We start from the raw sequence: 908,324 nt of genomic DNA on the forward strand, positions 1-908,324 counted from the left end.
CTGCGCCAACCACGATATAGTCGAAATCACCCTCAAGCCTTCGCGGCATCTTCGGTTTCCACCCTTAACGTCCTTTCCGTCCTAATAGTCAGACGCGGACGGCCGGGACAAGCCCGGCCTTGACGGTGAGGCGGGGGGCCTCGATGCGTTGGTTGGACCGCCCCTTGCATGCTACAGGGGCAGAAGCGTTCAACCCGGAAAGCCTGTCATCTCCATGCCCATCGTCAATCGTGTCGCCGAGTTTCAACCCGACATCCAGGCCTGGCGCCGGGATATTCATGAACACCCGGAACTGCTCTACGACGTGCACCGCACTGCGGCATTGGTAGCGGACCGGTTGCGGGAATTCGGCTGCGACGAGGTCATTACCGGCATAGGGCGCACCGGCGTCGTCGGCGTCATCAAGGGCGGCAAGCCTGCCGGCAGGGGTGACGTGCAGGTCATCGGGCTGCGGGCGGATATGGACGCGCTGCCGATCGAGGAGGCGACCAATCTGCCCTACGCATCCAAAGCGAAAGGCTTGATGCACGCCTGCGGCCATGATGGCCACACCGCGATGCTGTTGGGTGCGGCGCGCTATCTCGCCGAGACCCGCAATTTCGCAGGCAAAGCGGTCGTGATCTTCCAGCCGGCCGAAGAGGGCGGTGCGGGTGCGGTTGCGATGATCAAGGACGGGCTGATGGACCGTTTCGGAATCGAGCAGGTCTACGGCATGCATAACGGTCCGGGCATTCCGGTAGGCTCGTTCGCGCTTCGGCCCGGTCCGATCATGGCCGGCGGCGATGCCGTCGTCGTCAAGATCGAGGGGCTCGGCGGGCACGCTGCCCAGCCGCACAAGAGCATCGATTCCGTCCTTGTCGGCGCGCAGTTGATCACGGCGCTGCAGTCGATTGTCTCGCGCAGCGTTGATCCGCTGGAATCGGCGGTGATTTCGATGTGCGAGTTTCACGCCGGCAATGCCCGCAACGTGATTCCGCACACCGCTGTCCTGACCGGCACCGTCCGCACCCTGAACGGCGACGTGCGGAAGATGGTGGAAAGGCGCGTCCGCGAAGTCGTCGCCGGCGTGGCGCAGATCACCGGCGCCAAAATCGATCTGACCTACGATCGCGGCTATCCGGTGACGGTCAACCATGTCGGGCAGACCGATGTCGCGACGCGGGCAGCCAGAGACATCGCCGGCGATGCCAATGTGCATGAGATGCCGCCGCTGATGGCCGGCGAAGATTTCGCCTTCATGCTGGAGCAGCGGCCGGGTGCGTTGATCTTCTGCGGCAACGGCGACAGTGCAGGGCTGCATCACCCCGCCTACAATTTCAACGACGAGGCACTCGTGTTCGGCACCTCTTACTGGATCAAGCTGGTCGAGAACACGCTGGCCGCGTGAGGCCGTTCACCGGCATTTCATCGCCGCCGGATGCGTGAGGGGCTTGACGGCCGGTCGCCCCGCGACCAGCCTCATCGTGAGGCAACGTGGAGCGTGCATCATGGACGTCCTTACCCTGGTCGTTTTTGTGGCTTCGATCTATCCCGCCGGTCGAATTGCCGAGCGCCGAGGACGCAGCTTCAAGGTGTGGGCCTGGGTTGCCGCATTTATCGGTCCGCTCGCACTCCCGCTGATTTTCCTGTTGCCGAACTTGCGCGCCGGGAACGTCAGCCACGCCTAGGGCGGTAACCCCTGGAAGAGTTGAGACGCCTTTGACCTGCAGGGCCGTGCCGGCACTTTACTTTGGCGTCGCCAAACCCCTGGTGCCACCCGCTTCGCCGGGTCTTTAGGCTCTGGCCGGTCCGAGTTCATGGCTGGATGGCGGCCTTGCGGCAGAGTGCTGGGTGGACCGCCGCTTGCATGCTACAGAAGCCCTAGCGTTCCCAACCTTTGAGGCCAGAATTCCTATGCCCATCGTTAACCGCGTCGCCGATCTGCAACCCGATATCCAGGCCTGGCGCCGTGATATCCATGAAAATCCCGAATTGCTCTACGAAGTCCACCGCACCGCAGCATTCGTGGCAGACCGTCTGCGCGAATTCGGCTGCGACGAAGTCGCCACCGGTCTCGGCCGCACCGGCGTCGTCGGTGTCATCAAGGGCAAGCAGCCCGGCAAGGGCGAAATCAAGGTGATCGGGCTTCGCGCCGACATGGATGCGCTGCCGATCGAGGAAGCGACCAATCTGCCTCATTCTTCCAAAACGCCGGGCCTGATGCACGCCTGCGGCCATGACGGTCACACCGCGATGCTGCTGGGCGCGGCCCGCTATCTGGCCGAGACCCGGAATTTCGCCGGCGACGCGGTCGTGATCTTCCAGCCGGCCGAGGAGGGCGGTGCGGGCGCCGACGCCATGATCAAGGATGGGCTGATGGACCGGTTCGGCATCGAGCAGGTCTACGGCATGCACAATGGCCCGGGGATTCCGGTCGGCTCCTTCGCCATCCGGTCCGGCCCGGTGATGGCCGCGACCGACTCGATCGATATCAGGATCGAAGGGCTCGGCGGCCACGCCGCGCGCCCCAACAAGTGCATCGATTCCGTGCTGGTCGGTTCGCAGCTGATCACCGCCCTGCAATCGATCGTCTCGCGGACCATCGATCCGCTGGACTCCGCCGTGATCTCGATCTGCGAGTTCCATGCCGGCAACGCCCGCAACGTGATCCCGCAGACCGCCGAACTCCGTGGCACCGTGCGGACGCTGACGCCGGAAGTCCGCGAAACGGTCGAGAAGCGGGTCCGGGAGATTTGCGAAGGCGTAGCCAAAATGACGGGCGCCAAGGTCGATCTGGTTTACGAGCGCGGCTATCCCGTCACCAAGAACCATGCCGACCAGACTGACTTCGCCACCCAGGTGGCCAGGGACGTCGCCGGCGCCCAGAACGTCCACGACATGCCGCCGCTGATGGGCGCGGAAGATTTTTCCTACATGCTGGAAGCGCGGCCGGGCGCCTTCATCTTCTGCGGCAATGGCGATAGCGCTGGGCTCCATCACCCCGCCTATGATTTCAACGACGAGGCGATCGTGTACGGCACCTCGTACTGGATCAAGCTGGTCGAGAACAAGCTGGCGGCGGCGTAAGGCTTCTCCGACGCCCTCAAGCTTCGATCGCACGTTAATTCGAATACATGCCAAGGAAGGCCCGTATCTCCAGTGCGGGCCTTCTTTATTTGCCGCTCAGCCAGGACGTGAAGATGCGGTTCTTAATATCTAAGCGTGGTGGTCACGCCGAACACCGCGGCGTCGCCGATCCGTGACAGGCCGGTCGGATCGTTCGGATTCGGGATCCCGCCGGACGGACGAAACACATATTGAAAATACGGGGCCAGCAGCCAGCCGGGCTTGAGATGGGCCTCGTAGATCAGCTCAATCAGCGTCTCATTGCTGCGCACCGGGCTCGGCAGGCCGGCGAAAAATTGGCTGTCGCGATCGAGGTTTCGCGCCGAATTTGAAATTCGCATATAGGCCACCGCCATCCCGAACCGGTCGAGCGGGCGACCGGAGACCAGACCGCTGAGGCCAATGCCGCCGTCGAGATAGAGGTCGATCAGGTTGCGATCCGGCGGGCTGTAGGCGATCCGCGCAAATGCCGTCACCCCGGGTACCGAGGCCGACACGCCTTTTTCGGTCACCGACGCTGGTCGGTACAGCGTCTGCTCGACCACGGCGAAGATTCCAAAATTGCCGCGAAGTTTTGCGGCAATACCGGTTCCGCTGGGATCGGCAATCGAGGCGCCTTGCGCGGTGAAGCGCTGATCGTCGAACTGCCCGGTATGATACCAGCCGCCCGGCGTGAAATTGCCGGCCAGCGGACCTCTGCCGAAGTCGAGGTCATAGCTCCAGCGCACCTGTCCGATCAGCCACGGCGGATCGTTGACCCGGAACGCCAGGCCGTGATTGTCGCGAAGCTGCGGGTCGCCTTCGCCCGGCCGCGCCGCATTGCCGTTGAACACGGCGCCGAACACCGTGACCTGGTCCGACAGGGTGGCCTTGACGCGAATGCCGGGCACCGCGATCGGCGGCGCCGGCCCGCCGGAGGGAAGATTGTTGGCCTTGTTGGCCGGCCAGCCGAACGTTCCGTTGATGAAGAGATCGTCGGTCTGGCTGTCGAAGAACTCGACGTCGGCCGCCTGCTGCCCGATCCTGAAGTTCAGCGCATTGTTGTAGAAGCCCTGCTCGAAATACGCATTGTAAAGGCGCGCCTCGGGCAGGGCCTCGATCTCGCTGATGGTGGCGAGGTTGTGGATGTAATTGCGTGACAGGCCGCGGCCGTAGAGGCCGAGCGCGTTGACGTAAAATTTGCCGTCGGTCCAGCCGACCAGTTTCTCGAGGTCGCCATCGACGGAGAGATCGAACCGGCCGAAATGGATGGCGCCGCGCCCGGTGCCGCCCGAGACATTGGTGATGTTGTCGCCGATCCAGGTGGCGCCGAAATTCAGTCCCTTGGCCGCCAGCCCGTCATGCCACTCGTTGAGCCATTTCGGGGCCAGCCATTCGGCGGCATTTTCGTCCTTGGCGCCGGCGTATGCGCTTGTGCTCGCCGTGGCGCTCACAACGCACGCCGCCACCGACAATCTGCACAACCTGAGCATCCGCGTGGCCCCGCCCGTGACCAGGCTATCTGATAATCCCGATGCGCTTCATGATGAAATAGGCGGCAAGCGACGACAGAACCATCAGCAGGGATGCCCACAGGAAAGCTGTTTCGAGATCGGTGAACGGCAGCCCCTTGGTGTTCATGCCGAAAATGCCGGTGACGAGCGTCGGCGGCATCAGCAGCGCCGTCAGCACCGAGAGCACCCTGATATTGTCGTTGCCCTGTTCCTCGATTTTCAGGTGAAGCTCTTCCTGCAGCAGCCGGCTGCGCTCGCGCATCTCGACGATGGTGTGGTCGAGGCCATCGAGGCGCTGGGCGAGCTTGCCGGCGCGGAGCCGCAAGACAGGCTTCAGATCGTCGAGATGCCGGTGCTCAAACCGGTGAAACACGATCCGCAAGCCCGACAATTGCCGGTGCAGGCGGGCGCAGGTGCGCCGCAGGCGGCCGAGGTTCTGACGCTGGTCCGTCGCGCTGTCCGACAGCACCTTTTCCTCGACCTCGTCGAGCGCCTGCGCCACACGATCGGCAATGCCGTCCATGGTGTTGGCGACATGTTCGACGATGGTCTCCAAGAGCGCGGCCGCGCTTTCGATGCGATGGCCGGCCTCGAGCGCACGGCGGGTGGCGTCGACCGCGCACAGTGCATGATGCCGGCCACTGACCAGGATCTGCTCGGTCATCACGAAGCGGAGATACCCGGTGTCCTCGGTGGCATCGGCGACGTCGCGCAGCAGATCCGAGATCACGCCGTAGACGCAGTCATCGACGGTGTGGAGCTGCTGGTAATTGTCCTTTGCCAGCAACAGCGCACGCGCCTGCGTCGGAACGTCGAGATTGGCAGGCGTCAGCCACTGCAGCGCGCGGGCATCGGCCAGATTGAAATGCAGCCAGAGCAGCCCGTCATGGGAAAACGGGATCGGCCGGTCGATCGGGAGCGCTTCCGGAACGCCGTCCGAATGGATGCGAAACGCCCAGACGAGGCCGGCGATCGGGGCCGACACGAGCGGCGAGCGCGCCACGTCGCTGTCGGCGATGGCATCGGCAACTGACGTATCAACTCGCATCGCACACCGCAGTACTTTGTCGTACGCCAGAAATCACGGGTACGTTCACCAGAGCGAAAATCAGCTTCGAGGCAGTCCTTCGAGCCCGCCGGATTCTCAATAAGGTCCTATAGGATTACATCCCGGTTACAGGAATGTGTCACCCGTCCTATTCCGCGGCTTGTGCCAGGTCTTCGTCCTGCTTGTTGTAATCATAGACCACGCGGCCATAGGGCAGCGTCAGATCGGCGAGAAAATGATGCGCGCCGACGACGCGCCGGACCGGAAAATCGGCCACCGGCGCGTTGACGTGAGGCACGAGGTGAAGCCGGCCCGGGCCGATCCATGACCCCTTGACCACGATATCGGTCAGGTTGATCGCGACCAGCTGGCAGACTTCCGCGCGGCCATCGACACCGGGGATCAGCTTGAGATTGATCTGGGTCTTCGACAGGGTGGCGCGCGTGATCTCGCCGTTCCCCGCCATCGCTTCATGCTTGTAGCCCATGGTCCCCATGGCGACGAGCTGGCCGGCATATTCGAGGGTGCCGGTCAGCGTATCCTTGACCACCTCGAGCTTCGGGTGCGCATATTTCTTCGGAAAACCCCAGATCTCGCGGCCCGCGGCAATCGGCGGATCATCGTCGAGATACATCTGGGAGACGAAATTGACCTCTTCGCCATTGAGCCGGGCAGGGATCACCAGGCCGGATTCGGTGTAGCTGCCGAAGCCGGAGCTATCAGGCATCTTGATCCACTCGTAGTGCACGACGGGCTGATCGATCGGCTCCAGCGGCTCGGGCAGGCCGGCGCGGATCAGGTCGGGATCGGTCTCGTAGCTGATGACCAGGAATTCCCGGTTGACGAAGCGATACGGTCCCGCCGGATAACTCGGACCGGCCATCGGCATCGACGGAAGCTTGAGCACGTCTGCCTTGCGCATCGAAAATCCCCTTAACTAGTGAGCGGTCCAGCCGCCGTCGACCGGCAGCGTGGTCCCCGTGATCGATCGGGCGTGGTCGGTGCAGAGAAAGTTCACCAGTGCCGACAGCTCTTCCACGGTGACGAAGCGCTTGGTCGGCTGGGCTGCGAGCAGAACGTCGGAAATCACCTGCTGTTCGGTGATGCCGCGCGCCTTGGCCTGTTCGGGGATCTGCTTCTCCACCAGTGGCGTCATGACATAGCCGGGGCAGACCGCATTGACGGTGATGCCATGTTCGGCAAGTTCGAGCGCGGCGGTCTTGGTCAGGCCGGCAATACCGTGCTTGGCGGCGACGTAGGCCGACTTGAAGGGTGAGGCGACCAGCGCGTGCGCCGAGGCGATGTTGACGATCCGGCCCCAGGACTTCTTCTTCATCCCGGGCACCGCAAGCCGCGTGGTATGGAATGCGCTGGAGAGGTTGATGGCGAGGATCGCATTCCATTTCTCGACCGGGAATTCCTCGATCGGGGCGACGTACTGGATCCCGGCATTGTTGACCAGAATGTCTACGCCGCCGAACGCATTCTCAGCCTGCGCGATCATGCCGGTGATTTCAGCGTCGTCGGCCATGTTGGCCCCGCTATAGAGCACCTTGATGTTATGACCGTTGGCGAGGTCGCCGCGAATGGCCTCGATCTCTCCGGCGTCGCCGAACCCGTTCAGCATGACGTTCGCGCCGCTGGCGGCGAGGCCGCGCGCAATGCCAAGACCAATTCCGCTGGTCGAACCGGTCACGATGGCTGATTTTCCCGATAACATGGCAATGGCTCTTCGGATGAGAATGAATGCGCACGAGGCCACGCGATTGCAGATGCCTCGCCGGCCGCAATGCGCAATTGCTAGTGACCATCGACGACAGCGATGTGAGAAATTTTCTTCAGACGTGTGACAGCGGCAGACGCGCGTGAGCGCGACGACCAGCATTGTCATACCGGTGTCACCGCTGCCCTGAATTCTGCTAGCGATCGTTGATTTCGTTTCTCATGAGGTATTGCCATGGACGCGCGCACACCACATTCAGCCAGCTCCATCGCGCCAAGCTGGCGCCCGGATCGCTGCGACCGGATCGCGCTGGTGCTGCAGGGCGGCGGGGCGCTAGGCGCCTACCAGGTCGGTGTCTACCAGGCGCTGCACGAAGCCGGCATCGAGCCGGATTGGGTGTGCGGGGTGTCGATCGGCGCGATCAATTCGGCGATCATCGCGGGCAATCCGCGCGAGCAGCGTCTGGAGCGACTGCAAATCTTCTGGGAGCGCATCACAGCGCGCAAGGTCTGGCACTACACGCCGGATGGTGACGTCTACCGCAAGGCCCGCAACCTGACGAGCACGTTCCTGACGACCACGCTGGGGCAGCCCGGCTTCTTCAAGCCGCACGACGTCAGTCCGTGGTTCAGCCCCGCCGGTGCCAAGACCGCGACCAGCTATTACGACACCGGTCCGTTGCGCGAAACACTGCTCGAACTGGTCGACTTCGATCTCATCAATTCGCGCAAGGTTCATTTCGCGGTCGGCGCCGTGAATGTACTGAGCGGCAATTTCCTGTACTTCGACAACAAGAACGAGGTGATCGGCCCCGAACACGTGATGGCGAGCGGGGCGTTGCCGCCGGCGCTGCCGATGGTCAAGATCGGCACCGATCACTTCTGGGATGGCGGCATCGTTTCCAACACCCCTCTGCAGCATCTGCTGGACCAGGAGGACAAGATGAATTCGCTGGTGTTTCAGGTCGACCTGTTCAGCGCCCGCGGCGCCTTGCCCCGCGATATCCAGGAGGTGTTGGCGAGGCACAAGGACATCGTTTATTCGTCCCGCACGCGGCACAATACCGATGTCTACAAGCAGATGAACAATCTGAAGACCGATCTGCACAAGGCGCTGCAAAAAGTTCCGGAGGACCGGCTCAGCGAGCATGAGCGCTCATTGCGGGACCGTCTCGCCGACCTACCCGAAATCACCATTCTGCAGATGATCTATCAGCAGAAAGCCTATGAGGGCGATTCCAAGGACCATGAATTCTCGGCCACGTCGATGCGCGAGCATTGGCAAAGCGGGCTGGAAGATACAAGGCGGACGCTGAAGCGACGGGATTGGCTGGCCTTGCCCGAACAAGGCATGGGCATCGTGGTCCACGACGTGCACCGCGAGCGCGACTACTGAAATCGCGCGACGCTGCGGGGCGGCGCGCTCAGTAGCGCGCCGGCACGTACAATTCGGGCGGTATCGGTCCGCGGCTATATTCGGGGTTGCGAACCCGCGCCGGCAGAACGACCGGGTCGTGGCTGATTTCCTGGTAGGGAATTTGTTCGAGCAGGTGCGCGATGCAGTTCAGCCGCGCCTTCTTCTTGTCGACGGCCTCGACCACATGCCAGGGAGCTTCCGGAATGTGGGTGTGCTCCAGCATCGCTTCCTTGGCCTTGGTGTATTGCTCCCAGCGGGTGCGCGCTTCCACGTCCATCGGGCTGAGCTTCCACTGCTTGAGAGGATCGTGGATCCGCATGGTGAAGCGCAAATGCTGCTCTTCGTCGGTAATGGAGAACCAGTACTTGATCAGAATGATTCCGGAGCGCACCAGCATGCGCTCGAATTCCGGCACCGAGCGGAAGAATTCGTTGACATCGTCTTCGGCGCAAAATCCCATCACGCGCTCGACGCCGGCGCGGTTGTACCAGCTGCGATCGAACAGCACGATCTCGCCGCCGGCCGGCAGGTGCGAAACGTAACGCTGGAAATACCATTGCGTGCGCTCGCGCTCGTTCGGCGCCGGCAGCGCCGCGACGCGGCAAACCCGCGGATTGAGCCTCTGGGTGATGCGCTTGATGACGCCGCCCTTGCCGGCGGAATCGCGGCCCTCAAAAATCACCACCACTTTCAGCTTGTGGTGCTGCACCCATGTCTGCAATTTTACCAGTTCGCCCTGCAGGCGGAATAATTCCGTGAAGTAGACGCGCCGGTCGACGGTCTCTTTTGCGGTATGGTCGGAGAATTCGTTGGTCAGCGCATCGAGGCGATCGTCGTCGATTTCAAGCTCCAGTTCCTCATCGAAACTGTCGAGCATTTCCGCGTGGATGCGATCGTGGATTGATGTGGTCATAGGTGGCTCCGGCTGCGGACCTGTTGGGTCGCGTGGCGTGAATGCGAATATCGGACGGCGGAATCGGGACACGGCACCTTGCAGAAAGCAGAAGGCCGGAGTTTGGCTCCGGCCTTCCGCTACCCGTCGAGGCTGCCCGCATGGCAGCGACCCTGCCGCACCGCCGATACTCAGAACAGATTCGAGAACAGCACGTAGAGGCCTGCCGACAGGCAGATCGCGGCCGGCAGCGTCAGCACCCATGCCATCAGGAGATTGCGGATGGTTGCCATCTGCAGGCCGGAACCGTTGGCCGCCATGGTGCCGGCGACGCCGGATGACAGCACATGTGTTGTGGAAACCGGCAGGCCGAAAATGTCGGCGGCGCCGATCGTGGCGGCGGCGACCAGTTCGGCGGACGCGCCTTGCGCGTAGGTCAGATGCGTCTTGCCGATCTTCTCGCCGACGGTGACGACAATGCGCTTCCAGCCGATCATGGTGCCCAGCCCAAGCGCGATCGCTACCGCGATCTTGACCCAGAGCGGGATGAATTTGGTGGCTGAGTCGAGCGAGCCTTTGTAGGCCTTGAGGGTGTCGACCTCTTCCTTGCTCAGGTCGCTTTCCTTGTCCTTCATCAGGAAGCGGATCGCTTCGGAAGTCAGGTACATGTCGTTGCGGGTGTTGCCGACGGCTTCCGCCGGCACCTTGTTCAGCGAGCCGTATTTCTGGACCTGCTCGCCGACGTCCTTCACCAGCACGGCCAGCGAGGGAAAGGTGCCTTCGCTGATCTGGCGGGTGGCGACGTATTGCGTCACCGCGGGCCGCGGGTCGCCGATGATGCTGTGGCCGGCGCCTTTGGCGGCGACCACCTTGGAGGCGGCTTGCGAGATCGTCTGGAACTGCGCCACCTGGGATTCCGGCAGCGCGCGGTTCAGCGCGTAGGCGGTCGGCACCGTGCCGATCAGGATCAGCATGATCAGGCCCATGCCCTTCTGACCGTCGTTGGAGCCGTGCGCGAAGCTGACGCCAGTGCAGGTCGCGATCAGGATGCCGCGGATCCACAACGGGGGCGGCTTGTTGCCTTCAGGCGCGGCATACAGGGCGGGATTGCGCACGATGAACTTCAGCACCAGCAGCAGGACCGCAGCCATGATGAACCCGAACAGCGGCGACAGCAAAAGCGCGTAACCGATCTCGGTTGCCTTGGTCCAGTCGACACCCGAGGTGCCGTCGCGGCCGCGCATCAGCGCGTTGGCAATGCCGACGCCGATGATCGAGCCGATCAGCGTGTGCGAAGAGGATGCCGGCAGGCCGAAATACCAGGTGCCGAGGTTCCAGATGATGGCCGCAATCAGCAGCGCGAACACCATCGCGAAGCCGGCGCTGCTGCCGACCTGCAGGATCAATTCCACCGGCAACAGCGAGACGATGCCGAAGGCGACCGCGCCCGAGGACAGCAGCACGCCGAGGAAATTGAAGAAGCCCGACCACATCACGGCGAATTCCGCCGGCAGCGAATGGGTGTAGATCACGGTCGCGACCGCGTTGGCGGTATCGTGGAAACCGTTGACGAATTCAAATCCAAGCGCGATCAGCAGCGCCACGAACAGCAGGAGATAGGGCAGCCAGGCGGTGACCCGCATGCCGGTCGCGTCGATGTCGGCGTAGATGCTGTAGGCGACGTATAGCAGCCCGGCGGCGAGGATGCCGAAGAACAGGATCATGGTCAGGGGGTTGAACCCCTTGTCGAGGTTCGGCCGCGAGGCCGGTTGGATAGGCGCCGCCTCGTCGCCCATCGATGGATTGAGTGCAATATCGGTCATTCTGACCCCCCGTCGTCATATGCTTGAGAAGACGGCATCTTTGACCGAGGGACTTGAAGGTTAGATGACAGGCGCAGGTGTTGCGCCGGCCGGTCGGATCGCGCGATCACGCGCAGCAATGCGCGTCGGCCTTGGCCGTTCGGGTACTTCCTGTTGGAATCGTTGGGGCTTTGCGGGCGCGATGCTGTCGATTGCTGGCGCGCCGTCACGTGTCATGCGGTAACCGGGCAGCAAGAAAGTGGGTCGCGCGCTGCACGGCGCCGGGGCTGAAGGGGGACCGCGCAGCGCGTCGACCGTATGGGAGCATCATGGCGTGACCAGACGTCCCCACATTCCCTTGAGAATGCGGTTGTGTACTCCATCAATTAATGGTTGCAAATGCGATTGTCAATTTCCCCGTTATATCTCAACAGAAATTGCGGTTGCCGGATTGGCGGGCTTCAGGCCGCCTGTTCTGATTTTCGCAGCAGGTCGGCGGCGATCTTGAGGTCTTGAACGAAGCGCTGATATTCCCGTGCCTTGGCATCGGCGTCGGGCAATCGCAACAGATAGGACGGATGCACGGTCACCAGCGCCCGGGTTCCATCATCGAGATCGATCAGGTGTCCGCGGTTCTTGTTGATCGGTGTGATCTTTCCCAACACGCTTTGCGCCGCGGTGGCGCCCATGGCTACCACCAGCTCGGGTTTGATCGCGGCCAGTTCGCGTTCGTACCATGGCCGGCACGCCTTGATCTCCGGCGTGTTGGGCTTCTGGTGCAGGCGGATTTTTCCGCGCGGCACGAACTTGAAATGCTTCACCGCATTGGTGACGTAGACCGTACGGCGGTCGATCCCGGCTTCTTCCAGCGCGCGGTCGAGCATCTGCCCCGCGGGCCCGACGAACGGTTTTCCGGCGAGGTCTTCCTTGTCGCCCGGCTGCTCGCCGACCAGCATGATCCGCGCGGTTGGCGGGCCTTCGCCGAACACGGTCTGGGTGGCATCCTTGTAGAGGGGGCAGGCGCGGCAATCGGCGGCTTCCTCGCGCAGGGTTTCGATATCGTCGCCGGCGTGCTTGCGAGCCATTTCGCTTCTCTTGTCGTCTCTCTTGGGCGGTTCCAGCCGCTTCTGCGCCTTGTGCGGTTCGGTCGCCGCATTCGCGATCATCGCGCTTGCGGTACGTCCGGCACCTTCGATCAGGGGTTTAATCAACGAGGCCTCCGGCAGGTTCCGCCAATACTTCTTCGGCATCTCGTTCCGCATCGCCGCCACCTTCAGCCGTGCCGGGTTGAAGATTGAGGCGTAGTAGCGCCGCCAGGTTTCCTCCAGGCGGTCCGCGGTAGGGGCTTCGGATTTGCCGACACCGGGCGTGATCGAGACGGCATGGCCGTCCCAATGCGCGCAGGCATCCGGCGTCAGGATCGACCAGGGCATGTCGGCGAAGCGGCGCGCGAAGAAGGGCGCGGCCAGTTCGACGATGTGATGCTCCGGCTCGAACCAGGCCACGAAGTGCGATTTCTGCTCGCGACCGACTTCGCGGAAGCGGACAAAGGCATGCATCTTGTGCTCGTCGCGGCGCACCGCCTTGGCCATCGCGGCGATCTCGGCCACGTCAGGATCGGTTGCGATATCAAGCAGATCGTGGTGAGTTCGCAACCGCCACAGCAGGCGGTAGAGCAGGGCGAACCGCTCGGGGTTGCGGTGCAGGATCGCGACTTCTGCCTGTTCGACGAATTTGGCAGGTACGTTGAAGGTGCCATGTGGCGGCTCGAGCGGCGGGGCCGTCGGCGCGAACAGTTCGGGCGCATCATCAGCCACGCGCCAGTTCACGTCGGAAGGTTTTACATCGTTTAACGCCAGCGCGCGGGCGGCCTTGCGCCAGCCGTTGAAGTCGGTTTCGCTGTCGAGAGTGATGAAATGCATGTCTCTCCTCCTTGGCAATCCATTTTTTCACTTGTTGAGGCATGGATTGCTTCGCTTCGCTCGCAATGACGCTGTGGGGTTAGAATCCAAATCCCAACTGCGTCGCCTTCGGCTTGAACCGCTCCACCAGCCCCGCGCCATCGAGCAGATGCAGCGATGGCCGGTGGTCGCTGAGCACGATGAACGGCAGCGCCTTCTTTTGCGGAATATGCAGCCGCGACAGATCGGCCAGGCGGATCGAGGTCAGGCGACGCGTGGCGATGATGCGGTCGACCGCCTTGGTGCCGAACCCCGGCACCCGCAACAGATCCTCGCGGCTGGCGGTTGCAACATCGAGCGGGAAGCGGTCGCGGTGGCGCAGCGCCCAGGCCAGTTTCGGATCGATGTCGAGCGGCAACATGCCTTTGGCCTCCTCGACGATCTCGCAGGCGTCAAAACCGTAAAACCGCATCAGCCAGTCGGCCTGATAGAGCCGGTGCTCGCGAAGCAGCGGTGGGGGAACAAGCGGCAACGCACGGCTCGCATCCGGGATCGGGCTGAAGGCCGAATAATAGACGCGCTTGAGCCGATAGGAGCCGTAGAGATTGGCGCTGGTGTCGAGGATGGTTTTGTCGCTGGCCGCATCCGCGCCGATGATCATCTGCGTGCTCTGGCCGGCAGGCGCAAAGCGCGGCGGCTTTGTTTTCGTCGCGGTCCTGACGTTCTCCTTTGCTTCGTCGAGCCTCAAGCGCAGCCGGCCCATGGTGCGGCGGATCGCGCGCACGTCCTTTTCCGGCGCGAATTTGGCGAGGCTCTTTTCCTCCGGCATTTCGATGTTGATGGAAAGACGGTCGGCATATTTGCCGGCTTCCGCAATCAACGCGTCATCGGCCTCCGGAATGGTCTTGAGATGGATGTAGCCGCGGAAGTGATGCTCCTCGCGCAGTTTTCGCGCAACACTCACCACCTGCTCCATGGTGTAGTCGGCGCTGCGGATGATGCCGGAGGAGAGAAACAATCCCTCGATGTAGTTGCGGCGATAGAAGTCGATCGTCAGCTTCACCACCTCGTCGACCGTGAAGCGGGCGCGCGGCACGTTCGACGACGTGCGGTTGACGCAATATAAGCAATCGTAATTGCAGGCGTTGGTAAGCAGCACCTTCAGCAACGAGATGCAGCGTCCGTCCGGCGCGTAGGAATGGCAGATGCCCATGCCGGGCGCGGTCGAGCCGAGGCCCTTGCCGTCGCTGGAATCCCGCTTCTCTGTCCCCGAGGAAGCGCAGGAAGCATCGTATTTCGCCGCATCCGCCAGGATTTCCAGCTTACGTTGCACGTCCATCGTTGAATCCCTTTGATTCCGCTCATGAATCGCTCGAGTGATGATCTCGATTGACTCTGCCGGGCCGGTTAGCTTTATATTAGAACATATCATGAACAAATGAGCCAGCCGCGGGTTCACTCGGGAAGAAGCGGTAACGGCAAATTTTCTTAAGGAGCGGGGCATGAGCACCGCACGCACAAGCACGCTTGCGAATTTGCGGGGACGCATCGAACGGCTGGAGTCGCATGGCGATGCGCCTGACCTCAACAAGGTCGCGCTCGGCCATGCGGCAGCGGATGCGATGCTATGCGGCGGTCTCGCGGTCGCAGCGGTGCATGAAGTGTTCGCCGAGGGCCATCAGAGCGCATCAGCCACGGGCTTCATCGCGGGGCTTGCGGGAAGGGTATCACCGCGCCGGCCGCTGGTCTGGGTGCGGCAGGATTTTTCGGAAATCGAATCCGGTGCGCTGTCGCCGAACGGGCTTTGCGAACTGGGCCTCGATCCGCGGCTGCTGGTGACGGTGCGCGCGCCCGACACCGACGCCGCGTTGCGGACCGCCGCCGACGCGCTGGCCTGCGATGCGCTCGGCGCCGTCGTGCTGGAAGTCTGGGGGCAGGCGCGCCAGCTCGATCTCGTCGCCAGCCGCAAACTCACGCTGGCCGCGGCGGCCTCCGGCGTCACCGCGCTGCTCTTGCGGATGGCCGCGGAGCCGCGGCCCTCCACCGCGGAAACAAGATGGATCGTGCGCGCGGCGCATTCGCCGCCGTCAGCGCCGTGGACTGCGTGGGGCGCGCCTGTGTTCGACGCGCAGCTGGTTCGTAACCGTCATGGCCCGGTCGGCCGCTGGATCATGGAATGGAATTGTGATGAGTGCCTCTTCAGCGAACCGGCGGCGCATCCTCAGCCTGTGGCTGCCACGCCTGCCCATCGACCGCATCAAGCGCAAACTTTTGCAGAACGGCGACGCGCTGGATAAAACACCCAGCGTCGTCGTCGCCAAGCAGCACAACGCCATTGTGATCTACGCGCTCGATGATCTGGCCGTGCATGCCGGCCTCTCGATCGGCCTGCCGCTCGCCAATGCCCGCGCGATCTGCCCCGAACTGACGGTGTTCGACGCCGACGAGGTCGCCGACCGCAAGACGCTCGATGACATCGCCGACTGGTGCGACCGCTTCACCCCATTGGTGGCGATCGATCCGCCGCATGGGCTCTATCTCGACATTACCGGCTGCGCCCATCTGTTCGGCGGCGAGCGCGCGCTGCTGCAGGCGGTCTACGGCGCGCTGAGCCGCCGCGGTTTTGCCGTCAGCGCCGCGATCGCCTCCACCCCGATCTGCGCCCGGACGCTAACGCGCCACGCTTCCGGAAAGATCATTGCCGAGGGCGAGGAGGCGGAGGCCGTCAGTCCGCTGCCGGTCTCCGCGCTCGGCGCCGGTGACGCCATCACCAGCGGCCTGCGCCGTGCGGGGTTAAAGACCATCGGCGACGTCGCCGCGCGCGGGCGTCACGAAATCACGGCGCGGTTCGGCGCCGGCTTCACCACGCTGTTGGAGCAGGCGCTGGGCGAGGGCGACGCGCCGATCAGCCCCCGCAAACCGCTGCCGGATTACATCGTGGAAAAGCGCTTTCCCGAACCTGTCGCCACCGACACCGTGATCGCGATGAACCTGTCCGCGCTCGCTGCCATGCTGGTCACGGCGATGGACAGACAGGGCAAAGGCGCGCGACGGCTGGATGCGAGCTTTTTCCGCACCGACGGCGCGGTACGCACGATCTCGGTCGATACCGGCCGTCCGGTGACAAAGCCGGATATGATCGACCGCCTGTTCCGCGAGCGGCTCGATGCGCTGAACGATCCCCTCGATCCCGGCTTCGGCTTCGATCTGATCAGGCTTTCTGCCAGCCGCACCGAGATCGTAGTGCAGCAGCAGCGCGATCTGGACGCCAATGTCCATGACAATGATGAACTGGCCGCGCTGATCGACCGCATCGCCGCGCGCATCGGGGGAAAACGCGTCGTCGTGCATCTGCCGCAGGATACCCACATCCCCGAGCGCGCGGTGCTGGCCGTAGCCGCACAGCATCATCTGGCGGTCGCCGCGCAGGCGGCATGGCCCGAGCGTATCGAAAGCGAGCCGCCGCTGCGGCCGTTGCGGCTGTTCGACAGACCGGAGCCCATCAACGTGCCGTTCGCGACCGTACCCGACGGCCCGCCGCATCAGTTCACCTGGCGCCGCGTCACGCATGCGGTGGTGCGGGTGGAGGGCCCCGAACGCATCGCCATGGAATGGTGGAAGCAGAACGGCGACGGTCCGACGCGGGATTATTTCCGCATCGAGGACGAGGCGGGACTTCGTTTCTGGATCTTTCGCGACGGGCTCTATGAAAGCGAGCTGGCCGATGCGGAAGGCGAGCCCGCGCCGGTCAGATGGTTCGTGCACGGGCTGTTCGCATGAACGGCCCCGTGAGCATTCCCGGCTATGCCGAAATCGGCATCACCACCAATTTCTCGTTCCTGCGTGGCGGCTCCGATCCGCGCGCCTATGTGCATCACGCAAGCGAACTCGGCATTCCCGCGATCGGCATCGCCGACCACAACACGATGGCCGGCGTGGTGCGCGCGTACAAGGAACTCGAAAACCCCGAGGTGAAGCACAGGCCAAAGCTCCTGATCGGCACACGGCTCATCTTCATAGATGGCACCCCTGATATTCTCGTCTATCCGCGCGACCGCGCCGCTTATGGCCGGCTGTGCCAGTTGCTCACCCGCGGCAAGCGCGGCGACGACATCACGCGGATCGAGAAGGGCGAATGCCATCTGCGGTTCGATGATCTGCTGGAATTCGCCGAGGGCCAGCTTGTGGTGCTGGTGCTGCCACATCGTTTCGACGCGGCTGGTGCGCAAACAATTCTGGCGCGTCTGAAGCAGAGCCGGGCCGATGGCGTCTGGCTCGCCGCGAGCCTGCTTTACCGTGGCGACGACAAGCGCCGGCTGGCTCGGCTGCATCGGCTGGCGCTGGCCGCAAAGGTCCCGCTGCTGGCGACCAATGAGGTGCTGTACCACCATCCCGCCCGCCGCCGGCTGCAGGACGTGCTGACCTGCATCCGCGAGAAGACGACGATCGACGCCATCGGTCGCCGGCTCGAGGCCAATGCCGATCGCTATCTCAAGCCGCCCCGCGAAATGGCGCGGCTGTTCCGCGACCTGCCGGAAGCCATTTCGGAAACCATGCGCTTTGCCAACCGCATTTCGTTTTCGCTCGACCAGCTCAAATACCAGTATCCGGACGAACCAGTGCCGCCGGGCAAGACGGCGCAGCAGCATCTCGAAGACCTGACCTGGGTCGGTGTCGACAGATATTTCGATGGCGAGATCAGCGAGACGCTGCGCGCCACCTTGCGGAAAGAACTCGCGCTGATCGACGAGCTCAAATACGCACATTATTTCCTCACCGTTCACGACATCGTCCATTATGCGCGCAGCCAGAACATCCTGTGCCAGGGGCGGGGATCGGCTGCGAATTCCGCCGTCTGCTACGTGCTCGGCATCACCTCGGTCGATCCGACCAAGGTCGATCTGCTGTTCGAGCGCTTCATCTCCAAGGAGCGGCTGGAGCCGCCCGACATCGACGTCGATTTCGAACATTCGCGGCGCGAGGAGGTGATGCAATATGTCTATCGCCGCTATGGCCGCCACCGCGCCGCGATCATTGCTACCGTCATCCATTATCGTCCGCGCAGCGCGATCCGCGACGTCGGCAAGGCGCTGGGGCTGACCGAGGACGTCACCGCGGCGCTCGCCGATACGGTGTGGGGAAGCTGGGGCAAGGGCCTCAACGAGATGCAGGTCCGTCAGGCCGGGCTCGACCCGCAGAATGCGATGGTCGAGCTTGCGGTCGAACTCGCCACCGAACTGATCGAATTCCCCCGCCATCTGTCGCAGCATGTCGGCGGCTATGTGCTGACGCAGGACCGGCTCGACACCTATGTGCCGATCGGCAACGCCGCGATGGACGATCGCACCTTCATCGAATGGGACAAGGACGACGTCGACGCGCTTCACATGATGAAGGTCGACGTGCTGGCGCTGGGCATGCTGACCTGCATCCGCAAATGCTTTGATCTGATTGCCGATCACAAGGGCGAGCGCTGGGAACTGGCGACGGTCCCGCAGGACGAGAAACAGGTTTACGACATGCTGTGCCGCGGGGAATCGCTGGGCGTGTTCCAGGTCGAGAGCCGCGCGCAGATGAACATGCTGCCGCGCTTGAAACCACGCACCTTCTACGACCTCGTCATTGAAGTCGCGATCGTGCGCCCCGGGCCGATCCAGGGCGACATGGTGCATCCATATCTGCGGCGGCGAAACAAGACCGAGCAGGTGAGCTATCCGTCACCGTCGCCCGAGCACGGTGAGGCGGATGAGCTTTACAAGGTGCTGCACAAGACACTCGGCGTGCCGCTGTTCCAGGAACAGGCGATGCGGATCGCGATCGAGGCCGCCAAATTCACCTCCGAAGAGGCCAACGGCCTGCGCCGCGCGATGGCGACCTTCCGCAATGTCGGCACCATCGGCAAGTTCGAGGACAAGATGATCGGCAACATGATCGCGCGCGGCTACGCGCCGGAATTCGCCAAAAGCTGCTTTGACCAGATCAAGGGTTTTGGCTCCTACGGTTTTCCGGAAAGCCACGCCGCCAGTTTTGCGCAGCTCGTCTATATCTCGTCATGGCTGAAGCATTATCACCCGGACGCCTTCTGCTGCGGATTGCTCAATTCGCAGCCGATGGGTTTCTACGCGCCGGCTCAGATCGTCGGTGACGCCCGCACTAACGGCGTCGAGGTGCGCGAGATCGATGTCTCCTACAGCTTTGCGCAGAACACGCTGGAGGAGGGGGAGGGCAAGTATTGCGCGGTGCGGCTCGGCTTCCGCCAGATCGACGGGTTTAGTTGGGTTGATGAAGATGAGGAGCGGCTAAAACACAGCCAGATGTCGTTCCTGAATCTCTCGTCGTCGTTCCAGGGCGTTGCGATAGCGACTAACCCTAATGCGCAATTGCGCATTGTGGAACCTCGAGATTCTCAGATGTGCAATAGCACATCGGAGTTCGATGCTGACGCATCGCTCCGGAATGACGGCGAGTCAGACTGGGCCGACCGCATCGTCGTCGCCCGCAAACGCCGCCCCTTCACTTCGCTGGAAGAATTCGCCCGCGACACCGCACTTCCAAAACGCGCGCTGATCCTCTTGGCCGATGCCGATGCCTTCCGCTCCATCGGGCTCGACCGCCGCGCCGCACTGTGGGCGGTGCGGCGGCTGCCCGACGACGTGCCGCTGCCGCTGTTTCAGGCCGCGGTCGCCCGCGAGCAGCCCGACGAGAACGCCAAGCCGCTGCCGGAGATGCCGCTGCCGGAGCAGGTAGTCGCCGATTACCAGACGGTGCGTTTGTCGCTGAAGGGCCACCCGATGGAATTTTTGCGCGAGAGGTTTACGAAAGAGCGCGTCGTCGCCTGCAAGGACGTCAACCACACCAACGACAGGCGCCGTATCCGTTGCGCCGGCGTGGTGCTGGTGCGGCAGCGGCCGGGCAGCGCCAAGGGCGTCGTCTTCATGACGCTGGAGGACGAGACCGGCATCGCCAATATCGTGGTGTGGCCCAAGGTGATGGAGCAGTACCGGAAGGAAGTGATGGGCGCCCGCCTCATCTTGGTCGAGGGCTACATCCAGAGTAGCCCGGAACACGTCACGCATCTGGTAGCGCAGCGGATGTTCGACCGCTCCCACGACCTGATCGGCCTCGCCAATGATGCGCCGAGCCGCAAGTATCCGGTCCCGGCTGGTCCCGCGCTGGTCGAGCCGCTCAACGACGACCGCCGCGAGCACCCTGACAACCCCGCCCAGAAAATCCGCCACCCGCGCGACGTCCGCATCCTGCCGCCGTCACGGGATTTTCACTGACGCGGTTACCAGTAGATCAATCCTCTTGGCGTTGTCGCAAATCCGCTCTTGGCGAATATTGCTGCGATCCTCTGCTTTTCGGCGCAGTGGGCAGCCAGCGTTTCGTACAGCCTCGCCTCCATGAACGGGGCGTATTCCTTGCTGGGCGAGGCTGCATCGGCGGTCGCCGAGATCAGTGCACTGACTTGGCGAATTAGCAGATCGTCTGTCGATGGCTGCATAACCTTCTCCTTCGATCGCGGTTTCGGCCAGCTGATTCCCGATTTCGGTTCGCCGCAAGTCGGCAAGTCACACGAACCGTCGTTCCGGGTGCGACACATTGTTCGCGCGTCATCAAGCTCTAGTGATGCGCGAACCTGCGCATCTCCCGCAGCCGGGCCAGGCAATATCCCCGGTACAGCATGCCGATGAGGTTCCACATGATCGACTCCCTTGTCTGATCACAGTCCCTCACCATTACAATAATGTCGTTTCCGGATTTCTTCGTCGCCTGAGGAAATGGCTTCGCCGTTAACGCGCAAGATTTCGTGGCGCTTGGCGACGAAACGTCTTCACGGGCTCGCGACCTTGTCCGAACGGAAATAGACATCGGCCTTCATTCCGATCGTGAGATCTCCCGCTCCGGTCAATCCGACCGTGACCCGGACGACGTCCAGTTCAGCTTGGTTGCGCGATCCCGGCGGTTCGAGGCGGCCGGGCTCGACCAGTGGCGCGATCGACTGAACGCTTCCCTCGAACTCGCGATCGGGAAACGCCGCCGCCCGCACCGTCACCGCTTGCCCTGATCTGACCGACCCGAGGTCGCGTTCGTCCAGTTCCGCACGCACACATAGTGCCGAGAGGTCGGCGAGCTGCAGCGGCGGCTGCGGCGAACCGGGCGACACCACTTCGCCCACCCGCACATTGACCTGCAGCACCGTACCGTCGATCGGTGCCCGCACCGTCATCTTGTCGAGGACGGATCGCGCCACCGCGGATTCCGATCGGGCGATGCTGAGCTGACCCTCCAGCGAGGTAGGCAAGACGCCGTCGTCCTCGGCGGTGCGAAGTTCGTCCTGCCGTGTCGACAGTTCATTCTGGGCGCGTGTGAACGCCAGCCGGGCCGCGGTCAGGTCGGCCTCCGATCCGCTGCCGGCCCGTCGCCTCGCGGCCGACCGGTCAACGGCCGCTCGCGCGTCATACAGCGTCCGTTCCGCGTCGGCCACGGCATCTAGCGCCTTGCGCCGCGTCCTCGCACTGCCCGTCGCCGACTTCTCGTCCCGGGCGCGCTCGCGCAAGGCCGTCTGCGTCTCCGCCGCCGCCAACCGGGCCCTCAGCTCATCGTCTGCAAGCTGGATCAGCGCCTCGCCCGCAAATACCTTGTCATTGGTCTTCACCAGAACCTTCTGAACCACCCCGACCACAGCCGTCGCGACCTTGATCTGACCGGAGCAAGCTTCGATGCGGCCGGGCGCAACTGCCTGCCAGCGCTTTTCCGACGGGGTTTCGGCCGATAGGCCCCACCTTGTCGGCCCGCTGGGGCCGATCGCCGAAATCGCGTACAGCGCCCCGGCGCCCGCAATCAGGGCCACGACGGCGACCAGTGCGGTCCGGCGCTTCGACATGACTAGTGATCCTCCAGCGTTTGGCGAATGCCGCCGCGTTCCTCGGCAATGATCCGTCCATCCTCGATCTGAACGACCCGGTCCGCGAATGGCAACAGACGCGGATCATGGGTCACAATCAGCACGGCGTGTCCCCGTTCCCTGGCAATCTCGGCAAGCAGCTTCATGACCGCCTGGCCGTTCGCGCCATCGAGTGCGGCCGTCGGCTCGTCCGCCAGGATGATAGACGGGTTTCCGACGATGGCGCGCGCGATTGCGACCCGCTGCTGTTCGCCGCCGCTGAGTTCGCGCGGATACGCCTTTATCTTGTGGGCCAGGCCGACCTTTGCCAGTGCCTCGCGCGACCGGACCTTTGCCGCCCTGCGGGGCTCGCCGCGCACGTCGAGCGCGAGCCTCACATTGTCGGTGGCGGACAAGGTTGGAAACAGGTGAAACGACTGGAACACAAAGCCCACATGCTCGCGCCGGAGGCGCGCCAGCTCCTCGGGCTCGAGACCGGCGGTTGAATGCTGGCAAACATGAACCGTTCCTTCCGTCGGCGACAACATGCATCCGAGTATCGACAGCAGCGTGGTCTTGCCGCTCCCGGAAGGCCCCATCAGCAAGGTGAGTTCGCCGCCGCTGAGCGCCAGGCTGACGCCCTTGAGCGCTGCCACCCTGGCAGCGCCGCTGCCAAGGTCCTTCGTTACATTCGCCGCCTCGAGTATTGGTTCGCTCATCGCGTGAACACCATGGCGGGTTCGATGCGGGTGACCTGAACGATCGCCGCGATCGACGACCCGATACACATGACGAGGGTCAGCACAAACAACCCGGCCATCAGCCCGGGCGTGATCATGATCGGCAACGCGGTCCCTTCGGTCAGCCGCACGACGGCGTTGCCGACCAGTGCTGCGATAGCGAATCCGATGACGGCACTCAGCAGCGCCTGCCAGAGGATCACTTTGTAGATATACCGCCGCGAGGAGCCCATGGCGCGCAGGGTGGCGAATTCGTTCAGATGCTCCTTCGTGCTCGCATAGAGTGTCTGGGCGACCACGACGGTACCGACGATCACGCCGAGCAGGGCGCCGGCGAACAAGGCGGCGCCGGCGCCGGTGCCGAACAGCCAGAACGTGCGGCTGCGCTCGCGAAACTCGGCCGGGGTAAGGACCTCGACGTTGGCGATGTTCGACATCAACTGCCGGCGAACGGCACCACTGTCGGCTTCGGCGTTCAGGCGAACGATGAGATAAGTAGCCTTTCCCGACGGCACCCCTGTGTAGGTCCGCGCCCGCTCGACGTCCATGAAAACGAACGGCGTCGTGGTGAATGATCTGATACCGTTGGTGACGGCCGCCACCTGTACGGGTTGCTGCCGTATTTCGGCGGTCGCGCCGATGCCGGAGATACCAAGGCGATCGAAATAGGTCCGGTCGACCGCCACCGCCTTGGCGCTCGCCAGCGCCTCAATTTGGCCTTCCACGAGGTCCCACGGTTGCAGCCCGCCGGCCCGCAGATCCGAACCGATGACGAAAACCGGCGTCATCGCCCCGCTCGGCATTCGCCAGTCGGCAAAACCGATCACGACGGGAATGGCGTCTGCCACGCCGTTGATGGCAAGCGCGCGATAGCGCTCGCGGGTGTTCAGCAGGGAAGGGTCCTCAAAGGCCTTGGTTCCGCGCGGCATGACCCAGAGATCGGCGGACGAATGGTCGATCATCGTCGTCACCATGCGCCCAAAGCCGAAATATAGGCCCATCTGGATGGTGACCAGAACGATGGAAAAAACGATCCCGATCACGGTCGCTACAAGACGCAGCCGGTCGTGAAACAGGTTTCGAAAAGCGATGGTGAAAACCAATGGCATGCTACCGAGCGCCGATTACTTTCTGTCCCATGTCAGTTTGGTTTTCGATGATCGGAAAAGCCAGCCATTAATAGCGGCGCCGTCCAACGGATACGAGGTAGGTGGCAGGGAGGCGAGGTAGGGAGCAGCGAATGGAACGCCAGCACGTCGTCCGCAATTTGCCGCCAACGTAACAATTTGGTGGCGCGTCTGGCACCATAGTTCTGAATGCAGAACGGCAGCGGTTGCACTGCAGCGTTGGCGACAAGGCGCTGAGAATCCGTGGTGGACAATCCATCAGGTTCAGCCCGCCTTATCGCCGCCTTCGTCCTTCTTGATATCGGCTTCCTCCTTCACCAGCGTGAGCAGCTTCAGCGTCAGGAACGTAAACACTGCCACCGTAACCGCGACATCGTAGCTGCCGAGCCCGACGGAGACGCCGATCGCGCCGGTGGCCCACAGGCTTGCGGCTGTGGCTGTACCCTGCACGGTGGTGCCCTGCTTGAGAATCGCGCCGCCGCCGATGAAGCCGATGCCCGTGATCAGACCTTCAACGACCTTTGCCAGGCCGTCGGGCGAATGCACCAGCAGGCTCTCGCTGGCCTGGATGAACCCGCAGCTTGCCATTGCAACGAGCGGGAAAGTTCGCAGGCCTGCACTCCGTGCCCGCTTCTCGCGATCCCAGCCGATCGGAACCGCGAGCGCGAAGGCCGCGGCCAGTGCTACGAAATGAACGCCGATCTGAAATCTATCCAAAGCCGCCCTCGTGAAACCAAAGCCCCACGCCGGCAATAGACGAACTCCCGTTACGCCGCCATGCGACGCAAGGCTTCAGCTGGCAACAGCGATGGAACTACGGCGCGGCGTTCTTTCTCAACGCATCCGTCGTGGAAATGTTCACTATCGGCACGGCGCCGCCATGACCGGCCGCCGCGTCAGGTGCCACGCTGACGATCGCAGCTTCGGTCCGGTACTGCGGCAGCTGATGTTCGAGCGCGTAGAACACGCACAGCGCGAGGCTCGACCAGACCGCCAGGCTGAAATAAAGCGACATCCAGGCAATCTCGTCCTTCCACTCGGCCAGGTCGTGCGTCACCACCCAGCGCGTGCTCACGTCGCGCAGGCCCTCGCGGGGCGTCAGGCGCTTGTTGCCATCGGCCTCTCCAGTCCGCCAGCGGTTCAGGTACATCGGGACGTCGATCGTCATCAGAAACGCCAGAAATCCGGCAATGCCGGCGATGGCGACCGCCAGGACGACGCGAACCGCGCCATGGAATTCCGGCAGCAGGCGGCAAAGGCCGACGCCGACGATGAAGAAGGCAACCGCCCACAACGAATTTTCGATGGCGTTGCCGAGATAATTCCTGGTCAGCACCGCATACCATGACAGGCATTCCGCGATCAGGATCAGCGGTACGATCACCCACGCGGCATTCACGGTCGTTTCCGCCCCGGTCATCGTGCCGAGCTGGTGCAGGAGGATAGCCCATTGCGCCACAAAGCCGATCTCGGCCACGGTTGCCACCGACCGTCCGACCAGAACACTCGACCACCAGGTGTCGAACAGGCAGATCCGCTGAACATCGGCGCGCGGCAGAAGTGACCTGAAGGCGCAGCCGAATACATAGGCCGCACAGAACAGCAGCATCATCCCGATGCCGGCCGTGCCGCCGGCAGTGCCAGCCGGCTGCAGCGGAAGCTCACGATACAGCGCGAACCAGACGGCGATATTGATGCCGCTCACAAGCGTCAGGAGGCCCCACCACCAGGACACGGGATTCGTCCAGGCCAGGGAACCTGACCGCGCCTGTTGCCATTCCAAGCTCATTCGTCGCTCCGCTGTAATCGAACTGACATTTAACCGTAATAATACAGTCATGTGTCAAGGCCAATCACGACTAGGTATGTCAGCGGGCGGGCATGGGGTGGAAGCGCGTGGGTCGGCTATCTCTCTTCATGGGCGAGGAGCGACGCGATGGCTCCGGACGAGCTTCGTATCGCCGGGCGAACCATGGGGCCCCGGACGGGGCCTGCATCTCCGAGACGCGGCGAACACGCCGTTCCTCAGGATGAGGTTCTATTCCGGTGTTGCAGGTTTAAAAATTTACAAGCGGCCGAGCAATAACTACCCGCTCACGGTGAGGAAGCGGGTAAGCCGTCTTGAACCATCAGGCCACGTCCTTTGAGACGCAGCGAAGACGGCGATCTCAGCCCAGGAATTTTACGCCGTAGGTCTTGCCCCGGCGCCAAACCACTTCGCATGACTGGCGCGTCGTATGTTCGGGTACCAGCGCCAATTCAAAGCTGTCTCTGACGTCCAGCGCAGCATCGGTCACGACCTTGGCGCCGCCCGGCGAGACGTCCAGGATGAAGCATTCGATTTTCGTCACCCCGTCGTCGACCGTCATCCAGGTCGGCCGTTTGCGCAGTTCGCGTCGCGGCTCGCGCTGCACCTTTGTCCTTTGGTCGTCGACAATCATGGTGGCCATCCGTCATTGATACCCAGTCGGCTGGGTCTTTGAAGCAGGCCGCAGAGTGAATGAAATTTCGTAAAGTCCCCCTTAGTTTATCGTTTCAAATTTACCGGTTTGGTTCGCGAGTTGTAAGGCGAGCCCTCTCAACTTTGCCTGCGGCCTCGCGCGCATTCGAGACGCCCTCAACTGTCTTCGCGGCCGCAGCAAACCGGGCCTAGCGCGTGGCATGCACGCCCAAATTGAGTTTCAACAGGCCTGGAAAACGCCTACTGTCGACGTCAGCCGGCTAGCGCAGGGGGACAGCCCGGCCCGCAACATCATCAATCCCCCCATAATCAATATCCTTGGGAGGAAGACATGCGTCGGAATACTTTGGCGATTCTTGCGGCTTGCGCGGCCGTGACGATCTGCGGCCAGGCTCAGGCCCAGCAGCCGGCAGCTGCCCCGGCGGCGGTGCCGGACCAGATGCCGTTCGATATCCCGTACGGAAATTCGATCACCGCCGACCGCGCCGCGGATATCGTCAAGGCGGTCCTTGCCGAGGCCACGAAATCTCCCCGCAACTGGAAGCTCGCGATTTCCGTCGTCGATACGCATGGCGAGCTCGTCTATTTCTACAAGATGGACAACACTCAAATGGGATCAGTGACGATCTCGCAGAACAAGGCCCGTACCGCGGCGCGCTTTCGCCGCCCGACGCAGATCTTCAGCAATGTGATGCAGACTCCCACCGGCGTCTATGTTGCCACCCTGGATTCTCCCCCGCCGACAGCATCTCCCGGCGGCTTCCCGCTTGTCGAGGGCGGCAAGATCATCGGTGCGGTTGGTTGCAGCGGCGCGACCGGCGACCAGGATGCCACGGCCTGCAAGGTCGGCGCGGAGACGGAGAAGTAGGCGACGCTTCTGACGAAGGGATCGTAGGGTGGGCAAAGCGAAGCGTGCCCACCATTCATCTGCGGGTGTTGATGGATGGTGGGCACGGCGCTTGCGCGCCGTTGCCCACCCTACAACCGCGCAACGTTTCTCAGAAATTCACCCGGTTCGAGATCGCGCCGTCGACGACGAGGTTCGAGCCGGTCGTGAAGGAGGAGGCCGGGCTCGCCAGGAACACCGCCGCATTGGCGATTTCCTGTGGTGTCGCCATGCGGCCGGTCGGGTTGCGCGCCAGCGCATCCTGGTAGCGCTTCGGCATGTTCTGCTCGACCATGTTCCAGATGCCGCCCCTGAAATAAACGGTGCCCGGCGACACCACGTTGACGCGGATTTTCTTGCCCGCGTATTGCCGCGCCAGTCCCTTGGCCATGTGGATCAGCGCTGCCTTGATCGGGCCGTACGAGCTGGCGGCGTCGGCCTGGGCTGCGGAAATCGAGGAAATGATGACGAAGGCCGCGTCGCCGGTCTTCTCGCCGCCGGCCTCGAGCAACGGCCGCGCGGCCTCGAATGCGTTCACGGCGCCAAGCACGTCGAGCCGAAAATTCTGCTCCCATGAAGCGGGATCGCCGCCTTGCGCCATGGCCCCGGCATTGGAAAACAGCATGTTGACGCTGCCCAGCTCCCGCGCAACATCTGTAATCCACGACTTCAATGCGGCGGCGTCGGTAATATCCACGGGCGCGCCGGTCGCCTTCACCCCCATCGCCTGCAGCTCGGCAACGGTGCCGGCGACCTGATCGGCGTTGCGGGCGCACACCGCGACGCCTGCGCCTTCGCCCGCCAGCGTGTCCGCAATCGCCCGCCCGATGCCACGCGTGCCACCGAGAACGACGGCGTTTCTTCCCTTCAAACCCAAGTCCATCCTGTTTTTCCTTCGTTGGTATCAGCGCATTGTAGCGGTGAAGATAACCCGGGAGAAAGCTGAAATCGCCTGGCCGCCCCGCCAGTGATGACTTCCCTCCAACGTTTGTTGGAGAAGTGACGAGCGCTGCGGCATACGCGTATCTGAATGTGTGATGGGCAGTGTGACTGCCTGACGGGCTCCGCCCGTCTCGCAGCGGATGAGGGGCGTTGGCCATCGTCACGAACGCGCGGTGGGATGCGATGGATGCTGATGGCGCGATAGACGTACCCGCCGGATGCGTACGACGGGCCCACGTCAACGTCCGGCCAGGCCGCCGAGGAAAGACGCCCGGCCGGATTTGCCGTGGCCTCAGTTGTTCGCGCCGGCGCGGGCGTGCCGAATGACCTGCTGCTCGTCGCTGGTGAGCTGCACCGGCCCGACCCTGACGGTGAGCTTGTCAATCTTGCCGCTGAAACGGAAGGGGACCTGATAGTCCTTGTCGTCAACGGGGGTAGGTGTATCGACACCCACGTCGTTCGCGCGGACGGCGCGTTGGCCAAAGATGGAATGCTTTCGCCTCCGACAATTACCATTCCGGTGGCCGGATCGTCGGTCCGATGTCCCCAGGACCTGGTAGGCCCGGAGCCGGCGGTCGCGGCTCGTTCGGCGGCGGAAGCAAATTACCCCAGTCCGTTCGCGCACGCATCTGGTCAACCGTTGCCGGGCTGACGAAGTTGCCACCCTCACGTATCTGCCACCCGCCCCCGAGCGCGCGAAACACCGCAGTGAGGCCGAGCGGAACGTTGGCCGAGGCGCCGGCCAGGCTATTCTGCGCTTGAAGGAAATTCTGTTCAGCGGTCAGCACCGTGGTAAATGACGTCGCGCCCTGCTCGTACTGCTCAAGTGCAATTCTGAGCGCACCATTTGCTTCAACGCTGCGACGCAGATAAGCGGCCTGATTCCGTGATTGCAGATATGTCGCAAGACCGTTGTCGACCTCCTGTTGCGCACTCAACACGGTGTTCTGATAGTCGATCAGCAATTGCTGGAGCTTGGCATCCTGCAAACGAATGTTGTTGGTGATTTGCCCGTAGTTCAGGAGATTCCATTGAAACGACGGGCCCGCAGCATAAGCCACGCCCTTCCAACTGACGACTTGACCGAGGTTATGGCCATTGGCGGTGCTGGCCGAGCCGCCGAACGTGCCCGTAATGCTGATTGCCGGATAGAGTTGCGTCGTGGCGATGCCAATCTGCGCACTCTGCGCCAGCGCGGCGAGTTCGGCGGCGCGGACGTCCGGTCTCCGGCGCAGCAGATCCGCAGGTATGCCAACAACGACGGAGGCGGGCGGCAACGGTATCTTGCCAGCTGATCGTGAAAGCAACATGCCGAGCGACTGCGGCGGAACGCCGAGCAGGACGCAGAGCGCGTTTTGTCCCTGCTGCAATTGTATCGTCAACTGGGGTATTGCCGCACGGGTCTGCTCGAGGACGTTCGTCGCCTGGAAAACATCAAGCTCCGACGTCCCGCCGCCCGTGAACTTTGCCTTTGCGATGCTAAGGGCCCGTTCCTGCCTGCGGACATTAGCCCGTGCAATTCCGATCAGCTGCTCTGTGGTGCGGATACCGATGTAGGTTGCGGTCACATCGGCCAGGAGCGAGACCAGAACGCCGTCGTAGTTCGCAATCGAAGCCAGATACGCACCGTCGGCGGATTCGACTCCGCGGCGAAACTTGTCCCAAAAATCCAGCTCCCAGGCGGCTTGCGCAGCCAACGCATCGGTCCAGAAGTACTGAGGTGTCGCATTTGGGCCCGCCAGCGGTGTTGCGGCGCTGGTTCGGTTGTAGGTGACCGAGCCGACGCCCTGCTGCACCTGTGGATAGGTTATGCCGATGGCTATTCCCAGCACCGCACGTGCTTGCAGCACCCGAGTCCCTGCGCTCTCCAGGGTCAGGTTCTGGTTGTACGCAATCTGGATCAGCCGGTTGAGGGTCGGGTCACGGAAGGTCGTCCACCAGTGTTCGTATTCACGCGGGCCGGTTTTAACCGAGCGATTGTCTGCCCCACGAAACTTTTCGGCAAGCGGAGCGACAGGCGCTGTAAAATCCGGCCCAATGGTGCATGCCCCGGTTGGCAGGAGAAGCGCAGCTACAAGCAACCAGTGAATTGACCCGCCGAGAACGGCGCCGACATTGTGTCGCCCAGACGATGACTGGTACTGCGTCTTCAAGGCTTTCGCTCCCAACGCATGTAGACCTAACTCGAATTTATCCCTTCGTTCTTGATCTGTACGCTACGATCCCGGCTTTTCCACCGAGGGTATGACGTACAACAGCCACTTCTTCATCCGGATCGTGACCTTCGAAATAACGTGCGTGGCCTTACCCTTCTGCGTGTAGATCGCCGCCGATCCACCCGACCCGATGGACAGCTTGCGGGCTACAGCATCGTCGCTGAAATTGATCCGTACTGCATAAAGCCCGTCAGATCCGATCTTGGCCGCGTTCGGGATTGTGCCGCTGGGTGCGAATTGCCCACCACCCGTTGCCGGGATCACATAGTCCACTTTTCCAAAGAACAGGCGGCCAGGATATGGGTTAAGCACCATTTCCACATCATCGCCCGGTTCGACATTCGAGAGCCAATTCTGCGGAAACACAGCGGCTACGGCAGTATCGGACACGTTTACGAATGTCCCGGCCGGAGCAAGCGGCAGCGGCACGAGCATGGTGCCGATCTGCACCTGCCAATTCGTAACGTATCCATCACCCGGCGCCATCATCTTGCATTGCGCGAGGTTAAAGCGTGCGTCGTCCAATTGAGCTTCGATGGTAGGAACATTGCTCTGGGCCGTCTGCAAGACCGCGGCGGCCTGTTGAGCTGAAGCCTGCGCTTGCGCGAGACCCGCTTCAGCCTGCTGAACGGCGGCGTCCGCCTCCTGACGTTCTTGCGCCGCCTTGGCTACATTGAGCTGGCTAATGGCAGCTCTGTCCGCGCGCTGAATGTTGAGAGCGATCTGTTCCTGGGTCTTGGCCAGTTCGTCCGCGGCCTTCGCCTTCGCGAGGATGGCCTGCGCATTCGGTATGGCCGTTTTTGCGGTCGCCAGCGCGGCTTCGGCTTGCATTACGTTGGCCTTCGACGCAGCCAACTGCGCCTCGACCTGGTTCACCATGTACTGGTACGGCGCCGGGTCAATTTCCAGCAGCAAGTCACCTTTCTTCACCCGTTGATTTGCCTCGGCGTGGATCGTCTTGACCTGCCCTTTGACATAAGGAACGAGCTGCACCACGTACTGGCTGGTCACCATCTTGTCCGTAATCGGCGCCGACTGCGTCCAGACCACCACGACGCCACCGATCATGAACACACCGGCGACGATCAAGCCGGCGATTAGATAGGCCGTCGGCTTTAGGCGCAGGACCTTGAACAGCACGAGAACGATCGCAACGTAGACGATGATCAGGATTGCGATCACAGTCGCATCTCCTTGCCCCCTGAGAACTGACGGGATGCCGTCACGCCGTCACCTGTGCCAGGCTCTACGCCATGCTGCTGAAGATCGCCTTTTTCTGATGTAACTCCGAACGGCGTTGTGAACGCCCATATGAACGCCACCGGCCATAGCAAACCACCTGTCGCGATCCCGATCCAGCTCATGGCATTGATCGCGCTGGCCTGCGGATGATTCCATTTGCGCGCGAGCTGACCCGGAAGTTTGCCCAGATTGACAACGATGATGACGCCAACAAAAATCAGAACAGCGAACACTACAAACGCAAACGCATCCAAAGCGCCGAATGAAGAATCCACTGCCAGCACTCCATTTAAAGCCGCGCCGTCGTATTCCGCACAGGTGCTCGCTCGCTGCTCGCTGGACATCGGCACGCCAAGGTCCGGCCGGGCCCCGAGGAAGGGATACCCGGCCGGATCGCTGAGGCATCAGTTGTTCGCACCTGCGCGGGCGTGCCGAATGATCTGATGCTCGTCGCTGGTGAGCTGCACCGGCCCGATCTTGACGGTGAGCTTGTCAAGCTTGCCGGTGAAGCGGAAGGGCACCTGATAGTCCTTGTCGTCAACGGGGGTACGGGTATCGACACCCACGTCGAAGGTTTCCTCGATGGCAATGATGAACGGAATGGTGTGCGGGATCTTGTTGGTGGCGACCTCCTTGTCGTCCACCTTCAGGACGCCCGTGCCGCCCTTGCCGAAGCCGGGTCCATCGTATTTGAAGTCGAACACGATGGCGTGCTTGCCCGGTGCAAGCGCGTCCTTGCCTTCCCAGCGGAAGCGTTCGAGATCGAGGAAGTTGTAGACGAACACTGGCTTGCCCTTGAGCAGATACAGGCCATAGCCACCGAAGCGTCCGCCTTCAGTGACGATCATTCCTTCGCTGCCGTCCTGCGAGCCGGCACGCCCAACGGTGCCGCCCGCGCTACCCGGAATGTCCACTTCGGCGGTGATCGTATAAGACCTGTTCAGGATGCTGGGCGCATCGCTCTCGGGCAAGCCTGATAACTCGCCCGAGTAAGTGAAGGCGTTCCGACCGGCGGTCGCACTTGGCCTTGGTGCGATGATGCGCGGAAGCACCGAGTTGTCCAGCGGAAACACATTGTACTTCGTCGCCTCCACCAAGAACAGCTCCTGCAGCTCGCGCAGCTTGCCGGGCATCTTGGTCGCGAGGTCGTTGTTCTCCGAGTAATCCTCCGCAATGTTGTAGAGTTCCCACTTGTAGCCGTTGACGATGTCCTCGGGCAGCTTGACGGTACCCAGGAGCCATGGCGGTGCAGGTGGCGTTGTCGCGGCGATCCAGCCGTCGTGATAGATCGCACGATTGGCAAACATCTCGAAATACTGCGTCGTTCGCGCGGACGGCGCGTTGGCGCTCGACTTGTCGAAGGTGTAGGTCATGCCGACACCTTCAATCGGCTTTTGTGCGATGCCGTTGACCATCAGCGGCGCGGGAATGCCGGTTGTCTCGAGGATGGTCGGCACGATGTCGATCATGTGGTGGAATTGGGTGCGGACGCCGCCCGCATCCTTGATGCGGTTCGGCCAACAGATCGCCATGCCCTGACGGGTGCCACCGAAGTGCGACGCCACCTGCTTCGTCCATTTGAACGGTGTGTCGAAGGCCCATGACCAGGCCACCGACATGTGCGGATAGGTCGCGGCCGACCCCCAGGCGTCGTATGCCTTCAACTGCTCGGCGACTGGCAGGTCCAAGATACCATTGTAGGCCGTATATTGGTTGGGCGTGCCGACCGTCGTGCCTTCCGCACTCGTGCCGTTGTCACCGCTGATATAGATGATCAGCGTGTCGTCGAGCTTGCCTTGGTCCTGGACTTCCTGGATCACGCGGCCGATCTCGTGGTCGGTGTAGGCGGCGTAACCGGCGTAAACCTCCGCTTGCCGTGCGAACAGCTTTTTTTCGTCGGCTGTTAACGTGTCCCACTTTTTCAGGTCATCCGGCCAGGGCGTGAGTTGGGTGTTCGCCGGGATCACGCCAAGCCGCTTTTGATTGGCAAAGATCTGCTCACGAAGTTCGTTCCAGCCCATGTCGAACTTGCCCTTGAACTTGTCGATCCATTCCTTGGTCGGCTGATGCGGCGAATGGGTGCCGCCGGGCACGTAATAGAGAAAGAACGGTTGATCCGGAGCGGCCGCATTGAGCTGTCGCAGGTGGGCGATGGCGTCGTCCGCCAGGTCCGTGGTCAGATTGTAGCGGGGGTTTCCGACCCAGGGGAAAACCTGGGTGGTGTTCCGGAAAAGGTATGGCGTCCACTGGTTGCTCTCGCCGCCCATGAAGCCATAGAAGTAGTCGAAGCCCATGCCGATGGGCCATTGATCGAACGGCCCCGTCACACCGTACTGATAGCTCGGCGTGTTATGGTTCTTGCCAAACCAGGACGTGGCGTAGCCGTTCTGCTTCAGGATCGTGCCAATGGTGGCGCTCTCCGGTCCAATGATGCTGTCGTAACCCGGATAGCCGGTCGATTGCTCCGAAATGATGCCAAAGCCGACCGAGTGGTGGTTACGGCCGGTGATCAGCGCCGCCCGCGTCGGCGAGCAAAGTGCCGTGGAGTGGAATTGAGTGTAGCGCAGGCCCATCTGGGCAACGCGATCCATCGCAGGTGTCGGGATGACGCCGCCGAACGTCCCCGAAACGCCGTAGCCCTGGTCGTCAGTCATGATCAGGAGCACGTTGGGTGCACCCTTGGGCGGCACCACGCGGGCAGGCCAGTACGGTTTGGACTGACTGGCTTGAAGGTTGATGTCGCCGCCGAACTTCGGTGGCGGCGGTGGAAGATACTTTCCATCTATCGTCGTGGTGGCGCCGGGTGAGCCCGGCGTGCCGGTGGTTTGCTGCGCGAGGCTGGTTGTTCCCAGCGCGCACAGCAAATAAGCGGCGGTGAGTGTGGTGCCGCAAAGCAGCAGGTTGCGGCGGTTTTGTAAGCGGCTTTCTGGCTTTGAGCTATCGTCATCCTTACGGCTACGGGTCATTGGAAACTCCCTCTTGGAGACTTCGGAACCCTGTGTGGACGCATAGCCCGGGCACAATGCCGCAACGCATCTGTTGATCTAAATCAACCCTCCACCCAAGGGTCCGAACCGCCGGCTTCGGGTCAAAAGACGAAGCTTCGCTGCGCTCGCAATGACGGGGAGGGAACGGTGCCGCTGGAATCCGTAGCCCGGATGAGCGAAGCGAGATCCGCGGACCACTCTAACACCCGCCCCGGATATCGCTTCGCTCATCCGGGCTACCGGCTTCGCCCGCGATGACGACCGAGAGTCTACTCCGGCGCGGCTCCCACCGGCGGGCCGCCGGGTGGGCGGTGCAGGAAGGTGATCGTCGCATAGGCGCCCACCCATGAACCTACCGCGGCGAAGGCAACGTAAACCCAATTCTCGGTGTAGCTAATGACGGCGTAGGACGAGAGCAGATACCAGACGCTGCTCCAGGTTGCCGCCGGCACGCGCTTGCGCGCCACCACCGCCGAGGTGAACATGACGTAGACCGCGTCCGTGGCGGCAGTCGCAAGCAAAACGGCTCCCGCCGTCAGGGGATCGATGGCAGCCATTGCAACTCCTTCCATGGGTGAAGACCCCAGCCGCCATTGCGAGCGCAGCGAAGCAATCCATCTAACCACCCGTAACCACCCGTGGCGCCATGGATTGCTTCGCTTCGCTCGCAATGACGGCTAAAACTACCAAGACGAACGTTAGGGAAGAGACACGCCGATGCAAAGTCCCCGCGAAATTCTCTCCGATATCTGGACCTCTGTTGGCGGCGAGGCCTCCGCACTCGACGCGCTCACGCTGACCGGCGATGAGCCGCAACTGCCGTCGTCGTTTCGCGTCGCCGCGGCGGCACAGGTCAGCGTCGCCGCAACCGGACTGGCGGCGGCCGAGATCTGGAAGATGCGCAGCGGTGAGGCACAGGCCGTTGCGGTCGACATGCGCCATGCCGTGGTCGAATGCCGGAGCGAACGTTATCTGCGCGTCGACGGCAATCCGCCGCCGCCGGCCTGGGACGCGATCGCTGGTGTCTATAAAACCCGCGATGGCTTCGTGCGGCTGCACACCAATTTTCCGCATCACCGCGATGCCGTCTGCACCGTGCTGAATTGCAAGCCGGAGCGTGACGCGGTTCAGGCAGCGCTGATGCAATGGGATGGCGAGGCGTTCGAGACCGCAGCCTATGCCGGCGGCGCTGTCGTCGCCTTCATGCGCTCGCATGACCAATGGTCGGCGACGCCGCACGCCAAGGCGCTCGCCGGACTGCCGCTGATCTCGATCACGAAAATCGGCGAGGCCGCGCCGAAGCCGTGGCCCAAGGGCAAGCGGCCGCTTGCAGGACTTCGCGTGCTCGATCTGTCGCGCGTGATCGCGGGTCCGGTGGCGGGCCGGACGCTCGCCGCGCACGGTGCCGACGTGCTGCTGATCTCGGGCCCGGAGCTGCCGACGATCCCGTGGCTCACCATCGATACCGGCCGCGGCAAGCTGACGAGTTTTATCGAACTCAGGGATGAGCAGGGGCGACACGTATTGCGAGGCCTGCTTGCGGAGGCGGATATCTTTTCGCAAGGCTACCGGCCGCGCGCGATCTCAGGCCTCGGCTTTTCGCCGGAAGATGCTGCGCGCATCAATCCCGGCATTATTTATGTCACGCTGTCGGCCTATGGTGCCGCAGGTCCGTGGGCCGAGCGGCGCGGCTTCGACTCATTGGTGCAGACCACCACCGGATTCAACCATGCCGAGGGGCAGGCCGCAGGCGTCGATGGACCGAAGGAATTGCCCGCACAAATGCTCGACCACGCCACCGGCTACTTCATGGCGTTCGGTGCCATGATCGCCAAAGCGCGCCAGGCGCGTGAAGGCGGCAGCTGGCACGTCCAGGTATCACTGGCGCAGACCGGCCGCTGGCTGTGGGATCTCGGGCGGGTCGCCAATGGCTTCAATACCCGTGATCTTACGGGGGAGGCGGTAACGCCCTTCCTCGGGGAGGTAGAATCAGGCTTCGGCGCACTGCGGTCGGTCAGGCACGCCGCGATTTTGTCGAAAACCCCGGCGTTTTGGGCCCGTCCGGCGATGCCGCTCGGCAGCCATCCGCCGCAATGGCCGGCGCGCGAATGATGTAGTCATCTGTCGTTCAGCTTTACTTCTCCAAACTTTAACCTCGCCGCCAAGCCATTTTGGTTTTTTAGGTTGTGTAAAAGGCCATTTGGGCACTATTAGCGGATTGGTGAGGCAAAACGTCGCTAAGTGGTCCGGGCTCGTATGCTCAATAAAATAACAAAGCAATGGCAGCAGCTTAGCTGGAAACGCGGGGCCATGACCCTGGCGCTGGTGACGTGTGCTGTCGGCGCGGGCCTGTACGGATTTGCGAAGTTCGGCAGCGCCAAGACGGGACATTCGGAAGTCTCGAGCCAGTCCCGCAAGGGATCGCAGCGCTACACGCCGAGCCCCGCCGAATGGGCGAGCCTGACCATTCAACCCGTCACCGAACGCGGCTTCCGCGCCGAACAGGTCACCGAGGGCAAGATCGCGATCGACGAGGATCGCTCAACACCGGTGTTCTCGCCCTATGCGGGACGGGTCACCAGGTTGCTGGCCAAGCCGGGCGATAGCGTCGTCAAGGGCCAGCCGCTGTTCGTGATCGAGGCCGCCGACAACGTTCAGGCGCAAAACGATTTCATCGCTGCGATGGCCGCCATGAACAAGGCGAAGTCCGCGCTCGATCTGGCGCAATTGCAGGGAACGCGCGCCAAGGACCTGTTCGAGGGCAAGGCCGTTCCGCTGAAAGATTATCAGCAGAGCCAGGCGACCCTGATCCAGGCCGAAAACGACATGCGCTCGTCGCAGACGGCGATGGAGGCGGCGCGCAACAAACTGCGCATCCTCGGCCTCACCGATGAGGACATCGCGACCTTCCAGGAAAAGCGCCGCATCAATCCCGAGACCACCATCTTTGCGCCGATCGCCGGCACCGTGGTCCAGCGCAAGATCGGCCCCGGCCAGTATGTCAACGCCGGTGCCAGCGACCCCGTCTATGTGATCGGCGATCTCTCCACCGTCTGGATGACGGCCTTCGTCCGCGAGAGCGATTGCGCCAGCGTCGCGATCGGGCAGGAGGTGACGTTCAACGTGCTGGCGCTGCCGGGCCGTCCGCTGTCGGCGCGGCTCAACTACGTCGCCACCGCCATCGATCCGGCGACGCGGCGGCTTTTGGTCCGCGCCACCATCGACAACAAGGACTTCGTGCTGAAGCCGGAGATGTTCGCCAACGTCACGATCTATTCGGCGGGCGACCGTCCGGCAGTCGGCGTGCCGAAGCAGGCATTGATCTATGAAGGCGATCAGGTGAGGATCTGGGTCGCGCATCCGGACAAGACGATCGAATTGCGCCAGATCAAGCCCGGCCTCACCAATGGCGATCTCGTCGAGGTGGTCGGCAATCTGAAACCCGGCGAGCAGATCGTCACCAAGGGTGCGCTGTTCATCGACCGCGCCGCGTCCGGCAGCTGACCCCATATTGAAAGCTCCGATCTGAATGGATCGCCTGGTCGCCCTAGCCGTCAGCCGCCGCTATTTGATGGTCGGCATGTTCGTCGCCGTGCTGGTCGGCGGCCTGATCGCGTTCAAGCAGCTCAACATCGAGGCCTATCCCGATCCGACCCCGCCAATGGTCGACATCGTGACCCAAAGTCCGGGCCTATCGTCGGAAGAGATCGAACGCTACATCACGATCCCAATCGAGACCCAGGTCGCCGGCATCAAGAACCTGCGCACCATCCGCACCATCTCGCTGTACGGATTGTCCGACGTCAAACTGCAGTTCTCGTTCGATTACACCTATGAAGAGGCGCTGCAGCAGGTGTTGAACCGGCTGTCGCAGCTCGCGCCATTGCCGGGCAACGTGCAGCCGGGCATATCGCCGCTGAGCCCGATCGGCGAAATCTATCGCTACCGGCTGAAGGGGCCGCCGAATTACAGCGTGCTCGATCTCAAGACGCTGCAGGATTGGGTGTTGCAGCGCCGCTTCCGCGCCGTGCCCGGCGTGATCGACGTCACGGGCTGGGGCGGCAAGACCAAGACCTACGAGCTGCAGGTCGATTTCAACAAGCTGGTCGCCAACGGGCTGACGCTGCCGCAGGTGCTGCAGGCCGTCGGCAACGCCAACATCAACGTCGGCGGCAACACCGTTAACATCGGCGCGCAATCCGCCGTCGTGCGCGGCGTCGGCCTGATCCGCTCGATCGAGGACCTCAACAACACCATGGTGTCGCAATCGGGCGGCAATCCGGTGTTGGTGAAGGACATCGCCTCGGCCACGGTCGGCGAGAAGCCGCGGCTCGGCATCGCCGGCATCGACCAGGACGACGACATCGTGCAGGGTATCGTGCTGATGCGGCGCGGCGAGCAGAGTTCGCCGACCATTGCCCGCGTCGAAAAGCTCGTCCACGACATCAATAATTCCTCGATCCTGCCGCCCGGCGTCAGAATCGAGCGGATCTACGACCGCAAGGACCTGATCGACATCACCACCCACACGGTGCTGCACAACATGGTGGTCGGCATCCTCCTGATCGTGCTGCTGCAATGGGTATTCCTCGGCGACCTCCGAAGCGCGCTGATCGTCGGCGCGACGATTCCGTTCGCGCTGTTTTTCGCCGTCATCATCCTGGTGCTGCGCGGCGAATCCGCCAATCTGCTGTCGGTCGGCGCAATCGATTTCGGCCTGATCGTCGACGCCACCGTGATCATGGTGGAGGCAATCTTCCGGCGCCTGACGCAGACGATCGCACTGTCGGAAGCCGAGCAGAGCCATATTTCCTACGACACCAGTATGGGCATGAAGAGCCATGCCATCCTTTCGGCCTCCGCCGACGTGTCGCGGTCGATTTTCTTTGCCGCCGCCATCATCATTGCCGCCTTCCTGCCGCTGTTCACGCTGAGCGGCGTCGAAGGCAACATCTTCGGGCCGATGGCACGGACCTACGCCTACGCGCTGGCGGGGGGACTGCTCGCGACTTTCACCGTGACGCCCGCGCTGAGCGCGATCATCCTGCCCGCGCACATGCACGAAACCGAGACCCGCATCATGGCGTTCCTGCATCGGCTCTATATGCCGGTCCTGAACTGGGCGGTCGGAAACCGGAAATGGGTGATGGCTGGAGCGGCCGCGCTCGTGATCATGACCATCGTGTTCGGCCGCCTGCTGGGGCTGGAATTCCTGCCCAAGCTGGAAGAAGGCAATCTGTGGATCCGCGCCACCCTGCCGCCGACCATCTCGCTGCAGGAGGGTAATGCCTACGTCAACGAGATGCGCCGGATGATCCGCGCGCGTCCCGAGGTGGAATCGGTGGTGTCGCAGCATGGACGGCCGGACGACGGCACCGATGCCGCCGGTCTCTTCAACGCCGAATTCTTCGCGCCATTGAAGCCGGCCAGCGAATGGCCTGATACCCACGACAAGGATGAATTGACGGCGCAATTGCTGGGGCAACTGCAGGACAAGTTCCCGGGCGTCGAATTCAACTTCTCGCAATATCTGCAGGACAACGTCTCGGAGGCGGTTTCCGGCGTCAAGGGCGAGAATTCGATCAAGCTCTACGGCAACGATCTGCAGGCGTTGACCGACACTGCCAACAAGATCAAGGCCCAGCTCGCGACCGTGCAGGGCGTCACCGACCTCGCGGTGTTCACCTCGCTGGGCCAGCCGACCGTCCAGATCGATATCGACCGGGCGCGTGCGGCGCGCTACGGCCTGTCGCCCGGCGATATCAACGCCACCATCAAGGTCGCAATCGGCGGCGACAGCGCAGGTGATCTCTATGAGCCCGGCAGCGACCGGCACTTTCCGATCATCGTTCGCCTCGCTCCCGAATACCGTAAGAGCGCGGAGGCGATCCAAAACTTGCGGATCGGCGTGGCAGGGCAGGGCGGTGCAGTCACGCAGATTCCGCTCAGCGAGGTTGCCTCGATCAACCTGATCTCAGGCGCCGCCTATATCTACCGCGAAGGGCAGGAACGCTATCTGCCGATCAAGTTCTCGGTGCGCAACCGCGACCTCGGCAGTGCGATTCAGGAAGCGCAGGACAAGGTTGCAGCCCAGGTCCAGTTGCCGCCGGGATCGCGGGTCGAATGGGTCGGCGAGTTCGGTAATCTGCAGGACGCCATCAAGCGGCTGTCGATCGTGGTGCCGATCAGCCTCGCGCTGATCGGCGTGCTGCTGTTCTTCAATTTCGGTTCGATGGTCGACACGCTGCTCGCCATGAGCGTGATCCCGATGGCGATCTTCGGCGGCGTGCTCGGCCTGTTGATCACGGGCACCGCGTTCAGCGTGTCGGCGGCGATCGGGTTCATCGCGCTGTTCGGCATCGCCGTGATGGACGGCATCATCATCCTGTCGCAGTACAATCAGCTCATCGACGAAGGCTATGAACGGATGCGCGCGGTGATCCGTACCGGCGAACTGCAGCTGCGCCCGGTGCTGATGACTTGCGTGGTGGCGGGTGTCGGGCTGTTGCCGGCGGCGCTCTCGGAGGGGATCGGTTCGCAGGTGCAAAAGCCGCTGGCGGTCGTGGTGGTGACCGGCATGATGCTGGCGCCGATCGTGATCCTGGTGACGCTGCCGGTGCTGATCTCGGTATTCTCGCGCCGGGCACGCTGATCGCCTGTGGGCACACGCCCATATTTCCTGCCCACTCGGTTTGTGGTTGACGCCGTCCTGCGGCCGTCCCTTGATGCGGGCAGGGACAACCGCAGGAGCAAGCCATGCGGATCGAGGAAAGCCAGGGATTGACCGGTGGGCAGAACGGCCACGCGCAGCCGGTGAAATCGGCGCCAACCGCCGAGCAGATACTCGGCGAAATTCGTGACTATTGCCGTCAGACGCAGACCGCTGAATCCACCTTCGGACGGCTGGTGGTCAATGACGGCAAGCTGGTCTCGCGGCTACGCGACGGCGCCCGGATCACGACCGGCACGCTCGACAAGGTCCGCGCCTATCTCGCCGAGCACCAGCCCGCTTCGGCTGCCGCGGCGGGCCAGCCGTCACCGGTCGCCAAACCGCTGAACGGCGCGGGTGACGCCAACGTCGTGGCGCCGCCGGGCTTCCGATTCTTCGACAACCGGCAAAAATACCTGCTGTTCGTCTCGACCTGCAGCGAGAAGACCGAGGTCGGCCAGCGCATCGCGCTCGAGCTCGGCAATCTGCAACCCGCGCCGCCGGCGCTTCGCATCTTCGATGCCGGCGTCGGTGACGGCACCGTGCTGTCGCGGGTGATGCGGGCGGTGCATGCGCGCTTCCCCACCATGCCGCTCTACGTCGTGGCGAAGGAGATCAGCTACGAAGACGTCCGCCTGATGCTGGAGAAGATGGCTGACCGCCTGTTCGAGCATCCCGCCACCGTGCTGGTCGTAACCAACCTCTATTACGCCGAGGCGCCGTGGCTGACGCCGCGCTCGGTGACGTCGGCGCAAGGCCTGATCTGGAAGGACGTCACGCTGACCGGCAACACCGCACACGGCTTCGCCGAGCAGATCGGCGAGCTCGAAGGCTTCCTTGCCGAGAACTGGCGCGCGGGCATCAGCCCGACCACGGGCAATCCGGTCTACCAGCGTCCGGTCATCCTGACGCTGCGGCGCGAGGATCATTCGTTCCTGCTCGACCCGATCATGCCGCGGCCTGGCCGGGTGATGGCGGATTACGACCTGGTCATTGCCTCGCAGCCCTACCGGGCGCGGGCGAGCGTGGAGTTCAAGGCCTCAAAAGTGTTGACGCCGCTGGTCAAGTCGTTGCGGCCAGGCGGGCGGCTGATTGGCATCCATTCGCACGGCAAGGATCCCGGCATCGAAATCATCGACCAGGTCTGGCCGGGAGACGATCCCTTCAAGACCGACCGCTACGCCATCCTGCGCCAGGTCAAGCACGAGCTTGGCGCGGCCGCCCGGCACTACAATTTCAACGCCTCCTCCGACGCGCGCTCGATCTTCCGCTACCGCATGCACACGCTGCCGGACGAAGTCAGCGGGCCGATCGGGACGTCGACGCTGTTCGCGGCCTGGAACGCCGCGATCTACGTGGCGCAGATCGAGGACAACAGGCTGTCGGAAGTGGTCCGCGACGGCCGCTACCTCGAAGCCACCGACCGCGTGCTGAAGAAGCATGGCGGCCTGTGGTTCAACGACGAAACCTATGTGATCTCGCGCCGCCGCGCGCCGGCCTGATTTGGGAGGCGCCTGTGACCGTCTCCGATCCGTCATCATCCCCGCGACTGGCCTCGCTGCTGTCGTCAGCTTCGGTTGAAATCTCCTCGCGCGGGCATCAGATCGCGGAACTGCGCGAGCATTTCGCTGAAGGCACCGATGTCACCATCACGTTCCTGCCCGGCGACCATTATCGGAACAATGTCGAGACCGCCACGGAGCTGCGACGGGCCGGCTACAATCCGGTGCCGCACATCGCCGCGCGCGAAATGGCCTCGCGGGAGGCGCTCGATGATTTCCTGGCGCGGGCGCGGGGCGAGGCCGATGTGTCGCGCATTCTCCTGATCGCGGGCGACGTGGCGACGACGCGCGGCCCGTTCAAATCGACACGCGATGTCTGCGCCAGCGGATTGATCGAGGCGCATGGGATCGCGTCCGTCAGCGTGGCCGGTCATCCCGAAGGCCATCCCTATCTCGAATTGCCGGAGGCGCTGAACGGCCTGCTGGCGTGGCGTGACTGGGGACGGCGGACGGAAACGCGGGTCGACGTGGTCACGCAGTTCTGTTTCGAGAGCGCGCCGATCCTGCAATGGATCGCTGAACTCGATCGCGCCGGCATCGATCTGCCAGTGATCGTAGGCCTTGCCGGGCCTGCGACGCCGGCGACACTGACAAAGTTCGCGCTCCGCTGCGGCATCGGCAATTCCATGCGCGCGCTGCGGGCGCAGATCGGCCGGTTCGGCCGCCTGCTGACGGATACCGGGCCGGACGACGTCGTCAGAGGATTGCGTTGCGCGCCTGCGGCCGCAACGGCTTCGATCGCGGGATTTCACCTGTTCCCGTTCGGCGGCCTGCGCAAGGCCGGCGACTGGCTGCGCAATTACGACCGCGACCCGCTCGAACGCGAGCGGGCCGCGATGTCGGGCGCCGGGCTTCAGAACCCGTAAAGCTGCGCCGGGTTGTCGACCAGGATCTTCTTGCGGATCGCGGCATCCGGCGCCCACACCGGCAACTGGTTCAACAGCCGTCCGTCGTCGATCTGGAACAACGGCGTGACGTCGGTGACTTTCTTGCCGGCCGGGGTGACGGAATCCGGATGCGGCCAGTCGGTCCCCCAGACAATGCGCTCGGGATTGGCGCCAATCAATGCCTTGGCCAGCGGAACGCAATCGGCATAGTCGGGGCCGAGGGTCGAGGCGCGATAGGCGCCGGAAATCTTCACATAGGCCTTGCCCGCCTTGACGAGATCCACGAGGTCGGCAAAGCCGGGCTGCTCGACGCCGAGCGCGGCCTGTGCGCCGCCGAAATGATCGAACACGACAGGCACCGGCGAGGCCATGATCAGATCCTTCACCGCCGTGATCATCGGCATATTGGTGTAGATCTGCACATGCCAGCCGCGCGCTTTCATGCGCTCGACGGCATTGGCGAATCGCGGACGCGCGATATTCGGGTCGTTGACGCCGCCGGTCGCAAGGTTGAGGCGAACGCCGCGAATGCCGGCCTTGCCCATCAGGTCGAGATCGCTTTCCGACGTCTTGTCGTCGATAACAGCAACGCCGCGCGCGGTCGATCCGCGCGCCGCCATGCCGAACAGCGTGGGCGAGTTGTCGGTGCCGTAGATCGAGGGCGTCACAATCACGACGCGCTCCATCTTCAGCGCCTTGTGCAGCGCGGTCATTTCCTCCGGCGAGGCCAGTTCGGGCGTGTAGACGCGGCCGGAGAAGAACGGGAATTTCTCGGAATCAGGGTGGATATGGGTGTGGCAGTCGCAGGCGCCCGCGGGAATATCGAAATTCACCGGCGTCGCCGGCTGCGCCGCCTTGGCGGCGGCGGTCTTGTTCTGGATCATCACTCCGGCCGCGATAGAGGCAAGCATCATACTGCGTCGCGTCAGCATTGGCGTTCTCCCTGGATCATCTTGTTTGATTGTGTCTGGACGGGCGGGCTGCCCGTCGACTTCGGCGCTTCTCCTCGGCGCCGGGCGTTGCTCCGCCCGTACTGCGGCCGGCAGACTATCGGGAGAAGTAAGGCGCGGGAAGGGCGCTCGACTTCCGGCCGCACCGCCTTATCGGTTCGGTAACGCCGTCGTTTGATCGAACCGAAAGGCGCGCCAATTTGACTAATCATCCGCCCGCACGGACTATCACCCATCTCCTGGAATCAATTCATGCGAAAATTTTCACAAAAGTTCAAAACCGGCGTGTCCATTGCCGCCGTGGTCGTCGTGCTGCTGGGCGTCTACAGCTATCGCAAGCTTGCCGCGCTGGCGGCCGACCCCACCGGGGAAAAGGATTGCGGACCGGCGGCCGGCGGCGGCGAGCAGGCGAAAATCGACCTGGAGCGGATCAAGGCGATTGCGCCGTTGAAAGACGTCAAATGGTCGCAGCTTGGCGGCAGCATCAATGATGCAAGCTGCCTCAACAAGACCGAAATCTACGGCATGGTCGAGGTGCGCAGCGTCGAGGATATCGCGAAGACGCTGACCTTTGCGCGCGACAACAAGCTCTCCGTCACCACCGCCGGCGTGCGCCATAGCATGGGCGGGCACGCCTTCCGCAAGGGCGGCATCGTGCTCGACATGCGCGGCTTCAACAAGATCGTGCTCAACGAGAGTTCGCGATCGGTCACGGTGCAGCCGGGGGCGACCTGGCACGACATCCAGAACGTGCTGCATCCGCGCTTTGCGGTCCGCGCCATGCAGTCGACCGATATTTTCAGCGTCGGCGGCTCGATCTCGGTCAACGCCCACGGCATGGACCATCAGGCCGGCGCGCTTGCGAAGTCGATCAAGTCGATGAAGGTGATGCTCGCGGACGGTTCGCTGCAGACGGTATCGGCGACCCAGAACAAGGACCTGTTTAACCTGGTCGTCGGCGGCTACGGGCTGTTCGGCGTGATCGTCGAGGCCGAGCTCGATATTGCCGACAATCTGGTCTACCAGACCGGGCGCCGCGTGATGGACTACAAGGAATTCCCGGCGCTGTTCGCGGGCGAGATCGAGAAGGACAGCAATATCGGGTTGATGTACGGCCATCTCTCGACCGCGCCAAGTTCGTTCCTGAAGGAATTGCTGCTCTACACCTACACCAAGGTGGACGGCACCGATTTCAAGCGCGAGCCGCTCGGCGAGGTCTCCGGCGTCAAGCTGCGCCGGTTGACCGTCAACCTTTCCAAGCAGGGTCCGCTGTTTCAGGAAATGAAGTGGTTTTCCGAAAAGCACATCGAGCACCGCATGGAAAACTGCACGGTGACGCGCGCGCAGGCGATCGGATCGGCGGAGGCCTGTCTCGTCAACCGCAACGACCCGATGCACGATTCCGTGCCTTACTTGCGCAACTCGCTGCCCAACGACACCGACATCCTGCACGAATATTTCATTCCGCGCAGCCAGTTCGTCTCGTTCGTCGACGGCGTGCGCAAGGTGCTGACCGACAACAAGACCAATCTGTTGAATGCGTCGGTGCGGATCGTGCATCAGGAGAACAATTTCCTGACCTATTCGCCGGAGCCGGCGTTCTCGCTGGTGCTCTACATCAACCAGACCACGGATGATGAAGGCAACCGGCGGATGAAGAAGGCGACGGAGGAACTGATCGACCTCACCATCGCGCACAAGGGCCGGTTCTTCCTGCCCTACCAGCTCTATTATTCAAAGGATCAGTTGCAGCGCTCGTATCCGCAGATCAACGATTTCTTCGCGGCGAAGCGCAAGTATGATCCGGGCGGGTTGTTCACGAATACGTTCTATCAAAAGTACGCATCGTAGGGGCTTGCTCCGTCATTGCCTGCGACAAACGCGAAGCGTTTGCGCAGGGGAGCGAAGCGACGAAGCAATCCATATCTCGCCTAGCCGAGAGATGGATTGCTTCGCTTCGCTCGCAATGACGAAGCTGCGCGCGATGGCGGCAAACCGCTGCAGCCACCGGCCTGTTCTGCGTCCAATACCAGCAACGCACCCGCTGCATAGAGGCGGGCGACAAAGCTGACATCGTCCGAACGCGCGATGGTGACGTAATTGTTCGACGCAAGGATGCGGCCGTTGGCCTTGGCGATCGCGGCCAGCGCCTGTGTCGGCGGACCGACAATGGCCATCGACTTGCCGGGGGCCGATCCAAAGGTCAGCGCAACGACGACAGCGAGCCAGCCAAAGACGACGAGGGCGATTGCGCCGGCGATGCGGCCCAGCGGTAGTGTCCGGTTCTGCTGACGCTCCTCAGTAGTCATAGAAGTGCTCAATGTTCGCGCCCCTGGCCTTGAGCGCGCGGTTGATATCCACGAGGCCGTCGATCCTGGCTTTCAGGCCGGCCCTGCGAAACCCGGGCCGAGCATCCAGCTCCAGCGAAAACAGCTCCGTCGTGCCCTTGATGTCAAGCTTGGCGGCATCCGGAGCAATCACGGTGATGAGAATGTCGTGATTGCCTGCGATCTCCGCAACCCCATAGCCCTGGTCCAGCAGGCCCTGCAGGATCTCGGTGAAGGCCTTGTAGCGCGGCGCCTGCACCAGTTGCCATTGCGCGTCGAGCGTACGGACCGGCTTGATGCGCGGCTCCTTCGCCAGCACCTGCGGCGGCAATGCGGCGACCACGAACACGATGTCGCGCGGCTCGTCGTCGCCGCCGGCGTCGAGCGCCTTCTGGATCAGTGCGGAATAGCCGATCTTGACGAAATATTCCGTGCCGAGCGCGAAGTCGCGTTCCCAGCTGCGCAGGCTGCTCGGCGTCGGCGCTGAGATCGCCATCAGGCCGTCGAGCTTTTCGCGGAACGGATATTTGTACCAGGGGACCGTGTAGAGGAAAGCAGCATAGTCCTGCAGCATGGCGCGTCCGAACTCGTCCTGCGGGGTGAGCTTCTCGCCCCTGATCCATTCGAACACGCGCCCAACCGTGTTCTCATAGAACCCCTTGACGGTGTATTCGACGGAATAGCTGATGCCGATGATGTAGATCATCGTCTTTACTTCGGTCAGCGATTCTCCCGTCGCGGGCACCGCGCGGTTGATGGTGCAGAAACTCCGCCAGAAACCGAAGATGTGACCGAGGTAGCCAAAATGGCTTTCGCTGGAGCGGTCGAGGAAGCGGCCGAAATCCTCAAAGGAATAGACGATGTACCATTCGGGGAAGGTGAAGAAGGTGTTGTTCAGCTTGCGCCGGTAGCCTGCCTCGTCGATCGCGGGCAGGGTCACGGCCGGCGCACCGGCCGCTGCCGGGCCGGAAGAGGGGCGGCAGGTGCCTTCGATATAGGCCAGCGGCACGAGCACCGTCAGCGCGACCAGGATCGCGATGACGGTCAGGATACGCCGCAACCATTTAAGCATGAGCGACGGACCGCGTCCGCGGCGCCAGCCCATAGCCGATCAGGATCGCCACGCCGCCGAGGCCGAGATGCGGGGCATTGGCGAAAAACCGTGTCGGGAGCGGCAGGTTGAGGACGCCGTTGATCAGGATGCCGAAGTCGAGATAGCCGCTGCCGGTGAGCAGGCCGAGCACGCCGTCGGCAAAGTAGAACACGCCGAACAACTGAAAAAACAATTCCGAAGCGCGGCGCGAGGTGATCGCCGCCGCGGCCGCCCACAGCGCCGAGACCAGATGCAGCCCGTCGGCGTACCAGGTGCGGCGAAACAAGCCGAAGATCATGTCATTGGCGTCGATGAAGGCCGGGATATAGCCGGTGAGGATCACGAAGCCGAGCAGGGCGGCATAGCCCCAGGCGCACAATCTGATGATGTCCATGATGTCTCCGGCGACGATCTGTAAGACTTGTCGAATCTCTGTCCAGTTTAGAGCGTTTTCAAGCGAAGTGGGCACCGGTTCTGATTCAATCAGAACCGAAAAGGCTTTAGAGGCTTGCAAGTGTCTTGAGCAGGGCGTCGTTGAACATGCCGGGGTCCTCGATTTGCGGAATGTGACCGAGCCCAGGCAGCATTGTCAGGTCCGTTTTCGGCGGCAGCAGCGTTCGGAGATCGAGCGCCTGTTCAACCGGGGTGATCGTATCCTTGTCGCCCCACAGGATCGCGACCGGGACTTCCAGCTTCGCATAGGCGTTGCGGTCGGCGCTCGCGGCATCGGTGTCGGCGCCGAGGAAGTAATACAGCCAGTCGGCGATATCGCTGGTGCTGTCGCGCTGCGTTAGCGGCCTTTGCAGGATCGCGACATATTCCGGCAGCGCGCGCTCCTTCTTCGCGATCAGCGACTTGAGCAGCATTTCCGTCGCCACCGGATTGGTGATGGTCAGCGACACCAGGATTTCGCGAATCCATTGCGGCTGGATCACCCAGGGCGCTGGGGACGGCGCCGCCGTCAATCCGAGCGCCGCATCGACCAGCACGAGCCCGCGCGTTCGGTCCGGATATCGCATCGCGAGTTCGGTCGCCGCACCCGCGCCGAAGGAGTGACCGACGATGATGGCGGGCGGAGCTTTCAGCGTATCAAGCACGTCGCTGATCCGGGCAGCCTGGTCCTGCCGCGTGTAACTGCCGGGGCGGTCCGAGAAACCAAACGGCGGGAGATCGAGGGCGATCACATGAAAGCCGGCCTCGGCCAGCACGTCGCTGGTATGCCGCCACAACTCGCTCCACGCCGCCGTGCCGTGAAACAGCACCACGGGAACGCCATCCTCCGGACCCTTCTCCTGCACGAACACGCCGCCTGACCGCGTCGGCACCAAATGGCCGGTCCGTGGCGCAAGTTGGGGGCGCGTGCCGGTTTCGCGGATCGACGCCGCGAGGCGGAACGAGGTGATCACAAGGGTTACGGACAGGAGCAGGACCAACAAGCCGTTGCCCGACCAGCGCAGAATGTTTGCAACCACGAGGCCTCGCACAATCGATCGATCAAAACGGGGGGCGGAAACGGACTGAGTTGTAGGCAAATGCAGATGGCTGGCGACCGAAAATACCCGACATGATCAGCGCCCGGTTAACACCGGGAGAAAATACAACCTACTGCCCTGAAGGTGTTCGCAGGCCGTGCCAGGCATCGCGCACCTGGTGATAGTGCACTTCCGGCAGGTAGTCCGGCGTATTGAGGCCGAGGTTCTTGACGTCGAGCCGGCCGATCGCGCTGAGCAGGGTATAGGAGGCGATCACGCGGTCGCGCTGCGCGCCGATCAGCCGGGCCTTTGCCGAAATCAGGTCCTGCTGCGAGTTGAGGACATCGACGGTGGTACGCTGGCCGCCGGCGGCCTCTCGCTGCACGCCCTGCAGGGCGACGGTAGCGGCGCGGACTTCGGCTTCGGATGCGGTAACCGCGATCTTGGCGCCCTCATTGGCGACCCAGGCGCCGACCGAAGCGGTGCGGGCCTGGTTACGGAACTGCTCCAGCACCAGCCGGCTTTGGCTGGCGACTTCCTTGGCCTGCCGGGTTTGCGAGGCCGCCATGCCGCCATCGTAAATCGGCTGCGTGAGCTGGCCGGTCACCGACGCCTGATCGGTCCCGAAGGTGCCGAGCGTCGGATCGGAATCCCTGCTGCGGCTGACGCTGCCTTGCAGCGTGATCGTCGGCATCAGGCTGCTTTCGGCGACGCGGATCGAGGTCGAGGCGACGTCGAAGTCGAAGCTGGCCGCCATCACCGCCGGATGCTCGCGGAAGGCAAGCCCGGTGGCGTCATCGCGGCTGCGCGGCAGCAGGCGGTCGACGGTTTCGGCGGGGCGGAGCAGGGTGGGCGCGTTGCCGATCACCTGGGTATAGGTCGCCTGGCTCACCGCCAGATTGACCTCGGCGGCGTTCAGGTCGGCGCGGCCCCGGCTCAGGCGCGCCTCGGCCTGCGCGGTATCGGTGGGCGTGACGTCGCCGGCATTGAGTCGCTTCTGGGTAATGCCGAGCGTTTCCTGCAGGAACGCCACGTTGGCGCGCTGCGCTTCGACCAGCGATTGGTTGGCGAGCACGTTGGTATAGACGGTGACGGCGTCGAGCAGCACGCCCTGGCCGACATTGCGCAGCGCCTCGCGGCCGGACCGCACCTGCAGTTCCGCCACGCGGACGCTGTTGGCGGTCTTGAACCCGTTGAACAGCGTCTGCGTCACCGTTAGCCCGACGGTCCAGGGTTTCAGGTTCGCGGACTGGATGGTGTTGTTAGGCAAGAGGTCGCGCACCGCCTGCAGGCCGGCGGAAAGATTTGCGACGATCTGCGGCCGATAGCCCGAAAGCGCCTGCGGTACATTCTCGTCGGTGGCGCGCTGGCGGGCACGTTCGGCATTGAGCTGGGGATTGGTCTGATAGGCCTTGGTCAGCGCCTCGGGAAGGCTTTCGCCATGCGCGGCCGGCGCCGCAAACGCAAAGCAAGCCGCCGCAAGGCAAATGCCCGATCGAAGCAAGCGCCTTTCAACGTGGCCAACTCTAGCCGCACGCCCAGCCATATGATCCCGTAGCCAACACACGAACGTGATAACCCTGCTTCGAGCCATCGCGCTCTATCTGCTTGTTTGGGCATGATCTTCAGGGAACGCCGGTCACCCGCCATTCCGGATCATGCACTGTTTGTCCGCCCCGCCGACACCCTCGGCGCGTTTACCTGTTTAGGCGGCGTCGCCGCCACAGGCAAACTGCCGCGCGACATCAGGACAGTAATTCACTGAATTCAGCGCTTGGCTGTTGCCGGTTCGTCACAGACGAAGTTCAACGGCAAATGCGCTAGGCTTCTCTGGCTGGCGTCCGATTCGGGGCGGTTGGCTCTCCAGCTGTGCCCCGGGTCCTCAACTGATGCCAAAGTTGTTTTCCGATCCTGAAGCGATCGCGGAAGATATCATCCGCGATGTCGGCACCAACCTCGTGGTCGGCCTGCCGCTCGGGCTTGGCAAAGCGAATCATGTCGTCAACGCGCTGTATGCACGTGCCGTCGCCGACCGTTCGATCAAGCTCACCTTCTTCTCGGCGCTGACGCTGGAAAAACCACGGCCGTCGAGCCTGCTCGAACGGCGCTTGATCGGCCCGGTGATCGATCGCCTGTTTGGCGGCTATCCCGACCTGGCTTATGCCAGCGCGCTGCATGCCGGCGAATTGCCGCCCAACATAGAGGTGATCGAGTTCTTCTTTCTGGCCGGCAAATGGCTGCACGTGCCGTACGCGCAGCAGCATTACATCTCCGCGAACTATACCCATGCCGCGTCCTACCTGCTGTCGCGCGGGCTGAACGTCGTCACCCAACTGGTCGCGAAACGTGTGGTCGATGGCGAGACGCGCTACAGCCTGAGCTGCAACACCGACACCACGCTCGACATCCTGCGCGCACGGAGCGAGGGCCGGGCGTCGTTCAGGCTGATCGGCCAGGTTAATTCCGAGCTGCCGTTCATGCCGGGGGCCGGTGATCTGCGGGGGGACGAATTTTCCGCCGTGCTCGACAGCCCCGGGACGGATTTTCCGCTGTTCGCGCCGCCGGCCGAACCGGTCAGCGACACCAAATACGCGATCGGGCTTCATGCCGCGGGCCTCGTTCCTGACGGCGGCACCTTGCAGATCGGCATCGGGCAAGTCGGCGATGCGCTGGCGCAGGGTCTGATCGTTCGCCACCATGACAACGCGCAGTTCCTTACCATCATGAAGCGGCTTGCGCCGGGAGCGGCGCCTGCGGAGACCGCGCCGTTCGCGAAGGGGCTTTATGGCGTCAGCGAAATGCTGGTCGATGCGTTTCTCGGCCTGATCGACGCCGACATTCTCAAGCGCGAGGTCGACGGCGTGACGCTGCACGGCGCGTTTTTCTTAGGCCCCAAATCGCTCTATCGCGCGCTGCGCGAGATGCCGGCCGAGCAACTCGCGCGCATCCAGATGATGCCGGTATCCTTTACCAACCAGCTCTATGGCGATGAGGATGCCAAGCGCCAGGCGCGCGTCGGTGCCCGCTTTGTCAACACCGCGATGATGGCGACGCTGATGGGGGCTGCGATTTCGGACGGCCTCGAAGACGGCCAGGTCGTGAGCGGCGTTGGCGGCCAATACAATTTCGTCGCGCAGGCGTTTGAGCTTCAAGGCGCGCGGTCGGTCCTCGCGCTGGAATCGACACGGCAGGCGGGTCGTCATACGCTTTCCAACATTCGCTGGAACTACGGCCACCAGACCATCCCGCGGCATCTGCGCGACGTGTTCGTCACCGAATACGGCGTTGCCGACGTCAGGGGCAAATCGGACGCCGAGACCATCGCGGCGATGCTGGCGGTGACGGATTCCCGTTTCCAGGATGAACTGGCCAGGGTCGCCAAGGATGCCGGCAAGCTGCCGAAGCAGCACGAAATTCCGCGCAGCCACCGCGAAAATTTTCCGGATCGGATCGCGCAGGCCCTCAAGCCTGCGCGTGATGCGGGGTTATTGCCGTCATTCCCGTTCGGCAGCGATTTTGACGATGTCGAGCAACGGCTGATCCCGGCGCTGCAGTTGCTGCGGGAAGCGCAGCAAAGGCCCATGCAACTGCCGGGATTGCTATGGCAGGGCATGACGCAGCCGCCGGATGCGTCGAAGCGCGAGGCTCTGAAGCGGCTCGGCCTCGATCACCCCAAAACGTTCGCCGAGCGCGCCTACCGCGCGCTGGTCAACGCGGCGCTGGCGCGGGCGGGATAGCGAGACCCGTAGGATCGGTAGAGCGAAGCGAAACCCATCGATGCCAACGACACGACCATGCGATTGATGGGTTTCGCTCCGCTCTACCCATCCTACGAAGGTCGATCAATCCTACCTGTTCTTGTTCACCGGCTTGCGCTTCTCGATGAACGCCGCCATGCCCTCGGCGCGGTCTTCCAGCGCAAAGGTCGAGTGGAATAAATTGCGCTCGACATTCATGCCTTCCGACAACGGCGTCTCGAACGCGCGGTTGATGGCCTCCTTGGCCATGGCCGCCGCCGGACGCGACATCGAGGCGATTTTTTCCGCCGCCGACAGCGCCTCTTCCATCAATTTGTCCGCCGGCACGACGCGGCTGACGAGGCCGGAGCGCTCGGCTTCCGCCGCATCCATCATGCGCCCGGTGAGGCACAGATCCATTGCCTTGGATTTGCCGATCGCCCGCGTCAGCCGCTGGGTGCCGCCGATGCCCGGGATGGTGCCGAGCGTGATTTCGGGCTGGCCGAATTTCGCGGTGTCGGATGCGATGATGATGTCGCACATCATGGCGAGCTCGCAGCCGCCGCCGAGCGCATAGCCGCTGACGGCGGCGATCGTCGGTTTCCGGCAGGTGGCGACGCGGCCGCCGCCGATCGCGGCGAAATCGCTGGAGAACATGTCGATGAAGCTTTTCGGCTGCATCTCCTTGATGTCGGCGCCGGCGGCAAATGCCTTTTCGCTGCCGGTGAGCAGGATGCAGCCGATCTTGTCGTCGGCCTCGAGATCGTCGACGGCCGCCGCGATCTCGGCAAACACGCCGAACGACAGCGCATTGAGCATTTTCGGCCGGTTCAGCGTGATGATGCCGACCGCGCCCTTGCTCTCGACAATGATGTATTCGAACGTCGCCATGATCCACCCCGCGCTACCGAATTTGCGGGCAATGTGCCTGCTGCCGCGGTGGGCATCAAGTGGGGCGGGAACAGATCCCGGACGCGGCAATGCCGCGTCCGATGCGCGGACCGCTACGCCATGAACATGCGCGCGGCCGACGCCATCGTCAGCAAGGCGCCGAAGGCGATGAAGATCTTTCCGATAAGCGAAGTCTTGTCCAGGGTGGTGCTGTCGCTGTTCGCGGCCTGAGCGGCCCCGTCCGCTGCCGGTCTGGGCGAGGCCATCGCCACCGTCTGCGAGGAGGGGTGCAGCGCCCGATCGCCGTCGCCGGGCTGCTCGGGGACAACCACGGCGGTATCGGCCGGCGCCTCCGCTGCGTCAGCCGGCTTGTCCGCCGCGGCCTGCAGTACCGTGCTGGCTTTCTCCGACATGGCCGCCGACATTCCCTTCGCCGTGTCCTTGGCGCTATCAGGCGGCGCATCGGCGGCGGTCATTTGCGCGTTGGCGTTGGCGACCCATGCGGGCAACGCGGGCGCGGTGCCGCCGCTCGCATCGGCGACCTGCTTCTCGTCGACTTTCTTGCTGTCGGCGGATTTCGATGCCGTGTGGGAATATTTGCGATGGACGTAGCGCTTCTTCAGGTAACGGGAACCTTGCCTCGCGGACTTGCCGGAACCAGCACTCTCCGATTTGGAGACGGCGGCACTATCCGCATCAGTGCCGGCAGCCATCGCCGGCGGTGGTCCTGCGAGACTTACCAAAAGTCCTGCTGCAAGAATCAAGGCCGACCGCGCGCTGGCTTTGATCGTCATGTAGAAGTCTCCCATTGGCCGCCGCCCAACCGCGAGAAAAGACCCCACCCCTTGTCCACAGCACGGCGAAAACTGGGAATTTTCAGGCAACACCCGGCAAAAGCTGGGCAATTGTGTTGCAGCGGGTTCCTCCCGCGGGAACGCTGCAGCGGATGCGAGCCTGCGCGATCAATGTTATGAGCCTGCGGTCTGCGTGGCCCGCCATCCCGATTCCCGGACAGATGGTCGCCAGCGGATACGGCGGGATTTCGATCACGACCTCGTGATCGGAACATCCCGACGTAACAAATTGAAAGATCGACCGAATTGCAGGGTAGGAGCGCTCTTGCGCGAACGGGATGACGAATGGACCGGCCTGATGCGGTCGGCCATTGCAGGCGACAGTGTGGCGTATCATCGCCTGCTCAGGGCCGTCACGCCGGTGCTCCGGGCTGCGGCGCGCCGTGGTTTGGCGCGGGCAGGGCAACCGGTAGATCAATCCGAGGACATCGTGCAGGACATTTTGCTGGCGGTCCATCTGAAGCGGCATACCTGGGACGCCAGCGCCCCGTTTGCCCCATGGCTGTTTGCGATCGCCCGCAACAAGCTGATCGATGCGCTGCGCCGCCGCGGCCGGCGCATTTTCGTCGACATCGACGATTTCGCCGAGACGCTGCCTGGCGAAACGCCGGCCGAGACCGCCTCGGCGAGCGAGGTTGCCGCCCAGCTTCAGACACTGCCGTCGCGGCAGCGCGACGTGCTGCAGTCGATCGCGGTCGACAGCGCCTCGATCAAGGATACGGCCGCGAAATTTTCGATGAGCGAGGGCGCGGTGCGGGTGGCGCTGCACCGGGGGCTGGCGAGCCTGACGGCGAAGCTACGGGAACAGTGAGGATGGATACCAATCAGCTCATTCGAACACTGGCGGCCGACAATCCGCACCGGGCGCGGCCCGTCGGTCTTGCGCTGATGCTGGCGCTTCTGGCCGCGGCGCCGGTCTCGCTTCTGATGTTCTTCACCGAACTCGGCATCAGGCCCGACGTGATGATTGCGATGCGCAACCCGTTCTTCGACCTGAAATTCGCGGTGACGCTGGCGCTGGCGATTGCGGCGATTGCCGTCAGCCTGCATCTGTCGCGGCCCGAGGCCTCGCTGCGCGGATTTGGCTGGCTGCTGCTAGCCCCGGTCGGGATTTTGACCGCCGCGATCGGCGGCGAGATGATGATGCCGCAGCGGCTTCCGATGATGACGCGGCTGGTTGGCAAGAATTCGTGGACGTGCCTGATGGCGATCCCGCTGATGTCGCTGCCGCTCCTGGCCGGCGCTCTGACCGGGCTGCGCCACGGCGCACCGGCGCGGCCGGCGGTCGCCGGCGCCATCGCGGGACTGTTGTCGGCGGGACTGGCGGCGACGCTCTACGCCTCGCATTGCACGGACGATTCACCGCTGTTCGTGGCGACCTGGTACACCATCGCGACCGCGCTGGTGACCGCGATCGGCGCGCTCGCCGGAGCCAGGCTGCTCAGGTACTAGGCACAGGCGAGGCGGGCGTATTCTGCTGCATGCGGTGGAAGCGCAGCACCTGCTGCGCCGTCGATGGCCGCAGCCGCTCGTAGGTGTCCTTGCAGGTCAGGAGATTGGAGGGCTCCGCGCCGGACAGTTCGTCGCGCATCTTGATGATGGTCTTGACCGTCGGCCACGACAACCCTGCGACCTTCGCCAAAATCATCACGCCTTCGGCCCGGCTTTCGATCATCATGTTCTCGGCGATCGCCACCGGCACGTTGGCCAGCGCCGCGATCGAGGCGTTGGCCTCGTCGAATTTCCCGGCCGCGGCAAACGACGCCACCTCGGTTTCGTCGAGCCGGCCGTCGTCATACAGCGACTTGACCAGGGCGTGCGCAATCTCGGTGTTCTGGGTGATCGTCGAGGTCGCCGAGCGCGCGCGCCGCGTTGCCTCCTTGACCGCGGTCGGCACCTCGGCCGCCTGCTGCGGGTTGGCGGCTTCCAGCCGCTGCCGCACCGTGTCGGAGGCCTTGGCCAGCAGTTTCAGATAGAGGTGCCGCGGCACGGACGGACGCAGGCCGATGCAGGTCGTGAGATTATCGTGGCCTTCGGCGCGGCTGACGAGACGGGTAAAGCCGCGCTCGGTGAACTCCGCGCCCGGATTGTTCACGGTCGACTCGATCACCTCATTGTTGCCGCGCTGTACCAGCACGTCGGTGACCGCGCCGCTCAGCGTCCTGCGGGTCGAAATCGCCATCAAATGCGCCTGGCTCTTGCTGCGCGCATTCTCGATCAGTGTCTTGTCGTCGAGCCGCATCGACTGCGACAGCACCGGACCCGCCACCTCAATGACATCATCGAAAGCCAGCGCGCGGATGGTGAGCGGCGGGGCGGTGTCGATCGGGGCGAGACGGTTGGCCAGCAGCATCTTGGCCGAGGTTTCGATGTGATCGATCAGGAACTGGAAGACATCGTCGAACAGCCCGACCTGCTCGTCCGAATAGTCCACCGCGCCGTTGATGAAGAGATCGGTTACCCGGCGCAGGGTCTCGACCCGGCGCGCGACGGTCCCGTGCGCAAGCGTGGACTGGAGCTCGTCGAGCAGACTTCCGGGAGAAGGAGACGTATTGGCTTTCGAAATCATGACTCTGTCCTGGAGCAAAAACCGGCAGCGGGTTCTCCGCCGCCGAAACTGGAATATGTTGGATCAGGCACGGGTGATGCGGTTGCGTCCCTGCGCCTTGGCTGCATAAAGCGCGCTATCGGCGCGCGCGAGAAATAGGTCTGACGTTTCGTTTCGATTGAGCGTTGCAACGCCTGCCGACATCGTCACCTTCATGCCGGGCGAGAATGCGCTCCAGTCGAGGTCGGCAATAATGGCGCGCAAGCGGTCGAGCGCCCGCATGGCCTGGCCGGCGTCCATCTCGGGCAGCACCAGCAGGAATTCCTCGCCGCCATAGCGGCCGAACCGGTCGATGCTGCGGACGTTGGCGAACATGGTGATCGAGAATGTGCGCAGCACCTCGTCGCCGGTCGGATGGCCGTAGGCGTCGTTGATGCGCTTGAACCAGTCGAGGTCGATCAGTGCGATGGAGCAGGGCGATCCGCTGCGGGTCGCGCGGACGATCTCCTCCTCCAGCATTCGCATGATGCAGCGCCGGTTGGAGGCCCCCGTCAGTTCGTCGAGTTCGGCAAGTTCCTCGATCCGCTTGTACGCCGCCTTCAGCTCGAAGCTGCGGTCGTAGAGCATCTTGCGCATGGTGCTGCCATACAGCCCCACGAAGGCGCACTGTCCGATCGTGAGGACAAAGGAAAGCATCGCCGCGACGCGTTCGGTCTGGGTGGTAATCGGCAGGCCGATCGGGGTGCTGCTAAAGAGGAAGATCGGCGCCAGGCCGATCATGGTGAGTGTCCAGGAAATGATCGCCTGCCGCGAGGTCATTCGCAGCGCGCCGAACCCGAATATGAGGAATACCACGCTCAGGAAGGCAAATCCGATTTCGGGCGCCGCCAGCAGAAAACAGAGCTGGAGTGCAACGTGGCCGGCTACCTGGAAGATGGTCAGATAGTGGTCTTCGAACCGGTCGTTGAAGTGGGCTTCCGACAACACGACAAAGACCGAGACCAGCCCGATGCCGGAAAGGAAATAGGCCGACGGAATGATGATCGGGACGGTGCCGGCGTAGCAATAGACCAGCAGCACCGAGGTGATGAGCACGTAGCTGACGCCTTGCACGGCCAGCATATGGCGGCGCTGGCCGACCCGGCGCTTCAATACTTCCAGCGGCAGCCGGATCGGCATAGCCGTACCGTGGGTGCCTTGCCCCTGAAGCAATGAAGCCGCGCTGCTCATGTCCCGTCGCTATTGGAGTATGCTGGACGAAACTTTAGGGAATAAAGCCTTTAGGTTTGGTATCTTTTGACGTCGGATCGGGTCCGTTAAAACCCTGCCATTGCACTGTTTCGTAACGGAAATCTGCCGGATTCCGATAGGGTGGAACCCGCTTGCAGCGGGCGCCTTGGGCGCGAAGCAGGTGCTGCCCTGCCGGCCAAGCCTTGCTAAGGTTGTGGCGTGACGCGTCTTTAAGAAAGTGTTTCCGTATTATGATACCAATTTTGGGGTTGAACTCGTCTGTGCCGGGAAGATGGCTTAGCAATGTCCGTCTGTGTGGTAGGTCACACATGCAATCCGGACAATGCCGTAATGTGAAGAATCTCACCCTTCACATCGAACCGCCGGCCTCTCCCGTCAGACCAACGTTGCGAGACGGCCATTGAACGCGGCACAGGCGGCTTCAGACGAAATTCTGATCGCTCGGATCGCTCAAGGCGACCGGCTCGCCATGCAGGTGCTTTACGGAAGGCACCATGTCAGGGTGTTCCGTTTCGGGCTTCGGCTCGTCAGGGACGAACAGATTGCGGAAGACCTCATCAGCGAGGTTTTTCTCGATGTGTGGCGGCAGGCTGGAAAGTTCGAAGGCCGATCCGCCGTTACCACCTGGCTGCTGGCGATTACACGGTTCAAGGCCCTTTCGGCACTCAGGCGCCGCAAGGACGTTGGACTGGATGACGAGACCGCCAACGCGATCGAGGACACGTCCGACGATCCGGAAATGGTGGCGCAGAAGAAGGATACGGGTGAAGCGTTGCGCAAGTGCCTCACGGCGCTTTCGTCAGATCATCGGGAGATCGTCGATCTCGTCTACTACCACGAGAAGTCCGTGGAAGAGGTGGCCGAGATTGTCGGTATTCCGGAGAACACCGTCAAGACGCGCCTGTTTTATGCGCGCAAGAAATTGGCCGAGTTGCTGAAGGCAGCCGGCGTAGAGCGAGGTTGGCCATGATGGCGGCGAGCAAAAAAATGCTGGATCGCGAGCCCAGCGAAATCGAGATGCTGTTGCCGTTCCACGCGGCCGGCACCTTGAGCACACGCGACGCCCGCCGCGTCGAGGAGGCGCTTGCCGGCGATCCTGAACTGGCCCGGCAATACGCCGTCATCCGCGAGGAATATGCCGAGACGATAAGCCTCAATGAGAGCCTCGGTGCGCCGTCCATGCGCGCCATGCAGAAGCTGTTTGCTGCGATCGACGGAGAGCCCGTGCGCAAGCCATCGCTTTCAGTCAGCCTGTCCGCCCGGGTATCGGAATTTTTCGCAAGGCTGTCGCCGCGTACGCTGGCCTGGTCGGCGAGCCTCGGCGCCGTGGCGCTGCTGTTGCAGGCCGGCGTGATCGGCGCCGTGCTGATGAAGAACCAGACCGCCTCGTTCCAGACCGCCTCGCTCAGCCTGGACGAACCGTCGTCGGCGCCCATTACCCGCGATCTCGCAAGCAGCGCCGCGCCGACGCGCGCACTGGTGCGGTTTGCGCCGGAAGCACGCATCGTCGACATCACCGCGTTGCTCGACAATTACCAGGCCTCGATCGTCGACGGCGCCAAGGGCGGCATGTTCCGCGTGCAGTTCGGTAACAAGGCGATGAGCAAGGACGAAGCTGCAAGCCTGCTCGCCAGGCTGCAGCGCGAGAAGATCGTCAGCCTCGCGGTCGCAACGCCTTAAGAGGCCGCCGGCGCGTCCCGGGAGGGCCGAGGTTCCATGGTTCACGATGGCCCGAATTGGCTGATGAAGACGCGCCGCACGGCATTGATTTTGTCGGCGGCGTTTCTGCCATTGATCGCTTTCGCTGCCTCCGCGGTTCATGCGCAAAGCATCATGCGCACCCCCAATCTCAACGTCGGCTCGCGGGTGCCTACCATCAATCCGACGGTGACGCCGCGGATCAACCCGACCATCGCGGCCCGGCCGGTCGTGCGTGCCGATACCGTCGCGCGGATCCCGCCGTCCCGGATCATGAGTTCGACCCTGCGGGTCCGCCCGGGGGCGGGCGTGCCATCGACGCTCCCCTATGCGCGGTTTTCGCCCAACCTCTATCCGGCCTGCCAGAATGCGTTTCGCGGGTCCGACGGCGAATGCTTCGATCGTCCGGTGATGTCGGACGGCGGCGGCAACGGCACCTCGGCCAGGAAGGGCAAGGGCGGATCGGGCAACAACAACGCGCAGGCCGCGGTCAATCTGCTCGCGGTCCGAAACGAACTCGTCGCCGAAATCGACGGCGCGCTATCCACCGCCGAGGCCGATGAACTGGCGCGGCGCCATGGCCTGGAGCGCATCGCCTCGCAGAGTTTCCCGCTGCTCGGGGGCTCCATCGGCCTGTTCCGCATCGTCGACCGGCGGCCGGCGGACACGGTGCGCCGCGAACTCGCAGCCGACGCCAGCGTGCGTTCGGTGCAGTTCAATTTCCGTCACTTCCTGCAGGATGCGAAGAAGCCCGCGATCGAGGGCGACGCCGCGCAATACGCCGTCGCCCAGCTCCGGCTGCCGCAGGCACACACGCTCGCCCGTGGCATGAACGTTACCATCGCGGTGATCGATTCAGGCATCGACATCAAACATCCCGAACTCGCCAATTCGGTCGCCGACAGTTTCGATGCGCTCGGCAGCCGCGAAGGTCCGCATGTCCACGGCACGGGCATTGCCGGCGCTATCGTCGCGCATGCCAAATTGATGGGTAGCGCGCCGGAGGCGAGGCTGCTTGCGATCCGCGCGTTCGGCGCGGGATCGAAGGGCGCGGAGAGCACGTCCTATGTGATCCTGAGGGGATTGGACTACGCGGCCGAGCATGGCGCGCAGATCATCAACATGAGCTTTGCCGGTCCGAAGGATCCGCTGATCGAGCGCGGCATCGCCGCGACCGCGAGCCGCGGCATCCTGATGGTGGCGGCGGCCGGCAATGCCGGGGCAAAATCGCCACCGCTCTATCCGGCCGCCAATCCGAACGTCATTGCGGTGAGCGGAACCGACGCGCAGGAAAAACTGTTTGCGGCGTCCAACCGGGGCAACCATATCGCGATAGCAGCTCCGGGCGCGGATATCTTCCTGCCGGCGCCGGATGAAAAATATCAGATCACGTCGGGCACCTCGTTCTCCGCCGCCTATGTCAGCGGCGTTGCGGCGCTGCTGCTGGAGCGCAATCCTGCATTGAAGCCAGGAGATGTTCGCGCGATCCTGACCAAGACCGCCCGCGATCTCGGCGCCCCCGGCCGCGACGATCAGTTCGGCGCGGGCGAGGCCGACGCCTTTGCCGCGGTTACTGCGGCGACGGCCGCACCGGTGGTTCCGCTTGCCTCGGTTTCAGGCAAGCCTGCGGCAGAAAAAACGCCGGCGCTCGACCCGTCTGCCGATAACGCTTCCGTGAGCCGGGCACTGAATGACGTCCCGCCGTCGATGGCGGCAGACAAATCGGCCGCAAACGCCGCGAAATAGCCTGTTGCGCCGTGATTTTTGCGGCAATCGCCCCGAACACAAGGTTAAAAAAATCGCCCGGCGTTTTGAACGTTCGGCGAGGGTGCTGCGACTTATCAATGTGGGAGCGGTAATCCCTCCCCATCGGCTGTATTCGGCGCGAGCGCCCATCCACCCCAAGCGCCCATATAGCTTGACCCGTCCGGTTGTCCCCCCGGACGGGTCTTTCATTTTCGGCACCAGGTTTTGGAGGAGGCTGCGCCGCTTGCGGGGCCGCGCGAATCGCTGGCTACACGTTTTTCGTTTGATTTCGTGATACGCAATTTTACCGTGTGCGCTCTTGAGCGAACGCTGAGGCATGCTTGGCAACGCGGTCATGCTGCCGTGCGGCTTGACGGTGGATAGCGCAGACAACCCCGTATTTGTGCGGGTATCTTCGATCGAAGCGTGCTTCCGTAGCTTCACGCACTAGACAACGAAAAAGTTTTCCACAGAATATCCCTGTCATCTCCAAACTGATTCGTCTCTGGTTGCGTCTGCGTCCGTTTCTCTCTTACGGGCTAATTTATGGCACATCCTGCAGACGTGGCGCGCGGCCGCAACCTTGTGGCGCGTTGGTGCAACCTTGCCGAGCGACGGCTGGAACACCTCACCGAACTGTTCGAGAGCGGACGCTGGCGCCGCTATCACACCGAACTCGAATTCCTCGAAAACATCCAGGAAGCCAAGGCCGCCGTCGAAACCTGGCGCGACCTGTTGAGCCGCGAAGCCTCGCTCGATAACACGGCGATCGACATGACCTGGCTTGGCCGCCGCCGCACCACGCCGCTGCTGCTGACGCCGCTACCGCGTGATGAAGGGTTCCGTCAGGCGATTGTGCAGCCTCAACCGAGACCGGCACCAGTTGCCACGCCGCCGTCACGAGACGTCCCCGCTGACATTCTGGTCGCGTTGGAAAGCCAGCTCGTCGATGCGAATGAGGCGCCGTCCGTACCCGACGTGCTGGCGCTCGACGACATGCAGTTCCCAGCACTCGATCTGGATGCGATGAAGGACCGCTATCCGCTGCTGCGCAACGCGCTTTAGAGCGAAGTGGACACCGGTTCGCGTCAAGAAACGCGTCAGAACAAGAATCGCGGCGCGAACTAGCGTCGCACCGCGTTGCCTGCGACCGTTACCTGCGCGTAACGCTGCGCGCCTTCGGCTGACAGGTCGGTCGTGATGGCGCGGGCGTGATCGAGCCCGACCACGGCGCCGCGCGGGGTTTCCGAGATCATGTTGTTGCTGACCAGCGCCGTGCCGGCGCCGGGCATCACCGACACACCGACGCCGACGAAGGCGTTGCGGATCACGTTGCCCGTGATCGCGACGTCGCGGAGATATTTGCCCCAGCCGGCGATGATGCCGAACGAGGGGGCATTCTCGACCACGTTGCCGGTCACGGATGAATCCGCCTCGACATAAATGCCGATCCCGGCGTCGTCGTCGGGCGCGGTGCCGATCGGCCGCTTCGGCAGCAGGTTGCGAATGATATTGCCCTGCACGACGGCAATGCGTCCGCCTTCGTTGAAATTGCAGACAGAGACGCCGACGGCGGCGCCATCGACGGAGTTGTTGGCGATCACGGCGGCCTCGAACGCGAATTCCGAATAGAGCGCGACCTCGCGGACATTGCTGACGCTGTTGTCCGTGATGTGGATGTTGGAGGCCGAATTGCCGCGCACCGCGGAGTAGTCGCAATTCTTGATGCGGTTGCCGCGCACGATCACGTTGCCGGCGCGGAAGGCGTTGATGGCGTTGCCATATTGCCCGGAGCCGCCGGGGCCGGCCTTGATGTCCTCGATGCGGTTGTCGAGAACGAGCGTGCCGTCGTCACCGATCGCCGTGCGCAGGATCTCGATGCCGTTGTCGTTGGTGTCGGTGATGGTGTTGCGCGAGACGATCAGGCCCAGCGCGTCGAACGATACGACGGCGGTGGTTGCGGTTTTTCTGAAGATATTGCCGGAGATGTCGCCGGATACCTGTTCCAGCCAGATGCCGTTGCCACCGCTGCCTGATATTTCGCAATCGGCGATGCGGACGTCCCGCCCAGCGAGGCAATGCACCAGGCCGCGCCGCTCCGGCAGCGGAATGCCGCCGCCATCGAAGGTGATGCCGGTCAGGCCGACGCTGTTGGCGCCTTCGCCCTGCAGCATCGAAGGGCCGCCGCTGAATATGAGTTTGGTCGCGCCGCGCACGCCGACCAGTTGCGTGCCGCTTTGCAGGCGCAGCATGCCGGTGCGATAGACCCCCGGTGGCAGCGCCAGCGGCGCTTGCGCGCGCGCCGCTTCGTCGATCGCGCGTTGCAGTTTCGCGGTCTGGTCCTCGGGACTGCCGGGACGCACGCCGTACTGCGTGACGTCGCGGCCGAGCGTGGAGGTGAGGGGTGCTGAGCGCGCTGGCTCTGGCGACATCGCAAGTGCGCCGGCGACGCCGGCGGCGGATCCTCCGATGAGACGGCGGCGGTTCATGTCCATGCCGAATACGTATCGCGAAAACGCGGACAAGCATGGTGAAGACGGCAAGGGACCGCGGCGATTGTTCGGGTTAGGGTTAATGTTGCGTACGACGACGGTCCGGTAGGGTGGGCAAAGGAGCGTAGCGACGTGCCCACCATCGAACACCGAGCACGCTGAGAGATGGTGGGCACGCTGCGCTTTGCCCATCCTACGAAGCCCTTCTTGCCAACCTCACCATCTCCAGCAACATCGCTTCACCGGCATCGACCAGCTCTTCCAACGTGATGCGCGGGAAACCCTTGCGACGGACTGCGCCGCCGCGCGCCAACGGCGGGATGTGAATGAAGGCGGCGAGGCGCGGGCCGTTACCGGCATTGACGGCCTCGATCGCGCGCCAGCTCAAATAGTTGCAGAGATAGCTTCCGGCATCCCGCGAAGTGCGGGCATCGAGCCCGGTACCCTCAGCGGCCCGCAGCAATTTTGCGGTGTGCGGCCCGAATCTCTGCGCGTCCGCCCCGTCGGCGATTGATCCTTTTCGCGCGCGGGTTTGCGCGGCATCGGGCCACAGCATGGTGACGGCATTGCGGGCGCGGGTCTCGACCCGGACGTACCCGGTGCGACCGGCGAGGCCGAACATCAAGAGCGCATGCGGCTTGTGTTTCGCGAGCGCCAGCGGCAATTCGCGGTCGACCGCCTTGTAGGTTACCGGAAAGATATGGCTGGAGAGTTCGACGTCGGTGAACGCAGGACGGCGCAGCCGTATCAGCCGCGCCACCAGCGGCTGCGTCGGATTGTAGGGCGCGCCGGGAAACGGGCCAAAGCCGGTGACGAGAATGCGAAGTTTTTCGCTCACCGCAGCCACTCCGCGATCTGCTCGGCGGCGACCGCCGGCGTGATGCGGCCATCGGCGACTTCGGCCTCGGTCTTTTTCACCTTGGCCCGGATCGCGGGATCGGCGCGCAGGCGGGCCATCATCCGCTGTTCCAGCATCGACCACATCCATTTCACCTGCTGCTCCCGCCGCCGCGCGGCGAACTCGCCCGAGGCGTTCATGGCGGTGCGGTGATCCAGGATCTTCTGCCACAGCACGTCCATGCCGGTGCCGGTCAACGCCGAATAGGTCAGCACCGGCGGATGCCAGTGCTCCGAGCGGGGGCTCAGAATATGCAGCGCGCCGCGGTATTCCGCCGCTGCCAGATTGGCGCGCTTGATGTTGTCGCCGTCGGCCTTGTTGATAGCGATCATGTCGGCGAGTTCGACCAGCCCCTTCTTGATGCCCTGCAATTCATCGCCGGCGCCGGGCAGCATCAGGGCCAGGAAGAAATCGGTCATGTCGCAGACGGCGGTCTCGGACTGGCCGATGCCGACGGTCTCCACCAGCACCACGTCGAAGCCGGCCGCCTCGCAGAGCAGCATCGCTTCGCGGGTTTTTGCGGCGACCCCGCCCAGCGTGCCGGACGATGGCGAGGGCCGGATGAAGGCGCTTTCGGAGTTCGCCAGCCGTGCCATCCGCGTCTTGTCGCCGAGGATCGAGCCGCCGGTACGGGCCGAGGACGGGTCCACCGCCAGCACCGCGACCCTGTGGCCGCGCTCGATCAGGAACATGCCGAGTTCGTCGATGGTGGTGGATTTGCCGACGCCGGGCGAGCCGGTGATGCCGACGCGAATCGCCTTGCCGGTGTCCGATAGCAACGCCTGCACCAGCTCGCGCGCCGCCGACTGGTGGTCGCCGCGCCGGCTTTCGATCAGGGTAATCGCGCGCGCCAGCGCCGCGCGATGGCCGGCGCGGAGCTCCTTGGCAAGCTTCTCGATATCGGGGGAAGCATTCTTCGGCAGGATCATGCCTTGGTTTACAACGGCCGGGCCGTGCAGGCGAGGGGCCTGCGCGGTCCGTTCAGCCCGCCGATGTGGCGGGCGCGGGCTCGCCCTTGAGCTTCCGCCACACCCAGACCAGCATCGGCCAGATCAGCGCGCCGATCGCCATGGCAGCCAGAATCGCGGCGATCGGCCGCTCGAAGAACGGCAATATGCTGCCGTCGGATTTGATCAGCGAGGTGACGAACGCCTGTTCCACCATGGTGCCCATCACGATCCCAAGCACCATCGCGGCGACCGGATAGCCGTTTTCCTCCATGACGTAACCGATGATCCCGAAGGTGGCGACGGTGACGACGCCGAACATGTTGTTGCCGATGGCGAAGGAACCGACCGCGCAGCACAGCATGATGACCGGCATCACCGAGGAACGCGGGGCGCGCAGCACATAGCTCGCCAGCCGGATCATGACGATGCCGAACGGGATCATGATGATGTTGGCGATGATGAACATCAGGTAGATCGCATACATGCTCGACGCTTTTTCGGTGAACAGCGTTGGGCCGGGGTTGAGGCCCTTCATGTAGAGCACGCCGATGGCGATCGCCGCGATGGTGTCGCCGGGAATGCCGAACAGCAGCGACGGCACCCATCCCGACGCGATGCTGGCGTTGTTGCTGGCGCCGGCTTCGACCAGGCCCTCGACATGGCCGGTGCCGAATTTTTCCGGCTCCTTCGAAAAGCGCTTGGACATCGCGTAGCTGACCCAGGCGGCCATGTCGGCGCCGGCGCCCGGCAGCACGCCGATGATGATGCCGATGATGTTCCCGCGCGTCATCTGCCAGTGATATTTCTTGGTCAGCAGCCACTGACCCGCCATGATGCTCCCGAACTTGCGCCGCGGGATCGGCGGCGGCTCCGGCGTCAGCATCGCGCGCATCACCTGCGCCACGGCGAAAACGCCGACCAGCGCCGGGATCGGCTCGATGCCGCCGAACAAATCAGTCAAACCAAACGTGAAGCGGGGCACGCCGCCGGGGTTTTCGATGCCGATGCAGGAGACCAGGAGGCCGATGAACATGCCGGCAATCGCCTTCACTGGCGACGAGCGCGCAACCAGCGTGGCGCACATCAGGCCGAGGAACGCCAGCCAGAAATATTCGAAGGTCGAGAACGACAGCGCGATCTCGGCGAGCGGCGGCGCCAGGATCATCAGCGAGAGCGTGCCGGCGATGCCGCCGACGGCGGAGAACCACACGCCGGCGCCGAGCGCGAGTTCGGCCTCGCCCTTGCGGGTCATGGCATAGGCTTCGTCTGCGTAAGCCGCCGAGGCCGGCGTGCCCGGAATGCGCAGCAAGGCACCCGGAATGTCGCCGGAAAAGATCGCCATCGAGGAGGCCGCCACGATGGTGGCGATGGCGGCGATCGGCGACAGATAGAAGGTGACGGGGACCAGCAGCGCGGTCGCCATCGTGGCCGAGAGGCCCGGCAGCGAGCCGATGACAAGGCCATACACCGACGCCGCGAACATCGCGACGATGACTTCCCAGGTGGAAATGAGTGCGAACGCTTCAATCAGGGTTTTCAGCATCGATCACCACGGCATCGGCAGCAGCCCGGCCGGCAAGGGCACGCGCAGCAACTTTGAGAAAATCAGATGAATGCCGATCGGCGCCAGCGCGGCGAGCGGCAGCGAAAGCTTCCAGCGGGCGCCGAGCGCGGTCGACGTCACGAACACGATCAGCGCCGCCGTGATGATGAAGCCAAGCCGGTCGGCGACCACTACATAAAACAGCAGCAATGCCGGCGGCAGCAGCGCGCGCAGGCCGTAGAGCTTGCCGGTAGGCGGTGGCTTCGGCTGGCCGCCTTCGACCGGAATCAGCTCTTCTTCCTCTTCGAAGGAGTGGCCGATCCCGAACGCGATCGCGAGCCCGCATAGCGCAAGGCCCGTTCCGATCACCAGTGGAAAGACGTTGGGTCCGACCGGCTGGCCGGGCACCGGCGGCAACTGCCAGCCGCCATAGGCGGCAGCCGCGCCGAGGCCAACGAGAAACAACCCCGTGACGCGATCGGGAAGACGCATGGACTAGCTCCGCAGGTTCGGACGATGTCCGCCGGTGATCAGGCCTTCGAGAGGCCGGCGGCCTTCATCGCCACGCCCATCTGGGCGTCGCCCTTGTCCATGAAGGTTTCGAATTGGGCCGCGTCGCCCCACACCGTTCCGAAGCCGCGATTGCTCATGAACTCCTTGAACTCCTTGGAGTCGTAAACCTTCTTCAGCGCGGCCGTCATCCTGCTCGCGACATCCGCAGGCAGGCCCTTGGGACCGGCAATGCCGCGCCACGCACCGGTCGAATAATCGATGCCCATCGCCTCCTTCAGCGTCGGCACGTCGGGGAAGGCCGGATTGCGTTTCTCGGACATCAGCGCAAGGCTGCGCGCCTTGCCGGCTTCGATGATCGCGCGCGCTTCCGGCACCGAACAGGTGGTGAGGTCGAGACCACCCGCAGCGAGATCCTGCATCGCGGGCGCGGCGCCGTTCGACGGCACCCACGCCACGTGGTTGGGCGCAAGTCCCATCGCCTGCATCCAGCCGACCAGCGCCAGGTGCCAGATGCCGCCCTGGCCGGTGCCGGATGCCTTGAACTTGCCGGCAGGCGCGGCCTTGATGGCGTCGGCAAGCTCTTTCACGGTCTTGTAGGGCGATCCGGAACTGACCTGGATGCCGGGCGGATCCTCATTCATCAGCGCCAGCGGCGTGTAGCTCTTGGGCGCGAGTTCGGTGAGTCCCTGCCAGTGCATCATCGAGATTTCCACCGTCAGCATGCCGATGGTGTAGCCGTCGGGCTGCGCGGTCGCGATCGCGGAATGACCGACCACGCCGGAGCCGCCGGTGCGATTGACCACGTTGAAGGGCTGGCCGAGATCCTTCTCCAGCAGCGCCGCAACAATGCGCGCGGTCGCGTCAGTGCCGCCGCCGGCGCCCCATGGCACGATCAGGGTCACCGGCCGTGCCGGATAGGCCTGCGCCAAGGCCGGTTTGAAGCCAGAACCCGCGACAGCCGCCGCAGCGGCGGATGAGGCCACAAAGGCGCGGCGCGTGATCTTCCTGGACATGGTGGTCCTCCCCTGCGGCGCCCGTGAATCCAGGCGCTCTTGTGATGTCCGCATTCTAGGCGGCTTTGCGCCGCGGTCGCAAGCCGTTGGCCGATCATATGGTTTCATCGCAAGTGGACATCTCGCCACATCCGGAAATCGGGTGGCGGCGATCGGACGACCGGGCATAGGTATCCATGTGCGGTTCAGTCATCGGGCCGCGACCGATGGCGGAGAGAACCATGACGACAGCCTATTACAGCACCGTGCTGAACCATCCGCTCGAATCCGTGTGGACCCTGATCCGCGATTTCAACAACTACCCGGCCTATATCGACGGCGTCAGCGAAAGCGTGATCGAGGACGACAGGGGCGGCGACGAAGTCGGCGCCGTCAGGCGGTTCTGCTACCTCGGCAACTGGATCAGGCAGCGGCTCGCCGGCCATTCCGACGAAGCGCACACGCTGACCTATGCGGGCATCGATCCGCTGCCGTTTCCGGCCGGGCTTGTTCCGGATGCGCCCGCGCCGACGCGCTATGAGGGGACGATGCACCTGCTGCCGGTCGTCGAGGGCAACCGGACTTTTATCGAATGGAAGGTGCAGCTCGAAACCGCGCCGCAGGATGCCGGCCGCTGGCAGACGCTGTTCCAGTCATGGATTCCGGACTGGACGCATTCGCTCGAGCGGGCGCTAGACCGGCCCACCTGACTGGAGCGCGGCCGTCATTGTTGACGGTCTTCGTCATCCTTCGGCCGCGCACCGCCGAAAATCTTGACGCCTTCCGGCGTCAGGTATGGCTTCAACGTCTCCCACGGCACGAAGGCGACGTACCCGCCTTCGGCATAGGAGCCGACCGTGTAAGGGGAGTAGTGGAAGGTCAGGCCGGAGCTCTTGCCTTGCTCGGTCGACGGCGCCAGCGAGACCGGCCCGATCTTGAGCAGCTTCGGCTCGATGGCTTCGATGGCGCTGGCATCCTCGCCTTCCGCGCCGCGTTTCTTTTTCTCGGCGTCGAGGGATGCAATGACGCCTTGCCGCATCGCTTTCAGCGTCGGGCCGTTGTCGGCCGTTTCGGTAAAGAACGGACGGATGCTGATGCGTTTGCCGGCTGACCTGTCCCACAGGATCGTGTCGGACGAACTGTTGGGATGCGCGCCGCCAGTATATGCATAGTCGGCCCTGACGATGCTGACATAGCGGCCATCGACCACCGAGCGCGTTTCGTATTTCCGCTCCATGGTCCACGGGCCGTTGCGGAACAGCTCAGGCTCCTGCTTGCGTTCCTTGTCGGCATCGGCACGGTTCTTCTTCGCCCACGCTTTGCCCTCGGCCAGACAATTCGCTGCCAGCGCCGGATCGGCCTTGATCTTCGCGTCGAGAATGACGCGGGCTTCGATCGATCTGGTCTTGATGGAAAAGTCCGGCTTGGGCTCGGCGGCAAGCGCTGGGCCGAGCGCTGCAGCGCATGCGATGGCGCCCACTAAAGTTAATGCCCGGGCGAATGCGAGGTTGCGCAAGGACGATCCTTCCGGAAGGTGCTCGTCCGGCGGAAAATTACTCCGCCGCCTCGCTACTGTGGCCGAGCCGGGCGTTGAGCTTGTGGATCAGCTCTTCGGCGGCGTCGGAGATCACGGTTCCCGGCGGGAAGATCGCCTCGGCACCGGCCTTGTACAGCGCTTCATAATCCTGCGGCGGCACCACGCCGCCGATGATGATCATGATGTCCTCGCGGCCGTGCTTCTTCAGCGCGGCCTTGAGTTCGGGCACCGCGGTGAGGTGGGCGGCCGCCAGCGACGACACGCCGAGAATGTGCACGTCGTTCTCCACCGCCTGCCGCGCCGCCTCGTCGGCGGTGGCGAACAGCGGCCCGATATCGACGTCGAAGCCGACATCGGCGAAGGCGGATGCGATTACCTTCTGGCCGCGGTCGTGGCCGTCCTGGCCGATCTTGGCGACGAGGATGCGGGGGCGGCGGCCTTCGGCCGTCTCGAACGCATCGATCAGTTCCTGCACTTTTTCGACCCGATTGGACATGGCGGACGCCTCCCGCTTATAGACGCCGGTGATGGATTTGATTTCGGCGCGGTGACGCCCGAACACTTTTTCCATCGCGTCCGAAATTTCGCCGACGGTGGCTTTCGCGCGCGCCGCGTCAATCGCCAGCGCCAGCAGGTTACCGTTGCCTTCGCCGGCGCTGCGCGTCAGCGCGGCCAGCGCCTGATCGACTTCCTTCTGGTCGCGCTCGGTGCGCAGCCGCTTCAGCTTGTCGATCTGTAGACGGCGCACGGTGGAATTCTCCACCTTGAGCACGTCGATCGCGGCCTCATTGACCGGCTTGTACTTGTTGACGCCGATCACCGCCTGCCGCCCGGCGTCGATCCGCGCCTGCGTCTTGGCGGAGGCTTCCTCGATCCGCAGTTTGGGCACGCCGGCTTCGATGGCCTTGGCCATACCGCCGAGCGCCTCGACTTCCTGGATATGGCCCCAGGCTTTCGCCGCGAGATCCCGCGTCAGCCGTTCGACGTAATAGGAGCCGCCCCAGGGATCGATGATGCGGTTGGTGCCGCTTTCCTGCTGCAGGAATAATTGCGTGTTGCGGGCGATGCGGGCCGAGAAATCTGTCGGTAGCGCCAAGGCCTCGTCGAGCGCGTTGGTGTGCAGCGATTGGGTATGGCCCTGCGTCGCCGCCATCGCCTCGATGGTGGTGCGCATGACATTGTTGAAGACGTCCTGCGCGGTCAGCGACCAGCCGGAAGTCTGGCAATGCGTGCGCAGCGACAGCGAGCGCGGATCCTTCGGATTGAACTGCGTCAGCAGCTTGGCCCACAAAAGCCGCGCGGCGCGCATCTTGGCGACTTCCATGAAGAAGTTCATGCCGATCGCCCAGAAGAACGACAGCCGCGGCGCGAAGCGGTCGACATCGAGACCGGCGGCAAGTCCGGCACGCAGATATTCGACGCCGTCGGCCAGCGTATAGGCCAGCTCGAGGTCCTGCGTCGCTCCGGCTTCCTGCATGTGATAGCCCGAAATGGAAATGGAGTTGTACTTCGGCATTTTTTGCGAGGTGTACGCAAAAATGTCGGAGATGATCCGCATCGAGGGCGTCGGCGGATAGATGTAGGTGTTGCGCACCATGAACTCTTTGAGAATGTCGTTCTGAATGGTGCCCGACAGTTTCTCCGGCGGAACGCCCTGTTCCTCGGCGGCTGCTACGAACAGCGCGAGGATCGGCAGCACCGCGCCGTTCATGGTCATCGACACGCTCATCTGGTCGAGCGGAATGCCCGCAAACAGCGTGCGCATGTCGTAGATGGAATCGATCGCCACGCCGGCCATGCCGACGTCGCCTGAGACGCGCGGATGATCCGAGTCATAGCCGCGGTGGGTGGCGAGGTCGAACGCGACCGAGAGCCCTTTCTGCCCGGCCGCGAGGTTGCGGCGGTAGAACGCGTTGGAATCTTCCGCCGTCGAGAAGCCGGCATATTGCCGGATGGTCCAGGGCTGGTTGACATACATGGTCGGGTAGGGGCCGCGCAGATAGGGGGCGACGCCCGGCCAGGTCTCGAGGAAGTCGATACCTTCGAGATCGGCCTCGCTGTAGCCGGGCTTCACCGGGATACCCTCGGGCGTCAGCCACGGCTCGGCGCTGCCGGCGGGTTGCGCGGGCGCCACCGGCTCGAACGTGACATCAGCGAAATTGGGAATGCGGGTCATGAGGTCACCAGTACTGTGTCTCGTCGGGCAACACGGCGCTTCAGCTCGTCACGCACGTCCTTCAGCTCGCAGTCCAGGAGATACAGGTCGTAAAGTGAGGGCTTCCTGAAGCTGAAGTATTGAAGGCCGTAAAATTTGTAGAAGATGCGTGCGTGCAGGAGGCCGCGACCGAACAACAAGCCTAATCCCCTTTGATACACCCATTTGTTGCCAGAAAATCCAGGCAAAGCGCGATGCATGGATTCCCGGTCCGCGATGAGCGCTTCAAACCTTGTCGCGATCTCAGCGTCGCTGAGTTTCGCGAGGTCTCCACGGAGGTTAATTCCAAATCGCATCAATCACGACCTTGGTAGCTTGCTGACCAATTCTACCATGCGGTCCGTCGCTTGGCACAACTCGAATCCAGCAGAAAAACCCATTAATCATGATCTGGATGCTGGTGGCTGCTGATGGTCGCCAGCTTCTCCGGCCCGTAATTCTGCTGCGTGGTCTGGCTCGGCAGGTTGGCGATGCCGACCACCCAGCCGAGCCGGGATTCGGTTCCATATTGCCGCGTCGGCACCACCCGGTCGGGGCGGTCGAACGAGCCGGTCATGATCTCGATCCGGGGTCCGCCGATCCGCCGGAAGCTCAATGGCGTGCCGCAGTCGGCGCAGAAATCGCGCTCGGCGATGGAGGAGGATTGAAAGGCGGATGGCTTGCCGCGGGTCCAGCTGAAGTTTTCATGCTCGATGTCGGCGAAAGAGGCAAACGGTGCGCCCGATGCCTTCTGGCACATTCGGCAATGGCAGATGCTGATCTTGGCCGGCACCCCCGATACCGCAAAGCGGATGGCGCCGCACTGGCAGCCGCCGGTCAGGACCGTCTTGTGGTTGTTTTCCGTCATGCTTGCTCCATCCGCCGCCAGGCTTCCCGCAGCATCGCGAGCGCGTCGCCGCCGGCAAAGATGAAATCACTGATGCCGGCCTCGCGCAGCGCGGCCTCCTGTTCGCCGGGCCGCCCTGCCAGATAGATATGCTTGGCGCCCGCTGCTTGAAGGGCTTTTGCAGCAGATGCCGCGTGTTCCGCATAGGCTTTGTCGGATGAGCACAGGCAAGCAACAGCCGCGCCCGACGTCTTGAACGCGGTGGCCAGCGCGGCCGGGTCGGCAAAGCCCTGGGTGTCGATCGCCTCGATGCCGCCGGTCTCGAAAAAGCTCTTGGCGAAGGTGGCGCGCGCGGTGAAGTCGGCCGCGGTGCCGAGATCGGCGAGGAAGATTTTTGGCCGTGCGCCTGACGTCTTGAGCTTTTCGTCCGACTTGTCGCGCAGTGCCTCGAACGGCGCGGCCAGCCGCATCGGCGCCAGCGGGTCGAACTTGAACTTCGCCTCGCCATAGGATGGCAGCACGATCGGCTTTGCGTCGAGCACGGCGATCTCAGCCTCGTGGAGGTTCGGGAATTCGCTCGCACCGGTCAGAACGTCCTTGCGCTTGGCAATATTGGCCTCGCGCGCGGCTCGTGTCGCGGCGACCTTGCGCTGGATCAGGTTCTGCTCGAGCGCGGCGAAGATGCCGCCGGCCTTTTCGATCTCCTGAAACAGCGACCATGCGGATTCGCAAAGCTGTCTTGTCAATGTTTCGATGCCGCCGGAGCCGGCTGCGGGATCGCTCACCTTGGCGAGATTGGATTCCTCCAGCAGCACCAGTTGCGTGTTGCGCGCGGCACGCCGCGCGAACGGATCGGGCAGACCTAGCGCCAGCGTGTGCGGCAAAACGGTGATGGTGTTGGCGCCGCCGAGACCGGCGGAGAAGGTCGCCATCGTCGCGCGGAGCATGTTCACGTAGGCGTCGCGCTGCGTCAGCATGCGCCACGCGGTATCGGCTGCGACGAACAGCGGCTTCGGCGTCAGCCCGCAGGCCTGCTCGATCCGCGCCCACAACAGCCGCAGCGCGCGGAATTTCGCCAGCGTCAGGAACTGGTCCGCATCGGCGCTGAGCCGAGCATAGACCATGCCTTGCGCGTCTTCGAGCGCAACGCCTGCCTGTTCGATCGCGCGCAGATAGGCGATCCCGGCAGCCAGCACGAAGGCCAGTTCCTGCACTTCCGATCCGCCGGCATCATGGATCACCCGCCCATCGGCGGCTGCGAGCGGGCCCTTGAAGCCCATCGCGGCGAGACCTTTGATCGCGCCGGTGACCGCGGGCACGATTTCGCCCCAGCTGTACGGACTTGAGCCCCACACCGCACAGGACCCGAGCGGGTCGAGCCCGAAGCGGATATCGCAGGCGGCGGGATCGATACCTCTGCGCTTGATATATTCCGCCACGTGAATGGCGGCCATTCGCGACTGCGGGCCGATCTGAAGCTCGATACCGATCCCGGCGTCGAGATAGATACCGTCGAGAACCTGCGCGACCGCGTCCGCCGAAGGATCCAGTCCGAAACCATGGGCATCATTGGCACCGGCGAATACGAGTGTCAGCCCCGTCGCGCCGTTCTCCAGGTCGTGCAGCGCCTGCGCATTGGCTGCCTTCGCGTCGGGATGATCGATCCGCTGCATGATCTGCCAGGGCGCAGCCGCGGCGCGGCCGGCGACCGGCGTAGCTCCCTTCGCACGGGCGTAGATCGGATCGATCTTCAACCCATCGGACGTCTTGCTGACCAGTTTCTCGAACGGCGCGCCCTTCAGCACCCCGTCGACCAGCTTGCGCCAGTCCTCGTAGGTCGCTTGCGGAAACTCCGCGGCCAATGTCAGTTCGTCAGTCTTGGTCATCCGGGCTATTTATTCCCTGGTCGTCTCTTGATTTGGCCGGAAATTGCCACGGGGCGGGCGCCAAGCCAAACGGTTGTTTTGGGGTCTTTCGGGGTCAATCGAGGTCAGGCAACCGCTGGATACCCTCGGTCGAAAGCTGCGCCAGCGCGTCGGCGACGCGGCGTCCCGCAATGATATGGTCGGGCGCGATTTCGGCCAGCGGCACCAGCACGAAGGCGCGCTCCAAAGCCCGCGGATGCGGCAGCGTCAGTTCCGGCTTGTCGAGCTTGACGTCGTCATAGGCGATCAAATCGAGGTCGAGGGTGCGCGGCCCCCAGCGCGTCTCATGGGCGCGGTCGCGGCCGAACTTCTTCTCGATCTTGTGCAAAGTGAACAATAGCGCATGCGGATCGAGGCTGGTTTCGATCTCGATGCAGGCATTGGTGAACGGCGCCTGGTCCTCCTCGCCCCAGGGTGGGGTGGTATAGTCCGAGGAACGCGCGAGCAGGGCGGCTTGTGTCATGCCGCAAATATTGGCGATGGCTTTCTGGAATGTCGCGCGGACGTCGCCGACATTGCCGCCGAGCGCGATCAGCACGTCCGCCATGTCAGGGCGATTGCCGCTTGCGCATCAGCACCACGCCGACATCCTCGAAGATCGCGGCAATCGGTGCATGCGGCTTGTGAACCGTGATCTTGACCGCATCGATGCGCGCAAACGCCGCGAATATCGCGTCGGCAACGGCGCCGGCGGCGCGTTCCAGCAGCTTGTAATTGGTGTTCTTGAACGCCGCCGTCGCGGTCGCGACCACACTGGCATAGGATACGGTGTCGGACAGGTGATCGGTGCGCGCGGCTTCCGACAGATCAGCGGAAAGTTCGAGGTCGATGACAAAGCGCTGCCCGACTTCGGTCTCGTGCTCCATCACGCCGTGGCGGGCATGGATGACGACGCCGGTGATGAAGATCGTATCGCTCATCCCTGTTCCCTGATTGCGGCGGTGACGCGCAGCGCCTGTACGGTCTCGGCGACGTCATGCGCCCGGATGATCCGCGCTCCGTTCTGGGCCGCCAGCAGATGCGCGGCAATCGAGCCGCCGAGACGTTGATGCGGCTCCGACGGCGTCACCGTGCTGATGAAACGCTTGCGCGAGGCGCCGACCAGCAGCGGAAGTCCGAACGACTGCAACTCACCGAGCCGCGCCAGTGCGGTCATGCTCTGCTCGGGCGTCTTGCCGAAGCCGATGCCGGGGTCGAGGACAATCTTGTCAGGCGAAATTCCGGCGCGGGCGGCGATGTCGAGCGAGGCTGCAAAGAAATTGGAGATGTCCTGCATGATGTCGATGGCAGGATCGGTACTATCGCGGTTATGCATGATGATGATGGGCACGCCGCGCTCGGCGACCAGTCCCGCCATGCCGGAATCGCGCTGCAGGCCCCAGACATCGTTGGCGACGATAGCGCCCTGATCGAGCGCCCAGGCGACGACGGCCGATTTCATGCTGTCGATCGACACGGGAATGCCGAGCGCCATCACGTCAGGCAGCACCGGCTGCAGGCGCTTCATTTCTTCTTCCGCCGAGATCGGTTCCGAGCCATAGGGCCGGGTGGATTCCGCGCCGATGTCGATGATGTCGGCGCCCTCCGCAACCATCCGCCGGGCCTGGGCCAGCGCGCGCTCGGGGGCGGCGAATTGCCCGCCGTCGGAGAATGAATCGGGCGTTACATTCAGTACGCCCATCACCGCCGGATAGGGCCTGGACGTTAGCGCAGGCAGCACCGCATGACCGGCCGGACCGGTTGCGGCGGGAGGTCTGGGCTTGGTTGCGATCATGCGGTCGCTTTGCGCGGTCCGCGCCGGGGAGTCAAGGCGTGAGAGCCGGCTGCCGCGGGCCGGTCAGGCCGGCCTCAGTAGCTGATTTTTGGCGCAAGCTTGCGCGCCCGCTCGATCAGTTGCTCGACCGATCTTTCGGAAGGCAAAACCCTGACGAGTTTGCGCCTGGTATTCACGTCTTTCATGTTCTGGGCCAGGCGTGCCGGATTGCGGTGGGCGAGTTCGCGCACGGTGGTGACGCCGGCCGCGCGTACCAGGCCCACCTTGGCCTTGCCCATTCCGGGAATGCGCATGTAGTCGGAAAAATTGGCCCATTCGAGCAGTTGCTGTTCGCTGATGCCGGTCTTCGCCGCGAGTCCCTTGCGTCCCTTCACCGTGCGGGCGGCCTCCAGCAGCGCCTCGGTGGTGCGAATGCCCAACGATTTCAGTTTCGAGGCATAGTAGGCGGTCAAGCCTTCGATCTCGGAAAGGGGATAAGTCATGATACTCGATGAAAAAAGAATGTGCCCGGGCCGAACGTGCTTGCGAAGATGCGTCCTATGCGAATTGGCTGAGGCCCGGCGTCCCTGAAATGATTTCGCCCATTTGATCTGCTCCGATTTTGTCGCGACCGAACCTGAAAAGTTCACGCGCCACGCCTTGGATCTCGTTCATGCCCAGACCGAGCGCCATCAGCCTGGTGCCCACCGCCATCAAGCCTCCGCCCATCAGCCGCGAGAAGCCGCCATTGCTGCTGGACGCCGCGATCGCAGCCTCGGCACCCGGAATTTGGTCGATCAGGGCCTGAACTTTGTCGGAGGGTCCCTCGTTACGGAGAAAACCCAGAACGATGCCGATGGTTTTTTCAGCGACAGCGCTATCGATGCCGGCCTTGAAGGCCAGCCGTCCTATCAGTTCGTCCATATTTGCCCCGTCCCCAACCGGTTTAACCGGGTCGCCTGCTTACCGATTGATCTTGAGCGCCTGCCATTTGAAATACAAGCGATCCGCGCGTGCGAAGGCAGTTTTGGTTCTAGATCGAGTCGCGAGTGTTGCAGCAATGCAAGAGTGAGTGCCGGATTCAGGTGGGCTTATTGCGCTGCGTTCACGATTTCTCCGCGGGAGGACGGAAAAAAGTATGAGAAACGCAAACGATGAAGCGGGTGAACGCTCACGTTTACGTCGCCGACGGTTTCAATCCGCGGCCAGGATGCGATATGATCGCCAACCAAATCTACCCGATGCGCGCGAAAAGGCGGTGCGATGGTGACCTCCGATAACAAGACGGCCGATACCGACGAGAAGATTTTTATCGGCAAGGGCGAACAGACGGCTTGGCTGACGCTTGCGCTTGCCAATCGGCACGGCCTTGTCACCGGAGCGACCGGAACCGGCAAGACCGTCTCGCTGCAGGTGATGGCGGAGGGCTTTGCCCGCGCCGGCGTTCCCGTGTTCGCGTCCGATATCAAGGGCGACCTGTCCGGTATCTCGGAAGTCGGCGAGGGCAAAGATTTCATCCTCAAGCGCGCCGGAGAGATGGGCCTTAATTTTCAGCCCGACCAGTTCTCGACTGTGTTTTGGGACGTGTTCGGCGAGCAGGGCCATCCGGTTCGCGCCACGGTCACCGAGATGGGGCCGCTATTGCTGTCGCGGATGCTCGATCTGAACGACGTGCAGGAAGGTGTTCTCAACGTCGCATTTCGCGTGGCGGACGAAAACGGCCTGACGCTGATCGACATGAAGGATCTGCGGTCGCTGCTGGATGCGATCGCGCCCGCCGGCGGCAAAAAAGGGCCGGATGCCGAGGAGGATGAACTCGCGGATATCCGAAAGGCGGCGCAGAGCTACGGCAATGTCAGCAAGGCAACTGTCGGGACCATTCAGCGCCAGCTGCTGGTGCTGGAAAACCAGGGCGGCACGAAATTCTTCGGCGAGCCGGCGCTCACCCTGAAGGATTTCATGAAGACCGACAGCGACGGCCGGGGAATGGTCAACATCCTGGTTGCCGACAAGCTGATGCAGAGCCCCAGGCTCTACGCCACTTTCCTGTTGTGGATGCTGTCGGAGCTGTTTGAAGAACTGCCGGAAGCCGGCGACCTGCCGAAGCCGAAACTGGTGTTCTTTTTCGACGAGGCGCATCTGTTGTTCAACGACGCGCCGAAGGCGCTGATGGACAAGATCGAGCAGGTGGTCCGGCTGATCCGCTCCAAGGGCGTCGGCGTCTATTTCGTCACGCAGAACCCGATCGACGTGCCGGACAAGGTGCTGGCCCAGTTGGGCAACCGCGTGCAGCACGCGTTGCGCGCCTTCACGCCGCGCGATCAGAAGGCGGTCAATGCGGCGGCGCAGACCTTCCGCCCCAACCCGAAGCTCGACACCGCCCGCGTCATCATGGAACTCGGCAAGGGCGAGGCGCTGGTGTCGTTCCTGGAAGGCGGCGGCACGCCGACCATGGTCGAGCGCGTCATGATCCGGCCGCCGACGGCGCGGATCGGGCCGATCACGCCGGAGGAACGCAAGGCAATCATGAACAACAGCCCGGTCAAAGGCAAATACGAGACCGCGATAGACGCCGAATCCGCCTATGAGATGCTGCAGAAGCGCGTTGCCGGAACGGCGGCGCCTGCGGATGGGCAAGGTGGTGGCGCCGGCGCCGCCGGAGGCGGAATTCTCGGACAGCTCGGTTCGATCGTCGGCACGATCTTCGGCACCAACGTCAAGCGTGGCAGGATGTCGACCGGTCAGGTGATTGCGCGAGACGTCACGCGCTCTGTCACCAACAAGGTCATCGGCGGTGTCGCTGCCGATCTCGGCAAAGCAGTCGGCGGCTCGCTCGGTGGTTCTATCGGGCGCTCGCTGGTGCGCGGCGCGCTCGGCGGCTTGCTGCGGCGGTAGAGCGTTTTCGAGCGAAGTGGCAGTCGGTTCGCGCGAAGAGCTGCGACGTAATCTCCTCTGAATCCGGAACGAGCGTGTGCTGAGATATCCGTCGCTACGAAGGCCGCTCGATCTGCTGTTTCTGGTCTGCTGCATCGCCTTGACCGCCGATGTGCTCGTTCCGGAAATCTGGGGCAGCGGCAAGACCAAGGACTATCCGCTCTGGTTCTGGGCGGGGCAGCAGGTACTGCAGGGGAGGAACCTCTACCCAGAGAATCCCGCTGTCTATTTCGAATTCATCTATCCGCCGCTCTCGGCGGTGCTGCTCGCGATCCCGAGCTGGTTCGGCAAGATCCCGCTTTATCTGTGCCTGTCGTTCCTCAACATCGTCGCGTGGTGGATGACGGCGCAGTTCTCGCACGCGATGGCGGGGTCGGGGCGCAAGCCCGGGCCATGGCTGGAAGCGTTGCCGGGCTTCGTCACCGTCACCTTCGTGTTCGACATGTTCGATCTGGGCCAGCCGAATCTCGTGCTGCTGGCGCTGATGCTCTACGGGTTCTGGCTGCTGCGCGATCACCGTGGCTGGATGGCGGGCAGCATGTTTGCGCTGGCGACCGCCATCAAGGTGTTTCCGGTGGCGGTGCTGCCCTATCTGGTGTGGCGAAGACAGTGGGCGGCGGCCGCGAGCATGCTGGTGTTCATCGGCGTGTTTCTGTTCGTGCTGCCGGCGCCGTTTCGCGGCTTCCAGCACAACGCCGCGGAGCTCAAGACCTGGTATCAGGGCATGGTGGGGACCAGTTCGGAGAAGGGGTTCGGGCAGCGCGATGAGCAGAACTGGTCGTGGGTCAACCAGTCGATCATCGCCATGACGCACCGGCTGACGCGACCGGTGAACTATAATCAGGACGATCCATCCAAGCCTGTGCGCACGATGAATGTCGCCGACCTCGATTTCAAGACGGCGAACTGGGTCGTGCTGGCGATCTCGCTCGCGATCGGGCTCGGATATGTCGCGGTGATGCCGCCGGCGTCGCGCCGTACGGAACGCTCGGATGCCGAGGAGATCGGCATTCTCTTTTGCCTGATCACCGTCGCCTCGCCCTTGGCCCGCCAATATTACTTCCTGTGGCTGTTCTTTCCGATCACCGTGCTCGCGCATCGCGCCGCCTATGATCTCAGGCCCGCGGCGAGGGCCGGCACGTGGGTGCTGCTCGCTGCGGCGGGCGGCTTGCTGTGCCTCTCGCTTCCGCTGTTTCCGACCGACCTGCAGGCGTATGGCAATAATCTCGCCGCCACCGTCCTGCTGACGGCAGGGCTGGTCTGGCACATATTGCATCCGCCTGCCGCGGATGTTGCCTTGCCTCAGGCCGCAGGCGGGCTACAACTTGACGCCAATAACAAGGCTCACAGCCAAGGGTAACCTAGGGATAATCCGCCATGTCCAACGCAAAGATCCAGCCGGTTCTCGATCACATCGACGCCGATTTCGACAACAGCCTCGAGCGGCTGTTTGCGCTGCTGCGGATCAAGTCGATCTCGGCCGACCCGGCCTTCGCCGGCGATTGCAAGGCGGCCGCCGATCACCTTGCCAAGGATATCGCGACGCTCGGTTTCAAGGCCGAGGTGAGGCCGACGGCGGGACACCCCGCGATCGTCGCCAAGGCCAACGGCAGCAGCGACGGCCGGCCGCATGTTCTGTTCTACGGGCATTATGATGTGCAGCCGGTCGATCCGCTCAATCTGTGGCATCGGCCGCCGTTCGAGCCTGTTGTCACCGACCATGTCGATGGCAGAAAAATCATCGTGGCGCGCGGCGCGGAGGACGACAAGGGGCAGTTGATGACTTTCATCGAGGCCTGCCGCGCCTGGAAGAAGGTGACGGGATCGCTGCCGGTCGATGTCACGATCCTGATCGAGGGCGAAGAAGAAGTCGGCTCGAAGAATTTCGTGCCGTTCATGGAGGCGATCAAGGATGAGTTGAAGGCCGACTTCGCGCTGGTCTGCGACACCGGCATGTGGGACCCGAACACGCCCGCCATCACAACCTCGCTGCGCGGCCTGATGTATGACGAGGTCACCATCAAGGCCGCCAACCGCGACCTGCATTCCGGCGTATTCGGCGGCGGCGCGCGCAACCCGATCCGCGTGCTGACCAACATCCTCGGCGGCCTGTTTGACGACAACGGCCGCATCACCATTCCCGGCTTCTACGACGGCGTGAAGGATCTGCCGCCGGATATTCTGGCGCAGTGGAAGAACCTGAACCTGACGCCGGAGTCGTTCCTGAAGCCGATCGGTCTGTCGATCCCCGCCGGCGAAAAGGATCGCCTGCTGATCGAGCAGGTGTCCTCGCGTCCGACCTGCGACATCAACGGCATCATCGGCGGCTATACCGGCGAGGGCTCGAAAACCGTGATCCCGGCGGAAGCCTCCGCAAAGGTCTCGTTCCGTCTGGTCGAAGGCCAAGACCCGCAGAAGATCAAAAAGGCATTCCGCGACTATGTCACCGCGCGGCTGCCGGGCGACTGCAAGGCCGTCTTCACCGAGCACTCCAGTGGCGCGGCCATCGCGCTCGACTGGAACATGAAGCCGCTGGCGGCTGCCAAGCGCGCGCTGACCGAGGAATGGGGCAAGGAGGCGCTGCTGGTCGGCTCCGGCGCCTCGATCCCGATCGTCGCGGATTTCAAGAAGACGCTCGGCCTCGACAGCCTGCTGGTCGGCTTCGGCCTCGACGACGACAACATCCATTCGCCGAACGAGAAGTACGACCTCAAGAGCTTCCACAAGGGCATCCGCTCCTGGGCGCGGATTTTGGGTGCGTTCGCGGAGGCGGCGCGCTGAATTGCGACGCTGCGTAGGGTGGGCAAAGGCGCGCTTGCGCCGTGCCCACCATCTATCCGAGTTGTCGGGCTATGGTGGGCACGCTCGCTTTGGCCACCCTACGGCCTGGCGCAAATAAAAACGCCGCCCGGAATTGGGCGGCGTTTTGCTTGGGCCGTGTAGAGGTCGTTGGCGGCTATCTTACACGGAAACTCTGAAATTTCAATTCCGGTAGCTCGGATCGATGCGGTCGAGTTTGCGCAGCAACGGCGGCCACACCAGATTGGTCGAGCGCAGTTCCGCACGGTCTGCATTGCTGAACAGTTGTTCGTTCTTGTCGATCACGGCCTGCTCGACCGGGTAGGCGGTCGGTCCCAGCATGCGGGTGCGCACCTGCATCGTGCAGGCCCGCTCCAGGTGGTACATGCGCTCGAAGGCGGAAGCGACCGAGCGGCCCACCGTCAGCGTGCCGTGATTGCGCAGCAGCATGTGGTTCTTGTCGCCGAGGTCCTTCTGCAACCGAGGACGTTCGTCGTGATCCAGCGCCACGCCTTCATAGTCGTGATAGGCGAGGTCGTGGGTGACGAACTGCGCGGTCTGGTTCATCGGCAGCAGGCCCTCCCTGCAGCTCGCGACCGCGGTTCCGTCGGGCGTGTGGAGATGAAGCACGCAGCCGGCGTCCTCACGCACCTCGTGGATCGCCGAATGGATGGTGAAGCCGGCCGGATTGATGCTGTATTCGCTCTCGCTAAGCTGGTTGCCGTGCAGATCGACCTTCACCAGGCTCGACGCCGTGATTTCCTCGAACATCAGTCCGTAGGGGTTGATCAGGAAGTGATGGTCGGGACCCGGCACGCGCGCCGAGATGTGGGTGTCGACCAGGTCGTCCCAGCCATAGAGCGCTACGAGACGATAGCAGGCGGCGAGGTTGACGCGCTGGTTCCACTCGGCGTCCGTCATGTCGGACGGAATTTGCTTCAGGCGAGCTTCGGCTGGCGACATGGCGCGCTTTCTCCGGAAAATTGTTGATTTTCGAAAGCGAGCCTAGCCCTGTGCCGGACGGGCAGCAAGGCGGACATCCTGCGTAGCAGTCATGCTATCGCGGCGATGCGCCGTTACGGCGCCGGAATTGCCAGCAGGGTCGAGATGCCGCGGCCGCGGATATCATAGACGCGCGCGAACACGACATCGTCGCGCTTGATTTCCACCATGACGGGGGCGGTGAGGCCCTTGCAGTAGAACTCGCCCAGCGTCATCGCGAAATCGGCGGACTGGCTGTCCCAGCCGATCGTGAAGTCGGGGCCGAGCGCCACCTGCGCCGGGCGCTGCGGACCGCATACCGCGACCTTCCATTTACGTCCCTGCGGCGCCGATTCCTGCCGCTCGACCAGCTCTTCGCGCAGGCCATCGGACGCCTGCTTCAACGCCAGGCCCCAATAGTCCAGCATGAAGAAGTTGTCGGCGGTCCGCACCGTGCCGGCGATGTGGTTGAAATGGGTATATTCGTAAGGGTGCAGGCGGATCATCTCGCTGAGCGGCAACAGCAGGCCGAACGTGAACACCGCAAGTGCGGCGGGTTGCCAGCGGCGGTGATGGTCCTTGAGCCAGTTCATGCCCCAGGCGAACGATACGCCGGCCAGCACCGCCATCGGAGGGATGACGAAAACGAAATGCCGGATGCCGTTGTAGAGCGCCGGCCGCTTCACCATCGCGATTACCAGCGGCAGGCTGGCCGCCAGCGTCAGCATCAGGAAGATGGTCTTGCGGCGGCCCGCGACGTCCGCGCGCGACAGCGACATGAAGGTGCCGACGACGCCGGCGATCAGCAGCGCGAGCATTATTTCGGGAAGCTGCAGCGCGAACAGCGTCGGCAAATAGGACCACGGCATGTCCGGCACCGAGACCAGCGCGCCGTCGAACATTTCCTTCCAGGGCTTTTCGAAGAAGTGCGAGAAATAGGTCAGCGCCTTGAACGGATGGTCCGCTTCCATGATCGACCACGGCCACACCAGGCCCATGACCAGGTATCCGAACACGAGGCCCGGCAGCAGCACGTACAGGACATGGGCGAAGCGGCGGACCGCTTCGCGCGCGCCTTGCGTGCGAAATTCCTCGATCAACAGCGGGACGAAGCCGACCAGCGCATAGACCAGCGCCAGCCCGCCGAGAATCCGGCAGCCGATGGAGAGACCGGCGCCGAGGCCGACGATCAGGATGGTTCGCGGCGAGGGAGCGGGATATTCCTCGGCGAGGCGCACCAGACCCAGGATCAGGATCACCATCGAGACGGCAAACGGCGCGTCTTTCGGGTTCATGAACATGTGTCCGTAGAAGGTCGGGCACAGCGTCAGCAGCAGCAGCGTCGCAAGCCCGGCAAGCGGGCCGCCGACGCGCCGCGCCAGCCGCCAGGTCACGGCAAGGCCGATGACGCCAACGATGGCGCCGAGCAGGCGGCGCGTTTCAAACAGCTCGAGCGGGATGATCTTGTGCAGCAGGGCCGCCGCCATGTCGAAGCCGCCGCCATACATGTAGAGGTTGGCGAACGACAGCGCGCCGGTGTCCTTGAAGCCGGAACCGTACATTCGCAGCAGCAGGTCGGCATATTCGGCGTGGGTGTAGTCGTCCCAGCCCAATCCGTAGTCACGGAAGGTCAGACTCGCGACAATTGTGACGACAGCAAGCGCCAGCATGGCGAGGTCGTCGCAAGTCCGTTCCACCGAGCGCCGCGCGGGCGTATCGAAGGCAGAAGTCGTGATGGATGACATGGTGATTGGTAACCCAGCCCCTATGGCCCAGCCTGAATATTCTTGAGCCTCATTCCCCGGGTACCCATATAGCGCAGTTCCATTTCCAAGTAATTGGGAATTGTGGCCTAAATCCCTGATGCAATGCAACAAACGGGCATCAATTGGTAGGTGGTAAGACTACGGAAGGTGGGCTGAACGAAGTCTGAATGACAAAGCTTGCCCCGCCGTCGGAATCCTGCAACGCGACAACGCTATTGCGGAACCGTGAGTGCAATTGGCGGTTGGCGGTGCACACAATATGACGGTATCGTGGCGTGGGCGGCTTGCGAGCGTTTCGGGCGCGGCTGAGGGGTTAGTTCGATGGTGTTTGTTATGTTGGTCGCCGGAATCGGCCTTGTTTTGGTGGGCCTGCTGGCGATCGCATATGGAATTGGGGTCCAACTCAGTACCGGTAATACGCTGATCATCGCCGGCATGATCGGCGTCTGCACTGGCATGATCATGCTTGGGTTCTGGACGACGGTGCGGGAGTTGAAGAACATCGCACGGCGGCTTGACAATGGCCGGCCTGACGCGCGCGGCGAGGCTGCGGCGCGGGATTCCGGCGGTTTCCCGGACGCCGAGCAGCTCGGAGATTCCGAACCCGTCACGCCAACGTCGCCGCCGGCTTTCTCTCCAGCCCCACAGCCTCCGCCCTGGCAGAACGAAGCTGTCCTGCGCGATCATCCGATTCCGGAACCGATGCACCCCGAACCGCCACCGGCAGCTTCGAAACCGAAGCGCAATTTGCTGTTTTCATCGACGTCGCGAAAAGAGCGCGAGCGCGCCCAGGCGCGGTCCGGCGAGGCGCTGCCGCCGGACCTGTTGTCGTCGGACCTTCGTCCCAGGGCGACCGTGCCGCCGGTCGAAACTGACGAACCGCGGCCGGCGCCGTTCGAAGATCCCTGGCCGAAAGCGGAACGCGCCAAGGCCGGTGAAATTTCGCCGCCGTGGCGTGCCAGCCGCATGCCTCCGACGCTCGCAGAAGCCAATGGCGGGCCGGCGCGGTTTGAGGATCGTCCGGAGGTGACGGTGCTGAAATCGGGCATTGTCGATGGCATGGCCTATTCGCTCTATTCCGACGGTTCGATCGAGGCCGAGATGCCGGAAGGGATGATGCGTTTCGCCTCGATCGATGAACTGCGCGCGCATCTCGACCAGCGGCTCTAAAGCCGGCAATACTTGCCACTGAGCCGGCTAGCGAAAATAAAGCGCCGCCGTTCTTGTCAATTATCCGGCACCTTGTTCATATTCGCCAAGTCGTATGAGTTACCGCTGATGTATAGGCGCGGATGGATACTGTCCGGACCGTAAGGCCGACATGTGCATTAGTGATCCCAGAAGGTTGAGCCATGACCGATTCCACCGGCAAGACGCCCGTCGAACTGACCGCCAATATCGTATCGGCCTATCTCAGCAATAATCCGACCCAGGCCTCGGAAATCCCGAACCTGATCAGCCAGGTCCATGCCGCGCTGATGCGGGTTTCGAGCGGGCGGCCGGAGACGCCGCTCGAGCCCGCCAAGCCGGCCGTGTCGGTGAAGAAGTCGATGACCCCGGAATATCTGGTGTGTCTGGAGGACGGCAAGCGCTTCAAGTCGCTGAAGCGCCATCTGCGCACGCAGTACAACATGACGCCGGAGCAATACCGCGACAAATGGGGCCTGCCGCCGGATTACCCGATGGTGGCGCCGAACTACGCGGTGGCACGTTCACAACTCGCCAAGAAAATGGGCCTCGGCCAGCAGGCGCGGAAGCGGAAGTAGTTTTTCCATAGCGTCTTCGCGTAGTGTCTCAGTTTGGAATTTGGTCGTCCGAAGTCGCCCATTTCGGTAGATCACAATGCACGCACTTCCTGGCGAATGGGTTCCGATACCACCATGTTGCGAAGAAGCGCTTGCCGCATCTTGGACATGGAAAATGCACCGCACGGATAGAAGTCACCAAAAATGCTGCCATCCAGCACAGCGCTATGGCGTAGAAAAAATAGTCTGATTTGACCTCGGTTAGAGAGGCAAGCGGCAAAGAAAAGCGCTAGAACGCCGGGCATGTAGCCGAGAAACACAGCCCAAAAGATCATCCTCCGCCGCCGGAAGTCTCGCCAGGCAGCGGCATAATCAGCTTTCATATCCATCTTTGCGCGCCGTGCGCGGCCCTACAAAAAACGAGAGGTCACTGAGATTTCAAACTGAGACACGTTTCGAGCGACGTGGGTGCCGGTTCGCGTCAAGAAAACGCGTAAAACACAAACTCTGAATGTCAGGAAGCCGCGGCCAGCGCCTCGCGCGCGTCGGAGCGGATGCGTTCGACCATGGAGCGCAGGCCGTTGGAACGCTGCGGCGTCAGATGGTCGCGAAATCCGAATTCGTCGAATACAGCAAGCGCATCGGTTGAAAGGATCTGCTGCGGCGTGCGGCCGGAATAAAGCGTGAGCAGGATCGCGATCAGGCCGCGCACGATGTGGGCGTCGCTGTCGCCCAGATATTTCAGCCGCGGTGCGCCGTTGCTGCTGCGGTCGATCTGCCTGGAGAGCCAGACCTGGCTGACGCAGCCATTGACCTTGTTGGCGGGGGAATGCTCGGCCTCCGGCATCGGGTCGAGCGTGCGGCCGAGTTCGATGACGTACCGGTAGCGGTCGTCCCAATCCTCAAGCAGCTCGAAATTATCCCTGATTTCGTCGATCGTCATCGTGGCCCGCGTCCGTTTCCGTAAGGCCTTATATAGGATGCGGACCGAACGAAAGCGACGGAAATGGAACCGGTTCCGCGGTCTTATTTCGAGGCCAGCGGCGTCCGCGGCATCCGCCATTCGATCGCCATATCCTCTTCCGTCAGCGCGTCGGCGGTCGGCGCGGCCTCGACCACGGCCTCGTCGTCGATCGAGCTGGTATGGTCGGGCTTCTTGTCCGGTACGCCGGGATGGTCGGGCTTGGTGATGATCTTGTAGATCTTGCGGGCGCCGTCCTGGGCGCGCTGACCGAGCACGGTCGCGGCCTGGCCGCCGACCTCGCAGGCCGCCGGCTGACGTTTGCAGAACTGGCCCATGTCGGAGACGGCGGCGGTCGCAGCCGATACGGCTTCGGAGGCGCCGATCTGCGGCACCTTGTCCGATTCAGGCGTCTTTTCCCTCGGCAGCAGCACGAGCACCAGCCCGAGCCAGAATGCCATGCGAAGCAGAAAAAACATCTCGCGACCCCGGTCGTCTCTTATGGTTGTGTTGCGGTTAAACCGCAGCTTTGTTCCTGACTAACAGCCGTCGATAAATCGGAAGTGTTTCCATTGAGGTAAAGTCGCCGAAAATTTTCCGAAAACCGGAATGATTCGATTCGGCGTAAATTTTCGATTGATGACCACTATCGCGCGAAAACTTCGTGCCGCTCGCGCATCCACGATTTCGAAACCATAGATCGATGCGGCTCTAAACCTATCGTTCACCATCCGCGTCGAATGAGCGCCATGCGGGGCATGAAACCCCCGCGAATGTGCAGCGTTTGCCGGCTGTCCACCGCGCCTTAGCGTTCGCTTAAGTTCGCTCTGACACGGTGGCGCAACAAGGATAATGGGGGCGTTCCGGCGCGTCTGTCTGACGAACAAGCCGAAGCGCGAGAACCGTGACTGTTTTGAGTATCATCCGCGATTGTCTCGATGCGTTGCTGCATCCCTCGGCACGATATGATGCGTTGACGCGCGCGCGTCACCGCGCATTCATGGCGCCGCGACTGCTCGGCAGCCTGGTGGCGCTTGCGGCTTTTCCGATCTATCTGGCGATGCGCGGGGCGCCCACGGCGCTCGAGGTCGCGGCCTTCGCCTGGCTGATCGCACCGATTCTGTTGTCGTGGTTCCTGTCGCGCACCGGCCGCTACGAAGGCTCGCATATTCTCTCCGCGCTGGCGCTGGCCGGACTCGTCATGATGGTTGCCATAACCACCGGCGGCATCGAATCATTCGCCGCGGTCTGGCTCATCGTCGTTCCGCTGGAAGCCGCGCTGTCGGCCTCGCGCCGCGTGGTCGCGTTCGCTTCCGCGCTGGCGCTGTCATGCGTCGCTATGCTGATCGCGCTCGGACATTTTCACTTCCTGCCGGTGCCGGAATCCAACGCGGCTTTGCACGGCGTCCTGATGGGAGCTGGCGTCGCTTCCGCGACGCTCTATGCCGCAGGACTGGCGGTCAGCGCGGAATCGCTGGCGCGCACTTCCGTGGCGCTGCTCTATGTCGAGGAGGACCGTTATCGCCTGCTCGCGCGAAATATGAGCGACGTGATTTCGCGTCACAACCGCAGCGGCGCAGTGGAATTCATTTCGCCGGCAGCCGAAGCCATGCTCGGCACGCCGGGTGCGCGGCTCACCGGCCATGGCCTGTTCGACCGCGTTCATGTCGTCGATCGTCCGGCCTATCTCACGGCGCTGTCGGATGCCGCGCGCGGCAGCGAGCAACGCGTCGAATTCCGCCTCCGCCGCGACGCGGTTCGCGGCCAGAACAGTTCCGCCGATTTCATCTGGGTCGAGATGCGCTGCCGTCCGCTCGAGCAGGATTCGCCCGAGGCCGACGTCGTCGCCGTGATGCGCGACGTCACCGACCGCAAGGTCCAGGAGCAGGCCCTCGAACTGGCGCGCACCGCCGCCGAACAGGCGGATGCTTCCAAGACCCGATTCCTGGCCACCATGAGCCACGAGCTGCGCACGCCGCTGAACGCCATCATCGGATTCTCCGAGATGATCGTGCACGAAGAGGCGATGATGATCGACGCCGCGCGCCGCAAGGAATATGCGCAGCTGATCAACGATTCCGGCCAGCATCTGTTGTCGGTGGTCAACGGCATCCTAGATATCTCCAAGATGGAAACCGGCAATTTCGAAATTTCGCCGGAGCCGTTCGCGCCGCGTGCGGCGCTCTTGCACTGCTGCAATTTGCTGGCGCTGAAGGCGCGCGACAACGGCGTCGATCTGATCACCCGCGCGGCCGAGGACTTGCCCGTGATGAACGGCGATCCCCGCGCGTTCAAGCAGATCGCGCTGAACCTCGTCGCCAACGCCATCAAGTTCACCGAGCGCGGCGGCAGCGTGACGGTTTCCGCCGCAGTCGAGGGATCGCGGATGATGTTGTGTGTCACCGACACCGGAGTCGGGATCGCGGCCGAGGATATGGCGCGGATCGGCGATCCGTTCTTCCAGGCCGGCAAGACCTATCAGCGCAAGCATGAAGGCACCGGCCTCGGCCTGTCGATCGTGAAGGGGCTGGTCGGATTGCACGATGGCGAGATGAACGTGCAGAGCACGGTCGGCGAGGGCACTACGGTGACGGTTGCCTTGCCGCTTGACTTTGCACCGCTGCTGACGCCTTCAAGCAACGTCGCGACGCTGATACCGGCGCTGCGACCTGGATCAGAGGATCAAGTTCATCAGGTGAAGAAACGTGCCTAGTCGTATCGACGACGATGAGGAAATGCCGCGCCGCCGCCGCCGCGGCGCGAAAGCGGCTGCGATCGAAGTGGAACAAGAGCGCGGCCTCGTGATGCGCATGTTCCTGCACAGTCCGAAAGACGTGCTCGCGGGCCTGCTTGCTGCTGCCGCGATCTGTGCCATCCTCGCCAATGCGCTGTTCCTGCAGGCCGGCCGCCATCCTTCACCGATGTTCGGCTCGGTGGTGACACTTCCGGCACCGCAAACTGCCGTCGCAAGCCCGCTGCCGCGACCGCGCCCGGTCGAACTGGTCTCAGAGCCGCCGGAAATCAGGCCGGTCGAGGTGAGGGGCGCTGATCCCAAACACGTCGAGATCAAGAGCGCCGATCCAAGGGGTGATTCCAAAAACCCTGACCCGCTCGCCAATCTGGTGGTCAAGTCGACCGGCGCGCCCACGGCTGCGCTCGCGAATGTGGCGCGTCCGCCCGCGCCGATTCCGGCCACCGCGCAAAGCGCCGGCGCGCGCCGCGTGGCGTCCGTGCAGCGCGCGCTCACCCAATATGGCTACGGCCAGTTGAAGCCGACCGGGGCGGTCGGCGCGGACACGCAGGCCGCAATCTCGAAATTCGAGCGCGACCGCAAGCTCCCGGTGACTGGCCAGATGTCCGATCGCCTCGTGAAGGAGCTCACGGCGATGACCGGCCACCCGATCGACTAGCTTCCGCCAGGTCGCTGGCCTATCGTCGAACTCATGCGATTGAAATCAAGCATCTGGGTAGCCGCCTATCTGCGCCGCTGCCAGACCGAGGGCGTCTTCGGCGCCGTGCGCAAGCGCGGGGCCGAAGAGGCGGGGGCGGTGTTCGTCAAGGTGGCGCTGCTCGACGGCAACGCCATCCTGTATGCGCCCGCGCCGCAGACCGTCTATGACGAGAGCCGCCCGGCCGAGCGCTTGTTCGTGTCCGCTTCGCCGCAGCCGGTGCCGGAGCAATCGGTGGAAGAACGCCTCGCCAAGGAACTCCGGTTCGATCCCGACGCCTGGATCGTCGAGACCGAGGACCGGGCAGGGCGGCATTTTCTGGATCTGGCGAAGTCCTAGCGCTTCTGGCCGTCGGTGCCGGTGCGTACCGCCGGAGAGCTTCCGGGTTGCACGGCGGGTCGGCTTTGCGAGGTCGCCGCACGGACGCGATGGCGCTCGTCGTCGTAGAGCGCGGCGCGGTATTTGGCGCGGGTGACCGCCATGGTCGAGCCGCGCCACGCCGCCAGCATCACCAGCGCGGATCGTTCGCTCAAGCGGTCGTATAGTCGCGACAAGCGATAGACGTTGTGCACGGATGAGCCGAACTCGGGATTGAGGAACAGCAGCACCCGCTGGAACGCGGCGCTCGGCATGTCCAGCGCGCGCGCGGCGCAGGCCAGCGGCTCGCCACCGGGATCGTGGACCACCTGTTCGGCGATCCGCTGCGGGAGGATCAAGGCTTCGCCGATTTCGAGCGCGAAGTTTTCAGTATCCTCGGCGAATGCGGCCATCTCCAGGATATGGAGCGCGCGGGCTGCGCGGGCTGCGGGAATTCGCGCCGAGGCTTTCAGCGGTGTGTCGGCGAGATTATGCAGGATCAGCGCGCGCTCGCTGGCGCCCGCCGCGAAGAACATGTCGCTGATTTCGGCGGCATCGTTGGGCCGCATCGCCAGGGTGGACGCGATCCGCAACTGCGCTTCCGTCGGCGCCTTCACCACAGGCTCACTGGCCGGCACAGCTGCAATCGGCGCTGCGAGCGGCAGGTCCTGGCCGGGATGCGAGCGCCGCAGCCCGAGCTTGTCCATGATCTCGGCCGGGGTCGCCGGATAGATCGCGAGCCGTGCCCGCACCGCGGCACGGGTGGCGTCGTCGACCTGGTCGATCAGGCGCGATGTCAGTTCGACGAACTGCCGTTCCTCGTCGGCGGAATGGGCGTTGGTCTGGACATAGAGGTCGGTCAGCACGCGCAGCAAGGTCGGCCTGATATCGACGCCCTCGCGGCGCGAGAGCGTCATCAGCCCGTCGAATCCTGGAAACATTGGAGCTGCGGTCATGTGAGGTGTACGCGACTTCGAAAATCCTTCCCGTCAGCCTACGCACGGCAATTTAAGAGTTGGTTAAGGAAAACAGCCCGTGAAGAAATCCCATAAAATGCGAGCTTTCGGCGCGCTGCGGGACCCCCGTAACTGTACCGCCTGCACAAATTAAGATGCCGTTAACCACGTTCTGTTCTGAATAATGGCATGTCGCCGGCCGGATCGTGTTCGCGCGGCAACCAGAGAGAACGAGATATGGGCACCATCATTGAATTTCCGGCGGATGCGGCTTCGCGACGGCTGGGCTCAACCATGGATGGCGCTCCACGCGATGGCCTGGGAACCGTGCTGATCCTTCCCGTTGTCCGCATCGAACGTGCAGCCGGCGAAACCGGCGACGGGCGCGGGCCGGAAGAGGGGGCGGCGCCCGGTCGCCGTCGCCGTCGGCGCCCCTGAACGACGGACTTTGAAATGCCGGAGCTGAGCCTCCCGATCCGGACCACCGGGCTTCGGTCACTCCCGGCACTCATGCTGCTCGCGGCAAGCGCGGTGCTCGGCGGCTGCAGCGGCGGCGATTTCGGCCGCACCCGCGCCGATATGCGCAATGACGACATGCACCGCTGGCTGGGCGCCGAGGCCACGGCAAGCGTCGGCTTCAAGCCGTCGCAGTTCCAGCTCACCGAAAACGAGCGCCAGCTTCGCGATCTCGCCTATCCCCTGATCGAACCGCCGCATTCGCGGCCCGCCTGGAAGAGCGTGTTCGGCGATTACCAGCCGCTGCCCTCGCCGTGGCGGCAGAAGGTGGTGTTCGACCGCACCCTGTACGGACGCACCCTGATCGACGAGCCGCACCGCTCGCACACCTCGCGCTATCAGCAGCTGATCGAGGACGTCCGCAACGACATCACGCGGTTCGAGCCGTTCTTTGCCTCCGCCGCGCGCGTCATCGAACTCGATGGCAAGCGCAGCGCCAGCATGAAGATGGTGTCGGAACTGTCGCCGCGCGAACAGGCCGATGCGATCGCCCGCATGGAAGAGAACACGCTGATCGTGCAATGGGTGCAGCAATGCCTGGAGCGGCGCATCTCGTCGTATCGCTGGGCGCTCGAGCGGCTGGTGATCCAGACGCCCGACGCGATTGCGGCCGATGCCGACCGCCTGATCGGCGAACTCGCCGCGCAAACCGCCAATCCGCCGGTCGCCGCCCAGCCGGTGATCGGGCGGGCGGTGACGGTGAAGGGCTAGACTGCGGCGGTACTCGCAAATCTGAAAGAGCCATGGACCTGACGATGGCTCTCAGCGAGTCTGCGTTGGGCAAAGACGCGACATCATCCACTTCGGGCCTTTGCGCTACGAGCGCCGGCGGTCCGCGGGAGCTGACGAGCTTGCCGGAGATTGGCGGATTGGGAGCTGCAGATTGGCGGTCGCGGCATGAGCACGGTCCCCAATACCCAAACCGCTCTCCGGCCGGTGTCGGATCACGAAAGAATTCCTGAGCCTCAGCACGGGATATTTGAGCACGTGCCACGAGATCGCAGCGGCCGTCAGCGAAAGTGCAAACCCGGCAAAAAACAACATCCACCACAGGTCACTGGTCAAAACCTCCGGGAAATAGTGAATCAGCAATTGGAGGAAGGGCGTATGGTAGAGATACAGCCCGTATGAATAGTCACCGCCTTCAAATCCCGGAAGACGAGGCATCGGTAGCAGCCCCATCATCACGGTCAAATATCCAAGCAGCGGAAGTATGATGACGGGCGCTACGGGGCTCAGCAGGAGGTTCGGATTGCCGAACGCACTCACGAGCATCGCCACACACATCAGGCCAATCGCAATCGACTTGGAGAAAGGTACGTAGTGCCGCAGTTGATAAAGGACAATGCCGATCAAAAAGGAGGGTAAAAGTGCTGCCCCCTTGAAAAGGAATAGGTTCATCGCCAGGGTTTTAAGCAGCGATACATGATCGCCTGCCAGATGCGACGTGGCGATAGTGAGATGAACCCCGACCATCAAAACAGCGTAGGTGAGCAGTAGTGTCCATCTCGGACGCCTGATGGCTCCGGTGGTCATCAGCCCGGCGAGCATGACGTAACAACCGATTTCGAAGGGGACGGTCCATAGCGCCCCGTTCACCTCCGGCAATGGATTGTTCTCGAACACGCCCGGAAGAGAGTATTGCATCCAGCCGGTGATGTTGAGGAAGTAGGCAAAGAAAGCTGCGTCGGCGAAATACTGCCTTGCAGGCAGTGTCGTCACCAACGGACCAATGAGAAGCGCCGCGAAAACGATATCGGCGATGAGTGCCGGCAAGATGCGCGCGGCGCGGTTCAAGAGGAAGTTCTTCGTAGAGAGGCGCATGCTGCTTCCCGCTACGAGAAATCCGCTCAAAGCAAAAAACATCGGCACCAGCATGTATTCGGTAAACCAGAAGACAGAAGCCCTTGCCATCTCGACATGCCCGCTCAACTTGGCGGCGTGCCAGCCGATAATGCTCGTTGCCAAAAATATGCGCAGGAAATCGAAGCCTTGAGCAAATCCCTTTTGCTCGTCCAAGGCGGAGCCTAAGGTTTGCATTCAGTACATTCCCGGGCGCAACGGCCGCCCTGTGGTGGGAGCCCTGCGATACAATCTCAACGCGAATGTGGACGAAAAGGTATTAAACCTCCATTAAATCCTAAGATATGTATGATCGTAGTATACACTTATAGATTGTATTCAAAGCGCAGATGATTGAAGGCGACACTGTGATGGTCTTCAACAGCGGGGAACACGCTGATCGTGCTAATGGGTTCGGCAATGCCTGGAGCGGCGCGATATCATCGTATCGCTGGGCCTGGAGCGGCTGGTGATTCAGGCACCCGACGGAATCGCGGCCGATGCCGACCGCCTGATCGGCGAACTCGCCGCGCAAACCGCCAATCCGCCGGTCGCCGCCCAGCCGGTGATCGGGCGGGCAGTGACGGTGAACGGCTAAATGGGCACATGCCCCACGAACGACGCTGGTCGAGTGGCCGGCACACCGTTCACAACACTTTTATTGCGACGATCGTGCTCTGCGCCTCCCGTAACTGGGCGTCTGACGCGCGTTGTTGTAACCTCGCCTGCAACTGCACGGACCCAGGAGGACTTCACATGACCACCCTCGTGCTCAACCGCCGCCACCTCCTTATCGCTGGCAGCTCCGTCCTGGCATCTGGCGTTTCCGGGTTTCTGTTGCCCGCCCGCGCCGAAGGTCTCGCGCCGACCGATTCGATGTCGGGCGGGGCCAACAACTACCGCAAGGGCGCGCCGGTGGTGGATCGGATCGGCAAGGGTGGTTTCTGGATGAGCGGCACCGTGCGCCGCGCCGGCGACGGTGCTCCGCTGGCCGGGCAGCGCATCCAGATCTGGGCGCACACCACCGAAGGGCAGGAGCACGAGCCGCAGAGTCATGGCGCCACGCTCACCGACAAGGACGGCAAGTTCCGCCTCGAGATGCCGCAGATCATTCCGATCTTCGGCCAGCCGCATGGTCACCTCGCCTATGACAGCGGTGAATTCAAAACCGTCTTTCTGCGTCCCGTGATGCGCAGCGCAAAGGAAATCAGCCTGGAGGCGCACTTCGTCCTGCAGTCGGTCTGATCGCGTTGCAAACGAAGGGATGGAGATCGGCCCGGGTGGCCCTGATCTGGGTCGCCCTCGCAACAGCCATTGGCGTGCCGCTCGCCGCCGCGGCGATGAGCCCGCAGCTCGCATGGCGCAATGCGATCTACATCCTGGCCGGATTCGCGGGGATTCTCGGGCTAGGCTTTATGCTCGTTCAGCCGCTTTTGATCGGCGGTTACTTGCCGGGGCTGTCGGGCCGTCTTGGGCGGCGTGTGCATCACTGGATCGGAGGCGCGCTGGTCGTCGCGGTCGTGATCCACGTCGGCGGACTTTGGATCACCAGTCCGCCGGACATGATTGACGCGCTTCTCTTCACATCGCCGACGCCGTTCTCCCCCTTTGGCGTGATCGCCATGTGGGCCATCTTCGCCGTCGCGCTGTTGGCTGCGTTCCGCCGGCGGCTGCGACTGCGAACGTGGCGCATCGCCCATACGCTGCTCGCAATCGTCATCGTCATTGGGAGCGCGGCCCACGCCATCCTCATCGAGGGCACGATGGAGACGGTCTCGAAGGCGGCGCTTTGCGTGCTGGTTCTTGCGGCGGCGATAAAAGTAATCGCTGGCCTGCGGGTGTGGAGAAAGCGCGCGACGTCGCGCGGAGAGAGCGTTGTGCGGCAGTAGGTGAGCGCGATTGATAGCGATAGGGATCTTCAACGCATATCTGCTTTTGCCTCAGACATCGCTCGTCGCGTGTACACGCCCTAGCGCTTGACCTTCGATTTGGTGCGGCCCGCTTTGGGCCGTTGCCGCTGCAGTTTTGCGATAAAGTTCTGCAGCGCCTCCGACGGCGGCCGTGCCGAGCTGTAAGCGAGCCCCACTTCGCGCTTCACGTCGACATCGATCTCGCGCACGGCGACATCGGAATGGGCGCGCGCCACGCCTTCGGGAACGATGGCAATCCCGACGCCGGCGGCCACCAGCGCCATCGCCCAGTCTTCGGATTCGGCAATCGCTGCGGGCTGGCGTGACGCCGAGGCGGCGCGGCCGAAGAATTCGCTCTGCTCGCAATGACAGCGGTCGATCATGGCGACGCCGGCGAGGTCTGTGGTGCGCAGCCGTTCCTTCAGCGTCAGCGGATGCGACGGCGGCAGGGCTGCGACGTAGCGCTCGACCCAGAGCGGAACAAAATGCTCGTCGGACCGCAGCAGATTCCTGGAAACGATCCGCGCATCCGAAGGCTCATCGACGCCGACGAGGCGGAGTGCGATGTCGGAAGTGCCGGTCAGCGGCTTCAGCAGCGCGATGGTTCGCGGCCGGTCGAGCGTGCGCATCAGTCCGAGCGTCAGCGCGTTCCGCGTCGCAGGTTTCCGAAACAGGTTTTTCGCGGCATCCGCCTCGTCGATGATGCGGCGGGCCACGGCGTGGAATTGTTCGGCGGCTTCCGTTGGCGCCATGCCCTTCTTGTGCCGGATGAACAGCGTCGCGCCGAGTTCGGCCTCCAGATTGGTGATCGCCGCCGAGATCGAGGGCTGCGAGATGAAGCAGCGCTTGGCGGCCGCCGTCAGGTTGCGCTCCCTGAACACGGCCGCGAAATAGCGGAGTTCGCGGATATCCATAGTCTGATCCTATTGAAGATATCAGGTATCAATATTTTACCTATGGTGAGTGGAATGGCAAGCACAGCGTCTGACCTCGAAGGAGACCTCGTCATGCGTGTCCATCATCTCAACACCGGCACCATGTGCCCGATCGGCCGGCGCCTGGTGAACGGCACCGGCAGCATTTTTCAGCGCGCCCGCATGGTCTGTCATTGTCTGCTGATCGAGACCCATGACGGGCTGGCGCTGGTCGATACCGGCATCGGCCTCGACGACATCGCCGACCCGCCGCGGCTCGGACCGAAGTGGGTCCGCCAGACGACGCCGCGGCTCGATCCGGCCGAGAGCGCCGTGCGGCAGGTCGAGGCGCTCGGCTATTCCATCGGCGATGTGAGGCATCTGTTGCTGACGCACCTCGATCGCGATCATGCCGGCGGCATTCCGGATTTCCCGAACGCGAAGGTGCACGTCCATCGCCGCGAGCACGACATGGCGGTGACGCGCCGGCCGCCGGCGCCGAAGGGCCGCTACATCACCGATCAGTGGAAGCACGGTCCGCAATGGACGTTCTACGGGGAGGGCGGCGAAGACTGGTTCGGCTTCAAGGGCGTGCGCGCGCTTGATGATCGCGAGCCTGACATCCTGATGATCCCGCTGCCGGGCCATACGCTCGGCCATTGCGGCATCGCCGTGCGGAGCGGCGACAAATGGCTGCTGCACGCGGGCGATGCCTATTTCTTCCACGGCCAAATACAGGCTTCGCCGAAAATGCCGCTGGTCCTTGGAATGTTTCAGCGCCGCGCCGACATGGATCGCGCCAGGCGCATCGAAAACCAGGAACGGCTGCGGGTGTTGAAGGCCACGCACGGGGCGGCCGTGACGATCTTCAACAGTCATGATCCGGTCGATTACGAGAATTGCCGTTGTGGCCGCCACGATGGCTAGGCCGACACTGCGCGGCCGTCGCGTTCAGGCTGGAAACGCATTAGAAGTACCACAGTGGAGCGCTCACCCGCGCGACGACTTCGGACGAAACATTCGAGGGAGACGCCATTGCCTGGAACGGTCACTTTCCAAGCCGCGGGTGTGCTGATGCTTTGCTGTGCCGTACGTGCGCTGACGGCTGATGCGTGGGCCACACCGCTGGAGCGTGTCGAGTTTGAAAGCGCCTCCCAGCGGCTCGTTTCGGGCACGCTCATTTCGGGCGAGCCCATTCAGGGCTATCTGGCCAGGCCCGATGGCGCAGGTCCTTTTCCCGCCGTCGTCGGATTGCACGGCTGTGCCGGGATGCATGACACGACAAAGCAACGGCTGGCCGATGAACTTGTCGCCCGAGGCTATGTCGTCCTGCTCGTCGACAGCTACGCAACGCGTCGTGGCGTGGATTACGCCTGCACGTCGAGCGCGTTTGCCACCTTCGTCAGGCGCAGGCCGGATGCCTACGGGGCTCTCGCCTTCCTAGGCAGCCAAACCTTCGTCGATCCACATCGTGTGGCTGTGGTCGGCTTCTCGGCAGGCGCCAGGGTTGCCCTCTCGGTGGCGGAGCCAAATTCGTTCGAACAGTTCGTCCCTTCAGACACTTTACGCTTCCGGGCGGCGGCTGCGTTCTATCCACCATGCAAGCAGGCAATGGCCCGCCCGGGAATCCCCACGCTCATCTTCATCGGCGCCCTCGACGATTGGACCCCGGCGGAGGACTGCGCCAGCAAAATCGCCAACTGGGGCAACGACGGGCCGCCCATCGAGCTGGTTGTCTATCCCGGCGCGTACCATGGATTCTATTACCGGCATCTCCAGCCCGGCACGACCATGTTTGATCACTGGCTGGAGTACAACGGCGAGGCAGCGGACGATGCAAGTCATCGCCTGCACCGGTTTCTCGATCGGCACCTCAACTAAGGGCATGCCGATAGCGGCGGCAGAAATTGACTTTCTTTTGTGATCATGAGGACCTTGCAGGGATGACCGAGCCTAGGCCGTAATCAGCGCTTGCCCTTCAGCGCCGGGCAGGGGCCGGCGCGGGCGCGGCAGGTTCGCGCTGCTTGGCCGATGGCGGCTCGGATCCGCGGCATGCAGTTCATACGCGTCTGGTCAGACGCAACGCTTCCGATCAGGTCCCCGGTCGGACTGACCCATAGCGGCTCGCTCAGGTTGTCCACAGGATAAGGCGGCCATATTTTGGCTTTGGTATAGCTTAGCCTCCCGCACACGCGGACCTGAGACCGTGCCCTTCGGCTCCAACCGCCGACCAGGAAGGATCGAGACATTGACGCACGCGATTTCTACAAAGCTGACACCTTCATTGATTGGGCTTGCGACCGCGGCATTTCTATTGCTGGGGGGATCGACGCTGGCTTTTGCTCAGGATGCGGTTGTCGCAACGCTCCCTCAGGACATTCATTTCGAGGGACCCGTCGGAGCAGTGGGGCTCGCTACCCTATATGGCGACCCGAAAAAAGCGGGAGTATTTTCGGAACGGGTGCGAATCCCAGCTGGCTTTAAAATCATGCCGCATTGGCATGGTGAGACACGAATGGCCATTGTTCTGTCTGGCACCTTTTATTACGCGAACGGTGATCAGTGGGATGAAAGTAAATTCAAGGCATATCCACCCGGCTCATTCTTGATTGAACCAGCGAAAATTTCCCATTACGCGATGGCAAAGGACGGCGAGGTGATCCTTCAAGCGACCAGTATCGGTCCGAGCAGCACCGTCAGGATTGAACAAGCAAAGAAGTAGGTTAGCGGTGGCGCGCGCCTCGGCCCGAATGTTCGCTACTCGCCTTATTGCGTTGCCGCTCGAGCCTGGGCGCTATAGGAGCAAGCGGGCGTAATCACCAATCAAATGAAGCCGCCCGATTTACCCTAGTTCGTCCCGCGCAAGGGATCTATTTGGGGCCGACGTACCTGAGGCGGCTGATGTCGGATTGTCCCTGCTCGGGGAATTCGAGCGTCGGCGTGACATGGCCGACGAGTATGCCGGGTGTCACGGCTGTCTTGATGTACTTCGTCTCGCCCGCCGCCAATCGGAACGTCACCGCATTTTCGATCTCGGTTGCGGTTGTCACGGCGTATTGCCCCGGCGGGCGGTCGACGTAAGAGAAGCCGCCGGGCACCGATCTGCCGACGACCTCATTGTTCATCCGGATTTCGGGCTGAACAGCTACACCCACCAAATCGCCCGGCCGCGTGAAGTAGACCCGGCCGTAACCCGGCTTCAAGGCCGGGATCTGCAAGGGTGGTTCATCCAGGCCGCGCGGACTCGCGCAACTCGCCAGCAAAAATCCCACAAGCAATAGGGGCAGCGCCCCGCTTTTCAACCCCATATGCCCCGTCTCAAGTTTGGAAAACGCCCTGTCCCAAATCGACGACGAACAACGAACGGCCGGCAATGGCTCCGCTGTTTCCTCGCCCCCACGGGTATTATTAGGCACACGCGTTGAGGTTGCGCAACATTTTTTCTTTCCGCGCCAACGCTGTTCGGCGCGTGCCCGGTCGACCTACATCGTAAGCGTGGGGCACGTCCGATAAGGGCCATGGGGCGTATTAGTTGAACACTGTGACGAACGCACATGGCCATAATTGCCAAGCGGCTTCCGTCCAAAACAGATCAATCCCGGACTCTCTGAGAGCGGCTGATGAGCATCAATCCCGTAACGACCAGGGCTATCGCGACGGCGTGATACCAGCCGAGCCTTTCGCCGATCAATGCCATGGCCTGGATGGCGGCGAAGGCGGGGGTAAGTGTGAGCGACGCGGAGGTCAGCACCGGGCCATTGAGGGTGAGCGAGATGTTGTAGCCGAGGTAAGCGCCGATGCCCGTCGCGAGAACAACCACGGCCATCCAGGGAAGCGTCCGCTCATCGATAACGGGCAAACCCGTTGAGACAATCTCGCTCGCCGCGAAGGGTAGCACTGCAATGCTCGCGCCAACGCTCATGACGACGAACTGCGGCATCGGCGTGAGGCGCGTCGGCACGCGGCGCATGGCCACTGTGTATCCCACGAACACAAGCATGCCCGCGGTCGCCCACAGGTCTCCGGGACTAAAACGTAGAGATGCGATTGCGTCGGGATGGCCCTTGGTGAGGATCAAAACTGCGCCAAGGAGGCAAGCGGAAATGCCGACGAGCAGTTGCGCGCTCGCGGCTTGGCGTCCAGCGACGATCTCCCAAACCGCGATGAATGCGGAGGCGCAGCCATAGATGAGGCCGATGTTAGTGGCCTCTGTTGTCCGCGAGGCGATGTAGGCGGCAACGGAGCAAAACCCCATGCCGAGCGCAGCGAGGATCGCCAGCTGCAGCAGCTGGGAGAGAGGGGCCTGCCAGCGCTCGTAGCCGGGGCGCATCAGGGCGAACGTCCCGATCACGAGACCCGACAGCGACCAGCGCACGAACGTTAGGGTGGCCGGTCCGAAAGCGTCTATCAGCGCGCGGCCGGCAACCGGATTGAAGGCGAAGCAGGCGGGGACGAATGCAAGCAGCAAAAGTTTCATCGGCTGGGCTCGGTAGGTGCCCGATTTGTGCCCCTGCATGTTCATGAGGAGTTCGCCAACGCATTGCCCACCGTCATGGTATTCATTCCTGCGCAGGATCATCCTGCGCAACGGTGAACAATAGCCGAAACAATTCACAACTCGCTAGGTCCGGAAAGACCTAGTCAACTAATGTTCGATGAGGGTCAAAAGCAGACTTAAGCCACCAGTGCCGCGCATTTCCGCTTCGAGTCAAAAGGAGAAGCTCTGTCGCCGGCGCGACGACGGGCAATCTTAGCGCTTGCCCTTCGGCGCGGGGGCAGGGGCCGGCGCGGGTGCGGCCGGTTCAGGTTGCTTGGCCGGCGGAGGCTCGGTCTGCACGGTGCAACGCGATGCCGCGAGCGAGGCCTGCGCCTGCGGCATCAAGCCTGGCTCCGGCGCCAGGGCCTTCAGCACGATCAGGCCGGTTGCGGTGGGGGAATCGATGATCAGCCGGTCGGCGGCGGTGACTTCCTCATCCTCCGGCAATGCGGAATGCTGGTCTTCCGTCATCAGGTCGAGTTCGATCACCTTGCGGCCGGCCGAGCGGTCGTTGATGGCGTAATAGGCGACTTCGTTGCGTGTGTAGAACGAGACCGAGGTGTAGGCCTGGCTGACCGGCACCGTCAGCTTGATCGGGCCGCCGGCGAGGTCGTAGCGGCAGATCGCCACCGCAAAGGCCGGGTCCATGAACGGCATCGGCGAGTTGTTGGGCTCGGCGAGCGGCAGCGCCGTGACGGCATTCTCCTTGGTCATCGGCGTCAGCCGCGAATAGGCGTCCTGGGTGGCGATGCGCGGCAGCGCCAGCACGCTGACGAGATGCACCACGCCGCCCAGCAGCACGCCCGCGATGAGGGTGAATACCAGCCGGATCATGGGCAGTTCACCGTGGAGATGGAGGGCATCGGCGCGTCGCGCTGCGTCCGCGTCGCCACGCCAACCGGCGTATCGTAGAGCCGCAGCATCAGCGCGTAACGCTCGATGCCGCCGGTCGGCAGCCAGTTGCCGGCCCGCGACCGCGCCGCCACGCGGATCTCGAACGCACCGTCGGAGCCGCGAACGATTTCCTGGCTGGTGAAGCCATAGCGCTGCAGCGAATTGGCGACGAGATGCCCCTTGCGGTCGAACAGGGTCAGCGTCCAGAACCGCGCCGCCGGCGTTACCCCGCTGACGACCACGTCGCAGCGCCCGTCGAGCGGCTTGTTCTTGTCATCCGCCGTGGCCGAGAAGGCGATGCCGTCGCCGGTGCCGATCGGCAATTCGCCGCTGCGGGCGATCGAGGCGCGCGAATAGGGGTCGATGTCGGAACTGCCGCTCTTGGGTCGCGCGGTCCAGGCGCCGATCGTCAGCGTGCCGAGCTCGGTGCCGCGTGTCGACGTCAGGTAGGTCGAACCAAGGCCGACGGCCGTGGCGAGCGCCAACGCCAGCAAGGTGATGAAGATCAGCCGCACAGGCAAGGACTCCGAAATCGGCTCCGAAATCTCACGGCATCAGATTCCGATTGAACCGGTTTCATCCGAAACCTGAAGCGCTTCTTCATGTGTGAGCGCGCCGGCGCAGACGCTTCGCATCTGTTCCGAGGAAAGCAGGTTAACATTCTGCCGGATCATGCCTTTTAATTCTTCCGCTGCGCCGGTGCAGGCTGGTCGCCAGCGGCTGCGATATAATTTTCGGGAAAGGCCAGCGCGCCAGACGTGACCGGTTTGCCCGGTTGCTTCTGATCGTTGGACGAGGTCTTGCCCGCGACCTTGCCGGCCTCGTCGAGTAATCGCTCGACGCGCACCAGAATATCCGCGCCGCGCTTGGTCAATACCGGCGGCGGCCCCGGCTTGGTCTCCAGCACCCGTGCCGCGCTGTTGGCCGCGACGCTGGCGGGCACGGCGGGCGGCGGCAGTTTCGTGCCCATGCCGATCCCCGGGATTTCCTTCACCTCGACGCCCTGATGGGCGACGACCATGATGTCGTGCCAGGTTTGCGCCGGCAGCGAACCGCCGGTCATGCGGTTGGTCGGCGAGTAGTCGTCATTGCCGTACCAGACCGCGCAGGTGAAGTTGCCGGTGTAGCCGACGAACCAGGCGTCGCGATAGGCGTTGGTGGTGCCGGTCTTGCCCGCGGTCGGAATACCGTCCAGCGCCGCGCGGCGGGCGGTGCCCTCGCTGACGACGTGGCTCATCATCCAGGCCATGTCGGAGGCGACGGAGGCGGGGATGGCCTGAACCGGCTTTTTGCCGTCGCGGTCGAAGCGCCAGACCAGGTCGCCGGCGCCGGTGCGCACTTCCAGCACCGCGTGAGGTTTCACCGACTTGCCCTTGTTCGGGAAGGTCGCGTAGGCGACGGCGTGTTCGAGCACGGTGACTTCGTCGGAGCCGATCGGCATCGACGGCGTATCCGGCAGGGGTGCCGTAAGGCCGAACCGGCGCGCCACCTCGGTGATCTTGACGCGGCCGGCCTTGGCGGGGTTCGGCGACTTGCCGCCGAGCGCGATCGACAGTTTGACGGGCACGACGTTGATCGAGCGGGTGATCGCCTGGGTCAGCGTCACCGAGCCGGAATAGGAGTGGCCATAGTTCTGCGGACACCAGTTGCCGATGCAGACCGGGCCGTCGACCACGATCGAGGTCGGCTTGTAACCGTTCAGCAGCGCCGTCGTGTAGACATAGGGCTTGAACGAGGAGCCCGGCTGCCGGTAGGCGTCGACCGAACGGTTGAACTGGCTGGCGCCGTAGTCGCGCCCGCCCACCATGGCGCGGACGCCGCCATCGAGATCGGCGACCACGGTGGCGGCCTGGGTGGCGTGGTAGTCGCGGCCGAACTGGCGGAGCTGGTTTTCGACCGCTTCCTCGGCGGCGCGCTGCACGTTCATGTCGATCGCGGTGCGGACCACGAAGACGCGCTCGACGTAGGATTTCGGGAAGGTATCGACCAGCTTGCGCATTTCTTCGAAGGCGTAGTCGAGATAGTAGTTCGGCGAATTCTCGTCGCGGCGGTCGACGGCGAAAGCCGGATTGCGCCGGGCGCCGAACACCTGGCCTTCGGTCATGAAGCCGGCATCGACCAGGTTGTCGAGCACCACGTTGGCGCGGGCACGGGCGGCGGGCAGGTTGATATGCGGGGCGTATTTGGTCGGCGCCTTGAACAGCCCGGCCAGCATGGCGGATTCCGCCAGATTGACGTCGCGCGCCGACTTGTTGAAGTAGAAATGCGCCGCGCCGTCGACGCCGAAGGTGCCGCCGCCCATATAGGCGCGGTCGAGATAGAGTTTCAAAATCTCGTTCTTGGTGAGGCGCGTCTCCAGCCAGATCGCGAGAAACGCCTCCTTCACCTTGCGCTCGATGGTGCGCTCGTTGTTCAGGAACAGGTTCTTCGCCAGCTGTTGCGAGATCGACGAACCGCCCTGGCGCACGCCGCCGGCCTGCGCGTTGGTGACCAGCGCGCGGGCGAGGCCGGGAAAGTCGATACCGAAATGGTCGTAGAAGCGGCGGTCTTCAGTGGCGAGCGTCGCCTTGATCAAATTGTCCGGAAAGTCTTCCAGCGGGATCGAGTCGTTGTGCTTGATGCCGCGGCTGCCGATAGGATTGCCGTAACGGTCGAGGAACGACACCGCGAGGTCGGATTTCTTCAGCCAGTCGTCATCGGCGGTTTCGCGGAACGCGGGGACAGCAAGCGCCAGCATCAGGATCAGCCCGCCGAGGCCGATGGTGGCGGCCTCCGACAACGGTTCGATGAAGACCCAGCGCTTCCACCGGCCGACATAGAAGCGGTCCATGAAGGTGGAGTAGCGCTCGTACAGCTCGCGCAGGCCCTTGCCCGACGAGAACAGCGTCGAGTCGATGCGCGCATCCAGATCCAGAAAGAAGTTCCGGATTTTCTGATTCCAATGGGGCGGTAGGATCTGGCGCACCGGGACCTTGTCGGTTCGAAACGCTCGCGCGCCCGCTTCGGGCACCGTCCGAACGTCATGCTTCGATGTTGCTGCAAACCCAAGGCGCTTTTAGGACGCTTGGGGAATCGCAATTGTTCTATCCGAGCGGGGGCTATAAACCAATGCTCTGGCTCACCATTTTGGTGGTCAGCCCTAACGTGTTCCCAGGCTTTTTTGCCCCCGTAGTCAGCCCGCTTGCGCGCTGATTGCCGGACCCCCTAGAAGGGCTGCAGCCGAACTCGACCCGGAACCATCCGACTTCATGACCGCGCCGCCCAAGCGAACTTCCAGCCAGGAGGGATTCTTCTGGAAAACCAAGACGTTGGAGGAGATGTCCAACGCCGAATGGGAAAGCCTGTGCGACGGCTGCGCACGCTGCTGCCTGGAAAAGCTTGAGGACGAGGATACCGGCAAAATCTATTTCACCCATGTTTCCTGCAAGCTGCTCGATTCCGGCCTATGCGCCTGCAAGGATTACCAGAACCGTTCCGACAAGGTTCCGGATTGCGTTCGCCTGACGCCCGAGAACGTCCGCACCCTGAACTGGCTGCCACCGAGCTGCGGCTACAAACTGGTCGCGGAGGGACGCGATCTCTACTGGTGGCACCCGCTGATTTCGGGTGATCCCAACACCGTGCATGAAGCCGGGGTTTCCGTCCGCGGCCGGGTGCAGGGCACCGAGGACGAGATCGCCGATGAGGATCTCGAAGACCACATCGTGCAATGGCCGGCACTGTTGCCGAAGCGGGCGCGGCTGAAGAAGCGGCCGAAAGCCTGAGTGTAGATCCCTGAACGTCTTGCGTTGAACGATCACGGAAACGCGAAGGTACCGTCGCGGGATGCACCCATGCGCGCAGGCGTCTGCCGCGCGAAGGTGATTTGGGCTTTATTGTGCAGCGCATATGGCGATTCCATCTCGGCGGCTATGGCCGCGCAGAAGAATATTACGTCCGACATGAACAAGCACCAGCGGCAGGGCCGTGAGCCCGCCGACCAGACGACATTGCCCGACGATATTGGCCGCGAGCTCTCGCACATTACGACCGAGGTCATCGATGTCAGCGATGCGCCGCCGATTGCGCCGCCTGCACCGCTGAGCCCCGACGAGGTTCGCACCATCCTGATGAGCCTGTTGCTGACGATGTTCCTGGCCGCGCTCGACCAGACCATCGTCGCGACCGCGCTGCCGACCATCGGCCGCCAGTTCAACGACGTCAGCAACCTGTCCTGGGTCATCACATCCTATCTTCTGGCATCGACTGCGGTGGCGCCGGTGTTCGGCACGCTCAGCGATATCTACGGCCGCCGCGTCATGATCACCGTTTCGCTTGTGCTGTTTACGGCAGGCTCGATCCTGTGCGCGGTGGCGCCGAACATGACGGTATTGATCATCGCGCGCGGCCTGCAGGGGCTCGGCGGCGGCGGCATCATGCCGGTGGTGCAGACCGTGATTTCCGACGTGGTCTCACCGCGTGAGCGGGGCAAATATCAGGCTTATTTCAGCGGCGTCTGGATGGCCGCCGGCCTGATGGGCCCCGTGCTCGGCGGCGTGTTCGCCGAACATCTGCACTGGTCGATGATCTTCTGGATCAACGTGCCGCTCGCCGTCGGCGCGCTGTTTCTGCTGCTGCCCAAGATGGGCAAGATCCCGGTGTTCCACCGGCGCCGCAAGGTCGATTGGCTCGGCGGCGTTCTGCTGATGGCGTCTGCGGTCGTCGTCATGCTGGTGCTGAGCTGGGGCGGCAACCGTTACGCCTGGCTGTCGCCGGCGATCATGGGGATGATCGGCGCGTCGGTCGCGCTGGCGTTCGGCTTCGTCTGGCACGCGCGCAATGCCGACGAACCGTTTTTGCCGCTGCCGCTGCTGGGCGGAACGGTGGTGCCCTATGCCATGGCGGCCGGCGGCTGTGCGCTGGGCGCGATCACCGGCCTGACCGTGCATTTGCCGCTGTATTACGAGGTTGTCTATCATTTGACCGCGAGCGAAGCGGGGCTTGCACTGATCCCGCTGGCGGCGATTTCCACCTGCGGTGCCGCGATCGCCGGACGGACCATGGCGCGCGCCAAGCACTACAAGCGCGTCGCCATCGCCGGCACGTCCGCGGCGACGATTTTTGGCGCGGTGCTGACGGTGACGACGCTGCCGTTATGGGGATTGTTGATCGTGCTCTCGCTGTTCGCGCTCGGGCTCGGCACCACATTCCCGGTCAGCGTGGTCTCGCTGCAAAATTCCGTGGCCCGCGCGCAGATCGGCACCGTGACCGGCGCGATGAACTTCTTTCGCGCGCTGATGTCGTCGTTCATGGTTGCCGCCTTCAGCGCCATCCTCCTGATGGCGCTCGGTCCGGGCATTTCGCTCGGCGAACATCGGGGACCGGCGAATGCGATCCCCGCTGCCGACATGATCACCGCGTTCCACTACGTGTTCGGCGCCGCCACCGCGCTGCTGGCCTGCGCCGCACTCTGCATCATCCTCATGGAGGAGCGGCCGCTGGCCGGCCCATCGATGCCGGCGGAGCTGGCGGAGTAGCGGGTTACCGTTTTCTGGACCTTCGCCTACTTTGCATGGGGTTGTTTTGCGAGTTTTGTGTTTGGCCCCTTGGCTCGATCGCCGGAGGCGTGGCTAGGCTGAGCGGGTGAGAAAGCGCGTGATGGCGCCGCCCAGCCGGGCGCTCTCCAGCGGCTCGGCAAGCGAGGCTTCCGCCGGTGCCACGACGCTATCGGGCGCATCGCCCTTGCTGCGCACCATCTCGCAGCAGGCCTTCGCGAAGCCGAGGGTGAACTCCGGATGCGCCTGTACCGAGAACGTGGTGCCGCCGGCGTAGAGCAGTCCGGCATGGGGCGTGAAATCCGATGACAGGATCGTCGTGGCACCGGCCGGCGGCGTGATGACCTGGTCCTGGTGCGAGCAGGCCAGCGCAATACGCGGTCCCTCGATCACCCCGTTGCCCGGCGCGACGTCATAGACGTGCCGCCCGAGGCCAAAGCCTTTCTCCGACTTGCGCGCCGTGCCACCCAAGGCCTGCGCAATCAATTGATGACCGAAGCAGACGCCGACCATCCGCACCTTCCTGTCGTTTGCCTTGCGCACAAACGCCTCGAGCGGGGCGATCCAGTCGAACCCGTCGTAGACGCCTGCCGCGGAGCCGGTGATGAGGATCGCCTCCAGTCCTTCAACATCCGGCAGCGGCTCGCCGGCGGGAATGCTGACGGTATCGAAGGTGACGCTGGCGTCTGCGGCGCCGATCATTTGCTCGAACATCTGCGGATACGATCCGTGGAGCTCGCGATTTTTCGGACTGACAAGTCCGGTTTCTATGATGGTAATGCGCGACATCGGCGACTGGTGGTTGCTTGCGTTGAGCCTCAGGTCCCCGGCCGCGATACCTCGGTCTCCTTACTGGTGATGAACTCCAGCAGCACCGGGACGCCTTCCTTGGTCTTCGCAATGCCGCGCTTGATGGCGGGGATGATGTCTTCAGGCTTCGTTACCCGCTCGCCATAGCCGCCAAAGGCGCGCGCCATCGCGGCATAGTCGCCGGAGATATCGGTCGAGCGGTATTTCTCGGTCGAGATCGGCATCACCTTCAATTCGATCGCCATCGAAAAATTGTTCAGAAGGATCGACATGATCGGAATCCGCTCGCGCACCGCGGTCTCGAAATCCATGCCGGTGAAGCCGATCGCGGCATCGCCCCAGACATTGATGCAGAGCTTGTCGGGCTTTGCCAGCTTGGCGCCCATCGCAAGCCCAAGGCCGTAGCCGAGCTGCGTGGTCTTGCCCCAGCCGATATAAGAGAGCGGTTCGACCGATTTCCAGAACGGGGACAACTGGTCGCGCGGGCTGCCGGCATCGTGGGTGATGATGGTGTTTTTGATGTCGACGGTGTGCTGCAGGTCCCACAGCACGCGGTAGGGGTTCAGCGGCGCATCGTTATGCGTCAGTTTCGGCATCCATTTCGCCAGCCACTCCTTGTGGGAGGCCGCGATCTCGGCTGCGATCGCCGTCGCGTCGCGATCCGCCGTCACGCTCTTGCCGATCTCTTCCAGGAGCGCGTCGAGCACGAGCCCGGCGTCGCCGACCAGGCCGATCCTGGCCTCGACATCCTTGTTGAGATGGTTGGGATCGAGCGTCGAATGGATGATGGTCTTGCCCTTCGGCATGGCGATGCCGAATGACGTTTCGGTAAACGAGCAGCCGATGCCGAAGATCACGTCGGCTTCGCCCAGAAATTTCGCCACCGCGCGCGGCACGGCGAGGCCGCCCGATCCCAGCGACAGCGGATGCGTCTCCGGAAAGGACGATTTGCCGCCAAGGCTGGTCGTGACGGGGATGGCGAGGCGCTCGGCCAGCCGCTTGAGTTGCGGCCAGGCTTTTGCGTAATGCACGCCCTGGCCGGCGTAGATCACCGTGCGCTTCGCCGCGACGAGCAGGGCGGCCGCTTCCTTCACATGCACGGGATCCGCGCCGTAGCGGGTGCGCAGCACCGGCGTGTAGTTCAAGGGTTCCGGCACTTCCTCGTTCCACATGTCGGCCGGGATTTCGACGATCACCGGCCCGCCGCGGCCGTTCTTCAGCTTGCTGAACGCGCGCCGGAAGATGTTGCAGACCTCAGTGGCGATGTTGATCGGCTCGGACGATTTCGAAAACGCCTTCATCGCCTGGCTGGAGTTGAAGTTCGGGTCGATATTGGCGAGCCTGCGCGCATAGCCCATCGGCAGCACCAGCACGGGCACCGATTCGCCATAACATTGCGCCACGCCGCCCATCGCGTTCTCGGCGCCGGGTCCGTGCTGCATGCAGAACGCGCCGATCGACTGCCCTGAGGTGACGCGCGAGATTGCGTCCGCCATGTGAACGCCGATGCGTTCCTGGCGCACCATCACCGGGCGGATGTCGGCATTGGCGGCATATTCGATGAGATGATTGACCGGATAGCCGCAGAGGATTTCGATTCCCTCCCGCTTCATGATTTCCGCGATGGCGGCGCCGAGCTTCATGACGGTCTCCCCCTGGATATAGGCCGGTTCGATCCGGCCGATTTGAGACCAGTTGGAGCAGGATTTTACCGCGCGGTAAAGCGCGCGCGGCGCGTGGGGGCGGAAGTGCTGATATGCGTTTTGCCGTCTGAGAGGGCCGTTCGGTAAATTACCGAGATACAGGCCGGCGAAGAATTTTCTTGCTCGCGACGCCTCGCGCCGGAGGTGAAAGTAGTTTGTTTGCACCGGGTTCGACGCTGTTGCGTTGCGAAAACATCACAGCCGCGATCGAAGTGAGGCAGCATCACACTCTTGTCATTCCCAATAAGGGTTTTTGGATTACTTGTGCCACATGCAACTGCGTGAATCGCGGGACAGGAGACTTTTGATGATTACGGCGCGAACACTCATTCTCAGCTCGGCGGCAGGCTTGATCGCCATGAGCGGGGCACAGGCGGCCGACCTTCCGGTCAAGGCCAAGGCGGTCGAATATGTAAGAATCTGCTCGCTTTACGGCGCCGGCTTCTTCTTCATCCCGGGCACCGACACCTGCATCAAGATCGGCGGTTATCTGCGAGTCGACACCACGTTCAACGGCGGCGCCCACGGCGCGCCCGCTTGGAACGGCGATCTCGGCCAGCAGAACCGCTTTGCCGACTACTTCCTTTCCCGCTCTCGTATGGCGTTGACGGTCGATACCCGTACCGCGACCGAGTACGGCGTGGTCCGCACCTTCGGCCAGGGTGACTTCCAGTTCAACAACTTCGGCAACTCCAACATTGGTTCGACCACCAACTTCACCGGCGCGCCGCTCAACAGCGCTTTGCTTTCCACGGCCGGCGGCGGCTATGTCGCGGTTGAATATCTCTTCATCCAGTTTGCCGGCTTCACCTTCGGTAAGTCTTCGTCGGCCTACTCGACGCCGTGGAACGGTTTCCCGGGCAACATCAATTCGAGCTTGCTCGGCGGCAACAATACCGACACGGGCGTCAACAACATCCAGTACACCGCCCAGTTCGGCAACGGCGTGTCGGCCTCGATCGGTCTTGACGATCCGTCCGTCTGGAATCGCACCGCCGTCTACAATCTGAGCATCCCCTCGGCGATCGGCGCCAACGGGACGGGCTCGAACAGCTATGCCGGCACGCATTCACCCGACATCGTCGGCAACATCCGGGTGGATCAGGCCTGGGGTCTGTTCCAGTTGTCGGCCGCGGCACATGAGGTGAGCGGGTCGTACAATACGCTGGCTGCTGGCGGCGCGGCGACCAATCTTTCCGAAATCAGCGGTCACCCTGAAACCAAGTGGGGCGGTTCGGTGATGGCGGCGTTGAACATCAAGAATCTGCCGACGGGTGCGGGCGACGACATCAAGTTCGACGTCTCCTATGCCAAGGGCACCACCAAGAACGTGATCGCCACCAGCGGCACTTCGCCGAGCTTTGCGATGTTCGGCGGCAGCGGCTTCGGTTACCAGAGCGTCGGCTTCGGCGCGACCACGGATGGCGTCTATATGCCCGGCGCGGCCGGTACCGGCGGCATCGTCCTGACCACGGCCTGGGGCATCCGCGGTGCGTTCAACCACAACTGGGATCCCTACTGGTCGTCCAGCCTGTTCGGCAGCTACTCGCAGGTCAGGTATGACGGCGGCGCCAACGACAACCTGCTCGGTGCCGGAACGACGACGGCCAAGGGTGCTTACTGCGCCGCCTTCGCCGCCAGCCACCCGGGTCAGGCACTGGCGGGCAATGCCGCCGGCAACTACACCTGTAACCCCGACTTCAACGTCTCGCAGCTTGGCGTCGTTACCCGCTGGACCCCGGTCAAGAACCTGACGTTCTCGGGCGAAGTCCAGTGGTTCCATCTCGACCAGAAGATGTCGGGCTCCTCGGTGTTCACGGCGAGCTCTCCGAAGCCGGCCGCGCTCTATGAGTTCAAGGATCAGAACACGGTCCTGCTCCAGGTCCGCGCCCAGCGGAACTTCTGATCGAACTGTCCTGCCGGTGATTGTTCCCTTCCCAAGGGGGGCAATCACCGCGCTGACGGCCTTCGTTGCGGCACGTCTCGTACGTTGCCACAAAGTGTACATCCCAGGATCATGACGGCGTTGGCGTGCTGCCGGCCGCGATCCGCTGTCCGGCGCCGCCCGACGCCGTGGACGTGATCTCAAAAGTGGTTAGACGGTCTTAACGATACGCGAGCTGGCCGGCGATGCTTCCGCTCACGGCGTATTGCTTCATGCTGTGAGCCGGGCGGCGTGGCGATCCCGATCGCGGCGGAAACGGTCATCCATCGCGCCGATGTCCTGACGCTGGTCGGGCCTCCAGACCGAACGAAGAATGCCATCGCAGCCGCAGGCGTGGCGGACAGGGTCACCGACGCCACCGCTATGTTGATCGTCGGTCTCGGCATTCTGCTGGCGCAACACCAACACTTGCCGCGATTCAGGACTTCGCCAAAAGTACCGTGCCGACGGTCGGTTACGGCGTGAGCTGCGCCGTCGGCAATGTATTCCTTCTTCGAGGTACGGTGATCGTGCTTTTGGTCAGTTAGAAGGGTAGTGTTCGAAAGGGTCAAAGTAGAATCTAGAACGCAGGGTCAGGAGAGTTACGTGGGGACCGCAAAGCAACTTATCCTCGGGGCATCGGCGAGTCTGGTTATCTTGAGCGGCGCACAGGCAGCCGACCTTCCGGTAAAGGCCAAACCAGTCGAGTATGTAAGGATCTGCTCGCTTTACGGCGCCGGCTTCTTCTTCATTCCGGGCACCGACACCTGCATCAAGATCGGCGGTTATCTGCGTGCCGACACCACCTTCAATGCCGGGGGCGCCCACGGCCAGCCGGCATGGAACGGCGATCCTGGGCAGCAGAACCGCTTTCGCGATTATTTCATCGACCGCTCGCGCATGGTGCTATCAATCGATACCCGTACGGCCACCGAATACGGCGTGGTTCGCACCTACGGTTCGGGCAAATTCCAGTTCAACAACTTCGGAAGTAGCAACATCGGAGGTCCTCTCTTCAGCGGCGCGCCGCCCAACAGTTCTCTGCTGAGTACCCCCGGCGGTGGGTACGTCGCGATCTATGATCTGTTTATCCAGTTTGCGGGATTCACCTTCGGCAAGTCAGCTTCCGCCTTCGCATCGCCCTGGCAGGTTACTCCCGGCAACCTCTCGTCGTTCCTGCTGGGTGGCCACAGTGGCGATAACAGCGGGCCGAACAACATCCAGTACATGACGGAATTCGGCAACGGCGTAACGGCCACGATCGGCCTCGACGATCCGACTGTCTGGGATCGCACGGCCGTCTACAATCTGGGCATTCCCGGCGCGATCGGCGCCAACGGTACGGGATCGAACGCCTATGCCGGCACGCACGCCCCCGAAATTGTCGGCAACATCAGGGTCGACCAGGCCTGGGGCCTGTTCCAGATTTCGGCTGCGGCGCATGAGGTCAATGGCGCCTACGACATTCTGGGCGCCAGCGGTGTGGCGACGGCTCTGTCGGAAATCTCTGGCCACCCCGAGACCAAGTGGGGCGGCGCTGTGATGGCGGCGTTGCAGATCAAGAACCTTCCGACCGGCAAAGGCGACGACATCAAGGTCGATGCGAGCTTCGCCAAGGGTGCCACGAAATACGTCATCTCGTCTGATGCGACCTCGCCGAGCTTTGCGATGTTCTCCGGCAGCGGCATTGGCTACCAGAGCGTCGGATTTGGCGCCACCACGGACGGCGTTTACATGCCGGGCGCGCTCGGCACCGGCGGCATCGTCTTGACGCGAGCCTGGGGCATTCGCGGCGCGTTCAATCATAACTGGGACGCGTACTGGATCACCAGCCTGTTCGGCAGCTACTCATCGGTCCGCTATGATGGCGGCTCGAACGACAATATCAATGGCCTCGGCACCACCACCGCCAAGGGCGCATATTGTGCCGCGTTCGCCGCCAGTCATCCGGGTCAGGCCGCGATCGGCAACACGACCGGCAACTACACCTGCAATCCCGACTTCAACGTCGCGCAGCTAGGCACGGTCACCCGCTGGACTCCCGTCAAGAATCTGACGTTCTCGGCCGAAGTGATGTGGACTCACCTCGACCAGAAAATGTCGGGCAGCTCGATCTTCACGGCAACTGCGCCGAAACCGGTCGCGCTCTACGCGTTCAAGGACCAGGATACGTTCCAGCTCGAGCTTCGCGCGCAGCGTAACTTCTGAGAACGACCTTCCGGGACCAGATGATTGCCCGGTCCCTCTTTCGACGCTGCGGCGGGGCGGGCGGCGCGCATCTGATGGTAAATTTTCCGTACCGTGCGATTCCGGAACGCGATTTTGTTCGGCTGCCTTAATCGATCGTTCATTCTATTCGTCAAGGTCTCTTCAACCGTTCCCGCCTAGAGTTTAACGATTAGGGCGCGGAAGAAATTCCGGGGAGCGTCGACAGGAGTTTTCTATGCGTCGATTACTGGCACGATTTTTCAGCGATGAATGCGGTGCTACCGCCATCGAATATTGCCTCATTGCGGCCGGCATCAGCATCGTGATCGTCACCGCCGTCAACGGCATCGGCAGCGCGCTCAGCACGAAATTCACCGAAGTCAGCGCCTCGATCAAGTAAGCCGAAGTTTCGGCGGCCCGCACCCATGCGGGCGCGCCGCCACCGCCGACAGGGGCGCGATGGCCGTTGAAGCCGGCTAGCCTTCTTTTCCGTCCATGTTGAGCGCCCGCATGACGGCGATCCGCGCGAACATCAGCCAGCCGCCGCCGGTCTCCGCCGCATTGATCAGATTCTCGACCGCGACCTGCCAGTGCGGCTCGTGCTGCACGGTTTCCGGCAATGCCATGACATAGTCGGCGGCCTGCTGCAGCGTGGCGAGCCTGCCTCCGCCGTGTAGCGGTATCGGGTCATCGAACGGGGTCGACCAGGGCATCGCGCGCTAGATGATGCTATCGCGCGCCTTGCCAATCATCCGGCCTTCTTGGTGCGGGCGGCTGATCGCGCCGGCTTCTCGGCCTTCTTCGGCGTTTCCTTGACTGTTTCCTTGGCCGCGCGCTTGCCGCCGCCACTGATCGGCAACAGCATCTCACGCTGGCCGGCGGCGGCCTTCTTCGGCTTTTTGCCCTTGGCCTTCTCGGCGGCAGGGGCGGCCTGCTTTTCGCTGGCGAGGCTGCGCTTGAGCGCGTCCATCAGGTTGATGACGTTGCCGGTACTCTTCGGCGCCGCCTTGGTTTTGGTGCCCAGCCCGTTGCGCTTCTGATTGATCAGCTCGATCAGCGCTTGCTCGTAACGGTCCTCGAACTGCTCGGGCTCGAACGAACCGGATTTCTGCTCGACGATATGCTTTGCCAGATCAAGCATATCCTTGGTGATCTTCACGTCCTGGATATCGTCGAAATATTCCGTCTCGCTGCGCACCTCGTAGGGGTAGCGCAGCAGCGTGCCCATCAGTCCCTTGTCGAGCGGCTCCAGCGCGATGATGTGCTCGCGGTTGGTCAGCACCACACGTCCGATCGCGACCTTGTCCATGCTGCGGATGGTTTCGCGGATCACTGCGAATGCATCGTGGCCGACCTTGCCGTCCGGCACGAGATAGTAGGGGCGGATCACATAACGGCTGTCGATATCGGCCCTCGGCACGAACTCGTCGATCTCGATGGTGCGGGTCGATTCCAGCGCGAGTTCGTCAAGCTCGTCCTTCGACACCTCGATGTAGGTATCGGTGTCGATCTTGTAGCCCTTCATGATGTCGTCGTTGGCGACTTCCTCACCGGTATCGGCGTCGACCTTGGCGTATTTGATGCGGTGGCCGGTCTTGCGGTTGATCTGGTTGAAGGAAACCTTCTCGGTGTCCGACGTCGCCGGATAGAGGGCGACCGGACAAGTCACGAGCGAAAGACGCAGAAAACCCTTCCAATTGGCGCGGGGGGCCATGGGCTACTCCAAAAAAACGCAACAGACGACCGGCAAGGATACCATCGGATGCCGCCGTCTCAAATACGGCGGGACGGGGAATCGTGGAACGGCGTTAACCGCTGAAAGGCCCCGTTATGCAGCCGGCCTGCGACCTTTTGGCCGCTGCTACCGCGCGGCACGGCCCGAAGGGCAGGAACATCACTTCCGATCATGCGTTGCTTTAACCGGCGGTGTCGAAGCATTCGCTGGCATTACAGGCACTTACTCGAAGAGGTCCCCATGGCAACGCAACGACACGGCCAAATCATCGAAACCCCGACCGAGGCACGCCAGGCCGAACCCGGCCCGTCGGTGCTCGCGCTCCTGACGGTTTCGACCGGGCTCGCGGTTCTGATCCTGGGCATCGTCTGGTTCGTATTTTTCCGCACATAAATGGAGGCTGCGATATCAGGCTTCTCTGCGGACGGGGCGCGCGCTGCCTTGTCGGGCGCTGTCGGCGCAAGCAACGAGTCGGGCCCCTTGGGACATTCAAGTGGGCATGTTAGGCGTCTGGCCTCTGGCGGGGCTGCCCGCCCGCGAGAACCTTATGACGAAAAAGTAACATTGCACCGTGCGCCCCGTTCATGGCCTGTTCACGCCAGTTAGCCTCATCTTGAGATCTGATATCGTAGCGCTCATTTTTGGAGGCCAGCTTGCGCCTGCTCGTTGTTGAGGACGATCCGGATCTCAACCGTCAGCTTACGACGGCTTTGACGGATGCCGGTTATGTGGTCGATCGCGCGTTCGACGGCGAGGAGGGGCATTTCCTCGGTGACAGCGAACCTTATGACGCCGTCGTGCTGGACATCGGGCTGCCCAAGATGGACGGCATCTCGGTCCTGGAGGCGTGGCGCCGCGGTGGCCGCGCGATGCCGGTCCTGATCCTCACCGCGCGCGACCGTTGGAGCGACAAGGTGCAGGGGTTTGACGCCGGCGCTGACGACTACGTCGCCAAGCCGTTCCACCTGGAAGAGGTGCTGGCGCGAATTCGCGCGCTGCTGCGCCGCTCCACCGGCCACGCCCAGTCGGAACTGACCTGCGGTCCGGTCTCGCTGGATACGCGCACCGGCCGCGTCAGCGTCTCCGGTAATCCGATCAAGATGACCTCGCACGAATATCGCCTGCTGGCCTACCTGATGCATCACACCGGCCGCGTGGTGTCGCGCACCGAACTGGTCGAGCATCTATATGATCAGGACTTCGACCGCGACTCCAACACCATCGAAGTATTCGTCGGCCGCATCCGCAAGAAGCTCGACGTCGACATTATCCAGACCGTGCGCGGGCTCGGCTATCTGCTGACGCCGCCGTCGCCCGGCACCTGATGAGTCTTGCTCTTTTATTCGAGCATGATCTTATCGGAAGGCCAGCCTCCATCCGCAGGATTGGAGCCTGGGGATACGCTTTTCGGGATCTTGCTCTGATGCGCGGAAGCTCGCTCGCCACGCGGTTGTTCCTGTCGGCGACCGCGTGGGTGGTCGTGATCCTGGTCATAACCGGCGTTGTTCTGTCGTCGGTCTATCGTAACGCGACCGAGCGCGCCTTCGACCGCCGCCTCAACCTCTATCTCCGCACCCTGATCGCCGAGGTCGCGACGCCGGATGAGCCGCCCGACCATCAATTTCAGTCGCTCGGCGAGCCGCTGTTCGAACTGCCGCTGTCCGGCTGGTACTGGCAGATCGTGCGTACCGACGAGAAGGCCGAGACGCGTGCGTCGCGTTCGCTGTGGGACAAGAAACTGCCGAAGCTCGAGGAAATCGGCGCGGAGCTGACCCCCGCCGGCATCCGCCTCGGTTACGTCGACGGGCCCGAGGGCCAGAGTCTGCGGGTCGTCGAGCGGCCGGTCGACCTCGGCGCCGACGGCAAGTTCCTGGTCAGCGTGGCCGGCGACGCATCCGAGATTTTCGACGAAATCCGCTCCTTCGACTATTACCTCGGTGGCACGTTCGCAGCACTCGGTATCGTGCTGCTGCTGACCACGATTTTCCAGGTCCGCTTCGGACTGGCACCGCTCAAGCGGATCTCGGAATCGATCGCCGATATCCGCTCCGGCCGCGCGGAACGGCTGGAAGGCGAGTTTCCCGTCGAGATCGCGCCGCTGGCGCGTGAGACCAACGCGCTAATCGATGCCAACCGCGAGATCGTCGAGCGCGCGCGTACTCATGTCGGCAATCTTGCCCATGCCATCAAGACGCCGCTCTCCGTCATCGTCAACGAGGCGGCCGCCCACGCGGTAGATCCCTTTGCCAGCAAGGTCCTGGAGCAGGCCGATGTGATGCGGGATCAACTGGCGCATCATCTGGAACGGGCGCGCATCGCCGCCCGCGTCACCATCGTCGGCACCGTCACCGAGGTCGCGCCCGCCATCGAAGCGTTGCGGCGGACCATGGAAAAGATCCATCGGGATCGCGGCATTACGATCGCGGTGAAGGCTGATCCGTTGGCTAAATTCCGTGGTGAGCGCCAGGACCTCGAGGAGATGGCCGGCAATCTGGTCGACAATGCCTGCAAATGGGCGGCTACGCAGGTCTTCATCGAGGTGAGGGTGGAGCCGCCGTCAGAACCCCGTACCGGGTCGTCGCTCCGGATCATTGTCGACGACGATGGCCGCGGATTGTCCGCCGCCGAGCGCGCGCAGGTGTCCCGGCGCGGCCAGCGGCTGGACGAGTCCAAACCGGGGTCGGGGCTCGGGCTTTCGATCGTGGTCGATCTCGCTGCCCTCTATGGCGGCAGCCTCGTCCTGGGCGACGCCCCGATCGGCGGATTGCGGGCGGAGCTGGTACTGCCGGGAGTCTGAACGGCTTATCCGAGCGATTACCTGGGGTTGACGGTGCGGGAACTGGCAATGTCCGGGGTTGATTTCGTCATTCCTAAACGGGTTCTTAACGCGCGCACTCCTAAGATTGGGGGCGGGCGCACTGTGCCCGTCCACATGACACGCATATCCACACCAGGCGAATGAGCCAGACATCGACCGAGCGGCTGAGGGACTATCTCGCCCAGCTCCCGCCCCAATCGCAGGCGCTGCTGATGCGGGAGTTCGAACGCGCCATTGAGCGCGGGGAGGATATGGCCGTCGCCAATTTCGTACTTGAGCAGCTTCGCAAGGTCGCGCGCGGAACCGTGGAAGACGACGAGACGCGCCCGCGGACCGACGATCCGGCGCGACTGTTATATGGTCCGCTCGAGCCGTTTCTCCTCGAGAGCAATTTTCCCGCCAGGCCCGGGCAGATCCGGCGTGCATCGCTGCTGCCGATCTGGCAATGGCTGAGCCGCGACGGGGCGCCCGAGGCCACGCGCGCATTTGAAACCGTGCTCACCGAGATCAGGCAGAGCGGCAGCAACGCCGACCTCGAGGGCGCAACCCGCAAGTTCCAGCTCGCCGCAGCCGACGCGATCATCAGTGTCGCCGCACCGGTCGCCGGTGACGACAGGCAGAGGTCGCTTTCCCGTATCGGCTCGCCCAATGTCGTCGAAGACCTGTTATCGGTCGGAAGCGTGCTGCGCGCGCGCGAGACGCTGGACACGCTCGGCAGCCGGATGCCGGGCCAGATGCGGGTCTTTTCCGAATCCCAGATTGCCTCGGTTGGGTCGGCACTCAACGTTCCCTCGTTGCAGACGCCGCAACTGCTGCCGTTCGCGCTGTCGCTGATCATGCAGCGGCTGGCGCAGCCGTGGCAGATCATCCGTCTCGCGATCAAGATGGCTGCATCCGACGACGAGATTCGCGTGGCCGCCACGCCCTACGGCATCGCCGTCACGATCGCGCTGCACGACCTCTCGTTCCTCACGGCCTGCCTGCGCACGGACATCAGGCGCGGCCATTTCGACAATGTCGGCGAGCAATTGAAGGCCCTGCACGAGGGCGTGCGCGGGCTGCGCACCGAACTCGATCTTCGCAACGATTCCGCATGGGGTCGCCAGCTCACCGCGATCCGCGCCGAAATTTCCAATTCGCTGCAGTCGGAGATCGAGAGCGTGCCCGGCCGGGTCCGCCGTATCCTGCGTCAGCGCGCCGACAAGGATCTCGCCGCCGCGCCGAAAATCGACACCGCGGAGGTCGAAGAGATCGTCGCCATGATCGACTTCGTGGCGGTGTGCCGCACCTATGCCAGCGAACTCGCCATCAACGAGGTCACCTTGCGGACCTATTCCGACCTCCAGCACTACGTCGAGCGATCCACCGAGAGCCTCGTGCAGGCGCTGCGCGGTGGCGACCCCAAGGCGCGCGTCTACCGCCAGATGCAGGCCAAGGCGGCGATCCGTTTCTGCGAAATTCTGTTCGGCCATGACTACGCGTCGTTGATGAGCCGGGCGGCCGAAAATGCCATGACCGGCGAGCGTAAAGCGGCCAAGGCGACCAAGGCGACCAAGGCGAGCTAGGCTTAAATCCCCCGCCGGCCTGGCCTTCTGGGAGACTTCCGTCCGGATGTTTTCTGCCGCAATTGTCAATTGCCGGGCTTGGCGCCGGTGGTGTAAAGCGGCGTATCGGCGCTCGCCTGGACGCGCCGTTCCGCCCCCGGGAACCGCTTGATGACGCTGTGGTTTGTGTTCGCGCTGATGACGGTCGCGGCGATCTTCGCCATACTCTGGCCGTTGAGCCGCGGCTCTTCTGCGCCGGCCGGTGGCAGCGAGGCTGTGGTCTACAGGGATCAGCTCGCCGAGATCGATCGCGATGTCTCCGCCGGCCTGATCGGCGTGTCCGAGGCTGAGGCAGCGCGTGTCGAAATCGGCCGCCGCCTGCTCGCTGCCGCGGACGGCGCGCGCGACCTGCCGCCGCGGTCAAACCTTGGTCTGCGCCGCGCTTCGGCCATCGTGGCGCTGGTCGGGTTGCCGATCGCGGCGGTGACGCTCTACCTCGCGCTCGGATCGCCCTTTCTCGGCGATTTTCCGCTGGCCTCGCGCACGCGCACGGCGGATGTCAATCAGCCGCTCGACAACATGGTGGCGCAGGTCGAGGCGCATCTCGAAAAAAATCCGACAGACGGCCGCGGCTGGACCGTATTGGCGCCGGTGCTCGCGCGTCTCAGCCGTTGGGATGATGCGGTCCGGGCCTACCGCAATTCCATCACCTATGCCGGCGACAGTGCGGACCGCCGCTCTGATCTTGGCGAAGCGCTTGCGGCTGCTGCGGGCGGCGTCGTCACGGCGGAGGCCAAGGCCGAGTTCGAACGCGCGTTGGCGCAAAGCGCCGATGAGCCGAGGGCTAACTATTACCTCGGTCTCGCCGCCGAACAGGATGGCCGCCGAACCGATGCTGCCACGATCTGGCGCACGATGCTCGCCAAGGCGCCGGCCGACGCGCCATGGCGGACGCTGGTCCAGGCCGCGCTCACGAGGGTCGGTGGTGGACCTGTGGCACCGACGCTCTCCAACGACGCGATGGCCGCCGCCAAGGACATGAATGAAAATGACCGCGGCGCCATGATCCGCGGCATGGTCGATCGGCTTGCGACCCGGCTGAAGCAGAACGGCGACGATGTCGAGGGATGGTTGCGGCTGATGCGGGCCTATATGGTGATGGGGGACCGCGACAAGGCGGCGAGCGCGCTTGTCGAGGCGCGCCAGGCAGTCGCCAACGATACCGAGCGCTTGCGCCAGCTCAATGAGGGCGTGAAGAATCTCGGGCTTGGTGGGTGAGGCAGGATGCCGGAACCCAAGGGCGAGGACAGAGGATAGCCATATGACGCGCAAGCAACGGCGTTTGACCATGATCGGCGGTTCGCTCGCGGTGCTCGCCATTGCCGCAGCGCTGGTCTTGAACGCGATGCGCGACTCCATCGTGTTCTTTTCCACGCCGACGATGGCGGCCGAAAAGCAGATCCCGGCCGGCAAGCGGTTCCGTCTCGGCGGCTTGGTGCAGCCGGGATCGCTGGTGCGCGGTGACAATCTCGCGGTCAATTTCAGCGTCGCCGACGGCGGCGCCACGCTGCCGGTCGCCTACAAGGGAATTTTGCCGGACCTGTTCCGTGAAGGGCAGGGCGTCGTCGCCGAAGGCGCGCTGGATGCCTCCGGCGTCTTCAAGGCCGATACCGTGCTCGCCAAGCACGACGAGACCTATATGCCGAAGGACGTCGCCGACGCCCTGAAGAAACAGGGACACTGGAAGGACGATTACGGCGCCAAGCCTGGCGCGGCAGCCTCGGCCGCTCCGGTGCAAGGGGCTTCGAAATGATCGCGGAAGCCGGACATTACGCGCTGGTGCTGGCGCTCGGACTGGCGCTGATCCAATCAACCGTGCCGTTGCTCGGCGCGCGCTGGGGCGATCATGCCCTGATGAATGTCGCGCGCTCCGGTGCGCTCGCGCAATTGCTGTTCGTGGCGGCGTCGTTTGCGCTGCTGACGACGCTGCACGTGATGTCGGATTTCTCCGTCGTCAACGTGTTCGAGAACTCGCACTCGATGAAGCCGCTGCTCTACAAGATCACCGGCGTGTGGGGCAATCACGAAGGGTCGATGCTGCTCTGGGTGTTCATCCTGGCGCTGTTCGGCGGCCTGGTCGCCGCCTTCGGCAGCAATTTGCCGCTGTCGCTGCGCGCCCATGTGCTGGCGGTGCAGGGCTGGATCGCGTCCGCGTTCTATCTCTTCATCCTGCTCACCTCGAATCCCTTCCTGCGCATCGCAAGTCCGCCGATCGAGGGCCGCGACCTTAACCCGGTGCTGCAGGACATCGGCCTCGCCGTGCATCCGCCGATGCTCTATCTCGGCTATGTCGGGTTCTCGATCTCGTTCTCGTTCGCAGTTGCCGCCCTGATCGAAGGCCGCATCGATGCCGCCTGGGCGCGCTGGGTGCGGCCGTGGACGCTGGTGGCGTGGATATTCCTCACGCTCGGCATCGCGATGGGGTCGTACTGGGCCTATTACGAACTCGGCTGGGGCGGCTGGTGGTTCTGGGATCCGGTCGAGAATGCTTCCCTGATGCCCTGGCTGGCCGGCACCGCGCTGCTGCACTCCGCGGTCGTGATGGAAAAGCGCAACGCGCTGAAGGTCTGGACCATCCTGCTGTCGATCCTGACGTTTTCGCTGTCGCTGCTCGGCACGTTTTTGGTGCGCTCGGGCGTCCTGACCTCGGTGCATGCCTTCGCGACCGATCCGGCGCGCGGCGTGTTCATCCTGCTGATCCTCTGCCTGTTCATCGGCGGAAGTCTTTTGCTTTATGCCTGGCGCGCGTCGGCGCTGAAGCAGGGCGGACTGTTCGCGCCGATCTCGCGCGAGGGCGCGCTGGTGCTCAACAATCTTTTCCTCACCACGGCGTGTGCGACGGTGTTCATCGGAACGCTGTATCCGCTGGCGCTGGAGGTTTTGACCGGCGACAAGATTTCAGTCGGCCCGCCCTTCTTCAATCTGACGTGCGGACCCTTGTTCGTGCCGTTGATGCTTGCGATGCCGTTCGGGCCGCTGTTGGCGTGGAAGCGGGGTGACTTGCTCGGCGCGGCACAGCGGCTGACCGCGGCCGGCATCGCCGCATTGGTTGCGATTGCCGTGGCGTGGGCGTGGACCTATGGCGGCAGCACGTTCGCCCCGCTCGCGATTGGACTTGCGATTTTCGTCATAGCAGGCGCGTTGTGCGATCTTGCCGAACGCACCGGACTGTTCCGGACCGCCTTGCCGGTCGCGCTGCGGCGCGCGCGTGGATTGCCGCGCGCGACCTGGGGAACGGCGTTCGCCCATGCCGGCGTCGGCGTAGCCCTGATCGGAATCGTCTGCGAGACCACCTGGAACAGCGAATATATCGGCTCGATGATGCCCGGTGATGTTGCCAAGGTCGCCGGCTATCAACTGAAGCTCGACGGCGTCACGCAGCGGCAAGGGCCGAATTTCCGCGAGATGATCGCACAATTCACGGTCAGTCTCGACGGCGAGACGCTGCGCGTGATGACGCCCTCGAAGCGCACCTTCACCACACGCGAGACGTCGACCACCGAGGCCGCGCTGCTGACCCGCGGCGCCAGCCAGCTCTATATTTCGCTCGGCGAAACCAGCGCCGCCGCCATTGGGGTCCGCATCTTTCACAAGCCGCTGGTGCTCTTTATCTGGTGGGGTCCGGTGCTGATGGCGTTCGGCGGCCTGCTGTCGCTCTCGGATCGCCGCCTGCGCGTCGGCGCGCCGAAGCCTGCCGCCAAGACCGCCCGCGCATTGCAGCCGGCGGAGTGAGCCGTTGAGGAAGCTTCTCGCCTGCATTGCTGTTGTCGCACTCATGGCCGGATGCCCGGCCGCCTACGCTGTGCAGCCCGACGAGATCATGTCGGATCCCGTGAAGGAGGCGCGTGCGCGCGACCTGTCGCGCGAGTTGCGCTGCATGGTGTGCCAGAACCAGTCGATCGACGATTCCGACGCGCCGCTGGCGCGCGACCTGCGGCTCCTGGTGCGCGAGCGGATCGCGACCGGCGACAGCGACAGCCAGGTGATCGATTTCCTGGTGGCGCGCTATGGCGAGTTCGTGCTGCTGAAGCCGCGCTTCACGCCGCACACGTTATTACTGTGGCTGCTGCCGCCGCTCGCGCTGATCGGAGGCGGGCTGGCGCTATGGTTCTACAGCCGCCGCCGCTCGAATGCCGGCGGCACCGCCGATCCCTCGCTCCTGCACCTGACGGAGGATGAAGAGGCGAGGCTGGAGCGCCTGCTCGCGGCCGATGCGCCGGAAAGGCAGGCTTAGGCCCGTCGTTACAAGCGGACCACTTTCCGCTATGACTCCCCTTGTCAAAAACAACAAAGCCCAAGGGGGAAACCGGACATGGCCTTTTCACTCTACGACGCCAGCGTGGCGAATTACCTTCAAATCCTCGGCGGTGTCAGCGGCTTCCTCGAGCGCGGCCTCGCTCATTTTCGCGAAAAGAACATCGATCCGGAAACCATGGTCGAGGCGCGGCTGGCGCCGGACATGCTGCCGCTGCGCTTCCAGATCATCTCCGTCGCCCAGCATTCCCGCGGCGCCATCGAGGCTGCGCAGAGCGGAGAATTTCGTCCGCCCTCATTCAAAACGCCGTACGATTACGCCGGATTGCAGGCGCTGGTCGCGCAAACCCGCGAAGCCCTGGAAGGCTGGACGCCGGACGCCGTCAACGCGCTTGGCGGCCGCGACGTCGTCTTTCTGCTCGGCGATCACAAGCTACCCTTCACGACCGAGGGTTTTTTGATGTCGTTCTCGCTGCCCAACTTCTATTTCCACGCCACCACGGCCTACGACATCTTGCGCACCAACGGCGTGCCGCTCGGCAAGCGCGATTTCATGGGCCGGCTGAAGATGAAGAAGTGAGCGTGGCGTGTCATAACAGCACCACGCCCTGGATCAGGTAGATGGTAGAGACCGCGCCGATCACGTAGCGCGACCAGGTTCGGAATTGCGCCTCGCTGATCAGATCAAGCACCAGCCGCGAGAGCTGCGTTCCGGCGATCGCCAGCGGGATCGCGATCGCGACCGCCATCGGCGATACCCGCTCGCCGCCGCCAACCAACAGCTGGCCGAAATAGGCGACCTTGAGGAAGTGGCCGAGGAACTGCACCGCAGCCTTGGTCGCGACCTGCTGCTTGCGGTCGAGTTGTGAGCGGACGAAGAAGACGTCGAGGATGGGCCCGGATACGCCGGCCAGGAGCTGCAACATCGTACAGAGCGCGCCGCAGCCATAGTCGTGGCCCCGCCGCCGCAGGTCGGGCGCGAACCGAGGTGGAAGCGCCAGCCCGATGAAAGGCGTCAGGCCAATGATAATTAGGGCTACAGACTTGCTGGCCGTGACCGCGGCCGCGCTGATCGCCACGGTGACAATGGCCGCGCCAGCGGCATAATGGGCGACGATCCGCCAGTCGGTATGGGCTCGCCATTGCCAGGCCCGCCAGCCGCTGGATGCCATTTGCACCAGACCGTGCAGAACCATGGCTGATGCCAAAGGCATGAATGCCAGCAGGATTCCCAGCAGGATCATGCCTCCGGCCATCCCGAAAATGCCTGAGATGAAGGAGGTCGACACGATGGCGGCAGCGAAGCCGGCGGCGATGGGGAGGCTGAGCATGGGCGTCGTCCTGGTGAAATCCGATGCCGCTCGATGCGCGCTTGACGGCGCTGCCGCAAACGCGTTTAGTTCAGCCGTAGGCCAAGGAAAAGTTAGGCTAGAAGGGCAATCCCATGCGCCGCCTGCCTTCGCTGAACGGTTTGCGCGCCTTCGAGGCCGCGGCGCGCCATGGCAGTTTCGTGGCTGCCGGGCAGGAGCTGAACGTCACGCAGGCTGCGATCAGCCGCATGGTGCGGCTCCTGGAAGCGCGTCTCGGATTTCCACTGTTCGAGCGGCTGCCCAATGGCCTGGTGTTGACCGCGCAAGCGAGCGCGCTGCGGCCACATCTCACGGCGGCATTTGACTCGATTGCATCGAGCGTCGCGCAGGTCTCGGCAATGCGCACGACGCCTGTCTTGACCATCGGAGTCGGGCCGTCCTTTGCGACGCGCTGGATGATTCCGCGCCTTGCGAGCTTTTACCGTGCCCATCCCGAGATCGAGGTGCGGCTTGCGACCGGCGGCGCGATCAATCCGTTCCGGGATGACTGGACCTGCGGCATTCTTCTCGGTGGCGGCGATTGGCCGGAGCTGGCGGCGGAGCCGTTGTTTTCCGCCGACCTGTTTCCGGTATGCGCCGCTTCGATTGCCCGGCGGCTTGGCAAGCCATCGGACCTGACGCAGGAGAGCTTGCTGCAGGTGGTTCACTCGCCGGAGGATTGGCCGTTATGGCTCTCCGCCGCAGGCGTGAAACGGCGCCGCGCCGCGTTGGGGCCGAGTTTTGCCAATTACGGAATGGCGCTGCAGGCTGCGCTCGACGGCGTTGGTGTGGCGATTGGCCTGCGCCCCTATGTCGAAGACGACATCGCCATGGGACGTCTGGTCGCGCCGTTTTCGCTGTCGGTGCCGAAGGGTAGGGCCTGGTATCTTGTGTACCGTGCGTTCCGTGAAACCGATCCCGCTCTGATTGCCTTCCGCGACTGGCTCAGGCATCATTTCACGGAAAAGCCGCAGAGCTAACCGGCTGATAAGCCTGCGATATTCTGCCGCATCCATAACCGCCTGCATTACAAAAGTTTAATTCGCTAGCCAGCGCGCGGTAAGGCGGCAAGCCCCATGTTTAGTCCTGTCAGGTGTCCAGCCCCGCACCGTCGAATTCAGATTCTCTGGAGATTTTAGCAACATGACCGAACGTCCCGTCGATCTTTCCAAGCTTCCGTCCTACGGCGCAGCGCGCCGTTCGCTGTTCTCGGCACGCAAGTTCGCGCTGATGGCTTCCGTCGTCGCCGGCCTTGGCGCCGCCGTGTATGGCTTCTCGCCGCAGCAGGGCCCCATCGACATCTTCACCAGCCCGGCGCATGCGCAGGTCAACAACGAAGTCCGCAAGGTCGAGCGGCCGATTGGATTTGCCGACATTGTCGAGCGCGTGAAGCCCTCGGTGATCTCGGTCAAGGTCAACATTACCGAGAAGGCCGCGAAGGGTGATGACAGCGCCAACAAGGACGACGATTCGCCGTTCCAGCCGGGTTCGCCGATGGAGCGCTTCTTCCGCCGCTTCGGCGGTCCGGATGGCTTGCCGCCCGGCCTGCGCGGTGGACCGCGTGGCGGCCGCGGCCCGGTAACGGGTCAGGGTTCCGGCTTCTTCATCTCGCCTGACGGCTATGCCGTGACCAACAACCACGTGGTCGATGGCGCCGACAAGGTCGAAGTCACCATGGACGATGGCAAGACCTTCACCGCGAAGGTGATCGGCACCGATCCTCGCACCGACCTGGCGCTGATCAAGGTCGCGGGCAGCAAGGATTTCCCGTTCGCCAAGCTGTCCGATAGCAAGCCGCGGATCGGCGACTGGGTGCTCGCCGTCGGTAACCCGTTCGGCCTCGGCGGAACTGTGACCGCCGGTATCGTCTCGGCTTCCGGCCGCGACATCGGCAACGGCCCGTATGACGACTTCATCCAGATCGACGCGCCCGTGAACAAGGGCAACTCCGGCGGTCCGGCGTTCGATACCAACGGAGAAGTGATGGGCGTCAACACCGCGATCTATTCGCCGTCCGGCGGCAGCGTCGGCATCGCGTTCTCGATCCCGGCTTCGACGGTCAAGAGCGTGATTGCCCAGCTCAAGGACAAGGGCACGGTCAGCCGCGGCTGGATCGGTGTCCAGATTCAGCCGGTGACGTCTGACATCGCCGACAGCCTCGGCATGAAGAAGGCGGAAGGCGCGCTGGTGGCGGAACCGCAGTCGAATGGTCCGGCGGCCAAGGCCGGTATCCAGTCCGGTGACGTCATCACCGGCGTGAATGGCGAGCCGGTCAAGGATGCCAAGGAACTCGCCCGCACCATCGGCGGCCTCGCGCCCGGCGCCGCGGTAAAGCTCAACGTGCTGCAGAAGGGCCAGGACAAGGTCATCAACCTCACGCTCGGCCAGCTGCCGAACACGATTGAGGCCAAGGCCGACACCGACAAGGAAGACAAGGGTAGCCTGAGCAAGGGAGCCGGCGTGCCGAAACTCGGCCTGACGGTTGCCCCCGCCAACAGCGTGGCCGGCGCCGGCAAGGAAGGCGTCGTGGTCACCGAGGTCGACCCGAAGAGCGCGGCGGCCGAACGCGGCTTCAAGGAAGGCGACGTCATTCTTGAGGTTGCCGGCAAGAGCGTGACCAGCGCCGGCGAGGTTCGTGAGGCAATCGACGCCGCCCGCACCGACAACAAGAACAGCGTTCTCATGCGCGTGAAGAGCGGCGGTTCGTCGCGCTTCGTCGCGGTGCCGCTGGCAAAGGGCTAAACGAGGACTACATATCAGATGGAGGGTTTCGCCGGCATTCGTCGCCCCCGCCGACGTCTCCTTCCGGGGAGCGGGTCCAAAACTCGCTCCCTCTGGCTACCTTCCAGCGGAATACGCCCCCCTCCGTCGGAAGGGCCTAAGGGCGGTGAGGTCCCCCAGCTTCACCGCCCGCTCTTTTCACTTGATCGAGAGATTGGCTGGTCGCCTTGCATGTGCAGGGCGGCCGCGCCATGGTGAGAGAAGGCAAATTCCCGTGACCCCAACTGCCCCGCAAATGCGCCTGCTAATCATCGAAGACGACCGCGAGTCCGCCGACTATCTGGTCAAGGCGTTTCGTGAAGTCGGCCATGTCGCCGATCTCGCCAGCGACGGCGACGAAGGGCTGTCGATGGCCGATGGCGGCGAGTACGACGTGCTCGTGGTGGACCGCATGCTGCCCAAGCGCGACGGCCTCTCCGTGATCGGTGCGCTGCGTGAGAAGGGCAATCGCACGCCGGTCCTGATCCTATCCGCGCTCGGCCAGGTCGACGACCGCATCAAGGGGCTGCGCGCCGGCGGCGACGACTATCTGCCAAAGCCCTATTCATTCGCCGAGCTGCAGGCCCGCGTCGAGGTGCTGTCGCGCCGCAATGTCGGCCCGGCCGAAGAGACCACCTACCGCGTCGGTGATCTCGAGCTCGACCGTCTCTCGCACCGTGTCGCCCGCGGCAAGGACGAACTGACGCTGCAGCCGCGCGAGTTTCGCCTGCTCGAATATTTGATGAAGCATGCCGGCCAGGTGGTGACCCGCACCATGCTTCTGGAAAACGTCTGGGATTATCATTTCGATCCGCAGACCAACGTCATCGATGTGCATATTTCACGGTTGCGCTCCAAGATCGACAAGGGATTTGAACGGCCCTTGCTGCACACGATCCGCGGCGCCGGATACATGATCCGTGACGGCCTTCGGTAAACTGATCCGCACCACGGCGTTTCGGCTGACGCTGGTCTATCTGTTCCTGTTTGCGCTGTTCGCCGCCTCGCTGCTGGGCTATTTCGCCTGGAATACGCGCCGGCTGATCAACGAGCAGATCACCACCACCGTCAACGCGGAAATCGCCGAGATCGAGATCTTCTACGCACGCCGCGGCCTGCAAGGCCTTGCCACCACGCTCGGCTACCGGGCGCTGCGGCCCGGCGCCAACCTCTATCTCGTCACCACGCCGGAGGGCAGGGCGTTCGGCGGCAATGTCGAATCGCTGTCCCCAGGCGTGATGGCCTCGACAGGTTGGTCCGAGACGGCGTACCGCCGGCTCGACGAGCGGGATACCGCCAACCACCGCGCGCTGGTGCGCGTCACCCAACTCGACAACGGTTTCCGCCTGCTGGTCGGTCGCGATCTCGAGGAACGAAGGCGGCTGTTCGGGATCGTCGCGAATGCCGCTCAATGGTCGCTGCTGGTCGTCATCGTGCTCGGTCTCGGCGGCGGCATCTTCGTAGCGCGGCGGGTGCTGCGCCGGATCGATGCCATGACCGGCACCACCCAGCGCATCATGGCCGGCGACCTCTCCGGGCGTCTTCCGGTCGGGCGCTCCGGCGACGAACTCGATCGTCTCGCGGAAAACCTCAACGCCATGCTGGAGCGCATCGAGGCGCTGATGACGGGGCTGAAGGAAGTCTCGGACAATATCGCCCATGACCTGAAGACGCCGCTGACGCGGATGCGCAACCGCGCGGAGGAGGCGCTGGCGAGTTCCGGCAGCGAGGCCGAATACCGCGCGGCGCTGGAGCGGACCATAGAAGAATCCGATGGCCTGATCCGCACCTTCAACGCACTCTTGATGATCGCGCGCGCCGAGTCCGGCCAGGCGCGCGGCAACATGGATGATTTCGACGCGGCCGACGTTGCCAGGGGCATCCACGAATTGTACGAACCGCTGGCCGAGGACGACGGCATGACGCTGCGTGTCAGGGCCGCGGCCGCGCCGTTGCATGGCAACCGCGAACTGATCAGCCAGGCGCTCGCCAACCTGGTCGAGAACGCCATCAAATACGGCAAGCCTTCGCCGGTGGTGCAGCCGCTGGACCCTGCGGCCGCCGCACGCGTCAGGGAAATCCTGATCGAGTCCCGCCGAGAGGGCGACCGGGTGCTGCTCAGCGTCACCGACCATGGCCCCGGCATCCCCGAAGCGGACCGTAAGCACGCCGTCGAACGGTTCGTGCGGCTGGAGGCGAGTCGGACACTGCCGGGTTCCGGCCTCGGCCTCAGCCTGGCGTCCGCTGTGGCGACCCTGCATGGCGGCGAGCTCCGGCTCGGCGATTCGCATCCCGGCCTGACCGTGACGCTGGTCATTCCGGCGCTATCTGCCGCGGCTGACAGGCTTGCGGCCCAAACGCCGGATGTGCCACAGAAGGTGGCATGAATTCCTCTGCCTTGGCCGCGCGGTTCGTGAGCGGGCCGCATATTCCCGCCAGCAGCAACGCCGAACAACGCCTGGGAGACTGGCTCGCCGAACTGGAGCCGCAGCAGGCGGCTGAGATCGGCGCGTGGCTGGACCGTCCGCCGGCCCGGGCCATCCTGCTCGGCATCGCCGAGTTCTCGCCATACCTGTTCGACCTGATCCGCGCCGACGCCGCGCGGCTGATCCGCCTCCTGGCATGCGACCCGGAACAGCATCTTACCGCGCTGATCGAGAAGACCTCGCACGACGTGCTCGCCGCCTCGGGCGAAGCTGACGTCATGCATCTGCTTCGCCGCATGAAGTCGGAAGCCGCGCTGTTGATTGCGCTGTGCGACATCGGCGGGGTCTGGCCGGTGATGCGGGTGACGGCGGCGCTGACTGACCTCGCGGTAACCTCCGTCCAGACTGCCTTGCGCTTCCTGCTGCGCCAGGAGGTCGCGCGCGGCCGCATGACCGCCCTCAATCAGGACCGGCCGGAGGAGGGTTCCGGCCTGATCGTGCTCGCGATGGGCAAGATGGGCGCGGGCGAACTGAACTATTCCAGCGACATCGACCTGATCGTGTTTTTCGATCCTGCCGCGACCTCACTTGTGGCCGACATCGAGCCGGCGCCGTTCTTCGTGCGCGTCACGCAGGCGCTTGCCCGCCTGCTGCAGCAGCGCTCCGGCGACGGCTACGTGTTCCGCGTCGACCTGCGCCTGCGCCCCGATCCGGCCTCGACGCAGGTCGCGATGTCGACTGACGCGGCGCTGCATTATTACGAGCGGGAAGGGCGGACCTGGGAGCGCGCCGCGATGATCAAGGCGCGCGTCTGCGCCGGCGACGCCAAAGCGGGGGAAGCGCTGATCGCGGAACTTTCGCCGTTCGTCTGGCGCAAGCATCTGGATTTTGCCGCGCTTGCCGATGTCCACGACATGAAGCGGCAGATGCAGACCTTTCGCGGCCAGAGCGAGATCGCGGTCGAAGGCCACAACGTCAAGGTTGGCCGCGGCGGCATCCGCGAGATCGAGTTTTTCGCGCAGACCCAACAGCTCATTGCCGGCGGCCGCCATGCTGAATTACGGGTGCGTCCGACGCTGCTCGCGTTGCAGGTTTTGGCCAACAGCAACTGGATCACCTTTCAGGCCCGCGAAGAACTGACGACGGCTTACGAGTTCCTGCGCAGCGTCGAGCACCGGCTGCAGATGATCGCCGACGAGCAGACCCATGCGCTGCCCGAAGACGCCGAGGCCGTGGAGCGCTTTGCGAACTTCTTCGGCTATGAGAGCAGGGCAAGCTTTGCCAAGGATCTGCTCGGCCATCTCAACATCGTGCAGGGACATTATGGCAAGCTGTTCGAGGGCGATCCGGCCGGCACGGTGAAACTCCCGCAAGTCAACTACGCCGCAGGTCCTGAGGATGCGCGCCTGCTCGACCATCTGGCGACGCTCGGCTTCAAGAAGCCGGTGGCGGTGGCCGGCACGCTGCAACTCTGGATGCAGGGCGATTATCGCGCGCTCCGCACCGAAGCGACCAAGGCCGCCTTCATCGAATTCGTGCCCGGCTTGATTGACGGGCTTGCGCATGCCGAAGACCCTGACGATGCGGTTACCGCGTTCGACCGTTTTCTCGGCGCTTTGCAGCGCGGCGGCCGGCTGATCTCACTCTTGCGAGAGAACCGCGATTTGGTTGCGCTGGTGGCGCTGATCCTCGGCGCGGCGCCACGGCTCGGCGACATGCTGGCGCGCCAGCCGCAGATCATGGACGGCCTGATCGATCCCCGTTTCTTCGGCGCGATGCCGGACCAGAAGGAATTGTCCGCGCGGCTGGCGGCGACGCTAAAGGACGCGGCCTCTTACGAAGATTTTCTCGATCGCCTGCGGCTGTTCGGCCAGGAAAGCCTGTTCCTGATCGGCACGCGCATTCTCTCCGGTACAGTTTCCGCCCAGCAGGCCAGCGTCGCCTTTGCTGACGTCGCCGAGGGCATCGTGCATACCGTGCATGGTCTGGTCAGAGACCAGTTCGCTACCCAGTACGGCCGCATCAGGGAGCAGGAGACCGCGATCGTCGCGATGGGCCGGCTCGGCAGCCGCGAGATGACGGCATCCTCCGATCTCGACCTGATCCTGTTGTATGATTTCGATGGAGACAATCCCGATTCCGACGGCGAGCGATCGCTGCACGGCGCGCAATATTTCGCGCGGCTGACCCAGCGGCTGATCTCGGCGTTCACCACCCGGACCAATTACGGCGTGCTCTATGACGTCGACATGCGGTTGCGCCCCTCCGGCCGGGCCGGCCCGCTGGCGTCGCGGATCGATTCATTCGCCGACTACCAGGAACGCGAGGCCTGGACCTGGGAGCACATGGCGCTGACGCGGGCGCGGGTGATTTCGGCTTCACCGGCGTTCCGCGAGAAGATCGAGGCCATCATCCGCAGCGTGCTGACGCGGCCGCGGGATGCTGCCTCCACCGCCGGCGACGTCGCCGACATGCGCCGGGCGATCGCGCAGGAAAAAGGCGAGGACGATATCTGGAACCTCAAGCTCGCCGCCGGCGGGCTGGTCGATATCGATTTCATCGCGCAATACCTGCAGCTGGTGCATGCCTCCGAGAAACCGGAAATCCTCAGCGTCTCCACGTTGCAGGTGCTCGACAACGCCGCGCGCCTCGGCGTGCTGCCGCAGTCCGACGCGGAGATATTGCGCTCCGCGGCGCGGCTCTATCACGACCTGACGCAGATCATCAGGCTGTGCGTCACCGGCAAGTTCAATCCGGAAACATCAGGCGATAATCTCCTGCACGTGATGGCGCGCGCCGGCGACACGCCGGATTTCTCGACGCTGGAGGCGCGCGTGCGCGAGACGCAGGGCGAGGTGAGGCGGGTGTTTCTCGCCTTGGTGAGCGGCGATCGTTCGTAGGATGGGTAGAGCGAAGCGAAACCCATCAATCGCGTCCACGGAGGTATGATGGGTTTCGCTGCGCTCTACCCATCCTACGGGAACGGATCGAAAGCCACTACAACGCCCGTGCCGCGTTGCCCTTGAACAGGATCGGGCCGGTCGGTCGTCCGATGGGTGAGCCGCCTTCAGGCTCCAGCGTGATCTCGAACAGCTGGTTTTGCACGGTTTCCGGCAACGACTCCAAATTCAGCTGCAGCGTGCGCGACTGACCGGTGAGGCCGATCGACTTCGGGCCAACGGTGCGATCCCACAGCGTCCAGACCTGCAGCGTGCGGCCGGCAGGAACCTCGATCGGGCGTAGCGGAATGAGCTCGACCCGGCCATTGGAAAATGCGTTGACGATGGCTCCAGCCTCTTTGGTCGCGTCGTTCACCAGCACGGCGACGTAGACAGGTTTGCTCTGCGCCAGCGCAATCAGATCGTGGCGAAGGTGGCGCGACGTTGTCAACGCGCCGATCATGATCACCGCAAAGAGCAGCGCGGCGAGACCGCCGCCGATGCCGGCGAAACGCCAGAACTTGATGTCGTGCCAAAGCGTGGCGCCACGCAGCGCGGCGCGCGCGGAGGGCAGGGCGTCGATCGGCGCGGTTTTGGTTGCGTCCGCGATGCGCTGCCAGAGCGCCGGGCTCGGTGGGGTTTCCTCGGCCGTGAGGTCGAGGTCCGCAAGCCGTGCCCGCCACGCGCTGACGGCCTGAGCGAACGATTGGTCGGTTGCGAGGCGCTGTTCGGCGGCGGCGTGTTCCGCGCCGTCCAGCAGGCCCATCACGTAATCGCCGGCCATGGCGTTATCGAGGTCGTGCGGGTTCATCCCATGCACTCCTGCAACGCAAAGAGGCTGCGCCGTACCCAGCTCTTGACCGTGCCGAGCGGCACCTTGAGCCGTCCCGCCAATTCGCCGTGACTCATACCGTGCACATAAGCCAGCACCACGACGTCGCGGCGGGGGCGGTCGATCTGTTCGAGGCAACGGCGCAGCGCGCTGGTCTCCGGCATCCGCGACAGGGTGGCCTCGCAGTCGACGTCCTGAACGTTGTCATCGGATGCTTCATAGCGGTGCTCATCGCGATGAATGCTGAGTGCGCGGTTGCGCACCACTGCATAGAGCCAGCCGCGCGCGCTGCCGCGGCGCGGATCGAACCCGGCCGCGCCGCGCCAGATCCGGATAAAGGCGTCGTGCACCGCTTCTTCCGCAAGATCCTGCCGGAACAGGATGCGGCGGGCGATGCCGACCATGCGCGGCGCCTCGCTGTCGTAGATCACGCGCAAAGCAGTACGGTCGCCCGCCGCGCAACGCGCCAGCGCCGCGGCAAGCTGCGCCTCGCGCTCCCGATCCAGCAGGTCGGGCGCCTGCACGCTGGCTGTGATGGTGCCATTTCCAGTCATGTCTATGCCCTTGCATAGTTGTTCTACCGTGAGATGCGGCATTTGGATGCATGTGCCGAAAATTTTTTTCAGCGTGCTGCATCCGTTTCGCCGCGCCGCCGGTACCCGCTGTGTTGGTCCCGAGAGGATCATGGAACACAGGGAGCTTTACGATGAATTTTCGCTCAATTTTCGCCGCTTCGGCCGATTGTTGCTGTCATCCGCAGCCGCCAACGCCGCGCAGGTCGCCGCCCTGATCGGCGGCGACACCATTGCGATGGTCGATACCGCGCAGAGAAGGCCACCGGGTCCGTCAAGGTGACCGGCATTTCCGGTGCGCTGGTCGGCATCGACGTCCGTCCGGCCGACGGCATGCTTTATGGACTGGTCGACGATGGCACCATTGTGACCATCGCGGCGGACGGCAAGGCCACGACGAAGTCGAAGCTCGACACCATGCTGGCCAAGGGCGTCGCCGCGACGGTCGATTTCAATCCGGTGGCGGACCGCCTTCGCGTGATGGGCGCGGACGGGATGAACCTGCGGGCCAATGTCGACGACGGCAAGGTGACCAAGGACGGCGACCACAAATATGCGGACGGCGACATGCACAAGGGCGAGAAGCCGAACATCGTTGCCGGCGCCTACACCAATTCGGTCAAGGGCGCCAAGGAGACGGCGTTGTTCAATATCGATGCGACCATCGGCGGATTGATCAAGCAGGCGCCGCCGAATGAAGGCGTGCTCGGCGCGATCGGAAAGCTTGGCATCAAGGCGGACAGCGTCGCGTTTGACATCTGGTCCGATGGCGCCGGCAAGAACGAAGCCTGGCTGATGGCGGGCGATACGCTCTACAGCGTCGACCTCGCCACCGGAAAGGCGACCGAGGCCGCAAAAATCGCAGGCGTCAGCGGCACGGTGAAGGATATTGCGATCATGGGAATGTAGGGATTCCGGAATCAAGAGGAATCCAGGTTCGCGCCAAGCCGCTCACCTCTCCCTCACCCCGCGCTTGCGGAGGAGGGTTGGGGTGAGGGGCGCTTTCGGAAATGTTCACTGCACCAGGTAGCGACTCGCTGTTGGTCGAACAATCGTCCACGGCGTCCGCTCCGTCACCTCGGGAAATATTCCCGACGATCGTCGGGTGACCAACCCAAGCTCAACTCCTCCCTGTGCGTTATTGCTGTGCGTGCATAATTCTAAATACACAACCGCACGAAAGAATAGCCAGGGAGGAACATATGTGCACATTGCCTCGCCATGCCGGCTGCTCTCACGATGCAGACGGGCTCAATCGACGTTACATGTTAAAGAGGCTCATGGCACTGGGCCTGACAGCGCCGCTCGCCACATTCGTCCTCGATCGCAGGGCCATGGCGGCGATCAGCTTTCTCGACCGCGCGGAGCTCATCGACGGCGTGACGGCGCTCATCGCCAGGGCCAAATCCCCCGAGCTTCGCGAGGCTCGGGTCTTCGATCTTTCCGGCAGCGAGTTGCCATGGAAGGACCTCGGGATCAGCCTCGCCAAGGGGCAGGAAGTGACGTTCCTGCTCGGCGGCCGCGTGTGGCTCGCCCGCGAACAGGATCTGTGGGTCGAGCCCGGCGTTGCGTTTCACGTACGCACCCGGGGCGCCCGCCCCATGTTCAATCCAATGAGCAACACCGGCACGATGACGGCCGCCGCCGAGGGTCCCCTCGAGATGGCGCGATCGCTCGTCGAGTTCAGCGATGCGGACGGCGAACTGGCGGTGCCGAAGGACGAATACGCCAAGGCGGACGCGCGCATCTACGGCGTGGCGCTGGTCTGGCGCGGCAGTGCGCTCGCCGGTCTGACAAGCCTGCTCAGCCACGGCGACGTCGACGGCATCGTTGCTGCGGAGCTGGCGCGGCTCCAGTCGCTCCGCAAGCTGCCTGCGGGCTGGCACAACTTCTTCATGCTGGGCGGCGGTCCGGTCATCTTCAATGATATCGGCAACGGCGCGATTTCCGTCGAGCCGCTGAAGAACGCCGGCATTCTGCAGCGCCCCGTCGGCATCGAACTGAAGCCGCAGACCAAGCTGAGCTGGCGCTGGATCGTCGAGGAGCTGCCGTCGCGGCTGCCGGAAAACCAGCTCACCTCGCACGACTACCTCTCCATTGCCGCGGAGTTCGACGACGGCCAGGACCTCACCTACTTCTGGAGTTCGAGCCTTCCGGTCGGCACCGCGTTCCGCTGCCCGATCCCGCGCTGGACGCCGCTCGAGTCGCACATGGCGGTCCGCAGCGGTTTCGCCGACCTCGGCAAGTGGGTCAGCGACGAGCGTGACATCTACGCGGACTACAAGGAGCACATCGGCGGCGCTGGCAAAACCGTCGTCAACATCTGGCTGCTCGGCGTCTCTCTCTTCCAGCGCCGCAGCGGCTCGTGCCGCTTCGCCGACATGCAGATATCCCAACCGGGCGCCGGAACCCTGAAGCTTTGAGACAACGCGGGGAGTGCTCGTAGGATGGGGAGAGCGAAGCGAAACCCATCAACTCAGTCCCCGGAGGGATGATGGGTTTCGCTTCGCTCTACCCATCCTACTGGACTACCCATCCTGCGGGACCTGTTTAGGCTTGCTTCAGCGTCTCGAGCGCGTCGCGCACATTGGGGTCCAGCCCGATGCCGCCGGCGTCCAGATGCGCGAAGATCGCCTTGCGCATCCGCGGATCCCAGAACTTCTTGATGTGGTCGGCAATGCCGGGCACCGCCTTGTCGTGGCCCTGGCTCTGAAAGAATTTTCCGATTTGATTGGCCATGTAGATCAGCCGATCAGGCGACATGGGTAGCCTCCGCAACGCCAGTAGTCCGTAAGGCCGCAACCCGTTCCGGATGTGTGAAAACTTCGAAGCCGTCGGATCGTGCAATGGCGGCCAGTGTTATGCCGGCGGCATCTGCCGTGCGCACGGCCAGTGCGGTCGGCGCCGATACCGCGACCATGACAGGCGTGCCCATCGCCGCGGTCTTTTGCACCATTTCCACCGAAACGCGGCTGGTCAGCAGCACGATGCCGTCGGCCGCGGGTATTTCGGCGAGCGCCAGCGCGCCGGCGAGCTTGTCCAATGCGTTGTGGCGGCCGACATCCTCGCGCAGGCATACGATGCCGCGCGCCGGCGTCCAGAACGCCGCGGCATGCACCGCGCGCGTCACGATGTTGATCGCCTGCAGCGGAACAATGCCGGCCATCGCTTCCATGATGTCAGCCGGCGCGAACGTGCGTCCCTTCGGAACGATCGCGGCGGGGCGGATCGCCTCCGCAATCGACTCGACGCCGCAGATGCCGCATCCGGTCGGGCCCGCGATATGCCGCCGCCGCTCGTTGACAAGTTCGGCGCTGGAAGGGGTCAGCCACATCCGCAGTTCGATACCGTCGTCGACTTCGACGATGTCGAATGTCTCGATCTCGTCCGGCGATTGCACGATCCCTTCGCTGAGGCTGAAGCCGACGGCGAAGTCCGCCAGATCATGTGGCGTGCCCATCATCACGGCGTAGGTGCCCCCATTGTAGGTCAACGCCAGGGCGGTCTCTTCCGGAATCTGGCGCGTGCCAGTGCTGACGCCGCCGTCGCGCCAGACCTGCCGCTTCGCTGAATAGACCGGGCGCGGCATGCCTTACTCCGCGGCTTCCGCCGGCGCGATACGGCGAGAGTGGCGGGCCTGCTCGTCATAGGCCTTCTGCCAGTCGCTTGGACCATTGGACGGTGAAATCTGCACGGCCGTGACTTTGTATTCCGGACAGTTGGTAGCCCAGTCCGAATACTCCGTCGTGATCACATTGGCCTGCGTGTCCGGGTGGTGGAAGGTGGTGTAGACCACGCCCGGCGCCACGCGGTCGGTGATGTCAGCACGCAGGGTGGTTTCACCGGCGCGGCTCTTCAGCCGCACCCAATCGCCGTCGCGGATGCCGCGCTGCTCGGCGTCGTGGGGGTGTATTTCGAGCAGGTCCTCGGCATGCCAGACCACGTTTTCGGTGCGGCGGGTCTGTGCGCCGACATTGTACTGGCTGAGAATGCGGCCCGTCGTCAGCAGCAGCGGGAACCGTGGCCCCGTGCGTTCGTCGGTCGGGATATATTCGGTGACGACAAACTTGCCCTTGCCGCGCACAAAACCGCCGATATGCATGACGGGCGTGCCCTCCGGCGCCTTCTCGTTGCAGGGCCACTGCACCGAGCCGAGCTCTTCGAGCTTGGCGTAGGAGACGCCGGCAAAGGTCGGCGTCAGCGCCGCGATCTCGTCCATGATCTCGGAGGGGTGGTTGTAGCTCATCTCAAAGCCCATCGCTTTGGCGAGGCCGATGGTCACTTCCCAGTCGGCGAGGCCGTTGCGCGGCGTTATCACCTTGCGGACGCGCTGGATGCGGCGCTCGGCGTTGGTGAAGGTGCCGTCCTTCTCCAGGAAGGTCGATCCCGGCAGGAAGACATGCGCATAGTTTGCCGTCTCGTTGAGGAAGAGGTCATGCACGATGACGCATTCCATCGACGACAGCGCCGCCACCACATGCTTGGTGTTAGGGTCGGACTGCAGGATGTCCTCGCCCTGCACGTAGAGGCCCATGAAGGTGCCTTCGATCGCGGCGTCGAACATGTTGGGAATGCGCAGGCCCGGCTCGGGGTTGAGCTTGACGTTCCACATCGCCTCGAACTGGTCGCGCACGGCGTCGCCGGAGATATGGCGATAGCCGGGCAGTTCGTGCGGGAACGAACCCATGTCGCAGGAACCCTGAACGTTGTTCTGGCCGCGCAGCGGGTTTACGCCGACGCCGGGACGGCCGATATTGCCGGTCGCCATCGCGAGGTTGGCGATTGCGATCACGGTCGTCGAACCCTGGCTGTGCTCGGTGACGCCGAGCCCGTAATAGATCGCGCCATTGCCGCCGGTAGCGAACTGCCGCGCCGCTTCGCGCAGATCCTTTGGATCGACGCCGGTCATGATCGCGGTAGCTTCCGGGCTGTTTTTCGGCAGCGCCACGAAGGCGGCCCATTCCTCAAACTCGCTCCAGTCGCAGCGCTCGCGCACGAAGGCTTCGTCGACGAGGCCCTCTGTGACAATCACATGCGCCAGAGCGGTGAGCACGGCGACGTTGGTGCCGGGCATCAGCGGCAGATGCAGCGCCTTCATGTGCGGGCCTTCCACCATTTCGGTGCGGCGCGGATCGAGCACGATCAGCCTGGCGCCCTGGCGCAGTCGCTTCTTCAGCCGCGAGGCGAACACGGGGTGGGCGGAGGCCGGATTGGCGCCGATCACCATGACGACGTCGGTGTGTTCGACCGAGTCGAAATCCTGCGTGCCGGCCGATGTTCCAAAAGTCTGCGACAGGCCGTAGCCGGTCGGCGAATGGCAGACGCGGGCGCAGGTGTCGACATTGTTGTTGCCGAAACCGCCGCGGATCAGTTTCTGCACCAGATAGGTCTCCTCATTGGTGCAGCGGGAGGAGGTGATGCCGCCGACGGCGTCGCGGCCATACTTTTGCTGAATGCCCTTGAATTTCGCTGCAGCGAAGTTGAACGCTTCGTCCCACGACACCTCGCGCCAGGGATCGGCGATATTCTCGCGGATCATCGGCTTGAGGATGCGTTCCTTGTGGGTGGTGTAGCCCCAGGCGAAGCGGCCCTTGACGCAGGAATGGCCGCGATTGGCCTTGCCGTCCTTGTAGGGAACCATGCGCACCACTTCCTCGCCGCGCATCTCCGCCTTGAAGGTGCAGCCGACGCCGCAATAGGCGCAGGTGGTGACGAGGGAATGCTCGGGCTGGCCGATTTCGATGACAGATTTTTCGGTCAGCGTAGCCGTCGGGCAGGCCTGCACGCAGGCGCCGCAGGACACGCATTCGGAGCCGAGGAAACTTTCGCTCATGCCGGGCGAGACGCGGCTGTCGAAGCCGCGGCCCGAGATCGTCAGCGCGAAGGTGCCCTGAACTTCCTCGCAGGCGCGGACGCAGCGCGAGCAGACGATGCATTTCGAGGGGTCGTAGGTGAAGTAGGGGTTGGACTCGTCCTTCGGCATCCAGTTGTCGTTGCTGCAGCCATCCGACTTGGCGAAAACGTGATTCTCGCCCTCATAGCCGTAGCGCACGTCGCGCAAGCCGACCGCACCCGCCATGTCCTGCAATTCGCAGTCGCCGTTGGCGGCGCAGGTCAGGCAGTCCAGCGGATGGTCGGAGATGTACAGCTCCATCACACCCTTGCGCAGCTTCTTCAGGCGCTCGGTCTGGGTATGGACGACAAGGCCGTTCATCGCGGGCGTGGTGCAGGAAGCTGGAGTTCCGGCGCGGCCCTCGATCTCGATCAGGCAGAGGCGGCAGGAGCCGAAGGCGTCAACCATGTCGGTCGCGCAAAGCTTTGGAATCTGCGTGCCGGCTTCCATGGCTGCGCGCATGATCGAGGTGCCCTCGGGCACTGTGATACTGTTGCCGTCGATGGTGAGCGTCACCATCGCTTCGGATTTCGAGCGGGGCGTGCCGAAGTCGGTTTCTTGAATGAGTGACATGGCGTGGTCCTTTATTCCGCGGCCTGCAGGGTGGCCGGTGCCGGGCCAAAATCTTCCCGGAAGTGTTTCAGTGCGCTCATGACAGGGTAGGGCGTGAAGCCGCCGAGCGCGCACAGCGAGCCGAATTTCATGGTGTTGCAGAGGTCTTCGACCACGGCGAGGTTCTCGGAGGTGCGTTCGCCGCGAATGATCTTGTCGATGGTCTCGACGCCGCGCGTCGAGCCGATCCGGCATGGCGTGCACTTGCCGCAGGACTCGACGGCGCAGAACTCCATCGCAAAGCGCGCCTGCTTGGCCATGTCGACGCTGTCGTCGAACACGACGATGCCGCCATGGCCGATCAGCCCATCGCGCGCCGCAAAGGCTTCGTAGTCGAACGGCGTATCGAACAGGGTGCGGGGGAAATACGCGCCGAGCGGTCCACCGACCTGCACGGCGCGCACTGGGCGGCCACTCGCGGTGCCTCCGCCGATATCGTCAATCAGTTCGCCGAGCGTGACGCCGAACGCGGTTTCGAACAGGCCGCCATGCTTGATGTTGCCGGCGAGTTGGATCGGCATGGTGCCGCGCGAGCGGCCCATGCCAAAGTCCGCATAGGCCTTGGCGCCGCCGGCGAGGATGAAGGGGATCGCCGCGAACGACAGCACGTTGTTGATCACGGTCGGCCGGCCGAACAGGCCCTTGTGCGCGGGCAGCGGCGGCTTAGCGCGGACGATGCCGCGGCGGCCTTCGAGGCTCTCCAGCAGCGAGGTTTCCTCGCCGCAGACATAGGCGCCAGCGCCGACCCGGACTTCGAGATCGAAAGTGTGGTTGGAGCCGACGATGCGCTCGCCCAGATAGCCGGTGCGCCGGGCGGCCGCGATCGCGGCGTTCATCGCCGCCACCGCGTGTGGATATTCCGAGCGGATGTAGATGTAACCCTTGGTGGCGCCGACAGCGATGCCGGCGATCGTCATGCCTTCGATCACGACGAAGGGATCGCCCTCCATGATCATCCGGTCGGCAAATGTGCCGCTGTCGCCTTCGTCGGCGTTGCAGACGATGTATTTGCGGTCGGCGCTGGCTTGCGCCACGGTCTTCCACTTGATGCCGGTCGGGAAGCCCGCGCCGCCGCGCCCGCGCAGTCCGGACGCCGTGACATCGGCGAGGATCTCGTCCGATGTCAGCGTCAGCGCGCGCTCCAGCCCCTTGTAGCCGTCATGCGCGCGATAGTCCTTGACGGAGCGCGGATCGATTATGCCGCAACGCGCAAACGTCAGACGAGTCTGCCGCTTCAGCCAGGGGATTTCGTCCGCGAGACCAAGCCACAGCGCGTGCGGGTCATTGCTCGCCATCGCATCGAACAGGGAGGGGATGTCCGCCGGGCTTACCGGGCCGTAGGCGACGCGGCCTCTCACCGTCGCCACCTCGACCATCGGCTCCAGCCAATAAAGCCCGCGCGATCCGTTCCTGACGATCTCGATCGGGAGTCCGCGCTTCTCCGCGGCCTGCTCGAGCGCGGCAACGACGTCATCGGCGCCGACAGCAATCGCCCCGGCATCGCGGGGAACGAAAATCCGCATTTTCATCGCTGCGCCTCCGCTACCAACGCATCGAGGCGCGCCTCGTCCAACCGCCCGACGACGCGGCCATCGAGCATCGCCGACGGCGCGGTGGCGCACAGCCCGAGGCAATAGATCGGCTCCAGCGTGACGCGTGAATCGGCAGTAGTGTTTCCGATCGCGATACCGAGCCTCGCTTCCACGCGCGCGGTGAGCGCATCGCCGCCCGCGGCCTGGCACGCCTCGGCGCGGCACAGTTTCAGCACGTGGCGCCCGGCGGGTTCGTGGCGGAAATCATGGTAGAACGTGAACACGCCGTGGACTTCGGCCCGCGACAGGCTGAGCGCGGATGCGATCATCGGAATGGCGGGCTCCGGCACGTAACCGAACGCTTCCTGCATCGCGTGCAGGATTACCAGCGTCGCGCCTTCCAGCTTGTCGTGTTCAGCGATGATCTCGGCGCCGCGCGCTTCATTCCAGGGTTCGTAGGTCGACATCATCCGCATTCCGATCAGAGGTTGTAGCCTCCTATCAAAACGTGGAATCGCTGCCGATATCAATAAAGCTGTCTCATGTTGCGATTTCAAAACGCAATCAAGACAAGGACATAGGCAAAGCCTATGGGTCGATGCCGCGCGGATTGGCTGGTTAACGCCTGGTTATCGCAACGTTTCGCAGCGGAACGCGCCCGTCAGGCCTGTCCTGGCGAGCGCGTCGTATGTTCGATCATTGTTTTCAGAAAATGCCCGGCACCAGCATCGCCACCTTTTCACGATAGCGCCGATATTCACTGCCGAACATCGCCACCAGATCGCGCTCTTCGAGGTAGATGCCGACGAAAATGTAGGCCGTCGTCACCGCCGCGAACAGCAGATGGCCGAGTGTCATCATAGGCGTACACCAGAAGGCAATGATGAAGCCGAGATAGATCGGATGCCGGATCAGGCGATACAGGCCCGGCGTCTTGAACTTCATGGGCTCAGTCACACGCCCGGCAAAATGCGTCACCACCTGGGTCAATCCGAACAGCTCGAAATGGCTGATCAGGAAGGTGCTGTAGAGCACGATGAGCCAGCCCAGGAAGCCGCCCGCGGTCACGACGCCGGCGAGAACAGGGGCTTCGATGTTCCAGACGGTCGCCGGCATCGGCTGCCACTGCCAGTACAGCAGTATCAGCGAGAGACTCGCCAGCAGCACATAGGTCGAGCGTTCGATCGCAGGCGAGGCGAAGCGCGCGAACAGCTTTTTGAAGCCCTGCCGCGCCATCCCGCTGTGCTGCACGGCGAAGATCGACATCAGCACCAAATTGACCAGCAGGGCGGTCTGCGGCGAGGACGTCGAGCCGGTATCGACGGTCTTGGGTACGACATATCCCGAGACGAAGCCGACCGCGTAAAGGAATGTGCCGAAGAAAATCAGATAGGCGAGGCCGCCATAGCAGAGAGTGAGCAGCCGCGTGGCAAGAGAGGCGATGGCGCGAGGCGCCGCACTCGGTCCGGTTTGCATCGTAATCGACATCTAAAATCTCCTGGGTTTGAAATGTTGACGTAAAAAAATCGTCTTGGGGCAATGGCCTTGTTCAGGACTGTCTGAGGCGTCTCCGCTTGCGCAGCCGCGCGGCTCTTTCGAGGGCGTCATCGATCGGGCCGCGGTAGATGCGCTTGTTGTTCAGGCCGCGATTGCCAGCGTGGTGTAACGCGAGCCAGGCGGCTTGCCGTTCGCGGTAGGCGATGGCGGCGGCCATCCAGCCGTTGAGAAGGCGCTTCAGGCGCGTGGGCTGGACGGGTGGGTTGGCGACGGGGCTGGTACGGATCCTCGCGCGGGCTTGCATGGCGCTCTCGTGCGGCAACAAGCCTTCTGGCGAAAAATCCGGCTTAGTGGGATTGAGCAACAAGCCGATCATAGTCATCTCCGATTGAGCCGTGATTGACCGGTCTGTAGATTGAGTGGCCTGTTCCCGCTTGGCGGATTTCTTGAGAAGAGCTTTCTTTTTCCTCCGGAACTGGCTGTTTTTGCTTAGTTTGTTGTGCGAACCGCCCGACGGGGGCGGAGCCTCATGCCGGATTAGCGAAAGTGGTATTGAAATACCAATTTTCCGAGTTCGAGATCGACCTCAGCCAGCAGGAGCTGCGTCGGCTTGGGGAAGCGGTTCACATTGAGCCTCAGGTATTCGATCTCATCGTTCATCTCGTGCGTAACCACGATCGGATTGTCAGCAAGGACGAGCTGATCGAGACGATCTGGAATGGCCGGATCATCTCCGAGGCCGCGCTCTCCAGCCGCATCAATGGCGCCCGGCGCGCGCTTGGCGACAACGGAAACGACCAGGCCCTGATTCGGACGTTGCACAAGCGCGGCTTCCGCTTCGTCGGCGAAGTTCAGGCCATCGATGCGCCGATCACGGATGCGGGGGCGGCGCGGCTTGTTCCCGAGGCCCGGGGCAGCGCTCCAGGCCGCGTCTCGGTTTCTGCCGAAGTGTCCCGCCTCGATGATGTCGTCTCGGAATCCGTGAAGGCAGAGGCCGTCACGCGATCGTCCATCGCCGTGATGCCGTTTGGAAACATGTCTGATGACCCAGAGAACGACTACTTCAGTTATGGGCTGACCGAGGACATTATTCGCCTTCTCGCCCGTAACCGGTGGCTTTCCGTCATCTCGCGACACTCGACGATTGCGTTCCAGGGACGTGTGGTGGATGCCCGCGAAATCGGCGAGTTGCTGGGCGTCAGGTATGTGATGGTCGGCAGCGTTCGCAAGAACCGCGATGCCGTGCGGATAACGGCGGAACTGGTCCGCGCGGCGGATGGAAAGCAATTATGGGCCGACAAATACGACCTGCAGCTGGAGTATATCTTCGATATCCAGGAAGAGATGGCACGGCAGATCGCCGCAACCATCGAACCCGAGCTGTCGAAGGTCGAGCAGCAGCTTGCCGCCCGCAAGGCGCCGGAAAGCCTGGACGCCTGGGATTGTTATCAGCGCGGTCTATGGAATCTTTGGCGCTTCACCACGCCGGGATTTGACTCGGCCGAAAGCTATTTTCAGCGCGCGATTGCCGCCGATCCGAATTTCGCGCGCGGCCACGGCGCGCTCAGCTACGTCAACCTACAACGCGCGTTCATTGACGAACCGAAGGATCGCGCAAGCCGACTGGAAACCGCGTTGCGTCAGGGGCGCCATGCGGTGGCGCTCGACGAACTCGATTGTTTTTGCCACTGCGCCCTCGGACGCGCCTTGTGCCTGACCCATCAGAACGACGAGGCGCTGGCAACGCTCGACGTTTCACTGGAGCTCAATCCAAGCTTTGCGCAGGCCCATTTCGCCCAAGGTTTCAATTTGCTCTGGCACGGGCGAGAGCTTGAAGCAGAAACGCTGCTCGATCGGGCGACGATGCTGAGCCCGCGCGACAGCCATATTGCGGCGTTCCACCATGTCCGCTCCTGGGCGCACTTCTCGCTTGGCGAGTATGACATCGCGGTCGAATTCGCGAGAAGGGCGACGCGGCAGTCCAATGCTACCTACCAGACTTTTGCGACACTCGCGGCGTCGCTCGGGCTTCTCGGGGATCGGGCGCAGGCGCAAACGGCGGCCGCGGAACTGCTGCAACGCAAGCCGAACTACAACATTGAAACGGCGCGGCAGGAGTTCTTCTTCTGCAATGATGTGGGCTTCATCGATCGGTTCGTCGATGGATTGCGTGTAGCCGGTATTGCAAAGGCCTAGCTCAATCCACCACCGCGGCATCACGGCTGCGGGCCGGACAGGTTCATTTCACGCTCGGCCCGGAAAACATTGCTGTGCAGGTTTGCGATCCATTGCCGTCCGCTCGACGTGACATTGAGATAGCGTATCGCCATCTGAATTTGCGGGGCGACGTTGTTCCAATAGAACTGCGGATATTTGTAAACGACATCTGCCGGCGTCTCGTAGCCGAGCGTTTTGTTCAGGCCGTTTTCCTCGAATTCATAGAACAGGGCATTCGATTTTTTCAGGTAGTTGGGGTCGCCGAGTTGCCCGATGAGGTCGGCGGCGCGCAGCAACAGGCCCTCTTCTTCGTTCAGTTCGTCGTTTGACGATGAAGCAACATAGGGAAATCGCGTATATTCGATTGCCCTGGCGATCCGGCTCGCATCGACTTCTTCAAAAGAGTCGAACCGCTCGAAGACAAACAGTTTCGAACGGTCCACATGGTAGGGCGCCAGTGAGGCATCGGACGAACCGCGTGGCAGGCGAATGGTATGGCCGCCGAGATCCGCGACATAAGAGTCCCCGTCATCTCCTTGGACAATCCCGCGAACGTAACCGATGTCATGGGTCAGGCACGCCAGGATGAAATTGGTGTAGTCGGCCGGTGTCGTTGTCCGCAGCATCGTCCGGCCCATGAGGATATCGTGGCCGGCGAGGGTCACGAGCAGGGTGTGTTCGATGTTGTGATACAGGGCGTCGCTGTTGCCGATGCACTCCAGTGTAAGCCTGGCTGCATAGGGGAGATATTCAGCCAGCCGGGCATGGGAGGAGCCAAACCTGCTCCTGGTATCCGAAGCCAGAAACGTCCCCAAGGCTTGCGCGACCAGTTCCGGGATTGTGATCATGAGACCTCCCAACTTGTGCGACGCCACCGGTATCAATGTATCGGCGTTGCACGATAGCACGTCGTTGGGACGCAAGGCGGATTTGACGGTTGGTCAGTTGCCGTGACGTATCCTGGCGCGACGCCGCGGCCGGGTACCGCCACCAAGCCAAAATCAAGATTATCTTTATACTATCTGCATACGGGCTTTAAGCGCGACGGGCCGGTCCGGCCCATATTGGCCGGCATGGACCGACGAGATTTCATATCGTTTCTGGGTGCGGCGATGATGTGGCCGGCGGCGGTCGCACGCGCTGAGGATTCGACAAGAGTTTATCGAATTTTTTGGGTATCCACCGATTCCCAGCCCGACCCGTTCCTGGCAGGCTTTCGGGAGGGATTGCGGGCGCGGGGCTATGTCGAGGGAAAGAACCTCGCCTTTGAGCTGCACTATGCGCCCGGCAATCCGCAGGCGCTTCGCGAGGTCGTATCCGAACTGAGGCGAGGGAACATCGACCTCGCGGTGTCGAGCGGCCCGGCGACGCGCGCTATGACGGCGGTAACGGACGTTCCGGTCCTGTTTGCGTTGAGTGGCGACCCGGTAGAGTTGGGCATCGTCAAGAGCCTCGGCGAGCCGGGCGGCAATTTCACGGGGTCGACCTTCCTTTCGCTTGAACTGGCGGGCAAGCGGGTTGAGCTCTTGAAGGAAGCCGTGCCGTCGGTGCGCAGGCTTGCGGTGTTTTCAAACAGCCTTCATCCGGGAGAACAATCGGAGTGGCGCGCGACCAGCGAAGCCGCCAAGGCGCTGGGCATCGAGACCGTCTACGTTCCGTTTGCCGGCAAAAACGAACTGGACAAGGGACTCGCGGCGGCGGGCGACGCGCGAGCGGACGCGTTGCTGGTCTTCCCGGACGTCCTCACGATGGTGCACCGAGCCAAAATTGCCGACTTCGCTATCGCGCATCGGCTGCCGTCGATGTTCGGCTGGGGCGAATATTGCGACGCCGGCGGACTCTTGAGCTACGGCGCGAACCAGCGGGCGACCTATTTCTGGCTGGCGACCTATGCCGACCGGATCTTGCGCGGCGAAAAGCCCGCCACCCTTCCGGTTTTTCAGCCCACCAAATTCGAGCTGGTCGTGAATCTCAGGACGGCTGAACGGATCGGTATCGACCTCGATAAATCTTCGGTTCTTTTCCGCGCCAATCGGGTGATCGAATGAGCCCGCCGCATCTCATATCGCTGCAAAAGTCTTTCCATCGGATTTTCCTTCAGTGACCCGTCCGCGCCGTTCACTGTTCATGAAGTACTTCGTCACCCTGTTTGTCGCAGTGGTGATGCCGCTCATGCTTGGTTCCGCGACCGAAGCCTGGTTTGCGTTTCGCGACAATCGCTTTGATCTCAATGAACTCCTTCAGGTCGAGGCCCGCTCCGCAGCCGCCCGGATACAGGCCTTCACTGATGGAATTCGCGATCAGCTCGGTTGGGTCGTGCAGTTTCCCTGGACCCAGGGTGAGGATGACCGGCGCAGGATCGACGGGCTGCGGTTGTTGCAGCAGGTGCCGGCGATCGTTTCGCTCTCGATGGTCGACCCGACGGGCACCGAACGGGTTTTCGTCTCGCGTGTGAGCATGAACAGAACCGGCCGCGGCGCGGATATGTCGGCGGATCCCGCGGTTGTCGGCGCGCGCGCCAACCGGGTCTGGTATGGCCCGGTGCACTATCAGCGCGATTCCGAGCCTTACATGCGGATCGCGGTTGCGGGAAACCGCGCCGCCGCCGGGATCGTCGTTGCCGACATCAACCTCAAACTGATCTGGGATATCATTGCGGCGATCAAGATCGGCGACACCGGGCACGCCCTTGTCGTGGACGATTCCGGGCGCCTGATCGCCCATCCGGACATCAGCCTTGTGCTGCGCAGCGGTGCAGGCGCCGGGGATTTCGACCGCCTCAAGGCCGTCGTCAGCGAGGCGAATGGATCGGCGGTTGCAACAACCGGCGAGGACGGCAAGCCCGTCGTTGCGCTGTCGGTGCGTGCTCCCAACGTCGGTTGGACAGTGATCGTCCAACAGCCCGTCCTGGAGGCGTTCGAATCGATCCGCGCCGCGCTGTGGCGTTCTCTGATACTGATCGGCCTCGGAATTGTTTTCGCAGCTGGCCTCGCCTATTGGCGGGCGTGCCGTATGTTGGGACCGATCCGGCAACTGGAGGACGGTGTTGAGCGGATCGGGATGGGACAATTCGACCATCGCATCGCGATTCACAGCCGCGACGAGCTGGAGCAATTGGCTGTCCGATTCAACCAGATGGCGGAAGAGCTCGGGGTTTCGCAGCAGAAGTCCGAGCGTATCAGCCGTCTGAAGCAATTCCTTGCGCCTCAGGTGGCTGAACTTGTCGAAAACTCCGATCGGGGGCTGCTGGACGGACAGCGGCGCGAGGTGGTCGCGATTTTTGGTGATCTGCGCGGCTTCACCGCGTTTTCCGCGCGCGCCGAGCCTGATGTCGTTATCGCCGTGCTGCGGGAGTATTATGAAGCGATCGGCGCCGTGACGGCGCGCCACGCGGCCACTTTGATCCGCTTCGCCGGCGACGGCGTGATGGTCCTCGTCAACGCGCCGGTCGCGTGCGAAAATCCGGCGCAGCGCGGTATCCGGCTGGCGATCGACATGCAGGCTGCGGTGCAATCCCTTGCCAACTACTGGAAGGCCCGTGGCTGTGCCATTGGTTTCGGCGTGGGTATCGCGATGGGACCTGCGACCGTCGGAACGCTCGGCTGGCACGGACGGCTCGACTACACGGCCATCGGAAACGTCGTCAATCTGGCATCGCGGCTTTGCGACCTGGCGGCGGACGCGCAGATACTGGTGGATCCGGTCGTCACCGGGCATGTCAAGGATAGCGTCGCCCTTGCACCCGCTGGAGAGCGGGTCATCAAGGGCTATGATCGTGCGCTGGAGGTTTTTGCAGTGGTTCGCGGCGTCGGGCCGCTACAGCATCTGGGCAGTCAGCTGCAGCCTGCTGACGGTCGCCCCGTTGAAGCAGGATTTGGCAGACTAGCGGCGGAGCTTTCTCCGACAGATGCCGGCTGATGACGAAAAAAGTGCTGTAGCCCGGATGAGCGCAGCGATATCCGGGACGGAGTCGATATCCGGGACGCTGTTGGAGTGGCCCCGGATATCGCTGCGCTCATCCGGGCTACAAGAAATCCTCAATGACGGGCTGATAAGGTCGGAAAATGAGGCGATACGAGAACCGAATGGTCCCTGAAATCGAGCCTGCCGGGCGCCGCTTTTGACGTATTGATGGCCGCCGGTCCGTGCTATTTCTGGCCAGCGGGCGACCGCCTTTGCCATCACACTTCCCGGGACCATCTCCTTGATCGACAAGCTTGAACTTCTGTTGGCGCTCGCAAAGGAGCGGCATTTCGGACGGGCTGCGGAGGCCTGCGGCGTCACCCAGCCGACCATGTCGACCAGCCTCAAGCAGCTCGAGGAAATTCTCGGCGTCATGTTGGTGCAGCGCGGCTCGCGCTTCCAGGGCTTTACGCCGGAGGGCGAACGTACCCTCGACTGGGCCCGGCGGATCGTCGGCGACGCCCGCGCGATGCGGCAGGAGATCAACAGCCTAAAGGACAAGCTTTCCGGCGAGATCCGGCTCGCTGCGATCCCCACCGTGCTGGGCATGGTGGCGCAGCTGACGACGCCGTTCCGCGCGCGCTACCCGGACGTGCGCTTTCGCATCCAGTCCTGCACGTCGGCCGACGTGCTGGGCCTCCTGGAAAATCTCGAGGTTGATGCCGGGCTGACCTATATCGAGAACGAACCGATCGGCAAGGTGCGCACCATTCCGCTCTACAACGAGAGCTATCGCCTGCTGACGTCGCCCGACGCCATGTTCGGCGATCGCAAGCAGGTCACCTGGAAGGAAGTAGGCCAGGTGCCGCTGTGCCTCCTGACGCCGGACATGCAGAACCGCCGCATCATCGATCGTGCGCTGGCGTCGGTCGGGGCCGAGGCCACCCCGACGCTGACCTCGAACTCGCTTGTGGTCCTCTATACCCATGTGAAGACCGGGCGCTGGGCGAGCGTGATGCCGGCTAAACTCGCGGAGACTTTGGGCCTGGCGGATTCCGTCCGCAGCATTCCGATCGTCGATCCCGTCGTCGACTACAGCGTCGGGCTGGTGATCCCGCAGCGTGATCCGATGACGCCCCTGATCGCGGCGCTGGTGCAGGTCGCGCGCGAAGTGGCGCCGACGCTGGAGTAGGATCAGGCGGCGACCTGATTCTTGGCCCCGGCTGAACGGGTGTGGCGCGGCAGCGTGATGCGCACCACGGTGCCGGTGCCGAGCTTCGAGCGCAGCCGCATCGTTCCGCCATGCAGGCTGGTCAGCGACCGCGCGATGGCAAGGCCGAGGCCCGAGCCCTGGTAGGTCTTGGTGAGCTGGCTCTCGACCTGTTCGAACGGATTGCCCAGCCGCCGCAGCGAGGTGGGCGCGATGCCGATACCGGTATCGGCGATCATGAGCACGATCGAGTCTGATAGCACGTGGCTGCGTACGGTGATCCTGCCGTCGTCGGGGGTGAACTTGACGGCATTGGACAGCAGGTTGACGAAGATCTGCTTGACCGCGCGGCGGTCGGCCATCACGGAAATGGTGCTTTCGATATCGGCGTCCAGCGTCAGGTGCTTGTCCTCGGCGCGCCCCGAGACCACGCGCAGCGACTCCGCCAGCAGCTTCGACAGGTCGAGCTCTTCCATGTCGAGCTTCATGCGGCCGGCTTCGATCTTCGACATGTCGAGGATGTCGTTGATGACTTCGAGCAGATATTTTCCAGATGTCAGGATGTCGTGGCAGTACTCCTGATACTTGTCGGAGCCGAGCACGCCGAACATGCCGCTGCCCATGATCTCGGAGAATCCGATGATGGCGTTCAGCGGCGTGCGCAGTTCGTGGCTCATATTGGCGAGGAATTTGGACTTCGCCTGGTTGGCTTCCTCGGCGCGGTTCTTTTCCTGCGAGTATTTCTCGGCGAGGTCGGCAAGCTCGGTCTGCGAACGCTTCAGGTCGATCACGTTGGCGCGCAGGCGCGCGTCGTTTTCGATCAGCTTCTGCTCGTGCGCCTTGATGCGGGTGATGTCGGTGCCGACCGAGACGTAGCCGCCGTCCTTGGTGCGGCGCTCGGAGATGTGCAGCCAACTGCCGTCGTCGAGCTGCGCCTCGAAGGTACGGGCGCCCGGCGCATGCGTGCCGGTTTCCTGCAGGCGGGTGCGCACTTCCGGCATGCTGCCGACCTCGATCACGGTCTCGTACGAGGTGCCGGGGGTCACCGCCGTATCCGGGAGTTTGTGCAGGCGCTGGAAGTGCGAATTGCAGAGCACGAGGCGGTCTTCGGCGTCCCACAACACGAAGGCTTCCGGGATCGTCTCGATCGCGTCGCGCAGCCGCAGGTCGGCCTCCACGGTCTTCTCGGCGAGGCTCTTCTGTTCGGTGATGTCGACCGCGATGCCGATCAGGTGCAAGCCGCCGTCGGCCAGGGCCTGGCTGAGCTCGCAGCGCACCCGCAGCCAGATCCAGTGGCCGTCGGTATGCTGCATGCGGAAGGTCTGGTCGATGTGGTCGAGTTGGCCCGCGATCATCTGGTCGGCGATCGCAAACAGGTCGATGTCGTCGGATTTCACCAGCGCGTTGACTTCGCCGAAGGTGAGGAGGTCGTTGCGGGAGTCCAGCCCGAGCATCGTGAACATCGAGGCCGACCAGAAGATCCTGCCGCGCTCCAGGTCCCAGTCCCACAAGCCGCAGCGGCCGCGATTGAGCGCGGTGTCGATCCGGCCGCGCACGGCGTCGTTGATGAGATCGCCCTCGCGCGCGCGGGTCGACTGCCAGTGGAAGGCGAAGCCGAGGATCAGCACGACGAAGCCCGTGGTGGCCGACAGCGTCACCGACAAGGCGGCGTCCGAGCCCCACAGCGGCTCGTTCTTTTCCTGGATGACGATGACCTGGCCCGGCAGCGATTTGACCAGGCGCGAGATCGCCATCGCGCCATTGCCGTTCGGAAGCGTCATGTCGCTGACGACGCCCTGCAGGCCGGGGGTGGTGAGCAGCTGCGCCGTGGAGATGATGTCGAGGACGCGATCGCCGTCGCCAAGGCCGCCTTCGACCGGGACGCGGGCCAGAATCCGGTGATCGGCGCCGGTGATGATGATGTGGCGGCCGCTAGCCACGCCCCAGGCCGGGATCAGGTCGGGCAGCAGGCTCTGCAGCCGCTCGATGTTGGCGGCGCGGTCCTGCCTGATAGAGCCGAGGCGGTCGAGGCGTTCGGCCAGCAGGTCGGTGAGCGCGGAGAGGTCGCGCTTCATCGCGGCGCGTTTTTGCCGGCTCTGGTCGATCACCTGCACGAAGGCGCCGAGGCAGATGGTGATGAGGAACGCAATGATGAGCGTCGGCACGGCGCGACGAAGCGCCGGCTCTGCGGTGAGCAGCCGGTGATAGGCAGGTTTTGCGATCGATTGCGCCAATCCCTTGATCGAGTCGGATTGGACGCACGCGTTCGCCGCATGCGCGCGCGCCATGCTTTAGACCCCCGCCGAAGGCTCTTTTGCACATTGTCCGGAAGGAACCCCACGTCATTCCGAATCATAGCGATTTGAATCCAGTTTTCCCGGGCTGTCGAGAGTCAACGATTCGTTAATTCGAAATAAATGTTGTCCAACGCGAATTAAGGCATCGCCGCGCGAGTCCGAAACGGGAACGCCTGCCGGCATTCGAGCTGCAGTAGCGCATGTTCGGTGCGCGGCGGTCATGCCGCGATGATGCCGAGTGAGGTCCGCTCACCACCTGTAACTTGCGACGCTCTTGCCGGCATAGGAACGGGTGACGGCGGAGAACTCGCCTTCGAACGTCGCGGCGAGCGCGACGCCGTTCAACCATTTCATTTCGGCCGAAGCCGTCGTCAGCGCCGCGTTATGCGCTGCTGCGGCACCGTTCACCACGAAACTTGCGCCGGGCAGGGCCTGGAACGTCGCCGAGGCCGCACTGAGAGGGTTGTAGTCATGCGCCCAGGCGGCGCGGCCGCGCAATGTCAGCAGCGCATCGTTTACGGCAAAGGACTTGTCGTTGCGCAATCCGAGTTCGGTCCGCGGCGCGGTCACGTTCCTCGCCAAATAGGACAACGCAAAGGCATTGGTGCCGGAGACCACCGTTTCGGCATAGGCGGGAAGGCGGGTGGCGATTACTTGCGCGGCGGCGTAAGGCGTGACACCGAGGCCGCCGAACCATGGTGTGACATAGCGATTGCCGCCTTCGAGGCGGCCCGCGAAGTTGTTGGCGCCAAACCGCGCGCGCAACTGGTCGATGCCTGCGATCGTTGCCGTGCGATCCGTCGTGACATCGTGCCAGCCATAGGCTGCGGCCGCACTGACATAGGCCGGGCCAGCCGTGTGCTTGATGAATGCACCGGCCTGGAACAGGTCGGTTCGTCCGCTGCCGCCAGCGGCCACGTTGAAACCGGTGCCGCCGCCCGCCAGCGCAAAGCCGGCGACCGTCGCCCGCGACAGCCAGTAGTCGGCTCCGGCCGCCACGCCGAAAATGCGGCTGGTGGCGGTGCTTGATCCGGTAACTGCATTGCCATCGGTGGTCTGGCCGCCGCCGAAGCCCGAGGCCCACGCTCGCCAATACGATTCGAATGCCGGCACGGGTGGCGCTGCCTTTGTTTTCAGGCTGAACGTCTCTCCGTCCGTGCCGCGCAGGCGCACGGCGGCGTAGGCGTTCATGACATCGTCCTCTGCGGCGAATCCGGTCGCGTTCGATCCGCCAAGGCGGCGGTCGGCGGCAGAGACATCGGTGATCGTGGTCACGAACTGCGTCATCGCCTGCGCTATGGCCGGCTGCACCACAGTGGCGATCGGGCCGGACGCTTGCGTCAGCCCCGGCGCGGTCAGCCCGCCATAGAGCAGCGGAATGCCGCCATTGCGGTTGAAGTAGTTGGTCAGCGCGTTGGCGACGTTGGTTTGGTTGACGTTGAGTGCCGTGCCGGGCAAGCCGATGAAATCGAGCGTCAGATTGAGATAGGCGTTGCTGCCGTCGTAGCTGAGGCTCGGCTTGAATGCGGCCGGCAGGTTGCTGCTCACGAGCGCGCCGAACGTGCCGCTGATGCCGCCGGCGGTGTGGACGATGGTGTACTGCTTGGCGACGGCGGCTCCCCCCGCAGAGACAAAGGACAGGTTGACCGTCGCGCCTGACAGCGCTGCCGTTGCCGTCACGTTGACGCGGTCGGCACTGGTCGGGGAAACCTCGACCATGTAGGACGAAGCCGCAGTGAACGATAGACTGCCGTTCACCGTCAGCAGGCCAATCGAATTGCCGGGCGCCAGCGCGCCGCCGTTGACGGTGGTGTTGCCGACGGTGCCGTTGCCGCCGAGCACACCGCCGCCATTCACCGTCACCGCCGAACTGGCGATGGAGCCGTTCACCGACAACGTGCCGCCATTGATGATGGTCGGTCCCGAATAGGTGCTGGTCGCGGTCAGGATGGTGGTGCCGGCCTCGACGCGCACCGTTCGCGTGCCTGCGCCGCTGCCGATGATGATCGGGTCGAAAGTATAGTTCGTGCTGGTGTGGTTGAACACGAGCTGGCCGTTGCCGCTACCCAATCTAACCGAGGCAGTGCTGAGCGTGCCGGGTGCCGCGGCCGCCTGGCCGACGGCCGCGCCGATATTCAGCGTGCCGATCGAAGTCGCCTGGGGGGCAATGAACATGGTCGGAGCCGAGACGCTGGCGCCGTTGCGGACGGTCAGCGTGCCGGTGCCGGCGTCACCTACGAGGAGATCGCCGTGATTGATCCAGGCCGAGCCGGCGCCATCGACAGTCGCAGCGCCGGTCGAGCCGGGATCAACGGCGATAACGCCATAACCATTGCTCACCGTGCCGCCGTTACGGATGGTCAGCGTGCCGCTGCCGGTATAGCCGATATGGAGATCGCCGCTATTGGTCCAGGTCGAGCCGGCGGCATCCACTGTCACGACGCCGATCGAGCCAGCATCAGCGCCGATAACGCCGTAGGCATTGGTTACCGCGCCCCCATTGCGGATGGTCAGCATGCCGCTGCCGGTAGCGCCGACGTTGAGATCGGCGTTGGCCCAGCTCGAGCCGGCGCCGTCCACTGTGACGGCACCGGTCGCGCCGGCAAAATTGCCGATGAAGCCGTAGACATTGCTCACGGCGCCGCCGTTGCGGATGGTCAGCGTGCCGGTGCCGGCATGTCCGACGTAGAAATCGGAGCTGTTGGTCCAGGTCGAGCCGGCGCCATCCACCGTCGCGGTGCCGACCGAGCCGGCATTGTCGGCGATAATGCCCAGGGTGTTGTTCATGGTGCCGCCGTTCTGGATCGTCAACGCGCCGGTGGCAGAAACGCCGACCCTGAGACCGGTCGACTGCGCGCCGGCCGCCCCGATCACCGTCGCGTTGGGCGTGACTGTGTCGATCCTCGTGCTGGTTGTGTTATCCGGAACGATGGCCGACCAGTTGCCGACGGTGAACCAGTTGGTCGAGGCGGAGCCGTTCCAAAATTCGACGGCGCGCGATGGCATCGTCGACGCCAGGACCATTCCGAGCGCGACGGATGTTGCCGTGAGGCTGTGCTGAAATTGCCAACCCGAAGAACTAGCCATGCGCCCGTCGCGGTTCCATTTCGGGAACCCGCATACAAAGCGATTTGGGCTAACCAATCCTTAACCATGCCGGCCTTGCCAAGTACTACTACGGATGGGGGGCCCCTGATCCGCTTTGGGATAACGGCGCAGCTTGCGCGGCAACGTGCTACGCGCGCGGCGGTTCGGCATGGCTGATCACGCGCTTGATGGTCGGGAACGCGCGGCGCAGCGCGCGCTCGATCTCGTCGACGTTCTCGTGCACCTTGATGACGCTCATCGACGGCGCGGCGCGGCAATGGAAATTAACGATTTCGCCGGCGTCGGTGTCGCGCACCCGCACATTATGGATGTCGTGGATCGCGCCGTCGGCGGCAAAGCGCGACAGCGCGGCCTTGATGGTCTCGACGCGCGCCGGCGCGGCGTCGGTGCCGTGCGGCAGCTCCGGCTCGAGCGGCTCGATGTGGGTGTCGACCTCGACGTCCTCGCCGAAATCCTCGCGGATGCTGCGCTCCAGCTCATGGGCGATGTCGTGCGCGGCGGTGAGTTCCATATCGCCGTCGACTTCGAGGTCGATGCTGACCGTCAGCTTGCCGCCAAGATCGTGCACGGTGACGTGGTGGACGGCGAGGCCGGAATTGCGCGCGATCACCATGATGCGCTCGCGGACGCTCTCATTGTCGCGCGCGACCGGCACCGCCGTGAAGGTGAGGTCGGCGTCGCCGAGGACCTTGCTGACGGCATCCTGCGCGGCTTTCTTGATCGCCTCGACGCGGTCGATCGGGTAGGTGCGCGGCACCTCAGCGATGGCGTCGATGAAATGCGTCGGCCCGACCATGCGGGCGCGCAGGCGCTCGACGCCGACCACGCCGGGCACCGAGGCGATCGCGGCGGTGGCCTTTTCCGCGACGCCCTGCGGCGCGCGATCGAGCAGCGTTTCGATGGTGGAGCGCCCGAGCCGCAGGCCCAGGATCGATATCATCACGGCGACGCTGATGGCCGCGACCGAGTCGCCCCAGGCATAGCCGAAACCGGTCAGCACCAGCCCGATGATGACGGCGATGGAGCCGAGCACGTCGGAAGCAAAATGCAGCGCGTCCGCCGCCAGCGCCTGGCTTCGGGTTTCGCGCGCCGTGCGATGCAGCGCCCGCGCGCGCCAGAAATTCACCGCGATATCGATCACCAGCACCACGAAGGGGATCGCCGAGAGCGTCGGCGGGGCCGCGCCCTCGCGCAGCCGGCTCCAGGATTCGACCAGGATGCCGCCGGCCAGCACGTAGAGCAGGGCGATGACGAACAGCGCCGACAGGCTTTCGAACTTGCCGTGACCGTAATGATGTTCCTCGTCGGCCGGCGCGTCGGACACCCGCACCACCAGCCAGGTGATGACGGTGGCGACCACGTCGACCGAGGAGTGCAGGGCCTCGGAGATCAGCGCCAGCGAGCCGATTGCGATGCCGACGGCGAATTTCGCCGCCGCCATGCCGGCGCTGGCGAAGATCGAGATCGCCGCGACATTGGTTTTGATGGAGGGGGGATGACTCATGGCGGCGGTTTAGCAGGGGGCCATGTAAGATTAAAGCCGACAGGTGGAGACGCAATTGCCATTCACTTGCAGGAGCGATTTGTTGCGAATTATTCCGAATCGAGAGGCCATCATTGCGAGCCAACGGGTCGCGCGAATGCGCGCCCGATGACAGGCTCCGCGAAGCAATCCATCCTTCCGCATGCGAGGGTGACAATGGATTGCTTCGCTTCGCTCGCAATGACGTGGATACGCCTCCGCAATCCTGCGGCGCTTGCGCCGGTCGAACCCGGTTGGGATTCGAACAGCCTCCGCCAGCTTGACGCCAGCCACGGGTGCCAGAACCACACGGCTTTGCCGTACGCTTCAGCGCCGCTCGTCTGCACGTTGTGCTCGAAAGAAGCTGCCTACTTAGACTAATATTACGTATTGACCGGGGTTCCGTTGCCTGAAATGGTGGTTCGATTATTGGAACCAACTGAATTTTAAAGCGAATTTGGCCATGCGCAATCGTGCTACCTTCGGCGCATGATCGATCGCAGCACGGGCGGAAAGAGTTCAACGTGATCGATTTGGACGGAGTCTCGGCCCAGGCGTTGTCTGATACGATCGGTGCGATCTATGACTGCGCTCTCGATCCGCATCAGTGGCCAGACACTTGCCGGAAGATTGCCGATCTGTGTGAAAGCACAGGCGGCGGAATTTGCGTTCATGATATGCGGCACGTGCAAAATGATCAGTTGTTCGTGTTTGGATACCAGCCGGAATTCCTTGAGAAGCTGGGAAGCCAGTATGCACAAAGCCCTATGGCAGCGGCGGATATCGTCTCCGATATCGGTCATGTCAGCGCCCTCTCTATGGACGGTCCCGAGTTGTTCGAAAGCCGATTCTACAGAGAAGTACTAAAGCCGTTCGGACTACTGGATATGATCTGGTTTCCGGCGTTGAGGACCGGAGGCCGCATGGCCTCCATGCACGCCTCCAGGAGGAGCGAGAAGGCTCCGCATTACCAGCAGCTCGATATCAGCCTGTTCAAGCTGCTTTCGCCGCACGTCTGCCGCGCACTCACCATCTCGGATGCGCTCGATATCAGGGCGCTGAGGTCGGAAATGCTGGAAAAGACACTTGATGTACTCATCGCGGGTGTTTTCCTCACCGCACGGGATGGCCGCGTGGTCTATATGAACGCCGCTGCCGAGCGCCAGATCAGAACCGGCAATTCCATTCGCATCGTGAACAACCGGATTTTTCCCGCCGATCCCGCGGCGCGCGCGGCGCTGGCGAAGGCCATCGACGAGGCATCGCGCGACGACATCGAAAAGGGGGCGGGCGAACATTCCCTGGCGATCCCGGGCATGGACGGCGCCGCTGGCTATGTTGCAACCCTCCTTCCGGTCGATCGCGGTGAGCGCCGCGGCATTGTCGCGCCGTTTGCGGCATCGGTCGCTGTATTCACGCAGGATCCTGTCCAATCGCCACTCTTGCCGGGCGAGGCCTTTGCCAGACTATATAGACTGACCGGCGGTGAGCTCCGTGTGCTGCTGGCGCTTGCCCAAGGGCTAAGCGGCAAGGATGCGGCCGATATGCTCGGCATCAGCGAGCCGACCGTGCGCAGCCACCTGCAGCACATCTTCTCGAAGACCAACACGCCCCGGCAGGCCGACCTCCTGCGCCTGTTGCAGAACTCGACCCCGCCGGTCCGGGGCTCCACAGCAGACGTGTATCAATCCCTCGAGGCGGCCTGTCGCTAAATCGCCACTCGCACCGTACGGGCGAAGGGGCCTGGCTCAATTTTATCTGAGTTAAGTTCCTTCGCTTGCAGAAGTATGCCGGCGATCATCCGCGAAGTGCGCCATTGCCTGCGAAACAGCGGGCCGCAAACAGGCGGTCGGCCATGGCCGGCGAGCTGGACCAGCCCCACAGCAAGCGGCGCAGCAGCAGTACAGCCTCATTGGTTCCGATGATGCGCCGCCTGCGGTCGATTGCCTAAATCTTGCATTGCTAATCTTGGAGGTCGTGATGCAAGCCCCCGCCGACGCGCTGTCGGTCCGCTGCGCCCAGCAGGCGCCTCACGCTCCCGATCTGCATTGGAAGGCAAGGCGAAGCATTTTTGCCTCCATCATGTCGGCGTTGCGCGCCTCGCGACGCCTTCACGCACAACGAATCTTGCGCCAAACAGGCATTTGATCGCTTCCCCCGAAGAATTCATCCCTCGCGACTCGGAGTTCGTCGACCCCAATGCGGAGATGAAGCCGATCTTGCATGGCTGCGGGAAGAAGGGGTGACCGATCCGTACGAGCTCATCAAACCAATGAGCTGGGCATCTACGTGGTTAACGTATGCCGTGACGGATCATAGACATCAGACACCGCACCTGCGCGCAATACATCGGCGTTAATTCGCTATCACTAGGCCGCCCGACAGGAAGGTGCGGTAACAGCAGTACGGCCTCATTGCTTCCGATGATGCGTCACTAGCGGTCCATTACCTATCACTCGCATCGCCAATTGTGGTCGCTTGCAAGCCTTAAGGACCGTCATGCACGTATATACACTGCTTGAATCAGGCGACGATCATCTGCGTTTCGGTGCGATCTTCAGCCTGCCTGCCACGTGGTGGCAGCGAGCCTGTTTCAGGGCAGAGTTGCGCACGGATCTCAGAGACAAGCCCGATTTTCTCCGCGATATCGGCATCGACCTGCACGAAGCGCAAGCCGAAGCGTCGCGGTTTTTCTGGGAACCTTCGCGACTGAAGCACCGATAATCCAAGATCGCAATCCGATTGCTGCTGCGGACGCGGGCTCGACCAAGAGAGTGAGTATCGATGTCTCCGAGATGCACCATCGGCCATCACCCGCCATGTGCGGAAACCCGCGAACGGCCGGCCGGAAGGATGGTTGGCGGTGGCCGGCGAGCTGGGGCAGCCCAGACAGGAGGGTGCAGCAACAGCAGTACAGCCTCATTGCTTCCGATGATGTGGCACCTGCGGTCGATTGCCTAATATCTCGCATCGCCAATCCTAGGCGCTTGCAACCTTAAGGCCCGTCATGCGTGTACATCCTATTGCGGCGGCCACCATATTCCTGCTGGTTGTAGTCGGCGCGAAACTGTTTTTCTTGTCCGGTCTGATCGCTGCGGCGGACGTGGGCGCCACCAGAAGCGTGAGCGTGGATCTCTCGGAGATGCACCATAAGCTCAAGAATCTTCCGGTGGAGAAGATCCACGACATGACATTCGTCTTTTCAAATGGCGATTGATACCCCGCCCGAAAGCGCCGTCTCCCGACTTTTCATACTTGAAAGAAACCGATGTCCACCACGCTGATCCAGGCCATGTCCGATCGCACCTTTCGCAACCAACGGCGTGGTGACGTGATGACCGGACCGGCGCCTCACGAATCCGTGAGATGGGCTGGCTCGTGGCCGTCGCCGTGGCGTTTATCATCATTCACATAGCCGCCGGGACGATCTGGCTGCGTGCTTCCGCGGATGGAGCCACAACATCGCGACATGATGCAGTATCCTCGCTGTATGACTAGCGGGCGTCGTCATGGAATCAGTATTGCCAGAGGCGACACTCGCAGACCAAGCCCACGCTTTTTTATATGATTGTCCTGTCGGTGGTACCGCTTGCGGTGTGCATCAGCGCGTCATTATCCGGAAAGGCGCATCGAAATGGACATCCGGCCCAAGCCGAACGTTGCCGCTTACATGCTGCTTTCGGCTTTCATCGCCTGTGCGATCTGGGGCACCATCGGCCCACCCAAGCCGTGTAGAGAACGTCCCACCGGGACGCCCCGAATGTCGAAGGTCGGAATGTGCGGCTCGATTGCGAGAACTCGTTGATGGCATCGCTTCGCTCGCCATGACGACCAGCCGTTCCTCTCGCAAAACCGATGACTCAATGGTCATCCTTCGATCAGCACTCGCACGGGGGAGTTGAATCTGCGCCTGCGCCCCACGCGCTGATCCGCGCTTGCACGCCGCCAAACGCATTGCAGCGCCGCGTCCGCCCCATCTGGACACGGGCCGGCCGGATTGTCCAAAATCGCCGGCAAAACAGCGGAGGCGACGATGGCGATTATCGATTCCCAGGTCCATGCCTATGAGGCAAACAGTCCGAAGCGGCCGTGGCACAGTGTGCCGAACTGGCCGGATCACGTCACGGGTGACGAGATGGTGGCGGCGATGGACAAGGTTGGCGTCGACGGCGCGATCTTCATCTCGGCGTTTTCGTTGTACCGCTACGATTCCAGCTATGCGGTGGAGGTGCAGCGGGCGCATCCCGGCCGGCTCGCCATCGTCAAGCCGCTCGATCCTGACGATCCCGGTGTGGCCGAAATCGTCGCGGAGTGGAAGAAGACGCCGGGCGCGGTTGGCGTCCGCGTCATGCTGCGGAAGGAGGAGAAGCGCGCGGATGATGATCCCGGCCTCGACCGGATTGCGCGCGCGGCCGTGCGTTACGATTTTCCACTCAACATCCTGTGCTGGGACAATCTGGACGCTGGCACCGCGCTGATCGACCGCCATCCCGACACGCGGTTCATCATCGACCATCTCGGCATCCTGCAGCCGCGCGTGCCGCCGGCGCCGGCCGAGCCCTGGGCTAATCTTCCAAAAGTGCTCGAACTCGCCAAGCGTCCGAATTGCGTGATCAAGGTCAGCGGCGCCTGCACGCTGTCCCGCGAGCCGTATCCATATCCCGACATCTGGGATCCGCTCGCGCGCGTGTTCGATGCCTGGGGTTTCGATCGCTGCCTGTGGGGCACCGACTGGACGCGGGCGTTCGCCGTCGTCAACTACGAGCAGGCCGTCGAGCCGTTCCTCAAGACGAGCCGCCTGAGCGACAGCGAGCGGGCGATGCTGATGGGCGGGGCCTGCAGCAAGGCCTATGGCTGGTCGCCGAAGAAAGGCTAGCGAGGAGGGCGGATGACGCACTCGCCAATCCGCCTCCGCGCTGCGCGTGCACGCCGCTAAACGTCCGCCCCGAAAGCCGCATCAGCGTTGCCGCGTTCGCACGTCGACACCCATGGCGTCGAGCAACTGATACACCTGCTCGTCGGTGACGCGCACGCCCTTGAAATCGGCGAGCGTCAGCAGGTTTAGTCCGCTGATCTCGGCGCCGGTGAGGTCCGCCCCTCTCAGGGTCGCGCCGTAGAGGTTGGCCTGGAAAAGATCGCAGTTGATGAGGTCGGCGTCGGTGAGGTCGGCACTGGAAAGATCGGCTTCGCGAAGCCGGCTGCCGGCGAGGCTGCAGCCTGGTAATTTCGTCTCGGCCAGGTCGGCCAAATCCATCTTGCAATTGTGGAAGCTTGCGCGTGTCTCGATTTGCTTGCGGCTCAGCGCCCGACTGAAATCGACCTTGTTGAAGCGCGCCCCGGTGAGATTGCACTCGTGCATCTCGACAGCGAACATTTCAGTTCTTTCGAAGGTCGCCAGCGCAAGATCACATCCGGAAAACCGGACCCGTTGCAGATCGCTGAAGGCGAAAGAGCATCCCTTGCCACCTTCACCGGTGAACTGGCAGGTCTCGAACACCGCGTCTTTCAGCGCCGCATGCGAGAGGCGGCATGAGACAAACCGGCAATTGGAGAACCGCGCCTCCACGAAGGATGGATAGGAGAACTGCACCGCCTCGAAGACGCAGTCGGTGAAGACCGCGCCGTCGCAATCGACCTCCGGCCAGCGGTCATCCCTGACATTCAGGGAGGTGATCGGCTTCGCCGTGGCGATCCGGCGGGCGAGTTCGTCGATGTCCATGCGATACCGTTTGGCTCAGGCGTCGAGTGCGGCGCGCGACCATCCGGCACCGCCACAACGATACCGCCAATCGTGGTGGGGCCGCCATCCGAAAAAGCGCGTGGGGCGGAGATCGCTGAGATCATCCAGTGGCAAGAGACCTTCGGTGGTCAACGGTGCGCGCAACGTGTTTCGACATATAAAGCGTTTCCGAAGGATATTCGCCGAACAGCAACCGATAGTAGTGCGAGAAGCGCCCGAGTTCGATGAAGCCGTGCTGCATGGCGACTTCGCCGATGGTGGTGGTCGCGGGGTTGCTCTCCCGCAGCGCAGAGTGGATCGCGCAGAGCCGCTTGCGGCGGAGGAAAGTGACCGGCCCCAGACCCAGCATGTCGTCGAACGCCCGATGCAGGCTGCGCCGCGAGACGGCGAACTGGGCGCAGATTTCCGAAATGTGCACCGGCCGGGAACCAGCCTCGTCGAGATAGTGTTCGACGTTTCGGACCAGACGCATCGCCGACGGCACGGGGCCCCGGTTCTCCGCGGGCAGGGCATCGACAATCGTCGCGGCCATCGCATCGATGATCGACCGTTTCCAGAAGTCGGCCACTTCGTCCGGCATGCCAACCCGCTGCCGCGCCAGGCCGGAGACGATCTGCTGCAATCGCCGCTGTGCGGCCAGGCCTGACGGCGAATGCGCCCGATAGCGGTTTTTCACGTACCAGGTCGCGGGGTCGCTCAACCTGGGCTCGCCCGCAAACAGGGAGGTCACCTCGGCAAGGTCGAGGCGGATCGCGGCATAGGCGGCGGCGCCTTGGAAACTGCCGTCATGTTCGGTGCTTGGCGGCATTACCAGCACATCCGCCGGCAGCATATCGAACGACCAGTGGGTGACGCGTTCGCTGGCGTTGAGCAGCATCCCGATGACGAGCTTGTCGTCGGTCGCAATGCGTTGGGTCCGCACGCCTACCGAAAACGAACCGATGCTGAGCGAAAAGTCCCCGATGCCGACATGGCTCAGCGCGCCGCGGAATCTTCCGCGGCCGAGCTGCGTCACCTCGACATGGGATCCCTTGATCGCCTGGTGCAGGCCCTCGAAGCTGTCGAGGCTGCACGTATTGATCGAGATCGACCGACCCATCGCCGGGCATCCCTGTTGCTAGAATTTGGCCTTGATCGCCTTGCCTTCGGAAATTTGGCTGCCGCTATCGACCATCAGCGGAAACGCCAACGTGAAATAGTCCGCCGTGCCGCCGCCGATCTTGCCGCTATAGAAATAAGTATCGTCCTGGAAGTAGACGCCGGGCGGCGGCGTGATGTCGGCGTTCTGTCCGCGCGAGCCAAGGAGATAGACGCCGGTCGCGGCTTCGGCGGCGTGTGCAGCCTGGTCCTTCAAAGGAAGCGCCGCCATCACGGGGAGCGCCGCGATCGCCATCACCGTCATGCAAAAGGCAGAACGCATCGGATTCCTCCGAAGGACGTCGTTATTCCCCCGCTCCAGCACAAAATTTAGCCACAACTTCAGGGCGACGACAATGGGTTTCATCTGCGGCGGACGATTGCCCGCCGCGACGTCGCACGCAGAACGCAAGCAGAGAATTATCGTCTAATTTTCGGGAACAGGTTCAACCTGGATCAAGCCTGGAATGTTGCGCGATTCGTATTGGCACAAACTGCACATCACTTCAGCGGGCGGATAGTTTAGCCTCTTGAAACAGTGGAACTGGCCGCATCACATCCCGGCTGCTCGAAACCGGGTGGCCATGGCGCCCTCAAGGCGCAAAAATATGTAAGCGGGGCTGACTGGTTTGCTTTCTCGGCTGTGCGCCGAGAGCGGCAATGGAAAGGCTTGCGATGCGCTCCGAACCAGCCGCTTTTGCACTCCGAAGCCATCCATCACGGACATTCCGCGATACAATCTGCGCGGGAGTGGTCTGGACCGGGCCTGTCCTGACGGCGACGGTCTTGACGACGACATCTGCCGGAGCGCTGGTCGCTGGTCCAGGCGGGCCGCTGCAGGGCGGGCTCAGGCAGAATCGTTCCATGATCGAGATCGCCGCCTGGCGCGGAGGGGCGGCGCGCCGAACCACCGTTGTCGGTCCGCGCGGTAATGTCGCGAGCCGCACGGTGCTGCGGCGGGGGGCCGTGGTGCGTCCCGGTGTCGCACGTCCGGGCGACTGGGTACGTCCGGCGCACTATCACTGGCGTCCGGGCGGTGCGATCGCCGCCGGCGCCGCGATCGGGTTTGTGGCGGCCGCGACCGCCGCGGCATGGGCCGGCTCGCCGCCGGCACCCGGCTACTGCTGGTACTACACCGATCCAAGCCGGACCCAGGGTTTTTGGGACGTCTGTCCATAACGGCGTGCGTCTGGAGTGGGCGACATGACGCTGCTGAATCCCGATCCCAAGCGCGACGATCGACCGTCGGAGGATGGCCGATCCGACGACATGGTCTGGATTCCCGGCGGCACCTTTCGCATGGGATCGGACCGCCACTATCCGGAGGAAGCGCCGGTCCATCGCGTGACGGTCGATGGCTTCCGGATCGACCGCACGCCGGTGACGAACCGGCAGTTCAAGGCCTTCATCAAGGCGACCGGTCACACGACCCAGGCCGAGATCGTGCCCGATCCGAAAAATTATCCCGGCGCGTTGCCGCACATGATCTATGCGGGCTCGCTCGTGTTCGTGCCGCCGCAGGCGGTGCGCGGCTTGCGCGATTGGAGCCAGTGGTGGCGGTTCATGAAGGGAGCCGACTGGCGGCATCCCTATGGGCCGAAGAGCAACATCAATACGTCGGACACCCATCCCGTCGTCCACGTGTCGTTTTCGGATGCGCTGGCCTACGCGCAATGGGCGGGCAAGGACCTGCCGACCGAAGCCGAATGGGAATTTGCCGCGCGTGGCGGGCTCGACGGCGCGGAGTTCGCCTGGGGCGACGAATTTACGCCCGGTGGCGTGCACATGGCCAACACCTGGCAGGGCGAATTTCCCAGGCAGAACGGGCTCGACGACGGCTATGAGCGAACTTCGCCGGTGACAGCGTTTCCGCCCAACGGTCATGGCGTGCTCGACATGATCGGCAATGTCTGGGAATGGACCTCGGACTGGTACGCGCCGAAGCACGAGGCGGATGCCCCGAAGGCGTGCTGTATCCCTGAAAATCCGCGTGGCGGCCGCGAAGACGGCAGCTACGACCCGCGTCAGCCGAACATCAAAATCCCGCGCAAGGTGATCAAGGGCGGCTCGCATCTGTGCGCGCCGAACTATTGCCGCCGCTACCGGCCGGCGGCGCGGCATGCGGAAGCGATCGATACCTCGACGAGCCATCTCGGGTTTCGCTGTGTGAGGAGGGGGGCGCCTGCGGAATAGTTTGTCAGTCTTCAACAAAAAGGAGAGTGGAATGGCCGACGGTACCAACAACAAGCAGCCCGGCACGCGTACTCCGAATTCCTCCGGCGACAGTGCGCTCAGCCGTCGCAACATCCTGCTCGCCGGCACGTCGATCGCAGCGGCGACTGCCATCAATGCTGTTGACCAGACCCAAATTGCGCAGGCGCAACAGCCGCCGCGGCCCCAGCAACCGGCGGCTGCCGCGGGCCGCAAGCCCAATATCCTCGTCATCTTCGGCGACGACGTCGGCCAGACCAACCTGAGCGCTTATTCGTTCGGCCTGATGGGTTACAGGACACCGAACATCGACCGGATTGCCAGGGAAGGCATGATGTTCACCGACTACTACGCGGAGCAGAGTTGCACCGCGGGCCGTTCGTCGTTCATTACCGGACAATGCACCCTGCGCACCGGCCTTTCCAAGGTAGGCCTCCCCGGCGCGACGGTGGGTCTGCAGGCCAGGGACGTGACGCTGGCCGAACTGCTCAAGCCGCTCGGCTATGCCACCGGCCAGTTCGGCAAAAACCACCTCGGCGACCGCAACGAATATCTGCCGACGGTGCACGGCTTCGACGAGTTTTACGGCAATCTCTATCATCTCAACGCCGAGGAGGATCCGGAATCGCGCACCTACCCGCGCGATCCCGCGTTCAGGCAGGCGCTTGGGCCGCGCGGTGTGCTGCGCTGCAAGGCATCCGACCGGGACGATCCGACCGACCAGCCTCGCTGGGGCAGGGTCGGCAAGCAGACCATCGAGGACACCGGTCCGCTCACCAAAAAGCGAATGGAGACGGTCGACGACGAAACATCCGCCGCGGCAATAGACTTCATCCAGCGTCAAGCCCGCGCGAACACGCCGTTCTTCTGCTGGTTCAACTCCACGCGCATGCACTTCCGCACCCATGTGCGGGAGGCCAATCGTGACAAGCCCGGACTGACTTCACGAACCGAGTATGCCGACGGCATGATCGAGCACGATGCGGTAGTTGGAACGATCCTCAAGGCGGTGGACGATCTCGGCATCGGCAACAACACCATCGTGATCTACACCACGGACAATGGCCCGCATCAGAATTCATGGCCGGATGCGGGCACGACGCCGTTCCGCAGCGAAAAGAACACCAACTGGGAAGGTGCCTTCCGCGTGCCCTGCGCGATCCGCTGGCCGGGACGCATTCAGCCAGGCTCCGTCTCGAACGATATCGTCAGTGGCCTCGACTGGGTTCCCACGCTCATGGCGGCCGCAGGCGACCCCGACATCAAGGACAAACTGCTCAAGGGCCATCAAATAGGGAGCAGGACGCACAAGGTCCATCTCGACGGCTACAACCAGCTTCCCTATCTCACCGACCAGCAGCCGCGCAGCGCGCGCAAGGAGTTCGTCTACCTGAACGATGACGGCGATCTCGTCGCCATGCGCTACGAAAACTGGAAGATCGTATTTGAGGAGCAGCGCGCGACGGGAACGCTGCGAATTTGGGCCGAACCCTTCACCAAGCTGCGCGTTCCAAAACTGTTCGATCTACGGTCTGATCCTTACGAGCGCGCGGACATCACGTCGAACACTTTCTATGACTTCTTCATGTCGGACGGCGCCGGCCCGTTCATTGCGTCTCAAGCTATCGTTGCGCCCTTCCTCGCCACCTTCAAGGAGTATCCGCCGAGCCAGCGTCCGTCGAGCTTCAGCATCGACCAGCTCGTCGAGAAGATGCAGCGAAGCCTCGAGCCGCCGCACTAGCGGCGTTTCGTCGCCAAGGAGACGCATTTTCAGCATCGAGGAACTCGTCAATGAGGTTCACCCGGCGCATCATACTCGCGGCGTTGACCTTGCTTCTGCCTGTTCCGGCAGCTCTCGCACAATCGCCGAACCCGTTGCCGTCCTGGAACGAGGGCGCGGCGAAGAAATCGATCACCGACTTCGTCACAAAGGTGACGATGCAAGGTGGCGCGGACTTCGTGCCGTCAGCCGAGCGCATCGCCACCTTCGATAATGACGGCACGCTGTGGTGCGAGCAGCCGGCCTATTTCCAGCTCGCCTTCGATCGCATCAAGGAGATGGCGCCGCAGCATCCGGAATGGAAGACGACGCAGCCGTTCAAGGCGATCCTGGACAGGGACATGAAGGCGCTGGCAGCCTCCGGCGAGAAGGGGCTGATGCAGATCATGGCGGCAACGCATGCCGGCATGACCACGGATGATTTCAGCAAGGCCGTGCGCGAGTGGGCCGGCAGCGCGCGTCACCCACGCTTCAACCGGCCCTACACCGAGCTGGTCTACCAGCCGATGCTGGAGTTGCTGGCATACCTGCGCGCCGACGGCTTCAAGACCTTCGTCGTCTCGGACGGCGGCGTCGAATTCATGCGGCCCTGGATGGAGAAGGTCTACGGCATCCCGCCCGAGCGGGTGGTCGGTTCGTCCGGTGTAGTGAAGTTGCAGACCGGTGCCAGCGGCAGGCCGGAGCTCATGAAGATTGCAAAAATCGAATTCGTCGACGACGGCCCGGGCAAGCCGGTCGGCATCAACCGTTTCATCGGCCGCCGCCCCATTTTCGCGTTCGGCAATTCCGACGGCGATTTGCAGATGCTGCAATGGACTGTCGCGGGCGAGGGCGCGCGGTTTGCCGGCATCGTCCACCACACCGATGCGGAACGCGAATACGCCTACGACCGGCAATCGAAGATCGGAAAGCTCGACAAGGCGCTGGACGAGGCGGCGGCGAAGGGGTGGAGCGTCGTGGACATGAAGCGGGATTGGAAAAAGGTTTTCACGGTTGAGCCCTGAACAGTTTTGCGGGCCTGAATAGGAGCAGGTAATGACCAGATTTGTTTGTGCAGCATTCACTCTGCTTTTCGCTACGGCAGTGGTAGCAAGCGCCCAGACGCAACCTGCCCGCATCACGGATCAGGATATCAGCGACGCGTATATCTACCTGCTAGGCCGCCTGATGGTAACGCGTCAGCAGCAGCTCGATTTCCAGGAAGGGTTCAAATGGAACGAGCTGGTGCATCGCAAGCCCGGCGGGGTGGATTGGCCCAATCCTAATCTCGATGTGGCCTACTCCGAAGCGTGGGTCGCGGTCGACGAGAGCAGTTGCACGGTCGTCAGCGTGCCAAAGGTCGAGGGCCGCTACTATACCGTGCATTTCCTCAACGGCTGGGGCGAGACGCTTGCCAACATCAACGCGCGCATCTTTCCCAATCGACCGTCCGGGGAATTCGTGATGTGCCTTCGGGGTACGAACGTCGCGGTTCCTGCGGGAGCCACTCGCATTGATCTCCCAGTGAAATATTCTCGCGTGCTCGCCCGAATCGAGCTCGGCGTCAATTGGGACGAAGCTATCGCCCTGCAACATCAATTCAAGTTCCGGGCGACCGGTACACCGAAGCTTCCGGACATACCCAAGACGCCGATGTTCGAGCTGGAGGCGATGCCGGGCGCCGAAGCCTTCGAGGCCGCCGACATCGCACTCGACAGCGAGCCAGACCTCAATGTCGGCCTCGAAGCGATGCAGGAGAAAACCCGCGCCATCGCCAAAGCCGTCAAAGACCCCGCCGAGCGTGCGCGCGTCGATCAGGTGGTCCGCACCCGCGCCTTTGCCGATCTCGGCAAGGCCGGAGCACGCATCGGCCACGGAACAATCCTGAATGGCTGGGTACGTCCCGGTGTCGTCGGAGAATACGGCATCGATTACGTGACGCGGACTTTGGTCGACTACCGGGGTATCTGGGCCAACATCAAGCCGGAAGTACTCTACTACCGGGGCAGCGTTGATCAAACCGGCGCAGAACTCACCGGTGACAACGTCTATACGCTGACGTTCCCCAAGGATCAGTTGCCCGCCCAGTACGCCACGCATTTCTGGTCGGTGATCGCCGTGGACGGCGTCTATTTCCGTGTTCTGCCCAATCCGCTTAACCGGTTTCTGCTGAACAACCAGTCGAAGCTGCAATACGGCCCGGATGGTTCACTCACGCTTTATTTCGCCGATCAGAAGCCTGCCGACGCACCTGACGGCAATTGGCTGCCGACGCCGAAAGGATCAAAGTATCGCCTGACGTTCCGGTTCTATCGGCCGACGGAAGGCGTGGCGAATGGGACCTACTATCCGCCGCCGCTGATCAAGCGATGATGCGATGGGAGGCAGCGATGGCAACCGGCGCGCGCTTTGCCAAATGGGGCCTCGGCCTCTTCATCTTCGGCGTGTTCCTCACCTTCGGAATCATCGCGCATTACTGCGCGGGCTCACGCTGGCCAAACGGCGAACTGTTCATGCAGAACATCACGCTGTGGTGGGCCTGCCCATGGACGCTGTCGGTCGCGGCCGTGCAGGCTGGCGGGCTCGGCATGGTAGCAATCGGTCTCACGCTGATGCTGGCCGCGCGAGTATCGCCGCCACACCCGGCTGCAGAAGGCTCGACGGCGCTTTTGCTCTGCATCGTCGGGCTGCTGGGTGTCTTCGTCGTCGGCTATCCCGGCTACTTCGTCTTCGATGCGATCTGGCCGAGCTACTACTACTCGCCGGTGGCGGCGGGCAAGAATGCCTGGCTACTGGGACAGGCGCTGTTCATCGCGATCTATTTCGTGGGTCTGCTGATTGCATTCAATGACGTGCGGCACGCGCTCGCACTGGCCGCGCGACAAGCACCTGGTACGCAAAAGTGAGGGCGGAAAAAACCCAAAAGGAGGATGACGATGAGCAAAGGGCTGTTTGTTGCACTTGCACTATCTTGCCTTACGGGAAGCGCGCTCGCGCAAGATTCGCCGCAAGAGCGGCTCATTCGCAGCCGTGCCGTTGAATCCGTGATCTGGGCCATGCCGGCGGTCAATTACGACCTGATGCTGCAGGAAATGCTCAGCAAGACGGACGGCAAGGTGAACCAGGCCGTCTATTGGGGCCGTCCGCTCGACTGGCACAATCAGACGCTCACGCCCAATCCGGACGCGATCTACTTCATGGCGTTCTTCAATACCAAGGATGGTCCGATCGTTCTTGACTTGCCGCCCGGCGACAACAACGGGTCGTTCAACGCCAACATCGTCAATGTGTGGCAGATGCCGCTCGAAGATGCCGGGTTGCTCGGCGCCGACAAGGGCCAAGGCGGCAAGTATTTGATCCTGCCGCCGGGTTACGCAGACAGGGCGCCCGATGGCTACATCGCGCTGCAATCGGACACCTTTGGCGGCTATATGCTGTTGCGATCGAATCTCAAGAGTCACAACAGCGCTGACGTCGCGAGATCGATTGATTACGGCAAGCGATTCAAGGTCTATCCGCTTGCGCAGGCGTCCAGTCCGGCGACGACCATCTTCACCGACGCCAAGGACGTCACCTTCGACTCCACGATCCGTTACGACGCGAGTTTCTTCGAACACCTCGATCGCATTGTGCAGAGCGAACCCTGGCTGCAGCGCGACCGTGCAATGATCGACCCGCTGAAGTCGTTAAGCATCGAGAAGGGCAAGCCGTTCAAGCCCGATGATGCAAGCAAGGCGCTGCTGACGGCGGCAACACGTGAAGCCGGCGCGTGGCTGGAAGCGAAATATGATGCCGGCTTGCCGCCGTTCTTTTCCGCGACCAGCCGCTGGACCGTTCCGGCGCCTCCCGAACTGGTCAAAGCGGCGCAGGAAGCCTATGCCGATCCGAACCTTTATCCCGTCGATAACCGGGGCATGGCCTATAGCTACGCCTATATCGGCATCAAACGCCTTGGCGTCGGCCAGTTCTACCTGATCTCGATCCGGGACAAGGAAGGGCAGTCATTTGACGGCGGCAACACCTATCGGCTCATGGTGCCGGCCAATCCTCCGGTCGAGCAATACTGGTCGGTTACCGCCTATGACCGCCAGACCCACGCACTGATCAAGAATATGCCGCGTGCGAGTCGCTCGTCGCAGATTCCGGAGTTGCAGAAGAACGCCGATGGCTCCGTCGACATCTACTTTGGCCCGGCGGCGCCGGTGGGCAAGGATGCGAACTGGGTTCCCACCGATCCGGCGCGGAAGTTCGAGCTGATGTTCCGCGCCTACGCACCGACCAAGGCACTGTTCGAAAAGAGTTGGGTGCTTTCCGATGTCGAGAAAATCGGCAGCACCGTCGGAAGTGGAACAGCAAAGTGAAGCGCGGCGTGCACGCGATGGTGTGGAGGTCCGTAGCGCCATCGCGGCATATCGCCCTCAATGTCGCCGGCAATGGGAGATGACGATGAAGAAAACCAGCACGGCCCTTATTGTCAGTCTGATGGCCTCAACCGCTTCGACAGCATGGGCAGCGGCCGAGCCTCCGCTGCCACTGTCGCCGAACTGGGGTCGCGCGATGCCATCAGGCCCTGACACGCGCGTCAAGATCACCGAGGAGTATGCCAAGCAGGTCGGACGCGATGCGTACTTCTGGGCGTGGCCGATGGTGAACATGTATAACCGCCGGCTTCATTTCATGCAGGTCAAGGAGATGGTGCTTCGGGGGCCGCTGATGGAGGCACCCGCCAATCGCCTTGCCATGCTCACCGACTATGTCGATCCGGACGAGCGCTCGGTCGCATGTCCGAACCAGGATGTCGTCTACGGTATCGGCGCGCTTGCGCTCGACGTTTCGCCGGTTGTGGTTCAGGTGCCTGACTTCGGCGACCGGTTCTGGGTCTATCAGGTGGTCGATCTCCGCACCGACAGCTTTGTCCAGCTTGGCAAGATGTATGGCGCCACGCCGGGCTTCTACCTGCTGGTCGGGCCTAACTGGAATGGTGAAGTCCCGAAAGGCATTACCAAGGTCTTCCGCGCCTCGACCAATACCGGACTCGCCGCGCCGCGCATTGCGCAGAACGACACGCCGGAAGACAAGCGCGCCATTCAATCTGTCTTGTCCGGCATCATGATGTACCCGGTGGCGGAGTACGACGGCCGGACCAAGACAAAGGATTGGGCCAACCTGCCGAGGGCGCCTGCGCCTCCAAGCGGGGCACAGGAGACGCCATGGGTCATTCCGGACAAGTTCGTCGACGAACTGCCGGCCGTTCTTGCGGACGCAGCGCCGTTGCCCGGAGAAGAGGCGCGCTACGCCCAGGTGCTTGCGGTCGTGGCCGCAGCCAAAAACAATCCCGCGATCAAGCAGGCAATGACCGAGGGCGCCAAGGAAGCGGACGAGAAGCTGGTGAAGCCGCTATTCCAGTTCCGCAACTATGGCCAGCAGCTTCCGCATAACTGGTCGACGATCTCCAATGAAGCTGCCTTCGGCACGGACTACTTCACGCGCACCGCCGTGGCGAAGTCGAACATCCTGGTCAATGCGCCGAACGAGACGAAATACTTCTATCAGGACCTCGACGCGAACGGCGGGCGCCTTAACAGCGCCAATCGCTACGCCGTCACGTTCGACAAGGATCAGGTTCCGCCGGTGAATGGTTTCTGGTCGCTATCGATCTACAATGAGCATCATTTCTTCATCAAGAATCCAATCAACCGCTTCTCGGTCGGAACCAAGAACAAGGATCTCAAGTTTGCCGCCGACGGTTCACTGACGATCTACGTTCAGGCCGAGGCCCCGACCGATCCCGTCCAGCGCACCAACTGGTTGCCGGCGCCCAACGGCGATTTTTCGCTCTTTATCCGCGCCTACTGGCCAAAGGTGGAAATCACGGAGGGTTCATGGACGCCGCCAGCCGTGCGGCGAGCGGAGGGCACCACGATAGGGGTGCGGCAATGACGTAACGAGAGGGCGTCGCGTGAAATGACCGGGACCAGCACCAACGGCGAGCGCCAGCTTTACATCGGCTTTCGCGCGTCGATCATCACCGTGTTCATCGCGGCTGTGCTGTTCGTCGGCCTGATCCTGGTCTATCTCAGCTTCGATCGCATCTCCTCGATCACGCGAACGGCGGCCAGCACCTTCATCGAGAAGGTCGCCCAGCTCGGCGCCGACCGCATCGATACACAGTTCAAGAGCGTTCGCGACAGTCTCGACATTCTCGGCGGGCTCCCCGCGGTCCAGTCCGCGGAGATCGACGACAATCCGAGACTTTATGCGTTGATGGCGTCGACGCTGCGCAATAATCCGCAGTTGTTCAGCCTCTATGTCGGGTATGAGGACGGTTCCTTCCTGGAGATGGATTTCATCAAACGCGCCAAGCCTGGCTTCAGGGCCAGCCTGAACGTCGACGAGGATGCGGTTTTTCGTCTCGTCGTCATCTCCCGCACCGGCAAGGCCACTGCTGCGGCCGTCACGCAGTACCTGTCTGAGAACCTGATCCAGGTCGCGGAGGTGCCGGGTCCAACCAGTTACGATCCGCGGCGGCGTCCGTGGTACATCGATGCCTTCAAGGACGAAAAGACCTTGCTGACCGGTCCGTACATTTTCTTCGCCACCGCTGAGCCCGGTTACACGTTTCACACCCAACTGAGGGAAGGCCGCCGCGGCGTCGTCGCAGGCGACCTGCTGCTCAACCGGCTGGAGCAATTGCTGGCGGAACAGCGGCTTGGCCAGTCGGGCCTGACGTTCCTGTTCAACGACGCCGGCCACATCGTCGCCCACCCCGAGATGGGCAGGCTCATGGACGCGATGCCTGAGCGGAGCAATGAACTTCCCAGGCTCGACGCCATCAATCTTGCCGGGCTGTCTCCGGCGATCCAGGCGTGGCGCAAGGGCGGACATGCCCAGCAGATCTTTGCCGATCAGGCGGGCAGGACATATGTCGTCGCCTTCCATCCTATCGGGATCGCGGGGTCCGCCAATATCCACCTGACGGTGGTCGCGCCGCTTGACGAGTTCTTTTCGACGATCATGTCCGAGCGACGAGCGCTGTTCGCGATCGCTTTGGGATTCGTTCTCGCAACCTTGCCGCTGGTGTTCTGGGTGGGCTCGCTGATGGCGCGTTCGCTGCGCGCGCTGGCGAAACAGACCGATGAAATTCAGCGGTTTCAGGTTGCGGAGCGACCGCGGTTACGTTCGATAGTCAAGGAGATCGACGAACTTGGCCGTTCCGTTTTCACCATGCGAACCGTGGTTCGCAATTTTTCGAGCTTCATTCCCAAACAAATCGTTCGCCACCTGATCGAGTCAGGGACATCGCTAGGTCTGGGCGGGACCCGGCGCGAGATCACGGTTTTGTTCACCGACGTCGCCGATTTTACCGCAAAGACCGAAAAGGCCGACCCGTCGCAGGTCATGATCTTCACCTCGCGCTATTTCGCAACGCTATCGGAAGCGATCATGAACCATCACGGCACCATCGATAAGTTCATCGGCGATGCGGTGATGGCGCTCTGGAACGCGCCGACCGATGACCCCGACCACACCATCCATGCGTGCGAGGCGGTCCTGGCCTGCTTGCGCAAGAACGACGAATTGAACGAATCTTTCAGAAGCGAGGGATGGCCACCCTACGAGACCCGCTTCGGCCTTCACGTCGGCGACGCGGTCGTCGGCAACGTCGGCTCGTCGGAACGCATGAACTATACGGCGCTGGGCGCAACCATAAACCTTGCCGCCCGGCTCGAGGGCTTGAACAAGAATTATGGCACCCGGGTACTCGCAAGCGCGGCCGTCAGGGCTGGCGCGGAGCATCGCTTCGTCTTTCGCAGCATCGACCGGATCAGCCCAAAGGGTTTTGCGGAAGCGGTTGCGATCCATGAACTGCGCTGTGCGCGCGAGGGCGATGTTACGGCAGAACTGGCTTTCTGCAGGCGCTGGGACGAGGTTTATGCCTCGATTGAGCATGACGATCCCGCGAGCGCGCTTGCGGTAATTTCGGCCTTCCGCAGTGAATACCCGGGGGACAGCGTTGCCCGATACTACGCTGAGCATGTTCGGGGCGCCCTTCATTCCGGGCGCCCAGGAGGGACCGGCACCGGCCTAAGAAAGCGCGCGCGATGAACAGACGGCAGCTCTTGACGGGTGCGGCCGGCGTCGCCGTCGGCGCAGCGCTTCCGACACCGGCGATCACGCAGGCCAGGACCAAGATCCGGCTCGGTCATCTCCATGTGGTCGCCGTCGACGGACAGATCCTGACCGGCCTCGATCGTGGTGCGTTCGAGAAGCGGGGCATCGACTTCGAGCGCTCGGAATTCAATACCGGCCCCGAGGTTTTCGCGGCGATGGCGGAGGGACGTCTCGACGTGCTGTCGGCCGGCGGCGTCATCTCCAACTATCTAGCGCTCGGCGCCGGTCGCGCCTTCCTGATCAATGACATTGAGATCGCTACCGCGCAGCTATGGGTCAGGCCGGATCAGGGCGTCAGGACGTTCGCCGATCTGAAGGGCCGGCGGGTCGCGACGACCACCAAGACGACCGCCCACATATTTCTGCACAGGGCGCTGCAGGCCAACAAGATCGATCCTGCGGACGTCGAACTGGTCAACGGCAGCATGGCGGACGCCGTGGCATCGTTCATTGCGGGCACCGTTCCCGCGGTCGCGCTCTGGGTGCCGTTCAACATCAGGGTTCGCGAGGCCTTGCCGGGCGCCATCAAGCTGGTGGATGCGTCGGCCTTCTATCCCCAGTCCGCCGTCGTCGGCGGGTGGGTCGCGCGAACCGATTACTACGACGACAACAAGGAGATCCTCGGCAACATCATCCGCGCCTGGGCGGACGCCAACGATTACATCGTTCGCAATCCCGCCGCTGCCGCCGAAGCGCTGCAGAAGAACCACTACAGGCAGGCGTCGGTGTCCGATATTGCCGAAGCGCTGAAAGCGCAGAAGATGTTCACATCGCGGGAGTGGCGGAGGCTTTACGTCGACGGAACGGTCGCGAAATGGCTGCAGCAGGTCAGCGATTTCTTCATGACCGATGCCGGCATCACAGGCGCCAAGCCTGCTTCCGAATATTTTGACCCTGATCTGTATCTCTCGGTGATCTGACCGGTGGAAATTCGATGCTTAGGATCGTCAGCAAGCGCGGGTTTGAAACGATGTTCCGTCTCTACGCCTCAACCAAGGTGCTGTTCGAGAGGACGTGGGTGTTACCCGATATCGCACAAGTCTCGCCACAAACGATGGGAGTACGCAATGAAAAGGATCGCGATAGCCTCCGTCATACTTCTCTCGGTATCGCTGCAGCCTGCTTTGGGGCAACCACAATCGGCCGGCTCAATTCCTGTCACGGTCGACAATTTTATCCGGGCCGAGTCTGATCTGTACTTCGGCAATCTGGTGAAAGAGGGCTCGTTCGGCAAATTTAGCCACCGCCGTGAGCCTGCGGCGATCGACAGCCAGACCGTTATCCGCCTCAACCGCGATACGCTCTATTCGTCCGCGGTGTTCGACCTCGACGCCGGACCGGTCACGATCACCATGCCGGATCCCGGCAAGCGTTTCATGTCGCTGATGATCGTCAATGAGGACCACTATGTACCCTCGGTCACCTACGATGCGGGTTCTCACGTCTTCACGAAGGAGAAGGTCGGGACGCGCTACATCCTTGCGGGGGTCAGGACACTGGTCGATCCGGTTGACCCGAAAGACGTCGCACAGGTTCACGTACTCCAGGATGGGATCAGGGCCGAGCAGAACAGCGTGGGAAAGTTCGAAGTTCCGAACTGGGACCAAGCCAGCCAGAAGAAGGTGCGCGATGCGCTTCTTGTTCTTGCCACGACAATTCCCGATTTCAAGAAGGCGTTCGGTACCAAAGAGCAGGTCGATCCGATCCGCCATTTGATCGGAACGGCCGCGGCCTGGGGCGGCAACCCTGACAAGGACGCGATCTACCTCAACGTCACGCCCGAGAGGAACGATGGCAACACGGTCTACAAGCTCAACGTCAAGGATGTGCCAGTCAACGGCTTCTGGTCCGTCAGCCTTTACGATGAGAAGGGCTATTACGAGAAAAACCCGTACAACGCCTACTCGATCAACAATATCACCGCGCAGAAAGGCGCCGACGGCTCGATCGCCATCCAGTTTGGCGGTTGCGACGGCAAGCTGCCCAACTGCCTGCCGATCATGAAGGGCTGGAATTACACCGTGCGGCTCTACCGGCCGCGCGCCGAAATCCTGAACGGCAAGTGGAAATTCCCGGAACCGCAGCCGGCCAGTTGAGGTAGCCATGTCCGGATTAGACATCTTCGCCTGGATCGTGCTCATCATCCTGATCGCCAGCGTGATCGCGGTGTTCTGCATCGCGGGCTGGCTGCCGGGCCACATTGCCAAAACCCGTGGCCATCCGCACGCGCAGGCCGTGACGGTCGCTGGCTGGGTCACATTGATTTGCGGCTTTGCGCTGTGGCCGGTCGCGCTGGTCTGGGCCTATGTCGATGTGCCAGCCACGCCCACGAAGGAGCCGCGGCCATGATGATCGCATTGATGGCTGTCTACCTCGTGCTGCTGTTTGCGCTGGTCCACTTCGGCATTGTCACCTTCAATCTGTTCTGGAAGTGCTCGCCGTTCATCGTGCTGCTACTGCTCAATCTGTTGCTGTTCATCCCGATGGGATGGGGCGCGCCGCAGGGGTCTGCGCTGGTGGCGCGCAACGCGGTCTCGATCATTCCGAATGTGGCGGGCGAGGTGATCGACGTCCCCGTCGAGGGCAATGCCGCGTTGAAGACCGGCGACGTGCTGTTCCGCATCGATCCGGTGCCCTACGAGGCGCAGGTGAGGGCGATCGAGGCGCAACTGAAGCTGTCGGCGACGCGCCTCGCGCAGATGACGCAATTGTTCGAGCGCGATTCCGGCCGCGGCTTCGACGTCGAGCAGCGGCAGTCCGAGGTCGATCAGCTCAAGGCGCAGCTCGAAGGCGCCAAATGGAACCTGGACAAGACGGTCGTACGCGCGCCCGCCGACGGCTACGCGACCAACGTCGCGCTGCGCAAGGGCGCGCGCGTGGCGGGTTCACCTGTGATGGCTTTCATCGACACGTCGGAGACCCTCATCGGCGTCGAGATATCGCAAAACGATGCCCGCTATATCGCGCCGGGGCAGCCGGTCGAACTAACCTTCAAGCTCATGCCCGGCACGGTTTATTCCGGCAAGGTCGAGACGATCCTGCAGGCGATCTCGACCGGCCAAACGCAGGCTTCCGGGCTTGCGGTGACACCAAAGGCGGTCGAATCAGCGCCCTTTGTGGTGCGCGTGAAGCTCGACGATCAGGAGCTATCGAAGCGGTTACCGGCGGGCAGCACCGGGACAGCGGCGATATTTACCGAGGCCGTGAAGCCAACCCACATCATCCGCAAGGTGCTGCTGCGGCAGATAGCGATTCTCAATTACGTTAATCCTTTCTGACCGGGCGAATCCGGGGACTGGATCCGTATCTTTTCGGGCAAAGGCAAGGATGAACGACCCGGATTTTCGAAAACGGACTTGACCCCGTGGTTACCCGGTGCGATCCGGCAGGGACGGCGCCGCAGCATTCATGACACGGGCATTGCAGTCCTTGACGCCACCCCAATTCCTGTCCATATGCGGGGGTGTCGACACTTGGCCGAACGGCTGGGCTGCTTTGCGTTGCCCACTGACAGGCACGCACGTTTCAGACCCTTCTCCAAAAATCGATCATCCAACGACGGCGCCGATCTCTCGGTGCCTCGATCTAACGTGCACGGTCAGAAGGGGTTATCTTTGCAAAAGACAGCTGGGCAGCAGCCTGACAGGCAAGAGGGCGCTAGCTTCATTCAATCGTCCGTTGGCGGCGATGATGCCCTCGACGCTCGGCGTTGGACGCGCATTTTGGGCAACTACAGCACGCCAAGTCGGCTGCGCAGCATTGCCGAGCTGGCGATCACGGCTTTGCCGCTCATCCTGTTGTGGACCGCGGCCTGGTTCGCCTTCCACCTTGGCCATGCCTGGGCTTCGTTGCTTATCGCCATACCGGCTGCCGGCTTTCTCGTGCGCCTGTTCATGATCCAGCACGACTGCGGTCACGGCACCTTTTTCGCCAGCCGGACGGCGAATGACTGGGTCGGCCGCGTCATTGGCGTGCTCACGCTGACGCCCTACGACTGCTGGCGCCGTATGCATGCCACCCATCATGCCACCACCGGCAATCTCGATCGCCGCGGTACCGGCGATCTCGATACGCTGACCGTGCGCGAATATCGCGCCCTTTCCTGGCGAGGTCGTCTGAAATACCGCCTTTATCGTCACCCGCTGATCATGTTCGGGGTTGGACCGGCCTATCTGTTTCTTTTGCAGCAGAGGCTCCCGGTCGGCCTCATGCGCAATGGCTGGCAGCCCTGGGCCAGCACAATGGCAACCAACCTCGCGATTGCCGTCATCGTCGCTGTGCTCACCTGGTTTATCGGCATCAAGGCGATCCTGCTCGTGCACCTTCCGACCATACTTCTCGCCGCCACGGCGGGCGTATGGTTGTTCTACGTGCAGCATCAGTTCGAGCACACGGCGTGGGACCGCGACGAGAACTGGAACCTGCATCAAGCCGCGCTGCACGGCAGCTCGCATTACGACCTGCCGGCGCCGCTGCGCTGGCTCACCGCCAACATCGGTGTCCACCATGTGCATCACCTCTCCAGCCGTATTCCCTATTACCGGCTGCCGCGCGTGCTGCGCGACTACCCTGAACTGCGCGACGTCGGCCGCATAACGCTGCTACAGAGCTTTCAGTGTGTACGGCTGGTGTTGTGGGACGAGGCGCAGCGCCGCCTGGTGTCGTTCCGGGAAATCTGAGCCCGGGACTTTCGGGAAGCCGCGCGGCATCTCGCATGAGATGGCGGATGACGCTCTCGCTACGTACCAGCGCGACGGAGCCGGCGCTAAAGCGGTGATCGCCGCCACGCGCTCAAATATCAGGGTTGAGTAACGCCTGCTCGACATCGCATAATCTCCGGATCATCCGGAGGAACGGCGATGCAATTGCGGGTCTTTGGGCGCACGGGAATGCAGCTCTCGGTGCTGGGCTTCGGCTGCGGCGCGGTGGGCGGATTGATGGTGCGCGGCGATGCGGCCGACCAGGAGCGCACCATCGCGCGCGCGATCACAGCCGGCGTCAACTACTTCGACACCGCGGTGCAGTATGGCGATGGCGAGTCGGAAAAGAATCTTGGCCGGGTTTTGCAAAAGCTGAAGCCCGCCAATGTGGCCGTCGGCACCAAGGTCCGCGTGCCGCCGAGCGAGTTTGGCCGCATCGATGAGGCCGTCAGGACATCGCTCGAAGGCAGTCTGGCGCGGCTAGGTCTTGACCGGGTCGACATCTTTCATCTGCACAATCCGATTACCGAGAACGGCGGCGGATCGGCGCTCAGCGCCCGGCAGGTGCTCGACGAGGTGGTGCCGTCGTTCGAGCGGCTGCGTCAGCAAGGCAAGATTCGCTTCCTCGGGATAACGGCGTTAGGCGACAACGCCGCACTGCATCAGGTGATCGGTGCGCGCGTCTTCGACAGCGCGCAGGTCGTCTACAACATGCTCAATCCATCCGCGGCCGGCGCATTGCCGGCGCGCTATCCGGCGCAGGACTATGGACGGTTGTTCGATGCGACCGAGGCCGCCGGCGTTGGCGTCGTGGGCATCCGCGTGCTGGCTGCCGGCGCCCTGTCGGGTTCGGCCGAGCGTCATCCGATTGCGGGCCCTGTGCCCGAGCCGATCGGCTCGGCGATGAGTTACAATGCCGATATCGATCGCGCGCGCCGCCTGATGCCGCTGGTAGAGGAGGGGTTCGCCGCCAGCCTGACCGAAGCCGCCACGCGGTTTGCGCTGTCACATCCGGCGATGGGCACGATCCTGGTCGGCATGGCGACGCCGCAACAATTCGACGACGCACTCGCAGCAGTGAAAAAAGGTCCGCTGCCGCCAGCGGCGCTCGACCGGCTTTCAGCGCTGCGGCAGGGATTTGCCGGCGAGGCGCGGTGATTGCTCAAGCTGCCGCGCTTTCCCGGACGTCGCTTCGCTTATCCGGGCTACTTGCCGGAATCTGCACCCATATGGATGGTGTGTCCACGCAGTATCTATGGAAGGAATTACTATAAGGATTTTGACTATGAGCGACGTGACCGAGAACCTGCTCCAGGGCCGATGGACAGAGTACCAACGGCTGCTAGAGGTTCGCGCATCTTATGCGCCACTGGTCCGACTCGCCGAAATAGATAACGTCCTGAGCCAAGAAGGTGTGCCGAGGCCGATTTCACACAAGTGGGCGTTGATCGTTCAGGAAGAGAAGATACCCGATGAGATGTACAGGAAGGCTCTCGCTGAGGCGGAGCAAAATGTCTCGCGTTTAAAGCGGATGCTGAGTGCCGAGACCAACTTCACCTACGAGGAAATGGTGCTTGCGATTACCCTCCGCGTTGAACTTCAGTTGTTGGCTGAATTTTTATTGAAAAGACGCGGGGCAATCGAGTTTGCTCCCGATTTGGCGGACAAGGATCTGCGAGAAGTTTCTGGAAATTCTCAGAATGTCTCCGCACTTCGTTCTGCCAAGGCGGCAGCAAAAAGAAACTGGGGTATTCCGATCCGGTCTTCTTGGTTTGAATAAACGGATTGCTGCATGCCGGTGCGTATTCAGCCGTCAGGGATAGCCAGCCCCGGCAATTTCCACATCGACCACGTCGATCCGCGCAGACGATTTGCGTTGCCGGAGTTCTTCGTAGGATGTCGCCGCGCTCAGGCAGAACAGTGTTCGCCGGTCCGGCCCGCCAAGGACGCAGGCGAGGGCGCGGCGGCCGGGGACTTCTATCCGCTGCAACTCGCGCCCGCTACGGTCGAGGCGAATGAAGGCGTCTTCTTCGAAGGCTGCGACCCACACGGCGTCTTGTCGGTCGAGGCAGATGCCATCGGGAGACTTCATGCTCCCGAAGCGGCCGCGAAGCTTCAGGTCGCCGTTCGGTTCGATGTCGTAATCGGCGAGGCATGCGCCATCCATCTCGGCAACAACGAGCCGGCGGTTATCGGCCGAGACGGCGATGCCGTTGGGAAACCGCAAGCCATCAGCGACCACGCGGGCCGCGCCATCCGGCATCACCAGAATGATGCGCCCACAAGCGCCGCGATCAGGTGGCGGCGGCATATCAAAACCGAGATCGCCGACATAGGCGCGGCCGAGCCCGTCGATGATCATGTCGTCGATGGTTCCGGTCGCGATCCCGGAAAGATCCGCGTAGAGCGAAAGCCGGCCGTCGGCATAGCTCATCAGGTGCTTGCGGAACATCGTCAGGACGACAAGCCGTCCGTCCGGCAGGATGCCGGTGCCACAGGGTGTGTCGCCCTCGAATTTCGCATGCTGCTCGCGCGCGCCGGAGGGCGAGAGGCTGAGCAGCGTCCGCTCCATGCAGTCGACGAACCAGAGCCGGTCCGCATGCCAGCGCGGCCCCTCGAAATAGCGTCCGCCGTCGAGCAGGCACCGCAACGTCATCGGCTACAGCGTCACCACGATCTTGCCGAGGTGTTTGTTGGCTTCCATGTGCGCGAACGCGGTTCGGATCTCGGCGAACGGATAAACCTTGTCGATCGGCAGTTGCAGCTTTCGCGATTCCACCGCGCCCCAAATGTCCTTGCGGACCTCGTCAAAGATCTCGCGGACTTCCTCGATGGTACGGGTGCGGAAGGTGACGCCAATATAGTTGATGCGGCGGGCGGCGTGGAGGTCGAAATTGAAGTCGCCGTGGGTGCCGCCGAGCCGGCCGACATTGACGATGCGGCCCTTGACCTTGGTGGCTTTCAGATTTTGGTTCGCGACCGGGCCTGAGACCTGATCGACGATCAGGTCGACGCCTTCGCCATTGGTGGCTTTCAGTACCTGGTCGACCCAGCCGGGATCGCTGGAATCCACCGCCAGATCAGCGCCGAACTCCTTCAACCGGCCGCGGCGCATCACGTCCGTGGACGAGCCGATCACAAGTTTCGCGCCTTTGAATTTGGCGATCTGCATCGCCATCAGCCCGACGCCGGAGCTCGCGCCCTGGATCAGGACCGTCTGACCCGCCTGCAGTGCGCCGTTGGTCACGACAGCATTGTGCATGGTGGCGAGCGCGACGGGGAGGGTGGCGGCTTCCTCGAAATTCATGTTCGAGGGCGCGCGGAACAGCCGGCCGTGATCGGCCAGCGTGTATTCGGCAAACGCCGCGCCGCCCGAGCCCATGATCTTGTCGCCGACCTTGACGCCCTTGGCGTTAGGACCGAGCTCGGCGACTTCGCCGGCCCATTCCATGCCGAGCACGGTGCCGACGCCGCCGGCCGCGCCATGCACATGGCCCTTGGTCATGCCTAGATCGGCGCGGTTGAGGCCGCAGGCATGAACCTTGACCAGCACCTGCGTGCCCTTCGGCGACGGTTTGGCGACATCGGTGATTTCAGCGCCGTTGGCGCCGTAGACATAGGCTTTCATGGGCTCTTCTCTTCTATTGGAGACGCAAGCCGCCTGTTCGGCGGCTTGTCTTTTACTGGCGTCAAGGCATCTATTCGGCGGCCTGACGGCGGGCGCCCGACACCATGGCTTCAAGCCGGCTCTGGATGATCGCTTCCGCGTCGCGCATGATGCGCGACACCAGTTCGGCGCAGGTCGGAATGTCGTGGATCAGGCCCTGCACCTGGCCGGCCGACCAGATGCCTTCATCGGCATCGCCGGTCGCATAGACCATCTTGCCGCGGGCGCCGGCGACGAGTTCGCGCACGTCCTCGAATTTTGCGCCTTCCTTCTCCATCGCGACGACCTTGGTCGAGATCGTGTTTTTGGCGACGCGCGAGGTGTTGCGCATGGTGCGGAAAATCAGTTCGGTCTCGCGCTCGTCATTGGCGATGATGCGCTCCTTCACCAGCTGATGGATCGGGCTTTCCTTGGTGCACATGAAGCGCGTGCCCATGTTGATGCCCTCAGCGCCGAGCGCCAGCGCCGCGACCAAGCCGCGGCCGTCGCCGAAGCCGCCGGAGGCGATCATCGGGATCTTGATCTTGTCGGCGGCGGCCGGGATCAGGATCAGGCCGGGGGTGTCGTCCTCGCCGGGATGGCCGGCGCATTCAAACCCGTCGATCGAGAGCGCGTCGACGCCCATCCGCTCCGCCGACAGGCCGTGACGGACGCTGGTGCATTTGTGGATGATCTTGATGCCGTGCTTCTTGAATTCGGTGACGTGTTCCTGCGGCTTGTTCCCCGCGGTCTCGACGATCTTGATGCCGGCCTCGATGATGGCCTGGCGGTATTCCGCGTAAGGCGGCGGCTTGATCGCGGGGAGAATGGTGAGGTTGACGCCGAACGGCTTGTCGGTCATGTCGCGGCACCGCGCGATTTCCTTGGTGAGGTCCTCCGGCGTCGGCTGCGTCAGCGCGGTGATCAGCCCGAGCGCGCCGGCATTGGCGACGGCCGCGACCAGCTCGGCGCGGCCGACCCACTGCATGCCGCCCTGGACGATCGGGTGTTCAACGCCAACAAGCTCGGTGAATCGCGTCTTCATGTCTGCCCTCTGGTTTTCCCGGCGGCGGCGGCGGGAGGCCGCGCACGTCTTTTGTGAGATTTCGGAGAACAGGATGCCGTCACCCCCCGCAAAAGTCTACGGGGGGCGGGTGTAGGTCAGGGCAACGCCATCATGCAAAAGCGAGGACTTGTTCCGCAGTGCGGACAATTCCGAATGGAGTCCGGCATTTCCGAGATCGCGCGCTGACCGGATGTGCTCCGGACACGCCAGGATCGACGCCTTTGACCCAACCCAGGGCATTGCAGTTGCTGCATGGTCGAATGGCTTGTCCGGCCGAGGCTCCGGTCTCTGTCGTCGGGTTATCGAATATCCGAGCCGCGTTTGGGTGCTCGAAGTGCGTATAGTCTTTGGTAGATCATCGACTCCGGTATCCAATCAAGCAAGGTGTGTCCAAGTGGCAGCTTGATCAGGCCAGCGATAATTCTGGATGAAGGCGGATACCAATAAACCGACAGGTTATAAAATCTAAGGGGAGTGAACCCCAAAGCCGTAAACTCGAGCATCAATCGCTTATGACTGAAGTGCCTTCTGTAGTCCACAATTGGACCCGAGAGCAGAAGTATTTTGTCAGGGTGTTCTTTGGCAACTTTCTCCAAGAACGCTCCCTGCTCTTGAAAGGACAGATAGTAGACGCATTCGAGGGCCGCGATCACGTCGTAATCCTCGAATGACGCTTGTAAAAAATCAGCGCATTCAAATCGGGCATTTGGCAGGTTCAGCGATTTAGCGCGAGCAATCGCTACATCGCTTATGTCGACGCCAACCACGGATCGTGCTTTGCTGAAAATTGTCTGGGTCAAGTGGCCTTCACCACAACCGAGTTCAAGAACGGATTTGTTCCGGATGAACGGCTTCAGACATCGGCGCAGAACCTTGTCCCTGAATCGCGCGTGGGAAATATGCCAGGGGTCAGGCGCCGCGTAATAGAGATTAAAATCTGTAGCCGTTCGCATTGCTGGTTTCCGCTGCGTGCCTGGTTTAAAACAAGCGCTATTCGCAACGCCTATTGCGCGAGCGCCCTTCGCGCTTCGAAAGTGTCAGGGGCTGTCAGTGCCCGGGCTTGCGCGTCCAATGGATTGCCAGGCTTCTCTGTGACAACGCGTTGAACTCCAGGCGGCCAAGGCGATTGCTGGCAGTTTCCTCATCTGCGCACTGAGAGATTGCTCTGTTGCTGCAAGCGGCTCACAGCAACTACCAAATCGGGGCGTTCGAGAACTTCCACGAGCTTGTCGAGGATATGCTCATTGTTCTGCGGCCGGGGCCGAAGGTATTCTTCCAGTATGAGTTGCGCTTCGTTGATCGCCTGAAGAGCCAATTGTTGATCAGTCATCTCTTCTTCCCCATCAAAGAAATGCCGTCCGGCCAGGAAAAAGAAGCAAGAAATCAAGCCGTCTTTTGGGAGATGTCCCCGCTTTTTTTGCATTGTTCCATCAATTTTTATTTCAATGCGGAGGCCCTGCAGCGTCCGGTCGCGGCGCTTCCTGGTTCGACACGCTTCCGAGGTTGTGCAGCGCACACCCTCTCGATACGCTCGTCCTTTCAATCAGCGGGGAGTGCCGAACGATGTTCGATATCTCGCGCAGGGACCTGACGCTTGGCGCAGCCGGTGCTTATGCTGCGTTTGGACTCAACAAGCCGATCACTTTTGTCGACGCGGCTTACGCCCAACAATCCGTCACGCAACCATTCCGTAAATACACGGTCGGCGACATTGAAGTCTTCTCGCTGATCGATGGCATGCGTGATGCTCCGCTGCGGGAGGGCATGGTCAGGAATGTCGGCGTCGAACAGGTCAAGACCGCGTTGCGCGCTGCCGGTTTTCCCGACAATCAGGCGCCTGTGCGGTTTATCGTCATGGCGCTCAAGCTGCGCGATCAAGTGGTCCTGATCGATTCGGGCACGGGCGGTCATCCGATTTACGGTGAGGGGAACGGCCGGCTATTCGAGAGCATGGCGGCGGCAGGACTGGACCCCAAGGCAGTCAAGACGATCCTCGTCTCCCATCTTCACGGCGACCACATTTACGGCCTCATGAACAATGAGAGCAATGCGCAGGTCTTCCCGGATGCCGACATCGTGGTGCCCGCCGCGGAATTGAAATGGTGGACACGCCCGGGAGTCGAGTCGCTTGATCTCGGACCGACGCGCAAAGGCCTCGCCCAGCGCATTCAGGCTACAATAGCGACCTGGAAAAACGTCAGGACCTTTGAGGGAGAACCAGAACTTCTGCCTGGCGTGCACGCCGTTCAGGCGCCCGGCCATAGCCCGGGAATGGTCGCGCATCTGATCACCTCCGGCGGCAAACAATTTCTGATCAGCGCTGACGTGGTCAATCTTGCGCCCCACATTTCTACAAATCCCGAGTGGCAGCTTGCCATCGATCAGGATCCGCAAATGGCCGTCGAAACGCGAAGAAAGATCTTCGATCGCGCGGTCGCCGACAAGCTCACCATTTCGGGTACTCACTGGCTGATGCCGAACGCCGGCACGCTGGCCAGGGATGGCAACGGCTACGTCTTCGCAGCCGAGGGCTAGTCGTGCGTGAGTGGCGCCTTCGTTCCACCGAGGGCGCCGGACGTGCGGCAGACATGCCAAAATCGACGCATTGGACCCATGGCAGACGTGTCCTCCGTCCTAAGGGGGCCCGCTTTCGGTCGAGGCCAGCGCCGTCTGACCGGCAATCTCATCAGCTCGCCAGCAGCGGACCGCGTGTCCATCGGGACGTGTTTCTAGCGACGGCCTGGGCTCGCGATGACATACGGCCTCGGCGTAACGACAGCGCGGACTGAACGCACATCCCTCCGGCGGATCGAGCGGATTGGGGAGCTCGCCCCTTGTCGTCGCGAGCGGTGCGCTGCGTAGCGGATCGGGAATGGCAGCGATCAGGGTTTGCGTATACGGGTGCGCCGGCCGTTCGAAGATTTCGCGCCAGTCGCCTGTCTCCACAATGCGGCCGAGATACATCACGGCGACCCGGTCGCTCATGTGCTCGACAACGCCGAGGTCGTGGCTGATCATGATGTAGGAGAGGCCGAGTGTTTCCTTCAATTCCAGCAGCAGATTGATGATCTGGGCACGGATCGAGACATCCAGCGCCGACACGGGTTCGTCGCAGATGACAATTTTGGGATTGAGGATCAGCGCCCGCGCGATGCCGATGCGCTGACGCTGGCCGCCCGAGAATTCGTGCGGGTAGCGGCCGGCCTGTTCGGGCCGCAGGCCCACATGCCTGAGCATCGTCGCAACCCGTCCCTCGATCTCGCTTTTGGCCGTCACGCCATGCAGGCGCAGCGGGTCTTCAAGCGTGCGACGAACGGTCTGGCGCGGATTGAGCGAGGCGTAGGGATCCTGAAACACCATCTGTACGATGCGAGCCAGGGCCTTTCGGTCGCCCGATGGCCGGCCCGTCACGACCTTCCCGTCGAGCACGATGCGGCCGCGCGTCGGCATCTGCAGGCCAAGTATCGAAAGCGCGAGCGTCGACTTGCCGCAACCGGATTCACCGACGAGACCGAGGCACTCACCGCGCTTCAGTTCGAGATCGACGCCGTCGACCGCACGCAACAGCCGCCGGCCGCCGCCCAGCAAGCCACCACCAACCGGGAAATGGACCGCGAGATCCTCCACGCTGAGAATGACATCGTTGCCAGGTTTCCCAGCGCCTTCATGCATGATGATGGCACCTGACCAGTCCGCCTGCGTCGAGCAATGTCGTTTCCGGCGCGGTCGTCCTGCAAATGTCGGTCGCCCGCGCGCAACGCGGATTGAACCGGCAACCGTCCGGGAAATCCGCGATCGCCGGCACCACGCCTGCGATTTCCTGGAGCCGCGTCCGGCCAAGGGCTGCGCGGCTCCCCAGCCGCGGCAGCGAGTCGACCAGCCCTTGCGTATAGGGATGGGCGCAGGCGCGGAAGATATCGGCCGAGCCGCGCTGCTCGACAATGCGACCGGCATACATGACGGCGACGCGGCGGCAGACATTGGCGACCAGCCCCAGATCGTGGCTGATCATCAAAATAGCGGTACCTCGCTCGGCGCATAAATTCCGCATCAGCTCGATGATTTCCGCCTGCACCGTCACATCGAGCGCGGTTGTCGGTTCGTCGGCGATCAGAAGATCCGGCCCGCATGCGAGCGCGATGGCGATCATCACGCGTTGACGCATGCCGCCCGAAAGCTGGTGCGGGTAATCCTTCACCCGTCGCTCGGGTGCGGGGACGCGGACGCTCGCCAGCGCCTCGACAGCCAGCTGGTTGGCTTCGCGCCAGTCCTTGCCCTTGTGCAGCACGAACATCTCCGCGATCTGCCGGCCGACAGGGGAGACCGGATTAAGCGCCGTCATCGGTTCCTGGAAGATCATGGCGATGCGATTGCCGCGCAGCGCGCGTTGCTCGGCCGCAGGCAGTCCCTGGATCTCGCGGCCGTCAAACCGGATGGCGCCGGCGCCGATCGAAAGCGGCTGGCGCAACAGGCCGATCAGCGCGAGCGCCGTAATACTCTTGCCGCAGCCGGATTCGCCGACCAGGCCGAATGTCTCGCCACGATCGATGCGGAATGAGACGCCCTCGACCGCCGCAACATGGCTGGATCCGTCATCGAGATCGATGCGCAAATCCTCGACTTCGATCAGGGGAGGGCTCGTCATGTGCGCCGGCTCCGCGACTGTGGATCGAGAAGGTCACGCAAGCCATCGCCGAGCAGATTGAGGCCGAGCACCGTCAGGAATATGGCGAGGCCGGGGAAAATCGAGAGCCACGGCGCCGTTGTGATCTGGTCGCGGGCCTCTGACAGCATGCTGCCCCAGCTTGGATAGGGCGGGCGGATTCCGAGGCCAAGGAATGAAAGCGAGGCTTCGGCCAACACCGCGCCGCCCATGCCCAGCGTGCCGATGACAATGATCGGTCCGAGCATGTTCGGCAGCAGCTGTGTGATCATGATGCGCAAATCGCCGTAGCCGAGCACTCTTGCCGCCTGCACATAGCCCTGGCTCTTGAGCGACAGCGTCGACGCCCGTGCGATCCGGCAGGTGAACGACCAGTTGGTCAACCCGAGCGCGATCAGCAGGCTGGTCAGGCCGGGTCCGAGCACCGCCATGATGGCGAGCGCGAAGATCAGCGAGGGGATCGCGAGCATCAGATTGGTCAGCCCATTGACGACGTCGTCCCACCAGCCGCCCCAATAGCCCGCGGTCACGCCCAGCGTCACGCCGATGACGCTGTTGACGAACTGCGAGACGATGCCGACCGTCAGCGAGATGCGCGCGCCGTGCACGACGCGCGAGTAAATGTCGCGGCCCTGCGCGTCGGTACCGAACCACCAGATCCAGCTCGGCGGCTCTTCCGCATTCAGCAGATTGGCATCCATGACGGGATCGGTATGCGCCAGCCAGGGTGCGAACAGGCCGACGAAGATCGCAAGCGCGAACAACGCCCCGCCGATGATGAGACTGGCGCCGAGCTTCATCGCGGCCGCCCCGCCGCGGCTGGCGGTTCAGTCAATCCCGCACGGGCGTGATAGAGCCGGCCGGCGCTCATGCGTATCTGATCCTGGGATCAATCACGCCATAGAGCACGTCGATCAGCATGTTGATCGCAAGAAAGAACAGCACCACCACGAAAATGGAGCCCTGGACGGCCGGAATGTCGCGCTGCAGAACGCTGTCGACGAGCAGCGAACCGATGCCCGGCCACGAGAACAATTTCTCCACCACGACGGCCTGCCCCATCAACGCGCCGAATTGCAGCCCGATCGTCGTGAGAATGATGACGAGCGCATTGCGCATCACATGCCACTTCACGACCCGGGTCTCGCTCATGCCCTTCGAGCGCGCCGTCCGGACAAAATCGGCGGTCATGATCTCGAGAACCGCGGCGCGCGTCGTCCGTGCCAGCAGCGCCATCGGCGAGACACCGAGTGTCACCGCCGGCAGGATCAGATATTTGAGCCCGCCATCGCCATAGCCAAAACTCGGCAGCCAGCCGAGTTTCAACGCAAACAGGTACATCAGCAGCAGCCCGAGCCAGAATTTGGCCATTGAAAGCCCCGACACCGCCACGACCATCGAGATCGTGTCAGCGATGCTGCCCGGCCGCAGCGCGGCGATGAAACCGAGCGGCACGCCGATCACAATCGCAAAAATCATGGCGGCGAATATCAGTTGCAGTGTTGGCCACATTCGTTTGGCGATCATGGTCGAGACCGGCTCGCGCGTCCGGAACGACGTCCCCAAATCGCCGGTAGCGAGTTTGGCAATGTAGGCGCCGAAGCGGATGTAGACGGGATCGTCGAGGCCGAGCTGCTTTTTCATGCGCTCCACGACCTGCGGGTCCGCCGCACCCCGGCCGTCATCGCTCATGCTCGATACGATGCTGCCCGGAACGACGCTGAACAGCACAAAGATCGCCAGCACGACAGCCAGCACGGTTGGAATGGTTTGCAGGATTCGACGGATCAGGAAGGCGAGCATTGGAACTGTTCCTCCCTCCCGCCATCATCTTTTGCGATGGGGGGAGGGCGAGAGCACGTGTCACTTCGCGGGCGAGGTCTCATCGACCCAGAGGTCTTCGACGTTTTGATGAGTCAGCTCCGTCGCGTTCAACTGAACCCCCTTGAGCCACGGCTGCACCGCCATGACCGCCTTGTTGTAGTTGAAGAACCAGACCGGCGCTTCGTCATAGAGCAGGGCGTTGGCCTTTTGCAGCAGCTGGACACGCCTGGCGGCGTCATCGGTCTGCCCGGCCTCATCGATCATCTTGTCGAAGTCCGCGTTCTTGAAGCTCATGTAGTTGCAGGCCGATTGCGGCGTCGACGAGTAGAAGCATTTGAGGGCTGCCTGGGGATCCGGGCCGGTCGACTGGGAATAGATATAGGCCTGGAAGTCGCCCTTGCGAGCGAGCTCCGCCAGCACCGCGGTCTCGACCTGCTTGACCTTCACCTTGATGCCCACCCGGTCCAGCATCGGGATAATGGCCTCGACGATCGGCAAGCCCCAGCTTTCATTCTGGCTCGCCGTCCATTCGAATTCGAAGCCCGTGGGATAGCCCGCGTCCGCGAGCAACTGCTTCGCCTTCGCGGGATCGAAGGCGTAGGGCTTTATGGCCTTGTCGTAGAGCGGTGAGGTCAGGGGCAGCCAGCTCGTGGCGCGATAGGCTTTGCCCTTCACCAGCTTGCTGATAATCAGATCGGTATCGATCGCATGGTTGATGGCCTGCCGAACCCGCTTGTCGGAGAACGGCTTGAATCCGGGATTCATCCCCATGTAACGTGTGAAGACTTCGGCGACTTCGACGATGGTGCCTTTGAGATTGAGGTCGGCCTGATAGGCGACATACTGCGCAGGTCCCAGCACCGAGGTGTCGATTTCCTTGTTGCGGAAGGCGACATCGCGCGCCGCGGCTTCACCCATCAGCGACACGATGAGTTTGTCGGCGTACGGCTTGCCGGGCTTGTAGAATTTGTCAAAGCGCTCCAGGACGACGCGCGATCCCGGCACGTGCTCGACGAATTTGAACGGTCCAAGGCCGATCGGCTTCTGGATGAAGCCCTCCTTGGCGGCCTCGTCGGCGGGATAGATCGACGTCAGCGCGGTGAAGAAGTAGAAACCCGGATCGACTTTTTCGGTCAGCTTCATTTCGAGCGTGAAGTCGTCGATTTTCTTCAGGCCGGAGATTTCCTTGGCTTCTCCCTTCTCGACCGCGGCCGCGCCCTCGATCACACGGACAAAGCGTGCGCCGGGATAGGCCTTGGTGCCGTCCATGATGCGATTGTAGGACCAGATGATATCGTCGGCCGTCATCCTGCGGCCGTGATGGAAATAAGCGTCGTCGCGCAGCTTGAAGGTATGAACGAGACCTCCGCCCGAGACGGTGACCTCCCTGGCAAGCTCCGGAACCGGTTTGCCCTCGGCGGAGTCCCAGATGTAGAGCGACCGATGCAGACCTTTGGCGTATATCTCGTCCTGCGCGCGCTGTGTCGTATGAATGTCCATGCTGGTGAAACTTGAGCCATAGGGCGCCGTCATGCGAATGGCGCCTCCCTTGCGCGGTGTCTGGGCCTCCGCCGCGGCGGAGAGTGCCAGTCCCAAACCGGCCACAATCGCAATCTTCTTCAGCATCATGTTTGCTCCAACAGTGCAGGAGTATTCCGATCAGCGATTTGATCACTCGCAGCGTATCGGGTGCAAGGGGGGCCGTCCTGAATTCGTGAAGCCGGGGCTCCAGAGCGGGCTCGCTTATGTCTGCGACGATGACGTGGCGGCAGATATCAGGGACGGACGGCTCATACGAATGCTGGTGGAGTGTCCGATCTTCCCGGCTACTATCTCTGTCACCCGCAGCCGGCGGCAGCCGCTGCCCGTATTCACGGCACGCATTGCAACGCTTTGCTACAAATTCCGGCTCAGGAATAAAAACTATCTGCGGCCGGCAGCAGCAGGAGACGCCGCCTACTGCCGAAGCTCACGCCCACCGACGATATTTCAGAATCTCAATTCAGCGGCGTGACTCTGATTTCGCGAATTGCCAGATAAAGGCTGATCGAGCCCACGATGATGGGAAGCAGCCCGATCAGTATCCAGGCCAAATGCGCGCCGGCGCCGATCGTGCCGGCGGCAATCCAAATTCCAAAGGCAATGATACCTAGCGAGATTGAGAGCGAGAATGCGTCGTTCATGATGGTCTCCAAAGACCTGTGCCTGTGGGATGGATGCCGGCCTGTCAGTTTGTTTCGGCATCAACCAAGGCCCGCCACTCAAGCGCATCATCCGGCCGTAAAGGCAGGAAAGTCGTGGCTCGTCGTTCGCCTTCTCCTGATACGGCAGGGTCTCAAGAACTGCCCCTGGCGGGGAATAGCCTGTCGGTGGAACGATCGAGCCGCTTGTCGGAGCCTTGCGGCCCGTTCAGATGGCCGACCAGTTCGCCGGAAAGCCGATAAATATTGATCCCTTTTAAATGATAAAGCTTTCGGCCCTTCAGGTCGAAGATGGCCGCGCCGTCCATCACCCCGACGTGGATGCCGTTGCTGTTGAAAATATTGCCGCTCATGACCGACCTCCAAGCGAGGCTGCGCAACCAAGCTGCACTTGTTGGACCCGGATAGCGAGACAATTCGGCGCCACGCCGGTCATTTTGGCGGCATCCAGGCGACCATCGCCAAGGCCAAATGAGGCAATTCAGCCCCGACGGCTTCATTCGCCCGTGAGGCGGAACTGAACGCTCGGCCGCCGATAGCGCGAAACAGTGATGAATCATCCCGCGCCTTTGAAAGGGACAATAGCCAGTCAACTAGCGCTGCTGATCTGATCCGCTGTCCTTCGTTCGACGTTTCCTGATATTGCCATACGAGGAGCAAGAGTACCCGATGCGGAATTTGCGGCTAGCGCTCTTTGTCGTCCTCGTAGTCGGCACGGGCTTTGCGACAGGTCTCCTGAACCGGCCTGGAGGCTGGTACGCCGCACTCGCCAAGCCGTGGTTCAACCCGCCGAACTGGGCTTTCGCCCCGGTTTGGTCGATGGTCTATCTGTTAGTGGCGATTGCGGGTTGGCGAACCTGGGAGCGGGACCGCAACTCGACGGCGATGACGCTGTGGTGGACGCAGATGGCCCTCAACTTTCTGTGGTTGCCCGTCTTCTTTACGGCGCACTGGCCGGCTGCGGCGCTTGCCGTCATTTTGATGCTTCTCGCCGCGATCCTCGCGTTCATCGCACGGCAATGGTCCGATGACAGGATTTCCGCCGCGCTATTTATCCCATACGCCGCCTGGGTCGGGTTTGCTTCCGCGCTGAATTTCGAAATCGCCCGGCTCAACTAGGGGCAAGTGCAAGATCAATTCGCCGCCTGAGCCTCGAACGCCGCGCAATCGGTGCGCACCGTCTCCAGCGTTCGCCGCAGCCAGGTCTTGATGGTGCCGACGGGTACACCAAAACGCTCCGACAGCGATTGCCGGCTTTCGCCATCGATATAGGCAAGCGACAGCAGCGCCTGGCGGTCATCCGGCAGCTGACGGATCGCGGTCGCGGCGATCGGCCGGGCTCGGTCGTAGTCGAAGTCGTCAGCGCCATCCGGCACCGGTTCCGGTACCAGCAACGCGAAGTCGAGATCGGTCGTCGGAAGCGTCTTGAGACGGAGCGCATCGATCGCAGTGTTGCGCACGATCACGGCCATCCAGCTGATCGGCGAGGATCGATCCGGATTGAAGTTCGGCGCGTTCCGCCAGATTTTTAAATACGCCTCCTGAAGAATGTCCTCGACTTCCGCCCCGCGCGGGGACACCGCGCTGGCCGTCTTGCGCATCTTCCGGTTCGTCAGCGCATAGAGCTCGGAGAACGCGGCCTCTTCGCCTTCGGCGGCGCGCGCGATGAGAAGGGAAAGATGGTCCCTTTGCTCAGCGGTCGATGCTGTCCCGATTGTCATCCAATGGTCCCGAGTTGATGCAGTGTTCTCGGGTGGGAACGATGTAGCCGCGCGGGTGGATCACTGGAACGAAGCGGCCGGACTTTTTGTCACAGTCGTCAGCGCGTTGCTGGGATCAGAGGCGTACAAAAGGGCTGATCAGACGACCGAAGAAGCCGTTGATGCGGAGATCGCCGCTCATGGTCACCAGGCAAAGGCAGGGCTCGCCGTCGCCGACGGTCGGCTGATGATCCAGCGTCTCGTCGCCGAAGTCGAAATCTCCAGCGCCAAACCGGCCGCCCTCGTGGCTGAAGCTGCCCCGCAGGACGCATGTCAGCTCGGTCCCGGTGTGGGTATGCTCGAGCATATGCGTGCCGGGGTTCGATCGGAGCAGGAATACGCGCGACCTTGACGGACCTGGCAGCTCGATGGGTCGCATGCTGACGCCCGGGGCTACCCACCGTCGCCGTCCGATGCGGTAGTGCCTCAGGGTTTCGGGCAGGTCGTCATCCGCGACGCTATCCGTGGATGCCGAGGACTGAGGTGGGGATTGATCGAGCTTCGCCATGACGGCCTCGAACGCGCCGGCTTTCATCGGGGCGGGTTCGATGGCCTCCAGCGCCGATCCGCCGATGCCTTCGACGGCACGCACCAGCCGCCGGCACGTCGAACAGCCCGACGCATGAACGGCGATGGCGAGATGCTCGCCCGCGTCGAGTGTTCCGGCAGCAAAACCTGCCAGCAATTCCGGAGGGGGGTGGTGGCTTACGGTCATTTCGTTTCGTCCAACAGGGCTCTCAGCCGGTTCATCGCCAATCTGATCCTGGACTTCACCGTCCCCAGCGGCAGCCCGAGGATGCCGGCGATTTCGGGATGCGGGCGCTCCTCAATAAACGACAGCCGGATCGCCATGGATTGCTCCTCGGAGAGGCTCGACAGGGCCCGATCGATGCGGCCCGCCTCGTCATTTCGCGCCATGACGTCATCGGCCGGTTCGGCGGGATCGACGAGGTAATCGAGCTCGGCATCATGGGCGACCGCACCCGTGCGCGCCGCCCGCCGCACCGCGTCGATTCGCAGGTTTCGGGCGATGGTGTAGATCCAGGCCGCAGCACCCGCGGAGACCGGATCGAACTGCGCAGCCTTCCGCCACACCGCCAGCAGGGTTTCCTGCGCGATTTCTTCCGCATCATCGCTGCCGGCGCCGGTCTTCAGCATCAGCCCCTTCACGCGCGGGGCGAAATGCTCAAACAGGCGTCGGAACGCCTCGCGGTCACCGTCAGCGACGCGCCCGATCAGCGTCGCCCACTCCACCGTTACCTCGGGCCTTTCGTTGCATGGTCTCCATCGCCGGCTCAGCCGGACCGGAACCGTCGAGCGCCGCGTTCTTGACAGCATTCGGATCGTTTGAGAACCACGGGACATTGCGCCGCTCAAGGGAACTTACCCGGGGTAAACGAGCGGGGCGGGGGTTTGGATCACTTGAGAGGCTCCGTTCAGCGGCGCAACTCTGACTCTGATCGAGCCGACAATGACGGGAGCAGTCGCGGGAGCATACCCTGTTAATCCTCTCGTGATCTGGTGCTTTGGAGATGCGACCCGGCGCTTCTGCCGGCCATAATTGCCCGGAGCTTCGACCATGGAACCCGCGCCGCTCGCCGCCGGGCAGCTCGACAAGATCACACTTTCTGAACTGCTGGGAGCACTCAGCCACGCGCTCGATCTCACCGAGGGACAGCCGGCAGGACATTGTGTGCGATGCAGCCGGATAGGTGTCGAAATCGGCAGGGAAATCGGCCTCGGCAAGGCCGAGATCGCCGAACTCTACTACGCGCTGCTGCTGAAGGATCTTGGCTGCAGCAGCAATGCAGCGCGGATCTGCGAGCTGTATCTGACCGACGATCTCTCCTTCAAGCAGGACTTCAAGTTCATCGACGGCAGCCTGCCGCAGGCGCTGCGCTTCGTGCTCGGTCATACCGGCCTGAAAGCCGGCCTCGCCGAGCGGTTCCGCGCCATCGTCAACATCTTCCAGAACGGCGGCGAGATCGCCCGCGAGCTGATCGAGACGCGCTGCCATCGCGGCGCTGACATCGCCCGCAAAATGCGCTTCGCAGAGCCGGTTGCCGACGGCATCAAAAATCTCGACGAGCATTGGGATGGCGGCGGCAAGCCGCTGGGCCTGCGCGGTACGGCCATCCCGATTTATTCCCGCATCGCGCTGATGGCGCAGGTGATCGATGTGTTCCACGTCGCGAACGGCCCCGAGGCGGCGCTGCGCGAAGCCCAGAACCGGTCGGGGACGTGGTTCGATCCACACCTGGTAGCGGCCTTTGAGCGCATCGCGGCGCGGCCTGCGTTCTGGGAAATGCTTCGCACTGACGACGGGCATGGGGCGGCCTTGCCCCAACCGCCGGAGCAGGCGAGCGTGCCAATCGACGAGGACTATCTCGACGACATCGCTGCCGCCTTCGCTCAGGTGGTGGATTCCAAGAGTCCTTACACCAGCGGCCACAGCGAGCGCGTCACGCTGTTTACCGACATGATCGCGGAGCAGTTGGAGTTCAGTGCCGAGCAGCGACGCTGGCTCAAGCGTGCCGCACTGCTGCACGACATTGGCAAGCTTGGCGTCAGCAACGCCATCCTCGACAAGCCGGGCAAGCTGGACGACGCCGAATGGGAGGTCATGCGCATGCATTCGGCGCATTCGGAAGCAATCCTGTCGCGCATCGGCGCGTTCAGCGAACTCGCCCCGATCGCCGGCGCGCATCATGAACGACTTGACGGCAAGGGTTATCCCCGCGGCCTCTCGGGAGACCAAATCTGCCTGGAAACCAGAATCATCACCACGGCAGATATATTCGATGCGCTCACCGCCGATCGCCCCTATCGCGCCGCGATGACGATCACAAAAGCGCTCACGATCATGTCCGGGATGGTCGGCACCCAGATCGACGCAAACTGTTTTGCGGCGCTCACCCGCGCGCTTGGACGGATCGACGAGACGCTGGCCGCCTGACCGGCGCGCTCGATCTTGGCTGAATGTAGCTTGAATTGTTTGGCGGATCGCAGCCGCCAGGTGGAGCGGCCCTAACCCAACAAGGATACGACACCTCAATCTGATCGGCTGCCGCAACGATCATCGCGTCATAACTGGGTTTTCCCTGGGCCGCCGCCTTCAAAATGCATTCGGCAAAATATGCCTTGGCGGCCGGGGTTGAATGTTGCGAGGGCACTCTGGTCATCGTGTCCTCGAGCACCCTCTTCATGATTTCAATGAGCGCGGGGTCGAATTGGGGTATGGCCGTAGCTCCTGGCCGTCGCCCACTGCTGGTCCGCAATTCCGAAAACCTCATACCCTTTCAGGGGCGGGGACAGCGGTCGAGTCAACAATTCGAGATGGTTCACTGGGGCCATCCTGGCATGTCAGCGCTATGACGGGTTGTTGTCTTGTTGCAGCCGGGCAGGGTCATATAATCCGTGCCTTTCGTGGGACGACCTGCTCATGACGCTGGCCACGGGTTCGCGCAACGAACGGTTCAAGCTGGGAAAGGCGCTCCGCCGCGAGACGCCGCGGGAGGCGCATGCGGACCTGAAGGGATCGTTGTCGCGCGATGCCGTTGCGATCCTCGCCGAGAGCGACCGGAATCGGGTCCCAGAGCTCGTGCCGGAACGCTACGCGCGCATGTCGCTCAACCCGTTCGCGTTTCTGCGCGGGGCCGCCGCCATCATGGCGACAGATCTTGCAGGCCAGCCGAGGGCCGGAATTCCGGTGCAAGCGGGCGGCGACAGCCATTTGATGAACTTCGGGGCCTTCGTCACGCCGGAAAACAACATCCTTTTCGACGTCAACGATTTCGACGAGACGCTGCCCGGTGTCGATTTCACCGTCGACCTGAAGCGTCTCGCAGCCAGCGTGGCCGTTGCAGCGCTGGGCTCGGGCGCTTCGAAAAGGCAGGCCCGTGCCTTGGCCGCAGCAACCGTCAGAGCCTATCGGTTGCACATGGCTGCCCTGGCCAAGTTGTCTCCGCTGGAGGTATGGCACAGCCGGATCGACCTCGAACAGGAGATCAACCGGATCGGAAACGGCGGTCTGCGGCGCAGGCTGGCCGGCGTGATCGCCAAGGCGCGCGGTGAAGGCCTGTCAAATGACGACAATTTCCCACATCTTGTCAGCGGCGGCGATCCGAAGATCGTCGACAAGCCGCCGACCATCTTCCATCTGGATCCGAAGGCCGACGCGAAGCACAAGCTTGGGGTCGAACGTGTGCTTGCCACGTATCGCAAAGGCCTCAATCCGGATCGGCTGCGGCTGCTCAACCGCTTCACGATGAAGGGTATCGCCTTCAAAGCGGTGGGCGTGGGCTCCGTCGGGACATTCTGCTGCATCGCCCTGTTTCTGACCGGCGACAACGAGCCGTTGATCCTTCAGATCAAGCAGGCGCTGCCTTCCGTGCTGGAGCGGCTCGGTGGCAACCTCGCATACAAGGCGCCACAGGGCCACCGCGTCGTACAGGGCCAGCAGATGATGCAAGCCGCCAGCGATATTTTCCTCGGCTCTACGAGGGATGAAGACTCAGGCCGCGAGTTCTACGTCCGGACGCTGAAGAACCACAGGCTGGGCAGCATCAGCGAAATCAGCGAAGGGGAAGCACTGTCGGATTACGCCCGGCTATGCGGTCGTACGCTGGCACGGGCCCACGCGCGATCAGGCGACCCTGCCGCCATTGCCGGCTACTCCGGCAAGAGCGAGGTCCTCGACGATGCGATCGCGTCGTTCGCGATGGCCTATGCCGAGCAGACCATCCTCGATCACGCCGCGCTCGTGAAGGCAAAGCCCCCGGCGAAATCGGCCAAAGCGGCAAAAGCCGCCTAGTGACGCGCCGGGAATCGTTGGTGTGCTGGCTGATGCCGTCGATGGCTACGCCGTGGCCAGCAACGACATTCACATGGCAGAGAGGATGTCTCGCGGGTCTATATCTCGGTGCGATGCAACGTAGTCGATCTCACCGCGCGTGGTACCGATGTCCGCGAGTTCGCTGTCCGTCAGGCAACTCAATTCGGCGCGCAGCTTTCCGCGTTTGCGCCACTCCTGAAATGCATTCCAATATGCCTCGAAGGGGCTATAGACCTGCCGCTTCGCGGTTGCCGGTCCCAGTTCGGCGGTCCCGTAAATCGTGCTCATTGCGGTGTCCTGTCTGGATGGGTTCACCTCGCAAAGCCGCAAGACACGCCGGCGCGCTTAACTGGACGCTTACATTTCCCTTACCTGCAGCTTATTCTTGATCCAGCGGGTCTCAGAGGTAACCGCCGGGGAGGAATGGCAATTTGCGCTATCTCTTCGAGGATCACACGCTCGACACCGAAAGGCGTGAACTGCTTCGCGGCGCGGACGCGGTGTCGATCACGCCGCAGGCCTTCGATCTACTCGATTACCTGATTCGAAACAGGGAGCGCGTGGTCAGCAAAGACGACCTCATCAGCGCGGTCTGGAACGGGCGCATTGTCTCCGATGCAGCCTTGACGACCCGCGTCAATGGCGTCCGGAGCGCAATCGGCGACACCGGAGAGGAACAGCGCCTGATCAAGACGCTGCCGCGGAAGGGTTTCCGCTTCGTTGGTGCGGTGCAGGAAGATCAGAGTGTTTGCAGCGCGGTAGCCTCCGAGATCCACTCGGAACAGCCGAAACCCGCCCTCCCACTCCCCGACAAGCCCTCGATTGCCGTTCTCCCCTTCACCAACCTTAGTTCCGATCCCGAGCAGGAGTATTTCGCCGACGGCATGGTCGAGGACATCATCACCGGCCTTTCGCGCTCCAAGTCGCTGTTCGTCATCGCGCGCCACTCCACCTTTACCTACAAAGGAAAAGCTGTCGACATCAAGCAAGTCGGGCGTGACCTTGGCGTTCGCTATGTGCTCGAAGGCAGCGTGCGCAAATCGGGCAATCGGGTTCGCATCACCGGGCAGTTGATTGACGCCACGACGGGTACCCATCTTTGGGCGGACCGCTTCGACAGTCAACTTGAGGATATCTTTGATCTGCAGGACCAAATAACGAGCAGCGTAATTTGCGCACTCGTTCCTCAATTGGAGCGCGCTGAAATCGAGCGCGCCAAACGTAAGCCCACCGAAAGCCTTCAGGCCTACGACTATTATCTTCGTGCGCTATCAGGTTTTTATCAATTCACCCGCGAACAGAACATTGAAGCGTTCAGACTGTGCCAGGCGGCCAACGAGATCGATCCCGGATTTGCCGCGGCGTATGCGCTTGGCGCTTATATTTGTCTGCAAAGAAAAACCTTCGGGTGGACGAGCGATGCTGCTCAGGAACGTATCGAAGCCCGGCGGCTGGTAAGGCGCGCGATCGAAATTGACAAAGACGATCCAACAGTGCTTGCAAGGGCTGGACAGGTAATGTCTGGGCTACTGAATGAGGTCGAGGATGGCTTAGCCCTCGTCTCCCGCGCGCAAGAGTTAGACGCAAATCTAGTTATCGCGTGGTATTCGAGCGGTTGGCAGAACCTCTTCCTCGACGACGTGGATGCGGCGCTTAAGCAATTCAATATCGCGGTGCGTTTAAGTCCGCTGGATCCGTTGCTGTTTTTTGCGCAAACCGGGCTAGCGTATGCTCATTTTGTGGCAGGTCGGTATGACGACGGATTATCTTGGGCGAAGTCCGCCGTGCTACACCGACCCAATTATCTGAATGCACAATTTGCTCTTGTGGCATGCTATGCGATGTCCGGACGGGTTGTGGAAGCACGAGCAGAATGCGCGCGCATCATGCAAGCGAAGCCGGACATGCTTCTTTCCACGATTATACCTAAGCTCAAGACCAGATTTCGCGCGGCGGAAGCTATCGAAAGGTTGGCGCAAGCTTGGCGGATCGCCGGCGTGCCGGAATGAGTGCACCTAGGATGAAGTTGTCGGCTTAATTAGAGGCGTTGTTGCAGGGCTTCCGATGACGATGCCGAGTTGCCCTCCTAGACGGTCTTGCCATCGCAGGAGAGGGGCACTCGATCACGGCGCCCGGCGCCGTGACGCCGGTGGTGGTTTTAGGCAGATATGGCCTCGACGCTCTCGCTCAGTTTCTGATTGACGATCCGGACCGTGCGGTCGATTTCGGCGTTGGGTACACCAAGCTGATGCGAAATCAGCTTTACCAGGAGATCGACGCGCTCAATGCACGGCGCGCCGCCGGCGACCGCCCGGGCTGCCGAGGAGGGCTTGAGAAGACTTTCCGCTGCCCTGGCATATTTCTCGAAAGGTACCTGATCGCAGGGATCGGCGCCCAGACGCTGGGCGATGGCATCGACATGCTCATAGATCGACTGCGAGAGGTTGATATCGCTGTGCACCGCGTCGCGGATCGATTGTGGCTCTTGCTGCGTGATGCAGCGGTAGTTGCCAGTCAACAGCATCGACCATTTGGCCAGCGGGACGAACATCGAACCGAACACTTTGAGCTTCACCGGAACGTCCTGGCCATCCAGCCTCACCGCATCGATGTCGGCTTCCAGCTCGCGAAGCAGCAGATTGTGCTTCTCATCCGCGAAGGACGCGGCCTTGAAGTTTGTCGGCAGGCCGACATGAAGAACATTCGCCGCTTCCTCCGGGGGACGGAAGGCCTGCGGATCCGGGGAGCAGAGCGACATCAGGCCTGGCTCAAACCGATCCCAAACCGCAGCGTTGGTATAAGCCTTCTCCAACTCCATTTCAGCGAGGGCCGGGATACGCTTGAGATAGGGCAGAGGGGGCATGTTCATGATCGAGAGGCAAGGCAGCCTTGCCTCGGCAATTTTGATCATCAAAAGCCGCATCGCAGGGGCAGCGTATTGCGGTTCCTGCATCGCCAGACCAACCAGATCGTAACGGAAAGGATCGACGTCGGCGGGCTCGACCGCGTCCAGGATGCCGGGCAGGTCGCGCGAGAAGATCGGCCGGTGGGCCGCCTCGTCGCGCAGCTTGATGCGGACTTCGGTGCCGTCGCGATTGATGAGTTCTGCCGTCTGCTTCCGGCAGACCAGGGTGACGTTGTGACTCGCCATCAAAAGCTTTGTCGCCAGCAACGAGCCATACGAGGCCCCAAGGATCAGAATGTTACGCGCCATGCGCCCTCCCACAGATGATGTTTTCCGGCGCTACTATTCCGGCGCGCAGCTTTGCGAGCCTGCCTCGCGACAGGCGTTAAGCCTGATATTGCGGTGCGATGCCGTATTCCCCGGGAGTGCAGCCCAAAAAATGCCGGCGCAGTTCGGAGCGACCGGTCAGGCTGACGCGGCCAGCTGGAAGGGCGTTGCTTCGTCGTCGAACGCGTTAAAGATATCGCGAATGCTGATGACGCCGATCAGGCTGTAATTGTCGATGACAGGCACGTGGCGGATGTGATGCTTGCTCATGAGGTGGCGGACATGCTCGAGCGTATCGGTCGACGTGCAGGAGACGAGCTGCTGCACCGAAATGAATTGCGACACGCGCATGTTGACGCCGGCTGCGCCGTGTTCGGCAATCGCGCGCACCACGTCGCGTTCGGTGAACATGCCGACCGCCGTGTTGCCCTCGGTGCGGACGACATCCTTGACCACCAGCGCGCTGATATTGCTGGAGCGCATCAGCTGGGCGGCAATGGCGACGGTCTCATTCATGCGAACCGTTGCGACACGGGCGGCTTTCTTGCGCAGGATATCTCCGACTTGCATGGCAACCTCCTTAAGGTGAACTATTGGCTCAAGTCTGGTATACATAATGCCAATTGTCAACACGCTTGGGAGTGGAAATCTTGCGTCGGGATGAAGATAAATAGGCAGTATTACTGACGTTCTTGAAGCCGGGCACCCGATCCGGAGGAGGGCGGGACGTATCTGGAGCGCTCCAAAATGCGCTCAGGTATACCAGAGGACCGTCGGGGCAAAAGAAAACGCGCCCATCCCTTGGGATGAGCGCGCCTGTTTCGGACGACCGATCCGGTTGGGATCAGGCCGCAAGCTGCGATTTGGCGACTACCGTCTTGCGCCAGGGTTTGAGCACCGCGATCGCCAGCAGCGAGGCCAGAATATTCGCGCCGGCCGCGACGAGGAACACCGCGTCCCAGTTGCCCGAAGACTGCTGCATGTAATTCGCTACCGGCACCAGCAGCGCCGCGGTGCCCTTTGCCGTGTAGAGCAGGCCGGCATTGGTGGTCGCGAACTTGGCGCCGAAGGTGTCGGTGCAGGTTGACGGGAACAGGGAGTAGATCTCGCCCCAGGCAAAGAACACGAAGCCTGAGAGGAGCACGAACCAGACGGGATCGTGGCCCAGCATGTACAGGCCCCAGATGCCGATGCCTTCCATGCCGAACGCGATGAACATGGTGTTCTCGCGGCCGATCATGTCCGAGATCCAGCCGAAGAAGGGGCGGGTCAGGCCGTTGAGGACGCGGTCGATGGTGGCCGCGAACGTCACAGCCGTCATCGTCACCGCCATCAGCGTGACGGGCACGCTGTCGACCTTCCAGTCGACCGCGATCGGCTTCAGGTTGGCGGTGACCATCAATCCACCGGCGCCGACGATCACGAACATGAAATACATCAGCCAGAAGATCGGCTGACGGATCACCTCGGTCGGCTCATAATTGCGCCGGGTCTGGATGATGTTGGCGTTCTGCGTCACCGCGGGCACTTGTCCTGATTTCGGAGCGAACAGGAAGAAGGAGAGGAGCACGATGATGATGCCCTGGCCGAGACCGAAATAGAGGAAGGTGGTCTGGAAGCCGGAGTCCTTGATCATCGCCTGGATCGGCGCGACCGTCAGCGCCGAGCCCGCGCCGAATCCGGCGGCGGTGATTCCGGCGGCGAGGCCGCGCTTGTCGGGAAACCATTTCAGCGCGTTGCCGACGCAGGTGCCATACACGCCACCGGCGCCGATGCCTGCGATGATCATGCCGAGGTAGAAGCCGTTGAGCGAGGTCGCCTCGGCGTTGATCGCCCATCCGATGGCGCAGAGGATGCCGCCGATCAGGACGACGATGCGCGGACCGTATTTATCGACGAACCAGCCTTCGACCGGGACCAGCCAGGTCTCGAACAGCACGAACAGCGTAAATGCCCACTGGATCGAGGCGCGATCCCATCCGAATTTCTTCTGGATGTCGGGTACGAAGAAAGTCCAGCCATATTGGTAGTTGGCGATCATCACCATCGCGAGGACGCCGATGGCCAATTGGGTCCAACGATAGGCGTCGCTGACTCGGGCCGCCGCGACGGGGGCCGCTCCGTGCACTGTGTCCGTCATCTTCCCTCCATAGGCTGTTCTATCAATACCCGACAGCTCAAGAGGTCAGTTTGGTATATGTTATGCCAGTAGACAAGAGGAATTTTGGCCGGCGCACCGCAATTCGTCATCCACGCCGGAAATGCTGCAAGCGCGAAAAGGGCCGTGCCTGAGATAGCACGACCCCCCGACTAGGACAAAAAACAGGTTTGATTTTATGGCGGTAACGTTCCGCCTGAGCTTACGCGGTGGCGCCGCGCAAGCGGGTATAACCCTGCTGAATCACCGACCAGAACAGCGCAATCAATCCCAAAATCATGATCGTGCTGACCAGCGTGTTGGAGAAGAAGATGCCGAGTGAGCCTTGGGATCCCAGCAGCGATTGCCGGAATGCCTCTTCCGCCTTGTCGCCGAGCACGATGGCCAGCACCAGCGGGGCAAGTGGATAATTGCACTTCTTCAAGAGGTAACCGATCACGCCGAACACCAGCATCAGCATCACGTCGAACGTGGAGCTATGCACCGAATAGGCGCCGATCGCGCACAGCACCAGGATGAGCGGCGCGATGATGCTGAAGGGGACGCGCAGGATGGCTGCGAAAACCGGCACGCAGGTCAACACGACGATGAGGCCGACGATATTGCCGAGATACATCGAGGCGATCAGACCCCAGACGAACTCCTTCTGTTCGACGAACAGCATCGGTCCGGGCTGCAGGCCCCAGATCAGGAGGCCGCCGAGCAACACGGCCGCCGTCGGTGAGCCCGGCACGCCGAGCGAAAGCATCGGCAGCAACGCCGCGGTGCCGGCGGCGTGCGCCGCGGTCTCCGGCGCGACCACGCCTTCGATTTCGCCCTTGCCGAAATTGGCGCCGTGCTTCGACACCCGCTTGGCGATGCCGTAGCTCATGAAGGAGGCCGGCGTCGCGCCGGCGGGCGTGATGCCCATCCAGCAGCCGATCATGCAGGAGCGCAACGACGTCATCCAGTAAGACGGCAACTCCTTCCAGGTCTGCAGCACCACCCGCAAATTGATCTTGGCGCTGCCGCCGCGGAAGGCGAGCCCTTCCTCCATCGTCAGCAGGATTTCGCCGATGCCGAACAGGCCGATGACGGCGATGAGGAAGTCGAACCCGTTCAGCAATTCGGTATAGCCGAATGTCAGCCGCAACTGTCCGGTGATCGAGTCGAGACCGACGGCAGCCAGCGCAAACCCGATCATCATGGCCGCAATGGTCTTGAAGGGTGGCTCCTTGCTCAAGCCGACAAAACTGCAGAACGCCAGAAAATAGACCGCGAATTTCTCCGCCGGACCAAATCGCAGCGCGAAGCTTGCGACCAGCGGCGCCACCAGCGTGATCATGGCGACCGCAAACAGCGCGCCCACGAACGACGAGGTGAACGCCGCCGTCAATGCTTCGCCGGCCTTGCCCCTCTGCGCCATCGGGTAGCCGTCGAACGTCGTGGCCACCGACCATGGCTCGCCGGGTATGTTGAACAGGATCGAGGTGATCGCTCCGCCGAACAGCGCGCCCCAGTAAATGCAGGACAGCATGATGATGGCCGATGTCGGCGGCATGCTGAACGTCAATGGCAACAGGATGGCGACGCCGTTGGCGCCGCCCAATCCCGGCAGCACGCCGATCACGACGCCCAGCACGATGCCGACGATCATCACCATGATGTTGAAGGGCTGCAGCGCGACCGCAAAGCCGTGAAACAGATTGACGAGTTCTTCCATCCCGGTGATCCCCAGCGTGCGACGACGTTACAGACCGAGCCACTCTTCGACCGGCCCCTTGGGAAGCGGGACCAGAAACCAGCGCTCGAAAATGAAATAGGTGACAATGGGCATGCCGAGGGCGACGGCCAGCACGGTAATCCAGCGGTATTTGCCGAGCCATCGCATGAACCATCCAATGAAGATGATCGAGGTGAGGTACAGCCCGGTGAACGGCATGGCGCCGACATAGATCGCGGTCGGAATGACGACGCTCATGACCTGGCGAAGCTGTCCCCATTCGGCGAACAGCTCGTCATTGTCTTCGCGCAGTCCGTTCCACAGGTTAATCGCGCTGGACACGACGATGAAGATCCCGATGTAGAATGGAAAGAAGCCGGCGCGCGGACCTTCCGCGCCCCAGTTGATGCCGGCCTTCACGCTGCCGAAGATCACGATCACGCCGAAGAGGGTGATCAGCAACGTGACGCCTGCCTCCACCAGTTTGTGGGTGGGGCCGGTCTTGCTCGAGCTGCCTGTGGTCATCAAAACTCCATGCGGGGCCGGGCCTGCAGCCAGCGGACCCGGCGGTCGCGTTGCGGGGCTGGCTGGGCCGATCCGTTGTCTTCCCGATCAGTTGCGCTATCAGTTTCCTGGGGCGGCGAGGAAACCGGCGTCCTTCATGAGCGCCTCGTGACGCTTTTCCTCGACCTCGACCCACTTGGCGTAGTCAGCCCCGGTCAGGAAGGTCGTGTTGAACGCGCCGGTCTTCATGAAGTCCTGCCATTCGGGCGTGGCGCGGACCTTCTTGAACAGCTCGATGTAATATTCGACCTGGTCTTTGGTGGCCCGCGGCGACATGAAGATGCCGCGGAGCATCAGGTATTCGATGTCGAGCCCCTGCGACTTGCAGGTCGGAATGTCCTTCCAGCCCTTGCCGTCGACGATCTGCTCGTCATAGGCCATCGGCTGCGCGTCGAACACGCAGAGCGGACGCAGCTTGCCGCCGCGCCATTGCGCGACCGCCTCGATCGGATTGTTGACGGTCGAATCGACGTGGTTGCCGACCAGCTGAACCGCGACTTCGCCGCCGCCCTTGTAGGGAATGTAGGTGAACTTGGCGCCGGTGGTCTTTTCGAGCGCGACGGTGATGATCTGGTCTTCCTGCTTCGAACCGGTGCCGCCCATCTTGATGGTGCCCGCAGGCGCGGCCTTCACCGCATCGACATAGTCCTTTGCCGTCTTGAACGGCTGCTCGGCGTTCACCCACAGCACGAATTCATCGAGCGCCAGCATCGCTACCGGGGTGAGATCCTTCCAGTTGAACGGGATGCCGGTGGCGAGAGGGGTGGTGAAGAGGTTGGAGAGCGTGATGATGATCTTGTGCGGATTGCCGCCCGAGGTCTTGAGGTCGAGGAAGCCTTCGCCGCCAGCGCCGCCCGACTTGTTGATGACGACCATCGGCTGCTTCATCAGATTATGCTTGGTGACGATGCCCTGGATCGTCCGCGCCATCTGATCGGCGCCGCCGCCGGTGCCGGCCGGAACGATGAACTCGACGGGCCGCATTGGCTCCCAAGCGGCGGTCGCTGGAACAGAAATCCCGGCCGCACAAAGGGCCGCAATGGCGCCCAACGCCGTTTGTGCTGTGTGCTTCATTTTGATTCACTCCCGTCGATCTGTGGTTGCGCCGGTCTTTGCCGGCTTCCCTGTGTTGTATTCAATGCCGCGGCGGCTGTCTTCTCCGAACGATCATGGGTTGCAATTGTAAGAGGGGCCCGCTGGCGCGGCATCCGCTCCTTTTGGCCAATGGCGAATTGGCCACGCGCAGCACAGCGAAGTCATGGGACGCACCCATGCTCCACCGCCAATCGGGCTGTCTGTCCCCGTCACGCAAAGGCCGTCCCCCCAACGCGCCCCCTTTTTCATTCGGGAGCGCGATGGCTCTATTTTTGTATGCGATATGCCAGTAGGCAAACGCATTGTGACTGTTGATTGCCGTTCGGGCTGATTTGTCGCAGACGTTGGTAAAGCCGGCGGCGATCGCAAATAAAAAATGGCCCCGGAAACCGGGGCCATGATCCACTCAGCGAAGGCTGGGGTCGTTCGTCTGATCGCGCCTGTTCGCAGAAAGCCCGTATTTTCAGGCTTAGAGACCGAAACGGGGGAGGTCGCCGTTGCGGATGGCAATGCGGCTGCTGGCAATCAAAAGGCGGTCGATGGAAGCCATCAGACGGCCGAACAGGGTGCTGGAGGGCAGGAGGCCGATGGATGCAGTCTTGGACATGGGTGTCCCCTTTTCTTGGCGCGGAACCATTCCGCTTCGTGATCTAGGGACAATTTATGTATACCAGATGCCAGTCACAACAGGCTTGTTTGCATAGCAGCAATTGTCAGTTTGCATTGCAGCAAAATTAACGAAACTGGCACTCCAGGCAGCGCATTCCAGACGGCCAAAGGCCGCCGGAAACCGGCGGCTTTTGGTATTCGGGGTACAAAACCGGCTTATTCGGCCGCCTGCTTGCGCGGCGGGTCGAGCGCGCCGGAATCGTGGATCTCGGCCACCTGATGATCGCTGAAGCCGAGAACCTGGCGCAGGATCTCGTCGGTGTGCTCGCCGAGCAGCGGGGAGCGACTCACCTCGCTCGGTGAGTCCGACAGCTTGATCGGGTTGCCGACCGAAATGTACTTGCCGCGGGTCGGATGATCGACCTCGACGACGGTGCCGGTGGCGCGCAGCGACTGGTCCTCGATGATTTCCTTCATCGACAGGATCGGGCCGCAGGGGATGTCGTCCTTGTTGAGGATTTCCATCGCCTCGAATTTTGTCTTCGTCATCGTCCACTGCTCGACGCGCGCGAAGATCTCGTTGAGGCGCGACAGCCGGGCCGGCGGCTTGGCGTAGTCGGGATGGGTCTTCCAACCGGGTTCGCCGATCACGTCGCAGATCTTCTCCCAGACCGGCGCCTGGGTGATGAAATAGAGGTAGGCGTTGGGATCGGTCTCCCAGCCCTTGCACTTGACGATGCGGCCGGGCTGGCCGCCACCGGAATCGTTGCCGGCGCGCGGCACGGCATCGCCGAACGGAATGCCTTCGCCGTACTGGCTGTATTCCTTCAGGGGGCCGTGAGCGAGGCGCTGCTGGTCGCGCAGTTTTACGCGCGCGAGGTTGAGCACGCCGTCCTGCATCGCCGCGGTGACCTTCTGGCCCTGGCCGGTCATGGTGCGCTGGTAAAGCGCGGTGACGATGCCGAGCGCGAGATGCAACCCGGTGCCGCTGTCGCCGATCTGCGCGCCGGTGACGAGCGGCAGCCCGTCGCGGAAGCCGGTGGTGGAGGCGGCGCCGCCGGTGCACTGGGCGACGTTCTCATAGACCTTGCAGTCTTCGTACGGCCCGGGACCAAACCCCTTGATCGAGGCCACGATCATCTTCGGATTGAGGCTATGGATCTTCTCCCAGGGGAAGCCCATGCGGTCGAGCACGCCGGGACCGAAATTTTCCACCAGCACGTCACAGCTTTTGATCAGTGCGGTGAGGACTTCCTTGCCCTTGGGGTTCTTGGTGTCGAGCGTGATCGAGCGCTTGTTGTGGTTCAGCATGGTGAAGTACAGGCTGTCCACATTGGGAATGTCCTGCAGCTGGCCACGCGTGATGTCGCCGACGCCGGGGCGCTCGACCTTGATCACGTCGGCGCCGAACCAGGCCAGCAATTGCGTGCAGGTCGGACCCGACTGAACGTGGGTGAAATCAAGAATACGAACGCCCTTCAGCGCCTTTGTCATCGTGTTTGCTCCGTACTGTGTCTGTTTGCGCCTTGCGCGTGCAGGATCAAATGGGTTGAAGTCCGTTATTTCTTTTTCAGAACGCTTTGCGGATTGAGGTTGCCGATGCGGCCGCTCTCGGAACCAGCCGCCGGATCGATCACGGCATTGATCAGCGTCGGCTTGCCGGAATCCATCGCGGCGTTGACGGCGCGCTTGAGCTCGTCGGGGGAGGTGGCGTTGACGCCGACGCCGCCGAAGGCTTCCATCATCTTGTCGTAGCGCGAGCCCTTGACGAACACGGTGGTCGCCGGATCCGAACTTGCGCCATTGACGTCGGTGCCGCGATAGATGCCGTCATTGTTGAAAATGACGATGCAGACCGGAAGCTGGTAGCGGCAGATGGTCTCGACTTCCATGCCCGAAAAGCCGAACGCCGAGTCGCCTTCGACCGCGAGCACCGGATTTCCGGTTTCGACCGCTGCCGCAATCGAATAGCCCATGCCGATACCCATGACGCCCCAGGTGCCGACGTCGATGCGCTTGCGCGGCTTGTACATGTCGATAACGCCGCGGGCGAGGTCGAGCGTGTTGGCGCCTTCGTTGACGAAGATCGCGTCCGGCCGCTCCTTGACGATGGTGCGCAGCACGCCGAGCGCACCGTGATAGTCCATCGGCGAGGCGTTGCTCATCAGCTTCGGCGCCATCTTGGCGACGTTCTCGTCACGCTTCCTGGAAACCGTGCTGAGCCAGTCAGCCGGTGCGGCCGACCAGCTGCCGCCCATGCTTGCGAGCAAAGCGGAGACGCAGGAGCCGATGTCGCCGACCACGGGGGCCACGATCTCGACGTTGGAATCCATTTCCTTCGGCTCGATGTCGATCTGGATGAACTTCTTGGGCGCATCGCCCCAGGTCTTGCCCTTGCCGTGCGACAGCAGCCAGTTGAGGCGGGCGCCGATCAGCATGACGACGTCGGCGTCCTTCAGCACGGTCGAGCGCGCCGCGCCGGCCGACTGCGCATGCGTGTCGGGCAGCAGGCCCTTGGCCATGCTCATCTGCAGGAACGGGGCGCCGGTCTTTTCGACAAAGGCGCGGATATCGTCGTCGGCCTGCGCGTAGGCCGCGCCCTTTCCGAGAATGATGAGGGGACGTTTTGCACTTTTGAACACGTCGAGCGCGCGCTTGACGGCGGACGGGGCGGGGATCTGGGCGGGCGCCGCGTCGATCACCTTCACCAGCGATTTTGCGCCGGCGGCTGCGTCCATCACCTGGCCGAAAAGTTTTGCCGGCAGGTCGAGATAGACGCCGCCCGGACGGCCGGAGACGGCGGCGCGGATGGCGCGCGCCAGGCCAATCCCGATGTCGGCAGCGTGCAGCACGCGGAACGCGGCCTTGCAGAGCGGCTTGGCGATCGCAAGCTGGTCCATCTCTTCATAGTCGCCCTGCTGCAGGTCGACGATCTCGCGTTCGGAGGAGCCCGAGATCAGGATCATCGGGAAGCAGTTGGTGGTGGCGTGGGCGAGCGCGGTGAGGCCGTTGAGGAAGCCGGGCGCCGAGACGGTGAGACAGACGCCCGGTTTCTTGGTCAGATAGCCGGCGATCGAGGCGGCGTAGCCGGCGTTCTGCTCGTGGCGGAACGACAGCACGCGAATACCCTCGGCCTGCATCATGCGGCCGAGGTCCGTGATCGGGATGCCCGGCACACCATAGATGGTGTTGATGCCGTTGAGCTTGAGTGCGTCGATGACGAGATGAAAGCCATCCGTCAGCTCCTGCTCGATGCCCGGTGCTTCGGACTTGGTCGCGGTATTCAGCATGGGCTTCATCTCCCTGATCGTTTGGTTCGGACGAGCTTTCGTCGTCTTCTGGTGCGAAGGTAGGTCTAGTTAAACAGTTCCTGGCCGTGCGCTTCGACGTAGGCGGCAAGGCCCAGCGTGTGATCGCGTGCGCGTTTCTCGGCGAGTTCGGTGTCGCGTGCTTCCAGCGCCTCGATGATCGCCAGATGCTCGGGCAGGGAGGTCGCGGTGCGATCCTTTCGCCCGATGGTCAGTTGCCGGTAGCCGCGCACGTGCAGCAGGATGTCGTTGGTCATGTCGACCAGCACCGGCGATTCCGAAAGCGAGATCAGCGCCTGATGGAACGCGATATTGGCCTTGGAGTATTCCTCGACATGATCCTGCGGCAGGCGGTCCTTGCCAAAATCCTTGAAGAAATCACGCAGCGCCGTGATGTCCTTCTTGCGGGCGGTGGTCGTGATCAGGCGCGCGGCCATGCTCTCGAGCGCGGCCCAGGCGCGGATCATGTCGACGATCTCGGTCTTGGTGCGACGGACCACGACGATGCCGCGGCGCGGCACGGTTTTGACGAAGCCGTCCTGCTCCAGCATCGCGATCGCTTCGCGAATAGGGGTGCGGCTGACGCCGAGGCGTTCGGACAGCGCGCGCTCGTCGAGCATCACCTGCTCGGGCGTTGCATAGATGTCCATCTTGAGAATAGCTTCCTTCAAGGCCTCATAGGCCTTGTTCTTGAAGCTCGTCTCCGGCGCGATCCGGACGATTGCGATATCAGCATCAGCCATGACAGGCGGCGCCTTGGTTTGTTTAGGTGCGGGCACGACTCGTCTCCTCCCTATGTTGGAGACGTCTTCTTAGCAGAGAAACAGCCTAATATTTTTGGCATACCAAATACCAGGATGTCAAGATGCCCATGTTTTCGCTGTTTCTGCGCGATAGTTTGTCTTGACAATCTGATCTCTGGCATACCAAATGCCATAAAACTAGCCCCAGGAGGAAGCCAATGTCAAATTCTGCAGATGCGGCCCGAAAGATCGCCGAGCCCAGCGCCAAAGAGGCTGTCCGCCGGGTGCTCGATACGGTGAAAGCCGACAAGCGCACCAGCCTCACCGCGCCGGAAGGCAAGCTGGTGTGCGATGCCTATGGCATCCCGGTTCCGAAGGAAGGCGTGGCGAAGTCCGCCGCCGAGGCCGCCAAGCTCGCAACCGGCATGGGTTTCCCGGTGGTGATGAAAATCGTCTCGCCGGACATTCTCCACAAGACCGAAGCCGGCGGCGTCGTGGTCGGCGTCAAGACCGCGGCTGACGCGGAAAAGACCTACGAGACCATCCTCGCCAACGCGAAGAAGTATAAAGCCGACGCCAAGATCGAAGGCATCCAGGTCCAGCAGATGCTGGCCGGCGGCACCGAGGTCATCGTCGGTTCCATCACCGACGGCTCGTTCGGCAAGCTGGTGGCGTTTGGCCTCGGCGGCGTGCTGGTCGAGGTTCTGAAAGACATCACCTTCCGTCTCGCGCCTGCGACCAAGGACGATGCCCTGTCGATGCTCGACGGCATCCAGGCCCACGACATGCTCAAGGGCGTGCGCGGCGGCGATCCGGTCTCTCGCGAGGCGCTGGCCGACATCATCGTCAAGGTTTCGCAGCTCGTCAGCGATTTCCCCGAAATCGTCGAACTCGATCTCAACCCCGTATTCGCCACCAAGCAGGACGCGATCGCCGCCGACGTGCGCATCGTGGTCGACTTCGATCACAAGCCGCGCCCGGCGCCGCGCCCGACCGAAGAAATCGTCACCGCGATGAACCGCATCATGCAGCCGAAGGGTGTTGCGGTGATCGGCGCCTCCGCCGAGGACGGCAAGATCGGCAATTCCGTGATGAAGAACCTGATCAACGGCGGCTACAAGGGCGAGATCTATCCGATCCACCCGAAGGCCGCCGAGATCCTGGGCTACAAGGCCTACAAGAGCGTCAAGGACGTCCCCGGCGTGATCGACACGGCGGTGTTTGCGATCCCCGCGAAGTTCGTCGCCGGTGCGCTGGTCGAATGCGGCGAGAAGAAAATTCCCGGCGCCGTTCTGATTCCGTCAGGCTTTGCCGAGGCAGGCGCGCCCGAATTGCAGGCCGAAATCGTCGAGATCGGCAAGAAGTATAACGTTCGACTGATGGGGCCGAACATCTACGGCTTCTATTATACGCCGGCCAATCTCTGCGCTACGTTCTGCACGGCTTATGACGTCAAGGGCTCGGCGGCACTGTCGTCGCAGTCCGGCGGCATCGGCATGGCGATCATCGGGTTCTCGCGCTCGGCGAAGATGGGCGTGTCGGCGATCGTCGGCCTCGGAAACAAGTCTGATATCGACGAGGACGATCTGCTCGCCTTCTTCGAGCAGGATCCGAACACGGCGATCATCGCGCAGCACTGCGAAGACCTGAAAGACGGCCGTGCCTTCGCGGAGGCCGCCAAGCGCGTCTCCAAGAAGAAGCCGGTGGTGGTGCTGAAGGCGGGCCGTACTTCGGCCGGTGCCAAGGCGGCTTCGTCGCACACCGGCGCGCTCGCCGGCAACGACAAGATCTATGAGGACGTGTTCGCCCAGTCCGGCGTGATCCGCGCCCGGTCCTTGAGGCAGTTGCTCGAGTTCGCGCGCGGCGTGCCGGTGCTGCCGACGCCGAAGGGTGAGAACATCCTGATCATCACCGGCGCCGGTGGTTCGGGCGTGCTGCTGTCGGACTCCTGCGTGGATAACGGTCTGTCGCTGATGGCGATGCCGCCGGATCTCGACGCGGCGTTCCGGAAATTCATTCCGCCGTTCGGCGCGGCCGGAAATCCTGTGGATATCACCGGTGGCGAGCCGCCGATCACCTATGTCAACACCGTCAAGCTCGGCCTGTCGGATGAGCGGATCCACTCGCTGATCCTCGGCTACTGGCACACCATCGTCACGCCGCCGATGGTGTTCGCCCGCAACATGGTCGAGGTGAAGAAGGAGATGGAGGCCAAGGGCTTCGTCAAGCCGATCGTCGCCTCGCTCGCCGGTGACGTCGAGGTCGAGGAGGCCGCCGAATATCTCTACCAGAACGGCATTCCGGCCTATGCGTACTCGACCGAACTGCCGGTCGAAGTGCTCGGCGCCAAGTACAAGTGGGCGCGCGGCGCGGGTTTGCTCTGAGACGATGAATAACGCATGCCGCTTCGGATGATTTCTGGAGCGGCATTTTTTCTGGAATAGCGAGGGCGGATCATTTCTCCCTCGCCCCGCTTGCGGGGAGAGGGTCGGGGTGAGGGGACTCTCCGCGGACTCATCCCTTTCGAATTCGCTGAGGCAGCCCCTCACCCCAACCCTCTCCCCGCAAGAGCGGGGCGAGGGAGCAGAGGCCATCACGTTCTCGCAGTCTAACTGACGGATGCAGGTCGCGATGAAAAAAGACGTGATCCGGCGCAAGGCCATCGAGCCGAAATCCAGTGCTGACCACGAGCCTGACGCACGCGACAGCGGCGTCCAGTCGGTCGATCGCGCGCTCTCGATCATCGAAACGCTGGCGGAAGACGACGAAGGCTATCGCCTCAGCGATCTTGCCATCCGCACCGGGTTGTCGACCTCGACGGTGCACCGCCTGCTGGGGACGCTGGAAAACCGCCGCTTCGTGCAGTTCGACCGCGCCGAATCGAAATGGCATGTCGGGGCGCGCGCCTTCACGGTCGGCGCGACGTTTGCCCGCAGGCGCAATTTCTCGGCGCAGGCCGTGCCTTATTTGCGCAAGCTGCGCGACCTGACGCGGGAGACCGCCAATCTCGCCGTCGTCGACGACGAATTCATCATCGTGCTGACGCGCATGGAAAGCCGCGAAATCATGCGCTCGCTGACCAAGGTCGGCGGCCGTGTCGCCATGGTCGCCTCCGGCGTCGGCAAGGCGGTGCTGGCGACCTATTCGGATGCCGATGTGAGCGCCATCATCCACCATCACGGCATGCCGAGACTGACGGAAAAGTCGATCGTGCGGCCGGGCGATTTGTTCAAGGAACTCGAAAGGGTCCGCCGCCAGGGTTATGCCATCGACGACGAGGAGGCCTGCATGGGTCTCCGTTGTATCGCCGCCGTCGTCTACAACGACTGCGCCGAGCCGCTGGCAGCGATTTCCGTCTCTGGCATGACCAGCCGCCTGACCGACGAGCGGTTGCCGATGCTAGGGCAAGCCGTGCGGGAAGTGGCGGCGGAATTGACGGTCGCGCTCGGGGGTGTGATGCCGGAGGCGAAACCGGCCTGAGCCGGGTTTGCGGTTGGCCATTTCTCGCCAGGGAAAATTAGGTCTGGCGGCGCGAGCCCCGACATCGGTATACCCATCCACCGCCGTCCATGGCGCGGTTTCGTAGGACGATGTCCTCCGATTCAACGATTGGGGAAAGTCATGCCTTCCGAAACCCGTTCGCCCCGTCTCGCCGTTCTGATCGATGCCGACAATGCGTCCGCAAAGATTGCCGACGGATTGTTCGAGGAGATTGCCAAGATCGGGGAGGCCAGCGTTCGCCGCATCTACGGCGACTTCTCAAATGACCGATCCAGGGGATGGGCCGCTATTCTGTCGAAGCACGCCATCATCCCCCAGCAGCAGTTCGCCTATACGACTGGAAAGAATGCGTCCGACATAACCCTCGTCATCGACGCCATGGACCTGCTTTATAGCGGCCGGTTCGATGGATTCTGCCTGGTGTCTTCAGACAGCGATTTTACGCGGCTCGCCGCCCGCATCCGCGAGCACGGCGTCGATGTGTTTGGGTTCGGCGAGCAAAAGACGCCGGAAAGCTTCAGGCAGGCATGCCGCAGGTTCGTCTATACCGAAAACCTGCTTGGCGGTACGGCGAACACGCAGGATGCCGGCTCGAAGTCGCCGCTGCTTCAACCCCCTGATGCAGCCATCCCGATGATCAAGAAGGTCATCGTCCAGATGGAAAACGACGACGGATGGGTTGCTCTCGGGGAAGTTGGAAAAGGGCTTACCAACCTGGCCCCCGATTTCGATTCGAGGACCTACGGGTCCCGCAAACTCAGCGATCTCGTGCGAAAGACAAACGCTTTCGAGATCGATCAGCCCAAGGGCGGGGCGATGCGAATTCGGATCAAGCCCGCCGCAGGACCGCCTGCGAAGGCACGAGCCGCGCGGAAGCCCTCGAGCTGAGATGGCCTAAGCCCGTCTGAGCCGCAACCGTAGCAGCCCAGTCAGCGCACGCCGCCGCTCAATGCTGTTCGGCTTTCCAGTCGCGCTTGATCTTCTTGGCGAGCGACCATTTGTGGACTTCGGTCGGGCCGTCATAGATACGGAAGGCGCGGATCTCGCGGAAAGCCTGCTCGACGATTGTCTCGGTCGAGACACCGGTGCCGCCCATCACCTGCACGCAGCGATCGGCGACCCGCATCAAGGCTTCCGATACCGCCACCTTGGCCATCGAACTCTCGGCTGTCCCGAGCGAGCCGGTGTCGAGCACGCCGGCGCACCAGTCGATCATCAATTCCGACTGTTTGAGGTCGATCAGGTTCTCCGCCAGCATGAAGCCGACGCCTTCATGATCGACCAGCGGTTTTCCGAACGCGTGGCGGCGGCAGGCGTAGTCGGTGGCGATTTCATCGGCGCGGATGGCGAGGCCCAGCCAGCGCATGCAGTGCGACAAACGCGCCGGGCTGAGACGGATTTGCGCATATTTGAAACCATCGCCGGAGGCGCCGAGCATCTGGTCGGCGGAGACGCGAAGGTTCGCGATCTCGATCTCGGCATGCCCGCCCGGCATCGAACTGTCGATCGTATCCAGCACGCGCAGCGTCTTGATCGCGGGATCCGGCAGGTCGACCAGGAACAGGCAGGCGCCGTCGTCCGACTTGGCCATGACAATGCCGACCCTGGCGCCTTCGGCGCCGGTGATGAATTTCTTGCGCCCGTTGATGACCCAGTGATTGCCGTCGAGCTTACACGTGGTCTGCATCATCGACGGATCGGATCCCGCACCGCCTTCGTCGGCCGGTTCGGTCATGAAGAACGCCGAACGCGCTCTTCCCGACACCAGCGGCTCCAGAAAGCGCTTCTTTTGCTCGGCGCTTCCAACCTTGCCGAGCAGGTACATATTGCCCTCATCGGGCGCCATGGTGTTGCAGGCCAGCGGCCCCAGTGGGGAGAGACCGGACTTTATCAAGGCGATCGCAGTCTCACGCTGCGTGAAATGCGATCCATCCGGCAGAATGTGGGGCGTGAGCACACCGGCCTTGCGCGCCTTGTCGCGTAGTTCCTGCACGAGGTCGTCGCTCGGCCCGTGCGGGCCCGTCCGCGGATCCTTCTCATAGGGGATCACTTCGGCGCGGATAAATGCCTCGATCTTTGCGGCGATGGCGTCGGCTCGTGCAGTCATGGATGCGGATACTCCGGTCAATCTCCGTCCGGCGGGTTGGGTCTGTCGGTCATGCGCCCGATCACGGGCGCGCTGGGGAGATTGCCGGTCATATAGGCGGATGGATCGGACCCCGGCAACAGCACAGTTGGCGATGTCGGCCGATCCGTCGGGGGGGCGATCCCTCCGGGTTAGAACCGTGGGGTGCCGGGATCGAGGCCAAGGCCCAATCGTCCCGACACCACGTAGTTGTTCGGGTTCATCGCGATGTGCTTTACCGCCGCATGAACGTCGCGGACAAAGCGCTCGATCGGCGACGTCTCGAAGATGGCGGCTGCGCCCGTTTCGGCGGCGAGCAGGTCGACGATCCGCGCCGCGCTTTCGGCGGCATGGGTGCAGGCTGTCCGCAACACCGCGCGCGCATTGATGAGGCGCGGTCCGCCCTCTGCCGATGCTGCCGTTAGTTCCGACATCGCATCGATCAAAAAAGCACGCGCCGCGCGATGCAACGCGTCCGCTCGGCCGTAATTGCTTTGAACGATCTCACGGTCGCGCAGCAGGGCGCTGACACCCGACCGTGCCTTCCGGCTCGCAAGCTCGGCAAAGGCGTTCATTGCGCCGCGCGCGATACCGAGCGGAACGACGGAAACGGTCCAGGCGAACACCGACACGGCGGGCAAGCGGTACAGGATTCCATCCTGCGTCGGACGAGGCGCCATCAGGACGTGCGTGTGTTGTTCGGGGACGAAGATATCCCGGACCTCGAAGTCGGAGCTTCCCGTGGCACGAAGCCCCGATACTCGCCACGTGTCGTGGACGACGACATCGCGGCGATCGAAATAGCAGCAGAGCGGCGGCTCGTCCTTGCCGTCGGCACCTTTCGCGCTGGCGAGGCCCATGAAGTACGACGCGTGATGGGCGCCGCTGCCGAACGGCCACCGGCCGGTGACGCGATAGCCGCCGTCCACCTTCTGGGCCGAGCCGACCGCACCGGTGGCGCTTGTGACGAACCCGCGCGGGTCGGAGAAAAATTCGCGCGCGACCGGCTCCGGCAGATAACCGCCGATGCGGCTCATGCCTCCGCCATTGCCGACGAGCCACCCGACCGAGCCGTCGAGCGCGGAGGCCGCTTCCACCACGGTCATGAAATCGCCCGGTGACAATTGCGGACCGCTGAGTGCCTCGGGCAGCCACAGACGGAACAGACCGGCTTCCGCCAGCGCGTTGAACACCGCGTCAGGCAGGCGTCGCTCGCTGTCGAACCCCGCGCGGTGTCCGGCAATCAGCGGCGCAAGCCGCGCGATCGCTTCGAGATGGTCCGTGACCCGGCCGGGAGGTTTCGCCAGCAATTTTCGCTCGCTCCTGTTGGGCGCGGCCGTCACTCTCGACCGCAATACCGCTGCAGGCAAGCTCGGATAATTCATGTGCAGGGTGAACTGAGTTCATCTACACTCAACCGATGCGCAAGCTGCCACCCCTGACCGAACTGCGGGCCTTCGAAGCCGCGGCGCGTCATCTGAGCTTCAAACGAGCCGCCGCCGAACTGTACGTGACGCCAACGGCCATCAGCCACCAGATCAAGCTGCTCGAACGCTATTGCGGCAGGGCCCTGTTCCGCCGCAGGCCGCGCCCGCTCAAGCTGACGACGGCGGGTGAACAGCTTTTTCCGGTGATCCGCGATGGCTTCCAGACGTTCGCAGACGTACTGGCGACAATGCGGCCGGGGACGACGGGTGGACGGCTCCGTATCACGGCGACCAATGCGTTTGCGGCGCGATGGCTGGTGCCCCGGCTGCCAAACTGGCGCACCGCGCATCCGCGCCTCAAGCTCGATATTCTCGGCACAGACGCGGTTCTCGACCTTGCGGCGGGCGAGGCCGACATTGCGATCCGCTATGCGCGCAGGCCGCCGCCGGGAAATCATTGCATCGAGCTGGCGCGCGACACCTTCCGCGTCGTTGCAAGCCCAAAGCTGGTCGGTGAAAGGCTGGTCGGCGACCGGGGCAAGTCGTTCAGCCCCGCCGAACTGGCGAAATATCCTCTCATCGAGACCGAGTGGCCGTCCACTGATCTGGATGCGCCGAACTGGAAACGCTGGCAGACCACGGCGCGCCGTCGCCTCAAGCGCGTGCCCGATCTCGCGCGGCTGCAAAGCCTTGCGTTTCGTGAGGAGTTACATGCCATCGAAGCCGCGATCTCGGGGCAGGGCATCGCGATCTGCAGCGATGTGCTGGTGGCGCCGGAGCTTGCAAGCGGCGCGCTGATGCAAGTCTCGAAGCTCACGCTGCCGGGCTACGGGTTTTATCTCCTGTACCGGCCCGGGCACCCGAAGCTCACGTCGATCAGCGCATTCTGCGGATGGGCGCGCTCAATGCATTCGGAAGCCAAGTAGCGCGGTTCTATTAGCGGCACCGTCCGCTCTGGGGAAATCAAGCGGCCTGGACGATCGTACCCGTGCCGGTCACGTGCCATGAGGGAGCATCGACCCCTTCCACCGCCTCACAAGACCAGTGTAGTCTGATCCCGCGGGCGCGTCCGGTTGGATGGCATGTCCGCAACACAGCGCAGACTGTGGAGGGAGGATCATGGAATTTCCCCGCCGTGCATTCCTGCATCTGGCTGTGGGTGCTGCCGCATTGCCGGCCGTGCCCCGGCTTTCATGGGCGCAAGCCTATCCGTCGCGGCCGGTGCGCATCGTCGTCGGCTTTGCCGCGGGCGGGGCTACCGACATCCAGGCACGGCTGATGGGTCAATGGCTGTCGGAGCGCCTCGGCCAGCAATTCATCGTCGAGAACCGCGCCGGCGCCAGCGGCAACATCGGCACCGAGGCGGTCGCCAAGGCGGCTCCGGATGGCTACACGCTGCTGCAGATCGTGACCCCGCACGCGATCAATGCCGCGCTCTACAGCAATCTCAATTTCGACTTCATCCGGGACATCGCGCCGGTGATCTGCGCCGCGCGGCTGGCCTACGTCGTCGTGGTGCATCCGTCGGTCCCTGCCAAAACGATCCCTGAATTCATCGCCTACGCCAAGGCCAACCCGGGCAAGATCAACTACGGCTCGGCCGGCCCCGGCACCCCGCAAAACATTGCCTGCGAACTCTTCAAGATGATGGCGGGCGTTGATCTGGTCCACGTCCCCTATCGCGGCGGCGCACCTGCGGCCACCGATCTGGTCGCCGGCCATCTGCAGGTGATTTTCGCGCCGGTGTCGGAATCGATCCAGCACATCCAGGCCGGCAAGCTGCGCGCCCTGGCGGTAACGACCGCGGCCCGTCTGGACGTGTTGCCGGACGTTCCAACGGTGGCGGAGTTCGTGCCTGGCTATGAGGCCAGCGGTTTTGCGGGTATCGGCGCGCCCAGGGACACCCCGGCCGAAATCATCGACAGGCTGAACAAGGAGCTCAATGCCGGCCTTGCCGACAGCAAGGTCAAAGCCCGGATCGTCGAGCTGGGCGGCACGGTGGCGGGCGGCACGCCTGCGGAATTCGCGACGATTATCTCCGAGGCCACCGAAAAGTGGGCGAAGGTGATCAAGTTCGCGGGCATCAAGGCTGAATAGGACGAGAGCTTTAGCCGATCTGAATATCGGATGGCGTGAACCCGAACCGCTTCTTGAATGATCTGTGAAAATACGAAAGGTCGTTGAAGCCGGCTGTAAACGCGATGTCGCTGATCTTGCGATGACGCGCCGACTCATGGAGCAGAAGCCGCCGGGACAGCAGCAGCCGCTGTTCGAGAACAAAGTCCGTGAAAGTCGTACCTGAGGACGCAAACATGCGCTGCGCCTGCCGCTTGGTAAGGCCGTTCGCGTTGGCCACGGCCTCGATTGTCAGATCGTTCCTCTCGAGATTTTTGAGAATTCCGGCCTTCACGAGGTCCAGCCGCGCAACCGAAATATCGCGTGGCCCAACCAGCTTCTTTGGTCCCGTCGTTTCGACAAAGTGACCTACGAGATCGGTCAAGTGCTGCATCGCCGTCTTCTGACCGAGCGGATCAAGTTCTCCGGCGAGCTCCTTGCAAAGCGCGGTATAGCGTTCGATCATCGCGCTCAAGGCCCGGTCATGTCCGAGCGGGCGAGCGAGCTGCATCTCCGCCGACGGCGCGACTTGCAGGAGCAGGCGCCGCGGAAACCGCGTCGTCGTGAATCCTCCGGTCTTATTCAAATCGACGGCGCCGACGACGTTCATCTCGGCCATGCACATCTGTCCGGCGTTCAGGTCGATCGTCTTGCTGCCCTGGGTAACGTGCACCGTGCCGCGCGTAGCGGAAATCAGCACGATATCGTCGCAGCCGTCATCCAGCAGGTCACGCGTCCGGGCGAACCGCGCCGAGTTTCCTCGCGGCATGGCGATAGCGACCGAGTGCAACAAGACGAACTCATTGTGGCAATCGATGTAGTCCGCTTCCGCGGGGCCGACATCGAGCCTGCAAAAGCCGCGGCAAATGCCTTCCCGCCAGGCTTCATAGGCCTGCCCCTTGGCAAGACCCCGATGAAAGATCGAAAAGCGGTTCAGCGGCTGTGCTTGGCCCATGACGGTGCACTCTGGTGTCACTGCACTCTTGGAGGGGGAACGAACAAAATTACGTGATCAGCAATCGCGTTCGCATCGTGGGGATGGCGTCGCCTCAGTCCATACGCTTGGCGCGACAGTCCACGACCCGGTGCTTGAAAAACAGATAGCATTCTGCCGATTTCAGGTAAAGCGAGCGGCAGATATGTGATGACCGACTTTGACAAAGCCATGGCCGACCGTGCCCAGCGCTTTCGAGAGGTCGCGCTTCCATGTCTCGATGACGCCTATAGGCTCGCTTATTTCCTCATGCGCGATCGGGCGGACGCAGAGGATGCTGTCCAAAAATGCTTTCTCCGCGCGCAGCATGGTTTCGACGACTGGCGCGGTTCTGCCATCAAGCCCTGGCTGCTCGCTATTCTCAGGAACGTTTGCCATGTGGATCTCGCCCGGCACGTTCAACATGAAGCGGCCGCGCAAGAGGGCACGCTCATTCCGCAGCTTCTCGGCGCGTTGCCGCCGCAACTGCGCGAAACCATCGTGCTGCGCGAGTGCAACCGTATGTCTTACCGGGAAATAGCCGAAGTGACCGGCGTTTCACCGGGCACCGTGATGTCGCGTCTGGTGCAAGCCCGGGCCATGCTCTCTGCCGGATGGCCAGCGCGCGACGAAGCGATGCAGGAGCCAAGCAGCCCGATCCGCCGGCGCGGGTGCGATGTCTCTTGAAGACCATTCAGACCTTTAATGAAGCTGCTTTTATTAGCGACACCGAATTCTAGAGATATTCATGTTCGACGCCGGAACCACAGCACTGCTCCGCTCAATCCTCGACGAGATATGCGACGGTGTCTCTCTCCAGGAAACGGGTGTCCGGACGCACGTCGCTTCAAAGATCCTGGAAGCTGCCACGAGCGGCGAACTATCTGCCGACAGGTTGAGAAAGATTGGACGAGAAGCCTTGAAGGCAGCGCCGTGGCGGCAATCATTCGCGCGCCGGTGAAAATCACATACCTGCCTGGCCCGAACGACGGCGCTTGCCACAACGCGACCGCTTGGCGAACAGCCCCGATCCGCTAGAGTGTCGGACAATGAACAGGCGCGATGGTGTCGCCTGGCGCAAGAAAATGCAGGGGGAAAGCCATGGGCCGGAAAATCGTGATCGTCGGAGCGGGGGCCGTCGGCGGCTATGCCGGTTCTCATATGGTGCAGGCCGGCGAGGACGTCACCTTCGTCGATCCCTGGCCCGAGCATGTCGAGCATATGAAGAAGCACGGGCTGCGCGTCACGCACGCGATGGATGTTCCGGAATTCTCGGTTCCGGTGCGCGCGCTCCATGTCACGGATGCGCAGCAGCTATCCAAGGAGAAGCCGGTCGACATCGCCTTTGTCTGCATGAAGTCCTACGACACGGCGTGGGCCACCATGCTGATCCAGCAATATCTGGCGCCGGACGGCTATGTCGTGTCGCTGCAGAACTGCATGAACGAGGAGACGATCGCCGGCATCGTCGGCTGGGGCAAGACGCTGGGCTGCATTGCCAGCAGCATCACGGTGAACCTGCCGGAGCCCGGCCACATCCACCGCGGCGCCGGCAAGGGCGGGGCAGCGCATACCGTATTCCGCGCAGGCGAAGTGCACGGCCGCATCACGCCGCGGGCGGAGGAGGTCTGCCGGCTGGTCGCCTACTCCGACAGCGCCAAGGTGACGGACAATCTGTGGGGCGAGCGCTGGTCGAAACTGGTCGCCAACGTCATGGGCAACGGGCTCTCCGCCTGCACCGGCCTGCCGGGCGCAGAAATTTTGCAAAGCGAGCCGCTGCGCCGTTTCTCCACCCGGCTCGGCAGCGAAGCGATCCGCGTCGGACAGGCGCAGGGCTATCAGCTGGAAGAGATTTTGCATCTGCCGCCTGAGATCATCGCGCGCGCCGGGGAGGGCGACGAGGCGGCGATGCGGACCTGCGACGAGCAGCGCTTCAAGGACGGCAAGCGCACCTCGTCCGCGCAGCGTCCTTCGATGGGGCAGGACATGCAGAAGGGCCGGCGCACCGAGATCGAATTTCTCAACGGTTTGGTGGTGCGCGAGGGCGAGAAGATCGGCATCTCCTGCGCCGCAAATGCCGCGCTGACTGATATCGTCAAGCGCGTGGAGCGTGGCGGGCTGAAGCCGGATCCGCGGCACATCACGGAACTGCGTCTGAACTGAGCGGGCGCCCGGGCAGTTCAGCGTCATTGCGAGCGGAGCGAAGCAATCCATCTGTCCTCGAATCGAATACGGATTGCTTCGCTCCGCTCGCAATGACGGGGATGGGCCGTAGCGCAAGGCGTACGCCGTCGTCGCGAGAAGCGTAGCCCGGGTGAGCGCAGCGACACCCGGGACCACTCTAACACCGTCCCGGATATCGCTTCGCTCATCCGGGCTACAAGCGACGGTTCAGCGCTTGCCCACGCGCCATCCCATTTCCCAGAAGTCAGCTTCGAGCCTTGTGGCTTCCTTGAAGATCGCGATCAGCTCTGCCTCGCAGGCCGGCGTGGCGTAGAGATCGGCGAGACCTTCGAGGTGCGACCGCGCCTTTGCCGCGACTTCCTGATAGGGTGCCCCGGCATATTCGGCGATCCAGACGCTATAGGGGTTGGTGGCAGCGAGCGCATTGGGCCGCGCGGCGAGCCGCGTCGCGATCTCGGCGTAGCCGATCACGCAAGGGGCGAGCGCCACCTTGAGCGCCAGCAGATCGCCGCGCATTCCAGCGTCAAGCACGTAGCGGGTATAGGCCAGCATCTCGGACGCCGGAGCGGCTTCTTCAAGGTCGGTCGCGGACAGGCCCCAGCCGGCGCAGAGTTTGACGTGCAGGTTCATCTCGACGTCGAGAATGGCTGAGATGCTGGCAGCCGCTTCGCGCATGTCGGCAAGGCTCGGCGACTTGTACACGGCGAGCGCGTAGGCGCGGGCAAACTCGATGAGGAACAGGTAATCCTGGACGAGGTAGTGACGAAACGCCGCTTCGGGAAGCGAGCTGTCCGCCAGCCCCTCCGTGAAGGGGTGCTCGGTATAGGCCCGCCACTCGGCGGATGCCGCCGTCTTCAGTCGCTCGAAGAAACGCATGATCGTTCGCCGGCCTTTCGTTCCAGGGGAGTGCCTGCCGGACTATACCGGCAATTTCCGCTTCTGGTGTGCCCGCCCCTTGATGGCGGATGCCTCGTTATGCCCTGCGATCACCCGCACGCCCTCGTCGATCCGGGCGGTGATGTTGTCCGGCGTGCAGCCCTGCAGGAAAGCGACGCCGTTGTTGCGGCAGGCCGCCAGGATACGGTCGCGCGCTGCCTGCATTTCCGGTGGCCAGGGCTCGGGCGGAATCGTGCGGTAGCCGAGCGAGAGGCTGAGATCGCCCGGGCCGATCTCGGCAAATCCCAGCCCCGGCACCGCGAGGATCGCTTCGCAATTGGCGACGCCTTCGGGGCTTTCCAGCTTCACCCCCAGCAGCAGCTCACCTTTCGGATTAAGCGGCCAGGGGTCGCAGCGCTCCATATATTCCTCGGTCGACAGGCCCCAGACCTGCGCCGCCGTGGTTTCCGATCCGCGCCCCCGCGTGCCAATGCCGAGCCATTTGCGCCCGGCGGCGTCGGTCGCACCGTCCTTTGCGCGTATCGCTCCCTCCATCCGTGCCATCGGCGAGGGGATCGCCGGATCGACGCCAATGGTGTTGTGTGGGTAGCGGCAGGATTCCATGAAGGCGCGCACCGCGTCGGCGGTTTCCGCCTGGCAGAGCAGGATGCCATGCACGCCGCGGCCGAGGATCTGGCGGAACTGCCAAGCGTTGTAAAGCACATGCGCGGCGTCGATGCCATTGACCGGTGCCTCGACGATCACGGTCGGCGTGCGGTGCCCCGACCGTGTCGGCCCGGCATCGGCCATGCCGCGCATATAGTCGGCAAGGCCGGCCATGTCGAAGCAGCCGTGCTCCATGCCGACATTCATGTAGTCGGCCCAGGTGCCGGCATCGATGCGACCCTGCGCTGGGGTCAACACATGGCCACTATGCGGGCCGTCATAATAAATCGCCTGATCCTGCTCCAGCAGTTCGACGCAGCGATTGATCCGCTTGGCCATGATGTCCCGCCCTCATGCTTCGGCTCGGCATCCTAGCGGAGCAATCGGCCGGCGCAGAGACCACCCTCAAAGATCTCCGCTCAAGCAGCCATCCCACCATCGTTTCACCGTGTGGCCGATCCAACCGACTGATCCGGCAGGCTTTTTCGCCGATCATGCCACATCGCGGGAAACAAAATCAGCTTCGTTGAGATCGTCTGTCGTTGCCGTGATCATCATGTCCAGAAAACACAGCGAGGCGCGACATGGCGAAGATGCGAGCGATCGATGCGGCCGTACGGATCCTGGAAAAGGAAGGCGTGACCACAGCCTTCGGCGTTCCCGGTGCCGCGATCAATCCGTTGTACTCCGCGCTGAAGAAGCGCGGCTCGATCGGCCACATTTTGGCGCGGCATGTCGAGGGCGCCTCCCATATGGCTGAGGGATACACCCGCGCCAAGGCCGGCAATATCGGCGTCTGCATCGGCACATCAGGGCCGGCCGGCACGGACATGATCACCGGACTTTATTCGGCGATCGCGGATTCGATCCCGATCCTGTGCATCACCGGGCAGGCGCCGCGCGCGCGGCTCTACAAGGAAGACTTTCAGGCCATCGATATCGAATCGATCGCCAAGCCCGTGACGAAATGGGCGGTCACGGTGCGCGAGCCGGCACTGGTGCCGCGCGTGTTCAGCCAGGCGTTTCACGTCATGCGTTCGGGGCGGCCGGGACCTGTGCTGATCGACCTGCCGCTCGATGTGCAGCTCGCCGAAATTGAATTCGACGATGAGACCTATGAGCCGCTGCCGGTCTACAAGCCCGCCGCCACGCGCAGGCAGATCGAGAAGGCGCTGGAAATGCTCAACGCGGCGGAGCGGCCGTTGATTGTGGCGGGCGGCGGCGTCATCAATGCCGATGCGTCCGAGTTACTCGTGCAGTTCGCCGAGGCCGTCAACGTTCCTGTCGTGCCGACGCTGATGGGGTGGGGCGCCATTCCTGACGATCACGTGCTGATGGCCGGCATGGTCGGCTTGCAGACCAGCCACCGCTACGGCAACGCCACCATGCTGCAATCCGACTTCGTGCTCGGGATCGGCAACCGCTGGGCGAACCGTCACACCGGTTCGATCGAGACCTACACCAAGGGTCGGACCTTTGTGCATGTCGATATCGAGCCGACGCAGATCGGGCGCGTCTTCAATCCCGATTTCGGCATCGTGTCCGACGCCAAGGCGGCGCTGGAATTGTTCGTCACGGTCGCCAGGGAATGGCGGAAGGCCGGTAAGCTTAGGGAGAGGCAGGCGTGGCCGGCGGCATGTCAGGACCGCAAGCGCACGATGCTGCGCAAGAGCCATTTCGACGACATGCCGATCAAGCCGCAGCGCGTCTATGAGGAGATGAGCAAGGCGTTCGGACGCGACACCTGCTACGTCAGCGTGATCGGACTGTCGCAGATCGCCGGCGCGCAATTCCTCGGCGTTTACGGCCCGCGCAACTGGATCAATGCCGGGCAGGCCGGTCCGCTCGGCTGGACACTTCCCGCCGCACTCGGCGTGCGCGCCGCCGATCCGGAGCGCCAGATCGTCGCGCTGTCGGGCGATTATGATTTTCAGTTCCTGATCGAGGAACTGGCCGTCGGTGCGCAGTTCAAGCTGCCTTACATCCACGTCGTCGTGAACAACTCCTATCTCGGACTGATCCGCCAGGCGCAGCGCGGCTTCGACATGGACTACCACGTCCAGCTCTCGTTCGAGAACATCAACGCGCCGGAGATCGGCGTCTATGGCGTCGACCACGTCGCGGTCGCCAAGGGGCTCGGCTGCAAGGCGATCCGCGTTACCGATCCGAACCATGCGCAGGCGGCGTTCGCCACCGCGCGCGAATGGATGGCGGAATTCAAGGTGCCCGTCGTCGTCGAGTTCATCCTCGAACGCGTCACTAACATCGCGATGGGCACCGAGATCGACAACATCGTCGAATTCGAGGAGGTGCTCGACCTGCCGCTGGACGACGCGCCGGCCAAGTCCAGCGCGCCGCAATCCGGCAAGCTGCTGCCGGCATAATCATGCTGCCTTACGCGCTCCTCATGGTGAGGAGCGCGAAGCGCGTCTCCGGACGATGCTTCGCATCGCCGGGCGAACCATGAAGGTCCGTCTGTGGCCTTGATCCTTCGAGACGCCCGCTACGCGGGCTCCTCAGGATGAGGGTTTGAGCGGCGGTGATGCAGTCAGACTAACGCTAGGAGAGTAGATCGTGCCCAAATTTGCCGCCAATCTCACCATGCTGTTCGGCGAGCAGCCGTTCCTCGATCGCTTCGCCGCCGCCAAGGCTGCGGGATTCAGCGGCGTCGAATATCTATTCCCGTATGATTTCGACAAGGCCGAGCTGCGCGAGCAATTGCACCAGCACGGCCTGACGCAAGTGCTGCACAATCTTCCCGCGGGCAACTGGGCGGCCGGCGAACGGGGCATCGCCATTCTGCCCGACAGGGTCGATGAGTTTCGCGACGGCGTCGCGCGCGCCGTCGATTACGCCAAGGCGCTCGATTGCCGTCAGCTCAATTGCCTGGTCGGCATCAAGCCTGATTGCGCGGACAGGATCGATCTGAACGAGGTTTTGGTGGGGAATCTGCGCTTCGCCGCGGACGCGCTCGCCAGGGAGGGGATCAAGCTTCTGATCGAGCCGATCAACACGATCGACATCCCGGGCTTTTTTCTGAACCGGACCGAGCAGGCACTTCAGCTCATTGCGGACGTGCGCTCGAGCAATCTGTTCGTGCAGTACGACATCTACCACATGCAGATTATGGAGGGCGATATCGCGCGCACCGTGCAAAAGCATCTGCCGCGCATCGCCCATGTCCAGCTTGCCGACAACCCCGGCCGCAACGAGCCCGGCACCGGCGAGATCAACTATCCCTTCCTGTTCCGCCATCTCGACGCTATTGGTTATGGTGGCTGGATCGGGTGCGAATACAAGCCGAGGACGACGACGGTCGAAGGCCTCGGTTGGCACGCCGCATTGACGGCCGACACCTGACCCAGAAGCAAGAAAAGACAAAGGGGAGTTTGAAATGATCGATATCGGTTTTATCGGCCTCGGCACCATGGGGCGCCCGATGGCCCGGCATCTTCAGGCCGCCGGCCATCGCCTGTTCCTGCACGACGTCGGACCTATCGCGCCAGAGCTGGCCGCCGAGGGCGGCGTGGTCTGCAAATCGGGCAAGGAAGTCGCCGAGAAGGCGGACGTCGTCATCATCATGGTGCCTGATACCCCGCATGTCGAGGCGGTCCTGTTCGGGCAGGACGGCGTCGCGGCCGGGCTCTCGAAGGGGCAGATCGTCGTCGACATGAGCTCGATCTCGCCGCTCGCCACCAAGGAATTTGCCAAGAAGATCGAGGCGCTCGGCGCCGACTATCTCGATGCGCCGGTTTCAGGCGGCGAGGTGGGCGCCAAGGCGGCAAGCCTGACCATCATGGTGGGCGGGCCGGAGCGCGCGTTCAACACCATGAAGCCGGTGTTCGACAAGATGGGCAAGAACGTCACCCTCGTCGGCGCCAATGGCGACGGGCAGACCACCAAGGTCGCCAACCAGATCATCGTCGCGCTGACGATAGAGGCGGTCGGCGAGGCACTGCTGTTTGCATCGAAGGCCGGCGCGGATCCGGCGCTGGTGCGGCAGGCGCTGATGGGCGGCTTTGCATCGTCGCGCATTCTCGAAGTGCATGGCGAGCGCATGGTGAAGCGCAATTTTGAACCGGGCTTTCGCATCGAACTGCACCAGAAGGATCTCAATTTGGCACTGGAGGGGGCGCGGGCGCTCGGCATTTCCCTGCCGAGCACGGCGGTGGCCCAGCAATTGTTCAGTTCCTGCGCTGCCCATGGCGGCAAGGCCTGGGACCATTCGGGCATGGTGCGGGCGCTGGAGATGATGGCGAACCATCAGGTCGCAAAAGGCTGATCGCTTAAAACTCAATTCTTCTAAGCCTGGAACTCCCCTGTGACTGGAACCGCGTCGAAATTTCGGCGCGGCGCTTTTTGTTGCCGTATTGGAACTGGAACCTCTCACGCCTCCAGTGGTTGAGACGCATCGTCAATTCACTGGAGGATGTGATGAATAATCGTTTGGCTGTTTCGCTGATTGCCGCTGCGCTGCTGATCCCTGGCGCGGCTTTTGCTCAATCGACGACCGCCCAAGGCGCGGCGGAAGGCGCCGCGAGGGGTGGCGACGCTGCAGGTCCGGTCGGTGCCATCGTCGGCGGCACCGTGGGTGCCGCGGTCGGCGCGGCCGTGGAAATTCCGAACGCCATTATTACCGGGCTCCCGCGGGACCACTCGGTCGTGATTCAGGAGCGGGTGGTGGTCGGTGAGCCGCTGCCGCCGACCGTTGAACTGCGTACGGTGCCGCAGCATACCGAATACCGCTATGCGGTCGTCAATGACCGCCGTGTGATCGTGGAGCCGCGCACGCGCCGGGTCGTCAAGATCATCGACTAACGAAGGCGGCGCTTCCAAAATCGATCCTCGCGGGGCGTCTGTCCCGCGAGGATTTTTTGTGGCGCGGCTACGGCAGCGATCGCTGCGTCAGAGCGGTTCCCGTACGCCCATACCGTGCATGAAGCGTTCGCGGATCTGCACGGGATCGCGGCGGGTGGTGCCTGTGCCCGGTTTGTCGTCGATGCGAACGCCGATCAGCGTCGGTCCGGCGGACGACATCGACGCTTCGATCAGGCGCTCGAAATCGTCCTCGTCCGCTGCCCAGCTGGAATTGGTGAGCCCGCTCGCGACCGCGATGGCGACGATGTCGGCGACGGCGGCGCCCGGCGTCGGCTGCGCGCCGGTGATCTGGTAGATGCCGTTATCCATCACCACCATGGTGAGGTTCTTCGGCTTCAGCGTCGCGATCGTCGAGAGTGACCCCAGTTGCATCAACAGCGAGCCGTCGCCCTCGAGCGCGAAGATGCGCCGATCGGGCTGCGCCAGCGCCACGCCGAGCGCGATCGGGAAGGCGAGGCCCATGCTACCGAGCATGTAGAAATTCTGCGGCCGGTGGCCGGCCGCCCACAGGTCGAAATTGGTGTTGCCGATGCCGCCGATCACGGCTTCCTCGTGCTTCAATTTTGCGATCAGCCGCGAGGTGAGATCGAAGCGGTTCATGACCTTGGTATTGCGGGCAGGGGTGCTGTTCATTGGATCGCTCACTTGTCGAAGACTTTGCCGCCGGTGAGCAGCGGCGAGAGGATCAGCGCCACCGGCGCCTGCGTGGTGAGGGCCTGCTTGATGGAGCGGTCGACGATGAATTCGAACTCGTCGAGCCGTGTCGCGGTGTGGTGCTCCATGGCGAGCGAATCCAGCACCGGGCGCATGGTGCGGCACACCAGCGACTGGCCATAGTTGAATTCGCCGAGCGTGCCGCGTTCGGACACGAACATGATCAGCGGGATCTGATAGGGGATCGCCAGCGACGCCAGCACGTTGGCCAGCGTGGCAAATCCTGACGTCTGCATCAGCACCGCGCTGCGCAAGCCGCCCATCCAGGCGCCGGAGACGATTCCGACCGCTTCCTCCTCGCGCGCCGTGGCGAAGGTCGTGAAAAAGGGGTCGGCGTGCAGGTTCTTGATCAGCGGGGTCAGGACGCGGTCGGGCACGTAGGGGACCAGACGGATATCGTTGCGCTTGAGGGTTTGCAGCACGATGCCGTGCCAGCTCTTCTCAGTGGTTTCGGGCGAGGTTTTTTCCTCCGCAACCGCCATTTTGGTCTCCTTTGCCGGCGACGATCTTTCGTTCGCGCTCGTCCCTTGAGCAGCGAAACTTGACGCCATCGCAGGGATTGTCAACATGTCCTGATCGTATCCGGCTCTGCGTCTCGCGGCGCTATGTCAGGGATGCGACGATGTGAGATAAATAAGAAAAGATGTCGGGAGGGGCTATGGCTGAATGTATCCGGACTGCGGCCGCTTTTCCGCTGAAATCTGTCATCTGATCGTGGTCCCGAGCAGCCATCCCGCCACGCCCTACGCTCTGCCGAACTGAAAGTTGCCAGGAAACATGACCGTCAACAACAAGCGCGTCTTCTACGTCAAATATCTCGCCCATGAGATCTACATCGATATCCTGAAAGCGCGTGCCGACGTGCGGCTCGACCGGCTGGAGAACGACAGTCCCGATGCGGTCGCCGCGCCAATATTGTCGGCGGCGCATGCCTATCAGGTCGGCGCGGCGCGCGACGAGATCGCAAGACATTTCCATGTCGATCAGGATTTGCTGAAGCGGGCGCCGAATCTGCTGATCGTGTCCTCGAACGGCGCGGGCTTCGATCCCGTTGACGTCGATGCCTGCACGGCGGCGGGCGTGCTCGTCGTCAATCAATCCGGCGGCAACGCCAATTCGGTCGCCGAGCATGCGCTCGGGATGATGCTGACGCTGTCCAAGCGTATCCTCGAGGCCGACCGCGCGCTGCGCCGCGAGGCCAACGTCAATCGCAATTCGCTGATCGGCAATGAGGTTCAGGGCAAGACCGTCGGCATCGTCGGCATCGGCAATGTCGGCCGTCGCATTGCCGAACTCTGCAAGGGCCTGCTGCACATGAAGGTGATCGCCTACGATCCTTATCTGACCGCGGAAGAAATCGCCGCCCGCGGCGGCGAAAAGGTCGAGCTTCACGACCTGATGCGCCGCTCGGATTTTGTCTCGATCTCATGCCCGCTGTCCAAGGACAATCGCCGCATGATCGGCGCCCGCGAATTCGCGCTGATGCAGCCGCACGCCTTTTTCGTCACCACCGCACGCGGATTCATTCACGACGAGGAGGCGTTGTACGAGGTGTTGCGCGACAAGCGGATTGCGGGCGCAGGCCTTGATGTCTGGGACAAGGAACCGCCGCCGCCGGAACATCCGCTGCTGCAGTTCGACAACGTGCTGGCGAGCCCGCACACGGCGGGCGTCACCAAGGAGGCGCGCATCAACATGGGCAAGATCGCCGCCGAGCAGATTCTCGATGCGCTGGACGGCAAGCGCCCGCCGCGCGTGATCAATCCCGAGGTGTGGCCGGCGTATGTGAAGCGCTTCGAGCGGACGTTCGGATTTACGCCGAAATAAGCCGTCGCCCCCGCGAGAGATGATCCCATGACGGCCGAACCGGCAGACCGCTTTTATGAGTCCCACGGGCTGCGGTTGCACTATGTCGACGGGGGCAACGAAACCGCGCCGCCGCTGATCCTGGTCCATGGCGGGCTCGACCATTGCCGCAACTGGGATGCGATCGCGCGGGAATTGCAGCCGCATTTCCATGTCATGGCCCCGGACCTGCGCGGGCACGGCGATTCCGAATGGGCGAAGGGAAGCAGCTACAGCCTGACCGATCATGTTTATGACCTCAGCCGCTTGATGCGTTTCGCGGAGCTGCGGGATGCCGCCATCGTTGGTCATTCGCTGGGCGGAATGATCTCGCTCGCCTATGCCGGAACCTATCCGGATCGGGTATCGCGCCTTGCCGTGCTGGATGGAGCCTTCCTGTCGCGCTCCCAATCCGCGCCGATCCATGAACAGATGTCGCGATGGATCGACCAGCTCGACCGCATCGGGGAGCGCGAACCCAGCGCCTTCCGCACCATCGAGGAGGCGGCGCTGCGGCTTTCGACGCGCAACAAGCGGCTGACGCCCGAGCTGGCGTTTCATCTCGCTCGCCACGGCGTTCGCAAGGGTACCGACGGCCTCTATCGCTGGAAGTTCGATCATTATCAGCGGGCGAGGGCGCCGTATCGACTGTCATCGGACGAATATGTCGCCCTGTGGTCGCGTATCACATGTCCCACCCTGTTGATGTGGGGCGAGGAAAGCTTTCTTCCCGACCCGAAAGCCGCGGGCCTGCTCGCGCATTTCAAGCAAGCCGAGTTGCAGAAGGTCGCGGGCGCCGGACACTGGCTCCACCATGACCGGCTCGATGTGGTCCTCGCATCGCTGCGCCGGTTTCTCGATGCGCCGCAGCCAGCTCAAGCACGGTGAGATAAAAGATGTCTGACAAGATACGCTACGTCCGCCAGCTCAGTCCGGAATCCGCGGGCGAGGCGCCGGGCCGCGGGCGACTCAAGGGCCGCAGGATTCTGGTGGTCGGCGGGGGACAGCGGACATTCGACGCCGCCACCGATCCGGTTGGAAACGGCCGGGCGATGTCGCTGCTGTTTGCAAGGGAAGGAGCCCATGTCGCGGTCGCCGATTTGAACCGCGCCAGCGCCGATGACACCGTTCAGCGCATCGCGGCCGAAGGCGGTCAGGCGTTTTCGATCGAGGCCAACATCGCGCGCGAAGAGGATGTCAACCGGATGATCGACGAGGCGATCAACGGTCTCGGCGGACTTGACGGCATGGTTCTCAATGTCGGCATCGGCGTAGGCGCGCTCGGCCTCGACGGCGTGGACCTCAAGGCGTGGAACGACACGTTCGCGGTCAATCTGACCGGGCCGATGCTGTGCTGTCGCAAGGCGCTCAAGCACATCGCAGATGGATCCTCGATCGTGTTCATCTCGTCGATCGCGGCGCTTCGTTCCGGTTCGCAGCTGATTGCCTATGACGCGTCGAAGGCGGCGCTCGGCGGCCTGATGCGCAATGTCGCCAAGGAAGGCGCCAGGCGCGGCATTCGCGCCAACATCATCTACCCGGGTCTGGTTGATACGCCGCTTGGCAGGCACACCAGTGCCGGCCGGCCATCGCGAAGCGCGGCGGGCGTGCCGTTCGGGCGGATGGCGACAGGTTGGGAAATCGCCTACGCGGCGCTGTTTTTCATCTCCGACGAGGGCGTTTACGTCAATGCCCAGGCGCTGGCGGTTGATAGCGGCATTACCGGGCTGTGAAGGCCGGAATCCGCAGAGAAAATCTCATTCGCCGCCGGGGCGATCGGGGCAATAAATCCACTGCCGATCGGCCTCTGGACGAAGCGCGCATTGCTATTTTCCGAGGGATATCGACTACTTAGCCCGACAAGACCATCTTCCCTGTGCGCTCTTGCCCCCCGGGCGCATATGGAAGACGAAGAGATGCGACAGGTTCGTTCATTGCTGAGCAGCGCGTCCTCCCGGATCGGACGCCGGCTGTCCCAGATTGTGGCCATCGCTGCCGCCAGCCTGCCGTCCGCCGGCGCGTAAGGCACGCGTCCTTTACTCCACCCACGGCCCGAGACGACGAGTCCGGCACTAGAATATTCATTTGGTGTCGCTCAGTAGCCGCGTTCGCGGTCGATGGAGTGCGGTGGCCGCCGGCCGGCGCGGATCGCTTCCGCGGTCGCGCGAAACGTCGCCCCGATCGCTTCCACGCTCACTTCACAGGCATCATGGGGCGTGACGACAATGTCGGGATGCCGCCAGAACGGATGCCGCGGCGGCAATGGTTCGGTCGCGAACACATCGAGCGCCGCGCCGGCAAGCTGGCCGTTCTCCAGCGCAGCGAGCAGATCGGCCTCGACCAGATGCTCGCCGCGGCCGACCTGGATCAGGTAGCCGCCGCGATACATGCGGACGAATGTCTTGCGGTTGAGGATGCCCCTGGTCTCAGGCGTCAGCGGCAACAGGTTCACGAGAACTTCTGTCTGGCCGAGCATGGCATCGAGACCTGCCGCGTCGTGAAAGCCACGCACGCCCTCTGGTGTCGGCTTTTCGGTTCGGCTCCACGCCAAGACTGGAAAGCCAAGCAGCGCGAGATCGGCGGCGACCCTGCGGCCGATCTCGCCAAAGCCCAAAATGCCCACCGGGCAGTCCTGCGCCCGACGCAGGCCTTGACGCTGCCAGCGTTCCTCGCGCTGCTGCGCCTGATAGGTCGCAAAGCGCCGCTGATGCCCGATCACGTGCCAGGCCACGAAGCCCGACATCATCTGCGCCTGCGCCGGGTCGACGGCTCGGATCACCTCGACATCGGGGCGCAGGCTGGGGCACGCCAGAATGTTGTCAACGCCGGCGCCGATTGAGCAGACCGCCTGCAGATTTGGATAGCGTTCGAATGCGTCATCCGGCGGATGCCAGGCCACCGCCAGCCGGACATCGGTTGCCGGACCCTCGTGTGGATGGCCGACGATTTCGATGGGGTCGGCGGCGCGCATGAATTGCGGGCCGAGATAGCCGCGAAGATCGAGGCTCTTGCTAACCAGGACGCAGCGCATCGTTCGTGATCCGGTTCATGCCGCCTTGGACGATGACGTCTGGCCGGGCACAGCAGAGAGCAGTTCGCGGGTGTAGGCGTGCTCGGGGGCCGCGAACAGCAGCGATGCGGATTTGAGCTCGACGATCGCGCCGTGCTGCATCACGGCGATGCGGTCGCAAATCTGCGCGGCCACCCGCAAATCGTGGGTGATGAACAGCATCGAAAGGCCGAGCCGGGCTTTCAAATCCTCCAACAGGTCCAGAACCTGCGCCTGCACCGACACGTCGAGCGCGGAGACCGCTTCGTCGGCGACCAGGATTTCGGGGTCGAGCGCCAGTGCGCGGGCTATACCGATGCGCTGCCGTTGCCCGCCGGAGAATTCATGCGGAAAGCGTTCCATCGCGCTGGCATTGAGGCCGACCAGGCTGAGCAGTTCGCCGGCACGCTTGCGCGCCGTCGCCGGATCGACGCCGTGGGCAATCGGGCCATCGGTGATGATGTTGCCGACTTTCCGGCGCGGATTAAGCGAGGCGAACGGATCCTGAAAAACCATCTGGATCCGGCGGCGCTGTTCGCGCAGCGCCTTTCCCTTGATCCGGTTGAGATCGATGTCGCCGATCCGGACGGTGCCGGCGTCGGGTTCGATCAGGCGCATCACGAGCCGCGCCACCGAGGATTTTCCCGAACCGGACTCGCCGACTAGGCCGAGCGTCTCGCCACGAAAAATGTCGAAGCTGACTTCCCTGGCGGCCTGCACGCGGCGTTCGGCGCGGAACCAGCCGCCACCACTGACATAGGTCTTGCCGAGGCCGATCACTTCCACCGCCTTGCTGCGGTCGACCATGGGCGCCCGCTGCGGTGGCTGCAGGGTGGGAACGGCGGCAAGCAAGGCGCGGGTATAGGGATGCTGCGCGCGCAACAGCACGTCATCGGCGGTGCCCTGTTCGACCACCTTGCCGTGCTGAAGCACGACGACGCGATCGGCAATCTCGGCGACAACACCGAAATCATGGGTGATGAACATGACCGCCATATTGCGGCGACGCTGCAGGTCGCGGATCAGCTTAAGGATCTGCGCCTGCGTCGTGACATCGAGTGCGGTGGTAGGTTCGTCGGCGACCAGCACGGCGGGCTCCAGTGCCAGCGCCATGGCGATCATGGCGCGCTGGCGCTGGCCGCCGGATAATTGATGAGGGTAGGCGCGAACGATCCGCTCGGGGTCGGGCAGGCCGACTTCGCGGATCAAGGCGAGCGCCTTTTGCCGGCGCTCCTTCGGCGACAAGAGATCATGCGCCTCGAACATTTCGGCGATCTGGTCGCCGATCCGCATCAGGGGATTGAGCGCGGTCATCGGCTCCTGGAACACCATGGCGATGCCGCGGCCACGCAGCGCCAGCCATTCGGTCGGGCTGAGCGACAACAGGTTCTTGCCCTCGAACAGGATCTCGCCGGCTTCCGCCGTCACCGTTTCCGGCAGCAGGCCCATCAGCGCATGGGCGCACATCGACTTGCCGGAGCCGGATTCACCGACCACGCAGAGGATCTTGCCGGCTGATAGTTCGAACGAAACGCCATCCACGGCATAAGGGCGGTCGCCACCGGGCGGCAGCGCCAGCTTCAGATTCCTGATGACGACGCTCATGCTCAGCGTCCCCCTTTGGCAAGGCGGGGGTTGAGCGCGTCGTTGAGGCCTTCGCCGATCAGGTTCAGCGCCAGCACCGAGACCAGAATGGCAATGCCGGGGAATACCGTGATCCACCAGGCCTGGCGGATCACTGTACGGCCGGCGCCGACCATGTAGCCCCACGACATCAAATTGGGATCGCCGAGGCCCAGGAAGGAGAGCGAGGATTCCAGCAGAATCGCAGTCGCCACCATCAGCGAGGCCAGCACGATGACCGGCGACAGCGCGTTGGGCAGGATCTCGCGCCAGATGATCCACCAGTGGGTCTGGCCGGTCACGACCGCCGCCTGGATATATTCGCGCGTGCGCAGCGACAGCACCTCGCCGCGCACCAGCCGCGCCACCGGTGGCCAGCTCACGATGGCAATCGCTGAAACGATCGACACGATGGAAGGCTGCATGATCGCGACCAGCACGATCGCGAGTGCAAAGCTCGGGACCGTCTGGAAGAATTCGGTGAAGCGCATCAGGGCATCGTCGATCTTGCCGCCGAAATATCCGGCCGCCGCGCCGAGCGGAATCCCGACCGCCAGCGACGCCAGCGTGGAGATCAGGCCGACCAGCAGTGAGACCCGCGCGCCGTAGATGATGCCCGCCATCACGTCGCGGCCGAGCGCATCGGTGCCGAGCGGCAGGCTGGCAAGCGTGAACGGCGGCAGAAACGGCCGCTGCACCATGCGCCAGGGCGAGGTCGGAAACAGCAGCGGACCAAACAGCGCAACTGCGATCGCAATCGTCAGGATCGCTGTGCCGATCATACCGCCGGGATTGCGCAACAGCATTCGCCAGACCTGTCTCATGAGGCGAACTCGATGCGGGGATCGACGGAGCGGTAGACCAGGTCCGTGATCAGGTTGAAGGCCAGCACCATGGCCGAGCAGACGACGAAGACGCCGAGCAACAAATTGTAGTCGCGCTGCAGCAGGGCTTCGTACATCAGGCGGCCGATGCCCGGCCACGCGAACACGGTCTCGGTCAGTACAGCGCCGCCGACCAGCGTGCCTGCCTGCAGGCCAGCCAAGGTCACCACCGGCAACAGCGCGTTGCGCAGTACGTGACGGCGCTGGATCACCGTGTCGGACAGGCCCTTGGCGCGCGCGGTCTTGACGAAGTCGAGCCGGTTGACCTCGAGCATCGAGGCGCGCGTCATGCGGGCATAGGTCGCCATGAAGAACAGGCCGATGGTCGTCGCCGGCAGGACCAGATGGGCGGCGACGTCGAGCACATGCGCCAGCCCGGTATAGTTGGCGCCGACCGTCTCGTAACCAAAACTCGGCAGCCAGTCCACCGCGACCGAAAACAGCAGGATCGCCATCAGCGCCACCCAGAACAGCGGCGTGGCGTAGAAGACCAGCGCCAGTACCGTGATCGCGGTGTCGGCCCAGGTGCCGGCAAAGCGCGCCGCCAAGGCGCCGAACAGGATGCCGAAGGCCAGCGAAATCGCAAACGCGGTCCCGGTCAGCATCAGCGTCGCCGGCAGGCGCTGCAGGATCAGCGTCGCGACCGGCATCTGCTGGCGAAACGAGAATCCGAGATCGAGGCTGAGAATGCCTTTGACGTAGAGGAACAGCTGCACCGGCAGCGGCTGGTCGAGACCGAATTTTTCGCGCAGCTGAGCCAGGAAAATCTGATCGCCTGCGCCCGCTTCGCCCGCCATCACCAGCGCCGGATCGCCCGGCGCCATTCGGATCAGGAAGAAGTTGAGAACGACGAGCGCGAGAAGGACGACGATGGCCTTCGCGATCCGCTGGGCGATGAAGGAAATCATGTTCGGCCGATTGCGTTGGAGGCGCGCTATCCGGGCGTCAGACCTGAGATCTGACGCCCCGTGAGGTGGTGATTACTTCTCGATCCAGGCGTCGCGGAAGCCGTCGTTCACGCCGATGCCGGTTGTGATCAGGTTCTTGACGCTGCAGCGGGTGATGGTCGGGAATTGCAGTTCGAGCATCCACGCGACCGGCACGTCCTCGACGAGAATCTTCTGTGCCTTGGCGTAGATTTCCTCGCGTGCCGCATCGGGGAAGGCGACCGCGCCGTCGGCGAACAGCTTGTCGATTTCTGGGTTCGAATAGCCTTCGACATTGTTGAACGGCGAGCCCTTGGCGATCTGGCTGGAGATGTAGTTACGGCCGACCCCGAGCGCGGGATCGCCATACTGATAGAGGTAGGTAAAAGCGATGTCGTAGTCCCACTCGCTGACTTTTTGATTCCAACCGGGGACGTCGGTCGCGATCATGTCGACATTGATGCCGACGTCCTGCAGGTTCTGGCGAACCATTTCGGCCCAACGCTGCCATGTCTCGCCATAGGGCAGCGGCAGCATGCGGAGCTTCTCGCCATTGTAGCCGGCTTCCTTGAGCAGCGCCTTGGCCTTGGCCGGATCGTAATCGTATTTCGGCACCGCGCCGGTGTAGTATTTGATCGCCGAGCCCGACGGGCCGGTGGCGACCTTGCCGAGGCCGTTCCAGACCACGTCCTTGGCCATGTTGCGATCGATCGCAAACATCAGCGCCTGGCGGAATTTCTTGTTCGCGGTTGGCCCTGAGCGGTTGTTGAGCCAGAGCCACGAATGCGGGCTGAAGAACTCCCAGCCGGCGCCGGTGACGCAGGTGTTCTTGAGCTTGCTCAGGCGCGGCACGTCGAAATTTTCCACCGAGCCGCCCGGCAGCACGTCGACCTTGCCGGTCTCATAGGCGACCGAACGCGCGGCGGCGTCCGGAATCACGTGCCAATAGATCTCGTCGATGTTGGGCTTGCCCTTGACGTGGTAGTTCGGATTCTTGACCAGGCGGATGAACGAGCCCTTCTGCCATTCCTTGAACATGAAGGGGCCGGTGCCGACAGGCGTGTTGTTGGCCGGGTTGGTCTTGAAATCGGTGCCTTCATAGATGTGCTTCGGAACCATCGGCAGCGAGCCGACCTCGAAGATGCCGATGAAGGGGCCGAACGGCTGCTTCAGGGTGAAGATGACCGTCGAGTCATCCGGGGCTTCGACCTTGTCGAGTTGCACCAGATTGCCGCGCGCCCGGGGGTGGGTTTGCTTCAGGAAATCGATCGAGAACAGGACGTCCGCGGAAGTGAACGGCTTGCCGTCGTGCCAGGTCACGCCCTTCACGAGCTTGAAGGTGTAGGTCTTGCCGTCCTCGCTGACCGTCCAGCTCTCGGCGAGGCCGGGCAGGGGATCCAGTTTGGGGCTGTAGCGCAGCAGGCCTTCATAGATATTGCCGGCCACCATCTGCGTCGGGCCGTTCTGGACCAGGCCCACCATCAGGCTCGGCGGCTCCGGCTGAATCACGGCATTGACGACGCCGCCTGCCTTCGGTCCTTCGGCCACTGCCGCGGTGCTCAGCATGCAAAGCACGGCAAAGCTCATCAATATCTTTCGCTTGGACATTACATACCTCATTCAAAAAGGCTGGCCAGCGCTAGCGGGCTGAGCGTTACGTTTGTCAGTTTGCAAAATCGGGATCGGTACGTTCGAGCATGCGCATGAAGGCGGCCCATTCGCTGTCGGGCACGCCATTGGATTCGATCGCGTCGTAGAAGCCCGCGTATTGGCCGGCCGTCTTGCGGGCAACCCCCGCGGACAGCTCGATGATCTCGGCGCCGGACGACTGCACGGCCAATTGGGCGCGGCAGGAGCGCTCCAGATTGTGCATCAGCTTGAAGGCTTCGGCGACGGATCGCCCGCAGGTCAGCATGCCGTGGTTGCGCAGCACCATCACGAACTTGTCGCCGAGATCGGCGACCAGGCGCTCACGTTCATCGAGATCGAGCGCGATGCCTTCATAGTCGTGATAGGCGAGGCTGTCGGTGAACTGCAGCGACCATTGATTGAGCGGCAACAGGCCCCGCTTCTGGCAGGCGACGGCGATGCCCGCGACCGTATGGGTGTGCAGGACGCAGATCGCGTCATGCCGCGCGGCATGGATCGCGCTGTGAATCGTGAAACCGGCCGGGTTGATGCCGACCCCCATGGGGTCGTCGATGACGTTGCCGTCGAGGTCGACCGTCACCAGGTTGGACGCCGTGACTTCCTCGAAGCGCAGGCCGTAGGGGTTGATGAGGAATCGGTCCTGCCGGCCCGGTAGCCGGGCGGAGATGTGGGTGTAGATGCTGTCGTCGAGACCGAGCCGGTGAATAAGCCGGTAGGCGGCTGCGAGGTCGATCCGGATCTGAAGAGTTTGGTCTGCCACCGCTGGCCATGCTTTTGCGGTGTTGTGAGCTGGGCTGGTCATTTCCGCCTTTAATTCATTTTCAACTTTTTCAGCTTGCGTGCGGCGCAGCATTTGGACAAGATTAAAGTGTCGACAATCGACGATCAAAAAATATGCACGAACTGGCGCGGGTTTAGCCGATGCGGCCGATGTCTCTTCCTGTTGGATTACCCGCCATCGCGGATAGCGATCTGGTGGGTCAAATCGCGCGCATCCTGATGCAAGCCATTGTTCAGGGGCGGCTGCCGCCGGGGTCGAAGGTGGTGGAGGCGGGAATTGCCCGCGAGTTGGGCGTCAGCCGAGCGCCGGTGCGGGAGGCGGCGCGGCTGCTGGAGCAGCAGGGACTGCTGGTCGCAAGCCCGCGGCGGGGCTTTTTCGTCCGCAAGCTCGAAATCAGAAACATCGACGAGATCTACGATTTGCGCATTTGCATCGAACGGCACGCCGGCGTGCTGGCGGCGCGCAATCTCACGCCGCAGTCACGCGACGTGCTGCGGCGGCAAATCGACGTTCTGCACAAGACCGCCGATCTGGACGATCCGGCGCGGCAGGTGGAAGAGGACTATCGCTTCCACCGGCTGATCTTTGAAATTGCCGACAACCGCCGCCTGCTGCGGCTGTTCGATGATCTTGCGGCAGAGCTGCGCATGGTGATCGGGCTGATCGGTCGCCTGTACGACGATCCGCATGAGATCGCGCGGACGCACGAGCCGCTGCTCGCCGCGATCGAGGCCGGGCATCCCGAACGCATCACCGCGCATGTCGATTACCATATCGGTCACGCATGGCGCGAGGTCGGCAAGCTGGTGCGTGAGCTTACGCCGCCGGACGGCAATGCCGGCGCACTCCCGAGCGGGATTTTGTTTTCAACCAACGGAGTAACCGTGTGAAGGCCGTCTACACCGAACTGCATCGCAGCCACGACCCGCAATTTTTCCTGGTGCGCGGCGTCGTCCAGCGCACCACCGAGCAGCCGGAGCGCGCCGATCGCTTGCTGGCAGGACTGAAAGCCGGCAGGCACGATCTGGTCGCGCCGACCATTTTCGGCCAGGGACCGCGGGCACGGATCCACAGCCCCGAATATCTTCGCTTTCTGGAGGAGGCGTGGGACGCCTGGAGTGCGCTTGGTGATTCAGGCCCGGAGATGATCGCCAATGTGCATCCGGTCCGCAACGCCGCCACTTACCCGACCCATGTTGTCGGCCGGCTCGGCTGGCACGCGGCCGACACGGCATGCCCGATCGGTCCCGGCACCTGGGCTGCGGCCTGTGCCGCGACCGATGTTGCCGTCACCGCTGCCCAACTCGTGATGGACGGTGAAGACGCGTCCTACGCGCTGTGCCGTCCGCCCGGTCATCATGCCTACCGCGATATCGCGGGCGGATTCTGCATTCTTAACAACAGCGCAGTGGCGGCGGCTCAACTTAAGCTGAAACACGAGCGGGTCGCGATCCTCGATGTCGACGTGCATCACGGCAACGGCACGCAGGGTATCTTCTACGAGCGCCCCGACGTTCTCACGGTCTCGATCCATGCCGATCCCGTCTTCTTCTATCCCTATGTGTGGGGATATGCCCATGAGCGCGGCGTAGGTCCCGGCCTCGGCGCCAACCTGAACATTCCGTTGCCGAAGGGCACCGGGGATGACGATTATATAAAGGCGATCGGCGAGGCGGAGAAAACCATCCGCGCGTTTGCGCCTGGAGCGCTTGTGGTGGCGCTCGGGCTGGATGCCTCGGAGCACGATCCGCTCGCCGGTCTTGCGGTGACGACCGATGGGTTCCGGCGCATCGGCGCGGCGATCGCGCGGCTGGGCCTTCCGACCGTTTTCGTGCAGGAGGGAGGATATCTCTCCGAGATCCTTGGCGCGAATCTCACCGCTACGCTTGGTGGCTTCGAGGAGGCGCGTTAGCTCGCAGGTGTGGCACGATGTCCTGATGTCCAAATCTCGACATCGGCCACTGGCCGATCTAGGCTCAGGACGCGATGCAGCGAAGAACGGTCCGGATGCTCTCAGCTTTGCGGGCTCTGCTGGCTCCATTCTGGAGCTTTTCCCGAGAGCGGGCGGCTGCGCAGCGCGATGCGCCCGATAGATCGGCCTCACCACTTCTGATGTACGTTGCGGCCGCTCTTTTTCTGGTGCTGTCGATCCTCGTGATCGATCTGCACCGCGACGAACTGCGCGCGCTCGGTCTTGTCGGTGGGTAGACCGGTCTTTATGAGCCCGTGAGGTACCGACGCGCGGGCGTCTATTCGATGACGATGCGCGGCGGCGGCCGGTGCGCGGCGCCGGTGACGATCGTGGTCCAGATCTCCCGTGCCATGCCGATGTAATGCCTGGCATGGACGCCGTCGGGTTCGATCGCGACGATCGGGCGGCCGTCGTCGGAAGTCTGGCGGATCTGCATGTCGAGCGGGATTTCGCCGAGATAGGGGATGCCGCGGCGCATCGCTTCCGTCCGCGCGCCGCCGTGACCAAAGATCGGCGTGACGTGGTTGCAGGTCGGACAGCAGAAGCTCGACATGTTTTCGATCAGGCCCAGGATCGGAATGCTTACCTTCTGGAACATCGCGATGCCGCGCCGCGCGTCGATCAGGGCGATGTCCTGCGGCGTCGAGACGATGATCGCGCCGGCCAGCGGCACCTGCTGCGCCATGGTGAGTTGCGCATCGCCGGTGCCGGGCGGCAAATCGACGACGAGAATGTCGAGATCGTCCCATGCGACTTCGCGCAGCATCTGCGTGATCGCCGAGATCACCATCGGCCCGCGCCAGATCATGGCGTTGTCTTCCTCGACCAGAAAGCCGATCGACATCACCTTGACGCCAAAACGCTCCATCGGCTCCAGCATGCGCGGGCCGAGCTGCCGCGGCTTGCCGCGCAGCCCGAACAGTCTTGGTTGCGACGGACCATAAATATCGGCGTCGAGAATGCCGGTCTTCAGCCCGAGCGAGGCAAAGCCGAGCGCGAGGTTGCAGGAGGTGGTGGACTTGCCGACGCCGCCCTTGCCGGAGGCGACCGCGATGACATGCTTGACGCCGGGAATGCCTGATGCTTTCGACGTCGCGCGGGCCTTGAGATCGAGAGGAGTGTCGGACACGGACTGCTCACGATCCAAGCGGATCGTCCTTCTTCACATCGCGCGCGCGCAAATAATCTTCCGTCGTCATGACCGGCGGGCGTTGCGGCGCCGCGTGCGGATCGAAACTTTCGTTCACCACCGCTTCGACACGGCAATCCGCGCACATCTTGATGACGTCGAGGCGTTTTGCGTTGGCACCCTGGAACATCCAGTGCTTTTCGCCGAGCTTTGCCAGCACGCGGTCGATTGAGCTCTTGGTGCCGAACGGCTTGCCGCAGGCGATGCAGTTGAACGGCTCTTCTTCTTTCAGCACACGCTGCGGCGTGTTCCAGGCCTGGAAGTCGAGACGCGGTTCGATGCTGATGACCTTTTCGGGGCAGGTGGATTCGCAGAGCCCGCATTGCACGCAGAGGCTCTCGGTAAAGCGCAGCATCGCGCGATCGGGATTGTCCGATAGAGCGCCGGTCGGGCAGGCGGTGACGCAGGCATGGCACAGGGTGCAACCTCCGACATTCAGATTCACGGTGCCGAACGGAGCGCCCGGCGCCAGCGCTACCACATCGACAGGCGAGGGAGCGGCGAGGTAGAGCTCGCGAAACGTCGTTTCGAGCACGCTGCGTTTTGCACCCCGCGGCACGAAGCCGACGGGCTTGTCTGTTGCGACCCCGCGTGGGGCGGCATCCAGCATCGCACGCAACTGGTCCGGATCGTCGGTCTCGATGATCTGAATGATGCCGGTGCCGAAACCCAGCGCGCTAACGACACGATCCGCGGTTTCGACCGCGCGGCGCAGTGCGGTGATGTCGTGGCGGGGCTTGGCACGCGTGAGCAGCGCGACGCCGCTACCGCCATAGGCGAAGACGGAGGCGATAAGTTCCGGGCCGAGCTGCGTCACTTCGTTGACCGCCAGCGGCAGCACATTGGCCGGCAAGCCCTCGCCGAACCGCGCCAGCGCGTCGATGATTTCCTCGCCGTGCTCGCCATCGTGAAACAACACGATAGCGCTATTGCCACCAGCCTTGCGGTAGGTCTGCAGCAGCGTGCGCAGCCGCCGCATCAGGGCGTCCGCGCTCGGCAGCGCATAGGAAGCCGCGCCGGTCGGGCAGACGGAAGCGCAGGAGCCGCAACCCGCGCAGATATTGGCGTCGATCGCGACGGCGTTGCCATCAGGCGTGATCGCGCCGGTCGGACACAGGTCGAGACAGCGCGTGCATCCGGTAATCGAAGAGCGCGAATGCGCGCACAGCGAAGGCTCGAAATTGACAAACCGCGGCTTGTCGAAGGTGCCGACCAGCGCGCCGGCATCCGCAATCGCGCGCTCGACGGCGGCCTTGTCGCGCGGATCGGCGCGCAGATAGCCAGGACGCAATTCATACGCGGGAAACAGCGGTGCGCCGCCGGAGAGATCGAGGATCAGGTCGCAGGTGGAAGTGGCGCCGTTACGCGAAGGCCCGAACGCGAGCTTCGCGCGCGAGGAAGGAGAGGGCAGCGCGTAATCGTCGATCGCGAGTTCGAAGTGCCCGAGATGTCCGAGGGCGTTGCGGATCGTGCCCTTCAGCACGGGAAACTCATTCGTCCGGCGCGGGATCACGTCGCCGGGTTTGGTCAGAAGCACGGTAATGTCCAAACGATCGGCGAGACGCTGCGCGGCCTCGATGGCAATTTCGTCGCGGCCATAGATCAGCGCGACACCGCTGCTTTCGAGCGTCACCAGCGAGATCGGAGGCATGTCTTCGCCCGCTGCGGCAATCAGCGCTGCGGCTTTTGGTCCCGCCGCCGCCGCGTCCTTCGACCAGCCGCCGGTCTCGCGGATGTTGACGAAGGTGAGCTGGGCTTGCGGCGAATTCTCCGCGACTTCCCGAAACAGCGCCTCTTCCTGGGTGCACGCAACCGTGATCGGTGTGCCTTCGGCGAGCGCCTTCTTGAACTGGTCGAGGTCGAGGCCGCAAAGCTGGTTCGCCTGCGTCAGCTTGGCCGCCGTGCAGCCACGGCCGATCGCTTCCGCATCGAGCGGCATGGTCTTCTCGCAACTACAAATCAGGAGGCGAGACGTCGCCGCACTCATTTTGAAATACCTTGGACCAGATGCCTTAAGCGGGCAGTTGCTTTATCCCGCAGTTCTGCGGTAACCGCTCGGGCGGACATCTGCAAGACACAAAGGCCGCTCGCGCCGCCACCTTGGGCGGGATAGCATACACCTGCGGCCCATGAAGCAATGAGGGAATAGTTCTTCGTGATCGCTCGTCTCGGTGATACGGAACAGACACTCGATCTGCCCCCCGGTTATACTTTGGTCGCGTTGCGCGAGCTCGGCGATGCCTTCGCCCGGGCCTGCGAGATCGCGGCGGAAGCGGGCGCCGGGACACTGGTGTGGGTGCGCCGCTACGACCTGGTCGAGTTCGCGGTGGTGCTTGAACCCGACGAGCCGCTCCGTTCGGCGCGCCGGGCATTCTTTGCCGGCATGAATGCGCTGGCCGATGCGATTGCCGCCCATTGTCCGCCAGAGCGGGAGGTCGGTTTCGACTGGCCCGACGCGATCCGCTTCGACGCGGGATTGCTCGGCGGCGGGCGGCTCGGCTGGCCGGCCAAATGCACCGAAGACGACATACCTGAATGGCTCGTTTTCGGCGTGATCCTGCGCGCTGCCGACATGGCGCATATCCCGGAAGTGCAGGCGGCCGCGGGCGTGTCCTTGCTGAGCGAAGGTTTCGAGATGGTCGATACCGATGCGATCATCGAAAGCTTCAGCCGCCACCTCATGACCGCCTTCGACCGCTGGAAAGAGCGCGGCTTCGAGGCCATCGCGCGCGACTATCTGGAGCGGCTTCCCAAAAACAAAGCCGGCGAGCGCCGCGGCATCGACGTCAACGGCGATCTCCTGGTGAGCCTGCCCGCCGGCAGCGGAGCGCCTGCGCGGGAAAGTCTGGTGGATGCGCTTGGGCGCGCTGCTTGGTATGATCCGCAGGCGCGCGGTCCGAAATTCGGATGAGGCGGACATGTTGAAATTTCCGCGTACCATCAGGCTGGACCCGTCGGATACCTTTGTTTTCGAGCGGGCAGCCGAACCCGGGGAATGGGCGGTTTCCGGCGCGTTCGTGTTCTGGCACCGGGATCCGGCCACGCTCGGCCAGAAGCAGCGCGTGGCGTTGCGTTCGGGCTTTCTCGGAATCGACAGTTTGGGATGGTCGACGCTTGCCATCGTCACCGAAGCCACCGAAGCGGAGCGGGAGACGATGATCGAGCGGCTCGCGGGGCAGTTGGTGGAGAAATTCGGGGCGCCTGATGCGCAGGCCGCGCGCCATGCCGCCGAGGAGGAGATCGCGTTCGCAGGCTCGCTGTGCGAACACCCGCCGCAGACGCTGCTTGCTGTGCAGCGCACCGTCGAAAACGGTGAAATTCGTGAACGCTTTCGCACCCTCAAGCCGCGCGCAGGTGCCGGAGATGCCGACCGGTTGCACGGCCATGCCAGCGCCTTTACCTTCCATGAAGTCGAAGGCGATGTTGAACCCAAGGAAGAGGTCGATCTTCTCGGGCTGATCAGGACCGATGCCAGGACGACGGATCGCACATGAGAGAATTCTGGGTCGCCTCGGGCCATCACTTCACGCGCCGCGCCGATCACGGCGGACTGATCGCGACGCCCGAACTCATCATGGCCTATTTGGCGCGGCCCGAATTGATGCCGCCGGCGGATGCCTGCGAGGCCGAGCGCGATCTGCATGCGAGCCTGATGGCTGATCCGCTGCGCGCCGTGTCAGCTAAGGACATCGCCCGGCTTGCCGATGCCGATGCACGCGAAAATTGGTCCTTCATGATGGATTTCCGCGACCGGCTGATGGCGGCGCCGTCGCTGGAGGCGGTTTATGTCGCGCTGGCCCGCAAGGGGGCCGGCGACCTGCCGCCAGTCTTTCTGTCGCAACTGTGCCACCTGATCCTGCGCAACGCCCTCGAAGGCTGCGAGGATCCCTATACGCTGCGGGCGGCGGAGTTGTTCTATCGCAGCCAACTGGCGGCCGTTCACGACGGCACGCTGCTGCTGGCCGATGCGGAGACGATCGAGGCTGAGCAGCATGCCCAGCACGACCTGCATTCATCGCCGCTCACGGCCATGCTGCAACAGCCAACGTCGTTCGGCGAAATGGACGTGATGGACGACGAAAACGCCTGGACCTACTGGTCGCGTTCGGACGCGCACGCGATGGTCATGAACCTCGGCGGCAATGCCAAGGCGCGCGCCGGCCTGTGCCGGGTCGTCGAACGCTGGATCGCTCATTTGCTCGGCGTTACCGTCAGCGTCGAAACAACAGCCTCGATCGAAGATCGCGACTGGCGCTGGTTTACAGGCCTCGACAGCGAGGCGACGCGGATCGGCAATGCGCTGTGGCGCGGCGAGCGATTGGAAGGCGACGTTGCCGAGCGCATCGTGGCTCTGATGCGCCTGAGCTTTGAAGATGCGCGGCTGGTGGATGAGCGGGTCGGCGACAAGCCGGTCTACCTCATCCTCGCCATGGGCGCAGACAAGGTGGTGAGATTAAAGCCGCAAAATCTGGTCGCGGGCCTGCCGCTGGCGGCGGCCGCGAGTGTCACATGATCCGCCAAGAGAGGATCGGGAATGGCCATGACTGAAGCATCCCGCGAGGTTGGCGTGGTGGTGCGACGCCGTTCGATCGACAATCCCTGGATCGATGAATTGTGGTCGCCGGCGCTGATCCTGGAGGAGGTGCCGTCAACGGCGCCGTGGACCGCGCTGTCCAGCGAGGCCGATTCCACGACTTATTATGCGGGCGCGGCCAGCATCGATCTGTTCAGTGCGGAAACGGCCAATTATCGCGACAACCTCGCCGACGGCGCGCCGCTCATCTGGGTCGCGTTGCGGCGCCGGGATGGCGCCGCCGAGCTGGAGCTGACGAAAGTGACCGCTGACCCGACCGAAGGGGAGGCGATGTTCGAAAGCGGCTGCGATGTGATCGGTACCGTGCCGATGCCGCCTGAGATCGCGTCATGGATTGCAGCCTTTGTCGATCGATTCCATGTCGAGCAGGTATTCCACAAGCGCAAGCGGGATCGCGCGGCGGACGATCGGCCGCGCGTGCCGGGTCACCGGCCGGATAAGGGAACGGGGCACACATGAGTGGTCCGGACGAAGCCGATCGGGACAAGGGCTTTCTGGCGCGATGGTCGCAGCGCAAGCGGGAGGCAAAGCAGCCGGAGCCAACGCCGGACGCGCCGGCCGCCGAAGGTGTTGAATCGTCGGGCTCGCCCGCACCGCAAGGCCAAGATGTCGCGCCGGAATTCGATCTCTCGACCTTGCCAAAGCTCGAGGAACTGACCGGAAGCACCGATATCACGGCATTTCTGCGCAAAGGCGTTCCCGAACATCTGCGGAATGCGGCCTTGCAGAAATCCTGGGCGCTGGATCCCGCAATCCGCAATTATGTCAATCCAGCGCTTGAATACGCCTATGACTGGAATGCACCGGGCGGGGTTCCCGGCGGCGGCGACCTGGGCGCAAGTGTCGATGTGGCGCGTCTTGTGTCGCAAATCATGGGCGAACCCATAGTCGAAACGATAAATTCCGATTCAAACCGTAAAGATGACGCGGCAGGCTCTCTCGTAGAGCCGTCCACATCCGATCTGCCGGCAAAACCGCAGATTGATCTCCCGAATCAGTCTCTCAGACGGTCGGGTGAGCCGAATGCGGCGGAAACTGAAGCCATTTCAACGACCGACGGCGATGTCCGCGAACCCGAGCCAGCTGACGAATCCCAGTCAGCGCGACCTGCTGCACCGCAGCAGCTGGTGCGACGTCATGGCACCGCAAAACCGATTGTTTAGACAAAAGTTTTTGCGGACATAGGCGACGCCTATGTTACAAATTTCTCCTTGGAATAATTCTAGTTCTAAGCTGTGCGCCCAGAAGAGGGACATCTTTTGGGCGAGGGCGCGAGTGGGTGGGGAGAAATCGGTAGCACCATGCGTGACGCCGGTCTGGAACTAGCAATCAAGGCAGCGGGTGGCGTTGCATCGCTGGCACGAGGGATCGGCATTGCGCAGCCGTCGGTTTCTGCGTGGTCGCGCATTCCGGCCGAGCGGGTCCTCGCCGTCGAGGCGCTGACGCGAGTGAATCGTTTTGTTCTTCGTCCCGATCTGTACGGGCCACCCGAGGATCAGGTGAAACCGCAAACCGAGATCGACGAGATTGATCAACTGCGCGCCGCGGAGTACGGCCTGCTGTCCTTGCTGCTCGGCAAGGCGCCTGACACTGACACGCTCAAGCGCGTGGCCACGCTGAAAGGCGACGCATCCGATCTCGGCATCGCGCATATCGAACTCGCTGCGGCAGCCGCGGCGACCGATGATCGCGCCGTCAGCAAGGAATTCTTCGATCTCTTCATCGGTCTCGGCCGCGGCGAGCTGCTTCCCTATGCCTCCTACTATCTGACCGGCTTCCTTCACGAGCGCCCGCTGGCGCGGGTGCGCGAAGACCTGAATGCGCTCGGAATCGAGCGCGCCGGCACCTCGCGGGAGCCGGAGGATCACATCGCTATCCTGCTCGAGGTCATGGCGGGCCTTGCACGCACCGACTTCGAGGCCGAGTTCGCCGAACAGGCGCGTTTTTTCGAACGGCATCTCAAGCCGTGGGCGGCGCGGATGTTCGCCGATCTGGAAATGTCGCCATCGGCGCGCTTCTACCGCGCCGTCGGCCGCGCCGGCCGTGTCTTCATGGAATTGGAATCCGAGGCCTTCACGCTGTCCGAGTGACGGCGACAGGCAAGGTGAAAAGGAGATCGCAATGAGCAAGCCATCTGACCTCAAGGACAAGTCGCGGGCCACGGTTGTGGATCGGCGCAGCTTGTTTCTGATGGGCGGTTCGGCGGTCGCAGCAGCAGCCGTTGTCCCGCTCACCGGCGGCGAGGCGGTCGCGGATGAGTCGCAGGCCGAGCGCGTCAAGGCGCGCTACAAGGAAACCGATCACGTCAAGAACTACTATCGCGTCAACCGGTATTGATGGGACAACGCACATGTTGATGAAGCGAAGAGACGGATCCGCGGGCAGGGCGCGTTTGCAGGGTGTCGCCGCCGGCCTCGCATCTGGCGTTCTCGACCGCCGCACGTTCCTGCGACGGTCGGGTCTGGCGGCGGGCGCGGGCGCTGCGATCGGCCTGATGCCGCTCGGCTCGGTGCGCAAGGCGCAGGCCGGGCCAAAAATCGTCGGCGCGCCGACCGAAATCAAGAAGAACATCTGCACGCATTGCTCGGTCGGCTGCACCGTGATCGCCGAAGTGCAGAACGGAGTCTGGGTCGGCCAGGAGCCGGCCTGGGACAGCCCGATCAACCGTGGCTCGCACTGCGCCAAGGGCGCCTCGGTGCGCGAACTCGTGCATGGCGACCGCCGCCTGAAATCCCCGATGAAGCTGGTCAACGGCGAGTGGCAAAAGGTCTCGTGGGATCAGGCGATCAACGAGATCGGCGACAAGATGCTCGAGATCCGTGCCAAGTCCGGCGCCGACTCGGTGTATCTGCTCGGCTCGGCAAAATTCTCCAACGAGGGCGGCTATCTGTTCCGCAAGTTCGCGGCCTTCTGGGGCACCAATTCGATCGACCACCAGGCCCGCATCTGTCATTCGACCACTGTCGCCGGCGTCGCCAATACCTGGGGCTACGGCGCGATGACGAATTCCTACAACGACATCAGAAACTCGAAGACCATCGTCTTCATGGGCTCAAATGCCGCCGAAGCGCATCCGGTTTCGCTGCAGCACATCCTGACCGGCAAGGAGATCAACCGCGCCAACGTGTTCGTGCTCGATCCGCGCTTCACCCGCACCGCGGCTCACGCCACCGAATATGTCCGGTTCCGCAGCGGCACCGACATCGCCGTCATCTGGGGCATGCTGCACCACATCTTCAACAATGGTTGGGAAGACAAGGAATTCATCAAGCAACGCGTCTACGGCATGGATCAGATCCGCGCGGAAGTTGCGAAGTGGACGCCGGAGGAAGTCGAACGCGTCACCGGGATTCCCGGCGAACAGATGAAGAAAGTCGCCGAGACCTTTGCCAAGCAAAAGCCCTCGACCTTCATCTGGTGCATGGGCGGCACCCAGCACACCGTCGGTACCGCCAACGTCCGCGCCTATTGCAACCTGCTACTGGCGACCGGCAATGTCGGCACTTTCGGCGGCGGCGCCAACATCTTCCGCGGCCACTGCAACGTGCAGGGCGCGACCGATATCGGCCTCGATATCACGACGTTGCCGCTCTATTACGGCCTGGTCGAAGGTGCCTGGAAGCACTGGGCGCGCGTCTGGGAGGTCGAGTACGATTCTCTGCAGTCGCGCTTCGATGAGGTACCGGCGAAGGCGGGTCGTCCGGCCCGTACCCGCAAGCAGAACATGGAATTGCCGGGCATCCCGTGGACCCGCTGGTTCGATGCGACGCTGGCCAACCCTGATGATGTCGACCAGCGCGACATCGTGAAAGGCGTGGTCATCATGGGTCACGGCGGCAACACCGTGCCGCGCATGACGGAGATGGTGAAGGGCCTGGAGAAGCTGGAATTGCTCGTGGTCGCCGATCCGCATCCGACCACGTTCGCCGCGATTTCCGAACGCAAGAACGGCACCTACCTGTTGCCGGCCTGCAGCCAGTTCGAGACGTCGGGCTCGCGCACGGCGTCGAACCGCTCGCTGCAGTGGGGCGAGCAGATCGTCAAGCCGATCTTCGAGTCGAAGGACGACTACGAGATCATCTATCTGCTGTCCAAGAAGCTCGGTTTCGCCGATCCGATGTTCAAGAACATCAAGGTCGAGAACAACCGTCCGTCGCCCGAGGATCTGTTGCGCGAGATCAACCGCGGCGGCTTCTCGACCGGCTATTCCGGCCAGTCGCCGGAGCGGTTGAAGGCGCATATGAAGAACCAGGGCAAGTTCGACCTGGTGACCTTGCGCGCCAAGGCGGACGAGCCAGAGGTCGGCGGCGACTATTACGGCCTGCCGTGGCCGTGCTGGGGTACGCCGCAGATCAAGCATCCGGGTACGCACACGCTCTACAATACCAACCTGCACGCCAAGGACGGCGGCGGCACGTTCCGCGCGCGCTTCGGCGTAGTCTATGAGGAGAAGCAGCCGGACGGCTCGGTGAAGAACGTCAACCTGCTATCCGAAGGCTCCTACAGCAAGGGCTCGGAACTGACCGACGGCTATCCCGAGTTCACCTACGGCGTGCTCAAGAAGCTCGGCTGGGACAAGGATCTCACCGCGGACGAACTCGCCACCATCAACAAGATCGGCGGCAACAATCCCGATGGCGTCGGCTGGGCGGTTGATCTGTCGGGCGGCATCATTCGCGTCACGCTCGAACATGGCGTGATGGCGTATGGCAACGGCAAGGCCCGCGCGGTGGCGTGGAATCTGCCCGATCCCGTGCCGGTTCATCGCGAGCCGATCTATACGGCGCGGCCCGATCTGGTCGCGAAGTATCCGACGCGTCCGGACGGGCGTCAGTTCCGGATGGCCAATCTGGGCTTCTCCGTTCAGAAGGCGGCGGTGGACAAGGGGCTTGCCAAGCAATTCCCGATCATCCTGACCTCGGGACGTCTCGTCGAATACGAAGGCGGCGGCGAGGAGACGCGGTCGAACCGCTGGCTTGCCGAACTGCAGCAGGACATGTTCGTCGAGGTCAATACCTCGGACGCTTCCGAACGCGGCATCAAGGACGGCGGCTGGGTCTGGGTGTTCGGTCCGGAAAACGGCTCGAAGGCGCGGGTCAAGGCGCTGGTCACCGACCGTGTCGGCAAGGGCGTGGCGTTCATGCCATTCCACTTCTCCGGCTGGTTCCAGGGTGTCGATCAGCGCAGCAAGTATCCGAAGGGGGCCGACCCGATCGTGCTCGGCGAAAGCGTCAACACCATCACTTCGTACGGTTACGACCCGGTCACTGGCATGCACGAGGGCAAGGTTACCCTGTGCCAGATCCAAGCGGCGTGAGAGGAGAATAGATCATGGCTCGCGTCAAATTTCTCTGTGATGCCGACCGCTGCATCGAGTGCAACGCCTGTGTCACGGCCTGCAAGAACGAACATGAAGTGCCGTGGGGCATCAACCGCCGCCGCGTCGTCACCATCAACGACGGCAAGCCCGGCGAGCGCTCGGTCTCGATGGCCTGCATGCACTGCACGGATGCGCCGTGCGCGGCGGTCTGTCCGGTATCGTGCTTCTACACCACCGCTGACGGCGTGGTGCTGCACTCCAAGGACCTCTGCATCGGTTGCGGCTACTGCTTCTACGCCTGTCCGTTCGGGGCGCCGCAATATCCGAAGGTCGGCAACTTCGGATCGCGCGGCAAGATGGACAAGTGCACCTATTGCGCGGGCGGCCCCGAAGCCGACTCCACGCCGGCCGAATACGCCAAATACGGCGCCAACCGCCTCGCCGAGGGTAAGCTGCCGCTTTGCGCCGAGATGTGCTCGACCAAGTCGCTGCTCGCCGGCGATGGCGCGATCATTGCCGAGATCTACAAGGAGCGGGTGATGAAGCGCGGTTACGGCTCCGGCATGTGGGGCTGGAAGACCGCCTACAGCGATTCACCGACCGGCTGATGCCATCCCCGCCGTGCCCCGGCGCGGCGGCGCATAATTCCGATAACCGAAAGGGCGTTGTGCAAATGCCAGGCTCACTTTCAATTCTCAAGGTCGCCGGTTTCAGGCTGTTGTTCGCGGCGTTCGCGCTGCTGTTTGTGCTGGCGCATCCCGCAGCCGCCCAGCTTTCCTTCAAGCCCACCGCCGAGGCCGTTCAGGAAGACAAGCTCCTGAATGCGCTGAAGGAGGGCGACAAGATCAGCGGGCGCGTATCGATCCCCGACGGAAACGCTGCCAATCTGATCCAGCCTGCCGGGCGCGACTGGCGTGACTTCCATCGCGGCAAGCTGCCCTGGATCGGTGGCATTGCCATTCTCGGCATGATTGCCTTGCTGGCGATCTTCCTGATGGTCCGCGGCCGGATTCGCGTGCGCCAGGGGCTCTCGGGGAAGACGATCCTTCGCTTCGCCAGCTTCGAACGGTTTACCCACTGGCTCACGGCAAGCTGCTTCATCATCCTTGCACTGTCAGGTCTGAACGTCAGCTTTGGCCGCACGCTGATCCTGCCATTGTTCGGCGCGGATGCCTTTGCGGCCATGTCGGCCTGGGCCAAGCTCGCACATAACTACCTGGCATTCCCGTTCATGCTGGGCCTCGTGGTCATGTTCCTGATCTGGATCAAGGACAACATCCCGGGCAAGGTCGACCTGGAGTGGATCAAGCAGGGTGGCGGCATTCTCCCCAACGGCAAGCATCCGCCGGCCAAGCGTTTCAATGCCGGTCAGAAGGGCATTTTCTGGATCGTCATCATCGGCGGGGCGCTGATGTCGGTGTCCGGTTGGTTCCTGATCTTCCCGTATCTTCCGGGCAACGTCACGGCTTTGCAGATCTGGACCGTGATCCACGCCGTGATCGCGATGCTCTTCATCGCCGCGATGCTGGCGCACATCTATATCGGCTCGATCGGCATGGAAGGCGCATTTGATGCGATGGGCACCGGCGAGGTCGATGTGAACTGGGCCAAGGAGCATCACTCGCTCTGGGTAGAAGAACAGCAGAGGAAGGCCGGCGCGCCGCCCGACCGCACGCCGCATGCCGTGCCGGCTGAATAGCCCGGCTCAAGTCATAGGTGAGGAAGTGATATGAAAGTCTTTGTTGCGGCTCTGGCTTTTGCCGTGGTTGCCGCCGTCGGCGTCGCGATGGTGCTCAACACCATTCAGGAGCCAAGCTACGTCGCCTTTTCGACCAGCGGCGCCAGGGTCGGCGATCCCGGCCATAACCTGATCGGCCCGAGCTGACGCCGGCGGTGGGCGTGCCTGACGTCACGCTGGCGTGGCCGGTCGAAATCCGCCTGCCGAAGGACCGCCGCACGCTGCGCGTCGTTTTTGACGACGGCCGCACCTTCGATCTCTCCGCCGAACTGCTGCGGGTGACCAGCCCCTCCGCCGAGGTGCAGGGGCATTCCGAAGCTGAGCGCAAGACGGTCGGCGGCAAACGTAATGTGACCATTCTTTCCGTCGATCCTGTCGGCAATTATGCCGTCAGAATAGGGTTCGACGACATGCACTCGACCGGCATCTATTCCTGGGCGTTCCTGCGCGATCTCGGCCTGAATGCCGGACAGCGCTTTCAGGACTACCTCGACGACCTCCAGGCCAAGGGCCTCGACCGTGACAGGCCGGGCGTGCGCTGAGGCCGATGCGGATGCAGCAAATCATTGCCGCAATCGCTTCACGCGCCAAGGCAAGCCGGTTCGCGCTTCCGGGCTTTGCGGCCTTGTTGATCGCGCTCCCGATCGGAACGACGGCCGCGCTCGCGCAACTGCGCGGGCATGGCGGGCCGGTGCGGGCGCTGGCGATCTCGGCCGACGGGCAAAGCGCGATCTCCGGCAGTTTCGATTCGACCGCGATCCGCTGGTCGCTGACGCGCAATGCGGCCGAGCAGGTGCTTCGTTTCCATGCCGACGCCGTCAATGCGGTCGCGCTGCTCAAGGATGGACGCGCGGCGACTGCCGGCGCCGATGGCCGCATCGCCATCTGGACTTTTGGCAAGACGGAGCCCGACGCGGTGTTCGAGGGCCACACGGCGCCAATCGCCGCGCTGGCGGTATCGCCCGATGGCGCAACGCTCGCATCCGCCTCATGGGACCACACGGTGCGGCTCTGGCCGCTCGCCGGTGGTGCGCCGCGCGTGCTCGACGAGCATACGCAGAACGTCAACGGCGTGGCGTTTACGGCCGATGGCCGCGCCCTGGTCAGCGTCAGCTACGACCTCAGCGTACGCATCTGGCCACTGTCGGGCGCGCAAACGCCGACCGTCGTCATGATGCCGACCCCGCTCAACGCCGTGGCCGCCGGCGCCGATGGTGAAATCACGGTCGGCGGCGCCGACGGCAAGGTTTATTTCCTGACCGCTGGCGGCGCGACGGCCGGCGAGGTTGCGGCAGGGCCAAGGCCGGTGATTTCGATTGCGATTTCGCCTGACGGTGCGCTGGTTGCAGCCGCAGGCATTGGCGGTACGGTTGCCGTGCTCGACCGCAAGGTGCGGACGCTCACGCGCACGCTGGTGGGTCCGGGCCTGCCGGTCTGGTCGGTGGCGTTCCTGCCCGACAGCCGCACGCTGCTCACGGGCGGCGCGGATAACATCATCCGGCGCTGGAACACGGCGACGGGCGAGCCGATCGATCCGATTCTGCTGGAGACAGGGGGAGATCCGCTCGCTGCCTTTGCCGGGGATCGCGGCGCGGAGATCTTTCGCGCCTGTGTGGCCTGCCATACGCTCGGCGCCGAGCAGGCCAACCGCGCTGGACCGACGCTTGCCGGAATCTTCGGTCGGCGCATCGCCACCGCAGCAGGGTACAATTTTTCCGAGGCGCTCAAGCGGCTCGACATCGTCTGGACGCCGGAGACGGTTTCCAAACTGTTCGAGATCGGGCCGCAAGCCTTCACGCCCGGCACCAAGATGCCGGAGCAACGCATCGGCTCGGAGCAGGATCGCGCCGCGCTGGTGCAGTTTCTCGAGCGCGCGACCAAGCGATAGGGCTGATCGACGCGGCGGTTATTCCGGCTCCGTCAATGCTTCGCAGGGCTCGAATAGACCAGCGACATGTCCTCGAACTCTTCGATCGGAAGCCTGGTTACGCCCGCGATGGCCGGAGATTTTTTCGACAACGCTACGCCGGTGGTCACGGTGGAACGCTCGGCCGAATTGATTGAATGCGACCGCATCGTGGTTGCGACAGCGAGCAGGGCGACCGCCACGAATCCGGAAATCAGCAGACGCTTCATGGAAAACTCCGTTGGCTCGATATGCAGTGTGGCTTGCACCACCGCATTACGGCCAACGGTCACGCCTGAATGTGGCCTGGGTCACCTATCACGATCTTGTTTTCGTCATGTGAGCAGGCACGAATCGGTGTCGCAAAATGCCGTACCGCGATTCCTGCGGCACTGATGCTCGCACGAGTTGCGTGCCCGATTGACTCGATTCGTGCAGCGACGATCTCACGGGACGCTTTGCGAATCCGCCGCGCCAAGTGCTGTCTTGTTGCCGGCGTCGCGACCGGGGACGCTGACATGGACCTCGTGGCCCTCGCGGATCGCCAGCGATGCGGCGGCGACGGCTGCTTCGAACGCCGCTTCCTTTGTCTCGTAGTCGTGCTGCGCACTCCCGTCGTGAAGGACCGTCCAGCCGTCCGGCTTGGAGACGATCATGTATTCGGCCAATCCCATTTGAGGCTCCTTGCAGTTCGCCGCGACCATGTAGAGAGGCAACGTGGAAAGCCTTCCCGGAGTTCCGATGGCTTGCCGCACGATGGGGCCGCGCGCTCACAGCTGCCGTATTGGGCTGCGATCGTGGGCAATCTCGCTCGCAGGACAGATCAAGTTTTCGGGGGACGTCCGCGCTTGGCGAACAACAATCCCTGCATGTCAGCGGCGTTCTGAAGGATGCCTGCGCGCTTCAGCGCCTCGCTTCGGACAGGACCGTGGGGCATCCCCCGTGCCTGCTCCAACGCTGTCAGCGCCTCTATATGCAAGGTTTGGGGGAGCCGAGCCTCGGTTTTCTTCCTGTCCATTCGAAAAGACTAGGAGCGCGATCTTCGTCTGTCTGTTCGGTATTGGATGTTGGAACCAGAGTTCGGTGGACAACCGGACGATGCGTCATCCCGGCCAGCAGCCTGTCCAGCCAGGGAGGGCCGCTTCGCCGGGAACCAAATCGCGGGCTGGCCGCTTCCAATTCTGGAGGTGCCCAATGAGCAAAGAGAAGCCTACCGACGATCCGCGCCAGCAAACGGACTGGGGATCGCACAAGCAGACCGACAAGCCCTGGAAGGGGAATCCGGAAAAGGAACAGCGGCCCGGACCGTCAAAACCCGATCTGGAAAAGTGGCATGAGACCAATACTCATTAGCCGTCGGGTCGGGCGGCGACGGGCTGATCGTCGAAGGCAAGGCGATTTGGACGATCTGGCGATGATTGCGGGCGCGGCTGCAGGAGGACCATAGCGTCCTCCGCGGGGCTTGCCTTCCGCCGGCAGGCTGGATCAGGAACAGAGATTGCCGCCGGACGTTTGCCCAAAAATGGCTGGATGTAGACATGACGGAACCGCTGCCCTTGCTGATAGACAGTTCGATCGAAATCGCCTGGGATTATCTCAACCGTACCGGGGAGTTGGGCGAGCCGATGGTGGCCGGCCGCTTTCTCAGCGACACGATCGAGTTGATGGTGCGCCACGGCGAGCGCCGGCGGTTGATGCTCGCCAACAAGGCAATCGTGGCCTATCAGCAATTCAGGCGGCAGCGGCCCGCGTCCCCGGTGCTCGCCTCGGCGTGATTGCCGCTCACTTGTTTGCGTCGGAACCCTTCGCGAGGGCGCAGGTTGAAGAGTCGCTTCAATCAAAGGAGTTCCCCATGAAGAAAACCATCCTGGCTTGCGCCTGCGCCCTGTTGCTGTCGACTGGAGGCGCGTTCGCACAGATGCAGCCGGCCCCCGGCGCATCGAGCGAAGGAAATGTCGGCCCCGGCGCCACTAAAAGCACGACCAAGCATACAAACATGAAGAAGGGAACGACGACCGGAGCCGCTACCGGAAAAATGAAGTCCGGTTCGTCCGGCAGTGCTTCCAGCATGGACAATGCCGCACCCGGCGCCAAAAAATAATTACGACCCGAAGCCGGTGGCTGCTTGCGCGAATGCCGCTGCCTGAGGGCAACGGCATTGGCCTCGTTCGCGCTTAACGGCGGCTAGTGCTCGTTTCCGCATGACGCGGGCATGAGATGCCGACGACTAGAATTGTGCGTGCTGCCCACCCGGCCGCGAAATTCCGCTCAACGCAGCGCCGATACCGTTGCCGGCTTGCGCCAGCGCGATGTCGCCCAGCGCAATGATGCCGACGAGCCGCTTGTCGCGATTGAGCACCGGCAGGCGACGGACTTGGATGTCACCCATGATCGCGCTCACCTCGTCGAGGTTCTGATCGTCGTAGCAATATCTGACCTCGGCCGTCATTACGTCGCCGACCCTTGCTTCGGGGCCGCGGCCCATGCCGATGCCACGGATCGCGATATCGCGGTCGGAGAGCATGCCGACCAGGCGGTCATTATCGGTCACCGGCAGCAGCCCAACGGCAAGCGCCGCCATGGCCTGCGCGGCATCCTTTAATGTGTCACCGGGAGTGCAGAGTTGAACCTCCGAGGTCATCGCATCGGAAACTTTCATGTGACGCTCTCTCCTTGGCGGTTGCTTGATCGGCTAACAGGCAGTGCCGACCGCTGTTCCGCGGGCAAAATGAAGCATTGCCGACACTGGCGGAGAGACTTCAGACCGGGCTGAAGTCTCTCGCCGACATCTCTTCCGGTCTGTCTACCAACGCTCGCCGGCGATGCCGACGCCCACGCTCACGCCGGGGGCGCGGATGCCGACGCCGGCGCGCGGCTCATCGTAGTCGCGGTAGCGCCGCTGCTCGATATATTGCTCGCGCGGCTGATAAGCGTATGAATCGCGGACGACCACGCGGCTGCCGCCGCGGGTGCGATAGCAGCGCCCGTTGTCGTCGCAGACCATACGGACCTGCTGTATCAGGTCGGAGTTGGTGTATTCGCTGCTGGTGTAGATGTCAGACGCGTTTGCGCTTCCGGCCAGAAGCGCGCCCGTGCCGGCCAGCAGGCCGATTGCGATCTTCCTCATAAGTTCCTCCTCCTTCGAAAGCTGCCCTCCGGGCTCAAAGCATCGCGCCAGCTTTGGTTCCGACGCGGAAAGCAACGAGGCCGGAGTTCCATCAACCCGCGAGGGGAGGCGGCAGCGCGGAGGCGCCGATCGTAGGCCTCATCGTCGCAGAGGCAACCACGCCGCGCTTCATGCGTTGGCCCACATGGAGGCACCAAGTAATGACAAATGAATCTATCCCCATCATCTCCCACAACGCACTCGTTCTGATCGGCGACGGCCAGAAGGCATTGTTTCTGCGCAACAAAGGCACCGCGCACCAGGTCAAGCTTGAGGTCGAGCAAGTGCTGGAACAGGACAATCCGGCAACGCGCGAGCAGGGTACCGATCGTCCGGGGCGCTCCGTTTCGAGCGTCGGTATGGCGCGAAGCGCGGTAGAGGAGGTCGACTGGCACCACATCGCCAAGGAACGCTTCGCCGGGGATATCGCGGAAGCGCTCTACCGTCATGCCCACGACAATCGTTTCGACAAGCTCGTCGTCATCGCGCCGGCGAAGATTCTCGGCACTTTGCGCAAGGCATTTCATGCCGAGGTGACAGACAAGATCGTGGGCGAGATTCCGAAGGAATTGACGTCGCACCCGATACCGCAGATCGAAAAGCTGATAGCGGCCTAGCCACATTTCGGCTGGGCGACGGTGCTCGCAGCTTCGCGACGGTCGGACGCCGGGCCGCCGTTATGTCACAGGCCCCGGATTGAACAGCGCCAGCGAGTTGGTGAGCTTCCAGTGTTCGGCCCAGGTCTCGCGGCCGCTCGCCACGTCAAGCATGAGACGGAACAGTTCCCAGCCGACGTCCTCGATCGTCGCATCGCCGGTGGCGATACTGCCGGCGTCAACGTCGATCAGATCGTGCCAGCGTTGCTTGAGTTCGCTGCGCGTCGAGACCTTGATGACCGGCACGGCGGCAAGGCCATAGGGCGTGCCGCGGCCGGTGGTGAAGACGTGCAGCGTCATGCCCGAGGCCAATTGCAGCGTGCCGCAGACAAAATCGCTGGCCGGCGTCGCCGCAAAAATCAGCCCTTTCTGGTTTACCCGCTCACCCGGCGCCAGCACGCCCGCGATCGGGCCGGTGCCCGACTTGATCACCGAACCCATCGCCTTCTCGACGATGTTGGAGAGGCCGCCCTTCTTGTTGCCCGGCGTGGTGTTGGCGCTGCGGTCGGCTTCGCCGCCGGCGAGATAGCGGTCATACCAGGCCATTTCGCGCACCAGCGCGTCCGCAACGTCCTGGTTCGCCGCACGCGGCGTCAAGAGATGGATGGCGTCGCGCACCTCGGTGACTTCGGAAAACATCACGGTGGCGCCGGCGCGGACCAGAAGATCTGCGGCAAAACCCAGTGCCGGATTGGCGGTCACGCCTGAGAACGCATCGCTGCCGCCGCACTGCATGCCGACCACCAGCGCCGACGCCGGGCAGGTTTCGCGGCGTCGCTTGTTCAATATCTGCAAGCGCGCGTCGGCCATCTGCACGATGTCGTCGACGATTTCGCCGAACCCTGTAAGGCCTTCATCCTGCATCCGCATGATTTCGTCGTCGCCGTTCATCCCCTCGGGCAGCAACAGTTCAGGCTGAAGTTTCTCGCAACCGAGACCAACGATCATCACCTCGCCGCCGAAATTGGGATTGCGGGCGAGGTTCTGCAGCGTGCGGATCGGGACCGCGGCGCCCGGCGCGTTGATCGCGACCCCGCAGCCATAGGCATGCGTGATCGCCACCACGTCGTCGACGTTGGGATATTTCGGCAATAGCTCCTTGCGAATCCGGTCCAGCGCGAACTCGACCGTGCCGGCGACGCATTGCACGCTGGTCGAGATCGCGAGGATGTTGCGGGTGCCGACCGAACCGTCGGCATTGCGATAGCCTTCGAAGGTGTGGCCTTCCAGCGGCGGCAGGGCGATCGCGCCGCCGTTCGGCATCGGCAGATTGTCGAACGACGGCGCGTCGGGCATCTGCACCAGCGATTCCTTGACCCAGCTGCCTTTCGCGATCGGCGCTGCGGCGCGACCGATGACCTCGCCGTAGCGGCGAATGATTTCGTCCTGTCCGATATCGGCGAGGGCAACCTTGTGGCCCTGCGGGATCTGCTCGATCAGCCGTAAGCCGCACGCGAATTCAGCGCCCGGGTGCAGACCGCCGCGGTTCGCGACGATCGCGACGTTGTCGTCCGCGTGCATGCGGATGTAGAGCGGTTTCGCGGTGACGGGCTGCATGTCGAATCCTTAGGTCGCTGGCGGCATCAGGCAACGCGTAGCTGCGCCGCATGATCGAGGCAATCAAGGTCAAACCGCGCGCCTGATCAAGCGGCTCTTCGGAACAACGCGCGGGCGGTATGGGCTCGGCGGCCCGCCCAATAGGGAAGGAATCCTAAATCGACGACGGGGTATTCAGGGAACCTAATAGTCAAATAATATTACTAGTCAGATCTGATCTTCCGTGAAATATTCCCCGCGCTGCCATCAATGGACAGCTTTTGAGGTGCCTTGATACCGAATTCGGGCATGCAGGCACCCTGAACAACATTTGGGAGAACGCGCCTCATGACCACCAAAGCCCTCCTCGCGGCCACAGCGCTGGTCGCCATCACCCTTTCGCTTCCCGCAAGCGCGGCTGAACTCACCGTCGGCTTTTCCCAGATCGGATCCGAATCCGGCTGGCGGGCGGCGGAAACCTCCGTCTCAAAAACCGAGGCTACCAAGCGCAAGGTCACGCTCAAGATCGCCGACGCCCAGCAGAAGCAGGAGAACCAGATCAAGGCGATCCGTTCCTTCATCGCGCAAGGGGTCGACGCCATCTTCCTCGCGCCTGTCGTGTCGAGCGGCTGGGACGCGGTGTTGAAGGAGGCCAAGGAAGCCAAGATCCCGGTCGTGCTGCTCGATCGCGATATCGATCCGTCGGGCAAGGAGCTGTATCTCACCGCCGTCACCTCGGACAGCGTGCACGAGGGCGCCGTCGCCGGCGAATGGCTGGCGAAGACCGTGGCCGGCAAGGCATGCAATGTCGTCGAGCTGCAGGGCACGGTCGGCGCGAGCGTCGCCACCAACCGCAAGAAGGGTTTTGACAGCGCCGTCGCCAAGAACGCCAACCTCAAGGTGGTTCGAAGCCAGACCGGCGACTTCACCCGCGCCAAGGGCAAGGAAGTAATGGAAAGCTTCATCAAGGCCGAAGGCGGCGGCAAGACGATTTGCGCCGTCTACGCCCACAACGACGACATGATGGTCGGCGCGATCCAGGCGATGAAAGAGGCCGGCCTCAAGCCGGGCAAGGACATCCTGACGGTGTCAATCGATGCGGTGCCCGATATCTTCAAGGCGATCGCAGCCGGCGAGGCCAACGCCACCGTGGAACTGACGCCGAACATGGCGGGTCCGGCTCTGGACGCCATCATGGCCTTCAAGGCAAAGGGAACGGTGCCGCCGAAGTGGATCCAGACCGAATCGAAGCTCTACACGGCTGCCGACGATCCGCAGAAGATCTACGACAGCAAGAAGGGCCTCGGCTACTGATCGGCCGGCGCCACGCCGCCGGGTCTCGAGCCAGCCCCAGACCCGGCGGCAAAAGCCTTCTCGACGAACCCGCCTCATGAGGCGAACATGCCGGGCGTTCGCGTTGACGCGAACGTCGGTGGGAGTGATGCCGGCATGAATGCAAGTTCCGACCCTGGTCCCGCTTTGTTGGAAGTGCGGGCCTTAAGCAAGAGCTTTGGCACGCTGCACGCCCTGCAGGAGGTGGATTTCACCTTGTGCGCCGGCGAAATTCACGCGCTGCTCGGCGAGAACGGCGCAGGGAAATCCACCCTGATCAAGGCGGTGACCGGCGTGTTCCCGCGCGATGCCGGCATCGTCAGGCTCGGCGGTATCGAAGTTGCACCGCGCTCGGCCAAGGCGGCGGTCGATGCGGGGATTGCGACCGTCTATCAGGAGGTCAATCTGCTGCAGAACCTGTCGGTGGCGCAGAACCTCTATCTGGGAAGGCAGCCGACGCGCTTCGGTCTGGTGCGCGAGGCCGAGATGCGCCATTGCGCCACCGCGCTGCTCGCAGAGTTCGACCTGCATATCGATGTTGCCGAGCCGCTCGGAAACTATTCGGTCGCGGTTCAGCACATCACCGCGATTGCGCGGGCCGTGGACCAGTCGGCGCGGGTGCTGATCCTCGACGAGCCGACCGCGAGCCTCGATCGCCATGAGGTCGAGATCCTGTTCGCTGTGATGCGCAAGCTCGCGCTGCGCGGCATCGGCGTTGTCTTCGTCACGCATTTTCTCGATCAGGTCTATGAGATCTGCGACCGCATCACGGTTTTGCGCAACGGCCGGCTGATCGGCGAGCGGACCACTGCCGAACTGCCGCGGATCGAGTTGATCCGCATGATGCTCGGTCGCGAACTCGCCGAGACGACCAGCGAACGCGCAGCCGCGCATGGGCGGCAGGTCGGGGAGGTTTGCGCGCGCTTCGAAAACTATGGCAAGGCCGGCTATATCGCGCCGTTCGATCTCGCGCTGCGCCGCGGTGAGGTGGTTGGCCTCGCCGGCCTGCTCGGATCGGGGCGCACCGAAACCGCTCGGCTGGTGTTCGGCGCCGAGCGCGCCGACAGCGGCAGCGTGACCATCGACGGCAAGCCGGTCCGGCTGCTATCGCCGCGCGATGCGGTCGCCCATGGCTTCGGCTATTGCCCGGAAGAGCGCAAGACCGAGGGCATCATTGCTGATCTCACCGTGCGGGAAAACATCGTGCTGGCGCTGCAGGCCAAGCGTGGCCTGGCAAAACCGCTGTCACGCGCCGAGCAGGACGAGATCGCACTGCGCTTCATCAGGCTGCTCGACATCCGCCCGCCGGAGCCGGAGCGCCTGATCGGGTTATTGTCCGGCGGCAACCAGCAGAAGGTGCTGCTGGCCCGCTGGCTCGCCACCGCGCCGCGCGTTCTGGTGTTGGACGAACCGACCCGCGGCATCGACGTTGGCGCCCATGCCGAGATCATTCGCCTGATCCGCGAATTGTGCGACGACGGCTTGGCGCTGCTGGTGATTTCTTCCGAACTCGATGAGATCGTGACCTATTCGGACCGGGTGATCGTGTTGCGCGATCGCAGCCACATCGACGAACTGGAAGGCGACGCCATCGACGTCTCCAATATTCTGGCGGCGATTGCCGCGGCAAGCACCGCCGGTGCGGAAGCCGGGCACGCATGATGCCAAGCATTTTGCAAACAAGCCTGCTGCAAAGACTGCTGCAAAACCGCGGCCTTGCCCAGATCATCGCCTTGCTGGTGATCCTTGCGGTCGACCGCGCCGTCTCGCCGCAGTTCTTCGATCTGCGGATGCAGGACGGGCGGCTGTTCGGCAGCCTGATCGATGTCCTGAACCGCGGCGCGCCCGTCGCGCTGCTTGCGCTCGGCATGGTGCTGGTCATCGCCACGCGCGGCATTGATCTATCGGTGGGCGCGGTGATGGCGATATCGGGCGCCATCGCCGCCAGCCTTGCCGACGCTCACGGCCTGCCGCTGGCGCTCGCCGCAGCCCTTGGCGCGGGGCTGTTATGCGGGCTGTGGAACGGCTTTCTCGTTGCGGTGCTCGGCATCCAGCCGATCGTCGCCACCTTGATCCTGATGGTGGCCGGCCGCGGCGTTGCGCAGCTCATTACGGAGGGCCGCATCGTCACTTTCACCGCACCCGATTTGGTCTGGCTCGGCAACGGCGCCGTGCTTGGCGTGCCGGCGCCGGTGGTGGTCGTGCTCGGCATGCTGATCGTTACCGGCGCGGTGGTCCGGGGCTCCGCGCTTGGTCTGTTGATCGAGGCGACCGGCGGCAACGCACGGGCGAGCGAACTGGCCGGGATCGGCACCCGCGGCATGATCCTTGCGGTCTATGTCTGGTGCGGCCTGTGCGCGGCGCTCGCCGGCGTCATCGCCGCCGCCGACATCATGGGAGCGGACGCCAACAATGCCGGGCTCTGGCTCGAGCTCGACGCCATCCTTGCGGTGGTGATCGGCGGCACCTCGCTGTTCGGCGGGCGCTTCAGCCTGGTGCTGGCGATGGTCGGCGCGCTGATCATCCAGGCCATGAACACCGGTATCCTGCTGTCGGGTTATCCGCCGGAGTTCAATCTCGTGGTGAAAGCGGCCGTCGTGCTGATCGTTCTGCTGCTGCAGTCGCCGCGCTTCGCCAATGCCGGGGCCGTGCTGGGGAGGGCCCGCCAATGAGGGGGCTGCCACCGGTCGCGATCACGGCCATTGTCTTCGTCGTCGGCTTTGCGCTCTGCACGGTGCAATTTCCCAACTTCGCTTCCACCCGCGTGGCCGCGAATCTGCTGACCGACAACGCGTTCCTCGGCATCGTCGCCACCGGCATGACTTTTGTGATCATTTCCGGCGGGATCGACCTGTCGGTCGGCTCGGTGATCGGCTTCACCACCGTGTTCGTCGCGCTGGCGATCGAGCGTCTCGGCGTGCCGCCGCTGATAGCCTTTGTTGCGATCCTGCTGCTGTGCGCCGCCTTTGGCGCGGCGATGGGCGCCATCATCCACGTCTTCGACATGCCGCCGTTCATCGTCACGCTGGCGGGCATGTTCCTCGCCCGCGGCGCCAGCTTTCTGATGTCGACGGAATCGACGCCGATATCAGCGCCGCTCTATTCGACGGTGTCGGATTTCGCGCTGCGGCTGCCCGGGGGAGGCCGGATCACGACAATCGCCCTTATCATGCTTGCGGTGGTCGCGGCAGGCGCCGTGCTGCTGCATTTCACCCGCTTCGGGGCCAACGTCTATGCGCTTGGCGGCAGCCGCGCGACCACGGCCCTGATGGGCATACCGGTCGGATCCATGACGGTGCGCATCTACATGCTGTCGAGCGTCCTGGCCGGCCTCGCCGGCATTGTGTTCTCCTTCTACACCGCGGCGGGCTATTCGCTGTCGGCCGTCGGCGTCGAACTCGATTCCATCGCCGCCGTGGTGATCGGCGGCACCTTGCTGACCGGCGGACAGGGGTCCGTGGTCGGCACGTTGCTCGGTGTGCTGATCCAGGGGCTGATCCAGACCTACATCAATTTCGATGGAACCTTGTCGAGCTGGTGGACCAAGATCGTGACCGGAGTTCTGCTTTTCGCTTTCATCGCCCTGCAGCAGGCCATGCTGGGCATCGCCCGCCGCGCCGGTCCCCGTAAGGCAGGAGTCCAGAAATCATGACGTCCCGGCTTGTCGTCATCCCGACGCGGCGCGCCCATTCCAACCACGCCGAGGTTGCCCGCAGCATCGGCATCGACATCATCGCCGGCCGCTACGCCGAAGGCGGCCGCCTGCCGGGCGATGCCGAACTCACGGCGATGTTCGGTGTGTCGCGGCCGGTGTTGCGCGAGAGCGTCAAGACGCTGGTGGCCAAGGGGCTGCTTACCACCAAGGCGCGGGTCGGCACCGTGGTGCGCGAGCGCGGCGCCTGGAACATGTTCGATGCCGACGTGCTGGCCTGGCATCTCGATGCCGGCATCGACCGGCGCTTTCTCAACGATCTCGCCGAAATTCGCCTCGCGGTCGAGCCGCGCGCCGCAGCACTCGCGGCGGGCCAGCGCTCGGAGGCCGATATCGCCGAACTCCGTCGGAGCATGGCGCGAATGCGGGCGGAAGCTTCCGACTCGGTTGGTTTTGCCGACGGCGACCTGGCCCTGCACCTGGCCGTCGCCAATGCCTCCGGCAATCTGTTCATGCGTTCGATCGGCAACGTCATCGAGGCAGCGTTGCGCGCCTCGTTCCTGCTCAGCGCGCCGGTCGAAACGCAGGACCGCGAGACGGTGCTGTCGTGGCACCAGCGCATTGTCGATGCGATCGAGAGCGGCGATGCCGACGCAGCCACCGCGGCCATGATCGAGGTGATCCACAATGGATTGCGCCGTCACGAAGGAACACCGGTATCATCAGGCGCCGCGCCTGCGAGATCCGCGGCAGTCGGGTCTGGAGAGCCATCATGAGCCCGCTTCGCGTCGCCATCGTCGGCTTCGGCAAGATCGCCCGCGACCAGCATGTGCCGGCCATCGCCGCGACTGACGGTGTGGAACTGGTGGCCGTCGCCAGCCGCAATGCCTCGCTTCCCGGGGTACCGCATGCGGCGACGCTCGACGAATTGTTGCGTGACGGTCCGCCGATCGATGCGGTGGCGCTGTGTACGCCGCCGCAGGTTCGCCACGCGCAGGCGGCGATGGCGCTTGCCGCCGGCAAGCATGTGATGCTGGAAAAGCCGCCGGGCGCGACGGTCGCCGAAATCACCCCGCTCGCGGCCGCTGCGCGGGCCGCGCAACGCACGCTGTTCGCCACCTGGCACTCGCGCTTCGCGCCAGCCGTCGAGCCGGCGCGGCAATTGCTGGCCGGGCGGCAGGTCACATCAGTTAAAATTAGCTGGAAGGAAGATGTGCGGGTCTGGCATCCCGGTCAGGCCTGGATCTTTGAGCCGGGCGGGCTCGGCGTATTCGATCCCGGCATCAACGCGCTTTCGATTCTGACGCGTATTCTGCCGCAGCCATTGTTCGTGACGTCGGCCGATCTCGCATTCCCCGCCAATCGCGACGCGCCGATCGCCGCCACTCTCGCGCTCAGCGATGCGCGGGGGCTGAAGATCTCGGCCGAATTCGACTTCCTCCAGACCGGCCCGCAGAGCTGGGACATTGATCTCGATACCGACGGCGGCCCGGTCACGCTTTCCATGGGCGGGGCGAGGTTGCGGGCAGGGCACCAGCAACTCGTCGATGCTGCGGATGCCGAATATGCCGGGCTCTACCGCCGCTTCCGCGAGCTCGCCGCAACCGGCGAGGCCGACGTCGATCTCGCGCCGCTTCAACTCGTCGCTGATGCGTTCCTGTTGGGGCGACGCCGCACCGTCGAGCCATTCGAGGACGAGACATGAACAGGCCGTCTGTTCCTCGCGTGACGCGTTCCCGCTTTGGTGTGCTGCCGGACGGTAGCGACGTCGAGCGCATCGTCTTGCACGCGGCCGACGGCCTGGAAGCCCGCATCATCACCTATGGCGCTTCGCTGCAGGCATTGCTGGTGCCGGATGTTGCCGGAAGCCGCGACGACATCGTGCTCGGTCATGAGACGTTCGAGGGATATCTCGCCCGTCGCCAGTTCTTCGGCGCAACCGTTGGGCGTTACGCCAACCGTATTGCCGGCGCGCGCTTTGTGCTCGACGGCGCCGAGGTGCAACTCACGGCAAATAACGGGGCCAATGCGTTGCATGGCGGGCTTGAGGGTTTCGATCGCCGCAACTGGCGGATTGTCAGGGTCGAGGATGCAGACCAACCAGCCGTGACGCTTGCCTACACCAGCGCCGACGGCGAGCAGGGCTATCCCGGCACGCTGGACGTGGAGGTGACTTGGCGCCTGGCTGGACCGATGGAGCTCCGGCTCGACATGACGGCGCGGACCGATCGCGCCACCGTGGTCAACCTCACCAACCACAGCTTTTTCAACCTGGCCGGCGCGCGTTCGGGCCGGAATATACTCGACCATCATCTCACCGTGGCAGCGGACCATTTCCTCGCCATCGATGCCGGCGCGATCCCGCTGCCGCAGCCGCCCAGCGCGGTCGCCGATACGCCGTTCGACTTCCGCGCCGGCGTCGAGGTCGGGGCGCGGATTCGCAACGACCATCCGCAACTGCGCGTGGGCCGCGGCTATGACCATAATTTCTGCCTCGCGCCGCCAAGCGGCGAGCCTCGCTTCGCTGCGCGGCTCGCCGAGCCTGCGTCCGGCCGCGTACTCGAACTGTTTACCAACCAGCCCGGCTTGCAGGTCTATTCCGGAAACTTTCTCGACGGTTCTACCGCCGGAAAAGGCGGTCGCCTGTATCGGCAGTCCGACGCCATGTGCCTCGAACCGCACGCCTGGCCCAATACACCCAATCGGCCCGACTTCCCGACTGCACGGCTTGCCCCGGGTGAGGTCTATCGCCACACCACGCAGTATCGCTTCACGCATGCGATCCAAGGTCTAAAGCACGGCGTAATCGAGACACAATCCTCGGTAGAGTCGCCTGATGGAGCGGGGCGATGAGTGGCGACTGCGAAATGGAAGAGGTGCCGACCACCGTTCTCTGCGGGGAACGGTGCCATCTTGGCGAGGGCCCGACCTATGACGCCGCCACCGATACAGCCTGGTGGTTCGATATCGTCGAGCGCCGGTTGTTCGAGGCGCGGCTCGATACCGGCCAGACCACCATCCATTCGCTCGGCGTGATGGGCAGTGCGCTTGGGCGGATCGACGCGCATCGTCAGCTGCTCGTTGCTGACGACGGTCTTTATATCCGCGATGCGGCGGATGGGCGAATGACGCTGTTCCGTCCGCTCGAAGCCGACAATGCCGCAACGCGTTCGAACGATGCCCGGGTTCATCCGTCCGGCACCTTCTGGATCGGCACCATGGGCCGTCAGGCCGAACGGGGCCTGGGCGCCATCTATGCGCTGCATCGAGGTGAGCTGTCGCGCCTTTATGAAGGCGTCACGATCCCGAACGCGATCTGCTTCTCGCCGGACGGGACGATCGGCTATTTCGCCGATACCGGGAAGAATACGCTGTTCCGCGTCGACCTCGATGCGTCGACCGGCCTGCCGCGCGGCGAGCCCGTCGCGCTGGTCACCCGCGGGGGCGGCGGCGGCATCGACGGCGCGGTGGTCGATGCCGACGGACTGATCTGGAACGCACGCTGGGGCGGCGGCTGCATTGATGTCTATAATCCGCAAGGCGAGCACTTGCGCACTCTGCGCGTTCCGGCGCGGCAGTCGAGTTGCCCAGCTTTCATCGGGCGGGATTTCTCGCGCCTGCTCGTCACGTCTGCCTGGCAAGATATGAGCGATGACGCGAAGCGCGCCGATCCTGATCATGGCCGCACTTTCGTGCTCGATGTTGCCGCGCGTGGCCGCCCGGAACCGAACGTAAAACTTGCATCGGGTTGATGGAGGAAGACGAGGCGCGCACAAACGCGCGAGAGCGACTGAGTTTCAAGAGCCGCATTCAGCGGTCCGACAATCCAGGAACCATAGATCCTCTGAGATCAAAGGGAGTGAAGCATGACTAGTCTGAAGACCACATTGTCGGCGCTTGCGCTGGCAGCAATCATGGCCGCGACGGCGACGACCGGCGCTTTCGCCCAGGGCAAGGGAACCGTCGGCATCGCCATGCCGACAAAATCCTCGGCACGCTGGATCGACGATGGCAACAACATCGTCAAAATCCTGAAGGAGCGCGGCTACGGCACCGACCTGCAATATGCCGAGGACGACATTCCGAACCAGCTCTCGCAGGTCGAGAACATGGTGACCAAGGGCGCCAAGGTGCTGGTGATCGCGGCGATCGACGGCACCACTCTGTCGGATGTGCTGAAGCAGGCCAAGGCCAAGGGGATTACGGTCATCGCCTATGACCGGTTGATCCGTGACACGCCCAATGTCGACTACTACGCCACCTTCGACAATTTCCAGGTCGGCGTGCTGCAGGCGCAGTCGATCGAACAGGCGCTCGGGCTGAAGGAAGGCAAGGGGCCCTTCAATATCGAATTGTTCGGTGGCTCGCCGGACGATAACAACGCCTACTTCTTCTACAACGGCTCGATGTCGGTGCTGCAGCCCTATATCGACAGCGGCAAGCTGGTGATCGGCAGCGGCCAGAAGGGCATGGACAAGGTCTCGACCCTGCGCTGGGACGGCGCCACCGCCCAGGCGCGGATGGACAACCTCCTGAGCGCGTTCTACGGCCGCAAGCGGGTCGATGCGGTGCTCTCTCCCTATGACGGGCTCTCCATCGGGATTCTGTCTTCGCTGAAGGGCGTCGGCTATGGCAGCGGCAACATGGCGATGCCCGTTGTCAGCGGCCAGGATGCAGAGGTACCCTCGATCAAGTCGATGCAGCGCGGCGAGCAGTATTCGACCATCTTCAAGGATACCCGCGATCTCGCCCGCGTCACCGCCGACATGGTGGACGCAGCCCTCAGCGGCAAGGAAGTAACCGTCAACGACACCAAGACCTACAACAACGGTGTCAAGGTGGTACCGTCCTATCTCCTGAAGCCTGTCGTCGTCGACAAGAGCAACTGGGAGAAGGTGCTGATCGACGGCGGCTACTACAAGCGTTCGCAGTTCGACTAAGGCGAACGGCGGCGCCGGCGATCGCCGGCGCCGCCACCTGCCTCTGTGCGACCGCAGCGAGATAGACAGATGATGGACGTGATGGCGCGATGACCGCAATTCTCGAAATGCGCGGCGTAAGCAAGAGTTTTTCTGGCGTTCAGGCCCTGCGCGACGTCAACTTCACGGTTGAGGCGGGGCAGATCCATGCGCTGGTCGGCGAGAACGGCGCCGGCAAGTCGACCCTGATGAAGGTTCTCAGCGGCGTCTATCCGCACGGCGATTACGAAGGCAGCATTATCTTCGACGGCGAGGAGCGGCGCTTTCGCGACGTGAACGATTCCGAGGCGCTCGGCATCATCATCATCCACCAGGAGCTGGCGCTGATTCCGCTGATGTCGATCGCGGAAAACATTTTTCTGTCGCATCCGCCGCAGCGTCTTGGCGTGATCGACCGCGACACGGTCTACAGCCGGACCCAGGAACTGCTCGCCCAGGTCGGCCTCACCGAGATGCCCGATACGCTGGTGACCGATCTTGGCGTCGGCAAGCAGCAATTGGTGGAAATCGCCAAGGCCCTGTCGAAGAGGGTGCGACTATTGATCCTCGACGAGCCGACCGCCAGCCTGAACGAAAACGACAGCGCGGCATTGCTGGATCGCCTGCTGGCATTCCGCGCCCAGGGCATCGCCTCGATCCTGATTTCGCACAAATTGTCGGAAGTCGCGCGCGTCGCCGACCGGATCACGGTGCTGCGCGATGGCCGCACCGTCGACAGCATCGATTGCCGGGCCGAGCCGGTGGAAGAGGACCGGATCATCCGCAGCATGGTCGATCGCGACCTTGCCCATCGCTTTCCGCAGCGCACCCCCGCGATCGGCGAACCGGTCTTCGCCGTCCAGGACTGGACGGTGCATCATCCGCAGCATCGGGAACGCCGCGTGATCAAGGGCGTCAATTTCGAGGTCCGGCGCGGCGAGGTGGTCGGGATCGCAGGCCTGATGGGCGCCGGCCGTACCGAATTCGCCATGAGCCTGTTCGGCCATGCCTGGGGAGACCGGATCAGCGGACGCGTCTGGCTCGATGGACGGGAGGTCAACCTGTCGAGCGTGGCGGCGGCGATCGATGCCGGCCTCGCTTACGTCACCGAGGACCGCAAGCAGCTCGGCCTGATCCTGGACAGCGACGTTCGGAAGAACATCACGCTGGCAAGCCTCGGCCGCGTGGCGCGACAGGGCGTGATCGACGACATGTCCGAATTACGCGTCGCGAGCGACTACCGCAACCGGATGCGGATCCGCTGTTCCGATGTCTATCAGGTGACCGGCCAGCTCTCCGGCGGCAACCAGCAGAAGGTGGTGCTGTCGAAATGGCTGATGACAGATCCGAAAGTATTAATCCTCGACGAGCCCACGCGCGGCATCGATGTCGGGGCAAAATACGAAATCTACTGTATCATCAACGAGCTTGCCGAGGCGGGCAAGGGAGTCGTGATGATCTCGTCGGAAATGCCGGAACTGCTCGGGGTCTGCGACCGCATCTGCGTGATGAATGACGGCGCCTTTGTCGGAGAATTCGCCGCCGCGGAGGCCACCCAGGAAAGGATCATGCGCGCCATCATGCGCAACAAGGAAATGGACAAGAAGGTACTTCAGGGAGATTTGCGGCCATGACCGACAAGACGGTTGCGCTGCCCGGGCACGCCGGCTTCATCAAGAACAATCTGCGCAACTACGGCATGCTGCTGTCGCTGTTTGCGATCATGCTGTTCTTCCAGGTCATGACCGACGGCACGCTGCTGCAGCCGCTGAACCTGACCAATCTGGTGCTGCAGAACAGCTATATCGTGATCATGGCGCTCGGCATGCTGCTGGTCATCGTTACCGGCCATATCGACCTGTCGGTGGGCTCGGTCGCCGGCTTCGTCGGCGCGGTCGCCGCGGTGCTGATGGTGCACTATCACATTGCCTATCCGCTGGCCTTCCTTGCCTGCCTGCTGGTCGGCGCGATGATCGGCGCTGCACAGGGCTATTGGGTCGCCTATTTCAAGATCCCGTCCTTTATCGTGACGCTGGCCGGCATGCTGGTGTTCAAGGGGCTGGCGCTCGCGATCCTGGCGGGACAGTCGGTCGGGCCGTTTCCGCCGACCTTCCAGAAACTGTCCTCGGGCTTCATCCCGGAACTGTTTCCCGGGGCCGGTACGCTCTATCCCACTTCATTATTGATCGGGGCCGTCTTGGCGGTGGCCCTGGTCTACACCAGCGCGAAGGGTCGGGCGCGGCAGGCCTCGCACGGCATCGAGGTCGAGCCGTTTGGCTTCTTCGTCGCCAAGAGCGCGGTGCTGTTCGCCGCGATCGTGTTCTTTGCCGGCCTGATCGCCTCGCATCGCGGCCTGCCCAACGTGCTTGTCATCATGACGGTGCTGATCGCGCTCTATGGCTTCGTCACCACCCGCACGGTGATCGGCCGCCATATCTATGCCATCGGCGGTAATGCCAGGGCGGCGAGCCTGTCCGGCATCAAGACCGAGCGGCTGACGTTTCTGACCTTCGTCAACATGGGGGTACTCGCCGCATTGGCCGGCCTGGTGTTCGCCGCGCGGCTCAATACCGCGACGCCAAAGGCGGGCGCCGGCTTCGAACTCGACGTCATTGCGGCCTGTTTCATCGGCGGCGCGTCCGCCTACGGTGGCGTCGGCCGGGTCGGCGGCGCGGTGATCGGTGCCATGATCATGGGGGTCATGAACAACGGCATGTCCATCCTCGGCATCGGCATCGACTACCAGCAGGTGATCAAGGGGCTGGTGCTGCTCGGCGCCGTCTGCCTCGATGTCTACAACCAGCGGCGATAGGGCAGGATGAGCTCAGGTTGGGCCGTGAAGACGGGCTATTTGGTGCCCCAATCCTACTTTGCATGGGGTTGTTTTCGATATTTTGAGTTTGGTGCGCTGGCCCGTCAGTCCTGCAATTGCCAGCGGCCAATGACGCGAAACCGCGAGTTCGGAGTTTCCTGGCGGCACAGAGCAATAGCGTCGATCGCGAGCCGGCCGATGCCCGTTGCCGCAAACCTCTCGCGCAGCATCGCCACGACAGGTTCGCGCCGTTCAGCGGGAAGCCGTCCCGTCAGCGTCATGTGGAAGCGAAACTCCTCGAAGACGTAGGGGTAGCCCCAGCGGTCGAGATAGTCGCGCTGCCGCGGCGTCAGCTTGTCGGGATTGCGCCGTGCGCGATCTTCCGGGTTGAGCGGAGCCCGGAACGGATCGAACGCCTTGGTCGCTTCAGCGGCGAGCAGTTCGAGCTCTGCTGAAGGCTCGGCCGGGATCACCGCGATGAAACCACTGATCGAATCGACGACCGGCTGGATCACCGGCACGGGCCGGGCCAGATCGGCGAACAATTCGCATGCCGCGGCAAGCTGTGCCTCGGCCTTGCCGTCGGCCAGTGCCATCGGCGCCTTCAGCGTGGCGTGAAAGCCGTATTTGCGCGGATCCTGCGTCAGGTCGCGCCAGTCCAATGGCAGCCCATCCGGAAAGGGCAGGTCGTCGCCGCCATAGGCGTCGTACCCGAGCAGCGACGCGCCGAACCGGTCGAGCGCGCTGCCTTGTGCGGCGGTGTAGTAGATTGCGTAACGGGGATAGTTTGCCATCGCGCCAGAATAGGGCCGTCTCACGCGGCTGCAACTGCCTTCCGGGGAGCGACCGACGAGCGGACGAGACGGTGCGCTTCAGTCAGATGCACCAGACGTCCCGCAGCAACGACGGCGACGACGCGCGGCCGCAACGGCACCGTGTCATCGACGAGGATGATGTCGGCGCGCTGTCCCGCGGCGAGCAAGCCGCGATCGGCGAGGCCGGCGGCGCGCGCCGGCGCCGACGAGATCAATTGCCACGCCTCGGCCAGCGGCAGCACGCCGTCGGCGGCGAGACGAAACGCCGCCAGCAGCGGTGCCGGGTAGTAATAGTCCGACGCCAGCACCGAACAGAGGCCCTTGGCGATCATGTCGGAGGCCTTGGTCCAGCCGGTGTGGCTGCCGCCGCGCACGACATTGGGCGCGCCGAACACGATGAAATCAGAGGCTTCGGCGGCGTCGCGGGCGGTCTCCTCGTTGACCGGAAATTCGGCGATTGTCACGCCTTGCGCACGAAAGGCCTGCCGCATCGCCGGGCTTTCGTCGTCATGCGAGAGCATCCGGACATCAGCCGCGCGCGCCGCCTGCGCCAGCCGGGCGATCGACGCCGGCACGTCGTGGCCGCGGCAGACCACACTTTGTACAAGGTCGTCGAACGCCTCATTGGTAAGACCCGTGCGCTCCACCATGCGGCTGCGCTTCAGCGGTTTGGTAAGGCTGGCGACGGTCGAGTCCATGTGGTCGTTGAAGGCGAACAGGTCGACGCGGCCTTCCGACAGCCAGTCGATGATTTCGCTTTCCGCATCGAGATTGTAGGTCTCCTGGCGCAGATGGAAGCGGGTATCGGCGGCGAGCTGCGGCCGCATCTGCTCGATCGCCTCCAGCATTTTCCGCGCGTTGTCGGCGCCGCGAAGGCCGGGCTCCCACGACCAGGTCGTGGCATGATAGACGGTGGTGATGCCGTTGCTGACCGCCTGGCGGTCGCTGTCGATCAGCGCGATATCGATCGGAAAATCGACGCCGGGTCGCGGCATCATTTGCCGCTCGAAGGCGTCGCCATGCAGATCGACAATGCCTGGCAGCACCAGCAAGCCGCCGGCATCGATGCCGGGCGAGCCATGGCTGTTGTCCGTACCCACGGCGACGATCTCGCGGCCGGCAATTCGCAATGTGGTTTCGAGAATCTCATGTCCGAGCAGGGCCCGGCCACCTTCAATGAACAGTTCGGTCACGATGCGGCACTCTGGTTGAATGGATGACGGCCGGATGCTTCGGCCGATTCGTACTTGCCGAGAAAGCCCTCGACATCGAGTTTTCGGAAATCGGGCAGGGCGCGGCGAAGCGTCTCATGGTCCCAGTCCCACCATGCCAGCTCCGCCAGCCGCCCGGCAATGGATTCCGGAAACCGCTGCTTAATCGGCCGCGCCGGGTTGCCTGCCACGATCGCATAGGCGGGGACGTTCTTGGTGACGACGGCGCCGGCTGCGACCACCGCGCCGGTGCCGATCGAGCGGCCGGGCAGGATCACTGCGCCGTGGCCGATCCAGACGTCATGGCCGATATGGACGTGATGCTCGCGCCGCCATGCAAAGAAATCGGCATCGTCGCTTTCGCCCGGAAAATAGCTGCTGGCGCGATAGGTGAAATGCGCCTGCGAGGCGCGCTGCATCGGGTGATTGCCCGGGTTGATCCGCGTCATCGCCGCGATTGAGCAGAATCTTCCGATCGTGGTGTAGCTGATCTGCGCGTCGTTCACGACGTAGGAATAATCCGCCATCGTGACCTCGAGCAGGATGGTCCGCGCGCCGACCTCTGTGTAGGCGCCGAGCTTGCAATCGCGCACCGAGGCGGTGGGATCGACGGCCGGTTCAGCGGAAAGCATCTTGCCGGCCATCGGTGGCGTCCATCAGCAACAGAGGAAAGGTCATTGGCGTCCGCTCGTCTTCGATGCGCTTGATGACAGGATCATGACGGATGCATGACGACCCGCTGCTGTGGACGGGGGTGTGGACGAACGCCGCACCGCAGCAGTCGTGTCACACAACTGTTAGATCGAACCGTTAGCGATGCTCCACGACTGGAATTCTGGAGCATTGCATGCTGGTGGTGGATGGTTTGACGTGTCGGTTCGGCACCAAAGCCGCAGTGGATAACGCGTCATTTTCGATCGCGCCCGGCAGCTTCGTCGGCGTGATCGGCCGTTCCGGTGCCGGAAAATCCACGCTGCTTCGGATGATCAACCGCCTCGCTGAACCTTCCGAGGGGCGCATTCTGTTCGAAGGCGTCGACGTGACCGCACTGCGTGGCAAGGATCTTCGGCAGTGGCGTGCGCGCTCCGCGATGATCTTTCAGCAGTTCAATCTGGTCGGCCGGCTCGACGTTCTGACCAATGTGCTGATGGGCCGGCTGGCGGAAATTCCGTCCTGGCGCTCGCTGACGCAGCTCTGGCCGGAAGAGGACAGGGCGCTGGCGATGTCGGCGCTGGAGCAGTTCGATATGGCTGGGATCGCCGCCCAGCGCGCCGACCAGCTTTCCGGCGGCCAGCAGCAGCGCGTCGCCATCGCCCGCGCGCTGGTGCAGGAGCCCGACATTATTCTCGCCGACGAACCGATCGCCTCGCTTGATCCCCGCAACACCCGGATCGTGATGGATGCGCTGCTGCGCATCAACAAGCATTTCGGCATCACCGTGATCTGCAACCTGCACTCGCTCGATCTGGCGCGAAGCTACTGCGACCGGTTGATTGGCATGGCCGCAGGGCGGGTGGTGTTCGATGGGGCGCCCGAGACGCTGACCGATCGGATCGCGCGCGAACTCTACGATCTCGAAGCCGATGATGTCATGGGCGCCGCGCCCGCGCAGGCACCCGGCGCTGCGGCGATGCCTGAACTCGGCACGGCAGCCGCAGCCTGAGTGTCATTTCTGTACAGGGTAGCCGGTTGCAAGCCTGCAATCGGCAAAGAGGCGTAACCACAACAAGAGGGCTCACCATGATCACCCGTCGTATCGTTCTGGCCGGCGCAGCTGCGCTGGCATTCACCGCTTCAGCCTCGGCACAGGACTGGAAGAGCAAATATCCCGAACTAACATTTGCCGTGGTGCCAGCCGAAAACGCTTCGGGGGTCACCGAGCGCTGGACGCCGTTCGTCGCCTATCTCTCCAAGGAGCTGGGCATCAAGGTCACGCTGCGCATCGCCAACGACTACGCGGCCGTGATCGAAGGCCAGCGCGCCGGCAACATCCATATCGCCAGCTACGGCTCGGCATCGTTTGCCCGCGCCCGCCTGACCGGCGTCAAGACCGACGCCTTCGCCAACGACATCAATGCCGACGGCTCGACCGGCTATTATTCGGTGTTCTTCGTCAAGGCGTCGAGCGCTTACAAGAATATCGATCAGCTGAAGGGCAAGAACCTCGGCCTGGTCGACCCAAATTCGACGTCGGGCAACAATGTGCCGCGCTTCGAACTCGACAAGCTCGGCATCTCCGACGCCGATGGCTATTTTGGCAAGGTCGTCTTCACCGGCAGCCACGAGAACGCCATGCTGGCGCTGTCGCAGGGCACCGTCGATGTCGCCGCCAATCAGTGGACCAACGACGACGATTCCACGCTCGCCCAGATGCTGCACAAGGGCATGCTGAAAAACGCCGACGGGTCGGCGATGAAGAAGGACGATTTCCGGATCATCCACAAGTCGGCCCCGATCATCAACGGACCCTACGCCTACAATGCGGATCTGCCTGCGGATCTGAAGGCGGCGATTGCCAAGGCGTTCACCGAAGCGCCGACCAAGGACAAGGCCGCGTTCGACCGCCTGTCCGACGGCCAGAAGAAAGGCTTTAACCCGGCGACCACCAAGGACTGGGATGGTACTATCGAGTTGATCAAGTTCGTCGATGCGTTGCGTAAAAAGAAGGCGTCCTGATCGATCGGTAGAAACAAATGAGGCCGGGTCCGCGTGGCCCGGCCTTTTTTTTGAATTTGGGCCCGGGCGGAACGCCTTAATGACCTCAGCCGTATCGATCCTTCCAGGCGCGCAACTGGCCGTTCTCAACGCGGCGTATCGCGCCGCGGTGGCGCGCAAGCGGCTGCGGCTTGCGCTGGCGGCGGTGACCTTTCTTGCGGTGCTTGTCGTCGCGGCGTTCGGCGCGGAAGTGAATCTGCGTACCCTGTTCACCTATTTTGGAAACTTCGTCAGCTATTTCGACCGCATTCTGACGCTGGAAGACGGCACCAGGGTGTGGAGCAACCCGGCCGAATGGTTCTGGGGCTGGCGCAAATGGCTGTGGATGTTGGCCGAGACCATTCTGATCAGCTATGTCGGCACCATGATCGGGGCGGTGCTGGCCTTTGCCCTGAACTTCTTCGCCGCCCAGAACACCTCGCCGGCGCCGTGGCTTCGTTTCGTCATTCGCCGCTTGCTGGAATTTGCCCGCACCGTCCCCGGCATCGTGTTCGCACTGATCTTCGTCATCGCCTTCGGTCTCGGCCCGATGGCCGGCGTGTTGGCGATTGCGATCCATTCCACCGGCGCGCTTGGCAAGCTGTTTTCCGAGATCGTCGAAAATGCCGACATGAAGCCGGTCGAAGGCGTGCGCTCGACCGGTGCAAGCTGGCTGTCCTGCATGCGGTTTGCCGTGTTGCCGCAGGTATCGGCCGGCTACGCCAGCTACGCGCTGCTGCGCTTCGAGATCAACGTTCGCGAAGCCTCGGTGATGGGCTTTGTGGGCGCCGGCGGCATCGGGCAGGAACTCGTGGTCGCGATCCGTAAATTCTATTACTCCGACGTCAGCGCCATTCTGCTGACGATCATCGTCACCGTCTTCATCATCGATATCGGCACCGGCTGGTTGCGCGGCCGCCTGTTCGGCAAGGATGCGCGAGCATGAGCCAGTTGCCGAAGCCGGACCGGGAGCAATTGCGGGCGAAATACCCTGATATCTTCGACAGGCCCGCCGCGTCGCGGCTCGCCGTGCCGGCGATGATCGTCGCCGCCTTCGCCGTTTTCATCTTCGGGCTGGTCGACCTCGACTTCTCGCCGGCAAAACTGTTCGCCGGGCTGAGCCAGCTCGGCTGGATCACGCTGATGATGATCCCGCCCGATCCGGGCTCATCCTTGCCGGCCTATCTGTCGGCGCTGGGGGAAACCCTGTCGATCGCGCTGCTCGGCACCACCATCGCCGCCGTTGCGGCGCTGCCGTTCAGCCTGCTGGCGGCGCGGAACATCATTCCTTCGGGTTGGCTGCGCTTTCCGGTGCGCCGCTTTTTCGATTCCATCCGCGGTGTCGACACGCTGATCTGGGCGCTGGTGTGGATCAACGTCGTTGGCCTCGGCCCGTTCGCCGGTGTGCTCGCGATCGCGCTGTCCGACTTCGGGGCGTTCGGCAAATTGTTTTCGGAGGCCATCGAAGCGGCCGACAGGAAGCAGGTCGAGGGGATCAGGGCTTCCGGCGGCAATGCGCTGCATGAAATACGCTTCGGCCTGATGCCCCAGGTGCTGCCTGTCATCGCGGGGCAGGTGCTCTATTTCATCGAATCGAATACGCGCTCAGCGACGATCATCGGAATCGTCGGCGCTGGCGGCATCGGTCTGCAGCTGGCCGAGCAGATCCGCGTGCTTGAGTGGCAGAAAGTGTCGTTCCTGATCCTGATGATTCTGGTTGCGGTGGCCGCGATCGACTGGATCTCGGGCAAGCTGCGTTTCGCCATCATCGGACAGCGGGCAATCGCGTGAGATCCGTAGGGTGGGCAAAGGCGCGTTAGCGCCGTGCCCACCGTTTCTCGGTAGGTTCTCGTCGTCTGTGGTGGGCACGCTTCGCTTTGCCCACCCTACAAACCATTCTCCACCAAGAACTCCACACGCTCCGCGGCAAAGCGAGAGCGCTTGGTTGTCAGCGGCTCGCCTGCGGTATCGACGTCGGTGCTGTCGACCACGAGCACGGGACGTCCGAGCGCGAGGTCCAGCCGCGCGGCGTCGGTTGCGTCGACGATGCCGGCGGTGATCCGGGTCGACGCGCGGCGAAAATCCCGGATGCCGTAATGCGCGACCAGCTTGGTCATCGAGCGGACATTGGCGAACACTTTCCCCGCATCAGGGAAGCGTTCGGCCGAAAGCCAGGTGGTGCTGATGCAGATCGGCGTGCGATCGGCCAGCCGTACCGATTCGATCCGGACCAGCGGCGCCCCGGTCTTCAGTCCGAGTTCCCGGGCCAACTCGCGCGTGGCTTCTTCCTCGGTCGCGTCGATGAATTGGCCGCGCGGTTCCCGGCCGCCGGCGCCGACGATTTCGGAAAACCGCGTTCGTGAGCGCAGGGGATAGGCGATGCGCCGGGTCTCGACATAGGTGCCGCTGCCGCGTTCGGCGCGCACCAGGCCGCGTTCGGCGAGCGCGGCAAGCGCGCGCCGTACGGTATGGCGGTTGACCCGATAGGTCTCGGCGATCTCCATCTCGCCCGGCAGCTTTTCGCCGGCGGCAAAGCGGCCGTCCGCGATGCCGCGCTCGATGCCGTCGGCGACCTGCCGCCACAGCGCAACGCCGGAGGCGGCGTCCTGAATGCTCATGTCGCGATATCCGCCATTGGAGAAATATCACCTCGTTGTCACGAAATCGTCATGGCGTTTCGGTATCGAGTTGTCTAGTATCATAGACAACTTGATTCAGGCAAGGTCGATGTGATGGCAGGCAAAGAAAGTCACGGGCAAGCCCGGCGCAAGGCTGCGATGGCGGTGCTGGCCCACGCCGAGGCCACAGACATTGCCTGTTATCTCGAGGCGATTGCGTTGCCGGCGCACGAAGACCTGCGCGAGCCCGAAAATGGCCTGGTCATGGTGCGCGGTCGCGTCGGCGGCGACGGCGCGCCATTCAATCTCGGAGAAGCCACGGTTTCGCGCGCGGCGGTGCGGCTTTCGACCGGAGAAGTCGGCTTCGGCTACACGCTCGGCCGCAACCGTCACAAGGCGAAGCTGATCGCGCTGTGCGACGCCATGGTGCAGTCGGATGAATTCGCGGCCACGGTTGAAGCCGGGGTGATCGCACCGCTGCGTGCGGCGACGATCGAAAAGCGAAACCGCAGGTCGGCAGAGGCCGCGGCGACACGGGTCGATTTCTACACACTGGTACGGGGTGAGGGCTGAGATGACGAGCGTTGCCGAATTACCCGGGGGATTTGCCGACAAGGTGCTGTCGGCGCAATCGACCTTTCGTTCCGTCATGGATGCGATGGCGCGGCCGGGTAGCATTCAATGTATCGCGTCCACGGCTGGCACACCGGTCGGGATGATGCGCGGCGCGGCCGCCATAGCGCTGACCCTGTTCGACCACGATACGCCGGTCTGGCTCGATGGCCAGATGTCGGCGACGGCGGATGTCGCCAAATGGCTCAAGTTCCATACCAGCGCGCCAGTCGTTGCGGATTCGTCGATTGCCAATTTTGCGCTGATAGGCGATCCGCAGAGCCTGCCGGCGCTCGATCGCTTCGCGTTCGGCAGCAATGAATATCCGGACCGTTCGACGACGCTGGTTCTGCAGGTCGAAAGCTTGACGGATGGCCCCGTTGTCGAGCTGCAGGGCCCTGGCATCGACGGCTCGGCGGCGTTCCGCGCTTCAATTCAGCCGCGAGATCTGTTCGAGCGGCTGGCCATCAATGCCACACTGTTTCCGCGCGGCATCGACGTCGTGCTGGTTCATGACGATTCCATCGTCGCCATACCGCGCACGACGCGGCTCGTGAGGGGAGGCTGAGCATGTATGTTTCCGTCAAGGGAGGCGAACGCGCCATCGAGAACGCCCACCGCCTGCTGGCGCATGAGCGGCGCGGCGACCGTGATGTTCCCGAACTGTCACTGGCCCAGATCTCCGAGCAGCTTACGCTCGGCGTCGACCGGGTCATGACCGAGGGTTCGCTGTACGACCGCGAATTGGCGGCGCTCGCCATCAAGCAGGCGCGTGGCGACCTGATCGAGGCGATCTTCCTGGTGCGCGCGTTCCGCGCCACGCTGCCGCGCTTTGGCGCGACAGAGCCGGTCGACACCGGCGCGATGCAGGTGCGCCGCCGGGTTTCCTCGACCTTCAAGGATATTCCGGGCGGGCAAATTCTCGGGCCCACCTTCGACTACACCCATCGTCTGCTCGATCCGCAACTCGCCGAGGGTTTCGAGCCCGATACGCCTGCCGCCGGTGAAGCGTCTACCGCGGCGACCCCGCGCGTGACCGACATTCTGGGCCGCGACGGCCTGATCGAGCCGTCGCCGATCGCGGATGCCGACGCGCCCGTCGGTGACCTGACGCGCGAGCCGCTCAATTTCCCGGCGGACCGCGATTTGCGCCTGCAAAACCTGGCGCGCGCCGATGAAGGCTTCCTGCTGGCGCTCGGCTATTCCTCGCAACGCGGCTATGGCCGCAACCACCCCTTCGCCGGCGAGATCCGGTTCGGCGAGGTGGAGGTCGAGTTCATGGCCGAGGATGCCGGCTTTGCCGTTCCGCTCGGCGCGATCGCGCTGACCGAATGCCAGATGGTCAACCAGTTCAAGGGATCGGCGACCGAAGCGCCGTGTTTTACGCGCGGCTATGGCTTGGCGTTCGGACAGAGCGAGCGCAAGACCATGTCGATGGCGCTGGTCGATCGCAGCCTGCGCGCCCGTGAGCTTGGCGAGGAGGTGATCGCGCCCGGCCAGGACGAGGAGTTCGTGATGTCTCATTCGGACAATGTGCAGGCGACCGGCTTCGTCGAACATCTCAAGCTGCCGCATTACGTCGACTTCCAGTCCGAACTCGGCCTGCTGCGCAAATTGCGCAAGGAGTTCGCCGAGGCGAACGAGACACCGCCGATGCGGGAGGCAGCCGAATGAACGCGCCGACTTACAATTTCGCCTATCTCGACGAGCAGACAAAGCGGATGATCCGCCGCGCCATCCTGAAGGCGATCGCGATTCCCGGCTATCAGGTGCCGTTCGCCAGCCGCGAGATGCCGATGCCCTATGGCTGGGGCACCGGTGGCGTCCAGGTGACGGCCGCGATCCTCGGGCCGGATGACGTGCTGAAGGTGATCGACCAGGGTTCGGACGACACCACCAATGCGATCTCGATCCGAAAGTTCTTCGGCAAGACGGCCGGCGTCGCAACGACGACGGCTACGGCGGATGCCACCGTGATCCAGACCCGCCACCGGATTCCCGAGGCACCGCTGCATGCCGGGCAGGTGCTGGTCTATCAGGTGCCGATTCCGGAGCCGCTGCGGTTCCTGGAGCCCCGCGAGACCGAGACGCGGCGCATGCATGCGCTCGGCGAATATGGCCTGATGCACGTCAAGCTGTACGAAGACATTGCGCGCTTCGGCCATATCGCGACCTCCTATGCGTATCCTGTGAAGGTGAACGCGCGCTATGTGATGGACCCGTCGCCGACGCCGAAATTCGACAATCCAAAGATGGACAATTGTCCGGCGCTGCAACTGTTCGGCGCTGGGCGCGAAAAGCGCATCTACGCGATCCCGCCGCACACCGACGTGGTATCGCTCGATTTCGAGGATCACCCGTTCACGCGCTACCGCTTCGACGCACCCTGCGCGCTGTGTGGCGCCGGCGATTCCTATCTCGACGAAATCGTCACCGACGACAAGGGCGGACGGATGTTCGTCTGTTCCGACACCGATTATTGCGAGGCGCGCCAGCAGGCCGGGCATCGCGGTAGCGAGAGCGCCGCACCACACAAGGAGAGGGCGCATGGCTGAGCGGAGAGACACCCTGCAGGACGACGAGCCGCTGCTGGTCGCAGATCACCTCGGCAAGAACTACGGCCGGCTGACCGCCTGCCGCGACGTCTCCTTTGCGCTCTATTCCGGCGAGGTGCTGGCGGTCGTCGGCGAGTCCGGGTCGGGAAAGTCCACACTGCTGCAATTGTTGTCCGCGCAGCTCGCGCCGAGCGCCGGGCGGGTGTCGTACCGGATGCGGGACGGCGTGTTGCGCGATCTGGCCGCGTTGGGCGAGGCCGAGCGGCGTTTTCTGTTCCGCACCGACTGGGGCTTTGTGCATCAGGACCCCGCGCTGGGCCTGCGGATGGCGGTCTCGGCCGGCGCCAATGTCGGCGAACGGCTGATGGCGGTGGGCTGGAATCACTACGGCCGCATCCGCGATACCGCCTCGTCCTGGCTGGAGCGCGTCGAGATCGATACCGCGCGCATCGACGATGCGCCGCGGACCTATTCCGGCGGCATGCGGCAGCGGCTGCAGATCGCGCGCAATCTGGTCACCGAACCGCGGCTGGTATTCATGGACGAGCCGACCGGCGGGCTCGACGTATCGGTGCAGGCGCGGCTGCTTGATCTGATGCGCAATCTTGTCAGCGAGCTCGGCCTTGCCGCCATCGTCGTCACCCATGATCTCGCCGTGGCGCGGCTGCTGTCGCATCGCGTGATGGTGATGAAGGGCGGCCGGGTTATCGAGACCGGCCTGACCGACCAGGTGCTCGACGACCCCCGCGAGCCCTACACCCAACTGCTTGTTTCCTCGATTTTGCCGGTATGAGCGCACCAATGACTGCGATGATCGACATCACCAATGCCGAAAAGACTTTTACGATGCATCTGCAGGGCGGCATCGAGCTGCCCGTGGTGCGCGGCGTTTCGTTCCAGGTCGAGCCGGGCGAATGCGTGGTGCTGTCGGGCCCGTCAGGCGCCGGCAAATCCTCGATCCTGAAAATGATCTTCGGCAATTACCGATGTGATGGCGGCCGAATCGGCATCAGGCATCAGGGTGCGCTGATTGATCTTGCCACCGCCGAGCCACGGCAGGTACTCAGCGTGCGCCGCTCCACCATCGGCTATGTCAGTCAATTCCTGCGCGCGGTGCCGCGGGTCGCCACGATCGATGTCGTCGCCGAGCCCTTGATTGCGAACGGATCAGCGCGCGTGGAAGCCCGCGAGCAGGCGGGCGCGCTGCTGCGCCGCCTCAACATTCCCGAGCGGTTGTGGGCGCTGCCGCCGTCGACGTTCTCCGGCGGCGAACAGCAGCGGGTCAACATCGCGCACGGTTTCATCTCCGACCTGCCGATCCTGTTGTTGGATGAACCGACCGCCTCGCTCGACGCGGCCAATCGCGGGGTTGTCGTTGAGTTGATCGAAGAGAAGAAGCGTCAGGGCGTCGCGATGGTAGCGATCGTCCATGACGATGAAATACGCCATTTGATCGCCGACCGTATCGTCGATGTGACGTCGTTTGCCGCCGCCGCTTGAAGGAAGAATGTGAGATGACAAGGCAAGAGACCATCCTCGGCAACGCTCGCATCGTGCTGGCCGATCGCGTGATCGAGCGCGGCTGGGTCGCTTTCGCCGATGGCCGCATCGCCGAATTTGGCGAGGGCGATGCGCCCACAGGCAGCGAAGACGCCGGCGGCGATCTGATCATGCCGGGCCTGATCGAACTGCACACCGACCATCTCGAAATGCATTATGTGCCGCGCCCAAAGGTGTTCTGGGATCCAATCGCGGCGGTGGTCTCCTACGACGGGCAGTTGGCCACCTCGGGCATCACTACCGTGCTGGATTCGCTGCGGGTCTGGCGCGAGGATGGCGCCGAGGAGGTTGACGGCAGAGCAGGCGTGCTCGCGGAAGCGATCACATCCGCGCGCGACGCCAACCTGCTTCGCGCCGATCACTTCCTGCACCTGCGTTGCGAAATCCCGATGCCGAGCGTGGTCGAGGAAGCCAGGGAGTTGGTCGACCGGCCGGACGTGCGGCTGATGTCGCTGATGGACCACACGCCAGGCCAGCGTCAGTTCCGCGACGAGGTCAAGCTGCGCGACTATTATCGCGGCAAGGGCGGCGGCAAGACCGACGCCGAGCTCGACGCGCTGTTCGAGAAGCGCTTCCGCTATCAGAAGACGTATGCCGCGGCCAACATGCGCGAAATCGTGGCGCTTGCGCATCAATATGAAATCCCGCTCGCCAGCCACGACGACACCACCGAGGAAAATGTCGCTGACGCGATCCAGGATCGCGTTTCGGTGGCGGAATTCCCGACCACGATGGAAGCCGCGCGCGGGCTGCACCGGGCCGGCATCGGCATCCTGATGGGGGCGCCGAACGTGGTCAGAGGCGGATCGCATTCCGGCAACATCGCCGCTATCGATCTCGCCCGCGAGGGGCTGCTGGATATCCTGTCTTCCGACTACATCCCCTCGAGTCTGCTGATGGCCGCGCTGCAATTGCCGCAGCATGTCCCGGCGATCGACCTGGCCGCCGCTGTCCGCACCGTCACCAAGACGCCGGCCGAAGCGGTAGGCCTTGCGGACCGTGGCGAGATCGCAGCCGGCAAGCGCGCCGATCTGATCCGGGTGCATGTCGCCCGGAACATTCCGGTGGTGCGCAGCGTCTGGCGGGAAGGGCGGCGGGTGGCATGACGGAGACGCTGACGACTACAACGGCAGATCAGGCCGCCGCAATCGGTCCGGGCCGGTTGGTGCTCGTGGTCGGCCCAAGCGGCGCCGGCAAGGATACGCTGCTCGACCTTGCCAGGGCAGCCTGTGCCGATGACGGCAACGTCGTATTTCCACGCCGGGTGATTACGCGTGAAGCGTCGGCATCGGAAGAAAACGAAGAGGTCAGCATCAGCTCGTTTCAGGCGGCTTTGACGCGTGGCGACTATGCCATCCATTGGGGGGCGCACGGCCACTGCTACGGGCTATCGCGCGCGATCGACGATGAAATCCGCGCCGGGCGAACCATCGTCGCCAACGTATCGCGCACCGTGATTGGCGCCATGCGCCGCGCTTATGCCGACGTGGCGGTGGTGTTGATCACGGCACCGCCAAACGTTCTGGCCGAACGGATTGCGATGCGCGCACGAAGCAGCGACGGCATGGTCGAAAACCGTCTGCGCCGCACGGTCGATGACGCCGCGGCTACGCCTGACGTGACGATCGTCAACATCAGTAGCGCCGAATACCACGCTCGCCAACTCGTCCGCATCATCAAAGGCGAGAAGTGGGACGATTGAAAGGAGACCGGAAATGACCGTTGTCGCGACCATCGAGCAGCTCGAGGCCATCTACGGCTTTCCCAACGATGCCTCGACGGTCAAGGTCGCGGACAGGGTCACGCCGGCCTATCGGGCGCTGATGGACAAGTCGCCGTTCGCGGCGCTGGCGACCTGCGGACCGGAGGGGCTGGACTGCTCGCCGCGCGGCGACCTGCCGGGCTTCGTTCGCATCCACGACGAGAAGACGCTGATGATGCCGGACCGCCGCGGCAACAACCGCTGCGATTCGCTGCGCAACATCGTGCGCGATTCCCGGGTGGCGCTGTTGTTTCTCATTCCGGGCTCCGGCAGCACGCTGCGCATCAACGGCCGCGCCCATGTCTCGGCCGATCCGGAACTGCTGGCATCGTTCAAGATGGAGGGCAAGGCGCCGCGCACCGTCATCGTCATGGCGGTGGAGGAGGTCTACTTCCAGTGCGCGCGTGCCATCGTGCGCTCCGATCTCTGGAATCCCGACAAGCGCGTTGACCCCAGGAGCCTGCCGACGCCCGGCCAGATCCTTGCGGAGATGAGCGACAACACGGTCGGTGGCGAGAAATACGATCGCGAATGGCCGGAGCGCGCGCGGCAGACGATGTGGTGATGCGCTGATATCGCATCGCGATCCGGCGGCCGATGGTGTCAGGCGTTGCGGATCACTTTTTCCGCGCATTTGAGAAAATTCCGGACCAGCGGATTGAGCGAATCTCTCCGCCAGCAGACCGCCACGTCGATGGCGTCGTCGGCGTCGAGGAAGGGCCTGAACACCACGCCGGTCGGGCATCCGAGCTGGGCGCAGGCGGGAAGGACCGCCATGCCCTCGCCGGCAAGGACGAGGCTGAGCGCCGAGTGCGCCGTCTCGACCCGGTTCGCGACCGGCATGCTGACCTGATGCCGCCGGAGCAGCGACATCACGACGGAGTTCGCTGGATCCTCGGCCGGCCCGGGCAAACTTATCAGCGGGCGGCCCTGCAGCTTTCGCACCGGCACGGCCGCCGCGCGCGCCAGTTGCGAACCGGCCGGCATGGCCAGCATCAATCGCTGCTTTCCGATCGTGGAGACCTCGATCTCGCTGTGCCGAATGGCGGGCATGCACAGCGCGACCGTCACGCTGTGATCCAATAGCCGCGCCTCACGCGTCGATGCGCTCAGTTCGATGAACTCCAGATCGACCTTGGGGAGGGTCCTTCGAAGTTCCGGAACGAGCCTCGGCAACACGGCGTGGGCCAGCACGAACATGTAACCGACCGACAATCTTCCCCGGCGCCCCGCAGCCACCGCGCGGGCGGCCTCAAAACCCTCAGCCGTCAGGGCCAGCGCTTCACGCGCGCGCGACAGCAGGGCGCGGCCGGCCGCCGTCGGCTCCATTCCCCGCGTGCCGCGGCGAAACAGCGGGGTTCCAACTTCCGATTCCAATTTGCGGATCTGGACCGACAATGGCGGCTGCGCCATGCGCAGGCGGACGGCGGCCCGGCCAACGCTACGTTCTTCTGCTACGGCAACGAAATAGCGGAGACGCCTGAGGTCCATTTTTGCTATACCGAACTCGTATGGGTGCGTTGTGCGATGGTATTGGACGGAAAGTCAATCTGAATGTCATCTTTGCGTCATTCGACCCAGGGGACTTTAGCGCGATGAGCGAAGAACTGTGCTTGCTGCCTGCGACCGAGCTCCGCGCGCGGATCGTGCGCAAGGATGTTTCACCGGTCGAAATTACGCGTGCCGTTCTTGCGCGCGCCGAGCGAATGCAGCCCGAATTGAACTGCTTCATCACGCTGTGCGGCGATGAGGCGATGGCCGAGGCGAAAAAGGCGGAGCATGAGGTCGTGGCCGGGGGGCCGCTCGGCCTGCTTCACGGCATTCCGTTCACCGTGAAAGATATCGTCAACACCAAGGGGGTGCGAACCACCTTCGGCGCGGTCCCCTACAAGGACAACGTGCCTGACCATGATGCGGTCGCCGTGGCGCGAATGCGGGCAGCGGGTGCCATCCTCATAGGCAAGACCACGACGCCCGAGTTCGGCACCAAGTGCCTGACGGATTCGCCGTTGTTCGGCCGCACGCGCAATGCCTGGAGTGGCGCGCGCTCGAGCGGTGGTTCGAGCGGGGGAGCGGCGGTAGCGGTAGCCAGCGGCATTGCGCCGCTCGCCATCGCGACCGATGGCGGCGGCTCGACGCGAATTCCGGCAGCCTGCAACGGCGTTGTCGGGCTGAAGCAAAGCAACGGCGTTATTCCCCACAGTCAAGTGCAGGACGCGTTCGGCAACCAGACCTATGTGACGCCGATGACGCGCACCGTCGCGGACACCGCCTTGATGATGCAGGCGATGTCGGGGGAAGACGCTTCCGATCCGTGGTCGATCGGATTGCCGCAATGGAAGTTTGTCGAGGGATCGGCGCCAAACGGCGATCTGCGCGGGCGCAGGATTGCATTCTGCCTCGCGCCGCTCGGCCGGCCGGTTGCGGCCAGCGTCGTTGCGGCATTCAAGGTCGCGCTTGCCAGGCTGGAGGCCCTCGGGGCCGAAGTCGAGGAAATGTCCGGCGACGGATTTGAGGTGGAGCCGATCTGGCGCGCCATCAATCACACCGCGTGGCGCGCGCGGTTCGAGAAGCTTGCGGCCGATCATGGCGACGTGCTGAGCGAAACCTTCATGAAGCAACTGGCGCTGGCCACCAAGGTCAGCGGTGTTGACTATCAGCGGGCGATGTTTGACCGTACGGCGCTGTTCCGGCGGGTTCAGACATTGCTGCAGAAGGTCGATATTCTCGCGATGCCAACCATCACCCGGTCAGCGCTTCCGATCGACCAGGATCTGTTCGGCACGATAGAAATCGACGGGCGGGTATTCAGCGACGTGCGGCCGAGCTGGTTTCCCTGGACCATGCCGTTCAACATGACCGGTCATCCCGCCGTCAGTCTGCCCTGCGGTTTCGATGCGGAGGGCCTTCCGATCGGCATCCAGCTGGTTGGGCAATTCCGTGGCGACGTCGAATTGCTGCGCGTCAGCGCGCTGTTTGAGGCCTCGCAAGATCTTCTCGGCCGCTGGCCGAGTTTGAACAGCTAAGCGAAAATGCGGCTGCCACCACATCTGGCTGCTAACAAGGGAATCGGGACTTGAGCGTCTTCATTTTCCGCCGCTTTCTGACGCTGATAGCGACGCTGGTCGGCGCGTCGCTGATCATCTTCCTTGTTCTGGATGCCTTGCCCGGCAACGCCGCACAGATGCTGATGGGCGCGGATGCCTCGCCTGATGCGGTCCGGGCGCTGATGGTCAAGCTTGGGCTGGATCAGCCGCTGCACTATCGCTACGTGCATTGGATCAAGGGCCTGCTGACGGGCGATCTCGGCAACAGTTATGCCTACGGCACGCCTGTTGCCGGATTGATTGCGGAGCGTCTGGTGCTGACAATTCCGTTGGCGATCATGTCGATGTCCATGACGGTCGTGCTGGCCCTGTCGGCCGGCATCTATACGGCGGCAAACCACAACAAGCTCGGCGATGTCGGCGTGATGTCGCTGACGCAGTTCGGCATAGCGCTTCCCAACTTCTGGTTCGCCATCCTGCTGATCCTGCTGTTCTCGGTGAAGCTGCAATGGCTTTCGGCCGGTGGATTTGTGGGCTGGGACGAAAGCATCATCGCCGGGATCAAGTCGCTGCTGTTGCCCGCGATCTCGCTATCGGTGGTGCAGGCGGCGATCCTCGCACGCGTCACGCGCTCGGCGGTGCTTGAGGTGCTGCGCGAGGATTTCGTGCGCACCGCGCGCGCCAAGGGCTTGAGCAAGCGCGACGTATTGTGGCGGCACGTGCTGCGCAATGCGATGATCCCGGTCATGACCGTGATGGGCCTGCAATTCGCCAATCTGCTGGCGGGTACGATCGTGATCGAGAACGTGTTCTATCTGCCGGGGCTCGGCCGGCTGATCTTCCAGTCGATCGCCAATCGCGACCTGATCGTGGTGCGCAACTCCGTGATGCTGCTGGCGGCCGTGGTGGTCATCGTCAACTTCGTGGTCGACGTGCTCTATGCGTTCATCGACCCGCGCATCAAGGTACACAACCTATGAGCACCCCGCTGAGCGCCTCGGTCGAGGTTGCGGCCGCCACCGCGCGTCCACGGCCTGCGAACGGGTTCTGGCGCCGCGCGCTGCGCCATCGCAGCTTCGTTGCGGGCGGTACGCTCAGCCTGATGGTGCTCTGCGCCGCCTTGCTGTCGCTGGTCTGGACGCCGTGGTCGGCCTATGAGATCGACGTGGCCGCCAAGCTGCGGCCACCATCGGCGGCACACTGGCTTGGCACCGACGTGCTCGGCCGCGATATCGTCTCGTTGCTGCTGGTCGGCGCACGCTCCACGATCATGGTCGGCGTCATCGCCGTCGGCATCGGCCTTACTTTCGGGGTGTGTCTCGGGCTGATCGCCTCCGCGCGCAAGGGCTGGACCGAAGAGCTCATCATGCGGATGAGCGACTTCACCTTCGCATTTCCCGCGGTGCTCTCGGCCATCATGCTGGCGGCCGTCGCGGGTCCTGGCATGGTGACCTCGATCATCGCCATCGGCATCTTCCAGATTCCAACCCTCGTCCGGCTCACCCGCGGATCGGCCAATGCGATCTGGGCGCGGGAGTTCGTGCTGGCCGCGCGCGCCTCCGGCAAGGGCGGCTTCCGCATCACCATCGAGCACGTGCTGCCGAACGTCCTGCCGATCCTGATCGTGCAGGGGACGATCCAGTTCGCACTGGCAATCCTGGCCGAAGCGGCGCTGTCCTATCTCGGGCTCGGCACGCAGCCGCCGCAGCCGTCCTGGGGCCGCATGCTGAATGACGCGCAGACGCTGCTGTTTCAGTCGCCAATGCTCGCGGTCTATCCGGGCGCTGCGATCGCCGTCGCCGTGCTTGGGCTCAATTTGCTCGGCGACGGGTTGCGCGATCTGCTCGATCCCCGGCTGGCGCGGGAGCGTTGAACATGAACGGGTCCTCTAACGTGCCTTTGATTGAAGTCAGGGATCTCGGCGTCCGGCTCAACACCAGCCGCGGCCCCGCCCAGGCCGTTCGCGGCGTCAGTTTCTCGCTGAAGCGCGGTGAGACCCTCGGTCTTGTCGGTGAATCCGGCTGCGGCAAATCCGTCACCGCGCTCGCGCTGATGGGCCTGCTGCCCGACAGCGCCGTCATCAGCGGCAGCATCCGCCTCGACGGCAGCGAACTGGTGGGTCTGTCGGATACGAATTACTGCAAGCTGCGCGGCAATCGCATCAGCATGATTTTTCAGGAGCCGATGACCGCGCTCAATCCGATGCATACGATCGGCCATCAGGTGGCCGAGCCGTTGCGGCGTCACACCAACTGCTCGGCGGCAGAGGCGCGCCAGGAAGCCATCGCCTTGCTCGACCGTGTCGGGCTTCCCGATGCGGTGAAACGTGTCGATGCCTATCCGCACCAGTTTTCCGGCGGCCAGCGCCAGCGCGTCACCATTGCCATGGCGCTGGCCTGCCAGCCTGACGTGCTGATTGCCGATGAGCCGACCACGGCGCTCGATGTCACCATCCAGGGACAAATCCTCGATCTGATCGCGGACCTCGTCGCTGAGCGTGGCATGTCGATGATTCTGATCTCGCATGATCTCGGCGTCATCGCCGAGAATGTGCAGCGGATGATGGTGATGTATGGCGGCACCGTCGTCGAGAGCGGCGCGACGAATGCCGTATTCACGCGGATGGGACATCCCTATACCCAGGGCCTGTTTCGGGCTCGCCCGCGCCTTGGTGCGCGGAAGGGCACAAGGCTGCAGACCATTGCCGGTACCGTGCCGGAGCTTGCCGATCTGCCCCCGGGGTGCACCTTTGCCGACCGCTGCGCGATCGTCGAAGATCGTTGTCGTGTGGCGTTGCCGGTCCCGGTGGATGTCGGCGCCGGCCATGGCGTGCGCTGCGTCAGGACGGATGTTTCAATGGCCGAGGCAGTCGGAGCATTGGGCGCATGACCATGCTTGAGCCAACGCCGCCACCCGTCGAGCAGCCGCTGCTCGATGTCAAGGATCTGGCGCAGCGCTACACACTGCCGCGCGAAAGCATGTTCAAGCCAGGGGGACAGGTGCATGCGCTCAACGGCGTCACCGCGCAGGTGATGGCCGGCCGAAGTCTCGGCGTGGTCGGCGAGTCCGGATCGGGCAAGTCGACCTTCGCGCGCCTGGTGATGGCGCTGGAGCAGCCGTCGTCGGGCTCGGTGTCGCTGATGGGCCGCGACCTGCATCGGATGCCGGCTGACGAGTTGCGCCGCGCCCGACGCGATTTCCAGATGGTGTTTCAGGATCCTTATGGCTCGCTGGACCCGCGACAGACCGTTGCGCGGATCGTCGCGGAGCCTTTGACCGCGCTCGGCCGCATGGATCGCGCTACGCTGCGTCAGCGCGTTGCCGGCGTGCTGCGGCAGGTCGGGTTGCGCGACGCCGACATGGACAAGTTCCCGCATGAATTCTCCGGCGGCCAGCGCCAGCGCATCGCGATTGCGCGGGCGCTGATCACCCAGCCAAAACTGATTGTCGCCGACGAACCGGTCAGCGCACTCGACGTCTCCGTGCAGGCGCAGGTGCTCAATCTCCTGCAGGACCTGCAGGATCAGTTCGGGCTGAGCTACATCCTGATCAGCCACGATCTCGCTGTCGTGGACTATCTCTGCGACGAGATCGCGGTGATGTATCTCGGCCGGATCGTCGAGCAGGGGAGCCCTGAAGATCTGTTCGCCCGTTGCGCCCATCCCTATATGCGGGCGTTGCTCGAGGCCGTGCCGCGCGTCCGCGCCGGCGGGGTACGCCGCCGCCGCGGCGCCCAGTCGATCGCGTCCCAATCGACCGGCGCGACAGGATGCGCCTACGCATCGCGCTGTCCACTGGCCGACCAGCATTGCCGCGACACCGCGCCGGCGCTGCGTAACGTTGGCCCAGCGCACCTTGCCGCATGCCACCACGCCGAGGCTGTGATGGCGTTGCCGCCGGTCGCGGCGGAGGGTTAGCGTTTTACGGGGTACTGCACTAGATTGTCCGGGATATGTCGGGGAGGAAATATGCTGAAGAAACTGACCGTTGTCGCGGTGGCCGCCGCGTTCGCCGCAATGCCGCTGCCGAGCCTGGCGCAGGGCAAGAAGGACAGCGTCGTGATGGGCATGACGCTGGAGCCGCCGGGACTCGATCCCACCAATGCAGCGGCTGCGGCAATCGCCGAGGTCACGCTCTATAACCTCTATGAGACGTTGACCAAGATCAACGAGGACGGTTCGGTATCGCCCTTGCTCGCCGAGAGTTGGCAGGCGTCGGCCGACCTCAAGACCTACACGTTCAAGCTCCGCAAGGGCGTTAAATTCCACAACGGCGAGCCGTTCGATTCCGCGGCGGTGAAGTTCTCCTTTGAGCGCAACGCGGCGCCGACCAGCACCAACAAGGACAAGAGCCTGTACCAGGCCTTTGAATCAGTCACCGCCCCCGATGCGGAGACGGTCGTCGTCGCGGTGAAATATTCCGAACCGAACCTGCCGTTCCTGCTCGGTCAGGCAAGCGGCTCGATCGTCGAGCCGAAGAGCGCGCCGACCAATGCGACGCAGCCGGTCGGTACCGGACCCTATACGCTCGGCGCCTGGGCCAAGGGATCGTCGATCACCCTGAACAAATGGCCGGAGTATCGCAACGCCGCCGCGATCAAGCTTGCCAAGGTGACGATCCGCTTCATCGGCGATCCGGCCGCACAGGTCGCGGCGCTGCTGTCGGGCGACGTCGATGCGTACCCGCGCGTTGCCGCGGCGCGCAGCCTGGCGCAGTTCAAGGCCGATCCGCGCTTCAATGTGCTGATCGGCGGCTCCAGGGCCAAGACCATCGTTGGCATCAACGAACGGAAGAAGCCGCTCGACGATGTGCGGGTTCGCCGCGCCATTCTCGCTGCCATCGATCGCAGGCGATGATCGACGGCGCCGTCGATGGCTTTGGTGCGCCGATCGGCAGCTTCTATACGCCGGGATCGCTGGGCTATGTCGACACCACAGGCATCAATCCCTACGACCCCGAAAAGGCCAAGAAACTGCTCGCGGAAGCCGGCGTGAAGACGCCGCTTGAGCTCAGCCTCAAGCTGCCGCCGCCGCCTTACGCGCGGCAGGGCGGTGAAATCCTCGCAGCCCAGCTCGCCAAGGTCGGCATCATCGCCAAGATCGAAAACGTGGAATGGGCGCAGTGGCTGTCGCAGGTGTTTGCCGGCAACGGACCGCACAATTTCGATCTCACCATCGTCTCGCATGTCGAGCCGTTCGATCTCGTGAAGATAACCGAGTCCGACTATTACCTCGGCTATAACAACGAGGCCTTCAACGCGCTCTACCAGCAGATCAGGGCAACGCCGGGCGAGGCCGAGCGCGCCAAGCTGCTCGGCGACGCACAGCGCATGCTGGCGACCGACGCGGTCGCCGGTTTCCTGTTTCAGCCGCAATGGATCACCATTGCGAGCAAGAAGCTGAAGGGCGTGTGGAAGGAAGTCCCGCAATTCGAGAACGACTTCTCCGCCTGGGCTTGGGATTAAGCGCCTGGGATTAGCTGCGACGATCCGCCTTGTGCGACCGTGCCGTTGCACCGTCATCGCTGATCGGTCATCCCGACGGAATGTGAGAGCAGGCGCTGGATCGCGGCCTGTTCCCGCGCTTGTCGATCGGCACATTGCAATTGTCGATCCGCTGTTCGTCCATCCACTTCCTGCCCATGCGTTCTTTTCCGGTTAGTGATGGGCCGTTAGTGGGCATGGCGGTCGCGGCGTTTGGCGCGGTTTGGTCAGGCTGCCTGTCCTGCGCGAATGCCGTCGATGCCAAGCCCACCGCAAAAACAAAACTGATCAACCTTCGGTGAATTGGTTCCATAGGCTGTCCTCAAAAAACTCGGACGTCAGATTAAACATGGCGAGATTCACGTCGCCACCCGAAACCTGCGGACAATGGCTCGGGAAAGGCGCTCAGCACGTCGTGGGCGCTTCACGAGAGTAGGAGAGGCGGATGAGAAGGATTGCTGAGACGTGAAGCTGAGGCAGTGTCGGATTGGTCGGCGCTTCGGCGAGCGCGGCTGCGACCGCCGGAGGTCTCCGTCTGCGACGGACGGTTGCGGAAGGCACACCGGCATTCACGAACCGTAACCGAAGCGACTCATGCGTCGATCGGTCGCTTTCGTTCGCTCGCCTTGTCCAAGAGCGAAGTGGCTTTGACCAAGAGGGAAGTTACCGGCGTTAGATGTGTCGGTATGCCGTCAACATTGGATGTTCCGTGCTTGCGCTACGTTCGAGGTCAACCTAGTTTCGATGCCGGTACGAAAGTCGTGCCAACACTGCTTGGGAGAAACCCTGATGAGTTGGAAAACTCCGAAGATTGTGGAAGTGCCGGTGGGCATGGAAATCAACATGTACGCCTGCGCGGCGCGTCAATAGACGCGTCGAAACGGTCTGCCCGGCTCCGGCAACACCTTGTTGCTGCGGGCCGGGCAAGCTGTACGATTCCCCAGGAAAGTTCTCCAGCGCCAAGCGAGAGCAGGGCGCAGATCCTGCCAAAGCGGACAGAGCCCCGTAGATGGTCGTCGGAAGGCGATCCAGTCCCGATTCTTCTCTCTCCCACCTATCCACACGTTCCCATGGCTCGCCGCCGGTCCCCGCATCATGCTAGGGTATAACTCCGGCCGACTCCTATGGACTTACCCGTTCAACCCCCGTGACCTGCTGAATGCGAATACCGCCGCATGCAAAGACGTTTCAGGCGGCGGTGGTGTCTCTTGCAGCACTGCTGCCGGCCTGCGTCCATGCCGAGGGCATCGATACCGAGCATCTGTTCGGCTTCATGATCGGCGCCGATGTCGGCAATGTCGGCGAACGGGAGTTTCAAAGCGAGACGACCGGACGCTTTGGCAAGAACGGCGGCCGTTACCGCGCCTTCGGCCAGGAGTTCGAACTGGAGTTCGTCCCTGTCCAGAATTTTCGTATCGAAATCGGAAGCACGTTTGCGTCACACCTGATCAGTGGCGTGCCGGGTCTTGACGACCAGCGCCGGCTATCGTGGCAGGGCGGGTCAGTCGATCTGCGCTACCGCTTTCTGGATCGGGAAACGGCCCCATTCGGGCTCACTTTCGCGACAGAAGTGCACGCGCATCGGGTCGATGAGACGACGGCTGAAGCGGTCAGGAGTTTCGGGACGGAGTTCAGGCTGGCGTTCGACCGTGAGATCGTGCCGAACCGCGTCATCGCGGCGTTCAACCTGATCTACGAGCCGGAGTGGACGCGCGTTGTCGGCAGCGGCGTAATGGAGCGGGAATCCACTGCAGGGGCGGCGCTTGGGTTGATGGCGCAGCTGCGCCCCGATTTCCTGTTCGGCGGTGAGGCGCGTTACTTGCGGAAATATGAGGGGACCGGCCTGGAGGAATTGGCAGGACAGGCGCTGTTTGTCGGTCCGACCGCGTATTTCCAATTATCTAAACGCTCGCGGCTGACCGCAAGCTGGAGCGTTCAGGCGTGGGGGCGACCGGCGGGGTCAACTGCCAGCCTTGACCTCGTCAATTTCGAACGCCATCAGGCCCGGCTGGTATTTGGCGTTAATTTTTAGGGCTGGCGGCGACGCCTGGAGCCGGCGGGGCGCGCGAGCCGGTTCCGGCTTTTCACGGGGTAGTGAAACTTCAGGCCATCCGTTCCCGTAGCTTTTTGCGTTACTATTCGGGAGTAATTCGAAGGATATCAGGCATGACTGCGATAGATTTGATCGTGACCGTCTGTGCGGTGCTATCACCGACCACCTGTGAGGAAACCCATCTGGTGTTTTCCTCGGACGTTTCGTTACGGCAGTGCGTCATGGCTGCGCAGCCCTACATCGCGCAGTGGGTTGGCGAACATCCGAAATGGACCGCGGTCAAATGGCGTTGCGAATATCCGCGGAACAACCAAAAGGCCTCGGGTGAGGAAGTGTCGTCGGCGGGCTGACCAATCGTCTGCCGGTGCCGGCTACTTGTTGCAGTCTTTCAAATCCTTGTCCGCGATCGAAAACACGGCGTCGGGCTTGATTTCGATGCCGCGCACAAAGCAATGTTTTGCGCCGCGGTAGCCGACCTTGGCGTCATAGCGTCCCGGCTCCACGCCCGTGATGCGCAGGCGTTCGTCGTGGTCGACTTCCTTGTCCTTGTCGTTCAGGGTCTGGTTGGGCCCCCAGTCGGTCTTTCCAGTCGGGGAGAGCTGAAACTCCGAAATGGTCGCGGTGGTCAGATTCCACAATCGGATGCCTTTTCCCTGCGCGGCCACTTCATTGGCGCTCGCTGACAAGAGGGCCACCAAAGCCAGGGTCCATCGCATCGGGTCATCCTTTCATCGCGGAGTGTTCAGAGCCGTCATTGCTTGATCAGACGGTCTCGATTTTTGGCTTTGTCAAAATTTCTTGCCCGGTCGAGGCCGACTGGGGCGATCAACCGGGCTGAATCAAGATCGGCACCATCGAAATCGGTATCGATGACGGTGATACCGGTCAAGTCGGCTCCTCCGAGTTGGGCTCCCTTGAGAGAAGCGTCCGTGAGGTCACCGCCCTTCAGTACGGCAAATTCGAGATCGACACGCGACAGGTCGGCGCCGCGTGCGTTCACCCCTTCCAGATTGGCGGATTTCAGGACTGTGCGCATCAGGCCCATCGACTGGTTACGCATGTCGGCGCCCAAATTCGCTTCCGCGATCGAAGCGCCGACGAGGCTCGCGCCGGTGAGATCGGCGGCGATGCGTGCGCCTGAGAGATCTGCGCCGTCGAGGCGGGCGCGAACCATTTGCGCGGCGAACAGCTTTGCACCCCTAAGGCTTGCGCCGGTCAGGTCCGCCTCGAGCAGCCATGCCTGGTCGAGAATGGCACGGTCCAGTCTGGCGCCGGCGAGCTTTGTCTTGTTGAGCCGTGCCGCGCGGAAAATCGCGCCGGACAAATTGAGCCCGGAGAGGTCCAGGCCGGACAATCTCTTTCCGGTAAAATCGGCTGGTGCGGCGGTGGTCGCCGCAGCGAGCGCGGCCTCGACGTCTGCGCGGGTCATTTCGGCCGAGACCATGTCGGGTGACGACAGGTCGATGTGACGCATCATGTCCTGCGCCGTCGCCGTCATGGTCGCAAGAACAAGACCGAGCGCTGCTGTTCCGATCGAGCGTTTCATCGTCAACCTCGCCGCTGACGCATCCTAGCACCGGCCCCAAGCACTGCCTATGCGCTTTCCCGCGCGGGGGGATCGCCGTTGATCCGACGCATGACGTCCAGCTTGATTGCGGCGATCTCGGCGTCTCCGCGCGCGCCGCGCGGTGTTCGGATCGGCAGCTCGGCGAGAAGGCGGGCCGGGCGGGGCGACAGCAGGAACAGGCGGTCGCCGAGACGAACCGCATCGTCCACGTCATGGGTAACCAGCAGCGTTATCATGGAGCGGTTGTCCATCAACATGGCAATCTGATCGCGCATACGGGCGGCGAGGGCGGCATCGAGCGAGGCCAGCGGTTCGTCGAGAATGAGGAACGCCGGCTCGACGGCGAACGCTCGCGCAAGCGCGACGCGCCGGGCCAGACCAAGCGATAGTTCGCCGGGAAAATGATTGCGATGCGCGTTCAATTCCAGAATCTCGAATAGCGCGGAAAGCTTCGCTTCATCGGCCAGGGGCGCCACAAGTCGCACATTTTCTTCGACCGACCGCCAGGGCAGCAGCCGCGGTTCCTGAAACACGAAGCCGATCGGCGCGTCGGCGGGACGCGCGATGCGTCCTTGAAAGTCCGGCTCGAGACCGGAGAGAATCCTGAGTATCGTGCTCTTGCCGCAGCCGGACGGACCAACCAGGACGCCTACTTCTCCGGCATCAAGGGCAAAGGCGACGCCGGCGATCACGTCGTGCTGTTCGCCCGCAGCGTTCCTGAACGTCTTGCTGGTGATATCGACCTCAAGCCGCACGGGGACGCCACCGGGATAACCGGGCCTCAAATGGCTGCACCAGCAAGGTTTCAATGAGGAGCACGACCGCCGCGAAACTCAGCGAATAAGCAAGCAATCGCGGAATGTCGAACAGCTGGAACGCCACGCCGATCTCGAAACCAACCCCGTTCGGACGTCCGAGTAATTCCGCAACCAGGACGATCTTCCAGACCAGGGAAAGGCCTGATCGCGCGGCGGCTGCGATATAGGGCGATAGTTGCGGCAAAATGACGTGCCGGAATTTCTTCCAGCGCGGCAGCGCAAATACGGTCGCCATTTCGTCGAGCGCCGCGTCGAGGGCACGCGCGCCTTCGCGCAGTGTAACGACAGCAGTCGGGAGCTTGTTGATGGCGATTGCCGCAATGGCGGCGACTTCAGTCAAACCAGCCCAGATGTAGGCGAGCACGATGACCACGAGCGCCGGCAGATTGAGCAGCAGGATCAGCCAGGGGTCGCCAAGCCGGTCGGCAAGCCGTACCCGGCCCATCAGGTATCCAATCGCGGCGCCCAGCGACATCGCCAGTGTGAAGGCGAGCGCAACGCGCGCCAATGTCACGCCGAGATGAAAAAACAAGTCACCTGACCTGGCTTCCGCGATCATGGCCGTGAGCACGGTGGGAGGAGGTGGCAGCTTCGCGTCACCGGCAAGCAGCGAGCCGATCCACCAGGTGGCGAGCAGCACGGCGAATGACAGCAGGCGCGGCACCTCAGCCTCCCGGGATCGCGCGATAGAATGTCCCGGGATCAAGTTCAGGCGCCGGTCCGACAAGTTCGCGGCCGCCGATTTCGGCCAGCACGCGGTAGAGAATACGCGCGTCGGCTTCTTCGTCCGCGACCGGGCGACGCGGAATTCCCTCCCGATAGCGATCACGATAGGCACGCAACGTTGCGGCGTCGGGAGTGCCGGTGAGCGGCGCAATTTTCTCCCACTCCGCATCCGAGGTCGACAAGATCTCTTTCGCGGCGCGGGTCATGGCGATGAAGCGGGCAATTTTGTCCTGGTTTGCGCTCGCCCATTTTTCGTCGAAGACGTAGCCGATCATCGCGGTAGGGCCTTTGGCGCCGAGTTTCGGCAGCAGGTCCTCGATGCCGGCGACGCGGCGAAAACCCTTCGCTTCCAGTCCGGCGCAAAAATTCCAGTAGTTCAAGGTCGCATCCATCTCCCCGCTGAGCGTTTTCGCCGCCAGCAGCGGCGGCGCGCCGTAAGCGATTGTCGCCTCCGACTTCAGGTCGATGCCGCCCTGCTTCAACCACGCCAGCAGCAACAGCCAGCTCTTGTCGATCGGGCCACCCGCAACGGCGAGCTTGCGGCCCTTGAGATCGGCCAGGGTCTTTATCGATGATGTGGCAGGCACCATCACGGCACCGAGCGCGCTCGAGTACGGGTAGAATGTCAACTTGGCGCCGAGCCCGCGTTCGCGGGATACCCAAAGCCAGTCGGTGACCACAACGTCGGCGTTGCCGGCGCGAAGCGCGATCTTGCCCGCCTCGGGGCTCGCCAGTTCGAGAACCTCAACCGAAAGGTTGGCCTTCTTGTCGAGGTCGTGCGCACGGATCACCGCAAGTTCCCAGGCGAATGTCCCGGTCTTTTGCACCGCAACGCGCAGAACCTCGGCGTTGCAGCACGTGCCGAGCGCGACTGAAACAGCCGTAGCTAGCAGCATGCGAATAAAAAGTTTCATTTCCCTTGAGCCGTTTCCTCGAACGTGTGCTTTTCAGCGCGCCAGTCATAGCATAGCTTCCACGATTAACAGCGGGAGGAAGACGATGGCGCTTGTCGGATCGGTACGACGTATTGTCGCCGCGTTCATGGCGTTGATGACGATGTCAGTTGCCACGCACGCCGAGGACGTCAACGACTATCCGACATCGGCGCGGGTTGAATACGTGTTTGGTTGCCTGAAGGCGAATGGCGAGACGCGGCAGGCGATCGAGCAATGCTCCTGTTCGGTCGACGTCGTCGCTTCGCTCGTGCCCTATGCGCGCTATGTCACAGCCGAAACCGTGCTCAGCATGTCGCAGGTCCGGGGAAATCTGGGTGGGCAGTTCCGCACATCAGAACAGGCGTCAAGCGCGCTCAACGAGCTCAGGCGAGCCCAGGCCGAAGCGGAAGTGCGCTGCTTCTGAGGTCTGGCACGCGGCTCGGATCACATCCCGGAATCGTCGATCTGCCATTCGCGCTGGAAGACGTGTCCTTCGGTATCCCTGGCCTCGGCGCGGAAGCGCTTGGCGCCGTTCGACACGTAGGTGAACCTGATATTGGGATCTTCCGAAATCGAAATGCCGCCTTCCATGGTCAACACCACGCCGTCGTCCTGCCAAATCCGCAGTTCATTGACGAAGAATGCCGGGACATACAATTGCGTGACCTGGTCCATCTGCAGGCCGGAATTGTTGGGATGCCCGATCATGATCTGGGCCTCGCGCGCGCCGCTGGTAGGACCTTCGCCGGCTTTTGCGAACTGCCGGTAGCGCATCTGGCCGAGCCTGTCTTTGGCTTCGTCGGCGTTCTTGGCGGCCGGCGCCGAGCAGCCACCGGACGCCTTCACATAGGTCTTGACCATGTAAAGTTTGCCGTCGCTGAGTTCGGCCACCGCATGAACATCGGTGTAATTGTTGACGCGGACGCGGGTGGAGATTTCCGACACCTTGGCGTCCGGTCCGAGCTGGAATTTGGCCGCCATCGGCGCGGGATTCTGGTCGATGACCAGCGTGATGCTCCGCACCTGTCTGGTGTCACCCGACGGCAGCTTCGTTCGCAGGGTCACCGGCACGATGGCGGCATCCTCGGCGCGGACGGGCATTTCGACCGATATCACATCGCTGCCATCGTTCATCGGACGGTTGTTGAAGATGTCCTGAACCAGGCCGGGCCACGGGTCATTCGCCTCTGCCGCAAGCGCCAGCGGCGCGCCGAACAGGAACAAGCCAGCGACGGCGAACAGGCGGAGAAGAGATCCAGGCATGCGCCACCTTCGTTGGGATGGAAGCAACGAACGCAATATAGGGCAATGCGCGCGCTATTCCCATTCAATTTCCGAAAATGCTGCGGTTGCGTTGCGGGTGTTGAAGTCGTCGAACAATTCCCATCGGGGTCGCTCGGAGCCCGCGGCAGTGCCCGCCGCCGTGATCGGCTTGCCGCTTTTGACGAGCCCACGTACGTCCGAGGCCAGGGTTTGGAGATAGCGGCGCTCGTCGGCGAGGGCGGCCGGCCATTCGCTCACAGGGCCGTGACCGGGAACCACGCGTTGCGCGGGCAGGGCGCTGAGCTCGCCGAGTGCGGTGAGCCAGCCGCGGATGCTGCCGTCCAGCACCGGCGTGTGGGCCAGAAACACCAGATCGCCCGCAAACAGGGTTCCGGTTTTTTCGTCGAGCACGGTCAAATCGCAATCGCTATGGGCTGCGGGCCACGCCCGCAACGCGAGGGTTCGCGCGCCGAGATCCAGCCTGAGCGTGCCGCTGACGAGCAGCGTTGGCGGCACGATGCTGACCTCGTCGATCACCTGGTCGCCCATGGTCCGGCGAAATGCATCGAGATAGAATTGTCCGCGCGCGGCCAGCGCACGCGGCAGGTTGGCGTGGCCGACAAAAATCGTCCCGCCCTGCACGAAAGCGCCATTGCCGAATACGTGATCGGGATGTCCATGCGTATTGATGACGTAGCGGATCGGCTTGCCGGTCCTGGCGCGAATGGCTGCCATCAATTGTCGTCCCTCGCGGAGACTGCCACCCGTATCGATCACGGCGACCGCATCCTCTCCAACGATGAAACCGACATTGGCAATCGCGCCGTCGTTCTCGCGCGTCATCTGCGCGGTTTGGCCGTTGTGCACGAATACGCCATCCGCAACGGAACTGACGGGCAACTCCCGTTGCTGCGCGCGCAAGGCTGTCGCCGAAGCGAGCATCGCGAGCGCGGCCAGGATCAATGTGGCACGAGCCATGTTTTGGCCTCCGTCCAACCACGAAGTGCTATCGGAAATTCCATGCTTCATCGCGGTTCGGTTTGCGTCGCAGCACGGGCGACGAGTCCGCCATGGGGGATTATTCCTGTTGCAGGCTCCAATTGACAAGCTTAGCATTTTGCTCGTCTGCGGCTTCGACGGAACTTCGCTGGTCCGGGTTGCCGATATTTTTCGAAGTTGGCAACCATGGTGGGCCGGAAGTGCAGCAGCTTTTGATGACATATGCCGGGCAGAAGCGCTGGCTGGCGATTTCGATCCTGGCGATCTTCGCTGTGCTCGGCGGGCGCGATGCCGCACGCGCACAGATCAATGAAACCGGCGATCTGTCGATCGAGCTCGTCGATCCCAAGGTGCTGCGCGTTTGCGCCGATCCGCACAATCTGCCGTTCTCCAACGAAAAGGGCGAGGGATTCGAGAACAAGCTCGCTGAACTGTTCGCCGAGAAGCTGAACAAGAAGCTGGACTATATGTATTTCCCGCAAGCGACCGGCTTCGTCCGAATGACGCTCGGCGCCCATCGTTGCGACGTCATCATGGGCTTCCCGCAGGGCGACGACCTGGTTCAGGGCACCAATCCCTATTACCGCACCGCCTATGCGCTGGTCGCCAAGCCGGGCAGCGGCCTCGAAGACGTCGCGACGCTGGAAGACGAGCGCCTGAAAGGCAAGCATATCGGCATCGTGGCCGGCACGCCGCCCGGCACGAACATGGCGGTCAACGGCCTGATGGCGAACGCCAAGCCATATCAGTTGATGGTCGATACCCGCCTGGACTCGTCCGGAGAGGCCATGATCGCCGACCTGGTGTCGGGCCAGATCGACGCCGGCATTCTGTGGGGACCGATGGCGGGCTATTATGCGAAGAAGGCAAACCCGCAGCTTCACGTGACGCCTCTGGTGAAGGAAAAGACCGGCCCGCGACTGGCGTTTCGTATCGGCATGGGGGTGCGGGGAGCTGACCAGAACTGGAAGCGGCAGCTCAACCGCCTGATCCAGGAGAACCAGCCCGCGATCAACAAGATACTGCTCGACTACGGCGTTCCCTTGCTCGACGAGAATGACCGGCCGATCGGCGCGGAGACGGCAACGAAAGTGCAATGAAAACGCTCGCAGGCCTGATCCTTGCGGCGTTCACATTCACTGTCTCCACATCGGCGCAGGAAAGGCCTCCCGAGCCGGCCGGGTATCGCATGGAAGACTACCGTGCGCCGGTTCCCGCGACCCTCGCCGGCGCGCGTGTTCTTGCGACCGCCGAGGCCGAGGCGATCTGGCGGGCCAAGTCGGGCGTGTTCATCGACGTGATGCCTCGCGCACCCAAGCCGCCAAATCTTCCGCAAGGCACGGTCTGGCGCGACAAGCCACGGCTCAATATTCTCGGCAGCATGTGGCTGCCGGACACCGGCTACGGAAAGCTCGCGGCCGCGACGGAAGACTATCTGCGGCGCGGGCTCGTCCGCGCGACAGCCGGCGACACGACCGCGCTGGTGGTGGTTTACTGCCAGGCCGATTGTTGGATGTCCTGGAACGCGGCAAAGCGAATCCTGACCTACGGCTACGCCAATGTCGCGTGGTACCCCGACGGAACGGACGGCTGGGAACGGGCCGGTCTGGCTCTGACGGAATCGCAGCCGGAACCGCGGGCGGGTGAGGCGGGGGCGCCCCCGCATTAGGGCGGGACACAAAATATCGAAAACAACCCCATGCAAAGTAGAAATGAGCGGGCTCGTAGCACTCGGACGCGCTAGCGTGCGGGTGATGAGGCGGTCCGTCGTCCCGGTCCAGCCTGATCTGATCCTGCCGGCGACTATTCGATTTCCTGCTGAATCGTTCGTCCAAGAGCGAACAGACGCTGGTCGATCGCTGTCGGCACTTCGCAAACGAATTTGATGACGCGGCTGCGGTCTTCGAAGATGCGCGTCTCCCAAACGAGCTGATTGCCGAGGTCGCCGATCTTTGTCTGGTCGGGCGGCGCTTCACTCTGCAGCGCCTGCAAGGCTATCGTGTCGGAGCGGATCTTGTCGGCAGCCTCGCGCTGCTTGCGGGTAATGCGCTCCAGTCCATTCAGGACCTGGGAGCGCTGCCCGTTGAGTACGTCGAAGAGGCCGGCAAACAGCAGTTTTCCGCTTCTGGTCTTGTCGGTTGCCGCGTTCAAATGTTCAGTGATCGCTTTTTGCGCTTCCTCAAGGGCGGTTCGCCTTGCCGCCAGCTTTGCGACCAGTGAGCCGACCGTGGCGTCTTCTCTCCATTTGCCGGAGACGTCGTCGAGCGGTGGGCCTGCCCATACCGCGGCAAGCGATATCTCAGGCACCTTGGCCTGGGCGCACGGCCAGTCCGGATAACGCGGATCGGCGGCGTGGGCGAACCTGATCGTCGCCGCAGCGACCAGCCCTACCGCAATCGCAGTCCGATATTTCATGTCTCGCCTCCGGCCGGCCCGCGGCGGATCAGGCCGCGCGAAGGATCGTAAGCGTAAATGGCGCCGACCATGAAGGCGATCGTGCAGCCGCCGACAACCGCAAGCGACGTCCAGTTGATTTGTCCATACAACGCAAAACGGATCAGTTCCACCGCATGCGTAAACGGATTGAACAGGCAGACATAGTAGAGCATCGGGCTGCTCTCCAGGATGCGCCACAGCGGATAGAGCGCCGAGGACGCGAAGAACATCGGAAAGATGACAAAGTTCATCACGCCTGCGAAATTCTCGAGCTGCTTGATGCCGGAGGAGATCAGCATCCCCAACGCGCCGAGCATCAGGCCTGACAGCACCAGCGCCGGCAGCACCGTGAAATAGCCGGCCGGCGGCGGCGCGATATCCCAGAACCAGGCGATCAGCAGGAAGGCATAGACCTGAAGCAGCGAGACCGCGGTTCCGGCCAGAAGCTTGCAGGACAGCAGAAACCATCGCGGCAGCGGGCTTACCAGCAACGTCCGCATATTGCCCATCTCGCGGTCATAGACCATGGACAGCGAGGACTGCATGCCGTTGAAGAGCTGGATCATCGCCATCAGGCCGGGCGCAATGTAGACCTCGTACAGGATGTAGGTCTCGTAGGGCGGGATGATGGAGAGGCCGAGCACCTGACGGAAGCCGGCGGCGAAGATGAACAGCCACACCAGCGGCCGCACCAGTGCGGAGATGAAGCGTTCGCGCTGATGCAGGAAACGAAGCGCCTCGCGCCAGACAATGCCGTTCAGGCAGGTGAGATATTCGGCGAGCGAGAAGCCGCTCCGGATCGGCGTTGTGGTTGCTGATGTCATGACGTTAAGCTCCCGTCTGGTGCGGTGGAGCCGGTCAGCCGCATGAATGCCGTGTTGATATCGCTGCCGCCGGCGGCGGCGATAACCTGCGCGACTTTGCCCTGGGCCAGAACCCGCCCCTGATGCAGGACAACGAGATCATCGTTCGAACCGATCTCGTCGAACAGGTGCGTCGCCCACAACACGCTTATTCCCTGCTCGGTAACGAGCTGGCGGACATGGTTGAGAATATCGGCGCGCGCCTTGACGTCGAGGCCGACGGTCGCCTCGTCGAGCAGCAACAGGCGCGGGCGGTGCAGCAGCGCGCGGGCGATTTCCAAACGCCGCATCTGGCCGCCGGAGAGGTCGCGCACCTTGCTGCCGGTGCGGTCGGCAAGGCCGATGCGCGCCAGAACTTCGCGGCTTCGTTCGCGGGCATCCTGCCTGGCGATGCCATGCAAGGCGGCGTGATACAGCAGGTTCTGCGTCACCGAGAGGTCGAGATCGAGCGTGCGGGGCTGAAACACCACGCCGAGCAGCCGCAAGGCTTCGCCCGGCGCACGTGCGACGTCGTGGCCGAAGATGCCGATACGCCCGCGCTGGATGCCGAACAGCCGCGTGATCAGCGAGAACAGCGTGCTCTTGCCGGCGCCGTTCAGGCCGAGCAACGCCGTGAAACTTGCCGGCGCGACGGAGAAGCCGATGTCGATCAGGGCCTGACGGGCGCCATAGGAATGGCTGATGCCGTCGATCGACAACGCAGGCATCGCCGCGGCTTCGGGCTGGGAAGGGATGTCCTGTGTGTTCGGACCGGCGGAAAATGCGTCAGTGGCCGTCATGGTTGCGCAATCGTGATACCCCAGGGCAGTTCGCCGACCTGGATTGTCTTGATGACCTTTTGCGCGGCGACGTCAATCACCGAGACGTCGTTCGACACGCCATTGGTAACCATCAGATATTTCTCATCCGGGGTGAATGCCATGTGCCACACCCGCTGTCCCACCAGCAGATATTTGGTGACCTTGTAGCTGGCGGTATCAACGACCGCGACGCGGTTGGCAGGGCCGAGCGCGACGAAAGCGGTCTTGCCGTCTTTGGTCATGCCGATGCCGACCGGCTGGATGGCTTCGCTCCGCAAGCCCGGAATCTCGAATTTAATCTTCTTCGTCACCTCCCGCTTGACCGGATCGATCACCGAAACGGTGCCGCCGATCTCCGATGATATCCAGACTTCGGAATTGTCACGCTTGAACTCGGCGAAGCGCGGGCGCGCATCGACCAGCACATTGGCGACGATCTGGCGCGTCGCAGTATCGATGAAATGCGCCATGTTGGTGGTCTCGGACGTATTGATCAGAATTTTGCCGTCCGGGCTGATGGCCATGCCTTCCGGCTCGACACCGACCTGGATGTCGCCGAGGCGCGCGCGCTTCTCGACGTCGATGATCGTCACCGTGTTGTCGTTTTCGTTGGCGACGTAGAGGATCTTGCCGGCCGCATCGAGGGCGAACAGTTCGGGATCTGGGCCGGAGGGCAGGGTATCGACGACCTCCTGCTTCGCAACGTCGATGACCTGAATGCTGTCATCGTCACCGACGGCCACGAAGACAAACTTGCTGTCTCGCGTGAACTCGATGCCGCGCGGCCGCTGGCCGACCTTGATGGTCTTGGTGACGGTCCAACTGTTCGTATCGATCACCGTTACGGTGTTGCTCTTTTCGTTGGAGACATAGGCGATGAAGGCCGAGGCGGGAGCCGCCGTCGCGAGCCAGACAGCCATTCCGGAAAGCAGGCAATGACGCCACATACGCAATCCATCCTCCTTTATTGCAACTTGCATTTGGTTTCCGGCCGATCGACACCAAGCGTATCGAGTTCCGACACCTGGTGCAGGAAGCCTTCCTGCGGCGAAACCGAGACTACCATGCGTCCATCGACCAGCAGGATCGGTTGGCGAAGCTGCAGGTTCCAGTCCCTCAGTGTCAACCGCTGACCCTTGAACGCCGCAATGGAAAAGTCGGGACCCTTAAGGAAACCCGATACCGCCTTCGAGTCACCGGACCTGGTGCGCGACGTCGCTTCGCCGATCATGCGTGCCGCCGTCCAGGCCTGCATGTCCAATGCCGTCATGTGCCGCGAATTCAATTTTAAAAAGCGGTTCTGGATCTGGATCGCGCCCCACTGATCGTGCGCGGCGTGCCAACTGGTTGGAACCAGCCCCGCCGAGCCGGCGACCGGTCGCGGATCCCAGGTACGGTAGGGCAGGTAAGACGCGAACACCTCGCTTTCGTCCGCAGCGACGAGGACGTCATAGGCCGGCGCCTGCTGGGTGAACACAGGCATTTGCCGCTGGATCAGGGTGACGCCGCTGTCGGTACGGCGGGCGCCACCGGTATCCTCAAAGGTTCGCTCCTGAACGATCTTGGCGCCGAAGCGCGTCGCGGCGCGGCGCAACGCGTCCGCGTACAGCCTGTCCTGGTCATGTGAACCAACGACGAACAGCCAGCGCTTCCATTGCTTCCACACCAGATACTGGGCGAGTGCATCTGCGAGCATCGAACGCGTCGGTGCGACATGGATCACATTGGCGCGGCAATCCTGCTCGCGCAGCCGGTCGTCGATCGCACCGGCGTTCAACAGCAGCGTGCCGCGGTCGCGGAGCGCGTCGGCTGCCTTCAACAACTCGTCCGCCGGAAGGTCGGCAATGATGAAGCCGTTGCGTGCGGCAAGCGCGGCTGCTGCCTTCGCGACGTCGTCATTCTCTTTGAGCCGAACTTCTTCGAGCGTGAAGCGCTGGTTGAGGAACTTGCCGGTGGTGTTGTTGTCCTCCACGGCCAGGCGGGCGCCGGCAATTCCGTCGTTCTCGGCCGGCAGTTCGACGAGCGACAATTTCGCCTTGACGCCGGCGCGGCCGAGATAGCCGATGCCGATCTCGGTTGGGTCCGCCGCGAGCACGGGGGTAGCCGCGATGCAGAAAACGATCGCAGCGACCGACCATCGGATCATGGCTCCTCCCTGACAGGCCTTTTTCACGCAGCCGCGTGGAAGGCTCTAGGCTTGAACCATGACCAAATTGTCTTGGCTTGCAACCCAATTCTCCGTTGGGACGGCATCACGCCGCATCAGCCCTTCAGGCGATCCGCGTGCCAGCGCAGATGATCGGACATGAACGTCGAGATGAAGTAGTAGCTGTGGTCATAGCCGGGCTGCCGGCGCAGGGTGAGGGGGATCTTGGCCTTCTCGCACGCGGCCTGCAGCAGCTCCGGGCGGAGTTGCTCGGTCAGAAACGGATCGGCATCGCCGTAGTCGACCAAAAGATCGGAGGCTCTGGCGCCGTCCTCGATCAGCGCAACGGCATCGTGCTTGCGCCATGCTTGGCGGTCGCTGCCGAGGTAGCCGCCGAGCGCCTTGATGCCCCAAGGCACCTGCGAGGGCGCGACGATCGGAGCGAATGCGCTTGCCGCGCGATAGCGGTCGGGATGGCGCAGCGCGATCGTCAGTGCACCGTGACCGCCCATGGAGTGACCGAGGATGGATTGTCGACTGGGGTCGACGGGAAAATTTTCGGCGACCAGTTTCGGCAATTCTTCCGTGACGTAGCTCCACATGCGGTAGTTGCGCGCGAACGGCTCCTGCGTCGCATCGACGTAGAAACCGGCGCCAAGTCCGAAATCATAGGCATTGGCGGGATCGCCGGGCACGCCTTCGCCGCGCGGACTGGTGTCGGGCGCAACGAAGATCAGTCCAAGCTCGGCGCAGGCGCTGCGGAATTCACCCTTTTCCGTCACGTTGGCATGGGTGCAGGTCAGGCCCGAGAGATACCAGACCACCGGAAGCCTGGCGCCGGCGGCGTACGGCGGAACATAGACCGAGAAGGTCATGTCGGTCCGGGTTTCGCGGCTGGCGTGTCGATACACACTCTGCGTTCCGCCGTATGCCTTGTTAAGCGAAACGGTCTGCATGGTCATGATGATGCTTGTCCTGCGCCGCGCAGCACGATCACGCCACGCCGCTTTCGATTGCGAATCGTACCAGCTCGGCGGAGGTGCGTACGCCAAGCTTGTGGCGCATGATCGACGAGGTGTTGGCGACGGTTTTGTAGGACGAATGGACCAGCCACGCGATCTCGGAGAGGCTCTTGCCGACACTGAGCAGGCGCAGGATTTCCATCTCACGCGAGGTCAGCTTTGAAAGCGGGCTCCGGGCGAACGACGGTCTTGCGAATGCGATACTTCGCGCCATCGCCGGCGGCAGATAAACCCCGCCCTTTGCAACTTCATGGATCGCCTCGACAAGGTCCTGGGGATCCCCGGCCTTGGAAACATATCCCTTGGCACCGACTTCGATGGCGCGCGCGGCGAATACCGGATCATCGTTCATGCTGAAGATAATGATACGTGCAGACGCGTCGCGCGCGAGGAGGCGCCGTGCCAGTTCAAACCCGGAAACCGTCGGAAGGTTGATGTCGAGTACGCAGATATCCGGTTGCCGTTCGTCGAAAACGCGCTCGCCACTCTCCGCGTCGGAGGCTTCCAGTATGTCGATCTCGGGATCGTCCGCGAACAGGGCACGGCACCCCGAAGCAACGATGCGATGATCATCAACAATCAGAACGCGCATTGACATTGATCCCGAACACCCGCGTCACTCCCGTTGCTGCACCGCATCAGGCGAAACACCGGCGCAGTCTTCGGGGCGGTACCTGCCATCGATGATCATGCAACCCGGGCGATGTTGCTATACGCTTCGATTAGATAGACGCCTGTTTTGTCTGTCAACGCTCCCCGCGATAGGGAACTGAAGACGACTTCGCTCCCAGACAATCGCGATTTCGCTCCTGGACAAAAGGCTATGTGGCAAAATTTTTCCTTGCGCGCCCGGATCAACTTGCTGCTCGCGCTCGTCCTCACGCTCGGTTTAGCCGCCAATATTGCGCGACTGGTGCTCGAGGCCGGGCCTCGCGTCCAGGCCGAAGATCAAAGCGTCATACGGCTGGCGCGTGAATTTATCGATACGATCGTTGCGGGACTGAATGAGGCGCCGGACGCCGAAGCACGGCTGAACCAGATCGTTCACGACCTCAACCGGCTTCGCCATGTCAGTATCACGCGGCAGGGTGAAGCGGTCGAGATTTCAGGGGCTGCGGCCAACCCCGGCGACAATGCCGATGCGCGCTCGCCGCCGGCATGGTTTGTCGCGCTTGTTCACCCCGAAAAGACCACCGTGAACGTTCCGATCTCGATCAAGGGAAAGCCGGGTTCGCTGCTGATCACGTCGCATCCGAACGACGAGATGGCCGAGATCTGGGATGGAATTATCACTCAGCTCCAGATCGGCACCGTGATTGCCATCGTGCTCTTCCTCATTACGACCAGGGTCGTCAGCCGGGCGCTTGCGCCGATCCAGACGTTGTCGGAAGCAATGACGAAAATTGAAGCCGGTGGCTATGACACGCGGGTGAAGCCGGATGGCCCGCCAGAACTCGTTGCCATTTGCGACAAGTTGAATCACCTTGCGGCCACCCTGGGCGACGCGGTCGACGACAAGCGGCGTCTGGCCGAGCGCGTCGTCTCGCTGCAGGATGTCGAACGCAAGGAAATTGCACGCGAGTTGCACGATGAGTTCGGGCCCTATCTCTTTGCGTTGCGGGCCCATGCCAGCGCGCTGATGCGGATCGCAGATGCAAGGGATCCGAACGTGGAGGCCACGCGAAAGCACGGCAGCGCCATACTGGAACAGGTAAATGCCTTGCAGCAATCCAATCGGCGGGTTCTTGAAAAGCTGCGGCCCGCGGGGCTGACGGAGCTTGGCCTTCACGAAGCGCTTGGCGCGCTGCTGCGTCTATGGGGAGAGTCGCATCCCGACGTTGCGATCGAAACAGCGATCTCGCAGTCGCTGGGCGACACAGGAGAGACGGCCGATTTGACGATCTACCGCACCATTCAGGAGGCGCTGACCAATGTCTTTCGCCACGCGGGCGCTACCCGCGTCAATGTAACTGTTGAGCCTGTCGAACAGCCTTCGGGACTGACGGGACGAGGCGGTGCGTTGGTGCGGGTCCGCGACAATGGCAGCGGACTGAGGCCGGATCACAAGCTGGGCTTCGGGCTCACGGGAATGCGCGAGCGAATCCTGGCGCTGGGTGGTTCGCTCACGATTGCTTCCGCAGATAATGGCGTAACTGTGGAGGCGGTGATTCCGATGGACGCGCGTTACTGAGTCGGGAATTTTTCCCGTTCTGTCCGGGACGTTTTGATAGTGCGCGATTTGATTGACGTTCTAAGATCATCCTCAACTAACCGGCGGGGACCAATGTGGCCGGTATGGAATGGGGATGAAACAGAATGGGCGCTCGATTCCTGTTTGTTGGGACACTATCGCTATGTCTCGTTCCCGGGAGTCACACTGCGCAGGCCCAAACTGTGTCAGGAGACAGTGAGGTCTTGCCGGCCATCGAGGTCACTGCCCCAACGACATCAGCCAGACCAGCGGCCAGGCCGGCCAGCGGCAGTACCGCGCCGCGAGTTACCCGCAACGTGCGCAGGGTTCTTGTCTATCCGACCGCGCCGACGCCGCAGGCCCGCGTGGGAATTGATGTCGAAAAGGTGCCGGCAGCGATCAACGCGGTCGGTGCCGCGCAGATCGCGCGGACTGACTCATTCGACATTGGCGTCGCATTACAACAACAGGTGCCGGGTGTCATACTCAGCGATACGACCGGCAATCCCTTTATGCCTGATGTACAATTTCGTGGTTTCGTTGCGTCGCCGGTCGCCGGTACGCCTCAGGGGCTTGCAGTTTATCAGAACGGGATGCGCATCAACGAAGCGTTCGGCGACACCGTCAATTGGGACCTAATTCCGACCGCCGCGATCAGGTCGGTCACGGTCGTGACCAATAACCCGGCGTTCGGCCTCAATGCGCTCGGCGGGGCGGTCAACGTGCTGATGAAGGATGGCTTCAACTACCATGGTGCCGAAATCAACACGATGGGCGGCTCCTTCGGGCGCATCCAGAGTTCGGCGCAATATGGCAAGCAGGTCGACAATTGGTCGGTTTACGGCGCGCTCGAAGGCCTGCGCGACAACGGATATCGCAATTTTTCGGAATCGGCGATCCGGCGCTTCTATGGCGACGTCGGCTATCGGACCGATAGCAGCGAGTTCCATCTCAACTTCGGCGTCGCCAAGAACAATTTCGGCGCGTCGGCCGCGGTGCCGGTCGAACTGCTCCAGAAATACTGGGGCGCGACCTACACGACGCCGCAGACCACGGACAACCGCGTTGCCTACGCCAACCTGACCGGAAAGGTCGAGGTGACGCCGACCTGGACCATCGACGGCTCGGTGCGCGTCCGCGCGTTCCGGCAGAAGACGGTGGACGGAAATCCGACCGAGACTCAACCGTGCGCCGCCGATCCGGGGCTGCTTTGCTTCAACGACGACGCCTCGCCGGCAAATGGCCTGAACGGGGTCCAACTCGCAAATCCTTTCCCGGCCGACGCCATACTGGGGGAGATCGACCGGACGACCACCCGTTCGACCACGACCGGGGCGACGCTGCAGGCCACCAACACCGACCAGTTGTTCGGGCACAACAACCAGTTCATGGTCGGTACCAGCTTCGATTCCGGCGTCACCCGCTTCGGTGCGATCGGGGAACTGGGCACGATCGGCTCAAATTACGTCGTCAGCGGCAGCGGCATCTTCCTTGGACCATCAGGCACCCCGATTTCAATCGGCCCGGTCTCGCTTCGCGCCACCAACCGCTACACCGGCCTCTATGCACTCGATACGTTCGACGTGACGGACCGGTTTTCGATCTCGGGCGGCGGCCGGTTCAATTATGCAAGCATCAACCTTCAAGACCTGATCGGCACCGATCTCAACGGCAGTCATACGTTCAGCCGGTTCAATCCGATGATTGGCGGCACTTACAAGGTTACGTCGGAAGTGACGGCTTATGCCGGATACTCAGAAGCCAATCGCGCGCCGACCCCGCTGGAACTCGCCTGCGCCGATCCAGCGCGCCCCTGTATCGTCGCCGCATTCCTCGTCGCCGATCCGCCGCTGAAGCAGGTCGTGTCCCGCACCGTCGAAGCGGGCTTCCGCGGCACCAAGGAGCTGAATATCGGCACGCTCGGCTGGAAGATCGGCGGGTTCCGCGCGACCAACGCCGATGACATCTTGGCGATACCAAGTCCGGAGGTGCAGGGCTTTGGCTATTTCCAGAACGTGGGCAGGACACGGCGGCAGGGTATCGAGGCGCAGGTGAATCTGACATCGAAGGCGCTGCAACTTTATGCCAGCTATACCCTCGTCGATGCGCGCTTCCTCGATGCCTTGACGCTCAACTCTCGCAGTCCATTCGCCGATGCCGATGGCAATATCCAGGTCGTGCCGGGTAACCGGATTCCGTCCATCCCGCGCAACCGGTTCAAGTTCGGCGCTGATTATTCGATCACCGACGCCTTCAAGGTCGGCGGCGATGCGCTGTTCGTCGCCAGCCAGTATTTTGCCGGCGATGAATCCAACCAGGCGGCGAGGCTGCCGGGGTATTCGGTTTTCAACCTGCACACCTCGTATCAGATCAACAAGACGTATCAGATCTACGGCCGCGTCGATAATATCTTCGACAATCGCTATTCGACGTTCGGGACGTTTTTCCAAAGAGGGGACATACCGAACTTCGCCAATGGCGGCGCGGAGTTCACCGATGCTCGCACCGTCAGCCCGGCGCGGCCGCGCGCCTTCTATGCGGGGTTGAAGGCAACTTGGTAATGTCGTGCAACAATCATCGCGTCAGACACGGCGGGAGGACACGAAGCGATTCGTCGCGATCAAAGATCCACGGCAGCGCGTCAGCTTGCCGCACGGCTTTGACGTTCGCGTCAGGAAGCGTCCGGCAACGGATCGGCGCAGTGCGCCTTGTGGATGGCGGAGGGCACGAATCCAAAATGCTTCCGGAACACGCGGCTGAAGTGCGACGAACTGGAAAAGCCCCACGAAAATGCGACGTCCGTGATCGTCTTTCCGTTCTGGGTCTCCAGCTCCTGCCGGCAGTGCAGCAGCCTGGCCCGCCAGATATAATCGCTGACGGTCATGCCCTTGTCGCTGAACAGCATGTGCAGGTAGCGCTTGGTGCAGCCCAAGGCCGCCGAGATCTGGTCGATGCAAAGCTCCGGGTCGCGCAGATGTTCGCGGATGAAAGCCTGAGCCCGGATGTACATCGCCTCGGGACCGACGCGATCGAACATCGTGTCGGCCTCGCGCAGCGGCAACAGCAGCAAATCGATCAGCGAATCAGCGACGCCGATGGCGTTGTAGGGCGACAGCTTGTTCGCTTCGTCAAACGCGGTGTGCACGAAGTCATAGGCGATGCGGCCGGTGCCCGTTCGCGCGGACAGCTTGCACGGCAACATCTTCGCCGTGCGGAAGCCGCGTTCGTGCAGCAATTCCTTTGGCACGATCACGACCTCGTGCCGCGTCAACGACGGGCTGACGATCGTGTGCGGACAGGAGACGTCATAGGCGAGACAATCGCCGGGCATGATGTCGATGCGACGGCCGCCCTGTTCGAAATGCGAGATGCCGAAGGTCTGGAACAGAATCTTGACGTAGGGATGTTCGCTCAGCTTCGTGCCTGTAACCGTGTGCGCGATGCGATGCTGGCTTGCCTCAATCTGACACAGCTTCAGCTGCGAGACGGTGGTGTAGTTAATGCGCGCCTCGAGCGAGGAGGCTTCCAGCGGGTCGATATCAAACTGACCGCAGAGATCGGTCAGCGCATCTGACCAAGTTTGGATCTGCTTCTTCGGCGCCAACCCGGAAGTACTGAGCGAGCGGACTGTATCGGACATGGTCCAACCACCGATTCGAGAACAGTCCGCGACCTCGGCAAAAGCTTCGGTCACAGGACGCTACATTTGATTCAACCTAAGGCAGTCCCAAGGAAATCCCAAAGGAAGTCGCGCAGATTCTTCCCAATATCCCTTTGACAATCCTCCAACTTAGTTTCGGCTGCGTCAAGGGGAACCTCAAGCTCGGAACGCGCTGCGGCTTGTGGGAACAAGCCCACGATTGATGCTTCGCAACATAAGAAGGCGGCTCCCGGCGACCCAAAATTAAAAAGTTCATTGGGTTTCGCTTTTGAGCAAACGCGGTTCGCTCTTGGGCAAGTTTCCCGTTTTCGAACGGGATAAGAACAGGGACCAAAAATGGAAAATGGGCCGTCTCGGCGGAAACCCAAAACTTTAATCTCGGAGGAAACCATTATGCGCAAGGTGCTATCCGCTGCCTGTCTCGGCGCCATGGCGACGTTCGCCGTGGGCGCTGCATATGCCAACGAAGAGCTGAGCAAGATGGCGCAGAACCCGAAAGATTGGGTGATGCCGGCCGGAGACTACGCAAATACACGCTACTCGAAACTGAACCAGATCACCGCAGCCAATGTCGGCAAGCTCCAGGTCGCCTGGACCTTCTCGACCGGCGTGCTGCGCGGCCATGAAGGCGGGCCGCTGATCGTCGGCAACATGATGTACGTCCATACGCCGTTCCCGAACAAGGTCTACGCTCTTGACCTTTCGCAGGAGAACAAGATCGTCTGGAAGTACGAGCCGAAGCAGGATCCGAACGTCATTCCGGTGATGTGCTGCGACACCGTCAATCGCGGCGTGGCCTATGGCGACGGCAAGATCTTCCTGCATCAGGCCGACACCACCCTGGTCGCGCTCGATGCCAAGACCGGGCAGGTGGCGTGGAGCGTCAAGAATGGCGATCCGGGCAAAGGCGGCACGGGCACCTCCGCGCCGCTCGTCGTCAAGGACAAGGTCCTGATCGGCATTTCCGGCGGTGAGTTTGGCGTGCAATGCCACGTCACGGCCTACGATCTCAAGACCGGCAAGCAGGCCTGGCGCGCCTTCTCGGAAGGGCCGGACGACCAGATCATGGTCGATCCCGTCAGTACCACCGAACACGGCAAGCCGGTCGGCAAGGATTCGAGCCTCAAGACCTGGCAGGGCGACCAGTGGAAGATTGGTGGCGGCTGCACATGGGGCTGGATATCCTATGATCCCAGTTTGAACCTCGTCTACTACGGCTCCGGCAATCCCTCGACCTGGAACCCGAAGCAGCGTCCGGGCGACAACAAGTGGTCGATGACCATCTGGGCGCGTAATCCGGATACCGGCGTGGCCAAGTGGGTCTATCAGATGACGCCCCACGACGAGTGGGACTATGACGGCGTCAATGAAATGATCCTCAGCGACCAGCAGATCGGCGGCGCGGAACGCAAGCTGTTGACCCATTTCGACCGCAACGGTTTGGGTTACACTCTGGATCGTTCCACCGGCGAACTCCTGGTCGCCGAGAAGTACGATCCGAAGGTCAACTGGACCTCTGGCGTCGACATGAACAAGAGCTCGCCGACCTACGGCCGTCCCAAGGTGCTCGATCAGTACTCGACCGAAAAGGGCGGCGAAGACAAGAACACCAAGGGCATCTGCCCGGCAGCGCTCGGCAGCAAGGACGAGCAGCCGGCAGCCTATTCGCCCGATACGCAACTGTTCTACGTGCCGACCAACCACGTCTGCATGGACTACGAGCCGTTCAAGGTGAGCTACACCGCAGGTCAGCCCTATGTCGGCGCGACCCTGTCGATGTATCCGCCTCAGGGCGAAAGCCACATGGGCAACTTCATTGCCTGGGATGGCAAGACCGGCAAGATCGTCTGGTCGAACAAGGAGCAGTTCTCGGTATGGTCGGGAGCGCTCGCGACAGCTGGCGGCGTGGTGTTCTACGGAACGCTCGAAGGCTATCTGAAGGCAGTCGATGCCAAGACCGGCAAGGAACTTTACAAGTTCAAGACCCCGTCGGGCATCATCGGCAACGTCACGACCTATGAGAACGGCGGCAGGCAGTATGTGGCCGTGCTGTCCGGCGTCGGCGGCTGGGCGGGTATCGGCCTTGCCGCAGGTCTGACCGATCCGACAGCAGGTCTCGGTGCGGTCGGTGGCTATGCCGCGCTGAGCAACTATACCGCGCTCGGCGGCACGCTCACCGTGTTCGCACTGCCGCAGTAAAGCAGGACCACCTCGTCCGGCGCGTGGCTCGTTCCACGCGCCGGTTGATCTAGATCGAATTTCGAGGATGAGCTCTTGCGTACAATTTGGTTGATTGCAGCCACTCTCATGCTTGTGGCGCCGGGATCGGTTGCCCACGCGGCGGACGATCCGACCGCCGTCAAGTCCGAGGATGGCAAGTATCTCGACAAGGAAGGCACTCCGACTTTCAAGGTCGCGCCTGACGGGACGGTCGATTGGTACACCTATTCCGGATACCGTCGCTATCACTCCGAATGCCATGTCTGCCATGGCCCTGACGGGATGGGATCGACCTACGCGCCGGCGCTACAGGATTCACTGAAGACGATGAGTTACGGCGATTTTCTCGGTGTGGTTGCCAGCGGTCGCAAGAACATCAGTACCGCGCAAGAGAACGTCATGCCGGCGTTCGGCGATAACCCGAATGTCGCCTGCTACATGGACGACCTCTACATCTATCTGCGCGCCCGCGCGAACGACGCGGTCGGCCGCGTGCGGCCTGCCAAGCGTGAAGACAAACCCGACGCCTACACCGAGGCGGAAAAGGCCTGCATGGGAGCCAAATGATCATGCCGAGCATGCGAGATCCGCGTCCCGGTACGTCCGTGCAGTGACTTGAAGAGAAAATGTGGAGTTTAGAATGAAGACCCGCGCCGCTGTCGCATTCGAGGCCAAGAAGCCTCTTGAAATCGTTGAGGTCGATCTGGAAGGCCCGAAGGCCGGAGAGGTCCTCGTCGAGATCAAGGCGACCGGAATCTGTCACACCGACGCTTACACGCTCGATGGCTTCGACAGCGAAGGCATCTTTCCGTCGATCCTCGGTCATGAGGGCGCCGGCATCGTCCGCGAAGTGGGACCTGGCGTCACGTCGGTCAAGGCCGGCGATCACGTGATCCCGCTCTACACGCCGGAATGCCGCCAGTGCAAAAGCTGCCTGAGCCAGAAGACCAATCTCTGCACCGCCATCCGCGCCACCCAGGGCAAGGGGGTGATGCCGGACGGCACCTCGCGCTTCAGCCATAAAGGCAACCCGATCTACCACTATATGGGTTGCTCGACCTTCTCGAACTTTACCGTGCTGCCGGAGATCGCGGTGGCCAAGATTCGCGAGGACGCACCCTTCGACAAGAGCTGCTACATCGGTTGCGGCGTGACGACGGGCGTCGGCGCGGTGGTCAATACCGCCAAGGTGACACCGGGCTCCAACGTCGTCGTGTTCGGTCTCGGCGGCATCGGGCTCAACGTGATCCAGGGTGCGAAGATGGTGGGCGCCGACAAGATCGTCGGCGTCGACATCAACGACGGCAAGGAAGACTGGGGCCGCCGTTTCGGCATGACCCATTTCGTCAACCCGACCAAGGTCAGCGACATCGTCCAGCATCTGGTCGGGCTCACCGACGGCGGCGCCGACTACACCTTCGACTGCACCGGCAACACCAATGTGATGCGGCAGGCCCTCGAAGCGTGCCACCGCGGCTGGGGCGTCTCGGTCATTATCGGGGTCGCGGAGTCCGGCAAGGAAATCGCCACCCGGCCGTTCCAGCTGGTGACCGGTCGCGTCTGGAAGGGCACGGCCTTTGGCGGCGCGCGCGGCCGCACGGATGTGCCGAAAATCGTCGACTGGTACATGAACGGAAAGATCGAGATCGATCCGATGATCACACACGTCCTCAAGCTCGAGGAGATCAACCAGGGATTCGACCTCATGCATCAAGGCAAGTCGATCCGTTCGGTTGTCGTGTTCTGATTTAAAGACTTCAAACACAAGGAGGACAGGCCCATGACTGCTCATATCCATCCATCGGTTGATAGCGGCGTAAAAAAGGGGTCGGGCAGCTTTGCCGGCGGCACCCTTGTCTGCAAATGCTCGGACAGGCCGGTCAAGGTCGCCATCAAGGGCGACGTGGCCCACAACCACGCTTGCGGCTGCACCAAGTGCTGGAAGCCCTCCGGCGCGGCGTTCTCCGTCGTCGCCGTGGTTCCGCGCGACAATGTGAAGGTGACCGAGAACGGCGACAAGCTGCAGATTGTCGACGCGTCGGCGACCATTCAGCGCTATGCCTGCAAGGCCTGCGGCACGCATATGTATGGCCGGATCGAGAACACCGGGCATCCATTCTATGGCCTCGACTTCATCCATCCCGAACTGTTCCAGGAAGGCGGCTGGGCGGCTCCCGGGTTTGCCGCGTTCGTGTCGTCCGTGCTGGAGTCCGGCGTTCAACCGGGCGAGATGGATGGCATCAGGTCCCGGCTGAAAGAACTCGGGCTTGAGCCCTATGATTGCCTGTCACCGGCCTTGATGGATGCCATCTCGAGCCATGTGGCGAAAAGCAAGGCGAAGGCGGCCTGACGACGGCGCTTGAGCGGACCACCACTGCTGCCGGCGGGTGAAACACCCGCCGGCCTTTTTATGTTGCGCCGCGATAAGGCTGGAGCGTTTTCCAGCGAAAGCCTGCCCCGGATTTGATCCGGGGTGATGACCGGTTCGCGTCTAGAAACGCGTCAAAACAAGAATCCAGGGCCCCGATTCCATCGGAACGGGGCCCCAGGGCGGAAGGAGTTGACCCGTCGCGCGGTTCCCCTCTATGCACGAGGCAGCCTTACAAGATGACGACCTCGCAAGGACCCGCCCGATGCAGATCGCTACCAACGCCGCCTTTATTCTGCCCGACGATTTCGCAAGCGCCGCGCTGATGGGGAGGGTCTGGCGACCCGATCTCGCCGGTCCGTCGGTGGTCGCGATCCGCGAGAACGGCGTGTTCGACATATCAGACGAATTCCCCACCGCCAGCCAGCTTGCGGCCTCCGATCCGGCCGAAGCGTTGCGCGCCACGAAAGGCGTGCGGATCGGCGCGCTGCAGGATATTTTGAACAACACGCCGCCTGACACCCGTGATCCGACCAAGCCGTGGCTGCTGGCCCCGATCGATCTGCAGGTGATCAAGGCGGCCGGCGTCACCTTCGCGGTCTCGATGCTGGAACGGGTGATCGAGGAGCGCGCGCGCGGCAATCCGGATTCGGCGGTGGCGATCCGGGCCGAGGTGACGCGGATCGTCGGCACCGACCTGTCGCAACTGAAGCCGGGCTCGGCCGAAGCCCAGCACGTCAAGGATGTACTGGTTTCCCAAAATGCCTGGAGCCAGTATCTCGAAGTCGGCATCGGGCCGGACGCGGAGGTGTTTACCAAGGCTCCCGTGCTGTCGGCGGTGGGCACCTGCGTGGATGCGGGCCTGCATCCGAAATCGACCTGGAATAATCCGGAGCCCGAGGTGGTGCTGGTGGTGACGAGCGAGGGCCGCATCGTCGGCGCGACGCTTGGCAACGATGTCAATCTGCGCGACTTTGAGGGACGCTCGGCACTGCTGTTGTCCAAGGCCAAGGACAACAACGCGTCCTGCGCCATTGGTCCATTCGTGCGGTTCTTCGACCGGGACTTCACGCTCGACGACGTCAGGAAGATGGAGATCTCGCTGGAAGTGAAGGGGCCGGAGGGTTTTGTCCTGCACGGCGCATCTTCCCTGACCCAGATCAGCCGCGACCCGGCCGACATCGTCGGGCAGACCATCAACGAGAACCATCAATACCCTGATGGTTTCGTGCTGTTCCTCGGCACCATGTTCGCCCCGATCCAGGACCGTGCCGCGAAGGGGCAGGGGTTCACCCATGTGGAAGGCGATCTGGTAACGGTCGCAACCCCAAAACTCGGCCGGCTGACCAACCGCATGCGCCACAGCGGCGATTGTGAACCCTGGAAGTTCGGCCTGACCGAGCTCTTCGCCGCATTGATGCGCCGCAAGGGTGTCAGCTGAACTAGCCTCGACGACAACCCGAAGGCACTCGCGCAATGGCGAAAATCAGGATCGGTCTGGCCGGCTGCGGCTTCGTGTCCGAGCTGCACATGCATGCCTACCGGCGTGTTTACGGCGTCGATATCGAAGTCAGGGCCGTCGCGGCAAGAGGCGACCATGTCGTCGAGTTTGCCCGTCGTCACCAGATCCCGACGGCGTATCGCAGCTTTCGTGATTTGATCGCTGACGCTGATCTCGATGTCATCGACATCTGCACGCCGCCCAATTTGCACACGTCGATGATCGTCGATGCGATGCAGGCCGGCAAGCACGTGATCTGCGAAAAACCGTTTGCTGGCTATTTCGGGCGCGAAGGCGACAAGACGCCGATCGGCAAACATGTACCCAAAGCACTGATGTACGAGCGGGTGCTGGAGGAAATGGCCGCGACCCGCGCGGCGATCGAGAAGACCGGCCGGCTGTTCATGTATGCGGAGGACTGGATCTACGCGCCGGCAGTGACCAAGACCGTCGAGATCCTCAAGGCCACGAAAGACAAGATCCTGTTCATGAAGGGGGAGGAGAGTCACTCCGGCTCGCATGCCGCGCACGCCGCGCAATGGGCGATGACCGGCGGCGGCTCGCTGATCCGGATGGGGTGCCATCCGCTTTCGGCGGTACTCTATCTCAAGCAGGTCGAGGCGCGCGCGCGCGGGGAGACGATCACGGTTGCGAGCGTGACGTGTGACGTCGGCAACGTCACGGCGTGCCTGCGTCCGGAAGAACGTGCCGTGCTCAAGGCCAATCCCGTCGACGTCGAGGATTGGGGCATGCTCACGGCCACCTTCTCCGACGGCACCAAGGCAGCGGTTTTTTCCGGCGACATGATCCTCGGCGGCGTGCGCAATCTGATCGAAACCCATACCAGCAGCGGCGCGCTGTTCGCCAACATCACGCCGAATACGCACATGATGAGCTATCAGACCAGCGAGGAGAAGCTTGCAGGCGTCTACATCACCGAGAAGGTCGACCGGAAGACCGGCTGGCAATATGTCTGCATCGAGGAAGAATGGACGCGCGGCTACGTGCAGGAAATCCAGGATTTTATGGAATGCGTCGCCACCGGCCGGCAGCCGCTCTCGGACCTGGCGCTGGCCTTCGAGACGATCAAGGTCAACTACGCCGGCTACTGGGCGGCGGAGGAGGGGCGGCGTGTGACGCTCTGAGGCTTTGGTGATTGCTGAATAACACCCATCCGGGCCACATGGTTCGAGACGCGCGGCGTTGCCGCGCTCCTCACCATGAGGATCTGGCAGTTTGCGCGATGCAAGACCTCATCCGAGGCTCGGCGCCAGCCGTGTCTCGAAGGATGAAGCCCCGACAACGCTACACCGCATACACCGATGATTTCGGCAGCGGAAACACCGGGTCCTGCGTCCTGATGTTGGTCGGCCAAACCACCGAGATGTGCTCGCCCGCGTTCTGCATCACCACCGGGGTCGAGCGCTCGTTCTGGCCGGAGAGCGGCGTGCCGGGCCGATAGAATTTTACGCCGTAGCCCTGGATGGTGCCGCCCGCGGGGATATCCACGTCGAGCGCCGCCTTGCGAATGGCCTCGGGATCGAAACCGCCGTATTTCTCCTTGGCGACCGGCAGCACGTTGTTGAGCAGGATCCAGGTCTGGTTGAAGCCCATCGAGCAGTGCGGCGGAACGTCGGTCGCGCCGGTCTTGGCCTTGTAGCGCTCCACCATGATCTTGGTGAGGTCGCCGACCCCGGGCGCGAGTTTCGAAGCATCGAGCAACTGCGCGGGCACCGGATCGATGTTGCAGAAATTGTCGATGTCGGCGGCGAACGTCGCACGCAACTTGTCGAGTTGGCTGTAGCCCGCGCCGGCGCCGAACAGCATCTTGAACTTGAGGCCGTTCTCGCGCGCCTGACGCAGGAACAGGGTGATATCGGGGTTGTATCCTGCGTGCGAGATCACGTCGGCTTTGGCGCGCTTGAGCTTGGTCACCAGCACGGAAAGATCGGGGGCGGATGCGGAATAACCTTCCTTGAGAACGACTTGCAGGCCGGCTTCCTTGGCATAGGCTTCGTCGGCGGCGGCAACGCCGACACCGTAAGGGCCGTCCTCGTGGATCAGCGCGACCTTGACGTCCTTTGGCTCCATGCCGAGCTTGGCCTTGGCATGTTCGGCGATAAATCCCGCAAAGGCCTGGCCATACTGGTCGGAATGGATCTGCGCCCGGAAGACATATTGCAGGTTCTTGTCCTTGAACACGGCGGTCGAGACCGCGGTCGTAATCCAGAGGATCTTCTTCTGCTGCTCGACCTTGGCCGCGAGCGGGACGGCGTGCGAACTTGCAAAGACGCCGTTGAGGATGTCGACCTTCTCCTGGTCGATCAGACGGTTGGCCTCATTGATCGCGACATCCGGCTTGCTCTGGGAATCGACGGCGACGGGAGCGACCTTGTACTTGCCGCCGACGCCGCCTTTCTCGTTGACGAGGTCGATGGCGATCTGTGTACCAATCGAAGAAGCTACCGATCCGCCCGCCGCGAACGGCCCGGTCAAATCGTAGATCAGCCCGATGCGTACGGTCTCGGCTTGGGCCTGCGCGCGTGTCCAATCGAGGCTGAATGCGGCGGCGGCAGCGGCAGAAGTCTTCAGAAGCGTTCTGCGTGAAGTCGGCATCGTGTCGTCCTCCCACTGAATTATCGTTATCGCCTGGACCGGTTTTTCCGGCTTTCGGCAAGTATTTGGACAATGCGGAAAGAAGTCAACCTGCGCCCGCGCGTCATGAGGCGGTCATGGCTGCGATAACCCGAGGCAAGCGGCGGCAGGACTCACCAACTAAAGTCTGAGAGATTCCTTCGTCCGACGCCTCGACGCTCGGCTGACCAATTTGGCGTTCGGCCAGTCCTTCGGCATCCGCATAACGCGCTATCGGCGTTTGCCGCGTGCCGACGTGCGGGTGATCCTTATCCTGCCGTGGGTTCGCGGCAGGAATTGCGCGCCGCGGGCGCTGAGGAATTCCAGCATGGCGCGCGCCGGCGGCAGCAGGATCTTGTCCTTTCGTGAAAGCACAAACCATTGCCTGACGACGGGAAGACCAACCACGTCGAGCGTGACCAGCCGCCGTTCGTCGAGTTCGGTGGCAACCGTGTGCGCCGAAATGAACGCAATTCCGAGACCCGCGATCACCGCCTGCTTGATCGTCTCGTTGCTGCTCATCGCCATGCCGATTTTCGGCCGAATGCGCGCCGTTTCGAACAGTTGCTCCATCAGGCCACGGGTGCCGGAGCCGGGTTCGCGCGTCAGGAAGGTTTCGTCGGCAAGGTCGCTCGGCGGGATGCGGGATTTTCGCACCAGGCGGTGGCTGGTCGGAGCAATAATGACATGGGGATGATCGCCGATCGGGTGGACATCCATGTCGATGTCGGCCGGTGGGCGGCCCATGATTGCGAAATCGAGATCATAGCCGCGTAGCGCCTCGCCGATCTCCTGGCGGTTTCCGATCGAGAGCGTGACGTCGACGTTCGGATGGCGTTTCGAGAAGCCGGAGATCATGAACGGGACGAAATATTTCGCGGTGCTGACGGCGCCGATCGAGATGCGGCCTGCGGTCTTTCCGGCCATCATCTCGAGCGAGGTCTCGCAATCCGCAATTGCCGCTTCGATACGCTCGGAGAGCGAGAGCACTTCGCGCCCGGCATCGGTCAACAGCATGCCGTCACTGGTGCGCTGAATCAGCGGCAGGCCTGCAAGCTCCTGCAGATTGCGGATCTGCAGCGTGACGGCCGGCTGCGTGAGATGCAGGTGTTTGGCGGCAGCGGTAACCGACCGGTCGCGGTGAACGGCCGCGAGCGCGCGCAGCTGGCGAATGGTCAATTCCCGCGGAAATCTGGCTGCCATGGGTCCACCATTATAAGAAAAACTTTGCCAAAGCCAAAGATAAGAAAATTTCACTAATTTTGCAAATTGGGTTGTTCTTGGAGCGCGGCGTGCCGAACGGCATGACGCATTGGAGTGGCCCCGAAGAGGGCGCCAATCGGGGAACGGCCATGGACGCACGCATAACCCTATGCTCGCATCTCGATCATGCAGGGTCGGAGACGCCGACCGGCCCGGCCGTGGCCGCCGTGATCGAGGCGATTGCCGCCGCTGCGATCGGCCTTTCCGATCTCATCGCCGACGGACCGTTGGCGGGCATCACCGGACGAACCCGTGGCGTCAATTCCGATGGCGACCATCAGAAGGATATCGACCTCGCCGCCGACGCGATGATGCGGGCGGCGTTACGTGCCACCCCGGTTGCGGCCGTCCTGTCCGAGGAACTGGATCTGCCCGAGGTGCTCAATGCCGAGGCGTCGCTCTGCGTCGCCATCGATCCGCTCGACGGATCGGCCAACCTCGAGAACAATATCTCGGTCGGAACCATCTTTTCTATTCGGTCGCGCGGCAATGATATCATCTCCACCTTCTTCGAGCCCGGCACGGCGCAGTGTGCGGCCGGTTTCGTGGTCTACGGTCCTCAGACCACGCTGGTCCTGGCGTTCGACGAGCGTGTCGACATCTTCATTCTGGACCGGCGCAACAGGGAGTTCCTGCTGATCGCGCGTCGCGTGAGAATTGCGCCGAACACGCCTGAGTTTGCCATCAACGCGTCGAACCAGCGGCACTGGCATGGGCCGGTGCGGGCCTATATCGACGATTGCCTGGCCGGCACGAGTGGCAACGGTTCGGCCGATTTCAATATGCGCTGGATCGGCTCGCTGGTCGCGGAGTCCCTTCGCATTCTCGTTCGAGGTGGTGTGTTCCTTTACCCGGCGGATTCGCGCCCGGGATATCGCGACGGTCGTCTTCGCCTGCTTTACGAAGCCCATCCGATGGCGCTCGTGATGGAGTGGGCGGGCGGGGCCGCGACTACCGGCCGTCGTCGCATTCTCGAACTTTCGGCGAAAACACCACACCAGCGGGTGCCGCTGATCATGGGATCGATGCGCGGCGTTCGCGACGTCGCCGCCATTCACGAAGGCATCGAACCGATGTTCGACAATAGCGACGCGCCGCTGTTTGCGCGGCGCGGCCTGTTTCGCTGACCGGAAAGAACAGATGTCACGCAGCTATCCCATTATATCGATTACCGGATCATCCGGCGCCGGTACGACTTCGGTGAAGAAGACGTTTGAAAACATCTTCCGCCGCGAGAAGGTCGCGGCCGCCTATGTCGAGGGCGACGCCTTCCACCGCTACAACCGCATTGAGATGCGCACGAAAATGGCCGAGGAGGCCGAGCGCGGCAACAAGCATTTCAGCCATTTCAGTCCGGAAACAAACCTGTTCGAGGAACTGGAGAAACTGTTCCGCGACTACGGCGAGTCCGGGACCGGAACCATCAGGCATTATGTCCACGATCATGACGAGGCCAGGCTCCATGGCGCGGATCCCGGCACCTTCACCGAATGGACTCCGCTGCCTGAAAAATCGGATCTGTTGTTCTATGAAGGCCTGCATGGCGCTGTCGTGACTGAGAAGGTCAATATCGCGCAGCATGCCGACCTCAAGATCGGCGTCGTGCCCGTCATCAATCTGGAGTGGATCCAGAAGCTGCATCGCGACCGCAGCGACCGCGGCTACACCGCCGAGGCGGTGACCGATACCATTCTGCGGCGAATGCCGGACTACATCAATTATATCTGCCCGCAATTCACCGAGACTGACATCAACTTTCAGCGTGTGCCGACGGTCGACACGTCGAACCCGTTCATTGCGCGCTGGATACCGACGCCCGACGAATCGATGGTGGTGATCCGGCTCAAGAACCCGCGCGGCATCGATTTTCCCTATCTGCTGTCGATGATTCCGAACAGTTTCATGTCGCGGGCTAATTCGATCGTGATCCACGGATCGAAGCTCGATCTAGCGATGCAACTCATCCTCACCCCGCTGATCCTGCAACTGATCGAACGCAAGAGGCGCATGCTATGACTGATCTCGCCCTGTCCCGTATCGCCACCCAGCCGGACGTTTCGCATGCCGAAATGGCGAATGCGATCCGCTTTCTGGCCATCGACGCCGTCGAAAACGCGAAGTCGGGCCATCCCGGCATGCCGATGGGCATGGCCGATGTGGCAACGGTGCTGTTTTCGCGCTTCCTTAAATTCGACGCCGCCGATCCGGCGTGGCCGGATCGCGACCGGTTCATATTGTCGGCCGGCCACGGCTCGATGCTGCTGTATGCACTGCTGCATCTGACCGGTTACGCCGGCGTGACGACGGACGAGCTGAAGGCGTTCAGGCAGTGGGGATCGAAAACCCCAGGTCATCCGGAATACGGGCATACGGCCGGCGTGGAAACGACCACGGGCCCGCTGGGGCAGGGGATCGCAACCGCGGTCGGGATGGCGCTGGCGGAGCGGCTGATGAATGCGCGCTTCGGCGACGATCTGGTCGATCACTATACCTATGTGATCGCCGGCGACGGCTGCCTGATGGAGGGCCTCAGCCAGGAAGCGATTTCGCTGGCGGGACATCTCAAGCTCGGCCGGTTGATCGTGCTGTATGACGACAACGAAATATCGATAGACGGCTCGACCTCGCTGTCATGCTCGGATGACCAGATCGCACGCTTCAAGGCGTCGGGCTGGTCGGCGACCCGGATCGATGGCCATGACCCCGAAGCGATTGCGGCGGCGATCCGGCACGCGCGGCACGACAGCCGGCCATCCCTGATTGCCTGCCGCACGGTGATCGGTTTTGGTTCGCCCAACCGCCAAGGGACGGAAAAGGCGCATGGCGCGCCGCTCGGGGCGGATGAAATCGAGAAGACGCGCAGCGCGCTGGACTGGCCGCACGCGCCATTTCAGGTTCCGGAGGCCGTCACCGATGCCTGGCGCGAAATCGGCGCCCAAGGACATGCGGCGCGGCGGGCATGGATCGAGCGCAGCAGACGCCAGAGTTCGACAACACGATCGCCGTTCCATGATGCGCTGAATCGAAAGCTGCCCTGTGGGTACGCCGACGTAATGGCGCAGATTCGGACACGGTTCGGCACCGAACGGCCGAAAATCGCGACCCGGCAGGCATCGCAACTGGTGATCGACGTGATCGCGGAAGCGCTGCCCAATCTCCTGGGCGGCTCGGCCGACCTGACCCATTCGAACCTGACGCGTGCAAAAACGCAGCAACCGGTGCGGCCCGATGCGTTCGATGGCAGCTACATCCATTACGGCGTCCGCGAGCATGCCATGGCGGCTGCGATGAACGGCATCGCATTGCATGGCGGCTTCATCCCGTATGGCGGCACGTTTCTCAGCTTTGCGGATTACAGCCGCCCCGCGATCCGGCTGGCCGCGCTGATGGGTATCCGCGTCATCCATGTGATGACGCATGACTCGATCGGACTAGGCGAAGACGGTCCGACGCATCAGCCGGTCGAGCATCTGGCATCGCTGCGGGCGATACCGAACCTGCTGGTATTCCGTCCAGGCGATGCGGTTGAGACCGCGGAGGCGTGGGACTGCGCGCTGCGGGCGGATGCGAATCCGTCGGTGCTATGCCTGTCGCGGCAGGCGCTCCCGACATTCCGTGAAGACGCTAATGAAACCAATCTGGTCGCGTTCGGCGCCTATGTCGTCGTCGAACCGGAGGATGGCCGCGACGTCACCTTGATTGCAACCGGCTCCGAAGTGTCGATCGCGCTCGAAGCGGCAAGCCTGCTCGAGAAAGACGGTGTCCGCGCTGCGGTCGTCTCGGCGCCGTGCTTCGAGCTGTTTCGCCGCCAATCCCGCGAATACCGCACCGCCGTTCTCGGACGCGTTCCGAGGGTCGGTATCGAGGCTGCCATCGAGGGCGACTGGGCGCGCTGGCTCGGCGATGGCGGCGAATTCATCGGCATGACCGGCTTCGGCGCCTCGGCGCCAGCGGAAACGCTTTACCGCGAATTCGGCATCACCGCCGAGGAGGCCGCAAAGGCCGCGCTGCGCTGCGTCGCGCGCTCGCGGATGGCGGTGACCTACGCATGAAACTCAGACGCCGATCAATGACACGGAGGCCCACATGGCGCGAATTACCCTAAGGCAATTGCTGGATCATGCCGCCGAACACGGCTACGGCGTGCCGGCCTTCAACATCAACAATATGGAGCAGGGGCTTGCGATCATGGATGCGGCGGCAGCGGTCGATGCGCCCGTCATCATCCAGGCCTCGAGGGGCGCGCGCTCCTATGCCAACGACATCATGCTGGCGAAGATGATCGATGCGCTGGAAGAGATGCATCCGCAGATTCCGCTCTGCCTGCATCAGGACCATGGCAACGAGGAATCGACCTGCGCCACCGCGCTGCAGCACGGCTTCACCTCCGTCATGATGGACGGCTCGCTGAAGGCCGATGCCAAGACCGCGGCGAGCTACGAATACAACGTCGACATCACCCGCCGGGTGGTCGATATGGCGCACTGGATCGGCGCCTCGGTGGAAGGTGAGTTGGGCGTGCTCGGCTCGCTCGAACATGGCGGCGGCGAGCAGGAGGACGGTCATGGCGTCGAAGGCGAGGTCAGCCACGATCAATTGCTGACCGATCCGGACCAGGCTGTCGATTTCGTTCGGGCCACCAAGGTCGATGCGCTGGCGATTGCGATGGGCACCTCGCACGGCGCGTATAAATTCTCGCGCAAGCCGGATGGCGACATTCTGGCGATGCGGGTGGTGGAGGAAATCCATCGCCGGCTCCCCAATACGCACCTGGTGATGCACGGCTCCTCATCGGTGCCGCAGCCGCTGCAGGACGCCTTCAACGCATTCGGCGGCGAGATGCCGCAGACCTGGGGCGTGCCGGTCGAGGAAATCGTCCGTGGCATCAGGCACGGCGTCCGCAAGGTCAATATCGACACCGACTGCCGGCTGGCGATGACCGCGGCGTTTCGAAAGGTGGCGGTGCAAGCGCGAGGTGAATTCGATCCGCGCAAGTTCCTGAAACCGGCGATGGACAGCTTGCGCGACCTCTGCCGCGAGCGTTTCGAGCAGTTCGGCACCGCGGGCCACGCCTCACAGATCAAGGTCATTCCGTTGGCCGAGATGGCCAGGCGCTACCGCTCGGGCGCGCTCGATCCACGCACGGGAGGAATGGCCGATGCCGCCGAATGAACTGATGACCGCCTCGATCCCGACCAGTCGCCGCACACCAAACGAGGAGACCACGATGAACATGCACTCGATGACCGTTCGCGGCAAGGATCGCTACAAGTCCGGCGTCCTCGAATACAAGAAGATGGGCTACTGGGAGCCCGACTACACGCCCAAGGACACCGACATCATTGCGCTGTTCCGGGTGACGCCGCAGGACGGTGTCGATCCGATCGAGGCCTCGGCAGCGGTGGCGGGCGAATCCTCGACCGCGACATGGACGGTGGTGTGGACTGACCGGCTGACAGCGGCAGAAAAATACCGCGCAAAGTGCTTCCGCGTCGATCCCGTGCCGAACTCGCCGGGGCAGTATTTCGCCTACATCGCCTACGATCTCGACCTGTTCGAGCCCGGTTCGATCGCCAATTTGTCGGCCTCGATCATCGGCAATGTGTTCGGCTTCAAGCCGCTGAAGGCGCTGCGGCTGGAAGACATGCGGTTGCCGGTGGCCTACGTGAAGACCTTCCAGGGACCGGCGACCGGCATCGTGGTCGAGCGCGAGCGGATGGACAAGTTCGGCCGGCCGATGCTCGGCGCCACCGTGAAGCCGAAGCTCGGCCTCTCGGGGCGTAACTACGGCCGTGTGGTCTATGAAGCGCTGAAGGGCGGGCTCGACTTCACCAAGGATGACGAGAACATCAACTCGCAGCCCTTCATGCACTGGCGGGAGCGGTTCCTCTATTGCATGGAGGCCGTCAACAAGGCGCAGGCCGCGTCCGGTGAGATCAAGGGCACTTATCTCAACGTCACCGCCGGCACCATGGAGGACATGTACGAGCGTGCCGAATTCGCCAAGGAGCTCGGTTCGGTCATCATCATGATCGACCTCGTGATCGGCTACACCGCGATCCAGTCGATGGCCAAATGGGCCCGCCGCAACGACATGATCCTGCATCTGCATCGGGCAGGGCATTCGACCTATACGAGGCAGCGCAGCCACGGCGTGTCGTTCCGCGTCATCGCGAAATGGATGCGGCTCGCCGGCGTCGATCACATCCATGCCGGCACCGTGGTCGGCAAGCTGGAAGGCGATCCCGCGACCACGCGCGGCTATTACGACATCTGCCGCGAGGACTATAACCCGGCGCGGCTGGAGCACGGCGTGTTCTTCGACCAGCACTGGGCCAGCCTCAACAAGCTGATGCCGGTGGCGTCAGGCGGCATTCATGCCGGCCAGATGCACCAGCTGCTCGATCATCTCGGCGAAGACGTGATCCTGCAGTTCGGCGGCGGCACCATCGGCCATCCCATGGGCATCCAGGCCGGCGCGACCGCCAACCGCGTGGCGCTGGAGGCGATGATCCTCGCCCGCAATGAGGGACGCGACTACCTGCACGAGGGCCCGGAGATCCTCGCCAAGGCGGCCGAGACCTGCACGCCGTTGAAGGCGGCGCTCGAGGTCTGGAAGGACGTCACCTTCAACTATGAATCGACCGACATGCCGGACTACGTCCCCACGCCCTCGGTTGCGATGTAAGGAGAGCAAATCATGCGCATTACCCAAGGCTGTTTCTCGTTCCTGCCCGACCTCACCGACGAGCAGATTTCCCGCCAGGTCCAGTACTGCCTGGAGAACGGCTGGGCGGTGAACATCGAATTCACCGACGATCCGCATCCCCGCAATAACTTCTGGGAGATGTGGGGCCTGCCGATGTTCGACCTCCGCGACGCCGCTGGCGTGATGATGGAGCTGAATGAATGCCGCAAGGTGTATGGCGAGCGCTACATCCGCCTGTCGGCGTTCGATTCCAGTCACGGCTGGGAATCGGTGCGGCTGTCCTTCATCGTCAACCGGCCGAAGGCGGAGCCCGGCTTCCGGCTCGATCGGCACGAAATGGCCGGGCGCAATATCCGCTACACGACCACATCATACGCCGCCGATCGCCCGGAGGGCCGGCGCTACGGTTAGGCACCCGTTCGGTCCGGCAGACGCGATCTCCCTGATCGTGCCTGCGCCTGCCGGACGCACTGCTCCGTCGCTGCGGAAGCGGCGACGGAGTCTTTTCGAAACGACGCGCGCAGCGCATTGAGGTTAGCAGATGGACGTGGATACCTCCCCCATGACTGAGGCGGTCAACCTGCGCGATGAACTCGAAGCCGTCGGCATCGAGGAGATCCTCTCGCAGCTCGACCGCGAACTGATCGGCTTGAAGCCGGTAAAGACACGTATCCGCGAGATTGCGTCGCTGCTGCTGATCGAACGGATCCGCAAGCGCATGGGGCTGGCGTCGGAGGCGCCGACGCTGCACATGTCATTTACGGGAAATCCCGGCACCGGAAAGACCACGGTGGCGCTGCGGATCGCCAGCATCCTGCACAGGCTCGGTTACGTGCGCCGCGGCCAGGTGGTGTCGGTGACGCGCGACGAGCTGGTCGGGCAATATATCGGTCACACCGCGCCGAAGACCAAGGAGATCCTGAAGAAGGCGATGGGCGGCGTGCTGTTCATCGACGAGGCCTATTATCTGCACCGGCCGGACAACGAGCGGGACTACGGTCAGGAGGCGATCGAGATCCTGCTGCAGGTGATGGAATCACAGCGTGAGGATCTGGTGGTGATCCTTGCAGGCTACGGCGACCGCATGGACAAGTTTTTCGCCAGCAATCCCGGCTTCCGCTCACGGATCGCGCACCACATTGATTTTCCGGATTATGCAGACGATGAGCTGCTCGCCATCGCAGAGCTGATGCTGCGAGATATGAACTATGGATTCACGAAGGAAGCGCGCGCCGAGTTCGTGCGCTATATCGTATTGCGCAAGAACCAGCCGCTGTTCTCCAATGCGCGCTCGATCCGCAATGGGCTGGACCGCCTGCGGCTGCGGCAGGCCAATCGCCTCGTCGCCGATCTCGATCATGTCCTGACGGCGGATGATATCAGGTCGATCGAGGCGTCGGACGTGCTGGCGAGCCGTGTGTTCGGGAAGGGCGGAAAATCGGCCGAGGCTGGTTAGCCTCAGAAAAAGGGCAGCCGGCGAATGTTCGCCGCTGCCCCTTATTGCTTCTGTTGGCCCGTCCGCGAGCTACTTGCCTTTGGTATCGACTTTCTGCTTTTCGTCCTCGTTCATTTTCTTCACCACGGGGTCGCGACTGGCTTCGCCGGTGGTCTGGGTTGTCGTGGCCGGCGGGCTATCGTTAGGCATGGAGGTTTGACCGGGCGGCGTCGTCGCCGGCCGCGTCGCCGTGGCACTCGGCGGCGACGTCGTTTGAGCGGTCGCCGCCTGAACATCGAGTAGAAGCACGCTCGACAGCAGCGATACCGCGAGCGCCGTTGCGTTGGGTTTCATCGGTCTGAACTCCTCTCAGACCATTGAAACGGCCCGTTCGGCCTAACGTTCCCGCTACGCCTCCAATTGCTTCCCGATCGGCAGGGCGCGGATCCGCTTGCCGGTCGCGGCGAAGATCGCGTTGATCAGCGCCGGTGCAAAGGGCGGCACACCCGGCTCGCCGACGCCGCTGGGCGGCGTGTCGGGGCCGGGAGGCACGATGTAGACATTCGTGACACCAGGGGCCTCGTCGATCCGGATCACCGGGAAATCGTCGAAATTGCCCTGCTGCACCTTGCCGTCCTTGAAGGTGATCGCGCCATGTTTGGCGAGGCTCATGCCCATGATCGCGGCGCCCTCGATCTGCGACTGGATCCGCTCCGGATTGACGTAGGTGCCGCAATCGATCGCGGTATCGACCCGTGGCACGGTGAGCTTGCCTTTTTCGTCAACGGCCACCTCGACGATGGTCGCGATGTAGCTGACGAAGCTGCGATGCGCGGCAATGCCGAGCCCGTGCCCCTTGGGGACGGACCGCCCCCAGCCGCCCTTGTCCGCGACCAGTTCGACGACCTTGCGAAGCCGCGCGGTATCGATCGGGTAGCTGTCATAGGGCTCGCCGTAGTTCCAGAGGTCTTTCACCGAATCGAGCTTGACGATCCGGGGCGAGCCGATCAGTTCCAGCAGCATATCCTTTTGGTCGCGTTTGGTGGCATGGGCGATTTCAGCGACCATCGACTGCACCGCGAAGGCGCGCGGGATGTTTGACACCGAGCGGAACCAGCCGATGCGGGCATGCGCGGCCGCTTCCGGATTCTCGCACTGTACGTTGGCGATCTCGAAGGGCATATCGACCAGCCCCATGCCGAGTTCGAACGGGGCCTGATGCACCGTATCAGCGGCAAACGTCGAGGCGATGCTCGGCGCGACGCTGCGATGGCGCCAAGCCGTCACCTTGCCGCTCTTGTCCAGGCCGGCCTCGATACGTTCCACCGAGACGGTGTGCAGGAAGCCGTTGCGAACGTCGTCTTCCCTTGTCCATTGCACCTTGACCGGCGCGCCGAGCTCTTTTGAGAGCAGGGCGGCTTCGATGGCGTAATCGCACTTCGACTTGCGCCCGAACCCGCCGCCGAGCAGGGTGACGTTGACGGTGACATTCCCCTCGGGAATGCCAAGCGTTTTGGCGACGTCCTCGCGCGTTCCGCCCGCGCTCTGCACCGGCGCCCAGATCTCGGCCTTGTCGCCGCTGACATTCGCGACTGCGACCGGGGGTTCCATGGAGACATGGGCCAGATGCGGCAGATAGTACTCGCCGACGATTACCTTGTCGGCGCCCTTCAGGGCGGCTTCCACGTCGCCTTCCTTGCGCAGCACGAGACCGGGCTTCCGTGCGGCTTCCTCCAGTTCGGCCCGGTAGGCGACCGACTCATATTTGCCGTTGGCGCCGTCATCCCAGACGATCTTCAAGGCGTCGCGGCCCTTGATCGCCGCACCGGTGTTGCGCGCGATTACGGCGACGCCGCCGAGCGGCTGGAATTTCGAAGGCCACGGCCAGCCCTTGACCTCCATCACCTTCTCGACGCCGGAAACCTTCATCGCCGCCGATCCGTCGAACGACGAGACCTTGCCGCCGGTTACCGGCGGGCGGGCAATGACGGCGTATTTCATGCCGGGCAGGCGAACGTCCGCGCCGTAACGCGCGGTGCCCACCGTGATGTCGCGCAGATCGACCATGCTGATCTGGCCTTTGCCCAGATAGCGGAAATCCTTTGGATCTTTCAGCTTCAGGCCTTCCACGCTCGGCACCGGCTCCTTGGCGGCGTCGGCCGCCAGATCGCCAAAGCCGATGCGGCGTGAGCTCGCACTGTGGACGACCTCGTGATTGACCGCCTTCACCTCGGTTGCCGGCACACCCCAGCGTTTCGCCGCTGCGGTTTCAAGCATCGAGCGCGCCGAAGCGCCGATCTGACGCATCGGCATCAAATAGTGACGCGTGCTGCGCGATCCGTCGGTATCCTGATTGCCGAATTTGACCTCGTCACCATGCGCCTGCTGGACGCGGACGCGTGACCAGTCGGCCTCCATCTCTTCGGCGACGATCATCGGCAGGCTGGTGCGGACGCCGGTTCCCATCTCGGCACGGTGTGCGACGATCGTGACAATGCCATCAGGCGCGATTGCGACGAACACGCGCGGGTCCACCACGGTTCCGTGGGGCATCTTGTCCGCGCCGGTCTGGTACGCGGCCAAGGCGGGGCGCGACATCACGGGCGCGGCCAGCACGAAGCCGCCGGCCAGCCCGAGGCCTTTCAGGATGTTGCGGCGCGAAACGTTGTCGACTTTGACGTATCGCTCAAAGCCGCGGAGTTTTTTGGGATTGGTTGATATGTTCATGATCATACCCCCGTCGAAGCGAGGTGGACCGCGTTTTCGATGCGCTGATAGCAGCCGCAGCGGCAGATATTGCCCGCCATCGCCTCGCGTATCTGATCGTGGTTGGGTTTTGGATTCTCGATCAGCAGCGCCGCCGCCTGCATGATCTGGCCGACCTGGCAAAAGCCGCATTGCGGAACATTGAGTTGGCGCCAGGCCTTCTGGACCGCGTGATCGCCGGTCGGATGAAGGCCTTCGATGGTCGTGACCTCCCGATTGACCACGTCGGACACCGACGTGATGCAGGCGCGTACCGCCTGCTTGTCGACGATCACGGTGCAGGCGCCACACAGCGCTTGGCCGCAACCGTATTTCGTGCCCGTCAGTCCGGCTTCATCGCGGAGGAACCAGAGCAGCGGAAGGTCGGGATCGCCATCCCAGTTCTTTTGCTGGCCGTTAATCTTCAAAGTAATCATGATCGATCCTCGCTCTTCGTAAGCTGCTGATGGTAGCTCCGACGTGAGCGAAAAACGTTACGGCTGATCGCTCGACGCTGGCGCTTCGAAATTCCTTGCTGTCTGGCTGGGATTTCTTTGAGCCATCCTCCTGATCATTATTATTGGCTGTTGTTCAGTAGGCCGCGCTTGGCGGATCGGCCGCCACAAGGCGTTCTACATTTGCGTCCGCATGTTTGGCAAAAGCGGGGCATCGGCAAAGAATTGCATTTGGTCAGTAGCGCTGACGCAGTAGCCTATGCAAAAGCAATTGTCGTCAAATTCGAACGTCGCTGTTGGACCAATGGAAGAAGCTTTCTTCTGCGCCGCCCGCCACAGCAGACTTTCACCATTCGTGCAACGGGCACCGGCGTGCGCCAAAGCTTCGCGCCCACGCCGCGCAATTCTCGATCTCGTTCGCGCGCGCTTATAACGCACCGCACATCACAGAAGGCTGAGCTGTTCTGCGAAATACGCATGATGCGGCCAGGCTGCGGTTGTCATCGCAAGACGTGCGATGGACGCTTGCTTTTGCGGGCTTTTCCCGAAATCGCTGACACAACCGGAGGGCGCATTGCGCAAAAGACAAATTTCTCGATCGCCATTCTTTTGACCGAGTCCCTCCATCACTTTGCGTGATGTGCAAATCCGATCAACTCACATCGTCGATCAAAAGCACAGACGCGGAATTCGCGACAGCGGTGTGTCATGATCCGACGCGGCGCGCAGTGATCCTGACGGCTCTCGTCGCGGGAACTTGTCTGGCGTCGTCGAGATCTTCGATCGCAGAGGAGGATTTGCCTGGCAGTAACGAGCGGCCTCAGAAAGCCGACGTGCTGGTTTTTTCCGAAGGGGAACACGCCGGCGAGGTGATCAAGCCGCAGGATCTGAAAACCGGTGGACCGCCGGCGCGGGCTTGGCCAAAGGATCCCAACACATCCGTTGTCCGCAAGGGCTCGCGCCTGAACGAAATACTCGTCGTGAAACTCGATCCGGCTGAGCTGGATGAGGAAACGCGCGCCCGTGCTGCCGGCGGGGTCGTGGCCTATTCGGCCATCTGTGTCCACACGGGTTGTCCAATCACGGCATGGGTGAAGGCGGCAGGCGGCGACAAGGACGTGTTCAAATGCGTTTGCCATAATTCGGAATATGACCCCAGGCAAAGCGCGCAAGTGATCTTCGGACCAGCGCCCCGGCGTCTGCCGGCGCTTCCGTTGGTGGCAGAAGACGGGCCACTGACGGTGGCTGCAACATTCATTGGAAAGGTAGGTGCACAGCAGGCCAGATGACGGCGGGCCGCCGTCGATCCACGACAATGAAAAACAGAATTCGTGAGATGAAAACAAAGGGGAGGTTGCGTTATGGCCTTGAAGCAATGGCTTTTGGCGGGTTTGCTCGCGTCCACCTGCCTCGTTACGATCGCTGCCGCCGGTCCGATCGAGAACTACAGTCCGGTGACTGCCGATCGACTCAAGAATCCGGAACCGGGCAACTGGATGCATTATCGCCGGACCTATGACGGCCAGGGATACAGTCCGCTCGACCAGATCAACACCTCGAATGTGAAAAACCTGACGCCAGTGTGGACGTTCTCGACCGGTGTGGTCGAGGGCCACGAGGCCCCTCCGATCATCAACAATGGCGTGATGTTCATCGCAACGCCTGCGGGGCAGGTGATCGCGCTCAACGCCAAGACCGGCGATGAGTACTGGCGATACAAGCGCCAGCTTCCCGAAGATCTCTTCCAACTGCACCCGACCAACCGCGGCGTGGGATTGTGGCAGGACAAGGTGTACCTCGCCACGACGGATGACCACGTGGTCGCGCTCGAGGCCAAGACCGGCAAAGTGGTCTGGGATACCAAGGTTCAGGATTACAAGAAGGGGCAGTATCTGACCCTGATGCCCTTGATCGTCGACGGCAAGGTGATCGTCGGCGGTTCCGGTGGCGAATTCGGCGTGCGCGGTTACGTCGTTGCCTATGATGCCGATACTGGCAAGGAACTGTGGCGGACCTTCACCATTCCCGGCGCGGGTGAACCAGGTAGCGAGACGTGGCACGGCGACGACTGGAAAACGGGTGGCGGATCCGCCTGGATGACAGGCAATTACGATCCAGACACCAAGACAGTCTATTGGGGCACCGGCAACGCCGCGCCTTGGCCGGGCGACATTCACCCCGGCGATAATCTCTACACGAGTTCAGTGCTCGCGCTCGATCCCGATACCGGCAAGATGAAAACCCACTTCCAGTACCATCAAAACGATTCATGGGATTGGGACGAGGTCGACGCGCCCATGCTGGTCGACCTGCAAAAGGATGGCCGCACGATCAAGAGTCTCATTCATCCCGGACGCAACGCGATTTTCTGGGTATTGGAGCGCAAGCCGGACAGCATCAAATATGTCGCCGGCTGGCCTTTCGTTCATACCGACGTCTGGAAAGGCATTGAGCCCGAGAGCGGCAGGCCGATTGTCGACCCCGCGCGCAAGCCGGTGATGGGCAAGCGGGTCGAATTCTGTCCATCCCTGTGGGGTGGCAAGGATTGGCCGTCGGCGTCGTATAGTCAGAAGACCGGACTGGTCTACGTTCCGGCCAACGAGAATTTCTGCGGTGGCTTCACCGGCGAGAAAGTGCCGTTGGTCGCCGGCCAGCTTTGGCTCGGAACCAAGCCCGAGGATATCGGCTTGACGCCGCGTCCCGGTGCCACCCACTTTGGCGAACTGCAGGCGTGGGATCCGGCCACCGGCAAGAAGGCCTGGTCATATAAGTTTCCCAAGTCGCAGCTATTCGGTTCGGTGACCGCGACTGCGGGGGACCTCGTTCTTGCCGGCGGCACCAATGACCGGATGTTCCGCGCCTTCCATGCCAAGACCGGCGAACTGCTTTGGGAGCAAAAGACCAACTCCGGCATCATGGCCATGCCGATCGCCTATGAGGTCGACGGCACGCAGTATATCGCCGTCCAGTCGGGCTGGGGCGTGGACGCGCAGCGCATCCAGGATGCGTTGGCGGGAAAGGTCGACGGCTTCGAGAATAACGTACCGCAGGGCGGCGTGGTCTGGGTGTTCGCCGTCAAGAAGTGACGGCGTGGGGGAGCGAACGGCGCCTGGCCGCTGCACAGGCAGTGTCCAGGCGCCGCTGTAGTAGTTGGTCGCATGGCCGGGATTTCTTCGGGCCAGCCTCCTGATCAAATTGTTATTGCTATTGTTCAACAGATCGCGCTTGCCATGTCGTCGGTCACTATCTGCCGCATGAAATTTCCCTCCTGCGTACGTTGCCGACATCGCCAAACGCTTCGCCGCGTTTCTTGCAAGCGCAGCATTCTTCGCCCGCGCAAAATCGAACCATCATTGCTTTCGCAAATGAATGGGCTGCCGCCCACATGCGCCATAACGAATCCTGTTTGACAATCATTTTTGTCAGCGCATTGATATACAATCCCCAGCGGCGGTCAGTTCTCACCCGTTAGAACTGGGGCATTTCAGGGAGGCATCGATGAAATTTTGTCTGCTAGGAACGATAGCTACACTCACGCTTGTTGCATGGCCGGCGTTCGCCCAACCGGCGCCGCCTGCGCCCAGCGCGCTCGAAACATTGGGCGCAATGCGCCCCACCGGCAGCACGGCTGACTGGCCGGAGATTCCGCAGGGCGGTGCGAAAGCCGATCAGGTCAAGAAAAATCTCGCCAAGATCAAGTTGCCGCCTGGTTTCCAGATCTCGCTCTACGCGCTGGTTCCGGATGCGCGGCATATCGCCGTCGGACCACAGGGCGTTGCGACGTTTGTGGGCACCCGCAAGTCGAAAGCGTGGGTCGTGACCGATCGCGCACGCGGCGGCGTCGGCGATGAGGTGAAAGAGTTCGCACCGACCTTGCCGAAGAAGATTCCCAACGGCGGATGTTTCTCGAAGGACGGTTTCCTCTACATCGTCGAGCAGAACCGGGTGCTGGAATATCCGGCCGCTGAATTTTTCTACGAGAGCCCTGACGTCGTCGCCAGCGTCGTCGTGCCGGAGGGCGAGTTGATCCCGAAATCGGAAGAAAGCTACAACCATACAGCCCGCGTATGCCGCATCGGGCCCGACAACAAGCTCTATATCCAGCTCGGGCAGCCGTACAATGTGCCGGCCAAGGAGAAGTTCGACCTGTATCGCAAGCTCGGAATCGGCGGCATTATCCGGATGGACCGCGACGGCAAGAACCGAGAGGTCTATGCGGTCGGGCTGCGTAACCCAGTCGGCATGGACTTCAACCCGAAAGACAAGTCGCTCTGGACCAACGACAATCAAGTCGACGGCATGGGCGATGAAATACCTCCGGGCGAGCTGAACCGCATCGCCAGCGCTGGGCAGGATTTCGGCTTCCCCTGGTACGGTGGCGGCAAGATCCGCACCAACGAGTACAAGAATGATACCCCGCCGGCCAACGTCGTGTTCCCGGAAGTCGAGCAGACAGCGCATGCGGCTGACCTCGGCCTCGTGTTTTATACCGGCAACATGTTTCCCAAGAAGTATCAAGGCGCGATCTTCACGACCCAGCATGGATCGTGGAATCGAACCGTGCCGGTCGGCGCACGGCTGATGGTGACGTTCCTGAAGGATGACGGCCATGTGGCCGGCAAGTCCGAGCCGTTCGCCGAGGGCTGGAACGACAACGGCTACTATCTCGGCCGTCCCGTCGACGTGGCCCAGCTGGCTGATGGGTCGCTGATCGTGTCAGATGATCTGGTCGGCGCGCTCTACCGTATCTCGTATGACGGCAAGTAAGCTCCCAGGTAGATTCCCAAGTAGATTACGATGTCTGGATGGTCCCGCCCGGGGCCATCCATTCAATCGTCGCTTGGGCGACGCGAGGTTCAGGATGATTTCTACGCTTTCACGAAGGGCAATGTTGGCTGTCAACCTGCTCGCGCCGGCAGGCCTCCTGCTGGCGGGCGCCAACGCGGGCCACGCCGGCGACGCCAAAGCCGGTGCCGCCAAAGCGATGATGTGCCAAGCTTGCCATGGCCTCGACGGGCTGTCCAAGGCCCCCGATTCACCAAACATTGCCGGCCAGATCGAGCCCTATCTCGTCGCGCAGTTGCAGGCGTTCAAGACCGGCGTGCGAAAGAACGATGCGATGTCGGCCGTCACGCCCGCCTTGTCCGACAAGGACATTGAGGATCTCGCAGCTTATTTTTCGGCGATTGAGATCAGCATTGGCAAACTGCCGGAAAGGTGATCACGCTGCTATCTCTGGACCATCCGAAGGTATCGGCTTGACGCCTCGTCCCGGCGCTATCCGCGCACTGTAGCCAGGACGCATTGGCGACCGACGGCAAGGTCTATGGCCCGGAGAATAACGTGCCGCAGGGGGCGTCATCTGGGTGTTCGTCGTCAAGAAGTGACTGGCGGGAAAGATCCGACGCGTGGCCGCTGCACAGGCAGCGGCCAGTCGTGCCGCGCGTCGTCAAGCCTGCTGTCCCGCGGCTTCGAGGATGAGCTGCGTGATTTCCTCGGGCTGTGAAATCAGAGAGAGATGGCTGGCCTTCACCTCGATGGTCTTGGCTCCCATCCGTTTGGCCATGAAGCGCTCAAGGTCGGGATTGATGGTGCGATCTTCCGTTGAGACGGCGTAGTAACTCGGCTTCGTTCGCCATGCCGCGTGCGCAGTCTTGCCGGCAAGCAGGGACTTCTGGAACGGCTGCTGCACCGCGTAGAGAACCTTCGCCTTTGCCGCGGGCAGGTCGCCCGCGAAATCACGCAAGAAGGCCTCCTCGGAAAGACGTCCTTCATCGCCATCGAACACGATTCCCGCGCTGGCCGGCGGCGTCGGGAATGTCTTGGCCAAGGCGGTATAATCCTCACCGGCATCGGGCGCGCGCGCCGCTACATAGACCAGCGCAGAAACATTCGGATGCACGCCGGCTTCCGTGACGATCATGCCGGAAAACGAATGGCCGACCAGAACCGTCGGGCCGTCCTGGCGCGCCAGCACGCGCTCGGCCGAAGCGACCGCTTCCGGCAGCGTGGTCAATGGATTTTGCACGGAAGTGGCGTTTAGACCCGCCGCCTGCAATCGCGCAATCACTTCAGTCCAGCACGATCCGTCGGCGAACAGCCCGTGCACGAGGACGACATTGCGTGCCTTTGGCGGGGTTGCATTTGCGGCCATGCCGGGTGTGGAGACCAGCGAAGCTGCGGCACTGGCAAGCAGTGCGGTCGAAAAGGCGCGTCGGCTTATCATGATGTCTACTCCTTCAATTGAGCTGTCACTGGAAGTACGATGTGGTGGGGCTCATTGTTACGTCGTCTCAATTAGAGCCAGGGACTAAACACCGGCATTGACGAGCAGTGGATCGGCTGACATCACGAGCTTCAGGGTCCGCAGCGAAAAGGTCGATCGCGTGTGCCGGATGCCTTGAATCCGGTAGAGCTTTTCCCGAAGAAAACGCTCGTAGTGAGTAGTGTCGGCGACCGCTACCTTGACCAGATAGTCGTAGTCGCCGGTGACGAGATTGGCCTCGATCACCTCAGGGATCTTTGCAAGGGCATCGCCGAACCGGGCGAGCACCTTGTCGTCGTGCTTGTCCAGCGTGACTTCGATGAAGACGATATCCTTCAGGCCGATCGCGACGTGGTCGATGACGGCCGCGTAATGCTTGATTACGCCGATCTCCTCCAGGTGTCTGACCCGTGACCAGCATGGCGAGGACGACAGTCCCACACGATTGGCCAGTTCGTTGACGGTCAGTCGTCCTTCCTCGCGGAGAATCGAAAGAATCTTTCGATCGATCAGGTCGAGGTCTGCCTTGGCTCGCGGCTTCACCCGGGAAGATGATTTCATCATGGATCTCCTTAAGGCAGACGATTCTTCTGCAAAAGACCAGTATCACATAAGATATCGGGAAATTCACCTGCTGACTCGGCGATACAGTCCTGTTCAAGGAGATCAGCAAATGCCGTCCGCCGCCTGTCGCGCTTCATCCGTCGTCTTCAGGGCCATTGCCACGGACTCGCTTGCCGCGGCGTCCCAGCTTCTGGCCGATGTGCAGCGCTTTGGATTGCGGATGGTCGAATTCCGGATGATGGTTGATGTGGAAGGCGGGGCGGCCATCGACTTCGGCGTCGACGCAAGGCCGGACCACGATCCAGCGGTTCTCTGCTCTCGCTTCGCACGACATCCCGCTCTCCGCTCGGTCGAGATCGTCGGAACGAGCGCCGGTCAAAGCTGACGGCGCGGTGCTGTGAACGTCCCTGCCTGTTACCTTCGCACGATGCTTTGGCTCTGACGCAGATGGATGATGACGGTTCGTGTGGATCTTCGCGCGGGCCGGCGATCACCTGATGCCGGAGGCACGTGCGGTGGGGGCGGGAGTTTCGGAATTGACGTGGTCGCTGGCACTTGCCAATGAAATGGGGGCGGTGCGCGAGGACATCGCCGGCGCCATCGGGCTCACCCGACGCGGAGCGAAGCGATCCGCGAGGCAGCGCTTGCGCGTCGGAACGTGGCTTGCATTTCTGATGGACGCAAAAACGAATTTGGTGGAAACGAACCTGATAGAAGCGTCCTGCACGACTTGCAGCAGGACCAAACTATGGAGCGCATCTTGTCGAAATCCGAACGGACCTATCGCAACTACATCGCCGGCCGCTGGGTCGATGCTGCCGATGGACGTCGTCTCGCGATCCTGGATCCGTCGGACGGTTCGCATCTTGCCGACATTGCCCGCGGCGGCAGCGAGGATGTCGAGCGCGCGGTCCAGGCGGCCCGCGCGGCGCTGGCCGGCGACTGGGGACGCATGTCGGCGACCGACCGTGGCCGCATCCTGCATCGGATCGGCGAGGGGGTCCTGAAGAATATCGATCTGCTGGCGGAGCTCGAAGCACGGGACGTCGGCAAGCCGCTCAAGCAGGCGCGGGCCGACGTCGAGGCGCTGGCGCGCTATTTCGAATTCTACGGCGCTGCCGCCGACAAGGTTCACGGCGACACCATCCCTTACCGGACGGGATTCACGGCCATCACGCTTTATGAGCCTCACGGCGTGACCGCCCATATCATTCCCTGGAACTATCCGATGCAGATCATCGGACGCAGTCTCGGTGCGGCCCTTGCCATGGGCAATGCCGCTGTCGTGAAACCGGCGGAGGAAGCCTGCCTCACGGTGATCGAGTTTGCCCGCATTGCGGAGGAGGCGGGATTGCCGCACGGCGCGTTCAACCTTGTCACCGGGACCGGCGAGGAGGCGGGTGCCGTGTTGTCCGGCCATCCCGGCATCAACCACATTTCCTTCACGGGTTCGGTCGCGACCGGCGCGTTGGTGCAGGCGGCCGCCGCGCGGAATGCGGTGCCGGTCACGCTGGAGCTTGGCGGCAAGTCGCCCCAGCTGGTCTTTGCCGATGCCGATCTCGATCGGGCCCTGCCGTTTTTGGTGATGGCGGGCATCCAGAACGCAGGCCAGACCTGCTCCGCTTCGTCGCGGATCCTGGTCGAGCGGTCGATCTATGAGGAGGTCGCCGCACGCATGGCCGATGCCTACCGAAAGCTGAAGGTCGGGCCCGCGTTGTCCGATCTGGATGTCGGCCCCATGGTCTCGCGCCGGCAGAAGGAAATCGTCGAAGGCTATATCGGCCTGGCCGAGCGTGACGGCGCGCGTCTCGCCGCACAGGGTACGATCGTGCCCGACGCGCCTGCCGGCGGCGCCTATGTCACGCCGACGCTGATCCGCGACGTTTCGCCCAGCCACCGCCTGGTGCAGGAGGAGATCTTCGGGCCGGTGCAGGTCATCATGCCGTTCGACGGCGAGCAGCAGGCGATCGATCTGGCGAACGGCACGCCCTTTGGCCTTGTCTGTGGAATCTGGACCCGCGATGGCAGCCGGCAATTCCGCCTGGCGCGCGCCATTCAGTCGGGACAGGTCTTCATCAACAACTACGGCGCCGGCGGCGGAATCGAGTTGCCGTTCGGCGGCGTCAAGCGTTCGGGCCACGGCCGCGAGAAAGGCTTTGAAGCGCTCTACGGCTTTGCAACGACCAAGACCATTTCGATCTATCACGGCTGACGAGTGCGAGTGCCGGCGGTGATCACGTCGTGGGCATCTCGCTCAGATGCAGCGGCCGCCGCGGACTTCGATGGTGACCCCGTGGTCGTGCTTGCCTCGTTGGAGCACCGGAAAGCTATTTACGCATCAACCGCAACCTTCAATGCTTCGGCACGGATCTCCTCGACGAGACGTTCCTTCAGCGTGACGAATTCAGGCGCGGTCTTGATCTTGTAGGATCGCGGGTGGGGCAGATCGATCGCGATCTCGGCCTTGATGCGGCCGGGACGGGCGCTCATGACGATGACGCGGCTGCCGAGGAAAATCGCCTCCTCGATATCATGGGTGACGAACAGGACGGTCTTCTGCTCGCGTTCCCAGATGCCGAGCAGCATTTCCTGCATCAGCACGCGGGTCTGATTATCCAGCGCCCCGAACGGCTCGTCGAGCAGCAGGATCTTGGGATCGTTGGCAAGGGCGCGGGCGATCGCCGTCCGTTGCTGCATGCCGCCGGAGAGCTGCTTGGGCCAATGGTTCTCGAATCCGGACAGGCCAACCCGCTGGATGAATCCATCGGCGATCCTGCCGCGATCCGCCTCGGAAACCCCGCGCTCGCGCAGGCCGAACGCGATGTTTTCGCGCACCGTCAGCCACGGGAACAGCGTGTAGGATTGAAACACCATGCCGCGATCGGCGCCGGGTCCTGTGACCTCTTGCCCGTCCAGGATGACGCGGCCGCTGGTCGGCCGGTCAAGGCCTGCGATGATCCGGAGCAGCGTGGATTTTCCGCAGCCCGATGGGCCGAGGATGGTGACGAAGTCGTTGTTGCCGACGCTGAGATTGGTCGGTTCCAGCGCCCGCGTCGGCGCATTGCCCTGGCGCGCAGGGAAAATGCGGGAGACCTGATCGATCCTCAGCTCGGTCACGCCAATCTCCACGGAAACAGCCAGGCGTTGAAGGCTTTGAACAGGAAGTCCGACACCAGCCCGATCAGGCCGATGACGATAATGCCGAAGATGATCTGGCCGGTGTTGAGCAGCGCCTGGCTGTCGGTGATCATGTGGCCGATGCCGGACGATGAACCGATCAGTTCGGCGACGATGACATAGGTCCACGCCCAACCCAGCACGAGCCGGAGGATTTCCGCGATCTCGGGGGCGGAGGAGGGCAGCAGCACGCGGCGGATGATGCCGCTGTCGCCGGCGCCCAGCGTGTAGGCGGCTTCCACGAGGTCGCGCCTTGTGTTGCCGACATTCACCGCGATCATCAGGATGATCTGGAATACCGAGCCGATGAAAATGACCAGCAGCTTCTGCAGTTCGCCGATGCCAGCCCACAGGATCAACAGCGGGATGAAGGCCGAGGCCGGCAGGTAGCGGGCGAACGAGACGAAGGGTTCGAGAAAAGCTTCGACCGGCTTGTAGGCGCCCATCAGCACGCCGAGCGGCACCGCGATGATGGCCGCCAGTACGAAGCCGCCGATGACCCGCCAGATCGTCATGCCGATGTCGAACAGGAAGCCGTGCTTGGTGAGGAGCTCAATGCCCTCCTGCAGCATGGTCAGCGGGTTGGCGAGAAACGTCTTTGACACGTAGCCGCCAAAAGTCGCCCATGCCCAGAGGGCGACGAACAGGACGAAGAACGCAAAGCCGTAGGCTGCGCGCTGCTTCGACGTCACGGGATCAAGGGGGCGCATCACGGGGCATGTTCCTCAAAGCGGGAGCGCTGACAGGGGGCAGCCCCGCATCCACGGGTGTGGAAGCGAGGCCGTGCAGCGCCGAACGAACCTATTGGATGAAGCTCGTGTCAACGAGGTCGTCGATTTTCGGAATCGATTTGATGATGCCGATCTCGAGCAACAAGTCTGCGGCTTCCTTGGTGAAGGTCTGGAATTCGCCCGCGAAGAACTTTTGGTTCGCGGCCTTGTCCTGCCAGCGCAGGTATTTTGCCGAATTGCCGAACTGTTCGCCGGACTGTTTTACGTCGGAGCCCATGATCTCGTAGGATTTGGCCTGGTCCTTTTCGATCAGGGCGACCGCCTCGAAATAGCTGTCGGCGAGCGCCTTCGCGGCTTTCGGGTTTTCGGTCAGGAATTTCGGCGTGCAGCCGAACGTGTCCATGATCATCGGGTAGTCGAGCGTGGTGGCGATGATCTTGCCCTTGTCCGGCGCAGCACGCACCGTCGAGAGATAAGGCTCATACGTCATGGCTGCATCGTTCTGGCCGGCCACGAATGCCTGCGCGGCCGCGGCCGGCTCGAGGTTCACCACGGTCACGTCCTTGACCGAGAGACCGTTCTTCTTGAGCATCCAGGCCAGCGTGAAATAGGGCGCTGTGCCCGGTGCGGACGCAGCGACCGTCTTGCCCTTCAGGTCCTTGATCGCCGCGACGTCGTTTCGCGTGGCCATGCCGTCGGCGCCGTAGCTCTTGTCGAGCTGGAAGATCTGCTTGGTCGCAACACCGTTGGCATTCCAGGATATCCAGGTTTCGACGGTGGTCGCCGCACACTGGATGTCGCCTGATGCAACGGCCAGATGGCGGTCCTTCTGCGGGATCTTCTTGATCGTCACGTCGAGGCCGTTCTTCTTGAAGATGCCGGCCTGGTTGGCGAGCGTCAGCGGCGCAAAACCGGTCCATCCCGAGATGCCGATAGCGACTTTCACGTCTTGTGCGACGGCTGGCGCGGACACAAGGAGAGCGGCGGTTAGGGCGAATATTCTATAATTAAGCATGGCTGTATCCCTTTACTGGTTCACGGATTGCGTCTTGTTCGTCTGTTCACGCCCGCGCGGGCGATCCTGCTTTGTAAATTTTCTGCTGCATAAGCGATGTTGCATAAACTGTGCCGGACTTTACGCGCATTGATGTTCCACTCAACCGCCCTTGAAGCGGGCGACCAGTTTGTGGGACTCGCCGGGATAGACGAGGCGCACGGCGGTCAGCGTTCGTGCGCTGCGCCAGGTGTGTCGGTCGATCACGAGGCAGGGGGCGCCGATCGCAATGTCCAGTGCCTCGGCGGTCTGCTCGTCAGCCACGATCGCGCTGATCGAATGTTCGGCCTCCGTCCACGGAACATGGTGGAGCAGCCACGTGCCGGGCGGTTCGATCGCGAAATCCGCCGCGGCGGCTTCGGGCACGGCGTCGAGATCGATCAGCCTGTCCTCGATCGCGAACGGTACGCCATCGGCGCTGTGGCGGCATGAGATCGCGATCACCTTGCCGGTCTTCCGTACCCCAAGGCGTTCACGGTCGGCGGCGTTGGCTGCCCGGCGCGAGCTTCGGATCAACTGATAGCCGTAGCTGCGGCCGAGTGCTGTAATCTCGGCGCGGATGTCTGGAATTGTCAGGACGGCCGACAGGAATTTGGGACGGCGCACAAATGTGCCGGCTCGCCGCCGCCGCTCGATGAGATCGGCTTGCGCCAGCTCCGACAGCGCCTTGCTCACAGTCATTCGTGAGCAGCCATACCGCGTCATCAACTGGTGCTCGAACGGGATCCGATGACCCGGCGGCCATTCACCGGTCAGGATGCGGCGCTCGATGTCGAGTCGGATCTGCTTGTACAGCGTCGGCTTGTCGGCGGCCTGGAATTTGTCGCGATCGATTGAGAGGCTCATGCCACGAGCCTTCGCACGGTTGAATTGAATGCGTCGCGCGCCCTCTGGCGGAGCCGGTGGCGGCCACCCTCGACGACCTTGTTTCCGCCCGCCCAAACACATGCAACGGCGCCTGCGCCGGCTGCGAAAATCCAGCCATCCAGAACGGCATCTCCGCGACGCCCGGCCAACGAGGGATGCGTGGTGTCGAGGGTGACGATATCTGCGCGTGCACCGGGTTGGAGTCCGGCGATCGGCTGCGCGAGTGCCTGGGCGCCGCCGGCCAGCGCCGTGTCGAATAGCGCACGGCCGGTCGAAATGCCGGGGCCGCCGGACAATACATTGCGCTCCCGGTGTTTTAACCGCTGGCCATATTCGAGCTGACGCAGTTCATCGGCGACGCCGACCAGGACATTGGAATCCGTGCCGATGCCGAACCGGCCGCCGGCGTCGAGAAATTCGCGGGTCGGGAAAATGCCGTCGCCGAGGCTTGCTTCGGTAATCGGGCAGAGGCCTGCGACGGCGCCGCTCCTGGCAAGCGCTGATATCTCCGTCGCGGTGGTATGGGTCGCATGGATCAGGCACCAGCGCCGATCGACGGGCGCATGTTCGAGCAACCACTCAACCGGCCGCCGGCCCGACCATGCGAGGCATTCCTCGACTTCCCTGATCTGTTCGGCGGCGTGGATATGAATCGGCCCGCCTGCGGCGAACGGCACGATTGCCGCCAATTCGTCCGGCGTCACGGCGCGCAGGCTGTGCGGGGCGATACCGATATTGGCCCCGGGCAAGTCGCGGACGGCCATTTCTGTCGCGGCGATCAGCTTGGCAAACTGGTCGACCGAGCAGATGAACCGGCGCTGGCCGGCGTGCGGTGCGGCTCCGCCAAAGGAGCTGTGCGCGTAAAAACTCGGCAGCAGTGTAAGGCCGATGCCGGTGACGTCGGCGGCGCGCACAATTCGTGTCGCCATCTCGGAAGGATTGGCATAGAGCGTGCCATCGTGGTCGTGATGGAGATAGTGGAATTCCCCGACGCGCGTAAAACCTTGCTCGAGCATCTCGACATAGAGCAGCGTTGCGACGGCTTCCGCGTCTTCGGGAGTCATCTCCAGTGCGAAACGATACATCGTCTCGCGCCATGTCCAGAACGTATCTGCGGTATCGCCGCGGATTTCGGCGAGACCAGCCATGCCGCGCTGGAACGCGTGACTATGCAGGCTCGCTATTCCCGGGATGGCGAGTTGGTGCCGTTCGTCGCCGGGCTGCGGCGCCGCGCCGGCCGTCACCTTTGTGATGGTTCCATCGGTCACCACCACCTGCACATCGTCAGCCCACCCGGAGGGAAGCAGCGCTGAGGCGAAATGCAGAGTGGACATGTTTTCCAAACCGGCTGGACAGAACACCGGCGCGATAATATGTATAGACATATACCTCCGTCAAGCTTCCGCCCTTGAGGGAAATGCTTATGGCCGAGCGCTTTGATCGAATCTGGCATAATGCCCGGCTCGCCACCGTTCGGGGGGATCTGCCCGACCTCGGCGTGATCGAGCGTGGCGTGATTGCCGCGCGGGATGGCCGCATCGCCTTTGCGGGCGACTCTTCGGACTTTCCATCTGACGCCGATGCGGCCGAACGGATCGATTGCGAGGGGCGGTGGATCACGCCCGGACTGGTCGATTGTCATACCCATCTGGTTTTCGGCGGAAACCGCGCCCACGAGTTCGAGCTGCGGCTAAAGGGAGCAAGCTACGAAGAGATCGCGCGCGCGGGCGGCGGCATTGTCTCGACGGTCGCGGCGACACGGGGCTCCAGCGAGGCTGAACTCGTTGCCGGCGCGCTGCCACGGCTTGACGCCCTGATCGGTGAGGGCGTGACCACGGTCGAAATTAAATCCGGCTATGGGCTCAATACGGAAACCGAGATGCGGCAGTTGTCAGCGGCGCGCGCGCTGGGTCGCAACCGGCCGGTCCGCATCCGGACGTCGTTTCTTGGCGCGCATGCATTGCCGCCCGAAGCCGATGGCGACAAGGATCGATACATCGACCTGGTTTGCCACGAGATGCTTCCGGCCGTGGCGCAGGCCGGCCTTGCAGACGCCGTCGACGCTTTCATGGAAGGCATCGCTTTCTCGGGCGATCAAACGGCGCGGGTGTTTCGCGCGGCAAGGGCGCTTGGACTGCCGGTCAAATTGCATGCGGATCAATTGTCGAACCTCGGCGGCGCGGCGCTTGCTTCGGAATTCTCTGCCTTGTCTGCCGATCACCTCGAACACACCGACGAGGCCGGAGTCGCGGCCATGGCGCGGGCGGGCACTGTCGCCGTGCTGCTGCCGGGTGCGTTCTATTTCATTCGCGAAACGACCAAGCCGCCGGTCGAGTTGTTCCGTGCCCATGGCGTGAACATGGCGCTGGCGACCGACTGCAATCCCGGCAGTTCGCCGCTGACGTCGCTTCTACTGGCGATGAATATGGGCGCGACGCTGTTCCGGATGAATGTTGCCGAATGCCTTGCCGGCGTGACGCGGGAAGGGGCGCGTGCGCTGGGCATTCTCGATGAGACGGGCACGCTCGAGGCCGGCAAATATTGCGATCTCGCGATCTGGGATATCGACCGGGCCGCCGAGCTGATCTACCGGATGGGTTTCAATCCGCTTCACCGCCGGGTGTGGAGGGGGCAATGAACGGCAGGGCCGCCTCCATTGTCGTTTCACCCGGAGCGGTCAGCCTCGACGAACTGGCGCAGGTGCTTGCCGGCGCGGCCGTCGTGCTCGATCCATCGTTCTGGCCGCGCGTCGAGGCGGCATCGGCCATTGTTGCGAAGGCCGCGGGTGCGGAAGCGCCAGTTTACGGCATCAATACAGGGTTCGGAAAACTGGCGTCGAAGCGCATTCCGCCGGATCAGACGACGCAGCTCCAGCGCAACCTCATTGTGTCGCATTGCTGCGGGGTAGGGTCACCGACGCCCGAACCGATCGTTCGCCTGATGATGGCGCTGAAGATCGTCTCGTTGGGGCGAGGCGCTTCGGGCATTCGCCGCGAAATCATCGAGCAGCTTCAGGCCATGTTGACGCGAGGCATTTGTCCGCTGGTGCCGCAGCAGGGATCGGTCGGGGCGTCCGGCGATCTGGCGCCGCTGGCCCATATGACCGCCGTCATGATCGGCGAGGGGCAGGCGCTCGTTGACGGCAAGACGGTGCCGGGCCGCGATGCACTGGCCGCGGTTGATCTTGTGCCGATGACCCTCGGCCCGAAGGAAGGCCTCGCTTTGATCAACGGTACGCAGTTTTCGACGGCCTATGCCATTTCCGGGTTGTTGCGCGCCCATGGCCTTCTGTGTGCGACGCTGGTGACGGGTGCCTTGTCGGTCGACGCGGCGATGGCTTCGACGGCGCCGTTCCGTCCGGAGATCCAGCAATTGCGGGGGCATGCCGGGCAGATCGCGGCCGGCGCAACGCTTACAGCGCTGCTCGATGGCAGCGATATCCGCATGTCGCATCTCGAAGGCGACGAGCGCGTGCAGGATCCCTACTGTCTGCGCTGTCAGCCCCAGGTGGCCGGCGCCGCACTTGACCTGTTGATGCAAGCCGCCCGCACCCTGACGGTCGAGGCCAACGCCGTCACGGACAATCCGCTGGTGTTGGTTGAGAGCGGCGAGATCGTCTCGGGCGGAAATTTTCACGCCGAGCCTGTCGCGTTCGCCGCCGACCAGATCGCATTGGCGTTGTCCGAGATCGGTGCGATCAGCGAGCGGCGCATCGCGACCCTCGTCGATCCTGCGTTGAATTTTGGCCTACCGCCATTCCTGACCCCCGATCCCGGCCTCAACTCCGGTTTTATGATCGCCGAAGTGACGGCCGCAGCCCTCTATGCCGAGAACAAGCAGCGCGCCGCGGCCTGCTCGATCGATTCGACGCCGACCAGCGCCAACCAGGAAGACCACGTGTCGATGGCCGCGCACGCCGCGCGCCGTTTGTCCGACATGGCGGACAATCTTGCCGCCATTCTCGGCATCGAGTTGCTGGTTGCGGCACAAGGCATCACCCTGCGCGCACCGCATACGACCAGCCCTGCGCTTGCGGCGGTCATTGCGGTTTTGCGCGAGCAGGTGCCGGCGCTCGGCGGCGATCGCTACATGGCCGACGATCTCGCAAAGGCAACGGCGCTGGTTGCCGCCGGCGCACTGCCGGCTGCCGCGATGTCGGCGCTCACCAATAATCCATTTCCAAACCTTGCCGAAAGAGGTCACCTGTCATGAACCGCCGACTGGACAACGACCGTACGATCCGGTCGCCGCACGGGCCGGAGATCAGCGCCAAGAGCTGGTTGACGGAAGCGCCCTTGCGAATGCTGATGAACAATCTCGATCCTGATGTCGCCGAACGGCCGAGCGAACTCGTCGTCTATGGCGGCATCGGCCGCGCCGCCCGCGATTGGGAGAGTTTTGATCGGATCGTGGCCTCGCTGCGCAAACTCGAGGGCGACCAGACGCTGGTGGTGCAGTCAGGCAAGCCGGTCGGCATTTTCCGGACCCACCCCGATGCGCCACGCGTGCTGATCGCGAATTCAAACCTGGTGCCGCACTGGGCGACGCTCGACCACTTCAACGAGCTGGACAGGCAGGGGTTGATGATGTTCGGCCAGATGACGGCCGGATCGTGGATCTACATCGGCAGCCAGGGCATCGTGCAGGGGACCTATGAAACGTTCGTCGAGGTCGGCCGGCGTCATTACGGCGGCAGCCTGGCGGGCAAGTGGATTTTGACGGCAGGGCTCGGCGGCATGGGCGGGGCCCAACCGCTGGCCGCGACGATGGCCGGCGCGTCGATGCTCGCGATCGAGTGCCAGCCGAGCCGCATCGAGATGCGGCTGCGCACCGGCTATCTCGACCGGCAGGCTGGTACGCTGGACGAAGCTCTTGCGATCATGGCGGAGGCGGCGCAGAGCGGGAAGCCGGTCTCGGTCGGCCTGCTCGGCAATGCCGCCGATATTTTTCCCGAACTGGTGCGCCGTGGCGTGAGGCCTGACATCGTTACCGACCAGACCAGCGCACACGATCCGATCAACGGTTATCTGCCGAAGGGATGGACGCTTGCCGAGTGGGAGTCAAAACGCAGCGCCGATCCGAAAGCGGTTGAAGCGGCGGCCAAGACCTCCATGGTCGGCCACGTCCAGGCCATGCTGGATTTTCATGCCCAAGGCATTCCGACGCTCGACTACGGCAACAATATTCGCCAGATGGCGAAGGACATGGGACTGAAAAACGCGTTCGACTTCCCGGGCTTCGTTCCGGCCTACATCCGTCCGCTGTTCTGCCGCGGCATAGGTCCATTCCGGTGGGCGGCGCTCTCGGGCGATCCCGAGGATATTTTCCGCACGGACGCCAAGGTCAAGGAGCTGATGCCGGACAACAAGCATCTTCATAACTGGCTCGACATGGCCCGAGCGCGGATCAAGTTCCAGGGGCTGCCGGCTCGGATCTGCTGGGTCGGCCTTGGCGATCGGCACCGGCTGGGTCTGGCGTTCAACGAAATGGTGGCGCACGGCGAACTGAAGGCGCCGATCGTGATCGGTCGCGATCATCTCGACAGTGGCTCGGTGGCGAGCCCAAACCGCGAAACCGAAGCGATGCGCGACGGATCGGACGCGGTATCCGACTGGCCGCTCATCAATGCGTTGCTCAACTGTGCCAGCGGGGCTACGTGGGTCTCGCTGCATCACGGTGGCGGCGTTGGGATCGGCTATTCGCAGCACGCCGGCATGGTGATTGTCGCCGACGGAACCCCGGAGGCTGCCCGCCGTATCGAGCGGGTGCTTTGGAACGATCCGGCGACCGGGGTCATGCGTCATGCCGATGCGGGCTACGAAAGTGCGATAGATTGTGCCCGCGCCAACGGGCTCGATCTGCCCAGTCTGGCGTTATAACGCACCGGAAGACTTGTTCCGCCGATGGCGCGGGCCGGGATCGATGTTCCCTCAAGACAGCGAGAGAGGCCATGGTGAAACCGTTTCCGTCAAAGACCCACATCGGCAACCACGTGCTGCATCCCGAAACGCTGATGCTGAACTACGGTTACGATCCGCAACTATCGGAAGGTGCCGTCAAGCCGCCGGTGTTCCTGACGTCGACCTTCGTCTTCAGGACCGCCGAAGACGGGCAGGACTTCTTCGATTACGTCGCGGGGCGGCGCGAGCCGCCCGAGGGGATGGGCGCGGGCCTGGTCTATTCGCGTTTCAATCATCCCAACAGCGAGATTGTCGAAGACCGGCTCGCTGTCTATGAACGCGCCGAGTCCTGTGCGCTGTTCTCGTCCGGGATGTCGGCGATCGCGACCACGATTCTCGCCTTCGTACGGCCCGGCGACGTGATCCTGCATTCGCAGCCGCTCTACGGCGGCACCGAAACCCTGCTTGCGAAAACGCTTGCCGGCTTCTCGATCAGCGCGGTGAGCTTTGCCGACGGCATCGACGAAGCCGCTGTCGAGCAGGCCGGCGACGACGCCATGCGCAAGGGGCGGGTTGCGATGATTCTGATCGAAACCCCGGCAAATCCCACCAACGGTCTCGTCGATATCGCGATGGTCCGCCGCATCGCCGACAACATCGGCGAGGCGCAGGACCATGTGCCGATCGTCGCCTGCGACAATACGTTGCTCGGGCCGGTGTTCCAGCGGCCGATCGAACATGGCGCGGATATCTCGTTGTACTCGCTGACCAAATATGTCGGCGGCCATTCTGACCTGATCGCCGGCGCCGCGCTCGGCTCAAAGGCGCTCATGAAGGACATCAAGGCGTTGCGAGGCGCGATCGGCACCCAGCTGGATCCTCATTCCTGCTGGATGCTCGGCCGCTCGCTCGAAACGCTGAGCTTGCGAATGGAAAAGGCGGACCAGAATGCGCGGCTCGTGGCGGATTATTTGCGCGACCACGACAAGGTGGCGAGGGTTCACTACCTCGCGCATCACGACGAAGCCTCCAATGCCGGGCGCCTGTTCGCGAGACAATGCCTTGGTGCGGGCTCCACGTTTTCGTTCGACATCGTCGGCGGCCAGGAGGCGGCGTCGCGATTTCTGAATGCGCTGCAAATCTTCAAGCTGGCGGTGAGCCTGGGCGGCACGGAGTCGCTTGCCAGCCTGCCGGCCACCATGACCCACTCGGGCGTTCCGGCCGACATCCGCCAAAAGATCGGCGTCCTCGACTCCACGATCCGGCTGTCGATCGGCATCGAGCACCCGTCTGACTTGATCGCAGACATCGCGCAGGCTTTGAACGAGGCATAGAGGCGGGCCGCAAAAGCGGCCGTCGCTTATGCGACCTCCCGGCTGGCCTCGATCCGGTCGAGCGCGCCGGCAACCCGGACGCGGACGCGCAGGGAATTGCCTGGCAGATAGGCGATCGGCATGTCCTCGATCTCGATCGTCTTCAGGCTGCGGGGATCGGCGCCGGCGTTGATGGCCTTGCGTTCGGCGATTTCCAGCGCCGCGGCAATGGCTTCGTCGCGCGTGAGATCGCGGAAGACCTGATCGGCCTCGCCGCTGACGCGGGCAATCGCGGCGCCCACAGCATTGGCGCAATCGCCGAAGGGGACCCGGATGATCTGCGAAACGCCGGCCAGCGTTTCGGGCACCAGGAAGGCGCCGCCGCCGACGGCAATCAGCGGCGCGTCACCGGCCTCGGTTTTCATGCGGTCGATATTTTCCTCGAGCTGCTGCGTGGCGTCGGCGAGCGCCGCGGCGATCATGTCCTTCGAGATCGACGCTGTGCGGGAACGATCGCCAACATCGAGCAGTCCGGCGGCGACCGCGATATCGGTAGCGGTCAACTGTGTGCCGCCGAAGACAAGCGCGTCCTGCGTCAGACGGTAGCCGACGCTGAGCGGGCCAACCCTTGCCGACCCCGGATCGATGTGGCTGCCGCCGCCGAGACCGATCGACAGCAGGTCCGGCATGCGGAACAGCGTACGCACGCCGCCGACCTCGACGACCGCATTGGCCTCGCGCGGAAATCCATGGCGCAATTGGCCGATATCGCTTGTTGTGCCGCCGACATCCACGACCAGCGCGTCGTTGAGTCCGGACAGATGCGCCGCGCCACGCATGGAGTTGGTCGCGCCGGAGGCAAAGCTCATCACGGGGAAGGCGATGGCCGTTTCGGCCTGCATCACCGTGCCGTCGTTCTGGGTGAGGAACAAGGGCGCGTCGATACCGCTTTCGGCGGTCGCCTTGCGGAAGGCGGCCACGGTTTCGACGGCGAGGTCGTGCAGTACGGCATTGAGAAGCGCTGCGTTCTCGCGTTCGAGCAGGCCGATCCGCCCCAGATCATGCGACAGGGTCACGGCGACGTCCGGGCAGATCTCCTGCAGGATATCGCGGGCTGCAATCTCGCAGCTTGGATCAAGCGGCGAGAAGATCGACGAGACGGCCACCGAGCGCAGGCCGAGATCGGCGATGCGCCGTGCGGCGGCGCGCATGCCGGCGGTGTCGAACGGCACGATCGGCCGGCCGTCGTAATCGTGGCCGCCTTCGAGCATGAAGATCTCGCCACGCACGCCTTCGGCGAGGTCCTGCGGCCAATCGCAGAATGGCGGCAGCGAAGCGCTGGCCGGCATGCCGATCCGGATCGCGGCGACCTTCATCAAATTCCGGCGTTGCACCACGGCGTTGATGAAGTGCGTGGTTCCGATCACCACCGCGTCGACCGGGCCCCGCGCGGCGGGATCGGTGCGCAACGCCTTCAGCGCGTCAAGAATGCCGGATGTCACATCCTTTGTTGTGGGACGTTTGACGGCGAAAACCACCTTGTCGCCATCCAGCAGCACGGCGTCGGTATTGGTGCCGCCGACGTCAATTCCAATGCGTCGCATCAATTTACACTCCAGCGCCAGCGCGGTCTTCGAAGACGGAACGGAAATCCAGGTCGTAGCCAAAGGCGCGGGGGCCGACGAATTCGAGCCCGCGCGGGCTGGTCAGGACGGCGGGAGCGGGCAGTGCCACCACGGTGACACGCTGACCGTAGCGGACCGTTTCGGTGCCGACCGCATGGCCGGAGACGCTCTCGAGCACGCAGATCAGGTCTGGTGACATCGCCACCGCCTTGCCTTCGCGCCAGGCGACGATCCACTCGTTCTGGAACGACAGTTCCAGCCGCGAGCCGCGGTCGTCATCGATGCCCTCGATCGCGACAGAGCCGCGCAGAAAGCCTTCCGTCGTACGGCGGGCGACATCGACCACCTTGCCGGTGAAGAGCCGCTTGCCACCTTCGCTTTCGAGCAGGGCTGCGATCGGATCGGTATGCAGGCGATTGGCTTCGCGCACCAGCCGGCCGATCCGGATCGCCGCTGTTGTCGTGAAGTGGATGCCCCAATCCTTCACCTCGCGGCCGGTGCGGGGTGCCTTGCTGGTCGAGGCGATCGAGCCCATTTCGACGCAGATCTTGCGGCTTGCCCGCTCCATCCATTTCCAGCTCGGTACCTTCGTGACGATCGCCTCGATGCCGCGCGGATCGTACAGCGTGCAGGGATAAGGCCGTAGCCCGCCGATCGCCACCGATGTCATCTGCGCCTCGGGGAAGGCGCGGCCCATGCAGTCGGCATCGACGACGGGTATATTGAGATGGGCGGCGGCCATCAGCGCCTGCGTGCCGTTGCCACCGCCGATCTCGACCGACATTACGGCGCGGAATTTGAAGCCGCCGAATTCCTCCTGCATCTCGACCGCGCGGGCGATGTTGCGGCTGTCGGCCAGGCGTTCCTGACCGATCAGCGGCGCCCCCATGTTGGAGACGACAGCGACACGATCGTCATCCTCCAGATCCAGCGGCGACATCAACTGCACGCGGTAGCCTTCCGCGTAGAGCCGGCGCAGGTTGAGCAGGCCCAGATAGGGGCTGCCGCCGCCACCGGTGCCGAGGATCCAGGCGCCGACGGCAAGCGATTCGATATCCTCTAGCGTAATTTCAGTGAGAACCGGCTCATTCATGCGACCAGCTCCTCGACGGCACGTGCGGCGGCGGCGATGGCGAGGATCACCGGCCCGCCATAGCTCAGGCGCACGCGCGCCTTGTTCGCGCGCGTGTAGCTCATGCAATCCATCACGACGAGGTCCGGCGACAGGGCCGACATTTTCCGTGCTGCCTCGTCGACGGTCTCGGCATCGGAACCCGGCCGCAACGTCACGCCGACAACTTCGACCTCTGGCCGCTGCCATTTTCCGGCGATCAGCGCGGTCTGCTCCGGCAGCGGCGAGAAGACGCCGAGGCGTCCCTTCGGGAAAACCGCCTCGACCATATGGTGCAGCACGGCCGAGGGCAGGATCACCAGACCGTCAGGCGCGAGATTGGGAAATTTACCGGTGCAGGCGAGCATGGCGACCTTGACGCCTTCGCGTGCAAAATTCTCGATCTGGATCGCGGCCCGCGCCTCGACCGCCTTCTTGCTGATGGTGACGCTGTCGCCGTTCGGCAGCAGCGTGAACAGCGCGTCGTGGCCGTCGCGCGGCGGAATAGCGTCGATCTCGGCGCGCGTCATGCCGTCGAGTGCGCCGCGCAGATCGATTTCCAGCCCGGGTGATAGCACCGCCGCAATTTCGTTTACGACGGAAGGTCGCGGGCTCTGGCCGATGACGACCACACCCATGCGTTGTTGTTGCATGATATCAATCCCTCAAGATCACGATGTCGGATGGTTTCCAGCGCAGCGCCACGGCGGCGCCGGCTTGAAACAGCTCATGCGAGCCATTGTTCGGTTGTTGTGCGAGTACGCGCCTGCCGCCAGCCGTCTCGATGCGGTAAAGCACCGAGCCGCCCTGGAAATTGGCGCTCTCGACGACACCGTCGAGGCCGTGCCCGGTTCGCGCGGGTGAGGTGGCCAGGCTGATCTTTTCCGGCCGAAGCGCGATCGAGACCGCGCCGGTTGCCTCAGGCGAGAGGGCAAGCTCGATCGACAGGCCGTTGTCGACCTGCAAGAGGGAATTGCCCCCGCCGTCGCGGATCACCTCGCCACGGAACAGGTTGGTGTCACCGATGAAATCGGCGACGAAGCGCGTGCTCGGCCGGTCGTAAATATCGGAAGGCGCGCCGATCTGCTCGACCTTGCCGGCATTCATCACGGCGATCCGATCGGACATCGCGAGGGCTTCCTCCTGGTCGTGGGTGACGAAGACCATGGTCAGACCGAGTTTGCGCTGCAACTGCTTCAGCTCGAACTGCATCGCCTGCCGCAGCTTCTTGTCGAGGGCGCCGAGCGGCTCGTCGCAAAGCAGCACCCTCGGTTCGATCACGATGGCGCGGGCGAGGGCGACGCGCTGCTGCTGGCCTCCGGAGAGCTGGCCGGGACGGCGATCCTCGTATCCGACGAGTTCCACCTGCGCCAGCGCATCGGCGACCTTGCGGGCAATGGTGGCGCGCTCCATGCCGCGCATGCGCAAACCGAAGGCAACGTTTTCACCGACGGTGCGATGCGGAAACAGGGCATAGTTCTGGAATACCATCCCCATGTCGCGCTTGTGCGCCGGCACATGGGTGACATCGGCCCCACCGACCTCGATGACGCCTTGGGTGGGTGTCTCGAAGCCGGCGATCATGCGCAGTGTCGTCGTCTTGCCGCAGCCGGAGGGGCCCAGCAGCGAGAAGAACTCTCCCTCCCGAATGCTCATATCGACGGCATCGACCGCGCGCGTGTTGCCATCATAGGTTTTGGTGACGCCGACAATGTCGATACGGGCGCTCATGCGCGGAAAATGCGGTTGACGCGGGAATCGATCTCGTCCTTGCGCGCGTTGTACCATTTCCAGTCGGGCTGGATCAGCTTGGCGACCTTCTCCGGCGTGGTCAGGAGTTTTTCGTTGTACTTGTCGTCGAGCTTCACCTTGCTGTTGGCAGGTGAATACCAGACCGCCTCGGCCAGCGTTTTCTGCACGTTCGGGCGCAGCATGTAGTTCACATAGGCGTTGGCGAGTTCGCGAACCTTGGTGCCGGGCGTGAGCGTGAGAACCTGCTCAAGCGAGAGAATGCCCTCGGACGGCGCGACGAAGGTAGTCGGCTTGTTCTGACCGTCATAGCGCAGGATGCCAGAATCATGGATCACCGCCAGGCCCACTTCGCCTGAAAGGATCATCTTTTCCATGGTGCCGGTGAAGTCGACGAGCTTGATCGGCTTCAGCTTTTCCATCGCCGCATAGGCGGCGTCGAGATCGGTCATCCCCTTGCCAAAGAGCGCGCCGCTCATCATCAGGAAGGCCTGGCCGAGGCTGTTGACCGGAATGACATAGCCGCCGCGCACGCCGTCATAGGCGCGGTCCCACAGGTCCTTCCAGGACGAGACCTGGCCGTAGCCCTTGTCGGTGCGCATGCCGAGGCCGATGGCGCTCGTAAAGATGCAGACGCCGACCATCTTGTCGCTGACGGCGTACGGATAGACATCGGCGATATTCGGCACTTGTTTGGCATCGATCTTGGCTTCGACGATCCCCATTTCCAGCGCAGCCCATTGCTCGTTGGAATTGGTGTGCAGCACGTCATAGACCGGCGCCGAGCGCGGGCTTGCCTGGAGCTTGGGCAGGTATGGAAAGGCCGAGTCCGTCTCCACCTTGCACTTGAATTCCTTTTCGAAGGCGGGGATCAGTTCGCTCGACATGGTCTGTCCCCATTTGCCGCCCCAGCCGGTGATGCGCAGCGTCGCGGCGTCGGCGCGGGCGATGTGGGGAGCAGCGATCACGCCGAAGCCGGCGGCGGCGCTGGTGGCGAGGAACTGACGTCGGCTCAGCGGCAGGCGGGTCATGCGATGATCCTCTCTGTGGGAATGACAGTCATAGCTTTGCGTAGGACCTGAGCCCGACCGTGCCATCGAGCCCGAAGACGACCAGCACGGCGAGCAGGATCGAAACCACCGAAGCGGCCCCGATCGTTCCGTCGAGATCGAACTTCAGATAGTTGAACAACGTGATCGGCAGCGTCTCGCGGCCCGGGGAGACCAGGAACAGGGATACCGGAAACTGGTCGAAGGAGACGATGAAGGCGAACACGGCTCCCGCCATGACACCGGGCTTGGTCAACGGCAGCGTCACCTCGAAATAGGTGCGCAGGGGACCGGCGCCGAGGTTGCACGCAGCTTCTTCCAGGCGGGTATCGAAGTTTTGCAGGACCGCCAGCGTCGTGCGCACCACATAGGGGATCGACACTAGCGTATGGCCGAGCACCAGCCCCCAGAGCGGCCGGCCGACATCCAGCAGGACGTAGGACTGGAATAGCGCAAGGCCGGTCAGGATCGCCGGCAGCATCAGCGGAGACAGCATGATCGCGGTGATGACGCGTGAGCCGGGCAGCCCGCCGCGTGCCAAGGCGAGGGCGGCGCTGGCGCCGAACAGGGTCGCGGCGATGGTCGTCATCGCGGCAACCTCAAGGCTCAGCCACAAGGCATTCATGAAATCGCGCGAGGCGAAGAATTTTTCGAACCAGCGCAATGAAACACCGACCGGCGGAAACTGGATATAGGGGGTAGGGTTGAGGGCGAACACGAAGACGATGGCGATTGGCGCCAGCAGGAAAACCACGACCGCAACATTGAGGGCCAGATAGAAGAAGCGGCCAAGACGAAGGGTGGGGCGAGGAGTGGATGGTGCGGTGATCATCGGCGGCCTCACTGCAGATCGCGCTGGCCGGAGACCAGTCCGAGGATGCGGTTATAGGCGATGACCAGAACCAGCGAGATGCTCAGCAGCACCATGCCGAGCGCCGCGGCAAAGCCGACATTGAAGCTCGAGGAGATCTGCTGGTAGATCAGCATGGGGAGCGTCATGATCTGGAAGCCACCCATCAGGATCGGGGTGACATAGGCGCTGATGGCCAGCGCAAAGACCAGCAGCGAGCCGGCCAGGATGCCGGGCAGGCTCAGGGGCAGCGTCACTTCAAGGAAAGCGCGGAGCGGCGAGGCGCCGAGATTCTGCGCCGCATGCTCCAGCCGCTCGTCGATCCGCCCGATAACGCCGACCAGGGTCAGAACCATGTAGGGCACGTAGATGTGCGTCAGGCCCAGCACGATGCTGAATTCGTTGTACATCAGCGGCAGCGGCTTCGAGATCAGCCCGAGGCCGATCAGGGCCTGGTTGATCGCGCCCTTGTCCGACAACAGCGCCATCCAGGCAAAGGTGCGGACGACGATGCCCGTCAGCATCGGCGTCAATACCGCCATCATCAGCATGGCATAGGCGGTGCGGCCACGGATGCGCGCCATCCAGTGCGCCAGCGGGTAGCCGATCAGCAACGCCGAAAGCGTGGTGAGCAGACCAATCCGGATTGTGGTCCAGATCACCTCGAAATAATAGCTGTCGTCGAGAATCCTCCGATAGTACTTGGTCGTGAAATCGACGTTCGGCTGCACGACCGGATTGCCGGTGAGCAGGCTGATCATGGCCATCAGTCCCATCGGCAGGAAGAAGAACAAGGCGAACAGCAGCGCGCTCGGCGCAATCAGCCAGGCAATAGGCGTGATGCCCGTGCGAACCGCATTCATCTGGCTGCGGCCTTGCGCAGGGGTGTAGCGCCATCCAGCGCGATCCATATTGGATCATCGAACAGCCGGCCGAGGTCGACCGCCATCTCGCGCAGGGCTTGCCAAAGTTTTGCGCGCTCTTCAGCCGAGGTCAGCTGGCTCGGATAGGATACGGCGACCCCGATCGTTTCATTGGTGTCGCGACGGGTGATCGCGAAGCCCAGCGAGCCTACGCCCGGCAAGGATTCATTGCTGGCTTCGGAATAGCCGGTGCGGCGGATTTCGGCGATACGCGCCATCAGCGCCGTCAGATTCCGCGGCGCAGACGGCGAGATGGCAGGCAACGGCTTTGGCATGCGGGCGCGAATGTCTGCATCGTTCAGGCGCGCAAGCATGGCCCGTCCATTGGATGTCGCGAACGCCGGCGCCCGTACGCCGGGTGGCGTCACCACCTGAAGCGGATTGGATCCGGCGACGACGCGCAGCACGACCTGTTCGGCGCCGTCAAGCACGGCGATGTAGCCGGTATGGCCGGTCTTGGCGCAGACCGCACGCAGCCGCTGCTCGGCGAGGGCCACAAAGTCGTTTTGTGTCCGATGCAGCCGGCCGAGTTCGAACACCAGCAGGCCCGGCCGATAGCGGCGGGTCGAGGCGTCCTGCTCCAGTAGCCCACATTCCCTGAGTTGACGCAGCAGCCGTGACGTCGAGCTCTTCGGCTTGCCGGTGAGTCGGATCACGTCGGCATTGCTGATCTCCGGCTGATGCGGCGCGAAGCAGCGCAGGATTTCAATGGCGTTGTCGAGGGCGCTCATGGTCTTGAACGGGCTTTCCAGTCAGTTCCGGAAAATGGAACTAGGTTTTTGATTTTGAGACCTGAAAATGAAGGCGTCAACGGGCAGGCGCGCAGCATTTTTGAACAATCCCCGCTCAAAATTCGCGCAAACGACCAAAGACTGCTTGTTTGAGGGACGTCGCTGAGTTGAAGCGCGGTGACATTCTTTGTGCTGCGCCCTGATCACCGCGCAAGTGATCAAACGCACGGCAACTGGTCGCTGCGGCATGAGCGGTGCATCCGCAAGGCATGGACATTGCTTGAAAGAGTAACTGCTCGCGAGGTGCATCACCCGTTTCTAAATCCTCGCCAACATCGATCGGGTCATTGTCGACGGGCGTGCGTTGATCGATGCAGGCCGCCACATTCACGGCGAAGACCACGATAGTGTCGGCGGCGTCAGCGGCAATCGGCAAAATCTGGATTTGCCGGAAGCCCAGGCGGCCTTCAATGGTTGACGGCTCGTCGGTGCGCGCGCTTCAGTGGATAGGCGAGGCGCACTCGCGCTGCTTCCCTCATATCAGGAGACCACAATGCCGTTCGATTTGATCCTGCGCGGCGGCCGGGTGATCGACCCTTCCCAGAAGCTCGATGCCGTGACGGATATCGCCTTTGCTGGCGGCAAGGTGGCCGTGATCGGAAGCGAGCTCAAGGCCGATCCCGGAACCGATGTGCGGGACGTATCTGACTACATCGTCACGCCTGGCCTGATCGATCTGCACACTCACGTCTATTGGGGCGGCACCTCGCTCGGCATCGACGCCGAGGAGTTCTGCCGCACCTCCGGCGTCACCACCGCGGTCGACACCGGTAGCGCCGGCCCGGGCAATTTCGCCGGCTTCCGCAAGCACGTCATCGAGCCGAGCCAGGTCCGCATCCTGGCCTATCTGCACGTCTCCCACGCCGGCATCTACGGCTTCTCGCATCGGGTCATGGTCGGCGAGAGCGAGGAGATGCGGCTGATGAATCCGATCGACGCGGTCGCCGTTGCAGATGCCAACCGCGACCTCATCGTCGGCATCAAGGTGCGGGTGGGGCTTCACGCCTCGGGCACCTCGGGGATCGTGCCGCTCGACATCGCGCTGGAGGTCGCCGAAGAAGTCGGCATGCCGCTGATGGCGCATATCGACCATCCGCCACCGAGCTACGAGGAGGTGCTCGCCCGCCTGCGGCCCGGCGACGTCCTCACGCACGCGTTCCGGCCATTTCCCAATACGCCCACCACCGCCCAGGGTACGGTGAAGCGGGTGGTGCTGGAGGCGCGCGAACGCGGCGTGTTGTTCGACATCGGCCACGGTAAAGGCTCATTCGCCTTCAAGACTGCACGCGCGATGCTTGCTAACGGCTTCTATCCCGACACCATTTCCTCTGATGTCCACGCCCTGTGCATCGACGGGCCGGCCTTTGATCAGGTGACGACCATGTCCAAGTTCCTGTGTATGGGCATGCCGCTCCGCGATGTCGTCGCGGCTTCCACGGTCAATGCGGCGATGGCGCTGCGACGCCCCGAGCTCGGCAGCCTCAAGCCGGGCAGCGTTGGGGACGCCACCCTCATCTCGATTCCGCAAGGCCAGTTCGACTATGTCGACGCCGTCGGCGAGCACCTGATCGGCGACCGCAAGATCGTCTCCGAGGGCGTCGTCATTGCCGGGCGTTGGTGGCACCCGAAGGAATCGCCGAAATTCAAGCAGCTCGCGGGTTAGGCAGAGCCGATGGATGCGCCGGCCGTGCTGGCATACCGCTTGCAAGCAAAAGGAGACTGATTGGCATCGGTTTGACTGGCCCGTTTCACCCCGCGTGGCGTCGAACCTCCGGCCATTGGCCGGACCCGCCATGACAACCCGAAAACAGGGAGAGCTCCATGGATCGCAGGACTGTGTTGAAGGGATTGGCCGGGGTAGGCAGCCTGGCGGCGACCGGCGGCCTTTCGATGCCGGCGCTTTCCCAAGGCGCCGCGGCGCGCACGCTGAAGTTCGTGCCGCAGGCCAATCTCGCGAATTTCGATCCGATCTGGGGGACCCAGTATGTCGTGCGCAACGCGGCTGCGCTGGTGTGGGACACCCTTTACGGCCTCGACGCCACATTGCAGCCGCAGCGCCAGATGGTCGAGTCCGAGGAGGTGTCCGACGACGGCCTGGTCTGGACCTTCCGGCTCCGGCCGGGGCTCAAGTTCCACGACGGCGAGCCGGTGCTAGCTAAGGACGTGGTGGCGAGCCTGACACGCTGGTCGGCGCGCGATCCCATGGGCCTGATGCTCAAGGCGATCCAGAACGAACTGACCGCCGTCGATGACCGGACCTTCAAATGGGCGCTGAAATCGCCCTATCCGAAGATGCTGCTGGCGTTGGGCAAGAACAGCACGCCTTGCGCGTTCATCATGCCGGAGCGCATCGCCCAGACCGACCCGTTCAAGCAGATCCCGGAATATATCGGCTCGGGGCCCATGAAATTCGCAAAGAGCGAATGGGTGCCCGGCGCCAAGGCCGTGTTCGAGAAATTTGCCGATTACACGCCGCGTCAGGAGAAGGCGTCCTGGCTCGCCGGCGGCAAGCAGATGCTGGTCGACCGCATCGAATGGGTGGTGATCCCGGATCCTGCCACGGCTGCGGCAGCACTTCAGAATGGTGAGGTCGATTGGTGGGAGAGCCCGATTACCGATCTGGTGCCGTCGCTGAAGAAGAACCGCAACATCGAGGTCGACATCGCCGATCCGCTCGGCAACATCGGTTCGTTCCGGATGAACCATCTGCATCCGCCCTTCAACGATGTGAAGGTGCGACGTGCCGTACTCACGGCGCTGAGCCAGGAAGACTACATGCGCGCGCTGGTCGGCGACGATACCGCGCTCTGGAAGCCGCTGCCGGGCTTCTTCACGCCGGATACGCCGCTCTACACGGAAGAGGGCGGCGAGATCCTCAAAGGCAAACGCGATCTCGCAGCGGCAAAGAAGTTGCTGGCCGAGAGCAGCTATTCAGGCCAGCCGGTCACCTGCGTCGTGGCGCAGGACCAACCGATCACCAAGGCGCAGGGCGATGTCACCGCCGATCTGCTGAAGCAGATGGGCATGAACGTCGATTTCGTCGCGACCGATTGGGGCACGGTCGGTTCCCGCCGCGCCCAGAAAACGCCGCCGGGCCAGGGCGGCTGGGGGATGTTTCACACCTGGCATGCGGGCGCGGATTGCGTCAATCCGGCGGTCTACAACGCTGTTCGTGGCACTGGCGACAAGGCGTGGTTTGGCTGGCCCACGAGCGAGGCCGTGGAAAAGGAAGTCACGGCATGGTTTGATGCCAAGAACCTCGATGAGGAGAAGGCCGCGGTGAAGCGCCTCAACAAGGCGGCGCTTGAGGATGTCGTCTATGCACCGACCGGCTTCTTCCTGAGCTACACGGCGTGGCGCAAGAACGTCTCCGGTATCGCCAAGGGACCACTGCCGTTCTTCTGGGGCGTATCGAAGACCGCATGACGGCGCAGTAAACCCACATGGTTTCGTATATCCTCCGGCGCATTCTCTCGACGTTGCCCGTCATGGGGATCGTCGCGCTGTTCGTCTTCAGCCTGCTGTACATCGCGCCGGGCGATCCGGCCGCGGTGATCGCAGGCGACCAGGCGAGCCCCGCCGACGTCGAGCGGATACGCCAGGGCCTCGGTCTCGACCGGCCGTTTTTGGTCCAGTTCGGCAGCTGGCTCTGGAACATCGTGCATGGCGATCTCGGCACCTCGATCTTCACCAACATGCCGGTCTCCGCGATGATCGCGCAGCGCATCGAGCCGACGTTCTCGCTGATGGCGATTACGCTCGTCCTGACCATCCTTGTCGCGGTGCCGCTCGGCGTAGTGGCGGCGTGGAAGGCAGGAAGCTGGGTGGACCGCACCATCATGGCGTTCGCCGTGTTCGCCTTCTCGCTTCCCGTCTTTGTCGTCGGATACGTCCTTGCCTATGTGTTCGCGCTGCAGTTCGAATGGCTTCCCGTGCAGGGCTACACGCCGCTGAAGGCGGGCGTTTGGCCATGGCTGCAGAACCTCATTCTTCCCGCGCTCGCGCTCGGCTCGGTATACATCGCGCTGATTGCGCGCATCACCCGGGCCTCCATGCTCGAGGTCCTGCAGCAGGATTATGTCCGCACCGCCCGCGCCAAAGGCCTCGGGCAGCGCAACATCCTGTTCGTTCACGCGTTGAAAAACGCCGCCGTTCCGATCGTGACGGTGATTGGTATCGGTATCGCGCTACTGATCGGCGGCGCGGTGGTGACCGAAAGCGTGTTTGCCATTCCGGGCCTCGGCCGGCTGACGATCGATGCGATCCTGCGCCGCGATTACCCGGTCATCCAAGGCATCGTGCTGCTGTTCAGCTTCCTCTACGTGCTCGTCAACCTGATGGTCGATGTCACCTACACCCTGGTCGATCCGAGGATCCGCTATTGAGCATCTCCTCATCCAGCATGGCGCCGGTACCGCCGGGCCTCGTCGTTGCGCCGCAACTGCCGGACCTGCTGGTGCCGGTGGCGATCCGGCGCGGTGTCCTTGGCTTCCTGCGTAATCATCCGACGGTTGCGATCGGCGGTACCCTGCTGCTCTGCCTCGTCTTGATCGGGATCTTCGCGCCCTGGCTCGGGACCGTCGATCCCACCGCGCTCGCACCCGCCAAACGTACACGCTTGCCTTCCGCGGATTATTGGTTCGGCACCGACCTGCTGGGCCGCGATGTCTATTCACGCGTGCTCTACGGGGCGCGGGTCTCGCTGACCGTGGGCCTGTCAGTGGCCGTATTGTCCTCACTCGCCGGTCTCGCCATCGGCCTGGTCTCGGGTTTCGTGCGATGGGCGGACAGTATCCTGATGCGGTTCATGGACGGGCTGATGTCGATCCCGCCGATTTTGTTGGCCGTCGCGCTGATGGCGCTGACACGCGCGAGCGTCGGCAACGTCATCCTGGCCATCACGATTGCCGAAATCCCGCGCGTCTCGCGGCTGGTGCGCAGTGTCGTACTGTCGCTGCGTGAGCAGCCCTATGTCGACGCTGCCACGGCCTCCGGCACGCGAACGCCGATGGTCATCCTACGTCACATCCTGCCCAACACGCTGGCGCCGATGCTGGTCCAGGCCACCTATATCTGCGCCAGCGCCATGATCGTGGAGTCGATCCTCTCCTTCATCGGCGCCGGCACGCCGCCCACCATTCCGTCCTGGGGCAACATCATGGCCGAGGGCAGGGCGCTGTGGCAGGTCAAGCCCTACATCGTGTTCTTTCCCGCCGCGTTCCTGTCCGTCACCGTGCTCGCCGTCAACCTGCTCGGCGACGGCCTGCGTGATGCGCTCGATCCGCGAATGGCCAAGAGTCTCTGATCCGATGGCATTGCTCGAAGTCGATAATCTGCAGACCCATTTTCGTACCCCCGAGGGTATCAATCGGGCGGTCGACGGCGTCTCCTTCCATGTCGACGAAGGCGAGACGCTGGCCATCGTCGGTGAATCCGGCTGCGGCAAGTCGGTCACCTCGATGTCGCTGATGCGGTTGATCGCTGAGCCTCCGGGCAAGATCGCGGGCTCGATCCGCTTCCAGGGCAAGGATCTGCTTCAACTCACCGAGCGCGAGATGCGGGCCATTCGCGGCAACGACATTTCGATGATTTTCCAGGAGCCGATGACAAGCCTCAATCCGGTACTGACGGTCGGCCGTCAGATCGGTGAGACGCTGCGGATGCATCAGGGGCTCGACAAGCAGGCCGCCGAGGCGCGCGCGATCGAGATGCTGACATTGGTCGGCATCCCGGAGCCGGCGCGCCGCGTGCGCGAATATCCGCATCAGCTCTCCGGCGGCATGCGCCAGCGCGTGATGATCGCCATGGCGCTCGCCTGCAATCCAAAGCTCCTGATCGCCGACGAGCCGACCACGGCGCTGGACGTCACGATTCAGGCGCAGATCCTGCAGCTGATGCTGGATCTCAAGCGCCGCGTCGGTGCGGCGATCGTTCTGATCACCCATGATCTCGGCGTGGTCGCCGAAATCGCCGAGCGCGTCATGGTGATGTATGCCGGCCGCAAGGTCGAGGAGGCGCCGGTCGCCGAACTGTTCCGCTCGCCACGTCATCCCTATACGCAGGGCCTGCTCGGCGCGGTGCCCAAGCTCGGCTCATCACTCACAGGTGCGGCGCGGCGGCTTGCCGAGATCCCCGGCCAAGTGCCGAGCCTCAAGGGGCGGATCGAGGGCTGCGTCTTTGCCGGGCGCTGTGCGCTGGCGACCGATCTCTGCCGGCAGGTGGCCCCGGGCCTCGAAGAAAAAGGACCCCGTCACATCGCCGCCTGCCATTACGCGCGCAAGGAGGCGGCCGCGGCATGAGCGCCCCACTGCTCCAGGTCAACGACCTCAAGAAGCATTTTCCGGTCCGTGGCGGCCTGTTCAGCCGCAAGTCCAACTGGGTCTACGCCGTGGACGGCGTGTCCTTTGAGGTCGAGCGTGGCGAGACCTTGTCTCTCGTCGGCGAATCCGGCTGCGGTAAGTCGACGGTCGGTCGGGCCATCCTGCGGCTGTTCGACATCACCTCCGGTCAGGTGGTGTTGGATGGCGAGCGTATCGACCGTCTTTCACCCGGAAGGCTGCGCAGCATGCGCCGCCGCGTGCAGGTGGTGTTCCAGGATCCATTCTCCAGCCTCAATCCGCGGATGCGCGTCCGCGATATCCTGGCCGAGCCGATCCGCAATTTCGGCTTGGCCAAATCGTCCGCTGAACTCGAGGCGAAGGTGGCGGCGCTCATGGACACCGTGCGTCTGCCGCGCGATGCGCTGGGCCGCCGGCCGCACGAATTCTCGGGTGGCCAGCGCCAGCGCATCGGCATCGCCCGGGCGCTTGCCGCGGAACCCGAACTGATCGTCTGCGACGAGGCGGTCTCGGCGCTCGACGTCTCCGTCAAGGCGCAGATCGTCAACCTGCTGCAGGATCTGCAGCGGGAGTTCGGCCTCGCGCTGCTCTTCATCAGCCACGATCTCGCGATCGTCGAGCATATGACCCATCGCGTTGCCGTGATGTATCTCGGCAAGATCGTCGAGATGGCGCCAAGGCAGCAAATCTTCACCGCGCCGAGGCATCCCTACACCAAGGCCCTGCTGTCAGCCGTACCGGTGCCGGAGCCCGGGGCCATTCGCAACCCGATCATCTTGAAGGGCGACGTGCCAAGCCCGATCAATCCGCCCAGCGGTTGCCGCTTCCACACAAGGTGTCCATACGTGTTCGATCGCTGCCGGACGGAGGAGCCAGAGCTGCGGTTGACCGAAGGCAGTCAATGGGTGGCATGTCATCTCAAAGCGCTGCCGGAAGCGCCGGGACCCGCTCACTGATTGCGAACCTACTTCGTGCCGTAGGCGCGGTCGCCAGCGTCGCCGAGACCCGGCACGATATAGGCGTTCTCGTCCAGCCCCTGGTCGATCGCCGCGAGCCAGATCGGAACGTCAGGGTGAATGCCGCGCATCCGCTCGACGCCTTCCGGCGCGGCGATCAGGCTCACCAGTCGAATGTCGTTGGCGCCGCGCTCCTTCAGCCGGTCGACCGCGGCGACGGCGGAGTTCGCCGTGGCCAGCACTGGCGAGATCACGATCACCAGCCGCTCGTGCAGATCGCTCGGTGCCTTGAAGAAATATTCCACGGCGGTGAAGGTTTCCGGTTCGCGGTAAAGGCCGATATGCGCGATGCGTGCGGTCGGCACCAGATCGAGCATGCCTTCCGCAAAGGTCACGCCGGCACGCAGCACCGGCGCGAACACCAGCTTCTTGCCCGCGATCTGCGGCGACTTCATATGCGCAAGCGGGGTTTCGATTTCGATATCGGCCAACGGAAGGTCGCGCGTGACCTCGTAACAAAGCAGCATCCCGATCTCCTTGAGGAGTTCGCGAAACGACTTGGTTGAAATGTCTTTCTGCCGCAGCAGCGTAAGCTTGTGCTGCACCAGCGGGTGGCTAACGATCGTAACGCCGTCCATCTCTCTAACCTCGATCTAGAAAACTGTGCCGTCACTAATCACTTTTACCGGAGGCGAGGCGTCCGCGCGGCGTTCGCGCGCCAGCCGTCGGCCCGCCGCCCACGTGCCGCCCTCGAGAATTTTCGCCAGCGGCATCGATGTGGCATCGCGCCCAAGCCGGTGCCGCAGATCATCTGCGACGCGGTCGAGCAGCGCCACCGTCAGCGCGCGCCATTCCACGACAAGCGGTGACGATACCTCATGCTCTCGCTGCGCATCTCCCGCATCGCGAAACGCCAGCACGCCGGTATCGACGAACAGTCCGCCATTGCGATATTCGGCAAGGCCGGTCAGGCCGTCGATATCGGTCACGATGATGCCGGATGTTTGCAGCGGCTCGATGAGAGAATAGGCCAGCCATTGCGAGAGCTTGTGCAGCGGCACCAGGCCGCTGGTTGCGTCCGCGGTCGTCATGGCCGGATGTCGCCAGCAATCGCCGAGCGCGATGCCGCCCAGCGTCAGCCGCGACGGCCAGATCGGCCCGAGCTGCTGCAGCAGTTCCGCCAAAATCGTTGGCGCAGGCAGCTTTCCACCGTCCGCCAGCATCGCCAGCCGGTCGAACAGTCCGCCGGGCCGCGGCGTGTCTTGGCTGCCGAATATTTGCGGTTTCGAGGCCACCAGCCGGCCCAGGCGACGCAACAGGTCGGCGCGCCCGTCCATCCCGACCAGCGGATTGGCATCCGAGACCTGCATGCCGCGTTCGAGGTCGGTAACGCCAAGATTCACGAGCACGCCGGCATCGACGCGCAGAGGCGCGAGGGGAGCAGCCGAGAATGCGCCACCCGTGAACATCGCGAGGCTGGCCAGCCCCAACCCTTCCGAACGGCCGATGGTTGAACCGGTTTTGGGATCGCGGTAGCGCCACGATGGACCTGCGCCGGCATCGAGGAAGACGCTGACGATGGCGAGGTCGAACTCGGCCCGGGCGCGGGCCGCGCGATCGGGCCAATCGGTCTGGTCGGCGACAGCAGCCCAGCGATTATCACCGTTGGTGACGAAGTGCCGCCAGCGCGAATGAAACGGTACGTCGAACGAAGGATAGGCGTTGCGCGTTGTTTCCAGCACCAGCTCGACCACATCGTCCATGCGGTCTAGGTCGATGCGGAAATTCGGCAGCTTGTCGTCAAGGCCGATGGCGAGCATGCGATGAGCGCGCTCGCGGACGGCGCTGGCATTCAGCAGCGACAGGGCGGCCGATGTCTCCGGATGGATTGCCACGGCGCTCTCAATATTTTTCGAGCGAACGGCCGACCGGGTTGTCCGGATCCTGTTGCGGCTCGGGCGTGTAGTAACCCGCGGCCTTCTTGGCCGCGATTTCCACATGCGCGTCGGCCGGGATCATGTCGTCGGGGATCGGCACACGCTCGACGATTTCGATGCCCTGGCCGGTCAACGCGTCGTGCTTCATGTCGCTCATGGACACGAAGCGGTCGATCCGCTTGAGGCCGAGCCAGTGCACCACATCCGGCATCAGTTGCTGGAAGCGTGCGTCCTGCACGCCGGCGACGCATTCGGTGCGCTCGAAATACTGGGCCGCGGCATCGCCGCCTTCCTGGCGCTTGCGGGCGTTATAGACCAGAAATTTTGTCACTTCGCCGAGTGCGCGGCCTTCCTTGCGATTGTAGATGATGATGCCGAGCCCGCCGCTTTGGCCCGCGCGCGCGCACTCTTCGATGCCGTGAATCAAATACGGACGGCAGGTGCAGATATCAGAACCGAACACGTCCGAACCATTGCATTCGTCATGCACGCGGCAGGTTATCCTGGTGGAATGATCAGGCAGTTTGCTGACATCCCCGAACAGATAGGCTGTGGTGCCGCCGATCGGCGGCAGAAACACCTGCAGATCGGGCCGCGTCACCAGCTCCGGAAACATGCCTGCGGTCTGCTCGAACAACTGTCGGCGCAGATTGTTCTCGGTGGTGGCGAAGCGCGCCGCAAGGCCGGGCAGATGCCAGACCGGGTCGATCGCAATCTTGACCACGGAGACGCTGCCGTTCTTGTGTACGACCTCGCCATCCTGCTTGAGTCGGCCGGCCTCGATCGCGGCTTGCAGTTCGGGCAGATCGAGACGGGCGCGTGTGATGGCAATGCTCGGACGGATGTCGAGGCCCTCGGCGATCTCGCTGGCAAAGTTTTCCGCGGCGAGATGTCCCCACGGATCGAGCGATACGATCCGCTGTGGCTCGGTCCATTGCGGGAACGGCCCGATCGTTTCAGCAGGGTGGGTATTGGTGAGATCCGGGCGTCGGACAGGATCGAGCGCGCCGGATGAGACGGCCAGCGCGCGGTAGACCGAATAGGAGCCGCCATGCGTGCCGATCACGTTGCGGTCTGCCGGGCGCGACACCGTACCAATCACCGGTCCGCGTTCGCGCGCGCTGGGCGCGCCCCAGGTGATCGGGAATCTAAGCTTGGCACCCGGTGCCGGGTGCGACGTAATGCGAATATGATCAATCCGATTGGAACGAGTCATCGCCACGAACCCTGAAACGGCGACGGCCCGCCTGAATAGACGGGCCTGTCACCAACGATAAAATCAGCAGCGGTTGCAGCTGAGACAACAGTATAGTCATTTTTTAGCGGAAAACAACGCCTTGGATGCGATTACCGTTAGGTGGCCGTTAACGGTTAGGGCGCAGACGCCTGTACCGCTGTCGCTTGCGGCGCTGCAGCGTGGATCGAAAACGCGATCGAGCGGCGCGGCTTGGCGTCCTGCTTTGAAGACGCTCGATATGGCGAGTATCGCGCAACCAGCACCACGGCTCGTTCGTTTGTTCAGACGTGACCAGACCTGCTGACGATAGGTTGCGCGCGACCGGAACGCAGAACTGAAGTGCATCGCGCCAGCCGTCTCCGCATTTGACTCCGCGCGAACCAAAACTTTAACTGCGCTCACGCCGCTTGAACCAGATTGGACTCTAGGCTCCGAAAGCTGCTTCATTTGCATGCAAACGCTGCCCTAAATGGCAGCATTCAGGAAGTTATTTATGCGCGTCATCAATGTTGCCGCCGCCCAGTTGGGTCCGATCCAGAAAGCCGAGAGCCGCGAAGCGGTCGTCAAGCGCATGATCGCGCTGATGGATGAAGCCAAGGCGAAGGGCGCTGATCTGATCGTCTATCCGGAGCTCGCCCTCACCACCTTCTTTCCACGCTGGTACATGGAGGACCAGGCCGAGGTCGACACCTGGTTTGAACGCGAGATGCCGAATACGGCGACAAGGCCGCTGTTTGAGCGAGCTGGTCATCACAAGATCGCAATGAATTTTGGCTATGCCGAACTGACGCCGGATGGGCATCATTTCAACACCTGCATCCTCACCGACAAGTCCGGAAAAATTGTCGGCAAGTATCGCAAAATTCATCTGCCCGGTCATTCGGAGTTTGACACCAAGCGCGCGTTCCAACATCTGGAGAAGCGCTACTTCGAGCCGGGCGATCTCGGTTTCAACGTCTGGCGTGCGCTCGGCGGCATCTTCGGCATGGCGGTCTGCAACGACCGGCGCTGGCCGGAAACCTATCGCGTGATGGGCCTTCAAGGCGTCGAGATGGTGCTGATCGGCTACAACACGCCGTCGATCAATTCCGAGAAGAGCGAGGAGGGGCCCGAGAAACGGCTGTTCCATAACCGGCTCTCCGCGCAGGCCGGCGCCTACCAGAATTCAACCTGGGTCGTAACCGTCGCCAAGGCCGGTGTTGAGGATGGCCACCCCTTGATCGGCGGCAGCCTGATTGTGAACCCGGACGGCGAGATCGTTGTCGAGGCCAGGACCGAAGGGGACGAGCTGCTGGTTTACCCCTGCGATCTCGACGCCACCATCTTCGGCAAGAACACGATCTTCAATTTCGCGCTCCACCGCCGCATCGAGCATTACGGCCTGATCACAAGCCGAACCGGCGCGGTGCCGCCCCCGGAAAACTAGATGTCCGGCATCTCGTTCCGCGAACTCGATCCGCACGACCGCTACAAGCTGCTGTGCGGAGTCGTTGTGCCGCGGCCGATCGCGCTGGTCACGACGCTCGACGAGAACGGCAGCGTCAACGCGGCGCCGTTCAGCTTCTTCAACGTGTTCTCAGAGGATCCGCCCCTTTTGGTGCTCGGCCTGCAGCACAAGGCCGATTTCAGTCCCAAGGACACCACGCGCAACATTCACCGCAGCGGTCAGTTCGTCGTGCATCTGGTGGACGAGGCGCTGGCCGCAACCATGAACGACTGCGCGATCGACTTTCCCTCCGGTGACAGCGAAGTGGAGGCGACGGGGCTGAAGACATTGCCGTCGGTCGATATCGCGGTGCCGCGATTGGCTGCGGCACCTTTCGCGCTGGAATGCCGGCAGCACGTCGCGCTTGCCTTCGGGCCTGGTCGTGAGCTTCTTGTCGGTGAGGTGCTGCGCCTGCATGCGCGCGAGGGCCTGATCGACCTGGAAAAGATGTATGTCGATTTCGACGTCTACCGTCCGATCGGGCGCTTGTTCGGCAATCTCTACGCCGCCCAGCGCGACACCTTTGCGCTAGCGCGCGAAAGCCACGCGCAATGGCGCGCGCGCAACGGAGCGGCCGAACCGTCCGACCAAAGTCAGTGATGCGAGAACTGCACAGTGCCCAGCGCCATGGTCACGGCCGCCTGGGTCGGGTCGATCACGGGGATCCCGAGCGCCTGCTCCAGCGGCCGGCGGTGACGCGCCATTCCGGCACAGCCCATCACGATGGCGCCGGATCCGTCTTCGTCCTTCAGCGCGCGTCCGACCTCGATCATCTTCGCCAGCGTTCCTTCGCCCGATGCTGTTTCCGCCACGCTCATGTTGAGCGGCCGTTCCCTGGTCAGGCGATCCATCAGGCCCATCTGCCTGAGGTAGCGGACATGGCGGCGGATCGAGCGCTGCGCGATCGCAATCACGCCGAAGGTTTCAGCGCGCGCCAGCGCGGTCAGCACGCCGCATTCGGCGATGCCGAACACGGGCCGGTCGGTTGCTTCGCGGCAGACATGCAGCCCCGGATCGCTGTAGCAGGCAATGACGAAGGCGGCCGATTGGTTGTCGCCTTCAACGAGGCGGCGCAGCGGCATCGTCACACCATCGACATCGGCCTGGCTCTCGATCCCGTAGGGGCCCTCGGTCAGCATCTCGCAGACAATCTCCGGTCCGCCTTCAAAGTCGAGCGGCTTCAAGGCTTGCTCCAGCCCTTGGGTCACGAGCTGGTTGGAATTGGGATTGATGACGAGAATGCGCGGTCGTGACATGGTGTTTTCCTGCGGGACGAGGCGTCGGATGATACAGCGAGACCGGCGCGCAACAAGACGGCGATGGAAGCAATGACCATGCCATCCAGCGATGCATGGTCCACTGTCTGCTGCGAAAGCGCAAGGGAGTGTGACGGCACGATCTGTGCTTTCATCCCGCGAATGCAACACTTAGGATTCAAGACTAAAATACCTGGGAGTTTGTCATGACCGAGCCCGCCTACGACCTTCTCATTCGCGGCGGACGCGTCGCGACCGTAAGCGACGTGTTCGAGGCCGACGTCGCCATTTCCGGTGAGACGATCGCCGCTATCGGCCGCGGGCTGTCGGGCGCGCGGCGCGAGATCGACGCGCGGGGCAGGCTGGTGCTGCCCGGCGGCATCGACAGCCACGCCCATATCGAGCAGCTCTCGGCCGCAGGCATCGTGAATGCCGATACGTTCGAGAGCGCGACCGTTTCGGCGGCCTTTGGCGGCACTACTACGGTAATCCCGTTCGCGGCCCAGCACGTCGGCATGAAATTGCCGCAGGTGCTGGAGGAGTATCATGCGCTCGCAAAAAAGGGCGCCGTGATCGACTACGCCTTCCACATGATCATCGCCGATCCGACCAAGGAGACACTGGAGAACGATCTGCCTGATCTGATCAAGCAGGGCCACGGCTCGATCAAGATCTTCATGACCTATGACCGCCTGAAAATCGATGACGAGCCGCTGCTCGACATTCTGCTTGCGGCGCGCGACGGCGGCGCGATGCTCTGTGCCCACGCCGAGAACCACGGCATCATCTCCTGGATGGTGAAGCGGCTGCTGGCGCGCGGCTACACCGATCCAAAATATCACGCCATCAGCCACGCCCGCGTCTCGGAAGCGGAAGCCTTCAACCGGCTGATCGGCATGGCCGCGCTGATCGACCAGCCGATCATGATCTTTCACGTGTCGACGGCCGAAGGCGCCAAGGTGATCCGCGATGCGCGCGGGCAGGGGTTGAAGGTGTTCGCGGAAACCTGCCCGCAATATCTTTTTCTCACCGCCGACGATCTCGACAAGCCCGGCGTGGAAGGCGCCAAATGGATGTGCAGCCCGCCGCCGCGCCGCGCCGCCGACCAGGAGGCGCTGTGGCAGGCGCTTGCGCTCGGCGATCTCCAGACCGTTTCATCCGATCACGCGCCTTATCGCTTTGACGAGACCGGAAAACTGCGCGCTGGCCCCAACCCCAATTTCAAGCAGGTGGCGAACGGCCTGCCGGGGCTGGAAGTTCGCTTGCCGCTACTGTTCGACGCCATGGTTTCAAAGGGCCGATTGGGTCTCGAAAAATTCGTGGAACTGACCGCGACAGCTCCAGCAAAGATCTACAATCTGCATCCCCGCAAGGGCTCGATCGCCGTCGGCGCCGATGCGGATATCGCGATCTGGGATCCGCAGCGCGAGGTCACGCTGAGCGATGCGATGATGCATGATCTGACGGGCTATACGCCCTTCGCCGGCCGCAAACTGCGCGGCTGGCCGACTACGGTTCTATCGCGCGGGCGCGTCATCGTGGCGGATGGCAAGCGTTCGGTCGAGGCAGGCACGGGCCGTTTCGTGCCGCGCTCGGGCGGCGAGGCGGCGAAGCCGACCGGTCGCCTGATGCCGGACATGGACCCCGAGCAGAATTTTGGCGCGACCCTGCTGTGATCCATCCGTCGCGATGTTTTTGGGTTGAGCGATGAGAATCCTTGTCTTCGGCGGCGCCGGTTTCGTCGGGCTCAATATCGCAGCAGTGCTGCTGGCGCGCGGTCATGCGGTGACATTGTTCGACCGGGCGGGCTTGCCGCCTGACGCAAGGAAGGATTTTGCTTCTCATGGCGATCGGCTGACGGCCATTCAGGGCGATGTCAGGGATAGTCGAGCCGTGGAAGTCGTGATCGCCGCCGGTCACGATGCCATCATCCTGGGGGCCGCAATCACCGCCGGACCGTCGCGTGAGGCGAGCGACCCCGAAACTATTTTGGGTGTAAATCTGTTGGCTCAGGCACCGATCCTGATGGCGGCACAGCGCCTTGGCGTCAAGCGCATCATCAATCTGTCGTCCGCGGCAGCTTACGGCGCGAGTGCATTCCGGAATGCGCTGCTCGATGAAGAAACGCCCTGCGATCCGGCTTCGCTCTATGCCATCACCAAATTCGCGTCCGAGAAGGTCGCTGCGCGACTGGCCGGTCTCTGGCAATGCGAGATCATCAGCGTGCGGCTGAGCGCCGTGTTCGGGCCCTGGGAGCGGAGCAACGACGTGCGCGACACGCCGAGCCCGCAGGCGCAGATTCTGGCAGCGATGCAGGAGGGGTACCAGGCCGTTCTGTCGCGCCCGGGCGTCAGGGACTGGATCTATGCGGTGGATGTCGCGGAAGCCGCGACATTGCTGATCGAGGCCGCCAGGCCGCAGCATCAGCTCTATAACATTTCAGGCGGCGCGGAATGGTCGGCGCTGCAATGGGGCCAGGAGCTAGCCGCGTTGCACCCGGGTTTTGTTTGTCGGCTGACGGATGCCGGTGAGGTGGCAACGGTCGACCTGCATAGTTCGGCTGACCGGGCACCGCTGTCGGTCGCGCGCATGGCCGAGGAATTCGGCTGGCGCGCGCGGTTCGGCTGCACGGAATCTGCTGCCGATCTGAGCCGTTAGTGGACCGGGCATCGAGGGGGAACCTGACATGAGACTGGAAGGACGGGTCGCGATCGTGACCGGCGCCGGCTCCGGCATCGGCCGGGCCAGCGCGGTGCTTTTCGCGAATGAAGGCGCCTTTGTTGCGCTGGTCGATCGCGATCGTGCGGGCTTGCAGGAGACGCTGGCGGAAATCGAGGACTTCAAGGGCGAAGCATCGCTCCATGTCGGGGATGTCAGCGAGGCCGATTTCGCGAAAGCGACCGTGGGCGACGTCATGGCGCGGCGCGGGCGGCTGGATGTGCTGATGGCTGCCGCGGGCTTTTCCTGCGGCGGTACGGTACTGACCACCGATCCCGCCGATTGGGACGCGGTGTTCCGCACCAATGTCGGCGGCACCTGGCTTTGGTCGCGCGCGGCGGTGCCGGAGATGCAGCGGCAGGGCCGCGGCTCGATCATCACGCTGGCATCGCAGCTGGCAATCGCCGGCGGCAAGGGCAATAGCGCTTACATCGCCGCGAAGGGGGCCATCGTCAGCCTGACCCGGACGATGGCGCTCGACTTCGCAACCGATGGTATCCGCGTCAATGCGATCGCGCCGGGCGCCATCGACACACCGATGCTGCGGCGTAGCTTTGCCCGTCACGCCGACCCCGAGCCGGTGCGCGAAGCGTCACGGAACCGCCATGCCATGAAACGGTTCGGCAAAGCGGAGGAGGTGGCCGGAGCCGCGCTCCATCTGGCCAGCGATGCGTCCTCCTTTACGACCGGCACCGTGATGGTGGTCGATGGCGGTTGGCTCGTGGCATGAACAACGTCCTTGCCGCGCTCGAAGCCCAGGTTCGCGCCGATCTCGCCAAGACCGCGCATCCGAATGCTGCGTGGCTTACATCCAGACTCGGGCCGGACAACAGACCGGCGCTGGACGTGCTCGTGGTGGGCGCCGGGCAGTCGGGTCTTGCGACGGCGTTCGGGCTGATGCGGTCGCAAGTGAGCAACATTCTCGTGCTCGACAAATCCGAAGAGGGACAGGAAGGGCCGTGGCTCACCTATGCCCGCATGCATACGCTGCGCAGTCCGAAGCATTTCACCGGGCCCGATCTCGATATTCCGAGCCTGACCTACCAGTCCTGGCACGAGGCGCGCTTCGGCGAGGAGGACTGGCGGAATCTCGACCTGATTTCACGTGAGCTTTGGGCCGAATATCTGCTCTGGTTCAGGCGCGTCGTGGACCTGCCGGTGCGCAATGGCTGTGAGGTCGTCGACATCTCGCCTGCGGCAGGTGGATTGCTCGCGGCCAAGGTACAGACCGCTGATGGCGTCGACACGGTCTTTTCGCGCAAGATTGTGCTGGCGACGGGGCAGGAAGGCATGGGCGACTGGACCATTCCGGAGCCGCTGCGTCGTCTGCCGCTTTCATTGTGCGTGCACGCGGCGCAGCCGATCGACTTCGCGTCCTTGCGCGGCAAACGCGTTGCGGTGATCGGCGCCGGCGCCTCGGCCTTCGACAATGCCGCGACGGCGCTGGAGGCGGGCGCGGCGGAAGTGGACCTGTTTTGCCGCAGGGCGGAGATCCAGGTGGTCCAGCCCTATCGCTGGCTCACCTTCCGCGGCTTCCTTCGGCATCTTTGCGATCTGGACGATGCCTGGCGCTGGCGCTTCATGCGCGCCGTTCTGGAGATGCGGGAAGGCTTTCCGCAGGCGACCTACGATCGCTGTGCTCGTCATCCCAATTTTCATCTGCAAGAAGGCGCGCCGGTCGACGCCGCCAGGGAGACGGCTGGCGGCGTCGAATTGCAGACGCCGAGGGGCGCGTTCGCAGCCGACTTCGTGATTTGCGGCACCGGGATCGACATGAATTTTGTTGGCCGCCCCGAACTGCGAAACTGCGCTGCCAACATCGCAACCTGGGCCGACCGCTATCAGCCGCCGCCGGACGAATGCAGCCCGCGGCTTGGGCGTTTTCCCTATCTCGGTGATGACTACGCGCTGATGGAGCGCATCACCGGCGAAACACCCTGGATTGCGGACGTTCATGTGTTCGCGATTGCTGCCACCATGAGCTTCGGCGCTTCGGGCTCATCAATCAATGCGATGACAACGGCCGTGCCGAAACTCGTGCATGGGTTGACGCGCGGCTTGTTTCGCGCGGACGTCGAGCGCCATTGGGCTTCGTTCAAGGCATATGATGTGCCGCAGGCGGTCGTCGCGCGGCAAATGCCGGCCACAGGCGAGAACCGGTGAACGGTTTTCGATGTTGCCGGGAAGCTTGACTCATACCTACTATGCTTGTGTCTCCGACGGGTCCGGTTGGCATACCCCTTGCTTTAAGTTGATGTTCTCATTCACAAAATAAACGCGGCAAAACAGGGAATAAGTCCGATGAGCGTTACAGGATCCAGGCGTCTGCTTTCGGTGGTTGCCTTTATCGGGGCTTCACTGGCTGCCGGATCGGTGCAGGCGCAAACGCGCGCCGAAACGTTGCGCTACGTGACCGGCGCATCGGTCAATACGCTCGATCCGAATATTCCGGGCTCGACCCGCGAAGCTTTTGCGGTGAGCCTGAGCACCTACGACCGGCTGGTTTCCTTCGGCCGCAAGCAACTCAACGGCAAATGGGTGTTTGATCTCGGGAAGATCACGGGGGAGCTGGCTGAAACCTACGAGGTCAGCCCGGACGGGTTGAAGATGACATTTCACCTGCGCAAGGACGCCAAGTTCCAGGACGGCTCGCCGGTCACGGCGGAAGACGTCAAATGGTCGCTTGACCGGGTCGTCACGGCGCCGGTTCTCGGCAAGGCACAGCTCCTCACGGGCTCCATGACATCGGCCGACCAGTTCAAGGTGATTGATCCCCTGACCATCGAGGTGACGCTGCCGAAGCCGGACAAGCTTGCGCTTCCCAATCTCGCCACCGTCTATCCGATCATCTTCAATTCCAAGGTCGCCAAGGAACATGCGACGGCAGACGATCCCTGGGCATTGGCATGGTTGAAGGAGAACACGGCCGGCAGCGGTGCCTACAAAATCGAGACCTTCAAGCCCGGCGAGCAGGTCATCATGAGCCGCAACGCGGCGTGGAATCGCGGCACCGAGGACAAGTCGGCGTTCTTCAAGCGCGTCATCGTGCAGTCGGTGCCGGAGCCGGCGACACGCGCCAATCTGGTCGAGCGGGGTGATGCTGATCTCGTCATCGATCTGCAGGCGAGCGACGTGCAGTCGCTCGAGGCCAAGGCCAAGCTGAAGGTGATTTCGACGCCGCAATACAACGCCGTCACCTTCATTTCGATGAACAACCAGATTCCGCCGTTCGATAATGTGAACGTACGCCGTGCCGTCGCTTTTGCATTGCCCTACGACGACATGTTCAAGGCGGCGCTGTTCAGCCGCGGCTCGCCGCTGTTCGGCGCGACATGGGCGGATGGCAAACCAACGAGCGGCGCCTATCCGATCCCGCAGCCGGTGAAACTCGACCTCGAGAAGGCCAAGGAATACCTGAAGACGGCAGGCATGCCGGACGGCTTCTCGACCACATTCAGCTTCAATGTCGGCCAGGTTTCTACCGCCGAACCGATGGCCGCCCTGGTGAAGGAGTCACTCGCCAAGATCGGGATCAAGGTCGATATCCAGAAGCTGCCGGACGCCCAGATGTCGACGCAGATCAATGAGAAGAAGCTTCCGTTCTTCACCGAGGGCATCGTCGCCTGGCTGCCGTCGACCGACTACTTCTACCGCAACTTCTACACCGGCAATCAGCGCTGGAACTATTCATCGATCAACAATCCGGAGCTGGTGGAGATCGCGCAGAAAGCCCGTTTCGAGCCTGATGCGGCCAAGTATGAGGATGATGGCTTGAAGCTCAACGCCATCCATTTCAATGAGCTGCCGCAGATACCGCTCTGGCAGCCGAGCCAGGACGCCGTGATGGCAACCTCGGTGGAAGGCTACACCTACCAGTTCCACCGCCAGGTCGATTATCGCGATCTCAATCGCAAGTAACAGGTCAGTCTGATGCCCGCCCTTGGAGCAACGGTGATACGGGCGGGCAGGCGCTTCCTGTCCTCGCTGCCGGCGCTCTTTGGCGTGCTCGTCTTCACCTTCCTGCTGATGCGGGTGCTGCCGGGCGATCCGGCGGTGTTCTTCGCTTCGGGACCGAATGCCGGCAAGGAGGAGATCGAGGTCATCCGCAAGCAGATGGGCCTCGACAAGCCGGTGCCGGAACAATTGATGCTGTATCTCTATGATGTCGGCAGCGGCAATCTCGGCCGATCGATGATGACCGGGCAAATGGTCACGAAAGATCTGCGCGAACGGCTGCCGGCCTCGCTCGAACTCACCTTCACGGCACTGCTGATCGCACTGGTGACGGCGGTGCCGCTCGGCGTGCTGGCGGCACTGCGGCCGGGCTCCGTCATCGACCACGGTGTGCGGTTCTTCTGCGCGCTCGGGGTCTGCGTGCCGACCTTCGTGTCAGGCCTGCTGCTGATCTATGTCTTCTACTACCTGCTCGGGCTTGCGCCCGATCCCACCGGCCGGGTCGATATCTTTGCGTCATTACCGCCACGGCAGACCGGCTTTCTGCTGATCGACTTCCTTCTCGCGGGTGATTTCGATGGGTGGTGGGCCGCCTTCCGGCAACTGATCCTGCCGGCGTTGAGCATGGCGTTGTTCGTGGTGGCGCCGCTGGCGCGCATCACGCGGGCCTCAATGCTGGTCTCGCTGGGCAGCGATTTCGTGCGCACCGCGCGTTCCGTGGGCCTTCCCTGGTGGCGGGTGGTCGTCACCTATGCGCTGAGGAATGCCATCCTGCCGGTCATCACCATCGCCGGCATCGTGTTCTCGACCATGCTCGGCGCCAATGTCCTGGTGGAGAAGGTGTTCTCCTGGCCTGGCGTTGCGTCCTACGCGTTGGATGCGCTGCTCTCTTCCGATTATGCGCCGGTGCAGGGATTTGTGCTGCTGATGGCCACCGTGTTTGTCATCGTCAATCTGCTGGTGGATATCCTGTATGGCATTGCCGACCCACGGGTGACCATCGGATGACCGCAGCGACGCTTCGCCATGCCGGCTGGATTCTGCGCGGCAATCCGCTCACTGCCGTGGCCGCCGCCGGCGTCTTCCTGCTGACGCTGATCGCAATTTTCGGGCCGTGGATTGTGCCTTATGATCCGATCGTCTCGAACGTGTCGCAAGCCCTGATGCCACCGAGCGCGGCGCACATCGCCGGCACCGATCAGCTCGGCCGCGACGTGTTCAGCCGCCTTATCGTCGCGGCGCGGCTCGATCTTGCCATCGCCATATCGGCGGTCGGAATCTCCTTTGCCATCGGCGCCGTGATCGGCGCGATCTGCGGCTATACCGGTGGCCGGCTCGATCGCGGCGTCGGCCGTTTCGTCGACGTCGTGATGGCCTTTCCGCTGTTCGTGCTGGCGATGGCGATGGTCGCGGCACTCGGCAACCGGGTCGAGAACATTGTCATCGCGACCGCCATCATCAATCTGCCGTTCTACATCCGCTTTGCGCGGGCGGAGGTGAATGTCCGCCGCAATGTCGGCTGGGTCGAGGCGGCGCGCGCCTGCGGCGACAGCCACCTTTCGGTCGTGCTGCGCTTCCTGCTGCCGAATGTGCTGCCGGCGATGGCGGTGCAGATGTCGCTCAATCTCGGCTGGGCGATCCTCAACGCCGCCGGCCTTTCCTTTATCGGCCTCGGTGTCAAACCGCCGACGCCGGAATGGGGCATCATGGTTGCTGAGGGCGCGCGCTTCATTTCCACCGGCAAATGGTGGCTAGTCGCCTTTCCAGGCCTGGCGCTGATGCTGACGGTGCTTTGCTTCAACCTGCTCGGCGACGGCGTGCGCGACATTCTCGATCCCCGCATGCGAACATGACCAAATCGCTGCTGGCACTGAACGACCTGCACGTCACCTTCTCGACGCGGCGTGGCCTTGTCGAGGCGGTGCGTGGCGTGACGCTGTCGCTCGGCGAGGGCGAGATGCTCGGCCTCGTCGGTGAGAGCGGCTCGGGCAAGTCCGTCACCGGCTTTGCGGTCACGCGGCTGCTCGATGCCGCCGGGCGGATCACGGCGGGCAACATCCGGTTTCGCGGGCAGGACATCACGCGGATATCGGGGAGTGATTTCCGTCATCTGCATGGGGCGGCGATGGCGATGATCTTTCAGAACCCGCGTGCCGCGCTCAATCCGATCCGCGCGGTCGGAGACCAGATCGCCGATGCGATTACGGCCCACAAGCGAATGCCCCGCGACGAAGCGCGCGCGCAGGCGCTGGATCTGTTGCGCGCCGTGCAAATTCGCGATCCCGAAAAGCGGATGGCCGCTTACCCGCACGAACTCTCCGGCGGCATGTGCCAGCGCGTGATGATCGCGATGGCGATTTCCTGCAACCCGGCACTCTTGATCGCCGATGAGCCGACTACCGGCCTCGACGTCACGACGCAAAAGGTCGTGATGGACCTGTTGACCGGGATTGCGGCCGAGCGCGGCATGGCGACGATCCTGATCACCCATGACCTCGGTCTCGCCGCCCGTTACTGTCGCCGTGTCGTAGTGATGGAGCAGGGTCGTCTGGTCGAGGAGGCCGAACCAACGACGCTCTTCCACGCGCCACAGCACCCTTACACCAAACGTCTGGTGGCCGCTTCACCTACGGCGAGTTCGCGGATCGCGGATCTGGTGCCGGAAGAGGAGAGGGGGCGGCAAATTGCGGTGCCCGTCGTGCCCCGGCCGCAGCCGGCGCCGGGTACGCCGCCGCTGCTGGAAGTGCAGAAGCTCGCCAAGCGGTTCGATGAGGGCGCCGCAGCGGTGGCAGACTTTTCCATGACGATCAGCGCCGGCGAGAGCGTCGGCCTGGTCGGCGAATCCGGCTCCGGCAAGAGCACGACGTCGCGCATCATCTGCCGGCTGATCGATCCGAGCGAGGGAGAGATCGCATTCGAGGGACAGTCGATCGGCCACATCCCGGCGCGCGATTTTCACCGGTCGCCGTTTCGCAAGGATATCCAGATCGTCTTTCAGGATCCGAACGACAGCCTCAACCCGCGTTTCACCGCCTTTGACTGCATCGCCCATCCGTTGCTGCGACTTGGCGGCATGCGCCCGGGCGATGCGTTGCGGCAGCGGGTGGAGGAGTGCGCACAGCGCGTCGGACTCGGGATCGAATTGCTGACGCGTTTCCCACATCAGCTTTCAGGCGGCCAGAAGGCCCGTGTCGGCATCGCTCGCGCCATTGCCTGCCGGCCGCGCCTGTTGGTGCTGGATGAGCCAACAGCGGCGCTGGATGTCTCGGTGCAGGCGGTGGTGCTGCAACTGCTCGACCGGTTGCGGCGCGAAGATGATCTGGCCTTCCTCTTTGTGAGCCACGACCTCAACGTCGTTCGCATGATGTGCGATCGAACCATCGTGCTGCAAAACGGCCGTATCGTCGAACAGGGCGAGAGCCGGGCGATGTTCGACAATCCGAAAACCGCTTACACACGCGAACTGGTCGATGCGGTGCCGCATATCGAGCCGCAACTGGCGGCGTTCGCGACCTGATATCGTTGACGGGCACGACGGCAAGCAGTCGCTTTTACTCGATCGGTTGCAGTGATGTTCCGCGGCGTTCGCTGCAATGCACGGGCCTGCGCATGATTACAAATTATGCAGACCGAGTTAAAAAGGCGGCAGAGCGCGCTGCGCTGCTCAATCAAATAGGGCAGTAGCGCTGTCGCGATTGGAGTGCGCCGCGACAATTCGCTGCATCATGGCGACGAATGCGGCCTGCTCCTTTTCGCTTAGATTATCGAGCGTGGCGCGGTGCGCGGCGCGTGCCGAGGCCTCGATTTTCGCCAGAAGTGCTGCTCCCGCCGGCGTCAATTTACAGAGCCGCGCGCGGCGGTCCGCGTCATCAACGGCCCTCTCGACAAAGTTGCGAGCGGCCAGCCGCTTGAGCGCACCGGTCGTCGTCGTCCTGTCCAGCGCGATATCGGCCGCCAACGTGGTCTGATCGGCGGTTTTCCGCACCGCAAGCGCCGAAAGCAGGCTGTATTGCAGCGGCGTTACCTCGAATTCCCCGCACGCGTCCTGGAATAGCGCGACGTGAATCTGATGCAGCCGCCGGATCAGAAAGCCCGGTCGTTCTGACAACGGCCACGGTCGATGTCTGGTCTCGCCAGGACGCTTTTTTGCCTTCCGCAACCCACTCTCCCAGCCTCGGAACATCAGCGCGAATAGCTCGATTCGATCGGCTTCGCCACGGCTGGATCATGGCATGAAGTTTGCTCTTGTAAAATACGAAGTATGCTTCGTATTCTGATGTCGAGGGCGGGGTAACGCCGCCGGCGAAGACAGGGGAGATTGTTCATGTCGATCAGCGCCACCTTCGACCAGCTTCTGCGCGGCGGCCGCGTGATCTGCCCGGCCTCCGGCATCGACGGCATCCGGGACGTCGCCATCCGCAATGGCAAGATCGCGGCGGTGCAGAGCGACATTTTGCCGACCAGCGCCAGGGAGGTGATCGATGTGACCGGCAAGCTGGTATTGCCGGGCCTCATCGATACCCACGCGCATGTCTATCAGTATGTCACTGGCCGCTTCGGCATGAATGCCGACATGGTGGGCGTGCAGTCCGGTGTGACGACGTTGGTCGATCAGGGCGGTCCGTCCTGCATGACATTGCCCGGCTTCCGGCACTTCGTCGCCGAGCCATCGAAGTCGCGCGTCTACGCATTCCTGTCGGCTTACCTGGTGGGCGGGCTGGAGGGGCATTACTATCCGCAGCTCTATAGTCCTGAAGGTGTCGATATCGACGCCACGGTGAAGGCGGCGACCGCCAATCTCGACATCGTTCGCGGCATCAAGGCCCATGCCGAGATCGGCGGTTTCGCGCGCTGGGGCATTCGCGTCATCGAAATGGCCGCCGAGATCGGACGCCGCGCCGATCTGCCGGTGTATGTGCATTTCGGCCAGCTCTGGGGCCTGCCCGAAAGTGGCACCAACGGCGAAGACGTCGATACGATCCTGGAGCGCGTGATCCCTCTGCTGCGGGAGGGCGACGTGCTGGCGCATCCGTTCACGCGCCACCCCGGAGGTTTTGTCAATCGCGAGGGCGAAGTGCATCCGGTGATTCAGGCGGCGCTCGATCGTGGCCTGAAGGTAGACGTCGGTCACGGCAGCCATTTCTCCTATCGTCTCGCCAAGAAGGCGCTCGCTGCCGGCATCGTTCCCACCACGCTCGGCGCGGATATTCACGGCTACAACACCCACGTGCCTGCGCCTGCCGGCACGCCGGACCAGCACGAGGACGATGAGAACCACCCGTTCGCGGGGCAGGCAAAATTCAGCCTGGTGCAGGCGATGAGTTCGATGATGGCGCTCGGGCTCACGCTGGAACAGGTCGTGCCGATGGTCACGTCCAACCCGGCCAAGATGCTCGGCAGAGCCGACGAAATCGGCGCGCTCAAAGTGGGCATGGAGGCCGACGTCTCCGTGATCGGAGAACGAACCGGGCGATTTGTCCTTCGCGACAACGAGAACAATGAAGTCATCGCCGAGCGTCTGCTGCAGCCGGCGTTCTGTCTGCGCGCCGGTGCGCGATATGACGCGGTGGCACCAATTTTGCCGCAGGCTGTTGCGGCGTAGGGAGGTCAGCGTCAGTTCGATCGGGGAGAACGTCACCGTGCGCAATGAGCGCGAGTTTCCTTCCGCAGGCGGGCCGGGCGCCGGACAAGGCGTTGGCGCGCGGCTGCCGCGAAAGGAAGACGATCGGCTGATGCGGGGCCGTGGCCAGTTCGTGGCCGACATCCGCCTCGCCGGGCTGCAGGACGTTGCGTTTGTGCGCAGCCCTTTGGCGCATGCGCTGATCCGCGGCATCCATGTGCCGGAGCGCTATCGCGGCAGCGTTTTCACCGCGGCGGATCTCGACGGCGTCAATCCGATCCGCGCAGTTTCAGGATTGCCGGGATTCAAGATTTCCGAGGAACCGGTGCTTGCCACCGGCAAGGTGCGCCAGGTCGGCGAACTTGTCGCCATGTGCGTGGCGCCGACTCGTGCCGAGGCCGAGGACATTGCAGCGGCCGTGACGCTCGATCTCGAAGAGCTTCCCGCGGTCTATGACATGCTAAAGGCCCGCGAGCCGGGTTCGGCGCTGGTGCACGAGCATTGGGGCGACAACGTCTTTCTCGAAACCAATTTCGAGGTCGACATCTCCAGAGCGTTCGATGCGCCGATCAAGGTGTCGCGCGAGATATCGACCGCACGGCAGTGCATGTCGCCGCTCGAGGGGCGCGGCGTGGTCGCGACCTTCGATCACCGCCTCGACCAGCTCACGCTCCATTCCTCGGCCCAGATGCCGCACATCACGCGCAGCGGGCTTGCCGAGTGCCTCGGCATGGAGCAAGGCCGAATCCGTATCGTCTCCCCCGACGTCGGCGGCGGCTTCGGGCACAAGGGCATCCTGCTGCCGGAGGAAGTCTGTCTTTCCTGGCTGACGATGCGCCGCGGCCATCCTGTGCGCTGGACCGAAGATCGCCGCGAGCATCTCACCGCCAGCTCAAACTGCCGCGAACATCACTACAAGATCACCGTCTATGCCGATCGCGACGGCCGGCTGCGGGGCATCGACTGCGAAGCGACTGTCGATTCCGGCGCTTACTCGTCCTATCCGTTCTCGGCGTGCCTTGAGGCGGCACAGGTCGCCAGCATCCTGCCGGGGCCCTATTTGATGCCGGCCTATCGTTGCCGGACGTTTTCGGTCGCCACCAACAAGTGTCCGATCCTGCCTTATCGCGGTGTGGCCCGCACCGGCGTCTGTTTTGCACTTGAACTGATGCTCGACCTGGTCGCGGCGGAAGCCGGACTGGAGCCGGGCGAGGTGCGCCTGCGCAATCTGGTGCGGCCGGAGCAGATGCCGTTCGATAACATCACCAACAAGCACTTCGACAGCGGTGATTATCCCGAGGCGATGCGACGGGCGCTTGCGTCCATCGACGTCAAAGGCGTACGCGCACGTCAGCGCAACCGCGAGGCGGACGGGCGCCGGATTGGCGTCGGCGTCTCGATCTATTGTGAGCAGGCCGCGCATGGCACGTCGGTCTATTCCGGCTGGGGCATTCCGATGGTGCCCGGTCACGAACAGGCGTCCGCCCGGCTGACGCCGGATGGCGGCCTCGAACTCAGGGTCGGGGTGCATTCGCATGGGCAGGGCATGGAGACGACGCTGGCCCAAGTTGCCCATGAGATGTTGGGCGTCGATGTCGCCAAGGTGCGTATCATCCTCGGCGATACCGCGATGACGCCGTATTCGACCGGCACCTGGGGATCGCGTTCGATGGTGATGGCGGGCGGCGCGGTCGCAACCGCTTGCCGAGAACTGGGTGAGCGCGCCAGACGCATCGGCGCCAAACTTTTGCAGCACGATCCGGCTGCGGTGGTACTGCAGAACGCCGAGGTTCGCGGCGTCAACGGCAGCGTCACCTTGCAGGAAATCGCCCACACCTGGTACCGCCGGCCGCAGGATCTGCCGGCCGACGTCGATCCGGGCGGGCTCGAGGTAACGTCCGGCTACAAACCACAGCGCGATTCCGGAACTTTTAGCTATGCTGCCCATGCCGCGGTCGTTGCGGTCGATGCGGATCTCGGTGAGGTCGAGATCCTCGACTACGTCATCGTCGAAGACGGCGGCGTTCTCGTCAATCCGATGGTGGTGGACGGCCAGATCTATGGCGGCCTCGCCCAGGGCATCGGCACCGCGCTATACGAGGAGATGCCGTTCGACGCGTCCGGCCAGCCGCTGGCGACGACGCTCGCCGACTATCTGCTGCCTGGGCCCACCGAGGTGCCTGCGCCGCGTCTCGATCACATGGAGACGCCGTCGCCTTACACCCAGTTTGGCGTGAAGGGCATTGGCGAGGGCGGCGCGATCGCGCCGCCGGCAGCGATCGCCAACGCCGTCAACGACGCGCTTCGGCCGCTCGGCGTGGAGCTGATGCAGTCGCCGATCACGCCTTATCGCGTCGTCGAGGCCGTTCTGGCCGCACGCGACGCAGAAAGGCCGGCGGCATGAAACCGGCGCCTTTCGGCTACGAACGTCCACGCGATCTGCAGGCGGCGCTTGCCGTGCTCGGCGAGGCCAAAACATCCGCCAAGATCATTGCCGGCGGGCAGTCGCTTGGACCGATGCTCAACCTGCGGCTGGTGGAGCCGCAGTTGATCGTCGACATCAGCGGGCTTGCCGAGCTCAAGCAGGTCGAGCGTCGCGGCGACGAACTCGTGCTCGGGGCCTGCGTCACCCATGCCGACATCGAGGATGGTCGCATTCCTGACGTCACGCGCGGCGCCATGCAGGAGGTGGCCACCAACATCGCCTACCGCGCCGTACGCAATCGCGGCACGGTTGGCGGATCCCTCAGCCACGCCGATCCCGCGGCAGACTGGGTATCCGCGCTGTCGGCGCTGGGTGCGAAATTGACGCTGCGAAGCCGCGCGGGTGTGCGCATGGTGGCGATGGAGGATTTCATCGTCGGTGCACTCGAATCTGTGCTGCGTGATGGCGAGATCGTCGAGGCCATTCACGTCCCGGCGATGCCGGCCTCGGCGCATTGGGGTTACGCCAAGAGTTGCCGTAAGACCGGCGAATTCGCCCATGCGATCGGCGCCATCCTGATCGATCCAAGCGCTGCAACCGCCCGTGTCGTGATCGGTGCGATCGATGCCGCGCCGATCGTCATCACCAATGCTGCAGAGCTGTTCGGCGGACGCATTGCCGGCGACTACAAGGATCGTTTTGACGCGCGCGTGGCTGACGTCCTGCTGGCAAAGGCGGGCGTCTCGAACGCGGCGCATCGCCATATTCATGTGAGTGTGCTCAAGCGTGCGGTGCGTGAGGCCGACGCATGAACATGATCGCACTCACCGTAAACCAGCGCGCGGTGCAGGCCGTGGCCGAGCCGCGCACCAACCTCGCGGATTTCGTCCGTGAAAAACTCGACCTGACCGGTACGCATCTCGGCTGTGAACACGGCGTCTGCGGTGCATGCACTGTGCTGCTCGACGGCGTCCCGGCGCGCTCATGCATTACCTATGCGGTGGCTTGCGAAGGGGCTGAGGTCACCACGATCGAAGGCCTCGATGAGGACGGCGTCACGACGGAACTTCGCGCTGCCTTCACCCGCGAGCATGCGCTGCAATGCGGATATTGCACGCCGGGAATGCTAGTCTCCGCGCGTGATCTGGTGCTGCGCCTGCCGCAAGCCAACGAGCGCCTGATCCGCGTCGGATTGAGCGGCAATCTGTGCCGATGCACCGGCTATGTCGGCATCGTGCGGGCGGTCCAGTCCGTGATCGAAGCGCGGCGTGCGCGCGATATCGCGCCGATGCCGGACGGAGGACGAAAGATACTGGGCCCCGTTGGCTCAGGTCGATGCGGCGCGGAACGGATCGAACCCATGCGGTCGGGGAGCGAACCCACGTCGCCCGAGGCGGTCGGTTCGGTCCCTTCTATTCCGGATTTCATCCCGGCAACGGTCCTGGAGCAGCAATTCAGCGTCGCGCATCCGCCTGAGAAGGTATTTGCGATGTTCGACGATGTCGCAGCCGTTGCAGCCTGTCTTCCCGGGGCTTCGTTGACGGCGCCGCCGAAGTCCGAGCGCGTCGAAGGTGCGATCCGGGTCAGGATCGGTCCGATCACCGCGACATTCCAGGGCGCCGCACGCGTCGAGCGAAACCCCGCCGACATGTCCGGCCGCATTGTCGGCATCGGTAACGACCGGCGCAGCCGGTCTTCGACGCAGGGCGAAATCCGCTATCGGCTGGTGCCGATCGAGCAAGGGACGCGCGTCGATCTTTCCATCGGGTACACGCTCACGGGGATGCTGGCGCAGGTCGGAAGGCCGGGGCTGGTGCGCGATCTCGCGGCGCGATTGATCGCAGAGTTTGCCGGCAATCTCGACCGCCGCTTGTCGGGTACGCCGCCGGGTGACGCCACGGCGGCTGAGCTGAACGGAATGGCGCTGGTGTTCGGTCTTTTGCGCGCGCGGGTTGCGGGTTGGATTGGTCGTTTCTCATCCAAGAATGATGGAGCGACGTGATGGATCAAAGTCTCCGCGTGATGCGGAAACGGCGAAGTTTGGACTGCGGATAGATGAACAGCGAGAGATTGGAGAACCACATGATACGGACTTTCAGACTTGTTCCGACGATAGCGCTGGCGGTCGCCTTGCTGGGTGGTGCCGCCAACGCTCAAACCATCAAGATCGGCGTCAACGAGCCCCTGACGGGTGCGTTCGCCGCATCCGGCACCTACGTCGTCAATGGCGCCAAGATCGCGGCCGATGAGATCAACGCAAAGGGCGGCATTCTCGGCAAGAAGCTCGAACTCGTCATCGAGGACAACAAGAGCAATCCCACGGAAGCAGCCGCCGTCGCCGAAAAGCTGATCACGAGCGACAAGGTGCCGGTCCTGATGGGGGCGTGGGGCTCAAGCCTGACGCTGGCCGTGATGCCCAAGCTGATGGAATACGAAACGCCGATGGTGGTCGAGACCTCCTCGTCGGGCAAGATCACCACGACCGGAAATCCCTACATCTTCCGCATCTCGCCGCCGTCGGCGATCGAGGCCGCGGCGTTCAAGGGGATCGTCGACAAGCTCGAACTGAAGAAGGTCGATTTCCTCGTCATCAACAATGACTGGGGCCGCGGCACCGCGGAAGATTTCGGCAAGATGATGAAGGAGAAGGGGATCACGGTCGGGGCCGTCGAGACCATGGATCAGGGCGCGCAAGACATGAGCGCGCAGCTTTCCAAGCTGAAGGGCACCGATTCCGAGACCATCATCGTGACGACGGCGGTGGACCAGCTGACGCTGATCTTCAAGCAGGCGGCGGCGTTGGGTCTTAAGAAGCGCATCATCACCACCGGCGGCTCGCAGAATCCGGACCAGATCATCGCGCAGGCCGGTGCCGCCGCCAACGGCACCATGCACCTGACGACCTTCCTGCCCTGGTTCCCCGACAAGACCCCGAACCCGGAGGCGACCAACTACTTTATCGCCGAATGGAAGAAGCGCGGCTTCGAGTTCGCCGGCTGCACCGAGAGTTTTCGTGGCTATGACGGCATCCGTACCGCGGCAGCCGCGATCGAGAAGGCGGGCAAGGCGGAGCCTGCCGCGATCAAGGCGGCGCTGTGGGATATCAACATCAAGGGTCTGAACGGCGACATCGTGTTTCGCAAGTCCGGTCCCGAAGGCAAGGAGAGCGGCCAGAGCCAGCCCAACGTCTATCTGATCGAAATCACCGACGGCAAGATCGGCATGAAGACGCTCTGACGTCACGTTACTGATTGTTCGGGGGCCGCGGCGGACGGCGGCCCTCGACGGCATCAGGATATCCGGGAGCCACCTTGAACGAGTTTCTGCAACATCTGATCAACATGCTGGTGCTTGGCGGCACCTATGCGCTGCTGGGTATCGGTCTCACCCTGATCTTCGGCATCATGAACGTGGTGAACTTCACCCACGGGGTGCTGTACACGTTCGGCGCCTACATCATGTTCATCGTGGTGCATCAGCTCGGGATTAATTTCTTCCTGGCGCTGCCGCTCGCGGTTGTCGCCGGCTGGCTTCTTGGAGCGGCGATCGAACTGACCTTGCTGCGACCGCTGCGTGGCTCCGACATCGATACCACCATGCTTGTCATGATCGGTGCCTGGATTGCCATGCAGTCCGGTGCCTTGTGGATATGGGGTGGCGTCGCGAAATCGGTGACGACGCCGTTCCCCGAGGCCCCGCTGGTGCTGGGCCCGGTCTCGGTGTCGTGGCTGCGGCTGTTCGTGCTGGCCGCTGCGGCGCTGCTGATCGTCGTCACTTATCTGCTGATCAACAAAACAAAACTCGGCTGTGCGATGCGGGCGACGTTCCAGGATCAGGACACTGCCTCGTTGATGGGCGTCAATGTCGACCTGATCTACACCTCGACCTTCGCGATCGGGTCGAGCCTTGCCGCCGCGGCAGGCGCGCTGCTCGGTCCGGTCTACGTCATCTTCCCGCAGATGGGCGATCTTGCCGCCGTCAAGGCGTTCGCGATCGTAATCCTTGGCGGGCTCGGCAACATCACTGGTGCCGTCATTGGTGGCTTCATCCTGGCATTGGCGGAGGAATTGGGCGCCGGCTATGTTTCCTCGGGATACCGCGACGCCATGGGCTTTCTGATCATCATCGCGGTTCTGATCTTCAAGCCGACCGGCCTTTTCGCGCGCTCGGAGCGCGTCGGATGAGGGCAGGAGTCGCCATTCTCGCAATCGTCGCGTTCGCATCGGTGCCGCTCTGGCTGCGCGATCCCTATCTCATGAACGCGCTGATCACGACCGGCATCTTCATCATCGGCGCGATGAGCCTCAATCTGCTGCTGGGGTTCACCGGCCAGCTCAGCCTCGGCCATATCGCGTTCTTCGGCATCGGCGCCTATGTCAGCGCATTGACGTCGCTTGGTTTCGACGCCAGCTTGCCGTTCGGCTTCCGCATCGTTCACGAGCCTTGGCCGCCGATCGCCGGTTTTGCACTGGCGATCGTCATTGCGGGTTTTTGCGGATATCTGGTGGGGCTGCTGTCGTTTCGCGTGCGCGGCGCCTATTTCGTGATCGTGACGATTTCCTTTGCCGAAGTGGTGCGATTGGTGGCGCTGAACTGGGTCGAGCTGACGCAAGGCCCGCTCGCGCTGACCAACATTCCCTCGATCACGATCGGATTGCCGGGTCTCGGAGATCTGACGCTGCGCACCAAGCTGCAGAACTATTACCTCGTGCTATCAGTTGCGGTTGTCACCTATATCCTGATCTCGCGCCTGGTTCATTCGCATTTCGGCCGCGCCATGCGCGGGCTGATGGAAAACGAAACGCTGGCAGTATCCGTCGGCATCGATGTGACAAAGACGCTCACGCTGGCGGCGGTGATCTCGGCCGGAATCGCGGGGGCAGCCGGCAGTCTCTACGCGCACTATATCCGGATCATCGATCCCGAGGTGTTTGCCTTCATCAACACGGTGACGATGGTGATCATGGTCATCACCGGCGGCAAGGGATCGCTGGCCGGGCCTGTCGTCGGCGGTATGATCTTCGGGCTGTTGCCGGTGTTCCTGCGCCCGATCATGGCGCCGGAGGCGCAATGGATCGCCTATGGCGGCGTGCTGATCGTCATCCTGTTCGTATTGCCGCGCGGCATCGTACCGTCGCTCGCGCAACGGTTTGCGAAGCCGCGAACCCGGGCCGAGACGGTTGCGCCGGTTGCCTTCTCCGAGCGCGACGCCAAGGAGCATGCGTGATGACAGCTCCCTCGACGGCATTGAGCGTGGAAAAGGTCGCCGTGCACTTCGGAGGACTCGTTGCGCTCTCGGATATGAATTTTACGGTCGGCGAGGGCGAGATCGTCAGCCTGATCGGACCCAACGGCGCCGGCAAGACAACGGCTTTCAACGTCGTGACCGGCTTCCTGGATCCGACTCACGGCGCCGTCAGCTATCGCGGGACGGCGCTCAACGGATTGAAGCCGCACCAGATCGCCGATCTCGGCTTGATCCGCACCTTCCAGCGCACCAGTGTGTTTCCGAACGATACTGTTTACGACAATCTGCTGGTCGGGCTGCATCGGCAGGGCAGGGTGAGTCTGCTGGAGGCGATTCTGGGCCTGCCGCGCGCGCGTTCTGCGCAGCGCCGCTTAAAGGAGCGCGCCAGCGAACTGGTCGAACGGGTTGGCCTCGAACGTCGTGCCCACGATCTCGCGGGCTCGCTGTCTTACGGCGAGCAGCGCCTTGTGGGGGTGGCACTGGCGCTGGCGGCCGAGCCGTCGATGCTGCTGCTCGACGAGCCGGTGTCGGGCATGAACGCCTCGGAAACCCACACCTTCGTGCAGTTGGTCCGCAACATCCGCGACCGCGGCGTCACCATCCTGCTCGTCGAGCACGACATGCCGATGGTGATGAGCGTCTCCGACAGGATCGTGGTGCTCAATTATGGGCGGATCATTGCCGAAGGCTCACCGGACGTAATCCGGAACGATCCCGCCGTTATCGAAGCCTATCTCGGGCAGGGAGCAAAACGTGCTTGAGATCCGCGACATGGTGTGTGGCTATGGCGGCGTCACGGCGCTGCGCGGTATTTCGCTGGAGGTTAAGGCCGGGCAGCTCGTCGCCCTGATCGGCGCCAACGGCGCCGGCAAGAGCACCACGTTGCGAGCGATCTCCGGGCTGGTTGCGCCGCGTTCCGGGTCGATGCTGTTCGAAGGCAAGGACATCGCGGGCGCCAAGCCGCCGCGCGTCGTGGCCTCAGGAATCGCGCATTGTCCGGAAGGACGGCGGGTATTTCCCCACATGACGGTCGAGGAAAATCTCGACATGGGAGCGTATCTGCGCAGCGGTGCTGCCGGGATATCGGCGGACCGCGATCGCATCTATGCCGAATTTCCGCGCCTGGCGGACCGCAAGCGGCAGGCCGCTGGCACCCTGTCGGGCGGCGAGCAGCAAATGCTAGCGATCGGCCGGGCGCTGATGTCGCGCCCACGCCTGATCATGTTCGACGAGCCTTCCCTTGGGCTCGCGCCCAACATCGTCGAGCGAACCTTTGCGATCATCCGCGGCATCCGCGATGCCGGGACGACGGTGCTGCTGGTCGAGCAGAACGCCTTTGCGGCGCTCGAGATGTGCGACCACGCCTATCTGCTGGAAGGCGGCCGCATCGTTCTGTCGGGACCGGGGGCCGATATGATCGAGAACGAGCACGTGCGAAAGGCCTATCTTGGCGGATGAGCGGCCCGAAACGGCGGTGGTGTCGAGCGATGGGCAATGGATGCCGGTCTGCGGGCTCAGCCGGCTGATTTCGCAAACGATCGTCTGCGTCCGCGTCACGGGCGTCGATTTGATCCTGATCTGGAGCGAAGGACGCGCGGTCGCCTGCGAGCGGATGTGCCCGCACGAACAGGCTGACCTTAGCGCCGGACACCTGTCGGGAGGGCGCTTGTTCTGTCCGCGTCACGCGGCCTCGTTTGATCTCCGTAACGGCCGGATTTCCTATGGCTGGCCGAGCCGACCGTTGCTTCTATACCCGGTCCGGATCAGGGATGATCAGGTCTGGATCGATGCAGGCGCGATCAAGTCGCCTCGGACCTAGGCTACGAGCTTGCGGGCAATATCGACAAGCGCACCGTCGGGGTGTCGCAACTCCGCGAGGATACTGAAATGGTCCGCGCCTTCGATCGGGAAGAGCTTGCCGGACGCGTTAGCGGCGGCTCGCATTTCATGAAGCTTGATTGAATCGAAAACCAGCGCCGGCAGTTCGGCCGTGCCGTAGGCGATGTCGAGCCGCTTGTGGACGGCGGGCAGGCGAAGCGGCGATAATGCCGTAACTTCCGCGCTGGTTAGCTTCAGCGCATTGTTGAGGCCCGTATCGCGGATGGGCCCAAGATCGTACACGCCGGAAATCGCCAGTCCCGCGGCGACGCGGGGATGATCGAGCGCCATTGCGACGAGGTGGGCGCCGGCCGACCAGCCCGAAAGCACGACGGGCCCGGAAATGCCGTATGATTCTCCGTTCTGCGCCAGCCAATCGAGCGACCGGGATATCTCCGTCACGATCTCTGTCAGGGACGCGTCGGGCGCCAGCGAATATCCGGGAATGACAACCGACCAGCCGTGGGCTGCGACGCCTTCGACCAGCATGGCGAACACTTCCCGCGAATTGCGTTGCCAATAGCCGCCATGCAGGAATACCAGGCAGGGCGCGGCCTTCTCGGCGGCCGGATAGAGATCAACCTTTGTCCTTTCACGGTCGCCGTAAGGTACGTCAAGAAAGGATTCCCGGCTGGCGCGCAGCGTTTCGGACATCTGGTTTCTTTCGGCGATCAGCGCTGCGCTGTTCTTTACCGCCGTATTGTTGTCATAGGCCGCGTCGCGCTCGGCTTGGGAAAGCGCGGCCCAGTTCAGCCGGGGATCATGAGTTTCATCCTTTGTCGCCGCGATATCAGCCACGCACATCACTCCTGCAGAAAGCCAAAGCGTTATTGTCATCCAAGTCACACAGCGACGAGCGCCAGTATATTGGCGCAGGCAAACGCCGCAATCGAAAGAACAGTGATCGATCAGCAGTGCCTCGGGTCCAAATGGCTTCGACCGTCACAAATCAATCACGACGTCGCCCTCGGGTTGCGCGCAGCAGATCAGCACATTGCCGTCCGCCGGTGCATCGATCGGGTCCGGCCGGTAGTTCACCGTCCCCGCCACAAGTGCGGTCTCGCAGGTGTGGCAGACGCCGGTTCGACACGCAAACCGCACAGGTACGTCGCAAGCCTCGGCCAGCTCGAGCAAGTTGCGGAAGGTTGGTCCCCAGCGGACACTGAGACCGCTACGGGCGAACGAAACCAGCGCTCCTGCGCCAAGAAGTCCCGCCGGCAAATGCGGCGGTCGGCGCGTCGAAGCAATGACGCCTGGCGTGATGGACGGACCGGCGCCGAACATTTCGGTGTGAATGCGATCTGGCGCTACGCCCAAGGTTGCAAGCCCGGCGGTCAGGTCGCTCATGAAGCTCGACGGTCCGCAGATATAGAAATCACCATTGCGTGGCAAATTAAGCCGTTGGAGCACGCGCATATCCAGGCGACCAGGATCGTCGAAATCAACATTGAGACGATCCCCGGGATCGGGCGAACTGTAGCAAATGCGGCTGTGGCGGTAGGGAAGCACTGCGAGCAGGCCGCGCGTTTCCTCGGCAAAGGGATGTTCGCGGCTGTTACGGGTTCCGTATAGCCACCAGGTTTCCCGCGTCGATGCTTCGGCCGCCAGCGCGTGAAGCATCGCGAGCACCGGCGTCACTCCGATCCCGGCGCTCAGCAAAACAACGGGTGTGTCGCCCGGCCGTAATGTGAAACTGCCGCGCGCCGCACTTGCGTCTACGATGTCGCCAACCTGGAGCTCGTCGTCTATGTAGGCGCCGGCCGCGCCATGGGCTTCCCGCTTGACGCTCACGCGATAGTACGCGGCGCCAGGCTCCCCTGACAGTGAATAGCTGCGCATCAGCACAGGCGCAGATGTCGGCCCGAGCCGCAACACGACAAACTGTCCGGGGAGCGCGGCGGCGATAGGCTGTCCGTCCGTATCAGCGAAATCACGTTGCCGCTCTCGCGCACCTTGCGCGATACGCGAAGCGGGCGGAATCCGCGCCACGCCGGCGGCGGGCCGGACGCAGCAGTGAGCCCGGCGTTTCCTGTTGTCGCGCCGCCCTTGCGCTTTTGGGTGAGCAGCGCCTCGAGGGAACGACGCCACCCGACGCTCAGCGTCGGGATGCGCAGCGCGCGCTCCAGCTCGTCGCGGGGATGACCCGGCATGTAGAGCAGCGCATCGATCTCGGCCACGCTCATGCGCTCGGGCCCGGAGGTGACCAGCGCGATTTCGTCGCCGGCCTTTACTTCTCCTTCCTCCAGCACACGAAAATAGAAGCCGGGTCTTCCGTGCTTGACCACCAGCGCGGCCATTTCCGGCTCGTTCATGCGGATGCCTAGTCGGTAACAGGTGACGCGCGGCTGCGTCACTTCAAACAATGCACCGCCGATCCGATACTGGTCTCCGATGCACACCTCTGCATCTGACAGGCCATCGACCGTGAAGTTCTCTCCGAACTGCCCATAGGTGAAGTCGTTTCGTCCCAGATGGTTCTGCCAATACCGATAGGAATCCATTTGATAGACAAATACGGCCCGACGTTCGCCGCCATGGCCCACCAGGTCTCCTTGTCCGTCGCCGTCTATGTTGAGACGGCGTACCATGCGCGGGCCTTCAACCGGCGTCTTCCATATGCCGGTATGGACCGTCTTGTCTTGCCAGGTGACGTCGCGTGGTAACCCAACATTGACTGAAAGCAAGCGTCCCATCACGTTTCTCTCCAATGATGACCACCGTACTTTTGGTGTTGAACGGAAGTTTCGGCGCACGGCGGTTGCCCCGACGCCGATCGCCCTCCGCGGCTGCGGCGACAGTCGCTTCTGCTCCTTGCGGCAAGTTACATGTAATTCTGCATGCCTTGAAAGGTGGCAACGTTATCGCGTGCTCGCCGAGTTCCCGTCTATCTTATCATCTGCCGGCGAGGTGATCCGAATTCCGCTTCTGCCGGAGGAAACGACGCGCCAAATTGATGAAATTTTGCACCACCATCGACGTCTCGTCCTTTCTGAACACCAGAAACACGTCGGCGGACGGCGGCGAGGGCCTGATGGGTCTGAACACGATCTCGTCGGTCGTGAAACGGGCGATGGATTGCGGAACCAGCGCAACCCCGAAACCCGCGGCGATCAAGCTGGGCACCGACTGCGCATCGACGACTTGCTGGGAGACCCGCGGCAGGAAGCCGGCGTCGATGCAGCATTTCTGTATATAGCTTGCGAACTGGGAGCTCTCCGGTTGCAGGACGATGTGGTCCTCCGACGCAAGGTCGCCGAGGGCGATGTGCTTGCGCCGGGTGAGCGGATGGGCTTTCGGCATGGCCACCACGACCTCTTCCGTCCACGCGAGTTCGCTGCTCAAGGCGTCCTCGGTGGGAATGCTGCGGTTCAGGCTGATGTTCGTCGTTCGATTGAGAAGGGCTGCGATCTGCAAGGCCGGCGCCTGTTCATGTACCGTCATCTTCACCGCAGGAGCCTCCTTCCGGTAGGCAGCCAGCAGATCGGCCAGCCGTCCGCGGAGAATTGAGCCTGTCGCTCCGACATCGAGAGAGCCGATGAGCCCGGCGCCAATCGCGCGGACCTCGTCTTCCGCCAGCTTGATCTGCTGCTGAATGGCGCGGGCACGCGTGAGAAGCGCTTCACCGGCCTGCGTCAGCTCGACCCTGCGACTGGTTCTATGGAGAAGCTGCGCCCCCACCGCAGCTTCGAGTGCCTGGATCTGCTGGCTCAGCGGGGGTTGAGAAAGATTCAACCGCCGCGCCGCTGCAGTGAAGCTGCGCTCCTCGGCCACGGCGATGAAATATCTGAGTTGACGGAGATCCATAGCAAAAACCTCTTGATCGTGTCGTTCTATATATTGGACACTTGGCCCGGCATGGTCAACGAATGATGGGAAATGCTGCTTCGGTCGCTGGGCCGGGGCCGAGGTGCCGTGTCGCGGGGATCGAGGCGGGCAGGCGGGGGCAGTGCGGCCGGGCAACAGCGGGGTGGCGCGAGCGGCCGGTTTCGAAGCGTCAAAGGCGCCGTCAAGAACAATAGCGGCATCGGCCGTGAGCCGACCAAGCCGCATTGAATGGAAACGCCAACCAAGCGGGGAATGTCGTGCCAAATATATTCAAGTCGCTCTTCTTCCAGGTCGTCATTGCGCTCGGACTGGGTATTGCTCTCGGCATGGCCTATCCTGATCTGGCGCTTCAGATGAAGCCGCTGGGCGACGGCTTCATCAAGCTCATCAAGATGTTGGTTCCCGTGATCGTGTTTTGCGTCGTCGTGCACGGCATCGCCGCGGCCGGAGATCTCTCGAAGGTTGGACGGGTCGGGATACGCGCGCTCGTGTACTTCGAGGTCATCACGACCATCGCCTTGATGCTCGGCATTGCGCTCGCCTATTACTTCGAGCCCGGCGTTGGAATGAACATCGATCCGAAGACGCTGGATGCAAAGGCGCTGAGCAGCTTCAGCCAGACGGCAGCCCAGGTTGCCGGCGGCGGCGTCTCGGAATTCCTCATGAAACTCATTCCCTCGACCGTGGTCGGTGCGTTTACGACCGGTGACATCCTGCAGGTATTGATCGTCTCGATCATGTTCGGCTGCGCCGTCTCGCTGTGCGGCGAGCGGGCCAAGCCGGTGGCGGATTTCATCGGACGCGTCAGCGACATCGTCTTCAAGATGATGAATTTCGTCGTCAGGCTGGCGCCGCTCGGCGTCTTTGGGGCAATTGCCTTTACCGTCGGCAAATATGGCATCGGCTCGCTCAAGCAGCTCGGCGGGCTCGTCGCCCTGTTCTATGTGGCCGTGGCGATCTTTGTCGTCGTCGTGCTGGGGACGGTGATGCGCTTGTGCGGCCTCAGCCTGTTCAAGCTGCTCCGCTATTTGCGCGAGGAGCTGACGATTGTTCTTGGCACGGCGGCCGGAGACAGCGTGCTTCCGCAGACCATGCGGAAGCTCGAACTCCTTGGCATCAAGCCGTCGACCGTTGGCCTGGTCATCCCGACCGGCTACTCGTTCAATCTGGATGCGTTCTCGATCTACCTGACGCTCGCCGCCGTATTCATTGCCCAGGCCACCAACACGCCGCTGGCCACCGGTGATCTGCTGGCAATTCTCGGCATTGCGCTCCTGACCTCGAAAGGGGCTCACGGGGTCCCGGGCTCGGCCATTGTCGTCCTTGCCGCTACACTGGCGGCCATTCCGGCCATTCCGGCCATCGGATTGGTGCTGCTGCTGTCGGTGGACTGGTTCATCGGTATTGCGCGCGCACTGGGCAACTATGTCGGAAACTGCGTTGCCACGGTTGCCGTCGCCTCGTGGGAAGGCGACATCGACCGGGAAAAGGCGCATCGCGTCCTCAATGGCGAGGTCGCTGCCATCGACATGGGCACAGCGGTCGATCCCGCCGGTATCGAGGCAGCCGGCGCGCAGCTTCAGACGTCCTGAGCCCGCGCGTCAGCGGGTCCGGCATCGGTCCGACAAGGCTGGTGGTACGGGACCAAATCGTCGATGATCCCGCTCGGATCTGCGACGAATGGGAGTTGAGCGATGATATCGCTTTCGATTGCGCCTTTGACAAAGGCCGGGTTTGCGCCCTTTGGCGAGGTGGTGGAATCCGCAGACGTGAAGCCGAAATTGATCAATGAAGGCTTTGCGGAGCGGTTTGACGATTTGGCTCAGATTGACGTCGCCGCGGAAGGCGGCGAGGTCAACATCAGCCTGTTCACCGGCGCTGCAAGGCCGGTTCCGCTCGTCATCAAGCTCATGGAGCGCCATCCGCTGGGCAGCCAATTGTTCATGCCGTTGAACGGAGCGCCCTGGCTGGTGGTGGTGTGCACCGATCCGGACGTCCCCTCAAGCTTCCGGGCATTTGCTGCATCGGGCCGACAGGGCGTGAACTACGCGCGGAATTGCTGGCACCATCCGCTGCTCGTTGTCGGGGACGCCAGTCCGTTCGTTGTGATCGATCGAAAAGGGCCGGGCAGCAACCTGGAGGAAAGGTGGCTTGAAGCGGCAAACTGGTTGCGCGTCGCGCCCGATGGTGCGGCAGACGCGAAGGCGGACATTATGGCGAAGCAGGGCTAGCGGCCCGGCGATTATCCTAACAATCATTTCCAGGGGATCATAACGAATGACATCTCGAACCTATCACGTGCCGCCGGGAGGGCATCCGGCCCAGACCGAGCTCCTCACCGGCCGGGCGGTTTTCACGGATGCGTATGCGGTGATACCGAAGGGCGTGATCCGCGACATCGTGACCAGTTATCTTCCGCACTGGGACAATACGCGCGTGTGGGTGCTGGCTCGACCGCTGTCCGGCTTTGCCGAAACATTCTCGCACTACCTCGTTGATGTGGCGCCGGGCGGAGGGAGTGAAACGCCGGAGCCCGATGCGGGAGCGGAGGGGGCGCTGTTCGTCGTCGGGGGCGAGCTGACGCTGAAGCTTGCCGGAACCGAACATGTGCTGCGGCCCGGTGGCTTTGCCTACCTGCCTCCCGGGAGTTCCTGGAGCGTGCAAAACCGCAGTTCCGGTTCAGTGCATTTTCATTGGATCCGGAAGCTGTATCAGCGTGTACACGGGATCGCGGTGCCCGATGCCATTGTCACCGACGAAAACGCCATTGCACCGACGCCGATGCCGGGTACGGATGGCAGGTGGGCGACGACGCGTTTCGTCGATCCGTCCGACATCAGACACGACATGCACATGACGATCGTCACTTTCGAACCTGGTGCGTCGATCCCGTTCGCAGAAACCCATGTAATGGAGCACGGCCTCTATGTTCTGGAAGGCAAGGCCGTTTACCGGCTCAACCAGGACTGGGTTGAGGTCGAGGCCGGAGATTATATGTGGCTCCGCGCCTTCTGCCCTCAGGCCTGCTACGCCGGCGGTCCGGGACGCTTCCGCTACCTGCTGTATAAAGACGTGAACCGGCACATGGATCTGCGAACCCTGAGATCGCCGGCGGGCTCTGCCGGAATCCAGCCTGATGGATCGTCACATGGCATTTGAACTGTTCGACCTGACCGGCAAGAGGGTGCTCGTCACCGGATCTTCGCAAGGCATCGGGTTCGCCCTCGCGCAAGGCCTTGCCGAACACGGCGCCGAAGTCGTCCTCAACGGCCGCGACGCGGGCAAGCTGGATGCCGCGGTGGCGCGACTGGCGGGCGCCGGCCACAAGGTGTCGGTGGCCGGCTTCGACGTGACAAACGCGCAAGCCGCCAGGGAAGGCGTCGCGGCGATCGAGAGGAATTCCGGCGCGATCGACATTCTGGTCAATAATGCCGGCATGCAGTTTCGTTCGCCGCTCGAGGACTTTCCCGTCGAGAAGTGGGAGCAACTGCTCGCCACCAATATTTCGAGCGCGTTCTATGTCGGCCAGGCTGTCGCCCGTCACATGATCCCGCGTGGCCAGGGCAAGATCATCAACATTGCTTCCGTGCAAAGCGAACTCGCGCGCCCCGGCATCGCGCCCTACACGGCCACCAAGGGCGCAATCAAGAACCTGACCCGCGGCATGTGCACCGACTGGGCAAAATACGGTCTCCAGGTCAACGCGATCGCACCGGGCTACTTCAAGACCCCGCTCAACCAGGCGCTGGTCGACAATCCGGAATTCTCAACCTGGCTCGAAAAGCGGACACCGGCCGCCCGCTGGGGTAATGTCGAGGAGTTGGTCGGGGCAGCCGTGTTCCTGTCCGGCAAGGCCTCGTCCTTTGTCAACGGACATACGCTCTATGTCGACGGCGGGATCACGACCAGTCTTTGACGGCCTGCCTTTACTGCGGCGTGATGCCGGCGTCCTTGATGATTTTGTCCCACTTCACGATCTCGGCCTTGAGAAAGCTTTCCAGCGCCGCGGGCGTGGCGCGCTCTTCCTCGACCGGCGCCATGCTAAGTTCGCCAAAACGGCTGATCAAAGCCGGGTCCTTCAGCGCCTTCTGCAGAGCGTCGACCAGCACATCGACGATCGGCTTTGGCGTATTTTTCGGCGCATACAGGCCATACCAGGTCGTGACGTCGAATTTTGGCACGCCGGCCTCGGCCGAGGTCGGCACGTTCGGCAAGGTCGGCACCCGCTTTTTGCTGGTGATGGCGTAACCCGGGATGGTGCCGGCCTGAATATAGGGCGTCGGTCCGGTGGCGGGATCGCAATAGACGTCGATGTGACCGGCGATGATATCGTTCAGCGCGGGGCCGCCGCCCTTGTAATAGATCGGCGTGAGCTTGGTTTCGATCGCGCTCATGAACATCAGCCCGCACAGATGCGATGCGGAACCGAGCCCGACATTGCCATAGGTGACCTTGTCGCCCTGCGTGCGCACATAGCCGACCAGTTCCTTCAGGTCCTTGGCGGGAAAATTGGCCCGCGCCACCAGGATCATCGGCACGTCGGTGACGAGACCGATCGGCGCAAAATCGCCAACGGGATCAAACGGCAGCTTGGCATAGAGCGCGGGCGCGGTCGCCTGGCCGACATGCATCAGCAGAATCGTGTAGCCGTCGGGTGCAGCCTTGGCGACGCGGTTGGTACCGAGGGTGCCGCCGGCGCCGACGACGTTTTCGATCACGATCGCCTGCTTCAGCGTCGCGCTCATCGACGTTCCGAGCAGGCGGGCAATGACGTCGCCCGGGCCGCCGGCGGAGAACGGAACGACCATCGTGATCGGCCGGCTCGGGAAATCCTGGGCGAACGCCGGCAATACTGGCGACAGCAACAGCATCAGAAAAACGCGTTTTACAAACTTCATGGCAAGTTCCTATCGGCCTTGTGGCCCCTTGAACGGCTTGATCGAAACAATGTTGGGTCATTCATCCGCGGCCGCCTTTTCGTTCGACGCGGATGATTGCTCGATCATGCTGAGCGCGGCTACCGCCGCCGCATTGATATGATCGACGCAGCATTGCTCGGCGAGATCGGGATCGCCGCTCTGGATGGCACGCCAGATCGCGGTCACCTCGCGCAGGCTCTTGTTGATGCGCTTCGGCTGCGACATCGACGTAATGCGTAACAGCGTGATCCGGTCATGCAATGGCCTGAGCATGCGTTCGATGAAGGCGTTCTGACAGCCGCCGATCAGTGCGGCGTAGAACTCCGTCTTGGCCTCAAGCGCCGTCATCAGGTCGCCGTCAGCGAATGCGGCCTTCAGTTTGGTAAGGGCGTCGCCGATCCGGCGCACCACGACCGGATCGTGCAGTCGTGCGCATTCCCGTCCGGCGAATCCCTCGAGAACGGCGCGTGCCGCGTAGAGCTGCTTTGCCTCCTCGAGACTGATGGTGCTGACGACCGGACCGCGATGGGGGACCGTGTTGACCAGGCCGTCGGCCTCCAGCAGCCGCAGCGCCTCGCGTATCGACGGGCGGCTGACGCCGGTCATCTCGCAAAGTTCGCGTTCGATCAGGCGCTGGCCCGGCTTCAGGGTCCCGGACATGATCGCTTCACGCAGCTTTTGCGCGACCATCGAGCGGACGGTCGGAACGTCCTCGATCCGGAGCGTGGATTGCAGTTCACCGCGTTTGTCCATTGTCTACCGCCTTGGTATCGGCATGGGTTCAATAGCGATTTACGGGCAGAATCATCATCTCGGCAATCCGAACATGCGGCGGCGGGTCCGGGGCGATCGACCGGGCAATGTCGGCTGCCACGGCATTTGGGCTCGATCCTTCAGCCATTGCAGCTCTCCTGGGTGGAACGGGCGATGATGTTCATGCGATGGACCAGCCTCCGTCGATCGGCAGCGTTACGCCGGTGATGTCCTGGGCGGCATCGCTGCACAGGAACACCGCCATCGCGCCGACGGCCTCCAGCGCGACGAAGCGCTGGCTCGGCTGGCGGCTGGCCAGATAGTCGCTGGTAGCCTCTTCTATGGCGCGGCCTTCGCGGGCTGCGATGTCAGCGATTTTTCCCTGAATGGCCGGCGTCGGCAGCGTGCCCGGGCACAGCGCGTTGCAGGTGATCCCGCTCTTCGTCGTCTCGATCGCGACGGCGCGGGTCATGCCGACGATAGCGGTCTTGGTGGTCACATAATCGATGCGGTCCGCGACCGCACGGGTCGAATAGATCGAAGCCATATTGATGATGCGGCCCCAGCCTCGCGCCTTCATCCCGGGCAGGGCGAGACGGATCAGGTGGAACGGGGCCGACAGATTGACGGCGACCGCTTCGTCCCACCGTTCCGGCGGAAAGTTTTCGACCGGAGAAAAATGCCGGACAACCGCATTGTTTACCAGGATATCGACCGCGCCGGTGCGCCCAAGCAGGTCCGCCATCATGGTCTCGATCGCGACGCGTTGCGAGAGGTCGGCTGCGATGCTGACCGCCTTGACGCCAAACCGTGTGCGAAGACGATCTCGCGTCTCGGCCGGCTCGACCAGATCGTGCAGGACAATGTTGGCTCCCGCGCCGGCAAGGCTTTCGGCCACGGCGAGGCCCAAACCCGCCGTTGCCCCGGTTACAAGTGCCCATTTGCCCTTCAGCATCGTCTCAGGCTCCCGGCTACTTCTTGTCCAGCTCGGCAAACACTTCCTTGGCGTTTCGGAAGGCGTCCACGCCGGCCGGCACGCCGCAATAGATTGCGACCTGCATGAACACCTCGCGGATCTCCTCGCGCGTGGCGCCGTTGGTCAGTGCGCCCCGAACATGGGTCTTGAGTTCCTGCGGCCGGTTCAGCGCGCACAGCATCGCAAGGTTGAGGAAGCTGCGGGTCTTGTGCGTGAGGCCGTCGCGGCCCCAGACGTAACCCCAGCAATATTCAGTCGTCAGGTCCTGCATCGGCCGGTTGAAGTCATCGGCCGATGCGATCGCCTTGTCGACGAACTCGTTTCCCAGCACGCTCTTGCGGATCTGGAGGCCTCGATCGTATGTCGCCTTGTCCATGTCGGTTTCCAATCTTCAGTTAGTTTTTCGGCCAGAACGGCTGGGACAGCGCCAGTTGCGGCGGGAATACCGTGACGGGAACGCCCGCTTGCCACTGCACGATGGTCATCCCGGCGCCAACGCGGCGGCCCTTTTCGTCGAACTTGATTTCGCCGAGCGGATAATATTTCGAGGAACCGGCATCCATGGTGCGCAGCGCGTCGGCCACCGCGACGCGATCAGCCTTGCCGGCCTTTTCGAGCGCGTCCTTGATCACCCACATGTCGCCATAGGTGGAGATCGCGTTCTGCGTCATCCAGGGTTCCTTGTAGCGGGTCTTGAGCTCGGCGATCAGCGCCTCGTGGCCCTTGGCGCCCCAGCTTGCGACGCAGGTGAGCAGGCCCTGCAATAGTTCGGGGCTCACGGTCTGCAGCATGTCGGGTTCGGCGATTGCGATGCCGAACGAGATGGTGGGAATCTTGCCTTGTCCGAGCCCGAACTCGTTCATCTTTTCGAGCAGCAGTTTGGCGTCGGAAATCACCGTCGGCAGGAAGAACAGAAGGTCGGGTTTCGCCGATCGGACTTTTTGAACCAGCGAGGTGGCGTCGGCCAGCGGCGGGGTAAAGGTCTCATCGACGATCAGTTGCAGCCCGTTTTCGGCGAGCAGGCCGTCCCGCATCGCTTTTGCCGAGGACACCGATGCCGCCGTGTTGTCCGTGACGATGGCAACCGTCTTTGGTCGTTTGCCGGAAGCCGTTTCCGCAAGCTTCACGATCTGGGGCAGGGCTTGCCTTGCCTGCGACCCCGCAGTAGCCGAGGTCTGGAAGACATATTTGAAGCCGCGATCGGTGATCAGGTCGGAGTAGGAGAGGGTGAGAACCGGAAGGTTGGCCCGCTCCGTGACTTCGGTGACCGCCAGCGTGAATGAACTCAAATAGGCCCCGCTCGCGGCCACCAGATCGGTTTCCTGCGCGACCATGCGTTGCGCGGCGTTCTTGGCTTTCTCGGTCGTGTCACCGGAATCGAGCACGACCAGCTTCATTTTCGCGCCACCGAGCGACTTGATGCCACCTTGCGCGTTGATGTGGTCCACCGCCATCTCGGCGCCTTCGCGCATGACGGTGCCCGGGCGTGCATAGAGGCCTGAGACCGGCACCAGCAATCCGACTTTCACTTCGGAAGGCTGCTGCGCCCAGGCGCGGGTAGCGATCAGGCCGGCGGATGCGCCGGCAAGCAGGCTGCGCCGCGTCAATGCGGCCCGGGTGTTTTTTGTCATGACAATTCCTCCCTGAAAGTTTTTGAAACGATGGTGGGTCAGGACTTCTTCGGCCAGAACGGGGACGACTGTGCGAGGTCGGACGGGTAGACGGTGACCGGTACGCCGTTCTGCCACTGCACGATGACGACGCCGGCGCCGACCCGCCGGCCCTTGTCGTCGAACTTCATCTGGCCGCCGGGATAGTATTTCGCTGGGCCACCATCCAGGGTGCGGAAAGCGTCGGCGACGGCGAGACGGTCGGCCTTCCCAGCCTTTTCAAGCGCGGCCTTCATCAGCCACATGTCGCCATAGGTCGAGATGACGTTCTGCGTCGCCCACGGCTCTTTGTACTTGGCCTTCAGTTCGGCGATGATGTCCTCATGTCCCTTGCAGCCCCAGTTGGCGACGATGGTCATGATGCCCTGGACGACCTCGGGCGTGACGCTTTGCAGCATGTCCGGCTCGGCAATGGTGATGCTGAAGGACACGGTTGGGATCTTGCCTTGTCCAAGGCCGAACTCGTTGATCTTCTCCAGGCCGAGCTTGGCGTCGGAAACCGCGTTCGGCATGAACAGCAGCAGGTCCGGCCTTGCCGACCTGACCTTCTGGATCAAGGGCGTGGCGTCGGAGAGCGGCGGCGTCCAGACTTCCTCGACGACGAGCTGAAGGCCCTCCTGCGCGAGCAGTTTTTCCTTCAGCGCCTTGGCGGTCGCGACCGAGGTCGCGGTGTTGTCCATCAGCATCGCGACCGTCTTCGGCCGCTTGCCGGCGGCTTTTTCCGCCAGCTTCATCAGTTCGGGCAAGCCGAGCTGAGATTGCACGCTGGCAGGGGCGGCGGTCTGGAAGATGAACTTGAAGCCCCGGTCGGTCAGCAGGTCCGAATAGGAGAGCGTCAGCACCGGCAATTGCGCGCGTTCCGTCACCTCGGTCACGGCGAGCGTGAACGAACTCAGATAGGAGCCGGTCGCTGCAACCAGATCGGTCTCCTGCGCCACCATGCGCTGCGCCGCGTTCTTGGCCTTCTCGGTGGTGTCGCCGCAATCGATCACGACGAGCTTCATCTTGGCGCCGCCAAGCGACTTGATGCCGCCTTGCGCGTTGATGTGCTCGATACCCATCTCGGCGCCCATCTTCATCACCTGGCCGGGGCGGGTGTAGATTCCCGACAGCGGCACGATCAGGCCGACCTTGACTTCGGCCGGCGCCTGCGCGCGCGCCACCGTCGACAGTCCCATGGCGGCGGCGCCGGACAGTACGGTTCGCCGCGTCAGCGACGTCTTCGAGAATTTTCCGGATGCGTTGTCCTGGTCCATTTTCGTTCCTTCCAATATTGTTGTTGTCGTTGGTTACATGCCGAGATAGGCCTTGCGGATGCGGTCGTCCGCCCGCAGGGTTTGGTTGTTGCCTTCGAGCGCGACGCGACCGGCTTCGAGCACGTAGCCGTGGTCGGCCGATTCAAGCGCCTCCGCCACGCGCTGTTCGACCAGCAGGATCGTCAGCTTCGATTGCCGGCGGATTTCGATCAGCCGCTCGAAGATGAAATCGGCGGTGGTGGGCGCAAGGCCCATCGAGGGCTCGTCCAGCATCAGCAATTTTGGTGACGAGGCGAGCCCGCGGCCGATCGCTAGCATCTGCTGCTGTCCGCCCGATAGCGTGCCGGCGAACTGCCCGCGGCGCTCGGCCAGAATGGGCAGCCATTCGAAGATGCGCTGGATGTTCTGTTTCCAGTCGCGCTGCCCGGCCTCGGTCATCGCGCCCATTTCGAGGTTTTCCATCACCGTGAGCGACGGAAAAACCTGACGTCCTTCCGGGACGTGGGCGATGCCGAGATGGGCGCGTTGCGCGGGCCGGATCGACAGCAGGTCGTGGTCCTCGAAAGTGATCGTCCCCGCGCTCGGGCGCACGATGCCCGAAATCGTCTTGAACAGCGTGGTCTTGCCGGCGCCGTTCGGTCCGACGATCGCGACGAACTGGCCTTCCTCGACCTTGATAGAGACGCCGTTCAGGACGGGAATGGCCGAATATCCTGATGTCAGCCCTTCAATGCGGAGCATGGGCCATCCACTTCTTGCCGAGATAGGCCTCGATGACGCGGCTGTCGCGGGTGACCGCTTCCGGTTCGCCCTCGACGATCACGGCGCCGTGGTCGAGCACCAGAAAACTGTCGACCAGGCGGACCATTGCCTGCATCGTGTGTTCGATGATCGCGATCGTCATGCCGTCGCGGGCAAGCCGCTGGATGACCGCCACGACCTCATTGGCTTCGTCATGCCCGAGGCCCGCGAGCGTCTCGTCGAGCAGCAGGATGCGCGGCTGCCCGGCCAGCGCGCGGGCGAGTTCCATCAACCGCAATTCCTTGGTCGTGAGTTCGCCGGCGATACGGTCGGCGATATCGGACAGGCCGACACGGGCAATCGCGTCAGACGCCAGTTGCCTGGCCTCGGCATCGGTTTTGGCGCGGACATAGGCACCGACCACGACATTGTCCGAGATCGACATGCGCAGGAACGGGCGCATGATCTGGAAGGTGCGGCCGATGCCGGCCTCGCAGAGTTCATGCGGCTTGCGGCCGGCCATCTCGCGCCCGTCGAGCAGGATTTGGCCGGTGCCGGGCCGCAGGAACCCGTTCAGCAGGTTGAACAGCGTGGTCTTGCCGGCGCCATTGGGGCCGATGATGCCGAGGATCTCGTTCTGCCGCAGCTTGAAGCTGACATCCTGTACGGCCTTCAATCCGCCGAACGAGCGCGACAGGTTACGCACCTCGAGGACGACATCGCCTGTCCCGGCGGACCGCTTGGGCCGTAGCGGCACGAGTTCGGCGGCGGCGGTCGTGGCATCCGCAGCGCCTGGGTTCGCCGTAACCGGCGCCGTTGACCGCTTGCGCCAGAAATCGCGTATTTTCCAGTACAGGCCTTCGGGCGCGAGCAGGATGACGCAGATGATGGCGAGGCCGTAGATCACGCCCTGAATGCCGGGAAAGCGCGAGCCTGCTTCGGCGTTGAGCGTCTCGGCCAGCGGGATCAGGATCACCGATCCGATCACCGGACCCCAGACCGTTCCGACGCCGCCGAACATGGCGACCGTCAGCGCCTGTGCCGACACCAGCATGCCGAATACGGATTGCGGCGTCACCACCAGCAGCACGACCGCATAAAACCCGCCGATGGCGCCTGCGACGGCGCCGCTGAGCGTGACGGCGCGCAGCTTCCAGGCCAGCGTGTTGATGCCAGCGGCTTCCGCAGCGGCTTCGTTCTGTTTGATCGCAAGCAGCGCCATGCCGAAGCGCGATCGTTCGACCGCCCGCGTCAGCAGGATTGTTCCGAACATCATCGCCAGCGCCAGCAGCGTGTAGATTCGGTGATCGGCGAATTGCATATAGGCGGCGGCATTCTCGCGCTTGATCGGCAGCGTCACTTCCTGCAGGCCGAGCCATTCGAACACGTAGAGAATGGCGAGCGGGTAGGCGAGCATCGCCAGCGCGAAATAATGGCCCTGCAGGCGGAAGGTCGGAAATCCGATCAGCAGTCCGGCGATACCGCCGAGCACAGCCGCGATCGGGATCATGATCCACGGCGACAGATCGAAATGGATCTGTCCGAGTACGACGGCATAGGCCCCGACGCCGAAGAAGGCGGCATGACCGAACGAGATCAGTCCGGTGTAGCCGCTGAGCAAGTTCCACGACAGGCCGAAGATCGCCCAGACCGGAACCAGCGTCATGACGAGCTGATAGTAAGAATTGGTCACGCTCAGCGACACCACGGCATAGAGCGCGGTGAAGACGATGATGGGCAGCAGCGAACGCCATTCGCGCATGGTCATGTCCTCTCGACCATGCGCCCGAAGAAGCCTTGCGGACGAAAGAAGATGATCAGGAGAAACACGACGAAGATCGCGGCGTTCTGCAATTGCGTCGGCAGGATCAGCGTCGACATCTGCTGGACCAGGCCGATCGTCATGCCGCCCCAGAAGGCGCCGATGATACTGCCCATGCCGCCGAGCACGACGCCGGCATACATCACGATGACGTATTCGACGCCGACAAAGGGATGAAATGGATAGTTGGTGGCGAGCAAGCCGCCGGCAATGGCGGTGATACCGGTACCGAGCGCAAACGCAATGCGGTGCGCGCGGTCGACGTCGATACCCATATAGGTCGCGGCAGTCGGATTGTCGGCAGCAGCCCGTAGCGATTTTCCGATCCGCGACCGCGTGATCATCAGCGTCAGCAGTATCATCACTATCAATGAGACCACGGCGTCTATGCCGCGCGCCTTGTTGACGAAGACGCTGATATCGTTGAACAGCGGTCCAAGCTCCCAGGCTGAACTCGACAGCGGCGTCCGGATCGAGGCCAGGACCGAACCGAATACCAGCAGGCCGCCATTCTGCAGGATGAGGGCGATCCCCAGCGTCAGGATCAGCTGCGCATAATGACCCTCACCCTCGAGCGAAGAGGTGCGTGTGCCCGATACGCGCGAGATCAAAGTGAGGTGGACGAAGTAGCCGAAGACAGCAAGCACCGGGCCGGCCAGCACGATGGCGACGAACGGCCCAAAAGTGTTGCCGAATGTGGACTGCACGCCGAGCGCGGTAAAGAAATAGAACGCTGCGTACATGCCGAGCATCATGAAATCGCCCTGGGCGAAATTGATCACGCGCATGACGCCGAAGATCAGCCCGAGCCCGACGCACATCAGGCCGTAGACCGCGCCGATCAGGAGGCCGGCGGATAGCGCCTGCAGAAAACCTTCAAGCGCCTGGGTCACCGGAGACCTCGCGCCGGGAGGGAGTATCCGTGTTTCGGACCGGCGATAGATATGGCCTCGTCGGCCGTCTCCGGCTTGAACATCGTGCCCCCCATTTTCATTTTGTCGTTATCGATCATGATGCTGGCCGCAGTCGTTGCTCTATCGGTTCAAGCCGGCACCGGGCGGCTATAACGCGGCTGTCCGGGAGCGAGGGGCAGTTGTCGATCAGATCTTCCAGATCCCGCGCGCGGTCGCCGATGACGCTGGACGCCGCCTGCCGAAAGCGGGCGCGGATTTCCGCTGGCGTGGCGGCAATGACATTGTCGAGGCGTTGGCGGATGGTCCTTCCGTTGTGCAGCCCCACAAGGATCTCGGCGCCCTGACTGGCCGGGAACGCGGCGGTGAGATCGGGGGTGCTTTGAAGGTCGGTCCGTTCGACAAGACGTAGAATGCGGATATCGTCGACATCAGCGTAATTTTCTTCTTCGAGCGCGCCGCGCGCGAGCACGGCAGCGACGCTGAAGGGAATGCTCATCTTGGCCTGCAGCGCGTTGTGAAATGGCCCCTTGGAGTCGCAGCCGGGGTAGCGGGCCGCAGCCTCCGGGACGCGGATCGAAACCGTTGCGATGTCCTCCGATGTCCCGAGTTCGCGCGCGACGCGCAGGGCGGTCTGCGCCGCGGTCTGCGCAAAATTGCAGGCGGGAGCCGGCTTGTTGTAGACGGCCATGATTTCCGGCTCTGCGCCGGCAAACAACAGGATGTCGGCCGGGGCAGGCTGGCGGCGGAAGGCGGCGAACAATCCAGCCTCGCCTTCAAGAATGGTTTCCGAAGCGCGCGCGCCGGCTTCGGCCAGTTCGATCGCGGCTATGGCATTGCGTGCCGCAAAACCGGGATGGAAATACATCTCGGAGCCGCCGGCGCGCGGCCATTCGTTCAGGCCAGACGACGTGTTGGCGGCAATGGCCATCGCGCAGGTTGCGGCATCTTCGGTAAGGCCGAGCGCATAGCTTCCCGCCAGCGCCGCGCCCAGCGGCGCGACAAGGCCGGTCGGCCGGTAGAGGCGGGCGAGGTCGGCGGTGAAAAGCGCGCGGCCGATCTGGGCGCCGGTCTCGTAGCCGATGATCCCTGCGGCAAGGAACGTTGCGCCGGATAATGGTGTTCGTTCCGACAGAGCGAGCAGGGTCGGCCAGATCACCACGCCATGGTGGCAGATGCTGGCGACGTGCATGTCTTCGCGGACCAGGCCGTGACCCATCACGGCGTTGGCGAAGGCCGCATCGCCTGGCGAGGCGGGAGTTCGGGTGCCGATCACAGTTGCGCCGTCTCTGACCTCGCGCGCAATGCCGATCGCCTGACGGCTCCATGGATGGTTCTTGGCCTCGAAGGCACAGGAGAGAAAATCCAGCAGGCAGATTTTCGCCTTGGCAATGACACCGGCATCAAAACGGCCGAGGTCGACGGCAAGCGCTGCGCGGGCCAACGCGCGCGCCAACGATACCTCGCTTGATCCGGTCGATCCGATTGTCATGGCAATCGCCCCTCGCGCGCCGCCGGCCCGGGTCTAGCCGCGCATTTCCACGCCGGCCCATTCCTCCAGCACTTTGGCGATCGAGGTGAAGTCGGATGACGCGCCGTATTTGGCGTTGGTGATGGCGAGCATCTGCCGGACCACCGCACCGCAGACCATCGGGACGCCCATCGCCTCGGCTTCATCGACGCAGAGCCGCACATCCTTGTAGGAAAGGCCGGTGGTGAACCCGAAGTCGAAGGTGCCGGGAAGCACGGCGCGGGGGAATTTGTCTTCCGAGGCGCTGTTGCGGCCGCTGCTGGCGTTGATGATGTCGATCAGCACCTTGGCGTTGACGCCGCCCTTGACGCCCATCGCCACCGCTTCGGAGGTGATCACCAGCGCTGCGGCCGCCATCAAATTGTTGGCAAGCTTTGCTGTCTGCGCCGTACCCGGCTGGTCGCCGGTGTAAAACAGCTTTCCAAAATGCTTCAGGATCGGTTCGACCCGGTCATAGGTCGCCTTCGGGCAGGACACCATCACCGCGAGCGTGCCGTTGACCGCGCCCTTGATGCCGCCGCTGACCGGTGCATCGACCAGCGTGATCTTGCGCGCTTCAAATCCCTTCGCGATCAGTTTTGCCGCGCCGGGCCCGGTGGTGGAAAGGTCGATCAGGACCGTGGCGCGGTTGCCGGCAACGATTCCATCGGGCCCCAGCGCGACCGCCTTGACGATGTCGGGCGTCGGCAGACTGCACAGCACGATATCCGCGCTCGATGCGACTTCGGCCGGTGATTTGGCAAGCCGCGCGCCCCGCGCCACCAGCGCCTTGGTCGCCTCGCTCTGCGAATCGTAGATGCACAGCGAATAGCCGGCGTCGAGCAGTCGCCCGGCCATCGGTCCGCCCATGCGGCCCGTGCCGACAAAGCCGATTGTTTCTGCTGCCATGGTTCACTCCCTGTCGCGCCGCAAGCACGGGCGCTTGTTGTTCTTGTCGCGCCGGGGCTCCCCGGTCGCGTTTCGCCGAATTTCAAGATTGTCAGTCAATCTGTCAAGCATAAGATTTCTGTCGACAGGCGGTGGCGCGCCGGAATAGGGTCGCGAAAACAAGGTCCGAGGAATTCGCTCAGTGCGGCAAGATGAAGCGCAAGGCGCCGGCACGATTTTCGCCGATTTCGTCGCCGGCACAATTTCGGCTGATGTCGCCGCGCAAGATCACGAAGCCAAACGCTCCATCCTGAACTTTTTCGCGACCGCGCTGGGGTCGGCGAACGACCCGGCCGTATCCGCTGCGTTGCGCACATTGTTGCCGTTCAGCGGCGCGGCGACGTCAGCGGTTATCGGCCGACCAGAACGGCTCGATGCGATGGGCGCGTCGTTTCTCAACGCGGTATCGGCCAATCTGCTCGATTTCGACGACACCCATCTGGACACTATCATCCACCCGGCGGCTCCGGTCGCGGCGCCGGTGCTGGCATTGGCGCAGGCGCGGGGATTTTCCGGGCGGGCCGTCCTCACGGCGTTCATTCTCGGCGTGGAGGTCGAATGCCGCGTCGGCAACGCGGTATCTCCCAGACATTACGCACGTGGCTGGCACATCACCTCGACTTGCGGCGTGTTCGGTGCGGCCGCGGCCTGCGCGAAACTGCTCGAGCTACCGGCGGACCAGATTTCAAATGCGATCGGAATTGCCGCCAGTCAATCGGCCGGGATCATCGAGAATCTCCCGACCGCCGCCAAGAATGTCAGCGTCGGCAACGCGGCGCGCAACGGCCTGTTTGCGGCATTGCTTGCGGCTGAAGGCTATTCCGCATCGCCACGGGCCATTGAGGGACCACTCGGCTGGGCCCGCGCCATGGGCGACGAACCCGATCTTGGGCGCCTGACCGACGGTCTTGGCAAGACCTGGGAAATCGCGAAGAACACTTACAAGCCGTATCCGGCAGGCATCGTGTTTCATGCCGTGATCGATGCGTGCTTGAATTTGCGGACGAAGCTGAACCGGCGCATCGACGATATCGCCTCCATCACGGTACAGGGCTCGGCGCTGCTGCTGGCGCGTGGCGACCGGGTAGTTCGCAACGAACGCGATGCGCGGGTCAGCATTCATCATTGTGCGGCCTGTGCGCTGCTGCTCGGCTCGGCCGGCGTTCGCGAATTCGCGGAGGCAACGGTATTTCGGCCCGACATCGTGTCCCTGCGCCAGAAGGTGAGGGCGGCGCTTGACGCTTCGCTTCCAGACGGGGCCGCGCGCGTCATTGTCCAACTCGCCTCTGGCGAGACGCTCGAAGAGATCGTGATGGAAGCGAAGGGTAGCCTTGCCGATCCGCTGTCGGACCGCGACATCGAAGCGAAACTGCGTGATGGTGCGCGACTCGGTGGAACCGATTGGGACATCGATCGCGTTATCGACCATGTCTGGCGCCTTGATACGCTTGCGGACGTATCGAGCCTGATGAGGGCGCACGGCTGAGCTCGTCGCCTTGAAAACAGTACTCCAACAACGAAAGGAACCAATGATGAGCGAATTGTTCGACAAGGGATTGAAGGTCCGCAAGGAAGTGCTCGGCGAAGATTACGTCAACAAATCCATCGCCGGCGCCGACGAATTCACCCGGACGATGGCGGAATGGTCGACCGAGTTTTGCTGGGGCGCATTGTGGACCCGGCCCGGACTCGATCGCCGGACCCGTAGCATCGTCAATCTGGCGATGCTCGGGGCGCTGAACCGGCCTCACGAACTGAAGCTGCACGTCAAGGGCGCGCTGAAGAACGGCCTCACCAAGGACGAGATCAAGGAGATATTGCTTCAAGTTGCGGTGTATTGCGGAATCCCCTCCGGAATCGATGCGTTTCGAAATGCGCGCGAGGCGTTCAACGAAGTCGAATCCAAGTAGCAAAGACCGGAGCATCAGGAGGTCGCATGGCTGAACAGGAATACGAACTCTTCGCCATCCGCTATGCGACCCGCGAGGCGCGGCGCAGCGATCATTTCATCGGCGGCGACCCGCATGACGGGCCGATGCCGATGGACTACTTCATGTGGGTGGCGCGGGGAGGCGGCCGCACCTTCGTCATCGACACCGGCTTCAACGCGGAAGTATCGAAAAAGCGCAACCGCACGTTCCTGCGTTGTCCGGTCGAGACGCTCCGCGCCTTCGACATCGATGTGAATGCGGTCAAGGATGTGATCCTGACCCATCTGCACTACGATCACGCCGGCAATTTCGACCGCTTTCCGAACGCGCGCTTTCATCTGCAGGAGCGCGAAATGGCTTATGCCACGGGCCGCTACATGCGATTCCCGCGCCTGTCGCATTCCTTCGAGGTCGAGGATATCTGCGGTCTCGTGCGGCTCAATTATGCGCGCCGCGTCATGTTCTACAACGGCGATGCCGAACTCGCGCCCGGCCTGACGGTCCATGCGGCTGGCGGCCATTCGGCCGGGCTGCAATTTGTTCGCGTCAGGACCCGCCGGGGTTTTGTGGTGCTCGCCTCGGATGTCAGCCATTTCTACGAGAACATGGCGAGCGAGCGGCCGTTCACCACGGCGCTGCATATCGGTGAAATGCTCGAGGGTTTCGAAAAATTGCTCGCGCTGGCGCCGGATGAGAGCCATATCGTGCCGGGGCACGACCCGCTGGTGATGAAGCTCTATCCGGCGCCGACCCCCGAGCTTGAGGGCATCGCGGTGCGTCTCGACGTGCCGCCGTCGGGCGCCGCGCCGGTGCGCGCGGATTTTCTACAGGGGCACTAGCGATTGCGATGTCCCGGTTGAGGCGTTGAAAGGCACCGGTTCCCGCGACCTCTATTTCTCTTTCTCCGTCGCAGCTTTGAGAATGGGCAGCAGCCGCGCGGACTCGGCTTTGATCAGGTCGGTGAGGGCCTTGGGCCCGCGACGCTCCTGCTCCACGGTCTCGGCGCCGAGCTCCGCCAGGCGTTTCTTCACGGCGTCCTCGTTGAGCCCCTTGCTCAGGGCATCGGCAAGCTTGTCGACGATCGCCTGCGGCGTGCCCGTCGGCACGAACACCGCGTAGAACGGGGCCATATCGAATTCGGGAAGGCCCTGCTCGTAGGAAGTCGGCACGTCCGGCAGCAGCGGACTGCGCTTTTTGGCCGCGACCGCCAGCGCCTTTACGTTTCCAGCCTGGACCTGGCTCAGCGTGCCCAGCACAGGATCGCATTCATAATCGACCTGACCAGACAGCATGGCGTTCAGGACGGGCGCGGTGCCAGTGAACGGAATCATCGTCGGCTTGATGCCGATCGCCGCATGCAGCAGCAGGCAGCCGATATAGGACACCGAGCCAAGGCCAGCGTGTCCAACATTGAGCTTTTCCGGATAGGCCTTTGCATAGGCCACGAATTCCCTGAGGTTGTCGGCCGGAAAATCCTTTCGGACGACCAGCAATTCCGGATATTCGGCGGTCAAGCCAACAGGTTCAAAATCCTTTTGCGGATCGTAGGCGAGATTTGGGTAGAACGCCGGCGCCAGTGCATTGGTGCCGAGGTGTCCGGACAGGATCGTATATCCATCCGCCGGCGCGCGGGCGGCGCGGGCCGCCCCGGTCGTTCCGCCGGCGCCCACGACATTCTCCACCACGAACTTCTGACCGAGGTAGCGCGAGAAGATGTCTGCGACGATCCGCCCCGTAATGTCAGCCGGCCCTCCGGCAGCGAAGGGAACGATAACCGTAGCCGTTCTTGTGGGATAATCCTGGGCCTGTGCGCCGCTCACTCCGGCTAACGCCAGAAGCATGCCTGCCGCGATCCACTGCTTCGCCAATTATCGCCTCCCTGCCTTTGTTCTTTTCCGCCACCATAGGCAGGTTTGGGGAGCGGGCAAGCTGGTTTGGCGCAGAGGTGGGCAGCGCGATGACGTCGTATTTGTCGAAGCGCTCAGCTACGGGGCAACCGGAAAAATCCAGAAGATGGAGTTGCGCCGCCGCTTCGCCGGCCACTATTCGCCCGCGGCGAGGTCGACCGCGTGAAACGTCAGGCCGCTTGCTTGCCCGTCTTTGCCTTGGCCGGGGCGGGGCGCCTCGGCGGACCCGGGCGCGCGCCGGGTCCGGGAAGGGTCTGGACTTCCTTGGCGTGAAGCGGCTCGCCGCATTCGGAGCAGACCATCACGGGGTCGAAAATCTTTCCGCACTTGCGATGCTCATGCAGCAGCGGTCGGCCGCGCTCGTCGACCATATGGGTATCGCCCCAGTGCACCAGCGCCATCATGATCGGGTACAGGTCGAGCCCCTTCTGGGTCAGGATGTATTCATGCCGCTTGGGCGATTCCTGATAGGGGATGCGGCGCAGCACGCCCTGCCGGACCAGCTTCTTCAGCCGTTCGGCGAGCAGATGCCGCGTGATCCCGAGCGCCGACTGAAATCCCTCGAACCGCCGCGTGCGCAGAAAGCACTCCCGCAGGATCAGAAGCGTCCAGCGATCGCCGATCACCCCGATGGTCCGGGCCAGCGAACACGGCTCTTCTTCAAGGGCGTCCCACTTCATTCCTGCTCTCCAGTCCTCACGGCAAATCAATGCGCTCGAATCGAGTAAGGGAACCGAGCCATAATAGTCATTCTAAATAGGCACCTTGGGCGAGACAACCGCCGAGTAGGCCCACAATTGCCCAAATAACCTAGTCAATACGGGTAGTAATTGACAGTTCTTTTTTAGAACGCTATGAACGATCAGTAACCAAGACGAGGCTGGCGGCGCCCGCGACGGGAGCGCTGACCACATCACGCGAGCTCCGAAGGAGAAGCCGGTGGCAAATCCCCTGAAAGTGGAATTCCAGTTCGATTTCGGCAGCCCGAACGCGTATCTGGCGGAGCTCGCGCTTCCGGCCATCGAACGGAGTACCGGCGTCAAGTTCGAATACGTTCCGGTGCTGCTCGGCGGCGTCTACAAGGCGACCGGCAACATGTCGCCGGCCGACTCCCTGCGCGGGATCAAGAATAAGCCCGAATACCAGGCGCTGGAGACGCAGCGCTTCCTTCGCCGCCACAACATCACAAAATTCCGGCCAAATCCGTTTTTCCCGGTCAATACGCTGATGCTGATGCGCGGCGCCGTCGCGGCGCAGTTCGAGGGTATGTTCGAACCTTATTTCCGCGCCGCCTACCATCACATGTGGGAAGAGCCCAAGAAGATGGACGACGTCGAAGTTTTCCGTACTGCTTTCGCCGCCTCTAGCATCGATATCGAACGGTTGATGGCGCGCGCGCAGCAGGACGACGTCAAGAAGCGGTTGATCGATCTGACGACGGATGCGGTCAACCGTGGCGCATTTGGTTCACCCACCTTCTTCGTCGGCAGGGAGATGTTCTTCGGCAAGGATCAGCTCCGTGATGTCGAGGATTCGATCGTCGAGCAGATCAGCCAGGCGATGCCAAAAACCGCCTGAGGTCACGACCCGCCGCCGCAGATTGCAGGTGGAAACAAGCGGGTCAAAGGACAACAATAGACGCTCGTCGTTCCCGGTGCGGAACGCAATAAAAGGGAGAATGTCATGCCCGGCCCACTCAGCGGTGTTCGCGTCCTCGATTTGACCGGTGTCGTGTCGGGTCCATACGCGACCATGTTCCTGGCGGACCAGGGCGCCGACGTGCTCAAGATTGAGCCGATCGGCGGCGATATCACCCGCCGCAGCCGCGCCACCATCGACAAGGGCGGTGAGTTCTCCGCGCTGTTCATCTCGTCCAATCGCGGCAAGCGCTCGCTTTCGATCGACGTCAAGAGCGCGGCCGGCCGGGAAGTCCTCGCCAAGCTGGTCGCACAGGCCGACGTGCTGGTGCAGAATTTTCGCCCGGGCACCACGGAACGGCTCGGCCTCGGCGCCGACGAATTGCGCCGGCGGCATCCGCGCCTGATCTACGTCTCGATCAGCGGCGTCGGCGATACCGGACCTTACGTGAAGAAGCGGGTCTATGACCCGATCATCCAGGGGCTGTCAGGCTTTGCCGACATCCAATCGCAGCCGGTGACCAATCGTCCCCAAATGATCCGCACCATCGTCTGCGACAAGACAACCGCTGTCTTCACCGCGCAGGCGGTGTCGTCGGCGCTCTATGCACGCGAGAAGACCGGGCAGGGCGATCACATCCGTGTCGCGATGCTGGATACCATGATTTCGTATCTGTGGCCGGAAGGCATGATGCAGTACACGGTGGTCGGCGCCGAGACCACGGCGGCCGATCCCAACGATCGTCCGGACCTCGTGTTCAAGACCAGCGACGGTTACATCACGGCGGGCACCATTTCGGATTCAGAATGGCAGGGTTTTTGCCGGGCGTCGGGCGATCCCGAGCTCGCCAAGGATCCGCGGTTTGCGACGCCGTCGGCGCGTTCGGTCAACGCCACCGCCCGCATCAACAAGATGGCGGAATACATCGCCCAGCACACCACCGCCGAATGGCTGGAGCGGCTCGATGCCGCCGACGTTCCCTGCGCGCCGATCCTGCGCCGCGGCGAGATCATCCATAACGAACAGGTCGTCGCGCGCGACCTTATTGCCGAGTTCGATCAGCCGATGGTCGGGCGGGTGCGGCAGCCGAAGCCCGCGGCGCAGTTCGAAATCAACAAGGCCGCCATCGGCGGGCCGGCGCCCCGCGTCGGCGAGCACACGCGCGAAGTGCTGCGCGATCTCGGTTATGACGACGGCGCCATCGACAAGATGGTCAGCGAAAAATCGATCCGGGTCGCGGTCTGACGCATGATCCGGAAAAGTGGCTACCGGTTTTCCCTGCGACAAACGCGGAACGCGTTTGCGCGGAGATCATGCCCTAGTTAAGTCACACCTTCTGCTGCGCCGGAACGATGGGCGCCAGCGGCACGTTCGCCTTTTTGGCGAGTTGATAGGCCTCTCGCGCGTGGATGCGTTCGAGATATGGTTGCGCGTTGTCGCAGATTCCGACGCCGTAAACGATCGCCCAGTCGAGACAGGTCGTCAGCAGGATGTCGGCGCTGGTGAACTTGTCGCCCATCAGGAACCGGCGGCCATCGGCGAGCGCGACCTCGACATGTCGTAGCTGCTGCCGAAAATATTCGCCGGCCTTGGCGACGACCTCGGGTGCAACGCCGTAGATCGGACCGAGCGCGTCCGCCCGGTGCCGGCGCATGACATAAAGGCTGGTGGAGTCGAGCTCGGCGACGATGAAGAAGCACCATTCCAGCCAGGCCGCGTATTCACGCGGCGGTTCCGGGATCAGGGAGCGCTCCGGCGTCGAATACATGCGCGACAGGTAAGCGACGATCGCCGCACTTTCACCGATGCAGAAGTCACCATCCTGCAGCAGCGGCACCTTTTGGCGCGGGTTGAGCTTGGTGTATTCCGCGGTCTTGGTTTCGCCGGTTCGCGGCCCGATCGGTATCGTCTTGTAGGGCAGGCCGAGCTCCTGCATGGCCCAGTGCGGCCGGATCGTGCGGCTGGTTCCGACGCCCCAAATTGTCAGGTCCGCCATTGGGCCCTCCTACCATTTTTCCACGGACGGGCGGAGATCGAGCTCATGGGTCCAGCCGTCCCGGGTTTGCTGATGCGCAAACCAATAGGCTTCCGCGATGGACGACGTTTTGGTCAGGCTGTCCGGCGGGATGTCGCTGGCTTCGATACCCTTGGCCGCCTTCATGCGCTGATGGATCGCCTCGCTGTCCACGCCGGCGTCGATCAGGAGATGCACGACGTGGATATTTTTGGGACCGAGTTCGCGCGCCATCGCTTGCGCCACCGCGCGAAGTCCGAATTTTGCGGATGAGAATGCCGCAAAACCGACGCCACCGCGGACGCTGGCGGTCGCGCCTGTAAAGAAGATGGTGCCGCGGCTGCGCGGAAGCATGTAGCGCGCTGCCTCTCGGCCGACCAGAAAACCGCCATAGCAGGCGAGTTCCCAGGCCTTGAAGAACAGCTTTTCGGTGGTGTCCAGCAGCGGCTTGTTGACGTTCGATCCGGCGTTGAAAAGGCAGACCTCGATCGGTCCGATATTCTTCTCGACCTCGGCGAACAGGTTCTGAACCTCGGCTTCCTGACGGGCATCGACGCTGAACGCGTGCGCCTCGAGGCCTGCGGCCCTTAGCTCGTCGACCAGCGCTTGCGACTTGGCTGCGTCGCGGCGGCAGATGCAGACGGCGTAGCCGCCCTTGGCAAAGCGCCGGGCCACGGCCGCGCCGATGGCGTCGCCTGCGCCGACCAGTATTGCTACGCCGCGCTGTTCCGCCATGCCTGTCTCCCTTAAGTTCTTATTTGATACTGAAAAGATACCGGCCTTTCGGGTCGTTGTAAACGAATTTGTCCGCCCACTTCAGCGGATAAGCTTTTACGACGATTCCTCGCCGTTAAGTGATGAGCCGCGCGATCAAGAATAGCGATTGACAAGTTCTAAAAAAGAACCTTAAATTCGGGAAAGCTGCCAAAGGCCGCGGCAAGGCGGCGGAAACGGATTGGGAGAGTGGCCGTGGCAAAGCAGTCGGAAGCGATCAGTCTCGCCGAGATCGCCGCTGAGATTCCTGGCCGCATTCATCAAGTTCTCGAGCCCCATGTTTCCAGCACGCCCGACCGCGTTGCGCTGATCGAAGAGGGGGCTTCGTGGACGTACCGCGAACTCTATCGCTCCGTCACCGATGTTGCCGCCGCACTGAAATCGCTCGGCATCCGGGCCGGCGACCGCATGATCATCGTCAGCGAAAACTGCATCGCGCTGGCCGCCCTGCTGCTGGCGGCGAGCCGGATCGATGCATGGGCGATCGTTGCCAATCCGCGATTGTCGCCGCGCGAACTCGACCTTATCCGCGACCACAGCGGCGCACGACGGATGTTTTTGACCGCCGGGGTTTCAAAGGAAGCGGCCGCCCATGCGGAGCGCTATGGCGCCGAAATCGGGCCGGTCGGATCGTTGAAGGCGGTCGGCGTCGGCGCGTTGAACGAGGCCACGGATGCCGAACCCGTCGAGAAGGATCCGGCAAAGCAGGTCGCCGTGCTGATCTACACATCGGGAACCACGGGCACGCCAAAAGGCGTGATGCTCACCCACGAAAACCTCCTCATCAGTGCAAGCACCACGGCGTATTTCCGCCGGATGCAGGCGAGCGACAAGGTCTATGTCGTGCTGCCGATCTCGCATATCGTCGGCATTTCCCTGCTGATCATGACCCTGATGGTCGGCGGCACGGTGCGCCTGGTCAGCAAATACGATCCGGCCGTGCTCGCCAGGGCGATTGCCGAGGAGGGCATCACCATCCTCAACGGCGTGCCTGCGACCTATCAGCGTCTCCTCGAATACAAGGCGGTGGCGGGCCTCGAGCGGCTCGATCGCGGATCGCTGCGGCTGATCGCGGTGGCCGGTGCGCCGCTTGACCTCGATTTGAAGTCGCGTGTCGAGCGCGAGTTCGGCTTGCCGCTTTCGAACGGCTACGGCATCACCGAATGCTCGCCCGGAATATCCGGGGTGCGCTTCGACGCGCCGCGCAGCGATCAGGCGGTCGGAACGGTGCTTCCGGGGGTCGAGGCCCGGATCAGGACGATCGACGGCATTCCGGTAGGAAATGGCGAGGTCGGCGAACTTCACGTGCGCGGCCGCAACGTGATGCGCGGTTACTACCGCGCGCCTGATCTCACCGCCAAGGCGATCGATTCGGAGGGCTGGTTCAATACCGGCGACCTCGCGCGTTTCGACGGCGATTGCCTCTATATCGTCGGCCGCACCAAGGAAATGATCATTCGCTCGGGCTTCAACGTCTATCCGGCGGAAGTCGAGGCCGTGCTCAATTCGCACCAGGACGTCGTTCAATCGGCCGTGGTCGGCCGCGCTGTCGACGGCAACGAAGAGGTCATAGCCTTCGTGCAACTGATGCAGGGATCGCGGACAAAGCCGTCCGATCTGATGGCTTTCGTCAGCCCGCAACTCACCTCGTACAAGCGGCCGTCTGAAATCATTGTGCTCGACGCCTTGCCGGCAACGTCAACCGGCAAGATACTCAAGCACAAACTCGCGGAGTCCCTGCAGAGCGCGTGAGCCGGCCGGCGATCGCCGGCCCGGTGCAATAGTGACAGACTTAACCGACCGGGAGAACACCTTGCAAAAGAGAAACGCGACCGTGGCCGTGATCGGCGCCGGTGATTTTATCGGCGGCGAAATCGCAAAGAAGTTTGCCTCAGAGGGATTCACCGTGTTCGCCGGTCGCCGCAACGGCGCCAAGCTCGAACCGCTGGTGAAAGAGATCGAGAAGGCCGGTGGCGAAATCCACGCCCGCTCGCTCGACGCGCGCAAGGAAGAGGAGATCACCGCCTTCCTCGCCGATGCCGACAAGCACGCCCCGCTTGAAGTCTGCATCTTCAATATCGGCGCCAACGTCAATTTCCCGATTCTCGACACGACCGAGCGGGTGTTTCGGAAAGTCTGGGAGATGGCCTGCTATTCCGGCTTCCTCGCCGGTCGCGAGGCGGCGCGCCTGATGCTGCCGCGAGGCAAGGGCAACATCTTCTTCACGGGCGCTACCGCGTCCTTGCGCGGCGGAGCAGGCTACGCGGCATTCGCCAGCGCCAAGTTCGGCCTGCGCGCCGTAGCGCAGGCGACCGCACGCGAACTGGGGCCGAAGAACATCCACGTCGCCCATCTGATCATCGATTCCGGCGTCGACACCGAATGGGTGCGCCAGCGGCGGCTCGAGGCGCTGGGGCCGGGGGCGCTGGACAATCCCGATCTCCTGATGCCGCCGTCGTCGGTCGCGGAATCCTACTGGCAGCTATACCAGCAGCCGAGGAGCGCCTGGACGTTCGAGCTGGAAATACGGCCGTTCGGCGAGAAGTGGTAGCGGGGGCGTCGCGGGCCTGCTCGAAATCGTCCATTGACCGGAATTGACGGCCCAGCAAAGCTCGGCCATCGCAAACACAGGGGAGGCCGACGTGAAGACTGCAATTACCGAGATGTTTGGCATCGAACATCCGATCATCCAGGGCGGCATGCACTATGTCGGGTTTGCCGAGCTCGCCGCCGCGGTGTCGAATGCCGGAGGGCTCGGGATCATCACCGGCCTGACACAAAAGACGCCGGAATTGCTGGCAAAGGAGATCGCGCGCTGCCACGACATGACGGACAAGCCGTTTGGCGTGAACCTCACCTTCCTGCCGTCCTTCACGGCGCCGCCCTATCCGGAATATATCGCCGCCATCAGGGAGGGCGGCATCAAGATCGTCGAGACCGCCGGCCGCAGCCCCGAGCAATACATGCCGGCGCTGAAGGCGGGCGGCATCAAGGTGATCCATAAATGCACATCGGTCCGGCACTCGCTGAAGGCCGAGCAGATCGGTTGCGACGCCGTCAGCGTCGACGGGTTCGAATGCGGCGGCCATCCCGGCGAAGACGACATGCCGAACATGATCCTGCTGCCGCGCGCGGCCGAGGAGCTCAAGATTCCGTTCGTGGCCTCGGGCGGCATGGCCGATGCGCGCAGCCTGGTCGCCGCACTGGCGCTCGGTGCCGCCGGCATGAACATGGGAACGCGCTTCATCGCCACCAAGGAGGCGCCGGTGCACGAGAACGTCAAGAAGGCGCTCGTCGCCGCCAGCGAACTCGACACCAGGCTGGTGATGCGGGCGCTGCGGAATACCGAGCGCGTGCTGAAGAACAAGGGCGTCGACCGCCTGATAGAGATCGAGCGTGAAAAGGGCGCCAGCCTGAAGATCGCCGACATCCATGAGGAGGTCGCGGGCGTCTATCCCAAAGTGATGATCGACGGCGAAATGGATGCAGGTGCCTGGAGCTGCGGGATGGTGGCCGGATTGATCAGGGACGTTCCGACCGTCAAGGAACTGATCGACCGCATCATGGCCGACGCCGAGCGTATCATCAGGGACCGGCTGACCGGATTCCTCGATGACGACGGCAAGGCCGCGTTGAAGGTCGCCTGAGCCCTTCCGACGCGCAGGTAATCAGGGATCGCGACAGCCACGGGAGTGGGTTCAAAATGGCAGATGAGCGGATCGAAATCGACACCGGAACCGGCGAGTTGCTGTGCGAGATCCGGGACCGCGTTGCAATCATCACGCTCAACCGCCCCGAGGCGCGCAATTCGCTCTCTGATTACCTTACTCCCGCCCTGCGGCGGATGATCAAGCAATGCGGCGAGGATCCCAACGTCGGTGCGTTGCTAATCACTGGCGCGGGCACGGCCTTTTGTGCCGGCGGCGACGTCAAGGGCATGGGCAACAATTCCAGCAAGAAGGAAGTCGCGTTCGAGGAGCGGGTGGCCGACCTCCAGACCAAGCAGCGCACCTTGACCGGTGCGCTGGTGGCGGTGAGAAAGCCGACGATCGCAGCCCTTCCGGGGCCCGCGGCCGGCGCTGGGATGGCGCTTGCGCTCGCCTGCGATATCCGCATTGCCAGCGAATCCGCGATCATGTCCACGGGATATGCCCGCATCGGCTTGACGGGCGATTACGGCATCGCGTGGCTGTTGACCCGGCTGGTGGGCACATCGCGCGCGCGAGAACTGATGTTCCTGTCGGAACGGATCGATGCCCGCCGCTGCGAGGCGCTCGGTCTCGTCAACCGGGTGGTGCACGACGCCGAACTGCGCGAGGCTGCCTTCGCGCTTGCAAAATCGCTGGCCGAGGGACCGTCGATCGCGCTGGCCCGCATCAAGGACAACCTTGACCACGCCATATCGTGCAATTTCCTGGATTCGATGGACCAGGAGGCGGAGAACATGGTTCGCTCCGCGCGAACGACCGACCACAAAGAAGCGGTGCGCGCCTTCATCGACAAGCGCAAACCGAGTTTTGTAGGGCATTAGAGGCATCACACTTTTGCGCGCGCGCCCTGAATGCTGTTGCATTGTATGATGATAATCATCTAAACTGGGACGGCCGCAAACGGCGTCCGGCGCGCGACGCTATTCCGACAGGATCCGGCGAGGCCTCGATGGCTGAAAAACCGATTGCCATAGTTACCGGGGTCGGTCCGGGCACCGGCTCCGCAATTGTCCGGCGCTTTGCCGGCGAAGGCTTTCGCGTCATCGCGCTGGCCCGGTCGCCGGAACGCATTCGCGCGCTGGAGCAGGAGCTTCCCGATACCCACGCCGTGATCTGCGATGTTTCCAGCCAAAGCCAGGTCGCCGACGCCGTTGCCGACATCCGCAAGCGATACGGAGCCCCGAGCGCGCTCATCCATAACGCGGTGGGCGGAGGGTGGGGCACCTTTCTGGAGATCGAGCCGCAAATGCTCGACCGGAATTTCCAGGTCAACGTCATGGGCCTGCTGTATCTGGCGCGTGAAGTGGCGCCGGACATGATCAAGGCGGGCAGGGGCACGATCCTTGTCACCGGAAACACATCAGCCATCCGCGGCAAGGCGAATTTCGCCGGCTTTGCCCCGACCAAAGCGGCTCAGCGTATTCTGTCCGAGTCGATCGCAAGAGAACTCGGACCGCACGGCATCCACGTCGCCTATCTCCTGATCGACGCCGTGATCGACGTGCCGCGAATGCGCGAACGCATGCGCGATGCCCCCGACGAGTTCTTTATCAAGCCTTCCGCGATCGCCGACGAGTTGTGGCATCTCCACACCCAGGACCGTTCGGCATGGTCGTTCCTGACCGAGCTTCGCCCGTTCGGCGAAAAATGGTGAGGTGAAAATGCTTTTCGTTGCCTGCCGATTTGTCGCGAACTGTTCTGGGAGCCGGCGATGCGCTACGTGAAAGGGCACGGGCTGCGGACCCGGAGCCGGATCGTCGAAGAGGCCTCCTATGGCCTGCGTCAGCGTGGCGCCGACGGCATGAGCGTGGCCGATCTGATGAAGCTCGCTGGTCTCACTCATGGCGGCTTCTACGCGCATTTCGAATCGCGCGAAGCGCTCGTCGTCGAGGCGTTTGTGCTCGCCATGGACCGGACGATCGTCCATTGGCTCAACCTCGCTGAGGAATTGCCGCCTGAGGAACGCTTCGACGCCTTCGTTCAGGGATATCTGAGCTCCTCGCATCGCAATGACCGGGCCCATGGCTGTGCATTGCCGGCGCTGGGCGCCGACATCGCACGTTCAAGCCCGAAGGCGCGCCGCACCTTTGGGCGAAAGTTCGGCGAAATGATCGATATGGTCGCGCAGATGCTGCCCGAAATGTCGTCCGAAGAGGCGCGCGAGGCCGCGACGAGCGCGTTTGCAACCATGATGGGCGCAATCGTGCTAGCGCGTGCGGTCGGCGACAAGAACATGTCCGACGACATTTTGGCTGCCGGACGGCAGGCACTGCGCCGCCGGCCCGCGGCAGGAAATTGCGAACACAAGGAGAAGTCGACATGACCGGCACCTGGCACAAGACGGCCTGCAACCTGTGTTACGTCAATTGCGGCATCGAGGTGCTGGTCAATGATGGCCATGTCGAAAAAGTGCGGGGCGATCGGTCCAGCCCGAAATCGCAGGGCTACCTCTGCAACAAGGCCTCGCGCATACCTTATTATGCGCACCACAAGGACAGGCTCACCACGCCGCTCCGTCGCCGTGCCGACGGCGGCTTTGATGCGATCGAGTGGGACGTGGCAATTGCCGAGATCGCCGAGCGGATGCGAGCCCTGGTCGATCGCCACGGCGGCAAGAGCCTGGCGCTCTATGGCGGTGGCGGCCAGGGTAACCACGCCGGCGGCGCCTACGCCAATGCGTTCCTGCGCGCGCTTGGTTCGCGCAATGTCTTCAATGCGCTGTCGCAAGAGAAAACCGGCGACTTCTGGGTCAACGGGCATATGTTCGGCAGCCAGACCTGCCACACCGCCGAAGACGTGCACCACTGCGACCTTCTGTTTGTGATCGGTGCAAATCCGTGGATCGCGCACGGCTTTCCCAATGCCCGCGACCATCTCAATCAGATCCGCAAGGATCCGGCACGCAAGCTGATTGTGGTCGATCCGCGCCGGTCGGAGACCGCCGAGATGGCCGATCTGCATCTCGCCGTTCGCCCGGGCGCCGATGCATTTCTGCTGGGAGCGCTGTTGGCGACGCTGGTTCGGTCCGATGCGATCGACCATGATTTCATCAGCGAGCACACGGTCGGCTTCGCCGAAGTGAAGCAGGCGCTGCTGAATGTCCCGGTGGAGGCGTGGGCTGCCGCGGCGGAAATTTCGATCGAAGACATCGAGCGCTGCGTCGCCATGATGGCCGCTGCCAAGGCCATGGTCGTTCGCGTCGAACTCGGCATTCAGCAGGGCGTCAATTCGACGCTCAACTCCTACCTCGAAAAGCTCCTGATCATGCTGACCGGCAGCTTTGGCCGCAAAGGCACCAACCAGCTGCATAGCTGGCTGCAGCCGCTCTGGGGCAATTCGCCGGGGCAGAAATTCTCTCCTACCGGCGATGAGGTCATTGCCGGGCTTTTGTCGCCCAATATCTTTCCGGATGCGGTGCTCGGCGACCATCCCGACCGATTGCGCGGCGTCTGGATCGACAGCTCCAATCCAGCCAACACCGCCTCGAATACCAAGGCCGTCGAACGCGCGCTAAAATCGCTCGAGCTTTGCGTGGTGGTGGACGTCGCCATGACCGAGACCGCGCGGCTCGCGCATTATGTATTGCCGGCCTCCTCGCAATACGAGAAGACCGAATTCACACTGTTCAATTTCGAATTCCCGACCAACTATTTTCACGTCCGGGCCGCCGTAGTGCCGCCGCTCGAAGGCACGCTGCCGGAACCGGAGATCTACACCCGGCTTGCCCGCGCAATGGGCTTTCTGCCCGGCGACAATGTACTGGCGCCCTTGCGGGAAGCCGCCCGGCGTTCACGGATGGAATTCGCGGCAGCGTTTCGCGCCTTTATCGGCGAGAACCCCTCGGCAGCAGCGGTCGCGGCGCTGGTGCTTTACCACACGCTCGGGCAAACGTTGCCCGACGGCACGGCGGCCGCAGCGCCGATGTGGAACGCCGCGCTGCTCTGCGCCAGGCGATCCCCTCAAGCGGTGCGGCGGGCGATCGGCGCGTCGGATGACATTCCGGACCAGGCCCTCGGCGACGCCCTGTTCGACGCCATCGTTGCGGCCCGCCAGGGCACCGCCATTACCCATCACGACTACAGCGAGGTCTGGTCGCTGATCAGCCATCCCGACCGCAAGATCAGGCTCGCGGTGCCTGATATGCTCGAATGGCTCGCCAACCTCGATCCCGAGACTGCCGGCGCGCCGAAGGAATTTCCCTTCATGCTGGCTGCCGGGCAGCGGCGCATGTTCAATGCCAATCAGATCTTTCGCGATCCGGCGTGGCGCCGCGATGACCCTGATGGCGCGTTACTGATCAATTCCGCCGACCTCGACGCCTTGGGCGCCAGCGACGGCGACTGGATCGCAATTGAATCGGCCGTCGGGCGCCTGATCGTCCGCTGCAAGATCGACGAGTCCATGCGGCACGGCCAGCTCGCGCTTCCGCACGGCTACGGCCAGTCCTATCCCGCACCGGACGGCGAGTGCCTCACGAACGGACCGCGGATCAACCTGCTCACCGAGAGTGGCAATCGCGACCCCATCGCCGGCACGCCCTACCACAAGCACGTTGCGGTTCGCCTTTCGCTCGCACCGGCTCACGAGGCGGCAGCGAGCCAGATGCAGTCTGAGCGCATTCACGCACGTGCAGCGGCGCGATAGCGACCGCCGGCGTTGCGCGCGCCACGTCAGACGGCAGTGAGCGGCGCTAACGCACGCTCGACCTCGGTCTTGACGAGATGCCTGCGATAATCCGCCGACGTTGGCCTGCGATCAGTGCGGGCCGGGCAAGTGAGATGACTGTGATCATTCTATTCGCCATCATGACTTGCAAATTGCAAGTCATGCGATAAACTCCGAGCAGCGAATGAGAGAGCAGGGCGCGCATCAGGGCGTCCAACCAGGGAGGTGCGTGGTGTCCGAGGATGCATTGGTTACGCGCGAGCAGCGCGGCAATATCTCCGTGTTGACGATGGTTTACCGGCCCTACAATTTGCTGGGGCCGAAGCTTATCAATGCCATCGTTGAACAGATCGAACAGGCCCAGAAAGCCGGCAGCCGGGCGATTGTCCTTCGCAGCGGGCTTCGTCATTTTTCGGCCGGCGCCGATCTCGATATCTTCGACAAGCGGGTGGAGCAGGGCAGTGGCGATACGGGGGGTGAAAACCGCCGCCTGAGCGGTGTCGAGTTTCTCCGGTTTATGGAACTGCTGCCGATTCCGTTGATCGCGAGCATCCACGGCGTCTGTCTTGGCGGCGGCCTCGAACTGGCGCTGTCCTGCGATTACATCATCGCGGCCTCGTCGGCGAAGATCGGTTCGGTAGAGGCCACGCTTGGACTGCACCCGTTGCTGGGCGGCATCCAGCGTCAGGTGCAGCGCATCGGCGCGTTGCGCGCCAAGGAAATGTCGATGCTGGCGCGGCGCTATGATGCGCCGACGCTGGAAAAGTGGGGCTTGATCAATCTCGCGGTTCCCGAGGAATCGCTGGAGAAGGCGACCATGGCAATTGCCGAGGAATTCGCGCAAGGCCCGACACTTGCGCATGCGGCGACCAAGGAACTCGCCTACATCGCCGTCAACGACGGCGTGGCCGCCGCCGACGAGGCGATGGCGAGGGTACAAGCGCCGATCTGGGCGTCGGAAGATCTGAAGGCCGGGCTTGCCTCGTTCCGAAAGAACGGCCCCGGCCTTGCCAAGTTCGCGGGGCGCTGATCATGGCCGGTCCCCTCAGCGGAATTCGCGTCGTCGACTTTTCCCGCGTGCTGGCAGGTCCGCTGTGCGCGCGGACATTGCAGGATCTCGGCGCCGAAGTCATCAAAATCGAGCCGCCAAGCCCGGATGTGTCGCGCTTCGCATTTCCCTCCACCGACGGCATGTCGGGTTATTATGCGCAGCAAAACGCCGGAAAACGCAATGTCAGCATCAATCTGAATGTTCCCGGCGCTTATGAGCTGGTGCTGAAGCTCTGCGACACCGCCGATATCGTGGTGGAGAATTTTCGCGCGGGGACGCTCGGCTTCTTCGGCCTTGACTACGAAACCCTGTCGAAGCGGAATCCGCGGCTGATCTACGCATCGATCACTGGTTACGGGCAGGGTGGGCCGTGGCGCAGCCGGATGGCCTACGCTCCGACGGTGCAGGCTGAAGCCGGCTTTACCGAAAACAGCGTGCGGCATTATGGCGAGGCCTTGAAGGAGCCGCGCACCGACAGCCTGTCGCATGCCGACGTGTATGCCGGTTTGCAGGCGGTGATCGCCATCCTCGCGGCGCTCCACAGCCGCCAGGCAACAGGTCAGGGCCAGTATATCGACGTCGCGATGGCTGCGACCCTGCTTGCGGTCAACGAACGCGCGCATGTCGACCTGTCGGACGACGATATCGGCGCGGAGCCTGCCGTGCTTGGCGCCACCGATTGCTCTTTCTTCACCGGTCCACAGGGAGAGCATTTCACCGTCGCCACCAGCATCGTCGGCAGCCGGACGTTCCCGTCCTGGCTGCGCGCGATGCGCCGTTCCGACCTGATGGACGATCCGCGGTTTTCCACCGCGGCGGCGCGACGGCTGAATTTCGGCGCGTTGCACCAGATCATTCAGTCCTGGATGCTGACCTTCCCCGATATGGCGACGCTCGACGCTCAGTTCGACGAGGCCAAGATAGCGATGGGCGAAATCCGCTCGATCAAGGAACTCACGAAGTCGGACTGGAGCGATTACTGGGGCGCGGTCCAACTCGTCTCCAATCGCAACGGCGGCGAATACAAATTGCCGGGCCGCCCCTGGCATTTTTCCAGGGACGAGCTGACCCCGATCGGGACACCGGCTTTCCAGGGTGAGCACAACAGGGAGGTGTTTGCCGAGTTGGGTGTAAGCGAGCCGGAATTGCAGAAGCTCTCCGAAGCGGGCGTGCTCGTTACGCACCATCGTGTGCTGACGCCGGAAGTGGCGGCCAAGCCACGGGAGCCGGCGGGGCAGGCAGCCTGACCATGGCCCCGCTCCGGGCATCGCGCTTGGCGAAGCGATTCGCCCATCAAAGAGGGATGGGCGCAAAGCGCTGATGTGCTGCTATAAATGACCGGGAATCACAGAGGCAATAGTCGGCGAGACACCATTTGAAGCGTTCTTTCAACAAGGAATGTTCCATCTCCCGGGCCATGGAGGTGGTCGGCGACCGCTGGTCGATCCTGCTCCTTCGGGAAGCCTATTATGGCACTCGGCGGTTCGACGAATTTCAATACTATCTTGGCGTTGCGCCGAATATTCTCAGCGCACGGCTGAAGAAGTTCGTCGATCTCGGCATGATGACGCGCGTGCGGCTCCCCGAGCATGGCGGCCGCCACGAATATGTATTGACCAAAAAAGGGCGCGATTTTTTCCCGACTTATCTGGCTCTGAAGAAGTGGGGCGACGACTGGCTCGCGGAGCCCGAAGGGCCTCAGGTGGTTTTCAGGGATCGCAGCAGCGGGCGGCCAATTGAGTATCCCACCCTGATGTCCAGGCGCGGTAAACCGCTGCAACTCGAGGACATCGAGATTGTTGCGGGCTCCGGCGCCGTGCCCTTCAATCGAAAGCGTTTTGGGACGCAGCCACCGCCCGCGAAGGCCAGACCAAAGGGTGGCAAGCGAGTTGTTCGGAAATCCGTCACCTAGTGGAACAGGTGGATGCCGCACTGCGGGCATCATACTTCAAGCATCAAACCGACACAGGTTTGCCCTGCAGGACGTCGGATTTCTGCCGTGCACTCGGGCTAACGGTTCTCGACATTGTCGAGCCTCTCGCATCGTTGTCGGATGAAATGTTGCAGACATCCGAACGAGATGGCGTGAGACACCAACGACGTTAGATAGCGTCGGCGGTTACGGCGAATCCGCAGGCGGCCCCAATGCCACATTTCCGCTATCGCGCTGTTACGCATGCAGGAGAGAGTTGTCGGCGAAGTCCATGCGTCATCGGGCGAGGAGGTGGTGCGGCGCATCGACGAGACGCGTCATGAGGCACGCGCCATTGCCAGCGGCAGTTTTCGCTTTCTTGATCTGCTCGGCTACGGAGCCCGGTGCCGTCGCGATCGCTCAAGCGCAGGATCGGCCTGCCGCTGCGCCTCCAAATCCGGTGGCGGCGCAATCCCTCGAGCAGCTGTCAACGATCGTCGATCGCCCGCTATTTTCACCGACTCGTCGTCCACCCGCGCCGCCGCCCGCACCTCCGCCGATCGTGCAGGCTGCCGAGCCGCCGGCACCACCACCTCCACCGCCCAATCTGGTTCTTTTCGGTGTGGTGATGGATGGCGAGAGCGCTCGCGCCGTCGTTCGTTCGGGCGCGGACAAGAAAATGGTGCGCGCACAGATCGGCGACGAGATCGATGGATGGAAGGTCAGCCAAATCGAAGGACGCAAGGTGGTGTTGTCGCTTGACGGCCGCTTCGCCACCTTCACGCTCTTCAGCGATGATCGCGGAAAGTCGGAATCAGTCGGAGGATCAGCGCCAGTTGGTGAACCGAAGAATACGCAACGACAGATGCAGGCACAGCAAAATTCGCCGCAGGTCGCCGCAGCACAATCCGTTCAGCCGAAAAAGCGCCGACGGTCTCGAGAGTAGGCTGCGGCCATACTGCTCCGACATATTGTCACACACGCGGAGAAACTCTCTGCTGTATCCAAAATGGCCTTAGCTTTGCCGCATATATTGCTGCGCACGCCGTAGAAAGCCCATTGTTGCCGTTGATAGTAGATTGATCGGCAGGCACCTGATGGCTCGCCTGCGGATGACCTTTGTTAGTCCGCTATCTGAAGCAAGCGGGCGTTCGCCGTCGATGTGGTCAGGGGCGCCACGGCGAGGAGTAGCATAGTGAGCAGCTTGCATGAGCAGAGTTTGCTGCTCGATGTTCGACGAGCATGCATTGCGGCTTCGCTGTGTTTTGCACTGGCTGGCTGTGTAACGTCGAATGTGACGCCGACGGCGGGCGTTGCGCCGCTCGATGCGACGGACACTGTCCGTAACACCGACTTCACTCCGCGTTTTCCGCTCGCGAGCGAGGGAGAGTCCGGCAGGACGAGGGAATCTACGCAGCCCTTTATCTTTCCGGGCTCCGTCACGGAGCCGGAACCGCGGCGCGATCGCGATCCAGAGATGCGGTCTGCGTCGCTGCAGCAGGCTGCATTTCTCAAGGGCGACGGCGTCGAAATGAATTTCGACAGCGCCGATGTACAGACGGTCGCGAAGACCCTTCTCGGCGATATTCTTCGACTCAACTTCGTCGTCGATCCTCGTGTCCAGGGCAATGTGACGCTGGCGTCGGCCGGTCCAATTCCGCGCAAGGACGTGCTGTCGGCATTCGAAAGCGTCTTGCGAATGCAAAACGCTGGGATCGTGCGCTCCGGCAATCTGGTGAAAATCGTTCCCATTCCCGAGGCGGGCAGCGCTGGCGCGATCAGCGTCGGAGCAGGAGAACCGGGTTTTGGCGTTTCGCTGGTGCCTCTGCGGTATACGTCGGCTTCGACGGTAGCGAAAACCGCCGAGAGCTTTCTGTCACGTCCAGGCGCTATTCGCGTGGTTCAGTCGCGAAATCTGTTGCTGATCCAGGGTACGACCGAGGAGCGTCAGGCCGCGCTCGACGTGGTCGCCACTTTCGACGTGGAATGGCTGCAAAACCAGTCGGTGGGCGTCTATCCGCTCAAATCGACTTCGCCAGAGACGATGATCGGAGAGCTGGAGCGGATATTCGAAACCAGCGAAGGCGGATCAGGGCAGGGCATCATCCGCTTCCAGCCAGTCTCGCGCATGAACGCAGTGATGGTGGTAACGAAGAACCCCAAGCTGCTGGCCCAGACCACGCAATGGGTCAATCGTCTCGACAGGTCTGACACGACAGGGACCACGCTGCGGACCTTCCGTTTGAAAAACGGCAATGCGACGCAAGTGGCGAAGATTCTAAGCGAGATTTTCGTCGGATCCGGCGGGACCGCGGATGCCGCCACTAAGCAGATTGCGCCGGGCGTGGAGAGCGGCCAGTCCCGGCTGGATTCCGTCGACCGCGGTTCGTCCGGGGGGAGCGCGACGGCGCCAGGCAGCAATTCCGACAATCGCAGCGCCAATCCGATCGCAGCCGCGTTCGAGTCGTTCTCGGACCGCAAGAACAGCGAGACCGACACATCCGCAACTTCCGGTGGGAATATTCCGCGTGGAAGGTTTCAGAACATGCGGATTACGGCCGACTCCGCCAATAATTCGGTTGTGGTCTACTCCAACCAGGAGGACTATCGGGTCGTCGAGCGGGCGATACGCGATATCGATCGACCGCAATTGCAGGTCTCGATCGATGCGACGGTCGCCGAAGTCACGCTGACGGACGGTCTGCAATACGGCGTCCAGGCCTTTCTCACCAGCAAGGATGTGGGGCTCGGCAACGACAAGGGCTCGATCGGCTTGTTGGGCGCGGGCCAGGTCGCGGCACAATCGGCGCTGCTTCAGCGCGTGGCGCCGGGCTTGAATCTGGTGTTGGGATCGGAAAACCAGCCGCGCGTCATCCTCAACGCCCTTTCAAACCTGACAGACGTCAAGGTGCTTTCGTCGCCGTCGATCGTCGCGCTCGACAACCAGCCGGCGCTGCTTCAGGTCGGCGACGAGATCCCGATTACCACGAGCTCGGCCGCGGTTCTTTCCAATGCGTCCACACCGATCGTCAACACGATCCAGATGCGAAATACCGGCGTGATCCTGAAAGTGCTGCCCCACGTGCACGCCAACGGGTCGATCCGGCTCGAAGTCGACCAGGAGATTTCCAACGTCGTCAATCCCGACCAGCAGACGCTGACGCCGACCATCGCGCAACGCCGCGTCCACTCCACTGTTTCGGTGGTCAGCGGTCAGACCGTGCTGCTCGCCGGCCTGATCAGCGAACGCGACCAGAAGACGCGGTCGGGCATACCAGGCCTTCGCGAAATCAAGTTCCTCGGCGACTTGTTCGGAAACACCTCCAGCAGCAAGTCCAGATCCGAGATCATCATCTTCATCAAGACGCGGCTCATTCGTAACAGTGTCGATGCCGGCGCGGTCACCGAAGAATTCCGGGACCGGCTGCAATCGATGCGCGGCGGAAGAAGTGTCATCAACGGCAACAGAGCGCAGGCCGCGCCGTCGTCTGCGTTTCCAAGGGCGGATTGAGAACCGACATCGAAGCAGGGGCAGAGGGCTGGATCGAGGGATGACCTTGCCCAATCCCGGTGACACTGATCGGCGGCGCTGGGGCATTGGCCGATCTCCGCGCTGTCTTTGCAATGGCCGACGACATCTGAATTCATTGTCGCCGATCCCATCGACGCGACATGCGACCGTGCGTGAAAATGCTGTCCAGTGGTTTTCTGCGGATGCAATTTGTTAGAGAGCATCTCAATCCAATCGCATCGGAGCCGCAGCATCGCTCGCGATTGAAACGCTGCGTCGCACGCGTCGTATATCATTGGATATGACACATCGTCGCCGCAGCAAACATAATGACTTCACATGTATGGGCAGTACCCGTCCAATAATCGTCGAGAACAAACGGTATCCTTGATGCGTCTCAGGACATCGGGGAGCAACAAATGGAAACGATCAAGTTGGCGCGGGCGCACACTCTCGCGGGCTTAGCCGTCATATTGTTGGGATCAGCCGCATGGTCAGGAACCGCCTTGGCCCAGGCTGTTTCAAACCCGACGACAAGCGCGGCTGCCGCAAATACCAACGCGGCAAATGCCAATGTGGACACCAACGCGGTGACGGCCAATGCCGCGGGCCGCGGCGCGCAGAATAACAACTCCGGCGGCGCGTCGTCGCGCGCGCCGACCGATCCGGGTGTGAGGGGTGGAGATCCCGGCGCGGGAGGAGCGCTGCCGGGTCTCAACGACGTGGAGCGTCAATATTTCGATGTGGCGAAGGATGTCTTCCAGGAAGTCGACGCCGGCCCGGACGGCCTCGGTCCGAGGTTCAATCTCGATAGCTGTTCGGGGTGCCATTCCCATCCCACGATTGGCGGCACGAGTCCGGCCACAAATCCGCAGGTGGCGGTCGCGACCTTGATGGGCGCGAAGAACGTCGTGCCGTCGTTCATCACGGCCAACGGGCCGATTCGCGAGGCGCGTTTCGTGCGCAATCGCGATGGATCTCCAGATGGTGGCGTGCATAGTATATTTGTGATCACGGGGCGTTCCGATGCGCCCGGCTGCAACATCGCTCAGCCGAATTTTGCGGCCGAGCTCGCGCGCAACAACGTCGTATTCAGGATTCCGACTCCGGTGTTCGGATTGGGCTTGGTGGAAAACATCTCGGATGGCGCGCTTGAGGCGTCGCTGGCCGCCAACGCGCAGCAAAAGCGGGCGCTGGGCATCTCCGGGCGTTTCAATCGCAACGGTAATGACGGAACGATCGCGCGTTTTGGCTGGAAGGCGCAGAACAAATCGTTGCTGCTGTTCTCGGGCGAAGCCTACAACGTGGAAATGGGCATAACCAACGAGCTCTTCCAGAATGAGCGCGAGAGCGATCCTGCCTGCCAGTTCAAGGTCACTCCGAATGATCATACTCCGCTGGTTTCTGAAAATACCGCAAGCCCGTCAGCGAGCTTCCAGAACGACATCGATCTGTTTGCCGCATTCATGCGTTTTTCTGCGCCGCCAACCCCGGCGTCGGCGGCAGCTACACCGGTCGCCCAGGCAACGGGCGCGTCAAACGTAGCAGCGGGCCAGACGACGGGAACTGCCACTGGCGCATCGACTACGTCGAGCTCGGCATCGACAATGATGGCGTCGGCCACGGCGGACGTGTCAAGCGTGATAGCCGCCGCTGCGGGGTCGCCAGCGGCGCAGCCGTCGTCGTCCGCCGCGTCAGGCGGTACGGTCACCCGCGGAAACCAGGTGTTTTCCAATGTCGGCTGCCAGGCGTGTCACACCAAGACCTTTACGACCGAGAAATCGCCGCTGACGGGACAAAGCAATGTGACGATCCAGCCATTGAGCGACTTTGCCCTGCACGAAATGGGGGCGGGGTTGGCGGACGGCGTTTCGCAAGGGACAGCCAACGGCAACGAATTCCGGACGGCTCCGCTGTGGGGCGTCGGCCAACGTATCTTTTTCCTTCATGACGGCCGGACCAAGGATCTGCACGAAGCAATCCAGCAGCACGCCAGCCGTGGATCGGAAGCCAATGCCGTCATCAACAACTACAACCTGCTGTCGCGCGACGACAAGCAGGCGCTCATAAACTATCTGCGCTCGCTCTGAAGGGCGTCGTGCGACAATGCGTGTCTGGCTGTATCTGGGCATAGCGGCATGTCTCGCCGGGATCGGGGCGGGGCTTCGCGGCACCATGCCCTCATCCGGGGACGCCGGAATTGTGCAATCGGCAAATCCGGAGGATGGAAAAGTCATCGGCGGGGTTTTTGTCAGCGACTATTTCAATCTTTCCTATCGGTTGTCTGACGAGTTGGCCGAGGGATTGGCGGGACCGCCCCCCTCTCAATCCGGCTACTACGTGCTTGGATCGTGGACTCCGAAGCGCGATTTTGCCGGAACGGTTCTGGTTGTGGCGCAAGACATGTTTTTCGCGCCGAACCCTTCGGATGACGTGAAGAACGTTGTCGCCGAGTTTCGTCAGGTCATGTCGGCGGTCGACGGCATGACGATCGACCGTGAGCCCACGTCGGTGAGCGTTGGAGGGCGTCCTGGCTACCACATTGATTTCAGTGGCGTCGGCCTGTTTCGCGCGATGTTCGCGATCGAGATCCGCTGCCACGTCGTGACATTCAATCTGACCAGCCGGGATCCCGAATCGCTGGCGAGCCTGGTGCGGTCACTGGATAGTCTCGATTCGGTTCGGACGAAGGGGGTGTCTGATCCCGTTCCGGAATGTCTCAAGGACTACGCTTCCGAAAATATTGTGAGCCGGGTGGAGCCCGAAGGTGTCGGCGCGAAGGCCGTGTCGATCCCGGTGCGCATGATCGTGGCGGTGGACGGCAGTGTGAAGCACGTTCACGTGATACGCGCTTCCGCGGCACAACGGCGAAACATCGAGGAAGCCGTACGGCAGTGGAGGTTCAAGCCCTACGTCAATCAGGGACGTCCGGTCGAGGTCGAGACCGGCGTGATGTTTCATCTCAAACCGGCAAATACGTGAAGCCGCGGAGCAAAGCAGGACATGTCGAAGTCGATGCCAGGCCGTGGCCGGTTCCCGGCAGCGGGGGGCGGGACGGCGGCGGTGCCAGAGCGTTCGGTAGAGCAGTTTTGTCTGCATTTGCTTGAGCGGATACCAGATGCCGCAAGGACGAAATTGTAGAGCGTCAACCCCGCCGACCGCCGCGCTTCGCCGGCTTCCTGGTTCTCGCCAGGGATCTAGTGACCGGCGGGCGCCGAGTAACCGCCGGAGTAGCTCGACCAGTAGGGTTGGTCTTGCTGGGCCGGCCATGCGGCATTCGAATTGCGGAATTGGTCGCTCGCCGGAGCGGCACGCGAGCCGCCTTCTTGGTGTGATGACACTCGGCGGCAGCAGCGAACTGGGCTGTCGCGCCGGCAATCAGTGCGGCGCCGAGAATGGTGAGAATGGTCTTATGCATAATGGTTCTCCTCACACGCTCTGTGAGGCGAGACAACGTGCCTCGCGTATCAGCGCTGCACACCACATAACGATGCTCTGATTGTTTATTCCGATTGCGGCTATCACGAAGCAGCGAGCAAATTTCTTAATCAGAAGGCGGATGCGACTAAATATTCAGCATTTGCATCCAGCCCAGTTATACTAGACTTGCGCAACCGATCAAAGCGGGTGCCGTGAGTCCGACCGATGAAGAAATTGCTGCTGCTTGTTGCGTTGATTGCGTCCCCGGCTTGGGCGCAAACCCAATTGACGCCCAAGATCAAGAGCGCAACCGCGCGCGCCGATCCCTGCGCGCCCATCGGCAAGACCGCAAAGGGCGAACTGGTCTATTCGATGAAATGCGACAATCTGCCGGCGTCACCCGCACCGTCACCGCAGGCCGAGGTCAGGGAAGCCGCGCCGCCGCCAGAGCCGGAGGTTCGTAAATCCGGCCTGTTTGGCTGGTCGTATGATCGCAGGAAGCCCGACGAGTGATCGCCGGCTTTGCCGTCATGAAGTCGGACGCTGTCGGGCTCGGAGAATTACGTCAAGGACAACTTGGTTCATCCAGACCCAAACTTCTCATGCAACAGCGGCCATAGCCGGTCCGGCTTGAACGGGGTCGCCGTGAAGCGGATGCCGGTGGCGTTCGCGATGGCGTTGCCGAGCGCGGCGGCCACCGGGTTGTACGGGCTTTCGCTCATCGACTTGGCGCCCATCGGCCCCAGCGCGTCCGACGTGTCGGCAAATAACACTTCGGTGCGGGGAATGTCGGCGAAGGATGGCAGATGGTAATCGCGGAATTTGGGATTGATGACCCGGCCGTTGTCGTCGATCACCATTTCCTCGTAGAGCGCAGCCCCCAGCGATTGCGCGACCCCGCCCTCGACCTGGCCGCGGCACTGCATCGGATTGGCGACACGGCCGGCGTCGGCAGCGTGCACGCTCTTCAGGACCTTGAGTTCGCCGGTATGTTTGTTCACGGCAACGCGAAAGCCCTGTACATTGAAGGCGACCGAGCGCGGCGTGCCTGACGAATTGCCGCTGGCTCGGAGCACCTTGCCGAGCGCGCGCGCGGACGCGGCGAGCATGGCAAAAGGCGTGCGGCGTCCGGCGCAGACCGTGGCATGGTTGTCGAGGCTGCATGCGTCCGGGTTTTCGCCCAACAATGACGCCGCGAATTGCTTCAGTTGGTCGGCCAGCGCCTCGGCCGCGGCCTGCGTCGCACGCCCGGCGACGAAGAGCCCGGCGCTGCCATAGGCGCCGGTGTCGTGGCCGCCATGTGCGGTGTCGGATTGCATGAGACGGATGCGATCGACGGTCGTCGCCAGCACGGACGCGGCGATCTGGCGATGCACGGTGCTGGTGCCGTTGCCGAATTCGGCGGTACCGACCGTGAGGTCGAAGCCACCATCCTCGCGCAGTGAAATGCTGCAATCGGCGAAATGACCGGCCGGCGGCACGGTGTCGATCATGGTCAGCGCGATGCCGTCCCCGGTCAACCAGTCCGCGGAAAGCGAAGGCGTCGGCGGCTCGGCGGCCATCGCGCTCTCGACCAGATCGAGGCATTGATCGAGGCCATAGCTGCCATAGAGCACGTCGTGATATTTGGATTCCGGCGGCGACAACATGGCATCGCCTGACTTGACGACGTTGCGGCGGCGCATCTCGAACGGGTTGACACCGAGTTGTTTGGCCAGCTCGTCGATTGCGGCTTCGACGGCGATCAGCGTCTGCGGCAGGCCATAGCCGCGAAAGGCTCCGGCCGGCACGGTGTTGGTATAGGCGGCGATGCCATCGACCTTCTTGTTCGGACAGTTATAGACACCGATGCATTCGTTGACCGAATGAAACAGCACCGGGCCGGCGTGATTGCCGTAGGCCCCGGTGTTCGAGAGTACGTCGAGCTGCAACGCCGTCAGCTTGCCGTCCTTGTCGGCGCCGGCCTTGACCGTGACCTGCATCGGATGCCGCGTCGAGGTCGCGATGAACTGTTCCTCGCGGGTAAGTTCGAATTTCACGGGTCGTCCGGTTTTGAGTGCAGCCAGCGCCAGAATGTCCTCGACGAACATTTCCTGCTTGCCGCCGAAGCCGCCGCCGACGCGCTCACAAAGCACTCGCACCTTGTCGGGCGGCAGCTGGAACAGGTCGGCCAGCGTGCGCCGTGTCAGGAATGGCACTTGCGTGCTGGAACGGACATTGAGGATTCCGTCGGCATCGACCCAGGCAAGGCCGCCATGGGTTTCCAGCGCGGCGTGCTGCACCCGTTGCGTCGTGAAGGTTCCCTCATAGGTGACCGCGGCGTGCGTCAGCGCAGCCGCGACATCGCCGAATTCGCCATGGATTTCAGCCACGATATTGCGGCTCGCGTTCGCGACGCGGTTTTCGGTTGTCTTGTCGCCGTGCAGCGCGGGGGCATCAGGTGCGATCGCAGCGGCAGGATCGATCACCGCCGGCAGGATTTCGTATTGCACCTTGAGCAGGCGGCAGCCTTCGTCTGCGGCGGCTTCGGTTTCGGCGACGACCGCCGCAACCTTCTGCCCGATGAAGCGGACGACATTGTCGAGCACCTTTGTGTCGTCCGGGTCCATCCAGTCCCATTCGTGCCGCGCGGTCGAGAACAACCTGTCCGGTGCGTCTTCAAACGTCAGCACCGTGTGCACGCCGGGAACGTCAAGTGCGGCGCGCATGTCAATTAAAATGATCTTCGCGTGCGGATGCGGTGAGCGCAGCATCTTGATATGCAGCAGACCTTCCGGCGCGACATCAAACGTATAGCGTTCCGCGCCACGCACCACCTGCGGGCCGGCAGGGGCGGGGAGGCTGCGGCCGAACGCGATGCCGGCCGCGGCGTCCTCGATATTTTTCGTGCCGTTCAGCGCATCCTCGATCGAGCGGTAGCCGGTGCAACGACAGATGTTGCCTTTCAGCGCGGCACCGAGGTCCTGCCGTTGCGCCTGGTTCAGCGACGCGCAGGTCAGGATCATGCCTGACGTGCAGAAACCGCATTGAAACCCCTGCGCATCCAGGAACGCCTGTTGCATGGGGTGGGTACCACCGTCAGGCGCAAAGCCCTCAATCGTCGTCACGGCGTGACCGTCGGCGCGGAAGGCGGGGATCAGGCAACTATGCACCGGCTCGCCATCGATCAGAACGGTGCAGGCGCCGCAGTCGCCGGCGTCGCAACCCTTCTTGACGCCGAAATGCCCGAGTTCGCGCAGGAACGTCCGCAGGCACTGCCCGGCTCGGGGAGATTCGGAAAACTCCGTGCCGTTGATCTGGAACGTCATACTTATGCCGCCCCCTGCAATTCGGCGCGGATCTCTTCTGCGAGCCGCAGCGTCATATGCCTGCGCCATGCCGGCTTGCCGTGAACGTCGGTGTGGTAGAGGTCGCCGGCAACGCGCTGCATAATCGTTTCGCGCAATTCCTGCACATTTGGGATTCCCGCGAAGGACAATTGAACGGGCCGCCTGGTCGATGCCGTTATCGTTAGTGTCAATCCACCGGCGCCGGTGATGCTGCCGATCAACAGCGCCGCCGAACGGCCGACCGGGGTCAGCGAAATCTGGCGGAACGCCGAACGCCGCCTCAAGGCCGCGAGCGGGATGTCGACCTGCCGCAACAGATCGCCCGGTGCGAGTACGTTGCGCTGGTCGCCGGTGACGAAATCGGCCACCGCAATTTTCCGTTCGCCGCCGCCGGCCTGCCAGATGGTGCAGATGCCGTCGAGCGCCGAGGTGAGAGAGATCATCGGCCCCGCCGGCAGCGACATGCAGATGTTGCCGCCCACCGTCGCCGTCTTCCAGATCTTGAAGGAGGCGAGAAACGCGCGGCAGCACTGGTTGATCAGCGGCGAGGCGATCCATTCCGGAGGGCAGGAAAGCGCATCGAGCTGCGCAACCGTACAGGTCGCGGATATCGACAATTCAGTCTCGCCGATGGTCAGCGCCGGCCATTTCAGGTCGGTGAGATCGATCAGCCGGGTCAGATGCGCCTGCGGTTCCGAGAACAGCCAGGTCCCGCCCGCGAGCCAAGCATCGCCTGCCGTCCAAACGGGCAATTGATCCCGCGTGGTGGGATGGGCAACCGCGGCAATGGTGTTCAGGTCCATGGATAGGCTAACGCTTTCAAGTAGATGCATCTCCGACTATGAAGTCTTGCAAGACCAGCGCCAATTGCCAATCCCGTTGGGATGGTCTTTGCATCGTGTAAAGGGGAGGGTGTTCGCCAAGACGCCCTTCGCAAATCAGGTGGGATCATGGACCAAACGCAGGCGATCTGGATCAAGGATCCGCTTTCCATTTTCGCCGACGGCGCCGAACGCGGCATTGTGATCCGTGGTGGCAAAATCGTCGAGCTGGTGCCGCGCGGCCGGGAACCTTCGACCGCCCAAGCCACCGTATATGACGCCGGCGCCCACGTCGTGCTGCCCGGCTTGATCAACACCCATCATCATTTCTACCAGACGCTGACCCGGGCGCTGCCGGCGGCGCTCGATCGCGAACTGTTTCCGTGGCTGCAGGCGCTCTATCCGGTCTGGGCGCGGCTGACGCCGGAATCGCTCCATCTCGGCGTCACCGTGGCGATGTCCGAATTGCTGCTGTCGGGCTGCACTACCACGACCGATCACCATTACGTGTTTCCGGCAGGGCTCGAGGACGCCATCGATATCGAGGTCGCGGCCGCACAACGGCTCGGCATCCGCGTGCTGCTGACGCGCGGCTCGATGGACCGCTCCCAGAAGGATGGCGGCCTGCCGCCCGACAGCGTCGTGCAGGACGAGGATACGATTTTGGCCGACAGCGAACGCGTGGTGGCGAAACACCACCAGCGCGGTGAGGATGCGATGGTGCAGATCGCGCTGGCGCCATGCTCGCCGTTTTCGGTGACGACCTCGCTGATGCGCGCGACCGCCACCCTTGCAGACAAGCTCGACGTCCGCCTGCACACGCATCTGGCCGAAACCGAGGACGAGAACAAATTCTGCGAACAGATGCATGGCTGCCGGCCGCTCGACTATCTCGAACAATGCGGCTGGCTCCATGCGCGGACCTGGCTGGCCCATGGCATCTTCTTCAATTCCGACGAGATGAAGCGGCTCGGCAAGGCCAGGACAGCCATCAGCCATTGCGCCTGCAGCAACCAAATTCTCGCGTCGGGCTGCTGCCCGGTCTGCGAGATGGAGGAGGCGGGGGTTTCGATCGGTCTCGGCGTCGACGGCTCGGCCTCGAACGATGAATCCAATCTGATGCAGGAAGTCCGTGCTGCGTTCCTGCTGCAACGGGCGCGCTATGGCGTTTCCCGCGTCAGCCACAGGGACGCGCTGCGCTGGGCGACCAAAGGATCTGCCGCCTGCATCGGACGGCCTGAGCTCGGCGAAATCGCGGTCGGCAAGGCCGCCGACCTCGCATTGTTCAAGCTCGACGAGCTACGCTTCTCCGGTCACGGCGATCCGCTGGCGGCGCTGGTGCTATGCGGCGCGCATCGTGCCGACCGGGTAATGGTCGGCGGCAAATGGGTTGTGACTGATGGCGCGATCCCAGGTCTCGACGTATCAGACCTGATCCGCCGCCACAGCGCCGCCGCCCGCGCGATGCATCAGGGGTAAGGATTCCCCGATGCGCCATTGCACATCTGTAGCCTGCCCCAAGAGGCGCATCCGGGAATGACGAGCAGAGATTTGCAATGTCGATTTCTAACTAGATCTTGCGTTTTCGGATGGCGCGAGGCCCCATTCCTACTTTGCATGGGGTTGTTTTCGCAATTTTCTGACCGTCGAAGCGATCCGACCTCTCCCCGCAAAGGGGACGGAGAGAGGTAAGAGCGGCGTCCCGACTACTTGCCTGGGATCTTGTCGTCGATGCCCTTCACATAAAAATTCATGCCGAGCACCTGGCCGTCGTCGAGATGGGTGCCGCCCTTGCATTCGACTTCCTTGCCGTCCTGGCCGATGACTGGGCATTTGAACGGCTGCAGCTTGCCTTCGGTGATGGCAGCTTCGGTGTCCATCGCCAGCTTTTTCACGTCGTCGGGCATGTTGGTGTACGGCGCCATGACGACGAGCTTGCTCTTCAGGCCGCCCCAGAAATCTTCCGACTTCCAGGTGCCGTCGAGCTCGGCCTTGACGCGCTCGGTATAGTAGGGACCCCAATTGTCCATGATCGAGGTGAGCTGTGTCTTCGGCCCGAACTTGATCATCTCGGAATCCTGGCCGAAGGCGAGTTTGCCGCGCTCGGCAGCGACCTGCATCGCGGCCGGTGAGTCGGTGTGCTGCATGATCACATCGGCGCCCTGGTCGAGCAGCGCCTTGGCGGCGTCGGCTTCCTTGCCGGGATCGAACCAAGTGTTGGCCCAGATGATCTTGATCTTGATATTGGGATTGATCGTCTGCGCGCCGAGGATGGTGGCGTTGATGCCGGAGATCACTTCCGGAATCGGGAACGAGGCGATATAGCCCAGCACGCCGGATGGCGACATCTTGGCAGCGATAATGCCCTGGATGTAGCGGCCTTCGTAGAACCGGCCGGAATAGGTCGACATGTTAGGATTGCGCTTGTAGCCGGTGGCATGCTCGAAATGCACGTTGGGATATTTCTTGGCGACCTTGAGCGTCGGCTCCATGTAGCCGAACGACGTCGTGAAGATCAGCTTGTTGCCGGCGCGCGCCAATTGCTCGATCGAACGTTCGGAGTCAGGGCCTTCGCTGACATTCTCCAGGAACGTGGTTTCGACCTTGTCGCCGAGTTCCTTGAGCATTGCGAGGCGACCGAGGTCGTGCTGGTAGGTCCAGCCGAGATCGCCGACCGGGCCGAGATAGATGAATCCGACTTTGAGCTTGTCGGCGGCGGAAGCGCCGAACAGGCCTGCTCCGGTGGCGAGCACCGCTGCGGTCGCCGCGATGATAATCTTGCGCATGCATTTCTCCGTTTTACTGACGGGTGAAGCATCTCTCCCGATGCGCGGCGCCCCGTCGCGCGCGCTTCGGGCACGTTACCGGTCGGGCACGAACACGGTCCCAAGCGCCGCAGGCGCGGTCGAGCCGCCGGTTCGTGCACGTGAAATCAGGACAAGGACAATGATGGTTGCGAGATACGGCAATGCCGACATCAATTGCGAGGGGACACCGACGCCCCAGCCCTGCGCGTGCAGCTGAAGTATCGTCACCGCGCCGAACAGATAGGCGCCGATCACCAGGCGCCCTGGCAGCCAGGATGCGAACACGACCAGCGCCAGCGCGATCCACCCGCGGCCTGCGGTCATGCCGGGAATGAAGAAGGGCGTATAGGCAAGCGGCAGATAGGCTCCGGCTAGGCCTGCGCAGCCGCCGCCAAACATCACCGCGAACATCCGGATCCTGAGCACGGGGTAGCCGAGCGCATGCGCGGAAGCGTGGTTGTCGCCGGCCGCGCGCAGGATCAGTCCCGACCGCGTCTTGTAGAGGAAGAACCAGACGCCAACGACCAGCGCTAGCGAGAGGTACACGAAGGCGTCCTCGCCGAACAAAATACGCCCGACCAGCGGGATATCGGTAAGGCCGGGAATATGGAGATGCGGCGCCAGCGAAATCTTTTCACCGACGAAGCGGGAGCCAATCAGGCCCGAAAGGCCGATGCCGAGAATGGTCAGTGCGAGACCGGTGGCGACCTGGTTGACCGCAAGCCCCAGCGTCATCAGCGCGAAGATCAACGACATCAGAATGCCGGCGACGATGCCGCACAGCGCGCCGATGATGACCGAACCGGTGAGCCAGGCGCCGCCGAAGCCGCAGGCCGCGCCCACGATCATCATGCCCTCGACGCCAAGATTGAGCACGCCGGCGCGTTCGGTCACGAGCTCGCCGGTCGCAGCCAGCAGCAGCGGCGTGGAGGCCGCCAGCACCGCAAGGATGATGGCTTCAATGAGCCCCACTGGACACCTTTGGTGACGCGAAAATGAGCTTGAACCGGTAGAGGATGAGGGAATCGCAGGCGAGCACGAAGAACAGCAGAATGCCCTGGAACACCTTGGTGACGTCCAACGGGATTTTCATTGCGATCTGCGCCTGCTCGCCGCCGATGAAAGTGAGTGCGAGAAAAAGTCCTGCAATTAATATTCCAATCGGGTTCAGCCGCCCCAGAAACGCGACGATGATCGCGGTGAAACCGTAGCCCGGGGAGATGCCCGGCTGCAGATGTCCGACGGGACCGGCGACCTCGATGATCCCGGCCAAGCCCGCCAGCGCGCCCGAGATCGCGAAGGTCAGCAAGATCAATTGGTTGGAATTGAAACCGCCGAAGCGCGCGGCGCGTGGCGCGGCGCCGACGACGCGGATTTCAAAGCCCTTGATGGTCTTGGCGAGCAGCACCGCGCCGGCGGCGACCACCACCAGCGCAAGGACACCGCCGAGGTGCAGCCGTCCGCCTTCGATCAGCACCGGCACGGTCGCGACCGGATCGAACTCGGCGGTGGTCGGGAAGTTAAAGCCCTTCGGGTCGCGCCAGGGGCCGCGTACGAGATAGTCGAGCAGGAGATCGGCGACATAGACCAGCATCAGGCTGGTGAGGATTTCGCTGGCGCCGAACCTGACCTTGCAGATCGCCGGGATCAGAGCATAGAGCGCGCCGCCGGCGGCCGCCAGCACCATCATGGCCGGCAATACCCAGGGCCCGGCGTCCGTACCTTGCGTCTTCACCGCAAGCCAGCTGCCGGCGACGGCGCCGATCAGGAATTGGCCTTCGGCGCCGATATTCCAGGCATTGGCGAGGTAGCAGAATGAGAGGCCGATCGCGATCATCACCAGCGGCGTCGCCTTCACCGCGATCTCCTGTAGCGAATAGCTGTCGGTGAGGGGATCGATGAAGTAGACACCGAGCGCGGTGACCGGATTTTTGCCGAGGATCGCAAACAGGACGCTCATGGTCACCAGCGTCAGGCCGATCGCGATCAGCGGCGAAACCAGCGCGATCGTGTTGGACCGTTCGGCGCGCTTTTCAAGCACCAGCTGCATGCGCCGCTTCCTTCTGATCCAATGTGCTCCCGCCCATCAGCAGGCCGAGTTTCTCGCGGCTCGCATCTTGCGTTGCCATCGGCGCCGACAGATGGCCGTGGAACATCACGGCGATGCGGTCGGTGATTTCGGCGAGCTCGTCGAGATCCTGGCTCGTGACCAGCACTGCGGCGCCGCTGGCTGCGAGATCGAGCAGGGCCTGCCGGATCACGGCGGCGGCGCCCGCATCCACGCCCCAGGTCGGCTGGCTCACGACCAGGACCACCGGGTTGCGCAGGATTTCGCGGCCGACGATGAATTTTTGCAGATTGCCGCCGGAGAGGCTGGCGGCTTCGGGATCGCGCTTGGCCTTGCGCACGTCGAAGGTCTCGGTGGCGCGGTCGACGGTCTTCAGGGTCGCGGCGGTATTGACGAAGCCGTGCTGGACCATGCCGGAGGCGGCATGACCGGTCAGCAGCGCATTCTCGGAAAGCTTCATCCGCGGTGCGGTGCCGTGGCCTAGTCTTTCCTCGGGAACGAAGGCCGCGCCAAGCTTGCGCCGCTGGGTGATCGAAAGGTGCCCTGCAGCTTGTCCGTCGATGACGACCGTGCCGAGGTCCTGCGCCAGTCGTTCTCCCGACAGCGCGGCGAAAAGTTCGTCCTGGCCGTTTCCGGCGACGCCGGCGATGCCCAGGATTTCGCCACCCTTGAGTTCAAACGAAATGTGCTGAAGCCGCACGCCGTGGGGATCATCCGGCGCAAGGTTGAGGTCGTTGACGACCAGCCGCGGCACGGTGGTTTGTCGGTTGGCGGCGGCCTTCACCTCCTTGATCTCGCTGCCGACCATCATCCGCGCGAGCGAGGCCGCCGTCTCCGTCTTGGGATTGCAGGTCGAGATTTTCTTGCCGCCGCGCAGGATGGTGGCGGTGTCGCAGAGCCGTTTCACCTCTTCCAGCTTGTGGCTGATGTAGAGGATCGCGCGCCCCTCGGCCTTGAGGCGATCGAGCACGGTGAAGAGCTGGTCGGCCTCCTGCGGTGTCAGCACCGCGGTCGGCTCGTCGAGGATCAGGAATTTCGGATTTTGCATCAGCGTGCGCACGATCTCGATGCGCTGGCGCTCGCCGACGGACAATTGCCAGACCTCGCGCTTGGGATCGAGCGGAAGCCCGTAAATACGGGATACTTGCTCAAGGCGGGCCGACATGTCCTTGAAGGATTCCTTGCCGTCGAGCCCGAGCGCTACGTTTTCCGCCACGGTAAGATTGTCGAACAGCGAGAAATGCTGGAACACCATGCCGATGCCGCGGGCGCGTGCTTCCGAGGGGCCGGACAAAACCATCTTCTCGCCCTGCCAGCGCATTTCGCCTTCGCTCGGCTGGATCAATCCATAGATGGTTTTGACCAGCGTCGACTTGCCTGCGCCGTTCTCGCCAAGCAGCGCGTGGATCTGCTGCGGCCAGATATCGATATCGATCGCCTCATTCGCGAGGAACGTGCCATAGCGCTTGGTCAGGCCAACCGTCTGGAGCAGCGGCGTGGCACCCATCTGCGGCGCGGCAGGCGTCGAGTCCAGCATTCGTGGTCACACGTCCCAGGGAATGGATGCCTCAATATTGGGCTAGTTTAGGCCTGCGTGTAAGTAGGGAAAAAGCGCCAGCCTTTGCTCAACGCTTCGGCAGGCGACGGCCTCTCGTGATTCCCGGTTGGTTCAATGTTTGAAGTGTTTGCGGATCGTCGCGCACCGACCAGCCTCGGGACAAGCACGGAAGGCTTGTTGCAGAATTGTAACGGTCCAGACAATTCGAAACGGCCTAGTCAGCGTTGACGCGAAGTTGAGCAGTTTTGTCGCAGCTGTGTACGCGTGGCTGCGACCGCGGCATTTTTAGGATTCGGCTTCTTTGTCCTGCGCCCTAACGTCGCAGAAAGCCTGTGGACTCAGGCCTAAGGCGAAAAAACCGGTTCTACTAAAGGTTGCCTTGCGTGCTTCGCCAACCCGACGGCCTCCTCCACAAAGCGCTGATACGCCGATTGGTCCTGATGAAACTTGCATCAAGCCCTGGGGAATCTTGAGGCTTCTCACTTTATTCGATGCGCGCAAGGCTTGCTTCCAAGGGCCTCGATCAGTCGATCGTCAATTTGGGGGTAATTGGGATGTCGCGTCTTCGTCGAACATTGGCAGCAGCGGCGCTGTCACTCGCAACGTTTCTGCCGGCCGGCTTTGCCAGTGCCGCCGACCTGCCGGTCAAGGCCAAGGCAGCTCCGGATCTTCCGTGGTTCATCCTGATCGATAACCGGGTGACGTTCTCCTACATTTTCACTGCCTCGCAACCGGGTATGTTCTCGGTCAACCCGAACGGCACGGTCAACGCCAAGACGGCGAAGCAGGTCTACTCCTTTACCCATTTCGACATCTGGCAGTACGGCCAGAACTTCTTCACGATCTCGCTCTATAAATCGGATCATAACGATCCGGCCGCGCCCTGCATCAATGCCGGCATCAGTTCGGCCTTCCTGCCGGCTACCTGTGCTGGCGCCACCGAAATCTACGGCCTGTTCCGTTCGACTTTCGGCTTCAACCAAATCTTCAATACCAAGGCCTTCACCATGGGGCCGCTGCAGAATGTCTCGTTCGAAGTCGGCATGGATGCCAACACCGAGAACCGCTTCTTCGGCGCGGCCAAGCGTGACGTCGTCGCCGGTCTGCAGTTCGAATTCGCGCTACCTTACAAGGGCTATGTCAACGTCTCGCCCTTGATGTACTATGAGTTCGCCAACCATAATTCCTTCGCTCAGTGCAACAGCGGCTTCTCCGGTCCCTTGCCGGGCGTGACCTGCCTTGCCAACGGCAACACTTCATACAAGCCGACGTGGGCGGTGGAAGTGAACTACTACATGGATCTCGGCTTCCTGCCGGAGAACATGCAGTATTTCTCGATCAGCGGCCGCGCCGGCTGGTACGGCAAGAAGGGTTCGGACACGGAACCGCTTCCGGCGCTGGGTGCCGTGAACGGTGCCTTCCCGACGGCGATCGAACTCAACTCTGAACCGATCCGGCTGACCTTCGATGCTTCGAAGGCGATCTGGGGTCCGAAATGGTCTCACTACGTGGACGTCTGGGTTGCCTATCGCTACTGGCAGAACAAGTTCGGCCTCGATCACAACGCTCCTTCAGCCGCGTGCTCTGCCACAGTCGGCGGGGTAACCCGTCCAAGCGGCGCCTGCACCGAGTCCTCGCTCTACTCCGGTATCACGGTGAAGTTCTGATCATCTGACCAGATCCCCAGGTGAAAACGATGGCGCCGCGATGTTCCCCGCGGCGCCATCTTCTCGTTCTTCCTTTCGTCATGCCCGGCCTTGTGCCGGGCATCCACGTCCTTGCAGTCTGGCGGCACGAAAGACGTGGATGGCCGGGCACTGGCGAGCGCAAGCGCCGCGGTCCTTCGGCTATGCCCGGCCATGACGAAGGAGCAACCGAATAACTATTTCGTCCACACCCCGGCATGCACGGCCGCGGCCTCGTCCTCCAGCAGGGGGCCGACGACTTCGGTCGACCGCTGGCCGCTGGCAAAGACCGCGCGGCACGGCAAATCGAGCGTTGGATTTTCCGGGTGGTTGCCGGTCAACTTCCGCAAGCGGTGTTCGCTGAGGCCGTAGACCAGCCGGCCGATGCCGGCCCAGTAGATCGCGCCAGCACACATCGCGCAGGGTTCGGCGGACGAATAGAGCGTGGCGCTGCGCAGGAGGTTCGCGTCGATCGTCGTGCAGGCCTGCGTCGCCAGCAGCCGTTCGGCATGGGCGGTGCCGTCGTGGAAGGGCATGTAGCCGTTCTCGGCTTCGAGCAGCACCTTGCGGTTCTGGGTGACCAGGACAGCGCCAAAGGGATGATTGCCATGCGTCGTCGCACGGCGGGCCACGTCAAAGGATCGCCGCAGGAAATGCGCGTCGAGCTCCGATGGGGTCAGCGCCGAAATTTCCGCCACTAGTGTCCTGCCATATGCCGCCCGATCACGGTGAGATCGGCCTCGCTGGCGCGCGCTTCATGGACGAACTGGCCATGGAACATCACGACCAGACGATCCGACAATTCGAGCAGTTCGTCGAGATCCTCGCTGACCAGCAGCACCGCCGCGCCGCGGTTGCGTGCGGCCATGATCTCGGCGTGGATCTGGGCCACCGCGGCGAAATCGAGCCCGAAGCAGGGATTGGCGGCGATCAGCACCTCGACCTCGCCGCCGAGTTCCCGCGCCAGTACCGCACGCTGCACGTTGCCGCCCGACAGCGCTGAAATCGGGGTATCCGGCGTGCGGGTCTTGATCTTGTACAGCCCGATCTTGCGCTCGGCATCCTTGCGGAAAGCTGACCGGTTCAGCCACCAGCCGCTTTTGGCAAATGGTGCGCGGTCGAATTCGCGGAATGCGATGTTATCGGCCACGCTCATGCCGCCGACGCAGGCGTTTTTCAACGGCTCTTCGGGCAGCAAAGACATCTTGTGCCGGCGCATCTCCTCGCGGCTTGCATGATAGAGATCGCCGCGGACGCGGATCTCGCCGCTTTCGGCCTCGCGCTGGCCGGCCAGCACCTCGACAAGTTGCCGCTGGCCGTTGCCGGAGACGCCGGCGATCCCGACGATTTCGCCGCTGCGCACGGTGAGCGATACGCCGTGGACGGCGAGGGCGCCGGCATCGTCGAGGGCGGTGAGCTTGCTCAGTTCCAGTCTCGCGTCGCCGACTTTACCGACTCGCGGCGGCTGGACCGTCAACTGCTCGGCGCCGATCATGGTGCGGGCCATATCGTCAGGTGTGAGTTCTGCGACCTTGCCGCGCCCGGCCAGCTTGCCGCGACGCAGGATGGTCACCTCATCGGCAAACGCCATCACCTCACGGAATTTGTGTGTGATCATCAGGATGGTGAGATCGCCCGCCACGACCATGGCGCGCAGCATGCCCAGCACCTCGTCGGCCTCGCCCGGCGTCAGCACGGAGGTCGGCTCGTCGAGGATGAGAAAGCGCCGCTTCAAATAGAGCTGCTTAAGGATCTCGCATTTTTGCCGCTCGCCGGCGGAAATGTCGGAAACTTTGGCATCCAGCGGCACCTTGAACGGCATCCGCGACAGGAACGCCGCGAGCTGCTTCTTCTCCTTGGCCCAATCCACCACGGCCGGCACGTCGTCGCGCGCCAGCACCAGGTTTTCGGCGACCGTCATTGCCGGCACCAGCGTAAAGTGCTGGTAGACCATGCCGAGCCCGAGCGCATGCGCCTCCTTGGGATTGGCGATCGCCTGCTCGCGGCCGCCGACCAGTACGTCGCCTTCGGTCGCGCGGTAGTACCCCATGATGCACTTCACCAGCGTGCTCTTGCCGGCGCCGTTCTCGCCGAGCAACGCGTGGAAAGAGCCGGGACGAACCTTGAGTTCGACATTGTCGAGCGCGGTAAAGTCGCCGAAGCGCATGGTCATCGCAATCGCGTCGACGCCGAGCGCGCCACTGGGCAGCGGTGTTTCGCCGATGATCACGAGAGCGCTCCGATCAACGCCGTCGAGCTCGCGACCGCGCCGAATACGCCGCCCTGCATCTTGATCATTTTCAGCGCGTGATCGTGGTTGCTCTTGTCGGTTGCGGCACAGCAATCCTCGATAAGGACGCATTCGAAGCCTCGATCGTTGGCTTCCCGCATCGTGGTATGGACGCAGACGTCGGTGGTGATACCGGTCAGCACGATGTTCTCGATGCCGCGCAGCCGCAGCATCAGCTCGAGGTCGGTGGCGCAGAACGAGCCCTTGCCGGGCTTGTCGATGATGGGTTCGCCGGGGAGGGGTGCCAGATCCGGAATGATCTCCCAGCCGGGCTCGCCTCGCACCAGCACGCGGCCGCAGGGGCCGGGATCGCCGATACCTGCGCCGATCTGGCGCGAACGCCATTGCTTGTTGGCGGGCAGGTCGGTGAGATCAGGCCGATGTCCTTCGCGCGTATGGATGATGTGAAAGCCTTGCGCGCGCATCGTCGCGAGCAGCTTCTTGATCGGCTCGATCGGTGCCCGGGTCAGCGAAAGGTCATAGCCCATTTTATCGACATATCCGCCGACGCCGCAGAAATCGGTCTGCATGTCGATGATGATCAGCGCGGTGTTTTCCGGACGCAGGTCGCCATTATAGGGCCACGCATAGGGTTCGGATTTGATGTAGCGCTCAGCCATGGCTCGATCTCGCTTATCGGGTGATGGACAGTTCGGCCGGAGCGCCGGTCAGCGTGCGCTTCGGCGAGCAGGTGATGATCATGATTGCCAGTGTCAGGATGTAGGGCGCGGCGTTGAACAGATGATAGCCGGAGGTGACGCCGACCGACTGCAGCGCGGGTCCAAGTGCTGCGGCACCGCCAAAGGCCAGCGATGCCCACAGGCACAGCATCGGGTCCCAGCGCGCGAAGATGACCAGCGCTACCGCCGTGATGCCCTGACCGCTGGAGAGGCCCTCGTTCCAGCTGCCGGGATAGAACAGCGACAGGAATGAGCCGCCGATGCCGGCGAGAAATCCGCCGACCATGGTCGCGCGCAGGCGAATCCAGAGCACGGAATAACCCATCGCCCGTGCCGCATCCGAACTTTCGCCGGCGGTGCGGATCAGGAGACCCCAGCGCGTGGTCTTGAACGCCCAGAACAATATTGGCGCGATGGCGACGCCAATCAGGAACAACACGTTGATCCGCAACGCCGCGCGGACCTGGGGAATGTCGCTCCACCAGCCGAAATCGATCGCCGGCAAGCGCGCAGCGGTTGGCTCGATCAGCGGCTTGCCGAGATAGAACGCCAAACCCGTTCCGAACAGCATCAGCGCGATGCCGACGGCGATATCGTTGACCCGCGGCAGCGAACAGATGCCGGCATGCAATGCGCCTAGCAGCGCGCCGGTGATCCCCGCAGCAAATACGCCGAGCCAGGGCGAACCGGAGAGATAGGAGATGCCATAGGCGCTCATCGCACCCATCACCAGCGTGCCTTCAAGACCGAGATTGATGCGGCCGGAGCGTTCGGTAATGCATTCGCCGAGACTCACGAACAGGAACGGCGTGGAGACGCGGATGGCGCCGCCGAATACGGCGAGTGGAACGGTCCAAAGTCCGATCGATCCATCCGCCATGTCAGGATTTTCCTTTCAGGAAGCCGATCCGGCCGTACAGCGCGTCGCTGGCCAGCACGAACACGAAGATGATCCCCTGCAGCACCAGCACCGAGGCATCGGGCAGGCCGAGCCGGCGCTGCAGCAGCCCGCCGCTGGCGCTGATGCCGCCGAGCAAAATCGCGACGGGAATGATGGCCAGCGGATTGTGCCGCGCCAGGAAGGCGACGAGGATGCCGGTAAAACCATAGCCGGCGGCGAGATTGGCGTTGGTGCGGCCCTGCACGGCCGCGACCTCGATCATGCCTGCCAGACCAGCCGCGCCGCCTGCGAGAAAGCAGATCGTCAGGATCAATTTGCTGACGCCGAGGCCTACGATTTTCGCGGCGCGGATGTTGCCACCGGCTACGCGCGCGGCGAAGCCGAACACGGTGTGATAGATCAGGATGTAGGACGCAAACGCTGCGATCAGGCCGAATACCAACCCCCAATGCACGTCAGTGCCGGGAATGCTGCCGATCATGTTGGCCGCGCCGATTTCGCGGGTTGACGGTTTGTTGAGGCTGGCGGGATCGCGCATCATGCCCTCGACCAGATGGTTGAGGACGGCAAGGCCGATATAGACCAGCAGCAGGCTCGAGATCGTCTCGTTGACGCCGCGATATTGCCGGAGCGCACCCGATAGTGCGATCCAGAGACCGCCGCCGATGACACCGGCACACACCATCGCGGTTTGAACCACCAGCGGCGGCGCCCACGGCATCGCCAGCGCCACCGAGGTCGCCGACAATGCGCCGATCAGAAGCGCGCCTTCGCCGCCGATGATGACCATGCCAAGCTGCGCGGGCAACGCCGTGCACAGCGCCGTGAGGATCAAAGGCGCTGCGCGTGTCAGCGTGTTCTGCCAGGAGAACCAGGTACCGAACGCGCCCTGGTACATGTAAAAATACAGGTCGAGCGGGTTCTTGCCGAACAGGGCCACGAATACGCCGAATACGGCGAGCGCGCCGACCAGCGCCGCGCCGGGGATCAGGATGTATTCGATGGTGGAGCCGTAGCGCTGGAGGAAGCCGGCATCGGCGGCCGGAGCAACTCCGGCCGCGTCGAGGGGATCCACCGCGTCAGTGGTCACGAAGTCGCTCCAATCACGCCCTCGACCAGATAATCCATCTTCTCGAGTTCAGGATCCTTCTGGCCGCGATCGGTGCCGGCAGTGATCACTGCCTTGCCTTTATTATCCATGATCGGGCCCTTGAAGATGGTGTAGCCCTCCGCGGACAGGAACTTTGCCTTGATCTCGTCGGCGTGCTTGCGCGCTTCGGCCGAGACCGCCTCGCCATAGGGCGAGCACTTGACGATCTCTTCCTTCAGGCCGCCGCGATAGAAGTTCGGTATCGCTTCGCCGGCCGCGATCATCTTGACGAATTTCGGATAGAGCGCCTCCCAGTTCCACTCCGCGCCGGTCAGATAGGCCTTCGGCGCCAAAGGCGACTGGTTGACGTGATAGCCGCAGACCATCGCGCCGCGGCGAGCGGCGTTCTCGACCATGGTCTTCGGGCCGTCGACGTGACAGGTGAGGACATCAACGCCCTGGTCGATCAGGCTGTTGGTGGCTTCGGCTTCCTTGACGGGCATCGACCAGTCGCCGGTGAAGATCACCTGCGTGGTCGCCTTCGGGTTGGCGAGCCTGGCGCCGAGTGTGAAAGCGTTGATATTGCGCAGCACCTGCGGGATAGGCTTGGCCGCAACGAAGCCGAGTTTGCCGGTCTTGCTGGTGTAGCCGGCAACAATGCCGGAAATATACTGGGCTTCGTCGATATAGCCGAAATAGCTGCCGGCGTTCGTCGGATCCTTGTCGCTCCACAGGCCGCCGCAATGTTCGAAGCGAAGCTTCGGAAACTTCTTCGCTATCTTGATCATATGCGGGTTGTAGTATCCGAACGAGGTCGGGAACAGCAGCGTCGCGCCATCGAGATTGATCATCGACTCGATCGTCTTTTCGACGGCGTCGGTTTCGGGGACTTTTTCTTCCTCGACCACCTTGAGGCCGGGCAGCTTCTTCAGCGCCGCCGCGCCTTGCGCGTGCGCCTGGTTGTAACCGTAGTCGTCGCGCGAACCGACATAGATGAAGCCGATCGTGGTGTCGGCTGCCTGCGCGGAACGTGCACCAAACGCCGAACCAAGCGTCAGGGCCGCGCCGCCTTGCAACAAATGCCGTCGTGAAATCCTGCCAAAATCCATTGCCTGCTCCCTCTGGCGATCGGGTCGCCTGTCCTTTTCGCAGCCGCGCCGGGACGGCGGAGCTCAGAGAGATGTCGCAATCTTCGTGCCAGAGCCTTTCTCATGGTCATGCGCATGCAATATCTTGAATTACATCACGTATTTTAAATTCCCGGAGTTGGTTGAAAACTTGTGCAGCGGGGGATTGCCTAAATAATAATCGACATTCTTCTGTTGTATGCAATGGAGTTAAGCAATCTTTATTCCCGGCTTGGAGGAAAATCGGCGGCTGGATCGCCCGCAGCCTGGCATCGAAGGCGATGCCGGGCTGATCATTTGAGCGCCGTTGCCACGTCATTCGCGGGCGTGGGCTCAGGCGGACTAGAGGCCTGGGTCACTCGGCTGCCTTGGCGCTCTTTGGTCCGAACAGCCGGGTGGGCATAGGAAAACCGCACGATGTGCCGTCGGTCACCTTGACCTGATCTTCCCACGGCAAGCGGAATGTGCCGGCCACCATGTCCTGCATGAAAGTATAGGGACAATCCATCGCGCCGCCCTTCACCGCAACGTAACCGCGGTGCCAGAGCTGATAGATGTTGTTTTCGACGCCCCAGTGAATCCGTGCTTCGCGCACGAGATCGGGACGGACCTCGGCGGTGATGATCTCGTCGGCACGTCCTGTCGTGCCATGGGCAATGATGCTGCCGTCGAAATTCACGATCATGCCTTCGCCCATGGAATCGAATGAGCCATCCGATCCGCACATACAGACATTGGCTGTGACCATCAAATTCTGGAAAGCGTTGGCCTGATTGGTGAAGCGCCAGCTTTCGCGTATCGGCGCGGTGTAGCCGGCGGTGCGGATCATGATCTCTGCGCCCTTGTAAGCGCACTCGCGCGCCATCTCCGGGAACATGCCGTCGTGACAGATGATCAGCGCGATCTTCGCGCCCTTTGGTCCCTCGATCACGGGGATACCGATATCGCCGGGCTCCCACGGTTCGACCGGAATCCACGGATGGAGCTTTCGATAGTACAGCTTGATTTCGCCGTGATCGTCGATGATCAGCCCCGAATTGTAGGGGTTGCCGTCGGGATTGAACTCCATGATGGAGAAGCAGCCCCAGATCTTGTTGTCGACGCAAGCCTTCCGGAACGCCGCCACCTCGGGGCCGTCGAGACGGCACATGATTTCCGGATTGGTGTCCATCGACAAGCCGTGCAGGGAATACTCCGGGAATACGACCAGATCCATGGTGCCCAGATTGCGCCGCGCCTTGCCAACCATGTACACGATGCGCTCGGTCTGACGCGCCAGGTCTGCCGTGGTGACCACGACAGGCAATTGCAATTGAACGAGCCCGATGACGACGCCATCAGGCGATTTGTTGAGGCCGCCAAGTCCGTTCATGTCCCGGTTTCCTTTGCCGTTTGATCGCTTGCATGAAGCACCCAAAGCGAAACAAAGCCGATTTCGGCGGACGGTGACAGATTATTTTTCAGGCGACTGGCGAGCTGGCAGGCCCTGGCCTGCCAATGCTTCACTACTAGATCGGGGGAAAAAGCCCGTGATCGTGAGGCTGGCCGGTGCGATTTCATCAGTCCGTCACGTCGCTCGATTAGCTCCGTCTGCATGAAGCATGATCGAGCTATTGGAGCATCCATGGCCGCTAGTTTGGAAGCGCCGATCCTTGGCGCTGCGTTGACGAAAGAGACACTCGCCATTCAACGCGGCTGGATTCTTGAGAAGCAGCGCGATCTGGAAATTCAGGATTTTTTCAGCAGTGAGACGCTCGATGGGGATTGGCGTTCGGTCGGCGCGGAGATCCGCCGGTTGCTCGACGGTTACACGGGACGGCTTGGGATTCACGGCCCGTTCTGGGGATTCAAGATCGACAGCCAGGATCCGCTCATCCGCTCCGTCGTCACCAGGCGGCTTTTGCAGGGCCTGGAGGCGTGCGAGTTTGTCGGTGCGAGCCAGATGGTTATCCACTCGCCCTTCACGACATGGGATTACAACAATCTGGATATCAATCCGGGGTCCCGGCGGTCGTGGCCCATTGGAACGACTTGTTCTGGCCGCTCATCGCGGTGCGCCGCGAGGAAATTTCCACGCCGGCGCTCGGTATTCTGCTCTTCCGTGACGATGAAGCGGGGCAGTTCCTTGGTCCGCTGATGGCCGGGGCCGTGATTATCGTCGCTCCGCTTTTGCTTGCATTCCTGATCGCGCAGCGCCGGTTCATCGATGGCCTCGCTGTAACAACCATGAAGTAATCCAAAATGGAGATCGTCCGTGCCTGACCAAATCGCGTCCCGGCTGGGTTCAGCGCTCGCCGGCGTTTTCCTGATGGCCATCAGCGCGACCTCTGCGCGGGCGGAGGTCACGCTTGACGTGCTCTACACCACGCCAGGTACATTCAATACGCTGCATCAGGAATTGGCCAAACGTTTCACGGAGGCGAACCCCGACATCAAGGTAAAATTTCGCAATCCTGTGGCGAACTACGAGGAAGCCGCGCAGCAGATCCTGCGCGACCAGATCACCGGCCGCCTGCCGGATGTTGCCTTCAACGGGATCAACCAGATCGGCCTGTTCGTGGATCGTGGACTAGGCGCGCCTCTGGATGGTTTCGCGACGGCAGATGGTGGGGTTGCCGAACTCGGTTACTACCCGACGCTTGCGGCGCTCGGAAAATATAAGGGCAAGCTCTACGGTTTGCCGTTCGCCATCTCGACACCGGTACTCTACGTCAATGCCGATTTACTCGCCAAGGCTGGCACCGATGTATCGGCGCTTCCAAAGACCTGGCCGGAGCTTGTGGCTCTGGGCAAGGATATCGAAGCGAAAGCGGGCTCCGGAACTACAGGCTTCTACTATCAGTGGGAGCAAACCGGCAACTGGCTGTTCCAGTCGTTGGTGACGAGCAAGGGCGGCCGTATTCTCAAGGCCGACGGATGCAGCATCGCCTTCGATGACGCAAATGGGATGTGGGCGCTGAAGACGCTCGAAGCTTTCGGCAGATCGGGCATGCCGAACCTCGGGCTCGGTCAGGCACGGCAATCCTTCGTCGCCGGCAACGTCGCGATGGTTGCGGATTCGACATCCTATGTAGCCGCAGCCGAGCGGCAGATCGGTGGCCGCTTTCAGTTCAAAACCATAGCTTTTCCGCTCGCCGTCGCCGACGGACGCCTTCCTGCTGGCGGAAACGTCGCCATGGTTTTCGCAAAGGACGCCGAGCGCCAGAAGGCTGCCTGGAAATATGTAAAGTTCACCACCGGCCCGGTTGGCCAGACCGCGATGGTCAATTCCACCGGCTATATGCCCGGCAACGAGATCGCCGTGAAGACGCCGGACCTGCTCGGCGCTTTCTATGCAAGGAGCCCCAACCATCTGACCAGCATCCAGCAACTACCGCTGCTGACGGAATGGGCGTCCTTTCCAGGTGACAATTCGCTGAAAATTATCGAGGTGATCAAGCACCATATGGAGAGCCTGGTGACGGGCAAGCGTACGGCGGAGCAGGTGATGCCTGAGCTGGTTGGAGACGTGTCCAAGCTTCTGCCAAAGTGCGGCGGCTAGCTGGGGATCGAACGAACGGGGCGGGATCCAATCGGGCAGGTCACGCTTGCGATATTTGCGTTTTTGCATCGTTCGGCCTCATTATGCGTCCTTGATGGAACTCGGGACCGACGACGCAGCGAACCAGGGAGAACAGACATGACAGTTTCAGCGGAACGGGCAGTCCTTGCCGGCGGCTGCTTCTGGGGTGTGCAGGATCTGCTGCGCCGGTATCCGGGCGTGATCTCGACCAGGGTGGGCTATACCGGCGGCGAGGTGCCAAACGCGACCTACCGCAACCACGGTAATCACGCCGAAGCCATCGAGATCACCTTCGATCCGCAGACCATCAGCTATCGCAAGCTGCTCGAGTTCTTTTTCCAGATCCATGATCCCTCGACGCTAAACCGCCAGGGCAACGATCGGGGCGCGAGCTATCGGTCGGCCATCTTCTATACCAGCGATGCGCAGAAGCGGATCGCGGAAGACACCATTGCCGATGTCGATGCTTCCGGCCTTTGGCCGGGCAAGGTCGTCACCGAGGTGGCCCCTGCCGGACCGTTCTGGGAGGCCGAGCCCGAGCATCAGGATTATCTGGAAAAATATCCTGACGGCTACACCTGCCACTTCATTCGGCCGGAATGGACGCTGCCGCATCGGGCGGAGAAAGCTGCAACAGGCGCGAGCGGAGCCTCGGTCGCGTGACGAAAGCCTCCGATCTGCTGGTGGCCGCCCTTGAGAACGAGGGCGTCGAATACATCTTCGCCATTCCCGGCGAGGAGAATCTCGACGTGCTGGAGTCGCTGCGGCACTCGAAGATCAAGCTGGTGTTGACGCGCCACGAACAGGCGGCCGGCTTCATGGCGGCCACCTACGGACGTCTCACCGGGCGTGCGGGCGTCTGCCTGACGACGCTGGGTCCCGGTGCGCTCAATCTGACGACGGCCGCGGCCTACGCGCATCTGGGCGCGATGCCGATGGTCATGATCACGGGACAGAAGGCGATCCGGAGCAGCCGCCAGGCGCGCTTCCAGATCGTGGACATCGTCGCGACCATGCGGCCGCTCACCAAGATGGCAACGCAGATCGTCGCCGCGCAGAGTGTGCCGACCCTGGTTCGCGACGCCTTCCGGGTCGCGCAGCAGGAGCGGCCGGGGCCCGTGCATCTCGAACTGCCCGAGGATATCGCGGCCGACGAAGCCGAGGCCGACATCATTCCTTCGCATGTCGTCGAGCTTCCGGTTGCGCCTGCAGCGGCCATCGAGCGCGCCGCGGCCATGATCATGGCCGCCCACCGGCCGCTCGTCATGCTTGGCGCCGCGGCGAGCCGCCCGCGTCTTGCCGAGCCGCTGTCGGCGTTCGTGCAACGATGCGGGATTCCATTCTTCAACACCCAGATGGGGAAGGGCGCGGTCAATGCCGGCTCCAATCTCTATATGGGCACGGCCGCGCTGTCGGAGCGGGATTGGGTTCACGAGGCGGTCGACCAGGCCGATCTGATTATTTCGATCGGCCACGACACTGTCGAGAAGCCGCCTTTCCTGATGGGCCATGATGGACCGCAGGTGATCCATGTCGGCGCCACGCCGGCGACGGTGGAACAGGTCTACTTCCCGCAGGCGGAGATCGTCGGAGATGTTGGTGCGGGCCTCGCAAACCTGGCCGATCGCCTCGAAGGCAAGCTCCCGCGTGGTCAGGCATTGTTGGGTTTGCGGGAAGGGATCCTTGCCCGCCTCGCCGAGCGGTCGACCGAGGACCGGTTTCCGCTGACGCCGCAGCGCATCGTGCATGACGTCCGCCAGGTCATTCCACCGGACGGCATCGTTGCCCTCGACAACGGCATGTACAAGATCTGGTTCGCCCGCAACTATCGCACCAGCGTCGCCAACACGCTGCTGCTCGACAACGCGCTCGCGACCATGGGGGCGGGTCTTCCGTCGGCGATCGCGGCGGCGCTGATTCATTCGGACCGGCGCGTCCTCGCGGTTTGCGGCGACGGCGGCTTCATGATGAATTCGCAGGAGCTGGAAACGGCCGTGCGGCTCAAGCTGAACCTTGTCGTGCTGGTGCTCGAGGACCGCGCCTACGGCATGATCCGCTGGAAACAGGAAGTCGATGCGTTTCCGGACTTCGGCCTCGAGTTCGGCAATCCTGATTTCGTCGCCTACGCCAAGTCATATGGCGCCAAGGGCGCCCGCGTCGGCAAGGTCTCGGAGCTCTCGACGATGCTGGAAGCTGCTCTCAGCGAAGGCGGCGTGCATCTCGTCGTAGTACCTGTCGATTACAGCGAGAACACGCGCGTACTCGTCAACGAGTTACCCCGGTAGTCCAGGCTAAATGATAAGCCCTGCATCGCTCAACAGGGCGCGTTGAGGCCGCCATGAACCCCGGTCGGCGGCCTCACGTCGACTGTCTCACAACGTCCGAATGCCGTTCTTGATGCCGTCGGCGATCTGGCCGATCTGTTCCTCGTTGATGATAAGAGAGGGCGACAGGATCAGTGTATCGCCAACGGCGCGAACAAAGATCCCGTTTTCGAAACAATGGTTTGCCACGGCCCGCGCCCGTTGACCGGGAGCATTCGGCGCAGCTTCGATCTCTACGGCCCCGAGCAGACCGAGGTTGCGAATATCGCGGACTACGCCGCCGGCGCTCTTGATGTCGTGAATGGCGGCTTCCCATTTTCCGGCAATGCGCGCGACCTTCTCGAAGATGCCTTCCTCCTGATAGACATCGAGGGTGGCAAGCGCGGCGGCGCAGGCAAGCGGGTGGCCGGAGTAGGTGTAGCCGTGGGCGAGCTCGACGGTAGCCTCCGGTCCCTGCGACATGGCCTCGTGCACGTGATGATGAACCAGCACGCCTCCCATGGGGACGGCGCCGTTGCTCATCCCCTTCGCGCAGGTGATGAGGTCCGGCGTGACGCCTAGAGCCTGCGCAGCAAAGGGCGCACCCAGCCGTCCGAAGCCGGTGACGACCTCATCGAAGATCAGCAGGATGCCGTGCTTGCTGGTGATCTCGCGCAGCCGCTTGAGATAGCCCTTGGGCGGCGGCAGCACACCGCCGGCGCCAGCGACGGGCTCGACGATGACGGCCGCGACGGTCGAGGGGTCGACCGAGGTGAGGAGGCCTTCCAGCGCATCCGCAAAGTCAACACCATGTTCCGGCTCTCCCTTGCTGAACGCATTGCGGGTGAGATCATGTGTGTGAGGAAGGTGTGATATTCCCGGAAGCATGACGCCGAACTGCGCCCGCTGCCATCCGATGCCAGAGACCGAGAGCCCTCCGAACCCCATGCCATGGTAACTGCGCTGGCGTCCGATCAGGCGCTGGCGATGACCTTCGCCGCGCGCCCTGTGATAGGCAAGCGCCATCTTCAGGGCGGTATCGACCGCCTCGGAGCCGGATCCGGCGAGGAAGATGTGATCAAATCCTTTCGGCGCGATCTCCATCACCCGGTTGGTGTAGTGAAACGCGAGCGGATGGCCAAGCGAGAAGCTTGATGCGTAATCGAGCTTGCCCGCCTGGTGGCGAATGGCCTCGATGATCTTGGGATGGCAATGCCCGGCATTGACGCACCAAAGGCCGGCAATGGCATCGAGCACAGACCGGCCTTCAGGCGTCTTGTAGTGCATGCCCTTGGCCTCGACAAAGAACTCCGGTGCCGACTTGAAACGCCGGTTCGGCGTCATCGGCATCCAGTAGGCTTCGAGGTCGTTCGGAGGAATGTCGAGGTTCGCTTGGGACATTTTCGTTAATCCAGTCTTGTTTGATCTCGATGGACGCTTCGGTGCGTCAGCGCGCCGAAGCTTCCTCGGCCGACTTGACGTCGAGGTTCTTGTTGATGTCGCCGATCAGGTCGTTGGTCGCGATTTCCTTTGCATCCATCGGCTGCTTGAGGATCTTGGCCCTCACCAGCCAGTCGATGTAGCTCTGGTAGATCTTGACGTCGCTCTCGCCCCACTGGTCGCCGGGCTTGTCGAGCGACCACTTCTCGGAGACGGTCTTGAGCAACGTCGTATTCCGGTCGAGCGCATCCTCCTGCGAAAGTCCCGTCGGCACGACCTGCGGATAGACCTCCTGGAAGATGGCGGCCGCCTGTCGGGTATGTTTTAGAGTATAGGCCACGCCCAGCGTGTATGCGCGCGCCAGGCGCACCAGCAGATCCCGCTTGTTTTTGATCGAGTCGGAGCTCGCCACCAGGCTGTTGGCCGGGAAGGAATCGATCAGGGGATCTTCGAGCATGCGCATCGGCACGCCGGCAAGGCCCATCAGTGTGTATTGCGTGTCCCATTGGCTGGCGGCATCGATCTCCTTGCGCTGAAGCAGGACGACGGTTTGTCCAGGTTGTCCCGACACGACGATGCGGATGTCGCGATCGGCGTCGAGACCGGCATCGGTGGCGCCGGACCGGGCCAGTACGACGCCCGCCGAGGCCATCGAGGTCACGCCGATCTTCTTGTCCTTTAGATCCGCATATTTCTTGATGGGGCTGTCCACCGGCACGGCGACACCAAAAATGTTGCGGCGGTAGGCGGTATAGAAAACCTGCGTCTTCACGCCGGTCTGCTGCAGGATCGCGACCGGTTCCGGGGTGGCGACCGCGGCCAGCACCTCGCCGGTCGCAACGTTTCGGACGCAGTCCGAAGAGCCCGGAAAGTTCACCAGTTCGACTTCGATGCCCTCCTGCTTGAACCAGCCAAGCTTGGTCGCAATGGCGATCGGAGCGACCCCGTGCGTGATGACGCTCGTGCACCAGCCCAGGCGCACTTTATCCAGTGCGAGCGCGGGCGAAACCGTTCCTGCAGCGGCAATCACCGCGCAAAGGGCGAGGCCGGCACCCAGATAGGTATGACGCATGTTACTCTCCAGTTCTGTTGCACGTGGGTTGGCGTGACATCGGGTCAGGTCCGTTTGTGTCGCGAGCAGAACGCGCCGACGAAGGCCGCGGCGGCGTTCTCGGAGGCGTCGAGCGAATAGCCGCCCTCCTGCACGATGAGCGTCGGAAGCTGCAAATCGGCCAGCAATTCGCCCACTCGTGCAAAGGCATCCGTCGACACATCGAGCAGGGAAAGCGGATCGTCGCGGTGGGCATCCCAACCGGCCGATACCACGAGCACCTCGGTTTCGTGCGCACGCACGGCTTTGACGAGGTTTCGGCAGGCTTCGAGAAAGGCATCGTCGCCGCTCTCGGGAGCAAGCGGCAAATTGACGTTGGCACCGAGCCCTTCTCCCTCGCCACGCTCGTCGGCGTAACCCGAGAAGTAGGGATAGTAGGTCGTCGGGTCGGTGTGCACGGATGCGAACAGGACGTCCTTGCGATCATAAAAGATTGCCTGCGTGCCGTCTCCGTGATGCGTGTCGAAATCGAGGATCGCCACTTTGCCTCCCCGTTTGCCGATGAGATCGGCGGCAATGGCGGCGTTGTTGAGGAAGCAGAAGCCGGAGGCGCGGTCGGCGAATGCATGATGTCCCGGCGGGCGGCACAGCGCGAAAGCGGAGGGGGCGCCATCGATAACCGCGTACGCCGCAGACAGCGCGGCCTGCGCCGATTCGTAAACCGCGCTCCAGGTGCCGGCGCCGATCGCGCAATTGAGGTCGCCGATGTACCAGCCGGCCTGGGCGTTGACCACGCTGCAAGGCGGTCTGGACGAAGGGCTGAGGGCCGATCCTTTCCCGCGGTACGGGTGCGTGTTCGGCAGGACCTCCGGTCCCGCCTTGGGATTGGATGCCCAGCGCGCGTAGCTGGAGGCGAGAAAGTTGACATAGTCGGCGCTGTGCACGGCTTCGATGGCTTCGCGGCCATGGTCGGCAGGTGGCGCTTCCTTCAGCCCCGCGGCCGTCAGCCGGCGGGCCAGCGCCTCCAGCCGATCCGGATTCTCGACGGGCGGAACGAGCTTGCCGAGCAGCATGATTTGCTGCGGACGATGTTCAAGCTGACGTTTTGAATAATAGACGTCCATTGGCATGTCTACTTCTGCGATGCCGGAAGCGCGCTGCCCGTTTGCTGCGCCTTCGGCCTGGCTGCGGCCGTGTCGGCGTCGGCGGCGGGGTCAACACGCCCGAGACGTTCCCAGAACAGCACCCGGTGGCGGATGATGATCAGGATTTGATTGAGGCCCAGCCCGACGATCGCCAGGATGATCAGGATGGAAAACGATCCGGCGACGTCCATCATGAAATTCATGCTCTGCATCAGCATGCCGAGCCCGGACTCCGCGCCGAGGAACTCGGTGACGACGGTGCCGATCAGTGACAGCGCCAAGGCGATCTCGAGACCCGCCATGATGAAGGGCAGGGCGCTCGGAAGCCGCAGCATGGTGAATACCTGTAGCTCGCTGCCACCGAGCGAACGGATCAGGTCGATGCGGTCCTTGTCGGCAGAGTTCAATCCGGAGATCGTGTTGATCATCATCGGAAAGAATGCCACCAGCGCCGCCGTCACGATCTTGGAGGTCACGCCGAGGCCGAACCAGAGAACGAACAGCGGCGCGAGCGCGACCTTCGGCATCGACTGGAACATGATGATGTAGGGGTAGATGAAGTAGGCGAAACGCTGGTTGAGCGCGACGGCCACGCCAAGAGCGAGGCCGAGGAATCCGCCGAGCGCAAAGCCGGCGAGCACCTCGAACAACGTTACCGCGCCGTGATAGAGATAGAGTCCGCTGCTCAAGCCGCGCCACAGCCCTACGGCGACGGCGGATGCGGACGGCAGGATGAACGCGGGGATCTTGAAGAGAACCGGACTTGCCTGCCAGATGACGAGTACGAGGCACAGCAGCAGGATGCTTAAAATTCGATTCCTGGTGGTGTCGAGCGAGGAGAGGTCGGGCATCAGTCCATGACTCCAGCTGTGCCGAAATGGGCGCGGATGCGGCGGACGTATTCGCCAAACGGCGGGGTGGTCATCATGTCGAGGGTCCGCTCGCGAGGAAGGTCGATGTCGAGCACCTCCGCGATGCGGCCCGGCCGGGGCGTCATCACGACGACCCTGTCGGCCAGAAACACGGCCTCGGAGATCGAGTGGGTGATGAACAGGATGGTCTTGCTCTGGGCCATCCAGAGCCGCTGCAATTCGACGTTCATGTGCTCGCGCGTCATGGCGTCGAGCGCACCGAACGGCTCGTCCATGAGCAGCATTGCCGGATCATGCACCAGGGCGCGGACAATGCCGACCCGCTGCTGCATGCCGCCGGAGAGCTCGGCGGGATAGCGTTGTTCGAACTCGCTCAATCCAACGAGATTGATGAGGTCACGCGCCCGCGACTGATACTTGCTGCGATCGAGCTTCTGGACGTCGATCGGGATCAGCACGTTGTCGAGCACGGTGCGCCAGGGAAACAGTACGGGCGACTGGAACACGACGCCGATGTCGTGCCGCGGCCCCTCCAGCTTGCGATCACCGAACCAGACGGTTCCCGAACTGGTCGGCATCAGTCCTGCGAGAATACGAAGCAACGTCGATTTCCCGCAGCCGGACGGGCCCACGACCGCGACGAATTCGCCGAGACCGATATCCAGATTGATGTCCTGAAGCGCGGTCACGGCCGGCCCGCGACCGCCAAACAGTTTTCCGACTTCCTCGATGCGGATGAAATCGCGTGAGCTCGACGCGTCGAGCGGGCGTGGCTTCGGACTTGCCTCAGCGGCGGATGAGCCTTTTAACAGCGTCATTGCTCAGTTCCCTCCGACTAGAGCACCAGGGCCATGCCATCCTTGCGATGGTCAGACGCGCCGAACATGATTCCCCGCTGGTGATCGATCCAGATCGCTTGCGCGCCTCCGATCGGGAAGTCGGACCAGTTGACCGCGTGTCCACGGCGGGCGAGTTCGTCGAACGCTGCCTGCGAGATGGTCTTCTCGAGCGATAGCTTTCCGTCGAAAGCGAATGAACGTGGCGCGTCGCTTGCTGCCTGGATGTCGAGCCCGCCGTCGAGAATCTGGGAGAGAAAGTGCGCATGGCCCGTGGCCTGGTAGTGGCCTCCCATCACCCCAAACGGCATGATCGGCTTGCCGTCGCGGAAGAGCAGCCCCGGAATAATCGTATGTAGCGGCCGCTTGTGGGGCGCGATGACGCAGGGGTGCGTGGGATCCGTCCGGAATCCGCTTCCCCGGTTGTGCAGAAGAACGCCCGTCGCCGGCTCGAAAATGCCGCTGCCGAACGGCGCGAACAGCGAATTGATCAGCGACACCGCGTTGAGGTCGCGATCGACCGCGCAAACATACACGGTATCCTTGTGCTCGGTCAGGTCCCAGTCTTCAGGCAGCGAGGCTTTGCTGGGATCGATGCGATCTCTGATCCGGGCGGTAAACGCATCCGAAAGAAACCGCGCAACTGGCGTATCGCCCTGCGTCGGGTCGCAGAAGTAGGAGTCGCGGGCGCGATAGGCGGCCTTGGTGGCCTCGGCCAGAAGATGGATACGATCCGCTTCGCTGTGCCGGCTGTCCCCCAGCGCCAGAGTTTCGATAACGCGCAGGATCATGAGGGCGGCCAGCCCCTGTCCGGGCGGCGGGCACTCGTAAACCTTATGTCCGCGATAGCTGGCCTCGACCGGTTGCACGTAATCGCTGCGATGCCGGGCGAAATCTTCCTCCTGATGCAGCCCGCCAGCCTCGCGCAGTTTGGCGGTCAGGGCCTTGGCGACCTTGCCGGTGTAGAACCCGGCCGCACCCTCGCGACTGATGCCACGCAGGGTCTCGGCAAGCGCACGGTTGCGGAAGAGGTCGCCAACCTCCGGCGCGCGACCGCCGGGGAGAAACGCGGCGCGGGTCGCCGGTTCTACCGAGAGTTTTTCGATTTGCCGGCCCCAATCCCAGGCGACGCGAGGCGTCACCCGCATGCCTTCCTCGGCAAGGCGGATCGCTGGCGCAAGGATCTCTGAAAGTGGCTTCGATCCATGGTCGCGGTTCAGCGTGCACCACGCCGAGATCGCACCGGGTATCGTCACCGCATGGGCGGAGGTTGGTGGAATTTCACGGATGTCACGATCGACGTACCATTCGGCTTTTGCTGCGCCAGGCGCACGCCCCGAACCGTCGAGCGCGATCGGCGCCGCGCCGCCCATCGAGAACAGTGCGAAACAGTCGCCGCCTATCCCGGTCATGTGCGGCTCGACAACGGCCAGTACGGCAATAGCAGCGAGCGCCGCGTCGACAGCATTGCCGCCGGATCGCAGCATATCGAGGCCGGCCATGGATGCAGCCGGATGCGACGTGCAGATCATGCCGTTCTCGCCGACCGCCATCGATCGGCCTTGTTTCGTGAAGTCACGCACCGCCTGGAGCCTCCATGGAAATTTGCCGGGCGGCGCGCGCAAGGCGCGGCCCGATCTCGTTCTCGAGTTGCGCGGCGGTGACCTCAGATGGCATTCCACCGCAATTGAACGCCAGAACCACGCCGTCCGCCGTCACCACGGGGGCGCCGACCGCATAGACATCTGGCTGGCGATCGCCCAGAGACACACAGAAGCCACGCTTTGCGATCGACTCGAAGGCAGCGTCGATCCGCGCACGCACGCCGCGCCACTCGCTGCGCGGCCACTGCAGGCGGATGCGGCGCAGCAACGCCTCGCGCTCATCCTCCCCCAAAGCGAAGAGATAGGCGCGGCCCATGGCCGAAGTCTCGATCGGCAGCCGCGAGCCCAGATCGAACCGTGCCGGCCGCATCTGCGGATGACGGGCCGTTTCGATGGTGAGCATGACCAGTTGGTCGCGCATGCCGACCGATGCGGGCAAGCGCGAGAAGTCCGCGATTTCCTGCAGGACCGGGCGGGCGGCGATCCGGTGCGGCATTCCGGCGAGCAGCGAGTGGCACAAGGCGACGACACCGGCTCCGAGCTGGTAGTGCCCGGTGCGGGGAACGATCGACAGGTAGCCGAGCGCGGCAAGTGTCTGGCTCAAACGCGAGATCGTCGGCTTCGACAGGCCCGTGCGCTCGGCCAATTCACTGTTGCTCAGTGAATTTTCGCCGGGCTTGAACGCCCGCAGCACCGACAGGCCGCGCGCCACAGCTTGCACGAGCCGCACGTCGTCCGAGGAAGCCTCCAACGTGTTGGTGCTGGTCTTCCGCTCGACCGCAGTCAGTCTGGCCATGGAACCTCAATGCGCATTTCAGAATTTAATTCCACTCTTCGAAATTAATTGTGTCAAGTGTGCCTGCGCAAAAACAAGAGGCAAAGAGCGATGGGATATCAGGCATGATGTCTTCAAATTGAACGCGCCGGTACCATTGTGTTCGCACCTGCGAGACAAAATTCGACGGGCATGGGCCACTACGAATGCGAGACCTGATCACGATCAGCGGCCGCTTGGCTGCAAAGTCCTTCCACGCCTGGGAGGTTGGTGTTGGTGGTGCTCATGCTTCTCGTCAGAAGCTCTGATGTCACCGGCTCTTCGAAGTCTTGATTGGCTGGATCAGCAAATCGAAAGCCGGATCAAGGTCCGCGGCTGGTGGACGGCGCGTCGGCAGGCATCGAGATTGTCGATCCCTATTTGGAGAACCGTACGACGCTGAAATTCACCCAGTTCCTTGAACGGCGATCCTGGTGGCTTCATCCCGCCGCCATCTTTATAAGCAACGTGAATACAGATCGATGGTGGAGCGGGGAGCATGGCTCGGAAATTGCGAACTTCGGCGCGTCGTGGTCTGGCTCTTGCCGGTCTGATCGCAGGCGTTCTCTCTTCCACCGCAGTATCGCGCGCCGAGACCAGAGTCTCGCCGTTGGCATCGCCGGCCCATCCCATGGATGGCTTGACCGCGGACGAGATACGCGCGGGCATCGACGTCCTTCGGGACGCCGGAAAATTCGACCATGCCGCCCGCGTCGTGGTCATCGTACTGGATGAAAACGCCAAGGACGAGGTTCGGGCGTGGCGGCCGGGACAGGCTTTCGCGCGGCGGGCAATGGCGACGCTGTTGAAAGACGGTCGTCTCTACGAGGCGCGGCTCGATCTCACGTCGCGCAGCCTGGTCAAGTGGGATGAGATCGGGGATCGGCAATCGGCATTGACAATCGATGAGCTGATGTCCGCGGGCGAGTTGCCAAAACTCGACCCGCGATGGATCGCCGCGATGGCCAAGCGCGGCATCACGGACTTCAGGAATGTGCTGTGTCTTCCGCTCACCGTGGGCCCGGTGTTCGATCCCGCCCTCAAGGGCCATCGGCTCCTGAACGTGCCCTGCGTCGATACGACGGGCGCCGGCAATAATCTGTGGGGAAAGCCGATCGAGAACCTGATCGCGCTGGTGGACCTCAGCGCCCGGCAGGTGGTGTCGGTGACCGATCTCGGCGTGGTGCCGCCGCCCGCGAATTCGCCGTCGCATGCCTATGCCGATTCCGGAAAATATCGCGCCGTGCCGAAGCCGATCGAGATTTCGTCGCCGCAGGGCACGAACGTGACGGTGGAGGGCGGGCAGGTCCGTTGGGACAACTGGTCGTTCCACGTTCGGCTGGAGCCGCGCGTCGGCGCGGTGCTGTCGCTGATCCGCTACGATGATCGCGGCACGCAGCGCGACATCGCCTACCAGCTTTCGGCGAGCGAGATGTTCGTTCCCTACATGGATCCGGCGCAGACATGGCAGTTCCGCGCCTATATGGACATCGGCGAATACGGCTTTGGCGTGCTTTTGAGCGAGTTGCGCCCCGGCGAGGATTGTCCCGGCAACGCGCATTTCCTCGATCTGACGATCTCGGACACCAAGGGAGCGCCTGTGGTCTCCAGGGGCGCGGTGTGTGTTTTCGAGCGGCCGACCGGAGATCCGATCTGGCGCCATAGCGAGCTGACCAACAACACCGCCGAGGTGCGGCCGAACACGGAGCTCGTCGTCCGCATGGCTCCCGTCGTCGGCAACTACGATTATCTCGTCGACTATGTGTTCGACCGCGCCGGCGACATCGACGTGAAGCTCGGTGCATACGGCATCGATGCCACCAAGGGCGTGGCGAGCCGAAACCTGAGCGATCCGAGCGCGGCGCAGGATACGGCCTATGGAACGCTGGTCGACGAACGGCTGCTCGCGGTCAATCACGACCACTACATGACGTTCCGGATCGACATGGATGTCGACGGCACCGGCAATCGTCTGGTCGAGGATCGCTTCGGCGTTCGCCGGTTGAGCAGCGAGGGCCCGCGAAAAAGCCTGTGGCAGGTCGAGACGCGTCCGGTCGCTACCGAAGGGCCTGTCACCACGCCGTTGAATGCCGCCCAGTTCAGGATCGAGAGCGCCGGCAAGACCAACAAGCAGGGCTATCGCACCAGCTATCAGCTCATGCCCGGCCATTCCGACGTGTCCTTGCTCGCCAAGGACGACCCGATCCAGCTTCGCGCCGGCTTCAGCGGCTACACGCTGTGGGCTTCAGCGTACGCGAGGGACGAGAAATATGCCGCGGGCCTCTATCCCAACCAGAACGCCGACGTCGATGGTTTGCCGAAATGGGTTGCCGCCAAGCGCCCGATCGAAGATCGGGACCTCGTGATGTGGTACACGGTCGGTTTCCGGCATGTGCCCCGCGCCGAGGACTGGCCCGTGATGCCGGGCCTGTGGCACGGCTTCCGCCTGCGCCCGTTCAATTTCTTCGATCGCAATCCGGCGCTCGACGTGCCGCCGCTCGTCGATGCCAAGGACGCGAAATGACCCGCCGCCTGCATCGAATGGGCGCCTTCGCATGCATTCTGCTACCGTTGCTGATACAGGAGGCGGTCGGCGGCGCCGCGACGTCCGAGGACGCGATCGACGAAACGTCCTTGCTCTATCTCAGTCCGGATGACTGGCAGAGGCAACCAACCACGCGCAAGATCGCGCTCGCGGCCGATTTCATGCGGATCTTCTGCGCCGACCAGACCATGTCGCCGGCGTCGCTCGCCGACTGTCTCGACAGGGACAGCGCCAATGGCGCGCTGTTCGAGCGCGCCATCGCCTGTGCGAGCGCCTCGGCTGGCCGCTGAAAGCCCGGCGCTGCCCCTCGGCCATTTTTGTCACATCCGCCGATGCAAGCGCGACGTTGCCTAACGCCTTCTCAAAACACTCGGGAGATGAAGGGCAATGGTGGTGCCCTTTGCCGAAGTATGTTCTATCCGGGCCGAGCCCCCGATCGAATCGGCAAACGCTGCAACCATCGCCAGGCCCAATCCTGTACCGGTAACAGCGCCTTTTGTGGTGAAATAAGGTACGAAGGCTTTCGCGGCGACGGTGTGGGACATTCCATGGCCGGTATCGTGAATGCGAAGAACCACGCCATCGGGCCCGGCCGTGCTGCGAGTGGCCTCTATCGTTACCCGTCCTCTGTCTGGCATTGCGTCCCGGGCATTGATGACGAGATTGAGGATGACGTTGTCGAGCTCGCTCTCAACACAGTAGACCGGCTGCAGATCCGGACCGACGGTGACTACCAGTTCGTTGGATGGGCCAAGTGCCCAGCGGAGAGATGCACTCAACCTTTCAAGCATCTTCTCGATCTCAACGGAGCATCGGCGGCTTTCAGGTGTCTCGAGAAGGTTGCGCAGGAGAATACTTGCTCTGTCTACAGCTGCTCCGATCTCTCCGAGTATGGCGGGAACCTCGTCGGCACGGCCTTCCCGGATCCGCTCGTCGGCGACCCACACGCCGCTCAAGAGAATCTGAAGAACGTTCCGGATATCGTGAACGAGCCCGTGGCGATGGATGAGAGAGCCGCCGCGGCTACCCGCGGCCCGCAGGGCAGGGTCAGGCATGAGGGCGGGTGCGTCAGGCGATGTGGCGGGATAGCGCCGCGATAGCTGCCGCTCGGACGCAATGCTGGTCCCGTCGTGCGTCTTCAGGGCGCCGCACAGCGGTCGTCTGCGTTCGCCGCCGAGGCCGGCGTTCATGTCAGGCGTGTTACTCGCGGCAAGTCGATGTTCGCTTGCGGGTGAGCCGCGCATTGCTGTCTCCATCGATGAGCCGAAGTGTTTCTCCACGCAGCTTGAGCGTAAGCGGAGCCCACTCTTCTTTCTTCCGCGAACAATGCCGCCATTTTCGAAACGCACTGAGCCGCAGAGCGCACATGCGCAATTGAAGCGGTGACCAACGTAATGGACGTTGGGCTAGTTGACGTTCGTTCCCAGCCCAACGTCCAGGGGGTCCATCACGTTACCTCGGCGGGGTACACCGGTTTCACCGACATGGAACGGCGACGGATCAATACCACGACGCCGGTTCGCACGGAGGCCTCTTGTAAGGCTGAGTGGCATATGCCCCGACGTCCGGAGCTCGGATACAGTGACGCCCGTTAACGTAATGGACGTGGGCGGCGGCCACGCGTACCCCGTCCTTGTTGTGCCACGCCTTTTCGCGAGCCATGGCGGGAGTTGCGAGCATGACCACAGCGATGGCTGATAACATTACAAGCTTACTCATTTCGTTCTCCTCATGTTACGAAAGGCCAAGACATTTTGGCCTCTCTTTGCGGAGATGGGGGAGGCCAGGCGCACTTCAAAGGAAACGAATGACGTCGCGCCAATGTTGGTCGTGCGAAATGGCAATGCACGGCATCCAGCGCATTTATTGCGAGATTGAGAATTGCGGTTTCGAATTCACTCCCAACGCAGTGAACCGATGGCAAGTCGGGGCAACGGGCGGTGACCAACTCATTCGATATCGTTGCGGCGATGTCGAGCCTTCTAGAGACGACAAGAGGTATTTCCTCTCAAAAAGCGCATCTGCTTTCGCAAAATCGTGCGCATTTGCGCTAATAGCGATTTGCGCTTCCTGCACTGAATAAGCCCGACCCGACCCGACCCGAACCCGAACCCGGGTCCTGGCTTTGTCCCTAGCGGCGCGTTCGAGGGCTATCCAGACAGCCACCCCAGCGCTTGATCTAACGGCCAAGCAAGGCACATCACGCGCGGATAGCGTTGACGCCTCAAAATGAGTTGCGTACCTCAAATAACCTCTGCTAGCCTCAGCCCATGAAGGAGCCTGACGCCAACAGTCATCTCACGCTCAGGGACATCGCCCGCCAGGCTGGCGTCAGCCTCGCGACGGTCGATCGCGTCCTGCACAACCGTCCTGGCGTGAGGTCGGACACGGCCCGCCGCGTCAAGGAGGCGATCGCGCGCAACTCGTTTCAGCCGCATGTGGCCGCCGCCGAGCTTGCCCGCAGCCGCGCCCGGCGCTTCGCCTTCGTGATGCCGTCGGGGCCGAACCTGTTCATGCAGCAGATCCAGTCCTATCTCGGCGAGATGTCGGGCTGGCTGTCGGCCCGCCGCCTCGCGGTCGAGATGGTCGCGACCGATGTGTTCGACGCCTCCGTTCTTGCGAGTTCGCTGGAGGCCCTTGCCGGCGAGTATGATGGCGTCGCTGTCGTCGCGCTCGATCATCCGGGCGTGCGGGCCGCTATCAACGATCTCGTCGATGGCGGAGCCAAGGTGGTGACGCTGGTCTCTGATGTGCCGTCATCGCGCCGCCATCATTATGTCGGCATCGACAATATCGCCGCCGGGCGCACCGCCGGTGCGCTGGTCGGCCGCCTCGTTGGTCCGCGGTCCGGCAGGGTTGCGATCGTCGCTGGCTCGCAAGGCTTGCGCGACCATGCGGAGCGCATCTTCGGCTTCAATCAGGTGATGGCGTCGGAATTTTCCGGGCAGAACCTGCTGCCCGTGCTCGAAGGGCGCGACGAGGACGAGCGCTCGGAACAGCTGATGTCGCGGCTGCTCGGCAAACATCCTGACATCGTCGGCCTCTACAATGTCGGCGCCGGCACGCGAGGCGTTGCCAAGGCGCTGACCGATTCCGGTCGCGAGAAGCAAGTGGTGTTCGTCGGGCACGACGTTACCGTGCTGACGCGCAAGCTCTTGTTGCAAGGCGTAATGGATGCGGCGATCTCGCAAAACCCGGGACATGAGGCCCGCGCCGCGGTGCGCGTGCTGCTCGCGCTCGCACGCGGTGAGCCGATCCTGAGCGAACAGGAGAAGATCCGGATCGACATCGTGATGCGGGACAATCTGCCGTAGCCGGCAGAAACGATTGCAAGACGGCCCCGATAGGGGAAGGCGACAAAGATCGCCAATCGGGCCGGAAGGGAGGACAACGTGTATCTCGGGATGGACATCGGCACGTCCGGTGTGAAGGCGGTGCTCGTGAACGAGGCTGGCGCGGTTGTCGCGACAGCCGCGCGTGAGCTTGCGCTCTCACACCCCGCACCGCTGTGGTCCGAGCAGGATCCGGACGCCTGGGTTGATGCGGCGATCGGCGCGGTCGACGATCTCGCGTCCGCTCATCCACGCGACGTCGCGCAGGCGCGCGGCATCGGTCTCTCCGGCCAGATGCACGGCGCTACCTTGCTCGGCCAGGATGGCCGTCCGCTGCGTCCGGCCATCCTGTGGAATGACGGCCGGTCCCATGCCGAATGCGAGAGGCTCGAGGAATGCTGTCCCTCGCTCCACGCTATCGCCGGCAATCTCGCGATGCCCGGCTTCACCGCGCCAAAGCTGCTCTGGGTGGCCTGCCACGAGCCTGAGATTTTCGAGCAGGTGGCAAAAGTGCTGCTGCCAAAGGCTTACGTGCGATACCGCCTGACCGGTGAGATGGTCGAGGACATGTCGGACGCCGCCGGCACGCTCTGGCTCGATGTCGGCCAACGCCGCTGGTCCGCGTTGCTGCTGCATGCCACGGGGCTCGATCTTCACCACATGCCGCGCCTGGTCGAAGGCAGCGAGATCAGTGCGGCACTCGCCCCTGAATTTTCGAGGCGCTGGGGCATGGCGAAAGAGGTCGTGGTTGCCGGCGGTGCGGGAGACTGTGCCGCGAGCGCGATCGGGCTCGGCGCGATCACGCCCGGCGATGCGTTCCTGTCGCTGGGAACTTCAGGCGTCGTGTTTCGCGTCACTGACAGTTTTGCGCCGGCGCCTGCGTCGGCTGTGCACGCCTTCTGTCATGCGCTTCCGGGCCTCTGGCACCAGATGGGCGTGATGCTGGCAGCGGCCGCTTCGCTCGCCTGGCTTTCGGGCGTGATGGCGACGCCTGCCGCCGCCCTGCTGGCGCCGCTCGGCGAGACCGTCCGCGGACCGAGCCCGGTCAAGTTCCTTCCTTATCTCGATGGCGAGCGCACGCCACACAACGACGCTGCTGCCAGCGGCGCCTTCGTGGGTCTTCGCGGCGCGACGGGGCGCGATCAGATCGTCCAGGCCGTGCTCGAAGGCGTGGCCTTTGCCGCGCGCGATAATCTCGCCGCGCTCGGCAGCGCGAGCTCCGCGATCGCGGAGGTCGATCTTGTCGGCGGCGGCTCGCGCTCGGCGCTGTGGGCGCAGATCTGCGCCGATGTGCTCGGCATTCCCGTTCACCGCGTCGAGGAGGGCGAGGTCGGTGCAGCGCTTGGCGCGGCACGGCTCGGCCGGCTGGCCGCAACCAACGAAAACCCTGCGCAAGTCTGCACGCGTCCACGGCGGCTTGCGAGCTTCACGCCGCGCGCATCCGCCAAGGCCGCCTACGATGAAGCCTATCACCAGTGGCGAAAACTGTATCCTGCGCTGAAGGAGTTCTCCCTGTGAACGCGTCACCCAAATTCTTCGGGACGAGCGCGCCGCTCGCCTATGGCGGCAAGGACGCCAAGAACCCGCTGACCTTCCGCTGGTACGACAAGGATCGCGTTGTCCGCGGACGGCGGCTCGAGGATCATTTGCGCTTTGCGGTCTGCTACTGGCATTCGTTCTGCTGGCCCGGCGGCGATCCGTTCGGCGGCGAGACATTCCAACGGCCCTGGCATCATGGCACGGATGCGATGGCGCTGGCACACGCCAAGGCCGATATCGCCTTCGAACTGTTTCGCCTGCTCGACGTGCCCTTCTTCACCTTCCACGACGTCGACGCCGCGCCGGAAGGCGCCTCGCTCGCCGAATCCGTCGCCAACCTCAACACCATTGCCGATCTCTTCGAACGAAAGATGGCGTCCTCCAAGGTGCGCCTGCTCTGGGGGACGGCCAATCTGTTCACGCATCGCCGCTACATGGCGGGCGCCGCGACCAATCCGGATCCGGACATTTTCACCTATGCCGCCGGCCAAGTGCGGTCTGCGCTGGAGGTGACCAACCGCCTAGGCGGGCAGAACTATGTGCTGTGGGGCGGGCGCGAAGGCTACGAGACGCTGCTCAACACCGACATCAAGCGCGAGCTCGACCAGCTCGGCCGCTTCGTCTCGCTGGTGGTCGAGCACAAGCACAGAATAGGTTTCAAGGGGCCGATCCTGATCGAGCCGAAGCCGAAGGAGCCGACCAAGCATCAATATGATTTCGACGTCGCCACCTGCTACGGCTTCCTGCAGCGCTATGACCTTCTGAACGACGTCAAACTCAACATCGAGCAGAACCACGCCATTCTTGCCGGCCATTCTTTCCAGCACGAGATCGCGCTGGCCCAGGCGCTCGGCGTGCTCGGCTCGCTCGACATCAACCGCGGCGACGATCTGCTCGGCTGGGATACCGACCAGTTCGCGATGAACGTGCCGGAGCTGGCGCTGGCGTTCCACGACATCCTGAAGGCCGGCGGCTTCACCACGGGCGGTCTCAATTTCGACGCCAAGATCAGGCGGCAATCGATCGATCCGGACGATTTGATTCACGCCCATGTCGGCTCGATGGACGCCTGCGCGCGGGCGTTCCTTGCGGCCGCCGACATGCTCGATGCCGAGGCGCTTACGACGCCGATTGCGCAACGTTATGCCGGCTGGGCTGATGCAGAGGGACGCGCGATCCTCGCTGGCCAGCGTTCGCTTGCCGATCTCGCTGATCGCGCGCTGGCGCCCGGTTTCGATCCGCAGCCGCGTTCGGGGCGTCAGGAATATCTGGAATCACTGGTCAACCGGTATGTCTGAGCGAGGCCTTATCATGGAAGCCGCAGGTGCAGCCGGGCAGCCGGTTCTGGAATTGACTGATATCGGCAAGGAGTTCGGGGCGATCCGCGCGCTGCACGGCGTCGACATGCAGGTCTTTCCCGGTGAGGTGGTCGGCCTGATGGGCGACAACGGGGCGGGCAAGTCGACGCTCGTAAAAATCATCGCCGGGAATTTCCGCCCCACCCATGGCGAAGTTCGCTTCGACGGCAACGCGGTCCATTTCTACCGTCCGATCGATGCCCGCGCGGTCGGGATCGAGGTCGTCTATCAGGACCTGGCGCTTGCCGACAACCTCACGGCGGCCGCCAACGTCTTTCTCGGCCGCGAGCTCAAGCGCAAATTCGGCCCATTCGCCTTCCTCGATCACAATGCGATGGCGGCGCGCGCGCTGGAACTGTTCGGCGAGCTGCGCTCGGAGACAAGACCGCATGATCTCGTCAAGCAGATGTCCGGCGGCCAGCGCCAGGCAGTCGCGATCGCACGCACCCGCCTGTCGAACGCCAGGCTCGTGATGATGGACGAGCCGACCGCGGCGATATCGGTCCGCCAGGTCGAGCAGGTCCTGAGCCTGATCCATCGGCTGAAAGAGCAGGGCGTGGCCGTCATGCTGATCTCCCATCGCATGCCCGACGTCTTCGCGGTCTGCGACCGCGTCGTCGTGATGCGCCGCGGCGAGAAGCGGGCGGATAAGCCGATCCGCGATACCAGCCCCGAGGAAGTCACCGCCCTGATCACCGGCGCAAAGGAGGCTGCGTGATGGCCATGCCGCTGGAATCCCCGATCTCCTTCGCCAATGTCGGCCGCATCAGGTGGTGGCAGCGCGGCATCTTTGCATCCCAGACCGGCTACGTCCTGCTGGCGCTGCTGGGCCTATTGATCGCGATGCATTTTGCGAGTCCCTACTTCTTCACTCAGGGCAACATGCAGAACGTGGCGAAGAACTTTTCCTTTATCGCCATCGCCACCCTCGGCATCACCTTCGTGATCATCACCGGCGGCATCGATCTCTCGGTGGGATCGATGATGTGCTTCTCGGCCATGATCACATCCATGGTGATGTCGGGCCTGTCGACGCCGGGCATGCCCGGTGCGTCCCTGTTCGCGCATCTGGCTGCGGACGGCAAGACCGTGGTTGCCAATGTACCGGGGCTGATCCTGATTGTCTCGATGCTGGCGGGACTTATCACCGCGCTGATCGTGGGCCTCGTCAACGGCTTCTGCATCGCCGTGCTCGGGCTGTCGCCCTTTGTCACCACGCTCGGCATGCTCTCGATCGTGCGCGGTCTCGGCTATGTCGTCTCCAACGGGCGCGGCAGCTTCCCCGGCGGACCGGACGCCGATTATTTCTACGCACTGACATCGGGCGATTTGTTCGGCGTACCGGCGCCGTTCATCTACCTGGTGATCCTCGCGGTGGTCATGGCGATTGTGCTGCATCACACCAGCTTCGGCCGTCATGTCTTCGCGCTCGGCGGCAACGAAAAGGCGGCGGAATTGACCGGCATCCCGGTCGTACGGGTCAAGATCGAAGTCTACGTGATCTGCGCGCTGGCGGCAGGGCTGCAGGGAATCATCGTCTCGGGCTGGCTGGGGTCTGCGCCGGCGAACATGGCGACGTCTTACGAGCTTAACGTGATCGCAGCGGCGGTCATCGGTGGCGCCAATCTCGCGGGTGGCGTCGGCGGCCCGCTTGGGGCCATCGTCGGCTGTGTGCTGCTTGAGGTGATCCGCAACGGCCTCGTGCTGGCGCAGGTCAGCTCCTACTGGCAGCAGACGCTCGTCGGCGTGATCATCATCCTGGCCGTACTGGTCGACCGCATCCGCTCACGCATCGTTTGAGGTTACTCCGGGAGGGCAACGAACGCGTCGTCTATCCGCCTTCTGGAGCATTCAATTGAAAAGGGATAGGCACAAAAGTGTGGAGGGAGAACCAATGAGGAAGATACTTCTCGCCGGCATGGCCATCGCGATGATGGCGACTCCGGCATTCGCCCAGACTTACAAATTCGTGATCGTTCCCAAGGCGATGAACAATCCGTTCTTCGACGTCGCGCGCGACGGTTGCATGAAGCGCGCCAAGGAACTCGGTAACGTCGAATGCATCTACAAGGGGCCGATCGAGCATGAGCCGGCGACGCAGGCGCAGATCATCCAGGATTTCGTTACGCAAAAGGTGGATGGTCTTGCGATTTCGGTCGCCGATGTCGCCGCGATGACCAAGTCGATCGACGCCGCGACCGCGGCCGGCATTCCCGTCATCACCTTCGATGCGGATGCGCCAGGCTCCAAGCGCCTTGCCTATATCGGTACCAACAACAAGGATTTTGGTCTCGCGCTCGGCAAGCAATTGCTGCAGCTCAAGCCCGAGGGCGGCAAGTATGCCGTCGTCTCCGGTGGCCCCGGCGCCAAGAACCTCGCCGAGCGCGTCGATGGCGTGCGCGAGGCGCTCAAGGGATCAAAGTGGACCGAGGTCGCGGGCTCGCCGACCTTCTGCAACGACGATCCTGCGCTCGCGGTGCAGCAGATGGCGGACCTGCGCACCGCGACGCCGGACCTGGGGGCAATCGTGCCGGTAGGCGGCTGGCCGATGTTCGCGCCCGAAGGCTACAAGTCCTTTGTCAACAAGAACAAGAAGGACATCGACGCCGGCAAGCTGACTCTCGTCGTCGCCGATACGCTGAAGATGCAGCTCGAACTGCTGCGCGACGGCTACTCCAACGCGCTTACCGGACAGCGCCCGTTCGAGATGGGCGAGAAGGCGATGGATACCCTGCTGGCGATCAAGAAGGGCCAGAAGGTTCCCGAGGTCATCTACACCGGCCTCGACCTCGTGACCAAGGATAACGTCGCTCAACTGCTGAAGTAGGAACGTTCCTAGCCCCAACGCTCCTGCGCTACACTCCCTCTCCCGCTCGCGGGGGAGGGAGTGCTGCTTTCGGCCTTGCAGGCACATTTAATGAGCGTACGCGGCTCGACGTCACGGCGATCGGTCTCGGGCGGCAGCAGAAGCGGGATTCCTTTGCGATCTCCACCAAGGTCGGGCGCCTGCTGCGCTCTGCCGTAGCGGCTCCGGAAGACGATCACTACAAGGGCACGCCCGCCGAGCGGCCACGATTCGACTTCAGCTGCGACGGCGTGATGCGCCCGGTCGAGGAAGGCCTCCACCGTCGCGCCTCTCGGCCGCATCGAAGCGCCTAAATCAGCTCTGCATCAAGAGAATCACAAATCCAATTTGCAAGGAATCCCGGCTGCACGATCATATTTTCCGGCAAATCACGCCGTGCGCGGACGGCCATTTTCGATTCAAATTCAGCTGCTTCGGAATACATGGACGACGGAATACTTCCGTGGAGTTGCTTGATCGCATCCGCTTCGCCACCTTCGACGAGCTTGCCCGAAGCATAGGAGCGTACGACGTTGAGCAATCTATAATTTGTTGTGTCCCCGAAGGGAGTCACCACAACAACCGATTTATTGACAAGGCTTGCGAGCCCGTCAATGACGTGCGTATCGTCAACGCCTTTATCCGCCGCTACCGCGATGGCGTCCTCAAGTGTGAAGGCGTTGGAAAAGGTCGAGAGCCGGCGGAGGATCGATCGCTCAGGCTCGGATAGCAGATCATAACTCCAGTCCAGCATTGCGCTGAGAGTCTTATGTCTGGGCGGCGCCGTGCGGCGGCCCGTTCGAAGCAGGTTGAACCGATCGGTGGGGATTTCAAAGGTTTCTTGCAGACCCCAGGCGTTAACGCATCCCGCAGCGAGCTCAATTGCAAGCCCAATTCCGTCGAGCCTGCGGCATATTTCGCCAACAACGGGCGCATCCGCATCACTCAACTCGAAGCCGTTCCCGCCGGCGGCCACGCGCTCAACGAATAGCTGAACTGCGGGAAAGTCCATCGCGCGCATAGCTGAGAGGCCCGCTTCACCGGGGGGGCTACCCAGCAGGGGTAACCGATACACAAATTCGCCTTTGACGCGCAATGGTTCCCGGCTCGTCGCCAAAAGATGCACCTGCGGAGCTTCGATAAAGAGCCGCTCGGCCAATGCCGCTGCGGTCTCGATCACATGTTCGCAGTTATCGAGAATCAGCAACATCCGCCGGTCTTGCAGGCAGTTGATCAAATCGGAAGTGGGATCTCCGGTTTTGATGCAAAAGCCGAGTGCCGATGCGACCGCGCCCGGTACGAGAAGGGGATCATTTACGCATCCCAGATCGACGAGGCAAACGGCGCCCGCAAAATCTTCCACCAGCCTGTGACCTACGGAAAGAGCAATGGTCGTCTTGCCGATGCCGCCGGTTCCGACGACGGAGACAAAACGCCCAGCGACCAACTGCGCCGATAGTTGTTGAATCGCTTTATCACGTCCGACCGTTCGAGTCGGGCAATTCGGCAACCTGCATGATCCATCGTCCACTCGCGGTTCCCGATTCGTCGGCGCTGTTACGCAAGAACGGGAGACGGGTGCTACGAAGCAATAGCCTCGCCCGGAGAGCGTGATCACATATCTCGCACCCGCCTCGCAATCCCCGAGCGCCTTGCGAAGCGAAGCGACGTGGACTCTAAGGCATCGTTCGTCGACCGCAACATCCCGCCAGACGCGCTCCATCAGATCACTCTTGCTGACAGTTTTTCCGGCGCGCTCGACAAGAACGGCTAGAATGTCGAAAGCGCGACTGCCGAGACGGATCGGAGTGCCACCTTTCTCGAGCCGTCTCTGCTTCAGGTTTAACTTGAATGGACCGAAGGTAACGTTGTTCACTTGAAGCTCTGTCTGGTTGCTCGTCTGCATACTCTGGTCCCTTCTCGAGTAGGCAAGGTCTGATAGTTCGGCCTGGAAACCACACCTATAGCTCGGGTCATGAATGGTTGTGCGGGTGGCGAACTGCTCCCTTTGCATGTCAATAGGGAGCTACTGTTCTCCCGAGGTGCTGGCGATATTAGTGCCACGGGATACCGCACCCAACTGAACTTGTGACCTTAAGGCGGCACGAAGGGTGTAGCCGCAGTCCACTTTGGTCCAGGGAACCTAGACCAAAGGATAGTGCAGTATGGGGAAGTCTGCTCTTCGGCCCCGTTGGTGGGAAGGGGCTGGAATGCCCGTTCGTGCCAATCTTTGCGCGAGAGCGAGACTGGAATTGCGACCGCGACCGTCAGCGCAATCCGTCATGTGCCGGAAAAACGTGCCCGTGCCAGCATCAGCGTGGAAATATTACAGCCGCAAATGTTTTCGATATAGCGACCTGCCGCCAGGCTCCGTGCATCACGATATCCGACGGGCCTTTGGCTGTGAGGGATACCGGAAGATGAAGACGAAAGGAGCGGGTCGAGTGTCGCGATCGCCAATTTTCACCACAGGGAAACGGCTAATGCGCCTACAGGCATCAATCGCAAATGACGGGTTGGATTCTCTACGACTTTAAGAGGCCTACCCTGTCGACCATTCTAACCAGCTGAGCCAACGATACCGCCTGCATTTTTTGCATCACGTGGCCGCGATGAAGTTTGACCGTCGCCATGCTGATTCCGATGTCGGCGGCAATCTGCTTGTTCAGGCGACCAGCCACCACGTGTTCCAACACCTCGCGTTCGCGCTGCGTCAAGGTAGCGAGGTTCGCCCGGATTTTCGCAACCGAACTCTCCGTTTCGCGGTGGTCACGATCCTTCTCGATAGCCAGGTGGATTGCATCCAGCAAATCCTGATGACGAACCGGCTTGGTCAGGAATTCGACCGCGCCTGCTTTCATGGCCCGGACTGACATTGGGATATCGGCATGTCCGCTGATAAAGACGACCGGCAAAAATACGTTTTCCGCCACCAGACTATCGTAGAAATCCAACCCACTTCGCCCTGGCAGCCTGATATCGAGGACGAGACATCTGAGGCCGCTCGGAAGATCAGTGTCGAGAAACTCCTGAACCGAAGCGAACAGTTTTGTTCGCAAACCTACCGATTTCAGAAGGCCTTCGAGCGCGTCGCGAATATCCTTATCGTCATCAATGACGATTACGGTCGGCTGAGCATCGTTACGCGAGGTCGTCAATCGAAGTTCCTTTCTTCAACGCCGGCAACGCAAATTGAAAACTGGAACCAACGGGAAAGCGCGGCGATGCCCAGAGTCGGCCACCATGCGCCTCCACAATCGAGCGCGAGATCGACAAGCCCATGCCCAGACCCTCGTGCTTGGTTGTGAACAGGGGTTCGAAAATGCGATCGCCATTTGCCGGATCAAGCCCGATGCCGTCGTCTTCCACCGCAACGAGAATGTCATCCTCGCCATCGCGCCGCGTTTTGATCCTTAATACCCGCCGCTGGTGCTGGAGGCCGCTCATTGCCTCGATGCCGTTCATGACCAGGTTAGCGACAACCTGCTGTAACTGAACCCGGTCCCCCATGATCGGCTCGAGTCCATGGAACAGATCAGCTTCGACGAAGACTTCATGTCTGGCAAGTTCAGCCTGAATCAATTCGAGAATGCTCTCGATCAAGCCATTCACGTCAAGGTTAGCCATTTGTGATGGAGATTTGCTGGCCAGCGCGCGAATGCTCCTGATGATTTCACCGGCGCGGTGGCCATTTCTGACAATGCGTTCCGCGGCATTTCGCGCTTCGGCAAGATCTGGTTCGGGCCTGGCAAGCCAGCTCAAGCACGTTTCGGCGTTGGTCACGATTGCCATCAGCGGCTGGTTTACCTCATGTGCGATCGATGCGACGAGTTCACCCATCGTTGTCAGCCGGGCAACATGCACGAGGTCCGCTTGAGCATCGCGTAATGCGTCTTCGTTGCGTTTGCGCTCTGTGACATCGATTGTCGTGCCGATATATTCCAGCACTTCTCCGGATTGTCCTGCAATTGGCCGGCCTGCGCCGTGTACATATTTGATCGATCCGTCCGGCAGCAAAATCCGGAAATCAAACGCGAATCCGGTGCCGTTGCGGATCGCTGCGTCGAGCCTTTGCTGAAGATAAGGGCGATCTTCCGGGTGCACTCGCTCCTCAAACAGCTGCAAAGTCAGCCCATTCTCCGTCGTCGGATTGTAGCCGAAGATTCGACGATGTTCCTCCGACCAAACGAGCTCTCCAGTCGCAATATTCCAGCTCCAGCTGCCGGTGTGGCTCATTCGTTGCCCTTCCGCGAGAAAGGCTTCGCTCCGTGACAGGTTAGCATAGAGGTATGCGTTCTCGAGAGAGATCGCGGCCTGCGACGCCAAGAATTCCAGCACCGCGACGTGGTTCGGCGAAAACGCATTCGCCGCTAGATTGTTTTCCAGGTAAAGTGCGCCGACGAGCTTGGCCTGCTTGATGATAGGTAGACACAGAACAGACTTGGGGCGGCGCTCTTTCACATAATCGTCGTCCGACAGCAAATCGCTTGCCGTGGCATCGTCCAGGATCAGGCCCTCCCGCGTTCTGATCACGTACTTGAGTGCGGAATGAGGGAAGCTGCTCGACGAAATTGATTCGCTCTGAAGCGTGACCTCGATCGTGCCGTGATGAGTGGAGGCTTCCGCCGCAATCTGCGGCTCGTTGTTGTGTAGAAGGATGAGCATGCCCCGCTCAGCTCCCGCATTCTGAACGGCGATTCGCATCAATGTCTCGATCAAGGAGTCCAGCACGATTTCGCTGGAAAGAGCCTGCGAGGCCTTGAACATCGTTCCGATATCCAGTTGCTCGACGGGCGCGTCGAAGGTCCTGGTCGGCGCCGGCGACGTCGGATAGCTCCGGACGCTCGGGTAGTCGCGATCAAGCTGATGAACCTTGGCCTCGGCACCCCAACGGAGATAACAGTTCCGCGCGTCACGGAGATATGTGTCGGAGATCTTGTTGAATCCACGCGACATGTAAAACCGTGCGGCGAGTTCATTCGCGATTCCCTCGTTCTGGACGAAGCCGCGTTCGCGGGCCAACCGAATGGCCTCCTCGTACAGGTGCTCTGCGTCCAGGGCCCGACCTTCCAGGCGCGCGATCTCGGCTCCGAGCAGTGCAGCGCGGTCTGCGAAATTCTCGGGGCAGTTCGTTGCCCAACCCACAATCCGTGCGTGATGTGCGGACAGTGCTTCCAGATGTTGCTGCCATTGATCAGGGATCGCCGAGTCGCAGACCGCCGCCCGTGTGAGTGCGCCGTAGAAATGATATTCGGCCAGTTCGAAGTCACCTAAGAACGACGAAAACAAAGGCGCCGCTTTCGACGCCGTCGCGAGTGCGGATGGGTAGTCACCCAAAAGGAAGTGCACTTGCAGCTTGCGTATCCAATAGCAACCCAAGGGCTTTGCCAGCAGGGGATCGCTCTCCAAACGCTGTTTGAATTGCGTCTCCATAAGCACCGCGTCATTGACAGAGACAAGATGGGAAGTAGGAACTCTAAGATTCCGGACCAGCATGAGCTGCCCAGTTATGACATCTATGACGAGACCGAACTTGGCCTTTCGTGCAAATGCCAGGGCATTCTCGGCTTCCAACTCGACTTCGCTGAGCGGTTCTCCAGCAGCAAGGAGGTTGGTAACCATGTCAGCAGAACTACAGGCTGCAAAGAAAAGGTCGCCGGCCTCCTGCGCCGCGTCGAACGCGCGCCGCACGAGGGAACGGCAAATCGGAAGGTGTTGCATCCATGGAGCGATGTGATTGCTGAAAGTTTGGTACACGCGGGCCCGAAAACGATCATGCTTCTCCGTTAATTCCAGGCCGACTTTGCTTAAGCGGTAACCGGACTCAAAGTCGTCGAAAACATGGCCCAGAAATATGCCCAAAGCTACGTAGGCATAGGCCGACGCATCGCTGTTGCCGTGTTCAAGACTGAGCGTCGCCATCCGGATAGAGATGATCACCCCCAGATTCCTGGTCTTGCCGCTGAAGGTGGCCGGTACCACAAGTACCGACAGGACGGTCATGGCTGCGTATCGATCGGCGTCAAGCATTGGCGGCAAGTCAATGAGGGACTCGATCGGGCGGACCCCAAGTCGCTGCCAAAATCCCTCATAGTGGAGGCGTACATCCTCTGCCGTCGGGCGCGGCTGCAGGCGGATGCCAACGCGACGCAGATATTCCAGGCCTATCTCGAGCGCCCTGTCGCTCTGATCCAAACTGGTGTGCAAGATCACACGCAGACACGTGACGGCGGCTTCATCGACCGGGTTCGCCGCGCGACCCGAAAGCAGCCTGAGCCGTTCTTCCGAGGACGCCAGGTCCCCCGTCAGGTACTCGCATTCGCTTCTGAAAAGTTCGAGCGCAAAAGCGAGCTGATGAGTCCTTTGCCATTTGTCCGCCGTCAGTATCTCGCTTCCAGCGGTCAGAAAGGCCAGCGCTGACGCGTAAGCGGAAGTCTCTCTAGCATGCTTTCCAGCCATGAGATTGAGTTCAGCAACGTGTTTGCGCTCTTCCTGGTTTGTGATCAGTCCGACGCCGCGATCGAATTGACTGACGATTTCGAAAATGCTCTCCTCAAGTTCTTCCGGCCCCGTTGATGGTGAAGAGAGTGCCCTGCCGATCGTAAGATGGGCCGCCGCCCGCTCACTCTCGCGGATAAGAGCGTAAGCAGCCTCCTGGACGCGATCATGGAGAAACGTATAACTGCTGCTCTGGTGGAGGACGAGGCCGGCGCGAACGGCTTCCCAGAAAGCCGCGTGAATTTGCTCCTCGGTTCGTCCGGATACCTTGCTCAGCGTGACGATCTTGCAACTGTTACCCAGGCACGCCAGCTGCTTCAGAATTTCCTGGGTGACTTTGGGCAGCCGTTGCAGCTTTCCGATCATGAGAGACACGACGTTGTCAGTGAACCGCTTGGCTCGGATCCGCTCCATGTCCCAACGCCAGGCGAGCGTCTCCGGATCGAACCCGATCAGTCGTTCCTCTGCCAAGGCAGTGAGAAACTGGATTGTAAAAAACGGATTGCCGGCAGTTTTCTCATGCACCAAATCAGCCAGAGGCTGAACAGCCGTCTTTTCGCAGCGAAGCGCGTCTGCAACCAGGCTGCAGATGTCGTCGCTGCCCAGGGGCGCCAGCACAATTTGTGTGACCCGCGCCCCGGTCTGGCGGGCTGACGCCAACATGCGCGTCAACGGGTGCGCAGAATCGACTTCGTTGTCCCGATAGGCGCCGATCAGCAGCAGGTGCTTCACATCGGGGTGTGTGACGAGGTGTCCAAGCAAATCGAGGCTGGCGGCGTCCAGCCACTGCAGATCATCGAGAAACAAGGCAAGCGGATGCTCCGGCGTGGCGAACACGCCGAGGAAGCGGTGAAACACGGCCTGGAACCGATTCTGTCCATCCTGTGGCGGGAGCTCCGGAACCGGTTGCTGCGCTCCGATGACGAGAGCAAGCTCCGGTATCAAATTGACCATCAGTTGCCCGTAGGCACCAAGCGCATCGAGTAACGCCGACCGCCACTGGCTGACCTCCGTTTCGCTCTTGGCAAGGATTTGTCTGACGAGAGACTGGAAAGCCTGCGCCAACGTGGCGTACGGGATGCCGCGCTTGTACTGGTCGAACTTGCCAACTGCGAAAAGGCCGCGCGCCGGTGTCAACGATTTATGAAGTTCGTTCACGACCGATGATTTGCCGACACCTGAATAGCCGGATACGGCCACGAATTCGATCGTGCCCTGCGTCACAACGTGATCGAAAGCGGAGACAAGCGCGCCGATTGCGGCTCCGCGGCCGTAAAGCTTTTCAGGGATGAACAGTCGATCCGAACCGTCGTGCTCGGCCAGTGAAAATGGATCGATACGGCGGTACGCTTCCCATGCCTTCAGGCAACGCCGCAGGTCCGCCTCGAGACCCGCCGCGGTTTGATATCTATCTTCGGCGTTCTTCGCCAGCAGCTTCATCACAATGGATGAAAGCTGAACCGGAACCGCAGTTGATCGATTGCGTGGCGGAACGGGAAGGCGGGCAATGTGGCAGTGGACCCATTCCATCGGATCAGAGGCAGTAAACGGCAATGCGCCGGTGAGTACTTCGTAAAGGGAGATCCCGAGCGAATAGAGATCACTGCGAGCGTCGATTGAGCGGTTCATCCGCCCGGTCTGCTCGGGAGCGATGTAGGCGAGCGTGCCAGCAATTTCCTCAGGCGGCCCGGCAGCCTGCCGCTCGTGCAACAATCGCGACGCGATACCGAAGCCAGTGAGTCGGACATTGCCTGCTGCATCGACCAGCACGTTCGCGGGCTTGATGTCCTTGTGAACGAAACCGCTCTGATGGACTTGACCGACAGCAGCCGCGAGTCTGATGGCTAGGCGCAAAAACTGCGCTGGCTCCAACCTCCGATTGATGAGGCGACTGAGAGGCTCGGCGCCGTTGTCCTCGAGTACGAGGGTGGCAGACCCATCGTCGCGGATTAGCGCCAGAGGCCGCGCCGCCCAGCTGGGATCGAGGTCGTCTGCGAGCGCGTACTGGTGTTCGAGCCTCTTAGTGAGCGTTGGCCGACAGGTGGTAAGCACTAAAACTGAAACCGGATTGTTGCGCTGCCGGACCCGGTGTAACGCAAACTCCCCGTCGTCGTGCAGCGTCTCTAGCTCGTAATCGTTGAGGTTCATTCTCCTTTACCCCGATAACTGCGCCAGACCGTCGTATCAATTGCTCCATAACGGTAGATTAGTCGGACAGAGGAGTAGGATAACGCTTCCAGATGCAGCCTTCGACAGCAATTCTTAGGTTTACTTGTCTGTCCCATCAGCCGAGTAGTAGCAACTGCTTCGGCTTGGCTGGCGTAGTAATTTTGCGCTAATCGAATGCAACTGGGTCATTTTCGCTTAGTAGCCCCCAGTAAAACAGCATATTTGCGCAAAGGCAAAAAATAGGCCAAAATTCCCACTTGGCCCCTCCGGCTTCAGCGAAATAATGTGCCTACAGCGGGACCGACGGCAATGAAGTTCAACCGAACGTTGCGACTGCTCGTCATTCTGTTGATCGGCTGTCTTCAGCCGACGGGCAGTGCATGGACCGAAGACCTTGTTGCGCCCGATCGCATCGGCCGCTCCGATGCACCCAAGAGCTTCACTTTCCGCGTTCTCACCGCGCATTCGAACAATAACGCACAACCGAAGTTTGCGACGGGAATGGCGGAGCTTTATGAAAAATATGCCCGCAACCATCCCGACTGGCGCGTTCGAATTCAATTAATGTCTCTTCAAATCCCGCAGGAACATGCGCGGCTGCTGGAGCAGGCCAGGAATGGCACCGCACCCGATTGTACTTCAATGGATTCATTCGCGGTCCCTCTATTCATTCAACAGGGCCTTCTGAAACCGATCGAACAATATTTTACGAAGGAGGAGGTCGAGGATTTCTTCGCTTTCGTCAGGCCCATCGTGACCGATGCCGAGGGCCACATCTATGCTTGGTGGTGGACGACCGATCTGCGATTGCTATTCCGCAATACGGTGCACGTGCCCGACCCCCCCGACACCTGGCAGCGAACGAAAGAGGCGGCGCTGGCTGCCAAGCGGACGACCCCAGGTCTTGATGGTCTGCTGTTCAACGGCGGCCGCAACGAGACCACGATGGTCGACTTCCTGCCAAACTTTTGGGCGCAAGGCGGCAAGCTCGTCGACGAAAAGGGGACACCCGTATTTGGAAAGGAGCCGAATAGGGCCTATCTGCTGAACGCGATTGCTTATTATCAGGACCTGATTAAATCGGGCGCGGCACCGGCCCGTGTCGCAAGCATCAGCGACTACAGCGACCTCACTGCTTCGGCTATCGCGGGGAGCACCGCCATGATGATCAATGGCGATTGGGTAATTGGGCAGATGCAGGCGGCGATGACGCCTGATGCTTTCGCAAAATGGGAAATTTCGATGTTGCCTGGGCCGACGGCGGAGCAACGTTCGACGGCCAGCGGCGGCTGGACATTTGCGTCGTTTTCGAAGGATCCGGAGAAAGTAAAGGCGTGCATGGACTTGGTTCGTGAAGTCTACATGGGGTCGGCGGTCGAAGTTCTTCAATTATTGCCGACACGGCAAAGCGAGTTCGATTCCATGCCAGTGTTTCGCTCTGAGGTCTATCAGCGAATCAAGCAATATCTGAACAAGAGTCAGGCGCGACCGGGCTATCCGATCTACACCGCAATCTCTAACAGATTGCAAATCGCAATCAGCAGCGCGCTTTCGGGTTCCCGCACTGCGGAGAACGCCGTGGATGAGGCGATGGAGCAAGTCGCCAAAGTCGTTCCCAAACCATAGATGAAAATGCCACTGCAGCGTCGGCGCTCGGGCGAAGACCGAAAGAAGAATTCCCCGGGAGCGGCGCGCAGCGCTTTGCGGCTCAATCAGGGGGACCATCCCTTCTGGTGGCTTTGTCCTATCGCCATCCTGCTGGCGGTCTTTTACGTCTATCCGGTTCTTGAGGTCCTGCGTACAAGCTTTACAGACGCAACGCTCTTGGACACGTCTTACCGCTACACTCTGAATAGCTATCGATCCATCTTAACAGATCCCGCTCTGTTGCAGATCCTGGAGGCGACCTTCGTTTTCGTCGCCGGCAGCGTGATCGGCCAAACCGCACTCGGATTGTTGATCTCGTTGGCTCTTCAGGCTGGACTCAAACGGCGGCTGTTCGGCGTCAGAGCGGTTCGGGTCACCGTGCTGGCGACGTGGGTCGTTCCCGGCGTTGCTTCCGCCATCACCTGGCAGTTCCTTTTGAGTGAAGCGGACTTCGGCTTCTTCAATGCCATGCTGAAGTTCACTTCGCTGCCGCCCGTCCCATGGTTGTCGGACCCCTGGATGGCGATCCGGTCTGCGACTGTAGCCAACATCTGGTATGGTACTGCACTCAGCGTGATTTTGCTTTATGCCGGCTTACAGACCATTTCTCCGACCTTGTACGAAGCGGCGGCGGTCGACGGCGCGACCGCTATTCAAACGTTCTGGCACATTACGCTGCCAGGACTGAGACCGACGCTTCTGATCACCGTCATCATTGTCAGCGTCCTCTCTCTAAACACCTTTGAAATTGTGATGCCGCTGACCGGCGGAGGGCCCGGGCGCTCAACGGAGGTCCTCGCATTAGCGGCGTACAATATGGTTTTTTATGATTTCAATCTAGCGCAGGGCAGTGTGCTGGCGGTCCTGATGCTGCTCATCAACCTTGCGGTCGCGACGACCTATTGGCTGTTATTCAGGGGATTGCGTTGAATTATTGCAACAAGCGGGGGATCACGATCTATATCGCGCTTGCGCTGATCATGTTGTTTTTTGCGCTTCCCTTGCTTTGGTTGCTGTCATTATCCATTCGGACGCCGGCGGAAATCCTTGTGAGGAACCTGCACGTCATTCCGCGTTCGCCTACGCTGCAAAACTTCGTTCAGGTTCTGAACAATCATCAGTTCCTTGGCTACCTATGGAATGGCCTCAAACTTTCGATCATGGGCGCTGCCGGCGCCTGCGTTGTCGCCGTTCCCGCATCCTACGCGTTTTCCCGACTGCAATTCCGAGGCAAAGCTCAATTGCTCTTTTTGGTCCTGGGATTTCAAATGGTTTCGCCGCTGGTGATGATGGTGCCGCTCTATCGCTCTATGCAGGCGATGGGCCTGACCGAGTCTCATTTTGGTGCCACTCTCGTCTATATCGCGATGTACTCGCCGATCGCCACATGGACGATGAAAGGGAGCATCGATGCCGTTCCCAGAGAGCTCGATGAGGCGGCGATGATTGACGGTTGCAGTCGTTTACAGGCGCTCTTGCGTATCATACTTCCGGTCAGCCTGCCGGGGCTGGCGTCGACTTTCATTCTAACGGCGATGCTTGGATGGTCGCAGTTTATCGTCCCCTTCATTTTGCTCAGTCAACCGGATATGCTGCCGATCTCGGTCGGCATCTTTTACTTCTTCGGCGCTTACGCCGGTTCGGCGATGCAACTCGTCGCCGCGGCAAGCGTGTTGTCGTTACTTCCGATCATAGCGGTCGTCTTCTTGCTTCAAAACTTCGTCGTGGGCGGTTTGACGGCCGGCGCAGTGAAGGAATAGAGGGATGCTTGTGCCATCAAAGTTCCTTCGATCGCTCCAGGGCAGTCCTAATGCAGGCGAGCAGATCGTCTTTGGCGACAGGCTTGTCCAGAACGCAAATCACGCCGGCCTTCAGTGCCTGTGCACGAACGCGCTCGCTCGAGAACGCGGTGATGACGATCGTCGGAACGCGCCTGCTTGATCTCGCCAGCTGGCTTATCAGTTGAAGTCCGGATATCCCGGGCAATTTGATGTCGGTAATCAGACACGATGTCTGCTCAAGCAGATTGGATTGCAAGAACTCCTCAGCCGACGAAAATATTTCGGCCCTGAAGCCAAGCGCCTTCAGAAATCCGGCTATTGCGTCACAGACAGCCCCGTTATCGTCGATACAGGCAATAAGAGGATCTGATGTCAAAGCGGTATCCTCGCGACGAAATCAATCATATCGCCCAAATCGGCAATAGCTCAAGCTATGTCGAAGCGTCGAGAGTCGGCCGATAGTCGCGTCTGGATAGACCATGGTCTAGGTCACGGCACACCGCTGAATTACCTTTTACAAAGCTAAGCTAGTCTTGAGCCTTGTTGAGAAAGCGTCGCACGGAAAGCGGTTGCTTCGAAGTTGCTGTCCAGACGGACCGTGCAATTGTGAAATTCGAGACCGATCAGCGCATACGCTAACGGCGAATTTAGAATCCTCAATCCCAATTTAATAGATGCGCAGCGGTGTCCTCTCCTAGGGTTCGCCTACCGGACTCGACGGATTGGAGCGACCCATGAATGCCCATAGCACAACATTGATAGCAGACAGCCGGGAGACGTTGACCAAAGGCAGACCGCGGGAGCTCGTCGATGAATACGCCGCGCTCATCAAGCGATATGTCCTGCTCGAACAGCCGCGCGAGCAGCAGCTTGCACGACGCTGGCAGGAGCATGGCGACCGCAGCGCGACCGACGCGCTCGTCACCAGCCATCTCCGGCTGGCGGCAAAGGTCGCGCGGCGCTACCAGCGATACGACCTTCCGCTGGCCGATCTGATCGGCGAGGCCAATCTCGGCCTCGTCATCGCGGCTTCGCATTTCGAGCCCGGCCACGGCGCCCGGTTTTCCACCTATGCCCTGTGGTGGATCAAGGCTGCGATCCACGAATACATCCTGCGGTCGCGATCGCTGGTCAAGATCGGGACGACGGCCGCGCAGCGGAAGCTGTTTTTTGGCTTGCGGCGCGCCATAACCAAGTTCGGCGGCGACAGGGCAGGGCTCACGCGGGAGGTGGCCGAGGCTGTCGCGCATGAGCTCGTGGTCCCCGTTCGCGAAGTGATCGAAATGAGCAGCCGTCTGACGGGCGACCTTTCCCTGAATGCGCCCGTCGGCGATGACGGGCCGACCGAGTGGGAGGCGATGCTGGTCGATCATTCGCCGAATGCCGAGGCGATTGTCGCCGAACAGGATGAAGCCGCGCAGAAGGCCAAAGCGCTTCGTTCGGCCCTTGATGTGCTGACCGCGCGGGAACGACGTGTGTTCGTGGAGCGGCGGCTCCGCGAGGATCCGCCGAGCCTGGAGGATCTCGGACGTGAGCTGTCCATTTCCGGCGAGCGCGTGCGGCAGATCGAGACATCGGCCTTCGAAAAGGTCAAGCGCGCCGTGACAAGGAATTTGAGACCCTCGCGATCCACGGCCTGAGAGTGGCTGGTTGGGACGAAAGCGGCGAGTGACGCCGATCGCGCCGCCGGTCCTTCGTCCGGCAAGTCAATGCCGGATTGCGGGCCACCTTTGCCTTTGGGCGAATTGCCTTTTCTTTCTGAGCTGGCTGATGGTACTGGCAGAAACTTAGAAACTGCTTGGGGCTACCCCAATGATGGTTGGGCAAGGCCAGCGCCCCGTCTACGTCTGCGCGGGATGGGAAATCGATCTTGCCAGACGAGAACTGCGCTCCATCGGGAAGCCGGTCCCGTTGGGGGGGCGGGCCTTTGAAATTCTTGGGGAATTAGTCCAGGCGGGGGGCGATCTGGTCTCCAGGAATGACCTGGCGGAACGGGTTTGGCGGGGGGTCTTCGTCGAGGAGAGCGCGCTTAGGGTGCATATCGCGGCGATCCGCAAGGCTTTCGGCTCCGATCGCGACATGCTGGGCACGACAGTCGGCCGTGGCTATCGCCTGCTGGGGGCATGGCGGATCCGGCATATGGATGCGCCGCGTCAATCGGCCGCGCCGGAACTGCCGCCGTCGACCAACATTCCCACGGCGAGGTTCGATCTCATCGGCCGCACAGTTGCGATCGCGCAGCTGTGGGAGCTACTGTCAGCCTATCGGATCGTGAGCCTCATCGGGCCCGGAGGGATCGGCAAGACGGCGCTTGCGCTACAGGCCGCCAGATCGCTGCCGGCCGGCTTTGCGGTTGATCGATTGCTGATCGAGCTGGCCTCACTGTCCAATCCCGAACTTGTTCCTTCGGCCGTCGCCGGTGTGCTCGGCATCAAAGTGGAAGGCGAGGAGATCTCACCGGAATCCGTCGCGCGCGCGATCGGTGCGCGGCAATTGCTACTCATCTTCGACAATTGCGAGCATGTCGTCGATGCAGCGGCCAGGCTGACGGAAACGATCGTCAACCACTGTCCCGAGACGACCATCATTGTAACCAGCCGCGAAGCGCTGCGTATCGACGGCGAACATGTCTATCGCGTTCCTGCGCTGGGCGTGCCGCCCGAAGCACGGCTTGCCCCTGGCGCTGTATTTGAGCACACAGCGGTAGAATTGTTCATGACCAGGGCGCAAGCGCTTGGTTCCAATTTCTCGCGCAACGAAGAGAACCTGGGCGCCGTCGCAGCCATTTGCCGGCGGCTGGACGGCATTCCGCTCGCGATCGAGTTTGCCGCGGCGCGTGCGGTGATGCTCAGCCCGCCGAAACTAGCGGCACTTCTCGACGACAGGTTCAAATTCCTGACGACCGGTCGGCGCACCGCGGTGCCCAGACAGCAGACGCTTCGCGCGACGCTCGACTGGAGTTACGACCTGCTCCCGGAGGCCGAAGCGCGGGTTCTGCGGCAACTCGGCATATTCGCCGGAGATTTCCTGCTCGATGCAGTGGTTGCGGTTGCCGGAAATCACATCAGTGATGTCACCGGTCAGCTTGCCAATCTGGTGGCCAAGTCGCTCGTTGTCGCCGACATTCGCGGGGACCGTCCTTACTATCGCCTGCTGGATACGACGCGCGCCTATGCGTTGGAGAAGCTGCATGCGAGCGGAGAATATTCCGATGCCGCCCGACGCCACGCCGAATATTATTGCGATTTCTTCGCCAGCGCAGAAACCGATAGCGAGCTGAAACAGCAGGCGGAGTGGCTTGCCATCTACGGCCGGCATATCGACAATGTCCGCGCCAGTCTCGATTGGGCGTTCTCGCCTGCCGGAGACGCGCAGATCGGGGCGGCGTTGACCGCGGCGGCGGTCCCGCTATGGGTGCAATCGTCGCTGCTCGCAGAATGCCGCGAGTTGACCGAGCTGGCACTGGCAAGTCTCGACGCGACCGCCGCGAACGCACTGCAACTGCGCATGCAATTGTCGGCCGCGCGTGGCTGGTCGCTGATGTACGGTGTTGGGAGGGCTCGGGAGGCCGGTCCTGCCTGGGCCGCGACCCTGCAGCTTGCCGAGGAGCTCGGCGACCGCGACTACCTTTTGCGCGCGCTTTGGGGGCTGTGCATCGATCAGTTCAACAATGGGGCGTTTCGGAAGGCGCTTGAATTCGCGCATCGCTTCGCCGCGGGCGTGGCGGATTCCAGCAATTCCGTCGACCGGATGATGGCTGACCGGCTTTTCGCCACCACGCTGCATTATCTCGGTGATCAGAGGCTGGCGCATCATCACATTACGCGAACCTTGTCGTCCCTTGCGGATCTGTCGCCGAAGCCGCAGGTCATCCGTTTCCGGTTCGACCTGCGGGCCTCGGCGCACTACTTCCACGCCCGTATCCTTTGGCTGCTTGGATTGGCGGATCAGGCATTGAGCGTCGTCGAGCACAACATCGAGGAAGGCCGCGCGAGCGGTCACGCCCTGACATTCTGCAGCGTGCTGGGGCAGGGCGCCTGCCCGATCACTTTCTTTGCCGGTGATCTCGACGCGGCGGAGCGCTACTGCACATTGCTGATCGAGCACACCGAACGTCACCCGATCCGCCTGTGGAACTTGTGGGCGCGTGCCTTCAGGGGGGTGGTGATGGCGCGACGCGGCGCCGTCGCTGACGGACTGCCCGTGCTGCGCAAGGCGCTTGAGCTGGCGGGCGACGCACGGTTCTTGCCGCGCTTCCTGCTGCCTCTCGGCGAACTGGCGGCATGCCTTGGCGAGGCCGGCGAGGTGTCGCAGGGTCTTGCCACGGTCGACGAGGCGCTTGCGCGATGCGAGGCGAGGGACGAGCGATGGTACGAGGCCGAGCTCCTGCGCATCAAAGGTGAATTGCTGCTGCATGCCGGCGAGTATCGCTCTGTTGCCGCGGCCGAACAGGCCTTCGACAAGGCGTTCGCGGTGGCACGCAGCCAAGGCGCGCTGTTCTGGGAACTAAGGACGGCGATCAGTCTTGCAAGATTGCGGATCAGTCAGGACCGTCCCGCCGACGCACACCACATTCTCGCTTCCGCATACGGGAAGTTCACCGAAGGCTTCGAGACATCGGATATGAGGTGCGCGCGAACCATGATGGAGCGGCTTTCGACCGGATAGGTTGAACCGGCGGTACGCTGGCGGATGCCCCGGGGGAGGTATCCGACCTATGCAATCGGATACGCGTGCGGCCTCGGCGAGCGCCGCATCCCCCGTGCTCCAGAACGTCCGGCAACTTGCTCTCCGTGCAGCCTCTCGTGTCGCAGGGGGGCACGCAGTGCTAGCTCCGATGTCGTATGCCGGGATCAGCATGTCCTGGCGTATCACGCAGGTCTTTCGATTCCGCGCTCTTCTATCGGAATTGCACGGCAGCCGTCACCATGCACGGTGTTCTGTCCTGCGCCGTTACTGTAGAATGATCGATGCTGGTCTCTGAAAAGCGTGCGCACGATGTATCCCTTCTCGCGACGAGAACTCCTTGAAACGGCCGTGCGTGCTGCCGCGTTGATCGCTTGGCCCGGCTGCGCGAGGGCGGACGACTACCCCTCTCGCCCCATTCGGCTGGTGATCCCTTATACGGCCGGCGCCGCGGGTGACCAGATCGGCCGGCCTTGGGCCGAGCGGATCGCGTCGCTGCTGGGCCCGACCTACGTCGAGAATGTGGGCGGCGCCGGCGGCGCGCTCGGCTCCTCCGCCGTGGCGCAAAGTGCACCCGACGGCTATTCGCTGCTGCTCGGCAACGGCAGCACCCAGGTCATGATTCCGTTGTCCTCGGCACGTCCTGCCTACGACGCGGTCCGCGATTTCCGGGCGATCTACCGCCTGATCACCAGCACGCTTGCTTTCGTCGTTTATCCTTCGCTGCCGGTCAAGAATCTGCAAGAACTGGCCGCTTACGCGAAGGCCAATCCCGGCACGTTTTCCTACGGGACGCCGGGGGCAGGTACCGGAAACCATCTCGTCGGCGAGATGTTCAGGCAGCAATCGGGCATTCCGGCTGAAATCGTCCACGTCCCTTACCGGGGCATGGGGCCCGCGACCAATGACCTCATCAGCGGCCAGATCCCCTCGATGATCGCGGTCGTGTCCAGTCAGCTCCTGCAGTTACACGAGGCCGGCAAGGTGCGCATGCTCGCGGTGACGAGCGAGAAGCGGTTGAGCGGGGCGCCGGAGATTCCGACCGTCATCGAGTCCGGCATGCCGGGCCTCAGATATGCCGGCTGGTTTGGCCTGTTTGCGCCCAAGGCAACCCCGGACGGGATCGTGGATCGGATCGCCGCGGCCACCCGCAGGGCGATGTCCGAACCAGCGTTGCAGGAAACCTATCGTTTGCAGGGCTTGGAGCCGGACATCGATTCAAGCCCGGATAAATTTCAGCAGTTGGTCGAAGACGAGCTGGGTCGTTTGGCTCCCATCATCAAGTCGATCGGGCTGAAGCGCGATTGAGGCAAGAAAGCTCGCGCCGTGTCGGGCCGCCGCGCGGCGCGATCAATGGGCCGCAAGCGAACCCGAACGCCGGGAGCCCAATTCCGCGAGAAATTCTTTGGCCGCCGTCAGGCCGCGTGTGTGGAATCCCTCGGTAAATCGCCCGTAGATCGGCGCAAGCATGTCCAGCGCTTCTTCGCGGCGGCCTTGTCGCAGCCACAGCCTCGTGAGGCTGATCGCGGTACGCAGTTCATAACCCAGCGTGCCCTGATACCGGGCCAACTCAAGCGATTGCGTGAGGCTCCGTTCCGCCTGCAGGAAATCCGGCTTGCTCCTGCGCATCAGCACTTCTGCCCTTGCCCGCATCATGTCGGGCATTTCCATCATGAAGTTACAACGTCGGGCCTGGGCAATCGCCCGATCAATCGTATCCAGTGCTTCATCGCCGTGATCTGTCGCTGCCAAAGCTGTCGCGAACGGTGCGCAAAGCCCGGCTACTACGCCGAAGCGTTGGCTCTGCAGCTTCTCGACCGAGTTTTTCAGCATGGCGAGCCCGGGATCGGCCTCGCCCCGCGCCAGCAGCGCGATTCCCTTCATGGCTTCGCCGACAACTTGGAAGGTCGCGAGGCCGTGTCTGCGGGTCTCAACGACGAGCCTGTCAATGTGCTCCTCGTAGTTCTCCAGCTCCTCGTTCCAATAGAAGACAGCGAATGCCGATAGCAGCGCTCTGCAGAGCATGATCGGATGGTTCGCAGTGATGGCGTGGGAAACGACTCTGCGCGCCGTTTCCGCGGCCTGATCGGGATGTCCCTGAAGCCAGAGAATGCGGGCGAGGGTGATGTGGGCGCGCCCGGTATAGTTGAGAGGCAGGTCGCCATGGATTTTCGCGTCCCGGCCCGGACGACGCAAGGCGGCTTCGATGTAGGCGCGCGAGGCGGCGACGTCGCCAAGATAGTGGTAGGAGATGCTCAGCGATACGCGCATGCGCGCCACTGCAGCGGGGTCTTCGCTGGCGATGGCAACGGCCTCGCCGCGCTTGGCGGTCTTCAATGCGTCGTCGAAGTTGCCGGCGAACAATTGGAGCAGATGGAGCCGGTCGATCAGGCGGATCTGACTGGGCGCGTCGCCGGTCTTCTCGGCCAGCTCAAGCGCCCGGTTGAAGCAAGCAACACTCAAATCGTCGATTTGTCCTGTGAGTAGCCGGGCCGATCCCAGTGCGGCGTGAAGTGCGAGGTCGTATCTGACATTCGCGGCCGTTGGATCGAGCGCTTCAATGGCGTGCGTGACCCAGAGCTGGCATTCGGCCAAAAGCGACAGCTTGAAGAACAGGGGTATCGATGCCGCAGTGAGGGCCACGCCGGTTCTGCGGTCTCCTTGATCCGAGAAGCACCATGTCAGCGCGCAGCGTATGTTGCCGATCTGATCGGCGATCGCCGATAGATGTTGGTCCGTCTCGTCACCCGCGCGTTCAAGTAGACCGAGAAAGTATGAGGCATGGCGTTGCGCCATCGACCGGCCATCCACCCTGGCGGCAAGTTTCTCCTGTGCGTAGGCCCGGGTCGTGTCCAGAAGCCTGTAGCGCGTTGAGCCTGTGTTCAGCGTCAGCATCGACTTGGCGGCCAGGCTGGCGAGGGCCGCCATGATCATGTCATCGTCGATCAACTCGGAGGCGGCGATCGATTGAGCGGCCTCCAGGGTGAAGCTGCCTACGAACACCGACAGCCGGCTGAGGATCACACGCTCTGACTCGGACAGAAGATTGAAACTCCACTCGATGGTTGCGCGTAGCGTCCGGTGCCGAGGCAGCGCGGTACGCCGTCCCTCCCACAGCAGATTAAAATGCTTGTCGAGGAGTTCGAGCATGGATTTCACGCCATATGCGCACACGTGGCTAGCGGTGAGCTCGATTGCAAGCGGGATGCCGTCGAGCCGGCGGCAGAGGTTGCCGACATCCGACGCATTCGCATCGGTCAACTCGAACTCGCTACCCCCGGCAGTCGCGCGCTCCACGAAGAGCTCCACGGCAGGGTAGGTGCGCGCGCTTGCGGCCGTCAGAGCGGCGTCTTCCGGTGGGCTTGCGAGCGGCGGCAGGCGATGGATGTGCTCGCCTTCGACACGCAGCAACTCTCGGCTCGTGGCCAGGATATGCAGCTCCGGCGCCTCCTTAAAAAGCCGTTCGGCCAGCGCCGCTGCCGTTTCGATGACATGCTCGCAGCAGTCCAGAATCAGCAGCATTCGCCTGTCGCGCAGAAATGCCGCCAGGCTGCCCGAGGGATCGTTCGATCGCGCCGGAAGTCCAAGCGCAGATGCGGCGATGCCGGGTACGAGAGCGGCGTCGCCGATCTCGCCGAGGCTGAGAAAGTGGACCTGACCGGCAAAATCCGGGAGCAGGGCGTGGCCTATGGAAACGGCGACCGTCGTCTTGCCGATGCCGCCGGGGCCGACGATGGTAACGAAACGCTGGACCTTCAGCTTTTCCGATATGTCTTCGATAGTGCGTTCGCGTCCGGTCGTCAGCCGCGGACACGCCGGCAGATTGTGGTCGTGAGCGGGGGGGGACCTGACCGGCGCGGGTTCTGCGCTTTCCCGGCGCGAGACCGAGCCGACGAAGCAGTAGCCCTGTCCGGAGACCGTGCTCAGATATTTGGCGCCGGCCCTGCCGTCCCCGAGCGCCTTGCGAAGTGCCGCGACATGGACACGCAGGCTGCCTTCGTCGACGTTGACGCCAGGCCATGCGCTGGCCATCAGATCGCTCTTGCTGACGACGGTGCCCGCCTGGATGATCAGCGTCAGCAGGATGTCGAACGCACGATCCGACAGTTGGATTGGGCTGCCATTCCTTTCGATCCGCTTCTGCGCGGCATGCAGGAGAAACGGCCCGAAGACAAAGATATCTTGGGCGGAAGATCCGGTAACGGTCGTCGTGTCACTGCTTCGCCAGCGGAAGTTCATTTTTTGGGGATCTCAACCCGACAGCCGACTTGTGACGTTCCATGACTTAGGAGTGCACCAAAGCCTGGGAGCGCACCGAGGCTTGTAACGTAGCGGCTGCCTCAAGCGTAACATTCGACAGTATCGGGGTAAAGGAGCGCCCGCACTTCACACGTGCGTCACTTTTGCCGGGTGGACATACGAGCTCGGAGTATCCCAGTTTTTCAGAAAACCGTCCCGGATTGCAGAAAAGGACCAAAACGGCCGCCGTTCAAGGTTTGCGAGATGTCGTACATGGCGGCTAGTTCCCAGGATCATCGGTCGATGGCAGGAATGTGCGGCGCCAGCGTCCGGGGCTCAGGCTGGCGTAGGTCTCGCCGGCATCCCAGGTCTCGACGGGGAGGGGGCGGCCGTTATACCAGCATTCGTGATCAACGATGTCTTTGAGAAACACCGATACGAGGGACGCGTCGTCATTTCCCAGCGAGGCGCTCTGCTCGATCGGCTTGTCGAACTGCAGTTCAGTGCCGGCAAGGAGCCCGCGGCGCAAGGTTCGGTGGACATGTGTCGGCGGCTCGGGCATCCCAAAGCAATCCGCAAACTTCGCGCCATGGGCGCGAACACGCCGCGATCTCGATGCTCCAGACGGGTTGCTCATCGAGGCTCACGCTGCATATTCGCGAGACGGGCCCAGTCTATCCGATAACCGTCGGCTTGAGAATGTCTGCCAGCCCGATCCGGCGAAGCAGTTCCGCCCGAGTGCGATCGGCGACTGCGTCGACGACAGCAGCCCCATCATCGTCTGGACCGAAGTGAACCCGCAACGGACGCTGTCCGAACGGCGTGTCCACGACATTCACTATTGCGCTCGCTACCTCATGCGGGGCCGGATCCCGGGGCGAAAGCTCCGCAAGGCCCGAAAGCGCGATTTCGCTCACGTCCGCGGTCGGACCATCCGCGTATTCTTCCGCCCGAATGGTGTCGGCCGGCCTGCCGGAGCGAACATAATGGCCGGGCCCGAGAGCGCCGGGAACGACGATCGTCGTCTCGATGCCCCAACGAGCGAGCTCACCGGCGTAGCTCAATGCCAGCGCATCCAGCGCCGCTTTCGACGAAGCATAGGCGCCCAGGAAGGGTACCGAGCCGCCTCGCGCACTACTCGACGTAATCCAGATGAGCAGGCCCTGGCCCTGCTTGCGCAATTGAGGCAATGCCGCGCGATTGACGCGCTGCGTGCTCAGCACGTTGGTATCGTAGAGTTCGGCAAGTTGCTCTGGCGTAAAAGCCTCCGTCGGTCCGTATACGACCTGCCTGGCATTGTGCACGACCACGTCCAGGCGACCATTTTCGGCAATGATGGTTTCGATGGCCAAATTCACCGAGGCCTCGGAAGAAACGTCGAGCTCGATCGTGCGCAAATCGACGCCATGCTTGCCCGCGTCTGCTCTGATCTCCTCAACGCGACGCGCGTTGCGGCCCTTCGTTTCTCGCATTGACACGTATACCTTGTGGCCCGCGTGCGCCAGTTCCTGGCAGATGCTTCTTCCGATGCCGTTCGCGGCCCCCGTGACGATGATCACTTTGCCCATTCGCTTCCCACTATCCAAAGTCTCCGCATAAAAGGCAGCCCCGCGGAGGCACAGCCGCATCGTTTTGGTGATCCGCTTCGCCGCCTTTGAGCGAAGAGCATCCGGAATAAGGGGCCGCACCAAGTGGGTCTTTCGACCGTGGCGAGCGATTTCCTAAAAGCACGAAATATTTCGAAAAGGCCCGCTCAGGTGACGGGAAAGCCTCGACGGAGACTGAACCGAGAGGATTTGCCGCCATGCCGCCTGCCCACTGAATTGGGGTGCGGCCGGCGCCATCCGACAGGACGGCCGCATGGTGGGACCGCCCGGCGTGCCTTCCCGAAATTGCCGGTGCGTTTGAGAAGATCGGTGCAGTGGTGGCCGGCTACAAGAATCCGCGCGTTTGGATCAACGGACCGCAATCACCAGGCGGCTTGCGCATCACACGGAGGCGGAATGAACCAGCCAGGCAAACTATCGCGCTCGGGGCTTGGGTCGCTCGTCCTGATCGCGGCCGTGCTCGGAGGAGGCGCCGCCGCCTTCGCGTACACCGCGGGCTGGCTCTCGCCCGGACGTCTCACGCCGGAACGGATGATCGAGGCGCTGACGCCGCCGAGCGGCGCGCCGCTCGGGCACCGACGAAATCATGCCAAGGGAATCTGTTTCACCGGTGTGTTCGAGGCGAACGGAAACGGGGTCGAGCTCTCTCGGGCCAAGGTCTTCGCGCAAGGCCGCTACCCGGCCTTGGGCCGTTTCAATCTCGGCACAGCCAATCCGAACGCGGTGGATGCGACCGTGCGCGTGCGTGGCATGGGGCTGCTGATCTCAGCGGCGGACGGCGAAGAGTGGCGGACGGCGATGATCAGCCCGCCGATCTTTCCGGTTTCCACGCCGCAGGCATTTCACGAACTGTTGCTCGCATCCGGCAGCAAGGATCCCGAGGCGATGAAAGCGTTCGCCCGCGCAAATCCGGAGTTTGCCGGGTTCGCGGCCTGGGCCAAGACGGCGCCCTGGACCGACAGTTATGCGGAGGAGCCTTATAACAGTCTTGATAGTTTCGTCTTCACGGATGCGAACGGCGGGGATCACGCGGTGCGATGGTCGCTCCTGCCGTCGGCACAGCCCGTTTCGATTTCGCAAGCCGATCTCGAAAAGCGCGGCCCGGACTTTCTCGAGCAAGAGATCAAGGAACGGGTTCAGACCGCGGGGCCGCAACGATGGACCATGGTCATCACCGTGGCCAATCCGGGCGACCCCACGGCCGACCCGAGCAAGGCCTGGCCGACGGGCCGTCGCACGGTTGAGGTTGGAACATTGGTCGTGCTGCAGATCGAACCGGAGCGGGATGGTTCTTGCCGCGACATCAATTTCGATCCGACCGTTCTCCCGGCGGGCATCCGGGTGTCGGACGATCCTTTTCCCGCCGCCCGTTCATCGGTCTACCGCAAATCCTATGATTTGCGCGCGGCCGAAGCCAAGGACTATCCACGAACCGAGGCGGTCAAGCCATGAGCAATGCTCCCTATCGTTTTGCGCCGCTTCAGCGGCTGCTGCATTGGCTGATGGCAGCTTGCATCTTCGCCATGCTCTTCATCGGGGTGGGCATGGTGTCTACAGTCATGCCGAACTATCTGCCGCTCATCCTCATCCACAAGACGCTGGGCGTCGCTCTCCTGGCGCTTGTTGCGATCCGGCTGGCGCTACGGCTGTATTATGGCGCGCCGCCATTGCCGGCCAATCTGCCGATGGTGATGAAGCTCGGCGCAAAACTGTCGCATCAGATGCTGTATGCGCTCATGGTTGTCATGCCGTTGCTGGGCCTCGGAATGCTTTGGGCAGCGGCTTATCCCGTCGTCCTGTATGGCGGGCTTCAAATTCCGGCGCTGCTGCCGCAGAGCGATGGCCTGCACACGCTGCTCTGGAATGCCCACGTCTATCTGGGATTTGCGTTTTTCGCACTGGTGTTGCTGCATCTGGCCGCAGGTTTGTTCCACGCCTTGATCCGGCGCGATGGCGTATTCGAGACGATCGCGCCCCTGCCGTTGCGGGACAAGGACATCATCACAATGAAAACGCTACGTTCCGCGGCCATCGCGCCAGCAATCCAAAATACTCCTGGTCAGCAAGATCGCATCGCGTGACGCGCAGCCGGAATTTCCCCACCGCCAACAACAAGGATACCGACAATGACCAGAGCAGAACTGCAAAGTCCGACAGATCTGGGATCCAATGCCAATCGTGATATCCCTGCCGCGCTGAGAGCGCTGCTGGCTGACGTTTTCGCGGTGTATCTGAAGACCAAGAATTTCCACTGGCATGTCTCGGGAAGCCACTTTCGCGACTATCACCTCATGCTGGACGAGCAGTCCGACCAGATCTTCGCCATGACTGACGAGATTGCCGAGCGCGCGCGCAAGATCGGCGGGACGACAATCCGGTCGATAGGTCATATTGCACGCGAGCAACGCATTATCGACAACGATGCGGAATACGTCGATCCACAGGACATGCTGGCGGAGCTGCGCAGCGACAACCAGCAGCTAACGCGGGAAATGCGGCGGGTCCACGAACTCTGCGATGAATATGGCGACGTCGCAACGGCAAGCGTCCTGGAAAACTGGATCGACGAGGCGGAACGGCGCATCTGGTTCCTGTACGAAGCTGGCCGAACGGGTCCGAATTCGTGAGTGCAAGGCATGCATTCGCCAGCGAAACGAGAGGTGTGGCCGACCGCCACATCGAACGCGATGGCGACACGCATGTCGGCCGGTCCGTCCATTTCGCATGGGTAATTCGTGGGCCTCGTCCCGCGGGGCGGCCGGCATCGTGCAGATGGGCAATATCGACCGCCTACTCGAAAGATCACCCAAGACAGATTTCATAGGCTTGTCTCATTCGCGACCGGGAGAGGACTGGTCGTGCGGACAAGGGTTAGATCATGACGGACACATTGAACACGAACGCGTCGCTCGGACGGGCCATCCACGCCATCACCGGAAAATGGGGCTGGTTTGTGGCGCTCGGGATCGGTGAACTGGTCCTCGGCGGTGTTGCGTCCGTAAATCTGATGGCGGCCAGCCTGGCTTCGGTGCTGGTCATCGGGGCCACCATGGCGGTCGCCGGCATTTTCCAGATCGTGCATGCCTTTTCGATGCATGGCCTGCGCGGCTTCCTGTTTTGGCTGTTGGCAGGCATCGTCTATGCGGCCGCCGGCGCCATCATATGACCCGGTCCTGGCGTCGTTCACGTTGTCCCTCGTGGTCTGTGCCTCCCGATTGCCGCCGGCGCGATGCGGATATGGGCCGGTTTCCATATGCGACCGGCCGCAGGCTGGCGTTGGATCGTGGCGGCCGGCGTTCTCGCATTCTGCGTCGGCATCCTATTGGTGGCAGCCTGGCGGGCATCGGCCTGTGGCTGCTGGTGGTCGACCTGGTCTTCCAAGGATGGGGATTAATTGCATTCGGCCTCGCGTTCAAGGCGCGCGCCTCCTGGCATTCGAGCCAGCCGGCGGCAGTGTGAGTCATGATGATGGCTTCTACATTCAGTCGGCATGAGGAGATCGCCTGGCGCAGCGGACGCGCCACCCAGGCCTCGCGGCTCGTTGCCGAAGAGACGGCGGTCGCGCTTAGCTACAACGGCTCGACCCATGCCGTGATGATGGCAACACCGGCCGACCTTGAGGATTTCGGCATAGGCTTCACGCTCACCGAGGGCATTGTGGAGCGTGCGAGCGAGATCAGGAGCATCGAATCGATTCCGGGCGAACTCGGCATCGAGGTGCGAATGTGGCTCGATGGCGATCGCGCGGCGGCCTTGGCCGCACGGCGCCGGGCCATCAGCGGACCCGTCGGCTGTGGTCTTTGTGGCATTGAAAGCCTTGAACAGGCGCGGCGGACGCCACTGCGCGTGGCGAACGGCGACATCGCCTTTCACGCAACGGATCTGCTCGCGGCGATGCAGGCGCTGGTTCCCCTTCAAATTCTGAACCAGCAGACGCGATCGGTGCATGCGGCGGCCTTCTGGTATCCGTCCAGCGGCATCGGACCGGTCAGGGAGGATGTCGGTCGGCATAACGCGCTCGACAAGCTCGCCGGTGCGCTTCGCGGCGAGGGCCTATCGGCCACCGGCGGCGCGGTGCTGCTGACGAGCCGCGTTTCGGTGGAGATGGTACAAAAGGCAGCCATGATCGGCACGCCGGTTCTGATTGCCGTTTCGGCGCCGACCACGCTTGCGATCCGGACCGCAGAAGAAGCGGGAATCACGCTGCTCGCGATCGCCCGTGATGACGGTTACGGCGTATTCACGCATCCGCATCGCATCGTCCTGCCCTCGCATCCGTTGCTCTGTGAGGAGCGCCGATCGGCGTGAGATTGTGCAAATGGCTCTGGACGCGACATCTCCGGGATTGTCCGAAGAGCAGGCCGGCACCTATGCGCCGGAACAGTCGCTTCCGGTGGCATGTCTTCTGAGCATGTCGGGAGGCTTCCTCGATGTCTTCGCCTGGCTTTCGTTCGGCGGTGTTTTTGCCAATTCGCAGACCGGAAATGTGGTGTTCCTCGGGATGTACGCCGCGTCCGAACAATGGCACCAAGCCGCCCATCACGTCCCTCCGATTCTCGCCTTTCTCGCGGGCGCATCGGCGGCAGTTTTTATTCGAGCGCCACTGCTTTGTCTGGCAGGTGAGATCGCCTGCCTGACGCTGGTGATGCTGGTGCTGCATCGATTTGCCGAACCGATTCCGATCGTGGCGATTTCCTTCGGGGTCGCGCTGCAAACGGCGAGCTTCAGGCAAGTCGAACGCTGGAAATATCTTTCGGTCACCGTAACCGGAAACATGCTGCGCGCAGTCGAGCAGCTTGCGTTGGTGCCGGATCGCGAGGCGTTGCACGGCGCAAGGACCATGCTGGCTGTCTGCCTGATGTTTCTACTGGGGACCGCTATCGGCGGATGGATGACAATGCGGCTGGGGACAGGCGGTCTCGCCGTTCCGATCGGCCTGTTGGCGTCAGCGCTCTGGCTCTGCTGCCGGGGTCGTGGCCGCTGCCAGAGCTAAACCATCCTTCCAAACCAGGCGTATTCGCAACCGGGCATTCGTTTCAGGAAGCCTGAATGCGATCGACCCGCGCGCGAACGCAAACCGCATACTTCGCGCCATGCCATTCGGCAAAACGACGTTCGTTCGCGGAAGCGTGCTTCTTGGTGCGCCGTGTAGGTTTCCAGCCAACGCCGGCCAGGCGTTCTGATGTCGAATGCCACGCGAGGCAATGATGACCGACCTCCGCAAAGAAACAGACAGTCTCGGTGAAGTCGAAGTTCCTGCCGACAAGCTCTGGGGAGCGCAGACGCAGCGTTCGCTCGAGCACTTCAGCATCGGCAAGGATCTGATGCCGCGCGAAATGATCCAGTCCTACGCGATCCTGAAAAAAGGTGCGGCGAACGCTAATCACGCCGGTGGTCGTCTTGACGGCAAGCTTCACAAGCTGATCGTCCATGTCTGCGACGAGATTCTGGCGGGGCAGCATCGTGGCATGTTCCCGCTGCATGTCTGGATGACCGGCAGCGGCACGCAGTTCAACATGAATGTGAATGAGGTGATCTCGAACCGATGCTGCCAGCTCGCGGGTACCCCGCTCGGCAGCAAGCGTCCGGTCCATCCGAACGATCACGTCAACATGTCGCAATCGTCGAACGACAGCTTTCCATCCGCGATGTACATCGCGGCCGCCGTGAACGTGACGCAGCGGCTTGTTCCGGCTGTCAAGGCCCTGCATGACGCGATCGCCACGAAGGCCAGCCAGTGGGACGATGTCGTCAAGATCGGTCGAACCCATATGCAGGATGCGACCCCGCTGACATTGGGGCAGGAATGGTCCGGTTACGCCGGCATGCTCGGCGACGACCTGACGCGCATCGACGACGCGCTCAAAGGTGTATTCCGGCTTGCGCTCGGCGGCACGGCCGTCGGCACCGGGATCAATGCAGCGCCGGGGTTTGCCCAGGCCGTTGCCGGCGAAATTGCGCGGTTGACGGGGCTGCCTTTCGTTACCGCACCGAACAAGTTCGCCGTGCAGGGCGCGCACGACGCGTTGGTGCAGCTATCCGGAACGCTGCGCACGCTCGCCGGGTCGCTCTACAAGATCGGAAACGACATCCGCCTCATGTCCTGCGGCCCGCGCGCGGGCTTTGCCGAACTGCTGATCCCCGAGAACGAACCCGGCTCGTCGATTATGCCGGGCAAGGTCAACCCGACGCAGGCAGAAGCGTTGACGATGATCGCGGTGCAGGTGATGGCGAACGACGTCGCGGTTGGATTCGGCGGCGCCGGCGGCTATCTGGAAATGAATGTCTACAAGCCGCTGATCATCCATAACATTGCGCAGTCGATCACCATCCTCACTGACGGCTGCACGAACTTCCGCAAATTCCTCGTCGAGGGCACGAGGCCGAACCACAAGAAGATCAGGGAGTATGTGGAGCGGTCGCTGATGCTCGTAACCGCCCTGGCGCCGGTGATCGGCTACGACAAGGCCTCACAGATCGCTCACTACGCGATGGATAACGATCTCACGCTGAAATCCGCGGCGCTCAAGCTCGGTTTCGTGACCGGGCCCGAGTTCGACCGCATCGTCGATCCCGCCAAGATGGTCAAGCCTTATGTCGCGGAGGTCAACGCGCCTCTCGCAATCGGCGCACCGGCAAGTTGACGGGAGCGGATGCGATGATTCGGTGCGTGAAGCTGTGGACCGGTGCGGAAGGCAAGTCGCATTTCCAGGAAGGTTTCGTCGAGCTCGAACCCGGGGCGAGGGGAGACGCGCTCAGCACAAAACTCGGGATCAGTTCCGCCTCGTTCCACGAAACGGATGTGGATCCGAAGCTCGGGTGGCATCCGGACGCCGCACGGCAGCTGGTGATTTCCTTGAGCAGTACCCTGCAATTCGAAACGCAGGACGGAGGATTCACGCTTCGTCCGGGCGACGTCCTGTTCACGGAAGACACGGGCGGAGCCGGCCATGTCTGGACGATGATCGGCGACGAGCCCTGGCGCCGCCTCTACACGATCCTCGAACCGAATAGCGCCGTTTCGTTTCGACCCGCCGTCCAGGCCGGAGAAGGCTGTGCGGGCAGTGCAACAAGAGCATCAGGAGAGAATCGATGATCCGTTGTGTGCGTCTATGGACCGGAGAGGACAACAATTCGCATTTCGAGGAAGGGGTCATCGAGCTGGAGCCGGGCCAGCGCGGCGACGCGCTCAGCGGCAAGATCGATGCGGTCACCATTTCCTTCCAGGAAACCGGATCGGGCGGCACTTTCTCCTGGCACAAAGCGCCCACCCGCCAGCTGGTGATCACGCTGAGCGGAACGCTCGATTTTCAGACCCGCGATGGCCAGCACTTTCTGCTTCACCCCGGCAACGTCCTGCTTGCGGAGGACACCACAGGCTCGGGGCATAGCTGGAAGCTGACGGACGATACGTCGTGGCGCCGCGCCTATGTGGTGCTGCGGCGGGGCGCGCACGTTCCGTTCCGCGCCAAGGAGCGGCAGCCGGCCCAGGCCTGATCGAGCCATCCAGGACAGCGACATCCAACCTTAACGAGGAGAAATCCCATGCAAGGCACTTCCGATCGCGAACTCGACGTCGCACTCATCGGTGCAGGCATCATGAGCGCCACGCTCGGCGTCCTTCTCAAGGAGTTGGAGCCTTCTCTTGCGATCCAGATGTTTGAAGTTCTGGACGATTGTGCGCTCGAAAGTTCGGACGCCTGGAACAATGCCGGCACGGGCCACGCGGCAAATTGCGAGATGAACTACACCCCGGAGAGGCCCGACGGCAGCGTCGATATCTCCAAGGCGCTCCAGGTCAACGTCGAGTTCGATCTGTCCCGGCAGTTCTGGTCCTATCTGGTCGGGCGGGGAGCGATTGCGGATCCGCGCGCCTTCATTCATCCGGTGCCTCACATGAGCTTCGTGCACGGCGTCGACAACGTTGCGTTCCTCAGGAAGAGGTACAAGGCGATGGCGGCCCACCATTGTTACGAGGGCATGGAATATAGCGAGGATCCGAAGAAGATCGCCGAGTGGGTCCCATTGGTAATGGAAGGCAGGACCAGCGGCGATCCCGTAGCGGCAACGCGCATTATTACGGGCACCGACGTCGATTATGGTTCCCTGACCCATCTTCTGGTTCACCATCTTGTCGGCCAGCCCGGCTGTGCCGTTCACTACAAGAGCTGCGTCACCGGTCTCGTCCGCGAACAGGATGGTCGCTGGCGCATCGACGTGCGCGAAACCGATAGCGGCGAGAAGCGGTCGGTCCGCGCAAAGTTCCTCTTCATCGGCGCCGGCGGCGGTGCACTGCCGCTGTTGCAGAAATCCGGCATTCCGGAAGGGCGCGGCTATGGCGGCTTTCCGGTCAGTGGAATCTGGCTGCGCTGCGACGATCCTGACATCAACAAGCGTCACCATGCCAAGGTCTACGGCAAGGCGGCGGTCGGCTCGCCGCCGATGTCCGTGCCGCATCTCGATACGCGCGTGATCGGAGGTCAGCACTCGCTGCTGTTCGGCCCCTATGCGGGCTTCTCGAGCAAGTTTCTCAAGCACGGTTCACTGCTCGACCTTTTCGAGTCTATTCGTCCCGCCAACGTCAAGCCGCTGCTCTCGGTGGCGCGTGACAATTTCGATCTCACCGAATATTTGGTCGGGCAGCTGCTGCAGTCCGAAGGCCACCGTCTGGCGACGCTCGACGAATATTTTCCGAACGCAGACCCGAAGGACTGGAGATTGCAGGTCGCAGGCCAGCGCGTTCAGATCATCAAGCCTGACGTCAAGCGCGGCGGATTGCTCGAATTCGGAACCGAGCTTGTCGGCGCCGACGATCATTCGCTGGTCGCGCTTCTCGGCGCCTCGCCGGGCGCCTCCACCGCGGCGTTCATCGCAATCAGCGTGCTGGAGAAGTGTTTTGCCGGAGAGCTTATGGCAAGCGCCTGGCTGCCGAAGCTGAAGCAGATCATCCCGTCCTACGGCGTGTCGCTGATCGATGATGCGGGTTTCTGCCGTCAAATTCGTGCGATGACGGCCGAAATTCTCAAGATCGACAACATCCAGTGTCCCGCGACACGAGTGTCGGCTGCCAGGCGCGCCTGAGTGAGCAGGAGACTTTCCGATGGACCCCACGGCGCTTCTGCTGTCGCGTTTGCAATTTGCCTTTACCATATCCTTCCACATCATCTTCCCGGCCTTCACCATCGGTCTTGCCGCCTGGCTCACGGTGCTGGAGGCGTTGCACCTGCGCACCGGGAAGATGGTTTATCAGGTGCTGTTCGAGTTCTGGCTCAAGATATTCGGCATCGCATTCGGTCTCGGCGTCGTTTCGGGCGTCGTCATGGGCTTCCAGTTCGGAACGAACTGGAGCGAACTGTCCAGGATGTCAGGACCGATCCAGGGGCCGCTCCTGTCCTACGAGACGTTCACCGCCTTCATGCTCGAGGCGAGCTTCTTCGGCATCCTCGTGTTTGGCAGGAAGCGCGTGCACCCCTGGTTCTACCTTTTCTCCGTGGCAATGGTGGCGCTCGGGACCACGCTGTCCGCCTTCTGGATCATGATCAACAATAGCTGGATGCAGGTGCCGGTCGGCTACGTCCAGCAGAACGGTGTGCTGGTTCCGGACGACTGGATGAAGATCATCGTTAATAGGGTGGCCATGGTTCGCTTCATGCACATGCTGCTGGCGGCGTATCTGTCCAGCGCGTTCTGTGTTGCGGCAACAGGCGCATGGTACCTACTGCGAAAGACCTACCGCAGCGAAGCGCTGATCATGCTTCGCATGGGACTGTTCCTTGCGGCCGTCCTCGTGCCGGCGCAACTCGTGTTCGGGCATCTCGTCGGTGACTACGTGCACGAGCATCAGCCCGCCAAGTTCGCGGCGATCGAGGCACGCTGGCACGACGAGCAGCCGGCCGGCGAGGTGATCATCGCAATTCCCGATCCGGCAACGGAATCGAACCGTTACGAGATCAAGATCCCGGTGCTCGGCAGCATCATCGGGAGCATGAGCACGACCTCCAGGGAGGTCGGCTTGACGTCCTTTCCCCCGCAGGACCGGCCGCCGGTACTGATTCCCTTCCTGACCTTTCGCGTGATGGTCGGTTGTGGCCTGATCATGCTTGGTCTGGCCTGGCTCGGATCCTGGCTGATCATCCGGCGCAGGCTCGAAGGAAGCCGCTGGGTGCTGCGCTTCATCTTTCTGAGCTTTCCGCTGCCGTTTATCGCAACGCTGGCGGGCTGGTACACCGCCGAAGTCGGCCGTCAGCCATGGGTCGTCTACGGCGTGCTGCGCACCGAGCATGCCATGACGCCGTTCCTGACGGCGTATGCAGCGGCCACCTCGCTGATACTGTTCGCTGTCGTCTACGCCTTCATCTTCTCGTTTGGCATCTACTACATCTATCGGCAGCTGCGCGCCGGTCCCGGCGTCTCTCATGCCGCAACTTCGCCGGATGTCATGGCGAACCGGCCGATGTCGCTTGCCGATCCCGGGTTGCTCTCAGACCGCAACTACGCTCAAGCAGGAGAATAAGCCATGGTGACATTCTGGGTCGCATTGCTGGCGATCAGCATCCTGATCTATCTCCTGCTCGATGGCTTCGATCTCGGCGTCGGGATATTGTTCCTGCTGCCGAACAGCGAGTCGCGCCGGCGCGCCATGCTGGGTGCGATTGCGCCGTTCTGGGACGGCAACGAAACCTGGCTCGTCGTAACGGGCGTGATCCTGTGGGGCGCATTCCCGGTCGTCTATGCAACGGTGCTCTCGGCCTTCTATCTTCCCGTGATCTTCATGTTGCTGGGATTGATCCTGCGTGGGGTCGCCTTCGAATTCCGCAACAAGTCGCAGGGAGCGCGCTGGATCTGGAATCTCAGCTTCGCCGGCGGCTCCCTCGTTGCCAGCTTCATGCAGGGCGTGATGGTTGGCGCGCTCGTAAAGGGGTTGCCTATCGTGAATGGCCAATATTCCGGCGGGATATTCGGCTGGTTCAGCATGTTCTCGATTCTGTGCGGTGTCGGCCTTTGTCTCGGCTATGCGTTGCTTGGCGCCTGCTGGCTGGTGAGAAAACGGGGAGGCGTGGTTCGCGACCTCGCCCGCAGCCAGATTCCATTGCTGGCAACCGGCGTCCTCCTGTTCCTGATCCTGGTCTTCAGCCACGCGCTGTTGCAGGATTTGCCGATCCTGCACCGGTGGACCGACCGGCCCTATCTGTTCGTTTTTCCGGCGATCGGCGCTGCAGCCGCCTGCATTCTTGCTTCGAGCATTCTGCGGCATGACGACTATTGGCCGTTTCACATGGTCTCGCTGATCTTCATATCGGCCTTCGGGGCACTGGCGCTTTCGTTCTGGCCCTACATGGTTCCGTTCGCCATCACCATCGATGAAGCCGCCGCGCCTCATGCGAGCCTTGCCTTCATGTTCTGGGGGGAGGGACTGTTCATCTTCCCCCTGATGCTTATCTATGTCGCAACCGGTTTCCGCGTCTTCCGGGGAAAGTTCATCTCCGAACCCGGGCACTATTGACGCGGCCCCTGCGTCGCGGACATCAGGCGGCAAGCAAAATTAAAGGCGCCGGTTCCGGCGCCTTTGTCGTTTCAGGATTTAAGCACGACGCCTGGACTGTTGTCTGGCCATTGGGCGATCAGCTTCTCATCTATATTGAGATGCTGCGCGACCAGTTTCGGCGGCGTGTGCGTCAGCCAGTTGGAGAGCGATATTTCTTCGTAGCGCGGCGCACGGAACACGCCGACGAACTGCAGATCGGTGTCGCCGATGTTCTCGACGTAGTGCCCGAGATTGCGCGGGACGTAGCCGATGTCGCCGGCGGCAAAATTCGTCGTCAGCGCATTGGGGCCGGTATTGAACACCGTCATCCGCGCATTGCCCTTGATATAGTACTGCCACTCATCCGCGTTCGGATGCCAGTGCATTTCCCTGACCGCGCCCGGAGGCATCGTCACCAGAGCCGCCGCGACGGTGGTGGCTACCTTGAAATTCGTGCTGTCGGCGACACGGATGTTTCCGGCGGAACTTTCCTTGACTGGAGCTGAGCTGCCCAGCGGGTGGACGAACGGGTAGGGTGGCGCCTCGGCATGCCGGGCGATGGCGGCGCGGTCTGCGGCCAGATCGCCGGGCACGGTGCCCTGGAAAATCCAGAGATTGTGCAGCGGAATCTTGGCGAAGGCTTCGACCGGGACGCCGAAGTTCTTGGCCAGCACCTCGGGAGGCGTATGGGCGAACCAGTCTGTCACCAGGAGCGTGTTGAACTCGTTGGCGTGGCCGTCGTCGAAGCAGATCACGAATTCGCAGCCGTCGGGTCCGAGTCCTTGCAGCGAATGCGGTGCGCCGGACGGAAAATACCAGAGGTCGCCGGATTTGACGTCGGCGACATAGGGCCGGCCCTGCGCATCGAGCACCGTGATGCGGCAGTTGCCGTAGGTCATGATGGCCCATTCGGCCGCCTGATGCCAATGCAACTCGCGGATGCCGCCGGCTGACAGCCGCATGTTGACGCCTGAGATTTCCTTGGAGATCGCGAAATCGTCGACCGTGACCTGACGGGCCCAGCCTCCGTTCTGGATGCGCCTGGGTGCATTGTTGAACGAGGCCCAGTCCATCGGCAGGCCGCCGACGTCGGTCGCCGGCGGCGTTTGCGCCGATGGAAAATGCCTGGCGAGAGCCGGATTTTGCGGGCCGGGATCGGTCAGGCTTCCGGGGGTCTTGGCATTGACGGCGCCTTGTGGCGGCTCGTCCGGATTGCCGAACGTAGCAGCTTGCGCCGCGGAACCGGCCATGGCGACGCCCGCCGCTGACATTGCCAGCAAATCACGTCGTGAAAACATGTTGATCACTCCTGAAATTGTCGGAAGCCTTCCGCATCGCGACAGGGCTCGAGGATCTCAGCCTAACTTCGGACCGTTGGCCCAGCTTCCGCAAATGGCGCTGCTTTTTCCGGAACGCACTATGTTTCCGCAAAGCGCGACGGTCGCTCTGCTCCGAACCTGTGCAATTAAGAAATGCGCAGTCCGATTTGAAAAGACGATCCCGCCGCAACGCTTCTTAACTGGCGCGAGGACCATCACATCGAGCGATATCAGAGATGACCAGGAAATCGGTTCGCCCCTACCATGAGCCTGCCGGCGGGTGGGGGGCTCTCAAGGCGCTCAGCGAGGCCCTGCTACTGCAACGAGTGCCGGTGAAGGGCGCGGCAACGCTAAGCCGCATGAACCAGCCAGAGGGCTTCGATTGTCCCGGCTGCGCCTGGCCCGATCCGAAACACACCTCTTCCTTCGAGTTCTGTGAAAATGGCGGCAAGGCGGTTGCCTGGGAAGCGACGGCCAAACGCTGTACGCCCGAGTTCTTTGCCGCGCATACCGTCACGGAGCTTGCGGGCTGGGGCGACTACGATCTCGAAATGGTCGGGCGTCTCACTCATCCGATGGCGTATGATCCCCTATCCGACCGCTATCTCCCAGTGGAGTGGAGCGATGCGTTCGACATGATCGGACGTTACCTCAGGGCGTTGCCCGATCCCAACATGGCCGACTTCTACACATCCGGGCGCACGTCGAACGAAGCCGCCTTCCTTTACCAACTCTTCGTGCGCGAATACGGCACCAACAACTTCCCCGACTGCTCCAACATGTGCCATGAGGCGACCAGCGTCGGCCTGCCGCAGTCGATAGGCGTCGGGAAGGGAACCGTGCTCCTGGAGGATTTCGACAAGGCCGACTGCATCTTCATCTTGGGCCAGAACCCCGGCACCAACAGCCCGCGGATGATGACGAGCCTGCGCAATGCGGTTCGCCGCGGCGCCTCGATCATCTCGTTCAATCCATTCCGCGAGCGTGCGCTGGAACGTTTTCAGGCGCCGCAGAGCCCGCTCGAGATGATCACGCTGACGTCGACGACGATCAGCTCGAGGCTTTTTCAGGTGCGCGTCGGTGGCGACGTCGCCGTGCTGAAGGGAATCATGAAGATCCTGGTGGAGGCGGACGAAACGGCGCGTGCTGCCGAGCAGCCCGCGATCCTGGACTGGGATTTCATTCGCGGGCACACCGCCGGTATCGATGCGCTGATTGAGGATCTCAAGCGCACGCAATGGCCTGATGTCGAGCGCCAGTCCGGGCTGACGCGCGGGGATCTCGAATTTGCAGCCAACGCCTATATGAAGGCGGAACGCGCCATTCTCGTCTATGGCATGGGCATTACGCAGCACCAGCGTGGCGCGCACAACGTGCAGCAGATCGCCAATCTTGCCCTGCTGCGCGGCAATGTGGGACGTGAAGGTGCCGGCGTTTGCCCGGTCCGCGGCCACTCCAACGTTCAGGGTGATCGAACCGTCGGTATCACCGAAGTCCCCAAAGCAGACTTTCTGGAGCGCCTGGAGCGCCGCTTCGGCTTCAAGCCCCCGTCAGCGCCGGGACATAATACAGTCACGGCATTGGAGGCGATGATCCGCGGCGAGGTGAAAGTCTTCTTCGCGATGGGCGGCAATTTTGCGGCCGCCATCCCCGACTGGCAGGCGACGCAGGCCGCGCTGCGCCATCTCGATCTGACCGTCCACGTCTCCACCAAACTCAACCGCAGCCATCTGATCCATGGCCACGCCGCCTTGATCCTGCCCTGCCTCGGCCGCACCGAAATCGACATCCAGGCTTCAGGCCCGCAGTCGATCACGGTGGAGGACTCGATGTCCATGGTGCATGCCTCGGGCGGGCGGAACAAGCCCGCGTCGGAGCATCTTCTTAGCGAGGTGGCGATCATCGCGGGCGTGGCCAAGGCAACGCTTGGCGACCGCACCGTGGTCGACTGGGATGGCTTCGTGGCCGACTACGATCGCATCCGCGATGCGATCGAGGCCGTCTTCCCCATCTTTCAGGGCTACAACGCCCGTATCCGGGTTCCCGGCGGCTTTCACCTCACCTCGACCGCACGAGAGCGCATCTGGGCAACGGCATCCGGTAAGGCGAACTTCCTGGTGTTCGAAGGTTGCGGGGAGGATCCACCGCAAAGCAATCCCGACTTCCTGTGGCTCAGCACCATACGCAGCCACGACCAGTACAACACCACGCTCTATTCGATGTCCGACCGCTATCGCGGCGTCTTCGGCCAGCGCGATGTGGTGTTCCTCAACGAATACGAGATGAAGAAACGAGGGCTGGCGGACGGCGACCGCGTCGATCTCATCACGGAATCGACCGACGGCGCCGAACGGATCGTGCGTAACTTCCGCGTCGTCGGCTATTCCTTCCCGAGCGGCTGCTGCGCGGCCTACTATCCGGAGACCAATCCGCTGGTGCCGCTCTATGCCCGCGATCCCCTGAGCTTTACGCCGTCGTTCAAGGGCATTCCGATCCGGATCGTCCGCACGACCGCTTCCGAAGCCTCCATCAAGGAATAGGCTGCGCGGCGGCGACGAACGATATCAGGCAGGCTGGCCGTCGATGCGCTAGTTGCTGTTGTAACTCAAAGCCATTACGGGCTCAGGCCTGGTCACGCCGAACCGCTTCTCGAATTCGGCGACATTGACGATGCCGCGCCGGTGCGTGCCGTCGCCGATCTTGCGGTCGCCGTCCCAGGCTTCGACCTCGAACACGACGCTCCTGGTTTCGATCCCGACGACCCGTGCAACAGCGCGCACCGTGCGACCGACCGGTGTCGCCGCGAGATGACGGATGTTGACCATCATCCCGACGCTGACATATCCCGCCGGCAGGAATGCCTGGATCGCCGATCCCGCGGCCATCTCCATGTGCAGAATCATCGTCGGCGTGCCGTACACGGCCGGCATTCCCGGCACCGCGTGGCCGACCGTCATCTCCGATGTGACGGTCACCAGCTTTTCGTCCGCCATGCCGACGGTCACCTTTTCAAGCGGACTCATGATTTAAGCTCGTATCCGCTGCGGCTGGGTCGGATACTTCCGCCGCCCCCGGCTTTGGTTTGCTGAACCACGCGCCGAGCCGGTCGAGATAGAGATAGACCACGGGTGTGGTGTAGAGCGTCAGGATTTGCGAGAGCATCAGGCCGCCGACGATCGTGTAGCCGAGCGGTTGGCGTAGTTCCGCGCCGGTGCCGTTGCCGATCATCAGGGGCACGCCGCCGAGCAGCGCGGCCATCGTCGTCATCAGGATCGGACGGAAGCGGAGCGTGCAGGCCTGGTAGATCGCCTCTTGTGGGCCAAGCCCGTGCTGGCGCTGCACTTCGAGCGCGAAGTCGACCAGCATGATGCCGTTCTTCTTGACGATGCCGATCAGCAGGATGATGCCGATGATGGCGATGACGCTGAGGTCCATGTGGACGGCCAACAGCAGAAGCAGCGCGCCGATGCCGGCGGAAGGCAGCGTCGACAGGATCGTGATCGGGTGGATCAGGCTCTCATAGAGCACGCCGAGGATGATGTAGATCACGATCAGGGCCGCACCGATCAATAGCGGCGTGCCTGCCAGAGAGGATTGAAAGGCCTGCGCGTTGCCCTGGAACGAGGTCGAAAGCGACGCGGGCTTCCCGGTGTCCTGCTCGATCTTCTGGATCGCCGTCACCGCGTCGCCCAGCGCCACGCCAGGCTTCAGGTTGAATGAGATGGTGACGGAGGGAAACATACTCTGGTGGTTGACGAGGATTGGCGCCGGCTCGATTTTGGTGTGCACGAGGTCGCTCAGCGGCACCTGCTTGCCGCCGGCCGAATTCACGTAGATGTCCTTCAACGCCTCGGGCCCGTACTGGAAGCGCGGATCGACTTCCATCACGACGTGGTACTGGTTCAGCGAGGTGAACATGGTGGAGACGATGCGCTGGCCGAAGGCGTCGTCGAGGGTGTTGTCGATGGTCGCGGGCAGGATGCCGAAGCTCGAGGCGACCTCGCGATCGACGGTGACGTTCAGCCTCGGACCGGCATTGGCCTGGTCGCTGGCGACGTCGGTGATCCCCTCGGTGGCGCGGAGCTTTTCGAGGTAGATCGCCGCCCAGTGGTTGAGCTCGTTGGAATCGGCGTCGGTCAGCGTGTACTGATACTGCGTCTTCGACAACCGCGCGCCGATGGTGATGTCCTGGGCCGCCTGCATGTACAGTATGATGCCCTGGATGCGCGCGAGTTCGGGCTTCAGCCGGTTGATCACCTCATCGGCACTGACCGTTCGTTCCGGCTTCGGCTTCAGGACGATGAACACGCGCCCCTGATTGAGCGTCGCCGTCGGGCCGCCGGGTCCGATGTAGTTGGCCACCGATTCGATCGCGGGATCCTTCAGCAGGATGTCGACCAACGCCTGCTGACGCTCCGACATCGCGGGGAACGAGATGTCCTGCGAGGCCTCGGTGATGCCGACGATCTGCCCGGTGTCCTGCTGCGGGAAAAATCCCTTCGGGATGATCACGTAGAGATAGCCGGTCAGCGCGATGGTGGACAACATCACCAGCAGCGTCGCGAAGCGATGGCGCAAGACGACGCGCAGGCCGCGTGCGTACAGCGCCAGCAGCGAATCGAAGCCCCGTTCCAGCAAGAGATAGAGCCTGCCGTGCTTGGTGTGCGAGTCGTCCCTCAGCAGCCGGGCGCACATCATCGGCGTCAAGGTCAGCGAAATGATCAGCGACAGGACCAGCGAGGCCGTGATCGTGATGGCGAATTCCTGGAACAGCTTTCCGACATAGCCGCCCATCAGGAACAGCGGAATGAACACGGCGATCAGCGACAGCGTGATGGAAACGATGGTGAAGCCGATCTCGGCGGAGCCTTTCAGCGCCGCCTGCATCGGCGTCAGGCCTTTCTCGAGATGGCGCACGATGTTCTCGATCACCACCACGGCGTCGTCGACCACGAAGCCGACGGCGATCGAGAGAGCCATCAGCGACAGATTGTCGAGGCTGTAGCCGAGCACATACAGGATCGCGAAGGTCCCGACCAGCGAAAGCGGCACCGTGACCGCGGGAATGACGGTCGCCCAGAAATTTCGCAGGAAAATGAAGATGACCATCACGACCAGCGCGACGGTCAGCAACAGCGTGAACTGGACGTCGGCGACAGCGGCGCGGATGGTTTGCGTGCGGTCGGCGGCGATCGTCACCTTGATCGCGGGCGGAACAGAGGCCTGCAGCTTCGGCAGCAGTTTCCTGATGGTGTCGACGGTTTCGATGACGTTGGCGCCGGGAACGCGCTGAACCGCCAGGATGATGGCCGGCTGCTTGTCGTACCAGCCGGCGAGCAGGTCGTTCTCCGGGGCCTCAATGGCCGTGCCGATGTCGCGGATCCGTACCGGCGAGCCGTTGCGATAGGCGATGATGAGGGCTTCATAGGCCGAAGGCTTCAGCAACTGGTCATTGGTGTTCAACGTGTAGGTGACGCGCGGGCTGTTGAGCGTGCCTTTCGGCTGATCGACATTGGCGGCCGCGATGACGCTGCGGACGTCTTCGAGGCTGATGCCGCGGGCGGCGAGCGCCTGCGGATTGACGCGGATGCGGATGGCCGGCTTCTGCTGGCCGCCGATGCCGACCAGGCCGACGCCCGGAATCTGCGAAATTTTCGGCAGCAGGATGTTCTCGGCGTAGGCGTCGACGGTTGTCAGCGGAAGCGAGTCCGACGTCAGCGCGATCAGCATGATCGGCGTCTCCGCGGGATTCACTTTCCGGATGGTGGGCGGATAGGGAATATTGGGCGGCAGATAGGGGCTCGCGGCGTTGATGGCCGCCAGCACATCGGTCGCCGCGCTGTCGATGGTGCGCGAAAGCTCGAACTGCACGGTCAGTTGGGCGACGCCGAGCGCACTGGAGGAGGTGAGCTGGGTGACGCCGGGAATTTGGCTGAGCTGCTGCTCCAGCGGCGTCGCGACGGACGAGGCGATGGTCTGCGGATCGGCGCCGGGCAGTTGCGCCGAGATCTGGATGGTCGGGTAGTTGACATTGGGCAACGCGCCGACCGGCAGCAGCGGATAGGTCGCAAGGCCGCACAGCAGCAGTCCCGCCATCAGCAGCGCGGTTGCGATCGGACGCAGGATGAACGGCGCGGAGAGGTTCATGGAAGCGCGTCCTGCACGGAACTCTGCAGGTCGGCCTCGCGCGCGGCCTTGCCGTGCAGTTGCTGGACGCGGCTGCCTTCCTTGAGACGGTACTGGCCGTCGACCACGACGACGTCGCCCGACTTAAGACCCTGATCGATCAGCGCCCGTCCGTCGCTGATCTGCGCGACGTGGACGGAACGCAGCTCGGCCGTCTGGTCCGCCTTGACGACATAGACGTAAGCGCCGGTCTGTCCTTGCTGGACAGCCGATCCGGCCACGGTGATGGCGTTCTTCTGCGTGTCCAGCAGCAGTCGGGCATTGACGAGTTGTCCCGGCCACAGCCGGCGATCAGGGTTTGGAAATTCCGCCTTGAGCTGGATGGTGCCCGTCGTTCCCGCGATCTCGTTGTTGACCAGCAGCAGCTTGCCCTCATCGAGCTTTATTTTGTTGTCCTGACTGTAGGCGATGACTTTCAGCGGTCCCTTCGCCTCCTGCGCCTGGATCACAGGCAGATCGGTCTGTGGAAGGGTGAAGAGCAGCGAGATCGGCTCAATCTGGGTGACGACGACGAGACCGTTCGGATCGGTCGGATGAATCACATTGCCGATATCGATCTGGCGGACACCGGTGATGCCCGGAATGGCCGAAGTCAGGCGCGTGTAGCTGAGCTGGACGTTGGCCTGGTCGATCAGCGCCTGGTCTGCCTGGACGGCCGCCTGCAGCTGTGCCACCTGGGCCTTCTGGGTTTCGATCAATTGCGGTGTTGCATATCCCTTGTCGCCGAGAGTCGTGTAGCGGGAGAGATTGGCCTCGGCGTTCGTGAGCTGGGCCTGGTCGCGGTTGCGGTTGGCCGTCAGCTGCTCGATCTGGGCCTGATAGGGTCGCGGATCGATTTCCGCGAGCAGATCACCCGCCTTGACGGTTTGTCCCTCGGTAAAGGCGATCTGGACGATCTGCCCCTGAATCTGGCTGCGCACGACGTCGGTGTTGTAGGCGATCACTGTGCCGATCCCGCGTAGATAGATCGGGACGTCCTTGCCGGTGACGGTAGCCGCGACCACCGGGACGGCGGTCGGCACGGGGGCGGCTGCGACGACTGGTTGCCTGTTCTTGGCAAAGAACCAGAGGGTCGCTCCTGCCAGCACGGCGGCGAGCGCGACGAACGTGATGATGAGGGTTCGTTTCACGGCGGTGCTCCTTCGATCTCAGCGATTGCCGGAGTTGTCGATGGAACCCGCACTGCCCGAAAGATCTGGGCCGGGTACGGGCGCGGGCGGGCTCAATCCGCCGCCGCCGAGTTCAGTAGCGCCCAAGGGAAGCCCTGCGGGTTTGGCCGATGCTGAGGGCAGGGCAGACGGAGGTGTTTGGCTGTCGGCGCAAGAGAGTGATGCGCCTCCGGAAAGCCCGCCGCCGTCGAACAGGGCTCCGGGCGATCCGGTATTGCCCGACCCGGCACAGGTTCCCATGCCCTGCGAGGGACTGACGGGAGACACACCGCGCGTCGGAATTTCGGTCGATCCCAGCGGAATGGCCTCCGGCCGCGTGGAGCGCAAGGCGAGCGGCGACGTCGCGCGCATGCCGGTGGATGGCTGGATCTCCGGCAATGTCGCCTGAGCGATTGCCGCTGTCGGCGGCAGCCATGCGATGCCGGTCGTGAGCGTCGCGCTCAGGAGGATCAATGTGACATTGCGCCATCCAGGCTGTTGCGTGCTTCGCTCTTTCGATGAGAACCGCTCTCGCATGGGAGGTGCTCCGGCCAGATTGCACTCATCGGACAATAGAGAGCCGCGGAAGCACCGGTATTTCCAGAATGCACGCCCCACTCCCTGACGGCACGATGAGGGGAGAGTGTTACGTCGTTCCGGAGTTGCATCTTGCCGGTGCAGCAAAGCGCATCGCCTCGCCCCTGGCTGCGAAGGTCGTCAATTTCGGTCCCGCTATCCGAGCCCGAATGCGAGCTGGTGCTTTCGCTATCTGAGCACAGCTCGGACGCGGGCGAGTTCCCGGTTGCATGCAGCCATGTCGCCGATGCGATCGGCAGCGCGAGCGCGGTCGAGCAAATCAAGCGCCTCCGTGAAATCAGGACCGTAGCGGTCCTCGACCGCCGCAAGCGATCGGGGCGTTGGCTGATAGCCGCGCGTGGCGCCGAGACTCTCGGGCGCCCAGCCATGTGAGCCGGCATTTTTCTCTATCGCCGTGTCCACCTGGGCTTGAACCCGTGCGATCGAATGCTTGCAGGAAGCTGCATGCGCTGGCGCGGCCGCACATAGCAAGATGCAGATGGCGATCCGGCATTTCGCGGTTGATGTCATTTTCCAATCCTTTGCGCTGACTTCGAACGATGTCGGAAGCTCTGCCTTGAATGACCTAATCGATGCCGGTGGGCTTTCGCCTGCGTCACCAATATCTGCGTACATGGCGTGCTCTCGGTCCGTTGAAATGCGCGTCTTAGATAGAACGCAGGAGGGGATGCGCGAGTAGCCATTCACATCGTCGCCGTTTCCTGGCGTGCGAACTGGCAAGAACAATTGTTTGAGGAAATACGCCGGCGCCCCTCGAAGCTACGGTCGCGTCATTCCAACCTGGAGTGATCCGACATGAAACGCCTCAACGCCTGCCTGGCCTTTGCGGCCGCCTTTTCGTTGCTTTCGGCCGCTGTCCCGGCGAGCGCGGAACCCCTGAAGAACATCGTCCTGGTGCACGGAGCCTGGGTGGATGCATCCGGATGGAAGCCGGTCTACGATATCCTGACCAGGGAAGGCTTCCACGTCAGCATGGTGCAGGAGCCGGAGACGTCGTTTGCCGACGATGTCACGGCGGCGAAGCGGGTTCTCGATCTCCAGGACGGCCCCACGCTCCTCGTCGGTCACAGCTACGGCGGATCGATCATCACCGAGGCCGGCGTCCATCCCAAGGTCGTGGGCCTCGTCTATGTCGCCGCGCACGCGCCCGATGTCGGTGAAGATGAATCGGCGCTGGGCAAGAAGACGCCGAGCGTGCTCGCGAAGACCGAGGGCGCCATCAAGGTCACGCCGGACAAATTCACCTACCTCAACCCGGCGGAATTCCCAAAGCTGTTCGCGCCGGATCTGCCGCGCGAACGCGCGGAATTCGCCGCACGGTCCCAGGTTCTCGCCGCCACGCAAGTGTTCAGCACGCCGCTGACGGCGGCTGCATGGAAGACGAAGCCGAGCTGGGGCGTCGTCGCTGGCAGTGACCAGATCATCAATCCCGATCTCGAGCGCTGGTACTACGAGCGCGCCAAGAGCCACACAACCGTCATCCCTGGCGCCAGCCACTCGGTTTACGAGTCGCGTCCCAAGGAAGTCGCGGCCGTCATTACCAACGCGGCCCGCAACGTCGAAAAATTGGCGGCCCGCTGAGCCATCGGAAGGACGCACTAATTCTGGCGGATCGGCTGCAAGGCCTGTCCGCCAGAACAACCAGATCGGCGAAATCGGAATACCCCACATGTTGATGTCCGCGCACGCTAATGAAAGTTCAACGACGTGGCAGCGTCACCGCGAGGCACGCGATAGCAGGCTCGAGGCCGGTGCCAGGCTAGCGCGCGGCAAGATTGTGGAAGCACAGGATGTGACGCGTCTGCTGGAAGCCGTCATTCGTCCGGGTGACCGGGTCTGCCTGGAAGGCGACAACCAGAAGCAGGCGGATCTGCTCAGCCGCGCGCTTCTTGCTGTCGACCTCTCCAAAGTGAACGATCTGCACATGGTGCAGTCGGGCGTCGTGCTGCCTGAGCATCTCGACCTGTTCGACCGCGGTGTCGCAAAGAAGCTCGACTATGCCTATTCGGGCCCGCAATCGGCTCGCATCGCGCGTATGTTGTTCGACGGCAAGATCGAGCTGGGGGCGATCCATACCTATCTCGAACTGTTCGCCCGTTACTTCATCGACCTGACCCCGCATGTCGCGCTGATCGCTGCGGTCAGCGCCGACCGCAAAGGAAATCTCTTCACCGGCCCGAACACCGAGGACACGCCGACCGTGGTGGAGGCGACCGCGTTCAAGGACGGGGTTGTGATCGCCCAGGTCAATGAGATTGTCGATGAGGTGCCGCGCGTCGACATTCCGGCAGACCGCGTCCATTTCATTGTCAAGGCCGACAAGCCCTTCTTCGTCGAGCCGCTTTTCACGCGCGATCCTGCCGCGATCACCGAGGGGCAGATCCTGACCGCGATGCTTGCGATCAAGGGCATCTATGCGCCCTACGGCGTGCGGCGGCTCAATCACGGGATCGGCTTCAGCACTGCCGCGATTGAGCTTCTGTTGCCGACGTTCGGCGAGAGGCTGGGCCTGAAGGGCAAGATTGCCACTCATTTCGCATTGAATCCGCATCCCGCGCTGATCCCCGCGATCGAATCCGGCTGGGTGCAGCAGATCCATTCCTTCGGCTCCGAGGTCGGCATGGATGAGTACATTCGGGCTCGGTCCGACGTCTATTTCACCGGGCCGGACGGCTCGCTGCGGTCCAATCGCGCGTTCTGCCAGACCGCCGGACTTTATGCCTGCGACATGTTCATCGGCTCCACGCTGCAGATCGACCTGCAGGGAAATTCATCGACCGTTACCACCTCGCGTATCGCCGGTTTCGGCGGCGCACCGAATATGGGGGCGGATGCCCGCGGGCGGCGTCATCCGAGCGAGCCTTGGCTGAAGGCCGGAGGAGAGGCCGATCCGGACAGTGCGGCCCTGTTGCGCCGCGGCCGCAAGTTGGTCGTGCAGATAGGCGAGACCTTTGGCGACAAGAACGTTCCGCTGTTCGTCGAGAAGCTCGACGCGATCGAACTCGCGGAGAAGCTGAAGCTCGAACTCGCGCCCATCATGATCTACGGCGACGACGTCACGCACATCGTTACCGAAGAAGGTGTCGCAAATCTGCTGTTGTGCCGCAACGCCGGGGAGCGTGAGCAGGCGATCCGTGGCGTGGCCGGCTATACCGAGGTCGGCCGCAGGCGGGACCGAAACACGGTCGAGCGCCTGCGCCAGCGCGGCGTGATCCGCCGCCCCGAGGATCTCGATATCAACCTGCTCGATGCGGATCGCAGCATGCTGGCGGCGCGTTCGATCAAGGATCTCGTGCGCTGGTCGGGCGGGCTCTACGCGCCGCCGTCGAAATTCAGGAACTGGTGAGGACGGAGCGAGATGGAAAATCTCAGTTTTCAACACCGGGCTCGCGGGCGTGCCGGCGGCAGCAGGCAGAACGCAATTGTCGGCGTGGTCGCCTCGGGAAATCTGGAAGTGCTTGTTGAGCGCACGCTGCCGGATGCGGAATGCCGGCTGGAAATCAAGACTGCGGCCGTGGGCTTCGGAGAGGTCTGGACCGCCGTCATCGGCGATTTCGTCGAGCGCTATTCGCCCGGCGGCCTCCGGTTCTCCATCAATGACGGCGGTGCGCGCCCGGACACGGTGTCGCTTCGCCTGGCGCAGGCGGTTCGGTTGATCGAGGAGGACGGCCGATGACCGCTCCGCTCAGGCACGTTGCTCCGGCCGGACGTATCGGCACAACCAGCTTTAATGAAGCATCGGCGCGCACAAGGGTGGAACTGCTGCTCGATCCCTGCAGCTTTGTCGAGTTCATCGGGCCGGAAAAGCGCGAAATCAGTCCGCACCTGAGGATATTCGATCTTCCCGAGCAGTTCGATGACGGCATCGTCGTCGGGCATGGCCGCCTCGACGGTTCGCCGGTTTTCATCGCCGCGCAGGAAGGGCGTTTCATGGGGGGCGCCTTCGGCGAGGTGCATGGCGCCAAGTTGACGGGGCTGCTGCGCGCTGCGCGCCAGATCAGGTCAACCCCGGTATTGATCCTGTTCGATACGGGTGGTGTCCGATTGCAGGAAGCCAATGCCGGCGAACTTGCCATTGCCGAGATCATGCGCGCGGTGATGGAAGCGCGCACCGCCGGCGTGAAGGTCATCGGTCTGATCGGTGGGCGCGCCGGATGCTACGGCGGCGGCGGCTTGATCGCGGGCTGCTGCTCCGCGCTCGCGGTGTCCGAACCCGGGCGCATAGCGGTGTCGGGCCCCGAGGTCATCGAGACCAATCGGGGCGTTGAGGAATTCGACTCCCGCGATCGCGCCCTGGTCTGGCGCACCATGGGAGGCAAGCACCGTCGACTCCTCGGCGCCGCCGACGTCTTCACCGACGATGCCATGCAGGATTTTCGCGAGGCCGCGCTCGACCTGCTCGGCCTCGTCGGCTCGTTTGGTCTCGACCAGCTGAAGGCCGAGCAGATGCGCCTTGGCGACAGGTTGCGACGCTTCGGTGCTTGCGAAGATGCCATCGACATCTGGACGGCGGAAGGCATTGCGCATGCGGAAACGGTTCCTGAATTGTCGGCCGACCAGTTTATCGCGCTCGCCAATCGGATCGGGAGGACCAGCCGTGACGCTCGATAACATTCTCGCCTCGCTCTTCCCCGGTGGTCATGACGTCAGAAGCGCCAACGGTGTCATTGTCGGCTCGGCGGTGTTGCGATCCGGCGCCAGGACGCTGGTCACTGGCGTTGCGGATCGAACCGCCGTCGGCGTCGATGAAGCCATCCGACTTTCCGGATACGTCCTGGACTCCCTCGATCGGGGAAGCGGGCCGATCCTGGTGCTCGTGGATAGCGACAGCCAGCGGATGAGCAAGCGTGACGAGCTGCTTGGCCTGAACGAATTCCTGTCGCATCTCGCGAAGGTGTTGATCTATGCGGACATGAATGGCCGCCCGACCGTCGGCCTTCTGTACGGGCACTCGGCTGCTGGCGCGCTGCTTGCGACCGGGCTCGCAACCCGCGTGCTGGTGGGGCTGCCTGGCGCTACCCCCGCGGTGATGGATCTGCCGTCGATGGCGAAGGTTACCAAGCTGTCGATCGAGACACTGCAGGAAAAGGCCAAGTCGACACCGGTCTTCGCCCCCGGCCTGTCCAATCTCGCCCTGATGGGGGCCGTTCACATGGTCTGGAACAATGCCGCCTCACTCGCTGATCAAATGGAGGCGCTGTTGGCCGACATGCCGGCCGCGCCCGATCGGCGGGATGCGCTCGGCAAGGAGCGTGGCGGCCGCTTGAAGGCCGCCGATATCGCGGAGCGCGTTCGTGAACTGGCCCTGCAAACCCGCTGAACGTCCGATCGGTCGTCACGACCTGGTCTTCGTCAGTCCAGAAGGCTGGCGCGCGATGCTCGCCACGCGCGGCGAACTCGCGGCCGATCCTCTTGTCGCGCGCTGGTCGGACAGGGGATGGCCTACGATCAGGCGGCGCGCCACGCCGGGCGAGGCATCCGGCGTGGCCTTGGGCCTGCCGTTGCCGCCCTTTGCCGGCAAGAAGCGGCTCTGCTTTCTCCTGCAATCCGACGATGTCACTTCGATTGCGAGGCCTCCCTTGCTGAATGACGTACGCGCGTCGGCGCCGCGCTCCTGGTGGCCCGCGCTTGACCGTCTCGACGAACTCGCGTTCCGCCACTCGGTGGATGCGCGGGCATTTGGAAGCCTGGCGTGGCTGGCACTGACGGGACTCGACTACCTGACCGACCGGTCCGACCTCGATCTCTTGCTGGATGTCGGTCGTGATACCGATCTCGATCGTCTCGTCACCGATGTGGCGGCGATCGAGACCAACGCGCCGATGCGGCTCGACGGCGAGCTGATGCGTGAGGATGGCGCTGCGGTTAACTGGCGCGAGCTCCACGCTGGCGCCGGAGAGGTCCTGGTCAAGAGCATCGAAGGTGTCCACCTGCTGGACAGGGACCTGTTCATCTCGGAAAGGACGAGATCATGACCATCGCGCTCGCGCGAGGTGTGGGGCGGGCCCTTCCGAGCCAGGCGCAAATACCTTGCGATGTCGCTGCGATCGGCGATAGCGCTGCCCGATGTCTTGTCATGGAATTGGAAACCTGGCCGAAGCCGGGGCTCGTGAGCCACATCGACACTGGCAGTCATAATGACATGGATGCCGGCACGTTTCGCCACAGCGCTGCAGCTATCAAGCCCTATTTCCAGCGTCTCGCCGATGCGGCTGCGCATGGTTGCGGCATGGGGCGGCTGAGGATCATCGGCCTCGAGGCTGAAGGTGCAATGCTCGCGGCGACGTCCGGGGTCAACACGCATCGCGGCGCGATCTTCGGGCTCGGCCTGTTGTGCGCGGCGGCCGGTGCGAGAGCGGGCGAACTGGTCGATCCCGTGCTGCCGCTGGGCGACGCCGTCGCACAGCTCTGGGGCGCCAGCATACTCGATGGTCCGGTGTTGCTGCGCAGCCATGGCAGTGAGGCTCGCCGCCGTTTTCACGCAGGCGGTGCGCGCCTCGAGGCTGCCGAGGGATTTCCAAGCATCTACCAGATCGGCTTGCCGGCCCTGCGGAGTGCGGCGCGCGTCAACCCCAACGACGCGGAAGCCGCCCGCGTTGAAGCGTGCTTCGCCCTGATTGCCTCGGTCGAGGATACAAATCTGCTTCACCGCGGCGGCCTCGAGGGCCTTCGCTTTGCGCGCAGCGCCACGCGGCGCTTCCTCGACAGCGGCGGTGTGCGCAGGCCTTGCTGGCGCACCCGGGCGCAATCGATCCACGAAAGCTTCGTCGCCCGGCGTCTCAGCCCGGGTGGGTCGGCCGACCTGCTTGCCATGACGCTCTTCGTTGACGCTCACGACAGGCCAAACCCATGACGTCCAATGCAATCGTGATGGCGCTGGTGCCGGTCTTCTTTGTCCTGTTGCTCGGGTTTTTCGCCGGAAGGTTCCGCATCGTCGACGGCCATCATGTCGACGGTCTCAACGCGCTCGTGATGAATTTCGCGGTGCCGGCGTCACTGTTCGCAGCGACCGCCTCGGCCTCGCGGAGTCAGATGATTGCGCAGGCCCCGCTCTTTCTGGCGTTCGGCCTGACGATGCTGCTGCTTTATTTCGCCTGGTATTGGTCGGCGCGCAGGTTCTCCGAGGCGACCAGATCCGACGCCTCGCTACAGGCCCTGACGATCGGCTTCCCAAATCTTGCCGGTGTCGGTCTGCCGGTCCTGTCGTCCGTGCTGGGGCCGGGCGGCACCGTCCAGGTTGCCGTCGCGCTGGCCGCAGGCTCTATCCTCATTAGTCCGCTCACGTTGATCGTGGTGGAGATGAACGCCAGCAGGGCGGGTGGTGCGGAAATGTCGGGACGGCAGGTTCTGACGGCAGTCCGGCGCGCGCTCACCAAGCCGGTCGTCCTGGCGCCCGCGCTCGGGATTCTGCTTTCGTTGTCGGACCTGGATCTCGACGCACTTGCGCATGCCTGCCTCGCACTGATCGGGAATGCGGCCGCCGGGGTAGCGCTGTTCCTGACTGGCCTCATTCTATCGGCGCAATCGTTCCGACCTGATTGGAGAGTCGTTGCCGCGACGGCAGCATCGGACGTCATTCGGCCGTTGCTGGCCGTTGCGGTCGTCTACGTTTTTCGGGTGGCGCCGGACACGGCGAAGACGACAATTCTGCTCGCCGCGGTGCCGTCGGGCTTCTTCGGTATTCTGTTTGCCGTCAACTATCGGCTGGATCCCGCGACGGTGGGTTCCATGGTCATCGCGAGCACCGGATTCAGCGTCGTGACCATGGCGATTGCCATCGCCATCCTTTTCTCCCACTAGGCAACGTCAATGGCGCTTGCAATTTTGTGCTCGGGACAGGGCCGGCAACATCCGGACATGTTCGCGCTGACGGCCGATGCGCCGGAAGCCGCGGGCCTGTTTGCACATGCGGCGAAATTACTGGGTGGCAAGGATCCTCGCGATTTCGTTCGCGGCGGGTCCGATGAAGCCTTGCATCGCAACCGTGCCGGCCAGATCCTGTGCACCTTGCAGGCGCTGGCCGCCGCAGCCGCGCTCGGCGTTGACATACCCCGCGGCGCCATCGTCGCCGGCTACAGCGTTGGTGAGGTCGCGGCCTGGGGCGTCGGAGGTCTGCTCGAAGCCACCGACACGCTCGATCTCGTGGCACGCCGGGCGGATGTTATGGATGCCGCCACGCAGGCCGGCGATGGGCTGATATTCGTTCGTGGACTTTCCCATGAACATATCGATCGCCTGTGCGAGCACTACGGCGCAGCGGTCGCCATCGTCAATCCGGGCGATGCTTTTGTGATCGGCGGAGGCCGTGAGGCGCTGCAGGCGATCGCTGGAGAAGCCAGGTCGGTGCACGCTGCGAGGGTCGTCCATTTGCCGGTCGAGGTTGCCTCCCACACCAGGCAGCTCGCCGCCGCGTCGGCGGCGTTTCGGGAGAGCTTGGGTCTGGTATCTCCGACATTCCCACCGGCGGAGGGTAGCCGCATCCTGAGCGGCATCGACGGCGCGCCGGTCATCTCGGTTGAGGCCGGCCTCGACAAACTGGCAGCGCAGATATCGCAAACGGTGCAGTGGGCAAATTGCCTACAAGGCTGCATCGAAGCGAGCGCCACGGGCTTCCTGGAACTCGGGCCGGGGCATGCGCTGAGCGCGATGGTCGCGGACGGCTGGCGCGACCTTCCGGCACGATCGCTGGACGATTTCAGGAGCCTGCAAGGCGTGCGTGCCTGGCTTGCGCATCATCTCGGCAGCTAGAGCGCACCGTATAACCCGGTCGCAAAAAAGGGGCCGTCCTTCGGGGGAGGACGGCCCCAGGAGGCTCGCATGCCCGGGAGGGGGAGGCAGGAGCCGTAGTTAAGCGCTTGCACCTGGAGCATCGTCGATCGGGCGGACAAAGTATTTCGTAAGCGGAGCCTGTTTCTCACTTCGCATGATTCACGCTGCTCTTCCCGCACGATGCGAGTCGATGCTTTGCTGGCCGAAGCCCGCTCGCCGAAGGCTCGGGACCGGAGGCAGTTCGTTCCGCCTGGCGCATCGCCAGCGCGCCGGCGTATCGCCCGTGATGCGCTTGAAGACGGTCGAGAAATGCGCTTGCGTGCAGAAGCCTACGGCGAGCGCGACCTCGGCCAAAGGCATCTCGGTATTCGCCAGCAGCGATTTCGCGTGTTCGATGCGCTGATGGAGGAGATATTCGCGTGGTCGATATCCCGTCGCAGCCCGAAACTGCGCCGCAAAGTGCATGCGGGACAGGCCTGCGACCTTGGCAAGATCCGACAGGCTGATGCAGCGGTCGAAATGCGTCTTGACATGCTCCTCGACGCGCCGGAGCCGCCATTTCGGCAACGCATTGACTTTCGTGGACGGCAATTCGCGCCGCGCAACATGCATTGCCAGTGTCTGACCGATGCAACGCGCAAATTCCTGGTCGGTGGAGTTGCCGTGTTCAGTCAGCGCTTTTGCCAGCTGATCGGCGAACGGATCGCGCAACAGGACAAGGTCGTTCAGGCCTTCGGCCGTGGCGAACTCCGTTCCCGATTGCGGCGATGGAAAGCAATTGGCAGATATGTGGAAGTGCAGGAAATCGCACGGCGCATGGAACTGCGCACTGAGCTGCTTCGACGGTGCGCCGACATACAGCGTGCCCGCTGGCATGATGCCGTCGAAGACGGTTTGGTTGCCCCTGCTCAGCTTGAGACGCGTCGTCTTCAAGGCGACCGAGAAGAAGTATCGGTCGGCAGGCGTTGTCGCTTCCTCCTGCCGGACGACAGTTCCCGCATAGCTCCAGCGCGAAATCGTGATGTCCTCGGCCGCCGCACCGACGCTTTGCTCCGGCCGCCGCCATTTTCGTTCGTGGGGAAACGCATGCGTCTCCTGGGGGAAGTCCGGTTCGCAGTGGCTGTCTTGATAGCTCAACCAGGCGCCGGCGGATTGCGTGTCGGTGAGCATTTGTTCGTCCTTTTTCTTTGAGTCTTGCTGCCGTCGTGGCGTCTGCCGGACTGCCGAATGCAACAAGTCGATGATTGGACGATAGGCCTGCCCCCGCCGCAAAGCTCGTTATCGATGCTAAAACAGTGTTAGATTTTGCAAATGCACAGAGCGCGAGCACATGTCGTGAAATGACCATTAGATAAAATAAATCAGATGCTTGCGGCTCTAATTCCGCCGTTGCCGGGTTGTTAAAATGCTGCATAACGCAAATGCGATGACAGGCGGGGCGCAGCGCCTCTCACCTGATCGCGCTGGCTTGAGCGGATTTAGGGAATGCGCGGAGAGGCGTCGATGCCGGGGGTGAGGCCGGGCTCGAGTTTCGCCGCCGAGGGAATTGCAGGCTCCCGCGAATAGGGGAGCGCTTGCCCTTCCGGGCGTCGTTGGGACGTGCCCTGCAGGCAGTTCGCACGCGGCGGATGCCCTTCTCCGAACAGATCGGATATGGGATCGGCGAGGGTGGCACGGAGTTGGCCAAACCAGGTTTGATGATGGCTGGCGTCGGGCTCCCGGATCGTTACCGTTGCCGTCATGCCGGAGACAAGTGGGACATCCGGCGGCACGGTGTCGATGGCAACGCGAACCGGCACGCGCTGCGCAAGGCGAACCCAGGTGTAGATGGGATCGACGTTGGGCAAGCCTTGTGTGCCGGCGGCGGCGTTCGACACGCTGACGCCGCGAGTCACCGTCTTTACGTGGCCCAGAATCGGCTTGCCGTAGCCAACCAATTGCGCCTCAGCGCGATCGCCGACGCAGACACGCGCCATCTTGGTCTCTTCGAAATAGCCGTCGATCCAGAAACTGCTGGAATCGATGACGGAGAGGTTGCTCACGCCGGTGACGGCGTAGTCGCCAACCCGCAGCAGAAGGTTGGTGACGTAACCGTCGACGGGACTGACCACATTGGTCCGCTTCAGGTTCAACTCCGCCTGTGCGAGTTGGTGGGCTGCCGCCTCAAAGGCAGCTTTCGCCTGGATCGCGTTGCCTGCATAGACCTGCTGCTCCTCGGGCGTCGTGGCCAGACTGGACAGGTGTTGGCGGCGGACGGATAAGGCTTGCTTCACTTCCAGATCTGCTGCCCGCTGGTCGAGCAGCGCCTTGCCGACGCGCACCGCCACGTCGAAGTCGAAGGGGTCGATGACATAGAGGAGGTCGCCCTTGTGGACGAACTGGTTGTCCGCCACTCGCAGCTCGACGATCTTGCCCGATACCTGTGGCGCGACGTTGGCGACCTGGACGCGGACACTGCCGTTCCGCGTCCAGGGCGCAGTCACATAATGCTGCCACGTCGCCACCGCGATCAGGATCGCGACAAGCGCGATCCCGACCGTCGCAAGATGCTTGCCGGCCACGGCGGCAAACCGTTTGATGGTTTCACGCTGCGGCATCGCAGAAGACGCCGCCTGCGCCGGCGGCTTGCCGCCTTTCAAACGCTCGAGTGCTGGTATCGCGAGCCGCGGGCTCCGACAGGATGGGGCGATCGACGACACCACCGGCGCTGGCTTGCGCTCCGCTTGACGTTTCGCCGTGGAGCGGTGCGATGCGATCTCGGGGCAGGGCAGTTTCCATGCTTTTCTCCCTAGAAAAACAGCCCGAGCAAGCCGAATATCGCTACGTAGAGGCTGAGTTCGGCCAACGACGGGTTGCTGAAAAACCTGGAAAATCCAACAATGTGCAGCAGAGGGCGCAGCAGCAGGAACATCAGCAGCGCCATTGCTGCGTAAGTGACGATGGGGGCAATGAGGACGCCACCAAGGACGAGTTCCCGATAAGTGTGCGTCATGGCTGCTTCCTTTGGCTTGAGCGGGTCGCGGGTTGCGAAGGGGCAAGCGCGACGCTTGCCAGAACGAGTTCGGCAATGGCCGAATTGGCGAACCGATTGCTTTCGGCGGCTGCATGGCGCAGTGCCTCAGCAGCCACCAGGATTGCTTGTCCGTTCCGCAAGGTGAGGGCGTCTTGTGCGGCGCGCGCCGCATCGGCGAGAGGGCTGGCCGCCAGCCGTCCCAATTCGGCACTGCATCGTCGCAGTATCGCCGCCCGGTCGAAGCAGCGCATGGCTTCGACAACAACCTGATCGTTGCACGCGGAGGTGTCGTTCGCCGTCATGATCTGCTCGATTCGCGCCGCATCGCGGAACGCGGCTTCTTCAAGCGCAAGATGACGGCTTTGCCCTGCATTCATGCCGCTCAGCTCGGTACGGGCCTCACCCACCAGCAGCCGGATCCGACGATCACCGGACAGGGAAGGGAGCAGGAGCTGCGCCGCAAAGACCAGGACCGAAGAGAGGCAGGCAAAGAGGCACGTAACCAGAAACACCTCCGGATCGTAGCTCTGCGGATTGTTTGGCGCGAGGACGGCAAGCGTGAAGACCAACGTGAGGCGGCCGAGCGATGACAGCGTGCGGTTTGGCAGCGAGATCAGGAGTGCCAGACCGATGATGACAGGGGCCAGACCGATCGCCAGTAACTGAAACTCGGATACGCCGTTGAAGACGAAGTATTTCAGGATGCCCGCCAGCAGGCATGCGATGGGCATCGCGATAACCGCCAGTATCGTGAAGCCGCGTAGATCGGGTGCGGTCGAACCGAGGGCAATAATAACTGCGACAAGCGATAGACAGATCTCGGTGGTCGGCCAACCCGCCATCACAAAGAAGATTGCAGCCAGCGCGAAGTAGATCGCTGCTCTCACGCCACCTTCGGCTGCGATGCGACGCGAGCGGTACAAAGGCGCCCGCCATTGCCGGATCGGGTCCGTTCCGGCCCGCAGGGCATCGAGGGTGCTGCGCACGTCCGTGTTCTTCCGGATGATCTCGCTCCGGAGCCAGACCCGGCACATTTTTATCAGGCCAGACGCGTCGATATCCCGGTCCGCAGGTCGGCCCGTCGTGGATGTTGCCGGCAACGCCGCAAGCGCACGGGTGAGGAACAACACGCTCACGAGATCCACCATCGCGGAACGCGCGGCTGCGCCTCTTGCCGCTCCGCTACTCGATTCCGCGGCAAGGCTCGCAATCTCCGGACGCAGGGCTGCAATATCGCGTAACATGCCTGCCGCGATCGTCGCGGATGAAACCTCGCCGCCGACGATATCTTGGGCGAAGCCCATGACCCGATGATGCAGCGCGTCGAGGCGGGCAGCGAGAACCGGATGGTAATCCGGCGCGGCGAGAGTGTCGTTGACCAGGGCCACCGCAAGAACGCCGATGGCGATGGCGGCGCCTCGTGCGACGCCGCTCGGGAACACTTGCAACGGGCTGTCGATCTGCTGAACGGCGATCAAGGCGACGGTGGTGCAGCAGAGCGCCGCCGCATAAGCGCGATTGCCGTCGAGCATCCCGGCTGCATACACACAAAGTCCGATCCAGATGCTGAAGACGGCGAGCAGGAGACCTCCGGTTTGGGAAAAGGTGCCGGCGATCGCGATCGACGCAGCGACACCGATAAAGGTTGCGAGCAGCCGATAGCCCGCCTTTTCGAAGCCTTGGCCGCGGGTGGGCAGCGCCAGGATCGCCACCGTGATTGCAGCCGAGGAGGGGGAGTCAAGCTGGAGCCAGAAGCTGGCATAGAGGGCGACAAGCGACGCCAGCCACACGCGGATCGCGAAGGCCCAGGAGCTCCCAGGAAATCCGGCGAGGACCAAGGGCCGCGCTTTGGTGACGGTACTGGTGGCGTTCGTCTGCATCGAGCATCATCCGCTGGCACAGCGGCTTGGGGCCTCTGTCACGTCGTGAAGTCGTCAACAGTATGAGGTTGCGGTCCGCGCCGGTATTTCCAGTCCGCCAGCCTACTTACAAGAATGCACGCCGGGTTCGGCAAAGCCGCCCGTAGTGCTTACCGACTAAAGATGAACTATCGCGGCGCGAGACCCGTTACGCCGCTTCGCGGCAGCGGATGATTTTTCCGTCGCAGGTGGTGTTGCTTTCAACTTTTTCATCCTCGTGAACGCTACGCGGCAGCGATGCACACGAAGAAACCGTCGATCGAACAAGCGACGATGGGAATTCGAAAGAGTCGAACACAGGACGGCGTTAGGTTCAAGGATGAGAGATCCGCTCTCTTGGAATGACGTAATCACCGGAGGAGGCTATGATGAAATTCCACGCACTGCTGCTCGCTCCAGTCTTTGCATTCGCATTTGCGGCGCCTGCATCGGCGCAAGCGGTCGTCGACAATCCCGGGCTCTGTGCACAATTCTATCCGGATGCAAATTGCGATAACTATGGGCCTGGCAATCCCTACAACGGAAGATATTCCAGTCGCGGTCTTCCGGCCGCCAACGCGTTCATGGCTGCTCCGGCGTGGCACCCATCCCTGAAGAAGCACCACGTCCACTAAGCGATATGCGGACTGGTGACGGACGCGTCTGTATTGGCTTTGACATCGGTCTGATCAATCTAGAATGGACGATCTCTCGCAGAACGGTGGCCGCCTTCGCGCAAGACGGCCATCGGGCTGCGCGTCGGTCGCTTCGGCGCGAATTTTCAGACTGTCATATTTTTGTCATGCGTCGGCGCGACGGGCTTATTCATCGCCAATCATGTGATGCTGCTGTTTGCGGTCAGATCGGCCATGGTTAAACCCAGCCCCCATCGACTATGTAGTTCTGATTGGTGCAGGCGCCGCTGTCATCGGCGGCGAAGAAGAGGACGACGCGGGCGATGTCGTCCGGCATGAGCTTGCGCTTAAGGCATTGGCGCTGCATGATTTCGGCCTCGCCTTCGGGCGTCAACCACAGATCCTGCTGCCGCTCGGTCATGATCCATCCCGGCAGGATGGAATTGACCCGCACCTTGTTCCGCCCAAGATCGCGGGCGAGCGCACGGGTTAGGCCCTGAACAGCGGACTTGGCGGTGATGTAGCAGGGCATGTTGCCCTGGCCGATCACCCAGCTCACCGAGCCGATGTTGACGATCGAACCGCCCCCTGCCTGGATCATGTCCGGGGCGACCGCCTGGGCGCCAAAGAACTGATGTTTCAGGTTAACGGCGATCCGCTCGTCCCAGTATTCCGGCGTGACGTCCTCGATCGCGTGACGGTCGTCGCGGGCCGCGTTATTGACCAGGATGGTGATCGGCCCGAACGCCTCGCGGACGCCGGCGACCGCGCGTCTCAGGGCGCCGATGTCGCGCAGGTCGGCGTGCTCGAAGTGCGCGCTGGCATGCGCCGGCAGGCTGGCCAGTAGCTGCTTTGAAGCCCTCACATCGATGTCGATGAAACCGACCCGCGAGCCCTGGCCGACGAACTGGCGGACGATGGCCTCGCCGATACCGGAAGCGCCGCCGGTCACCAGTACGGTCCGGTCCTTGAGGCTTGGATAGATGGCGCCCTGCATTGACATTCTCTCGGTTTGTGCCTTCCGGCGTCGGTTGCGTTGCTGCGGCTCAAACAAAGCCGCAGCTCCCGGTGTTCACTCGGTCGCTTCCAGGTGGTTTCGGTCCACGACCCGCAACGTCCGTCGCACCATGCCGTCGACAATTGCGGCCGACTCACTTGGACGCACATATATTGCAGTGGAGTTCAACAGCCACGGCAATACCGCCTGGTCAAGCCGCTCCTTATAGGCGCGGCGCATCACGTCAAATGCCTGCAGGCCGGGGCCCGCCAAGATGACATGGTGTGGGCGCAGCACCGATATCGTTGCGGCGACCGCCTCTGCAAGCGCGCGACCTGCCTGCTGGAATAGGTGCTCGAGGCGGGGATCGCCGCCCAGTGCTCGTTCGCGCAGCAGAGCCATCTGTGCCTCGGACGGCTGCTGCGACTCCGCCGGCGGCAGGTCGAGAAAGGTGCGGGCGTCGCGGTAGAGCGCATAGTCGGCAAGATAGGCCTCGATGCAGCCGCGCTGGCCGCAGCGGCATTGCGGACCGTCGGGCGCCAACTTGACATGGCCGATCTCGCTGCCGGCGCCCCAGCGCGCTTCACCGTCGACAACGACGCCCATGCCGATACCGTGGCCGACCATGATTGTGGCTGAGAGGCCCTGCGCCAGTGCCGGTTCCGCGGCTGCGAGGGCCAGCGCAACTGCGACAGCGTCGTTCGCCATCACCACCTCGACCCCGAACGCCTGTCGTGTCGGGGTCGCCAGATCGACATCGGTGACCGACAGCGCAGGACTCCACAGATGCCGGCCGGTGTCGGTGTCCACGATGCCCTGCAGCGCAATCCCGATTCCCAACAGCTGATGGCGCGGCGTCGCCGTCGCATCAAGCATCGCATTGATCTGGGCGATCACGAGATCGCACAGCGCGCCTGCATCGAGAGCGCGCGTCGGCAGTGTGAGTCGCGACTGGGCCAAGCCAGAGCCCCTGAAATCCGCGATCAGCGTCTCAATCAGGTTCATGCGTACAGAGATTGCGATGATGCGCCCAAACTCCGGGTTCAGGGTCAGCAGCACGGCCGGCCGGCCACGGCGACGGCCATTCAGCCCGTCCGCATCCTCTTCGTCGGTATTGTCCGACCACGAGGTCGCCGCTGTCTCGGTCTCGGCCTCGCACAGGAGTTCTTCCGCTATCAGTCTCGACGTTAGGCCCGAAATGGCGGGGAAGCTCAGCCCTGTACTACGCGCGAGTTCCACACGCGGCAACGGCCCCTGACGTCGCAAGACTTCGACGAGGCGGCCGCGGTTCGAAAAGCGAGCCGTGCTCGAAAAACGTCTCGGCGGCTCAGTCTGGTCAACCATATTGTCCCTTTAATTCGACAAGTGAAATTAATCAGCGCGCACGGCGATAATGTGATCAAAAAAGCACACTCAGACGCCCTCGTGGTGGGCCATATTTACTATCATCGTACCTCGTGTACTATCTAAACTTGAAGAAGGTGCAAGTACATCCGGAATTGGATGTTTGTCTCTGCGACATTTCTTCGCTGCGTAAATAAAATAAGGCGCAAGAAGCGCTGTACAGCCCCGATACGGGGTGACCAACGGGAGGTGCACATGAACGGATCAATGAAGAAATTGATGGTGGCGCTGCTGGCGACCGCAGCTGCGCTCGCAATGGCCGCGGGGGTGGCGCAGGCCCAGCAGAAAAAGACCATCGCGCTGGTGACCAATGTCGCGGCCGACTTCTGGACCATCGCCGGCCGCGGGCTTGAGAAGGCGCAGAAGGAGCACCCGGAATACAATATCGAATTGATCGTCACCAACGAAGGAACGGCGGCGGGCCAGCGGCGCGTGCTGGACGACCTGCTGGTGCGCGGTGTCGCCGGCATCTCTATCTCCGTAGACGATGCGCCGCATGCAACCGAGGAACTCAACAAGGTCGCGGCCAAGACCGTGTTGATTACGACGGATAGCGACGCGCCGCAAAGCAATCGTCTCGCCTATATCGGCACCGACAACGTCGCGGCCGGGCGGCAAGCAGGCGACGAGATCAAGAAGGCACTGCCGAGCGGTGGCAAGATCGCGCTGTTTGTCGGCACGATGGACGCGGACAATGCCCGCGAGCGGGTGCAGGGTATCAAGGAAGCGATCGCCGGCACCAAGGTCGAGTTGGTCGACGTGTTCACCGACCAGGTAGACTTCGCCAAGGCCAAGGCGAATATGGAGAACGTGCTCGTCAAATATCCCGACATTGCGCTGTTGTCCGGCCTTTGGAGCTACGAGACCCCGCTGATTTATGACGCCGTCAAGGCGGCGGGCAAGGCCGGCAAGGTGAAGATCGTCGGCTTCGACGAGGATCAGCGCACGCTGCGGGGCGTTTCCGACGGCACGATCGAATCGACGGTCGTGCAGCAGCCGTACGAGTTCGGCTATCTCTCCGCAATCAACATCATCAAGACGCTGAACGGCGACAAGTCCTGGATCCCGTCGGGCGGCAAGCTGATCGTGACGACCAAGGTGATTAGCAAGTCCAACGTCGCGGACTTCACCGCAAATCTGAAGGAGCTGCTGAAGAAGTGACTTTCGGCGCCTTCGACGCCCGGCTGCCGCAGCCGCCGGGCGTCGTGCGGGAGGAAACGAATGACGGAAATCCTGTTCGAACTCGTCGGGATCAGCAAGTCTTATCCCGGGGTCATGGCCCTCGACGATGTCAGCCTGCGTGTGTACCGAGGCGAGGTGTTGGGCCTGATCGGTGAAAACGGTGCCGGCAAATCGACGCTGATGCGCGTGCTGGGTGGCGTGATCGCGCCGAGCGAGGGCGTGATCTGCATCGGCGGCACCGACCATACCCGGATGACGGTGAGCGAGGCGACGCAGGCCGGAATCGCCTTCGTGCATCAGGAACTGAACCTGTTCGAGAATCTCGACGTCGCCGCGAACGTCTTCATCGGACGCGAGAAGCTTGTCGGCGGCCCGCTGAAGCTGGTGGACAACGCCGAGATGCGTGCCCGCGTGACGCCGCTGCTGGAGCGGCTGGGCGCCGATTTCACCCCGGACACGCTGGTCGACAACCTGTCCATCGCCGAGCGTCAGATGGTGGAGATCGCCAAGGCGCTCTCGATCGACGCCCGCGTCATCATCATGGACGAGCCGACCTCCAGCCTGACAATTTCGGAGACTGAACGGCTGCTGGAGGTGATTGCCGATCTGAAGGCGCACGGCATCGCCGTGATCTATATCTCTCACCGGCTGGGCGAGATCATGACGTGCGCTGATCGCGTCGTGGTGCTGCGCGACGGGCGCACGGTGGGGGAGCTGGCGCGGGTCGAGCTAAGCCATGCCGCAATGATCCGGCTGATGATCGGCCGCGACCTGAAAGCGCTGCATACGCCGCCGAAGCGGCCGCCGCAGCCGGGCGGCTGCGACATCGTCGGCCTCGTGACATCGGCCTTTCCCGACCGGCAGATCGATCTTTCCGTGCGGCATGGCGAGATCCTCGGACTGGCAGGGCTCGTGGGCGCTGGTCGCACCTCCCTTGCCCGCGCGGCTTTCGGCATTGATCCGCTGCTGGGCGGCGAGATCAGGATCGACAACGCGCCGGTCGATGTCGGTTCGCCGCGGGATGCGATCAGGCAAGGCATCTATCTGATGCCGGAGGACCGCAAGAAATCCGGGCTCGTGCTGGAGCTGCCGATCCGAGAGAACGTGACGCTGGCCAGCCTGCTGAATTATGCGCGGATGTGGCTGGTCAGCGGGCCGGCCGAACGCAAGGTCGCGAAAGAGCAGGTGAGGCGCCTCTCCATCAAGGTGGCGAGCATCGATATGGAGGCCGTGACGCTCTCCGGCGGCAACCAGCAAAAGGTCGTGCTGGGCAAGTGGCTTTCCATGCAGCCGCGCGTGATGTTCTTCGACGAACCGACCCGTGGCGTCGATGTCGGTGCCAAGAGCGAGATCTACGCGCTGATGCGCGAGCTCGCCGACCAGGGCGTCGCGATCGTGATGATTTCTTCGGACATGGAGGAGGTCATTGGTGTCTCCGACCGGGTCGCGGTGATGCATGAAGGGAGCGTCAGCGGCGTGCTGGAGCGCCCGCAGTTCAGCGAATACAACGTGCTGCAACTCGCAATCGGCCAGGCGCTGGAAACCGTGGAAGCGGCTGCGCCATGAACAAGAAGGAACTCGGCCTGGCCCTGCTGCTCGTGGTGATTTCCGCCGTCACGGGCGCGATCAATCCGGCCTTCCTGTCGCTGGTGAACTTGCTGAACATGGCCAATCTGATCGGCCTGTTTGGTGTGTTTGCGCTTGGCGAGGGGCTCGTGATTATCACCGGCGGCATCGACCTCTCGCTTGGCTCGATGTTCGCGCTGCTCGGCGTCGTATTCATTGACCTTCTGACGACTTATGAGGTTCCCTGGCCCGTGGCGCTGCTGGCCGTGTTGCTGGGCGGGCTGGCGCTTGGAGGAATTCAGGGTTTCCTCATCACCCGGCTGAAGATGCAGCCCTTCATCGTGACGCTGTGCGGATTGCTGATCTATCGCGGCGCCGCCCGCTACTATACGAGCGACTCGACACGCGGCTTCGGTTACGGCGACGAAGCCGGGGCACTGAGCAACATTGCTTCCGGCAATGTGGCGGGCATCCCGAACACCTTCATCCTCCTGATCGTCCTTGCGCTGGTCCTCGGCGTGGTGCTGCACCGCTCGGTCTACGGGCGCTGGTTGTATGCCGTCGGCAAAAACGAGGAGGCGGCGCGCTTCTCCGGCATCAGCACAAATATCGTGATCGCAACCGCTTATATCATCAGCGGCGGGCTCGCGGGAGTTTCGACCGTCTTGTTCGTGTTCTACACGAACTCAGTCTCTCCGAGCTCCTTCGGCAACTTCTATGAGCTCTACGCGATCGCGGCCGCCGTCCTGGGTGGATGCAGCCTACGCGGTGGCGAGGGCTCTATTCTAGGTATCGTGCTGGGGACAGCGCTGCTGCAGGTGCTGCAGAACCTTGTGAATATCCTGGGCATCCCCAACTCCCTGAACTTCGCGGTGATGGGGACGGTGATTCTGTTAGGCGTGCTGGCGGATCAGCAATTACAGGTGCGTCGGCGGCGCAAGATCGCGCTCGCCGGCCTGGCTCGCGCAGCGCCGAAATCGACACTTGTGCAAGGACAGCAGAACGCGTCACCGCACGCGGCGGCTGTGTTGCCGGCGAGAACGGGCGACCAAGTATGACAGATCCAAGCTCCAGTTGACACGAAGCCGCTCGTCGGCGGCCGCTGGGGAGGAGCACGTTCCAGGCTCGAGGGCTTTGGGCAAGGACGTGAGGCAAGAATTACAAAGCCTGGGACGGCGGGAGGACGAGAAAAATGTTGCGCAGGTTTGTGAATACCGCATGTGCGTTCGGTGTGGGGATTGCTTTCTCATCGCTGTTAAGCGGTGCAGTACATGCGGCCGACTTTTCAACGAAGGCTGCTCCTGTTCCTTATGCTGCGGCCGATGATTTCTGGACGAGACCGTATCTGTTCGGCGATCTCGGCAGGACGAAGCTGAAGGAGCAGGGCATCGATATCGGCCTGACGCTGGGTGACGAAGCCGTCGGCAACCTCACGGGTGGAAGCAGGAACACCGCAGCCAACGCTGGTCAGTTGTGGTTTGGCGCGAAGTTCGATCTGGCGAAGCTTGCCGGCATCCCCGGCGGCACCGTCGGCCTCACGCTGGTCGATCGCTTCGGCAAAAATCTGAATACCGAAGCGGACATTCCCGCCTTGCAGCTGACCAACGAAGTGTTCGGCCGCGGCAATATTCTGCGCCTGACACAGCTCTACTATTCGCAGAAGCTTTTCGATGACCGCCTCGAACTCAAGGGCGGCCGTCTTCCCGTCGGCTCCGACTTCTTCTTCGGTCTATGCGAGTTCATCAACCTGACCTTCTGCGGCGGCCAGCCCGGCAACATCCAGGGCGGGTACATCTATAACTGGCCGGTGAGCCAGTGGGCCGGTGTCGTCCATTACCAGCTGGCCCCGGAATTCACTATTTCGGTCGGCGTCTACGATGCCAATCCAAATTACCTGACGACGTCAGACTCTGCCATCTACTTCTTGCCGGGAATCCCCGCCTCGAGCCGCGCCAGTGGCGTGATGGTGCCGGTGGAGTTGGTCTGGTCGCCCAAGGCTCCTTTGACCGGGACCTGGAGACTTGGCGGCTGGTACGACAGTGCATCGACCATTGATGGCGGCCTCTCGGGTATCATCACCACCATCCCGGGCGTCGGTGGCGTCCCGGATCAAAATCTCGGAGATCGAAGAGGCCGCTACGGCATTTACGAGTCGATCCTGCAGCGGTTGACCGTTGACGGTCCCGACGCGCAGGGTTGGTATACCTTCCTCAATACCACTGTCGCCGATCACCGGACTTCGTACCAGGATTACCAGATCGCCCTGGGTTTCAGGCATACCGGAACGTTCTCCTGGCGCCCCAAGGACGAAGTCGGCTTCGCGGTGGGCACGACCCACGTGAATTCGGCCGCCTTCGGTCCCAACGCCGGCGGCAACGAAGTTCCGATCGAAGCTTGGTACGGATGGCAGGCGACCGGCTGGTTGAACCTCAAGTTCGACGCGCAGTATGTGATCAATCCCGGCGGGCGCGGCTATAACGCCGCGGGCGTGAAGACCGACAACGCCGTGGTTCTTGGTATGCGCACCGAGGTCCACTTCTGATGCGACGGTAGCCTGTCCAGCCAAACGTTGAGGGGCTCTTACGCGAAAGCTGTGTGCATGACCTATACGGCATGCCAAGAAATGCCATTAGAGCGCGTGCAACATGCGCGCGCTCTTCTGGTCAGGTGCCTCGAGCGTTCGTAGCCCTTCAACGTGGGTTTGTAACGGCGTAGAGCTGACCGCTGCGCCCGCGTTGAGAAGCGGGGCGATCGATTTCAGCATGCAGCGCATCCCTTGACGCGATCAGGCTTCTTGGATTGATTGGCCATCCGACGTCTGGCGTGGCAACCACGCCCGGCGCTACGATCGCGACCCTGACCTCTGTCGTGCCGTCTTCCTATTTGTCGTTGGTACTGTCGACGGCGTGTGTTGAGCGTGTCGCGAAAATGCTTAGAACGTGCCGGGATATGCGCCGCCGTCGATCAGGATGTTTTGTCCGGTGATGTAGCCGGCGTGAACGGAACACAGGAATGCGCAGGTTGCGCCGAATTCATCGGGCGACCCGAACCGTTTGGTAGGATTGGCGGTTCTGATCTCTTCGGTGACCTCGCTGACGCCGCGCGAGGAATTCTTGGCCAGCGCCGCCAGGTTCGATTTCAGGCGATCGGTGTCAAAGGTGCCGGGCAGCAGATTGTTGATGGTCACATTGTGTGCAGCGGTGGATCGCGCGAGACCTGCGACAAAACCGGTCAAGCCGGTACGGGCGCCGTTCGACAGCGCGAGCATCGCGACCGGCGCCTTTACCGCATGTGAGGTGACGTTGACGATACGGCCGAACTTGCGCGCGATCATTCCATCCAGCGTTGCCTTGATCAGGGCGATCGGCGCCAGCATGTTGCCATCGAGGGCCTTGATCCAGTCGTCGCGCTCGAACTTGCGAAAATCGCCGGGCGGCGGCCCACCGGCATTGTTGATGAGAATGTCGGGAGCAGGGCAGGCGGCAAGAATGGCATCGCGGCCTTCCGCCGCGGTCACGTCGGCGATGACCGTCTTGGGGCGGTTGCCGGTGGCGGCCGCAATCTCGTCGGCAGCGCCCTCCAACACCTCGCGGCGTCGCGCGGCGATGACGAGATGGACGCCCTCGCGCGCCAGCGCCATTGCACTTGCCTTGCCGAGCCCCTGACTTGCCGCGCACACGATCGCCGTGCGGCCGTTCAATCCCAGATCCATGGTTCTCTCGCCTCGACCTGCTCCGCTTCTTGCGGCGGATGGTTTGTATGTTTGTCGTTTTCAGGATTTCGGCAGGGGCATGCCGGCAGACCTGGAGCCCCACATGCACAGACTGCTCGGCTCGAAGCCGAATTGCCGCGGCCGGTGCGTCGCCTCGTCCTCGATCTCGTCGACGCCGACAGAATATTCGAACACCATGCCATCCGGCCCCTTGAAATACAGGAAGCGCGCCCCTGAGGTCGGATGCCGGCCGGGGCCGAACACGATCGGCACCCGCTGGCCCGACAGATGATAGTAGGAGCGCAGCACGTCGTCGTTGCTTTCGACCTGGTGGTTGACGTGATGAATTCCCGGCCCGCGTCCCGGCGCCAGCGCGATGGTGTGATGAATGGCGTTGACGCGCATCAGCGCGATATCCCCGATCCGGTCGCTGACGCGGGCGTTGCAAACCTGGGTCCAGAACTGCTCGTCCCGCGTCGGATTGGTCGTGCTGAGGCCGACATGGCTGAAGCCGGTTATGCCGGCATCCCTGGCTGCGAAGTAGCGCTTGCCGCTGCGTTCCGGCCGGACCACAAGTTCAATCTGATTGCCGGTGGGATCCTTGAAGCCGATAAACGCCTTCACCTTGCGTAACGCACATTCGGTCGGCGTGCCGGCATGCACGGGATGGCCCAGCCGATCCAGCGTTGCCGCGGCGGCATCGAGCTTGCTCTCGTCCTCCACTTCGAATCCAACGGTCTGATCGGCGGGGTCGCCTTCGAAATAGCACAAGGTATGGGCCCGGTCGTCAGATCGGAGATAAAGGGCCTTGCCTGACTGCTCGCCGATCTGCAGGCCGAGGCATTTGGTGGCAAAGCTTTCGGCGTCCTCGAGACTGGATGCGCCAAGCCTCACATAGGAGAGGTCCTTGAGCTCGATCATGCCGCTCTCCCTTTCAGAGGATGGGTCATCTGGCTTCGGTCGCCTGCAATTCGGCGATGTCGGTGCATTGGCTGCCCCACTCGCAAAGCGAGGAAGCCTCCATGGTGAATTGTCGGGAACGATGACGCGCGTCGATGTCCCTCAAGCCGTAGCCGTAAGAGAACACGTAGCCTTCGGGACCGGCAAACCGGAGGAATATCTGGCCCGATGCCGGCTCGCGCCCCGGTCCGTGTACGATCTTGATCTGGCGTTCCTGGACGAAATAGTTGTTCTGCATGACGGCATCCATGCTTTCGACGCCGTACGAAACGTAGACCAAGCCCGGCCGGTCCGAAGGATAAAGCGCCACGCGGTGGTGTTTCTCGTCGATGCCGAGATAGGTTACCTCGCCGACGCGGTCGGTCACCCTCGCGCCCAGTATCGACGTCCAAAGCCTGAGGTCGTCCTCGATCGAGGTGCTGCGAAGTCCGACGCCCTGCAATCCAGTGATGCCGGCATCGCGGCTCGGGAAATAGCGGCGGCCGCTTCGGGCTGGCCGCAGCACCAGATCAATCCGGTTACCGGTGGCATCCTCGATGATCAAAGCGCGGCGAACGAAGCGTTTGGCGCATTCCTCTTTCGTCGCTTCCCGCGCGGCAAAGCCGCCATTGGCCAAATCCTTGGCTACCTGGTCGAGTTCTGGCTCATCCGCAATCTCGATGCCGATGCTCGATCGCTGGCTGTCGTCAACCAGACAGAGCGTGTGATAGCGCTCGTCCGAGCGAAACAGGTACGGTTCCAGTTCGTTGGGAACGTGCTGCAGACCGAGGACATCGGCTGCGAAAGCCGCTGCAATTTGCGGCTGGCTGACCGCAAGTCTCACATAGCATAACTGCACGGATGGACGACGCGACGAGGATTCCGCGCTCATGACTTTCGACCCTGCTTGCGCAACTTGCCCGGTATCGCCGACGCCAGATGCTGGCGAACGATGCCGCGCCAGACATTCATCAGCCGCGTGAATTGCTCGGGATCGTTCTCGATCAGCATGCGGACCGAAAATCCGCGCACGGCGCTCAGGGTCAAGGAAAGGACGTCGCTGGCCAATTGCCGGGGGATGCCCGAGGATACCAACGTGTCGAGCCAGGCGGCCTCGATGGAGAAACGCGTTTGCCGCGTGAACTGGTGCGTTTCGCGCCGCAGGCGGCGCGTGCTCTCGTCGCTCATCGCGATGGCAAGCTCGATGAAGAAGTAGTCGCCGAGGAAGAAATCCTGCGCGTCCTTGATGATCTCCGCGATCGGATCTTTGCTGCTCCGCGCCAGTTGGGCCCGGCGCGTACTCTGGGCGAAGGTTACTTCGTTTACGTAGGTCAAGACCGCGACGACCAGGGCGTGCTTGCTCGGAAAATGATGCATCAGGGCGCCGCGGGAAACGCCGGCCACGCTCGCGACCTCGATGGTCCGCAGACCGCCAAAACCCTTCTGGCGGATAAGCTTGGTTGCGGCATCGAGCAATTGCTTGCGGGTGGTTTCGCTGCGTTCCGCCTGGGTCCGGCGCGGCGCATATTTGGGCTCGGATGAGCTTTCCCGGCGCGAGCGCAGCTTCTGCCTTGGGGCAGGGCTCTGCAGCGTTCCGGAGAGGCGCTGTCCCGTCTGCTTTGGGTCTCTAGAATTCGACATAGACACTTTCTTCGATGATTTTGACGGCGAACGTCTGCAGCGCAACCGTGCAAGGCATGCCCGTGGGCTTGCCGCTGGTGACGTCGAAAGTGCCGAAATGCCAGGGGCATTCGACAATCTTCCCGGTCAGGATGCCTTCTTCCGAAAGCGACGCTTCGCCATGCGTGCACAGGTCGGCCGTCGCATAAATCGTTCCGTCGACGTTGTAGACGGCCAACGTGGTTCCGTCCGGCATGGCGGCTGGCCGGATTTCGCCGTCCGGAAAGTCTGCGATGGTACCGATCAGGATATTTTGGTTCATGACATCGATCATAACATCGTGCTGCCACCGTTGACACTGATGACCTGTCCCGTGACGAAAGACGCTTCCTTTGAGGCCAGATAGCAGACCATCGAGGCCACCTCGTCCATTTCACCGGCCCGTCCCATCGGCACCACATCGACGAACCGTTGCAGGGCCTGGTGCGACATCAAGGTGGCTTTCTGGACCTGTGGCGTGTTCACGATGCAGGGTGCAACGACATTGGCCGTGATCCCGTCCTTGGCAAACTCCCGGGCCAGCCCCGTCACCATCGCATGGACGCCGCCCTTTGCGGCGTTGTAGGCCGCGTGATCCCAAAGTCCGTTGCGGACCGAATCGGCGCCGATATTCACGATCCGGCCGTACCCCTTGGCCTTCATGATGCGAACGGCATGCCAAGTGCACCATAGCGCCGTCCATAGATTGCGGTCGATCGTCGTGCGCAGCGTATCGGGTGTGTGGTCGAGGAACGGCTTGATGATGCCGCCACCCGCATTGTTCACGAGCACATCAAGGGTCCCGTGGGTCTCGACGGCCGCCTTGATGAGACCGCCGGCAACCTCTTCCCTCGAAAGATCGCCGGCCTTGATGGTGGGCATGTCATGCCCGGATGCCGCGATATCCTCGGCGACGGATTTGAGACCTTTTTCGTTCACATCCGACAGCACCAGGCGCGCGCCGGCATCGGCGAAATGCCTGGCGATAACGACGCCGATGCCGCTTGCCGCACCGGTGACGACGACAACCTGGTCGGAAAATCGCGAATTCATCTGATAGCCATTTTCCTCTAGAGGACGATACTGATGCGGCCGTGCGGACGCAGTCCTTCGCTGCCGAGCAGGCAGCGCTTTTCCCTGATGCGCAGGCCGTCACCGTTGGTCGTCAGCCGGTAATTGCTTTTCCCGAAATAGAGATCGGTCGTGCCATCCTTGGTCCGCAGCGTCTGGAACACGCAGCTGACCTCCATTTGCTCATCGCTTCTCCCGTGGATCCGTACATTGCCGACGATCCTGCTGGTCTTGGAATGCGGAAATTCGGCATGCGCGGTGCGCTTCATCAACCGTTTCACCCGCTCGCCGAGCCGGACGCGGTCGTCGGCAATGTAGAACAGGTTGGTGTCTGGGGACGCATCGGGAGGCAGGTCGGTACAGGGCACTTCGTATTTGGCGTCTTCAGTGAATAGCGTCAGCCATTCTGGCAGCCGCCATTGATCGAGCAGGTCGGCTTCGGCGAACAGAAAGTCCTCAACATCGGAACGGGTTACGGAATGCATGGCGTGCTCCTCAGGCGGCTACGCCCTTGATGTGGGGGATCGGCGCGGGAAACATCTGCTTGTTCCACTGGGTCCAGAACGCGCGCATCTGAAGTTCGTCATTGTGCGAGGGCTTGTCCTTGCCCATGCCCTTTGAGATGTCGTTCCACAAGGCTTCCTTCGAATTCTTGAATCCACGCTGACAATGCTCGAGCGCCTCGGCATCGTCAGGGGTGGCAAATCCTCCGGGGCCCAGGAATTCGAGGAAGTTATTGAGGCGGTATTTGCGCGCCCACGCCGTTTCGTCGTTCGGCGCCAGCGCCCAGGCGTTGATGACCATGTAATCGGGGGCCATGGGAAAATAGGTCCTGACCGTCAGGGCCATGATGTCGTTGACGACGAGGTTCGGAAAAATAAAGAGATTGCGGTTCTTCAGCGCGATTCGGTCAGCGCGCTCCTTGCCGTAGAGCTGGACCAGCTTGTCGTACTGCCTGGCGATCTCGGTCTTGCCGGCCTCGCCCCAGCCCGGAATCCATTGCGCGACCGGTCGGCCCCAGGGCGCGGCATATTCCAGAACCGCATGCCCGTTGCCGAGATCGTAGCCGAAGCCGCCGCCCGTGCCAGCGCTCATGTTGTCGGTCGAATTCATCAGAATGTCGAAGTAGCTCGCGTGCGTGGTCATCGCATGGTAGCCGTCGATGCTGTTCTCGGTCAGCAGCTTCCAGTTGGCGCGGATCGAATATTCCTGACTGCCCGCGACGATCGACATGCCTGCGTCGGTCTGGTCGCAGATCACGTCGAGGTATTCCTTGGCATTGCCAAGGTAATCCACCAGCGGAATGATATTCGGATCGAAGGAAACGAAATTGAAGTTGCGGTAGCTTTCATAACGCGGGACGGCCTGCATGTTCGAGGTATCTCGGCCCTTGAACCCCTCGGGATAGGATTCTTCGCCCGGCTGGCTTCGCAGTTTGCCGTCCGCGCCGAATACCCAGCCGTGATAGAAACACTGGAATGATTTGGCATTGCCCTTGCGCTCGCGACAGACCTGAGCACCGCGATGCGGGCAAGTGTTCAGCAGCGCCCGGAGCTGCCCCTTGGCATCTCGCGTAAAGAGAATGCTTCGGCCTCCAACCGAGCGGCTGATGAAATCGCCCGGCTTCGGCAATTCGGAGGAATGCCCGAGATACAGCCAGGACCGATCGAAGATCTTTTCCTTCTCCGCTTCGTAGATTTCATGATCGACAAAGTTGCGGCGCGCGACCTTGAAGACCCGTTGGGCCGGATCAATAAGCAGGGCCGGCTGGGCGTTTTCTGCTTTCATGTCATTTCCTTTCTAAGACGCAAGTGAGCGCTTCAACTCAAAATTCGGGTTTTCAAGATCGCTTCTGCAAACTGCCTTTCGCGATGCGACGAGGCGGCGCAGAACAGACATGTCGCGGGCAGAGTTGACGGCGATGCCTCCGACGACCTCGTTGTCGCGGATGCTCAGCGTCGTAAAACGGCCGCCGGCGACGTCGCCCCTGACGATCTCTTCGCCACCGCCCGGATGCCCGACGATCTGGATGTTGGAATCATATTGATCGGACCAGAACCAGGGCGGCGCCTCGTAGGCCGTGGCTTCGCCGGCCATGTTTTTTGCGGTGGCGATTGCCTGATTTTGTGCGTTGGCCCAGTTTTCGAGTCGCATCCAGCGGTCGTGACATCGGCTCCATTGTTCGGCGACGTCGCCGGCCGCATGAACGCCGTCTATGGCGGTAGCGCCCGATGTGTCGACCTTGATGCCATGAAGGGTCGTCAGTCCAAGCTGGTGAGCAAGATCTACGGACGCCTCGACGCCAATCCCAACAAGGACCATGTCGGCAGGGATGAGCGTTCCGTCTTCCAGCTCGATTGCGCCGACGGTTGCCCGCTTCACGGAAACGCCGCACATGATCTTCGCGCCTTTGGCGACGTGCAGTTCTTGCGCAAACCGGCTCAGTGCTGGCGAGCCAGCCTGGGGGAGTAGGGTAGCGGCCTTTTCGAGGACCACGACATTGCAGCCGCGTGCGACTGCGGCGGAGGCAACCTCAAGGCCGATGACGCCGCCTCCAACGAGAACGACATTCTTGCCCGGCTGCAGCGCGCGCCGCAGGGCCAACGCGTCGTCCATGCAGCGGAGATAGCTAACGGGTAGCGCGCCACTCTCGACTTCAGGCATTCTGCGAGGGTGCGTGCCTGTCGCCAGCAGCAACTGGTCGAATGCAAACGCCCTTCCGTTTGCCAGTCCGATCTCTCGCCGGTCGATATCCGCGGCGACGACGCGGGAAGATGTCGACAGGGTGACGTCGAGTTCGGCCCAGTCGTTCTGAGTCCGGATAAACGCCGGGTTGGGCTCGCGGTCGAGCAAGATCGACTTCGATAGTTGCGGCCGCTCATAGGGAAGGTGTGCTTCCTCACCGATCAAGGTGATCGGCCCGACATGACCAGCCGCTCGCAGTGCTTCAGCCGCGCGGCCTCCTGCCTGTCCGGCTCCAACGATCACGACGCGTGTCTTCGCAAGGTCCACCGCGTTCGCTCCCTCGCGGCGTTGCCAAAGCCGGCCGCCGTCATGACGCTTTCAAAAGACGCCTTGACTCCAAATTAGAAACAATCAATCCTGTTTGTAAAGTAAAAACTGTGGCTCGGGATTTCCAAGCAAGGCGGCTCCCGATCGACGCATAAGCTCGCAAAGAGCAACAGGGAGAGACGCGGTGGGCGCTGTGATCGATATTCACACCCATGTTGTGCCTGCGCGACTGGCTGCCGATCCCAAGCGGGACCGTCGGTGGCCGAGTGTTGAGTTGATGGAAGGCGATCAGGCCGCGGTGATGATTGGCGGCAAGATGTTCCGCAAGATCGATGCGCGGTCCTGGAATGTCGGCAAGCGCCTGTCGGACATGGTCGAGGACGGGACCGACATGCAGGTACTGTCGCCGATGCCGGAGTTGCTGTCGCACTGGCTGCCGGGCGATGACGCAGAGTTCCTCGCCGATGTCATAAACGAGCAAATCGCGGGCATGATTGCGGAGGCCCCGCGGAACTTCGCGGGTATCGGGATGGTCTGCATGCAGGACGTTCCGCGCGCAGTGCGCCAGTTGCAGAAGGTCAAGTCACTCGGTTTCGCGGGAATTGAGGTTGGCACCCATATCAATGGCGTGGCGCTCGGAAGCGAAACTCTATTTCCGCTCTATGAGGCTGCCGAAGGGCTGGATCTGGGGGTTTTCGTGCATCCACTGCACCCAGCCGGCATGGAACGGATCGGAGCGAGCCCGGAGTTTGCGGCGACGGCGGTCTTTCCGTTGGAAACCGCGCTGGCGTCCGTGTCGCTGCTCGCAGCCGGAATCACGGAGCGATTTCCGCGATTGCGAGTACTGCTCAGCCATGGCGGCGGCGCGCTGTCGTGGATATTGCCTCGAATGGACTTCGGATGGTCCCTCGGGCTTAAAGGCCAAATGACGCAGCCGCCGTCGAAGTCCGCGCGTCAGTTCTGGTACGATACGATTCTTTACGATCCGGCGTCGCTGTCGTTCCTAGCGAATGCGGTGGGTGCTGATCATATTGTTGTCGGATCCGATTATCCCTTTTCGATCAGGCAGAAGCAGCCGGGCCTCTTTGCTCTGCGCGCGCTGGGTAGCGAAGCTGTTCTGGCCGACAATGCGCTCGCCTTCCTGGGCCGCAATCATGACGTGAAGATACTGGATCGCGCGGAAGCACCGAACTCCTTTTCAATGCAGGGGAGACGCCCAGGTGGTTGAGTGCCGGTCGCTTCCACAGATGTGTCTGCTCGGTCCCATGCCGCCGCGGACACCCGGCCGCAGCGACGCGCAGGTGCCGTCGGATGCGAGCCGGGGTGAAAGCAAGTACGGCAGGATCGCATTCGTCTATTTCTATCAGGAGGGTGTGAAGGCCGATCCCGTTTTCGGCCTGCTGGATATCGAAATCGCGGTCCAGCGTCGCGGTCCTGCGGCATTCCAGTTCGAAATCTATTGCATCGGGGATGGTTATCAAAGTGGCCACGGTTCGAGCAAGCCGCAGCCGTTGGCGATCGAGTTCCGGAGCGGTGCGCGTACCGTTGCAAAGGCGGTGTGGCGTTATCCGAACGTTCTCAATGGCCACATGGATGCCCTGACATTCTCGGCGCCAATTGAACTGACCGATCGCGATTTTGCGGAGATCGACAGTGTTTTGCTGCCGTCGGTCAACGCCGAGGCGACGATATGTCTGGAGTGAGCGTTGCGCGCATGTAGTCCCTATCAAGGCCAACATACAAGCTCGGTCTAACGAGCGAAATCGACCAAACAGGGGAGATCGTCATGAAGCCAATTACCCGTCGCTCGGCATTAGCCGGCATCGGTGCCGCTGCATTCGCATTGGGTCACTCCAGAAAATCGTACGCCGCCAAAGACTACGACGTCGGCGTTACCGATACCGAAATCAAGCTCGGCACGACGTCGCCCTATAGCGGTCCGGCTTCGGCCTACGGCGTTTATGGTCAGGCGCAAACCGCCTATTTTGAAATGGTCAACGATCGCGGCGGGATCAATGGCCGCAAGGTCAATCTGATCTCACTCGACAACGCGTTCAGCCCACCGAAGGCCGTCGAGCAAACCCGCAAGCTCGTTGAATCCGAGGAGGTGTTCGCCATCGCCGGATTCCTGGGCACGCCGCCCAACGCGGCGGTCTCCAAATATCTCAATTCAAAAGGTGTCCCGAGCTTGTTTCTCACCTCCGGTGCGGTGCGCTTCAACGATCCCAAGGGCTTCCGTTGGATCGTCCCGTTTTATCCTTCCTACGTCTCTCAGGGAGCTGTATTCGGCAGGCAACTCCTTAGAACGAAGCCGAACGGAAAGATTGCGGTTCAGTATGTCAACGACGATCTTGGCCGCGATTACCTGCGGGGGTTGAAGCTGGGGTTGGGCGCTCGCGCCTCGGAAATGATTGTGAAGGAAATTAGTCACGAAATGACCGAGCCCACGATCGAGAATCAGATCGTCGAATGCAAAGTAAGCGGCGCCGACGTCTTCGTTCAGTTGAGTGCGTCCAAATTCGCTGCGCAAGCCATCCGCAAGGTCGCGAGCCTCGGCTGGCAACCGACGTTCATCATCAACTCGAATTCGGCCTCGGTCGGCGCGACGTTGGTTCCCGCCGGCCTCGAGAATGCGAAGGGGTTGATCACCGCGCGCTGGGAAAAGACGGTCACCGATCCGGCGGAGGCTGATGATGATGGCGTCAAAGGCTACAAGGCTTTCGCGCAAAAATACATGCCGCGGCTCAATTTGGACGATGCAACCGCGATTCCCGGTTACAACAACGCCGCGGCGATCGAGCACGTGTTGAAGCTCTGCGGCGATAATTTGACGCGCGAGAACCTCCTCAAGCACGCGACCAACCTCAAGGGTTACACGCCGCCGCTCATTCTCAATGGTGTGAAAATCTACAACTCTCCGGACAATTACGACGCGTTCCACAATATGCAGCTCGCGCAGTTCGACGGCAAGCAGTGGGTCGGCATAGGCGAAATGATCTCGCTCGAAGACCTCAAGATCCTTTCGGAATAAAATCGCCAAGGTCGGGAGGGCGGACAAGGAAGAGCGATAGTGGGTGTGGAGCTATCGCGGCGGCCACGCCTGCCAACGTAGAGATTCAGAAAATATCTCGACGGCAGGCTGGCGCCGCTGGGACGGCTCGTATTGCTCGAGATTGTCGTCGAGGACTTGTCCGACCAGGGCTTGAAAGTACTTCTGATCGCGTGGATCGAAACGGTGCATTGGGCGGCAAGCGCTCTTCGGCCCGTCACTGAGGCGCTTGCCCGGGCGGCGGTGACTGCACGTGCAACCAGACGTGCAGATCAGATCGTCCCGTCGCTTCCAAGTGCCCTGATGGCGCCGACCGAGGGGTGTGACAAAAAGAAACCGGAAGGCCGAATTGTAAGCGGACAAATAGTATGCTAGTGTACGACATAATGATCCGCTGAAATGGGCAAAACGGGGGAGTGAAACATGGTCCGCAAGTTTGGATTGGCGGCCGCGGTCGCCGCAATTGCGTTCGGAGCAATCAGCCAGCTGTCGGCCGCGGAGAAGAAATACGGTCCGGGCGTCAGTGACACCGAGATCAAGCTCGGCCAAACGGTCCCCTATAGCGGGCCGGCGTCGGCGTTTTCGAGCTACGGCCGCGTGATGACCGGCTACTTCAAGATGATCAACGAGGCCGGTGGCATCAATGGCCGCAAGATCAACCTGATCTCGCTCGACAACGCGTTCAGTCCGCCGAAGGCGATCGAACAGACTCGAAAACTGGTCGAGGATGACGGGGTGTTGGCCGATGTCGGTACCGTCGGCACGACGCCCAATGTCGCGATCCAGAAATATCTGAACGGCGCCAAGGTGCCGCACATCTTCGTCTCTGCCGGGGGCCGACGTTTCGCCGACCCTCAGAACTTTCCCTGGACCGTGCCGATGTATCCTGGCTTCGAAATGGAAGGCAAGACATTCGGGCAATACATCCTGAAGCACAAGCCGTCGGCCAAGATCGGCGTGCTCTATCAGAACGATGACTACGGCAAGGATTTCCTGGTGGGCCTGAAGGCAGCGCTCGGTGACAAGACCAAGATCGTCGCCGAAGTCGCCTATGAAATAACCGAACCAACCATCGACTCGCAGATCGTTCGCCTGAAGGATTCCGGTGCTGACACGTTACTGTATTTCTCGACCCCAAAATTCACCGCGCAAGGGCTGCGCAAGGTGAAGGAGACGGGCTGGACGCCGCTACAATTCCTTGCCAGCCCGACCAATTCGGTCAAGACAGTGCTGGAGCCGGCTGGCTTCGATAACGCGCAAGGCATCATTACGACGCAATTCACCAAGCAAGCCGGCGATCCGGCTTGGGCTAGTGATGCCGAAGTGACAGAGTATGTTGAATTCATGAAGAAGTGGGTACCGAACGACAATCCCGGAGATTTCGTCGCCCTGTCCGGCTACGTCAACGTGCAAGGCATCGTTCAGGCGATCAAGCAATGCGGAGACGATTTGACACGGGAAAATCTCCTGAAGCAGGCGACAAGCATGAAGGGTGCGCGTTTCAAGATGATGCTGCCCGGCATCCAGCTCAACACCACACCGAACGACTATGCGCCCTATGAATCGCTGCGCATGGCGAAATTCGAGGGTTCTTCCTGGAAACTGATCGATGAAGCCGGAACGTCAGCTTCGGCAAAGTAACGGTATTAGCTCGGAAGCAGTTTTCGCGAAGATGAGTTACTCTGCTGCGGCTGTCATCGGATCCGGATCAATCGCTTGCCTGTATTTTCGCCTCGATAGAGGCTGGCAATTGCTCCGGGCGCCTGTTCGATGCCCTGGAGGATGTCTTCGGAATAGCGCAATCGACCCTCGCGGAGCCATTGCGCAAGTCGCGCGATAGCCTCTTCGAACCGATGGGCGTAGTCGAAGATAACGAAGCCCTGCATGCGTGCGCGCTTCACCAGCAGATGACGCTCGGCGCGCGGTCCACTGGGCCAGGGAGTCCAGCTTGAGACCGAGGCGGTTCCGCAAATGACCACGCGAGCGCCGACGGCGAGATGGCGCAGAACCGCGTCGCTGATCGGACCACCGGTATTGTCGAAATAGAGGTTGGCACCATTGGGGCAGACCGCAACGAGCGCGGAGTCGATATCGTCGCTCTTGTAGTCGATCGCTGCGTCGTAGCCGAACAACTCGCGGCACTGGGCGACTTTGGCCGGTCCGCCGGCTATCCCGACCGTTCGACAGCCGGAAATCTTCGCGATCTGCCCGACCGCCGAGCCGACCGCGCCGGCGGCGGTCGATACCACCACGGTATCGCCGGGGCGCGGAAGCCCGACATCCAACAGCCCAAAATAGGCGGTGATCCCGTTGATGCCGGTGACACCGAGCGAGAGCGAAAGCGGAAGGTCGTCTTCTCTGATCTTTCGCGTAACGGCGGCAGGCCCGACGGCGGCGAATTCCTGCCAGCCGAACATTCCCATCACTTTGTCGCCCGGCCTAAAGTCGGGATGGGCCGATTGCAGCACCTCACCGGCGGCGAATGAGCGCATTACCTCGCCGATACGGACCGGCTCCGAATAATTGGCTACGTTGCTCACCCAACCGCGCATGGCGGGTTCGACCGAGAGATAGATATTCTGCACCAGCATCTGGCCGTCGCGCAGGTCGGGAACGTCGGACTCGATGATCTCGAAGTGATCGGCCTGAGGAATGTCGGTCGGCCGGGATTTCAGGATGACCTGACGATTGCGATTGTTCTTCATGAACCGACGGTTCCAGCTGAGATATGGTGGGGCATTCGATTGCTCGACACGGCAATTGCTCGACACGGGAGGTGACGCGTGGATCGATAGACGATCCGCTTGCATTGATGCTCAACAATAGTACATATGTGTACGATGTCGGGCAAGGGTGTCATGTCGAGGTGGATCCAAAAGGGCGGTGCCGTTCAATCGTTGAAAAACCAGGGAGGAGATCAGATTGAGGGGCAATTTTACTCGGGGTATCCCCGCCGTTCTCGTTCTTCTGGCCGCGGCTTTTTCGGCTGCTGCTGCTGCTGCTGCGGAACCCTATCCCTCCCAGCGCCTGACGCTGATCGTACCTTTCCCGCCCGGCAGCGCGACCGACAGTGTCACAAGGCATCTGGCCGAAAGCATTCGTTCAGCGACCAACGTCCCGGTGGTGGTCGAGAACAAGCCGGGTGCGGACGGCAATCTCGCGGCACTCGCCGTTCTGAAAGCTGAGCCTGACGGTTATACGGCGTTTGTGACGACGAATTCAACGCAGGCGGCGAATGTCAGCCTGTTCAATTCGTTGCCTTACGATCCCAAAACGGACTTCGCGCCGGTCGCGGGCATCATGACCATACCGATGATGCTGACGGTGAAGCCGGATTTTCCGGCCGGAACCGTCGCCGAATTCGTCGAGGTGGCGAAGAAGCGCCAGAAGCCTTTGTCCTTTGGCAGCGGCAACACATCCAGCAGAGGCGCGGCCGAGCTCTTCAGGTTTCGCGAGGGAATCGATCTGCAGCATGTGCCATATCGGGGCATGCCGCAGGCTTTGACCGATTTGATGGGCGGGCAGATCGATTGCGTATTCGCCGATCCTGCCAGTGCGCAGGGCCTGGTCCAGGACGGCAAGCTGCGGGTGCTGGCGGTGACGAGTTCGAAGCGGCTCGAGACAATGCCGGAGCTACCCACCATCGCGGAAAGCGGATTGCCGGGCTATGAACTGACGGCCTGGGTGGGGGTTTTCGTGCGAGCCAAGACGCCGACCGAAATCGTCACTCGACTGAACAGTCTTGTCACCGCGTTCGTCAACAGCCCTGAAGCAAGAAAATATCTGGTGGCCGTAGGCGCGACGCCATTTCCCTCGACACCGCAGGAACTGGGCGCCTTTCAGGAAACAGATACCAGGCGTTGGGCCGAGATTGTCGAGACCGCGAAGATCGAAAAGAAGTGACGCAGGTCAAGCCGCCACTTTAGCACGGCCGTGATTCCGGGCGGCGCAGGCTAAGCCGCTTTCTTGCCCTTGCGCGATTTAGTCTTCTTTCCGAAATCTTCCTCGCGGTGGGCCGGAAGCGTGGTTCCGTCCGACATCGCAAGCAGATTGCGCTTCATCGCCAGTAGCGCGTCCGACGTCGCCTCCAGTGCCTTCCGGTCAATTCCCTGGGCGATCTGGGCATTGAACTTGTCGGTCTCCTTGCGGAGCTTTTCCAGAAAGCCGCGGGCCTGCTTGGTGACAAAGACGCGCTTGACGCGGCGGTCGACCGGATCTGCCTGTCGAAGCACGAAGCCGGAAGACTCCAGCCGATCGATCAGCGCCCCTACGCCAACCTTGCCGACGTCGAGCTCGTTGGCGAGCTGGGTCTGCGGAAGTCCATCCTTGCGCGAAATGAATGCAAGCACCCACCACTGCGATCTCGTTATCCCAAGCGGGGCGAGGGCGCGGTCAAACATCATCCGGCGCAGCCGGGAAACATCGTGGATGAGGTAGCCTAGTCGGAGATCCCAGTCGGGCAGGTCGACCATGTTAGTTTATTCCCTCGAAAGAATTCTGATACCGACCGCGCGCCGATCTGAGTGTTTCGACTCATACCATACACAAGCGTATTTTTAAAGGAATGAACTTGCGGCGGACCGGCGGCCGCGCCTCTTTCGGCGCGGCATGCTGTAAAACGGGCTTGATTTAGCTGGTTCTGGCTCGAATCCAGTGCGCCGGACATCGCCGAGCCGGAACGAGTGCGATTTACATATTAGGTACATTAGTGTATCAATTTAGCCGGAGCGGCCCGATTGGGGGTGCCGTAACGAGTCGAATAGCAGGATTGCTGTTTCATGTTCAACCGAGACCTCCTCCAGGGAAAGCGCATCCTCGTCACCGGCGGCGGCACGGGGCTTGGTAAGGAGATTTCCCTGGGCTTCGCCGCCCATGGCGCGCATGTCTTCATTTGCGGCCGCCGGCCCGAAATTCTCGAACAAGCGGCTGGCGAAATTCGCGCGCGCTCGGGCGGGCGGGCCGACGCACTGGTCGCCAATGTTCGAGATCCCGACAGTATCGAAAAGATGATGGCGGACATCTGGTCCACCGGACCTCTCACCGGTCTGGTGAATAACGCCGGCGCCAATTTCCTTGCCCCGACCGAGACGTTGTCGCCCCGTGGCTACGAGGCGATCCGGTCGACCATCATGGACGGCTCGTTCTACGCAGCGCAGGGATGCGGGAAACGCTGGATTGCCGCAGGCCTTCCCGGTGTGATCGTCAGCAATCTCGTCACCTGGGTCTGGACCGGCTCGGCCTATGTGGTGCCGGCTGCGATGGCCAAGGCCGCGGTCCATGCGATGACCATGTCGCTCGCGGTCGAATGGGGGCCGAAGGGCATTCGCGTCAACGCGGTGGCGCCCGGTCCATTCCCAACCGAAAATGCCTGGGACAAGCTCAATCCGCTGGCGGAGACCGGCGTCGGCGCGACCCAGGCAGACGAGGTTCCATTGCGCCGGTTCGGGAAGATGGATGAGTTGCGCAATCTCATGATCTTCCTGATGTCGGATGGCTGCAGCTACATCACCGGCGACACCATCAGTATCGATGGCGGGCACCATCTGGCGGCGCCGAGCACGTTTGCGGGGCTTTCAAAACTTTCGCCGGAAGACTGGGAGCGGGCGCGGGTGGCCATTCAGGCATCCACGCGCAAGGAAAAGGAAGGCCGGTCGGCCTGACATCAACAAGCCTGAACCGCCCGGGAGAGACGCAAATGGGTCTGGCAATCGCGACCACGAGCTTCGAGTGCACAATCGGTGGTGGGCTCGCGCATATCGTTCTCAATCAGCCCGACCGCGGCAACCCGATCGACGGCGACTTCTGCCGCGAGTTCAACCTTTGCATGGCAGAACTGAGCGAGCGTGACGATGTGCGGTCGGTACTGATTTCCGCGCGCGGAAGGCTGTTCAGTGTCGGCGGCGATCTCGCCGCACTGGCATCGCGTGGCGACGCGCTGCCAGTGACGATCAAATCCTGGACGGCGGACCTGCATGCCGCCATCGTGCGGATGGTCCGGATGCGTGCGCCGGTCGTCATTGCCGTACAAGGCAACGTCGCGGGCGGCAGCGTTTCGCTGATGGCCGCGGGCGATCTGGTGGTGATCGGCAAATCGGCGCGCATTTCGTCGGCATTCGCCAAGATCGGCTTCACGCCGGACAGCGGCTCGACGACGACGGTGACGAGACGCATCGGCGTCGCCCGCGCCCGACGCTTTTTCCTGCTGGCGGAAACGATGGACGCCGACGCGGCGCTGGCGGCAGGGTTGGTGGATTATGTCGTGAGCGACGACGCGGTCGTTGCCGAGGCAGAGAAGATCGCACGCGAACTGGCTTCGGGCCCGACCGAAGCCTATGGCGGGATCAAGCGCCTGTTCCTGCAGACGCTCAACCGTTCCATCGAGAGCCAACTGGAAGACGAGGCGCAAACGCTTGCCGCGATCTCGCGAACGGCGGATGCCCAGGAGGGCGTAAAAGCCTTCAGGGAGAAGCGCAAACCGAAATTTGCGGGACGATAGCTCTATTGATCTTTGTAGGTCGGGTCGCGCTTCTCTCGAAATGCCGCGACCGCTTCCTGGTGGTCGCTGGTTTCGAGCAGCATCACCTGCTGACGGTCCTCGATCATCAGCGCGGCATCGATGCCGGGGGCGTCGATCAGCGCATTCAGTGTTTGCTTGGTCAGGCGCAAACCCATCGGCGAGGCGCGGGCCATTTCGGCAGCGACGGCAAGGCCGGTCTCCAGCAATTTGTCGTCGGCAACGATGTCGCTGACCAGTCCCACCGCCTTGGCTCGATCCGCGCCGAGAAACCGTCCTGTCAAAAGCAGTTCCGATGCCACAGAAAGGCCGATCAGCCGCGGCAGCAGATAGCCGGATCCCATGTCGCAGCCGCCGACGCCGACGCGTATGTAGGCGGCATTCATCCGCGCTGCCGGTGTGGCAAAGCGTACATCGGAGGCAAGCAGCAGCGAAAACCCGGCGCCGCATGCCGCGCCTTGAACTAGTGCCACGATCGGCTGCGGGCAGATTCGCATCAGCCGGATGATCCGCGAGTAGCGCTGCTGCATGTCGAGCTGTCGCTGCGGACGACCCGCGCCGGGCGCTGCGAACGCGTCCGAACCGAGCTCGGCCCCGGCGCAGAACGCCCGCCCGTTGCCGCGGAGGATCACGATGCGCGTGGTCAGGCGATCGTGCAGCCCCGAAAAGTAGGCGATCAGTTCGTCGGCCATCGCGGGTGTCACCGCGTTGAGGGCATCCGGCCGGTTGAGGGAGAGGATTTCAATGGCGTCGCGCTGCTCGACGGTGATGGTCGTGAATTTGTCCATGACGTTGCGTTCCCTCGGGCAATCATTCGTCGCCGGGACAACAGGATGTCACGGGGCGGTTTGGATGGCCATCATAGGCCGGTTGTTCCAATCGTGCGGCCTCCGGCTTGTGGCGAGGTGCCGCAAAGCGCTTGCGAAACAGGATACACCATATCATAATATAGTGTACTAATTTTGACGGCGCGGAGTGGCCCGCCGGTCCGTCACTGTCGGAGAGCACGATGCCGTACCAATCAGTCTTCAGACCGGATCTGTTCAAGGGCAAAACGATCATCGTCACTGGCGGTGGCAGCGGGATCGGCCGTTGCACCGCACACGAACTGGCGGCTCTCGGTGCCAACGTTGCGATCCTCGGCCGGACTGCCGAAAAACTCGCGGAGGTGAAGGCTGAGATCGAGGAGGACGGTGGTCGGGTTCTCACCCATGTCTGCGATATCCGCGACGAAGCCATGGTGATCGCGGCGATCGACGCCGTGCTTGATGCCTACGGTCGCATCGACGGGCTTGTGAACAACGCCGGCGGCCAATATCGCGCGCCGATGAAAACCATTTCGACCAAGGGCTTCGAGGCCGTGGTCCGGAGTAACCTGACCGGCGGATTCATTTTCATGCGCGAGGTCTACAACCGCTGGATGGAAGCCAATGGCGGAGCAATCGTCAATATCATCGCCGACATCTGGCATGGCTGGCCCGAGTTCGCCCATTCCGGCGCAGCGCGCGGCGGCATGCTGACGCTGACCGAAACCGCGGCGTGCGAATGGTCTTCCTCGGGCGTGCGCGTCAATGCGGTCGCCCCAGGCGGCATCGTGTCTAGCGGGTTCGATACCTACACGCCCGAAATGCAGAAGAAGCTGCATGATTTCACGGCCGGCGTGCCGCTGCAGCGGTTCGGCACCGAGGCCGAAATTTCGGCGGCGATCGTGTATCTGCTTTCGCCGGCTGCCGCCTACGTCACCGGTTCCTGTATCCGCGTCGATGGCGGCACGCCGAATGCGCGCAACACGTGGAAGCTCGAGCCGCACAATCGCAGCGCGCCCTTTGAAGGCTTTCATCGCTCCAGGCTCCCGGAAGCATTGAAGAAGGCGCCGTGACGCCAGTCGGGCAAGCGTCGAGACGATATCGTACGCGTGTGTATAAATGTGCGGGGTGAGGAAAAGAAATGGCCGGACTCTATTTCGAGCAGTTTTCCGTCGGACAAACCTTCGTCCACGAGATCAGGCGGACCGTCACCGACATGGACAACATCCTGTTCTCGTCGCTGACCTATAATCCAGCGGCCGTGCACATCGATCACGAATACGCCAAATCGACCGAATTCGGCAAACCGCTGATGAACTCGATCTTCACCCTCGGCCTGGTCATCGGCCTGTCGGTGCAGGACACTACGCTGGGCACGACGGTCGGAAATCTCGGCATGGAAGACACGAAATTTCCGCGCCCGGTCTTTGCCGGTGATACGATCAGGGCGGAAACGAAGATCCTGGCGCTGCGCGAGAGCAAGTCCCGCCCGACACAGGGAATCGTGACCTTCGAGCATCGCGGCTTCAATCAGCATAATGAGGAAGTCGCCTATTGCCGCCGCATGGGCCTGATGATGAGGCGTCCCGCATGAGATTGCGTTCCCTTCTGTTTGTGCCCGGCGACAGCGAACACAAATTCACAAAGGCATCGGGCATCGGCGCCGACGCGCTGATTCTCGATCTCGAAGATGCCGTGGCGCCGCCGCGCAAGGCGCTGGCGCGCGACATGGTGAAAGGCCTGCTTGCCGGCCCGGCGCGCGACTGGGCGTTTCTGGTGCGCATCAATCCGCTCGGCAGTGGGCTGACGCTCGAAGACCTCGCTGCGATCGTCCGTCCCGGCCTTGACGGCATCTTGATCCCGAAGGTCAACGGCATGCAGGATATCGAGCTGATTTCGAATTATGTCGACGTGCTTGAGGTCGCCACCGGCGTTACGCCGGGTCACGTGAAGCTGCTGGTGGTTGCGACCGAGACGCCGGCCGCCATGATCGGCTTTGCCGGTTATGTAACGCCAAACCGGCGCCTGATTGCGATGACGTGGGGTGCGGAGGATCTGGGCGCGGCGCTTGGCGCACTCTCGAACAAGGAAGCCGACGGCAGCTGGACGTTTCCCTATCAGGTGGCGCGGGCACAATGCTTGTTCGCTGCCGGCGCGGCGGGCGTCATGGCGCTGGACACGCTGTACGGGGATTTCAAGGGTGAGAAGGGGCTGGCGGAAAGCTGCCGGATCGCCCGCCGCGACGGCTTTGTCGGGCGGATCGCGATACACCCCGCGCAGGTCGCGACGATCAACGAATGCTTCACGCCGTCGGAGGCCGATCTGGCGCATGCGCGCCGCGTAGTGGCCGCGTTCGCAGCGCAGCCCGATGCGGGAACGCTCGGGATCGACGGCAAGATGTATGACATGCCGCATCTGATCGCAGCGAAACGCGCGCTCGCCTCGGCCGGGGAGGAGGCCACATGAGTGCATTGGCCAATGAGTTCGAGCTGGGGGACGATCAGGCGGCGATTCGCGAAGGCGTGCGCGGCGTCGTCACACGGTTTGGAGATGATTACTGGCTGGCGCGCGACGAGGACGGCAAGTTTCCGTTCGAGTTTCATCGTGCGATGGCCGGCGCCGGCTGGCTCGGTATCACCATGCCGGAAGAGTATGGCGGCTCCGGCCTCGGGGTGACCGAGGCTGCGATCATGATGCATGAAGTCGCCAGCCATGGCGGCGGAATGTCGGCGACCTCGGCGGTGCATATCAATCTGTTCGGACCGCATCCGATCGTCGTCAAGGGCACGCCGGAGCAGAAGGCGCGCTGGGTCCCGCGGCTGGTTGCCGGCGAGGATCAATGCTGCTTCGGCTTCACCGAGCCGGATGCCGGGCTCAACACGACCCGGATCAAGACGTTTGCGCAGAAAGTCCCCGGCGGTTATCTCGTCCACGGCCAGAAGGTCTGGACCTCAACCGCGCAGGTCGCGAACAAGATCATGCTGCTGACCCGGACCACCAAATATGAGGATTGCAAGCGCCCGACCGATGGGATCACGATCTTCTACACCGATCTCGACCGCTCGAAGATCGATGTTCATCGTATTCCCAAGATGGGCCGCAAGTCGGTCGATTCCAATGCCATCTTCATCGACGGCCTGTTCATCCCGGAAGCCGACCGGATCGGCGAGGAGGGCAAGGGCTTTTCCTACATCCTGCACAGCCTCAATCCCGAACGCATCCTGATTGCGGTCGAAGCGATCGGGATCGGCCAGGACGCGCTGCGCCGTGCCGCCAAATATGCAAGGGAGCGCGTGGTGTTCGACCGACCGATCGGCCAGAATCAGGGCATCCAGCATCCGCTCGCGGAGAACTGGATGTATCTGGAGTCAGCCTGGCGGATGGCTCTACGCGCCGCCTGGCTCTACGATCACGACAGGCCCTGCGGAGCCGAAGCCAATGCGGCGAAATTCCTCGGCGCCCGCGCCGGCCACGACGCGGCGTGGCAGGCGATCATGACCCATGGCGGTTTTGGATATGCCAGGGAGTATCACGTCGAGCGGCTGTTCCGCGAGGTCTCGATCACGCGGTTGGCGCCGATCACCGAGCAGTTGATCCTCAGTTTCATTGCCGAGAAGGTGCTGGAGTTGCCGAAGAGCTACTGAGAAGTTTCACGAAAGTTGGCCTCATGGTTCGAGACGCGCGGCGCGCCTCACCATGAAAGGTTTGAGACCTCATCCGCGGCTATCAGACCTCATCCTGAGGAGCCGCGAAGCGGCGTCTCGAAGATGCAGCTCCGATCTGGCTCATAGGTTGCGCGAAATCAGCTCGCGCATGATTTCCGATGTGCCGCCGTAGATTCGCAGCACACGCGCGTCGGCGTAGAGACGGCAAATCTCGTACTCGCGCATGAAGCCGTAGCCGCCGAAGAATTGCAGGCATTGGTCGACCAGCCGGCCGTGCATTTCGGTGATCCAGAGCTTTGCGGTCGACGCGGCGTACGTCGTCAGTTCGCGATTGATATGGTCATGAAGGCACTGGTCGGCATAGGCCCAGCCCACCGCTAGATCGGATTTCAGGTCGGCCAGCTTGAACCGGGTGTTCTGGAAATTGCCGATCGGCGAACCGAAGGCGTTGCGTTGTTGGACGTAGTCCTTGGCAAGATCGAAGGCCTTTTGCGCGGCGGCGATTGAATGCAGTGCGATGGTCAGGCGTTCCTGCGGAAGTTCGCTCATCAAGGCGCCCATCGCGCCGCCTTCCGCACCCAGCAGATTGGTGACGGGCACCCGCACGCCGTCGAAGAACAGCTCGGACGTATCGGACGAAAGATGTCCAAGCTTTTCGAGGTTCCTGCCACGGCGGAAACCCGGCCTGTCGGTTTCGACAAGAACAAGACTCATCCCCCGCGAACCGCCCTCCTGTGCGGTCCTGACCACGACGATGATCAGATCGCACATCTGTCCGTTGGTGATGAAGGTTTTCTGGCCCGATATCACATACTCGTCGCCTTCGCGCACGGCGCGGGTACGGATACCCTGCAGGTCGCTTCCGGTGCCGGGTTCGGTCATCGCGATGGCGCAAATGGTTTCGCCGGAGACCATGCGCGGCAGCCATTTCTTCTTCTGTTCGGGGGTCCCGTAGCTGAGCAGGTAGCCGCAACATACATCGTTGTGCACGGAGAAGTCGGTGGCGGGACCGGCGAAGCCGGAGTAGCTGAGTTCCTCGATGACGACGGCGTTATGCCGAAAGTCGCCGCCGGCGCCGCCGAATTCTTCCGGCACCTGTGGACAGAGCAGCCCGGCCGTGCCGCCGGCATTGAGGAGCGACCTGTCGACGATGCCGGCTTCTTCCCATCGTGCGAAATCGGGCGCGATCTTTGACGCTGCGAAGCGCCGCACGGCTTCCCTGAACTGGTTGTGTTCTTCGTCGTAAACCCTGCGATGGGGTAGCATCGAGGCCTCCTGTTTATTGGTGTTCGCGATGCGGCCGCAGCATTGATTCCGATCGATGACGTGCGTCAGAACGCGACCTTGTCGCCACCCTTGAGCTCCAGGATTTCGCGCGCCTCGTCGGCTGTCGCCACGTCCAGCCCCAGTCCTTCGATGATCTTTCGAACCTGCGTCACTTGGTCGGCGTTGGATGCCGCGAGTTGGCCGGCGCCGATCCAGAGGCTGTCTTCCAGGCCCACGCGCACGTTGCCGCCAATGGCTGCCGCGATCGCCGCGACTGGCATTTGCGCACGCCCGGCGCCGAGCACGGACCAGCGATAATTGTCGCCGAACAGGCGATCAGCGGTGCGCTTCATGTGCATGACGTCTTCCTGATGCGCGCCGATGCCGCCGAGCAGACCGAATACGGTCTGGATGAACAACGGCGCCTTCACCAGACCTTCGCTCCAAAAATGGGGCAGATTATAGAGATGACTGGTGTCGTAGCACTCGAACTCATAACGCGCTCCGGTCGAGTTGAGCGTTTCCAGCGCGTAGCGGATATCCTTGAAGGAGTTACGGAAGACCAGATCGTGGGAGCCTTCCAGCATCGCGGGCTCCCAGTCGTACTTGAACTGCTTGTATCGCTTGAGCATCGGGAACAGGCCGAAATTCATCGACCCCATATTGAGGCTGGCGACCTCCGGCTTCCAGACCGCCGCGGGCTTGATCCGCTCCTCGACAGTCATATAGGGCGAGCCGCCGGTCGTGAGATTCACGACCACATCGGATCGTTGCTTGATGACGCGAAGAAACGGCTCGAAGGCTTCCGGCGACTGGTCCGGTCGACCGTCCTGCGGATTGCGTGCGTGAAGATGCACGATGGCGGCGCCAGCTTCGGCAGCACCGAGAGCGGACTCCGCGATCTCCGCCGCCGTCACTGGAAGGTGAGGCGACATCGAGGGGGTGTGGATCGAGCCCGTGATTGCGCAGGAAATGATGACCTTACGTGCCGGCACGGTGTTTTCCTCTTGCAGAGCGCTTTCAGCGGATGCCCAAAGCGGCCATCAGCGAAGGCGAGGGACGGGACGCGTTCATTGCCAAAACGGCTAAGTGAACTTGTGAAAGTTCGGCGCACGCTTCTCGTTGAAAGCGGCGACACCTTCCTTCGATTCCGCGGTGTCGTAGAACAACTTCACCGCATGCAAAGCCAGGTTGCTGATACCGCGAATGCTGTCGGTATCGGCATTAAAGGAGCGTTTCGCCAGCGCAATCGCGGTCGGTGACCGCTGCGCGAGCTTGTCGGTCCAATCCTTGACCGCGGCATCGAGCTCGGCGGCCGGGACGACTTTGTTGACAAGACCCATTTCGCGCGCCTGCTCGGCGGAATAGCGGTCGTTGATGAACCAGATTTCGCGTGCCTTCTTGTCGCCGACGTGGCGGGCCAGCAAGGCGGTGCCCCAGCCCGCGTCGACGGAGCCGACTTTCGGCCCGACCTGCCCGAATTGCGCGGTGTCGGCGGCAATCGTCAGATCGCACAGCGTGGCCAGCACGTTGCCGCCGCCGATCGCAAAGCCGTTGACGCGTGCGATGACGGGTTTGGGAACGTCGCGGATCAGGCCCTGCAACTCGTCGATCGGCAGGCCAACGACGCCGCGGCCGTCATACTGTCCTTCATGCGCGGACTGGTCACCGCCGGTGCAGAACGCCTTGTCGCCGGCACCCGTCAGCACGATGCTCGAAACCTTGCGGTCGTTCGCGGCGATTTGAAATGCCTGAATCAGTTCTTCAAGCGTCTGGCCGCGGAAAGCATTATAGACCTTGGGCCGGTTGATGATGATCCAGGCGGCACGATCGCGGACTTCGTAGATTACATCGGTGAATTTGCTCGGGTCGAACATCGTATCATCCTCACATCTGCTAGATCATGTTCATGCCGCCGGACACCGAGATGGCCTGTCCGGTGATGAATTTCCCGTCTTCCGAAGCGAGCAGGGCGATGATGCCGGCATAGTCGTCGGGCTCGCCCATGCGTTTTAAGGGAATACCGCGAACCATCGCGTCCTTCCATTTCACGGCCTGTTCGCCTTCGCCCAGCACGGCCGCCATCATCGGCGTGTTGGTGGGACCCGGGCACACGGCGTTTAGCAGCACGTTCTTTCGCGCAAGCTCGCGGGCAATCGATTTGGTGAAGGAGATCAGTCCGCCCTTGCAGGCCGAGTAGACCGCCTCGTCGCTGGTGCCGACGCGGGCGGCATCGGAGGCGATATTGATGATACGGCCGCCGCCATGCTCGACCATCAGCGGCGCAATGGCATGGTGGGTGTTGAGCGGACCATACAAATTGATGCGGATGATCTTGTCCCAGAGATCCTTGTCGGTCTTCAGGAACGGCATCGGCCGGTCCCAGCCGGCGTTGTTGACGAGCACCCATATCGGGCCGAGTTCGGCCTCGACCTGCGCGACCGCGCGATCGACCGAGGCGCGGTCGCCGACGTCGACGGTGTAAGTCGTGATCGCCGACTTCGGCGCCAGTTTCGCGGTTTCATGTCCGGCGTCGGGATTGATGTCGAAAATCGCGACCTTGCAGCCTTCTTCCGCGAGCCGCAGGGTGATGGCGCGCCCGATGCCCTGGCCGCCGCCGGTAACGATCGCTACCTTGCCTGATAAGCCTTTCAAATCTCGCTCCCTTGGTTTGCGGCGCTTTGGCCGTTGTTTTGTTTGGGCCGCCGACGTTAGCCGACCGGCGAGATCAGCCGCTCTTGGTGAGCGCAAAACCACATTGCGCGAACATCTGGCGGGCAATGATGGTCTTCATGATCTCGATCGATCCACCCGCGATCTTTACGATCCTGGCGTCGATATAGGCCCGCGCGATCGGATACTCCGTCATATAGCCCCAGCCACCGAACAATTGCAGGCATTCATCGACCGCTTCGCAGTGAAGCTCGGAGGTAAACATCTTGGCCATCGCGGCGTCCACCGGATCGAGCTTTCCCTCCATGAAGAGCGAAATGCATCGATCGGTAAAGACACGGGCGACCGTCGCCTTGGTCTTGAGATCGGCGAGCTTGAATTGGGTATTCTGGAAGTTCGCAAGCTTTTGACCGAACACGCTGCGGTCCGACGTGTATTCAACGGTCCAGTTAAGCACGGTTTCGGTGACGGTGGCCGAACGAATCGCCTGGGCGAGCCGTTCCTGCGACAGCTTCGTCATCATCAGCGCAAAGCCCTTGCCTTCCTGCCCCAGCATATTGGTGGCGGGAATGCGGATATTCTCGAAGAACAGTTCGGACGTATCCTGCGCCTTCATGCCGATTTTTTCGAGATTTCTTCCGCGCTGGAAGCCGGGCCGGTTGCTCTCGACGATGAACAGCGTCACGCCCTTGGCGCCGGCGCTGCCGTCGGTCTTGGTCGCCAACACCACGAAATCGCAGAGCTGGCCGTTGGAGATGAAGACCTTCTGGCCGTTGATGACGAAATCATCGCCATCGCGCACCGCGCGGGTCCGGATCGCCTTGAGGTCGCTGCCGGCATGAGGCTCCGTCATGCCGAGCGAACCGATCGCTTCGCCCGACACCATCTTTGGCAGCCATTGCCGCTTTTGCGCTTCGGTTCCGAAGGAGAGCAGATAGGTCGCCACCAGATCGGTGTGGATCAGAAACCCCGGGCCGCTCGCGCCCGAGCGCCACAACTCTTCGAACACGACCACGTCGAACAGGTAGTCGAGGCCCATGCCGCCATATTCCTCCGGCACCGTGCAACAGAGCAGGCCTTCGGCGCCGGCCTTGAGCCACAGTTCCCGTGGGACAATGCCGTCTTTTTCCCACTGCGCATGAAACGGCACGATCTCGCGATCGACGAAGCGCCGGACCGATTCCCGGAAAATATGATGTTCCTCGCGGAAAATGGTGCGCTCGATCATCGACATGTCCACATCAATTTAGTTAGGTAGTGTACTATATGGCTCGGGATGATAAATGGCAAGCTGGCGCTGCGGGGTTTTTGCATCACATCACTAGTCTTTGAGCCGAGCGCGCCAGAACTTTCGTACGTGGTGCGCGGCAGCTTCGTTGAGAGTTTTCACAGTCGCAAAGACGTTCGTTTAAACTGGTACACAGATATACGATATGCTATAGGGCGAAAAACGACGACGGAGAGGGAGCCCATGGACGCGTTGGGAGAGTTGCAGCAATTCCGGGCCGAACGCAGCGAAAACAATGTCCTGCATCTTGTTTTCGACATGCCCGGCCGTCCGATGAACGTGTTCTCCAACGCCGCCATCGCCGAACTCGCCGTCTTTAGCCGCTGGCTCCGCGGCGGCGACGTGGAGGGTGTGGTCATTCGTTCGGGAAAACCGTCGGCATTCTGTGCCGGTGCCGACCTTGCCGAGCTTGGGTCGGCCTACGACATGATCATGGCGGCGCCGGCCGAGACGCGCGACCGAGTGGCGTTCGACCATTTCTTTCGTCTCAGCCAGGCGCTGCGCGGAATCGAAAGCGCGGGCAAACCTGTTGCGGCTGCGATCGCGGGCTTGGCGCTCGGTGGCGGTGCTGAGCTGGCGCTGGCGACCCATCACCGGGTCATGGTCGACGATCCCAAGGTTGCGTTTGGTTTGCCGGAGTCATTGGTCGGGCTGTTGCCGGGAGGTGGCGGAACTCAACGGCTGCCGCGCCTGACCGGAATCGAAAAGGCATTTCCGATCCTGCTAGAGGGCGCGCGGTTGTCCGGGCAGGCCGCTGTCGCGGCAGGCGTGATCGATGAGTTGGTTCCTGCCGGTGAAGAGGTGGCCGCGGCGGAACGATGGGTGCTATCGCAGCCGTCGGCGTCGCAGCCTTGGGATCGTGCTGGATGGCGGCCAGCGGATGTGGATGAGGCAGCTTCGATCGTCGCGCGAAAACGGGAAAGCGTTCTGGCCGGGACCCTCGGGCACTATCCCGCGCCGCTCGCCATTCTCGATTGCGTCGGCGAGGGATTGCCGCAACCATTTGATGCGGCAATCCGCACCGAGATGCAGATCTTCTCAAAGCTCATCCAGCGGCGCGAGCCGCGCAACATGATCAGGGCGCTGTTTCTTGGCCGGCTCGATCATGACCGTCTTCGCAAGGCGGGCGGCATTCCGGCGCCCGTCGAACAGGCGGTCGCTGCGGTCTCCGAGGTGTTGCTGGCCGGCGCAGATGCAACACTTTCAGATGCGTTCGCCCGCGCCGGATTTCACGGGCAGAACAATATACCGGCCTTCGATGGCGTTATTGCGCAGTCCGCGTTCTGGCTGGAGGCAGAGCCGGTCACCGACGGCAAACGTGCGCTGCGCGAGCGGCTGGCGCGCGCATATCGCGTAGCAGACCAATGGCGGGCCAGCTTCTCCGAGGATCAGCGCCGTGCGGCTGATTATCTGCTGGTCACGAAATATGGCTTCCCAGCCTACATGGCGGGCGCCTTTTCCTCCTTGGAACCCGGCGCTTGATTTGCGCTACCTCCGAATAAATCCGCGCTTGCGGCGCAACCAATCGAGAGAACAGCAGTGTCAAAACCCCTGACCGGCATCCGTGTCCTTGACCTGTCGAAAGTCCTGGCGGGTCCGTTATGCGCCCAATATCTCGGCGATCTCGGCGCCGATATCATCAAGGTGGAGACCGTCGGACAGGGTGACGAAACGCGGGGCTGGCCGCCATTTCCGGCGCCGGGTCTGGGCACCGTGTTCCTCAGTGCGAACCGGAACAAGCGCAGCATCGCAGTCGACATGAAATCGGAAAAGGGGCGCGAGCTCGTTCATGCGCTGGCAAAATCCGCCGACGTCGCTATCGAAAGTTTCGGAACCGGTGTCGCCGAACGCCTCGGCATCGATGCACCGACGCTGCGCACCCTGAACGACCGCTTGATCCATTGCAGCATCTCCGGCTTTGGCCGCGCGGGGCCGCTGAAGAACTCGCCGGGCTATGACGTGATCCTGCAGGCGTTCTGCGGGGTCATGTCGATGACCGGTGACGAGGATGGCGGTTATATCCGCAGTCCGATCTCGCCGATCGACCAGATGACCGGCGTGCATGCCTTTAGCGGCATTCTGGCGCTATTGTATGCGCGTGAAAAAACCGGGAAGGGCGGCGAGATTCAGGTCTCGCTGTTCGAAACCGCGCTCGGTCTGCTCGGCTATAATCTCCAGACCTTCTGGGAGCGCGGCGTGCAGCCGCCGAAATGCGGCTCTAGCCATGAATCGCTCTGCCCTTATCAGGCCTTTGAGGCGGCAGATGGTCCAATCATGATCGGGGTCGCGAACGACAATCTCTGGCGCAAGTTCTGCGCGGTCACGGGACTGAACGCGATCGTCAACGACCCCAAATTCAGGACCAATGCCGATCGCGTTATGCATCGCAAGGACACCCTCGGTCATGTCCAGGCCGCGTTGATACAAAAGTCCGTCGCGCACTGGAACGAGGTGCTGACCGGCGTCGGCGTTCCCTGCGCACCCATCAATTCGATCGCGCAATTGCTCGACCACCCGCACACCAGGGCGAGCGGCATCATTGTCGACTACGAACATCAAACTGCGGGCCAGCTGCGCGGCGTCGGCCACCCTGTCCGGATCAACGGGGCGGAGCGCCACGCAGGCAGGCCGCCACCATTGCTGGGGCAGCACACCGACGATGTCCTGGATGAAATAGGCTTGTCACGCGAGACAATCGGCGAGTTACGGCGGGCCCGCGTGATCGGGTGAAGTTTTGCGCAGCTTAACGGGAGTTTATAAATGGGGCGATCAACAAATACGGCCCTTGCCGCGCTGAAAATCGGAGGACGCGTCGCTTACGAACGTCTGGCGCGGCCAAAGGCGCGGCGGTTCGATGACGTGCCCTGTTCGCCTTATGCGGTTACGGCGGAATGGCTGACGGCCGTATTGTGCAACAAGACGCCGGGAGCGATCGTTACGCAGGTCGAAGTCAAGCCGGCGAGCGCGGGAACGCACGAGCGGCATCAGTTGAAAGTGTCCTACAACGAGGAAGGACGCCGCGCCGGCTTGCCGGTCTCGATCTTCACCAAGTCGCTGCCGAGCATCGTCACCCGCATGATCGGCGGTTTCAACGGCACGGCGCGCGTGGAGGGAAGCTTCTTTACGCAGATCCGTCCCCAACTCGAGATCGAGGCGCCGCTGTGCTATCATTCCGCCTACGATCGCCGGACGTTTGCGGCGATCCATCTGCTGGAAGATCTGGTCGCCACCAAATCCGCGACGTTCTGCAATCACAAGACCTATGTCACGCGCGCCATGGCCGATGACATGATCGATCTGCTGGCGTCGCTGCACGGCCGCTTCTACGGCGATCCGACGTTGGCCGAACGCTACCGGTGGCTCGCCAGCTATCCCCGCTGGTTCACTATCGGGGCTGCAAAAATGGGCACGGAGTACTACACCCGCAAGGCATTTGACACCGCTGCTCACGTCATTCCGGCCAAGGTGCTGACGCGCCGCGACGATGTCTGGCCGGCCACGATGCGCGCACTTGCGCTGCATGACAGCGAGCCGCAGGGGCTCATTCACTCCGACGTGCATATCGGTAACTGGTACCGGACGGGCTCGGGCCAGATGGGGCTATGCGACTGGCAATGTCTTTCGCGCGGGCATTGGTCGCGCGATTTCGCCTACGCCGTGACGGCGTCACTGACCTCGGACAATCGCCGGAGCTGGGAGCGCGAGCTGCTGGCCCGCTATATCGAGCGGTTCGCGGAGAAGACCGGCATCACACCGGACTTCGACCTCAGCTTTCTGCGTTACCGGCAGCAGATCGTGCACGCGCTCGCGATGTGGACGATCACGCTATGTCACTCGCCGCTGTTGCCGAACATGCAGCCCGAGGACACGACGCTGACGATGATCGAGCGGATGACGACGGCGATGGCCGATCTGGATGCGCTCGACAGTTTCCGGGATTGACGGGCCAGTCTCGCCAACACCCTTATGTTTGAACACATGTGTATCATATCCATTCTCTCGGCTTTGCCTCAAAGCCCGCTAACCTCCCTGTCGGCGACAATACGTGAGCCAAACGGAAAGAAATGCGCTGAATTTTGCGGTTGAAGTCCATGGCCAAAATAGTACACTAGCGAACCAATAAGCCGCCAAGAGCCGCGTCTGATGTCATGGAGGTACGCATGAGCGAACATCAATTCGATCCCGTCGCCCACGCGCGATCGATGCGCGCCAGTGGATTCTGGATCGACAGGAGCTTCGATGAGTTCCTGCAGCAAACCGTTGCCGCAACGCCGGGAAAACTGGCGCTGCTGGCCGACCGCGCCGATCGTACCGAGCCGAAACGCCTGACTTACGCCGAGCTCGGCGATCTGGTTTCGCGGGCAGCCGCGGCATTGAAGCAGCGCGGTATCGGTCCTCGCGACGTCATCTCGGTACAGCTTCCGAATTGGTGGGAATTCGCGGTGATCGCCCTGGCGGCATTCCGGGTCGGGGCCGTCGTCAATCCCTTGATGCCGATTTTTCGCGAGCATGAACTGAGCTACATGCTCGCCTTCGCCGAAACCAAGCTTTTGATCGTACCCAAGGTGTTCCGCGGCTTCGACTACGAGGCAATGGCGCAGTCGCTGCGACCCAAACTGCCAAAACTTCAGCACATCATCGCTGTCGATGGCGAGGGGACTGACAGCTTCGATCAGGCGCTGCTGTCCGGCCGCGAACGTCTTGGTCCGCCGCCGGTCGGCGAAATCGGCGCGCTTCCGGCCGATCAGATGGCGGTGTTGATGTTTACGTCGGGCACCACAGGGTCGCCCAAGGGCGTCATGCATTCTCTCAATTCGCTGATGGCTTGCAGTGTTGCCCTTGGCGGGAGGTTTCACCTCGCTGCGAACGATACAATGCTGGTCTGTTCGCCCCTGGGGCATATGACCGGATTTGCGGCCGGCATGCTGCTCGGTCTAAAGATCGGCGCCACTGTCGTATTTCAAGACGTGTGGGAGCCAAAGCGCGGCGTTGCCATCATGGCCAACGAGGGCGTGACCTATTCGGCCGGTGCGGCGACATTTCTCGCCGATATGTGCGAGGCGGTTGCGAGCGGGTCGCCGAAGCCGGGTCGGCTGCGGAATTTCCTTTGCGCGGGCGCTCCAATTCCACCCGCTCTGATTGATCGCGTCTACCGCGAGCTTGATCTGAAGGTTTGCTCGTTGTGGGGTATGACCGAATGCCTGTCGGGGACCCTGACCGAACCCGAGCGGGCACTCGAGAAATCATCGAAGACGGACGGCCGTCCGCTCGAGGGCGTCGCAGTGAAGGTGCTTCGCATGGACGGATCTCCGGCTGCGGTTGGTGAGCGCGGGCTGCTCAAGGTGCGCGGTGCTCAGATGTGCCTCGGCTATTACAAGCGAGCCGACATGGAGCCGTTCGATGCAGAGGGTTGGTTCGACACCGGTGACATGGCCTATACGGACGACGAGGGCTACATCCGCATCGACGGCCGCATCAAGGACATCATCATTCGCGGCGGTGAGAACGTGCCGGTATTCGACATCGAGAACCTGCTGTTCAAGCATCCGGCGGTGCTGTCGGCCGCGATCGTCGGGTACCCGGACGCACGATTAGGCGAACGGGCCTGTGCATTCGTTGTTCTTCGTCCCGGACATTCGCTCGATTTGGCCGGCGTGCAGGCCCTCATGGCCCAGAACAAGGTCGCGAAGCAATATTGGCCCGAACGTGTCGAGACCATTACGGATCTCCCAAAGACCCCGGCGGGTAAGGTGCAAAAATATCAGCTACGGGAGATCGCAAAGGCATTTGCGGAGCCGCCTCGGGCAGCCAACGGATAGTAGTGGACTTAGACAATCGCTTCCGTGTTGCTACCGGTGCCGTTCGAGGTCGGGTGCGTGACCGCCGGTTGCGTCACCCGAGGGCAAGCGCTGATTGCACCGGTCCATCGGAGAAGCGGCCGGACGGAGGCGAGATAGTCGCAACACAAGTGTAGCGCGCCGCAGGCGCGTTGATGCGTGGCGCTGCAACGATTTCGTTATCGCAACAGCTCGCGGGCGATGACTACGCGCTGGATCTGGTTGGTGCCTTCGAAGATCTGGGTCAGCTTGGCGTCGCGCATCATGCGCTCGACCGGATAGTCCATGGTGTAGCCATAGCCACCGAAGATCTGGACGGCGTCCGTTGTTACCTTCATGGCCATGTCGCTGCCGACGCATTTAGCCATGCTGGCGAGTACGTTGAGGCGTTTCCAGTCGCCGGCATCGCCCGCTCGGGCGCATTCATAGACGAGGGCTCGCGCGGCCTCGATCTGCATGGCCATGTCGGCCAGCATGAACTGCACGCCTTGGAACTCCGAGATCGATTTTTTGAACTGCTTGCGTTCCTTGGCGTAGGTAACGCACGCCTCGAGTGCCCCTTGGGCCAAGCCGACGGACTGGGCGCCGATGGTCGGGCGGTTGAGGTCGAGCGCGCGCATCGATGCCCGGAAACCCTTGCCTTCCTCTCCGACCAAATTCTCCGCGGGCACGCGGACATTGTCGAAGAAGATCGGCGTGTTCGGTGCGCCGCGGAACCCCATCTTGCGCTCGTGGCGTCCGAACGCGATACCTGACATCCGCTTCGGTTCGACGATGAAGGCGCTGATCCCTTCGGCGCCCGGGGCGTCGCTGGTTCGGGCCATCACCACGATGTAGTCGGCGACGACGCCATAGCTGCACCATTGCTTGCGACCGTTGAGGACGTAGCTGTCGCCGTCCTTCCGCGCACGCGTGTTGATCGCCGTGACGTCGGAGCCGGCCTGCGGTTCGGATATCGCGATCGCCGTGACCACGCCGCCCTTGGCGATGATCGGCAGGTATTTGGTCCGCTGCTCCTCGGAGCCGAAGTGAAGCAGCGGCATGATGAACATGGTGTTGAGCGCCGCGATCGAGGCGCAGGCCGGCGAGACTTTGGAAATCTCCTCACGGGCGAGGCAGGCCATGGTCAGGTTGCCGTTCGGACCGCCGTAGCGTTCCGGCACCCAGAGCTGCATCAGCCCCATCTCGCCGAACAGCTTCACGAGTTCGATCGGGAAGCGGTCGGTCTCGTCGATCTCGGCCGCAATCGGCGCGACGTGCTTTACGACCATCTTCCGCACGGTGTCGCGGAATGCGATCTGCTCCTCGGTGAAGCTCATGTGGACCCCTGGGTCATCTTTTTTGCAGGAAGCTAAAAAAGGGGCTTCCGTTGAATGGGTGATCCATTTAATAATTCACCGCATGAGCACCAAGTCAAGCCCTCGCGTCCCCGCCCGTCCCAGGTCCCCATCGCCTGATCGGCGCGAACGGGTCCCCGATCACCGCGCGGGCGGAGCGCCGGCTGCGCCGAAATTCCGCCCGATCCACACCCGGCGTGCATTCGAGGAAATCTGCGAGCGTATCCGCGAGCAGCTCGCGCTCGGCGTCCTCAAGCCGGGCGACAAGTTGCCGCCCGAACGCGATCTGGCCCAGCAACTCGGTGTCAGCCGGAATGTCCTGCGCGAGGCCTTGCGCAGCCTCGAAATGGCCGGCGTGCTTCGGCTGCGGAAGGGCGTCAGGGGCGGAGCTTTCATTCAGGAAGGCGATACCAGCCGCATGAATGGCGTCATGCGCGACATGCTGAGTCTCGGCACGATTTCAGTCCGGGAATTGTCGGAAGCGCGCGTTCACGTTCTCGATCTCGTGGTGCGGCTAGCTTGTGCCAACGCGCGAAAGGCCGATCTCGACGCGCTCGAGGCCAATATTCGGCGCACCGAGGATGCGACGCGGGAAGGGCGATTGCTGGATCGCGTCGAATGCTCCCGCGAATTCTACAAGCTGCTGGCGGCATCGACCGCAAACAAGGTGATCGCCATGATCATGGATTCGGTCACGGAAATTCACATGCGTTTCGTCTACGCCAAGGTCTCGTCGAGCGGTGTCGCGATGGCGAGGCTGGCGGAAAAGCGACGGCAATTCCTGGCGGCGCTAGGTGAACGAAACGCCGCAACGGCGACGCGCTTGATGCGTACCCATCTGGAATCTGTGCAGCGGATGCTGGAACAGGATCCCGGCGCGATGTCGCTTCACGTTGCGCTGGCGGAGGTACAGCCCGGAATGCGCAGATAGCAGAGAGTGGCTAGATCCAAGCTCGACCAATGATAACAACGGAGGAAAATGTGTCCCAATACGCCAGATACGAATGCCTGACGGTCGAGGTCGCGGACAAGGTCGCGACCGTGACCTTGAACCGGCCGCAAGCACGCAATGCCATCAATCAGAAGCTGATCCGCGAACTGCGGACCATCTGGGACGATTTGGCCGACGATCGCGCCGTCAACGTCGTGGTGCTGACCGGCGCAGGCGAGTTCTTCAGCGTCGGTGGCGACGTGAAGGCGATGTCGGAGCGGCCGGGCGGCGACGTCCTCGAAGAGGGGGAAGTCCACGACCCCATGATCAGCCGGCGTGGCGTGACCCGCCAGCTCGAGCTCGACAAGCCGATCATTGCAGCGATCAACGGTGATGCCATCGGCCTTGCCGCGACCCACGCGCTTCTTTGCGACATTACGGTGATGGCGGAGGACGCCCGCATCGGCGACACGCACGTCTCGCGCGTCGGGCTGGTCGCCGGCGACGGCGGTACCGTGATCTGGCCGCTGCTGATCGGCATCAACAAGGCCAAGGAATACCTGATCCGCGGAACCCTCCTGAAAGGCAAGGAGGCCGAGCGGATCGGGCTTGTCAATCACGTTGCGCCGCGTGCGGAGGTCCTCGCCAAAGCCCGCGAGATCGCGATCGAACTCGCCAACGGCCCGACCTGGGCCATTCGCTGGACGAAGCTGTCCATCAACCAGATCGTCAAGGATCGCGTGAACATGATGCTCGAGGCGTCGATGGCGCTCGAGCAGGTGACGTTCGAGACCGCGGACCACAAAGAGGCGACCATGTCGTTCAAGGAGAAGCGCAAGCCGAAGTACGGTCAGGCATAGTCTCCGATGAATGCGACCGGGGCACTTCCGAACGACGACATCGCCGGGATGCTTCGGGATTCCCTGCGCGGGTTTCTGGAAGCGCATTGGACCGCGGTCGGCGGGAAGGAATCGCCGTCCCCGAACGCTAACTCCGCGATCTGGAGCAAGCTCGTCGGGCAGGGGGTCAATGTGCTGGGCTCCGATCGCGGCGAAGGCGGGCTTCGCGAAATCCTGGTGGTGATGGCGGAACTTGGCCGTGCCGCATGTCCGGCGCCGATGTTACCCACCGCGCTGACCAATCTTGGGCTCTCGGGCTCGCGGGCCGGCGCGGCGGTGGATCTGTTGGAACAGCTGCACGCCGGCACGGCGGTGACCGCATTTTGCTTCGGCGCCCACGATCCGGATCGAGGTGCGGGCTCGATCCGCATTGGCGACCAGCGCGGAACGGGGGTGCTTCGCTTCGTCGAGGCGGCGAGTGCCACACATCTCCTGGTCGCCGTCGATGAGTCCCATCTTGCCCTCGTCCGACTGGATGCTCCAGGCATTGACCTTGCGCCGACGCGCGCCATGGGTGCCTGGGGTCTGTGCGAGGTCAGGCTGAATTCGGTGCCGCTGACGCTGCTTCGGCTTGAAAGCATCAATCTCGACGATCTCCGTCTCATGGCCCAGATCGCATTGCTGGCGAGGGCACATGGCGCGGCCCGGCGGGCGTTCGAGCTGGCCGTAGATTACGCCAAGGAGCGTCACCAGTTCGGGCGACCGATCGCCAAGTTTCAGGCGATCCAGCACAAGCTGGCTAATGGCCTGATCGCACTCGAAGGCGTCCGCCTTGCACTCGATCATGCGGCGAGGCTGCACGACATCGGTGACCGCAACTGGCGCTATTTCGCCGATTGCGCGGCTGCCTTCGGCGGCGAAGCGCTGCGGCGTGTGTCGCTCGAGACCCAGCATACGTTCGGCGCCATCGGCTATGCCGAAGAGCACGAGGCGGCGCGACATTTCAAGCGCGTGCATCTGGATACGATCGCACTCGGCGGGGCGCCAGATGCGCGGCGGCGGCTGGCCTCCCACTTGCTGGATCGCGGCGGCGCGCCGTTGCCGCAATACGATCTCGGTCCCGCCGGCGACGCGCTGCGCGAACAGGTGCGGCGATGGCTCGATCAGAACTGGTCGGGAGACAGGAAGACCAGGTTCGACGAACAGCCGTTCAAGCAGCGTGAGTTCGACGCTGGCTTCGCGCGCGATATCGGCAAGACCGGATGGATCGGCCTCGGATGGCCAAAGGAATTCGGTGGCCAGGCGCGTTCTCCGTTGGAGCAGATCGCGCTCATGGAGACGATGGAGCAGGCTGAGGCGCCAAGGATCGGTGCGTCGATCCAGGCCAACGCCCTCATGATGTTTGGTACGTCGGTGCAGCAGCAAAAATACCTGCCGGAAATCCTGCGGGGCGAAGCCATGCACGGTATGGGCTACAGCGAACCCGAGGCGGGCTCCGATCTGGCCGCGATGCGCACCAGCGCCGTGCGGGACGGCGAGCATTGGGTCATCAACGGCCAGAAGATATGGACCACGACCTGGTGGGGTAAATACATGTTTCTTGCGGCCCGGACCGACAAGAATGCGAAGCCGCCGCACGCCGGCGTCAGCATGTTCATCGTCCCGATGAATACGCCGGGCATTTCGATCCGACCGGCGAGCACGATGTATGACGGCACGTTTGCCAACATCTTCTACGATGACGTCCGCATCCCCTTGGAAAACATCGTCGGCGAAGTCAATGGCGGCTGGAAAGTTCTGACGGGCGCGCTGGCCTTCGAGCGCGGTCTGGTCGGCGGTGGCATCGTGTTGAAGGTGGCCCACGCCTTCGAGCAACTGCGCCGGCAGGTCATGGCGGCCGGGAGCGATCGGCCGCCGCCCAGTCAGGACCCGGTCGTGCGCGACAGGATGGCGACGCTTGCCTGCGAAATCGAGGTGGGCCGGCAACTGATGATGCATTGCGCCGAACTTGCGGCGGATGGCGTGACGCCGCCGGAATATGGCGCGATCAGCAAGGTCTTTTCCAGCGAACTGATGGAACGCTTCGGCGAGGCGGCGCTCGACATTCTCGGGATGCGCGGCGCTGTTTCCGAGCAGATGCCGGGCGCGATCGACAATGGCCGGTTCGAGCAGAACCTGCGGCATTCGCTGATGTGGGTGATCAGCATCGGGACCAACGAGATACAGCGCAGCCTGATTGCCCAGCGCGGGCTGGGATTGCCGAGATAGGAGCCGACAGCATGCAGGACCAAACATCGACATCGCCGCTCGAGGGTGTGCGGGTGCTGGATTTCTCCATCATGCTGGCCGGGCCCTACTGCGCGCGGCTACTGGCGGATGTCGGTGCGGAAGTGATCAAAATCGAGCCGCCGGAAGGTGACGAGATGCGTCTGCGCGCACCGGTGCGTGACGGCCACAGCGCCTATTTCGGCCAGCTCAACGCCGGCAAGCGGAGCATCGCGCTCGACCTGAAATCTTCAGATGCGATCAAGCTCGTGCATCGCATGGTCGAAAACACCGACATCCTGGTCGAGAATTTTCGGCCCGGTGTGATGGAACGCCTGGGTCTCGGATATGAGACGCTGCGAAAGATCAATCCGAGACTGATCTACTGCTCGATCTCCGGGTACGGCCAGACCGGTCCGCAAGCCGAGCGCGCCGCCTACGCGATGATCGTGCATGCCGAGAGCGGCTTTGATCGAGCGCTGATGCGCTATGCCGGCGACCGCGACCGGCCAGCGGCGGGTGCGGTGTTCGTCGCCGATATTCTCGGCGGCATCTTCGGTTTCTCCGCCATTCAGACGGCGATGGTGCAGCGCTCGCGCACCGGTAAAGGGCAGCGCATCGATGTCGCCCTGATGGACTGCATGCTGAACCTTCTGGTGTATGAGCTGCAGGAAGCGCAGTTCTCCAAGCCGATGGCGCGGCCGACTTACGGGCCCGTGCGCGCCAGCGACGGCGATATCCTGATCGCGCCGGTGTCGGCGCGCAACTTCGCCGCCCTTCGCGAGCTTACCGGCCTGCCGGAGCTTTCGTCCGACCCGCGATTCGCATCGGTGCCGGCGCGCGGCGCGAACTGGACCGCCATGATGCAGGTCGTCGAAAAGTGGACCATGCAACACACGATGGCCGAGTGCCTTGACGCGCTCGATCGTGCTGGCATTCCGAGCGCGCGCTTTCGTGACCCGGCCGAAGCGTTGGACGATCCAGCTGTCGCTGATCGCGGCACATTCGCGCCGATTGCTGACGCCGCCGGAGAATTCAAGGGTGTCAACGCTCCGTGGCGGATGTCGGGTGCGCGCAGCGAGATCGGAAGGGAAATTCCGTCCATTGGATCGCACCGCGATGACGTCCTCGAACGCGTGCTCGGACTGTCCGCGGATGAAATCGCAAAGGCGGCCGCGTCTGGTGCGTTCGGAAAGGTTGTGGCCGCGGCGGAATAACGAAGAAACAAAGACTGTATTGAACAACAAAAAACAGACCTGACGGGAGGATCGACGTGACCCGATTTCATTTCTTGGCGCTTGCGCTCGGGCTTATTGTCCTTGGCGGAACTGCTGCCGCGGACAATTACCCGTCACGGCCGATCCGGCTCATCGTGCCATATCCTGCCGGCGGTTCGACCGACATCATGGCGCGCGCGCTGCAGGAGCCGATGGCGAAGATCCTTGGTCAGCCTCTCATCATCGATAATCGTGGTGGCGCCGCCGGCACGACCGGCGCCAACGAAGCCGCACGGGCGGATGCGGATGGCTACACTCTCTTGTTTGCGAATAACGGACCAATCTCGATCGCCCCGCTGCTTCAGAAGGGCGTCGATTTCGATCCGTTGAAGAGTTTTGCGCCGGTCTCGCTCGTCTCCAGGGCGCCGCTGGTCCTGGTTGCGAGTGAAAAGGTGCCGGTGAACGATGCCGCCGGCCTGATCGCCTACGCCAAGGCGCAGGGCAAGCCGATGCTGTATGCGACTGCCGGACCTGGTTCGCTCGGACACCTGAGCACGGAACGCTTTCTCAATCAGGCCGGACTGCAGATGGTTCACGTCCCGTACCGCGGCCAGGCACCAACGACGCTCGCGGTGTTCGCGGGCGAGGTCGACATCCTGCTCACGACGACGTCCGACACGCTGAATGAGCATATCCGCTCCGGCAAGGTGAAGCTGCTCGGCGTCTCGTCGCCTGAGCCCTCCGTCGTAGCTCCGGGCGCCGCGCCGATCGGCAATGTCTTGAAGGGTTATTCAGTCGAAACCTGGTTCGGGATTTTGGCTCCTGCGGGCACGCCGCCCGAGATCGTCAACAAACTCAACGCCGCAATCAATACGACGTTGGCCATTCCGCAATTGCGCGATCGATTTTTGACTTATGGCGTGGAGGCCATGGCCAGTACTCCTGCCGAACTTGCCACGATCATTGCGGCCGAGATTCCTTCGTGGCGCAGGGTTATCGAGGAGCGCCACGTCAAGGCCGAATAAAGGATGGATGGTACGGCTAATCGAGCTTGATGTCTGCTTCGTTCACCAGCTTCGCCCATTTGTCCACATCGGCTCGAATTGTCGCAGCGAACGCCTCCGGCGTTGAGCTTTTCGGCTCGACGCCTAATTGTTTCAACGTTTCTTGCACAGCTGGAGCGGCGACTGCTCGTGTAATGGCGTCGTTCAGCTTGGCTACGATGGCCGGCGGCGTGCCGGCTGGTGCGAGGATGCCAAACCAAACGACGACCTGGAAGCCGGGAAGCGTCTTATCGATCGTGGGCATGCCGGGGAACAGTGGCGAAGGTGATGCCGTGCTGATGCCAAGCGACTTGAGTGAGCCCGATTGGACCTGGCTAATGCCTTCAAGTGGTGTGATGAAATAAACAGAGACCTGGCCCGCCAACGTGTCGTTCGTCGCCGGTGCACCACCGCGATACGGAATGTGCCGCATCTCAATGCCGGCCTGACGCCGAAACAGCTCAGCCGTGACATGCGAGGCCGATCCGAGCCCAACAGACGCATAGGTGAGCGCGATGGGATCTTTCTTGCCGCGTTCAATGAGATCGCTGACGCTGCTGATCCCGGTTGAGGGGGCTGTCACAAGAAGGAACGGCACGTCCACGACCTTCGAGATCGGCACGAAATCACGGATGGGATCGTAGGCGAGCTTCTTGTAAAGGCTTGCATTCAGTGCATTCGGCCCAAGATTGCCGAATACGATCGTGTATCCATCCGGCGTTGCGCGAGCGGCTTCCGTCGTACCGAGGATGCCGCCGGCACCGGACTTGTTGTCGATGATGACCGGCTTTCCCAGGGCTTCCGAGAGTGGTTGCAGGATCGTGCGTGCGAGGATGTCGGTGGAGCCGCCTGCCGGGTAGGGCACGATCATCCGGATGTTTCGCTCCGGATAGCTTTGGGCCAGTGTGGGCGACACGAACAAAAGCGACAGAAGAAAAATCAGCGCGCGCATGAGCGTCTCTCCTATATCGACGCTCTACGGCGTCTTGGACCGTTAGTACGTATACGTAGCAGATGCGCAAGCGAATTTCAACCGCGGTGTAAATCCGGCTCTCAAGGGGAGGGGTTCGCGAGCAAGTCTCAGCGATCAGCACGCGCGGCGAGCGCAGCCTATGTGTCGGCGTCCGGAGGTGACGACTTTGCGATCACCAGCATACAGCGCAGAAAATGCGCGCGATCCTCCGGGCTCAAGGCAGCAAGCATGAGATCTTGCAGCCGCGCCGCGGCTGGAACCACGGCCATCAGCGCGTCTGTGCCCTTGGCCGTGACCTGCACCTCGATGGAACGCCGATCGTCCGGATGGCTTTTCTTCGAGATCAGCCTGCGCGCCGTCATTCGCTTCAGCATTTCACTCAGCGTGTTTCGATCGCAACTGATGCGCTCTGCAAGGGCGGACGCCGTCATCGGCCCATCTTGCAGCAGCGCCATCAGAACACCGAACTGCCGGGGCGTGATGTCGCTCTGCCGCGTTACGCTTTGGTAGAGACCATCATACTTCGCTTCGAGCAGGCGCAGCAAAAATCCGACGCCGTTTTCTAGCTTCCATTGACGCGCCAGGGCGGCAGCCGAATGTGCGCCTTCTTCCTTCTCGCCCGCCATGTTGTTCCCGACTGCTCCTGTGCCAACAAGCGGTTAGCAGCTTGGTCGCAACCTCTCAACTCTCTCGTAAACCCGGCCGCCTGCCGCCCTGGCGCCTTGATGGTTGCCAAGGGGACGTCAATATGATACGTATACGTACCAATGGCGCAAAAACGAAAGCGTCGTCCGGGAGGCTTGCAGTGGATCTGCGCGCTCTGTTGTCAATTCCCTATCTGCTTGAGGCGGAAGCGATGGAGACCGAGCCAGGAGAATGGCTCCTTCGCCTCGCGTATCCGGAGCTTCCCGGCTGCACCGCGGAAGGGGTTATCGTTGAAGACGTGCTGAAGGATCTGGAGCGGCGGCGGATCGAAATGATCGTTGAGCTGGTGGAGGCTGGAAAGCAGCCTCCGGTTCCGAGGCCGCCGCTCGCCACATCTGACCCGTTATGGACGGCGCGCGAGCTCGGACTGTCTGGCCGGGTGAGCGCGTTGTTGGTGCGTACGGCGGTCTGAAGATTCAACTTGGTACGATCGAGGAGAAAATCATGCTCTCGCACGAAGATAACGAACGGTTGGTGAGGGTCGGCAAGGGCACTCCGCTCGGAGAGTTGTTTCGCCTCTATTGGATTCCGTTCCTGCCGTCAGCCGATCTGGCCCGCGACGGTCAGCCAAAGCGCATTCGGCTGCTGGGCGAAGATCTTGTCGCCTTCAGGGACACGGAGGACCGCATTGGCCTGGTCGATCAGGCCTGCCCGCATCGGGGTGCCCCGCTGATCTTCGGACGCAATGAAGATTGTGGTCTGCGTTGCGTCTACCACGGCTGGAAGTTCGATGTGACGGGCGCGGTAACGGACATGCCGGCCGAGCCTGTCCGGAGCCGCCTGAAGGAGAGGGTGCGGATCAAGGCCTATTCCTGCCGCGAGCGTAACGGAATGATCTGGGCCTATATGGGTCCGGATCAGGCCGACCCTCCGCCGCTGCCAAACGTCGAGTGGAATCTTGTCTCGCAGGAGCAGGTTCACATCTCCGTTCGTGTTCAGGAGTGTAACTGGCTCCAAGCCGTCGAAGGCGAGATCGACTCCGCCCATGCGCCGCTGCTGCACGGTCGGCTCGACGCGCAAGGTACGACGAGCGCCTGGATCCAGAAGCGCGACCTTCGCCCGACTTTCGAATGCGTCAAGCAGGATTTCGGGATGAGCATTGCGGCGCGACGAAACTACGATGCCAACACGCTCTACTGGCGTGTCAATCAGTTCATGCTGCCGTTCTACACGCTCGTTCCGCCGCTGTCGCCGTTCCCCGATCTGAGCGGCCACGCCTGGGTACCGATCGACGATGAGAACACGCTCTGCATCATGTTCTCCTATCATCCATCAGAACCGCTGCTGGCCAAGACGCGGCAGGTCTTCTCGGAAGGGCACAAGGGCCGGGAGAGCGGCCACGCAAGCCACAACGCGCTCGTCAAGCAGCCGGTGACGGTGCCCTACGCCGACTACTGGACGAAGTACAATCCGCAGAACGGATTCCAGTTTGACCACGAAGCCCAGCAAACGACATGGTTCTCCGGCCTGCCGGGACTGTGGGTCCAGGACGGGGCCTGCCAGAGCGGCGTGTCACCGATCTTCGATCGCACCAAAGAGAACCTGTGCTCGAGCGATACGGGCATCGCCATGACCAGGCGGTTCATTCTCGAGGCGCTCGGCGCCTATCGCGATCACGGCACCAGGCCGAAGGGCGTCACCGATCCGGACGTGTTCATGGTGCGCGCGGTGTCGTTGCGTCTGCCGCCGGAAGACTCGTGGATCGATGTCGGTGCGCCCCACATGCGGGCAAAGCTTGGCGCGGATTTTGGCTACGAACTTTGAGCGCGTCAATCATGGCCGGCGATCTTAGAAAACTTCGGGTCAGGCGCATCAGCTATGAGGCCGAAAGCATCAATTCGTATGAGTTGGTGTCGCCTGACGGCGGCGATCTCGCGCCATTCACCGCCGGCAGCCATATCGACATGCACTTGCAGAACGGCATGATCCGCAGCTATTCGCTGGTCAACGATCAGAGCGAACGGCATCGTTACGTCATCGCGGTGAACAGGGATGCCTCCGGCCGCGGCGGCTCGTGCTTTGTGCACAACGCCATTAGGGCTGGAGACCTTATCGACGTATCCGCGCCGCGCAACAATTTCGCGCTCCACGAGGAGGCGGAATGCTCCGTGCTTATCGCCGGTGGAATCGGCATCACCCCGTTGATGTCGATGATCCGCCGCCTGGAGGCGCTCGAACGCCCGTGGAAATTGTCCTATGCGGCTAGGACGCGAAGGGCGGCGGCGTTCCTCGGCGATCTCGATGCGATCAGGCCGGACGTTCATCGCAATCTCCATCTGGACTTCGACGACGAGCGTGCGGGGCGGACATTCGACCTCGCCACCATCGTCGCAAACGCTCCGGCGCACGCGCATCTGTATTGCTGCGGCCCGGTGCCGATGCTCGAAGCTTTCGAAACGGCCACGGCCGGCCGGCCGGCAGGCCATGCCCATGTCGAGTATTTTCAGGCAAAGCGGGCCCCGGCCCTCGAGGGCGGGTTCGAGGTCAGGTTGGCGCGCAGCAACCGCACGATCGTCGTCGAGCCGGGCAAGTCGATCCTCGACGCGGCGCTCGATGCCGGTATTTCGGCAAACTACTCGTGCGCCGAGGGCGTTTGCGGGACCTGCGAAACACGGGTGATCGATGGGATACCCGATCATCGCGACCTGTTCCTCAGTTCGGAAGAGCAGGCTGCGAACAAGACCATCATGATCTGCTGCTCGGGATCCAAGTCCGGAACCCTCGTGCTCGACCTCTAGACCGGATCGCAAGGACAAAACTCAATGGGTGCAAAGATGCTGGATGAGATCGAAGCGGATTTTCCCGAACACACGCCGCGTCCCTCCCATGCGCCGACGGCCCTTGACGGGATCAGGGTCGTCGACTTTTCACACTTCATCGCTGGACCGTTCGCGACCATGATGCTCGCCGATATGGGCGCCGAGGTGATCAAGATCGAAGCGCCCGGGCGTGGCGACGACTTGCGCCGCTATCCGCCGGTCGATCCGAGGCTGAAGCATGGTGCGCCGTTTCTGTGGACCAACCGCAACAAGCGGAGCGTTGCGATCGACCTGAAATCGCCCGAAGGCGTGGAGGTCGCGCGCGATCTGATCCGGACGGCGGATGTCGTCGTCGAAAACTTCTCCACCGGCGTCATGGATCGGTTTGGGCTCGGCTACGAGAATTGCCGCAGGATCAGGCCGTCGATCATCTATTGTTCGGTTTCCGCGTATGGGCGGGAAGGACCGTTCTCAGACCGGCTCGGTTTCGATCCAATTGCCCAGGTCGAAAGCGGCTTTGTTTCCATGAACGGCTATCCCGACCGTGAAGGGGTACGCGCGCTGTCGCCGGTCATGGACATCAGCACGGCGATGATGGCCTGCAACGCCGTTCTCGGCGCGCTTGTCGCACGCGAGCGCACCGGGGCAGGGCAGGCGATCGAGGTCTCGTTGTTCGACAATGCCGTCCTGATGACCGGATATGCATCGATGCAGCAGTTGTTTACCGGCGCAGACCCGCAGCGGCATGGCAACACCAGCCCAGACACGTGTCCCTCGGGCGTCTTTCAGGGCAAGGATGGCGCGTTCTACATCAACTGCGGCAACGACAAGATTTTCCAACGCTTGATGTCAAACGTGATCGATCGCCCGGATCTTGCGTCGTCCGATCTCTATGCGACGGGGCCTGACCGCATACGGCGCCGTGAAGAACTGTTTGCAATTCTCGGAGATGCGTTCGCGCAGTATCCCTGGTCGCACTGGCAATCGCGGATGCGCGCCGCGGGCGTGCCGTGCGGAAAGGTCCGCACGGTCGGCGAGGCAATCCGCTCTCCCGAAGCGCGGGAACGCGGAATCGTCACGCGAATTCCGCACGAGACGCTTGGATGGGTGCCGAACGTAAACCTGCCGATTCGCTTTTCGCACACGCCGATCGTCGACCCTGTAGCCGCGCCTGCCGTCGGCCAGCATAAGGAACTGGTGCTTCGTGATGTACTTGGCTACGACGACGAGCACGTGACGCGGCTGGCTGAGGCCGGCGCGTTCGGCGCTGACGCGTCTTCTCAGGCGATCAAAGTCTGATGGCGCGAGCGCAAAGCGAACGCACGCTGCGGGGCCGCGTGGCTGTCGTCGGGATCGGCGAAACGGAATATTATCGCCACGGCGCATCGCCGGATCCGGAGTTCAAGCTGGCCCTCAAGGCGATCCTGGCCGCCTGCAACGACGCCGGAATCGACCCGCGCGAGATCGACGGCTTCTCGTCCTACAGCGATGACCGCAGCGATGCGGCCCGATTGGCCGCGGCGCTCGGGACACGACAGTTGACCACGGCGACGATGCAATGGGGCGGGGGAGGCGGCGGTTGCTGTGCGGCGGTGGCCAACGCGGCGGCTTCCATCGTCGCTGGCTTGGCCGACTGCGTGGTGGTGTTTCGCTCCCTCACGCAAGGGCAGTACGGGCGCTTTGGGCAGGCTGGAAACATCAGCACCATCTCCGGTGAGAGGGCTTATCTGATGCCTTATGGCGTGCTCGCGCCCCCGCAGCGTTTTGCGATGCGCGTGCAGCGCTATATGCATGAGCATGGCGTGCGGCAGGAGGCCATGCAAGCGATTGCGCTGGCTTCCTACCATCATGCGCAGTCGAACCCGCGCGCCGTAATGTTCGGCAAGCCGCTTGATCCTGCCAAATACAATGCCTCGCGCTGGATCGCCGAGCCGTTTCACCTGTACGATTGCTGCATGGAAAATGACGGCGCCGCCGCGATCATCCTCGTGCCCGAGGAGCGCGCCAGAGATTTCCGCAACAAGCCGGCCTACATCCTCGGTGCGGCCGCTGGCGCAGGATATCGCAGCGGCGCCATTCCGCACAATTCGCCGCATTATGCCAGCGCCAGCTTTGAAACTCTCGCACCGGCCCTTTACCGTATGGCCCGGATCGAACCGTCCGATGTCGACGCGGTCCAGAGCTACGAGAACTTTACCGGCGGCGTGGTGATGGCGTTGGCCGAGCATGGTTTCTTCGAACCGGAGGAGGCCAACGACTTTCTTACGCTCGACAATCTTGTCGCGCCCTCAGGCCGATTGCCGCTCAATACCAGCGGTGGCAATCTGGCCGAATGCTACGTGCACGGCTTCGAGCTGGTGATCGAGGCGGTGCGCCAGATACGTGGACAATCCGTCAACCAGGTCGAACGAAACGACGTGGCGATGGTGATCGGCGGTCCGATGGTGACGCCAGCCAGCAACCTTTTGCTAGGTTCGGGAGCAACGTTATGAACGATACATCGCGCGCGGCCTATCTTCCCACTGGATTGCCGATCCCGGTGCCCGAACCCGATGGATTGTCGACGCCTTACTGGGAAGGGTTACAGCAGAGCCGCTTGCTGGTGCAGTGCTGCTCGCATTGCAGTACCTGGCAATTCGGACCCGAATGGATTTGCCACCATTGCCATTCGTTTGACCTCAATTGGGCCACCGTCGAGCCCCGCGGCCGCGTCTTCAGCTGGCAGCGTGTCTGGAGCGCGTCGCACAACGCCTTGCGCCAGCACGGACCCTATATCGCAGTGCTGGTGGAACTGCCGGACGTCGGTAACATACGCATGGTGGGCAATCTCCTGGGCGACCCGATGCAGGCCGTCACCATCGGTGCCGGCGTCGAAGGTGTGTTCGAGCATCATCTTGAGACCCGGCCGCCGTATTCGTTGCTGCAATGGCAGCTAACCGCGACTTGAGCGGGGGTTTGGACAGCATGCCTATGGTGCCGGTTACTGAACGATCACGTCAGGGCGTGAAGGAAGAAAGTCTTTCAGCAAGCGAGCGGAATGGGTGAAGCTCGATTGTCTCTAGACCAAGTTGCGCGTTATTTGCTGGACCTCGCTCAAACCTGCTTATGATGGACTGGAGCGATAGTTTGAGTTTTTCAATCGGTTAGAAGGCGGCGTGCATGATGTGTGCACCCGGGAGATCCAGAAAATCTATCGACGGCAAATCTGCACAGTCGCTCCGAGGGGTGATGTAGATGTCGGGGCGCGACGGGAGGCGGGTCGTTGAGAGTACAGCATCCTGTGCGACCGAGAAGTATGCCATCCCTCGTTGATCAAATTAACTGATTGCGGCCTCTAAATCGTTTGCGGTTATTTGCAAGTTCGTTCGGATCAGACACGCTGAAAGCTCCCATACGCCCCTTTGTGAAAAACAAGCGGACGACAAGCAGTCTCTTCGCCCGAGAACACCTCGCCCAGGATGATATCGTGGTCGCCTGCCTTGTGGACCGCGGCGACCCGGCAACAGAGTTGAGCCGCGGCGCCTTGCAACAGGGGCAGCCCGTCAGCGCTGAACGCTACGGCAAGATCCTCAAATCGATTCTGCTGGTTCCCCGTGAAGCGGGCCGACAGTTCAGATTGATGCTGGCCAAGAATGTTCACCGAGAAGAAACCCCGGTTGCGGATAGCCGTCCCGGTCGCGCTGCCCTCGCTTGTGCAAACGAGAAGCATGCAGGGCTCCAGCGAGACCGACGTCAGCGAGTTTATGGTCGCGCCGAAAAGCTCGCCGCTCCATTCGGTTGCGATGACGGCGACCCCGGTTGCAAAGGTTGCCATGACAGACCGGAATTGCTTGGGATCGATGGAGACACCGCGCAAAACCGGGCTTCGGTTACCTTGCCCCGGAGATGAGATGTGTGTGTTCATGTCGCCAGGGTTTCCCAAGACCCAATGTCAGAGCGGTCATGACGCCGCTGCGACATCGTCCGTCACTTTCGCAGCATGTGATAACTGAGCTCGCCGGGATCGGTGAGGTCCGGCACCTTCCAGCCGTCGAGGTCGTATTCGGCCATGCAGTCCTCGGCGAATCCCTTGAACCGGTCGGCATTGCCGGAGGCTTGCGCGCCGAACAGGCAGTAGCGGCGGATCTCCTCGGTCGAACCGCCATAATTGATCTCGTAGAGTTCGTGCCGGCCGCCGAATTCGCTGCCGATACAATCCCACAACAGTTTGAGCAGTTTCACGCGCTCCTCGGCCTTGTAGCCGTTGGAGCCGCGCAAGTAGCGATCCAGATAGGGACGGATCTCGTCGTTCTTGAAGTCGCTGGCATGGCTGTTGAGATAGATCAACCCGGAGGCGACCGTCTGCTCGATCAGATACTTGACCTTGGTGTAGGCCATGGTGGCGATGATCTGGTAGGCATTGCCGGGATCCATGTTCGGCAGCACGTAGTCGCCGATCCACGGCTTGGGATCGCGGACCATCGCATCCGACAAGCTCCAGAACAGATTGCGCCAGGCGATGACTTCGCCGACATTGGCCTGTACGCCGCGATAGTCCTTGGTGCCGGCGGCCTCAGTCGCTTTCAGCAACAGCCCGCTGATGAAGTCGAGCTTGACGGCAAGCCGCGTGCAGCCGTGAACGACGAAGCGCGGCAGGAAACCGGTCCGCGGGAAGAAGTTGTTGGCCTTCTCGATGTCGCCATAGACGAAGACGTTCTCCCAGGGCACCAACACCTTGTCCATGATGAACACGGCATCGTTCTCGTCGAGACGGCTCGAGATCGGATAGTCGAACGGACTTCCCATCACGCTTGCGCTCATCTCGTACGAGGTGCGGCAGATGAATTTCACGCCGGGCGCGTTGGTCGGCACCATGAACACGGTTGCGAACTTCTTGTCCTGGAGCGGAATCAGCCCGTGATGCGCGACGAAGGTGTAGTTGGTCAGCACCGATCCGGTCGCGACCACCTTGGCGCCCGACACTATGATGCCGGCGTCGGTCTCCTTCTCGATATGGCAGCAGACGTCGGCGACTTCGTTCGGCGGACGGTCACGATCAACCGGTGGATGGATGATCGCGTGATTGATGAACGGCACGCGCTCCTGGCTGAACTTGTACCAGCGCTTGGCATTGTCCTGGTACGGTTCGTAGAAATCGGAATTCGCGCCGAGCGTCGCCAGGAACGCGGCCTTGTAATCCGGCGCCCGTCCCATCCATCCATAGGTGATCTTGGCCCATTCGGCGATCGCATCACGCCCGGCGATGAGATCGTCCATGGTCTTCGGCGCCTTGAAGAAGGCGTGCGTCACGCCGCCATTGCCGGTGTCGGTCGGCACGAGGAGCTTGTGCTTGCGCTTGTCGTCGTGCAGCGCGTCGTAGAGGCGGGCGACCATGCGCGCGGTGTTGCGGAAGGCCGGATGGGTGGTGACGTCTTTGACCCGCTCACCGTAGATGTAGACGGTGCGGTCATCGCGCAGCGAGTCCAGATATTCCTGGCCGGTTTGCGGACGGGTGACTTTGACGTTGCCGATGTGCTCCGGCGGGATTGCCAATGCCGCGTTACCCTGCGCCTTGCCTGCCATTGCGCGATCTCCCTCGATTTATCTGTTCGATTATCGAACTAGTGTCCGTATTCCGAACTTAGCGCGACGATACGGCCGCGCCCGTCGATTGGCAAGGGCGACGCTGGCTCAGACAGTCATCGATGAAATCTGTTCGGCGATGCGGTTGAGCTCGGGGAGAAAATGCTCGCGCATTTCGTTACGCGTCGTGCGCGTCGAGTGTGTCGACAGGTTGATGGCGCCGACGGCCTGGCCGCTGCGATCAAGCACCGGCACGGCCAACGCGCGCAGGCCGCGCTCGAGCTCTTCGTCGACGATTGAAAACCGCTGCGCGCGATCGGCGCGGATACGATCGAACAGCGCTTGCAGGTCGGTGATGGTCTGCGGCGTGTAGGCCTCGATGCGTTGCGACTTCAGCCGCCGCCAGATCTCGGCGTCGTCGAGATAGCCGAACATGATCCGCCCGAGCGCGGTGTGCAGCGCCGGCAGACGGCTGCCGACCGACAGCGCCGCCGACATGATCCGGCGGGCTGGAACGCGCGCGACATAGACGATGTCGTTGCCTTGCAGGATCGCAGCCGAGCTGGATTCGCTTAGGCGCTCGCTGAGCTCGCGCATCAAGGGAAGGGCGCGATCGATCCAGCTTTGCGTCGAGAGGTAAGCGAAGCCGAGGTCGAGAATCTGCGGCGACAGCGAAAACGTCCTGCCGTCCTGCTCGACATAACCGAGCTGGGCGAGGGTGCGCAGCACGCGGCGCGCCGTGGCTCGCGACAGGTCCGCCACCCCTGCTGCCTCGGACAAGGTCATGGTCGGACGCTGCCGGCCGAACGCGCCAAGCACTGCGAGGCCCTTGGCGAGCGTCGTCATGAACTCCTTGTCGTCGGGCTCGCCCTTGCGATGCCCGGGGTCGCCTTTACGTTGGCGCGGGGTTTGCGTCATGACACGGCCTGTTGACTCCATCTGGTCTCTGACAGAGACTGGTCGACATACGAACGTAAGTTCGAATATCGAACGCCGGCCCGTGTGTCAATCGATCCACGATGGGAATCCGGCGCATCCAGAGGGGAGGACGCGCAGATGACCTGCCACAAGATCAGTTCGACTCATCGCTATCAGATCGACCGCCGTACGCTCCTGAAATACTCGGCCGCAACGGGCGCCGCGCTGTCGGTTGGATTGAAATCGCCGGCGATCGCGCAGACGCGCGCGATCAAGCTCGGCTATGTCTCACCGCTCACCGGGCCACTCGCGGCCTTTGCGGAAGCGGACAATTTCATCATCGCCAATTTCAAGGAAGCGGCGAAGGCCGGCATCAAGATTGGTAACGCCACCGTGCCGGTCGAAGTCGTCGTGAAGGACAGCCAGTCCAATCCGAACCGCGCCGCCGAAGTCGCGAAGGATTTGATCGTCCAGGACAAGATCGACCTGATGCTGGTCGCCTCGACGCCCGAGACCACGAACCCGGTCTCGACCCAATGCGAGATCGAGGAGGTGCCGTGCATCTCCACCATGGCGCCATGGCAACCCTGGTTCATCGGGCGTCAGGCCAATCCCGGTGGCGGGCCGCCGGCGTGGAAAGGCTTCAACTACACCTATCATTTCTTCTGGGGGCTCGAGGACGTAATCGCCGTCTTCACCAACATGTGGAGCCAGGTCGCAACCAACAAATCCGTCGGCGGGCTATTTCCGAACGATGGCGATGGCAACGCCTGGGGCGACAAGGTCGTCGGCTTCCCGCCGGTGCTGGACAAGGGCGGCTACAAGCTCATCGATCCCGGCCGCTATCAGAATCTCACCGATAATTTCTCCGCCCAGATCGGTGCGTTCAAGTCGGCCAATTGCGAGATCATCACCGGTGTGGTGCTGCCGCCGGATTTCACGACGTTCTGGAAACAGGCACTCCAGCAAGGCTTCAGGCCGAAGGTCGCTTCCATTGGCAAGGCGATCCTGTTTCCGGTCGCCGTCGAGGCGCTGGGCAAGGATGGCCATAACCTGTCCTCGGAGGTCTGGTGGTCGCCCAGCCATCCCTTCAAATCGTCGCTTAACGGCATGAGCGCCAAGGATCTCGCAGGCGCCTATCAGGCCGCGACCAAAAAGCAGTGGACGCAGCCGATCGGCTTCATCCACGCGCTATTGGAAGTCGCCGTCGACGTGCTGAAGCGCGCGCCCGACCGTGACCCCAAAGCGATCGCTGCGACCATCGCTGCGACCAATCTCGACACGGTCGTCGGCAAGGTGCAATGGGGCGGTGCAAACCTGCCGCCCTTTGCTGCCAAGAACGTTGCAAAAACTCCGCTGGTCGGCGGTCAGTGGCGGTTCAAGGATGGCAAATACGATATCGTCATCACCGACAACAAGACGGCACCAGCGATCCCCGTCGGCGGCCAAATGGAGGCCATCGCCTGATCGCGCGACGCGTTGACATCTCATGCTGGAAGTCGCAGGCCTGAAGAAAAGCTTCGGCTCGATCATCGTCGCCGACGATCTCGATCTCGTGGTCGCGCCGGGCGAGGCGGTCGGCATCATCGGGCCGAACGGCGCAGGCAAGACCACGCTGTTCAACCTGATCGCCGGCGGCCTGACGCCGACCGCCGGCAGCATTCGTTTCGAGGGCCGAGACCTCTTAAGGCAGCCGCCGCAAGGGCGCTGCCGGGCCGGCATCGGCCGCACCCACCAGATTCCGCAGCCGTTCGAAAATCTCACCGTGTTCGAGAACCTGCTCGTCGGCGCGGTCCATGGCCGTCGCAAATCGGAGCGTGAGGCTGCGCAATCCTGCGGCGAGATCCTCGAACGGCTCGGGCTCATCAAGCGCGCCAACACGCTCGCTGGCTTGCTGACGCTGTTGGAACGCAAGCGGCTGGAGATGGCCCGCGCGCTCGCAACGGCGCCGCGGCTTCTGCTGCTGGACGAGATCGCCGGCGGCCTGACCGAGGGCGAATGCCTCGAACTCATCGCCACTATCCACGAGATACGCCAGACCGGCGTCGCTATCCTGTGGATCGAGCATGTCGTGCACGCACTTCTCGCCGTGGTCGATCGCCTGGTCGTGCTTAATTTCGGGCGCAAGATCGCGGAAGGGGGGCCGAAAGAGGTGATCCAATTGCCCGAAGTGCGCCAGATCTATATCGGCATCGAGGCCTGACGCATGCCACTGCTTCAGACCTGCGGGCTCACGGCGTTCTACGGCGACTTCCAGGCGCTGTACGGCATCGACACGACGCTGGAGAAGGGCGAGACCATCGCCATCATCGGCGCCAATGGGGCAGGGAAGTCGACCTTCCTGAAGGCAATTGCGGGCCTCATTCACGGCGCCGCCGACAGCGTCCTGCTCGACGGCTCGCCGATCGGCGCACGGCCAGCGGCCGACATCGTCAAGCTCGGCATCGCGCTCGTGCCGGAAGGGCGGCGGTTGTTTCCTTCGCTCACCGTGGAAGAGAACCTCCTGATCGGCGGCTACCGCCGCAAGATGGCGGGCCCATGGACGCTCGATCGCGTCTATGCGCTGTTCCCAATTTTGAAGGAGCGGCGCGTCTCGGCAACGCCGACCCTGTCAGGCGGGCAGCAGCAGATGGCTGCGATCGGCCGCGGCTTGATGTCCAATCCGCGCATTCTCTTGTGCGACGAGATCAGCCTTGGCCTCGCGCCGATCATCATCGCCGACATCTACGCGGCCCTCCCGCAGATCAAGGCGGAGGGCACCAGCGTCGTGCTGGTCGAGCAGGATATCGTCCAGGCGATGAAGGTTGCCGATCGCGTCTATTGCTTCCAGGAAGGCCGTCTGTCGCTCGCCGGCCGCCCGCGCGACCTGACGCGCGACCAGATCCACCGCGCCTATTTTGGTTCATGACATGACCGGTTGGCTCGATGCATTGATCCAGGGGATATTGCTCGGCGGCCTCTACGCCCTGTTCGCGGCCGGGCTCTCGCTCATGTTCGGCGTGATGCGGCTGGTCAACCTCGCCCATGGCGATCTCATCGTGCTCGCCGCCTTCGCGATCCTGTTTGTCGCGAGCAAGCTTGGGCTCGATCCTTTTGTCGCGGTGCTGGTGGCAATGCCGATCCTGTTCGTGATCGGCTTTGCGCTTCAGCACGTGCTGCTGAACCGGACGCTTGGGCGCGATTTGCTGCCGCCGCTGCTCGTCACTTTTGGTCTCTCGATCATTATCCAGAACGGACTGTTGCAGGTTTTTTCCGCCGACAGCCAGCGCCTGCGCTCCGGCGCAATTGAAACCGCCTCGATCCAGCTTGGAGGCGGCATCGCGGTCGGCGTCGTGCCCTTGTTGACGCTCCTGTCCGCGATTGCCGTGATCGTGCTCCTCAATCTGATCTTCTACCGGACGCCGATCGGCCGCGCGTTCCGCGCGACGTCGGACGACCTTGAAGTCGCGCAACTCATGGGCGTGGATATCAGACGTATCTTTGCGGTGGCAATGGGGCTTGCCTTTGTCGTGATCACGATCGCCGCGCTCTATCTCGGACTGCGGGCGAATTTCGATCCGACCATCGGTCCCGCCCGGCTGCTCTATGCCTTCGAGGCCGTGATCATCGGCGGTCTCGGCAGCTTCTGGGGGACGCTCGCTGGTGGCATCGTGCTCGGGCTCGCCCAGACCATCGGTGCCCGCATCGATCCTGAGTGGCAGATCCTGGCGGGCCATCTTGCCTTCCTCGTGGTGCTGGTGCTCAGGCCGCGCGGCCTGTTTCCCCGTGCGCAGGATTGAGGGATGCGTTGATGGATGAGGCATCAGCCAAGCCGACGCAGGCCTTCCACATCGAGACTGCGGGCCGCGCCTCACGCGCCGCCGCGTTTGCCGCCGGGTTCATTCTGCTGATCCTGGTTCTGCTTCCGGTCTTCGCCGGCCGCAACCTGATTCAGGACCTGATCTTCCTGTTCTACATGCTGGCGCTCGCGCAATGCTGGAACCTGCTCGCAGGCTATGCCGGCCTGATCTCGGTCGGCCAACAGGCCTTTGTCGGCCTCGGCGGCTACCTCCTGTTTGCGCTCACGCTGCTCGGCGGCCTCAATCCCTTGCTCGCCATTCCGATCGCTGGCCTTGTCTCCGCCCTGTTCGCGCTGCCAACTGCGCTCATCGTATTCCGCTTGCGCGGGGCCTATTTCGCGATCGGAACCTGGGTGGTGGCCGAGGTCTATCGTCTCGTCATCGCGCAGGTGAAGCCGCTCGGCGGCGGCACCGGGACGTCGCTTACGCCGTCCGTCACATCGTCCGTTCCCGGTATCGAATGGGTCAAATCCCTGCTTGACGTGCGCACGCCGGCGGCGCGTGACATCGTCTCCTATTGGGTGGCGCTGGCGTTGGCGGCCGGCACGCTCGCCCTTGTCTATCTCATCCTCCGGTCGCGCCGCGGCCTTGCTTTGGGCGCGATCCGCGACCACGAAGCCGCAGCCGCCGGTCTCGGTGTCGATATCTATCGGATCAAGCTTGCCGTTTATGTCGCGACCGCTGCCATGACCGGCATGATCGGTGCGCTCATCTACCTTCAGAAGGCGCGCATCTCACCCGACGCGGCCTTCTCGGTGCTCGATTGGACCGCCTATGTCATCTTCATCGTCGTGATCGGCGGCATCGGCACGATGGAAGGTCCGGTCATCGGCGCGATCGTTTTCTATCTGATGCAGCGCTATCTCGCCGACTTCGGCGCCTCGTATCTCATTCTGCTCGGCGCACTCGGAATTCTGGTCATGCTGTTTGCACCAAAGGGCCTGTGGGGCCTCGTTTCCGAACGCTACGATCTGACGCTGTTTCCGACGCGGCGTCGACTTGTCGTTAGCGCCCGTGATCATGAGAGGAGGGCATAGCGGTTATGACTCATCCTCTCTGTCGCGATCGGCAATCCCCTCAGGTCTTGCGCAAGCGGGAGGCTATCTTTTGTCGCCATGATATTTACCCTCCAAGATAAGCCTCGGCGAATGCGCGGATCGTCGGCAAGAGCCGACGATGGCCCGGACAGTGTGATCGTGCCGGTCTCCATCACGAAGGCGCGCACGGAAATATCGAGCGCCATCACCGAATTCTGCTCGACCAGAAGGGCGTTCGTTCATATTGGTAACGTAACGACTGAGTTGCCCTTTAAGGGAAGCGGCGGTGCTGTACACGGTTTGCGCATAGCTTTCGATCTGACCTTCGTCAAAAGCATGAAGCAATGACAAATGAATCGTTCCAGCGACACCATTCCGAAATTGAATTGGCGCAACAAAATAAAATGCCTTGGAATTGACGCGCCAGGGCGACACGCGCAATCGATTAGCGCCCTTTCGGCGTCCGACGTGATTGCTTCGTGAGTTTTGTTCGATGCAATAAGCTTATGGGAAACCACCCATAACGGTCGCCTTGCTTAAACCGCCAGGCGTTACGCGAGCTTTGAAATCAAAGCCGGCGACAGCTCGCTTGCAATGTTTAGTAAATTGTGTTTCACTAAACAAATCGAGCTTCGCCGGTCCTCAAGAATCCGGGTGGCGCGAGGAAACGTCAGTTCAGTCACTAAGCCCGTCAAGGACTGTGTCGCACTGCTCGAAGCATTCGAGCGGGCAGGAACGCCGCGCCATGTCGATGGCCGGTTCAAATGGAGGGAAATGCGCATGAAGAATAGCATGAAGGCGCTTTTTGCTGCAGGCGGCGCTCTCGCCGCTGCGCTCGGCATCGGAGCGGCGACCACGCCCGCGCACGCGCAAGGCAAGACGATCACGCTGTGCTGGGCCGCATGGGACCCGGCCAACGCGCTGGTCGAACTGTCGAAGGATTTTACCGCCAAGAGCGGGATCGGCATGAAGTTCGAGTTCGTGCCGTGGACCAATTATGCCGATCGCTTCCTGAACGAACTCAACTCGCGCGGTTCGCTATGCGATCTCATCATCGGCGATTCACAGTGGATCGGCGGCGCCGCGGAGAACGGCCAGTACGTCAAGCTGAACGATTTCTTCAAGAAGGAAGGCATCAGCATGGACGACTACATGCCGGCCACCGTGGTCGGCTATTCGCAGTGGCCGAAGAACACACCGAATTACTGGGCGTTGCCGGCGATGGGCGACGCGGTGGGCTGGACCTATCGCAAGGATTGGTTTGCGCGCCCCGACGTGCAGAAAGATTTCAAGGCCAAATATGGCCGGGATCTCGCTGTGCCGAACACGCTCGATGAGCTGCGCGACATCGCACAGTTCTTCCAGGGGCGCGAGATCGACGGCAAGAAGGTCTATGGTGCATCGATCTATACCGAGCGCGGTTCGGAAGGCATCACCATGGGCGTTTCGAACTATCTCTACGACTATGGCTTCAAATATCAGGACCCCAACAAGCCGTATGCAATGGATGGCTTTGTCAACTCGGCGGGTGCCGTCAAGGGGCTCGAAGCCTACAAGGAGCTCTACAAGTGCTGCACGCCCCCCGGTGCTTCCAATTCCTACATGTCGGAAGGTCTTGATGCGTTCAAGTCCGGCCAGGTGGCGCTGCAGATGAACTTCTTCGCCTTCTTCCCGGGCCTCTACAAGGACCCCAATGTCGGCGGCGACAAGATCGGCTTCTTCTCTAATCCCGCCGCTACCACCCAGGCAACCCAACTCGGCGGACAGGGCATCTCCGTGGTTTCCTATTCCAAGAACCAGGGTGAAGCGCTGCAATACATCAAATGGTTCTCCGGCAATGATGTGCAGAAGAAGTGGTGGGCGCTGGGCGGCTATTCCTGCGCCAAATCCGTGCTGAACGACCCGAGCTTCCCGGACAGCGCGCCGTTCGCCAAGGAGTTCCTGAAGTCGATGGGTATGGTGGTCGATTTCTGGGCCGAGCCCTCCTACGCGCAACTCCTGCAGGCCGAGCAGAAGCGCGTGCATGACTACGTGGTCGCCGACAAAGGGACTGCGAAGGAAGCGCTCGACGGGCTGGTGAAAGATTGGAAAGCCATCTTCAAGGAAGAGGGCAAGAAGTTCTAGGATAGCGGCCTGGAGCGCGGTTCGCTCGCACTCCAGGCCGTTCTTTTCCACAATACCAGGACACTCCTTCGAAGCCGACGATCGCGGCGCATCAGGACCAGCCGACGCCATGAATGATTTGAGTGCCTCATCGCGGATCACATACGGCGCTGTGCCCGTGAAGCCCGCCGTGGTGCGTCGGATCCGGGGCTTGTCGGACAAGGCGCTCGCATGGCTCTTCATTACCCCGACGATCGTACTGCTGCTGGCGATCAATATCTTCCCGCTGGTGTGGACGATCTATCTGTCATTCACCAACTATCGGGCCAACCGGGCCAATGCCCCGGTGAAGTGGCTGGGGATCGATTGGTACCAGACGATCCTGACGGATCCGGACATCTGGGCGGCGATGCAGGTGACGGCACATTTCGTGTTCTGGACCGTCGTCATCGAGACCGTGGTTGGGTTCGGTCTTGCCTTCCTGATCGACAAGAAATTCCGTGGCCACGGTATGTGGACGACGATCATCCTGCTGCCGATGATGCTTTCGCCGGCCGTGGTCGGCAATTTCTGGACGTTTCTCTACCAGCCGCAAATCGGGCTGTTCAACTATGTGGTCGCTTTCCTCACCGGCCGCTCCGCATCGTCGTTCCAGATGCTGGGTGATGTAACGTTGAGCCCCTGGGCGATCGTCATCGTCGACGCCTGGATGTGGACGCCTTATGTGATGCTGATCTGCCTTGCCGGCCTGCGATCGATCCCGGATTACATCTATGAGGCGGCGGAGGTCGACCGCGCATCGAAATGGCGGCAATTCTGGTCGATCACGCTGCCGATGGCGTTGCCGTTCATCATGCTTGCCGTGCTGTTCCGCGGCATCGAGAACTTCAAGATGTTCGACATGGTCAACCTGCTCACCGGGGGTGGGCCGGGATCGACCACCGAAGTCGCCTCGATCACGCTCAAGCGCGCGGCTTTCGAGAGCTGGCGGACGGGTTATTCGTCGGCCTTCGCGATCATTCTGTTCGTGACGGTGTTTGGCCTCGCCAACATCTATGTCAAGGCGCTGAACCGGGTGAAGAGCCGATGAGCATCGCCAACACCGCCCATTCCGTCGTCGAACCATCGCCCGGCACCCGGCGGTTCGCAGGCTCACTCGTGGTGCTCTACGCCGTGATAACCATGATCCCGCTGCTCTGGATCGTGCTGACCTCGTTCAAGTCGCCGGATGATGCGATCTCCTATCCGCCAAAAGTCTTCTTCACGCCGTCACTCGAAGGTTTCTGCAACCTGTTCACGACGCGCTCGCGGCAGACGCCGGAATTCATCCGCACGCTGGGACCGCCCCAGGGGCTTTGCGATGAAATTGCGCGCGGTCGCAATATGGTGGTCGCCGGACCGTCGAACTATGTGCCGCGTTTCATCAATTCGCTGATCATCGCCTTCGGCTCAACCGTGCTTGCGGTCGCTCTCGGTACGTTGTCGGCCTACGGCTTCTCGCGATTCCGCGTGCCGCTGAAGGACGATCTGCTGTTCTTCATCCTGTCGACGCGGATGATGCCGCCGATCGCAGTCGCGATCCCGATCTACCTGATGTACCGCACCATCGGGCTGTCGGATACAAGGCTCGGCATGATCCTGCTCTATACTTCGGTCAACGTCTCGCTCGCGGTCTGGCTTCTTAAGGGCTTCATCGACGAGATCCCGCGGGAGTACGAGGAAGCGGCCATGATCGACGGCTACACGCGCTTTCAGGCCTTCGTGAAGGTGGTGCTGCCGCAGGCGACGACGGGAATCGCGGCAACGGCGATCTTCTGCCTGATCTTCGCCTGGAACGAGTACGCTTTCGCGGTGCTTCTGACCTCCGGCAACGCTCAGACGGCGCCGCCCTTCATTCCGATCATCATCGGGGAGGGCGGACAGGACTGGCCTGCGGTCGCCGCCGGTACGACGCTGTTTCTGGTACCGATTGTCGTATTCACGGTGCTCCTGCGCAAACACTTGTTGCGCGGCATTACCTTTGGAGCCGTTCGCAAATGAGCCTCGATACACATTCCTCCATGCCGAGCAGCTTCGCGGACAGAATTCTGCGGCGCGGTCCGCTGGAAGCCATTGCGACGGCGATCATTGCCGCGGGCGTCGTCATGCTGATGCAGCCATTTTCGCTGACGCTCTATTCCTGGTCGTTCGCGACCACGCTGTTCGGTACGGTGATGTTCATCATTGTCTCGAAGGTCAGGGAGTAGGGCGGATGGCACAGATCCGGGTCGAAGCGCTCGACAAATCCTTCGGGGACTTCCATGCCGTCAAGGAAGCCAGCTTCACGGTGGAGGACGGCGAGTTCCTCTGTCTGCTGGGTCCTTCCGGCTGCGGCAAGACGACAACGCTGCGCATGATTGCAGGACTGGAATTGCCGACGGCCGGCACCATTCGGTTGGACGGCGAGGACGTCACGATGAACCGCGCGTCGGCCCGCGATATCGCTTTCGTGTTCCAGCTCTTCGCTCTCTATCCGCATATGAATGTCCGGCGAAACATCGGTTTCCCCCTGAAATGCGAGGGCATCGGCGCGGCGGAAGCCGGTCGGCGAGTTGTGGAGGCCGCACGCATCCTGCGCATTTCACATCTTCTCGACAGGCCGGTGTCGGGTCTTGCAGGCGGCGATCGGCAGCGCGTCGCGCTTGGACGCGCGATCGTGCGCAAGCCGAAATGCTTCCTGATGGACGAGCCGCTCGGAGCGCTCGATACTGAAATGCGCGAGGCGATGATCCGTGAACTGCGCGCACTGCACGACCGGCTTGGAGCGACCACGGTCTATGTTACGCACGATCAGCTCGAGGCCATGGCGATGGCCGATATGATCGCTGTGATGAACAACGGTGTCGTCGAGCAAGTCGCGAGCCCGCGCGACATCTATGATCGGCCGGCCTCACTCTTCGTTGCAGATTTCATTGGCTCGCCGCCGATGAACTTCCTGCCGTTCCGCGGCAGCCTGGAAGCCGGCGTGCAGGAGATCCGGCTCGGCGAGCGCGAGGTTGCCATTCCGGCGGCGCGCGAGGGGCTGCCGGAAAGCGATCTCGTTCTCGGGGTCAGGCCCGAGCATGTGCGTTTCGCCGATCGCGGCGCGGTGCGGGGCGAGATCTACGGGACCGAGTATCTCGGCACGACGCAGATCGTCACCGTGACGACGCGCTATGGCGCACTCAAGGCCCGATCGCCCGCCAGCGTGTCGTTTCGGACCGGAGAGAATGTCGGGCTCGACTTCCGGCCCGATACGCTGTCGATCTTCGACAAGGCGTCCGGCCGCGCGATTCGTACCGTATTGCATGAGGGAGGCGTCCATGGCTGAGGTCGAGATCAGGTCGGTCTCCAAGGCGTTCAAGAAGACGCAGGCCGTCAGCGATCTGTCGCTGACCGTCGGCGACGGCGAGTTCGTTACCTTGCTCGGGCCAACGGGTGCCGGCAAGACGACGACGTTGCGTCTGATCGCCGGACTGGAGATGCCCGACCGTGGTTCGATCCGGATCGGCGGACGCGACGTGACCGGTGACGCGCCGGCCGACCGCGACGTGGCTTTCGTGTTCCAGCAGTATTCGTTGTATCCGCATCTGACCGTGTTCGAGAACATGGCATTTGCGTTACGCGCGCCGATCCGCCGCGTACCGGAGGCCGAGATCCGCGCGAAGGTGCGGGAAGTCGCGCGCCTTCTCCACATCGAAACCAAGCTGGACAACAAGGCAACGCAGTTGTCGGGCGGACAGATGCAGCGGGTCGCGATCGGCCGGGCCCTGGTGCGCTCGCCCGCGATCTATCTGATGGACGAGCCGCTCTCATCGCTGGATGCCAAGCTGCGCGGTGAAATGCGGCTTGAACTCAAGCGTATCCAGACCGATCTCGGCGCGACCATCCTCTATGTCACCCATGATCAGACCGAAGCGATGACCATGGCTTCGCGCATCGGTGTCATCGAGGGCGGGCGCCTGCTGCAGATAGGTACGCCGCGCGAGATCTACGAGAACCCGATCAACGCTCATGTCGCCGCGCGGCTTGGCCAGCCGGCGATCAACCTGCTGCCGGCGACTCTCTTTGCCGGTGTGCCGCGCGGGGCCATGACCATTGGCGCGCGCACCGAGCACCTGACGATCGCGCGCGGCGGCGGTGACGTACAAGCGACCGTCAAGCGGATCGAGCATCTCGGCGACCAGAGCCATCTCCATATTGACCTTGGCGGTCAACCCGTCGTGACATTGTCCGACCCTGAAGCCAGGCTCGGCGCCGGGGATATCGTGTCGCTTCGCCTCAACGAGCCGCTGTTCTTCGATGCGGATGGCGGGAGGGTCGCGGCATGAGTCTTGATCGGGCAGCCAGGGAAAGACTGGTGCGGGCGCTCGCAGCGTCGGTGATCGAACATGCCGAAGAGCTGACCAGCCTGGACCAGGCAATCGGCGACGGCGATCACGGATTGAACATGAAGCGGGGTTTCGAGGCCGTGCTCGCCACGCTGCCCGGCCTCGCCGAAAAATCGTTGCCGGAGATGCTGAAGGCGATTGGAATGACGCTGGTCATGAAGGTCGGCGGCGCTTCCGGGCCACTGGTCGGCACCTTCTTCATGGAGCTCGGCAAGGCGCTTTCGGAGCAGCCGACGCGCGCCGATCTCGTCGCTGCGGCAGATAAGGCGATCGGCGCGGTCAAGCTCCGCGGGCGTTCGGAAGAGGGGCAGAAAACATTGCTGGACGTTCTGGTGCCCGTGCAAGCCGTATTTGCGAGTGGAGGCGATGCCAGGGCGATTGCGGCCGAGGCGGCGCAAGCCGCCGATCGCACGACACCGATGCTTGCAACCCGCGGCCGGGCATCCTTCCTCGGCGAAAGATCCATCGGTCATATGGACCCGGGGTCTCGCTCGGCGTCCCTCCTGATTGGCGCAGCCGTTGCGGCGTTGGAATTCGAGGCAGTTTCATGAGCAATTCAAGTTCCGGAAATGTCGGCATCGTCATCGTTTCGCATTCCTCCAAAATCGCGGAAGGCGCGGCGGACATGGTGCGCCAGATGGTAGGCAATGCCGTGCCGCTCGCCTGGACGGGCGGCGATACCGATGGAGGGCTCGGCACCAATGTCGCCGGCATCCTGGAGGCAATCGAGGCGGCCTGGTCGCCGGTCGGCGTGGCGATCCTGGTCGATCTCGGCGGCGCTGAGACGAATTCGGAAATGGCGGTAGAGATGCTGCCTGAAGAACGGCGTGCGCGCGTCGTTGTCTGCAATGCGCCGGTGGTTGAAGGCGCTGTGATCGCAGCGACCGAATCCTCGGGTGGTTCATCGCTTGCCGCCGTCAAACGTAGCGCGGAGGAATTCTATGCATGATGTTAACGCCAGCCTGGCGGCCAACGCCTTCGCGCCGCTGACGGCCTCGGCGGTTCTCGTCAACGCCGTCGGTCTTCATGCGCGGCCATCGGTCAAACTCACGCAGTGCGCGAAAGGCTTCGCAGCGAAGATCGAATTTGCGCTTGCGCCGGACGGGCCCTGGACCGATGCGAAGAGTCCGGTGAAGGTGATGCGCGTGAAGGCACCGCAGGGAGCGACGCTGCATTTCCGCGTCGCCGGCCCCGATGGCAAGGCAGCGCTTGCTGCCGTGCTTGCGCTGGTGCATGACGGTTTCGGCGAGGCCTGATCGCGGTGACAGAGATTCATCTCATCGGCCGTGCTGCCTCGCCGGGTCTTGCGATCGGACCGGTCACCATGCTGACTGCGGCTGTGGCCACGCGAACGGCGAGCGACGATCCCGCGCAGGAGGCGGCGGCACTGCGGGCGGCGATTGAAGGCGCGAGGGCGGAGATCGCCGAGCAGATCAAGACGATTCAGGGCGAGGTGGCCGACATTCTGGAATTCCAGGTCGCCATGCTTGAAGATGATGCGCTGGCGGATGCGGCATATGAGGTCATCTCGCAGGGGATCACTGCCCACCATGCTTGGCGCTTGGCACTCGACGTGGAAATCGCTGGCTATCGCGCTGCTGAAGACGAATATTTCCGTGCCCGTGCCGCCGATATCGTCGACATCCGCGACCGCGTGCTTGCGCATCTGAGCGGCGTGGACACGGTCGCCAGGATTACCGGTGGCTCGATCGTGGCGGCTGACGACATCACGCCTTCCGCTTTTCTTGCCGCTGACTGGTCGCACGGGGGCGCCATCGCACTGGCTGCGGGCTCACCTTCTTCGCATGTCGCGATGTTGGCGCGGGCGCGCGGGGCGCCCATGGTGGTTGGGCTCGGCCCATTGTCGTGGAACGGGGAGCCACCGGCGTTGGCGCTGGTCGATGGCGACGCAGGAAGCGTGATCTTCGATCCCGAGCCGGAGACGCGTCGCTTGTTCGAGCAGCGCATGGTGGCTTCGAACGCTGCGCTGGCCGCCGCCGAAGCCGCGAGCCTTGCGCCTGCCTATACGGCCGATGGCCGGCGGATCGCTGTTCTGCTCAACATCGCCGCCCCTGAAGACCTTGCGCGCCTCGGTCCCGCGATTTGCGACGGCATCGGTCTCGTGCGCACGGAATTCCTGTTCGAGGCGTCTCACGGCCTGCCGGACGAGGACACGCAGTATGCGATCTATCGGCGCATTCTTGAGTGGGCCCAGGGAAGGCCGGTAACGATCCGCACCCTCGATGCCGGCGGGGACAAGCCGATTGCCGGCTTGACGGTTGACGGCGAGAGCAATCCGTTTCTCGGCCTTCGCGGCATCCGCCTCTCGCTGGCGCGGCCGGAGGTGTTCCGCGTGCAACTGCGGGCGCTGGCACGTGCGGCCGTGCACGGGGTGTTGAAAGTAATGCTGCCGATGATCGCGGTTCCCTCGGAACTCGATCGCGCCGGTGCCATGCTTGACGCCGAGGTCGTAGCACTGAAGGCGAAAGGGATCGCCTGTGCCCGCCCGCCACTCGGTATCATGATCGAGGTTCCGGCGGCGGCGCTCTGCGCCGAGGATTTCGACGCCGCGTTCTATTCGATCGGCTCGAACGACCTGACGCAGTACACGATGGCCGCGGCGCGAGATATCGGCGCGGTGGCCGACCTCAACGATGCAGGCAATCCGGCGGTGCTGGCGCTGATCGTCCGCACCGTTGAGGCTGCCCGCAAGCGCAGTGTCGAGGTCTCGCTGTGTGGCGACGCGGCGGCCGACACCCGCCTCACGACGGCGCTGCTTGCGACCGGCTTGCGGACCCTCTCGGTGGCGCCGTTGACCGTAGCGCGGCTCAAGACCGCGATCGCAAAGGTAGGTTCATGACGGACGAAGCAGACGAAGACACGCGTGCGCCGGGCGACAGCAATGTTGCTGACTACAAGGTCATCCTGCGGCGGGTGCTCGACAACCGGCCGTCGGGCACCAGGCTCAGGCTTGCGGCGGCGCTGGGCAAGAACCGCTCCTTCGTGACCCAGATTACCAATCCGGCTTATCTGGTCCCGATTCCGGCGAAGCATGTCCCGATCATCTTCGAAGTCTGCCATCTGTCCGGCGCCGAGCGCGCGGCTTTCCTGGAAGCCTACGGACGCGCGCATCCGGGCCGGCTGCGCCCATCCCATCGCGAAGCGCGCACGCGCACCATCGCGGTGACGGTGCCCGATCTTGGCGACGACAAGAAGAACCGCGCGCTCGAGCAGTTCGTCATCGATTTTGCGGCGCAGCTCGCGCGCTACGCGGAGAGCGTCGGCTGATGGATTGTTTTGAACCGCAAGTGAATCATCGGGAGGGCGTTTATGAAAAAGCTGATCAACGGCGCCGAGACGGTACTCGAGGAAAGTCTTGACGGCTTTGCGGCCGCGCATGCGGATATCCTGCTTCTTGGTGCCGAGCGCAAATTCGTGCGCCGTCGGTCGTTGAAGCCGGGCAAGGTCGCACTGATTTCAGGCGGCGGTTCGGGGCATGAGCCGCTGCATGCGGGCTTTGTCGGCCGCGGTATGCTCGATGCCGCCTGCCCCGGCCAGGTCTTCACCTCGCCGACGCCGGACCAGATGGTCGAGGCCGCCGAGGCCGTTGACACCGGCGCAGGTGTTCTCTTCATCGTCAAGAACTATGAAGGCGATGTGATGAACTTCACCATGGCTGCAGAGATGGCCGGCCGGGAAGTGGCGAGCGTGGTGACGAACGACGACGTGGCGGTCGAGAAGTCGACCTACACGACCGGTCGCCGCGGTGTTGCGGGGACACTGATCGTGGAAAAGATGGTCGGCGCGGCGGCCGAGACCGGAATGCCATTGGCGGCCCTCAAGGCGCTCGGCGACGACGTCAACCAGCGCACCCGCTCGATGGGCGTGGCGCTCATGCCGTGTACCGTGCCGGCGGCGGGGCGCCCGAATTTCACGCTGGCCGACGACGAAATGGAAATGGGTGTCGGCATTCATGGCGAGCCTGGCCGGCGCAGGGTACGGCTGGCTCCCGCCGATGCGATTGCCGAGGAACTCGTTGGCGCGATCCTCAAGGATCTTGCGCCGAAGCAGGGCAGCGAAGTGCTGCTTCTCGTCAACGGTTTCGGCGCAACGCCGCTGATCGAACTCTATTTGATGGTCAACAGCGCAAAGCGAATTTTGGTCGGTGCGGGGATCAAGGCGACGCGTTTCCTGACCGGATCCTATGTGACAGCTCTCGACATGGCCGGTGTCTCGATCACCGTATCCGCGCTCGATGGCCAGGCGAAGGAATTGTGGGATGCTCCGGTGCACACAGCGGCGCTGCGCTGGGGCACTTGATCACATCTCGCGGCTTAGTTTTCGTTGCAGCCGAAGAGCTGTCGGTTCCGTCCTACCTTGGCGAGTCCGCAAGGGGGCCGGCTATTGAAATATCGTTCGATTCCGCGCCTGATCCAAAGCCGACATTTCGCTCGTCAAAATCTAGCTTTGACCGCGTAACCAAATCTTGCGCGAATGGACGTGCTCGGCTTGTCGGCAGCCTCCGTCTTGCGCCGTCGTTATCGAGATACGGCGGGTGGGCCAAGTACAGCGCAAGATCACCGGTTCAGAGGTCAAGAACAAGGCGACCTCCTTTCGACCCGGAGCAACAAATCATCATCGTTTCGCCTGAAGCGCGCTCGTCCTCCGTCAAGATCTGATCGTGGTGATCGGGCGCGCCTGCCAGAACCCTGGTCTCGCATTGCCCGCAGATACCCTGCTGACACGAGAAGGGCAGATCAAGGCCCTCCGTGAGCAGCGCATCGAGAATAGTCGTTCCCGGCGGCACCAGGACCGCGCGCTCGCTTCGGGCCAGCACGACCGTGAAGCCAGCATGGCTGCCTTCGGCGGGCATCGCGGCGAAACGCTCGAAACGAACGCGCTCTTCCGGGATCGCCTGGGCTGCTTGCCGAAACGCCGCAATCATCGATTCTGGACCGCAACAATAAAAGTGGGCTGCCGGATCTGACGACCCGATCAAAGCCGCGATGTCCAGCGGCTGGCCGGCTGTTCGCCGGCTGCCCCAGAAGCGAACGCGATCGCCGTGGCGGGCAAGGGCGTTCGTGAAAGCTGTGTGGTTCGACCGCGTTGCATAATGCAGTTCCCAGGACAAGCCATTCGCTGCTGCATGGTCCACCATGGTCATGATCGGCGTGATGCCGATCCCGCCAGCGACGAACACCGAGTGAGTTGCGTCGGGGTCGAACGAAAAATGGTTCCGGGGGTCGCCGACCAGGAGACACGTGCCGACGCGGAGATCTTCATGCAGGAAGCGCGAGCCGCCGCGGCTTGCGGGAGCACGCTTGACCGCAACGACGTAGCGGTCCGGCCGCAACTCCAACAACGAGTATTGCCGTACAAGGCCGTTCGGCAAATGGACATCGATGTGATCGCCCGGGCTCGCCGGGGGCAACGCGATGCCGGGCCGTGACACAAACTCATAAGCGTGCGTGTCCTCGGCCAGATAGCGGATCGCGTCTACCTTGACCTCAAGGGGCATCAGTCTCCTCAAGGAAGAAGTTGCCGGCCTTGACCTCGATCAGTTCCGCTCCATTTGTCCCCGCGCCAATCGGATCCTTGCCTTCTTCAACCGCTTTGATCTGCCGCGCGAGCAGCCGCCGCAGCATCACAATGCCCTTGTCGGTCATACCGAGCCTCTCTTCGGAATGGAGAGTGATCGGGCCCTGACCAAACTGGGCTTCAAAATCGTCCGGAAACAGGCGGTGTTCTTCGTCTGTCATCTCGGTCCATAGTTTGCCATCGTGGTTCACCAGCCGGGATCGCCTGGAGTAGAGCGGCTCGGCCCCGTTCGGCACCCGTGCGACGCCAAGCGAACGATGCGACGTATCGTCGGCCGGCACCAGCCAAGCCACTTCGCGCCCCTTGCCCGATGTCATCTCGATCGACGGCACGATGCGGACGTTGGGTAGCAGGACCTGCGTGATCCTTCGAAACGTCCGTCCGTTGATATCGCGGATCGAATTGGTCGCGACGCCGTGGTCGAGGTAATCCCAATTGACTTTGGGCAGCACGCCAAGCTCCTCGCGAAACTGAACGCCGCTGAAGCGCGCGTGCAGGATCACGACATGGAAAGGGTCGATGACGTTCTCGTAATTCTGCAGCCAGTTGTAGGGGACATTCGGATTGGCGGCGTTGCGGCCGCCGCCGACATAGAAGCTGTCGCGATCCTGTTCGAGGTGTTCGTCGTCGCCAAGATTTTCGAGCGTGTCGTAACGCGGAAGCGGCGGCTTTCGATCGAGCGGCCCCATATAGGCGAAGACGAGGCCGTAGCGTTCCTCGACGGGGTACCAGGGCTGGCGCGCCTTGTCGCGATGGAGGCCACCCTCAGGCTCGCACGGCTGTTCAAGACAGTGTCCTTGCACGTCGAAGAGCCAGCCGTGATAGCAGCAGCGGATTCCGGACTCTTCGACCTTGCCGTAATAGAGCATGGTGCCGCGATGGCAGCAGCGCGCATGCAGGAGCCCGGCGCGTCCCCTGCCGTCGCGGAACAGGATCAGGTCCTCGCCCAGCACTCGCACGCGCTGGGGCACGGAAGTCACCGTGTCGGATACGCCGACCGGATGCCAGTAACGGCGCAGAAATTCGCCCCCCGGGGTGCCCGCGCCCACACGGGTAAGTGATTCATCGAACGTGCCCGGTGGCTTGCCGTATCCGCCGCCGTCGATCTGCCGCCCCGAAGGTTTCGCGGTCGTCATACTCATGCTCATCTCCAGAAGACTCTGCGGCTTGAGTTTGGCCGCACGAGGAATGCTTGCATCAAGTCACTATTGATAGATTTCGCGCGCCAGGCGGAGCATCTCGTCTTGCCGATCGGCGCTCGAAGTACCGAGCGGTTTCGAGCAGGGCGCCTCCAGGCCGGCCACTTCCGGCACCGGCTTGCCGTTCACCGTTGTGTAGCCGCCGCGGGCAAATATCTCCTGGGCCTCATCGCTGAGGTAAAAATTCATCAACAGGCGCGCTGCGTTGGGATGTGGCGCACCCTTCAGCATTGTCAGGTCGAAGCGTACATAGGGGCAGCCTTCCTCGGGCGCGACGAACCTCACGGGAAGCCCTTTGATGGCGACGTAGTAGGGGAGAACCTCGGGAACAAGCAGCGGGTATTCGCCGCGTGTTATGCGCCGCTCGGCATTGCGGATGTCCCGGACAAAGGCAGGATTCTGCTTAGCGAATTCTCGGTGAAAATCCGCGCCCAGCTTGTCGGTAAGCACGAAAAAGAGGATCGAGCCGCCACCCAGCGCGCGCATGTCGTCGGCCAGGATCTTGTTCTGCCATTTCGGATCAAGGAGGTCGCGCCAACTCTTGGGTTCGTCGCCGGGTTTGACGAGGTTGTTATTCACCAGGATGCCATAGCTCAGCGTATTGGAGCTGAGACGCGTCCCGTCGGCGACATAAGGGGGGACGACGTTCTTTGCGTTTGGAATGTCACCATAGGGCTGAAAGGCGCCTTCTGCGCTCATCCGTTCGGTCGGCGTGCTCCCGTTATAATGCACGTCACCCACAGCCCGCCCCGCGCTCTGTTCGATGCGGATGCGCTCCAGAATTTCGCTGGCGCGTCCTTCAAGGACGTCAACACGGATCCCGTAGCGCTGCTTGAACAGGTTGTTGATCTCGGTGACTGGCGGGGCGCCCGGCGCCGCGCTGTAGATCGTAACCGAGCCTTCTTTCTCGGCATTGGCGACGACTGCATCCCAGTTAGGTGTCTGCGATTGTGCAGGCTTCGAAAGGGCGGTTGCAGCGATGACCACGACGACGATGGACGAAGCGATCCATCTCCAACCCGCGCGCGAGCCGCATGCGATGACGCCCAACCGTTCGCCCATGATGTCCGTCTCCCTTGCGATTTTTTTAACTGAAGCGATTTAGTTGCGTTTCGCAAGTTTTGAAATAGCTGTCAAGGGCGTGTAAGGAGAATGGTCTCATGCACGAGTGACGATATCGCCTGCATGATGCCTGCCCCTGCGTGGGGCTCTTGAGATGCCTTTTGGGGGGATAGCTGCGCGTGACAAAGGTCAGGAAACGCGAGAAGAGGGCTCACGGCGACATCGAGCCAAAAAAAATGAAGACTGAAGCTGGCTACGATCGTTCGTTGCCGCTTGAGCAATGGATATCCTATCGCTTCGGCCTGATTTTAGGCCGCGTCGGCAAGTTTACCGCCGATATGTACAGGACCAAACATCAGTTGAGCCAACCGGCCTGGCGATCGCTGGCCGTGATTGCCCGCTATGAGCCCCTCTCGGCCAAGGAGCTTGCAGGGCGCACGTCGTCTGACCCGTTCAAGGTTGCGCGCGCACTCGAGGCGCTGACCACTCAAGGCTTGATCGAGAGGGATGCTGATCCAAGCGACCGGCGCAAGGCTCGCCTCAGACTGACCAGGAAGGGCTGGCTCGTCTATCGTGACGTCGAGCGTTTGTCGCAGAATCTCGAACGCTATTTAAGGGAAACGCTCCATCCCGACGACCTCCGAAGGCTGGAAAAGACCATAGATATTCTGGACGGGCGAGTGGCAGAACTCATGGATCGTTTCAAGTGGCAGGATTTGATGGGTGACTGAATGCCCGCCGCTTGAACAACCTGACGCATCGTGTGGTTCCTTATTTTCATTTTCGTCAACCTGGCCGGCTTAAGCACGGGCCAATAGATCGGCGGGCTTGAGTGAATCGTGCGATGCCATCCCTGAAGTCGGCGGGCGGGCTTCGGCTCCGATGGTTCAATTGTCGAAAAAATCCCTCCAGCCTCGGCTCCTGACCTGATCTTCGATGCGGTGGTCGAGCTTGTCGAGGAGACGCCGAAGCCCGGCGAGCTCGGTCGCGCTGAGTCCATTGGTGATCTCCCGTTCGACCCGGACGGAAAATTTCTCGATTTCCCTGTAAACCTTTCGGCCTTCGCGCGTGAGGCCGAGGCTCGCGCGACGACGGTCCGCGCTGTCGACGCCACGACGAATAAGACCGCGGCGGACAAGCAGTTCGATGGCGCGGGCGACTTTGGAGGGATCCGACGACGTAAGTGCGCCGAGCTGTGTCGCAGTAAGTGGCTGATGTCGGGCAATCACCGCAAGACTGCGCCATGCCGGCATCGTCAGATCGTGGCGGCTGACATACATCTGCGCGATGTAATTGCCCAAGCGGGCCGCGATGCGGCTGAAGCGATAGCCGATCCAGTGCTCGAGCGGCGGCGGCGAATGTTTGCTTTTCATGGAGAGAAATATCTCAGCAATGAGTCGTCGAAACTATAGAGCTCTCCATAAGGTGACTCAACGAACGGGACGGTTGGTCGCGTGCGCATTGACCTAGATCAATAATACTTGCATAATGAAACTAATTCTAAATTGTGCAGCGCACGATAAAAAACAGGGAGATCGTCATGTCCAAGGCAACCGATGGTCATGATTTAACGCGCGTCGGTCCCGGCACTGTCATGGGCGAAATGATGCGGCAATACTGGATTCCGGCCGCAGCTTCTTCTGAATTGAAGCCGGACGGCGATCCGATGCGGCTCATGCTGCTTGGCGAAGCCCTGATTGCGTTTCGCGATAGCTCTGGTCGGGTAGGGGTACTCGACCATCGCTGCCCACACCGCTGTGCCTCGCTGTTCCTCGGTCGGAACGAGGAAAACGGTATCCGTTGTGTCTACCACGGTTGGAAGTTCGACGTGGACGGGCGCTGCCTTGAGATGCCGAACGTGCCTCCACCGCAGGACTTTAAAGAGAAGGTGCGGGCCAAGAGCTATAAAGTGCGGGAGCAGGCCGGGCTCATCTGGGTTTACATGGGAACCAGGGCCGAGCCGCCTCCGATGCCCATGTTGGAGGCCTTATACGTTCCCGAACAGGATCTCACCTTTACGCTGCTGCAGCGGGAAGCCAATTGGTTGCAGGGGCTAGAGGGTGACATTGACACTTCGCACTTCGGCTTTCTCCACGCAGGTCACGTCAAAGCCGAGGATTTCGAGGAGGGCCATCCGGCCCGCCATACGGTGGCGAACCGTGCGCCGGAATACAAGGTCGGTGATACCGAATGGGGCACGATGTACGGAGCTTATCGGCCCGAGACGGACGGACGCATGCATTGGCGCATGGCGCATTTCTGCCTGCCGTTCTGGACGCAGACTCCCAACGCGGATTTTGCCGATCATGTCGTCGCGAAAGCGTGGGTACCGATGGACGATACCCATACGATGCTGATCTCGATTTACGGAGGCAAGGCCAAGGGGGCGACCTATTCGTCATCGAAGCTGAAGTCGGGCTCGGGCATCAGTGGCGCGGATCCGCTGGACTACCTGCCCAACACAACGGACTGGTTCGGGCGCTGGAGGGCCGTGCAGAACCTCGGCAACGATTGGGAGATCGATCGGGAGGCGCAACGCACAAATCGCGTCTATACCGGCATTCGCAACATCGTGATGCAGGATCAAGCCGTCACCGAAAGCATGGGCCCGATCGTCGATCACACAATGGAGCATCTCGCTCCCAGCGACATCATGATCTCGCGCACCAGGCGGCGCTTATTGACAGTTGCCCGCGAGTTCGCTGAGAAGGGGATTGTTCCTCCCGGCGTCGACGATACGGAAGTGTTCTGGAATGCCCGCGCCGGATCGTTTTACGCCGACGGCAAGATCGATTGGCTGGAAGCCTACGATCAGCAACTCAAGAGCGCCATCCGCTGGCCCGCGTCGGGCCAGCAAGCTGCGGAGTAGGAGCATGCCTTCGGACCTTCGACTCAAGACGGCACTTATCACGCGACGGGCCGCCCTGCTGGGGCTGGCCGCCGGAACGGCGGCGCTGTCTGCCTCGCGGTCGGGGCGTGCGGAAGACGAGTGGGGCAAGCTCGTTGCGGCGGCCAGGAAGGAGGGGCGTGTTGTTCTTTACAGCGCGTTCGTCGGCCTTGCCACGCACCAGGCCCTCAAGAAGGATTTCGAGGCATCCTACGGCATAACGGTCGATATATTGGAAGCAAGGGCAAGCGAGGTGCGGGAGCGGATCCGCATCGAGCAGGCGGCAGGGCGGTTTGCGGCAGACGTGTCCGAGAACGGACGCACGACCACGACCCTGCAGATGGAACAGGATCGTGTCTTCGATCCCTATGGGCCGCTTCCGAGCCTTGGGCATTTCAAGCCGGAATTTCGCAGCGATGACATCCGGCTTCCGGTGTTTGCCATCGTCTACGGAATTCTCGCCAACACGCAGCTCGTCAAAGCCGGCGAAGAACCGAAGAGCTGGCTTGATCTCGCCGATCCACGCTGGAAGGGCAAGATATTGAGCGATGACTTCCGTGCGTTGGGCGGTGGAGGCGTGCTGTTTTATGTTCTCCAGGAGAAGTTTGGACGCGACTTCATGGAGAAGCTCGCCAAGCAGGACCTGAAGTTCAGTCGCGAGATTCCTGCAAACGAGCGGCGGATCGCGCGGGGAGAGTATCCGCTCTATATTCCGCAGAACCTGACGTCGATACGCGATCTCAAGGGGCTTCCCGTCAAGTTCCTGATGCCGAATGAAGGGCTGCCCTATATCGGCTATGATCTGGCGCTGCTCAAGAATGCGCCGCATCCAAATGCCGCGCGCCTGCTCATGGAATACTATCTGGGCCAGAAGATGCAAAAGAGCTTCGCGGATCTCGGCCTGCTTCCTGTGACGTCCAAGGAATTGCCTGGAGTTGATCCTGCTGTGGCAGAAGTTGAAAAGAGCAAGCTGCTTGGCACGACCGACGCCGCGAAAATGGACAAGATGCTGGTGCTTGCGCGCGAGATCTATCCTTAAATTGCTGTATGTGGCGCGGGGTTACTTGGGCGGCACCCCGCAAAGCCGCAGGAGCCACGTGGAGAGTTCGCAATGCAAAACGCGCAAGCAGCAGGTCTTTCGGCCGGATTACAGGGCGCAATCGATTGCGATCTGCACCCGGCTGTTCCGTCAATGGCAGTCCTGTTTCCCTATCTCGACGAGTATTGGCGCGAGATGGTCTCCGTCCGGGCGCTCGACCGCCTCAACCTGAGCCTCACGAGCTATCCGCAAAACGCTCCGTTGTCTTGCCGGCCGGACTGGCTGCCGGGAGACGGGACGAAGGCGGGTGCGTCGCTCGCGATGATGCAGGACCACGTGATCGACCGATACAAGCTCCGCTTCGGCATCCTCAACTGCCTTTATGGTGCACAAGTCTTTCACAGCGAGGACATGGCGGCTGCCTTTTGCCGCGCAACCAACGACTGGATCAGGGATGAATGGCTCGGCCGCGACCCGCGGCTGCGCGCGTCGATTGTGATTCCGGCCCACAACACGGCGCTCGCAGTGCAGGAGATCGAACGCCGCGCCGACGATTTCAGGTTCGTTCAAGTGCTGATGCTGGTGTCCGGCGAGGTCACGCTCGGCCGCCGTCAGCTCTGGCCGATCTACAAGCTGGCCGAACAGCTAAACCTTCCGATCGGGATCCACGCCGGCAGCGCCTACCGCTATGCGCCGACCGCCGTCGGGTGGCCGTCCTATTATGTCGAAGACTACATCGCTCAATCCGCGGCCTTCGAGAACCAGCTGCAGAGCATGATCTCCGAAGGCGTCTTCTCCAAGTTTCCCGACCTGAAGGTGGTGGCGATCGAATCCGGGTTGACCTGGCTGAGCGGATTCATCTGGCGGGCGGACAAAACCTGGAAGGGCGTTCGGGCCGAGGTTCCCTGGGTGACGAGGGCGCCTTCGGAGATCTTGAGAGATCACGTTCGACTTACGGCACAGCCCATCGACGCTGCCGACGAGCGCGAAGCCATCCTGCGGCTGGTCGACCATCTCAAGTCGGACAAGCTGTTCCTGTTTTCCACCGACTATCCGCATTGGCAGTTCGACGGTGACGAGGTGTTGCCCGCCAGTTTGCCTGAGACGTTGACCCGAAACATCCTGTCCGACAATGCGCTGGCCACCTACCCGCGGTTGTCGAAGGCAGATCAGACCATGGAGATTGCCCGATGAGCGTCATGGATCTGCAACGAAAGAGTCCCGCGCAGCACAGGCTTCAGGTCATCGACTGCGATATCCATCCGGCGATGACGTCGTGGAAGGAAATCCACCCCTACCTCGAAAAGCGCTGGATCGAGCATCTTGCGGTCTACGGAAGCCACTTGCGGCACGCGTTTTCCGAGGCGCTGTCGCATCCGCGCATGTCGCCGGACGCAGCAAGGGTCGATGCGTATCCGGAAGAGGGCGGGCCACCGGGTTCGAGCCTCGACTTGATGAGGAAGCAGCATCTCGATCCGAACGGCGTTGAAGTCGGGATGCTCATTCCTCTCCGCTGGAATCCTGGCAGCCAGAGAAATCTCGACTTCGGGGCGGCGCTGACAAGGGCCATGAACACCTGGCAGGTGGAACGGTGGGTGAAGCAGGAGCCGCGGCTTCGCGCCTCCGTACTCGTTGCGCAGGAAGACACGGTTGCCTCCGTTGCCGAAATCGACGCACGAGGGGGCGATCCGAATTTCACGCAGATCCTGCTGCTGCCGCGGACCGATGAGCCTCTCGGACGGCGACGCTACTGGCCGATCTTCGAAGCCGCCGTCCGCAACAACCTCCCGATCACAGTCCATGTCGGGGGCACCAACGGCCATCCTTCTACCGGCGGAGGCTGGGGCTCCTATTACATGGAGGAGCATCACATGGTCTCGCAGGCCATGCAGGCCGTGCTGGCAAGCCTCGTTTTTGAAGGTGTGTTTGAACGGTTTCCGCAGTTGCGCGTCGTGATTATGGAAGGCGGACTTGGCTGGATACCTTCCTTCAGTGCGCGAATGGACAAGCATTGGAACAGGCTCCGAAGCGAAGTCCCACACGTGAAGCGGCCGCCGTCCGATTACGTGCAACAGCATGTCTGGTTCACGACCCAGCCGATGGAGGAGCCGGGAAGCGCTGCGGCCCTGCTGGAGTTGTTCGATCGAATAGGCTGGGATCGCTTGCTGTTCGCAACGGACTATCCCCATTGGGATTACGACGATCCTCGCTACTCCTTCAAGGCGAATCTGACCGACGCGCAGCGGCAACAGCTCCTGTACGGCAATGCGTTTCACTTTTACGGGTTCGACAAGTGACCCGTCATGTCGTTGCCACCGTCGACCAGGTGCCCCCCGGACAGCGGCTTCTTGTAACGGTCGCGGGCAGGGAAATCGGGATATTCAACATCGACGGCGAGTATTTTGCCGTCGGAAATCGGTGCCCGCACAACGGCGCATCGCTGTGCAAGGGAAGAATCGTCGGCCTGGTCGAAGCCAGCCAGCCGGGTTCGTATCAGTTCAGCCGCAAGGGCGAGCTCCTGCGCTGTCCGTGGCACGGCTGGGAGTTCGACCTGCGCAGCGGAAAGTCATGGTGTGAGCCTGACCGCACGAAGGTGCGAAGCTACGAAGCGAAAGTCGAGCCGGGCGAAGCGCTGGTCGAAGGGGATCTTCGGGCGGAGACGTTCCCGGTATCCGTCGAAAAAGAATACGTCGTGCTCGAATTGTAGCGCGGCCAGGAAACCAAATTTTGTGGGAGGATTTTCGATGATCAAGGCGTTCAAGGCGTTGGCTCTGGTCTGCGTCATTTGGGTGACGACCCCGGCGTATGCGGAGCAGTCTTGGGATGCCGTGGTCGAGGCCGCCAAGAAGGAAGGCAAGGTTGCGGTCTACAACATGACATTGGGCGCGCCTTATTTCGTGGCGGTCATCAAGTCCTTCGAAGCCAAATATGGCATCTCGGTCGAGAGCCTCGACCTGCGGGCGAGCGAACTGGCGGAACGGATCCGGACCGAGCAATCGGCGGGTCGCTACCTCGGTGACGTCGAGATGATCGCGACGACGATGATCGAGGAGCAGCTCCTGAACGGCGACTACATTCAGAAGCTGCCGCCGATCCCGAACGCAGCGAATCTCCGTTCGCCGTTTCGAGCCAGCGAATTCGCGGTTCCTGCCTTCGTGCAACCAATGGGGATCCTGATCAATACGCGTATGGTCTCCGAGAAGGACTTGCCGAAGAGCTGGAATGACCTCAACGATCCGAAGTGGAAGGGCAAGATCCTTTCCGACGACATGAGACCGCTTGGAAGCGGCAACACTATGTTCGCGATCCTGCAGAAGCATATCGGTCCCGAGTTCAACGACAAGCTGGTCGAGCAGAAGCCCGTCTTCAGCCGTGACATGCGCAATGACGCCCGCCGTGTTGCGCGGGGCGAGTACCCGATCTACGTCCCGCAGATCTTTGCTTTCGCCTCCGATCTCAAGGGTCTTCCGGTCAAGGTCATCATACCGGAAGAGGGCGCGCCTTATGCCGAGATGGATTTTGCCGTCCTGAAAAACGCGCCGCATCCCAACGCCGCCCGTCTCTTTATCCACCATTTCCTGTCCACGGAAGCGCAGCTCATCTACGCCAATGCGTGGATGCTGCCTGTTGTGAAGGGTGTGGCCGAGCAGGCAAATCCCGACGCGCAGCCGTTCGCCAATGCCAAGTTGATCGGTCCGGCCAAACTCGCCGAGAGGCCTTCAATGATGTCTTTGGCCAAGAAACTTTATCCCTAAGCAGATCATGACCGCCTCAGCCGAAGAACGCATAGACCGATTCAACAAGGCCCGTATGCCCGCTCGTGTTTCGACGTGGCGGCGATCTGGTATTCCGATCCTGCGCGGTCCGGCGATTGCCGTCATCGCACTCGTCCTCATCCTGGGGTTTCTTTCGGTCTATCCGCTGTCCATGCTGCTCTACGGCAGCCTGCATTCGACGCCGCCGGGCATGGCAGGTACGTTCAATCTGGACGGATACCGGGAGGTGATAACCCGGCAAAACCTGATCACGTTGCTCAATACGGTCGGGATATCACTCGCCAAGACCATTCCGTCCGTGGTGATCGCGGTTGTGCTCGCCTGGATCCTGGCGCGGACGGACACACCGTTTCGCGGCACGCTGGAAGTCTTGATCACCCTGCCATTCTTCATTCCTCCAATCCTGACCGCGATGGCCTGGGGAATGCTGGGAAACCCGCAGGTCGGGCTGCTCAATCAGCTTTTCCAATGGGCGACCGGGTCGAGCATTGCGCCGATCAACGTCTATTCGTACGGGGGGGTGGTCTGGCACATGATGCAGTACTCGGTGCCATTTCTCTTCCTGCTGATCGTCGATGCGTTCAGGGCGATGGACCCAAGCTTGGAAGAGGCTGCCCGGATGTGCGGTGCGGCGCGCTGGAGGACCTTCCGCACGATCACGCTGCAGCTCATGCTGCCTGCGCTGACGGGCGCAGCGATCCTCAGCTTTATCCGGGGCATCGAAAATTTCGAGTCACCACTCTTCTTTGGATCGCCAGCGGGCATCCGGGTCATCACGACGGACATTTACGATTCGATCAATCAGCGTTCGCCGCCGCAGTATCAATACGCGACGGCAACCAGTTTTGTCATCATGGTCCTGTTGTTCCTCATCGTGCTGCTGCAGTGGAAGTTGCTTCGCGGCCGCAGCTTCACGACGGTTACGGGAAAGGGATACTCACCGGGGGTCGTCAAACTCGGAAGGTGGCGCTGGGCGACGTTCACCTTTTGCGTGAGCTTCTTCTTCCTGACGGTCATCCTTCCCATTGGACAGCTCTTCATAGGGTCATTCTTCAAGTTCTTCGGATTCTATCAGCGGGACATGCTCACGCTCGATCATTACCGCGCCGTATTCGGCAGTAGCGAGTTCTGGCGGGGGCTCGGCAACACGATGTATTTGGGTTTGGCCGGCGCGTCCCTGACGATGGTCCTGGGCGGTGTCGTTGCCTATGTGTCGGTGCGGACGAAGTGGCGCGGCCGTCTGCTGATCGATGCAATGGCGTGGTTGCCCTGGATGATGCCGGGTATCGTGCTCGGTGTCGGATTCCTGTGGGGCTTCGCGCTGCTGCCCCATGCGGTTCCGATTTACGGCACGATCTGGGCTCTCCTGCTCGCCTATATCTCGCTTGGCACCCCGCTATCCGTTCGTGTCATGTCGAGCGCTTATGCCCAGCTCTCGTACGATCTCGAGGAATGCTCTCGCGTCCACGGTGCGAACTGGCTGCAAACGATGTGGCGCGTCGTGATCGCGCTGGCATGGCCTTCCTTCGCGATCGGATGGGTCCTCATCTTCTTCGGGATCATGCGAGAGCTCAGCGCGTCGGTCCTGCTCTATTCGGTCGGATCGGAAGTGCTTTCCGTGGTGTTGCTGAAGCTTTGGGCGAACGGAAACGCCGAACAGGTGAGTGTCATCGGATTGATCATGATGGCACTCGTGCTGATCTTCCGTTGGGTTCAATTGAAAATCATGAAATCTCAACTCGGTACGTTGAGAGCTTAAGGGATGCCGTGATGTCTAGCGTTACCCTCGAAAACATCAGCAAGAGTTTTGGAGACTTCAACGCGGTAAGCGGCGTCGATCTTCGGGTCAGCGAAGGCGAATTCGTGACGTTGTTGGGACCCTCGGGCTGCGGAAAGACGACCACCCTGCGTATGGTCGCCGGTCTCGAGCAGAACACGGGCGGGCGTATCAGCATCGGCAACGACGTCGTAAGCGACGCTGCTCGCCGGCTCTTCGTCCCTTCGGAGCGGCGGCACCTCGGAATGGTGTTCCAGTCCTATGCCATCTGGCCGCACCTGACTGTGTTCGAGAATGTGGCCTATCCGCTGCGGGTTCGTCGTCGTCCTGCGGCCGAAATAAACGAGCGCGTTTCGAAAGCGTTACTTCTTGTCGAGATGGATGGTTTTGCGCAGCGGCCTGCGCCGGCGCTGTCCGGAGGCCAACAACAGCGCGTGGCGATCGCGCGTGCGCTTGTTTCAGAACCCAAGGTCCTGTTGCTGGACGAACCCTTGAGCAACCTGGACGCAAAGCTCCGTCTGCAGATGGGCGAGGAGTTTCGCGCGATCCAGAAGCGGCTCGGTATGACGACGATCTATGTGACCCACGACCAGTCCGAGGCGATGGCGTTGTCCGATCGTGTGGTCGTGATGGAGCGGGGCAGTATCCAGCAGATCGGCGCTCCAGAGGAAATCTATCGATTCCCGGCGAAGAGAACGGTGGCCGCGTTTTTTGGAACACCCAATCTGCTCGATGCCGAAGTCGAAGGCTGCGAGCGACTGGACGGAAGGCGCGTGCGGCTCGATGTTGTCGGGAAGGGGTGGCGCGGGTCCTGCGAAGCGGCCAATGAAGCACGACCTGGAGAAGCCGTCACGGTCATGGTGCGCCCTGAGGATGCTCGTATCGTCTCGGCCGAGTCCAGCGCCGGCGAGCAGGAACTCAAATGGTCCGGACGTATCGCTCACACGACTTACCGCGGAGCAATCCGATCGGTCGTGGTCGAGACGGAGAACGGCAGGCTGACCATCGATGCCGCGGCCTCGTGCAACTATTCCGTTGGCGACAACGTAAGAGTTGTCGCCCACCAAGGTGCGGCATGGGCCATTAGGAAGGACGAGACTGTGCGCTGATCGTGCATGGTCGAACGCAGCGAACTCATTCGGCGGTGGATCGATGCGCCGGCTCGTTAGCCGACGTGGGCGTCGAGGGAGCGCCCCGCGTGTGGCGCGGGCCGCCTTGCGCTGCCAGCGACGGCGTTCCTGCCCGATGTAGAAACGACGCTAACTCGCTTCGGCGAGGAGATCATCGTGCCTTATGCGAACGCGTAAGAGTCGGAAGCGTTTGGCGTTGCGACCCCGACGTCATCGCGAGCGATGGTCGCGCGGGTAGGAATCGGCACCCGGGTGCGCATGGAGCCCGTTCCGCGCGCGCGACGAGACGGAGCCTGCGCTCTACGTGAGCAACTTGCTCAGCACGACGCCTCGATCGCGAAGAGGGCGCGCCCCTTCGGATCGTAGGTCGCTTCCAGCTCGCCGCTTGCAATTGCGAGCGCCCGCGCATCGCCGTTTCTAATCAGGTCGATGACGTTTGGCAAAAGCTAGGATCTAAGCGGCAAGCGGATACGCGTGAAGGGCGAGGAGCAGGTCGATCTGACCGCGGCATTGCAGGCCGATCCGAGCGCCGCCTTTGCACGGATTCTTGCGGAGGCCAGGTGGTGTGACAAATTGCTGCTGCATGGCAGCATTTCGATGCCGATGACATTGCCGACCGATCTCGTGTATGTTAGCGCCCCAGCGAGCCAATCAATTCGTAGAAGGGAGGTACTGATGTCGACGGCTCTGCGTATCGCTCATGGTGCCTTCGGCAGGGTGGCTCTGCTCGACATGGACCGTTCGCTGGTCCGTCACGCCCACCACCACTGCCACGTCCTGCTCAAGGTCGAGGGCGCCGACACGCAATTCCTGGTGGGCGACCGGGTCTATCCGCTCACGGATACGACGGCCGTGCTCGTCGACGGCTGGAAGCCGCACGCTTATGTGCATGATGTTAACCGGGCGCGGACCCTGATCCTGGCGCTCTATATCGAGCCCGAGTGGCTGAAGGAGTTCCGGCCGGGCTGGGCCGCCAGCGGTGCGCCCGGCTTCTTCGAGAAGCCATCGGGCGAGGTTTCTCCGCGCATCCGTCAGCTCGCGTTGCACCTTGCTGCCGACATGATGGCGCATCCGGACGCTCTGCACGCCCATGAGCAGACACTGTCGGATCTCATGATCGCGGTGATCGAGCGGTTCACGCCCTGGCGCAGCTTTCCAAACTCGATCCGGGGCATGAACACGGTGAGCTGCGACTGGCGGATCCGGCGTGCGATGGATGCGATGCGGACCAGGGATTCCTATGTCAACGTCGATCAGTTCGTAAGGGGTGCAGGTCTCTCACGTGCGCAGTTCTTCCGCCTGTTCGAGACCTCGCTCGGCGTCTCGCCAAAACTCTATCTCAATGTTGTGCGGATGGAGCGGGCGCTGGATGCGGTCATGCGCGAGGATACCCCGCTCGGGGAACTCAGCGAGCGCTTCGGCTTTCCGGAGCCGGCGCATTTCACGCGCTTCTTCCGCGAGCATGCGGGCGTCAACCCGCGCGAATTCCGCAACGTCTCTCGCCTTGCGGGCTGATATTGCGGCGCACCTGCCTTTCAAATGAGACGATTTGGTAAGTCGTGAGAGCGGGCGGTATGGCGCCTGCACCCCTCGTCCTGACAACTATCCGCGTCGCGTCGAAGAACGCGTCGGGAGGTATGCCGGGACATGGTACAGGCCGCGGTCCGAACCGCAATATCGTGCGATCAGGGCAAGGGCGATGAGCGGCCGTGGGTCGGACGTTCGATCGAACGCGTCGAGGATGCTGGGCTGCTAAGCGGTCGCGGTCGTTTCATCGACGATCTCGGCGTGCAGCCGGGCACCCTGCACGCGGCGATCCTACGCTCGCCGCACGCCCATGCCGATATCCTGGCGATCGATACCGAAGCAGCAATGCGATTGGCCGGCGTTGCGGTCGTCCTCACGGGCGAGCAGGTCAAGGCCGTCACATCGAGCCTCGTCGTCGGCGTGAAGGCGCCGGTGGAATGTTGGCCGATCGCGATCGACCGTGTGCGTTACGTCGGCGAGCCGGTGGCGGTGGTCGTGGCGACCGACCGCGCCCGCGCCGAGGACGCCGCCGAGCTGATCTCGGTCGAGTATCGCCCGCGGGCCGCCGTCGTCGATCCGCTCGGGACGCTCGCGCCGGAGGCGCCCGTGCTGCACGACGGCTTTCCGGGAAATCTCGCAAGCGACCGCACATTCCGCTACGGCGATCCCGAGCAGGCCTTCGGGGACGCTCCGCACCGTTTCTCGATCGATGTCAAATATCCGCGCAACTCCTGCACGCCGATCGAGACTTACGGCGTCATCGCCTCGCACGATGCCGCCGAGGATGCCTTCGATATCCTGGCCAACTTCCAGGGGCCGTTCAGCATCCACACCGTGATCGCGCGCGCCCTGAAAGTTCCCGGCAACCGGCTGCGGCTTCGCACACCGCCTGACTCTGGTGGCAGTTTTGGCGTCAAGCAGGGCGTCTTTCCGTATATCGTGCTGATCGCTGCCGCAGCTCGCGTCGCGGGCCGGCCGGTCAAGTGGATCGAGGACCGGCTCGAGCATCTCGCCGCGTCCGTCTCTGCGACCAACCGGGCGACGACCTTGTCGGCGGCGGTTGCGGCAGATGGCAAAATTCTCGCGTTCGACTGGGACCAGATCGAGGATTGCGGCGCGCATCTGCGCGCGCCCGAGCCGGCGACCCTCTACCGCATGCACGGCAACATGACGGGCGCCTACGACATCCGCCACGTCAAAATCCGCAACCGTGTCGTCGTCACCAACAAGACGCCGACCGGCCTCAACCGCGGTTTTGGCGGGCCGCAGGTTTATTTCGCGCTGGAGCGGCTGGTCCAGCGCATCGCGATCGGCCTCGGCCTCGAGCCGCTCGACATCATCAGGCGCAATCTCATCGATGCCAGTGCCTTCCCCTATCGAACCGCCAGCGGCGCGCTGCTGGATTCCGGCAACTATCAAGAAGCGGTCGCCCGGGCGATCGAAGGGGGAAAGTTCGCCGAACTCAAGGCGCGCCGCGACGAGGCGCGTGCGCAGGGGCGTCTTTACGGCATCGGACTTGCTGCGGTCGTCGAGCCCAGCGTCTCCAACATGGGCTATATCACGACCGTGCTGACGGCGGCCGAGCGCCGCAGGGCGGGGCCGAAGAACGGCGCGCAGGCCACCGCGACCATAGGCCTCGATCCGGTCGGCAGCGTGACCGTTCACGTCGCCTCGGTGCCGCAGGGGCAGGGCCATCGTACGGTGCTGTCGCAGGTCGTCGCCGACGTCTTCGGCCTCGAGCCGAAGGACATCAGGGTCAACACCGAGATCGACACCGCGAAGGACGCCTGGTCGATCGCGTCGGGCAATTATGCGAGCCGCTTTGCCGCGGCCGTCGCCGGCACTGCCAAGCTTGCGGCCGAGCGCGTGGCCGGGCGGCTCGCCCGCATCGCCGCCAGTCAGCTGAACGTCGAGCCGGCGGACATCGTGTTCACGCGCGGCTTCGTCGCGTCCCGGCACAATCCGGAAAATCGGATTGCATTCTCCCGCGTCGCTGCGCTCAGCCATTGGTCGCCCGGCTCGCTGCCGGACGACGCCGGCCAGACCATTCGCGAGACCGTGTTCTGGACACCGCCGGAGCTGACGCCACCCGACGATGAGGATCGCATCAACTCCTCGCTGTGCCACGGCTTCATCTTCGATTTCTGCGGCGTCGAGATCGATCGCGCCACGCTCGAGACGCGGATCGATCGCTACGTAACCATGCACGATTGCGGCACTATTCTTCATCCCGGCATGGTAAACGGCCAGATCCGCGGCGGCTTTGCCCAGGCGCTCGGCGCCGCGCTCTACGAGGAATATGCCTACGCCGACGACGGCAGCTTTCTGACGGGAACGTTGGCCGATTATCTGCTGCCGACCACCACCGAGGTGCCGGAGCCGCAGATCATCCACATGGAGACGCCGTCGCCCTTTACTCCGCTCGGTGCAAAGGGCGTCGGCGAAGGTAATTGCATGTCGACGCCGGTCTGCGTCGCCAATGCAGTTGCGGATGCGCTTGGGCTCACCGATGTCACGCTGCCGCTGGTACCGGCAAAGCTCGCCGAGCTGGTGCGCGGCGCCGAGCCGCCGCCGCCGGGACGCTCGACAGCGGCGCCTGCCCGGCAGGGAGACCGGCGGCTTCGCGGCGAAGGGCAGGCCTCCGTGAAGGGCGCGCCGGAGCGGGTCTGGGCTATGCTGCTCGATCCCGCCACGCTGCAATCGGTCATTCCAGGCTGCCAGCGCGTCGACAAGATTTCAGAGACGCATTTCCGCGCCGACGTGACGCTCGGCATCGGACCCGTCAGCGGGCGGTATCGCGCCGACGTCGAGCTGTTCGATCTTGACCCGCCGCGCGCGGTGACATTGCGCGGAGCGGCCGACGGTGCGCTCGGCTTCGGCAGCGCGCAAGGACGCATCACGCTCGCGCCCGACGGCAAGGGCGGCACGCGGCTGACCTACAGCTATGACGCCGCCATCGGCGGCAAGGTTGCGAGCATCGGCGGCCGCCTGCTGGACGGCGCTACGCGGGTAATCATAGGGCAGTTCTTCGCGGCACTGGCGCGCAAGGCGGGCGGCCGGGCGGCCGGCGGCTTCTCCCTGTTCGCATGGCTTGCGAAACTCGCAGGGCTGTTCGGAGGGCGCCGATGAAGCCCGCCGCGTTCGACTATGTCCGCGCCGAAACCGCCGACGAAGTCCTTTCAGGGCTCGCGCAGGAGGGCGGCAACGCGCGCGTGCTTGCCGGCGGCCAGTCGCTGATGGCGATGATCAATATGCGCCTCGCCAAACCGAAGCTGTTGATCGACATCATGCACGTCAAGGAGCTGCGTCAAATCGAACGCAAAGCGGGCGCCGTCGTTATTGGTGCCGGCGTGCGCCAGGCCGAACTTCTGGCCTGGCCGGGTCTTGCCGAAGCGCTGCCGCTGATGGCGCTGGCGCTGCCATGGGTTGGGCACGCGCAGACCCGCAGCCGCGGTACCATCTGCGGCTCGCTCGCGCATGCCGATCCCAGCGCCGAGATGCCGCTGGCGCTGGTCGCGCTCGGCGGCGAGGTGCATTTGCGTAGCGCCACGCGGCGGCGCCGCATGCCGGCTAAGGATTTCTTTGCCGGCATGATGCTGACCGCGCGTGCGGACGACGAATTGATCGAAGCTATCTCACTGCCAGTCGTCGGCGAGGCGCGTTTCGCGTTCCGCGAGGTCGCGCGCCGCCATGGCGATTTCGCCATCGTCGCCTGCGCGGCGATGCCGACGGCGGCAGGCATACGCTTCGCCGTCGGCGGCGTCGCGGACGTCCCGACGGCGCGCGACTGGCCGCGACTTGAGGGCAGCGCGCTCGACGACGCCCTCAACGGATTTGCCTACGAGCTCGATGCGCGCGACGACGTGCACGCGACCGCGCGCTACCGCCGCGACCTGGTGCGGTCGATCGGCCGCGATCTGATCGGCGAGGTGCTGCAATGACCCGCCTCAAGGCCGGCGCTCGCCATCCCGTCCGCTTCACGCTGAACGGCAAGGCCGTCGAGGCGGAAGCCGAGCCGCGCACGCTGCTCTCCGACTTCCTGCGCCATCAGCTTGGTGCGACGGGAACTCACGTCGGCTGCGAGCACGGCGTCTGCGGCGCCTGCACAATCGTCGTCGACGACATGCTCACGCGCGCCTGTCTCACGCTCGCGGTGCAGGTCGATGGTTGTGATATCAGGACGGTCGAAGGGATCGCGCCGTCGCCGGACCAGCTCAGCGCCCTGCAACGCGCCTTCCGCCGCAACCATGCGCTCCAGTGCGGCTTCTGCACCGCCGGCATCCTGATGTCGCTCGACCATTATCTGAGCCGGCACCCCGCGCCGACCGAGGAGGAGATCCGCGTACTCCTGAGCGGCCATCTGTGCCGCTGCACCGGCTACACGCCGATCATCGAGGCGGCGCTCGAAGCAGCCCGGCTTGCTACATCCAACGAAGAGACTTCAGATGCTTGATCTTGGCAGCAGCTTCGTTGCCAGCGTGGCGCGCGATCCCGATGCTGTCGCGCTCATCGATGGCGATCTCCGTTTCACCTACCGGCAGTGGTACCAGACGATTTCGGCCCTCGTGGCATCGTTCGACCGTCTCGGCCTGAAGCCGGGAGATCACATCGTCACCCTGTTGCAGAACCGCTGGGAGGCGGCGACGCTGCACTGGGCCTGCCAGTTTGCAGGGCTCGTCATCACGCCGTTCAACTGGCGTGCCAAGGCCGACGAACTCGACTATTGCATCGAGAATTCTGAGGCCAGCGCCATCTTCTACGAGGACGTCTCCGCGGAAGCTGTGAAGCAATCGTCGCGGGCCGGCCGGTTGCGACGTGTTTCGGTCGATCCTGGAACAGGTGATGCGATCGGGTTCGCCGAGCTGATCAGGCACAGCGCGCCGGACGCCGAGCCGCGCGTGGGCGCCGACGCCTGGTCGATCATGCTCTATACCTCGGGCACGACCTCGCGGCCGAAAGGCGTGCCGCGGCGACATCGCGCCGAACGGGCCGCGGCGATCGCCCATGTTGCGCAAAACCTCTATGGTCGCGGCGAGCGCACGCTCGGCGTGATGCCACTCTATCACACCATGGGGGTCCGCTCGCTGCTTGCGATGTCGCTGATCGGCGGCACCTTCATCTGCCTGCCCCGCTATGATAGCCGCCAGGCACTGGCGCTGATCGAGAAGGAGCGGATCACCAACCTTTATCTGGTGCCGACCCTCTTTCACGATCTTGTCCACCACGAGGCGTTTGCCGCGACCGACGTCTCGAGCGTGCGCAAGATCGGCTTTGCCGGCGCGTCGATGACCGACGGACTGTTGAAGAAGCTGAACGAGGCGTTCAGGCCGGAGCTGTTCGTCAATCACTACGGCAGCTCGGAAATCTACACCTTCACGGTCGACCAGAACGCCGTGGCGAAACCCGGCTCGGCTGGCAAGGCCGGAATCAACCAGCATATCAAGGTGGTCCGGATGGGCGCGCGCTCTGTCGCGGAGCTCGCGGCGATCGGTGAGGAGGGCGAGATCATCGCGCTGCTTGCCGGCGACGAGGCGTTCGAAGGTTATTGGCGGCGGCCCGAGGCGGACGCCAAGGCGTTGCGCCAGGGTTGGTATTTCACCGGCGATACCGGCTTCGTCGATCCGGAGGGCGATCTCCACGTCTCCGGCCGCGTCGACGACATGATTATCACCGGCGGCGAGAACGTCTCGCCGGTCGAGATCGAGAGCTGCTTGTCGCTGCATCCCGCCGTGTCCGAGGTTGCGGTAGTCGGCATTGCCGACGAGAGGTGGGGCAAGGTCGTCGCTGCCTTTGTCAAGCGCAACCGGCCGGTTTCTGAAGTCGAGCTCGAGCAGTTCTGCCGCACCTCAGGGCTTGCCAATTTCAAGCGGCCACGCCGCTACGTCTTCGTCGACGCAATTCCCAAATCGCCGGTCGGCAAGCTCCTCCGGCGACTGCTCGTCGCCGGCCGATACGAAGCCGAACGGCCGCCGCCGGACGATATCGCCTGATTTCGAAGCATCAACAGAAGGAATCACAGATGCCGTCACCCTATAAATTCTCCGATCCCCGCCTTGCCAAGCTCGACGGGTTCAGGGTCGAAATCGATGAAGCGCATGAGCGTGCCGACATCGTACTCGGCCGTCCGCCCTATAACATCGTGGCGATGCCGCAGCGCGATCAGCTCCGGCTGACCTTCGAGACGCTCGACGAGGATCCGCGCGTGCGCATCATCGTGGTGCGGTCAGAGGGAGAGCACTTCTCCAGCGGCGGCAATATCGGCGGTTTCATGGAGGCAAGTCCCGAACATGTCTCGAAGCTCGCCTGGAACATCGCAGCACCGGCGCGTTGCGCCAAGCCGGTAATCGTCGCCAACCGCGGTTATTGTTTCGGTGTCGGCTTCGAACTCTCGCTCGCGTGCGATTTCCGGATTGCGTCGGAGACCACGCAATATGCGCTGCCGGAGCAGAAGCTCGGTCAGATACCGGGATCAGGTGGTTCAGCGCGGCTGCAGAAGATGGTCGGCATCACCCGCACAAAGGATATCGTCATGCGTTCCAAGCGCATCTCGGCGAAGCAGGCCCTGGAGTGGGGCATCGCGACCGAATGCGTTCCGGACAGCGATCTTGAGAAAGCGACGGACAGGCTGGTGAACGAGCTTCGCACCTTCTCGCCGTTGGCACAGCGGACGGCGAAGAAGCTTCTGAACGACACCGAGGATTCAACGCTGGCGATTGCGATTGAGCTCGAGGGGCACTGTTACAGCCGCCTGCGGCAGTCGGACGACTTCAAGGAAGGCGTTGAAGCCTTCAACGCCAAGCGTCCGCCCAAATTCAACGGCCGTTGAACCGTTCTGGCGCGTGGTGGGTGACCACCGCGCGCCACTTTGAGCCGAAATTTCTCACAACAAACAATAGAGGGAACAAATATGAAGCCGTTTAGCATTTTAGCCGCTGCGAGCGCGCTGCTCGTCACCACCGCGCTCCCAGGTGCCGCATTTGCACAGTCTGGCCCGATCAAGATCGGCGTGGTCACGCCTTTGTCCGGCACGTATACGCCGATCGGGCAACAGGTCCGCTGGGGACTGGAGCTGGCTGCCAAGGATATCAACGCGGCGGGAGGAATTGCGGGACGGCAGATCACGCTCATCTTCGAGGACGAAGAAGCCAATCCGGCCGTTGCCGTTCAGAAGGCCGAGAAGCTCTTCCAGGTCGAGAAGGTGGACTTTCTCACCGGCACGGTGAATTCCGGATCGACGCTCGCCGTCGCGCAGCTCGCCGAGCGCAACAATAGGCTTGCCGCTACGACCGTCTCCTTCGCTGACTCGATTACCGGCGACAAATGTTCGCCAAACATGTTTCGCGTGAACGCCCGCGCCGAGCAGCAGTCGGTTGCGCTCGCCGCCTGGCTTGAGAAGGAGAAGCCGAAGTCGAAGGTATTCTATCTCGGGCCCGATTACGAAATGGGTCGCTCCACCGTCGCCGCCTTCAAGGCCAACGCCGAAAAGAGCGGCGCCCAATCGATGGGTGAGGTGTTCGCGCCCCTCGATTCCAAGGATTACACGCAATATTTTGGCCAGATCCGGGCTGCCCGTCCGCAGGTCGTCTATACTTCTGTTGCGGGGAACGACACGGTGCGACTGCTGACCCAGTTGCAGGATTTCGGCATGCTGTCGAATCTGACAGTCGTTGGCGCCTCAGGCACCGTGACCTCTCAGAACATCGGCGCGATCGGGGCCGCGGCTGAGGGCTTCGCCACCGGGGTGGGTTATTCGACTCAGATTGATACGCCCGAGAACAAGAAGTTCGTCGAGGCGTTCCGCGCCGCCAACAAGGCCGACCCTGATCTCTACGGCGCCGACAGTTACGGCGTCCTCTTTGCCTACAAAGCTTCGGTCGAGAAGGCCGGCTCAACCGATACGGACAAGGTACGAGATGCGTTGAGGGGACTGACCTGGAAGACGCCTCAGGGCGAGAAGACGATCAGGGCCGGCGACCATCAGGCAATGCAGCCGATGTATGTGGTGCGCGTAAACAAGGGGAAGTTCGACATCGTCACGAGTGTGCCTGCGGATAAGGCGATCGGACCCGACGCCTGCACACGGTTCTGAACCAAAGGAAACGTCCGCGCTATGTCCCATGAGTCCGGGAGAGAGCGCGGGCGGATCCGATCTCTGGAGACGACGTCCATGTCACCGATAGACTATCTGCAATTTGTGCTGGCACCGCAGATCCTGAACGGTCTGACGCTCGGCGTTGCTGTTGTTCTGGTTGCGCTGGGGCTCACCATCATTTTCGGCATGCTCGACGTCATCAACATGAGCCACGGTGAATTCTATGCAATCGGAGCCTATGCAGCACTGGCGCTCGGAGCCGCGGGTATCGGCTTCTGGTTTCTGCTGGTCTTGGTGCCGATCCTGATGATTCCCGTCGGTATGGCGGCAGAACGGCTCTTGATCCGACCGGTCTTCGACTCGAAGGACCGCCACGTCACCACGCTACTCGTTACCTTTGGCCTCGGCCTCATTGTCGAGGATGTGCTGAAAGTGATCTTTGGTGCGAACACGCAGCGCCCGCCGACGCCTATTCCGGGCGCAACGGAATGGTTCGGAATTCTCGTGCCGAACTACCGTCTCTTCCTTCTCGCGGTGGGAGCGGTGATCATCGGGGGCGTTGCCTATGTCGTTTACCGCACGCGGCTCGGCGCCATGGTCCGTGCAGCTGCCTTCGATCGCCACATGGCGGCCTCGCTCGGGGTGCCGGTCTCGATCGTATATGCGGGAACCTTCGCTTTCGGCGTCGCGCTCGCCGGGTTCGCCGGCGTGCTGCTCGCGCCGATCTACTCGGTCTTTCCCACCATGGGGCGGGACTTCATCTTGCTCGCCTTCAGCGTCGTCATCGTCGGCGGAATGGGCTCGATCTGGGGGTGTGTGTTTGCCGGTCTGCTGCTGACGCAGGTGCAGGCGCTCGCAAGCCTCGTTATTTCGCCGATATGGACGGATCCCATCGTGTTCGGGACGATGGTCGTCTTCCTCATGGTCCGCCCTCAAGGCCTGTTCGGGAGGCTCGGACATGCTTGATCGGCTCACTGTCTCCATGCGTGCGAGTCATGTACTCGCGATTCTGCTTCTCGCAGCGGCATTGGGCCTCGCGGCCATTGGCGCGGCGCTGGATGACAGTTTTTACCTGCGCCTCGGTACCGAAGCGCTGATCTTCGCGGGCCTCGCTCTGTCGGTCGACCTCCTTCTCGGCTATTCGGGCGCGCTGTCGCTGGGGCAGGCGCTTTACTTTGGTATCGGCGCCTATGTTTCGGGCCTGACATTGATGACCGTTCCCTCCTTCTGGCTGGCCATGGCGGCCGCAGGTCTTGCGGCGCTCGTTTCTGCCACGATCGGCGGCCTGATCGCCAACAGGGTTCGTGGTGTGTATTTCGCTCTCATCACTTTTGGCCTGGCGCAGGTCGTGGCCAAGGTCGTCTACAACACGCGCGAACTGGGCGCCTCCGATGGCATGATCGGCATTCCCGTTGTCCAGATCCAATTGGGCCCATTCGCGATCTCGGCCGGCAATCCCGTCGGATTTTTCCTGATCGTGCTGGCCATCATCATGGGACTGTATGGACTGAGTGCCTATTTGCTCGAAACGCCCTTCGGCCGGGTGTTGACGGCCCTAAAGGCCAATGAGAGGCGAGTTCCCTTCCTCGGTTATTCGGTGTGGCGAGCGCGCATGGCGGTCTACGTCTTCGCAGGACTCGTGGCCGGACTGTCTGGCGCGCTCTATCCGGTGCTGCGTGGCTTTGTCTCGCCGGAGCTGATGTTCTTCGCCACGTCCGGGAACGCAGTGATCTCGGTGATCCTTGGAGGCGTCGGTACGCTCGTCGGCGCGATTTACGGCGCGGTGCTGCTCGTCATCCTGAAATCGATCATCGGCAGCTGGACGGAGCATCATCTCATCGTCATCGGTCTGCTGTTCATGCTCTGTGTGATGTTCCTGCCGAAGGGACTCGTCGGCTTCACAAGGCCCTGGATCGAGCGCCGAATTGTCCGCGCGCCACGTCAGGAGGCCGCCGCGTCAGCGGTCTCCCCCGCGATCGCCAAATCCGGGAGCGCGTCATGATCCCGCCTGTCCTCGACGTGCGTGGTCTGGGTATTTCATTCGGCGGTCTGAAGGCCGTCGATGATGTGAGCTTTTCCGTCGAGCGCCATCGCATCACCACCATCATCGGTCCCAACGGCGCCGGCAAATCGACCTTGTTCAACCTGATAAGCGGCGCGCTGATGCCCAGAAGCGGAAAGGTCATGATCGATGGCGTCGAGATGACGCGGGATTCTGCCGAGCAGAAGAAGGCCGCGGGTCTCTCCCGCTCGTTCCAGATCACCAACCTTTTCTTCGAGCTAACCGTCGCGGAAAATCTGCGGCTCGCTGCACAATTACTCGAACCACCGTCGCGCGCCTTCTTGCCTATCCGCCGTTCGCGTCGCGCGATGGAGAAGACGGAGAGAATGCTTGAGCGCTTCGCGCTTGCGCATCGCCGCGACGAGCTTGCCGGCAATCTCTCGCACGGGGACCAGCGCCGGCTGGAAATAGCAGTCTGTCTCGCATCCGAGCCCAAGATATTGCTGCTCGACGAGCCAACGCAGGGCATGAGCCATGCCGATACGCAGGACACGGCCGTCCTTGTGCGCAGCTTGACCGACGACGTGACCGTCCTGCTCATCGAGCATGATATCGGCCTTGTGATGAGCCTGTCGGACCATGTCGTCGTTTTGCATCAGGGTCGCAAGCTGGCCGAAGGTCCTCCGGAGGTCGTGCGATCGGACCCGGCCGTCCAAGCCGCCTATTTCGGGCATCACTGACATGCTAACCATTCGCGGACTTCACTCCCACTACGGCCTCAGTCACATCATCCAGGGCATTGATCTCGACGCCAGGCCCGGTGAAGTCATCGGCATTTTTGGGCGCAACGGCGTCGGCAAGACGACATTGCTCAAGACCATCGCCGGCTGGGTGACGGCGAGCGAGGGCACGGTCACGCTCGGAGAGCACGGGCTTTGCGGCCTTTCGCCCGATCGCATCTGCCATGCTGGCGTCGGCTTTGTGCCGGAGGACCGCCGCATCTTTCCGCAGCTAACCGTTGAGGAAAACCTGTCGCTAGGCCTGTTGCAGGTGAGGGGGCGTTCGAGAAAGGACGAATGCCGTGCGATTGACGCGATTTATGGTCGTTTCCCCCGACTGCGCGAGCGACGGCATCAGCTCGGCACGACCCTCTCCGGAGGTGAACAACAGATGCTGGCGATGGCACGGGTCATGGTCGGTGAGCCGCGTCTCGTGCTGATCGATGAGCCAAGCGAAGGTCTGGCGCCGATGATCGTTGCAGAAGTCTTCGCAATCGTGCGGGAACTGCGCGATCGAGGAGCCATCGTGTTGCTGGTCGAGCAAAATGTGCATCAGGCCCTGTCGGTCGCCGATCGCTTCCATGTGGTCGAACGCGGAAGCATCGTTTTCAGCGGCGAGGCGGGCGTTGAGGCCGACCGCACCCGGCTGATGCAGCTCATCTCGGTGTGAGGGCATAGCGAGCCATTCATCGCCAGGAAGCCTGGGAAAGCGGCGATCACTGGAGAGCAGCGATCCGCACCAGCATCGAGTCAGGATTTACCCAGATCGGGACGTCCGCAGCCCATAATCCGCGAGATGGATTTGGAGCATGACCACCGTCGTCGCACTGCTCACAGTCTATTGAGCTGTTCCTAACATATGCTGACGTCGGCGCGTGCATGATCTCTTCAGGACGCATTTGATCAATGCGGACGTCATTGCCAACGCTTATTTCGGTTGAATGTGTACCGTTGTCGGCGTTTGATCGCGTCGTTCACATTGCGATGTGAATTGGGAAAGAAATGTCTCCAGCGATAAATTCGCCTTGGCCGGTTCGGAATGCAAATAGAGGAGGGACGCCACGCGTGTGCACTCGGGCTTTCGTGTGCACCATGTGTGCACAGAGAATGCAAAATGGCATGATTTGGCTTCGAATCGGAGCGGATGTGATCTTGGAGAAACCGGTGTAAATGCGCTCGCTCGCGCCAGATTTGCCAGTCGGTCCAATCCCTTATAGGATCGATCTGGGACATAAAAGACTAGTGATATGAATGCCTTAGACCACCGCTTTTCCGTCGCGCCCATGATGGATTGGACCGAGAGCTTAACGTTTTCAAATGGTTAGAAGCAGACGTGTGCACGATGTGTGCACCGGGAGATCAACGGAAATCTAAGCGACAGCCAACCTGGGCGCTGAATTGAATAGGCTGCAGTGTCATCGGCGGGCCGATGTTTCGGGAAGGCGGCATCTTGGCGAAGGTTGGGTATTCGCGCCGATCTATTTGAGCGGTAGTTGCGACCGGTGCCGCTCGGTCCGACAAACGCTGGGCAAATCGTCGAACGGCCGACATTGGCGCAAAGTGGCCATCTGGCAAATGCGCTCATACGGGATTGCATGCCCATTCGGGTTTGCAGGAGCTTCAGCGTTGGCTACACTTTGTGCATGATAGTCATTTCGCGTAATCATCTTCAGTACGGCGCGTACAAGGGTTGTCGGCTGCTTCCTTCCCGTCGGCCAACGATCCAAGTGTGCCGCCGGTGATCACACCGGAAGCAGTGAGCGCTCGCTTGGGGCGGGCAGCGATTCACGAACCCGAGACCGCCTCGTTTGGCCCGTTCTCGCTCAGGACGCGGCTGCTCGAGAAGAACGGTGTGCCTGTCAAGCTGGGCGGCCGGGCAACGGATATTTTACGGCTGCTGCTGAGCCGCGCGGGAGAGGTAATTCCGAAGGAAGAAATTCTCGCCTATGCGTGGTCGGGCCTTGTTGTCGAGGAAATCAGCCTGCGGGTTCATATTGCCGAGCTGCGCAAGGCGCTCGGTGATGGCAAGGACGGGGCGCGCTACATCACTAACGTTCCGAGCCGCGGATATTGCTTCGTCGCGCCGGTCCAGCGCAGCGCGCCGCCCGCCGTGGTACTGGCCCCGGGCCCGTCGGCGAGCGTCGTCCCGGAGAAGTCGGCAACGATTTCGTTGCCACACCGGCTTGAGCGGATGGTCGGGAGGGAAGACATCCTCAAGGATTTGTCGGCCCGCATGCTGCGCGATCGCTTCGTCACGCTGAGAGGTCCTGGCGGAATTGGCAAGACGACAGTCGCCGTCGCGCTTGCCCATGATATGCTGACGGTGTTCGAAGGCCATGTCTATTTTCTTGACCTCGGTCCTCTGAAGGACGCGACGCTCGTGGCGAGCAGCGTCGCTGCGGCGCTCGGCCTTGTGGTGCACCACGCCGACCCGACCGACAGCATCATCGCCTTTCTGCGCGATCGTCGTCTCCTGCTTGTGCTCGACGGCTGCGAACATGTCATCGACGTCGTCGCAGGGCTTGCGGAAAACGTCCACCAGCGGGCACCCAATGTAAGCATCCTTGCGACCAGCCGGGAGTCGCTGTTGGTTCAGGGTGAGCAGATTTTCGAGCTTGTTCCGCTGCAAGCGCCGCCTCAAGGAACCGGGCTGAGCGTCAGCGAGGCACTGAGCTATCCGGCCGTACGGCTGTTCATGGAGCGGGCTACAGCCGCAGGTCATCGTGCCGACCTTACCGATGACGATGCCGATGTGTTGGCGGAGATTTGCGGCAAGCTCGATGGCATTGCGCTGGCGATCGAACTCGCCGCGGTCCGTGTCGGTGTTCACGGATTGCGGGAGGTCGCAACGCTGCTCGACGGCCGCCTGAAGCTGGAATGGCGTGGAAGGCGAACCGCGCCGCCGCGGCATCAGACGCTCGGCGCCACGTTGGACTGGAGCTATGGTCTGATCGACGACAGCGAGCGGGCGGCGCTGCGGCGTCTGGCCATTTTCGCCGGCCAGTTCACGCTGCAAGGCGCGCTTGCAGTGGCGGGCGATGGGCGCGCGCTGGACGATCAAGTCGTCGATGCGCTCGGGCAACTCGTCGCCAAGTCGCTGGTCTCCGCGCGGCCGGACGGCGGCTCCACACGCTATCGCCTGCTTGACACTACGAAAGCTTATGCCATGCAGAAGCTGGTCGATTGCGGCGAGGCGCCGGACACGGTCCGCCGGCATGCCGGCTACGTTCAGCAGGTGCTGGAGACAACCATGGCCGAAGCGAGCGGGGGCGGCCAGGCACCTCGTGCGCAGGAGCGTGCAAGTCTGCTCGCCGACGCCCGGGCCGCGTTGACCTGGGCGTATGCCAATGATGACGGTGCGGACCTCCGCGTACCGCTGGCAGGCGCTTGCGCCAGATTGTTTGTCGAACTCAATCTACTGAACGAGGGACGTAACTGGTGCAGTCGCGCGCTCGCGGACCTCGATGACAGCAGTCGCGGAACCGCATGGGAGCTAGAACTCCAGTCGACGCTGGGTCATGCCTTCATGTTCACCGAGCGCAACAGCGAGCACGCCGAGGGGGCGCTCCGCCGCGGCCTCGAGATTGCGGAAGGTCTCGATGACCTGTCCCACAAGTTCAGACTGCTGGCACGGCTCAACATGTTCTATCGCCGGACCGGCGAGTATCAGCACCTGCTGCCGGTGGCCCTCGAAGCCGAGAGGGTTGCGCGGGCGATCGGCGACCCTGCCGGGCTCGCGGGCGCCAAGGCCCTTGTCGGGGTTTCCTACCATCTGGTCGGCAACCAGACGGAAGCGCAGGTCCATTTGGATGAAGGCGTGCAGGGCGATGCGGCGCTGCGCAGCGCCCAGCCGGGGCATTTTGCCTATGCCAGAACGCCACAGATTCCGCTGGCACGGGTGCTATGGTTGCGCGGCTTTCCAGACCGGGCAGTCGAATGTGTTCGCCCGCTGACCAGCACAGCCACGCCGCGTGACGTCGTGATGCATAGCATCGCGCTGTGCTGGTCAGCATCTCTGTACGGATGGGTCGGCGACTGGGAGGCGGTCGAGTCGCTCGCCGGCCGGCTGTCCGCGCATGCCGACATTCACGGTCTGACACCCTATCAGGCCGTCGCGGCGGGGTTCCGCGGACAGATCATGATTGCGCGCGGAGAGTTGAAGGCCGGCATCGAGCTGTTGCAGTCTTCGCTGCCGCGCCTGCATGCCGACCGCTACGAACTCTACGCGTCCGCCTTTGTTGCGGAGCTGTCCCAGGGCCTCGCGGCATTGGGCCGGTTGCCGGAAGCTCTCAAGGTGCTGAACGAGACCATCGCGCGCGTCGAGCCGGAGGGGGCAGCCTTTGATATGCCCGAGCTGCTGCGCTTGCGTGGCGAGCTCGAGGCGCACAGCGACGACCTTGCAACTGCGGAAGCAAGCTTTGCAGCATCTGTCGCGTTGGCCGAACAGCAGGGGGCACTGTCCTGGAGGCTACGAACGGAGATGTCGCTTGGGCGGCTTCGGCGTCAGCAGGGTCTCGTGGATGCGCTGGCCGGTGTGGCTGAAACCTATGCCCGTTTCTCCGAAGGCTTTGAGACCGCCGATCTGAAAGCCGCGCGGCTTATGCTGGATGAAACTCCTGCGCGATAGCGATCGATTAGCCAAAGCGAAAGCCTGAGAGATCGATCGACACCATCAAGGTATCGAGCATCGGCATCAAATTTTCATCGCGCAGGTAAACTCTCCGCCTGGTTGGAATTTTGATGCCGTCGATGCTCACTGGATCCGAGATGTATTGGGCGGCCGCAAAATTTCCGGCGATTTCCACGCTGTAGTCATGCCGTCGAATGAGCATGTCGGAGCCGAAATAGAAATCCTGCACGGTGCTGTGACTTGCGATCGTGGCAGGGAAGGTCGCTCGAAGCCCGCGCCAGATCTCCGCACCTTCGCGCCAAGGTTCGATCTCCCGAAGCTGAAATCCGTCCATCGCAAGCAGGAACGGCGTGGTCAGGCAGGTCCACAGGGCGTAGCCGTTGAAGTAACCGCGGTGCAGCAGATCCCAATGCGTGCGCATATCATGCTGCGCAAATGACGCACGCGGGCTGTTTCGCTCCGCGATGATACGGTCGTCTTCGGAGACAATGGCAATGCGCCCGGGAGTGAAGTCGGTGCGCTGGCCTGGCCTTCCGAACGGAGCGATGGATGCCCACTCGCGATGCAGATCGATCCGCATCGTTCGCGGCGTTTGATCCTGGTCGACTTCCTTCAGTGCCCATAAATCTCCACCGCATTTGATGGTAGCCGAGAGATGTTTGTGCGACTTCCACTGGCGCAAGCCGCCATGGGCCTCGATCGCATCTGCCAATAGTGGAATCATCGGCGGTTACCTCTTGCATGGGGTGCCTTAGCCCCACTGACGTAACCCCAAACGCCCACGTTCGCCCGTTAAGCGTTGTTATGCCCTGTTGTATTTGCCGGCCAGACCCGTAGAACCCCGGATAAAGGCCGGTTCTTTATCCGCTTTTACGCTCGTCACCGAGAGTTTGGGCGTAAGTCTTGCCGTACGGATAAAAGCGCTCCTTCACGCCCTGCTGCCATGCTGCCTTGAGTTCGGGTGTCGTAATGTCCCAGTCCGGTCGGCATTTCATGGTGACGGCGCGCAGGTCCAGCCGCAGTTCCTCGACGGTAGGACGCCCGAAGAACCAGTAGCCATTGTAGATCTTGTGAATGACAAGGCCGGGTTCCAGTACAATCACATGCGGGATCATTGGGTCGTGGAGTGGATCGGTGTATTCGGCGATGTCGAGATCCTTTTGAATAATGCGTCGGGAGTCGGAAAGAAAGGTCCAGTGCGCTCCCACTCCGCTGCGATATTCGTTCGTCTGGGTGATGTTATCAGTCGTGATCGTGACGAGCCGGGAATAACCGACCTCCATTTCACGATGGAGTTCGAGCAAGCCTTCGGCCTGGCGGCGGTCCTTGGGACAGAAGCCGCCGCGGCCAAGCACAACCACCATGGGGTCCTGCTCCTGCAGCTCGGAGAGCTTGCGATGCCTTCCGGTGTGGTCGCTAAGCTCATAGTCGGGAAAGACTGCGCCGTGCGTTATGTCGGATCGCATTTGAATTCCTCCACGATTTAAGATGCGGGAATGAGCAGGCCGTACGCCGTCACAAATCAATGACGATGTCACCTGAGGGTTGTGCGCAGCAGATCAGCACGTTACCCTCTGCCGGTGCATCGACCGGGTCCGGCCGATAACCGACAGTTCCGGCCACAAGCCCACTCTCGCAGGTGTGGCAAACGCCGGTTCGACACGCAAACCGCACCGGTACGTCGCAAGCCTCGGCCAGCTCGAGCAGGCTCTGGAACGAAGACCCCCAGCGGACATCGAGGCCGCTACGGGCAAACGAAACCATCGGTCCGGTTCCGGCGGCCCCCGTCGGCAGATGCGGCTGCTGGCGTGGTGAGGCCGCGATGCCTGGAGTAATGGATGGGCCGGCGCCGAACAGCTCGGTGTGGATCTGAGTCGGTGCGACGCCCATTGCAGCGAGGCTGGCGGTCAGTTCGCTCATGAACGTCGATGGTCCGCAAATGTAAAAATCACCATTGCGCGGTAGGTCGTGGTTCTGGAGCGCCTGGGTGTTGAGGCGCCCCACAGCGTCGAAATCGACATTGAGTTGATCCCCAGAGTCGGGCGAGCTGTAGCAAACATAGCTATGGTGGTTGGGAAGTGAATTGAGCAGCCCACGCGTCTCTTCGGCGAAGGGATGCTCGCGGCCGTTACGTGTTCCGTGGAGCCACCAGATTTCACGCGTCGATGCTTCGGCTGCCAGGACATGAAGCATCGCGAGCACTGGTGTCACGCCGATCCCGGCACTTAACAACACAACGGGCGTATCGCCGGAGCGCAGTGTGAAATTGCCGCGCGCCGCGCTTGCTTGGACGACGTCGCCAACCTGTAGCTTGTCGTCGATGAAGGCGCCGGCCGCACCGTTGGTTTCCTGCTTGACACTCACGCGATAATAGGAGGCACCGGGTTCCCCCGACAGTGAATAGCTGCGCATCAGCGCAGGTGCCGATGCCGGTTCGAGTCGCAGCACGACAAACTGCCCGGGGAGCGCCGGCGCGATGGGCCGTCCATCCACGGGGTCGAGCCGTAGCGAAATTACGTTGCTGCTCTCGCGCACCTTGCGCGAGACACGGAGCGGGCGAAATCCGGGCCACGCCGGAGGCGGCCCAGCCGCGGCATTGAGCCCGGCGTTTCCCGTCGTCGTTCCGCCGTCACGCTCCTGTGTAAGCAGCGCTTCGAGGGACCGACGCCATCCGACGCTCAGCATCGGGATGCGCAGCGCGCGCTCCAGCTGGTCGCGAGGGTGACCCGGCTTGTAGAGCAGTGCATCGATCTCGGACACGCTCATGCGCTCCGGCCCGGAAGCTACGCGTGTGATCTCGTTGCCGGCCTCTACTTCGCCTTCCTCCAGTACACGGAAATAGAAGCCGGGTCTCCCGTGCTTGACCACCAGGGCGGCCATCTCGGGCTCGTTCATACGGATGCCGAGCCGGTAGCAGGTGACGCGCGGTTGCGTCACCTCGAATAGCGCACCGCCGATCCGGTAACGATCTCCGATACACACTTCCGCGTCCGATAGACCGTCGACCGTAAAATTCTCTCCGAATTGTCCATGAACGAAGTCGTTTCGTCCCAGATGGCTTTGCCAATACCGATACGAATCCAATTGATAGACAAACACGGCTCGACGTTCGCCGCCGTGACCATTCAAGTCACCCTGGCCGTCACCGTCCAGGTTGAGACGGCGTGCCATCCGCGGCCCTTCGACCGGCGTTTTCCAAATGCCGGTATGCACCGTTTTGCCCTGCCAAACGATGTCGCGCGGCAGACCAACATTGATCGAAACCAATTGTCCCATCACAGCGGCCCTATCCAAGCAGGAAAGATGGCGCAAACTGGATCGACGTGACCAGAACGATCGTAACCAATGCCGCGATTGTGACTACCCTGCGCATTCTCGTTCTCCCCTTACTGGACCGAGGCAACCTGCGGGCCGCAACTGGCCAGCCTGCAGGTCCCGCTCTGGCGTCCGTCAGCTGTCGGCGACGACGTCGATGATGGCTTCCGCGAACGCTCGCGGCGCCTCCTGCGGCAGATTGTGCCCAATGCCGCCCTTGATGGTCCGATGCGAATATTTGCTGGAGAACTTCTTGGCGTAGGCTGCAGGCTCGGGATGCGGTGCGCCGTTCGCGTCACCCTCCATGGTGATGGTGGGTACGTTGATGACCGGACCTTCGGCGAGCCGCTTCTCAAGCGCGTCGTATTGAACTTCCCCTTCGGCAAGGCCTTGCCGCCAACGATAATTGTGAATCACGATCGCCACGTGATCCGGATTGTCGAAGGCCTTCGCGGTGCGCTCGAAAGTAGCATCATCGAAATTCCATTTCGGCGATGCGAGCTGCCAGATCAGTTTGGAGAACTCGCGGCGATACATTTCGTAACCGGCGCGGCCACGCTCGGTCGCGAAATAGAACTGATACCACCATTGCAGCTCCGCTTTCGGCAGCAGCGGTTTCTTGCCGGCTTCCTGGCTGCCGATCAGATATCCGCTCACCGAGACCAGCGCCTGGCATCGCTGCGGCCAAAGCGCCGCCATGATGTCAGCTGTCCGCGCGCCCCGGTCGAATCCGGCAAGCGTGGCCTTTTGGATTTTGAGGGCATCCATTAGCGCGATGATGTCGGTTGCAATCACTAGTGGCTGTCCGTTCCGGAGAGTCGCGTCGGAAAGAAAGCGGGTGGTGCCGTAGCCGCGCAGGAACGGAACGATGACACGGTAGCCTTCGGCCGCGAGGAGGGGCGCCACGTCGACGAAGCTGTAGATATCATATGGCCAGCCGTGCAGCAGGATCACCGCAGGCCCTTCGGATGGACCGGCTTCGGTATAGCCGACATTGAGCAAGCCGGCGTCGATCTGCTTCAACGGCGCGAACGATGTATGCGTGCCTGGCTTGACCGGCCCCAGATTCGCCGGCTTGGGCCCGGACAGCTGGGCTTCGGCTTTGTCGCCAAACGCGAACTGGCCGGCCACAAAGGTCAATGCGGCAGCGCCGACCAGACGGCGTCGATTGTGATCGATTTCATTGGGCATAGGTCTCTCCCGTGATTTTGGGCTGCAGCAGAGCCATGGCGCTGGGCAAGTTGCTCAAGCCTTCCATGGCTTCGATGCCGAGCTTTGGGGCTGACGCCGCCCTGACCACATTCGTCAGTTCCGGGGTAAAGCTTGTGTCACCTGGCGCGATGTGTCCGGTCAGTCGCGCGGTGACTTCCTGAAATACCCAGGCGTTGCCATCGGGATCGCTGAACGAGGCATACGAAGCGTAGCTTTTCCGCTCCGGATTTGGGCCACTGACCAGGTCTTTCGAAGCGGCGTGATGGAACACGCCGCCGGCGTCATGGAATAGCTCGCTGACTGCTGCACCGCGGCGGAGCAGGTCGCGACGGGCGGCCTCGATGTCGGACACAACCAGGTGCAGGCCCTTTGCCGAGCCCGGCGCAGCGGTCGTGACGTTGGTACCGAAGATGATCGAGCATCCCGATCCGGGCGGTGTAAACTGGATCACCCGATAGTCCCCCGTTGCGTAATCGATATCGAGCCTCCAACCGAGGCCGCCATAGAACCGCTTGGCGCGATCGACGTCGGAGACTGGGATTACAACGACTTCAAGCCTCATGTCCGGCATGCTCGCGGCAGCAGGCTCCCGGAGCCCTGCTTCCAGAATCACGACGTCCTGGTCAACGGTGCCTCCGCTGACGCCAACGCCCGCGACCAGTTGGCCGTCGACCTTGAGCGGCGCTCCGCCGCCCATGGAAAAATACTTTCCGCCGGATACCGACATCATCGGGAACAGGGGTTGTCCGGGTTGGACCAGCGGAGACATCTCGGCTGTTCGAAGTCCGACCAGCGCAGATGTATAAGCTTTCCGCTCGGAAAGGTCGGCGGCGAACACCGGTGCACCGTTCATGCGGTGTTTGAGAATGATGTTGCCGTGGACATCGATAATCGAGACGGCAACTGGAACATTGACACGAGCCGCCTGTGCTTCGATGCGGCTTGAGATGTCTTTTGCGTAAGCGAGTAAGTCCATGAGATGTTTCCTTCCGAGATTATCCGATTTGAAGAGGAATACGTTCGCGTTATACGATCGCCTCAGCCGCCGTGGCCGAGCCGCCCGAGATAGGATCCCAGCTTGTCTTCGGCATCGCCGGGTTGATGGAAGCCTTGCTCGAACAGCGCTTTTATTCTCTCCTGCGCGGCCGGGCGCCCGATCGAGGCCATGCAGGTGTCCCAACCCGCTGCGATCTCGACATCCGCAGGCAGGCTGTTGGCGTTCACCAGGCGCTTGGTGTTTGCTATTGCCCATTTGTCGAACGAAGCGATGCGGTACGCCAACGCGTCGACGAAGCTGTCGAGTTCGTCGTCCGGCAAAGACCTGTTCACATAGCCATAGGCTGCTGCGAGGTCAGCGCGGATATCGTCAGAGCTCAGCAATATCTCCAGGGCTCGCTGCCTGCCCATGGTTCGTGGCAGACGCGCCATCGGTCCACCGCCGGCGACCAGGCCGACACCCACTTCCCACTGGGAGAACAGGGCTTTCTCTCGGCTGGCAAAGCTCATGTCGCATGCGAGAGCGAGCTCACTGCCGTTTCCGGTGGCGCGCCCGCGGATCAACGCGATCGATACGACGGGGGCGCGTGTCAGCCGCACCAGGATGTCCGGCCATGCTTCAAGTCCAGTCGGACCTTGCGGAATGCTGGTCAAATCGCTGAAATTCGCGAAGAAATCGCTGTGATTGAGGAAAAACCCTTCGACAACGCTGTCGAAGACCACGACTTTCAGTTCCGTATCGGCTTCGATGCTTGCGATGATGTCGCGAAACTCGCGAACGAATTGCGGCCCCATGACGTTCAGCGGTGGATTGTCAAACGTGATTCGCCAGTAGGCCTTCGATGCACGGTCGATTCGAATCTGTGCATTGTTTGTCTTGGTGAGCATTGGAATCTCCCTGCATCCGTTGTGATGGTTTTGAATTGTGCGGGCTGCGGGAGAGGCGCCAGCAGCGATTGCCTCTCCAGCGGTTTCGGCTGCGGCGATAACGGCCGCTCGATGCTGACGCTCAGGCGGCCGGCCTGACGCGCTGCTTCACGGCGGCGAGCAGGGTATGCGCAGCCGGACCCGAGGAATGCGGGTTTTGACCGGTGATCAGCAAACCGTCGCTGACGACATGAACTCCCCAGTTCGCCGTTTTCGAGAAGACGGCACCGAGCTTCAGCATCTCGTCTTCGACAAGGAACGGTACTACCTTGGTGAGGCCTACATCTTCCTCTTCGCCGTTGGTAAAGCCGGTCACTTCCTTGCCTTGTACGAGTGGCTTGCCGTCGGGCGTCTTGACATGACGCAACGCACCGGTGGAATGACACACGACGGCGATCGTTTTGCCGGCAGCAAGGAAGGACTCGATCAGTTTGACTGAGTCCTTGTCCTCAGCGAGATCCCACATCGGGCCGTGACCGCCCGGGTAGAACACCGTGTCGAAGTCATCCTGCTTGACGCTGTCGAGACGCACGGTCTTGTCGAGCTGCGCTTCCGCCTCTTCGTCGGCTTCGAACCGAAGGGTGAGCTCGGTGCGGGATTCAGGCTCGTTGCTCTTCGGGTCGAGCGGCGGACGCCCACCCTTGGGGGAAGCCAGCGTGATATCAACACCGGCATCCTTGAAGACATAGTACGGAGCTGCGAGCTCTTCGAGCCAGAATCCGGTCTTCCGTCCAGTGTTACCTAGTTGGTCGTGGGAAGTGATCACCATCAGCACTTTCATGATTTTCTCCTTTGTCTGCGTTCGTTGAATGAAACGCCGCTCCTGGTCTTTGTTGAGAGGTGTCGGCGCAATCCCGTTCGAGCTGGTGCATTCGGCCGTTGCCCGTGACCAAACCCTGCACCCAAACGCCCCTGTTGGCTCGTTAGGCGTTGTTAGGCGTTGCAAGTGGGGCGCTAAGGACCGTGTGAGCGAGGACGGGAGTAACGAGGCGTCGCTATTCGAACGTAGCGTCGAAGACTTCCACATCGAGCAGGACCGGCTTCGGAGCCGCGGTTCCGTCCGGCCGCAACGCCAAAGAGCGCCGCAGCGTCGGAACAGTGACGTCGCTGAATACCTGATGCGCCCAGGAATAATGCGCGACCGTCATGCCGAGGAGCCCGTGATCCGCCCGCCGCTGCAGGCTGTTCTCGTCGAAATAAAAGATCTGTGCGGGAGAGGAAGTCACGATCTCGGGTGGAAACAGCGCGCGCAGGCGCCTCCATGTCTGACCATTTTCTTTCCAGGGCGAGAGTTCTTCCACTTTCACGTCCGGGTGCGCCAGCAGAAAAGGCGTGGTCAAATAGTTCCAGATCGAGAAGCCGCAGAAAAAGACCAGGTGCAGATCGTCCGCTAGCGGATCATTGCCATGATCCAGGAATTGCAGGCTTGGGTTCAGCCATGTCCGCAAGACCTGGCCATCCAGGTTCTCGATCGTGACCGAATCCGGTTGAAAGGTGCCGCTCTTCTCGCCGCGCGTCAGACCCGTGAAGCGCACCGATTGGGTTCGCGTGGAGCCTTCTGCAACCAGATCCTTGAACTGGCGGGCTCGTCCGACGCAGGAAAGCAGCGTTCCTTTGATCGATAAATGGAGAGTGAAGCGCTGCAGCCTGCTCCAGCGCGACATGCCTCCGCTGGCTTCAATTGCGTCGTCGAGAAGGGCCATGCCTTGTCAGATCCGTCATGTGGTGTGGAGACCATGACCGGATCGGGGCGGCTTGGCGCGTTAGATGTTGTTAGGATTTGCGAGAGGTCTTCAGACTCAGCAGCGCCTTGAAAAGGCTGCCAAATTGGTCGGTGCAAAAAGCTGCACGCAACGTCGGGTAGCGCCGGGCGGGGACACTTTCGTGTCGCGGGCAAACAGCCTGTATCAGTCTGATAGGGCGCCGAGCAGGGCGGCGATCTTCTGCATATCGGCAATGTCAGCACGATCCAGTAATCCGGATGCCGCTGTCAGAATCCGCCTTGTCTCGGCTTTGCGGTTTTGCCGGACTCTCAGTTGCGCGAGGCTCGAGGCGCTTCTCAGTTCCCAAAATCTCGCGCCCTGTTGGCGTGCCAGGTCAATCGCTTCGCTGAAGCACTGTTCTGCTGCCGATTGAGACGAGACCTGCGCGGCCTTCAGGATCAGCTCGCCCTTGATGCGCAGAAGTTCCGGGGCGTACCATTGTTCTTGCCTGGCGTGGCACCGCGCGAGTGCTTCCTGGACCAGTGCAAGGCCGGCTCCCACCTCATTGGCCTCACCAAGGCATGCTGAAAGCTCGCCCAGCAAGAACAGGAAGCGCGGCAGATATTTGGCGTCGCCGGCCTCGTTCAACTCGCTGCGCAGCAACGCCAGTCCGGCGTCGCGATCGCCGTGTCTGGCGGTAACGAGTGCCCTGAAGCAGGCTGCCCAGAGCCGCCATAGGCGTATGCCGTTACGGTCGGCATGCTCCAGCAGATCCGTTCCATAGTGTTCCGCGGCGTCAAGATCGCCGGCTAGATAGGCGATCGGGCAGGCGCTTTGTCCCAACACGCTGCAGTAAGTCAGGGCATGGTGGTTCGCACGGCCTTCCTCGACATTCTTCGCAACGAGCGTCAGCGACTGATCGGCAAGACCCTGCAGCCACAGGATACGCGCACGGAAATAGTGCGTGGAAATCCGCAAGTCGAGCGGGAATATCCTGGGTTTTTCAGCCAGCAGATGCAGGTTCGCATCGACGCGGTCGATGTGGTGGCGCGCACCTTTCTGGTCGCCGAGATAGTGCAGGGAGACGGCCATGAGCCGATCGGCCAGCATCAGGTCGGTGGGATCCGGTGATTGCTGTGCGGCCTCCGTGAAGCGATGCGCAAACTGCAGCGCCTTGCCAAATTCTCCGTTGTTGAACTGGTCAATGCACAGGCCCCACAGGGCCCGCAACCGATGGTCCTTGTCATTGAGCCGGTCCGCCAATTCGAACGTCGTTGCAAGCACCGGACCGGCGCCCCGTGCGCGACCCTCGCCGTACATCAGGGACCAGCCCAGTGCCGCCAGCAGTTGCATGCGCATGCGATCGCCGCCGGCCTGATCGAGATTTGCCAGTGCCAATTCGGTGCGTTCGCGACATTCGCCAAACAGGGAAAGGCGTATCAATAGCGGCACCAGGGCGACCGTTAGTGCAACACCGAGCGAGCGGTCACGGTTGGCTGAAAAAGCCCAATCAAGCGCCGCGCGAACGTTATCGATTTGTGGGCCGTAGGCGGATAGCCATTCAGAAACGGGGAGCGTCTTGGAGTCGGCCTCCGCCCGGCCGAACAACTCAAGGAAATATGCGGCGTGCCGGCCAGCGAATACGTCCGTTTCAGTCGCTTCATCGAGCTTGTTGAGCGCATAGGCTCGCGTCGTGTCGAGCAGCCGGTATCTTGGAGAGCGCTCCGCAGAAACAGACGAGATGAGTGATTTGGAGAGCAGGTCGGCGATCACCTCGACCGCGGCAGCCTCGGTGAGCTTGTCGTGACAGGCGATGGCAAGCGCCCCCTCCAGCGTGAACGGTCCGACGAATACCGACAGCCTGCGCAAGACCGCGCTCTCGACGGGAGACAGCAGGTCGTAACTCCAGCCGAGTGCAGCGCCGAGCGTTTGGTGCCTCGGAATCGCCGTTCGACGCCCGCGCCACAGCAGCGAGAAGCGGGTGTTGAGAAGGGAAGCGGTACCAGCGATGCCATAGGCATTAACGCGGCCGGCGGCGAGTTCGATCGCCAGCGGGATACCATCCAGACGCCGGCACATTTCGGCGATCAGGGGAGCCTCAGCCTCACTGAGCTGGAATTCGCTGAAGCTTGCGGCGATGCGTTCGATGAAAAGTTGGGCTGCGGGATAGGCAAGCACCTCGTCCACGCGCATTCCGTCGCGCAGCGGTGGGCAATCCAGCGGAAACAGCCGGAAAACGCGCTCGCCTTCGGCACGAAAGGACTCGCGGCTTGTAGCGAGAATTTGAAGCTCCGGCAGCTCCCGAATGAGGCGTTCGGCCAGCGGTGCCAAAGCATCCAGGATGTGTTCGCAACTGTCGAAGATCAGCAGCATACGCCGGTCACGAAGCGAGGTCAGCAAGCCGGGCAGGGGATCTTCCGCACCCACTGATAAACCGAGTGCCGATGCGATCGAACCGGATGCTAGCTTGGCATCCCGCAGCGCGCCGAAATCGACAAAGAATACCTGTCCGCCCAGGACGTGGAGTTGCCCGTGGCCCACGGAGAGAGCGACCGACGTCTTGCCGATGCCACCGGGACCGACGATGCTGACGAAGCGATGCTGCAAAAGTTCGCTGGAGATCTTTTCAACGGTTTCGGTCCGCCCGACCATTTTAGTGGGCGGGGCCGGCAGGGAGCGAGGCGGACTTGTGCTGTTGGCCAGTGCAGCAGGTGGGGATTCGGCGCGGGTGAGAGGAGCTGCAAAACAATACCCGCGCCCCGGCACGTTCACGATATAGCGCGCACCAGCGGCACCACCGCCGAGCACCTTGCGCAATGCGGTGACGTGGAAGCGGAGGCTGCCTTCATCGACATTCACATCCGACCAGACGTGCTTGATCAGGTCTCGCTTGTCCACGACTTCGCCGGGACGCTCTGCAAGGAAGACGAGAATGGCGAACGCACGGCCACCGATATGAAGTGGAGCGCCGTCCTTCTCCAGAAGCCGGGCCTTGGGCGAAAGCCGGAACGGACCAAAGGAGATCGGTGAGTCTTGTTTATTATTGTTGCCTGACACGCCGTCGCCTCCTGTCAGGGAGGATCACCAGATTTCCTACCAGAACGGAACACGGAGTAAATTGCTCAGCACCGCTGATCGGAAACCAACGCGCCGAGATAAACTTTAGTCTTAGACTGAACAAACTAAAATCCCCGCAGCGCGAGCCCTGCCCAATGGATGACCGTGTCGCGCAGCGGAAATTCAGCATAACACACTCTTGCAGCATCTAACGAGCGTGTGTCGCGCATCTTCCCGTATGACACGGCGCAGAACCCCAAATCCAAATTTCGCAAGGGGGAAATATAATTCTCGATGGCGGCTCACGATCATGTGACGACGTTACAGGCGAACACCGCGCGGGCTGCTTGCCGAAGCCGGCCGATCACCGACATTCGTGAATTGCAAAGCTCGTTATCGCGTGAATAAAATATCGATGTCGCTGGCGCTTACGCGAAGTATTGGAGTCGGGCTGCACTACTTTCGGCCGGGGGAACGCGTGCGGCATCGTCGCTTGTGCCTGCATTTAGGGCATGCTTGAGGTCGTTTCTCGGGGAATTTTGGTGTACTAACGGCGCGCAAACAGAAGAAGAAACGTGTGACCTGTGGCGAACCGCAACGGACCAGGGCCACCTTTTGCGGCCGAGGCGATCCCGGAGGCATTTTCCTTCGGACCTTTCCGTGTTCTGCCGCACGCTCGTCGTCTGGAACGCGACGGCACGCGGACCCAGCTCGGTAGCCGGGCATTCGACATTCTTTGCATCTTGATCAGCCGCCAGGGTGAAGTCGTCAGCAAGGCAGAGCTGATGGAGAAGGCCTGGTCTGGCCTGACCGTGGAAGAGAGCAGCTTGCGGTTCCATATCGCTCAGTTGCGGCGGGCGCTGGGTGACGGCCAGGTCGGTCATTCCTATGTCACGAACGTCGCTGGACGGGGTTACTGCTTCGTCGCACCGGTGAATCGTGCGGCATCGCCCGCAAAGCACACCGACCCCGTCGATGAAACACACCATCCCAATCTTCCGCCCCGACCCACACGGATCATCGGGCGGGAAAGGGATGTCCTGATAGTAGCGGATCATCTCGTCGGCCGTCGCTTCGTTACGCTTCGCGGACCTGGCGGAATCGGCAAGACAACGTTCGCCATCGACCTTGCCTACGGGATCGCAGGCCGCTTCATGGACGGGGTGCGATTTCTCGATCTCGGCAGCGTTAAGGAGCCGAACCTCATTGCGGTCGCCGTAGCATCAGCGCTTGGCCTGCTCATTCCTGTTGGCGACCCCACGCCGCGGCTCATTGAATCGCTCCGCGATCAGCAGATGCTGTTGGTGTTGGACAGTTGCGAACACGTCATTGAGGCCGTCTCGCGCCTCGCCGAGCATATCTACCAGCACGCTCCCGGCGTCTCGCTTCTGGCGACGAGCCGCGAATCCCTTGATGCTGAAGGCGAGTCCGTGTTTGAGCTGGCCTCACTCGGGCTTCCGCCGGACAATGTCGCGAGCGAAGCCGAACTCGGCAAATACTCGTCCACGCGCCTCTTCATGGAGTGCGCCGTTGCGGCGGGGTATAGCGCTGACGTCACCGATGCCGACGCCGAAGTCATAGCCCGGATCTGCCGCAAGCTCGATGGGATGCCGCTGGCGATTGAACTGGTCGCCAGCCGGCTCTCGGCGCACGGACTGCTCGAGATCGACGAGCTTATTGGCGGAAGGCTCCGGTTGGCGTGGCGCGGGCGCCGCACCGCGCTGCCGCGTCATCAATCGCTGAGCGCGGCGCTGGATTGGAGCTATGAGCTGATCGCGCCGGAAGAGCGAACCCTTCTAGAGGCTCTGAGCGTCTTTCCCGGTCCGTTCACGCTGCAGGGCGCCCGCGCGCTCGCAGGCGATCTTGACGATCCGGACGCGGTCCTCATTCGCCTCGAACAACTCGTCACCAAATCCCTGGTCGCGAGCAGTCCCAGGAGTGCCCAGACCTCGTTCCGCCTGCTGGAGACGACACGGGCTTATGCGATCGAAAAACTCGCCGCCTCGGGAGCATCCCAGGCAGCGGCTCTGAAGCATGCACGCTACATATTGCAGGCACTGAAACCGCGGTCCTATGAACCTGGAGGAGGGCGTCCGGGCGGCTGGACCCATCGTGTCGATCTGCTCAGCGACGCCCGGGCTGCGCTTGCCTGGGTCTATTCCGACGCGGGCGATGCCGATTTGCGGATTCCTCTTGCGGCTGCCTGCGCACGGCTGTTCGTGGAGCGCAATCTACTCGAGGAATGCCGGCTCTGGGCCATGCGTGCGCTCGCTTTGCCGGAACATGCGCCTCGCGATCAGACAGCGAGAGTAGAGCTGCTGTGGGCATTCGGCCACGCAGCCATGTTTACAGAGCGAAACAGCCGGGAATGTGAAACAGCGCTCAGGCGTGGCTTGGCGTTGGCGCAGGAAGTCGGCGACCTGGAGAATCAGTTTCGCTTGCTGAGTCGTTTGCATGCATTGTACCGCCGTACCTACGAGCGAACGAAATTGTTGGAGGTGGCGCAGCTTGCTGATGCGGTCGCGACCGAGATCGGACATCCTGCCGCGCTCGCCCGTGCGCACACCTACCTCGGGGTTGCCCGCCATTTGAGTGGCGATCAGCGGCTCGCCCGGGAAAGGCTGCAGGCAGGCGAAGCCGGGGACGCTGCGATCCCCGTCTTGCCGGTTGACCATTTTGCAAGCCCGCGCGGCACACACATCATGTCGTGCACCAACCTCTGGCTCCTCGGGTTGCCCGATCAGGCCGTCTCGGTCGCAAATGGCCTTATGGATATCGGATCGAATCCCGATCTCGCGATGTATTGCGCGGGATTGTGTTTTGCGGCCCGGGTCTACCGCTGGGTAGGCGATACCGACGCACTGGAAGAAGCCGCTGCCCGACTGGCCAACCATTCGCGCAAGCACGGCTTCGCACCATTCCACAATGTCTCGCTCGCGCTCAAGGGAGAGCTGCAGGTCACAAAAGGCGCGATCGACGAAGGGCTTGAATTGCTTCAGCAATCCTTGCCAAGGATGATTGCTGACCGCCTGGAACTTTACAGCGGGGCCGCCGCCGTCGCATTGGTCGAGGGTTTGGCAATCCGGCAGCGGCTGGATGATGCGCTCGACGCGATACAAACCGAAATCAAGTCCGTCGCTGACCAGGGCGATAGCTGGGAAATGCCAGAGCTCCTCCGCGTTCGCGGGGAGCTTCGCGCGCGGAGCGGCGACCAGCCCGGTGCTGAACAGGACTTCCGCGCTGCGATAGATCTGGCGGAACAGCAATCCGCCTTGTCATGGAGTCTGCGGGTTGCCGCGAGCCGGGTGCGTCTTGCAACCGAGCCGAAGGCCAGGGCCGCCGCCGCCTCCGATCTGAAACGCATCTACGCGTGTTTCGGAGAAGGATTCGAGACCGTCGATCTCCGCGATGTCCGCGAAATCCTTCAGGAATTCTGATAGTGCGGCCTGAAAAAGCCAAGCGGACCGGTGCGTTGTTCGGCGCAACCGGACATTTTCGCCGCTCGCAACGGCTAACGGCCCCTAACAACCCATAACGAGCTATTTCGCGCCCGCTGCGCGAGTGTCATGGCGCACCAATCAGCCGGGTCTCGGGCCCGGTCGCCACAACACCGGCACGGAGGAGGTTGTCATGACCATGACGGAAGAGCGCAATGAGGCCGCGATCAAGGTTCCCGCACTCGCGATCGATATGAAGCTTGAGATCGTCGTCATTCCGGTCTCGGACGTCGATCGTGCAAAGGCGTTTTATACGAGCCTCGGGTGGAGACTGGATGCCGACTTCACCTCCGGTGACGGCTGGCGTGTCATCCAGTTTACGCCTCCGGGATCGCCGGCTTCGGTTATCTTCGGCAAGAACGTCACCGCGGCTGCACCCGGGTCAGCGCAAGGCCTTTATCTCATCGTTTCCGACATCGAGGCCGCGCGCGCTGACCTCATTGGTCGCGGTGTCGAGGTCAGCGACGTCTTTCACGGCGCTGGCGACACGCATGGCGGCACGGACGAGCCTTATCTGTTCGGACGGTTGCGGCTCGGCGGCCCGGATCCTGGGCACGGCAGCTACCAGTCCTTTGCGTCGTTCAAAGATCCGGATGGCAACGGCTGGCTGATGCAGGAAATCACGGCTCGGCTGCCGGGACGCATCGAAGGCGACACGACTTTCACTTCTGCGGCGGACCTTGCAAGCGCGTTGCGGCGTGCAGCGGCCGCGCATGGCGAACATGAAAAACGTTCCGGTGGCCAGCACGATGCGAACTGGCCCGACTGGTACGCCGAATACATGGTCCGCGAGCAGGCCGGCAAGCCACCGCTTTCATAAAGTTGCGCATCCAGCTCTCAAAGGGGAGGTCGACATGAACAAAACTCTGCTGACGATTTTTCGAACTGCGATATCGACGACGCTGATCGTCGGAAGCGTGTTTGTTCAGCACGTCGCGCGCGAACAGCAGCCGCAAGAGCGGTATGCGGGCCTGCAGCTCAGCGACAGCGTAGGAGACGAACTTGCGGATTACATCATCGAAAGCGGCAAGGCGTTCTTCACGTTGATCAGGTGATCGCGACTCACGGGTGAAGCGCGAGACGACGACACCAGGCATCACTCGCAACGGCTAACGCTACATAACAACCCATAACGAGCAATCTCGAAGACCTTGAGCAAGTATCAAGTCGCAGCAAGTGCAGCGCCCGGGCCCAGCCCGGGCATTTATCGAAACAGGGAGATCCAACATGTCCACGAAGTCAGTATCCGAAGTCATCGACCAGGACCGCCGCCAGCTTCTGAGCAACGCGGCGATCGGAATTGCAGGAGCGGGTGCCGCAAGCATCTTTCCTGCGTTCAAATCGAATGCAGCCCCGAGCGCCGAGATTCGTCCGTTCCGGGTCCATTTTCCGGAGGAAGCTCTGGTTGATCTGCGCAGGCGTGTAAGCGCGACGAAGTGGCCGAGCCAGGAAATCGTCAAGGATGCGACGCAGGGCGTGCAGTTCGCGACCATGCAGAAGCTCGCACGTTACTGGGCGACCGACTACGATTGGCGCAAGATCGAGGCCAAATTGAATGCCCTGCCGCAGTTCATCACCGAGATCGACGGCATCGATATTCATTTCATTCATGTTCGCTCCAAGCACGAGAATGCTTTGCCGATGATCGTGACGCATGGATGGCCCGGTTCGATCATCGAGCAACTGAAGATCGTCGATCCGCTGACCAACCCTACAGCGCACGGGGCGAGCGGATCGGAGGCCTTCCATCTGGTGATCCCGTCGCTGCCCGGTTACGGCTTTTCGGGCAAGCCGACCACAACGGGTTGGGATCCCATTCGGATCGCCCGCACCTGGGGCGTGCTGATGCAACGCCTCGGGTACACGCGATATGTGGCGCAAGGCGGTGATTGGGGAAATGCGGTCACGGAGCAGTTGGCGCTGCAGCAACCAGCGGGATTGGTCGCTATTCACACCAACATGCCGGCGACAGTACCAGCTGATATCGACAAGCTCGCCTTCGCCAACGCTCCAGCGCCGTCGGGCCTCTCAGCCGACGAAAAGCATGCGTATGACCAGCTCAGTCACTTCTACAAAACGGGCCTGGCCTACGCTCAGGAGATGGGGGCTCGGCCACAGACGCTATATGGCATCGAGGACTCGCCGATCGGCCTTGCCGCATGGATGATCGACCACGACGAGCGCAGTTACGCGCTTATCGCGCGTGTGTTTGACGGCAAAGCCGAGGGCCTGACCCGCAAGGACATCGTCGACAATATAACGCTCTATTGGTTGACGAACACCGGTGTCTCTTCGGCTCGCCTTTATTGGGAGAGCAAGCTTGCCTTTTTCGCACCGAAAGGCATCACGCTTCCAGTCGCCGTGAGCGCTTATCCGGACGAGTTGTATCAGGCACCGCGGAGTTGGGCGGAAAAAGCCTATCCGAAGCTCATTCACTACAACAGGCTTGAGAAGGGCGGTCACTTCGCCGCCTGGGAGCAGCCGGCGTCGTTCAGCGCCGAAATGCGCGCCGCGTTCAAGTCGCTGCGCCAATCAAGCTGACACCAATCGGGACGCGCACGGGATGCGCGTCCCACCCCCGCATATCATTGGAGCGTCCCATGAACCGACCCGAGAAGACCTTTACGGCTGCACAAATTCACCTTGAACGGCGCCTGCCGTCCTACTGGCGCGTGACGTTCGATCATCCGCCGGTGAACATTTTCGGCCCGGAGACGATTCCGCAGCTCGACGAGATCATCACGGCGCTCGAGACCGACCCCGAAGTGAAGGTCGTCGTGTTCGACAGCGTGGTCGATGGATTTTTCCTGACGCATTATGATTTCTTCGCGCCGCTGGAGGAGTCCACACGCATTCCGCCCGGTGCGACGGGCCTGCAGGCGCTGCCGGATATGCTGGCCCGTCTCAGCCGCGCGCCGGTCGCGTCAATCGCCTCGATCCGTGGCCGCGCGACCGGCGTAGGCAGCGAACTGGCGCTGGCGAGCGATATGCGATTCGCGAGCCGCGAGAAGGCGATCCTGTCGCAATGGGAAGTCGGCGCTGGCCTGGTGCCGGGCGGCGGGCCGATGGCCCGGCTGCCGCGCCTGATCGGCCGCGGCCGCGCGCTTGAGGTGCTGCTAAGCGCCGACGACATCAACGGCGACCTTGCCGAGCGCTACGGCTACGTCAATCGTAGCTTGCCGGATGCCGAGCTCGACGGCTTCGTCGATGCGCTGGCGATGCGGATCGCGTCGTTCGATAAGCGGGCGATTGCCGAGACCAAGCGCCTCGTCAATGTGGCCAGCCTGCCGTCGGATGCTGAGATCGCTCCGGAATGGGATGCGTTCCTCGCCTCGGTGCAGCGGCCGGCCAGCCAGAACCGGATTCAAAAGCTGCTGGAACGCGGTTTCCACCGCGCCGGCGATGTCGAAAACCGGCTTGGCTTCCACGTCGGTCAATTGGGCAACTGAAGGAGAGCAGCAATGATCCGCAAGGCAAAGGCAGTTTGGCATGGCACGGGGCGCGCAGGGAGCGGCCAGCTCACGAGCGATTCAGGGGTACTCGACGGCACCCCGTACTCTTTCAAGACTCGGTTCGAGACCGAGAAGGGCACAAATCCGGAAGAGCTGATCGCTGCGGCTCATGCCGGGTGTTTCACTATGGCCCTGGCGTTCGGCCTGCAAGCCGCGGGATTAAATCCGACAGAACTCTCCACGGAGGCCGCGGTCACACTGGATCCTGACGGCCAGGGATTCAAGATCAGCAAGTCGGCTCTTACCTTGCGCGGCAAGGTGCCCAATCTCGACGACGCCGACTTCGCCCGCATCGCGGGGGAAGCGGAGAAGAACTGCCCGGTCTCGAAGGTCCTCAACGCCGCGATCACGCTGGACGCAAAGCTCGTTTAGCTGGCCGAAGAAGGAGAGAGTGCCATGGCGCGCAATCATCAACCCGACCAGAGTACGTTCAGGGCGGTTTTGCCTGAGGATATCGAGTGGAGATCGTTCCCGGCGTTTCCGCCCGGCGCGCGGTTGGCTGTGATGGTCGGCCATCCGGCGGAGCCCGGGCCCTACGTGGTTCGCGTGAAAGTACCCGGCGGCACCAGGCTGATGCCGCACAAACATCCCGAAGACCGGATCTACACGGTCATGTCGGGCGTATTCTACATCGGACTCGGGGAAACCTTCGACGGCGACAAGGTGATGGCCTATCCACCGGGCAGTGTCATCGTGCTGCCCGGCGAGACCTGGCATTTCCACTGGGCAAAGTCCGGTGAATACGTGACCCAGGTCTCTGCGATCGGTCCGCTTGGCCTCGAATATCACGATGAGGACGATGATCCACGTGCGCAACCTGCGCAAGGCAGGCGTGATTGAGGCGCGGGACTCGCAACGAGGAGGGACATGATGACGGTAAGATTGACTGAGATCACGGGACGTGAATTGCAAAGCGGTCGCCGCGATGCGCTCGACGCATTGATCGGGTTTTACAAAGCCTTCAACGCTCGCGACCTTGCTGGACTTGCCACGAACTGGGAGCAGGGGGACGCATCCAGCATGGACAACCCGATGGGCGGCATCCGGCGTGGTTGGCAGTCCATCAGCGAAGGTTATTTGAAATTGTTCGGAGGACCTGCGATCGTCCAGGTAACTTTCCACGATTTCACCAGCCAGGGCGGCGACGATTGGCACCTGTTCGTCGGTCGGGAAAAAGGCACGTGCATCACCCCCGACGCGAAGATGGCTGTTCGATTCCGTACGACGCGCTGGTTTACGCGGCGTGAGGGTGTCTGGCGGCAGATGCATCACCACGGATCGGTCGAGGAGCCCGGAATGCTTGCTGCGTACCAGAAGACAATCCTCGGAGCGGCGCTGGTTCAATAGCCAAAACCGGGTCTCGCCGCGTTCAACGGCATGATCACCCAGCAGGCGGCGGTTGTAGCAGTCATCGACCAATTCAAAATCTTGATGTTCGCCATGCTGATCGTGAGCCGGCTCGTGTGTTTTCTACCTAAGCCGCGGCGGGCCAATTGATGCCGTCGAGCCCCGCGACTGGGCTAAATACAAGGGAGTAAGAGCATGACAATATCCGATACGCTTCGTTATTCGAGGATTCCCACCGACGGATCTGGGCCGATTCCTGCTGCCGGTTTTGGCACGCTGATTCCGGATCCTCTCGTAACCAAACAGGCGACCAGGGCCGCACTGGAAGCAGGATTTCGACATCTCGACTGTGCGGAGCGCTACCGCAATGAAGCGGCTGTTGGCGAGGCGATTCAGGAAGCCTTTACGGCGGGGACGCTTCAGCGCCGGGACCTGTTCGTTACCACTAAGCTATGGAACCAATCATCGTCCGGAGCGGGTGAGGCCAGCCTTCGATTCCAGTCGCCGGCGACTGCAACTCGACTATATCGATTGCTACATCATCCATACGCCCTTTGCCTTTCGACCCGGCGACGAACAGGACCCGAGGGACGAGTGCGGCCGGGTGATCTATGATCCAGGGGTCACGCTTGTCGAGACGTGGCGGGCGATGGAGCGCCTTGTGGACGACGGTCATTGCAGGTCGATCGGTCTATCGGACATTACCTTGGTGAAGCTGCGGGAGATCGTTGCGGCCGCGCGGATCAAGCCTGCCATGGTGCAGGTCGAATCGCATCCGTATCTTCCCGAATGGGAGTTGCTCGACTTCTGTCGGGAGCAAGGGATTGTACTGCAGGCGTTTGCGGCGCTGGGGCATGCCATGGAGCCAAACTTGTTGGCCGACCCCGTGATTACAGCCATCGCAGAGCGTCTGCACAAGACACCGGCTCAAGTCGCGCTTGCCTGGGCCGTACAGCGTGGCACCGCTTTCCTGACCACCTCGACCAAACCCCAGCGCATTCAGGAGAGCTTTGACATATCGGCCCTGCCCGAAGACGCTATGCGGGAGATTCGCGACCGCATTACCACCAGCGTCAGGTTCAACTCCGTGGTGACGACCGGCGTGCCCGGATTTATTCCCGGTAACCGGTGAACTGATTTTAGCGACGCGGCGCCGCGCCGGCGAAAGTTGCGACCTCCGATGGACTGGAGTGAGAGTTCAATTTTATCAGCTAGTTAGGGGCGGCGTGTGCACGATGTGTGCATCGGGAGATCAAAGAAAATCTCAATGCGCGGGCGTTGGCTGAGCGTGTGTCGCTTGGCAACCGGTGCGGTTGTTGAAAAGGACGCCGTGGTCGAAATTGGAAGGCTGTAGACGCGCGGGTAACGTTGCACAGAGCGTCTATTCGGGGATGTGATCGATATGGAATGTGGGAACGACTGCGCTGAGGATGTCTGGAACCAGATAGGATCTTCCATATGCGTAGGGTTAATTTCAACACCGACCACGCAACTTCTATCTCTCCCTCCTTAACGCTTTAAAAATCTTGCCGTTCATCAGCAGCGCGATTTCAGTAGCGGGCAGCGGCTTCTGGCATTCGGATAGCGGATTGAGCCAAAAATTTGAGTCGGGCAACATCTCGAACAGATTGCGCGCGGCCGCGCCAAGGCAGGTCTCGGGCTCTTTTACGTAGTCGGATATACGCTTTTTCGACGTAAAGGCGGGGTGCCATTTCATGCCCTGGAATTCGACGGTAGCAATGCTGATCTTTTCCTGAAATTTGAGCGAGCGGCGGCGACCAGGCTTCATTGGCGCTTCAGGAGTCAGAACATAGATCTCGGCTTCAAGCAGCGCTTGATAGAATGCAGGAACGATACCGGGATCCTTTCCGGCGGCCTGCATCAGGGCTTCGAGACTGTTTTCCGGCTCAAACACGGTGTGCTCCCATTTGAACGTGATAGTGGATCAGATTTTCGCGCGCAGCGCCTTTCGTGAAGCACTTTCACTGACGCCTGATGGTCTTGGGCGTGGTGCTAGCTCTGATTGTCACGAAGGGCGCGATAGATCGTATTGCGCGACACGCCCAGCCGTCGCGCGGTCTTGCTGATGTTATTGCCGGTTTCCGCATACGCGGTCAGCACATGCGCGCGCTGGATCTCATGCAAGTCGTGTTTCAGCCCACTGTTGCCTGACGCCCTGCCGGGCAGTCGCTCGCCGAATGAATGTCCGACAACGGATTCGACTGCCGCCTCATCGATCAGGCGCTCGGCCAAGGATAGTCTGGAGAGCACGTTGCGCAATTCACGGATATTGCCGCCCCAATTCAGTTCGGCCAATCGATCGATTGCGCTTTCTGTCAAATCCGCGGAGGGATCAATCTTCTCGATCAGATGGCGCGCAATCTCGGCGAAATCCGAACGTTCGCGCAAGAGCGGTAACGTTACCTCCAGCGTGTTGAGGCGAAACAGCAGGTCGGATCGGAAGCGGCCCTTTGCAATAGAGTCGTCGAGATTGGCGTTGGTGGCGGACACCAGGAGGACATCGACCTGGCGTTTGGCGCCGCCGACCGGACGAACCGTCCAATCGTCCAGAAAGCGCAGCAGCACGGCTTGCAGCGTCACCGGCATGTCGCCAATTTCGTCGAGGAACAGGGTGCCGCCGTCGGCCTCTCTGAATAGTCCCGCGGCGCCGCCCTTTTTTGCGCCGGTGAAAGCGCCCTCGGCATAGCCGAACAGCTCCGCTTCGATCAGGCTATCGGGAAGCGCCGCGCAATTGACGGGGACGAAGGCGCCAGCCCGCCCACTGGCGGCATGGGCATGGCGGGCGAGTTGTTCCTTGCCGGTACCTGTCTCGCCACGGATCAGGATCGGCATCTTGCGTGCTGCGGCGCTCTCAACCCGTCGCACGACTCCCGCGATCGTCGGATCGGCCGAGACGAATGGCGGGGTGACTTCCTTCGGTGCCGGCGGCCGCGATCTGGAAACTCCTTGAATCATTGGGAACTGACGCGTGTTTTCGATCGTCGAGACAAATTGGCTTCCGACCTCGTCTTCAAGGCGCTGGCGCTCCTTGCGCCGGCCCTCATCGACAAATGTACTGAACTTCGTACGAAAGACGTCGGCGAAGCGGCGGCCCGGCGAGGCCGGCAAACCATGCAACAAGATGCCCGCGGCCCTGTTCGCCGCGAGTATCCTGCCCTCATTATCGACGGCCAGCAGACCCGCGCTCAATGTGTGCAAATACTCGCCGCGATTGTGGAACGCGATCAGGATATTTGCACGATGATGTTCGCGGAACAGTCCATTCTCGATCTGGGTCGCCGCCATGGCGACCAGCGCCTGGGTGTGAGCCTGCCGGGACATGCAATCCGACGAAGCATCCAATATTCCGGTCAGTTCGCCATCGGGCGCGAAGATCGGCGCTGCGATGCAGGTAAGATTGTTGTAGCGCGAAAAAAAGTGCTCGCGCCCGTGCACGACGATCGCGCGTTTCAGGTGTGCGGCGGTGCCGAGACCATTGGTGCCGCAAAGATTTTCCGTCCAGACCGTACCTGGCCGAATGCTCGCTGCGTTCGAAGCGTCGCTGAAGCTCGGATCGGATACGATGTCGAGCAGCAAGCCGTCCGCGTTTGCAAACGCGATCATGAAGTTGGAGCCGGCAATCTGCTGATGCAGCGTGTGCATCTCAGCGAGCGCTAGGCCACGGACCAGTGAACAACGCTGTTGCTCCTGGCGCAGGATTGCAGGGCTGACGAATTCGGGGGAAGGCGGGCGAAGCGTGTCGAGGCCGAACGAAATGCAGCGCATCCAGCTATCGTAAATATCGGCCGACAGAAGTTCCGCTGGCGGCGCTCCACGCTGCTCAAGCGTCATCCACGCATTTTCGACGCGCCGGCTAGCGGGCAGCATCATCGGTCCTCCCGGAACTGCAGTTCGGCAACTTCCTGTCGGGTCTTCTTCGGCGCCCGCGCGTTCGATGATCATAGATCAAAAGATCAAAAATCCAAATTTCTCCTCGTCCGTCGCGGTCATCGTCAAAGTGTTCCGTGTCGGAACAGTATGCCGCCAAGCGTGCTCCGAGGCGGACCGGAACGAGCATCGTCGGGGTCCGGGGAATGTCAGAAAGATCAGGCAGTTAAGCGCTTGGCACGGCCCTTGCTAACTTACTTAGTTGGGACGGCGCTTGCGCCACGACTGTAAAAAAAAATCTCAGGGGGAGAGACAAGCAAATGAAAGCCGCGGTGCTCCATGCATTTGATGAAAAGCTGACGGCGAAGGAGTTTGTCAAATACGAAGACGTGACAGACCCGAAGATTTCGCGTCCCATGGACGTGATCGTGCGCATTGGAGGCGCGGGCGTCTGTCGCACAGATATTCATATCGTCGAAGGTATTTGGCGCAGCAAGGTTGACGTCAAACTCCCATACGTCATGGGTCACGAAAATGCGGGCTGGGTCGAGGCGATCGGGCCCGGCGTCGAGGGCGTCAAGGTTGGCGACAGTGTCATTTGTCATCCGCTGGTGACCAGCGGACATTGTCTCGCCTGCCGGCGCGGTGACGACATGCACGCACTGGATAGTTCGTTTCCCGGCATCAACGCCAACGGCGGTTACGCGCAATACCTGCTCACGGGCCAACGTTCTCTCATCAAGTTACCCAAGTCGCTGGCGCCGAAAGATGTCGCTCCATACACCGACGCCGGGCTGACGGCCTATCGTGCCGCCAAGAAGGCATCCCGCCATCTGCTGCCCGGTGAATATGTCGCGGTGATCGGCGCCGGCGGACTTGGGCATATTGGCATCCAGGTTCTCGCAGCGCTCTGCGCGGCGGAAATCATCGTGATCGACCGCGCCGACAAATCTCTCGATCTCGCCAAGGAGTGCGGTGCGCACCATCTCGTGAAAGCCGACGGCAACGAAGTCGAGGCCGTGCTGGCGCTGACCGCCGGACGCGGCGCGGAAGCCGTGATCGATTTCGTCGGGGAGGGCGAGGCGATCGCCAAAGGTCTGTCGATGACGGCGAACGGCGGTTACTACTACATCGTGGGTTACGGCGGCAAGATCGAGCTCCCTACCATCGATATGATCACGACGGAAAAGACCATCGTCGGAAATCTGGTCGGCACCTATGCTGAACTGGTCGAACTGATGGCGCTCGCGGATCGCGGCCTCGTCGATCTTCATACCAAAGAATACAAACTCAGCCAGGCCAACGATGCGCTTCATGACCTGCATCATGGGCGCATCCACGGCCGTGCCGTTCTGATCCCGTAGGAAACCCGCCGCAAGATGCCCAGCTTGAGTCCGGAATATCGAACGAGGGTAATGCATGTGAACGCCAGCGGGCGCGGGCCACAGATTACTGCAGAGGAAGCCGCCGAACTTGAGCGCGCTCGGGAACGGATGCTGTCGCGGCACAAGCTGATTGAAGCCATGATTCGGAACAACGAGATGCAACTGAAAAACGAAAGTGCGCGCGGCGGCGCTGAAATTGAATTCGAATGCGCCAGGCGCGATGTCGCGCAGGGAGTAGCCGGCGCGCAACCTGACCTGGAAAGGATGACGGCGCGCCTGCAGGAGCTGCAGCAGGAGCATCAGCGCCTCGTCGCCGTACGCGAATGGCTCAACGCATCGTTGCTTGAATTTGAAAGCGGCCCTTCGACCAATGAACACCAACGCTCGGGACATTCGTGATGAGCAAGACCGGGATCAAGGTTGCCGAAACTGTCGCGCAGACTGGACAAGAACGTGCGCCACCTCGGCAATTGGAATTGAGTGAGGAAGACAAGTCGAAAGACGCGTTCTTCGTTCAAATCGCCGAAACCGCAGAGGCCATGATCGCCCGGCATGGCAAGGATTTCGCAATCGGCACGCTGGTTCTCTCGGCGAAGTTCATCGCCGAAGGCAAGCCGCTCATCAATCGAACCAGCGGAGGTGGCGAGACGGCCGGCGCCGTCAAGCCGGCTTGAACTGAAATCGTGATTTCGCAAATCAAAGTACATTTACCGGACTCAAAGTTTGTTTTCGCAGATGTGAATTTCGAGAGCTCAAGAGATCACGGGTTGACCCAACGACTGAAGCGAGAATGCTGAAGCTAACGCAACGTTCAAAGGAGATAGAGATGTCTGCAAGCCTGACGCTGAACAAGATTACGGCCCAGAAAGGCATAAGCATTGCCGAAGCGGCAAACCGCGTCGCGGATCTTGGCTGGACGCCAAGCTACGTGCAGGAGGCCATGACCTTTCCGACCGATTACAAGATCTCGAAGACCCCGCGCGACCCGATGAAACAGGTGCTTCGGTCATATTTTCCGATGCAGGAAGAAAAAGACAACCGCGTTTACGGTGCGCTGGATGCGGCGCTGCGCGGCGACATGTTCCGCAATGTCGAGCCGCGGTGGGTCGAATGGATGAAGCTGTTCTTGGCGATCATCCCGTTCCCGGAGATCTCGGCGGCGCGTTCCATGGCGATGGTCGGCCGGCTGGCGCCCGGCGAGGAACTGCGCACCGGGTTTACCATGCAGATGGTAGATGAGTTCCGGCACTCGACGATCCAGATGAACCTGAAGAAGTGGTACATGGAAAATTATATCGATCCCGCCGGGTTCGATATTACCGAAGCTGCGTTCGGCAAATGCTATGCCACCACGATCGGCCGTCAGTTCGCTGAAGGCTTCCTGACTGGCGACGCGATCACCGCCGCCAACGTGTATCTGACGGTGGTTGCGGAAACCGCCTTCACGAATACGCTGTTTGTGGCCATGCCTTCGGAGGCGGCGCGCAACGGCGACTATGCGCTGCCGACGGTGTTCCTGTCGGTGCAGTCGGATGAATCCCGCCATATCGGCAACGGTCACTCGATGCTGATGGCGATGATCAATGATCCGTCGAATCATCAGCTGCTGGAACGCGATCTGAAGTATGCCTTCTGGCAGAACCACGCGATTGTCGATGCCGCGATCGGGACGTTCATCGAATACGGCACGACCAACCGCGATAAGAACAAGGAATCCTATGCGGAGCTGTGGCATCGCTGGATCTACGAGGATTACTATCGCACTTATATGCTGCCGCTTGAGAAGTATGGCATCAAGATCCACCACGACGACGTCGCCGCTGCCTGGGACCGCATCGTCAAGAAGAACTACGTTCACAAGACCGCTCAATTCTTCACCGTCGGCTGGTCGGCGAACTTCTGGCGCATCGAGGCCCAGACCGAGAAGGACTTCGAGTGGTTCGAGCACAAATATCCGGGCTGGTACGCTGAGTTCGGGGATTTCTGGAAGTGGCATGCGAAGCTGAGCGTTCCTGGCGAGACCAACATCCTCTTCAACAGCGAGGTAGGCTATTCGTACCCGCATCGCTGCTGGAGCTGCATGGTGCCTTGCCTGATCCGCGAGGACTTCTGCTGCGACGAAGTCGATGGCAAGATGTACACCTATTGCTCGGAAGGGTGCCGCTGGACCCACAAGGTGGCGTTCGCCGCCGAGTATGAAGGCCGCGCCACGCCGGCGATGGGCCGCTTCAGCGGTCGCCGTGAATGGGAAGACTGCTACCACGGTTGGGACATCGCTGACGCGATCAAGGATCTCGGGTTCGTCAGACCCGACGGCAAGACGTTGGTCGCACAGCCGCATCTGCGTTTCGAGGAAAAGGACATGTGGACCCTCGATCACGTGCGCGGCCACCAGCTTGGTAGTCCACTCCGGGGCTTCCGTGCGCTCTCACCGATCGAGCGTGAGGTGGCGATCGCCGACTATCGCAAGGGCTTCAAGATCAATCCTTGTCACTGAGGGTAACAACCGGACGGGGGCCGCTCCGGCGGTCCCCATTTTTTCTCGGGGGCGCCGCCGCTCCGGCAATTCTGTCCAAATCATGAATACGACAAGGCCGAGATTATGACGGATGCACAAGTTCACAGGGTTCGGTTCGAGCCTGTGGGTATCGAGATGGAAGTTGAGGAGGGCGAAACCGTGCTTGACGCGGCGTTCCGTCAAGGCATCTCGTTGATGCATGGCTGCAAGGAAGGACAATGCGGCAGTTGCAAGTCAAAGCTCATCGATGGCGACATCGAGCTGCTGAAGTATTCCACCTTCGCGTTGCCCGATTACGAGAGCGAGACCAGTCACGTCCTGTTGTGCCGCACGCACGCCTTCAGCGATGTCAGCTTCGAATTGCTTAATTACGACGAAGACCTGCTGAGCCGTTCGATAGCGGTAAAGGCATTTGCCGGGCGCGTCGCCAAGATCAGCGCGTTGACGTCCGACATCAGGTTGCTGGAAATAGAAATCGAGAAGCCCCTGAAGTTCTGGGCCGGCCAATATGTCGATCTGACGCTTGGGGACGGCGCCATTACCCGTGCGTTTTCGATGGCGAACGCGCCCGGCGAGAGCACAAACCTGCGCTTCATTATCAAGAAATACCCGAACGGCGCGTTTTCGTCCCAGCTCGATGGAAAGTTGAGCGTCGGCGACGCCCTGATTGCCAAAGGGCCTTATGGCACCTGCTTCCGGAGGGAGGAGAGACCCGGCCCGATGCTGTTGATAGGTGGCGGCTCGGGCATGTCGCCGCTTTGGTCGATCCTGGCCGATCACATCGAGAGTGCGGAGCAACGGCCCGTGCGGTTTTTCTATGGGGCTCGCACGCGCGCCGATCTGTTCTACCTCGACGAGCTGGCGGCGATCACCGCGAAGCTCAAGGATTTCAAATTTGTGCCGGCGCTGTCGCACGCGGAGGCGGATGACAGATGGGATGGAGAAATCGGCTTCGTCCATGAAGTCGTCCTGCGCCATTTACGCGAGGAAAAACTGGCTGGCGCGATCGATGCCTACGCGTGCGGGCCGACGCCGATGATCGACGCCGTGCTGCCCATTTTGCAGATGAACGGAGTCGAGCCCGAGCACATCTATTTCGACAAGTTTACGCCGGCGGTGCGATGACGGCGTTGGAGTTCGTCGCAAGAGAAAATGACAAAAGGGAGTTAGCCATGAGCGCACAATCGAGCAGAGCCGCCCTGAAGCCGGCAGTCGTCAAATCCGGAGCCGCGGGGTCCGCGGTATTTCCGGGATCCGAAAGCCGCAAGTATAACTATTTCGAACCCAAGGGCCGCAAGGCGACGCACTACGAGGACATGACGGTCGATGTCCAGCCCGATCCCGAGCGCTATCTCCTGCAGGATTGGATCATCTCCTTTCCCGACGGAACGCCGACCTACAGCAAGGACTGGACCGCCGCAAAAAGCTCCAACTGGCATAAATTCCGCGCCGTCGATCAGGAATGGGAACGTACACACTACCAGCGCCAGTCGACGATTTGCGGCATGGTGCAGAACACGATCGAGAACGGCCGAAAATCCGGTGCGCCGGCTCGCTTCGATGCGGCCTGGGTGAAGATATTGCAGAACCATCTCGGTGCCTACAAGCATGCCGAGTTTGGTCTTGGCACGTCGACCATGCAGGCGCAGCGCTACGGCTATACCCAGATGGTCAACAACGCGATTCTCACCAACTCGTCCTACAAGCTGCGCTTTGCCCAGGATATTACGCTCTATCTGAGCGAGATTGGACTCGACCTCCCGGGTTTCGACATCGCCGCGGGCAAGCAGCACTGGCTCGAGGATCCGATCTGGCAGGGCGTGCGCAAGTCGATTGAATCGGTCATGGGCTCAAACGACTATCTCGAGCAGTACTTTTCCACCAACGTCGTGTTCGAGCCGCTGGTCGGCGAGTTGTTCCGCTCGGGTTTCCTGATGCAGGCGGCCGCGGCACAAGGCGATTTCATAACTCCTGCCGTCGTCTCCGCGGCGGAGGCCGATTATGAGCGAAATCTCGCCAACACCGTCGAGCTGTTTCATATCCTTGGTGAGGACCCGACGCATGGGGCTCATAACATCGCGCTGTTCAACAAGTGGCTCGCAAAACATGCCGAGCTCGCGCTCGATGCCTCCAATCATCTGCAGCCGATCTGGTCGCAGCCGCGCGTCAAGGTCGCAACATTCAGCGACGCTTTGGGGCATTCGATGAATCGCATCAAGGGTATCGCTACCGAGCTTGGCCTGAAGATTCCGGCCAATCTCGCATCATAGACCGACGCCCCTTTACCCAAACCCTTCAGGAGACAAACATGCTGCACGAGAACGACAACATCTTCAAATCGATGAAGGACATCACGTTCGAGGACACGGTATCGCATCAATGCGGTGTGACGATGAACGACAGCGTCGAGGCGCGCGCGATCGCCGACGTCATGAGCCGTCATGACCATATCAAGGTGACGTATATGCCGGCGATGATCCGGATCGATGGCGACGGCAAGATGGAATTCAAGATGGACGAGATTTCGGAGGAACTGGGTCGCGTCATGACCCCGCATCTCTTCGAAATTTCAACCTCGACGCATTACGGCCGCATGGTCATGACCGACGACAACACCGTCATGCTGTTTGGCGACATGAACGAGATGATGAAGTACATCGTCTGAGGGTTGCGAAGAAGGAGATATGGCCGGTTTGGATGCCGGCCATATTGGTCCGGCTGCGCCAATGGCGGGCCTAAAAACATTCAATCTTCACGTGGGAGGAGAAAGCGCCATGTACAGGACAGCCAAAGGCGAAGAGATATTCGTCATCGACGGGCATACCCATTTTTGGGACGGCAGCCCGGCTAACCAGAAGAATATCCACGGCAAGCAGTTCATCGAATGCTTCTATGCTTACCATTCAAACTTGAGTCCGCCGTCGGAGAAGTGGGAACTGGAAAAGTTCGAAAAATACGACGCCAGGACGATGTTCGACGATCTGTTCGTCACCGGCTATGACGACATGGCGATCCTGCAGCCGACCTATCTGACCGATTTTTACAAGACTGGCTTCAATACGACCGAGCGCAATTCGGCGTTGAAGAAGAGTCATCCGGACCGGTTCATTCTGAACGGCGCCTTCGATCCGCGCGACGGCGAGAAAGGCATCGAGGATCTGCATGCCCTCTCTGAAAAGCACAAGCTGAAGGGCGTCAAGCTCTACACCGCCGAATGGCGCGGAGAATCGAAGGGCTACAAGCTGACCGACAAGGCGTCCTACAAATATCTCGAAGCGGCGCAAAAGCTCGGCATCAAGAACATCCACGTCCACAAGGGTCCCACCATCATCCCGCTGAACCGCGATGCGTTCGATGTCGCCGATATCGACGACGTCGCGACTTCGTTCCAGGACCTGAATTTCATCGTCGAGCATTGCGGCCTGCCGCGGCTTGACGATTTTTGCTGGATCGCAACTCAGGAAACCAACGTCTATGCCGGCCTCGCGGTGGCTTTGCCCTTCATCCACACGCGCCCGGGATATTTCGCTCATGTCATTTCCGAGCTGTTGTTCTGGGTTGGGCCGGACAAGATCCTCTACGGCAGCGACTATGGCATCTGGACGCCGAAGTGGCTGATCGACAAGTTCATGGCATTCGAAATTCCCGCCGACGTCACCAAGGAGACCGGTTCGGTCTTGTCGATGGAGACGAAAATCAAGATTCTTGGCCTCAATGCGGCGCGCCTCTACGGCATAGATGTCGAAGCCCAGAAGAAGAAGATCAGGGCGGGCGGGGGGTATGCCCATTTGCCCGAAGCCGTCCACGCGGCACGGTGAGCGCCATGGGTGGTCACGCCGAACGGAACGAACAGGCGCGAAGCCGGCAACCCCGGGACCGGCAAGCCGAAGTCTGGGCATGCCTGCAAGGCGTAACTGATCCGGAGCTAGATGAATCCATTACCGAGCTGAACTTCGTCACCAAAGCCGATGTGGATCCGGAAAACCGGGTCCACATCGAGTTCCGTCTGCCGACCTATTGGTGCGCCGCCAATTTCTCGTTCTTGATGGCGGACGACATGCGCCGGGCCGTGAGTGCGCTGGACTGGGTCGAAGGCGTCAGTGTCGTGTTGGGCGAGCACATGTATGCCGACAAGATCAACGCGGGTCTCGCCAAGGGACTGTCGTTTCAGGAGACCTTCGGCGCCGAGGCCGATGGCAACCTGGATGATCTGCGTCAGACGTTCCTCGTCAAGGCATTCCAGCGCCGGCAAGTAGCGCTGCTCAACCACCTCATCGGGGTAGGGCACTCGCCTGAAATAATCGTCGGCCTGACGCTGATGGAGCTGGGTTGTCTGCCGGTCGATGATGAAGGTGAAAAATTGGTGCGGAGTTATCTGGAACGGCGCGCCGTCGTCGGGCCGTTACGTGCCGACTTGCCGGCTTTCGTCGACGCGGAGGGCGCGGAGTTGAAAACCGACAGCCTCGCTGCCTACATTTCAAAGCTAAGGCGCGTCGGCGTCAATGCCGACTTTAACGGCGCTCTCTGCCGCGGTCTGCTTTCCGTGCGCTTCGATCTCGAAACGCCCTTCGTGCCGAAATCAAAGGCGCCCTCGAAAACGCCGGACTCGCAGCACGTTCCCTGACACCGGCGTGCCGGACTGTAAATAGCTCCAAGTAAGACAAACTCTTGATAAAAGGTGAGGACATCCAATGCCGAAGATCATGCTGCATGATGACGCGGCCCGGGCAGCGCTGGGCAGGGGTGTCGCCAAACTCGCCAAAGCCGTGCGCGGCACGCTGGGTCCAAAGGGCATGAACGCGATCATGGACCGGCCGATCGGTACGCCGATCATCTCGCGCGACGGCGTCAGCATCGCCAGCGAGATCGAGCTTGAATGCCCATTCGAAAATATGGGCGCGCAGGTGCTGCGGGAGGTCTCGAAGCAGACCAATGAGGTGGCGGGCGACGGCACCACCACCGCCACGGTGCTGGCCGACGTGCTTGTGCAGGAAGGACTAAAGTGCCTTGCCGCGGGCGCCAACCCGGTAGAGCTGGTCGAAGGGCTTGAGCTGGCAGTCACCGAGACCATCGCGGCGCTGAGGCGCTCGGCCAAAGCTCTGCAGGGCCCCGCCGGTCTGCGTGCCGTTGCAAGCATCGCCGCTAACGACGCGGCGCTTGGAGAAATGGTAGCCGAAGCTTTTGAGCGAGCCGGCAATCACGGAATTGTCGCGGTGGAATTCGGCAACACAGTCGAAACGACGTTGGAAATCGTCGAAGGCATGGCCTTCGAGCGCGGCTATCTTTCGCATCACATGGTGACGGATGTGGAGAAAATGCAGGTCGTTCTCGACAATCCGTTCATCCTGATGACGGATCACAAAATTCAGACCGGTGAACAGTTGGCCGGTGTGATCTCGCTTATTGAAAAGAGCGGCCGGCCCTTGCTGATCATCGCCGAAGAAGTCGCGCCGCCGGTGATCATGCAATTGCTGGCGCGCCGGGAGAAGACCAATTTCAGGGTTGCTGCCATCCATCCGCCGGAATTTGGCCATTGGCGCAAGGCGATGCTCGAGGATATCGCGATCACCACCGGAGGCAGGGTGATTTCGGTCGATCTTGGTGGCAAGCTCGAAAAGGCGGAATTGCACGATCTCGGCTCCGCGCGCCAGGTGCGTATTTCAGCCTCGAAGACGCTGATCACGGCAGGAGGTGGCGATCAGAAGAAGATCGCCGCGCGCCGCGAGCAGGTCATGCGCCAATATGATGCCGCTCCCGAAAATATCGAGCGCGACAAATTCCAGGAACGAATCGCAAAACTCTCCGGCGGCACCGCCATGATCCTCGCGGGCGGCGCGACGCCGGTCGAGCAAAAGCGCCGCACCCAACTGATCGAGGACGCGATCAATGCGACGCGCGCAGCGATCGAGGAGGGTATCGTTCCGGGAGGCGGGCTCGCTTTGCTCAAAGTCGCTCCCAAACTCGACGAGATGATCAGTGGTTTGAACGGCGGGGCTCGGCAGGGCGCCGAGCTGCTGCAACGCGCGCTCAGCCGTCCGCTGTTCTACATCGCAGCCAATGCGGGGCTGAACGGTGAGGCCGAGGTGACTAAGATCGCCAAAGGAGCGAATGGCCACGGCCTCGACGCACGCAACGGCGCATCTGTCGATCTCGTCAAGGCCGGCATTATCGATCCGGTCAAGGTCTGCTACAGCGCGGTTCGCAATGCGGCCTCGGTCGCCGGCCTGATCCTGACGACGCAAACGTTGATCGCCAAGAAGCCGGACGACTACGATCCAACGGCCGGGCCTGCCTTGGGTGGCGGCGCCGAGCTGCTTTGATCTCGCCGCACCCGCAGGTCATCTCGGCTTGTGTTGTCCGAGTGCCCGATAGATGGTGTTTCTCGAGACACCGAGACGTCGCGCGGTTTCGCTGATGTTACCGGCGGTTTCGGCATAGACCACAAGGATTCTGGCCCGCTGGATGTCGTGGAGTGATCCAGATGTCGTTAGTGGCGCCTGACAGATTATGGCCTCCAATCCGACCTCGTCGATGAAGCTGTCGGCGCTGGCGAGGGCGAAGCGTGCAAGTATATTACGCAGTTGCCGGATGTTGCCGGGCCAAGGACGCGCGGCGAGACCAGCGATGGTCGCCGGTGTGATTTCGCAATTTGGATCGATGGCGCCAAGCAGATGGTGAACGATGGCGGCGAAGTCGCTGCGATCACGGAGTCTCGGCATCGTCACCTCCAGGGTATTGAGGCGATAGAGCAGGTCGGAACGGAAGCGCCCCTCGGCGATGGCCTTATCGAGGCTGGCATTGGTAGCGGAGACGAGAAAGACATCTACCCTGGTTCTAACGCCGCCAACGGGGCGCACGGTCCAGTCGTCAAGCAGGCGCAGAAGCACGGCTTGCAGCGCGACGGGCATGTCGCCGATCTCGTCGAGAAAGAGCGTGCCGCCGTCAGCCTCCTTGACGAGTCCAGTTGCGCCACCGCGCCGTGCTCCGGTGAACGCGCCGTCAGCATAACCGAAGAGTTCGGCCTCGATCAGGCTTTCGGGAAGGGCTGCGCAATTGACGGGGACGAAGGCGCCGCGCCGTCCGCTGGCGGCATGAGCGTGGCGGGCGAGTTGTTCCTTTCCGGTACCGGTCTCGCCCCGGATGAGAATCGGCATCTTGCGTGCTGCCGCGGTCTCGACCTGCCGAACAATGGCTCGCACCTTCGGATCGCGGGCGACAAAGCTGGACGTCGTGCTCGCAAGCGGGCCATCCAGATGCTGAGGTTCCGGCGTCACATCTTTTCGAGGCCGCGACAAGCTCGCGGTCTCGCGGTGTTCAAATGCGGGTTTTAGCTTCTGAATGTCGCGATCGGCGATCGGCAAGCGCCGCCGGGCATGCAGCACCACGATAGCGCCGATGCCGGAGGTTTCGTTCTCGACGAGATCGAAACTAGCGTTCGGAAGCAGTTCTTTCAGTTTGACCGGCCACTCATCGAAGGGTATCGCCTTCAAAAGGCGGGTTGGCGTTTCGCCGCCAATACCGTGACGGTTGTTCTGGAGAGCACTTAGCGCGCGCTCGGTGGCGTGGAGGATCGCGCCTCGACGGTCAAGCACAATGTACTCGTCGCTCAGCCACTGCGCTCTTTTGGCCAGAAAGTGGCACAGCAGCTTTTCGTGATCTTGCCGGACCGATTGCGCCAATACACTTTCCACGTGATGACCGACGGAGACGGCCAAGGCGAGGCTCTGCGGATTGAAGGTGCTGGCTGGGCCAGAGATGTCAACCACGCCAAGCAGTTCGCCATCGGTAGGATCGTGAACCGGAACGGCAGCACAGGTCCATCGCTGCACTTTCGAGCAAAAATGCTCCGTGCCGCGGATCTGGACAGGTTTCGATTCCGCTATCGCCGCGCCGATCGCGTTGGTGCCGATGTCGGCCTCGCTCCAGCGGCCTCCATGTTCCAGATGAACCGTGCGACCGGCGTCAATGACCCTGTCATCGCCCTGGGTGTCGATGATCAATCCTGTGGGATCGGTGAGGATCATGATCGAATTGGCATCGCTCAGGAATGTTTTCGAATTCTCGAGCGCGCAACGGGCGGCATGACGTAGTGAAGCGTGCTTGGAACGGTGACGAAACAGCTCAGCGTCAGCAACTAGCGGCGCCCGCGCGCGGTCAACCGTGACCCGATGGTTTTTGGACCTCTGCCATGATGCAGCGACTGATGATCTCAAATCGGACGATAAAGCTCCGCGCTCGACGAACTTCTCCCACGCGGCCAGCACGTCTCGTTGGTCCATCCCGGCTCCTCCGAGGTGACAAAGTTCGAGACCCGAATATTAACAGGCCTCGTGATCAATCACCTGAATGCGGGCTGCTTGTTGCAAGTGCCGTCTTCACAATGCAACGCGTAACTCCAGACCCCTTCCAGGCACCTGAACGGCTGCCGCCTGGATCGAGTCGTATGCCTGCCACGCGTGTCATGCGGACGGCTGCGCCATCCAGCCAAACACCCCATCCAGCGTTCACTTCCCAGACGTCCCGTGCGGTCTTTGTTGCCGCTGATGGGCGCAGCCTATACGTCTTGGTCAATTGGCGCAAAGGAGGAGTCAGAGGTCCGCAGCCCCTGAAAGTTTATCGGCGATGCGCGTCACCGAAGCGGCCTACCGGGCGGATTGATAAGGTGCAGTGCAGCATCCAGGAATCGAGCCGCGCCATTGTCCTAAGCTGCCCTTCAATTCCATCGCGGAACAGCCCGCTATTACTGCCACCCCGGTTGTAGCTACCTGGGATCCACTCGCGCCAACGGTGATGTTCGTGGAAAAATTTCGCGCTATGTCTGCGATTCGACGCCATCGTCGATTGGCTCTCATTAGAGCTCGGTTGCTGCTGCTAGATCAAACTTGCCCATGATGGATTGGAACGAGAGTTAAGAGTTTTCAGATAGTTAGAAGGCAGCGTGTGCACGATGTGTGCACCGAGAGATCAAAGAAAATCTAACGGCAACCAGCGTCGGCACGCCGAACTGATCGCGTCGCAGCGGCTGGTCGATGTTTCCAGAAGGAGTGATCTCGTTCGGCAAGCTGTGAATTTGCACTGGCCAACGTCAATTCGGAACATGCGTGGTTACAGACCGCTTTTGGCGCAAAGCAGTCGTTGACCAGCTGACCGGGATTTCGCCGACGCGCGAGGCTAAACTTTCCGTCAAGACCTTACGAGCGTCGGGTGCGAGAAGATGGGAAATGTTCAGTAAGCTACCAATTTATGCGTAGGGCTTGAATTCATTATCGGGAAGTTTTGCGCGGCTTGGCAACCAGAATTTTTCCTTCATCAACTAGGTCTCGGCAAACCTGCATCAATCCCGTGAAAACTTCACGCGTGGCGCGGCTCACCGGACGGCCGCGTGGCAGCGCCAATACGCGATCGGCGCGCATCCACGGCAAGAGTGCGGCCGACAATTTGCCTGCCTCGATCTCTTCGTGAATGCCGGAGAAGGGCAGCAGGCCATAACCGAGGCCGGAGGCCACGATTCGCTTCATCGGCAGGGCGCTGTCAACCCGCAGCGAGAATGGCACCGTTGGTGGGAACGGATTGCGGCTGAGCGGCACGATGGCGGCCGGCAGGCCTTCGAATTCCTTGCGGGTCAGCTTGCCGCGTTTGAGCAGGGGATCACGCGGCGGACCAATCAGGAATACCTGCTCGACCACCAGCGTTTCGTAATCGAGGTGATCATTGGGCTGCGGCGTGGTGACGACGGCGAGATCGAGTTCGCCACGCAGCAGGCGGTCGCACATTCCCTCCGTCAGGCCTTCGCTCAATTCGAGCCGCACCCGTGGGAAACGCTTCACGATTAGATGGGCGAGTGGCGCATAGAAGATATCGGCGAGACTGGAGGGCGCGCCCAACCGCACCGTACCGCTGGGCTCGCGGTTTTCCGTTCGTACTTCGGCCTTGATGTCATCAATGGTGCCGAACAGCCAGCGGCCGCGTGCCAACAGCACCTTGCCTGACTCGGTCACGGTTACGCCGCGCGCGCCGCGTTCGAGCAACGCACCGCCAAGCTCGCGCTCGAGTTCCTTGACGTGCCGGCTGAGTGCCGATTGCGCGATATTGAGCGTGCTGGCCGCAGCCGCGAAACCGCCGCGTTCGGCGACCGCGACGAAATAACGAAGCTGCCGCAGGTCCAATTTCAGCCTCCGTCTCAAATTGAGATAGCAACCATATCAAACATATTCTTGTGAGATAACAGAATTAGGGCAGTCTCTGCCCAAAATAAATACAGGGAGAAAACGGGTATGGGCATCGCCGCGGACGAAGCGCGCCAGACGACTGTATTCATCGCCGGCGGTGGCCCGGTCGGGCTCGCAATGTCGCTGCTGCTGGACAGGTTCGGCATCGATTGCGTCGTGGTCGAGAAGAGTACGACGACAACAGATCATCCAAAGTCGCGCGGTTGCTGGGTCCGAACCATGGAGATCTTCCGGCAGTGGGGGATCGAAACGGCCATCCGCGACCGCGGCCTGCAAGAGAACTCCGACATGTTCGTGTTCCTCGACAGCATCGGGGGACATGAGTTCGGCCGCACAAGGCCCGAACCGAATGTCGGGCACACGCCGGCGTGGAAGAGCCTGGTCGCTCAGGATGCCGTCGAGGAAGAAATCCTGCGCGTCGTCGAGCGGTCGAAACACGCCACCGTGCTGTTCAGCACCGAATGTGAATCGTTCGAGGAAACCAACAGCGGCGTCCGTGTCAGGACGCGCTCGGGGGCGACCGGCGAAATCACCGAATGGAGCGCGACCTACCTGATTGCCGCAGATGGCGCCGGCAGTCGAACCCGCCGCAACGCCGGCATCGAGATGGTCGGGCCGGCCACGCTGGCGGTGATGTCGAACGAGTATTGGCGGGCCGATCTGTCGAGCCTGCCGATTGCGCGCGAGGCGGCGGGCTTCATCGTCATCCCGGACAAGCCCGGCCTGCCGCGCGCGGGCATCCTCAACACCAACGGCCGTGATCGGTGGCTGACGGTGACGCAGATCGGTCTCACCAAGGACGATCGCGAGCGGCCTTGGACCGATCAGGAGTTCCTCGAAATCGCGCGTGGGCATGTCGGAATTCCCGACCTTGACGTGACGCTGCTCAACCGCTCGATCTGGCGCGTCAGCATGCAGGTCGCGGAGACATTCCGGAAGGGACGGGTGTTCCTGGTCGGCGACTGCGCCCATCGCTTTCCACCGACCGGCGGCTTCGGCTTGAACTCCGGGGTGCAGGACGCGCACAACCTCGCCTGGAAGCTGGCGTTCGTGCTCAAGGGGTGGGCGGACGACCGCCTGCTCGACAGTTATTCCAGCGAGCGCCGGCCCGTCGCGCAGTCCAACGCCAATTTCAGCTTCGGCAATCGCCTGCGGTTCGGCCTGACCGACGATGCGGTGCGATCCCGGAACCCAGACCGGATCCGCTTCTGGATCAACGATATGGACAATCACCTTCACAGTATAGGTCAAAATCTCGGACACAATTATGAAGATGGCGCTGTCATCCCCGACGGCACCGTCGCGAAGGCACTGAACTCGCGCTACTACACGCCATCCGATCGCCCCGGCGCGCGTTTTCCGCACATGTGGCTGGATTGCGCGCGAAAACATTCGACGCTTGACTGGTTCGACAAGGAATTTTCCGTCGTCACCGGACCGCTCGGCAACGAATGGCTTGAGGCGGGGCGCCAGGTTTCCGAAAAGACGGGTGTGGCGCTGCAGCTCAAGCAATTGCCCGCGGCTGATCCGGCAGACGGATATCAATTGGGCATGCGCGGCGCCGTGCTGGTGCGTCCCGACGGTCACGTGGCGTGGCGGATGCCGTGGCTGCCGTCGGATCCGGCAAAGGAACTCGCCGGCGCGCTCTCGACGCTGCTGCATTAACGGAGGCTTCGATGCAATCGTTCGAGGCCAATGGCGTCATTACAGCCTATCAAAAAGTCGGCCGCGGAGCGCCGCTCGTGCTGCTGCACGGCGGCGAGGCCGATCATGCGATGTTCGGCGGCCTGGCACGCGCACTGAACGACCATTTCACCGTCATCGCCTACGACCAGCGCGATTCCGGCGCCACGCGCAATCCCGCCGCGCCTTATTCGCTGGCGGACCTCGCCGACGATGCGGCGGCCCTTATCCGTGGCCTCGGCCATGACCACGCCCATGTGATGGGGACGTCGCTTGGCGGTCTGATCGCGCAAGTGCTGGCGGCACGGCATCCGGACCGCATCGACCGGTTGATCCTCAGCAGTACTTGGAAAGTGAACAAAAGTCCTCTGGAGGTGAATGCGGATGCTTTCCGCAAGCTGGCGTCCTACCGCGCCGATACCGCAACCAACGCGCCGAAAATCGCCGAGTTCTTCTTTCCGCCGGATTGCCTGCGCGACCGGCCCGAACTGATCGAGATATTTCGCGGCAACAGCCGTGATGACGACCAGAAGGCGCGGCGTGGCGGCATCCTGACGCTGCAGGTCGCGGCCGACCTTTCGAACTTCGATCGCCCGACGCTGCTGCTTGCCGGCAGCGAGGATCGCCTGATTCCGAACGCGGAGACATTTGCCATCGCGCGCGATCTCAAGTGCGCCGAAACGCGCGTGGTCGAGCAGGTCGGACACGTGTCGTCGATCCAGGCGCCGGAACGCGTGGCGGAGGCGGTGATTGCATTTCTGAATTCGTAAGAGGCGGGTCGACAACACGGGGAGAAGACCAATGGCCGACCAGGCGAGCGCAGTGCCATTCGACGAAGCGCCGGTAACGACGCGCTATTGGCTATCGATCATCCTTTTCGCCGTGACGGGCGTGGTCGACTTCTTCGATTTCTTCGTGGTCGGGTTTTTGGTGTCGGTGCTGGCGCCGAAATGGCACCTGACCTTCGGGCAGACCTCGATCATGCTGATGAGCGCCGGCATCGGCGCCATGCTTGGCGCGCTGGCGTCGGGCTTCCTCGCCGATCGTTTTGGCCGCAAGCCGCTCGCCGTCGCCGGTGTCCTGATCTGCGGCCTCAGTTCCGGAGCGATTGCGCTGATACCGGAGGACGGCTGGATCTTCTTTGCGATACTGCGCTTCTTCGTCGGCTTTGGCCTTGCGGCGGGCGCGGCGGCAGCCGTGCCGGCGATCGTCGAGTTCGCGCCGACCCGCCACAGGACGTTGGTTACCAGCCTCGTGGTCGTTCCTGTCGCCTTTGGCGTGTTGTCGGCATCGATCACGGCGAGCTATCTGCTGCCGCTGGTTGGTTGGCGCGGGCTCGCCGCGGTCGGCTTCCTGCCGATCATCCTCGCGATCCTGACCGCTTTTGTCATGCCGGAGTCGCCCCGTTGGCTGATCAGCAAGGGCCGGGTGCGGGAAGCGCAGACCAGCATCCGCAAGCTCTACCAGGTCGGCGATCATCCGTTTGACCTGCCGGCGCTACCAGCCGCAAGCCGCGCTCGGTTTGCCGATCTGTTTGCCGAACAACGGCGTTTCTGGCTGACAGTGCTGATTTGGTTCGGCGCCAGCACCGCCAATTATGGCGTCTTCCTGTGGGGACCTACGATCGTCGCCCTGTTGCTCGGGGTCGCGCCCCAGGATGCAGCGAAGATGTTCATCTATGTCAGTCTTGCCGGCGTGCTCGGCCGGACCGGGTTTGCGTTTCTGGCCCATCGGGTCGGCCGCAAGCCGTGCGGTCAGCTGATGGGATATGGCATCGCCATTTCCCTCGGATTGGCCGCCTTCTTCCATAATGATTTCGTCGGCTCGATACCGTTGTTCCTGGTGTTCCTGATCGTTGGTGCGTTGTTTTTCGACGGCGGGTTCTCCAATCTCGCCCCCTATCCGGCGGAGATATTCCCGGTTCAGCTCAGCGGGCGCGCGGTTGGATTGGCGCAGTTCGCCAACGGCATCGGCAAGATCGTGGGGCCGCTCTGTCTTGCCTTGATTGCGGGTGCCGACAATTTTGTGCATCCGCAGGCGACTGCATCCGCTGTGATGCCGGCCTTTGTCTTCCTTGCCGGCGCGGGCCTGTTGGTCGGACTTGCCTTTACCTTCCTTGGCGTCGAGCCGCATGGGCACCCGGTGTCGTTGTTCGGCGGCACAAGGAGCGGGAATGCAGCGCCGAAGCCGGTGACGGCAAAAACCGCGGCGTAACCTCTAAGAGGAATTGAATGTCATGAACCATACGCACAGCGAAGCCGCAGCGAAGCCGCCGTTCGATACGGCGAAGCTCGACCGGCTGATGGGGGAGGCGGACCTCGATGTCCTCGTCGCAACCTCGCGGCATAACGTCCAGTACCTGTTGGGTGGCTACCGCTTCTTCTTTTTCGACGCGATGGATGCGATCGGCGTCAGCCGCTATTTGCCTGTCGTCGTTTATCAAAGGGGCCGGCCCGAAAACACGCTTTATGTCGGTAATCGCATGGAGGGTTTCGAGCGCGAGCTGGGAACCATTCCGGCGCCGATCGTCAAGACGTCGTGCTGGGGAACGCTCGACGCGACCGAAACTGCTGTGCAGCATATCAAACAGCTCGGCGACGGCGTGAGGAGGGTGGGTATTGAACCAAGTTTTCTGCCCGCTGACGCCAGGCAACTTCTCGGTGCTCAGCTCGGCAATGTAGAGTTGCTCGATGGGCAGTTTGTGCTGGAACGGTTGCGCGCAATCAAGACGGCAACGGAGATCGAGCTTGTCCGTCAGGCTTCAGCGCGCGTCGTCAGCGCCATGCAGGCCACGTTCAAGGCTTGCGAACCCGGAATGAGCAAGCACGATGTCGTGGGCCGGTTGAGGAAGGAAGAGCAGGCGCGCGATCTGACGTTCGAATACTGCCTGATAACAGCGGGGACCGGCCGCAACCGCGCGCCGTCGAACCAGCGGTTGGAGCGGGGCGACGTGATGTCGCTCGACTCCGGTGGGAATTTTCACGGCTACATCGGGGACCTCTGCCGCATGGGCATCCTCGGGCAACCCGACGCCCAGCTGAAGGAGTTGTTGCAGGAGGTCGAGGAAATCCAGCAGATAGCGCGCAAGGTCATCCGGCCGGGTACGGCGGGTGGCGAGATCGTCACGGCCGGCGAAGCAGCAGTGAAATCCTCTCCGCATCGCGACATACTGGATTTCACCGCGCATGGCATCGGCCTGATCAGTCACGAAGCGCCTCGTCTGTCCGATCACGGTCCGGTGCCGTACGCGGCTTATGATGCCGGTCGTCCATTGCAGCCTGGAATGGTCATCTCGATCGAGACGGCGCTGCCGCATCCGACCCGCGGCTACATCAAGCTCGAGGATACGCTGATCGTGACTGACACCGGTTGGGAAGCGGCAGGCGACGGCGCGTTTACGAGAACTGCCGCGACACCGCGGTCCAAGTACACCGCCGCGAGCTCGACTGCGTGGCTTGGCACCGCGCGGATATACAGGCTGTTGAACCGGCAGTCGGCGTCCACGACGGCGTGCCCTCGGACGCAATAGCGGCTCGCCTCGGCGTAGGCCGCATCGGTCATCTGATATAGGCCGACGGCGCTTGAGGCGGGCTTGTACACCCCGAAAGGGTTCCAGGTCAGCCGCCAACGCCAATAGGTGCGCGCCACCGGATTGCCCGTGCTCTCGATCTGCGCCAGCGCGGCGAGCAGCTCGGGTCTAATGGTGTCGGTGGAATACTTACGGAAGAGCGGCCCATACTGCTGCCAAGTTTCGCTCGGCACCTTGTCGAGCGCCCCGCCGAAGAAAAAGAGTAGTTCGGTCGGCTTGCGGACCACCTGATAGACGGCGTTTGCCAGCGAGACTACCGCGAGGACCGTCGCTGCGACGAAAGCGATCCGAACCGCCGCCGGTACAGTGGCCAGTCTCCGTCGCGCCCACCGGGCGCCTCGCCAGCGGCAAACAGGACCAAGAAAGGTGTTCCAGCCTTGCCGGACGCGTTTCTTACGAATGCTGGGCTTGGGAGGGTGCGACACGGACACGGGGGATGGTCAGCCTGTTGTGCGCTGGCATGCGACACCACACCACTACGCTGCGGGGCGACTAGATCACGGTGCCAGTCCCGGCACTTCGTATCATATGAAGCGCGTCAGGTGGGCTGAACAGCCCCGCATGCCCGTTCTCCGCCGTGCAGAGGAAACACCGGCGGCGAGCAAAAAGGAACCCCTCCCGTCGCGGTGCCGCTGGACACTATGATCGCCTTTCAACCTGCAGAGACCTTCGTCCACTCCGCTAAACGGTGCCAAGTCCGATTGTGGCACTTTTCGGACGTGTTGCGACCGTCTTCCGATGTCCGCTGATGGGGAGTAGACCGGACGTCGCCATGGTCCGGTCAAACCGACGCGAATGACCCCGTTGCAGAAGTCAGGTCACCAGTCTTTTTGTGACGCACAACGAACGTTGCCTCTGCGGCGTGATACGGTACGCATCGGCGGCCTAGGAGCGGTCCATGCGCAGATGAGGGATCGGGTGAGTCAGGTCAACCGCCTCCGAAGGTAGACGGGTCATGAGTTCTAACCGCCTCCGGAGGTAAGGGCGGATAGCCTGGAAACTTGTAGCAGCTCGGAGGGACGCACATACCTTGGCTGGGCTGAATGGCAATATGGTGACTCGTGCGGAAGTGATGCACCGTTTCGGCGTTGGCAGAAGCACACAGGGTGATCAACAGGCCGAAGGCCAAAGCGAAACGCATCCTAGTCAATCCTATCGAACGAGCCCCGTTCATGTGCATGCGAGCGGCCACGATCCCAAGGTGTAGCGGCTTCACGACCGATCAAATTGGTGGGATCATGGGGCACGCAGCGGATGCGAGAGGAGATGTCTCTGATGGACGCTGTCGATTCGCATCTGGCCCGTAGCCGACATCCTAGCCTGCAGCTGCCATGTCGGCCCCCAAAGGCAAACCGGACGTGGGTCGGCTTCCCGCTTGGCCAGAGACTTGACCGCCGCCGGGGTCGGCATAACCTCCACCACCATCATTGGTCTTTACCTGGAACCAGCTCGGTCGGATTTCATCACGCCAGTTTAGTTCAGTATGCCCAAGCACGTGGAAGAATTGTGCCATGCCGAATCGCTCTTCCATAGGCAAGCGTCGGAGCAAAGCCTTACCCGCCTTAGGGTTGGCCGGCATGTCTCTCTCGATGGCAAGCGGTGCGTGCGCCTCAACTAGCGAAGCGTCGGCGAATACATCATCGCCCTCGCAGAAGCACGAGATCTTTCTTGGTGAGGAGGAAATCTCCGACGTCAATTTGGCGGCGTTCTATGTCTTCGACAAGGAAAATGCTAGACCACCTCCGCTCTTCCGAAAACTAAGGCTGGCTGCCGGATGCGGTGCCGGCTGTGCCTGTAGCTTCGGCTGTGCCTACTGGCCGCAACCTCCGCAGCCTCCAAAGGCAACGCAGCCGACACAGCACCGAAAGAAGAAGCCTCCGCACCGCACGAACGGCGTTCGGCACACCCGACCTCAGTAAGGCTTACACCGTCCCAGAGTCCTTGTGGCACTTTTCGGATGTGCTGCGGCAGTCTTCCGATGTCCGCTGACGAGAGTTGAACAGACATAAATCAGCCGTGCCCGAAGGTCGCCTTTTGACCCAAAGCGGGCATCGGGGCTGGTCGGTGCCCGAGGCGGGTGGAGTGTCCATTTCTAGTCTACGTCCCGTGCGCGTCCCGGTTCGGATGAACTATTTTCGTCAGCAGACGCCTGGTCGGCTTTGGAGAGCAACAGTCCGCCTACAGCCTCTACGCCAGCGCGGCGAAACAATTTGAGGCCGATGGGTGCGGTGGTTCGGGGACGCAGAGTCCAATCAACGACAGCTCGTGATGACGCAACGGCTGGATCGATTCCTGCAACGCTCAAGGGCAACTCGTCGAGCGACATTTGCGCTACGGCTTTGACCCGAAAAACGTCCGCTGCGACCTCGCGCAAAGCAGGTCCACAATCGTCCGCCTAACTGCACGGTTTCAACGAAATCTTGAGCGCTCTCTTCTTCAGCCGCCCCGTACACAGCGGTGAAGGCTTTCGCGTCACTTTCCGAAAGAGCTGCTTCGCCGCTCGCGAATGCAGGCGTCCCCATCGCAAGCAAACAACATAGAGTTACCAGAGCTTTGGCCATGGAAGCCTCCCTTCGTTTACTGAGGGCACTTTGATTACGTAAAGTTGGCTTTCTAACGGCGTGCGCCCCGCCGGGGCGAAACTGCGCTGCCCGCGCGCTGGGGCCGACGCCAACCGTCTATCACGGCGGTGTCGATATTGCCGGGCGACCGATCCACCGCCTCTCGGGCTACGACCTGCGCAAGCACTCAAACTGTCGTGGGCATCGCTATTGTTTACTCGCCATTGTTTGCAGCCCTTGCCCGATTGACTTGATGACGGTGCTGAATGCGCTTTGAAGCTGGCCACTGCCAGAAACGGCGTCCAGCTCATCGTCCTTCAAGATTCGGACGTCTAAGGCTGCCTTCAGCGGCTTGCCGGTCTGCGTCATGTCATCTCCCACCCATTGAACGATTGCGACCGGGGTTGAATGTGGCAAATCTCTGCGCTGAAGACTGATATTTGGCCCAGAACGGCTTTCGTTTTGGTTCGCAAGTCCAGCGCCTGATTGCCTGTCTTCGGACCATGTTCCGCAAATCGAAGCTTCAGGGAAAACCCGCACTGTTTGAGGGGAAGTCCTTATAGTCCATCTGCACGTTTGCCATACATAATGTCCGTTGGACCTCGCATTGAGTCAAATTCGGTTGAAAGACAAGCGAACAGGAGAACAGCGATGCTCTTTGAAGGAGGGTACACCTATTCTAACTTCTTGATGAATATGATTGCAATATTCGCATTTGTCGTTTGGTTCTGGCTGCTTGTCATAATCTATGGTGACCTGTTCAGGCGTCACGATATCTCCGGATGGGGTAAGGCGCTGTGGGTTCTCGCGCTGGTTCTAACCTCTTACCTCGGCATCTTTGCCTACCTAATCACCCAAGGACGAGGTATGGCGGAGCGCAATGCGCAGCAAGCTCAGCAGGCGCGCGACGAACTGCGCCGCGTGGTCGGCTACAGCACAGCGGATGAAATCAGCAAGCTTGATCAGCTAAAGAAATCTGGGTCGATAACAGACGACGAGTTCCGGCGTCTTCGTGCCAAACTCGTCTAGCGTCTTGTGGCGCCTTAGAGAAATGCCAACCAGCTTTGAGGATGTCGTTTGTTGAGGAAGACCGGAAATGGCCAGTGCCCGTCAAATCGACGCGAATGATCAATCATATTTAACCGTTGGTCGGTTGCCGGCACGAGTGCTATTCTTGCGAAGAGAGGTCTAATGGCCAACGCGGCCATCACTCACGATCCCATCCTTGTGGACCTTGCGTTGCAGGGCGGTGGTTCGCATGGGGCATTTACTTGGGGCGTGCTCGATCGTCTGCTCGAGGAGCCGTGGCTTGGAATCGATGGCATTTCCGGCACGTCCGCGGGTGCGATGAATGCCGCGGTGCTTGTCGATGGTCATGCCGAAAGCGGGGCCGCGGGTGCCCGGGCAGCTCTGGAGACTTTCTGGCGCCGCGTCTCCGAGGCGGCTCGCTTCAGTCCTTTGCGGCGCGGCCCCCTCGATGTGATTCTCGGCCGCTGGACGCTGGACTCTTCGCCTATCTATGTCGCTATGGATCTCATGTCTCGCCTGGTTTCGCCCTATGATTTGAACCCGATGGGCAAAAATCCATTACGTGCGATTCTGGCAGAAACAATCAATTTCGAGCGACTGGCAGGAGCACCGACGAAACTTTTCATCACGGCAACCAATGTCCGGACCGGCCGCGGTCACGTGTTCAGGAACAACACTGTTACGCCGGACGTTCTGCTCGCCTCCGCCTGTCTGCCCACCATGTTTCAGGCTGTAGAGATTGACGGCGATCCCTACTGGGACGGAGGCTATTCTGGCAATCCCACGATCACGCCTCTCATTCGAGAGTGCAAGTCACAGGATACCATTCTCGTTCAGATCAATCCGGTTGAACGCGAGAGTCCGCCGCGCTCCGCCTCAGAGATTCTCAACCGACTGAATGAGGTGTCCTTTAACGCAGTTCTGCTGAAGGAGCTGCGCATGATCGCCTTGCTTCGGCAGGTCGCCGATCCGGGCGACAGCGAGGGCGCGCAATGGGCCGGCATGCGCATCCACCGCATTGCGAGCGAGATATTGACCGAACTCGGCGCTTCCTCCAAACTCAACGCGGAATGGGAATTCTTCTGCTTGCTGCGCGATGAGGGGCGAAGGTCGGCGCAAGTCTTTTTGGAGAGCTACGCATCGAATCTTGGACGTTGCTCCACTTTGGATCTTGGTGTCTTGTTAGAACAGATCTGACAATGGGCTGCGGCGCGCTTTTAGCCCGCGGTAGTTCGGTGATCGTCGTCATTCATATGAGGCGGCCTCAATTGCCACACGCCTGCCATTATTCCCCGAATTGCGGGGCCCCATTTTTCGACTTCAAACACCGAGCAATGAGCCGATCATCATCGAGCCTAAAGCGGCGCATTTTGCGAAATCGCTCTAGGAAAATCTTCGGGATTTCAGGCCGGAAAGGGGGCCCCATTTCGGAAGGCGCGCCCGTACCTGACATCGGCGCACGAAGGCATCACGGACGCACAACAGCTCGTTGCGGCGGCGGGACAGACCGACTTTTTAGGGAAATGTTCGACGAACAACGGAGCCCTCGAATGTACACCAATATTCTCTTGAGCACGGACGGATCGGATGTCGCCAGAAAAGGCGTTGAGCACGGGGCTGCTTTAGCAAAGGCTTTGAACGCTAAAATGACAGTCATCACCGTAACGGAACCGCTGCCGGTTGACTATGGAAGCGGTCACGCCTCGGGATGGATGCCCTCGCAGGAAGAGGTTGAGAGCTTTGACGCGGCCAGCAAGGAACGTGCGGGCAAAGTGCTCGGTGAGGCTCGAGCGATGGCGGAGCAGATCGGGATATCTGCAGAACTCTTGTATGTTCCGAATGCGCACCCAGCGACTGCGATTATCGAAACAGCAAAGTCCAAAGGCTGCGACTTAATCGTGATGGCATCTCATGGGCGTCGCGGCCTTAGGAAGTTATTGTTGGGGAGTCAAACATCGGAGGTCCTAGGGGACGGAAGCGTGCCGGTGTTGGTAGTGAGCGGACATAATTGATCTCCTGACGGCCGAGGGTGCTTACACATGGAGGATCACCCAGACCCCGGCGCTGAAGAGCACCAAAGCTATTCCTCCACTTTCTATGGTGAGCCCGACAATGCTGGCGGCGAGGAGACCTAGACCGAGGGTGATCATAAGCGTGCTCCTGACGCACCCGGTCGGCGATGTCCGCTGATCGGGGAAGAGCAGAAGTTCGCGGCGTGCCGTCAAAGTGACGCGATTGACCCGATGCAGACATGTTCCGTCGAGGGCGATGCTCTCAGATCCGTGTTTCGACACTAAGAAGGGTCAGTCGATTATTTGGGATTTCTCGTCATTCAATCATTTCCGGTTGCGCCGTACCTCAGAAGAATCCGAAACCTTCAAACAGGTAGAGAACGCCTCGCCGGGGGCACTCGTCGAAGGGGCCCCTGTCAAGCGCTGGCGCTTGACAGGTCGCTATCACTGCCCCGTCGCCGGGTACCGCTGTTAACCGGTCTCGGCGTCCGCGGGTTCACTGCGCTGCGCTTCGTCTGACACGCTACTTCGATTGGGGCGATGCGCCTGCGGCGCACGCCCGGTGAAACACAGATCGAGACCTGCATCGGTCAATGTTGCCACGCGACGTTTGATGCGCTGGCCATGCTCATTCATGGAGGTCTTGCGAAGTTGAGCACGAAGTGCGCTTGGCGTTGCAGGCGGCCGATGCTGCCGGCTGTCTGCCCGGCTTGTTGCCGAAGCCTCGCCAGGATCCTCAGCCAATTTTGTGGAAGGAGATCGGCAGGCTGCACGTGGGCATCCGCGGATGGCTTGGAGAGAGTTAGAGGGCTGTGCCGGCGCCGCGACGGGTTGGAGGCCGAGAGAGAGGCTTTCGGCCGCCCGTCGTGGAGAGCTCAGATGACAAAGACCGTCCAGAAGATCACGCTATCGCCATCGCGAGATATTCCCTTCAACGGTGCTGAGCCAGTCCAACGTGCGCCGGATCAAGGCTGGCGTCTCGGTCGAACAGCTCGCTGAAAGCATCGCCCAGCGAACCTTGCTTCAGAGCCTCAACGTCCGGGCCGTCGTCGACGCGGAGGGTAACGAGACCGGAATATTCGAGGTTCCGGCGGGCGGAAGGCGTTATCGTGCACTCGAGCTTCTGGTGAAGCAGAAGCGGATGTCGAAGACGCAGGCGGTCCCCTGCGTCGTTCGCGAAGGGGGCATCGCCGAAGACGATTCGATCGCGGAGAACGACGAGCGGGTCGGGCTGCATCCGCTGGATCAGTTTCGGGCCTTCCTGGCGCTGCGCGATCTCGGCATGAGCGAGGAGGACATCGCTGCGCGGCATTTTGTGGCGCCGGCAATCGTCAAGCAGCGTCTGCGGCTGGCATCGGTCTCGCCGAAGCTGCACGAGGTCTACGCCGAGGATGTCATGACGCTCGAGCAGCTGATGGCGTTCTCGGTCAACGGCGATCACGCCCGCCAGGAGCAGGTCTGGGATAATGTCAGCCGCTCCGGGTATGACGAGCCCTACCAGATCCGCCGTATGCTGACCGAGAACGCAATCCGCGCGTCCGATCGCCGCGCGAGGTTTGTCGGCCTCGCAGCCTATGAACAGGCGGGAGGTCCGGTTCTGCGGGATCTGTTCGAGGATGACGATGGCGGCTGGTTGCAGGACGTTGCTCTGCTCGATCGTCTGGTTGCGGAAAAACTTAAAGCCGGCGCGGATGCAATCGCCCTGGAGGGCTGGAAGTGGATTTCGGTGGCGGTCGATTTTCCATTCGGTCATGGCAAGGGCCTGCGGAAACTGGAGGGAACGCCGGCGCCGCTCACCATCGATCAGCAGACGGCGATCGATGCGCTCAACGCCGAGCACGACCGGCTCGAGACCGAGTATCAGGATGCCGATGAGCTGCCCGACGAAGTCGGTCAACGGCTTGACGAGATCGAGGCGTTGCTGCTCACGCTTGAGGATCGGTCGATAATCTACGATCCGGCCGATATCACCCGTGCCGGCGTCTTTATCAGCATCGATTCCGAAGGCCGGCTATCTCCGGATCTGGGCTATGTCCGGCCCGAGGATGAAATGCCGGCAGTCGAATCCGAAGCCGCCGACGGCGGCCACCCCTTCGACGCGAACGAGACATCTGACCCGGCACACCGCACGGCCATTACGGTTGCTGGCATGTCATCCGAGCCGGCCGGAGAGGAGGAGGAGGACGAAGCGGCAAAATCCCTGCCGGACCGGTTGATTACCGAACTCACGGCCCACCGGACGCTCGCGTTACGGGATGCGCTGGCGCAACATCCGTCGATCGCGTTCCTGGCGGTGCTCCACAACTTCGCGCTTGCAACGTTCTATCGGTTCGCGTCTTCGGCCAACTGCCTTGAGATTGCAATTCACACGCCCGCGTTTTCCGCCCAAGCTCCCGGATTGAAGGAGAGTGCCTCAGCCAGGGCAGTCGATACCAGGCATGAAACCTGGAAGGCGCGGCTCCCGAACGACGAAAAGGACCTTTGGGATACGCTCGCCGCCTTGGACGGCCATGCCCAATCAGCGCTGTTCGCCCATTGCGCGTCATTCGCCGTCAACGCCGTCCATGAGCCCGCGAACTGCTACAATCAGGGCCGCGTATCGGCTCATGGCACAGCTTCCAGGCTTGGCCAGGCCAGCGTGCTGGCCCGCGCGGTCGGGCTTAACATGGTGCAGGCCGGTTGGAGGCCTACGATCGACAACTATCTCGGTCGTATTACCAAGTCGCGTATTCTGGATGCAGTCAGGGAAGCGAAGGGTGAGGCTTCAGCACAGCTGATCGACCATCTGAAAAAGCCCGATATGGCGCGGGAAGCCGAACGGCTCCTCGATGGCACGGGATGGCTGCCCGAACCGCTGCGCCTCGCCGGCGCCCAAGCGCATTTGTCGGGTGGAGACGCAGAGACGGCGCCATTGCCCGAATTCCTCGCAGAGGATGAGGACGATAGCCCGGAAGTCGAGGTTCAGCGACGTCGTGTGGCCGCCGAATGAGCCGCCGGCGCGGGACGCTCAGGCACACCCGCATCCTGCTTTCACTCTTCTGCAGAAGCCCGGCATCGCGCCGGGCTTCTGTTTTTTGCGGCCACCACGGCCATGCATCGCCTGTGGCCCCAGCGGTTGATGAGAGTGAGAGGGCGGCCGGAACGGTTTGAGCCGGCGGGTCGAGAGAGCGCCGGTCGGCTCAACCGTTCCCGCTCTCTTCAAAGGCCTTCCTCCCATGTTGATTCTCCCATGCTCCGCTACCGCCGCGGCTGCGTCCACCATCGCCCATGCCGCGCAGCTCCTCCTGTCCGATCTCGAACGTGGCAGACGGATAGATGCCACGGGCATCCTCCGCTCCGCCATGGAAAGCGCCGCCGGCGCATCGGATGCCGCCGGGGCCTGGCATTGGAAAGCTGCCTATGAGGCCTGTGAGGCCGCGACGGTTCTGTTCCTGCGCAAGCACGGCCATTCGATGCTTGCCAGGGCGCAATCGCCGGACTCCTTGCTGCTGATGTTGGCCAAAGTAGCCAGCCTGCTTCCCACCCACACGCGTCGCTCCGAGGAAAGCGTCGAGCTTCAGTAGTTCTCGACACCGATACCGCTTGGCTTCGTCGCTTGCAGGGCGGCGGGCGTCACCCATACTGACGTGGTGCTGGAGCCCTGCGCCGGCACCGGACTGCTCGCCATACTGGCCGAGATATCCGGCGGCTCGCTGGTTTTGAATGAGCTTGCCGAAGGCAGGGCGGGGCTGCTGGATGTTCTGTTTCCGAGCGTTGCCGTCACGCGCTTTGACGCGGCACAGATCGACGACTATCTCGATGGAGGCGTCGCACCGAGCGTCGTTCTGACAAATCCGCCGTTTTCAGCACTGGCAAACGTCGATCGGCGTATGGCGGACGCAGCGCTTCGCCATGTCGGGTCGGCCTTGGCCCGGCTTCGTGATGGCGGCCGTCTGGTGGCGATCACGGGAGCCAATGTCGCGCCTGACAATCCCTCCTGGACAGCTGCCTTCAGCCGCTTGCAGGAGCGGGGCCGCGTCGTCTTCTCGGCTGCCATCGCTGGGGCGGTCTTCGCCAGGCATGGCACGACGACCGATACGCGGCTCACCGTCATCGATAAGCAGCCTGCCGAAGACAGGACGGTGTTTCCGCCATCTCGCGGTACGGCGCCGGACGTTGCTACGCTGCTGGCATGGGTCCTCGATGACGTCCCGCCACGGCTCCCGCTCGCCGGGCCTGTTGCGGCCTCTGTCGGCCCATCTCGCTTATCTCCACGGTCCGTCGCCGCTTTTCCCAGGGGCGCCCTTCCTGCCCAAGCAGTCGCTCGTCCTGAATCGATTGAGCTTGCTTACGAGGCGGTGGACTGGACGCCGCAGGAGGACGCCCGGCTCACGGATGCGCTTTACGAAGAATATGTCCTGCAATCGATCCGTATTTCCGGATCGCAGGCCCATCCCACAAAGCTTGTTCAGTCCGCGGCAATGGCCTCGGTTGCACCACCAAAGCCGGCATACCGGCCACATCTCCCGGCAAACGTCGTCGCAAACGGTCTGTTGTCGGGCGCCCAGCTTGAAAGCGTCATTTGCGCCGGTGAAGCGCACTCGGCCTTCCTTGCAGGTCACTGGACTGTCGATGCGACTTTCGACGTCGTGGCCGCGGCACGTGACGACGCCTCAAACGCCGTCCGCTTTCGCCGGGGGTGGTTCCTGGGCGACGGCACCGGCGCCGGCAAGGGCCGTCAGGCCGCCGGCATTCTGCTCGACAACTGGCTCAAGGGGCGCCGGCGCGCGGTCTGGATTTCCAAGAGCGAAAAGCTGATTGAGGATGCACAGCGGGACTGGTCCGCGCTCGGCATGGAACGGCTTCTGGTTACGCCGCTTTCGCGCTTCCGCCAGGGTACGCTGATCCCGCTATCGGAAGGCATCCTGTTTGCGACCTACGCTACGCTGCGGACCGATGAGCGCGGTGAAAAGGTTTCGCGCGTCCGGCAGATCGTCGAGTGGCTGGGTTCCGGCTTCGATGGGGTGGTGGTTTTCGACGAGAGCCACGCGATGCAGAATGCCGCGGGTGGAAAGGGCGAGCGCGGCGACCAGGCCGCCTCGCAGCAGGGACGCGCCGGTCTGCGGCTCCAGCACGCCTTGCCCAACGCGCGGGTGGTCTACGTGTCCGCCACCGGTGCCACCACCGTTCACAACCTCGCCTATGCCCAGCGGCTGGGTTTGTGGGGAAGCGAAGACTTCCCGTTCGCGACGCGCGCCGAGTTCGTCGAGGCGATCGAGCAGGGCGGCGTCGCGGCGATGGAGGTTCTGGCACGCGACCTCAAGGCGCTCGGTCTGTACGCGGCGCGCTCACTTTCCTACGATGGCGTCGAGTACCAGTTGGTCGAGCACGAGCTTACGCCCGAGCAGATCCGGATTTACGACGCCTATGCCGGCGCATTCAGGATCATTCACAACAATCTTGGCGCCGCGATGCGCGCCGCGAACATCACTGGCGAGACCGGGACGCTGAACGCACAGGCGAAGTCCGCGGCTCGCTCGGCGTTCGAGTCCGCAAAGCAGCGTTTTTTCGGGCATCTGCTCACCTCGATGAAGACGCCTTCGCTGATTGGCTCGATCGAACGCGACCTCGAGCAGGGCCACGCCGCCGTCGTCCAGATCGTCTCGACCGGCGAAGCGCTGATGGAGCGCCGGCTCGCGGAGATACCCACCGAGGAGTGGGGCGACGTCCAGGTCGACATCACGCCCCGGGAATACGTGCTCGACTATCTTGCCCATTCCTTCCCGGTTCAGCTCTACGAGCCCTTTACCGATTCCGAAGGCAACCTTCTCTCCCGCCCGGTCTATCGCGACGGCCAACCGGTGGAGAGCAGGGATGCCGTCGCGCGGCGCGACCGGCTCATCGAGAAATTAGCCTCGCTTTCGCCGGTGCCCGGCGCGCTCGACCAGATCGTTCAGCGTTTCGGGACTGAACTTGTCGCTGAAGTCACCGGACGCTCGCGAAGGATCGTTCGCAAAGGTAACCGTCTCATGGTCGAGAGCCGTGCCGGCTCGGCCAATCTCGTCGAGACCGCGGCGTTCATGGATGACGTCAAGCGTATCCTGGTGTTCTCGGACGCCGGTGGTACGGGGCGCAGCTATCATGCCGAACTGTCGGCCCGGAACCGGCGTCTGCGCGTGCATTATCTGCTTGAACCCGGTTGGAAGGCCGATGCGGCGATCCAGGGTCTTGGCCGCACCAACAGGACCAACCAGGCCCAGCCGCCGTTGTTTCGTCCGATTGCAACCAACGTGAAAGCCGAAAAGCGCTTTCTCTCTACCATCGCGCGCCGGCTCGACACGCTCGGCGCCATTACCCGCGGGCAGCGCCAGACTGGCGGGCAGGGGCTGTTTCGGCCCGAAGATAATCTCGAGAGCGTTTACGGCCGCGATGCGCTTCGTCAGCTCTACATGCTTCTGGTCCGCGGCAAGGTCGATGGCTGTTCCCTCGAGGCCTTTGAGGATGCCACCGGGCTGAAGCTCGTCGACGCGAACGGCATCAAGGATGACCTGCCGCCGATCACCACCTTCCTCAACCGTCTGCTGGCGCTGACCATCGGCCTGCAGAACGTTCTGTTCACGGCATTCGAGCAACTGCTCATTGCGCGGGTCGAAGGCGCCATCGCCTCGGGGATCTATGACGTCGGCCTGGAAACCCTCCGGGCGGAAAGCTTCGTTGTGACGGACCGCCGTGCGATCTACCGCCATCCCGCCACCGGTGCGGAGACCCGGCTGCTCACCATTGCCCAGCGCGAGCGCAACCGGCCCCTGACCCTGGATGACGCCCTCGGCCGTCTCCTGGACCACCGCGCCGTGCTGCTGGTCAACGAACGCTCCGGCCGCGCTGCCGTGCAGGTGCCGGCGCCGAGCCTGATGCTCGATGACGGCGAGATCGATCAACGCGTGCGTTTGATGCGGCCGATGGAAAGCCATCATGTTGCATTGAAGGCCATGGCGGAAAGCCATTGGCTGGAGACGGATCGAGATCGATTCAGTGCAGTCTGGCAGGCCGAGCTTGCCGAAGTGCCGGAATTTGCAGAAAGCACGATCCACGTCGTTGCCGGACTTCTTCTTCCGATCTGGAAGCGGCTGCCGAACGAGTCGACGCGTGTCTACCGCCTCCAGACCGACGCCGGTGAGCGGATCATTGGGCGAAAGGTGTCATCGGCCTGGGTCGCCGGCGCGCTTCTGGGGGAGCGACCGACAATAGGACCCGGGGACGCCTTTGCCGCGCTGCTCGAAGGTCGCACGGTTCTCGACCTTGCCGAAGGACTGCAACTCCGGCGGGTCCGCGTCATGGGCGCGCATCGTATCGAGCTGTCTGACTTCACTGACAGCATGCGGGACCGTTTGCGTGCCTATGGACCGGAGATCATCTCCTGGAAGCTGCGCATGTTCGTGCCGACCGATGCCGGCGGCGTCTGCGTCCTTGCCAGAGTACTCGAACGGTATCCGGTCGAGCGCATCGGCGAACGGGAGGCCGTGTGATGTCACGCGACGCTTCCGAACTGGCACGCCGTCTCGCGCGCGAGGCCGAGGCGGTGTGTCGTCAGTATCTTTCCAACGGCAGGCGCGAGGGGCGCTACTGGCTGATCGGCGACGTCCAGAATACACCGGGTCGCTCCTTGTTTGTGCGGCTCTACGAGTCGCCAAAGGGACCGGCAGGCAAGTGGACGGATGCCGCGACCGGTGAACACGGTGACCTGCTCGATATCATCCGTGAACGTCTTGCGCTGCGCGATTTTCGCGACGTTGCCAACGAAGCGAGGCGGTTTCTGAATCTGCCTCGCTCAAGCCCTGAGCCTTCCCTAAATCCCCTTCGTCCAGCGGTACCGCGTGGGTCACGAGAAGCGGCAAGGCGCCTCTTTGCGATATCGCGGCCGATCGAGGGAACTCTCGTGGAGCACTATCTGCAGCGTCGCAGAATTGGGGCCGTGCACCATGGCGACAGTCTGCGTCATCAGCCGCGTTGCTACTACCACGGGCCTGACGACGACTTGCCTCCGGAGATCTGGCCGGCGATGATCGCCTGCGTCACCGATATCGAAGGCTTGATCACCGGGGTGCACCGCACCTGGCTCGATCCGGAGGGCTTTGGTCCGAGCCGGCTCGGCAAGGCGCCGATCGAGACACCGCGGCGGGCGATGGGCGATCTGCTTGGCAATGCCGTCCGCTTTGGCGTGGCCAATGACGTGCTCGTTGCGGGCGAGGGTCTGGAGACCATGCTCTCGCTTCGTTGCGTACTGCCGACCATGCCGATGGCGGCGGCACTCTCGGCCAGCCACCTCGCGGCCCTGCTGTTCCCGCCGACGCTGCGACGTCTCTACATCGCTTGCGATGCGGATGAGGCCGGTATGGGCGCGGCGGCGGCCTTGACGTCGCGCGCCGACAAAGCCGGCATCGAGGCCTTTGCCCTGTCGCCCAGGCTCGGTGACTTCAATGAAGACTTGCGCGCGTTGGGCCTGAAGGAACTTCGAGCAGCGGTAAGGACACAGCTCACGCCGCAGGACGTCGCCCGCTTCCTTCCTTGAGACCACAGGGTCAGGACAGCGGCAGTCGAGCTGAACCCGAAATCGTCATCGTCTTTCCCGGCGCAGTCAGCTTTGCCGGATAGAGTTGCGCCCATGGCCTTCTAGAGGGCGATCGGACGGCAGGCGGTCCGCCCCGGCAATGGCTGCGGTCACGGCTATTTTCCGCCGGCCCTGCGGGCCTTTGCATCGCGAAACAAAATAGCCGCGACCTACGCCATCCTCCGCTGTCGCTTCGGCCCTGCGCTTCCGCTACGCCCTTGCGGTCTTCAGCGGACGAGACGCTCCGGGTTCTGGTCCGGTCCGCCCGCCCTCAGGTGATCGCCACGAAGGCCGCGATGGGCGCGGCCGATCCGGCGAAAGGACCTCACCATGACGACCGACCACGACGATACCGAGTTCGAACGACCGCATGGCTCATCCCCGACCGACCATGTCCTCAACGAGCTGCAACTCTATGGCCACCGTCCCTTCCAGGATGAACCGGACCCGAGGCCACTACCCGAAGGCAAGGCCGTCGCTGCTTCCATCGCCGATATCTTCGACGCCTTCGTTGCAACGCTGAGAGATACCCGGCTCGAACCCGACCTGGAGGATCTGCTCTGGTCGACCGTCAACCTGTTCCACCGCGCGACAGGCCGCATCGAGCGCGAGCTCGATGACAACGAACGGTCGCAGCAGAAGAGCCAGCGCGAGCAGAACGGCTCGGAGGTGCGATCGGTCGAACTCGAGCGTCTCACGGCCGAAGGCATCACCTTGATCGAACGCCGAAACACCATGGAGCTGTTCCGCGATCTGGCCACCGAGCACTTCGAGATGCACACCGGTTCGCCCTGGCGTCCCCGTTCCGGGTCACTGGTCAATCATCGCACGCTTACATCCGCAGTCATCGACAGCCGCGATTTCCTCGCCGCGAAGCGCCGCAGGGAAGCCGAGATGATGATGCCGCCAGGGCCCAAAATCGCCCTGACGGGCGGACTGGACTTCAACGACGTCTCCCTGATCTGGGACCGTCTCGACAAGGTTTACGCCAAGCATCCGGACATGGTGCTATTGCTCGGCGGCTCGCCGAAGGGCGCCGAGCTAATCGCCGCCAAATGGGCAGCCAACCGCAAGGTCCCACAGATCGCATTTAAGCCAGACTGGACCAGGCATGGCAAGGCAGCGCCGTTCAAACGCAATGACGCCATACTCGATGAGTTGCCGGTCGGCGTAATGACCTTCCCGGGCAGCGGCATCCAGCAGAATCTGCGCGATAAGGCGAGAAAGCTTGGAATCCCGGTCTGGGAGTTCGGCGGCGCGTGAGCGCCGCTTACTCGTTGACGTCCAGCTCGTAACGCAACTTCGCGCCGGTGCTCGACCAATCGTCGATCAGCTGGACGATAGGGCGTCCCTCGCCACGATAAATTTTTCCAGCAACTTGCGCCGTGGCGTTGATGAAAGGTTGCGGTCGTTACATCCATGGGAACGGGGCCATCACCATCTTCGTTGGAATGGTCCTCAACACGTTCGGCATCGTCGCTGGTTGATCTGCACGTCGGTGGTGTATGCCCCTGCCGGTTTTTATAGCCATCAGCGCGGGGATCATGGCAGCCACGCGGAAGGGATAATCCATCCCCGTCATCGTCGTCGAACAGGTACGCCCGCATCGGCGCGTTGAACAAAGGCTTGTCGAGCTTGCGCTAGCGGAGCTCGGACTTTCCTCGAATTACCTGCCCAATCCGCACGTGTTTCCGGGCGACCCACACCAGAGCCGGTAGCTGTGAGCCCTCTGGTTGAGCCGACGGCTCTGTTCAGCGACGATGCCGCCGCTGCCGCACATCGTTGGTTCCGGCGCGATCCCTGCCAACCTTCTTGTCTGTCACGACGCCATCCGCCACGTCTTCTCCGTTAGATTGTGGTTCAGCGCGCGGACGCACCGGACCTCCTTGATGGCTTGATCTGTCCGAAGACCGGCTGCGCCTCGATCGCCTGAGCCGCAACACCGTCGCTGCGACTTTCTTCCCCTGGGCTGACGCCCATTCCTCGCGAGCCAAGAAAGTCTCAACCCCGGTGTCCTCCGCTGCGCTCCGGCCCGCTGGCGGGTGCGTCGTCGATCGTCTTCAGCCTGTAGATCGCCATCGAGGCCGCGGTGGTCGCGGGCTCGAACAACAACAGGAGAAATGACATGGCTACCATCGGTTCATTCAAGAAGGTCGGCAACGATTTCCAGGGCGAAATTGTCACCCTCAGCCTGCAGGCGAGGGGCGTTCGCATCGTGGCTGAAGACAACCGTTCGTCCAACGAGAACGCACCCAGCCACCGCATCTATGTGGGCCGGGCGGAGATCGGGGCCGGCTGGTCCAAGCGTTCCGAGGAGGGCCGCGACTACCTCTCGCTCAAGCTCGACGACCCTTCGTTCAACGCGCCGATCTACGCGAACCTGTTCAATGACGAGGAAGGAGACGGCTTCACGTTGATCTGGTCGCGGTCGCGCAAGAGCAACGACTGAGGCGCCTCCCGGGAAGCCCCGTCCGGTCCGCCGGGCGGGGCTTTTCGCTTCCCAGCGATCAGGCTGCAGCGCCGCTCGCTGAAGCTGCTGTAATGACCGGCGGCCGATGGCATGCCCCGGAGATGCCAAGGGAGTTTTGCGCGCATCCCCCTGTCGGCGCAGGTTGGGCGCCGCAAAAGGCTGGCGTTGCCTGGACGAGCATTCGGTTGCGGATTTTGACCGCATGATACGGCCATGCAAAATCTCGGCAGGACGTGAATTTCTTAAGCCATTGTTTACGCGGTCGACGTGCTCGTCGATTCGGCCGCAATGCCTGATTCGAAGCGGAATTCGCGAGTCTCTGAGTCGCAAGGGAGTCAATCGCAGCTGGTTAAATTTGCGCCGATCAGCGCGGCGCGACTCGCTCTATAGATCTTGGGAGATATGTGCGCTGAACTATATGGAGGGGCCAATGAGAAGCTCGTTCTGCCTTTTCACCATTCCGCAGGCGACAATTGTACGCAATTGCCTGAGCCAATTGATTGTGAGCCTCTCAGCGCTCGCTTCAACGGCAATCCTGTTGATCCAGCTGGTGCCGACAATGCTGGCTGGATAGAGACCGGGAATCCGAATTCCCTATTGGTGCACGGCGCGTCGTTGTGGCGGATTCAAGCCAACGCTGCCGTTTGATTCGATCAAAGAAAAAGCCGGACCGTTTAGCGCATAAGCGCTTGGAGGTCCGGCTTCGCGATTGTCAGGCCTTTTGAACCACATCAAGCCGCGGCATTTCAGTCTCCCGGTGACAGGACCGCGCGCGTCTTGATGTGTCTCAGGCCAGAGAGTGTGTAGGGAAGAACCTACTTCTTCTTTGCAGTCTTCTTCTTCTTCGCGGTCTTCTTAGCTGCTGCCTTCTTCGCTTTCTTGGCCATGTTGCCCTCCGTGATCCCAAGTTGGTTGAATGCAAGTCGAGTGCCGACATGCATGATTGAAGAGTACACCACAATTGCAGATTTGATACTGCGGGTTTCGAAGAAGGTAAACGGCATTGCGATTTGCTCGCCGCGACGTTTCATCGCCTCATGATTCGTCGATGCTATGTGAATGCCGGCCTCGTAGCGGCCGCGCTCTCGCCAAGCACGATCAGGTGGTCGGCCTGACCCCGACCGCCGATCGATACTGCGTTAGGTCGCTGTCAGCCTGGCAGCCCTCCGGCTGCGATTCGCGTCGCGCGGCGTGCGGTCCGAGCTGGAACGCTGGGAAAACAGGTGGCACGGGGATGATCGCGGCTTCGCGGAGATCGGAAATTGGGGCTGGATAGAAACAAAAATGGCGCAGCGCGCCATTTTTTTCCCTTACGATAGCGACTCGTCGGAGATTCGTTGGGGCATTTCTCGTGAAATACGCCGCCGCCGCTACATCAAGTGCCACCGCCAGCCATGATGGTCCCGCAGCGTTCGATCCCAGCGACTGGGCGTGGGAATTTCTGCGCCGAAATCCGGATTACCGAGCTGACTGGCAAGCCTCCGTTCCCAGACGTCTGTCGCATGTCACCTTGACGGACGGCACCCGGCTGTTGCGGTTACGGCGGCGCTATCCTCGCGCCGAGCGGTGGGGATTGTATGCGTTTGCTGATCCCTCGTTTCCGGCTCGCCGGGCGCCTACGTTCTGGCATCTCGATGCGTTGCAGCGGATTGTTCGGCTTCGCGCGGAGCTTCCCGCCGAGCCCACCCAACATCATAAAGGTACTGCGCTGCTTGCGCTGTCGGATTTCAGGGTCGATCGGGTTGCTGCCATCGGCGTCGATAACGTCCCCCTGGTCCTGATGAAGGGCCCGGGAAGCCATGTGCCCGTCGAAATTTCCGGCCTCGCCGCATTGTCTTTGCCGTTTGCGCCGGTGTTCGAAATCGGTGGCCTGCTTGACTTAGGTGCTCAAACCGAACTGTTGAAGCGCCTCCATCGCTTTGCCGAAAAGGGACCGAACTCCGGCAGTCGGCCGACATTTGCGATCGACGAACGGCTCCACCATGCGTTGATTGCGCTCGATGAAAGTATAGCCGGCAAGACCTATCGGCAGATCGCAATCACCATCTATGGCGAGAAGAGAGTAGCGGAGGAATGGCAGGGAACGAGCCAGTTCCTGAAGGACCGCACGCGGCGGCTGGTCGCCAAAGGCACCGAGTTGATGAAGGGCGGCTACCGGGATTTGCTGCTCTAAGCGTTCAGTCCTTTTGGTCGATGATCGCCTTCTGATCTAGGGTGGCGATTTCGCTTTTTCTTCTCTTCGCCACTGCCGCTGACGCATGGGTTGGACGACGCTTGCTCTCGCGCTCGCACTTTGGCGAGGCGCCAGACGGGAACGTCGGACATGGCAGATGACGTAAGGAAAGATCAGGAGCCACCGTTCCTGAACACCGTGGAGGCCGCGGCCTGGCTGCGGCTCACCAAGAACACCCTGGAAAAAATGCGGGTGCAGGGCAGGGGCCCGGTCTACCGCAAGCACGGACGCTATGTCCGTTATCACATCGAAGATCTCGTCGATTATTCGAAGGCCAGTTTGCGAAGATCGACATCCGATGCAAGTTGATCGACATCTGCGTGCACGCATCGTCGTGCTGGCGGCGATCTCAGCGGCCAATATTGCGATGCTCGTCGGCCTCGGCGTTCATGCACCACGGATCGTCTACAATGCCTCTGGCAGTGCGCCGCTCGGCTTCTATTACCTGGAGAACCGCCTGCCCGATCGCGGAGAGGTCGCGGTCGTCAAACCGCCGCCAATGCTCGAGGCCTTGATGGCCGCGCATGGAATCTTGCCGGCCGCAGTGCCATTGCTAAAACAAATCGCAGCCGCTGGAGGCGATGAAGTCTGCCGCTCCAGGGAGCCGGCAGGTGTTCTGGCCGTGAACGGCAGGGTGGTCGCCGAAGTGTTGGACCGGGACCGGGAGGGGCGGCCCTTGCCGTCTTGGGATGGCTGCATCCGGTTGGTCGATGGCGAGTTCTTCCTGCTGCAGCCGCATCCTCATTCGTTCGATTCCAGGTATTTCGGTCCGGTATCGAGATGCGACATTCTGGGTGTTGCCCGGCCGATATGGACCTGGAATCCGGATCAATAGGCTTCGTGATCGATGACGAGGGGTACTTTACGCAGACTGTTGCATAAATTCTCCGCTCGAGAAGTGGAAAAAATCGCGCAGCTTCTGGTCCACGTGCTCGAGCGACGCGGTGACGACCTTACGCGCGAAAATGTCATGAAACAGGCGACTTCGCTAACGGATGTCCCGGGCGACCTCACGCTACCCGGGATCGCCATCAACACTTCGCCAACCGACTACCGCGTCCGCAAGCAGCTTCAAATGATGAAGTTCAACGGCGAACGCTGGGAGGTGTTCGGGCCGATACTGGAGGATGCGGGTCCGGGTTAGGCCGTCATACTTCGAGTCCAATCGGCGGCCTGTGGACTGATGATTTGTCTCGACGCGCGGCGGTCACATCAGCTGGACAACCAGCAGGGTGAACATGCCGAAGCTGACGGCAGGCGTGCACTTCCATTGCGGGAGGCTGCCCGGCTTGTTGAGCGGGCGGGCGCACCGTGACGGACATTCGGTTTGCATTCGAAACGCTGCAACACGATCATGACGCTAAGACTTTCGGTTTTGCTACTGAAGGACCCTCGCTCACGCGGCAAGAGTTCGCGGAGGAATGCGATATTGACGTGCTGATGGCATACGGGCGATGCCTTTGGCCCGCGCTCTACTCGTCGCTTCGCTCCTCACCGAGCCACCCTGCGGGTGTCTCGGCCCTCCGGGTAACGATCGCTATCGCAAACGCTCGCTTCGATCGCAGACAGTGGGGGCATCGCAAGTCAACTGCCAAAGTCGCGGCGGCTCTTCGCGATGAATCGTGACGTGTTCGGCGCTATTGGATGATCCACCACAATCACCCGTATTGCATTTTGTCGCAAATCGCCGCGAGTACCGAGAATCTGTTGGCTTGGAAGTTGGACCCTCGGAGCCAGCGACGGAGGAGGGAGGAGGCGAGGAGGGCAAGATAAAAGCACTGGCGCCTGAGAGCCACCAAACCATTGTCTGCACATCCAAGTTTTGTCGCCAACCGTATCGGCGTTGTCGCCAAGGGAGCCGCTGCGCATTGTCGCGATTTACGAAACACGTCTGCGTCTTGCGGCAAGGTGGGAGAGCACGCACATGCTTCGGCACGATCGTGGAGAGCGGCAATGTCGGACACCGACGATGAACTGAGGGTCAGGCTCGGGCGAATCGGCAACCGCCGTGGTGGCAAGACCGTTGGCTACCTTAAACGCGTGCGCAAGATCGCGGCGAAAGCTGGCGCGGCGCGACTCGGCCGTAGCGCCGACTTCATCGGTTCGCGGATCGGCCGCGGTCATGCCGAAGGAACGCTCGCTGCGGGCCGACGTCCGGCAGGGGCGCGCCGCGTGGTCGTCAAGGCGCGTATTGTCCGCATCAAGTCCGGCGAAGGCGGCGCCGTCAGGGCGCATCTGCGCTATGTGCAGCGCGATGGCGTGACCCGTGAAGGCCAGCCGGGCGAGTTGTACGACGCCGGCAGCAGCCAGGCCGATGGCAAAGTATTCGCGCAGCGGGGGGAGCAGGATCGCCACCAGTTCCGGTTCATCGTCGCTCCCGAGGACAGTGCTGAGTTGACCGAGCTCAAGCCATTCGTGCGCGACCTGATGCGACAGATGGAGGCCGACCTCGGCACGCGGTTGGATTGGGTGGCGGTCGATCACTTTAACACCGGTCACCCCCACTGCCATATCGTGGTGCGCGGCAAGGACGACCAGGGCAAGGATCTGGTGATCGCGCGCGACTACATCGCGCATGGCATGCGCGCGCGCGCCAGTGAGCTTATCACCCGCGAGCTGGGTCCGGAGAGCGAACTGGACGCATTGCGAAAGCTCGAAAACGAAGTCGGCGCCAAGCGGTTCACCCGGCTTGATCGTGCCATACTGCGCGAGATGGATGGGGAAACCTTCCGACTTGCAGCCAGACCGCAGCGTGATCCGCGACAGCACGCCCTGCGCATGGGGCGGTTGCGAACGCTGGAGCAGATGCGTCTCGCGGAGGAGGCCGCGCCCGGCGTTTGGCGGGTCATGCCGGAAATGGAGCTGACGCTGCGGCGGATGGGCGAGCGAGGAGACATCATCAAGACCATGCATCGCGAGCTTACAGGGGCCGGGATTGTGCGGGCCGCCGGCAGCTATGCGATCTTCAATCCGGAGCAGGGCGGCCAACGCCTGGTCGGACGCATCGTGGGCGAAGGGCTTTCGGATGAACTGCGGGAGCACCGTTACATCGTGATCGACGGGGTCGACGGGCGAACGCACTATGCCGAGATCGGCGCTCTCGCCGCCGGCGAAGATCCGCCCGGTCGGAACACCATCGTCGAACTGAGATCGCGTACCGGCGGGCCGCGCGAGATCGACCGGACCATCGCACGGGTCGCCGCAGCCCGCCACGGCATCTATAGCGACCGGCTGCATCGCGACTTCGACCCGCAAGCCTCCGAGGAGTATGTGGCCTCGCACGTCCGGCGCCTTGAAGCGATGCGGCAAGAGGATATGGCAAGACGGCTCGCCGACGGTAGTTGGAGAATCGGCGAAGACTATCTCGATCGAGCAGCGCGGTATGAGACGCTCCATCACTCGCGCAACCCGGTGCGGGTTACGATGCTTTCGTGGCAAAGGCTGGAGAATCTGCCGGAGGCACTAGGGGCTACCTGGCTCGATCGCAAGCTGATCGGGAAGGATCCCGGTGGGCTCGCGTCAATTGGCTTCGGCGCGGAAGTCGAGACGGCGTTGCGCAGAAGACAGCAATGGCTGATCGAACAGGAACTTGCACGGGGGGAGGAAGGGCAAATGCGGTATGCGCGGAATATGCTGCGGACGCTAGAGGCGCGGGAATTAACGCGGACGGCCGCGGACATCTCTGCGCGCACGGGGCTCGAACATCTCAACGTCAAGGCTGGCGACAGTCTCACCGGCGTTTACCGGCGCATGCTGACGCTGAATAGCGGGCGCTTCGCCGTGATCGAACGGTCCCACGACTTCGCGCTGGTCCCCTGGCGACCGGTGCTGGAGCGGGCTCGCGGGCAAGTGGTCACCGGCAGGGTCGGCGGGGAGGGCGTATCCTGGTCGATTGGCATCAAGCGTGGAATCGGACGCTAGAGCGGCGGGTTGTGCGGACGTCAGCTCATCTTTCCAGCGCGACTTTTCGCAAGAAGCTTTCGCAATCCAATCTAAGGTGCTGAAGTTGCTGTGGTTATACGATTCTTGCGAGGATAGTATAACTTGCTCCCGCGTTCTGGTTCCGCCTTCTTCCCACGGCGCGCACGCTTCACCTCAACTCGAGGCGTGCCTTGGGCGCGTCAAGATCGGAGTGCCTTCGTTTGACGAGCGCGTTTACGTGCAGCAGCATTCAAGAGGAGGCGAGGGAGTAGCTTGTACTGCGGCCTCCGCCTTTGTCCTTGGCGAGGATGCCCTGATCAACGAGGTCCAGAATGTCGCGCAAGGCCGTGTCGGGCGAGCATTTCACAATTGCAGCCCATTTGCTCGATGTCAGCTTGCCCTCGAAACCGTCCAGTACACGATTCAGCAAGTCGCGCTGCCGATCATTGATATCTTTGCAGCGGCAAGCCGTTTTCTAGAACTCCGCCTTTTCCAGCGCGGTTGCTAGAATGGTCTCTGCCCCACTGAACGCGCGGTCGAGACAGCCTAAGAACCACTCAAGCGACGGCGTGATATTGACGTCACCCTTCTGGATGCTCTCAAGCATCTCGTAGTACGTCTTCCGCTCTGCGCGGATCTGGGCGGCTGGCCTTGCGAGGCGGCGTCGTAAGTAACCCCGAGTTAGAACTTTACTACCGTCCTCACTCCGAACACATCCGCATTCTTGAGCGCTCTACCGAGATTGTTGCCTAAGGGGTTGGTGGCGCCTCCGCCGGGATGCACGATGTGTTGGAAATTCGGTTGCAGCGTCCAGCCGGCGCGGATCTCGTACTGGTGGACAGCGGTGAATAACCCTTTGAAACTCCGGATCGGCCAGCCAGGCCCGGACAGGTTCCGAAAATCCATATCGAGCGCACGGGCCCATGGCGAAACATGCGCGTAGGCCGGGGCAATCCCGAACTTGTCTTTTGGACGTTGGTCGCTGAGCCCGATGAACTCAATGCCGCCGTCGGCGTAATAATCGACGAGATTGCGGTCGGGTGGACAGTAGGATGCCCTTGCAAAAATGCCGATGCCGCGCGCATTGCCTCAACTGCGGCTTGTGGAAGCCGCGTTGTCGCCAAGCGGCGCGGCTCTTTCTCCCAATTCGTGCGCCCGTTTTGCATCACAAGTGAGAACTCTCGCTGCATTAAGCGAGTTTTACCCTCGGTTCGCGGCTCCAGATGCGCAGCTTACCCAAACCATCGACGAACGATCTGGCGCTCTTGGTGCTGCCGATGACGATGCAGCCTTCGTCGAGATCGCCAGCGGCAACTCCGGACTTCGCTAGTAAAGGCAGAGCGGACTCTACATAGCCGATAAATTTGCAATGAGTAAAAGCGTCGGCCACGAAGTCACGCGCGCATGACTCCTGCAGAAGATCCTCCATCGCGTCTTTTGCCGGCAAAAGGGCAACCGCGTCGTACAGCACGGATGGACCTCCATCGATCATTTGATCGGCTTCGACCCAGCTACCGTCGCTGGCTTCGACGCCGGCTACTTTCGGCGCGATGATTTCATAGGTCGCTGAAGCCTTGTCGAGAGCGCTTTTCAGCGTCTTCAGCAGACCGGCGTCGCACCCGTCGGTGACGAGAATGCCAAGCTTGCGACCCTCGAAGCGTTCAGGGCCGTTGTCCACAATGCTTAGGGCTGGGGACGGATCGAGATCTTGGCGGGGCGGCACCGCGGCGTCGGCGGGTTTCGGCATCTTCTGCAGGCCGAGCTTGTCGGCGACTTTCTTGGCCAACGTCTCGTCGACATTCAGGAGATGCGATACCATGCGTTCCCGGATTGCTGGAATTTTCACTTTGCTGAGTTCGAAGGTCAGCGCAGCGGCGACATGCGCCTGCTCTCCCATTGTCTGACTAATGAAGAATTGACGGGCCTGGCTGTAGTGGTCCGCGAAGCTTTCAGCACGCAGACGCCGTTTGGCGCCTTGCTCAACGTCGGCGAACGGTGTGAACCCGCGCTGCGTCGACTCCCTGGCACCTTCGCCGAAGGAATTCGGTTGGTAGTTGGCGCGTCCAACGGGGTTGCGCATGGCCATATGGCCATCCTGCTGAAAGTGCGCGAACGGGCATTTGGGCGCGTTGATCGGGATGTGAGTGAAATTCGGGCTCCCCAACCGCTTTAGCTGCGTGTCGAGATAAGAGAAATTTCGACCCTGAAGCAGGGGATCGTTCGAGAAGTCGATCCCCGGCGGAACGTTCTGGGTCATGAATGCGACCTGTTCGGTCTCGGAGAAGAAGTTGTCGGGCATGCGATCAAGCACCAGCCGGCCCACCGGGACCGGTGGCAGGAGTTCCTCCGGAATGATTTTCGTAGGATCGAGAACATCGAATTCAAATTCATCGGCGAATTTTTGATCGAATAGCTGCAGCCGCAGTTCCCATTCCGGAAAATTGCCGGACTTGATCGCCGTCCAAAGATCCCGCCGGTGAAAATCGGGATCCGCGCCGTTGATCTTGACGGCCTCATTCCAGACGACTGACTGCAGGCCGAGCTTGGGCTTCCAGTGGAATTTGACAAAAGTCGACTCGTTCTTGGAGTTCACGAGACGAAATGTGTGGACACCGAAACCTTCCATAAAGCGAAACGAGCGCGGAATTGCCCGGTCGGACATCACCCACATGACCATGTGCATGCTCTCCGGAGTAAGACTGATGAAATCCCAGAAATTATCGTGGGCTGACTGCGCCTGCGGAAAGGCGCAATCGGGCTCTTCCTTGACCGCGTGGATCAGATCAGGAAACTTTATCGCATCCTGAATAAAGAAGACCGGGATGTTGTTGCCGACGATGTCCCAGTTGCCCTCCTGCGTGTAGAGCTTCACGGCGAAGCCCCGGACATCTCGGGCCAGGTCGACCGAGCCTTTGCTGCCGGCAACGGTCGAAAATCGGACGAAAGCCGGCGTCTTCTCGCCGGCGCGCTGGAATAGATCAGCTTTCGTGTATTTGGAAAGCGGCTTGTAGTTCTCGAAATATCCGTGAGCCGCGTATCCGCGAGCGTGCACGACGCGCTCGGGAATGCGCTCATGGTCGAAATGGAAGATCTTCTCCCGGAAATGGAAATCCTCGAGGAGTGTTGGACCGCGGGGCCCGATCTTGAGGGAGTTTTGGTCATCAGAGACCGGGCCTCCCTGGGCAGTAGTCAGTACCGGCGTCTTGCCCGCTGCAGTTTGATGAAGCTCACCGCCTGCACCTCGGGTCAGCTTTTGGTCGTGAATAGTCGCCGTTCCGGCAGAGGAGCCGGTCGATTTCGTCGTCTTGGCCATGGAGCGGATCCCCCGGTTGAACTGTGGAGTCATCCAATCCGCGTGCGGGGCATCCGTTCCTCTCGGACGATATCGTGCCGATTTGCTCGAGGGGTGGCACCGCAACCAATCGTGCTTCAGCCTTCCTAGTAAAGCCCTGAAAAGCGCGGAAATGTTCGGACTTAGATCAGCCGGGCACCTTGCAGCGACTGTCAGTGGCGCGGCAAGCGCGCCACTGACAGATATCAAGCGGCTATCACCGCAGCAGAAGAATCAGGATGATCAGCGGGATCGGGATACCGAGAAGCCAGAGTAAGATCGGCATAGTGTTTCCTTTCGTTATCGGCGGCGATTCCATGTGCCATCACGAAGGCCGCCGCCTTCCGTGGCTGCAAGGCTGGCGCAGAAAGCGCCGAGCAGGAGAGAAGCCGTGATCCAGAACGCGAGCGAAGCGGTTGCTTTGCGCGCTGTATCGACATCGGCTTTGATCTGCGTGACGACGTCGTTGACCCGTTTATCCGCGTCCTGCTGGCTTAAGCCGGTTCGGGCAGCCACGACCTTGGCGGTGTAATCGCGGTCCGGGGCTTTGAGTTCGCCTCCATTGCGGAAGCTTCGCGTAAAGAGGCGTGTTACCTCGCCACGTGTATCTGCCGGGTTAGCGTTAGATGTTTGTGCAGCGGAATCGCCCCGCAAGAGCGCGTCGACGTACCCGTCCATCGGACCGCTCGATTGAGCGGCGCTCGTGACAGCTCCCTGGCTGACGCCGGCTGCAGTGCCACCAATAAGGCTTGTTGCCGGAGTGGCTAGCACGGCGGCGCCGAGCACCGAAGCCAGAGCCCAGGCAATAAACCCGTGCGCCGTATCGCGAAAGTATACTTCATCCGTATGCACACCCTGCCATCTTGAACGCAGACGTCCAGCGAGGTACCCGCCGATCGACGACGCGATCATGGCAATGACGATTAGATAAAGTCCGGTTGTTATTTTGAAGGTCGTGGCCGAGACGCCCGATGCGGCCCACGGTGAGACCACGCTGAGTCCAAGCCCGGTACCAAACGCGAGCAACACGAGGGTCATTGCACAGGCCGCGACCGCGCCCGCTACGATGGAAGGCCAGGACACGCCCGTTAGCGATGAGCCCGGGGAATCCCCCGGGGTAGCCACGACAGTATCGATCATTGAGTTTCGCTCCAAAATGACAGCGCGGAGCGCTATCTGCCGCAATAATGTGCACGCTTGCAGATAGTTCCTACGTGCTGGAACTTTGGGGTCCCGTACCGATTTTACCCGCGGGCTGCCAAAGGGGCGACGAATATGAGCGGCAAAAAGCGCGCAAAAGAATCGTCTCACATTTCAAAGTTTTTCGGCGAACTTGCCAATAAAACTTCCCTGGCCGCAGGTCGGGCTTCGACCTTTATCCTCGCGGCAAGCATCGTCGTCGTTTGGGCTGTCAGCGGCCCGTTGTTCGGCTTCTCTGACACTTGGCAGCTGGTCATTAACACCGGCACGACTATCGTGACTTTTCTTATGGTGTTTCTGATTCAGAACTCGCAGAACCGTGATAGTGCGGCCATTCAAGTCAAGCTTGACGAACTGATCCGCGTAGGTGCGGCCCGAAATTCACTGGTTGGTATCGAACATCTGACCGACGACGAACTGGAAGATCTGCGCGACAAATGCGAGGCGCGGGCGCGCGCCGAAAAAGTCGGTGACGAGACTGTCGACAAAACGCGGCAGTCCGCGCTCCGTGCCGCCGAACGGGTCGCGAACTGATGCGTCCCGCAACAGGTGGTCAATCTCAAACAGCCGCCGCAGAGAATATTGACGCAGTCGTGCGTCTCGAAAAGCGAGACGAAGAGATGCTCGCCGTCCATCATCGCGTTTTCCACTGGGTCGGCTGGTTTGTTGGCACGATCCAGTTTATTAGCGTTCAGTGCGCTCTTGTCTTCTGCTGGATCGCGTTCAATCTCAATTTCAAGCAAAATGCCTTCGATGAATATCCGTTCCCCTTGCTCGCGACGATCCTCGCTCTCGAAGCTGTTTTGCTCACTTCCTGCGTGCTGATCCGCCAGAGCACTATTGACCGGACGTTGGAACGGCGCGATCACCTCGAACTCCAAATCAGCCTCCTTGCCGAACGGGAAGCGACCCGGTCCTTGCGCATACTGCAGCGGATCGCAAAAAGATTGGATGTCGAGGATGACGAAGATTGCACGCCCGATGAGCTCGCCCGCGAAACCTCAGTTGACGAAATCGCTCGCGATTTGAGAGAGCGGGAGAAAACGGAAAAGCTTAACGAAGAGGGTGACGGATCCGAAGCTGCGCGATCTACTTAGGTCCGCAGCGGGGCGCCGTACACGATGCGCAGAGGTCGTTAATTCGACCATCGTTCCGCGGCGTTGAATGCAATGACACGGATCGGATTGCTAAATTGAGCTTCCAGGAGACCAACGATGGCTGCCTCCAGGTCCGCATGCCCGGCCGCCAAAATCATTCTGTGTAGATCGTCTGATCGGCCCGGCCCGGGACGATGGAAGGCGTCCAGTCAGACCTACGGCTACCCCAACTATCGACTGGGGCTTGGCAATCGCTCGGGGTGAAGTTCGATTCTCGAGTAGTCGATGCGGCGTTCAGGAGTCTCGTTTTCGATCCACATCAACGTGACACCGAGCGGCAGTCCGGGGCATTGATCGACAGTGCCGGCACCCGCGGCAATTCTTCCAGTGGACTTGCCTGAGACCCGGATCACGACTTCGTCGATCCCGAACCACGTCGGCGGACCCTCCGTGTGGCGTTTTGTGTTTATTACCGCTTCAAAATTCTTGCCGTCGAGATGATACCAGCCCTCGTACTCAATGAAGGCATCGCCGCCAGATATCCGCCCGTTCTTTACGGCTACGAGCGCGGTACCAGTACCGCTCGGCGTCCGAAACCAAACGCTGTAATCTCCTTCGCGCAAACTGATCTCTCCATTTAGCGCCAACGCGCGCAGAATACTCTACAACGTTCAACGCGTGAGTTCGGATCATAAGTCCGTCGAGGCGTGCTTAATGACAGGTGTCGGGCCGGAATTTTCTTCCGCTGAAGAGTGCGGCTCAGCTTTCGACATCGATACGTGACCGCCCGGGGCGATCTTAATCCTTCCCTAACCGTAAGAAATGGGCAGCGCGTCAGCCTGGTCCCGGGCTTCGGGAACGGCGCCCTGAAGGCCTGAGAAGGCACCATGCTGCTCTCAGCATCGGAACTCGTTCATCTCGGGCGCGTTTTGGCCTTCATGACAAGGGATGATTCGACTGAGTCAACTGTCGGCGCTGAGCAAAGAATAGACAACGCTGTGGACGCCATCCGCGGCATGTCCCGGGATCTTGCTGAAGAAGTCGCGCCTCGTCCGAGGGTGCTCAACGGGTTGAGCGCGGCTACACGCAGGGCGCCTATCCAATCGTTGGCAACCGCATTCCTGGTCGGTGTGATACTCGCGCGCCGGTAGCGATTTGGGCCGGTATGGCCCCGCCCACCAGCTGATCGAACTACTGCGGCAAGACCTCAGAACGCCCTTCGCGAGCCTGCTCTTTTAAGGGACCTCTTCGGAAATGGGGGCGGCGAGCGGACCGCCGGCCCAATTAACCGGCTCCGGCATCTCCATCGGGTCTAGCTTGTCGCAGAACACACACTTCAATTCTGTGCGTCCTGTGGGGCTGGGGGCCGGTACCATTCTCTTACCGCAGTGCAAACAGCGGGTGACGCGGTCCATCGTAACCTCCCGAAATTTGCCAGCTCAATTATCTCATGGAACCGTGGTTCCAATGCGTTGCAATTCTTTTACGAGTGAGCCGCAATGAAGGAGGTTATCGCACAGGTCATGCGCAAGTACGGCCTGATGGTCACCTTATCAGCTGCGAAGCGCAAGCTGCGCGTGCGCGTCTGACTGCGTTCTTGAAAGATAAGAAGGACACCACGCGGAGGCTCGCCGTTGAAGGCGTGAAGTATCTCCGCGAGGACAGGAGTTCCCGGACTTCGCTGGCTAGATCCAGAGTTTTTGCGGCGGCATCGGATGGTAGGGAGAGCCGGTGGACCTTGATCCCGTTGCCGTCGGGGCTGCTAGATAATGGCAGCGCCCGCACTCCAGCTAACCGAAACCGAAGTGAAGGCCCACGCGCGTTGCGCGGCCTTTCGCTCCTAAAGAAGCCGCGCTGTTCCCGAGGAGCGGAACTGGGCGTGCCGCTGTCGAACGGCGGTTCCGGCGCATATTCCAAATAGAGTTGAATTGCCAGTGCAGCGTCGTCGCCAGGAAATTCGGTGGCGGGGCGCAGTGCTCCGTCGATGTCTACCGTGACCTCCGCAGCGAATACATAGCTTCCGTCCACAACCACGCGTTCTGCAACCGGTCAACCCTTTATCGCACGGTCAACCCTTTATCGCATCGGCTTCCAATGCCTCCTTGACCGCCTCGTCGACGTGCTCGAGCCATATGAACTCGAGCGCCTCGCGGGCGCCTTTCGGGATGTCGTCGTAGTCGCGCTTGTTGCGGGCAGGGAGCATAACCCGCGTAAGCCCCGCTGCAGCTGCGGCGACGACCTTCTCCTTGATGCCACCGACCGGAAGAACTAGGCCCCTTAGGGAAATCTCGCCAGTCATCGCGGTATCTTTGCGCACCGTCCGATTGGTCAGAAGCGAAGCCAATGCGGTGAACATGGCGACGCCTGCGCTCGGACCGTCCTTCGGCGTGGCGCCGGCGGGGACGTGGACATGTATGTCGCTCTTCTCGAAGAGTGCAGGGTCGACTCCGAGTTCGGAGGCGCGACTCTTGACCAGGGTCATCGCTGCCTGTGCGCTCTCGCGCATGACGTCGCCAAGCTGGCCCGTGAGCAGCAGGCCGCCGCGGCCGGGCACGCGCGAGGCTTCGATGAATAGGATGTCGCCGCCGACCGGCGTCCACGCCAGCCCGGTCGCGACGCCGGGTACGCTGGTGCGTAACGCGATCTCGCCTTCGAAGCGGGGCTGTCCGAGGACCGTCACCAGATCCTTGGGTTCGATCGCGACCTTGCTCGACGAGGCTTCCGCGATCTTCACGGCCGCGAAACGAAGCGCACGCCCGATCTCGCGCTCGAGCGAGCGGACGCCGGCCTCCCGCGTATAGCCTTTGATAATGAGGCGGAGCGCTTCGGTTTCGATCTCGGCCTGTTCAGGTTTCAGACCGTTCGCTTCCAGCTGGCGCCGCACCAGATACCGCTCCGCGATCTCGAGCTTTTCGTCCTGAGTATAGCCGGGGAGGCTGATGATCTCCATTCGATCCAGCAGCGGCCCCGGAACCGTCTCGAGGTTGTTCGCGGTCGCGATGAAGGCGACCCGAGAAAGGTCGAAGGGAACCGCGAGATAGTTGTCGCGGAACGTAGAGTTCTGCTCGGGATCGAGGACCTCGAGCATCGCGGCCGACGGATCGCCCTGTACGCCGCGGCCCATCTTGTCGATCTCGTCGAGCATCATCACGCAATTGCGGGCGCCGACCTTCTTGATACCTTGGATGATGTTGCCGGGGAGAGCGCCGATGTATGTGCGGCGATGGCCGCGGATTTCGGCCTCGTCGTGCACGCCGCCGAGGCTGACGCGTACGAACGTCTTGCCCATGGCGCGGGCGATCGATTGACCCAGCGAAGTCTTGCCGACGCCGGGCGGGCCCGCGAGGCAGAGGATGGGCGCTTTGCCCTGGGGCGCGAGCTTGCGCACGGCCAGATATTCGATGATGCGCGTCTTGATCTTCTCAAGTCCGAAATGATCCTCATCGAGGATCCGGCGTGCTTCGGCGATGTCGATGGGCTTCTCAGCCGGAACGGTCCAAGGAAGCTCGACAAGCCAGTCCAGGTACGTCCGGACCATTCCGGCCTCGCCCGCGGCCTCGGGCATCCGTTCGTATCGGCGGAGCTCCTTCTTCGCCTGGCTGTCCACCTCGGCGGGCATCTGCGCCTTCGCGATGGCTTCCGTCAGTTCGGCGACTTCCTGCGCCTTGCCGTCGCCCTCGCCGAGTTGGCGCTGGATGGTCGCCATCTGTTCCCGCAGGATCGCTTCGCGCTGGCGCTCGTCGAACGTGGCTTTGGTCTTCTGACCAATCTCGTTGGTGAGGCGCAGCACCTCGAGGCGCTCGGCCAAGAATTGCGAGACCTTTTCCATGCGTTTCGACACGTCGATCGTCTCAAGGATCTCTTGCTTCTCCTGCGCTTTGATGTCGAGGTATGACGTCGCCATGTCCGCCAGCGTCGACGGCGACGTCAGCGACTGGAAGGCGGCAAGCAGCTCCGGCGGCGCCTGCGGCAGGAGTTCGATCGCTTCAACGGCCTGACGCTGAAGGTTGAGGAAGCGCGCCTGGATCTCCGGAGACGTCGCCGTAGGCTCCGGAATCTCAATGATGCGTGCGGCGAGGAACGGCGTTCCGAGCAAGAAGTCGACGATCCGGGCGCGCTGCACGCCCTGGCAGATGAGATGGTTCGTGCCGTCGGGGGCGGTGATGTAGCGGACGATATTGGCGACCGTGCAGACGCGGTGCAGATCGTCCGGAGCCGGTTCTTCAGTTTCAGGTTTCCGCTGCAGGAGGATCCCGATGGCCCGTTGTTCGCGGAGAGCCTGCTGGGCCGCGGCCAAGGATCGCGGCCGGGCGATGGTGATCGGCGCGACGGTGCCCGGGAATATGACGGCATCACGGACCGGCACGATGATGAGTGCGTCGCTCGGAATCCGGACTTCGGCTTCAGGGCGAGCGGTGGAGTGGCTAGTTTCTTCGGAATCCATCTTGGCCCTCAAAACGTCTTTGCGAGGCGGAGAACGATGCAGCCGTTGGCCGCGAAGCGGCTGACGTCGCAGCAGCCGGCCGGCAGCACGATGCGGCGCTCGAAATGACCCTGCGGCAATTCGAGTCGGTGGATGCGCGCGTGGCGCAGTTCGGCGGGCAGGGTTCGCTGGCCTCGGATAACGAGGATCCCGTCCGCGATGACGGCCTCGACGCCGTCCGGATCGACGCCGGGTAGCGCCACGAAGATAAGGACCTCGTCGTCGGTCTCGATGACGTCAATCGGCGGCTCCCATGTCGACCCACGTGGCTCTGCCGTCGCAGTCAGGCTGAAGAACTGCCGGTGCATGCGCTCGGCGCGGGAAAGCTGTTCTATGGCCTCCGACAGCATCCAGTTCATAGGGTCTCTTCCCGGCATCCGATCTCTCCGTCTGAGCCTCCGGCATCTATTGGACGGGCGGCGGCTGCGGGATTATAGGTCCGCGGAGAGGGGGTAGGAACCCGTGCGGCGGTGAAATTCCGGTAGGAAGGGGCTCTTGAAATGCAGGCTTCTGTCCGCTGCCGGATTCCGTTACGTCCGGTCAGCCTCCGCTGCAGCTCGTTGAACTAGCGTGCGTCTATGGCGCATTCGACATCGACGATCCAAAAGCGACCACTGCTCACCGACCTAACTGGGTCGCGCGCAACCCTTCGCCACGCGCCAGCGATTCTATCCAGGCCGCCAACTGCTATTCAACTCTTGAAACAAACTTCGCTGCAGCGACGTTATCTTGGAAACGTGGTATTCCTGCAAAAACAGGAAGTGCTTCTGATCTCCGACCGGCAGCGGAAATGTCCCCGTCCGATGATGCAAAAGAAGCCAGTGACGGAGCCCGCCGACGGCGGAGAAGGAGCAACACCTTACTGTTGGTCCTGGCGGTTGGATTTCTTATCTTTGGGGCCGCCGCGGGCGCACTGTATTACGTCTTGCGGCCGGTAACTCTTCGGATCGCCGTCGGACCGCCGGGAAGCGACGATCACAAAGTGATTGAGGCGATGGCCAGGACCTTCGCCAGCGAGAGCAGGACAGTCCGACTGTCTCTTGTTACGACCGACGGCGCCGTCGAAGCCCTTGGCCTGCTTGGTGCTGGCAACGCCGATCTTGCGGTCGGTCGTGGCGATCTGGAGATGCCGGCGGACGCGCAGACAGTCGCCATCGTGCGTAAGAACTTCGCCGTGCTGTGGGCGCCTTCTGAGCTTGCGGAAAAGAGCTCCAAAAGAAAGCCCGTGCCGAAAATCCAGGAGATCGGCGGTCTCGCAGGGCACAGGGTCGGCGTGATCGGCCGGACGCCAGCGAACGCTGCGTTGCTGCGGGTCATTCTGAGCGCGTCCGGCGTTGATGCGGACAAGGTCGCGGAAACGCAATTTGGCACAGACCAAATCGAGGAGCTGGCGCGGGACCCGACGCTTGATGCATTTATGGCGGTCGGTCCGCTCGACAGCAAAATCACCGCAGACGCCATCGCCGCTACGGTCCGGTCACGAGGCGAGCCGAAGTTCCTCGCGATCGATGCGTCGGAAGCCATCGCCCTCAAGTACCCGCGCTACGAATCCGAGGAAATTCCACCGAGCGTCTTCAATGCGAATCCGGCCTGGCCGGATGACAAGGTCGAGACGGTTAGCGTCAGCCACCTCATTATGGCGCGAAAGGCTTTGTCCGAGACGACGGCGGCGGCATTTTTCCGGCAGCTGTTTGCCGTCCGTCAGGCGATTGCCAGCCAAGTACCTGGCGCTGCACACGTTACCAAACCGGATACTGAAAAAGACACCGGGCTGCCGGTGCATCGGGGAGCGGCAGCCGTCATCGACGGCACCGAGCGCACCTTCCTCGACAAGTACGGCGATTATTTCTGGTTTGCGCTCCTGCTTCTCTCCGGAATTGGTTCGGCCGGCGCCTGGTTGCGTCACTATTTCAATCGGGACGAAAGGCAGGAAAACACCAAACATCGCGCTACAATCCTGGCTATGGTTTCGAAGGTGCGCACCGCAGAATCCGACCAGGAACTTCTGGCGATGCAGCGTGAGGTCGACGCCATCATAAGTGAAACACTCGAATGTTATGATGACGGCGCCATCGAGGAAGAGGAACTGTCGGCCTTTAGTCTGGTGCTCGAACTGTTCAATCACGCTCTCGTCGAGAGACGTGCGGCGTTGCGAGCGAACACGCCCGAATCCGCGCGCGGTGCGGCGACAGGCAACAGCTTCACGTCTCAACGATGATGGTGCTCGTGCCGACAGCGTGGGGATCCGCCGCCGAGGTCTTCGAGTGTAGCGCGAAAAGGATTACGTGTGGCGATCATATTCGCCGCGCTTGGATGCAAGCGTTCATGTCTTCCCACTCAGCGATGATGCAATAAGAGTGATCGCCCGTCTTGACGATATTGGCGTGGAGTAGACCCGACCACGTTGCCCCGATCTTGTCGTGAGCATTCAGAAAGTGCTGGTCGCCTTCCGGCTTGAAACGAACAGCATTAAAGGCAGCCATGGGCCTTCTCCATCGTCTCCATGATCGAGGATACGCAGCCTGTCCCGGAGGGCTACTGTGCTTTGACCATCTCGGCCAGCGAAGGTTGATCAACATTTGGAACTGAAATAATCTTTTTGTCACCTCAAAGAAGAGCCGGAGTACGGAGCCATGGATTCGATCCGTTCTGTAGTTTGTCGGGCACTCACTCTCGTCCTGTTCTATTTCGTCTGTTTGAACTTGCAGGCTAACGCCGAGCCACGGTGGCCATTGCCGGAGGGTATCAAGTCAGTTGAGGTCAACGGTTACGACATTGCGTATCAGGAGGCGGGCTCTGGCCCGAACATGGTTCTGGTGCATGGCGCGCTGACCGACTACAGAATCTGGACTACTATCGTTCCGGCATTTGCCAAGCGCTTTCATGTTATCGCGGTTAGCTTGCGTCACTACTATCCCGAAAAGTGGGACGGCACCGGCAACGACTTTTCCTTTGAGCAACATGCCGACGACGTCGCGGCGCTGATCTGGAAGTTGAACCTTGGACAGGTGCATCTGCTCGGCCATTCACGAGGAGGCGGTGTTGCCGTGAATGTGGCGAAGACTCATCCGGAGGTCATCAAGACGTTGATCCTGGCTGACCCGGTTGGATTTGAGTCGATGCTACCCAGCACACCCGAGTCGCAAAGGCTGGCGCAGATGACCCAAGATCGCATCGATACGCTTCGTAAAAATCTTGCGAGCGGAAATGCCGAGCTTGCTGCGCAGGTCTTTGTCGACTCGCTCAATGCGCCCGGTGCTTGGGCTACGCGGACCCTGGCGCAACGAGAACGGTTGTTCGACAACTTGGCTACCGCGGCGCAGATGGGCTTGGCTCCTGCAACGAGTTGCGAGCAGGTTGCAAAATTCAGCTTCCCAATTTTGATCCTGCATGGGGAGAACAGCCCCAAGAATTTTTCTGCAATGTCGGCGGCAGTGCGAAAATGCAAACCAATAGCCGAGCCAATTGTTGTGCCCAACGCCGCGCACAACATGTTTATCGACAACACTCCCGTCTTTAATGCAGCTGTATTCGGCTTCCTGTCTCACGACTGACTTGGGCCCCCGCGCCCAACCGCCTGATCTGTGGTACAATCAAAAAGCGGTCAAAATATCCTGGGAACTGTTGCGGCGGCCCATGTGCTGGCGCCGCTTGCACGGACCCTGCACAAAGGGGGAGCCGATGACCAAATCGAGCCGACGTACCATTCTTGCAAACGCTGCCGCCACCGCGGCGGCAAGCGCAGTGCCGCAGGTATTCGCTCAGGCGCAGCCGGCGGCGGCTGTTTCGGGATTGCCGGCCGGCGCCAAGCTCGGTTTCTACGAGAAAGGCAATGTCCGCATCCGTTATGCCGAGATCGGCTCGGGCTTCCCGCTGCTGGCGACGCCCGGCGGCGGCTTGAACTCCTGTATCGCCGTGTGGGCGCGTGCGGTGATCAACATTCCGGAGGACTTCAAGAACGATTTCCGCGTGATCACGATGGACCAGCGCAACGCCACGGGCGGCGAGTCCTCCGGGCCAGTGCCTGTCGACGACCCCTGGGGCGCGTTCGCCGACGACCAGCTGGGCGTGATGGACCATCTCGGCATCAACAAGTTCGCTTTCTTCGGCAACTGCATCGGCGGCCCGTTCGCGATGAAGCTGATGGAACGCGCGCCACAGCGCATTGCCGCGGCGATATTGAGCCAGCCGGTCGGGCACAAACCGTCGAAGCCGGACTACATGTACGACGCGGGCAAGACCGTCTGGGCCAAGGAACTGCGCGAGCGCCGGCCCGAGGTCTCGATGGAGACCATCGAGGCATATCTGCACAACCTTTACCGCCTGCGGCCCGATTTCGTGTACAGCGTATCGCGTGATTTCGCGAGATCATGCCAGACGTCGATGCTGGTACTACCTGATGACGTCGACGCGCATCCGCTGGAGGCGTCGATCGCTGTCGCCTCGCTCTGCCCGAATGCCGAAATCACGGTATTTCCCTGGAAGGACCCGCCGGAGCTGAAGGCGCGCACCATCAACCGGGCGCGCACTTTCCTGAAGCGATATCAGACGGCGTAGCGCGGTTGAAATCACCGCCGGCTGTCAATGAGGAGTTGGAATGCAATCGACGACGACCGCGAGTATCGACGCCGAGCGCATTCCCTTCTGGTCGGCCCTCATCAGGGACAGGCGCATTGCCCCGGCTCTGGGCCTCGGCTTCACGTCCGGCATGCCGTTCCTGCTGACCTATTCCACGCAATCGGCCTGGCTGACCGATGCAGGGGTGCCGCTGGCGACTATCGGCCTGCTCAGCGAACTGACCCTGGCCTACAAGTTCAAGTTCCTCTGGGCGCCATTTCTCGACCAATACGTTCCCCCGCTGATCGGACGTGTGCTCGGGCGGCGGCGCGGCTGGTTGATCGTGGCCATTCTCGCCGTCATAGCCATGCTGGCCGGTATAGCCTTCGGCGATCCCGGTCATTGGATTTGGTGGACCGTCGGATTCTCCGTCGCGCTCGGGATCGCGGGTGCAACGCTCGATCTCGTGCTCGACGGGTGGCGTATCACGAGCGTGCGCCCGCCGGAGAAACAGGCGGTGCTGTCCTCGTGGACAGAGATCGGTTGGCGCGTCGGCAATCTCGCGGCAGGTGCGGGTGCGCTCTACCTCGCCGACCGTATCGGCTGGAAGGGCGCGTATCTGTGCATGGCGGCCCTGATGCTGGTCGGAATCGTGGCGACGCTGTTCGCGCCCGAACCGCCCTCCGACATGAAGCCCCACAAGCCACACACCGGCTTCATCGCGACGATCTGGGCCCCGATCGTCGACCTCCTCAGGCGGCTCGGCCCGATGGCGGTCGCGATCCTGCTGCTCGTCGCGGGTTTCCGCATGCCGGGCTACATCGCCAGCGCGATGGCGGTGCCGCTGTTTAAGCACCAGGGCTTCACCAATACCGATATCGCCACCGTCACCAAGGTCTTCGGCTTCTGGATCGCGCTTGGCGGCACCTTCGTGGCCGCGTGGCTGATCCCGCGCATCGGCATGATGTCGAGCCTCATCATAGGCACGGTCGCGGGCTCGGCCTCGCATCTCGCGCTTGCGTTCCTTGCAGCGCACGGCGGAGATGGCGGCAACGCGTTCTGGACCTTCGCGCTCGCGGTCGGCGTCGAGGGGTTCGCTTACGCCTTCGCGTCGATCGTGCTGATCACCTACATGTCGACGATCTCGTCGGTGGAGCATGCGGCCAGCCAGTTCGGCCTGCTGACCTCTCTCTGCGCCTTTCCGGGCAGCATTCTGGCCGGATTCTCGGGCTTCGTGATTGAGCATACCGGCTTCGTCTGGTTCTTCATCTGGACCTCGCTTATCGGCATCCCGGTAGCGGCGCTGGCCGGCTTTGTGTGGTACCGCGTCGGCATATCGGACGAGGCGCCGATCCGGGTCGGCGCAGGACATTAGAGCGTTTTCGGCGCTGACCGTTGGATGCAAGACTTAAGTCAGGTGACAGCAGCTACTGGGGAGGTGCGGATTTTTCCCCCGACCTTTGGATCGCTCGACTTCCGATCCTCCCCCGAAAGCAGACATCCAGAAGGCAAGCAGGCTTGTCTCAAAAGTGCCAAATCCAGACATGTAACGTTCGTAGCCGAGACCCGAAAAAACCAAAACCCTCGGTCCAAGTATTTCGGCGCGGGAAGATCAATCAAGCGACTTACTCGTCACCCTTAATCGTTGTGCGAGGATCCGCATTACCTTGAGGGCGAAATACGGGGTTTGGGTTACAAGAAAAAGAAACTGCTTTTCCGAGATGGGAACCAGCTCAACGTCGGTGATCGCCACGGCAGTCGCGCTCCGCGGCTCGCTGTCAATCAGAGCCATTTCACCAAAAATATTGTCAACCGTAAGATCGGCCATCGTTCTGTTGCCGACTTGAATGCGAACATAACCGCTCTTGATAACGAAAAGCTCGTCCGCCTTCTCGCCTTCGCGGAAAATGACATCCCCGGCTCTTACTCGGCGGGTCTCGATATCGTTGCCAGTTAAGAGGCTGAAGCTCGTATCTGCCGCCATACCAACTCCCACAACATGAACGAGCAAATCGTAGCAGCATTACGAACGCCCCGATACATCGCCAATATGTCCGTTACGGGTCAATCGCGTCGCTTTGGCCGGACCAGGGCAACTTCCTCTACCTCGGTGAACGGACATTCTCAGGATAGGCGGGCATGTCTCAAAGGTGCCAAAGGGCGACATTACACATCTTAAAATGACGAGGCCCTAAGGCCGGGTTAGGGCCTAACCGGACGACAGCTATTATCTTGGAGTTCTAGCGCGATACCAAAGCAGACCGGCCAAAGAAACCGCCACGGCAATTAGATAACCGCTTAAAAATTCATGGGCGAGATAAGAGCCAAATCCACCCATCGGGCTGTTATCGTGGATTGGGCCGGTGATGCGGCGAAACATCCAACCGCTGACTAAGGCGAACCCCAGAAGAATTAGGAAACCAGCTCCCCACCGTTCCGAACCAAAGATTGCTAGAGTTGTAACTGCGCCAATAATTAGAAATGCAAACAAAAAGGAAAACACACCGCATCACTCCCGATAAGTCGGCGCGAAAGCCCGACCACCGCCAATCTATTCTAGGCCGTTGCGGTCCGAAAGCCAGAGGAGCGATGTCCGAGTTGGGTCAAAAGGCGACCTTCGGACGCGGCTGGTTTAGGTCTGTTCACCCTCCATCAGCGGGCATTGGAAAACTGCCGCAGCACGTCCGTTAAGTGCCAGAGCCGGACATCAGCTCGCTCGCGAAAAATCACTTTAAGCTTATTTGCAGCGCGGGCGGATCAGAACTCTCGGCGCCATGTCAGCGTTGATGAACTTCTTGACAGTATCAACGCGGATGCCTTGCGCGCGCTTGCCACCGCCCATGATGCCGCGGTCCAGATGATCGACACCTCCATTGTCCGTGCGTCAGCATGGAGCCTGCATAACGAGGAATCAGCGTCAGTCGATGGGAAAAGGTCACGAGGCGGCTTGACGAGCAAAATCCACACGGTGGTCGATAGCAAGGGTTTGCCGGTGCGGTTGGCGTTGAGCCCCGGCGAGGTCCACGATGTTCGACTTGCCGGAAAACTGCTGTCTCGTCTCAAATCCGGATCAATGCTGCTTGCCGACCTAGGTTATGACGCAGACTGGATCAGGGAGCTTGCCATGAAATAGGGCGCGTGGGCCGACATTCCGCCGAAAAGCAATCGCAGGGATCCGATCTGCTTCAGCTCGTGCCTCTATCGCGCTCGCAATCAGGCCGTGGCTGCGCGCTAACGAGTCCACGTCCTAAGATGCCGAAGTCGCTGATGGTTATACTTTCCTTGCGGAGATAGTACAACTTGCTCCCGCGTTCTGGTGCCACCGGAGCGGACGCTTCTCAACTCGAGGCGTGCCTCGGGCGCGCCAAGACCGGAGTGCCTTCATCTGACGAGTTGCAGCAGCATTCAAGAGGACGCGAGGGAGTAGCTTGTACTTCGGCCTCCACCTTTGTCCTTGGCGAGGATGCCCTGATCAACGAGGTCCAGAATGTCGCGCAAAGCCGTGTCGGGCGAGCATTTCTCAATTGCAGCCCATTTGCTCGATGTCAGCTTGCCTTCGAAACCGTCCAGTACACGATTCAGCATGTCGCGCTGCCGATCATTGATCTTTGCGGTGGCAAGCCGTTTCCAGAACTCCGCCTTTTCCAGCACGGTTGCGAGAATGGTCTCTGCCCCACTGAAGGCGCGGTCGAGACAGCCTAAGAACCACTCAAGCCACGGCGTGATATTGAGGTCACCCTTCTGAATGCTCTCAAGCATCTCGTAGTACGTCTTCCGCTCTGCGCGGATCTGGGCGGACATGCTGTAGAAGCGCTGCGGAATTCCTTCAGAGCGGGCCAGCGACATGTCGGCGATGGCGCGCGCGATACGTCCGTTGCCGTCCTCGAAGGGATGGATGGTCACGAACCAAAGATGCGCGATTGCGGCCTTGATGATCGGATCGATCTTCTCCTCGGTGTTGTACCAGTCAAGAAATGCGGTCATGTCAGCGTCAACCGTTGCGGCGGGCGGTGCCTCGTAGTGCACGCGCTCACGTCCGTAATCGCCGGAGACGACCTGCATAGGTCCTGCCGACGCGCTGCGCCAGGCGCCCACAGTGATCTTCTTCATGTTGCTGCGACCCGTCGGAAAGAGCGACGCATGCCAGCCGAAGAGTCTCTCTGCCGTAAGGGCGGCTTTGAATCTTTGAGTGGCGTCGAGCATCATCTCGACAATGCCTTCGACATTGCGGTCCGCCGACGGCAAGGCGCCTACGTCCATGCCGAGCCGCCGCGCGAGCGATGAGCGCACTGCGTCCTTGTCGAGTTTTTCTCCCTCGATTTCGCTGGACTTGAGGACTTCTTCGGTCAGGGTGGTCAGGACAGCCTCTTCCTGTTGGGGAAAGCCCAATCCCTGCATCCGGCCGATAAGCTGCCCCTGCCGCAGCCGAACCGCCGCAAGCGGCCTTGCCAAGGCGTCTGAATTCCAAGAAAAGCGAGGCCAATCAGGCTGTTGATGGATATAAGCTAACATTCTCCGCACCCTTTGCGGAGAATATGGCAGCTATTCTCCGCATCCGCAAGGATAATTTCCCGTAAATTCTGCGGAGAATAGGGAGCTATTCACCGCACCGGTTTGACCCGGTGGCTGTGGCGGTCCCGATGGACGGCTTGAGCGATGCTTTTCCGTACTCCAATTTGGCCACCGGCACTCAAACGTTCTTGCGATGACTCGCACCGCGGTGCTTTGGCTGATGGGCCGTCGGCGAGACGACAGTGATTGCAGAACGGGTGGTTCGTTCGCCTGCAGTTATGCGCGTTTCGGGGAGTGAGAATAACCGGATCCGCTTTCGAACCTCCGTTGATCCGCAAATCGAAACTTAACGAACGCTCGAACAGGTTCATTCGATTCGTTTCCTGCTTGCGCACGGCCTCGTGTGTAGAGCAACCGAGCGGGCTCGATGATTGGTCCAGTTTGATCATGTCGTTCACGTTCTATTGAGGTACTTCCTCAACCACGCTGAAATTGCCGCATCGATGACCTTTCATCAATGAGTTGGATCGGCGCAGATCTCGTTGCCGCTGACGATTTTTATTCCGGTTGAATACTCGCCTTACTCCCGCTTTTCATCTCGTTGCGTTCGTTTCGCGGTGAGTGGGGCGGAAAATGTTTCCGGCAAAAATTTACATCGGCCAGATCGCCGTCGTCTTCAGCATCGTCTTCACCTCGACATGGGGCGCGACGCAGTGGACGGCCAGCGCGCTCGGCTATCAGGACGGCCTTGGCTCGCCCTGGTTTACGCTGTCGGGCTATCCGGTCTATCTGCCATGGCGGCTGTTCGAGTGGTGGTACGCCTACGAAGCGTACGCGCCCGAGATCTTCGAGCGTGCCGGCGCCATGTCTGCTGGTGGTGGAATGGCGGGCGCGCTATTTGCGGTCGTCAATTCCGTATGGCGCGCCCGGCAAAATCAACTGGTCACGACCTACGGCTCGGCGCGCTGGGCGACGCCAAGCGAGATCGCCGGCGCTGGCCTATTCCGGGCCAAGGGCGTTTTCCTTGGTCGTATCGACGACAACTATCTCCGCCATGACGGCCCGGAACATGTGATGTGCTTTGCGCCGACGCGCTCGGGTAAGGGTGTCGGTCTGGTGCTTCCGACCTTGCTCTCCTGGACCTCGTCGGCCGTGGTTCACGATATCAAGGGCGAGAACTGGCACCTGACTGCCGGTTGGCGATCGCGCTTCTCGCATTGTTTGCTGTTCGATCCGACCGACACACGAAGTGCTCGGTACAATCCGCTGCTTGAGGTGCGCAAGGGTACTGCCGAAGTCCGGGACGTTCAGAACATTGCCGACATCCTTGTCGATCCTGAAGGCGCGCTTGAGCGTCGTACCCATTGGGAAAAAACCAGCCATGCGTTGCTGGTCGGGGTGATCCTCCACGTTCTGTACGCCGAGGAGAACAAGACTCTCACCCGCGTCACCGAAATCCTTGCTGACCCCGCCCAATCGTTCGAGAAGACATTACGGATCATGATGGCGACCAACCATCTTGGCACCAAGGAGACACCGAAGGTTCATCCCGTAGTCGCGGCAACCGCGCGGGAATTGCTCAACAAGTCCGAGAATGAACGCTCCGGCGTGCTGTCGACCGCGGTAAGTTTCCTCGGCCTCTACCGGGATCCGACCATCGGCCGCAATACCGAGGCCTGCGACTGGCGGATTGCGGACCTCGTCGCCGCAGACAGGCCAGTCACGCTCTATCTCGTGGTGCCGCCCTCCGACATCAGCCGCACCAAGCCATTGATCAGGCTGATCCTCAATCAGATTGGCCGGCGTCTTACCGAAACGTTGAACACAAATGACGGAGCGGCGGGGCAACGCCAACTATTGATGATGCTCGACGAGTTCCCGGCGCTGGGGCGGCTTGATTTCTTCGAAAGCGCGCTGGCGTTCATGGCGGGCTACGGTATTCGAGCCTACCTGATCGCCCAGTCTCTGAATCAGATCGTCAAGGCCTATGGTGAAAACAACGCCATCCTCGACAACTGCCACGTGCGGATTGCGTTCGCCGCCAACGACGAGCGTACAGCAAAGCGCATCTCGGATGCATTGGGCACCGCCACGGAACTGCGGGCTCAACGCAACTATGCCGGCCATCGGCTCGCGCCCTGGCTCGGCCATGTCATGGTCAGCCGGCAGGAGACTGCACGGCCGCTGCTGACACCGGGGGAGGTGATGCAACTCCCCCACGGTGAGGCAATCGTTCTCGTGTCCGGGCTTGCGCCTGTCCGCGCCCAAAAGCTGAGGCACTATGAGGACGTAAACCTCAGCGCACGGGTCCTTCCGGCGCCACGGCTGGTTGGCGGCCTTTACCCCGATTGCCCACCAACGAGACCCCATGATTGGCAGAATCAGCGAAAGCAGGTCGATCTTCAGCTGGCAACGCTTCCGTTTCGCGACCTGATGCAGGACTCCGAGGCGGAGGGTGGGCTCAAACAGCAGCTGGCCCCGTTCGATGAACCTGCGCCTGGCGTGGGCGAGATTTCTTTCGACGAGGAAAGCCTCTTTGAAGACGATTCCGACGTGGCGTCCGATGGCAACCAGGTGCAGCGCGCAGCTAGCGACACGGCCACGGTTCGTCGGGCCCATGCGGTGACGCGCGACGACGACGATCTTCTTCCAGCTTTTTGATGGGCCAAGCGATGAAACCGAAACTGTCCGTCTACCTCTCCGACCATGTTGCCGAACGCCTCACGCTGGCGGCCAACCGACCAGGAACCAACAAGTCAGCAATCGTCGATGCAGCACTCGACCGCTTTCTTAATCCGGAGCGCGACCAAAGCGGCGATGCAGCCCTGGTGCGGCGTCTCGACCGCATGAGCCGGCAGTTTGGTCAGATCGAGCGCGATCTCTCGATCACGGCTGAAACCATTGCTGTCTTTGTCCGCTACTACCTCACCATTACGCCCCCATTGCCGTCGGGCGACCAGGACGCCGCGCGGGCCTTGGGACGCGAGCGCTTCGAGATGTTCGTCGCACAGATCGGCAAACGTGTCGCTTCGGGGGGCCGGCTTGTCGCCGACGTGATGGAGCGGGTCAATAGCTCCAATCCTGATCTGTTTTTGCGGAATCTGGAGGAGGGCGCGCCGCTGGGCCAGGCGGCAGTTGTAACCGAAGCCGAATCCCGTGCCGGTGAGGCGACGGGTGAGCCGCCGGAGCATTCTCCGGAAGGACGAGAGGGGATCGGCAATGTCTGATCTCCTCTCGCCCGAAACCAGAGAGCGTCGCCGTAACATGCTGCGTACCGCCATGGGACCGGCAATTGCCTTGGCGCTCGATGAACCGGACGTGGTTGAAGTTCTGGTCAATCCCGACGGCCGGCTATGGCTCGACCGTCACGGTTCCGGGCGGGCCGACACCGGCGTGGTCCTGACACCCAACGAAGCCGAGCGGATCATCCGGCTCGTTGCAAGTCACGTCCGCGCCGAGGCCAGCGGGTCGTTTCCGATCGTTTCGGCTGAACTGCCAGAAACCGGCGAACGGTTCGAGGGACTGCTGCCACCGGTGGCGCTTGCGGCCTGCTTTGCCATTCGCAAGCCCGCCACGACCACCTTCCGTCTCTCGGACTATGTCAGTTCGCAGATTGCTTCGCCCGCGATGGCCAGGATCCTCAGTGAGGCGGTTGCGCAGGGGCGAAACATCCTGGTCGCTGGCGGGACCGGCTCGGGCAAGACCACGCTCGCCAATGCCCTGCTGGCCGAGGTCGCGGGCCTCGACCAGCGCGTCGTCATTATCGAAGACACCCGCGAACTTCGATGCGACGCCAAGGACGCGGTCGCGCTCAGAACCAAGCCCGGCGTCGCAACGCTCGCCGATCTGGTGCGCTCCACCTTACGGCTGCGCCCGGACCGGATCGTCGTGGGTGAGGTCCGGGGAGGGGAAGCCCTCGACATGCTGAAAGCCTGGAACACCGGCCATCCCGGTGGGATCGCAACCGTGCACGCCAACTCCGCGCGCGCGGCGCTCTATCGGATCGAGCAACTGATCCAGGAGGCCGTGACGACCGTTCCACGCCGGCTTGTCGCGGAAGCGATCGATCTCGTCGTCTTCATCAAGGGCCGGGGTCCCGGGCGTCGTATCGAGACGACCATCGAGGTCAAAGGCCTCGATCTTTCCGGCGACTATGTCCTGGAGATACCGCCCGGCCTGCCGAACCCCGTCAACCATCCCTGATCGGAATCTGGAGAGAGCCATGACATCAAAACTTCACGTCTCAGCCGCGCGTGGGTGCTTTGGATGGCTTCGCCATGTTGCCCAACCTGTCATCATCGGCTTCGGCGTCGGCGCCATCGTTACGTTGTTGATGGCCTCGGCGGCGTGGGCGGCGGGCTCTGGCATGCCGTGGGAAGCGCCGCTCGAGCGCATTCTGGAATCCGTGCAGGGGCCGGTCGCGAAGATCGTAGCTGTCATCATCATCACGGTGACCGGGATCTCGCTCGCCTTTGGCGATACGTCCGGCGGCTTTCGGAAGATGGTCCAGGTCGTGTTCGGCTTGTCCATCGCCTTTGCGGCAAGCTCGTTCTTTCTGTCGTTCTTTTCATTCGGCGGCGGAGCGCTGATCTGATGCGGCCCGACGGTTTTGAACTTGTTCTTCACCGCTCGCTGACCGAGCCGATCTTGATCGGAGGTGCGCCGCGCGCCGCGGCGATCCTGCTTGGCACGATATCGGCTGTGCTTGCGCTCGGCTTACGGCTCTGGCTCGCGGGCCTGGTGCTCTGGATCGTCGGGCACGGCATCGCCGTCTGGCTGGCCAAGCGCGATCCGGCCTTTGTCGACGTCGCTGTCCGCCACACCAAGCACAAGGGATGGCTTGCATGCTGAATTTGCGCGAGTTCCGTTCCCACGCCCATCGGCTGGCCGATTGGTTGCCCTGGGCCTGTCTGATTGCACCCGGGATTGTCCTGAACAAGGACGGCAGTTTCCAGCGGACGGTTCGCTATCGCGGTCCTGATCTCGACAGCGCAACCGAAGCGGAATTGATGAGCGCCGCATCCCGTGTCAACAACGTTCTGAAAAGATTTGGCTCGGGCTGGGCGCTGTTCTTCGATGCCACCCGCGTCCCGGCCTCGGAATACCCGCGGTCGCAATTTCCCGATGCGGTATCCTGGCTGGTCGATGAGGAGCGACGCGCGTCCTTTGAAGGAACAGTCGACGAGGCATGGGACGACCCTTCGGGCCCCGGCGGCCAACATTTTGAGAGCATCGCGCATCTCACATTGATGTATCTGCCGCCGGTGGAGCGGGTCTCAAAGCTGGAAGCTCTGTTTCTCGAAAATCCGGGCCATCAAACGTTTGGTTCGAACCGGTTATCTCGCTTATTTGGGAGAAGGACCCATCGCTCGCAGCACCGGGCCGACCACAACGCGCCGGGACGTGATAGCTCACGAGACAGTCAACCGCCGCAACCCGCCGCACGGACGGGCGGGTACCAGAAGCAACTGGAAGGCTTCGTTCAGGAGACCGACAGAGCCATCGATCTGCTCTCGTCGGTCCTGCCGGAAATTGCGCCGCTCGACGACCAGGACACGCTGACCTATCTGCACAGCTGTGTGTCGACGAAGCGGCATCCCGTCAAAGTTCCCGGGATACCGGCCTATCTCGACGCATTCCTTTGCGATGAGCCCCTGACCGGCGGTCTCTCGCCAGCGATCGGCCGCAGCCATTTGCGCACCGTAACCGTTCTGGGCTTTCCGGCCGTCACGTTTCCGGGGGTGCTCGACGATTTGAACCGGCTTGGCGTCGCTTACCGGTGGGCCACGCGTTTCCTGCCGCTCGACCGGACGCAAGCGCAGGCCGCACTTTCACGCTATCGGCGGCAATGGTTCGCCAAGCGCAAATCCGTGGCTGCGATCGTGAAAGAGGTGATGTTCAACGAGCAGGCAGCGTTGCTCGACACGGATGCGGATAACAAGGCGGTGGACGCGGACGCGGCGCTCCAGGAACTCGGCGATGACCTTGTGGCGTTCGGCTACATCACGACATCAGTCACCGTTCACGACGAAGATTCCTATGCCGCCGACGAGAAGATCCGAGCGGTGGAACGCGCCATCAATAGCCGCGGCTTCACCACCATCCGGGAGAATGTCAACGCGGTGGAAGCCTGGCTCGGCAGCCTGCCGGGGCAGGCCTACGCGAACCTGCGCCAGCCGATCGTCCACACCCTCAATCTTGCCCATATGTGTCCTTTGTCTGCTGTCTGGGCAGGAGAGGCGCGCTGCGAACATCTGGACGGACCGCCGCTACTCCTGGCCAAGACCAAGGGCGCGACGCCGTTTCGCCTGACGTTGCATGTCGGCGATGTCGGCCACAGCCTGATCGTTGGTCCAACGGGTGCGGGCAAATCCGTCCTGCTGTCGGTGCTGGCGCTTCAATTCCGCCGCTACCAAAGATCCCAGCTTGTGATCTTCGACAAAGGTCGGTCGGCCCGCGCAGCAACACTTGGACTCGGCGGCGCCTGGTATGAGTTGGGAGTGAAGGGTGGGCTTGCGTTCCAGCCACTCCGGGATGTCGATGACGAGGGAGCGCGGCTCTGGGCGCTTGACTGGTTGTGTGGCGTTCTCGCCCATGAACGGGTCCTGATCACGCCCGAGGTCAAGGAGACAACCTGGTCGGCCTTGAAGAGCCTTGGCTCGGCACCTGTTGCCGAGCGCACCATGACCGGCCTTGTAGCGCTATTGGCACGCGACGCCCTGCGTCAGGCGCTGACGCCTTACACGCTGGAAGGGCCTTACGGGCGCTTTCTTGATGCCGACGCGGACAGGCTATCCAGCGCCGATGTGCTGACGTTCGAGATGGAAGAGCTGATGGCGCTGCCGGGACTGGTGGCGCCCGTGCTGACCTACCTGTTTCATGCGCTCGAGGCGCGATTTGATGGTCGTCCGACGCTTCTGGTGCTGGATGAGGCGTGGTTGTTCCTGGACGATCCGTTGTTCGCCGACCGCATCCGCGAATGGCTGAAGACGCTCCGCAAGAAGAACGTCGCCGTCGTCTTCGCGACCCAGTCACTCAGCGACATTGCCGATAGCCAGATTGCGCCGGCCATCATTGAATCCTGCCCAACCCGGATATTTCTGCCAAATCCCCGGGCGCTCGAGCCTACCCAGTCGGAAACCTACCGCCGTTTCGGTCTGAACGACGCGCAGGTGCGTCTGATCGCGGAAGCCTTCCCGAAGCGGGATTATTACCTGCAGTCGCGCGCCGGCAATCGCCTGTTCGAGCTAGGGCTTGGTCCGGTCGCGCTCGCGTTTGCGGCGGCGTCATCGCCTGAGGATCAGCGTCTGATCGGAGCACTTTTCGCCAAATTCGGCCCCGGCCAGTTTGCGAAAAGCTACCTCGCTGCCCGCGATCTGCAGTGGGCCGCAAATCTGATCGGCACGTTCGAAAATGTCAGGGACGCGTGATCCCACGTGTCGCCAGAAGTCCTTCCTCGAGTACGGAGTACAGCTGATGCTGGTAAAGCGACCTGGCAAAACGTTTCCACGAAGAATATTGGCCAACGTCTTCGCAATCGGACTGGCGCTGGCCGTGACAGCTAATGGATCGCTCCGAGTCAGAGCCCAAGTCGTCGTGTTCGATCCGTCGAACTACAGCCAGAATATTCTGACCGCCGCGCGGGCACTGGATCAGATCAACAATCAGGTCAGGAGTCTCGAAAACGAGGCGCAGATGCTGATCAACGGCGCCAGGAATCTGACGAGCCTGCCAGGCAGCGTCGTCGGCCAACTCAACTCGAAGATCAACGAGATCAACAGTCTGATCGTCCAGGCCAAGGGCATTTCGTTCGACGTTCAGAAAACCCAGAGCGAATTTCAACGGCTTTATCCGCGCCAATATACTGCGGCCGTTTCCTCGGACCGGATGGTGCAGGACGCGACAGCCCGGTGGGACAACACGTATCAGGCACTGAAGCAAACGCTCGTCACACAGGCGACGATTGCCTCGACGCTCGATCAGGACGGGCAGACGCTGCGTACTCTGATGGCGAATTCCTCAGGCGCCATCGGTTCCCTGCAGGCCCAGCAATCCGGCAACGAGTTACTGGCGCTTCAGGTCAAGCAGTCGCTGCAGGCCCAGGCACTGCTCGCGACCCAATCCCGGGCCGAAGCCCTGCGAGCGGTCGAGCAGCAGGCCTCGGCGGAGGCCGGGCGCGAGCGGTTTTCTCGCTTTATCGGAGACGGCCGCGCTTACACGGGCGGACGCTAGAGGAGAGGGCCATGGCTGATCTTGCGGTCATCGACCGTTTCACCGATACATTCTCGCGCTATATCGATTCCGGGTTTGGAATTCTCGGCGGTGACGTCGCGTTTCTGAGCTCAACGCTGGTTGTCATCGATTTGACCCTTGCGGGCCTAGCGTGGAGCCTGCGTGCCGACGATCACATCATGGTCACGCTTGCCAAGAAGGTGCTCTATGTCGGGGCATTCGCCTTCATCATTGGCAATTTCAGGTCGCTTGCCGGCATCGTCTTCAGCTCGTTCTCAAGCATCGGGCTGAAAGCAAGCGGCGGGTCGCTGAGTGCGGCGGATCTGATGCGGCCGGGCTTTGTGGCCTCGACAGGATTCACCGCTGCGCATCCACTGCTCGAGGAAACAGGCCAGTTCTTGGGCTTCGAGATGCTTGCCAATCTGCCCACGATTTTGATCCTGCTGTTCTGCTGGATCGTGATCGTACTCGCATTCTTCATCCTGTCGGTGCAGTTGTTCGTCACCTTGATCGAGTTCAAGCTGACAACGCTTGCAAGCTTCATCCTGGTTCCGTTCGCGCTCTGGCGGAAGACGTCTTTCTTGGCGGAAAAGACGCTCGGCAATGTAATCGCGTCCGGCGTCAAGGTGATGGTGCTTGCGATTATCATCGGCATCGGATCGACCATCTTCGGTGAGCTTTCCAGAACGCTGACTCGGCCGGTCGACATTGTTTCCGCCATGAGCCTGCTGCTCGCTGCGCTTTCCTTGTTCGGCCTCGGTATCTTTGGGCCAGGCATCGCCGCAGGTCTGGTGTCGGGCGCGCCTCAACTCGGCGCGGGTGCAGCCGCCGGCACGGTGGCGGGCGCGGCGGCGGTCGCCATCGGTGGTGGTGCGCTCGCGATGGGCGGATTGCGGATGGCCGCGGGTGGCTCAATGGGCGCGCTCCGTTCCGCAGCGTCACTTGCCGGCAGATCGGCAAGCGGGGCTAGTTCGGCTGCAGATGCCGCTCATCAGGCTTCTCAGCCTGCAAGTTCGGGTATGCCGGGCCGTGATGATTCTGCTTCAACCAGTGGCAAGCCGTCGGGTCTCGCCAGCCAATTCCGCCGAGGGCAGCAGGTCAAGGATGCGGCGCGAGTTGTCGGCCAAAGTCTGAAGGAAGGCGACAAAGGAGGTCACTCTTCCGGTCCCAAGCTGGGGGAGGACTGAGGGTATGGCGTCACATCCCTTTCATCGTCCCTCCGTGCGTTACGGCGCCACGCCGCAACCGGTTACGCCCTACCAGAAGGCGCAGCAGGTCTGGGACGAGCGGATGGGCTCAGCCCGCGTGCAAGCCAGCAACTGGCGGATTGCGGCTCTGGCCGCGACAGCACTTTCAACGGTGTTGGGTCTCACGCTATCGGCGTTGATCGGCCGGTCCCGCGTCGTGCCGTACGTGGTCGAGGTTGATCGTCTGGGCGAGGTGCGCGCGGTTGGTCCGGCATTTGAAACCTACCGGCCGACCGATGCCCAGATCGCGCACTTCCTGGCGCGCTTCGTCGAAAACGTCCGCTCGCTGTCGATTGACCCGGTCATCGTGCGGATGAACTGGCTTCGGGCGTATGACTTTGTCACAGATCGCGGCGCACAGGCGCTCAACGAGTATGCCCGCGAAACCGACCCGTTCACCAAGATCGGCACCAAAACCGCAACCGCCGACGTGATCTCGGTTGTCCGTGCATCCGGCGACAGTTTCGAGCTTCGCTGGATGGAGAGCACCTACGAGAACGGCGCGGTCACGAAAACCGAGCGCTTCACCGGCGTCGTGACGGTCATTCTCAAACCACCCACCAGCGCCGAGACGCTGCGGAAAAACCCGCTCGGTCTCTACGTTCATTCCCTCAACTGGTCGCGCGACCTGATCGGAGACGCAAAATGATGTCTTTTGCCAAGAAAAGCCGCGCGTCGGTGAGCATCCTTGCGGCGGCATTCGCGCTTGGGGGCTGCGCCACGAAATTGAATCTTGAGGCGCCGTACGATGAGTTGAGCTTCGAGAAGGCTCTTCCGGAGATTGATCCGCCTGCGCCGGTTCAGGTGGTCGAGGTACCCAAGGTGTTGCCCCTGCCTGGCCAACTCAAGCCTTGGCCGACCAAAGGCAAGAAAGGCGAGAAGGTTCCGCCGGAGCAGGCCGTCGCCACTGCCAACAAGGCCGCGCGGATCGAGCCGACCCGGGCAGGCTATATCAATGCGATTCAGGTCTATCCCTGGACCGAAGGCGCGCTTTATCGGCTCTACACCAGTCCGGAGAAAGTCTCCACCATCGTGCTGCAGCCAGCCGAAGAGCTGATCGATGTCTCGACCGGCGACACCGTGCGCTGGGTGATCGCCGACACCATCAGCGGGCAGGGAAGCACACGGCGGGTTCATATCCTGGTCAAGCCGACACTGCCGGACATTCAGACCAATCTCGTTGTGTTAACCGACCGGCGTACCTACCACCTCGAACTTGTCTCTACCAAGCAGACCTACATGGCTTCGATCTCCTGGACCTATCCGACCGATAGCCTGGTCGTGCTTCATAAGCAGAACCAGACGGCGCAGGAAGCTACGGAACGTGTCGCTGATCGCGGCGTGCGGTTGGATAGCCTGAACTTCCGTTATCGCATCGAGGGTGACGACCCGCCGTGGCGGCCGCTTCGCGCCTTCGACGATGGCCATAAGGTCTTCATTCAGATGCCGTCGGGGCTCTCCCAAGGCGAAGCGCCGCCGCTGTTCATCGCCGGCTCTGATGGCCGGCCCAACCTCGTCAATTATCGCGTGCGCGGATCCTACTACATCGTCGACCGGATGTTCGGCGCCGCCGAGCTTCGCCTTGGCGAAAATCCGCAGCGCACGGTCCGCATCATTCGCACCGATGCGCGTCCGGTCTCACAGATCTTCGGCGCGGGACGCACATCGTGACCGAGAATTCCGAGAAGCTGCCACCGGAACGGCTTGAATTGCGCGCCCGGCCGCGACCGATCCGCCGTCTCAACAAACGCAGCCTCATGGCTGGCTGCGCGGTTGTCGCGTTGTTTATCGCGGGGGCGACGATTATCGCGCTCAGTCCGCCCCGGATGTTCAACCCCCCCGACCGAACCGAATTGTACAATACCGACCGCAAGCAGACGGCTGACGGGCTCACCAAACTGCCCAAATCCTACCAGGACTTGGTGCCCAAACTCGGCCCACCGTCGCCCGGCGATATCGGTCGCGCCTTCGCCGAGAGTGAGAAGAAAATAGGGGCAAGCCCATCCGAAACGCCGTTCCAGGCTAACCCGGAGCAGGATGTCGAGCGGGCGGAGCGCATCCGTCAGGCTCGTATTGCGCAACAGGCCAAGGAGTCAGGCCTGCTGTTTCGGCTGTCGGAGAAGCAAGATCGTCGTAAGCAGTCCGTGAGTGCGGCCGCAGCGGTCGAGCAGCCTTCGGCATTTCGCCCGGCACCCGTGGATAACATCCCGGCGACGGCTGATATCCTTGCAAGGGCCCAGGGCTTGAACGACCGTTCCGGCGAAATCATTCCATCGTCCCAGGCGCGCAAGCTCGCTTTCGTTGGCTCCAAAGCCGACAAGGCAACGACCAATCCGCACGCACTGGCGGCCGCGCCGTCGCCTTACGCGATCATAGCGGGATCAATCATTCCGGCGAGCCTGATCACGGGTTTGAATTCTGATCTGCCCGGACCGACGATCGCTCAGGTAACGGAAAACGTCTTTGACACCGTGACCGGCGAGCACCTTCTGGTGCCGCAAGGGACGAGGCTCTTTGGTAAGTACGACAGCGTCGTCGCTTTTGGTCAGAAGCGCGCCTTGGTGGTCTGGACACGCTTGATCCTGCCCAATGGCAATTCGATCGTCATCGAGAACCTGCCGGCGACGGATGTGGCGGGCTACGCCGGTCTTGAGGACGAGGTCGATTTCCATACCTGGCAGTTGCTCAAGGGGATTGGCCTGGCGACGCTAATCGGTGTTGGGACCCGGCTCTCGCTCGGCAACGACGAAAGTGATCTGGTCAAGGCGCTGCGTGAAAGTACGCAGCAAACGACCAATCGGGCAGGGCAACGCCTGGTGGAGCGCGAGCTCGATGTCCAGCCCACCATTACGGTGAGACCAGGCTGGCCGTTGCGTGTGATTGTTTCAAAGGATCTGGTGCTGGAGCCATATCAGGACATTCAAGCCGCTGCCAAGGCGAAATAGTGCCGATGAAGTTTTTCGAAACTACCCGACCGTACCCGGTTAAGCTCAGCACGACGTTGCTGCCACCCCTCGCGGCTCGGCTTCGTGATCCGATTTTTGCGCAGAGACCTGTGGTACACGGGAATAGGTGGCCGATCTCGTGCCGTTTATGCTGGAAGCGTTTCTAGATGGCGATGCGGATTTCAAGCGAGCCAGTTGGGCAGGCGGCGCAAACGACTTGTCGATTGGTACGCCCCGACGTCTCAATAATCAGTCTACCGAGAAAGAAACGGGGGAGAGCCCAACAAGAGCAAGGACGCATCCTATCCTCCGCTAGCAGGGAGGAGGCGAGCTTGAGATTTCCGTCATCTGGACCGGAGTAATTGGTTCGCTTGATATCTGGCTGATGGCCTCCTTAACGAGGCTGACAGAACCTTCAAGTCGCTGCAGAAGGGTATTTAGGTCAGAAACAGTTGCTTCTTCCATCCGAAGATTTTCAGTATTTAGGGCTCTTCGAACTAGGACGTCGAGCGCCACGACGTCGGTCGGTGGATCTGGGATGGTGTTAGCAGCATTTGAAGGTAACATGTGGGAAATCACCGTTCCGTCAGGACCAATCCTCACGGTCACCGAAGCTCTCTTCAGCACCGTCTGCTCTACGATTTGGGTAGGCAATTCGACCGCAGAAACGTAGTCGCTGACCCCGACAGTACGGTATCCAAATCGATAGGTATTCCCCGCAACTTCGGCGAATGGCTCTAACTGTACTATCTCAAGACTACTCATACGGGATACCGCCACCGCAGTTCTCTTTGTTGAGTATACTCAATTGATGAGTATGCTCAACAAGAAGCATGCCGTCTGTCATGGACGGGATGCGAGACGTTGTTGCAAAGAACCTTCGGCGGCTCCGGCATGAAAAGGGCTGGAGCCAAGAGGAACTCTCTTTTCGAGCGAAGGTGGATCGAAGCTATATCAGCCAGCTGGAGACCAGCGCCTACAGTGCTTCGGTAACCATGCTTGGCAAGCTTGCAAAGGCGCTGGGCGTGGAGGCGGGCGACCTATTGAAGCGATAATTTGAGTCGCGTGTAAGCGCGCTTGCGCCGGCGCGACGCCGCCCAAAGGTAGCAGCTACAAAGAGGATCAGAACTCCCGACATTCTCATTCGGCCTCGGTGAAGGTGCAATCAGGTGAAAGGGGCGGGGCCGCCGCACGGGCAGCGCAGCGACCCCTAGCCGCACAGTACTCAGGCGGGGACTAATCGCCATCGGCGCGACCGAAGCCACGCTAGACGCCTTGTCGCCCGTCGCAACGAAACTCGCCGATTAAGCTTGACGTCGACGCCGCTGGTTAATTCGGGAACTGAAAGCAAAGATGAGTCAGACCAGCTCCACAGCTAACCTTTAGAGGTTAGGTTAAATCGATCGAGCCATTGCACTAACCTTCGCGCTGCGCTTTGACGAGGCATGATTTTTGGCGAGAGCAACTACGCTTTAGACGATGACGGAAACCGTATTCTTATTGGATTGACGGTCGAAGAGACGCGAGAATTTCTAGAACTCACTGATTTGCTTGCTAGCATCAATCCTGGGCAGCCGCTCTCGTCTATCGACTGGTCGTCGCCAAAGGAAATGCGTTGGTCAACGCTTATGCAAAAGCACGCTCTAGAGCTCGAAAACCTTGTGCGCGCCCGTGGAAGCAAGCACTGATAGACGTACTTCCGAGCCGCGATTTGCGGCCGCGCGGCGTTGGTCGATCATGGGAAGGAGAGTCTAGCAGAGAGGCAAGAGATGTAAGGGCCGAGGAGGCTTATTGCCACTCAGCCATTACCTTCTCCAGCGAGTACCGTTTGCCAATGACATTGGGTTGTGCCGATGCCTTTGCCAGTGACCTATCGAGAACGACGTCCAGCATGGCAACATAGCCGGCCAGGGTCGCGCGCCGGGTCGGCGCGCGTTCTGCTATCTCGCGAGCGCGGGGCAGCTCACCGAGCTTGGACCAGGCCGATACGAGCTTTACGACATCGAGTTCAAGCCCTTCACGTTCGGAGACCCGATTGAGCCAATCTGTCGCTTTTTCAAAAGCAGCTCGGGTATAGCCGATGGGGTCATCCCCTCGGAGGGCCATGGACACTATGCCCAACTCGATCGCTCCCCGAACATTTGGCTCGCGTGGTGAAGGCTCTTTGACGGCGAGCCCCGCTTCGATGGCTTGCTTGGTGAGGCCGTCAAGTTTCAGCGTTTCCGCGGCTTCCGCAATCGCTGCGTACCATAAGGTTCTGAGATTCTCCTCATCGTCCTTTCGATCTAGTAAAATCGAATAAGTCTGTCGTATCCACCATGCTGCATCGTTGCGCCGATCGCTGCGCACAAAATGAGCGATCAAGCCCCGAAACGTCGCGATAGTACTCTCGGCGAACAATGTGTTTTTGTATGCTTCAACATGTTCCTCGTAGAGCTTCGGTAAATCATTCTCGATCTTGGTGAAAAGCTTCGTTGCTGTATCGTTATCTCCGAGCTTGGCGAGCCGATTGCCGGCTTCGGTCATTAGCTGCATCACGTAAGGTCGATTGTAGTCTATCAACGCCGCATCATAGGCGTCGCTTAAATGTTCAAAAGCGAACCGATCATAGGCTTTCTCGATCTCGATAACATACATGAGCTTCAGAGTGGTATCGGAGAGCTTTGCGTCACCCTTCTTAAGGAGTTCCAGGAGGAGGTCTTTAATGGAGACTGTCTCGAGCGCGGTACCTTTCGTTATGGCAATCAGTGTCGGATAGTGCGGTTCGTCAACCAGCGTGCGCAATATCGAGCCCGTAAGCCAAGTTGCCGAAGTTTCCTTGCAGTCAATCATTGCACGCAATTCATTCCGCTGTTCAGCAGTCAAGTGTCGCGTCGTGGATATAATGAAAGCGAGATAGCAATCGTCCGTAACATCAAGAGAGGGGTTGTTGGGAGGTACAATTGGTGCGCTAAGCACCGTTGTAGCTCCTCGCTCTTTTATCAGTTTGCCGATTTCCTCAGCGCCCGACCGACCGTAAAAGGCGATCAATGCGTCTGCGACTGTGCGCATAGATGAGCCTGCTGCTTTGCGGACGAATTGCGCGCGCAGTTCTTCAATGAGATCATCCGGAGGCTTAAGCCCTGCGTCCGATGCTCCTAAAACAGCGGCTGCTTTGACGGTCAGAATTACAAATGAGGCATTCTCCGATCTGAGTGCCACGGAATCTAGCCTGTCAAACTGACCAGCATACCCCAAAGCGTAGCCGACGCCCTCGGCCGCGTTTTGCCTCGTGATCGCATCGCCGATGTCATCAAGAAAATCTTCTGCCCGCTTTGCGATACCAAGGAGCTCAAGCCTCATCAGGACGGCCGGCAGGGCGGCTTCCGAGCCGACGCTGTTGACGGCAGGTCGGCGTGCCATCGCGGCTATCCTCTCCACCTGATACTGGTCAGTTGCAGGCGAGATCTTGGCGCCGTAGAAAGAAAGAATGGCCATCGCGAGCAAGCCGCTGAGCGTGATCAATCCAAGAGCAAAAGCAAAATCCAGCCTTCTGCGATTATTTGGCTGGCGACTCATGGGGACGTCAGTAACGGTCGTTGCATCGAGCTTCAATGGAAAGACGAGGGGGTGTGCGGCGGAAATCGGCTCATGTCCTGCATGCAAGTTGACCCACTCGGCGATCATGGTCCGCACGCCGTCATCATCATAGTAAGACGTATGGATCAGCTCCTGAAACGTCACCGTACGCGCAAGAGCGCTGAATACGACCTCAGAACCTTGCGTATCATAGGCGCCTTCGAAGGTAGCCCGCATCCGATTGACAGCTCTTCCGGCATGAAGATCGGAACGTTCGGTTATGCGGCTTGCAATCTCCTCAGGGATTGGTCCCCAACCCGGATACAACGCGGGCGGGGACCGACCCACCGCAAATGCTCGCCGTCCCACGATATTGCTGCCTTGGGCTCGTTCCACTACTTTCGACCAGATAAACTCATCCGCCGCTCGCGCGAAGAGGCCGTCGTAAATTGGGACAACGAACGGCACAAAGCTTAAGAGGCTGGTGGAGCTTAAGCGTGGTGCAATTGCAGGGGCTGCGCCTAAGGAGCCGGCGAGCAAGTTGATAGGCTCATCCAGCGGATGCCAGAGACCAAGCCACAATGGGCCATACCAATGACCGGCGCGCCGTGCGGCCTCATCAAGGGACCGATCACGTAGCCAAGCGATCATCGGTTGCAAAACGAGTATTGTCGCGAATGTCGCCACAAGACCGAGCACCGCCACCAAAAGATAATAGATCAACACCGACGCCGTTTGCTCTGTTTGACGCAGTCTTTGGATTGCCGTCCAGACCTCGCCCGGCCGATCGGGAAACAGACAGAGCGCCAGGAGGCACAAGGAAACCAGCGAGGCGATCAAGAGCCAGATGCTAGCGGCGATAGACCGAAAAGTGATGAAGGGCGTGCCAACCGTCGTCCAACTTCGGAGGCCCTCAAGCCGCTTACCCTGCTTAGCCGAGGCCACCAGGCAACGCCAGACGATGGAACCGCCATGGCTATGTGCGATCAGATGGTATCCGACCTTTTCGTCGAGTTTGCGCAGACGCTCCAGCAGAGCCAGCGCAGCTTCATCACGTCGATTTTCGAGGTTGGCTCCCGACCAATGAAAGGGCTTGCCAAACGCGAACCCTGCGAGCCATGAGCGCAGCCAAATTTGAAAGCCGCTCTCAAGCTGCCACCATCGAGACCCTCGATCGGCAATGTCAGCCGCGGCCGTGCCATGTATCAGAATAATCTGGTCGGGCGGGGGCTTTCGTTCCATTCGGTTGCGGGATCCAACTGGGAGCGTGCGTGACTAAAATCGGATGTCGGGGGCAATCGGTACGAGATAAACGAGCCGGTCGGTGGAGTCCTGTACGCAAAGACATGCTGATTATGCACGTCTCCTCATCATGCGCTCCCAATGCAGTATCGTCCAATAGTAGTATTTGTGGCAGGCAACCAACAATCTTGAACCATTTTCAATCAAGAGCCAAAGTTGAAATGGATGGAGGTATCGGGTTCGGTGGTCTTGGTCCGTTAAGGCACGCTCGATTTCCTTGCCCTGCGGCTGATACCGGGTGGCAATCGTCGAAGCCGTGTGTTCGGCCATGGCGAAACATCGGATTCGGGCTTCAGCGATGGCAATCGTTAGGTTCCATTTCGTTCTTGTCCCCTTGAACGTTTGACCTCCAGGCGCGTTGTTACCCGTTCACAGGGATAAATCTCATGACCGATATCAAAGAGCACATGGAAGTCATCGGCGCCGACGGCGTTCACGTGGGTACCGTCGACAAGGTAGAAGGCGGCCGCATCAAACTTACCAAGAAAGACAGCGGCGAAGGCTCTCACAAGGGCCATCACCACTTCATCGACAAAGGACTGATTGCCGGAGTGGAGGGCAACAAAGTGAGGCTCTCGGCAAATGCGGATGTTGCGGTTACTATGGGAGTAGAAAAGTGAACGCTCGGGTTTCCCTCTCAGTTTAGCTGAAGGCCACGCGGCATCACGCCCGCATGGCCGCTTTCATTTGGTACACGCAGTAATCTTCGTTGCCCCAGCGATCTCCGCAACATCAGCAGCCATGCTGTAGCGGTTTCCTGTACTGCTCTCATGATGTCCCCATTGTTCGCCCGGAAAGCGAACGACGCGGATGCCTCCAAATCCCCAATCCATGGCGTCCGGCGATCTTTGATCACCCTTAGGCGCGTCGGATCTTTCCGGGCTGGGCGCCATGGAGACCTCATGCGCAAGCTTCTCACAGCCGGGAATGTCCTGGCGGGGGTCGTCGGCCAACGGATGTGGGCTGCTGGTGTCGTTGATGTTGCAGGTGCCACCAAACCAAAAGCAAGTGGCCGCCTGTGCAGAGCGGGCGCAAAGCAAGAGAGCGCGACAAGGAAAAGGCCGAAGAGTTTGTTCATTAACGTAGAGCACTTAGCTTAACGGTCGAACTCACTTGCGGACTTAGGCGGCAGCGATATCTTGCTTCGATGACCGGACATCGCTTCCTTTCCGATATTGCCTTGATCGCAGCGGCGACTCTCTTCGTGTGGTCGCTATTCGCACATGCCGATCTAATTCTCAGGCACTGATCTCCAGCTGCATCGGCTGCATGAGTAACGGCTGACCCGCCACGGCTCGAGGCATGCCGCCGAAGTCCAGTTGGTTTGCAGCCACGAATGGCGGCGGCGGAGCTTGCACCGCGGCCGGTGGCTGGCCCAACAGCTCAACAGATAATGCTACGTTTGACGCCAACTCAGGCGGCGGCACCATCACGCGCAATGTCAATTGGACCGTCGGTCTTCTCAATCCTCAGGCGTTCACCGGAACGTTAGGCAAGCCTGTGCCGCCAAGATATTGCGCCTGTGCGGCGGTGGCAGCCAGCATCACGGCCGCAGCCGGAATAATCTGCTCCATTCCAAATCCCTCACCAATGGTTGTAATTTACGCGCGGAGACAACCAGGCGTGGAACGGATTAACAATGCCGTGGCCCGGGCTCAATGTGGGAGGTCCCTATTTCTATTGCTGGTTTGAAACCTGAGAGATGTTCCCCCGTTTCTAGGGTTATGGGAAAGAAGCAGACGCCCGAGGACGAGCCGAAAGAGACGCCGTCGCGCACTGATCAGGCGCGGCAAGTCGTTGAGGAATACGCCAACGACCAGCGCGAGCTTCATCAAGAAGCTCCGCAAGCCGGCCAATTGAAAGTCCGCCTCAGTGACGGGGTCGTTCATTCCAGAATCTCGTACTCAAAAGCGACGCCCTCAGGATCGTTTTCCACGAACCAGGTTTCCGCGGCGTCGGCGTTCGCAAAGACATTGAGGTGATCGCGGTCTCAGACCTGCTTGCTTGTGTCCACATAGTTCAAAACGGCCATCGATCTCTCTTCAGCTTGCGCTTGCCCCAATGGGTTTCTTTGCGATTGGAATTGAACATTCGCTCCACATGAAGGTTCAGCGACTTCATGACGCCAATCCGCGTGTCCAAATCCGTCGAGTTAAGAAAGTGCTACCGGTTAGGCAGCGGTCTTGACGTGTTGAGTAGTGGATCATTTAACGTGATGGGTTGCTGAGCTGGACTAGGTGGTTGGAGCACCTCATAATTCGGCGATGGCAAGCAGTATTTGGACGACCGAATATTTTAGCTGTCCCAGTTGCGGGCTGCCTTACAGCGCGACAAGGGAGCACCACTCAGAAAAGCATTCAGGCAGCTTCAAATGTGAGGTTTGCGCGACCAAAGTTCACGTGTGGTCAGGTAATTTTGACTTTTTCGATTGGAAAGTCGACCAAGTGGAGTCACCCACGTTTGGGAAAAGGTGGGGGTGAACGAGCATCGGGTGCTCGAACCTAATCTGCCCGCCGCGCTCACCGACGCTGCGACCTTATCTTCCTTGTTGGCGCCGCGCGCGACGATCTTGATTGCATAGTCGGGCAGCGGCGCTGCAGCGCTTTGGCCGCGTTTCCGACTTTAGCTCAGCCTTTCGACTTCGCCTTCATCCCCAGTTCGACCAGCCGGCAGATGGCTTTTTCGCAAGGGCGCCGAACTGGCCAAACCCAGCAGGAATGGGCTGAGGACGTTCAGTCCGCAGTTAAAAAGTACCGTATTGCAAATTCAATCTGACCGTCGGGAAGTTGCCTCCAATTCTCAACGGTCGGCGTTAAGCCGTCCTGCGGCTTATGATCAATAACCTCGCGTGCTTTGCGGCGAGCTGCATCAACGGGCAACCGAAATGTGTCTCGGTACTGCGCGTCAGCAACTCGCACCGCAAAGTCGCCAGGACGAACCATATCTGACCTCCGAGTTGGAACAGACAATCGTGAGCGTCTAATGGTTGAATTTTCAATTACAGTCTTATGGTTGTTCCCGCTATCCACCGTCATCATCTCGTTCCACGTAAGAGCGATGGATGGTGGTGGGTCGCTTATTCCCATCAAATAGTACGCCGACGGATGTGCTGCGGCTTTTGCGCCTGGAGAGCGCGACCACTGTTCCTGTTCGACCTCTAATCTTTGGGCTGCGAGAGGTGCCCAGTTGGTTTAAACGCACTCGATCGCAGGGCTTAAGCTCGATTGCCGTCATCTGGCTTCGCCTTCAACCTAGTATCCGAAAGCCGGAGGATGGCTTTCCCATTGCGGTGGGTCATCTGTCTCGGCCTGCAGGCTGGTCAATCCTACGGTTGCACTCGACATGATGTCCCTTGCGATCACCTCGGAGTAACCAACCTCGGTCAGTTCAGCGAGCTTCCCCCAAGGCGTCGTTGGCTGTTTCGACCACGACTGAAAAAGCGCCTTCTTTGCCTGGATCCAGTGCGGCATTGGCCCTCTCGCCAAACGGGATTAGTAATTCGGCCTCTGCAAAACGACCCAGATCAAGATAATCAGCACCCCAATAATCAAAAAGTACTCAGGATCTCGGGTCCACTTCCAGCCTTTCATATCCCTTTGACCTTAAGCCCCAGCTCTACCAGAGGACGGCCTGAAACGAGGTCTAGACGAGCCGCAATGTCAATTGATGCCATGCGGCGCATTCTTGTCGCTCGACTAAATCTTAAAGGGAGGGTGGGATATCTCTCATCTGCTGATCGCAGCGTTTCCGAAGCTTATGGGCGACGTCCTCGGATACGTCCTCAGACAAGCGCTCGACGGTATTGAAGGCGACGATGCGGATCGGATTATTGTACTGGCCTGAAAGGAGATCCTGAATAACGGTTTCCAAGTCTGTGGCTTCGTAGGCGGCCTCGCGCCAGGCGCAGCCTAATTTGCCGAAATCAAGATAAACGGTTTGATCGTCACTTGGGACTATCGACGGCGTCCAGTGGGATTTACGCATGACAAACTCCGCCAGTCGGCATCCAAGCGTGCGGGGAGTTTGGTTCAGGTTGGTGGCGACGTCGAGTCACCAAGGGTTGCCAATCAGCGATCGAGCACCTTCCGGACCATTGCAGCCAGCTGTTCCTGTGAGAGGGGTTTTTGAAGAAGATCCACCCCTGCGTCTAGTCGCCCTTGATGGACGATGGCGTTTCGCGAATACCCCGTCATGTAGAGCACCTTTAGGTCGGGGTGGAGTTGCACGGCTGCTTCCACTAGCCTGCGGCCATTCATTCCCGGCATAACCACATCGGTCAGCAACAAGCTGATGCCTTTGTACTGCGTCATTAAACGGAGGGCCTCTTCGCCGCCTCGGGCCTCAAGCACGTCATAACCCATGCCGCCGAGAGTCTCAATCACGTAGGCCCGTACGTCTGCGTCGTCCTCTACAACTAGGATGCATTCTCCAGTCTGACCGCGAGCGGAAGGCGCGATCGGCGGGTCGTCTGCAGTCGGCTGGCCATTGAATCGGGGTAGGTAGACTTTGATGGTCGTGCCTTCACCGACTTCACTGTAAATCTTCACATGCCCGCCGGACTGCCTGACAAACCCGTACACTTGGCTAAGTCCAAGGCCAGTGCCTTGGCCCGTCTGCTTGGTGGTGTAGAATGGCTCGAAGGCATGCTGCGCGACGTCTTCAGTCATGCCGATCCCGTTGTCGGTGACGGAGATCAGAACATACTGGCCGGGGTTTACGTCGAGGTGCCGGCTGCAATATGCGTCGTCGAGGTAAGAATTGGAAGCCTCGACCGTAAGCTTGCCGCCCTTAGGCATGGCATCCCGCGCGTTGACCACAAGGTTCACCAGGACAGATTCCAGCTCAGCCGCATCGACCTCTACTGGCCACAGCCCGCCGCCGCCCACCACCTCAAGGGCAATTTCTTCGCCCAAGGCGCGCTGCAGGAAGTCGGACAACCCGCTCATCAGCCGGTTGACGTCGATCGGGGTCGGGGTGAGCGGTTGCTGCCGTGAGAACGCCAGCAATCGCTTGGTAAGCGTGGCGGCACGTTGCGCGCCGTGCATCGCGTTGTCCGCGCGACGTCGCACCTTGGCATCCGCGCGCGCCAACTGCTTTTGCAGTCCTTCAAGATTGCCGATGATGATGGTCAGCAGATTGTTGAAGTCATGTGCAATACCGCCGGTGAGCTGACCGATGGCTTCCAGCTTTTGCGACTGGCGCAATGCGCTCTCGGCCGCCGCGCGGCGGTCGATCTCGCCATAAAGTGCCTGCGTGCGCTGCAGAACCGCAAACAGTGTCATCAACAAGAGCAGTGCCGCCGGAATGCCGAAGATGAGATGAGTTCCCATCGTCGCAAGCCATTCACTGCGGATGGTTGCGTTTTCAATCCCGGCTGTGAGGTACAGGGGTGTCCCTTCGATGCGGCGGATCGCATAGCGACGGGCCACGCCGTCAATAGGAGAGGTCGAGTTGTAATAGCCACCCGCAGGGAATTGCGCGACGGTCCGGCGAAAGCCCGTCTGTGGACCCAACTGGTTGGCCGAGCCAACCGGCACTTCGGGATAGCGAGCCAAGAAGAGGCCGTCTTGACGAATGAGCGCATACTGCAGACCGCGCGTGTAGGCCAGGGCCGCAAAGAACTTGAAAAAGTTGCTGGGCAGAACGGAAACTTCCAGCACGCCAATAAATTCACCGTTGTGCGAAATCCGCTTGCTGATCGTGAAAAACGGCTCACCATTGAGACTGGATTGATAAACTTGTCCGTAATGAATGCCCACATCCCCTTTGACGTGAGCGACGAAGAAATCCCGGTCGGCGTAGCTCTGCGTCGGCGGCGGAAAGACACTCGACGATACCAGCGCGCGGCCATCCGCTCCGTAGATCCAGATGGACTGGATCACAGCCACTGCATCGGAAAATTTTCTGAACTGATCGTGCAGCCGTTGACCGTTCTGGCGGATGTCTGCGCCGGACATACTCGCGACCAGGTCGGACACATTGCTCATCGTCAGATTGGTCAGTTCGAAGGTCTTGGCCGCTTCTTCCTGCAGAACGTCAAGCGAGCGCAGCAGGCGCTCGTCGGCCAAGACGTGGAGGCTGCGGTAGGCGGTCCAGGACGCGAAAGCGAACAGCGCGCAGGGCAGCAGGACCGCTGCGGCCATGGCAAGCCGGATCAGGCGGATAGTCTTCGGCCGCTGCTGCATAAAAGCCCAAACCCCCAAAATTGCAGGATTATTCGTTGAATCGCCGAGACATGGCAAGCGTCGGGATTCTGACTAAGATTGGATAGGTTTGTGTTGTTGGCTTTGTGAAAGACTCCACGGGCGTTGCCGCTCTCTATCTTGGCAAGCGGGAAGGGAAGGAGCTGGTCTATATGGGCAAGGTCGGACCGGGCTGGTCGCGTACGTCTCCAGTCAAATTCGCAAGCAATTGGTATCTGTGGTGAGCCCGAAGTCCAAGCTCACCAAGCCCATCAAGAAGCCGAGGGCAGCGTGGGTTGAGCCGACCTTCGTTGCCGATATTGAGTACCGGGACATCACCTCGCAGGGCATTTTGAGGGCCAGTTCGTTCAAGGGACTAGCTCGGAAATAGAGTGCCCAGATCATGCTGCAGCCCTATCCCTTTTCACGGCCTCGCGCGCGGATCGCTTCTCATTTAGGGCGACGGTTTCGCAAAGCCTGTGTGTTTTCCGACACACAACGAGCTCTCGAATCGCACTATCCTCAAATCTTCTCCCTAGACTAGGGGGCACCGCCGCAAATGGCGGGCCCCTTTTCGTAGGCGGCGGAGAAGCCCATGACAACACGGCGGGCGAGAACCGGCAATCTGCTTGCGATGCGGGCGGAGGCCGGAAAACAAGTCGATCGGATTTCAGCTTCGCGTTTCCCGGTCCAACACGAAATTCAGCATCTACAAAACGAGCTGAACGCATTTAACGACCGGATCATAGAACTGGAAAATGAAGGCCATCGTGGCCATGCGATGGAAGTGTTGAAGGTAAAGGCGATAGACTTTGCACGGCAGATCGATGAACTTCGCTGTTTATTAGTCGGACCGCTCACAAAGCCTAGGGTGTGATCGAAATTAAAAAGCTGCTCTGTCGCTTTACCTAAAGCCAGCCACGCTGCAGCCTACTTGCGAAAAAGCCTGGCAGCAACTTCGTTGAGTTTCTCGCGGTCACGGCCAATCTTCCGCATCAGCTCGCGAGCCTGCTCTACTGAGATGTCGTGCTTCCGGGCGAAGTAGCCAACACTATAGGGCTCGTCCAATTGACGTCGCCGAATGGCAATTCGTTTCGTCCGTTTCGCCATGCCCGGAGACTATCAGTCACAGAGCCGCGTTCCAGCTTATTTCAGATAAGACCGACCCACAATTGAGCCTCGGGTGGTTTTTACGTGATTGGCGCAGGCTTCTTAAACGCTAGAGTTGGCGATCAGCTTCAATCGAGCCTTCGGAAAGTAAGGCCCCTTAGTCGGCGGCCTCTTTTTCATCCCAGAACCCGGTACTCAAACGCCACGCCGTCGGGATCGTTTTCCGCAAACCAAGCCTCCGCAGCATCGGCGCTCGCAAAGACCTTGAGTTGATCAGGGCCTCCAACCTGTTTGCTCGTGAGTTCTAATAAGGCTCGTCTGGTTCACGCTGGCGGGCCATAATTATTTGGCCAATTGGGGTTGCCACTTATTCCCGCCTTACTTAAGAACGGTTCCAAATCGCCGTAACGGTGGGGACCGATGGCAGCAGAATACAAGGTCTACGCCATAGGCCCGGACGGCCATATCATCCTGCGCATTGATCTCGTCTGCGATGACGATGCCGCCGCCAAAGAGCGCGCGAGGCAGTTAGTTGATGCCCATCCTATCGAGTTATGGCGAGGTGAAGATTTCTTGGGCCGTTTTGAGCCCTTGAGTTAGGCCGACTCAATTTGTGGCCCCTTCGAGCACATCGTATTCAAAGGCAACGCCTTCAGGATCGTTTTCCGCGAAAACCAGGTTTCCGCGGCGTCGGCATTAGCAAAGACTTTGAGGTGATCGCGGTCGCCGACCTGCTTGCTGGTGTTGACGTAGACAAAGACTGTCATAGCGTCGGCCCGTCATCCAATTCGGTGCTGACTATGTTACTTCGGGAAAATAGTGAGATCCCAACAAGTCCGAGAATCGCCAGGGCGGTTCCGATTACGATTAGCCCATGTAGGTGTGCTAAGAAAAAGTATAGGGCGTTTTTCATTTTCGCCTCGTTTCGCTTCCACGAGCGATCAATGATGCAATAGCTCACGAAATTGGTGCCAGTCGCCTTTGACGGTCTCGAAGCCTCTGAGCTTTTCGCGCTCCGTGGGCAAAAGACTGGCAATAAATGCCGCTCGCTGACGCCGATCGCGGACGACGTGCTCAGTAAGTACGATGGCGACACAGTAAGCGTCCGGTGAAGACCGCACAGCGGCCACTCAGGCTGCCTGATCGACTTGCTTGTTTCGGTGGCGCCAATTCCACGGAAGGAGTTCGTCGAGCCTTTGGACGGGATGCTCGGCGATGCGCGCCAGAACGTCGGCGAGCCAGGCTTGCGGATCGACATCGTTCATCTTGGCGGTGACGATCAGGCTGTACATCACCGCGGCACGCTCGCCACCGCGATCAGAGCCGCAGAACAGCCAGGACTTTCGACCCAAAGCGATGCCGCGCACGCCACGCTCCGCCGCATTGTTCGACAGGCAGATGCGGCCGTCGTCGAGGAAGCGTATGAACGCGCTCCAGCGCTTGAGCATGTAGTCCATGGCCTTGGCGATGTCGTTGCGACGCGAGAGCTTGGCGCGTTGCTCGCGCATCCAGGTTTCTAAATTGGCGACCAACGGCGCGCTCAGTTCCTGGCGGACGGCCCGGCGCCGTTCGGGGCTCTGTCCGTTGATGCCTCGCTCGATCTCAAACAAGGCGTCGATCCGGCGGACTGCTTCCATTGCCAGCGGCGAGATCACTGCCGGCTTCTTGCCCTTAGCCTTGCGACGCGCATTCTCAGCCAGATCAGCCATTACGAAGAATGGTCGTCGGGCATGGACCCAGCACGCGGCTTCCAGGATCGGACCTGCGTTGCGGCCCGGGTCGTAAAGCTTGCCATAGCCGCTATAGGCATCGGCCTGGAAGATGCCGCTGTAGCCGGCCAGATGCGCCTGGGGATGCTCGCCCGCGCGATCGCGCGAGTAATAGAACACCGCCCCCGGCGGGGCCGGCCCGCCAAAAGGCTTGTCGTCGCGCACATAGACCCAGATCCGGGCGGTGTCGGTCTTGCCTTTGGCCAGGACCGGGACCGTGGTGTCGTCCCCGTGCAATCGCTCGGCGCTCAGCACATAGGCCTCGAGGCGCTTGAACAAGGGCGCCAGCGCCGCCGTGCAGCCGCCGACCTGGTCGGCCAGGGTCGATAGACTGATCGGCACGCCCTCCCTGGCATAGCGTTCCGCTTGGCGGTTCAGCGGCTGATGCTGGCCAAACTTCTCGAACAGCACCATCGCCAGCAAGCTTGGCCCCGCCCAGCCGCGGGCAATCACATAGAACGGCGCCGGGGCCTGGCTGATCTTCTCGCAATCACGGCAAGTAAACTTCTCGCGGACGTGCTGGATCACCTTCCAGGATTTCGGGACCACCTCCAACGTCTCGGTGATGTCCTCCCCGAGCCTGGACAGCCGCGCGCCGCCACAGCAGGCGCACACCACAGGCCCCGGCACGATCACCCGCTCGCGAGGCAGATGCTCCGGGAACGGCTGGCGCGACGGTCGCTTGCGCGTGAACGACGCCACCTTCATGGTTTTGGTCGCGGCCATTTCGGCTGCGAGCTCGTCCTCCGTCGCCGAACTCTCCAACTCCTCCAGCGTCAGCTCAAGCTGATCCAATAGTCGCGCGGTACGCTCCGAGCGCGGCCCATAGCGGTCGCGATTGAGTTTCTCGATCTGCAGCTTCAGATGGGCGATCAGCGCCTGGTTGTCGGACTGCTGAGCGCGGGCGGCCGCAGCCTCCGCGCGAGCAACGATCAATGCCGCTTTCAGCGTTTCGATGTCGTCTGGCAGCGATTCAAGGCCGTCACCCATGGCCCCGATGGAATCACAAAAGGGGCGATTTGAGGCGTCTTTTCTTCCGTGCTTCAGAACATTTTTGAGCCTATCCCGCGCTCTGTGGCCGCCACGTATGCTGCGGGTTGCGCCAGTCGATCGCCTCCAGCAGATAACTCATCTGCGCCGCAGTCAGCCCCACCACACCGCTCACCGTCACCGGCCAGACAAAACGGCCACGGTCTAACCGCTTGGCGTAGAGCGACAATCCAATTCCATCGTGCCACAAGGCCTTGATCAGCGAACCGCCGCGGCCGCGGAACACGAAGACATCTCCGGCAAACGGATCTCGACCTAGGCTTTCCTGCACCAATAATGACAAACCCTGCATGCCCTTGCGCATGTCGGTGTAGCCGGTCGCAATCCAGATCCGTGCGTTCGAAGAGATCGGGATCATCGACGCTCCAGAACCTGCAACACCCGCGCCAGCGCCGTCGCATCGACGCCGGCGTCGACAATCACCCGACGATCCCTGCCAACGACAATCACCATCTGCCCGCTCGTCGGTGTGGCAGCAACCGCCGGCTCGACCTCAGCGGCAAGGACGACCCGCGCAAAGCCAGATTGTTCGCTTTGAGGGCTAATCGGCTCGGCATTGAGCGCGCGACGCCATGTCATCAGCAACGAACGTGATATGCCATGGCGCCGTGCCGTCGACGATATAGCGCGCGGCGCTTCAAAGCTCTCGGTCACGATCCGCAGCTTCTCGTCATCCGACCAGCGCCGCCGGCGACCAGTCTCGACCACCTCAAGCCGCTCAAGCTGAGTACTGCGCTTATGGCTGTCCATAAGGACTGTTACGCACCAATTGGACTAATCCAACAAGGCGGCCCTCGCCAGAGGGAAACGCGACACAAGCAGCAAAACCGATGAAAAAACCTGTCCAGAACATAGCGTACTCCTGTTCAGAACAGCCTGGGTCACAGAATAGCGTCTATCATGCCGCAGTGCGGTGGCCATATTGCGGCGCACCGTGATCACCTTTTAGAGACTGGAAAACGAAAGGTTCCTACTGCCGCCCATGCTGTTAGATATTCAGAGAGCCTCGAGATGCGGTGCGCGAACCCGAAGCGGCAAGCTCTGTCAGTCTCCGGGGATGCCTAACGGCCGGTCCCGGATGCACGGCGGGCCATCTCCTGAGGCACCGAAGGCCAACCAGAACGCTTTCAAACACGGCCGCTAGTCGGCCCGATCGACCCAGCAACGGCGCCAGATTGCGGCGCTCATCAACGAAATGAGCGAGACGACTCAACGCACTTTGGGGGGCCTGCACGAAAAACCCCCGCCGCACTTGGAAGACGGCGGGGGCGAACAGGGTATGGAGCGAGGGCAGCTGCTGTGACCCAAGCTGATGTCGCTCGCAATGGCCTGCAGACGAAGTGAAGCGAAATGAGTGCAGAGAGACAAGACGAAGATATGAGCAACGCGCGCAGGAACCGCGCAAACGGAACAAGGAAAGGTACGACGATATGGAAGAAGTTGCGAGAGGTGGTGACCATGTTGCAGGCTCACACTCCTCTGAACAATCTGACTGAGCAGGAAGGCTACGAGGTCCTCGCGTGGGCTGAAGCGAACCTTGAGCGCGGTCAGTCGGGCGACATGGTGCCAAGGCCCGAGTTGAACCGGAAAGCGGTCTGATGTTTTTGAGTCCCCAGATTCTGGTTAGAAATCCGCCGAAGATCGTTGCGGGCGGGGGGCTCACTCGGCCTCCAAACCAACCTCGGCTCCCTCGTCAGCCTCGACAACACGCTGAATGATGCCACGGGCAATGTCACGGCGCTGACGACCAACAACACAGTGACGTTCGTATCGCCGCCCGGCGGTCCTGGCTGCCGTCACCAACTGCGCGAATTTTGTTTCCGCGTCATCACAGTATTTGAGCCATGCTGATGCGACTGGCATCAACGTTGCGGGTATTGATTTTTCGCTGTCTTTCTGGGCTTGCGCGACCACCACCAGCGGCGATGCTGCCGTAGCTCCAACTCATAATCGACCATACGCCACCGAACATGAGAGCCAAAATTGTGAAAATCGTTGGCAGGTTGGCGCGTATCATTGGCCAACCATTGAGCAAGTTCTGAAGCCACTGCGGTATACCACTCTCCAGCCCGAGGGCTGATCTTAGCGGGAGGTTCGTTCCACGGACGAGTAGCTGCTCGCCGAGGGAATGGACTCAGCCCCTGGACTTCGCCTTCAGCCCCAGCTCTACAAGCCGGCGCTTATGGTCGTGCGGCATCTGCCGTTGACTTCTTCATTTCGTGCGACCGGTCCATTAGCGATCGGATCTTAGCTCCGCTCTCTGCCGCATCGGCTGAACCAGCGCTGACATTCTCAGCGGTGCACTTTGTAGTTGGCGGGTTTCCGCACTGTCGGGCGAGCGCATCCCAGCCGACGCATTGTCCCGAGCTGCTTCGGTAACCCGGGCCGCCCCTGTCACCGCAGGCTGCCAGCGCCGGCTGGCAACACATCACAGCCAGCGCAAAAATAAGCGACGTTCGCATGTTTCCCCCATCTTTTGCTCAATCGAACCGCAACTAGCGATGGAGGGCAAGCCCGTAGGGGCACGGGAGCCCTCAGCCTTTGGGCTTACTCTTTAGCCCCAGCTGCAAGCGGCGCGTTTGGTCTCTAACGCAGAATTTAATGGGATTTGGATAATTGCGAACCTACGTCAGCTTCACGAAGGGGCGGACCATGAGCTGTGAAAACGGAGCGTAACATGTTGGCGCGGACGAAACCCTTCTCGATTGCAATCGCAGTAATGCTTGGAATCGGGGTTAACGTGTATCTGGCGATACCCGCCTTTTCTGCTTCTCCTCCTTCCCAAGTTGCACCGCAGAGCCGATCCGCTTCTCCGTTGCACGATGGCGATCTTGTCCGGGTGCGTTCAGGTGGGCCCTTGATGACCGTTACCGCAGTCCAAGGCGATCAGGTGAATTGCTCGTGGACCGACGGGAACGGTGATCTCAAATCTGAAAGTTTCCCAATCGCCGTGCTAAGCCTACCAGTAACAGTTCCTCCTCCGGATGATCTGCGCCAAGAGCAAGAGGAAGAACGAGCGGCCGATCAGTATTATAAAAAGCACTGCCCGTCGGGGTCAGTATCGTTCACGGGCAAATTCCATTGCGCCTTTTGATGTCATCCGCGATGGTATTGGAAACATCGCTACCCAGCGGCCTTCGGGCATATAAGCGAAAGCCCCGCTGGGGGAAGAGGACTTTCTGATGGGCTCCATGCTTTCGATTGTCGGCGTTATCTCGTTTAGCGCGGTCAATGGTACGCCATCGATACTGGCACCCTCACGGGACTGCTCCAGACAGCGCTAGAGGCGATCCTTACCTTCCTCGTTGTCGATGGCTCCTACAACCCCCTCACAGGCGGGACCGCTCCCCAGAGCGAAGGGTAAAATACCCTCCCAGACCGCCAAAACGGCCTAGAACACGGGTTCCGGGCCTTTTGTACTTACTGCGGTCGTCGAATCGTTTTAGCCTTTCCTGAGCAAACTTTGGAGAGTGCCATGGATGACGGAAGGCAGGCCGAGCCCCAGCCGGATACCGACGCCCAGGAGAACACCAGCAGCATCAGTGAGGGCGTCAGCAACCTCGTCGGATCGATTAAGACCCTTGTAACGGATGCGACGTCCGTGATCACGGATCATATAAAAAGCCCCGCTGAAGTTTCAAACCGGGTTGAGACTGCAGTTCCTCCGGTTGAAGAGAATTACGACGCCCCTCCAATGACTGCGGATGAGATAGCGCGGCATGCAGCGGCTGACCATCAACCGGCACCGAAAGCAAAACGCTCGAAACGCAAGAAGGCTGCTGTCGCCAAAACGGCTCCTCCGAAGAAGGCAAACAAGAGGAGCGCTGCTAAGAAAGGAAAGAAAACTGCTAAGACGAGCGTAAAGAAAGCAGCGAAAAAGACCGCAAAGAAGGCGGCCAAGAAATCAAATTCATCGGCTCAGAAAAAGACTGTGAAGAAAAGGAAGAAGTCCAAAAGGTAGCTCCTAATGGCTCGCGCCAGGTCGGTCCTAGACAGGATGATCCAGGCGATGAACAGGGGGGAGCCTGTTCGACTTAACGTCTACGCCGACTTCAAAATGAAGGACGTTGATGTGTTCGCAAAGCCAAAGCGCAAAAAGTGCACACCAACGAAGAAGCAGTCGACGACTAGGACGTTTCGCAAGCCGGTTCCGAAGAAGAAACCGGCCAAGAATAAACCGAGGCGCGCCTTGATTGATCGTTTTCGGATTAGCCGACTGCGATAATGTGGCACGTCCTCGTCAGGGCATGGCGGTCGCCGCGCCGTATGTCCCCTATCTAAAGAGCAAGAGATGTTTGCTCGGGATCTCCGACTTGCTCAAAGACCGAAATCGATACTCCCAGCAGCCTCACGGCCTTCTCCATCGGGAAGAGCGCCTTCAGCAGTTCGGCCGACACGAATTCTAACTCGCTGCGGTTCCCGACGCCGCCAGCGATCGTCCGGCTTCGCGAGATCAGTTCGAAGTCGGCGAACTTCACCTTGAGCGTAACGGTCCGGCCCCGTGAGCCCTTTTCCTCGCAGTGCCGCCAGACCTTGTCGATCAGCGGCCGGAAAATTTGGGCCAATCGCACGCGGTCCCGGACCTGGTCATCTGTTCCGCGATGTCGACCCTGTCGAGGAAGCACTGTGCCACGATGCGGTCCCGGCTGGTAGGTCGGGACCGCCCGTCGCAGACAGTGCCTTCACCCACTTGCAAGCAATGGACCGTCGTGCCCTCGATCATGCTCGACAGCACGCCGGTCCTCACGCGTACCTTGGCGCCATCGGCTTCCATGGTGAAGGTGTCTCCGTTCGACACGGCTAGAACCTTTCCCATGTAGTCCGCCGCTATCGCTGGCGAACAAGCAAATGCGGCGACGATGGCGGTGAGTAATCTCATTCCGGTATCTCCAGGCTACCGCCACATTCCCCGCATGCGCGCGCCTATATCGACCTTCGGCCCTTGGCCGGGCGTGCGCGCCGCACTACCGGCAGGCACAATCGGCCAGGAAGTCCGCTCGAACAGACCTAGCAGCTTTTCGGGAATGAAGCGCGTCCTGGAGGCATAGAGATGGCGATCGCCCTGCGCGTGCTGGCCGTGGACGAAGAACCGCTGCGGCACGACCAGATGGAGGCCGTCCTTGGCGCGGGTCATGGCGACGTAGAGCAGTCGGCGCTCCTCCTCGATCTCGGCCGTGGTGCCGGCACCGAGATCGGAAGGAATGCAGCCGTCGACGACGTTGAGCAGATAAACCGACTTCCACTCCTGGCCCTTGGCGGAATGAATCGTGGAGAGGATGAGGTAATCCTCGTCGAGCAACGGCACACCGGCCTGGTCGCTGGTCGCGTCGGGCGGATCCAGCGTGAGCTCGGTCAGGAAGCGTTCGCGCGAAGGATATCCGGAAGCGATCTGCTCGAGCTGGAGCAAGTCCGCCCGCCGGGTCTCGGCGTCTTCATGGATGCGATCGAGATGCGGTTCGTACCACAAGCGAGCCCGCTCCAGATCGACGGGCCATTCCGAATATCGGAGATTGCCCAAGGTCTCGACAAAGCCCGTCCAGTCGTCGCCGGCGCGCGGCGGCGTAGGGATACCCGCGAGTGCCGTGATCGGGTCGGCGGCCTCCGCCATGCGGTCGAGCACGCGCTGTGCGTTGGCGGAACCGATGCCGGGCAGCAGGTGTAGCAGGCGGAATCCCGCCACGCGGTCGCGCGGGTTTTCGACAAACCGAAGCAGCGCCAGCATGTCCTTGATGTGGGCGGCGTCGAGAAATTTCAATCCGCCGAACTTCACGAACGGGATGTTCCGGCGCGTCAGCTCGATTTCGAGCGGGCCGCTGTGGCTGGATGTCCGGAACAGAACGGACTGCTCCTTGAGCAACGTACCGGACTCGCGGTTCTCCAGGATACGCTCGACGATAAAGCGGGCCTGGTCGGCCTCGTCGCGGACGGTGACGAGTTGCGGCTTGGCTCCGGACGTCCGCTCGGTCCAGAGGTTCTTGGTAAAGCGCTCCTTGGCGAGACCGATAACACCGTTGGCGGCGGCGAGAATTGTCTGCGTCGAGCGATAATTGCGGTCGAGCGTAATGATGTTCGCAGGCGGCGAGAACTGGTCGGGAAAGTCGAGAATGTTGCGCACGGTCGCGGCGCGGAACGAGTAGATCGATTGGGCGTCGTCGCCGACGACCGTCAGCCCGCGGCCTCCGGGCTTGAGCGCCAGTAGGATCGAGGACTGCAGGCGGTTGGTGTCCTGATATTCGTCGACGAGGACGTGATCGAAGCGCCCGCCGATGTCGTCGGCGAGGCCGGCATCGCCGACCATCTGCGCCCAATAGAGCAGGAGGTCGTCGTAATCGAGGACGTTCTGCTTCTGCTTGGCTTCGACGAAAGCTGCGAACAATTCTTTGAGTTCAGCGGCCCACCCGGCGCACCAGGGATACGACGTGCCGATGACCTGCTCGAGCGGGGTCTCGGCGTTGACGCAGCGCGAGTAGATCGAGAGACACGTTCCTTTAGTCGGGAAGCGGCTTTCCGTCTTCGAGAAACCTTTCTCGTGCCTGACCAGGTTCATGAGGTCGGCGGAATCTTCGCGGTCGTGAATCGTGAAGGCTGGGTCCAAGCCGATTTGTTCAGCGTATTCGCGCAGCAGCCGGGCGCCGATGCCGTGGTAGGTGCCGGCCCAGGTCAGCGCGTCAGTCATGATGCCGGCGTTGTCGCCCATCACCTTGCGGGCAATGCGTTCGACGCGCTTGGTCATCTCGGACGCGGCGCGCCGTGAAAACGTCATCAACAGGATCCGGCGGGGGTCGGCGCCCTGAACGATCAGATGGGCGACCCGATGGGCGAGGGTGTTGGTCTTCCCGGACCCTGCTCCTGCGATCACCAGTAGCGGGGGCGCCGCCAATCCTCCCGCGGGGCCGTGCTCAACCGCACGCCGCTGCTCGGAATTGAGGGTTTCGAGGTAGGCGGTTGCCGTCTGCACCTTGGGCGTCCGTTCATGGTTGGAAGAAAGACGGTCAATGATTCCTGCTGTGATCGCAACCTAGACGCCCCGTCGGGGGTGACGCGGCTGCCAACCAAGTTGGAGCAAGGTCACGGAGGGGCGTCGCCCGGTCTTGGCGCACCTGCGGCAGCGCAGACGGCTTGCAAGATCGTGCACGAAGGTGGTCGGCGGATGCTTGAGGGCTGCCAGATCGATATCGTTCGGGGTCTTGCACCGTGAACACTGGATTTCCAGCCGGGGAAAGCCACCGTTGATCGCCTGGTCAATTGTTGGCGAGGGGTCGATCGGCTCGCCATCGCTCCACATCCGCTCGTTCCAGCTTTCGCAGAGCAACCTGCCGGCTTGCTGGATCAGCGCAGCGCCCTTGGCTCGCATCTCTGCTGATTGCGCAGCCAGAATGCCGGTCATGGCGCGTGCTTTCCCCAATTCCTTCGTTAGGGCCTTTCGGTATCCGCCTGACAGCGGCGTGGGGTGGTGTTTGGGCGCCATCCGGACATCCAAGCGCAGACCAAACTCGGGGAGCAGGCTAGGTCATGTCAAATCCCGGCCAGCACCCGTCTTCTTCGTGTCTTCCGGTGCGCTGCTGGCAGGTGTTGTCCAGCAGTCGCTGCGCGACGTCCTTCCAGACCGCGTTGCCGCCATATAATCGGACTGCATCGGCAGTCTGGATTTCGACGGTCCGCTCACAGCGGCGGCAGGAGATGCGCAGCACGTCGCGCTGAATCTCGGAAAGACGTCGCTGCCGCATCTGGGACCCGGTCGCGTCGGCGCGAGGGTCTTTGAGGACCGACCGCCAATATTCCGCTGGGAGGGGTGCATCTGGAGCCGCAGCGGAGGAGCCCCACCTGCGGGCGGCTTCAGCGGCCAGCTTTTCCATCTGCTTTGGGGTCGGCATGCGCCAGCTCGCGGGTCGGTCTGTCATGCCGAATTAGAACATAAAGAGAACAAAAGTCGAGTCCGATCGAGGCTCCGCTGCGAAAAATCCTCCTGCTGGAAAGGTTGCGATGTCGGAACGAAGCCAGGCCATTCGTCTTTTATCCAGCATCAGTATTGGAGTTCCACCGTCATGGCCCCCCGCGCTAACTGGAAAGGCTTCTTGCGTCTTTCTCTCGTCACCTGTCCGGTAGCGCTCTATCCGGCCACGTCCGAATCCGAAAAGGTCTCGTTCAATCAGCTCAACCGGAAGACCGGTCACCGTATCAAGTACGCCAAGGTGGACGCCGATACCGGCGAGGAGGTCGCCAACGAGGACATCGTCAAGGGCTACAAGGTCGACACTGACACCTTCATCGAAGTGACCAAGGAGGAGCTCGAGAATGTCGCGCTGGAATCGACGCGAACCATCGAGATCGACGAGTTCGTCGACCGCAGTGAGATCGATCCGCGGTATCTGATCCGCCCCTACTACCTGGTGCCGGACGGAAAGGTCGGCCATGACGCCTTCGCGGTTATCCGCGAAACCATTCGCGAGATGAATAAGGTCGCCATCGGACGCGTGGTACTGACCAATCGGGAGCACATTATCGCGCTTGATCCGCTCGACAAGGGGCTGATGGGAACGCTGCTGCGCTATCCGTACGAAGTGCGTTCTGCGGACGAGTATTTCGACGACATCCAGGATGTCAAAGTCACCAAGGACATGCTCGATCTCGCCAGGCACATCGTCAATCAGAAGGCGGGCCACTTCGACCCGGACAAGTTCGAAGACCAGTACGAAACCGCCCTTATCGATCTCATCAACCAGAAGCGCGCCGGCAAACCGATCGCCGCGAAAGAGCGACCGCGTGGCGAGAATGTCGTCGATTTGATGGACGCGCTGCGCAAGAGCATCGGAGGAGCCGCGGCGGCATCGATAGAGGCGCCGAAGAAGCCAGCCAAGAAGGCGCGCAGCGCGGCAGCGGGGCAGAAGGAAATGCTGATGCCGATTGCTGGCAAGAAATCGGCGAAGGAGGCCGCGGTGAAGAAGCCGGCGGCAAAACCGCAGCGAAAGTCGGCATAGCGAGCACGATGGCTTCGCGTAACTCGCAAAGCGCCGGGCTCCCCCTATTTCGAGGACGCGGCGCCGATCTCGAAGTCTTGCTCGGTCATCCAGGCGGGCCATTTTGGCAAAACAAGGATGACGCTGTTTGGAGCATTCCGAAAGGCCTGATTGGCGTCGACGAAATGCCGCTGTCTGCTGCTCGGCGCGAATTCGCCGAAGAGACGGGACACCACCCGGAGGGAGATTTCTTGCCACTCGGGGCGGCACGGCAACGAGGCGGCAAAGTCGTACAAGCGTGGGCCATCGAAGGCGACTGGGATCCCGCGCTCATCCGCAGCAACACCTTCGAGATGGAATGGCCGCCGCGTTCCGGACGCCATCGGAACTTTCCGGAAATCGACCGAGCGGCTTGGTTCGACGTTGCCGACGCGCGACGGAAGATCCTGATGGGACAGGCGATTTTCGTCGATCGATTGCTAGAGGCTCTGGGTCCGTGCACTTAGGCCGGCGTTGCTCCGCACGAGCCCCCCAAATCGTCATGCTTTTCGGGACAACCACGGCGTTATCAGCGCACGGCACGATTTGCGCAGCGGGACGTGCGACTCTGCCATCATGGATGACGAGCGCAACTTATGCCGGCCTGTCCGTTCACCTTGCTGCGGTAATCCAGTCGATGTGGCCAGATGTCACGCCGTGTCGTTCGCGCGCACGGCGTCGCGGACGGGGGCCCGTCTTGCACACTTGGCAGACGGCTTACGAGATCGTCCGCTAAAGTGGCCGGCGGATTGCACGGTCGCGTTCGGGGTGAGCCGCGCGGGGGAGCGTGATGGCGAAAAAATTGAAAACCTATCAGACTTCGCTGGGCTTCTTTGATCTCGCGATCGCGGCTCCGTCGATGAAAGCGGCTCTGGAAGCGTGGGGCGCAGACAGCAATCTCTTCCACCAGGGCGCGGCGAAGGAAGGCCTCGATCCGAACGTTATCGCGGCGACCATGGCAAAGCCCGGCGTCGTTCTCAGGCGCCCGGTTGGAACCGACCGACCTTTCAGCGAACACGCCGAGCTGCCCACCGATCTTGGCGGCGGAGGACCAACGAAGGTCGTCCGCAAGTCGAAAGGCCTAAAGGCGAAGCAGCCTTCCTCTCGCCCCGTCGACAAGGTCGCGGAACGAAAGGCCGCGTTCGACTACGAGCGGGAACGGAGGAGCCGCGAACTTGAACGGGCTAAGGAAGAGGCCGCCAGGCAAAAGGAGCGTGAACGCCGGCAGCAGGCGGTCGGCAAGGCGCAGACTGCGTTGGACAAGGCCGAGCAGGAGCACGCGAAGCGGGCCGCCGCCATCCAGGCCGAGGCCGACGCTCTCGAGAAGAGATCGCAAGCCGAAAAAGCACGTTGGGATAAGGAGAAGAAGCGACTGGAAGCCGCGCTGCGGCGCGCGGGGGGTTAGTCTCTGTCATGCTCTGCGCTGTCCTTCTAGTCAGGAGAGCATTCTGGGCAGGTATTACCGATAGACTAGATCGGCTATGAGGCAGCTAACGTCATCATGAATTCTTCCATCGACGGCTGCTTCGCATATTGCAGCTTGAGAAGATCTTCGACCTTAAGATTAGTATAGCGCTGGAGCTGTCGCCAATCCTTGTGGCCGGTGACCAGTGCTACCTTTTCGATTGGCAGTCCTGCCTCAAAAAGACGGCTCGTCCCCTCGTGGCGCAGATCGTGGAAGTGCAGGTCTTCGATCTTGAGTTCATCGCATGCCCGGGTGAATGCCGCACTTACGGATCTGTGGTTATGGGGAAAGATCCGTCCATAGCCTCGAGTCACAATCCGCTGCTGAAGCACGACTTCCCACGCGTCATAGCCCGTTAGATTGAGCAGGGGTACCTTCTGGTCATTTCCGTCCTTATTCCTCGGGTCCTTTCTGTCTTGAATGACCACCAGTCGTTTCTTCATATCAACCAGCGACCACACGGGTTTGCAAATCTCTTCTTGGCGCAATGTGGTCGCGACGGCGTACCTGACGATCCGTCCCATCGGTATGAATTGCCGAGGGTTGTTCTCGAAATACTCAATCAATTCGTCGAGTTCGTCCTGTGTAGGTCTTCGGTCACGCTCGTTGCTTTTTCCCACCAAGTTGAGATGACTTAATGCGACGCGTGCGAGGCGGGCTTCCTCGGCCGAAACCTCGATGCCATGCACAGCTGCGGCGTGGGTAATGATGGTGCGTATGAAAGACAAATCGATCGCCAACGTCGCAGGGCCAGCGCCTTGCTTGGCGCGCTTTCTTCCGAACTCGATCAGCCGCTCTCGATTGAGCGCGGGCAGCTTCACACTGCCGAGCTCAGTCTTTAGCGACGCCATCACAGCGGCTTTTGATCGGCGAGGGGGCTTTCCAACCTCGTGCATGTCCTCATCGTGCAGGTCTATCAGATCGCCAAATGTGCGAACGTTCCGGACTACGCGCGGCTTGGCCGATCCGTTGCGGTCGATATTCCGCTCCATTTCGAGCGCCCATTCTTCGCCGTCCTTGCGCCGTCGGAACGTCTCGGCCACATAACGCGTCTTGCGGCGGACCTGGACGCGCCAGTTTCCAGATGCCAACTGAGTGAAGGTCGCCACGCGTGTGCACTCCGGCTTTCGTGTGCACTATGTGTGCACCGACAGGTCAAAACGGGTACAAACGTGTGCAATTTCGTCTAGTTTGAAGTGCACACGTTCTTCTTTCATCCCATTGAGAGTGTAGGGTAAATCATTGGAATCGCAAGACTATCGCTTTTCTGTGGCACCCATGATGGATTGGACCGACCGGCATTGCCGCGTGTTCCACCGTCTGATGAGCCGGCGCGCGCGGCTCTACACGGAGATGCTGACGACCGGCGCCATCATTCATGGCGACCGGAAGCGGCTGCTCGGCTTCGATCCGAGTGAGCATCCGGTGGCGCTGCAACTCGGTGGCTCCGATCCGGCCGATCTCGCCACTGCCGCGAAGATCGGCGAGGACTTTGGCTACGACGAAATCAATCTCAATGTCGGCTGTCCGTCCGACCGGGTGAAGGATGGCCGCTTCGGCGCCTGTTTGATGGCGGAGCCGGCGCTGGTCGCCGATGGCGTTGCGGCCATGAAGCGCGCGGTTAGGATTCCCGTCACGGTCAAATGCCGGATCGGCATCGACGACCAGGATCCGGAAGTCGCGCTCGACGTGCTGGCGCGCGGCGTGGTCGCAGCCGGCGCGGACGCGCTGGTCGTGCACGCCCGCAAGGCCTGGCTCAACGGCTTGTCGCCGAAAGAGAACCGCGACATCCCGCCGCTCGATTACGACAGGGTCTACCGGCTGAAGGCAACGTTGCCGGATGTGCCCGTCATCATCAATGGCGGCATCGGCAGCATTGCGGAAGCTGCGCGGCATCTCGGCCATGTCGACGGCGTGATGCTGGGGCGGGCGGCCTACCAGGAGCCGTGGCGTTTGATCGAGGTCGATCCAAAATTATTTGGCGAGGCGGCGCCATACGCCACCATGAAGGACGTCTTCGAAGCGATGTTTCCCTACATCGAAGACCAGTTGGCGCAGGGTGCACGGCTGCATTCGATGACGCGGCATTTCGTCGGCGCGTTTCACGGTGTGCCCGGTGCGCGCGCCTTCCGCCGCCATCTGGCGGAGAAGGGCGTCAAGGCCGGCGCCGGCGTCGACGTGCTGCGCGATGCGATCGCGCTGGTCGAGAATCGCGCGACGGCGTTGGTCGCGGCGTAACCGCTAGGCGGCGCGGTCTCCGGTACGGCGCGCTTCCGAGTTCGCTTTCAGTCCGAAATCATAGGTCAGATGATAATAAGGCTGCGCCATCTCGCGGCCATCGAGTGCCGCGCCCGCAGGCATCATCGCAAACTCCCGGATCAGGCTGTCCTTGACGCCGAACACGACGTCCGAGTCCAGATATTGATCGCCTGCGGCGAACACATGCGTGACCAGCGTCTGGTGCCCGGGCGCTGATATCATGAAATGGACATGGGCCGGACGCCAGGGGTGACGGCCCTGCGCCTCGAGCATTTTGCCGACCGGCCCGTCATGCGGGATCGGATAGGCCGCCGGCTTGATCGACCAGAACCAGAACCGGCCGTTTTCGTCGGTACGAAACCGCGCGCGCATCGCCAACTCGCCGATCTCGTCGAGCTGCTGCACGTCGTAATAGCCGTCATTGTCCGAGTGCCAGACATCCACGATGGCGCCGGCTAGCGGTTGTCCGCCAGCCGTCGAAACCGTGCCGGTGACCCATAGCGGCGCGCCTTCCATGGTGCCGGAGATATCCGCACCGAGCGGATGCTCGGGCGCGCGCTGTCGGGCGCGCGCTGCACGTAAAATGGGCCGAGCACCGTCGTCTCGGTTGCGCCCTGTGGTGTCCGGTGGTTGATGGCGTCGACCAGCATGGAGACGCCGAGCGTATCTGACAGCAGGATGAATTCCTGCCGCTTGTCGTCGCACATCTGTCCGGTGCGGGTCAGGAAATCGATCCCGGCCTCCCATTCCGCCTGCGTGGGTTCGATCTCCCGGACGAACGCATGCAGATGACGCACGAGCGCCTCACTGATCTGCCGGACGCGATTATCCTTTCCGGCGCAGACGCTATGCAAGACCGCGTCGGTGATGGTGGCTTCGTCAAAGTTGCGCATGTCGTGTTCTCTTCAGGAGGCGGTGGTCTGTGGCGCGTCGCCACGCCAGGCGCGTGCGATCAATTCGCGGATTGCGTCGCGCTCGATCGGGCGCGGATTCCAGTAGGGGTTTTTGACGGCGAGGTCGGCGGCCTGGTCGATGCCGCTCTCGGGCATGCCGATCTCGCGCAGCGATGCCGGCGCCGCGAGCTTTCGTGCCAGAGCGTGGAGGCCGAGCGCGGCGTCAGGAACGCCGAGCGCTGTGGCGATCCGCGTCATTGCTTCGGGTACGGCGGAGGCATTGTAGGCGAGAGCATGCGGGAGAATGACGGTGTGGGTCTCCGCATGCGGCAGATTGAACGAGCCGCCCAGCGTATGGCAGAGCTTGTGATGCAGCGCCATGCCGACGGCGCCTAGGCAAATGCCAGAGAGCCAGGCGCCATAGAGCGCGTCGGTGCGCGCGGTCTTGTCGTTTGGTTGGGCGCAAATTATTGGCAGCGCCTGCGCCAGTGTACGGATACCCTCCTGCGCCATCAGCGATATCACGGGGTTGCGATCCCGTGCGTAGAGCGCCTCGACCGCATGCGCGATGGCGTTGATGCCGGATGTCGCCGATAGTTTTGGCGGCATCGTCATGGTGAGATCGACGTCGTAGATCACGATTTCGGGAAGAATTTTCGGGCTCGACTGCGTGGTCTTGATGCCGCCGCTGGTCTGGCCGACGACCGGCGTCATTTCCGAGCCGGCGTAGCTGGTCGGCAGCACAATCTGCGGCAGGTCGGTGCGCAACGCGATCGCCTTGCCGAGGCCGGTGGTCGAACCGCCGCCGATCGCCACGAGACAATCGGCCCGCACCTCGCGCACGGTTTCCATCGCCCGTTCCGTCACCTCGACGGGCGTATGCATGACGGCGCCGGTGAAGGCGCCGGCAAAACGCTCTCCGATCATCTCCCGGATACTCTCGACCAGGTCGTTCTGTCGCGGCGTCGCCAGCACGAGGGCGCTGACGACGCCGAGGCCGGACAATTCGTCGGGCAATTGACGCAGCGTGCCGGCGCCGAACACCACCCGTATCGGTGCGCTCTGGTAGACGAAGTCTTGCATGGTTGCTCCTTGCGGACGAAATGGCCGGCTCCAGGATCAGGCTGCCCCGGGGCCGGACTTCCGGCTCAAGAGGCGGACTGTGCAGCCTTGCGCAAGCCGCCCGTCTCTTCAAGGCTCCTTGCAGGGACGCCTGTCGGCTGTCGCGCCAGCAGGATGATGGCCCCGGCGGCGATCGCCGAGACGCCGATCGACAGGAACATCGGCGTTGGGCTCTGATAGATCTGTTGCAGCGCGCCGGCGACGAAAGGTCCGAGAATGGCGCCGACCCGCGCCACTCCGAGTTCCATTCCAACCGCGGTGGCGCGCACGCCGGTCTCGTAGGAAGCCGCGGTAAAGTTGTTCAGCACGAACTGCGCGCCGATGATGAAGAAGCCGGCGGCCGCAACGGAGGTGATGTTGACGATGTGATCGTTGAGCACCACGAGCGACAACACCGCGAGGCCGCCGATGGCCCACCAGGTCGCGAGCAGGCCGCGATGGCTGCCGTACTTGTCAACGAGATGCCCGAGCGCGAGGGCGCCGACGAACGACATGATCTGCATCAGCGCGCCGAAACCGAAGCTTGCCGCAAAGGTTTCGCCACGCTGCATCATCACGGTCGGAATCCACCCCGACAGGCCGAAGATGCAGAACAGGCTGAGGAAGGCCGACGCCCAGATCGCGAACGTGGTCCGGCGATATTTGGGCTGGAGCAGCACCGCCACCGAATTGACCGGCTTTTCGGACTCGCCAACGGCAATTTCGGCCGACGCGTAAACGCTGGCGCGCTCGGGGCGGAGCTTGGAGAGCATGTCGCGGATTTCGTCGGTACGGCCTTGAAGGGCAAGGAACTTCGGTGACTCCGGCAACATGTAGTGCATGAAGGGCAGCAGCAGGAACGACAGCGAGCCAAGCCAGTACAACGCAGTCCAGCCGAACACTGGCGTTGCAAACACGCCGGCGACACCGGCGAGCGTTCCGCCAAGCGCCCAGCCGAGAGCTACGCCCCACAGCGCAAACGTGTTCGCCACCCGCCGCGGCGCCAGCTCGTTGATGTAGGTGGTCGCAAGCGGCAGCAGCACGCCAAGGCCGATGCCGGTCAGGATCCGCAGGATGCAGAACGACAGGAACGAGTCCGCCGAGGTCGCGGTGAGTAGGGTAAAGATGCTGGTGATCCACAGGCCGCCGAGCAGGGTGCCGCGTCGGCCGAGCCGATCGGCGATGATGCCGTGGATCGCAGCGCCGATCAGGAATCCGACCAACCCGCTGGAAATCAATAGCCCCGCCTGGCCGGCCTGCAGGCCCCATGGCTTTGCGACATAATGAATGACGTAGGCCGGATTGAATGTGTCATATCCGTCGAACAGCGTGAGCAATCCCATCATGGCGCCGAGGCGCCAATGAAATTTGCCGACCTTCGCCTCGGCGAGTTCCTCGTGAAGATCGATTGCTTTCGCAGTCATGGCCGTATCCCTCCCAGATGGTGATTATATCGCATGAGACCGCTTATTCCGCGGCTTGATGGATGCCGTGTTCGGCGACGATGGTTTCGCCGAGGCCGAGCTTGAACAGGTCGATGGCGTTGCGCCGGCCGATCTTCAAGCGATCATTCTCGCTGATGCTGGCGCTGTTAAACCAGTCCGAGGCGTGATCGACATTTTCGAACGGCCAGTCGACCGAGAACAGGATGCGGTCCGCTCCGATCTCGAGAATGGAATCGATCAGTGTCTGCGTGCGGAAATTCCCTGAAGTGGTCAGGAAGAAGTTGGCGTTGAAGTAATCGCAGATCTTCTTTTTCGCCTTGTGCTTCGGCGGCGCCTTGACCCAGCCATTGCGGTGATCAACGCGCCACATGCTGTAGGGCAGGCCTTCGCCCATGTGCCCGAGGATGATCTTGAGTTTCGGATAGGCATCGAACAGGCCCGATCCCATCAGGCGCAGCGCGTGAACGGCGGTCTCCTGTCCGAACGCCCAGGTCGGGCCCATCAGCCAGGGATGTCCTTCATAGATCGCGCAGTCTTCCGGCAACGGATTGCGCGGGTGCAGATAGAATGGTAGGCTGGTGTTTTCGACGGCAGCCCAGAACGGCCAGTATTGTGGCAGGTCGTAATAGACCGGCCGCTTGCCGTCGCCGATTTGCGAGAAGCCGTTGACCAGCGCGCCACGGAAACCGAGTGTCTTGATGCAGCGCTCGAGCTCCTTGATCGCGAGATCCGGATCCTGCATCGGCAGCGCGGCAAACGCCTGAAACCGCGACGGGCGTTTTGCCACTTGCTCGGCGAGGAAATCATTGGCGCGGATCGCAATCTCATTGGCGCGGGCGATGTCGGGAATCGCCTGCACGGCGGGCGCGTTCAACGACAGGATCATCATCTCGACGCCGTGCTTGTCCATCTGCGCCAGCCGCTTGTCCTGGATGTCCAGCAGGCGATCCTTCAGCTCCGGCCAATAGGAGTCCGGAACGAATCCCGCCGAATCCATCAGTGTGTCCGGGATAGCGAAATGTTCCTCTAGTGCGATCTTGCCCTGCATGTCGTCCTCGCTGATGTCAGATGTTGATTAGTATTTGCCCTTAGTACTGTCCTTGCGGCGTCAGCCCGAGCGCGAGCTGGCCGTACATGGTGCCGACGGCATCCCAGTTCATGCTGATGTGGCGGCCGACGGCATTGGCGTCGCGCCAGGCGCGCTGCACCGGGTTTGAAAGATCGAGTCCGAGGCCGCCGGTCGATGCATTCAAGGCTTCGGTGGCGCGAATGGCCAGTGCGACCGAAAACGCCTGGCCGCGGCGGCTGACGATGCGATCCTCGACTGAAACCGGCGTACCGCCGCGGATTGTCGCCGCACGATTCCTGAGATCGCGCAACAGCACTTCGCGGGCGGCGTCGGCGGAAGCGGTCGCTTCCGCAACGCGCAACTGGATGGTCGGAAAATCCGCCATGCGATTGTTGTGGCCGGCAACCGCGCCGCGGGTGATCCGTCGCGATGTCACGGCAAGATAGTCCTCCAGCGCGCCGGCCGCCGCGCCGACCGCGGCCGAGGCCAGGCAGGAGGGAATGTTTGACAGCATCGGGATCGCGAAGGTGGGGTTGGCGGCGTAGAGCGCGGCGCCCGGCGTCTTTCCGGATGTGGTGTCGGCGAACGACAGCAGGCGGTGCGCGGGCACGAACACATCATTCAGCACCAGCGTCTTGCTGCCGGTGCCGCTGAGGCCGACGACATTCCAGGTGTCGTCGATGACGTAGTCGGCAGCCGGGATCAGCAGGAAGGCCGGCGCAAACTGGCCGCTCTCGGTCTTCGACGGCAACAGCCCCGCACACAGCGACCATTGCGCATTGTCACAGCCGCTGGCAAACGACCAGCGCCCGGTGAGGCGATAGCCCCCTTCGACTTCGATCGCCTTGGTGGCCGGCGCGTAGGAGCCGCAGGCGACGGCATCGGGATTCGTACCCCAGACGTCGCGCTGCGCTGCTTCCGGGAATCCTGCGATCAGCCATTGATGGGCCGCGAGCAGGCCGCCGACCCATGCCGTGGAGGCACAGCTTTTCGCAAGTTCGATGTTCAATTCGACCAGCACGTCGAAATCGTATTCGTAGCCACCGAACATCGCCGGCTTGACGATGTCGAAATAACCGATGTTGCGCAGTGCCGTGATGTTCTCTTCAGGAACGCGGCCGGCCTTTTCCGTGGTATGGGCGCGCGCCTTGACCTGCGGCGCGATCTGCGCCACGCGGCTCCGCAACTCGGCAATGTCAGGGCGAAGCGACGGTGACGCCGACACGTCCTTCAACTGGGCGACTGGTACCATTGGTTTGCTCCGTATCTTCGTTTGCTTGAAAGGCGGTCAGGTGGGGGCGCTGTTCATGCAGCCTGGCTGTTATGCGGCACCGAGAAACAGTAAGTCGCATCCTGGTAGATTAGCGGCTCGATCGGATCGCGGACGTTCACGGTTTCGGCTTCGCCGATGAAAATCGTGTGTGTGCCGTAGGGCACCGCGGCCGCTTTCTTGCAAAAAATGTTGATCTGCGCGTCGGCGAGGTAGGTGACGCCCTCGGCCGAAGTCTTCCAGTCGCCGAGCCCGAACCGCTCCTCGGCCGGCAGTGCGCCGCTGAAGGCGGATGAAAGCGGGACCTGGTCGCGGCGCAGCACGTTGACGCAGAACCGGCGCGCCAAAAGCATGATGTCGTGCAGCAGCGTTGCCTGGTTGATGCAAACGATCAGGGAAGGGGGATCGAGCGACAGCGATGTCACGGCGGTCGCCGTCATTCCGTGCCGGCGATCCTGGTCGGCCGAAGTAATGACCGACACCGCCGCGGGAAATCGTCGCAACGCGCGCTTGAACGTTTCACGCAATTCGTCGGATGCCGAATCCAGCGACATGGTTTCCTCCACTGAAATCCGCTCTTTGTTCGGCGGCTTAACTTTCCTTAACAATAATTGCATTTGCAAATATCGGTCAAGGGAAATTTTCAAATGCAACAATTGCCTTGAAAAGTGAATCCCGCCCGGCTATTGGAAGGTTGCAAAAGTTGCACCAAGGCGGGATCCAAGACCTTGTACAGGCTTACAAATTCCTTTCCCTACCTGCTCAACCGCGTCGGCGTGCAGATGGGTGAGCTGTTTTCCAGGCGCATTGCCGGCTTTGGCGTGACCCTGCCAATGTACCGCGTGATGGCCGCGCTTTGGGAAACCGGCGATCAGCGGCTCGGCGATCTCGCTGTCATGACGACGATCGAGATATCGACGTTGTCGCGGCTGGTGGGCGAGATGAAACGGCGTGGTCTCGTCACGCGCGCGCGGCTGAAGGACAACGGCCGCACCGTTGCAATCAACCTAACGCCGAAGGGGCGCACGCTGGTCGAAGAGCTGATCCCGATCGCCATCCACTTCGAGGAGGTCGCAGTGCGCGATTTCGCGTCGAAGAACATTTCGGACCTGAAGACAATTCTGGCAGAGATCTATGAGAGCCTGAAGTCGCTCGAACCCGAGATCGAGGAAGCCAACAAGGCAAACAAGACAGCAAGAACCAAAGCCTGACTTTTTCGCTTTGGCGCGATCGGGCTCTGCCGACCATTAGCTGCGCATGGCGGCGCGGAAGCCGGCGAAGCTCAGAGCGCCTGCCGCGGTAACGGCAATCCAGCTCACCCAGAGCGGTACATCGACGCCGTTCAAGGTGACGGACCACCCCATCACAATCCGGATCAACTGCAGCAGTGCGATCAGGGCAAAGATGGCGGCGGCAACCGTGCAAAAGGTTCTTGTGGTCATTGCCGGTCTCCGATGGCTCATGAGGATGTGCTCGTCGCCTGCAGCCAAAATGGGGAGGGACCAGCGCGGCGGATACTCGCCCCGATTGAATCGAGGGACACCATATTCAGGGTATTCCGCAAGGGAAGTTGCTCGCGCACCATAGCTGCCTTGATAATTTTCCAGAGGCTGACATGCGCACGTTCGCGATTGCCGTCGGTGTTCTCGCCACACTGTTCGGGACCTCAGTTCATGCAGCCGACATCCCCATGAAAGCACCGCAACCGCTCCCACAGGCCGCCTGGAATTGGTCTGGGTTCTACGTCGGTGTGGGCGGCAGCCTCAACTGGGCCGATTTCAACCAATCGCTTCAGGGCGTCTCGGGAGTCACCAACGTCATGCTCGGGCCATTGCTGGTCGCTCAAGGGCAGGCCGGCGGTCCCTTCTTCGACTTCAACCGGCATAGATCTGGCGTCGCGCCGGATATCCAACTCGGCTACATCGCCCCTGTTGGCGATGGCGCCTGGCTGGCCGGGATCAGATTCACCTACAAATACGCGAACAACAACTCAAAGCAGAACGTGATCATTCCGCAGACGGGGTCCTTCACCACGGTGGGAGGATTGACCGTAAACTTCGTTGGCTTCGTGCCAGTCCTTCCGGCGGAGCTCAATCTACAGCATCAACTTGCGCTCATTCCCACCATTGGCCGCGCGTTTGACAAGACCACGATTTATGCAGGCGTTGGCCCCGCACTGTTTGGGATCAGGTCAAAGTTCAACAATGGGGTAGGCTTCGCCGTGATCGGCTCACACTTGCTCGATGTCACCGGCGCGCCGGTTACCGTTTCGAATGAAAACTGGGTGTGGGGCGGCGCAGCGCAGGTTGGTGCGACCTACGCGATTGCGCCGCGCTGGTTCCTGGATTTCAGTTACACCTATGCGCGCTCGTCGAGCTTTTACATCTCGGATGTCGTGAGCTTCTCAAATCAGAGCGGACCGCTCGCGAGCAGCGGTATTGCCTATCTCAACGCAAGAGAGCAGGTTAGCAACCAGTCCGTTGCTGTGACGCTCAATCGACAGTTCTGAAAAAGGGGCTGGGTGTCGGGTTGCGGACCCATAGCTGACTTCGGCTTGATTGATCGCAGGTTACAACCGTAGCGTAATGTCCCAAGCACGAAATCCGCAGGTGATGCGACGCCATCAACCTGCTGCATTTTCGAAGACCGCGATACCGAGGACCTCATGCTAAAAACACGCATTACAGAGCAATACAGACTAAAGGTTCCATTCATCAACGCCGGCATGGCGTTCGTTGCTACCACACCCCTGGTGCGGGCGGTGTGCGAGGCCGGCGGAATGGGAATATTGGGCATTGCCGCAATGCCACCGGACGTGCTGCAAAAGGCGATCCGCGATGTCAAAGCAGTCAACCCCGCGTGCTTCGGGGTCGATATCATTGCACGCTTCAGCGGGATCGAGCACATCGAAGTGTGTATCGCCGAGAAGGTGCCGGTCGTCGTGTTCTTCTGGGACGATGTGCCGGACGAGTGGCTATCGCGCCTGCGGGCGGCTGGCACTCATGTCTGGTTTCAGGTAGGCAGCGTGGATGAAGCGAAAGCTGCTCTCCGCAGCGGAGCCCAAGGGCTCGTTGTGCAAGGCAGCGAAGCCGGCGGTCACAACCGGGCTGTCGCGGCAACTTTCTCATTGCTTCCCGCAATCATCGATGCCGTTCCGTCCGTGCCGGTCGTCGCTGCCGGCGGCATTGCCGATGGTCGGACCGTTGCTGCTGCGCTCGCACTCGGCGCGGACGCGGTCTGGGTGGGGACTCGCCTGCTGGCGAGCTTCGAGGCTTATGCCCATCCGCAGTATAAGGAGCGCGTTGTCGCTGCCGGCGTCGAGGATACAGCCCGCCACCTGATCTTCGGTCCGGAATTCCCCGATGCTTCGACGCGCGGGTTGCGCAACCGCATCGTGCGGGAATGGGAACGGCGTGACGATCCGCCGCCATACCGGGTGTTTACGGATTCGGAGCTTCCGGTGATCGGTCAGGCACGCCTTTATGGACAGGAGATGCCCATGAAGCGGTTTTGTGGATTTCCGCCAACCCCGGAGTTCACGGGTGATTTCGAAGAGATGAGCCTGTTGGCCGGCGAATCCGTCGCTCAGACCAATCGACTGATGACCACGGCCGCTATTATCGACGAGATGATCAGCGGCGCCGAATCGGTGATCAGAGAGCGACTCGGGTCGATGGTCGTGGACTAACGAAGAAGATACAAGTGAACTGAGAGCCCGATGGCGCTGGGCTGCTCCTGAAGGAAATCACCTTCGCCCGCTGTGCGTGCCGCCACGCGGGCGCGAGTACCACAAATCAGAATCGAGCGGCGCACGGCCATTCGTGGAAACGTGAACCCCTTCACACTTGTTATCCGCCGGCCGTCCTACGCTTATTTAACTGACGCTGGGGCTGTTCTCAAAGCGTGGAGGAAGGTGCAATGCGTGAACCAAATCTTGAAAAGTTGAATGCGCTGGTAGGAAAGCTGGTCGGCGACCTCGGCATTTCACTTGGCGGCGCAAGCATACTGCTCGGCGATCGTCTCGGGCTCTACAAGGCGATGGCGGATGGTGCCGTGGTCACCCCGTCCGAGCTTGCCAGGAAGACCGGTCTGCACGAACGGTATGTGCGCGAATGGCTGTCCGGGCAGGCCGCCTCCGGCTACATCGACTACCACCCCGAAAAAAATGCGTTCTCGCTCTCGCCCGAGCAAGCCATGGCATTCGCCGAAGAGGGGTCGCCGGCTTTCTTTGCCGGTGCGTTCGATGTCGTACAAGCCACCTATCTCGACGAACCCAAGGTCGCCGAAGCGTTTCGAACCGGGAAGGGCGTTGGCTGGCACGAGCATTCGAAGTGTCTTTTCTCCGGCACCGAACGCTTCTTCAGGCCGGGCTATAACGCCAACCTGGTTTCGAACTGGATTCCGACGCTCGAGGGCGTCGAGGCGAAACTGAAAGCCGGCGCCAGGGTGGCCGATGTCGGATGCGGCCACGGCGCCTCCACGATCGTGATGGCGCAGGCCTATCCCAACTCGGAGTTCTTCGGGTTCGATTACCACAAGCCTTCGATCGAACGCGCGAAGGTCCTGGCGCAGGAAGCGGGAGTTGGAGGCCGCATCATGTTCGCGCAGGCCAGCGCCAAGGATTTTCCGGCGAAAGACTATGATCTGGTGGCGTTCTTCGATTGCCTGCATGACATGGGCGACCCCGTGGGTGCAGGCAAGCACGTCAAGGAAACGCTGGCCAAGGATGGGTCGTGGATGATCGTCGAGCCGTTTGCTCATGACAATCTCAAGGACAATCTCAACCCGGTCGGATGTGTCTACTATCACGCCTCGACATTCATCTGCACGCCGGCATCGCTCTCTCAGGAAGTGGGGATGGGGCTCGGTGCGCAGGCGGGTGAAAGCAGATTGCGTCAAGTGGCGACGGAAGCCGGCTTCAGGCGCTTCCGCCGCGCGACCGAGACGCCGTTCAACATGATCTTCGAAGTGCGTTCTTGACCGATGCGCGTCAGTCCGGGGGCGGCAGGAAATGCGGCTCGCAGAGCCCCGCATTCACTCCGGATTGATGTCGCCCATTGGCCATCGCGTCGCTATCGGCATGCCTGCTTTTGCCGCGCTCGTGGAGGCTGAGCGGATGTGATCGATTATGAGACCGCGCGCGCTAGTTCGCGGCCGCGCGGCGCTTGTGGCGGCCGGCGACGTCGGGATAGCCGTGCAGCATCACCTTGTCGGCCTGCACGCCCCAGCTTTCCAGCCGATCCAGGAAACTCATGCCGAGCAGGTTGGTCTTCATCTGCCCGCGCGGCACTACCAGCGCCGGAATCGATTTCTCGACGAGCCCGCCGACCGCAAGACGATCGATCGTCAGCCGCGCCGCCTTGGTGTGGCCGCCGGCGGTTTCGACGTCGACATTGTATTCGAGCATCTCGATCGGCAGGCCGATCGCCTTCGCCGTCTCCCAGGTCAGCACCACCGACGTCGCGCCGGTGTCGATCACCATCGGCGCCTTGACGCCGTTGATCTTGGCATGCAGGGCGAATTCGCCGGCCTTGCCGCGCGCGATCTGCACGGCGGGCGCCGGCTCCAGGCTGCGTTGCCGCAGCATTTTCGTGACCGAGTTGCTGGCGCGCACGATCTGGTCCGGATCGCCATAGGCGACGACGGCGCCGGCGGTGGCGGCGAGCATGGCGAGAACGAGCATGACGCGGATCACAGCGCGCCTCCGCCGGTTCGTCCCAAGAATCCGCCCGAGAATCTTTCCAGGAATCGTCCCGAGATCAGCCGCGCTCGGCGCAGGGCGGTATCTGCGAGAGGCCGGCCTCCGCCATGCGCGCCGCCAGCCCTTCCATCACGGCCAACCGCTCCGCCGTCTCCATGCGGTGCCAGCGCGCGATCTCCGGCAACGTTCGTCCGCAGCCGAAGCAGAGTTTGGTTTTGGGGTCCATCATACAGACTGCGATACACGGCGTTTCTTTGCTCATTTATCGATAGTGAAATGGTTTGTGTCCGTTGCGCAAGCGTTCCAGTTACAACCCGGTTCCTGCACTCATGATCGGCTTGTGGCGCGCTCGCCGCTTGTCGTCGGCGGCCGCTGCGGCGGCGGGGTCCGGCTGCAGCGGCGGGGCCTCCTCGGCCATCGGCGCCAGCGCGCTCATCACGCGCTCCGGCGGGAAGGTGACGATGACTTCGGTACCGATGCGCAGCTTCGATTTCAGCGTGAAGGTACCGCCATGCATGTCGATCAGGCTTTTTGCGATCGGAAGGCCCAGGCCCGCGCCCTGTTCGGCCGATTTGATCGAGTTGGAGCCCTGGCCGAACGAGGCCAGCACGACCGGGATTTCATCCTCGGCAATGCCGGAGCCGGTATCCTTGACGCTGAGATATTGCCCGCCGGAAGCGGTCCAACCGACCTTGAGCCAGATATCGCCGCCCTGCGGAGTGAACTTGATCGAGTTGGACAACAAATTGAGCACGACCTGGCGCGTGGCGCGTTCGTCGCCCCAGATCCGGGGCATGCCGTGCTCGAACACCTCGTGGATGGTGATGCCGCGGCTGGTCGCGCGCAGCTTCAACAGATGGTGGCAGTCGGCAACGACGTGCACCAGCGACACCGCTTCCTCGTTCAGCTCATAGCGGCCGGCCTCGATCCGCGACAGATCGAGAATCTCGTTGATGAGGTTGAGCAGATGGACGCCCGAATTATGGATGTCGGCGGAATATTCCTTGTAGACCGCCACCGCATGCGCGCCAAAAATTTCGCTCTTCATCACCTCGGAGAAGCCGAGGATCGCGTTCAGCGGCGTGCGCAGCTCGTGGCTCATCTGCGCCAGGAAACGCGACTTGGCGACGTTGGCGGATTCGGCGCGGTGCCGCGCTTCGTCCGAGATCGCCTTGGCCTGTTCGAGCTCACCGATCAGCGCGTCCTTTTCGGCGCGCGCTTCCAGCGTCGCCAGGGTCGTCGAATGGAGTTGATGGGCGAGCAGGGCGAAATAGGCTTCGGCGGCGACCGCAAGCAGCGCGAGCGCGTAATTGTCGAAGGTTCCACCCATGATGAAATTGAGCGCGATCGCCGCCGTCACAGGCGCGGTCGCTGCCATCGCGGCAATGGGCAGCGTTGCCGCCAGCATGCTCGACACCGCGATCACCAGCAGCATTAGGAACATCATCATCGTGTTCGAGACGGTGTCGAGGCCGGCCGGATGCAGCAGAATCGCTGTCCAACACAGGCCGTAGAGCAGGTCGAGCAACACGAAGTGGGTTTGCCATTTGCGCGTGGCGGCGAGCGAGGGCTGCTCGCCGAGGAAGCGCCAGCAATTGCGAATGATGGCGGCATGGATGCAGAGCATGCCGACGGTCCACACCGCGGCCGGCACGGCGTACTTCCAGAGGCCGAACAGCACGCCGGTCGCAACCACCAGCAGCATGACGACAAAGGAGGCCGAGATCCGGGTCTGGGCGTATTGCCGGAGCAATTCGGTATCGAACGCCGGTCGGGTGCCGCTGGATGACGTTAACCGATCCCGCGCCTCGCGCACCCGCTGCGCGGCCACGCGCCGGGTGTTGACCGGCGCTGTGACCGGCGCTTCTGCCGGAAGCTGGACAACCTCAGGCTTTTCTGCGGGGTTACTCATCGAACAACACAAATCCTGCCCGCGAACTGCGCGGGCTTTTGCATTGTCTATCTGTGGCCCTAAATCATTAAGCGATGACTTAAAGAGCTAAAAATTTCCGTTAACGGGAGGTTAAAATTAACCTGTTCCCGAGGCGGAACCCCGCTTCTGACGGGACAAGAAGCGGGGCCCGTTTTCAAATCTTAACCGGCTTTTTTAACTCACCGCTCGAGCCGGGCCATCAGGCTTGAGGTGTCCCAGCGCTTGCCGCCCATCTTCTCGACCTCGGCGTAGAACTGATCGACCAGCGCGGTCACCGGCAGGTTGGCGCCGTTGCGGCGGGCTTCGGCGATGCAGATCGAGAGGTCCTTGCGCATCCATTCGACCGCGAAGCCGAAATCGAACTTGCCCTCGTTCATGGCCTTGTAGCGGTTCTCCATCTGCCAGGACTGCGCCGCGCCCTTGGAGATGGTCTCGACCACGGCCGCAACGTCGAGCCCGGACTTCTTTGCGAAATGAAGTCCCTCGGACAGGCCCTGGACAAGCCCTGCGATGCAGATCTGGTTGACCATCTTGGTGAGCTGGCCGGCCCCGGCGGGCCCGAGCAGTTTGCACATCCGCGCGTAAGCGCCGGCGATGATCGGCTCGGCCGCGGCGTAGGCGTCTTCCTTGCCGCCGCACATCACCGTCAGCACGCCGTTTTCCGCACCCGCCTGGCCGCCGGACACCGGCGCGTCGATGAACTTGAAACCTGCCCTGGCGGCGGCGGCATCGAGCTCGCGGGCAACCTCGGCGGAGGCGGTGGTGTGATCGACGAAGATGGCGCCCTTTTTCATCCCGGCGAAGGCGCCGTCGGGACCGATCGTGACCGCGCGCAGGTCATTGTCGTTGCCGACGCAGCACATCACGAAATCCTGGCCCTCGGCGGCGGCCTTCGGTGTCGCTGCGGTCTTGCCGCCGAACTTGTTGGCCCATTCCGCAGCCTTTGCACCGGTTCGGTTGTACACGGTCACCTCGTGGCCGCCTTTCTTCACCAGATGTCCTGCCATGGGGAAACCCATTACGCCGAGACCGAGAAAAGCGACTTTAGCCATGTGTGTTACCTTGAAGTTTGCCGGCGATTAGGCTGGCCGGACGGGTGTTTTCGGAGGGAGCCGCACCATACAAGCTGCGCAGGGCAGGGCAACGCCTTCGTTTGGCGGGCGGGGCCGGATTTGTGCTAGGGTGAGGGGTCTGAAGAACCTCACAAAAAAGGGAGTGACATCGCATGGGCGTCAGCGTGGGCGTGCTCGACCATTTCAACATCCGGACCCGAAATCTTGCCGATACCGTCGGGTTCTACGAAGACATTCTGGGCCTCGAAAAGGGCGCCCGGCCGAACTTTGCCTTTCCGGGTGCGTGGATGTACAGCGAGGGCAAGGCGGTGGTGCACCTCGTCGATATCTCGAAGACCGAGGAACCACAGAAGCCCGATTCCGGCGTCGTCCACCATGTCGCGTTTGCAAGCTCCGGCTTTGACGGCATGAAGCGGCGGCTGGAGCAGAAGGGGATGGCGTACGACTCCCGGCAGGTCCCGGGCGGGGACCTCTGGCAGATCTTCGTCAATGACCCCAACGGCGTCATGATCGAGCTGAACTACGAGGCCGCCAAGGAGCAGACGGCTGCAGCCCCGGCCGAGCGGCGGGATGACGTGGGAGCGAGGTAGCCTTTTGCGCTGAACCGCTCTATGGGTCGCAACGAGGCCGGCTTTTCGGACGTGCTCCGAGGCGGGTCGGGTCGCGTCGAGAAAGCGCGTCAATTCAAGAGAGTAGAGCCCGGTTCTCAACCCGGAACCGAAAGGGCTTCAGGAGATGCGCGAGTGAGCGTTACGCAGCAACAGGTTCTCGATTCCCTCAGGCAGGTGGCCTCGCCGCGTGGCGTGCCCCTGACCAATGCCAACGTGCTGTCGGCGATTTCGGTCACCGACGGCAAGGTGTTCTTCTCGATCAACGTCGATGCCGCGGAGGCCCGCGCCTGGGAAAGCGTGCGCGCGCAGGCCGAGGCCGCCGTGCGCGCCATTCCCGGCGTCACCGCGGCGATGATCGCGTTAACGGCCGAGCGCAAGCCCGGCTCGCCGCCACCTGCGCCCGCGCCGCATCGGCATGCGCATTCACATTCTCCAGGCGTGCAACCGGTCGCCGCGCACCGCCCGCCGCAAGGCGCGGCGTCGCCGATGTCGAAGCAGGCGGAGATCCCGGGCGTTGCCGCCGTCATCGCGGTGGCCTCGGGCAAGGGCGGCGTCGGCAAGTCGACCACCGCGCTCAACCTGGCGCTGGGCCTGCGCGATCTGGGCCTGCGCGTCGGCCTGCTCGATGCCGACATTTACGGCCCGTCGGTGCCGCGGCTGACCGGCATCCATGAGAAGCCGCAGCTCAACGACGACCGCAAGATGATTCCGATCCAGCGTTTCGGCCTGGCCATCATGTCGATCGGTTTTCTGGTCGAGGAAGACACCGCGATGATCTGGCGCGGGCCCATGGTGATGTCGGCGATCACCCAGATGCTGCGCGACGTGGCGTGGGGCACGCTCGATATTCTGGTGGTCGACATGCCACCCGGCACGGGCGATGCGCAATTGACGCTGGCGCAGAATGTGCCGCTGAAGGGCGCGGTGATCATCTCGACCCCGCAGGATCTCTCGCTGATCGACGCGCGGCGAGGGCTCGCGATGTTCAAGAAGGTCAATGTGCCGGTGCTCGGCATCGTCGAGAACATGAGCTACTTCCAGTGCCCCGAATGCGGCACGCGCTCGGACATTTTCGGTCATGGCGGCGCGCGGCATGAAGCGGAGCGGCTGGGCGTCCCATTCCTGGGCGAGATCCCGCTGCATATGTCGATCCGAACCACCTCCGATGACGGTAACCCGGTGGTGGCGAGCGATCCGGACGGTCCGCATGCCGCGATCTACCGGGCCATCGGGAGCAAGGTCCGCGACCAGCTTCAGGGCGTCATCGCCGCGGCCTGAGGGCCTTTACCGGCGCCCCCTAAGACTTTGGTTTAATCAGTGCAGTCATGCCTTTGTCGCGTTTTCGAAGCCGAACTTCCGTGTTAAAGCCGCCCGCCAGAGTGCCCCGGATGACGTGGAATCGCCCCGCCGGAGGACAGCTCGAGGAATATGGGAAACGCCCCCGTCTTAAGGAGACTTGAATGAAGCGTCGTGATTTTTTGAAGGTTTCAGCGGCCGGTGCTGCCGCGACAGCCGTTGCCTCGCCGGCGATCGCGCAATCATCGCCTGAGATCAAATGGCGCCTGACGTCGAGCTTCCCGAAGTCGCTCGATACCATCTATGGCGGCGCCGAGCAGGTCTCGAAATACGTCGCCGAGATGACCGACAACAAGTTTCAGATTCAGGTGTTCGCGGCCGGCGAAGTCGTTCCGGGTCTGCAGGCGCTCGATGCGACCTCCAACAACACCGTCGAGATGTGCCACACCGTCTCGTATTACTACGTCGGCAAGGATCCGACCTTTGCGATCTTCGCCTCCGTCCCGTTCGGCCTCAATGCGCGCCAGCAGAATTCCTGGTGGTATCAGGGCGGTGGCGATGCGCTCGGCAACGAGTTCTTCAAGAAGTTCGGCGTGATCGGTTTCCCCACCGGCAACACCGGCACCCAGATGGGCGGCTGGTTCCGCAAGGAGATCAAGACGGTTGCCGACCTGTCGGGCCTCAAGATGCGCATCGGCGGCATTGCCGGTCAGGTGCTGCAGAAGGTCGGCGTGGTGCCGCAGCAGCTCGCCGGTGGTGACATCTATCCCGCGCTCGAAAAGGGCACCATCGACGCGGCCGAGTGGGTCGGTCCCTACGACGATGAAAAGCTCGGCTTCGCCAAGGTGGCGAAGTACTACTACTATCCGGGCTTCTGGGAAGGCGGCCCGACGGTCCACTCCTTCGTCAATCTCGAGAAGTGGAATTCGCTGCCGAAGAACTACCAGGCGATCCTGGCCAGTGCGTGCGCCCAAGCCAATACCTGGATGAATGCGCGTTACGACATGCAGAATCCGACGGCGCTGAAGCGTCTGGTCGCCGGCGGCACGCAGCTTCGTCCCTTCACCAATGAAGTGCTGGAAGCCTGCCTGAAGGCCACCAACGAATTGTGGGCCGAGATCTCCGCCAAGAACGCCGACTTCAAGAAGTCGATCGACGCGATGCAGGCTTACCGCTCCGACCAGTATCTGTGGTGGCAGGTTGCCGAATACACCTACGACAGCTTCATGATCCGCTCGCGCACCCGCGGCTGATCCAGCCCGTCAGTTGAAGAAAACAGCCCGGCCTTCGTGAGGAGGTCGGGTTTTTCATTTGTGCAACCGGAAAGCTACCCAGCGGCCAGGGCTCAAAGTCCGGTTTTTTCCCCCCAATGTCGGGATGGCAATCCGGAATTGGATGTTCCATGCTGATCGCAGGCCTCATCACGAAGGCCGAACGAAAAACCAGCAGGTAGGAAATCCATGAAGCGAAGAGAGTTTTTGAAGGTCACCGGTATCGGCGCCGCCGGCGCGGCCACGCTGGCGGCACCGGCAATCGCGCAGTCGATGCCGGAGATCAAGTGGCGCATGACCACGAGTTGGCCAAAGTCGCTGGATACGATCCATGGCGGCGCTGAGATGATGGCCAAGGCAGTCGGCGAGGCGACCGACAACAAATTCCAGATCCAGACTTTTGCGGCCGGCGAAATCGTCCCCGGCCTTCAGGTCCTCGACGCCGTGCAGAACGGCACCGTCGAGATGGGCCACACCGCCTCCTATTATTATTTCGGCAAGGATCCGGCATTCACGTTTGGCTCATCCCTGCCGTTCGGACCGAATGCGCGTCTGAACCAGGCCTGGTACATGCTCGGCGGTGGCAAGGACCTGCTGAACGAATTCTACAAGGGCTATAACGTCACATCGCTGCTGGCCGGCAATACCACCTGTCAGATGGGTGGCTGGTTCCGCAAGGAAATCAAAACCGTCGACGATCTCAAGGGTCTCAAATTCCGCATCGGCGGCTTTGCCGGGCGGGTGATGCAGAAGCTCGGATGCGTTCCGCAGCAATTGGCCGGTGGCGACATCTATCCTGCGCTGGAAAAAGGCACGATCGATGCGGCGGAATGGGTCGGGCCCTTTGACGACGAGAAACTCGGCTTCAACAAGGTTGCGCCGTATTACTACTATCCCGGCTGGTGGGAAGGCGGTCCGATGCTGCTGGCGATGGTGAATCTCGACAAGTGGAATGCATTGCCGAAATATTATCAAAACATTCTCGAGCAGGCCGGCCACCTCGCCAACAACTGGATGATGGCGAAATACGACATGGTCAATCCCATCGGGTTGAAGAAGCTGCTGGCTAACGGTGCCAAGCTGCGTGGCTTTTCACCGGAAATTATGGAAGCGAGCTACAAGGCTGCCAGGGAATTGCATAGCGAAGTCTCCGCCACCAACGCAAACTTCAAGAAGCTCCATGAATCGCTGACATCGTTCTCGAACAGCGGCTATCAGTGGTTCCAGGTCGCCGAAGTCGGTTACGACAACTTCATGGCGCGCCACTCGCAGGGTTGATCGTCAACGGGCTACGGCTTCGTCAAGCAAAACCCCGGGGCGATCCGGGGTTTTGTCCAGCCATTGCGCCGGCGTTTCGGCGGAAGCCGGATCGCCGACAGCGAGCACGTCGTCCTGCTTTGTGCGCCACTACAAAAAAGTGCAGAGCTGCTAGCGATGGCTTGGATGATCAGCGGCGGCGCGTTGGCGGGACCTGGGCTCGGGAGTTATAGCCACGACGATCCTGGCTTTGCGAACCTTCGTCATCGCGAAGCGTCTTGCCGTAACACTCCGCATCAAGGCCTGATGCAGTTGCGATGCACTGTTCATAACTCGTAAAGCTGCAGTCGGAGCCACCTATGTCCCAGGTCATGCAGTAGCGGCCAGGGGGAACGATCGGTCCGGCCTGCACCGAAGATCCGGCCATAGCGGCAAAGGCGAAGGTAGAAAACGCGAATCCGGCGATCATTGCCGACTTGCAAACTGTGCTCATAGCTCTCTCCAACAGTGTTTTTTGTTATTCCGAAATGACGCGCGGCTTACCGCGACAACCGTCAACTCGCGGATCAATAGTCTTACGGCTCGCCAGGCGTCACGTCGCAGTTCGCCTTGAGCGACAGCAGATCGCGGACGCGCTCTACCTTGGTTGCGCGCGTCAAGTCGAAAGCCTTCAGTGACAGCATCTTTAATCGTGGGGATGGAATGGATCTTCTTCTTCTTCTTCTTGTTGTTTCGACCTGTGCTTTTGCAATCGCACGCCGACCGGGCAAACGCTGCGAGGCGTCGTTGCGATGCAAGGCTCTTCAATACGACCGTGCAAATTTGAAATTAAGTACGTCTTTCGAAGGACCAAAGCCCAGGATACTGGTTATGGTGGGTCTCTGGCGTTTAGGGAATGCAAATAGCGGAGTTGCGACGGCATACACGCTGAAGTGATCGGAATAGGTTGCAGCCATGATGCGAAATCTACACCTAACCTTGGCGACCAGAGCGGGCTAGCACGCTAGCCGCAGCCTAATTCAGGAGTGCGGCAACTATGAAGAAGCACCTCAAGGTAGGTATTCGCCGGCGCCATCTGTTTGGCCTTGCGATAGCTGGCGTCGCGACGGCCACCGCGAGCGCATTGGTGCCCGAACGGACGACTGTCAAATCTGAAAATTCCGCAGACAAGCTGAAGGCGCGCTATCAGCCGAACTCGCCCGAGGTTCGCAACTTCTATCGCGTCAACTCTTATCCACGCCGATAAGGACGACATCCGTGTTGATCAAGCGGTCGGAACGCCATCGAGTTCGTGGAGGATCCGCCGCCGCGCAGGATGCGAACTCCGGCGTTGGTTCGGATCGCCGCACCTTCCTCAAGCGCTCCGGCGTCGCCGTCGGAGCGCTGGCGGCTCTCGGTAATCTGCCTCTCGACGGCTTGCGCAAGGCGCAGGCTGGTCCGCCACCTCCGGCGGGCGCGACAGTTACGACCCGGAAGAATATCTGCACCCATTGCTCGGTAGGTTGCTCGGTCATTGCCGAAGTCGCAAACGGCGTGTGGATTGGCCAGGAGCCGGACTACGACAGCCCGATCAATCGCGGTTCACATTGCTGCAAGGGGGCGGCGGTTCGGGACGACGTCCTGAGCGATCGGCGTTTGCGTTATCCGCAAAAGCTGGTGGATGGCCAGTGGAAGCGGCTTTCGTGGGATCAAGCCGTCGATGAGATCGGCGATCGGCTCCTCGATATTCGCCGGAAGGCGGGCCCGGATTCCGTCTATTGGCTTGGTTCAGCCAAGTTCACGAACGAAGCCGCCTATCTCAACCGAAAGTTTGCTGCCTTCTGGGGAACGAACAATTCCGACCATCAGGCGCGCATCTGTCACTCCACCACCGTCACGGGAGTAGCCAACACCTGGGGCTACGGTGCGATGACCAACAGCTACAATGACATCCGCAACTCAAAGACGATCTTGCTGATGGGGGGCAATCCCGCCGAGGCCCATCCCGTTTCGTTGCAGCATATTCTCGAAGGTAAGGAACTCAACCGCGCCAACCTGATCGTCGTGGACCCGCGCATGACACGAACCGCGGCGCACGCAACCGAATATGTCCGGGTGCGGCCCGGAGTGCACATTCCGACCATCTATGGGATGCTCTGGCACATTTTCGAGAACGGTTGGGAGGACAAGGAATTCATCCAACAGCGGGTCTACGGTATCGAGGATATCCGCAAAGAAGTCGCGAAATGGACGCCTGACGAGGTCGAACGCGTCACCGGCTTGCCGGAAGCCCAGGTCAAGCACATCGCCAACGTCTTCGCTCACGAGAAGCCTGCCACGCTTATCTGGGCAATGGGCCAGACCCAGTTCGCCACCGGTACTGCAAATGTTCGGGCAAGCTGTATTTTGCTGCTTGCAACCGGCAACGTGGGTCATCCCGGCGGAGGCGCCAACATTTTCCGCGGCCATACCAATGTTCAGGGTGCCACCGATCTCGGCCTCGATGTAACGACGCTGCCTCTCTATTACGGTCTTTCGGAGGAGGCATGGCAGCATTGGTGCAGGGTCTGGGAAGTCGACCTCGACTGGATGCGGTCGCGCTTCGCCAGCAAGGCGCTGATGGAGAGCCCAGGAATCCCGAGCACGCGCTGGTTCGACGCCACGTTGCTGCCGAAAGATCAGGTCAGTCAGCCCGATACATTGCAGGCCATGTTTGTGATGGGGCATGGCGTCAATACCATCACCAGGATGCCGGAAGCCGTTCGGGGAATCGAAAAGCTCGACCTGCTGGTTGTTTGCGACCCGTACCCGACGGCTTGGTCGGTGCTCTCGGAACGCAAGAACGGGACGTATCTTCTGCCGGCTTGTACGAGTTTTGAGATGGACGGCTCGCGCACCGCATCCAACCGTTCGCTGCAGTGGGGTGAGCAAGTCGTCAAGCCGATCTTCGAAACGAAGAACGATTACGATGTGATGTACCTGCTCGCGAAGAAGTTCGGCTTCGCCGACAAGATGTTCAAGAACATCAAGGTGGAAAACGGCGCAGTATCGGCTGAGGACATCTTGCGCGAGATTAACCGTGGCGGGTGGTCGACGGGGTATTGCGGTCAGTCCCCTGAGCGCCTCAAAGCCCACATCAAGAACCAGGCAAAATTCGACCTGATCACTCTCAGGGCGCCGAAGGATGATCCTGAAGTTGGCGGAGATTATTACGGTTTGCCGTGGCCGTGCTGGGGGACGCCGGAATTCAGACATCCCGGAAGCGGGTTACTGTACAACACCAACCTCCCGGTGAAGGAGGGTGGGGGGACGTTCCGTGCCCGTTTTGGCGTTGAGCGCGTGGTCAAGCGCAAGGTCATGCAGAATGGACAGGAAGTCGAGCAAGAAGAGCATGACAACCTGCTCGCCGAGGGTTCCTATTCGCTCGGCTCGGAAATCAAGGATGGTTATCCGGAGTTCACTCTCGGCGTCCTCAAGAAGCTGGGGTGGGACAAGGACCTCACCGCTTCGGAGATGCAGATCATCGAACGGGTGAACGCCGTCAATCCTGATGCCGTTTCCTGGTCGCTCGATCTTTCCGGCGGTATCCAGCGCGTGGCGATTGAGCACGGCTGCAGCCCATTTGGCAACGGCAAGGCACGTATGGTTGCCTGGAACTTGCCGGATCCAATCCCGGTGCATCGCGAAGTCATTTACACGTCGCGGCCCGATCTCGTCGGGAAATATCCAACGCGCCGGGACGGACTGCAATTTCGGGTCCCCAACATCGGTTTCTCAGTCCAGAAATCCGCTGTCGACAGGGATATCTTCAAGAAATTCCCGCTTATCCTGAGCTCGGGCCGGCTGGTCGAATACGAAGGCGGCGGCGAGGAGACTCGCTCCAACAGGTGGCTCGCCGAATTGAAGCAGGACATGTACGTCGAGATCAATCCGGCAGACGCATCCGCGCGCGGTATCCGGGACGGCGGTTGGGTCTGGGTCACCGGAGCTGAGAGCAACTCCAGGACACGGGTGAAGGCGTTTGTGACCGAGCGGGTCGGCAAGGGCGTCGCCTGGATGCCCTACCACTTTGCCGGCTGGTACCAAGGCGCTGATCTGCGCAGCAAGTATCCGAAAGGTGCAGATCCGATCGTGCTTGGCGAGAGCGTCAACACGCTCACGACCTATGGCTACGACCCGGCAACGGGCATGCAGGAACCCAAGGCAACGCTCTGCGAGATCAGGGCGGCGTGAGGGAAGAAACGATGGCTCGCGTGAAATTCCTTTGTGATGCCGACCGCTGCATCGAATGCAACGCCTGCGTGACCGCCTGCAAGAACGAGCACGAGGTGCCATGGGGCATCAATCGCCGCCGCGTCGTCACCATCAACGACGGCAAGCCCGGCGAACGCTCGGTGTCGATGGCGTGCATGCACTGCACGGACGCGCCGTGCGCCGCGGTCTGCCCGGTGGCGTGCTTCTACACGACCGCCGATGGCGTGGTGCTGCACTCCAAGGATCTCTGCATCGGTTGCGGGTATTGCTTCTACGCCTGTCCGTTCGGCGCGCCGCAATACCCGAAGGTCGGGAATTTCGGATCGCGCGGCAAGATGGACAAATGCACCTATTGCGCCGGTGGGCCGGAGGCGGATTCCACGGCGGCCGAATACGCCAAATACGGCGCCAACCGCCTCGCCGAGGGTAAACTGCCTATTTGCGCCGAAATGTGCTCGACCAAGTCACTGCTGGCGGGTGATGGCGCGATCATCGCGGAAATATACAAGGAGCGCGCGATGAAGCGCGGATATGGCTCGGGCGCATGGGGTTGGACCACCGCCTATCACGAGGGCATTGCGGTTTGAGCGCCTTGTGGCGACTGGGAGACTGACATGCGGACCAACGGGCAAATGACCATGATGAATTATCTTGCCCGCATTCGCTCGATCATCATCGTTGCGTTGACAATCCTGATAGTCGCGGCACCACCGGTGCTCGCACAGCGATTGGGCCCGGATGGCGCGCCCGACCCAACCGCGAGCGTAGCGAGCGAGCAACAGCTGCTGCAGCAATCGCCACGAATCGAGGGACATATCGCCCAGCCAAACGAGAGGGCGCGGGTTCTCATGCAGCCTGCCGGGCGGCAATGGGACTATTTCCATGAAATCATATTGCGGTGGCTCGGCGCGATCGCGATCCTCGGCATGATCGCAGCGTTGGGCGCTGCCTATCTGATCATGGGGCGGCTCCGAATTTCGAAAGGCCGTTCCGGGCGCAAGGTCCGCCGCTTTAGCCCATTCGAGCGCTTCTCCCATTGGGTGACGGCAGTATCGTTCGTGACTCTCGCCTTGACAGGGTTGAACATTACGTTCGGGAAGATCGTGCTGCTCCCAATGATCGGGCCCGAGGCGTTTAGCAGCCTTTCACAAGCCGCCAAGTATGTGCACAATTTCGTCAGTGCAGCGTTCGTTATCGGTCTCGTGCTTATCGTCGCGCTCTGGATAAAGGACAACATCCTGCGAAAAGTCGACGTCGATTGGGTCAAGCAAGGTGGCGGATTCATCAAATCGAAACACGCGCCTTCGGGTCGTTTCAATGCCGGCGAGAAGCTGGTGTTTTGGTTTGCCCTCGGCGCTGGAGTGGGCGTCATCATTTCAGGATATCTGCTGATGTTCCCGTTCTACGTTACGGATATTGCGGGCATGCAGATCGCGCAAGTCGTGCACGCCGTAATCGCCGTCCTTTTCGTTGCGGTGATCATTGCGCATATCTACATCGGCACCCTCGGAATGGAGGGCGCGTTCGAGGCGATGGCCACCGGCGATGTCGATCTCAACTGGGCAAAGGAGCATCACGATCTCTGGCTTGCCCAGGTTCTCGCAAGCAACGAACGGCAGGAGCAGCCTTGGACGACGTCCGCGGACCAACGTCATCGCTCACTGAGTTAACGGGGACGGCTGGCTGCTGGTTATGAGGCATCTGCGAAATGTCGAAGGCAGTGTTTTCGGATGATTGGCGAACATCGATGACACTTCGGGAGCGGTACGCCGAGGAGGCGATCAATTGAGATCAACAGCGCTTGCGCAGATTCCAGTTGGCGTTGTCGTCGAGCGGCGCAAGGGCAGGAGCATGTGGGTTGATTTTCTGTGGCGACCGGTCTCGGTATTTGTCGGGGTTCCGTCAGCCGCGCCCTGGACGCCGCTCGATACCGAAGCAGAAGCGACCTTGTTTTTTGCCGGCGAAGCGGTGATCGAATTGCATCGGACGGAGACAACAAATTATCGGGAAAATCTTGCGTCGGGCACGCCCACTTTGTGGGTCGCCCTGTGTCCTGTTGCGTCCGAGTGGCCATATGGGATTCTCGCCGTAACGGCTGATCCGGCGGAAGGTGAGGCGCTCACTGACGCTGGCAGCAATCTTGTCGAAGCTGTCTCGATGCCGCCCGACGTCGTAGAAGCTGTTGCTCAATTCATTGCCCAGCATCATGTCGAGCGTCCCTTTGTCAAACGTAAGCGTGATCGGCAGGCGCCTTCTGATCACAGGGGGAGAATGGGAGATGGCTGAGCCGGATAATTTCATTTTGCGCTGGGCACGGTTGAAGCGCCAGTCAGATATCGAGCGCTCGATTGAAGCTACCCGGATCGATTCAGCAATAGAGCCGAAAGAATCAGTTCCTGCTGAAGCGACCGCCGCGCAGCCCCGGATCAATGCGGCAGCCGACGAACCCTTTGATCTGTCCAGCCTGCCATCCATTGACGCGATCAGCGCCAACACCGACGTCCGGGGATTTCTGCAAAGCCGCGTGCCCAACGAATTGACGCGAGCCGCGCTGCGGAAAGCGTGGACAAGCGATCCGGCCATTCGTGGCTTTATCGGCATCGCGGAAAACCAATGGGATTTCAACGATCCGAATGCGATTCCAGGTTTTGGCCCTCTGGAGATGACAGGCAACGAAACGGCTGCTCTCACGCACGCCCTTGGTAAGCTTGAGAGCGTTTCCGAGAGATTTTTGCAATCGTCAGCATCGGACGAGCAGGGCCCTTCCTCCGCAATTGGCGATCAACACTCCGTGGTGCACGAGCGCGCACAGCAGCAGGTTGCCGAACTGCCATCGGTCGATACCAGCATTTCCAGCAATCTGAACGAAAAGCTCGGAACCGAGGACAAGTCGGAGAGCGCGCATGCAGCTGAGAATCTCGATCATTTCCGAAATCGCCGCCGTCACGGCAGTGCCTGGCCGCATTGAGTTGGGCCGTGCTGGCGTTACCGGTTGCCAAGCCCTTCATCGGTGCAGAATGCCGTCGAGTTATCAGAGTCCTGAGATTGTCGACGAGATCGATCGTGCTCGCGCACAGGAATATGCGCTGCTGGCGACCTTGCTGTCGCGCAGCCCGGATGCCGAGTTGATCTCACGGCTGACGCTTTTAAACGGCGATCCGAGCCCGATCGGGGCAGCGCACAGTGCACTTGGCGAAGCGGCAGCCCGGACGAGTGAACAGGACGCGGAACGGGAATATCTTGATCTATTTGTCGGTCTCGGAAGGGGTTTGCTCTTGCCATATGCGTCCCACTATTTGACGGGAACGCTATATGGACGTCCGCTCGCGCGACTGCGCCAGACCCTTCAGCTTCTCGGAATTGAGAAAGCCGAAAGTCGTTCGGAGCCGGAGGATCACGCCGCAATTCTATGCGAAATCATGGCCAGTCTTATTGGCGGACCTTTTGCTGGTCCGGCCGACGCTGACCGGGAATTCTTCGAGCAGCATCTGGCTCCGTGGATCAGGCGCTTCTTTGTCGATCTCGAGCAAGCTGAACCAGCCCATTTTTACGCGCGCGTGGGTTCGCTAGGGCGGATTTTCGTGGACGTTGAAAGCGAGGCCTTTGCTCGTTTGGCCTGAGCAAATGACTCACATCCGCCGCTGCGTCGATTTTCGAGTCCACGCCCTGATCACTGTTTTGGCCCGCCAAAATCCAGCGGTGGCAATTCTATCTGCGGCACCTCGATCTTGACCTTGCTGAGATCGATGTCGAGCGGCTTGTCGAGCAGCGCGGTCACCACGACCGGGAAGGCGATCACGATCGCGACCATGATGGCCTGCAGGCCGATCCAGGGCAGCGCACCCCAATAGATGTCGGAGCTCTTCACTTCCTTGGGCGCGACGCCGCGCAGATAGAACAGCGCGAAGCCGAACGGTGGATGCAAGAACGATGTCTGCATGTTGACGCAGAGCATGACGCCGAACCAGATCAGCGCGGCATCCGGTCCCACCACCGGCGCCAGCACCTTCTGCGCAATCGGCGCTACCATCGGCAGGATGATGAAGGCGATCTCGAAGAAGTCGAGGAAGAACGCCAGGAAGAAGATGAAGAGGTTGATGAAGATCAGGAAGCCCCACACGCCGCCGGGAAGCGAGGTCAGATGGTGCTCGAGCCAGACGCCGCCGGAGACGCCGAGGAACACCACCGAGAAGCAGGTCGAGCCGATCAGGATGAACACCACCATGGTGGAGAGCCGCATGGTCGACTCGTAGCCCTGCTTGATCAGGTTGCGCAGGTCCGGAATGCGGACGGCTTCGAGACAGAGCCAGACGACGGCGAGATAGACCACCGCGAAGGTCAGCTTGAACAGTTTGCCTTCGCCGATCAGGATTCCGACGATCGCACCGACGCCGGTGGCGGCGATGCCGATCAGGAGCATCTTGTGCCCCTTGTTGCTCAGATCCTTATGGTGGACCGCGGCGAGCACGATGGCTCCGATCGCGCCCATCGCGCCGGCTTCGGTCGGCGTTGCCAGGCCGAGCATCATGGTGCCGAGCACCACGAAGATCAGCACCGCGGAGGGAATGATGCCCATCAGGCATTTGCGCCAGAGCGGCCAGCCGGTCAGCGTCCGTGCTTCCTTCGGAACCGCAGGGACGTGACTTGGCTTGAATATGCCCAGCATGAACGTGTAGCCGGCGAACAGGGCGATCTGGAGCACCGACGGGCCCCAGGCGCCGAGATACATGTCGCCGACCGACTTGCCGAGCTGGTCGGCCATCACGATCAGCACCAGCGACGGCGGCACCAGCTGGGTGATGGTACCGGACGCGGCGAGCACGCCGGTGATGTATCGCACGTTGTAGCCGTAGCGCAGCATCACGGGCATCGAGATCAACGCCATGGCGATGACCTGCGCCGCCACCGTGCCGGTGATCGCGCCGAGGATGAAGCCGACGATGATGACGGAATAGCCGAGGCCGCCGCGGATCGGGCCGAACAACTGGCCCATCGAGTCCAGCATGTCTTCGGCGAGACCGCAGCGTTCCAGGATTGCGCCCATGAAGGTGAAGAAGGGAATAGCCAGCAGCAATTCGTTGGACAGCACGCTGCCGAAGATGCGGCCCGGAATGGCCTGCAGGAAGTTCATGTCGAAGAAGCCGAGATAGATCGACAGGAAGCCGAACGACAGCCCGAGCGCGGCCAGCGTGAAGGCGACCGGGAAGCCGATCAGCATGGCCAGAATCAAACCGCCGAACATTAGCGGCGGCATCATCTCCAGCGTGATCATTGGGTCGGCCTCTCATACTTCGCATCGATCACGACATAACCCTTCAGTGCAGCGATGCGCTTGATCACCTCGGAGAGCCCTTGCAACGCCAGGAATACGAAGCCCACGGGAACGACGAGCTTGATCGGCCAGCGCAGCAGGCCGCCGGCATTACTCGACGTTTCACCGACGACGTAGGCCTGCAGGAAGAACGGCCACGACAGATAGCTGAGCAGCAGGCAGGAAGGGATAAGGAAAAACAGCGTGCCAATCAGGTCGAGCTTGAGCTGACCACGCTCGGACAGCATCAGATACAGGATCTCGACCCGGACGTGCTCGTTCTTCTTGAAGGTATAGGAGGCGCCGAACATCACGAAGATGGCGAACATGTACCACTGCAATTCGAGCCAGCTGTTGGAACTGTAGCCGAACGCGTAGCGGATCATCGCGTTGGCGGCGCTCACTACGCAGGCTGCGAGCACGAGCCAGTTGCAGATGCCGCCTAATTTCTCATTGAGCCAATCGATAGAGTTGCTCAGTGCCAACAATGGGCGCATTACGCTCTCCTCGGCCGCGTCATCGAGGCGCGCCGGATGTCTTCATTGATACTGCGTTGCCATCTCGCGCCGGACGTCCGGAGCTGCGATCCTGCATCCGACGCGCAGGCTCGCTCCCGCGCGAAAAACGCGCAGACCCGCAACTCATTCGCAGATGCGATTGCAACGATAATCCTCCCCCGTCTCGCGCTACCGCCGTCTTGACTGCAACCTGTGGGGATGCAGCGGCCTGTTCCGGCCGTGCTGGCGTGAAGCAGCCGCACCATTTCAGCGCGCCGCGGCGGCGTCAATCGGAAAATGGACAAATTGACGCGGGAGTTAATTCGTTGGTTGGCCTGACGAAATCCGCGTTGGGCTGGCGCGTGAATGAGCGGCGAAATCAGCCGCCGGTGACGCTCATGTGCCGTGAAACGCTCGGGCGGTTATGCCGGCGGTCGATAATGAAGTCGTGGCCCTTCGGCTTCAGCCCGATGGCGCGATCGATCGCGGCCGACAGCATGTCGTCGTCGGCGGAAGCTCGCAACGGCCTGCGCAGATCGGAGGCATCCTCGTGGCCGAGGCAGGTATGTAGCGTGCCGGTGCAGGTGATCCGTACCCGGTTACAGGACTCGCAGAAATTATGCGTCATCGGCGTGATGAAGCCGAGCTTGCCGCCGGTCTCGGCAATGCGAACATAGCGGGCGGGGCCGCCGGTATCATCGTCGAGGTCGGTCAGCGTGTAGTGCTTGGCGAGGCGGGCGCGCAGAAGCGACAGCGGTACGTACTGATCGATCCGGCCTTCGCCGATGTCGCCCATCGGCATGACTTCGATCAACGTCAGCGCCATTCCTTTGCCGTGCGCCCATTCCATCAGCGAGGGGATTTCCTCCTCGTTCATGTTCTTCAGCGCCACCGCGTTGATCTTGACCGCAAGGCCTGCGTCGCGCGCGGCCTCGATGCCGGCCAGGACCTTGTCGAGATCGCCCCAGCGCGTGATGGCGCGGAACTTCTGTGCATCGAGTGTGTCGAGCGAAACGTTGACGCGGCGAACGCCGCAGTCGCGCAATTCGCCGGCGAAGCGCGCCAGTTGCGAAGCGTTGGTGGTCAGCGTCAGTTCATCGAGCGCGCCGCTCGAAAGATGCCGCGACAGCGAGCGCACCAGCGACATCACGTTGCGCCGGACCAGCGGTTCGCCGCCGGTGAGGCGGATCTTGCGCACGCCCTTGGCGATGAAGGCCGAGCACAGCCGGTCGAGTTCTTCCAGCGTCAGGAGATCGGCTTTCGGCAGGAAGGTCATGTCCTCGGACATGCAGTAGAAGCAGCGCAGGTCGCAGCGATCGGTCACCGACACGCGCAGATACCGGATGGTCCGGCCGAACGGATCGACCATCGGCTGGAGCCGCTGATCGGATGAAGTCAACGAGGAACCGCTCATAACCTGCCTTGCTGGTTTCGGCACGGGGCTGCCCGCGACGTCGCTGGCACAATCTAGGCAGCTTCCACGGCGTCTTCAATCCGCAACCTGCCGGAGCAGGCTGCAGCGGGATCAGCGCGTGCCGGCCTGCACCGGGGCAGGGGCAGGTGCTGCGGCCGCCTTGGGTGCTTTCGGCTTCTTCGGCCGCATCGACTTCGGCGGCGGCGCGGCCGGCTGGAGTTCTGCGAACACCGGGCTGGGCTCGATGACGGTCGTCGGCGGTGAGCTAAAATCGCCGGGATTGCGGATCACCTGGACCGGAACCGTGACCGGCTGGAATTTGGGGCTGGTGAAGGTGACGGAGAAGCCCGCGTCGGGTGCGGGCACATCGATCGAGCAGGGGGTTTTGCAGGCCGGTCCGAGCGAAGTCGTGGCATCTGCTCCCGAGGGCGTCGATTCCAGCGCAACCTTCACCAGCGGCGGCGCCGACTTGAAGGAATCAAGAGAAAACGAGGAGCAGCCGGCGAGGCTCGCTCCGGTGACGGCAATCGCAATGACACGACGCATGATCGATCACTCTGACTTGCGGCAATCCGCCACAATCCCCAGCGGCGAACCATAGGAGTGCAAGAACAAAGCTGCAACCAATCGGGGCAAAATCGTTAAGTGATGGTTAACGCTGACTATTAGCGATCCTGATACATCCAATAAATCAGATAGTTAGGTGCGAGGCGCGACCTTGCTGAGGCTTTCCACCGCCGCCGGCAGATCACGCATGTGGCCGATCAATCGGTCGGGCTTCAGTTCGGCGATCGGTACATCGGTATAGCCGAACTCGACGCCGATCACGGGAATGCCGGCCCGCCGTGCTACGCCGACGTCGGGGCCGGCGTCGCCGACCATGATGGTCGCCGCCATATCGCCGCCCGCCCGCGCCACCGTCTGCTGCAGGATGATGGGGTCAGGTTTGGAGACGCCGAACGTGTCGGCGCCGCAGATCGCGGCAAAACGTCCGCTCAGGCCCAATTGTTCGAGCAGCCGCTTCGACAGCCATTCCAGCTTGTTGGTGCACACCGCGAAGCGGCAGCCCTGCGCCGCAAGCTCATCGAGGGCGGCTTCCAGCCCCTCGAACGGCCGCGAGGCGTCGGCGATGTGGGCGGCGTAATAGTCGATGAAATCCTTTGTCAGCCGGTTGACGTCTTCGACGCCCATCATGCGGCCTTCCAGCTCGAGCCCGCGCTCGATCAGCTTGCGGGCGCCGGCGCCGATCATGTTGCGCGCCGATTGCAGCGGCACCGGCGGCAGGCCTTCGCGGTCGAGCACGAAATTGAGCGCGGCGATCAGGTCGGGCGCGGTGTCGACGAGGGTGCCGTCGAGATCGAAGACAACAGTGCGGGGAAGGGTCATGGGAATTCGCTAGCGGCAGGCAAAGCATCATGCAAGTAGGGAAGTTCAAATCCGGGAGGAACCGCCATGCGAGAGTTTGCCGGCAAGACGGCCTTTGTGACCGGCGGAGCCGCAGGCATCGGCCTTGCGCTGGGCCGCGCATTTGCCCGGTCCGGCATGAAAGTGATGCTGGCCGATATCGAGGCCGATGCGCTGCAGGCCGCCGTCAAGAGCCTGCAGGAAATCTCTCCCGACATACGCGGCACCATCTGTGATGTAGCCGACGCGGAAAGCGTCGAACGCGCGGCGCAGGAAACATTCGATGCCTTCGGGAATGTGCATGTGGTCTGTAACAATGCCGGTGTCGCTGCCGGCGGCGGCATCGACCACATCTCGCTGGATAATTGGCGATGGGTCATCGACGTCAATCTGATGGGCGTGCTTCACGGCATCAAAAGTTTTCTGCCGCACATCCGCGCGCATGGCGAAGGCGGTCATATCGTCAACACCGCATCGATGGCGGGGATGCAGGGCGGACTGGGATTCAGCCCGTACGGGGCGAGCAAATTTGCCGTGGTCAGCATGTCGGAGGGACTTGGCCTTCAGCTCAAGCCGCATGGCATCGGCGTCAGCGTCCTGTGTCCAAGCTATGTGCGCACGCGCATCGGCGAGAGCGGGCGCAACCGGCCCGAGCGCTACGGCCAGTCGAGGCCGCTCGACCCCGCCAGTCCGGCGGCGGCCATGGTGGCCGAGATCGCAAGGCAGCTGGAGGCGGGGCTTGAGCCCGACGCGGTCGCCGCGCGCGTGCTCGCTGCGATCCGGGATGATGAGCTCTATATTTTCACCCATCCCGGCATGCGGGCCGAGGTCGAGGCGCGTTTCGCCGCCATTTTGGCCGCGATGGACCGGGTTTCACCCCCATAATCCTGCTCACGCAAGACCTTAAGTGCTGTTCCCAAGGCCCAAACGACGCTAGACATGCGCCCGCGGATCGGCGGATTTCGGAAGGTTCTCGGCACGTGGATATGGACGGACTTAAGCGGCAGGCGGCGGCGAAAGCACTGGAGCACGTCAGGGATGGCATGAAGCTCGGGCTCGGCACCGGCTCGACCGCCAGGCATTTTGTTGAACTGCTCGGCGAGAAGGTTGCGGGCGGGATGAAAGTGGTGGGCGTGCCCACCTCTGAAGCGACCCGCGCCCAGGCCGAAGCGTGCAAAATTCCGCTGACCACGCTCGATGCGATCGATCGGCTCGATATCACCGTCGACGGCGCCGACGAGGTCGATGGCGCGCTCAACCTGATCAAGGGCGGCGGCGGCGCGCTGTTGCGGGAGAAGATCGTAGCGGCGGCCTCTGATCGCATGATCGTGATTGCCGACGAAACCAAATGGGTCGATGTTCTCGGCCGTTTTCCCCTACCTGTAGAGGTGATTCCGTTCGGGCTGGCTGCCACCCAGCGGGCCATAGCCACGGCATTTGCCCAAAGCGGCGTTTCCGGGCAAATGGGGCTCCGCAAGGGCAAGGACGGCCACGTTTTTGTCACCGATGGCGGCCACTGGATTGTCGATGCTCATCTGGAACGCATCACGGATGCGCCGCGTCTGGCGGGCCTGTTGAGCCTGATCCCGGGTGTCGTCGAACACGGGTTGTTCATTGGCCTGGCCAGTATCGCCGTCCTGGCGGGTGCTCAGGGAATTCGCGTAGTTGAACGGCGGTAACGCCGGTAATCGAGGAGAATCGGAATGAAGAGCCTTTCACGGATTTTGTCGGCGGCCGGCCTTGCAATGGGACTGGCCCTGACCGCCGTTCCGGCCGAGGCGCAGCAGAAGAACGCGCCCGCAGCGCCCGCGGCCACGCCACTCAAGCAGGCTTCGCCGGCAGCGCTCGCCGCCGCCAAGGAAATCCTGACGATGAAGAACGCGAGCGCGATGTACGCCAACGCCGTTCCCAATCTCGTCCAGCAGACCAAGAACGTCCTGTTGCAGAGTAATCTGAACTACCAGAAGGACCTCAACGAGGTCGCCGAGATCGTGGCCAAGAATCTTGCGGGCCGCGAAAAGGAAATCGGCGACGGCATGGCTCAGGTCTACGCCAACGAGTTCTCCGAGCAGGAGCTGAAGGATCTCGTCAACTTCTACAAGTCGCCGCTCGGCCAGAAGCTGCTCGCGAGCGAGCCGCGCGCCATCCAGTTCAGCATGTCCTATATGAACCAGTGGGCGCAGCAATTTGCCGAAGTCATCAACGGCCAGTTCCGCGCCGAGATGAAGAAGCGCGGCAAGGATATCTGATCGAAATAAGAGGCGACTTCGGGCGGGGTTGATATGGCTGAGTTCGACGTCGATCTGTTCGTCATCGGCGGTGGTTCGGGCGGCGTTCGCGCCGCCCGCATCGCAGCCAACCATGGCGCCAGGGTCATGGTCGCCGAGGAATACCGGATGGGCGGCACCTGCGTGATCCGCGGTTGCGTGCCGAAAAAGCTGTTCGTGATGGGCTCCCACGTCCGCCACGAGATCGCGGACGCCGCCGGTTTCGGTTGGACCATCCCGGACGTATCCTTCGACTGGCCGACACTGGTCGCCAACAAGGACAAGGAGATCGCGCGTCTCGAAGGCATCTACGCCGCCAATGTCGAGAAGACAGGCGCGCGCATTGTAAAAACCCGCGCGGTTTTGGAAGACGCCCATACGCTGCGGCTGATGACCGGCGAGAAGGTCACCGCGAAATACATTCTGATCTCGACCGGCGGCGCGCCGAACCACGGCCGCGAGATCCCCGGCATCGAGCACGTGATTTCCTCCAACGAGGCGTTCCATCTCACCGAGCTGCCGAAGCGCATCGTGATCCAGGGCGGCGGCTATATCGCGCTGGAATTCGCCGGGATCTTTGCCGGCTTCGGCTCCGACGTGACCGTGGTCTATCGCGGCGACAACATTTTGCGCGGTTTCGACGAGGATGTCCGCAAGCACGTGCGCGCCGAGATGGAGAAGCAGGGCATCACCATCATCACCGGCTGCACCATCGACAAGGTGGACAGGCACGGCAACGAATTCACTACGCATTTGTCGAGCGGTTCGAGCATTGCCTCGGAGAAGGTGATGTTCGCGATCGGCCGCCACCCGAACGTCGCAAATCTCGGGCTTGAGAGGGCCGGCGTCGCCATCAACCCGGCCAACGGCGGCATCGCCGTCGATGGCTGGTCGAAGACCTCGGTCGACAACATCTATGCGATCGGCGATGTCACCCACCGCATCAATCTGACGCCGGTGGCGATCCGCGAGGGTCACGCCTTCGCCGACACCGTGTTCGGCAAGCGCCCCGTCCAGGTCGACCACGCCACCATCCCGACCGCGGTGTTCTCTCAGCCTGAGGTCGGCACGGTCGGCCTGACCGAAGCCGAAGCCCGCGCAGAATTCAGTCACGTCGACATCTACAAGGCCGATTTCCGCCCGATCAAGGCGACGATGTCCGGCCGCGACACCCGCGTGCTGATGAAGCTCGTGGTCGACGGCACGACGGATCGTGTCCTCGGCTGTCACATCGTCGGCGACACCGCCGCCGAAATCGTCCAGGCGGTCGCGATCGCCGTGAAGATGAAAGCGACCAAAGCCGATTTCGACGCGACGATCGCGCTGCATCCGACAGCCGCCGAAGAGCTGGTGACCATGCGGACGCCGACGGCGCGGCACGTGAGACAGGCGGCGGAGTAGGGCCCGCCCGTAGCCCGGATGAGCGAAGCGACATCCGGGTTTGTCCTCTCCCGCTTCGCTCATGCGGGCTACGCTCTACTTGCTGGGTGAACCATGGAAGACCGACTGCTTGGCGCCGGGCGGTTGTTTGCAAGCCATTACCAGATCGTCGTGTGCGATGATCCCTCCGCTGCGATCGGCGATGATGCAAACTGGAGTAAGGATAAGTCCGCCAGAGGTTTTGCCGGCACGCCGACATTTCGGATGATTGGCACGGAGGCAGACCTGAACGATCATTGGGTCGAACTCGTGGCGACAAGCAAGCCGCCTTCATCCGATGAGTGGCAGCGGATTACATGTGTGCACTTTTCGTCCAGGAGTGGAAAAATCCACGTGATGTCCGTGGTCGACGATCAGCCGTTGCTATCTGAGGAAATCGAGCCTGGCGATTACGGGATCTATGTCGCGGCGCAGAATCTCGGTATTGACCAGCTAAGTCTCGGCGAAAGCGAAAAGCTTACCGATTCCGAAATTTCGGTGCGCAAGGACATCGAGTGGTATCGACTGTTTGTTGTACCCGGCAAGCCCGAGACGGAAGGACGTCTCATAGATCGCCCGGTCCCATCGAGTCCTGGAGCGGCATAGCCCGGATGAGCGAGGCGAGATCGGGGGTAGCCCGTCCTGCATGTCGCTCTCGCTTGTGCGGGTTACGCGACTGAACAAATTGCGGCCAGGCGCGTTGATGCGGATGGCGAAACCTGGATCATCATCTGCCGGACCGATGCGAACGCAACCGCTGGCGCGTGATTCGATCCAGCCGACCCAGCCTCTTATGCCATCGGCGGGCAGGGAAACGAAGTTGCAGGACCGCCCGTCGCGAACGAGTCCGTCGAGAGCGGGACAAGTCGACGCTGCAAAAGCGAAAATTTCTCGCCGAAATTCGCTCCGAAAGCAGCGCGACGCGCTGAAGAACTAGGGGCCGAGCCCAGCAGTCAATTTCGCGAGTCGATCTCGCGATCGAAATTGCGAAGATAGGACAGCCCGTGCACCGTCAGCCGGTGCGGGTCTTTTTCACCTTCAAGATAGATCTTCATCAGGTGCTTCGAGAGGCGCTCCCTCGTACCTTTCGTGGCGGAACGATCGGCGAGGGTTTCATAGATGCTTAGCGCGCGGTCAACAGGAAGCGTGTTCATAGGCGTATCTCGTCGGCTGTATTGGAATGTTCAAAGAGGTAAGGCTCCCTTTCCTTGATTGTTCCGATATTAAGTACAGGGCTGTGCTGCAATTTTAAGCGGGGCCGACTAGGCGCGCGCTTCGTGCCTCGTTCGGGGATAGGGGTGTCCGGCCACGGGAGCGCCCTGGTATTGGCCCCTGACGGACTACCGATGCCCGCCGCGCTCTGCTAACGATGTAACCCGGCCTTCAAGAACGGAGTTACACGAACAATGATTGAGCAAATCGGTATCGTAGGCGCGGGCACGATGGGTAACGGGATCGCGCAGGTGTGTGCCGCCGCCGGTCTTCCCGTCGTCATGACCGACATCTCGGATGCCGCGCTCACCCGCGGCATGTCGTTCGTGTCCAACAGCCTGGAGCGGCTGGTCAACAAGCAGAAGATGACCGATGCGGACCGGCAGGCCGCGCTGGCGCGGATCACGACGAGCACGGACACGGCAAAATTTTCCACCTGCGATCTCGTGATCGAGGCGGCGACCGAGAACGAAGACTTGAAGGTCAAGATCCTGAAGGATCTCTGCACGAAACTGCAGCCGCGGGCGCTGCTCGCCACCAACACCTCCTCGATCTCCATCACCAAGCTCGCCGCGGCCACCGACCGGCCGGACCGCTTCATCGGCCTGCATTTCTTCAATCCGGTGCCGCTGATGGCGCTGTTGGAATTGATCCGCGGTTTGCAGACGTCGGACGATACGCATGCCAAGGCGGAAGCGTTTTCGAAACGGATCGGCAAGGTATCCATCACGGCGAAGAACAGCCCAGGCTTTGCGGTCAACCGCATCCTCTGCCCGATGATCAACGAGGCGATCTTCGCGCTGCAGGAAGGCATCGCCACGGCGGAAGACCTCGACGCCGGCATGAAGCTCGGCTGCAATCACCCGATCGGCCCGCTCGCGCTGGCTGACATGATCGGCTTGGACACGATGCTGTCGGTGATGGAGGTCTTCTATGAGGGCTTCAACGACCCGAAATATCGCCCCGCGCCGTTGCTGAAGGAAATGGTCGCCGCCGGCCATCTCGGCCGCAAGACCGGGCAGGGGTTTTATAGCTACGGGAAGTAAGGCTGCGTGTTGGTAGGGTGGGCAAAGGAGCGCAGCGACGTGCCCACCGTCTATCCGCCCGCGGGAATGGTGGGCTCGCTTCGCTCAGCCCACCCTACGAACTGAGGTAAATCATGCGAATTGCGGTGGTTGGCGCGGGCGGCGTCGGAGGTGGCTTCGGTGCGGCGCTGGCAAAAGCCGGCGCCGATGTCACGTTCATCGCGCGGGGCGCGCATCTCGCCGCCATGAAGCGCGACGGATTGAAAGTTCAAAGCCCGCGCGGCGACACCCATCTCGTGCCGACGCAGGCAACCGACAATCCCGCCGAAATCGGCCCTGTCGATATCGTGCTGTTCTGCGTGAAGCTGTGGGACGTCGAAAGCGCGGGCGAAGCGATCAAGCCGCTGGTTGGCTCCGGCACCGCGGTCATCCCGCTGCAGAACGGCATCGACGCGGCCGAGCGGCTGCTGCCGATCCTGGGGCGCAACGCCGTCATGGGCGGCGTCGCGCAAATCAGCGCGTCGATCGTCGCGCCCGGCGTGATCCAGCAGGTCGGCACCTTCATGCGCATGATCTTCGGCGAACTCGATGGCAAGCGCAGCCAACGGGGGGAGGATTTTCTCGCGCTCTGCCAGAAGGCCGGCTTCGACGCGACCTTGAGCGAGCAGATCGTTACCGAACTCTGGATGAAGTTCATCCTGCTCGCGACCAATGCCGGGATCACGGCGGCGACGCGGCGGCCGCTCGGCGAATTGAGGGACGATCCCGACATTCGTCCGGTGATGCTGGCCGCGTTGCGGGAAGTGTTCGCAGTCGGCAAGGCAAAGGGCGTGGCGCTGCCGGCTGACGCGGTGGACAAGATTCTCGATTTCATCGGCCATGCGCCGCCGGCCATGAAGGCGTCGATGGCGCTCGATCTCGATCGCGGCAACCGCCTCGAACTGCCCTGGCTCAACGGCAAGGTCGTGGAGCTCGGGCGTCAGCTTGGCGTTCCGACACCCACGCACGGAATGATGTACGCGATGCTGAAGCCCTATGTCATGGGCACGCCCGGCTAGGCACTGTTTCGCATCTGGAAACAGCGTCGCGGCTAGCGGATATCCGTCCGTCGCAGGGACCGTGATATCGTCGCTAAACACGTCGTCCAGCCGCCGCTCGGCCCACCGTATTCTCCTGCCAGCTTGCGAGCGGCCACAGCAAAAGCGAAATCGTGTTTTGCTGCAAGGGTTTGTCAGGACTACCGGAAATCTAACTGGCGGTGAGCGTAAGGCGTGTGTATAACCCGGCCTTCACAATCGCTTGTAAGTTGCGGTTTTTGCTCAGGAGTTAACGTCATGTCCGAGCGGTGGACGCCCGATAGCTGGCGCACCAGGCCGGTGCTGCAAGTGCCCGACTATCCCGATGCCAAGGCATTGGCCGATGTCGAGGCGCAGCTCGCCACGTTTCCGCCGCTGGTGTTCGCCGGCGAGGCCCGCAACCTGAAGAAAGCGCTGGCGCGGGTCGCCGCAGGCGAAGCCTTCCTGCTGCAGGGTGGCGATTGCGCCGAGAGCTTTGCCGAACATGGCGCCAACAACATCCGCGATTTCTTCCGCGTGCTGCTGCAGATGGCCGTCGTCCTGACCTACGCTGGCGCGCTGCCGGTGGTGAAGGTCGGCCGCATCGCCGGACAATTTGCAAAGCCGCGTTCGTCGAACACGGAAAAGATCAACGGCGTCGAGTTGCCGAGCTACCGCGGCGACATCATTAACGACATTGCCTTCACGGCGGAGTCACGTATCCCCGATCCGCAGCGTCAGCTGATGGCCTACCGGCAATCGGCAGCGACGCTGAACCTGCTTCGGGCGTTCGCAACCGGCGGCTTTGCCAATCTCGGCAGCGTGCACCAGTGGATGCTCGGCTTCCTCAAGGATTCCCCGCAGTCGCGCCGTTACAAGGAACTGGCGGACCGTATCTCGGATGCGCTGAATTTCATGCGCGCCTGCGGGCTGGATCTCGAAAGCCATCCCGAACTGCGCGCCACCGATTTCTACACCAGCCACGAAGCGCTGCTGCTCGGTTACGAGCAGGCCTTCACCCGGGTCGATTCCACCACCGGCGACTGGTACGCGACCTCGGGCCACATGATCTGGATCGGCGACCGCACCCGCCAGCTCGACCACGGCCATGTCGAATATTTCCGCGGCATCAAGAACCCGATCGGCCTGAAATGCGGCCCGTCACTGAAGCCGGATGAGCTGTTGAAGCTGATCGACATTCTCAACCCCGACAACGAGCCCGGGCGCCTGACGCTGATCAACCGCTTCGGCTCCGACAAGGTCGGCGACCATCTCGCGCCGCTGATCCGCGCCGTGAAGCGGGAAGGACGCGTCGTGGTCTGGTCCTGCGATCCCATGCACGGCAACACCATCACCTCGACTTCCGGCTACAAGACCCGGCCGTTCGACCGGGTGCTGTCGGAGGTGAAGTCGTTCTTCGCCATCCACGCCGCCGAAGGCACCCACGCCGGCGGCGTGCATCTGGAGATGACCGGGCAGGACGTCACCGAATGCATCGGCGGCGCGCGCGCCATCACCGACGAGGACCTCAACGACCGCTATCACACGGTCTGCGATCCCCGCCTCAATGCCGAACAATCGATCGACATGGCCTTCCTGATCGCCGAACTGCTGAAGCAGGAGCGCGCCGGCAAGGAAAAGCCGATGCCGGCCGCAGCGGGGCTTTGACTTGCTGCGACTCTGGCGGGCTACGATCAACACGCGTAACGGCCTCGCCTTTGCGATCCGCTCGGAGCAGGCTGTCCGTGAGGAGCTTCTTGCGCTGACGCTGTCGGTGCCGCTGGCCTGGCTGGTCGGCGCGAGCGTGATGCGCCGGGTGGAGCTGGTGGCGGCGGTGGCGTTCGTGCTGGTGGTCGAGATCCTCAATACCGCGATCGAGAAGCTCGCCGACCGGCTCACCACCGACCACGATCCGCAGATCGGGCGGGTCAAGGACATGGGTTCGGCGGCGGTCGGTGTTGCGCTGCTGATGGCAGGCGCGTTCTGGCTGTTTGCCATCGCCGAACGCATAGGCGCGTTCTAGATTTGCGGTACTGATCCGGATCAGAACCGCATATCTAAGCTTTTGTTTTGACGCGTTTTCTACCGCAGATAAGTCTACGCAATCTGCGTAAACTTGATTGCTATGCGAACAGGTACCCACTTCGCTCGAAAACACTATGAAGCGAGCATTTGCAGTTTGCTCTTGTGCGAGGCACCATCGCCCCATGACCGAACCCAAGTTCACAATTACGCTGGCCCAGCTAAATCCGACGGTCGGCGATATCACGGGTAACGCCGCCAAGGCGCGTGTGGCACGCGACAAGGCCAAGGCGGAGGGCGCCGATCTCCTGGTGCTGCCGGAATTGTTCATCTGCGGCTACCCGCCGGAAGACTTGGTGCTGAAGCCGGCCTTGCAAGCGGCGTGCAGGAGCGCGGTCGAGGAACTGGCGCGGGAGACCGCGGGCGGGGGGCCCGCCGTGCTGATCGGCACGCCCTGGGTCGAAGACGGCAAACTCTATAATGCCTGCGCGTTGCTCGATGAGGGTCGCATCGTCACGCTTCGCTTCAAGGCAAACCTGCCGAACTACGGTGTGTTCGACGAGAAGCGGCTGTTCGCGCGCGGCCCGGCAGCGGGACCGGTCACCGTCCGCGGTATCCGCGTTGGCGTTCCCATCTGCGAGGACATCTGGCTCGAAGAATCAGAGGAATACGAAAACGTCGTCGAATGCCTCGCCGAGACCGGTGCGGAAATCCTGGTAGTGCCGAACGGCTCGCCTTACGCGCGCGACAAGAACGATTTGCGGCTGTCGATCGCGGTCGCCCGCGTCACGGAGAGCGGCTTGCCGCTGGTCTATCTCAACCAGATCGGCGGACAGGACGAACTGGTGTTCGACGGCGCGTCGTTCGCGCTCAACGCCGATCTTTCGGTCGCGGCACAACTGCCCGCTTTCGAGGAGAGCATCGTCACGCTGCGCTGGAGCAAGGGCGCTGATGGCTGGCGCTGCTCGGGGCCCGTGGTGCCGCTCATCGAGGGCGACAAGGGGGATTACGCGGCCTGCGTACTGGGTCTGCGCGATTACGTCCGCAAGAACGGATTTCCCGGCGTGCTGCTCGGCGTTTCCGGCGGCATCGATTCCGCGCTATGCGCGGCGATTGCGGTTGACGCGCTCGGCGCCGCTCAGGTTCGCGGCGTGATGCTGCCGTTCCGGTTCACCGCGCAGGTATCGCTCGACGATGCCGCAAAACTCGCAAAAGCGCTCGGCTTTCCGTACGAAGTGCTGCCGATTGCCGACGCCGTGAACGGCTTTGAAAAAATCCTGTCCGTTCCATTCGCCGGCCTGCCGCGCGACATCACGGAGGAAAACCTGCAGGCGCGCACCCGCGGCACGCTGTTGATGGCGATTTCCAACAAGACCGGCGCGATGGTGGTCACGACCGGCAACAAGTCGGAAATGTCGGTCGGCTACGCCACGATCTATGGCGACATGAACGGCGGCTTCAATCCGATCAAGGACATCTACAAGACCGAAGTGTTTCGGTTGTCGAGCCTGCGTAATGAATGGAAGCCGGACGGCGCGCTCGGGCCTTCGGGCGAAGTCATTCCGGTCAACATCATCACGCGGCCGCCGACGGCGGAGTTGCGCGAGAACCAGACCGACCAGGATTCGCTGCCGGCCTACGAGATGCTGGACGGCATCCTCGAACGGTTGGTGGAGCGCGAGGAGCCGCTGGCCGCGATCATTGCGGCCGGTTTCCCGGCTGACGTGGTGACGCGGATCGACCGGCTGCTCAACATTGCCGAATACAAGCGCCGGCAGGCCGCGCCGGGGGTCAAGGTGACGGAAAAGAACTTTGGCCGCGACCGCCGCTATCCCATCACCAACCGTTTTCGCGATAACGGCAAGGCATTGCCCGCGCCCGACGACAAGCTGGTCGCGCGCGCGGGTCGCGCCTCGGCGGACGCGTTCGAGGGGTAATTTTCCGGTGCAAGTCCTCATGGTGAGGAGGCGCGTCAGCGCCGTCTCGAACCATGTAGCCCCGCTTTGCGCCAGCCGGGCATTCATCCTTCGAGACGCCCGCTTTGCGGGCTCCTCAGGATGAGGGTTTGACGGTGATGACGCAGTGAGACTAAGCGCGCTTATTGCTTTGGCGGGATGAAGGTCGGGCCCACGGTGCGGACCTTGTCCTTGTCGGCGGCGGTAGCCGTCGTCTCGGCCGGGGCGGCGGTTGCAGCCGGAGCGGCGGCGGTGCCGGCAGGCGCTGCGCCTTTCTTGGCGGTAAGCGGTGCCGGGGCGCCCTTCGGCTGCGCGCGCTGCTGCATCCGCCGCGCGCTCTCCTCGGTGACGATGATGTCGCCCTGTTCGACGCCGGCCCGGTCGTCGACTGACTTCAGCGCTTCCGACCAGGTCTGGCCTGCGGCCTTGCAGGCGCAGGACGCGGAGAACTCGGTGCGGAATTTGAATGCGTTCGGCAGCGACGAATAAGGCTGGCCGCTGATCGAGACAGCCTGATTGATGTCCTCGCCGGGATTGCGGTAGGTGAACAGCGTCGCTTCCGTCGCCGGGCAAAGCGCCTTGCAGGTCCGCTCGTCGTCCTGAAATCGCTGCTGGTAGGTGGCGAACGACACCGGGAAATAGCCGCCGTCGCAGGTGCGGACGCAGACGGTGCGGAAGGTGCCGGACGGTGCGCCAAAATCGGCGCTGGGGGGCGGCAGCGTGTTGTTATTGTTGTTGCCGAACAGGCTGTCGATGAAGTTGCCGGGACCGCGCGCGGCAGCGGCATATTGCGGGCCGCAATTGTTCTGCGCGAGCGCCGTCAGCACCGAACGGCGCTGGTTTTCGCGGTCCGCGCCGCCGATGCCACCGCTGCGCAGCCGCTCCAGGCTGGTGGTGATCTGGTCGAGATTGGCGCGCATCTGCTGGATCTGGTTGTTGACCGGGCCGCACTGCGCCGAGCGGCCGTTGAACAGCGAGAAGAAGCCTGAGCTTTCGCAGCCCATCCGCTTGGCCTGCAGCGTGACCCGATCGAGTTCGGACTGCTGCTTGGCCTGGGCTTCCTGATAGCGGCGGATCTGTTCATCCTTGGCGGGATCGCCGGTGCCGGCGCCACGGTCGATGGTCGCCAATTGTCCTTCGAGCCGGATGCAGATCGGATTGCCCTGCGCGCCCTGCTGCGGCTGGCCGTCCTGGTTCATCTGCGCCATGGCGTCTTCGTTCGACTGCGCCAGAGCGGGCGCGCCGGGGGTGGCGATACCGAGCAGCACGGCGCAGGTCAAAATCCGAAGGAAGAGGGGCGCGTTGCGAATTTCCAGCATATCCGGCCAGTTAGGGCTGATCCGCGCGGGTCGAAAGCCCAATAGCGCGGCCAAGGCGGCATTCTGCGGCCAAGGTTGCATCCAATACCCGCTTCTCGGGGCAGCGTCACGTCGTTTCCGGGGCGCAGATGTGGCAAACCGGCCCGTGATATTCCGGAGAAATCGCCTCTAGCGCTGACAGGTAATGGCGACGTATTCGCCGCAGCCGTGGCCGGAGCATTTTTCGCCGCCGCCGCTCGGAACCGCGCCGGTGATTTCGTCGGGATCGACGCGGCGATAGGCGGTGGCCTGTGCAAATTCCCGTGACTGGCAATAGGAGCGGGCGGCATGGGCGCCGCATTTCTCACCCCTGGCGAGGCATTCATCGACGCCATAGCCATCAGCCTGGTTGGCAACGATGAAGACGCGGCTGTCGGCGGAAGCGGCCGAGGCGCCAAGCAGAAAGGCACTGGCAAGAAGTGCTGGGGAGAGTCGCATGGCGGGCACCGGCAAGGGAAGAATCCGCCGTCAGGAATAGGCCCAAAGGGTTAAAAATGATTAACCATGAGCCCCAGGGCGGCGGTGATTGGCGAGGGTTCGCGGCCTGATCGGCCCCAAATCGGGCACGAGCAAGGCCTTGACGATTTCGGCCCGATACCGCAATGGTGGAACCATGAACGGTCTCCTCGCCATCTGCAGCATTTGCCGCGAGATTATTAGCTAGCGATTCGCTGGCTGAGGCCGTCTTTTCTCAAAAACTGAGATCACTGGACGCCCGGCCGCAACGGATGGGTTTTCCATGGAACTGCGACTCTACGATACGTTGACGAAGGAGAAGCGGCCGTTGGTGCCGCTCGATGCCGACAATGTCGGCGTGTATGCCTGCGGACCGACGGTCTACGACTTCGCCCATATCGGCAACGGCCGCGCCGCGATCGTGTTCGACGTGCTGTTCCGCGTGCTGCGCCATCGCTATGGCGCCGACCACGTGAAGTACGTTCGCAACATCACCGACGTCGACGACAAGATCAACGTGCGCGCCGCGCGCGACTATCCCGGCGTGCCCTTGAACGAGGCGATCCGCAAGGTCACCGAACAGACCTATCAGCAGTATCAGGACGATGTCACCGCGCTCGGCTGCTTAGCCCCGACGGTGCAGCCGCGCGCGACCGAACATATTCCGGAGATGCGGGCGATCATCGAGAAGCTCGTGGCCGGCGGCTTTGCCTATGTCGCCGAAGACCACGTGCTGTTCTCGCCGCAGGCGATGAACGAAGCCAATTCCGTGATGCCGCGCTATGGCGCGCTGTCGAAACGCTCGCTCGACGAAATGATCGCAGGCGCCCGCGTCGACGTTGCCCCCTACAAGCGCGACAATACCGACTTCGTGCTGTGGAAGCCATCGAAGCCGGGCGAGCCGTCGTGGCCGTCTCCGGCGGGGATCAAGGCGGAAGGCCGCCCCGGCTGGCACATCGAATGCTCGGCGATGGCCTGGAAGCATCTCGGCGAAAAATTCGACATTCATGGCGGCGGTATCGATTTGGTGTTCCCGCACCATGAGAACGAACTCGCGCAGACCTGCTGCGCGTTTCATTCCGACCGCATGGCGAATGTCTGGATGCACAACGGCTTCCTGCAGCTCGAGAGCGAGAAGATGTCGAAGTCGCTGGGCAACTTCTTCACGATCCGCGAAATGCTCGCCGATTGGCCGGGCGAGGTGTTGCGCCTGAGCATGCTCAAGACGCATTACCGCTCGCCGCTCGACTGGACCACGAAGGGTGCGGAAGAGAGCGCCAAGACGCTCGACGACTGGTACGCGATCGCGGCCGACGCCGAGGGCGGTCAGCCGTCGCCGGCCATGATCGAAGCGCTGTATGATGATCTCAACACGGCGCAGGCGATGGCTGTCCTGCACGGCCTGCGCAATGCAGCGGCATCGGGCGGCGACCGTGAACGCGGCGACTTTGCCGCCTCGCTCCGGCTGCTCGGCTTCCTCTCGATGAGTGCTGCGGCCTGGAAGGGACGCAAGCAGCAGGAGAGCGGTATCGATCCGCAGCAGGTCGACCGCCTAATTGCGGAACGCGCAGCGGCGCGTGCGCGAAAGGATTTCAAGGAGTCCGACCGCATCCGCGACGAACTCGCCGCGATGGGCGTTGCCATCAAGGACGGCAAGGATGCCGACGGAAAGCCCGTGACCACATGGGAGATCGCGTGATGACGAAACCCGATACGCCTTTTCCAAAACACTGGCGCTATTACATCTTCATCAAATGGGCGCTGATCGCTGCCGCGGTCTTGCTGGCCTTGCGACTGTTCGGAGTGTTTTGACGCGATGGGACAGGCATTGCCCAAACCCGGCTTGCGGCCGTTTTTGCCGGCGGATGTTCCGATGCTGGCGGCGATCTTCGTTGCCGCCATCGAGGAACTGACCGGCGACGACTACAGCGAGGCGCAGCAGGAAGCCTGGGCGGCAACCGCCGAGGATGAAGAAGCGTTCGGTAGCAAGCTCGCCGGCCAGTTGACGCTGATCGCGACCATCCAGAACGCGCCTGTTGGATTCGCCTCGCTGAAAGGGGCCGATCACATCGACATGCTGTTCGTGCATCCGAGCGTCGCGGGGCAGGGGGTCGCCTCGATGCTGGTCGATGCGCTGGAAAAACTGGCGGGCGCGCGCGGGGCGAAAAACCTCACGGTCGATGCCAGCGACACTGCGGAGCCGCTGTTCAAGAAACGCGGTTACGTCGCCATGCAACGCAACACCGTCACCGTCAACGGCGAATGGCTCGCCAACACCACGATGCAGAAGACGCTGGCCGATAGCGCAGCGCCGGGAGCGCCGACATGAGCCGCGAACGCCTCTATCTGTTTGACACCACGCTGCGCGACGGCGCGCAGACCAACGGCGTCGATTTCACGCTGCACGACAAGCAGATCATCGCGCAAATGCTGGACGAACTCGGCATCGACTATGTCGAGGGTGGCTATCCCGGCGCCAATCCGACCGACACCGAATTCTTTGCGGACAAGCCGAAGCTCGACCACGCCAAATTCACGGCGTTCGGCATGACGCGCCGTCCCGGCCGCTCGGCCTCGAACGATCCGGGGCTTGCCGCGCTGATCGAGGCCAGGGCCGATGCGATCTGCTTTGTCGCCAAATCCAGCGCTTATCAGGTGCGGGTAGCGCTGGAGACCACCAACGAGGAGAACCTCGCCTCGATCCGCGACAGCGTCGTTGCTGCGAAGGCGGCGGGGCGCGAGGTGATGGTCGATTGCGAGCACTTCTTCGACGGCTACAAGGAAAACGCCGATTTCGCGCTGGCCTGCGCCAAGGCAGCCTATGAGTCCGGCGCGCGCTGGGTGGTGCTGTGCGACACCAATGGCGGCACCATGCCGCACGAGATCGAAGCCATCGTAGGCGCTGTTACGAAACATATCCCGGGTAGTCATGTCGGCATCCATGCCCATAACGACACCGAGCAGGCGGTCGCCAATTCGCTGGCCGCCGTGCGCGCCGGCGCGCGGCAGATCCAGGGCACGTTGAACGGGCTCGGCGAGCGCTGCGGCAACGCCAATCTCTGTTCGCTGATCCCGACATTGAGTCTGAAGAACGAGTTCTCCGACGCCTTCGAGATCGGCGTCACCACGGAGAAGATGACGACGCTGATGAAGGTATCGCGCACGCTGGACGACATGCTCAACCGCGCGCCGAACCGGCATGCGCCCTACGTCGGCGAGAGCGCCTTCGTGACCAAGACCGGCATTCATGCCTCCGCGGTCATGAAGGATCCGCACACTTACGAGCACGTGCTGCCTGAGTCCGTCGGCAACCATCGCAAGGTGCTGGTGTCCGATCAGGCCGGCCGCTCCAACGTGATGGCCGAACTCGACCGCGCCGGCATTCCGTACGAGAAGAGCGATCCAAAACTGGCGCGTCTGGTCGACGAGTTGAAGGAGCGCGAGGCGGCAGGCTACGCCTATGAATCCGCCAACGCCTCGTTCGACCTGCTGGCGCGGCGTACGCTCGGCCGCGTGCCGGAATATTTCAAGGTCGAGCAGTTCGACGTCAATGTCGAGCAGCGCTACAATTCCAACGGCCAGCGCGTCACGGTCGCGCTCGCCGTGGTCAAGGTCGATGTCGCCGGCGAGAGGCTGATCTCGGCGGCGGAAGGCAACGGCCCGGTCAACGCGCTCGATGTCGCGCTGCGCAAGGATCTTGGCAAGTACCAGAAATACATCGAAGGCCTGAAGCTGATCGATTACCGCGTGCGTATCCTCAATGGCGGTACGGAAGCGGTGACGCGGGTCCTGATCGAGAGCGAAGACGAGAACGGCGATAGCTGGACCACGATCGGCGTCTCGCCCAATATCATCGACGCCTCGTTCCAGGCGCTGATGGATTCGGTGATCTACAAGCTGGTGAAATCCGGCGCGCCGGCGTGAGAGCAGGGGCTATTTCATGATCGACCACATCTCCGTCGGCGTCGCCGATCTCGAACGCGCCGCGCGGTTCTATGAAGCCACCCTCGCGCCGCTCGGCCTCTCACGCCTCGTCACCCGACCGGCCACCATCGGCTTCGGTAAATCCTACCCCGAATTCTGGATCAACCTGCGCGCCGGCATGGCGTCCGTCCCGCCCGAGAGCAGCACCCACATCTGCCTGCGCGCCAAAGCAACCGGCGAAGTCGATGCATTCCACGCCGCAGCGCTCACCTCCGGCGGCCGCTCCGACGGCGCGCCAGGTCTGCGCCCGCATGATCGCGTGAAATATTACGCCGCCTTCGTCATCGATCCCGACGGCAATCGCATCGAGGCGGTTACGTTTCCTACGATGTAGAGGCAGAGTCAGTCGACGACGGCGACGGCCTCGATCTCGACAAGCCACTCAGGCAAGGCGAGGGCAGACACCCCGACGAGTGTGCTCGCCGGCGGCGGTCGCTTCGCGAAGAACGGCATCCGCGCTCTGCCGATGACGGCCCGATGCTCGGGCTTGTAGTTCACGACATAGGTCGTGATCTTCACGACGTCGGCAAAGCTCGCACCGGCAGCGGCAAGGGCGAGACCGACATTACGCATCACCTGTTCGGTTTGCGCAGCCAAGTCATCCGCACCGACCAGGTTGCCGCGTTCATCGATCGACACCTGTCCCGCCGTGTAGATCGTGCGCTTCCCGGCGGCTACGACGACTTGCGAGAAGCCCGCATTGTGCAGCAGTCCTTCCGGACGGGGATGCTCAAGCACGCTCATGCCTCGGACCTTCTGCTACAGCTTTCGCGCCAATTCCGGCATTTCCTTGCTGCCTTCGGGAGCGCGGGCCGCGGCGGCGGCGCGCAGGCGTGGTACGATGTCTTCGACCCGTTCAGCCTTGAGAATGTCGATATCCATCGCCGCGCGGATGAACTCGGTTTCGCGCATATGCGCCAGCAGGGCGATCAGCGGCTCCCAGAAGCCGTCGATGTTGGCGAGCAGCACCGGCTTGGTGTGACGGCCGAGCTGCTGCCAGGTCATCTGCTCGACCAGTTCCTCCAGCGTACCAACGCCGCCGGGTAGCGCCACGAACGCATCGGAATGTTCGAACATCAGCCGCTTGCGCTCGTGCATGTCGGGCGTGACAATCATTTCCTGAACGCGCGTCAGCATGTTTTCGCGGGATCGCAAAAAATCCGGAATGATCCCGGTGACCAGGCCGCCGTGATCCAGCGTGGATTTGGCGATCGCGCCCATCAGCCCGACCGATCCGCCGCCATAGACGAGCCGGATATCGTTCTCGGCGAAAATCTTTCCCAGAGCGAGGGCAGCTTCGACAAAGCGGGGGCTGGAGCCGGCGCCGGAGCCGCAATAGACACAGACAGTTTTGATTTGATCCATGCAGATCATGTGGCACTGCACCCAGAAAAGCTCAAGTCTGTTGACTTCGCTGATGCAGCAGAAATAGGCCCGAAATCAAACCAAACGGGGGAAAGATTTATCTTTCAAGGCTGTACGGGAGAGTTAAACGCTCTATATGACGGGCCTATGCAGACTACCGAAAATTCCCTGAAGGCGACTGATGCGCCACCTTGCTCCGGGCGCCACGCCAATGGCTGATCCTGATTCGCACCCGCATGCTGGTGCCGCCACTCCGGCCGACGCCTCCGCTGAAAAAGCGACCCTGATCGGGACGCTGGTGCATCTGTGGCCCTATATCTGGCCCGGCGACCGCGCGGATCTGAAGATGCGCGTGGTCTGGTCGATGGTGCTGCTGCTTTTCGCGAAACTCGCGACGCTGACGGTGCCGTTCACCTTCAAATGGGCGATCGATGCGCTCAACGGCAAGGGCACCGCGCCGGTCGAAGCTTCGAACTGGACGCTGTGGCTGATCGCCTCGCCCTTGCTGCTGACCGCAAGCTACGGCGCGGTGCGCGTGCTGATGGCGGTATTGACCCAGTGGCGCGACGGCATCTTCGCCCGTGTCGCCATGCACGCGGTGCGCAAGCTCGCCTACATCACCTTCGTCCACATGCACGAATTGTCGCTGCGCTTCCATCTGGAGCGCAAGACCGGCGGCTTGACGCGCGTGCTGGAGCGCGGCCGCACCGGCATCGAGGTGATCGTGCGGATGGTGATCCTGCAGCTGATCCCGACCATCGTCGAGGTGTCGCTCTTGATGGCCGTACTGCTGTGGCAGTTCGACTGGCGCTACGTGCTGGTCACCGCGATCACGGTCGTGATCTACATGTACTATACCTACATCGCGACCGAATGGCGGATCGAGATCCGCCGCAAGATGAATGATTCCGACACCGAGGCGAACACCAAGGCGATCGACTCGCTGCTCAACTACGAGACGGTGAAATATTTCAGCGCGGAGAGCCGCGAGGCCGAACGCTACGACCGCTCGATGGAGCGTTACGAGCACAACAGCGTCAAGACTTATACCTCGCTGGCGGTGCTCAACACCGGGCAGGCGATCGTGTTCACCCTCGGCCTCACCGCGATCATGCTGATGTGCGCGCTCGGCGTCCGCAACGGCACCAACACGGTCGGCGATTTCGTCCTGGTCAACGCCATGATGATCCAGCTCTACCAGCCGCTGAATTTCATGGGCATGGTCTATCGCGAAATCAAGCAGGCGATCATCGACATCGAGAAGATGTTCAACGTGCTGCAGCGCAATCCCGAGATCAAGGATATCCCGGGCGCTGCGCCGCTCGTCGTCAGTTCGGGCAATGTGCGCTTCGATGACGTGCGCTTTTCCTACGATCCGGAGCGGCCGATCCTGAAAGGCCTCAGTTTCGAGGTGCCGGCCGGCAAGACGGTGGCGATCGTCGGCCCCTCCGGCGCCGGCAAGTCGACGATTTCGCGGCTGCTGTTCCGCCTCTATGACGTCTCCTCAGGAAAAATCCTGGTCGACGGCCAGGACATCCGAAACGTCACGCAGGCGAGCCTGCGCGCCTCGATCGGCATGGTGCCGCAGGATACCGTGCTGTTCAACGACACCATCCGTTACAACATCCGCTACGGCCGCTGGGACGCCGGCGATGCCGAGGTGGAGCAGGCGGCGCAACTGGCGCAGATCGACACGTTCATCCGCCTATCGCCGAAGGGGTACGAAACCCAGGTCGGTGAACGCGGTCTGAAACTCTCCGGCGGCGAGAAGCAGCGCGTGGCAATTGCGCGCACGGTGCTGAAAGCACCCCCGATCCTGGTGCTGGATGAGGCGACGTCCGCGCTCGACAGCCACACCGAGCATGAAATCCAGGAAGCGCTGGAGCGTGTCTCGCGTGGCCGCACCTCGCTGGTGATCGCGCACCGGCTCTCGACCATCGTCGGCGCCGATGAAATTATCGTGCTGGATCAAGGGCGCATCGCCGAACGCGGCACCCACACCGGGCTTTTGGCATCCGGCGGGCTCTATGCCAGTATGTGGAACAGGCAGCGCGAAGCCGAGGAGGCGCGGGAGAAGCTCGCCCAGATCGACGACGACAACGAGACGCCGAACCGCGCCCCGCCGCCGGTCGATGATCCGCTCCATGATCAGTCCGGGGACCCGACCGCACCCAAAGATCCCTTGTCTAAAGATCCCTTGGCAACTGCCGCGGAATAATCCAAATACCCCGCTACTTCCGAATGGCAAGGAAGCCGGCCAGATAACAGCGAGCCCGAATGTCGATTGCGAATTCCATCCGCGCGCAGATCCCGCCGATCCATCCCGAGGGCTATCCCTTTATCGGTGCATTTGCGGCGGTCAGCCTGATCCTGTTCTGGATCTGGACGCCGCTGGGCTGGATCGGCACCGCCTTGACCGTCTGGTGCGCGCTGTTCTTCCGCGATCCCGTCCGCGTCACGCCGGTGCGCGACGGCATCGTGGTGTCGCCGGCCGATGGCCGCGTCTCCATGATCGCGCAGGTTTTGCCGCCGGCCGAACTCGGCCTCGGCGACCGCCCGCTGCCGCGCATTTCGATCTTCATGAGCGTGTTCAACTGCCACGTGAACCGCAGCCCGGTGGCGGGCCGCATCGACCGCATCGCCTACCGGCCCGGCACCTTCATCAACGCCGAGCTCGACAAGGCCAGCGAAGACAATGAGCGCAACTCGCTGGTCATCTCGACGACGCAGGGTCGGATCGGCGTGGTCCAGATCGCCGGCCTGGTGGCGCGGCGGATTGTCTCATTCGTGCGGGAAGGCCAGTCGATCGGTGCCGGCGAGCGGTTCGGCCTGATCCGGTTCGGCTCGCGCCTGGACGTTTATCTGCCCGAAGGTTCGAAATCGCTGGTTTCGGAGGGGCAAACGGCGGTTGCCGGCGAGACGATTTTGGCCGATTTCGGGTCGAGCGAGCAGGGCCGGACGTTTCGGGCTGATTAACCGTTCCCGGCCGCCTGAAAGGCTAAGGCCGCTGCCAATGGTGAACCGGACCGGTGCTTGCTATATAATGGCAAGCCATGCTGACCCCTGATCCAAAGTACCCTGAACTGCGCCGTCGCCGGTTTCGCCCGATCCCGGTGCGGATGCTGGTGCCTAACGTCATCACGTTGCTCGCGATCTGCGCCGGGCTGACGGCGATCCGCCTGTCGATCGAAGGGCGGATGGAACTTGCGGTCGCGGCCATCGTGTTCGCAGCCGTGCTCGACGGTGTCGACGGCCGCGTCGCGCGCATGATCAAGGGCCAGTCGAAATTCGGCGCCGAGCTCGACAGCCTTGCGGATTTCGTCAATTTCGGCGTCGCGCCCGGCCTGATGCTGTATTTCTGGCAGCTCCATGAGCTGAACAATGGCGGCTGGATCGCGGCGATGGTGTTTGCGATCGCGGGCGGCCTGCGGCTGGCGCGCTTCAACGCCAGTATCGACGATCCGAACAAACCCGCCTTTGCGGCGAATTATTTTACCGGGGTGCCGGCACCGGCCGGCGCCATCCTCGCGATGCTGCCGTTCTACCTGGCGTTTCTCGGCATCTCGAAGCCGCCGGCCATGCTGACCGCGGGCTATACGCTTCTCATCGCATTCCTGATGGTGTCGCGCTTGCCAGTATTTTCCGGCAAGACGGTGCGGATGCGGGTGCCGCCGGAAATGGTGCTGCCGGTGTTCGTCTCGGTGGTATTCTTCGTCGCGCTGCTGATCGGCTATCCTTGGCACATCCTGTCGATCGGCTCGGTGATCTATCTCGCGAGCCTGCCCTGGGGGTGGAAGACCTATCGCGACCACGAGCGCAATGCCGCGGCCGCGCAGCCGCCTGCTGCGGCTGAAACCTCCGCGCCGTCAGCTCCGGCGGCGACGTTTTCGCCTGCCGCTGATGATGCCGAGGATGAGCGGCCGGTGCGGCTGAACTGAGCGCTTCGCGCCGCTTCCGATATATCAGCCATGAGCCGTCGCCGAGTTGGGTTCGACGCCAATCTCGGCTATAGGGCTAAAGCGACGTACGGCCTCAAAGAGCCGGGCCGAAAAATCAGGAGAGAACGCCGTGAACAAAGCCATTACCGCCCCGCTGCCTGCTTCCGTCCTCGAAGCGCTGGCGCGCTATGACACGCCGACGATCTGCAATGCGATGGAAATCGTAGCCCCCGAGCGCCGCCTGATCGGCTACACCACCAAACCGCTGGTCTGCCCGTTCCCCGATTTGCCCCCCATCGTCGGCTATGCCCGCACCGTGACGATCCGCTCGGTGCTCAAATCCACGCTTCCGGCCGATGAGCAGAGCAAGCGCCGCATCGCCTATTACGAATATGTCGGCACCGGCTTCGGTCCGCGCATCACCGTGATCCAGGATATCGACGGCGCCGATGCCGGCTACGGCGCGTTCTGGGGCGAGGTGCAGAGCAACGTGCACAAGGCGCTCGGCTGTCTCGGCGTCATCACCGACGGTTCGATTCGCGACATCCCGCAATGGGCTCCGGGCTTTCAGGCGCTGGCCGGTTCGGTCGGGCCGTCGCACGCCTGGGTTCATGCCGAACATTGGGGCGGCGAAGTGCGCGTCGCCGGCATGACGGTGCATTCCGACGATCTCATCCACGCCGACCAGCACGGCGCCATCGTGATCCCCACCGATATCGCGGCGAAGATTCCGGAAGCCGCCGAACTCTGCGGCCGGCGCGAAACGCCGATCCTGGAAATCGCGCGCAGCCCGGATTTCACGCTCGAGAAGCTCAAAGAGGCGCTGAAGCGTTCGTCCGAGATCCACTAAGCGGGCAGTTGGCCAGGTGGATACGGTCGTGCAACCGAGCGAAAGCCGCTTCTTCAAATATGTCTGGCGGTTCAACGCGCTGGCAATTGCGGGAGCCGCCACGACCTGCATTGTGCTGGGCCTGTCCGCCGGGTGGAGCATCTTCAATGCGGAATCACGACCGCACCGGACCACCAATATCGTCAACGTCGACCGGGAGGACAAAGCATCAGAGGAATTTTCGCTGGGCAACCCAAGCGCAATCGCCGGGATATCCTACGTGCAAGTTCCTCTTTACCGCGGACGCCGCTATGGCGTGGGATCGATCTATTCGGGCGGGAGTCAGCAGGTCGTCAACCTTCTTTTCCTGAACATTTCCACCAATGAGAGCCGATGGCTGTTCAACGGCGTTGGCCAGTTGGTTCTCGACAGCCACACGCTGTTCAACAAAGTGAAAGATGCGAACGATCCGTCACGCGCGGCGGTTGCGGTCGTTCATGTCGTTGTCGAGAAAGACAGCGATGGCGACAAGCGACTGACCGAGAAGGATGCCATCTGCCTTGCGACGAGCGCGACGGACGGGACAAACTACAGGAAATTAATCGAGGGCGTCGATCAGCTCTACGCCGTCAAGCAAATTGCCGATGACAAGGTCCTGGTGCTCTATCAAAAGAACCGGGAAACCGTCTCCGCGTTGTACAGCGTTCCGTCCATGGCGCTTCTGATGCAGGCGAGCGTTCCAAAGGTTAGTTTGAACTAGCCAAGACGTGCAAGAATGCACGCTCAACATTGGGGGAGGGAGTGATGAGGAAGCTCGTTGCCGCGCTGCTGCTGGTCATGAGTTGCGGCGCCCTTGCGCAGGCGCAAACCTATCCCTCCCGGCCGATCACGCTGGTGGTGCCGTTCCCGCCGGGCGGTTCGACCGATGCCGCCGCGCGGATCATGGCCGAGCGGATGCGCACAACGCTCGGGCAGTCCGTCGTGATCGAAAATGTCGGCGGCGCCGGCGGCAGCATCGGTGTCGGGCGCGTCGCCCGCGCCGCGCCGGATGGCTACACCTTCGACATCGGCCAGTGGGACACCCATGTCGGCAGCATTATCTACAAGCTCGACTACGATCTCGAAAAGGATTTTGAGCCGATCGCGCTGGTTTCGAACAATCCTCAGCTCCTGGTCGCCAAGAACGACCTGCCGGCCAATACGCTTGCCGAACTGGTCGCCTGGATGAAGGACAATCCCGGCAAGATCAACTTCGTCAACCAGAACGCGGCAGCGAACGTCTCCGGCGTGTTGTTCGAGAACCTGACCAAGCAGAAGGTGCAGTTCATTCCCTATCGCGGCGCGGGCCCTGCGATGACCGACCTGATGTCCGGCACGGTGGATCTTTTGGTAGTGCAGGGCGCGGTGGCGCTGCCGCAAATCCGCGCCGGCAAGATCAAGGCGCTCGCCAATCTCTCGCCGACGCGCTCAGCCTCGATGCCGGATATTCCGACCGCGGACGAGACCGGCGTGCCCGGCCTTTATATGTCCGGCTGGTTCGGCTTCTGGGCGCCAAAGGGCACGCCGAAGGATATCATCGCAAAACTCAACGCCGCGACGGTGGAGGCGCTGGCCGACCCCGCGATCCAGAAGCGGTTTACCGAACTGGGGCTCGACATCGCGCCGCGCGCGCAGCAGACGCCGGAAGGACTGGCCGCCTTCCAGAAGGCCGAGATCGAAAAATGGTGGCCGATCATCAAGGATGCCGGGATCGGCGCGCAGGCGCAATAACTGCGCCCACTATCGCCAAAAGAGGTCGAGAGTTTCGGCAGCCGCTCAAGCGGGGGCCCGAGGTCGCGCTTCAGGAAAAAAAGCCCCGGTAAGCCGGGGCTCAGTTTGCTGGAGTGGGGTATCAGTATCGAGCCGCGATCGGGGCTCCGTAGCCGCCGAAGCGATAGTTTAGCCGTAAGGTGACCATATCCACATCTTGGCTGATCCGGTTGTTGAGTATGCCCGCAAGGCGCGGATCGGCCACGGTAAAGGAGTTATTCGCATTCCCCATGAACAGATGGTCGTATTCAACACCGAATGACCAGTTCGGTGTGAAGCCGTACTCAAATCCGACGCCGACGACGCCGCCCCAGCGCGTGGAGCTTGCTGAGACCAGACCGATCCCGGTGGGCGTGTCGAAGACGTTAAAGCGATTGCTGGTTACAGCCGCGCCGCCCTTGAGGTAGAATAGGGCTGCGTTCCAGGCGTAACCAATTTGGCCCGTGAAGAGACCGATGCCGTCAGTTTTCACTCTGGTTGAGAGCGTCGGATCGAGGAGGCTGATGCGTGAGCTGCTGAAATCGGCCCAATCACCTTGTGCCTCCACTCCGAAGACCCACTGGCTAGCTTGCCAGCGATAACCGATCTGGCCGCCGATGACACCTCCGGAAAGATCGCGGCAACCGTCCCTGAACGCTGGTCCGACGACAAATACGAAATCCCAGCAATTATGGCTTTGGCCCCACCCGCCATTGGCACCGATATAGAAGCCGCTCCAATTGTAGATCACCGGAAGCGGGGCGAGTGGCGGAGCCTTGACGGCCATATCTGCGGCTGACGCCGGAGCGGCAATGCCTACCGCCAACAGGCCCGCGGTGCCGAGTAGGAATTTCCTCATGAAACGTTTCTCCAATTTCGTTGCTGTCTATTGGACTGTCTGCGCGTATGTCCCAGCTTCCGACTCGAAGCCTACGCCCGGGATTCCCGCTCCCCCCGTGCCAAATTGGCAACACTCAAGAAAATTGCTGGTCCCAGCTATTTCATCGCCGGGATTTTTTTAGGGGACTGGGTTCGGAGCAGCGCCAGCAATCAGCGCCGATCCAGGCACCGCCTTTGGCTGATGCAACGCTGTTAAGCTCGAACTCGCACCGCCCGCGCGAGCGCGCCGCGCGGCCTACTCTTCCTTCTCTTCGGCCACCCAGGCCGCAATATCGTGCGAGAGAATAAGCTTTCGTGGAACATGAGGATTGATTGTGCCTGCGAAAACAATCAGTCCTGCTTGCAGCTTGGCACGGGCAAAGTCCCTGGCTTCCGTTTCAGTCTCGAAGGTGTTGGTAAGGCGAGGGCTTCGGCGTTCCGGGAACACGCCGCGCGCACGTACTTCAAAGGTCACATACCAGATAGGCGGCATCTTCCACCCATGCACGTCACGAGTCCCATGCCTGAGCAACATCAGGCGGTCCACAATGCGTCGTCGTCTCCCGATGGGGGCTTCCCCCGTCACGACGGCGTTGATCTAGGTCAAACAAATGTGGTGCGTGGTGCGCGGCGCTTGGCGATAATTTGCGCGACAGGGGCAATGACGACCTGCCGTCTTGGGCACAGAGTGCTTCGGCTTCAGTTATTCCGTTGACTTAAGTGCGCTTGAGCACGCGAGCGACAATTCCGTCACCCGTTCCTTGAGGCAGCTTATTATGCGCCTGCCACCAGGGCGAAGTCCTCTGCACAAGAGCTCGATGTCGCCCTTGCATTCTCGTGCAATCTTAACTGGGTCGGTCAAGCGGCTCTTTGCGAATGCGTCTTGAGCAGACAACGCGAATGCAATGCCGAACAAGGGGCTAAGCCAGTTCATGCTAGCTCTCTTCTGCAAAGCAGTTCAAATGGCCTGAGCCCGAAGGCACGGTCTTGACCTAGATCAATCAACCGGGTGAGGTCGAAGATGTCCTTGGGGCGAACGGAATGTCCCGCGCGGAACGATGTCCTTTGGGCTATTCGAAAAGACTACTCATCTAGCTGCTTGAGGGGTCCAGATGTCAGACAATGCAACAGACGTAATCGAAACCGCCATTCGCTCAGCCTTCACGAGTTACCCAAAGGAAGACGACCCGGATTGGAGAAGTCCGCATTGGATCAAGCCCGAAGAGTGCGCGCACTTGGCTCAGGGCATACTGCTGGCTTTGGAGGCAAACGGATTTGAAATCGTGAAGAGGCAGATCTGACAAAAGTACGCGGTCCGGGCCAAGGCTGAACCCATTGGCTGTTTTTCTTGGCTCTCGAGAGCGGTAGATTGTCCCTTGGGACAATGGCGTGCGGCACAAGTGTTTGATCTCATCTCCGACACTGCATCTGGAGAATTCCCGGACAGCGCGCATCCGACAGGGTTGACCTTCCTAGGCCCCCAAGCCCACCCCGGCGGGTCGCCTTGTCGGAGAGCCCCGTATTGCGAATACCCTTGTTTGGCCGGCCGCTTGAGCACGCCTCCGAGGCCACGGCCTCCGCAAAAAAGCCTCGGCAAGCCGGGGCTTGGTTCGTTGGACTGACGTTTCAATACCGAGCTGCGAAGGGTACTCCGGAGCGCCGAAGCGATCGTTCAACCGTCGCCCATAAATAAGTGGTTGTGTCGAGCACCGATCGACCAGTTTGGCGCAAAGCCACACTCAATTTACACACAGATGGTCCCGCTTTGCGGGTCGCGCTTGCTGCGGCCAGTTCAGCGCCGCTAACCGCGCTAAGAATGCTGAAAAAATGGTGGCCGATCATCAAGGCCGCCGGGATCGGCGCGCAGGCGCAGTGAGCACCGACCGCTATGGTTAGCGAATTCTTGAGATGAGCGGGCCGCAAGCCCGCAATTCTACGACCGCGCTTTAGATTTATCCTTTACGCGTCTTTAATAGCGCGGTCGTAGGGTGCCTTCTGCGCGGCTCCGAATGGGCGGCGCGACCGGTCAGAATGGCCGGTAGTTCGCGTATGCGTCGGAGTTCAGAATGGATATCACTACGCTCCTTGGCCTGGTCGCCGGCGCCATCGTCCTGTCGACGCTGATCCTGATGGGTGGTGACTTCCGGATGTTTTACGACATCCACGCCGTCATCATCATCTTCGGCGGCTCGTTTGCCGCCACCCTTATCCGCTTTCCGCTCAGCGCGATCCTGCACGGCATGCCGCTGGGGGCAAAATTCGCCTTCACGATGAGCCGTCTCTCGGCGCGCGACCTGGTCGACGAACTGGCCCGCATCGCGGAAATCGCCCGCAAACAGGGTCCGGTCGGCCTGGAAAAGGTCGAGACCGATGAGCCGTTTCTCGCCAAGGGTATCCGCTACGTCGCCGACGGCTACGATCTCGAATTCATCCGCGACAACATGGAGCGCGACCGCGACAACTTCCTGATGCACCTCAACGAGGGCTCGAAGATCTATCGCGCCATCGGCGACTGCGCGCCGGCATTCGGCATGATCGGTACGCTGCTTGGCATGGTGCAGATGTTCTCCAACATGTCGGACCCTTCGAAACTCGGTCCCTTCATGGCGGTGGCGTTGCTGGCGACGCTGTACGGCGCGCTGGTGGCGAACCTGATCTGTCTGCCGATCGCCGACAAGCTGCATGGCAAGCTGCTCGACGAGGAAACCAATCGCACGCTGATCATCGACGGCATCCTGATGATCCGCGACTCCAAGAGCCCGGCGCTGGTGCGTGAAATGCTGCTGGCCTACTTGCCCGAAAAACATCGCCACGAGGAAGGCGAGCTGGTTCCTGCCTGATCGATGGCGGCATCCAGGTGGGGGAGATAGAGCATGGCCAAGAAAAAACGCGAAGAGGCACACGGCGGTCACGGCTGGTTCGTGACGTTCGCCGATCTGATGGCGCTGCTGCTGGCATTTTTCGTGATGCTGGTCGCGTTCTCTACGCAGGATTCGGCCAAGCTGAAGATCGTCGCGGGTTCGATGCGCGATGCGTTCGGCGTGCAGACCGAGGCCCGCTATTCGGGAATCGTCGAATCCGACGGCCTGCCGACGCGGCCGAATCTGAAGAATGTCGAGCATATTTCGCCCGAGGATTCCTCCAATACACCGACGCCTGACGAGAAGGACCGTCAGCGCGAAAGCGGTGCCCGCCTAAAGGTCGATCGCGAGTTCGCGCTCGCTTCAGCCTCATTGCGCCAGGCGCTGCAGGACATGCCGGAACTGACCGAAATGTCCAAGCACATCATCTTCGAAGAGACCAACCAGGGCCTCAATCTCGAAATCGTCGACCAGGACGGGCGCTCGATGTTCGCCGACGGCTCCAAGGTGCCTTACGACCGCACCCGCCGCCTGATCCAGAAACTGGCCGTGCCGTTGAAGGCGACACCGCTGCGGGTCAACATTGTCGGCCACACGTCGGCGGGCTTCGTGCCGGCGCGCGGGGATTATGGCGCGTTCGATCTGTCGGCCGATCGCGCCAATGTCGTGCGCCAGATCCTCGAACGCGAGGGGCTGCCGGCATCCCACATCTTCGCCGTCGGCGGCAGGGCCGACAGCCAGCCATTGTTTCCAGACGATCCGACATTGCCCGCAAACCGTCGCGTCACCATCACATTGATGCGCGAGAATCCGCCGCTTCCGCCCAACTTGAAGCCGTAAGACGACGGAACTACCATAATACCACTTCGCCGTTTCGATCTGCTTTGCGTGAGCTCCGCATCGCGCGCGGTGCTATGCTTGTCCGATGATTGACAGGCGGCGTGGAAGCGTCGATAGCCGCCCGGATCAATTTAACGACGAGAACGTTCCTCTCCATCATGACTGTCAGCGTCACATCTACCGAAGCCCATGAGGGGCAGGCCACCTCTGGTTTTTTGGCCCTGACGCTGGGAAGTATTGGCGTTGTTTTCGGCGATATCGGCACCTCGCCACTGTATGCGTTTCGCGAGGCCGTCACCCATGCCGCGAATGGTGCCCCGGTGTCGCGCGCCATCGTTCTGGGCGTGCTCTCGCTGATCCTGTGGTCGTTGTTCATCGTCGTGACCGCCAAATATGTGCTGCTGCTGTTGCGCGCCGACAACAACGGCGAGGGCGGCACGCTGTCACTGATGGCGCTAGGGCAGCGGGCATTGGGCCGGCGGAGCCTGCCGTTGCTGGCGCTCGGCGTCGTCGGCGCCTCGATGTTCATCGGCGATTCCATGATCACGCCGGCGATTTCGGTGTTGTCGGCGGTCGAAGGCCTTAAGCTGGTCACGCCTGCGCTCGAACATTATGTGGTGCCGCTGACGATCTTCATTCTGGTCGTGCTGTTCTCGGTGCAGAGCAGCGGCACCGCCCGCGTCGCCTCCGCCTTCGGGCCGGTCATGGTGGTCTGGTTCGCGACATTGGCGGTGATGGGCCTCGTCCACATCTCGGACGATCCCACTGTCATGGCAGCGATCAATCCCTGGCATGCGATCCATTTCATGCTTTCCCACGGCACCATCGGGCTGGTGACGATGGGCCTGGTGTTTCTGGCCGTGACCGGCGGCGAGGCGCTTTATGCCGACCTCGGCCATTTCGGACGCAAGCCGATCCAGGCCGGTTGGTTCTATCTCGTGATGCCGGCGCTCCTGATCAATTATTTCGGGCAGGGCGCGCTGGTGTTGTCCGATCCGGCGGCGATCGAAAATCCGTTCTACCGGCTGGTCCCTGAAATCCTCTTGCTGCCGCTGGTGGTGCTGGCGACCGCCGCGACCGTGATCGCGAGCCAGGCGGTGATCACAGGCGCCTTTTCGCTGATCCGCCAAGCCGTGCAGCTCGGCCTCTTGCCGCGCTTCGAGGTGCGATACACCTCGGAAACCCATGCTGGCCAGATTTATTTGCCGCGCGTCAACCGGCTGCTGCTGATCGGAGTCGTGCTGCTGGTGCTGTTGTTCCGCACCTCGAGCGGTCTGGCTTCGGCCTACGGCATCGCCGTTTCCACCACCATGGTGGTCGACGGCATCATGGGCTTCGTCGTGGTCTGGAAATTGTGGAACTGGCGCGCGGCGACCGCGGCGGCCGTGATCCTGCCTTTCGTCGTCGTCGACATGAGCTTCTTTGCCGCCAACCTCTTGAAGCTGTTCGAAGGCGCCTGGGTGCCGCTGCTGTTCGGCATTGCCGTGGCGGTGATGATCTGGACCTGGCGGCGGGGTGCGGCGATCCTGGTCGCCAAGACGCGGCGGATCGAGGTGCCATTGATGGACCTGATCAAGAGCCTGGAAAAACGGCCGCCCCATATCGTGAAGGGCACGGCGGTGTTTCTCACCTCGGATCCGAGCTTCGTACCGACCGCGCTGATGCACAATCTCAAGCACAACAAGGTGCTGCACGAACACAACGTGATCCTGACTATCGAGACCGCCCAGACGCCGCGCGTCGATCCCTCCGAGCGCGTCAAGATGGAAGCCATCAGCGAGAAGTTTTCGACCGTGCGGCTGCGGTTCGGCTTCATGGAATCGCCGAACGTGCCCAAGGCGCTGGTGATCGCGCGCAAACTCGGCTGGCAGTTCGACATCATGGCGACGTCGTTCTTCGTGTCGCGGCGTTCGTTGAAACCCTCGGCGCAGTCGGGCATGCCGCTATGGCAGGATCACCTGTTTATCGGCATGAGCCGGTCGGCGAATGACGCGACCGACTACTTCCAGATCCCGACGGGGCGTGTCGTGGAAGTTGGAACGCAGGTAACTATCTGATCAATCAACAAGACTTGGCCGACCGCTGGGTATTAGTCCATGCGCAAAGTGCATACCGGAGGCCTGAATTCAGCCGATCTGCTGGGCTCGTGCCGGGAGTATAGGCCTGCGATCCTGCATTTGTGCAGTGCGGTAGTTAGCCGAGGCAACCCCAATGTCATCTGAAAGTGCGGTCGCCGCGGCGGAAACGCCTGCGGCCAATGGGCATGGCGAAGCGCATTCCACCGCCGGCTTTAAAGCCCTGATGCTGGGCAGTATCGGTGTCGTCTATGGCGACATCGGCACCAGCCCACTCTACGCGCTGCGCGAGGCCGTCGTTGCCGCCAGCGGCGGTGCGACCGAGGCCACGCCGCAGGCCGTGCTTGGCGTGCTATCGCTGATTCTGTGGGCGCTGATCGTCGTGGTGACGCTGAAATATGTCGTGATCCTGCTGCGCGCTGACAATAACGGCGAGGGCGGAACGCTGGCGCTGATGGCGTTGGCGCAGCGTGCCGTCACCAGGGGCGGGGCTGCGATCGTGCTGCTCGGCATCATCTCCGGTGCGCTGTTCTATGGCGATGCGGTGATCACGCCGGCGCTGTCGGTGTTGTCGGCGATCGAAGGCATCAAGCTCGTCACCGTCACCTTCGAACATTATGTTGTGCCGCTGACGGTGATCATCCTAGTGGCGCTGTTTGCCGTGCAATCCCGCGGCACCGCCCGCGTCGCTGCGTTCTTCGGACCGGTCATGTGCGTCTGGTTTGCCGTCATCGCGATTGCGGCCATGCCGCAGATTGCGCGCCATCCCGAAGTGCTGCTGGCGCTCAACCCGTTCCATGCCGTCTCCTTCATGCTCCATCACGGCTTGATCGGCTTCATCACGCTGGGTGCGGTATTTCTGGCCGTCACCGGCGCGGAAGCGCTCTATGCCGACCTCGGCCATTTCGGCAAGCGGCCGATCCAGACCGCCTGGCTCATGATCGTGCTGCCGTCGCTGGCGGTGAACTATCTGGGGCAGGGCGCGCTGCTGATCGCCGATCCCAAGGCGATCGAGAATCCCTTCTTCCTGATGTTCCCGGACTGGGCGCTGATCCCGATGGTGGCGCTGGCGACCGCGGCGACCGTGATCGCGAGCCAGGCCGTCATTACCGGCGCCTATTCGCTGACGCGCCAGGCCATCCAACTCGGGCTGCTGCCGCGTTTCGAAATTCGTCATACGTCGGAAGCCCATTCCGGCCAGATCTATATCCCCCGCATCAACATGCTGCTGTTCATTGCGGTGATTCTGCTGGTGGTGTTGTTCCGCTCGTCAAGCGCGCTGGCCTCGGCCTACGGCATCTCCGTGACCGGGACCATGGTGGTCACGGCCATGATGGGCTTTGTCGTGATCTGGCGAGTCTGGAGGTGGTCGCCCTTCGCGGCGGCCGCCCTGATCGCGCCGTTTTTGTTCCTGGACATCACCTTCCTCGCGGCCAATCTGTTGAAGGTGTTCGAGGGCGGCTGGGTGCCCTTGGCGCTGGGTGGCATCGTGATGCTGTTGATGTACACGTGGCGCCGCGGCAGCCGGCTGCTGTTCGAGAAATCGCGCAAGCTGGAATTCCCGCTCGCCGATCTGGTGGCGATGCTGGAGAAGCGGCCGCCGCAGCGCGTCTCCGGCACCGCCGTGTTCCTGACCAGCGATCCCGACAGTGCGCCGACGGCGCTGATGCACAGCCTGAAGCACTACAAGGTGCTGCACGAGAAGAACGTCATTCTCACCATCGAAACCGCGCCGACGCCGCGGATCGATCCGGCCGAGCGGGTGCGCATGGAGCAGCTCAGCGAGACCTTCTCGCGGGTCACCTTGAAGTTCGGCTTCATGGAATCGCCCAACGTGCCGAAGACGCTGGCGATCGCCCGCAAGCTCGGCTGGCAGTTCGACATCATGTCGACGTCGTTCTTCCTGTCGCGGCGTGCGCTCAAGCCGGCTGCGCATTCGGGCATGCCGCGCTGGCAGGATTTGCTGTTCATCCGCCTCAGCCGCTCCGCCAATGACGCCACGGATTATTTCCAGATCCCGACGGGGCGGGTGGTGGAAGTGGGAACGCAGGTCACGATCTAGCGGCGTGAGCCCCCCAATTCCAATCGGCGCAGGCCAATCAAAGCCGAGCGGTCCTCAGCCAAGCAGCGATCGGTACAGGTCCAGATATCGATCGGCCATCCGCTCTACCGTAAAGCGCTCGGACACGGCTGCCCGGCATACCGCGCGATCGATTTCGCCGATGCGGCTGATCGCATTGACGGCTTCATCGACGTTGTTGACCAGGAAGCCGGTCACGCCATCGTCGATCAGTTCGGGCATCGATCCGCGGTTGCAGGCGATCACCGGCGTGCCGCAGGCGAGCGCTTCCACGACGGATAGTCCGAACGGCTCGTCGAAATTGATGAGATGGAGCAGGGCGCGTGCGGAGCCCAGGGCGTTGGTGCGGGCCGCTCCGCCCACCGGGCCGCGATAGATCACCGAACGCTCGTCCAGCGCGGGCACGACCTGCTTGTTATGATAGTCCTGATCCTGGACGATACCGGCCATGATCAGCCGCCGGCCCGCGCGACCTGCCGCCGCAATCGCCTCGGCCGCTCCCTTGTCCGGGTGGATGCGGCCGAAGAACAGCAAGTCTTCGCTGCCGTGCGGGTCGAAGGGAAAATCCTCCAGGCGGATACCGTGGTGGATTGTTGCAGCATAGCGCAGGTCCGGATGGCGATCGGCATCGCTGATCGCGACATAATGGACGCGATCCTCGTAGGCCTTGAAGGCAGGCAGGATGCGTTCCGAGGAGAAGCCGTGAATTGTCGTCACCACCGGTGTCTCCACCAGACGCGAGAATGCGAGCGGCACGAAATCGGCCTGATTGTGAATGAGGTCGAACTCACTCGCGCGCTCGAATACATGGGCGACGTGTAGCATCTCCCAAACCTTGGCGTCGATCGTGGGGTCCTCGGAATAGGGCGCCGGGCAGACACCGGCCAGTTTGCCGGCCGTCCGGCTATCCTGCGTGGCAAACAAGGTGACGTCGATGCCGCGCGCCACCAGCGCCTCGGTCAACAGGCTCGTCACCAACTCCCATGGACCATAATGGCGCGGCGGCGTGCGCCAGGAGATCGGAGCCAGCATGGCAATACGCACGCGATTGTCCTCCGTTGCTTTTCGTTAACTAGCCATCAGGATCAGGCCTTCGTCTGCGCGCAGCAGCACGGCGCCGTCTTCGGCCAGCGCTGCGTCGGCGACCGTGGATAACAGCACCCGGCAATCGCCCGCCCAGTCCGGCAGCTCCAGGCGCTGCGAATGTCCGCCGAGATTCAGGGCTACGATCAAGCGCCCGGCGCCGTGCCGACGCTGATAGGCGAGTACATCGCCTTCCGAATCCAGCAGCGCAAAGTCGCCGGTCGCCAACGCTGGATGCGCGCGCCTGACGGCTAGCAATCGGCGATAAAGCGCCAGGATCGAATGGGGCTCCTGCGCCATCCGCGCAACGTTGCGAGCAGGCCAGTCGGCATTGAGCGGCAGCCACGGCTTCGCGGTGGTGAAGCCGGCATTGTCGCTCCCATCCCACGGCATCGGCGTGCGGACCGGATCGCGGCCCAGGGCGAGGCCGGGCTCGCGCAGCTCGCGCGGATCTTGAATCTGGGCAGCCGGGATCGCAACATCGCTCAAGCCCAACTCGTCTCCGTAATAGAGGGTAGGGGTGCCGCGGAGGGTCAGCAGCAGCATCGCTGCGACGCGAGCCTGGGCCTGCCCACGCTTGGCCGCGACGCGCGGCCGGTCGTGGTTGCCGAGCACCCAATTCGGCCAGGCGCCCGGCGGAAGCGCCGCCTCATAGCTGGCGATCAGCGTTGCGAGGGAGCGCGCCTGCCATGGTGCATCGATGAGCTGGAAGTTCAAGGGCAGGTGCACCCCGGCCCGTTCGCGGCCGTAATAGTGCAGCAGCCGATCGACCGGCAGGTAGATCTCGCCGATCAGCACGCGTTCGCTCCGTCCACCGGCCGCGTAACGATCGGCGACGGCGCGCATGTCGGCGGCGATCGCGTGCACCTCGGGCTGGTCGGTCGAATGGAGCTGGAGCACGCGGTGCATATCGCCCATCGCCTGCTGATAGGTAGGGTTTGGCGGATTGTCGGGGAAGTCAGCCGCCTTGACCAGGTGCCACAGCACGTCGATGCGGAGGCCGTCCACGCCCCGGTCGAACCAGAAGCGCATCACGTCGTACATCGCGGTTTGCACGGCCGGATTGCGCCAATTGAGGTCCGGCTGCTCCTTCAGGAAGGCGTGGTAGTAATATTGGCTGGTAGCCTCGTCCCACTGCCATGCCGCGCCCCCGAAATCGCTGATCCAGTTGTTGGGCGGCCCGCCTTCGGGGGCAGGATCGCGCCAGATGTACCAATTCCGCTTCGGATTATCGCGCGAGGCGCGGCTCTCGGCGAACCAGGGATGCCGGTCCGACGTGTGGTTGGGCACGAAGTCGAGCAGAATCTTCAGCCCGCGGGCATGGGCTTGGGCAAGCAGACTGTCAAAATCGGCGAGCGCGCCGAAGCGCGAATCGACGTCGCAATAGTCTGCGACGTCATAGCCGAAATCAGCCATCGGCGAGGGGTAGATCGGCGAGATCCAGATCGCGTCGACGCCAAGGCTGGTGAGATAGTCGAGCCGCCGCTCGATCCCCTTGAGATCGCCGATGCCGTCGGCGTTGGTATCTTGAAAGGACCGCGGATAGATCTGGTAGATCACACCCGCCTGCCACCAGGGAATTCCGAAAGAGGCCGCCAACCGAGGCGGCCTTATTGCGGCGGTTGCAGGCCGGGAGACGAAAGCCACGCATTCAGATGGGAAGCGGTTACTTCCCGGCGAGCTTTTCTGATCCTGGCGTCGCGCAGCGGACCCGGCGGCAGTTCATTCGCCTCGTCCTTGAGGCGCGCCGCCTCCGGCATCAGACGGTCTTGCAACGGTGCTTCGGGTTGGTTGCGCGGGATGCGGGGCATGCTGGCTCTCCGAAACGGGCGGGAGCACAACACTCTCAGTCACCGATGGAAGCCGAAGGCGGGGCGGTGATGGGAGGAGTAGATGCCCTTTATGTTCGGTTGCCAACTTAAGAAACTTTAACGCGCCGAACCCTTTGTCCACGGACTTGGGCGACTGGCGCCGGCCGAAATAGGCCGCCAATGCAGACAGCGCCCCCAAGCCGAATAATGCCTGGTGGCGCTGTGTTGAATCCGGACAGTGAAATCCCCCGGCAATTATCCGTCTGCGGAGGGCACAATAAGGTTCAACGGGAAGGTTGGACGGGCGGAAGCAATTGAGGCGGCCTTTCCCGTCGATCTCTCGGAGCTTCTGCTCCTGTCTTGCCACCTGCTCAAGCGTGCGGCACATCCGGGCATGCCGCGCTGGCAGGATCTGGCGTTCGTCGGCCTCAGCCGCTCCGCCAACGACTATTTCCAGATTCCGACCGGGCGAGTCGTGGAAGCAAATCACGATCTAGGGGCGTGATCCCCACAAAAATTCCGCCTAGATTGTCGCAGGGCGGCAACAGCTTGACTGTTTCTCGTGGGGAACAGAACATCTGACTCCACAGCCATCCCGGATTGGATCAGTCTGTTGGAAGCTAAGGGGGACGGCGGGTTGAGGATTGCCCGGCTGGGCCGCCGCGCGCAGGGCGCGAATGCCTGCAGCAAATTGTGTGGGACTGTGTTCGAAGGCCGGGCTAAAGCCTTGAATTGCAAAGATTTCGATGCAATGGTCCGGATATTGTAAGGAGTAGCGCAAATGAGTTTCGTCGGCGCGAACGACCAACCTGACCCTGTCAGTCCGCAGGATCCGCTGTACTACGCACCGCGCTCGGCGCGCGGCATGGCAGAGCCCCGATCTAACGCGCCACTGCAGACGCGCTCGGTCGATTTGCCTCCCCATGCCTCTTCGTCTCGTTTTGATGAGATGCGCGAGGAAGCCTTCGCGAAATTCGCTCGCCCGCTGGAGTCCCAGTTCGCTTACGAGGGCCGTCGATCACGCGGACTGCTCGCCACTGTGGGTGCAATTACCGTAGCGATCGGTGCCATCGTGATCTTGGCGCTGGTTGTGTTAAACGTTTCTCCAAAATCGAAAAGCGATCCCTCCGAACTCGCCGTTTCCATTTCGACGCCTGCGTCGGCCACGCCGGCCCCGGCGGCGTCCGAAGACTCCCGGGCACTGCTTGAAGGATTCAAGCAGTTTCAAAAGGTACAAGGAAGCGAATCCCCGGCCATTTCCGAACCCGCCCCCGCTGCAACGGCCAAGGAAGCGCCTGAAAAATCCCAGGCTCTGCTTGATAAGTTCATGCAGTGGGAGCAGCGGAAATAGCGTTACGAACAGCAGAGGCGGGCCGCTTATTGAGAGCCGTCAACGGCGGCTTGCTTGACTAAACGGTTACCGCCGTCCCGCCTTCTCACTTCCGAAAAAGTGCCAACACGTTAAATCACGAGATCGGCTGCCGACTGAGGCGGCTTACTCCTCTAGATGCGAGTGCTCGAGGAAAAAACGCAGCATTTCCCTTGTTGCGTCCGGTCCTCGCGGATCGGTGTAGGAGCCCGCGGGGCTGCCTCCGGACCATGCGTGTCCGGCCCCGTGGATATTCCAGTGCTCCAATATTCCCCGTCCATGCGCATCGCTCAGGATCGTTCTTGTATAGGCATGCCCTCCGGGGACTTGCCCGCGATGCACCTTCTTTTGTGTCCTCGTCGCTCCCAGAGACTGTTCAAGAATCTGATCGCCGTTGTTTGGATGCACGGTCGTGTCGCGATCGCCGTGAAAGATAATGGTCGGGACAGGTGGCCGGTCACCTGAAATGACCTTGGGATTGGGCCCGCCTTGTCGCATCGCGACAAGCGCAGAGGGAAGGTCGGTGGCGACCCCGCACGCGAGGCCGGAATGGATGCCGATGGCCGCGTACAGATCGTTGTACGTTGCTCCCATGATTGCCGCAGCCGCCGCTCCCGCCGACAGCCCGCCAACGTAGACGCGCTTTCGATCGACCAAATAGTCATCCATGATTTGTCGCGTGATGCCTGCGATAAGCGAGGGTTCGCCTCTGCCGCGCTGCTGGTCTGCGGTGCGAAACCAGTTCCAGCATTTCGCCTGATTTGCCCGGCTGGGCTGAGCCGGATAGGCCACGAAGCAATGATGCTCTTCCGCGAGTAGGTTCATCCTCGTGCCGGCGGCGAAATCATCCGGCGACTGGGTACAGCCGTGAAGCATCACCACCAAGGGAAGCGGCTGCTGCCGATAGCCGCTCGGGATGAAGAGCCGGTAGGCGCGGCTTCCCGCAGGGCTGCTGTACGTGCCTTCGATGAACCGGGCGCCTTCCGGTACGATGTCCGGCGTGGAGCGCGGGGCGCGCTTCATCACATCTCGCAGTCCGATCCCGGAGCGCGCTTCCTTGCGATCCGGCAACGTGCGGCGCATGCGCGGTTGTGCGGTGGTGGCCGGCTCCGATTGCGGAGGACGATCCGTCTCCTCAACAACATTGGCCCTCACGTCAATGATGAGCGGTCCTGCAAGCGCTGCGCGACCGCCGGTATCCGCCGGCGCGTCCGGCGTAGGCTCGCCACGAAGCATGCGCTGAAGCAGCGCGGTGGCCTCCACGAGCTGACCCGCGCGCGTGAGGCGTGTCGCCTCCCGAATGATGTCCTGGTTCAGCATCGCCTTCACCTTGTTCTGTCGGAGAGAGCGGCCTTGACCGCCGGACTGGCATGCAGCGCGCCGAGCACCGAGACGGAGGCAATGGTGGCGCGGGCCAACTCGGGCGTGACGTCCTGGGAGATGCTGGCAAGGCCCAGCACATTGATGTGCAGCATCTCACCGGCGCGCTGCGCCGCCTCGAGATCCTCGCGGCTGTAGTTTCGCAGTCCGAGGTCCAGACTTTTTCGCGCCGTTGATTGCTTGACGACGTCGGCGTGACGTTCGAGCTGGTTCCGGATCGCCGTCCGGATGAAATCGGTACGGTTCGAGTAGAACCCCTCCTGGACCATGAGATCGACGTGACCAAGGTCGACATAACCAAGATTGACCGTGATTTTTTCTGTTTCGGGCGGCTTGGGTCGAAATTCCCGGACATTGTTCGCCACGGCCGTACCATCCTTACGCCATCTATATGGATGGTATATGGATGTTTTGGAAGGGCATTCAAGGGTGCTCGCTGGGAAGCGCGGATCTTGTTTCCGGCACCACAGTGAGAAGCGTTTTCGAGCGAGACGGGGCAGGGGCGGGAACGGCTTCGCTATCCGCGGATCACGGCATTGGCCTTCTCGGCGGCGTTGGTCATCGCAATCTTTGCCGGTTTCGCGCCGGAGACCACTTCGTTCACGCCGATCATGAAGGCGTCGAGGATCGGTCTCGAATGGGAATGGAAAAGGATCGCCTTGGCGCGCTCGACATCGGCATTCTGCAAGTTGGTCAGCGCGGCCTCCGCGGCTTGTGCGCCGAACGCCTTCTTGAAGCCCTCGCTCGACCAGGCCGACACGCGTGTCGTCGCCAGCCCCGCCGCGGCGGTGCGCATCGAGGTCGGCTTGCTGGTCGCCCACAGCAGAAACAGGAAAGCCGCCCGCTTGTTTCGTGACTTCGAATTGATGCACGCCTGCCAGTGCGACATGAAGGGTACGGAGGTGCGGCCGGCGACATGTGGAAAGGCAGCAAACACGGCCTTGTCGGTGACGTGGCTTTTTGCCGGATTGGAGATGTCGGTCGCGAAATTGCTGCTGTCGATCGCTATCGCCGTCCGGCGCTGCAGGAAATCGTCCAGCACATGGTACCATTCGTAGCCGCTCACGCCGCGGGGGCCGGCCTGACGGAGCAACTGGCCGTACATCTCGATGGCCGCGATCGCCTCGGGGCTTGCGAATGCGGCCTTGTTGTCGCTGATCATCGCCCCGCCATAGGAGAACAGGAAGCTCATGGCCGGCACGGACGAATTGCCGCCGGCCTGGGCCCGCATGGCTATCCCGGACATCTCATCGGTCTTGATCGCATTCGCGGTCACCAGCAGTTCTTCGAAGGTCTGGGGAACTGGAAGGTGCCTGGCTGCCAGCGCCTCGCCGTTGATGAACAAGGTCACCGCCTCCGATGTGATCGGGACGGCGTAGCGTTCGCCGTTCCGCCACAACGGAAAGGCCCGGGCTGTCTTGAGAATGTCGTTCTCGTCATACCAGCCGGGATCGCTCAGCGACTTGTCGGAGTAATAGGCGTTCAGCGGCTCGAGCCATCCTCCCGAGATACCCTGTCCATAGGTCGTGAACATGAAGACGTCGGGTGTGTTGTCGCCACGGTTGAGCTGGACCGCGAGCGCGCCGAGATACGTGGTCTCCAGCCGGAAGTCGGTAATGACGCTGATACCGGTGAGCTTGGTGAAATCCCACAAAAGCGGAGTGATCGCGTTCGACCAGGGATGGATCGCACCCGCGAGCGTGATCGTCTGTCCCGCAAATTGTTTCCAATCGATCGCAGCGTTGGCATAGCCCGCGGCGAGGTCCTCTGCGAAACCCCGCCGCGGCAGCATGGCAAGGGCCGGCAAGGCCACCCCCGCTGCGCCCAATCCCTTGACGAAGCTGCGCCGGCTGGCCGCCCCTGGACTGTTCGGCAACTTTTCATTTGGAGCCATGTGGTCGCTCCTGCCGGGGTATCCGCCTTCGCAACACGCGGGCGAGCCCTAACCGTGGCGTTCTGGCCCCCTTGCGAGGGGAGTAAGGGGCCGGTGTAATCTGCGCGGTTGAGCGTGCCGGTTCCCGTTTTACCTATGCGGACCGTGGCTGCATTTCCATTATACTAGCGATGCTCTGCGTCGGCATCAGAAAACAATCGCGCACGCGAGCATCGAAGACCTGGGCCATGTCAGTCACTCTGAGCCAGTCCTCCCGATGGTTTGCGCGTCCGCTTGCGCTGGTGATCGCAGTGCTTCTAACCGTGGTTGCCGGGAGCGGGTTTCTCGGCCTCCGATATTGGCAGGAGCGACAAGCGGCAAATCTTGCGCACGAGCGCAGCCGCCAGGTGCTCGAGACGCTGGATCGGCTGAAAACGATCATCGCCGACGTGGAAGCCCAAAGGCGCGGCTACCTGCTGACTCTCGACCCCTCATATCTCAAGGCCTACGGCGTCTCCGACGAAAGCGTGCGGCGGGACGCGCAGGCGCTCCAGGCTCTGGTGGCGGGCGATCCATTGCAGAACCATCGTGCCGGGCATCTGGCGCTGACCGTTGCAGCAAAGCTGCGCGAGATCGATGACATCGTCAAAACCGCCCAAACCAGCTCCGGGCCCGCAGCGCTGGCGATGATCCGCAGCCTGGACGAGATAAGATCGCAGATCGACCAGATGGTGGACCACGAGCGCTTCCTGCTCGTGGATCAGGAGAGGGGCGCCGAAGCACTCGAACATCGCAAGGCGTGGCTGATTGCGACGGCAGTCATCATTGTCGCAGTCCTGGCGGTGGTGGCGTTCGCGCTCGCGCGGCTCGAAGCGATCCGGCGGCGCAAGGCGATCGCGGAGAACGTCGCGCTCCACAGCGATCTCCTGACGCGTGACAAGAAGATCCGGCGCCTGGTCGACGCCAACATCGTCGGCATCATCATCTGGGAAGTCGAGGGGCGCATTCTTGAGGCGAATGACGAGTTTCTCCGCATGGTGGGATACGACCGGGAGGATCTCATCGCCGGGCGCCTGCACCGGACAACGCTGACGCCACCGGAATGGCGCGACCGCGACGAGCACACCGTGGCAGAGCTCAAGCGGATCGGGACTGCCCAACCATTCGAGAAAGAGTATTTGCGGAAAGACGGGAGCCGCGTGCCGGTGCTGATCGGTGGGACGATGTTCGGGGAAAGTACAAGTCAGGGTGTTGGCTTTGTGCTCGATCTGACCGAGCGCAAGCGGGCGGTAGAAGCGCTGCGGCAGAGCGAGGAGCGCTTTCGCACCCTCGTGCAGTTCTCCTTCGACGTGTACTGGGAGACCGATGCGCAACATCGCTTTACTCACCAGGAGTTCGCGGCGAGCCTTGTCGACGCGCCGGCGCTGGGCTCCGAGATCGGCAAGAGGCGCTGGGAGGTGCCTTACCTGGAGCCCGACGAAGAGGCCTGGCGCAAGCACCGGGAGACGCTCGATGCCAAGTTGCCATTTCGTGATTTTGAGCTCGCGCGGCCTGCTCCCGACGGCAGCAAGCGTTACGTGTCCGTCTCCGGGCTGCCGGTGTTCGACGAGACGGGACGCTTCACAGGCTACCGCGGCGTCGGGCGGCACATCACCGAACGCAGGCAGGCCGAGGAAGCCTTGCGGGCCATGCAGGCGGAACTCGCGCACGTCAATCGCGTCACCACGATGGGGGAGATGTCGGCCTCGATCGCCCATGAGGTCAACCAGCCCATCGCCGCGACAGTAACCAACGCCCAGGCCGCCCTGCGCTGGCTGCGCGCCCAACCGCCCGATCTCGACGAGGTTCGCGCCTCCCTCAACCGTATTGTCGAGGACGGCAAGCGCGCCGGCAACGTCATCAGCGGGATCCGGACCCTCGTCAACAAGTTGCCACCGCGGAAGGATCGGTTCGACCTCAATGAAGCCGTCCTCGAAATGGTCGCGCTGACCCGAAGCGAAGTGCTCAATCATGGCATCTTGCTGCAGACCGAGCTCGCACCGGGATTGCCCGGGGTGGATGGCGATCGCACGCAACTGCAGCAGGTGATCCTGAACCTGATCCTCAATGCCGTTGAAGCCATGGGCAGCATCGCCGAGGGGACGCGCGAGCTGTGGATCAACACCGAGAGGGAGGCCGCCGGCGGCGTGCTCGTCACGGTACGTGATTCCGGCCCGGGCCTGGACGCTGCGGATACCGAGAGCGTTTTTACGGCCTTCTACACCACGAAGCCCGAGGGCATGGGCATGGGCCTCGCCATCTGCCGGTCGATGGTCGAGGCGCACGGGGGAAGGATGTGGGCGAGCGCGAATGAACCTCGGGGCGCCGTCTTTCAATTTACCCTGCCGCTGGAACGAGACGCGAGCATTCCAGCCCGGCACGTCCGGCCCAATCCGGCCGCGTGAGATGGCAGCTTGCGAAAAAGCAAAATGAGATCCGTTCCTGCCCTACACCCCAGGCACCGATGCAGCGTATGCCTGAGCCGCTAGTGAGCTCCTTCACAGAGCTTGTGCGTCAAATGCGTTAGACAGCAAAGCGGAACCTGATCGGAAACAGCAGGTGGAACGCGAGCTGTCGGCATTGGAAAAGCAAGCTGCCGACGCACTGCGCCGGGCAAGAAGGTTGCCGATCGGGGCGGCCCGCAATGACTTGCGGCAGCTTGCCCTGGGGCTTCTCTGGCTGCATCGGAACGGCATGGACGCGCTCATGAAACAGCGGCCGATGTCGCAGTTGCCTGCAGACGATGCCGAGAGCGTCAGTCGCTGACGTTGCCGGCAGGCCCGAGCAGCCAACGTCATACTTTGTTCAAGAACGGTGTGCTAAATGGGGATCTGATCGTCATGGCCGGATGTACGCCATGGCTTTCAGGCCCCGGCTTTACGCCGGGGTTTTTCGTTGCACCTTGCTTGCTAGGCGCTCCTTCCCGGCGGGAGGACGACGACGATCGCACCCGGCTTCACCCGGTTCACGAGATCGATGACGTCTTCGTTGAGCATGCGGATGCAGCCCGACGAGATGGCCTGACCGATATATTCCGGCTGGTTGGTGCCGTGGATGCGGTACAGCGTGTCCTTGTTGCCCTCGTAGAGGTAGAGCGCCCGCGCGCCGAGCGGATTGGCCGGACCTCCGGCCACGCGCTTGGGGTAGGGGCCGAGCCGCGCCTGGATCTCCGCCGTCGGAATCCAGTCGGGCCATTCGGCGACTTTGCCAACGGTCGCGACGCCGGACCAGGCCTGCGCCTCCTCGCCCACCGTCACGCCGTAGCGGATCGCCTTGCCTTCCGGCAGTACGTAATAGAGATATTTCGAATTGGTATCGACCAGGATCGTGCCCGGCTGCTCCCTGCGCGTGTAGTCGACAATATGCCGGCGATACGTCTCCGGAATGCTCGCCTGCGCATAGGGCGGGTGGGCGAGCAACTGCCGGTCCCTTGGGGTCAAACTGGCATTCGATGACGGCGCAAGCGTCGTTTGCATGCAGCCGCCGAGCAGCCCGACCAATCCTATAAGTGAAAACGCTATTCCGGATCTTGGCATTGCAAGTCCCCCCGAAGCGCTACATCGGTCCATTTGCTGCTCAAATAGTGCAGAAATAAAGGCATCGATGGAAAGAACCCGACGATAGCGTGGTCGCCCCAGCGGCTGAGCTTGGCCCTGCGGGAATCGCGTGGGCTGTCGCAGGCGCCTCGACCCGTTCGCGGCTAATGGATTGGTGCGGAAAACCAGAGTTTGAGCTTGAGGCCCGGCGCGTTATCGAGCATTTCGATTCGCGCGCCGTGAAGATGGGCGACGGCCGCGACCAGGCTGAGCCCCAGACCGTTTCCCGGCGTGTAGCGGCTGTGTTCGAGCCGGTAAAAGCGCTTGAAAACCTGCTCGTATTCGCGGGCGGGAATTCCGGGCCCGTCATCGGCGATCGAGAGGACCGGATTGCCATCGATATTTTCGTTCGCGACCACGACTTGCCCCCCGGCGCGGCCATGCTTGATCGCATTGTCGACGAGATTGGCGATGGCATCGAAGATCAGGTCGCGATCGCCGGTCACGAGCGCTTCGCGATCGCCGACGACGGTGAGGCGGGTGCCCACCTGTTCGGCCGCGGCATCGTACAGTTCCACAACCTCGCCGGCGATTTCCGCCATGTTCACGGTGCGGAACGCGCCCTTTCGTGCCTGGGTCTCGATGTGCGCTATCCGCGTGAGCGACGAGAATATCCGCAACACGGCATCGAGGTCGGCGATCGTGTCGCCGATCAGCGCCTGGTCGTCCTCGCCGGTGCGCTGGCCGTGATAGGCCTTCTCCAGCCGTCCGCGCATGCGCGTCAGCGGCGTGCGGAGGTCGTGCGCGACATTGTCGCTCACCTGCTTGACCTCTCCCATCAATGTTTCGATGCGGTTCAGCATCTGGTTAAGGTTCTCCGCGACGCGGTCCCATTCGTCATGGGTGCCGCGGAGCGGGATGCGCTGATCCAGGCCGCTCTGCATGATGGCCCGGCTGGTGGCGTTGATCGCTTCAATCCGCCCCACTGTGCGGCGCGTCACGAGGATGCTCGCGACCCCCGCAAGCACGAATATCAGTACAATGCCCGAGATCACGGCCGTCTTGATCTGGTCGGCAAAGCCGTCGAGCTCGCTGATATCCCTTCCGACCAGCAGACGATCGCGGCTCGGAAATGTACCGAGCATGGCCCGCAGCAGCGGCCGGGTTGTCGCATGGGAGTGCGGCTCCTGCGCGCGAAACTCTATCCATCCTTCGGATGCCGTGGCCGTCGATGGCCATATCTTGAGATTGCCGGCCAGCGTGACCAGGGAAGGATCGGCCAGGATATACACGCTGTCTGCAAAACTACTGTCGGCGATGCGTTCCTGGATCAAGGCGATCAGCCCATCGCGCCCCGACCGTTCGTAGGCGCTCTTCAGGCTCAAATACTCGGTCACGATAGCGCGATCCGATCGGCTGCGCACATAGGCGGAGGTCGACAGGTAGACGTAGCTGAAAATGGCCGACACGATCACGCCGAAGGTCCCGATCGCAATCAGCGCCAGCCTGAACGTCGATGACGTTAAGGTCTTAGCCAGGAGCACGGAGACAATACCCTGTGCCGCGAACCGTATGGATCAGCGGATAAGCCTGCTGGCCGTCGACCTTGCGACGCACGCGCCCGACATAGACGTCGATGATATTCGTGGAGGGATCGAAATGAAGGTCCCAGACGTGCTGCAGCAACATGGCCCTGGATACGACGCGGCCTTCGTTGCGAACCAGATATTCGAGCAGCTGAAACTCCCGGGGAAAAAGCACAATATCCTTGCCACGCCGGCTGGCGGTCCGTGACATCAGGTCGAGTGCGAGATCGCCGACACGCAAGATGGTCTCCTTGACAATGGTGTCACTGCGTCGGGCAAGCGCCTCGACCCTCGCAAGAAGTTCGACGAACGAAAAAGGTTTGACCAGATAGTCATCGCCTCCGGCACGCAAGCCGCGCACCCGATCGTCGACTTCTCCGAGTGCACTGACGATCAGGACGGGTGCGGCGATGCCATCGTCACGGAACCGGCGCATGACGGCAATGCCGTCGATGTCAGGCAGCATGCGGTCGATCGTGATGACGGCATAGCCGCCGGCGGCGCCGCGACTCAGCGCTTCGTTACCGCTGGTGGCCAAATCCACCTGGTAACCGCTGGTCTTGAGCGATTCCACGAGTTGGTCGGCGGTTTCCGGGTCATCCTCAACGACCAGAATGCGCCGATGACCTCCCGTCATGGTCTTCCGTCTCCGAACGACTGCCCAGGCAGCTGGAGACTTGCTCATGTAATCTGAAGGGTACGTGAACAAGGTGACGGTCGCCACCCACGGGGACCGGATCCCTTTGTCGGGACCATGCGCCGGTGGCGACCATCACCATGTCTGGATCCTTGCGCACGGACGGCACGGACGCGCTGGGACCCGGACTCAAGAGATCAATATGGCAACGGCATTGTCTCAATCGCGAGCATCAGTAGTAGCCGTAGGCGCCACAGACGTTGACCCATCGAAGTCCGTATGGCGTCCACGTCCTGCGCCAGCAGCCGTCGTAGGCGGCATAGGCGTAGGGCACACCAACACCAATGAACGCAAAGCGATGGTGGCGGTGATGGAAGAATCGGCCGTGATGGGCAAATCCGGCATGCGCAAAACGCGGACCCGCGAAGCGGCTACCTGCGAATCCGACCCGGCTGCCTCCGAATGCGACGCGGCTGCCTGCGAAACCCATGCCGCCGCCACGCATCCCGCCGCCCATGCCACCAAAATGCATTCCGCCTCCACCTCCATGCATGCCTCCACCTCCATGCATGCCGCCACCACCATGACCGCCACCACCGCCGCCATGGCCGCCACCGCCGCCGCGAGCGAGCACGGGCGACGCAAGCGCAAGCGCCGCAACCATCGCACCCGCGGTGAGGCATTTAAGAAGCTTGTTGTTCATCCCAACCTCCGTGTCGAATTGCAGCGACCGATACGGTCGCACAAAAGAAGACAATCAGCAGACCCAAATGATCAAGTGATTTCAAATGAATAATGCGACAGTTTCTGACACGGAAGTTAGTTTCGCCATGCATTGGCGACCGCGCCAATCGTCGCGCAACGATGGATGCGCAGCACTTCGCCAAGTTGCGTGGTACGACGCTCGAGCTTGGTGATGGCCTCGTCGGTCGAGATCGCGCGCGGACCGGACATGGCGTCGGCACCGCGAAAGTCTGGCGTAACCTGCCGCGAACCGGATCAGGCGCGTGCCGTTCAATCCAGGTGCGCCGCTTCCCAATCTTTTGCGGCCTTCACCATCTCTTCGAAAGCAGCGCCGCTTTCGAGCAGCGCACGTTTGAGCGCGGGCTCGAGCGGCTGTTCGGCGCCGGTATCGTCGAGCGGCATCCTGTCCTCACGCACCGCCTTCATCAACCGGGCAATCTCGCCTGCCGCATGGGCCGGTGTGTGCATCAGCACCAGCCGGCGCATCGGCATCGGGTTGTTCGGCACGTGACAATTATCGCATTGCCCGTCGCGCATGCGCAGCGCCAGCTTCCTGTAGGTGGCGTCGAGCTCTGCCAGATAGGGATTGTCTTGCCGGAACAAGCCGTCGAACAGCGTCACGCGCGGCTGGATGCGTCCCTCCTTGTCCATCCACATCCATTTGCCATCGAACTTGGGCCATATCGGCTGCGTGGAGGCCACAGGGCTGCCGCTGCCCCGCTCGGTAAATTGTCCGATGACGATCTTCGCGGTCTTTGGATTGACCCAGAGCAGAACCGAATTGGCGGCCTGATAAACACCCCATTTTGCCTCCTGGTGCCAGAACGGGTACGGAAACTGCCCGGGTGGCAACAGGTTGCGGAATCCTGCGCGCAGACGGATCAGGTACAATCGCTCGCGCTCGACATACTCGGTGCTGTACTCGCCGCTGTACATGAACAGCGAGAGGTAGAGGCCGGTAATCACATCGGGCGCAAACTGCGTGAGATTGGTGTCCTTGAGGGCTGCCCCGGCGTCCTGATTCCGGCGGCCCCACAGGAGCCTTGGCGCGAGGCTGCGCCGCAGCGCGGAGTCGCCGAACAGGCTGCGCCGGCATCGATCGAAGGCTGCCTGGTCTGCGGGCGATGCAGGCGGACAGGTTTGCTGCAATTCGAGTGCGACCTCGGAGGCCATCCGAGCGATCTGGTCCGCAAGGTCGGGCAGATCGTCGTCGATGTCAGCGGCGTCAGCGGCAAGGAAGGCGGCGAGCAGCAGCGCGCCGCCGGTTACCAGGCGCCTTGAGATGGCGCCGAACACGGGCCTACCGCGCAGGCTTGATGTAATTTGCCACGAGGTGATCGGCGACCTTGCGACCCATCGCGTCTCCGGCCTCCAGCGAATTGCGGAAGTGAATGCCGCCCCAGATGCGCACCTCTTCGTGCTCCCGGGCCATCTGCGCAAAGCTATCGAATTTGCGTGAAAGGCGTGCGTCGGAGGCGTCGGTCGCGATGACGCCTTGCGTCCCGCTGCCGAAAACAGCTTCCAGAACGCCTCGCGCCGCACCCGCGTTGATCCCCGCCTGCGACGGGTATTCCGGATGCATCGGCGTGGTGTTCAGAGGCTGCCAGCCTGCGTCGCGTTCGGTTGCATCGTTGCCGTCCTGGTCGCCGTTGCGGATCGCGGTGATCGGCCGCCAAAAATTGTACTGGAACTTGGCGTCCCAATCGACGACGTAGCAATTGGCGAGAGCCATGGACATCAGTGCGAACACCCGCGCGCTTTCTGGCACGGAGAGGCCGTGGCGAGCGGAAGCCTGCGTGGCGGCCTGGAACCATGAGGGCGCCAGGTTGGCCTGTGTCCAGAAGCGCACGGCGTCGGACTGTGCGTCGGTCCGCTTCGTGCTTTTCAATCCGCCCATTTCCCGGGTTTCGTTGTAATCGCGCGCGTAAAGCGCACTGTTGAGGGCAGGGGGCGGAGCCGGGCGGAACTGACTCGCGCTCTCCATGCCCCACGGCTTTGCCGTCGCATATTGAGGGAACAGCGGCGGCGTGGTCGGCACCCATACGCCAGGCGTGGTGAGCGGGCGGTACGTGTCGGGCATGTTTGTCGCGTCGCTCTGACGTTCGGCGTAAATCGCGCCCGCGACTTTTTCGCCCAAATCAATACCCGCAACCCGTGCGGGGTTGTCCGGAACGGCTTTCATCGTCTCGGCGAAAGCGGCATCGATCCGCTCTTTCTGGCCGGGATACTGGCGCATGAGTATTTCGCGGGCCGCGGTAGCGGCCGCAGCCTCGGCCGAGGCGCTCGGGTCACTTGGAAGTTCCGGCATGTAACGCGAATATCGGTTCTGCACCGAGTTGACCGCGTCGGACATCGACACGTTCACCAGGGCCATGCTGCGCGTCCAGGGATTACCGGTCACGTTGACCGCCTTCATCACGTCCATGGCGGTGTTGTTCCAGTCGGCGATGACGTCGGCGCGGACCGGTGTATTGGCGGAGATCAGAGCCAGGCCGACGATTGCAGCTTTCAGTACGTTCATCGTTGCCTCCTTCGAAAAGTTGGATTCCGAACGACTGCCAATGTGGGTGTGGATGTACCTCCGTAAGCATGTTGTCGTGCACGCAACCGCGCCCGCGCCTCGTTACGCGAACGCGCCAGCCAACCACCAAGGGTCGATTGCAATTTTCGCCAAGCCCGACTGCGGCGGTGCTTGGCGAAGGCGGACCCTATTGCTCAGGCGTATCCGTTTTCGAAGCTGACATCGCGGACCAGCGCTCGTCAAAACTCGCGGTCGGGGCGTTCGCGTCAACTGGGATGCCCTTCAACGCAGTCGTTCCGGCGGAGACGACAATGCCGTCGGTCGAAGGCGCGTGCGTTCTTACGTTTGCGGCAGTTGCGGCAACGGCGAGCAGAGCGATGGTAACGAACCCGGTAATCGTTCGATGCTTCGTCATAAGGACCTCCTACGGTGGTCCCCCCATAGTGTGGGTCATGGGAATTTTGCGAAGGTTCAAGGCGGTGCGACAATTACGGATCGCGCGAATTCACAGATTCGAGAACGACGCTGTTCCAAATTCGGATTGCTGCTCAGACCGGGTTCGGGGCGATTTCGGCGATATCGGCATTCTGCGTGTTTCGTGGCCATTCTCAGGGATCGCGGCCATCAAGGCAATTTCGGCTGCTGCCCTGGGTTTGCTCCTGATCAAGTTCAACAGCGTTGCGGCCGCAATCAGCACCAGGATGCCACCGAGGCTGAGCGCGATCTGCATCGCGAACCCATCCGAGATGTCGACCAGCGCCATGTGGCTGGCGAGCACCAGTAGAACGCCCAGGCAATAAATCGGTAGCGAGTTCTCGCCACAACGGATCGCGCAGCGCATTGCCGGCGCCGTCAACCCTCGCCAATCGCGGGGCACGAGCCATACCGCCAAAATCGCAAGGGCAAAGAAATGCAGTAGTCGCAAGGGATCGAGATTTGATTTGTCCAGCGGATAAAGCAGCTTCGCCAGCGTCTGCGGGACGAGCGCTTCCAGTGGCTTGATGTTGCAGCTCAATGCGATGATCAGGCTAAAAACCAGATAGAGAACGGCGAGTACAAGCGCCGTGCGCGAGGTTACCCACGGCCAGAATCTCTTCCCCTCGATGACCCACCAGGCGCCAAACACAATCAGAAGCTGCCAGGCCAGCGGATTGAAGAACCAGACGTTGTTCGGCCAAGCCGGGACAGTCCAGCCGAAGACGTGCACAAGCACATAAAGCAATAGCGAAGCGCCAAGCGTTGCGTTTGGCACTCGCAGCAGCAGCCACAGCAGCGGCGTGAACAAAAGGTGATAAAGCACGAAAATCGGCAAGACGTCGGTGTTGACGGGACGGTATTGCAGGATCGCGGCGTGCGCGAGCGCCGCGCCAGGATGTTCCAGCAGAATGCGCGTATTGCTGTGGTCGGCAAGATGGTCGCGGCCTGCGAGGTAAACCATGATGGCGCAAGCGAGTGTGACTAGCAGAAATGCGGCATAAATGTCCCAGCTTCGCCGCAGCGAACGGCCGATCACTGCGCTCCAGCCCTCGCACCGACGTGCCCTGCCGTAGGCCAGCGCGCAGGTTACGCCCGAGATAAACACGAACACTTCCGCGGTATCGCTGAAGCCGTAGTTCCGCAGTGTCAGCCAGCTTCCGACGTTGTTGGGGATGTGGTCCAGAAAGAGGAACCATAGTGCGATGCCACGGCAGGCATCGAGGCGCAGGTCGCGGCCAAGTCCTTTTAACTCCGGCGATGGCTCGCCTATCAATGGCTTCGGAGTGTTGGTTCGATCGTGCATTGGTTGCCCGGTCCGTCGTGCAAGCACGCGTCAAGAGGGGCCGTCCTCGATAAAGAAGCAACGCCGCGGCCTTGCTGGAAGGTGACAACGCCGCGGACACTATCCGTCGATGCGTTGTAACAAAATGCCCTTTACGCGAGTGTTTGCGGCGAGCTAAGCGTAAACGATGATTGCTCGGTGACTCTATTCCGGTTGCCCGACGGCTAATGTGATCTGCTTCGCACTAGTATGATTACCTTACTTTGAAAGCGCGCTTAGCTGGCGCACAATCTAAGCCTGTGAACGTCGCGTATGAGTCAACCTCTGATATCAACTTACGCGGTTATCGATTCCGCATCTCTCAATGGCGGACATTGGCTTGGCAGATCCGTTTGACGCGAGGTAACTGTCGAGCGACGTGCAAGGACGCGAGAAGTCACTATGACATTCAACGACGACGGATCTTTGAACTCGCGCCTCGGATGATTTATTCGCGATTGACCAAAAAGCGGCCCGCCGAAGCGGGCCGTTTGAACGTTCTTAGCGAAGTGAGCCGCCGTAAAGCTGCCGTTCCTTGCGAACTTCCTCAGCACCATAGGGCTTGCTCGCGGGATCGAACGACTTCCACCCGGCCTTTCGCCAGGCAGCACTGCGGTCACGCAGGTTGATGGCAGACTCGTTCAATACTGAATCGAGGCGGGAGCGGTCCGCATCGGAAACGCGTGCCGACACCAGCGTGCCTCCACGACGGACCCCTTCGGCGTAGGACTGCGCATCCTCGTCCGAAACGCCGGCCTCCGTAAGTGCTCCGACAATACCGCCGGTCGCTGCGCCTGCGGCGGCACCAACTGCCGTCGCGGCCAGCCAGCCGGCGGCGACAACCGGACCGAGGCCGGGGATCGCCAGCAAACCGAGCCCGGCAAGAAGGCCGGCAGTGCCGCCTACACCTGCGCCGATGCCGGCGCCTTTCCCGGCACCTTCGGCGCGATCGTCGACGCCATCGCGGTCGCGATCCACCTTCTTGTCGGTGTTGAACCAGCTGTCTGAATTATTGGCGACCAAGCTGATGTCCGAGTGCGGCACGCCCGCGGATTCGAGGCGCCGAACAGCCTGCTGCGCGTTATTGTGGTTGTCGTAAAGACGAGAAATTGTAACAGTCATGCTAAACCTTCCTTACCTTACTTGGCAGTATTGACGTTGCCTTGAAAATCGACGCTTACCGCCGTGGCTGAGCCGCTCTTGCTGGCCTTGCCGCGCCAGACACCGTTGTCGTCCTTCGTCAACTCGGTGACGTTGGTGTAGCCGGCATCTTCGATCTTCGACTTGGCTTGTCCTTCAGTGAAACTGTTGCGACCGGCGACAGGAGCGTTGGAGTTGTTCTGGCCGGCGCTGTTAACCGCGTTGTTGTTCGGTCCAGGCTGTGCGGGCGGATTTTGCGCCGACGCAGTGGTCGCCGCCAACAATCCAATACAAATGAACAGAAGTGATCGTTTCATAGTTTATCTCCAGAGCTTCAGGAGCAGCCCAATCTCCCGCTGCGGCTTTGGTTCCTAAGCTGTTGCTTCACTCGGAACGCTCATCGCCGAACATTCGTCGCCCGTGGCGTCTTCGAGCGCGCTTTGCGGCTGCTCGTCGCCGCGCTCGCGCCGCATTGGCACGTCGGCAATGGTTCCGAAAACGGGCGCCGGTGCTGCGGCGTCACGGCTCAACGGCAGCTTGAGAAGGAACTTAGCGGAAGATGGGAGATTGCCTCACGTAATCACCTTACCCGGAGACAATCATGGCCAAGATGAAGAAGCTTGAAGACCTGTTTCACGACACGCTCAAGGATGTCTATTTCGCCGAAAAGAAGATCCTCGCAAGCCTGCCGAAAATGGCGAAAGCGGCTCAGCACGCCGGACTTAAAGCAGCTTTCGAGAAACACCTCGGCGAGACCGAAGGTCAGATCGGCCGTTTGGAGCAGGTGTTCGCGGAGATTGACAAGAAGCCTCAAGGCAAAACTTGCGAGGCCATCGTGGGGATCGCCAAGGAAGGCCAGGAGATCATGGACGAGTATAAGGGCATGCCGGCTCACGACGCAGGCTTGCTTGCCGCAGCGCAGGCCGTCGAGCACTACGAAATGAGCCGCTACGGCACACTTCGCACCTGGGCCGAAGAACTCGGTTACACGAAGGCGGTGAAGTTGCTGCAGCAGACTCTCGATGAGGAACGTGCGACCGACGCTGCGCTGACGAAACTTGCGAAATCGGTCGTTAATCTGGACGCTGAACAAGACGAAGCCGCATAAGCGTCGCCCGATCAACGTAGCGGTAAGCACGCGAGCGCGCCTCCAGCAGGAGGCGCGCAGGCGCAATTGCGCTAGCTGACGCGCCGCGCAGGACGGAACGAATCCGTACTGCGCGCGTGATGTTCTAATGAAAACACCTAAGATGACGCGCGATAACTCTCGTTCCGAACGAGTTCCGTCCGCACTGACACGGATGCCCGCAACGCTGATGGCTAAGGTGGAAGCCTGGGCGATCGCCAATGACGTCAACCCCTCCGACGCCATCTGGCAGCTGGTAGAACTGGGGCTGATGGCTGGGCTAAGGCCAACACAGGTTAATGCGACGCGAGCCAAGGAATTGGCTGCTAACGTCATCGACGGGCTGGGCGATGGCGCTGCAACCGCCGGCGATCGGGCCAGCCGCAAGAGCCGGCTGCTGAAAGGACCCGAAGAGTTCAGAGAGGCGCGTGTCGATCGGCCAAAGGCGAGAAAATGAAAACACCTCGCGGCAATGAACCTTCGAAGCAGATCAGCAGCGCCGAGCGGGAAGCGCGGAAGGCCTTCCGCGAAGTAGGCGCCAAGACGGCCGTGAGCGATCACGAGATCGCCCAGACCGCATTCTCGCAGAACCGGGAGCGTCTGAAAGCCGAGCGGCTCGCACGAGAGGCCGCGGCGCCGCCGTCCGCAACGGCGAAGTCCAGGTCCAAGGCGAAAAAGGAATGAAGATCGGCGGCAAACTCGACTTGCGGTAAACGAGCCCGTTAGCCCCGAGCGTCACCGCAGGTCGATAAAGAGCGTGGTCGGGCCAGCGGCCCTCCTGCGCCCGTGCCGCGTTTCGGTTATACTCCGACATCGACGTAGCCGATCACCAGATCACTCATCTTTCAAAGGCGTACATTGCTGCGCTGGTTTTGCAGATCCGCTTGACTAGGGGCAGGTCACGATGGCTATGGCTTACCGTCTGGCGATGCGCAAGGACGCGAGCCGACTGTACGAGCTGCGGCGGCGATCGATCCTTGAACTCGCGCCTCCAGCGATGCCGACCGCCGAAGCGCAGGCGTGGGCTGAGCGGCTGACGCTCTCCGGGATGGAGCGAAAGCTGGGTGAGCTGGAAATATGGGTTGCCGAACTGGACGGCACCGTCGCCGGGTGGGCGGCCGTTCGCGACGACGCGCTGGAGGGCCTGTATACGGCACCAGAATTTGCCGGGCAGGGCGTTGGCGCCGGACTGCTCGACAGGCTCGAAGGACTGATGCGTGAGCGCGAGTTCCCGTCAGTGCGCCTTGAGGCAAGCTCAAACGCCCGCGGTTTTTACCTGCGTCGCGGCTACCGGGCGAACGGCCCTCAAACGCCTGATGGCGCCTGGCCCATGGTGAAAGAACATCTCGCCTGAAAAGCGCGGCGGAAGGAGAATAAATGCGACGGGCGGCGGTACGGCTTTGGCAGCCGTTTAAACCGTTCGCGGCGCTTGATTTTCGTCCCGCGAGGGGCGACTTTGGCGCCCGCTTGGCCGGGCTGATCTGAGCCCTCGCGGGCGGGTTGTCAGGAGGATATTGCGTGGCGGACCATCAAGTGCACGATTTGACCCCGGAAGACGTTTCCAAGGGGATAGCGGAAGGGCGCTATCTTCTGGTCGACGTCCGCGAACCCAACGAGGTCGCGGTGGAAGCCTATCCGGACGGCGTGGTCGTTCCGCTGCAGTCGTTCGACCCGGCGGCCATTCCCGATCCCAAGGGCAAGCAGGTGGTTTTCGCCTGCCGTTCGGGCAAGCGCTCGGTGACGGCCTCGCTGGCGGCGCAGGCAGCGGGCCTGCCCTATGACAAGCATCTGGCTGGGGGCATCATCGGCTGGAAGGCAGCCGGCTTGCCGACCAGAACTGGCGGCTGATCTCCATCATGACATCCATGAATAAGGTCTTTGCCGACCTTCCGGTCACCGTGTTCGAGGCGATGTCGCAGGCCGCGCGCGACAATAACGCCATCAATCTCGGCCAGGGCTTTCCCGACGATCCCGGTCCGGAGGACATCCGCCGCGCCGCGGCCGACGCCACCGTGAACGGCTACAACCAATACCCGTCGATGATGGGCATTCCCGAACTGCGGCAGGCGATCGCGGCCCATTACGGCCGCTGGCACAAGCTCGCGCTCGATCCCATGACGGAAGTGATGGTGACGTCGGGCGGCACCGAGGCGCTGACGGCTTCCATTCTCGCCGTCGTCGAACCCGGTGACGAGGTCGTCTGCTTTCAGCCGGTCTATGACAGCTACCTGCCGATCATCCGCCAGGCCGGCGGCATTCCGCGCCTGCTGCGGCTCGAGCCGCCTGATTGGCGGCTGACGGAGGAGATGCTGGCCAGCGTCTTCAACCACAAGACCAAGGCGGTGCTGTTCAACAACCCGCTCAATCCGGCCGCCGTCGTCTATCCCCGCGAGGATCTCGAATTGCTGGCGCGGTTCTGCCAGCAGTACGACACGATCGCGATCTGCGACGAGGTCTGGGAGCACGTGATCTTCGACGGCCGCGAGCATATTCCGCTGATCACGATCCCGGGCATGCGCGACCGCACGATCAAGGTCGGCAGCGCGGGCAAGATCTTTTCGCTGACGGGATGGAAGATCGGCTTCGTCTGCGCCGCGCCGCCGCTGTTGCGCGTGGCGGCCAAGGTTCACCAGTTTCTGACCTTCACGACAGCGCCGAACCTGCAGGCCGCCGTCGCCTACGGCCTCAACAAGCCCGACGAATATTTCCATGATATGCGCAAGGACCTGGCGCGGAGCCGGGACCGTCTGACCAAAGGATTGGAAAGCATCGGCTTTCCCGTGCTGAAGTCGCAGGGCACCTATTTTCTCACCGTCGATCTCTCGCCGCTCGGTCTCAACGAAACCGACGTCGAGTTCTGCAACCGCATCGTGACCGATTATAAAGTCGCTGCGATCCCAGTATCGGCGTTCTATGAGCAGGACGCGGTGACGTCGGTGGTGCGGTTCTGTTTTTCAAAGAAGGACGAAACGCTGGATACCGCGCTGGAACGCCTGTCGGACGCGGTGCACGGGCGTCGCAAGAGGTAGAAGATGCGCGATTCCCTCCGAGGCTCGCTTTGCCTGATCGGTGCGATCACGGTTGTGCTGTCGCTGTCGCCGGCGCAGGCCGAAGAGCGCACCGTGAACTTCTACAACTGGTCGAACTATATGGCCCCGGGGGTGCTGGAAGACTTCACCAAGGAAACCGGCATCAAGGTGGTCTACGACACCTTTGACGCCAACGAGACGCTGGAGACGCGGCTGCTGGCAGGAAAGTCGGGCTACGACGTCGTCGTGCCGACCGGCTATTTCCTGCAGCGCCAGATCACGGCAAAAGTCTTCCTCAAGCTCGACAAGTCGAAGCTGCCGAACCTCGCCAATGCCTGGCCGGTCGTAACCGGCCATCTCGCGACTTACGATCCCGGCAACGATTACGCCGCCAACTACATGTGGGGCACCACGGGCATCGGCTACAACGTCAAGACCGCGCAGAAAATCCTCGGGCCGGACGCGAAAATCGATAGTTGGGATATCGTCTTCAAGCCGGAGAACCTCGCAAAATTCAAGGATTGCGGCATCCATATGCTGGACTCGGCAGACGATATTCTGCCCGCGGCGCTCGGCTATCTCGGCATTGATCCGAACTCGACCAGGCAGGCCGACCTGGAAAAGGCCGCCGATCTCGTCAGCAAGATCAGGCCCAACGTCCGCAAGTTTCACTCCTCCGAATATCTGGGCGCGCTGGCGTCAGGTGAAATCTGTTTCGTGGTCGGATGGTCCGGCGACATCATGCAGGCGCGCAGCCGCGCGGCGGAAGCCAGGAACGGCATCGAGATCGGCTACACGATTCCGAAGGAGGGCGCGCAGATGTTCTTCGACAATCTGGTGATTCCGGCGGACGCGAAGAACGTCGCGGAGGCCTACGCGCTGATCAATTATCTCTACCGCCCGGACGTCGCCGCGAAAAATTCCGACTTTTTGTCGTACGCCAACGGCAATCTGGCGAGCCAGAAGCTGGTCGATCCGAAGATTTTGAACGACCGAAATATTTACCCGGATGAGGCGACGCAGAAAAAGTTGTTCGTCATCCAGGCCCGCGACCCCGCCACCCAGCGCATCATCAACCGGCTGTGGACGAGGGTGAAGACGGGGAAGTGATTTTCCCGTCATTGCGAGCGAAGCGAAGCAATCCATGCCTCGGCATAACGGATAGATGGATTGCTTCGCTGCGCTCGCAATGACGTTGTGAGATCGTTACGGCCAGTTGCACGCTCGCCCGTAGCCCCGGATGAGAATCGTAGCCCGGATGAGCGCAGCGATATCCGGGGCCGGTCCCGCAAAATCCCGGACGTCGCTGCGTTCGTCCGGGCTGCGTTCGCTCCCAACAAACTTCTGTTGCCGGAACCCGAGCGAGCACCTATAGCTCCCTCCGGGAGCATCACATGACCAACATCCTCACGTTCTTTTCAACGCGCACGCTGCTGCAGATTGTCTTCATCCTGGGATCGGCTGTCGCGCTGAAGGCGTGGAGCCTCGGCCTGCTGTTCGGATAGGCCGGCACCTGTAGGAGCACCTGTAGCCCGGATGAGCGAAGCGAAATCCGGGAACTGACGACGACACCGGCCCCGGATGTCGGGCAGCGCATCGCGAACTCCGTCATTGCGGGAGCGAAGCGACGAAGCAATCCATGCTTCGCTTCGCCCGCAATGACGGTGAGGGACGGCGCGGACCTACCGCCATCGCCGATGCAGCCACAGCCACTGGTCCGGATATTCCCGCACCCAGCCTTCGACCACTGAGGTCACCGCCTGCATCGTGCCTTGAATATCGATCTGCCCCGAGGCGTCGCGTACCGGCTTGACCTCTTCGGACAGCTCGGCGCGGAAGCGGTGGTTGGGCAGGCGGATGATGCGCACGCCGTGCACGGGGCAATCGACCTGCCGCAACAGCCGCGCCAGGGTCGGATTGGCCTTGGTCTTGCGGCCGAAGAACGTCACCTCGACGCCGTTGCCCATGTACTGATCGACCAGCATCGCGACGTGCTGGCCCCGCTGCAGCGCTTCCGCCAGCTTGAGCGGCGCCTCGCGGCCGGCCGGCACCAGCGTGCCCATTTTGACGGCGCGGATCCGTTCGATGGCGCGGTCGGCGGACTCGATGTTGGGGCGGCGGAACAGGATCGCGCAATCTAGCCCATGGGCGACCGCGCCGAGTGCCGGGATCTCCCAATTGCCGAGGTGGCTGGCGAAAATAATCGCCGGCTTGCCGTCGTCGCGCAGGGTATCGAAAATCTGCTTGGTCCGCGCGCCGAACTCGACGCGGCTCGGTTTGTCCGGATGGTCGACGTCGTAGTCCCAGATGTGATCGAGATGGGCGAATTCGGCGCCGATGCGGCCGAGATTGTCCCAGACGCCGGCCAGAATGGTTTCGATCTCTTCGGGCGACTTCTCGGGGAAAGCGGCCGTGAGATTTTCGCGCCCGATGCGGTCCTCGCGCAGCCGGCGGCCGATGAAGCGCGTGGCGCGGCCGAAGAAATTGGCGGTCTTGTCCGGATCGAAATAGCGCGTGGTGCGCAACAGCGCGATCGTCAGCGCGCCGACGGCTAATTCGGCCACGGGCTTTGCGGCGTCGCGCAGGCGCGCCTTGGTGCGTAGGAGCAGGCGGTTCATTGTCTACTGATAGCTGGCCGCTAGACCGGTTCGCGCGTCAGGATCAGCGAGGCGTTTTGCCCGCCGAAACCGAACGAATTCGACATCACGGCGGTCACCCTGGCGTCGCGCGCGGTGTTGCCGACCACATCGAACAGGATCGCCGGATCCGGAATCTCGTAATTGATGGTTGGCGGAATCCGCTGATGTTCCAGCGTCAGCAGCGAGAACACGGCTTCCACCGCGCCGGCCGCCGAGATCGTGTGTCCGACCATCGACTTGTTCGACGACACCGGGATCTTCGGCAGATGCTCGCCGAACACGACGGCGGTCGTGTTGTACTCCATCTTGTCGTTTTCCGGCGTCGCGGTGCCGTGCGCGTTGATGTGGTCGATCTGTTCGGGCTCGAGACCGGCATCGGCCAGCGTCTTGCGCATGCAGCCGATGATCGGCTTGCCGTCCGGGCTGGAGCGTGTGCGGTGGAACGAGTCGGTCAGCTCGCCGCAGCCGGCGACCACGCCGAGAATTTTTGCGCCGCGGGCGATCGCCGACTCATAGCTTTCCAGCACCATCGCGCCGGCGCCTTCGGCCATGACGAATCCGTCGCGGTTCTTCGAGAACGGTTTTGAGGCAGCCTGCGGCGGATCGTTCTGCGTCGACAATGCCGACAGCAGCGAGAACCGCACCAGCGCTTCCGGATTGACCGAGCCGTCGGTCCCCACGCAAAGCGCGGCGTCCGCGTCGCCGCGGCGGATCGCCTCGACGCCGAGCTGGATTGCGGTCGCGCCGGAGGCGCAGGCTGTGGAGAGCGAGATCGGCGAGCCCTTGGTGCCGAACGCTTCGGCCAGATGGCTCGCCACCGAGCCGAACATGAACCGGTGATGATAGGCTGCGAACCGGCCGCCGCCGCTGACGCGCAGCATGTCGCCATAGTCGAATTCGGTCTTGCCGATCGCACGCCCAAGCTCGAGCCGCTGCGGCCATTCGACCTCGACCGGCGCCACCGCCAGGAACAGCGGTCCGGGGAAATCGGCTTTGCTGCCGATGGCAGCCTGTTCGAGCGCTTCCTCGGTAGCCATTTCGGCCAGCCGCTCGGTCAATCCCGTCGAGGTGACGGGATCGACGCTGACGAAATCGACCGTGCCGGCCATGGTCGATTTCAGTCCGTCGATCGGAAAGCGCGTCACGGTGCGGATGCCGGATTCGCCCGCGATCAGCTTGCGCCAATTGTCCTGCTTGCCGGCGCCGAGCGACGTCACCACGCCCATGCCGGTGACGACGACGATCGGCCTGCCGAATTTATCCGATGGTGCTGACATGGTTCCCCCGATGTTGCGCCGTGAATGCGCTCTCGCGCTCTACTTGACGGCCTCGACCAGGGCCATGCCTTCGCCCTGCCAGTGACCAGCCCCCACCACCACAATCTGGTCCGGCTGACCTGCCTTTTCAACCTCGAGCCCGGTCGGATCGTTGGGCGGAAACAGCGCGCCGCGGGAGAGCGAGAGTGCGGCCAGCGCCAGCCCCAGCGGAAACTGGGTCTCCAGTGTATGGCCGAACATGGTTCCGGTGGCGCGCACCGCAAATCCGGGGTGTTGGCCCAAAAACGCCTTTTCTTCCGAGGTCACCGGCTCGACGCCGGTCGCGCCCGTGATCAGATTCCCGCTGTCGCTGGTGACACCAAGCTTCGGCCACATCGCTTCCAGCGATCGGGTCACCGCGCCCGGTTGCTTGCGCTGCGCGAGGTCGGCGACCACCTTGGTCAGTTTTGCATACGGCTTGGCGCCGCGGGCTTCGGCATGCTCACGGGATTCCAGCACCAGGAAGCAGCCCGCGGAGCCAAGCGCAAAACCGCTCTTGTCTTCGCGCTGCCATACGGGAGCGTACGTCTCTTTCAGATTGAAGTCGCCGAATTCATAGAGGACCAGCAGATCGGAGCGCTCGCCATTATGGGCGGCGCCGACCAGCGCGATCTCGCTCTGCCCGGCCTCGATGCGGGCCAGCGCGATCCGCGCCGCGTCGATCGAGGCGGCTTCCTCGCCCATGAAGGTGCGCGACGTGCCGCACACGCCGTGGACGATGGCGATGTTGCCGGCGAGCAGGTTGGAGAGCTGGGCCAGAAACAGCGTCGGCCGCAGATCGTTCATCAGCCGTTCGTTGAGGAATCCAGGGCTCGAATTGCCCTTGGCATCGGCGTTCATGATCGCCTCGTCGACCGCCAGATCGCGCTCGCCGCCACCGGCGGCCACGATCATGTCCGTCCGCCCCAGGATTTCCTTGTTGCCTTTGATGCCCGCCGAATCCAGCGCCAGCCCGGCGGCATAGGTGCCGATGCGCTGCCACGCTTCCATCTGGCGCTGGTCGCCCTTTTTCGGGATCTGGGCGTCAAAGGACACCGGCGCCAGCGGATGCACGATGTAGGGCGCAAACCGCTTGTCGTCGACGTTGATTTTCTTCGCGTTCAGCGCATCCCAATGCGCATCCAGTCCCTCGCCAAGCGAGGAGACGATGCCGATGCCTGTGATCCAGACTTCCTTCGCCGCCGGAGATTTGGACTCAGTCATGCGTTATCGCCTGCAGTGGGAAGCCGATCTCGTTGGCCTTCGCGTCCATATGCACGCGCAGGGCGGGGTCGGGGAAGGGGGCCAGGCCGAAGGTTAATTCAGCGCTGCACTTCAACTCCTTGCCGACGCGTCCCTTGACCTTGGTGACGGCAAAGCCGGAACCCTCGTGCTCAAGCTTCGCCTCGATCGTCAGCAACTGACCGGGACTGACGAAACCCCGCATCTTGGCTTCCTTCACGATGGCCAGGAACGGCATGCGCTCGAACTTCAGGACGCCGAGTATCAGCCAGCCGGAGCTCTGCGCCATCGCTTCGGTCAGCAGCACGCCAGGCATGATCGGGAAACCCGGAAAATGCCCTTCGAAGATGGTATGCGACGCCGGAACCTGAGCCTCGACCGTAATCGTCTTGGCGTCGAGATTGAGGTCGACGATGCGGTCGATCAGCGTGAAGTAATCAAGGTTCATGGCGGGCGACTAAAGCGTTTTCCAGCGAAGTGGAGGCCGGTTCGCGTCAAGAAAACGCGTCAAACCAAGAATCTGGAGCCCCGTTCCGATTCAATCGGAACGGAAATGGCTCTAGGCGCCCGGCGCTGCATTCTTGGCGGCGACCAGTTCGTCGATGCGTTCGGCGAGATTTTGCAACACGAAATACTGCTCGGTCGTGGCCTTGCCGTCGTTGACTTCCTGGGTCCATTTTTCGAGCGGCATCTTGATCCCGAACGCCTTGTCGATGGCAAAGGCGATGTCGAGAAAGTCGAGGCTGTCGATTCCCAGATCGTCGATGGCGTGGCTCTCCGGCTTGATCGTGTCGCGCGGAATGTCGCAGGTCTCCGCGATAATGTTGGCGATCTGATCGAATGTGGAAGACATCATTAAGCCTTTGATATATTGGAGATAATCCGGAACGGCTTGAGGAGGCGGGGGCGCGGCCCCGGAAAGCCCTGTCCCCCTTGGCCGGAGTCGAGTGCCCGTATATCGGAGCAGGGCCCTGAGTTCAATGGAGGCGGGCCATTCCTGTCACATTGGATTCAGGGGCGAAAATGGCGGATTCGGGGAGGCGGCCATGGGCGTCAACGGAAAGGCTGGCGCTGTTGCCCGGATGAGCGAAGCGACATCCGGGATTGGTCGATCCCGCCCATCGCTTTGCCAGTTGCGGCTACTCCTATCGGCGCGTCTTTTCGCTGGTCAGTGTGTCGACAATGTCTTCGTGAAACTTTTCGTCTAAAGTCTTCCGGTCAGCCCAGGTTGCGCTGAAGTGCACAATCTCCTTGGCTTTGGCCAGGCCGATGTCGCAGGCGGCCCTGAGGACCGCAATAGAATCTATTTTGGAGCAGCCGGATGCTCGCAGATATCTGATTATGGTCTCTACGTCTTCACCGGCTTGTAACCGACGCCGAGACTCTGCGATCAATTCTTGACGTGTCATCGACGGTCTCGGCTTGTACGTGTACCCGTAGTCTAACATCGGATGACTGCTTCCGAAATGCGGAGCCGCGGTTTACCTGATCCCGCATATCGCTGCGCTCATGCGGTCTACATTCTATCCCGCCCCCAACATGAAGCCGTCGAAATAGGCCGCCAGCTCGGAATGCCCATCGAGCGGCAGAACATGCGCGACATATTGATCCGGCCGCACCAACACCGCGCAGCCTTTGTCCCGATCGATGCCGCGCATCGCAAAGATGTCGGGACCGCCCTTGAGGTCCGGGCAGAACATCTTTTCGTAGTCGCAAAGTCCGTAGCGTCCTTTCGGCGGGAGCAGGAGCGGGGGCATCGCCTCGATGGCGAGCTCCGTATGCGCCTGCTGGAACACCGCACGGACATCGATCACTGAATCGATATCGGCGCCCGCGGGCGTGTACCTTCTCACGGGCGACTTGGAACTCTCGCTCAGGAAGTTGCACAGCGAGCGAACGGGAGAGTTGGCGGCTGCGGGATCGCCTCTACCTGCAAAGACGAAGATCCGGAAGCGCCCGTCGGCCTTGGCGACGTGGCCGAGCTGAACCGGCTTGGCGTCCGCGAGTCGAATGACCGGCGCCGAGTGAAAGCGCGTGCCGATCAAAAGGCCCTTGGCGAGGTGCTGGTGATCGGGTTTGGCGGTGAGGATGGACGGGCGGTAGTGCGTCGCCGTTCCCGCGGTATAGCGGCCGTGCCGGACGAAATAGTCTTGGGTTTCCGCAGCATCCGCGCCCTTGTTGTCGCCTTTGGCGGAAGCGAGGATTTCGGCCCATTCGCGGTCGAAGTCGATCAGTTCCTTCGCAACCGCCTGCCGTTCCGCCGAATAGCTGTGCAGGAGCTGCGGGGCGCTGCGCTGGCGCAGGACGGAGGCGAGCTTCCATCCGAGATTGAAGGCGTCCTGCATCGAGACGTTCATGCCCTGGCCCGCTTTCGGGCTGTGGGTGTGGCAGGCGTCGCCGGCGATGAAGACGCGGGGCAGGCGCGCCCCGACCTCTTCCGCCGGCACGTCGTCGAACTTGTCGGTCAGCCGCTGGCCGATCTCGTAGACCGACCACCAGGCAATCTCTTTCACGTCCAGCGTATGCGGATGGAGAATCCGCCGCGCCTTCGCGATCAGATCATCCGACGTGATGTTGCGGTTGGCGACCCGCTCGCCGGCGTCGAGGTTGGTGAGCTCGACATAGAGCCGGACGAGATAGCCGCCTTCGCGCGGGATGACGATGATGCTGCCGTCGCTGGCCGACTGGATCAGCGACTTGAGGCGGATGTCGGGAAAGTCGGTAACGGCAAGGATGTCCATGACGCCCCAGGCATGATTGGCGGAATCGCCGCGCAGCTCCCGCCCTATCGATTTGCGCACCGTGCTGCGCGCCCCGTCACAGCCAACGACATAGCGCGCCTTGACGGTCTCGACCTCGCCCTCATGCGCGGCATCGCTCCGCTCGAGGCTAACGGTCACCGCATGGTCTTCAAGGCGCGCTGCAGGCGAGGTCGTGAGGTCGAGCAGGCGCCGCGAATAATACGGCTCGAGGCGAGCCTCCGATTTGCGCATGACATCGAGATAGCAATCATGCACGCGCGCCTGGTTCAGGATGACATGCGGGAATTCCGACAGCCCGTCCTCGACGTCCTGAACCCGGCCGCTGCGGACGATGTTTTCAGCCCTGCCGTCGTCCGGCTTCCAGAACGTGGTTTCATTGACCCAATGCGCCTCCTTCAGCACGCGCTCGCTGAAACCGTAAGCGTGGAACATCTCCATCGTGCGGCAGGCGACGCCGTCGGCCTGGCCGAGCAGCAGCCGGCTGGGTTTTTGCTCGACGATGCAGGTCTTGATGTCGGGAAACGCCGAAAGCTGCGCCGCCAGCGTCAGACCCGCCGGTCCGCAGCCGACGATCAGGACGTCGACTTCCTCCGGAACCGATCCTGATGTGCCCGAGGCCAAGACCCGCTCGGCTGGATCGGCGATTTCGGGGTCGCCCGGCTCAAAACCGTTCAGATGAAACTGCATGAGACCCGCTCCTCCCGTTCCCGGCCGTCATTTGGATATTGATCAGTATACTGATCATCAGTATACTCGTCAATTCCAGAGATGCCCTTCTGCCTTGGAGCGTTCGGTGAGAGACAACGACGAGATGCCCGGCCATCTGGCGCGCCGCTTCCAGCAGATTGCGGTGGCGGTGTTCCTGGCCGAGGTCGGGGAGGCCGGTTTCGACCTCACGCCCGTTCAATACGCGGCGCTCGCGGCCATCAGGACCAACCCGGGAATCGATCAGGTCACGCTGGCCGGCCTGATCGCGTATGACCGAACCACCATCACAGGCGTAGTCGACCGTCTGGTGCAGAAGGGTCTCTTGGTGCGTAACCCCTCCAGCCGCGACCGCCGTGCCCGCGAGTTGCAGGTGACGGAATTGGGAAAGCGAACGCTGCGCGGAATCACGCCGGCCGTCGAGGCAGCCCAGCAGACCATGCTGCGCGGGCTTACTGCGAAGGAGGGAGCGGATCTGACGCGACTGTTACGCAAGGCCATCGCCGCCGGCAACGAACTGAGCCGCGCACCGTTGCGGGACGCGGAGCTGCGGTGAGGAAATAAAGTAGAGCGAATTAGCGACCGCGTAATCCGCCACGCCACTGCGCTTGACGTCTTGAATTCACGGCTTCGTTGAAACGACGGACGACGCGGTCGCTAATCCGCCCTTCGCGCCCTGACATCCGAATTTTTGCATCCGGCGATCCCGCATACTAAACCTATGCGGCGAACTTGATCGGTTCACACGCCGTGAGCCGGATTTTGCCAGCTTGAGTGAATCGAAAATGCGTCCTCATGGGTCGCCCGTCGTAATCGCGATAGTCAATTGAAACGCCGTCGCCCTCCGGCATCAAGGCGTCGATAGCAAACGCATCGCTCGTTGCTTTGGCGAGCCGCGGCCGCCAATATCGCTCCATTTCGGATCGACCGCTGAAGTTGCCGCCTTCGCAACATTCGACGGTAGCGGCATCATCATAAAGATCCAACAAGGTGTCCAGGCGGCGTTGCTTGCAGGCATCTATCCAATCAACAACGATACCGACTGCATCGAAACGGTCTCTAGCATTCATCATGTCTAGTCCTCCCGCGGCGCTACTACGGCAAGTCGAATGAACGCGTTGTGAACCCGGCGTTCAGATGCTGTTCGTAAAGCTGGAGTTCCGAAAGGGGAACAATGGCGCGTGCGCGATCCCATTTTGGCCAAACATTTAATGGCTTCTGATTTTGGGGCGGGTTCGTAAGTCGGAGCCCTCTATGTATAAACAAGTGCCTGTTGCATTCGCTTTCATTGCCCTCGTGTCAACCGCTTCAGAAGCGCGTCCTTCCCGCATCATGGGTCAAGCTTCGGAGTGCAATATATCGATGCCTTGCGACTTTTCCTTTCGCGAACACGTCGCATTCCCTTCAACTCTTACGGCCAAGGACAGCAGAGCGTAGAGCAGCATGCGACGGTGCAACGGAATTCCAGCTATCCGCGGGAAGCAGCCGAATCCGGGAGCCGCGCCATCGGCGGTCGTCCGGCAGGTTGCCCTCATTCCTTTTGCGGTTGTGGGGCCTCTATTCGTGTGTTCGGTCGTATCGTGCCAGAGTTAAATCTCGCGGCCAATTGGCTGCGATTTCCGCGAACATCGCCAGCGCCGGGAATGGTCGCAGCACGACGCGGGCATGTCTTCGTTCTGGAACAGCATGTCGAAGGCGATATGTGGATGGCGTACGACGCCAACTCCGGCGGTCACGCAACCAGGATACACGCGCGATCACTACGCGGATATGCGGTCGTAAATCCACATGCGGCATGACTACCGTTAAGTGAAAAGAGGCCGCCAAGGGCGGCCTCTTGCATAATACGACGTAGCGATTTCCAGCTATGCGGCTGATAGGGCCCCCGCATCTTGGATTCGCGGCCCAGGCCGAAGCGGCGGATTACGCTATCGCTAATCCACCTTACGACCGCTTCGCCTCATCGAGAAACGCCTGCACCGCCTCGAACAGCTGCAGCCGATTTCGCTCCATGATGATGGTGTGCGTTCCCTCGGCCAGCGCGACGTAGCGTTTGCCCGGCGAGTTCACCAGCAGCGGAAACAAGGCCTGCGCCATGTAGGGCGGCGTGTCGCGGTCCCATTCGGCGTGGATCAGCAGGGTCGGCACGGTGATCTTGGCGGGATCGTAATAGGGCTTGCCGGCGCCGAAGAAGTCGGCGCTGTCCTGCACGACGCCGTTGGGGGCGCGCAACACCGGCGGAGTCATCGCGGCGCCGACCGGATCAGTCGCGAACGTCGCGTCCGCCCAGGCGTCGAACCAGCCGGCGGGCACGAGGCTGGCTTTCTTGTCTTCCGGCACGCCGGTGTACCAACGCTCCTTCGCCTGGTCGCGATTGACCATTCGGTACGCGGCAAGCTTGCCGGGACCGGCCTGAACCAGTGACGGCGTTTGCCGGATCCAGGCCGGTGCGTAGAGAACGAGACGTTCGACCTTCGCGGCGTTTTGCGTGGTGTAGGTCGCCATGAGCGTCGTGCCCCACGACCAGCCCAGCAAGTTCAGGCGCGGAATGTTGCGGCGCTGCAGGATGAAATCGACGGCGGTGCCGATGTCCTTGACCGCGGTCTGGCCGGTGACGATGGGAGAATTTGCTTCCGGCTTGTCGGCCATCTCGGCAGGCCGCGTGGACTTGCCGTAGCCGCGCAGGTCCAGAAGCCACACGTCATAGCCGCGGGACGCGATGTATTCCATCCAGGACAGGCCGTCGAGCTTGAGGTCGAAAGCCGTCTCGGAAGGGTAGGTCGCGCCGTGGACGTAGAGCACGGTCTGCTCCGGCCGGAACGAGGTCATGTCAGCCGGACGTTTGTTGCGGACATAGATTTCGATGCCGGGATCGGCCGTCTTCACCATCATCTCTTCAGTCACCAGAGTCCTCGTCTGTGCCAGCGCGGGAATCGAAATGAGCGTTGCGAGAAAAAAGCCTGCTGTCGCGATTGAAATTCTCAACGGTGCCTCCCTGACGTTCTTGGTTTTGCTTCCAACGCAACGTAACGGGAATTCCGGCGGCGGTGCATCTAATTCTCGCCCGGTTCGCGCGGTACAGTGCTGTCGCAGCCGGGATGCGTGCCCACAGGTGGGTGCCAGGGGCCGGTTGGGCGTGCGCGATGGCGCGATTTTCCGTAGCAAGTTCAACGTGATTTGCCCCGTCCAGTCTTGCGCGCAAAAATATTCTGCTTTCCCTCGCCCCCAAATCAGCGGTTATTTCCGTGCCGTCCCGTCTCGACAAGAGGGGCGGATCGCGCGTCGTCACGAACGCGGGACGGGATGCGATGGACGCAGGCAGCGTCAGGCGCGAAGCGTGTTCGCAGGGCGGTTATCCGTGAGCGGACACGGCGCGCAAGATGACCGGCGCTGAAGCGTACGGCAAAACCGCGTGGTTCTGGCATCCGTGGCTGATGTCAAGCTGCCGGTGGCGAAGCTGATCCGACCGGATCGATCCGTCATCAAGCCGGCAGCGATGGAGGCAAAAGGAATTCGTCTCCAGGGAGAGCGCGGCATAAGCCGTCAAACCATTGCGCAGGGGATGCCGGCGTGCTCCGGCTGTACCTGTATGCTCGTGTGCGCACTTCCTTGTGCACATTGCACACGAGACCGCGGGTGCAGCAAGCACCCGGCATTCCCTGCTCCCTCTGTGTTGAGGGAGAAATTGTTAAGCAAGCCTCGAACGCAATTTGCGTCGCGAGAACGCGGATCTATGTCGCAAATGTCTCCACCCGTCATTGCGAGCGAAGCGAAGCAATCCATTCTTTCGTTATGCCGCGCCATGGATTGCTTCGCTTCGCTCGCAATGACGTGGATAGGCCGCAGCGTGCTGGATACCCCGCATGTACAGGAAATAATGGTCTGTGGCTGCTGTCGGACCAGAAGACTACCCCTGCGGCGTCACCGAAATCCGCGCGCAGTCGCGGCGGCCCATCAGCACGCAGTCCTGGGTCTTGCGCAGATCGGCGATGCTGACTGCAAGCCAGATACCGATCGCGGTCAGCGCCACGGTGAACGCCAGCGCGGCGACATTGGCGAGCATGCGATGACGGAAATCGTCGCCCTCGTCGCGCGGCCGCTCGTAGCGGGACAGATCGCTCGCCGCCGGCAACGTGCTGGGGGTCTTGTTGCTGCCGAGGGTTTTGCTGTTCAGGGCCTTGGCCGGGTCGGGTTCTTCCGCTCCGCCCGGCGGGTGGGCCGAGGTGCGCGGCCGGAACTTGAGCACCACGTGCTCATCGTCCGAAATAATGGGCCGCTGGGTTTTCACTGCCGCCGATCCGCAAAAAATCCTGAACCTTTCATAGCACGGCGGCAGCGCTTCCAACATCAAATCTTGCCAGATGCGGGGCTGCCATCCACCCGCGCAATGTCTAATGGAACCTGCTGCGTCGATCGAAAGCCCGTGGCGTCAGGCCTTCTGGCAGTCTGGTATGCCTGCCGCCAAGCCGGGTCGCGACCATTTGAGGGCTCGCACCATCGACGCATAGTAAACTTCGTCCAAGGGCAATTCGCCGGCTTGGGCACGAGGAATAAGCAGAGGGGCAAACCATGGCCAACACGCGCGACCCGATTCTCAAGCCGATTCCGATCCTGTCACTGCGTCCGACCCAGATGACGGTCGGCCTGCGAGAGGTCAAGGAGAAGCGCGAGCGCTGGCGGGAGCACAAGTCGGAAAGGAAACGCGCCGAACTGCTCGGCAAGCACATGATCCCGGTCGTGCTCGGACCGGACGCGCACCATTACGTCGTCGACCATCATCATTTGGCGCGTGCACTGCATGATGAGGGTGTCGAGAGTGTCCTGGTCACGGTGATCGGCGATCTCACCATGGTCGAGCGCGAGGCGTTCTGGACGGTGATGGACCACAAGCGATGGGCCTATCCCTATGACGCCAAGGGCGAACGCCGGGCCTTCAAGGATCTTCCGAAATCGGTGTCCGGGCTCAAGGATGATCCGTTCCGCAGCCTGGCCGGGGAATTGCGCCGCATCGGCGGCTTTGCAAAGGACATCACCCCGTTCAGCGAATTCCTGTGGGCGGATTTTCTGCGCCGCAAAATCTCGCGTAAAAGCGTGGAGGAGAATTTCGACAAGGCGATGGAAAAGGCGCTCGGCTTCGCCAGGAGCAAGGACGCGGTCTATCTGCCAGGCTGGTGCGGACCCCTCGATTAAGCGCTATGTCGGTAGTTTGTCCGAGAAGGAGTCAGCCGGCTGATCCTGCCCGGTCCCGTCCTTGCCGCCAAGCCTCTTGTGCAGCCAGCGTTCCGTCCGGCCACCGACGGTCAGGACCGCGAATGTTATCGCCAGTGCGATGATCACCACGCGCCACTGTCCAAGGCCGCAGACAATTCCGATGCAGGCCGCCAGCCAGGTGCAGGCGGCACTGGTGAGCCCGCGAACCCTGAAATGACGCCCCGCGTGGACAATGACGCCTGCGCCGAGAAAGCCGATTCCGGTCAGGATTCCCTGCATCACCCGGCTGCCGGCATCCGAGACGATCTTGGCCTCGTCCGTATGGACCAGCACCAGCAGCATGGCCGTCGCAAGGCTGACCAGCGCCAGCGTCTTCAAGCCGATCGGCTTGCCGTGCAGATCGCGATTGAGGCCGATCAGCCCGCCCGCGAGCGTGGCGACGCCAAGACGCAGTATGATTTCGCTCCAGTCCAGCAATGCGGGAGACCTCCGGGCTCAGCCCTGTTTCGGCAGCCGCCCCATCATGTAGAATTCGTCGTTCGGGCGCATCGCGGTGACGTTGGCCAGCCGGTTCGACAGCGCAAAGAAGGCCGCGATCGCTGCGATATCCCAGATGTCGTCTTCGGAAAAGCCATGGCCGGCAATTTCCGCAAAATCCGTCTCCGAAACCGTGTTGGCCTGCTGGCTCACCTTCATGGCGAAGTCGAGCATGGCGCGCTGCCGCGGCGTGATGTCGGCCTTGCGGTAGTTGACGGCGATCTGGTCGGCGATGACGGGGTTCTTGGCCCGGATGCGCAGGATCGCGCCATGGGCAATCACGCAGTAATGGCACTGGTTGGCGGCGGACGTCGCCACCACGATCATCTCGCGCTCGGCCTTGGTCAGCCCGCTGTCCTTTTCCATCAGTGCGTCATGATAGGCAAAGAAGGCGCGAAATTCGTCCGGGCGGTAAGCCAGCGTCAGGAAGACGTTCGGGACGAAGCCGGATTTTTCCTGCACCGCGAGGATCCGGGTGCGGATGTCCTCCGGCAGCCTGTCGATGGCGGGCGGTTGAAATCGTGTGGGCGCGGGCTTGCTCATGAAAGGGTTCCGGCTGGGGCCGCAAGGCGGCGTTACCGGGACCATATAGCTTTTTGCGGCGAAGTGGATACCGGCTCGCGCAAGCAAATCACGCAAACCGTGCGGCCGTCAGCGCAACGGCTTCTTCAGCAGCGAGAACCGGTCGGGGTCGAGCCCCATCGAGGGCTGCAGCATCGGCGCTTCCACCGGCGTCATGACGCGGGCGGCGGGCCGGTCGTTGATGCCGGGATCGCTCGGCACGTCGCGGTTCGAGGTAGCGCCGCGCCAGCGCTCCAGCACGGCCGAGACGAAGTGCATGTCATGGCCGGCCGAGACCGACGGCACCGACGCGATGGTGGCTTCGCTGCGCGGCAGCTGGTGGACCGGAACCTCCTTGAAGCGCAGGCGTGTCGGCAGCGCCACACCTTCGCCGAAGGCCAGCACTTCGCGGGTGCCGAGCGAGGGCACGAACGACAACAGGTTCGCGGCGGCGTCGGAAACCGCCGAGCGCAGCAGCGCCTGGTCGCGGTCGTTGGCAAGCCGCATCGCAAACAGCGTGTTGCACTGGGAGATAATGGTGGCGTCGAGTTCTGCCGGACGCTGGGTGACGAGGCCGAGAAAGACGCCGTATTTACGGCCTTCCTTGGCAATGCGCGAAACGGCTTTCCGGGTCGGGCCGAAGCCGATGTTGCGGTCGGCGGCGGCGTAGCGGTGTGCCTCTTCGCAAACGAACAGCAGCGGCGAAACGCCGTCGCTCCACAGGCCGAAATCGAACGCCATGCGGCACAGCACCGACACCACGGAATCGACGACTTCGGCGGGGAAGCCGGCGAGCTGCATGATGGTCATCGGCCGGCCGTTGGCAGGCAGGCGGAACAGGTGACTGATGACTTCCGCCATGGTGTCGCCGCCGACATTGGCATTGTCGAACATGAAGGTGTAGCGGGGATCGTTGCGCACGGTCTCGATGCGCGAAATCAGCTTGTGATAGACGATGCGCGAGGAGCGGTTCTCCAGCTTGCCCATCCGCTCATCGATCAGCGAAATCAGATCAGACAGGCGGTACGGCACCGGCGTATCGACGGTGTAGCCGCCCGACTTGGGCTCCAAGCGCTTGAGACCGAGCCGGTCGGAGTTCTGGTACTGGGTGTAGAGGCCCTTCGCCATCGGAATGATTTCGGCGAGAACGTCGAGTTCTTCCGGAACGCCAGGGCGGCCGCCGAACAGGACGTCGACGATTTCCTCGAAATTGAACAGCCAGAACGGCAATTTGAGGTTGCGCGGGTTGAGCACCAGCGAGCGATCGCCGAAGCAGCGGCCATACTCGTTGTGGACGTCGAGCAGGAATACCCGCAGGTTCGGCCGCGCCTTGAGAATCTCGTTGAGCAGCAGCGATACGCTGGTCGATTTGCCGACGCCGGTGGAGCCGAGCACGGCGAAGTGCTTGGAAAGCATCTCCTCGACGTCGACATAGGCGATCACCGAGCGGTCCTGCTGCAGGGTGCCGACATTGATCTGGTCCGATCCGCTCGGTGCGTAGACGGTGCGAAGGTCCTCTGCGGTGACGAGATCGACGGCATCGCCGATGGTCGGATAATTGGTGACGCCGCGCTGGAATTTGGGACGCTCGCCGCCGGAAATTTCGCCGAGCAGGTCGACCGATGCGGTCGCCATGTATTCATCGGAGCTCAACTGGTTCTCGCACGACACCTCGGTGATCATCGCAATGATGGTGGTGGCCGCGGCGCAACGAATGCTGATGAAGCGCCCGACAGTGGCGCGGGCTTCGGAGACAGGTATCTGGCCCGGTGCCAGAAGTCCGACCCGGGCGAGGGAGCCGCGCACGGAAATCACACGTCCGAAGGATGTCACGGTGTTGGATCTCATGAATTGGAGTCTGGCCCCATTATGGGCAGCCCCGACTAGCGAAACGGTTAAACAGGTGGGAGTTCGTATCAGCTAAATCTGTGGCATCTCGGTCAGGATTCGTTTTTGCAGCGGAGTCCCGTCAGCGCCGTCGCGTGTCAGTTTGCGCTTGAAAATAGAGGCTTTCTTGCATTTCCCGACGCGCCCGACAGCGGCTCTGGATTAATCATCCGTTTACCATCTCGCACGACAGCGTCGGCCGGACGGGGCATCCCGGTAACCTCCAATGCCGGATCGCGGATTGAGGCCAGCACGTGTGGAAGGTAACCGATTGCTAACCGCGAGTTGTAACGCGACTTCCATCAGTGCTGCGTAACACTATCGCGGGGCGCACGATCAGCGGTCTGAGTTCCATTGCACGGAATCCTGTCGCATTCCAAAGGCAGATCGGGTGAGTAACGAGGGTGGTCGTCAAATGTCGGGCGGTTCGGTCGGTTCTGCGCAAGGAAGCAGAACGGTCAAACTGCTTGTGGTGTGCGGGATCCTGCTCGCGGCGGTGATTGCAGCCGACCAGGCGACGTGGAGCCTTCGCGAACGCGTGCTGCTTGCGCTCGTCGCCGTCCTGGCCGTGATCGCCGGTCTGCTGGTGAGGCGCGATCGCTTGACCGATCAGCGGCTGGCGGCCGAGCGGCGCCAGCTCTCGATTGCCGTCAACAACATCCCGCAAGGCCTTGTTCTCTATGATGCATCCGCGCGGATCATCATTTGCAACCAGCCCTATCTAGACATGTTCGGACTATCGCCTGACGTGGCCAGGCCCGGCTGCACCATGCAGCGGCTGATCGCCCACCGGAAGGAAACCGGATCGTTCGATGGCGACGTCGATGAATTTTGCAATGCGATCATCCAAACAGTGTCGCTCGGCAAGGCAACGCGGCAGCTCACGGAAGCCCCGGGTGGCCGGGCGATCGAGATCATCAACCGGCCGCTGAGGAGCGGCGGGTGGGTCGCGACCATCGAGGACGTCACCGAGCGCAAGCGCGCCGACGAGAAGATCGCGCATCTGGCGCATTACGACGGGTTGACCGACCTGCCGAACCGGATCCTGTTCCGCGAGCGGCTGGAACAGTCGCTCAAGGCGATACAGCCCGGCGAGCAACTGGCGGTGCTCTATATCGACATCGACGAGTTCAAGAGCGTCAACGACGCGCTCGGCCATCCGATCGGCGACGAACTGCTCAAGGGCGTCGCCGAGCGCCTGCGCGGTTGCCTTAAAGAAACCGACGTGGCGGCCCGGCTCGGCGGCGATGAGTTCGCCGTCATTCAGATCGCTATCAAGGACCGGGCGGAAACCACCCGGCTCGTGGATGAAATCCATTCGGCGATCAGGCAGCCGTTGGAATGCATGGGGCATCTGATCACCACCGATGCCAGCATCGGGATCGCGCTGGCCCCCGGCGACGGAGTAGACCTCGATCAGTTGTTGAAGAATGCGGACCTTGCGCTTTACGGCGCCAAGGGCGACGGACGGCGAACCTATCGCTTCTTCGAGGCCGGCATGGATCAGCGCGCCAGGGCGCGGCGAAGCCTGGAGCTCGAGCTGCGTCAGGCGATCAGCGACGGCATCCTCGAGATCTACTATCAGCCGGTGGTCAATATCGAAGACGACAAGGTTTCATCCTGCGAGGCGCTGCTGCGGTGGCGGCATCCCGAACGCGGCATGATTTCGCCGGCGGAATTCATTCCGATCGCGGAAGACAGCGGTCTGATCAACCAGCTCGGCCTGTGGGTGCTCAATACCGCCTGCGCCGAGGCCACCACCTGGCCGGATCATGTGCGCGTTGCGGTCAACGTCTCGCCGGTGCAGTTCAGGAGCCCGTCGCTGGCGTTGAACGTGGCGGCGGCGCTCGCGGCTTGCGGCCTTCCGGCCAGCAGGCTGGAGCTCGAGATCACCGAGGCCGTGCTCATTCGCGACGACGAGGCGGCGCTCGACATGCTGCACCAGCTGCGCGAGCTGGGCGTTCGGATCGCGCTGGACGATTTCGGCACCGGATATTCCTCGCTCAGCTACCTGCAGCGTTTCCCGTTCGACAAGATCAAGATCGATCGCTCCTTCATCAGGGATATCGCTGGCGCCGGCGCATCCTCGTCCATCGTCCAGGCCGTGGTGAACATCGCGGCCGCCAGCGACATGACGACCACGGCGGAGGGTGTCGAAACCGAGCAGCAGCGGAATCTGCTCTACATCCTCGGCTGCACCGAGATGCAGGGCTATCTGTTCAGCCCCGCGATACCGGCCGCAGATGTCAGGCGGCTGTTGCTCTCGCACCGCGGCAGGGCCATGTCGGCTGCTTGAAGCCGGCTGCTTGAAACACCCGGCGCGGCTTGCTATCCAGTTCTGCATAACAAGAAACAGGGCAGGGTGGACCGCGATGAATCGCGACAACGCATCTTGAGCGAGCCGGGGCCGCCTTCCGCGCTCGCACCATTCCGTGTCAGGAATTACCGCTTTCAATGGCCGGCTGATCTGATCACCTCGTGGGCGTTCGAGATGGAAACGCTCATTCTCGGCTGGTACGTGCTGGTCGAGACCGGATCCGTCCTGCTGCTTACCTTGTTTGCCTCGCTCGGCTATGTCGGTACGCTGGTAGCGCCGATGTTCGGCGTTGTCGGCGACCGGATCGGTCATCGCGATCTGCTGGCGATGATGCGCACGACCTACGCGGTGCTGGCGGTCGTACTCATGGCGCTGGCGTTGTCCGGCCACCTTGCGCCGCTCTATGTGTTCATGATCGCGGCCGTGATGGGCATCGTCCGGCCGTCCGATCTGGGCGTGCGCGGCGCTTTGGTCGCGACCATCATGCCACATGGCCAGTTGATCGGGGCGATCAGCATCTCGCGCACCACGATGGATACCGCGCGCATCGCCGGCGCGCTGAGCGGCGCCGGATTGTTTGCCGCGCTCGGCATGGGCCCGGCCTATGTGGCGATCGTCTGTCTTTATATTACGGCGACCGTGCTGACGCTGTGCATCGTGGCCCCGGCAAGGCCGCACGCGGCGGGCGAGGCTGCCAGCGAGGCGTTGCAGCGCTCGCCGCTGCGCGACCTCAGGGAGGGCGTGGCCTATGTCTGGACCACGCCGCGGATGCAGGCCGCGCTCTGGGTGGCGTTCCTCGCCAACCTGACGGCGTATCCGCTCACCAATGGCCTGCTGCCCTACATCGCCAGGGCGATTTACGGCACCAACCAGACCGGGCTTGGATATCTATCGGCGAGTTTTGCGATCGGCTCGCTGGCCGGTTCGATCGTGTTGAGCCTGATCCGCGATATCAGGGTGGCGCGGCTGATGATCGGCGCCACCGTCGTCTGGTACGCGACCTTGCTGATCTTCGTGCAGATGCAGACGGTGCCAACCGCGGTTGCGTGCCTGGTGGTGGCGGGCTTCTCGCAAAGCCTCGCCATGATCTCGATCGCCGTCATCCTGATGCGGACCGCGAGCGAAAATTTCCGCGGCCGGGTGATGGGGGTACGCATGATGGTGATCTATGGCCTGCCGATCGGCCTGTTGGCTGCCGGCAGCCTGATCGACGAGATCGGATTCGCAGCGACTGGAACACTCTATGCGGTGGCCGGCCTGGCGCTGATGCTGGCAGTCATCCTGCACTGGCGCGCCGACCTCTGGCACGTGCACGCGCCGGCGAATGCGAGGTAGGCAGACGGCCTCGGATCACGCGGGCCGGTCGACCAAAGGGGAACTTCCGATTGCGAGCGCACCTGGTCCGTGGCAGGCTCGGGACCGGCCATGGCGAAACGTACACCGCACCGGAAGACTGGAATCACGAGGCACAAGGTCGCCGACGGCATCTATCTGCTTCGGTTCAAGACCCAGTATGAACTGACGTCGACGTTCCTGCGCGTGCAGGAGCATTACGAGTCGCCGCAGTTTCACGGCCGGATATTCACGCTCGAACAGTATATGGACTGGTACGTCGCCGAGAACGGCGCCTTTAGCTACTTTCAGGACTGGTCGGGCTTCAACGTACCTTCGACGGCCTTCCAGCCCTTCTACGAGGGCAAATTCGATCCGCTGACCCGCAAGGAAAAGCGGCTGCTCGGGCTATTCAGAAATCTGCAGGGACGCTTCTACGTCATCGGAACTTACGACGACGGAAAGAAGGGGACCCTTACCCATGAACTCGCTCACGCGCTGTTCTTCATCGATAATGACTACCGGCATGCCGTGCGCGAGGCGATGGGTGGCTACGACACCTCAGCGCTCGAAGAGCAACTGGCCAAGGCGGGTTATGCCCGCCACGTCATTGCGGATGAAGTGCAAGCCTATATCGTGGCGCCTTCCGGTGAGCTGGGTGCAGCTTCACGGGCACTGATGCCGTTGCGCAAAAAATTACGCGCACTGTTCAGGCAGCATGCGAAGGGGCTGTCGCTGCCCGCGATCACTTGAATTTTGTCGTAATGAAAGTGACAGTTTCCTGCTGCCTAAAGTAGTTGCAATGCCAGACGGTGTTCGAGGTCTTGAAGTCGCAGACATCCTGCACCTTGAGAGGGAAATCGAGCTCGCCGAGTTCCGTCATTGAAAGCGTGTCGACGACGAGATCGTTCGCGCCCGGGAAGACAATGTCGGCAGCAAGATCTTTCATCCGATCCTGGCGGAAGTTTTGCCAGAACATCCACCCCGGATTGTCAGTCTCGAAGTTCGATTTGACCACGTAATACATCGGACTTACCGCACAGGGGCCCAGCCGAAGCAAGTTGAGTTCATGGTTGTTCTCGACCCTCGATTGGCCGGAGAGTCCGGGGATCAGCGCAACCAATGCATCGAGCAGGGCCGTGTTGGCGAGAGCGCCCGTCACGGACACGATCACCTCAATCAGCGAACTCGCGACCCAAAGAAATGGATTGGCGGCACCGGCGAGCTTCATCGTTCCTGCGGCGAACGTGCCGATGTTTGAAAACAGGCTCATGGCATGCTGCAGCTTGTCGGGTGCCGCCAGCGATGTGCCATGCAGCGGCGAACCGGCAAAAACCACGCGCACCGGGGTATCGGGCGAAAGATCAAGCGACTTCCCGAAGGCCTCCAGCCACCAGCGGACGATCAGTCCTCCGCGGCTATGTGCGATGACATCGATCTGCCCGGACGAGCCGGCCATGAACCGTCCGAGCTCGAGTGCATTGATGACCGGACTTACCGCGAGCGTCGCGTGCTCGAAGAATGCAATATTGTCATATTTTCGCTCACCGCTGTGAGCCGCATCGAGGAATGCCTTGCCGTGCGGCGTGGCGACAAACTCTCCGAGCATGTTGTCGGCATTGGAGAATGTCCCATGCACAAACATCAGCGTCCGGCCGGTAAATGGCCCTCTGATATCGGTCGCATCAAGAACAAATTTATCGTTGGGCAGCCGTCGCAACGGCCGCAATCGCGAACGGAGGGTCGTCGGGATCGATGGGTTGAGGTGCTGGTCGATGGTGCCGATTCCCGCGGTCACCTTGTTCGGGGCGAGCACCGGAAATTGTTTGGCGAGCACCAGGGTGCCGTCAGGGGCTGCGGGCAAACCGGCGCGCGCCCGCTTGCGACGCAGCGAGGACCCGCTTGCCGGAACGCCGTCGCGCCAGAAGAGGACGCCGTCCTCTTCCACCAGCGAGACGGTTTTGATCGGATTCTCCGGCGTATTACCGGCCCGGCGGCGGCGGCGTCGTAGCCCGCCGACTGTTTCTTCGTCTTCGTTGTACTCCACGTAAAGGCCTCGGAAGATATCCTTATGGTCTTCCAGGGCCTTGAGTTGAGGCTGAAACCTGGTGGGATCTTCGAAGATGTGTTGGGGCATGTTCGATTCCGTCACGCGTGGATGATCGGAAGAGGGGTGACCGGCGGTGATGCGGCGCGGGCAAGTTGAACGTCGAGCAGGCTGTCGAACTCTTCCCTGCTGCGCAGGTTCGCTCGGCCCTCCGTCTTGGCGTCGCTGAAACTGCTGCCATTTGTCAGGAAGGTGGCCTCCAGCATCACGAGATCGCCCGACATCACATAGGCCATGACCTCGGCGTAATTCAGCGCGGTCAGACGCCATCCGTATCGATCGACGTAGGGCAACCCAACATCGCGCGCGACCTTGTCTCCCACGGCCGGCACCGTCGCCGGCACTTTTTTCACCGTGGCAAAGACTTCGTCATGAACTTGGTCCGATCGCCAATAGCCCACGAAGGCATGGCCCGTCAGCAGAACGAGGACTGGATATATGCCGACATATTCGAGGCAAGATGCGAGCAGCAGCGCAAGATCGATGCACGTGCCCGAGTTGGACCCGACGATTTCGCTGGGCGTGCGCAGACGTTGCGTCTTGGTTGAATAGGCCGGCGGCGGATTGATATACTGAAATCGATATTCGCTAACGAGAGCAGTCCATACCGACTGCACTTGCTTGTCGACGACGTCCGGATCCTCCTGCTGGTAGCCGTCGAAGCCAGCGCCCAGATCGTCAAGAATTCCGATCAGGTATCGGCGCGCTGAGTTGATGATCTTGAGAATCGCCGGATCCCTCGGCAGCACAAACGAGGGCAGCCAGGGATTGTTCTCGGTGTCGTCGAGCCACTCATCGACCGGGATGAGAGTCACGCGCCGGGTCTCCTCGCAGGCCGTACGTCCCCCGCAGGTTACCTTGACATAGACGGTCGATTGCACGCGCTCGCGCAAGGCGCGCGAGAGGCTCGCAGTCAACGGAATCATCACTTCCGATGCCAGCCCGAGCTGCACTTCGTTGAGCACCTCGATCGTCTGTCGATATGGGTAGCTCTCGGCGCCGACGTAAAGCTCCACATGTACGGTGATGTCCTCGAGCGGACCATCCACCAGTTTGGTCAGGGTGAGTTTGGAAAGCAGTTGCCGGCTATTGTGCAACAACGAATAATTGACCTCATCCTCAACGGCGAGATCGACCAGGATCAGCTTGTCGATTGCGGTATTCCTGAGCTTTTCCAGATGGGCAAGGCGGCGTTCCCGCTGCTTCTCAACTGCCAGCTTCTTGGTCTTTACCGTCGCTTTCGCCCGGACGTTCTTTGGCGACCGCGACGTATGCGCCTGATCGAATATGCTTCGCCCCATCCAGATCACGATGGCGGTGCCGTGCAGACGATCACTGCTCCGCATTTTCTCCCAAGCGGCCTGAAACGCCTCGGGAATGGTGAGGGGAGTGTTATCCTTTTGCGGCCGGCACCACGCCCAATAGAAAGCCTGAAAGAAAAGCTCACACAGCTCGTCGTCGATTTCGTCGAGAAACCCGAGGGCGGCATGGGCGCCCTTGGCGACCAGTTCGCGGGCGGTGTGGGCTCCGGAATAGAACAGGTTCAAGGTAACGACGTATGGCGGCTTCTTTGAGCTCACCAGAATATTTGCCAGACCGTCAGGGCCGTCGTAGCGGACGGGACGTTCGCTCTCGCCCGCTTCACGGAGCACCATTCCATCGAGAAGACGGCCAGACGCGGTGGAGATGTCTTTCCAGATAGCCGGCTTCTCCTTCTGAAAAACGTCGTAAAATCCCTTCACGAACCAGCCTGCCTGATGCGCATCGATGCCGGTGACGTGGATTGCATCCCACTTGTCTTTCTTTACCTCCTCTCTCAGCTCGGTAATCTGCGGCGTTTTCTTGATCAGCATGTCGTCTTCAAACGGGCCGGTCGCTCCCACCGCCGCCCGGATACGATCCTCCTCGTCGCCGAATACGTATGTGTCCTTCAGCCGGCCCGGCGCGCTCTCGACGAACAGAACCTGCTCGGGAGGGCGTGGAATGACGGACGGCGAACCGTTGCGGAAAAGACGCGTAATGAGCAGGGATTGAAAACGACCCTCGCTGCGGGTCGCGGCGCTGATCAGGTACTCCCAGGGGAATTCGGCCGCGGCTTCGTAAATTCGGGTTGCGTCGGCGTCGCTGCGGTCCCAGTCGTGCAATTCGACTTCGATGCGGTCGACCAGGGCCAGTTGCCGGAGGAAGTCGCGATGGACGCCGATGCTGTTGAGGTCTTCGCTCGCGCGGTCGGCGATCGTGGAACGAAGATCCGGGTCGGAAGCCCACCGCGCCCGACCGCGCAGGATATAGTTCCACTGCTGTGCCAGACGCGGCAGTCGTTCCGGGTGATCCGGTCTTGCAACCAGCACGCCGCCTTGCGCGCGGATGGTGACGAACCCTTTGCCTGGGTTAGTCTGGGTAGCGGGGGGCTTCGAAGCCTTCTTCTTCGCGCTGCGTTTGCTCGGACGGTTTGCCATTCGGGCAACTCCCGACAAATATGGAAGGCGGCTTCGGGCCTCTAAAATCTTGTAAAAAATGAATGCACGTTAAAGTAGTTTGCTACCTTTAACAAAAATTTCGTGTCTGGCAAAGAGGCTTGGCGCCGCAGCGCCGCCGCAGCTGCTCGGAGGGGCGCGGGCGTCCCACAGCAAGCGGGCGCCCGGTTTATCCATTCCTTCGGTCGGCTTGGTGGTGCTTGAATGTCGGCTGGTGCGATGCGGCGGGCCGGCGGTCGCCGCCTCACTGCATCTTGATATTGGCCTCTTTCAGCACCGGCTCCCATTTCGCGGCCTCACTGCGCATGTAGGCGTCGAAATCCTTGGGCGAGCTGCCGACCGGCGTGGCGCCCATCTTTTCCAGCGCAGTGAGGAGGACCGGATCTTTCAGCGCGGTGGCAAGGTCGTCGTGGATCCTGGCGACCAGGTCAGGCGCCATGCCGGCGGGTCCGAGAAAACCCCACCAGACCGAGGCGTCATAGCCGGGGATGCCTGCCTCCGCGACCGTGGGAACATCGGGCAATGCCTTCGAACGCTGGGCCGTCGTCACCGCAAGCGCGCGCACCGCATTGCCCTCGAGCTGGCCGACGACTTCGGGCAGCGGATTGACGCTCATCGGAATCTCGCCGGCGATGACGGCGGTCAGCGCCGGGGCGCCGCCCTTATAGGGGATGGACTGGATCTTCACCTTGGCCATGTAGTTGAGAAGCTCGCCGGCGAGATGGGCCGAGGTGCCGTTGCCGGACATGCCGTACGATAAAGACTCCGGCTTTGCGCGCGCCGTCGCCAGCAACTCCTGCAAATTCTTTACCGGACTGTCTTTAGACACCACGATTGCGAGCGGCGAATAAGCGATCTCGCTGATCGCGGTAAAATCCTTGAAGGTGTCGTAGGGCAGTTTTGGATAGAAGAACTGGTTCAGCGGATGGCCGCTGGCGACCAGGATCAGCGTGTAGCCGTCCGGCGCCGATTGCGTGAGCGCCTGCGACGCGATGATGCCGCCGGCGCCCGGACGATTTTCGATGACCGGCTGCTGTCCCCAGGTCTTCGACAGCGATTGCCCGAGCGTGCGCGCCAGCACGTCGACGGCGCCGCCGGCGGCGTAGGGCACCAAAATGCGCACGGGCTTGGTCGGGAACGTCTCCGCATAAGCGTTTGTGCCGGCCAGCGTAAACAGGGCGGTGGCGGCGATGCCGTGGATGATTGCTCTGCGTGAGGACATGAAATCCTTGCTTATTGGCCGTATCATTTGAGAAATTCATGCGCCGTTCCTCGTCGCGTGTGGCAGTACGTGACGAGGCGGCGTGGGCATCGCTATTCCGCAGCCGACATCGTGGCGCCGCGCAATCCGGCGCGTGCGATCGCGGCTCCCACCACGCCATCCGACTTCATCTCGTTGGTGAACTGGCGGATGAAAGCCATTGCCTGCTCGCGTCCTTTGGGAATGGCGATGGCGTGCCGCTCGATCCCCCAGCGGCCTTCGAGAACTTTCGATCCCGGCAATTTCTCAGCCATTTCGAACAGCGCGGCCTTGTTGGTCGCGTAGGCATTGATCGCGCCGGTCGACATCATCTCGATCGCGACATCGAAGGTGGCGGCGCGAACGATCTGGGCATGCTTGAAGTCGCGCGAAAGGGCGGCGTCGGAGGAACTGCCCGTGGTGACGCCGACGCGCAGCCCCGGCGCATCGACCTCCGCCGGTACTGTCAGCGCGGACCCGCGCGGGACGAGATAGCCGAGCTCGATTTCGAGAAAGGGCGGACCAAAATCCATATCGCGCGCCCGCACCGCCGTCGCATTGGTAAAGGCGACATCGACCTCTCCACTTTTGACGGCGGCGAGGACTTCGGCGTTTTTGGCGAACACGACCGGCTCAAAGGGGACGCCGAGCCGCCGCGCGAGCTCCTTGCCGAGATCGTAGCCGACGCCGCGCGGCTCGCCCGATCCGGCATCCGGCAGGATCGAGGTTGGCGTTCCCGGATAGAGTCCGGCCCGCAACGTGCCCGACGGCGCCAGTATCAGGCGCGGTTCCAGATCGACCGCGATGGCAGGGCCACAGGCCAGTGCGCCGGCAACGATTAGACACGCAACGATGATCCGGTGCATCCGGCGGCTCTCCCTGGCCATTCCGTCCAGTCGTGGGGCGGCACGCCACCCAGATGTTTGTTGACTGGACCTGATATTTTGTACAAACGTACAAAAGTCGAGAGCGGAAAGCAAATGCCATGACGCGAAATCCCAACATGCGGGAAGCCATCCTGAGCGCGGCCGAACTGCTGTTCTCGACGCACGGCTTCAATGCCGTCTCGATCCGCGACATCGCGCTGGAAGCTGGCGCCAATCCGGGCAGCATCACCTATCATTTCAAGAGCAAGGACGGCTTGCTGCTGGAAATCTACAAGCGCCATTGCGGGCCGATGAACAAGCGCCGCATCGAATTGCTGGTGGCGGCAAGGCGCGTGCGCGACGTTCAGGACCGGCTGGAGGCGATCGCGCGGGCCTATGTGCAGCCGGCGTTTTCATCGAGCAGCGACCTTGCCGGCGGCGGGGCACGCTTCACGCGGCTGCGCGCCGTGATGTCGGCCGAAGGTAACGCGGTGGTGGGGCGCATCATCGCCGAGATCTTCGACGACACCACCAACGCCTTTATCGAGGCGATCGAGGAAAGCCTGCCGCATCTGCCGCGGACGACGATCGTGTGGCGGTCGCAATTCCTGCTCGGCGCACTCTACTATACCCTCGTCAGCCCGGAGCGGGTCACGCGGCTGTCCCGCGGCGAAGCCGATGGCGCCGACATGGCGGAAGCGATCGAGCAACTCGTCGCATCGACGGTCGCCTCGTTGCAGGCGTCCGACGTCGATCACATCGACAGCGCATCCCCCCGACCGAAGCCGGCCCAGCCACCCGCAAAAAGCGTCGCCGCAAAGCGGAAAGAAAATCCGGTCGACTAGTTTTCCCGGAAATTATCTAGCGCGAGTCCAACACTGCAGAAGGCATCATGCACAAGCCGACGATCCCCGGACCCGATCCCGATACGCGAACGCCGAAATTCAAACTCCCGGCGCTGGCGTGTGACGCGCATACCCACATCTTCGGTCCCGGTGACAAATACCCCTACGCGCCGGGACGGCCCTATACGCCGCCCGATGCGCCACTGGAAGATTTCCAGGCGCTGCACAGGAAGCTCGGGATCGGGCGCGCCGTCATTGTCAATGCCAGCGTGCACGGCACCGACAACCGGGTCGCGCTGGATGCCATCGCGGTCAGCAACGGCACTTTTCGCGCCGTCGCCAATATCGACGACAGCATTACCGAGCGCGGCCTTCGCGACCTGCACGAAGGCGGCTTTCGCGGTTGCCGCTTCAATTTTGTGCGCCATCTCGGCGGGGTGCCTGATATGGCCGCCTTCCACCGCATCGTCGCGATGGTCGCGCCGCTCGGCTGGCATATCGACCTGCATTTCGACGCGATCGACCTGCCGGAATATGCCGGGATGCTGGCAGAACTGCCGGTGCGCTACACCATCGATCACATGGGACGCGTCAAGGCGTCCGACGGCCTCGACCAGCTTCCGTTCCGGACGCTGATCGAGCTGATGCAGCGCGACGAGAAATGCTGGGTCAAGGTGTGCGGCTGCGAGCGGGTATCGTCGGGCGGACCGCCGTTCCATGACGCGGTGCCGTTCGCGCGCCGCATCGTCGAGACCGCGCCTGATCGTGTGATCTGGGGGACCGACTGGCCGCACCCCAATGT

825 protein-coding genes and 16 pseudogenes (2 of these 841 running past the window's edge) are annotated in these 908,324 nt (G+C 62.2%); 478 read left to right on the forward strand and 363 right to left on the reverse strand.

Going from position 1 to position 908,324, the window contains the following annotated elements:
• On the reverse strand, positions 1–49 hold the 5' end (the start) of the coding sequence (locus ACPPVP_RS14650) for a GMC family oxidoreductase (protein ID WP_426535366.1). 1,571 nt of this gene lie to the left of the window's left edge; 49 of the gene's 1,620 nt are visible here — the first part of the coding sequence; the start codon lies at positions 47–49; its stop codon lies off the left edge, out of view.
• A 165-nt stretch (positions 50–214) separates the two neighbouring features.
• Between ACPPVP_RS14650 and ACPPVP_RS14655 the strand changes: the two genes are divergently transcribed.
• The 3 genes from ACPPVP_RS14655 (at position 215) to ACPPVP_RS14665 (ending at position 3,066) form a co-directional block, all read left to right on the forward strand.
• Positions 215–1,387: a M20 aminoacylase family protein gene (locus tag ACPPVP_RS14655; RefSeq protein ID WP_426535368.1), complete on the forward strand. Its 1,173-nt coding sequence runs from the start codon at positions 215–217 to the stop codon at positions 1,385–1,387.
• A gap of 100 nt (positions 1,388–1,487) precedes the next feature.
• The gene (locus ACPPVP_RS14660; RefSeq protein WP_426535370.1) at positions 1,488–1,667 is read left to right on the forward strand and encodes a hypothetical protein; all 180 of its coding nucleotides are present in this window, start codon (positions 1,488–1,490) and stop codon (positions 1,665–1,667) included.
• A gap of 226 nt (positions 1,668–1,893) precedes the next feature.
• Entirely contained in the window at positions 1,894–3,066 is a 1,173-nt protein-coding gene (locus tag ACPPVP_RS14665) for a M20 aminoacylase family protein (RefSeq protein ID WP_426535372.1), read from the forward strand.
• Positions 3,067–3,188: 122 nt separating this feature from the next.
• On the opposite strand, the gene ACPPVP_RS14670 is transcribed toward ACPPVP_RS14665, so the two are convergent.
• From ACPPVP_RS14670 to ACPPVP_RS14685, 4 genes are all read right to left on the reverse strand, one after another.
• Complete coding sequence (locus tag ACPPVP_RS14670) at positions 3,189–4,538, reverse strand: carbohydrate porin (protein WP_426535374.1); 1,350 nt, start codon at positions 4,536–4,538, stop codon at positions 3,189–3,191.
• Positions 4,539–4,602: 64 nt separating this feature from the next.
• The gene (locus ACPPVP_RS14675; RefSeq protein WP_426535376.1) at positions 4,603–5,646 is read right to left on the reverse strand and encodes a transporter; all 1,044 of its coding nucleotides are present in this window, start codon (positions 5,644–5,646) and stop codon (positions 4,603–4,605) included.
• 148 nt (positions 5,647–5,794) lie between these two features.
• Positions 5,795–6,568 (reverse strand): acetoacetate decarboxylase, encoded by a 774-nt coding sequence (locus ACPPVP_RS14680; protein ID WP_426535378.1) that lies wholly within the window; start codon positions 6,566–6,568, stop codon positions 5,795–5,797.
• Between the two features lie 15 nt (positions 6,569–6,583).
• Complete coding sequence (locus ACPPVP_RS14685; protein ID WP_426535380.1) at positions 6,584–7,366, reverse strand: 3-hydroxybutyrate dehydrogenase; 783 nt, start codon at positions 7,364–7,366, stop codon at positions 6,584–6,586.
• A gap of 237 nt (positions 7,367–7,603) precedes the next feature.
• Here ACPPVP_RS14685 and ACPPVP_RS14690 point away from each other — a divergent pair, with 237 nt between their 5' ends.
• Positions 7,604–8,764, forward strand: a complete 1,161-nt coding sequence (locus ACPPVP_RS14690; RefSeq protein ID WP_426535382.1) for a patatin-like phospholipase family protein — start codon at positions 7,604–7,606, stop codon at positions 8,762–8,764.
• A 28-nt stretch (positions 8,765–8,792) separates the two neighbouring features.
• On the opposite strand, the gene ppk2 is transcribed toward ACPPVP_RS14690, so the two are convergent.
• From ppk2 to ACPPVP_RS14710, 4 genes are all read right to left on the reverse strand, one after another.
• On the reverse strand, positions 8,793–9,698 hold the full coding sequence (ppk2, locus tag ACPPVP_RS14695) for a polyphosphate kinase 2 (RefSeq protein WP_426535384.1): 906 nt from the start codon (positions 9,696–9,698) through the stop codon (positions 8,793–8,795).
• A gap of 170 nt (positions 9,699–9,868) precedes the next feature.
• Positions 9,869–11,500, reverse strand: coding sequence for an inorganic phosphate transporter (locus tag ACPPVP_RS14700; protein ID WP_426535386.1), 1,632 nt, complete (start codon positions 11,498–11,500; stop codon positions 9,869–9,871).
• 440 nt (positions 11,501–11,940) lie between these two features.
• Positions 11,941–13,401 (reverse strand): UdgX family uracil-DNA binding protein, encoded by a 1,461-nt coding sequence (locus tag ACPPVP_RS14705; protein WP_426535388.1) that lies wholly within the window; start codon positions 13,399–13,401, stop codon positions 11,941–11,943.
• Between the two features lie 79 nt (positions 13,402–13,480).
• A complete protein-coding gene (locus tag ACPPVP_RS14710; RefSeq protein WP_426535390.1) occupies positions 13,481–14,719 on the reverse strand; it encodes a putative DNA modification/repair radical SAM protein in 1,239 nt (412 codons plus the stop codon).
• A 163-nt stretch (positions 14,720–14,882) separates the two neighbouring features.
• On the opposite strand from ACPPVP_RS14710, the gene ACPPVP_RS14715 reads away from it, so the two are divergent.
• From ACPPVP_RS14715 to ACPPVP_RS14725, 3 genes are read left to right on the forward strand one after another with little or no spacing between them, the layout of a single operon-like run.
• Positions 14,883–15,677: an ImuA family protein gene (locus ACPPVP_RS14715; RefSeq protein ID WP_426535392.1), complete on the forward strand. Its 795-nt coding sequence runs from the start codon at positions 14,883–14,885 to the stop codon at positions 15,675–15,677.
• Entirely contained in the window at positions 15,568–17,160 is a 1,593-nt protein-coding gene (locus ACPPVP_RS14720; protein WP_426535394.1) for a Y-family DNA polymerase, read from the forward strand. Before ACPPVP_RS14715 ends, ACPPVP_RS14720 begins: the two co-directional genes overlap by 110 nt.
• Positions 17,157–20,663 carry an error-prone DNA polymerase gene (locus ACPPVP_RS14725; protein WP_426535396.1) on the forward strand — a complete coding sequence of 1,169 codons (3,507 nt, stop codon included), beginning with the start codon at positions 17,157–17,159 and terminating at the stop codon, positions 20,661–20,663. The genes ACPPVP_RS14720 and ACPPVP_RS14725 overlap by 4 nt, the downstream gene beginning before the upstream one ends.
• 5 nt (positions 20,664–20,668) lie before the next feature.
• Here the strand turns inward: ACPPVP_RS14725 and ACPPVP_RS14730 are convergent, their stop codons facing one another.
• The 7 genes from ACPPVP_RS14730 to ACPPVP_RS14760 form a co-directional block, all read right to left on the reverse strand.
• Complete coding sequence (locus tag ACPPVP_RS14730; RefSeq protein WP_426535398.1) at positions 20,669–20,884, reverse strand: hypothetical protein; 216 nt, start codon at positions 20,882–20,884, stop codon at positions 20,669–20,671.
• A 330-nt stretch (positions 20,885–21,214) separates the two neighbouring features.
• A complete protein-coding gene (locus ACPPVP_RS14735; protein ID WP_426535400.1) occupies positions 21,215–22,267 on the reverse strand; it encodes an HlyD family secretion protein in 1,053 nt (350 codons plus the stop codon).
• 2 nt (positions 22,268–22,269) lie between these two features.
• The gene (locus ACPPVP_RS14740) at positions 22,270–22,986 is read right to left on the reverse strand and encodes an ABC transporter ATP-binding protein (RefSeq protein ID WP_426535402.1); all 717 of its coding nucleotides are present in this window, start codon (positions 22,984–22,986) and stop codon (positions 22,270–22,272) included.
• Positions 22,983–24,116, reverse strand: coding sequence for an ABC transporter permease (locus ACPPVP_RS14745; protein ID WP_426535404.1), 1,134 nt, complete (start codon positions 24,114–24,116; stop codon positions 22,983–22,985). Before ACPPVP_RS14745 ends, ACPPVP_RS14740 begins: the two co-directional genes overlap by 4 nt.
• A gap of 282 nt (positions 24,117–24,398) precedes the next feature.
• Positions 24,399–24,851, reverse strand: coding sequence for an MgtC/SapB family protein (locus ACPPVP_RS14750; RefSeq protein ID WP_426535406.1), 453 nt, complete (start codon positions 24,849–24,851; stop codon positions 24,399–24,401).
• A 97-nt stretch (positions 24,852–24,948) separates the two neighbouring features.
• Positions 24,949–25,923, reverse strand: coding sequence for a hypothetical protein (locus ACPPVP_RS14755; protein ID WP_426535408.1), 975 nt, complete (start codon positions 25,921–25,923; stop codon positions 24,949–24,951).
• 379 nt (positions 25,924–26,302) lie between these two features.
• Complete coding sequence (locus ACPPVP_RS14760) at positions 26,303–26,575, reverse strand: PilZ domain-containing protein (protein WP_426535410.1); 273 nt, start codon at positions 26,573–26,575, stop codon at positions 26,303–26,305.
• Between the two features lie 351 nt (positions 26,576–26,926).
• On the opposite strand from ACPPVP_RS14760, the gene ACPPVP_RS14765 reads away from it, so the two are divergent.
• A complete protein-coding gene (locus ACPPVP_RS14765; protein WP_426535412.1) occupies positions 26,927–27,463 on the forward strand; it encodes a GlcG/HbpS family heme-binding protein in 537 nt (178 codons plus the stop codon).
• A 130-nt stretch (positions 27,464–27,593) separates the two neighbouring features.
• On the opposite strand, the gene ACPPVP_RS14770 is transcribed toward ACPPVP_RS14765, so the two are convergent.
• The 7 genes from ACPPVP_RS14770 to ACPPVP_RS14800 all read right to left on the reverse strand — a co-directional run bounded on the left by ACPPVP_RS14770 (position 27,594) and on the right by ACPPVP_RS14800 (position 35,425).
• Positions 27,594–28,364 carry an SDR family NAD(P)-dependent oxidoreductase gene (locus tag ACPPVP_RS14770; RefSeq protein ID WP_426535414.1) on the reverse strand — a complete coding sequence of 257 codons (771 nt, stop codon included), beginning with the start codon at positions 28,362–28,364 and terminating at the stop codon, positions 27,594–27,596.
• 351 nt (positions 28,365–28,715) lie between these two features.
• A complete protein-coding gene (locus ACPPVP_RS14775) occupies positions 28,716–28,877 on the reverse strand; it encodes a hypothetical protein (protein ID WP_426535416.1) in 162 nt (53 codons plus the stop codon).
• Positions 28,878–28,932: 55 nt separating this feature from the next.
• A complete protein-coding gene (locus ACPPVP_RS14780; RefSeq protein WP_426535418.1) occupies positions 28,933–30,576 on the reverse strand; it encodes an efflux transporter outer membrane subunit in 1,644 nt (547 codons plus the stop codon).
• Between the two features lie 63 nt (positions 30,577–30,639).
• Positions 30,640–31,821 carry an HlyD family secretion protein gene (locus tag ACPPVP_RS14785; RefSeq protein ID WP_426535420.1) on the reverse strand — a complete coding sequence of 394 codons (1,182 nt, stop codon included), beginning with the start codon at positions 31,819–31,821 and terminating at the stop codon, positions 30,640–30,642.
• Positions 31,818–32,225, reverse strand: a complete 408-nt coding sequence (locus ACPPVP_RS14790; RefSeq protein WP_426535422.1) for a DUF3302 domain-containing protein — start codon at positions 32,223–32,225, stop codon at positions 31,818–31,820. Before ACPPVP_RS14790 ends, ACPPVP_RS14785 begins: the two co-directional genes overlap by 4 nt.
• 60 nt (positions 32,226–32,285) lie before the next feature.
• Positions 32,286–34,847, reverse strand: coding sequence for an arylsulfatase (locus tag ACPPVP_RS14795; RefSeq protein ID WP_426535424.1), 2,562 nt, complete (start codon positions 34,845–34,847; stop codon positions 32,286–32,288).
• Between the two features lie 290 nt (positions 34,848–35,137).
• The gene (locus tag ACPPVP_RS14800) at positions 35,138–35,425 is read right to left on the reverse strand and encodes a hypothetical protein (RefSeq protein WP_334388568.1); all 288 of its coding nucleotides are present in this window, start codon (positions 35,423–35,425) and stop codon (positions 35,138–35,140) included.
• A gap of 160 nt (positions 35,426–35,585) precedes the next feature.
• Between ACPPVP_RS14800 and ACPPVP_RS14805 the strand changes: the two genes are divergently transcribed.
• From ACPPVP_RS14805 to ACPPVP_RS14825, 5 genes are all read left to right on the forward strand, one after another.
• On the forward strand, positions 35,586–36,980 hold the full coding sequence (locus ACPPVP_RS14805; protein WP_426535426.1) for a CoA transferase: 1,395 nt from the start codon (positions 35,586–35,588) through the stop codon (positions 36,978–36,980).
• Positions 36,981–37,124: 144 nt separating this feature from the next.
• Positions 37,125–38,372: an efflux RND transporter periplasmic adaptor subunit gene (locus ACPPVP_RS14810; RefSeq protein ID WP_426535428.1), complete on the forward strand. Its 1,248-nt coding sequence runs from the start codon at positions 37,125–37,127 to the stop codon at positions 38,370–38,372.
• Between the two features lie 25 nt (positions 38,373–38,397).
• Entirely contained in the window at positions 38,398–41,520 is a 3,123-nt protein-coding gene (locus tag ACPPVP_RS14815) for an efflux RND transporter permease subunit (protein ID WP_426535430.1), read from the forward strand.
• A 104-nt stretch (positions 41,521–41,624) separates the two neighbouring features.
• The gene (locus ACPPVP_RS14820) at positions 41,625–43,079 is read left to right on the forward strand and encodes a hypothetical protein (protein WP_426535432.1); all 1,455 of its coding nucleotides are present in this window, start codon (positions 41,625–41,627) and stop codon (positions 43,077–43,079) included.
• Positions 43,080–43,093: 14 nt separating this feature from the next.
• Positions 43,094–44,005, forward strand: a complete 912-nt coding sequence (locus ACPPVP_RS14825; protein WP_426535434.1) for a methylenetetrahydrofolate reductase — start codon at positions 43,094–43,096, stop codon at positions 44,003–44,005.
• On the opposite strand, the gene ACPPVP_RS14830 is transcribed toward ACPPVP_RS14825, so the two are convergent.
• Positions 43,993–44,958, reverse strand: coding sequence for an amidohydrolase family protein (locus tag ACPPVP_RS14830; RefSeq protein WP_426535436.1), 966 nt, complete (start codon positions 44,956–44,958; stop codon positions 43,993–43,995). The genes ACPPVP_RS14825 and ACPPVP_RS14830 overlap by 13 nt on opposite strands.
• 270 nt (positions 44,959–45,228) lie before the next feature.
• On the opposite strand from ACPPVP_RS14830, the gene ACPPVP_RS14835 reads away from it, so the two are divergent.
• The gene (locus ACPPVP_RS14835) at positions 45,229–46,827 is read left to right on the forward strand and encodes an FAD-binding oxidoreductase (protein ID WP_426535438.1); all 1,599 of its coding nucleotides are present in this window, start codon (positions 45,229–45,231) and stop codon (positions 46,825–46,827) included.
• Positions 46,828–46,907: 80 nt separating this feature from the next.
• On the opposite strand, the gene ACPPVP_RS14840 is transcribed toward ACPPVP_RS14835, so the two are convergent.
• From ACPPVP_RS14840 to ACPPVP_RS14860, 5 genes are all read right to left on the reverse strand, one after another.
• On the reverse strand, positions 46,908–47,285 hold the full coding sequence (locus ACPPVP_RS14840) for a hypothetical protein (RefSeq protein ID WP_426535440.1): 378 nt from the start codon (positions 47,283–47,285) through the stop codon (positions 46,908–46,910).
• Entirely contained in the window at positions 47,275–48,375 is a 1,101-nt protein-coding gene (locus tag ACPPVP_RS14845) for a hypothetical protein (RefSeq protein ID WP_426535442.1), read from the reverse strand. The genes ACPPVP_RS14840 and ACPPVP_RS14845 overlap by 11 nt, the downstream gene beginning before the upstream one ends.
• Positions 48,368–48,790: a hypothetical protein gene (locus ACPPVP_RS14850; protein ID WP_426535444.1), complete on the reverse strand. Its 423-nt coding sequence runs from the start codon at positions 48,788–48,790 to the stop codon at positions 48,368–48,370. The genes ACPPVP_RS14845 and ACPPVP_RS14850 overlap by 8 nt, the downstream gene beginning before the upstream one ends.
• Positions 48,791–48,896: 106 nt before the next feature.
• The gene (locus ACPPVP_RS14855) at positions 48,897–49,868 is read right to left on the reverse strand and encodes an alpha/beta fold hydrolase (RefSeq protein WP_426535445.1); all 972 of its coding nucleotides are present in this window, start codon (positions 49,866–49,868) and stop codon (positions 48,897–48,899) included.
• 130 nt (positions 49,869–49,998) lie between these two features.
• Entirely contained in the window at positions 49,999–51,414 is a 1,416-nt protein-coding gene (locus tag ACPPVP_RS14860; RefSeq protein ID WP_426535447.1) for a TolC family outer membrane protein, read from the reverse strand.
• 343 nt (positions 51,415–51,757) lie between these two features.
• Between ACPPVP_RS14860 and ACPPVP_RS14865 the strand changes: the two genes are divergently transcribed.
• Positions 51,758–53,605, forward strand: a complete 1,848-nt coding sequence (locus ACPPVP_RS14865) for an acetyl-CoA hydrolase/transferase C-terminal domain-containing protein (protein ID WP_426535449.1) — start codon at positions 51,758–51,760, stop codon at positions 53,603–53,605.
• Between the two features lie 111 nt (positions 53,606–53,716).
• On the opposite strand, the gene ACPPVP_RS14870 is transcribed toward ACPPVP_RS14865, so the two are convergent.
• A complete protein-coding gene (locus ACPPVP_RS14870) occupies positions 53,717–54,496 on the reverse strand; it encodes an enoyl-CoA hydratase (protein WP_426535451.1) in 780 nt (259 codons plus the stop codon).
• Positions 54,497–54,609: 113 nt separating this feature from the next.
• On the reverse strand, positions 54,610–55,290 hold the full coding sequence (locus ACPPVP_RS14875; protein ID WP_426535453.1) for a hypothetical protein: 681 nt from the start codon (positions 55,288–55,290) through the stop codon (positions 54,610–54,612).
• Positions 55,291–55,615: 325 nt separating this feature from the next.
• On the opposite strand from ACPPVP_RS14875, the gene ACPPVP_RS14880 reads away from it, so the two are divergent.
• Both ACPPVP_RS14880 and ACPPVP_RS14885 read left to right on the forward strand, forming a co-directional pair.
• Positions 55,616–56,161, forward strand: coding sequence for a sigma-70 family RNA polymerase sigma factor (locus ACPPVP_RS14880; protein WP_426535455.1), 546 nt, complete (start codon positions 55,616–55,618; stop codon positions 56,159–56,161).
• Positions 56,162–56,163: 2 nt separating this feature from the next.
• Positions 56,164–56,802, forward strand: coding sequence for an NrsF family protein (locus ACPPVP_RS14885; RefSeq protein WP_426535457.1), 639 nt, complete (start codon positions 56,164–56,166; stop codon positions 56,800–56,802).
• Here ACPPVP_RS14885 and ACPPVP_RS14890 read toward each other — a convergent pair.
• Positions 56,792–57,919 carry a DUF2336 domain-containing protein gene (locus ACPPVP_RS14890; protein WP_426535459.1) on the reverse strand — a complete coding sequence of 376 codons (1,128 nt, stop codon included), beginning with the start codon at positions 57,917–57,919 and terminating at the stop codon, positions 56,792–56,794. The genes ACPPVP_RS14885 and ACPPVP_RS14890 overlap by 11 nt on opposite strands.
• A 63-nt stretch (positions 57,920–57,982) precedes the next feature.
• On the reverse strand, positions 57,983–59,077 hold the full coding sequence (locus ACPPVP_RS14895) for a GGDEF domain-containing protein (RefSeq protein ID WP_426537849.1): 1,095 nt from the start codon (positions 59,075–59,077) through the stop codon (positions 57,983–57,985).
• 472 nt (positions 59,078–59,549) lie between these two features.
• Between ACPPVP_RS14895 and ACPPVP_RS14900 the strand changes: the two genes are divergently transcribed.
• The 4 genes from ACPPVP_RS14900 (at position 59,550) to ACPPVP_RS14915 (ending at position 63,658) form a co-directional block, all read left to right on the forward strand.
• Complete coding sequence (locus tag ACPPVP_RS14900) at positions 59,550–60,119, forward strand: sigma-70 family RNA polymerase sigma factor (RefSeq protein ID WP_426535461.1); 570 nt, start codon at positions 59,550–59,552, stop codon at positions 60,117–60,119.
• Positions 60,116–60,829: a hypothetical protein gene (locus tag ACPPVP_RS14905; RefSeq protein WP_426535463.1), complete on the forward strand. Its 714-nt coding sequence runs from the start codon at positions 60,116–60,118 to the stop codon at positions 60,827–60,829. Before ACPPVP_RS14900 ends, ACPPVP_RS14905 begins: the two co-directional genes overlap by 4 nt.
• Positions 60,830–60,865: 36 nt before the next feature.
• Positions 60,866–62,593 carry a S8 family serine peptidase gene (locus ACPPVP_RS14910; protein WP_426535465.1) on the forward strand — a complete coding sequence of 576 codons (1,728 nt, stop codon included), beginning with the start codon at positions 60,866–60,868 and terminating at the stop codon, positions 62,591–62,593.
• A 546-nt stretch (positions 62,594–63,139) separates the two neighbouring features.
• Positions 63,140–63,658 carry a TIGR03809 family protein gene (locus ACPPVP_RS14915; RefSeq protein ID WP_426535467.1) on the forward strand — a complete coding sequence of 173 codons (519 nt, stop codon included), beginning with the start codon at positions 63,140–63,142 and terminating at the stop codon, positions 63,656–63,658.
• A gap of 59 nt (positions 63,659–63,717) precedes the next feature.
• Here ACPPVP_RS14915 and ACPPVP_RS14920 read toward each other — a convergent pair whose 3' ends face one another.
• From ACPPVP_RS14920 to ACPPVP_RS14945, 6 genes are all read right to left on the reverse strand, one after another.
• Positions 63,718–65,088 carry a TIGR03808 family TAT-translocated repetitive protein gene (locus ACPPVP_RS14920; protein WP_426535469.1) on the reverse strand — a complete coding sequence of 457 codons (1,371 nt, stop codon included), beginning with the start codon at positions 65,086–65,088 and terminating at the stop codon, positions 63,718–63,720.
• 190 nt (positions 65,089–65,278) lie between these two features.
• Positions 65,279–65,923, reverse strand: a complete 645-nt coding sequence (locus tag ACPPVP_RS14925; protein WP_426535471.1) for a pyroglutamyl-peptidase I — start codon at positions 65,921–65,923, stop codon at positions 65,279–65,281.
• On the reverse strand, positions 65,920–66,912 hold the full coding sequence (gene meaB, locus ACPPVP_RS14930; protein ID WP_426535473.1) for a methylmalonyl Co-A mutase-associated GTPase MeaB: 993 nt from the start codon (positions 66,910–66,912) through the stop codon (positions 65,920–65,922). Before meaB ends, ACPPVP_RS14925 begins: the two co-directional genes overlap by 4 nt.
• A gap of 52 nt (positions 66,913–66,964) precedes the next feature.
• The gene (locus ACPPVP_RS14935; RefSeq protein WP_426535475.1) at positions 66,965–68,476 is read right to left on the reverse strand and encodes a tripartite tricarboxylate transporter permease; all 1,512 of its coding nucleotides are present in this window, start codon (positions 68,474–68,476) and stop codon (positions 66,965–66,967) included.
• Positions 68,477–68,479: 3 nt separating this feature from the next.
• Positions 68,480–68,968 carry a tripartite tricarboxylate transporter TctB family protein gene (locus ACPPVP_RS14940; RefSeq protein ID WP_426535477.1) on the reverse strand — a complete coding sequence of 163 codons (489 nt, stop codon included), beginning with the start codon at positions 68,966–68,968 and terminating at the stop codon, positions 68,480–68,482.
• A gap of 38 nt (positions 68,969–69,006) precedes the next feature.
• Positions 69,007–70,002, reverse strand: a complete 996-nt coding sequence (locus ACPPVP_RS14945) for a tripartite tricarboxylate transporter substrate binding protein (protein WP_426535479.1) — start codon at positions 70,000–70,002, stop codon at positions 69,007–69,009.
• A gap of 221 nt (positions 70,003–70,223) precedes the next feature.
• Between ACPPVP_RS14945 and ACPPVP_RS14950 the strand changes: the two genes are divergently transcribed.
• Positions 70,224–70,691, forward strand: coding sequence for an SRPBCC family protein (locus tag ACPPVP_RS14950; protein WP_426535481.1), 468 nt, complete (start codon positions 70,224–70,226; stop codon positions 70,689–70,691).
• Positions 70,692–70,705: 14 nt separating this feature from the next.
• On the opposite strand, the gene ACPPVP_RS14955 is transcribed toward ACPPVP_RS14950, so the two are convergent.
• The 10 genes from ACPPVP_RS14955 to ACPPVP_RS15000 all read right to left on the reverse strand — a co-directional run bounded on the left by ACPPVP_RS14955 (position 70,706) and on the right by ACPPVP_RS15000 (position 79,161).
• Positions 70,706–71,461, reverse strand: coding sequence for a PdaC/SigV domain-containing protein (locus ACPPVP_RS14955; protein WP_426535483.1), 756 nt, complete (start codon positions 71,459–71,461; stop codon positions 70,706–70,708).
• 73 nt (positions 71,462–71,534) lie between these two features.
• Positions 71,535–73,694 (reverse strand): methylmalonyl-CoA mutase, encoded by a 2,160-nt coding sequence (scpA, locus tag ACPPVP_RS14960; protein WP_426535485.1) that lies wholly within the window; start codon positions 73,692–73,694, stop codon positions 71,535–71,537.
• The gene (locus ACPPVP_RS14965; RefSeq protein ID WP_426535487.1) at positions 73,691–74,029 is read right to left on the reverse strand and encodes a hypothetical protein; all 339 of its coding nucleotides are present in this window, start codon (positions 74,027–74,029) and stop codon (positions 73,691–73,693) included. Before ACPPVP_RS14965 ends, scpA begins: the two co-directional genes overlap by 4 nt.
• Positions 74,030–74,112: 83 nt before the next feature.
• Positions 74,113–74,580 carry a GFA family protein gene (locus ACPPVP_RS14970; RefSeq protein WP_426535489.1) on the reverse strand — a complete coding sequence of 156 codons (468 nt, stop codon included), beginning with the start codon at positions 74,578–74,580 and terminating at the stop codon, positions 74,113–74,115.
• Complete coding sequence (locus ACPPVP_RS14975) at positions 74,577–76,445, reverse strand: methylmalonyl-CoA mutase family protein (RefSeq protein WP_426535491.1); 1,869 nt, start codon at positions 76,443–76,445, stop codon at positions 74,577–74,579. Before ACPPVP_RS14975 ends, ACPPVP_RS14970 begins: the two co-directional genes overlap by 4 nt.
• 94 nt (positions 76,446–76,539) lie before the next feature.
• Positions 76,540–77,031, reverse strand: a complete 492-nt coding sequence (gene folK, locus ACPPVP_RS14980; protein ID WP_426535493.1) for a 2-amino-4-hydroxy-6-hydroxymethyldihydropteridine diphosphokinase — start codon at positions 77,029–77,031, stop codon at positions 76,540–76,542.
• A gap of 1 nt (position 77,032) precedes the next feature.
• Positions 77,033–77,404, reverse strand: a complete 372-nt coding sequence (folB, locus tag ACPPVP_RS14985) for a dihydroneopterin aldolase (protein WP_426535495.1) — start codon at positions 77,402–77,404, stop codon at positions 77,033–77,035.
• On the reverse strand, positions 77,401–78,258 hold the full coding sequence (gene folP, locus ACPPVP_RS14990; RefSeq protein WP_426535497.1) for a dihydropteroate synthase: 858 nt from the start codon (positions 78,256–78,258) through the stop codon (positions 77,401–77,403). Before folP ends, folB begins: the two co-directional genes overlap by 4 nt.
• A 74-nt stretch (positions 78,259–78,332) precedes the next feature.
• Positions 78,333–78,740 (reverse strand): DUF4332 domain-containing protein, encoded by a 408-nt coding sequence (locus ACPPVP_RS14995; RefSeq protein ID WP_426535499.1) that lies wholly within the window; start codon positions 78,738–78,740, stop codon positions 78,333–78,335.
• Between the two features lie 55 nt (positions 78,741–78,795).
• Positions 78,796–79,161, reverse strand: a complete 366-nt coding sequence (locus ACPPVP_RS15000) for a DUF2267 domain-containing protein (protein ID WP_426535501.1) — start codon at positions 79,159–79,161, stop codon at positions 78,796–78,798.
• A gap of 339 nt (positions 79,162–79,500) precedes the next feature.
• Between ACPPVP_RS15000 and ACPPVP_RS15005 the strand changes: the two genes are divergently transcribed.
• From ACPPVP_RS15005 to ACPPVP_RS15015, 3 genes are all read left to right on the forward strand, one after another.
• Complete coding sequence (locus tag ACPPVP_RS15005; RefSeq protein WP_426535503.1) at positions 79,501–81,132, forward strand: helicase HerA-like domain-containing protein; 1,632 nt, start codon at positions 79,501–79,503, stop codon at positions 81,130–81,132.
• 76 nt (positions 81,133–81,208) lie between these two features.
• Complete coding sequence (locus ACPPVP_RS15010) at positions 81,209–82,531, forward strand: glycosyltransferase family 87 protein (RefSeq protein WP_426535505.1); 1,323 nt, start codon at positions 81,209–81,211, stop codon at positions 82,529–82,531.
• A gap of 17 nt (positions 82,532–82,548) precedes the next feature.
• Positions 82,549–83,952 carry a M20/M25/M40 family metallo-hydrolase gene (locus ACPPVP_RS15015; protein WP_426535507.1) on the forward strand — a complete coding sequence of 468 codons (1,404 nt, stop codon included), beginning with the start codon at positions 82,549–82,551 and terminating at the stop codon, positions 83,950–83,952.
• Positions 83,953–84,153: 201 nt separating this feature from the next.
• On the opposite strand, the gene ACPPVP_RS15020 is transcribed toward ACPPVP_RS15015, so the two are convergent.
• Complete coding sequence (locus ACPPVP_RS15020) at positions 84,154–84,933, reverse strand: class II aldolase/adducin family protein (protein WP_426535509.1); 780 nt, start codon at positions 84,931–84,933, stop codon at positions 84,154–84,156.
• A 113-nt stretch (positions 84,934–85,046) separates the two neighbouring features.
• Positions 85,047–86,696 (reverse strand): glycosyltransferase family 39 protein, encoded by a 1,650-nt coding sequence (locus ACPPVP_RS15025; RefSeq protein ID WP_426535511.1) that lies wholly within the window; start codon positions 86,694–86,696, stop codon positions 85,047–85,049.
• Positions 86,697–87,038: 342 nt separating this feature from the next.
• On the opposite strand from ACPPVP_RS15025, the gene ACPPVP_RS15030 reads away from it, so the two are divergent.
• Together ACPPVP_RS15030 and ACPPVP_RS15035 are read left to right on the forward strand one after the other, a co-directional pair.
• Positions 87,039–87,887 (forward strand): DUF308 domain-containing protein, encoded by an 849-nt coding sequence (locus ACPPVP_RS15030; RefSeq protein WP_426535513.1) that lies wholly within the window; start codon positions 87,039–87,041, stop codon positions 87,885–87,887.
• Positions 87,888–88,069: 182 nt separating this feature from the next.
• Complete coding sequence (locus ACPPVP_RS15035) at positions 88,070–88,483, forward strand: MucR family transcriptional regulator (protein WP_426535515.1); 414 nt, start codon at positions 88,070–88,072, stop codon at positions 88,481–88,483.
• A 71-nt stretch (positions 88,484–88,554) separates the two neighbouring features.
• Here ACPPVP_RS15035 and ACPPVP_RS15040 read toward each other — a convergent pair whose 3' ends face one another.
• The 3 genes from ACPPVP_RS15040 to ACPPVP_RS15050 all read right to left on the reverse strand — a co-directional run bounded on the left by ACPPVP_RS15040 (position 88,555) and on the right by ACPPVP_RS15050 (position 89,902).
• Positions 88,555–88,851: a hypothetical protein gene (locus tag ACPPVP_RS15040; RefSeq protein WP_426535517.1), complete on the reverse strand. Its 297-nt coding sequence runs from the start codon at positions 88,849–88,851 to the stop codon at positions 88,555–88,557.
• A 125-nt stretch (positions 88,852–88,976) separates the two neighbouring features.
• Entirely contained in the window at positions 88,977–89,405 is a 429-nt protein-coding gene (locus ACPPVP_RS15045; protein WP_426535519.1) for a SufE family protein, read from the reverse strand.
• A gap of 83 nt (positions 89,406–89,488) precedes the next feature.
• Positions 89,489–89,902 (reverse strand): DUF5330 domain-containing protein, encoded by a 414-nt coding sequence (locus ACPPVP_RS15050; RefSeq protein WP_426535521.1) that lies wholly within the window; start codon positions 89,900–89,902, stop codon positions 89,489–89,491.
• A 425-nt stretch (positions 89,903–90,327) separates the two neighbouring features.
• Here ACPPVP_RS15050 and ACPPVP_RS15055 point away from each other — a divergent pair, with 425 nt between their 5' ends.
• From ACPPVP_RS15055 to ACPPVP_RS15065, 3 genes are read left to right on the forward strand one after another with little or no spacing between them, the layout of a single operon-like run.
• Positions 90,328–92,136 carry an ATP-binding protein gene (locus ACPPVP_RS15055; RefSeq protein WP_426535523.1) on the forward strand — a complete coding sequence of 603 codons (1,809 nt, stop codon included), beginning with the start codon at positions 90,328–90,330 and terminating at the stop codon, positions 92,134–92,136.
• Positions 92,129–92,833 carry a peptidoglycan-binding protein gene (locus ACPPVP_RS15060; RefSeq protein WP_426535525.1) on the forward strand — a complete coding sequence of 235 codons (705 nt, stop codon included), beginning with the start codon at positions 92,129–92,131 and terminating at the stop codon, positions 92,831–92,833. The genes ACPPVP_RS15055 and ACPPVP_RS15060 overlap by 8 nt, the downstream gene beginning before the upstream one ends.
• Positions 92,834–92,866: 33 nt before the next feature.
• A complete protein-coding gene (locus ACPPVP_RS15065; RefSeq protein ID WP_426535527.1) occupies positions 92,867–93,211 on the forward strand; it encodes a DUF1491 family protein in 345 nt (114 codons plus the stop codon).
• Here ACPPVP_RS15065 and ACPPVP_RS15070 read toward each other — a convergent pair.
• Positions 93,208–94,170 (reverse strand): DUF2336 domain-containing protein, encoded by a 963-nt coding sequence (locus ACPPVP_RS15070; RefSeq protein WP_426535529.1) that lies wholly within the window; start codon positions 94,168–94,170, stop codon positions 93,208–93,210. The genes ACPPVP_RS15065 and ACPPVP_RS15070 overlap by 4 nt on opposite strands.
• A 252-nt stretch (positions 94,171–94,422) precedes the next feature.
• Here ACPPVP_RS15070 and ACPPVP_RS15075 point away from each other — a divergent pair, with 252 nt between their 5' ends.
• The gene (locus ACPPVP_RS15075) at positions 94,423–94,623 is read left to right on the forward strand and encodes a hypothetical protein (RefSeq protein WP_426535530.1); all 201 of its coding nucleotides are present in this window, start codon (positions 94,423–94,425) and stop codon (positions 94,621–94,623) included.
• 15 nt (positions 94,624–94,638) lie between these two features.
• On the forward strand, positions 94,639–95,412 hold the full coding sequence (locus ACPPVP_RS15080) for a hypothetical protein (RefSeq protein WP_426535532.1): 774 nt from the start codon (positions 94,639–94,641) through the stop codon (positions 95,410–95,412).
• 105 nt (positions 95,413–95,517) lie between these two features.
• Here ACPPVP_RS15080 and ACPPVP_RS15085 read toward each other — a convergent pair whose 3' ends face one another.
• A complete protein-coding gene (locus ACPPVP_RS15085; RefSeq protein WP_426535534.1) occupies positions 95,518–96,741 on the reverse strand; it encodes an acyltransferase family protein in 1,224 nt (407 codons plus the stop codon).
• A 211-nt stretch (positions 96,742–96,952) separates the two neighbouring features.
• On the opposite strand from ACPPVP_RS15085, the pseudogene ACPPVP_RS15090 reads away from it, so the two are divergent.
• The 3 genes and pseudogenes from ACPPVP_RS15090 to ACPPVP_RS15100 form a co-directional block, all read left to right on the forward strand.
• Positions 96,953–97,141: pseudogene (locus ACPPVP_RS15090) on the forward strand (hypothetical protein); the annotation flags it as partial.
• Positions 97,142–97,299: 158 nt separating this feature from the next.
• Positions 97,300–97,788 (forward strand): Twin-arginine translocation pathway signal, encoded by a 489-nt coding sequence (locus ACPPVP_RS15095; RefSeq protein ID WP_426535536.1) that lies wholly within the window; start codon positions 97,300–97,302, stop codon positions 97,786–97,788.
• A gap of 35 nt (positions 97,789–97,823) precedes the next feature.
• Complete coding sequence (locus ACPPVP_RS15100; RefSeq protein ID WP_426535538.1) at positions 97,824–98,432, forward strand: ferric reductase-like transmembrane domain-containing protein; 609 nt, start codon at positions 97,824–97,826, stop codon at positions 98,430–98,432.
• 80 nt (positions 98,433–98,512) lie between these two features.
• On the opposite strand, the gene ACPPVP_RS15105 is transcribed toward ACPPVP_RS15100, so the two are convergent.
• Entirely contained in the window at positions 98,513–99,367 is an 855-nt protein-coding gene (locus ACPPVP_RS15105) for a LysR family transcriptional regulator (protein WP_426535540.1), read from the reverse strand.
• Positions 99,368–99,460: 93 nt separating this feature from the next.
• Here ACPPVP_RS15105 and ACPPVP_RS15110 point away from each other — a divergent pair, with 93 nt between their 5' ends.
• The 3 genes from ACPPVP_RS15110 (at position 99,461) to ACPPVP_RS15120 (ending at position 102,089) form a co-directional block, all read left to right on the forward strand.
• Positions 99,461–100,294 carry an MBL fold metallo-hydrolase gene (locus tag ACPPVP_RS15110; protein WP_426535542.1) on the forward strand — a complete coding sequence of 278 codons (834 nt, stop codon included), beginning with the start codon at positions 99,461–99,463 and terminating at the stop codon, positions 100,292–100,294.
• A 108-nt stretch (positions 100,295–100,402) separates the two neighbouring features.
• On the forward strand, positions 100,403–101,248 hold the full coding sequence (locus ACPPVP_RS15115; protein ID WP_426535544.1) for a dienelactone hydrolase family protein: 846 nt from the start codon (positions 100,403–100,405) through the stop codon (positions 101,246–101,248).
• 367 nt (positions 101,249–101,615) lie between these two features.
• The gene (locus ACPPVP_RS15120; protein WP_426535546.1) at positions 101,616–102,089 is read left to right on the forward strand and encodes a cupin domain-containing protein; all 474 of its coding nucleotides are present in this window, start codon (positions 101,616–101,618) and stop codon (positions 102,087–102,089) included.
• A 148-nt stretch (positions 102,090–102,237) separates the two neighbouring features.
• On the opposite strand, the gene ACPPVP_RS15125 is transcribed toward ACPPVP_RS15120, so the two are convergent.
• From ACPPVP_RS15125 to ACPPVP_RS15145, 5 genes are all read right to left on the reverse strand, one after another.
• Positions 102,238–102,741: a DUF2846 domain-containing protein gene (locus ACPPVP_RS15125; RefSeq protein ID WP_426535548.1), complete on the reverse strand. Its 504-nt coding sequence runs from the start codon at positions 102,739–102,741 to the stop codon at positions 102,238–102,240.
• A 218-nt stretch (positions 102,742–102,959) separates the two neighbouring features.
• Entirely contained in the window at positions 102,960–103,889 is a 930-nt protein-coding gene (locus ACPPVP_RS15130; RefSeq protein WP_426535550.1) for a DMT family transporter, read from the reverse strand.
• 228 nt (positions 103,890–104,117) lie between these two features.
• Positions 104,118–104,738, reverse strand: coding sequence for a DUF1254 domain-containing protein (locus tag ACPPVP_RS15135; RefSeq protein WP_426535552.1), 621 nt, complete (start codon positions 104,736–104,738; stop codon positions 104,118–104,120).
• Positions 104,735–105,313, reverse strand: a complete 579-nt coding sequence (locus ACPPVP_RS15140) for a DUF1214 domain-containing protein (RefSeq protein ID WP_426535554.1) — start codon at positions 105,311–105,313, stop codon at positions 104,735–104,737. The genes ACPPVP_RS15135 and ACPPVP_RS15140 overlap by 4 nt, the downstream gene beginning before the upstream one ends.
• Positions 105,314–105,477: 164 nt before the next feature.
• Positions 105,478–107,763: a transglycosylase domain-containing protein gene (locus ACPPVP_RS15145; RefSeq protein WP_426535556.1), complete on the reverse strand. Its 2,286-nt coding sequence runs from the start codon at positions 107,761–107,763 to the stop codon at positions 105,478–105,480.
• Positions 107,764–108,046: 283 nt separating this feature from the next.
• Here ACPPVP_RS15145 and ACPPVP_RS15150 point away from each other — a divergent pair, with 283 nt between their 5' ends.
• Complete coding sequence (locus ACPPVP_RS15150) at positions 108,047–108,562, forward strand: YcgN family cysteine cluster protein (protein ID WP_426535558.1); 516 nt, start codon at positions 108,047–108,049, stop codon at positions 108,560–108,562.
• A gap of 177 nt (positions 108,563–108,739) precedes the next feature.
• On the forward strand, positions 108,740–110,314 hold the full coding sequence (locus ACPPVP_RS15155) for an MDR family MFS transporter (protein ID WP_426537852.1): 1,575 nt from the start codon (positions 108,740–108,742) through the stop codon (positions 110,312–110,314).
• 93 nt (positions 110,315–110,407) lie between these two features.
• On the opposite strand, the gene ACPPVP_RS15160 is transcribed toward ACPPVP_RS15155, so the two are convergent.
• Together ACPPVP_RS15160 and ACPPVP_RS15165 are read right to left on the reverse strand one after the other, a co-directional pair.
• Positions 110,408–111,121 carry a type 1 glutamine amidotransferase gene (locus ACPPVP_RS15160; RefSeq protein WP_426535560.1) on the reverse strand — a complete coding sequence of 238 codons (714 nt, stop codon included), beginning with the start codon at positions 111,119–111,121 and terminating at the stop codon, positions 110,408–110,410.
• Between the two features lie 29 nt (positions 111,122–111,150).
• Entirely contained in the window at positions 111,151–112,785 is a 1,635-nt protein-coding gene (locus ACPPVP_RS15165) for a thiamine pyrophosphate-requiring protein (RefSeq protein WP_426535562.1), read from the reverse strand.
• A 367-nt stretch (positions 112,786–113,152) separates the two neighbouring features.
• Between ACPPVP_RS15165 and ACPPVP_RS15170 the strand changes: the two genes are divergently transcribed.
• The gene (locus ACPPVP_RS15170; protein WP_426535563.1) at positions 113,153–114,751 is read left to right on the forward strand and encodes a porin; all 1,599 of its coding nucleotides are present in this window, start codon (positions 113,153–113,155) and stop codon (positions 114,749–114,751) included.
• A 249-nt stretch (positions 114,752–115,000) separates the two neighbouring features.
• Here ACPPVP_RS15170 and ACPPVP_RS15175 read toward each other — a convergent pair whose 3' ends face one another.
• Positions 115,001–115,192 (reverse strand): hypothetical protein, encoded by a 192-nt coding sequence (locus ACPPVP_RS15175; RefSeq protein WP_426535565.1) that lies wholly within the window; start codon positions 115,190–115,192, stop codon positions 115,001–115,003.
• A gap of 183 nt (positions 115,193–115,375) precedes the next feature.
• Here ACPPVP_RS15175 and ACPPVP_RS15180 point away from each other — a divergent pair, with 183 nt between their 5' ends.
• Both ACPPVP_RS15180 and ACPPVP_RS15185 read left to right on the forward strand, forming a co-directional pair.
• The gene (locus ACPPVP_RS15180) at positions 115,376–116,977 is read left to right on the forward strand and encodes a porin (RefSeq protein ID WP_426535567.1); all 1,602 of its coding nucleotides are present in this window, start codon (positions 115,376–115,378) and stop codon (positions 116,975–116,977) included.
• A gap of 235 nt (positions 116,978–117,212) precedes the next feature.
• Positions 117,213–117,377 (forward strand): Flp family type IVb pilin, encoded by a 165-nt coding sequence (locus ACPPVP_RS15185; protein ID WP_426535569.1) that lies wholly within the window; start codon positions 117,213–117,215, stop codon positions 117,375–117,377.
• A 76-nt stretch (positions 117,378–117,453) separates the two neighbouring features.
• On the opposite strand, the gene ACPPVP_RS15190 is transcribed toward ACPPVP_RS15185, so the two are convergent.
• A complete protein-coding gene (locus tag ACPPVP_RS15190; RefSeq protein WP_426535570.1) occupies positions 117,454–117,690 on the reverse strand; it encodes a hypothetical protein in 237 nt (78 codons plus the stop codon).
• A gap of 35 nt (positions 117,691–117,725) precedes the next feature.
• Positions 117,726–118,691: a Ku protein gene (locus ACPPVP_RS15195; protein WP_426535572.1), complete on the reverse strand. Its 966-nt coding sequence runs from the start codon at positions 118,689–118,691 to the stop codon at positions 117,726–117,728.
• 261 nt (positions 118,692–118,952) lie between these two features.
• Between ACPPVP_RS15195 and ACPPVP_RS15200 the strand changes: the two genes are divergently transcribed.
• The 9 genes from ACPPVP_RS15200 to ACPPVP_RS15240 all read left to right on the forward strand — a co-directional run bounded on the left by ACPPVP_RS15200 (position 118,953) and on the right by ACPPVP_RS15240 (position 127,968).
• Complete coding sequence (locus ACPPVP_RS15200; protein WP_212418407.1) at positions 118,953–119,105, forward strand: hypothetical protein; 153 nt, start codon at positions 118,953–118,955, stop codon at positions 119,103–119,105.
• 260 nt (positions 119,106–119,365) lie between these two features.
• Positions 119,366–120,037 (forward strand): response regulator transcription factor, encoded by a 672-nt coding sequence (locus ACPPVP_RS15205; RefSeq protein ID WP_212418408.1) that lies wholly within the window; start codon positions 119,366–119,368, stop codon positions 120,035–120,037.
• A 98-nt stretch (positions 120,038–120,135) separates the two neighbouring features.
• Entirely contained in the window at positions 120,136–121,509 is a 1,374-nt protein-coding gene (locus ACPPVP_RS15210) for an ATP-binding protein (protein ID WP_426535575.1), read from the forward strand.
• A 161-nt stretch (positions 121,510–121,670) separates the two neighbouring features.
• The gene (locus ACPPVP_RS15215) at positions 121,671–123,095 is read left to right on the forward strand and encodes a hypothetical protein (RefSeq protein ID WP_426535577.1); all 1,425 of its coding nucleotides are present in this window, start codon (positions 121,671–121,673) and stop codon (positions 123,093–123,095) included.
• 150 nt (positions 123,096–123,245) lie between these two features.
• On the forward strand, positions 123,246–124,352 hold the full coding sequence (gene ccmI / locus ACPPVP_RS15220) for a c-type cytochrome biogenesis protein CcmI (protein ID WP_426535579.1): 1,107 nt from the start codon (positions 123,246–123,248) through the stop codon (positions 124,350–124,352).
• Between the two features lie 43 nt (positions 124,353–124,395).
• Positions 124,396–124,887: a cytochrome c maturation protein CcmE gene (gene ccmE, locus ACPPVP_RS15225; RefSeq protein WP_426535581.1), complete on the forward strand. Its 492-nt coding sequence runs from the start codon at positions 124,396–124,398 to the stop codon at positions 124,885–124,887.
• The gene (locus ACPPVP_RS15230; protein ID WP_426535583.1) at positions 124,884–126,866 is read left to right on the forward strand and encodes a heme lyase CcmF/NrfE family subunit; all 1,983 of its coding nucleotides are present in this window, start codon (positions 124,884–124,886) and stop codon (positions 126,864–126,866) included. The genes ccmE and ACPPVP_RS15230 overlap by 4 nt, the downstream gene beginning before the upstream one ends.
• A 43-nt stretch (positions 126,867–126,909) precedes the next feature.
• Positions 126,910–127,368 carry a cytochrome c-type biogenesis protein gene (locus ACPPVP_RS15235; RefSeq protein WP_426537854.1) on the forward strand — a complete coding sequence of 153 codons (459 nt, stop codon included), beginning with the start codon at positions 126,910–126,912 and terminating at the stop codon, positions 127,366–127,368.
• Positions 127,369–127,446: 78 nt separating this feature from the next.
• On the forward strand, positions 127,447–127,968 hold the full coding sequence (locus ACPPVP_RS15240) for a DUF1993 domain-containing protein (RefSeq protein WP_426535585.1): 522 nt from the start codon (positions 127,447–127,449) through the stop codon (positions 127,966–127,968).
• Positions 127,969–127,978: 10 nt separating this feature from the next.
• Here the strand turns inward: ACPPVP_RS15240 and ACPPVP_RS15245 are convergent, their stop codons facing one another.
• On the reverse strand, positions 127,979–128,719 hold the full coding sequence (locus ACPPVP_RS15245; protein ID WP_426535587.1) for a TSUP family transporter: 741 nt from the start codon (positions 128,717–128,719) through the stop codon (positions 127,979–127,981).
• Between the two features lie 113 nt (positions 128,720–128,832).
• On the opposite strand from ACPPVP_RS15245, the gene ACPPVP_RS15250 reads away from it, so the two are divergent.
• The 5 genes from ACPPVP_RS15250 (at position 128,833) to ACPPVP_RS15270 (ending at position 136,823) form a co-directional block, all read left to right on the forward strand.
• Positions 128,833–129,717 carry a LysR substrate-binding domain-containing protein gene (locus tag ACPPVP_RS15250; protein ID WP_426535589.1) on the forward strand — a complete coding sequence of 295 codons (885 nt, stop codon included), beginning with the start codon at positions 128,833–128,835 and terminating at the stop codon, positions 129,715–129,717.
• A gap of 163 nt (positions 129,718–129,880) precedes the next feature.
• The gene (locus ACPPVP_RS15255) at positions 129,881–131,479 is read left to right on the forward strand and encodes a Do family serine endopeptidase (RefSeq protein WP_426535591.1); all 1,599 of its coding nucleotides are present in this window, start codon (positions 129,881–129,883) and stop codon (positions 131,477–131,479) included.
• 274 nt (positions 131,480–131,753) lie between these two features.
• Positions 131,754–132,434: a winged helix-turn-helix domain-containing protein gene (locus tag ACPPVP_RS15260; RefSeq protein WP_426537856.1), complete on the forward strand. Its 681-nt coding sequence runs from the start codon at positions 131,754–131,756 to the stop codon at positions 132,432–132,434.
• Positions 132,418–133,884 (forward strand): ATP-binding protein, encoded by a 1,467-nt coding sequence (locus tag ACPPVP_RS15265; protein ID WP_426535593.1) that lies wholly within the window; start codon positions 132,418–132,420, stop codon positions 133,882–133,884. Before ACPPVP_RS15260 ends, ACPPVP_RS15265 begins: the two co-directional genes overlap by 17 nt.
• A complete protein-coding gene (locus ACPPVP_RS15270) occupies positions 133,881–136,823 on the forward strand; it encodes a bifunctional [glutamine synthetase] adenylyltransferase/[glutamine synthetase]-adenylyl-L-tyrosine phosphorylase (RefSeq protein ID WP_426535595.1) in 2,943 nt (980 codons plus the stop codon). The genes ACPPVP_RS15265 and ACPPVP_RS15270 overlap by 4 nt, the downstream gene beginning before the upstream one ends.
• 97 nt (positions 136,824–136,920) lie before the next feature.
• Here the strand turns inward: ACPPVP_RS15270 and ACPPVP_RS15275 are convergent, their stop codons facing one another.
• Entirely contained in the window at positions 136,921–137,673 is a 753-nt protein-coding gene (locus tag ACPPVP_RS15275) for an anti-sigma factor (protein WP_426535597.1), read from the reverse strand.
• Complete coding sequence (locus ACPPVP_RS15280; protein ID WP_426535607.1) at positions 137,670–138,248, reverse strand: sigma-70 family RNA polymerase sigma factor; 579 nt, start codon at positions 138,246–138,248, stop codon at positions 137,670–137,672. Before ACPPVP_RS15280 ends, ACPPVP_RS15275 begins: the two co-directional genes overlap by 4 nt.
• 130 nt (positions 138,249–138,378) lie before the next feature.
• Between ACPPVP_RS15280 and ACPPVP_RS15285 the strand changes: the two genes are divergently transcribed.
• From ACPPVP_RS15285 to ACPPVP_RS15295, 3 genes are all read left to right on the forward strand, one after another.
• Positions 138,379–138,549: a hypothetical protein gene (locus ACPPVP_RS15285; RefSeq protein ID WP_426535609.1), complete on the forward strand. Its 171-nt coding sequence runs from the start codon at positions 138,379–138,381 to the stop codon at positions 138,547–138,549.
• Positions 138,546–139,175, forward strand: a complete 630-nt coding sequence (locus tag ACPPVP_RS15290) for a DUF4394 domain-containing protein (protein ID WP_426535611.1) — start codon at positions 138,546–138,548, stop codon at positions 139,173–139,175. The genes ACPPVP_RS15285 and ACPPVP_RS15290 overlap by 4 nt, the downstream gene beginning before the upstream one ends.
• Positions 139,176–139,546: 371 nt before the next feature.
• Entirely contained in the window at positions 139,547–140,689 is a 1,143-nt protein-coding gene (locus ACPPVP_RS15295) for a DUF3047 domain-containing protein (RefSeq protein ID WP_426535613.1), read from the forward strand.
• Positions 140,690–140,816: 127 nt separating this feature from the next.
• Here the strand turns inward: ACPPVP_RS15295 and ACPPVP_RS15300 are convergent, their stop codons facing one another.
• The 7 genes from ACPPVP_RS15300 to ACPPVP_RS15330 form a co-directional block, all read right to left on the reverse strand.
• Positions 140,817–141,029, reverse strand: coding sequence for a formate dehydrogenase subunit delta (locus ACPPVP_RS15300; protein WP_426535615.1), 213 nt, complete (start codon positions 141,027–141,029; stop codon positions 140,817–140,819).
• Positions 141,019–141,855: a formate dehydrogenase accessory sulfurtransferase FdhD gene (fdhD, locus tag ACPPVP_RS15305; RefSeq protein ID WP_426535617.1), complete on the reverse strand. Its 837-nt coding sequence runs from the start codon at positions 141,853–141,855 to the stop codon at positions 141,019–141,021. The genes ACPPVP_RS15300 and fdhD (ACPPVP_RS15305) overlap by 11 nt, the downstream gene beginning before the upstream one ends.
• Positions 141,856–141,858: 3 nt before the next feature.
• Positions 141,859–144,732 (reverse strand): formate dehydrogenase subunit alpha, encoded by a 2,874-nt coding sequence (gene fdhF / locus ACPPVP_RS15310; RefSeq protein WP_426535619.1) that lies wholly within the window; start codon positions 144,730–144,732, stop codon positions 141,859–141,861.
• A gap of 11 nt (positions 144,733–144,743) precedes the next feature.
• Positions 144,744–146,300 carry a formate dehydrogenase beta subunit gene (locus ACPPVP_RS15315; RefSeq protein WP_426535621.1) on the reverse strand — a complete coding sequence of 519 codons (1,557 nt, stop codon included), beginning with the start codon at positions 146,298–146,300 and terminating at the stop codon, positions 144,744–144,746.
• Positions 146,297–146,773, reverse strand: coding sequence for a formate dehydrogenase subunit gamma (locus ACPPVP_RS15320; protein ID WP_426535623.1), 477 nt, complete (start codon positions 146,771–146,773; stop codon positions 146,297–146,299). Before ACPPVP_RS15320 ends, ACPPVP_RS15315 begins: the two co-directional genes overlap by 4 nt.
• A gap of 235 nt (positions 146,774–147,008) precedes the next feature.
• Positions 147,009–147,791: a methanethiol S-methyltransferase gene (gene mddA, locus ACPPVP_RS15325; RefSeq protein WP_426535625.1), complete on the reverse strand. Its 783-nt coding sequence runs from the start codon at positions 147,789–147,791 to the stop codon at positions 147,009–147,011.
• Positions 147,792–147,852: 61 nt separating this feature from the next.
• On the reverse strand, positions 147,853–148,176 hold the full coding sequence (locus ACPPVP_RS15330; protein WP_426535627.1) for a hypothetical protein: 324 nt from the start codon (positions 148,174–148,176) through the stop codon (positions 147,853–147,855).
• 176 nt (positions 148,177–148,352) lie between these two features.
• Here ACPPVP_RS15330 and ACPPVP_RS15335 point away from each other — a divergent pair, with 176 nt between their 5' ends.
• Entirely contained in the window at positions 148,353–149,996 is a 1,644-nt protein-coding gene (locus tag ACPPVP_RS15335; RefSeq protein ID WP_426535629.1) for a winged helix-turn-helix domain-containing tetratricopeptide repeat protein, read from the forward strand.
• A 20-nt stretch (positions 149,997–150,016) separates the two neighbouring features.
• Here ACPPVP_RS15335 and ACPPVP_RS15340 read toward each other — a convergent pair whose 3' ends face one another.
• Positions 150,017–150,865 carry a metal-dependent phosphohydrolase gene (locus ACPPVP_RS15340; RefSeq protein WP_426535631.1) on the reverse strand — a complete coding sequence of 283 codons (849 nt, stop codon included), beginning with the start codon at positions 150,863–150,865 and terminating at the stop codon, positions 150,017–150,019.
• 225 nt (positions 150,866–151,090) lie between these two features.
• Between ACPPVP_RS15340 and ACPPVP_RS15345 the strand changes: the two genes are divergently transcribed.
• The 3 genes from ACPPVP_RS15345 (at position 151,091) to ACPPVP_RS15355 (ending at position 155,112) form a co-directional block, all read left to right on the forward strand.
• Positions 151,091–152,065, forward strand: a complete 975-nt coding sequence (locus tag ACPPVP_RS15345; RefSeq protein ID WP_426535633.1) for an ABC transporter substrate-binding protein — start codon at positions 151,091–151,093, stop codon at positions 152,063–152,065.
• Positions 152,066–152,144: 79 nt separating this feature from the next.
• Complete coding sequence (locus ACPPVP_RS15350; RefSeq protein ID WP_426537858.1) at positions 152,145–153,935, forward strand: adenylate/guanylate cyclase domain-containing protein; 1,791 nt, start codon at positions 152,145–152,147, stop codon at positions 153,933–153,935.
• 286 nt (positions 153,936–154,221) lie between these two features.
• Positions 154,222–155,112: a LysR family transcriptional regulator gene (locus ACPPVP_RS15355; RefSeq protein WP_426535635.1), complete on the forward strand. Its 891-nt coding sequence runs from the start codon at positions 154,222–154,224 to the stop codon at positions 155,110–155,112.
• Between the two features lie 2 nt (positions 155,113–155,114).
• Here the strand turns inward: ACPPVP_RS15355 and ACPPVP_RS15360 are convergent, their stop codons facing one another.
• Together ACPPVP_RS15360 and ACPPVP_RS15365 are read right to left on the reverse strand one after the other, a co-directional pair.
• Positions 155,115–157,418 carry a PAS domain-containing sensor histidine kinase gene (locus tag ACPPVP_RS15360; protein ID WP_426535637.1) on the reverse strand — a complete coding sequence of 768 codons (2,304 nt, stop codon included), beginning with the start codon at positions 157,416–157,418 and terminating at the stop codon, positions 155,115–155,117.
• 258 nt (positions 157,419–157,676) lie between these two features.
• Entirely contained in the window at positions 157,677–160,214 is a 2,538-nt protein-coding gene (locus tag ACPPVP_RS15365) for an autotransporter outer membrane beta-barrel domain-containing protein (protein ID WP_426535639.1), read from the reverse strand.
• Here ACPPVP_RS15365 and ACPPVP_RS15370 point away from each other — a divergent pair.
• Positions 160,213–160,488, forward strand: coding sequence for a hypothetical protein (locus ACPPVP_RS15370; RefSeq protein WP_426535641.1), 276 nt, complete (start codon positions 160,213–160,215; stop codon positions 160,486–160,488). The two genes, ACPPVP_RS15365 and ACPPVP_RS15370, sit on opposite strands and share 2 nt — an antisense overlap.
• Positions 160,489–160,662: 174 nt before the next feature.
• Here the strand turns inward: ACPPVP_RS15370 and ACPPVP_RS15375 are convergent, their stop codons facing one another.
• A complete protein-coding gene (locus ACPPVP_RS15375; RefSeq protein WP_426535643.1) occupies positions 160,663–162,039 on the reverse strand; it encodes a cation diffusion facilitator family transporter in 1,377 nt (458 codons plus the stop codon).
• A 542-nt stretch (positions 162,040–162,581) separates the two neighbouring features.
• On the opposite strand from ACPPVP_RS15375, the gene ACPPVP_RS15380 reads away from it, so the two are divergent.
• The gene (locus ACPPVP_RS15380) at positions 162,582–163,769 is read left to right on the forward strand and encodes a helix-turn-helix transcriptional regulator (protein WP_426535645.1); all 1,188 of its coding nucleotides are present in this window, start codon (positions 162,582–162,584) and stop codon (positions 163,767–163,769) included.
• 811 nt (positions 163,770–164,580) lie between these two features.
• Here ACPPVP_RS15380 and ACPPVP_RS15385 read toward each other — a convergent pair.
• Entirely contained in the window at positions 164,581–164,730 is a 150-nt protein-coding gene (locus tag ACPPVP_RS15385; protein WP_426535647.1) for a hypothetical protein, read from the reverse strand.
• A gap of 334 nt (positions 164,731–165,064) precedes the next feature.
• On the opposite strand from ACPPVP_RS15385, the gene ACPPVP_RS15390 reads away from it, so the two are divergent.
• Together ACPPVP_RS15390 and ACPPVP_RS15395 are read left to right on the forward strand one after the other, a co-directional pair.
• The gene (locus ACPPVP_RS15390) at positions 165,065–165,274 is read left to right on the forward strand and encodes a hypothetical protein (protein WP_426535649.1); all 210 of its coding nucleotides are present in this window, start codon (positions 165,065–165,067) and stop codon (positions 165,272–165,274) included.
• Between the two features lie 816 nt (positions 165,275–166,090).
• Positions 166,091–166,933 (forward strand): amidohydrolase family protein, encoded by an 843-nt coding sequence (locus ACPPVP_RS15395; RefSeq protein WP_426535651.1) that lies wholly within the window; start codon positions 166,091–166,093, stop codon positions 166,931–166,933.
• 81 nt (positions 166,934–167,014) lie between these two features.
• Here ACPPVP_RS15395 and ACPPVP_RS15400 read toward each other — a convergent pair whose 3' ends face one another.
• From ACPPVP_RS15400 to ACPPVP_RS15410, 3 genes are all read right to left on the reverse strand, one after another.
• Positions 167,015–167,776 carry a pentapeptide repeat-containing protein gene (locus tag ACPPVP_RS15400; protein ID WP_426535653.1) on the reverse strand — a complete coding sequence of 254 codons (762 nt, stop codon included), beginning with the start codon at positions 167,774–167,776 and terminating at the stop codon, positions 167,015–167,017.
• Between the two features lie 121 nt (positions 167,777–167,897).
• Positions 167,898–168,896 (reverse strand): helix-turn-helix domain-containing protein, encoded by a 999-nt coding sequence (locus ACPPVP_RS15405; protein ID WP_426535655.1) that lies wholly within the window; start codon positions 168,894–168,896, stop codon positions 167,898–167,900.
• An 18-nt stretch (positions 168,897–168,914) separates the two neighbouring features.
• Positions 168,915–169,217, reverse strand: a complete 303-nt coding sequence (locus ACPPVP_RS15410) for a hypothetical protein (RefSeq protein ID WP_426535657.1) — start codon at positions 169,215–169,217, stop codon at positions 168,915–168,917.
• Positions 169,218–169,798: 581 nt separating this feature from the next.
• Between ACPPVP_RS15410 and ACPPVP_RS15415 the strand changes: the two genes are divergently transcribed.
• The 16 genes from ACPPVP_RS15415 to ACPPVP_RS15490 all read left to right on the forward strand — a co-directional run bounded on the left by ACPPVP_RS15415 (position 169,799) and on the right by ACPPVP_RS15490 (position 187,556).
• Positions 169,799–170,113 (forward strand): hypothetical protein, encoded by a 315-nt coding sequence (locus ACPPVP_RS15415; protein WP_426537860.1) that lies wholly within the window; start codon positions 169,799–169,801, stop codon positions 170,111–170,113.
• A gap of 90 nt (positions 170,114–170,203) precedes the next feature.
• Complete coding sequence (locus ACPPVP_RS15420; RefSeq protein ID WP_426537862.1) at positions 170,204–171,127, forward strand: formylglycine-generating enzyme family protein; 924 nt, start codon at positions 170,204–170,206, stop codon at positions 171,125–171,127.
• 31 nt (positions 171,128–171,158) lie between these two features.
• Positions 171,159–172,886: an arylsulfatase gene (locus ACPPVP_RS15425; RefSeq protein WP_426535659.1), complete on the forward strand. Its 1,728-nt coding sequence runs from the start codon at positions 171,159–171,161 to the stop codon at positions 172,884–172,886.
• Between the two features lie 50 nt (positions 172,887–172,936).
• The gene (locus tag ACPPVP_RS15430; RefSeq protein ID WP_426535661.1) at positions 172,937–173,929 is read left to right on the forward strand and encodes an HAD family hydrolase; all 993 of its coding nucleotides are present in this window, start codon (positions 172,937–172,939) and stop codon (positions 173,927–173,929) included.
• 31 nt (positions 173,930–173,960) lie between these two features.
• Positions 173,961–175,277: a DUF1214 domain-containing protein gene (locus ACPPVP_RS15435; RefSeq protein ID WP_426535663.1), complete on the forward strand. Its 1,317-nt coding sequence runs from the start codon at positions 173,961–173,963 to the stop codon at positions 175,275–175,277.
• Between the two features lie 17 nt (positions 175,278–175,294).
• A complete protein-coding gene (locus ACPPVP_RS15440) occupies positions 175,295–175,810 on the forward strand; it encodes a hypothetical protein (protein ID WP_426535665.1) in 516 nt (171 codons plus the stop codon).
• A gap of 30 nt (positions 175,811–175,840) precedes the next feature.
• Positions 175,841–177,265, forward strand: coding sequence for a DUF1254 domain-containing protein (locus ACPPVP_RS15445; protein ID WP_426535667.1), 1,425 nt, complete (start codon positions 175,841–175,843; stop codon positions 177,263–177,265).
• 85 nt (positions 177,266–177,350) lie between these two features.
• Positions 177,351–178,844, forward strand: coding sequence for a DUF1254 domain-containing protein (locus ACPPVP_RS15450; protein ID WP_426535669.1), 1,494 nt, complete (start codon positions 177,351–177,353; stop codon positions 178,842–178,844).
• Between the two features lie 24 nt (positions 178,845–178,868).
• Positions 178,869–181,010: a cache domain-containing protein gene (locus ACPPVP_RS15455; RefSeq protein WP_426535671.1), complete on the forward strand. Its 2,142-nt coding sequence runs from the start codon at positions 178,869–178,871 to the stop codon at positions 181,008–181,010.
• Entirely contained in the window at positions 181,007–181,996 is a 990-nt protein-coding gene (locus tag ACPPVP_RS15460) for an ABC transporter substrate-binding protein (protein ID WP_426535673.1), read from the forward strand. The genes ACPPVP_RS15455 and ACPPVP_RS15460 overlap by 4 nt, the downstream gene beginning before the upstream one ends.
• A 147-nt stretch (positions 181,997–182,143) precedes the next feature.
• A complete protein-coding gene (locus ACPPVP_RS15465) occupies positions 182,144–183,172 on the forward strand; it encodes a DUF1254 domain-containing protein (protein ID WP_426535675.1) in 1,029 nt (342 codons plus the stop codon).
• A 7-nt stretch (positions 183,173–183,179) separates the two neighbouring features.
• Complete coding sequence (locus ACPPVP_RS15470; RefSeq protein ID WP_426535677.1) at positions 183,180–183,425, forward strand: DUF3302 domain-containing protein; 246 nt, start codon at positions 183,180–183,182, stop codon at positions 183,423–183,425.
• The gene (locus ACPPVP_RS15475; RefSeq protein ID WP_426535679.1) at positions 183,422–184,354 is read left to right on the forward strand and encodes an HlyD family secretion protein; all 933 of its coding nucleotides are present in this window, start codon (positions 183,422–183,424) and stop codon (positions 184,352–184,354) included. The genes ACPPVP_RS15470 and ACPPVP_RS15475 overlap by 4 nt, the downstream gene beginning before the upstream one ends.
• A 387-nt stretch (positions 184,355–184,741) precedes the next feature.
• Complete coding sequence (locus ACPPVP_RS15480; RefSeq protein WP_426537864.1) at positions 184,742–185,755, forward strand: fatty acid desaturase; 1,014 nt, start codon at positions 184,742–184,744, stop codon at positions 185,753–185,755.
• A gap of 180 nt (positions 185,756–185,935) precedes the next feature.
• Positions 185,936–186,934: an aldo/keto reductase gene (locus ACPPVP_RS15485; protein WP_426535681.1), complete on the forward strand. Its 999-nt coding sequence runs from the start codon at positions 185,936–185,938 to the stop codon at positions 186,932–186,934.
• Between the two features lie 127 nt (positions 186,935–187,061).
• Positions 187,062–187,556, forward strand: a complete 495-nt coding sequence (locus ACPPVP_RS15490) for a hypothetical protein (RefSeq protein WP_426535683.1) — start codon at positions 187,062–187,064, stop codon at positions 187,554–187,556.
• A gap of 33 nt (positions 187,557–187,589) precedes the next feature.
• Here the strand turns inward: ACPPVP_RS15490 and ACPPVP_RS15495 are convergent, their stop codons facing one another.
• The 5 genes from ACPPVP_RS15495 to ACPPVP_RS15515 form a co-directional block, all read right to left on the reverse strand.
• Complete coding sequence (locus ACPPVP_RS15495) at positions 187,590–188,432, reverse strand: SMP-30/gluconolactonase/LRE family protein (protein ID WP_426535685.1); 843 nt, start codon at positions 188,430–188,432, stop codon at positions 187,590–187,592.
• Between the two features lie 3 nt (positions 188,433–188,435).
• Positions 188,436–189,404, reverse strand: a complete 969-nt coding sequence (locus ACPPVP_RS15500) for a zinc-binding dehydrogenase (protein WP_426535687.1) — start codon at positions 189,402–189,404, stop codon at positions 188,436–188,438.
• Between the two features lie 70 nt (positions 189,405–189,474).
• Positions 189,475–190,467, reverse strand: coding sequence for an NAD(P)H-dependent flavin oxidoreductase (locus ACPPVP_RS15505; RefSeq protein ID WP_426535689.1), 993 nt, complete (start codon positions 190,465–190,467; stop codon positions 189,475–189,477).
• Between the two features lie 320 nt (positions 190,468–190,787).
• Positions 190,788–191,441: a class I SAM-dependent methyltransferase gene (locus ACPPVP_RS15510; RefSeq protein ID WP_426535691.1), complete on the reverse strand. Its 654-nt coding sequence runs from the start codon at positions 191,439–191,441 to the stop codon at positions 190,788–190,790.
• Positions 191,442–191,629: 188 nt separating this feature from the next.
• Positions 191,630–191,818, reverse strand: a complete 189-nt coding sequence (locus ACPPVP_RS15515) for a hypothetical protein (RefSeq protein ID WP_426535693.1) — start codon at positions 191,816–191,818, stop codon at positions 191,630–191,632.
• 65 nt (positions 191,819–191,883) lie between these two features.
• Between ACPPVP_RS15515 and ACPPVP_RS15520 the strand changes: the two genes are divergently transcribed.
• Positions 191,884–193,023, forward strand: coding sequence for an MBL fold metallo-hydrolase (locus ACPPVP_RS15520; protein ID WP_426535695.1), 1,140 nt, complete (start codon positions 191,884–191,886; stop codon positions 193,021–193,023).
• Positions 193,024–193,122: 99 nt separating this feature from the next.
• On the opposite strand, the gene ACPPVP_RS15525 is transcribed toward ACPPVP_RS15520, so the two are convergent.
• The 7 genes from ACPPVP_RS15525 to ACPPVP_RS15555 form a co-directional block, all read right to left on the reverse strand.
• Positions 193,123–194,160: an ABC transporter ATP-binding protein gene (locus ACPPVP_RS15525; RefSeq protein WP_426535697.1), complete on the reverse strand. Its 1,038-nt coding sequence runs from the start codon at positions 194,158–194,160 to the stop codon at positions 193,123–193,125.
• The gene (locus tag ACPPVP_RS15530; RefSeq protein WP_426535699.1) at positions 194,153–195,133 is read right to left on the reverse strand and encodes an ABC transporter ATP-binding protein; all 981 of its coding nucleotides are present in this window, start codon (positions 195,131–195,133) and stop codon (positions 194,153–194,155) included. Before ACPPVP_RS15530 ends, ACPPVP_RS15525 begins: the two co-directional genes overlap by 8 nt.
• Complete coding sequence (locus ACPPVP_RS15535; RefSeq protein WP_426535701.1) at positions 195,130–195,951, reverse strand: ABC transporter permease; 822 nt, start codon at positions 195,949–195,951, stop codon at positions 195,130–195,132. Before ACPPVP_RS15535 ends, ACPPVP_RS15530 begins: the two co-directional genes overlap by 4 nt.
• Before the next feature lie 67 nt (positions 195,952–196,018).
• A complete protein-coding gene (locus ACPPVP_RS15540) occupies positions 196,019–196,954 on the reverse strand; it encodes an ABC transporter permease (RefSeq protein ID WP_426535703.1) in 936 nt (311 codons plus the stop codon).
• A 60-nt stretch (positions 196,955–197,014) separates the two neighbouring features.
• Positions 197,015–198,604, reverse strand: a complete 1,590-nt coding sequence (locus tag ACPPVP_RS15545; RefSeq protein ID WP_426535705.1) for an ABC transporter substrate-binding protein — start codon at positions 198,602–198,604, stop codon at positions 197,015–197,017.
• A 368-nt stretch (positions 198,605–198,972) separates the two neighbouring features.
• The gene (locus ACPPVP_RS15550) at positions 198,973–199,158 is read right to left on the reverse strand and encodes a hypothetical protein (RefSeq protein ID WP_426535707.1); all 186 of its coding nucleotides are present in this window, start codon (positions 199,156–199,158) and stop codon (positions 198,973–198,975) included.
• Positions 199,159–199,310: 152 nt separating this feature from the next.
• Positions 199,311–199,529, reverse strand: coding sequence for a hypothetical protein (locus tag ACPPVP_RS15555; RefSeq protein ID WP_426535709.1), 219 nt, complete (start codon positions 199,527–199,529; stop codon positions 199,311–199,313).
• A gap of 316 nt (positions 199,530–199,845) precedes the next feature.
• Here ACPPVP_RS15555 and ACPPVP_RS15560 point away from each other — a divergent pair, with 316 nt between their 5' ends.
• Positions 199,846–200,295 carry a TspO/MBR family protein gene (locus ACPPVP_RS15560; protein ID WP_426535711.1) on the forward strand — a complete coding sequence of 150 codons (450 nt, stop codon included), beginning with the start codon at positions 199,846–199,848 and terminating at the stop codon, positions 200,293–200,295.
• Positions 200,296–200,309: 14 nt separating this feature from the next.
• On the opposite strand, the gene ACPPVP_RS15565 is transcribed toward ACPPVP_RS15560, so the two are convergent.
• The 3 genes from ACPPVP_RS15565 to ACPPVP_RS15575 all read right to left on the reverse strand — a co-directional run bounded on the left by ACPPVP_RS15565 (position 200,310) and on the right by ACPPVP_RS15575 (position 202,190).
• Positions 200,310–200,897 (reverse strand): sigma-70 family RNA polymerase sigma factor, encoded by a 588-nt coding sequence (locus ACPPVP_RS15565; RefSeq protein ID WP_426535713.1) that lies wholly within the window; start codon positions 200,895–200,897, stop codon positions 200,310–200,312.
• Between the two features lie 115 nt (positions 200,898–201,012).
• Entirely contained in the window at positions 201,013–201,651 is a 639-nt protein-coding gene (locus ACPPVP_RS15570) for a ChrR family anti-sigma-E factor (protein WP_426535715.1), read from the reverse strand.
• Positions 201,648–202,190 (reverse strand): sigma-70 family RNA polymerase sigma factor, encoded by a 543-nt coding sequence (locus ACPPVP_RS15575; protein ID WP_426535717.1) that lies wholly within the window; start codon positions 202,188–202,190, stop codon positions 201,648–201,650. The genes ACPPVP_RS15570 and ACPPVP_RS15575 overlap by 4 nt, the downstream gene beginning before the upstream one ends.
• Before the next feature lie 325 nt (positions 202,191–202,515).
• Here ACPPVP_RS15575 and ACPPVP_RS15580 point away from each other — a divergent pair, with 325 nt between their 5' ends.
• Both ACPPVP_RS15580 and ACPPVP_RS15585 read left to right on the forward strand, forming a co-directional pair.
• The gene (locus ACPPVP_RS15580; protein ID WP_426535719.1) at positions 202,516–203,892 is read left to right on the forward strand and encodes an HD-GYP domain-containing protein; all 1,377 of its coding nucleotides are present in this window, start codon (positions 202,516–202,518) and stop codon (positions 203,890–203,892) included.
• Positions 203,893–204,378: 486 nt separating this feature from the next.
• Complete coding sequence (locus ACPPVP_RS15585; RefSeq protein WP_426535721.1) at positions 204,379–205,749, forward strand: DUF2252 domain-containing protein; 1,371 nt, start codon at positions 204,379–204,381, stop codon at positions 205,747–205,749.
• 69 nt (positions 205,750–205,818) lie between these two features.
• Here the strand turns inward: ACPPVP_RS15585 and ACPPVP_RS15590 are convergent, their stop codons facing one another.
• Positions 205,819–206,058, reverse strand: a complete 240-nt coding sequence (locus ACPPVP_RS15590) for a DUF1127 domain-containing protein (RefSeq protein ID WP_426535723.1) — start codon at positions 206,056–206,058, stop codon at positions 205,819–205,821.
• Positions 206,059–206,201: 143 nt separating this feature from the next.
• Between ACPPVP_RS15590 and ACPPVP_RS15595 the strand changes: the two genes are divergently transcribed.
• Positions 206,202–207,779, forward strand: a complete 1,578-nt coding sequence (locus ACPPVP_RS15595) for a winged helix-turn-helix domain-containing tetratricopeptide repeat protein (protein ID WP_426535725.1) — start codon at positions 206,202–206,204, stop codon at positions 207,777–207,779.
• A gap of 149 nt (positions 207,780–207,928) precedes the next feature.
• On the opposite strand, the gene ACPPVP_RS15600 is transcribed toward ACPPVP_RS15595, so the two are convergent.
• The 10 genes from ACPPVP_RS15600 to ACPPVP_RS15645 form a co-directional block, all read right to left on the reverse strand.
• Positions 207,929–208,984 carry a ketopantoate reductase family protein gene (locus ACPPVP_RS15600; protein WP_426535727.1) on the reverse strand — a complete coding sequence of 352 codons (1,056 nt, stop codon included), beginning with the start codon at positions 208,982–208,984 and terminating at the stop codon, positions 207,929–207,931.
• A 156-nt stretch (positions 208,985–209,140) separates the two neighbouring features.
• Complete coding sequence (locus ACPPVP_RS15605; RefSeq protein WP_426535729.1) at positions 209,141–209,572, reverse strand: CBS domain-containing protein; 432 nt, start codon at positions 209,570–209,572, stop codon at positions 209,141–209,143.
• Positions 209,573–209,846: 274 nt separating this feature from the next.
• On the reverse strand, positions 209,847–211,142 hold the full coding sequence (oxlT, locus tag ACPPVP_RS15610; protein WP_426535731.1) for an oxalate/formate MFS antiporter: 1,296 nt from the start codon (positions 211,140–211,142) through the stop codon (positions 209,847–209,849).
• A gap of 220 nt (positions 211,143–211,362) precedes the next feature.
• Positions 211,363–212,862, reverse strand: coding sequence for a tripartite tricarboxylate transporter permease (locus ACPPVP_RS15615; protein WP_426535733.1), 1,500 nt, complete (start codon positions 212,860–212,862; stop codon positions 211,363–211,365).
• Between the two features lie 27 nt (positions 212,863–212,889).
• Positions 212,890–213,387 (reverse strand): tripartite tricarboxylate transporter TctB family protein, encoded by a 498-nt coding sequence (locus ACPPVP_RS15620; RefSeq protein WP_426535735.1) that lies wholly within the window; start codon positions 213,385–213,387, stop codon positions 212,890–212,892.
• A gap of 99 nt (positions 213,388–213,486) precedes the next feature.
• Entirely contained in the window at positions 213,487–214,500 is a 1,014-nt protein-coding gene (locus tag ACPPVP_RS15625; RefSeq protein ID WP_426535737.1) for a Bug family tripartite tricarboxylate transporter substrate binding protein, read from the reverse strand.
• Between the two features lie 490 nt (positions 214,501–214,990).
• Positions 214,991–215,128: a hypothetical protein gene (locus ACPPVP_RS15630; RefSeq protein WP_426535739.1), complete on the reverse strand. Its 138-nt coding sequence runs from the start codon at positions 215,126–215,128 to the stop codon at positions 214,991–214,993.
• Between the two features lie 218 nt (positions 215,129–215,346).
• A complete protein-coding gene (frc, locus tag ACPPVP_RS15635) occupies positions 215,347–216,624 on the reverse strand; it encodes a formyl-CoA transferase (protein ID WP_426535741.1) in 1,278 nt (425 codons plus the stop codon).
• A 65-nt stretch (positions 216,625–216,689) separates the two neighbouring features.
• The gene (gene oxc, locus ACPPVP_RS15640; protein WP_426535743.1) at positions 216,690–218,420 is read right to left on the reverse strand and encodes an oxalyl-CoA decarboxylase; all 1,731 of its coding nucleotides are present in this window, start codon (positions 218,418–218,420) and stop codon (positions 216,690–216,692) included.
• 65 nt (positions 218,421–218,485) lie between these two features.
• Positions 218,486–219,181, reverse strand: coding sequence for a GntR family transcriptional regulator (locus tag ACPPVP_RS15645; protein WP_426537866.1), 696 nt, complete (start codon positions 219,179–219,181; stop codon positions 218,486–218,488).
• A 218-nt stretch (positions 219,182–219,399) separates the two neighbouring features.
• Here ACPPVP_RS15645 and ACPPVP_RS15650 point away from each other — a divergent pair, with 218 nt between their 5' ends.
• From ACPPVP_RS15650 to ACPPVP_RS15660, 3 genes are all read left to right on the forward strand, one after another.
• Positions 219,400–221,565, forward strand: coding sequence for an acetate--CoA ligase family protein (locus ACPPVP_RS15650; RefSeq protein ID WP_426535745.1), 2,166 nt, complete (start codon positions 219,400–219,402; stop codon positions 221,563–221,565).
• A 247-nt stretch (positions 221,566–221,812) separates the two neighbouring features.
• A complete protein-coding gene (locus tag ACPPVP_RS15655; protein WP_426535747.1) occupies positions 221,813–222,661 on the forward strand; it encodes an IclR family transcriptional regulator in 849 nt (282 codons plus the stop codon).
• A 141-nt stretch (positions 222,662–222,802) separates the two neighbouring features.
• Positions 222,803–223,570, forward strand: coding sequence for an NYN domain-containing protein (locus ACPPVP_RS15660; protein WP_426535749.1), 768 nt, complete (start codon positions 222,803–222,805; stop codon positions 223,568–223,570).
• A gap of 58 nt (positions 223,571–223,628) precedes the next feature.
• On the opposite strand, the gene ACPPVP_RS15665 is transcribed toward ACPPVP_RS15660, so the two are convergent.
• Positions 223,629–224,789, reverse strand: coding sequence for an acyl-CoA dehydrogenase family protein (locus ACPPVP_RS15665; RefSeq protein ID WP_426535751.1), 1,161 nt, complete (start codon positions 224,787–224,789; stop codon positions 223,629–223,631).
• A 170-nt stretch (positions 224,790–224,959) separates the two neighbouring features.
• Positions 224,960–226,117 carry an acyl-CoA dehydrogenase family protein gene (locus tag ACPPVP_RS15670; protein WP_426535753.1) on the reverse strand — a complete coding sequence of 386 codons (1,158 nt, stop codon included), beginning with the start codon at positions 226,115–226,117 and terminating at the stop codon, positions 224,960–224,962.
• A gap of 110 nt (positions 226,118–226,227) precedes the next feature.
• On the opposite strand from ACPPVP_RS15670, the gene ACPPVP_RS15675 reads away from it, so the two are divergent.
• Positions 226,228–227,160, forward strand: a complete 933-nt coding sequence (locus tag ACPPVP_RS15675; protein WP_426535755.1) for a LysR substrate-binding domain-containing protein — start codon at positions 226,228–226,230, stop codon at positions 227,158–227,160.
• Positions 227,161–227,353: 193 nt separating this feature from the next.
• Positions 227,354–228,331 carry a Bug family tripartite tricarboxylate transporter substrate binding protein gene (locus ACPPVP_RS15680; protein ID WP_426535757.1) on the forward strand — a complete coding sequence of 326 codons (978 nt, stop codon included), beginning with the start codon at positions 227,354–227,356 and terminating at the stop codon, positions 228,329–228,331.
• 10 nt (positions 228,332–228,341) lie between these two features.
• On the opposite strand, the gene ACPPVP_RS15685 is transcribed toward ACPPVP_RS15680, so the two are convergent.
• The gene (locus ACPPVP_RS15685; RefSeq protein ID WP_426535759.1) at positions 228,342–229,304 is read right to left on the reverse strand and encodes a helix-turn-helix domain-containing protein; all 963 of its coding nucleotides are present in this window, start codon (positions 229,302–229,304) and stop codon (positions 228,342–228,344) included.
• A gap of 189 nt (positions 229,305–229,493) precedes the next feature.
• Between ACPPVP_RS15685 and ACPPVP_RS15690 the strand changes: the two genes are divergently transcribed.
• Both ACPPVP_RS15690 and ACPPVP_RS15695 read left to right on the forward strand, forming a co-directional pair.
• Positions 229,494–230,009 (forward strand): sigma-70 family RNA polymerase sigma factor, encoded by a 516-nt coding sequence (locus tag ACPPVP_RS15690; protein ID WP_426535762.1) that lies wholly within the window; start codon positions 229,494–229,496, stop codon positions 230,007–230,009.
• Positions 230,010–230,423: 414 nt separating this feature from the next.
• Positions 230,424–231,485 carry a ketopantoate reductase family protein gene (locus ACPPVP_RS15695; protein ID WP_426535764.1) on the forward strand — a complete coding sequence of 354 codons (1,062 nt, stop codon included), beginning with the start codon at positions 230,424–230,426 and terminating at the stop codon, positions 231,483–231,485.
• A gap of 228 nt (positions 231,486–231,713) precedes the next feature.
• Here the strand turns inward: ACPPVP_RS15695 and tenA are convergent, their stop codons facing one another.
• Both tenA and ACPPVP_RS15705 read right to left on the reverse strand, forming a co-directional pair.
• Positions 231,714–232,382 (reverse strand): thiaminase II, encoded by a 669-nt coding sequence (gene tenA, locus ACPPVP_RS15700; RefSeq protein ID WP_426535766.1) that lies wholly within the window; start codon positions 232,380–232,382, stop codon positions 231,714–231,716.
• Positions 232,383–232,424: 42 nt separating this feature from the next.
• Positions 232,425–233,387 carry an aldolase/citrate lyase family protein gene (locus ACPPVP_RS15705; RefSeq protein WP_426535768.1) on the reverse strand — a complete coding sequence of 321 codons (963 nt, stop codon included), beginning with the start codon at positions 233,385–233,387 and terminating at the stop codon, positions 232,425–232,427.
• A gap of 245 nt (positions 233,388–233,632) precedes the next feature.
• Between ACPPVP_RS15705 and gcl the strand changes: the two genes are divergently transcribed.
• From gcl to ACPPVP_RS15725, 4 genes are all read left to right on the forward strand, one after another.
• Complete coding sequence (gene gcl, locus ACPPVP_RS15710) at positions 233,633–235,432, forward strand: glyoxylate carboligase (RefSeq protein ID WP_426535770.1); 1,800 nt, start codon at positions 233,633–233,635, stop codon at positions 235,430–235,432.
• Between the two features lie 190 nt (positions 235,433–235,622).
• On the forward strand, positions 235,623–236,408 hold the full coding sequence (gene hyi, locus ACPPVP_RS15715; RefSeq protein ID WP_426535772.1) for a hydroxypyruvate isomerase: 786 nt from the start codon (positions 235,623–235,625) through the stop codon (positions 236,406–236,408).
• A gap of 34 nt (positions 236,409–236,442) precedes the next feature.
• On the forward strand, positions 236,443–237,330 hold the full coding sequence (locus ACPPVP_RS15720; RefSeq protein ID WP_426535774.1) for a 2-hydroxy-3-oxopropionate reductase: 888 nt from the start codon (positions 236,443–236,445) through the stop codon (positions 237,328–237,330).
• A 152-nt stretch (positions 237,331–237,482) separates the two neighbouring features.
• Complete coding sequence (locus tag ACPPVP_RS15725) at positions 237,483–237,866, forward strand: DUF1236 domain-containing protein (protein ID WP_426535776.1); 384 nt, start codon at positions 237,483–237,485, stop codon at positions 237,864–237,866.
• An 87-nt stretch (positions 237,867–237,953) separates the two neighbouring features.
• Here ACPPVP_RS15725 and ACPPVP_RS15730 read toward each other — a convergent pair whose 3' ends face one another.
• Together ACPPVP_RS15730 and ACPPVP_RS15735 are read right to left on the reverse strand one after the other, a co-directional pair.
• Entirely contained in the window at positions 237,954–238,559 is a 606-nt protein-coding gene (locus ACPPVP_RS15730) for a thiamine pyrophosphate-dependent enzyme (protein ID WP_426535778.1), read from the reverse strand.
• A gap of 8 nt (positions 238,560–238,567) precedes the next feature.
• Complete coding sequence (locus tag ACPPVP_RS15735; RefSeq protein WP_426535780.1) at positions 238,568–239,122, reverse strand: thiamine pyrophosphate-binding protein; 555 nt, start codon at positions 239,120–239,122, stop codon at positions 238,568–238,570.
• 295 nt (positions 239,123–239,417) lie between these two features.
• Here ACPPVP_RS15735 and ACPPVP_RS15740 point away from each other — a divergent pair, with 295 nt between their 5' ends.
• The 3 genes from ACPPVP_RS15740 to ACPPVP_RS15750 are packed head-to-tail and all read left to right on the forward strand — an operon-like array spanning position 239,418 to position 242,218.
• Complete coding sequence (locus ACPPVP_RS15740) at positions 239,418–240,467, forward strand: hydroxyacid dehydrogenase (RefSeq protein WP_426535782.1); 1,050 nt, start codon at positions 239,418–239,420, stop codon at positions 240,465–240,467.
• Between the two features lie 27 nt (positions 240,468–240,494).
• Positions 240,495–241,373, forward strand: coding sequence for an alpha/beta fold hydrolase (locus ACPPVP_RS15745; protein ID WP_426535784.1), 879 nt, complete (start codon positions 240,495–240,497; stop codon positions 241,371–241,373).
• An 8-nt stretch (positions 241,374–241,381) separates the two neighbouring features.
• Positions 241,382–242,218: an SDR family NAD(P)-dependent oxidoreductase gene (locus ACPPVP_RS15750; RefSeq protein ID WP_426535786.1), complete on the forward strand. Its 837-nt coding sequence runs from the start codon at positions 241,382–241,384 to the stop codon at positions 242,216–242,218.
• A gap of 362 nt (positions 242,219–242,580) precedes the next feature.
• Here ACPPVP_RS15750 and ACPPVP_RS15755 read toward each other — a convergent pair whose 3' ends face one another.
• From ACPPVP_RS15755 to ACPPVP_RS15780, 6 genes are all read right to left on the reverse strand, one after another.
• Positions 242,581–243,516, reverse strand: coding sequence for a 2-hydroxyacid dehydrogenase (locus tag ACPPVP_RS15755; RefSeq protein ID WP_426535788.1), 936 nt, complete (start codon positions 243,514–243,516; stop codon positions 242,581–242,583).
• A 15-nt stretch (positions 243,517–243,531) separates the two neighbouring features.
• Complete coding sequence (locus ACPPVP_RS15760) at positions 243,532–245,139, reverse strand: ABC transporter ATP-binding protein (protein WP_426535790.1); 1,608 nt, start codon at positions 245,137–245,139, stop codon at positions 243,532–243,534.
• A gap of 2 nt (positions 245,140–245,141) precedes the next feature.
• On the reverse strand, positions 245,142–245,981 hold the full coding sequence (locus ACPPVP_RS15765) for an ABC transporter permease (RefSeq protein WP_426535792.1): 840 nt from the start codon (positions 245,979–245,981) through the stop codon (positions 245,142–245,144).
• Complete coding sequence (locus ACPPVP_RS15770; protein ID WP_426535794.1) at positions 245,978–246,949, reverse strand: ABC transporter permease; 972 nt, start codon at positions 246,947–246,949, stop codon at positions 245,978–245,980. The genes ACPPVP_RS15765 and ACPPVP_RS15770 overlap by 4 nt, the downstream gene beginning before the upstream one ends.
• Before the next feature lie 72 nt (positions 246,950–247,021).
• The gene (locus tag ACPPVP_RS15775; RefSeq protein WP_426535796.1) at positions 247,022–248,575 is read right to left on the reverse strand and encodes an ABC transporter substrate-binding protein; all 1,554 of its coding nucleotides are present in this window, start codon (positions 248,573–248,575) and stop codon (positions 247,022–247,024) included.
• Positions 248,576–248,630: 55 nt separating this feature from the next.
• Positions 248,631–249,419 (reverse strand): class II aldolase/adducin family protein, encoded by a 789-nt coding sequence (locus tag ACPPVP_RS15780; protein WP_426537868.1) that lies wholly within the window; start codon positions 249,417–249,419, stop codon positions 248,631–248,633.
• Positions 249,420–249,547: 128 nt separating this feature from the next.
• On the opposite strand from ACPPVP_RS15780, the gene ACPPVP_RS15785 reads away from it, so the two are divergent.
• The 3 genes from ACPPVP_RS15785 (at position 249,548) to ACPPVP_RS15795 (ending at position 251,606) form a co-directional block, all read left to right on the forward strand.
• On the forward strand, positions 249,548–250,288 hold the full coding sequence (locus tag ACPPVP_RS15785; protein ID WP_426535798.1) for a GntR family transcriptional regulator: 741 nt from the start codon (positions 249,548–249,550) through the stop codon (positions 250,286–250,288).
• Complete coding sequence (locus tag ACPPVP_RS15790; protein WP_426535800.1) at positions 250,285–251,310, forward strand: histone deacetylase family protein; 1,026 nt, start codon at positions 250,285–250,287, stop codon at positions 251,308–251,310. Before ACPPVP_RS15785 ends, ACPPVP_RS15790 begins: the two co-directional genes overlap by 4 nt.
• A gap of 95 nt (positions 251,311–251,405) precedes the next feature.
• Entirely contained in the window at positions 251,406–251,606 is a 201-nt protein-coding gene (locus tag ACPPVP_RS15795; RefSeq protein ID WP_426535802.1) for a hypothetical protein, read from the forward strand.
• A gap of 41 nt (positions 251,607–251,647) precedes the next feature.
• On the opposite strand, the gene ACPPVP_RS15800 is transcribed toward ACPPVP_RS15795, so the two are convergent.
• Positions 251,648–252,499: an Mrp/NBP35 family ATP-binding protein gene (locus tag ACPPVP_RS15800; protein WP_426535804.1), complete on the reverse strand. Its 852-nt coding sequence runs from the start codon at positions 252,497–252,499 to the stop codon at positions 251,648–251,650.
• A gap of 7 nt (positions 252,500–252,506) precedes the next feature.
• Positions 252,507–254,546 carry a 4Fe-4S binding protein gene (locus tag ACPPVP_RS15805; RefSeq protein WP_426535806.1) on the reverse strand — a complete coding sequence of 680 codons (2,040 nt, stop codon included), beginning with the start codon at positions 254,544–254,546 and terminating at the stop codon, positions 252,507–252,509.
• 168 nt (positions 254,547–254,714) lie between these two features.
• Here ACPPVP_RS15805 and ACPPVP_RS15810 point away from each other — a divergent pair, with 168 nt between their 5' ends.
• From ACPPVP_RS15810 to ACPPVP_RS15870, 13 genes are all read left to right on the forward strand, one after another.
• Positions 254,715–255,470 carry a biotin/lipoate--protein ligase family protein gene (locus ACPPVP_RS15810; protein WP_426535808.1) on the forward strand — a complete coding sequence of 252 codons (756 nt, stop codon included), beginning with the start codon at positions 254,715–254,717 and terminating at the stop codon, positions 255,468–255,470.
• Between the two features lie 7 nt (positions 255,471–255,477).
• Complete coding sequence (locus ACPPVP_RS15815) at positions 255,478–256,053, forward strand: DUF6505 family protein (RefSeq protein WP_426537870.1); 576 nt, start codon at positions 255,478–255,480, stop codon at positions 256,051–256,053.
• Positions 256,050–257,072 carry a DUF6352 family protein gene (locus tag ACPPVP_RS15820; RefSeq protein ID WP_426535810.1) on the forward strand — a complete coding sequence of 341 codons (1,023 nt, stop codon included), beginning with the start codon at positions 256,050–256,052 and terminating at the stop codon, positions 257,070–257,072. The genes ACPPVP_RS15815 and ACPPVP_RS15820 overlap by 4 nt, the downstream gene beginning before the upstream one ends.
• Positions 257,073–257,099: 27 nt before the next feature.
• Positions 257,100–257,612, forward strand: coding sequence for a DUF3305 domain-containing protein (locus ACPPVP_RS15825; RefSeq protein WP_426535812.1), 513 nt, complete (start codon positions 257,100–257,102; stop codon positions 257,610–257,612).
• The gene (locus ACPPVP_RS15830; RefSeq protein ID WP_426535814.1) at positions 257,609–258,316 is read left to right on the forward strand and encodes a DUF3306 domain-containing protein; all 708 of its coding nucleotides are present in this window, start codon (positions 257,609–257,611) and stop codon (positions 258,314–258,316) included. The genes ACPPVP_RS15825 and ACPPVP_RS15830 overlap by 4 nt, the downstream gene beginning before the upstream one ends.
• Before the next feature lie 138 nt (positions 258,317–258,454).
• Positions 258,455–259,243: a molecular chaperone TorD family protein gene (locus tag ACPPVP_RS15835; RefSeq protein WP_426535816.1), complete on the forward strand. Its 789-nt coding sequence runs from the start codon at positions 258,455–258,457 to the stop codon at positions 259,241–259,243.
• Between the two features lie 31 nt (positions 259,244–259,274).
• Positions 259,275–259,490, forward strand: coding sequence for a hypothetical protein (locus ACPPVP_RS15840; protein WP_426535818.1), 216 nt, complete (start codon positions 259,275–259,277; stop codon positions 259,488–259,490).
• A 13-nt stretch (positions 259,491–259,503) separates the two neighbouring features.
• A complete protein-coding gene (locus tag ACPPVP_RS15845; protein ID WP_426535820.1) occupies positions 259,504–262,470 on the forward strand; it encodes a formate dehydrogenase subunit alpha in 2,967 nt (988 codons plus the stop codon).
• A 14-nt stretch (positions 262,471–262,484) separates the two neighbouring features.
• Positions 262,485–263,081: a formate dehydrogenase FDH3 subunit beta gene (fdh3B, locus tag ACPPVP_RS15850; RefSeq protein ID WP_426535822.1), complete on the forward strand. Its 597-nt coding sequence runs from the start codon at positions 262,485–262,487 to the stop codon at positions 263,079–263,081.
• 65 nt (positions 263,082–263,146) lie between these two features.
• Entirely contained in the window at positions 263,147–264,172 is a 1,026-nt protein-coding gene (locus ACPPVP_RS15855; protein WP_426535824.1) for a formate dehydrogenase subunit gamma, read from the forward strand.
• Positions 264,173–264,202: 30 nt separating this feature from the next.
• Positions 264,203–264,358 (forward strand): hypothetical protein, encoded by a 156-nt coding sequence (locus tag ACPPVP_RS15860; protein ID WP_426535826.1) that lies wholly within the window; start codon positions 264,203–264,205, stop codon positions 264,356–264,358.
• A gap of 14 nt (positions 264,359–264,372) precedes the next feature.
• Complete coding sequence (locus tag ACPPVP_RS15865) at positions 264,373–264,753, forward strand: gamma-butyrobetaine hydroxylase-like domain-containing protein (protein ID WP_426535828.1); 381 nt, start codon at positions 264,373–264,375, stop codon at positions 264,751–264,753.
• Between the two features lie 11 nt (positions 264,754–264,764).
• Complete coding sequence (locus ACPPVP_RS15870) at positions 264,765–266,099, forward strand: c-type cytochrome (protein ID WP_426535830.1); 1,335 nt, start codon at positions 264,765–264,767, stop codon at positions 266,097–266,099.
• A 32-nt stretch (positions 266,100–266,131) separates the two neighbouring features.
• Here the strand turns inward: ACPPVP_RS15870 and ACPPVP_RS15875 are convergent, their stop codons facing one another.
• On the reverse strand, positions 266,132–266,347 hold the full coding sequence (locus ACPPVP_RS15875) for a hypothetical protein (RefSeq protein WP_426535832.1): 216 nt from the start codon (positions 266,345–266,347) through the stop codon (positions 266,132–266,134).
• 216 nt (positions 266,348–266,563) lie between these two features.
• Positions 266,564–266,791, reverse strand: a complete 228-nt coding sequence (locus ACPPVP_RS15880; RefSeq protein WP_426535834.1) for a hypothetical protein — start codon at positions 266,789–266,791, stop codon at positions 266,564–266,566.
• Positions 266,792–267,311: 520 nt separating this feature from the next.
• On the opposite strand from ACPPVP_RS15880, the gene ACPPVP_RS15885 reads away from it, so the two are divergent.
• The 3 genes from ACPPVP_RS15885 (at position 267,312) to ACPPVP_RS15895 (ending at position 268,218) form a co-directional block, all read left to right on the forward strand.
• Complete coding sequence (locus ACPPVP_RS15885; RefSeq protein ID WP_247778864.1) at positions 267,312–267,470, forward strand: hypothetical protein; 159 nt, start codon at positions 267,312–267,314, stop codon at positions 267,468–267,470.
• A 185-nt stretch (positions 267,471–267,655) separates the two neighbouring features.
• Complete coding sequence (locus tag ACPPVP_RS15890) at positions 267,656–267,892, forward strand: hypothetical protein (protein ID WP_426535836.1); 237 nt, start codon at positions 267,656–267,658, stop codon at positions 267,890–267,892.
• Between the two features lie 77 nt (positions 267,893–267,969).
• On the forward strand, positions 267,970–268,218 hold the full coding sequence (locus tag ACPPVP_RS15895; RefSeq protein ID WP_426535838.1) for a hypothetical protein: 249 nt from the start codon (positions 267,970–267,972) through the stop codon (positions 268,216–268,218).
• A 126-nt stretch (positions 268,219–268,344) separates the two neighbouring features.
• Here ACPPVP_RS15895 and ACPPVP_RS15900 read toward each other — a convergent pair whose 3' ends face one another.
• The gene (locus ACPPVP_RS15900; protein WP_426535840.1) at positions 268,345–268,776 is read right to left on the reverse strand and encodes a CBS domain-containing protein; all 432 of its coding nucleotides are present in this window, start codon (positions 268,774–268,776) and stop codon (positions 268,345–268,347) included.
• A 144-nt stretch (positions 268,777–268,920) separates the two neighbouring features.
• The gene (locus tag ACPPVP_RS15905; protein ID WP_426535842.1) at positions 268,921–269,244 is read right to left on the reverse strand and encodes a hypothetical protein; all 324 of its coding nucleotides are present in this window, start codon (positions 269,242–269,244) and stop codon (positions 268,921–268,923) included.
• A gap of 200 nt (positions 269,245–269,444) precedes the next feature.
• On the opposite strand from ACPPVP_RS15905, the gene ACPPVP_RS15910 reads away from it, so the two are divergent.
• Positions 269,445–269,900, forward strand: coding sequence for a host attachment family protein (locus tag ACPPVP_RS15910; RefSeq protein ID WP_426535844.1), 456 nt, complete (start codon positions 269,445–269,447; stop codon positions 269,898–269,900).
• Positions 269,901–269,960: 60 nt separating this feature from the next.
• On the opposite strand, the gene garD is transcribed toward ACPPVP_RS15910, so the two are convergent.
• Positions 269,961–271,496 carry a galactarate dehydratase gene (garD, locus tag ACPPVP_RS15915; protein ID WP_426535846.1) on the reverse strand — a complete coding sequence of 512 codons (1,536 nt, stop codon included), beginning with the start codon at positions 271,494–271,496 and terminating at the stop codon, positions 269,961–269,963.
• 327 nt (positions 271,497–271,823) lie between these two features.
• Here garD and ytfQ point away from each other — a divergent pair, with 327 nt between their 5' ends.
• The 11 genes from ytfQ (at position 271,824) to mmsB (ending at position 284,229) form a co-directional block, all read left to right on the forward strand.
• Positions 271,824–272,789, forward strand: coding sequence for a galactofuranose ABC transporter, galactofuranose-binding protein YtfQ (gene ytfQ / locus ACPPVP_RS15920; RefSeq protein ID WP_426535848.1), 966 nt, complete (start codon positions 271,824–271,826; stop codon positions 272,787–272,789).
• A 135-nt stretch (positions 272,790–272,924) separates the two neighbouring features.
• Complete coding sequence (locus ACPPVP_RS15925) at positions 272,925–274,469, forward strand: sugar ABC transporter ATP-binding protein (protein ID WP_426535850.1); 1,545 nt, start codon at positions 272,925–272,927, stop codon at positions 274,467–274,469.
• The gene (locus ACPPVP_RS15930; protein WP_426537872.1) at positions 274,469–275,479 is read left to right on the forward strand and encodes an ABC transporter permease; all 1,011 of its coding nucleotides are present in this window, start codon (positions 274,469–274,471) and stop codon (positions 275,477–275,479) included. The genes ACPPVP_RS15925 and ACPPVP_RS15930 overlap by 1 nt, the downstream gene beginning before the upstream one ends.
• Positions 275,476–276,459 (forward strand): galactofuranose ABC transporter, permease protein YjfF, encoded by a 984-nt coding sequence (yjfF, locus tag ACPPVP_RS15935; RefSeq protein ID WP_426535852.1) that lies wholly within the window; start codon positions 275,476–275,478, stop codon positions 276,457–276,459. The genes ACPPVP_RS15930 and yjfF overlap by 4 nt, the downstream gene beginning before the upstream one ends.
• On the forward strand, positions 276,456–277,235 hold the full coding sequence (locus ACPPVP_RS15940) for a FadR/GntR family transcriptional regulator (RefSeq protein ID WP_426535854.1): 780 nt from the start codon (positions 276,456–276,458) through the stop codon (positions 277,233–277,235). The genes yjfF and ACPPVP_RS15940 overlap by 4 nt, the downstream gene beginning before the upstream one ends.
• Positions 277,232–278,164: a Gfo/Idh/MocA family protein gene (locus ACPPVP_RS15945; RefSeq protein WP_426535856.1), complete on the forward strand. Its 933-nt coding sequence runs from the start codon at positions 277,232–277,234 to the stop codon at positions 278,162–278,164. The genes ACPPVP_RS15940 and ACPPVP_RS15945 overlap by 4 nt, the downstream gene beginning before the upstream one ends.
• Positions 278,161–279,312, forward strand: coding sequence for an aldose epimerase family protein (locus ACPPVP_RS15950; RefSeq protein ID WP_426535858.1), 1,152 nt, complete (start codon positions 278,161–278,163; stop codon positions 279,310–279,312). Before ACPPVP_RS15945 ends, ACPPVP_RS15950 begins: the two co-directional genes overlap by 4 nt.
• A 14-nt stretch (positions 279,313–279,326) precedes the next feature.
• The gene (locus ACPPVP_RS15955) at positions 279,327–280,211 is read left to right on the forward strand and encodes an SMP-30/gluconolactonase/LRE family protein (RefSeq protein WP_426537874.1); all 885 of its coding nucleotides are present in this window, start codon (positions 279,327–279,329) and stop codon (positions 280,209–280,211) included.
• Positions 280,212–280,325: 114 nt separating this feature from the next.
• Positions 280,326–281,399: a multiple monosaccharide ABC transporter substrate-binding protein gene (gene chvE, locus ACPPVP_RS15960; protein WP_426535860.1), complete on the forward strand. Its 1,074-nt coding sequence runs from the start codon at positions 280,326–280,328 to the stop codon at positions 281,397–281,399.
• An 89-nt stretch (positions 281,400–281,488) separates the two neighbouring features.
• Positions 281,489–283,051, forward strand: a complete 1,563-nt coding sequence (gene mmsA, locus ACPPVP_RS15965) for a multiple monosaccharide ABC transporter ATP-binding protein (RefSeq protein WP_426535864.1) — start codon at positions 281,489–281,491, stop codon at positions 283,049–283,051.
• Entirely contained in the window at positions 283,048–284,229 is a 1,182-nt protein-coding gene (gene mmsB / locus ACPPVP_RS15970) for a multiple monosaccharide ABC transporter permease (protein WP_426535866.1), read from the forward strand. The genes mmsA and mmsB overlap by 4 nt, the downstream gene beginning before the upstream one ends.
• A 104-nt stretch (positions 284,230–284,333) precedes the next feature.
• Here the strand turns inward: mmsB and ACPPVP_RS15975 are convergent, their stop codons facing one another.
• Genes ACPPVP_RS15975 through ACPPVP_RS15985 form a run of 3 tightly spaced genes read right to left on the reverse strand, consistent with a single transcriptional unit; the run spans position 284,334 to position 286,899 of the window.
• A complete protein-coding gene (locus ACPPVP_RS15975) occupies positions 284,334–285,023 on the reverse strand; it encodes a DUF1045 domain-containing protein (protein ID WP_426537876.1) in 690 nt (229 codons plus the stop codon).
• A gap of 20 nt (positions 285,024–285,043) precedes the next feature.
• On the reverse strand, positions 285,044–286,237 hold the full coding sequence (locus ACPPVP_RS15980) for an alpha-D-ribose 1-methylphosphonate 5-triphosphate diphosphatase (protein WP_426535868.1): 1,194 nt from the start codon (positions 286,235–286,237) through the stop codon (positions 285,044–285,046).
• On the reverse strand, positions 286,234–286,899 hold the full coding sequence (locus ACPPVP_RS15985; RefSeq protein WP_426535870.1) for a DapH/DapD/GlmU-related protein: 666 nt from the start codon (positions 286,897–286,899) through the stop codon (positions 286,234–286,236). Before ACPPVP_RS15985 ends, ACPPVP_RS15980 begins: the two co-directional genes overlap by 4 nt.
• A 203-nt stretch (positions 286,900–287,102) precedes the next feature.
• Here ACPPVP_RS15985 and phnC point away from each other — a divergent pair, with 203 nt between their 5' ends.
• The 4 genes from phnC to phnE (ACPPVP_RS16005) all read left to right on the forward strand — a co-directional run bounded on the left by phnC (position 287,103) and on the right by phnE (ACPPVP_RS16005) (position 290,740).
• Positions 287,103–287,918, forward strand: coding sequence for a phosphonate ABC transporter ATP-binding protein (gene phnC, locus ACPPVP_RS15990; protein WP_426535872.1), 816 nt, complete (start codon positions 287,103–287,105; stop codon positions 287,916–287,918).
• Positions 287,919–287,995: 77 nt separating this feature from the next.
• Positions 287,996–288,931 (forward strand): phosphonate ABC transporter substrate-binding protein, encoded by a 936-nt coding sequence (gene phnD / locus ACPPVP_RS15995; protein WP_426535874.1) that lies wholly within the window; start codon positions 287,996–287,998, stop codon positions 288,929–288,931.
• Positions 288,932–289,010: 79 nt separating this feature from the next.
• Positions 289,011–289,895: a phosphonate ABC transporter, permease protein PhnE gene (gene phnE, locus ACPPVP_RS16000; protein ID WP_426535876.1), complete on the forward strand. Its 885-nt coding sequence runs from the start codon at positions 289,011–289,013 to the stop codon at positions 289,893–289,895.
• Positions 289,892–290,740 (forward strand): phosphonate ABC transporter, permease protein PhnE, encoded by an 849-nt coding sequence (gene phnE / locus ACPPVP_RS16005; RefSeq protein ID WP_426535878.1) that lies wholly within the window; start codon positions 289,892–289,894, stop codon positions 290,738–290,740. The genes phnE (ACPPVP_RS16000) and phnE (ACPPVP_RS16005) overlap by 4 nt, the downstream gene beginning before the upstream one ends.
• A 95-nt stretch (positions 290,741–290,835) precedes the next feature.
• On the opposite strand, the gene phnF is transcribed toward phnE (ACPPVP_RS16005), so the two are convergent.
• Complete coding sequence (gene phnF / locus ACPPVP_RS16010; protein WP_426535880.1) at positions 290,836–291,567, reverse strand: phosphonate metabolism transcriptional regulator PhnF; 732 nt, start codon at positions 291,565–291,567, stop codon at positions 290,836–290,838.
• A gap of 159 nt (positions 291,568–291,726) precedes the next feature.
• On the opposite strand from phnF, the gene phnG reads away from it, so the two are divergent.
• The 9 genes from phnG to ACPPVP_RS16055 are packed head-to-tail and all read left to right on the forward strand — an operon-like array spanning position 291,727 to position 298,621.
• The gene (gene phnG / locus ACPPVP_RS16015) at positions 291,727–292,140 is read left to right on the forward strand and encodes a phosphonate C-P lyase system protein PhnG (protein WP_426535882.1); all 414 of its coding nucleotides are present in this window, start codon (positions 291,727–291,729) and stop codon (positions 292,138–292,140) included.
• A gap of 1 nt (position 292,141) precedes the next feature.
• Complete coding sequence (gene phnH / locus ACPPVP_RS16020) at positions 292,142–292,747, forward strand: phosphonate C-P lyase system protein PhnH (protein ID WP_426535883.1); 606 nt, start codon at positions 292,142–292,144, stop codon at positions 292,745–292,747.
• Positions 292,748–292,749: 2 nt separating this feature from the next.
• Positions 292,750–293,853, forward strand: a complete 1,104-nt coding sequence (locus ACPPVP_RS16025) for a carbon-phosphorus lyase complex subunit PhnI (protein WP_426535885.1) — start codon at positions 292,750–292,752, stop codon at positions 293,851–293,853.
• Positions 293,850–294,734, forward strand: coding sequence for an alpha-D-ribose 1-methylphosphonate 5-phosphate C-P-lyase PhnJ (locus ACPPVP_RS16030; RefSeq protein ID WP_426535887.1), 885 nt, complete (start codon positions 293,850–293,852; stop codon positions 294,732–294,734). Before ACPPVP_RS16025 ends, ACPPVP_RS16030 begins: the two co-directional genes overlap by 4 nt.
• Positions 294,727–295,527, forward strand: a complete 801-nt coding sequence (gene phnK / locus ACPPVP_RS16035; protein WP_426535889.1) for a phosphonate C-P lyase system protein PhnK — start codon at positions 294,727–294,729, stop codon at positions 295,525–295,527. The genes ACPPVP_RS16030 and phnK overlap by 8 nt, the downstream gene beginning before the upstream one ends.
• 8 nt (positions 295,528–295,535) lie before the next feature.
• Positions 295,536–296,234 (forward strand): phosphonate C-P lyase system protein PhnL, encoded by a 699-nt coding sequence (gene phnL, locus ACPPVP_RS16040; RefSeq protein ID WP_426535891.1) that lies wholly within the window; start codon positions 295,536–295,538, stop codon positions 296,232–296,234.
• A gap of 14 nt (positions 296,235–296,248) precedes the next feature.
• A complete protein-coding gene (locus ACPPVP_RS16045) occupies positions 296,249–297,400 on the forward strand; it encodes an alpha-D-ribose 1-methylphosphonate 5-triphosphate diphosphatase (RefSeq protein WP_426535892.1) in 1,152 nt (383 codons plus the stop codon).
• Complete coding sequence (phnN, locus tag ACPPVP_RS16050) at positions 297,397–297,996, forward strand: phosphonate metabolism protein/1,5-bisphosphokinase (PRPP-forming) PhnN (protein ID WP_426535894.1); 600 nt, start codon at positions 297,397–297,399, stop codon at positions 297,994–297,996. The genes ACPPVP_RS16045 and phnN overlap by 4 nt, the downstream gene beginning before the upstream one ends.
• 13 nt (positions 297,997–298,009) lie before the next feature.
• Positions 298,010–298,621, forward strand: coding sequence for a pyridoxamine 5'-phosphate oxidase family protein (locus ACPPVP_RS16055; protein WP_426535896.1), 612 nt, complete (start codon positions 298,010–298,012; stop codon positions 298,619–298,621).
• 38 nt (positions 298,622–298,659) lie between these two features.
• Here the strand turns inward: ACPPVP_RS16055 and ACPPVP_RS16060 are convergent, their stop codons facing one another.
• Positions 298,660–299,547 carry a LysR family transcriptional regulator gene (locus ACPPVP_RS16060; protein WP_426535898.1) on the reverse strand — a complete coding sequence of 296 codons (888 nt, stop codon included), beginning with the start codon at positions 299,545–299,547 and terminating at the stop codon, positions 298,660–298,662.
• Between the two features lie 104 nt (positions 299,548–299,651).
• Between ACPPVP_RS16060 and ACPPVP_RS16065 the strand changes: the two genes are divergently transcribed.
• The 9 genes and pseudogenes from ACPPVP_RS16065 (at position 299,652) to ACPPVP_RS16105 (ending at position 308,988) form a co-directional block, all read left to right on the forward strand.
• Positions 299,652–301,082 carry an amidase gene (locus ACPPVP_RS16065; RefSeq protein WP_426535900.1) on the forward strand — a complete coding sequence of 477 codons (1,431 nt, stop codon included), beginning with the start codon at positions 299,652–299,654 and terminating at the stop codon, positions 301,080–301,082.
• A gap of 50 nt (positions 301,083–301,132) precedes the next feature.
• Positions 301,133–302,083: an ABC transporter permease gene (locus tag ACPPVP_RS16070; protein ID WP_426535902.1), complete on the forward strand. Its 951-nt coding sequence runs from the start codon at positions 301,133–301,135 to the stop codon at positions 302,081–302,083.
• Complete coding sequence (locus ACPPVP_RS16075) at positions 302,080–302,976, forward strand: ABC transporter permease (protein WP_426535904.1); 897 nt, start codon at positions 302,080–302,082, stop codon at positions 302,974–302,976. Before ACPPVP_RS16070 ends, ACPPVP_RS16075 begins: the two co-directional genes overlap by 4 nt.
• Positions 302,977–302,978: 2 nt before the next feature.
• Positions 302,979–303,992: an ABC transporter ATP-binding protein gene (locus ACPPVP_RS16080; RefSeq protein ID WP_426535906.1), complete on the forward strand. Its 1,014-nt coding sequence runs from the start codon at positions 302,979–302,981 to the stop codon at positions 303,990–303,992.
• 2 nt (positions 303,993–303,994) lie between these two features.
• The gene (locus tag ACPPVP_RS16085; RefSeq protein WP_426537878.1) at positions 303,995–305,020 is read left to right on the forward strand and encodes an ABC transporter ATP-binding protein; all 1,026 of its coding nucleotides are present in this window, start codon (positions 303,995–303,997) and stop codon (positions 305,018–305,020) included.
• Positions 305,021–305,071: 51 nt separating this feature from the next.
• Positions 305,072–306,567, forward strand: a pseudogene (locus tag ACPPVP_RS16090) (ABC transporter substrate-binding protein).
• An 807-nt stretch (positions 306,568–307,374) separates the two neighbouring features.
• The gene (pqqA, locus tag ACPPVP_RS16095; RefSeq protein ID WP_108512900.1) at positions 307,375–307,455 is read left to right on the forward strand and encodes a pyrroloquinoline quinone precursor peptide PqqA; all 81 of its coding nucleotides are present in this window, start codon (positions 307,375–307,377) and stop codon (positions 307,453–307,455) included.
• Between the two features lie 289 nt (positions 307,456–307,744).
• Positions 307,745–308,617 (forward strand): hypothetical protein, encoded by an 873-nt coding sequence (locus ACPPVP_RS16100; RefSeq protein ID WP_426535908.1) that lies wholly within the window; start codon positions 307,745–307,747, stop codon positions 308,615–308,617.
• A gap of 134 nt (positions 308,618–308,751) precedes the next feature.
• Positions 308,752–308,988, forward strand: a complete 237-nt coding sequence (locus tag ACPPVP_RS16105; protein ID WP_426535910.1) for a hypothetical protein — start codon at positions 308,752–308,754, stop codon at positions 308,986–308,988.
• A 21-nt stretch (positions 308,989–309,009) separates the two neighbouring features.
• Here ACPPVP_RS16105 and ACPPVP_RS16110 read toward each other — a convergent pair whose 3' ends face one another.
• From ACPPVP_RS16110 to ACPPVP_RS16130, 5 genes are read right to left on the reverse strand one after another with little or no spacing between them, the layout of a single operon-like run.
• Positions 309,010–309,354: a hypothetical protein gene (locus ACPPVP_RS16110; protein ID WP_426535912.1), complete on the reverse strand. Its 345-nt coding sequence runs from the start codon at positions 309,352–309,354 to the stop codon at positions 309,010–309,012.
• A 35-nt stretch (positions 309,355–309,389) separates the two neighbouring features.
• A complete protein-coding gene (locus tag ACPPVP_RS16115; RefSeq protein ID WP_426535914.1) occupies positions 309,390–310,184 on the reverse strand; it encodes a pentapeptide repeat-containing protein in 795 nt (264 codons plus the stop codon).
• A 47-nt stretch (positions 310,185–310,231) separates the two neighbouring features.
• Entirely contained in the window at positions 310,232–310,960 is a 729-nt protein-coding gene (locus ACPPVP_RS16120; RefSeq protein ID WP_426535916.1) for an ABC transporter ATP-binding protein, read from the reverse strand.
• The gene (locus ACPPVP_RS16125; RefSeq protein WP_426535918.1) at positions 310,950–311,687 is read right to left on the reverse strand and encodes an ABC transporter permease; all 738 of its coding nucleotides are present in this window, start codon (positions 311,685–311,687) and stop codon (positions 310,950–310,952) included. Before ACPPVP_RS16125 ends, ACPPVP_RS16120 begins: the two co-directional genes overlap by 11 nt.
• A 1-nt stretch (position 311,688) precedes the next feature.
• Positions 311,689–312,663, reverse strand: a complete 975-nt coding sequence (locus ACPPVP_RS16130) for an ABC transporter substrate-binding protein (protein ID WP_426535920.1) — start codon at positions 312,661–312,663, stop codon at positions 311,689–311,691.
• An 85-nt stretch (positions 312,664–312,748) separates the two neighbouring features.
• Here ACPPVP_RS16130 and ACPPVP_RS16135 point away from each other — a divergent pair, with 85 nt between their 5' ends.
• Positions 312,749–313,108, forward strand: a complete 360-nt coding sequence (locus ACPPVP_RS16135) for a hypothetical protein (protein ID WP_426535922.1) — start codon at positions 312,749–312,751, stop codon at positions 313,106–313,108.
• Positions 313,109–313,128: 20 nt separating this feature from the next.
• On the opposite strand, the gene ACPPVP_RS16140 is transcribed toward ACPPVP_RS16135, so the two are convergent.
• Entirely contained in the window at positions 313,129–313,947 is an 819-nt protein-coding gene (locus ACPPVP_RS16140; RefSeq protein ID WP_426535924.1) for a quinoprotein dehydrogenase-associated SoxYZ-like carrier, read from the reverse strand.
• A 54-nt stretch (positions 313,948–314,001) separates the two neighbouring features.
• The gene (locus ACPPVP_RS16145; RefSeq protein WP_426535926.1) at positions 314,002–314,925 is read right to left on the reverse strand and encodes a quinoprotein relay system zinc metallohydrolase 2; all 924 of its coding nucleotides are present in this window, start codon (positions 314,923–314,925) and stop codon (positions 314,002–314,004) included.
• 236 nt (positions 314,926–315,161) lie between these two features.
• On the opposite strand from ACPPVP_RS16145, the gene ACPPVP_RS16150 reads away from it, so the two are divergent.
• Both ACPPVP_RS16150 and ACPPVP_RS16155 read left to right on the forward strand, forming a co-directional pair.
• A complete protein-coding gene (locus tag ACPPVP_RS16150) occupies positions 315,162–316,046 on the forward strand; it encodes a substrate-binding domain-containing protein (RefSeq protein ID WP_426535928.1) in 885 nt (294 codons plus the stop codon).
• Complete coding sequence (locus ACPPVP_RS16155; RefSeq protein WP_426535930.1) at positions 316,043–316,615, forward strand: PQQ-dependent catabolism-associated CXXCW motif protein; 573 nt, start codon at positions 316,043–316,045, stop codon at positions 316,613–316,615. Before ACPPVP_RS16150 ends, ACPPVP_RS16155 begins: the two co-directional genes overlap by 4 nt.
• A 134-nt stretch (positions 316,616–316,749) precedes the next feature.
• On the opposite strand, the gene ACPPVP_RS16160 is transcribed toward ACPPVP_RS16155, so the two are convergent.
• The 7 genes from ACPPVP_RS16160 to ACPPVP_RS16190 form a co-directional block, all read right to left on the reverse strand.
• Positions 316,750–317,361, reverse strand: a complete 612-nt coding sequence (locus tag ACPPVP_RS16160) for a hypothetical protein (RefSeq protein WP_426535932.1) — start codon at positions 317,359–317,361, stop codon at positions 316,750–316,752.
• Positions 317,358–318,206, reverse strand: a complete 849-nt coding sequence (locus ACPPVP_RS16165) for an ABC transporter permease (RefSeq protein ID WP_426535934.1) — start codon at positions 318,204–318,206, stop codon at positions 317,358–317,360. The genes ACPPVP_RS16160 and ACPPVP_RS16165 overlap by 4 nt, the downstream gene beginning before the upstream one ends.
• Entirely contained in the window at positions 318,203–318,952 is a 750-nt protein-coding gene (locus tag ACPPVP_RS16170) for an ABC transporter ATP-binding protein (RefSeq protein WP_426537881.1), read from the reverse strand. The genes ACPPVP_RS16165 and ACPPVP_RS16170 overlap by 4 nt, the downstream gene beginning before the upstream one ends.
• A gap of 68 nt (positions 318,953–319,020) precedes the next feature.
• Complete coding sequence (locus ACPPVP_RS16175) at positions 319,021–320,025, reverse strand: YVTN family beta-propeller repeat protein (RefSeq protein ID WP_426535936.1); 1,005 nt, start codon at positions 320,023–320,025, stop codon at positions 319,021–319,023.
• On the reverse strand, positions 320,010–321,191 hold the full coding sequence (locus ACPPVP_RS16180) for an ABC transporter substrate-binding protein (RefSeq protein ID WP_426535938.1): 1,182 nt from the start codon (positions 321,189–321,191) through the stop codon (positions 320,010–320,012). Before ACPPVP_RS16180 ends, ACPPVP_RS16175 begins: the two co-directional genes overlap by 16 nt.
• 116 nt (positions 321,192–321,307) lie before the next feature.
• Complete coding sequence (gene fghA / locus ACPPVP_RS16185; RefSeq protein WP_426535940.1) at positions 321,308–322,153, reverse strand: S-formylglutathione hydrolase; 846 nt, start codon at positions 322,151–322,153, stop codon at positions 321,308–321,310.
• Positions 322,154–322,184: 31 nt separating this feature from the next.
• On the reverse strand, positions 322,185–322,805 hold the full coding sequence (locus ACPPVP_RS16190) for a response regulator (protein WP_426535942.1): 621 nt from the start codon (positions 322,803–322,805) through the stop codon (positions 322,185–322,187).
• A 231-nt stretch (positions 322,806–323,036) separates the two neighbouring features.
• On the opposite strand from ACPPVP_RS16190, the gene ACPPVP_RS16195 reads away from it, so the two are divergent.
• Both ACPPVP_RS16195 and ACPPVP_RS16200 read left to right on the forward strand, forming a co-directional pair.
• The gene (locus tag ACPPVP_RS16195; RefSeq protein ID WP_426535944.1) at positions 323,037–324,404 is read left to right on the forward strand and encodes a histidine kinase; all 1,368 of its coding nucleotides are present in this window, start codon (positions 323,037–323,039) and stop codon (positions 324,402–324,404) included.
• Positions 324,405–324,529: 125 nt separating this feature from the next.
• On the forward strand, positions 324,530–326,965 hold the full coding sequence (locus tag ACPPVP_RS16200; protein WP_426535946.1) for a TonB-dependent receptor: 2,436 nt from the start codon (positions 324,530–324,532) through the stop codon (positions 326,963–326,965).
• A gap of 110 nt (positions 326,966–327,075) precedes the next feature.
• On the opposite strand, the gene ACPPVP_RS16205 is transcribed toward ACPPVP_RS16200, so the two are convergent.
• Complete coding sequence (locus ACPPVP_RS16205; protein WP_426535948.1) at positions 327,076–328,044, reverse strand: helix-turn-helix domain-containing protein; 969 nt, start codon at positions 328,042–328,044, stop codon at positions 327,076–327,078.
• 414 nt (positions 328,045–328,458) lie between these two features.
• On the opposite strand from ACPPVP_RS16205, the gene xoxF5 reads away from it, so the two are divergent.
• From xoxF5 to ACPPVP_RS16235, 6 genes are all read left to right on the forward strand, one after another.
• Complete coding sequence (gene xoxF5 / locus ACPPVP_RS16210; protein ID WP_426535950.1) at positions 328,459–330,264, forward strand: lanthanide-dependent methanol dehydrogenase XoxF5; 1,806 nt, start codon at positions 328,459–328,461, stop codon at positions 330,262–330,264.
• 108 nt (positions 330,265–330,372) lie between these two features.
• Positions 330,373–330,852 (forward strand): c-type cytochrome, methanol metabolism-related, encoded by a 480-nt coding sequence (locus tag ACPPVP_RS16215; protein ID WP_426537883.1) that lies wholly within the window; start codon positions 330,373–330,375, stop codon positions 330,850–330,852.
• A 73-nt stretch (positions 330,853–330,925) separates the two neighbouring features.
• The gene (locus ACPPVP_RS16220; RefSeq protein WP_426535952.1) at positions 330,926–332,032 is read left to right on the forward strand and encodes an S-(hydroxymethyl)glutathione dehydrogenase/class III alcohol dehydrogenase; all 1,107 of its coding nucleotides are present in this window, start codon (positions 330,926–330,928) and stop codon (positions 332,030–332,032) included.
• 33 nt (positions 332,033–332,065) lie between these two features.
• Positions 332,066–332,635 (forward strand): S-(hydroxymethyl)glutathione synthase, encoded by a 570-nt coding sequence (gene gfa, locus ACPPVP_RS16225; RefSeq protein ID WP_426535954.1) that lies wholly within the window; start codon positions 332,066–332,068, stop codon positions 332,633–332,635.
• Positions 332,636–332,918: 283 nt separating this feature from the next.
• Entirely contained in the window at positions 332,919–334,094 is a 1,176-nt protein-coding gene (locus ACPPVP_RS16230) for a fumarylacetoacetate hydrolase family protein (RefSeq protein ID WP_426535956.1), read from the forward strand.
• 35 nt (positions 334,095–334,129) lie between these two features.
• Positions 334,130–335,299: a Gfo/Idh/MocA family protein gene (locus tag ACPPVP_RS16235; protein ID WP_426535958.1), complete on the forward strand. Its 1,170-nt coding sequence runs from the start codon at positions 334,130–334,132 to the stop codon at positions 335,297–335,299.
• A 160-nt stretch (positions 335,300–335,459) separates the two neighbouring features.
• On the opposite strand, the gene ACPPVP_RS16240 is transcribed toward ACPPVP_RS16235, so the two are convergent.
• Together ACPPVP_RS16240 and ACPPVP_RS16245 are read right to left on the reverse strand one after the other, a co-directional pair.
• Complete coding sequence (locus ACPPVP_RS16240) at positions 335,460–336,770, reverse strand: ABC transporter substrate-binding protein (protein ID WP_426535960.1); 1,311 nt, start codon at positions 336,768–336,770, stop codon at positions 335,460–335,462.
• Between the two features lie 249 nt (positions 336,771–337,019).
• Positions 337,020–337,991 carry a LysR family transcriptional regulator gene (locus ACPPVP_RS16245; protein ID WP_426535962.1) on the reverse strand — a complete coding sequence of 324 codons (972 nt, stop codon included), beginning with the start codon at positions 337,989–337,991 and terminating at the stop codon, positions 337,020–337,022.
• Positions 337,992–338,140: 149 nt separating this feature from the next.
• Here ACPPVP_RS16245 and ACPPVP_RS16250 point away from each other — a divergent pair, with 149 nt between their 5' ends.
• From ACPPVP_RS16250 to cbbX, 7 genes are all read left to right on the forward strand, one after another.
• Positions 338,141–339,178 carry a class 1 fructose-bisphosphatase gene (locus tag ACPPVP_RS16250; RefSeq protein ID WP_426535964.1) on the forward strand — a complete coding sequence of 346 codons (1,038 nt, stop codon included), beginning with the start codon at positions 338,141–338,143 and terminating at the stop codon, positions 339,176–339,178.
• Positions 339,179–339,191: 13 nt separating this feature from the next.
• Positions 339,192–340,067, forward strand: a complete 876-nt coding sequence (locus tag ACPPVP_RS16255) for a phosphoribulokinase (RefSeq protein ID WP_426535966.1) — start codon at positions 339,192–339,194, stop codon at positions 340,065–340,067.
• Positions 340,064–342,103 (forward strand): transketolase, encoded by a 2,040-nt coding sequence (gene tkt / locus ACPPVP_RS16260; RefSeq protein WP_426535968.1) that lies wholly within the window; start codon positions 340,064–340,066, stop codon positions 342,101–342,103. Before ACPPVP_RS16255 ends, tkt begins: the two co-directional genes overlap by 4 nt.
• 34 nt (positions 342,104–342,137) lie before the next feature.
• Positions 342,138–343,223: a class II fructose-bisphosphate aldolase gene (fba, locus tag ACPPVP_RS16265; RefSeq protein WP_426535970.1), complete on the forward strand. Its 1,086-nt coding sequence runs from the start codon at positions 342,138–342,140 to the stop codon at positions 343,221–343,223.
• 55 nt (positions 343,224–343,278) lie between these two features.
• Positions 343,279–344,739 (forward strand): form I ribulose bisphosphate carboxylase large subunit, encoded by a 1,461-nt coding sequence (locus ACPPVP_RS16270; RefSeq protein ID WP_426537885.1) that lies wholly within the window; start codon positions 343,279–343,281, stop codon positions 344,737–344,739.
• A gap of 12 nt (positions 344,740–344,751) precedes the next feature.
• Positions 344,752–345,171 carry a ribulose bisphosphate carboxylase small subunit gene (locus ACPPVP_RS16275; protein WP_426535972.1) on the forward strand — a complete coding sequence of 140 codons (420 nt, stop codon included), beginning with the start codon at positions 344,752–344,754 and terminating at the stop codon, positions 345,169–345,171.
• Positions 345,172–345,322: 151 nt separating this feature from the next.
• On the forward strand, positions 345,323–346,216 hold the full coding sequence (gene cbbX, locus ACPPVP_RS16280; protein ID WP_426535974.1) for a CbbX protein: 894 nt from the start codon (positions 345,323–345,325) through the stop codon (positions 346,214–346,216).
• Positions 346,217–346,285: 69 nt separating this feature from the next.
• Here cbbX and ACPPVP_RS16285 read toward each other — a convergent pair whose 3' ends face one another.
• The 3 genes from ACPPVP_RS16285 to ACPPVP_RS16295 are packed head-to-tail and all read right to left on the reverse strand — an operon-like array spanning position 346,286 to position 349,377.
• The gene (locus tag ACPPVP_RS16285) at positions 346,286–346,549 is read right to left on the reverse strand and encodes a hypothetical protein (RefSeq protein WP_426535976.1); all 264 of its coding nucleotides are present in this window, start codon (positions 346,547–346,549) and stop codon (positions 346,286–346,288) included.
• 54 nt (positions 346,550–346,603) lie between these two features.
• The gene (locus tag ACPPVP_RS16290) at positions 346,604–348,922 is read right to left on the reverse strand and encodes a molybdopterin cofactor-binding domain-containing protein (protein WP_426535978.1); all 2,319 of its coding nucleotides are present in this window, start codon (positions 348,920–348,922) and stop codon (positions 346,604–346,606) included.
• Positions 348,923–348,924: 2 nt separating this feature from the next.
• A complete protein-coding gene (locus ACPPVP_RS16295) occupies positions 348,925–349,377 on the reverse strand; it encodes a (2Fe-2S)-binding protein (RefSeq protein WP_426535980.1) in 453 nt (150 codons plus the stop codon).
• Positions 349,378–349,578: 201 nt separating this feature from the next.
• Here ACPPVP_RS16295 and ACPPVP_RS16300 point away from each other — a divergent pair, with 201 nt between their 5' ends.
• The 5 genes from ACPPVP_RS16300 to ACPPVP_RS16320 all read left to right on the forward strand — a co-directional run bounded on the left by ACPPVP_RS16300 (position 349,579) and on the right by ACPPVP_RS16320 (position 354,616).
• Entirely contained in the window at positions 349,579–350,034 is a 456-nt protein-coding gene (locus tag ACPPVP_RS16300; RefSeq protein ID WP_426535982.1) for a hypothetical protein, read from the forward strand.
• Positions 350,034–350,684 carry a ubiquinol-cytochrome c reductase iron-sulfur subunit gene (locus tag ACPPVP_RS16305; protein WP_426535984.1) on the forward strand — a complete coding sequence of 217 codons (651 nt, stop codon included), beginning with the start codon at positions 350,034–350,036 and terminating at the stop codon, positions 350,682–350,684. The genes ACPPVP_RS16300 and ACPPVP_RS16305 overlap by 1 nt, the downstream gene beginning before the upstream one ends.
• Before the next feature lie 72 nt (positions 350,685–350,756).
• A complete protein-coding gene (locus tag ACPPVP_RS16310) occupies positions 350,757–352,481 on the forward strand; it encodes a methanol/ethanol family PQQ-dependent dehydrogenase (protein WP_426535986.1) in 1,725 nt (574 codons plus the stop codon).
• Between the two features lie 412 nt (positions 352,482–352,893).
• Positions 352,894–354,162, forward strand: coding sequence for a PQQ-dependent sugar dehydrogenase (locus tag ACPPVP_RS16315; RefSeq protein WP_426535991.1), 1,269 nt, complete (start codon positions 352,894–352,896; stop codon positions 354,160–354,162).
• A gap of 121 nt (positions 354,163–354,283) precedes the next feature.
• Positions 354,284–354,616: a c-type cytochrome gene (locus ACPPVP_RS16320; protein WP_426535993.1), complete on the forward strand. Its 333-nt coding sequence runs from the start codon at positions 354,284–354,286 to the stop codon at positions 354,614–354,616.
• A gap of 228 nt (positions 354,617–354,844) precedes the next feature.
• Here the strand turns inward: ACPPVP_RS16320 and ACPPVP_RS16325 are convergent, their stop codons facing one another.
• Both ACPPVP_RS16325 and ACPPVP_RS16330 read right to left on the reverse strand, forming a co-directional pair.
• Positions 354,845–355,624 (reverse strand): alpha/beta fold hydrolase, encoded by a 780-nt coding sequence (locus ACPPVP_RS16325; RefSeq protein WP_426537887.1) that lies wholly within the window; start codon positions 355,622–355,624, stop codon positions 354,845–354,847.
• An 81-nt stretch (positions 355,625–355,705) separates the two neighbouring features.
• Positions 355,706–356,221, reverse strand: a complete 516-nt coding sequence (locus ACPPVP_RS16330; protein ID WP_426535995.1) for an Lrp/AsnC family transcriptional regulator — start codon at positions 356,219–356,221, stop codon at positions 355,706–355,708.
• Between the two features lie 112 nt (positions 356,222–356,333).
• Between ACPPVP_RS16330 and ACPPVP_RS16335 the strand changes: the two genes are divergently transcribed.
• The 3 genes and pseudogenes from ACPPVP_RS16335 (at position 356,334) to ACPPVP_RS16345 (ending at position 358,436) form a co-directional block, all read left to right on the forward strand.
• Positions 356,334–356,609 (forward strand): hypothetical protein, encoded by a 276-nt coding sequence (locus ACPPVP_RS16335; RefSeq protein ID WP_426535997.1) that lies wholly within the window; start codon positions 356,334–356,336, stop codon positions 356,607–356,609.
• Between the two features lie 76 nt (positions 356,610–356,685).
• A pseudogene (locus tag ACPPVP_RS16340) lies at positions 356,686–356,867 on the forward strand (dihydrolipoyl dehydrogenase); the annotation flags it as partial.
• Between the two features lie 117 nt (positions 356,868–356,984).
• On the forward strand, positions 356,985–358,436 hold the full coding sequence (locus ACPPVP_RS16345) for an aldehyde dehydrogenase family protein (protein ID WP_426535999.1): 1,452 nt from the start codon (positions 356,985–356,987) through the stop codon (positions 358,434–358,436).
• Between the two features lie 119 nt (positions 358,437–358,555).
• On the opposite strand, the gene ACPPVP_RS16350 is transcribed toward ACPPVP_RS16345, so the two are convergent.
• The 5 genes from ACPPVP_RS16350 to ACPPVP_RS16370 all read right to left on the reverse strand — a co-directional run bounded on the left by ACPPVP_RS16350 (position 358,556) and on the right by ACPPVP_RS16370 (position 363,387).
• Positions 358,556–359,341: an ABC transporter ATP-binding protein gene (locus ACPPVP_RS16350; protein WP_426536001.1), complete on the reverse strand. Its 786-nt coding sequence runs from the start codon at positions 359,339–359,341 to the stop codon at positions 358,556–358,558.
• Entirely contained in the window at positions 359,338–360,111 is a 774-nt protein-coding gene (locus ACPPVP_RS16355; protein ID WP_426537889.1) for an ABC transporter permease, read from the reverse strand. Before ACPPVP_RS16355 ends, ACPPVP_RS16350 begins: the two co-directional genes overlap by 4 nt.
• Positions 360,112–360,202: 91 nt before the next feature.
• Positions 360,203–361,147, reverse strand: a complete 945-nt coding sequence (locus ACPPVP_RS16360) for an ABC transporter substrate-binding protein (protein ID WP_426536003.1) — start codon at positions 361,145–361,147, stop codon at positions 360,203–360,205.
• Positions 361,148–361,288: 141 nt separating this feature from the next.
• The gene (hutC, locus tag ACPPVP_RS16365) at positions 361,289–362,032 is read right to left on the reverse strand and encodes a histidine utilization repressor (protein ID WP_426536005.1); all 744 of its coding nucleotides are present in this window, start codon (positions 362,030–362,032) and stop codon (positions 361,289–361,291) included.
• The gene (locus ACPPVP_RS16370; RefSeq protein ID WP_426536007.1) at positions 362,029–363,387 is read right to left on the reverse strand and encodes a formimidoylglutamate deiminase; all 1,359 of its coding nucleotides are present in this window, start codon (positions 363,385–363,387) and stop codon (positions 362,029–362,031) included. The genes hutC and ACPPVP_RS16370 overlap by 4 nt, the downstream gene beginning before the upstream one ends.
• Positions 363,388–363,476: 89 nt before the next feature.
• Between ACPPVP_RS16370 and hutI the strand changes: the two genes are divergently transcribed.
• The 4 genes from hutI (at position 363,477) to ACPPVP_RS16390 (ending at position 369,287) form a co-directional block, all read left to right on the forward strand.
• Entirely contained in the window at positions 363,477–364,691 is a 1,215-nt protein-coding gene (hutI, locus tag ACPPVP_RS16375; RefSeq protein WP_426536009.1) for an imidazolonepropionase, read from the forward strand.
• On the forward strand, positions 364,688–366,265 hold the full coding sequence (gene hutH / locus ACPPVP_RS16380) for a histidine ammonia-lyase (RefSeq protein ID WP_426536011.1): 1,578 nt from the start codon (positions 364,688–364,690) through the stop codon (positions 366,263–366,265). Before hutI ends, hutH begins: the two co-directional genes overlap by 4 nt.
• Positions 366,262–367,932 (forward strand): urocanate hydratase, encoded by a 1,671-nt coding sequence (gene hutU, locus ACPPVP_RS16385; RefSeq protein WP_426536013.1) that lies wholly within the window; start codon positions 366,262–366,264, stop codon positions 367,930–367,932. Before hutH ends, hutU begins: the two co-directional genes overlap by 4 nt.
• Positions 367,933–368,003: 71 nt before the next feature.
• On the forward strand, positions 368,004–369,287 hold the full coding sequence (locus tag ACPPVP_RS16390) for a cystathionine gamma-synthase family protein (RefSeq protein ID WP_426536015.1): 1,284 nt from the start codon (positions 368,004–368,006) through the stop codon (positions 369,285–369,287).
• Positions 369,288–369,313: 26 nt separating this feature from the next.
• Here the strand turns inward: ACPPVP_RS16390 and ACPPVP_RS16395 are convergent, their stop codons facing one another.
• From ACPPVP_RS16395 to ACPPVP_RS16435, 9 genes are all read right to left on the reverse strand, one after another.
• Positions 369,314–370,870, reverse strand: coding sequence for a hydantoinase/oxoprolinase N-terminal domain-containing protein (locus tag ACPPVP_RS16395; RefSeq protein ID WP_426536017.1), 1,557 nt, complete (start codon positions 370,868–370,870; stop codon positions 369,314–369,316).
• 4 nt (positions 370,871–370,874) lie between these two features.
• Positions 370,875–371,984, reverse strand: coding sequence for a DUF917 domain-containing protein (locus ACPPVP_RS16400; protein ID WP_426536019.1), 1,110 nt, complete (start codon positions 371,982–371,984; stop codon positions 370,875–370,877).
• Entirely contained in the window at positions 371,981–372,655 is a 675-nt protein-coding gene (locus tag ACPPVP_RS16405) for an AroM family protein (RefSeq protein ID WP_426536021.1), read from the reverse strand. The genes ACPPVP_RS16400 and ACPPVP_RS16405 overlap by 4 nt, the downstream gene beginning before the upstream one ends.
• A 4-nt stretch (positions 372,656–372,659) precedes the next feature.
• Complete coding sequence (locus ACPPVP_RS16410; protein ID WP_426536023.1) at positions 372,660–373,733, reverse strand: ABC transporter ATP-binding protein; 1,074 nt, start codon at positions 373,731–373,733, stop codon at positions 372,660–372,662.
• On the reverse strand, positions 373,730–374,782 hold the full coding sequence (locus ACPPVP_RS16415) for an ABC transporter substrate-binding protein (protein ID WP_426536025.1): 1,053 nt from the start codon (positions 374,780–374,782) through the stop codon (positions 373,730–373,732). Before ACPPVP_RS16415 ends, ACPPVP_RS16410 begins: the two co-directional genes overlap by 4 nt.
• Before the next feature lie 28 nt (positions 374,783–374,810).
• A complete protein-coding gene (locus tag ACPPVP_RS16420; protein ID WP_426536027.1) occupies positions 374,811–375,632 on the reverse strand; it encodes an ABC transporter permease in 822 nt (273 codons plus the stop codon).
• Positions 375,633–375,640: 8 nt separating this feature from the next.
• The gene (locus ACPPVP_RS16425; protein WP_426537891.1) at positions 375,641–376,513 is read right to left on the reverse strand and encodes an ABC transporter permease; all 873 of its coding nucleotides are present in this window, start codon (positions 376,511–376,513) and stop codon (positions 375,641–375,643) included.
• Positions 376,510–377,304, reverse strand: coding sequence for an IclR family transcriptional regulator (locus ACPPVP_RS16430; protein ID WP_426536029.1), 795 nt, complete (start codon positions 377,302–377,304; stop codon positions 376,510–376,512). The genes ACPPVP_RS16425 and ACPPVP_RS16430 overlap by 4 nt, the downstream gene beginning before the upstream one ends.
• 115 nt (positions 377,305–377,419) lie before the next feature.
• Complete coding sequence (locus ACPPVP_RS16435) at positions 377,420–377,740, reverse strand: hypothetical protein (protein ID WP_426536031.1); 321 nt, start codon at positions 377,738–377,740, stop codon at positions 377,420–377,422.
• Between the two features lie 117 nt (positions 377,741–377,857).
• On the opposite strand from ACPPVP_RS16435, the gene ACPPVP_RS16440 reads away from it, so the two are divergent.
• The 6 genes from ACPPVP_RS16440 to ACPPVP_RS16465 all read left to right on the forward strand — a co-directional run bounded on the left by ACPPVP_RS16440 (position 377,858) and on the right by ACPPVP_RS16465 (position 384,658).
• On the forward strand, positions 377,858–379,027 hold the full coding sequence (locus ACPPVP_RS16440; RefSeq protein WP_426536033.1) for an amidohydrolase/deacetylase family metallohydrolase: 1,170 nt from the start codon (positions 377,858–377,860) through the stop codon (positions 379,025–379,027).
• A gap of 158 nt (positions 379,028–379,185) precedes the next feature.
• On the forward strand, positions 379,186–380,790 hold the full coding sequence (locus tag ACPPVP_RS16445) for an ABC transporter substrate-binding protein (protein ID WP_426536035.1): 1,605 nt from the start codon (positions 379,186–379,188) through the stop codon (positions 380,788–380,790).
• Positions 380,791–380,807: 17 nt separating this feature from the next.
• Positions 380,808–381,749, forward strand: coding sequence for an ABC transporter permease (locus ACPPVP_RS16450; RefSeq protein WP_426536037.1), 942 nt, complete (start codon positions 380,808–380,810; stop codon positions 381,747–381,749).
• A 17-nt stretch (positions 381,750–381,766) separates the two neighbouring features.
• On the forward strand, positions 381,767–382,669 hold the full coding sequence (locus ACPPVP_RS16455) for an ABC transporter permease (protein ID WP_426537893.1): 903 nt from the start codon (positions 381,767–381,769) through the stop codon (positions 382,667–382,669).
• 4 nt (positions 382,670–382,673) lie between these two features.
• Positions 382,674–383,663, forward strand: a complete 990-nt coding sequence (locus ACPPVP_RS16460; protein ID WP_426536039.1) for an ABC transporter ATP-binding protein — start codon at positions 382,674–382,676, stop codon at positions 383,661–383,663.
• On the forward strand, positions 383,660–384,658 hold the full coding sequence (locus ACPPVP_RS16465) for an ABC transporter ATP-binding protein (protein ID WP_426536041.1): 999 nt from the start codon (positions 383,660–383,662) through the stop codon (positions 384,656–384,658). Before ACPPVP_RS16460 ends, ACPPVP_RS16465 begins: the two co-directional genes overlap by 4 nt.
• Positions 384,659–384,666: 8 nt before the next feature.
• On the opposite strand, the gene upp is transcribed toward ACPPVP_RS16465, so the two are convergent.
• The 3 genes from upp to ACPPVP_RS16480 all read right to left on the reverse strand — a co-directional run bounded on the left by upp (position 384,667) and on the right by ACPPVP_RS16480 (position 387,811).
• Positions 384,667–385,296 carry a uracil phosphoribosyltransferase gene (gene upp, locus ACPPVP_RS16470; RefSeq protein ID WP_426536043.1) on the reverse strand — a complete coding sequence of 210 codons (630 nt, stop codon included), beginning with the start codon at positions 385,294–385,296 and terminating at the stop codon, positions 384,667–384,669.
• Positions 385,297–385,311: 15 nt separating this feature from the next.
• Entirely contained in the window at positions 385,312–386,478 is a 1,167-nt protein-coding gene (locus ACPPVP_RS16475; RefSeq protein WP_426537895.1) for a URC4/urg3 family protein, read from the reverse strand.
• 82 nt (positions 386,479–386,560) lie between these two features.
• Positions 386,561–387,811: a GTP cyclohydrolase II gene (locus ACPPVP_RS16480; protein ID WP_426536045.1), complete on the reverse strand. Its 1,251-nt coding sequence runs from the start codon at positions 387,809–387,811 to the stop codon at positions 386,561–386,563.
• Between the two features lie 514 nt (positions 387,812–388,325).
• Between ACPPVP_RS16480 and ACPPVP_RS16485 the strand changes: the two genes are divergently transcribed.
• Positions 388,326–389,258 (forward strand): N-carbamoyl-D-amino-acid hydrolase, encoded by a 933-nt coding sequence (locus tag ACPPVP_RS16485; protein WP_426536047.1) that lies wholly within the window; start codon positions 388,326–388,328, stop codon positions 389,256–389,258.
• Entirely contained in the window at positions 389,259–389,918 is a 660-nt protein-coding gene (locus ACPPVP_RS16490) for a flavin reductase family protein (protein WP_426536049.1), read from the forward strand. It abuts the gene before it with no gap.
• Here ACPPVP_RS16490 and ACPPVP_RS16495 read toward each other — a convergent pair.
• The gene (locus ACPPVP_RS16495; RefSeq protein ID WP_426536051.1) at positions 389,912–390,574 is read right to left on the reverse strand and encodes an aspartate/glutamate racemase family protein; all 663 of its coding nucleotides are present in this window, start codon (positions 390,572–390,574) and stop codon (positions 389,912–389,914) included. The genes ACPPVP_RS16490 and ACPPVP_RS16495 overlap by 7 nt on opposite strands.
• A 206-nt stretch (positions 390,575–390,780) precedes the next feature.
• Between ACPPVP_RS16495 and hydA the strand changes: the two genes are divergently transcribed.
• From hydA to nikE, 8 genes are all read left to right on the forward strand, one after another.
• On the forward strand, positions 390,781–392,250 hold the full coding sequence (gene hydA / locus ACPPVP_RS16500; RefSeq protein WP_426536053.1) for a dihydropyrimidinase: 1,470 nt from the start codon (positions 390,781–390,783) through the stop codon (positions 392,248–392,250).
• 31 nt (positions 392,251–392,281) lie between these two features.
• Positions 392,282–393,232, forward strand: a complete 951-nt coding sequence (locus ACPPVP_RS16505) for an NAD-dependent epimerase/dehydratase family protein (RefSeq protein ID WP_426536055.1) — start codon at positions 392,282–392,284, stop codon at positions 393,230–393,232.
• A gap of 28 nt (positions 393,233–393,260) precedes the next feature.
• Entirely contained in the window at positions 393,261–394,022 is a 762-nt protein-coding gene (locus ACPPVP_RS16510) for an SDR family oxidoreductase (protein ID WP_426536057.1), read from the forward strand.
• On the forward strand, positions 394,019–395,455 hold the full coding sequence (locus ACPPVP_RS16515) for an NAD(P)-binding domain-containing protein (RefSeq protein WP_426536059.1): 1,437 nt from the start codon (positions 394,019–394,021) through the stop codon (positions 395,453–395,455). Before ACPPVP_RS16510 ends, ACPPVP_RS16515 begins: the two co-directional genes overlap by 4 nt.
• 138 nt (positions 395,456–395,593) lie before the next feature.
• The gene (locus ACPPVP_RS16520; protein WP_426536061.1) at positions 395,594–397,210 is read left to right on the forward strand and encodes an ABC transporter substrate-binding protein; all 1,617 of its coding nucleotides are present in this window, start codon (positions 395,594–395,596) and stop codon (positions 397,208–397,210) included.
• A 12-nt stretch (positions 397,211–397,222) separates the two neighbouring features.
• On the forward strand, positions 397,223–398,254 hold the full coding sequence (locus ACPPVP_RS16525; RefSeq protein WP_426536063.1) for an ABC transporter permease: 1,032 nt from the start codon (positions 397,223–397,225) through the stop codon (positions 398,252–398,254).
• Positions 398,251–399,099, forward strand: a complete 849-nt coding sequence (locus ACPPVP_RS16530) for an ABC transporter permease (RefSeq protein WP_426536065.1) — start codon at positions 398,251–398,253, stop codon at positions 399,097–399,099. Before ACPPVP_RS16525 ends, ACPPVP_RS16530 begins: the two co-directional genes overlap by 4 nt.
• On the forward strand, positions 399,096–400,763 hold the full coding sequence (gene nikE, locus ACPPVP_RS16535) for a nickel ABC transporter ATP-binding protein NikE (protein WP_426536067.1): 1,668 nt from the start codon (positions 399,096–399,098) through the stop codon (positions 400,761–400,763). Before ACPPVP_RS16530 ends, nikE begins: the two co-directional genes overlap by 4 nt.
• 147 nt (positions 400,764–400,910) lie before the next feature.
• Here the strand turns inward: nikE and ACPPVP_RS16540 are convergent, their stop codons facing one another.
• Positions 400,911–401,354: a MarR family winged helix-turn-helix transcriptional regulator gene (locus ACPPVP_RS16540; protein WP_426536069.1), complete on the reverse strand. Its 444-nt coding sequence runs from the start codon at positions 401,352–401,354 to the stop codon at positions 400,911–400,913.
• Positions 401,355–401,570: 216 nt separating this feature from the next.
• Between ACPPVP_RS16540 and ACPPVP_RS16545 the strand changes: the two genes are divergently transcribed.
• The 10 genes from ACPPVP_RS16545 (at position 401,571) to ACPPVP_RS16590 (ending at position 412,358) form a co-directional block, all read left to right on the forward strand.
• Positions 401,571–402,848 (forward strand): amidohydrolase/deacetylase family metallohydrolase, encoded by a 1,278-nt coding sequence (locus ACPPVP_RS16545; protein ID WP_426536071.1) that lies wholly within the window; start codon positions 401,571–401,573, stop codon positions 402,846–402,848.
• Between the two features lie 130 nt (positions 402,849–402,978).
• On the forward strand, positions 402,979–405,270 hold the full coding sequence (locus ACPPVP_RS16550) for a xanthine dehydrogenase family protein molybdopterin-binding subunit (RefSeq protein WP_426537897.1): 2,292 nt from the start codon (positions 402,979–402,981) through the stop codon (positions 405,268–405,270).
• The gene (locus ACPPVP_RS16555; protein ID WP_426536073.1) at positions 405,267–406,103 is read left to right on the forward strand and encodes an FAD binding domain-containing protein; all 837 of its coding nucleotides are present in this window, start codon (positions 405,267–405,269) and stop codon (positions 406,101–406,103) included. Before ACPPVP_RS16550 ends, ACPPVP_RS16555 begins: the two co-directional genes overlap by 4 nt.
• Positions 406,100–407,293, forward strand: a complete 1,194-nt coding sequence (locus ACPPVP_RS16560; protein WP_426536075.1) for a xanthine dehydrogenase family Fe-S subunit — start codon at positions 406,100–406,102, stop codon at positions 407,291–407,293. The genes ACPPVP_RS16555 and ACPPVP_RS16560 overlap by 4 nt, the downstream gene beginning before the upstream one ends.
• A gap of 80 nt (positions 407,294–407,373) precedes the next feature.
• The gene (locus ACPPVP_RS16565) at positions 407,374–408,528 is read left to right on the forward strand and encodes an ABC transporter substrate-binding protein (RefSeq protein ID WP_426536077.1); all 1,155 of its coding nucleotides are present in this window, start codon (positions 407,374–407,376) and stop codon (positions 408,526–408,528) included.
• Between the two features lie 74 nt (positions 408,529–408,602).
• Entirely contained in the window at positions 408,603–409,475 is an 873-nt protein-coding gene (locus ACPPVP_RS16570; RefSeq protein ID WP_426536079.1) for a branched-chain amino acid ABC transporter permease, read from the forward strand.
• Positions 409,472–410,518 carry a branched-chain amino acid ABC transporter permease gene (locus ACPPVP_RS16575; RefSeq protein ID WP_426536081.1) on the forward strand — a complete coding sequence of 349 codons (1,047 nt, stop codon included), beginning with the start codon at positions 409,472–409,474 and terminating at the stop codon, positions 410,516–410,518. The genes ACPPVP_RS16570 and ACPPVP_RS16575 overlap by 4 nt, the downstream gene beginning before the upstream one ends.
• Complete coding sequence (locus tag ACPPVP_RS16580; RefSeq protein WP_426536083.1) at positions 410,518–411,300, forward strand: ABC transporter ATP-binding protein; 783 nt, start codon at positions 410,518–410,520, stop codon at positions 411,298–411,300. Before ACPPVP_RS16575 ends, ACPPVP_RS16580 begins: the two co-directional genes overlap by 1 nt.
• Positions 411,293–411,997: an ABC transporter ATP-binding protein gene (locus ACPPVP_RS16585; protein WP_426536085.1), complete on the forward strand. Its 705-nt coding sequence runs from the start codon at positions 411,293–411,295 to the stop codon at positions 411,995–411,997. The genes ACPPVP_RS16580 and ACPPVP_RS16585 overlap by 8 nt, the downstream gene beginning before the upstream one ends.
• The gene (locus tag ACPPVP_RS16590; RefSeq protein ID WP_426536087.1) at positions 411,987–412,358 is read left to right on the forward strand and encodes a Rieske (2Fe-2S) protein; all 372 of its coding nucleotides are present in this window, start codon (positions 411,987–411,989) and stop codon (positions 412,356–412,358) included. The genes ACPPVP_RS16585 and ACPPVP_RS16590 overlap by 11 nt, the downstream gene beginning before the upstream one ends.
• On the opposite strand, the gene ACPPVP_RS16595 is transcribed toward ACPPVP_RS16590, so the two are convergent.
• The 3 genes and pseudogenes from ACPPVP_RS16595 to ACPPVP_RS16605 all read right to left on the reverse strand — a co-directional run bounded on the left by ACPPVP_RS16595 (position 412,355) and on the right by ACPPVP_RS16605 (position 416,221).
• Complete coding sequence (locus tag ACPPVP_RS16595; protein ID WP_426536089.1) at positions 412,355–413,215, reverse strand: alpha/beta hydrolase; 861 nt, start codon at positions 413,213–413,215, stop codon at positions 412,355–412,357. The genes ACPPVP_RS16590 and ACPPVP_RS16595 overlap by 4 nt on opposite strands.
• 144 nt (positions 413,216–413,359) lie before the next feature.
• Positions 413,360–415,110, reverse strand: a pseudogene (locus ACPPVP_RS16600) (MOSC domain-containing protein).
• A 199-nt stretch (positions 415,111–415,309) separates the two neighbouring features.
• On the reverse strand, positions 415,310–416,221 hold the full coding sequence (locus ACPPVP_RS16605) for a LysR substrate-binding domain-containing protein (RefSeq protein WP_426536091.1): 912 nt from the start codon (positions 416,219–416,221) through the stop codon (positions 415,310–415,312).
• 278 nt (positions 416,222–416,499) lie between these two features.
• Between ACPPVP_RS16605 and dctA the strand changes: the two genes are divergently transcribed.
• The 4 genes from dctA to ACPPVP_RS16625 all read left to right on the forward strand — a co-directional run bounded on the left by dctA (position 416,500) and on the right by ACPPVP_RS16625 (position 420,158).
• Positions 416,500–417,834 carry a C4-dicarboxylate transporter DctA gene (gene dctA / locus ACPPVP_RS16610; protein ID WP_426536093.1) on the forward strand — a complete coding sequence of 445 codons (1,335 nt, stop codon included), beginning with the start codon at positions 416,500–416,502 and terminating at the stop codon, positions 417,832–417,834.
• Between the two features lie 102 nt (positions 417,835–417,936).
• Positions 417,937–418,473 (forward strand): ureidoglycolate lyase, encoded by a 537-nt coding sequence (locus ACPPVP_RS16615; protein ID WP_426536095.1) that lies wholly within the window; start codon positions 417,937–417,939, stop codon positions 418,471–418,473.
• Positions 418,474–418,519: 46 nt separating this feature from the next.
• Positions 418,520–419,401, forward strand: coding sequence for a bifunctional allantoicase/(S)-ureidoglycine aminohydrolase (locus tag ACPPVP_RS16620; protein ID WP_426536097.1), 882 nt, complete (start codon positions 418,520–418,522; stop codon positions 419,399–419,401).
• The gene (locus ACPPVP_RS16625) at positions 419,391–420,158 is read left to right on the forward strand and encodes an SDR family oxidoreductase (protein WP_426536099.1); all 768 of its coding nucleotides are present in this window, start codon (positions 419,391–419,393) and stop codon (positions 420,156–420,158) included. Before ACPPVP_RS16620 ends, ACPPVP_RS16625 begins: the two co-directional genes overlap by 11 nt.
• A gap of 10 nt (positions 420,159–420,168) precedes the next feature.
• Here the strand turns inward: ACPPVP_RS16625 and ACPPVP_RS16630 are convergent, their stop codons facing one another.
• The 11 genes from ACPPVP_RS16630 to ACPPVP_RS16680 all read right to left on the reverse strand — a co-directional run bounded on the left by ACPPVP_RS16630 (position 420,169) and on the right by ACPPVP_RS16680 (position 431,709).
• On the reverse strand, positions 420,169–421,140 hold the full coding sequence (locus ACPPVP_RS16630) for a tripartite tricarboxylate transporter substrate-binding protein (RefSeq protein ID WP_426536101.1): 972 nt from the start codon (positions 421,138–421,140) through the stop codon (positions 420,169–420,171).
• A gap of 57 nt (positions 421,141–421,197) precedes the next feature.
• Positions 421,198–421,914, reverse strand: a complete 717-nt coding sequence (locus tag ACPPVP_RS16635; protein WP_426536103.1) for a GntR family transcriptional regulator — start codon at positions 421,912–421,914, stop codon at positions 421,198–421,200.
• A gap of 181 nt (positions 421,915–422,095) precedes the next feature.
• The gene (locus ACPPVP_RS16640) at positions 422,096–422,869 is read right to left on the reverse strand and encodes a 3-hydroxybutyrate dehydrogenase (protein ID WP_426536105.1); all 774 of its coding nucleotides are present in this window, start codon (positions 422,867–422,869) and stop codon (positions 422,096–422,098) included.
• Positions 422,870–422,885: 16 nt separating this feature from the next.
• Entirely contained in the window at positions 422,886–423,266 is a 381-nt protein-coding gene (locus ACPPVP_RS16645) for a carboxymuconolactone decarboxylase family protein (protein WP_426536107.1), read from the reverse strand.
• Between the two features lie 19 nt (positions 423,267–423,285).
• Positions 423,286–424,521 (reverse strand): ABC transporter substrate-binding protein, encoded by a 1,236-nt coding sequence (locus ACPPVP_RS16650; RefSeq protein WP_426536109.1) that lies wholly within the window; start codon positions 424,519–424,521, stop codon positions 423,286–423,288.
• A gap of 38 nt (positions 424,522–424,559) precedes the next feature.
• Complete coding sequence (locus tag ACPPVP_RS16655) at positions 424,560–425,816, reverse strand: ABC transporter substrate-binding protein (protein WP_426536111.1); 1,257 nt, start codon at positions 425,814–425,816, stop codon at positions 424,560–424,562.
• Between the two features lie 33 nt (positions 425,817–425,849).
• Positions 425,850–426,557, reverse strand: a complete 708-nt coding sequence (locus tag ACPPVP_RS16660) for an ABC transporter ATP-binding protein (protein ID WP_426536113.1) — start codon at positions 426,555–426,557, stop codon at positions 425,850–425,852.
• Complete coding sequence (locus ACPPVP_RS16665; protein WP_426536115.1) at positions 426,544–428,325, reverse strand: ABC transporter permease subunit; 1,782 nt, start codon at positions 428,323–428,325, stop codon at positions 426,544–426,546. Before ACPPVP_RS16665 ends, ACPPVP_RS16660 begins: the two co-directional genes overlap by 14 nt.
• Positions 428,322–429,200 (reverse strand): branched-chain amino acid ABC transporter permease, encoded by an 879-nt coding sequence (locus ACPPVP_RS16670; RefSeq protein WP_426537899.1) that lies wholly within the window; start codon positions 429,198–429,200, stop codon positions 428,322–428,324. Before ACPPVP_RS16670 ends, ACPPVP_RS16665 begins: the two co-directional genes overlap by 4 nt.
• A 187-nt stretch (positions 429,201–429,387) precedes the next feature.
• Complete coding sequence (locus ACPPVP_RS16675) at positions 429,388–430,782, reverse strand: MmgE/PrpD family protein (RefSeq protein WP_426536117.1); 1,395 nt, start codon at positions 430,780–430,782, stop codon at positions 429,388–429,390.
• 33 nt (positions 430,783–430,815) lie between these two features.
• On the reverse strand, positions 430,816–431,709 hold the full coding sequence (locus ACPPVP_RS16680) for an NAD(P)-dependent oxidoreductase (protein WP_426536119.1): 894 nt from the start codon (positions 431,707–431,709) through the stop codon (positions 430,816–430,818).
• Between the two features lie 181 nt (positions 431,710–431,890).
• On the opposite strand from ACPPVP_RS16680, the gene ACPPVP_RS16685 reads away from it, so the two are divergent.
• The 3 genes from ACPPVP_RS16685 to ACPPVP_RS16695 are packed head-to-tail and all read left to right on the forward strand — an operon-like array spanning position 431,891 to position 434,518.
• Entirely contained in the window at positions 431,891–433,234 is a 1,344-nt protein-coding gene (locus tag ACPPVP_RS16685; protein WP_426536121.1) for an MmgE/PrpD family protein, read from the forward strand.
• 43 nt (positions 433,235–433,277) lie between these two features.
• A complete protein-coding gene (locus ACPPVP_RS16690) occupies positions 433,278–433,658 on the forward strand; it encodes a carboxymuconolactone decarboxylase family protein (RefSeq protein WP_426536123.1) in 381 nt (126 codons plus the stop codon).
• A gap of 26 nt (positions 433,659–433,684) precedes the next feature.
• On the forward strand, positions 433,685–434,518 hold the full coding sequence (locus ACPPVP_RS16695) for an N-acyl homoserine lactonase family protein (RefSeq protein ID WP_426536125.1): 834 nt from the start codon (positions 433,685–433,687) through the stop codon (positions 434,516–434,518).
• A gap of 51 nt (positions 434,519–434,569) precedes the next feature.
• On the opposite strand, the gene ACPPVP_RS16700 is transcribed toward ACPPVP_RS16695, so the two are convergent.
• Both ACPPVP_RS16700 and ACPPVP_RS16705 read right to left on the reverse strand, forming a co-directional pair.
• Positions 434,570–435,547, reverse strand: coding sequence for a Bug family tripartite tricarboxylate transporter substrate binding protein (locus ACPPVP_RS16700; protein ID WP_426536127.1), 978 nt, complete (start codon positions 435,545–435,547; stop codon positions 434,570–434,572).
• A 209-nt stretch (positions 435,548–435,756) separates the two neighbouring features.
• Entirely contained in the window at positions 435,757–436,266 is a 510-nt protein-coding gene (locus ACPPVP_RS16705; RefSeq protein WP_426536129.1) for a winged helix-turn-helix transcriptional regulator, read from the reverse strand.
• Between the two features lie 259 nt (positions 436,267–436,525).
• Here ACPPVP_RS16705 and ACPPVP_RS16710 point away from each other — a divergent pair, with 259 nt between their 5' ends.
• A complete protein-coding gene (locus tag ACPPVP_RS16710; protein ID WP_426536131.1) occupies positions 436,526–437,164 on the forward strand; it encodes a 2-hydroxychromene-2-carboxylate isomerase in 639 nt (212 codons plus the stop codon).
• A gap of 105 nt (positions 437,165–437,269) precedes the next feature.
• Positions 437,270–438,469 (forward strand): CaiB/BaiF CoA transferase family protein, encoded by a 1,200-nt coding sequence (locus ACPPVP_RS16715; protein ID WP_426536133.1) that lies wholly within the window; start codon positions 437,270–437,272, stop codon positions 438,467–438,469.
• Positions 438,470–438,551: 82 nt separating this feature from the next.
• Here ACPPVP_RS16715 and ACPPVP_RS16720 read toward each other — a convergent pair whose 3' ends face one another.
• Together ACPPVP_RS16720 and ACPPVP_RS16725 are read right to left on the reverse strand one after the other, a co-directional pair.
• The gene (locus ACPPVP_RS16720; RefSeq protein ID WP_426536135.1) at positions 438,552–439,220 is read right to left on the reverse strand and encodes a glutathione S-transferase family protein; all 669 of its coding nucleotides are present in this window, start codon (positions 439,218–439,220) and stop codon (positions 438,552–438,554) included.
• A 9-nt stretch (positions 439,221–439,229) separates the two neighbouring features.
• Positions 439,230–439,973, reverse strand: a complete 744-nt coding sequence (locus ACPPVP_RS16725; RefSeq protein ID WP_426536137.1) for an SDR family NAD(P)-dependent oxidoreductase — start codon at positions 439,971–439,973, stop codon at positions 439,230–439,232.
• 234 nt (positions 439,974–440,207) lie between these two features.
• Here ACPPVP_RS16725 and ACPPVP_RS16730 point away from each other — a divergent pair, with 234 nt between their 5' ends.
• The 15 genes from ACPPVP_RS16730 to ACPPVP_RS16800 all read left to right on the forward strand — a co-directional run bounded on the left by ACPPVP_RS16730 (position 440,208) and on the right by ACPPVP_RS16800 (position 458,794).
• Positions 440,208–441,764: a class I adenylate-forming enzyme family protein gene (locus ACPPVP_RS16730; protein ID WP_426536139.1), complete on the forward strand. Its 1,557-nt coding sequence runs from the start codon at positions 440,208–440,210 to the stop codon at positions 441,762–441,764.
• A 61-nt stretch (positions 441,765–441,825) separates the two neighbouring features.
• Complete coding sequence (locus tag ACPPVP_RS16735) at positions 441,826–442,563, forward strand: SDR family oxidoreductase (RefSeq protein ID WP_426536141.1); 738 nt, start codon at positions 441,826–441,828, stop codon at positions 442,561–442,563.
• Between the two features lie 91 nt (positions 442,564–442,654).
• On the forward strand, positions 442,655–443,659 hold the full coding sequence (locus ACPPVP_RS16740; RefSeq protein ID WP_426536143.1) for an NAD(P)H-dependent flavin oxidoreductase: 1,005 nt from the start codon (positions 442,655–442,657) through the stop codon (positions 443,657–443,659).
• A 56-nt stretch (positions 443,660–443,715) separates the two neighbouring features.
• Positions 443,716–444,543: an enoyl-CoA hydratase-related protein gene (locus ACPPVP_RS16745; RefSeq protein WP_426536145.1), complete on the forward strand. Its 828-nt coding sequence runs from the start codon at positions 443,716–443,718 to the stop codon at positions 444,541–444,543.
• 128 nt (positions 444,544–444,671) lie between these two features.
• Complete coding sequence (locus ACPPVP_RS16750; protein ID WP_426536147.1) at positions 444,672–445,376, forward strand: SDR family NAD(P)-dependent oxidoreductase; 705 nt, start codon at positions 444,672–444,674, stop codon at positions 445,374–445,376.
• Positions 445,377–445,433: 57 nt separating this feature from the next.
• Positions 445,434–446,045, forward strand: coding sequence for a TetR/AcrR family transcriptional regulator (locus tag ACPPVP_RS16755; RefSeq protein ID WP_426536149.1), 612 nt, complete (start codon positions 445,434–445,436; stop codon positions 446,043–446,045).
• Positions 446,042–448,366 carry a molybdopterin-dependent oxidoreductase gene (locus ACPPVP_RS16760; RefSeq protein WP_426536151.1) on the forward strand — a complete coding sequence of 775 codons (2,325 nt, stop codon included), beginning with the start codon at positions 446,042–446,044 and terminating at the stop codon, positions 448,364–448,366. The genes ACPPVP_RS16755 and ACPPVP_RS16760 overlap by 4 nt, the downstream gene beginning before the upstream one ends.
• Positions 448,367–448,619: 253 nt before the next feature.
• On the forward strand, positions 448,620–449,417 hold the full coding sequence (locus tag ACPPVP_RS16765) for an enoyl-CoA hydratase/isomerase family protein (RefSeq protein ID WP_426536153.1): 798 nt from the start codon (positions 448,620–448,622) through the stop codon (positions 449,415–449,417).
• 2 nt (positions 449,418–449,419) lie between these two features.
• On the forward strand, positions 449,420–450,685 hold the full coding sequence (locus ACPPVP_RS16770; RefSeq protein WP_426536155.1) for a CaiB/BaiF CoA transferase family protein: 1,266 nt from the start codon (positions 449,420–449,422) through the stop codon (positions 450,683–450,685).
• Between the two features lie 170 nt (positions 450,686–450,855).
• Complete coding sequence (locus ACPPVP_RS16775) at positions 450,856–451,350, forward strand: winged helix-turn-helix transcriptional regulator (RefSeq protein ID WP_426536157.1); 495 nt, start codon at positions 450,856–450,858, stop codon at positions 451,348–451,350.
• 460 nt (positions 451,351–451,810) lie between these two features.
• The gene (locus ACPPVP_RS16780; RefSeq protein WP_426536159.1) at positions 451,811–452,296 is read left to right on the forward strand and encodes a hypothetical protein; all 486 of its coding nucleotides are present in this window, start codon (positions 451,811–451,813) and stop codon (positions 452,294–452,296) included.
• 531 nt (positions 452,297–452,827) lie between these two features.
• The gene (gene gspD, locus ACPPVP_RS16785; protein WP_426536161.1) at positions 452,828–454,861 is read left to right on the forward strand and encodes a type II secretion system secretin GspD; all 2,034 of its coding nucleotides are present in this window, start codon (positions 452,828–452,830) and stop codon (positions 454,859–454,861) included.
• Positions 454,862–455,295: 434 nt separating this feature from the next.
• Entirely contained in the window at positions 455,296–456,951 is a 1,656-nt protein-coding gene (locus ACPPVP_RS16790; RefSeq protein WP_426536163.1) for a di-heme oxidoredictase family protein, read from the forward strand.
• Between the two features lie 16 nt (positions 456,952–456,967).
• A complete protein-coding gene (locus ACPPVP_RS16795) occupies positions 456,968–457,843 on the forward strand; it encodes an energy transducer TonB (protein WP_426536165.1) in 876 nt (291 codons plus the stop codon).
• Between the two features lie 663 nt (positions 457,844–458,506).
• On the forward strand, positions 458,507–458,794 hold the full coding sequence (locus tag ACPPVP_RS16800) for a hypothetical protein (protein ID WP_426536167.1): 288 nt from the start codon (positions 458,507–458,509) through the stop codon (positions 458,792–458,794).
• A gap of 68 nt (positions 458,795–458,862) precedes the next feature.
• Here the strand turns inward: ACPPVP_RS16800 and ACPPVP_RS16805 are convergent, their stop codons facing one another.
• Positions 458,863–461,589 carry a molybdopterin-dependent oxidoreductase gene (locus tag ACPPVP_RS16805; RefSeq protein ID WP_426536169.1) on the reverse strand — a complete coding sequence of 909 codons (2,727 nt, stop codon included), beginning with the start codon at positions 461,587–461,589 and terminating at the stop codon, positions 458,863–458,865.
• A gap of 2 nt (positions 461,590–461,591) precedes the next feature.
• The gene (locus ACPPVP_RS16810) at positions 461,592–462,413 is read right to left on the reverse strand and encodes an FAD binding domain-containing protein (RefSeq protein ID WP_426536171.1); all 822 of its coding nucleotides are present in this window, start codon (positions 462,411–462,413) and stop codon (positions 461,592–461,594) included.
• A 147-nt stretch (positions 462,414–462,560) separates the two neighbouring features.
• Between ACPPVP_RS16810 and ACPPVP_RS16815 the strand changes: the two genes are divergently transcribed.
• On the forward strand, positions 462,561–463,910 hold the full coding sequence (locus tag ACPPVP_RS16815; RefSeq protein WP_426536173.1) for an 8-oxoguanine deaminase: 1,350 nt from the start codon (positions 462,561–462,563) through the stop codon (positions 463,908–463,910).
• A gap of 227 nt (positions 463,911–464,137) precedes the next feature.
• On the opposite strand, the gene ACPPVP_RS16820 is transcribed toward ACPPVP_RS16815, so the two are convergent.
• From ACPPVP_RS16820 to ACPPVP_RS16835, 4 genes are all read right to left on the reverse strand, one after another.
• Complete coding sequence (locus tag ACPPVP_RS16820) at positions 464,138–465,217, reverse strand: BMP family ABC transporter substrate-binding protein (RefSeq protein ID WP_426536175.1); 1,080 nt, start codon at positions 465,215–465,217, stop codon at positions 464,138–464,140.
• A gap of 75 nt (positions 465,218–465,292) precedes the next feature.
• Positions 465,293–466,210 carry an ABC transporter permease gene (locus tag ACPPVP_RS16825; RefSeq protein WP_426536177.1) on the reverse strand — a complete coding sequence of 306 codons (918 nt, stop codon included), beginning with the start codon at positions 466,208–466,210 and terminating at the stop codon, positions 465,293–465,295.
• The gene (locus ACPPVP_RS16830; RefSeq protein ID WP_426536179.1) at positions 466,197–467,288 is read right to left on the reverse strand and encodes an ABC transporter permease; all 1,092 of its coding nucleotides are present in this window, start codon (positions 467,286–467,288) and stop codon (positions 466,197–466,199) included. Before ACPPVP_RS16830 ends, ACPPVP_RS16825 begins: the two co-directional genes overlap by 14 nt.
• Positions 467,272–468,843 carry an ABC transporter ATP-binding protein gene (locus tag ACPPVP_RS16835; RefSeq protein ID WP_426536181.1) on the reverse strand — a complete coding sequence of 524 codons (1,572 nt, stop codon included), beginning with the start codon at positions 468,841–468,843 and terminating at the stop codon, positions 467,272–467,274. Before ACPPVP_RS16835 ends, ACPPVP_RS16830 begins: the two co-directional genes overlap by 17 nt.
• A gap of 575 nt (positions 468,844–469,418) precedes the next feature.
• Between ACPPVP_RS16835 and ACPPVP_RS16840 the strand changes: the two genes are divergently transcribed.
• Positions 469,419–470,531 carry a hypothetical protein gene (locus ACPPVP_RS16840; RefSeq protein WP_426536183.1) on the forward strand — a complete coding sequence of 371 codons (1,113 nt, stop codon included), beginning with the start codon at positions 469,419–469,421 and terminating at the stop codon, positions 470,529–470,531.
• Between the two features lie 215 nt (positions 470,532–470,746).
• Here ACPPVP_RS16840 and ACPPVP_RS16845 read toward each other — a convergent pair whose 3' ends face one another.
• The 7 genes from ACPPVP_RS16845 to ACPPVP_RS16875 form a co-directional block, all read right to left on the reverse strand.
• Positions 470,747–471,247, reverse strand: a complete 501-nt coding sequence (locus ACPPVP_RS16845; RefSeq protein ID WP_426536185.1) for a nucleoside deaminase — start codon at positions 471,245–471,247, stop codon at positions 470,747–470,749.
• Complete coding sequence (locus tag ACPPVP_RS16850; protein ID WP_426536187.1) at positions 471,247–472,779, reverse strand: ABC transporter ATP-binding protein; 1,533 nt, start codon at positions 472,777–472,779, stop codon at positions 471,247–471,249. The genes ACPPVP_RS16845 and ACPPVP_RS16850 overlap by 1 nt, the downstream gene beginning before the upstream one ends.
• Positions 472,776–473,459: a cysteine hydrolase family protein gene (locus ACPPVP_RS16855; protein ID WP_426536189.1), complete on the reverse strand. Its 684-nt coding sequence runs from the start codon at positions 473,457–473,459 to the stop codon at positions 472,776–472,778. The genes ACPPVP_RS16850 and ACPPVP_RS16855 overlap by 4 nt, the downstream gene beginning before the upstream one ends.
• A 13-nt stretch (positions 473,460–473,472) precedes the next feature.
• Positions 473,473–474,399, reverse strand: a complete 927-nt coding sequence (locus ACPPVP_RS16860; protein ID WP_426536190.1) for an ABC transporter permease — start codon at positions 474,397–474,399, stop codon at positions 473,473–473,475.
• A 1-nt stretch (position 474,400) separates the two neighbouring features.
• Positions 474,401–475,510 (reverse strand): ABC transporter permease, encoded by a 1,110-nt coding sequence (locus tag ACPPVP_RS16865; RefSeq protein WP_426536192.1) that lies wholly within the window; start codon positions 475,508–475,510, stop codon positions 474,401–474,403.
• On the reverse strand, positions 475,507–476,619 hold the full coding sequence (locus ACPPVP_RS16870; protein WP_426536194.1) for a BMP family ABC transporter substrate-binding protein: 1,113 nt from the start codon (positions 476,617–476,619) through the stop codon (positions 475,507–475,509). The genes ACPPVP_RS16865 and ACPPVP_RS16870 overlap by 4 nt, the downstream gene beginning before the upstream one ends.
• 373 nt (positions 476,620–476,992) lie before the next feature.
• Positions 476,993–478,009, reverse strand: coding sequence for a formamidase (locus ACPPVP_RS16875; RefSeq protein ID WP_426536196.1), 1,017 nt, complete (start codon positions 478,007–478,009; stop codon positions 476,993–476,995).
• A gap of 264 nt (positions 478,010–478,273) precedes the next feature.
• Here ACPPVP_RS16875 and ACPPVP_RS16880 point away from each other — a divergent pair.
• The 5 genes and pseudogenes from ACPPVP_RS16880 to ACPPVP_RS16900 form a co-directional block, all read left to right on the forward strand.
• Positions 478,274–478,645 (forward strand): annotated as a pseudogene (locus ACPPVP_RS16880) (sugar phosphate isomerase/epimerase family protein); the annotation flags it as partial.
• A 5-nt stretch (positions 478,646–478,650) separates the two neighbouring features.
• Positions 478,651–478,872: a hypothetical protein gene (locus ACPPVP_RS16885; RefSeq protein WP_426538455.1), complete on the forward strand. Its 222-nt coding sequence runs from the start codon at positions 478,651–478,653 to the stop codon at positions 478,870–478,872.
• A 19-nt stretch (positions 478,873–478,891) separates the two neighbouring features.
• Entirely contained in the window at positions 478,892–480,178 is a 1,287-nt protein-coding gene (locus ACPPVP_RS16890; protein WP_426536198.1) for an ABC transporter substrate-binding protein, read from the forward strand.
• A gap of 138 nt (positions 480,179–480,316) precedes the next feature.
• Positions 480,317–480,862, forward strand: coding sequence for a peptide-methionine (S)-S-oxide reductase MsrA (msrA, locus tag ACPPVP_RS16895; RefSeq protein ID WP_426536200.1), 546 nt, complete (start codon positions 480,317–480,319; stop codon positions 480,860–480,862).
• Positions 480,799–482,484: an acetolactate synthase large subunit gene (locus tag ACPPVP_RS16900; RefSeq protein WP_426536202.1), complete on the forward strand. Its 1,686-nt coding sequence runs from the start codon at positions 480,799–480,801 to the stop codon at positions 482,482–482,484. The genes msrA and ACPPVP_RS16900 overlap by 64 nt, the downstream gene beginning before the upstream one ends.
• Positions 482,485–482,571: 87 nt before the next feature.
• On the opposite strand, the gene ACPPVP_RS16905 is transcribed toward ACPPVP_RS16900, so the two are convergent.
• The 7 genes from ACPPVP_RS16905 to ACPPVP_RS16935 are packed head-to-tail and all read right to left on the reverse strand — an operon-like array spanning position 482,572 to position 490,246.
• Positions 482,572–483,903 carry an aminotransferase class III-fold pyridoxal phosphate-dependent enzyme gene (locus tag ACPPVP_RS16905; RefSeq protein ID WP_426536204.1) on the reverse strand — a complete coding sequence of 444 codons (1,332 nt, stop codon included), beginning with the start codon at positions 483,901–483,903 and terminating at the stop codon, positions 482,572–482,574.
• Positions 483,904–483,949: 46 nt separating this feature from the next.
• Entirely contained in the window at positions 483,950–485,014 is a 1,065-nt protein-coding gene (locus ACPPVP_RS16910) for an ABC transporter substrate-binding protein (protein WP_426536206.1), read from the reverse strand.
• A gap of 44 nt (positions 485,015–485,058) precedes the next feature.
• Positions 485,059–486,066 carry a histone deacetylase family protein gene (locus ACPPVP_RS16915; RefSeq protein ID WP_426536208.1) on the reverse strand — a complete coding sequence of 336 codons (1,008 nt, stop codon included), beginning with the start codon at positions 486,064–486,066 and terminating at the stop codon, positions 485,059–485,061.
• 59 nt (positions 486,067–486,125) lie between these two features.
• On the reverse strand, positions 486,126–486,989 hold the full coding sequence (locus ACPPVP_RS16920) for an ABC transporter permease (protein WP_426536210.1): 864 nt from the start codon (positions 486,987–486,989) through the stop codon (positions 486,126–486,128).
• Positions 486,989–487,828 carry an ABC transporter ATP-binding protein gene (locus ACPPVP_RS16925; protein WP_426536212.1) on the reverse strand — a complete coding sequence of 280 codons (840 nt, stop codon included), beginning with the start codon at positions 487,826–487,828 and terminating at the stop codon, positions 486,989–486,991. The genes ACPPVP_RS16920 and ACPPVP_RS16925 overlap by 1 nt, the downstream gene beginning before the upstream one ends.
• A 17-nt stretch (positions 487,829–487,845) precedes the next feature.
• On the reverse strand, positions 487,846–489,429 hold the full coding sequence (ggt, locus tag ACPPVP_RS16930) for a gamma-glutamyltransferase (protein WP_426536214.1): 1,584 nt from the start codon (positions 489,427–489,429) through the stop codon (positions 487,846–487,848).
• On the reverse strand, positions 489,422–490,246 hold the full coding sequence (locus ACPPVP_RS16935) for an IclR family transcriptional regulator (RefSeq protein ID WP_426536216.1): 825 nt from the start codon (positions 490,244–490,246) through the stop codon (positions 489,422–489,424). Before ACPPVP_RS16935 ends, ggt begins: the two co-directional genes overlap by 8 nt.
• Positions 490,247–490,763: 517 nt before the next feature.
• Here ACPPVP_RS16935 and ACPPVP_RS16940 point away from each other — a divergent pair.
• Positions 490,764–492,788: a tyramine oxidase gene (locus ACPPVP_RS16940; RefSeq protein ID WP_426536218.1), complete on the forward strand. Its 2,025-nt coding sequence runs from the start codon at positions 490,764–490,766 to the stop codon at positions 492,786–492,788.
• Complete coding sequence (locus ACPPVP_RS16945; RefSeq protein ID WP_426536220.1) at positions 492,785–493,099, forward strand: hypothetical protein; 315 nt, start codon at positions 492,785–492,787, stop codon at positions 493,097–493,099. Before ACPPVP_RS16940 ends, ACPPVP_RS16945 begins: the two co-directional genes overlap by 4 nt.
• Before the next feature lie 60 nt (positions 493,100–493,159).
• Here the strand turns inward: ACPPVP_RS16945 and ACPPVP_RS16950 are convergent, their stop codons facing one another.
• A complete protein-coding gene (locus ACPPVP_RS16950; RefSeq protein WP_426536221.1) occupies positions 493,160–494,053 on the reverse strand; it encodes a sensor histidine kinase in 894 nt (297 codons plus the stop codon).
• 1,026 nt (positions 494,054–495,079) lie between these two features.
• Between ACPPVP_RS16950 and ACPPVP_RS16955 the strand changes: the two genes are divergently transcribed.
• The 7 genes and pseudogenes from ACPPVP_RS16955 to ACPPVP_RS16985 form a co-directional block, all read left to right on the forward strand.
• Positions 495,080–496,123, forward strand: coding sequence for a LacI family DNA-binding transcriptional regulator (locus ACPPVP_RS16955; RefSeq protein WP_426536223.1), 1,044 nt, complete (start codon positions 495,080–495,082; stop codon positions 496,121–496,123).
• A gap of 78 nt (positions 496,124–496,201) precedes the next feature.
• Positions 496,202–497,659 (forward strand): xylulokinase, encoded by a 1,458-nt coding sequence (gene xylB, locus ACPPVP_RS16960; RefSeq protein WP_426536225.1) that lies wholly within the window; start codon positions 496,202–496,204, stop codon positions 497,657–497,659.
• A complete protein-coding gene (xylA, locus tag ACPPVP_RS16965) occupies positions 497,656–498,978 on the forward strand; it encodes a xylose isomerase (RefSeq protein ID WP_426536227.1) in 1,323 nt (440 codons plus the stop codon). Before xylB ends, xylA begins: the two co-directional genes overlap by 4 nt.
• Before the next feature lie 13 nt (positions 498,979–498,991).
• Positions 498,992–499,756, forward strand: coding sequence for an ATP-binding cassette domain-containing protein (locus ACPPVP_RS16970; RefSeq protein ID WP_426536229.1), 765 nt, complete (start codon positions 498,992–498,994; stop codon positions 499,754–499,756).
• On the forward strand, positions 499,756–500,838 hold the full coding sequence (locus ACPPVP_RS16975; protein WP_426536231.1) for an ABC transporter permease: 1,083 nt from the start codon (positions 499,756–499,758) through the stop codon (positions 500,836–500,838). The genes ACPPVP_RS16970 and ACPPVP_RS16975 overlap by 1 nt, the downstream gene beginning before the upstream one ends.
• 94 nt (positions 500,839–500,932) lie before the next feature.
• Positions 500,933–501,865, forward strand: coding sequence for a sugar-binding protein (locus ACPPVP_RS16980; protein ID WP_426536233.1), 933 nt, complete (start codon positions 500,933–500,935; stop codon positions 501,863–501,865).
• Positions 501,866–501,996: 131 nt separating this feature from the next.
• Positions 501,997–502,167: pseudogene (locus tag ACPPVP_RS16985) on the forward strand (aldo/keto reductase); the annotation flags it as partial.
• Positions 502,168–502,193: 26 nt separating this feature from the next.
• Here the strand turns inward: ACPPVP_RS16985 and ACPPVP_RS16990 are convergent.
• The 3 genes from ACPPVP_RS16990 to ACPPVP_RS17000 all read right to left on the reverse strand — a co-directional run bounded on the left by ACPPVP_RS16990 (position 502,194) and on the right by ACPPVP_RS17000 (position 510,529).
• Positions 502,194–503,789 (reverse strand): ATP-binding protein, encoded by a 1,596-nt coding sequence (locus ACPPVP_RS16990; RefSeq protein WP_426536235.1) that lies wholly within the window; start codon positions 503,787–503,789, stop codon positions 502,194–502,196.
• A 619-nt stretch (positions 503,790–504,408) separates the two neighbouring features.
• Positions 504,409–505,041, reverse strand: coding sequence for a response regulator transcription factor (locus ACPPVP_RS16995; RefSeq protein ID WP_426536237.1), 633 nt, complete (start codon positions 505,039–505,041; stop codon positions 504,409–504,411).
• Positions 505,025–510,529 carry a trifunctional serine/threonine-protein kinase/ATP-binding protein/sensor histidine kinase gene (locus ACPPVP_RS17000; RefSeq protein WP_426536239.1) on the reverse strand — a complete coding sequence of 1,835 codons (5,505 nt, stop codon included), beginning with the start codon at positions 510,527–510,529 and terminating at the stop codon, positions 505,025–505,027. Before ACPPVP_RS17000 ends, ACPPVP_RS16995 begins: the two co-directional genes overlap by 17 nt.
• A gap of 330 nt (positions 510,530–510,859) precedes the next feature.
• Here ACPPVP_RS17000 and ACPPVP_RS17005 point away from each other — a divergent pair, with 330 nt between their 5' ends.
• Genes ACPPVP_RS17005 through ACPPVP_RS17015 form a run of 3 tightly spaced genes read left to right on the forward strand, consistent with a single transcriptional unit; the run spans position 510,860 to position 513,957 of the window.
• The gene (locus ACPPVP_RS17005; RefSeq protein WP_426536241.1) at positions 510,860–512,176 is read left to right on the forward strand and encodes an extracellular solute-binding protein; all 1,317 of its coding nucleotides are present in this window, start codon (positions 510,860–510,862) and stop codon (positions 512,174–512,176) included.
• Positions 512,177–513,127, forward strand: a complete 951-nt coding sequence (locus ACPPVP_RS17010; protein ID WP_426536243.1) for a carbohydrate ABC transporter permease — start codon at positions 512,177–512,179, stop codon at positions 513,125–513,127.
• A 50-nt stretch (positions 513,128–513,177) separates the two neighbouring features.
• Positions 513,178–513,957: a carbohydrate ABC transporter permease gene (locus ACPPVP_RS17015; protein ID WP_426537901.1), complete on the forward strand. Its 780-nt coding sequence runs from the start codon at positions 513,178–513,180 to the stop codon at positions 513,955–513,957.
• Between the two features lie 16 nt (positions 513,958–513,973).
• Here ACPPVP_RS17015 and ACPPVP_RS17020 read toward each other — a convergent pair whose 3' ends face one another.
• Entirely contained in the window at positions 513,974–514,354 is a 381-nt protein-coding gene (locus tag ACPPVP_RS17020; protein ID WP_426536245.1) for a response regulator transcription factor, read from the reverse strand.
• A gap of 403 nt (positions 514,355–514,757) precedes the next feature.
• On the opposite strand from ACPPVP_RS17020, the gene ACPPVP_RS17025 reads away from it, so the two are divergent.
• The 3 genes from ACPPVP_RS17025 to ACPPVP_RS17035 all read left to right on the forward strand — a co-directional run bounded on the left by ACPPVP_RS17025 (position 514,758) and on the right by ACPPVP_RS17035 (position 519,972).
• Positions 514,758–515,618: an RNA polymerase factor sigma-32 gene (locus ACPPVP_RS17025; RefSeq protein WP_426536247.1), complete on the forward strand. Its 861-nt coding sequence runs from the start codon at positions 514,758–514,760 to the stop codon at positions 515,616–515,618.
• 175 nt (positions 515,619–515,793) lie between these two features.
• Positions 515,794–518,646, forward strand: coding sequence for an ATP-binding protein (locus ACPPVP_RS17030; protein WP_426537903.1), 2,853 nt, complete (start codon positions 515,794–515,796; stop codon positions 518,644–518,646).
• Positions 518,647–518,976: 330 nt separating this feature from the next.
• Positions 518,977–519,972 (forward strand): Bug family tripartite tricarboxylate transporter substrate binding protein, encoded by a 996-nt coding sequence (locus ACPPVP_RS17035; protein WP_426536249.1) that lies wholly within the window; start codon positions 518,977–518,979, stop codon positions 519,970–519,972.
• Between the two features lie 42 nt (positions 519,973–520,014).
• Here the strand turns inward: ACPPVP_RS17035 and ACPPVP_RS17040 are convergent, their stop codons facing one another.
• The 3 genes from ACPPVP_RS17040 to ACPPVP_RS17050 all read right to left on the reverse strand — a co-directional run bounded on the left by ACPPVP_RS17040 (position 520,015) and on the right by ACPPVP_RS17050 (position 524,471).
• Complete coding sequence (locus tag ACPPVP_RS17040; RefSeq protein WP_426536251.1) at positions 520,015–522,903, reverse strand: ATP-binding protein; 2,889 nt, start codon at positions 522,901–522,903, stop codon at positions 520,015–520,017.
• A 280-nt stretch (positions 522,904–523,183) separates the two neighbouring features.
• Positions 523,184–523,465, reverse strand: coding sequence for a hypothetical protein (locus tag ACPPVP_RS17045; protein WP_426536253.1), 282 nt, complete (start codon positions 523,463–523,465; stop codon positions 523,184–523,186).
• A gap of 112 nt (positions 523,466–523,577) precedes the next feature.
• Positions 523,578–524,471 carry an SDR family oxidoreductase gene (locus tag ACPPVP_RS17050; RefSeq protein ID WP_426536255.1) on the reverse strand — a complete coding sequence of 298 codons (894 nt, stop codon included), beginning with the start codon at positions 524,469–524,471 and terminating at the stop codon, positions 523,578–523,580.
• A 435-nt stretch (positions 524,472–524,906) separates the two neighbouring features.
• Here ACPPVP_RS17050 and ACPPVP_RS17055 point away from each other — a divergent pair, with 435 nt between their 5' ends.
• The 13 genes from ACPPVP_RS17055 to cydB all read left to right on the forward strand — a co-directional run bounded on the left by ACPPVP_RS17055 (position 524,907) and on the right by cydB (position 536,013).
• Entirely contained in the window at positions 524,907–525,962 is a 1,056-nt protein-coding gene (locus ACPPVP_RS17055; protein WP_426537905.1) for a catalase family peroxidase, read from the forward strand.
• Positions 525,959–526,591 (forward strand): cytochrome b, encoded by a 633-nt coding sequence (locus tag ACPPVP_RS17060; protein WP_426536257.1) that lies wholly within the window; start codon positions 525,959–525,961, stop codon positions 526,589–526,591. Before ACPPVP_RS17055 ends, ACPPVP_RS17060 begins: the two co-directional genes overlap by 4 nt.
• Before the next feature lie 45 nt (positions 526,592–526,636).
• Complete coding sequence (locus ACPPVP_RS17065) at positions 526,637–527,137, forward strand: Dps family protein (RefSeq protein ID WP_426536259.1); 501 nt, start codon at positions 526,637–526,639, stop codon at positions 527,135–527,137.
• A gap of 251 nt (positions 527,138–527,388) precedes the next feature.
• On the forward strand, positions 527,389–527,676 hold the full coding sequence (locus ACPPVP_RS17070) for a DUF308 domain-containing protein (RefSeq protein ID WP_426536261.1): 288 nt from the start codon (positions 527,389–527,391) through the stop codon (positions 527,674–527,676).
• Between the two features lie 71 nt (positions 527,677–527,747).
• Positions 527,748–527,969: a hypothetical protein gene (locus ACPPVP_RS17075; RefSeq protein WP_426536263.1), complete on the forward strand. Its 222-nt coding sequence runs from the start codon at positions 527,748–527,750 to the stop codon at positions 527,967–527,969.
• Between the two features lie 3 nt (positions 527,970–527,972).
• Positions 527,973–528,818: a formate dehydrogenase accessory sulfurtransferase FdhD gene (gene fdhD / locus ACPPVP_RS17080; RefSeq protein ID WP_426536265.1), complete on the forward strand. Its 846-nt coding sequence runs from the start codon at positions 527,973–527,975 to the stop codon at positions 528,816–528,818.
• Positions 528,819–528,828: 10 nt separating this feature from the next.
• Positions 528,829–529,503: a YoaK family protein gene (locus ACPPVP_RS17085; RefSeq protein ID WP_426536267.1), complete on the forward strand. Its 675-nt coding sequence runs from the start codon at positions 528,829–528,831 to the stop codon at positions 529,501–529,503.
• Between the two features lie 214 nt (positions 529,504–529,717).
• Positions 529,718–531,154, forward strand: a complete 1,437-nt coding sequence (gene fumC, locus ACPPVP_RS17090; RefSeq protein ID WP_426536268.1) for a class II fumarate hydratase — start codon at positions 529,718–529,720, stop codon at positions 531,152–531,154.
• Between the two features lie 26 nt (positions 531,155–531,180).
• A complete protein-coding gene (locus tag ACPPVP_RS17095) occupies positions 531,181–531,606 on the forward strand; it encodes a hypothetical protein (RefSeq protein WP_426536270.1) in 426 nt (141 codons plus the stop codon).
• Entirely contained in the window at positions 531,603–532,007 is a 405-nt protein-coding gene (locus ACPPVP_RS17100; protein ID WP_426536272.1) for a hypothetical protein, read from the forward strand. Before ACPPVP_RS17095 ends, ACPPVP_RS17100 begins: the two co-directional genes overlap by 4 nt.
• 48 nt (positions 532,008–532,055) lie before the next feature.
• On the forward strand, positions 532,056–533,591 hold the full coding sequence (gene mqo / locus ACPPVP_RS17105) for a malate dehydrogenase (quinone) (RefSeq protein ID WP_426536274.1): 1,536 nt from the start codon (positions 532,056–532,058) through the stop codon (positions 533,589–533,591).
• A 19-nt stretch (positions 533,592–533,610) separates the two neighbouring features.
• Positions 533,611–535,023, forward strand: coding sequence for a cytochrome ubiquinol oxidase subunit I (locus ACPPVP_RS17110; RefSeq protein WP_426536276.1), 1,413 nt, complete (start codon positions 533,611–533,613; stop codon positions 535,021–535,023).
• A 3-nt stretch (positions 535,024–535,026) separates the two neighbouring features.
• On the forward strand, positions 535,027–536,013 hold the full coding sequence (gene cydB / locus ACPPVP_RS17115; protein WP_426536278.1) for a cytochrome d ubiquinol oxidase subunit II: 987 nt from the start codon (positions 535,027–535,029) through the stop codon (positions 536,011–536,013).
• A gap of 71 nt (positions 536,014–536,084) precedes the next feature.
• Here cydB and ACPPVP_RS17120 read toward each other — a convergent pair whose 3' ends face one another.
• Positions 536,085–537,332, reverse strand: coding sequence for an oxalate decarboxylase family bicupin (locus ACPPVP_RS17120; RefSeq protein ID WP_426536280.1), 1,248 nt, complete (start codon positions 537,330–537,332; stop codon positions 536,085–536,087).
• A gap of 257 nt (positions 537,333–537,589) precedes the next feature.
• On the opposite strand from ACPPVP_RS17120, the gene ACPPVP_RS17125 reads away from it, so the two are divergent.
• Complete coding sequence (locus ACPPVP_RS17125; protein ID WP_426536281.1) at positions 537,590–539,893, forward strand: FdhF/YdeP family oxidoreductase; 2,304 nt, start codon at positions 537,590–537,592, stop codon at positions 539,891–539,893.
• 48 nt (positions 539,894–539,941) lie between these two features.
• Here the strand turns inward: ACPPVP_RS17125 and ACPPVP_RS17130 are convergent, their stop codons facing one another.
• The 3 genes from ACPPVP_RS17130 to ACPPVP_RS17140 are packed head-to-tail and all read right to left on the reverse strand — an operon-like array spanning position 539,942 to position 544,669.
• A complete protein-coding gene (locus tag ACPPVP_RS17130; RefSeq protein WP_426536283.1) occupies positions 539,942–540,376 on the reverse strand; it encodes a thioesterase family protein in 435 nt (144 codons plus the stop codon).
• Complete coding sequence (locus ACPPVP_RS17135; RefSeq protein WP_426536285.1) at positions 540,363–543,500, reverse strand: efflux RND transporter permease subunit; 3,138 nt, start codon at positions 543,498–543,500, stop codon at positions 540,363–540,365. The genes ACPPVP_RS17130 and ACPPVP_RS17135 overlap by 14 nt, the downstream gene beginning before the upstream one ends.
• On the reverse strand, positions 543,497–544,669 hold the full coding sequence (locus ACPPVP_RS17140; protein ID WP_426536287.1) for an efflux RND transporter periplasmic adaptor subunit: 1,173 nt from the start codon (positions 544,667–544,669) through the stop codon (positions 543,497–543,499). Before ACPPVP_RS17140 ends, ACPPVP_RS17135 begins: the two co-directional genes overlap by 4 nt.
• 40 nt (positions 544,670–544,709) lie before the next feature.
• On the opposite strand from ACPPVP_RS17140, the gene ACPPVP_RS17145 reads away from it, so the two are divergent.
• The gene (locus ACPPVP_RS17145; RefSeq protein ID WP_426536289.1) at positions 544,710–545,096 is read left to right on the forward strand and encodes a hypothetical protein; all 387 of its coding nucleotides are present in this window, start codon (positions 544,710–544,712) and stop codon (positions 545,094–545,096) included.
• 356 nt (positions 545,097–545,452) lie between these two features.
• Here ACPPVP_RS17145 and ACPPVP_RS17150 read toward each other — a convergent pair whose 3' ends face one another.
• Positions 545,453–545,794, reverse strand: a complete 342-nt coding sequence (locus ACPPVP_RS17150; RefSeq protein ID WP_426536291.1) for a hypothetical protein — start codon at positions 545,792–545,794, stop codon at positions 545,453–545,455.
• A 285-nt stretch (positions 545,795–546,079) separates the two neighbouring features.
• Here ACPPVP_RS17150 and ACPPVP_RS17155 point away from each other — a divergent pair, with 285 nt between their 5' ends.
• The 9 genes from ACPPVP_RS17155 to ACPPVP_RS17195 all read left to right on the forward strand — a co-directional run bounded on the left by ACPPVP_RS17155 (position 546,080) and on the right by ACPPVP_RS17195 (position 554,032).
• The gene (locus tag ACPPVP_RS17155) at positions 546,080–546,865 is read left to right on the forward strand and encodes an alpha/beta hydrolase (RefSeq protein ID WP_426536293.1); all 786 of its coding nucleotides are present in this window, start codon (positions 546,080–546,082) and stop codon (positions 546,863–546,865) included.
• 94 nt (positions 546,866–546,959) lie between these two features.
• Positions 546,960–548,630 carry a malonate decarboxylase subunit alpha gene (gene mdcA, locus ACPPVP_RS17160; RefSeq protein WP_426537907.1) on the forward strand — a complete coding sequence of 557 codons (1,671 nt, stop codon included), beginning with the start codon at positions 546,960–546,962 and terminating at the stop codon, positions 548,628–548,630.
• Positions 548,631–548,642: 12 nt separating this feature from the next.
• Positions 548,643–548,960, forward strand: coding sequence for a malonate decarboxylase acyl carrier protein (mdcC, locus tag ACPPVP_RS17165; protein ID WP_426536295.1), 318 nt, complete (start codon positions 548,643–548,645; stop codon positions 548,958–548,960).
• Positions 548,957–549,895 carry a biotin-independent malonate decarboxylase subunit beta gene (locus ACPPVP_RS17170; protein WP_426536297.1) on the forward strand — a complete coding sequence of 313 codons (939 nt, stop codon included), beginning with the start codon at positions 548,957–548,959 and terminating at the stop codon, positions 549,893–549,895. Before mdcC ends, ACPPVP_RS17170 begins: the two co-directional genes overlap by 4 nt.
• The gene (gene mdcE, locus ACPPVP_RS17175) at positions 549,882–550,604 is read left to right on the forward strand and encodes a biotin-independent malonate decarboxylase subunit gamma (protein ID WP_426536299.1); all 723 of its coding nucleotides are present in this window, start codon (positions 549,882–549,884) and stop codon (positions 550,602–550,604) included. The genes ACPPVP_RS17170 and mdcE overlap by 14 nt, the downstream gene beginning before the upstream one ends.
• Positions 550,579–551,259, forward strand: a complete 681-nt coding sequence (gene mdcG, locus ACPPVP_RS17180) for a malonate decarboxylase holo-[acyl-carrier-protein] synthase (RefSeq protein ID WP_426536301.1) — start codon at positions 550,579–550,581, stop codon at positions 551,257–551,259. The genes mdcE and mdcG overlap by 26 nt, the downstream gene beginning before the upstream one ends.
• The gene (mdcB, locus tag ACPPVP_RS17185; protein WP_426536303.1) at positions 551,256–552,137 is read left to right on the forward strand and encodes a triphosphoribosyl-dephospho-CoA synthase MdcB; all 882 of its coding nucleotides are present in this window, start codon (positions 551,256–551,258) and stop codon (positions 552,135–552,137) included. The genes mdcG and mdcB overlap by 4 nt, the downstream gene beginning before the upstream one ends.
• A complete protein-coding gene (locus tag ACPPVP_RS17190; RefSeq protein WP_426536305.1) occupies positions 552,134–553,084 on the forward strand; it encodes an AEC family transporter in 951 nt (316 codons plus the stop codon). The genes mdcB and ACPPVP_RS17190 overlap by 4 nt, the downstream gene beginning before the upstream one ends.
• Positions 553,085–553,093: 9 nt before the next feature.
• The gene (locus ACPPVP_RS17195; protein WP_426536307.1) at positions 553,094–554,032 is read left to right on the forward strand and encodes an acyltransferase domain-containing protein; all 939 of its coding nucleotides are present in this window, start codon (positions 553,094–553,096) and stop codon (positions 554,030–554,032) included.
• A 180-nt stretch (positions 554,033–554,212) separates the two neighbouring features.
• Here the strand turns inward: ACPPVP_RS17195 and ACPPVP_RS17200 are convergent, their stop codons facing one another.
• From ACPPVP_RS17200 to ACPPVP_RS17215, 4 genes and pseudogenes are all read right to left on the reverse strand, one after another.
• Positions 554,213–555,223: a helix-turn-helix domain-containing protein gene (locus ACPPVP_RS17200; RefSeq protein WP_426536309.1), complete on the reverse strand. Its 1,011-nt coding sequence runs from the start codon at positions 555,221–555,223 to the stop codon at positions 554,213–554,215.
• Positions 555,224–555,531: 308 nt separating this feature from the next.
• Positions 555,532–556,831, reverse strand: a pseudogene (locus ACPPVP_RS17205) (biotin/lipoyl-binding protein).
• 10 nt (positions 556,832–556,841) lie between these two features.
• Positions 556,842–557,045 carry a DUF1656 domain-containing protein gene (locus ACPPVP_RS17210; RefSeq protein ID WP_426536311.1) on the reverse strand — a complete coding sequence of 68 codons (204 nt, stop codon included), beginning with the start codon at positions 557,043–557,045 and terminating at the stop codon, positions 556,842–556,844.
• Positions 557,042–558,946 (reverse strand): FUSC family protein, encoded by a 1,905-nt coding sequence (locus ACPPVP_RS17215; RefSeq protein WP_426536313.1) that lies wholly within the window; start codon positions 558,944–558,946, stop codon positions 557,042–557,044. The genes ACPPVP_RS17210 and ACPPVP_RS17215 overlap by 4 nt, the downstream gene beginning before the upstream one ends.
• Positions 558,947–559,353: 407 nt before the next feature.
• Between ACPPVP_RS17215 and ACPPVP_RS17220 the strand changes: the two genes are divergently transcribed.
• On the forward strand, positions 559,354–559,599 hold the full coding sequence (locus ACPPVP_RS17220) for a hypothetical protein (protein ID WP_426536315.1): 246 nt from the start codon (positions 559,354–559,356) through the stop codon (positions 559,597–559,599).
• Between the two features lie 238 nt (positions 559,600–559,837).
• On the opposite strand, the gene ACPPVP_RS17225 is transcribed toward ACPPVP_RS17220, so the two are convergent.
• Together ACPPVP_RS17225 and ACPPVP_RS17230 are read right to left on the reverse strand one after the other, a co-directional pair.
• Positions 559,838–560,596 (reverse strand): SDR family NAD(P)-dependent oxidoreductase, encoded by a 759-nt coding sequence (locus ACPPVP_RS17225; protein WP_426536317.1) that lies wholly within the window; start codon positions 560,594–560,596, stop codon positions 559,838–559,840.
• A gap of 75 nt (positions 560,597–560,671) precedes the next feature.
• A complete protein-coding gene (locus ACPPVP_RS17230) occupies positions 560,672–561,940 on the reverse strand; it encodes an ROK family protein (RefSeq protein ID WP_426536319.1) in 1,269 nt (422 codons plus the stop codon).
• Between the two features lie 255 nt (positions 561,941–562,195).
• On the opposite strand from ACPPVP_RS17230, the gene ACPPVP_RS17235 reads away from it, so the two are divergent.
• The 4 genes from ACPPVP_RS17235 (at position 562,196) to ACPPVP_RS17250 (ending at position 567,290) form a co-directional block, all read left to right on the forward strand.
• Entirely contained in the window at positions 562,196–563,161 is a 966-nt protein-coding gene (locus ACPPVP_RS17235; RefSeq protein ID WP_426536321.1) for a sugar-binding protein, read from the forward strand.
• 60 nt (positions 563,162–563,221) lie between these two features.
• Positions 563,222–564,748 carry a sugar ABC transporter ATP-binding protein gene (locus ACPPVP_RS17240; RefSeq protein WP_426536323.1) on the forward strand — a complete coding sequence of 509 codons (1,527 nt, stop codon included), beginning with the start codon at positions 563,222–563,224 and terminating at the stop codon, positions 564,746–564,748.
• On the forward strand, positions 564,745–565,806 hold the full coding sequence (locus tag ACPPVP_RS17245) for an ABC transporter permease (protein ID WP_426536325.1): 1,062 nt from the start codon (positions 564,745–564,747) through the stop codon (positions 565,804–565,806). Before ACPPVP_RS17240 ends, ACPPVP_RS17245 begins: the two co-directional genes overlap by 4 nt.
• Before the next feature lie 134 nt (positions 565,807–565,940).
• Positions 565,941–567,290, forward strand: a complete 1,350-nt coding sequence (locus ACPPVP_RS17250; protein ID WP_426536327.1) for a carbohydrate porin — start codon at positions 565,941–565,943, stop codon at positions 567,288–567,290.
• An 87-nt stretch (positions 567,291–567,377) separates the two neighbouring features.
• Here the strand turns inward: ACPPVP_RS17250 and ACPPVP_RS17255 are convergent, their stop codons facing one another.
• The 10 genes from ACPPVP_RS17255 to ACPPVP_RS17300 form a co-directional block, all read right to left on the reverse strand.
• Positions 567,378–567,512, reverse strand: a complete 135-nt coding sequence (locus ACPPVP_RS17255; protein WP_426536329.1) for a hypothetical protein — start codon at positions 567,510–567,512, stop codon at positions 567,378–567,380.
• A gap of 168 nt (positions 567,513–567,680) precedes the next feature.
• Positions 567,681–568,460 carry an SDR family oxidoreductase gene (locus ACPPVP_RS17260; protein WP_426536331.1) on the reverse strand — a complete coding sequence of 260 codons (780 nt, stop codon included), beginning with the start codon at positions 568,458–568,460 and terminating at the stop codon, positions 567,681–567,683.
• Positions 568,461–568,520: 60 nt separating this feature from the next.
• The gene (locus tag ACPPVP_RS17265; RefSeq protein WP_426536333.1) at positions 568,521–569,381 is read right to left on the reverse strand and encodes a VOC family protein; all 861 of its coding nucleotides are present in this window, start codon (positions 569,379–569,381) and stop codon (positions 568,521–568,523) included.
• A 25-nt stretch (positions 569,382–569,406) separates the two neighbouring features.
• On the reverse strand, positions 569,407–570,291 hold the full coding sequence (locus ACPPVP_RS17270) for a VOC family protein (protein ID WP_426536335.1): 885 nt from the start codon (positions 570,289–570,291) through the stop codon (positions 569,407–569,409).
• Positions 570,288–571,040, reverse strand: coding sequence for a TetR/AcrR family transcriptional regulator (locus ACPPVP_RS17275; protein ID WP_426536337.1), 753 nt, complete (start codon positions 571,038–571,040; stop codon positions 570,288–570,290). The genes ACPPVP_RS17270 and ACPPVP_RS17275 overlap by 4 nt, the downstream gene beginning before the upstream one ends.
• Positions 571,027–571,341: a non-heme iron oxygenase ferredoxin subunit gene (locus tag ACPPVP_RS17280; RefSeq protein ID WP_426536339.1), complete on the reverse strand. Its 315-nt coding sequence runs from the start codon at positions 571,339–571,341 to the stop codon at positions 571,027–571,029. The genes ACPPVP_RS17275 and ACPPVP_RS17280 overlap by 14 nt, the downstream gene beginning before the upstream one ends.
• Positions 571,342–571,349: 8 nt before the next feature.
• Positions 571,350–572,111, reverse strand: a complete 762-nt coding sequence (locus tag ACPPVP_RS17285) for an SDR family oxidoreductase (RefSeq protein WP_426536341.1) — start codon at positions 572,109–572,111, stop codon at positions 571,350–571,352.
• Positions 572,112–572,128: 17 nt separating this feature from the next.
• The gene (locus ACPPVP_RS17290) at positions 572,129–572,614 is read right to left on the reverse strand and encodes an aromatic-ring-hydroxylating dioxygenase subunit beta (protein WP_426536343.1); all 486 of its coding nucleotides are present in this window, start codon (positions 572,612–572,614) and stop codon (positions 572,129–572,131) included.
• A gap of 10 nt (positions 572,615–572,624) precedes the next feature.
• Positions 572,625–573,917, reverse strand: a complete 1,293-nt coding sequence (locus tag ACPPVP_RS17295; RefSeq protein ID WP_426536345.1) for an aromatic ring-hydroxylating oxygenase subunit alpha — start codon at positions 573,915–573,917, stop codon at positions 572,625–572,627.
• A 12-nt stretch (positions 573,918–573,929) separates the two neighbouring features.
• Entirely contained in the window at positions 573,930–575,141 is a 1,212-nt protein-coding gene (locus ACPPVP_RS17300; protein ID WP_426536347.1) for an NAD(P)/FAD-dependent oxidoreductase, read from the reverse strand.
• Positions 575,142–575,325: 184 nt separating this feature from the next.
• On the opposite strand from ACPPVP_RS17300, the gene ACPPVP_RS17305 reads away from it, so the two are divergent.
• The 4 genes from ACPPVP_RS17305 (at position 575,326) to ACPPVP_RS17320 (ending at position 579,831) form a co-directional block, all read left to right on the forward strand.
• Entirely contained in the window at positions 575,326–576,369 is a 1,044-nt protein-coding gene (locus ACPPVP_RS17305; protein ID WP_426536349.1) for an amidohydrolase family protein, read from the forward strand.
• Positions 576,362–576,844 carry a hypothetical protein gene (locus ACPPVP_RS17310; protein ID WP_426536351.1) on the forward strand — a complete coding sequence of 161 codons (483 nt, stop codon included), beginning with the start codon at positions 576,362–576,364 and terminating at the stop codon, positions 576,842–576,844. Before ACPPVP_RS17305 ends, ACPPVP_RS17310 begins: the two co-directional genes overlap by 8 nt.
• Before the next feature lie 83 nt (positions 576,845–576,927).
• A complete protein-coding gene (locus tag ACPPVP_RS17315) occupies positions 576,928–578,172 on the forward strand; it encodes an ABC transporter substrate-binding protein (RefSeq protein WP_426536353.1) in 1,245 nt (414 codons plus the stop codon).
• A 441-nt stretch (positions 578,173–578,613) separates the two neighbouring features.
• Positions 578,614–579,831, forward strand: a complete 1,218-nt coding sequence (locus ACPPVP_RS17320) for an ABC transporter substrate-binding protein (protein ID WP_426536355.1) — start codon at positions 578,614–578,616, stop codon at positions 579,829–579,831.
• 53 nt (positions 579,832–579,884) lie between these two features.
• Here the strand turns inward: ACPPVP_RS17320 and ACPPVP_RS17325 are convergent, their stop codons facing one another.
• Positions 579,885–580,895: an NADP-dependent oxidoreductase gene (locus tag ACPPVP_RS17325; protein WP_426536357.1), complete on the reverse strand. Its 1,011-nt coding sequence runs from the start codon at positions 580,893–580,895 to the stop codon at positions 579,885–579,887.
• A gap of 217 nt (positions 580,896–581,112) precedes the next feature.
• Between ACPPVP_RS17325 and ACPPVP_RS17330 the strand changes: the two genes are divergently transcribed.
• Positions 581,113–582,093 (forward strand): Bug family tripartite tricarboxylate transporter substrate binding protein, encoded by a 981-nt coding sequence (locus ACPPVP_RS17330; protein ID WP_426536359.1) that lies wholly within the window; start codon positions 581,113–581,115, stop codon positions 582,091–582,093.
• 50 nt (positions 582,094–582,143) lie between these two features.
• Here ACPPVP_RS17330 and ACPPVP_RS17335 read toward each other — a convergent pair whose 3' ends face one another.
• Positions 582,144–582,662, reverse strand: coding sequence for a MarR family winged helix-turn-helix transcriptional regulator (locus ACPPVP_RS17335; protein WP_426536361.1), 519 nt, complete (start codon positions 582,660–582,662; stop codon positions 582,144–582,146).
• A 306-nt stretch (positions 582,663–582,968) separates the two neighbouring features.
• On the opposite strand from ACPPVP_RS17335, the gene ACPPVP_RS17340 reads away from it, so the two are divergent.
• Together ACPPVP_RS17340 and ACPPVP_RS17345 are read left to right on the forward strand one after the other, a co-directional pair.
• Positions 582,969–583,850 carry an SDR family oxidoreductase gene (locus ACPPVP_RS17340; RefSeq protein ID WP_426536363.1) on the forward strand — a complete coding sequence of 294 codons (882 nt, stop codon included), beginning with the start codon at positions 582,969–582,971 and terminating at the stop codon, positions 583,848–583,850.
• Positions 583,851–583,885: 35 nt separating this feature from the next.
• On the forward strand, positions 583,886–584,686 hold the full coding sequence (locus tag ACPPVP_RS17345; RefSeq protein ID WP_426536365.1) for an enoyl-CoA hydratase/isomerase family protein: 801 nt from the start codon (positions 583,886–583,888) through the stop codon (positions 584,684–584,686).
• A 2-nt stretch (positions 584,687–584,688) separates the two neighbouring features.
• Here ACPPVP_RS17345 and ACPPVP_RS17350 read toward each other — a convergent pair whose 3' ends face one another.
• Positions 584,689–585,492 (reverse strand): enoyl-CoA hydratase/isomerase family protein, encoded by an 804-nt coding sequence (locus tag ACPPVP_RS17350; protein WP_426536367.1) that lies wholly within the window; start codon positions 585,490–585,492, stop codon positions 584,689–584,691.
• 221 nt (positions 585,493–585,713) lie between these two features.
• On the opposite strand from ACPPVP_RS17350, the gene ACPPVP_RS17355 reads away from it, so the two are divergent.
• From ACPPVP_RS17355 to ACPPVP_RS17370, 4 genes are all read left to right on the forward strand, one after another.
• Entirely contained in the window at positions 585,714–586,583 is an 870-nt protein-coding gene (locus tag ACPPVP_RS17355; RefSeq protein ID WP_426536369.1) for an SDR family oxidoreductase, read from the forward strand.
• Positions 586,584–586,651: 68 nt separating this feature from the next.
• The gene (locus tag ACPPVP_RS17360) at positions 586,652–587,104 is read left to right on the forward strand and encodes a MaoC family dehydratase (protein WP_426536371.1); all 453 of its coding nucleotides are present in this window, start codon (positions 586,652–586,654) and stop codon (positions 587,102–587,104) included.
• Positions 587,101–587,976 carry an HpcH/HpaI aldolase/citrate lyase family protein gene (locus ACPPVP_RS17365; protein WP_426536373.1) on the forward strand — a complete coding sequence of 292 codons (876 nt, stop codon included), beginning with the start codon at positions 587,101–587,103 and terminating at the stop codon, positions 587,974–587,976. The genes ACPPVP_RS17360 and ACPPVP_RS17365 overlap by 4 nt, the downstream gene beginning before the upstream one ends.
• The gene (locus tag ACPPVP_RS17370; protein ID WP_426536375.1) at positions 587,973–589,154 is read left to right on the forward strand and encodes an acyl-CoA dehydrogenase family protein; all 1,182 of its coding nucleotides are present in this window, start codon (positions 587,973–587,975) and stop codon (positions 589,152–589,154) included. Before ACPPVP_RS17365 ends, ACPPVP_RS17370 begins: the two co-directional genes overlap by 4 nt.
• 141 nt (positions 589,155–589,295) lie before the next feature.
• Here the strand turns inward: ACPPVP_RS17370 and ACPPVP_RS17375 are convergent, their stop codons facing one another.
• The 5 genes from ACPPVP_RS17375 to ACPPVP_RS17395 all read right to left on the reverse strand — a co-directional run bounded on the left by ACPPVP_RS17375 (position 589,296) and on the right by ACPPVP_RS17395 (position 594,342).
• Positions 589,296–590,441 (reverse strand): acyl-CoA dehydrogenase family protein, encoded by a 1,146-nt coding sequence (locus ACPPVP_RS17375; protein ID WP_426536377.1) that lies wholly within the window; start codon positions 590,439–590,441, stop codon positions 589,296–589,298.
• 65 nt (positions 590,442–590,506) lie between these two features.
• Positions 590,507–591,376 (reverse strand): 3-keto-5-aminohexanoate cleavage protein, encoded by an 870-nt coding sequence (locus ACPPVP_RS17380; RefSeq protein WP_426537909.1) that lies wholly within the window; start codon positions 591,374–591,376, stop codon positions 590,507–590,509.
• A gap of 150 nt (positions 591,377–591,526) precedes the next feature.
• Complete coding sequence (locus ACPPVP_RS17385; protein ID WP_426536379.1) at positions 591,527–592,318, reverse strand: enoyl-CoA hydratase-related protein; 792 nt, start codon at positions 592,316–592,318, stop codon at positions 591,527–591,529.
• A gap of 19 nt (positions 592,319–592,337) precedes the next feature.
• Positions 592,338–593,096, reverse strand: coding sequence for a glucose 1-dehydrogenase (locus tag ACPPVP_RS17390; RefSeq protein WP_426536381.1), 759 nt, complete (start codon positions 593,094–593,096; stop codon positions 592,338–592,340).
• Positions 593,097–593,169: 73 nt separating this feature from the next.
• The gene (locus tag ACPPVP_RS17395) at positions 593,170–594,342 is read right to left on the reverse strand and encodes an acyl-CoA dehydrogenase family protein (RefSeq protein WP_426536383.1); all 1,173 of its coding nucleotides are present in this window, start codon (positions 594,340–594,342) and stop codon (positions 593,170–593,172) included.
• A gap of 129 nt (positions 594,343–594,471) precedes the next feature.
• Here ACPPVP_RS17395 and ACPPVP_RS17400 point away from each other — a divergent pair, with 129 nt between their 5' ends.
• From ACPPVP_RS17400 to ACPPVP_RS17415, 4 genes are all read left to right on the forward strand, one after another.
• Positions 594,472–595,884, forward strand: a complete 1,413-nt coding sequence (locus tag ACPPVP_RS17400; protein ID WP_426536385.1) for an enoyl-CoA hydratase-related protein — start codon at positions 594,472–594,474, stop codon at positions 595,882–595,884.
• Positions 595,885–595,941: 57 nt separating this feature from the next.
• On the forward strand, positions 595,942–597,132 hold the full coding sequence (locus ACPPVP_RS17405; protein WP_426536387.1) for a CaiB/BaiF CoA transferase family protein: 1,191 nt from the start codon (positions 595,942–595,944) through the stop codon (positions 597,130–597,132).
• A 30-nt stretch (positions 597,133–597,162) separates the two neighbouring features.
• Positions 597,163–598,344, forward strand: a complete 1,182-nt coding sequence (locus ACPPVP_RS17410) for a phosphotransferase family protein (RefSeq protein WP_426536389.1) — start codon at positions 597,163–597,165, stop codon at positions 598,342–598,344.
• Positions 598,345–598,562: 218 nt separating this feature from the next.
• Entirely contained in the window at positions 598,563–600,221 is a 1,659-nt protein-coding gene (locus ACPPVP_RS17415) for an AMP-binding protein (protein ID WP_426536391.1), read from the forward strand.
• A gap of 197 nt (positions 600,222–600,418) precedes the next feature.
• Here ACPPVP_RS17415 and ACPPVP_RS17420 read toward each other — a convergent pair whose 3' ends face one another.
• Positions 600,419–601,558, reverse strand: a complete 1,140-nt coding sequence (locus ACPPVP_RS17420; protein ID WP_426536393.1) for an acyl-CoA dehydrogenase family protein — start codon at positions 601,556–601,558, stop codon at positions 600,419–600,421.
• On the opposite strand from ACPPVP_RS17420, the gene ACPPVP_RS17425 reads away from it, so the two are divergent.
• Genes ACPPVP_RS17425 through ACPPVP_RS17445 form a run of 5 tightly spaced genes read left to right on the forward strand, consistent with a single transcriptional unit; the run spans position 601,557 to position 607,853 of the window.
• Positions 601,557–602,507 (forward strand): FadR/GntR family transcriptional regulator, encoded by a 951-nt coding sequence (locus ACPPVP_RS17425; RefSeq protein WP_426536395.1) that lies wholly within the window; start codon positions 601,557–601,559, stop codon positions 602,505–602,507. The two genes, ACPPVP_RS17420 and ACPPVP_RS17425, sit on opposite strands and share 2 nt — an antisense overlap.
• A gap of 50 nt (positions 602,508–602,557) precedes the next feature.
• Positions 602,558–603,367 carry an enoyl-CoA hydratase/isomerase family protein gene (locus ACPPVP_RS17430; protein ID WP_426536397.1) on the forward strand — a complete coding sequence of 270 codons (810 nt, stop codon included), beginning with the start codon at positions 602,558–602,560 and terminating at the stop codon, positions 603,365–603,367.
• Positions 603,368–603,373: 6 nt separating this feature from the next.
• Positions 603,374–605,614 (forward strand): acyl-CoA dehydrogenase family protein, encoded by a 2,241-nt coding sequence (locus ACPPVP_RS17435; protein ID WP_426536399.1) that lies wholly within the window; start codon positions 603,374–603,376, stop codon positions 605,612–605,614.
• Between the two features lie 11 nt (positions 605,615–605,625).
• Positions 605,626–606,828 (forward strand): CaiB/BaiF CoA transferase family protein, encoded by a 1,203-nt coding sequence (locus ACPPVP_RS17440; protein ID WP_426536401.1) that lies wholly within the window; start codon positions 605,626–605,628, stop codon positions 606,826–606,828.
• Positions 606,829–606,884: 56 nt separating this feature from the next.
• On the forward strand, positions 606,885–607,853 hold the full coding sequence (locus tag ACPPVP_RS17445) for a Bug family tripartite tricarboxylate transporter substrate binding protein (protein ID WP_426536403.1): 969 nt from the start codon (positions 606,885–606,887) through the stop codon (positions 607,851–607,853).
• Between the two features lie 16 nt (positions 607,854–607,869).
• On the opposite strand, the gene ACPPVP_RS17450 is transcribed toward ACPPVP_RS17445, so the two are convergent.
• Positions 607,870–608,823: a Bug family tripartite tricarboxylate transporter substrate binding protein gene (locus ACPPVP_RS17450; RefSeq protein ID WP_426536405.1), complete on the reverse strand. Its 954-nt coding sequence runs from the start codon at positions 608,821–608,823 to the stop codon at positions 607,870–607,872.
• Positions 608,824–608,981: 158 nt separating this feature from the next.
• Positions 608,982–609,470: a MarR family winged helix-turn-helix transcriptional regulator gene (locus tag ACPPVP_RS17455; RefSeq protein WP_426536407.1), complete on the reverse strand. Its 489-nt coding sequence runs from the start codon at positions 609,468–609,470 to the stop codon at positions 608,982–608,984.
• Positions 609,471–609,649: 179 nt separating this feature from the next.
• Between ACPPVP_RS17455 and ACPPVP_RS17460 the strand changes: the two genes are divergently transcribed.
• From ACPPVP_RS17460 to ACPPVP_RS17485, 6 genes are all read left to right on the forward strand, one after another.
• Positions 609,650–609,961, forward strand: a complete 312-nt coding sequence (locus tag ACPPVP_RS17460; RefSeq protein WP_426536409.1) for a hypothetical protein — start codon at positions 609,650–609,652, stop codon at positions 609,959–609,961.
• 32 nt (positions 609,962–609,993) lie between these two features.
• Complete coding sequence (locus ACPPVP_RS17465) at positions 609,994–611,313, forward strand: Rieske 2Fe-2S domain-containing protein (protein ID WP_426536411.1); 1,320 nt, start codon at positions 609,994–609,996, stop codon at positions 611,311–611,313.
• An 11-nt stretch (positions 611,314–611,324) separates the two neighbouring features.
• Positions 611,325–612,287, forward strand: a complete 963-nt coding sequence (locus ACPPVP_RS17470; RefSeq protein WP_426536413.1) for a PDR/VanB family oxidoreductase — start codon at positions 611,325–611,327, stop codon at positions 612,285–612,287.
• 24 nt (positions 612,288–612,311) lie between these two features.
• Positions 612,312–613,607 (forward strand): CaiB/BaiF CoA transferase family protein, encoded by a 1,296-nt coding sequence (locus tag ACPPVP_RS17475; protein WP_426536415.1) that lies wholly within the window; start codon positions 612,312–612,314, stop codon positions 613,605–613,607.
• 239 nt (positions 613,608–613,846) lie between these two features.
• On the forward strand, positions 613,847–614,800 hold the full coding sequence (locus tag ACPPVP_RS17480; protein ID WP_426536417.1) for a thiolase C-terminal domain-containing protein: 954 nt from the start codon (positions 613,847–613,849) through the stop codon (positions 614,798–614,800).
• Positions 614,797–615,255 carry a Zn-ribbon domain-containing OB-fold protein gene (locus ACPPVP_RS17485; RefSeq protein WP_426536419.1) on the forward strand — a complete coding sequence of 153 codons (459 nt, stop codon included), beginning with the start codon at positions 614,797–614,799 and terminating at the stop codon, positions 615,253–615,255. The genes ACPPVP_RS17480 and ACPPVP_RS17485 overlap by 4 nt, the downstream gene beginning before the upstream one ends.
• Before the next feature lie 423 nt (positions 615,256–615,678).
• Here the strand turns inward: ACPPVP_RS17485 and ACPPVP_RS17490 are convergent, their stop codons facing one another.
• The 3 genes from ACPPVP_RS17490 to ACPPVP_RS17500 form a co-directional block, all read right to left on the reverse strand.
• On the reverse strand, positions 615,679–616,212 hold the full coding sequence (locus ACPPVP_RS17490) for a flavin reductase family protein (RefSeq protein ID WP_426536421.1): 534 nt from the start codon (positions 616,210–616,212) through the stop codon (positions 615,679–615,681).
• A 62-nt stretch (positions 616,213–616,274) separates the two neighbouring features.
• Entirely contained in the window at positions 616,275–617,870 is a 1,596-nt protein-coding gene (locus ACPPVP_RS17495) for a 4-hydroxyphenylacetate 3-hydroxylase N-terminal domain-containing protein (protein ID WP_426536423.1), read from the reverse strand.
• 108 nt (positions 617,871–617,978) lie between these two features.
• The gene (locus ACPPVP_RS17500; protein WP_426536425.1) at positions 617,979–618,788 is read right to left on the reverse strand and encodes an IclR family transcriptional regulator domain-containing protein; all 810 of its coding nucleotides are present in this window, start codon (positions 618,786–618,788) and stop codon (positions 617,979–617,981) included.
• Between the two features lie 138 nt (positions 618,789–618,926).
• Between ACPPVP_RS17500 and ACPPVP_RS17505 the strand changes: the two genes are divergently transcribed.
• Genes ACPPVP_RS17505 through ACPPVP_RS17525 form a run of 5 tightly spaced genes read left to right on the forward strand, consistent with a single transcriptional unit; the run spans position 618,927 to position 623,664 of the window.
• Positions 618,927–620,255: an ABC transporter substrate-binding protein gene (locus ACPPVP_RS17505; RefSeq protein WP_426536427.1), complete on the forward strand. Its 1,329-nt coding sequence runs from the start codon at positions 618,927–618,929 to the stop codon at positions 620,253–620,255.
• A 22-nt stretch (positions 620,256–620,277) separates the two neighbouring features.
• Entirely contained in the window at positions 620,278–620,991 is a 714-nt protein-coding gene (locus ACPPVP_RS17510) for an ABC transporter ATP-binding protein (protein ID WP_426536429.1), read from the forward strand.
• A gap of 3 nt (positions 620,992–620,994) precedes the next feature.
• Complete coding sequence (locus ACPPVP_RS17515; RefSeq protein WP_426536431.1) at positions 620,995–621,696, forward strand: ABC transporter ATP-binding protein; 702 nt, start codon at positions 620,995–620,997, stop codon at positions 621,694–621,696.
• A 1-nt stretch (position 621,697) separates the two neighbouring features.
• Positions 621,698–622,567, forward strand: a complete 870-nt coding sequence (locus ACPPVP_RS17520; RefSeq protein ID WP_426536433.1) for a branched-chain amino acid ABC transporter permease — start codon at positions 621,698–621,700, stop codon at positions 622,565–622,567.
• An 11-nt stretch (positions 622,568–622,578) separates the two neighbouring features.
• Positions 622,579–623,664 carry a branched-chain amino acid ABC transporter permease gene (locus ACPPVP_RS17525; RefSeq protein ID WP_426536435.1) on the forward strand — a complete coding sequence of 362 codons (1,086 nt, stop codon included), beginning with the start codon at positions 622,579–622,581 and terminating at the stop codon, positions 623,662–623,664.
• On the opposite strand, the gene ACPPVP_RS17530 is transcribed toward ACPPVP_RS17525, so the two are convergent.
• Complete coding sequence (locus tag ACPPVP_RS17530) at positions 623,646–623,870, reverse strand: hypothetical protein (RefSeq protein ID WP_426536437.1); 225 nt, start codon at positions 623,868–623,870, stop codon at positions 623,646–623,648. The two genes, ACPPVP_RS17525 and ACPPVP_RS17530, sit on opposite strands and share 19 nt — an antisense overlap.
• A 574-nt stretch (positions 623,871–624,444) precedes the next feature.
• Between ACPPVP_RS17530 and ACPPVP_RS17535 the strand changes: the two genes are divergently transcribed.
• The 12 genes from ACPPVP_RS17535 (at position 624,445) to dhaK (ending at position 634,496) form a co-directional block, all read left to right on the forward strand.
• Positions 624,445–625,788 (forward strand): ABC transporter substrate-binding protein, encoded by a 1,344-nt coding sequence (locus ACPPVP_RS17535; protein WP_426536439.1) that lies wholly within the window; start codon positions 624,445–624,447, stop codon positions 625,786–625,788.
• Positions 625,789–625,897: 109 nt separating this feature from the next.
• Positions 625,898–626,857, forward strand: a complete 960-nt coding sequence (locus ACPPVP_RS17540; RefSeq protein ID WP_426536441.1) for a carbohydrate ABC transporter permease — start codon at positions 625,898–625,900, stop codon at positions 626,855–626,857.
• A complete protein-coding gene (locus tag ACPPVP_RS17545; RefSeq protein WP_426536443.1) occupies positions 626,854–627,807 on the forward strand; it encodes a carbohydrate ABC transporter permease in 954 nt (317 codons plus the stop codon). The genes ACPPVP_RS17540 and ACPPVP_RS17545 overlap by 4 nt, the downstream gene beginning before the upstream one ends.
• Positions 627,804–628,013 (forward strand): hypothetical protein, encoded by a 210-nt coding sequence (locus ACPPVP_RS17550; protein ID WP_426536445.1) that lies wholly within the window; start codon positions 627,804–627,806, stop codon positions 628,011–628,013. Before ACPPVP_RS17545 ends, ACPPVP_RS17550 begins: the two co-directional genes overlap by 4 nt.
• 5 nt (positions 628,014–628,018) lie before the next feature.
• Positions 628,019–629,116, forward strand: coding sequence for an ABC transporter ATP-binding protein (locus ACPPVP_RS17555; protein ID WP_426536447.1), 1,098 nt, complete (start codon positions 628,019–628,021; stop codon positions 629,114–629,116).
• Positions 629,109–630,116, forward strand: coding sequence for an ABC transporter ATP-binding protein (locus ACPPVP_RS17560; protein ID WP_426536449.1), 1,008 nt, complete (start codon positions 629,109–629,111; stop codon positions 630,114–630,116). Before ACPPVP_RS17555 ends, ACPPVP_RS17560 begins: the two co-directional genes overlap by 8 nt.
• A complete protein-coding gene (gene dhaL, locus ACPPVP_RS17565; protein WP_426536451.1) occupies positions 630,113–630,727 on the forward strand; it encodes a dihydroxyacetone kinase subunit DhaL in 615 nt (204 codons plus the stop codon). The genes ACPPVP_RS17560 and dhaL overlap by 4 nt, the downstream gene beginning before the upstream one ends.
• Positions 630,724–631,125 (forward strand): dihydroxyacetone kinase phosphoryl donor subunit DhaM, encoded by a 402-nt coding sequence (dhaM, locus tag ACPPVP_RS17570; RefSeq protein ID WP_426536453.1) that lies wholly within the window; start codon positions 630,724–630,726, stop codon positions 631,123–631,125. The genes dhaL and dhaM overlap by 4 nt, the downstream gene beginning before the upstream one ends.
• Entirely contained in the window at positions 631,118–631,432 is a 315-nt protein-coding gene (locus tag ACPPVP_RS17575; RefSeq protein ID WP_426536455.1) for an HPr family phosphocarrier protein, read from the forward strand. The genes dhaM and ACPPVP_RS17575 overlap by 8 nt, the downstream gene beginning before the upstream one ends.
• A 5-nt stretch (positions 631,433–631,437) precedes the next feature.
• On the forward strand, positions 631,438–633,036 hold the full coding sequence (ptsP, locus tag ACPPVP_RS17580; protein WP_426536457.1) for a phosphoenolpyruvate--protein phosphotransferase: 1,599 nt from the start codon (positions 631,438–631,440) through the stop codon (positions 633,034–633,036).
• Positions 633,033–633,464, forward strand: a complete 432-nt coding sequence (locus ACPPVP_RS17585; RefSeq protein ID WP_426536459.1) for a hypothetical protein — start codon at positions 633,033–633,035, stop codon at positions 633,462–633,464. Before ptsP ends, ACPPVP_RS17585 begins: the two co-directional genes overlap by 4 nt.
• Positions 633,465–633,506: 42 nt before the next feature.
• Positions 633,507–634,496, forward strand: coding sequence for a dihydroxyacetone kinase subunit DhaK (gene dhaK, locus ACPPVP_RS17590; protein WP_426536461.1), 990 nt, complete (start codon positions 633,507–633,509; stop codon positions 634,494–634,496).
• A 265-nt stretch (positions 634,497–634,761) separates the two neighbouring features.
• On the opposite strand, the gene ACPPVP_RS17595 is transcribed toward dhaK, so the two are convergent.
• The 3 genes from ACPPVP_RS17595 to ACPPVP_RS17605 all read right to left on the reverse strand — a co-directional run bounded on the left by ACPPVP_RS17595 (position 634,762) and on the right by ACPPVP_RS17605 (position 638,035).
• Positions 634,762–635,694, reverse strand: a complete 933-nt coding sequence (locus ACPPVP_RS17595) for a PDR/VanB family oxidoreductase (protein ID WP_426536463.1) — start codon at positions 635,692–635,694, stop codon at positions 634,762–634,764.
• Complete coding sequence (locus ACPPVP_RS17600) at positions 635,684–636,916, reverse strand: Rieske 2Fe-2S domain-containing protein (protein ID WP_426536465.1); 1,233 nt, start codon at positions 636,914–636,916, stop codon at positions 635,684–635,686. Before ACPPVP_RS17600 ends, ACPPVP_RS17595 begins: the two co-directional genes overlap by 11 nt.
• 63 nt (positions 636,917–636,979) lie before the next feature.
• A complete protein-coding gene (locus ACPPVP_RS17605; protein ID WP_426536467.1) occupies positions 636,980–638,035 on the reverse strand; it encodes an ABC transporter substrate-binding protein in 1,056 nt (351 codons plus the stop codon).
• A 179-nt stretch (positions 638,036–638,214) separates the two neighbouring features.
• On the opposite strand from ACPPVP_RS17605, the gene ACPPVP_RS17610 reads away from it, so the two are divergent.
• On the forward strand, positions 638,215–638,766 hold the full coding sequence (locus ACPPVP_RS17610; protein ID WP_426536469.1) for a MarR family winged helix-turn-helix transcriptional regulator: 552 nt from the start codon (positions 638,215–638,217) through the stop codon (positions 638,764–638,766).
• A gap of 156 nt (positions 638,767–638,922) precedes the next feature.
• On the opposite strand, the gene ACPPVP_RS17615 is transcribed toward ACPPVP_RS17610, so the two are convergent.
• Complete coding sequence (locus ACPPVP_RS17615) at positions 638,923–639,408, reverse strand: MarR family winged helix-turn-helix transcriptional regulator (RefSeq protein ID WP_426536471.1); 486 nt, start codon at positions 639,406–639,408, stop codon at positions 638,923–638,925.
• A 167-nt stretch (positions 639,409–639,575) separates the two neighbouring features.
• Here ACPPVP_RS17615 and ACPPVP_RS17620 point away from each other — a divergent pair, with 167 nt between their 5' ends.
• The 20 genes from ACPPVP_RS17620 (at position 639,576) to ACPPVP_RS17715 (ending at position 665,671) form a co-directional block, all read left to right on the forward strand.
• Positions 639,576–640,904, forward strand: a complete 1,329-nt coding sequence (locus ACPPVP_RS17620; RefSeq protein WP_426536473.1) for a Rieske 2Fe-2S domain-containing protein — start codon at positions 639,576–639,578, stop codon at positions 640,902–640,904.
• Complete coding sequence (locus ACPPVP_RS17625; RefSeq protein ID WP_426536475.1) at positions 640,789–641,961, forward strand: ABC transporter substrate-binding protein; 1,173 nt, start codon at positions 640,789–640,791, stop codon at positions 641,959–641,961. The genes ACPPVP_RS17620 and ACPPVP_RS17625 overlap by 116 nt, the downstream gene beginning before the upstream one ends.
• A gap of 72 nt (positions 641,962–642,033) precedes the next feature.
• Entirely contained in the window at positions 642,034–643,155 is a 1,122-nt protein-coding gene (locus ACPPVP_RS17630; protein WP_426536477.1) for an amidohydrolase family protein, read from the forward strand.
• Positions 643,152–644,258: an amidohydrolase family protein gene (locus ACPPVP_RS17635; RefSeq protein ID WP_426536479.1), complete on the forward strand. Its 1,107-nt coding sequence runs from the start codon at positions 643,152–643,154 to the stop codon at positions 644,256–644,258. Before ACPPVP_RS17630 ends, ACPPVP_RS17635 begins: the two co-directional genes overlap by 4 nt.
• Entirely contained in the window at positions 644,255–644,668 is a 414-nt protein-coding gene (locus ACPPVP_RS17640; RefSeq protein WP_426536481.1) for a Rieske (2Fe-2S) protein, read from the forward strand. The genes ACPPVP_RS17635 and ACPPVP_RS17640 overlap by 4 nt, the downstream gene beginning before the upstream one ends.
• A 37-nt stretch (positions 644,669–644,705) precedes the next feature.
• The gene (locus tag ACPPVP_RS17645) at positions 644,706–645,716 is read left to right on the forward strand and encodes an ABC transporter substrate-binding protein (RefSeq protein ID WP_426536483.1); all 1,011 of its coding nucleotides are present in this window, start codon (positions 644,706–644,708) and stop codon (positions 645,714–645,716) included.
• A gap of 7 nt (positions 645,717–645,723) precedes the next feature.
• Complete coding sequence (locus ACPPVP_RS17650) at positions 645,724–647,496, forward strand: ABC transporter permease (protein ID WP_426536485.1); 1,773 nt, start codon at positions 645,724–645,726, stop codon at positions 647,494–647,496.
• Between the two features lie 11 nt (positions 647,497–647,507).
• A complete protein-coding gene (locus ACPPVP_RS17655) occupies positions 647,508–648,623 on the forward strand; it encodes an ABC transporter ATP-binding protein (RefSeq protein ID WP_426536487.1) in 1,116 nt (371 codons plus the stop codon).
• A 696-nt stretch (positions 648,624–649,319) separates the two neighbouring features.
• A complete protein-coding gene (locus tag ACPPVP_RS17660) occupies positions 649,320–650,159 on the forward strand; it encodes a helix-turn-helix transcriptional regulator (protein WP_426536489.1) in 840 nt (279 codons plus the stop codon).
• A gap of 132 nt (positions 650,160–650,291) precedes the next feature.
• Positions 650,292–653,300 (forward strand): xanthine dehydrogenase family protein molybdopterin-binding subunit, encoded by a 3,009-nt coding sequence (locus ACPPVP_RS17665; protein WP_426536491.1) that lies wholly within the window; start codon positions 650,292–650,294, stop codon positions 653,298–653,300.
• The gene (locus ACPPVP_RS17670) at positions 653,297–654,112 is read left to right on the forward strand and encodes an FAD binding domain-containing protein (RefSeq protein ID WP_426536493.1); all 816 of its coding nucleotides are present in this window, start codon (positions 653,297–653,299) and stop codon (positions 654,110–654,112) included. Before ACPPVP_RS17665 ends, ACPPVP_RS17670 begins: the two co-directional genes overlap by 4 nt.
• Positions 654,109–654,624, forward strand: coding sequence for a (2Fe-2S)-binding protein (locus tag ACPPVP_RS17675; RefSeq protein WP_426536495.1), 516 nt, complete (start codon positions 654,109–654,111; stop codon positions 654,622–654,624). The genes ACPPVP_RS17670 and ACPPVP_RS17675 overlap by 4 nt, the downstream gene beginning before the upstream one ends.
• Entirely contained in the window at positions 654,617–656,161 is a 1,545-nt protein-coding gene (locus tag ACPPVP_RS17680; RefSeq protein ID WP_426536497.1) for an AMP-binding protein, read from the forward strand. Before ACPPVP_RS17675 ends, ACPPVP_RS17680 begins: the two co-directional genes overlap by 8 nt.
• Before the next feature lie 29 nt (positions 656,162–656,190).
• Positions 656,191–656,997 (forward strand): enoyl-CoA hydratase/isomerase family protein, encoded by an 807-nt coding sequence (locus tag ACPPVP_RS17685; RefSeq protein ID WP_426536499.1) that lies wholly within the window; start codon positions 656,191–656,193, stop codon positions 656,995–656,997.
• An 81-nt stretch (positions 656,998–657,078) separates the two neighbouring features.
• The gene (locus tag ACPPVP_RS17690) at positions 657,079–658,260 is read left to right on the forward strand and encodes an ABC transporter substrate-binding protein (protein ID WP_426536501.1); all 1,182 of its coding nucleotides are present in this window, start codon (positions 657,079–657,081) and stop codon (positions 658,258–658,260) included.
• Positions 658,261–658,338: 78 nt separating this feature from the next.
• On the forward strand, positions 658,339–659,229 hold the full coding sequence (locus ACPPVP_RS17695) for a branched-chain amino acid ABC transporter permease (RefSeq protein ID WP_426536503.1): 891 nt from the start codon (positions 658,339–658,341) through the stop codon (positions 659,227–659,229).
• Positions 659,222–660,265, forward strand: a complete 1,044-nt coding sequence (locus tag ACPPVP_RS17700) for a branched-chain amino acid ABC transporter permease (protein ID WP_426536505.1) — start codon at positions 659,222–659,224, stop codon at positions 660,263–660,265. The genes ACPPVP_RS17695 and ACPPVP_RS17700 overlap by 8 nt, the downstream gene beginning before the upstream one ends.
• Positions 660,262–661,005: an ABC transporter ATP-binding protein gene (locus tag ACPPVP_RS17705; RefSeq protein ID WP_426536507.1), complete on the forward strand. Its 744-nt coding sequence runs from the start codon at positions 660,262–660,264 to the stop codon at positions 661,003–661,005. The genes ACPPVP_RS17700 and ACPPVP_RS17705 overlap by 4 nt, the downstream gene beginning before the upstream one ends.
• 1 nt (position 661,006) lies before the next feature.
• A complete protein-coding gene (locus ACPPVP_RS17710; protein ID WP_426536509.1) occupies positions 661,007–661,714 on the forward strand; it encodes an ABC transporter ATP-binding protein in 708 nt (235 codons plus the stop codon).
• A gap of 1,068 nt (positions 661,715–662,782) precedes the next feature.
• Entirely contained in the window at positions 662,783–665,671 is a 2,889-nt protein-coding gene (locus tag ACPPVP_RS17715; RefSeq protein WP_426537911.1) for an ATP-binding protein, read from the forward strand.
• Positions 665,672–665,678: 7 nt separating this feature from the next.
• Here ACPPVP_RS17715 and ACPPVP_RS17720 read toward each other — a convergent pair whose 3' ends face one another.
• The 10 genes and pseudogenes from ACPPVP_RS17720 to ACPPVP_RS17765 form a co-directional block, all read right to left on the reverse strand.
• The gene (locus tag ACPPVP_RS17720) at positions 665,679–666,398 is read right to left on the reverse strand and encodes a hypothetical protein (protein WP_426536511.1); all 720 of its coding nucleotides are present in this window, start codon (positions 666,396–666,398) and stop codon (positions 665,679–665,681) included.
• 136 nt (positions 666,399–666,534) lie between these two features.
• Positions 666,535–667,140, reverse strand: coding sequence for a redoxin domain-containing protein (locus ACPPVP_RS17725; RefSeq protein WP_426536513.1), 606 nt, complete (start codon positions 667,138–667,140; stop codon positions 666,535–666,537).
• A 49-nt stretch (positions 667,141–667,189) separates the two neighbouring features.
• Positions 667,190–668,950 carry an MOSC domain-containing protein gene (locus ACPPVP_RS17730; protein WP_426536515.1) on the reverse strand — a complete coding sequence of 587 codons (1,761 nt, stop codon included), beginning with the start codon at positions 668,948–668,950 and terminating at the stop codon, positions 667,190–667,192.
• Between the two features lie 174 nt (positions 668,951–669,124).
• Entirely contained in the window at positions 669,125–670,180 is a 1,056-nt protein-coding gene (locus ACPPVP_RS17735) for an alpha/beta fold hydrolase (protein ID WP_426536517.1), read from the reverse strand.
• The gene (locus tag ACPPVP_RS17740) at positions 670,170–670,772 is read right to left on the reverse strand and encodes a VOC family protein (RefSeq protein ID WP_426537913.1); all 603 of its coding nucleotides are present in this window, start codon (positions 670,770–670,772) and stop codon (positions 670,170–670,172) included. The genes ACPPVP_RS17735 and ACPPVP_RS17740 overlap by 11 nt, the downstream gene beginning before the upstream one ends.
• 81 nt (positions 670,773–670,853) lie before the next feature.
• Positions 670,854–671,177: pseudogene (locus ACPPVP_RS17745) on the reverse strand (GlcG/HbpS family heme-binding protein); the annotation flags it as partial.
• A 62-nt stretch (positions 671,178–671,239) separates the two neighbouring features.
• Positions 671,240–672,085, reverse strand: coding sequence for an enoyl-CoA hydratase/isomerase family protein (locus tag ACPPVP_RS17750; RefSeq protein ID WP_426536519.1), 846 nt, complete (start codon positions 672,083–672,085; stop codon positions 671,240–671,242).
• Positions 672,086–672,206: 121 nt separating this feature from the next.
• Positions 672,207–672,905: a type 1 glutamine amidotransferase domain-containing protein gene (locus ACPPVP_RS17755; protein WP_426536521.1), complete on the reverse strand. Its 699-nt coding sequence runs from the start codon at positions 672,903–672,905 to the stop codon at positions 672,207–672,209.
• 214 nt (positions 672,906–673,119) lie between these two features.
• Entirely contained in the window at positions 673,120–673,827 is a 708-nt protein-coding gene (locus ACPPVP_RS17760; RefSeq protein ID WP_426536523.1) for a hypothetical protein, read from the reverse strand.
• A 204-nt stretch (positions 673,828–674,031) separates the two neighbouring features.
• Positions 674,032–676,884, reverse strand: a complete 2,853-nt coding sequence (locus ACPPVP_RS17765; RefSeq protein ID WP_426536525.1) for an ATP-binding protein — start codon at positions 676,882–676,884, stop codon at positions 674,032–674,034.
• 584 nt (positions 676,885–677,468) lie between these two features.
• On the opposite strand from ACPPVP_RS17765, the gene ACPPVP_RS17770 reads away from it, so the two are divergent.
• The 9 genes and pseudogenes from ACPPVP_RS17770 to ACPPVP_RS17810 all read left to right on the forward strand — a co-directional run bounded on the left by ACPPVP_RS17770 (position 677,469) and on the right by ACPPVP_RS17810 (position 686,372).
• Positions 677,469–680,321, forward strand: a complete 2,853-nt coding sequence (locus ACPPVP_RS17770) for an ATP-binding protein (protein ID WP_426536527.1) — start codon at positions 677,469–677,471, stop codon at positions 680,319–680,321.
• 193 nt (positions 680,322–680,514) lie between these two features.
• On the forward strand, positions 680,515–681,201 hold the full coding sequence (locus ACPPVP_RS17775; RefSeq protein ID WP_426536529.1) for a VOC family protein: 687 nt from the start codon (positions 680,515–680,517) through the stop codon (positions 681,199–681,201).
• Positions 681,202–681,235: 34 nt separating this feature from the next.
• Complete coding sequence (locus tag ACPPVP_RS17780) at positions 681,236–681,436, forward strand: hypothetical protein (protein ID WP_426536531.1); 201 nt, start codon at positions 681,236–681,238, stop codon at positions 681,434–681,436.
• A gap of 172 nt (positions 681,437–681,608) precedes the next feature.
• Complete coding sequence (locus ACPPVP_RS17785; RefSeq protein WP_426537915.1) at positions 681,609–682,922, forward strand: epoxide hydrolase family protein; 1,314 nt, start codon at positions 681,609–681,611, stop codon at positions 682,920–682,922.
• Positions 682,923–682,981: 59 nt separating this feature from the next.
• Entirely contained in the window at positions 682,982–683,830 is an 849-nt protein-coding gene (locus tag ACPPVP_RS17790; protein WP_426536533.1) for an enoyl-CoA hydratase/isomerase family protein, read from the forward strand.
• A gap of 12 nt (positions 683,831–683,842) precedes the next feature.
• On the forward strand, positions 683,843–684,265 hold the full coding sequence (locus ACPPVP_RS17795; RefSeq protein ID WP_426536535.1) for an OsmC family protein: 423 nt from the start codon (positions 683,843–683,845) through the stop codon (positions 684,263–684,265).
• 24 nt (positions 684,266–684,289) lie between these two features.
• Positions 684,290–684,733, forward strand: a complete 444-nt coding sequence (locus ACPPVP_RS17800; protein ID WP_426536537.1) for a cupin domain-containing protein — start codon at positions 684,290–684,292, stop codon at positions 684,731–684,733.
• A 30-nt stretch (positions 684,734–684,763) separates the two neighbouring features.
• Entirely contained in the window at positions 684,764–685,240 is a 477-nt protein-coding gene (locus tag ACPPVP_RS17805) for a YybH family protein (protein ID WP_426536538.1), read from the forward strand.
• Positions 685,241–685,435: 195 nt separating this feature from the next.
• Positions 685,436–686,372: pseudogene (locus ACPPVP_RS17810) on the forward strand (aldo/keto reductase).
• A gap of 363 nt (positions 686,373–686,735) precedes the next feature.
• On the opposite strand, the gene ACPPVP_RS17815 reads toward ACPPVP_RS17810, so the two are convergent.
• Positions 686,736–687,155 (reverse strand): SseB family protein, encoded by a 420-nt coding sequence (locus tag ACPPVP_RS17815; RefSeq protein WP_426536540.1) that lies wholly within the window; start codon positions 687,153–687,155, stop codon positions 686,736–686,738.
• A gap of 98 nt (positions 687,156–687,253) precedes the next feature.
• The gene (locus tag ACPPVP_RS17820; RefSeq protein ID WP_426537916.1) at positions 687,254–689,128 is read right to left on the reverse strand and encodes a sigma-54-dependent Fis family transcriptional regulator; all 1,875 of its coding nucleotides are present in this window, start codon (positions 689,126–689,128) and stop codon (positions 687,254–687,256) included.
• A gap of 320 nt (positions 689,129–689,448) precedes the next feature.
• Here ACPPVP_RS17820 and ACPPVP_RS17825 point away from each other — a divergent pair, with 320 nt between their 5' ends.
• From ACPPVP_RS17825 to ACPPVP_RS17870, 10 genes are all read left to right on the forward strand, one after another.
• A complete protein-coding gene (locus tag ACPPVP_RS17825; RefSeq protein ID WP_426536542.1) occupies positions 689,449–690,492 on the forward strand; it encodes an NAD(P)-dependent alcohol dehydrogenase in 1,044 nt (347 codons plus the stop codon).
• A gap of 51 nt (positions 690,493–690,543) precedes the next feature.
• Complete coding sequence (locus ACPPVP_RS17830; protein ID WP_426536544.1) at positions 690,544–690,912, forward strand: hypothetical protein; 369 nt, start codon at positions 690,544–690,546, stop codon at positions 690,910–690,912.
• A complete protein-coding gene (locus ACPPVP_RS17835) occupies positions 690,912–691,187 on the forward strand; it encodes a hypothetical protein (protein ID WP_426536546.1) in 276 nt (91 codons plus the stop codon). Before ACPPVP_RS17830 ends, ACPPVP_RS17835 begins: the two co-directional genes overlap by 1 nt.
• 152 nt (positions 691,188–691,339) lie before the next feature.
• Positions 691,340–693,010, forward strand: a complete 1,671-nt coding sequence (locus tag ACPPVP_RS17840) for an aromatic/alkene/methane monooxygenase hydroxylase/oxygenase subunit alpha (RefSeq protein ID WP_426536548.1) — start codon at positions 691,340–691,342, stop codon at positions 693,008–693,010.
• A 156-nt stretch (positions 693,011–693,166) separates the two neighbouring features.
• Positions 693,167–694,156, forward strand: coding sequence for an FAD-binding oxidoreductase (locus tag ACPPVP_RS17845; protein WP_426536550.1), 990 nt, complete (start codon positions 693,167–693,169; stop codon positions 694,154–694,156).
• A gap of 47 nt (positions 694,157–694,203) precedes the next feature.
• On the forward strand, positions 694,204–695,301 hold the full coding sequence (locus ACPPVP_RS17850; RefSeq protein WP_426536552.1) for an aromatic/alkene monooxygenase hydroxylase subunit beta: 1,098 nt from the start codon (positions 694,204–694,206) through the stop codon (positions 695,299–695,301).
• Between the two features lie 38 nt (positions 695,302–695,339).
• Entirely contained in the window at positions 695,340–695,696 is a 357-nt protein-coding gene (locus ACPPVP_RS17855) for an MmoB/DmpM family protein (RefSeq protein WP_426536554.1), read from the forward strand.
• Between the two features lie 109 nt (positions 695,697–695,805).
• Complete coding sequence (locus tag ACPPVP_RS17860) at positions 695,806–696,849, forward strand: amidohydrolase family protein (protein WP_426536556.1); 1,044 nt, start codon at positions 695,806–695,808, stop codon at positions 696,847–696,849.
• Between the two features lie 5 nt (positions 696,850–696,854).
• Positions 696,855–697,655 (forward strand): metal-sulfur cluster assembly factor, encoded by an 801-nt coding sequence (locus tag ACPPVP_RS17865; RefSeq protein ID WP_426536558.1) that lies wholly within the window; start codon positions 696,855–696,857, stop codon positions 697,653–697,655.
• Positions 697,656–697,722: 67 nt separating this feature from the next.
• On the forward strand, positions 697,723–699,351 hold the full coding sequence (locus ACPPVP_RS17870) for a molecular chaperone GroEL (RefSeq protein ID WP_426536560.1): 1,629 nt from the start codon (positions 697,723–697,725) through the stop codon (positions 699,349–699,351).
• A gap of 18 nt (positions 699,352–699,369) precedes the next feature.
• Here ACPPVP_RS17870 and ACPPVP_RS17875 read toward each other — a convergent pair whose 3' ends face one another.
• A complete protein-coding gene (locus tag ACPPVP_RS17875) occupies positions 699,370–701,310 on the reverse strand; it encodes a sigma-54-dependent Fis family transcriptional regulator (RefSeq protein ID WP_426536562.1) in 1,941 nt (646 codons plus the stop codon).
• A 984-nt stretch (positions 701,311–702,294) separates the two neighbouring features.
• Complete coding sequence (locus tag ACPPVP_RS17880; protein ID WP_426536564.1) at positions 702,295–703,197, reverse strand: LysR family transcriptional regulator; 903 nt, start codon at positions 703,195–703,197, stop codon at positions 702,295–702,297.
• Between the two features lie 108 nt (positions 703,198–703,305).
• On the opposite strand from ACPPVP_RS17880, the gene ACPPVP_RS17885 reads away from it, so the two are divergent.
• The 4 genes from ACPPVP_RS17885 to ACPPVP_RS17900 are packed head-to-tail and all read left to right on the forward strand — an operon-like array spanning position 703,306 to position 708,472.
• A complete protein-coding gene (locus tag ACPPVP_RS17885) occupies positions 703,306–704,925 on the forward strand; it encodes an FAD-dependent monooxygenase (RefSeq protein WP_426536566.1) in 1,620 nt (539 codons plus the stop codon).
• Positions 704,926–704,936: 11 nt separating this feature from the next.
• Complete coding sequence (locus tag ACPPVP_RS17890; RefSeq protein ID WP_426536568.1) at positions 704,937–705,713, forward strand: alpha/beta fold hydrolase; 777 nt, start codon at positions 704,937–704,939, stop codon at positions 705,711–705,713.
• 31 nt (positions 705,714–705,744) lie between these two features.
• The gene (locus tag ACPPVP_RS17895; protein ID WP_426536570.1) at positions 705,745–707,157 is read left to right on the forward strand and encodes an MFS transporter; all 1,413 of its coding nucleotides are present in this window, start codon (positions 705,745–705,747) and stop codon (positions 707,155–707,157) included.
• Positions 707,158–707,179: 22 nt separating this feature from the next.
• Positions 707,180–708,472, forward strand: coding sequence for a M24 family metallopeptidase (locus ACPPVP_RS17900; RefSeq protein WP_426536572.1), 1,293 nt, complete (start codon positions 707,180–707,182; stop codon positions 708,470–708,472).
• 2,828 nt (positions 708,473–711,300) lie between these two features.
• Here the strand turns inward: ACPPVP_RS17900 and ACPPVP_RS17905 are convergent.
• The gene (locus ACPPVP_RS17905) at positions 711,301–711,462 is read right to left on the reverse strand and encodes a hypothetical protein (RefSeq protein WP_426536574.1); all 162 of its coding nucleotides are present in this window, start codon (positions 711,460–711,462) and stop codon (positions 711,301–711,303) included.
• Between the two features lie 282 nt (positions 711,463–711,744).
• Between ACPPVP_RS17905 and ACPPVP_RS17910 the strand changes: the two genes are divergently transcribed.
• From ACPPVP_RS17910 to ACPPVP_RS17945, 8 genes and pseudogenes are all read left to right on the forward strand, one after another.
• The gene (locus ACPPVP_RS17910; RefSeq protein WP_426536576.1) at positions 711,745–712,122 is read left to right on the forward strand and encodes an SHOCT domain-containing protein; all 378 of its coding nucleotides are present in this window, start codon (positions 711,745–711,747) and stop codon (positions 712,120–712,122) included.
• 162 nt (positions 712,123–712,284) lie between these two features.
• Positions 712,285–713,319: a patatin-like phospholipase family protein gene (locus ACPPVP_RS17915; protein WP_426536578.1), complete on the forward strand. Its 1,035-nt coding sequence runs from the start codon at positions 712,285–712,287 to the stop codon at positions 713,317–713,319.
• Positions 713,320–713,672: 353 nt separating this feature from the next.
• Positions 713,673–714,134: a universal stress protein gene (locus ACPPVP_RS17920; RefSeq protein ID WP_426536580.1), complete on the forward strand. Its 462-nt coding sequence runs from the start codon at positions 713,673–713,675 to the stop codon at positions 714,132–714,134.
• An 879-nt stretch (positions 714,135–715,013) separates the two neighbouring features.
• Positions 715,014–717,123 (forward strand): annotated as a pseudogene (locus ACPPVP_RS17925) (ParB/RepB/Spo0J family partition protein).
• A gap of 226 nt (positions 717,124–717,349) precedes the next feature.
• Positions 717,350–717,697 (forward strand): hypothetical protein, encoded by a 348-nt coding sequence (locus ACPPVP_RS17930; protein ID WP_426536582.1) that lies wholly within the window; start codon positions 717,350–717,352, stop codon positions 717,695–717,697.
• 63 nt (positions 717,698–717,760) lie between these two features.
• A complete protein-coding gene (locus tag ACPPVP_RS17935) occupies positions 717,761–721,639 on the forward strand; it encodes a strawberry notch-like NTP hydrolase domain-containing protein (RefSeq protein ID WP_426536584.1) in 3,879 nt (1,292 codons plus the stop codon).
• Complete coding sequence (locus tag ACPPVP_RS17940; RefSeq protein WP_426536586.1) at positions 721,639–722,682, forward strand: DUF7146 domain-containing protein; 1,044 nt, start codon at positions 721,639–721,641, stop codon at positions 722,680–722,682. The genes ACPPVP_RS17935 and ACPPVP_RS17940 overlap by 1 nt, the downstream gene beginning before the upstream one ends.
• Before the next feature lie 369 nt (positions 722,683–723,051).
• A complete protein-coding gene (locus ACPPVP_RS17945; RefSeq protein WP_426536588.1) occupies positions 723,052–723,984 on the forward strand; it encodes a DUF2493 domain-containing protein in 933 nt (310 codons plus the stop codon).
• Positions 723,985–724,722: 738 nt separating this feature from the next.
• Here ACPPVP_RS17945 and ACPPVP_RS17950 read toward each other — a convergent pair.
• Positions 724,723–724,848: a hypothetical protein gene (locus ACPPVP_RS17950; RefSeq protein ID WP_426536590.1), complete on the reverse strand. Its 126-nt coding sequence runs from the start codon at positions 724,846–724,848 to the stop codon at positions 724,723–724,725.
• On the opposite strand from ACPPVP_RS17950, the gene ACPPVP_RS17955 reads away from it, so the two are divergent.
• Positions 724,847–725,170, forward strand: a complete 324-nt coding sequence (locus tag ACPPVP_RS17955; protein ID WP_426536592.1) for a DUF736 domain-containing protein — start codon at positions 724,847–724,849, stop codon at positions 725,168–725,170. The genes ACPPVP_RS17950 and ACPPVP_RS17955 overlap by 2 nt on opposite strands.
• A gap of 836 nt (positions 725,171–726,006) precedes the next feature.
• On the opposite strand, the gene ACPPVP_RS17960 is transcribed toward ACPPVP_RS17955, so the two are convergent.
• On the reverse strand, positions 726,007–726,222 hold the full coding sequence (locus ACPPVP_RS17960; protein ID WP_426536594.1) for a hypothetical protein: 216 nt from the start codon (positions 726,220–726,222) through the stop codon (positions 726,007–726,009).
• Between the two features lie 320 nt (positions 726,223–726,542).
• Between ACPPVP_RS17960 and ACPPVP_RS17965 the strand changes: the two genes are divergently transcribed.
• The 5 genes and pseudogenes from ACPPVP_RS17965 (at position 726,543) to rlxS (ending at position 731,345) form a co-directional block, all read left to right on the forward strand.
• Entirely contained in the window at positions 726,543–727,364 is an 822-nt protein-coding gene (locus ACPPVP_RS17965) for a DNA -binding domain-containing protein (RefSeq protein ID WP_426536596.1), read from the forward strand.
• Between the two features lie 150 nt (positions 727,365–727,514).
• Complete coding sequence (locus ACPPVP_RS17970) at positions 727,515–727,733, forward strand: helix-turn-helix domain-containing protein (RefSeq protein ID WP_426536598.1); 219 nt, start codon at positions 727,515–727,517, stop codon at positions 727,731–727,733.
• A 25-nt stretch (positions 727,734–727,758) separates the two neighbouring features.
• Positions 727,759–728,259, forward strand: a complete 501-nt coding sequence (locus ACPPVP_RS17975) for a S26 family signal peptidase (protein ID WP_426536600.1) — start codon at positions 727,759–727,761, stop codon at positions 728,257–728,259.
• A gap of 75 nt (positions 728,260–728,334) precedes the next feature.
• Positions 728,335–728,568, forward strand: a pseudogene (locus ACPPVP_RS17980) (ABC transporter substrate-binding protein); the annotation flags it as partial.
• An 809-nt stretch (positions 728,569–729,377) separates the two neighbouring features.
• Positions 729,378–731,345: a relaxase/mobilization nuclease RlxS gene (rlxS, locus tag ACPPVP_RS17985; RefSeq protein ID WP_426536602.1), complete on the forward strand. Its 1,968-nt coding sequence runs from the start codon at positions 729,378–729,380 to the stop codon at positions 731,343–731,345.
• 250 nt (positions 731,346–731,595) lie between these two features.
• Here the strand turns inward: rlxS and ACPPVP_RS17990 are convergent, their stop codons facing one another.
• The 4 genes from ACPPVP_RS17990 to ACPPVP_RS18005 form a co-directional block, all read right to left on the reverse strand.
• On the reverse strand, positions 731,596–731,775 hold the full coding sequence (locus tag ACPPVP_RS17990) for a hypothetical protein (RefSeq protein ID WP_426536604.1): 180 nt from the start codon (positions 731,773–731,775) through the stop codon (positions 731,596–731,598).
• A gap of 251 nt (positions 731,776–732,026) precedes the next feature.
• Positions 732,027–732,419 (reverse strand): carbohydrate porin, encoded by a 393-nt coding sequence (locus tag ACPPVP_RS17995; RefSeq protein WP_426537917.1) that lies wholly within the window; start codon positions 732,417–732,419, stop codon positions 732,027–732,029.
• Positions 732,420–732,534: 115 nt separating this feature from the next.
• Positions 732,535–734,658, reverse strand: a complete 2,124-nt coding sequence (locus tag ACPPVP_RS18000; protein WP_426536606.1) for a catalase — start codon at positions 734,656–734,658, stop codon at positions 732,535–732,537.
• Between the two features lie 318 nt (positions 734,659–734,976).
• Positions 734,977–735,816 carry a hypothetical protein gene (locus ACPPVP_RS18005; protein WP_426536608.1) on the reverse strand — a complete coding sequence of 280 codons (840 nt, stop codon included), beginning with the start codon at positions 735,814–735,816 and terminating at the stop codon, positions 734,977–734,979.
• A 135-nt stretch (positions 735,817–735,951) separates the two neighbouring features.
• Here ACPPVP_RS18005 and ACPPVP_RS18010 point away from each other — a divergent pair, with 135 nt between their 5' ends.
• Together ACPPVP_RS18010 and ACPPVP_RS18015 are read left to right on the forward strand one after the other, a co-directional pair.
• Entirely contained in the window at positions 735,952–736,410 is a 459-nt protein-coding gene (locus tag ACPPVP_RS18010; RefSeq protein ID WP_426536610.1) for a low affinity iron permease family protein, read from the forward strand.
• Positions 736,410–736,973, forward strand: a complete 564-nt coding sequence (locus tag ACPPVP_RS18015; RefSeq protein WP_426536612.1) for a DUF1003 domain-containing protein — start codon at positions 736,410–736,412, stop codon at positions 736,971–736,973. Before ACPPVP_RS18010 ends, ACPPVP_RS18015 begins: the two co-directional genes overlap by 1 nt.
• 230 nt (positions 736,974–737,203) lie before the next feature.
• Here the strand turns inward: ACPPVP_RS18015 and ACPPVP_RS18020 are convergent, their stop codons facing one another.
• The 4 genes and pseudogenes from ACPPVP_RS18020 to ACPPVP_RS18035 all read right to left on the reverse strand — a co-directional run bounded on the left by ACPPVP_RS18020 (position 737,204) and on the right by ACPPVP_RS18035 (position 741,833).
• Entirely contained in the window at positions 737,204–737,596 is a 393-nt protein-coding gene (locus tag ACPPVP_RS18020) for a hypothetical protein (protein WP_426536614.1), read from the reverse strand.
• Positions 737,597–738,836: 1,240 nt separating this feature from the next.
• Positions 738,837–739,022, reverse strand: a pseudogene (locus tag ACPPVP_RS18025) (DJ-1/PfpI family protein); the annotation flags it as partial.
• A 19-nt stretch (positions 739,023–739,041) separates the two neighbouring features.
• Positions 739,042–741,417 (reverse strand): endopeptidase La, encoded by a 2,376-nt coding sequence (gene lon / locus ACPPVP_RS18030; protein WP_426536616.1) that lies wholly within the window; start codon positions 741,415–741,417, stop codon positions 739,042–739,044.
• Between the two features lie 8 nt (positions 741,418–741,425).
• Positions 741,426–741,833 carry an Hsp20/alpha crystallin family protein gene (locus tag ACPPVP_RS18035; RefSeq protein ID WP_426536618.1) on the reverse strand — a complete coding sequence of 136 codons (408 nt, stop codon included), beginning with the start codon at positions 741,831–741,833 and terminating at the stop codon, positions 741,426–741,428.
• A gap of 413 nt (positions 741,834–742,246) precedes the next feature.
• Here ACPPVP_RS18035 and ACPPVP_RS18040 point away from each other — a divergent pair, with 413 nt between their 5' ends.
• Positions 742,247–743,674, forward strand: a complete 1,428-nt coding sequence (locus ACPPVP_RS18040; protein WP_426536620.1) for a TAXI family TRAP transporter solute-binding subunit — start codon at positions 742,247–742,249, stop codon at positions 743,672–743,674.
• Between the two features lie 76 nt (positions 743,675–743,750).
• Here the strand turns inward: ACPPVP_RS18040 and ACPPVP_RS18045 are convergent, their stop codons facing one another.
• A complete protein-coding gene (locus ACPPVP_RS18045) occupies positions 743,751–743,939 on the reverse strand; it encodes a hypothetical protein (RefSeq protein ID WP_426536622.1) in 189 nt (62 codons plus the stop codon).
• Between the two features lie 150 nt (positions 743,940–744,089).
• Between ACPPVP_RS18045 and ACPPVP_RS18050 the strand changes: the two genes are divergently transcribed.
• From ACPPVP_RS18050 to ACPPVP_RS18060, 3 genes are all read left to right on the forward strand, one after another.
• Positions 744,090–745,010: an alpha/beta fold hydrolase gene (locus ACPPVP_RS18050; protein WP_426536624.1), complete on the forward strand. Its 921-nt coding sequence runs from the start codon at positions 744,090–744,092 to the stop codon at positions 745,008–745,010.
• 127 nt (positions 745,011–745,137) lie between these two features.
• A complete protein-coding gene (locus ACPPVP_RS18055) occupies positions 745,138–746,013 on the forward strand; it encodes an alpha/beta fold hydrolase (protein ID WP_426536626.1) in 876 nt (291 codons plus the stop codon).
• A gap of 40 nt (positions 746,014–746,053) precedes the next feature.
• Complete coding sequence (locus tag ACPPVP_RS18060) at positions 746,054–747,388, forward strand: AmpG family muropeptide MFS transporter (RefSeq protein ID WP_426536628.1); 1,335 nt, start codon at positions 746,054–746,056, stop codon at positions 747,386–747,388.
• A 237-nt stretch (positions 747,389–747,625) separates the two neighbouring features.
• Here the strand turns inward: ACPPVP_RS18060 and ACPPVP_RS18065 are convergent, their stop codons facing one another.
• Positions 747,626–747,997: a Crp/Fnr family transcriptional regulator gene (locus ACPPVP_RS18065; RefSeq protein WP_426536630.1), complete on the reverse strand. Its 372-nt coding sequence runs from the start codon at positions 747,995–747,997 to the stop codon at positions 747,626–747,628.
• A 243-nt stretch (positions 747,998–748,240) separates the two neighbouring features.
• The gene (locus tag ACPPVP_RS18070; protein WP_426536632.1) at positions 748,241–748,516 is read right to left on the reverse strand and encodes a hypothetical protein; all 276 of its coding nucleotides are present in this window, start codon (positions 748,514–748,516) and stop codon (positions 748,241–748,243) included.
• A gap of 306 nt (positions 748,517–748,822) precedes the next feature.
• Here ACPPVP_RS18070 and ACPPVP_RS18075 point away from each other — a divergent pair.
• Positions 748,823–749,230: pseudogene (locus tag ACPPVP_RS18075) on the forward strand (transposase); the annotation flags it as partial.
• Positions 749,231–749,418: 188 nt separating this feature from the next.
• On the opposite strand, the gene ACPPVP_RS18080 reads toward ACPPVP_RS18075, so the two are convergent.
• Complete coding sequence (locus ACPPVP_RS18080; RefSeq protein WP_426536634.1) at positions 749,419–750,525, reverse strand: Fic family protein; 1,107 nt, start codon at positions 750,523–750,525, stop codon at positions 749,419–749,421.
• 633 nt (positions 750,526–751,158) lie between these two features.
• Here ACPPVP_RS18080 and ACPPVP_RS18085 point away from each other — a divergent pair.
• The 11 genes from ACPPVP_RS18085 (at position 751,159) to ACPPVP_RS18135 (ending at position 762,949) form a co-directional block, all read left to right on the forward strand.
• Positions 751,159–753,186: a conjugal transfer protein TraG gene (locus ACPPVP_RS18085; RefSeq protein ID WP_426536636.1), complete on the forward strand. Its 2,028-nt coding sequence runs from the start codon at positions 751,159–751,161 to the stop codon at positions 753,184–753,186.
• Between the two features lie 11 nt (positions 753,187–753,197).
• Entirely contained in the window at positions 753,198–753,752 is a 555-nt protein-coding gene (locus tag ACPPVP_RS18090) for a CopG family transcriptional regulator (RefSeq protein ID WP_426536638.1), read from the forward strand.
• A complete protein-coding gene (trbB, locus tag ACPPVP_RS18095) occupies positions 753,745–754,728 on the forward strand; it encodes a P-type conjugative transfer ATPase TrbB (RefSeq protein WP_426536640.1) in 984 nt (327 codons plus the stop codon). The genes ACPPVP_RS18090 and trbB overlap by 8 nt, the downstream gene beginning before the upstream one ends.
• A 130-nt stretch (positions 754,729–754,858) precedes the next feature.
• Positions 754,859–755,119: a TrbC/VirB2 family protein gene (locus tag ACPPVP_RS18100; protein WP_426537919.1), complete on the forward strand. Its 261-nt coding sequence runs from the start codon at positions 754,859–754,861 to the stop codon at positions 755,117–755,119.
• Positions 755,119–755,376, forward strand: coding sequence for a VirB3 family type IV secretion system protein (locus ACPPVP_RS18105; protein ID WP_426536642.1), 258 nt, complete (start codon positions 755,119–755,121; stop codon positions 755,374–755,376). Before ACPPVP_RS18100 ends, ACPPVP_RS18105 begins: the two co-directional genes overlap by 1 nt.
• A complete protein-coding gene (trbE, locus tag ACPPVP_RS18110; RefSeq protein WP_426536644.1) occupies positions 755,370–757,955 on the forward strand; it encodes a conjugal transfer protein TrbE in 2,586 nt (861 codons plus the stop codon). Before ACPPVP_RS18105 ends, trbE begins: the two co-directional genes overlap by 7 nt.
• A gap of 88 nt (positions 757,956–758,043) precedes the next feature.
• On the forward strand, positions 758,044–758,757 hold the full coding sequence (gene trbJ, locus ACPPVP_RS18115) for a P-type conjugative transfer protein TrbJ (RefSeq protein ID WP_426536646.1): 714 nt from the start codon (positions 758,044–758,046) through the stop codon (positions 758,755–758,757).
• Positions 758,758–758,768: 11 nt separating this feature from the next.
• Entirely contained in the window at positions 758,769–759,944 is a 1,176-nt protein-coding gene (gene trbL / locus ACPPVP_RS18120; RefSeq protein WP_426536648.1) for a P-type conjugative transfer protein TrbL, read from the forward strand.
• Between the two features lie 4 nt (positions 759,945–759,948).
• On the forward strand, positions 759,949–760,653 hold the full coding sequence (gene trbF, locus ACPPVP_RS18125; RefSeq protein ID WP_426536650.1) for a conjugal transfer protein TrbF: 705 nt from the start codon (positions 759,949–759,951) through the stop codon (positions 760,651–760,653).
• Complete coding sequence (gene trbG, locus ACPPVP_RS18130) at positions 760,650–761,675, forward strand: P-type conjugative transfer protein TrbG (RefSeq protein ID WP_426536652.1); 1,026 nt, start codon at positions 760,650–760,652, stop codon at positions 761,673–761,675. Before trbF ends, trbG begins: the two co-directional genes overlap by 4 nt.
• Positions 761,672–762,949 carry a TrbI/VirB10 family protein gene (locus ACPPVP_RS18135; RefSeq protein ID WP_426536654.1) on the forward strand — a complete coding sequence of 426 codons (1,278 nt, stop codon included), beginning with the start codon at positions 761,672–761,674 and terminating at the stop codon, positions 762,947–762,949. Before trbG ends, ACPPVP_RS18135 begins: the two co-directional genes overlap by 4 nt.
• Before the next feature lie 312 nt (positions 762,950–763,261).
• On the opposite strand, the gene ACPPVP_RS18140 is transcribed toward ACPPVP_RS18135, so the two are convergent.
• Positions 763,262–763,714 carry a hypothetical protein gene (locus ACPPVP_RS18140; RefSeq protein ID WP_426536656.1) on the reverse strand — a complete coding sequence of 151 codons (453 nt, stop codon included), beginning with the start codon at positions 763,712–763,714 and terminating at the stop codon, positions 763,262–763,264.
• Between the two features lie 80 nt (positions 763,715–763,794).
• Between ACPPVP_RS18140 and ACPPVP_RS18145 the strand changes: the two genes are divergently transcribed.
• Complete coding sequence (locus ACPPVP_RS18145) at positions 763,795–764,004, forward strand: helix-turn-helix domain-containing protein (RefSeq protein ID WP_426536658.1); 210 nt, start codon at positions 763,795–763,797, stop codon at positions 764,002–764,004.
• A gap of 733 nt (positions 764,005–764,737) precedes the next feature.
• Here the strand turns inward: ACPPVP_RS18145 and ACPPVP_RS18150 are convergent.
• Positions 764,738–767,749 (reverse strand): hypothetical protein, encoded by a 3,012-nt coding sequence (locus ACPPVP_RS18150; protein ID WP_426536660.1) that lies wholly within the window; start codon positions 767,747–767,749, stop codon positions 764,738–764,740.
• A 446-nt stretch (positions 767,750–768,195) separates the two neighbouring features.
• On the opposite strand from ACPPVP_RS18150, the gene ACPPVP_RS18155 reads away from it, so the two are divergent.
• Positions 768,196–768,429, forward strand: coding sequence for a DUF2171 domain-containing protein (locus tag ACPPVP_RS18155; protein WP_426536662.1), 234 nt, complete (start codon positions 768,196–768,198; stop codon positions 768,427–768,429).
• Positions 768,430–771,060: 2,631 nt separating this feature from the next.
• Here the strand turns inward: ACPPVP_RS18155 and ACPPVP_RS18160 are convergent.
• The 3 genes from ACPPVP_RS18160 to ACPPVP_RS18170 form a co-directional block, all read right to left on the reverse strand.
• On the reverse strand, positions 771,061–771,279 hold the full coding sequence (locus ACPPVP_RS18160; protein ID WP_426536664.1) for a hypothetical protein: 219 nt from the start codon (positions 771,277–771,279) through the stop codon (positions 771,061–771,063).
• 232 nt (positions 771,280–771,511) lie between these two features.
• Positions 771,512–771,793 (reverse strand): hypothetical protein, encoded by a 282-nt coding sequence (locus ACPPVP_RS18165; protein ID WP_426536666.1) that lies wholly within the window; start codon positions 771,791–771,793, stop codon positions 771,512–771,514.
• Positions 771,794–771,876: 83 nt separating this feature from the next.
• Positions 771,877–773,994: an ATP-binding protein gene (locus tag ACPPVP_RS18170; protein ID WP_426536668.1), complete on the reverse strand. Its 2,118-nt coding sequence runs from the start codon at positions 773,992–773,994 to the stop codon at positions 771,877–771,879.
• Positions 773,995–774,220: 226 nt separating this feature from the next.
• On the opposite strand from ACPPVP_RS18170, the gene ACPPVP_RS18175 reads away from it, so the two are divergent.
• From ACPPVP_RS18175 to ACPPVP_RS18185, 3 genes are all read left to right on the forward strand, one after another.
• Complete coding sequence (locus ACPPVP_RS18175) at positions 774,221–774,382, forward strand: hypothetical protein (RefSeq protein WP_426536670.1); 162 nt, start codon at positions 774,221–774,223, stop codon at positions 774,380–774,382.
• Positions 774,383–774,586: 204 nt separating this feature from the next.
• On the forward strand, positions 774,587–774,868 hold the full coding sequence (locus ACPPVP_RS18180; RefSeq protein WP_426536672.1) for a hypothetical protein: 282 nt from the start codon (positions 774,587–774,589) through the stop codon (positions 774,866–774,868).
• 653 nt (positions 774,869–775,521) lie between these two features.
• Positions 775,522–775,701, forward strand: a complete 180-nt coding sequence (locus ACPPVP_RS18185) for a hypothetical protein (RefSeq protein WP_426536674.1) — start codon at positions 775,522–775,524, stop codon at positions 775,699–775,701.
• A gap of 530 nt (positions 775,702–776,231) precedes the next feature.
• On the opposite strand, the gene tnpC is transcribed toward ACPPVP_RS18185, so the two are convergent.
• The 3 genes from tnpC to tnpA all read right to left on the reverse strand — a co-directional run bounded on the left by tnpC (position 776,232) and on the right by tnpA (position 778,670).
• The gene (gene tnpC, locus ACPPVP_RS18190; RefSeq protein ID WP_426527611.1) at positions 776,232–777,860 is read right to left on the reverse strand and encodes an IS66 family transposase; all 1,629 of its coding nucleotides are present in this window, start codon (positions 777,858–777,860) and stop codon (positions 776,232–776,234) included.
• A gap of 70 nt (positions 777,861–777,930) precedes the next feature.
• Positions 777,931–778,278, reverse strand: coding sequence for an IS66 family insertion sequence element accessory protein TnpB (gene tnpB, locus ACPPVP_RS18195; protein ID WP_426527612.1), 348 nt, complete (start codon positions 778,276–778,278; stop codon positions 777,931–777,933).
• Positions 778,275–778,670, reverse strand: a complete 396-nt coding sequence (gene tnpA / locus ACPPVP_RS18200; protein ID WP_426527613.1) for an IS66-like element accessory protein TnpA — start codon at positions 778,668–778,670, stop codon at positions 778,275–778,277. Before tnpA ends, tnpB begins: the two co-directional genes overlap by 4 nt.
• A gap of 232 nt (positions 778,671–778,902) precedes the next feature.
• Here tnpA and ACPPVP_RS18205 point away from each other — a divergent pair, with 232 nt between their 5' ends.
• Positions 778,903–779,064 (forward strand): HGGxSTG domain-containing protein, encoded by a 162-nt coding sequence (locus ACPPVP_RS18205; RefSeq protein WP_426536676.1) that lies wholly within the window; start codon positions 778,903–778,905, stop codon positions 779,062–779,064.
• A 233-nt stretch (positions 779,065–779,297) separates the two neighbouring features.
• A complete protein-coding gene (locus ACPPVP_RS18210; protein WP_426536678.1) occupies positions 779,298–779,519 on the forward strand; it encodes a hypothetical protein in 222 nt (73 codons plus the stop codon).
• Between the two features lie 229 nt (positions 779,520–779,748).
• Here ACPPVP_RS18210 and ACPPVP_RS18215 read toward each other — a convergent pair whose 3' ends face one another.
• Complete coding sequence (locus ACPPVP_RS18215) at positions 779,749–779,937, reverse strand: hypothetical protein (RefSeq protein ID WP_426536680.1); 189 nt, start codon at positions 779,935–779,937, stop codon at positions 779,749–779,751.
• A gap of 660 nt (positions 779,938–780,597) precedes the next feature.
• On the opposite strand from ACPPVP_RS18215, the gene ACPPVP_RS18220 reads away from it, so the two are divergent.
• Both ACPPVP_RS18220 and ACPPVP_RS18225 read left to right on the forward strand, forming a co-directional pair.
• Complete coding sequence (locus tag ACPPVP_RS18220; RefSeq protein ID WP_426536682.1) at positions 780,598–781,014, forward strand: YodC family protein; 417 nt, start codon at positions 780,598–780,600, stop codon at positions 781,012–781,014.
• A 381-nt stretch (positions 781,015–781,395) separates the two neighbouring features.
• Complete coding sequence (locus tag ACPPVP_RS18225; protein WP_426536684.1) at positions 781,396–781,881, forward strand: hypothetical protein; 486 nt, start codon at positions 781,396–781,398, stop codon at positions 781,879–781,881.
• 316 nt (positions 781,882–782,197) lie between these two features.
• Here the strand turns inward: ACPPVP_RS18225 and ACPPVP_RS18230 are convergent, their stop codons facing one another.
• The 5 genes from ACPPVP_RS18230 to ACPPVP_RS18250 are packed head-to-tail and all read right to left on the reverse strand — an operon-like array spanning position 782,198 to position 785,821.
• Entirely contained in the window at positions 782,198–782,485 is a 288-nt protein-coding gene (locus ACPPVP_RS18230; protein WP_426536686.1) for a hypothetical protein, read from the reverse strand.
• Positions 782,461–782,799 (reverse strand): thermonuclease family protein, encoded by a 339-nt coding sequence (locus ACPPVP_RS18235; RefSeq protein WP_426536688.1) that lies wholly within the window; start codon positions 782,797–782,799, stop codon positions 782,461–782,463. The genes ACPPVP_RS18230 and ACPPVP_RS18235 overlap by 25 nt, the downstream gene beginning before the upstream one ends.
• Before the next feature lie 15 nt (positions 782,800–782,814).
• Positions 782,815–784,878: an ATP-dependent helicase gene (locus ACPPVP_RS18240; RefSeq protein WP_426536690.1), complete on the reverse strand. Its 2,064-nt coding sequence runs from the start codon at positions 784,876–784,878 to the stop codon at positions 782,815–782,817.
• A gap of 60 nt (positions 784,879–784,938) precedes the next feature.
• Entirely contained in the window at positions 784,939–785,388 is a 450-nt protein-coding gene (locus ACPPVP_RS18245) for a hypothetical protein (protein WP_426536692.1), read from the reverse strand.
• Between the two features lie 37 nt (positions 785,389–785,425).
• The gene (locus ACPPVP_RS18250) at positions 785,426–785,821 is read right to left on the reverse strand and encodes a hypothetical protein (protein ID WP_426536694.1); all 396 of its coding nucleotides are present in this window, start codon (positions 785,819–785,821) and stop codon (positions 785,426–785,428) included.
• Positions 785,822–785,965: 144 nt separating this feature from the next.
• Here ACPPVP_RS18250 and ACPPVP_RS18255 point away from each other — a divergent pair, with 144 nt between their 5' ends.
• From ACPPVP_RS18255 to ACPPVP_RS18265, 3 genes are all read left to right on the forward strand, one after another.
• On the forward strand, positions 785,966–786,898 hold the full coding sequence (locus ACPPVP_RS18255) for a Ku protein (RefSeq protein WP_426536696.1): 933 nt from the start codon (positions 785,966–785,968) through the stop codon (positions 786,896–786,898).
• Positions 786,899–786,906: 8 nt separating this feature from the next.
• Positions 786,907–787,383, forward strand: a complete 477-nt coding sequence (locus ACPPVP_RS18260; RefSeq protein WP_426536698.1) for an NUDIX domain-containing protein — start codon at positions 786,907–786,909, stop codon at positions 787,381–787,383.
• A gap of 323 nt (positions 787,384–787,706) precedes the next feature.
• On the forward strand, positions 787,707–788,321 hold the full coding sequence (locus ACPPVP_RS18265) for a cell envelope biogenesis protein TolA (RefSeq protein ID WP_426536700.1): 615 nt from the start codon (positions 787,707–787,709) through the stop codon (positions 788,319–788,321).
• 74 nt (positions 788,322–788,395) lie between these two features.
• On the opposite strand, the gene ACPPVP_RS18270 is transcribed toward ACPPVP_RS18265, so the two are convergent.
• Entirely contained in the window at positions 788,396–789,490 is a 1,095-nt protein-coding gene (locus ACPPVP_RS18270; RefSeq protein WP_426536702.1) for a site-specific integrase, read from the reverse strand.
• Between the two features lie 169 nt (positions 789,491–789,659).
• Here ACPPVP_RS18270 and dusA point away from each other — a divergent pair, with 169 nt between their 5' ends.
• Positions 789,660–790,619, forward strand: a complete 960-nt coding sequence (gene dusA / locus ACPPVP_RS18275) for a tRNA dihydrouridine(20/20a) synthase DusA (RefSeq protein ID WP_426536704.1) — start codon at positions 789,660–789,662, stop codon at positions 790,617–790,619.
• 3 nt (positions 790,620–790,622) lie between these two features.
• On the opposite strand, the pseudogene ACPPVP_RS18280 reads toward dusA, so the two are convergent.
• The 6 genes and pseudogenes from ACPPVP_RS18280 to ACPPVP_RS18305 form a co-directional block, all read right to left on the reverse strand.
• A pseudogene (locus ACPPVP_RS18280) lies at positions 790,623–791,533 on the reverse strand (intradiol ring-cleavage dioxygenase).
• 12 nt (positions 791,534–791,545) lie between these two features.
• A complete protein-coding gene (locus ACPPVP_RS18285; protein ID WP_426536706.1) occupies positions 791,546–792,616 on the reverse strand; it encodes a maleylacetate reductase in 1,071 nt (356 codons plus the stop codon).
• Positions 792,617–792,681: 65 nt separating this feature from the next.
• Positions 792,682–794,058 carry an MFS transporter gene (locus ACPPVP_RS18290; protein ID WP_426536708.1) on the reverse strand — a complete coding sequence of 459 codons (1,377 nt, stop codon included), beginning with the start codon at positions 794,056–794,058 and terminating at the stop codon, positions 792,682–792,684.
• Positions 794,059–794,101: 43 nt separating this feature from the next.
• A complete protein-coding gene (locus ACPPVP_RS18295; RefSeq protein WP_426536710.1) occupies positions 794,102–795,127 on the reverse strand; it encodes an amidohydrolase family protein in 1,026 nt (341 codons plus the stop codon).
• A 40-nt stretch (positions 795,128–795,167) separates the two neighbouring features.
• Positions 795,168–796,400 carry an acyl-CoA dehydrogenase family protein gene (locus tag ACPPVP_RS18300; protein ID WP_426536712.1) on the reverse strand — a complete coding sequence of 411 codons (1,233 nt, stop codon included), beginning with the start codon at positions 796,398–796,400 and terminating at the stop codon, positions 795,168–795,170.
• Between the two features lie 53 nt (positions 796,401–796,453).
• Positions 796,454–796,972, reverse strand: coding sequence for a flavin reductase family protein (locus ACPPVP_RS18305; protein WP_426536714.1), 519 nt, complete (start codon positions 796,970–796,972; stop codon positions 796,454–796,456).
• A 174-nt stretch (positions 796,973–797,146) separates the two neighbouring features.
• On the opposite strand from ACPPVP_RS18305, the gene ACPPVP_RS18310 reads away from it, so the two are divergent.
• Positions 797,147–797,629, forward strand: a complete 483-nt coding sequence (locus ACPPVP_RS18310) for a MarR family winged helix-turn-helix transcriptional regulator (RefSeq protein WP_426536716.1) — start codon at positions 797,147–797,149, stop codon at positions 797,627–797,629.
• 36 nt (positions 797,630–797,665) lie between these two features.
• Here the strand turns inward: ACPPVP_RS18310 and ACPPVP_RS18315 are convergent, their stop codons facing one another.
• Positions 797,666–797,860 carry a hypothetical protein gene (locus tag ACPPVP_RS18315; protein ID WP_426536718.1) on the reverse strand — a complete coding sequence of 65 codons (195 nt, stop codon included), beginning with the start codon at positions 797,858–797,860 and terminating at the stop codon, positions 797,666–797,668.
• A gap of 173 nt (positions 797,861–798,033) precedes the next feature.
• Between ACPPVP_RS18315 and ACPPVP_RS18320 the strand changes: the two genes are divergently transcribed.
• From ACPPVP_RS18320 to ACPPVP_RS18330, 3 genes are all read left to right on the forward strand, one after another.
• Entirely contained in the window at positions 798,034–798,927 is an 894-nt protein-coding gene (locus ACPPVP_RS18320) for an outer membrane protein (RefSeq protein WP_426536720.1), read from the forward strand.
• Between the two features lie 156 nt (positions 798,928–799,083).
• Positions 799,084–800,106: an NAD(P)H-dependent flavin oxidoreductase gene (locus ACPPVP_RS18325; protein WP_426536722.1), complete on the forward strand. Its 1,023-nt coding sequence runs from the start codon at positions 799,084–799,086 to the stop codon at positions 800,104–800,106.
• A gap of 230 nt (positions 800,107–800,336) precedes the next feature.
• On the forward strand, positions 800,337–801,398 hold the full coding sequence (locus ACPPVP_RS18330) for a class I SAM-dependent methyltransferase (protein ID WP_426536724.1): 1,062 nt from the start codon (positions 800,337–800,339) through the stop codon (positions 801,396–801,398).
• Positions 801,399–801,561: 163 nt separating this feature from the next.
• Here ACPPVP_RS18330 and ACPPVP_RS18335 read toward each other — a convergent pair whose 3' ends face one another.
• The 4 genes from ACPPVP_RS18335 to ACPPVP_RS18350 all read right to left on the reverse strand — a co-directional run bounded on the left by ACPPVP_RS18335 (position 801,562) and on the right by ACPPVP_RS18350 (position 805,104).
• Positions 801,562–802,113, reverse strand: a complete 552-nt coding sequence (locus ACPPVP_RS18335; protein WP_426536726.1) for a TIGR02281 family clan AA aspartic protease — start codon at positions 802,111–802,113, stop codon at positions 801,562–801,564.
• Between the two features lie 64 nt (positions 802,114–802,177).
• Positions 802,178–802,381, reverse strand: coding sequence for a DUF1289 domain-containing protein (locus tag ACPPVP_RS18340; RefSeq protein ID WP_426536728.1), 204 nt, complete (start codon positions 802,379–802,381; stop codon positions 802,178–802,180).
• 45 nt (positions 802,382–802,426) lie between these two features.
• Positions 802,427–804,031 carry a sensor histidine kinase gene (locus ACPPVP_RS18345; RefSeq protein ID WP_426536730.1) on the reverse strand — a complete coding sequence of 535 codons (1,605 nt, stop codon included), beginning with the start codon at positions 804,029–804,031 and terminating at the stop codon, positions 802,427–802,429.
• Positions 804,032–804,231: 200 nt separating this feature from the next.
• Positions 804,232–805,104, reverse strand: coding sequence for an NAD(P)-dependent oxidoreductase (locus ACPPVP_RS18350; RefSeq protein WP_426536732.1), 873 nt, complete (start codon positions 805,102–805,104; stop codon positions 804,232–804,234).
• A 173-nt stretch (positions 805,105–805,277) separates the two neighbouring features.
• Between ACPPVP_RS18350 and ACPPVP_RS18355 the strand changes: the two genes are divergently transcribed.
• The 4 genes from ACPPVP_RS18355 to ACPPVP_RS18370 all read left to right on the forward strand — a co-directional run bounded on the left by ACPPVP_RS18355 (position 805,278) and on the right by ACPPVP_RS18370 (position 809,581).
• The gene (locus ACPPVP_RS18355) at positions 805,278–805,715 is read left to right on the forward strand and encodes a VOC family protein (RefSeq protein WP_426536734.1); all 438 of its coding nucleotides are present in this window, start codon (positions 805,278–805,280) and stop codon (positions 805,713–805,715) included.
• Positions 805,716–805,868: 153 nt separating this feature from the next.
• Entirely contained in the window at positions 805,869–807,014 is a 1,146-nt protein-coding gene (locus ACPPVP_RS18360; protein WP_426536736.1) for an Mrp/NBP35 family ATP-binding protein, read from the forward strand.
• Positions 807,015–807,196: 182 nt separating this feature from the next.
• Positions 807,197–808,285, forward strand: a complete 1,089-nt coding sequence (locus tag ACPPVP_RS18365; RefSeq protein ID WP_426536738.1) for a TRAP transporter substrate-binding protein — start codon at positions 807,197–807,199, stop codon at positions 808,283–808,285.
• A gap of 207 nt (positions 808,286–808,492) precedes the next feature.
• Entirely contained in the window at positions 808,493–809,581 is a 1,089-nt protein-coding gene (locus tag ACPPVP_RS18370) for a TRAP transporter substrate-binding protein (protein WP_426536740.1), read from the forward strand.
• A 169-nt stretch (positions 809,582–809,750) separates the two neighbouring features.
• Here the strand turns inward: ACPPVP_RS18370 and ACPPVP_RS18375 are convergent, their stop codons facing one another.
• The gene (locus ACPPVP_RS18375) at positions 809,751–810,053 is read right to left on the reverse strand and encodes a DUF3551 domain-containing protein (RefSeq protein WP_426536742.1); all 303 of its coding nucleotides are present in this window, start codon (positions 810,051–810,053) and stop codon (positions 809,751–809,753) included.
• Between the two features lie 543 nt (positions 810,054–810,596).
• Between ACPPVP_RS18375 and ACPPVP_RS18380 the strand changes: the two genes are divergently transcribed.
• The 7 genes from ACPPVP_RS18380 to ACPPVP_RS18410 all read left to right on the forward strand — a co-directional run bounded on the left by ACPPVP_RS18380 (position 810,597) and on the right by ACPPVP_RS18410 (position 817,413).
• A complete protein-coding gene (locus ACPPVP_RS18380) occupies positions 810,597–810,806 on the forward strand; it encodes a formate dehydrogenase (protein WP_426536744.1) in 210 nt (69 codons plus the stop codon).
• 11 nt (positions 810,807–810,817) lie between these two features.
• On the forward strand, positions 810,818–813,772 hold the full coding sequence (locus ACPPVP_RS18385; protein WP_426536746.1) for a formate dehydrogenase subunit alpha: 2,955 nt from the start codon (positions 810,818–810,820) through the stop codon (positions 813,770–813,772).
• Between the two features lie 11 nt (positions 813,773–813,783).
• A complete protein-coding gene (gene fdh3B, locus ACPPVP_RS18390) occupies positions 813,784–814,380 on the forward strand; it encodes a formate dehydrogenase FDH3 subunit beta (RefSeq protein ID WP_426536748.1) in 597 nt (198 codons plus the stop codon).
• A 51-nt stretch (positions 814,381–814,431) separates the two neighbouring features.
• Positions 814,432–815,463: a formate dehydrogenase subunit gamma gene (locus ACPPVP_RS18395; RefSeq protein ID WP_426537921.1), complete on the forward strand. Its 1,032-nt coding sequence runs from the start codon at positions 814,432–814,434 to the stop codon at positions 815,461–815,463.
• 115 nt (positions 815,464–815,578) lie between these two features.
• Positions 815,579–816,079, forward strand: a complete 501-nt coding sequence (locus ACPPVP_RS18400; protein WP_426536750.1) for a DUF3305 domain-containing protein — start codon at positions 815,579–815,581, stop codon at positions 816,077–816,079.
• Positions 816,072–816,761: a DUF3306 domain-containing protein gene (locus ACPPVP_RS18405; RefSeq protein WP_426536752.1), complete on the forward strand. Its 690-nt coding sequence runs from the start codon at positions 816,072–816,074 to the stop codon at positions 816,759–816,761. The genes ACPPVP_RS18400 and ACPPVP_RS18405 overlap by 8 nt, the downstream gene beginning before the upstream one ends.
• Positions 816,697–817,413, forward strand: coding sequence for a TorD/DmsD family molecular chaperone (locus ACPPVP_RS18410; RefSeq protein ID WP_426536754.1), 717 nt, complete (start codon positions 816,697–816,699; stop codon positions 817,411–817,413). The genes ACPPVP_RS18405 and ACPPVP_RS18410 overlap by 65 nt, the downstream gene beginning before the upstream one ends.
• Before the next feature lie 50 nt (positions 817,414–817,463).
• On the opposite strand, the gene ACPPVP_RS18415 is transcribed toward ACPPVP_RS18410, so the two are convergent.
• From ACPPVP_RS18415 to gph, 5 genes are all read right to left on the reverse strand, one after another.
• Positions 817,464–819,065, reverse strand: a complete 1,602-nt coding sequence (locus ACPPVP_RS18415) for a TRAP transporter large permease (RefSeq protein ID WP_426536756.1) — start codon at positions 819,063–819,065, stop codon at positions 817,464–817,466.
• The gene (locus ACPPVP_RS18420; RefSeq protein ID WP_426536758.1) at positions 819,062–819,601 is read right to left on the reverse strand and encodes a TRAP transporter small permease subunit; all 540 of its coding nucleotides are present in this window, start codon (positions 819,599–819,601) and stop codon (positions 819,062–819,064) included. The genes ACPPVP_RS18415 and ACPPVP_RS18420 overlap by 4 nt, the downstream gene beginning before the upstream one ends.
• A 379-nt stretch (positions 819,602–819,980) precedes the next feature.
• Entirely contained in the window at positions 819,981–821,015 is a 1,035-nt protein-coding gene (gene moaA / locus ACPPVP_RS18425; RefSeq protein WP_426536760.1) for a GTP 3',8-cyclase MoaA, read from the reverse strand.
• Between the two features lie 111 nt (positions 821,016–821,126).
• Positions 821,127–821,561: a hypothetical protein gene (locus ACPPVP_RS18430; protein ID WP_426536762.1), complete on the reverse strand. Its 435-nt coding sequence runs from the start codon at positions 821,559–821,561 to the stop codon at positions 821,127–821,129.
• 153 nt (positions 821,562–821,714) lie between these two features.
• A complete protein-coding gene (gene gph / locus ACPPVP_RS18435; RefSeq protein WP_426536764.1) occupies positions 821,715–822,401 on the reverse strand; it encodes a phosphoglycolate phosphatase in 687 nt (228 codons plus the stop codon).
• A 66-nt stretch (positions 822,402–822,467) separates the two neighbouring features.
• Here gph and ACPPVP_RS18440 point away from each other — a divergent pair, with 66 nt between their 5' ends.
• From ACPPVP_RS18440 to ACPPVP_RS18460, 5 genes are all read left to right on the forward strand, one after another.
• Positions 822,468–823,304, forward strand: a complete 837-nt coding sequence (locus ACPPVP_RS18440; protein ID WP_426536766.1) for an SDR family NAD(P)-dependent oxidoreductase — start codon at positions 822,468–822,470, stop codon at positions 823,302–823,304.
• 95 nt (positions 823,305–823,399) lie between these two features.
• Positions 823,400–824,098 carry a ribose-5-phosphate isomerase RpiA gene (gene rpiA, locus ACPPVP_RS18445; RefSeq protein ID WP_426536768.1) on the forward strand — a complete coding sequence of 233 codons (699 nt, stop codon included), beginning with the start codon at positions 823,400–823,402 and terminating at the stop codon, positions 824,096–824,098.
• 24 nt (positions 824,099–824,122) lie between these two features.
• Positions 824,123–824,668, forward strand: a complete 546-nt coding sequence (locus ACPPVP_RS18450; RefSeq protein WP_426536770.1) for a DUF2059 domain-containing protein — start codon at positions 824,123–824,125, stop codon at positions 824,666–824,668.
• Between the two features lie 33 nt (positions 824,669–824,701).
• Entirely contained in the window at positions 824,702–826,087 is a 1,386-nt protein-coding gene (gene gor / locus ACPPVP_RS18455) for a glutathione-disulfide reductase (protein ID WP_426536772.1), read from the forward strand.
• Positions 826,088–826,180: 93 nt separating this feature from the next.
• The gene (locus ACPPVP_RS18460) at positions 826,181–826,711 is read left to right on the forward strand and encodes a hypothetical protein (protein ID WP_426536774.1); all 531 of its coding nucleotides are present in this window, start codon (positions 826,181–826,183) and stop codon (positions 826,709–826,711) included.
• A 347-nt stretch (positions 826,712–827,058) separates the two neighbouring features.
• Here the strand turns inward: ACPPVP_RS18460 and ACPPVP_RS18465 are convergent, their stop codons facing one another.
• Positions 827,059–827,259, reverse strand: a complete 201-nt coding sequence (locus tag ACPPVP_RS18465) for a hypothetical protein (RefSeq protein ID WP_426536776.1) — start codon at positions 827,257–827,259, stop codon at positions 827,059–827,061.
• Between the two features lie 252 nt (positions 827,260–827,511).
• On the opposite strand from ACPPVP_RS18465, the gene ACPPVP_RS18470 reads away from it, so the two are divergent.
• The 5 genes from ACPPVP_RS18470 to ACPPVP_RS18490 all read left to right on the forward strand — a co-directional run bounded on the left by ACPPVP_RS18470 (position 827,512) and on the right by ACPPVP_RS18490 (position 833,356).
• Positions 827,512–828,363 carry a 3-hydroxybutyryl-CoA dehydrogenase gene (locus ACPPVP_RS18470; protein ID WP_426536778.1) on the forward strand — a complete coding sequence of 284 codons (852 nt, stop codon included), beginning with the start codon at positions 827,512–827,514 and terminating at the stop codon, positions 828,361–828,363.
• 113 nt (positions 828,364–828,476) lie between these two features.
• Complete coding sequence (locus tag ACPPVP_RS18475) at positions 828,477–829,400, forward strand: 2-dehydropantoate 2-reductase (protein WP_426536780.1); 924 nt, start codon at positions 828,477–828,479, stop codon at positions 829,398–829,400.
• Positions 829,401–829,676: 276 nt separating this feature from the next.
• Positions 829,677–831,065 carry a class II 3-deoxy-7-phosphoheptulonate synthase gene (locus ACPPVP_RS18480; RefSeq protein WP_426536782.1) on the forward strand — a complete coding sequence of 463 codons (1,389 nt, stop codon included), beginning with the start codon at positions 829,677–829,679 and terminating at the stop codon, positions 831,063–831,065.
• Position 831,066: 1 nt separating this feature from the next.
• Positions 831,067–831,420 (forward strand): diacylglycerol kinase, encoded by a 354-nt coding sequence (locus ACPPVP_RS18485; protein ID WP_426536784.1) that lies wholly within the window; start codon positions 831,067–831,069, stop codon positions 831,418–831,420.
• Positions 831,421–831,604: 184 nt separating this feature from the next.
• On the forward strand, positions 831,605–833,356 hold the full coding sequence (locus ACPPVP_RS18490; RefSeq protein WP_426536786.1) for an NAD+ synthase: 1,752 nt from the start codon (positions 831,605–831,607) through the stop codon (positions 833,354–833,356).
• A 161-nt stretch (positions 833,357–833,517) separates the two neighbouring features.
• On the opposite strand, the gene ACPPVP_RS18495 is transcribed toward ACPPVP_RS18490, so the two are convergent.
• Both ACPPVP_RS18495 and ACPPVP_RS18500 read right to left on the reverse strand, forming a co-directional pair.
• A complete protein-coding gene (locus ACPPVP_RS18495; protein WP_426537923.1) occupies positions 833,518–834,693 on the reverse strand; it encodes a DUF2865 domain-containing protein in 1,176 nt (391 codons plus the stop codon).
• A gap of 168 nt (positions 834,694–834,861) precedes the next feature.
• Complete coding sequence (locus ACPPVP_RS18500) at positions 834,862–835,170, reverse strand: hypothetical protein (RefSeq protein WP_426536788.1); 309 nt, start codon at positions 835,168–835,170, stop codon at positions 834,862–834,864.
• A gap of 301 nt (positions 835,171–835,471) precedes the next feature.
• On the opposite strand from ACPPVP_RS18500, the gene cysS reads away from it, so the two are divergent.
• From cysS to ACPPVP_RS18520, 4 genes are all read left to right on the forward strand, one after another.
• The gene (cysS, locus tag ACPPVP_RS18505; protein WP_426536790.1) at positions 835,472–836,887 is read left to right on the forward strand and encodes a cysteine--tRNA ligase; all 1,416 of its coding nucleotides are present in this window, start codon (positions 835,472–835,474) and stop codon (positions 836,885–836,887) included.
• A gap of 117 nt (positions 836,888–837,004) precedes the next feature.
• A complete protein-coding gene (locus ACPPVP_RS18510; RefSeq protein WP_426536792.1) occupies positions 837,005–837,517 on the forward strand; it encodes a GNAT family N-acetyltransferase in 513 nt (170 codons plus the stop codon).
• Positions 837,514–839,112: a citramalate synthase gene (gene cimA / locus ACPPVP_RS18515; protein ID WP_426536794.1), complete on the forward strand. Its 1,599-nt coding sequence runs from the start codon at positions 837,514–837,516 to the stop codon at positions 839,110–839,112. The genes ACPPVP_RS18510 and cimA overlap by 4 nt, the downstream gene beginning before the upstream one ends.
• 16 nt (positions 839,113–839,128) lie before the next feature.
• The gene (locus ACPPVP_RS18520; protein ID WP_426536796.1) at positions 839,129–839,506 is read left to right on the forward strand and encodes a VOC family protein; all 378 of its coding nucleotides are present in this window, start codon (positions 839,129–839,131) and stop codon (positions 839,504–839,506) included.
• Positions 839,507–839,514: 8 nt separating this feature from the next.
• Here the strand turns inward: ACPPVP_RS18520 and ACPPVP_RS18525 are convergent, their stop codons facing one another.
• Entirely contained in the window at positions 839,515–839,916 is a 402-nt protein-coding gene (locus ACPPVP_RS18525) for a RidA family protein (RefSeq protein WP_426536797.1), read from the reverse strand.
• 15 nt (positions 839,917–839,931) lie between these two features.
• Positions 839,932–840,537 carry a TIGR00730 family Rossman fold protein gene (locus ACPPVP_RS18530; RefSeq protein WP_426536799.1) on the reverse strand — a complete coding sequence of 202 codons (606 nt, stop codon included), beginning with the start codon at positions 840,535–840,537 and terminating at the stop codon, positions 839,932–839,934.
• A 211-nt stretch (positions 840,538–840,748) separates the two neighbouring features.
• Between ACPPVP_RS18530 and ACPPVP_RS18535 the strand changes: the two genes are divergently transcribed.
• The 6 genes from ACPPVP_RS18535 (at position 840,749) to ACPPVP_RS18560 (ending at position 847,074) form a co-directional block, all read left to right on the forward strand.
• Positions 840,749–842,755: an ABCB family ABC transporter ATP-binding protein/permease gene (locus tag ACPPVP_RS18535; protein ID WP_426536801.1), complete on the forward strand. Its 2,007-nt coding sequence runs from the start codon at positions 840,749–840,751 to the stop codon at positions 842,753–842,755.
• A 59-nt stretch (positions 842,756–842,814) separates the two neighbouring features.
• Positions 842,815–843,513 carry a phosphatidylserine decarboxylase gene (locus tag ACPPVP_RS18540; RefSeq protein WP_426536803.1) on the forward strand — a complete coding sequence of 233 codons (699 nt, stop codon included), beginning with the start codon at positions 842,815–842,817 and terminating at the stop codon, positions 843,511–843,513.
• An 80-nt stretch (positions 843,514–843,593) separates the two neighbouring features.
• Entirely contained in the window at positions 843,594–844,475 is an 882-nt protein-coding gene (locus ACPPVP_RS18545; RefSeq protein WP_426537925.1) for a CDP-alcohol phosphatidyltransferase family protein, read from the forward strand.
• Positions 844,476–844,653: 178 nt separating this feature from the next.
• A complete protein-coding gene (locus ACPPVP_RS18550) occupies positions 844,654–845,325 on the forward strand; it encodes an RraA family protein (RefSeq protein ID WP_426537927.1) in 672 nt (223 codons plus the stop codon).
• Positions 845,326–845,353: 28 nt separating this feature from the next.
• On the forward strand, positions 845,354–846,064 hold the full coding sequence (locus ACPPVP_RS18555; RefSeq protein WP_426536805.1) for a hypothetical protein: 711 nt from the start codon (positions 845,354–845,356) through the stop codon (positions 846,062–846,064).
• 44 nt (positions 846,065–846,108) lie between these two features.
• Positions 846,109–847,074 carry a Bug family tripartite tricarboxylate transporter substrate binding protein gene (locus tag ACPPVP_RS18560; protein ID WP_426536807.1) on the forward strand — a complete coding sequence of 322 codons (966 nt, stop codon included), beginning with the start codon at positions 846,109–846,111 and terminating at the stop codon, positions 847,072–847,074.
• Positions 847,075–847,195: 121 nt separating this feature from the next.
• Here ACPPVP_RS18560 and ACPPVP_RS18565 read toward each other — a convergent pair whose 3' ends face one another.
• A complete protein-coding gene (locus tag ACPPVP_RS18565; protein ID WP_426536809.1) occupies positions 847,196–847,951 on the reverse strand; it encodes an outer membrane protein in 756 nt (251 codons plus the stop codon).
• 276 nt (positions 847,952–848,227) lie between these two features.
• Positions 848,228–848,518: a hypothetical protein gene (locus ACPPVP_RS18570; protein WP_426536811.1), complete on the reverse strand. Its 291-nt coding sequence runs from the start codon at positions 848,516–848,518 to the stop codon at positions 848,228–848,230.
• A gap of 1,519 nt (positions 848,519–850,037) precedes the next feature.
• Between ACPPVP_RS18570 and ACPPVP_RS18575 the strand changes: the two genes are divergently transcribed.
• The 4 genes from ACPPVP_RS18575 to ACPPVP_RS18590 all read left to right on the forward strand — a co-directional run bounded on the left by ACPPVP_RS18575 (position 850,038) and on the right by ACPPVP_RS18590 (position 855,809).
• The gene (locus tag ACPPVP_RS18575; protein ID WP_426536813.1) at positions 850,038–850,811 is read left to right on the forward strand and encodes a motility protein A; all 774 of its coding nucleotides are present in this window, start codon (positions 850,038–850,040) and stop codon (positions 850,809–850,811) included.
• A 33-nt stretch (positions 850,812–850,844) separates the two neighbouring features.
• Complete coding sequence (locus ACPPVP_RS18580; RefSeq protein ID WP_426536815.1) at positions 850,845–851,672, forward strand: OmpA/MotB family protein; 828 nt, start codon at positions 850,845–850,847, stop codon at positions 851,670–851,672.
• Between the two features lie 158 nt (positions 851,673–851,830).
• Positions 851,831–853,729: a potassium transporter Kup gene (locus ACPPVP_RS18585; protein WP_426536817.1), complete on the forward strand. Its 1,899-nt coding sequence runs from the start codon at positions 851,831–851,833 to the stop codon at positions 853,727–853,729.
• A gap of 154 nt (positions 853,730–853,883) precedes the next feature.
• Positions 853,884–855,809 carry a potassium transporter Kup gene (locus tag ACPPVP_RS18590; RefSeq protein WP_426536819.1) on the forward strand — a complete coding sequence of 642 codons (1,926 nt, stop codon included), beginning with the start codon at positions 853,884–853,886 and terminating at the stop codon, positions 855,807–855,809.
• Positions 855,810–855,863: 54 nt separating this feature from the next.
• Here ACPPVP_RS18590 and ACPPVP_RS18595 read toward each other — a convergent pair whose 3' ends face one another.
• Genes ACPPVP_RS18595 through ACPPVP_RS18605 form a run of 3 tightly spaced genes read right to left on the reverse strand, consistent with a single transcriptional unit; the run spans position 855,864 to position 858,721 of the window.
• The gene (locus ACPPVP_RS18595; protein ID WP_426536821.1) at positions 855,864–856,871 is read right to left on the reverse strand and encodes a glycosyltransferase family 4 protein; all 1,008 of its coding nucleotides are present in this window, start codon (positions 856,869–856,871) and stop codon (positions 855,864–855,866) included.
• 24 nt (positions 856,872–856,895) lie between these two features.
• Positions 856,896–858,509, reverse strand: a complete 1,614-nt coding sequence (locus ACPPVP_RS18600; RefSeq protein ID WP_426536823.1) for an alpha-amylase family glycosyl hydrolase — start codon at positions 858,507–858,509, stop codon at positions 856,896–856,898.
• Positions 858,510–858,520: 11 nt separating this feature from the next.
• A complete protein-coding gene (locus tag ACPPVP_RS18605) occupies positions 858,521–858,721 on the reverse strand; it encodes a hypothetical protein (protein WP_426536825.1) in 201 nt (66 codons plus the stop codon).
• A 238-nt stretch (positions 858,722–858,959) separates the two neighbouring features.
• Between ACPPVP_RS18605 and ACPPVP_RS18610 the strand changes: the two genes are divergently transcribed.
• Both ACPPVP_RS18610 and ACPPVP_RS18615 read left to right on the forward strand, forming a co-directional pair.
• Positions 858,960–859,226, forward strand: a complete 267-nt coding sequence (locus ACPPVP_RS18610) for a hypothetical protein (RefSeq protein WP_426538457.1) — start codon at positions 858,960–858,962, stop codon at positions 859,224–859,226.
• Positions 859,227–859,502: 276 nt separating this feature from the next.
• Positions 859,503–860,072 (forward strand): hypothetical protein, encoded by a 570-nt coding sequence (locus tag ACPPVP_RS18615; RefSeq protein WP_426536827.1) that lies wholly within the window; start codon positions 859,503–859,505, stop codon positions 860,070–860,072.
• 144 nt (positions 860,073–860,216) lie between these two features.
• On the opposite strand, the gene ACPPVP_RS18620 is transcribed toward ACPPVP_RS18615, so the two are convergent.
• From ACPPVP_RS18620 to ACPPVP_RS18630, 3 genes are all read right to left on the reverse strand, one after another.
• Complete coding sequence (locus ACPPVP_RS18620) at positions 860,217–861,410, reverse strand: extracellular catalytic domain type 1 short-chain-length polyhydroxyalkanoate depolymerase (protein ID WP_426536829.1); 1,194 nt, start codon at positions 861,408–861,410, stop codon at positions 860,217–860,219.
• A 5-nt stretch (positions 861,411–861,415) separates the two neighbouring features.
• Positions 861,416–861,835: a CopG family transcriptional regulator gene (locus tag ACPPVP_RS18625; protein WP_426536831.1), complete on the reverse strand. Its 420-nt coding sequence runs from the start codon at positions 861,833–861,835 to the stop codon at positions 861,416–861,418.
• A 152-nt stretch (positions 861,836–861,987) separates the two neighbouring features.
• Positions 861,988–863,364 carry an ABC transporter substrate-binding protein gene (locus tag ACPPVP_RS18630; RefSeq protein WP_426536833.1) on the reverse strand — a complete coding sequence of 459 codons (1,377 nt, stop codon included), beginning with the start codon at positions 863,362–863,364 and terminating at the stop codon, positions 861,988–861,990.
• Between the two features lie 227 nt (positions 863,365–863,591).
• Here ACPPVP_RS18630 and ACPPVP_RS18635 point away from each other — a divergent pair, with 227 nt between their 5' ends.
• Entirely contained in the window at positions 863,592–865,787 is a 2,196-nt protein-coding gene (locus ACPPVP_RS18635; RefSeq protein WP_426536835.1) for an ATP-binding protein, read from the forward strand.
• A 154-nt stretch (positions 865,788–865,941) separates the two neighbouring features.
• Positions 865,942–866,148, forward strand: a complete 207-nt coding sequence (locus tag ACPPVP_RS18640; protein WP_426536837.1) for a hypothetical protein — start codon at positions 865,942–865,944, stop codon at positions 866,146–866,148.
• Between the two features lie 143 nt (positions 866,149–866,291).
• On the opposite strand, the gene ACPPVP_RS18645 is transcribed toward ACPPVP_RS18640, so the two are convergent.
• From ACPPVP_RS18645 to ACPPVP_RS18655, 3 genes are all read right to left on the reverse strand, one after another.
• Positions 866,292–866,918 (reverse strand): L,D-transpeptidase, encoded by a 627-nt coding sequence (locus ACPPVP_RS18645; RefSeq protein WP_426536839.1) that lies wholly within the window; start codon positions 866,916–866,918, stop codon positions 866,292–866,294.
• Between the two features lie 164 nt (positions 866,919–867,082).
• A complete protein-coding gene (locus ACPPVP_RS18650) occupies positions 867,083–868,462 on the reverse strand; it encodes a sensor histidine kinase (RefSeq protein WP_426536841.1) in 1,380 nt (459 codons plus the stop codon).
• Positions 868,449–869,141, reverse strand: coding sequence for a response regulator transcription factor (locus ACPPVP_RS18655; RefSeq protein WP_426537929.1), 693 nt, complete (start codon positions 869,139–869,141; stop codon positions 868,449–868,451). The genes ACPPVP_RS18650 and ACPPVP_RS18655 overlap by 14 nt, the downstream gene beginning before the upstream one ends.
• Before the next feature lie 358 nt (positions 869,142–869,499).
• Here ACPPVP_RS18655 and ACPPVP_RS18660 point away from each other — a divergent pair, with 358 nt between their 5' ends.
• Positions 869,500–869,937 carry a hypothetical protein gene (locus ACPPVP_RS18660; RefSeq protein WP_426536842.1) on the forward strand — a complete coding sequence of 146 codons (438 nt, stop codon included), beginning with the start codon at positions 869,500–869,502 and terminating at the stop codon, positions 869,935–869,937.
• 23 nt (positions 869,938–869,960) lie between these two features.
• Here ACPPVP_RS18660 and ACPPVP_RS18665 read toward each other — a convergent pair whose 3' ends face one another.
• The 7 genes from ACPPVP_RS18665 to ACPPVP_RS18695 form a co-directional block, all read right to left on the reverse strand.
• Positions 869,961–870,095, reverse strand: a complete 135-nt coding sequence (locus tag ACPPVP_RS18665) for a hypothetical protein (RefSeq protein WP_426536844.1) — start codon at positions 870,093–870,095, stop codon at positions 869,961–869,963.
• 60 nt (positions 870,096–870,155) lie between these two features.
• Complete coding sequence (locus ACPPVP_RS18670) at positions 870,156–871,181, reverse strand: hypothetical protein (RefSeq protein ID WP_426536846.1); 1,026 nt, start codon at positions 871,179–871,181, stop codon at positions 870,156–870,158.
• A 4-nt stretch (positions 871,182–871,185) separates the two neighbouring features.
• Positions 871,186–872,406, reverse strand: coding sequence for a vanadium-dependent haloperoxidase (locus ACPPVP_RS18675; protein WP_426536848.1), 1,221 nt, complete (start codon positions 872,404–872,406; stop codon positions 871,186–871,188).
• Between the two features lie 187 nt (positions 872,407–872,593).
• Positions 872,594–872,821, reverse strand: a complete 228-nt coding sequence (locus tag ACPPVP_RS18680; RefSeq protein WP_426536850.1) for a hypothetical protein — start codon at positions 872,819–872,821, stop codon at positions 872,594–872,596.
• A gap of 90 nt (positions 872,822–872,911) precedes the next feature.
• Positions 872,912–874,186, reverse strand: coding sequence for an OpgC domain-containing protein (locus tag ACPPVP_RS18685; protein WP_426536852.1), 1,275 nt, complete (start codon positions 874,184–874,186; stop codon positions 872,912–872,914).
• 519 nt (positions 874,187–874,705) lie between these two features.
• Entirely contained in the window at positions 874,706–875,326 is a 621-nt protein-coding gene (locus ACPPVP_RS18690) for a hypothetical protein (protein WP_426536854.1), read from the reverse strand.
• A gap of 17 nt (positions 875,327–875,343) precedes the next feature.
• Positions 875,344–875,661, reverse strand: a complete 318-nt coding sequence (locus ACPPVP_RS18695; protein WP_426536856.1) for a hypothetical protein — start codon at positions 875,659–875,661, stop codon at positions 875,344–875,346.
• Positions 875,662–875,945: 284 nt separating this feature from the next.
• On the opposite strand from ACPPVP_RS18695, the gene ACPPVP_RS18700 reads away from it, so the two are divergent.
• From ACPPVP_RS18700 to ACPPVP_RS18730, 7 genes are all read left to right on the forward strand, one after another.
• Entirely contained in the window at positions 875,946–876,452 is a 507-nt protein-coding gene (locus tag ACPPVP_RS18700; protein ID WP_426536858.1) for a ferritin-like domain-containing protein, read from the forward strand.
• Between the two features lie 127 nt (positions 876,453–876,579).
• The gene (locus ACPPVP_RS18705; protein ID WP_426536860.1) at positions 876,580–876,927 is read left to right on the forward strand and encodes a hypothetical protein; all 348 of its coding nucleotides are present in this window, start codon (positions 876,580–876,582) and stop codon (positions 876,925–876,927) included.
• Positions 876,924–877,154 carry a hypothetical protein gene (locus tag ACPPVP_RS18710; RefSeq protein ID WP_426536862.1) on the forward strand — a complete coding sequence of 77 codons (231 nt, stop codon included), beginning with the start codon at positions 876,924–876,926 and terminating at the stop codon, positions 877,152–877,154. The genes ACPPVP_RS18705 and ACPPVP_RS18710 overlap by 4 nt, the downstream gene beginning before the upstream one ends.
• Positions 877,155–877,380: 226 nt before the next feature.
• Entirely contained in the window at positions 877,381–877,824 is a 444-nt protein-coding gene (locus ACPPVP_RS18715) for a GNAT family N-acetyltransferase (RefSeq protein ID WP_426536864.1), read from the forward strand.
• 164 nt (positions 877,825–877,988) lie between these two features.
• Positions 877,989–878,318 (forward strand): rhodanese-like domain-containing protein, encoded by a 330-nt coding sequence (locus ACPPVP_RS18720; RefSeq protein WP_426536866.1) that lies wholly within the window; start codon positions 877,989–877,991, stop codon positions 878,316–878,318.
• An 8-nt stretch (positions 878,319–878,326) separates the two neighbouring features.
• Entirely contained in the window at positions 878,327–879,499 is a 1,173-nt protein-coding gene (locus ACPPVP_RS18725; protein ID WP_426536868.1) for an aminotransferase, read from the forward strand.
• 3 nt (positions 879,500–879,502) lie between these two features.
• On the forward strand, positions 879,503–880,609 hold the full coding sequence (locus tag ACPPVP_RS18730) for a polyamine ABC transporter substrate-binding protein (protein ID WP_426536870.1): 1,107 nt from the start codon (positions 879,503–879,505) through the stop codon (positions 880,607–880,609).
• 572 nt (positions 880,610–881,181) lie between these two features.
• On the opposite strand, the gene ACPPVP_RS18735 is transcribed toward ACPPVP_RS18730, so the two are convergent.
• The 6 genes from ACPPVP_RS18735 to ACPPVP_RS18760 form a co-directional block, all read right to left on the reverse strand.
• Positions 881,182–882,117, reverse strand: a complete 936-nt coding sequence (locus tag ACPPVP_RS18735; RefSeq protein WP_426536872.1) for a lipid A biosynthesis lauroyl acyltransferase — start codon at positions 882,115–882,117, stop codon at positions 881,182–881,184.
• A gap of 20 nt (positions 882,118–882,137) precedes the next feature.
• Positions 882,138–883,415 (reverse strand): beta-ketoacyl-ACP synthase, encoded by a 1,278-nt coding sequence (locus tag ACPPVP_RS18740; protein WP_426536874.1) that lies wholly within the window; start codon positions 883,413–883,415, stop codon positions 882,138–882,140.
• Between the two features lie 39 nt (positions 883,416–883,454).
• On the reverse strand, positions 883,455–884,657 hold the full coding sequence (locus tag ACPPVP_RS18745; protein WP_426536876.1) for a beta-ketoacyl-ACP synthase: 1,203 nt from the start codon (positions 884,655–884,657) through the stop codon (positions 883,455–883,457).
• On the reverse strand, positions 884,650–885,123 hold the full coding sequence (locus ACPPVP_RS18750) for a 3-hydroxyacyl-ACP dehydratase FabZ family protein (RefSeq protein WP_426536878.1): 474 nt from the start codon (positions 885,121–885,123) through the stop codon (positions 884,650–884,652). The genes ACPPVP_RS18745 and ACPPVP_RS18750 overlap by 8 nt, the downstream gene beginning before the upstream one ends.
• 111 nt (positions 885,124–885,234) lie before the next feature.
• On the reverse strand, positions 885,235–885,528 hold the full coding sequence (locus ACPPVP_RS18755) for an acyl carrier protein (protein ID WP_426536880.1): 294 nt from the start codon (positions 885,526–885,528) through the stop codon (positions 885,235–885,237).
• A 670-nt stretch (positions 885,529–886,198) separates the two neighbouring features.
• Positions 886,199–888,124, reverse strand: a complete 1,926-nt coding sequence (locus ACPPVP_RS18760) for an FAD-binding monooxygenase (RefSeq protein WP_426536882.1) — start codon at positions 888,122–888,124, stop codon at positions 886,199–886,201.
• 106 nt (positions 888,125–888,230) lie between these two features.
• Here ACPPVP_RS18760 and ACPPVP_RS18765 point away from each other — a divergent pair, with 106 nt between their 5' ends.
• Entirely contained in the window at positions 888,231–888,698 is a 468-nt protein-coding gene (locus ACPPVP_RS18765; protein ID WP_426536884.1) for a MarR family winged helix-turn-helix transcriptional regulator, read from the forward strand.
• A 163-nt stretch (positions 888,699–888,861) separates the two neighbouring features.
• On the opposite strand, the gene ACPPVP_RS18770 is transcribed toward ACPPVP_RS18765, so the two are convergent.
• Positions 888,862–889,215 (reverse strand): nuclear transport factor 2 family protein, encoded by a 354-nt coding sequence (locus ACPPVP_RS18770; protein ID WP_426536886.1) that lies wholly within the window; start codon positions 889,213–889,215, stop codon positions 888,862–888,864.
• A 426-nt stretch (positions 889,216–889,641) separates the two neighbouring features.
• Here ACPPVP_RS18770 and ACPPVP_RS18775 point away from each other — a divergent pair.
• A pseudogene (locus ACPPVP_RS18775) lies at positions 889,642–889,941 on the forward strand (hypothetical protein); the annotation flags it as partial.
• 145 nt (positions 889,942–890,086) lie between these two features.
• Here ACPPVP_RS18775 and ACPPVP_RS18780 read toward each other — a convergent pair.
• Both ACPPVP_RS18780 and ACPPVP_RS18785 read right to left on the reverse strand, forming a co-directional pair.
• Positions 890,087–891,046 (reverse strand): alpha/beta hydrolase, encoded by a 960-nt coding sequence (locus ACPPVP_RS18780; RefSeq protein ID WP_426536888.1) that lies wholly within the window; start codon positions 891,044–891,046, stop codon positions 890,087–890,089.
• A 1,003-nt stretch (positions 891,047–892,049) separates the two neighbouring features.
• The gene (locus ACPPVP_RS18785) at positions 892,050–892,430 is read right to left on the reverse strand and encodes a hypothetical protein (RefSeq protein ID WP_426537931.1); all 381 of its coding nucleotides are present in this window, start codon (positions 892,428–892,430) and stop codon (positions 892,050–892,052) included.
• Between the two features lie 281 nt (positions 892,431–892,711).
• Between ACPPVP_RS18785 and ACPPVP_RS18790 the strand changes: the two genes are divergently transcribed.
• A complete protein-coding gene (locus tag ACPPVP_RS18790; protein ID WP_426536890.1) occupies positions 892,712–893,332 on the forward strand; it encodes a ParB-like protein in 621 nt (206 codons plus the stop codon).
• Positions 893,333–893,335: 3 nt separating this feature from the next.
• Here the strand turns inward: ACPPVP_RS18790 and ACPPVP_RS18795 are convergent, their stop codons facing one another.
• The 3 genes from ACPPVP_RS18795 to ACPPVP_RS18805 all read right to left on the reverse strand — a co-directional run bounded on the left by ACPPVP_RS18795 (position 893,336) and on the right by ACPPVP_RS18805 (position 896,299).
• Positions 893,336–893,830 carry an MgtC/SapB family protein gene (locus ACPPVP_RS18795; protein ID WP_426536891.1) on the reverse strand — a complete coding sequence of 165 codons (495 nt, stop codon included), beginning with the start codon at positions 893,828–893,830 and terminating at the stop codon, positions 893,336–893,338.
• Between the two features lie 18 nt (positions 893,831–893,848).
• On the reverse strand, positions 893,849–894,433 hold the full coding sequence (locus ACPPVP_RS18800; RefSeq protein ID WP_426536893.1) for a peroxidase-related enzyme: 585 nt from the start codon (positions 894,431–894,433) through the stop codon (positions 893,849–893,851).
• A gap of 108 nt (positions 894,434–894,541) precedes the next feature.
• Positions 894,542–896,299, reverse strand: a complete 1,758-nt coding sequence (locus ACPPVP_RS18805) for an ATP-binding protein (protein WP_426536895.1) — start codon at positions 896,297–896,299, stop codon at positions 894,542–894,544.
• A gap of 583 nt (positions 896,300–896,882) precedes the next feature.
• Here ACPPVP_RS18805 and ACPPVP_RS18810 point away from each other — a divergent pair.
• The 3 genes and pseudogenes from ACPPVP_RS18810 to ACPPVP_RS18820 form a co-directional block, all read left to right on the forward strand.
• A pseudogene (locus ACPPVP_RS18810) lies at positions 896,883–898,634 on the forward strand (putative bifunctional diguanylate cyclase/phosphodiesterase); the annotation flags it as partial.
• Positions 898,635–898,730: 96 nt separating this feature from the next.
• Positions 898,731–899,990, forward strand: a complete 1,260-nt coding sequence (locus ACPPVP_RS18815) for an MFS transporter (protein WP_426536897.1) — start codon at positions 898,731–898,733, stop codon at positions 899,988–899,990.
• A gap of 90 nt (positions 899,991–900,080) precedes the next feature.
• Positions 900,081–900,740: an ABC transporter ATP-binding protein gene (locus tag ACPPVP_RS18820; protein WP_426536899.1), complete on the forward strand. Its 660-nt coding sequence runs from the start codon at positions 900,081–900,083 to the stop codon at positions 900,738–900,740.
• On the opposite strand, the gene ACPPVP_RS18825 is transcribed toward ACPPVP_RS18820, so the two are convergent.
• From ACPPVP_RS18825 to ACPPVP_RS18840, 4 genes are all read right to left on the reverse strand, one after another.
• Positions 900,733–902,124, reverse strand: coding sequence for an esterase/lipase family protein (locus tag ACPPVP_RS18825; RefSeq protein WP_426536901.1), 1,392 nt, complete (start codon positions 902,122–902,124; stop codon positions 900,733–900,735). The two genes, ACPPVP_RS18820 and ACPPVP_RS18825, sit on opposite strands and share 8 nt — an antisense overlap.
• A gap of 11 nt (positions 902,125–902,135) precedes the next feature.
• Complete coding sequence (locus tag ACPPVP_RS18830) at positions 902,136–904,553, reverse strand: hypothetical protein (protein ID WP_426536903.1); 2,418 nt, start codon at positions 904,551–904,553, stop codon at positions 902,136–902,138.
• Between the two features lie 262 nt (positions 904,554–904,815).
• Complete coding sequence (locus ACPPVP_RS18835; protein WP_426536905.1) at positions 904,816–905,793, reverse strand: Bug family tripartite tricarboxylate transporter substrate binding protein; 978 nt, start codon at positions 905,791–905,793, stop codon at positions 904,816–904,818.
• Between the two features lie 92 nt (positions 905,794–905,885).
• On the reverse strand, positions 905,886–906,677 hold the full coding sequence (locus tag ACPPVP_RS18840) for a transporter substrate-binding domain-containing protein (protein WP_426536907.1): 792 nt from the start codon (positions 906,675–906,677) through the stop codon (positions 905,886–905,888).
• A gap of 119 nt (positions 906,678–906,796) precedes the next feature.
• On the opposite strand from ACPPVP_RS18840, the gene ACPPVP_RS18845 reads away from it, so the two are divergent.
• Both ACPPVP_RS18845 and ACPPVP_RS18850 read left to right on the forward strand, forming a co-directional pair.
• A complete protein-coding gene (locus ACPPVP_RS18845; RefSeq protein WP_426536909.1) occupies positions 906,797–907,522 on the forward strand; it encodes a TetR/AcrR family transcriptional regulator in 726 nt (241 codons plus the stop codon).
• A gap of 47 nt (positions 907,523–907,569) precedes the next feature.
• Positions 907,570–908,324, forward strand: partial view of an amidohydrolase family protein gene (locus ACPPVP_RS18850; RefSeq protein WP_426536911.1) — the 5' portion only. 115 nt of this gene lie beyond the right edge of the window; only the first 755 of its 870 coding nucleotides appear in the window; the start codon lies at positions 907,570–907,572; the stop codon falls past the right edge of the window.

This window comes from Bradyrhizobium sp. McL0615 (genome assembly GCF_049993905.1).
In the GTDB taxonomy this organism is placed as follows: Bacteria; Pseudomonadota; Alphaproteobacteria; order Rhizobiales; family Xanthobacteraceae; genus Bradyrhizobium.

What these genes read in the sequence shown, in the direction of transcription:
- phnD (WP_426535874.1), top strand. Translation starts at nt 287,996, where the DNA reads ATGATCACCCGTCGTATCGTTCTGGCCGGCGCAGCTGCGCTGGCATTC.
- ACPPVP_RS18660 (WP_426536842.1), top strand. Translation starts at nt 869,500, where the DNA reads ATGGTGGCGGTGATGGAAGAATCGGCCGTGATGGGCAAATCCGGCATG.
- ACPPVP_RS16310 (WP_426535986.1), top strand. Translation starts at nt 350,757, where the DNA reads ATGGCCTTGAAGCAATGGCTTTTGGCGGGTTTGCTCGCGTCCACCTGC.
- ACPPVP_RS16775 (WP_426536157.1), top strand. Translation starts at nt 450,856, where the DNA reads ATGGAGGTGGTCGGCGACCGCTGGTCGATCCTGCTCCTTCGGGAAGCC.
- ACPPVP_RS18500 (WP_426536788.1), bottom strand. Translation starts at nt 835,170, where the DNA reads ATGCGACTCTCCCCAGCACTTCTTGCCAGTGCCTTTCTGCTTGGCGCC.
- ACPPVP_RS18565 (WP_426536809.1), bottom strand. Translation starts at nt 847,951, where the DNA reads ATGAGGAAATTCCTACTCGGCACCGCGGGCCTGTTGGCGGTAGGCATT.
- ACPPVP_RS17035 (WP_426536249.1), top strand. Translation starts at nt 518,977, where the DNA reads ATGTATCCCTTCTCGCGACGAGAACTCCTTGAAACGGCCGTGCGTGCT.
- ACPPVP_RS15085 (WP_426535534.1), bottom strand. Translation starts at nt 96,741, where the DNA reads ATGCAAACCTTAGGCTCCGCCTTGGACGAGCAAAAGGGATTTGCTCAA.
- ACPPVP_RS14690 (WP_426535382.1), top strand. Translation starts at nt 7,604, where the DNA reads ATGGACGCGCGCACACCACATTCAGCCAGCTCCATCGCGCCAAGCTGG.
- ACPPVP_RS17760 (WP_426536523.1), bottom strand. Translation starts at nt 673,827, where the DNA reads ATGGCCCTTCTCGACGACGCAATTGAAGCCAGCGGAGGCATGTCGCGC.
- ACPPVP_RS18465 (WP_426536776.1), bottom strand. Translation starts at nt 827,259, where the DNA reads ATGAACACGCTTCCTGTTGACCGCGCGCTAAGCATCTATGAAACCCTC.
- ACPPVP_RS17345 (WP_426536365.1), top strand. Translation starts at nt 583,886, where the DNA reads ATGGGTCTGGCAATCGCGACCACGAGCTTCGAGTGCACAATCGGTGGT.
- ACPPVP_RS15835 (WP_426535816.1), top strand. Translation starts at nt 258,455, where the DNA reads ATGCGTGACGCCGGTCTGGAACTAGCAATCAAGGCAGCGGGTGGCGTT.
- ACPPVP_RS15875 (WP_426535832.1), bottom strand. Translation starts at nt 266,347, where the DNA reads ATGAAGCGTCTGCTGATTTCCGGATTCGTGGCGGTCGCCCTGCTCGCT.
- ACPPVP_RS16235 (WP_426535958.1), top strand. Translation starts at nt 334,130, where the DNA reads ATGGCGAAAATCAGGATCGGTCTGGCCGGCTGCGGCTTCGTGTCCGAG.
- mdcB (WP_426536303.1), top strand. Translation starts at nt 551,256, where the DNA reads ATGACCATCGCGCTCGCGCGAGGTGTGGGGCGGGCCCTTCCGAGCCAG.
- phnC (WP_426535872.1), top strand. Translation starts at nt 287,103, where the DNA reads ATGCTGGTGGTGGATGGTTTGACGTGTCGGTTCGGCACCAAAGCCGCA.
- ACPPVP_RS16580 (WP_426536083.1), top strand. Translation starts at nt 410,518, where the DNA reads ATGACAGCTCCCTCGACGGCATTGAGCGTGGAAAAGGTCGCCGTGCAC.
- ACPPVP_RS16205 (WP_426535948.1), bottom strand. Translation starts at nt 328,044, where the DNA reads ATGTCCGATACAGTCCGCTCGCTCAGTACTTCCGGGTTGGCGCCGAAG.
- ACPPVP_RS14735 (WP_426535400.1), bottom strand. Translation starts at nt 22,267, where the DNA reads ATGTCGAAGCGCCGGACCGCACTGGTCGCCGTCGTGGCCCTGATTGCG.
- ACPPVP_RS15890 (WP_426535836.1), top strand. Translation starts at nt 267,656, where the DNA reads ATGACGGAACCGCTGCCCTTGCTGATAGACAGTTCGATCGAAATCGCC.
- ACPPVP_RS17670 (WP_426536493.1), top strand. Translation starts at nt 653,297, where the DNA reads ATGAAGCCCGCCGCGTTCGACTATGTCCGCGCCGAAACCGCCGACGAA.
- ACPPVP_RS18305 (WP_426536714.1), bottom strand. Translation starts at nt 796,972, where the DNA reads ATGTCGCTGGATTCGGCATCCGACGAATTGCGTGAAACGTTCAAGCGC.
- moaA (WP_426536760.1), bottom strand. Translation starts at nt 821,015, where the DNA reads ATGAGCGGTTCCTCGTTGACTTCATCCGATCAGCGGCTCCAGCCGATG.
- ACPPVP_RS18735 (WP_426536872.1), bottom strand. Translation starts at nt 882,117, where the DNA reads ATGAACCGCCTGCTCCTACGCACCAAGGCGCGCCTGCGCGACGCCGCA.
- ACPPVP_RS16370 (WP_426536007.1), bottom strand. Translation starts at nt 363,387, where the DNA reads ATGTCCACTCTGCATTTCGCCTCAGCGCTGCTTCCCTCCGGGTGGGCT.
- ACPPVP_RS15260 (WP_426537856.1), top strand. Translation starts at nt 131,754, where the DNA reads ATGCGCCTGCTAATCATCGAAGACGACCGCGAGTCCGCCGACTATCTG.
- ACPPVP_RS14755 (WP_426535408.1), bottom strand. Translation starts at nt 25,923, where the DNA reads ATGAGCTTGGAATGGCAACAGGCGCGGTCAGGTTCCCTGGCCTGGACG.
- ACPPVP_RS16130 (WP_426535920.1), bottom strand. Translation starts at nt 312,663, where the DNA reads ATGAAACTTTTTATTCGCATGCTGCTAGCTACGGCTGTTTCAGTCGCG.
- ACPPVP_RS16105 (WP_426535910.1), top strand. Translation starts at nt 308,752, where the DNA reads ATGACTGCGATAGATTTGATCGTGACCGTCTGTGCGGTGCTATCACCG.
- ACPPVP_RS17835 (WP_426536546.1), top strand. Translation starts at nt 690,912, where the DNA reads ATGAGCAAGACCGGGATCAAGGTTGCCGAAACTGTCGCGCAGACTGGA.
- ACPPVP_RS15675 (WP_426535755.1), top strand. Translation starts at nt 226,228, where the DNA reads ATGCGCAAGCTGCCACCCCTGACCGAACTGCGGGCCTTCGAAGCCGCG.
- ACPPVP_RS18205 (WP_426536676.1), top strand. Translation starts at nt 778,903, where the DNA reads ATGCTGTTAGATATTCAGAGAGCCTCGAGATGCGGTGCGCGAACCCGA.
- ACPPVP_RS17215 (WP_426536313.1), bottom strand. Translation starts at nt 558,946, where the DNA reads ATGCAGACGAACGCCACCAGTACCGTCACCAAAGCGCGGCCCTTGGTC.
- ACPPVP_RS18620 (WP_426536829.1), bottom strand. Translation starts at nt 861,410, where the DNA reads ATGCTGAACCAGGACATCATTCGGGAGGCGACACGCCTCACGCGCGCG.
- ACPPVP_RS16240 (WP_426535960.1), bottom strand. Translation starts at nt 336,770, where the DNA reads ATGCCGACTTCACGCAGAACGCTTCTGAAGACTTCTGCCGCTGCCGCC.
- ACPPVP_RS15845 (WP_426535820.1), top strand. Translation starts at nt 259,504, where the DNA reads ATGTTGATGAAGCGAAGAGACGGATCCGCGGGCAGGGCGCGTTTGCAG.
- ACPPVP_RS17275 (WP_426536337.1), bottom strand. Translation starts at nt 571,040, where the DNA reads ATGTCGAATTCTAGAGACCCAAAGCAGACGGGACAGCGCCTCTCCGGA.
- ACPPVP_RS14800 (WP_334388568.1), bottom strand. Translation starts at nt 35,425, where the DNA reads ATGGCTGCCATCGATCCCCTGACGGCGGGAGCCGTTTTGCTTGCGACT.
- ACPPVP_RS16170 (WP_426537881.1), bottom strand. Translation starts at nt 318,952, where the DNA reads ATGCCTGCGTTGTCGATCGACGGCATCAGCCATTCCTATGGCGCCCGT.
- ACPPVP_RS17150 (WP_426536291.1), bottom strand. Translation starts at nt 545,794, where the DNA reads ATGACATCAACCGCGAAATGCCGGATCGCCATCTGCATCTTGCTATGT.
- ACPPVP_RS16285 (WP_426535976.1), bottom strand. Translation starts at nt 346,549, where the DNA reads ATGAAACCCAACGCAACGGCGCTCGCGGTATCGCTGCTGTCGAGCGTG.
- phnK (WP_426535889.1), top strand. Translation starts at nt 294,727, where the DNA reads ATGGCTGAGCGGAGAGACACCCTGCAGGACGACGAGCCGCTGCTGGTC.
- ACPPVP_RS15750 (WP_426535786.1), top strand. Translation starts at nt 241,382, where the DNA reads ATGTCTGACAAGATACGCTACGTCCGCCAGCTCAGTCCGGAATCCGCG.
- ACPPVP_RS15830 (WP_426535814.1), top strand. Translation starts at nt 257,609, where the DNA reads ATGAGTGGTCCGGACGAAGCCGATCGGGACAAGGGCTTTCTGGCGCGA.
- ACPPVP_RS17410 (WP_426536389.1), top strand. Translation starts at nt 597,163, where the DNA reads ATGGGGCGATCAACAAATACGGCCCTTGCCGCGCTGAAAATCGGAGGA.
- ACPPVP_RS17135 (WP_426536285.1), bottom strand. Translation starts at nt 543,500, where the DNA reads ATGAACCTCTCCGCGCCGTTCATCCTGCGTCCGATCGCAACCGCGCTG.
- ACPPVP_RS16065 (WP_426535900.1), top strand. Translation starts at nt 299,652, where the DNA reads ATGAGCGAAGAACTGTGCTTGCTGCCTGCGACCGAGCTCCGCGCGCGG.
- ACPPVP_RS18080 (WP_426536634.1), bottom strand. Translation starts at nt 750,525, where the DNA reads ATGTTAGCTTATATCCATCAACAGCCTGATTGGCCTCGCTTTTCTTGG.
- ACPPVP_RS15905 (WP_426535842.1), bottom strand. Translation starts at nt 269,244, where the DNA reads ATGAGGAAGATCGCAATCGGCCTGCTGGCCGGCACGGGCGCGCTTCTG.
- ACPPVP_RS17820 (WP_426537916.1), bottom strand. Translation starts at nt 689,128, where the DNA reads ATGCTGCCCGCTAGCCGGCGCGTCGAAAATGCGTGGATGACGCTTGAG.
- ACPPVP_RS16220 (WP_426535952.1), top strand. Translation starts at nt 330,926, where the DNA reads ATGAAGACCCGCGCCGCTGTCGCATTCGAGGCCAAGAAGCCTCTTGAA.
- ACPPVP_RS15730 (WP_426535778.1), bottom strand. Translation starts at nt 238,559, where the DNA reads ATGAACAGCACCCCTGCCCGCAATACCAAGGTCATGAACCGCTTCGAT.
- ACPPVP_RS15535 (WP_426535701.1), bottom strand. Translation starts at nt 195,951, where the DNA reads ATGAAGCTCGGCGCCAGTCTCATCATCGGCGGGGCGTTGTTCGCGCTT.
- trbB (WP_426536640.1), top strand. Translation starts at nt 753,745, where the DNA reads ATGTCTGATCTCCTCTCGCCCGAAACCAGAGAGCGTCGCCGTAACATG.
- ACPPVP_RS18605 (WP_426536825.1), bottom strand. Translation starts at nt 858,721, where the DNA reads ATGCCCCGCATCCCGCGCAACCAACCCGAAGCACCGTTGCAAGACCGT.
- trbF (WP_426536650.1), top strand. Translation starts at nt 759,949, where the DNA reads ATGGCGTCACATCCCTTTCATCGTCCCTCCGTGCGTTACGGCGCCACG.
- ACPPVP_RS17915 (WP_426536578.1), top strand. Translation starts at nt 712,285, where the DNA reads ATGGCCAACGCGGCCATCACTCACGATCCCATCCTTGTGGACCTTGCG.
- ACPPVP_RS18790 (WP_426536890.1), top strand. Translation starts at nt 892,712, where the DNA reads ATGGCCAACACGCGCGACCCGATTCTCAAGCCGATTCCGATCCTGTCA.
- ACPPVP_RS15590 (WP_426535723.1), bottom strand. Translation starts at nt 206,058, where the DNA reads ATGAGCACGATTTACGGGACCGCCGAACTGGGACCGGCAACCGCGAAG.
- ACPPVP_RS17265 (WP_426536333.1), bottom strand. Translation starts at nt 569,381, where the DNA reads ATGATCGAGCTCAAGGACCTCTCCTATGTGAGGCTTGGCGCATCCAGT.
- ACPPVP_RS18525 (WP_426536797.1), bottom strand. Translation starts at nt 839,916, where the DNA reads ATGAGCGTGCTTGAGCATCCCCGTCCGGAAGGACTGCTGCACAATGCG.
- ACPPVP_RS15600 (WP_426535727.1), bottom strand. Translation starts at nt 208,984, where the DNA reads ATGGCGCGTAACATTCTGATCCTTGGGGCCTCGTATGGCTCGTTGCTG.
- ACPPVP_RS17350 (WP_426536367.1), bottom strand. Translation starts at nt 585,492, where the DNA reads ATGGACAAATTCACGACCATCACCGTCGAGCAGCGCGACGCCATTGAA.
- frc (WP_426535741.1), bottom strand. Translation starts at nt 216,624, where the DNA reads ATGACAAAGGCGCTGAAGGGCGTTCGTATTCTTGATTTCACCCACGTT.
- ACPPVP_RS18405 (WP_426536752.1), top strand. Translation starts at nt 816,072, where the DNA reads ATGGCTGAGCCGGATAATTTCATTTTGCGCTGGGCACGGTTGAAGCGC.
- ACPPVP_RS18635 (WP_426536835.1), top strand. Translation starts at nt 863,592, where the DNA reads ATGTCAGTCACTCTGAGCCAGTCCTCCCGATGGTTTGCGCGTCCGCTT.
- ACPPVP_RS18740 (WP_426536874.1), bottom strand. Translation starts at nt 883,415, where the DNA reads ATGTCAGCACCATCGGATAAATTCGGCAGGCCGATCGTCGTCGTCACC.
- ACPPVP_RS18590 (WP_426536819.1), top strand. Translation starts at nt 853,884, where the DNA reads ATGTCATCTGAAAGTGCGGTCGCCGCGGCGGAAACGCCTGCGGCCAAT.
- ACPPVP_RS16800 (WP_426536167.1), top strand. Translation starts at nt 458,507, where the DNA reads ATGAAGAAATTGCTGCTGCTTGTTGCGTTGATTGCGTCCCCGGCTTGG.
- ACPPVP_RS18255 (WP_426536696.1), top strand. Translation starts at nt 785,966, where the DNA reads ATGGCCCCCCGCGCTAACTGGAAAGGCTTCTTGCGTCTTTCTCTCGTC.
- ACPPVP_RS16915 (WP_426536208.1), bottom strand. Translation starts at nt 486,066, where the DNA reads ATGCTGCTCGGCAAGCTCGTTCCGCCCGTCGAGAATCCGGATCGGCTG.
- ACPPVP_RS16925 (WP_426536212.1), bottom strand. Translation starts at nt 487,828, where the DNA reads ATGACGCTGTTAAAAGGCTCATCCGCCGCTGAGGCAAGTCCGAAGCCA.
- ACPPVP_RS16080 (WP_426535906.1), top strand. Translation starts at nt 302,979, where the DNA reads ATGAACGGGTCCTCTAACGTGCCTTTGATTGAAGTCAGGGATCTCGGC.
- ACPPVP_RS16640 (WP_426536105.1), bottom strand. Translation starts at nt 422,869, where the DNA reads ATGCTGAAGGGCAAATGGGCACTTGTAACCGGGGCAACGGCGGGTTTG.
- ACPPVP_RS15540 (WP_426535703.1), bottom strand. Translation starts at nt 196,954, where the DNA reads ATGCTCGCCTTCCTGATCCGTCGAATCCTGCAAACCATTCCAACCGTG.
- ACPPVP_RS17065 (WP_426536259.1), top strand. Translation starts at nt 526,637, where the DNA reads ATGACCAGAGCAGAACTGCAAAGTCCGACAGATCTGGGATCCAATGCC.
- ACPPVP_RS18460 (WP_426536774.1), top strand. Translation starts at nt 826,181, where the DNA reads ATGGAAGACCGACTGCTTGGCGCCGGGCGGTTGTTTGCAAGCCATTAC.
- ACPPVP_RS15245 (WP_426535587.1), bottom strand. Translation starts at nt 128,719, where the DNA reads ATGCTCAGCCTCCCCATCGCCGCCGGCTTCGCTGCCGCCATCGTGTCG.
- ACPPVP_RS14680 (WP_426535378.1), bottom strand. Translation starts at nt 6,568, where the DNA reads ATGCGCAAGGCAGACGTGCTCAAGCTTCCGTCGATGCCGATGGCCGGT.
- ACPPVP_RS14665 (WP_426535372.1), top strand. Translation starts at nt 1,894, where the DNA reads ATGCCCATCGTTAACCGCGTCGCCGATCTGCAACCCGATATCCAGGCC.
- ACPPVP_RS16490 (WP_426536049.1), top strand. Translation starts at nt 389,259, where the DNA reads ATGTCCGGCATCTCGTTCCGCGAACTCGATCCGCACGACCGCTACAAG.
- ACPPVP_RS17665 (WP_426536491.1), top strand. Translation starts at nt 650,292, where the DNA reads ATGGTACAGGCCGCGGTCCGAACCGCAATATCGTGCGATCAGGGCAAG.
- ACPPVP_RS17875 (WP_426536562.1), bottom strand. Translation starts at nt 701,310, where the DNA reads ATGGACCAACGAGACGTGCTGGCCGCGTGGGAGAAGTTCGTCGAGCGC.
- ACPPVP_RS15780 (WP_426537868.1), bottom strand. Translation starts at nt 249,419, where the DNA reads ATGACCAGCCCAGCTCACAACACCGCAAAAGCATGGCCAGCGGTGGCA.
- ACPPVP_RS17085 (WP_426536267.1), top strand. Translation starts at nt 528,829, where the DNA reads ATGGCTCTGGACGCGACATCTCCGGGATTGTCCGAAGAGCAGGCCGGC.
- ACPPVP_RS14975 (WP_426535491.1), bottom strand. Translation starts at nt 76,445, where the DNA reads ATGACCAAGACTGACGAACTGACATTGGCCGCGGAGTTTCCGCAAGCG.
- ACPPVP_RS15550 (WP_426535707.1), bottom strand. Translation starts at nt 199,158, where the DNA reads ATGAACGACGCATTCTCGCTCTCAATCTCGCTAGGTATCATTGCCTTT.
- ACPPVP_RS15505 (WP_426535689.1), bottom strand. Translation starts at nt 190,467, where the DNA reads ATGAAGACGCGATTCACCGAGCTTGTTGGCGTTGAACACCCGATCGTC.
- fghA (WP_426535940.1), bottom strand. Translation starts at nt 322,153, where the DNA reads ATGACCATGCAGACCGTTTCGCTTAACAAGGCATACGGCGGAACGCAG.
- ACPPVP_RS17870 (WP_426536560.1), top strand. Translation starts at nt 697,723, where the DNA reads ATGCCGAAGATCATGCTGCATGATGACGCGGCCCGGGCAGCGCTGGGC.
- ACPPVP_RS14870 (WP_426535451.1), bottom strand. Translation starts at nt 54,496, where the DNA reads ATGGCGACGTTCGAATACATCATTGTCGAGAGCAAGGGCGCGGTCGGC.
- ACPPVP_RS15095 (WP_426535536.1), top strand. Translation starts at nt 97,300, where the DNA reads ATGACCACCCTCGTGCTCAACCGCCGCCACCTCCTTATCGCTGGCAGC.
- ACPPVP_RS15945 (WP_426535856.1), top strand. Translation starts at nt 277,232, where the DNA reads ATGAGCCCGCTTCGCGTCGCCATCGTCGGCTTCGGCAAGATCGCCCGC.
- ACPPVP_RS15160 (WP_426535560.1), bottom strand. Translation starts at nt 111,121, where the DNA reads ATGTCGCGCATTACCATCATAGAAACCGGACTTGTCAGTCCGAAAAAT.
- ACPPVP_RS17210 (WP_426536311.1), bottom strand. Translation starts at nt 557,045, where the DNA reads ATGACGCACACTTATCGGGAACTCGTCCTTGGTGGCGTCCTCATTGCC.
- ACPPVP_RS17010 (WP_426536243.1), top strand. Translation starts at nt 512,177, where the DNA reads ATGAAAATGCCACTGCAGCGTCGGCGCTCGGGCGAAGACCGAAAGAAG.
- ACPPVP_RS15605 (WP_426535729.1), bottom strand. Translation starts at nt 209,572, where the DNA reads ATGCAAGTCGGAGATATCCTGCGCAAGAAAGCCGCCCGTGTCGCAACG.
- ACPPVP_RS15650 (WP_426535745.1), top strand. Translation starts at nt 219,400, where the DNA reads ATGTCAAATTCTGCAGATGCGGCCCGAAAGATCGCCGAGCCCAGCGCC.
- ACPPVP_RS18150 (WP_426536660.1), bottom strand. Translation starts at nt 767,749, where the DNA reads ATGGAACGAAAGCCCCCGCCCGACCAGATTATTCTGATACATGGCACG.
- ACPPVP_RS17680 (WP_426536497.1), top strand. Translation starts at nt 654,617, where the DNA reads ATGCTTGATCTTGGCAGCAGCTTCGTTGCCAGCGTGGCGCGCGATCCC.
- ACPPVP_RS17805 (WP_426536538.1), top strand. Translation starts at nt 684,764, where the DNA reads ATGACGGTAAGATTGACTGAGATCACGGGACGTGAATTGCAAAGCGGT.
- ACPPVP_RS18450 (WP_426536770.1), top strand. Translation starts at nt 824,123, where the DNA reads ATGAAGAGCCTTTCACGGATTTTGTCGGCGGCCGGCCTTGCAATGGGA.
- ACPPVP_RS15745 (WP_426535784.1), top strand. Translation starts at nt 240,495, where the DNA reads ATGACGGCCGAACCGGCAGACCGCTTTTATGAGTCCCACGGGCTGCGG.
- ACPPVP_RS17500 (WP_426536425.1), bottom strand. Translation starts at nt 618,788, where the DNA reads ATGACGCAAACCCCGCGCCAACGTAAAGGCGACCCCGGGCATCGCAAG.
- ACPPVP_RS17230 (WP_426536319.1), bottom strand. Translation starts at nt 561,940, where the DNA reads ATGGTTGACCAGACTGAGCCGCCGAGACGTTTTTCGAGCACGGCTCGC.
- ACPPVP_RS17315 (WP_426536353.1), top strand. Translation starts at nt 576,928, where the DNA reads ATGAAGCCAATTACCCGTCGCTCGGCATTAGCCGGCATCGGTGCCGCT.
- ACPPVP_RS18290 (WP_426536708.1), bottom strand. Translation starts at nt 794,058, where the DNA reads ATGACTGCGAAAGCAATCGATCTTCACGAGGAACTCGCCGAGGCGAAG.
- ACPPVP_RS16025 (WP_426535885.1), top strand. Translation starts at nt 292,750, where the DNA reads ATGTATGTTTCCGTCAAGGGAGGCGAACGCGCCATCGAGAACGCCCAC.
- ACPPVP_RS17375 (WP_426536377.1), bottom strand. Translation starts at nt 590,441, where the DNA reads ATGCTACCCCATCGCAGGGTTTACGACGAAGAACACAACCAGTTCAGG.
- ACPPVP_RS18655 (WP_426537929.1), bottom strand. Translation starts at nt 869,141, where the DNA reads ATGACGGGAGGTCATCGGCGCATTCTGGTCGTTGAGGATGACCCGGAA.
- ACPPVP_RS18700 (WP_426536858.1), top strand. Translation starts at nt 875,946, where the DNA reads ATGGCCAAGATGAAGAAGCTTGAAGACCTGTTTCACGACACGCTCAAG.
- ACPPVP_RS17695 (WP_426536503.1), top strand. Translation starts at nt 658,339, where the DNA reads ATGTCACCGATAGACTATCTGCAATTTGTGCTGGCACCGCAGATCCTG.
- tnpA (WP_426527613.1), bottom strand. Translation starts at nt 778,670, where the DNA reads ATGGACAGCCATAAGCGCAGTACTCAGCTTGAGCGGCTTGAGGTGGTC.
- ACPPVP_RS15025 (WP_426535511.1), bottom strand. Translation starts at nt 86,696, where the DNA reads ATGTCATCCATCACGACTTCTGCCTTCGATACGCCCGCGCGGCGCTCG.
- ACPPVP_RS17890 (WP_426536568.1), top strand. Translation starts at nt 704,937, where the DNA reads ATGCAATCGTTCGAGGCCAATGGCGTCATTACAGCCTATCAAAAAGTC.
- ACPPVP_RS15405 (WP_426535655.1), bottom strand. Translation starts at nt 168,896, where the DNA reads ATGGGTCGGTCGATCTCGATCAATACGTGCAGCCTCGACAGCTTCGAG.
- ACPPVP_RS14860 (WP_426535447.1), bottom strand. Translation starts at nt 51,414, where the DNA reads ATGGCTGGGCGTGCGGCTAGAGTTGGCCACGTTGAAAGGCGCTTGCTT.
- ACPPVP_RS15285 (WP_426535609.1), top strand. Translation starts at nt 138,379, where the DNA reads ATGGAACACAGGGAGCTTTACGATGAATTTTCGCTCAATTTTCGCCGC.
- ACPPVP_RS16440 (WP_426536033.1), top strand. Translation starts at nt 377,858, where the DNA reads ATGCCGTTCGATTTGATCCTGCGCGGCGGCCGGGTGATCGACCCTTCC.
- ACPPVP_RS14720 (WP_426535394.1), top strand. Translation starts at nt 15,568, where the DNA reads ATGAGTGCCTCTTCAGCGAACCGGCGGCGCATCCTCAGCCTGTGGCTG.
- ACPPVP_RS16395 (WP_426536017.1), bottom strand. Translation starts at nt 370,870, where the DNA reads ATGCGACGCATTGGAATTGACGTCGGCGGCACCAATACCGACGCCGTG.
- ACPPVP_RS18350 (WP_426536732.1), bottom strand. Translation starts at nt 805,104, where the DNA reads ATGGCTAAAGTCGCTTTTCTCGGTCTCGGCGTAATGGGTTTCCCCATG.
- ACPPVP_RS14710 (WP_426535390.1), bottom strand. Translation starts at nt 14,719, where the DNA reads ATGGACGTGCAACGTAAGCTGGAAATCCTGGCGGATGCGGCGAAATAC.
- ACPPVP_RS16305 (WP_426535984.1), top strand. Translation starts at nt 350,034, where the DNA reads ATGTGCAAATCCGATCAACTCACATCGTCGATCAAAAGCACAGACGCG.
- fba (WP_426535970.1), top strand. Translation starts at nt 342,138, where the DNA reads ATGGCGCGAATTACCCTAAGGCAATTGCTGGATCATGCCGCCGAACAC.
- ACPPVP_RS18830 (WP_426536903.1), bottom strand. Translation starts at nt 904,553, where the DNA reads ATGGCAAACCGTCCGAGCAAACGCAGCGCGAAGAAGAAGGCTTCGAAG.
- ACPPVP_RS16320 (WP_426535993.1), top strand. Translation starts at nt 354,284, where the DNA reads ATGTTGGCTGTCAACCTGCTCGCGCCGGCAGGCCTCCTGCTGGCGGGC.
- ACPPVP_RS18520 (WP_426536796.1), top strand. Translation starts at nt 839,129, where the DNA reads ATGATCGACCACATCTCCGTCGGCGTCGCCGATCTCGAACGCGCCGCG.
- ACPPVP_RS18490 (WP_426536786.1), top strand. Translation starts at nt 831,605, where the DNA reads ATGACCGAACCCAAGTTCACAATTACGCTGGCCCAGCTAAATCCGACG.
- ACPPVP_RS18800 (WP_426536893.1), bottom strand. Translation starts at nt 894,433, where the DNA reads ATGAGCAAGCCCGCGCCCACACGATTTCAACCGCCCGCCATCGACAGG.
- fdh3B (WP_426535822.1), top strand. Translation starts at nt 262,485, where the DNA reads ATGGCTCGCGTCAAATTTCTCTGTGATGCCGACCGCTGCATCGAGTGC.
- ACPPVP_RS15490 (WP_426535683.1), top strand. Translation starts at nt 187,062, where the DNA reads ATGAGCGACGTGACCGAGAACCTGCTCCAGGGCCGATGGACAGAGTAC.
- ACPPVP_RS14845 (WP_426535442.1), bottom strand. Translation starts at nt 48,375, where the DNA reads ATGCTTAAATGGTTGCGGCGTATCCTGACCGTCATCGCGATCCTGGTC.
- ACPPVP_RS15210 (WP_426535575.1), top strand. Translation starts at nt 120,136, where the DNA reads ATGCGCGGAAGCTCGCTCGCCACGCGGTTGTTCCTGTCGGCGACCGCG.
- ACPPVP_RS18770 (WP_426536886.1), bottom strand. Translation starts at nt 889,215, where the DNA reads ATGATGAATGCTAGAGACCGTTTCGATGCAGTCGGTATCGTTGTTGAT.
- ACPPVP_RS15690 (WP_426535762.1), top strand. Translation starts at nt 229,494, where the DNA reads ATGACCGACTTTGACAAAGCCATGGCCGACCGTGCCCAGCGCTTTCGA.
- ACPPVP_RS18210 (WP_426536678.1), top strand. Translation starts at nt 779,298, where the DNA reads ATGAGCAACGCGCGCAGGAACCGCGCAAACGGAACAAGGAAAGGTACG.
- ACPPVP_RS18315 (WP_426536718.1), bottom strand. Translation starts at nt 797,860, where the DNA reads ATGACCACAAGAACCTTTTGCACGGTTGCCGCCGCCATCTTTGCCCTG.
- ACPPVP_RS15985 (WP_426535870.1), bottom strand. Translation starts at nt 286,899, where the DNA reads ATGGCCGGCAAGATGCTTTCCGCTGAACCGGCCGTCGATCCCACCGCC.
- ACPPVP_RS16315 (WP_426535991.1), top strand. Translation starts at nt 352,894, where the DNA reads ATGAAATTTTGTCTGCTAGGAACGATAGCTACACTCACGCTTGTTGCA.
- ACPPVP_RS14660 (WP_426535370.1), top strand. Translation starts at nt 1,488, where the DNA reads ATGGACGTCCTTACCCTGGTCGTTTTTGTGGCTTCGATCTATCCCGCC.
- ACPPVP_RS16625 (WP_426536099.1), top strand. Translation starts at nt 419,391, where the DNA reads ATGGCATTTGAACTGTTCGACCTGACCGGCAAGAGGGTGCTCGTCACC.
- ACPPVP_RS18060 (WP_426536628.1), top strand. Translation starts at nt 746,054, where the DNA reads ATGCAATCGACGACGACCGCGAGTATCGACGCCGAGCGCATTCCCTTC.
- ACPPVP_RS18055 (WP_426536626.1), top strand. Translation starts at nt 745,138, where the DNA reads ATGACCAAATCGAGCCGACGTACCATTCTTGCAAACGCTGCCGCCACC.
- ACPPVP_RS17295 (WP_426536345.1), bottom strand. Translation starts at nt 573,917, where the DNA reads ATGAAAGCAGAAAACGCCCAGCCGGCCCTGCTTATTGATCCGGCCCAA.
- ACPPVP_RS15070 (WP_426535529.1), bottom strand. Translation starts at nt 94,170, where the DNA reads ATGTTTCCAGGATTCGACGGGCTGATGACGCTCTCGCGCCGCGAGGGC.
- ACPPVP_RS14995 (WP_426535499.1), bottom strand. Translation starts at nt 78,740, where the DNA reads ATGACTTATCCCCTTTCCGAGATCGAAGGCTTGACCGCCTACTATGCC.
- ACPPVP_RS16905 (WP_426536204.1), bottom strand. Translation starts at nt 483,903, where the DNA reads ATGTCCCAAGCGAACCTCGACATTCCTCCGAACGACCTCGAAGCCTAC.
- ACPPVP_RS17220 (WP_426536315.1), top strand. Translation starts at nt 559,354, where the DNA reads ATGAAATTCCACGCACTGCTGCTCGCTCCAGTCTTTGCATTCGCATTT.
- ACPPVP_RS17705 (WP_426536507.1), top strand. Translation starts at nt 660,262, where the DNA reads ATGATCCCGCCTGTCCTCGACGTGCGTGGTCTGGGTATTTCATTCGGC.
- ACPPVP_RS17905 (WP_426536574.1), bottom strand. Translation starts at nt 711,462, where the DNA reads ATGACGCAGACCGGCAAGCCGCTGAAGGCAGCCTTAGACGTCCGAATC.
- ACPPVP_RS18160 (WP_426536664.1), bottom strand. Translation starts at nt 771,279, where the DNA reads ATGCCGCACTGGATCCAGGCAAAGAAGGCGCTTTTTCAGTCGTGGTCG.
- lon (WP_426536616.1), bottom strand. Translation starts at nt 741,417, where the DNA reads ATGGATTCCGAAGAAACTAGCCACTCCACCGCTCGCCCTGAAGCCGAA.
- ACPPVP_RS15315 (WP_426535621.1), bottom strand. Translation starts at nt 146,300, where the DNA reads ATGAAAATGCGGATTTTCGTTCCCCGCGATGCCGGGGCGATTGCTGTC.
- ACPPVP_RS17420 (WP_426536393.1), bottom strand. Translation starts at nt 601,558, where the DNA reads ATGAGCTTCACCGAGGAGCAGATCGCATTCCGCGACACCGTGCGGAAG.
- ACPPVP_RS16750 (WP_426536147.1), top strand. Translation starts at nt 444,672, where the DNA reads ATGGCTGAAAAACCGATTGCCATAGTTACCGGGGTCGGTCCGGGCACC.
- ACPPVP_RS18180 (WP_426536672.1), top strand. Translation starts at nt 774,587, where the DNA reads ATGACAACACGGCGGGCGAGAACCGGCAATCTGCTTGCGATGCGGGCG.
- ACPPVP_RS16870 (WP_426536194.1), bottom strand. Translation starts at nt 476,619, where the DNA reads ATGGATTTTGGCAGGATTTCACGACGGCATTTGTTGCAAGGCGGCGCG.
- ACPPVP_RS15555 (WP_426535709.1), bottom strand. Translation starts at nt 199,529, where the DNA reads ATGAGCGGCAATATTTTCAACAGCAACGGCATCCACGTCGGGGTGATG.
- ACPPVP_RS17620 (WP_426536473.1), top strand. Translation starts at nt 639,576, where the DNA reads ATGTCCAAGGCAACCGATGGTCATGATTTAACGCGCGTCGGTCCCGGC.
- ACPPVP_RS17830 (WP_426536544.1), top strand. Translation starts at nt 690,544, where the DNA reads ATGCATGTGAACGCCAGCGGGCGCGGGCCACAGATTACTGCAGAGGAA.
- ACPPVP_RS18340 (WP_426536728.1), bottom strand. Translation starts at nt 802,381, where the DNA reads ATGAGCAAAGAAACGCCGTGTATCGCAGTCTGTATGATGGACCCCAAA.
- ACPPVP_RS17435 (WP_426536399.1), top strand. Translation starts at nt 603,374, where the DNA reads ATGAATGCGACCGGGGCACTTCCGAACGACGACATCGCCGGGATGCTT.
- ACPPVP_RS18035 (WP_426536618.1), bottom strand. Translation starts at nt 741,833, where the DNA reads ATGCCGGGAAGAGACCCTATGAACTGGATGCTGTCGGAGGCCATAGAA.
- ACPPVP_RS16255 (WP_426535966.1), top strand. Translation starts at nt 339,192, where the DNA reads ATGTCACGCAGCTATCCCATTATATCGATTACCGGATCATCCGGCGCC.
- ACPPVP_RS17355 (WP_426536369.1), top strand. Translation starts at nt 585,714, where the DNA reads ATGCCGTACCAATCAGTCTTCAGACCGGATCTGTTCAAGGGCAAAACG.
- ACPPVP_RS17370 (WP_426536375.1), top strand. Translation starts at nt 587,973, where the DNA reads ATGAGTGCATTGGCCAATGAGTTCGAGCTGGGGGACGATCAGGCGGCG.
- ACPPVP_RS17895 (WP_426536570.1), top strand. Translation starts at nt 705,745, where the DNA reads ATGGCCGACCAGGCGAGCGCAGTGCCATTCGACGAAGCGCCGGTAACG.
- ACPPVP_RS16855 (WP_426536189.1), bottom strand. Translation starts at nt 473,459, where the DNA reads ATGGCTGAGCGCTACATCAAATCCGAACCCTATGCGTGGCCCTATAAT.
- ACPPVP_RS15370 (WP_426535641.1), top strand. Translation starts at nt 160,213, where the DNA reads ATGGTGCCGCCGTTCTGGATCGTCAACGCGCCGGTGGCAGAAACGCCG.
- ACPPVP_RS18615 (WP_426536827.1), top strand. Translation starts at nt 859,503, where the DNA reads ATGAGTTTCGTCGGCGCGAACGACCAACCTGACCCTGTCAGTCCGCAG.
- ACPPVP_RS17655 (WP_426536487.1), top strand. Translation starts at nt 647,508, where the DNA reads ATGTCTAGCGTTACCCTCGAAAACATCAGCAAGAGTTTTGGAGACTTC.
- phnG (WP_426535882.1), top strand. Translation starts at nt 291,727, where the DNA reads ATGGCGGTGCTGGCCCACGCCGAGGCCACAGACATTGCCTGTTATCTC.
- gcl (WP_426535770.1), top strand. Translation starts at nt 233,633, where the DNA reads ATGGCGAAGATGCGAGCGATCGATGCGGCCGTACGGATCCTGGAAAAG.
- ACPPVP_RS17030 (WP_426537903.1), top strand. Translation starts at nt 515,794, where the DNA reads ATGGTTGGGCAAGGCCAGCGCCCCGTCTACGTCTGCGCGGGATGGGAA.
- ACPPVP_RS15880 (WP_426535834.1), bottom strand. Translation starts at nt 266,791, where the DNA reads ATGGGATTGGCCGAATACATGATCGTCTCCAAGCCGGACGGCTGGACG.
- ACPPVP_RS18245 (WP_426536692.1), bottom strand. Translation starts at nt 785,388, where the DNA reads ATGGCGCCCAAACACCACCCCACGCCGCTGTCAGGCGGATACCGAAAG.
- ACPPVP_RS18185 (WP_426536674.1), top strand. Translation starts at nt 775,522, where the DNA reads ATGGCAGCAGAATACAAGGTCTACGCCATAGGCCCGGACGGCCATATC.
- ppk2 (WP_426535384.1), bottom strand. Translation starts at nt 9,698, where the DNA reads ATGACCACATCAATCCACGATCGCATCCACGCGGAAATGCTCGACAGT.
- tnpB (WP_426527612.1), bottom strand. Translation starts at nt 778,278, where the DNA reads ATGATCCCGATCTCTTCGAACGCACGGATCTGGATTGCGACCGGCTAC.
- ACPPVP_RS17260 (WP_426536331.1), bottom strand. Translation starts at nt 568,460, where the DNA reads ATGGATCTGGGATTGAACGGCCGCACGGCGATCGTGTGCGCGGCAAGT.
- ACPPVP_RS18535 (WP_426536801.1), top strand. Translation starts at nt 840,749, where the DNA reads ATGGCTGATCCTGATTCGCACCCGCATGCTGGTGCCGCCACTCCGGCC.
- ACPPVP_RS17720 (WP_426536511.1), bottom strand. Translation starts at nt 666,398, where the DNA reads ATGATTCCACTATTGGCAGATGCGATCGAGGCCCATGGCGGCTTGCGC.
- ACPPVP_RS17335 (WP_426536361.1), bottom strand. Translation starts at nt 582,662, where the DNA reads ATGGTCGACCTGCCCGACTGGGATCTCCGACTAGGCTACCTCATCCAC.
- ACPPVP_RS17950 (WP_426536590.1), bottom strand. Translation starts at nt 724,848, where the DNA reads ATGTCATTTCTCCTGTTGTTGTTCGAGCCCGCGACCACCGCGGCCTCG.
- ACPPVP_RS14895 (WP_426537849.1), bottom strand. Translation starts at nt 59,077, where the DNA reads ATGCCGATCCGGCTGCCGCTGGAAGTATTGAAGCGCCGGGTCGGCCAG.
- ACPPVP_RS15925 (WP_426535850.1), top strand. Translation starts at nt 272,925, where the DNA reads ATGAATGCAAGTTCCGACCCTGGTCCCGCTTTGTTGGAAGTGCGGGCC.
- ACPPVP_RS15395 (WP_426535651.1), top strand. Translation starts at nt 166,091, where the DNA reads ATGGCGATTATCGATTCCCAGGTCCATGCCTATGAGGCAAACAGTCCG.
- ACPPVP_RS16075 (WP_426535904.1), top strand. Translation starts at nt 302,080, where the DNA reads ATGAGCACCCCGCTGAGCGCCTCGGTCGAGGTTGCGGCCGCCACCGCG.
- phnH (WP_426535883.1), top strand. Translation starts at nt 292,142, where the DNA reads ATGACGAGCGTTGCCGAATTACCCGGGGGATTTGCCGACAAGGTGCTG.
- ACPPVP_RS16725 (WP_426536137.1), bottom strand. Translation starts at nt 439,973, where the DNA reads ATGGCGGAACAGCGCGGCGTAGCAATACTGGTCGGCGCAGGCGACGCC.
- ACPPVP_RS15720 (WP_426535774.1), top strand. Translation starts at nt 236,443, where the DNA reads ATGATCGATATCGGTTTTATCGGCCTCGGCACCATGGGGCGCCCGATG.
- ACPPVP_RS15400 (WP_426535653.1), bottom strand. Translation starts at nt 167,776, where the DNA reads ATGGACATCGACGAACTCGCCCGCCGGATCGCCACGGCGAAGCCGATC.
- ACPPVP_RS15580 (WP_426535719.1), top strand. Translation starts at nt 202,516, where the DNA reads ATGGAACCCGCGCCGCTCGCCGCCGGGCAGCTCGACAAGATCACACTT.
- mddA (WP_426535625.1), bottom strand. Translation starts at nt 147,791, where the DNA reads ATGTCGATTACGATGCAAACCGGACCGAGTGCGGCGCCTCGCGCCATC.
- ACPPVP_RS17920 (WP_426536580.1), top strand. Translation starts at nt 713,673, where the DNA reads ATGTACACCAATATTCTCTTGAGCACGGACGGATCGGATGTCGCCAGA.
- ACPPVP_RS15585 (WP_426535721.1), top strand. Translation starts at nt 204,379, where the DNA reads ATGACGCTGGCCACGGGTTCGCGCAACGAACGGTTCAAGCTGGGAAAG.
- ACPPVP_RS15940 (WP_426535854.1), top strand. Translation starts at nt 276,456, where the DNA reads ATGACGTCCCGGCTTGTCGTCATCCCGACGCGGCGCGCCCATTCCAAC.
- ACPPVP_RS15495 (WP_426535685.1), bottom strand. Translation starts at nt 188,432, where the DNA reads ATGACGTTGCGGTGCCTGCTCGACGGCGGACGCTATTTCGAGGGGCCG.
- ACPPVP_RS18475 (WP_426536780.1), top strand. Translation starts at nt 828,477, where the DNA reads ATGCGAATTGCGGTGGTTGGCGCGGGCGGCGTCGGAGGTGGCTTCGGT.
- ACPPVP_RS17675 (WP_426536495.1), top strand. Translation starts at nt 654,109, where the DNA reads ATGACCCGCCTCAAGGCCGGCGCTCGCCATCCCGTCCGCTTCACGCTG.
- ACPPVP_RS18715 (WP_426536864.1), top strand. Translation starts at nt 877,381, where the DNA reads ATGGCTTACCGTCTGGCGATGCGCAAGGACGCGAGCCGACTGTACGAG.
- ACPPVP_RS15130 (WP_426535550.1), bottom strand. Translation starts at nt 103,889, where the DNA reads ATGAACATGCAGGGGCACAAATCGGGCACCTACCGAGCCCAGCCGATG.
- ACPPVP_RS14940 (WP_426535477.1), bottom strand. Translation starts at nt 68,968, where the DNA reads ATGCGTCTTCCCGATCGCGTCACGGGGTTGTTTCTCGTTGGCCTCGGC.
- ACPPVP_RS16860 (WP_426536190.1), bottom strand. Translation starts at nt 474,399, where the DNA reads ATGGCGGATGGATCGATCGGACTTTGGACCGTTCCACTCGCCGTATTC.
- ACPPVP_RS17170 (WP_426536297.1), top strand. Translation starts at nt 548,957, where the DNA reads ATGACCGCTCCGCTCAGGCACGTTGCTCCGGCCGGACGTATCGGCACA.
- ACPPVP_RS15230 (WP_426535583.1), top strand. Translation starts at nt 124,884, where the DNA reads ATGATCGCGGAAGCCGGACATTACGCGCTGGTGCTGGCGCTCGGACTG.
- ACPPVP_RS15320 (WP_426535623.1), bottom strand. Translation starts at nt 146,773, where the DNA reads ATGATGTCGACCTACGAACCCTGGAATGAAGCGCGCGGCGCCGAGATC.
- ACPPVP_RS16410 (WP_426536023.1), bottom strand. Translation starts at nt 373,733, where the DNA reads ATGAGCGCCCGTATCGACATTGTCGGCGTCACCAAAACCTATGATGGC.
- ACPPVP_RS18420 (WP_426536758.1), bottom strand. Translation starts at nt 819,601, where the DNA reads ATGCGCCCATTGTTGGCACTGAGCAACTCTATCGATTGGCTCAATGAG.
- ACPPVP_RS16690 (WP_426536123.1), top strand. Translation starts at nt 433,278, where the DNA reads ATGATGAGCGAATTGTTCGACAAGGGATTGAAGGTCCGCAAGGAAGTG.
- ACPPVP_RS18495 (WP_426537923.1), bottom strand. Translation starts at nt 834,693, where the DNA reads ATGCTGGAAATTCGCAACGCGCCCCTCTTCCTTCGGATTTTGACCTGC.
- ACPPVP_RS15215 (WP_426535577.1), top strand. Translation starts at nt 121,671, where the DNA reads ATGAGCCAGACATCGACCGAGCGGCTGAGGGACTATCTCGCCCAGCTC.
- ACPPVP_RS14875 (WP_426535453.1), bottom strand. Translation starts at nt 55,290, where the DNA reads ATGACGATCAAAGCCAGCGCGCGGTCGGCCTTGATTCTTGCAGCAGGA.
- ACPPVP_RS16495 (WP_426536051.1), bottom strand. Translation starts at nt 390,574, where the DNA reads ATGTCACGACCGCGCATTCTCGTCATCAATCCCAATTCCAACCAGCTC.
- ACPPVP_RS18265 (WP_426536700.1), top strand. Translation starts at nt 787,707, where the DNA reads ATGGCGAAAAAATTGAAAACCTATCAGACTTCGCTGGGCTTCTTTGAT.
- ACPPVP_RS17270 (WP_426536335.1), bottom strand. Translation starts at nt 570,291, where the DNA reads ATGAGCGCGGAATCCTCGTCGCGTCGTCCATCCGTGCAGTTATGCTAT.
- ACPPVP_RS15740 (WP_426535782.1), top strand. Translation starts at nt 239,418, where the DNA reads ATGACCGTCAACAACAAGCGCGTCTTCTACGTCAAATATCTCGCCCAT.
- ACPPVP_RS18235 (WP_426536688.1), bottom strand. Translation starts at nt 782,799, where the DNA reads ATGAGATTACTCACCGCCATCGTCGCCGCATTTGCTTGTTCGCCAGCG.
- ACPPVP_RS17545 (WP_426536443.1), top strand. Translation starts at nt 626,854, where the DNA reads ATGAGCATCGCCAACACCGCCCATTCCGTCGTCGAACCATCGCCCGGC.
- ACPPVP_RS16250 (WP_426535964.1), top strand. Translation starts at nt 338,141, where the DNA reads ATGGACGCACGCATAACCCTATGCTCGCATCTCGATCATGCAGGGTCG.
- ACPPVP_RS17415 (WP_426536391.1), top strand. Translation starts at nt 598,563, where the DNA reads ATGAGCGAACATCAATTCGATCCCGTCGCCCACGCGCGATCGATGCGC.
- ACPPVP_RS15425 (WP_426535659.1), top strand. Translation starts at nt 171,159, where the DNA reads ATGGCCGACGGTACCAACAACAAGCAGCCCGGCACGCGTACTCCGAAT.
- hutC (WP_426536005.1), bottom strand. Translation starts at nt 362,032, where the DNA reads ATGAGCCTCTCAATCGATCGCGACAAATTCCAGGCCGCCGACAAGCCG.
- ACPPVP_RS15630 (WP_426535739.1), bottom strand. Translation starts at nt 215,128, where the DNA reads ATGTCCAAGACTGCATCCATCGGCCTCCTGCCCTCCAGCACCCTGTTC.
- ACPPVP_RS18560 (WP_426536807.1), top strand. Translation starts at nt 846,109, where the DNA reads ATGAGGAAGCTCGTTGCCGCGCTGCTGCTGGTCATGAGTTGCGGCGCC.
- ACPPVP_RS18325 (WP_426536722.1), top strand. Translation starts at nt 799,084, where the DNA reads ATGCTAAAAACACGCATTACAGAGCAATACAGACTAAAGGTTCCATTC.
- ACPPVP_RS17190 (WP_426536305.1), top strand. Translation starts at nt 552,134, where the DNA reads ATGACGTCCAATGCAATCGTGATGGCGCTGGTGCCGGTCTTCTTTGTC.
- ACPPVP_RS14790 (WP_426535422.1), bottom strand. Translation starts at nt 32,225, where the DNA reads ATGTCCAGCGAGCAGCGAGCGAGCACCTGTGCGGAATACGACGGCGCG.
- ACPPVP_RS16055 (WP_426535896.1), top strand. Translation starts at nt 298,010, where the DNA reads ATGACCGTTGTCGCGACCATCGAGCAGCTCGAGGCCATCTACGGCTTT.
- tkt (WP_426535968.1), top strand. Translation starts at nt 340,064, where the DNA reads ATGACTGATCTCGCCCTGTCCCGTATCGCCACCCAGCCGGACGTTTCG.
- trbE (WP_426536644.1), top strand. Translation starts at nt 755,370, where the DNA reads ATGCTGAATTTGCGCGAGTTCCGTTCCCACGCCCATCGGCTGGCCGAT.
- ACPPVP_RS16695 (WP_426536125.1), top strand. Translation starts at nt 433,685, where the DNA reads ATGGCTGAACAGGAATACGAACTCTTCGCCATCCGCTATGCGACCCGC.
- ACPPVP_RS17465 (WP_426536411.1), top strand. Translation starts at nt 609,994, where the DNA reads ATGCTCTCGCACGAAGATAACGAACGGTTGGTGAGGGTCGGCAAGGGC.
- ACPPVP_RS18755 (WP_426536880.1), bottom strand. Translation starts at nt 885,528, where the DNA reads ATGTCTTCCACATTCGATCAGATCGCCAACATTATCGCGGAGACCTGC.
- ACPPVP_RS16635 (WP_426536103.1), bottom strand. Translation starts at nt 421,914, where the DNA reads ATGGACAAACGCGGTGAACTGCAATCCACGCTCCGGATCGAGGACGTT.
- hydA (WP_426536053.1), top strand. Translation starts at nt 390,781, where the DNA reads ATGACCGAGCCCGCCTACGACCTTCTCATTCGCGGCGGACGCGTCGCG.
- gfa (WP_426535954.1), top strand. Translation starts at nt 332,066, where the DNA reads ATGACTGCTCATATCCATCCATCGGTTGATAGCGGCGTAAAAAAGGGG.
- ACPPVP_RS14730 (WP_426535398.1), bottom strand. Translation starts at nt 20,884, where the DNA reads ATGCAGCCATCGACAGACGATCTGCTAATTCGCCAAGTCAGTGCACTG.
- ACPPVP_RS14905 (WP_426535463.1), top strand. Translation starts at nt 60,116, where the DNA reads ATGATGGCGGCGAGCAAAAAAATGCTGGATCGCGAGCCCAGCGAAATC.
- ACPPVP_RS15825 (WP_426535812.1), top strand. Translation starts at nt 257,100, where the DNA reads ATGACTGAAGCATCCCGCGAGGTTGGCGTGGTGGTGCGACGCCGTTCG.
- ACPPVP_RS18215 (WP_426536680.1), bottom strand. Translation starts at nt 779,937, where the DNA reads ATGATACGCGCCAACCTGCCAACGATTTTCACAATTTTGGCTCTCATG.
- ACPPVP_RS17960 (WP_426536594.1), bottom strand. Translation starts at nt 726,222, where the DNA reads ATGAAACGTCGCGGCGAGCAAATCGCAATGCCGTTTACCTTCTTCGAA.
- fdhD (WP_426535617.1), bottom strand. Translation starts at nt 141,855, where the DNA reads ATGCCGCGCCCGGTCTATTCAGCGAAGCGGCAGGTCTGGCGCGACGGC.
- ACPPVP_RS17730 (WP_426536515.1), bottom strand. Translation starts at nt 668,950, where the DNA reads ATGGGACAATTGGTTTCGATCAATGTTGGTCTGCCGCGCGACATCGTT.
- ACPPVP_RS18140 (WP_426536656.1), bottom strand. Translation starts at nt 763,714, where the DNA reads ATGAGTAGTCTTGAGATAGTACAGTTAGAGCCATTCGCCGAAGTTGCG.
- ACPPVP_RS17195 (WP_426536307.1), top strand. Translation starts at nt 553,094, where the DNA reads ATGGCGCTTGCAATTTTGTGCTCGGGACAGGGCCGGCAACATCCGGAC.
- ACPPVP_RS15725 (WP_426535776.1), top strand. Translation starts at nt 237,483, where the DNA reads ATGAATAATCGTTTGGCTGTTTCGCTGATTGCCGCTGCGCTGCTGATC.
- ACPPVP_RS15465 (WP_426535675.1), top strand. Translation starts at nt 182,144, where the DNA reads ATGAAAAGGATCGCGATAGCCTCCGTCATACTTCTCTCGGTATCGCTG.
- ACPPVP_RS17320 (WP_426536355.1), top strand. Translation starts at nt 578,614, where the DNA reads ATGGTCCGCAAGTTTGGATTGGCGGCCGCGGTCGCCGCAATTGCGTTC.
- scpA (WP_426535485.1), bottom strand. Translation starts at nt 73,694, where the DNA reads ATGACCCGCATTCCCAATTTCGCTGATGTCACGTTCGAGCCGGTGGCG.
- ACPPVP_RS18440 (WP_426536766.1), top strand. Translation starts at nt 822,468, where the DNA reads ATGCGAGAGTTTGCCGGCAAGACGGCCTTTGTGACCGGCGGAGCCGCA.
- ACPPVP_RS16110 (WP_426535912.1), bottom strand. Translation starts at nt 309,354, where the DNA reads ATGCGATGGACCCTGGCTTTGGTGGCCCTCTTGTCAGCGAGCGCCAAT.
- ACPPVP_RS14850 (WP_426535444.1), bottom strand. Translation starts at nt 48,790, where the DNA reads ATGGACATCATCAGATTGTGCGCCTGGGGCTATGCCGCCCTGCTCGGC.
- ACPPVP_RS16290 (WP_426535978.1), bottom strand. Translation starts at nt 348,922, where the DNA reads ATGAACATATCAACCAATCCCAAAAAACTCCGCGGCTTTGAGCGATAC.
- phnN (WP_426535894.1), top strand. Translation starts at nt 297,397, where the DNA reads ATGACGGAGACGCTGACGACTACAACGGCAGATCAGGCCGCCGCAATC.
- yjfF (WP_426535852.1), top strand. Translation starts at nt 275,476, where the DNA reads ATGAGGGGGCTGCCACCGGTCGCGATCACGGCCATTGTCTTCGTCGTC.
- ACPPVP_RS18145 (WP_426536658.1), top strand. Translation starts at nt 763,795, where the DNA reads ATGGACGGGATGCGAGACGTTGTTGCAAAGAACCTTCGGCGGCTCCGG.
- ACPPVP_RS17650 (WP_426536485.1), top strand. Translation starts at nt 645,724, where the DNA reads ATGACCGCCTCAGCCGAAGAACGCATAGACCGATTCAACAAGGCCCGT.
- gph (WP_426536764.1), bottom strand. Translation starts at nt 822,401, where the DNA reads ATGACCCTTCCCCGCACTGTTGTCTTCGATCTCGACGGCACCCTCGTC.
- ACPPVP_RS16560 (WP_426536075.1), top strand. Translation starts at nt 406,100, where the DNA reads ATGAACATGATCGCACTCACCGTAAACCAGCGCGCGGTGCAGGCCGTG.
- ACPPVP_RS15895 (WP_426535838.1), top strand. Translation starts at nt 267,970, where the DNA reads ATGAAGAAAACCATCCTGGCTTGCGCCTGCGCCCTGTTGCTGTCGACT.
- ACPPVP_RS17110 (WP_426536276.1), top strand. Translation starts at nt 533,611, where the DNA reads ATGGACCCCACGGCGCTTCTGCTGTCGCGTTTGCAATTTGCCTTTACC.
- ACPPVP_RS14770 (WP_426535414.1), bottom strand. Translation starts at nt 28,364, where the DNA reads ATGGACTTGGGTTTGAAGGGAAGAAACGCCGTCGTTCTCGGTGGCACG.
- ACPPVP_RS15870 (WP_426535830.1), top strand. Translation starts at nt 264,765, where the DNA reads ATGCAGCAAATCATTGCCGCAATCGCTTCACGCGCCAAGGCAAGCCGG.
- ACPPVP_RS14765 (WP_426535412.1), top strand. Translation starts at nt 26,927, where the DNA reads ATGCGTCGGAATACTTTGGCGATTCTTGCGGCTTGCGCGGCCGTGACG.
- ACPPVP_RS14700 (WP_426535386.1), bottom strand. Translation starts at nt 11,500, where the DNA reads ATGACCGATATTGCACTCAATCCATCGATGGGCGACGAGGCGGCGCCT.
- ACPPVP_RS16415 (WP_426536025.1), bottom strand. Translation starts at nt 374,782, where the DNA reads ATGACCCGCCTGCCGCTGAGCCGACGTCAGTTCCTCGCCACCAGCGCC.
- ACPPVP_RS17840 (WP_426536548.1), top strand. Translation starts at nt 691,340, where the DNA reads ATGTCTGCAAGCCTGACGCTGAACAAGATTACGGCCCAGAAAGGCATA.
- ACPPVP_RS17425 (WP_426536395.1), top strand. Translation starts at nt 601,557, where the DNA reads ATGTGGACCCCTGGGTCATCTTTTTTGCAGGAAGCTAAAAAAGGGGCT.
- ACPPVP_RS15410 (WP_426535657.1), bottom strand. Translation starts at nt 169,217, where the DNA reads ATGCGTTCTGCCTTTTGCATGACGGTGATGGCGATCGCGGCGCTCCCC.
- ACPPVP_RS17700 (WP_426536505.1), top strand. Translation starts at nt 659,222, where the DNA reads ATGCTTGATCGGCTCACTGTCTCCATGCGTGCGAGTCATGTACTCGCG.
- ACPPVP_RS16620 (WP_426536097.1), top strand. Translation starts at nt 418,520, where the DNA reads ATGACATCTCGAACCTATCACGTGCCGCCGGGAGGGCATCCGGCCCAG.
- ACPPVP_RS17560 (WP_426536449.1), top strand. Translation starts at nt 629,109, where the DNA reads ATGGCTGAGGTCGAGATCAGGTCGGTCTCCAAGGCGTTCAAGAAGACG.
- ACPPVP_RS17515 (WP_426536431.1), top strand. Translation starts at nt 620,995, where the DNA reads ATGCCACTGCTTCAGACCTGCGGGCTCACGGCGTTCTACGGCGACTTC.
- ACPPVP_RS17490 (WP_426536421.1), bottom strand. Translation starts at nt 616,212, where the DNA reads ATGAACACACACATCTCATCTCCGGGGCAAGGTAACCGAAGCCCGGTT.
- ACPPVP_RS18745 (WP_426536876.1), bottom strand. Translation starts at nt 884,657, where the DNA reads ATGACTGAGTCCAAATCTCCGGCGGCGAAGGAAGTCTGGATCACAGGC.
- folB (WP_426535495.1), bottom strand. Translation starts at nt 77,404, where the DNA reads ATGAGCGATACGATCTTCATCACCGGCGTCGTCATCCATGCCCGCCAC.
- ACPPVP_RS16515 (WP_426536059.1), top strand. Translation starts at nt 394,019, where the DNA reads ATGAACAACGTCCTTGCCGCGCTCGAAGCCCAGGTTCGCGCCGATCTC.
- ACPPVP_RS18225 (WP_426536684.1), top strand. Translation starts at nt 781,396, where the DNA reads ATGGATGACGGAAGGCAGGCCGAGCCCCAGCCGGATACCGACGCCCAG.
- ACPPVP_RS15135 (WP_426535552.1), bottom strand. Translation starts at nt 104,738, where the DNA reads ATGATCCGGCTGGTATTCACCCTCATCGCGGGCGTGCTGCTGGGCGGC.
- ACPPVP_RS17535 (WP_426536439.1), top strand. Translation starts at nt 624,445, where the DNA reads ATGAAGAATAGCATGAAGGCGCTTTTTGCTGCAGGCGGCGCTCTCGCC.
- fdhD (WP_426536265.1), top strand. Translation starts at nt 527,973, where the DNA reads ATGATGATGGCTTCTACATTCAGTCGGCATGAGGAGATCGCCTGGCGC.
- ACPPVP_RS16955 (WP_426536223.1), top strand. Translation starts at nt 495,080, where the DNA reads ATGAAGGAGCCTGACGCCAACAGTCATCTCACGCTCAGGGACATCGCC.
- ACPPVP_RS15295 (WP_426535613.1), top strand. Translation starts at nt 139,547, where the DNA reads ATGGCACTGGGCCTGACAGCGCCGCTCGCCACATTCGTCCTCGATCGC.
- ACPPVP_RS14830 (WP_426535436.1), bottom strand. Translation starts at nt 44,958, where the DNA reads ATGCTGACGCGACGCAGTATGATGCTTGCCTCTATCGCGGCCGGAGTG.
- ACPPVP_RS18675 (WP_426536848.1), bottom strand. Translation starts at nt 872,406, where the DNA reads ATGAACGTACTGAAAGCTGCAATCGTCGGCCTGGCTCTGATCTCCGCC.
- ACPPVP_RS15015 (WP_426535507.1), top strand. Translation starts at nt 82,549, where the DNA reads ATGTCCAACGCAAAGATCCAGCCGGTTCTCGATCACATCGACGCCGAT.
- ACPPVP_RS18680 (WP_426536850.1), bottom strand. Translation starts at nt 872,821, where the DNA reads ATGACGAAGCATCGAACGATTACCGGGTTCGTTACCATCGCTCTGCTC.
- ACPPVP_RS18470 (WP_426536778.1), top strand. Translation starts at nt 827,512, where the DNA reads ATGATTGAGCAAATCGGTATCGTAGGCGCGGGCACGATGGGTAACGGG.
- ACPPVP_RS15455 (WP_426535671.1), top strand. Translation starts at nt 178,869, where the DNA reads ATGACCGGGACCAGCACCAACGGCGAGCGCCAGCTTTACATCGGCTTT.
- ACPPVP_RS14745 (WP_426535404.1), bottom strand. Translation starts at nt 24,116, where the DNA reads ATGCCATTGGTTTTCACCATCGCTTTTCGAAACCTGTTTCACGACCGG.
- ACPPVP_RS16920 (WP_426536210.1), bottom strand. Translation starts at nt 486,989, where the DNA reads ATGCCCGACCTCTCCTCGCTCGACACCACCAGGAATCGAATTTTAAGC.
- ACPPVP_RS16135 (WP_426535922.1), top strand. Translation starts at nt 312,749, where the DNA reads ATGGCGCTTGTCGGATCGGTACGACGTATTGTCGCCGCGTTCATGGCG.
- ACPPVP_RS17845 (WP_426536550.1), top strand. Translation starts at nt 693,167, where the DNA reads ATGGAAGTTGAGGAGGGCGAAACCGTGCTTGACGCGGCGTTCCGTCAA.
- ACPPVP_RS15390 (WP_426535649.1), top strand. Translation starts at nt 165,065, where the DNA reads ATGCGTGTACATCCTATTGCGGCGGCCACCATATTCCTGCTGGTTGTA.
- cimA (WP_426536794.1), top strand. Translation starts at nt 837,514, where the DNA reads ATGAGCCGCGAACGCCTCTATCTGTTTGACACCACGCTGCGCGACGGC.
- ACPPVP_RS16030 (WP_426535887.1), top strand. Translation starts at nt 293,850, where the DNA reads ATGAACGCGCCGACTTACAATTTCGCCTATCTCGACGAGCAGACAAAG.
- ACPPVP_RS16230 (WP_426535956.1), top strand. Translation starts at nt 332,919, where the DNA reads ATGCAGATCGCTACCAACGCCGCCTTTATTCTGCCCGACGATTTCGCA.
- ACPPVP_RS14705 (WP_426535388.1), bottom strand. Translation starts at nt 13,401, where the DNA reads ATGCATTTCATCACTCTCGACAGCGAAACCGACTTCAACGGCTGGCGC.
- ACPPVP_RS16675 (WP_426536117.1), bottom strand. Translation starts at nt 430,782, where the DNA reads ATGACAATCGGATCGACCGGATCAAGCGAGGTATCGTTGGCGCGCGCG.
- ACPPVP_RS15570 (WP_426535715.1), bottom strand. Translation starts at nt 201,651, where the DNA reads ATGACCGTAAGCCACCACCCCCCTCCGGAATTGCTGGCAGGTTTTGCT.
- ACPPVP_RS14740 (WP_426535402.1), bottom strand. Translation starts at nt 22,986, where the DNA reads ATGAGCGAACCAATACTCGAGGCGGCGAATGTAACGAAGGACCTTGGC.
- upp (WP_426536043.1), bottom strand. Translation starts at nt 385,296, where the DNA reads ATGGACGGCGTTACGATCGTTAGCCACCCGCTGGTGCAGCACAAGCTT.
- ACPPVP_RS15345 (WP_426535633.1), top strand. Translation starts at nt 151,091, where the DNA reads ATGGACCGACGAGATTTCATATCGTTTCTGGGTGCGGCGATGATGTGG.
- ACPPVP_RS15005 (WP_426535503.1), top strand. Translation starts at nt 79,501, where the DNA reads ATGGTGACCTCCGATAACAAGACGGCCGATACCGACGAGAAGATTTTT.
- ACPPVP_RS16760 (WP_426536151.1), top strand. Translation starts at nt 446,042, where the DNA reads ATGACCGGCACCTGGCACAAGACGGCCTGCAACCTGTGTTACGTCAAT.
- ACPPVP_RS17525 (WP_426536435.1), top strand. Translation starts at nt 622,579, where the DNA reads ATGGATGAGGCATCAGCCAAGCCGACGCAGGCCTTCCACATCGAGACT.
- ACPPVP_RS18685 (WP_426536852.1), bottom strand. Translation starts at nt 874,186, where the DNA reads ATGCACGATCGAACCAACACTCCGAAGCCATTGATAGGCGAGCCATCG.
- ACPPVP_RS17200 (WP_426536309.1), bottom strand. Translation starts at nt 555,223, where the DNA reads ATGCTCACCGACACGCAATCCGCCGGCGCCTGGTTGAGCTATCAAGAC.
- ACPPVP_RS18695 (WP_426536856.1), bottom strand. Translation starts at nt 875,661, where the DNA reads ATGAAACGATCACTTCTGTTCATTTGTATTGGATTGTTGGCGGCGACC.
- ACPPVP_RS15255 (WP_426535591.1), top strand. Translation starts at nt 129,881, where the DNA reads ATGACCGAACGTCCCGTCGATCTTTCCAAGCTTCCGTCCTACGGCGCA.
- ACPPVP_RS16820 (WP_426536175.1), bottom strand. Translation starts at nt 465,217, where the DNA reads ATGCGCAAGATTATCATCGCGGCGACCGCAGCGGTGCTCGCCACCGGA.
- ACPPVP_RS17690 (WP_426536501.1), top strand. Translation starts at nt 657,079, where the DNA reads ATGAAGCCGTTTAGCATTTTAGCCGCTGCGAGCGCGCTGCTCGTCACC.
- ACPPVP_RS17740 (WP_426537913.1), bottom strand. Translation starts at nt 670,772, where the DNA reads ATGCCGGACATGAGGCTTGAAGTCGTTGTAATCCCAGTCTCCGACGTC.
- ACPPVP_RS16615 (WP_426536095.1), top strand. Translation starts at nt 417,937, where the DNA reads ATGATATCGCTTTCGATTGCGCCTTTGACAAAGGCCGGGTTTGCGCCC.
- ACPPVP_RS17555 (WP_426536447.1), top strand. Translation starts at nt 628,019, where the DNA reads ATGGCACAGATCCGGGTCGAAGCGCTCGACAAATCCTTCGGGGACTTC.
- ACPPVP_RS17930 (WP_426536582.1), top strand. Translation starts at nt 717,350, where the DNA reads ATGTTGATTCTCCCATGCTCCGCTACCGCCGCGGCTGCGTCCACCATC.
- ACPPVP_RS16835 (WP_426536181.1), bottom strand. Translation starts at nt 468,843, where the DNA reads ATGCTGGACTCGACGCCTGCCGCGCCGCAGATGGGTGCCACGCCGCTG.
- ACPPVP_RS15665 (WP_426535751.1), bottom strand. Translation starts at nt 224,789, where the DNA reads ATGACTGCACGAGCCGACGCCATCGCCGCAAAGATCGAGGCATTTATC.
- ACPPVP_RS15360 (WP_426535637.1), bottom strand. Translation starts at nt 157,418, where the DNA reads ATGGCGCGCGCGCATGCGGCGAACGCGTGCGTCCAATCCGACTCGATC.
- ACPPVP_RS15075 (WP_426535530.1), top strand. Translation starts at nt 94,423, where the DNA reads ATGGGCACCATCATTGAATTTCCGGCGGATGCGGCTTCGCGACGGCTG.
- ACPPVP_RS14915 (WP_426535467.1), top strand. Translation starts at nt 63,140, where the DNA reads ATGGCACATCCTGCAGACGTGGCGCGCGGCCGCAACCTTGTGGCGCGT.
- ACPPVP_RS15500 (WP_426535687.1), bottom strand. Translation starts at nt 189,404, where the DNA reads ATGAAAGCCTATGTCTACGGCGCCAACGGCGCTGAAATCACCGATGTC.
- ACPPVP_RS17800 (WP_426536537.1), top strand. Translation starts at nt 684,290, where the DNA reads ATGGCGCGCAATCATCAACCCGACCAGAGTACGTTCAGGGCGGTTTTG.
- ACPPVP_RS18090 (WP_426536638.1), top strand. Translation starts at nt 753,198, where the DNA reads ATGAAACCGAAACTGTCCGTCTACCTCTCCGACCATGTTGCCGAACGC.
- ACPPVP_RS14795 (WP_426535424.1), bottom strand. Translation starts at nt 34,847, where the DNA reads ATGACCCGTAGCCGTAAGGATGACGATAGCTCAAAGCCAGAAAGCCGC.
- ACPPVP_RS16505 (WP_426536055.1), top strand. Translation starts at nt 392,282, where the DNA reads ATGAGAATCCTTGTCTTCGGCGGCGCCGGTTTCGTCGGGCTCAATATC.
- ACPPVP_RS16605 (WP_426536091.1), bottom strand. Translation starts at nt 416,221, where the DNA reads ATGGATCTCCGTCAACTCAGATATTTCATCGCCGTGGCCGAGGAGCGC.
- ACPPVP_RS17735 (WP_426536517.1), bottom strand. Translation starts at nt 670,180, where the DNA reads ATGCCCAATGAAATCGATCACAATCGACGCCGTCTGGTCGGCGCTGCC.
- ACPPVP_RS18840 (WP_426536907.1), bottom strand. Translation starts at nt 906,677, where the DNA reads ATGCACCGGATCATCGTTGCGTGTCTAATCGTTGCCGGCGCACTGGCC.
- ACPPVP_RS16975 (WP_426536231.1), top strand. Translation starts at nt 499,756, where the DNA reads ATGGCCATGCCGCTGGAATCCCCGATCTCCTTCGCCAATGTCGGCCGC.
- folK (WP_426535493.1), bottom strand. Translation starts at nt 77,031, where the DNA reads ATGGCGGACGTGCTGATCGCGCTCGGCGGCAATGTCGGCGACGTCCGC.
- ACPPVP_RS15930 (WP_426537872.1), top strand. Translation starts at nt 274,469, where the DNA reads ATGCCAAGCATTTTGCAAACAAGCCTGCTGCAAAGACTGCTGCAAAAC.
- ACPPVP_RS15330 (WP_426535627.1), bottom strand. Translation starts at nt 148,176, where the DNA reads ATGATCGGCTTGTTGCTCAATCCCACTAAGCCGGATTTTTCGCCAGAA.
- ACPPVP_RS16525 (WP_426536063.1), top strand. Translation starts at nt 397,223, where the DNA reads ATGCCCGCCCTTGGAGCAACGGTGATACGGGCGGGCAGGCGCTTCCTG.
- oxc (WP_426535743.1), bottom strand. Translation starts at nt 218,420, where the DNA reads ATGCTGAATACCGCGACCAAGTCCGAAGCACCGGGCATCGAGCAGGAG.
- ACPPVP_RS15615 (WP_426535733.1), bottom strand. Translation starts at nt 212,862, where the DNA reads ATGGAAGAACTCGTCAATCTGTTTCACGGCTTTGCGGTCGCGCTGCAG.
- ACPPVP_RS16445 (WP_426536035.1), top strand. Translation starts at nt 379,186, where the DNA reads ATGGATCGCAGGACTGTGTTGAAGGGATTGGCCGGGGTAGGCAGCCTG.
- ACPPVP_RS18575 (WP_426536813.1), top strand. Translation starts at nt 850,038, where the DNA reads ATGGATATCACTACGCTCCTTGGCCTGGTCGCCGGCGCCATCGTCCTG.
- tenA (WP_426535766.1), bottom strand. Translation starts at nt 232,382, where the DNA reads ATGCGTTTCTTCGAGCGACTGAAGACGGCGGCATCCGCCGAGTGGCGG.
- mqo (WP_426536274.1), top strand. Translation starts at nt 532,056, where the DNA reads ATGCAAGGCACTTCCGATCGCGAACTCGACGTCGCACTCATCGGTGCA.
- ACPPVP_RS17450 (WP_426536405.1), bottom strand. Translation starts at nt 608,823, where the DNA reads ATGCGCGCGCTGATTTTTCTTCTGTCGCTTTTGTTCGTGTCGCCCACA.
- ACPPVP_RS15855 (WP_426535824.1), top strand. Translation starts at nt 263,147, where the DNA reads ATGCCAGGCTCACTTTCAATTCTCAAGGTCGCCGGTTTCAGGCTGTTG.
- ACPPVP_RS16460 (WP_426536039.1), top strand. Translation starts at nt 382,674, where the DNA reads ATGGCATTGCTCGAAGTCGATAATCTGCAGACCCATTTTCGTACCCCC.
- ACPPVP_RS16195 (WP_426535944.1), top strand. Translation starts at nt 323,037, where the DNA reads ATGTGGCAAAATTTTTCCTTGCGCGCCCGGATCAACTTGCTGCTCGCG.
- ACPPVP_RS18725 (WP_426536868.1), top strand. Translation starts at nt 878,327, where the DNA reads ATGACATCCATGAATAAGGTCTTTGCCGACCTTCCGGTCACCGTGTTC.
- ACPPVP_RS15560 (WP_426535711.1), top strand. Translation starts at nt 199,846, where the DNA reads ATGCGGAATTTGCGGCTAGCGCTCTTTGTCGTCCTCGTAGTCGGCACG.
- ACPPVP_RS17755 (WP_426536521.1), bottom strand. Translation starts at nt 672,905, where the DNA reads ATGAAAGTGCTGATGGTGATCACTTCCCACGACCAACTAGGTAACACT.
- cydB (WP_426536278.1), top strand. Translation starts at nt 535,027, where the DNA reads ATGGTGACATTCTGGGTCGCATTGCTGGCGATCAGCATCCTGATCTAT.
- ACPPVP_RS17255 (WP_426536329.1), bottom strand. Translation starts at nt 567,512, where the DNA reads ATGCTGAAATCGATCGCCCCGCTTCTCAACGCGGGCGCAGCGGTCAGC.
- ACPPVP_RS18085 (WP_426536636.1), top strand. Translation starts at nt 751,159, where the DNA reads ATGTTTCCGGCAAAAATTTACATCGGCCAGATCGCCGTCGTCTTCAGC.
- ACPPVP_RS15545 (WP_426535705.1), bottom strand. Translation starts at nt 198,604, where the DNA reads ATGATGCTGAAGAAGATTGCGATTGTGGCCGGTTTGGGACTGGCACTC.
- ACPPVP_RS18760 (WP_426536882.1), bottom strand. Translation starts at nt 888,124, where the DNA reads ATGCAGTTTCATCTGAACGGTTTTGAGCCGGGCGACCCCGAAATCGCC.
- ACPPVP_RS15000 (WP_426535501.1), bottom strand. Translation starts at nt 79,161, where the DNA reads ATGGACGAACTGATAGGACGGCTGGCCTTCAAGGCCGGCATCGATAGC.
- hutI (WP_426536009.1), top strand. Translation starts at nt 363,477, where the DNA reads ATGGCCGAGCGCTTTGATCGAATCTGGCATAATGCCCGGCTCGCCACC.
- ACPPVP_RS18365 (WP_426536738.1), top strand. Translation starts at nt 807,197, where the DNA reads ATGAAGCGTCGTGATTTTTTGAAGGTTTCAGCGGCCGGTGCTGCCGCG.
- trbL (WP_426536648.1), top strand. Translation starts at nt 758,769, where the DNA reads ATGGCTGATCTTGCGGTCATCGACCGTTTCACCGATACATTCTCGCGC.
- ACPPVP_RS18395 (WP_426537921.1), top strand. Translation starts at nt 814,432, where the DNA reads ATGATGAATTATCTTGCCCGCATTCGCTCGATCATCATCGTTGCGTTG.
- ACPPVP_RS15270 (WP_426535595.1), top strand. Translation starts at nt 133,881, where the DNA reads ATGAATTCCTCTGCCTTGGCCGCGCGGTTCGTGAGCGGGCCGCATATT.
- ACPPVP_RS16520 (WP_426536061.1), top strand. Translation starts at nt 395,594, where the DNA reads ATGAGCGTTACAGGATCCAGGCGTCTGCTTTCGGTGGTTGCCTTTATC.
- ACPPVP_RS16745 (WP_426536145.1), top strand. Translation starts at nt 443,716, where the DNA reads ATGGCAGATGAGCGGATCGAAATCGACACCGGAACCGGCGAGTTGCTG.
- ACPPVP_RS16060 (WP_426535898.1), bottom strand. Translation starts at nt 299,547, where the DNA reads ATGGACCTCAGGCGTCTCCGCTATTTCGTTGCCGTAGCAGAAGAACGT.
- ACPPVP_RS15775 (WP_426535796.1), bottom strand. Translation starts at nt 248,575, where the DNA reads ATGTCCAAGCGAAAGATATTGATGAGCTTTGCCGTGCTTTGCATGCTG.
- ACPPVP_RS14715 (WP_426535392.1), top strand. Translation starts at nt 14,883, where the DNA reads ATGAGCACCGCACGCACAAGCACGCTTGCGAATTTGCGGGGACGCATC.
- ACPPVP_RS17850 (WP_426536552.1), top strand. Translation starts at nt 694,204, where the DNA reads ATGAGCGCACAATCGAGCAGAGCCGCCCTGAAGCCGGCAGTCGTCAAA.
- ACPPVP_RS15200 (WP_212418407.1), top strand. Translation starts at nt 118,953, where the DNA reads ATGGCAACGCAACGACACGGCCAAATCATCGAAACCCCGACCGAGGCA.
- ACPPVP_RS17395 (WP_426536383.1), bottom strand. Translation starts at nt 594,342, where the DNA reads ATGATCGAGCGCACCATTTTCCGCGAGGAACATCATATTTTCCGGGAA.
- ACPPVP_RS15035 (WP_426535515.1), top strand. Translation starts at nt 88,070, where the DNA reads ATGACCGATTCCACCGGCAAGACGCCCGTCGAACTGACCGCCAATATC.
- ACPPVP_RS18045 (WP_426536622.1), bottom strand. Translation starts at nt 743,939, where the DNA reads ATGGCTGCCTTTAATGCTGTTCGTTTCAAGCCGGAAGGCGACCAGCAC.
- ACPPVP_RS17475 (WP_426536415.1), top strand. Translation starts at nt 612,312, where the DNA reads ATGGGTGCAAAGATGCTGGATGAGATCGAAGCGGATTTTCCCGAACAC.
- ACPPVP_RS17285 (WP_426536341.1), bottom strand. Translation starts at nt 572,111, where the DNA reads ATGAATTCGCGATTTTCCGACCAGGTTGTCGTCGTCACCGGTGCGGCA.
- ACPPVP_RS16405 (WP_426536021.1), bottom strand. Translation starts at nt 372,655, where the DNA reads ATGCAACAACAACGCATGGGTGTGGTCGTCATCGGCCAGAGCCCGCGA.
- ACPPVP_RS15080 (WP_426535532.1), top strand. Translation starts at nt 94,639, where the DNA reads ATGCCGGAGCTGAGCCTCCCGATCCGGACCACCGGGCTTCGGTCACTC.
- ACPPVP_RS17455 (WP_426536407.1), bottom strand. Translation starts at nt 609,470, where the DNA reads ATGGCGGGCGAGAAGGAAGAAGGCGCACATTCGGCTGCCGCCCTGGCG.
- ACPPVP_RS15420 (WP_426537862.1), top strand. Translation starts at nt 170,204, where the DNA reads ATGGTCTGGATTCCCGGCGGCACCTTTCGCATGGGATCGGACCGCCAC.
- ACPPVP_RS15910 (WP_426535844.1), top strand. Translation starts at nt 269,445, where the DNA reads ATGACAAATGAATCTATCCCCATCATCTCCCACAACGCACTCGTTCTG.
- ACPPVP_RS18835 (WP_426536905.1), bottom strand. Translation starts at nt 905,793, where the DNA reads ATGTCCTCACGCAGAGCAATCATCCACGGCATCGCCGCCACCGCCCTG.
- ACPPVP_RS18510 (WP_426536792.1), top strand. Translation starts at nt 837,005, where the DNA reads ATGGGACAGGCATTGCCCAAACCCGGCTTGCGGCCGTTTTTGCCGGCG.
- ACPPVP_RS16550 (WP_426537897.1), top strand. Translation starts at nt 402,979, where the DNA reads ATGCGGGGCCGTGGCCAGTTCGTGGCCGACATCCGCCTCGCCGGGCTG.
- mmsA (WP_426535864.1), top strand. Translation starts at nt 281,489, where the DNA reads ATGACCGCAATTCTCGAAATGCGCGGCGTAAGCAAGAGTTTTTCTGGC.
- ACPPVP_RS16165 (WP_426535934.1), bottom strand. Translation starts at nt 318,206, where the DNA reads ATGACATCAGCAACCACAACGCCGATCCGGAGCGGCTTCTCGCTCGCC.
- ACPPVP_RS15170 (WP_426535563.1), top strand. Translation starts at nt 113,153, where the DNA reads ATGATTACGGCGCGAACACTCATTCTCAGCTCGGCGGCAGGCTTGATC.
- ACPPVP_RS16175 (WP_426535936.1), bottom strand. Translation starts at nt 320,025, where the DNA reads ATGCAAGTTGCAATAAAGGAGGATGGATTGCGTATGTGGCGTCATTGC.
- ACPPVP_RS15365 (WP_426535639.1), bottom strand. Translation starts at nt 160,214, where the DNA reads ATGAACAACACCCTGGGCATTATCGCCGACAATGCCGGCTCGGTCGGC.
- ACPPVP_RS16180 (WP_426535938.1), bottom strand. Translation starts at nt 321,191, where the DNA reads ATGATCCGATGGTCGGTCGCTGCGATCGTTTTCTGCATCGCGGCTACC.
- ACPPVP_RS17365 (WP_426536373.1), top strand. Translation starts at nt 587,101, where the DNA reads ATGAGATTGCGTTCCCTTCTGTTTGTGCCCGGCGACAGCGAACACAAA.
- ACPPVP_RS16155 (WP_426535930.1), top strand. Translation starts at nt 316,043, where the DNA reads ATGAAAACGCTCGCAGGCCTGATCCTTGCGGCGTTCACATTCACTGTC.
- mdcA (WP_426537907.1), top strand. Translation starts at nt 546,960, where the DNA reads ATGTCCGCGCACGCTAATGAAAGTTCAACGACGTGGCAGCGTCACCGC.
- ACPPVP_RS18105 (WP_426536642.1), top strand. Translation starts at nt 755,119, where the DNA reads ATGCGGCCCGACGGTTTTGAACTTGTTCTTCACCGCTCGCTGACCGAG.
- ACPPVP_RS16425 (WP_426537891.1), bottom strand. Translation starts at nt 376,513, where the DNA reads ATGAATGCGGTTCGCACGGGCATCACGCCTATTGCCTGGCTGATTGCG.
- ACPPVP_RS14935 (WP_426535475.1), bottom strand. Translation starts at nt 68,476, where the DNA reads ATGCTGAAAACCCTGATTGAAGCGTTCGCACTCATTTCCACCTGGGAA.
- ACPPVP_RS15525 (WP_426535697.1), bottom strand. Translation starts at nt 194,160, where the DNA reads ATGCATGAAGGCGCTGGGAAACCTGGCAACGATGTCATTCTCAGCGTG.
- xoxF5 (WP_426535950.1), top strand. Translation starts at nt 328,459, where the DNA reads ATGCGCAAGGTGCTATCCGCTGCCTGTCTCGGCGCCATGGCGACGTTC.
- ACPPVP_RS18380 (WP_426536744.1), top strand. Translation starts at nt 810,597, where the DNA reads ATGAAGAAGCACCTCAAGGTAGGTATTCGCCGGCGCCATCTGTTTGGC.
- ACPPVP_RS17970 (WP_426536598.1), top strand. Translation starts at nt 727,515, where the DNA reads ATGGCAGATGACGTAAGGAAAGATCAGGAGCCACCGTTCCTGAACACC.
- ACPPVP_RS16400 (WP_426536019.1), bottom strand. Translation starts at nt 371,984, where the DNA reads ATGAATGAGCCGGTTCTCACTGAAATTACGCTAGAGGATATCGAATCG.
- ccmI (WP_426535579.1), top strand. Translation starts at nt 123,246, where the DNA reads ATGACGCTGTGGTTTGTGTTCGCGCTGATGACGGTCGCGGCGATCTTC.
- phnF (WP_426535880.1), bottom strand. Translation starts at nt 291,567, where the DNA reads ATGAGCATTCAGGACGCCGCCTCCGGCGTTGCGCTGTGGCGGCAGGTC.
- ACPPVP_RS18750 (WP_426536878.1), bottom strand. Translation starts at nt 885,123, where the DNA reads ATGAACCTTGATTACTTCACGCTGATCGACCGCATCGTCGACCTCAAT.
- ACPPVP_RS15235 (WP_426537854.1), top strand. Translation starts at nt 126,910, where the DNA reads ATGGCCGGATGCCCGGCCGCCTACGCTGTGCAGCCCGACGAGATCATG.
- ACPPVP_RS16935 (WP_426536216.1), bottom strand. Translation starts at nt 490,246, where the DNA reads ATGGCCAGACTGACTGCGGTCGAGCGGAAGACCAGCACCAACACGTTG.
- ACPPVP_RS15430 (WP_426535661.1), top strand. Translation starts at nt 172,937, where the DNA reads ATGAGGTTCACCCGGCGCATCATACTCGCGGCGTTGACCTTGCTTCTG.
- ACPPVP_RS17155 (WP_426536293.1), top strand. Translation starts at nt 546,080, where the DNA reads ATGAAACGCCTCAACGCCTGCCTGGCCTTTGCGGCCGCCTTTTCGTTG.
- ACPPVP_RS16140 (WP_426535924.1), bottom strand. Translation starts at nt 313,947, where the DNA reads ATGCCTGGATCTCTTCTCCGCCTGTTCGCCGTCGCTGGCTTGTTCCTG.
- phnE (WP_426535876.1), top strand. Translation starts at nt 289,011, where the DNA reads ATGACCTCAGCCGTATCGATCCTTCCAGGCGCGCAACTGGCCGTTCTC.
- ACPPVP_RS17865 (WP_426536558.1), top strand. Translation starts at nt 696,855, where the DNA reads ATGGGTGGTCACGCCGAACGGAACGAACAGGCGCGAAGCCGGCAACCC.
- ACPPVP_RS15450 (WP_426535669.1), top strand. Translation starts at nt 177,351, where the DNA reads ATGAAGAAAACCAGCACGGCCCTTATTGTCAGTCTGATGGCCTCAACC.
- ACPPVP_RS16680 (WP_426536119.1), bottom strand. Translation starts at nt 431,709, where the DNA reads ATGGCAGCAGAAACAATCGGCTTTGTCGGCACGGGCCGCATGGGCGGA.
- ACPPVP_RS16390 (WP_426536015.1), top strand. Translation starts at nt 368,004, where the DNA reads ATGGTGAAACCGTTTCCGTCAAAGACCCACATCGGCAACCACGTGCTG.
- gor (WP_426536772.1), top strand. Translation starts at nt 824,702, where the DNA reads ATGGCTGAGTTCGACGTCGATCTGTTCGTCATCGGCGGTGGTTCGGGC.
- ACPPVP_RS15625 (WP_426535737.1), bottom strand. Translation starts at nt 214,500, where the DNA reads ATGAAGCACACAGCACAAACGGCGTTGGGCGCCATTGCGGCCCTTTGT.
- ACPPVP_RS14725 (WP_426535396.1), top strand. Translation starts at nt 17,157, where the DNA reads ATGAACGGCCCCGTGAGCATTCCCGGCTATGCCGAAATCGGCATCACC.
- ACPPVP_RS16770 (WP_426536155.1), top strand. Translation starts at nt 449,420, where the DNA reads ATGGCCGGTCCCCTCAGCGGAATTCGCGTCGTCGACTTTTCCCGCGTG.
- ACPPVP_RS16650 (WP_426536109.1), bottom strand. Translation starts at nt 424,521, where the DNA reads ATGACAAAAAACACCCGGGCCGCATTGACGCGGCGCAGCCTGCTTGCC.
- ACPPVP_RS17645 (WP_426536483.1), top strand. Translation starts at nt 644,706, where the DNA reads ATGATCAAGGCGTTCAAGGCGTTGGCTCTGGTCTGCGTCATTTGGGTG.
- ACPPVP_RS16085 (WP_426537878.1), top strand. Translation starts at nt 303,995, where the DNA reads ATGCTTGAGCCAACGCCGCCACCCGTCGAGCAGCCGCTGCTCGATGTC.
- ACPPVP_RS16810 (WP_426536171.1), bottom strand. Translation starts at nt 462,413, where the DNA reads ATGGACCTGAACACCATTGCCGCGGTTGCCCATCCCACCACGCGGGAT.
- ACPPVP_RS16145 (WP_426535926.1), bottom strand. Translation starts at nt 314,925, where the DNA reads ATGGCTCGTGCCACATTGATCCTGGCCGCGCTCGCGATGCTCGCTTCG.
- ACPPVP_RS17225 (WP_426536317.1), bottom strand. Translation starts at nt 560,596, where the DNA reads ATGCAGGGCGCCATCTATCCAAGCCTCAAGGACCGGACCGTACTGGTG.
- ACPPVP_RS18730 (WP_426536870.1), top strand. Translation starts at nt 879,503, where the DNA reads ATGCGCGATTCCCTCCGAGGCTCGCTTTGCCTGATCGGTGCGATCACG.
- ACPPVP_RS17955 (WP_426536592.1), top strand. Translation starts at nt 724,847, where the DNA reads ATGGCTACCATCGGTTCATTCAAGAAGGTCGGCAACGATTTCCAGGGC.
- dhaK (WP_426536461.1), top strand. Translation starts at nt 633,507, where the DNA reads ATGAAAAAGCTGATCAACGGCGCCGAGACGGTACTCGAGGAAAGTCTT.
- ACPPVP_RS15770 (WP_426535794.1), bottom strand. Translation starts at nt 246,949, where the DNA reads ATGATTTCCTTCATCGCCCAGCGGATCGCGAAGGCCATCGTCGTCCTT.
- ACPPVP_RS16430 (WP_426536029.1), bottom strand. Translation starts at nt 377,304, where the DNA reads ATGAGCGCCCTCGACAACGCCATTGAAATCCTGCGCTGCTTCGCGCCG.
- phnE (WP_426535878.1), top strand. Translation starts at nt 289,892, where the DNA reads ATGAGCCAGTTGCCGAAGCCGGACCGGGAGCAATTGCGGGCGAAATAC.
- ACPPVP_RS15475 (WP_426535679.1), top strand. Translation starts at nt 183,422, where the DNA reads ATGATGATCGCATTGATGGCTGTCTACCTCGTGCTGCTGTTTGCGCTG.
- mdcC (WP_426536295.1), top strand. Translation starts at nt 548,643, where the DNA reads ATGGAAAATCTCAGTTTTCAACACCGGGCTCGCGGGCGTGCCGGCGGC.
- ACPPVP_RS18430 (WP_426536762.1), bottom strand. Translation starts at nt 821,561, where the DNA reads ATGCGTCGTGTCATTGCGATTGCCGTCACCGGAGCGAGCCTCGCCGGC.
- ACPPVP_RS18630 (WP_426536833.1), bottom strand. Translation starts at nt 863,364, where the DNA reads ATGGCTCCAAATGAAAAGTTGCCGAACAGTCCAGGGGCGGCCAGCCGG.
- ACPPVP_RS15735 (WP_426535780.1), bottom strand. Translation starts at nt 239,122, where the DNA reads ATGGCGGTTGCGGAGGAAAAAACCTCGCCCGAAACCACTGAGAAGAGC.
- ACPPVP_RS18480 (WP_426536782.1), top strand. Translation starts at nt 829,677, where the DNA reads ATGTCCGAGCGGTGGACGCCCGATAGCTGGCGCACCAGGCCGGTGCTG.
- trbG (WP_426536652.1), top strand. Translation starts at nt 760,650, where the DNA reads ATGATGTCTTTTGCCAAGAAAAGCCGCGCGTCGGTGAGCATCCTTGCG.
- ACPPVP_RS17235 (WP_426536321.1), top strand. Translation starts at nt 562,196, where the DNA reads ATGAACGGATCAATGAAGAAATTGATGGTGGCGCTGCTGGCGACCGCA.
- ccmE (WP_426535581.1), top strand. Translation starts at nt 124,396, where the DNA reads ATGACGCGCAAGCAACGGCGTTTGACCATGATCGGCGGTTCGCTCGCG.
- ACPPVP_RS15445 (WP_426535667.1), top strand. Translation starts at nt 175,841, where the DNA reads ATGAGCAAAGGGCTGTTTGTTGCACTTGCACTATCTTGCCTTACGGGA.
- ACPPVP_RS16940 (WP_426536218.1), top strand. Translation starts at nt 490,764, where the DNA reads ATGGCTCGGAAATTGCGAACTTCGGCGCGTCGTGGTCTGGCTCTTGCC.
- phnL (WP_426535891.1), top strand. Translation starts at nt 295,536, where the DNA reads ATGACTGCGATGATCGACATCACCAATGCCGAAAAGACTTTTACGATG.
- fdh3B (WP_426536748.1), top strand. Translation starts at nt 813,784, where the DNA reads ATGGCTCGCGTGAAATTCCTTTGTGATGCCGACCGCTGCATCGAATGC.
- ACPPVP_RS17340 (WP_426536363.1), top strand. Translation starts at nt 582,969, where the DNA reads ATGTTCAACCGAGACCTCCTCCAGGGAAAGCGCATCCTCGTCACCGGC.
- ACPPVP_RS17660 (WP_426536489.1), top strand. Translation starts at nt 649,320, where the DNA reads ATGTCGACGGCTCTGCGTATCGCTCATGGTGCCTTCGGCAGGGTGGCT.
- ACPPVP_RS16420 (WP_426536027.1), bottom strand. Translation starts at nt 375,632, where the DNA reads ATGATCACCGCACCATCCACTCCTCGCCCCACCCTTCGTCTTGGCCGC.
- ACPPVP_RS16645 (WP_426536107.1), bottom strand. Translation starts at nt 423,266, where the DNA reads ATGGACAAGGCGACATACGATCGAGGCCTCCAGATCCGCAAGAGCGTG.
- ACPPVP_RS17245 (WP_426536325.1), top strand. Translation starts at nt 564,745, where the DNA reads ATGAACAAGAAGGAACTCGGCCTGGCCCTGCTGCTCGTGGTGATTTCC.
- ACPPVP_RS14885 (WP_426535457.1), top strand. Translation starts at nt 56,164, where the DNA reads ATGGATACCAATCAGCTCATTCGAACACTGGCGGCCGACAATCCGCAC.
- ACPPVP_RS14970 (WP_426535489.1), bottom strand. Translation starts at nt 74,580, where the DNA reads ATGACGGAAAACAACCACAAGACGGTCCTGACCGGCGGCTGCCAGTGC.
- ACPPVP_RS15975 (WP_426537876.1), bottom strand. Translation starts at nt 285,023, where the DNA reads ATGGCAAACTATCCCCGTTACGCAATCTACTACACCGCCGCACAAGGC.
- ACPPVP_RS15040 (WP_426535517.1), bottom strand. Translation starts at nt 88,851, where the DNA reads ATGGATATGAAAGCTGATTATGCCGCTGCCTGGCGAGACTTCCGGCGG.
- ACPPVP_RS17495 (WP_426536423.1), bottom strand. Translation starts at nt 617,870, where the DNA reads ATGGCAGGCAAGGCGCAGGGTAACGCGGCATTGGCAATCCCGCCGGAG.
- ACPPVP_RS15765 (WP_426535792.1), bottom strand. Translation starts at nt 245,981, where the DNA reads ATGAGACAGGTCTGGCGAATGCTGTTGCGCAATCCCGGCGGTATGATC.
- ACPPVP_RS15105 (WP_426535540.1), bottom strand. Translation starts at nt 99,367, where the DNA reads ATGGATATCCGCGAACTCCGCTATTTCGCGGCCGTGTTCAGGGAGCGC.
- ACPPVP_RS17060 (WP_426536257.1), top strand. Translation starts at nt 525,959, where the DNA reads ATGAGCAATGCTCCCTATCGTTTTGCGCCGCTTCAGCGGCTGCTGCAT.
- ACPPVP_RS17250 (WP_426536327.1), top strand. Translation starts at nt 565,941, where the DNA reads ATGTTGCGCAGGTTTGTGAATACCGCATGTGCGTTCGGTGTGGGGATT.
- ACPPVP_RS16830 (WP_426536179.1), bottom strand. Translation starts at nt 467,288, where the DNA reads ATGCAGCTGGTGCTTGAAAAGCGCGCCGAACGGTCCAACACGATCGCG.
- ACPPVP_RS18410 (WP_426536754.1), top strand. Translation starts at nt 816,697, where the DNA reads ATGCAGCTGAGAATCTCGATCATTTCCGAAATCGCCGCCGTCACGGCA.
- ACPPVP_RS18170 (WP_426536668.1), bottom strand. Translation starts at nt 773,994, where the DNA reads ATGCAGCAGCGGCCGAAGACTATCCGCCTGATCCGGCTTGCCATGGCC.
- ACPPVP_RS18010 (WP_426536610.1), top strand. Translation starts at nt 735,952, where the DNA reads ATGAGCGGCAAAAAGCGCGCAAAAGAATCGTCTCACATTTCAAAGTTT.
- ACPPVP_RS15685 (WP_426535759.1), bottom strand. Translation starts at nt 229,304, where the DNA reads ATGGGCCAAGCACAGCCGCTGAACCGCTTTTCGATCTTTCATCGGGGT.
- ACPPVP_RS16900 (WP_426536202.1), top strand. Translation starts at nt 480,799, where the DNA reads ATGGACGCTGCCGCATCGGGCGGAGAAAGCTGCAACAGGCGCGAGCGG.
- ACPPVP_RS15375 (WP_426535643.1), bottom strand. Translation starts at nt 162,039, where the DNA reads ATGAGTCATCCCCCCTCCATCAAAACCAATGTCGCGGCGATCTCGATC.
- ACPPVP_RS17050 (WP_426536255.1), bottom strand. Translation starts at nt 524,471, where the DNA reads ATGGGCAAAGTGATCATCGTCACGGGGGCCGCGAACGGCATCGGAAGA.
- ACPPVP_RS16215 (WP_426537883.1), top strand. Translation starts at nt 330,373, where the DNA reads ATGCTTGTGGCGCCGGGATCGGTTGCCCACGCGGCGGACGATCCGACC.
- ACPPVP_RS16950 (WP_426536221.1), bottom strand. Translation starts at nt 494,053, where the DNA reads ATGCGCGGCTCACCCGCAAGCGAACATCGACTTGCCGCGAGTAACACG.
- ACPPVP_RS18330 (WP_426536724.1), top strand. Translation starts at nt 800,337, where the DNA reads ATGCGTGAACCAAATCTTGAAAAGTTGAATGCGCTGGTAGGAAAGCTG.
- ACPPVP_RS16200 (WP_426535946.1), top strand. Translation starts at nt 324,530, where the DNA reads ATGGGCGCTCGATTCCTGTTTGTTGGGACACTATCGCTATGTCTCGTT.
- ACPPVP_RS17530 (WP_426536437.1), bottom strand. Translation starts at nt 623,870, where the DNA reads ATGGCGCTCGATATTTCCGTGCGCGCCTTCGTGATGGAGACCGGCACG.
- ACPPVP_RS15050 (WP_426535521.1), bottom strand. Translation starts at nt 89,902, where the DNA reads ATGTTTTTTCTGCTTCGCATGGCATTCTGGCTCGGGCTGGTGCTCGTG.
- ACPPVP_RS16910 (WP_426536206.1), bottom strand. Translation starts at nt 485,014, where the DNA reads ATGCGTCATACCTATCTGGGTGCCGGCCTCGCCCTTTGCGCGGTGATT.
- ACPPVP_RS17470 (WP_426536413.1), top strand. Translation starts at nt 611,325, where the DNA reads ATGGCCGGCGATCTTAGAAAACTTCGGGTCAGGCGCATCAGCTATGAG.
- ACPPVP_RS17685 (WP_426536499.1), top strand. Translation starts at nt 656,191, where the DNA reads ATGCCGTCACCCTATAAATTCTCCGATCCCCGCCTTGCCAAGCTCGAC.
- ACPPVP_RS16450 (WP_426536037.1), top strand. Translation starts at nt 380,808, where the DNA reads ATGGTTTCGTATATCCTCCGGCGCATTCTCTCGACGTTGCCCGTCATG.
- ACPPVP_RS18645 (WP_426536839.1), bottom strand. Translation starts at nt 866,918, where the DNA reads ATGCCAAGATCCGGAATAGCGTTTTCACTTATAGGATTGGTCGGGCTG.
- ACPPVP_RS14945 (WP_426535479.1), bottom strand. Translation starts at nt 70,002, where the DNA reads ATGTCCAGGAAGATCACGCGCCGCGCCTTTGTGGCCTCATCCGCCGCT.
- ACPPVP_RS17385 (WP_426536379.1), bottom strand. Translation starts at nt 592,318, where the DNA reads ATGTTCGACCCGAGCAAATTCACCGATGTAATCTACGAAGTCCGCGAT.
- mmsB (WP_426535866.1), top strand. Translation starts at nt 283,048, where the DNA reads ATGACCGACAAGACGGTTGCGCTGCCCGGGCACGCCGGCTTCATCAAG.
- ACPPVP_RS16815 (WP_426536173.1), top strand. Translation starts at nt 462,561, where the DNA reads ATGGACCAAACGCAGGCGATCTGGATCAAGGATCCGCTTTCCATTTTC.
- ACPPVP_RS15760 (WP_426535790.1), bottom strand. Translation starts at nt 245,139, where the DNA reads ATGAGCGTCGTCATCAGGAATCTGAAGCTGGCGCTGCCGCCCGGTGGC.
- ACPPVP_RS16335 (WP_426535997.1), top strand. Translation starts at nt 356,334, where the DNA reads ATGCCGTCCGCCGCCTGTCGCGCTTCATCCGTCGTCTTCAGGGCCATT.
- ACPPVP_RS17040 (WP_426536251.1), bottom strand. Translation starts at nt 522,903, where the DNA reads ATGAACTTCCGCTGGCGAAGCAGTGACACGACGACCGTTACCGGATCT.
- rlxS (WP_426536602.1), top strand. Translation starts at nt 729,378, where the DNA reads ATGTCGGACACCGACGATGAACTGAGGGTCAGGCTCGGGCGAATCGGC.
- ACPPVP_RS18260 (WP_426536698.1), top strand. Translation starts at nt 786,907, where the DNA reads ATGGCTTCGCGTAACTCGCAAAGCGCCGGGCTCCCCCTATTTCGAGGA.
- ACPPVP_RS14835 (WP_426535438.1), top strand. Translation starts at nt 45,229, where the DNA reads ATGCGAAAATTTTCACAAAAGTTCAAAACCGGCGTGTCCATTGCCGCC.
- ACPPVP_RS17005 (WP_426536241.1), top strand. Translation starts at nt 510,860, where the DNA reads ATGAAGTTCAACCGAACGTTGCGACTGCTCGTCATTCTGTTGATCGGC.
- ACPPVP_RS18710 (WP_426536862.1), top strand. Translation starts at nt 876,924, where the DNA reads ATGAAAACACCTCGCGGCAATGAACCTTCGAAGCAGATCAGCAGCGCC.
- ACPPVP_RS15155 (WP_426537852.1), top strand. Translation starts at nt 108,740, where the DNA reads ATGAACAAGCACCAGCGGCAGGGCCGTGAGCCCGCCGACCAGACGACA.
- ACPPVP_RS16875 (WP_426536196.1), bottom strand. Translation starts at nt 478,009, where the DNA reads ATGAACGGACTTGGCGGCCTCAACAAATCGCCTGATGGCGTCGTCATC.
- ACPPVP_RS16270 (WP_426537885.1), top strand. Translation starts at nt 343,279, where the DNA reads ATGAACATGCACTCGATGACCGTTCGCGGCAAGGATCGCTACAAGTCC.
- ACPPVP_RS15150 (WP_426535558.1), top strand. Translation starts at nt 108,047, where the DNA reads ATGACCGCGCCGCCCAAGCGAACTTCCAGCCAGGAGGGATTCTTCTGG.
- ACPPVP_RS15280 (WP_426535607.1), bottom strand. Translation starts at nt 138,248, where the DNA reads ATGACTGGAAATGGCACCATCACAGCCAGCGTGCAGGCGCCCGACCTG.
- ACPPVP_RS17510 (WP_426536429.1), top strand. Translation starts at nt 620,278, where the DNA reads ATGCTGGAAGTCGCAGGCCTGAAGAAAAGCTTCGGCTCGATCATCGTC.
- ACPPVP_RS14805 (WP_426535426.1), top strand. Translation starts at nt 35,586, where the DNA reads ATGCAAAGTCCCCGCGAAATTCTCTCCGATATCTGGACCTCTGTTGGC.
- ACPPVP_RS17440 (WP_426536401.1), top strand. Translation starts at nt 605,626, where the DNA reads ATGCAGGACCAAACATCGACATCGCCGCTCGAGGGTGTGCGGGTGCTG.
- ACPPVP_RS18165 (WP_426536666.1), bottom strand. Translation starts at nt 771,793, where the DNA reads ATGCGTAAATCCCACTGGACGCCGTCGATAGTCCCAAGTGACGATCAA.
- ACPPVP_RS15815 (WP_426537870.1), top strand. Translation starts at nt 255,478, where the DNA reads ATGTTGAAATTTCCGCGTACCATCAGGCTGGACCCGTCGGATACCTTT.
- ACPPVP_RS17540 (WP_426536441.1), top strand. Translation starts at nt 625,898, where the DNA reads ATGAATGATTTGAGTGCCTCATCGCGGATCACATACGGCGCTGTGCCC.
- ACPPVP_RS16795 (WP_426536165.1), top strand. Translation starts at nt 456,968, where the DNA reads ATGCGTGTCTGGCTGTATCTGGGCATAGCGGCATGTCTCGCCGGGATC.
- ACPPVP_RS18250 (WP_426536694.1), bottom strand. Translation starts at nt 785,821, where the DNA reads ATGACAGACCGACCCGCGAGCTGGCGCATGCCGACCCCAAAGCAGATG.
- ACPPVP_RS16660 (WP_426536113.1), bottom strand. Translation starts at nt 426,557, where the DNA reads ATGCTCCGCATTGAAGGGCTGACATCAGGATATTCGGCCATTCCCGTC.
- ACPPVP_RS15460 (WP_426535673.1), top strand. Translation starts at nt 181,007, where the DNA reads ATGAACAGACGGCAGCTCTTGACGGGTGCGGCCGGCGTCGCCGTCGGC.
- ACPPVP_RS14920 (WP_426535469.1), bottom strand. Translation starts at nt 65,088, where the DNA reads ATGGACATGAACCGCCGCCGTCTCATCGGAGGATCCGCCGCCGGCGTC.
- ACPPVP_RS18355 (WP_426536734.1), top strand. Translation starts at nt 805,278, where the DNA reads ATGGGCGTCAGCGTGGGCGTGCTCGACCATTTCAACATCCGGACCCGA.
- ACPPVP_RS16545 (WP_426536071.1), top strand. Translation starts at nt 401,571, where the DNA reads ATGTCGATCAGCGCCACCTTCGACCAGCTTCTGCGCGGCGGCCGCGTG.
- ACPPVP_RS14840 (WP_426535440.1), bottom strand. Translation starts at nt 47,285, where the DNA reads ATGACTACTGAGGAGCGTCAGCAGAACCGGACACTACCGCTGGGCCGC.
- ACPPVP_RS18540 (WP_426536803.1), top strand. Translation starts at nt 842,815, where the DNA reads ATGTCGATTGCGAATTCCATCCGCGCGCAGATCCCGCCGATCCATCCC.
- dhaM (WP_426536453.1), top strand. Translation starts at nt 630,724, where the DNA reads ATGAGCAATTCAAGTTCCGGAAATGTCGGCATCGTCATCGTTTCGCAT.
- ACPPVP_RS16245 (WP_426535962.1), bottom strand. Translation starts at nt 337,991, where the DNA reads ATGGCAGCCAGATTTCCGCGGGAATTGACCATTCGCCAGCTGCGCGCG.
- ACPPVP_RS16670 (WP_426537899.1), bottom strand. Translation starts at nt 429,200, where the DNA reads ATGTGCGTCGGGCTCGGGCTGATCTTCGGCGTCATGCGCGTGATCAAT.
- garD (WP_426535846.1), bottom strand. Translation starts at nt 271,496, where the DNA reads ATGCAGCCCGTCACCGCGAAACCGCTCTACATCCGCATGCACGCGGAC.
- ACPPVP_RS17615 (WP_426536471.1), bottom strand. Translation starts at nt 639,408, where the DNA reads ATGAAAAGCAAACATTCGCCGCCGCCGCTCGAGCACTGGATCGGCTAT.
- ACPPVP_RS15350 (WP_426537858.1), top strand. Translation starts at nt 152,145, where the DNA reads ATGAAGTACTTCGTCACCCTGTTTGTCGCAGTGGTGATGCCGCTCATG.
- gspD (WP_426536161.1), top strand. Translation starts at nt 452,828, where the DNA reads ATGCGGTCTGCGTCGCTGCAGCAGGCTGCATTTCTCAAGGGCGACGGC.
- ACPPVP_RS18295 (WP_426536710.1), bottom strand. Translation starts at nt 795,127, where the DNA reads ATGCAGGGCAAGATCGCACTAGAGGAACATTTCGCTATCCCGGACACA.
- ACPPVP_RS16530 (WP_426536065.1), top strand. Translation starts at nt 398,251, where the DNA reads ATGACCGCAGCGACGCTTCGCCATGCCGGCTGGATTCTGCGCGGCAAT.
- ACPPVP_RS17885 (WP_426536566.1), top strand. Translation starts at nt 703,306, where the DNA reads ATGGGCATCGCCGCGGACGAAGCGCGCCAGACGACTGTATTCATCGCC.
- ACPPVP_RS16360 (WP_426536003.1), bottom strand. Translation starts at nt 361,147, where the DNA reads ATGCTTAATTATAGAATATTCGCCCTAACCGCCGCTCTCCTTGTGTCC.
- ACPPVP_RS17120 (WP_426536280.1), bottom strand. Translation starts at nt 537,332, where the DNA reads ATGTTTTCACGACGTGATTTGCTGGCAATGTCAGCGGCGGGCGTCGCC.
- dusA (WP_426536704.1), top strand. Translation starts at nt 789,660, where the DNA reads ATGATGGATTGGACCGACCGGCATTGCCGCGTGTTCCACCGTCTGATG.
- ACPPVP_RS16465 (WP_426536041.1), top strand. Translation starts at nt 383,660, where the DNA reads ATGAGCGCCCCACTGCTCCAGGTCAACGACCTCAAGAAGCATTTTCCG.
- ACPPVP_RS16575 (WP_426536081.1), top strand. Translation starts at nt 409,472, where the DNA reads ATGAGGGCAGGAGTCGCCATTCTCGCAATCGTCGCGTTCGCATCGGTG.
- ACPPVP_RS16160 (WP_426535932.1), bottom strand. Translation starts at nt 317,361, where the DNA reads ATGAAATATCGGACTGCGATTGCGGTAGGGCTGGTCGCTGCGGCGACG.
- ACPPVP_RS18845 (WP_426536909.1), top strand. Translation starts at nt 906,797, where the DNA reads ATGACGCGAAATCCCAACATGCGGGAAGCCATCCTGAGCGCGGCCGAA.
- pqqA (WP_108512900.1), top strand. Translation starts at nt 307,375, where the DNA reads ATGAGTTGGAAAACTCCGAAGATTGTGGAAGTGCCGGTGGGCATGGAA.
- ACPPVP_RS15645 (WP_426537866.1), bottom strand. Translation starts at nt 219,181, where the DNA reads ATGGCTGATGCTGATATCGCAATCGTCCGGATCGCGCCGGAGACGAGC.
- ACPPVP_RS14810 (WP_426535428.1), top strand. Translation starts at nt 37,125, where the DNA reads ATGCTCAATAAAATAACAAAGCAATGGCAGCAGCTTAGCTGGAAACGC.
- ACPPVP_RS15470 (WP_426535677.1), top strand. Translation starts at nt 183,180, where the DNA reads ATGTCCGGATTAGACATCTTCGCCTGGATCGTGCTCATCATCCTGATC.
- ACPPVP_RS16510 (WP_426536057.1), top strand. Translation starts at nt 393,261, where the DNA reads ATGAGACTGGAAGGACGGGTCGCGATCGTGACCGGCGCCGGCTCCGGC.
- ACPPVP_RS14685 (WP_426535380.1), bottom strand. Translation starts at nt 7,366, where the DNA reads ATGTTATCGGGAAAATCAGCCATCGTGACCGGTTCGACCAGCGGAATT.
- ACPPVP_RS14865 (WP_426535449.1), top strand. Translation starts at nt 51,758, where the DNA reads ATGCCAAAGTTGTTTTCCGATCCTGAAGCGATCGCGGAAGATATCATC.
- ACPPVP_RS17100 (WP_426536272.1), top strand. Translation starts at nt 531,603, where the DNA reads ATGATCCGTTGTGTGCGTCTATGGACCGGAGAGGACAACAATTCGCAT.
- ACPPVP_RS18530 (WP_426536799.1), bottom strand. Translation starts at nt 840,537, where the DNA reads ATGGATCAAATCAAAACTGTCTGTGTCTATTGCGGCTCCGGCGCCGGC.
- ACPPVP_RS16150 (WP_426535928.1), top strand. Translation starts at nt 315,162, where the DNA reads ATGACATATGCCGGGCAGAAGCGCTGGCTGGCGATTTCGATCCTGGCG.
- ACPPVP_RS15530 (WP_426535699.1), bottom strand. Translation starts at nt 195,133, where the DNA reads ATGACGAGCCCTCCCCTGATCGAAGTCGAGGATTTGCGCATCGATCTC.
- ACPPVP_RS14890 (WP_426535459.1), bottom strand. Translation starts at nt 57,919, where the DNA reads ATGATTTCGAAAGCCAATACGTCTCCTTCTCCCGGAAGTCTGCTCGAC.
- ACPPVP_RS17045 (WP_426536253.1), bottom strand. Translation starts at nt 523,465, where the DNA reads ATGCCCGAGCCGCCGACACATGTCCACCGAACCTTGCGCCGCGGGCTC.
- ACPPVP_RS15485 (WP_426535681.1), top strand. Translation starts at nt 185,936, where the DNA reads ATGCAATTGCGGGTCTTTGGGCGCACGGGAATGCAGCTCTCGGTGCTG.
- ACPPVP_RS18015 (WP_426536612.1), top strand. Translation starts at nt 736,410, where the DNA reads ATGCGTCCCGCAACAGGTGGTCAATCTCAAACAGCCGCCGCAGAGAAT.
- ACPPVP_RS17825 (WP_426536542.1), top strand. Translation starts at nt 689,449, where the DNA reads ATGAAAGCCGCGGTGCTCCATGCATTTGATGAAAAGCTGACGGCGAAG.
- ACPPVP_RS17710 (WP_426536509.1), top strand. Translation starts at nt 661,007, where the DNA reads ATGCTAACCATTCGCGGACTTCACTCCCACTACGGCCTCAGTCACATC.
- ACPPVP_RS15185 (WP_426535569.1), top strand. Translation starts at nt 117,213, where the DNA reads ATGCGTCGATTACTGGCACGATTTTTCAGCGATGAATGCGGTGCTACC.
- ACPPVP_RS17790 (WP_426536533.1), top strand. Translation starts at nt 682,982, where the DNA reads ATGAACCGACCCGAGAAGACCTTTACGGCTGCACAAATTCACCTTGAA.
- ACPPVP_RS17485 (WP_426536419.1), top strand. Translation starts at nt 614,797, where the DNA reads ATGAACGATACATCGCGCGCGGCCTATCTTCCCACTGGATTGCCGATC.
- ACPPVP_RS15860 (WP_426535826.1), top strand. Translation starts at nt 264,203, where the DNA reads ATGAAAGTCTTTGTTGCGGCTCTGGCTTTTGCCGTGGTTGCCGCCGTC.
- ACPPVP_RS18220 (WP_426536682.1), top strand. Translation starts at nt 780,598, where the DNA reads ATGTTGGCGCGGACGAAACCCTTCTCGATTGCAATCGCAGTAATGCTT.
- ACPPVP_RS18820 (WP_426536899.1), top strand. Translation starts at nt 900,081, where the DNA reads ATGGCGAAACGTACACCGCACCGGAAGACTGGAATCACGAGGCACAAG.
- ACPPVP_RS15275 (WP_426535597.1), bottom strand. Translation starts at nt 137,673, where the DNA reads ATGAACCCGCACGACCTCGATAACGCCATGGCCGGCGATTACGTGATG.
- ACPPVP_RS16755 (WP_426536149.1), top strand. Translation starts at nt 445,434, where the DNA reads ATGCGCTACGTGAAAGGGCACGGGCTGCGGACCCGGAGCCGGATCGTC.
- dhaL (WP_426536451.1), top strand. Translation starts at nt 630,113, where the DNA reads ATGAGTCTTGATCGGGCAGCCAGGGAAAGACTGGTGCGGGCGCTCGCA.
- ACPPVP_RS14815 (WP_426535430.1), top strand. Translation starts at nt 38,398, where the DNA reads ATGGATCGCCTGGTCGCCCTAGCCGTCAGCCGCCGCTATTTGATGGTC.
- ACPPVP_RS15785 (WP_426535798.1), top strand. Translation starts at nt 249,548, where the DNA reads ATGTCTCTTCCTGTTGGATTACCCGCCATCGCGGATAGCGATCTGGTG.
- ACPPVP_RS18805 (WP_426536895.1), bottom strand. Translation starts at nt 896,299, where the DNA reads ATGAGATCCAACACCGTGACATCCTTCGGACGTGTGATTTCCGTGCGC.
- ACPPVP_RS15415 (WP_426537860.1), top strand. Translation starts at nt 169,799, where the DNA reads ATGATCGAGATCGCCGCCTGGCGCGGAGGGGCGGCGCGCCGAACCACC.
- ACPPVP_RS17635 (WP_426536479.1), top strand. Translation starts at nt 643,152, where the DNA reads ATGAGCGTCATGGATCTGCAACGAAAGAGTCCCGCGCAGCACAGGCTT.
- ACPPVP_RS15950 (WP_426535858.1), top strand. Translation starts at nt 278,161, where the DNA reads ATGAACAGGCCGTCTGTTCCTCGCGTGACGCGTTCCCGCTTTGGTGTG.
- ACPPVP_RS17240 (WP_426536323.1), top strand. Translation starts at nt 563,222, where the DNA reads ATGACGGAAATCCTGTTCGAACTCGTCGGGATCAGCAAGTCTTATCCC.
- ACPPVP_RS15195 (WP_426535572.1), bottom strand. Translation starts at nt 118,691, where the DNA reads ATGGCCCCCCGCGCCAATTGGAAGGGTTTTCTGCGTCTTTCGCTCGTG.
- ACPPVP_RS17575 (WP_426536455.1), top strand. Translation starts at nt 631,118, where the DNA reads ATGCATGATGTTAACGCCAGCCTGGCGGCCAACGCCTTCGCGCCGCTG.
- ACPPVP_RS16485 (WP_426536047.1), top strand. Translation starts at nt 388,326, where the DNA reads ATGCGCGTCATCAATGTTGCCGCCGCCCAGTTGGGTCCGATCCAGAAA.
- ACPPVP_RS18370 (WP_426536740.1), top strand. Translation starts at nt 808,493, where the DNA reads ATGAAGCGAAGAGAGTTTTTGAAGGTCACCGGTATCGGCGCCGCCGGC.
- ACPPVP_RS17945 (WP_426536588.1), top strand. Translation starts at nt 723,052, where the DNA reads ATGACGACCGACCACGACGATACCGAGTTCGAACGACCGCATGGCTCA.
- ACPPVP_RS18345 (WP_426536730.1), bottom strand. Translation starts at nt 804,031, where the DNA reads ATGAGTAACCCCGCAGAAAAGCCTGAGGTTGTCCAGCTTCCGGCAGAA.
- ACPPVP_RS16980 (WP_426536233.1), top strand. Translation starts at nt 500,933, where the DNA reads ATGAGGAAGATACTTCTCGCCGGCATGGCCATCGCGATGATGGCGACT.
- ACPPVP_RS17625 (WP_426536475.1), top strand. Translation starts at nt 640,789, where the DNA reads ATGCCCGCGCCGGATCGTTTTACGCCGACGGCAAGATCGATTGGCTGG.
- ACPPVP_RS17860 (WP_426536556.1), top strand. Translation starts at nt 695,806, where the DNA reads ATGTACAGGACAGCCAAAGGCGAAGAGATATTCGTCATCGACGGGCAT.
- ACPPVP_RS15190 (WP_426535570.1), bottom strand. Translation starts at nt 117,690, where the DNA reads ATGCCCTGGTCGACCCCGTTCGATGACCCGATACCGCTACACGGCGGA.
- ACPPVP_RS14655 (WP_426535368.1), top strand. Translation starts at nt 215, where the DNA reads ATGCCCATCGTCAATCGTGTCGCCGAGTTTCAACCCGACATCCAGGCC.
- ACPPVP_RS17380 (WP_426537909.1), bottom strand. Translation starts at nt 591,376, where the DNA reads ATGTCGCCTCACCTTCCAGTGACGGCGGCGGAGATCGCGGAGTCCGCT.
- ACPPVP_RS14910 (WP_426535465.1), top strand. Translation starts at nt 60,866, where the DNA reads ATGGTTCACGATGGCCCGAATTGGCTGATGAAGACGCGCCGCACGGCA.
- ACPPVP_RS17550 (WP_426536445.1), top strand. Translation starts at nt 627,804, where the DNA reads ATGAGCCTCGATACACATTCCTCCATGCCGAGCAGCTTCGCGGACAGA.
- msrA (WP_426536200.1), top strand. Translation starts at nt 480,317, where the DNA reads ATGACAGTTTCAGCGGAACGGGCAGTCCTTGCCGGCGGCTGCTTCTGG.
- ACPPVP_RS17125 (WP_426536281.1), top strand. Translation starts at nt 537,590, where the DNA reads ATGACCAGGAAATCGGTTCGCCCCTACCATGAGCCTGCCGGCGGGTGG.
- ACPPVP_RS14760 (WP_426535410.1), bottom strand. Translation starts at nt 26,575, where the DNA reads ATGATTGTCGACGACCAAAGGACAAAGGTGCAGCGCGAGCCGCGACGC.
- ACPPVP_RS17145 (WP_426536289.1), top strand. Translation starts at nt 544,710, where the DNA reads ATGGAACCCGCACTGCCCGAAAGATCTGGGCCGGGTACGGGCGCGGGC.
- ACPPVP_RS17130 (WP_426536283.1), bottom strand. Translation starts at nt 540,376, where the DNA reads ATGAGTCCGCTTGAAAAGGTGACCGTCGGCATGGCGGACGAAAAGCTG.
- ACPPVP_RS15030 (WP_426535513.1), top strand. Translation starts at nt 87,039, where the DNA reads ATGGTGTTTGTTATGTTGGTCGCCGGAATCGGCCTTGTTTTGGTGGGC.
- ACPPVP_RS16655 (WP_426536111.1), bottom strand. Translation starts at nt 425,816, where the DNA reads ATGGACCAGGACAACGCATCCGGAAAATTCTCGAAGACGTCGCTGACG.
- hutU (WP_426536013.1), top strand. Translation starts at nt 366,262, where the DNA reads ATGAACCGCCGACTGGACAACGACCGTACGATCCGGTCGCCGCACGGG.
- ACPPVP_RS14950 (WP_426535481.1), top strand. Translation starts at nt 70,224, where the DNA reads ATGACGACAGCCTATTACAGCACCGTGCTGAACCATCCGCTCGAATCC.
- ACPPVP_RS16705 (WP_426536129.1), bottom strand. Translation starts at nt 436,266, where the DNA reads ATGAAGTGGGACGCCCTTGAAGAAGAGCCGTGTTCGCTGGCCCGGACC.
- ACPPVP_RS18000 (WP_426536606.1), bottom strand. Translation starts at nt 734,658, where the DNA reads ATGGCCAAGACGACGAAATCGACCGGCTCCTCTGCCGGAACGGCGACT.
- ACPPVP_RS15435 (WP_426535663.1), top strand. Translation starts at nt 173,961, where the DNA reads ATGACCAGATTTGTTTGTGCAGCATTCACTCTGCTTTTCGCTACGGCA.
- ACPPVP_RS14675 (WP_426535376.1), bottom strand. Translation starts at nt 5,646, where the DNA reads ATGCGAGTTGATACGTCAGTTGCCGATGCCATCGCCGACAGCGACGTG.
- ACPPVP_RS18285 (WP_426536706.1), bottom strand. Translation starts at nt 792,616, where the DNA reads ATGCAAGACTTCGTCTACCAGAGCGCACCGATACGGGTGGTGTTCGGC.
- ACPPVP_RS15020 (WP_426535509.1), bottom strand. Translation starts at nt 84,933, where the DNA reads ATGTCGCCAGCCGAAGCTCGCCTGAAGCAAATTCCGTCCGACATGACG.
- ACPPVP_RS16990 (WP_426536235.1), bottom strand. Translation starts at nt 503,789, where the DNA reads ATGCAGACGAGCAACCAGACAGAGCTTCAAGTGAACAACGTTACCTTC.
- nikE (WP_426536067.1), top strand. Translation starts at nt 399,096, where the DNA reads ATGACCAAATCGCTGCTGGCACTGAACGACCTGCACGTCACCTTCTCG.
- ACPPVP_RS15300 (WP_426535615.1), bottom strand. Translation starts at nt 141,029, where the DNA reads ATGTCGCCTGATCGGCTGATCTACATGGCCAATCAAATCGGAAAATTC.
- ACPPVP_RS17070 (WP_426536261.1), top strand. Translation starts at nt 527,389, where the DNA reads ATGACGGACACATTGAACACGAACGCGTCGCTCGGACGGGCCATCCAC.
- ACPPVP_RS15660 (WP_426535749.1), top strand. Translation starts at nt 222,803, where the DNA reads ATGCCTTCCGAAACCCGTTCGCCCCGTCTCGCCGTTCTGATCGATGCC.
- ACPPVP_RS17055 (WP_426537905.1), top strand. Translation starts at nt 524,907, where the DNA reads ATGAACCAGCCAGGCAAACTATCGCGCTCGGGGCTTGGGTCGCTCGTC.
- ACPPVP_RS17280 (WP_426536339.1), bottom strand. Translation starts at nt 571,341, where the DNA reads ATGAACCAAAATATCCTGATCGGTACCATCGCAGACTTTCCGGACGGC.
- ACPPVP_RS17520 (WP_426536433.1), top strand. Translation starts at nt 621,698, where the DNA reads ATGACCGGTTGGCTCGATGCATTGATCCAGGGGATATTGCTCGGCGGC.
- ACPPVP_RS17000 (WP_426536239.1), bottom strand. Translation starts at nt 510,529, where the DNA reads ATGAACCTCAACGATTACGAGCTAGAGACGCTGCACGACGACGGGGAG.
- ACPPVP_RS15795 (WP_426535802.1), top strand. Translation starts at nt 251,406, where the DNA reads ATGCTCTCAGCTTTGCGGGCTCTGCTGGCTCCATTCTGGAGCTTTTCC.
- ACPPVP_RS16665 (WP_426536115.1), bottom strand. Translation starts at nt 428,325, where the DNA reads ATGACCATGCGCGAATGGCGTTCGCTGCTGCCCATCATCGTCTTCACC.
- ACPPVP_RS15680 (WP_426535757.1), top strand. Translation starts at nt 227,354, where the DNA reads ATGGAATTTCCCCGCCGTGCATTCCTGCATCTGGCTGTGGGTGCTGCC.
- ACPPVP_RS15620 (WP_426535735.1), bottom strand. Translation starts at nt 213,387, where the DNA reads ATGACCACAGGCAGCTCGAGCAAGACCGGCCCCACCCACAAACTGGTG.
- ACPPVP_RS15755 (WP_426535788.1), bottom strand. Translation starts at nt 243,516, where the DNA reads ATGCGCTGCGTCCTGGTTAGCAAGAGCCTCGATCTTCGCGGCTATCTC.
- ACPPVP_RS18320 (WP_426536720.1), top strand. Translation starts at nt 798,034, where the DNA reads ATGCGCACGTTCGCGATTGCCGTCGGTGTTCTCGCCACACTGTTCGGG.
- ACPPVP_RS15065 (WP_426535527.1), top strand. Translation starts at nt 92,867, where the DNA reads ATGCGATTGAAATCAAGCATCTGGGTAGCCGCCTATCTGCGCCGCTGC.
- ACPPVP_RS18100 (WP_426537919.1), top strand. Translation starts at nt 754,859, where the DNA reads ATGGCCTCGGCGGCGTGGGCGGCGGGCTCTGGCATGCCGTGGGAAGCG.
- ACPPVP_RS17505 (WP_426536427.1), top strand. Translation starts at nt 618,927, where the DNA reads ATGACCTGCCACAAGATCAGTTCGACTCATCGCTATCAGATCGACCGC.
- ACPPVP_RS15900 (WP_426535840.1), bottom strand. Translation starts at nt 268,776, where the DNA reads ATGAAAGTTTCCGATGCGATGACCTCGGAGGTTCAACTCTGCACTCCC.
- ACPPVP_RS15045 (WP_426535519.1), bottom strand. Translation starts at nt 89,405, where the DNA reads ATGACGATCGACGAAATCAGGGATAATTTCGAGCTGCTTGAGGATTGG.
- chvE (WP_426535860.1), top strand. Translation starts at nt 280,326, where the DNA reads ATGACTAGTCTGAAGACCACATTGTCGGCGCTTGCGCTGGCAGCAATC.
- ACPPVP_RS15250 (WP_426535589.1), top strand. Translation starts at nt 128,833, where the DNA reads ATGCGCCGCCTGCCTTCGCTGAACGGTTTGCGCGCCTTCGAGGCCGCG.
- ACPPVP_RS16475 (WP_426537895.1), bottom strand. Translation starts at nt 386,478, where the DNA reads ATGCTCGCCATCGGCCTTGACGACAAGCTGCCGAATTTCCGCATCGAC.
- ACPPVP_RS15515 (WP_426535693.1), bottom strand. Translation starts at nt 191,818, where the DNA reads ATGACTGATCAACAATTGGCTCTTCAGGCGATCAACGAAGCGCAACTC.
- ACPPVP_RS18690 (WP_426536854.1), bottom strand. Translation starts at nt 875,326, where the DNA reads ATGACTGTTACAATTTCTCGTCTTTACGACAACCACAATAACGCGCAG.
- ACPPVP_RS16805 (WP_426536169.1), bottom strand. Translation starts at nt 461,589, where the DNA reads ATGACGTTCCAGATCAACGGCACGGAGTTTTCCGAATCTCCCCGAGCC.
- ACPPVP_RS16355 (WP_426537889.1), bottom strand. Translation starts at nt 360,111, where the DNA reads ATGCGCCCCCTTGATCCCGTGACGTCGAAGCAGCGCGCAGCCTACGGC.
- ACPPVP_RS15340 (WP_426535631.1), bottom strand. Translation starts at nt 150,865, where the DNA reads ATGATCACAATCCCGGAACTGGTCGCGCAAGCCTTGGGGACGTTTCTG.
- fumC (WP_426536268.1), top strand. Translation starts at nt 529,718, where the DNA reads ATGACCGACCTCCGCAAAGAAACAGACAGTCTCGGTGAAGTCGAAGTT.
- ACPPVP_RS18825 (WP_426536901.1), bottom strand. Translation starts at nt 902,124, where the DNA reads ATGCCCCAACACATCTTCGAAGATCCCACCAGGTTTCAGCCTCAACTC.
- ACPPVP_RS17855 (WP_426536554.1), top strand. Translation starts at nt 695,340, where the DNA reads ATGCTGCACGAGAACGACAACATCTTCAAATCGATGAAGGACATCACG.
- ACPPVP_RS16555 (WP_426536073.1), top strand. Translation starts at nt 405,267, where the DNA reads ATGAAACCGGCGCCTTTCGGCTACGAACGTCCACGCGATCTGCAGGCG.
- ACPPVP_RS18415 (WP_426536756.1), bottom strand. Translation starts at nt 819,065, where the DNA reads ATGATCACGCTGGAGATGATGCCGCCGCTAATGTTCGGCGGTTTGATT.
- ACPPVP_RS15565 (WP_426535713.1), bottom strand. Translation starts at nt 200,897, where the DNA reads ATGACAATCGGGACAGCATCGACCGCTGAGCAAAGGGACCATCTTTCC.
- ACPPVP_RS18375 (WP_426536742.1), bottom strand. Translation starts at nt 810,053, where the DNA reads ATGAGCACAGTTTGCAAGTCGGCAATGATCGCCGGATTCGCGTTTTCT.
- ACPPVP_RS16970 (WP_426536229.1), top strand. Translation starts at nt 498,992, where the DNA reads ATGGAAGCCGCAGGTGCAGCCGGGCAGCCGGTTCTGGAATTGACTGAT.
- ACPPVP_RS15840 (WP_426535818.1), top strand. Translation starts at nt 259,275, where the DNA reads ATGAGCAAGCCATCTGACCTCAAGGACAAGTCGCGGGCCACGGTTGTG.
- ACPPVP_RS15510 (WP_426535691.1), bottom strand. Translation starts at nt 191,441, where the DNA reads ATGCGAACGGCTACAGATTTTAATCTCTATTACGCGGCGCCTGACCCC.
- ACPPVP_RS17780 (WP_426536531.1), top strand. Translation starts at nt 681,236, where the DNA reads ATGAACAAAACTCTGCTGACGATTTTTCGAACTGCGATATCGACGACG.
- ACPPVP_RS15705 (WP_426535768.1), bottom strand. Translation starts at nt 233,387, where the DNA reads ATGGCCAAGCGGATCAATCGCTGCGTCGAACTGCTGGAGCAGGATCAG.
- ACPPVP_RS15820 (WP_426535810.1), top strand. Translation starts at nt 256,050, where the DNA reads ATGAGAGAATTCTGGGTCGCCTCGGGCCATCACTTCACGCGCCGCGCC.
- ACPPVP_RS17325 (WP_426536357.1), bottom strand. Translation starts at nt 580,895, where the DNA reads ATGAAGAACAATCGCAATCGTCAGGTCATCCTGAAATCCCGGCCGACC.
- ACPPVP_RS18050 (WP_426536624.1), top strand. Translation starts at nt 744,090, where the DNA reads ATGGATTCGATCCGTTCTGTAGTTTGTCGGGCACTCACTCTCGTCCTG.
- ACPPVP_RS14965 (WP_426535487.1), bottom strand. Translation starts at nt 74,029, where the DNA reads ATGCGATTTGGAATTAACCTCCGTGGAGACCTCGCGAAACTCAGCGAC.
- ACPPVP_RS15440 (WP_426535665.1), top strand. Translation starts at nt 175,295, where the DNA reads ATGGCAACCGGCGCGCGCTTTGCCAAATGGGGCCTCGGCCTCTTCATC.
- ACPPVP_RS18065 (WP_426536630.1), bottom strand. Translation starts at nt 747,997, where the DNA reads ATGGCGGCAGATACGAGCTTCAGCCTCTTAACTGGCAACGATATCGAG.
- ACPPVP_RS18300 (WP_426536712.1), bottom strand. Translation starts at nt 796,400, where the DNA reads ATGGTACCAGTCGCCCAGTTGAAGGACGTGTCGGCGTCACCGTCGCTT.
- ACPPVP_RS15805 (WP_426535806.1), bottom strand. Translation starts at nt 254,546, where the DNA reads ATGAGTGCGGCGACGTCTCGCCTCCTGATTTGTAGTTGCGAGAAGACC.
- ACPPVP_RS16045 (WP_426535892.1), top strand. Translation starts at nt 296,249, where the DNA reads ATGACAAGGCAAGAGACCATCCTCGGCAACGCTCGCATCGTGCTGGCC.
- ACPPVP_RS16455 (WP_426537893.1), top strand. Translation starts at nt 381,767, where the DNA reads ATGGCGCCGGTACCGCCGGGCCTCGTCGTTGCGCCGCAACTGCCGGAC.
- ACPPVP_RS15240 (WP_426535585.1), top strand. Translation starts at nt 127,447, where the DNA reads ATGGCCTTTTCACTCTACGACGCCAGCGTGGCGAATTACCTTCAAATC.
- ACPPVP_RS15885 (WP_247778864.1), top strand. Translation starts at nt 267,312, where the DNA reads ATGAGCAAAGAGAAGCCTACCGACGATCCGCGCCAGCAAACGGACTGG.
- folP (WP_426535497.1), bottom strand. Translation starts at nt 78,258, where the DNA reads ATGATCGCAACCAAGCCCAGACCTCCCGCCGCAACCGGTCCGGCCGGT.
- ACPPVP_RS16275 (WP_426535972.1), top strand. Translation starts at nt 344,752, where the DNA reads ATGCGCATTACCCAAGGCTGTTTCTCGTTCCTGCCCGACCTCACCGAC.
- ACPPVP_RS14820 (WP_426535432.1), top strand. Translation starts at nt 41,625, where the DNA reads ATGCGGATCGAGGAAAGCCAGGGATTGACCGGTGGGCAGAACGGCCAC.
- ACPPVP_RS18705 (WP_426536860.1), top strand. Translation starts at nt 876,580, where the DNA reads ATGAAAACACCTAAGATGACGCGCGATAACTCTCGTTCCGAACGAGTT.
- meaB (WP_426535473.1), bottom strand. Translation starts at nt 66,912, where the DNA reads ATGATCCTGCCGAAGAATGCTTCCCCCGATATCGAGAAGCTTGCCAAG.
- hutH (WP_426536011.1), top strand. Translation starts at nt 364,688, where the DNA reads ATGAACGGCAGGGCCGCCTCCATTGTCGTTTCACCCGGAGCGGTCAGC.
- ACPPVP_RS16720 (WP_426536135.1), bottom strand. Translation starts at nt 439,220, where the DNA reads ATGGCGGACCTGACAATTTGGGGCGTCGGAACCAGCCGCACGATCCGG.
- ACPPVP_RS17900 (WP_426536572.1), top strand. Translation starts at nt 707,180, where the DNA reads ATGAACCATACGCACAGCGAAGCCGCAGCGAAGCCGCCGTTCGATACG.
- ACPPVP_RS16190 (WP_426535942.1), bottom strand. Translation starts at nt 322,805, where the DNA reads ATGCGCGTTCTGATTGTTGATGATCATCGCATCGTTGCTTCGGGGTGC.
- ACPPVP_RS16945 (WP_426536220.1), top strand. Translation starts at nt 492,785, where the DNA reads ATGACCCGCCGCCTGCATCGAATGGGCGCCTTCGCATGCATTCTGCTA.
- ACPPVP_RS16330 (WP_426535995.1), bottom strand. Translation starts at nt 356,221, where the DNA reads ATGAAATCATCTTCCCGGGTGAAGCCGCGAGCCAAGGCAGACCTCGAC.
- ACPPVP_RS16840 (WP_426536183.1), top strand. Translation starts at nt 469,419, where the DNA reads ATGTCGCGTCTTCGTCGAACATTGGCAGCAGCGGCGCTGTCACTCGCA.
- ACPPVP_RS15165 (WP_426535562.1), bottom strand. Translation starts at nt 112,785, where the DNA reads ATGAAGCTCGGCGCCGCCATCGCGGAAATCATGAAGCGGGAGGGAATC.
- ACPPVP_RS17795 (WP_426536535.1), top strand. Translation starts at nt 683,843, where the DNA reads ATGATCCGCAAGGCAAAGGCAGTTTGGCATGGCACGGGGCGCGCAGGG.
- ACPPVP_RS17360 (WP_426536371.1), top strand. Translation starts at nt 586,652, where the DNA reads ATGGCCGGACTCTATTTCGAGCAGTTTTCCGTCGGACAAACCTTCGTC.
- ACPPVP_RS17600 (WP_426536465.1), bottom strand. Translation starts at nt 636,916, where the DNA reads ATGAGTATGACGACCGCGAAACCTTCGGGGCGGCAGATCGACGGCGGC.
- ACPPVP_RS18580 (WP_426536815.1), top strand. Translation starts at nt 850,845, where the DNA reads ATGGCCAAGAAAAAACGCGAAGAGGCACACGGCGGTCACGGCTGGTTC.
- ACPPVP_RS17595 (WP_426536463.1), bottom strand. Translation starts at nt 635,694, where the DNA reads ATGCCCCTTGAGGTCAAGGTAGACGCGATCCGCTATCTGGCCGAGGAC.
- ytfQ (WP_426535848.1), top strand. Translation starts at nt 271,824, where the DNA reads ATGACCACCAAAGCCCTCCTCGCGGCCACAGCGCTGGTCGCCATCACC.
- ACPPVP_RS15110 (WP_426535542.1), top strand. Translation starts at nt 99,461, where the DNA reads ATGCGTGTCCATCATCTCAACACCGGCACCATGTGCCCGATCGGCCGG.
- ACPPVP_RS18585 (WP_426536817.1), top strand. Translation starts at nt 851,831, where the DNA reads ATGACTGTCAGCGTCACATCTACCGAAGCCCATGAGGGGCAGGCCACC.
- ACPPVP_RS17785 (WP_426537915.1), top strand. Translation starts at nt 681,609, where the DNA reads ATGTCCACGAAGTCAGTATCCGAAGTCATCGACCAGGACCGCCGCCAG.
- ACPPVP_RS16115 (WP_426535914.1), bottom strand. Translation starts at nt 310,184, where the DNA reads ATGAAACGCTCGATCGGAACAGCAGCGCTCGGTCTTGTTCTTGCGACC.
- cysS (WP_426536790.1), top strand. Translation starts at nt 835,472, where the DNA reads ATGGAACTGCGACTCTACGATACGTTGACGAAGGAGAAGCGGCCGTTG.
- ACPPVP_RS16100 (WP_426535908.1), top strand. Translation starts at nt 307,745, where the DNA reads ATGCGAATACCGCCGCATGCAAAGACGTTTCAGGCGGCGGTGGTGTCT.
- ACPPVP_RS15955 (WP_426537874.1), top strand. Translation starts at nt 279,327, where the DNA reads ATGGAAGAGGTGCCGACCACCGTTCTCTGCGGGGAACGGTGCCATCTT.
- ACPPVP_RS17290 (WP_426536343.1), bottom strand. Translation starts at nt 572,614, where the DNA reads ATGCATTCCGTAACCCGTTCCGATGTTGAGGACTTTCTGTTCGCCGAA.
- cbbX (WP_426535974.1), top strand. Translation starts at nt 345,323, where the DNA reads ATGACTGAGGCGGTCAACCTGCGCGATGAACTCGAAGCCGTCGGCATC.
- ACPPVP_RS16565 (WP_426536077.1), top strand. Translation starts at nt 407,374, where the DNA reads ATGATACGGACTTTCAGACTTGTTCCGACGATAGCGCTGGCGGTCGCC.
- ACPPVP_RS18005 (WP_426536608.1), bottom strand. Translation starts at nt 735,816, where the DNA reads ATGATCGATACTGTCGTGGCTACCCCGGGGGATTCCCCGGGCTCATCG.
- ACPPVP_RS17630 (WP_426536477.1), top strand. Translation starts at nt 642,034, where the DNA reads ATGCAAAACGCGCAAGCAGCAGGTCTTTCGGCCGGATTACAGGGCGCA.
- ACPPVP_RS17605 (WP_426536467.1), bottom strand. Translation starts at nt 638,035, where the DNA reads ATGGGCGAACGGTTGGGCGTCATCGCATGCGGCTCGCGCGCGGGTTGG.
- ACPPVP_RS18040 (WP_426536620.1), top strand. Translation starts at nt 742,247, where the DNA reads ATGTCCCCGTCCGATGATGCAAAAGAAGCCAGTGACGGAGCCCGCCGA.
- ACPPVP_RS17725 (WP_426536513.1), bottom strand. Translation starts at nt 667,140, where the DNA reads ATGCGATCCGACATAACGCACGGCGCAGTCTTTCCCGACTATGAGCTT.
- tnpC (WP_426527611.1), bottom strand. Translation starts at nt 777,860, where the DNA reads ATGGGTGACGGCCTTGAATCGCTGCCAGACGACATCGAAACGCTGAAA.
- ACPPVP_RS16630 (WP_426536101.1), bottom strand. Translation starts at nt 421,140, where the DNA reads ATGAAGTTTGTAAAACGCGTTTTTCTGATGCTGTTGCTGTCGCCAGTA.
- ACPPVP_RS15655 (WP_426535747.1), top strand. Translation starts at nt 221,813, where the DNA reads ATGAAAAAAGACGTGATCCGGCGCAAGGCCATCGAGCCGAAATCCAGT.
- ACPPVP_RS17775 (WP_426536529.1), top strand. Translation starts at nt 680,515, where the DNA reads ATGACCATGACGGAAGAGCGCAATGAGGCCGCGATCAAGGTTCCCGCA.
- ACPPVP_RS17750 (WP_426536519.1), bottom strand. Translation starts at nt 672,085, where the DNA reads ATGCTCACCAAGACAAACAATGCACAGATTCGAATCGACCGTGCATCG.
- ACPPVP_RS18155 (WP_426536662.1), top strand. Translation starts at nt 768,196, where the DNA reads ATGACCGATATCAAAGAGCACATGGAAGTCATCGGCGCCGACGGCGTT.
- ACPPVP_RS17015 (WP_426537901.1), top strand. Translation starts at nt 513,178, where the DNA reads ATGTTGTTTTTTGCGCTTCCCTTGCTTTGGTTGCTGTCATTATCCATT.
- ACPPVP_RS17075 (WP_426536263.1), top strand. Translation starts at nt 527,748, where the DNA reads ATGGGCCGGTTTCCATATGCGACCGGCCGCAGGCTGGCGTTGGATCGT.
- ACPPVP_RS15695 (WP_426535764.1), top strand. Translation starts at nt 230,424, where the DNA reads ATGGGCCGGAAAATCGTGATCGTCGGAGCGGGGGCCGTCGGCGGCTAT.
- ACPPVP_RS18665 (WP_426536844.1), bottom strand. Translation starts at nt 870,095, where the DNA reads ATGTCCGGTCCGCGCGCGATCTCGACCGACGAGGCCATCACCAAGCTC.
- ACPPVP_RS16295 (WP_426535980.1), bottom strand. Translation starts at nt 349,377, where the DNA reads ATGATTACTTTGAAGATTAACGGCCAGCAAAAGAACTGGGATGGCGAT.
- fdhF (WP_426535619.1), bottom strand. Translation starts at nt 144,732, where the DNA reads ATGTCACTCATTCAAGAAACCGACTTCGGCACGCCCCGCTCGAAATCC.
- ACPPVP_RS16715 (WP_426536133.1), top strand. Translation starts at nt 437,270, where the DNA reads ATGCCCGGCCCACTCAGCGGTGTTCGCGTCCTCGATTTGACCGGTGTC.
- oxlT (WP_426535731.1), bottom strand. Translation starts at nt 211,142, where the DNA reads ATGACGGACACAGTGCACGGAGCGGCCCCCGTCGCGGCGGCCCGAGTC.
- ACPPVP_RS17940 (WP_426536586.1), top strand. Translation starts at nt 721,639, where the DNA reads ATGTCACGCGACGCTTCCGAACTGGCACGCCGTCTCGCGCGCGAGGCC.
- ACPPVP_RS17910 (WP_426536576.1), top strand. Translation starts at nt 711,745, where the DNA reads ATGCTCTTTGAAGGAGGGTACACCTATTCTAACTTCTTGATGAATATG.
- ACPPVP_RS17585 (WP_426536459.1), top strand. Translation starts at nt 633,033, where the DNA reads ATGACGGACGAAGCAGACGAAGACACGCGTGCGCCGGGCGACAGCAAT.
- ACPPVP_RS16480 (WP_426536045.1), bottom strand. Translation starts at nt 387,811, where the DNA reads ATGACTCGTTCCAATCGGATTGATCATATTCGCATTACGTCGCACCCG.